General features: G+C 59.2%; 605 protein-coding genes, 1 other RNA gene, 13 pseudogenes and 1 riboswitch (1 of these 620 running past the window's edge). Of the genes and pseudogenes, 338 read left to right on the forward strand and 281 right to left on the reverse strand.

The window, feature by feature from the left end; genetic code table 11:
* Positions 1 to 151, reverse strand: partial view of a zinc uptake transcriptional repressor Zur gene (gene zur / locus DFS28_RS00300; RefSeq protein ID WP_111448130.1) — the 5' portion only. It extends 332 nt beyond the left edge of the window; only the first 151 of its 483 coding nucleotides appear in the window; the start codon lies at positions 149 to 151; its stop codon lies beyond the left edge, outside the window.
* Positions 152 to 217: 66 nt separating this feature from the next.
* Here zur and DFS28_RS00305 point away from each other — a divergent pair, with 66 nt between their 5' ends.
* On the forward strand, positions 218 to 1,138 hold the full coding sequence (locus DFS28_RS00305) for a zinc ABC transporter substrate-binding protein ZnuA (RefSeq protein WP_111448131.1): 921 nt from the start codon (positions 218 to 220) through the stop codon (positions 1,136 to 1,138).
* Between the two features lie 91 nt (positions 1,139 to 1,229).
* Here DFS28_RS00305 and DFS28_RS00310 read toward each other — a convergent pair whose 3' ends face one another.
* A complete protein-coding gene (locus DFS28_RS00310; RefSeq protein WP_111448132.1) occupies positions 1,230 to 2,180 on the reverse strand; it encodes a homoserine kinase in 951 nt (316 codons plus the stop codon).
* A gap of 58 nt (positions 2,181 to 2,238) precedes the next feature.
* Complete coding sequence (locus DFS28_RS00315) at positions 2,239 to 2,529, reverse strand: DUF2782 domain-containing protein (RefSeq protein WP_111448133.1); 291 nt, start codon at positions 2,527 to 2,529, stop codon at positions 2,239 to 2,241.
* 74 nt (positions 2,530 to 2,603) lie between these two features.
* Between DFS28_RS00315 and polA the strand changes: the two genes are divergently transcribed.
* Entirely contained in the window at positions 2,604 to 5,375 is a 2,772-nt protein-coding gene (gene polA, locus DFS28_RS00320) for a DNA polymerase I (protein ID WP_111448134.1), read from the forward strand.
* A 300-nt stretch (positions 5,376 to 5,675) separates the two neighbouring features.
* Here polA and yihA read toward each other — a convergent pair whose 3' ends face one another.
* Positions 5,676 to 6,317: a ribosome biogenesis GTP-binding protein YihA/YsxC gene (gene yihA / locus DFS28_RS00325; protein ID WP_046044882.1), complete on the reverse strand. Its 642-nt coding sequence runs from the start codon at positions 6,315 to 6,317 to the stop codon at positions 5,676 to 5,678.
* A 191-nt stretch (positions 6,318 to 6,508) separates the two neighbouring features.
* On the opposite strand from yihA, the gene DFS28_RS00330 reads away from it, so the two are divergent.
* The 7 genes from DFS28_RS00330 (at position 6,509) to DFS28_RS00365 (ending at position 13,834) form a co-directional block, all read left to right on the forward strand.
* A complete protein-coding gene (locus DFS28_RS00330) occupies positions 6,509 to 6,799 on the forward strand; it encodes a cytochrome c5 family protein (RefSeq protein ID WP_008156007.1) in 291 nt (96 codons plus the stop codon).
* Between the two features lie 46 nt (positions 6,800 to 6,845).
* A complete protein-coding gene (locus DFS28_RS00335) occupies positions 6,846 to 7,457 on the forward strand; it encodes a cytochrome c4 (RefSeq protein ID WP_008156009.1) in 612 nt (203 codons plus the stop codon).
* A 200-nt stretch (positions 7,458 to 7,657) separates the two neighbouring features.
* Positions 7,658 to 8,299, forward strand: coding sequence for a thiol:disulfide interchange protein DsbA/DsbL (locus DFS28_RS00345; RefSeq protein ID WP_111448136.1), 642 nt, complete (start codon positions 7,658 to 7,660; stop codon positions 8,297 to 8,299).
* Positions 8,300 to 8,313: 14 nt separating this feature from the next.
* On the forward strand, positions 8,314 to 9,192 hold the full coding sequence (locus DFS28_RS00350) for an endonuclease/exonuclease/phosphatase family protein (protein WP_111448137.1): 879 nt from the start codon (positions 8,314 to 8,316) through the stop codon (positions 9,190 to 9,192).
* A complete protein-coding gene (locus tag DFS28_RS00355) occupies positions 9,189 to 11,261 on the forward strand; it encodes a GGDEF domain-containing protein (RefSeq protein WP_111448138.1) in 2,073 nt (690 codons plus the stop codon). Before DFS28_RS00350 ends, DFS28_RS00355 begins: the two co-directional genes overlap by 4 nt.
* A gap of 103 nt (positions 11,262 to 11,364) precedes the next feature.
* The gene (locus DFS28_RS00360) at positions 11,365 to 12,144 is read left to right on the forward strand and encodes an N-acetylmuramoyl-L-alanine amidase (RefSeq protein ID WP_111448139.1); all 780 of its coding nucleotides are present in this window, start codon (positions 11,365 to 11,367) and stop codon (positions 12,142 to 12,144) included.
* Positions 12,145 to 12,220: 76 nt separating this feature from the next.
* The gene (locus DFS28_RS00365; RefSeq protein ID WP_111448140.1) at positions 12,221 to 13,834 is read left to right on the forward strand and encodes an EAL domain-containing protein; all 1,614 of its coding nucleotides are present in this window, start codon (positions 12,221 to 12,223) and stop codon (positions 13,832 to 13,834) included.
* Between the two features lie 12 nt (positions 13,835 to 13,846).
* On the opposite strand, the gene DFS28_RS00370 is transcribed toward DFS28_RS00365, so the two are convergent.
* On the reverse strand, positions 13,847 to 15,637 hold the full coding sequence (locus tag DFS28_RS00370) for an ATP-binding protein (RefSeq protein ID WP_111448141.1): 1,791 nt from the start codon (positions 15,635 to 15,637) through the stop codon (positions 13,847 to 13,849).
* 10 nt (positions 15,638 to 15,647) lie between these two features.
* On the reverse strand, positions 15,648 to 16,994 hold the full coding sequence (gene algB / locus DFS28_RS00375; RefSeq protein ID WP_111448142.1) for a sigma-54-dependent response regulator transcription factor AlgB: 1,347 nt from the start codon (positions 16,992 to 16,994) through the stop codon (positions 15,648 to 15,650).
* A 434-nt stretch (positions 16,995 to 17,428) separates the two neighbouring features.
* On the opposite strand from algB, the gene DFS28_RS00380 reads away from it, so the two are divergent.
* The 5 genes and pseudogenes from DFS28_RS00380 to DFS28_RS00405 all read left to right on the forward strand — a co-directional run bounded on the left by DFS28_RS00380 (position 17,429) and on the right by DFS28_RS00405 (position 21,628).
* Positions 17,429 to 17,716, forward strand: coding sequence for a hypothetical protein (locus DFS28_RS00380; RefSeq protein ID WP_111448143.1), 288 nt, complete (start codon positions 17,429 to 17,431; stop codon positions 17,714 to 17,716).
* Between the two features lie 81 nt (positions 17,717 to 17,797).
* Positions 17,798 to 17,962 carry a DUF1328 domain-containing protein gene (locus tag DFS28_RS00385; RefSeq protein WP_003177151.1) on the forward strand — a complete coding sequence of 55 codons (165 nt, stop codon included), beginning with the start codon at positions 17,798 to 17,800 and terminating at the stop codon, positions 17,960 to 17,962.
* A gap of 66 nt (positions 17,963 to 18,028) precedes the next feature.
* Positions 18,029 to 18,121, forward strand: a pseudogene (locus DFS28_RS00390) (Ivy family c-type lysozyme inhibitor); the annotation flags it as partial.
* Positions 18,122 to 18,828: 707 nt separating this feature from the next.
* The gene (gene gltP / locus DFS28_RS00395) at positions 18,829 to 20,160 is read left to right on the forward strand and encodes a glutamate/aspartate:proton symporter GltP (protein WP_111448144.1); all 1,332 of its coding nucleotides are present in this window, start codon (positions 18,829 to 18,831) and stop codon (positions 20,158 to 20,160) included.
* Between the two features lie 238 nt (positions 20,161 to 20,398).
* Positions 20,399 to 21,628, forward strand: a complete 1,230-nt coding sequence (locus DFS28_RS00405; RefSeq protein ID WP_111448145.1) for a nucleoside recognition domain-containing protein — start codon at positions 20,399 to 20,401, stop codon at positions 21,626 to 21,628.
* Positions 21,629 to 21,748: 120 nt separating this feature from the next.
* Here the strand turns inward: DFS28_RS00405 and DFS28_RS00415 are convergent, their stop codons facing one another.
* The 9 genes from DFS28_RS00415 to DFS28_RS00455 all read right to left on the reverse strand — a co-directional run bounded on the left by DFS28_RS00415 (position 21,749) and on the right by DFS28_RS00455 (position 32,186).
* On the reverse strand, positions 21,749 to 22,375 hold the full coding sequence (locus tag DFS28_RS00415; protein WP_111448146.1) for an ABC-type transport auxiliary lipoprotein family protein: 627 nt from the start codon (positions 22,373 to 22,375) through the stop codon (positions 21,749 to 21,751).
* Positions 22,372 to 23,310 (reverse strand): MlaD family protein, encoded by a 939-nt coding sequence (locus tag DFS28_RS00420; protein ID WP_111448147.1) that lies wholly within the window; start codon positions 23,308 to 23,310, stop codon positions 22,372 to 22,374. Before DFS28_RS00420 ends, DFS28_RS00415 begins: the two co-directional genes overlap by 4 nt.
* A 1-nt stretch (position 23,311) precedes the next feature.
* The gene (locus DFS28_RS00425) at positions 23,312 to 24,115 is read right to left on the reverse strand and encodes an ABC transporter ATP-binding protein (protein ID WP_111448148.1); all 804 of its coding nucleotides are present in this window, start codon (positions 24,113 to 24,115) and stop codon (positions 23,312 to 23,314) included.
* On the reverse strand, positions 24,112 to 25,260 hold the full coding sequence (locus DFS28_RS00430) for an ABC transporter permease (protein WP_111448149.1): 1,149 nt from the start codon (positions 25,258 to 25,260) through the stop codon (positions 24,112 to 24,114). Before DFS28_RS00430 ends, DFS28_RS00425 begins: the two co-directional genes overlap by 4 nt.
* 54 nt (positions 25,261 to 25,314) lie before the next feature.
* Entirely contained in the window at positions 25,315 to 26,343 is a 1,029-nt protein-coding gene (locus DFS28_RS00435; RefSeq protein WP_111448150.1) for a DUF5924 family protein, read from the reverse strand.
* Positions 26,344 to 26,581: 238 nt separating this feature from the next.
* A complete protein-coding gene (locus DFS28_RS00440) occupies positions 26,582 to 27,958 on the reverse strand; it encodes a pitrilysin family protein (protein WP_111448151.1) in 1,377 nt (458 codons plus the stop codon).
* Between the two features lie 195 nt (positions 27,959 to 28,153).
* The gene (locus tag DFS28_RS00445) at positions 28,154 to 29,812 is read right to left on the reverse strand and encodes a Na/Pi cotransporter family protein (protein ID WP_111448152.1); all 1,659 of its coding nucleotides are present in this window, start codon (positions 29,810 to 29,812) and stop codon (positions 28,154 to 28,156) included.
* A 213-nt stretch (positions 29,813 to 30,025) separates the two neighbouring features.
* A complete protein-coding gene (locus tag DFS28_RS00450; protein WP_111448153.1) occupies positions 30,026 to 30,793 on the reverse strand; it encodes a TerC family protein in 768 nt (255 codons plus the stop codon).
* An 85-nt stretch (positions 30,794 to 30,878) separates the two neighbouring features.
* Positions 30,879 to 32,186 carry a CitMHS family transporter gene (locus DFS28_RS00455; RefSeq protein ID WP_111448154.1) on the reverse strand — a complete coding sequence of 436 codons (1,308 nt, stop codon included), beginning with the start codon at positions 32,184 to 32,186 and terminating at the stop codon, positions 30,879 to 30,881.
* 361 nt (positions 32,187 to 32,547) lie between these two features.
* On the opposite strand from DFS28_RS00455, the gene DFS28_RS00460 reads away from it, so the two are divergent.
* Positions 32,548 to 32,949 carry a GFA family protein gene (locus DFS28_RS00460; protein WP_111448155.1) on the forward strand — a complete coding sequence of 134 codons (402 nt, stop codon included), beginning with the start codon at positions 32,548 to 32,550 and terminating at the stop codon, positions 32,947 to 32,949.
* A gap of 5 nt (positions 32,950 to 32,954) precedes the next feature.
* Here the strand turns inward: DFS28_RS00460 and DFS28_RS00465 are convergent, their stop codons facing one another.
* Positions 32,955 to 33,281, reverse strand: coding sequence for a DOPA 4,5-dioxygenase family protein (locus DFS28_RS00465; protein WP_111448156.1), 327 nt, complete (start codon positions 33,279 to 33,281; stop codon positions 32,955 to 32,957).
* Between the two features lie 82 nt (positions 33,282 to 33,363).
* Between DFS28_RS00465 and DFS28_RS00470 the strand changes: the two genes are divergently transcribed.
* Positions 33,364 to 34,035: an NAD(P)-dependent oxidoreductase gene (locus DFS28_RS00470; protein ID WP_111448157.1), complete on the forward strand. Its 672-nt coding sequence runs from the start codon at positions 33,364 to 33,366 to the stop codon at positions 34,033 to 34,035.
* On the opposite strand, the gene DFS28_RS00475 is transcribed toward DFS28_RS00470, so the two are convergent.
* Entirely contained in the window at positions 34,022 to 34,972 is a 951-nt protein-coding gene (locus DFS28_RS00475) for a LysR family transcriptional regulator (RefSeq protein WP_111448158.1), read from the reverse strand. The genes DFS28_RS00470 and DFS28_RS00475 overlap by 14 nt on opposite strands.
* A 114-nt stretch (positions 34,973 to 35,086) precedes the next feature.
* Between DFS28_RS00475 and betC the strand changes: the two genes are divergently transcribed.
* The 3 genes from betC to DFS28_RS00490 all read left to right on the forward strand — a co-directional run bounded on the left by betC (position 35,087) and on the right by DFS28_RS00490 (position 39,370).
* On the forward strand, positions 35,087 to 36,601 hold the full coding sequence (betC, locus tag DFS28_RS00480; protein WP_111448159.1) for a choline-sulfatase: 1,515 nt from the start codon (positions 35,087 to 35,089) through the stop codon (positions 36,599 to 36,601).
* A gap of 16 nt (positions 36,602 to 36,617) precedes the next feature.
* Complete coding sequence (gene choX, locus DFS28_RS00485; protein ID WP_008155658.1) at positions 36,618 to 37,538, forward strand: choline ABC transporter substrate-binding protein; 921 nt, start codon at positions 36,618 to 36,620, stop codon at positions 37,536 to 37,538.
* Positions 37,539 to 37,801: 263 nt separating this feature from the next.
* On the forward strand, positions 37,802 to 39,370 hold the full coding sequence (locus DFS28_RS00490; RefSeq protein WP_111448160.1) for a SulP family inorganic anion transporter: 1,569 nt from the start codon (positions 37,802 to 37,804) through the stop codon (positions 39,368 to 39,370).
* A 90-nt stretch (positions 39,371 to 39,460) separates the two neighbouring features.
* On the opposite strand, the gene aroE is transcribed toward DFS28_RS00490, so the two are convergent.
* Together aroE and hemF are read right to left on the reverse strand one after the other, a co-directional pair.
* Positions 39,461 to 40,282, reverse strand: coding sequence for a shikimate dehydrogenase (aroE, locus tag DFS28_RS00500; protein WP_111448161.1), 822 nt, complete (start codon positions 40,280 to 40,282; stop codon positions 39,461 to 39,463).
* Between the two features lie 13 nt (positions 40,283 to 40,295).
* On the reverse strand, positions 40,296 to 41,210 hold the full coding sequence (gene hemF, locus DFS28_RS00505; protein WP_111448162.1) for an oxygen-dependent coproporphyrinogen oxidase: 915 nt from the start codon (positions 41,208 to 41,210) through the stop codon (positions 40,296 to 40,298).
* A 164-nt stretch (positions 41,211 to 41,374) separates the two neighbouring features.
* On the opposite strand from hemF, the gene DFS28_RS00510 reads away from it, so the two are divergent.
* Positions 41,375 to 42,352 carry an NADPH:quinone reductase gene (locus DFS28_RS00510; protein ID WP_111448163.1) on the forward strand — a complete coding sequence of 326 codons (978 nt, stop codon included), beginning with the start codon at positions 41,375 to 41,377 and terminating at the stop codon, positions 42,350 to 42,352.
* Between the two features lie 116 nt (positions 42,353 to 42,468).
* Here the strand turns inward: DFS28_RS00510 and DFS28_RS00515 are convergent, their stop codons facing one another.
* The 3 genes from DFS28_RS00515 to DFS28_RS00525 form a co-directional block, all read right to left on the reverse strand.
* Entirely contained in the window at positions 42,469 to 43,026 is a 558-nt protein-coding gene (locus DFS28_RS00515) for an L-threonylcarbamoyladenylate synthase (protein ID WP_056738480.1), read from the reverse strand.
* Between the two features lie 54 nt (positions 43,027 to 43,080).
* Entirely contained in the window at positions 43,081 to 44,181 is a 1,101-nt protein-coding gene (gene dprA, locus DFS28_RS00520; protein WP_111448164.1) for a DNA-processing protein DprA, read from the reverse strand.
* Positions 44,182 to 44,260: 79 nt separating this feature from the next.
* Positions 44,261 to 45,286, reverse strand: a complete 1,026-nt coding sequence (locus DFS28_RS00525) for a LysM peptidoglycan-binding domain-containing protein (protein WP_111448165.1) — start codon at positions 45,284 to 45,286, stop codon at positions 44,261 to 44,263.
* Positions 45,287 to 45,457: 171 nt separating this feature from the next.
* On the opposite strand from DFS28_RS00525, the gene def reads away from it, so the two are divergent.
* The 5 genes from def (at position 45,458) to DFS28_RS00550 (ending at position 50,164) form a co-directional block, all read left to right on the forward strand.
* Complete coding sequence (def, locus tag DFS28_RS00530; protein ID WP_008155676.1) at positions 45,458 to 45,964, forward strand: peptide deformylase; 507 nt, start codon at positions 45,458 to 45,460, stop codon at positions 45,962 to 45,964.
* Between the two features lie 57 nt (positions 45,965 to 46,021).
* Positions 46,022 to 46,981 carry a methionyl-tRNA formyltransferase gene (gene fmt / locus DFS28_RS00535; RefSeq protein ID WP_111448166.1) on the forward strand — a complete coding sequence of 320 codons (960 nt, stop codon included), beginning with the start codon at positions 46,022 to 46,024 and terminating at the stop codon, positions 46,979 to 46,981.
* Positions 46,978 to 48,288, forward strand: coding sequence for a 16S rRNA (cytosine(967)-C(5))-methyltransferase RsmB (rsmB, locus tag DFS28_RS00540; RefSeq protein WP_111448167.1), 1,311 nt, complete (start codon positions 46,978 to 46,980; stop codon positions 48,286 to 48,288). Before fmt ends, rsmB begins: the two co-directional genes overlap by 4 nt.
* Positions 48,289 to 48,310: 22 nt before the next feature.
* The gene (gene trkA, locus DFS28_RS00545) at positions 48,311 to 49,684 is read left to right on the forward strand and encodes a Trk system potassium transporter TrkA (protein WP_008155683.1); all 1,374 of its coding nucleotides are present in this window, start codon (positions 48,311 to 48,313) and stop codon (positions 49,682 to 49,684) included.
* Positions 49,685 to 49,849: 165 nt separating this feature from the next.
* Positions 49,850 to 50,164, forward strand: coding sequence for a tetratricopeptide repeat protein (locus DFS28_RS00550; RefSeq protein ID WP_111448168.1), 315 nt, complete (start codon positions 49,850 to 49,852; stop codon positions 50,162 to 50,164).
* Here the strand turns inward: DFS28_RS00550 and DFS28_RS00555 are convergent, their stop codons facing one another.
* The 3 genes from DFS28_RS00555 to tag all read right to left on the reverse strand — a co-directional run bounded on the left by DFS28_RS00555 (position 50,165) and on the right by tag (position 51,961).
* Positions 50,165 to 50,404, reverse strand: a complete 240-nt coding sequence (locus DFS28_RS00555) for a PilZ domain-containing protein (protein WP_111448169.1) — start codon at positions 50,402 to 50,404, stop codon at positions 50,165 to 50,167.
* 71 nt (positions 50,405 to 50,475) lie between these two features.
* Positions 50,476 to 51,363 (reverse strand): lysophospholipid acyltransferase, encoded by an 888-nt coding sequence (locus DFS28_RS00560; RefSeq protein ID WP_111448170.1) that lies wholly within the window; start codon positions 51,361 to 51,363, stop codon positions 50,476 to 50,478.
* Positions 51,364 to 51,403: 40 nt separating this feature from the next.
* On the reverse strand, positions 51,404 to 51,961 hold the full coding sequence (tag, locus tag DFS28_RS00565) for a DNA-3-methyladenine glycosylase I (RefSeq protein ID WP_008155692.1): 558 nt from the start codon (positions 51,959 to 51,961) through the stop codon (positions 51,404 to 51,406).
* An 81-nt stretch (positions 51,962 to 52,042) separates the two neighbouring features.
* Here tag and glyQ point away from each other — a divergent pair, with 81 nt between their 5' ends.
* The 4 genes from glyQ (at position 52,043) to DFS28_RS00585 (ending at position 56,453) form a co-directional block, all read left to right on the forward strand.
* Positions 52,043 to 52,996 (forward strand): glycine--tRNA ligase subunit alpha, encoded by a 954-nt coding sequence (glyQ, locus tag DFS28_RS00570; RefSeq protein ID WP_003213601.1) that lies wholly within the window; start codon positions 52,043 to 52,045, stop codon positions 52,994 to 52,996.
* Positions 52,993 to 55,047: a glycine--tRNA ligase subunit beta gene (gene glyS, locus DFS28_RS00575; RefSeq protein WP_111448171.1), complete on the forward strand. Its 2,055-nt coding sequence runs from the start codon at positions 52,993 to 52,995 to the stop codon at positions 55,045 to 55,047. The genes glyQ and glyS overlap by 4 nt, the downstream gene beginning before the upstream one ends.
* A gap of 4 nt (positions 55,048 to 55,051) precedes the next feature.
* A complete protein-coding gene (gmhB, locus tag DFS28_RS00580; protein ID WP_165934035.1) occupies positions 55,052 to 55,591 on the forward strand; it encodes a D-glycero-beta-D-manno-heptose 1,7-bisphosphate 7-phosphatase in 540 nt (179 codons plus the stop codon).
* An 82-nt stretch (positions 55,592 to 55,673) separates the two neighbouring features.
* The gene (locus DFS28_RS00585; RefSeq protein ID WP_111448173.1) at positions 55,674 to 56,453 is read left to right on the forward strand and encodes a 1-acyl-sn-glycerol-3-phosphate acyltransferase; all 780 of its coding nucleotides are present in this window, start codon (positions 55,674 to 55,676) and stop codon (positions 56,451 to 56,453) included.
* Between the two features lie 287 nt (positions 56,454 to 56,740).
* Here the strand turns inward: DFS28_RS00585 and gyrB are convergent, their stop codons facing one another.
* From gyrB to dnaA, 4 genes are read right to left on the reverse strand one after another with little or no spacing between them, the layout of a single operon-like run.
* Positions 56,741 to 59,164: a DNA topoisomerase (ATP-hydrolyzing) subunit B gene (gene gyrB, locus DFS28_RS00590; RefSeq protein ID WP_008155700.1), complete on the reverse strand. Its 2,424-nt coding sequence runs from the start codon at positions 59,162 to 59,164 to the stop codon at positions 56,741 to 56,743.
* A gap of 5 nt (positions 59,165 to 59,169) precedes the next feature.
* Positions 59,170 to 60,273, reverse strand: coding sequence for a DNA replication/repair protein RecF (gene recF, locus DFS28_RS00595; protein ID WP_008155701.1), 1,104 nt, complete (start codon positions 60,271 to 60,273; stop codon positions 59,170 to 59,172).
* A 20-nt stretch (positions 60,274 to 60,293) separates the two neighbouring features.
* The gene (dnaN, locus tag DFS28_RS00600) at positions 60,294 to 61,397 is read right to left on the reverse strand and encodes a DNA polymerase III subunit beta (protein WP_008155702.1); all 1,104 of its coding nucleotides are present in this window, start codon (positions 61,395 to 61,397) and stop codon (positions 60,294 to 60,296) included.
* A 39-nt stretch (positions 61,398 to 61,436) separates the two neighbouring features.
* Positions 61,437 to 62,957 (reverse strand): chromosomal replication initiator protein DnaA, encoded by a 1,521-nt coding sequence (dnaA, locus tag DFS28_RS00605; protein WP_111448174.1) that lies wholly within the window; start codon positions 62,955 to 62,957, stop codon positions 61,437 to 61,439.
* A 567-nt stretch (positions 62,958 to 63,524) separates the two neighbouring features.
* On the opposite strand from dnaA, the gene rpmH reads away from it, so the two are divergent.
* From rpmH to glmS, 21 genes are all read left to right on the forward strand, one after another.
* Positions 63,525 to 63,659 (forward strand): 50S ribosomal protein L34, encoded by a 135-nt coding sequence (rpmH, locus tag DFS28_RS00610; RefSeq protein ID WP_003213577.1) that lies wholly within the window; start codon positions 63,525 to 63,527, stop codon positions 63,657 to 63,659.
* Between the two features lie 16 nt (positions 63,660 to 63,675).
* Positions 63,676 to 64,077, forward strand: coding sequence for a ribonuclease P protein component (rnpA, locus tag DFS28_RS00615; protein ID WP_031319201.1), 402 nt, complete (start codon positions 63,676 to 63,678; stop codon positions 64,075 to 64,077).
* The gene (gene yidD / locus DFS28_RS00620; RefSeq protein ID WP_074872215.1) at positions 64,070 to 64,315 is read left to right on the forward strand and encodes a membrane protein insertion efficiency factor YidD; all 246 of its coding nucleotides are present in this window, start codon (positions 64,070 to 64,072) and stop codon (positions 64,313 to 64,315) included. Before rnpA ends, yidD begins: the two co-directional genes overlap by 8 nt.
* Before the next feature lie 2 nt (positions 64,316 to 64,317).
* The gene (yidC, locus tag DFS28_RS00625) at positions 64,318 to 66,003 is read left to right on the forward strand and encodes a membrane protein insertase YidC (RefSeq protein ID WP_111448176.1); all 1,686 of its coding nucleotides are present in this window, start codon (positions 64,318 to 64,320) and stop codon (positions 66,001 to 66,003) included.
* Positions 66,004 to 66,082: 79 nt separating this feature from the next.
* Positions 66,083 to 67,453, forward strand: a complete 1,371-nt coding sequence (mnmE, locus tag DFS28_RS00630) for a tRNA uridine-5-carboxymethylaminomethyl(34) synthesis GTPase MnmE (protein ID WP_111448177.1) — start codon at positions 66,083 to 66,085, stop codon at positions 67,451 to 67,453.
* Between the two features lie 551 nt (positions 67,454 to 68,004).
* Positions 68,005 to 69,903, forward strand: a complete 1,899-nt coding sequence (gene mnmG / locus DFS28_RS00635) for a tRNA uridine-5-carboxymethylaminomethyl(34) synthesis enzyme MnmG (RefSeq protein ID WP_008155707.1) — start codon at positions 68,005 to 68,007, stop codon at positions 69,901 to 69,903.
* Entirely contained in the window at positions 69,900 to 70,544 is a 645-nt protein-coding gene (gene rsmG / locus DFS28_RS00640) for a 16S rRNA (guanine(527)-N(7))-methyltransferase RsmG (RefSeq protein ID WP_111448178.1), read from the forward strand. Before mnmG ends, rsmG begins: the two co-directional genes overlap by 4 nt.
* Before the next feature lie 18 nt (positions 70,545 to 70,562).
* Positions 70,563 to 71,360, forward strand: coding sequence for a ParA family protein (locus tag DFS28_RS00645; RefSeq protein WP_008155709.1), 798 nt, complete (start codon positions 70,563 to 70,565; stop codon positions 71,358 to 71,360).
* A 9-nt stretch (positions 71,361 to 71,369) separates the two neighbouring features.
* Complete coding sequence (locus DFS28_RS00650; RefSeq protein ID WP_008027541.1) at positions 71,370 to 72,242, forward strand: ParB/RepB/Spo0J family partition protein; 873 nt, start codon at positions 71,370 to 71,372, stop codon at positions 72,240 to 72,242.
* Between the two features lie 148 nt (positions 72,243 to 72,390).
* Positions 72,391 to 72,798 carry a F0F1 ATP synthase subunit I gene (locus DFS28_RS00655; protein ID WP_111448179.1) on the forward strand — a complete coding sequence of 136 codons (408 nt, stop codon included), beginning with the start codon at positions 72,391 to 72,393 and terminating at the stop codon, positions 72,796 to 72,798.
* Between the two features lie 16 nt (positions 72,799 to 72,814).
* A complete protein-coding gene (atpB, locus tag DFS28_RS00660) occupies positions 72,815 to 73,684 on the forward strand; it encodes a F0F1 ATP synthase subunit A (RefSeq protein ID WP_090177604.1) in 870 nt (289 codons plus the stop codon).
* A gap of 133 nt (positions 73,685 to 73,817) precedes the next feature.
* The gene (atpE, locus tag DFS28_RS00665) at positions 73,818 to 74,075 is read left to right on the forward strand and encodes a F0F1 ATP synthase subunit C (protein WP_002555987.1); all 258 of its coding nucleotides are present in this window, start codon (positions 73,818 to 73,820) and stop codon (positions 74,073 to 74,075) included.
* Between the two features lie 56 nt (positions 74,076 to 74,131).
* Positions 74,132 to 74,602, forward strand: a complete 471-nt coding sequence (locus DFS28_RS00670) for a F0F1 ATP synthase subunit B (protein WP_008155711.1) — start codon at positions 74,132 to 74,134, stop codon at positions 74,600 to 74,602.
* Positions 74,603 to 74,614: 12 nt separating this feature from the next.
* The gene (locus DFS28_RS00675) at positions 74,615 to 75,151 is read left to right on the forward strand and encodes a F0F1 ATP synthase subunit delta (RefSeq protein WP_033059683.1); all 537 of its coding nucleotides are present in this window, start codon (positions 74,615 to 74,617) and stop codon (positions 75,149 to 75,151) included.
* A 21-nt stretch (positions 75,152 to 75,172) separates the two neighbouring features.
* Positions 75,173 to 76,717, forward strand: a complete 1,545-nt coding sequence (gene atpA, locus DFS28_RS00680) for a F0F1 ATP synthase subunit alpha (RefSeq protein ID WP_008155713.1) — start codon at positions 75,173 to 75,175, stop codon at positions 76,715 to 76,717.
* Positions 76,718 to 76,767: 50 nt separating this feature from the next.
* The gene (gene atpG, locus DFS28_RS00685; RefSeq protein WP_033059680.1) at positions 76,768 to 77,628 is read left to right on the forward strand and encodes a F0F1 ATP synthase subunit gamma; all 861 of its coding nucleotides are present in this window, start codon (positions 76,768 to 76,770) and stop codon (positions 77,626 to 77,628) included.
* A 27-nt stretch (positions 77,629 to 77,655) separates the two neighbouring features.
* Positions 77,656 to 79,035: a F0F1 ATP synthase subunit beta gene (gene atpD / locus DFS28_RS00690; RefSeq protein WP_033059678.1), complete on the forward strand. Its 1,380-nt coding sequence runs from the start codon at positions 77,656 to 77,658 to the stop codon at positions 79,033 to 79,035.
* A 45-nt stretch (positions 79,036 to 79,080) separates the two neighbouring features.
* Positions 79,081 to 79,506: a F0F1 ATP synthase subunit epsilon gene (locus DFS28_RS00695; RefSeq protein ID WP_008155716.1), complete on the forward strand. Its 426-nt coding sequence runs from the start codon at positions 79,081 to 79,083 to the stop codon at positions 79,504 to 79,506.
* 116 nt (positions 79,507 to 79,622) lie between these two features.
* The gene (gene glmU / locus DFS28_RS00700; protein WP_111448180.1) at positions 79,623 to 80,990 is read left to right on the forward strand and encodes a bifunctional UDP-N-acetylglucosamine diphosphorylase/glucosamine-1-phosphate N-acetyltransferase GlmU; all 1,368 of its coding nucleotides are present in this window, start codon (positions 79,623 to 79,625) and stop codon (positions 80,988 to 80,990) included.
* Between the two features lie 217 nt (positions 80,991 to 81,207).
* The gene (locus DFS28_RS00705) at positions 81,208 to 81,984 is read left to right on the forward strand and encodes a DeoR family transcriptional regulator (RefSeq protein ID WP_111448181.1); all 777 of its coding nucleotides are present in this window, start codon (positions 81,208 to 81,210) and stop codon (positions 81,982 to 81,984) included.
* Between the two features lies 1 nt (position 81,985).
* Positions 81,986 to 83,818, forward strand: a complete 1,833-nt coding sequence (gene glmS, locus DFS28_RS00710) for a glutamine--fructose-6-phosphate transaminase (isomerizing) (RefSeq protein ID WP_111448182.1) — start codon at positions 81,986 to 81,988, stop codon at positions 83,816 to 83,818.
* A gap of 538 nt (positions 83,819 to 84,356) precedes the next feature.
* Here the strand turns inward: glmS and DFS28_RS00720 are convergent.
* Genes DFS28_RS00720 through DFS28_RS00740 form a run of 5 tightly spaced genes read right to left on the reverse strand, consistent with a single transcriptional unit; the run spans position 84,357 to position 88,628 of the window.
* Positions 84,357 to 85,676 (reverse strand): outer membrane protein transport protein, encoded by a 1,320-nt coding sequence (locus DFS28_RS00720; protein WP_111448183.1) that lies wholly within the window; start codon positions 85,674 to 85,676, stop codon positions 84,357 to 84,359.
* A 14-nt stretch (positions 85,677 to 85,690) separates the two neighbouring features.
* Entirely contained in the window at positions 85,691 to 85,948 is a 258-nt protein-coding gene (locus DFS28_RS00725) for a hypothetical protein (protein ID WP_111448184.1), read from the reverse strand.
* Positions 85,945 to 86,811 carry an SDR family NAD(P)-dependent oxidoreductase gene (locus DFS28_RS00730; RefSeq protein WP_111448185.1) on the reverse strand — a complete coding sequence of 289 codons (867 nt, stop codon included), beginning with the start codon at positions 86,809 to 86,811 and terminating at the stop codon, positions 85,945 to 85,947. Before DFS28_RS00730 ends, DFS28_RS00725 begins: the two co-directional genes overlap by 4 nt.
* Positions 86,812 to 86,839: 28 nt before the next feature.
* A complete protein-coding gene (locus DFS28_RS00735) occupies positions 86,840 to 87,703 on the reverse strand; it encodes an SDR family NAD(P)-dependent oxidoreductase (protein ID WP_111448186.1) in 864 nt (287 codons plus the stop codon).
* 4 nt (positions 87,704 to 87,707) lie between these two features.
* The gene (locus tag DFS28_RS00740; RefSeq protein ID WP_165934040.1) at positions 87,708 to 88,628 is read right to left on the reverse strand and encodes an alpha/beta hydrolase; all 921 of its coding nucleotides are present in this window, start codon (positions 88,626 to 88,628) and stop codon (positions 87,708 to 87,710) included.
* Positions 88,629 to 88,761: 133 nt separating this feature from the next.
* Here DFS28_RS00740 and DFS28_RS00745 point away from each other — a divergent pair, with 133 nt between their 5' ends.
* The 6 genes from DFS28_RS00745 (at position 88,762) to DFS28_RS00770 (ending at position 97,261) form a co-directional block, all read left to right on the forward strand.
* Positions 88,762 to 89,778: an AraC family transcriptional regulator gene (locus DFS28_RS00745; protein WP_111448188.1), complete on the forward strand. Its 1,017-nt coding sequence runs from the start codon at positions 88,762 to 88,764 to the stop codon at positions 89,776 to 89,778.
* A 382-nt stretch (positions 89,779 to 90,160) separates the two neighbouring features.
* Entirely contained in the window at positions 90,161 to 91,063 is a 903-nt protein-coding gene (locus DFS28_RS00750) for a LysR family transcriptional regulator (protein WP_111448189.1), read from the forward strand.
* Positions 91,064 to 91,194: 131 nt separating this feature from the next.
* A complete protein-coding gene (locus tag DFS28_RS00755) occupies positions 91,195 to 91,821 on the forward strand; it encodes a glutathione S-transferase family protein (protein WP_111448190.1) in 627 nt (208 codons plus the stop codon).
* 63 nt (positions 91,822 to 91,884) lie between these two features.
* Positions 91,885 to 93,915 (forward strand): pyridoxamine 5'-phosphate oxidase family protein, encoded by a 2,031-nt coding sequence (locus DFS28_RS00760; RefSeq protein WP_111448191.1) that lies wholly within the window; start codon positions 91,885 to 91,887, stop codon positions 93,913 to 93,915.
* Positions 93,916 to 93,963: 48 nt separating this feature from the next.
* Positions 93,964 to 95,160, forward strand: a complete 1,197-nt coding sequence (locus DFS28_RS00765) for a DUF3142 domain-containing protein (RefSeq protein WP_111448192.1) — start codon at positions 93,964 to 93,966, stop codon at positions 95,158 to 95,160.
* On the forward strand, positions 95,147 to 97,261 hold the full coding sequence (locus tag DFS28_RS00770) for a hypothetical protein (protein WP_111448193.1): 2,115 nt from the start codon (positions 95,147 to 95,149) through the stop codon (positions 97,259 to 97,261). Before DFS28_RS00765 ends, DFS28_RS00770 begins: the two co-directional genes overlap by 14 nt.
* Positions 97,262 to 97,264: 3 nt before the next feature.
* Here the strand turns inward: DFS28_RS00770 and DFS28_RS00775 are convergent, their stop codons facing one another.
* Positions 97,265 to 97,894 (reverse strand): LysE family translocator, encoded by a 630-nt coding sequence (locus tag DFS28_RS00775; protein ID WP_111448581.1) that lies wholly within the window; start codon positions 97,892 to 97,894, stop codon positions 97,265 to 97,267.
* A gap of 145 nt (positions 97,895 to 98,039) precedes the next feature.
* Between DFS28_RS00775 and DFS28_RS00780 the strand changes: the two genes are divergently transcribed.
* On the forward strand, positions 98,040 to 98,516 hold the full coding sequence (locus tag DFS28_RS00780; protein WP_111448194.1) for an Lrp/AsnC family transcriptional regulator: 477 nt from the start codon (positions 98,040 to 98,042) through the stop codon (positions 98,514 to 98,516).
* A 124-nt stretch (positions 98,517 to 98,640) separates the two neighbouring features.
* Here DFS28_RS00780 and lpdA read toward each other — a convergent pair whose 3' ends face one another.
* Positions 98,641 to 100,041: a dihydrolipoyl dehydrogenase gene (gene lpdA / locus DFS28_RS00785; RefSeq protein WP_111448195.1), complete on the reverse strand. Its 1,401-nt coding sequence runs from the start codon at positions 100,039 to 100,041 to the stop codon at positions 98,641 to 98,643.
* A 215-nt stretch (positions 100,042 to 100,256) separates the two neighbouring features.
* Here lpdA and hflK (DFS28_RS00790) point away from each other — a divergent pair, with 215 nt between their 5' ends.
* The 5 genes from hflK (DFS28_RS00790) (at position 100,257) to cfaB (ending at position 107,622) form a co-directional block, all read left to right on the forward strand.
* A complete protein-coding gene (gene hflK, locus DFS28_RS00790) occupies positions 100,257 to 102,215 on the forward strand; it encodes a protease modulator HflK (RefSeq protein WP_111448582.1) in 1,959 nt (652 codons plus the stop codon).
* Positions 102,212 to 103,246, forward strand: a complete 1,035-nt coding sequence (gene hflC / locus DFS28_RS00795; RefSeq protein WP_111448196.1) for a protease modulator HflC — start codon at positions 102,212 to 102,214, stop codon at positions 103,244 to 103,246. Before hflK (DFS28_RS00790) ends, hflC begins: the two co-directional genes overlap by 4 nt.
* Positions 103,243 to 104,301: a protease modulator HflK gene (gene hflK / locus DFS28_RS00800; protein ID WP_008156700.1), complete on the forward strand. Its 1,059-nt coding sequence runs from the start codon at positions 103,243 to 103,245 to the stop codon at positions 104,299 to 104,301. Before hflC ends, hflK (DFS28_RS00800) begins: the two co-directional genes overlap by 4 nt.
* Complete coding sequence (locus DFS28_RS00805; protein WP_111448197.1) at positions 104,298 to 106,208, forward strand: cation-translocating P-type ATPase; 1,911 nt, start codon at positions 104,298 to 104,300, stop codon at positions 106,206 to 106,208. Before hflK (DFS28_RS00800) ends, DFS28_RS00805 begins: the two co-directional genes overlap by 4 nt.
* Positions 106,209 to 106,434: 226 nt before the next feature.
* A complete protein-coding gene (cfaB, locus tag DFS28_RS00810) occupies positions 106,435 to 107,622 on the forward strand; it encodes a C17 cyclopropane fatty acid synthase CfaB (RefSeq protein ID WP_111448198.1) in 1,188 nt (395 codons plus the stop codon).
* Here the strand turns inward: cfaB and cls are convergent.
* On the reverse strand, positions 107,619 to 109,058 hold the full coding sequence (cls, locus tag DFS28_RS00815; RefSeq protein ID WP_111448199.1) for a cardiolipin synthase: 1,440 nt from the start codon (positions 109,056 to 109,058) through the stop codon (positions 107,619 to 107,621). The two genes, cfaB and cls, sit on opposite strands and share 4 nt — an antisense overlap.
* 131 nt (positions 109,059 to 109,189) lie before the next feature.
* Here cls and DFS28_RS00820 point away from each other — a divergent pair, with 131 nt between their 5' ends.
* Complete coding sequence (locus DFS28_RS00820; RefSeq protein WP_008156692.1) at positions 109,190 to 109,711, forward strand: DUF3617 domain-containing protein; 522 nt, start codon at positions 109,190 to 109,192, stop codon at positions 109,709 to 109,711.
* A 24-nt stretch (positions 109,712 to 109,735) separates the two neighbouring features.
* On the opposite strand, the gene DFS28_RS00825 is transcribed toward DFS28_RS00820, so the two are convergent.
* The 7 genes from DFS28_RS00825 to folE2 are packed head-to-tail and all read right to left on the reverse strand — an operon-like array spanning position 109,736 to position 115,846.
* On the reverse strand, positions 109,736 to 110,617 hold the full coding sequence (locus DFS28_RS00825; RefSeq protein WP_111448200.1) for a His/Gly/Thr/Pro-type tRNA ligase C-terminal domain-containing protein: 882 nt from the start codon (positions 110,615 to 110,617) through the stop codon (positions 109,736 to 109,738).
* A 17-nt stretch (positions 110,618 to 110,634) separates the two neighbouring features.
* On the reverse strand, positions 110,635 to 111,972 hold the full coding sequence (locus DFS28_RS00830; RefSeq protein WP_111448201.1) for a dihydroorotase: 1,338 nt from the start codon (positions 111,970 to 111,972) through the stop codon (positions 110,635 to 110,637).
* Positions 111,973 to 111,974: 2 nt separating this feature from the next.
* Entirely contained in the window at positions 111,975 to 112,535 is a 561-nt protein-coding gene (locus DFS28_RS00835) for a DapH/DapD/GlmU-related protein (RefSeq protein WP_111448202.1), read from the reverse strand.
* Positions 112,532 to 113,407, reverse strand: coding sequence for a metal ABC transporter substrate-binding protein (locus DFS28_RS00840; RefSeq protein WP_111448203.1), 876 nt, complete (start codon positions 113,405 to 113,407; stop codon positions 112,532 to 112,534). Before DFS28_RS00840 ends, DFS28_RS00835 begins: the two co-directional genes overlap by 4 nt.
* A gap of 11 nt (positions 113,408 to 113,418) precedes the next feature.
* Positions 113,419 to 114,285 (reverse strand): metal ABC transporter permease, encoded by an 867-nt coding sequence (locus tag DFS28_RS00845; protein WP_111448204.1) that lies wholly within the window; start codon positions 114,283 to 114,285, stop codon positions 113,419 to 113,421.
* The gene (locus DFS28_RS00850; RefSeq protein ID WP_111448205.1) at positions 114,285 to 114,953 is read right to left on the reverse strand and encodes a metal ABC transporter ATP-binding protein; all 669 of its coding nucleotides are present in this window, start codon (positions 114,951 to 114,953) and stop codon (positions 114,285 to 114,287) included. Before DFS28_RS00850 ends, DFS28_RS00845 begins: the two co-directional genes overlap by 1 nt.
* On the reverse strand, positions 114,950 to 115,846 hold the full coding sequence (folE2, locus tag DFS28_RS00855) for a GTP cyclohydrolase FolE2 (protein WP_111448206.1): 897 nt from the start codon (positions 115,844 to 115,846) through the stop codon (positions 114,950 to 114,952). The genes DFS28_RS00850 and folE2 overlap by 4 nt, the downstream gene beginning before the upstream one ends.
* Positions 115,847 to 115,932: 86 nt before the next feature.
* Between folE2 and DFS28_RS30685 the strand changes: the two genes are divergently transcribed.
* Both DFS28_RS30685 and DFS28_RS00860 read left to right on the forward strand, forming a co-directional pair.
* Complete coding sequence (locus tag DFS28_RS30685; RefSeq protein WP_256596762.1) at positions 115,933 to 116,109, forward strand: hypothetical protein; 177 nt, start codon at positions 115,933 to 115,935, stop codon at positions 116,107 to 116,109.
* Positions 116,072 to 116,496: pseudogene (locus DFS28_RS00860) on the forward strand (N-acetylmuramoyl-L-alanine amidase); the annotation flags it as partial. The gene DFS28_RS30685 and the pseudogene DFS28_RS00860, both read left to right, overlap by 38 nt.
* On the opposite strand, the gene DFS28_RS00865 reads toward DFS28_RS00860, so the two are convergent.
* The gene (locus tag DFS28_RS00865; RefSeq protein ID WP_111448207.1) at positions 116,493 to 116,870 is read right to left on the reverse strand and encodes a glutamine synthetase; all 378 of its coding nucleotides are present in this window, start codon (positions 116,868 to 116,870) and stop codon (positions 116,493 to 116,495) included. The pseudogene DFS28_RS00860 and the gene DFS28_RS00865 sit on opposite strands and share 4 nt — an antisense overlap.
* Before the next feature lie 143 nt (positions 116,871 to 117,013).
* On the opposite strand from DFS28_RS00865, the gene zigA reads away from it, so the two are divergent.
* Together zigA and DFS28_RS00875 are read left to right on the forward strand one after the other, a co-directional pair.
* Positions 117,014 to 118,222 (forward strand): zinc metallochaperone GTPase ZigA, encoded by a 1,209-nt coding sequence (zigA, locus tag DFS28_RS00870; RefSeq protein WP_111448208.1) that lies wholly within the window; start codon positions 117,014 to 117,016, stop codon positions 118,220 to 118,222.
* Positions 118,222 to 118,872, forward strand: coding sequence for a DUF1826 domain-containing protein (locus DFS28_RS00875; protein WP_111448209.1), 651 nt, complete (start codon positions 118,222 to 118,224; stop codon positions 118,870 to 118,872). Before zigA ends, DFS28_RS00875 begins: the two co-directional genes overlap by 1 nt.
* A 4-nt stretch (positions 118,873 to 118,876) precedes the next feature.
* On the opposite strand, the gene DFS28_RS00880 is transcribed toward DFS28_RS00875, so the two are convergent.
* Positions 118,877 to 119,233 carry a hypothetical protein gene (locus DFS28_RS00880; RefSeq protein WP_008156668.1) on the reverse strand — a complete coding sequence of 119 codons (357 nt, stop codon included), beginning with the start codon at positions 119,231 to 119,233 and terminating at the stop codon, positions 118,877 to 118,879.
* A gap of 26 nt (positions 119,234 to 119,259) precedes the next feature.
* Between DFS28_RS00880 and DFS28_RS00885 the strand changes: the two genes are divergently transcribed.
* Positions 119,260 to 120,231 (forward strand): GTP-binding protein, encoded by a 972-nt coding sequence (locus DFS28_RS00885; RefSeq protein WP_111448210.1) that lies wholly within the window; start codon positions 119,260 to 119,262, stop codon positions 120,229 to 120,231.
* 1 nt (position 120,232) lies between these two features.
* Here DFS28_RS00885 and DFS28_RS00890 read toward each other — a convergent pair whose 3' ends face one another.
* On the reverse strand, positions 120,233 to 120,646 hold the full coding sequence (locus DFS28_RS00890; protein WP_111448211.1) for a DUF3301 domain-containing protein: 414 nt from the start codon (positions 120,644 to 120,646) through the stop codon (positions 120,233 to 120,235).
* A gap of 120 nt (positions 120,647 to 120,766) precedes the next feature.
* Here DFS28_RS00890 and pdxY point away from each other — a divergent pair, with 120 nt between their 5' ends.
* Positions 120,767 to 121,639, forward strand: a complete 873-nt coding sequence (gene pdxY / locus DFS28_RS00895; RefSeq protein WP_111448212.1) for a pyridoxal kinase PdxY — start codon at positions 120,767 to 120,769, stop codon at positions 121,637 to 121,639.
* 176 nt (positions 121,640 to 121,815) lie between these two features.
* On the opposite strand, the gene DFS28_RS00900 is transcribed toward pdxY, so the two are convergent.
* The gene (locus DFS28_RS00900) at positions 121,816 to 122,298 is read right to left on the reverse strand and encodes an acyl-CoA thioesterase (RefSeq protein ID WP_074872148.1); all 483 of its coding nucleotides are present in this window, start codon (positions 122,296 to 122,298) and stop codon (positions 121,816 to 121,818) included.
* A 249-nt stretch (positions 122,299 to 122,547) separates the two neighbouring features.
* On the opposite strand from DFS28_RS00900, the gene DFS28_RS00905 reads away from it, so the two are divergent.
* Positions 122,548 to 124,311: a cation:proton antiporter gene (locus DFS28_RS00905; RefSeq protein ID WP_008156658.1), complete on the forward strand. Its 1,764-nt coding sequence runs from the start codon at positions 122,548 to 122,550 to the stop codon at positions 124,309 to 124,311.
* 21 nt (positions 124,312 to 124,332) lie between these two features.
* Here DFS28_RS00905 and DFS28_RS00910 read toward each other — a convergent pair whose 3' ends face one another.
* The 3 genes from DFS28_RS00910 to uvrD form a co-directional block, all read right to left on the reverse strand.
* Positions 124,333 to 124,740, reverse strand: a complete 408-nt coding sequence (locus DFS28_RS00910; protein WP_008156656.1) for an SMI1/KNR4 family protein — start codon at positions 124,738 to 124,740, stop codon at positions 124,333 to 124,335.
* A gap of 271 nt (positions 124,741 to 125,011) precedes the next feature.
* Positions 125,012 to 125,884 carry a Tim44 domain-containing protein gene (locus DFS28_RS00915; protein WP_111448213.1) on the reverse strand — a complete coding sequence of 291 codons (873 nt, stop codon included), beginning with the start codon at positions 125,882 to 125,884 and terminating at the stop codon, positions 125,012 to 125,014.
* A gap of 304 nt (positions 125,885 to 126,188) precedes the next feature.
* Positions 126,189 to 128,372, reverse strand: a complete 2,184-nt coding sequence (uvrD, locus tag DFS28_RS00920) for a DNA helicase II (RefSeq protein WP_056738578.1) — start codon at positions 128,370 to 128,372, stop codon at positions 126,189 to 126,191.
* Positions 128,373 to 128,629: 257 nt separating this feature from the next.
* Here uvrD and DFS28_RS00925 point away from each other — a divergent pair, with 257 nt between their 5' ends.
* The 3 genes from DFS28_RS00925 (at position 128,630) to DFS28_RS00935 (ending at position 132,944) form a co-directional block, all read left to right on the forward strand.
* The gene (locus DFS28_RS00925) at positions 128,630 to 131,503 is read left to right on the forward strand and encodes an EAL domain-containing protein (RefSeq protein WP_111448214.1); all 2,874 of its coding nucleotides are present in this window, start codon (positions 128,630 to 128,632) and stop codon (positions 131,501 to 131,503) included.
* Positions 131,504 to 131,638: 135 nt separating this feature from the next.
* Entirely contained in the window at positions 131,639 to 132,505 is an 867-nt protein-coding gene (gene hexR, locus DFS28_RS00930; RefSeq protein WP_008156648.1) for a transcriptional regulator HexR, read from the forward strand.
* 229 nt (positions 132,506 to 132,734) lie between these two features.
* Positions 132,735 to 132,944, forward strand: coding sequence for a PA3496 family putative envelope integrity protein (locus tag DFS28_RS00935; protein ID WP_008156646.1), 210 nt, complete (start codon positions 132,735 to 132,737; stop codon positions 132,942 to 132,944).
* Here the strand turns inward: DFS28_RS00935 and DFS28_RS00940 are convergent.
* The gene (locus tag DFS28_RS00940) at positions 132,886 to 133,848 is read right to left on the reverse strand and encodes a LysR family transcriptional regulator (RefSeq protein WP_111448215.1); all 963 of its coding nucleotides are present in this window, start codon (positions 133,846 to 133,848) and stop codon (positions 132,886 to 132,888) included. The genes DFS28_RS00935 and DFS28_RS00940 overlap by 59 nt on opposite strands.
* 190 nt (positions 133,849 to 134,038) lie before the next feature.
* On the opposite strand from DFS28_RS00940, the gene DFS28_RS00945 reads away from it, so the two are divergent.
* Together DFS28_RS00945 and oadA are read left to right on the forward strand one after the other, a co-directional pair.
* A complete protein-coding gene (locus DFS28_RS00945) occupies positions 134,039 to 135,454 on the forward strand; it encodes an acetyl-CoA carboxylase biotin carboxylase subunit (protein ID WP_046030798.1) in 1,416 nt (471 codons plus the stop codon).
* Between the two features lie 11 nt (positions 135,455 to 135,465).
* Positions 135,466 to 137,274, forward strand: a complete 1,809-nt coding sequence (oadA, locus tag DFS28_RS00950) for a sodium-extruding oxaloacetate decarboxylase subunit alpha (protein WP_111448216.1) — start codon at positions 135,466 to 135,468, stop codon at positions 137,272 to 137,274.
* 234 nt (positions 137,275 to 137,508) lie between these two features.
* On the opposite strand, the gene DFS28_RS00960 is transcribed toward oadA, so the two are convergent.
* From DFS28_RS00960 to DFS28_RS00970, 3 genes are all read right to left on the reverse strand, one after another.
* Positions 137,509 to 139,683: an autotransporter domain-containing protein gene (locus tag DFS28_RS00960; RefSeq protein ID WP_371922106.1), complete on the reverse strand. Its 2,175-nt coding sequence runs from the start codon at positions 139,681 to 139,683 to the stop codon at positions 137,509 to 137,511.
* Between the two features lie 299 nt (positions 139,684 to 139,982).
* Positions 139,983 to 140,819 (reverse strand): amino acid ABC transporter permease, encoded by an 837-nt coding sequence (locus DFS28_RS00965; protein ID WP_111448219.1) that lies wholly within the window; start codon positions 140,817 to 140,819, stop codon positions 139,983 to 139,985.
* Positions 140,816 to 141,637, reverse strand: coding sequence for an ABC transporter substrate-binding protein (locus tag DFS28_RS00970; RefSeq protein WP_111448220.1), 822 nt, complete (start codon positions 141,635 to 141,637; stop codon positions 140,816 to 140,818). Before DFS28_RS00970 ends, DFS28_RS00965 begins: the two co-directional genes overlap by 4 nt.
* 112 nt (positions 141,638 to 141,749) lie before the next feature.
* Between DFS28_RS00970 and DFS28_RS00975 the strand changes: the two genes are divergently transcribed.
* Positions 141,750 to 142,649 (forward strand): homocysteine S-methyltransferase family protein, encoded by a 900-nt coding sequence (locus DFS28_RS00975; RefSeq protein ID WP_111448221.1) that lies wholly within the window; start codon positions 141,750 to 141,752, stop codon positions 142,647 to 142,649.
* Between the two features lie 120 nt (positions 142,650 to 142,769).
* On the opposite strand, the gene DFS28_RS00980 is transcribed toward DFS28_RS00975, so the two are convergent.
* From DFS28_RS00980 to DFS28_RS00990, 3 genes are read right to left on the reverse strand one after another with little or no spacing between them, the layout of a single operon-like run.
* Positions 142,770 to 143,441 (reverse strand): GNAT family N-acetyltransferase, encoded by a 672-nt coding sequence (locus DFS28_RS00980; protein ID WP_111448222.1) that lies wholly within the window; start codon positions 143,439 to 143,441, stop codon positions 142,770 to 142,772.
* Between the two features lie 17 nt (positions 143,442 to 143,458).
* Positions 143,459 to 143,905: a GNAT family N-acetyltransferase gene (locus DFS28_RS00985; protein WP_111448223.1), complete on the reverse strand. Its 447-nt coding sequence runs from the start codon at positions 143,903 to 143,905 to the stop codon at positions 143,459 to 143,461.
* A 9-nt stretch (positions 143,906 to 143,914) separates the two neighbouring features.
* Complete coding sequence (locus DFS28_RS00990; RefSeq protein WP_111448224.1) at positions 143,915 to 144,538, reverse strand: FMN-binding negative transcriptional regulator; 624 nt, start codon at positions 144,536 to 144,538, stop codon at positions 143,915 to 143,917.
* Positions 144,539 to 144,628: 90 nt separating this feature from the next.
* Here DFS28_RS00990 and DFS28_RS00995 point away from each other — a divergent pair, with 90 nt between their 5' ends.
* Entirely contained in the window at positions 144,629 to 146,179 is a 1,551-nt protein-coding gene (locus DFS28_RS00995) for a PLP-dependent aminotransferase family protein (RefSeq protein ID WP_111448225.1), read from the forward strand.
* A 22-nt stretch (positions 146,180 to 146,201) separates the two neighbouring features.
* Here DFS28_RS00995 and DFS28_RS01000 read toward each other — a convergent pair whose 3' ends face one another.
* From DFS28_RS01000 to aspA, 6 genes are all read right to left on the reverse strand, one after another.
* Positions 146,202 to 147,302, reverse strand: coding sequence for a polyamine ABC transporter substrate-binding protein (locus tag DFS28_RS01000; RefSeq protein ID WP_111448226.1), 1,101 nt, complete (start codon positions 147,300 to 147,302; stop codon positions 146,202 to 146,204).
* Positions 147,303 to 147,314: 12 nt separating this feature from the next.
* Positions 147,315 to 148,346 carry a histone deacetylase family protein gene (locus DFS28_RS01005; RefSeq protein ID WP_111448227.1) on the reverse strand — a complete coding sequence of 344 codons (1,032 nt, stop codon included), beginning with the start codon at positions 148,344 to 148,346 and terminating at the stop codon, positions 147,315 to 147,317.
* 262 nt (positions 148,347 to 148,608) lie between these two features.
* Complete coding sequence (locus DFS28_RS01015) at positions 148,609 to 149,601, reverse strand: AraC family transcriptional regulator (protein ID WP_111448228.1); 993 nt, start codon at positions 149,599 to 149,601, stop codon at positions 148,609 to 148,611.
* Positions 149,602 to 149,776: 175 nt separating this feature from the next.
* Complete coding sequence (locus tag DFS28_RS01020; RefSeq protein ID WP_111448229.1) at positions 149,777 to 150,781, reverse strand: asparaginase; 1,005 nt, start codon at positions 150,779 to 150,781, stop codon at positions 149,777 to 149,779.
* A 131-nt stretch (positions 150,782 to 150,912) separates the two neighbouring features.
* Positions 150,913 to 152,364, reverse strand: coding sequence for a sodium:alanine symporter family protein (locus DFS28_RS01025; protein WP_111448230.1), 1,452 nt, complete (start codon positions 152,362 to 152,364; stop codon positions 150,913 to 150,915).
* Positions 152,365 to 152,887: 523 nt separating this feature from the next.
* Positions 152,888 to 154,312 carry an aspartate ammonia-lyase gene (gene aspA, locus DFS28_RS01030; RefSeq protein ID WP_111448231.1) on the reverse strand — a complete coding sequence of 475 codons (1,425 nt, stop codon included), beginning with the start codon at positions 154,310 to 154,312 and terminating at the stop codon, positions 152,888 to 152,890.
* A 180-nt stretch (positions 154,313 to 154,492) separates the two neighbouring features.
* Here aspA and DFS28_RS01035 point away from each other — a divergent pair, with 180 nt between their 5' ends.
* From DFS28_RS01035 to DFS28_RS01055, 5 genes are all read left to right on the forward strand, one after another.
* Positions 154,493 to 155,410 (forward strand): LysR substrate-binding domain-containing protein, encoded by a 918-nt coding sequence (locus DFS28_RS01035; RefSeq protein WP_046053897.1) that lies wholly within the window; start codon positions 154,493 to 154,495, stop codon positions 155,408 to 155,410.
* 331 nt (positions 155,411 to 155,741) lie between these two features.
* Positions 155,742 to 156,233, forward strand: coding sequence for a 5-(carboxyamino)imidazole ribonucleotide mutase (gene purE, locus DFS28_RS01040; RefSeq protein ID WP_008150032.1), 492 nt, complete (start codon positions 155,742 to 155,744; stop codon positions 156,231 to 156,233).
* An 11-nt stretch (positions 156,234 to 156,244) separates the two neighbouring features.
* Complete coding sequence (locus DFS28_RS01045) at positions 156,245 to 157,327, forward strand: 5-(carboxyamino)imidazole ribonucleotide synthase (RefSeq protein ID WP_008150034.1); 1,083 nt, start codon at positions 156,245 to 156,247, stop codon at positions 157,325 to 157,327.
* A 110-nt stretch (positions 157,328 to 157,437) separates the two neighbouring features.
* The gene (locus DFS28_RS01050; protein WP_027926291.1) at positions 157,438 to 157,683 is read left to right on the forward strand and encodes a GlsB/YeaQ/YmgE family stress response membrane protein; all 246 of its coding nucleotides are present in this window, start codon (positions 157,438 to 157,440) and stop codon (positions 157,681 to 157,683) included.
* 89 nt (positions 157,684 to 157,772) lie between these two features.
* Positions 157,773 to 158,309, forward strand: a complete 537-nt coding sequence (locus DFS28_RS01055) for a DUF3299 domain-containing protein (RefSeq protein WP_111448583.1) — start codon at positions 157,773 to 157,775, stop codon at positions 158,307 to 158,309.
* 147 nt (positions 158,310 to 158,456) lie between these two features.
* Here DFS28_RS01055 and DFS28_RS01060 read toward each other — a convergent pair whose 3' ends face one another.
* Together DFS28_RS01060 and DFS28_RS01065 are read right to left on the reverse strand one after the other, a co-directional pair.
* Complete coding sequence (locus tag DFS28_RS01060; RefSeq protein ID WP_111448232.1) at positions 158,457 to 159,356, reverse strand: D-hexose-6-phosphate mutarotase; 900 nt, start codon at positions 159,354 to 159,356, stop codon at positions 158,457 to 158,459.
* Between the two features lie 57 nt (positions 159,357 to 159,413).
* Complete coding sequence (locus DFS28_RS01065) at positions 159,414 to 159,818, reverse strand: acyl-CoA thioesterase (RefSeq protein ID WP_111448233.1); 405 nt, start codon at positions 159,816 to 159,818, stop codon at positions 159,414 to 159,416.
* Between the two features lie 362 nt (positions 159,819 to 160,180).
* Between DFS28_RS01065 and DFS28_RS01070 the strand changes: the two genes are divergently transcribed.
* The 8 genes from DFS28_RS01070 to DFS28_RS01110 all read left to right on the forward strand — a co-directional run bounded on the left by DFS28_RS01070 (position 160,181) and on the right by DFS28_RS01110 (position 171,022).
* Positions 160,181 to 161,479, forward strand: a complete 1,299-nt coding sequence (locus tag DFS28_RS01070) for an MFS transporter (RefSeq protein ID WP_111448234.1) — start codon at positions 160,181 to 160,183, stop codon at positions 161,477 to 161,479.
* A 249-nt stretch (positions 161,480 to 161,728) separates the two neighbouring features.
* Positions 161,729 to 162,730 (forward strand): phosphate ABC transporter substrate-binding protein PstS, encoded by a 1,002-nt coding sequence (locus DFS28_RS01080; RefSeq protein ID WP_111448236.1) that lies wholly within the window; start codon positions 161,729 to 161,731, stop codon positions 162,728 to 162,730.
* 473 nt (positions 162,731 to 163,203) lie between these two features.
* Positions 163,204 to 165,237 (forward strand): ABC transporter permease subunit, encoded by a 2,034-nt coding sequence (locus DFS28_RS01085; protein WP_178082194.1) that lies wholly within the window; start codon positions 163,204 to 163,206, stop codon positions 165,235 to 165,237.
* Between the two features lie 15 nt (positions 165,238 to 165,252).
* Entirely contained in the window at positions 165,253 to 166,923 is a 1,671-nt protein-coding gene (gene pstA / locus DFS28_RS01090) for a phosphate ABC transporter permease PstA (RefSeq protein ID WP_111448238.1), read from the forward strand.
* 193 nt (positions 166,924 to 167,116) lie between these two features.
* Entirely contained in the window at positions 167,117 to 167,950 is an 834-nt protein-coding gene (pstB, locus tag DFS28_RS01095) for a phosphate ABC transporter ATP-binding protein PstB (protein WP_008150054.1), read from the forward strand.
* A gap of 71 nt (positions 167,951 to 168,021) precedes the next feature.
* A complete protein-coding gene (gene phoU, locus DFS28_RS01100) occupies positions 168,022 to 168,783 on the forward strand; it encodes a phosphate signaling complex protein PhoU (protein WP_008150055.1) in 762 nt (253 codons plus the stop codon).
* Between the two features lie 167 nt (positions 168,784 to 168,950).
* Entirely contained in the window at positions 168,951 to 169,901 is a 951-nt protein-coding gene (locus DFS28_RS01105; RefSeq protein WP_111448239.1) for a response regulator, read from the forward strand.
* Between the two features lie 224 nt (positions 169,902 to 170,125).
* Positions 170,126 to 171,022 (forward strand): peptidoglycan DD-metalloendopeptidase family protein, encoded by an 897-nt coding sequence (locus tag DFS28_RS01110; protein ID WP_111448240.1) that lies wholly within the window; start codon positions 170,126 to 170,128, stop codon positions 171,020 to 171,022.
* A 122-nt stretch (positions 171,023 to 171,144) separates the two neighbouring features.
* Here the strand turns inward: DFS28_RS01110 and DFS28_RS01115 are convergent, their stop codons facing one another.
* The 3 genes from DFS28_RS01115 to phoB form a co-directional block, all read right to left on the reverse strand.
* Entirely contained in the window at positions 171,145 to 172,485 is a 1,341-nt protein-coding gene (locus DFS28_RS01115; RefSeq protein ID WP_033059291.1) for a hemolysin family protein, read from the reverse strand.
* A 123-nt stretch (positions 172,486 to 172,608) separates the two neighbouring features.
* Positions 172,609 to 173,931: a phosphate regulon sensor histidine kinase PhoR gene (phoR, locus tag DFS28_RS01120; protein ID WP_095126878.1), complete on the reverse strand. Its 1,323-nt coding sequence runs from the start codon at positions 173,929 to 173,931 to the stop codon at positions 172,609 to 172,611.
* 45 nt (positions 173,932 to 173,976) lie between these two features.
* The gene (phoB, locus tag DFS28_RS01125; protein ID WP_046045002.1) at positions 173,977 to 174,666 is read right to left on the reverse strand and encodes a phosphate regulon transcriptional regulator PhoB; all 690 of its coding nucleotides are present in this window, start codon (positions 174,664 to 174,666) and stop codon (positions 173,977 to 173,979) included.
* Between the two features lie 152 nt (positions 174,667 to 174,818).
* On the opposite strand from phoB, the gene DFS28_RS01130 reads away from it, so the two are divergent.
* Positions 174,819 to 175,202, forward strand: coding sequence for a hypothetical protein (locus DFS28_RS01130; protein WP_111448241.1), 384 nt, complete (start codon positions 174,819 to 174,821; stop codon positions 175,200 to 175,202).
* Between the two features lie 89 nt (positions 175,203 to 175,291).
* Here DFS28_RS01130 and ubiA read toward each other — a convergent pair whose 3' ends face one another.
* Both ubiA and DFS28_RS01140 read right to left on the reverse strand, forming a co-directional pair.
* Positions 175,292 to 176,182, reverse strand: a complete 891-nt coding sequence (ubiA, locus tag DFS28_RS01135; RefSeq protein ID WP_111448242.1) for a 4-hydroxybenzoate octaprenyltransferase — start codon at positions 176,180 to 176,182, stop codon at positions 175,292 to 175,294.
* Complete coding sequence (locus DFS28_RS01140) at positions 176,182 to 176,745, reverse strand: chorismate lyase (protein ID WP_111448243.1); 564 nt, start codon at positions 176,743 to 176,745, stop codon at positions 176,182 to 176,184. Before DFS28_RS01140 ends, ubiA begins: the two co-directional genes overlap by 1 nt.
* A 200-nt stretch (positions 176,746 to 176,945) precedes the next feature.
* Between DFS28_RS01140 and DFS28_RS01145 the strand changes: the two genes are divergently transcribed.
* The 4 genes from DFS28_RS01145 (at position 176,946) to DFS28_RS01160 (ending at position 180,443) form a co-directional block, all read left to right on the forward strand.
* Positions 176,946 to 177,113, forward strand: coding sequence for a rubredoxin (locus DFS28_RS01145; RefSeq protein ID WP_007954349.1), 168 nt, complete (start codon positions 176,946 to 176,948; stop codon positions 177,111 to 177,113).
* Between the two features lie 20 nt (positions 177,114 to 177,133).
* On the forward strand, positions 177,134 to 178,282 hold the full coding sequence (locus tag DFS28_RS01150; protein WP_008150072.1) for an NAD(P)/FAD-dependent oxidoreductase: 1,149 nt from the start codon (positions 177,134 to 177,136) through the stop codon (positions 178,280 to 178,282).
* Positions 178,283 to 178,474: 192 nt separating this feature from the next.
* Entirely contained in the window at positions 178,475 to 178,750 is a 276-nt protein-coding gene (locus DFS28_RS01155; RefSeq protein WP_003213368.1) for an HU family DNA-binding protein, read from the forward strand.
* 418 nt (positions 178,751 to 179,168) lie between these two features.
* Complete coding sequence (locus tag DFS28_RS01160) at positions 179,169 to 180,443, forward strand: glycoside hydrolase family 68 protein (RefSeq protein ID WP_111448244.1); 1,275 nt, start codon at positions 179,169 to 179,171, stop codon at positions 180,441 to 180,443.
* 448 nt (positions 180,444 to 180,891) lie between these two features.
* Here DFS28_RS01160 and DFS28_RS01165 read toward each other — a convergent pair whose 3' ends face one another.
* From DFS28_RS01165 to tssI (DFS28_RS01180), 4 genes are all read right to left on the reverse strand, one after another.
* Positions 180,892 to 181,287 carry a DUF6124 family protein gene (locus DFS28_RS01165; RefSeq protein WP_111448245.1) on the reverse strand — a complete coding sequence of 132 codons (396 nt, stop codon included), beginning with the start codon at positions 181,285 to 181,287 and terminating at the stop codon, positions 180,892 to 180,894.
* A 419-nt stretch (positions 181,288 to 181,706) separates the two neighbouring features.
* On the reverse strand, positions 181,707 to 182,813 hold the full coding sequence (locus DFS28_RS01170) for a hypothetical protein (RefSeq protein ID WP_111448246.1): 1,107 nt from the start codon (positions 182,811 to 182,813) through the stop codon (positions 181,707 to 181,709).
* 14 nt (positions 182,814 to 182,827) lie between these two features.
* Complete coding sequence (locus DFS28_RS01175) at positions 182,828 to 183,514, reverse strand: DUF2931 family protein (protein ID WP_111448247.1); 687 nt, start codon at positions 183,512 to 183,514, stop codon at positions 182,828 to 182,830.
* Entirely contained in the window at positions 183,507 to 186,929 is a 3,423-nt protein-coding gene (gene tssI / locus DFS28_RS01180; protein ID WP_111448248.1) for a type VI secretion system tip protein TssI/VgrG, read from the reverse strand. Before tssI (DFS28_RS01180) ends, DFS28_RS01175 begins: the two co-directional genes overlap by 8 nt.
* Positions 186,930 to 187,604: 675 nt before the next feature.
* Here tssI (DFS28_RS01180) and tssA point away from each other — a divergent pair.
* The 26 genes and pseudogenes from tssA to DFS28_RS01310 all read left to right on the forward strand — a co-directional run bounded on the left by tssA (position 187,605) and on the right by DFS28_RS01310 (position 219,284).
* Positions 187,605 to 189,161 carry a type VI secretion system protein TssA gene (tssA, locus tag DFS28_RS01185; RefSeq protein WP_111448249.1) on the forward strand — a complete coding sequence of 519 codons (1,557 nt, stop codon included), beginning with the start codon at positions 187,605 to 187,607 and terminating at the stop codon, positions 189,159 to 189,161.
* A 32-nt stretch (positions 189,162 to 189,193) separates the two neighbouring features.
* Positions 189,194 to 189,697, forward strand: coding sequence for a type VI secretion system contractile sheath small subunit (tssB, locus tag DFS28_RS01190; protein ID WP_111448250.1), 504 nt, complete (start codon positions 189,194 to 189,196; stop codon positions 189,695 to 189,697).
* A 28-nt stretch (positions 189,698 to 189,725) separates the two neighbouring features.
* Positions 189,726 to 191,201 (forward strand): type VI secretion system contractile sheath large subunit, encoded by a 1,476-nt coding sequence (gene tssC, locus DFS28_RS01195; RefSeq protein ID WP_111448251.1) that lies wholly within the window; start codon positions 189,726 to 189,728, stop codon positions 191,199 to 191,201.
* 13 nt (positions 191,202 to 191,214) lie between these two features.
* Positions 191,215 to 191,622 carry a type VI secretion system baseplate subunit TssE gene (gene tssE, locus DFS28_RS01200; protein WP_008150080.1) on the forward strand — a complete coding sequence of 136 codons (408 nt, stop codon included), beginning with the start codon at positions 191,215 to 191,217 and terminating at the stop codon, positions 191,620 to 191,622.
* A 10-nt stretch (positions 191,623 to 191,632) separates the two neighbouring features.
* A pseudogene (locus DFS28_RS31045) lies at positions 191,633 to 191,927 on the forward strand (PAAR domain-containing protein); the annotation flags it as partial.
* 1,149 nt (positions 191,928 to 193,076) lie between these two features.
* On the forward strand, positions 193,077 to 193,460 hold the full coding sequence (locus DFS28_RS01210) for a hypothetical protein (protein ID WP_111448253.1): 384 nt from the start codon (positions 193,077 to 193,079) through the stop codon (positions 193,458 to 193,460).
* A 20-nt stretch (positions 193,461 to 193,480) separates the two neighbouring features.
* Positions 193,481 to 193,864, forward strand: a complete 384-nt coding sequence (locus DFS28_RS01215; RefSeq protein WP_111448254.1) for a hypothetical protein — start codon at positions 193,481 to 193,483, stop codon at positions 193,862 to 193,864.
* Positions 193,865 to 193,930: 66 nt separating this feature from the next.
* Positions 193,931 to 195,718 carry a type VI secretion system baseplate subunit TssF gene (gene tssF / locus DFS28_RS01220; RefSeq protein WP_111448255.1) on the forward strand — a complete coding sequence of 596 codons (1,788 nt, stop codon included), beginning with the start codon at positions 193,931 to 193,933 and terminating at the stop codon, positions 195,716 to 195,718.
* Positions 195,682 to 196,689 (forward strand): type VI secretion system baseplate subunit TssG, encoded by a 1,008-nt coding sequence (gene tssG / locus DFS28_RS01225; protein WP_033059313.1) that lies wholly within the window; start codon positions 195,682 to 195,684, stop codon positions 196,687 to 196,689. Before tssF ends, tssG begins: the two co-directional genes overlap by 37 nt.
* Positions 196,690 to 196,702: 13 nt before the next feature.
* A complete protein-coding gene (tssH, locus tag DFS28_RS01230; protein WP_111448256.1) occupies positions 196,703 to 199,357 on the forward strand; it encodes a type VI secretion system ATPase TssH in 2,655 nt (884 codons plus the stop codon).
* 10 nt (positions 199,358 to 199,367) lie between these two features.
* A complete protein-coding gene (locus DFS28_RS01235; protein ID WP_111448257.1) occupies positions 199,368 to 200,885 on the forward strand; it encodes a sigma-54-dependent Fis family transcriptional regulator in 1,518 nt (505 codons plus the stop codon).
* Between the two features lie 348 nt (positions 200,886 to 201,233).
* Positions 201,234 to 201,374 (forward strand): hypothetical protein, encoded by a 141-nt coding sequence (locus tag DFS28_RS01240; protein ID WP_008150087.1) that lies wholly within the window; start codon positions 201,234 to 201,236, stop codon positions 201,372 to 201,374.
* 17 nt (positions 201,375 to 201,391) lie between these two features.
* Complete coding sequence (tagH, locus tag DFS28_RS01245; protein ID WP_111448258.1) at positions 201,392 to 202,588, forward strand: type VI secretion system-associated FHA domain protein TagH; 1,197 nt, start codon at positions 201,392 to 201,394, stop codon at positions 202,586 to 202,588.
* A 5-nt stretch (positions 202,589 to 202,593) separates the two neighbouring features.
* Entirely contained in the window at positions 202,594 to 203,094 is a 501-nt protein-coding gene (tssJ, locus tag DFS28_RS01250) for a type VI secretion system lipoprotein TssJ (RefSeq protein ID WP_111448259.1), read from the forward strand.
* A gap of 2 nt (positions 203,095 to 203,096) precedes the next feature.
* On the forward strand, positions 203,097 to 204,428 hold the full coding sequence (gene tssK, locus DFS28_RS01255) for a type VI secretion system baseplate subunit TssK (RefSeq protein ID WP_046045022.1): 1,332 nt from the start codon (positions 203,097 to 203,099) through the stop codon (positions 204,426 to 204,428).
* Positions 204,429 to 204,433: 5 nt separating this feature from the next.
* Complete coding sequence (icmH, locus tag DFS28_RS01260) at positions 204,434 to 205,309, forward strand: type IVB secretion system protein IcmH/DotU (protein WP_046045023.1); 876 nt, start codon at positions 204,434 to 204,436, stop codon at positions 205,307 to 205,309.
* Positions 205,310 to 205,322: 13 nt separating this feature from the next.
* Positions 205,323 to 208,847 (forward strand): type VI secretion system membrane subunit TssM, encoded by a 3,525-nt coding sequence (gene tssM, locus DFS28_RS01265; protein WP_111448260.1) that lies wholly within the window; start codon positions 205,323 to 205,325, stop codon positions 208,845 to 208,847.
* Positions 208,847 to 209,575 carry a PP2C family serine/threonine-protein phosphatase gene (locus DFS28_RS01270; protein ID WP_111448261.1) on the forward strand — a complete coding sequence of 243 codons (729 nt, stop codon included), beginning with the start codon at positions 208,847 to 208,849 and terminating at the stop codon, positions 209,573 to 209,575. Before tssM ends, DFS28_RS01270 begins: the two co-directional genes overlap by 1 nt.
* A complete protein-coding gene (locus DFS28_RS01275) occupies positions 209,572 to 210,573 on the forward strand; it encodes a serine/threonine-protein kinase (RefSeq protein ID WP_165933980.1) in 1,002 nt (333 codons plus the stop codon). Before DFS28_RS01270 ends, DFS28_RS01275 begins: the two co-directional genes overlap by 4 nt.
* Positions 210,574 to 210,601: 28 nt before the next feature.
* On the forward strand, positions 210,602 to 212,635 hold the full coding sequence (gene tssI / locus DFS28_RS01280) for a type VI secretion system tip protein TssI/VgrG (protein WP_111448262.1): 2,034 nt from the start codon (positions 210,602 to 210,604) through the stop codon (positions 212,633 to 212,635).
* 48 nt (positions 212,636 to 212,683) lie between these two features.
* Positions 212,684 to 214,933 (forward strand): M23 family metallopeptidase, encoded by a 2,250-nt coding sequence (locus DFS28_RS01285; RefSeq protein ID WP_111448263.1) that lies wholly within the window; start codon positions 212,684 to 212,686, stop codon positions 214,931 to 214,933.
* Positions 214,930 to 215,436, forward strand: a complete 507-nt coding sequence (locus tag DFS28_RS01290) for a hypothetical protein (protein WP_111448264.1) — start codon at positions 214,930 to 214,932, stop codon at positions 215,434 to 215,436. The genes DFS28_RS01285 and DFS28_RS01290 overlap by 4 nt, the downstream gene beginning before the upstream one ends.
* Positions 215,437 to 215,553: 117 nt before the next feature.
* Positions 215,554 to 216,654 carry a M48 family metallopeptidase gene (locus DFS28_RS01295; RefSeq protein ID WP_111448265.1) on the forward strand — a complete coding sequence of 367 codons (1,101 nt, stop codon included), beginning with the start codon at positions 215,554 to 215,556 and terminating at the stop codon, positions 216,652 to 216,654.
* Between the two features lie 106 nt (positions 216,655 to 216,760).
* Positions 216,761 to 217,528 carry a lysozyme inhibitor LprI family protein gene (locus DFS28_RS01300; RefSeq protein WP_111448266.1) on the forward strand — a complete coding sequence of 256 codons (768 nt, stop codon included), beginning with the start codon at positions 216,761 to 216,763 and terminating at the stop codon, positions 217,526 to 217,528.
* A 198-nt stretch (positions 217,529 to 217,726) separates the two neighbouring features.
* The gene (locus DFS28_RS30690) at positions 217,727 to 218,839 is read left to right on the forward strand and encodes a lysozyme inhibitor LprI family protein (protein WP_256596764.1); all 1,113 of its coding nucleotides are present in this window, start codon (positions 217,727 to 217,729) and stop codon (positions 218,837 to 218,839) included.
* 4 nt (positions 218,840 to 218,843) lie between these two features.
* Complete coding sequence (locus DFS28_RS01310; protein WP_111448267.1) at positions 218,844 to 219,284, forward strand: hypothetical protein; 441 nt, start codon at positions 218,844 to 218,846, stop codon at positions 219,282 to 219,284.
* Positions 219,285 to 219,341: 57 nt separating this feature from the next.
* Here the strand turns inward: DFS28_RS01310 and DFS28_RS01315 are convergent, their stop codons facing one another.
* On the reverse strand, positions 219,342 to 219,725 hold the full coding sequence (locus DFS28_RS01315) for a DUF6124 family protein (protein WP_111448268.1): 384 nt from the start codon (positions 219,723 to 219,725) through the stop codon (positions 219,342 to 219,344).
* Between the two features lie 501 nt (positions 219,726 to 220,226).
* Here DFS28_RS01315 and DFS28_RS01320 point away from each other — a divergent pair.
* On the forward strand, positions 220,227 to 220,610 hold the full coding sequence (locus tag DFS28_RS01320; RefSeq protein ID WP_111448269.1) for a helicase: 384 nt from the start codon (positions 220,227 to 220,229) through the stop codon (positions 220,608 to 220,610).
* Between the two features lie 299 nt (positions 220,611 to 220,909).
* Here the strand turns inward: DFS28_RS01320 and DFS28_RS01325 are convergent, their stop codons facing one another.
* The 6 genes from DFS28_RS01325 to exbB all read right to left on the reverse strand — a co-directional run bounded on the left by DFS28_RS01325 (position 220,910) and on the right by exbB (position 227,835).
* Entirely contained in the window at positions 220,910 to 222,310 is a 1,401-nt protein-coding gene (locus DFS28_RS01325; RefSeq protein WP_111448270.1) for an aminoacyl-tRNA deacylase and HDOD domain-containing protein, read from the reverse strand.
* Between the two features lie 78 nt (positions 222,311 to 222,388).
* Entirely contained in the window at positions 222,389 to 224,464 is a 2,076-nt protein-coding gene (recG, locus tag DFS28_RS01330; RefSeq protein WP_008150123.1) for an ATP-dependent DNA helicase RecG, read from the reverse strand.
* 9 nt (positions 224,465 to 224,473) lie between these two features.
* Positions 224,474 to 225,403 (reverse strand): hydrogen peroxide-inducible genes activator, encoded by a 930-nt coding sequence (locus DFS28_RS01335; RefSeq protein ID WP_008150125.1) that lies wholly within the window; start codon positions 225,401 to 225,403, stop codon positions 224,474 to 224,476.
* Between the two features lie 276 nt (positions 225,404 to 225,679).
* Complete coding sequence (locus tag DFS28_RS01345; protein WP_111448271.1) at positions 225,680 to 226,429, reverse strand: energy transducer TonB; 750 nt, start codon at positions 226,427 to 226,429, stop codon at positions 225,680 to 225,682.
* Complete coding sequence (gene exbD, locus DFS28_RS01350; RefSeq protein WP_008150131.1) at positions 226,426 to 226,854, reverse strand: TonB system transport protein ExbD; 429 nt, start codon at positions 226,852 to 226,854, stop codon at positions 226,426 to 226,428. Before exbD ends, DFS28_RS01345 begins: the two co-directional genes overlap by 4 nt.
* A 6-nt stretch (positions 226,855 to 226,860) precedes the next feature.
* The gene (gene exbB / locus DFS28_RS01355) at positions 226,861 to 227,835 is read right to left on the reverse strand and encodes a tonB-system energizer ExbB (RefSeq protein WP_111448272.1); all 975 of its coding nucleotides are present in this window, start codon (positions 227,833 to 227,835) and stop codon (positions 226,861 to 226,863) included.
* Between the two features lie 189 nt (positions 227,836 to 228,024).
* Here exbB and DFS28_RS01360 point away from each other — a divergent pair, with 189 nt between their 5' ends.
* Positions 228,025 to 228,882, forward strand: coding sequence for an SDR family oxidoreductase (locus DFS28_RS01360; protein WP_111448273.1), 858 nt, complete (start codon positions 228,025 to 228,027; stop codon positions 228,880 to 228,882).
* Positions 228,883 to 229,037: 155 nt separating this feature from the next.
* On the opposite strand, the gene DFS28_RS01370 is transcribed toward DFS28_RS01360, so the two are convergent.
* From DFS28_RS01370 to DFS28_RS01395, 6 genes are all read right to left on the reverse strand, one after another.
* Entirely contained in the window at positions 229,038 to 229,778 is a 741-nt protein-coding gene (locus DFS28_RS01370) for a hypothetical protein (protein WP_111448274.1), read from the reverse strand.
* A 57-nt stretch (positions 229,779 to 229,835) separates the two neighbouring features.
* Positions 229,836 to 230,216 (reverse strand): RidA family protein, encoded by a 381-nt coding sequence (locus DFS28_RS01375; RefSeq protein WP_003229509.1) that lies wholly within the window; start codon positions 230,214 to 230,216, stop codon positions 229,836 to 229,838.
* 24 nt (positions 230,217 to 230,240) lie between these two features.
* Positions 230,241 to 232,346, reverse strand: coding sequence for a bifunctional GTP diphosphokinase/guanosine-3',5'-bis pyrophosphate 3'-pyrophosphohydrolase (spoT, locus tag DFS28_RS01380; RefSeq protein ID WP_008150141.1), 2,106 nt, complete (start codon positions 232,344 to 232,346; stop codon positions 230,241 to 230,243).
* Positions 232,347 to 232,402: 56 nt separating this feature from the next.
* Complete coding sequence (rpoZ, locus tag DFS28_RS01385; RefSeq protein WP_007894670.1) at positions 232,403 to 232,666, reverse strand: DNA-directed RNA polymerase subunit omega; 264 nt, start codon at positions 232,664 to 232,666, stop codon at positions 232,403 to 232,405.
* A gap of 167 nt (positions 232,667 to 232,833) precedes the next feature.
* Positions 232,834 to 233,454 carry a guanylate kinase gene (gene gmk / locus DFS28_RS01390; protein WP_008150143.1) on the reverse strand — a complete coding sequence of 207 codons (621 nt, stop codon included), beginning with the start codon at positions 233,452 to 233,454 and terminating at the stop codon, positions 232,834 to 232,836.
* A 12-nt stretch (positions 233,455 to 233,466) separates the two neighbouring features.
* Positions 233,467 to 234,330, reverse strand: a complete 864-nt coding sequence (locus DFS28_RS01395; RefSeq protein WP_008150145.1) for a YicC/YloC family endoribonuclease — start codon at positions 234,328 to 234,330, stop codon at positions 233,467 to 233,469.
* Positions 234,331 to 234,600: 270 nt separating this feature from the next.
* On the opposite strand from DFS28_RS01395, the gene rph reads away from it, so the two are divergent.
* A complete protein-coding gene (gene rph / locus DFS28_RS01400; RefSeq protein WP_010465211.1) occupies positions 234,601 to 235,323 on the forward strand; it encodes a ribonuclease PH in 723 nt (240 codons plus the stop codon).
* 28 nt (positions 235,324 to 235,351) lie between these two features.
* On the forward strand, positions 235,352 to 235,720 hold the full coding sequence (locus DFS28_RS01405) for a DUF4870 domain-containing protein (protein WP_008150150.1): 369 nt from the start codon (positions 235,352 to 235,354) through the stop codon (positions 235,718 to 235,720).
* Between the two features lie 178 nt (positions 235,721 to 235,898).
* Here the strand turns inward: DFS28_RS01405 and DFS28_RS01410 are convergent, their stop codons facing one another.
* Positions 235,899 to 236,678, reverse strand: a complete 780-nt coding sequence (locus tag DFS28_RS01410; RefSeq protein WP_007934608.1) for an exodeoxyribonuclease III — start codon at positions 236,676 to 236,678, stop codon at positions 235,899 to 235,901.
* An 82-nt stretch (positions 236,679 to 236,760) separates the two neighbouring features.
* Here DFS28_RS01410 and pyrE point away from each other — a divergent pair, with 82 nt between their 5' ends.
* Positions 236,761 to 237,405, forward strand: coding sequence for an orotate phosphoribosyltransferase (pyrE, locus tag DFS28_RS01415; RefSeq protein ID WP_111448275.1), 645 nt, complete (start codon positions 236,761 to 236,763; stop codon positions 237,403 to 237,405).
* 202 nt (positions 237,406 to 237,607) lie between these two features.
* On the opposite strand, the gene DFS28_RS01425 is transcribed toward pyrE, so the two are convergent.
* The 7 genes and pseudogenes from DFS28_RS01425 to coaBC form a co-directional block, all read right to left on the reverse strand.
* On the reverse strand, positions 237,608 to 237,991 hold the full coding sequence (locus DFS28_RS01425; protein WP_111448276.1) for a hypothetical protein: 384 nt from the start codon (positions 237,989 to 237,991) through the stop codon (positions 237,608 to 237,610).
* Entirely contained in the window at positions 237,978 to 238,550 is a 573-nt protein-coding gene (locus tag DFS28_RS01430; RefSeq protein WP_111448277.1) for a hypothetical protein, read from the reverse strand. The genes DFS28_RS01425 and DFS28_RS01430 overlap by 14 nt, the downstream gene beginning before the upstream one ends.
* Before the next feature lie 17 nt (positions 238,551 to 238,567).
* The gene (locus DFS28_RS01435) at positions 238,568 to 238,777 is read right to left on the reverse strand and encodes a hypothetical protein (RefSeq protein ID WP_111448278.1); all 210 of its coding nucleotides are present in this window, start codon (positions 238,775 to 238,777) and stop codon (positions 238,568 to 238,570) included.
* 190 nt (positions 238,778 to 238,967) lie between these two features.
* Positions 238,968 to 239,873 (reverse strand): acetylglutamate kinase, encoded by a 906-nt coding sequence (argB, locus tag DFS28_RS01440; protein WP_008007602.1) that lies wholly within the window; start codon positions 239,871 to 239,873, stop codon positions 238,968 to 238,970.
* Between the two features lie 25 nt (positions 239,874 to 239,898).
* A pseudogene (locus tag DFS28_RS01445) lies at positions 239,899 to 241,275 on the reverse strand (phosphomannomutase/phosphoglucomutase); the annotation flags it as partial.
* 268 nt (positions 241,276 to 241,543) lie between these two features.
* Entirely contained in the window at positions 241,544 to 241,999 is a 456-nt protein-coding gene (dut, locus tag DFS28_RS01455) for a dUTP diphosphatase (protein ID WP_111448280.1), read from the reverse strand.
* A 5-nt stretch (positions 242,000 to 242,004) separates the two neighbouring features.
* A complete protein-coding gene (gene coaBC, locus DFS28_RS01460; RefSeq protein WP_111448281.1) occupies positions 242,005 to 243,213 on the reverse strand; it encodes a bifunctional phosphopantothenoylcysteine decarboxylase/phosphopantothenate--cysteine ligase CoaBC in 1,209 nt (402 codons plus the stop codon).
* A 136-nt stretch (positions 243,214 to 243,349) separates the two neighbouring features.
* Here coaBC and radC point away from each other — a divergent pair, with 136 nt between their 5' ends.
* Positions 243,350 to 244,024 carry a DNA repair protein RadC gene (radC, locus tag DFS28_RS01465; RefSeq protein ID WP_111448282.1) on the forward strand — a complete coding sequence of 225 codons (675 nt, stop codon included), beginning with the start codon at positions 243,350 to 243,352 and terminating at the stop codon, positions 244,022 to 244,024.
* Positions 244,025 to 244,160: 136 nt separating this feature from the next.
* Here radC and DFS28_RS01470 read toward each other — a convergent pair whose 3' ends face one another.
* On the reverse strand, positions 244,161 to 245,747 hold the full coding sequence (locus tag DFS28_RS01470) for an ABC transporter substrate-binding protein (RefSeq protein WP_111448283.1): 1,587 nt from the start codon (positions 245,745 to 245,747) through the stop codon (positions 244,161 to 244,163).
* Positions 245,748 to 246,192: 445 nt separating this feature from the next.
* Here DFS28_RS01470 and rpmB point away from each other — a divergent pair, with 445 nt between their 5' ends.
* Positions 246,193 to 246,426: a 50S ribosomal protein L28 gene (gene rpmB / locus DFS28_RS01475; protein WP_007894701.1), complete on the forward strand. Its 234-nt coding sequence runs from the start codon at positions 246,193 to 246,195 to the stop codon at positions 246,424 to 246,426.
* 11 nt (positions 246,427 to 246,437) lie between these two features.
* Entirely contained in the window at positions 246,438 to 246,593 is a 156-nt protein-coding gene (gene rpmG, locus DFS28_RS01480; protein WP_008150173.1) for a 50S ribosomal protein L33, read from the forward strand.
* A gap of 84 nt (positions 246,594 to 246,677) precedes the next feature.
* Here rpmG and DFS28_RS01485 read toward each other — a convergent pair whose 3' ends face one another.
* Positions 246,678 to 246,962, reverse strand: a complete 285-nt coding sequence (locus DFS28_RS01485) for a peptidase inhibitor (protein WP_111448284.1) — start codon at positions 246,960 to 246,962, stop codon at positions 246,678 to 246,680.
* A 188-nt stretch (positions 246,963 to 247,150) separates the two neighbouring features.
* Positions 247,151 to 247,513: a cupin domain-containing protein gene (locus DFS28_RS01490; protein WP_111448285.1), complete on the reverse strand. Its 363-nt coding sequence runs from the start codon at positions 247,511 to 247,513 to the stop codon at positions 247,151 to 247,153.
* 237 nt (positions 247,514 to 247,750) lie between these two features.
* On the opposite strand from DFS28_RS01490, the gene DFS28_RS01495 reads away from it, so the two are divergent.
* A complete protein-coding gene (locus DFS28_RS01495) occupies positions 247,751 to 249,244 on the forward strand; it encodes an aldehyde dehydrogenase (RefSeq protein WP_046045050.1) in 1,494 nt (497 codons plus the stop codon).
* Positions 249,245 to 249,404: 160 nt separating this feature from the next.
* On the forward strand, positions 249,405 to 250,547 hold the full coding sequence (locus tag DFS28_RS01500; RefSeq protein ID WP_111448286.1) for an MFS transporter: 1,143 nt from the start codon (positions 249,405 to 249,407) through the stop codon (positions 250,545 to 250,547).
* 63 nt (positions 250,548 to 250,610) lie between these two features.
* Here the strand turns inward: DFS28_RS01500 and DFS28_RS01505 are convergent, their stop codons facing one another.
* Together DFS28_RS01505 and DFS28_RS01510 are read right to left on the reverse strand one after the other, a co-directional pair.
* Positions 250,611 to 252,191: a phospholipase D family protein gene (locus DFS28_RS01505; RefSeq protein WP_111448287.1), complete on the reverse strand. Its 1,581-nt coding sequence runs from the start codon at positions 252,189 to 252,191 to the stop codon at positions 250,611 to 250,613.
* 56 nt (positions 252,192 to 252,247) lie between these two features.
* On the reverse strand, positions 252,248 to 253,669 hold the full coding sequence (locus DFS28_RS01510) for a PLP-dependent aminotransferase family protein (protein WP_008150183.1): 1,422 nt from the start codon (positions 253,667 to 253,669) through the stop codon (positions 252,248 to 252,250).
* A 179-nt stretch (positions 253,670 to 253,848) separates the two neighbouring features.
* Here DFS28_RS01510 and DFS28_RS01515 point away from each other — a divergent pair, with 179 nt between their 5' ends.
* On the forward strand, positions 253,849 to 254,094 hold the full coding sequence (locus tag DFS28_RS01515; RefSeq protein ID WP_008150185.1) for a DUF1127 domain-containing protein: 246 nt from the start codon (positions 253,849 to 253,851) through the stop codon (positions 254,092 to 254,094).
* A gap of 109 nt (positions 254,095 to 254,203) precedes the next feature.
* On the opposite strand, the gene DFS28_RS01520 is transcribed toward DFS28_RS01515, so the two are convergent.
* A complete protein-coding gene (locus DFS28_RS01520) occupies positions 254,204 to 255,517 on the reverse strand; it encodes an FAD-binding oxidoreductase (protein ID WP_111448288.1) in 1,314 nt (437 codons plus the stop codon).
* Between the two features lie 147 nt (positions 255,518 to 255,664).
* Here DFS28_RS01520 and DFS28_RS01525 point away from each other — a divergent pair, with 147 nt between their 5' ends.
* Entirely contained in the window at positions 255,665 to 256,018 is a 354-nt protein-coding gene (locus DFS28_RS01525; RefSeq protein WP_007947437.1) for a YkgJ family cysteine cluster protein, read from the forward strand.
* Between the two features lie 134 nt (positions 256,019 to 256,152).
* Here DFS28_RS01525 and DFS28_RS01530 read toward each other — a convergent pair whose 3' ends face one another.
* Positions 256,153 to 256,641 (reverse strand): Lrp/AsnC ligand binding domain-containing protein, encoded by a 489-nt coding sequence (locus DFS28_RS01530; protein WP_003206849.1) that lies wholly within the window; start codon positions 256,639 to 256,641, stop codon positions 256,153 to 256,155.
* 157 nt (positions 256,642 to 256,798) lie between these two features.
* Here DFS28_RS01530 and dadA point away from each other — a divergent pair, with 157 nt between their 5' ends.
* The 6 genes from dadA to DFS28_RS01560 all read left to right on the forward strand — a co-directional run bounded on the left by dadA (position 256,799) and on the right by DFS28_RS01560 (position 262,927).
* Positions 256,799 to 258,103 carry a D-amino acid dehydrogenase gene (dadA, locus tag DFS28_RS01535; protein ID WP_074880408.1) on the forward strand — a complete coding sequence of 435 codons (1,305 nt, stop codon included), beginning with the start codon at positions 256,799 to 256,801 and terminating at the stop codon, positions 258,101 to 258,103.
* Positions 258,075 to 258,428, forward strand: a complete 354-nt coding sequence (locus DFS28_RS01540; protein WP_076029299.1) for a RidA family protein — start codon at positions 258,075 to 258,077, stop codon at positions 258,426 to 258,428. The genes dadA and DFS28_RS01540 overlap by 29 nt, the downstream gene beginning before the upstream one ends.
* Positions 258,429 to 258,524: 96 nt before the next feature.
* A complete protein-coding gene (alr, locus tag DFS28_RS01545) occupies positions 258,525 to 259,598 on the forward strand; it encodes an alanine racemase (RefSeq protein WP_111448289.1) in 1,074 nt (357 codons plus the stop codon).
* Between the two features lie 125 nt (positions 259,599 to 259,723).
* Positions 259,724 to 260,272 (forward strand): cupin domain-containing protein, encoded by a 549-nt coding sequence (locus DFS28_RS01550; protein ID WP_064680419.1) that lies wholly within the window; start codon positions 259,724 to 259,726, stop codon positions 260,270 to 260,272.
* Positions 260,273 to 260,453: 181 nt separating this feature from the next.
* Positions 260,454 to 260,870, forward strand: a complete 417-nt coding sequence (locus tag DFS28_RS01555; RefSeq protein WP_111448290.1) for a cytochrome c5 family protein — start codon at positions 260,454 to 260,456, stop codon at positions 260,868 to 260,870.
* A 134-nt stretch (positions 260,871 to 261,004) separates the two neighbouring features.
* Positions 261,005 to 262,927, forward strand: a complete 1,923-nt coding sequence (locus DFS28_RS01560; protein ID WP_111448291.1) for an acetyl-CoA hydrolase/transferase C-terminal domain-containing protein — start codon at positions 261,005 to 261,007, stop codon at positions 262,925 to 262,927.
* A gap of 132 nt (positions 262,928 to 263,059) precedes the next feature.
* Here the strand turns inward: DFS28_RS01560 and DFS28_RS01570 are convergent.
* The 5 genes and pseudogenes from DFS28_RS01570 to rep all read right to left on the reverse strand — a co-directional run.
* Positions 263,060 to 263,386: pseudogene (locus tag DFS28_RS01570) on the reverse strand (xanthine phosphoribosyltransferase); the annotation flags it as partial.
* Positions 263,387 to 263,626: 240 nt separating this feature from the next.
* Positions 263,627 to 263,953: pseudogene (locus DFS28_RS01575) on the reverse strand (xanthine phosphoribosyltransferase); the annotation flags it as partial.
* 240 nt (positions 263,954 to 264,193) lie between these two features.
* Positions 264,194 to 264,520 (reverse strand): annotated as a pseudogene (locus tag DFS28_RS01580) (xanthine phosphoribosyltransferase); the annotation flags it as partial.
* Positions 264,521 to 264,761: 241 nt separating this feature from the next.
* Positions 264,762 to 265,334, reverse strand: coding sequence for a xanthine phosphoribosyltransferase (locus DFS28_RS01590; RefSeq protein WP_008150200.1), 573 nt, complete (start codon positions 265,332 to 265,334; stop codon positions 264,762 to 264,764).
* A gap of 56 nt (positions 265,335 to 265,390) precedes the next feature.
* Positions 265,391 to 267,400, reverse strand: coding sequence for a DNA helicase Rep (rep, locus tag DFS28_RS01595; RefSeq protein WP_008150203.1), 2,010 nt, complete (start codon positions 267,398 to 267,400; stop codon positions 265,391 to 265,393).
* 262 nt (positions 267,401 to 267,662) lie between these two features.
* Between rep and DFS28_RS01600 the strand changes: the two genes are divergently transcribed.
* On the forward strand, positions 267,663 to 269,336 hold the full coding sequence (locus DFS28_RS01600) for a bifunctional diguanylate cyclase/phosphodiesterase (protein WP_111448292.1): 1,674 nt from the start codon (positions 267,663 to 267,665) through the stop codon (positions 269,334 to 269,336).
* A gap of 107 nt (positions 269,337 to 269,443) precedes the next feature.
* On the opposite strand, the gene DFS28_RS01610 is transcribed toward DFS28_RS01600, so the two are convergent.
* Positions 269,444 to 270,841, reverse strand: a complete 1,398-nt coding sequence (locus tag DFS28_RS01610) for a NorM family multidrug efflux MATE transporter (RefSeq protein ID WP_111448586.1) — start codon at positions 270,839 to 270,841, stop codon at positions 269,444 to 269,446.
* Between the two features lie 158 nt (positions 270,842 to 270,999).
* Here DFS28_RS01610 and DFS28_RS01615 point away from each other — a divergent pair, with 158 nt between their 5' ends.
* Positions 271,000 to 271,920: a LysR substrate-binding domain-containing protein gene (locus DFS28_RS01615; protein ID WP_111448293.1), complete on the forward strand. Its 921-nt coding sequence runs from the start codon at positions 271,000 to 271,002 to the stop codon at positions 271,918 to 271,920.
* A 183-nt stretch (positions 271,921 to 272,103) separates the two neighbouring features.
* Complete coding sequence (locus DFS28_RS01625; protein ID WP_111448294.1) at positions 272,104 to 274,080, forward strand: methyl-accepting chemotaxis protein; 1,977 nt, start codon at positions 272,104 to 272,106, stop codon at positions 274,078 to 274,080.
* A gap of 142 nt (positions 274,081 to 274,222) precedes the next feature.
* Here the strand turns inward: DFS28_RS01625 and DFS28_RS01630 are convergent, their stop codons facing one another.
* From DFS28_RS01630 to DFS28_RS01680, 11 genes are read right to left on the reverse strand one after another with little or no spacing between them, the layout of a single operon-like run.
* Positions 274,223 to 275,662: a VWA domain-containing protein gene (locus DFS28_RS01630; protein ID WP_111448295.1), complete on the reverse strand. Its 1,440-nt coding sequence runs from the start codon at positions 275,660 to 275,662 to the stop codon at positions 274,223 to 274,225.
* 56 nt (positions 275,663 to 275,718) lie between these two features.
* On the reverse strand, positions 275,719 to 276,225 hold the full coding sequence (locus tag DFS28_RS01635) for a hypothetical protein (protein WP_111448296.1): 507 nt from the start codon (positions 276,223 to 276,225) through the stop codon (positions 275,719 to 275,721).
* A 4-nt stretch (positions 276,226 to 276,229) separates the two neighbouring features.
* The gene (locus DFS28_RS01640; protein WP_111448297.1) at positions 276,230 to 276,964 is read right to left on the reverse strand and encodes a hypothetical protein; all 735 of its coding nucleotides are present in this window, start codon (positions 276,962 to 276,964) and stop codon (positions 276,230 to 276,232) included.
* 47 nt (positions 276,965 to 277,011) lie between these two features.
* Positions 277,012 to 278,556 carry an SUMF1/EgtB/PvdO family nonheme iron enzyme gene (locus DFS28_RS01645; RefSeq protein WP_111448298.1) on the reverse strand — a complete coding sequence of 515 codons (1,545 nt, stop codon included), beginning with the start codon at positions 278,554 to 278,556 and terminating at the stop codon, positions 277,012 to 277,014.
* Positions 278,546 to 279,769, reverse strand: a complete 1,224-nt coding sequence (locus tag DFS28_RS01650) for an ABC transporter permease (RefSeq protein ID WP_111448299.1) — start codon at positions 279,767 to 279,769, stop codon at positions 278,546 to 278,548. Before DFS28_RS01650 ends, DFS28_RS01645 begins: the two co-directional genes overlap by 11 nt.
* Positions 279,753 to 280,454 carry an ABC transporter ATP-binding protein gene (locus DFS28_RS01655; protein WP_111448300.1) on the reverse strand — a complete coding sequence of 234 codons (702 nt, stop codon included), beginning with the start codon at positions 280,452 to 280,454 and terminating at the stop codon, positions 279,753 to 279,755. Before DFS28_RS01655 ends, DFS28_RS01650 begins: the two co-directional genes overlap by 17 nt.
* Positions 280,455 to 280,464: 10 nt before the next feature.
* On the reverse strand, positions 280,465 to 282,456 hold the full coding sequence (locus DFS28_RS01660) for a vWA domain-containing protein (RefSeq protein WP_165933982.1): 1,992 nt from the start codon (positions 282,454 to 282,456) through the stop codon (positions 280,465 to 280,467).
* Entirely contained in the window at positions 282,456 to 283,493 is a 1,038-nt protein-coding gene (locus tag DFS28_RS01665) for a hypothetical protein (RefSeq protein ID WP_111448301.1), read from the reverse strand. The genes DFS28_RS01660 and DFS28_RS01665 overlap by 1 nt, the downstream gene beginning before the upstream one ends.
* A gap of 3 nt (positions 283,494 to 283,496) precedes the next feature.
* Positions 283,497 to 286,208, reverse strand: a complete 2,712-nt coding sequence (locus DFS28_RS01670; RefSeq protein ID WP_111448302.1) for a putative virulence factor — start codon at positions 286,206 to 286,208, stop codon at positions 283,497 to 283,499.
* Positions 286,205 to 289,270, reverse strand: a complete 3,066-nt coding sequence (locus DFS28_RS01675; protein ID WP_111448303.1) for a virulence factor SrfB — start codon at positions 289,268 to 289,270, stop codon at positions 286,205 to 286,207. The genes DFS28_RS01670 and DFS28_RS01675 overlap by 4 nt, the downstream gene beginning before the upstream one ends.
* A gap of 17 nt (positions 289,271 to 289,287) precedes the next feature.
* Positions 289,288 to 290,673 (reverse strand): SrfA family protein, encoded by a 1,386-nt coding sequence (locus DFS28_RS01680; RefSeq protein ID WP_111448304.1) that lies wholly within the window; start codon positions 290,671 to 290,673, stop codon positions 289,288 to 289,290.
* A gap of 266 nt (positions 290,674 to 290,939) precedes the next feature.
* Between DFS28_RS01680 and DFS28_RS01685 the strand changes: the two genes are divergently transcribed.
* The gene (locus DFS28_RS01685; protein WP_111448305.1) at positions 290,940 to 292,151 is read left to right on the forward strand and encodes an aldose 1-epimerase family protein; all 1,212 of its coding nucleotides are present in this window, start codon (positions 290,940 to 290,942) and stop codon (positions 292,149 to 292,151) included.
* A 6-nt stretch (positions 292,152 to 292,157) separates the two neighbouring features.
* On the opposite strand, the pseudogene DFS28_RS01690 reads toward DFS28_RS01685, so the two are convergent.
* Positions 292,158 to 292,745 (reverse strand): annotated as a pseudogene (locus DFS28_RS01690) (ATP-binding protein); the annotation flags it as partial.
* A gap of 43 nt (positions 292,746 to 292,788) precedes the next feature.
* On the opposite strand from DFS28_RS01690, the gene DFS28_RS01695 reads away from it, so the two are divergent.
* The 4 genes from DFS28_RS01695 to DFS28_RS01705 are packed head-to-tail and all read left to right on the forward strand — an operon-like array spanning position 292,789 to position 297,849.
* Complete coding sequence (locus tag DFS28_RS01695) at positions 292,789 to 293,934, forward strand: site-specific integrase (protein WP_111448306.1); 1,146 nt, start codon at positions 292,789 to 292,791, stop codon at positions 293,932 to 293,934.
* Positions 293,927 to 295,558 (forward strand): hypothetical protein, encoded by a 1,632-nt coding sequence (locus tag DFS28_RS01700; RefSeq protein WP_111448307.1) that lies wholly within the window; start codon positions 293,927 to 293,929, stop codon positions 295,556 to 295,558. The genes DFS28_RS01695 and DFS28_RS01700 overlap by 8 nt, the downstream gene beginning before the upstream one ends.
* A gap of 1 nt (position 295,559) precedes the next feature.
* Positions 295,560 to 297,452, forward strand: coding sequence for a hypothetical protein (locus tag DFS28_RS30360; protein ID WP_132834048.1), 1,893 nt, complete (start codon positions 295,560 to 295,562; stop codon positions 297,450 to 297,452).
* Positions 297,445 to 297,849 carry a hypothetical protein gene (locus DFS28_RS01705; protein ID WP_111448308.1) on the forward strand — a complete coding sequence of 135 codons (405 nt, stop codon included), beginning with the start codon at positions 297,445 to 297,447 and terminating at the stop codon, positions 297,847 to 297,849. The genes DFS28_RS30360 and DFS28_RS01705 overlap by 8 nt, the downstream gene beginning before the upstream one ends.
* A 17-nt stretch (positions 297,850 to 297,866) precedes the next feature.
* On the opposite strand, the gene DFS28_RS31050 is transcribed toward DFS28_RS01705, so the two are convergent.
* On the reverse strand, positions 297,867 to 298,178 hold the full coding sequence (locus tag DFS28_RS31050; RefSeq protein ID WP_111448309.1) for a helix-turn-helix domain-containing protein: 312 nt from the start codon (positions 298,176 to 298,178) through the stop codon (positions 297,867 to 297,869).
* A 112-nt stretch (positions 298,179 to 298,290) separates the two neighbouring features.
* Between DFS28_RS31050 and DFS28_RS01715 the strand changes: the two genes are divergently transcribed.
* The 3 genes from DFS28_RS01715 to DFS28_RS01725 all read left to right on the forward strand — a co-directional run bounded on the left by DFS28_RS01715 (position 298,291) and on the right by DFS28_RS01725 (position 300,763).
* The gene (locus DFS28_RS01715) at positions 298,291 to 299,166 is read left to right on the forward strand and encodes a hypothetical protein (RefSeq protein ID WP_111448310.1); all 876 of its coding nucleotides are present in this window, start codon (positions 298,291 to 298,293) and stop codon (positions 299,164 to 299,166) included.
* Between the two features lie 75 nt (positions 299,167 to 299,241).
* Positions 299,242 to 299,457, forward strand: a complete 216-nt coding sequence (locus DFS28_RS01720) for a hypothetical protein (protein ID WP_111448311.1) — start codon at positions 299,242 to 299,244, stop codon at positions 299,455 to 299,457.
* 70 nt (positions 299,458 to 299,527) lie between these two features.
* Entirely contained in the window at positions 299,528 to 300,763 is a 1,236-nt protein-coding gene (locus tag DFS28_RS01725) for an RES family NAD+ phosphorylase (RefSeq protein WP_158539658.1), read from the forward strand.
* 114 nt (positions 300,764 to 300,877) lie between these two features.
* Here DFS28_RS01725 and DFS28_RS30365 read toward each other — a convergent pair whose 3' ends face one another.
* The 8 genes and pseudogenes from DFS28_RS30365 to DFS28_RS01755 all read right to left on the reverse strand — a co-directional run bounded on the left by DFS28_RS30365 (position 300,878) and on the right by DFS28_RS01755 (position 308,664).
* On the reverse strand, positions 300,878 to 302,233 hold the full coding sequence (locus DFS28_RS30365; protein ID WP_132834047.1) for a hypothetical protein: 1,356 nt from the start codon (positions 302,231 to 302,233) through the stop codon (positions 300,878 to 300,880).
* A 393-nt stretch (positions 302,234 to 302,626) separates the two neighbouring features.
* Positions 302,627 to 302,953: pseudogene (locus tag DFS28_RS31055) on the reverse strand (hypothetical protein); the annotation flags it as partial.
* Positions 302,938 to 303,801, reverse strand: coding sequence for a hypothetical protein (locus tag DFS28_RS01730; RefSeq protein WP_178082192.1), 864 nt, complete (start codon positions 303,799 to 303,801; stop codon positions 302,938 to 302,940). The pseudogene DFS28_RS31055 and the gene DFS28_RS01730, both read right to left, overlap by 16 nt.
* Positions 303,802 to 303,812: 11 nt before the next feature.
* Positions 303,813 to 304,826 (reverse strand): hypothetical protein, encoded by a 1,014-nt coding sequence (locus DFS28_RS30370; protein ID WP_132834046.1) that lies wholly within the window; start codon positions 304,824 to 304,826, stop codon positions 303,813 to 303,815.
* A 3-nt stretch (positions 304,827 to 304,829) separates the two neighbouring features.
* A complete protein-coding gene (locus DFS28_RS01740) occupies positions 304,830 to 305,918 on the reverse strand; it encodes a GTPase-associated system all-helical protein GASH (RefSeq protein ID WP_111448314.1) in 1,089 nt (362 codons plus the stop codon).
* On the reverse strand, positions 305,908 to 307,221 hold the full coding sequence (locus DFS28_RS01745) for a metallophosphoesterase (protein WP_111448315.1): 1,314 nt from the start codon (positions 307,219 to 307,221) through the stop codon (positions 305,908 to 305,910). Before DFS28_RS01745 ends, DFS28_RS01740 begins: the two co-directional genes overlap by 11 nt.
* Before the next feature lie 191 nt (positions 307,222 to 307,412).
* Positions 307,413 to 308,321, reverse strand: a pseudogene (locus DFS28_RS01750) (YifB family Mg chelatase-like AAA ATPase); the annotation flags it as partial.
* A gap of 148 nt (positions 308,322 to 308,469) precedes the next feature.
* A complete protein-coding gene (locus tag DFS28_RS01755) occupies positions 308,470 to 308,664 on the reverse strand; it encodes a hypothetical protein (RefSeq protein WP_111448316.1) in 195 nt (64 codons plus the stop codon).
* 249 nt (positions 308,665 to 308,913) lie between these two features.
* Between DFS28_RS01755 and DFS28_RS01760 the strand changes: the two genes are divergently transcribed.
* Both DFS28_RS01760 and DFS28_RS01765 read left to right on the forward strand, forming a co-directional pair.
* Complete coding sequence (locus tag DFS28_RS01760; protein WP_080932510.1) at positions 308,914 to 309,192, forward strand: type II toxin-antitoxin system RelE/ParE family toxin; 279 nt, start codon at positions 308,914 to 308,916, stop codon at positions 309,190 to 309,192.
* 8 nt (positions 309,193 to 309,200) lie between these two features.
* Positions 309,201 to 309,506: a HigA family addiction module antitoxin gene (locus DFS28_RS01765; protein WP_046045076.1), complete on the forward strand. Its 306-nt coding sequence runs from the start codon at positions 309,201 to 309,203 to the stop codon at positions 309,504 to 309,506.
* 52 nt (positions 309,507 to 309,558) lie between these two features.
* On the opposite strand, the gene DFS28_RS01770 is transcribed toward DFS28_RS01765, so the two are convergent.
* Together DFS28_RS01770 and DFS28_RS01775 are read right to left on the reverse strand one after the other, a co-directional pair.
* Entirely contained in the window at positions 309,559 to 310,080 is a 522-nt protein-coding gene (locus tag DFS28_RS01770; protein ID WP_111448317.1) for a Bro-N domain-containing protein, read from the reverse strand.
* A 437-nt stretch (positions 310,081 to 310,517) separates the two neighbouring features.
* Entirely contained in the window at positions 310,518 to 310,778 is a 261-nt protein-coding gene (locus DFS28_RS01775; protein WP_008007559.1) for an accessory factor UbiK family protein, read from the reverse strand.
* Between the two features lie 419 nt (positions 310,779 to 311,197).
* Here DFS28_RS01775 and glnK point away from each other — a divergent pair, with 419 nt between their 5' ends.
* The 4 genes from glnK to sutA all read left to right on the forward strand — a co-directional run bounded on the left by glnK (position 311,198) and on the right by sutA (position 313,975).
* The gene (glnK, locus tag DFS28_RS01780; protein ID WP_002555808.1) at positions 311,198 to 311,536 is read left to right on the forward strand and encodes a P-II family nitrogen regulator; all 339 of its coding nucleotides are present in this window, start codon (positions 311,198 to 311,200) and stop codon (positions 311,534 to 311,536) included.
* 35 nt (positions 311,537 to 311,571) lie between these two features.
* Positions 311,572 to 312,909 carry an ammonium transporter gene (locus DFS28_RS01785; protein ID WP_033060693.1) on the forward strand — a complete coding sequence of 446 codons (1,338 nt, stop codon included), beginning with the start codon at positions 311,572 to 311,574 and terminating at the stop codon, positions 312,907 to 312,909.
* Between the two features lie 214 nt (positions 312,910 to 313,123).
* The gene (locus DFS28_RS01790; protein ID WP_111448318.1) at positions 313,124 to 313,549 is read left to right on the forward strand and encodes a secondary thiamine-phosphate synthase enzyme YjbQ; all 426 of its coding nucleotides are present in this window, start codon (positions 313,124 to 313,126) and stop codon (positions 313,547 to 313,549) included.
* 102 nt (positions 313,550 to 313,651) lie between these two features.
* The gene (gene sutA, locus DFS28_RS01795; protein ID WP_008150253.1) at positions 313,652 to 313,975 is read left to right on the forward strand and encodes a transcriptional regulator SutA; all 324 of its coding nucleotides are present in this window, start codon (positions 313,652 to 313,654) and stop codon (positions 313,973 to 313,975) included.
* 197 nt (positions 313,976 to 314,172) lie between these two features.
* Here the strand turns inward: sutA and DFS28_RS01800 are convergent, their stop codons facing one another.
* The 6 genes from DFS28_RS01800 to DFS28_RS01825 are packed head-to-tail and all read right to left on the reverse strand — an operon-like array spanning position 314,173 to position 318,780.
* Positions 314,173 to 314,877 (reverse strand): HAD family hydrolase, encoded by a 705-nt coding sequence (locus DFS28_RS01800; protein ID WP_111448319.1) that lies wholly within the window; start codon positions 314,875 to 314,877, stop codon positions 314,173 to 314,175.
* Entirely contained in the window at positions 314,874 to 315,773 is a 900-nt protein-coding gene (gene xerC / locus DFS28_RS01805) for a tyrosine recombinase XerC (RefSeq protein ID WP_111448320.1), read from the reverse strand. Before xerC ends, DFS28_RS01800 begins: the two co-directional genes overlap by 4 nt.
* A gap of 2 nt (positions 315,774 to 315,775) precedes the next feature.
* Positions 315,776 to 316,501, reverse strand: a complete 726-nt coding sequence (locus DFS28_RS01810; RefSeq protein ID WP_111448321.1) for a DUF484 family protein — start codon at positions 316,499 to 316,501, stop codon at positions 315,776 to 315,778.
* Between the two features lie 13 nt (positions 316,502 to 316,514).
* Positions 316,515 to 317,345 carry a diaminopimelate epimerase gene (dapF, locus tag DFS28_RS01815; protein WP_046045083.1) on the reverse strand — a complete coding sequence of 277 codons (831 nt, stop codon included), beginning with the start codon at positions 317,343 to 317,345 and terminating at the stop codon, positions 316,515 to 316,517.
* A gap of 4 nt (positions 317,346 to 317,349) precedes the next feature.
* Complete coding sequence (lysA, locus tag DFS28_RS01820; RefSeq protein WP_111448322.1) at positions 317,350 to 318,597, reverse strand: diaminopimelate decarboxylase; 1,248 nt, start codon at positions 318,595 to 318,597, stop codon at positions 317,350 to 317,352.
* Positions 318,598 to 318,606: 9 nt separating this feature from the next.
* Complete coding sequence (locus DFS28_RS01825) at positions 318,607 to 318,780, reverse strand: lipoprotein (RefSeq protein WP_033060682.1); 174 nt, start codon at positions 318,778 to 318,780, stop codon at positions 318,607 to 318,609.
* A gap of 330 nt (positions 318,781 to 319,110) precedes the next feature.
* Between DFS28_RS01825 and cyaY the strand changes: the two genes are divergently transcribed.
* From cyaY to rnk, 3 genes are all read left to right on the forward strand, one after another.
* Positions 319,111 to 319,443 (forward strand): iron donor protein CyaY, encoded by a 333-nt coding sequence (gene cyaY, locus DFS28_RS01830; protein WP_046053810.1) that lies wholly within the window; start codon positions 319,111 to 319,113, stop codon positions 319,441 to 319,443.
* Positions 319,444 to 319,447: 4 nt separating this feature from the next.
* Positions 319,448 to 319,666 carry a DUF1289 domain-containing protein gene (locus tag DFS28_RS01835; protein ID WP_111448323.1) on the forward strand — a complete coding sequence of 73 codons (219 nt, stop codon included), beginning with the start codon at positions 319,448 to 319,450 and terminating at the stop codon, positions 319,664 to 319,666.
* 266 nt (positions 319,667 to 319,932) lie between these two features.
* Positions 319,933 to 320,343 (forward strand): nucleoside diphosphate kinase regulator, encoded by a 411-nt coding sequence (rnk, locus tag DFS28_RS01845; RefSeq protein ID WP_008150268.1) that lies wholly within the window; start codon positions 319,933 to 319,935, stop codon positions 320,341 to 320,343.
* A gap of 5 nt (positions 320,344 to 320,348) precedes the next feature.
* Here rnk and DFS28_RS01850 read toward each other — a convergent pair whose 3' ends face one another.
* The 3 genes from DFS28_RS01850 to DFS28_RS01860 all read right to left on the reverse strand — a co-directional run bounded on the left by DFS28_RS01850 (position 320,349) and on the right by DFS28_RS01860 (position 324,332).
* On the reverse strand, positions 320,349 to 323,195 hold the full coding sequence (locus DFS28_RS01850; protein ID WP_111448324.1) for a class I adenylate cyclase: 2,847 nt from the start codon (positions 323,193 to 323,195) through the stop codon (positions 320,349 to 320,351).
* A gap of 206 nt (positions 323,196 to 323,401) precedes the next feature.
* Entirely contained in the window at positions 323,402 to 323,647 is a 246-nt protein-coding gene (locus DFS28_RS01855) for a TIGR02647 family protein (protein ID WP_008150272.1), read from the reverse strand.
* Between the two features lie 400 nt (positions 323,648 to 324,047).
* Positions 324,048 to 324,332: a hypothetical protein gene (locus DFS28_RS01860; protein WP_008150274.1), complete on the reverse strand. Its 285-nt coding sequence runs from the start codon at positions 324,330 to 324,332 to the stop codon at positions 324,048 to 324,050.
* A gap of 124 nt (positions 324,333 to 324,456) precedes the next feature.
* Here DFS28_RS01860 and DFS28_RS01865 point away from each other — a divergent pair, with 124 nt between their 5' ends.
* Complete coding sequence (locus DFS28_RS01865) at positions 324,457 to 325,116, forward strand: glutathione S-transferase family protein (RefSeq protein WP_111448325.1); 660 nt, start codon at positions 324,457 to 324,459, stop codon at positions 325,114 to 325,116.
* 93 nt (positions 325,117 to 325,209) lie between these two features.
* On the opposite strand, the gene argH is transcribed toward DFS28_RS01865, so the two are convergent.
* Positions 325,210 to 326,604: an argininosuccinate lyase gene (gene argH, locus DFS28_RS01870; protein ID WP_033060676.1), complete on the reverse strand. Its 1,395-nt coding sequence runs from the start codon at positions 326,602 to 326,604 to the stop codon at positions 325,210 to 325,212.
* A gap of 143 nt (positions 326,605 to 326,747) precedes the next feature.
* Here argH and DFS28_RS31060 point away from each other — a divergent pair.
* The 8 genes and pseudogenes from DFS28_RS31060 to rsd form a co-directional block, all read left to right on the forward strand.
* A pseudogene (locus DFS28_RS31060) lies at positions 326,748 to 327,067 on the forward strand (sensor histidine kinase); the annotation flags it as partial.
* Complete coding sequence (locus tag DFS28_RS01875; RefSeq protein ID WP_111448326.1) at positions 327,064 to 327,810, forward strand: LytTR family DNA-binding domain-containing protein; 747 nt, start codon at positions 327,064 to 327,066, stop codon at positions 327,808 to 327,810. The pseudogene DFS28_RS31060 and the gene DFS28_RS01875, both read left to right, overlap by 4 nt.
* A gap of 137 nt (positions 327,811 to 327,947) precedes the next feature.
* Positions 327,948 to 328,889 carry a hydroxymethylbilane synthase gene (gene hemC, locus DFS28_RS01880; RefSeq protein ID WP_111448327.1) on the forward strand — a complete coding sequence of 314 codons (942 nt, stop codon included), beginning with the start codon at positions 327,948 to 327,950 and terminating at the stop codon, positions 328,887 to 328,889.
* Entirely contained in the window at positions 328,886 to 329,653 is a 768-nt protein-coding gene (locus DFS28_RS01885) for a uroporphyrinogen-III synthase (protein ID WP_111448328.1), read from the forward strand. The genes hemC and DFS28_RS01885 overlap by 4 nt, the downstream gene beginning before the upstream one ends.
* Before the next feature lie 16 nt (positions 329,654 to 329,669).
* Complete coding sequence (locus DFS28_RS01890; protein ID WP_111448329.1) at positions 329,670 to 330,824, forward strand: uroporphyrinogen-III C-methyltransferase; 1,155 nt, start codon at positions 329,670 to 329,672, stop codon at positions 330,822 to 330,824.
* Positions 330,821 to 332,059, forward strand: coding sequence for a heme biosynthesis protein HemY (locus DFS28_RS01895; RefSeq protein ID WP_111448330.1), 1,239 nt, complete (start codon positions 330,821 to 330,823; stop codon positions 332,057 to 332,059). The genes DFS28_RS01890 and DFS28_RS01895 overlap by 4 nt, the downstream gene beginning before the upstream one ends.
* Before the next feature lie 228 nt (positions 332,060 to 332,287).
* A complete protein-coding gene (locus DFS28_RS01900; protein ID WP_111448331.1) occupies positions 332,288 to 332,839 on the forward strand; it encodes a disulfide bond formation protein B in 552 nt (183 codons plus the stop codon).
* A 179-nt stretch (positions 332,840 to 333,018) separates the two neighbouring features.
* On the forward strand, positions 333,019 to 333,477 hold the full coding sequence (gene rsd / locus DFS28_RS01905; RefSeq protein WP_111448332.1) for a sigma D regulator: 459 nt from the start codon (positions 333,019 to 333,021) through the stop codon (positions 333,475 to 333,477).
* Positions 333,478 to 333,540: 63 nt separating this feature from the next.
* On the opposite strand, the gene DFS28_RS01910 is transcribed toward rsd, so the two are convergent.
* Entirely contained in the window at positions 333,541 to 334,206 is a 666-nt protein-coding gene (locus tag DFS28_RS01910) for an FKBP-type peptidyl-prolyl cis-trans isomerase (protein ID WP_111448333.1), read from the reverse strand.
* Between the two features lie 192 nt (positions 334,207 to 334,398).
* On the opposite strand from DFS28_RS01910, the gene DFS28_RS01915 reads away from it, so the two are divergent.
* Positions 334,399 to 335,475, forward strand: coding sequence for an AlgP family protein (locus tag DFS28_RS01915; RefSeq protein WP_111448334.1), 1,077 nt, complete (start codon positions 334,399 to 334,401; stop codon positions 335,473 to 335,475).
* Here DFS28_RS01915 and DFS28_RS01920 read toward each other — a convergent pair.
* On the reverse strand, positions 335,472 to 335,936 hold the full coding sequence (locus DFS28_RS01920; protein WP_111448335.1) for a TIGR02444 family protein: 465 nt from the start codon (positions 335,934 to 335,936) through the stop codon (positions 335,472 to 335,474). The genes DFS28_RS01915 and DFS28_RS01920 overlap by 4 nt on opposite strands.
* Positions 335,937 to 335,986: 50 nt before the next feature.
* Here DFS28_RS01920 and DFS28_RS01925 point away from each other — a divergent pair, with 50 nt between their 5' ends.
* The 5 genes from DFS28_RS01925 (at position 335,987) to DFS28_RS01945 (ending at position 342,020) form a co-directional block, all read left to right on the forward strand.
* Positions 335,987 to 337,897: an ATP-binding cassette domain-containing protein gene (locus DFS28_RS01925; protein ID WP_046045102.1), complete on the forward strand. Its 1,911-nt coding sequence runs from the start codon at positions 335,987 to 335,989 to the stop codon at positions 337,895 to 337,897.
* Positions 337,897 to 338,478, forward strand: coding sequence for a mechanosensitive ion channel family protein (locus DFS28_RS01930; RefSeq protein WP_111448336.1), 582 nt, complete (start codon positions 337,897 to 337,899; stop codon positions 338,476 to 338,478). The genes DFS28_RS01925 and DFS28_RS01930 overlap by 1 nt, the downstream gene beginning before the upstream one ends.
* A gap of 233 nt (positions 338,479 to 338,711) precedes the next feature.
* Positions 338,712 to 339,344 (forward strand): LysE family transporter, encoded by a 633-nt coding sequence (locus tag DFS28_RS01935; protein WP_111448337.1) that lies wholly within the window; start codon positions 338,712 to 338,714, stop codon positions 339,342 to 339,344.
* 212 nt (positions 339,345 to 339,556) lie between these two features.
* Positions 339,557 to 341,455 carry an FTR1 family protein gene (locus tag DFS28_RS01940; RefSeq protein ID WP_111448338.1) on the forward strand — a complete coding sequence of 633 codons (1,899 nt, stop codon included), beginning with the start codon at positions 339,557 to 339,559 and terminating at the stop codon, positions 341,453 to 341,455.
* 109 nt (positions 341,456 to 341,564) lie between these two features.
* Positions 341,565 to 342,020: a YaiI/YqxD family protein gene (locus DFS28_RS01945; RefSeq protein ID WP_008076086.1), complete on the forward strand. Its 456-nt coding sequence runs from the start codon at positions 341,565 to 341,567 to the stop codon at positions 342,018 to 342,020.
* A 116-nt stretch (positions 342,021 to 342,136) separates the two neighbouring features.
* Here DFS28_RS01945 and elbB read toward each other — a convergent pair whose 3' ends face one another.
* Positions 342,137 to 342,805, reverse strand: coding sequence for an isoprenoid biosynthesis glyoxalase ElbB (elbB, locus tag DFS28_RS01950; RefSeq protein ID WP_111448339.1), 669 nt, complete (start codon positions 342,803 to 342,805; stop codon positions 342,137 to 342,139).
* Between the two features lie 115 nt (positions 342,806 to 342,920).
* On the opposite strand from elbB, the gene DFS28_RS01955 reads away from it, so the two are divergent.
* Complete coding sequence (locus DFS28_RS01955) at positions 342,921 to 344,156, forward strand: sterol desaturase family protein (RefSeq protein WP_111448340.1); 1,236 nt, start codon at positions 342,921 to 342,923, stop codon at positions 344,154 to 344,156.
* Here the strand turns inward: DFS28_RS01955 and DFS28_RS01960 are convergent.
* Complete coding sequence (locus DFS28_RS01960; protein ID WP_111448341.1) at positions 344,137 to 344,769, reverse strand: DedA family protein; 633 nt, start codon at positions 344,767 to 344,769, stop codon at positions 344,137 to 344,139. The two genes, DFS28_RS01955 and DFS28_RS01960, sit on opposite strands and share 20 nt — an antisense overlap.
* Positions 344,770 to 344,977: 208 nt before the next feature.
* On the opposite strand from DFS28_RS01960, the gene hemB reads away from it, so the two are divergent.
* Both hemB and ppk1 read left to right on the forward strand, forming a co-directional pair.
* Positions 344,978 to 345,991, forward strand: a complete 1,014-nt coding sequence (gene hemB / locus DFS28_RS01965) for a porphobilinogen synthase (protein ID WP_111448342.1) — start codon at positions 344,978 to 344,980, stop codon at positions 345,989 to 345,991.
* 18 nt (positions 345,992 to 346,009) lie between these two features.
* Complete coding sequence (ppk1, locus tag DFS28_RS01970; RefSeq protein ID WP_111448343.1) at positions 346,010 to 348,232, forward strand: polyphosphate kinase 1; 2,223 nt, start codon at positions 346,010 to 346,012, stop codon at positions 348,230 to 348,232.
* Between the two features lie 171 nt (positions 348,233 to 348,403).
* On the opposite strand, the gene ppx is transcribed toward ppk1, so the two are convergent.
* From ppx to DFS28_RS01995, 5 genes are all read right to left on the reverse strand, one after another.
* Entirely contained in the window at positions 348,404 to 349,906 is a 1,503-nt protein-coding gene (gene ppx, locus DFS28_RS01975) for an exopolyphosphatase (protein WP_111448344.1), read from the reverse strand.
* A gap of 243 nt (positions 349,907 to 350,149) precedes the next feature.
* The gene (locus DFS28_RS01980; protein ID WP_111448345.1) at positions 350,150 to 350,887 is read right to left on the reverse strand and encodes an amino acid ABC transporter ATP-binding protein; all 738 of its coding nucleotides are present in this window, start codon (positions 350,885 to 350,887) and stop codon (positions 350,150 to 350,152) included.
* Positions 350,874 to 351,524, reverse strand: a complete 651-nt coding sequence (locus DFS28_RS01985) for an amino acid ABC transporter permease (protein ID WP_111448346.1) — start codon at positions 351,522 to 351,524, stop codon at positions 350,874 to 350,876. The genes DFS28_RS01980 and DFS28_RS01985 overlap by 14 nt, the downstream gene beginning before the upstream one ends.
* Complete coding sequence (locus tag DFS28_RS01990; protein ID WP_111448347.1) at positions 351,521 to 352,192, reverse strand: amino acid ABC transporter permease; 672 nt, start codon at positions 352,190 to 352,192, stop codon at positions 351,521 to 351,523. The genes DFS28_RS01985 and DFS28_RS01990 overlap by 4 nt, the downstream gene beginning before the upstream one ends.
* Before the next feature lie 21 nt (positions 352,193 to 352,213).
* Positions 352,214 to 352,999, reverse strand: coding sequence for a transporter substrate-binding domain-containing protein (locus DFS28_RS01995; RefSeq protein ID WP_033060641.1), 786 nt, complete (start codon positions 352,997 to 352,999; stop codon positions 352,214 to 352,216).
* 256 nt (positions 353,000 to 353,255) lie between these two features.
* Between DFS28_RS01995 and DFS28_RS02000 the strand changes: the two genes are divergently transcribed.
* The 6 genes from DFS28_RS02000 (at position 353,256) to DFS28_RS02025 (ending at position 359,411) form a co-directional block, all read left to right on the forward strand.
* Entirely contained in the window at positions 353,256 to 353,963 is a 708-nt protein-coding gene (locus DFS28_RS02000; RefSeq protein ID WP_111448348.1) for a FadR/GntR family transcriptional regulator, read from the forward strand.
* Positions 353,964 to 354,083: 120 nt separating this feature from the next.
* Positions 354,084 to 354,413, forward strand: coding sequence for a thioredoxin TrxA (trxA, locus tag DFS28_RS02005; protein WP_008150340.1), 330 nt, complete (start codon positions 354,084 to 354,086; stop codon positions 354,411 to 354,413).
* Positions 354,414 to 354,661: 248 nt separating this feature from the next.
* Positions 354,662 to 355,921, forward strand: coding sequence for a transcription termination factor Rho (gene rho / locus DFS28_RS02010; RefSeq protein ID WP_007942421.1), 1,260 nt, complete (start codon positions 354,662 to 354,664; stop codon positions 355,919 to 355,921).
* A gap of 139 nt (positions 355,922 to 356,060) precedes the next feature.
* Complete coding sequence (gene ubiD, locus DFS28_RS02015) at positions 356,061 to 357,527, forward strand: 4-hydroxy-3-polyprenylbenzoate decarboxylase (protein ID WP_008150342.1); 1,467 nt, start codon at positions 356,061 to 356,063, stop codon at positions 357,525 to 357,527.
* A complete protein-coding gene (locus DFS28_RS02020; RefSeq protein ID WP_111448349.1) occupies positions 357,527 to 358,495 on the forward strand; it encodes a CDP-6-deoxy-delta-3,4-glucoseen reductase in 969 nt (322 codons plus the stop codon). The genes ubiD and DFS28_RS02020 overlap by 1 nt, the downstream gene beginning before the upstream one ends.
* Positions 358,496 to 358,742: 247 nt before the next feature.
* Positions 358,743 to 359,411 carry a gamma-glutamylcyclotransferase gene (locus tag DFS28_RS02025; RefSeq protein ID WP_111448350.1) on the forward strand — a complete coding sequence of 223 codons (669 nt, stop codon included), beginning with the start codon at positions 358,743 to 358,745 and terminating at the stop codon, positions 359,409 to 359,411.
* On the opposite strand, the gene glpT is transcribed toward DFS28_RS02025, so the two are convergent.
* Together glpT and DFS28_RS02035 are read right to left on the reverse strand one after the other, a co-directional pair.
* Positions 359,387 to 360,736: a glycerol-3-phosphate transporter gene (gene glpT / locus DFS28_RS02030; protein ID WP_111448351.1), complete on the reverse strand. Its 1,350-nt coding sequence runs from the start codon at positions 360,734 to 360,736 to the stop codon at positions 359,387 to 359,389. The genes DFS28_RS02025 and glpT overlap by 25 nt on opposite strands.
* 291 nt (positions 360,737 to 361,027) lie before the next feature.
* Complete coding sequence (locus DFS28_RS02035) at positions 361,028 to 362,005, reverse strand: NADPH:quinone oxidoreductase family protein (RefSeq protein WP_111448352.1); 978 nt, start codon at positions 362,003 to 362,005, stop codon at positions 361,028 to 361,030.
* 150 nt (positions 362,006 to 362,155) lie between these two features.
* On the opposite strand from DFS28_RS02035, the gene DFS28_RS02040 reads away from it, so the two are divergent.
* A complete protein-coding gene (locus DFS28_RS02040) occupies positions 362,156 to 362,563 on the forward strand; it encodes a flagellar basal body-associated protein FliL (protein ID WP_111448353.1) in 408 nt (135 codons plus the stop codon).
* Between the two features lie 82 nt (positions 362,564 to 362,645).
* On the opposite strand, the gene DFS28_RS02045 is transcribed toward DFS28_RS02040, so the two are convergent.
* The 4 genes from DFS28_RS02045 to DFS28_RS02060 all read right to left on the reverse strand — a co-directional run bounded on the left by DFS28_RS02045 (position 362,646) and on the right by DFS28_RS02060 (position 368,031).
* On the reverse strand, positions 362,646 to 363,764 hold the full coding sequence (locus tag DFS28_RS02045; protein WP_111448354.1) for an ABC transporter permease: 1,119 nt from the start codon (positions 363,762 to 363,764) through the stop codon (positions 362,646 to 362,648).
* Positions 363,764 to 366,487: a ribosome-associated ATPase/putative transporter RbbA gene (gene rbbA / locus DFS28_RS02050; RefSeq protein WP_111448355.1), complete on the reverse strand. Its 2,724-nt coding sequence runs from the start codon at positions 366,485 to 366,487 to the stop codon at positions 363,764 to 363,766. Before rbbA ends, DFS28_RS02045 begins: the two co-directional genes overlap by 1 nt.
* Positions 366,484 to 367,449, reverse strand: coding sequence for an HlyD family secretion protein (locus DFS28_RS02055; RefSeq protein ID WP_111448356.1), 966 nt, complete (start codon positions 367,447 to 367,449; stop codon positions 366,484 to 366,486). Before DFS28_RS02055 ends, rbbA begins: the two co-directional genes overlap by 4 nt.
* Positions 367,450 to 367,581: 132 nt before the next feature.
* The gene (locus tag DFS28_RS02060; protein ID WP_111448357.1) at positions 367,582 to 368,031 is read right to left on the reverse strand and encodes an EVE domain-containing protein; all 450 of its coding nucleotides are present in this window, start codon (positions 368,029 to 368,031) and stop codon (positions 367,582 to 367,584) included.
* Between the two features lie 200 nt (positions 368,032 to 368,231).
* Here DFS28_RS02060 and DFS28_RS02065 point away from each other — a divergent pair, with 200 nt between their 5' ends.
* Complete coding sequence (locus tag DFS28_RS02065; RefSeq protein ID WP_008024268.1) at positions 368,232 to 368,384, forward strand: hypothetical protein; 153 nt, start codon at positions 368,232 to 368,234, stop codon at positions 368,382 to 368,384.
* Between the two features lie 34 nt (positions 368,385 to 368,418).
* On the opposite strand, the gene DFS28_RS02070 is transcribed toward DFS28_RS02065, so the two are convergent.
* From DFS28_RS02070 to DFS28_RS02085, 4 genes are all read right to left on the reverse strand, one after another.
* Complete coding sequence (locus tag DFS28_RS02070) at positions 368,419 to 369,024, reverse strand: 5-formyltetrahydrofolate cyclo-ligase (RefSeq protein ID WP_111448358.1); 606 nt, start codon at positions 369,022 to 369,024, stop codon at positions 368,419 to 368,421.
* Between the two features lie 86 nt (positions 369,025 to 369,110).
* Positions 369,111 to 369,289, reverse strand: a non-coding RNA gene (ssrS, locus tag DFS28_RS02075) — 6S RNA.
* Between the two features lie 30 nt (positions 369,290 to 369,319).
* Positions 369,320 to 369,637: a cell division protein ZapA gene (locus DFS28_RS02080; RefSeq protein WP_007942435.1), complete on the reverse strand. Its 318-nt coding sequence runs from the start codon at positions 369,635 to 369,637 to the stop codon at positions 369,320 to 369,322.
* Positions 369,634 to 369,843, reverse strand: a complete 210-nt coding sequence (locus tag DFS28_RS02085; protein ID WP_007982902.1) for a TIGR02449 family protein — start codon at positions 369,841 to 369,843, stop codon at positions 369,634 to 369,636. Before DFS28_RS02085 ends, DFS28_RS02080 begins: the two co-directional genes overlap by 4 nt.
* A 127-nt stretch (positions 369,844 to 369,970) precedes the next feature.
* On the opposite strand from DFS28_RS02085, the gene DFS28_RS02090 reads away from it, so the two are divergent.
* The 8 genes from DFS28_RS02090 to gcvH all read left to right on the forward strand — a co-directional run bounded on the left by DFS28_RS02090 (position 369,971) and on the right by gcvH (position 379,138).
* Positions 369,971 to 370,531, forward strand: coding sequence for a YecA family protein (locus DFS28_RS02090; protein WP_008150369.1), 561 nt, complete (start codon positions 369,971 to 369,973; stop codon positions 370,529 to 370,531).
* A gap of 27 nt (positions 370,532 to 370,558) precedes the next feature.
* Positions 370,559 to 371,893 carry a Xaa-Pro aminopeptidase gene (pepP, locus tag DFS28_RS02095; RefSeq protein ID WP_111448359.1) on the forward strand — a complete coding sequence of 445 codons (1,335 nt, stop codon included), beginning with the start codon at positions 370,559 to 370,561 and terminating at the stop codon, positions 371,891 to 371,893.
* Entirely contained in the window at positions 371,890 to 373,077 is a 1,188-nt protein-coding gene (gene ubiH, locus DFS28_RS02100) for a 2-octaprenyl-6-methoxyphenyl hydroxylase (protein WP_111448360.1), read from the forward strand. Before pepP ends, ubiH begins: the two co-directional genes overlap by 4 nt.
* 115 nt (positions 373,078 to 373,192) lie before the next feature.
* Positions 373,193 to 374,410, forward strand: a complete 1,218-nt coding sequence (locus DFS28_RS02105) for a 2-octaprenyl-3-methyl-6-methoxy-1,4-benzoquinol hydroxylase (RefSeq protein WP_165933981.1) — start codon at positions 373,193 to 373,195, stop codon at positions 374,408 to 374,410.
* Between the two features lie 221 nt (positions 374,411 to 374,631).
* Positions 374,632 to 375,636 carry an extracellular solute-binding protein gene (locus DFS28_RS02110; RefSeq protein ID WP_111448362.1) on the forward strand — a complete coding sequence of 335 codons (1,005 nt, stop codon included), beginning with the start codon at positions 374,632 to 374,634 and terminating at the stop codon, positions 375,634 to 375,636.
* Positions 375,637 to 375,848: 212 nt separating this feature from the next.
* Positions 375,849 to 377,465 (forward strand): iron ABC transporter permease, encoded by a 1,617-nt coding sequence (locus tag DFS28_RS02115; protein WP_111448363.1) that lies wholly within the window; start codon positions 375,849 to 375,851, stop codon positions 377,463 to 377,465.
* A 156-nt stretch (positions 377,466 to 377,621) separates the two neighbouring features.
* Positions 377,622 to 378,704 (forward strand): glycine cleavage system aminomethyltransferase GcvT, encoded by a 1,083-nt coding sequence (gene gcvT, locus DFS28_RS02120; RefSeq protein WP_111448364.1) that lies wholly within the window; start codon positions 377,622 to 377,624, stop codon positions 378,702 to 378,704.
* A gap of 50 nt (positions 378,705 to 378,754) precedes the next feature.
* Positions 378,755 to 379,138 carry a glycine cleavage system protein GcvH gene (gcvH, locus tag DFS28_RS02125; RefSeq protein ID WP_111448365.1) on the forward strand — a complete coding sequence of 128 codons (384 nt, stop codon included), beginning with the start codon at positions 378,755 to 378,757 and terminating at the stop codon, positions 379,136 to 379,138.
* 114 nt (positions 379,139 to 379,252) lie between these two features.
* Here gcvH and DFS28_RS02130 read toward each other — a convergent pair whose 3' ends face one another.
* On the reverse strand, positions 379,253 to 380,392 hold the full coding sequence (locus tag DFS28_RS02130; RefSeq protein ID WP_111448366.1) for a DegT/DnrJ/EryC1/StrS aminotransferase family protein: 1,140 nt from the start codon (positions 380,390 to 380,392) through the stop codon (positions 379,253 to 379,255).
* A 154-nt stretch (positions 380,393 to 380,546) separates the two neighbouring features.
* Here DFS28_RS02130 and gcvP point away from each other — a divergent pair, with 154 nt between their 5' ends.
* Positions 380,547 to 383,420 carry an aminomethyl-transferring glycine dehydrogenase gene (gene gcvP / locus DFS28_RS02135; RefSeq protein ID WP_111448367.1) on the forward strand — a complete coding sequence of 958 codons (2,874 nt, stop codon included), beginning with the start codon at positions 380,547 to 380,549 and terminating at the stop codon, positions 383,418 to 383,420.
* A gap of 178 nt (positions 383,421 to 383,598) precedes the next feature.
* Here the strand turns inward: gcvP and DFS28_RS02140 are convergent, their stop codons facing one another.
* The 3 genes from DFS28_RS02140 to DFS28_RS02150 form a co-directional block, all read right to left on the reverse strand.
* A complete protein-coding gene (locus DFS28_RS02140; protein ID WP_111448368.1) occupies positions 383,599 to 383,916 on the reverse strand; it encodes a DUF2388 domain-containing protein in 318 nt (105 codons plus the stop codon).
* A 73-nt stretch (positions 383,917 to 383,989) separates the two neighbouring features.
* On the reverse strand, positions 383,990 to 385,774 hold the full coding sequence (locus tag DFS28_RS02145) for a GspE/PulE family protein (protein WP_111448369.1): 1,785 nt from the start codon (positions 385,772 to 385,774) through the stop codon (positions 383,990 to 383,992).
* 90 nt (positions 385,775 to 385,864) lie between these two features.
* Positions 385,865 to 386,203, reverse strand: coding sequence for a hypothetical protein (locus DFS28_RS02150; protein ID WP_111448370.1), 339 nt, complete (start codon positions 386,201 to 386,203; stop codon positions 385,865 to 385,867).
* Between the two features lie 126 nt (positions 386,204 to 386,329).
* Between DFS28_RS02150 and DFS28_RS02155 the strand changes: the two genes are divergently transcribed.
* On the forward strand, positions 386,330 to 386,794 hold the full coding sequence (locus DFS28_RS02155; RefSeq protein ID WP_111448371.1) for an Lrp/AsnC family transcriptional regulator: 465 nt from the start codon (positions 386,330 to 386,332) through the stop codon (positions 386,792 to 386,794).
* 97 nt (positions 386,795 to 386,891) lie between these two features.
* Here DFS28_RS02155 and DFS28_RS02160 read toward each other — a convergent pair whose 3' ends face one another.
* On the reverse strand, positions 386,892 to 388,259 hold the full coding sequence (locus DFS28_RS02160) for an inorganic triphosphatase (RefSeq protein WP_111448372.1): 1,368 nt from the start codon (positions 388,257 to 388,259) through the stop codon (positions 386,892 to 386,894).
* 157 nt (positions 388,260 to 388,416) lie between these two features.
* Between DFS28_RS02160 and argE the strand changes: the two genes are divergently transcribed.
* Together argE and argA are read left to right on the forward strand one after the other, a co-directional pair.
* Complete coding sequence (gene argE, locus DFS28_RS02165; RefSeq protein ID WP_111448373.1) at positions 388,417 to 389,586, forward strand: acetylornithine deacetylase; 1,170 nt, start codon at positions 388,417 to 388,419, stop codon at positions 389,584 to 389,586.
* A gap of 265 nt (positions 389,587 to 389,851) precedes the next feature.
* The gene (gene argA, locus DFS28_RS02175) at positions 389,852 to 391,150 is read left to right on the forward strand and encodes an amino-acid N-acetyltransferase (RefSeq protein WP_111448374.1); all 1,299 of its coding nucleotides are present in this window, start codon (positions 389,852 to 389,854) and stop codon (positions 391,148 to 391,150) included.
* A 147-nt stretch (positions 391,151 to 391,297) separates the two neighbouring features.
* Here the strand turns inward: argA and tauA are convergent, their stop codons facing one another.
* On the reverse strand, positions 391,298 to 392,287 hold the full coding sequence (tauA, locus tag DFS28_RS02180; protein ID WP_111448375.1) for a taurine ABC transporter substrate-binding protein: 990 nt from the start codon (positions 392,285 to 392,287) through the stop codon (positions 391,298 to 391,300).
* Positions 392,288 to 392,648: 361 nt separating this feature from the next.
* Here tauA and DFS28_RS02185 point away from each other — a divergent pair, with 361 nt between their 5' ends.
* The 9 genes from DFS28_RS02185 to DFS28_RS02225 all read left to right on the forward strand — a co-directional run bounded on the left by DFS28_RS02185 (position 392,649) and on the right by DFS28_RS02225 (position 401,675).
* Complete coding sequence (locus tag DFS28_RS02185) at positions 392,649 to 393,983, forward strand: OprD family porin (RefSeq protein WP_111448376.1); 1,335 nt, start codon at positions 392,649 to 392,651, stop codon at positions 393,981 to 393,983.
* Positions 393,984 to 394,337: 354 nt separating this feature from the next.
* Positions 394,338 to 395,720, forward strand: coding sequence for an OprD family porin (locus DFS28_RS02190; RefSeq protein WP_111448377.1), 1,383 nt, complete (start codon positions 394,338 to 394,340; stop codon positions 395,718 to 395,720).
* A gap of 295 nt (positions 395,721 to 396,015) precedes the next feature.
* Positions 396,016 to 396,654, forward strand: coding sequence for a peroxiredoxin (locus DFS28_RS02195; protein WP_046053759.1), 639 nt, complete (start codon positions 396,016 to 396,018; stop codon positions 396,652 to 396,654).
* Between the two features lie 343 nt (positions 396,655 to 396,997).
* A complete protein-coding gene (gene ssuE, locus DFS28_RS02200; protein WP_008150435.1) occupies positions 396,998 to 397,591 on the forward strand; it encodes an NADPH-dependent FMN reductase in 594 nt (197 codons plus the stop codon).
* A gap of 101 nt (positions 397,592 to 397,692) precedes the next feature.
* Positions 397,693 to 398,658 carry a sulfonate ABC transporter substrate-binding protein gene (locus tag DFS28_RS02205; protein ID WP_111448378.1) on the forward strand — a complete coding sequence of 322 codons (966 nt, stop codon included), beginning with the start codon at positions 397,693 to 397,695 and terminating at the stop codon, positions 398,656 to 398,658.
* Between the two features lie 25 nt (positions 398,659 to 398,683).
* Entirely contained in the window at positions 398,684 to 399,832 is a 1,149-nt protein-coding gene (gene ssuD / locus DFS28_RS02210; protein WP_008150440.1) for an FMNH2-dependent alkanesulfonate monooxygenase, read from the forward strand.
* Positions 399,833 to 399,840: 8 nt separating this feature from the next.
* Positions 399,841 to 400,623, forward strand: coding sequence for an aliphatic sulfonate ABC transporter permease SsuC (gene ssuC, locus DFS28_RS02215; RefSeq protein WP_111448379.1), 783 nt, complete (start codon positions 399,841 to 399,843; stop codon positions 400,621 to 400,623).
* The gene (gene ssuB, locus DFS28_RS02220) at positions 400,620 to 401,426 is read left to right on the forward strand and encodes an aliphatic sulfonates ABC transporter ATP-binding protein (protein WP_111448380.1); all 807 of its coding nucleotides are present in this window, start codon (positions 400,620 to 400,622) and stop codon (positions 401,424 to 401,426) included. Before ssuC ends, ssuB begins: the two co-directional genes overlap by 4 nt.
* A gap of 33 nt (positions 401,427 to 401,459) precedes the next feature.
* Positions 401,460 to 401,675 carry a molybdopterin-binding protein gene (locus tag DFS28_RS02225; protein WP_003229256.1) on the forward strand — a complete coding sequence of 72 codons (216 nt, stop codon included), beginning with the start codon at positions 401,460 to 401,462 and terminating at the stop codon, positions 401,673 to 401,675.
* A 185-nt stretch (positions 401,676 to 401,860) separates the two neighbouring features.
* Here the strand turns inward: DFS28_RS02225 and DFS28_RS02230 are convergent, their stop codons facing one another.
* Positions 401,861 to 402,499, reverse strand: a complete 639-nt coding sequence (locus DFS28_RS02230) for a TetR/AcrR family transcriptional regulator (protein ID WP_111448381.1) — start codon at positions 402,497 to 402,499, stop codon at positions 401,861 to 401,863.
* Positions 402,500 to 402,742: 243 nt separating this feature from the next.
* Complete coding sequence (locus DFS28_RS02235; RefSeq protein ID WP_008150449.1) at positions 402,743 to 404,119, reverse strand: glutamine synthetase family protein; 1,377 nt, start codon at positions 404,117 to 404,119, stop codon at positions 402,743 to 402,745.
* A 278-nt stretch (positions 404,120 to 404,397) separates the two neighbouring features.
* On the opposite strand from DFS28_RS02235, the gene DFS28_RS02240 reads away from it, so the two are divergent.
* The 8 genes from DFS28_RS02240 to DFS28_RS02275 all read left to right on the forward strand — a co-directional run bounded on the left by DFS28_RS02240 (position 404,398) and on the right by DFS28_RS02275 (position 413,580).
* Complete coding sequence (locus DFS28_RS02240) at positions 404,398 to 405,174, forward strand: gamma-glutamyl-gamma-aminobutyrate hydrolase family protein (protein ID WP_111448382.1); 777 nt, start codon at positions 404,398 to 404,400, stop codon at positions 405,172 to 405,174.
* A 37-nt stretch (positions 405,175 to 405,211) separates the two neighbouring features.
* A complete protein-coding gene (locus tag DFS28_RS02245; protein WP_111448383.1) occupies positions 405,212 to 406,570 on the forward strand; it encodes a glutamine synthetase family protein in 1,359 nt (452 codons plus the stop codon).
* Positions 406,571 to 406,628: 58 nt separating this feature from the next.
* A complete protein-coding gene (locus tag DFS28_RS02250) occupies positions 406,629 to 407,993 on the forward strand; it encodes an aspartate aminotransferase family protein (RefSeq protein ID WP_111448384.1) in 1,365 nt (454 codons plus the stop codon).
* 183 nt (positions 407,994 to 408,176) lie between these two features.
* On the forward strand, positions 408,177 to 409,274 hold the full coding sequence (locus DFS28_RS02255; RefSeq protein WP_111448385.1) for a polyamine ABC transporter substrate-binding protein: 1,098 nt from the start codon (positions 408,177 to 408,179) through the stop codon (positions 409,272 to 409,274).
* A gap of 188 nt (positions 409,275 to 409,462) precedes the next feature.
* Complete coding sequence (locus DFS28_RS02260) at positions 409,463 to 410,560, forward strand: polyamine ABC transporter substrate-binding protein (protein WP_111448386.1); 1,098 nt, start codon at positions 409,463 to 409,465, stop codon at positions 410,558 to 410,560.
* Positions 410,561 to 410,633: 73 nt separating this feature from the next.
* A complete protein-coding gene (locus DFS28_RS02265; protein WP_111448387.1) occupies positions 410,634 to 411,776 on the forward strand; it encodes an ABC transporter ATP-binding protein in 1,143 nt (380 codons plus the stop codon).
* A 35-nt stretch (positions 411,777 to 411,811) separates the two neighbouring features.
* Entirely contained in the window at positions 411,812 to 412,693 is an 882-nt protein-coding gene (locus DFS28_RS02270) for an ABC transporter permease subunit (RefSeq protein WP_256596767.1), read from the forward strand.
* The gene (locus DFS28_RS02275) at positions 412,690 to 413,580 is read left to right on the forward strand and encodes an ABC transporter permease subunit (protein WP_111448389.1); all 891 of its coding nucleotides are present in this window, start codon (positions 412,690 to 412,692) and stop codon (positions 413,578 to 413,580) included. The genes DFS28_RS02270 and DFS28_RS02275 overlap by 4 nt, the downstream gene beginning before the upstream one ends.
* Positions 413,581 to 413,723: 143 nt before the next feature.
* Here DFS28_RS02275 and DFS28_RS02285 read toward each other — a convergent pair whose 3' ends face one another.
* Entirely contained in the window at positions 413,724 to 414,365 is a 642-nt protein-coding gene (locus DFS28_RS02285; RefSeq protein WP_111448390.1) for an HD domain-containing protein, read from the reverse strand.
* A gap of 298 nt (positions 414,366 to 414,663) precedes the next feature.
* Here DFS28_RS02285 and DFS28_RS02290 point away from each other — a divergent pair, with 298 nt between their 5' ends.
* Complete coding sequence (locus tag DFS28_RS02290) at positions 414,664 to 415,629, forward strand: GlxA family transcriptional regulator (RefSeq protein WP_111448391.1); 966 nt, start codon at positions 414,664 to 414,666, stop codon at positions 415,627 to 415,629.
* A gap of 135 nt (positions 415,630 to 415,764) precedes the next feature.
* Here DFS28_RS02290 and DFS28_RS02295 read toward each other — a convergent pair whose 3' ends face one another.
* Both DFS28_RS02295 and DFS28_RS02300 read right to left on the reverse strand, forming a co-directional pair.
* Complete coding sequence (locus tag DFS28_RS02295) at positions 415,765 to 418,176, reverse strand: penicillin acylase family protein (RefSeq protein ID WP_111448392.1); 2,412 nt, start codon at positions 418,174 to 418,176, stop codon at positions 415,765 to 415,767.
* A gap of 102 nt (positions 418,177 to 418,278) precedes the next feature.
* The gene (locus tag DFS28_RS02300) at positions 418,279 to 418,866 is read right to left on the reverse strand and encodes a DUF6436 domain-containing protein (protein WP_111448393.1); all 588 of its coding nucleotides are present in this window, start codon (positions 418,864 to 418,866) and stop codon (positions 418,279 to 418,281) included.
* A gap of 97 nt (positions 418,867 to 418,963) precedes the next feature.
* On the opposite strand from DFS28_RS02300, the gene DFS28_RS02305 reads away from it, so the two are divergent.
* Positions 418,964 to 419,911, forward strand: coding sequence for an alpha/beta hydrolase (locus tag DFS28_RS02305; RefSeq protein ID WP_111448394.1), 948 nt, complete (start codon positions 418,964 to 418,966; stop codon positions 419,909 to 419,911).
* Between the two features lie 132 nt (positions 419,912 to 420,043).
* Here DFS28_RS02305 and DFS28_RS02310 read toward each other — a convergent pair whose 3' ends face one another.
* Positions 420,044 to 420,796, reverse strand: coding sequence for a DUF2059 domain-containing protein (locus tag DFS28_RS02310; protein WP_111448395.1), 753 nt, complete (start codon positions 420,794 to 420,796; stop codon positions 420,044 to 420,046).
* Between the two features lie 108 nt (positions 420,797 to 420,904).
* Here DFS28_RS02310 and DFS28_RS02315 point away from each other — a divergent pair, with 108 nt between their 5' ends.
* Both DFS28_RS02315 and DFS28_RS02320 read left to right on the forward strand, forming a co-directional pair.
* Positions 420,905 to 421,537, forward strand: coding sequence for a 2OG-Fe(II) oxygenase (locus tag DFS28_RS02315; RefSeq protein ID WP_111448396.1), 633 nt, complete (start codon positions 420,905 to 420,907; stop codon positions 421,535 to 421,537).
* Positions 421,538 to 421,539: 2 nt separating this feature from the next.
* Entirely contained in the window at positions 421,540 to 422,025 is a 486-nt protein-coding gene (locus tag DFS28_RS02320) for a DUF523 domain-containing protein (protein ID WP_111448397.1), read from the forward strand.
* A 142-nt stretch (positions 422,026 to 422,167) separates the two neighbouring features.
* Here the strand turns inward: DFS28_RS02320 and DFS28_RS02330 are convergent, their stop codons facing one another.
* A complete protein-coding gene (locus DFS28_RS02330; RefSeq protein ID WP_111448398.1) occupies positions 422,168 to 422,752 on the reverse strand; it encodes a transporter substrate-binding domain-containing protein in 585 nt (194 codons plus the stop codon).
* A 134-nt stretch (positions 422,753 to 422,886) separates the two neighbouring features.
* Here DFS28_RS02330 and DFS28_RS02335 point away from each other — a divergent pair, with 134 nt between their 5' ends.
* Positions 422,887 to 423,312, forward strand: a complete 426-nt coding sequence (locus DFS28_RS02335) for a DUF4399 domain-containing protein (protein WP_111448399.1) — start codon at positions 422,887 to 422,889, stop codon at positions 423,310 to 423,312.
* Positions 423,313 to 423,375: 63 nt separating this feature from the next.
* On the opposite strand, the gene serA is transcribed toward DFS28_RS02335, so the two are convergent.
* Positions 423,376 to 424,605, reverse strand: coding sequence for a phosphoglycerate dehydrogenase (gene serA / locus DFS28_RS02340; RefSeq protein WP_008150498.1), 1,230 nt, complete (start codon positions 424,603 to 424,605; stop codon positions 423,376 to 423,378).
* Positions 424,606 to 424,809: 204 nt separating this feature from the next.
* Here serA and DFS28_RS02345 point away from each other — a divergent pair, with 204 nt between their 5' ends.
* From DFS28_RS02345 to DFS28_RS02365, 4 genes are all read left to right on the forward strand, one after another.
* Entirely contained in the window at positions 424,810 to 426,204 is a 1,395-nt protein-coding gene (locus tag DFS28_RS02345) for an FAD-binding oxidoreductase (RefSeq protein WP_033053391.1), read from the forward strand.
* A gap of 36 nt (positions 426,205 to 426,240) precedes the next feature.
* Complete coding sequence (locus DFS28_RS02350) at positions 426,241 to 426,906, forward strand: fumarylacetoacetate hydrolase family protein (RefSeq protein ID WP_111448400.1); 666 nt, start codon at positions 426,241 to 426,243, stop codon at positions 426,904 to 426,906.
* 273 nt (positions 426,907 to 427,179) lie between these two features.
* On the forward strand, positions 427,180 to 428,112 hold the full coding sequence (locus DFS28_RS02360) for an SdiA-regulated domain-containing protein (protein ID WP_111448401.1): 933 nt from the start codon (positions 427,180 to 427,182) through the stop codon (positions 428,110 to 428,112).
* Positions 428,113 to 428,241: 129 nt separating this feature from the next.
* Positions 428,242 to 429,159, forward strand: a complete 918-nt coding sequence (locus DFS28_RS02365; protein ID WP_111448402.1) for an SdiA-regulated domain-containing protein — start codon at positions 428,242 to 428,244, stop codon at positions 429,157 to 429,159.
* Positions 429,160 to 429,285: 126 nt separating this feature from the next.
* Here DFS28_RS02365 and rpiA read toward each other — a convergent pair whose 3' ends face one another.
* Positions 429,286 to 429,960, reverse strand: coding sequence for a ribose-5-phosphate isomerase RpiA (gene rpiA, locus DFS28_RS02370; protein WP_111448403.1), 675 nt, complete (start codon positions 429,958 to 429,960; stop codon positions 429,286 to 429,288).
* 304 nt (positions 429,961 to 430,264) lie between these two features.
* Here rpiA and ilvA point away from each other — a divergent pair, with 304 nt between their 5' ends.
* Both ilvA and DFS28_RS02380 read left to right on the forward strand, forming a co-directional pair.
* Complete coding sequence (gene ilvA, locus DFS28_RS02375; protein WP_111448404.1) at positions 430,265 to 431,779, forward strand: threonine ammonia-lyase, biosynthetic; 1,515 nt, start codon at positions 430,265 to 430,267, stop codon at positions 431,777 to 431,779.
* A gap of 39 nt (positions 431,780 to 431,818) precedes the next feature.
* A complete protein-coding gene (locus tag DFS28_RS02380) occupies positions 431,819 to 432,247 on the forward strand; it encodes a DUF2269 domain-containing protein (RefSeq protein WP_111448405.1) in 429 nt (142 codons plus the stop codon).
* 104 nt (positions 432,248 to 432,351) lie between these two features.
* On the opposite strand, the gene DFS28_RS02385 is transcribed toward DFS28_RS02380, so the two are convergent.
* Positions 432,352 to 433,008: an HAD family phosphatase gene (locus tag DFS28_RS02385; RefSeq protein WP_111448406.1), complete on the reverse strand. Its 657-nt coding sequence runs from the start codon at positions 433,006 to 433,008 to the stop codon at positions 432,352 to 432,354.
* Positions 433,009 to 433,151: 143 nt separating this feature from the next.
* On the opposite strand from DFS28_RS02385, the gene DFS28_RS02390 reads away from it, so the two are divergent.
* Both DFS28_RS02390 and ptsP read left to right on the forward strand, forming a co-directional pair.
* Entirely contained in the window at positions 433,152 to 433,631 is a 480-nt protein-coding gene (locus tag DFS28_RS02390) for an RNA pyrophosphohydrolase (RefSeq protein WP_008150514.1), read from the forward strand.
* Between the two features lie 22 nt (positions 433,632 to 433,653).
* Complete coding sequence (gene ptsP / locus DFS28_RS02395) at positions 433,654 to 435,933, forward strand: phosphoenolpyruvate--protein phosphotransferase (protein WP_111448407.1); 2,280 nt, start codon at positions 433,654 to 433,656, stop codon at positions 435,931 to 435,933.
* Between the two features lie 108 nt (positions 435,934 to 436,041).
* Here the strand turns inward: ptsP and DFS28_RS02400 are convergent, their stop codons facing one another.
* Positions 436,042 to 436,788: an NRDE family protein gene (locus DFS28_RS02400; protein WP_111448408.1), complete on the reverse strand. Its 747-nt coding sequence runs from the start codon at positions 436,786 to 436,788 to the stop codon at positions 436,042 to 436,044.
* Positions 436,789 to 436,908: 120 nt separating this feature from the next.
* On the opposite strand from DFS28_RS02400, the gene DFS28_RS02405 reads away from it, so the two are divergent.
* The 4 genes from DFS28_RS02405 to DFS28_RS02420 all read left to right on the forward strand — a co-directional run bounded on the left by DFS28_RS02405 (position 436,909) and on the right by DFS28_RS02420 (position 442,777).
* Entirely contained in the window at positions 436,909 to 437,691 is a 783-nt protein-coding gene (locus tag DFS28_RS02405; RefSeq protein WP_033053392.1) for a sulfite exporter TauE/SafE family protein, read from the forward strand.
* Positions 437,692 to 437,772: 81 nt separating this feature from the next.
* On the forward strand, positions 437,773 to 438,579 hold the full coding sequence (lgt, locus tag DFS28_RS02410) for a prolipoprotein diacylglyceryl transferase (protein ID WP_111448409.1): 807 nt from the start codon (positions 437,773 to 437,775) through the stop codon (positions 438,577 to 438,579).
* A 48-nt stretch (positions 438,580 to 438,627) separates the two neighbouring features.
* On the forward strand, positions 438,628 to 439,599 hold the full coding sequence (locus DFS28_RS02415) for a thymidylate synthase (protein WP_111448410.1): 972 nt from the start codon (positions 438,628 to 438,630) through the stop codon (positions 439,597 to 439,599).
* A gap of 121 nt (positions 439,600 to 439,720) precedes the next feature.
* Positions 439,721 to 442,777: an ATP-binding protein gene (locus DFS28_RS02420; RefSeq protein ID WP_111448411.1), complete on the forward strand. Its 3,057-nt coding sequence runs from the start codon at positions 439,721 to 439,723 to the stop codon at positions 442,775 to 442,777.
* A gap of 49 nt (positions 442,778 to 442,826) precedes the next feature.
* On the opposite strand, the gene cadR is transcribed toward DFS28_RS02420, so the two are convergent.
* On the reverse strand, positions 442,827 to 443,276 hold the full coding sequence (cadR, locus tag DFS28_RS02425) for a Cd(II)/Pb(II)-responsive transcriptional regulator (RefSeq protein WP_111448412.1): 450 nt from the start codon (positions 443,274 to 443,276) through the stop codon (positions 442,827 to 442,829).
* An 85-nt stretch (positions 443,277 to 443,361) separates the two neighbouring features.
* On the opposite strand from cadR, the gene DFS28_RS02430 reads away from it, so the two are divergent.
* The 8 genes from DFS28_RS02430 (at position 443,362) to DFS28_RS02465 (ending at position 452,994) form a co-directional block, all read left to right on the forward strand.
* Complete coding sequence (locus tag DFS28_RS02430) at positions 443,362 to 445,635, forward strand: heavy metal translocating P-type ATPase (protein WP_111448413.1); 2,274 nt, start codon at positions 443,362 to 443,364, stop codon at positions 445,633 to 445,635.
* A gap of 16 nt (positions 445,636 to 445,651) precedes the next feature.
* Positions 445,652 to 446,515 carry a LysR family transcriptional regulator gene (locus tag DFS28_RS02435; RefSeq protein ID WP_111448414.1) on the forward strand — a complete coding sequence of 288 codons (864 nt, stop codon included), beginning with the start codon at positions 445,652 to 445,654 and terminating at the stop codon, positions 446,513 to 446,515.
* A 246-nt stretch (positions 446,516 to 446,761) separates the two neighbouring features.
* Entirely contained in the window at positions 446,762 to 447,838 is a 1,077-nt protein-coding gene (locus DFS28_RS02440) for a putative 2-aminoethylphosphonate ABC transporter ATP-binding protein (RefSeq protein WP_111448415.1), read from the forward strand.
* Entirely contained in the window at positions 447,838 to 449,562 is a 1,725-nt protein-coding gene (locus tag DFS28_RS02445) for a putative 2-aminoethylphosphonate ABC transporter permease subunit (RefSeq protein WP_111448416.1), read from the forward strand. Before DFS28_RS02440 ends, DFS28_RS02445 begins: the two co-directional genes overlap by 1 nt.
* Before the next feature lie 53 nt (positions 449,563 to 449,615).
* Positions 449,616 to 450,641, forward strand: coding sequence for a putative 2-aminoethylphosphonate ABC transporter substrate-binding protein (locus tag DFS28_RS02450; RefSeq protein ID WP_111448417.1), 1,026 nt, complete (start codon positions 449,616 to 449,618; stop codon positions 450,639 to 450,641).
* A gap of 145 nt (positions 450,642 to 450,786) precedes the next feature.
* Entirely contained in the window at positions 450,787 to 451,920 is a 1,134-nt protein-coding gene (locus tag DFS28_RS02455) for a TIGR03364 family FAD-dependent oxidoreductase (protein ID WP_111448418.1), read from the forward strand.
* Positions 451,920 to 452,486 carry a phosphonate degradation HD-domain oxygenase gene (locus DFS28_RS02460; RefSeq protein ID WP_111448419.1) on the forward strand — a complete coding sequence of 189 codons (567 nt, stop codon included), beginning with the start codon at positions 451,920 to 451,922 and terminating at the stop codon, positions 452,484 to 452,486. The genes DFS28_RS02455 and DFS28_RS02460 overlap by 1 nt, the downstream gene beginning before the upstream one ends.
* An 85-nt stretch (positions 452,487 to 452,571) precedes the next feature.
* Entirely contained in the window at positions 452,572 to 452,994 is a 423-nt protein-coding gene (locus tag DFS28_RS02465; protein WP_111448420.1) for a hypothetical protein, read from the forward strand.
* Between the two features lie 146 nt (positions 452,995 to 453,140).
* On the opposite strand, the gene DFS28_RS02470 is transcribed toward DFS28_RS02465, so the two are convergent.
* Together DFS28_RS02470 and DFS28_RS02475 are read right to left on the reverse strand one after the other, a co-directional pair.
* Positions 453,141 to 454,517 carry a GTPase/DUF3482 domain-containing protein gene (locus tag DFS28_RS02470; protein WP_111448421.1) on the reverse strand — a complete coding sequence of 459 codons (1,377 nt, stop codon included), beginning with the start codon at positions 454,515 to 454,517 and terminating at the stop codon, positions 453,141 to 453,143.
* Positions 454,510 to 455,889, reverse strand: coding sequence for a DUF2868 domain-containing protein (locus DFS28_RS02475; protein ID WP_111448422.1), 1,380 nt, complete (start codon positions 455,887 to 455,889; stop codon positions 454,510 to 454,512). Before DFS28_RS02475 ends, DFS28_RS02470 begins: the two co-directional genes overlap by 8 nt.
* An 85-nt stretch (positions 455,890 to 455,974) precedes the next feature.
* Here DFS28_RS02475 and DFS28_RS02480 point away from each other — a divergent pair, with 85 nt between their 5' ends.
* Entirely contained in the window at positions 455,975 to 456,487 is a 513-nt protein-coding gene (locus DFS28_RS02480) for a dihydrofolate reductase (RefSeq protein WP_111448423.1), read from the forward strand.
* A 117-nt stretch (positions 456,488 to 456,604) separates the two neighbouring features.
* Here the strand turns inward: DFS28_RS02480 and DFS28_RS02485 are convergent, their stop codons facing one another.
* Positions 456,605 to 457,996 (reverse strand): L-cystine transporter, encoded by a 1,392-nt coding sequence (locus DFS28_RS02485; RefSeq protein WP_111448424.1) that lies wholly within the window; start codon positions 457,994 to 457,996, stop codon positions 456,605 to 456,607.
* Positions 457,997 to 458,236: 240 nt separating this feature from the next.
* Here DFS28_RS02485 and DFS28_RS02490 point away from each other — a divergent pair, with 240 nt between their 5' ends.
* Positions 458,237 to 459,304 (forward strand): haloacid dehalogenase-like hydrolase, encoded by a 1,068-nt coding sequence (locus DFS28_RS02490; protein WP_111448425.1) that lies wholly within the window; start codon positions 458,237 to 458,239, stop codon positions 459,302 to 459,304.
* Positions 459,305 to 459,545: 241 nt separating this feature from the next.
* On the opposite strand, the gene ilvD is transcribed toward DFS28_RS02490, so the two are convergent.
* The 5 genes from ilvD to DFS28_RS02520 form a co-directional block, all read right to left on the reverse strand.
* On the reverse strand, positions 459,546 to 461,387 hold the full coding sequence (gene ilvD, locus DFS28_RS02500; protein WP_111448426.1) for a dihydroxy-acid dehydratase: 1,842 nt from the start codon (positions 461,385 to 461,387) through the stop codon (positions 459,546 to 459,548).
* A 258-nt stretch (positions 461,388 to 461,645) separates the two neighbouring features.
* Positions 461,646 to 462,851 (reverse strand): multidrug effflux MFS transporter, encoded by a 1,206-nt coding sequence (locus DFS28_RS02505; RefSeq protein ID WP_111448427.1) that lies wholly within the window; start codon positions 462,849 to 462,851, stop codon positions 461,646 to 461,648.
* Positions 462,844 to 463,821 (reverse strand): diiron oxygenase, encoded by a 978-nt coding sequence (locus tag DFS28_RS02510; RefSeq protein WP_111448428.1) that lies wholly within the window; start codon positions 463,819 to 463,821, stop codon positions 462,844 to 462,846. Before DFS28_RS02510 ends, DFS28_RS02505 begins: the two co-directional genes overlap by 8 nt.
* Complete coding sequence (locus DFS28_RS02515) at positions 463,818 to 464,897, reverse strand: SagB family peptide dehydrogenase (protein ID WP_111448429.1); 1,080 nt, start codon at positions 464,895 to 464,897, stop codon at positions 463,818 to 463,820. Before DFS28_RS02515 ends, DFS28_RS02510 begins: the two co-directional genes overlap by 4 nt.
* 424 nt (positions 464,898 to 465,321) lie before the next feature.
* Positions 465,322 to 466,518 (reverse strand): class I SAM-dependent rRNA methyltransferase, encoded by a 1,197-nt coding sequence (locus tag DFS28_RS02520; protein ID WP_008150557.1) that lies wholly within the window; start codon positions 466,516 to 466,518, stop codon positions 465,322 to 465,324.
* Between the two features lie 322 nt (positions 466,519 to 466,840).
* Here DFS28_RS02520 and DFS28_RS02530 point away from each other — a divergent pair, with 322 nt between their 5' ends.
* Genes DFS28_RS02530 through DFS28_RS02540 form a run of 3 tightly spaced genes read left to right on the forward strand, consistent with a single transcriptional unit; the run spans position 466,841 to position 468,874 of the window.
* Entirely contained in the window at positions 466,841 to 467,656 is an 816-nt protein-coding gene (locus DFS28_RS02530; RefSeq protein WP_165933976.1) for an HDOD domain-containing protein, read from the forward strand.
* Positions 467,657 to 467,684: 28 nt separating this feature from the next.
* Positions 467,685 to 468,497 (forward strand): bifunctional DNA-formamidopyrimidine glycosylase/DNA-(apurinic or apyrimidinic site) lyase, encoded by an 813-nt coding sequence (mutM, locus tag DFS28_RS02535; protein ID WP_111448431.1) that lies wholly within the window; start codon positions 467,685 to 467,687, stop codon positions 468,495 to 468,497.
* Positions 468,498 to 468,550: 53 nt separating this feature from the next.
* Positions 468,551 to 468,874 carry a multidrug transporter gene (locus DFS28_RS02540; protein WP_111448432.1) on the forward strand — a complete coding sequence of 108 codons (324 nt, stop codon included), beginning with the start codon at positions 468,551 to 468,553 and terminating at the stop codon, positions 468,872 to 468,874.
* 131 nt (positions 468,875 to 469,005) lie between these two features.
* On the opposite strand, the gene DFS28_RS02545 is transcribed toward DFS28_RS02540, so the two are convergent.
* The 5 genes from DFS28_RS02545 to DFS28_RS02565 all read right to left on the reverse strand — a co-directional run bounded on the left by DFS28_RS02545 (position 469,006) and on the right by DFS28_RS02565 (position 473,717).
* Positions 469,006 to 469,257 (reverse strand): YfhL family 4Fe-4S dicluster ferredoxin, encoded by a 252-nt coding sequence (locus DFS28_RS02545; RefSeq protein WP_008150569.1) that lies wholly within the window; start codon positions 469,255 to 469,257, stop codon positions 469,006 to 469,008.
* Positions 469,258 to 469,359: 102 nt separating this feature from the next.
* Entirely contained in the window at positions 469,360 to 469,839 is a 480-nt protein-coding gene (gene coaD / locus DFS28_RS02550) for a pantetheine-phosphate adenylyltransferase (RefSeq protein ID WP_008150570.1), read from the reverse strand.
* A 115-nt stretch (positions 469,840 to 469,954) separates the two neighbouring features.
* Positions 469,955 to 471,550 carry a GMC family oxidoreductase gene (locus tag DFS28_RS02555; protein ID WP_111448433.1) on the reverse strand — a complete coding sequence of 532 codons (1,596 nt, stop codon included), beginning with the start codon at positions 471,548 to 471,550 and terminating at the stop codon, positions 469,955 to 469,957.
* A gap of 159 nt (positions 471,551 to 471,709) precedes the next feature.
* The gene (locus DFS28_RS02560) at positions 471,710 to 472,255 is read right to left on the reverse strand and encodes a twin-arginine translocation pathway signal protein (RefSeq protein ID WP_111448434.1); all 546 of its coding nucleotides are present in this window, start codon (positions 472,253 to 472,255) and stop codon (positions 471,710 to 471,712) included.
* A 31-nt stretch (positions 472,256 to 472,286) separates the two neighbouring features.
* Positions 472,287 to 473,717 (reverse strand): coniferyl aldehyde dehydrogenase, encoded by a 1,431-nt coding sequence (locus DFS28_RS02565; RefSeq protein WP_111448435.1) that lies wholly within the window; start codon positions 473,715 to 473,717, stop codon positions 472,287 to 472,289.
* 146 nt (positions 473,718 to 473,863) lie between these two features.
* Here DFS28_RS02565 and DFS28_RS02570 point away from each other — a divergent pair, with 146 nt between their 5' ends.
* Positions 473,864 to 474,535, forward strand: coding sequence for a TetR/AcrR family transcriptional regulator (locus tag DFS28_RS02570; RefSeq protein ID WP_111448436.1), 672 nt, complete (start codon positions 473,864 to 473,866; stop codon positions 474,533 to 474,535).
* Positions 474,536 to 474,578: 43 nt separating this feature from the next.
* Entirely contained in the window at positions 474,579 to 475,433 is an 855-nt protein-coding gene (locus tag DFS28_RS02575; protein ID WP_111448437.1) for a sulfurtransferase, read from the forward strand.
* A gap of 126 nt (positions 475,434 to 475,559) precedes the next feature.
* Here DFS28_RS02575 and DFS28_RS02580 read toward each other — a convergent pair whose 3' ends face one another.
* The 5 genes from DFS28_RS02580 to DFS28_RS02600 form a co-directional block, all read right to left on the reverse strand.
* A complete protein-coding gene (locus tag DFS28_RS02580; protein WP_111448438.1) occupies positions 475,560 to 476,390 on the reverse strand; it encodes an AraC family transcriptional regulator in 831 nt (276 codons plus the stop codon).
* 4 nt (positions 476,391 to 476,394) lie between these two features.
* Positions 476,395 to 477,393: a hydrolase gene (locus DFS28_RS02585; protein ID WP_111448439.1), complete on the reverse strand. Its 999-nt coding sequence runs from the start codon at positions 477,391 to 477,393 to the stop codon at positions 476,395 to 476,397.
* Positions 477,394 to 477,456: 63 nt separating this feature from the next.
* Positions 477,457 to 478,068: a 16S rRNA (guanine(966)-N(2))-methyltransferase RsmD gene (rsmD, locus tag DFS28_RS02590; RefSeq protein ID WP_033060498.1), complete on the reverse strand. Its 612-nt coding sequence runs from the start codon at positions 478,066 to 478,068 to the stop codon at positions 477,457 to 477,459.
* Complete coding sequence (locus DFS28_RS02595; protein ID WP_111448440.1) at positions 478,068 to 479,558, reverse strand: pitrilysin family protein; 1,491 nt, start codon at positions 479,556 to 479,558, stop codon at positions 478,068 to 478,070. Before DFS28_RS02595 ends, rsmD begins: the two co-directional genes overlap by 1 nt.
* Positions 479,551 to 480,906 (reverse strand): pitrilysin family protein, encoded by a 1,356-nt coding sequence (locus tag DFS28_RS02600; protein WP_008152659.1) that lies wholly within the window; start codon positions 480,904 to 480,906, stop codon positions 479,551 to 479,553. Before DFS28_RS02600 ends, DFS28_RS02595 begins: the two co-directional genes overlap by 8 nt.
* Positions 480,907 to 481,250: 344 nt before the next feature.
* On the opposite strand from DFS28_RS02600, the gene ftsY reads away from it, so the two are divergent.
* The 4 genes from ftsY to rpoH all read left to right on the forward strand — a co-directional run bounded on the left by ftsY (position 481,251) and on the right by rpoH (position 485,459).
* Complete coding sequence (ftsY, locus tag DFS28_RS02605; RefSeq protein ID WP_111448441.1) at positions 481,251 to 482,804, forward strand: signal recognition particle-docking protein FtsY; 1,554 nt, start codon at positions 481,251 to 481,253, stop codon at positions 482,802 to 482,804.
* Entirely contained in the window at positions 482,801 to 483,472 is a 672-nt protein-coding gene (gene ftsE / locus DFS28_RS02610) for a cell division ATP-binding protein FtsE (RefSeq protein ID WP_056738938.1), read from the forward strand. The genes ftsY and ftsE overlap by 4 nt, the downstream gene beginning before the upstream one ends.
* Positions 483,469 to 484,491, forward strand: coding sequence for a permease-like cell division protein FtsX (gene ftsX, locus DFS28_RS02615; protein WP_111448442.1), 1,023 nt, complete (start codon positions 483,469 to 483,471; stop codon positions 484,489 to 484,491). The genes ftsE and ftsX overlap by 4 nt, the downstream gene beginning before the upstream one ends.
* A 113-nt stretch (positions 484,492 to 484,604) precedes the next feature.
* Positions 484,605 to 485,459, forward strand: coding sequence for an RNA polymerase sigma factor RpoH (gene rpoH, locus DFS28_RS02620; RefSeq protein WP_007897890.1), 855 nt, complete (start codon positions 484,605 to 484,607; stop codon positions 485,457 to 485,459).
* A gap of 224 nt (positions 485,460 to 485,683) precedes the next feature.
* Here rpoH and mtgA read toward each other — a convergent pair whose 3' ends face one another.
* Complete coding sequence (mtgA, locus tag DFS28_RS02630) at positions 485,684 to 486,406, reverse strand: monofunctional biosynthetic peptidoglycan transglycosylase (protein ID WP_111448444.1); 723 nt, start codon at positions 486,404 to 486,406, stop codon at positions 485,684 to 485,686.
* A 74-nt stretch (positions 486,407 to 486,480) separates the two neighbouring features.
* Here mtgA and DFS28_RS02635 point away from each other — a divergent pair, with 74 nt between their 5' ends.
* The 4 genes from DFS28_RS02635 to trmB all read left to right on the forward strand — a co-directional run bounded on the left by DFS28_RS02635 (position 486,481) and on the right by trmB (position 488,736).
* A complete protein-coding gene (locus tag DFS28_RS02635) occupies positions 486,481 to 486,852 on the forward strand; it encodes a DUF423 domain-containing protein (RefSeq protein WP_111448445.1) in 372 nt (123 codons plus the stop codon).
* 90 nt (positions 486,853 to 486,942) lie between these two features.
* Positions 486,943 to 487,143: a sulfur carrier protein ThiS gene (thiS, locus tag DFS28_RS02640; protein WP_007897898.1), complete on the forward strand. Its 201-nt coding sequence runs from the start codon at positions 486,943 to 486,945 to the stop codon at positions 487,141 to 487,143.
* A gap of 63 nt (positions 487,144 to 487,206) precedes the next feature.
* Positions 487,207 to 488,001 carry a thiazole synthase gene (locus DFS28_RS02645; RefSeq protein ID WP_008068101.1) on the forward strand — a complete coding sequence of 265 codons (795 nt, stop codon included), beginning with the start codon at positions 487,207 to 487,209 and terminating at the stop codon, positions 487,999 to 488,001.
* Between the two features lie 9 nt (positions 488,002 to 488,010).
* Positions 488,011 to 488,736 carry a tRNA (guanosine(46)-N7)-methyltransferase TrmB gene (gene trmB, locus DFS28_RS02650; RefSeq protein ID WP_111448446.1) on the forward strand — a complete coding sequence of 242 codons (726 nt, stop codon included), beginning with the start codon at positions 488,011 to 488,013 and terminating at the stop codon, positions 488,734 to 488,736.
* A 132-nt stretch (positions 488,737 to 488,868) separates the two neighbouring features.
* Here the strand turns inward: trmB and DFS28_RS02660 are convergent, their stop codons facing one another.
* The 10 genes from DFS28_RS02660 to DFS28_RS02705 form a co-directional block, all read right to left on the reverse strand.
* Positions 488,869 to 489,192, reverse strand: a complete 324-nt coding sequence (locus tag DFS28_RS02660; RefSeq protein WP_008152641.1) for a DUF3392 domain-containing protein — start codon at positions 489,190 to 489,192, stop codon at positions 488,869 to 488,871.
* 22 nt (positions 489,193 to 489,214) lie between these two features.
* Entirely contained in the window at positions 489,215 to 490,420 is a 1,206-nt protein-coding gene (gene hemW / locus DFS28_RS02665; protein ID WP_111448448.1) for a radical SAM family heme chaperone HemW, read from the reverse strand.
* Entirely contained in the window at positions 490,417 to 491,013 is a 597-nt protein-coding gene (gene rdgB / locus DFS28_RS02670; protein WP_111448449.1) for an RdgB/HAM1 family non-canonical purine NTP pyrophosphatase, read from the reverse strand. The genes hemW and rdgB overlap by 4 nt, the downstream gene beginning before the upstream one ends.
* On the reverse strand, positions 491,010 to 491,444 hold the full coding sequence (locus DFS28_RS02675; RefSeq protein ID WP_111448450.1) for a DUF4426 domain-containing protein: 435 nt from the start codon (positions 491,442 to 491,444) through the stop codon (positions 491,010 to 491,012). The genes rdgB and DFS28_RS02675 overlap by 4 nt, the downstream gene beginning before the upstream one ends.
* 26 nt (positions 491,445 to 491,470) lie before the next feature.
* Positions 491,471 to 492,091, reverse strand: coding sequence for a methionine biosynthesis protein MetW (gene metW / locus DFS28_RS02680; protein WP_008152632.1), 621 nt, complete (start codon positions 492,089 to 492,091; stop codon positions 491,471 to 491,473).
* A gap of 7 nt (positions 492,092 to 492,098) precedes the next feature.
* On the reverse strand, positions 492,099 to 493,238 hold the full coding sequence (locus DFS28_RS02685; RefSeq protein ID WP_008152630.1) for a homoserine O-acetyltransferase: 1,140 nt from the start codon (positions 493,236 to 493,238) through the stop codon (positions 492,099 to 492,101).
* Between the two features lie 190 nt (positions 493,239 to 493,428).
* The gene (locus tag DFS28_RS02690; protein WP_111448451.1) at positions 493,429 to 493,716 is read right to left on the reverse strand and encodes a DUF167 domain-containing protein; all 288 of its coding nucleotides are present in this window, start codon (positions 493,714 to 493,716) and stop codon (positions 493,429 to 493,431) included.
* 4 nt (positions 493,717 to 493,720) lie between these two features.
* Complete coding sequence (locus DFS28_RS02695) at positions 493,721 to 494,311, reverse strand: YggT family protein (protein ID WP_046045226.1); 591 nt, start codon at positions 494,309 to 494,311, stop codon at positions 493,721 to 493,723.
* Between the two features lie 10 nt (positions 494,312 to 494,321).
* Positions 494,322 to 495,140, reverse strand: coding sequence for a pyrroline-5-carboxylate reductase (proC, locus tag DFS28_RS02700; protein ID WP_111448452.1), 819 nt, complete (start codon positions 495,138 to 495,140; stop codon positions 494,322 to 494,324).
* 33 nt (positions 495,141 to 495,173) lie between these two features.
* On the reverse strand, positions 495,174 to 495,860 hold the full coding sequence (locus DFS28_RS02705) for a YggS family pyridoxal phosphate-dependent enzyme (RefSeq protein ID WP_111448453.1): 687 nt from the start codon (positions 495,858 to 495,860) through the stop codon (positions 495,174 to 495,176).
* Positions 495,861 to 496,055: 195 nt separating this feature from the next.
* Between DFS28_RS02705 and DFS28_RS02710 the strand changes: the two genes are divergently transcribed.
* Positions 496,056 to 497,090: a type IV pilus twitching motility protein PilT gene (locus DFS28_RS02710; protein WP_111448454.1), complete on the forward strand. Its 1,035-nt coding sequence runs from the start codon at positions 496,056 to 496,058 to the stop codon at positions 497,088 to 497,090.
* A 111-nt stretch (positions 497,091 to 497,201) separates the two neighbouring features.
* On the opposite strand, the gene DFS28_RS02715 is transcribed toward DFS28_RS02710, so the two are convergent.
* The gene (locus tag DFS28_RS02715; protein WP_111448455.1) at positions 497,202 to 497,819 is read right to left on the reverse strand and encodes a C40 family peptidase; all 618 of its coding nucleotides are present in this window, start codon (positions 497,817 to 497,819) and stop codon (positions 497,202 to 497,204) included.
* Between the two features lie 250 nt (positions 497,820 to 498,069).
* Here DFS28_RS02715 and DFS28_RS02720 point away from each other — a divergent pair, with 250 nt between their 5' ends.
* Complete coding sequence (locus tag DFS28_RS02720) at positions 498,070 to 498,501, forward strand: TM2 domain-containing protein (protein WP_111448456.1); 432 nt, start codon at positions 498,070 to 498,072, stop codon at positions 498,499 to 498,501.
* A gap of 131 nt (positions 498,502 to 498,632) precedes the next feature.
* Here the strand turns inward: DFS28_RS02720 and DFS28_RS02725 are convergent, their stop codons facing one another.
* From DFS28_RS02725 to gshB, 7 genes are all read right to left on the reverse strand, one after another.
* Positions 498,633 to 499,904 carry a dihydroorotase gene (locus DFS28_RS02725; protein WP_008152614.1) on the reverse strand — a complete coding sequence of 424 codons (1,272 nt, stop codon included), beginning with the start codon at positions 499,902 to 499,904 and terminating at the stop codon, positions 498,633 to 498,635.
* The gene (locus DFS28_RS02730; RefSeq protein ID WP_007897943.1) at positions 499,901 to 500,905 is read right to left on the reverse strand and encodes an aspartate carbamoyltransferase catalytic subunit; all 1,005 of its coding nucleotides are present in this window, start codon (positions 500,903 to 500,905) and stop codon (positions 499,901 to 499,903) included. Before DFS28_RS02730 ends, DFS28_RS02725 begins: the two co-directional genes overlap by 4 nt.
* A 27-nt stretch (positions 500,906 to 500,932) precedes the next feature.
* Positions 500,933 to 501,436, reverse strand: coding sequence for a bifunctional pyr operon transcriptional regulator/uracil phosphoribosyltransferase PyrR (pyrR, locus tag DFS28_RS02735; protein WP_008152613.1), 504 nt, complete (start codon positions 501,434 to 501,436; stop codon positions 500,933 to 500,935).
* Positions 501,437 to 501,520: 84 nt separating this feature from the next.
* Positions 501,521 to 501,958 carry a Holliday junction resolvase RuvX gene (gene ruvX / locus DFS28_RS02740; RefSeq protein ID WP_005792259.1) on the reverse strand — a complete coding sequence of 146 codons (438 nt, stop codon included), beginning with the start codon at positions 501,956 to 501,958 and terminating at the stop codon, positions 501,521 to 501,523.
* Positions 501,958 to 502,530, reverse strand: a complete 573-nt coding sequence (locus DFS28_RS02745; protein WP_111448457.1) for a YqgE/AlgH family protein — start codon at positions 502,528 to 502,530, stop codon at positions 501,958 to 501,960. Before DFS28_RS02745 ends, ruvX begins: the two co-directional genes overlap by 1 nt.
* Positions 502,531 to 502,711: 181 nt before the next feature.
* Positions 502,712 to 503,611 (reverse strand): energy transducer TonB, encoded by a 900-nt coding sequence (locus tag DFS28_RS02755; RefSeq protein ID WP_111448459.1) that lies wholly within the window; start codon positions 503,609 to 503,611, stop codon positions 502,712 to 502,714.
* Between the two features lie 77 nt (positions 503,612 to 503,688).
* A complete protein-coding gene (gshB, locus tag DFS28_RS02760) occupies positions 503,689 to 504,642 on the reverse strand; it encodes a glutathione synthase (protein WP_111448460.1) in 954 nt (317 codons plus the stop codon).
* A gap of 234 nt (positions 504,643 to 504,876) precedes the next feature.
* Here gshB and pilG point away from each other — a divergent pair, with 234 nt between their 5' ends.
* The 6 genes from pilG (at position 504,877) to DFS28_RS02790 (ending at position 514,869) form a co-directional block, all read left to right on the forward strand.
* A complete protein-coding gene (gene pilG, locus DFS28_RS02765) occupies positions 504,877 to 505,281 on the forward strand; it encodes a twitching motility response regulator PilG (RefSeq protein ID WP_111448588.1) in 405 nt (134 codons plus the stop codon).
* Positions 505,282 to 505,338: 57 nt separating this feature from the next.
* On the forward strand, positions 505,339 to 505,704 hold the full coding sequence (pilH, locus tag DFS28_RS02770; RefSeq protein WP_008068134.1) for a twitching motility response regulator PilH: 366 nt from the start codon (positions 505,339 to 505,341) through the stop codon (positions 505,702 to 505,704).
* A 10-nt stretch (positions 505,705 to 505,714) separates the two neighbouring features.
* Positions 505,715 to 506,248, forward strand: coding sequence for a chemotaxis protein CheW (locus DFS28_RS02775; protein WP_111448461.1), 534 nt, complete (start codon positions 505,715 to 505,717; stop codon positions 506,246 to 506,248).
* A 156-nt stretch (positions 506,249 to 506,404) separates the two neighbouring features.
* Complete coding sequence (locus tag DFS28_RS02780; RefSeq protein WP_111448462.1) at positions 506,405 to 508,462, forward strand: methyl-accepting chemotaxis protein; 2,058 nt, start codon at positions 506,405 to 506,407, stop codon at positions 508,460 to 508,462.
* A gap of 52 nt (positions 508,463 to 508,514) precedes the next feature.
* The gene (locus DFS28_RS02785) at positions 508,515 to 514,421 is read left to right on the forward strand and encodes an Hpt domain-containing protein (RefSeq protein ID WP_111448463.1); all 5,907 of its coding nucleotides are present in this window, start codon (positions 508,515 to 508,517) and stop codon (positions 514,419 to 514,421) included.
* Positions 514,414 to 514,869 carry a chemotaxis protein CheW gene (locus tag DFS28_RS02790; RefSeq protein ID WP_111448464.1) on the forward strand — a complete coding sequence of 152 codons (456 nt, stop codon included), beginning with the start codon at positions 514,414 to 514,416 and terminating at the stop codon, positions 514,867 to 514,869. Before DFS28_RS02785 ends, DFS28_RS02790 begins: the two co-directional genes overlap by 8 nt.
* Before the next feature lie 114 nt (positions 514,870 to 514,983).
* Here the strand turns inward: DFS28_RS02790 and DFS28_RS02795 are convergent, their stop codons facing one another.
* Positions 514,984 to 515,358, reverse strand: a complete 375-nt coding sequence (locus tag DFS28_RS02795; protein ID WP_111448465.1) for a DUF6124 family protein — start codon at positions 515,356 to 515,358, stop codon at positions 514,984 to 514,986.
* Between the two features lie 471 nt (positions 515,359 to 515,829).
* Here DFS28_RS02795 and DFS28_RS02800 point away from each other — a divergent pair, with 471 nt between their 5' ends.
* The 11 genes from DFS28_RS02800 (at position 515,830) to madM (ending at position 524,350) form a co-directional block, all read left to right on the forward strand.
* Positions 515,830 to 516,459, forward strand: a complete 630-nt coding sequence (locus DFS28_RS02800; RefSeq protein ID WP_111448466.1) for a nucleotidyltransferase domain-containing protein — start codon at positions 515,830 to 515,832, stop codon at positions 516,457 to 516,459.
* Positions 516,422 to 516,847 (forward strand): hypothetical protein, encoded by a 426-nt coding sequence (locus DFS28_RS02805; RefSeq protein ID WP_111448467.1) that lies wholly within the window; start codon positions 516,422 to 516,424, stop codon positions 516,845 to 516,847. The genes DFS28_RS02800 and DFS28_RS02805 overlap by 38 nt, the downstream gene beginning before the upstream one ends.
* 262 nt (positions 516,848 to 517,109) lie before the next feature.
* A complete protein-coding gene (gene mdcA / locus DFS28_RS02810; protein WP_008152587.1) occupies positions 517,110 to 518,780 on the forward strand; it encodes a malonate decarboxylase subunit alpha in 1,671 nt (556 codons plus the stop codon).
* Positions 518,780 to 519,637: a triphosphoribosyl-dephospho-CoA synthase gene (locus DFS28_RS02815; protein WP_111448468.1), complete on the forward strand. Its 858-nt coding sequence runs from the start codon at positions 518,780 to 518,782 to the stop codon at positions 519,635 to 519,637. Before mdcA ends, DFS28_RS02815 begins: the two co-directional genes overlap by 1 nt.
* Entirely contained in the window at positions 519,637 to 519,936 is a 300-nt protein-coding gene (locus tag DFS28_RS02820) for a malonate decarboxylase subunit delta (protein ID WP_046045241.1), read from the forward strand. Before DFS28_RS02815 ends, DFS28_RS02820 begins: the two co-directional genes overlap by 1 nt.
* Entirely contained in the window at positions 519,929 to 520,780 is an 852-nt protein-coding gene (locus DFS28_RS02825; protein WP_111448469.1) for a biotin-independent malonate decarboxylase subunit beta, read from the forward strand. Before DFS28_RS02820 ends, DFS28_RS02825 begins: the two co-directional genes overlap by 8 nt.
* Positions 520,777 to 521,580 (forward strand): biotin-independent malonate decarboxylase subunit gamma, encoded by an 804-nt coding sequence (gene mdcE, locus DFS28_RS02830; RefSeq protein WP_111448470.1) that lies wholly within the window; start codon positions 520,777 to 520,779, stop codon positions 521,578 to 521,580. Before DFS28_RS02825 ends, mdcE begins: the two co-directional genes overlap by 4 nt.
* The gene (locus tag DFS28_RS02835) at positions 521,574 to 522,194 is read left to right on the forward strand and encodes a malonate decarboxylase holo-ACP synthase (RefSeq protein ID WP_111448471.1); all 621 of its coding nucleotides are present in this window, start codon (positions 521,574 to 521,576) and stop codon (positions 522,192 to 522,194) included. Before mdcE ends, DFS28_RS02835 begins: the two co-directional genes overlap by 7 nt.
* Positions 522,191 to 523,102: a malonate decarboxylase subunit epsilon gene (gene mdcH / locus DFS28_RS02840; protein WP_111448472.1), complete on the forward strand. Its 912-nt coding sequence runs from the start codon at positions 522,191 to 522,193 to the stop codon at positions 523,100 to 523,102. Before DFS28_RS02835 ends, mdcH begins: the two co-directional genes overlap by 4 nt.
* A gap of 65 nt (positions 523,103 to 523,167) precedes the next feature.
* Complete coding sequence (madL, locus tag DFS28_RS02845; RefSeq protein WP_111448473.1) at positions 523,168 to 523,584, forward strand: malonate transporter subunit MadL; 417 nt, start codon at positions 523,168 to 523,170, stop codon at positions 523,582 to 523,584.
* Between the two features lies 1 nt (position 523,585).
* Positions 523,586 to 524,350: a malonate transporter subunit MadM gene (madM, locus tag DFS28_RS02850; protein ID WP_111448474.1), complete on the forward strand. Its 765-nt coding sequence runs from the start codon at positions 523,586 to 523,588 to the stop codon at positions 524,348 to 524,350.
* A gap of 126 nt (positions 524,351 to 524,476) precedes the next feature.
* On the opposite strand, the gene DFS28_RS02855 is transcribed toward madM, so the two are convergent.
* Positions 524,477 to 525,391 carry a LysR substrate-binding domain-containing protein gene (locus tag DFS28_RS02855; RefSeq protein WP_008033325.1) on the reverse strand — a complete coding sequence of 305 codons (915 nt, stop codon included), beginning with the start codon at positions 525,389 to 525,391 and terminating at the stop codon, positions 524,477 to 524,479.
* Positions 525,392 to 525,529: 138 nt separating this feature from the next.
* On the opposite strand from DFS28_RS02855, the gene DFS28_RS02860 reads away from it, so the two are divergent.
* Positions 525,530 to 526,147, forward strand: a complete 618-nt coding sequence (locus tag DFS28_RS02860; RefSeq protein WP_111448475.1) for a hemolysin III family protein — start codon at positions 525,530 to 525,532, stop codon at positions 526,145 to 526,147.
* 58 nt (positions 526,148 to 526,205) lie between these two features.
* Here DFS28_RS02860 and DFS28_RS02865 read toward each other — a convergent pair whose 3' ends face one another.
* Positions 526,206 to 527,168, reverse strand: coding sequence for a LysR family transcriptional regulator (locus DFS28_RS02865; RefSeq protein ID WP_111448476.1), 963 nt, complete (start codon positions 527,166 to 527,168; stop codon positions 526,206 to 526,208).
* Positions 527,169 to 527,275: 107 nt separating this feature from the next.
* Here DFS28_RS02865 and DFS28_RS02870 point away from each other — a divergent pair, with 107 nt between their 5' ends.
* From DFS28_RS02870 to DFS28_RS02880, 3 genes are read left to right on the forward strand one after another with little or no spacing between them, the layout of a single operon-like run.
* Positions 527,276 to 528,517: a D-amino acid dehydrogenase gene (locus DFS28_RS02870; protein ID WP_111448477.1), complete on the forward strand. Its 1,242-nt coding sequence runs from the start codon at positions 527,276 to 527,278 to the stop codon at positions 528,515 to 528,517.
* A gap of 18 nt (positions 528,518 to 528,535) precedes the next feature.
* On the forward strand, positions 528,536 to 528,886 hold the full coding sequence (locus DFS28_RS02875) for a RidA family protein (RefSeq protein WP_111448478.1): 351 nt from the start codon (positions 528,536 to 528,538) through the stop codon (positions 528,884 to 528,886).
* A 28-nt stretch (positions 528,887 to 528,914) separates the two neighbouring features.
* The gene (locus DFS28_RS02880) at positions 528,915 to 529,817 is read left to right on the forward strand and encodes a transporter substrate-binding domain-containing protein (protein WP_111448479.1); all 903 of its coding nucleotides are present in this window, start codon (positions 528,915 to 528,917) and stop codon (positions 529,815 to 529,817) included.
* Between the two features lie 147 nt (positions 529,818 to 529,964).
* Here the strand turns inward: DFS28_RS02880 and DFS28_RS02885 are convergent, their stop codons facing one another.
* The gene (locus tag DFS28_RS02885) at positions 529,965 to 530,684 is read right to left on the reverse strand and encodes a 16S rRNA (uracil(1498)-N(3))-methyltransferase (RefSeq protein WP_111448480.1); all 720 of its coding nucleotides are present in this window, start codon (positions 530,682 to 530,684) and stop codon (positions 529,965 to 529,967) included.
* 146 nt (positions 530,685 to 530,830) lie between these two features.
* Positions 530,831 to 532,237: an adenosylmethionine--8-amino-7-oxononanoate transaminase gene (locus tag DFS28_RS02895; protein ID WP_033060427.1), complete on the reverse strand. Its 1,407-nt coding sequence runs from the start codon at positions 532,235 to 532,237 to the stop codon at positions 530,831 to 530,833.
* A gap of 222 nt (positions 532,238 to 532,459) precedes the next feature.
* Between DFS28_RS02895 and DFS28_RS02900 the strand changes: the two genes are divergently transcribed.
* From DFS28_RS02900 to DFS28_RS02915, 4 genes are all read left to right on the forward strand, one after another.
* Entirely contained in the window at positions 532,460 to 534,217 is a 1,758-nt protein-coding gene (locus DFS28_RS02900) for a flavin monoamine oxidase family protein (RefSeq protein WP_111448482.1), read from the forward strand.
* A gap of 262 nt (positions 534,218 to 534,479) precedes the next feature.
* Positions 534,480 to 535,031: a cytochrome b gene (locus DFS28_RS02905; protein ID WP_111448483.1), complete on the forward strand. Its 552-nt coding sequence runs from the start codon at positions 534,480 to 534,482 to the stop codon at positions 535,029 to 535,031.
* 32 nt (positions 535,032 to 535,063) lie between these two features.
* Positions 535,064 to 535,657, forward strand: coding sequence for a YceI family protein (locus tag DFS28_RS02910; protein ID WP_111448484.1), 594 nt, complete (start codon positions 535,064 to 535,066; stop codon positions 535,655 to 535,657).
* Between the two features lie 306 nt (positions 535,658 to 535,963).
* A complete protein-coding gene (locus tag DFS28_RS02915) occupies positions 535,964 to 536,560 on the forward strand; it encodes a YceI family protein (RefSeq protein ID WP_111448485.1) in 597 nt (198 codons plus the stop codon).
* Between the two features lie 253 nt (positions 536,561 to 536,813).
* Here DFS28_RS02915 and DFS28_RS02920 read toward each other — a convergent pair whose 3' ends face one another.
* The 4 genes from DFS28_RS02920 to ahcY form a co-directional block, all read right to left on the reverse strand.
* A complete protein-coding gene (locus tag DFS28_RS02920) occupies positions 536,814 to 538,697 on the reverse strand; it encodes a DEAD/DEAH box helicase (RefSeq protein ID WP_111448486.1) in 1,884 nt (627 codons plus the stop codon).
* Between the two features lie 222 nt (positions 538,698 to 538,919).
* On the reverse strand, positions 538,920 to 539,735 hold the full coding sequence (locus DFS28_RS02925; protein WP_111448487.1) for an ABC transporter substrate-binding protein: 816 nt from the start codon (positions 539,733 to 539,735) through the stop codon (positions 538,920 to 538,922).
* A 193-nt stretch (positions 539,736 to 539,928) separates the two neighbouring features.
* A complete protein-coding gene (gene metF / locus DFS28_RS02930; protein WP_111448488.1) occupies positions 539,929 to 540,774 on the reverse strand; it encodes a methylenetetrahydrofolate reductase [NAD(P)H] in 846 nt (281 codons plus the stop codon).
* Between the two features lie 160 nt (positions 540,775 to 540,934).
* The gene (ahcY, locus tag DFS28_RS02935) at positions 540,935 to 542,344 is read right to left on the reverse strand and encodes an adenosylhomocysteinase (RefSeq protein WP_008152012.1); all 1,410 of its coding nucleotides are present in this window, start codon (positions 542,342 to 542,344) and stop codon (positions 540,935 to 540,937) included.
* A gap of 23 nt (positions 542,345 to 542,367) precedes the next feature.
* Positions 542,368 to 542,470: riboswitch (S-adenosyl-L-homocysteine riboswitch) on the reverse strand.
* A 198-nt stretch (positions 542,471 to 542,668) separates the two neighbouring features.
* On the opposite strand from ahcY, the gene DFS28_RS02940 reads away from it, so the two are divergent.
* On the forward strand, positions 542,669 to 543,073 hold the full coding sequence (locus tag DFS28_RS02940) for an acyl-CoA thioesterase (protein WP_111448489.1): 405 nt from the start codon (positions 542,669 to 542,671) through the stop codon (positions 543,071 to 543,073).
* A 206-nt stretch (positions 543,074 to 543,279) separates the two neighbouring features.
* Positions 543,280 to 544,167: a formate/nitrite transporter family protein gene (locus DFS28_RS02945; protein ID WP_111448490.1), complete on the forward strand. Its 888-nt coding sequence runs from the start codon at positions 543,280 to 543,282 to the stop codon at positions 544,165 to 544,167.
* Here DFS28_RS02945 and DFS28_RS02950 read toward each other — a convergent pair whose 3' ends face one another.
* Both DFS28_RS02950 and DFS28_RS02955 read right to left on the reverse strand, forming a co-directional pair.
* A complete protein-coding gene (locus DFS28_RS02950; RefSeq protein WP_111448491.1) occupies positions 544,168 to 545,433 on the reverse strand; it encodes a sodium:proton antiporter in 1,266 nt (421 codons plus the stop codon).
* 178 nt (positions 545,434 to 545,611) lie between these two features.
* Positions 545,612 to 546,781: an MFS transporter gene (locus tag DFS28_RS02955; protein WP_111448492.1), complete on the reverse strand. Its 1,170-nt coding sequence runs from the start codon at positions 546,779 to 546,781 to the stop codon at positions 545,612 to 545,614.
* 289 nt (positions 546,782 to 547,070) lie between these two features.
* On the opposite strand from DFS28_RS02955, the gene DFS28_RS02960 reads away from it, so the two are divergent.
* Both DFS28_RS02960 and DFS28_RS02965 read left to right on the forward strand, forming a co-directional pair.
* Positions 547,071 to 547,904 carry an EamA family transporter gene (locus DFS28_RS02960; RefSeq protein ID WP_111448493.1) on the forward strand — a complete coding sequence of 278 codons (834 nt, stop codon included), beginning with the start codon at positions 547,071 to 547,073 and terminating at the stop codon, positions 547,902 to 547,904.
* A 40-nt stretch (positions 547,905 to 547,944) separates the two neighbouring features.
* Positions 547,945 to 548,328: an MAPEG family protein gene (locus tag DFS28_RS02965; RefSeq protein ID WP_111448494.1), complete on the forward strand. Its 384-nt coding sequence runs from the start codon at positions 547,945 to 547,947 to the stop codon at positions 548,326 to 548,328.
* Between the two features lie 146 nt (positions 548,329 to 548,474).
* On the opposite strand, the gene DFS28_RS02970 is transcribed toward DFS28_RS02965, so the two are convergent.
* Positions 548,475 to 549,659, reverse strand: coding sequence for a murein transglycosylase A (locus DFS28_RS02970; protein ID WP_111448495.1), 1,185 nt, complete (start codon positions 549,657 to 549,659; stop codon positions 548,475 to 548,477).
* 127 nt (positions 549,660 to 549,786) lie between these two features.
* Here DFS28_RS02970 and DFS28_RS02975 point away from each other — a divergent pair, with 127 nt between their 5' ends.
* Positions 549,787 to 550,236, forward strand: a complete 450-nt coding sequence (locus DFS28_RS02975; RefSeq protein WP_111448496.1) for a cytochrome c — start codon at positions 549,787 to 549,789, stop codon at positions 550,234 to 550,236.
* A gap of 130 nt (positions 550,237 to 550,366) precedes the next feature.
* On the opposite strand, the gene DFS28_RS02980 is transcribed toward DFS28_RS02975, so the two are convergent.
* From DFS28_RS02980 to DFS28_RS03000, 4 genes are all read right to left on the reverse strand, one after another.
* On the reverse strand, positions 550,367 to 550,762 hold the full coding sequence (locus tag DFS28_RS02980; protein WP_111448497.1) for a DUF1090 domain-containing protein: 396 nt from the start codon (positions 550,760 to 550,762) through the stop codon (positions 550,367 to 550,369).
* Between the two features lie 100 nt (positions 550,763 to 550,862).
* Positions 550,863 to 552,542, reverse strand: coding sequence for an NAD-dependent DNA ligase LigB (gene ligB, locus DFS28_RS02985; RefSeq protein WP_111448498.1), 1,680 nt, complete (start codon positions 552,540 to 552,542; stop codon positions 550,863 to 550,865).
* Between the two features lie 282 nt (positions 552,543 to 552,824).
* On the reverse strand, positions 552,825 to 554,015 hold the full coding sequence (metK, locus tag DFS28_RS02995; RefSeq protein WP_074871576.1) for a methionine adenosyltransferase: 1,191 nt from the start codon (positions 554,013 to 554,015) through the stop codon (positions 552,825 to 552,827).
* An 18-nt stretch (positions 554,016 to 554,033) separates the two neighbouring features.
* Positions 554,034 to 555,029, reverse strand: a complete 996-nt coding sequence (locus tag DFS28_RS03000; RefSeq protein WP_111448499.1) for a metalloregulator ArsR/SmtB family transcription factor — start codon at positions 555,027 to 555,029, stop codon at positions 554,034 to 554,036.
* A 273-nt stretch (positions 555,030 to 555,302) separates the two neighbouring features.
* Between DFS28_RS03000 and tkt the strand changes: the two genes are divergently transcribed.
* The 6 genes from tkt to fba all read left to right on the forward strand — a co-directional run bounded on the left by tkt (position 555,303) and on the right by fba (position 561,680).
* Complete coding sequence (gene tkt / locus DFS28_RS03005) at positions 555,303 to 557,300, forward strand: transketolase (protein ID WP_111448500.1); 1,998 nt, start codon at positions 555,303 to 555,305, stop codon at positions 557,298 to 557,300.
* Between the two features lie 165 nt (positions 557,301 to 557,465).
* Positions 557,466 to 558,518 carry an erythrose-4-phosphate dehydrogenase gene (gene epd / locus DFS28_RS03010; protein ID WP_111448501.1) on the forward strand — a complete coding sequence of 351 codons (1,053 nt, stop codon included), beginning with the start codon at positions 557,466 to 557,468 and terminating at the stop codon, positions 558,516 to 558,518.
* Positions 558,519 to 558,530: 12 nt separating this feature from the next.
* Positions 558,531 to 559,694 carry a phosphoglycerate kinase gene (locus tag DFS28_RS03015; RefSeq protein WP_033060390.1) on the forward strand — a complete coding sequence of 388 codons (1,164 nt, stop codon included), beginning with the start codon at positions 558,531 to 558,533 and terminating at the stop codon, positions 559,692 to 559,694.
* 34 nt (positions 559,695 to 559,728) lie between these two features.
* The gene (locus tag DFS28_RS03020; RefSeq protein WP_046045274.1) at positions 559,729 to 559,950 is read left to right on the forward strand and encodes a hypothetical protein; all 222 of its coding nucleotides are present in this window, start codon (positions 559,729 to 559,731) and stop codon (positions 559,948 to 559,950) included.
* Positions 559,951 to 560,006: 56 nt separating this feature from the next.
* Positions 560,007 to 560,339 carry an MliC family protein gene (locus tag DFS28_RS03025; protein WP_111448502.1) on the forward strand — a complete coding sequence of 111 codons (333 nt, stop codon included), beginning with the start codon at positions 560,007 to 560,009 and terminating at the stop codon, positions 560,337 to 560,339.
* A gap of 276 nt (positions 560,340 to 560,615) precedes the next feature.
* Positions 560,616 to 561,680: a class II fructose-bisphosphate aldolase gene (gene fba / locus DFS28_RS03035; RefSeq protein ID WP_008151974.1), complete on the forward strand. Its 1,065-nt coding sequence runs from the start codon at positions 560,616 to 560,618 to the stop codon at positions 561,678 to 561,680.
* Between the two features lie 145 nt (positions 561,681 to 561,825).
* Here fba and DFS28_RS03040 read toward each other — a convergent pair whose 3' ends face one another.
* From DFS28_RS03040 to DFS28_RS03060, 3 genes are all read right to left on the reverse strand, one after another.
* Positions 561,826 to 562,140 carry a hypothetical protein gene (locus DFS28_RS03040; protein WP_111448503.1) on the reverse strand — a complete coding sequence of 105 codons (315 nt, stop codon included), beginning with the start codon at positions 562,138 to 562,140 and terminating at the stop codon, positions 561,826 to 561,828.
* 258 nt (positions 562,141 to 562,398) lie between these two features.
* Positions 562,399 to 562,683, reverse strand: coding sequence for a fructose-bisphosphate aldolase (locus DFS28_RS03045; protein ID WP_111448504.1), 285 nt, complete (start codon positions 562,681 to 562,683; stop codon positions 562,399 to 562,401).
* Positions 562,684 to 563,250: 567 nt separating this feature from the next.
* Positions 563,251 to 563,919, reverse strand: a complete 669-nt coding sequence (locus tag DFS28_RS03060) for a polysaccharide lyase family 7 protein (RefSeq protein WP_111448507.1) — start codon at positions 563,917 to 563,919, stop codon at positions 563,251 to 563,253.
* A 323-nt stretch (positions 563,920 to 564,242) separates the two neighbouring features.
* Here DFS28_RS03060 and DFS28_RS03065 point away from each other — a divergent pair, with 323 nt between their 5' ends.
* The 3 genes from DFS28_RS03065 to DFS28_RS03075 are packed head-to-tail and all read left to right on the forward strand — an operon-like array spanning position 564,243 to position 567,231.
* Positions 564,243 to 566,366, forward strand: coding sequence for a bifunctional diguanylate cyclase/phosphodiesterase (locus DFS28_RS03065; protein WP_111448508.1), 2,124 nt, complete (start codon positions 564,243 to 564,245; stop codon positions 566,364 to 566,366).
* A 45-nt stretch (positions 566,367 to 566,411) separates the two neighbouring features.
* Positions 566,412 to 566,903: a M48 family metallopeptidase gene (locus DFS28_RS03070; RefSeq protein ID WP_008151965.1), complete on the forward strand. Its 492-nt coding sequence runs from the start codon at positions 566,412 to 566,414 to the stop codon at positions 566,901 to 566,903.
* Between the two features lie 31 nt (positions 566,904 to 566,934).
* Positions 566,935 to 567,231, forward strand: coding sequence for a helix-turn-helix domain-containing protein (locus DFS28_RS03075; protein WP_008151963.1), 297 nt, complete (start codon positions 566,935 to 566,937; stop codon positions 567,229 to 567,231).
* Positions 567,232 to 567,339: 108 nt separating this feature from the next.
* Here the strand turns inward: DFS28_RS03075 and DFS28_RS03080 are convergent, their stop codons facing one another.
* The gene (locus DFS28_RS03080) at positions 567,340 to 567,792 is read right to left on the reverse strand and encodes a GNAT family N-acetyltransferase (protein WP_111448509.1); all 453 of its coding nucleotides are present in this window, start codon (positions 567,790 to 567,792) and stop codon (positions 567,340 to 567,342) included.
* A 256-nt stretch (positions 567,793 to 568,048) separates the two neighbouring features.
* Here DFS28_RS03080 and DFS28_RS03085 point away from each other — a divergent pair, with 256 nt between their 5' ends.
* A complete protein-coding gene (locus DFS28_RS03085) occupies positions 568,049 to 568,786 on the forward strand; it encodes an ABC transporter substrate-binding protein (RefSeq protein WP_111448510.1) in 738 nt (245 codons plus the stop codon).
* 143 nt (positions 568,787 to 568,929) lie between these two features.
* Here DFS28_RS03085 and yccS read toward each other — a convergent pair whose 3' ends face one another.
* The 9 genes from yccS to betI form a co-directional block, all read right to left on the reverse strand.
* Positions 568,930 to 571,113: a YccS family putative transporter gene (gene yccS, locus DFS28_RS03090; RefSeq protein ID WP_111448511.1), complete on the reverse strand. Its 2,184-nt coding sequence runs from the start codon at positions 571,111 to 571,113 to the stop codon at positions 568,930 to 568,932.
* A 232-nt stretch (positions 571,114 to 571,345) separates the two neighbouring features.
* The gene (locus DFS28_RS03095; RefSeq protein ID WP_111448590.1) at positions 571,346 to 572,524 is read right to left on the reverse strand and encodes an NAD(P)/FAD-dependent oxidoreductase; all 1,179 of its coding nucleotides are present in this window, start codon (positions 572,522 to 572,524) and stop codon (positions 571,346 to 571,348) included.
* Positions 572,525 to 572,682: 158 nt separating this feature from the next.
* Positions 572,683 to 574,020, reverse strand: a complete 1,338-nt coding sequence (dbpA, locus tag DFS28_RS03100; protein ID WP_232252256.1) for an ATP-dependent RNA helicase DbpA — start codon at positions 574,018 to 574,020, stop codon at positions 572,683 to 572,685.
* A gap of 321 nt (positions 574,021 to 574,341) precedes the next feature.
* Positions 574,342 to 575,769, reverse strand: a complete 1,428-nt coding sequence (gene mdtD, locus DFS28_RS03105; protein WP_111448512.1) for a multidrug transporter subunit MdtD — start codon at positions 575,767 to 575,769, stop codon at positions 574,342 to 574,344.
* 210 nt (positions 575,770 to 575,979) lie between these two features.
* Positions 575,980 to 577,317: a TldD/PmbA family protein gene (locus DFS28_RS03110; protein ID WP_111448513.1), complete on the reverse strand. Its 1,338-nt coding sequence runs from the start codon at positions 577,315 to 577,317 to the stop codon at positions 575,980 to 575,982.
* Positions 577,317 to 578,759 carry a TldD/PmbA family protein gene (locus DFS28_RS03115; protein ID WP_111448514.1) on the reverse strand — a complete coding sequence of 481 codons (1,443 nt, stop codon included), beginning with the start codon at positions 578,757 to 578,759 and terminating at the stop codon, positions 577,317 to 577,319. Before DFS28_RS03115 ends, DFS28_RS03110 begins: the two co-directional genes overlap by 1 nt.
* A 256-nt stretch (positions 578,760 to 579,015) precedes the next feature.
* Positions 579,016 to 580,719, reverse strand: coding sequence for a choline dehydrogenase (gene betA, locus DFS28_RS03120; RefSeq protein ID WP_111448515.1), 1,704 nt, complete (start codon positions 580,717 to 580,719; stop codon positions 579,016 to 579,018).
* A 144-nt stretch (positions 580,720 to 580,863) separates the two neighbouring features.
* Positions 580,864 to 582,336, reverse strand: a complete 1,473-nt coding sequence (betB, locus tag DFS28_RS03125; RefSeq protein ID WP_111448516.1) for a betaine-aldehyde dehydrogenase — start codon at positions 582,334 to 582,336, stop codon at positions 580,864 to 580,866.
* Positions 582,337 to 582,444: 108 nt separating this feature from the next.
* Positions 582,445 to 583,038, reverse strand: a complete 594-nt coding sequence (gene betI, locus DFS28_RS03130; protein WP_018928769.1) for a transcriptional regulator BetI — start codon at positions 583,036 to 583,038, stop codon at positions 582,445 to 582,447.
* A 378-nt stretch (positions 583,039 to 583,416) separates the two neighbouring features.
* On the opposite strand from betI, the gene DFS28_RS03135 reads away from it, so the two are divergent.
* Positions 583,417 to 585,366 carry a BCCT family transporter gene (locus DFS28_RS03135; RefSeq protein ID WP_223527611.1) on the forward strand — a complete coding sequence of 650 codons (1,950 nt, stop codon included), beginning with the start codon at positions 583,417 to 583,419 and terminating at the stop codon, positions 585,364 to 585,366.
* 195 nt (positions 585,367 to 585,561) lie between these two features.
* Here the strand turns inward: DFS28_RS03135 and choV are convergent, their stop codons facing one another.
* From choV to DFS28_RS03150, 3 genes are all read right to left on the reverse strand, one after another.
* Entirely contained in the window at positions 585,562 to 586,740 is a 1,179-nt protein-coding gene (gene choV / locus DFS28_RS03140; RefSeq protein ID WP_111448517.1) for a choline ABC transporter ATP-binding protein, read from the reverse strand.
* The gene (gene choW / locus DFS28_RS03145) at positions 586,737 to 587,582 is read right to left on the reverse strand and encodes a choline ABC transporter permease subunit (protein WP_033060358.1); all 846 of its coding nucleotides are present in this window, start codon (positions 587,580 to 587,582) and stop codon (positions 586,737 to 586,739) included. The genes choV and choW overlap by 4 nt, the downstream gene beginning before the upstream one ends.
* A 66-nt stretch (positions 587,583 to 587,648) precedes the next feature.
* Positions 587,649 to 588,596 carry a choline ABC transporter substrate-binding protein gene (locus DFS28_RS03150; RefSeq protein ID WP_111448518.1) on the reverse strand — a complete coding sequence of 316 codons (948 nt, stop codon included), beginning with the start codon at positions 588,594 to 588,596 and terminating at the stop codon, positions 587,649 to 587,651.
* A gap of 435 nt (positions 588,597 to 589,031) precedes the next feature.
* Between DFS28_RS03150 and DFS28_RS03155 the strand changes: the two genes are divergently transcribed.
* Together DFS28_RS03155 and DFS28_RS03160 are read left to right on the forward strand one after the other, a co-directional pair.
* Complete coding sequence (locus DFS28_RS03155) at positions 589,032 to 590,408, forward strand: L-serine ammonia-lyase (protein WP_111448519.1); 1,377 nt, start codon at positions 589,032 to 589,034, stop codon at positions 590,406 to 590,408.
* A gap of 576 nt (positions 590,409 to 590,984) precedes the next feature.
* The gene (locus DFS28_RS03160; protein WP_008151925.1) at positions 590,985 to 592,088 is read left to right on the forward strand and encodes a GlxA family transcriptional regulator; all 1,104 of its coding nucleotides are present in this window, start codon (positions 590,985 to 590,987) and stop codon (positions 592,086 to 592,088) included.
* Positions 592,089 to 592,208: 120 nt separating this feature from the next.
* Here the strand turns inward: DFS28_RS03160 and DFS28_RS03165 are convergent, their stop codons facing one another.
* The 6 genes from DFS28_RS03165 to choX (DFS28_RS03195) all read right to left on the reverse strand — a co-directional run bounded on the left by DFS28_RS03165 (position 592,209) and on the right by choX (DFS28_RS03195) (position 597,709).
* On the reverse strand, positions 592,209 to 592,472 hold the full coding sequence (locus tag DFS28_RS03165; RefSeq protein WP_111448520.1) for a hypothetical protein: 264 nt from the start codon (positions 592,470 to 592,472) through the stop codon (positions 592,209 to 592,211).
* 388 nt (positions 592,473 to 592,860) lie between these two features.
* Positions 592,861 to 594,024, reverse strand: a complete 1,164-nt coding sequence (locus DFS28_RS03175; protein WP_111448522.1) for a gamma-butyrobetaine dioxygenase — start codon at positions 594,022 to 594,024, stop codon at positions 592,861 to 592,863.
* 14 nt (positions 594,025 to 594,038) lie between these two features.
* Positions 594,039 to 594,515: a thioesterase family protein gene (locus DFS28_RS03180; protein ID WP_111448523.1), complete on the reverse strand. Its 477-nt coding sequence runs from the start codon at positions 594,513 to 594,515 to the stop codon at positions 594,039 to 594,041.
* A gap of 165 nt (positions 594,516 to 594,680) precedes the next feature.
* Positions 594,681 to 595,646, reverse strand: a complete 966-nt coding sequence (locus DFS28_RS03185; RefSeq protein ID WP_111448524.1) for an L-carnitine dehydrogenase — start codon at positions 595,644 to 595,646, stop codon at positions 594,681 to 594,683.
* Between the two features lie 142 nt (positions 595,647 to 595,788).
* Positions 595,789 to 596,676 (reverse strand): 3-keto-5-aminohexanoate cleavage protein, encoded by an 888-nt coding sequence (locus DFS28_RS03190; protein ID WP_008151915.1) that lies wholly within the window; start codon positions 596,674 to 596,676, stop codon positions 595,789 to 595,791.
* An 88-nt stretch (positions 596,677 to 596,764) separates the two neighbouring features.
* Positions 596,765 to 597,709: a choline ABC transporter substrate-binding protein gene (gene choX / locus DFS28_RS03195; protein WP_111448525.1), complete on the reverse strand. Its 945-nt coding sequence runs from the start codon at positions 597,707 to 597,709 to the stop codon at positions 596,765 to 596,767.
* A 211-nt stretch (positions 597,710 to 597,920) separates the two neighbouring features.
* Here choX (DFS28_RS03195) and DFS28_RS03200 point away from each other — a divergent pair, with 211 nt between their 5' ends.
* The gene (locus DFS28_RS03200) at positions 597,921 to 598,880 is read left to right on the forward strand and encodes a GlxA family transcriptional regulator (protein WP_111448526.1); all 960 of its coding nucleotides are present in this window, start codon (positions 597,921 to 597,923) and stop codon (positions 598,878 to 598,880) included.
* Between the two features lie 139 nt (positions 598,881 to 599,019).
* On the opposite strand, the gene DFS28_RS03205 is transcribed toward DFS28_RS03200, so the two are convergent.
* The 3 genes from DFS28_RS03205 to DFS28_RS03215 form a co-directional block, all read right to left on the reverse strand.
* Positions 599,020 to 599,436, reverse strand: coding sequence for a DUF3010 family protein (locus DFS28_RS03205; RefSeq protein ID WP_111448527.1), 417 nt, complete (start codon positions 599,434 to 599,436; stop codon positions 599,020 to 599,022).
* Between the two features lie 32 nt (positions 599,437 to 599,468).
* Positions 599,469 to 599,792 carry a helix-turn-helix transcriptional regulator gene (locus DFS28_RS03210; RefSeq protein WP_111448528.1) on the reverse strand — a complete coding sequence of 108 codons (324 nt, stop codon included), beginning with the start codon at positions 599,790 to 599,792 and terminating at the stop codon, positions 599,469 to 599,471.
* A gap of 111 nt (positions 599,793 to 599,903) precedes the next feature.
* Positions 599,904 to 600,305, reverse strand: a complete 402-nt coding sequence (locus DFS28_RS03215) for a lysozyme inhibitor LprI family protein (protein WP_111448529.1) — start codon at positions 600,303 to 600,305, stop codon at positions 599,904 to 599,906.
* 236 nt (positions 600,306 to 600,541) lie between these two features.
* On the opposite strand from DFS28_RS03215, the gene DFS28_RS03225 reads away from it, so the two are divergent.
* The 8 genes from DFS28_RS03225 (at position 600,542) to DFS28_RS03265 (ending at position 610,287) form a co-directional block, all read left to right on the forward strand.
* Entirely contained in the window at positions 600,542 to 601,519 is a 978-nt protein-coding gene (locus tag DFS28_RS03225; protein ID WP_007907542.1) for a dipeptidase, read from the forward strand.
* A gap of 77 nt (positions 601,520 to 601,596) precedes the next feature.
* Positions 601,597 to 602,127, forward strand: a complete 531-nt coding sequence (locus DFS28_RS03230) for a DUF5943 domain-containing protein (RefSeq protein WP_008033249.1) — start codon at positions 601,597 to 601,599, stop codon at positions 602,125 to 602,127.
* A gap of 15 nt (positions 602,128 to 602,142) precedes the next feature.
* Positions 602,143 to 604,203, forward strand: a complete 2,061-nt coding sequence (gene dgcA / locus DFS28_RS03235) for a dimethylglycine demethylation protein DgcA (RefSeq protein ID WP_008008115.1) — start codon at positions 602,143 to 602,145, stop codon at positions 604,201 to 604,203.
* Between the two features lie 162 nt (positions 604,204 to 604,365).
* The gene (gene dgcB / locus DFS28_RS03245) at positions 604,366 to 606,315 is read left to right on the forward strand and encodes a dimethylglycine demethylation protein DgcB (protein WP_111448531.1); all 1,950 of its coding nucleotides are present in this window, start codon (positions 604,366 to 604,368) and stop codon (positions 606,313 to 606,315) included.
* Positions 606,315 to 607,535, forward strand: coding sequence for an electron transfer flavoprotein subunit alpha/FixB family protein (locus DFS28_RS03250; protein WP_111448532.1), 1,221 nt, complete (start codon positions 606,315 to 606,317; stop codon positions 607,533 to 607,535). Before dgcB ends, DFS28_RS03250 begins: the two co-directional genes overlap by 1 nt.
* A gap of 15 nt (positions 607,536 to 607,550) precedes the next feature.
* Complete coding sequence (locus tag DFS28_RS03255) at positions 607,551 to 608,321, forward strand: electron transfer flavoprotein subunit beta (RefSeq protein WP_111448533.1); 771 nt, start codon at positions 607,551 to 607,553, stop codon at positions 608,319 to 608,321.
* Positions 608,322 to 608,444: 123 nt separating this feature from the next.
* Positions 608,445 to 609,011, forward strand: a complete 567-nt coding sequence (locus DFS28_RS03260; protein ID WP_008153507.1) for a GNAT family N-acetyltransferase — start codon at positions 608,445 to 608,447, stop codon at positions 609,009 to 609,011.
* Between the two features lie 94 nt (positions 609,012 to 609,105).
* The gene (locus DFS28_RS03265) at positions 609,106 to 610,287 is read left to right on the forward strand and encodes a retropepsin-like aspartic protease (RefSeq protein ID WP_111448534.1); all 1,182 of its coding nucleotides are present in this window, start codon (positions 609,106 to 609,108) and stop codon (positions 610,285 to 610,287) included.
* A 776-nt stretch (positions 610,288 to 611,063) separates the two neighbouring features.
* On the opposite strand, the gene gbcA is transcribed toward DFS28_RS03265, so the two are convergent.
* Positions 611,064 to 612,359, reverse strand: coding sequence for a glycine-betaine demethylase subunit GbcA (gene gbcA / locus DFS28_RS03270; protein WP_111448591.1), 1,296 nt, complete (start codon positions 612,357 to 612,359; stop codon positions 611,064 to 611,066).
* A gap of 439 nt (positions 612,360 to 612,798) precedes the next feature.
* Between gbcA and gbcB the strand changes: the two genes are divergently transcribed.
* Positions 612,799 to 613,899: a glycine-betaine demethylase subunit GbcB gene (gbcB, locus tag DFS28_RS03280; RefSeq protein WP_111448535.1), complete on the forward strand. Its 1,101-nt coding sequence runs from the start codon at positions 612,799 to 612,801 to the stop codon at positions 613,897 to 613,899.
* Positions 613,900 to 614,004: 105 nt separating this feature from the next.
* On the opposite strand, the gene DFS28_RS03290 is transcribed toward gbcB, so the two are convergent.
* The 3 genes and pseudogenes from DFS28_RS03290 to DFS28_RS03300 form a co-directional block, all read right to left on the reverse strand.
* Entirely contained in the window at positions 614,005 to 614,829 is an 825-nt protein-coding gene (locus DFS28_RS03290) for an NAD(P)-dependent oxidoreductase (RefSeq protein ID WP_111448536.1), read from the reverse strand.
* Positions 614,830 to 614,938: 109 nt separating this feature from the next.
* A pseudogene (locus tag DFS28_RS30700) lies at positions 614,939 to 615,034 on the reverse strand (metal ABC transporter ATP-binding protein); the annotation flags it as partial.
* 23 nt (positions 615,035 to 615,057) lie between these two features.
* On the reverse strand, positions 615,058 to 616,098 hold the full coding sequence (locus DFS28_RS03300) for a low specificity L-threonine aldolase (RefSeq protein ID WP_111448537.1): 1,041 nt from the start codon (positions 616,096 to 616,098) through the stop codon (positions 615,058 to 615,060).
* A 133-nt stretch (positions 616,099 to 616,231) separates the two neighbouring features.
* On the opposite strand from DFS28_RS03300, the gene DFS28_RS03305 reads away from it, so the two are divergent.
* From DFS28_RS03305 to DFS28_RS03350, 9 genes are all read left to right on the forward strand, one after another.
* Entirely contained in the window at positions 616,232 to 616,948 is a 717-nt protein-coding gene (locus tag DFS28_RS03305; protein ID WP_111448538.1) for a TraX family protein, read from the forward strand.
* 284 nt (positions 616,949 to 617,232) lie between these two features.
* Positions 617,233 to 618,486, forward strand: a complete 1,254-nt coding sequence (gene glyA / locus DFS28_RS03310) for a serine hydroxymethyltransferase (protein WP_111448539.1) — start codon at positions 617,233 to 617,235, stop codon at positions 618,484 to 618,486.
* A gap of 23 nt (positions 618,487 to 618,509) precedes the next feature.
* Positions 618,510 to 619,760 (forward strand): sarcosine oxidase subunit beta, encoded by a 1,251-nt coding sequence (locus DFS28_RS03315; protein WP_007947735.1) that lies wholly within the window; start codon positions 618,510 to 618,512, stop codon positions 619,758 to 619,760.
* A gap of 14 nt (positions 619,761 to 619,774) precedes the next feature.
* Positions 619,775 to 620,104: a sarcosine oxidase subunit delta gene (locus DFS28_RS03320; protein ID WP_046818244.1), complete on the forward strand. Its 330-nt coding sequence runs from the start codon at positions 619,775 to 619,777 to the stop codon at positions 620,102 to 620,104.
* On the forward strand, positions 620,101 to 623,118 hold the full coding sequence (locus DFS28_RS03325; protein WP_111448540.1) for a sarcosine oxidase subunit alpha: 3,018 nt from the start codon (positions 620,101 to 620,103) through the stop codon (positions 623,116 to 623,118). Before DFS28_RS03320 ends, DFS28_RS03325 begins: the two co-directional genes overlap by 4 nt.
* Before the next feature lie 175 nt (positions 623,119 to 623,293).
* Positions 623,294 to 623,926, forward strand: coding sequence for a sarcosine oxidase subunit gamma (locus DFS28_RS03330; protein WP_111448541.1), 633 nt, complete (start codon positions 623,294 to 623,296; stop codon positions 623,924 to 623,926).
* A 204-nt stretch (positions 623,927 to 624,130) separates the two neighbouring features.
* Entirely contained in the window at positions 624,131 to 624,988 is an 858-nt protein-coding gene (purU, locus tag DFS28_RS03340) for a formyltetrahydrofolate deformylase (protein WP_111448542.1), read from the forward strand.
* A 208-nt stretch (positions 624,989 to 625,196) separates the two neighbouring features.
* Positions 625,197 to 626,396: a formaldehyde dehydrogenase, glutathione-independent gene (gene fdhA / locus DFS28_RS03345; protein ID WP_111448543.1), complete on the forward strand. Its 1,200-nt coding sequence runs from the start codon at positions 625,197 to 625,199 to the stop codon at positions 626,394 to 626,396.
* 203 nt (positions 626,397 to 626,599) lie between these two features.
* Positions 626,600 to 627,151 carry a DUF2780 domain-containing protein gene (locus DFS28_RS03350; RefSeq protein ID WP_111448544.1) on the forward strand — a complete coding sequence of 184 codons (552 nt, stop codon included), beginning with the start codon at positions 626,600 to 626,602 and terminating at the stop codon, positions 627,149 to 627,151.
* 1 nt (position 627,152) lies between these two features.
* On the opposite strand, the gene DFS28_RS03355 is transcribed toward DFS28_RS03350, so the two are convergent.
* Positions 627,153 to 628,040 carry an acyltransferase gene (locus DFS28_RS03355; protein WP_111448545.1) on the reverse strand — a complete coding sequence of 296 codons (888 nt, stop codon included), beginning with the start codon at positions 628,038 to 628,040 and terminating at the stop codon, positions 627,153 to 627,155.
* 314 nt (positions 628,041 to 628,354) lie between these two features.
* On the opposite strand from DFS28_RS03355, the gene DFS28_RS03360 reads away from it, so the two are divergent.
* From DFS28_RS03360 to creD, 4 genes are all read left to right on the forward strand, one after another.
* Positions 628,355 to 628,861: an ATP-dependent zinc protease gene (locus DFS28_RS03360; protein WP_111448546.1), complete on the forward strand. Its 507-nt coding sequence runs from the start codon at positions 628,355 to 628,357 to the stop codon at positions 628,859 to 628,861.
* A gap of 74 nt (positions 628,862 to 628,935) precedes the next feature.
* Positions 628,936 to 629,616 carry a two-component system response regulator CreB gene (gene creB, locus DFS28_RS03365; protein ID WP_111448547.1) on the forward strand — a complete coding sequence of 227 codons (681 nt, stop codon included), beginning with the start codon at positions 628,936 to 628,938 and terminating at the stop codon, positions 629,614 to 629,616.
* Positions 629,616 to 631,037 (forward strand): two-component system sensor histidine kinase CreC, encoded by a 1,422-nt coding sequence (gene creC / locus DFS28_RS03370; protein ID WP_111448548.1) that lies wholly within the window; start codon positions 629,616 to 629,618, stop codon positions 631,035 to 631,037. The genes creB and creC overlap by 1 nt, the downstream gene beginning before the upstream one ends.
* Before the next feature lie 285 nt (positions 631,038 to 631,322).
* The gene (gene creD, locus DFS28_RS03375) at positions 631,323 to 632,693 is read left to right on the forward strand and encodes a cell envelope integrity protein CreD (protein ID WP_111448549.1); all 1,371 of its coding nucleotides are present in this window, start codon (positions 631,323 to 631,325) and stop codon (positions 632,691 to 632,693) included.
* A 210-nt stretch (positions 632,694 to 632,903) separates the two neighbouring features.
* Here the strand turns inward: creD and DFS28_RS03385 are convergent, their stop codons facing one another.
* The 8 genes from DFS28_RS03385 to DFS28_RS03425 form a co-directional block, all read right to left on the reverse strand.
* Positions 632,904 to 633,533, reverse strand: coding sequence for a glutathione S-transferase (locus tag DFS28_RS03385; protein ID WP_111448551.1), 630 nt, complete (start codon positions 633,531 to 633,533; stop codon positions 632,904 to 632,906).
* Positions 633,534 to 633,692: 159 nt separating this feature from the next.
* Positions 633,693 to 633,872, reverse strand: a complete 180-nt coding sequence (locus DFS28_RS03395; RefSeq protein WP_008147122.1) for a hypothetical protein — start codon at positions 633,870 to 633,872, stop codon at positions 633,693 to 633,695.
* Entirely contained in the window at positions 633,869 to 634,999 is a 1,131-nt protein-coding gene (locus DFS28_RS03400; protein ID WP_111448552.1) for a PepSY domain-containing protein, read from the reverse strand. Before DFS28_RS03400 ends, DFS28_RS03395 begins: the two co-directional genes overlap by 4 nt.
* A 72-nt stretch (positions 635,000 to 635,071) precedes the next feature.
* Positions 635,072 to 637,501: a TonB-dependent siderophore receptor gene (locus tag DFS28_RS03405; RefSeq protein ID WP_111448553.1), complete on the reverse strand. Its 2,430-nt coding sequence runs from the start codon at positions 637,499 to 637,501 to the stop codon at positions 635,072 to 635,074.
* Positions 637,502 to 637,740: 239 nt separating this feature from the next.
* Positions 637,741 to 638,715 (reverse strand): FecR domain-containing protein, encoded by a 975-nt coding sequence (locus tag DFS28_RS03410; RefSeq protein ID WP_111448554.1) that lies wholly within the window; start codon positions 638,713 to 638,715, stop codon positions 637,741 to 637,743.
* The gene (locus DFS28_RS03415) at positions 638,712 to 639,230 is read right to left on the reverse strand and encodes an RNA polymerase sigma factor (protein WP_111448555.1); all 519 of its coding nucleotides are present in this window, start codon (positions 639,228 to 639,230) and stop codon (positions 638,712 to 638,714) included. The genes DFS28_RS03410 and DFS28_RS03415 overlap by 4 nt, the downstream gene beginning before the upstream one ends.
* A 239-nt stretch (positions 639,231 to 639,469) precedes the next feature.
* Entirely contained in the window at positions 639,470 to 640,177 is a 708-nt protein-coding gene (locus tag DFS28_RS03420; RefSeq protein WP_111448556.1) for a PolC-type DNA polymerase III, read from the reverse strand.
* Complete coding sequence (locus tag DFS28_RS03425) at positions 640,174 to 642,114, reverse strand: putative nucleotidyltransferase substrate binding domain-containing protein (protein ID WP_111448557.1); 1,941 nt, start codon at positions 642,112 to 642,114, stop codon at positions 640,174 to 640,176. Before DFS28_RS03425 ends, DFS28_RS03420 begins: the two co-directional genes overlap by 4 nt.
* A 252-nt stretch (positions 642,115 to 642,366) precedes the next feature.
* Between DFS28_RS03425 and DFS28_RS03430 the strand changes: the two genes are divergently transcribed.
* Positions 642,367 to 642,813 carry a response regulator gene (locus tag DFS28_RS03430; protein ID WP_111448558.1) on the forward strand — a complete coding sequence of 149 codons (447 nt, stop codon included), beginning with the start codon at positions 642,367 to 642,369 and terminating at the stop codon, positions 642,811 to 642,813.
* A gap of 69 nt (positions 642,814 to 642,882) precedes the next feature.
* Here the strand turns inward: DFS28_RS03430 and DFS28_RS03435 are convergent, their stop codons facing one another.
* Positions 642,883 to 645,060: a malate synthase G gene (locus DFS28_RS03435; protein WP_111448559.1), complete on the reverse strand. Its 2,178-nt coding sequence runs from the start codon at positions 645,058 to 645,060 to the stop codon at positions 642,883 to 642,885.
* A 534-nt stretch (positions 645,061 to 645,594) separates the two neighbouring features.
* On the opposite strand from DFS28_RS03435, the gene DFS28_RS03440 reads away from it, so the two are divergent.
* Positions 645,595 to 646,113, forward strand: a complete 519-nt coding sequence (locus tag DFS28_RS03440) for a glycine cleavage system protein R (protein WP_007947710.1) — start codon at positions 645,595 to 645,597, stop codon at positions 646,111 to 646,113.
* Positions 646,114 to 646,328: 215 nt separating this feature from the next.
* Here DFS28_RS03440 and rarD read toward each other — a convergent pair whose 3' ends face one another.
* The 5 genes from rarD to DFS28_RS03465 all read right to left on the reverse strand — a co-directional run bounded on the left by rarD (position 646,329) and on the right by DFS28_RS03465 (position 652,235).
* Complete coding sequence (gene rarD / locus DFS28_RS03445) at positions 646,329 to 647,216, reverse strand: EamA family transporter RarD (RefSeq protein ID WP_111448560.1); 888 nt, start codon at positions 647,214 to 647,216, stop codon at positions 646,329 to 646,331.
* A 206-nt stretch (positions 647,217 to 647,422) separates the two neighbouring features.
* Positions 647,423 to 648,397 carry a serine/threonine protein kinase gene (locus tag DFS28_RS03450; protein WP_111448561.1) on the reverse strand — a complete coding sequence of 325 codons (975 nt, stop codon included), beginning with the start codon at positions 648,395 to 648,397 and terminating at the stop codon, positions 647,423 to 647,425.
* A gap of 191 nt (positions 648,398 to 648,588) precedes the next feature.
* Positions 648,589 to 650,490, reverse strand: a complete 1,902-nt coding sequence (locus DFS28_RS03455; protein ID WP_111448562.1) for a PhoX family phosphatase — start codon at positions 650,488 to 650,490, stop codon at positions 648,589 to 648,591.
* Positions 650,491 to 650,548: 58 nt separating this feature from the next.
* On the reverse strand, positions 650,549 to 651,313 hold the full coding sequence (locus DFS28_RS03460; protein ID WP_111448563.1) for a TOBE domain-containing protein: 765 nt from the start codon (positions 651,311 to 651,313) through the stop codon (positions 650,549 to 650,551).
* A gap of 181 nt (positions 651,314 to 651,494) precedes the next feature.
* Positions 651,495 to 652,235: a ComF family protein gene (locus DFS28_RS03465; protein ID WP_111448564.1), complete on the reverse strand. Its 741-nt coding sequence runs from the start codon at positions 652,233 to 652,235 to the stop codon at positions 651,495 to 651,497.
* Between the two features lie 95 nt (positions 652,236 to 652,330).
* On the opposite strand from DFS28_RS03465, the gene bioB reads away from it, so the two are divergent.
* From bioB to DFS28_RS03515, 10 genes are all read left to right on the forward strand, one after another.
* The gene (bioB, locus tag DFS28_RS03470) at positions 652,331 to 653,386 is read left to right on the forward strand and encodes a biotin synthase BioB (RefSeq protein WP_111448565.1); all 1,056 of its coding nucleotides are present in this window, start codon (positions 652,331 to 652,333) and stop codon (positions 653,384 to 653,386) included.
* A gap of 156 nt (positions 653,387 to 653,542) precedes the next feature.
* On the forward strand, positions 653,543 to 654,721 hold the full coding sequence (gene bioF, locus DFS28_RS03475) for an 8-amino-7-oxononanoate synthase (RefSeq protein ID WP_111448566.1): 1,179 nt from the start codon (positions 653,543 to 653,545) through the stop codon (positions 654,719 to 654,721).
* Positions 654,714 to 655,445: an alpha/beta fold hydrolase gene (locus tag DFS28_RS03480; protein ID WP_111448567.1), complete on the forward strand. Its 732-nt coding sequence runs from the start codon at positions 654,714 to 654,716 to the stop codon at positions 655,443 to 655,445. Before bioF ends, DFS28_RS03480 begins: the two co-directional genes overlap by 8 nt.
* Positions 655,438 to 656,250: a malonyl-ACP O-methyltransferase BioC gene (bioC, locus tag DFS28_RS03485; RefSeq protein WP_111448568.1), complete on the forward strand. Its 813-nt coding sequence runs from the start codon at positions 655,438 to 655,440 to the stop codon at positions 656,248 to 656,250. Before DFS28_RS03480 ends, bioC begins: the two co-directional genes overlap by 8 nt.
* Positions 656,247 to 656,927 carry a dethiobiotin synthase gene (gene bioD, locus DFS28_RS03490; RefSeq protein ID WP_111448569.1) on the forward strand — a complete coding sequence of 227 codons (681 nt, stop codon included), beginning with the start codon at positions 656,247 to 656,249 and terminating at the stop codon, positions 656,925 to 656,927. Before bioC ends, bioD begins: the two co-directional genes overlap by 4 nt.
* 120 nt (positions 656,928 to 657,047) lie before the next feature.
* Positions 657,048 to 657,344, forward strand: coding sequence for a hypothetical protein (locus DFS28_RS03495; protein WP_046045346.1), 297 nt, complete (start codon positions 657,048 to 657,050; stop codon positions 657,342 to 657,344).
* Positions 657,345 to 657,621: 277 nt separating this feature from the next.
* Positions 657,622 to 659,427 carry a phenylacyl-CoA dehydrogenase gene (locus DFS28_RS03500; protein ID WP_111448570.1) on the forward strand — a complete coding sequence of 602 codons (1,806 nt, stop codon included), beginning with the start codon at positions 657,622 to 657,624 and terminating at the stop codon, positions 659,425 to 659,427.
* Between the two features lie 198 nt (positions 659,428 to 659,625).
* Positions 659,626 to 660,915 carry a GGDEF domain-containing protein gene (locus tag DFS28_RS03505; RefSeq protein WP_111448571.1) on the forward strand — a complete coding sequence of 430 codons (1,290 nt, stop codon included), beginning with the start codon at positions 659,626 to 659,628 and terminating at the stop codon, positions 660,913 to 660,915.
* Positions 660,916 to 661,005: 90 nt separating this feature from the next.
* Positions 661,006 to 662,802: an acyl-CoA dehydrogenase C-terminal domain-containing protein gene (locus DFS28_RS03510; RefSeq protein ID WP_111448572.1), complete on the forward strand. Its 1,797-nt coding sequence runs from the start codon at positions 661,006 to 661,008 to the stop codon at positions 662,800 to 662,802.
* A 187-nt stretch (positions 662,803 to 662,989) separates the two neighbouring features.
* Positions 662,990 to 664,768: an acyl-CoA dehydrogenase C-terminal domain-containing protein gene (locus DFS28_RS03515; RefSeq protein ID WP_111448573.1), complete on the forward strand. Its 1,779-nt coding sequence runs from the start codon at positions 662,990 to 662,992 to the stop codon at positions 664,766 to 664,768.
* 227 nt (positions 664,769 to 664,995) lie between these two features.
* Here DFS28_RS03515 and DFS28_RS03520 read toward each other — a convergent pair whose 3' ends face one another.
* Positions 664,996 to 665,925 carry a LysR family transcriptional regulator gene (locus DFS28_RS03520; protein ID WP_111448574.1) on the reverse strand — a complete coding sequence of 310 codons (930 nt, stop codon included), beginning with the start codon at positions 665,923 to 665,925 and terminating at the stop codon, positions 664,996 to 664,998.
* Positions 665,926 to 666,094: 169 nt separating this feature from the next.
* Here DFS28_RS03520 and DFS28_RS03525 point away from each other — a divergent pair, with 169 nt between their 5' ends.
* The 4 genes from DFS28_RS03525 to DFS28_RS03540 all read left to right on the forward strand — a co-directional run bounded on the left by DFS28_RS03525 (position 666,095) and on the right by DFS28_RS03540 (position 668,541).
* Entirely contained in the window at positions 666,095 to 667,378 is a 1,284-nt protein-coding gene (locus tag DFS28_RS03525; RefSeq protein WP_111448575.1) for an aspartate aminotransferase family protein, read from the forward strand.
* A gap of 251 nt (positions 667,379 to 667,629) precedes the next feature.
* Entirely contained in the window at positions 667,630 to 667,986 is a 357-nt protein-coding gene (locus tag DFS28_RS03530) for a type II toxin-antitoxin system RelE/ParE family toxin (RefSeq protein ID WP_111448576.1), read from the forward strand.
* A complete protein-coding gene (locus DFS28_RS03535) occupies positions 667,979 to 668,299 on the forward strand; it encodes a DNA-binding transcriptional regulator (protein ID WP_102614876.1) in 321 nt (106 codons plus the stop codon). The genes DFS28_RS03530 and DFS28_RS03535 overlap by 8 nt, the downstream gene beginning before the upstream one ends.
* Before the next feature lie 83 nt (positions 668,300 to 668,382).
* Positions 668,383 to 668,541: a YqaE/Pmp3 family membrane protein gene (locus tag DFS28_RS03540; protein WP_007904205.1), complete on the forward strand. Its 159-nt coding sequence runs from the start codon at positions 668,383 to 668,385 to the stop codon at positions 668,539 to 668,541.
* A gap of 170 nt (positions 668,542 to 668,711) precedes the next feature.
* Here the strand turns inward: DFS28_RS03540 and DFS28_RS03545 are convergent, their stop codons facing one another.
* The 4 genes and pseudogenes from DFS28_RS03545 to DFS28_RS03560 form a co-directional block, all read right to left on the reverse strand.
* On the reverse strand, positions 668,712 to 670,538 hold the full coding sequence (locus DFS28_RS03545; protein WP_111448577.1) for a S9 family peptidase: 1,827 nt from the start codon (positions 670,536 to 670,538) through the stop codon (positions 668,712 to 668,714).
* Entirely contained in the window at positions 670,504 to 671,646 is a 1,143-nt protein-coding gene (gene pqqE / locus DFS28_RS03550; protein ID WP_161794744.1) for a pyrroloquinoline quinone biosynthesis protein PqqE, read from the reverse strand. Before pqqE ends, DFS28_RS03545 begins: the two co-directional genes overlap by 35 nt.
* Positions 671,647 to 671,650: 4 nt before the next feature.
* The gene (gene pqqD, locus DFS28_RS03555) at positions 671,651 to 671,926 is read right to left on the reverse strand and encodes a pyrroloquinoline quinone biosynthesis peptide chaperone PqqD (protein WP_059407406.1); all 276 of its coding nucleotides are present in this window, start codon (positions 671,924 to 671,926) and stop codon (positions 671,651 to 671,653) included.
* Positions 671,923 to 672,048, reverse strand: a pseudogene (locus DFS28_RS03560) (pyrroloquinoline quinone biosynthesis protein C); the annotation flags it as partial. The gene pqqD and the pseudogene DFS28_RS03560, both read right to left, overlap by 4 nt.

The following is a 672,048-nucleotide window of genomic DNA, read 5'->3' on the forward strand; positions in this document are numbered from 1 at the left end:
TGTGGCTTTGCCAGACCAGTTCCAGCACCCGCCGGCGCAAGGCGGTCAGGCGCAAGCCTTGACGTGCGCACAGAGCATCGGCCTCAGACAATGCGCTATGGACGCAATGAGAGTGGTCGTGGGGACGGCTGGCAATCGGTGTTTTAGGCATGAGCGGCGACGAGTTTTGTGAGAGACGTTATTATGTTACCCGTTCTCGCCTCTTCGAGTGGTCATCGTGTCCCGACTTTTTTCTATCTTTGTCGCATTTGTCGCAAGTTTTCTGCTGATCGGTTCAGCTCACGCCGAAGTCAAAGTTCTCACCAGTATCAAGCCTCTACAGCTGATCGCGGCGGCGGTGCAGGATGGCGTGGCGATTCCGGAAGTCTTGCTGCCGCCTGGCGCCTCGCCTCATAACTATGCCTTGCGCCCATCCGACGTACGGAAGGTGCAATCGATCGATCTGGTTTACTGGATCGGTCCGAGCATGGAAGGTTTCCTGCCCCGCGTGCTGAATGGTCGTACGCTGCCCAGTGTCGCCGTGCAGGATTTACCGGGCCTGAAACTGCGACACTTCGCCGAAGATAGCCACTCCCACACCGAAGAAGCCGACGAACATGATCACGATCACCGTCCAGGCAGTCTGGACGCGCACTTGTGGCTTTCGCCGGTCAACGCCCGCGTCATCGCCACAAAAATGGCGGCTGACTTGAGTGCAGCCGATCCGGCCAATGCCGCGCGTTATCAGAGCAACCTCAAGGCGTTCGATGAGCGTCTGGATGCACTGGATCTTCGCTTGAAGGCGCGCCTGGCCGGTATCGCGGGCAAACCGTACTTCGTATTCCACGAGGCCTTCGACTACTTTGAAGACGCCTACGGCCTCAAGCACGCCGGCGTATTCAGCGTCGCCGCCGAGGTCCAGCCCGGCGCCCAGCACGTCGCGGCGATGCGCACTCGTTTGCAGGAAGTCGGCAAAACCTGCGTGTTCAGCGAACCGCCTCTGCGTCCGCGCCTGGCGGAAACCCTGGTGGCGGGTCTGCCGGTGAAGCTGGCGGAACTGGACGCGCTGGGCGGGTACACGCCGGCGACCGCTCAGGGGTATGAGCAGGTGCTGGAGAAGTTGGGGAATGATTTGGCGGGGTGTCTGGAGTCGCTGTAACCCGAACATTTGTGGCGCCCCCATTCGCGAGCAAGCCCGCTCCCACATGGACCGCATAAATCCTGTGGGAGCGGGCTTGCTCGCGAAGCTTTTAGAGGGCGAACGGCAGCGGTGTGTTGACCTTCTGCCGCTGCGCCAGACGCTGCTGAAACTCCATCGGATCGTGAATCAGCACGTCCTGCCCGGCAAACGACTCGGCGGCGATCAACCGCGACAACCAGAATCGCACACACGCCACCCGCAGCATGGTCGGCCACAACTCCGCCTCGGCTGCCGTGAACGGTCGCAGCGTTGCATAAGCACCGAGCAACGCCCTCGCCCGCGGCCCGTCGATCAACCCGCTCTCGTCCGAACACCAGTCGTTCAAGGCGATCGCCACGTCGTAGAGCATCGGCCCCGAACACGCGTTGTAGAAGTCGATCAACCCGGTCAGGTGCGTGCCTTCGAACATCGCGTTATCGCGGAACAGGTCGGCGTGGATATTGGCTCGCGGCAGCGCCAGAATTTTCGTCTTCTGCTGTGTGATTTCGTCCAGCGCCCGCTGCAGCAGATCGCTTTGCTCGGCATTGAGGTGCGACAGCAACTGCGTGCCCTCTTCCAGCATCCAGTCCAGACCGCGATCGGTCTTGCGCTTGATCATGTTGGCCTGGGTCGCAAGGTGCAGATGGCCGAGCAACTCGCCCACCTGAGCGCAATGCTGCGCATTGGCTTCCTTGATGTGCTTGCCGGCCAGGCGTGGCTGCAACAGCGCAGGTTTGCCGGCCAGTTCGCGCAAGGCGACGCCATCGGTGGTGCGCAAGGCATAAGGCACGGGCAGGTCGGCGTCATGCAGCACGTCGAGCAGTTCGATGAAGAACGGCATCTCCTGAACCGGACCACGCTCAACCAGGGTCAGGACAAATTCGCCCTGCTCCAGGCTGATGAAGAAATTGGTGTTTTCGCTACCGGCGGCAATCCCCTGGAAATCAAGCAGGCGGCCGAGCCCGTAAGGGGCGAGAAAGGTTTCCAGCTCGGGCCGAGCCAGCGGGGTGAACACAGACATGTTTGAACTGCCAGTACGGGCGCCGCTGCTTGAGCCAGCGCCGATTGAAATTAAGAAACTACTTCCACTCAAAGATCTTCCACGACGGAATCAGCATATCCGGCTGATCCGAACGGATGTAGTTTGCATCGGTCCCGTCCGCGCGCACCAGAAAATACGGCGGTCCGACCTTGGGCGTGACCTTGATCGCGTACAGGAAACCGTTTTGGCGGTACTCCTGGATGGTTTTATCCCCTTCCGTGCGGATAGTGACTTGCGGCTCAGATGTCGGAGCATCATCCGCCGCCATGACGGCCAGTGGAACGGATGCAAACAACCCAGCCAGCAACAGGCGATTTAGTGTGCGCATGATAACCTTGTCCCTTTGTCGTCAACGGTCCCGCTATTCTAGCGCCGGACCCGCCGAAAAGGTTGATCCTGCTCATGAGCCAAGCCCCCCTCGTCCTGGTGGACGGTTCTTCTTACCTGTACCGCGCCTTTCACGCCCTCCCACCACTGACCACGTCCAAAGGCCTGCCGACCGGTGCGGTCAAAGGCGTATTGAACATGCTCAAGAGCCTGCGCAAGCAGTATCCGGAAAGTCCGTTCGCCGTGGTGTTCGACGCCAAGGGCGGGACATTCCGGGACGAAATGTTTGCCCAGTACAAAGCCAACCGCCCGAGCATGCCCGACGACATGCGTGTTCAGATCGAGCCGCTGCACCAGAGCGTGATAGCCCTGGGCTTCCCGCTCCTGTGCGTCGAAGGCGTCGAAGCCGATGACGTGATCGGCACCCTGGCCCGCAGCAGTGCGGCGGCCGACCGCCCGGTGGTGATCTCCACCGGCGACAAGGACATGGCGCAACTGGTCGACGGCCACATTACCTTGGTCAATACCATGACCGGTAGCGCGCTGGACGTGGAGGGCGTGAAGGAGAAATTCGGCGTCGCTCCCGAGCAGATCATCGATTACCTGGCACTCATGGGCGATTCTTCCGACAACATTCCGGGCGTTCCGGGCATTGGCCCGAAGACCGCTTCCGGCCTGTTGGTCGGCGTGAACGGCGGCCTGACCGAGCTCTATGCGCAGCTCGACATCGTCCCGACCCTGCCGATTCGCGGGGCCAAAACCCTGCCGGCCAAGCTCGAAGAACACAAGGAGATGGCGTTTCTCTCCTACCAATTGGCAACCATCAAGATCGACGTGCCGCTGGATATCGGCCTCGACGACCTGCAAATGGGCAAGCCGGATCACGACAAACTCGCCGAGCTCTATACCCTGCTGGAGTTCAAGAGCTGGTTCGAAGAGAACCAGCGCGACGCCAAGCGTTCCGGCCAGGAAGTCGCCACTCCGGTGGCTGAAGAAACGGCCGTCGATACCGAACTCAAATACACAACGATCCTTACCCAGGCTGATTTCGACCTGTGGCTGAAGAAGCTCAACGATGCCACGCTGATTGCCTTCGATACCGAAACCACCGGCATCGATGCGCAGCAGGCGCAACTGGTGGGCCTGTCTTTCGCTGTACTAGCCAACGAAGCGGCCTACATCCCGCTGACCCATTCCTACATGGGCGTGCCGGACCAGCTCGATCGCGACACCGTGCTGCGCGCACTGAAGCCGATCCTGGAAGATCCGAGCAAACTCAAGGTCGGTCAGCACGCCAAGTTCGACATGAACATTCTGGCCAACTGTGCCATCGGTGGCGATCAGAGCTGCGGCATCACCGTGCAAGGCGTCGCTTTCGACACGATGCTCGAATCCTACGTGCTGGACTCCACCGCGACCCGTCACGACATGGACAGCCTGGCGCTCAAGTACCTGAATCACACCACTACCAGTTTTCAGGACATCGCTGGCAAAGGCGCCAAACAGCTGACATTTGACCAAATCTCCCTGGAACTGGCCGGGCCTTACGCCGCCGAAGACGCCGACGTGACGCTGCGCCTGCATCAAAACCTGCAGGAAAAGCTCAATGCCATCCCGAGCCTAAGCAAGGTCCTGAGCGAAATCGAAATGCCGTTAGTGCCGGTGCTGGCACGGATCGAACGCCAAGGCGCGCTGGTCGATGCCAACCTGCTGGGGATTCAGAGCGTCGAGCTGGGCGAGAAAATGGTCGCCCTCGAGCGTGAGGCATTCGCCATTGCCGGGGAAGAATTCAACCTCGGCTCGCCGAAGCAATTGGGCGTGATCCTGTACGAAAAACTCGGCCTGCCAATCCTCAGCAAAACCGCCAAGGGCCAGGCGTCCACCGCCGAAGCCGTGCTGGCGGAACTGGCCGAACAGGATTTCCCACTGCCCAAAGTGCTGATGCAGTACCGCTCGATGAGCAAGCTGAAAAGCACCTACACCGATCGCCTGCCGGAGCAGATCAATCCGCGCACCGGACGGATTCATACCTCTTACCATCAGGCCGTCGCGGCAACCGGGCGCTTGTCGTCCAGTGACCCGAATCTGCAGAACATTCCAATCCGCACCGCTGAAGGGCGTCGGATTCGTCAGGCGTTCGTCGCACCCAAAGGCTACAAGCTGCTGGCAGCGGACTATTCGCAAATCGAACTGCGAATCATGGCTCACCTGGCCAAGGACGAAGGTTTGCTGCACGCGTTCCGCAACGATCTGGACGTGCACAAAGCCACCGCGGCGGAAGTCTTCGGGGTTGAACTGGCAGACGTCACCACCGACCAACGGCGCAGCGCCAAGGCGATCAACTTCGGTTTGATCTACGGTATGAGCGCGTTTGGCCTGGCCAAGCAGATTGGTGTTGATCGCAAGCAATCCCAGGCCTACATCGACCGTTACTTCGCCCGCTACCCAGGCGTACTCGAGTACATGGAGCGCACCCGTGCCCAGGCTGCCGAACAAGGTTTCGTCGAAACCATCTTCGGTCGTCGCTTGTACCTGCCGGAAATCAACGCGAAAAACCCGGCCCTGCGCAAAGGTGCCGAACGCACAGCGATCAACGCCCCAATGCAAGGCACTGCGGCGGACATCATCAAGAAAGCCATGATTGCCGTGGATAGCTGGCTGACAGCATCAGGCCTCGACGCCAAAGTCATCCTGCAGGTGCACGATGAATTGGTTCTGGAAGTGCGTGAGGATTTGGTCGATCAGGTCCGCGATGAAATTCGCGTGCACATGAGCGACGCAGCGAAGCTTGATGTGCCGCTATTGGTAGAGGTTGGTGTAGGCAATAACTGGGATGAGGCTCACTGAACCGTCTGAAAAGGTGTTTTCCGCTGCGGCATAGTGCCGCGGCAGAAAGACCGAAGGGCTCTTAGTTTGGAAAATTCGATGGCCTATTCCAAAGGCTTTTTAAAAAATTCTGAACTAATTTCCTGAATCGCCACTCAGAGTTACTGAATGGGTGGTGAAGCCCTTCGATGCTCCTAATGTTGTGTTAAGTGTTGGCAGATATCTGGACCCCGCCCTAGCGGTCCGGAACTTGAACCCCGGAACTTCCCCCTCCCCATAAGAAGTCCGGGGTTTTTTTTGCCCGCGGTTTTGTAAATGAGCTTACTCCGCGAGCTCGGCGCCCTTGTCCGCCAGTTCCATCCAACCCGCCAGTACAGTGTAGGCGTCTTCCAGGCCCATGCGTTTTGGCGCCGAGAACAGCTGGATGCTGATCGCATCTCCCCAACCCTTGCGGATGTCTGCCTGAACCTTGAGCAGGACGTTTTTCGCCGCGCCGTAGGTCAGCTTGTCGGCTTTGGTCAGCAAAATGTGCATCGGCATGCCGCTGGCGACAGCCCAGTCAAGCATCAGCAGGTCGAAGTCGGTCATTGGATGACGGATGTCCATCATCAAAATCAGCCCCTTCAAACTCTCACGACCACCCAGATAAGCTTCCAGGTGACGCTGCCAGTGCAGCTTCAACGGGATAGGCACTTTCGCGTAACCGTACCCCGGCAGGTCGACCAGACGACGATCATCGTCTAGCTTGAAGAAGTTCAAGAGCTGCGTGCGACCCGGAGTTTTCGAGGTCCGCGCGAGGCTAGCGTGCGTCAGGGTGTTCAGCGCACTGGACTTGCCGGCGTTGGAACGCCCGGCGAAGGCCACTTCAAAGCCTTCGTCGTCGGGACATTGATCGACTTTGGCAGCGCTGAGCATGAAGGTGGACTGTTGGCACAGGCCGAGGATGGGGTTCTTGAGTTGCATGGGATTTCCGATGTGGGCGGCGCCGGGAATGGACGCGGCGAGCAGTGTCGTTTCCGTTTCAGTGACGCCAGTATATAATGCCGCAGATTTTGTGTGCGCTTTGTCCCAGCGTAGGATGAAGTTCACGAGAGCGATTGACCTTGATTGCGCACTAGAACGCAGAACGCTCTCAACCCTGAAAAGGTCGTTTTATGACGAAATGGCTGCTAGCTGCCGGTGTCTTGATGCCGCTTTATAGCGCTCAGGCTACACAGGATCCGGAAGCTGTGTACAACCGTGTTTGTGGTGCCTGTCATTCCGGCCAACTACCCATGGCGCCCAAAAAGGGCGATCAGGAAGCTTGGACGCCGAGGTTGGCGAAAGGTATGGAGACGCTGGTGCAACACGTGACCCAGGGTTTCAAGGCGATGCCGCCGCGTGGTTTGTGCATGGACTGCAGTGCCGAGGATTACCAAGCAATCATCCAGTGGATGAGCGAGTGATCCCGGTCCATAACTCTTTAACCCTTAGCCGTAGTTGGATTAGCTGATGAACAAATTGATCGTGAGTCTGCTGTTGACCGTGGGGATCTCCGGCATTGCCCATGCTGCAGGTGATGCGACTGCTGGTCAGGCGAAAGCCGCAGTATGTGGCGCCTGTCATGGCCCGGATGGCAACAGTATGGCGCCTAACTTTCCGAAACTGGCAGGCCAGGGCGAGCGTTATCTGAACAAGCAGCTACACGACATCAAGTCCGGCAAACGCACGGTACTGGAAATGACCGGCCTGCTGACCAACCTGAGCGATCAGGACCTGGCCGATATCGCCGCCTACTTCGCCAGCCAGAAAGGCAGCGTCGGTGCCGCCGACCCGAAAGTCGTTTCTCGCGGTGAAGCACTGTTCCGCGGCGGCGACCTGGCCAAGGGCCTGCCAGCCTGCACCGGCTGCCACTCGCCGAATGGCGCAGGCAACGCAGCTGCCGGCTTCCCGCACCTGGGCGGCCAACACGCTCAATACATCGCCAAGCAACTCACCGACTTCCGCAAGGAAGAGGCCGGCCGCACCAACGATGGCGATACCAAGCCGATGCAGAGCATTTCCAAAAAGCTGAGCGATGAAGATATCGCAGCGGTGTCCAGCTACATTCAAGGTCTGCACTAAGACCGGCGAATCGGGCGTTGCGCGAGGAGTACACCTCCAGCAACGTTAACGCTCGATTAATCTGTCGATGCAAGCATAAAAAGGGTGGCTTTGGCCGCCCTTTTTTGTGGCCGCTGCCGTTACACTACAGAACTCAAGCCCGCCAGTACCTGTCTGAAAACAGGTCGCGCGAGGCGACCAAAATTGTCCAGGAGTAAAGCATGCGTAATCTGATCATCAGCGCCGCACTCGTCGCTGCCAGCCTGTTCGGCATGACCGCCCAAGCTGCTGAAGCACCCGCAGCGCCTTATGTCGAACTGACCAATCCCGTCCCGGTGGCCGTGCCTGGCAAGATCGAAGTGGTGGAGCTGTTCTGGTACGGCTGCCCGCACTGCTACGCTTTCGAACCCGTGATCAATCCATGGGTTGAGAAACTGCCTTCCGACGTGAACTTCGTCCGCATTCCGGCCATGTTCGGCGGCCCGTGGAACGCACACGGCCAGATGTTCCTGACCCTTGAAGCCATGGGCGTCGAAAACAAGGTTCACGCGGCGGTGTTCAACGCCATTCAGAAAGAACACAAGAAGCTGGTCGACAAGAATGAAATGGCCGATTTCCTGGCCACTCAGGGCGTAGACAAGGACAAGTTCCTGGCCACCTTCGACTCCTTTGCCATCAAGGGCCAGATCGTCAAGGCCACTGACCTGGCCAAAAAGTACGAAATCTCCGGAGTTCCGACCATGATCGTCAACGGCAAGTATCGCTTCGACGTGGGCTCCGCCGGCGGCGCCGAGCAAGCATTGCAACTGGCCGACAAGCTGATCGAAAAAGAGCGAGCGGCTAACAAGGCTGCTGCCAACTAAGCGCAGCGACTGCCATGCGCCGCTGGGGCACTGAACGCGTCGTTGGCCTGCATGCTCCGCGGGTCAACGAACATCATCTGGAATCGACTGGCCTGCCCACAGACAGTCGTCTGCGTCTGCTCAGTTTCAATATCCAGGTCGGCATCAGTACCGAGCGCTATCACCACTACCTGACCCGGGGCTGGCAACATCTGTTGCCGCACACCGGGCGTGCCGACAATCTGCAAAAGATCGGCAATCTGCTAGGCGACTTCGATCTGGTCGCCTTGCAGGAAGCCGATGGCGGCAGCCTGCGATCAGGCTACGTCAACCAGGTCGAACACCTGGCCCAGCTCGGTGCATTCCCCTACTGGTATCAACAACTCAATCGCAATCTCGGACGCCTCGGCCAGCACAGCAATGGTGTGCTCAGCCGCCTGCGCCCGTGGGCGATTGAAGATCATCCACTACCGGGGCCCAAGGGTCGCGGGGCGATTCTGGTACGCTTTGGCGAAGGTCCTGAGGCGCTGGTGGTGGTCATGATGCACCTGGCGCTGGGCGCTCGCGCTCGCAGCATGCAACTGGCTTACATCCGCGAGTTGATCGGCGGCTATAAACACCAGGTGCTGATGGGCGACATGAATACCCATGCCAGTGACTTGCTGCAAAACTCCCCGTTGCGTGACCTCGGCCTGCTTGCGCCGCAACTGGAAGCGACGTTCCCCAGCTGGCGCCCGCAGCGCTGTCTGGACCATATTCTGCTGAGCCCCACCCTGACCCTTGAAAAGGTCGAGGTGCTGGCACAACCCATTTCCGATCACCTGCCGGTCGCGGTAGAGATTCGTCTGCCGGGTTCGCTCACGGCCGATGCATTGCCCGCGTTGAGTCCTGCCCCTCGCGGATCCCATGAATGAGCGACGAAGCACAGCGCTGGAAAGAGAAATACCTCAAAAGCATCGAACAACAGGAAAAACTCGAACGTCGATGGGACGCCCGACTCGACCTGCTGCGTCGTGGCCTGGTGCGCAGCACGCTAGCAGCCGAGGGCACCGACCGCGTCGTTGACCAGTGCATGAAGGAAATGCGTGAAGTCGTGCGCTCCGACGACATGGACGCCGGCCTGGCCGCCCTGCTTCCTCGGCTTGAAAAAGCCGTACTCGACTCCGAACAACGCCGGGAAACCCGGGTTAATCAGACCAGCGCTGCATTGACCGCGCTGGTCTCGCAGCTGCAAACATTACCGCTGCCCCGCGAAGTAAGCCGGCCGCTGAAAAACTTCGCCAAGCAACTGGATGCAAGAGTCGGGCAGGCGCGCGAAATTCCGTTGCTGCTCAGCGAACTGAGCGGCCTGCAAGGCAAAGCCCTGAATCAGCTTGAAAACCCGGCAGAACCCGGCCGCCCTGGTTTGCTGCAGCGACTGTTCGGTAGCCGTGAAGCGGATGAAGCGGTATTACAGGTTGCCTCCGGCACCTTCCTGACGCCCACCCCGCAGCCAGCCAAAGCGGTTGCTGTGCCTCATGCCGAGAAACCACAGGTCTCTGTCGGTCTCGCGCCAGAGCTCGATAAGCCACAAGTGGCGGTCGCACAATTCGCCGCGTCCGCTCCTGCATCCGAGCCACCGCCGATCGAGGCTCCGCCCGCAGCAGCGCCTTCTCCTGCCGTTGTAGCGTTTGTCCCGCCGGTGCTTGAGCCGGAGCGGGCTCGCGCCCAGACTCCAGAGACGCCACCGCACATAGAACATCCAGAAGAACCCGCTCCATCAATCATCGAGCCAGAAATACACGCTCAACCGGCAATCAATCCCGACGAACTGACCCCGGTAGCCTATCTCGACAGCCTGCCGTTGCCCCCGGCCATGGCCGAGGCGTTGGCCGCCGTAGACACTGATCAATCCGAGCCGGATGTTCTCTACGCCCTGCCGGACTCACCCGAGCCGTCCTACAGCTCAGTGGCCAAGCATATCGAAGACACGCTACTGGGCCTGCTCGACGACCTGACGCTGCCCGAGCGTCATCGTCCGCAAGCCGAAGCGATGCGTGATCGCCTGCAAAACGGGTTGAATTGGTACGAACTGCTGCCAATCCTCGACGATCTGGCAACCTTGATGCTGGCAATCACCGACAGTGGCCAGCATGAATTCGAAGCCTACTTGCAACAGCTGAACGAACGCCTCGAGTCGTTCCAAAGCAACTTGCAAGCCGCCAGCGAAGGTCATGCCGACAACCGTTCCGCCGCACGCGAGATGGACACGCAGATCCGCGAGCAGGTCGACGGCTTGCAGAGCAGCATGCAGGAAGCCGCCGACCTGGACGATCTCAAGCACGTCCTGGAAAACCATCTGGAAGGCCTGCTCGGCACCATGGACCAGCACCAGAAGCAGCGTGACGAGCGCGAGCAGGAAGTCGCCGCCCGCCTTCACAGTCTGGCCGAACGCGTTGCGCACATGGAGCAGGAAGCCCTGGGCTACCGCGAGCATCTTGAGGAGCAGCGTCAGAAAGCCTTGATCGACCCGCTCACCGGCCTGCCTAACCGGGCAGCCTGGAGCGAACGGCTGGATCACGAAATCAGCCAATGGCAGCAACACGGCAACACCCTGTTGCTGGCCATGCTCGACCTCGACCATTTCAAACGCATTAACGATAACTATGGTCACCTGGCGGGCGACAAAGTACTGAAAATCATCGCCAACGTACTACGCAAGCGCCTGCGCGGGACGGATTTCATTGCCCGGTTCGGCGGTGAGGAGTTTGTCCTGTTGATGCCAGACACAGTGCCAACGGCCGGTGCGAAACTCCTGGAAAAACTCCGCGCTTCGATCGAAGCCTGTCCTTTCCATTTCAAGGGTGAGCCCGTAACCATCACCATTTCCATGGGCCTGACTGCATTCAAACCCGGCGAACATAGCGATCTGGTGCTGAAAAGAGCCGATCAGGCTCTATATCGCGCGAAACATGCCGGCCGTAATCAAGTGGCACTGGGCTGACGGTTAATTGTTCCATTTTGTTTAAAACTTCGCGTTGGCCGTCTGCGCGCAAGGCAGTACGTTACACTGTTGCATTACTGTCTTGCGTGTATTGCCTTCTGCCATGAAATATCCAGCTCTCATCGTGTCGCTGCTTCTGTTGGCCGGTTGTGCCAGCGGCCCCCGCTTCGACACAAGTCACCCTTCAGCCAATTACGACAGCCGCATTCAGTTCGTGGTGGTGCATTACACCTCCGCGTCATTGGAGCGCTCGCTGCAACTGCTGACCCACGGCGAAGTCAGCAGCCACTATCTGATTGGCGACGACAAGGGCGCCACCATCTACAAGCTGATGGATGAAAACCTCCGAGCCTGGCACGCCGGGGAAAGCGAATGGCAAGGCCGGACCTGGTTGAACTCCAGCTCCATTGGCATCGAAATCGTCAATCCGGGCTTTAAAGACACCCCTGCCGGGCGCCTTTGGTACCCCTACAGCGAAGACCAGGTCCAGTCCCTGATCGTCCTGCTCAAGGACATCAGCAAGCGTTACGCCATCAATCCCCACAGCATCATCGGCCATAGCGACATCGCCCCGCTGCGCAAGCTTGATCCTGGGCCGCTGTTCCCATGGAAGCGTCTGGCTGCCGAAGGCCTGGGAGTCTGGCCGAATGAGCAGGCCGTAACGCGTCAGCAAGCACAGTTCGAAGTACAACTGCCCACCATCAGCTGGTTTCAGGCACAGCTGGCCCGCGCGGGTTATCCCACGCCGCAAACCGGCGAACTGGATGTTGCAACACGTCATGTGATTGCGGCCTTCCAGATGCATTTCCGCCCGTCACATTTCGATGGCACACCGGATGCGCAAACCGCGGCGCTTCTACAAGTCTTGAACCAGACAAAATAATGACGCCCGCCCGACGGTCAGGGCTTTTTTTCAAATCAGCAGCTATAACTCATTGGTAATACTTCGGATATTCCCTATGCCTGCTGCTCGAGAGACACTTCGTAGTTGGTTCTTTCGCCCTTGGTTTTTGGCGATACTGGCTGCTGCCTTGAGCGCGACACTCCTGATGGCCGGCAGCCTGTTCGTGGCCATGCATCAAGTCGAGCAAAGCGAAAGCGAAGTGATGAATGCCCAGGGCGAGCGCTTCCTTGCTCGTCTGGAGCAGCTGTTCGGGCAGTTGCGTGAAAGTCTCGACGACCTGGAAGCCCAGCCGTTACGCGGCTGCGATGACGAAATGATCGCGACCTTGCAACAGGTCAGCTTCAATTACCGCTTCGTTTACGAAGCCGCTTATATGGACGCCTCGCGGATCTGTTCCAACCGCCCCCGCCAGGAAGGGCTGTCGATGATAAGACCGCCAGACATCAAGGGGCCGACCTACAGTTACTGGCTGAACACCACCACCGAACCCGATGAAAACCGTGCCGCGCTGATGCTCGGACGCGGCAATTTTCGTGTCGCGACGTCTCGCGGGCACTTGACCGACATGGTCGACCTACCACCGGGCAGCAGCCTGCTGGTGGTGCTCGACCACGGTACGCGCGCGATTCCGGTGCTGGGCGTCTCGCAGGCCTGGCCCCCCACCGAACCCTGGCCCCCGAAAAGCCTCGACGCGCTACAAGTGACGCATTCCCGCCTGATTTACCGCATGCCCACCAACAATCCAGAATACCAATTGGTGCTGATCAGCCCGCGCACCGGCATGCATGTGCCCGCCGTCTGGTGGTGGTTGCTGCCGGCCAGCCTGGCACTCGCCTTATGCGTGGGTTTTCTGGTACTTCTGCTGGTGCGCCAGCGACAGTCGCTGGACGCCGAACTGAGTGGTGCCATACGACGAGGCGAATTGCAGGTGCTGTATCAACCGATCTTCGACCTCGACAGCCGCAACTGTGTCGGGGCGGAAGCCTTGCTGCGCTGGCGAAGACCGGACGGTACCCTGACCAGCCCCGACCTGTTTATTCCGATGGCGGAGAACACCGGCCAGATTCGCCAGATGACCGACTTCGTCCTGCAACGCCTGCTTGAGCAGCTGGGTCATTTGTTGCGGGCCAATCCGCAACTGTACATCTCGGTCAACCTGGCGGCCTGCGACGTCATGGTGCCGCGTATCGGTCAGGTAATGGCGCGCCTGCTGACCTTGCACCGCGTCGCGGCAACGCAAATTGCCTTTGAGGTCACCGAGCGGGGATTGATCGATGTCGTGGTCGCCCGGGAAAACCTGCAAGCCTTGCGGGATGTCGGGCATCAAGTGCTGATCGATGACTTTGGCACCGGCTATTGCAGCCTCGCCTATCTGCAAACCCTGCCAGTCGATTGCCTGAAAATCGACAAGGCGTTTATCGATGCACTGGGTCATGACGCTGCAAGTAGCGGTGTCGCCCCGCACATCATTCACATGGCCCAGGCCCTGCAACTCAAGGTGATCGCCGAGGGCATCGAACTTGAATCCCAGGCAGCGCTTCTGAGCAGCGAAGGCGTGAAGTTCGGTCAGGGTTGGCTGTTCGCCCATGCGTTGAGTGCAGTGCAGTTCATCGAGCTGATTACCCGTGGCCGCCGAATGGCCGGCCGACGTCTCGATGATGAAGCCTGAAGCGGCTGCGGCTTAAACCGACAACGCCATATAGAACTGAGTACCCTGCCCCGGTCGCGAATAAACACCCATCCGTCCGCCGTGCAACTGCACGATTTCCTTGCACAGTGCCAGACCGAGCCCGGCACCGCCCTTCTTGCGACCCACCTGTACAAAGGGTTCGAAAATCCGCCCCTGCTGACCATAGGCAATACCTTCGCCGTTGTCCTCGACGCTGATAATCACCCGCTCCCCATGGCGTCGAGCCTGCAAACGTATTTGCCCGCCGGAAGCGGTGTGGCGCAACGCGTTATCGATCAGGTTATCGAGCACCCGGTCCAGCTGCGGCTGATCGGCCTGCAATCGCGGCAATGGCCCTTGCACTTCCACTAGCAGGTTGATGCCCTGCTCTTCTGCCGGGCCGGCAAAACGCGCCCGGGCCTGGTCCAGCAAATCCTCGATGGAGCACGGCGCCAACGTGAGTTTCTGCAATCCGTTCTGGTAGCGAGAGAAGTTCAGCAGGTCGTTGATCAACTGCATCAAGCGCTGCATCTCTTCATTCACGGTGTCCAGCAGATCAGCTTCACGCGAGTCCTTGGCAAAGTGCGCGCGCTCGCGAAACAGGCCGAACGCCATGTGCATCCCGGTCACCGGCGTTCGCAATTCATGGGAGGCGCGCAGCACGAACTCGCTGCGCACCCGTTCAAACGCCCGCTGTTCGGTGACGTCATGCAGCACCATCACGGCGCCCAGAATATGCCCCTGCGTATGGCTGACCGGCGTCAGACTGAAGGTCAGCAACCGCGACTCACCGTCGACCTCGATACTCAGGTCCTCAGGCGCCCGCTCCAGGGTGCCGCCGCGCAGCACCAGTTGCAGCTGATCATCGAGTTCGGGGCGCTCAAGCGCCGTACCCAGACCTTGACCGAGACGTTCACTGTCCCAACCCAACTGACGTTGCGCAACCGGGTTGAGGTGTTCCAAACGGCCATCGCGGTCGATCATCAGCAACCCATCGTCGATGCTGTCGAGCACGGCCTGCAACCGCTGCTGGCCTGCGAGCAGTTCATCGACATTGGTGGCCTGATGCTCACGCAGGGCCTCGGCCATGATCCCGAAGCGCTTGGTCAGCAGGTTCATTTCCACGGCCGAGGAAATCGGTAGCGTCACTTCGAAATTGCCTTGGCCGATGTTGTCCGCCGCTTGGGCCAGAGCCTCGATCGGCGCACCAAAACGTTGAGCGATAGCGTGGGCGGTGACGAAGCCGATGATCAGCACCGCCAGCCCCACCAGCCCGAGCAGGCCGGCAATCAGCAGCGCCCTCTCCCGAGCCTGCTGTTCGGTGGCATTGATGTTATCCAGCGCACGCTGTTGCTCGAGGATCAAACCATTGCGCAGCGCATTGAATTTTTCGGTGAGTTCTTTGTTGCCACTCAACACCTGCGTCGAGTCACGTGACAGGTCGTACACCTGCAGAAAGCTCAGGTAGTCAGTCTTGGCTTGTTCAAAACCGAATTGGCGCTCATCACCACCCTGGACATGGACAATGCCGTCGTCAAGCAACTGGAAATAATGCTGCTTGGACGCCTCGAACGCTGCAGGATCCGGCTTCTCGCTGAGCATGATCATCAGCTGATCGCCCAAGGTCTGACGCAATTTCAGCCCCACGTCGAGCGTGACGAAATTACTGCGAATCAGCTCCTCCTGAGAACTCGCCATCTGCATCACGCTGACCAGCCCGAGCAACAGCCCAAGCAGCGCCACAGTGATCAGTGCCGAAATACTCAGAAACAGCCGCGTGCGCAACTTCATCGCCAGTCTCATCGGAGACAGCTCACAAGTTGTACTGCTTGCGTTTTCGGTACAACGTCGAGGCATCGATACCCAGGGTCTTGGCGGCCTGGTCCAGGGTATCTGCCGTGGCGAGGACCGCTCCGATGTGGGCTTTTTCCAATTCATCCAGGCTCAGCGCAGCGCCGATGCGAGGCGCGTTGGTGACCGGGGTTTCAGCCATGCCCAAGTGACTGATCTCGACCCGTTCCTGTGGACAAATGATGCTTGCCCGCTCCACAACGTTGCGCAGTTCGCGAATGTTCCCCGGCCAGCGATAGCCGAGCAGCGCTTCACGGGCTTCGTCGCTGAAGCCTCGAGCCGGACGCGCGTATTCCTTGACGAAACGGGCCAGAAAGCGATCGGCCAGGGTCAGAATATCCTCCCTGCGCTCGCGCAGTGGCGGCAGGTGCAAGGTGATGACGTTCAGGCGGTAGAGCAAATCTTCACGGAAACGGCCGTCGCGGACCATGTCTTCGAGATTCTGGTTTGTGGCCGCGAGGATACGCACATCGGCGCGGCGGGTGACCGGGTCACCCACCCGTTCGTATTCTTTATCCTGGATGAAACGCAGCAGTTTAGGCTGCAAAACCAACGGAAAATCGCCGATCTCGTCAAGAAACAGCGTCCCACCGTCGGCCTGATTGACACGACCCAGCGTACTTTCGCTGGCCCCGGTGAACGCGCCACGGCTGTGGCCGAAGAGCTCGCTTTCCATGAGTTCGGCGGTCAGGGACGGGCAGTTGATCGTGATGCAGGATTTCTTCGAGCGCTTGCTCCAGCCGTGAATGGCCTGGGACAGCTCGCCTTTCCCGGTGCCGGACTCGCCGAGAATCAAAATATTGGCATCGGTGCTGGCCACCTGGCGGGCGGTTTCGAGCACGACTTTCATCGCCGGGCTGTGAGAGTCCAGGCCATCCTTGGGTTTGCGCACTTCGCCTTCAAGGGCTTCCAGGCGTGCCGACAGTTGCCGCACTTCCAGCTGCTTGGCGGTGGCCAGGCGCAATTGGTCGGGGCTGCAAGGCTTGACCAGATAGTCAGCGGCGCCGGCCTGAATGGCATCGACCGCCGTGTCCACGGCCGAGTGCGCGGTGACGATCACCACCCTCATCCAGGGCGCCTGAATGCGCATTTGGGCCAGCACATCAAGGCCGTTGTCTTCCCCCAGACGCAGATCGAGGAAACACAGGTCGAACACTTGACGTTGAAGCAGTGCATCAGCCTGAGCGGCGCTGTTGGCGGTAGCGACGCTGTAGCCTTCATCTTCGAGGCAATAACGGAAAGTACGCAGGATAGCTGACTCATCGTCCACCAGCAGAATGCGGCCTTGATGCTCAGAGGCTGACTCCATTTTCCTACGCTCCTTAATGAATGATCTTGGTTAGTCCCAGAATAATCGGGCAAGTTGCATGGTTGATTCTGGTCGATTTCAGCCACAGCAGCGTAGCTCTCCCCTCACCCTACGGCTAATCGCCTGATTTTGTTGTTTTTTTATCAGATAGCCGGTTCGCAGGCGATTGGCTGTGTCCCCTTGTGACATCCACACCCTCTTTGCAATTCAAAAATATTGAAAGTTCCCACGCGTCCATCGTGCATTACGCACGACTTCAAAAGGACCATCGTGCAGGATGCGTCCGATCCGGTTTCCACATCATCAATAAGCCATTGATTTTATTGAATTTTATTATCAGCAAAAGCTGGCATGCAGACTGCAACAGTGTGATTAACCGGGCATTCAAAAAGTCGCCCCTAACAAGATCACCACAGAGTGGGAGGAGCTTCAGGATGAGTCGCCAACGTGCCGCCCAGTTGCGTATCTCGCCACTGCATATCCAGCAAGGTCTGTTTGCTGTTCTGGCGCTTTTAATCACCTTGATCGCCGGCCAGCAGTTTCAGCGTTGGGAGCAGAACCAGCAGCAAGAAGCGCCACGCTTGTCGATTCAGCACCCGACCCAAACTCATTTCAGTGCGGCCAGCAGTAACCAGGCTGACAGCCCCCCAATGCGAATGATGGACGTCGACCAGGCTCAGCCTGCGGATGAGATGCCTCACCAGGAACGTTGGGTGTTCTAAACACATGAACTTGGCGCGTTCGATGCGCCGGGAAAAGCACCACAAGCAACATCTCTAAATAGAAGCGTAAGGAGAATCACCATGTTGAGCTGGGCAATCACATTCTTGATTATTGCCATCATCGCTGCGGTACTGGGCTTCGGTGGTATCGCGGGCACCGCCACGGGTATCGCCAAGATTCTCTTTGTCGTGTTCCTGGTGATGTTCATTGCTTCCTTCTTCTTCGGCCGTCGCGGTCGAGGGTGAATATGAGCGTTTTGTTAAAGACACTGGCGGCCGCCCTGTTTCCGGGCGGCAGTGCCATGACAACAGCGACATGCCGGCTACCGCTTTCTTGGAAAGCCGGACCAGGGCATGCGGGACTTGTTGATGGAACCACTGAAGAAAGATCCACACGGGTACTGAATTCGTAACATGAAAGAAGCAGCATGGCTTCTTTCCACTGCGCTACCCGAGGACGGTAGACGCATGATCAAGGGGCCGGGACGTTCTGCCTGTTTCAGGGGCGGAGTGACCTACGGGTACAGGGAGTACCTGCGCAAGGGCCGGATCAGGCAGAAGCTGCGACGCAAGTTCGTCGATCACTCATGGATCGACGGACTTGCGAAGAGCTCGTCAGCGCAAAGTATTGTCCTAGAGCGTTCTGCTCGCCTCCTCCGCGCCATCTCCGCTTAATCCTTCGCAAAACCATTTCGTGGTGTTTCTTTGGTGACCGTATATCGAGAAAACCGCGATTCAACGACCGAGAATTTTCGCGATTAAACGTAGGCTTTTTCCCAAGTTTCAGTCCACATTCCCTTGTTCAAAAAACAACCAACCTCCTCTGCGGTGGCCGGTTCACGGCACTTATGCCTGCCGAAATGTCGTATTCGAACCGGTTGGGACGCGAGTTTCAGTTAAAAAAGCTCATGCCGATTCGGCATAGGGTAGGCGTTTACGGCATTAGACGTCGCTTCCTTGCATCTGAATAGTTGCGCCTTTTTTCGCCTGCCAGAGAGCGGATAACAAGCGCTCCGGGGCACCTTATACGGGGGTAGATGCACAGGACTTTTTCGCCACAAGCGTTCCAGTTCTTGCATCTGCCTGAGTCAAACGCAAGTAAGGGTAAAGATATGAAGAAGGCAAAGCTTAGCCTCGCCTGGCAGATCCTCATCGGTCTGGTATTGGGGATTGCAATCGGTGCGCTGCTCAACCATTTCAGTGCCGAAAAAGCCTGGTGGGTCAGCAACGTCCTGCAACCAGCAGGCGATATCTTTATCCGTCTGATCAAGATGATTGTGATCCCGATCGTGATCTCTTCGCTGATCGTCGGTATTGCAGGCGTCGGCGACGCGAAAAAGCTCGGGCGTATCGGCCTCAAGACCATCCTCTACTTCGAGATCGTCACCACCATCGCCATCGTGGTCGGTCTGGTGTTGGCCAACGTGTTCCATCCCGGCACCGGCATCGACATGAGCACCCTGGGTACCGTGGATATTTCCAAGTACCAGGCCACTGCCGCCGAGGTTCAGCATGAACACGCGTTCATCCAGACCATCCTCAACCTGATCCCGTCGAACATCTTCGCGGCCATGGCCCGCGGCGAAATGCTGCCAATCATCTTCTTCTCCGTATTGTTCGGTCTCGGTCTGTCGAGCCTGCAATCGGACCTGCGCGAGCCGCTGGTGAAGATGTTCCAGGGCGTGTCGGAAAGCATGTTCAAAGTCACTCACATGATCATGAACTACGCCCCGATCGGCGTTTTCGCACTGATCGCGGTAACGGTGGCCAACTTCGGCTTCGCCTCCCTGCTGCCGCTGGCCAAACTGGTGATCCTGGTTTACGTCGCCATCGCCTTCTTCGCCTTCGTGGTATTGGGCCTGATCGCTCGCCTGTTCGGCTTCTCGGTGATCAAGCTGATGCGCATCTTCAAGGATGAGCTGGTGCTGGCCTACTCCACCGCCAGTTCCGAAACCGTGCTGCCGCGCGTGATCGAGAAAATGGAAGCCTACGGCGCGCCGAAAGCCATTTGCAGCTTCGTGGTACCGACCGGCTACTCGTTCAACCTCGACGGTTCGACCCTGTACCAGAGCATTGCAGCCATCTTCATTGCCCAGCTCTACGGCATCGACCTGTCGATCAGCCAGCAATTGCTGCTGGTACTGACCCTGATGGTCACCTCCAAAGGCATCGCCGGCGTTCCGGGTGTGTCCTTTGTGGTGCTGCTGGCCACCCTGGGCAGCGTGGGTATTCCGCTCGAAGGCCTGGCGTTCATCGCCGGTGTCGACCGCATCATGGACATGGCCCGTACCGCGCTGAACGTGATCGGCAATGCCTTGGCCGTGCTGGTCATCTCCCGCTGGGAAGGCATGTACGACGACGCCAAGGGCCAGCGCTACTGGAACTCCCTGCCGCACTGGCGCAGCAAGGAAAAATTGCCGGTGGGTGAGATTTCCAGCAACTAACGCATAACCCCTGTGGGAGCGGGCTTGCTCGCGAAAGCGGTGTGTCAGTCAACTGATTGGGCGACTGATACTCCCCATTCGCGAGCAAGCCCGCTCCCACAGTGGATTGAGGCCAGCCCATAGCATGGGGCTCAACAAGGCCCGATGCAGAGCCAAAAACAAACCCCGGAGAAATCCGGGGTTTGTCGTTTCTGGCTACCCCGCTATCATTCGCCGCATTCTTCGGGGGATTTGACTGATGCTTAATGGCCTGTGGCTTGGCTTCTTCATCGTGGCTGCCGTTTCGGCACTGGCGCAATGGCTGATCGGCGGTAACGCCGGGATCTTCGCGGCGATGGTGGAAAGCATTTTCGCCATGGCCAAGTTGTCGGTCGAAGTCATGGTCCTGTTGTTCGGCACCCTGACGCTCTGGCTGGGCTTTCTGCGGATTGCCGAGAAGGCCGGGATCGTCGAGTGGCTGGCCAAAGCGCTGGGCCCGTTGTTCCTGCGGCTGATGCCGGAAGTACCGGCCGGGCACCCAGCCATCGGCCTGATCACGCTGAACTTCGCCGCCAACGGTCTGGGCCTGGACAACGCCGCCACGCCAATCGGCCTTAAAGCCATGAAGGCGCTGCAAGAGCTCAACCCCAGCGACACCATCGCCAGCAACGCGCAGATCCTGTTCCTGGTGCTCAACGCCTCCTCCCTGACCCTGCTGCCGGTGACGATCTTCATGTACCGCGCCCAGCAAGGTGCGCCCGATCCGACCCTGGTGTTCCTGCCAATCTTGCTCGCCACCAGTTGCTCGACATTGGTCGGCCTTCTGTCGGTGGCGTTCATGCAGCGTCTGCGCCTGTGGGACCCGGTGGTACTCGCCTACCTGATTCCCGGCGCCCTGGCCCTCGGTGCCTTCATGGCGCTGCTGGCGACGCTCTCAGCGACCGCTCTGGCTGGCCTGTCATCGATCCTCGGCAACGTGACGCTGTTCGGGCTGATCATGCTTTTTCTGGTGATCGGCGCGCTGCGTAAAGTGAAGGTGTACGAAGCGTTCATCGAAGGCGCCAAAGAAGGCTTCGACGTGGCCAAGAACCTGCTGCCGTATCTGGTGGCGATGCTGTGCGCCGTCGGCGTGCTGCGGGCATCCGGAGCGCTGGACTTTGGCCTGGACGGGATTCGGCATCTGGTGGAATGGGCCGGTGGGGACACGCGCTTCGTCGATGCGCTGCCGACCGCCATGGTCAAGCCGTTCTCCGGCAGTGCCGCCCGGGCGATGCTGATCGAAACCATGAAAACGTCTGGCGTGGACAGCTTCCCGGCGCTGGTGGCGGCGACGATTCAGGGCAGTACCGAAACGACGTTCTACGTATTGGCGGTGTACTTCGGCGCGGTGGGGATCCAGCGGGCGCGGCATGCGGTGGGTTGCGCGTTGCTGGCGGAGCTTGCCGGCGTTCTCGGCGCGATCGGCGTCTGCTACTGGTTCTTCGGCTAACCAAAATCCCCTGTGGGAGCGGGCTTGCTCGCGAAGAGGCCGATACATTCAACATCTCTGTTGACTGACACACCGCCTTCGCGAGCAAGCCCGCTCCCACATTAGATGTGCGTGCGACCTTTATGGCCTTGCCGGCGGCGCGAGCTTTTGACCTTGTTCCACCGCCCAAGTCACCACCTGCGCCGTCAACTGGTCACTGGCCTGGCCAAACCCGGCCACCACCGCCGGTACCTTCGCATCGCTCAACGGCTGGCGTACTTCAAAGCGTCGGCTGGCGAGGATTCGCTGGTCATAACCACGCACCAGCAACGCATCCAGACGCACGATGACGCTTGCGTTCGTTCCTTGGTATTCAGTCTGGAATGCCTGCAGGTTACCGCCCAGTTCAAGATCCGCCTGGAAGTTGCTGTCGTCGGTGCTCAGCAATGTCACCCGACCATCACGCTGGAAACCATCCAACAGACGATTGCGCAACAACACCGGTGCCGGGTCGCTCCAGCGCGAGGCCTTGTAGCTGCTGATCAGATCACCCTGAGGGATCACGGCGATCTTCGGGCTGTTCAAGGCTTCGCTGGTCTGCGGCTTGGTCAGGCGTAGCGACCAGCGCTGCGGCGTCCCGTGACTGGCCGATGCGCTGCTCTGGGCCGAAGGCAACCGATAGACGTCGGACGGCTCGGACTTGGGCAGGATCGAGCAGGCGCTGAGCACAATGAAGCTGGCGAGGAGGGCGAGGTGAGTCAACTTCATGGTGTGAACTCCTTGTCCTTGTCATTGCCCAGCAAATAACCGGTGGGGTTGGCTTCCAGACGCTGGGAAATAGCCCGCAACGACGTCAGGGTGTCACGCAGTTCACGCACCGCCGGGGCCAGGCCATTGAGGCCTTGCATGCCGCTGTTGAGCGAATCCTGATTGGTCGTGAGCAGCTCGTTGATGGTCGCGCTGCTCTGTTCCAGAGACTTCATCGCCTGCTCGGCACTGCCGAACATCTGCTTGCCTTGATCGTTGAGCATGCCATTGGCGTTGCGCATCAGCGCCGACGTCTGTTCCAGCATGGCGCCGGCCTGTTTGCCGACCGAGGCCAGTTGCTGCATCGCCTGGCGAATATCGCCGCGCTGGTCGGCGATGGTGCCGGTGGTTTGTTCCAGATGTTCAAGGGTCTGGCTGATGCGATCGACGTTCTGCGAAGAAAACATCTTATTGGCGTTGAGCATCAGCATGTTCACGCCGGCCACCAGATCGCCGCTGTCGTTCAGCAAACGGGCGATGGGCGAGGGCGATGCAATGATCGTCGGCAAATGACCGTCCTTGCCCTTGAGCTTCGGACTCTGCGGCGTACCACCGCTGAGCTGGATGATCGAGGTCCCGGTGATCCCGGTCAGCGCCAATATGGCCCGGGTGTCTTCCTTGATCGGTGTATCGCCGCCCAGGCGGATCCGCGCCAGCACCCGGCGCGGGTCTTTCGGGTCCAGACGCAGGGTCACCACGTCGCCGACCTTGATCCCGCTGTACTGCACGGCGCTGCCCTTGGACAGGCCGCTGACGGCCTCGTTGAAGACGACTTCGTAATCCTTGAACTCGGTGTCGACGCTGGACTTGGCCAGCCACAAGCCGAAGAGCAGGGCGCCTGCCACCACAATCACGGTGAACAGGCCGATCAATACATGATGGGCTCGGGTTTCCATGTCAGACCTCCTTAAGCTGTTGAGCGGCGGTCAGCGCCGCGCGGCCGCGAGGGCCATGGAAATATTCGTGAATCCACGGGTCGTCGGTTTCCGAGACCTTGTCGATGGCATCCGCCACCAGCACTTTCTTTTGCGCCAGCACCGCCACGCGGTCGGTGATGGTGTAGAGCGTGTCGAGGTCGTGGGTGACCAGAAAAACACTCAGGCCCAACGCATCGCGCAGGGTCAGGATCAATTGATCGAAGGCTGCGGCGCCAATCGGATCGAGGCCGGCAGTAGGTTCGTCGAGAAACAGGATGTCCGGGTCCAGCGCCAGCGCGCGAGCCAGTGCTGCACGCTTGATCATGCCGCCGGACAGCGAAGCGGGGTACTTGTCGGCCGCCGACAGCGGCAGTCCGGCCAAGGCCATTTTCACTGCCGCCAGGTGTTCGGCGTCCTCTCGGCTCAAACCGGCGTGCTCGATCAGGGGCAGGGCGACGTTCTCGGTGACCGTCAGCGAAGAGAACAGGGCACCTTTCTGGAACAGCACGCCGAAACGCCGTTCGACCATCGAGCGCTCGTGTTCAGACAGCGTCGGCAGGTTTTTGCCGAAGACCTTCACCACCCCTTCACTGGGCTGGCGCAAGCCGACGATGCTGCGCAACAGCACTGACTTGCCGCTGCCGGAACCGCCGACCACGGCAAGGATTTCACCCTTGTACAAATCCAGATCGAGGTTCTCATGCACGCTCTGTCGACCAAAGCGATTGCACAGATCGCGGACTTCGATCACCGCCTCGGAGGGCGCTCGGGGTAGACGACTCACCAGCCCATCTCCATGAAAAACAACGCAGCCACGGCGTCGAGCACGATCACCACGAAAATAGACTGGACCACGCTCGACGTGGTGTGAGCACCGACGGACTCGGCGCTGCCACTGACTTTAAAGCCTTCGAGACAGCCGATGGCGCCGATCAGGAACGCAAAGATCGGCGCTTTGACGATCCCCACCAGAAAATGCTGAACGCCGATATCGGTTTGCAGCAGCGATAGGAACATCGCTGGCGAGATATCCAGCGCCACCGCGCAAACCACACCGCCGCCGATAATCCCCGAAAGCATCGCCAGAAAGGTCAGCATCGGCAGCGCGACCAGCAGGGCCAACACGCGCGGCACCACCAGCAACTCTATCGGGTCGAGGCCCAAGGTGCGGATGGCGTCGATTTCTTCGTTGGCTTTCATCGAACCGATCTGCGCGGTGAACGCACTGGCGGTGCGGCCGGCCATCAGGATCGCGGTCAGTAACACACCGAATTCGCGCAGAAAGGAGAACGCCACCAGGTCCACGGTGAAAATACTCGCGCCGAAACTCGCCAGCACCGTCGCCCCGAGAAACGCCACCACGGCGCCCACCAGAAAAGTCAGCAGGGCAACGATGGGCGCGGCGTCGAGGCCAGTCTGTTCGATGTGCGCGACCATCGGCGTGAGGCGCCAGCGCTTGGGGCGAAACAGCCCGCGAGCGATGGTTTCCAGAATCAGACCGACGAAACCCAGCAGTTCCAGGGTGTCCTGCCAGACCGCGTCCACCGCGCGGCCGATGCGGGTCAGCAGTTGAATGCCGACGCTGATTTCTGGTTCCTTGATCGGTACACAGAAGTCGGTCAGCGAGCAGTACACCGTCTGCAACAAGGCGCGATCAGCGGAAGAAAGGGTGCAATCGGGGTGTTCGGCAGATTTGCCCAGACGCTCAGCCCCCAGCAGCTCCACCAGCAATGACGCACCCGCCGTATCGAGTGCGCCGAGGCCATTGAGATCGATGTGGGTGTTGTTGTCGTATTGGCCACGGAGCTTTTCGCTCAGGCGGCTGAGATAGGCGTAATGGGCGAGCGTCCAGTCGCCCGTGACCCGCAACAGGGCAGGGCTTTGCGAGGTGTCCAGTAGGGCACTGCCGGGCATTGTGCTGCTAGTCATAAGCTCCGTGCTTGTTCGGTTATTACGCAGATCTGACTAATAGCACGAACCGCGTTACTTTTCTTTGATGGGTGTGCTGTCCATGACCTTGAAGCGCAGCACGCCAATCAACTGACCGTCCTCAGTCAGCACCCGGACCTGCCATTTGCCTGCGGGGTTGCCGGGGAAGTTCTGCTTGTGGGTCCAGGCGCGATAGCCCTCCTTGCGCCCACCATTGATATCCAGAGGGATACGGTCGACTTCTTTGCCGTTGAACATCCAGACGTGATAAATCCGCTCGGCCAGCCCTCTAGGGGCGTTGATCGCGGTGTATGCGTACAGCCCACCTCCGCGAATCTGCTCGGCGCTGACTTCTTCCAGGCTCTTGCCGGGGGTGCGGTCCTGCATTTGGGTGCTGATCGCCACATCCGTCATCCACAGGGTCGCCGGTGGAACCCAGGAGCGCAGCACCCAACCGGCGGCGCCGATACCGACGGTGATGCTGAGGATCGCCAACGCATTGCGCACAGTGCGAATCGGGAAGATCGAGGCCAGGCTCGGGAACGACAGCAACATGGCAATGCCCAGCGCCAGCTTGAAGCTCTGGGCGGTGGTCAGGTGCAAAATGACGGGCAGGGCAGTCAGCAGGGCCGCGAACAGGGTCAGGGTGTGCAGTGCCAGGAACGCCCAGCGGCGCGGTGCCAGCCATTTGTAGTAGAGCGGGTCGATGATCGAAATCAGCGCCGCCATGCTCAGTAATCCAGTGAAGAACAACTGACCGCTGTTCCAGGTGGTGGTGATTAAAAAGAACGGCAGAACGAAGAATAGACTTTCCTGATGGATCATCTGCGTCGCATAACGCAGAAGCGGCTGGGGTATTTCGCGCTTGAAGACCCTGGCGAACAGCTTGGTGAGGCTGTTTTCCAGCATCAGCCAGACCCAGCTGACCAGCATGATGGTGGTGATCCAGGTCGCCAGACCCTGTTGGCGATCCACCAGCATGAAGCTGCCGACCCCGGATATGAAACCACCGAGCGCAATGACCCCCGGGTAGCGCTTCATCAGTTCCAGGATGCGCTGTACGTATAGGGTCAGAGTAGGCATTCGGCGGTTCGCAATAGTCGTGGGAAAAATCCCCGACAGGGTACCGCCGAGAGGGCGGCGTGGCGAGGGGGATACGTCCGTTTGACCAATGCAGCATTGTGGCGAGGGAGCTTGCTCCCGCTCGGCTGCGCAGCAGTCGTAAAACCGGTGCATGCGTTCTATCTGATAATACGCAGTGTCCGGTTTTGGGGGCGCTTCGCACCCCAGCGGGAGCAAGCTCCCTCGCCACAGGGAACTGTTACTTCCGGCGATGTACTCGCCAAGCCAACAGGCCGAGTACAAACAAACCGAACACCCCGGCAATCGCCCACACAAACTGGTCATCACTGATCAACGGCTTTTCGATCCGCAGGTAGCCCGGCTGCATCAGCAATTCACGCATGGCCTTATTTGCTTCCTCCAGCGTCACCCCTTCCAGTTCTTTGGCGGGGTCGGCGAAACGGCCGTCCTCGTAGTCCCCAAGGGCACTCCAGTAATAATCGGCCAACGCGCTGTTGCCTTGCACGGCCCAGGCCTGGCGGGCGATGGCGGCCTGTTTGATGCGGTTGAAGGTGCCGGCCTTGAGACCGTCCCTGAGCAACCCGGCCTTCAGATTATCCAGCACCCGTTCAGCCTCGGGCACGTCGTCGCGCTCAAGGTCCGCGTTCAGGCTCATGAAGCCCACACCGCCAAACACCTCGCGCTCGACCGAAGGCCCGTAGGACAAGCCATGGGCCAGGCGCAATTGGCGGTAGAGCGCCCAGTCCAGATAGTCCTTGAGCAAGTCGAAGGTTTCGTCGTGCCGATCCTCCTGCACCGGCTCTGGCAACAGCCAATGCAACTTGGCACTGCCGCCAACAAAACCATGACTCAAGGTGCGCTCATGGGCAGCACTGGCCTGGATCGCCGGCAGGGGCGGGTGATCGGTCGGGTCAACCGCTTCAAGCGCGCCATAAGACCGTTCCAGATAGGCCGGCAGCAACCGCTCAAGGTCGCCGACGACGATCAGGGTCATGTTGTTGGGCGCGTACCAGGCCTTGCGCACCTTTTCCAGCTGATCGCGGGTCAGGTGATCGACTTCGGCGCGTTCGGGGCATTTGAGGCCCAGTTCCACTGCCAGCTGATTACTCGCTGTGTGGCCAAGGTCCTGACGATCCAGAAAGCGTTGCAGGTGCGAGTAATGGCCGCCGTCTTCGCGCTCGACCACTTGTTTGGCGGCGTTGATGGCGTTGTCGTCGATTCGGGTCTGGGTCAGCAGCGCCAGCAGCAGGTCGAGGACCTTGCGTTGGTTTTTCGCCGGGGCTTCGATGACGAAGGTCGTGTCGGCATTGCTGGTGTAGGCGTTCCACTCGCCACCCAGGGCCTGCATGCGCTCTTCCAGCCCGCCTTCGCCCGTGGCGTCGATACCGCTGAACAGCAAATGCTCAAGCAGGTGCGGCAGCTCCTTGTCGGCGCAGCTGAAATCATCGATGCCGACGCCGACCACCAGACGAATCGCCACATGCCCGCGCTCGGTACCGGGCTTGAGCAGCAATTGCAGGCCGTTGGGCAGCGTATAGCCCTCGACCTGAAAGCGATCCAGGGCAAATGAAGGGAATGAACCAAGCAACAGACAAGCGAACAACAAACAACGCATAGCAAGCTTCCAGGCAACCAATCGGAGATCCGTGTCATCAGCCAGGCCGCCTTCGCGAGCAGGCTCGCTCCCACAGGTGATCTGAGTCGGACACAATTTCCGAGTACACCGAAGATCCACTGTGGGAGCGAGCCTGCTCGCGAAGGCGGCCTTCATGCTGAATCAATGTTACTGACTGACCACTCTGCCAGACGTTCAAGGTGAATGCGTGATGTCTGCCAAATCATCGGCCGCCAGGGCGCCGGTGTCGGAAGTTTCCAGCACCACATAGGCGCTGATGCAAAACAGTGAATTCAGACGCTTCATGTCGGCAATCAGCTCAAGGTGCAACGAGCTGGTTTCGATACTCTGCACGATCTTACGTTGCAATCGGCTGACGTGAGCATGGGCCAGGCGCCGTTCCTGTGCGCGAAAGCGACGCTTCTCACGCAATAACTGGCGGGCACTTTCCTTATCGGCACTGAGGAACACCGACAACCCCAGGCGCAGGTTGGAGATCAACTGGCTGTGCAGCCCCGCCAACTCTTCCAGGCCGACCTCGGAAAAAGACAGGCGCTGTGAGGTTTTCTGTTGCTGGACCTTGCGCAGCATGCGTTCGATGAGGTCGCTGGCGAGTTTAAGGTTGATCGCCAGCTCGATGATTTCCGCCCAGCGCCGGCTGTCCTGCTCGCTGAGATCTTCGCGGGGCATTTGCGCCAGATACAGCTTGATCGCGCCATAGAGCGATTCCACATCATCGGTCAGGCGCCGCATTTCCTGGGTGACGGCGGTTTGCTTGCCGTTCAGCACGTCGAGCATGGCCTCGAGCATGTTGTCGATCAGGTCGCCGATGCGCAGGGTTTCCCGGGCGGCATTGGCCAGCGCCAGACTGGGCGTGACCAGCGCTGTTGGATCAAGATGCCGCGGTTTGGCAGTGCCGTTGATTTCCGGCCGCTCCGGCAACAGCCACGCGCACAGCTTGGCCATCGGCCCGACGCTGGGCAGCAAGAGCAGGCAGCGCGCGGTGTTGTAAAGCAGGTGAAAGCCGATGACCATTTCCTGAGGGCTGAAGTCCAGGCTGTCGATCCAGTGCACCAACGGGTCGAGGACCGGAATGATCAGCAACAGGCCGATCAGTTTGTAGAGCAGGCTACCCAACGCCACCTGACGGCCAGCGGCGTTCTGCATGCTGGTGCTGAGGAAGGCAAGGATGCCGCTGCCGATGTTGGCGCCGATCACCAGGCCGATGGCAACGGGCAGGCTGATCACCGCAGCACCGGCCAGGGTCGCGGTCAGCAGGACGGCGGCGAGGCTGGAGTAGGAAACCATCGCAAACAGCGCGCCGACCAGGGCATCGAGCAAGATGTCGCCAGTCAGCGAGGCGAAAATCACCTTCACACCTTGGGCCTGGGTAATCGGTGCGGCAGCCTCAACGATCAGTTGCAGCGCCAGGATGATCAGCCCCAGCCCGATACTGACCCGGCCCATCTGTCCAACCCGGGTCTGTTTGCGCGACAGAAAGAAAATCACCCCAAGAAAGATCAGCAGCGGCGACAACCATGACAGGTCGAGGGTCAGCACCCGCGCCATCAGTGCGGTACCGACGTCGGCCCCGAGCATGGTCGCCAGGGCCGGGGTCAGCGCCATCAGGCCCTGACCGACAAAGGAGGTGACGAGCATGGCGGTGGCGTTGCTGCTCTGGACCATCGCCGTCACGACGATCCCCGAGATGAACGCCAGCCAGCGCTTGGACATGTTCCGGCCAATCACATGGCGCAGGTTGGAACCGTAGACCCGCAGGATGCCGGTTCGGACGATGTGCGTGCCCCAAATCAACAAGGCCACGGCAGATAACAAATTGAGCAGGGTGAGCATGCAGGCCCCCTGTGGTGGTAGCGCCCCATCGGGGCAAGTTGACGGTGCCGCGCGTTCTTCTACGTTCTGTACTTAAGCTGTAGTTGGCTAACGGACTGCGCGCCAGCATCGCACAGCTAAAGAAGCGATTGAAACAAAACTGCCATAAAAACAGGTTGATGCAGATATGAAAAAGGGGCCCGAAGGCCCCTTTGTCATCACATGGCATTCGGGTTATTGACCCGGAATGTCCTTGCGCAGCTTCACCGGTTCCTGCTGCTTGCGCTTTTTCGCCATGGCGGTGCGCATCTTGATGTTGATCGCTTCCACCGCCAGCGAGAACGCCATGGCGAAGTAGACGTAGCCTTTTGGCACGTGAACGTCGAGGGATTCAGCAATCAGCACAGTACCGACTATCAACAGGAACGACAGCGCCAGCATCTTCAGCGACGGGTGCTTGTCGATGAACTCGCTGATGGTGCCGGAAGCCCACATCATCACCAGCACGGCAACGACGATCGCCGCGATCATGACCGGTACGTAGGACACCATGCCCACAGCGGTGATGACCGAATCCAGCGAGAACACGATGTCGATGATCGCGATCTGAATGATGGTGTAGAGGAAGTTGCCGCCCTTGCCGCCCGGCTCCTCATTGGTTTCGTCTTCACCTTCCAGCGCGTGGTACATCTCTTGCGAGCTCTTCCACAGCAGGAACAGACCACCGAAGAACAGGATCAGGTCACGCCCGGAAATACCCTGGCCGAACACTTCGAACAAGTCGGCGGTAAGGCGCATGACCCAGGTGATCGACAGCAGCAACAGGATCCGCGTAACCATGGCCAGCGCTAGGCCGAAAATCCGCGTGCGTGCCTGCATGTGCTTGGGCATGCGGCTGACCAGGATCGAAATCATGATGATGTTATCGATACCCAGAACGATTTCCAGGGCGGTCAGGGTGAAGAAGGCAACCCAGATTTCAGGGTTGGTCAGCCATTCCATGTGTATTCCTTTGTGCGAGTGTTAAACCACGAAGGGCCCAGGCTTCAAACAACAAAGCCTGGACCCGTCATGGTGAGTCTTGGGCTTATAGAGTGCTGAACAGCGGAAAAATCCCCATCAGCAAAGCGGCGACCAGTATGCACATGCAAACCAGCACTGCCCACTTCAGGGTGAAACGCTGGTGATCACCGAAGTCGATACCGGCCAGGGCCACCAACAGGTAGGTCGATGGTACCAGCGGGCTCAGCAAGTGGACGGGCTGACCGACGATCGAGGCACGTGCCATTTCAACCGCGGTTATACCGTAATGGCTGGCGGCTTCCGCAAGTACCGGTAACACGCCGTAATAAAATGCATCGTTCGACATGAAGAACGTGAACGGCATGCTCACCAGTGCAGTGATCACCGCCAGGTACGGGCCGAGGAAGTCCGGGATGACCGCCAACAGGCTTTTCGACATCGCATCGACCATGCCGGTGCCCGACAGGATGCCGGTGAAGATACCGGCCGCGAAGATCAAGCCGACCACCGCCAGCACGCTACCGGCGTGGGCCGCGACGCGGTCCTTCTGCTGTTGCAGGCACGGGTAGTTGACGATCATCGCGATACTGAACGCCACCATGAACAGCACCGGCAGCGGCAACAGACCGGCGACCAGGGCGCACATCAGGGCCAGGGTCAGGGCGCCGTTGAACCAGATCAACTTTGGACGACGGGCATCCGGGAATTGCGAAACGCTGATTTCACTGTGGTCGATTTCCTCGCCCACCAGGTGCAGCTCACCCAGACGTGCACGCTCACGCTTGCCGTAGAAGTAGGCAATCACGAGGATAGCCAGCACCCCGAAAGCCATCGCCGGAATCATGGGTACGAAGATGTCGGACGGGTCCACGTGCAGCGCACTGGCCGCACGAGCGGTCGGGCCGCCCCATGGCGTCATGTTCATCACGCCACCGGCGAGGATGATCAGGCCAGCCATGATCCGCGGGCTCATGCCGATACGGGCGTAGAGCGGCAGCATGGCGGCCACGCAGATCATATAAGTGGTCGCGCCGTCCCCATCGAGGGAGACGACGAGCGCCAGTACGGCGGTGCCGACCGAAACTTTCAACGGGTCGCCCTTGACCAGTTTGAGGATCTTGCGCACGGCCGGGTCGAACAGGCCGGAATCGATCATCAGGGCGAAGTACAGAATGGCGAACATCAGCATCACACCGGTCGGTGCGAGCTTGGTGATGCCTTCGAGCATCATCGGGCCGATCTTCGGCGCAAAACCACCGAACAGCGCGAACAGGATCGGGATGATGATCAGGGCGATCAGCGCGGAAACGCGCTTGGTCATGATCAGGAACATGAACGTGATGACCATGGCAAAGCCAAGGAAAGTCAGCATGGGAATACTCCAGGCATAGCGCGTCTAGGGAATGGGCGAACCGGGTGGGTCAGCGCAGAACGGGAAGCACGAGGCGTATGGGTGGAGTGACAGCGAAGCGGCGGGTAGAAGAGGACATCAGGATCACCATTGTTGTTGTTAAATGGGCTGTGCGAGCGATAAAACACTGGCATTGGCCAACCGGTCTGTTGCCGGTAGTGGGGGCGATCCTAATCGCGGAAGCTTTCAGCCAGCTTTCGCGGATGAAAGCATTGACCAGATGTGCAACCGGTCGTCGGACCGGGGCAGGGATGTTAAACCGAGTTGACGCCTTCGACTTGCTCGCGAAGACGTCGGAACATACGCAACAGGAGGAAACAGAATGGGCGAAGTTCATACGGGCGGCTGCCACTGCGGACATCTGCGCTATCAATTCAGCGGGCCTTTGCACGACATCGCCCACTGTCATTGTTCGATTTGCCGACGGGTCAGCGGCGGGATCGTGACCACCTGGATCACCGTGCCCGCCTCAGCCTTTGAATGGGTGAAAGGAACGCCAGCGCAGTACAACTCTTCAACCACCTGCGTGCGGTATTTCTGTGGCAACTGTGGGGCGCAGCTGGCGCTGGTCTCGCACCTGAGCCCGGACAGCATCGACGTGACCATCGCCACCCTCGATCATCCCGAGCACGCACCCGCCGAAAGGCATATCTGGACTGACAACCGACTGCCCTGGCTGCATCTGGATGAACATTTGCCCGGCGAAGCCGAGGAACAGTTGTAAACTGATCAAAAAACAGACAGATCCAGTGGCCGAATCGCGCCCATCCAGATCGCATGCTCGGTGTGGTCGAGCAGATCGTCGCCGGTGTCCGGGTGCAGGAACACCACCAAGCCTTTGCGGTTGAGCGCAAGCCATGGCAGCACGTCACCGATGTATTGCGGCTCGAAGGCCAACTGGCAGCTCCAGTCCGGGTGCGGGCCCACCGGCCGTTCATGGACGCGGCCCATCCTCACTGGAAACAGTTGCGCGGCCTGCTCACACAAGGCTCGCGCCTGAGGAAGGGTACTGGCGTCGAAGTAGACATGGGCGTGGTAGCCCTTGATCTGCTGCATTTGAAACCCTCTGAACCGAGTCGAACCGGCGTTGTTTCCCACAGGTCACACGCCATAAAGATAGGAAGAACGGAGCACGGCCATGAAAAATGCCGAAACCCCGGTGGTGAAAGTGGTGCTTTATGGTGCCATGAGTAGCCTGGGCAGTGCGCTGATGGCTGAAATGCTGCGGCGCCAACATGAAGTGATCGCGATTCTCGATGACCTGACGGCGCTCGCGCCGCGCCCGGGACTGCGGACCAAGACCGGTGATTTGTTCGACGCCAAGCGGGTCAAGCAAAGCGTCGCCGGGTGTTCGGCGGTGATTTGTCTGCTGGATGCACCTGGGTTGCCGATGAACAGCGAGCACGTGGAAAAATCCATCGTGCCCGGCCCGGTCGAGCAAGTGCTGGCGGTGGATGCCCTGATCGATGGCATGCAGGCCTCAGGGATTGCCCGACTGTTTCTGGTCGGCGATTTCGAGGCACTGGACGATCCGGAGATAGAAGATCGACTGCAACGTCACGCCGCCGAAGAAATCCGCGAGGCCCTGCAAAGTAGCACCTTGCACTGGACGCTGGTGAATGCGCCGCGCGGGGTGCCTGGGCTGACCATCGAACATTTCAGCCACATCAGCCGCAGCCTGGAGCCGGGCCTCGCCGAACCGCTTGAACGGTTGAGCCGGGTGGCTGTGGGGATTGCTGATGAGTTGCGGTTGAACCTGCATGTCGGCCAACACGTGACCTTCGTCGCGACCGAGGCTATACAGCGATAGACGGCAACGGCAGGCCATTCAACGATTGCGCACTGCTGGCCTGCTCAGCCATCAGCCAGTCAACAAACTGTTGAATCAGCGCACCACGCCGTTTCCGCTGGGGCAGGACCACGTAATAGCCGAGCCTGGAAATGACCGTTTCCGCAATCGGTCGGCACAACAAACCTTGCGCCAGCAAGTTATCCACAAGGTGCCGCCACCCAATCGCCACCCCTTGGCCGCCAATCGCCGCTTGAATCAACAGCGTGTAATTGTCGAAGCGCAATTGCCCTGGCGCCGGTGCCGAAGCGATCCCCAATTCCCGAAATACGCCGCTCCAGTCGAACCAGTTACTGCTGTTCTCGCCGCGAAGGTGCAGCAGCGGGAACTCGAGCAATGACTGGGATGGCAAGGGCAGAGGGCGATCCTTCAACAGCAGCGGGCTGCACACCGGAAACACTTCTTCGCTGAACAGCCAATGGCTTTCGCCCTGTTTGAATCGGCCATCACCAAACAACACCGCCACATCAATATCAGTGCGCAGCATGTTGAGGCTGCGTTCACTGGTGACCAGGCTGACGTCTACTTGAGGATTGGCGGCATGGAAGCGGTGCAGGCGCGGCATCAGCCAATACGCCGCGAAAGCAAAATCGGTGGCGACCTGCAACACTTCATGTTGGTGCTGTGCGCTGATCGCGCTCAATCCTGCGTCGATGTTTTGCAATCCGAGCTGAACCTGCTCAAACAGGATCGTCCCGGCCTCGGTCAGTTCGATGCCGCGATAGATCCGGTCGAACAGCCGCGTCCCGAGTTGTTCTTCCAACCGTTTGATCTGCTGGCTGATGGCCGGTTGCGTGGTGCCAAGCTCCACGGCGGCCGCGGTGAAGCTACGCTGACGGGCCGCCGTTTCAAAGGCGCGAAGCAAATCCAGAGACAAATCACCAAGGGCGTCATACATAAGCTGTGCTTATCCTAGTCATTGCCGCGCATGGGCTTTACCACAAATTGCGTGGGCTACATGCTCAATCACAGCACTCTCGCATAAATATTCACTATGGAATGCCGCGATCACATGAAGCGCAAAAATATTCTTTTCATCATGGCCGATCAAATGGCCGCGCCAATGTTGCCGTTCTACGGCCCTTCGCCCATCAAACTGCCTAATCTCAGCCGCCTCGCCGCCCAAGGCGTGGTGTTCGACGCCGCTTATTGCAACAGCCCATTGTGCGCGCCGTCGCGTTTTACCCTGGTCAGCGGTCAGTTGCCGAGCAAGATCGGCGCCTACGACAACGCGGCCGATTTCCCCGCCGACGTACCGACTTATGCCCACTACCTGCGTCGACTCGGCTACCGCACCGCGCTGTCGGGCAAGATGCATTTCTGCGGCCCGGATCAGTTGCACGGTTATGAAGAACGCCTGACCAGCGACATCTACCCGGCCGATTACGGCTGGTCTGTGAACTGGGACGAGCCAGACGTGCGTCCAACCTGGTTTCACAACATGTCTTCGGTGCTGCAGGCCGGGCCGTGCGTACGCACCAATCAGCTGGATTTCGACGAAGAAGTGGTGTTCAAGGCTCAACAGTACTTGTTCGATCACATCCGTGAGGATGGCGATCAGCCGTTTTGCCTGACCGTTTCCATGACTCATCCACACGACCCGTACACCATTCCCAAGGCCTTCTGGGATATGTACGACGACGCCGACATCCCGTTGCCTGAAACCCCGGCGCAGACCGAACTGGATCCGCATTCCCAGCGTTTACTCAAAGTTTATGACCTGTGGGACAAACCACTGCCTGTGGATAAGATTCGCGATGCACGCCGTGCGTACTTCGGTGCGTGCAGCTATATCGACAGCAACGTCGGCAAACTCCTGCAAACACTCGAGGAAACCGGCCTGATCGACGACACCATCATCGTATTCTCCGGCGACCACGGCGACATGCTCGGCGAGCGTGGGCTCTGGTACAAAATGCACTGGTACGAAATGGCCGCCCGCGTGCCGCTGTTGATCAGTGCGCCGGGGCAATTCGGGGCTGGCCGGGTCAGCGCGGCGGTCTCCACGGCCGATCTGTTGCCGACCTTCGTCGAACTGGCCGGCGGCTTGCTGGAGCCAGGACTGCCGCTGGACGGCCGCTCACTGGTCTCGCACCTGCAAGGGCAGGGCGGTCATGACGAGGTCTTCGGCGAGTACATGGCTGAAGGCACTATCAGCCCGCTGATGATGATTCGCCGTGGCGCCTACAAATTCATCTACAGCGAAGACGACCCTTGCCTACTCTTCGACGTACACAACGACCCGCGCGAACTGGAAGAACTTAGCCAGTCGCCGCAACATCAGTCGCTTTTCGATGAATTTCTCGCCGAAGCCCGGGCCAAATGGGATATCCCGGCGATCCACCAACAAGTGCTCGCCAGCCAACGACGCCGACGTTTTGTGGCCAAGGCATTAACCATCGGCAAGCTGAAGAGCTGGGATCACCAGCCGCTGGTGGACGCCAGTCAGCAGTACATGCGCAACCACATCGACCTCGACGATCTGGAGCGTAAAGCACGTTATCCACAACCCTGCCAAAACCAATAATGTTAAGGGGAATGCCATGCGTAGGTTATCCACAGCAATGACGGTCGGGCTTCTGGCTCTGGGCAGTGCATCGGCGTATGCCGATCAGAGTTGCGAGACGGTGAAAATGGCCGACCCTGGCTGGAGCGACATTGCCGCCACCAACGCCATCACCGGGTTTCTGCTGGACGGCATGGGCTACAAGGCCAAGGTCGACACGCTTGCAGTGCCGATCACCTTTGGCGGCTTGAAAGATGGTCAGGTCGACGTGTTTCTCGGTAACTGGATGCCGGCACAACAGGGTTTTTACGACAAGTTCGTGGCCACCGGTGATGTCACGCAACTGGCGAAGAACCTCGACGGCACCGAATTCACCCTCGCGGTCCCGGATTACGTCTGGGACGCGGGTGTGCATAACTTTTCCGACCTGAACAAATACGCCGACAAGTTCGACAAGAAGATCTACGGCATCGGCTCCGGCGCTCCCGCCAACATCTCCTTGCAGGAAATCATCAAGAAGAACGACTTCGACATGGGCCAGTGGAAACTGGTCGAGTCCAGCGAGCAGGCCATGCTGGCCGAAGTGTCTCGCGCGGTGAAAAAACAGAAGTTCGTGACCTTCCTCGGCTGGACCCCGCACCCAATGAACGTGCAACTGAAAATGCATTATCTCAAGGGCGGCGAGAAGTACTTCGGCGATACCGGCAGCGTTCATACGCTGACCCGCAAAGGTTATGCACAGGCCTGCCCGAACGTCGGCAAACTGCTCACCAACCTGAGTTTCACCCAGGAAATGGAGAACAGCATCATGGCTGAGGTGGTGAACAAGAAAGTCAGCAATGCTGATGCGGCCAAGGCATGGATCAAGGCGAATCCGGCGGTGCTGGATAAGTGGCTGGACGGGGTGAAGACCGTGGATGGGAAGGATGCGTTGGGGGCGGTGAAGGCGAAGCTTTAATTGGGTGATGCTGGATTCTGTGTCTGGTTCAGGATCGACCCCTCACCCCAGCCCTCTCCCCATAGGGGAGAGGGGAAAGGGAGCAGATCTCCGGTGTTTTTCGGACCTGAGTTCGCCTCGTTATTTCAGGTCGCAGTATTCCGAACATTCAACACGGTCAGTCCCCTCTACCCTCTGGGGAGAGGGCTGGGGTGAGGGGTGGATTCATCTGACACTCCTCACAACCCTGCTACCCTTGCGCAAAATCTCACCCGAGAGGACCCATGGCCTTTCCAAGCCGCCATTCGCTCTTCCCCTTCCTCAGCTGGATGCCTCGGCAAACCCGCGCCAGTGTCGGTCGTGACCTGATTGTCGGTCTCAGCGGCGCGATTCTCGCGTTGCCGCAATCCATTGCCTACGCGCTGATCGCCGGTCTCCCACCTGAATACGGTCTGTACGCGGCGATTATCCCGGTGCTGATCGCCTGTCTCTGGGGGTCTTCGTGGCATTTGATCTGCGGTCCTACGGCGGCGATTTCTATCGTCTTGTACGCCAGCGTCAGTCCTCTGGCCGTTCCGGCGTCAGAGGACTACGTCACCCTGATCCTGTTGCTGACGCTGCTTGCCGGCATTTTCCAGTGGCTGCTCGGTTTGCTGCGCTTCGGCGCCTTAGTGAATTTCGTCTCGCACTCGGTGGTGCTGGGTTTCACCCTCGGCGCGGCGGTGGTGATTGCCATCGGCCAACTGCCGAATTTGTTGGGGCTTGATTTGCCCAACCAGGCAACAGCGCTGAACAGCTTGATGATGCTCTTCAGTCACCTCGGCGAAGTGGATAAACCGTCGCTGATGCTGGGCCTGGCGACGGTCGTCGTGGGCGTGATCCTGAAATTGCTCCTGCCGCGCTGGCCGACGCTATTGATCACCCTGGTGCTGAGCGGATTGCTGGTCTGGTTCTGGCCATCAATGTTCAGTCATGTGAAGTTGGTCAGCGCGTTTGTCGGGCGGCTGCCGCCCTTCAGCCCGCTGCCGCTGGATCTGGACCTGATTCTGCGCTTGTTACCCAGTGCGGTGGCGGTGGGCATGCTCGGGCTGGTCACCAGTCTGTCGATTGCCCGATCCTTGTCGGCCCGCTCCCAGCAGTTGCTCGACGCCAATCAGGAAGTCCGCGCCCAGGGTTTGTCGAACATGGTCGGTGCGTTTTTTTCCGGATCGCTGTCAGCCGGTTCCTTCACCCGCTCGGGCCTGAGCTACGAAGCGGGCGCCTGCTCGCCGATGGCCGGGGTTTTTTCGGCGGTGTGGGTGGCGCTGTTCGCCATCTTCGGCGCGAATTTGATCGCGCACATTCCGATTCCGGCCATGGCCGGCAGCATTCTGTTGATCGCCTGGGGGCTGGTGGATCATCGCGGCATTCGCGCGTTGTTGCGGGTCAGCCGCGCCGAGTTCCTGGTCATGGCGCTGACCTGCGTCGCCACGCTGCTGCTGGAATTGCAGACCGCGATCTACGCCGGGGTGCTGGCTTCGCTGTTCTTCTACCTCAAACGCACCTCGCAACCACGAGTCCAGCATTGGCAGGATGGGGATGAAGACATTCTGCGGGTTGGCGGTTCGATCTTTTTCGGCGCCAGCCATTACCTGCAAGTACGCCTACAGCGGATGCACGGCGCACGCGTGGTGATCGAAGCGCAGCAGATCAACTTCATCGACTATTCAGGCGTGGAGATGCTGCATCAGGAAGCGCGGCGGCTGCTGCGGCAGGATCGCAGCCTGACTTTGCGGCGCGCGCGGCCGCAGGTGGTGGAAGAGTTGCGGAAGCTGGAAGGGGCGGAGAAATGCCCGATCCGGTTTGAGGACTGATCTGAAATCGGTGTCGCGGCCATTCGCGAGCAAGCCCGCTCCCACAGGTTTTCGGTGATCCTTGTGGGAGCGGGCTTGCTCGCGAAGCTTTTAAAGGGCCAACTGCCGACGCAACTCGGCCAGCACCGGCGCCGTATCCGGGCGCACGCCGCGCCACAGGAAGAAGGCTTCTGCCGCTTGTTCAGCGAGCATCCCCAAGCCATCCATCGATACCGCCGCGCCATGTTCACTGGCCCAACGGCAGAACGAGGTCGGCTCCTTGCCGTACATCATGTCGTAGCACACCGTTTTTCCCGGCTCGATCAAACTGCTGGCAATCGGCGGTACATCCCCTGACAGACTGGCGGACGTCGCGTTAATGATCAGGTCCACCGACTCCTTCAACCAATCAAAACCACTGGCCGACACCGGCCCCAGGTCGGCGAACAATTCCGCCAACAGTTCGGCTTTTTCCACCGTGCGGTTGGCGATGATCACCGAGGCGGGTTGCTCGGCCAGTAACGGCTCCAGCGCGCCGCGCACCGCGCCACCGGCACCGAGCAGCAGGATGCGTTTGCCCTTGAGGCTGAAACCGGCGTTGATCGTCAGGTCCCGCACCAGTCCGGCGCCATCGGTGTTGTCGCCCAGCAGGCTGCCATCGGCCAGTTTGCTCAGGGTATTCACCGCACCGGCGCGTTGCGCCCGCGCCGTCAGGCTGTTCGCCAGACGATAGGCTTCTTCCTTGAACGGCACCGTCACATTCGCCCCGCGACCTTCGAGGAAAAACGTCCGGGCGCAGGTGGAAAAATCGTCGAGGGGCGCCAACAACGTGCTGTAGTCCAGTTTTTGAGCCGTCTGCTCGGCGAACAGACGGTGGATCAACGGCGACTTGCTGTGGCCAATCGGGTTACCGAATACGACGTAACGGTCCATCAGAATTCCTCGTTCAGGCCTTGACCAACCAATCACGGTCTTGCAGGAAGTACTCGGTCAGCCGTGCTTCTTCGCTGCCCGGCTCGGCTTTCCAATCGTAACTCCAGCGAACTTGCGGCGGCAGGGACATCAGGATCGACTCGGTACGCCCACCCGATTGCAAACCGAACAGCGTGCCGCGATCGTAGACCAGGTTGAACTCAACGTAGCGCCCACGGCGGAATTCCTGGAATTCACGCTGTTTGGCGGTAAACGCATCGTTTTTGCGGCGCTGCACGATCGGCAGGTAAGCGTCGATGAACGCATCACCGATGGCACGCATGAAGGCGAAACAAGTGTCGAAGTCCCATTCGTTCAAGTCATCAAAGAACAGGCCGCCGATGCCGCGCGGCTCGTGGCGATGCTTGATGTGGAAGTAGCTGTCGCACCAGGCCTTGTAGCGCGAGTAGACGTCCGGACCGAACGGCGCGCAGGCCTGCTCGGCGACGCGGTGCCAATGCACGCAGTCTTCTTCATTGCCGTAGTAAGGGGTCAGGTCGAAGCCACCGCCGAACCACCAGACCGGTTCTTCGCCTTCTTTTTCAGCAATGAAAAAGCGCACGTTGGCGTGGGACGTCGGCACATGCGGGTTGTGCGGGTGAATGACCAAAGAGACGCCAAGGGCTTCGAAGCCACGGCCGGCCAGTTCTGGTCGATGGGCGCTGGCGGACGGTGGGAGGCCGCTGCCGAAGACGTGGGAAAAGTTGACGCCGCCCTTTTCGATGACAGCACCATTTTCGATCACCCGGGTGCGACCGCCACCACCGGCAGGCCGGGTCCAGGCGTCTTCGACGAACTGCGTGCCGCCGTCTTCAGCTTCGAGGGCCGCGCAAATGCGGTCTTGCAGGTCGAGCAGGTAGGCTTTTACGGCCTCGGTGCGGGTCGTCATGTCATCACCTTGAATCGGGCAAAGCTACGCGGCGCTCCATGGGAGCGGGGGCCGGCGCAAATGGGCGCGTAGCATAACATCGCAGATGGGCCTGCCGCAGTTGACGAAGATCATGGTTAGGAGTCCGATAGGGAGCTTCGCAAGACGACCTAAGGAGAGTTCTGATGGCAAAGCGTATCCAGTTCCGCGCCCATGGCGGCCCCGAAGTGCTCGAGTATGTCGATTACCAACCCGCCGAGCCCGGCCCGCAGCAGGTTCGCGTCACCAATAAGGCCATCGGCCTGAATTTCATCGACACCTATTACCGCAGCGGTCTCTATGCACCGCCAGCCCTGCCATCGGGCCTGGGCTCGGAAGGCGCGGGCGTGGTCGAAGCGGTGGGCAGTGAGGTCACCCGGTTCAAAGTGGGTGATCGCGTGGCGTATGGCAGCGGTCCGTTGGGCGCTTACAGCGACGTTCACGTGTTGCCGGAGGCCAATCTGGTGCACCTGCCGGACGCGATCAGCTTCGAACAGGCCGCCGGCGTAATGCTCAAGGGCCTGACCGTGCAGTACCTGTTGCGTCAGACCTATGAACTCAAGGGTGGCGAAACCATCCTGTTTCACGCTGCCGCGGGTGGCGTTGGCTCCCTGGCTTGCCAATGGGCCAAGGCCTTGGGCGTGAAGTTGATCGGCACGGTCAGCTCACCAGAGAAAGCTGCGCTGGCCAAGGCCAACGGCGCTTGGGCAACCATCGATTACAGCCATGAAAACGTCGCACAGCGCGTACTGGAATTGACTGACGGGAAAAAAGTCCCGGTGGTGTATGACGGCGTGGGCAAGGACACTTGGCTGACTTCGCTGGATAGCGCGGCGCCTCGCGGTCTGGTGGTGAGCTTCGGTAATGCGTCGGGCGCGGTAGACGGGGTGAACCTGGGGATTCTGTCGGCGAAGGGTTCGTTGTACGTGACCCGCCCGACCCTGGCGACTTACGCCAACAACGCTGAAAACTTGCAGCGTATGGCGGATGAACTGTTCGAGATGATCATCAGCGGCAAGCTGAAAGTGGACATTAGCCAGAAGTATCCGTTGGCCGAAGCGGCGAAGGCGCAGACCGAGTTGTCGGCGCGACGTACGACTGGTTCGACTGTTTTGTTGCCTTGAGGACGCCATCGCGAGCAAGCCCGCTCCCACAGTGGATCGTTGTCGAACACAAATTCTGTGTTCACTGAAGATCTCATGTGGGAGCGGGCTTGCTCGCGAAGAACGATGATGCGGTCTTAGTCCGGGCGCACCACGTGGCCGGTCGCGAGATCGCGAATCACGCTCGGATTCTTGCGCCCACCCAGATTCCCACCCAACACGTAATCCACCTGCCCACGGAAATACTGCTCGACGCGAATCCGCGTCCGCGCCGCCGGTTGGCCCTGCGGGTTGGCCGACGTTGAAACCAACGGCCCGACCACCGCGCACAAATCCCGCACCAACGGGTGATCGCTGACCCGCAGCGCCACCGTTTCATGCACGCCGGTAATCCACTGCGGCAACATATTCTGATGCGGCACCAGCCAGGTGTTCGGCCCTGGCCAGGTGCTGGCCATGCGATCCATCCACAATTCAGGAAAGTCTTCGAAGAGGAAGTCGAACTGGCGAATGTTGTCGGCTACCAGAATCAACCCTTTTTCCACCGACCGACCCTTGATCGCCAGCAGACGATAGACCGCCTCTTCGTCCCACGGGTCGCACCCCAGACCCCAGACCGCCTCGGTTGGGTAGGCAATCACCGCGCCTGCGCGAATGGCTCGTGCGGCTTGTTGCACACGCCAACTGTTGACCATGAAAAACTCTCCGGAATAAGGCTCTGCGCAGTTTACCGATCTTCCTTATAAAACCTAGCTCACCCGCGCAAACCAGCGCCCGCTTTCGCAGACCGCCCGGCCGTCCATTTCCAGCTCCGTCAGCGCTGCCAGCACTTTGGGCAAGGCCCAGCCGCTGGTGACGGACAACGCTTCACTGGTGTGGGGCGCGGCATGCAGCAGCATGAGCAACGGATGTGTCACCGCTGGTGTCGCTGTGGATAACGGCAACTGCTGCCAGCCGCGCAACGCTTCAAGGATATGCTCGATGGTTTCCACCAGCACCGCACCGTCGCGGATCAGCTGATGACAACCTTTTGCGCCGGGGTGATGAATCGACCCGGGAATCGCATACACCTCGCGCCCTTGTTCCGCCGCCAGCCTCGCGGTGATCAACGAACCGCTGGCGACACTCGCCTCGACCACCAGCACGCCGAGGGATAAACCGCTGATGATCCGATTGCGCCGGGGGAAGTTACTGGCGGTCGGTCCGGCGTCCAGCGGGAACTCCGAAAGCACTGCGCTGCCCGAGGCAATCATCGCGTCTGCCAGCCGTCGATTGCGCTGTGGATAAAACTTTTCAAGTCCCGTGCCAAGTACACCGACCGTTCGCCCGCCCACGTCCAAAGCGGCTTGATGGGCGGCAGCATCAATGCCCAGCGCCAAACCGCTGGTAATGACAAACCCGGCGCCAGCCAGACTGCGGGAAAAGGCGGCGGCGGTGTCCATGCCCGGCCGCGAAGCGCGACGGCTACCGACCATCGCCAGCTGCGGTTTTTCCAGAATGCCGGGATCGCCCGCCACGAATAACAGCGGCGGCGCATCACTGATTTCCGCCAGCAGTGCCGGATAGTCCGGTTGGTCCCACATCAGTAAATGCTGGCCCGGACGCTCTAACCAGGCCAATGCATGGCTCGCGCCATCACGGATTTCACTGGAGCGCCTGGCCTCCGCGCAAGCGAGGGGCAAACCCAACGAACGCCAGGCACTGGCCGGCGCGCTGATAGCCTTGGACGCCGAGCCGAAGGCCTCAAGCAATTTCTTGAATCGCACAGGACCGAGTTCCGGCAGGCGATGCAAACGTAAACGAGCTTCCAGTTCCGCCGGGGAAACCGGTGCAAAGGCAGACAGCGGCATGGATCATCCTTGATCGTTATGAGCCCCGTTCAAACGGGAATAAGCTGTGGATAACTCTGTTGGTAACTTGTGGAGCCTGTTAAGGATTTCGCACCTTGTCCTGCACCGCCAGCGAGCGTGATGCGTAAAGCACCAGCCCGTAACTGAGCTTGTCATAGGTGCGGAAAACCATCAGCAGACCGGCGCGCTCATCCGGGATTTTCAGTGGCTGACCGGTGATCCGGTCACGCACGGTTTCACCGGTTTTCAACACCACCAACACGTTGCCTTCGACCAAGCCATCGCGCTGGCCCTTGTTCAGCGTGACCACATCCATTGCGCCAATTTGGGTAACCCCGCGCGGCACGTCGATGATCAACCCGTTAATCTGGGTTTTTGGCGCACTGGGCATGAAGGTCGAGTTGATGGAGCGCTCTTCACCGCTGAACAAGCGGTCGCCGAGGCGGACTTCCTGGGTGGTGCGTTGCAGCGCCAGGGTGGCAACGTCGCCTTCGGTGGCCACAATCTCGCCACCGCCGATGTCGTCGGCGTTGATCCCCAAAAACTCTTTACTGACAGGATCGATGTAGACCTTGCCCTGACGGAAGATGCCGTAAACCGGTTGAGCCGGGTCGAAATGGCCGCGAGCGAAGATTCGGTCACCGGTGCCACTGAGCACGCGTTCGGCATCGCCGGCAACGATATAAGGCGCCTTGTCGAAGTCCTCGACCTTGTCGACGATGCGGTTGCTCAGCAGAAAGCTGTTGATCGATTCCAGCGGAATACTCGGGATCGCATTGGCAACCGGGCTACTGCGGATGCGTGGCGACAGCTTGATGGTGCCCCGGGAAGCGCCACGGTTGAGGGTCAGGCGTGGTTGCCCATTGACGTAGACCAGCGACAGCGAGTCGCCGGGGTAAATCAGATTGGGGTTTTCGATCTGTGGATTGGCCTGCCAGAGCTCCGGCCATTTCCACGGTTCACGAAGGAATTTCCCCGATATGTCCCAGAGTGTGTCACCGGATTCCACGGTGTATTGCTGTGGAAAACCTTCCTTGAGTTGCACTTGCCCGTGCGCCAAACCGGCCGAGGCCAGAAGGAGCAAGGCGAGTAGTGATTTCCTCATGCGGTGAATCCCTTTATTATGTGCATTCGCGTAGAACGCCAGAGCCCTCGTGGCTCGCTCCTGACTCTTTACCAAAAAGAGAAGGAGCTACGTTTTACAACGGTAGCCTGCATCTTCGGACCCGCCAGGCCATCGACCCGACATTACCTCACATGTGCAGCAATTGAGCTTATGGCCATTTTAGACATCCTCGAATTCCCCGATTCGCGCCTGCGCACTATCGCCAAACCAGTGGCCGTAGTGGACGACGAAGTGCGTCAGTTGGTCGATGATATGTTTGAAACAATGTATGAAGCGCCAGGCATCGGCCTCGCCGCGACCCAGGTCAACGTGCACAAACGTATCGTCGTGATGGACCTCTCCGAAGACCGCAGCGAACCGCGGGTGTTCATCAACCCCGAGTTCGAAACCCTGACCGACGAGATGGAGCAATACCAGGAAGGCTGCCTCTCGGTGCCGGGCTTCTACGAAAACGTCGATCGCCCACAGAAGGTCAAGGTCAAGGCCCTGGACCGCGACGGCCAGCCTTACGAACTGATCGCCGAAGGCCTGCTCGCCGTGTGCATCCAGCATGAATGCGACCACCTGAATGGCAAATTGTTCGTCGACTACCTGTCCAATCTCAAACGCGACCGAATCAAGAAGAAACTGGAAAAGCTCCATCGCCAGAACGCTTGATGCCCTCCTTTCAAAGGCTTGCTGCGGCAAGCCTTTTTCTTTTGCGAGACCTTTTGAATGACTGAGCCACTGCGCATCGTCTTTGCCGGCACCCCGGAATTCGCCGCCGAACACCTCAAGGCCCTGCTCGACAGCCCTTACGAGATCGTCGCGGTCTACACCCAACCGGACCGTCCGGCGGGTCGCGGGCAAAAGTTGATGCCAAGTCCGGTCAAGCAGTTGGCTCTGGAAAACAACATCCCGGTGCTGCAACCGCCAACCCTGCGCAACGAAGACGCTCAGGCTGAACTGGCCGCGCTCAAGCCGGACTTGCTGGTGGTGGTCGCCTACGGCCTGATCCTGCCGCAAGTGGTGCTGGATATTCCGCGTTTGGGCTGCATCAACAGCCACGCCTCCTTGCTGCCACGCTGGCGCGGTGCGGCGCCGATCCAGCGCGCCGTCGAAGCGGGCGACAGCGAAAGCGGCGTGACCGTGATGCGCATGGAACTGGGCCTCGACACCGGGCCGATGCTGCTCAAAGTCACCACCCCGATCACCGGTGAAGACACCGGCGGCAGCCTCCACGACCGTCTGGCGGAAATGGGTCCGCCAGCGGTGATTCAGGCGATTGCCGGCCTCGCTGCCGGGACGCTGGAAGGCGACGTGCAGGACGACAGCCTCGCCACTTATGCTCACAAATTGAACAAAGATGAAGCGCGCATCGACTGGAGCCGCCCGGCGGTTGAGCTGGAACGCCTGGTTCGCGCCTTCAATCCGTGGCCGATCTGCCACAGCACGCTGAATGGCGAAGCATTGAAAGTGCTGGCCGCCAGCCTCGCTGAAGGGCAGGGCGCTCCCGGTGAAATCCTCAGCGCCAGCAAGGACGGTTTGATCGTCGCCTGCGGTGAGCAAGCCCTGTGTCTGACTCGTCTGCAATTGCCCGGCGGCAAGGCGCTGAACTTCAGCGACTTGTTCAACAGCCGTCGTGAGAAATTCGCCGTCGGCACCTTCCTCGGTCAAGCGGCGCACGCTCAATGAATCCACGTCTGGCCGCCGCCAAGGCACTTGCTGCTGTTCTTAACGGAAAAGCCTCACTCAACAGTTCCCTGCCGACGCAGATGGACAAGGTCGAAGACCGTGACCGCGGCTTCACCCAGGACCTGGCGTTCGGCACCGCGCGCTGGCAGCCGCGCTTGTCGGCGCTGGCGGCCAAGTTGCTGCAAAAGCCGTTCAAGGCAGCCGACGCCGATGTCGAAGCGCTGTTGCTGGTCGGTCTCTACCAGTTGCTCTACACCCGGGTTCCGGCCCATGCCGCCATCGGTGAAACCGTGGGTTGCGCCGACAAGCTGAAAAAGCCCTGGGCCAAGGCCTTGCTCAATGCCGTGCTGCGCCGCGCCCAGCGAGAAAGCGAAGCGCTGCTGGCGGAGCTGGAACACGATCCGGTGGTGCGCACTGCCCACCCGCGCTGGCTGCAAAAATCCCTGAAAGCCTTCTGGCCTGAACAATGGGAAGCCATTTGCGCGGCGAACAACGCGCATCCGCCGATGATCCTGCGGGTCAACCGTCGTCATCACAGCCGCGATGCTTATCTCGGGTTGCTGACCGACGCCGGCATCGCCGCCACGCCGTGTGTTTACAGTCAGGACGGCATCATTCTCGACGCCGCTGCCGACGTGCGCAGCTTGCCGGGTTTCGCCGAAGGCTGGATCAGCGTGCAGGACGAAGCCGCGCAACTGGCCGCCGATCTGCTCGACCTGGCACCAGGCCAACGGGTGCTGGACGCCTGCTGCGCACCGGGCGGCAAGACCTGCCACATTCTTGAAGCCGAGCCGGCACTCGCTGGCGTGGTCGCGGTGGACCTGGAAGCCAAGCGTCTGGTGCGGGTGCGGGAAAACCTCGCACGCCTGGGCCTGAGCGCCGAACTGATCGCCGCCGACGGCCGCGATACCGCGACCTGGTGGGACGGCAAGCCGTTCCAGCGCATTCTGCTCGACGCGCCATGCTCGGCCACTGGTGTCATCCGTCGTCACCCGGACATCAAGCTGACCCGCCAACCCGACGACATCGCCGCACTCGCGGTTCTCCAGGGCGAACTGCTCGATGCCATGTGGATAACTTTGGAGGTCGGCGGCATCCTGCTGTACGCCACCTGCTCCACGCTGCCGACCGAGAACACCGAAGTCATCGAAGCCTTCCTCGCCCGCACGCCGGGCGCCCGTGAACTGGACCTCGCCACGACGGCCGGTATCAAGCAACCCCATGGCCGCCAATTGCTGGCCCAGGAAGGCGGCCACGACGGGTTTTACTACGCCAAGCTGATCAAGATCGCCGCCGCGCGCGGTTAAACGGATTCAATGGAGTGACTGGATGAAAATCATCATCCTCGGCGCAGGGCAGGTCGGCGGTTCGCTGGCAGAACACTTGGCCAGCGAGGCCAACGACATCACCGTGGTCGACACTGATGGTGAACGCCTGCGCGACCTCGGCGATCGGCTGGACATCCGCACCGTGCAGGGCCGCGGCTCGCTGCCGACGGTGCTGCGTCAGGCCGGCGCGGACGACGCCGACATGCTGGTGGCGGTGACCAACAGCGACGAAACCAACATGGTGGCCTGCCAGGTTGCCCACACCCTGTTCCACACCCCGACCAAAATCGCCCGGGTTCGCGAAGCGGCCTACCTGACTCGTTCCGAGCTGTTCGATAACGAAGCGATCCCGGTAGACGTGCTGATCAGCCCGGAGCAAGTGGTCACCAATTACATCAAGCGTCTGATCCAGCATCCGGGCGCCTTGCAGGTGATCGACTTCGCCGAAGGCAAAGCCCAATTGGTGGCGGTCAAGGCGTACTACGGCGGCCCGCTGGTGGGTCAGCAACTGCGTCAGCTGCGCGAACACATGCCGAATGTAGAAACCCGTGTGGCGGCGATTTTCCGTCGTGATCGGCCGATCCTGCCGCAGGGCGATACGGTGATCGAGGCAGACGACGAAGTCTTTTTCATCGCCGCCAAGGCGAATATTCGCGCTGTGATGAGCGAAATGCGCCGTCTCGACGAGAGCTATAAGCGCATCGTCATCGCCGGCGGCGGGCAGATCGGTGAACGTCTGGCCGAGGCCATCGAAAGCCGTTACCAAGTGAAGATCATCGAGATGAACCCGGCGCGCTGCCGTCATCTCTCGGACACCCTCGACAGCACTGTGGTGTTGCAGGGCAGTGCCTCCGACCGCGATTTGCTGATGGAAGAGAACATCGCCGACGCCGACCTTTTCCTGGCCCTGACCAACGACGACGAAGCCAACATCATGTCTTCGCTGCTGGCCAAGCGCCTGGGTGCGAAGAAGGTGATGACCATCATCAACAACCCGGCGTACGTCGATCTGATCCAGGGCGGCGATATCGACATCGCCATCAGCCCGCAATTGGCAACCATCGGCACCTTGCTGGCCCACGTGCGCCGCGGCGATATCGTCAGTGTGCACTCATTGCGCCGGGGCGCGGCGGAAGCCATCGAGGCGATTGCCCACGGTGATGAGAAGTCGAGTAAGGTCATCGGCAAGGCCATTGAGAACATTGGCCTGCCGCCGGGCACCACCATCGGCGCAATCATCCGCGACGAAGAGGTGATCATTGCCCACGACGACACCGTGATTGCGGCGGGCGACCATGTGATTCTGTTCCTTGTGGATAAGAAGCATATTCGGGATGTGGAAAAGCTGTTCCATGTGGGACTGAGCTTCTTCTGATCCGGAAACTGCGGTGGCCTGTCTGGCCTCATCGCGAGCAGGCTCGCTCCCACAGGGGATCACTGTCGAACACAATATCTGTGTTCACTGAAGATCTACTGTAGGAGTGAGCCTGCTCGCGATGGCTATCTTAAAGCTGACACACCTCTAGAAGGAATCCACCCAATGATCGAATCCCTGGAAAAAATGCTCGCCAAGGGTGTGGATAACTCATTGCTGCGCTTCGGCCTGGGCAAGGGTTATCTGGATCTTGGGGAATACGCCAAGGCCGCTGAGCATTTCCAGCGTTGCGTCGAATTCGATCCGAAATATTCGGCAGCCTGGAAGCTATTGGGCAAAGCCCATCTGGGGCTGGAGGATTTCGCGTCCGCACGTCAGGCGTGGGAACAGGGTCTGGAAGCCGCTCGCGCCCATGGTGACAAGCAGGCCGAGAAGGAAATGACCGTGTTTCTGAAGAAGCTTGAGCGTCAGGCTCACTGATCAGAGGTATCGCAGGCCAATGCCCTCGGCATCCACCAACACCACTTCCATACGCACCCGCGGCGCGCCTGTGGGTAAGTCCTGCACCTGACCGTAAACCACCGCGCCCTTGGGCAGGGCCGACAAGCCCGAATGCTTGACGTAGACACCTGTCGTCGACAGGTTACGCGTCTGGCCCAGGCATTCGCCGAAGCTGTGGTGGCTGATCTTGATGCGAAACGATTTGCGGTGTTCGGACATCTTCTGCGCCCTTTATTGAACGGTTGTGGATAACCCTGGCCCTGGGTTATCCACAGATCATGCCAATCGACTCAGTACCAGCGTTCTTCACCCGGCGGCCGCTTCTTGAAGCGCTTCATGCTCCACATGTACTGGCTCGGATACGCCCGCACATAGCGCTCGACCACCTGGCTCATGGCCGCGCAGGACGTTTCGGTATCGGTGCTGTACATGGCTTCTGGCGCGGCTTCGAGGATCACTTTGTAACCCGAACCGTCCGGCAGACGTAGCGCATGCAGGAACACGCCGACCGCTTTGCCGCCGGCGAGCATGTTCGGTACGAATTTACTGGTCAGGGCCTGGGTGGCGAAGAACGGCACGAAAATCCCGGCGGATTCGGCCGGTTCCGGGTCAGCGGGAATGCCCACTGCACCACCTTTGCGCACTTCCTTGATGACACTGAGAATGCCTTCCTTCGTGGAAGCGGCCACCCGGTTGCCCAATTGCACCCGCTGCTTGCGCAGCAAATCATCCACAGCCTTCAGCTTTGGCGGACGATAAAAGATGATCGGTTTGCACTGGCTGCAATAGAAGTGGTTCAACACTTCCCAGTTGCCCAGGTGACTGGTGATGCCGACGACCCCTTTGCCGGAGGCGAGGGCGTCCTTTAATACGTCGAGGCCTTCGACTTCACGCACCAGGTCGATGGAGCGCTGGGCCGGCCAGATCCAGGCACAGGCACTTTCGGTCAGGGATTTGCCGATGTCTTTCAGGCTCTGGCCTACCAGATGCTCACGCTCGGCCGGGTCCATGTCCGGGAAACACTTGGCGAGATTGATCCTCACCACGTCGCGGGAACGGTTAGGGGTTTTCCACATGACCCAGCCGATGGCCGAGCCCACTGCCTGCACTGCCCGCCACGGAAGCAGGGCAAACAGCCGCAGAGCGCCTACCAGCAAGGCGCCTTTAAACTTATCCACAGGTCACTCCTGATTTTGTGCTGTGCGCGAGGCGGCTATTCTAACCGCCGTTCGCCAGCACCGCGTAGCGATCGCAATCCTGGGTGTGGTCCATGACCATGCCCGAGGCCTGCATCAGCGCGTAACAAATAGTCGGGCCGACGAAGGTGAAGCCGGCCTTTTTCAGGCCTTTGCTCATCTCCACGGCGGTCGGCGTCACGGCCGGCACTTCGCTGCGATCCTTGAAATGATTGATCACAGGCTTGCCGTCGACGAAGGACCAGAGAAACTCCACCGGATCCTCCAGCGCCAGCCAGGCCTGGGCATTGCGCCGGGCTGCATTGAGTTTGAGGCGATTGCGAATGATGCCCGGATCGAGCATCAACTCATCGATTTCGGCGTCGCTCATTTGCGCCACGCGTTGTACGTCGAAGCCGAACATTACCTCGCGATAACGCTCACGTTTACGCAGCACGGTGATCCAGGAAAGGCCGGCCTGGAACCCTTCGAGCAAAAGCAACTCGAACAATCCCTGCGCATCGCGTAGCGGCGTACCCCACTCCTGATCGTGATAAGCCATGTACAGCGGATCTTCGGAACACCAAAAGCAGCGTGGCATAAGGCTCCAGGGGGCGTGCGCAGGACCGAATCGGGTATACTCCCGCTCTTTAAATCGCAGCCCAAGAAACAGGTGAATTTCGTGAGCCAGCCTACGCCAGCCGTGCGTACCTTCCAAGACTTGATCCTCGCCCTCCAGCAATACTGGGCCGAGCAAGGTTGTGTGGTACTTCAGCCCTACGATATGGAAGTAGGCGCCGGGACTTTCCACACTGCCACGTTTCTGCGCGCCATTGGCCCGGAAACCTGGAACGCCGCTTATGTGCAGCCCAGTCGTCGCCCGACTGACGGCCGCTACGGCGAAAACCCGAACCGTCTGCAGCACTACTACCAGTTCCAGGTAGTCTTGAAGCCGAACCCGGACAACTTCCAGGAACTGTACCTGGGCTCCCTCAAGCACGTCGGTCTGGACCCATTGGTCCACGACATTCGCTTCGTTGAAGACAACTGGGAATCGCCAACACTGGGCGCCTGGGGTCTGGGTTGGGAAGTCTGGCTCAACGGCATGGAAGTGACGCAGTTCACTTACTTCCAGCAAGCGGGCGGCATCGAGTGCTACCCGGTGACCGGCGAGATCACTTACGGCCTTGAGCGCCTGGCCATGTATCTGCAAGGCGTGGACTCGGTCTACGACCTGGTGTGGGCTGACGGTCCGTTCGGTAAGGTGACCTACGGCGACGTGTTCCACCAGAACGAAGTGGAGCAGTCGACCTACAACTTCGAACACGCCAACGTCGAGAAGCTGTTCGAACTGTTCGATTTCTACGAAAGCGAAGCCAAGCGCCTGATCGAACTCGACCAGCCGCTGCCGTTACCGAGCTACGAAATGGTGTTGAAAGCCTCCCATACCTTCAACCTGCTGGATGCTCGCCGGGCAATCTCGGTGACCGCGCGTCAGCAATACATTCTGCGTGTCCGCACTCTGGCGCGTTCCGTTGCGCAAGCTTACCTGTTGGCTCGCGCCAAGCTGGGCTTCCCGATGGCGACCCCGGACCTGCGTGACGAAGTACTGGCCAAGCTGGAGGCAGCACAATGAGTGCTCTGGATTTTCTGGTTGAACTGGGCACCGAAGAGCTGCCACCCAAAGCCCTGAACACCCTGGCCGACGCGTTTCTGGCCGGTATCGACAAGGGTCTGCAAGCCGCTGGCCTGAACTACGAGACCAAAACCGTCTACGCCGCACCACGTCGTCTGGCTGTGCTGATCACCGATCTGGCGACTCAGCAACCGGATCGCAGCATCAACCTCGACGGCCCGCCACGTCAGGCCGCATTCGATGCCGAAGGCAACCCGACTCAAGCGGCATTGGGCTTCGCCAAGAAGTGTGGCGTCGACCTGAGCGAAATCGATCAAAGCGGCCCGAAACTGCGTTACAGCCAGAGCATCGCCGGCAAACCGACCGCGAGCCTGCTGGCGACCATCGTCGAAGATTCCCTGAACGACCTGCCGATTCCCAAGCGCATGCGCTGGGGTGCTCGCAAGGAAGAATTCGTTCGTCCAACCCAGTGGCTGGTGATGTTGCTCGGTGACCAGGTCATCGATTGCACCATCCTCGCCCAGAAAGCCGGTCGCGATTCCCGTGGCCACCGCTTCCATCACCCGCAAAGCGTGCGCATCACCTCGCCGGCCAACTACCTGAGCGACCTGCGTGCCGCTTACGTACTGGCCGATGCCAATGAGCGTCGCGAGCTGATCAGCAAGCGCGTCGACGAGCTGGCGACGATGCAGGAAGGGACGGCGATCGTGCCGCCAGCGCTGCTCGACGAAGTAGCCGCGCTGGTTGAATGGCCGGTGCCGCTGGTGTGCTCGTTCGAAGAGCGTTTCCTCGACGTGCCGCAAGAAGCCCTGATCACCACCATGCAGGACAACCAGAAGTATTTCTGCCTGCTGGATGCCGACGGCAAATTGCTGCCACGTTTCATTACCGTGGCCAACATCGAAAGCAAAGACCCGCAGCAGATCATCGCCGGTAACGAGAAAGTGGTTCGCCCACGCCTGACCGACGCCGAGTTCTTCTTCAAGCAAGACAAGAAGCAGAAACTCGAAGACTTCAACCTGCGTCTGCAGAACGTGGTGTTCCAGGAAAAACTCGGCAGCGTCTACGACAAGGCCGAGCGCGTTTCCAAACTCGCTGCGTTCATCGCCCAACGCATTGGCGGCAACGCCGCGTGGGCTTCCCGTGCAGGCCTGCTGTCCAAGTGCGATCTGGCGACCGAGATGGTCGGTGAGTTCCCGGAGATGCAAGGTGTCGCCGGTTACTACTACGCCCTCAACGACGGCGAGCCGGAAGAAGTCGCTCTGGCGCTGAACGAGCAATACATGCCGCGCGGTGCCGGTGCTGAACTGCCGACCACCCTGACCGGTGCGGCCGTGGCCATTGCTGACAAGCTCGACACACTGGTGGGCATTTTCGGTATCGGCATGCTGCCAACCGGTAGCAAAGACCCGTATGCCCTGCGCCGTGCTGCACTTGGCGTGTTGCGCATCCTGATCGACAAGAAGCTCGACCTCGACTTGAACGATGCCGTGGCGTTCGCCGTGAATGCGTTCGGTACCAAGGTCAAGGTTGCCGGCCTCAACGACTCGGTGCTGGAGTTCGTCTTCGACCGTCTGCGTGCCCGTTACGAAGACGAAGGCGTGGATGTCGGGACTTACCTGTCGGTGCGTGCCCTGAAACCGGGTTCGGCGCTGGACTTCGATCAGCGCGTACAAGCGGTAGAAGCGTTCCGCAAATTGCCGGAAGCCGCTGCCCTGGCCGCGGTGAACAAGCGCGTTTCGAACTTGCTGAGCAAGGTCGAAGGCTCTGTTCCTTCGGTCGTGGAAGCCAAGTACTTCGACAATGCCAACGAGTTCTCCCTGTATTCGGCGATCCAGCAGGCTGACCAGGCTGTCCAGCCGATGGCTGCGGCGCGTCAGTACAGCGAATCGCTGGCACGTCTGGCTGCCTTGCGCGAGCCGGTGGATGCGTTCTTCGAAGCCGTGATGGTCAACGCTGAAGATGCCAAGGTCCGCGCCAATCGTTATGCGTTGCTGTCGCGTCTGCGTGGGCTGTTCCTCGGCGTCGCCGACATTTCGCTGCTGGGCTGAGGGGCTGCTGTTGAAACTGCTGATTCTCGATCGGGACGGGGTGATCAATTACGACTCCGACGCTTACATCAAGTCGGTGGAGGAGTGGATCCCGCTCCCGGGTTCGATCGAAGCCATCGCGCAGTTGAGCAAGGCCGGCTGGACGGTAGCGGTCGCTACCAACCAGTCGGGCATCGCTCGCGGCTATTACGACATCGCCACCCTGGACGCCATGCACGAGCGCTTGCGCGAGCGAGTGGCGGAGCAGGGCGGTGAAGTCGGGCTGATCGTCTATTGCCCGCACGGGCCGGACGATGGCTGCGATTGCCGCAAACCAAAACCCGGGATGTTGAAAACCATCGCCGCGCATTACAACGTATCGCTGACCAATGTTTGGTTTGTCGGCGACACCCTTGGTGACCTGGAGGCTGCCAAAGCCGTCGATTCTCAGCCAGTTTTGGTAAAGACCGGGAAAGGCGAAAAGACTTTGGGCAAGACCCTACCGGTAGGCACCTTGATTTTTGACGATCTGGCGGCGATTGCCGCAGAACTTATCCACAATTAGAGTGCTTCGATTGTCCTGACCAGGGATTGATCGGGAGTGCGCTTTATATAGACGGGCAGAGCCCGCAACGGTAAACGTCGCCATGTCGATACTGCAGGCCATCAGAACTTTCCTCTTTTATCTGTTGCTAGGCACCAGCTCCTTGCTTTGGTGCAGCCTGAGCTTTTTTATCGCGCCTTTTCTGCCGTTCAAGGCGCGCTATCGCTTCATCAACGTGTACTGGTGCCGCTGCGCGTTGTGGCTGAGCAAAGTCTTTCTGGGCATCAGCTACGAAGTAAAGGGCGCCGAGAACGTGCCCGACCAGCCCTGCGTGATTCAGTCGAACCACCAAAGCACCTGGGAGACGTTCTTTCTATCCGCCTACTTTGAGCCATTGAGCCAGGTCCTTAAGCGCGAACTGCTCTACGTTCCTTTTTTCGGCTGGGCCATGGCTATGCTGCGACCCATCGCCATCGACCGCGACAACCCGAAAGCGGCGCTCAAGCATGTGGCGAAGAAGGGCGATGAACTGCTGAAGGATGGTGTCTGGGTTCTGATCTTCCCTGAGGGAACACGCGTTCCTTACGGCACCATCGGAAAGTTCTCTCGCGGTGGTACCGCGTTAGCCGTCAACGCCGCACTTCCCGTGCTGCCGATTGCGCACAATGCTGGCAAGTTCTGGCCGAAAACCGGTTGGGCGAAGAAGCAGGGCGTCATTACCGTGATCATTGGCGCCCCCATGTATGCCGAGGGTAGCGGGCCGCGAGCGATTGCCGAGCTGAATGATCGGGTCCAGGCCTGGAACGAGCAGATGCAACGTGAAATGGGTTCGCTGCCGGCAGCCCCTGCGGCCCCTTCTGCCAATGATCAGGTGGCTGTCTGAGATTCTGTGGATAACCTGTGTACCGTTTTGTCGAAAAGTAGCGTTTTTTGTTTTTAAGCTTATGATTTATATACATATTTCTTAAACACATAAAACGCCGAAAATGGTGCATAAGTTTTTTTCGGGCGCAAAAAAACCGGCTGATGTAGCCGGTTTTTTTATGCCTGCGATTTGTTGGATTTCAGGTTTCGGAAAAGGCTGAAGAGGGAAGTGATCTCAGGGAATTGCAGGTAATAAAAAAGGCCAACGCTTGAGCGTTGGCCTTTTTCGTTGGCAGGTTCGCTGGATCAGAAGTCCAGGTTGGAAACCGCCAAGGCGTTGCTTTCGATGAAGTCACGACGAGGCTCGACCGCATCACCCATCAGGGTGTTGAAGATCTGGTCCGCGCCAATGGCGTCTTCGATGGTCACTTTGAGCATCCGGCGCTGACTTGGGTCCATGGTGGTTTCCCACAGCTGATCCGGGTTCATCTCACCCAGACCTTTGTATCGCTGGATGGTGTGACGCTTGGTGCTTTCGGCCATCAGCCATTCAAGGGCTTCCTTGAACTCGGTGACCGGCTTCTTGCGCTCGCCACGCTGGATGTACGCGCCGTCGTCCAGCAAGGTGCTCAGTTGAGCGCCCAGAGAAACAACAGTCTTGTAATCGTTGCTGCCGAAGAAGTCGCGGTTGAAGGTGACGTAGTTCGACAGGCCATGGGAGATCAGTTCGACCTCAGGCAACCAGACGTTACGTTCACGGTCTTCACGCAGGCTGGCTTTGTAAACCAGGCCGGACTTTTCGACGGTGCGCAGACGAACTTCGTACTGGGCCATCCAATCCTGCATCGCTGCGTGATCGGAGAGTTGCTCCAGGCTGACGGCAGGCAGGTAGATGAAGTGCTCGGTCAACTCCTGTGGGTACAGGCGCGACAGACGCTTGAGCGTCTTCATGACCAGACGGAAGTCATTCACCAGACGCTCAAGAGCCGGTCCGGAAATACCCGGTGCTTCCTCGTTCAGGTGCAGGCTCGCATCTTCCAGGGCCGACTGCGTCATGTACTCTTCCATGGCGTCGTCGTCTTTGATGTATTGCTCTTGCTTGCCTTTCTTGACCTTGTACAGCGGTGGCTGGGCGATGTAGATGTAGCCGCGCTCGATCAGCTCCGGTAACTGACGGAAGAAGAAGGTCAGCAGCAGGGTACGGATGTGCGAACCGTCGACGTCAGCATCGGTCATGATGATGATGTTGTGGTAACGCAGCTTCGCGATGTTGTACTCATCGCGGCCAATGCCACAGCCCAGCGCGGTGATCAAGGTGCCCACTTCTTGCGAAGAGATCATCTTGTCGAAGCGCGCCTTCTCGACGTTCAGGATCTTGCCCTTGAGAGGCAGGATGGCTTGGGTCCGACGGTTGCGTCCCTGCTTGGCGGAGCCGCCAGCAGAGTCACCTTCCACGAGGTACAGTTCGGAAAGGGCAGGGTCTTTTTCCTGGCAGTCAGCCAGTTTGCCCGGCAGGCCGGCGATATCCAGCGCGCCTTTACGACGTGTCATCTCACGGGCTTTACGCGCCGCTTCACGAGCGCGAGCCGCATCGATCATCTTGCCGACGACCAGCTTGGCTTCGTTCGGGTTTTCCAGCAGGAAGTCGGAGAAGTACTTGCCCATTTCCTGTTCGACCGCGGTCTTCACTTCGGAAGAAACCAGCTTGTCTTTGGTCTGGGAGCTGAACTTCGGATCCGGCACTTTTACCGAGATGATCGCGGTCAGGCCTTCACGGGCATCGTCACCGGTGGTCGCGACTTTGTGCTTCTTCGCCAGACCTTCGGCCTCGATGTAGGTGTTCAGGTTACGCGTCAGAGCGGAACGGAAACCCACCAGGTGAGTACCGCCATCGCGCTGTGGAATGTTGTTGGTGAAGCACAACAGGTTCTCGTTGAAGCTGTCGTTCCACTGCAAGGCGATTTCCACGCCAATGCCGTCTTCGCGTTGGATGTTGAAGTGGAACACCTGGTTGACCGGAGTCTTGTTGGTGTTCAGGTATTCAACGAAAGCACGCAGGCCACCCTCGTACTTGAACAGCTCTTCCTTGCCGCTGCGCTCATCCTTGAGGACGATGCCGACACCGGAGTTGAGGAAGGACAGTTCACGAATCCGCTTGGCCAGGATGTCCCAGCTGAAGTGGATGTTCTTGAACGTCAGGTCGGACGGTTTGAAGTGGATCTGGGTGCCGGTGGTTTCACTCTCACCGACGATTTTCATCGGTTCTTTTGGAACACCGTGAATGTAGGTCTGTTCCCAGATTTTGCCGCTGCGGCGAACGGTCAAGACCAGCTCTTCGGACAAGGCGTTCACAACCGACACACCTACACCGTGCAGGCCGCCGGATACTTTGTAGGAGTTATCGTCGAACTTACCGCCGGCGTGCAGCACGGTCATGATGACCTCGGCTGCCGAGACGCCTTCTTCTTTGTGCACGTCTACCGGGATACCACGACCGTTGTCGCGAACGGTGATGGATTCATCCGGGTGGATGATGATGCTGATGTCGTCGCAGTGGCCAGCGAGCGCTTCATCGATGGAGTTGTCGACTACCTCGAAGACCATGTGGTGCAGACCGCTACCATCGTCGGTGTCACCAATGTACATACCGGGACGTTTGCGTACGGCATCCAGGCCTTTCAGCACTTTAATGCTCGTTGAGTCGTAGGTATTCGTATTTTCTTCGCTCAATGCCTTCACTCCCGATGGTCGTGGGTCTGGGTGATACGGCCCTGTTCCACGTGGAACAGAGCGACTGGCGTATCCGTCTGCCAGCCTTCCCTCAATAATTCGTGATCTACACAGGTGATAAACACCTGGCAGCGTAAGTCTTCCAGCAAGCGGCAAAGCGCGCGGCGGTGGTGCTCGTCCAGTTCGGACGGCAGGTCATCCACCAGATAAATACACTGGCCCCGTCGGGCCTGGCTGACCAAGTGCCCTTGGGCAATCCGCAATGCACAGACCACCAACTTCTGCTGACCGCGAGACAAGATGTCCGCGGCATTATGTGCGCCCAATCTAAGACGCAAATCAGCACGCTGTGGTCCGGCCTGGGTATGACCCATTTGCTGATCCCGCTGAAGGGACCCGGCGAGCACTGCACTCAGTTCTCGGTCTTTGTCCCAACCTCGGTAATAGCTGAGCGTTAAGCCCTCGAGCTCAACCAGTTCGCTCAAGGTCTGTTCAAAGACTGGTTTCAAGGCTTTGATATAAGCGCGGCGGTATTCATCAATTTCAGCGCTGGCCTGGCACAGTTCCCTGTCCCAAACCGCTTGCGAAACGGCGTCAAGTGTACCATGCCGCAGCCAAGAGTTTCTCTGGCGCAGGGCCTTCTGCAAGCGCTGCCAGGTGGACATGAATCGTGGTTCCACGTGGAACACGCCCCAGTCGAGAAACTGCCGGCGAATCTTCGGTGCGCCTTCCAGCAAGCGGAAACTGTCAGGGTTGATCAACTGCAATGGCAGGATTTCCGCCAGTTGCGCCGCGCTCCGGGCATTCTGCCCATCGATGCGAATCTGGAACTCTCCTTGACGGTCTCGGGAGATCCCCAAGGCGCTGTGCCCACCCTCGGCCAACTCCACCTGACCAAACACCGTACAGGCGAGCTGCTCGTACTGGATGACCGGTAACAGGCGGGTGCTACGAAACGAACGGGCAAGCCCCAGCAGATGAATGGCTTCCAGAACACTGGTTTTGCCGCTGCCGTTGGCGCCGTAAAGAATGTTGATTCGGGGGGAGGGGGAGAAGGTCACCGGGTGCAGATTGCGCACCGCGGTGACCGAGACGCGACTTAAGGACATCTAGCTTCTGCTGAGCATGATTACAGACGCATCGGCATGACAACGTAGGCCGAGTCGTCGTTGTCGGACTCTTGCACCAGCGCGCTGCTGTTGGAGTCGGACAGGATCAAACGAACCTGCTCAGTGGTCATCACGCCCAGTACGTCGAGCAGATAGCTCACGTTGAAGCCGATTTCCAGATTGCCGCCGTTGTACTCGACGCCCACTTCTTCTTCCGCTTCTTCCTGTTCCGGGTTGTTCGCCTGGATCTTCAGCTGACCATTGGCCAGTTGCAGACGGATGCCGCGGTACTTCTCGTTGGACAGAATCGCGGTACGGCTGAAGGCTTCACGCAGGGCCTGACGATCGCCGAGTACCAGCTTGTCGCCACCTTTTGGAAGAACACGTTCGTAGTCCGGGAATTTGCCGTCGACCAGTTTCGAGGTGAAGGTGAACTCGCCGGTGGTGGCGCGGATGTGGTGTTGACCCAGGACGATGCTGACAATGCCGTCCGGCTCAGTCAGCAGGCGCGCCAGTTCAAGGATACCTTTACGTGGCACGATGACCTGGTGGCGATCCGGCTGACCGATATCGGCCTTCATCGAGCACATGGCCAGACGGTGACCGTCGGTGGCCACGGCGCGGATGATGCCTTCGGAAACTTCCAGCAGCATACCGTTGAGGTAATAGCGCACGTCCTGCTGGGCCATGGCGAAGCTGGTGCGTTCGATCAGACGACGCAATTTGCTTTGCTCAAGGCTGCACGTCAACGAGCCTGGGCCTTCTTCCACAGTCGGGAAATCATTGGCCGGCAGGGTCGACAGGGTGAAGCGGCTACGGCCGGCCTTCACCACGAGCTTCTGCTCGTCGACCTTGATGTCGATCAGCGCATCGTTGGGCAAGCTTTTGCAGATATCCATCAGCTTGCGCGCAGGCACAGTGATGGAACCTGGATCAGCAGGCTCTTCGAGTTGTACACGACCGACCAGCTCGACTTCCAGGTCGGTACCGGTCAGCGACAATTGCTGGCCTTCGACAACCAGCAACACGTTGGAGAGCACCGGCAAGGTCTGTCGGCGCTCGACGACGCCTGCGACCAGTTGCAGGGGTTTCAACAGGGCTTCGCGTTGAATGGTGAAATGCATGGTCTAGTCCCTTGCCTTAATAAGCTGCGCTGGTGTTCATCAAGTGGTCAGTGTACGCAGCAGGTTCTTATAGTCCTCGCGGATGTCCGCGTCGGATTCCTTAAGTTCATTGATCTTGCGGCAGGCGTGCAAAACGGTCGTGTGGTCGCGGCCGCCAAACACATCGCCGATTTCCGGCAGGCTGTGGTTAGTCAACTCTTTGGACAACGCCATGGCAACCTGACGCGGACGAGCGACCGAGCGTGAACGACGCTTGGACAGCAGGTCGGAGATCTTGATCTTGTAGTACTCGGCGACAGTGCGCTGAATGTTATCCACAGAGACCAGTTTGTCTTGCAGTGCCAACAGATCTTTCAGGGATTCGCGAATCAACTCGATGGTGATATCGCGGCCCATGAAGTGCGAGTGGGCGATCACGCGTTTGAGCGCGCCTTCCAGCTCACGGACGTTGGAACGAATACGCTGGGCAATGAAGAACGCCGCGTCATGGGGCAGATCGACTTTGGCCTGATCGGCCTTTTTCATCAGGATCGCCACGCGGGTTTCCAGTTCCGGCGGCTCGACGGCTACCGTCAGGCCCCAGCCGAAGCGGGATTTGAGGCGCTCTTCAAGGCCTTCGATTTCTTTCGGGTAGCGGTCACTTGTGAGAATGACCTGCTGGCCACCTTCAAGCAGGGCGTTGAAGGTGTGGAAAAACTCTTCCTGGGAACGTTCCTTGCGGGCGAAGAACTGAATGTCATCGATCAGCAACGCATCCACCGAACGGTAGAAGCGCTTGAACTCGTTGATAGCGTTCAGCTGCAGGGCCTTGACCATATCGGCCACGAACCGCTCGGAATGCAGGTACACAACCTTGGCATTCGGATTCTTCTTTAACAGGTGGTTACCCACAGCGTGCATCAAGTGGGTTTTACCCAAACCGACGCCACCATAAAGGAAGAGCGGGTTGTAACCGTGCTTGGGATTGTCCGCCACTTGCCAGGCCGCAGCCCGGGCCAGTTGGTTGGACTTGCCCTCGACGAAGTTTTCGAAGGTGAAGGTGCGGTTCAGGTAGCTGGTGTGCTTGAGCGCGCCTTCGACCTGCACCGTACGCTGTTCGGCGCGAATCGGAGCTTGTTGCGAACTGGCCCCGGCCATCGGGTCGAAGCTGTCGCGCGATGGCTCTTCATTAATGTCGGCAACTTTTTGCGTCGCACGCTTGGTCGGAGCGGTTACCTGGGCTGGTGCCGGGGCGCTGACGGGTGCTTGAGCAGCCTGAGCCTGTGAAGCAGCGGCGGCCAACGGAGCATTCGGGGCGGCACGTGGTGCCGAACTGCGTTTGCTGCCTATTAATAAGGACAGCGCCGGCGCAATGCCGTTGCCATGCTCATCCAGCAGTTCAAGAACGCGGCCCAGGTACTTTTCGTTGACCCAGTCGAGAACAAAACGATTCGGTGCGTAGACACGCAACTCGTCGCCTTCGGCTTCGACCTGTAGTGGACGGATCCAAGTGTTGAATTGTTGGGCAGGCAGCTCATCGCGCAAAAGCTCCACGCACTGCTGCCAAAGTTCCACTGACACGGATATCCCCTAAGTTGAAAGCCGGTGAGGCAAAAACAAGCCGCCATTGTAGCCGACCAAGCCCCGACTTATCCACACGAAGGTTGTGCACCTCCCATGAAGAATCAGTGATTTATACGAAAAAAAGACGACCAGCGGTCTGTGCATAAGCTCTGTGGATAACCGGGTCTAAGGTCGTTGCACAAGTAGGGGGGAAACTCGGTGGATAACCACCCTGTGGATAAGTACCTCTTTCGCACACAGCTTATCCGACAGTGCAGCACAGGGTTACCACCGTTTTCCACCGTAGTTGTCATTCTCTGTACATCACGACTTTAAAGGGCTGATAGCAGTTATCCACAGATGATCGCCTCCCTAGCTTTTATAAGCTTTACAGAAAAGCTTTAAATACTTTCCTTCTTAATTTCTATATCTAGCCAGGGAGCTGGACAGGAAAAACGTCTGGAGATCTATTTATAAGGAAACGCTGGTTGGAAATTGACCTAGAGGCTTGCTTTCTCTAGAATCCCCGGTCTCTTAAAACGGGGGCCATTCCGGCCCGTTGTGGACGAACCAGGTAACACGACAATGAAACGTACTTTCCAACCAAGCACTATCAAACGCGCTCGTACCCACGGTTTCCGTGCTCGCATGGCTACCAAGAACGGTCGTGCCGTCCTATCGCGTCGTCGCGCCAAAGGTCGTGCGCGTCTGGCAGTTTGATAATCCGGCACTGGAGGTGAGTCAGGACTTCAGTCGGGAAAAGCGTCTGCTTACTCCCCGGCATTTCAAGGCAGTCTTTGACTCCCCTACCGGCAAGGTTCCGGGGAAAAATCTCCTGCTCCTTGCGCGCAACAACGATCTCGATCACCCCCGTCTCGGGCTGGTTATCGGGAAAAAGAGCGTAAAGCTCTCCGTCGAGCGCAATCGCCTCAAACGTCTGATGCGCGAATCGTTCCGTCTGAACCAGGACTCACTGGCCGGCTGGGACATCGTTATCGTCGCGCGCAAAGGTTTGGGTGACGTAGAAAACCCCGAATTGATTCAGCATTTCGGCAAACTCTGGAAGCGTCTGGCACGTAGCACGCCGGTACCAGCAGTCAAAACCGAAACTGTAGGGGTAGACAGTCCCGATGCGTAAACTGGCACTCGTTCCGATCCAGTTTTATCGCTATGCCATTAGTCCTCTGATGGCCAGTCACTGTCGTTTCTACCCCAGTTGTTCCTGCTACGCGTATGAAGCCATAGAAAATCATGGCCTTCTGCGCGGTGGCTGGCTGGCCTTTCGTCGTTTAGGTCGCTGTCATCCGTGGAATCCCGGTGGTTATGACCCGGTTCCATCTATCCCTACCTCCCGTTCTTCTTCGATGGCCGAGTAATCATGGATATCAAACGCACGATCCTGATCGTCGCCCTGGCAATCGTGTCCTACGTTATGGTTCTTAAATGGAACCAGGACTATGGCCAGGCTGCCCTGCCGACTCAGAATGTTGCTTCCAGTACTACCGCACCGGGCCTACCGGATACGGCGACTGGCAATAATGCTTCTGTCAGTGACGACATTCCACGCGCCGCAAGCGATACCAGTGCAACTGCACCTGCTGAAACACCAGTAGCTGCAAGCAAAGACCTCATCCAGATCAAAACGGATGTGCTCAACCTGGCAATCGATCCACAAGGTGGTGATGTTGCGCAGTTGACTCTGCCGCTGTATCCACGTCGCCAGGACCATCCGGAAATTCCATTCCAGTTGTTCGATAACGGCAACGAGCGGACTTATCTGGCTCAAAGTGGTTTGATCGGCACCGACGGTCCGGACGCAAGTCCTGCCGGTCGTCCGGTTTACTCCTCGGAGAAGAAGATTTACCAGCTGGCTGACGGTCAGGACCAATTGGTCGCAGACCTGAAGTTCAGCAAGGACGGCGTCAACTACATCAAGCGTTTCACCCTGAAACGTGGCCTGTATGACGTAACCGTTTCCTACCTGATCGATAACCAGAGTGCCAAACCCTGGTCCGGTGCAATGTTCGCGCAATTGAAGCGTGACGCCAGCTCCGATCCTTCTTCCAGCACTGCCACCGGCACCGCGACTTACCTGGGCGCCGCCCTGTGGACAAGTAACGAGCCGTACAAGAAAGTGTCCATGAAGGACATGGACAAGGCACAGCTGAAAGAAAACGTTAACGGTGGTTGGGTTGCATGGTTGCAACACTACTTCGTGACCGCGTGGATTCCGGCGAAAGGCGAGAACAACCTCGTCCAGACCCGTAAAGACAGCAAAGGCAACTACATCATCGGCTACACCGCCCCGGCAATCTCTGTCGCGCCAGGTGCAAAAGCCGAGACCAGTGCCGTTCTGTATGCCGGTCCGAAAAGCCAGGCTGTGCTGAAAGAGTTGTCCCCAGGTCTGGAACTGACCGTCGACTACGGCATTCTGTGGTTCATTGCCCAGCCAATCTTCTGGCTGCTGCAACACATCCACGCGCTGGTCGGTAACTGGGGCTGGTCGATCATCTTCCTGACCATGCTGATCAAAGGGATTTTCTTCCCGCTGTCGGCTGCCAGCTACAAATCCATGGCGCGCATGCGTGCAGTGGCACCGAAACTGGCCGCGCTGAAAGAGCAACATGGCGACGACCGGCAGAAAATGTCGCAATCCATGATGGAGCTGTACAAGAAAGAAAAGATCAATCCGCTGGGTGGTTGCTTGCCAATCCTCGTGCAGATGCCGGTTTTCCTTTCGCTGTACTGGGTTCTGCTGGAAAGCGTTGAAATGCGCCAAGCGCCGTTCATGCTGTGGATTACTGACCTGTCGATCAAGGACCCGTTCTTCATTCTGCCGATCATCATGGGTGCAACCATGTTCATCCAGCAGCAGTTGAACCCGACTCCTCCGGATCCGATGCAGGCCAAGGTAATGAAGCTGATGCCAATCATCTTCACCTTCTTCTTCCTGTGGTTCCCGGCTGGTCTGGTCCTGTACTGGGTAGTGAACAACTGCCTGTCGATCGCCCAACAGTGGTACATCACGCGTAAGATCGAAGCAGCTACCAAAGCAGCTGCCTGATTTACACTGTGGATAACCACTCAAAACGCCCCCTAGTGGGGCGTTTTGCTATCTGTCACTTTTGTCTGGATAACGGTTTATGAGCGTTCCTCGTGAAACCATCGCCGCCGTCGCCACCGCTCAAGGTCGCGGCGGTGTGGGCATCGTCCGTATTTCCGGGCCGCTGGCGAGTGTTGCGGCCAAGGCCTTCAGCGGTCGTGAACTCAAGCCAAGATTTGCCCACTACGGCCCGTTCCTCAGTGAAAACGATGAGGTGCTGGATCAAGGCATCGCCTTGTATTTTCCCGGCCCGAACTCATTCACCGGTGAAGATGTGCTGGAACTCCAGGGCCATGGCGGTCCGATAGTTCTGGATATGCTGCTCAAGCGTTGCCTGGAACTGGGCTGTCGGTTGGCCCGACCGGGTGAATTCAGCGAGCGCGCGTTCCTCAATGACAAACTCGACCTGGCTCAGGCCGAAGCCATCGCCGACTTGATCGAAGCGAGTTCTGCACAGGCTGCACGAAATGCCCTGCGTTCCTTGCAAGGCGCATTCTCCGAGCGTGTGCATAACCTCACCGAGCAACTGATTGGCCTGCGCATCTATGTCGAAGCGGCGATCGACTTCCCGGAAGAAGAAATCGACTTCCTCGCCGATGGCCACGTACTGAGCATGCTCGACAAAGTACGTGACGAGTTATCCACCGTACTCCGAGAAGCCGGGCAGGGTGCCTTGCTGCGTGACGGGATGACCGTGGTGATCGCCGGCCGGCCGAATGCCGGTAAATCCAGCCTGTTGAATGCATTGGCCGGTCGTGAAGCCGCTATCGTCACCGAGATTGCCGGAACTACCCGGGACATTCTTCGTGAACATATCCACATCGATGGCATGCCGCTGCACGTGGTCGACACCGCAGGTCTGCGAGATACCGACGACCAGGTGGAAAAAATCGGCGTCGAACGAGCGCTGAAAGCGATTGGCGAGGCTGATCGTGTGTTGTTGGTAGTTGATGCTACGGCTCCTGAGGCACTTGATCCGTTCGCGTTATGGCCTGAATTTCTGGAAATCCGCCCTGATCCGGCGAAAGTCACGCTAATCCGTAACAAGGCAGACCTCACGGGCGAAGCCATAGCCCTGGAAATCAGCGAGGATGGCCACGTCACCATCAGCCTGAGCGCCAAGTCTGCAGGTGAAGGGCTGGAATTGCTGCGCGATCACCTCAAGGCCTGCATGGGCTACGAACAGACCTCGGAAAGCAGCTTCAGTGCTCGCAGGCGTCACCTTGAAGCGTTGCGTCACGCCAGTGCTTCCCTTGAGCACGGCCGTGAGCAGCTGACCCTGGCGGGTGCCGGTGAACTGTTGGCCGAGGATTTGCGCCAGGCTCAGCACGCTTTGGGTGAAATCACCGGTGCATTCAGCTCCGATGACCTGCTGGGACGGATCTTTTCCAGCTTCTGTATCGGTAAATAATCCTCCCCGTTGTCCACAGACAGGCCATTCGTGCCTGTCTGTTCCCTCCTTTTCTTCAATTCTCTTCCAGTGCTGAGCCGATTCTTTCTGCTTGAGCGGATTTTCCGTGTCCGGGATTTGCTTATTCAGCCGTTTTCTGTGGATTAAGCCCTGTGAATAACTGCCACTAAGGGCAGTTGATAACAGGGCCTCAAAACTGAAGATAACCGCCCCTGTGGATAAGCACCCCTTTCATCCACAGGCTTAAACCGGTTATCCAAGGGCCTCCTTGGCACATGACCACAGGGTTTTGAATCTCTGTACATATTAAATATAAAGGCTTGTAGCGTTTTATCCACAGAAAGGTGGCTCAGTAGAAATAAACATAAAAACAAAGATTTAATAAATTTCTCTCTTTTTAATTTCTATAACCGCGACTTCTCCACAGCTGGTTAAATTTTGTGCAAAGGGTTCTTTAGGAAGGGCGAAGTCCCTATACTTGCCGACCAGGTCCAAAAACCTGAGCTCAAACTATTCCTGATTACCTAACTGAAGCAGGCACGAGGTGCGTGGTGGATTTCCCTTCCCGTTTTGAAGTGATCGTCATCGGCGGCGGTCATGCCGGTACCGAGGCAGCACTGGCCTCAGCACGCATGGGTGCAAAAACCCTGTTGCTGACGCATAACGTGGAAACCCTCGGTGCCATGAGTTGCAACCCCGCTATCGGTGGGATCGGCAAAAGCCATCTGGTCAAGGAAATCGATGCCCTCGGCGGCGCGATGGCCATGGCGACCGATAAAGGTGGTATTCAATTTCGCGTATTGAACAGCCGCAAAGGCCCGGCCGTGCGGGCAACCCGCGCTCAGGCTGATCGGGTTCTGTACAAGGCCGCTGTCCGCGAAATCCTCGAAAACCAGCCGAACCTGTGGATATTTCAACAGGCTGCCGACGACCTGATCGTCGAGCAAGAACAAGTGCGCGGTGTTGTCACCCAAATGGGCCTGCGTTTCTTCGCGGACTCCGTGGTGTTGACCACTGGCACCTTCCTCGGTGGACTTATCCACATCGGAATGCAGAATTTTTCCGGTGGCCGTGCCGGTGATCCACCGTCGATCGCCCTGGCTCACCGTTTGCGTGAATTGCCATTGCGCGTCGGTCGCCTGAAAACCGGTACACCGCCGCGTATCGACGGTCGTTCTGTGGATTTCTCGGTGATGACCGAGCAAGCCGGCGATACACCGATCCCGGTGATGTCGTTCATGGGTTCCAAAGAGCAGCATCCGAAACAGGTCAGTTGCTGGATTACCCACACCAACGCCCGCACCCACGAAATCATTGCCGCCAACCTGGATCGGTCGCCGATGTATTCCGATGCCGGGTTGATCGAAGGCATCGGTCCGCGGTACTGCCCGTCGATCGAAGACAAGATCCATCGCTTTGCCGACAAAGACAGCCATCAGGTCTTCATCGAACCGGAAGGCCTGACGACCAACGAGCTGTACCCGAACGGGATATCCACATCCTTGCCGTTCGACGTGCAACTGCAGATCGTGCAATCGATCCGCGGCATGGAAAACGCGCACATCGTTCGTCCGGGTTATGCCATCGAATACGACTACTTCGACCCGCGTGACCTGAAGTACAACCTGGAAACCAAAGTCATCGGCGGTCTGTTCTTCGCCGGGCAAATCAACGGCACCACCGGTTACGAAGAAGCCGGCGCCCAGGGTTTGCTGGCCGGTGCCAACGCCGCACTGCGTGCTCAGGGCAAAGATGCCTGGTGCCCGCGTCGCGACGAGGCGTACATCGGCGTGTTGGTCGACGACCTGATTACCCTGGGTACCCAGGAACCGTATCGGATGTTCACCTCCCGCGCCGAATACCGCCTGATCCTGCGTGAAGACAACGCCGACCTGCGCTTGACCGAAAAAGGTCGCGAACTGGGTCTGGTGGATGACGCGCGTTGGGCTGCGTTCTGCACCAAACGCGAAAGCATCACGCTGGAAGAGCAACGCCTGAAAAGTACCTGGGTGCGCCCGGGCACCGAGCAAGGTGATGCAATTTCCGAGAAATTCGGCACGCCGCTGACCCACGAATACAACTTGCTCAACCTGCTGAGCCGTCCGGAAATCGACTACGCTGGCCTGATCGCCGTGACCGGTGGCGGCGCAGAAGATCCACAAGTCGCCGAGCAGGTCGAAATCAAGACCAAATACGCCGGTTACATCGATCGCCAGCAGGATGAAATCGCACGGCTGCGGGCCAGCGAAGACACAAAACTGCCTGTGGATATCGATTACACGAATATTTCCGGTCTCTCCAAAGAGATCCAGAGCAAGCTCGGGGCGACCCGTCCAGAGACTTTGGGCCAGGCGTCGCGTATCCCGGGTGTGACGCCGGCAGCGATTTCGCTGTTGATGATTCATTTGAAAAAACGCGGCGCGGGCCGTCAGTTGGAGCAAAGCGCTTGAGTTCGTTGGTCACCTCGCAACACGCAGAAGAGTTATCCACAGGTGCTCGCCAGCTCGGTGTCACGCTGACAGAAACCCAGCATGCTCAGCTGCTGGGTTATCTGGCCCTGTTGATCAAATGGAACAAGGCTTACAACCTGACCGCCGTACGCGATCCGGATGAAATGGTTTCCCGTCACTTGCTCGATAGTTTGAGCGTGATGTCGTTCGTCGAAAACGGCCGCTGGCTGGACGTTGGCAGCGGTGGTGGCATGCCGGGTATTCCGCTGGCCATTCTGTTTCCAGATTCCCAGGTGACTTGCCTGGACAGCAACGGCAAGAAAACCCGCTTCCTGACTCAGGTCAAACTCGAACTCAAACTGGATAACCTGCAAGTTATCCACAGTCGCGTCGAAGCTTTTCAACCTGCTCAGCCATTCAACGGGATCATTTCCCGGGCGTTCAGCAGCATGGAAAACTTCAGCAATTGGACTCGCCACCTCGGCGACTCCGAAACACGTTGGCTGGCAATGAAGGGCGTTCATCCCGCCGATGAGCTGGTAGCATTGCCGGCAGACTTCCACCTCGATAGCGAACACGCCCTGGCCGTACCCGGTTGCCAAGGCCAACGCCATCTGCTGATACTGCGCCGCACGGCATGATTGGGAACACAAGCAAGAATGGCTAAGGTATTCGCGATAGCGAACCAAAAGGGTGGTGTGGGCAAGACCACCACCTGTATCAACCTCGCAGCTTCCCTGGTCGCTACCAAGCGTCGGGTGCTGTTGATCGATCTCGATCCACAGGGCAACGCCACCATGGGTAGCGGTGTGGATAAACACGGCTTGGAGAACTCGGTCTACGACCTGCTGATCGGCGAATGCGATCTGGCCCAGGCCATGCACTACTCCGAGCACGGTGGTTACCAACTGCTGCCGGCCAACCGCGACCTGACCGCGGCCGAAGTGGTTCTGCTGGAAATGCAGATGAAGGAAAGCCGCCTGCGCAGCGCGCTAGCGCCGATCCGTGAAAACTACGATTACATTTTGATCGACTGTCCGCCGTCGTTGTCGATGCTTACGCTGAACGCTTTGGTCGCCGCTGATGGGGTGATTATCCCCATGCAGTGCGAGTACTTCGCGCTCGAAGGTTTGAGCGACCTTGTGGATAACATCAAGCGCATCGCTGAGTTGCTGAACCCGAACCTGAAAGTCGAAGGCCTGTTGCGGACCATGTATGACCCGCGCCTGAGCCTGATGAACGATGTTTCGGCGCAGCTCAAGGAACACTTCGGCGAGCAGCTCTACGACACGGTGATTCCGCGCAACATCCGCCTGGCTGAAGCACCAAGCTATGGCATGCCGGCGCTGGCTTACGACAAATCATCGCGGGGCGCCATTGCCTACCTGGCATTGGCGGGCGAGATGGTTCGTCGTCAACGCAAAAACTCACGCACTGCCGCTGCTCAGGCAACTTAAGGAATCCCCATGGCCGTCAAGAAACGAGGTCTCGGACGTGGACTGGATGCACTGCTGAGTGGTCCGACTGTCAGCTCGCTGGAAGAACAAGCGGTGCAGGCTGATCAGCGTGAGCTGCAGCACCTGCCCCTGGACCTGATCCAGCGCGGCAAGTACCAGCCGCGCCGGGATATGGATCCCCAGGCGCTGGAAGAGCTGGCGCAGTCGATCAAGGCTCAGGGCGTGATGCAGCCGATCGTGGTTCGCCCGATTGGCAGCGGTCGCTTCGAAATCATCGCCGGTGAACGCCGCTGGCGCGCCAGCCAGCAAGCGGGCCAGGAAACCATCCCGGCAATGGTTCGCGATGTGCCGGATGAAACCGCGATCGCCATGGCGCTGATCGAGAACATCCAGCGCGAAGACCTCAACCCGATCGAAGAAGCGGTTGCGTTGCAGCGTTTGCAGCAGGAATTCCAGCTGACGCAGCAACAAGTGGCCGAAGCCGTGGGCAAATCCCGCGTGACCGTGGCCAACCTGCTACGCTTGATCGCGTTGCCGGAAGTCATCAAAACCATGCTGTCCCACGGCGACCTGGAAATGGGTCATGCCCGTGCTTTGCTCGGTTTACCGGAAAACCAACAGGTTGAAGGGGCGCGACACGTTGTCGCACGGGGGCTGACTGTACGCCAGACTGAAGCACTGGTTCGCCAGTGGTTGAGTGGTAAACAGGAACCTGCTGAACCGGTAAAGCCGGACCCGGATATCGCTCGACTCGAACAGCGTCTGGCTGAGCGCCTAGGCTCTGCGGTGCAGATTCGCCACGGGAAAAAGGGGAAGGGGCAGTTGGTGATCGGTTACAACTCCCTCGATGAGCTTCAAGGTGTACTTGCGCACATTCGCTGAAACATTTCCTCATGTAGCGTGCAGTCGGAAATCACTACCTGACAGTTGAATAGGGGCAGAACCGCCCCTATACTCTGCGCGCATTTTGTCGGCACAAATTATGCCAAGTTATTGAATTCTGGCAGCCGATCATTGGGGAGCAAAAACGATGGAGAGCCGCACGCCAAACCGCTTGCCGTTCCATCGCCTGGCAGTTTTTCCGGTCCTACTGGCTCAATTTGTCGTTTTGGTACTGGCCGCTTTGGCGCTTTGGTACTGGCATGGAGTCGTAGCCGGGTACTCAGGACTCTGCGGAGGCCTGATAGCCTTGCTACCCAATGTTTATTTCGCTCACAGGGCATTTCGGTTTTCCGGCGCCCGAGCAGCTCAAGCCATTGTCCGGTCTTTTTATGCCGGCGAGGCGGGCAAACTAATTTTGACGGCAGTGCTCTTTGCATTGACGTTTGCAGGTGTGAAGCCATTGGCGCCGCTAGCTGTATTCGGCGTCTTCGTGTTGACCCAACTGGTCAGCTGGTTCGCGCCCCTGCTGATGAAAACAAGACTTTCGAGACCTTAGGGCGTTTGAGGCAACCATGGCAGAGACAACCGCTTCGGGCTATATCCAGCACCACTTGCAGAACCTGACCTTCGGTCAGCACCCAACTGGCGGGTGGGGTTTTGCCCACACCGCAGCAGAAGCCAAAGAAATGGGCTTCTGGGCTTTCCACGTCGATACTCTCGGCTGGTCGGTCGCGTTGGGTCTGATCTTTGTTCTTCTTTTCCGCATGGCGGCAAAGAAGGCGACTTCCGGTCAGCCTGGTGCTTTGCAGAACTTCGTTGAAGTATTGGTCGAATTCGTCGATGGCAGCGTGAAAGACAGCTTCCATGGCCGTAGCCCGGTGATTGCACCGTTGGCACTGACCATCTTCGTCTGGGTCTTCCTGATGAACGCCGTCGACCTGATCCCGGTCGACTGGATTCCTCAGCTGGCCATCCTGATCACTGGCGACCATCACATTCCGTTCCGTGCGGTGTCGACCACTGACCCGAACGCGACCCTGGGCATGGCCCTGTCGGTATTCGCGTTGATCATTTTCTACAGCATCAAGGTCAAGGGCATCGGCGGCTTCATCGGCGAACTGACCCTGCACCCTTTCGGCAGCAAGAACATCTTCGTTCAAGCCCTGCTGATCCCGGTGAACTTCCTGCTGGAGTTCGTGACGCTGGTTGCCAAGCCAATCTCCCTGGCACTGCGTCTGTTCGGCAACATGTACGCCGGCGAACTGGTCTTCATTCTGATTGCTGTGATGTTCGGCAGTGGTCTGCTCTGGCTTAGCGGCCTGGGCATAGTTCTGCAGTGGGCGTGGGCTGTGTTCCACATCCTGATCATCACCCTGCAGGCGTTTATCTTCATGATGCTGACCATCGTTTACTTGTCGATGGCGCACGAAGAGAACCATTAAGACCAGTCTCGACTAGTCTGATGTCCCACTCGGTCAAACGAGTGGGTGCCCGAACAGGGCTATGAAACGATTTGTTTTACCGCTTTAAAATCTAAAAAACCTAAACCATACGACGTAAAAGTCGGGAGGAAAGATGGAAACTGTAGTTGGTCTAACCGCTATCGCTGTTGCACTGTTGATCGGCCTGGGCGCACTGGGTACCGCAATTGGTTTCGGCCTGTTGGGCGGCAAGTTCCTGGAAGGCGCAGCGCGTCAGCCAGAGATGGTTCCAATGCTGCAAGTCAAAATGTTCATCGTTGCCGGTCTGCTCGACGCCGTAACCATGATCGGTGTTGGTATCGCTCTGTTCTTCACCTTCGCGAACCCATTCGTTGGTCAACTCGCTGGCTAATTACTCGAACCTTCGAGTAATTGGTGTGATGTGCAACGAACGAGCGAGGTGTTGGCGTGAACATTAATGCAACCCTGATTGGCCAGTCCGTTGCGTTCTTCATTTTTGTACTGTTTTGCATGAAGTTCGTGTGGCCTCCGGTCATCGCGGCTTTGCACGAACGTCAGAAGAAGATCGCGGATGGACTGGATGCTGCCAGCCGAGCAGCTCGCGACCTGGAGTTGGCCCAAGAGAAAGCGGGTCATCAACTGCGCGAAGCAAAAGCTCAGGCAGCTGAAATCATTGAGCAAGCCAAGAAACGCGGTAACCAGATCGTCGAAGAGGCTGTTGAAAAAGCCCGTATCGACGCTGACCGTGTGAAGGTTCAGGCTCAGGCCGAGATCGAGCAGGAACTGAACAGTGTCAAAGACGCGCTGCGTGCCCAATTGGGTGCTCTGGCCGTTGGCGGCGCCGAGAAGATCCTGGGTGCCACAATCGATCAAAACGCGCACGCGGAGCTGGTAAACAAACTGGCTGCTGAAATTTAAGCGAGGGCGATCATGGCAGAATTGACCACGTTGGCCCGACCTTACGCTAAGGCAGCCTTCGAGCACGCCCAGGCCCACCAGCAACTGGCCTCTTGGTCAGCCATGCTCGGCCTGGCTGCAGCAGTGTCGCAAGACGACACCATGCAGCGCGTGCTCAAGGCCCCGCGACTGACGAGCGCAAACAAGGCCACCACGTTTATTGACGTGTGTGGCGACAAGTTCGATGCCAAGGCACAGAATTTCATTCACGTCGTTGCCGAAAACGACCGTCTCCCGCTTTTGCCGGAGATCGCCGCTCTGTTTGACCTGTACAAGGCCGAACAAGAGAAATCGGTAGACGTGGACGTAACCAGTGCTTTTGCATTGAACCAAGAACAGCAAGACAAACTCGCCAAGGTTCTCAGTGCACGGCTCGGCCGGGAAGTGCGACTGCACGCTGCGGAGGATGCCACCCTTATTGGTGGTGTCATCATCCGCGCTGGCGACCTGGTAATCGATGGCTCGATTCGCGGCAAACTCGCGAACCTTGCCGAAGCATTGAAATCTTGAGTTTGAAGGGGCAGCAGAGCAATGCAGCAACTCAATCCTTCCGAAATAAGTGAAATTATCAAGGGCCGCATCGACAAGCTCGATGTGACCTCCCAAGCCCGTAACGAAGGCACTGTCGTCAGCGTATCTGACGGTATCGTGCGGATTCACGGTCTGGCCGACGTCATGTACGGCGAGATGATCGAGTTTCCGGGCGGCGTCTTCGGTATGGCTCTCAACCTGGAGCAAGACTCCGTAGGTGCCGTTGTATTGGGCTCCTACCAGTCTCTGGCTGAAGGCATGAGCGCCAAGTGCACTGGCCGCATCCTCGAAGTTCCGGTTGGTAAGGAACTGCTGGGTCGCGTAGTCGACGCACTGGGTAACCCAGTTGACGGCAAAGGTCCGCTGAACAACACCGAGACCGATGCGGTCGAGAAAGTTGCTCCAGGCGTGATCTGGCGTAAGTCGGTAGACCAGCCTGTACAGACTGGCTACAAGGCTGTCGATGCCATGATCCCTGTCGGCCGTGGCCAGCGTGAGCTGATCATCGGTGACCGTCAGATCGGTAAAACCGCTCTGGCGATCGACGCGATCATCAACCAGAAAAACAGCGGCATTTTCTGCGTCTACGTAGCGATCGGTCAGAAACAATCGACCATCGCTAACGTGGTTCGCAAACTGGAAGAAAACGGCGCACTGGCTAACACCATCGTCGTGGCTGCGAGCGCTTCGGAATCTGCAGCACTGCAGTTCCTGGCACCGTACTCCGGTTGCACCATGGGTGAATTCTTCCGCGACCGCGGTGAAGACGCGCTGATCGTTTATGACGATCTGTCCAAGCAAGCAGTGGCTTACCGCCAGATTTCCCTGCTGCTGCGCCGTCCACCAGGCCGTGAAGCTTACCCAGGCGACGTGTTCTATCTCCACTCCCGTCTGCTGGAGCGCGCATCCCGCGTTTCGGAAGAGTACGTAGAGAAGTTCACCAACGGCGCAGTGACCGGCAAAACCGGTTCCCTGACCGCACTGCCGATCATCGAAACCCAGGCTGGCGACGTTTCCGCGTTCGTTCCGACCAACGTGATTTCCATCACCGACGGTCAGATCTTCCTGGAATCGGCCATGTTCAACTCCGGGATCCGTCCTGCTGTGAACGCCGGTGTTTCGGTATCCCGTGTGGGTGGTGCCGCTCAGACCAAGATCATCAAGAAGCTCTCCGGTGGTATCCGTACCGCTCTGGCTCAGTACCGTGAACTGGCGGCATTCGCCCAGTTCGCTTCTGACCTGGACGAAGCGACCCGTAAGCAACTTGAGCATGGTCAGCGCGTTACCGAGCTGATGAAGCAGAAGCAATACGCACCAATGTCGATCGCTGACATGGCGCTGTCGCTGTATGCCGCTGAGCGTGGGTTCCTGACTGACGTTGAAATCGCCAAGATCGGCAGCTTCGAACAAGCGCTGATTGCTTTCTTCAACCGCGATCACGCCGATTTGATGGCGAAGATCAACGTGAAGGGTGACTTCAATGACGAAATCGACGCTGGCATGAAAGCCGGTATCGAGAAGTTCAAGGCCACCCAAACCTGGTAAGCCGCAGCGGGAGCCGCAAGGCTCCCGCTTGCTAACCTGATAGGTGTTACATGGCAGGCGCAAAAGAGATTCGCAGTAAGATTGCGAGCATCAAAAGCACGCAAAAGATTACCAGCGCCATGGAAAAAGTGGCGGTCAGTAAAATGCGCAAGGCACAAATGCGCATGGCTGCTAGCCGTCCTTACGCGGAGCGCATCCGCCAGGTTATTGGTCATTTGGCCAACGCCAACCCGGAATATCGCCACCCCTTCATGATCGAGCGTGAAATCAAGCGCGTCGGTTATGTCGTAGTGAGCAGTGACCGTGGTCTGTGTGGTGGCTTGAACACCAACCTGTTCAAGGCCCTGGTCAAGGACATGGCGGTAAACCGCGAAAACGGCGTCGAGATCGATCTGTGTGTTGTTGGTAGCAAGGGTGCGGCTTTCTTCCGCAACTTCGGCGGTAACGTCGTTGCAGCTATCAGCCACCTGGGTGAAGAGCCGTCGATCAATGATCTGATTGGCAGCGTCAAGGTGATGCTGGATGCCTACCTGGACGGCCGTATTGATCGCCTGTCCGTGGTGTCCAACAAGTTCATCAACACCATGACGCAACAGCCTACTGTGGAGCAGTTGATTCCACTGGAGGCAACCCCGGATCAATCGCTCAAGCACCACTGGGACTATCTCTACGAACCGGATGCCAAAGAGCTGCTTGACGGCTTGATGGTCCGTTACGTCGAGTCGCAGGTCTACCAGGCGGTGGTCGAGAACAACGCGGCTGAACAAGCTGCGCGGATGATCGCGATGAAGAACGCTACCGACAACGCCGGTGATTTGATCAGCGATTTGCAGCTGGTCTACAACAAGGCGCGTCAGGCTGCGATCACCCAAGAGATCTCGGAAATCGTCGGCGGCGCTGCCGCGGTTTAACGGTTCAAATATTCAGAGGATCCAGCTATGAGTAGCGGACGTATCGTTCAAATCATCGGCGCCGTTATCGACGTGGAATTTCCACGCGACAGCGTACCGAGCATCTACAACGCGCTGTTGGTACAAAGCGCGGCCGGGACTACTCTCGAAGTTCAGCAACAGCTGGGCGACGGCGTGGTTCGTACCATTGCGATGGGTTCCACCGAAGGCTTGAAGCGCGGTCTGGAAGTCAAGGATTCTGGCGCAGCCATCTCCGTACCGGTCGGTAAAGCGACCCTGGGCCGGATCATGGACGTACTGGGCAACCCGATCGACGAAGCTGGCCCGATCGACACCGAAGAGCGCTGGGGCATTCACCGTCCTGCGCCAACCTTCGCTGAACAAGCGGGCGGCAACGACCTGCTGGAAACCGGCATCAAGGTTATCGACCTGGTTTGCCCGTTCGCCAAGGGCGGTAAAGTCGGTCTGTTCGGTGGTGCCGGTGTAGGCAAAACCGTAAACATGATGGAACTGATCCGTAACATCGCCATCGAGCACAGCGGTTATTCCGTGTTCGCCGGTGTGGGTGAGCGTACTCGTGAGGGTAACGACTTCTACCACGAGATGAAGGATTCCAACGTTCTGGACAAAGTGGCACTGGTTTACGGTCAGATGAACGAGCCGCCGGGTAACCGTCTGCGCGTAGCACTGACCGGCCTGACCATGGCCGAGAAGTTCCGTGACGAAGGTAACGACGTTCTGCTGTTCGTCGACAACATCTATCGTTACACCCTGGCCGGTACTGAAGTATCCGCACTGCTGGGCCGTATGCCTTCCGCAGTAGGTTACCAGCCGACCCTGGCCGAAGAGATGGGTACTCTGCAAGAGCGTATCACTTCGACCAAAAACGGTTCGATCACCTCGATCCAGGCGGTATACGTACCGGCGGATGACTTGACTGACCCGTCGCCAGCGACCACTTTCGCCCACTTGGACGCTACCGTCGTTCTGTCCCGTGACATCGCTTCCCTGGGTATCTACCCAGCGGTCGATCCACTCGACTCGACTTCGCGCCAGCTGGACCCGAACGTAATCGGCCAGGACCACTACGACACCGCTCGCGGCGTACAGTATGTTCTGCAACGTTACAAAGAACTGAAGGACATCATTGCGATCCTGGGTATGGACGAGCTGTCGGAAGCCGACAAGCAGTTGGTAAACCGTGCTCGTAAGATCCAGCGTTTCTTGTCGCAGCCGTTCTTCGTGGCTGAAGTCTTCACCGGTGCTTCGGGTAAATACGTTTCCCTGAAAGACACCATTGCTGGCTTCAAAGGCATCCTCAACGGTGACTACGACCACCTGCCAGAACAAGCGTTCTACATGGTCGGCGGCATCGAAGAAGCGATCGAGAAAGCCAAGAAACTGTAATCCCGGCGCCCGGCAACGGGCGCTAATTTAGGTTGAGGCAATCAGATGGCTATGACAGTCCATTGCGATATCGTCAGCGCGGAAGGGGAAATCTTCTCCGGCCTGGTCGAGATGGTGGTTGCGCACGGTGCACTGGGTGATCTTGGTATCGCCCTGGGTCACGCGCCGCTGATCACTAATCTCAAGCCGGGTCCGATCCGCCTGATCAAGCAGGGCGGGGAAGAGGAGGTGTATTACATCTCCGGCGGTTTCCTCGAGGTTCAGCCGAACATGGTCAAGGTACTTGCCGACACTGTGCAACGTGCTGCCGACCTGGACGAAGCCTCCGCTCAGGAAGCCGTTAAGGCTGCCGAGAAGGCCTTGCATGACCGTGGTGCAGAATTCGATTACGGTTCTGCTGCCGCACGTCTGGCCGAGGCTGCAGCTCAGCTGCGCACCGTCCAGCAGATCCGCAAGAAGTTCGGCCACTAATAGGCCACCGCTTGTTGTGCGATTGATTAAAAAGGGTAGCCTCGGCTACCCTTTTTTCTTTTTAGATATTCATAACCTGGTCGCAGCCGCTGACCACCCAGGATTGGTAGCCAGTCATGTCTTTAGAAATCGTTATCCTCGCTGCTGGTCAAGGCACTCGCATGCGTTCGGCACTGCCGAAAGTTCTGCATCCGATTGCCGGCAACTCGATGCTCGGTCATGTTATCCACAGCGCCCGGCAACTTGATCCACAGCGCATCCACGTCGTGATCGGCCATGGCGCCGATGCAGTGCGCGAGCGTCTGGCGGCTGATGATCTGAATTTTGTCCTGCAGGACAAACAGCTTGGGACTGGCCACGCCGTTGCTCAAGCGGTGCCTTTCATTGAGTCCGATACCGTCCTGATTCTTTATGGTGACGTGCCATTGATCGAAGTCGAAACCCTGCAGCGTCTGCTCAAGCAAGTAGCGCCGCAGCAACTGGGTTTGTTGACAGTCGAACTGGACGACCCGACCGGCTATGGCCGCATCGTCCGCAACGCCGACGGCAAGGTGACAGCCATCGTCGAGCAAAAAGACGCCAATGAAGCCGAACGAGCGATCACTGAAGGCAACACCGGCATTCTGGCGCTGCCGTTCGCGCAATTGGCTGGGTGGATGAGCCGTCTTTCGAACAACAACGCCCAGGGCGAGTACTACCTGACCGACGTAATCGCCATGGCGGTCAGCGACGGTCTGGTGGTGGCCACCGAGCAACCGCATGACGCCATGGAAGTGCAGGGCGCTAACGACCGCAAGCAGCTTTCCGAGCTTGAGCGTCACTATCAGCTGCGCGCCGGTCGTCGTTTGATGGCTCAAGGCGTGACCCTGCGTGACCCGGCTCGTTTCGATGTGCGCGGTGAAATCACCGTCGGCCGCGACGTGCTGATCGACATTAACGTGATCCTCGAAGGCAAGGTCGTTATCGAGGATGACGTGGTGATCGGCCCGAACTGCGTGATCAAGGACAGCACCTTGCGCAAAGGTGTGGTGATCAAGGCCAACAGCCACATCGAAGGCGCGGTTCTCGGCGAAGGCAGCGATGCCGGCCCGTTCGCTCGATTGCGTCCAGGTACTGTGCTGGAAGCACGCGCCCATGTGGGTAACTTCGTTGAGTTGAAAAACGCTCACCTGGGCGAAGGCGCCAAGGCCGGTCATCTGACTTATCTGGGCGATGCCGAAATCGGCGCGCGTACCAACATCGGCGCGGGCACCATTACCTGCAACTACGATGGCGCCAATAAGTGGAAAACCGTGCTGGGTGAAGATGTGTTCATCGGCTCCAACAACTCGTTGGTTGCGCCTGTGGATATCTCTTCCGGGGCAACCACTGCTGCTGGTTCGACCATTACGCAGAATGTGGATAACTTGCAGTTGGCCGTAGGCCGTGCGCGGCAGAAGAATATCGACGGTTGGAAACGACCGGAGAAGATTAAGAAAAGCTGAGTTATCCACATATTTGTGACCTGCTTAAGTTATTCACAGGCAGCACCATCGAATTCGCGGGCAAACCCGCTCCCACATGGATCTCGCAAAACCTGTGGGAGCGGGCTTGCCCGCGATGCTTTTATCCACAGGCCGTTTTATCGCCCCACGCTTGACGAAGTTTCGCCAATAGGTTTTGATTGCTTCCGTTATCTTTCGAATCGAAACTTACCAAACCATGTCGAAGCGCAATACACCTCAACGCCGTCACAACATCCTCGCTTTGCTCAATGAGCAGGGCGAAGTCAGTGTGGATGAGCTGGCCAAGCGCTTCGAAACGTCGGAAGTTACGATCCGCAAGGATCTCGCTGCACTTGAGAGCAACGGCTTGCTGCTGCGCCGTTATGGCGGAGCGATTACTCTGCCTCAAGAGCTGGTGGCCGACCTTGGTCAGCCGGTGTCCATATACAAACAGGCTATCGCTCGCGCCGCCGTTGCACGGATTCGCGAGCATGCGCGGATCATTATCGACAGCGGCAGCACCACGGCGGCGATGATTCCGGAACTCGGCCAGCAGCCGGGCCTGGTCGTAATGACCAACTCCCTGCATGTCGCCAATGCCTTGAGCGAACTTGAGCATGAGCCGGTACTGTTGATGACCGGCGGCACCTGGGACCCGCATTCCGAGTCCTTTCAGGGGCAAGTGGCCGAGCAGGTCCTGCGCTCTTATGATTTCGACCAGTTGTTCATCGGTGCCGATGGCATCGACCTGGTTCGCGGTACCACCACGTTCAACGAGCTGCTGGGGCTGAGCCGAGTCATGGCTGAAGTCGCCCGGGAAGTGGTTGTCATGGTGGAGGCCGACAAGATCGGCCGCAAGATTCCTAACCTGGAGCTGCCGTGGAGCAGCGTCCATACCCTTATTACCGATGATCGCCTGCCGCTTGAGGCACGGGATCAGATTCAGGCCCGCGGAATCAACTTGATCCTCGCGGCTGTCAATCAGGAGAAATAGCATGTGTGGAATTGTCGGCGCAATCGCAGAACGTAATATCACCGCCATCCTGCTCGAAGGCCTGAAACGCCTGGAATACCGTGGCTATGACAGTGCCGGTGTAGCGGTTTACACCAATGGCCAAAAGCTTGAGCGCCTGCGTCGCCCGGGCAAGGTCAGTGAGTTGGAACTGGCGCTGGCCGAAGAATCGCTGGCCGGCCGCCTGGGTATCGCCCACACCCGCTGGGCCACTCACGGTGCGCCGAGCGAGCGCAACGCTCACCCGCATTTCTCCGGTGATCTGGCGGTGGTGCACAACGGCATCATCGAGAACCACGAAGCCCTGCGCGAGCAACTGAAAGCCTTGGGTTACGTGTTCACCTCGGACACCGACACTGAAGTCATTGCCCACCTGTTGGACCACAAACTTAAGGATCTGCCTGATCTGACCGTGGCCCTGAAGGCTACTGTCAAAGAGCTGCACGGTGCTTACGGTCTGGCGGTGATCAGCGCTCAGCAACCGGATCGTCTGGTTGCGGCCCGCAGTGGCAGCCCGCTGGTTATCGGCCTGGGCATGGGTGAAAACTTCCTGGCTTCCGATCAACTGGCCCTGCGCCAGGTCACTGACCGCTTCATGTACCTGGAAGAAGGCGATATCGCCGAAATTCGCAGCGACAGCGTGCAGATCTGGGACCTGAGTGGCCAAGTGGTCGAACGTGAGTCGGTGCAATACCGTGATGGTGCCGAAGCCGCCGACAAGGGCAAATTCCGCCACTTCATGCTCAAGGAAATTCACGAGCAACCGGCTGTGGTGCAACGTACCCTGGAAGGTCGCATCAGCCAGAATCAAGTGCTGGTGCAAGCGTTCGGTCCACAGGCTGCCGAGCTGTTCGCCAAAGTGCGTAACGTGCAGATCGTCGCGTGCGGTACCAGTTACCACGCCGGCATGGTTGCCCGTTACTGGCTCGAAGAACTGGCCGGCATCCCGTGCCAGGTCGAAGTCGCCAGCGAATTCCGCTACCGCAAGGTAGTGGTGCAGGCCGACACGCTATTCGTGACCATCTCCCAGTCCGGTGAAACCGCCGACACCCTGGCCGCCCTGCGTAACGCCAAAGAGTTGGGCTACCTCGCGAGCCTGGCGATTTGCAATGTCGGCATCAGCTCGTTGGTGCGTGAATCCGACCTGACTTTGCTGACCCAGGCTGGTCGCGAAATCGGCGTAGCCTCAACCAAAGCCTTTACTACTCAATTGGTCGGTCTGTTGTTGCTGACCTTGTCCCTGGGCCAGGTTCAAGGTACGTTGGCCAAAGACGTCGAAGCCACATTGGTTGAAGAGCTGCGTCGCCTGCCAACCCGCCTCGGCGAAGCCCTGGCCATGGACAGCACCGTCGAAAAAGTCGCCGAGCTGTTCGCCGAGAAAAACCACACCTTGTTCCTCGGCCGTGGTGCGCAGTTCCCGGTGGCAATGGAAGGGGCGCTCAAGCTCAAGGAAATCTCCTACATCCACGCTGAAGCCTATCCGGCCGGCGAGCTGAAACACGGCCCGTTGGCGCTTGTGGATAACGACATGCCAGTGGTCACCGTGGCACCGAACAACGAGCTGCTGGAGAAGTTGAAATCCAACCTCCAGGAAGTCCGCGCCCGTGGCGGCGAGCTGATCGTCTTTGCAGACGAACAAGCTGGCATGACCAATGGCGAAGGCACTCATGTTGTGCAAATGCCGCACATCCACGACATCCTGTCGCCGATCCTCTACACCATTCCGCTGCAGTTGCTCTCGTATTACGTTGCCGTGTTGAAGGGCACCGACGTTGATCAGCCGCGTAACCTGGCGAAGTCGGTGACGGTGGAATAAGTTATCCACAGGTGATGGAAACATTTGGTTTCAGACAATACATTTTGACAACAGACAAAATATTCTGAAACCAGAGAATAGATTTTGACACAATGCCTAAGGCCCCTGATTTCAGGGGCTTTTTCTTTTTTACGTCCTCCACCATATGTCTGATTTTGGATTGTGATCTCGCTAAAGGATTAGTCTGGTACTGGTGCTCAGACTTATTCACAGCGCTGATATTTCCTAGGACTTTTTGTGCACATTCCATTTTGAGGATATGTGGAGGCCGCAGAAGGCATGGGAGGTTGGCTTGCGTGGTCGTAGCTTTAAGACACAATCCGATATTGATCGCCAGGACGTCCCTTCGCACGGCCGCTCCCGCAAAGTGCTGGGCGTAAAAACTGATCGTCTCCATCACCTGTTGTCTGACCTTGAATATGGGTATTTGCTCGTATCCGAGTTTTCTCCGGATGTCGTAGACAAGGCTGCTACAACAAAGAGTGCGTCACGGCTGAAATTGCTTAACTGACCTTCATCGGGCTTATGAGGGTGAGGATTAGTACCGATAGGTTGCCTGCACTGAAAATATATTCGCACTGTTTTCGTAATTAGCACTGTATTCAGGTTGAAGGCCGGAGTTGTTCGGTTGGTTTACCGAGGCTCTGGATTCCCAGAGATAACCATAAGCAAAGTCTATCGTCAGATCGGGACTCGGCAAATAAGCGCCACCCAGGGTCACGACTTGGCGGTTACCAACCGGTACGCGCACGCTACGATCAGCATTGCTGATTGGCGACGGATCGTAGGCGTAGCCTGCACGCAGCAGCCATTGTTGGTTCAATTGAAAGGATGCGCCAACTGCGGTGGCCCAAGTGTCGCGCCAGTTCATTTCTTCGGTCACGGTTCCCAGGCCAGCCGCCTGGCCCACGGGGGAAAGACCGCTGTTGACTACCTCGACCTTCTGGATCCGGCTCCAACGTTTCCAGGTGGTCCCCAGGTATCCCGTCCAGCGACTATTGAAATGATGGGTGATAGAGGTGTCCACGGATTCGGGCATCGTGATGTCTATCTTGTTGTCATACTTTCCGTCCAGCGGGATAACGCTCGGGGAGCCGGAAACCTCGGTATGCCCTTTGAGGTAATAGCTCACCTTCGAGTGATAGTTAATCCCCCAACTCGTTGCATCACTCAAGTCAACCAAGAGGCCGACGTTGTAGCCAATTGCCGTGTCATCGCCTTTGATGGTGATCCGTGTGTCCTGGCCGTTGTTCAGGGCGCCGGTGGCCAGGTAATTCTGAAGTTTTGCATCGAAATGGTTTATGGTCGGTCCGCCACCAATGGACACGTAATCATTGATCCGATAGGCAATGGTGGGCTGCAGGGTTACCTCCTTGGTCGAGCTATAGGAACCCTGGTAGCGGCCCTGAAAAGTGCTCTCATAATCATTGATCAAACCACTCGGAGCATAGAGACCCAGACCAATCGAAAAACGATCATCAAGCGGCGTCGACATATAGGCGAAGGGCACGACCGCCAAAGGTACCGAGTCCCCCTTATTCGTTCCTGCGACACTGCTCTGCGCATCACTAATGTCGTCGCTCCCCGAGATGATCGCGGCCCCGCCGGAAATCTCGGTACGTTTCAACTTGGTCAAGCCAGCAGGATTTCCGTAGATGGTGCTGGCGTCCAGTGCGGAAGACGACCTTCCCGCATAAGCAGTTCCCGCACTGCTGGCACTTTGTTCGTTAAGAGCAATGCCATTGGCGCCTGCAATTGTAGAGGCACTGAGCAGTGCCATGACACTGGTGTACTTAATCCACGCAGCACACTTTCGCTGAGCGGAGAGACACGGGATCGCACGGCTATTGAGTTTCATTTTCCACCTCTCGTTTATTGTTTTTGTTGATTGCACGCAGGCAAGGCTTCGCCTTCCTGTGCACTTTTGAGTGCCGGTTGGAGTTGATCGAAGTTGTGCAAAAGACCCTGACGGAACACCGCCAGGGCACGACTGCTGGACTTACAAATGCGAGTCAGGGACTCATTAAGCCATTCGACTTTGAAGCTATAGCGCCCCAAGAGCGGCGCCAGGATTTCCTGGTTAGTTCCGGCCCGGATGCGGGCGACATGCCCACGGCCAGAAGCGGTCATTCGTTCCGGCTGCGACCCTGACCTAATGAAGCCTTGTCTTCATCGCTGAGCCTTACCGCTTCGGCGACTTTTCCAGCGTCGAAACCGATCCACTCGATAAGCCGGCGCAGCAAGCCTGGCGCTTTCGCCACCAGCACCTGGCTGCGTGGCACCGTCACCAAGTCATGCCGCTGCTCGATGCAGTCCACCAGGGCGGCCACCACCTGCTCCAACGCGACGAACTGCCAGACCCCTTGATGGTTATTCCAGACCAGGGTGGAGGACGGCCCATCAACGATCGCCTCCATCATCGGCGTTTGGAAGAAGGTCGGGTGGAACGAGCCGACACTCACGCCGTGCTGACGAAGCTCCAGGCGCAAGCTGTCACACAGGGCCCAGACTCCGGCCTTGCTGGCGGTGTAGGCCGTGTTCAACGGCGAATGAACGAAAGCCGCCATAGACGAGATGGCCAGTAGATAGCCCTGGCGTGCCTTCACATGGGGCAGTGAAGCGCGGAAGGTGCGCGCCACACCGTTGAGGTTGATATCGATGACCCGGTCAAACGTGGCGGGATCGATATACTCCAGGGCTACCACCGAGCTGACACCAGCGCCGGCGACCACCACATCAATTCCGCCGAAATGCTGCGCGGCCTCTTTCAGCGCTGTTTCCAGACTCTCAATTGAGCGCACGTTGGCCACCCAACCGACAGCGACATTAGGCCCGCCCAGGGTGACAGCCATGGCATTCAGGCTATCCAGATCGAGATCCAGCAAGACCAGCTTCGCGCCTTTGTCGCGCAGGGCCTGCGCGGCGGCCCTGCCGAGACCACCCGTGGCACCAGTGATGGCGATGACGCGGTCGTTCAACGAGTAGCTTTTCATGAGTGAACCTTAAGCAAGTAGTGGGGCATCAACTTGGGCTCTGGGTGCGAACGGTTTCTTCTTCCAATTGGTGGAGCAACCGTTGCAGGCGGGCATCGCGTGTCAGATGCCAGTCCGTGAAAACATTGAACAGGCCGCGCAACAGTGAGATGGGCGCCCAGCGAGCCGGTACAACGATGCGCGGCTGGCGCTTTTGTAGACCGCGCACCACGCCACGTGCCACCTGTTCCGGTGCAATCGCCCGATGCAGGAAGGCCGGCAAGAGGGTCTCGTTCATCTGGGTGGCGATGGCGTTGCCACCGAAGACGACCTTGGCGATGGCGGTCGCCGTCCAGCCGGGATAGAGCACGCTGGCGCTGGCCCCGGTCGCACTTAACTCGGCGCGCAGCGAGCGGGCCAGCGACTCCACCGCCGCCTTGCTCGCGGCATAGGGCGCGTTGGCCATGCCGTTCAAGTAGGCATAGGTCGACGACGTGACCAGCACTTGGCCCCGATTGCGCACGACCTCCGGCAGTGCGGCGCGCATCGCGTGCCACACACCGAACAGATCCACTTCAATGATGCGGCGGAACTCCGCTTCGTCGCAGGTGCGTAGGGTCGCCGGTACGCCTCGCCAGGAGATGCCGGCATTGGCGAAGGCCACATCGAGACGGCCGAAACGCTCGACTGCTTGGCGTATCACTGCCTTTGCCGCCTCGGCGTCGGTGACGTCGAACGCCAGCGGCAACACGCGTTGGCTGTTGAACTCCTGGGCCAGCTTGTCCACCGCCTCCTGCGAGGTATCGGTCAGCACTAGGCTGGCGCCCTGCACATACAATTCGCGTGCACTGGCGGCGCCGATGCCGCCAGCCGCGCCGGTGATCAGAACCACTTTGCCTTGAAGGTCGTACATATTCTTATCTCTTCGTTGGGGGGCTTGGCACGTTGCGCTTGAGGAAGTCGAGTTGATCACCCACCACCTGCTCGAAGGCTTCGCCCACATAAATATCGAAATGCCCATGGGCATAGCGATGGATCTCATGACGTGGCGCTCGCCGGGCGTGACGCAGCGTCTGCTTCGCCGGTGCCACGCTGTCGGGATCGCACACGCAAAACAGCACGGGGGCCTGGATACGAGGTGTACTGCGCCCGGGGTAGTAGCGAATGATGTCCAGGGCAAAGCGCGCGGCGGCCTCTTTGCGGATACGCGCACCTGACGGGATCAGCCCGTTATAGCCACTCCAGGCATCCGGCGAAGTCATAAATGCCGTATCGCCAGGTTGACCGGCGAGCGGAACCAGGATGGGTTTGACGCCGAACCACGAGCCGATACGGTCGGCCAGGGCCAGCAAGGTGAGGCGAAGTGACACCAGGGGTTCGGTGGCAAGACTGGAGCTCAGGCCGTCGGTGAAGGGACATTGGGAAATGACAGCGGCCACCCTGGCATCGTCGGCGGCGGTGGCCAGCACATGCCCGCCACCGAACGAGGTGCCCCAGATAACGACACGCTGCGGGTCCACATCCGCGAGGCGGCGGGCGTGATCTATCGCGGCTTTCCAGTCTTCGAGCTGGCGGTTGATATCCAGCAGTTGGCGAGGCTCGCCCTCGCTGTCGCCGAAGTGGCGATAGTCGAATACCAGGCAAGCGTAGCCGGCGGCGGCGAAGCGGGCGGCAAAGGCCGGCAAGCGCATCTTGCGCGTCCCGCCAAGCCCATGCGCCATCACCACCACCGGGAAAGGTCCTGCACCCAGTGGGCGGTAAAAGTCGGCAACGCAACGCGAGCCGTTGGAGAAGAACTGGATTGTCGCTGGTGCCAGAAGATCGGTGATCGTGTTCATGAACGGCATCTGCTGGAATGGCTGGAGTGCCGTCATTCTCGGCCGCTGCCGTTAGGAAGGCTTGACGGTATCCGACGACTTGCTTGACACTTTGCGTCAAACAACAAAAGGCCAACCCACCCAAAGAGGCCCGATGAGCCAGCCTTTGTATAGGCGCGTGGTGCCCGAGACCTACGTGCAACTGCTCTATGAATACCTGGAGGCGCTCGGTCATGAGCCCGAGTCGGTGCTTGGCCAGCCCTGGCCCACACCCGCCCAAGAGGGTGTCGGCGGCGTTGACGTGGAATGCTGGGATCGCCTGCTGGTGACGGCGGCGCAGGCACTGGACGACCCGCTGCTGGGCCTACACGTCGGTCAAACCATCAGCGCCCGGCATATCGGTGTGCTCGGCTCGGTGCTGCTGGCCTGCGGTAATCTCGGTACGGCTCTTCAACGCCTGGAGCGCTACATTCGCCTGGTGTACGACGTCATTCCCATGACTCGCCGCGACGGCGACGGCTGGTTCGAACTGGTCTGGGATGTCAGCCAGTACCAGCCCGGACCCTTGGTGAACGAAACCGGTATGGTTGCCATAGTGCAGTTCTGCCGTGCCCTAGTGCGCGGCACGGTCAACCCGTTGCGAATCGATTTCAATCATCCCAGCCCCCTCGACACCAGCCCGTACGAAGCCTTCTTCGGCTGCCCGGTACGCTTCGGTCAGGCCGAGGCGGTCCTGCGTTTCTCCGCGCAACTGCTCGAACTGCCCTTTAAGAGCCCCGACCCGGCGCTGGTCTCCCTGTTGGAACAACATGCGGATCGCCTGCTGGCCCAGTTGCCACAGCAGGATGAATTCGTGGAACAGCTGCGCAAGACCATTACCCATGCCTTGCGCGAAGGTGAGCCGAGCATAGAGCGGATAAGCCCCCAACTGGGCACCTCGTCACGCACGCTACAGCGCCGTCTACAAGAGGCCGGCACCAGCTTTCGCTATGAGCTGAACTTGGTCCGCCACGAACTAGCGTTGTCGTACCTGCGCGATCCACGCCTGCAAATCGTGGATATCGCCATGCTGCTGGGCTATTCGGAGCACAGCGCCTTCACTCGCGCCTTCAAGGAGTGGAGTGGAAGGTCGCCCCATGAGGCGAGGCAACTCAACTCGGAGAGTTACTGAGCGGGGAGTCCATGGAGTTAGGGAAGGCTTCGGGAGCAGGCCCAGTCTCTGTTCGGCCTCGGGACATCAGGCCCTTTTTGAGTGGTCCATTGAGTGGCCGCAGCCCGAGCCTAACGGCTTCCGGTTAGGGGTCGTTAGGCTTGTGTGTTTTGGGGGAAGGAATTTCTCACCTTGTTGTCAAAATATATTGTTGAAAATCTGGGTTGCTTTAGAGGCTTGAGCTGTTAAGTGTCAGAATGTTTACCCAGTGGCTTATTCGGAAATGCAGTTTAGCACCAGCTTTTGTTAGGCCGCTGGTGTCAAATTATTTTGTTCGGCACCAACACATTAAAAATCGCAGCCTACGGTTGCGATTTTTTTTATCTGAATTGAGGACACGCCCATGGACCGATTCCAGGAAATGCAGGTCTTCGCTGCCGTCGCCCAAGACCAAGGCTTCTCGGCGGCGGCGCGGCGTTTGGGCCTGTCGGCCGCCAGCGTGACTCGCGCGGTGGCGGCGCTGGAGAAACGCATCGGCACCTCGCTGCTGACGCGCACCACCCGCAGCGTGCATTTGAGCGAGGCGGGTCAGCGTTACCTGGAAGACTGTCGGAGGATTCTCGCCGAGGTGCAGGAAGCCGAGGACTCGGCGGCGGGCAGCCACACCCAGCCGCGTGGGCAATTGACGATTACTGCGCCGGTGTTGTTTGGTGAGCTGTTTGTCACACCCGTGATGGTGAATTATCTGACGCAGTTTCCTGAAGTCAGCATCAATGGATTGCTGGTCGATCGAGTGGTCAACATGGTTGAGGAGGGCGTCGATGTCGCCGTGCGGATCGGTGAGTTGCCCGACAGTAATCAGCACGCGATTCGCGTGGGTGAGGTTCGGCGGGTGATTTGTGGCTCGCCGGGATTCCTGAAGGCCCATGGTCGACCTCGACATCCTCAGGATCTGGCTCAGGCGCCGGTTGTTGCGACGTCCTCTATCGGTCAGTCGAGAACCTGGCCGTTCCTCGAAGGGGGAGAGCCGCTGAGTGTTCGACCAGCGCCGCGCCTGGTGGTGACGGCCAATCAGGCGGCTATTACGGCGGCGTGCCTTGGCTTGGGGCTGACCCGGGTTCTGTCTTATCAGATCGCGAGTAAAGTCGCTTCCGGTGAGCTTGAAATCGTTCTGGCTGACTTCGAACTGCCGCCATTGCCTATCCATGTGGTTTATCAGGGCGGGCGCAAGGCCCCTGCGCGGATTCGCAGTTTTGTGGATTTTGCGGTGAGCGCGCTGCGTGAGCATCCGTCCTTGCAGGCCTGATGGTTTATTTCACTGGGTGAAATAATGGATTGCGTAGGCTGGTTATTCTGTTGTTTTGGTTGCGGGTGGAAGATAGCCCCCCATCGGTGCTGAACACTGTTCAACAGCGCCACCACCCAGCGGAGTCGACCATGCAAGCGATCAAACTCTACAACTTCCCACGTTCCGGCCACGCTCACCGCGTAGAGCTGATGCTGTCCCTGCTGCATTTGCCCACCGAGCTGATATTTGTCGACCTGGCCAAGGGCGCGCACAAACAGCCGGATTTCCTCGCGCTCAATGCATTTGGCCAGGTTCCGGTCATCGATGATCAAGGCGTGGTGCTGGCCGATTCCAACGCGATTCTGGTTTATCTGGCGCAAAAATATGGCAACGGCCGTTGGCTGCCAAGCGATCCGGTCGGAGCGGCCAAGGTTCAGCGCTGGTTGTCGATTGCCGCTGGGCCGATTGCCTTTGGCCCGGCCAGAGCGAGGCTGATCACGGTGTTTGGTGCGGCTTACAACGCTGAAGAAGTGATCGCTTATTCCCACACCGTGCTCAAAGTGATCGATCAGGAACTGGCCGCAACGCCGTATCTGACTGGCGCCGAGCCAACCATTGCCGACGTTTCGGCCTACAGCTACATCGCCCATGCGCCAGAAGGCAACGTGTCTCTGGAGGATTACGCCAACATCCGCGCCTGGCTGGCACGAATCGAAGCCTTGCCAGGGTTTGTCGGCATGCCGCGCACCGTGGCCGGTCTGCAAAAAACTGCCTGATGCTTACGGCCCGGCACTGTCGGGTCATTCACACTGCGCCGATGGCGCAGGGGAGAAGTCGTTGTGGACCGTTCACCCTGGCACGCCGGCGAGAAACAATTGCAGGCTCATGTGGGCATTGCCGAGCGAATGGAGGTGCTCGGTCGTAAGGTGATTCGCCGCGAGATGCCGGATCAGCACCGCACGTTCTATGAGCAACTGCCGTTCATGCTGTACGGCGCAGTGGATGCCGACGGTAATCCATGGGCCAGTATTCTTGAAGGGTCGCCGGGTTTCGCTCACTCGCCAACGCCGGGTGCGCTGCAATTTAGCAGCCTGCCGGGGGTTGATGATCCTGCGCAATTGACGGAGGGCGCGGCGATCGGCCTGCTGGGGATCGAACTGCACACCCGGCGTCGCAACCGCATCAACGGCCGAGTCGGCGCGATGACGGCGAGCGGCTTCGATGTGGCGGTTGAGCAGTCCTACGGCAATTGCCCGCAATACATCCAATTGCGGCAGTTTCGCTCGGTGCCGTTGGCGGATCCGTCGACTCGCATCGCGCAACACCTCAACGGGCTGGATGAAGCGGCCAAAACCCTGATCGCGGGCGCCGATACGTTCTTTGTCGCCAGTTACGTGGACGTTGATGGCCAACGCTCGGTGGACGTTTCTCACCGTGGTGGCCAGGCCGGTTTCGTACAGGTAGAAGGCAATCGCCTGACCATTCCGGATTTCGCTGGCAACCTGTTTTTCAACACCTTGGGCAACCTGCTGCTCAATCCCCGGGCCGGTTTGCTGTTTATCGACTTCAATTCGGGAGAGCTGCTGCACCTCAGTGGCCGCACCGACGTCATTCTTGAAGGCCCACAAGTCGAGGCGTTTCAAGGCGCCGAGCGCTTGTGGACATTCGAGGTCGAACGCGTGGTGCGCAGGCCCGCTGCGCTTGCTCTGCGCTGGCGCTTCGACGGTGTGTCACCCACCAGTTTGCTCACCGGTACCTGGGAGCAAGCCAACGCCCGTCTGCAAGCCCAGGCCTTGGGCGATACCTGGCGGCCGCTGCGGGTGGCGCGCATCAAAGAGGAAAGCCACAACATCCGCTCGATTTATCTGGAGCCTGCCGATGGCGCGGGGTTGCCAGTGTTTCAGGCCGGGCAACATTTGCCGCTGCGCTTCAACATTGCCGGCGAGGTGCATATCCGCACTTACAGTCTGTCGAGCGCGCCGTCCGATGATTTTTTCCGCATCAGTGTGAAGCGTGAAGGCTTGGTGTCTTCGCATCTGCATGAACAGGTGCGCGTCGGTGATCTGTTGGAGGCCCGTGCGCCTCAAGGGCATTTCACTGTGGCGCCCAATGAGCGTCGGCCGCTGGTGTTATTGGCTGCCGGTGTCGGCATCACGCCGCTGCTGTCGATGCTGCGCGAGGTGGTTTACCAAGGCCTGCGCACCCGGCACATCCGACCCACCTGGTTTTTCCAGAGTTCGCGCACGTTGGCCGATCAAGTGTTTCGTCCTGAGCTGGATCGCTTGCTCGATGGCGCAGGTGATGCGGTCAGGGTGCTGCGTCTGGTGAGCCAGCCGGAAGCAGGGACCTTGGAGGGTGAGGATTTCGACCTGACTGGGCGGATCGATACCGCGCTGCTCAAGACCCTCCTTGAAGTGGAGGACTACGATCAGCTGGATTTTGTCCTCTGCGGTCCGGGCAGTTTTACCCAAGGGCTGTACGACGGCCTGCGGGAACTGGACATCCGTGATGTAAGGATTCACGCCGAAACCTTCGGCCCCTCGACCTTGCGCCGGGTGCCGGACCCCGACGCGGTGGTCATCGAGCAACCGCCCGCTGCTACCACCTCGGTGCCGGTGGTGTTTCAGCGCTCGGCTAAGGAGGCCCGCTGGCAACCGGACGGCGGCAGTTTGCTGGAGTTGGCGGAAAGCCGTGGATTGCGCCCGGAATTCAGCTGCCGTGGTGGTTCCTGCGGGACCTGCAAGACCCGGCTGATCAGCGGCCAGGTGAATTATCCACAGCCGCCGGCCGAAGTGCCGGATGACGGACACGTGCTGATTTGCTGTGCGATTCCGGCGCAGGGGTCGCAGCCTTTGGTCCTTGACCTGTAGCATCTGCCGAGCCTGCTACAAAGGATCTGATTCGGCTCAAGGGGCTTTATGTATTTTTTCGCTCGTCTGTCGGCGTTGCTTGCCGCGGTAGTGCTGCTCAACAGTTGCGAACGACAGGACGCGCCACCGCTCGATCAGCAACTCTACGTCTGGCAACGGCAATGGACACCGGCCCACAATGCGGCGCTGAGGGACAGCCGCGCTGACTTTTCCACCCTGCGGGTGCTGGCCTTGCAGGCATTCCCCGAGGCGGGTTGGAGCCGGGCGCGGATTGACCCGGCGCTGCTTAAACGTGACGGTCGGCCGCTGATCGCGGTGATTCGACTTGATGGCCAGCTCAAGTCGCTGGATCGGGATGCAGTCACCACGCAAATTCAACAGGTGCTCGGCGATTGGCAAGGGCAGGGATTGAATCTCTCCGGCGTGGAAATCGACCACGATGCCGGTAATGCTCGGCTACCGGCCTACCGTGAATTTCTTACGCATCTGCGCGCAATATTGCCGGCCTCTATTCCGCTGAGCATCACCGCATTGCCGGCCTGGCTCGACAGTCCCGAATTGCCGGCATTGTTATCCACAGTCGACAGCAGCGTATTGCAGGTGCACGCGGTGAGTAATCCGCGTCGTGGCTTGTTCGACCCGGATCAGGCTCGACAATGGACCAAGGCCTGGAGCCGCATCACCTCCAAACCTTTCTATCTGGCGCTGCCGGCCTACGGTGTGGCGTTGTTGCCGGGCGCCGCCGGTGCGCCGGTGGTGGAAAGCGAAGTGCCGATCGAACGGGGCGGCAAGCGCCGGGAATTGCTCGCTGATCCGCAGCAACTGAGCCGGCTTGGGACCGAATTGCGCAACGATCCACCCACTCATCTGGCGGGCCTGATCTGGTTTCGTTTGCCGCTGGCCAGCGACCGCCGGGCCTGGAGCCTGATGACCCTGGGGGCCGTGGCGCGTGGCGATGCCCTCGACAGTCGACTGGCGTTGAAACTCTCGGGGCAGAACGGCCTCTATGACATCAGCCTCAGCAATCAGGGCAACCTCGACAGCGCCTGGCCCGAACGCCTGACACTCGCGGTGCAGGGCTGTGACGGTGCCGATGCGCTGGCCGGTTATGCATTGCAACAGCGTCCGGATCTGCTTACCTTCACCCGCCTGCGCGAGGGTCGAATACCGGCCGGCGGGCAGCGCGCCATGGGTTGGGCTCGTTGCGCACATATTGATCAAGGAGGTTCGAATGTTGACCCGTAACTGGCCCCGCCATCTGCTTTGCCTGAGCCTCAGTCTGCCGCTGGGTTCGGCGCTGGCCTGCGGACCGGATTTCCCGATGCGTCTGCTGGACAACCGCGGCCAGTCGCTGGCGGAGCTGCCGGAAGGCAACTTCAGATTTGAAATCAGTCGTCTCGGGCATGCGGTCGCCGGGCTGAAGAACGTCACCGAAACTGTCTATAACATGGAGGCGCCCGACTATGCAGAACAGCGGGATAAGGCTGAGCAATCTGGTTTGACGGCTGAGCAGCAAACGCTGGTGAAACAGTTACGCAGCCTGACCGATACGCATGAGGTCGAGAGTCAGGGCGCGAGCCTGCCGGCTGAGCTCACGCTTTATCTGGCCGGCGCTGTGGCATTCAATGCCGGTGATCATGGGCTGGCAGCCGAGTACTTCCAAAAGGTGCTGGCATTGCCGGCGGATCAACGGGCGTTGCGCAGCACCTGGGCGGCTTATTCGTCAGGTCGGGCGCTGTTTGCGATGAGCGCGGAAGCGGACGCCGGTCCCGATCTGTTGGCTCAGTCTCGAAAGGCTTTCGAGCAAACTCGTCAACTGACCATCGACGGCTTCAGTGACCCTCTGGAACTGGGTGTCGCCAGCCTCGGCGAAGAGGCCCGCGTCGCCCGCACGGCCGGCGACTGGAACCGCGCCATCGAACTCTACGCCATGCAAAACCTTCAAGGTTCGGCGGTGGGTTACACCTCGCTGAAACTGTTGGTCGCTGATCTGGCGGCGCTGCCGGAGGATCAACTGGCGGTGTTGCTCAAGGGCAAACCGGTACAGCAACTGGTGACGGCCTCGTTGATCAGCCGACTGGGCTGGTCATTCGGTGATCAACCGCCGAACGAATTGAAACTGATCAAACTGCTGCAAAACAGCACCCGCGGTAGCCTCGATAACGCGGATCGCCTGGCGGCGGTGAATTATCAACAGGGTGATTACGACAGCGCCAAGGCGTTCCTCGAACACGCCGGTGATGGCGGACTGGCGTGGTGGCTGCGGGCCAAACTGGCCGTGCGCGATGGCGATAAAAACGCGGCTGCCGCGGCGTATGCCAAGGCTGCCCAGGCCTTCCCGCAGAATGAGTCGTGGGGTGAGCGGCGCACGCCAGACTGGGACTTCGAAACGCTTCAGCCCAAGTGCCGGGTTGAAGGGGAACGCGCGATCCTGGCGTTGCAACGCGGGGATTACCTGCAAGCGTTCGATCAGCTTTATCGCAGTAAAGAGATCTACTGGTTCGACGCCGCCACGGTCGCCGAGCGGGTGTTGACCGTCGATGAGCTCAAGCAATACGTCGACACTCAAGTGCCGGCACCGCCACCTTTGACTCAGCAGGATCGCGATAACTACGTGCAGTTACCGGTGGCGGCGAAGCTGCGCAATTTGCTCGGGCGGCGCTTACTTCGCGAAGAGCGGTACGACGAGGCTCCTGCGTACTTCGACAACGTCGAGTTGCAACACAAGGCCACGTGGTACGGGCAGTTGCGCCACGACGCCGAATCCAAATGGTGGCCGACCAAACGGGCATTCGCTTACTACCATGCCGCGACACTCGCGCGTTTCGACGGAATGGAGTTGTTGGGCTACGAGCTGTCCCCGGATTACGCGACCTTTGGTGGTAATTACAGCCTCGAAAGCGCTGAACTCAAGGTCGGACCGCTGATAGCCGAGGGTGAAGTGCAGCGCCAGCAAGCCACGGTGGCGCAGCCTGATGAGCGCTTCCACTACCGTTTTGTCGCCACGGCGTTGGCGAGCAAGGCCGCTGATCATCTGCCCCACAGCAGTCAGGCGTTTGCTGCGGTGCTGTGCGAGGCTTCGTCGTGGGGCACCAGCCTGCAAGAGCAAAGCGCGTTCTACCGTCGTTATGTCGAGGAAGGGCCGTATGTGGTTTGGGCTGGCGATTTTGGTCATCAATGCCAGCAGCCGGACTTTCAAAATGTCGACAAACGCTATGTGACCCAGGTTACCGATGCCGTGCGCGCGCAGCTGCGGCCTTACAAAACGCCGTTGCAGTTTGGCGGTGTGATAGCGGTCACGGCAGCGGCGCTGTTGCTGATCAATCGCCGCCGCAGGACTAGGTAAGGCTCAAGCCTGTTGCACGAAGGTCAGCCGCACAGCGAAGCCGATCAACAAGCTGCCGAATAGCCACTGCTGCAGGCGCTGGGCTGAAGGACTGCGTTGCAGCCAACGGCCCAGCGCTGCTCCGGTCAGTGCGTAGGCGCTGTCGAACAGCAAGCCGACACCGACCAGCACAATCCCGAGGGTCGCAAATTGCGCGAGCACTGGCCCGGCATGTGGATCGATGAACTGCGGCAGCAGCACCGAGCAGAACAGCAAGGCTTTGGGGTTGAGCAGGTTAGTCAACAAACCGCGCTGGATCGCTGTGCGCCAGCGAGGTTTCTCGGTGGGGGCGTCTGCTCCGTTCAAACTCGGCAGCATTGTGGTTCGCAGGCATTGAATGCCGATCCACAGTAGATACGCGGCCCCGGCCAGGCGTACCACGTCGAACGTCCAGGGCGCAGCCTTGAACAGTGCCGCCAACCCCAACGCTGCCAACGCCACATGGCAACCACGGGCAATGCCCAGACCCACCGCAGTGGCCAGCGCCGCGCCTTTGCCCTGACGGGCACCGGTCTGCAACAACAGGATCATGTCCGGGCCCGGCAACAGATAGACCACCGCCAGCGCCATGAAAAACACCCAGAGTCCTGCCACGTTGCACCCCATTCGTTGTCGATTCGGTACGGCCAGTCTAGGGCTGAAGGGCAGGGCAGGTGGTTGCGTAGTTCGCTTCTAAAATGCTTCCGGTTGGCATAACCTGCCACTCAATTGCAGGTAAACCATCAGGATCTGCCAAACCATGAAACTCGACGCCTACGACCGCAAGATTCTCGCCGCCCTGCAACGGGACGGTCGCCTGAGCAATGTGCAACTGGCTGACGAGATCGGCCTGTCCGCCTCGCCTTGTTTGCGCCGGGTTCGAATGCTCGAAGAAGCCGGGGTGATACGCGGTTACCAGGCCAATCTGGATCGCGACGAAGTGGGGCTTGGGTTGACGGTGTTTGTCGGGGTCAAGGTCGAGCGGCATAACGACGAACAGGCCGAATCCTTTCGCCTGGCCGTGACCGCGTTGCCTGAGGTGATTTCGGCCTTTCTGGTGTCAGGGGAATCGGATTTTCTGCTGCAAGTGGTGGTGCCGGACCTGCGCGCCTATGACCGTTTCCTCACGGGGCGTTTGCTGAAATTGCCGGGCGTGAGCGACATCCGCAGCAACTTTGCGATTCATACGGTGAAGACCCCGGGGGCGTTGCCGCTGGAGCATTTACCCACGAACTAAGATCGTTCCCACGCTCTGCGTGGGAATGCAGCCCGGGACGCTCCGCGTCCCTTCCGGAGCCGAACGCGGAGCGTCCGTTGTGGCATTCCCACGCAGAGCGTGGGAACGATCAGGGGCGACACCATTACATCTGCGTCGCCATCCCCTCCACATTCATCGCCGCCTGGCGCAAGGCCTCGGAGCGGGTCGGGTGTGGATGGCAGGTCAGGGCAATGTCTTCGGCAGAGGCGCTGAATTCCATGGCCACGCAATATTCGCCAATCATTTCACTGACGCTTGGACCCACCAGGTGCACGCCGAGAATCTCGTCGGTGCGCTCATCGGCCAGCACTTTGGCGAAGCCTTCGGTTTCGTGATTGATCTTTGCCCGGCTGTTGGCGGTGAAGGGAAACTTGCCGACTTTGTAGGCGCGACCTTCGGCCTTGAGCTGCTCTTCGGTCTTGCCGACGCTGGCCAGTTCGGGTTTGGTGTAGATCACGTTGGGGATCAGGTCGTAGTTGACCTCGGCCGCCTTGCCGACAATCTGCTCGATGCAGACCATGGCCTCGTCTTCGGCCTTGTGGGCGAGCATCGGCCCGGACGTGACGTCGCCGATCACCCAGACGCCAGCCGCTTCGGTGCGATGACCTTTGTTGGCGAGCATGCCGCGTTTGTCCGTGGCGAGGCCGACGTTCTCTAGCCCCAGGCCTTGGGTGTAAGGCCGGCGGCCGATGGATACCAGCACATAATCCGCTTCAATCGTTTCGGCCGTGCCACCGGCGGCGGGTTCGACGCTGAGTTGAACGCCGGTGGCCGAGGTGGTGGCGCGGGTGACTTTGGAACTCAATTTGAAGTTGATGCCCTGTTTACTCAACGAACGTTGCAGGGTTTTGCCGGCTTCACCATCCACACCGGGGCAGATCCGGTCGAGAAACTCGATCACTGTCACCTGAGCGCCCAAACGCCGCCACACCGAACCCAGCTCCAGACCGATCACTCCGGCGCCGATCACCACCAGATGCTTGGGCACTTCAGTCAGTGACAGTGCGCCCGTCGAATCGAGGATGCGTTTGTTGTCGATGTCCACACCGGGCAGGGGAGTGGACTCGGAACCGGTGGCTATGATGATGTTCTTGGTGTTCAGTTCGGTCTTTTCGCCCTGGCTGTCGGTCACTGTCACTTTGCCGGGCCCGTCGATGTGGCCCCAGCCCTTGACCCAATGGACTTTGTTTTTTCGAAACAGAAACTCGATGCCCTTGGTCAACCCGGCAACGCTTTCATCCTTTTGCTTCATCATTTGCGCGAGGTTGAGTGTGGGTTTGACTTCAATCCCCAGGTTGGCGAATTCCGCGCCCATGGCGGCGTCGTAGAGTTCGGAGGCGTGCAGCAGCGCTTTTGATGGCATGCAACCGACGTTCAGGCAGGTGCCGCCGAGCGTGGCGCGTCCTTCGACGCAAACCGCTCTGAGGCCCAACTGACCGGCGCGGATCGCTGCGTTATAACCACCGGGGCCTCCGCCCAGAATCACGACGTCATAGATGCTCATGGTGTACTCCTGGAGTGAATCGGATCGGAATGGGTAAACGTAGTTCCTGGGTAAAATTACGAACGTAATATGTGCGTTCCGCAGTATTTCGGTCAAGGCTTCAGCCAAGCGACAGGTTGAGCGCCTTTAGATACAGCATTTAAGAACGGAAATTTCACGGTTTTCGTTATATCGTAACGAAATGTGATGTGAGCAACGATAAACACTGGGGTGGTATGCAAGTCGATCTCGATGTCGATGGGACGCAAGTAGCCGGGCTGCCGCGTTTCCAGCAGGCGGTTTTTCAAGGGCGACGATTGCGTCAGTTCGCAATCGGTCTGGGCGCTCTGGCGGCGGCAGGTTGGTTGCTGGCGTTTTTTGTCGGGCTGTTTGCGCCACAGTCATTCTGGCCTGCGTTGCTGGTCAATCAGAGCGCCGGTTTGCTGGTGCTGGTCGCCGGTTTGCAATCGGCCTGGTGGGTGACGCAATGGCGCGCACGGGCGTTGAACCCGGTCGTGCAGGTCGTCGTTGCTGAGGAAGTCGTTGCCCCGGTGGGCTGGTACGAACGGCTGCTGGATCGGCTCAGCCAGCGATGGCTGCGAATGCTGGTGCAGATCGGCGCTCCGACGCTATGGCTTGCAGGTTGGTCGCTGCTGACGTTATTGAGCATCGAACAAATCTGGAACCTTGCACCGACGCCAACCGCACTGGGATTGTCGGCCAGTGTCGGTGCGGCGCTGTCCTTGTTGCTGGCCTTCGGTTTGCTGGTGCTGGAGCGACAACTGGCGCAGGAAAACGTCGCGCAATGGCCCGAAGCAGCGTCGTTGGCGCAGCTGACTCGGGTGGCAATCATTTGTCTGGTGCTCAGCGCTTTGTGTCTGTTGTTGGGTAGCGAAACCTCGGTCTGGCCGTTGCGTCTGGCGGTACTGATGGGTTTGCTGCCAGGGTTGGTCGCCGCTGAGCTGCTGTTGCGCGCCTTGCTGTCATTGTTCAGTCCGCAGCGCGAACAACTCGAACCTGCCTTGCTGGCGCGCAGCTTCGTCGCCGACATGCTGCGCTGGCCGCCGCAACCTTTGTTGGCGTTGCAGCACGAATTGCACAACCGCTTCGGCATCGACCTGCGGCAGATCTGGGCCTTCACCTACATGCGTCGGGCATTTTTTCCGGTGCTGGTGGTGGTGGCAATTGTCGGTTGGTCACTCACCGGCATTCACGAAATACCGCTGCAAGGGCGGGGCATCTACGAGCGATTCGGCAAACCGGTGGAGGTGTTCGGTCCCGGTTTGCACGCAGGTTTGCCTTGGCCTCTGGGCCGAGTATTGAGTGTCGAGAACGGTGTGGTCCACGAGTTGGCCACCAGTGTTGGCGACACACCGGCGCCGGTCGTGGCCGAACCCGCCGAAGGCCCGGCGCCCGCGATTGCCAATCGCTTGTGGGACGCGAGCCATGTGAACGACAAATCCCAAGTCATTGCCAGCAGTCGAGCCGACAAGCAGAGCTTCCAGATCGTCAACATGGACGTGCGCTTCGTCTACCGCATCGGTCTGAGCGATCAAGCGGCGTTGGCCGCGACTTATAACAGCGCTGATGTCCCGACACTGATCCGCAGCACCGCCAGCCGGATTCTGGTCCACGATTTCGCCTCGCGCACCCTCGACGGTTTGCTCGGTGAAGACAGGGTAGGGCTCGCCGAAGAGATTGGTCGGGCGGTACAGGCTGACCTGCAGAAACTCGACAGCGGCGTGGAAATTCTCGCCACCGTGGTCGAGGCGATTCATCCGCCGGCCGGTGCCGCCAATGCTTATCACGGCGTCCAGGCTGCGCAGATTGGCGCCCAGGCATTGATTTCCCGCGAGCGTGGGGCGGCGGCGGAAGCCACCAACCAGGCGCAATTGCAGGCCAGCATCGCTCGCGATCAAGCGACGGCCAGCGCTCGTGAAATCAACGCCACCGCCCAAGCGGCTGACTTGAGGTTCAGCGCCGAGCAAAAGGCCTACGCCAGTGCCGGCCAAGCCTTCGTGCTGGAGCAGTATTTCAGCCAACTGTCTCAGGGCTTGGCCAATGCCAGGTTGCTGGTGCTCGATCATCGTCTGGGCGGCAGTGGTAATGCGCCGACCATCGACCTCCGTACATTCACGCTGCCGGTTGATCCTGTGCCAGCGCGTAAAACCGCTCAGCCAGGAGCTGCCAATTGAGCCAGTCGCACACTCACGATCACGATGACCACACTGGCCACGATCACGGCCATGGCGGGCATCACCACGGCCATCACCACCATGGTGATCCCCAGGAAGCGGGCCCGTTCCCATGGCGGCGAATGGGCTGGGCAGCGTTGCTGGTAGCGTTCGCCGTCGCGGCGGCGAGTCTGGTTCAAGTGCGTTCGGGGGAGGCCACGGTGATCACGCGCTTCGGTAATCCTTCGCGGGTATTGCTGGAACCAGGTCTTGGCTGGCGTTGGCCTGCTCCTTTTGAAGCGGCGATTCCTGTCGATCTGCGACTGCGCACGACTTCGAGTGGTTTACAGGATGTGGGTACGCGGGATGGTTTGCGCATCATTGTTCAGGCTTATGTGGCCTGGCAGGTTCAGGGCGATCCGGACAACGTGCAACGCTTCATGCGTGCCGTACAGAATCAACCGGACGAAGCAGCGCGGCAAATTCGCACGTTTGTGGGGTCGGCTCTGGAAACCACGGCTAGCAGTTTTGATCTGGCTAACCTGGTGAACACCGACGCCAACCAAGTACACATCGCTGATTTTGAAGCGCAACTGCGTCAGCAAATCGATCAGCAGCTGCTCACCACTTATGGCGTGCGGGTGCTGCAAGTCGGCATCGAGCGTCTGACCTTGCCATCGGTAACCCTCACCGCTACGGTCGATCGCATGCGTGCCGAGCGTGAAACAATCGCCACCGAACGCACGGCCATCGGTAAGCGCGAAGCGGCGCAAATCCGTTCTGCCGCCGAGCGTGATGCACGAATCGTACAAGCCGATGCGACCGTGAAAGCTGCCGATATCGAAGCTCAATCGCGCGTCGAAGCCGCGCAAATTTACGGTCGCGCCTACGCCGGATCGCCACAGCTCTACAACCTGCTGCGCTCCCTCGACACACTAGGCACCATCGTCACGCCCGGTACAAAACTAATTCTGCGCACCGACGCCGCGCCGTTCCGGGTGTTGGTTGACGGTCCGCCGACCCTCGATAACAAGGCCGGGTCGCAGCCATGAAATTAGTTCCACGTGGAACAAATGAGTTAAGCAGTCCCTGGATTCAGGCGGGGCGATTGGCTTTTTTGGCCCTTTACGCCGTGACAGTGCTAGCCGCTTTGGTTTGGGCATTCTCTAATGTGCGGCAGATTGATCCGCAAAATCGCGCGGTGGTTTTGCACTTCGGCGCGCTGGATCGCATCCAGAATGCTGGCCTGTTATTGGCTTGGCCCCGCCCTTTTGAACAGGTGATTCTGTTGCCCGCGGCGGATCGGGTGATTGAGCGTCGGGTGGAAAATCTGCTGCGCACCGATGCGGCGTTGCAGGCGGATCGAGCGGCGAGTTTCGCCACACCGATCAGCGATGCACTCGCCGGCTCCGGTTATTTGCTCACCGGTGACGCGGGCGTGGTGCAACTGGATGTGCGGGTTTTCTACAAAGTCACCGAGCCCTATGCCTTCGTCCTTCAAGGCGAACATGTGTTGCCGGCATTGGATCGATTGGTGACTCGCAGTGCGGTGACCCTCACTGCCGCACGAGATCTGGACACTATTCTGGTCGCTCGACCGGAGCTGATCGGCGCCGATAGTCAGGCTGCTGAACGCCGCGAACGGTTGCGCGGTGATCTGGTGCAAGCCATCAATCAGCGCCTGGCTGACCTCACCGCGACCGGGCAGGGATTAGGAATAGAGGTGACGCGAGTCGACGTGCAATCGAGTCTGCCCGGGCCAGCGGTCAACGCCTTCAACGCTGTTCTGACCGCCAGTCAACAAGCCGACAAAGCCGTGGCCAACGCTCGTACTGAAGCCGAGAAACTGACTCAGACTGCCAACGAACAAGCCGATCGCACGCTGCAAGTCGCTCATGCCCAAGCGAGCGAACGGCTGGCCAAAGCCTCGGCTGACACGGCCACGGTGTTGAGCCTGGCCAAGGCGCAGCAGCAGGGCACCGACCCGCAAATGCTGCTGCGCATCTACCGCGAGCGGATGCCGAAGATTCTCGGTCAGGCCGGTTCGGTGACCACGGTCAATCCGAAAGATGATTCCCGCCTGATCATTCAGGGAGCTGCACAATGACCACCCAAACCGCCGCCGCACCGAGCATGTTGTCCTCGGCTGAACAACGCAGCGCCGCCCGCCAATTGACCCTGGCCATGCTCGCATTGGGCCTGCTCGCGCTCGGCCTGACCTGGCGCTGGTTGTCGCCGGAGCAGACGGGCGTCAGTCAATTGCTGTTGGGCTTTGCTTCGTTATTGGTGGCCGTGCCCGTGATGCGTTCAGCCTGGTACAGCCTGCGTTATCCGAGCCTGCACGGGATCACTGATCAATTGATCGCCCTGGCCATGCTCGGGGCGTGGGCCACGGGTGATCTGCTGACTGCGGCGTTGCTGCCGATCATCATGATCTTCGGCCACGTGCTGGAAGAGCGCAGCGTGATCGGTTCCCAGGAGGCAATTCGCGCCCTCGGCAAACTGACGCGCAGCCACGCGCGCAAAGTTCAGGCCGACGGCTCCATCGTCGAAGTCGATAACGGCACACTCAAGGCCGGCGACCTCGTTGAGGTGCGCGCGGGTGATCGAGTGCCGGCGGATGGTCGGGTGTTGTCCGGTCAGGCGAGCCTGGACACCGCTTCGATTACTGGCGAATCGGTGCCGATGGAGGCTGCCGTCGGCATGCAGGTCTTCGGCGGCGCGATCAACCTCGACGGTCTGCTGCGCATCGAGGTAACTCGCACCGGCAATGAGTCGACCCTCGGCAAAGTCATTGCGCTGATGCAAAGCGCCGAGCGTTCCAAACCGCCGATCACACGGTTGCTGGAACGCTACGCCGGCAGCTACATGGTGCTGGTGTTGCTGCTGGCCGCCGTGACCTGGTTCGTCACTAACGATGCCCAGGCCATGCTCGCGGTGTTGGTGGCGGCCTGTCCTTGCGCGCTGGTGTTGTCCGCGCCGGCCACGGCAATTGCCGGGGTGGCGGTGGCCGCTCGTCACGGGATTCTGATTCGCAGCTCCGCGTTCCTCGAAGAGTTGGCAGACCTGACGTCACTGGTGGTCGACAAAACCGGAACCCTGACCTTTGGCACCTTGCGTTTGCAATCCATCGACAGCCCGCTCGAGGATCGCAGCCACGTCCTCAAACTCGCTGCCAGCCTTGGTTCTGCCAGCAGTCATCCGGTCAGCCGCGCGCTCGCCGGGTTGGTCACCCAGGAACCTTTTCTGCAGCTCTGCGACATCCACGAGCGTCAGGGGCTGGGCGTGGTGGCGATGACGGAGCAGGGCGAGGCGGCGCTCGGTCGTCCGGAGTTGTTCGCGCAGTTGGGTATCGCCACTTCAAGTGTCCCCGACCACGATGGCCCGATTGCCGGGCTGGCGCTCAACGGTGAATTCCTCGCCTGGCTGTTGTTGGCCGACAGCGTCAAACCCGAGGCTCGATTTGCCTTGAGCGAGCTACGTGAATTGGGGTTGGGCCGGCAGTTGCTGCTGACAGGTGATCGGCAAAGCGTCGCACACACATTGGCGCGAGATGTCGGGATCAGCGACGTTGAAGCTCAAGCGTTGCCTGAGGACAAACTCAATCGCGTGCTGAAGGAAATCGGCAGTGGCTTTCGGCCGATGGTCGTGGGAGACGGGATCAACGATTCGCTGGCGCTCAAGGCCGGTGTGGTCGGCGTGGCCATGGGCGCGGGCGGGGCGGATATCGCGCTGGCTTCGTCCGACATCGTTTTGATTGGCAGCGACCTGCGTCGACTCGGCACCTGTGTGCGCTTGAGTCGCCAGTGCCGGCACACGTTGCAGGTTAACGTGATCATCGGTCTGGGCTGGACGCTGGCGATTGTAGCCTTCGCTGCCTTCGGTTGGCTTGGCGCTGCTGGCGCGATGATTGCTGCGCTGTTGCACAACTTCAGCACGTTGCTGGTGTTGGGGAACGCCGGGCGTTTACTGCGTTTTCAGGAACCATTGCTCAAGCTTGAGGATGAGGATTGAGTACGTCGGGTAAATGCTCTAAACAGAGCGATCGCGGTCGATTTCAAGTTTTCAGAACTGTATGACGAATTCGTAGTCATCTAGGTGAGGGCAATCACTTTTGTGAATTCGCGACGGTGGGTTCGAGCGTTACGAATCATAGAAAAGGGCTATTAATTCGATAGCCAGCTATTTTTCAAGGATGGTCTACCCTCACATCAGACGTCTGAAACTAGAGGGACTATCCATGCTCGCGCACCTTCCTCCGGCCTTACAGAATCTGCAGTTGCCGCTACGCCTGCGACTCTGGGACGGCCATGAATTCAACCTGGGGCCGACGCCCAGCGTCACTATTGTGGTCAAGGACCCACAAATGGTTACCCAGTTCACCCACCCAAGCCTGGACGCGCTAGGAGCGGCGTTTGTCGAAGGTAAACTTGAACTGGAAGGCTCCATCAGCGACGTGATCCGCGTCTGCGATGAATGGAGCCAGGCATTGGTGAGCGAGGACGACGACAGTCAGCCGGTGCGCACCGTTCACGACAAGGAAACCGACGCCAAGGCGATTTCCTACCACTACGACCTTTCCAACGCGTTTTATCAGCTGTGGCTCGACAGTGACATGGCGTATTCCTGCGCCTATTTCGAGACTGGCAGCGAAACGCTGGAGCAAGCCCAGCAAGCCAAATTCCGCCACCTGTGCCGCAAGCTGCGGCTGCAACCAGGGGAATACCTGCTGGATGTCGGTTGCGGTTGGGGCGGACTGGCACGCTATGCGGCCCGGGAGTTTGGCGCGAAGGTGTTCGGGATCACACTCAGTAAAGCGCAACTGGAACTTGCCCGTGAACGGGTGACCGCCGAAGGCCTGGACGATCTGGTCGAACTGCAACTGCTCGACTACCGTGACCTGCCGCAGGACGGTCGCTTCGACAAAGTGGTCAGTGTCGGCATGTTCGAACACGTCGGCCATGCCAATCTGGCCGAGTACTGCAAGACCTTGTTCGGTGCGGTGAAGGAGGGTGGCCTGGTGATGAACCACGGGATCACCGCCAAACACACCGACGGCCGTCCGGTGGGGCGCGGTGCGGGCGAATTCATCGAGAAATATGTGTTCCCCAATGGCGAGCTGCCGCACCTGTCGATGATCTCTGCCGAGATCAGCGAAGCAGGGCTGGAGATTGTCGACGTCGAGAGCCTGCGCCTGCACTACGCGCGTACGCTGGACCATTGGAGTGAACGCCTGGAAGACAACCTGGAAGCGGCTTCCAGGCTGGTGCCAGAGCAGGCCTTACGGATCTGGCGGCTGTACCTGGCGGGATGCGCTTACGCGTTCGCCAAGGGCTGGATCAATCTGCACCAGATTCTCGCGGTGAAAGCTCACCCCGATGGCAGCCATGAACTGCCATGGACGCGCGACGATATCTACAACCCTTAAAGTATCGGTGAAATAAGCCGGGCGACCCGCATGCCGACCTGTTGCAGGCGGCGGGTCTCCCGGCTTTCTTCTTTGGCGATCTCGTGAGCCTGTGCAAAGTCATCGTTGAGCATCTGTTCTACTTCGGCGGCAAACGCGCTGTCGACCGTCAACAACATCACTTCAAAATTCAGCCGGAACGAGCGGTTGTCCAGATTGGCACTGCCAATGGCGCTGATTTCGCTGTCGATCAACACCACTTTCTGATGCAGAAACCCCGGCTCGTAGCGGAACACTCGCACGCCGGCGCGTACCGCTTCGAAGGCGTACAGGCTGGAGGCGGCGTAGACGATGCGGTGATCGGGCCGTGAAGGCAGGAGCAATCGCACATCAACACCGCGCAGTACTGCCAGCCGCAACGCTGCGAATACCGCTTCGTCAGGGATGAAATAAGGACTGGTGATCCACACCCGTTCGGTTGCCGCATGGATGGCTTCGACGAAGAACAACGAGCAGGTTTCGTAGGAATCTGCCGGGCCGCTCGCCAGCAATTGGCAGAGCACGCCGTCGTCCGGGTAAACGTCCGGCAGGATCAGCGGCGGCAATGAGCGGGCGGCCCAAAACCAGTCTTCAGCGAAAGATTCCTGCATGCAGGCCACCACCGGTCCGCGTACTTGCACATGGGTATCGCGCCACGGGGCGAGGGGTGGTTTCTCGCCCATGTACTCGTCGCCGACGTTGTGCCCACCGACGAAACCCAGCACACCATCGACCACCACAATCTTGCGGTGGTTGCGGAAGTTGACCTGGAAGCGGTTGAGCCAGCCGCTGCGGGTGGCAAAGGCTTTGACCTCGACGCCGGCATCGCGCAGTGGCTGCACGTAACTGTGAGGCAAGGAGTGGCTGCCGATGCGGTCGTACAATAAATAAACCGCCACGCCTTCGGCGGCTTTCTTCAGCAGCAAGGTTTGCAGGCGTTGACCGAGGCGATCGTCGTGGATGATGAAAAACTGAATCAGCACCGCTTCCTTCGCGTTGCTGATGGCGTCAAAAATGGCGTTGAAGGTGGCCTGGCCGTCGATCAGCAAACGCACTTCGTTGTTCGCCAGGCACGGCATGCGCCCCAGTTTCGGCATGGCCCTCAAGGACGCGTAAGCATTGGAGGCGCGAGCGGTCAGCGCCTCTTCTACCCAAGGGCGCCAGTTGAGCTCGGAGATCGCCTTGCGCATTTCTTCGTTGGCCTGGCGCCGAGCGTTGATGTAACCATCGAAGGTGCTGCTACCGAAGACCAGGTAGGGGATGAGCGTGAGGTAGGGAATAAACAGCAACGACAGGGCCCAGGCGATCGATCCCTGGGCGGTCCGGACGGTGAGCACGGCGTGGATGGCTGCGATCAGGCCCAGCGTGTGTAGCAGTGCAATCATGTAGCCGAAAATATGCGGTCCAAAGTAATCCATGGGGCAGCCTTGCTCCTGAAGATTCAATGCTTAACAGACCATGTTCCGTGCAGAATGTCGCTATTTAATTGGCCCATGAACCGAAGCCACTGGCTGACGTCTAACGGCCACTAATGATCAGGAGTTACTCGATGAACGTTCGTCTGCTGGGTTTGGCCATGGCTATTGGTTTGTCACTTCCTGTGGCCGCTCAGGCGCAGATGTTGCAGCCCGGTTTGTGGGAAATGACCACAAGCAACATGAAGGTCGATGACCAGAATCTCCCGGATTTGCAGCTGATCCTTGGCCAGATACAGAGCCAGATGACCCCTCAACAGCGAGCGCAGCTCGAAAAGCAGGGCATCACCATGGGCGGCAAAGGGATTCGGGCTTGTCTGACGCCGGAGCAGGTGAAGACAGACAATATTCCGCTGACCGATCCACAGTCGGGCTGCAAGCAGGAAATCACCGACCGTACCGGGAATCAGTGGAAATTCCGCTTCAGCTGTCCGAAAGCGCAGGGCGCCGGTGTCGCCACTTTCCTCAGTGATCGTGAGTTCACCACCAAGGTTAACGGCACGTTCAATGCTACCGGTATTCAGCAGAAGGGTAGCCTCGAAAGCCGCGCTGTGTGGTTGGGGCAGGATTGCGGGACCGTCAAACCGAGAGCTTAAAAACTCGTCAGCAGGCCCGCGCCCTTACATGACTGTGTGGGAGCGGGCCTGATTCAACCACTCACACACCGTCTCAACGCTCATCCTGCCGAAATCCTCCCCAGTGCGGCTGCGCACACTGACAAACCCGCCTTCTTTTTCTTTCTCCCCGATCACCAGCAGATACGGCACATGCTGACTGTGCTCGCGAATTTTTTGGCGGACTTTCTCGTGACGCAGATCCGCGCGGGCGCGCACGCCACTTCTGCGCAATGCCTCGGTGACCGACTGCGCGTAATCCGCCTGACGTTGGTCCATGCTGACAATCATGACGTGGGGCGGTGTCCGCCAGTTATCAAGCTCTTGTTGGCAGGACCAGCACGTACCGTAAATCCTTTGCGGCAACGTACTGCTGATGTGATCGAGGGTGAACGCTTGCAGCACTCTGGTCGCGGGGACATGCGGGCCGGCGGTCGTAGATTCGACGTTCCCCAGGCGGTACAGCGGCGTCTTTCCTTGACGGCGAATCGAGTGATTGGTCGCCGCCAGCGTCTGCATGCGGGCTTCGATCAGTGGCAGGTCTGTCGGCGTTAAGGATCGCTCGGCAGAAAACTCATGAAAGAATCCGTCGCCCAGCGCCGTTCCTGAGTGCAATTGCACCTGGGGATGGAGTTGTTTAACGGCCATGGCCAGCATCAATACACAGGAGCGTCGCAGGATCTCCAGCCCATCGGGCTCTTGAGGCGTGACGATGCTGACCCGGGCATCGGCCTCGATCATGAACTCACAGTCCACCAGGATGCCGTCCACTCGGCCGGCCACCGCCGCTTTTGCCAGTCCGGGTCCGATACTCGCGGCGAGCTCGTACACCGACAGTGGCTGGTCGTATTCACGCAATGAACCATCGCTCAGGGTGATGTGAATCATGTCGGTACTCCCGAGTGCTAGCGCATAAACCGTAGTGGTAAACCCTGACAGTTGTCATTAAGACGTTGGTCGTGCCAGGCAATTTGCCCCGACACGATGGTGGTGCTGACGCTGTGGCGAAAACGCTGTCGGGCAAAAGGTGTCCAGCCGCATTGAGACAGGATCGGCTGCTGGGAAACGGCAACGCCGCCGGGTTCGGGTTTGATCATAACGAGGTCAGCCCAATAACCTTCGCGCAAATAACCGCGGTCGGGAATGGTGAACAGATCAGCGACCCGGTGACTGGTTTTTGCGACGAGCGTAGTCATCGGCAACACTTCATCTGCGACCAGTTCCAGCAACGCGGGCAGGGCATGTTGCACCAACGGCAAGCCGGATGGCGCCTGGCTGTACGGCCGCTGTTTTTCAGCCCAGGTGTGAGGCGCATGATCGCTGCCGATCACGTCGAGCCGATCGCTCAGCAATGCTTCGCGCAAGGCATCGCGGTCGGCCTGGGTTTTGATCGCCGGGTTGCACTTGATCAGGTTGCCGAGGCTCGGGTAATCCCGGTCATCGAACAGCAAGTGGTGCAGGCAGACTTCGGCGGTGATGCGTTTCTGGGCCAGCGGCTTGTCTTCGAACAACGCCAGTTCGCGGGCGGTGGTCAGGTGCAGAACATGCAGTCGGGTGCCGTGACGCCTGGCCAGTTCCACAGCCATTGAGGAGGAGCGAAAGCAGGCCTCGGCGTTGCGGATCAGCGGGTGGGCCGCCGCTGGAAGGTGTTCGCCGAACAACTCACGCAGGTTCGCTGCGTTGGCGTCGATGCTGGGCGTGTGTTCGCAGTGGGCCAACAAAAGGGTCGGCACCTCGGCGAATAGCCGCTCGAGAATCCTCGGGTCATCCACCAGCATGTTGCCGGTCGAAGCGCCCATGAACACTTTGACTCCCGCAACTTCACAAGGATTGAGCTTGGCGACGGTGTCGAGATTGTCGTTGCTCACGCCGAAATGAAAGCCGTAATTGGCGACGGAGTCAGTTGCCGCTCGACGCTTTTTATCGGCCAGTGCGCTGAGGGTCAGGGTCGCCGGATTGGTGTTGGGCATGTCCATGAAGCTGGTGATGCCACCGGCCACCGCAGCCCGGGATTCGGTGTAGACGCTGCCTTTGTCTGGCGAGCCTGGATCGCGGAAGTGCACTTGGTCGTCGATCATTCCGGGCAGCAGCCACTGCCCTTGTGCATCGATTTCAACGTCGGCATTTTCACCGTGGATGCTGCTGGCGATCTTCACGATTCGCCCGTTGCTCACCAACAGATCACCATCAAACTCACGGCCTTCATTCACCAGCCGGGCATTGCGAATCAGCACGCTGCTCATGGTCAGAACTCGTTCTGCAGGGCTTTGTAGCCGCGCACCAGGTCGACGTTGGTGCGCGCCACGTCTTCGGAAAACTCCGAGGCGCTGACGCTCACCGGTGGGAACTGCGACAGATCAGTTTTCGGGCCGATGCGGGTGGTGGAGGGCACATAGAAGTCTTCAGGCAGGTCGCGACCGTCGACTACCGAGTTGTGGCGCACCACGCAGCCGTCACCGACGACGCAGTTGAACAGCACGCTGTTGAACCCGATGAACACCCGATCGCCAACCTTGCATGGACCATGAATGATCGAGCGGTGGGCGATGGAACTGAACTCGCCGATGGTCACTGCCGCCCCGGACTTGGAGTGGATCACCACGCCATCCTGGATGTTCGAGTTGGCGCCGATGGTGATCGGCTCCATCTCGCCCGAGGCATCCACTTCGTCGGCCCGAATCACCGCGTAAGGACCGACGAAGACGTTCTCGCCGATCACCACTTTGCCGCAGATGATGGCGGTTTTATCCACGTAGGCAGACTCCGCTATCACCGGCAAATCACCGGAAGGATTCTTGCGGATCATGGCTTGCTCAACGCATCGTACAGGGTGTTGAGGTTGTACTCGAACAACCCGACGAAGGTGCTGGCCGGCCCGGTCGCCGCGAGGGCATCGGAGTACAACGTGCCACCGATGTACGCGCCGCTTTCATCGGCAATCTGCTTGAGCAGGCGTGCATCCTTGATGTTTTCCATGAACACCGCTTTGACCTTGGCCTGGCGAATCTGGGTGATCAATGCAGCGACTTCGGTGGCTGACGGTTCGCGTTCAGTGGACAGACCTTGAGGGGCCATGAAGTCGATGCCGTAAGCCTGACCGAGGTAACCGAAGGCGTCATGGGACGTCACGATTTTGCGATTGCCCGGTGGCAGCGAACCGAGTTTTGCCTTGGCTTCGGCAAGCAACGCATAGATCTGTTTCAGGTAGGCCTGACTGTTGCGTTCGTAGTCGGCTTTGTTCGTCGGGTCGGCGGCGATCAGCGCCTTGGTGATGTTGCTGATGTACAGCTCAGCGTTCGCCAGATTGTGCCAAGCGTGCGGGTCGGGAATGGTCTCGCCATCTTCATCCAGGGAGCGCGGGATGACGCCGTGGCTCGCGCTGATCACTGGCGCCTTGGTCTCGGTGCTGGTCACCAGGCGGTCCAGCCATGGCTCGAAACTCAAGCCGTTTTTGATGATGAGTTTGGCTTTGAGCAACGCCTTGGCGTCGTCCGGGGTCGGCTCGTACGTGTGAGCATCGGCGTCCGGGCCGACCATGTTGGTGATCTGGATATGGTCGCCGCCGACTTGATGGGTCATGTCGGCGAGGATGCTGAAACTGGTGATTACCTGAAGTTTTTCCGCAGCAGACAGCGACATCGACAGCAGCAAACTGAACAGCACGAGTAAAGCGCGCATCGGGTAACACCTCATTGGGATGTGAGCAAAGGCGGGCGGCGCAGCAAACCGTGCACCGGTCCGAACACCACGGACAGCAGATACAAACCGCCAGCCACCAGCACGATCGCCGGGCCACTGGGCAGCGAGTAGTAGAACGACAGCAACAGTCCGAGCCACACCGAGAGGCAGCCGAGCAGGGCGGCGATGGTCATCAACACGGGCAAGCGACGACTCCAGAAGCGCGAAGCGGCGGCGGGCAACATCATCAAACCGACCACCATCAGCGCGCCGATGGCTTGAAAACCGATCACCAGATTCAGCACCACCAGGGTCAGAAATACGCCGTGAGCCAAGGGGCCGAGTCGGCTGACGGTTTGCAGAAAGAGTGGGTCGAGGGTGTCCAGCAACAGCGGTTTGTAGATGAAGGCCATGGCAATCAGACTGAATGCCGAGACCCACACCATGCCGGTCAACGTCGGGCCATCGACGGCCAGCGCCGAACCAAACAACAGGTGTAACAGGTCCAGACGTTTGCCGGCGATGCCGAGGATCAGCACACCGCAGGCAAGGGAAATCGGGTAAATCGCGGCGAGGCTGGCGTCTTCTCGCAGGCCGGTGCGACGGGTGATCCAGGCGGCGAGTCCGGCCATGCCGAGACCGGCACCGAGGCCGCCGACGGTCAGCGCCGGCAGACTCAATCCGGCGAACCAGAAGCCCAATGCGGCCCCCGGCAGAATGCCGTGAGCCACCGCGTCGCCGATCAGGCTCATGCGTCGCAGGATCAAAAACACGCCCAACGGTGCGGTGCTGCATGCCAGAACCAATCCACCCAGCAGCGCTCGGCGCATGAACACGAACTCGTGGAACGGTTGCCAAAGATGAGCGGCTGCGAGCATCAGGCCACCCGCGTATGGGGTTGTTGGTGGATCAGATCGACGCTCGATCCGAGGACGCAGCCGGTACTTTTGATCAGCAACGTTTGAGGAATGTGTTGGCGAACGGCGGCCAGGTCATGGCACACGATCAGCTGGGTTCGGCCTTCGGCATGCCAGGCGTGAATGTGTTTCCAGAGCAGCGCTTGGCCGAGCTCGTCGAGGGCGGCGTGGGGTTCGTCGAGCAATAGCAATGGTGCGTCGGCGAGGCTCAAACGGGCGAGCAGGGCACGCTGCAATTCGCCGCCGGACAAGGCCATCAACGGGCGCTGTTCCAGTCCGCTCAGGCACCAGTTTTCCAGCACGGCTTTGAGGCGCTGTCTGCGCGTTTCGGGAGACTGCGTGCTACCCCAGAAACCGGCGGCCACTAACTCTTGCAGGCTAATGGGGAATTGGCGATCCAGGTGTTGTTGCTGGGGCAGGAACGAGAGGCTGCCTTTGCGTGGAACATCCAGGATGACTTTGCCCATTAGCGGTTTTTGCAAACCCGCGATAACTTTCAGCAGGCTGCTTTTGCCCGAGCCATTGGCACCGATGACGGCGGTCAGACTTCCTTTGGCCAGTTCGAAATCCACAGAGGGCGTCAGTGGCTGGCCGGGTGCACCCCAACGCACGGCTTGGCAACGGATCATGCGGCCTCCCAATTCCAGCGGCTTTCGGCGACCGCATCGTGTGCGTGTAGGCTTTCCGCGTGGACGACTCGTATGTGGAAGGCGTTGACGCCGGGGGAGCGTTTCAGGGCCAGGTTCAGACGCCGTGCGGCGTCTTCGCAGAACATCAGGTTCTGACCGTTGGCCAGCGCGAAGGCTTGTTCGTCGGCGCGTTTTACGGCGGTTTGTACGGCGGTGCCGAGGGCCGCTTCGGCGTCGTTGATGATCGCGATCAGCGGCAAGTCATCCAGATAGTCGTCCAGTCGAAGCCGCAATTGCGCAGTGCTCCGTTGGCTGTGAGGCGTTGCGACGATGCCTTTTGTCGAGCCGAGCCAAGTCAACACATCGGCGTGTTGCAGTGGCTTGTTGGCGAAGTCATCGACGAATTGCTGCTGAATCAGTTGCCGGGAAAGCGCGGCGGAGCACGGACAAGTCGAGGAATAAGGCACGTCGATTTTTAGTTCCACGTGGAACATCGCGTTTTTCAAACGTGCTTCGATGCTCACTGGATAGGTTTTCCAGCCGGCCAATGGACTGACCAGCGCCGGTCTTTTGAGCAGTAAATCGGTGTGGATTTTTAAGTGCGCGCTGGTGGACAGTCCTTCATGAGTCTCGAGAAAACTTTGCAAAACTCGCCGCAACAAGGCGGGTGTCAGGTTTTCTTGCTCGAGGATTTCCAGCACCAAGTACAGACGCGACATGTGAATCCCGCGCGCCTCGCCATCGTCGAGGCTAACGCCGGCGTCGGCCTTTGCACTCAATCGTTGGCCATCGAACAAAACAGGAAGAGCAACGCCGTACATGCCCACCCAGTCGAGTGGCAGGGCTTGGCGTGAGGCCTGCGCGGCAATATCCGGCAGAGTCAGCGCATTCATGAGCAGGTCCGTCGTGGGAGTCGATTCTGCATGTTATGTTATTACATTAAAATCAACCATGCCTTTTTCATGAACAGGCTTTCATCATGCACAGACGTCACTTGTTGAACCTGATCCTGGCCAGCGCGGCCTTCGCATTACCGTTTGGCGTGTCGGCCACTCAGATTCGCAATGCGCGGCTCTGGCGTTCGGATGACAAGTTGCGATGGGTGTTCGATCTGAGTGGCGCCAACCGCGACGGCGCGTTTCATGGCGCAACGTGAGAATGGGGCAGACCTGTTGGGCGCTACCAGCCTGCTCAATCTCAAGGATAAGGACCCGATGCTCGCGGGGGGCATTCTCGACATGTCGATGAACGCGACCATCGCCGCCAGTTTGCAGTTGGGTAGCACGGTGCTCGGCAGCCTGGCAGGCATCACCACGCTGCATCAGAAGCGTGTGGAACAAGCGGGATTTGCGGTGCTGAAGTCGCCGGACGTGCCGTCGATCCTGGTGGAAACCGGCTTCATCTCCAACGCTCGCGACAGTCAGCGACTGGTCAGGCCGTAGCCGATGGCTTGTTTGAAGGGTTACAGCACTATTTCCAGAAAAATCCGCCGGTAAACAGTTACATCGCTTGGCAGCAAGAGCAGAAAAAATCCCAGGCCTAAAACCCTGCAATTCGGCTACAGGTGAACTTGCCGCTGCTACCACCGGAGCTGGAAAACCGATTGATCGTGGTCCAGCCGACGCGGCGGTTGTAACCGACCCAGGCTTCGCCATCGGATGCGATCCCAGTGAAAAACGTGAGTTGTCCGTAGCGACTGTTGGTCTGCGCCCAGTGGCGTTTACCGGCCGCTTCGAAGCCCCGCAGATAGATCGTGCTTGCGACGGTGTTGACGCTATAGGCGTTGCCCTCGCCATCCACGCAGGCCAGCAGATTGGCGCTGCGGGTGCATTTGGCCAGGCTCGGGCTTTGCGCCCAGGCGCCGACAGCGACCAGCAGCGAAACGCTCATCAGCGTTATTTTCAGGGCGACACGCATAGGATTTCTCACGGACCGAACGGGCTTGAGCATCGTGCCCTTTGTCATCTTGGGCAAGAGGAGAGTGGCTTGATTGTGTTGTTATACTATAACATCAAGTTAAGCCCGACATTGCGACCGGGCATCTCTGTGAGGAATACCTGATGCCCAATCGTCTCCCCGTAACCGTCCTGTCGGGCTTTCTCGGCGCTGGCAAAAGTACGCTGCTCAACTACGTGCTGCGTAATCGCGACAAACTGCGCGTCGCCGTGATCGTCAATGATATGAGCGAAATCAACATCGATGGCGGTGAAGTCCAGCGCGATGTCACCCTGAATCGTGCCGAAGAAAAACTCGTGGAAATGAGCAACGGCTGTATCTGCTGCACCTTGCGCGAAGACTTGTTGGAAGAGGTGAGCAAACTCGCCAAGGAGGGGCGTTTTGATTATTTATTGATCGAATCCACCGGCATTTCAGAGCCACTGCCCGTGGCGGAAACCTTCACCTTCCGTGATGAAGAAGGGCAGAGCCTGGCCGACATCGCCCGGCTCGACACCATGGTCACCGTGGTCGATGGCATGAACTTCCTGCTCGACTATCAGGCCGCTGAAAGCCTCGCTTCCCGTGGCGAAACCTTGGGTGAAGAGGACGAACGCTCGATCACCGACCTGTTGATCGAGCAGATCGAATTCGCCGACGTGATTCTGATCAGTAAGATCGACTTGATCAGCAGCCGCGAGCGCCAGGAGTTGATCGCGATCCTTGAGCGGCTTAACGCCCAGGCCGAAATCATTCCGATGGTGATGGGCGAAGTGCCGCTCAAGAAAATCCTCAATACCGGTCGTTTCGACTTCGAAAAGGCCGCTCAGGCGCCGGGCTGGCTACAGGAATTGCGTGGCGAACACGTGCCCGAAACCGAGGAATACGGCATCGCCTCGACAGCTTATCGAGCACGCCGACCGTTTCATCCGCAGCGTTTTTTCAACTTCATCGACCGCCCGTGGGTGAACGGCAAACTGCTGCGCTCCAAGGGCTTCTTCTGGCTGGCCAGCAAGCACATGGACGCCGGTAGCTGGTCCCAGGCCGGCGGATTGATGCGCCATGGTTTCGCCGGGCGCTGGTGGCGTTTCGTGCCGAAAACCCAGTGGCCGCAGGACGAAGAAAGCACCGCCGGGATCATGGAAAACTGGACCGCAACCACTGGCGATTGCCGCCAGGAACTGGTGTTCATGGGCCAGCACATCGACTTCACGCAACTCACCCATGAACTCGACAATTGCCTGCTGACCGACGATGAAATGGCGTTAGGCGTCGAGGGCTGGCGATCGCTGCCGGATCCATTTGGCCCGTGGCATGAAGAGGTGGCAGCCTGATGTTGGCACCCAGTCTGAAACTGCGGCCGATCATTTGTCAGGTTCAAGGTGAGACGCCGCGAGCGCTGACCCGAGTACTGGATGACGGTGTAAACCTCGCCGTTTGGCAGCGCCAACTGCCAGCGCACATCGCTGATTTCGGGCGTTTGCTGCTGTCCCTGAACGAGCCGTTGGCCGAGTCGTTGGTCCTGGAATTGCCCAGTGATGATACCGAACCCAATCTTCGCGGATTGGCCTCAGGTTTCAGCGATCTCGAAGGTTACGAAGGTTTAATCGCCGACGTCTCCTGGCTGGTCAGTGCTTTCGCCTGTTTGCTGGGCGCCAAGCGTGTCGGCCTGCGCCTGCGGGTCCTGGACAAGGCCATGTGCCCGCGCTTCCACGTCGATCACGTGCCGGTGCGGCTGATCACCACGTATTGCGGGATCGGCAGCCAGTGGCTGAAGGAAGGTGCGATGGATCGCCGACAACTGGGTAAAGCCGAAATCGAACCCCAAGACAATGCGCTGATCGAGCAGATCGCCTGCGGTGAAGTCGCGTTGCTCAAAGGCGAGAAATGGCATGGCAACGAAGGCTTTGGCCTGATTCACCGGTCGCCACAGCTTGCGTCCGGTGAGCGGCGGCTGATCCTGACGCTCGACTGGCTCAGCTAGCGGCTCACGGCTTGAGCCAGGTTCCCTGGCTCTGGGCTTCACAAAACGGCTTCAAATACGCCGCATCCGTGGCTACGCCGTAATAGTGAATATCCTGCCGGTAAGGCATATTGGCGACTTGGGCGTTGCTGCACACGCCGAACGCGCCGGTGGGGCATTGATCGACGTACTGCACCTCGACTTTCTGGCCGGGAAGGTTCGGCTGGCAGAACCCATCGGCGAACAGCTTTTCCGGGATGTTGCGGTTCTGCTGGCAGACTTTCACGTCGAGTCGCGCAGCCGTGCTATGTACCACGCAGGCTTGAGCCAGCGCCTCACCTGAAGTGAGCGCCAGGAGCAACGACAATCCCATCAACCGCATCCTTACCTCCTCAGAAACTTTCGACCATGTTGCAGAACATTCCCACTCACGTCATTGCTGGCCCTTTGGGTGCCGGCAAGACCAGCCTGATCAAGCACCTGCTGGCGCAGCGGCCGGCGAATGAGCGTTGGGCAGTGCTAATCAACGAATTCGGTCAGATCGGCCTCGACGCTGCATTGCTGACCCAGGACGCCGATGGTATCGCACTGGGTGAAGTGGCCGGGGGCTGTTTGTGTTGCGTCAATGGTGCGCCGTTTCAGATTGGCCTCGGGCGTTTGCTACGCAAGGCGCGGCCGGATCGGCTGTTTATCGAGCCCTCCGGGCTGGGGCATCCGGCGCAATTGTTCAGGCAATTGAGTGAGGCGCCGTGGCAAGGCGTGTTGGCTGTTCAACCCTGCGTACTGGTGCTTGACGCCCAGGCACTTGCTGCCGGCAAACCGCTGCCGGTGGCGCAACAGGAAGCGCTGAACAGCGCCGGGTTGTTGCTGATGAATAAAGCCGAAAATCTCGACGATGCTGATCGCCAGCGAATCGCTGCACAGTTGCCGGCGCGTCCGTTGTACTGGACGCAGCAAGCTGCGTTGCCATTGAGTGAGTTACCAGGGCTTGGGATTCAGGCTGTAGCGGGTGTGGATAACTTCGTTGCACCCAAAGGATTGGCACAGCTGCCGGCCATCTGGACCGACCCTGCACTGCCAATTTGCTTGAGCCAGGAGCAGGAGGGCGGCTGGAGCGTTGGGTGGCGCTGGCATCCGAGTCAGACTTTCGATGCGACGCTCGTTGGTCGTTGGCTTGAAAGCCTTGCCTGGCGGCGGGCGAAACTGGTTATCCACAGCGTCGACGGTTGGGTTTCGGTGAATGCGCTGGAAAACTCGGTGCTGGACTGGCAGCCCAGCGAATGGCGGCGTGATTCGCGCATTGAACTGATTTTCAGTGAGCCGCAGTATGTTGATTCATTACAAAGAGATCTAGCCGACTGCCGGTCGAGCCCGATTTAAATCACGGGCGCCATTTAGTGTGTTCTTGCCGCCACTGACTCATCTCGATCACCTCGGCGCGCGGTTTCACGACATCGGTCACCGCAGGTGTGTCGTCGAACGGCATCGGGTAGGGCTCCAGCTCAATCTGCGCACTGTGGGCACCAAACTGGGTGATGGTGCCGTTGTGACGGCTTTCACCGGTCACGGTGAATTCGAAGTTATACACACGGGCGAGGCGCCGCCGGCCGTTTGCGTCTTTAATGAATGCGATCTTCTTCAAGGCCACGTTGCCGTCCAGCAGCTCGATTCCGAGCTTGGCGCAATGCAGCTTGACCCGCTCCAGCGCGCGCTCGCGCAAGCCATGGTTGTGCCATAACCACGCGCCACCGGTGGCAAGCAGCATCAGGACGAAGATATTTCCAAGGGTCAGCATCAACACGTTGCTCCAACAAGATAGTGTCAGCTTAACTGCGTCGCCGGTCTGTCGTACAGGCTGTGTTTAGTCGCATACTGCGCGGCTTGAATTTCAATCGTTTGACGGAAAACCCACCGCATGAAACGTACGCCCCATCTGCTCGCCATCCAGTCCCACGTGGTGTTCGGCCACGCTGGCAACAGCGCCGCGGTTTTCCCGATGCAGCGGGTCGGGGTGAATGTCTGGCCGCTCAATACCGTGCAGTTCTCCAACCACACCCAGTACGGCCAATGGGCCGGTGAGGTGCTGGCGCCGCATCAGATTCCCGACCTGGTCGAAGGCATCGCGGCGATTGGCGAACTGGGCAACTGCGACGCCGTGCTGTCTGGCTATCTCGGCAGTGCTGCCCAGGGCCGGGCGATCCTGACGGGGGTGGCGCGGATCAAGTCGATGAATCCCAAGGCACTGTATCTGTGTGACCCGGTGATGGGCCATCCTGAAAAGGGTTGCAGTGTGCCCGCGGAAGTCAGCGATTTCCTGCTGGAGGAGGCGGCTGCGGTGGCGGACTTCATGTGTCCGAACCAGCTGGAGCTGGACAGCTTTTCGGGGCGCAAGCCGCAATCGTTGTTCGATTGCCTGGCCATGGCGCGAGCGCTGCTGGCGCGTGGTCCGAAGGCTGTGCTGGTCAAGCATCTGGACTATCCCGGTAAACCGGGGGATGTTTTCGAGATGTTGCTGGTGACGGCCGAAGACAGCTGGCATTTGCGCCGTCCGCTGCTGGCGTTTCCGCGTCAGCCGGTGGGCGTCGGCGACCTGACCTCCGGACTGTTTCTGGCTCGCGTACTGTTGGGCGATAGCCTGGTGGCGGCTTTCGAATTCGCCGCGTCGGCGGTACATGAAGTGCTGCTGGAAACCCAGGCTTGCTCCAGCTATGAGCTGGAACTGGTACGGGCTCAGGACCGGATCGCCCATCCGCGGGTGCGGTTTGAAGCAACACCGATCAGCCTCTGAGTTCCGCGTGAACCCATTCGCGAGCAAGTCGGATCGCCGCACCGCCGCTCCCACATTTGGCCTCCGTCGTACACAAATTTTGTGTTCACAGGAGATCCAGTGTGGGAGCGGCGGTGCGGCGATCCGACTTGCTCGCGAAGACTATCTAACGAACGACATCAAACTGACCGAACAGCTCAGGCGTCGCCTTTGATGTCCTGATAGCGCTTTTCCAGTTCCTGACGAATCTGCCGACGTTGCTGGGCCTGCATGAAGCGGCGTTTGTCTTCGCTGTTCTGCGGTTGCAGTGGCGGGACAGCAGCCGGTTTGCGGTCGTCATCCACTGCGACCATGGTGAAGAAGCAGCTGTTGGTGTGGCGCACCGAGCGCTCGCGGATGTTCTCGGTCACTACCTTGATGCCCACCTCCATGGAGGTGTTGCCGGTGTAATTGACCGAGGCCAGAAAGGTCACCAGTTCGCCGACATGAATCGGCTCGCGGAAAATCACCTGATCCACCGACAGTGTCACCACGTAGCGGCCGGCATAACGGCTGGCGCACGCGTAGGCCACTTCGTCGAGGTATTTGAGCAAGGTACCGCCGTGGACATTGCCAGAGAAGTTGGCCATGTCGGGGGTCATCAATACCGTCATCGACAGTTGTGCGTTTCCGGGTTCCATAGCGTTCTCACGGTTCAAGGCAGAATTTCGGAAGGGCGGCACCTCTGCGGGGGCCTTGTCAGCTTTTCAAACCAACAGTTATCGGGACGCCGGGCGGGTGGCTGCCGTCACGCCTGGAGCGATCTGTTTCCATATATTGCACCGCCTTTCTGCCAGAAGTCGCGGTGTTACCCTTCAAAAGCCCCTTCTCAAGGGGAATTCCCACGCGGAAAGTGGATTTTTCACCTTGCTCGAACAGGACCCCACACCATGCACGCCATCAGTTTCATTCAGGATCTGGCAGTGATCATGTTGATCGCGGGTGTGGTGACCGTGCTGTTTCATCGCTTCAAACAACCGGTGGTGCTCGGTTACATCGTCGCCGGCTTCATCATCGGCCCGCACACCCCGCCGTTCAGCCTGATCCACGATGAAGACACCATCAAAACCCTCGCCGAACTCGGGGTGATTTTCCTGATGTTCTGTCTGGGCCTGGAGTTCAGCCTGCGCAAGCTGTTCAAGGTCGGCGCCACGGCGTTCATTGCGGCGTTCCTGGAAATCGTGCTGATGATCTGGATCGGCTACGAGATCGGTCGCTGGTTTGACTGGAACACCATGGACTCGTTGTTCCTCGGCGCGATCCTGGCGATTTCCTCAACCACCATCATCGTCAAGGCGCTCAATGACCTGAAGATGAAGAACGAGCGCTTCGCGCAGCTGATTTTCGGTGTGCTGATCGTTGAAGACATCCTTGGCATCGGCATCATCGCCTTGCTGTCGAGCATCGCGGTCAGCGGCACGGTCAGTTCCGGTGAGGTGTTTTCAACGGTCGGAAAGCTCTCGCTGTTCATGGTTGTCGCATTGGTCATCGGCATCCTGTTGGTGCCGCGATTGCTGGCTTACGTGGCGAAGTTCGAAAGCAATGAAATGCTGCTGATCACGGTGTTAGGCCTGTGTTTCGGCTTCTGTTTGCTGGTGGTAAAACTTGAGTACAGCATGGTGCTCGGTGCCTTCCTGATTGGCGCGATCATGGCTGAATCCCGGCAACTGCTGAAAATCGAGCGTTTGATCGAACCGGTTCGCGACCTGTTCAGTGCGATCTTCTTTGTCGCCATTGGGCTGATGCTCGATCCGATGATCCTGCTGCAGTACGCGTGGCCGATTGCAGTGATTACCGTGGCCGTGGTGCTGGGCAAGATGTTTTCTTGCGGCCTTGGCGCCTTTATCGCTGGCAATGATGGACGTACCTCACTTCGAGTCGGGATGGGGCTTTCGCAGATTGGCGAATTTTCTTTCATCATCGCGGCGTTGGGCATGACGTTGCAGGTCACCAGCAACTTCCTCTACCCGGTCGCGGTTGCCGTCTCGGTGATCACCACGTTGCTGACGCCCTACCTGATTCGCGCGGCTGATCCGCTGTCGATCAAGCTTGCCGCGGTGATGCCGAAGCGACTGGGCCGGGTATTGGGGATGTACGGCGAATGGCTGCGTAGCATCCAGCCTCAGGGCGAGGGCGCGCTACTGGCGTCGATGATTCGGCGGATTCTGTTGCAGGTGGGGGTCAATCTGGCGCTGGTGATTGCGATCTTCTTCTCGGGTGCTTTTTTCGCCGAGCGCATGTCCGTTTACCTGCAAGACTGGATCAGCGACCCGAGCTGGCAGAAAGCGTTGATTTGGGGCGGGGCGTTGCTGTTGTCGCTGCCGTTCCTGATCGCCGCCTATCGCAAGCTCAAGGCGCTCTCGATGCTGTTGGCGGAGATGGGCGTGAAGCCGGAGATGGCCGGCCGCCACACGCAGCGAGTGCGTCGGGTGATCGCCGAAGTGATCCCGATCCTCTCGCTGCTGGTGATTTTTCTGCTGCTGGCAGCCTTGTCGGCCAGTATTCTGCCGACCAACAAGTTGCTGGTGCTGATCGTTGTCGTCGCGGCCGCTGTAGCGGCGCTGCTCTGGCGCTGGTTCATCCGCGTGCACACGCGGATGCAGGTGGCGTTGCTCGAAACACTGGACAACCACAAGGATTCGTCCGGGCATTAACCCTGTAGCGCGTCAGGCGTCTCAGCTTTCCAGCCAGACGTCCCGCGCCCAGTGCCATACCGATTCCCAGGTTTCTTCGGCGATCAGCTCTTCTTCGGCCAACCACAGCACCACGGTGCCGTCTTCTTCGACCAGGTAGTAGTTGTCACCGTCCTGGCAGATCGGAATCATGCTGCGATCAACACCCGCATCCCAGGCGTTGGCGGCAACGTCTGGCAGGTAGGTGTGGGATTGCGGGTCGGTGACGGTCACCGGCTCCAGGCTGCCGTAGACGACGTCGCTGACGGTCAGCAAAAACTCTCTGAAGACAAACGGAATGTCGATGAACAGCTGTTCTTCGATTTCCACCAATTGATCTTCGTCGGGCAACTCCAAGGGGACCGGTACCGGTTCGTTGGCTTCACGCAGTTGTTCGATGATTTCTTCCACGTCCGGGATCCTCTTGCTTGATGGCGCGGTTTAGTTGGGGCGGTTTATACAGTAGCTCGCTATAGATGTAACCGTGAAATAGAAAAACCCCGGCCAGGCCGGGGTTTTCGTTACAGCATGCTAGGTTCTGTCTGGAACGTGCCTGCGCGTCGATCATACTGCGTTAAAAACAGGCTCAGAATGCTCATTGACTAAAGTCAACTCCGCTTCCTCGCCTGTTTTTGCCTTGTCTGATCTTAGCTCGGCACCTTCCAGACAGAACCGGTAAGGATCAGCCGTTCTGGCGGATACCGGCGACCAGCCAAGGCTGGTTCTCGCCCTGCGGACGCTCCATGTTCCAGCTTTCGCTGAACACTTCGCCCTGGTCGAAACGCGAGGTCTTCGACACACCGGTGAAGGTCAGGGTGGCGATGGTCTTGTCGGCACGGTCATCCACGCCGTCCAGTTGAACATTGAGGTTATCAATGTAGGTGGACTGGAAACCGTCACCCAGATCGGCACGTTCGCGCTTGAGGAACTCCAGCAGTTGCGGGGTCACGAACTCGGCGATCTTGTCCATTTCGTTGGCGTCCCAGTGCTGCTGCAGGGACTGGAAGTGGTTGCGGGCCGCTTCAATGAAGTTCTTTTCATTGAACCAGGCCGGAGCGTTGATCACCGGACGAGCGGCAACCGGTGCTGCCGAGCCGCCGAAGACCGAACCCATGGCCGTTGGCTTCTGCTCGAACACTTCACGCTGCATCGGTGCGCCAGCTGGAGCCATGTGCTCCTGTTGCTTGCGACGACGAGCGGCGATGAAACGGAAGATCAGGAAGGCGATGACGGCCATGATCAGGATGTCGAAGATCTGCATGCCCTGGAAGCCGCCGCCCATGAACATGGAGGCCAGCAGGCCACCGGCCGCGATGCCGGCCAGAGGGCCGAGCCAGCGCGAAGCACCGCCGGCTTTGGCGGCAGCGCCAGCGGCACCGGCCGCGCCCGCAGTGGCGGCAGCACCACCTGCGGCAGAAGAAGGCGCCATTTGGCTGGTCTGGTGAGTCGGCGCAGCGCCGGAACTCTTACCGCCACCAAAGCGCTTGGCGTTGGCGTCGAGGCTCATCGTCAGGCCGATGCACAACGCCATGGCGATGCTAAGAAAACGTTTCATAAAGGGAATTCCCATTTGTGGATGGCACGCGCGCCATGTTGCACAGCTGAAGGGTTACTGGCTAGCGGCAGAGTGTTTCGGGCTTTTGCCTGACAGGTTGTGTTCAGCTTCAGTCAGCGCAATAAGGCCTGTTAGTTTTGGTCTGTAGGACGAGTGGATTAGTTCTGTAGGAAGTTTGGTGATTTCATCAGATCAACCTGTGGGAGCGGGCTTGCTCGCGAAGAACGATGACACGGTGTTTCTGATACACCGCGGCGCTGCCTTCGCGAGCAAGCCCGCTCCCACATTGGTCCTCTGGCGCGCTTTAGATCGCTTCGAGCTTTGCGTAACCCAACATCAGCCACTTGCTGCCTTCGCTGAAGTTCACCTGCACCCGAGCCTGGGCCCCGGCACCTTCGAAGTTCAGGATCACGCCGTCGCCAAACACCGAATGCCGTACGGCCTGGCCGAGGCTGAACCCGGTATCCGGGATCTCGCTACCGCCAAACAGGCTGCTGGAGCTCTGCTGCTGGCCACCGCCGAACGGACGGCTGACGCTGTTGGACAGCCGCACTTCCTGGATCAGGCCTTTCGGCACTTCACGTACGAAACGCGAGACCTTGTTGTAGGTCTCGCTGCCGTATAGGCGTCGGGTCTCTGCATAGGTCATCACCAGGTTCTGCATGGCCCGGGTGATACCGACGTAGGCCAAACGGCGCTCCTCTTCAAGACGACCCGGTTCTTCAAGGCTCATCTTGTGCGGGAACAGGCCTTCTTCCATGCCCACCAGGAACACGTAAGGGAATTCCAGACCCTTGGCGCTGTGCAGCGTCATCAACTGAATGCTGTCTTCGTGCTCGTCGGCCTGAGTATCCCCGGCCTCCAGAGACGCGTGACCGAGGAACGCCGCCAATGGCGTCAGGTCTTCATCTTCTTCAGCGTTTTCGAAGTTGCGCGCGGCGCTGACCAGTTCCTCAAGGTTTTCTACCCGGGCCTGGCCTTTCTCGCCTTTTTCCGCTTCGTGATAGGCGATCAGCCCGGACTGCTCGATGACGGTCTGGGTCATCAGATGCAGCGGCATTTCCATGCACTTGGCGGCGAGGTTCTCTATCAGCTCGATGAATGCGCCCAGCGCGCCGGCGGCACGACCGGTCAGGCCTTTGTTAGCCACCAGCAGGCGCATGGCTTCCCACATCGACACATCGCTGTGACGGGCATGGTCGCGGATCGCTTCAACGGTTTTCTCTCCGATGCCCCGGGCCGGAACGTTGATCACCCGCTCCAGCGCTGCATCGTTGCCGCGACCTTCCAGCAAGCGCAGGTAGGCCATGGCGTTTTTGATTTCTGCCCGTTCGAAGAAGCGCTGACCGCCATAGATGCGGTACGGAATGCGCTCACGCAGCAAGGCTTCTTCCAAAACGCGTGATTGGGCGTTGGAGCGGTACAAAATCGCGATATCGCTGCGAGCCAAGCCGGTTTTCAGCGCGCTTTCGATGGTTTCCACCACATAGCGTGCTTCATCGTGTTCGTTGAACGCGGCGTACAGGTTGATCGCTTCGCCTTCGCCGCCGTCGGTCCACAGCTCTTTGCCCATGCGTCCCGTGTTGTTGGCGATCAGGGCGTTGGCTGCTTTAAGGATGCCGGCGGTGGAGCGGTAGTTCTGCTCCAGACGAATGGTTTCGGCATCTGGAAAATCGTCGGAATACTGATAAATGTTTTCGATTTTCGCGCCGCGCCAGCCATAGATCGACTGATCGTCGTCGCCAACCACCATCAGACTGTCGCCACCCTTGGCCAGCAGTCGCAACCAGGCGTACTGCACGGCGTTGGTGTCCTGGAACTCGTCCACCAAAATGTGCCGGAAGCGCTTCTGATAGTGCGCCAGCAGGCCCGGATGATCGCGCCACAAGTCGAGGGCACGCAGCAGCAATTCGGAGAAGTCGATCACGCCAGCGCGCAGGCACGCAGCCTCATAGGCTTCATAAATGCTGCGCATGGTCGCCAGGAACAGATCTCCGCTGGCTTGAATGTGTTGCGGACGCAGACCTTCGTCTTTCTGCCCGTTGATGAACCATTGGGCCTGACGGGCCGGCCAGCGTTGCTCGTCCAGGCCCAGCTCGCGGATCACCCGCTTGACCAGTCGTTGCTGGTCGTCGCTGTCGAGAATCTGGAACGTCTGGCTCAGGCCGGCTTCCTGCCAGTGCGCCCGCAATAAGCGGTGCGCCAGGCCGTGGAAGGTGCCGACCCACATGCCGGCCGGGTTGATACCCATCAGTTGCTCGATGCGATGACGCATCTCGGCAGCGGCCTTATTGGTGAAGGTCACCGACAGGATGGAGTGGGGCGAGGCGTTTTCGACCTGGATCAACCAGGCGATACGGTGCACCAGCACTCGGGTTTTACCGGAACCAGCACCGGCCAGGACCAACTGACGACCCACGCGGGCAGCTACGGCCTGGCGTTGGGCATCGTTGAGGGAGTTCAGCAGAAGGGAGAGATCATCGCGCATCGGGGCATTCTAGGGGGCGGCGTCACACCGGGCAAACCCTGCATTGTTTTAGCCGATGAAAGATAGGTGCAGGACGACCGGTCAGTCACTGGCTGCAAGCGTTGGCGGGGCTCGCTTGGCTGCTTTTACACGGGGCCAGGCAGTCGATACTTTGGTCTATTTATGATCTGGGGCAGTTTGGTCCGGGCATTTGCTTGTGTATGCTCCGTCGACGTTTCGGGCGCATGCTCATCATTATAAGAACAAGAACATTGCCTATGACCCTCAGCACCGACCTGTCGGGCCCCGTTGTGGAGCCCCGGGTTATCCGCAAACAGTACGCCATGGAAATGGCGGTCGAACGCACGCGTCTGCTTTATCAGGGCTCGTTGCTGCCCACGTTATTCATGTTGATCAACGGTCTGGTTTGCGCTGGCTTGCTTTGGAGCCCGCAGCGTTACTTCCTGGTCAGCGTCTGGCTGGTGTGGCTGTTGTCGCTGGTGGCGTTGCGGGTGATTCAAGTCGCGGCCTTCGATTCGGCGATACCCAACCGTCAGGCCCATCCGATCTGGCGCCGGATGTTTTTGCTGGGTTCGGCCATGACCGGCCTGACCCTGGCCGGCGCTGGCATTGCGCTGGTACCCGCCGATAACTTCATGCAACAAGCCTGGGTGTTCGGCCTGATCGGCGCTGCAGCGCTTTCGGCCAGTGTTGCCTATGCGGTCAGCCTGCCGGCGTTCCTGTCCTTTACCTTGCCCTGTCTGTTGCCGGCCATCGGCTATCTGTTCTGGGGCGGCGATGAACAAGATCAGGGATGGGGCTGGTTCGGTCTGATTTTGTTGGGCGCGTTGAGTGTGGTCGCCTGGCAGGTCAATCGGCTCATCGATAGCGGGCTGTTGCGGCGCTTCCAGAATCAGGCACTGATCGAGCACTTGCAGCAGGCTCAAAACAGCAGCGATCAGCTCAATCAAAAGCTGGCCAAGGAAATCGACCAGCGCCGTCGTGCCGAAGACGAGTTGCGGCAAATTCAGATCGAGCTGGAAAGCCGAGTTGCCCAGCGCAGCCTGGAGCTGGACGCTGCCAATCAGGCCCTGAGCAAGAGTGAAGCGCGTCTGGCGCTGGCGTTGAAGGCCAGTGAGCTCGGTCTATGGGACTGGAACCTGCAAACCGACGAAGTCCATCACACCCATCTTCAGGAGCTGTTCGGCCTGGAGCCAGAATTCGTAACGGCGATGCTTCGCCACCTCAAGCCACGCCTGCATCCCGATGACTTGCCGTCGCTCAAGCGCGCACTGGTCGAGCATTTGAAGGGCCGCAGTGAGGACTACCAAATTGAGTACCGCGTACGTCACGGCGATGGCCATTGGGTTTGGATCGAAGACCGTGGTCGAGCGGTTGAGCGCAGCGAAAATGGCCGGGTGATCCGCATGGTCGGCACCCGTCGCGACATCAGCGTCAGCAAAGCGCTGGAAGAGCAACGGCAACTGGCCGCAACGGTGTTCGAAGCCGCCAGCGAAGGCATCGTGATTTTCGATCCGAATTACGCTCTGATCGCGGTCAATCAGGCGTTCAGCCGAGTCACCGGCTATGACGTTGAAGACATGATTGGACGCAACGTGGTCGAGTTGCCGTGCAGCCGCGATGCCCGCCGGCACTACGCTGCGATTCGTCAGGCACTGGAGCAGCATGGCAGTTGGCAGGGCGAGCTGGTAGAAACCCGCAAGAATGGCGAGTTGTATCCGCAATGGTTACAACTGAACGCGGTGCGTGATGCTCGGGGACATGTGAGCCATATCGTGGGCTTCTTCGCCGATCTATCGGCCCGGCGCGAATCTGAAGAGCGCATGCGTTACCTGGCGCATTACGACGAATTGACGGGTCTGGCCAACCGTTCACTGTTCCGGGAACGGCTAAGCGAGGCTCATCAGCGGGTGCGCCAGGGCGGCTACCGCAGTCTGGCGTTGCTGCACATCAATCTGGATCGTTTCAAGCTGCTCAACGACAGTCTTGGCCATGAAATCGCCGACCAGCTCTTGCAGAAGATGGCCCGGCGGCTGGTCAATGCGTTGCCTGAAGCAGACACCATCGCTCGCTTATCCGGCGATGAATTTGCCGTGTTGTTCAATGCCTACGGCAACCTGTCGAGCCTGGCGCGGGTGGCGACCCGACTGTCGACCAAGCTGCGCTTGCCGATCACTGTCGAGGGCCATGAACTGGTGGTTAGCGCGTCCATGGGCATCAGTATGTTGCCGGACAACGCGCGAGAAATTTCCGCGCTGGTCCATCAGTCCAATATGGCCATGCAGCACGCCAAGCACTTGGGCGGAAATAACTTCCAGTTCTACACCGACAGCCTGCAAGCCAGCACGCTGGAGCGCTTGCAGCTGGAAAATCAGCTGCGTAAGGCTATCGAAGAGAAACAGTTGATGGTGTTTTATCAACCGAAACTGTGCCTCGCCACGGGTCGGTTGAATGCCGCCGAAGCGCTGGTGCGCTGGGATCACCCGACCATGGGCCGTGTGCCGCCAGGGGACTTCATCGGCCTGGCCGAGGAAACCGGGTTGATCGGCCCGATCGGCGAGTTCGTGTTGCGTCAGGCCTGCTGGCAAGCCTGTGAGTGGCAGCGTCAGGGGCTTGCGCCGATTCGGGTGTCGGTGAATCTGTCGGTGCATCAATTACGTCAGGGCAAACTGGTCAGCCTGGTGCGTCAGGTGCTGGAAGAAACCGGTCTGGCGCCGCACTACCTCGAGCTGGAGCTGACCGAAAGTCAGTTGCTGGACAGCGTCGAACACATCATCGCGACCTTCCAGCAATTGCGTGATTTGGGGGTCAAGTTGGCGATTGATGACTTCGGCACCGGGTATTCGTCCCTGAGCTACCTCAAGCGCATCCCTGTGGATTACGTGAAGATCGATCAGGCATTTATCCGCGGTCTGGGGGAGGGTAGCGAGGATGCGGCGATCACCCGGGCAATCATTGCCATGGCGCACGGCTTGTCACTGAAAGTGGTGGCTGAAGGGGTGGAGCGGACAGAGCAGTTGGAGTTTTTGAAAGCCGAGCACTGCGATGAAGTGCAGGGCTATTTGATTAGCCGTCCTGTCGAGGCCGATGGCCTGGCGGCACTGTTGCGTGCGGACGAGAAACACTTGTAAGGGCTACATGGAGCGCATGTGGCGTGAAATGGGGACATCGAGTTACGCATTGAGCAGGCAAAAAGCCGATTCATGTAGTATAACTACAAGCGTGCTACATCCCCGGCACCTGCCAATAACAAAGAGTCCAGCCCTTTGAATCTGCTGCAACACATCGCCCAGTCACGCCACCTCTTACGCAAGTCGGAGCTCAAGGTCGCCGACCACGTGCTGCTTGATCCTGCGGCGGTGATGCACAGCTCCATGGCCGACCTGGCCCACAACGTGGGCATTAGCGAACCGACCATCGTGCGGTTCTGTCGCGCCATCGGTTGCTCCGGTTTCCAGGACTTGAAGCTGAAACTGGCACAGAGCCTGGCTGCCGGTGCCAGCTTCGGACAATTCGCTATTCATGAAGACGACTCGGTCGCTGACTACAGCCTGAAAATCTTCGACACCACCCTGCACACGCTGATGGAAGTTCGCGAGAAGCTTGATCCGGTGGAGTTGCAGCGTGCCGTGTCGCTCATGTCGCAGGCCCAGCGGGTCGAGTTTTATGGCTTTGGCGCGTCGGGTGCAGTGGCGGCCGATGCCCAGCACAAGTTCTTCCGCTTGTTGCTGACGGCGGCGGCGTATTCCGACCCGCACATGCAGGCGATGTCGGCGGTCACGTTGAAACCGACCGATGTGGCGATCTGTATTTCCCAGTCCGGGCGTTCCAAAGATTTGTTGATCACCGCCAATCTGGTGCGCGAAAGCGGCGCTTCGCTGATTACCTTGTGCCCGAGCCAGACACCGCTCGCCGAGCTGTCGACCGTCAACCTGGCGATCGATGTGCACGAAGACACCGAGATCTATACGCCGCTGACCTCGCGTATTGCCCACCTGGTGGTGATCGATGTGTTGGCGATGGGCGTGGCCATGGCGCGCGGGCCGAGCCTGGTCAATCACCTCAAGAGCGTCAAGCGCAGCCTGCGCAGCTTGCGGCTGTCACCCAAATCGGTAAAAGCGCTGGACGACTGACGTCGTCGTAAGGTCGTTCCGACCTTAATCGCGAGCAGGCTCGCTCCCACAGGGGGAGCGCGTCCGTCAGGACAACTCGGTCAAATGTGGGAGCGGGCTTGCTCGCGAAGGCGTCCTCAAACTCGCCAAGCCCTTCGCCAATGTTCACATCCCTGTAACCCGCACGCCGCCAAACCGTCATCCCTCGCGCCTATCTTGAAACTCCCGTCATCGCCTTGGGAGACTCGAAATGGCCCAGCCCTACGAAGAGCGCAACAGCGCCGTCAGAACCCGTCGTCAGCAGGAAGACCAGCGCCGCATGGAGTTTCGCCGCGCTATCGAAGATCGCTGCGAACGTCGCCAACTGCTGGCCGAGATTGGTGATTTCCCTGAGCTGGAGCTCAACTATTGGCAGGCGGCACCGGCAACTTCCCGTCGAAACGCTCAACCAGCGCGCTGATCTGCACCCGCTCGCTGCGAATAAACGCAAGGAACGCGTGCGCCACCGGTGACAGCCGTTTCGCCTTGGCTTGCACCAGGCACCAGCTGCGGTACAACGGCAGCTCTTCGACCGGCAACTCGATCAATCCGCCGGTCGCCAACTCAAGGTTCAGGGCGTGACGCGTCAACAGCGCCACGCCCAGACCCGCCAACACACATTCACGCTGCGCTTCGGCTGACGAGACTTCCTGGGTCTGGTTGAAGTGCACGCGCTTCTCTTTGAAATATTCTTCGCAAGCCAGCCGCGTCCCGGAGCCGGATTCGCGCATCAGCAGTGTGTAGGGTTCAAGATCCTGCAAACGCAGCGGGCCCATGTGGCACAGCGGATGATCCGGTGGCGCCACGGCAACGATCGGGTTGTTGAGAAATGGCAAGAACTCCAGCCCCATGTCCTGCGGCACCATGGACATGATCACCAGGTCGTCGCGGTTGTCCGACAGCCGTCGAATGACCTGCCCGCGATTGACCACCGTCAGTTGCAGGTTCACTTCTGGATGTTGGCGCTTGAACGCGGCAAACAGGTGCGGCACAAAGTATTTGGCGCTCGATTCCACCGCCAGTTTCAGCTGACCCTGCAACGATCCCTGCATGTCCGAAAGCTGCATGTCGAGGTTTTCCAGGCGCCCGAAAATGTCCCGGCTGGCGCGTTGAAGGGCTTCGGCTGCCTCAGTCATGTAGAGCTTTTTGCCGACGTAATCGAACAAAGGTTGACCAATCAGCTCTTCAAGTTGACGAATCTGTAGGCTCACGGCAGGTTGTGTGAGAGACATTTCATCGGCTGCGCGGCTGTAGGACCGCAAATCACAGACTTCATTGAAGATCTGCAATTGGCGCAATGTCATACGCATCAAAGACTTACGCATTTTTTAGGTGCTCTCATCGCAGGCTGATGAGTCAACTATAAGTCTTTACTTATGCCTGACCCAATAATTAATCATTTTTGTTAATCCCTTGTGGGGGCTAGTGTGGGCCTGCGACTGAATTGAAACATTTGGTCACGCGTCGACCTGGTCTAGCAGGTCGTGGGTACCACCGGCTCAAGGGAACCTCCAAGTGATAAAAAAGATCCTGATCGCCAACCGTGGTGAGATTGCCGTACGAATCGTACGTGCCTGCGCCGAGATGGGCATTCGCTCGGTCGCGATCTATTCCGACGCCGACCGCCATGCGTTGCATGTGAAGCGTGCGGACGAGGCCCACAGCATCGGTGCCGAGCCACTGGCCGGCTACCTGAATGCGCGCAAGCTGGTGAATCTGGCGGTAGAAACCGGTTGCGATGCGCTGCACCCCGGCTACGGCTTCCTCTCGGAAAACGCTGAGCTGGCAGATATCTGCGCCGAGCGCGGCATCAAGTTCATCGGTCCATCGGCTGAAGTGATTCGCCGCATGGGCGATAAGACTGAAGCCCGTCGCAGCATGATCAAGGCTGGCGTACCCGTCACCCCGGGGACCGAAGGCAACGTCGCGGATATCGCAGAAGCGTTGGTCGAAGGCGACCGCATCGGTTATCCGGTGATGCTCAAGGCGACTTCCGGTGGCGGTGGCCGTGGTATCCGCCGCTGCGATAGCCGAGAAGAACTTGAACAAGCATTTCCGCGAGTCATTTCCGAAGCCACCAAGGCTTTCGGTTCGGCGGAAGTGTTCCTGGAAAAATGCATCGTCAATCCGAAGCACATCGAAGCGCAGATCCTCGGTGACAGCTTTGGCAACGTGGTGCACCTGTTCGAGCGTGACTGCTCGATCCAGCGTCGCAACCAGAAGCTCATCGAGATCGCCCCGAGCCCGCAACTGACCCCGGAACAGCGCGCCTACATCGGCGACCTGTCGGTGCGCGCAGCCAAGGCCGTGGGTTATGAGAACGCCGGCACCGTGGAGTTCCTGCTCGCCGAGGGCGAGGTGTACTTCATGGAGATGAATACCCGGGTGCAGGTGGAACACACCATCACCGAAGAAATCACCGGCATCGACATCGTTCGCGAGCAGATTCGCATCGCCTCTGGCCTGCCGCTTTCGGTGAAACAGGAAGACATCCAGCACCGCGGTTTCGCGCTGCAATTCCGGATCAACGCCGAAGACCCGAAGAACAACTTCCTGCCGAGTTTCGGCAAGATCACCCGGTACTACGCCCCCGGTGGCCCCGGCGTGCGCACCGACACGGCGATCTACACCGGTTACACCATTCCGCCGTTCTACGACTCCATGTGCCTGAAACTGGTGGTGTGGGCGCTGACCTGGGAAGAGGCGATGGACCGTGGCTTGCGCGCCCTCGACGACATGCGTCTGCAAGGGGTCAAGACCACCGCCGCGTACTACCAGGAAATCCTGCGTAACCCGGAATTCCGTAGCGGTCAGTTCAACACCAGCTTCGTTGAAAGCCACCCTGAACTGACCAACTACTCGATCAAGCGCAAACCCGAAGAGCTGGCCCTGGCCATCGCCGCTGCCATCGCCGCCCACGCAGGCCTGTGAGGAAAAGAACAATGAGCAAGAAAATCTACGTTACCGACACAATCCTGCGCGACGCTCACCAATCGCTGCTCGCGACCCGCATGCGCACTGAAGACATGCTGCCGATCTGCGACAAGCTCGACAAAGTCGGCTACTGGTCGCTGGAAGTCTGGGGCGGCGCGACCTTCGACGCCTGCGTACGCTTCCTCAAGGAAGACCCGTGGGAGCGTCTGCGCCAACTGCGCGCGGCGTTGCCTAACACTCGCCTGCAAATGCTTCTGCGTGGCCAGAACCTGCTGGGCTACCGCCACTACAGCGACGACGTGGTCAAAGCCTTCGTCGCTAAGGCTGCGGTCAACGGCATCGATGTGTTCCGCATTTTCGATGCGATGAACGACGTGCGTAACCTGCGAGTCGCCATCGAAGCGGTGAAAGCCGCCGGCAAACACGCTCAGGGCACCATTGCCTACACCACCAGCCCGGTACACACCATCGAGGCGTTCGTGGCGCAAGCCAAGCAAATGGAAGCCATGGGTTGCGACTCGGTGGCGATCAAGGACATGGCTGGCCTGCTGACTCCATACGCTACCGGCGAACTGGTCAAAGCATTGAAATCCGAGCAATCGCTGCCAGTGTTCATTCACTCGCACGACACCGCTGGTTTGGCCGCGATGTGCCAACTCAAGGCCATCGAAAACGGTGCGGACCACATCGATACCGCGATCTCCAGCTTCGCCTGGGGCACCAGCCACCCGGGCACCGAGTCGATGGTTGCCGCCCTTAAAGGCAGCGAGTTCGACACCGGACTGAATCTGGAACTGCTGCAAGAGATCGGTCTGTACTTCTACGCCGTGCGCAAGAAATACCACCAGTTCGAAAGCGAGTTCACCGCCGTCGACACCCGCGTTCAAGTCAACCAGGTACCGGGCGGGATGATTTCCAACCTGGCCAACCAGTTGAAAGAGCAGGGCGCCCTGAACCGCATGAGCGAAGTGCTGGCCGAAATCCCGCGCGTTCGCGAAGACCTCGGCTTCCCGCCGCTGGTGACACCGACCTCGCAGATCGTCGGCACCCAGGCTTTCTTCAACGTGCTGGCCGGCGAGCGCTACAAGACCATCACCAACGAAGTGAAACTTTACCTGCAAGGCGGCTATGGCAAGGCGCCGGGCACCGTGAACGAAAAACTGCGCCGCCAGGCAATCGGCAGCGAAGAAGTGATCGACGTGCGTCCGGCGGACCTGCTCAAGCCGGAAATGACCAAGCTGCGTGGCGAAATCGGCGCGGTGGCCAAGTCTGAAGAAGACGTGCTGACCTACGCCATGTTCCCGGACATCGGTCGTAAGTTCCTCGAAGAACGCGCCGCCGGCACCCTGACTCCAGAAGTGCTGCTGCCGATTCCTGAAGCGGGCGGTGTGACCTCGGCCGGTGGCGAAGGTGTGCCGACCGAGTTCGTCATCGACGTCCACGGCGAAACCTACCGCGTCGACATCACCGGTGTCGGCGTCAAGGCTGAAGGCAAGCGTCACTTCTACCTGTCTATCGACGGCATGCCGGAAGAAGTGGTGTTCGAACCGCTCAACGAATTCGTCAGCGGCGGCAGCAGCAAGCGTAAGCAAGCCACTGCACCGGGCCACGTCAGCACCACCATGCCGGGCAACATCGTCGACGTGCTGGTCAAGGAAGGCGACACCGTGAAAGCCGGCCAGGCCGTGCTGATCACCGAAGCGATGAAGATGGAAACCGAAGTCCAATCGGCCATCGCCGGCAAAGTCACCGCCATCCACGTGGCCAAGGGCGACCGGGTGAACCCGGGCGAAATCCTGATCGAGATCGAAGGCTGAGTTAACAGCCTCGATATACCGCTTTAAACCTCGGGGGGGCATGTGCTCCCCTTTTTTTCGCCCGGGATTCAGGGTGAAACGTTTCCCTGAAAACGCCTCCGATCAAATGTGGGAGCGGGCTTGCTCGCGAATGCGGTGCGGCAGTCAGCACAAATATTGGCTGATATTCCGCATTCGCGAGCAAGCCCGCTCCCACTGGTATCGAGTCGAGTCAATGAGATTGGCGTGGGTTCATCAGAACGCCATTCGCCACTGACCCGTGACGCCGTGGTTTCGGCTGTCGGTGCCGACCTCGCCAGTGAGGCCGACGCCCAGGGTGTGTTTTGCTGACAATCCAAGGTCCAGCCCGGCATCGACCAGCAGACTGTCACGATCCAGCGGCGCGCCGGAAACGGTGAAGTTTTTTCCGCCCGTCACCAATCGTTGGCGGGTATCGCTGTAGACGTCCCCGTAGGTGTGTTTCCAGCCAGCACTGAACCGCGGCGTCAGTTGCATGCCGTTATCCAGCGTGTTGAGCTTCGCCAGCCGCAGACCGAATGTGCTGTTCAAATTGTTCTGCGTTTGACCGTGTACCTTCAGCGCCGCAGCGCCACCTTTTTCCGTGTAAGTGTCGCGCTGATAGCGTTGGTAGCCCAGGCTCGCAAACGGTTCGATGCTGACGTTTGCCTGGCCCAGGTTGTAACCCAATTCCGCAAAGGCCTGCTGGGTGTTGGCATCGTAACGGCCTTCGGGGCGGTCGCTGAAACCTTTGAAGGCAACCCGGCGTTTAGTGCTGCCGTCGTGGTTGCTATAGGTCGCGCCCAGGCGCAGGGACATTGGTCCGTTTTGACGCAGGGCATAAGCTCCCAAATGCCAGCTGTCCAGATCGCCGTCGAGTCCACGGCTATCCAGACGCGTTTCGGATTTGCCGCTCATTACACCGATGCGCCATTCCTCATCGATGCCCCAATCCGCTCCCAGAACCAGACCGTGGGTTGTGTGTTTCAGCGCGTCGTAGTCGCGGTCCAGCGTCCCACCGTGACCCAATGCTTGAAGCCAGACCCGGCCATTGTCTTCGCTGCCGGCGGCCAGGCGTGGTGAATTGCGCTTGCTGGAGTTGCTATAGCGACTGGCGCTGTCCAGCTGACGCATGGCCGAGAGCATGCTGGCGCTGATTGGGCTGTCACTGTTCAGGGTCGCCTTCGCAAGGTTGGCGTTTTGGCCGCCGTCCAGTTGGTCGATGGCCTGGGAGGCTGTTTCGGTGGTGGAGGCGAGCAGGGCTGTGACAGCGGCGTTCGCGGTATTGGGAGGTGTCTGCGCCGTCGGACTGGATTTGGGCTCTTCAATACTGCGGGCGAGTTCCCGACCGTTTTCGTTGGTCGCGAGTTTTTCGATAGGCACTTCGTTGCGAGCGTAGGTCAGGCTGACGGTCTGTTTGTTGCTGTAGTCCGGCGTAGCCTTCATGAACGCGAGGGTGCTAGTGACTGGACCGAATGTTCCTTCGACCCGTTCTGCGGAAATTACTGTGTGATTAGTAGTGTGTGCGTAGTCGACTGGCAGGGCGGTAACCAGTAAAGATGCGCCGCCAAGCCTGGCGACTCCCTCGACGAAAATCGTCTGTGAAGTATCAGCGTTATCCGTTACTTCATAGGCGAGTGTGGCGCTTTCGCTAAGCGTAAGATCCCCTCTGATGGAAGGAGCCCCCAAATTTTCACTGACCAGTAACTGACCGTCCACGTGCAAGCCGCCTACTTTACCGTAGCCGCCGTAGGTGCCTCCGTTATCGACGTACACAGTGCCTTCTATAGCGCCAAGGTTAAATAGCGTAGCGTCTCCCCTTACTTCGGCACCTTTATGGAAGTCGTTGCTGCCGTTTAATGTCCATGCGCCTTTCGCGACCCGCAGGGCAGCAAAGTTGGTTGTGTCTCCCACTGTGCCGCCGTCTGCGGAGTTAAGGAGCAGCCCGTTGACTCCGTTGCCACCATCGAGTGTGCCCTCCCATCGAGCGCCTTTGTTGATGACCAGAAGGTCATCCGCGTCGCCCAATTCCAGCGAGACACCGTCGATGGTTTGGAGTGGCTTTGAAATGAGCGTGTGTGTAGTGGTGTAGTCGTTCTGGAACTCAACGAACGGGTCTACCTCCGCAGGAGCGGATGCTACTTCGGAAGCGGTGGGCTCGGGAAAGATAAGAGACTCATAGAAGGCATCATCGAAATCGACTGCAACGCTGGCAAGCGGTTCAGTTGTTACAGGACGAACTGTCTGCCCTTCACCCGACTCGTTTATGGCCAGGGCAGCATTTTCACGTGGACCGATGAACGCCTTGATCGCGAAAAGATCATCGAAGCGCTCATTGGGCTTGGCGGTTTTTTTACGAGGTTTGGTGGTCGGCGCGTCGGAATTGACTTGAGGCTCCGGTTGCTGCGCCATGGAGACTTCTATGCAACCCACTGCAAGCGCGACGGCCAGCGCCAGGTGTTTTGGTCGGTATTGGTGTTGAGCGGACATCGAGTACGGCCTCTTTTGACGGGAGGCCAAACTCTAAGAGGCAGGCTATAGGTACCGATGTCAGCTGCTTCCCGCAGGCTTGCGGGGGTTGTCAGAAGGTTGTGTAGAAAATTGCCGGCCCCCTGAGGAAGGCTGTTTTTACCCGTTCGGGCTGACGCTTTTTCTTACAACAAATCGAGACATGGTCGGCTATCGCAACTCGGAAACTCATCTGCCTTTCGCTAACTCCGGCTCAAATACGCCTTCCCATAATGCCGCTCCATCCGCGCCTGAATCAGCTCCAGCCCAATCGACATCAGCCAATAAATCACCGCCGCTGTTGTCAGCATCTCGATGTAGCGATAGCTCGAGCGCCCATACGATTGCGCCAGAAACATCACTTCCCAAACCCCCATCACCGAAATCAGTGACGAGTCTTTGAGCATGGAAATGAACTGGTTGGTGGTCGGCGGGATGATGGTGCGCATGGCCTGGGGCAGGGTGACGCGCCAGAAGATCACGGTTTCGCGCATGCCCAGGGCCAGGGACGCTTCGCGTTGGCCGTGGGGGACGCCGAGGATGCCGGCGCGGAAGATTTCGCTCAGGTAGGCGCCGTAGTTCAGCGACAGGGCGATGATGCCGGCGGCAATGGCGCCCGGGACGATGCCGAGTTGTGGCAGGCCGAGGTAGATCAGCAGAATCTGGATCAGTAGTGGTGTGCCACGAAAGAACGAAGCATAGAAGCTCGCAATTCCGAAGGCCACGGCGCTTTTAGACAGCCGTGCCAGGGCGGTGATGAAGCCCAGCAGCGAGGAGGTCACGATCGAGCACAGGCACAGAAACAGCGTCAGCGCCGCGCCCTGCAGGAAGCCGTTAGGCGCCAGGTGCAGGCCGATCAGGTTCGGCAGTTTGTCGAGGATGATCGAGAACTTCAGGTCGAAGCTCAGAAAGAAACTGGCGAACAACCCGAGCATCGCTGCCCAGGTCAGGTACAGCCGCGTGCGAAAACCGAAGATCCGTTGCAGCCGCGACTCAGCCACCGGTTGCGGCGGCTGGGGAGGTTTTGGGAAAGAAGTCATTTGCTGATGTCGGCGCCGATCCATTTCTGCGAAAGCTTGCTCAGGGTGCCGTCCTGTTTCAGCTGAGCGAAGACGTCACGCACTTTGGCGTCCCACTGGGCGTCGCCTTTTTCAATGGCCACCGAGTTTGGTTCCGAGTACAGCGGCTTGCCGGCGAGCTTGAAGCGTTTGTCCTCGGTCAGGCGCGGTTGGGCGGTGACAAGGTTGGTGAGGATCGCGTCCAGTCGTACGCCGGCGCCCAGGCCGAGGTCCTGGAATGCCACGTTGTCAGTGTCATACGGCGCGATCTGCACGTCCTCGAACGGGTACTGCAATTGAGTGTCTTCGGCGCCTTCGATCACCAGGTTTTTGTTCAGGTAGCTTTCGTAGCTGGAGGCACTGGTGAGGCCGACTTTCTTGCCACTCAGGTCCTTGGCGCCGTGGATGCTGTCGTCCTTGACGTTGACCACGATCACCGCAGGCGAGGCGTAGTACTCGACCGGGAAGTCGAAGACCTCGGCGCGGGCCTTGCTCGGGGTCATGGAGCAGATGCAGATGTCGTAGCGCCCACTCCAGCGGCCAGCGGCGATCACGTCCCAGGACGGGGTTTCGAGGCGCAGTCTGACGCCCATTTTGTCTGCCACGGCCTTGGCCACGTCGACGTCGAATCCATCGAGCTGGTTCTGATCATTGAGGAACGAGAAGGGTGGATAGCTTTCCATCAACACGCCCACGAGCTCTTTGTTTTTTTCGACGCGATCCAGTGTGGCGCCGCCAAAGGCTTGGGTGGAGGCAGCCAGAATCGTCAGGCCCAGGGCCAGGAGTGGTTGGAATTTCACAGTCGATCCCTGATAAAAAAGAGGTTGTTATTAACCGGATGGTGCGTATTAAATAGTTATAAGAACGACTCTGATAGTGAGTTATTTTCATAAGCTTATGAGTGAAAAGCATATGGGCGCAGCAAGCACGGTAATTCTGGATGGCGGCATGGGTCGTGAGTTGCAGCGTCGAGGCGCGCCGTTCAGACAGCCCGAGTGGTCGGCGCTGGCCTTGAGCGAAGCGCCGCAAGCGGTAGAGGCGGTGCACACGGCTTATATCGAAAGCGGTGCGAACGTGATCACCAGCAACAGTTACGCGGTGGTGCCGTTTCACATTGGCGAAGCGCGTTTTGCAGCAGAAGGGCAGGCGCTCGCGGCATTGGCCGGCGAGCTGGCGCGACGCGCTGTAGAGGCTTCGGGCAAAGCGGTGCGCGTGGCCGGCTCATTGCCGCCGCTGTTTGGGTCCTATCGTCCGGACCTTTTCGACGCTGCTCGGGCGACTGAATTATTGGCGCCGCTGGTGAAGGGGCTGGCGCCTCATGTCGATCTGTGGCTGGCGGAAACCCAGAGCTCGATCATTGAAGCGCGAGCGATCCACGCCGGTCTGCCAACGGACGGCAAGCCGTTCTGGCTGTCGTTTACCCTGAAGGATGAGGACACGGACGAAGTGCCACGCCTGCGTTCGGGTGAGCCGGTGGCTGAAGCCGCCGCCGTGGCGGCTGAGCTGGGCGTCGAGACGTTGCTGTTCAACTGCAGCCAGCCGGAAGTGATCGGTGCTGCGATTGATGCCGCGCGGGAAACCTTCGAACGTCTGGGGGTGAAAATTCACATCGGCGCTTACGCCAATGCCTTCCCGCCGCAACCGAAAGAGGCCACGGCCAACGACGGTCTGGACCCGCTGCGCGAAGATCTCGATCCGCCGGGTTATTTGCAGTGGGCGGCTGATTGGAAAGAACGCGGCGCCAGTCATTTGGGTGGTTGCTGCGGGATCGGGCCGGAGCATATTGCGGTACTTGCCCAGAAATTGGCGTGAAGCCATTCGCGAGCAAGCTCGCTCCCACATTGGATTGGGGCTGATCACAATTTTGTGGTCAACCCAAAACCCTGTGGGAGCGAGCCTGCTCGCGATGGCGTCCGTCCAGGCGCCGCTGATTTACCCGCGGCACTCGGCCAGGGTTTTCACCTGCCCCGAATCCGTCTGGTTCTCATCGGACAGCCAGCGCTCAAACCCCGCCCCGATTGCTGGCCATTCCGAGTCCAGAATCGAATACCACGCCGTGTCCCGATTCTGCCCCTTGACCACCATGTGCTGGCGGAACACCCCTTCAAAACTAAACCCCAGCCGCTCGGCCGCGTATTTGGAGCGGGCGTTGCCGTTGTTGCACTTCCACTCCAGACGGCGATAACCCAGCGCAAAGGATTCCCTGGCCAGCAAATAAACCGCCTCGGTGCTTTTCGGCGAGCGCTGCATCGGCGCACCGAAAGTGACATGGCCGATCTCGATCCTGCCTTGCGAAGGAACAATCGACATCAAACTGAGAATGCCTTGCACATCGCCGCTGGCACGGTCGATCACACTGAAAAAATATGGATCGCTATTGGCCGCATGATTGTTCAGCCAATCATTGAACGCGCTGCGCTCCGGGAAAGGACCGTAAGGCAAATAATCCCAGAGTTTCGGATCGGAACCCGGGCCTTGCAGGGCCTTCCACAAACCGTCGGCGTGACGCGCCGGGTCGAGCTTTTCCAGGCGGATGAAACGCCCTTCAATGGTTTGGACGGATGGCGCCGGAACGCCTTTCCAGTCGGCGAGTGAAGTCGACATGCTGTTCTCCTTGAACCTTACAGGGCTTTGCGAAACTGGATGAAACCGGGGCGTTCGGCGATGCGCTCGTAGAGCTGGATCGCGGTGGCGTTGGTTTCGTGGGTCAGCCAGTGGACCTTGCAGCAACCGTCCTCTTTGGCTGTGGCGTAAACGTATTCGATCAACTGCCGGCCGACGCCAGTGCCGCGGGTTTCAGGCGTTACCAACAGGTCTTGCAGGTAGCAGGAGTTTTCGATGCTCCAGTTCGAACGATGGTAGATGAAGTGCACCATGCCCACCGCCTTGCCATCGGCCCAGGCCAGCGCGGCATGGGTCGGTTCGCTCGGGTCGAGCAGGCGCTGCCAGGTGCTTTGGGTGACGGTCTCAGGCAGTTCAGTGTTGTAGAAACGCAGGTACGCTTGCCACAAGGGTAACCAGGCGGCGTGGTCGTCGGCGGTGACCTGGCGGATGTCGATCTGACTCATGTTCATTCCTTAACGCATCAAGTGGGCGAGGGCCTGGTCGTGCACATCGGGGCTGGCGGCAAGCCCTTCGCGCACACCGGTGATGTCTGCAGCGTTGCGGTTCTGGCTGAGCTTGCGTTTGCCTTCCAGGCGCTGGATCGGCAAGGCAAAACCGACGATGGCCTTGAGCATTCCGTCAATGTAGTCGGCGGGCGCATCGGCGACCTTCCATGGACTGGCACGACCCGCTTCATGACGATCAGTCAGCGCGCTGACCAGCGTGCGCAAGCGATTGGCGTCGGTGAACACTTCGGCCGTGCCGTACGCATGCACGGCGACGTAATTCCAGGTCGGAACGACTTTGCCATGCTCGGTTTTGCTCGGGTAAAACCCCGGGCTGACGTAAGCGTCGGCGCCGGCAAAAATCACCAGGGCTTCGGCGCCGTTCTGCAGTTCCTTCCATTGCGGATTGGCCTTGGCAAAGTGTCCGTAAAGCGTGCCATTCGGGCCCTGGTCTGAACTCAACAGCAGCGGCAAATGACTGGCTTGCAGACCTTGTTCCCCGTGTGTGACCAACACCGCGAGGCGGGTGCCGAGTATCTGCTGGTGCAGTTCATGCAAATCATCGATGGCAAAGCTGCTTGGCGTGTACATGGAGATTTTCCTTGGCGAATGCCTGCATCCTAGGCAGGCTATTGGTCTGTTGTAAGAGCCATTAACGACAAATTTCATAGGTCCATTGCCATGACCCGCGAGCCACTGTCCTTGTCATTCAACCCGGCGGGTATCGAACTGGATCGCCGTCAGGGTTTGAGTCGTCAGCTCTATCAAGCCCTGCGGGTGCGAGTGCTCGACGGTCGGCTGGCCAGCGGTACGCGATTACCGGCCAGTCGCGATCTGGCGGCGGCGTTGTCGATTTCCCGAAACAGCGTGGTCCGGGCCTACGATCAGCTCTACGCCGAGGGCTTTATTGAAGGGCGCGTGGGTGACGGGACGTATGTCGCGCAATTGCCTCAATCAGTGCTGCCGGTGAAAAAACTATCCACAAAAGTATCCACAGGGTTGTCAACAGGGTTACCCACAGCCTTATCCACAAATTGGCTGGATTTACCTGTGGTTTCATCCAGCAAAGTTATCCACAGCGGTGCGCTGGGGCGCGTGGAAAAGAACCATTTGGCCTTGCCGCCGAGTGGTCCGCCCCGAGCGTTTCGGGTCGGTGTTCCGGCGTTCGACCTGTTCCCGTTCGAGGTTTGGGCCAAGCTGAATGCGGCTTTCTGGCGTAAACCGGATCTGCAGCAGTTGTGTTACGGCGATCCGGCAGGCGACGCCCGTTTACGCGGTCTGATTGCCGCGTATTTGCGCAGCTCCCGGGGGATGCAGTGCACGGCTGAGCAAATAGTGATCACCAGTGGCGCACAGCAAGGGATTAGCCTTTGTGCACAGCTGCTGGTAGAGCCGGGCGATGGCGTCGCGATCGAGAATCCGGGGTATCGGGCGGCGGGTCATGCGTTCGCCGTGGCCGGTGCGCGATTGCACGGGGTGGCGGTGGACAGCGAGGGCATCGACTGCACCGAATTGAACGGGCTCAAGGATTGTCGATTGGCCTATGTCACGCCGTCGCATCAATACCCGACCGGGGTGGTGATGAGTCTGGCGCGGCGTCTGGAGTTGTTGGCCTGGGCCGAGCGAACCGAGGGTTGGATCGTCGAGGATGATTACGATGGCGAATACCGTTACAGCGGCGCGCCACTGGCCCCGCTGGCTGCGCTTGATCGCCACGGGCGGGTGCTCTACGTCGGCACGTTCGGCAAAGTGGCTTTCCCGGCATTGCGCCTGGGCTATCTGGTGCTACCAGCGGCATTGGTGGACGCTTTCGCCCAGCGCCGCGCGGTCGATGTTCGGCATTCCGAGGTAAGCACCCAGGCCGTCATGGCCGAATTCATGGCGGCCGGGCATTTCCAGCGGCACATCCGCCGCATGCGCCGCGCCGCGTTGAGTCGTCGCAATACACTTCTGGCCAACTGGCCCGCGGATGTTTCCGGGGTTGGCAGCCTGCCGAGTGTGGCGGCAGGGCTGCACCTGACGGTGGCGGTCGACACTCAGGCCCGTGAACGCGAATTGATCGAAGCGGCCGTGAGTGTCGATGTCGAAATCAATGGCCTGAGCAGTTACTGGCTACCGGATTCGAGTACTCCGGCGGATCAGCGAGCGGGGCTGGTGCTGGGTTTTGCGGCGGTGCCCGAGGCGGCGATCAGCGCAGCGCTCGGGCGATTGCAAAAGGCTTGGCGTCCCTGAGGTCGAGGACATCCGTCAGGTTTCAGGTCCCCGACTTGATCTTGGTCCAGGCCCGGGTCCGCGCCCGTTCGGCGTCACGGGGCAGCGGTTGCAGGGTGTACAGCGTGCTCATCGCCGTTTCGGTCGGGTACAGGTTCGGGTTGTTGCGGATCGCCGGGTCGACCATTTCCGTGGCGTCTTTGTTCGGGTTCGGGTAGCCGACGAAGTCGCTGACCGGCGCAATCACCTGCGGCTGCAACAAGTAGTTGATGAAGGTGTAGGCGTCTTCCGGGTTCTTCGCGCCTTTGGGGATGGAGAGCATGTCGAACCAGATCGGCGCGCCTTCTTTGGGCAGGCGCATGTCGACGATCACGCCGTTCTTGGCTTCCTTGGCGCGGTTGGCGGCCTGGGAGAAGCTGCCGGAATAACCGACCGCGACGCAGATGTCACCGTTGGCGATGTCGGCCATGTACTTCGAGGAATGGAAGTAGGTGACGTACGGACGGATCTTCATCAACAACGCTTCAGCCTTGTCGTAGTCCGCCGGCTTCTTGCTGTTGGGGTCCAGGCCGAGGTGTTGCAGGGCCAGTGGAAGGATCTCCGACGGTGAGTCGAGCAAGGCCACGCCGCACTGCTTGAGCTTGCTGATGTTCTCTTCCTTGAAGATCAGGTCCCAGCTGTCCACCGGTGCGTTGTCACCCAGCGCAGCCTTGATCTTGTCCGGGTTGAAGCCGATCAGGATGGTCCCGTACATGTACGGTACGGCAAATTTGTTGCCCGGATCGTTGGCTTCGATCAGCTTCATCAGCTTGGGATCGAGGTGGTTCCAGTTCGGCAGTTTGCTGCGGTCCAGTGGCTGGAAAACGCCGGCCTCAATCTGCTTGGCAAGGAATACGTTGGACGGCACGACCACGTCATAACCAGAGTTGCCGGTCAGCAGCTTGGCCTCTAGCGCTTCGTTGGTGTCGAAGATGTCGTAGACCAGTTTGGTTTGGGTGTTCTGGGCCTTGAAGTCTTCCAGCGCTTTGGGGGTGATGTAGTCGAACCAGTTGTAGACGCGCAACGTTCGCTCTTCAGCATGAACGGCGCCACTGAGCACGGTGGCGCACAGAGCGGGAGCGATAAAACGCTTGAGACTGATCATTGTTCTAATTCCTCATTGGGCGCTTTCAAAACCTTCGAGAACGTTCACGGCATTGATGCCGATTTCCTCTACCGCGTAGCCACCTTCCATCACGAACAGCGTCGGCTTGCCGAGGCCCGCGATGCGTGCGCCCATGGCCAGGTAATCCGGGCTGTCGAGCTTGAACTGGGAGATCGGATCGTCCTTGAACGTATCGACGCCCAGGGAGACGACGACGATATCGGCGCCGTACTTTTCGATCTCTTTGCAGGCTTGTTCCAGCGCGGCACTCCAACTGTCCCAACCGCTCCCGGCGGGCAAAGGGTAGTTGAAGTTGAAGCCTTCGCCGGCCCCTTCACCCCGTTCATCTTCATAGCCGAGGAAGAACGGGAACTCGGCTTCGGGATGACCATGGATCGAGGTGAACAGCACGTCGCTGCGCTCATAGAAAATCGATTGAGTGCCGTTGCCGTGGTGGTAGTCGACGTCGAGGATCGCGACCTTTTTATGGCCCTGATCGAGGAACGCCTGCGCAGCGATAGCGGCGTTGTTGAGGTAGCAATAACCGCCCATCAAATCGCTGGCGGCGTGGTGTCCTGGTGGGCGACACAGGGCGAAGGCACTGCGGGCGCCGCGTTGAATGACGGCTTGAGCGGTCAGCGCGACTTGCGCCGCGCTGTACGCCGCTTGCCAGGTGCCGGCGGTAATCGGTGCGCCGCCGTCGAAGCTGTAATAGCCGAGCTGGCCGTGCAGGCTGGTGGGGATGATCCGGCGCAGGGTGCGGGCCGGCCAGGTGTAGGGCAGCAAGTCGCCGTCGGTACCGAATTCGGTCCAGCGCGCCCAGGCACCTTTGAAGAAGTCGAGATAGTCGCGGCTGTGGACGCGAGCGATCGGGTCGAGGCCGAAATCCTGCGGCGCTTCGACCGGACCGAGGTCGCGGCACTGCACGCGCTGCAGAACATGGTCGGCTCGCGAAGGCATTTCGAAGCAGGGCATCAGTTGCCCGTCCATCAATTCGCAACGGCCGTGGTGCAGGTGGTGATCGTCCGAGTAGATCGTCAGCATTTCTTGTTCTCCGCAGGCTGATTCGGTTGAACACAGTCTTGCGGCGCGCGGCGTTTGAGAGAACGGCAGGAAAGGCCAAAAGGGGATCGATATGGCCAAAAGAATTGACCGGAATTCGCCCCTCTGTGGCGAGGGAGCTTGCTCCCGCTCGGCTGCGCAGCAGTCGCAACCCGGCAAATGCTATCTGAAGGGAGGAATGCGGTGGTTGGTTTGGGTCTGCTGCGCAGACCAGCGGGAGCAAGCTCCCTCGCCACAAGGGTGGTCAGGGCCTGAACTGACTCGGCGCCACACCGCTCCAGCGCACGAACGCATGACGGAAACTCGCGGTCTCGCTGAACCCCAATGCCTCGGCGATTTGATAGATCGGCAGTTGGTCCTCGCAGAGCATGCGTTTGGCCTGCTCGAACCGCAGTTCATCGAGCAACTCTTGATAGCTGCACCCCAAGTCCTTGAGATGTCGGCGCAAGGTGCGTGCCGAGCAGTTCAGCTGTTCAGCCAGCCCATCCAGGCCCGGCGCTGCGCTCAATTGTGCGGCGAGGAGTTGGCGGATGCGGCCCAGCCAAACCTGGCGACCCGTGAACTCGGTGTTTTGTTTGCGGCAGCGTTCGGCCATGGCCTGATGGGTGATGGCGTCGGCCAGAGGCAGGGGGTGCTCCAGCCAGGCTTTGTCGAACGCAAAGGCGTTGGACGCAGCGTCGAACTGCAAGGGGCAATCGAAACGTTCGGTGTAGCGTGCCTGATAGTCCGGCGCCGGGTATTCGAAGCGGGCGCCCAGCAGTGGCAACGGTTGGCCGAGCAGGTCTTCGCAAGTGACCTTCATCGAAACCAGGCAAAACTCGACATTGAATGGCGCCAGCGCAGGGTTTTCCCGATAGTCGCCAGCGGTGAGCCAGATGCGCTCGTTATCTTCTTCCAGGCTCAACTCGAACAGTGTTCCCAATAGCGCCGGATAGTGCAGTGCCAGCCGCAAGGCGTCACCTAAAGTGGCGCTGGTGAGTAAGGCGTACCCGAGCATGCCGTAGGACGAAACATGCATCCGCCGGCCCAGTTCCAGGCCGATGTCACGCTTGAGCGCGACGGCATTGGCGCAGACCTGCATCTCCTGATTGGTGGTGATACGCGTATCCGCCCGGTTCAGATCCGCCGCGCTGATGCCGCTGCCGGCCAGCAGCGCTTCGCTGGACAAGCCCTCGGCCTTGAAGGTGTTGAGCACCAGAGAGACAGCGTTGAGGGTGGTGAGGTGGGAGTGGAGCATGGGGTGTGTTCCAGCCGTTAAGTAGCTGGAGGCGAGCAAGTTATATGCCCAACGACGATCCTGTGGGAGCGGGCTTGCTCGCGAAAGCGTCCTGTCAGTCACATTGATGCAGGATATGCCGCCGTCTTCGCGAGCAAGCCCGCTCCCACAGGGTTTTGTATTGTGTCAGCTCAATTCAGCTGAGTTCGCCGCACAGATCGAGTTCAACAAGGCGCCGCACTTCAGCGGTGTCGAGCCCGGCACCCAGCAAGCCATGCAACTTGCCGAACGCCGCTTCACGGGTCATGCCGCCGCCCGAAAGTACGCCGACGCCACGCAGCCGACTGCCAGCCTCGTAAACATCCAGCTCGACGCCACCTTCATGGCATTGGGTGACGGCTACAACGACAACCCCTTTGTCCCGCGCCCGTTCCAGGCTGGCGAGGAACTCTGGATTGTCGCTGGGCCCGGTGCCGCTGCCGTAGCACTCCAGCACCAGGCCTTGAATGCCGCTGTCGAGCAGGCCGTCCAGTATCTCGGCGCCGATGCCGGGGAACAGCGGCAGCACAGCGACTTTCGCCAATTGCCTGGGCTGGTTGTAGGTCAGTGATGCCGGTATTGAAGAAGCCTTTTCACCGCCACCCTGACGCTCAAGTCGCTTGAACGGATGACGACCGAAACTGCGCACTTTCGCGCAGCGGGTCGGGTCCAGCAGCTCGCCATGGAAATACAGATGAACGCCCGGCGCCAGGCCCTGACCCAAAGCAACCAGCGCGCCACTGAGGTTCTCCCAGGCATCACTGTCGGTCACGCCAGCCGGCAGCATGGAACCGGTGAACACCACGCGGGCGTGCAGACCGAGCAATTGAAAACTCATGGCCGCCGCGCTGTAGGCGAGGGTGTCGGTGCCATGCAGGATCAACACGCTGTCGCAGCCCTGGACATCGACGGCGTCGACGACCGCTTCACGCAGTTGCTGCCAGTAATCAGGAGTCATGTTGGCGCTGTCGATCAGCGGCGACATCTCGCGAAAGCGCCACTGCGGCACGACCAGGTCAGGCTGGCTGTGCAGATACTCGCGCATCCGTGCTTCGAAACCGGACGCCGGGGCCAGGCCATGAGCGCTGGCTTGCATGCCGATGGTGCCACCGGTGTAGAGCACCATGACGTGCTGGGCGGCAGGGTAGGAATTGGGAGTCATGGGGGAAATCTCCTGGCAGGTGGGAGCGAGCCTGCTCGCGATAGCGGTATGTTAGACACTAATGTGTCATCTGACAGTCCGTCATCGCCAGCAGGCTGGCTCCCACAGGTTGTGCACCCGTCGTTTACCGATCAGCGTTGCGCTGCGGGTACGCCTTGCGGCTCGGCTTCAGCCTTGGTGGCGGCCGCCGGCGGATTGGCTGGCCAGGCTTTCAGGTCCAGATCCAGATCCGGGAATTTGCTCGAATCGAACACGGGCGTCTTGATGCCGGCCGCGCGCTGGTTATCGTAGTCACGCAGGATGCGCATGCCGACTTTGAACAGCAGGAACAGCGCGATCAGGTTCACGAATGCCAGCAGGGTCATGGTGATGTCCGCGAAGGCGAACACCGTGCCGAGGTTTTCGATAGCGCCCCAGAAGATCAGCACCAATACCAGCGCGCGGTAGCCGATCAGCGCCTTGCGGTTTTCACCGATCAGGAAGCGCAGGTTGCTCTCGCCCAGGTAGTAGTTGTAGAGGATCGAGGTGAACACGAACAACGACAGGGCCACGGAGATGAAACTCCGGCCCCAGTCACCGACCACGGCGGCCAGGGAGTTCTGGGTCAGGGCAATGCCATCGCCTTCGAAGCCTGGGGTGTAGAAGCCCGAGAGCAGGATCAGCAACGCGGTGCAGGTGCAGATCACGAAGGTGTCGAGGAACACGCTGAACGCCTGAACCACACCCTGTGCCACCGGGTGCTCGACCGACGCGACAGCAGCCACGTTTGGCGCACTGCCCAGGCCTGCTTCGTTGGCGAACACGCCACGCTTCACGCCCATGACGATGGCGCTGCCGATCAGGCCGCCGAAGGCTTGATCCAGACCGAAGGCGCTTTTGACGATAGTCATCAGCATCGCCGGAACGTGATCGAATTGCAGCACGATCACGTAGATGGTTACGCCGATGTACACCAGGGTTTTCACCGGCACCAGCAGGTCAGCGACCTTGGCGATGCGCTTGATCCCACCGATGAACACCAGACCCAGCAACACCGCCAGGGCCAGACCGGTGTAAGTGGTGTCGAGGCCGAACGCGTTGTTCAGCGAGTGGGTCACGGCGTGGGATTGCAGACCGTTGAAAGCAAAGCCGAAGGTGATCAGCAGCAGGAACGCCATGATCATGCCCAGCCAGCGTTTCTGCAGGCCGTGCTGGATGTAATAGGACGGGCCGCCACGGTAGGTGCCGTCGGAATCGCAGCGCTTGTAGAGCTGGCCGAGGGAGCATTCGAAGAAGCTGCTGGACATGCCGACCAGCGCGGTCACCCACATCCAGAACACCGCACCTGGACCACCCAGGGTCACGGCGATACCGACACCGGCGATGTTACCCGCACCGACGCGGCCGGCGAGGCTGAGCATCAAGGCCTGGAACGAACTGAGTTGCCCGGCGCTGCTTTTGAGGCTGTCGCGGAACACCGCGAACATGTGGAAGAAGTGACGCAATTGAACGAAACGCGAGCGGATCGTGAAGTAGCTACCGAGCCCGACAATGAGCACGATCAGTACTTTCCCTGAGAGGAAGTCGTTAATGACTTCGAGCATGGATTATTCCTCGCTGTTTTTTGTTTAAGCAAATGCTGGAGAGGTAGAAACATCGCGTTACACCGGCTTGCGCGTGGCACAACAGGTGAGGCGAAGATTCGTCCCGGTTCCATATCGCGGGTTGTTATTAGTTCGGGTTTCGCATGGGTTTGGGCCTCGTTACCGACGACCGCTCACGCGAAGAGGGGCGGCACTATACCTATCAGTGTGCCGTCCGTCTGCACGGTTGTGGTGCAAGCGACGAAACGAAGCTTTGAAACACCCGACGTTACCGGCGTCGGGCTTATGTGAAAGCTGTTTCATGTGGGAGCGGGCTTGCTCGCGAATGCGGTCTTGCATCCACCATTTCTGGTGACTGACACACTGCCTTCGCGAGCAAGCCCGCTCCCACATTTTTCAGCTTCCAGACATTCTGTCTTGCTGCCAAAGATTTAAAAAAAAGGGCTTGGGGAATAAATCCCCAAGCCCTCAAAAGGTGAGAGGTGTCTAGTCCCTCGACCTGGTGAGCGTGTGCAGCGTTTGATCAAGCCTTAAGCGGGACCAGACGCGGAGCAATCATGTTTTCCGGGCGCAGGATGTCGGCGAGCATTTCGTCGTCGAGCAAGCCTTCTTCGCGCACCAGTTCCAGCACGCCGCGGCCGCTTTCGAGGGCGATACGGGCGATACGGGTAGCGTTTTCATAGCCGATGTACGGGTTCAGCGCGGTGACCAGACCGATCGAGTGCTCGACCAGTTCGCGGCAGCGCTCTTCGTTGGCAGTGATGCCGACGATGCAGTGCTCGCGCAGCATGTCCATGGCGCGTTGCAGCAGGCGGATCGAGTCGAAGATCTTGAACGCGATCAGCGGCTCCATCACGTTCAGTTGCAGTTGGCCGCCTTCGGCTGCGATGGTCAGCGCCAGGTCGTTGCCGATGATCTGGAACGCTACTTGGTTAACCGCTTCCGGGATAACCGGGTTGACCTTGCCTGGCATGATCGAGCTGCCTGGCTGACGCGCTGGCAGGTTGATTTCGTTGATGCCGGTGCGTGGGCCGCTGGACAGCAGGCGCAGGTCGTTGCAGATCTTCGACAGCTTGACCGCAGTGCGCTTGAGCATGCCGGAGAACAGCACGAAGGCGCCCATGTCGGAGGTGGCTTCGATCAGGTCGGCGGCCGGAACCAGCGGTTGACCGCTGATCAGGGCCAGGCGCTGAACGGCCAGGTGCTGGTAACGCGGGTCGGCGTTGATGCCGGTACCGATCGCGGTGCCGCCCAGGTTCACTTCAGTCAGCAGTTCCGGGGCCAGCGTCTTCAGACGGGCCAGGTCTTCGCCCAGCGTGGTGGCGAATGCGCGGAATTCCTGGCCGAGGGTCATCGGTACAGCGTCTTGCAGTTGGGTACGGCCCATTTTCAGGACGTGAGCGAACTCTTGGCCCTTGGCGGCGAACGCCTGGATCAGGCTGTCGAGGCTGGCCAGCAGCGCGTCGTGACCCAGCAGCAGACCCAGACGGATCGCGGTCGGGTAGGCGTCGTTGGTCGACTGCGCCATGTTCACGTCGTTGTTCGGGTGCAGGTATTGGTATTCGCCCTTCTGGTGACCCATGGCCTCCAGCGCGATGTTGGCGATGACTTCGTTGGCATTCATGTTGGTTGAAGTGCCAGCGCCGCCTTGAATCATGTCCACTACGAATTCTTCGTGGAAATCGCCGCGGATCAAACGTGCACAGGCTTCGCTGATGGCAGCGTGCTTGGCTTCGCTCAGGTGACCCAGCTCGCGGTTGGCGTCAGCGGCGGCTTGTTTAACCATCGCCAGGCCGACAACCAGCTTCGGATAATGCGAAATCGGAACGCCGGAGAGACGGAAGTTGTTCACCGCTCGCAGGGTCTGGATGCCGTAATACGCTTGAGCAGGTACTTCGAGTACGCCAAGCAGGTCTTTTTCTGTGCGGAAAGATGCAGCGGAGGACATGATAGAAATCATCTCGATATGGACCCGGTCTGTGCCGGAACACTGCAAATGCTAGGCTTGTGGAGAATTTTGGGCCAATGCTGTTAAACACTAGCCTATGCACATTCGGCATAATGCCCATGTGACGCCGTGTCTGCGGCGAGCGTGTGACCTAAATTGGTGCGTGTCCGGGAGGCCGTGATGAACCTTGAAAGTAAATGGCTTGAGGACTTTAGCGCCCTGGCCGCCACCCGCAGCTTCTCCCAGGCTGCCGAACGGCGCTTCGTGACTCAGCCGGCATTCAGCCGACGGATCCGCAGCCTTGAAGCCGCGCTGGGGCTGACCTTGGTCAATCGCTCGCGCACGCCAATCGAACTGACGGCGGCGGGGCAGCTGTTTCTGGTCACTGCGCGGACGGTGGTCGAGCAGCTCGGTGAAGTGTTGCGTCACCTTCATCACCTGGAAGGCGGGCAGGGCGAGGTGATGCAGGTCGCCGCCGCTCACTCCCTGGCGCTGGGTTTCTTCCCGCGCTGGATCGCGCAGTTGCGTAATGAAGGCCTGAACATCGCGACGCGCCTGGTGGCGACCAACGTCGGTGATGCCGTGCATGCCCTGCGTGAAGGCGGTTGCGATCTGATGCTGGCGTTCTACGACCCGGATGCGGCGATGCAGATGGACCCGGAAATCTTCCCGTCGCTGCACCTTGGCGACACCGAAATGCTCCCGGTCTGCGCGGCGGACGCCGAGGGCAAGCCACTGTTCGATCTGGAAGGCGAAGGCAGTGTGCCGCTGCTCGCCTACAGCGCCGGTGCATTTCTCGGGCGTTCGGTGAACATGCTGCTGCGCCAGCGTGCGCTGCGCTTCACCACCATCTATGAGACCGCCATGGCCGACAGCCTTAAAAGCATGGCGCTGGAAGGATTGGGCATCGCCTGGGTGCCGCGGCTCAGCGTGCGCGCCGAACTGGCTCGGGGTGAGCTGGTGGTGTGCGGCGGCCCGCAATGGCATGTGCCGCTGGAGATTCGTCTGTACCGCTGCGCGCTGGTGCGCAAGGCGAACGTGCGGTTGCTGTGGCGCAAACTGGAAGGCGGCGCAGCCCAAGGAACAACCGGTTCCTGAGACCGCTGAAAATCAAATGTGGGAGCGAGCCTGCTCGCGATGGCGGTGTGTCAGTCAGCATCAATGTTGGATGGACGACCGCTATCGCGAGCAGGCTCGCTCCCACAAGGGATTTGTGGTGTATTTGGTTGACCTTCGAGTCAATAAAACCGGCACTTTGCGCCGTATGACAGATGGTCGTATCGGGGGCTGTTTATCTGCTTCATTGAGGTATACTGCGCGGCCTTCGGCCGGTTCGTCCGGCCATAATTCGTACAATCAAGCCACGCATATTGCGTGGCTTGTTGTTTTTTGACGCGCCTGCGGGCGCCCAGAGAGAAGAGGCACGACGATGAGTGCACTGGTTGGCGTGATCATGGGCTCCAAGTCCGATTGGTCCACCCTTAGCCACACCGCCGATATGCTGGAAAAGCTCGGCATTCCTTACGAGGTGAAAGTGGTCTCTGCCCACCGCACCCCGGACCTGCTCTTCCAGTACGCCGAAGAGGCTGAGGCGCGTGGCATCGAGGTGATCATCGCCGGTGCCGGCGGCGCGGCCCACTTGCCAGGCATGTGTGCGGCCAAGACCCACCTGCCGGTGCTGGGCGTGCCGGTGCAATCGTCGATGCTCTCGGGCGTCGATTCGCTGCTGTCCATCGTGCAGATGCCCGCGGGCATTCCGGTCGCCACCCTGGCCATCGGCAAGGCCGGTGCGATCAACGCCGCGCTGCTCTCGGCGAGCATTCTCGGCGCCAAGCACCCGCAGTTCCACGCGGTGCTGAAAAAATTTCGCGCTGAACAGACAGACAGCGTCCTGGAAAATCCAGACCCACGCATCGCCTGAGGTTGTTGACGATGAAGATCGGTGTAATCGGTGGCGGCCAGTTGGGTCGCATGTTGGCGCTGGCGGGCACTCCGCTGGGCATGAACTTCGCTTTCCTGGACCCCGCGCCGGATGCTTGCGCAGCCGCGTTGGGCGAACACCTGCGGGCCGATTACGGCGATCAGGACCACCTGCGTCAGCTGGCCGATGAAGTCGATCTGGTGACGTTCGAGTTCGAAAGCGTCCCGGCCGAAACCGTCGCGTTCCTGTCGCAATTCGTCCCGGTTTATCCGAGCGCCGAAGCCCTGCGCATCGCCCGTGATCGCTGGTTCGAGAAGAGCATGTTCAAGGACCTGGGGATTCCCACCCCGGCGTTCGCCGACATTCAATCGCAAGCCGATCTGGACGCTGCTGTGGCTTCCATCGGTCTGCCGGCCGTGCTGAAAACCCGCACCCTGGGTTACGACGGCAAGGGCCAGAAAGTCCTGCGCAAGCCTGAAGACGTGGTCGGTACGTTCGCCGAACTGGGCAGCGTTGCCTGCTTGCTGGAAGGTTTCGTGCCGTTTACCGGTGAAGTCTCGTTGATCGCCGTGCGCGCTCGCGATGGCGAAACCAGGTTCTATCCGCTGGTTCACAACACCCACGACAGCGGCATCCTCAAACTGTCCGTGGCCAGCACCGACCACCCGCTGCAAGCCTTGGCGGAAGACTATTCCAGCCGTGTGCTCAAGCAGCTGAATTACGTCGGCGTGATGGCGTTCGAGTTCTTTGAAGTCGACGGTGGCCTCAAGGCCAACGAGATCGCCCCGCGTGTGCATAACTCGGGTCACTGGACCACTGAAGGCGCTGAGTGCAGCCAGTTCGAAAACCATCTGCGGGCCGTTGCCGGTCTGCCGCTGGGTTCGACGGCCAAGGTCGGCGAGAGCGCGATGCTCAACTTCATCGGTAAAGTGCCGGAGACCGAGAAAGTCCTGGCCATCGCCGATTGCCATCTGCATCACTATGGCAAGGCGTTCAAGGTCGGTCGCAAGGTCGGTCACGCTAACCTGCGTTGTGCAAACCGCGAAACACTGGCCGCGCAGATCCTCAAGGTCGAAGCGCTCATCGCCGAGTAAACAGTTTCATGTGGCAGCGGCGGAACCATTCAGGGGCCGCCGTTCTCTCATGGCAGGATGCAGAAGTCTGACTAGGCTTTCGCATAGCCATTCAATCAGAGGGAAATGCCATGGGAATTATTGGAACCATCTTTATCGGCTTGATCGTCGGCCTGCTGGCTCGGTTCCTGAAACCGGGCGATGACAGCATGGGCTGGATCATGACCATCCTGCTCGGTATCGGCGGTTCGCTGGCGGCCACTTATGGCGGCCAGGCCTTGGGCATCTATCACGCGGGCGAAGGTGCAGGCTTCATCGGTGCGCTGGTTGGCGCGGTGGTGTTGCTGGTGATCTACGGCTTGATCAAAAAGAACTGATCCAAAGCGACAAAGCCCCCTCTGCGCCGCACGCAGAGAGGGCTAGAATGCTCGGCGTTGTACCGTCCTCTCCTTTGCCGAGCACCTTCATGCGCCGTCTTTTACTGACTATCCTTTTATTGGGCTCGGGCCTTGCCCATGCCGGCGAGCTGCCGGAAACCGACTGGCTCGAACTGATGCCCAAGTCGGACCAGAAAGCCCTCGAGGCCATGCCCGAAATCGACCACAACTCCCCCGAAGCCAATGGCACCTTTACCAAAAAGGGTGGCATGAAGCAGAGCAAGGGCTTGCCGGCGGTGATGTATTCGACCAAAACCGTGCCGTCGATGAACGACAAGAACATCCGCATCGGTGGTTATCCGGTGCCGCTGGAATCCGACGCCCAGGGCCGCAGCACACTGTTCTTCCTCGTGCCGTACCCGGGCGCCTGCATCCACGTGCCGCCACCGCCGCCTAATCAATTGGTGTTGGTGCGTTATCCCAAAGGTTTGAAGCTGAATGACATCTACACGCCGCTGTGGGTGACCGGCACGCTGAAGGTCGAGAAGGTCAACAACGACCTGGCCGATGCGGCGTATGCGCTGGATGCGGCGAAAGTGCGGGTGGTAAAAGAATCAGATCTGTAACGCGCCAGTAGCTCTGACACCAAATGTGGGAGCGGGCTTGCTCGCGAAGGCGTCATGCCAGTCGACATAAAAGTTGAATGACACACCGCATTCGCGAGCAAGTCGGATCGCCGCACCGCCGCTCCCACATTGGTTTTGTGGTGTTGCTTAGAGAGGTTTGCTGCCGATGCTGATACCCAGCGTATGACTAGCCCCCGGCGCCAGCGTCACCACATCATCCATCACGTTCGCCGTTTCAATGCACAGCATGCGCTGCCAGCCATCGTCGGCCATGTCGCTGAACGCCGCGGCGCGTTCAATCCACGGATTCCAGATCACCGCCGAGCGTGAACCGCTGCTGGTCAGCTCGATGCGCCGTTCCCAGGCCGGATCGACAATGCTCAGCTTCGCCGGGGTATTGAGATAGATACGATCGGTCTCGCCGGCAAAACGCAGATCGCCGGTCTGAGTGACGGTTTTCCAGTCGTCCAGGGTTTCGATGTAACTCAAGCCATCCAGCCCTTCGACATGCACTTCGCGTACATCGCTGACCGCGAAATAGCTATGCAGCGCCTGGCTGATGGTGACTTTGTCTGTGCCCTGGTTATGGCTGGTCAGACTGATGTGGAGTTGCTCATCCAGACGAATGCTCAGCTTCAAATCCACCTGATGCGGCCAGCCAGGCAAGCCGCCTTCAGGGTAAGGCAGAACAAACTCCACCTTGAGGCTTTCGCCCTCGGTTTCAATGCCGCCCAGTTCCCAATCCATTGCCCTTACCAGCCCGTGGGCGGTCGGCGCTTCGTTGCTGATGCGCATGGCTTGAACGCTCTGCGGATTACGCGCCAGATTGCCGAACCACGGCCAGCACACCGGAACCCCGGCGCGGATGCTCTTGCCAGCCTTGAACACTGCCTCGTCGTTGAGCCAGATCAGCGGCGGTTCCCCGGCCACTTGATAACTGAGGATGTGCGCGCCCTGCTGGGCAACCAGCAATTCGGCCTGACCGTGGCGGATGCGCCAGCAGTTCAGTTCATCCAGTTTCACGGCTTCAACGTTGGGCGTGTTCATGGGGCAACTCTCGATCAGGAACAATGACTGCAATGGACCGCAGAAAGGTCGCAGTGTTTAACGAGCTCTTGGCGGAACCGAACGGGTGCGACCGCTGCCGTCGATGGCAACGAACACAAACACGGCTTCAGTCACTTTGCGCCATTCGCTGGACAGCGGATCGTCACTCCAGACTTCGACCATCATCTGAATCGAGCTGCGGCCGATTTCCAGTGCCTGGGTATAAAAGGAGAGCTGGGCACCCACCGCGACCGGAACCAGAAACGCCATGCGGTCGATCGCCACCGTAGCCACGCGGCCAGCCGCGACTTTGCTGGCCATTGCGGTGCCGGCCAAATCCATCTGCGACACCAGCCAACCGCCGAAAATATCGCCAAAGCCGTTGGTTTCGCGGGGAAGCGCGGTAATTTGCAGGGCCAGGTCGCCTTGCGGGATTGGATCTTCTTGTTCGAGCTCTATCATGCCGGGGGTGCCTCTGACCCGTGACTCTCATAAGTACTTCAGGTGAATAGCCGTCTCAAGGAAAAACGATTCAGCCCCGAACATACTACGTTCGTCACGTTTTTCGTAAGGCGCCTAAAGGGAAACTCTGCGAAATCGACTGGTAGAGCCAGCAGCGTCTTCGCACAGCAACCCTTGCAAGCTGTCGCAAGATTGCGAGTATATCGATCGGTAGACTCCGAGACGACCGTCCGGTTCTCATTTCGACCGTCAAATACGCACCTCTATGTGCTTTTTCGAACAATTTGCTATCGTGCCGGACCTGCCCAAGCCTCCGCCAGCGTTGTTGAGGTTGCAGATCCGACTATAAGAGAAGCCTTGCCATGACCACAGCGCCCTCGAGCATCGCGCAGTCCACCCAATCCGCACGTCCGCTGACTCGCAGCGATTACAAGACTTTGTCGCTGTCTGCCCTGGGCGGTGCGCTGGAGTTTTACGATTTCATCATCTTCGTGTTCTTCGCCACGGTGGTCGGCAAGCTGTTCTTCCCGGCCGACATGCCCGAGTGGCTGCGCTTGATGCAGACCTTCGGGATCTTTGCCGCCGGCTACCTGGCGCGGCCACTGGGCGGCATCGTCATGGCGCACTTCGGCGACCTGCTGGGACGCAAGAAGATGTTCACCCTGAGCATTTTCATGATGGCAGTGCCGACCCTGATCATGGGCCTGCTGCCGACTTACGCGCAGATCGGCATGTGGGCGCCGATCCTGTTGCTGCTGATGAGGGTAATTCAAGGCGCTGCGATTGGCGGTGAAGTACCGGGCGCGTGGGTATTCGTTTCCGAACACGTGCCGCAGCGGCACATCGGCTACGCCTGCGGCACCCTGACCTGCGGCCTGACGGCCGGTATCCTGCTGGGCTCGCTGGTCGCCACCGCAATCAACAGCCTTTACACCCCGGTCGAAGTTTCGGATTACGCCTGGCGGATTCCGTTCCTGTTGGGTGGCGTATTCGGCCTGTTCTCGGTTTACCTGCGCCGCTGGTTGCACGAGACCCCGGTATTTGCCGAGTTGCAACTGCGCAAGGCCCTGGCAGAAGAAGTGCCGCTGCGCGCCGTGTTGCGCGACCATCGCGGGGCGATCCTGATTTCCATGCTGCTGACCTGGCTGCTGTCCGCCGGCATCATCGTGATCATCCTGATGACCCCGACCGTGCTGCAGACCGTCTACCACTTCTCGCCAAGCACCGCGTTGCAGGCCAACAGCCTGGCGATTGTATTTCTGAGCCTGGGCTGCGTCGCCTCCGGTGCGCTGGCTGACCGCTTCGGCGCGGGTCGTGTCTTCGTGTTCGGCAGTGCTGCGTTGCTGATCAGTTCATGGACCTTCTACCACAGCCTGTTCAACCACCCGGACTGGCTGTTCCCGATGTACGCCTTGACCGGCTTGCTGGTCGGCACCATCGGTGCGGTGCCGTATGTGATGGTCAAAGCCTTCCCGGCGGTGGTGCGCTTCAGTGGGCTGTCGTTCTCCTACAACCTGGCCTACGCCATTTTCGGCGGGTTGACGCCGATGATCGTGACGTTGCTGCTTAAGGAAAGCCCGATGGGGCCTGCCTATTACGTAGCGATCATTTGTGGTGTCGGGGTTCTGGTGGGTGCCTACCTCTGGAAGAAAGGTCGCTAGGCCGGCCCTTCGTATCGACTGCTCTGACGCCTTCGCGAGCAAGCCCGCTCCCACACTCGACCGCATTCCCTCGGGATAACGCGGTTAAATGTGGGAGCGGGCTTGCTCGCGAAGAACGATCACGCGGTATCAATTCGAAACATTGAATGCTGGCCTTTCATCCAATTGTCATATTTCAGCCATAGAGTGTTCACACGGCCTGCTGATACTTGGCCCCGACTTAACACACCTATCTGCTAGGAGTAAGGCATGAAACTGAAGCGTTTGATGGCGGCAATGACTTTTGTCGCTGCTGGCGTTGCGACTGCCAACGCGGTTGCCGCTGTTGACCCTGCTATCCCGAGCTACACCAAAACCACTGGTGTGTCGGGCAACCTGTCCAGCGTCGGCTCCGATACCCTGGCCAACCTCATGACCCTGTGGGCTGAGAACTACAAAAAAGAATACCCGAACGTAAACATCCAGATTCAGGCTGCCGGTTCTTCTACCGCGCCACCTGCGCTGACTGAAGGCACCGCTAACCTGGGCCCGATGAGCCGCAAGATGAAGGACAACGAGCTGCAGGCCTTCGAAACTAAATACGGCTACAAGCCAACAGCTATCCCGGTTGCTGTGGATGCCTTGGCTGTCTTCGTTCACAAAGACAACCCGATCCAGCACCTGACCATGGAACAGGTCGACGCGATCTTCTCCTCGACTCGTCTGTGCGGCGCCAAAGCCGACGTGAAAACCTGGGGCGACCTGGGTGTGACCGGCGATCTGGCCAACAAGCCGGTTCAGCTGTTCGGTCGTAACTCGGTATCCGGCACTTATGGCTACTTCAAAGAAGAAGCCTTGTGCAAAGGCGATTACAAGCCAAACGTCAACGAACAACCAGGCTCGGCTTCGGTCGTGCAGTCGATCAGCTCCTCGCTGAATGGCGTTGGTTACTCGGGCATCGGCTACAAGACCGCTAGCGTGAAGACCGTGGCCCTGGCCAAGAAAGGCAGCACTGAATTCATCGAAGACACCGAAGAAAACGCCCTGAACGGCAAGTACCCGCTGTCGCGTTTCCTCTACGTTTACGTCAACAAAGCCCCGAACAAGCCTCTGGCCCCGCTGGAAGCCGAGTTCGTGAAACTGGTTCTGTCCAAACAGGGCCAGGAAGTTGTGGTGAAAGACGGCTACATCCCACTGCCGGCCAAGGTTGCTGCAAAAGCACTGGCTGACCTGGGTCTGCAGGAAGGCGGCGCTGAAGTCGCAAAAAAGTAAAACCCTGAGCCCGGGGTAATCCCCGGGTTCAATGTGGGAGCGGGCTTGCTCGCGAAAGCGGTGGATCAATCGACATTGATGTTGAAAGTGACGGCCCCTTCGCGAGCAAGCCCGCTCCCACATACCCCCAATTTTCCAGTCCACTGCCAGTTCCCGCTGGCGGCGGATTTGTTGCGTCACTGCATTGTCATCTTTCTGTCATACATGATCGCTAGGGTGTGCGAATGAATGATCTGGCCAATTCCACCATGACTACAAATCCCCCCAAGCGAATTGACTTCAATACGCCTGAGTTGCAACGCAAGCGCCGCATCCGCGCGCTCAAAGATCGCCTGACCCGCTGGTACGTCCTTGTGGGCGGCCTCGCCGTTCTCGGCGCGATCACGCTGATCTTTTTCTTCCTTGCCTACGTTGTCGCGCCCCTGTTTCAGGGCGCCGACCTGACCGCCAAGGAAGCCATCACGCCGGCCTGGATGCAGGACGCCGGCAAGCCGTTGATGATCTCCCTGGAAGAACAGAACCAGGTCGCCATGCGGGTTTCCGACAAGGGCCAGGCGTTGTTCTTCGATATCGACAGTGGCGCTGAACTCACGCGTGTCGATCTGTCGATTCCGGCCGGCACTACCGTGACCTCCATCGGCAAAGACCAACCAGGCCATCCATTGGTGGCGGTGGGCTTGTCCAACGGCCAGGCGCTGGTGTTCCGTCACACTTATAAAGTCAGCTACCCGGACGGCAAGAAAACCATCTCGCCAGCCATTGAATACCCGTACGGCGAAACGCCGATTGCGCTGAACGAGGCGGGCGGAGCCCTTGAGCACGTCAGCCTCAACGCGACCGATACGACGCTGATGCTGGTCGGTTCCACCGGTTCGCAACTCAATGTTTTGTCGCTGACCAGCGAAGAAAACATGATGACCGGCGAAATCACCAACGAGCAGAAACGTATTGATCTGCCACAGATGACTGAGCCGGTGAAAAATATCTTCGTCGACCCGCGTCAGCAGTGGCTGTACGTGATTAATGGTCGCGCCCAGGCCGACGTGTTCAGCCTGCGCGACAAGAGCCTCAACGGTCGCTACAAACTGCTGGATGATGGCGAAGCGCAAATCACTGCCAGTACTCAACTGGTGGGTGGCATCTCGCTGATCCTCGGCGATTCCAAGGGTGGTCTGGCCCAATGGTTCATGGCCCGCGACCACGATGGCGAACTGCGTCTGAAGCAGATTCGTAACTTCCAGATGGGCACTGCGCCGATCGTTGAAATCACCGCTGAAGAACGTCGCAAAGGTTTCATCGCCCTTGATGCGTCCGGCAAGCTCGGCGTGTTCCACAGCACCGCCCACCGCACCTTGCTGGTGGATCAGGTGGTCGATGGCGAAGGCATCTTTGGCCTGTCGCCACGGGCCAACCGGGTGATCGTGGAGGCGGGCGGCAAGATTCAACCGCTGCTGCTCGACAACCCGCACCCAGAGGTTTCCTGGAGCGCGTTGTGGAGCAAGGTCTGGTACGAGAACTACGACGAGCCTAAATACGTCTGGCAATCGACCGCCGCCAACACTGACTTCGAACCCAAGCTGAGCCTGTCACCGCTGACCTTCGGTACCTTGAAAGCCGCGTTCTACGCCATGCTGCTGGCCGCTCCACTGGCCGTCGCCGCTGCCATCTACACCGCGTACTTCATGGCCCCGGGCATGCGCCGCAAGGTCAAACCGGTGATCGAACTGATGGAAGCGATGCCGACGGTGATCCTCGGTTTCTTCGCCGGTCTGTTCCTCGCACCGTATGTGGAAGGACATTTGCCGGGCATCTTCAGCCTGCTGCTGTTGATGCCGATCGGCATCCTGGTCGCCGGTTTCACCTTCAGCCGCCTGCCTGAGTCCATCCGCCTGAAAGTGCCGGACGGTTGGGAAAGCGCGATCCTGATTCCGGTGATCCTGTTCGTGGGCTGGCTCTCGCTGTACATGAGCCCATACATGGAAACCTGGTTCTTCGGCGGCGACATGCGCATGTGGATCTCCCACGACCTGGGCATCACCTACGACCAGCGCAACGCACTGGTAGTCGGTCTGGCCATGGGCTTTGCGGTGATCCCGAACATCTACTCCATCGCCGAAGACGCCGTGTTCAGCGTGCCGCGCGGTTTGACCCTCGGCTCCCTGGCCCTCGGGGCCACGCCGTGGCAGACCATGACTCGCGTGGTGATCCTCACCGCCAGCCCGGGCATCTTCTCGGCGCTGATGATCGGCATGGGCCGGGCGGTCGGTGAAACCATGATCGTGCTGATGGCCACCGGTAACACCCCGGTCATGGAAATGAACCTGTTCGAAGGCCTGCGCACCCTGGCGGCCAACGTTGCGGTGGAAATGCCCGAATCGGAAGTCGGCGGCAGCCACTACCGCGTGCTGTTCCTCTCGGCGCTAGTGCTGCTGTTGTTCACCTTCGTCATGAACACCCTCGCGGAACTGATTCGTCAGCGTCTGCGCAAGAAATACTCGTCGCTTTAAGAAAGGTAGAAGTCTGTGAAACAGAACTCCCTGAAAGGATGGTTCAAGAGCGGCGCCCCTGGCGTCTGGATCAGCGGTGGCGCGGTGTCCATCGCGGTCATCATGACCATTGGCCTGCTGGCCGTGATTGCCGTGCGCGGTCTGGGCCATTTCTGGCCGGCGGACCTGGTGCACGCCAGTTACGACGTACCGGGCCAGGCCAATCACCTCGTCATCGGCGAAGTGGTGCAGAAAGAAGAAGTGCCGCGCGAGCGCCTTAAAAGCGCTGGCCTGCCGGTGCCCGATCAGGGCCCGGAGTTCATGACCCGCGAGCTGATCAAGGTCGGCAACCGTGACCTCAATGGCAACGACTTCACCTGGATCGTCGGCGAGTGGCTGACCAATCAGAAGACGCCGCCCGAGTTGATGACCATCGAGCGTCGCGAGTGGGGCAACTTCTACGGCTACCTGGTCAACGTCAAACAGGACGGCAAGGTCATCGCTGAAGGCGAAGCTGCATGGCCCGAGCTGCTGGCCCGTGTCGCTCGCGTCAACCAGCTCGCCGCTCAGCTCAAGAGCCTGGAAAAAACCGACATTGGCGCGATCAACGCGGGCCTCGAGCGCGTCCGTCTGCACGGTCGCAAACTGGAGCTGACCGGAACGATGGACGCTGCCGCGCAAGCGGACATGGAGTCCGAGCGTGCCGAACTGAACGCGCGTTATCAGGACATCGAAGCACGCCTGAACGACCTGCACGCCCAGTTCAACCGCGACAGCCTGACGGCCCGCGACGCGAACGGCAAAGAGATCGAAATCGGTATCGGCAAAGTGGTTCACGCCTATCAGCCGAACGCCATGAACACCTTCACCAAGATCGGCTTCTACTTCAGCAAGGTCTGGGAGTTCTTGAGCGACGACCCGCGTGAAGCGAACACCGAAGGCGGGATCTTCCCGGCGATTTTCGGCACCGTGATGATGACGTTGATCATGGCGATGATCGTGACCCCGTTTGGCGTACTGGCCGCGGTTTACCTGCGTGAATATGCGAAACAGAACACCATGACGCGCTTGATCCGCATCGCGGTGAACAATCTGGCGGGCGTTCCAGCCATCGTATACGGCGTGTTCGGTCTGGGCTTCTTCGTCTATGTGTTGGGCGGCTCGGTCGACCGGTTGTTCTTCCCGGAAGCATTGCCGGCGCCGACATTCGGGACGCCGGGTCTGCTCTGGGCGTCCCTGACCCTGGCGCTGCTGGCTGTGCCGGTGGTGATCGTGGCCACGGAAGAAGGCCTGGCGCGGATTCCTCGCACCGTGCGCGAAGGCTCGTTGGCCCTCGGCGCAACCAAGGCTGAAACCTTGTGGAAGATCGTACTGCCAATGGCCAGCCCGGCAATGATGACCGGCATGATCCTCGCCGTGGCTCGCGCCGCGGGTGAAGTGGCGCCGCTGATGCTGGTGGGTGTGGTGAAACTGGCGCCATCGCTGCCGCTGGATGGCAACTACCCGTACTTGCACCTGGACCAGAAGATCATGCACTTGGGCTTCCACATCTATGACGTCGGCTTCCAGAGCCCGAACGTCGAGGCCGCGCGGCCGCTGGTGTACGCCACGGCGCTGCTGCTGGTGCTGGTGATCGCCACGCTTAACTTGTCGGCCGTTTATATCCGTAACCACCTGCGCGAAAAATACAAAGCGCTGGATAGTTAAGTTAATAGGCAGGCGCGGTCCCTTGTGGGAGCGGGCTTGCTCGCGAAAGCGGTGGGTCAGGCAACATTGATGTTGAATGTGATGGCCTCTTCGCGAGCAAGCCCGCTCCCACATTGATCGGCGTTTACCGGAATACTGATGGGGCAGCCACAAGGGCGTCCCGAACCGAATTTGTTAGCACAGGGAGCCTCCCATGCAGCACGAAGCACATACCCACGGCATCAACATGTCTGCCCTGGGCCGCGACAAACAGAGTTTGAGCCTCGAGCAGGAAACCGTCGCGATTGAAGTGCCGGGCCTGAGCCTGTTCTACGGCGACAAACAAGCGCTGTACGACGTCAGCATGAACATCCCGAAACAGCGCGTGACCGCCTTCATCGGCCCGTCCGGCTGCGGCAAGTCCACGCTGCTGCGCACCTTCAACCGCATGAACGACCTGGTGGATGGCTGCCGCGTCGAAGGCGCGATCAACCTGTACGGCAACAACATCTACCGCAAGGGCGAAGACGTGGCCGAGTTGCGTCGTCGTGTTGGCATGGTGTTCCAGAAGCCCAACCCGTTCCCGAAAACCATCTACGAGAACGTGGTCTACGGCTTGCGCATCCAGGGTATCAACAAGAAACGCATCCTCGACGAAGCCGTCGAGTGGGCGTTGAAAGGCGCGGCGCTGTGGGACGAAGTCAAAGACCGTCTGCACGAGTCGGCACTTGGCCTGTCCGGTGGTCAGCAACAACGTCTGGTGATCGCTCGCACCATCGCCGTGGAGCCGGAAGTGTTGCTGCTCGACGAACCATGCTCGGCACTTGACCCGATTTCCACGCTGAAAGTCGAAGAGCTGATCTACGAACTGAAATCGAAGTTCACCATCGTCATCGTGACCCACAACATGCAACAGGCCGCGCGGGTTTCCGATTACACAGCGTTCATGTACATGGGCAAACTGGTGGAATTCGGCGACACCGACACCCTGTTCACCAATCCGGCGAAGAAGCAGACCGAAGACTACATCACCGGTCGCTACGGCTAGGAAGCTGTTGTTGCTCACTGAACTGACGCTGCGGTCCACCGCACCTTACCGGACGCTCCAAGGACGCCAACATGATTAGTAAAGAAGGCCTTACCCATCACATCTCCGCGCAGTTCAACGCTGAGCTCGAGGAGGTGCGCAGCCACCTCCTGGCCATGGGCGGGCTGGTGGAAAAGCAAGTCAACGACGCGGTGACCGCGCTGATCGAGGCCGACTCCGGCCTGGCCCAGCAGGTTCGCGAGATCGACGACCAGATCAACCAGATGGAACGCAACATCGACGAAGAATGCCTGCGCATTCTGGCCCGTCGTCAGCCGGCAGCGTCGGACTTGCGTTTGATCATCAGCATCTCCAAGTCGGTCATCGACCTGGAGCGCATCGGTGACGAAGCGACCAAGATCGCCCGTCGTGCCATCCAGTTGTGCGAAGAAGGCGAAGCCCCACGGGGTTACGTCGAGGTTCGCCACATCGGTGATCAGGTGCGCAACATGGTTCGCGATGCACTGGACGCCTTTGCCCGCTTCGACGCCGACCTGGCGTTGTCGGTGGCCCAGTACGACAAGATCATCGACCGCGAATACAAAACCGCGTTGCGTGAACTGGCCACCTACATGATGGAAGACCCGCGCTCTATCTCGCGGGTCTTGAGCATCATTTGGGTGCTGCGTTCGCTGGAACGGATCGGCGACCACGCGCGCAATATCTCGGAGCTGGTGATTTACTTGGTGCGCGGTACCGACGTGCGGCACCTGGGCCTCAAGCGCATGAAAGAAGAAGTTGAAGGCACAAGTGGCGAAACCGCTAATGTTCCGGGCAAAGCTGACGATAAGTAAGATTGCCTGAGAAAAGCGCCCGGCCTTTTGGCCGGGCGTTTTTGTTTGTGGTTGATGAATTCGAAAGCAGCACCCGCGAACGAAAAGTCCCGGCGTGACTGAAGGTTTTTGGCAATGTGCCATCAGCAAAGCGGTATGCTTGCCGGGATTTTTTAAAGGGGTGATGGATGAGTAAGGTCAGTGTGTTGGTCGTGGACGACGCGTCGTTTATTCGTGACCTGGTGAAGAAGTGCTTGCGCAACTACTTCCCGGGGATCCGGATCGAAGACGCGGTCAACGGCAAGAAGGCTCAGGCCTTGCTGGCACGGGAAGCGTTCGACCTGGTCCTGTGCGACTGGGAAATGCCGGAAATGTCCGGCCTGGAGCTGCTGACCTGGTGCCGCGAGCAGGACAACCTCAAGACCATGCCGTTCGTGATGGTGACCAGCCGTGGCGATAAAGAGAACGTCGTCCAGGCGATCCAGGCCGGGGTTTCCGGCTACGTCAGCAAGCCGTTCACCAACGAGCAACTGCTGACCAAGGTCAAGCAGGCCCTGAACAAGGTCGGCAAGCTCGACACCTTGATGAACAGCGCGCCGACCAAAATGAACTCGGCGTTCGGCAACGATTCCCTGAGCGCATTGACCGGTGGCAAGGCTGCCGTGGTCGCTCCCGCCGCGGCGCCGGTCAACCCGTTCGCCAAACCTGTTGCCGCCGCGCCAGCCCCGGCTGCCGCTGCGTCTCGCGGTCTGCTCAACAGCCCGCCGATCAAGCCTGCAGCGTCCTCCACAGCGCCAACGGGCGGACGTGGCCAGGGCCAACTGCGCCTGCCGAACGGCATTGCGCAATGTGTGATCAAGGCCTTGAGCCTCAAGGAAGCGCTGCTGGTGGTGAAACGCACCGACACCCTGCCACAAGTGCTCGACAGCGCCGTGCTCGACCTGGAGCAGGGCGATAATGCCGAAACCGCTCGTCTGAATGGCTACCTGCACGCCATCGTCGCCCACGAGCCAAAACCCGACAGCGACTGGCTGCAACTGACCTTCCGTTTCGTCGACCAGGATGCGCAGAAGCTCGACTACATCTCCCGGTTGATCGCACGTGGTACGGCGCAGAAGCATTTCGTACCGGGCGCGTAATCTTCGTCGCCTGACAGGCCGCCTTTGCGAGCAAGCCCGCTCCCACATTCGACCGTATTCTTCTAGGAGAACTCGATTAAATGTGGGAGCGGGCTTGCTCGCGATGGGGCCATTGAATTCACCACACATCCGCCGAACGGCCCATTTTGAAACATCTGCCGACTACCCGGGTCCATTGCAGCTGCTAGGCTCCTACCCAGTACTTACTCGACAGAATCTTGCCCATGCTCGCGCGCCTGCTGTTTTTTTGCGGTCTTTTCCTGGCCTCCACCTCGGCGTTGGCCATGACGATCTACAAGTCCACCGACGCCAGTGGCGTGGTCTCCTACAGCGACCGCCCCACGACAGGCTCCAAGGTGTTGGTTTTTCGTGATCGCATGGTCGAGAATCTAGAGCGTCAGGTGTACCTCGTCATCACGAAGAAGAAGGGCGTGGACAGCGTTTACGTGCGCAATGACCTGTATGCGCCGGTAGAAATCGAGTTGAGCTTCGGCGGGCTGAAGAACGTCAGCGGTGCGCCAAGCCGACCGATTCGTCGGGTGATGCCGGCACGCAGCAGTATTCGTCTGGCGCTGCTCACGGCCACGCAGTCCGAAAGGCCGCTCGCGTACACCCCGAAATTTGAATACTCCCTGGGCGACCCCTCAGGGGCCACTATGGCCTATCGATACCCGCTGCCATGGCGTGGCGGACCGTTTCGTCTGAGTCAGGGCGCCAATGGTCAATACAGCCACTTTGGTCCCAAGAACCGCTACGCCATGGACATCGCCATGCCCGAAGGCACGCCGATCATCGCGGCGCGTGGCGGTGTGGTGGTGAAAACCGAGAATGCCCAGACCGGGCGCGGCACCGATCCGTCGGGTAATTTCGTGCGAGTGCTGCACGATGACGGGACGATGGGCGTGTATCTGCACCTCAAACGAGGATCGGTGAGCGTTCGCGAGGGGCAACGGGTGTCGGTGGGGAGCCCGCTGGCCTTGTCGGGCAACACCGGCAACAGCAGCGGGCCGCACCTGCATTTCGTGGTGCAGCGCAATACCGGGTTGGGGCTGGTGTCGATTCCGTACCAGTTCAATCAACCGGTGGGCAGCCTGCCGAACTTTGCGTTGGGCAAGCAGTAAAAGATTGAACACCGCAATCCCTGTAGGAGCCGAGCTTGCTCGCGATGACGGTGGTACATCCAGCAGCATCGCAACAGACACACCGCTATCGCGAGCAAGCTCAGCTCCTACAAGTTGATGCCTTAATCCAGCATCAACACCTTGGCCAGAATGATCTTCGGCCCTTTCATCTTCTTGATGATGATCCGCAAGCCTTCGACTTCCAGCACTTCTTCCTCTTCCGGCACCCGTTTCAGGGTTTCGTAGACCAGCCCGGCGAGAGTTTCGGCTTCGATGTGGTCCAGATCGATGCCCAGCAGGCGCTCGACCTTGAACAGCGGCGTGTCGCCGCGCACCAGCAGCTTGCCCGGCTGGTACGCGAGGATCCCGCGCTCAGCCTTGCGGTGTTCGTCCTGAATGTCGCCCACCAGTACTTCCAACACGTCTTCCATGGTCAGGTAGCCGATGATGTTGCCATCGGCTTCTTCGACCAGGGCGAAGTGCGAGCCGCCTTTGCGGAACTGTTCCAACAACTGCGACAGCGGCATATGGCGCGAAACCCGCTCCAGCGGCCGGGTCAATTCGGCGAGGTTGAACGACTCGGGAATGTGGTCCAGGGCTGCCAGTTCCAGCAGCAGATCCTTGATGTGCAGCAGGCCGACGAACTCCTGGCGATCGCTGTCGTACACCGGATAACGGCTGAACTTGTGGCGACGGAACATCGCCAGGATTTCCTTCAGCGGCGCGTTGAACTCCAGGGTTACCAGGTCTTCCCGGGAATTGGCCCAGTCGACCACTTCCAGTTCGCCCATTTCCACCGCCGAGGCCAAAACGCGCATGCCTTGGTCGCTCGGGTCCTGGCCACGGCTGGAGTGCAGGATCAGCTTCAGTTCTTCACGGCTGTAATGGTGCTCGTGATGAGGGCCGGGTTCACCTTGGCCGGCGATCCGCAGGATCGTGTTGGCGCTGGCGTTGAGCAGGTAAATCGCCGGATACATCGCCCAGTAGAACAGGTACAGCGGCACGGCGGTCCAGAGCGACAGCAGTTCGGGCTTGCGGATGGCCCAGGATTTGGGGGCCAGCTCACCGACCACGATGTGCAGGTACGAGATGACGAAAAACGCGGCGAAGAACGATACGCCTTTGATCACTTCGGCCGACTGCACACCGACGGCTTCAAGGATCGGTTCGAGGATGTGCGCGAACGCCGGCTCACCGACCCAACCGAGGCCGAGAGAGGCGAGGGTGATACCCAATTGGCACGCCGACAGGTAAGCATCGAGCTGACTGTGAACGGTACGCAGGATATGCCCGCGCCAGCCGTTTTTATCAGCGATGGCTTCGACCCGGGTCGAGCGCAATTTGACCATGGCAAATTCGGCCGCAACGAAAAAGCCGTTGAGCAAAACCAGGATCAGAGCAAAAAGAATCATGCCGAAATCGGCGAAGAGTGTCGCGAGGGTCAAGCCAGGGGAAGGGTCCATGATGGAGTTTTGCGGGTTCCGTGTATTCAAAAGGAAAGAAAAAAGTGCGCCTGAAGGGCAGGCACAAGTCAGCCAATGTAGCGGCTGACCAAGTGATTGACTAGTGGCGCGTGCCGGCCGGTATCAGTCTGTCGCGCTGATGACCCGGGATTTGGTGACCTGGGCCGGCGCAAAATGGCAGGTAAACGTGCTGCCATGGCCCGGCACACTGCTGATTTCCATCCGCGCGCGATGGCGCAGCAGCACGTGTTTGACGATCGCAAGTCCCAGCCCCGTGCCGCCGGTGTTGGAATTGCGGCTGGAATCGACGCGGTAGAAGCGTTCGGTCAGGCGCGGCAAGTGTTTGCTGTCGATACCGATGCCGGAGTCCTGCACGCTCAGGTGCGCGCCTTGCTCATCCCCCCACCAGCGAATGCGGATATTGCCTTCGGCCGGGGTGTATTTCACTGCGTTGAACACCAGATTGGAAAACGCGCTGCGCAACTCGGCTTCGCTGCCCTTGAGCAGAATCGTCGGGTCGGCTTCCAGGGTGATCTTCTGATTGCGCTGGGCGGACAGTTGCTGAGCGTCGCTCTTGATCGATTGCAGCAAGCCGTCGATGGCCACCGGCTGGTTGTCTGACGGGTAATCGGTGGCTTCCAGTTTGGCCAACAGCAGCAAGTCGTTGAGCAACGTCTGCATGCGTCCGCCTTGCTGCTGCATTTGTTGCAGGGCACGGGACCAGCGCGGGTTTACGTCCTCGACGTTGTCGAGCAGGGTTTCCAGATAACCGCAGATCACCGTCAACGGCGTGCGCAGTTCATGGGAGACGTTGGCGATGAAGTCTTTGCGCATCTGTTCCAGTTGATGGATACGCGTCACGTCGCGCACCAGCATCAAGTGTTCATTGTTGCCGTAGCGGGTGATGTACAGCTGAATGCGCAGGCGATCATTGATCGGTGACGGAATTTCCAGCGGCTCGGCGTAGCTGTCCTGCTCGAAGTATTCCTTGAAGCGCGGATGGCGTACGAGGTTGGTCACCGGTTGACCGCTGTCTTGCGGGGTCTTGAGACCGAGCAAGGTTTCGGCGGCGCGGTTCCACCACTCCAGGTTGCCGTCGCTGTCGAGCATGATCACCGCGTCTTTCAGCGCGGCTGTGGATTCCTGGACCCGGTCGATCACTGCTTGCAGGCGCCCGCGTACGCGTTGGTCGCGACGTTGCAGGTGATAGATGCTATCGAACACTTCGCCCCACAGGCCATAGCCATCGGGCGGTGCTTCATCGGGTTTGTGCAGGCGCAGCCATTCGTGCAGACGCAGCAGTTGCTTGAGGGTCCAGGCCAGGTAAAGACCCAGGCCCGCGGCGAGGCTCCAGCCGTAATAGCCGGTAATCAGGCCGATCACCAGGCAACCGGTCACCAGCAAAAGCATGTGGCGGATCAGGGTGCCATGCCAGTTTTGGTTCACTTGAACGCGCGTCCTTGTCAGCTTGTCGAGCGAGATAGATCCGGATCAGGCCTTGGTGGAGAACCGGTAGCCGGTGCCGCGCACGGTTTGTACCAGATTTTCGTAAGCATCACCGAGGGCTTTGCGCAGGCGGCGGATGTGCACGTCGACGGTGCGCTCTTCAACATACACGTTGCCGCCCCAGACCTGATCCAGCAACTGGCCACGGGTGTAGGCACGTTCCTGGTGGGTCATGAAGAATTGCAGCAGGCGGTATTCGGTCGGGCCCATCTCGGCGGGTTTGCCGTCGATGGTCACGCGGTGGCTGATCGGGTCCAGCAGCAGGCCGCCGACTTCGATCGGCGTCTCGCCATCGGTTGGCCCGGCACGGCGCAGCACGGCCTTCAGGCGCGCAACCAGCTCACGTGGGGAAAAAGGCTTGGTGATGTAGTCATCGGCGCCGACTTCCAGGCCCTGGATCTTGTTGTCCTCTTCGCCTTTGGCAGTGAGCATGATGATCGGGATGTCCCCGGTCAGCTCATCGCGCTTGAGGCGGCGGGCCAGCTCGATGCCGGACGTGCCGGGCAGCATCCAGTCGAGCAGGATCAGGTCCGGCTTGCGGTCGACGATGATGGCGTGGGCCTGTTGCGAGTTCTCAGCCTCCATGCAGTCATAGCCGGCCATCTCCAACGCAACGGCGATCATTTCGCGAATGGGCGCTTCGTCGTCGACGATCAGAATGCTCCTGCCAACCATGCCTTTAATCCTCTTGTCATTTAACTGTCTTGCGCCGCATTAGATAACGGAATTATTGCAGTCGTGTGACAGTATTTTAGTCGCCCGGCGATTGTCATGATCCTGAACTAAGCTCTAAGTCCGACTCCTGACAACCACAAAGGAAGGTTTCCATGAAACACATTGCTCAAACCTGGAAGGCTCTGCTGGTCACGGCTGCGCTAACGCTGCCGACACTGGCCTTCGCCGCCGATCCGGCGATGATGAAAGACGGGATGATGGTCGATCATAAGGGCATGACGGTGTACACATACGACAAGGACTCAGGCGGAAAGTCGATGTGCAACGGCGAGTGCGCTGAATACTGGCCGCCAATGATGGCGCCGGCGGGCGCCAAGCCCGAAGGCAAGTGGAGCACGATCAAGCGTGACGACGGTAAGATGCAGTGGGCCTATGACGGCAAGCCGCTTTACACGTTCATGAAGGACAAAAAACCTGGTGACATGGCAGGCGACAATATGAAAGAAGTCTGGCACATCATGCGCGAGCATAAATAAGCGATTCGCCTGCGCCGTAAACAGTTCGCAGCCTGAGGTCGCTCCATCCCCCTGTTGGAGCTGGCGCAGGCTGCGATCTTTTCCAACGGTCAATGCAGCGCGTAATCCAGCACGATCCCGACAAAAATCGCCAACCCGGCCCAATGGTTGTGCAGAAACGCCTTGAAGCAACGCATCCGGTCCTTGCCACGGGTGTACCAGAATTCCCACGCAAAACAGCCCGCCGCCGCCAGCAATCCCAAGTGGAACCAGCCGCCGAGTTCGAATTTCGACCCGGCCAGCAGCAGGCAACCCAGCGCCAGCCCCTGCAGGATCAAAATGATCACCCGGTCTGCTTCGCCAAACAGAATGGCCGTGGATTTCACGCCGATCTTCAAATCGTCGTCGCGGTCGGTCATGGCGTAATAAGTGTCGTAGCCCACCGTCCACAGCAGGTTGGCGATCCACAGCAACCACGCCGCCGCTGGCAGCTCACCGGTTTGGGCGGTGAATGCCATCGGCATCCCCCAGGAGAACGCCGCGCCCAGCACCACTTGCGGGTAATAGGTGTAGCGCTTCATGAACGGGTAAGTGAAGGCCAGTGCCAAACCGCCGAACGACAGCCAGACCGTAGCCGCATTGGTGCACAACACCAGCAGGAAACTCACGCCCATCAGCAGCGCGAAGAACACCAGTGCTTCTTTGGAACTGATCTTGCCGCTCACCAACGGCCGCTGTTCTGTGCGTTTCACGTGGCCGTCGACCTTGCGGTCCGCCCAATCGTTGATCACGCAGCCGCCGGCGCGGGTCAGCACCACGCCCAGGACGAAAATCACGATGTTGGCCAGCGACGGCGAACCTTTACCAGCAATCCACAGCGCCCACAGCGTCGGCCACAGCAGCAGGTAAATGCCGATCGGTTTGTCCATGCGGGTCAGCTGAATGAAATCCCAGGCCCGTGGATTCAAGCGATTCAGGGACTTGAGCAGGCTCTGATACATCAGCAGTTCTCCGGATGGGCGCGGGTAGCGTTCCATAAGGTCGGCAAGAAAATTTCGGCCACCAGCACGCTCAAGGCGCCGCGGTCGAAACGCGAACGGCGGCCCCACAGTTCAGGTGCCCGGCACTCCATCGGCAGCCACGCCTGAGGGTAGTGACAAACCTCAATGACGCGCCGTTGAAATGCCTGATCGCAAAACAGCAATTCGCCCAGGGAGCGGCTGCCCAATTCGTCCATGTGCAGACCGTCGCCCTGCAATGCACTGCGCGCTGCCACGCTGCGGGCAAACACCCAGGCTTCGCCGTGGCCGCGCAGATACACCTCGCGAACCCAGCCCTCGCTGCCTTCGGCCAGGTCCAGCGCGGCACATTCGTCGGCGCGCAGTGATTGCCAGCCTTCGAAGAGTGGCGTGACGCTGAAACCGTCATTCGACAGACGGATCAGCCGTCGGGTCAAAGAGCCTTCATCGAACAACCAGTCGAGCGTAGACGTGTCGGGGAGGGGCGTCAGTTGGCTTCGAGGGAGCCAAAGCGGGGTCACGGCGGGGGATTTTGAGTGCGGCACAGTGAGTCATTATTGGCAGCAAATGAGGCGGCGAGCTTACCATGTCAGCCTGCGATTTTGATTGATCCGGCCGGCCATTGCGTCGAACAGGCTTGCATCTGCCGGGCCCGATCAGTACAAAACGCGCTGAGCCGGACGGCAGCGCTCCAACCATCGACCGTTCGTGCCGGCAAAAGCCTGAATCCTGAGGATGTACGTGAATGAAAAAGTGGCAATGTGTGGTCTGCGGCCTGATTTACAACGAAGCCGACGGCTGGCCGGATGACGGCATTGCGCCGGGCACCCTGTGGCAAGACGTGCCGGAAGACTGGCTGTGCCCGGACTGCGGCGTAGGCAAAATGGATTTCGAAATGATCGAAATCAACTAAGACTTTTAGAGGAGTAAGGAATGAACGCACCTGTCGTAATCGTCGGCACCGGGCTGGCTGGCTACAACCTGGCCCGGGAGTTTCGCAAACTCGATGGCGAAACCCCGCTGCTGTTGATTACTGCCGATGACGGACGCTCCTACTCCAAGCCGATGCTCTCCACCGGCTTCGGCAAAAACAAAGACGCTGACGGCCTGAGCATGGCCGAACCCGGCACCATGGCCGAGCAGTTGAAGGCCGAAGTGCGCACACACACGCGCATCAGCGGCATTGATCCTGGCCACAAGCGCTTGTGGATCGGTGAGGAAGCGGTGTTTTACCGTGACCTGATCCTCGCTTGGGGCGCTGAAACCGTGCGAGTGCCGATCGAAGGCGATGCGGCTGACGCAGTCTTTCCGATCAACGACCTGGAAGACTACGCACGCTTTCGCGCCGCGGCGGCCGGCAAACGTCGGGTGTTGCTGCTCGGCGCCGGCCTGATTGGTTGCGAATTCGCCAACGACCTGATTCTTGGCGGCTACGAGGTGCAACTGGTTGCACCGTGCGAGCAAGTCATGCCGACCCTGTTGCACCCGGCGGCGGCCGCTGCGGTCCAGGCCGGGCTGGAAAGCCTGGGCGCACGCTTCCACCTCGGGCCGGTGCTCAACCGCTTGCAGCGCGTTGAAGATGGACTGGAAGCGCATCTGTCCGATGGCCAGGTGATCCCTTGCGATGTGGTGGTGTCGGCCATTGGTCTGCGTCCGCGCATCGACCTGGCGGCTGCGGCCGGTGTGCAGGTCAATCGCGGCGTGGTGGTCGATCGCCACCTGAAAACCTCCCACGCCAATATCTATGCCCTGGGCGACTGCGCCGAAGTCGATGGGCTGAATCTGTTGTACGTGATGCCCCTCATGAGCTGTGCGAGAGCGCTGGCTCAGACCCTCGCCGGAAACCCGACGGCGGTGAGCTATGGCCCGATGCCCATCACCGTTAAAACGCCGGTCTGCCCATTGGTGGTTTCGCCGCCACCACGGGGTTTGGAGGGCGTCTGGACAGTCGAAGGGCAGGGCGCGGACATCAAGGTATTGTGCCGCGATGCCAGCGGCAAATTGCTGGGCTATGCCCTGACAGGCGCGGCGGTGATGGAAAAACTGGCCCTGAACAAAGAGCTTCCGGCACTGCTGGCGTAAATACCGGTCGTTCTGTCGGAATCACCCCTCTTTTGCCCCTACAAAGGTCGCGTCGAGACTGGCGCGGCTCTTCACTGCGTGCCATCCTCACTCCCGTCTGCCGCAGAGTAGAGCATCTGCGGCGCTTTGGGCGCTGTTCCAACGAGAACAGCACGGACATAACAACAAAAAACCGTCAAAGGGGCTTCACTAATGCGTAAACCAGAACTCGCCGCTGCAATTGCTGAAAAAGCAGACCTCACCAAAGAGCAGGCCAACCGCGTTCTCAACGCCGTTCTCGAAGAAATCACCGGCGCTCTGCACCGCAAGGACAGCGTCACGCTGGTGGGCTTCGGTACCTTCCTGCAACGCCACCGCGGTGCCCGCACCGGCAAAAACCCGCAAACCGGTGAGCCCGTCAAAATCAAGGCCAGCAACACGGTTGCGTTCAAGCCAGGCAAATCGTTGAAAGACAGCGTTAATCCGTAACACGCACCGACTTCCCGCGTAGCGCGGGAGCGGGATAAAAAATGGGCACGCCAACTGGGTTGGGTGCCCATTTTTTTTGGGTTCTTCACGGCCTTGTTGGGCTTTGCGCAGGATGCGCTGACTCAGTTGACCGATCCGCCCAGTCCCTGCTTCCGCCCGTTGCATCGGCTACGCATACCCTCGACCGACCAGCGGTTAAACGCACTTGTTTCGCAGGCAACGTCGTCGATCTGGCTCAGAAAAAACTTCTATAAAAATCGCAAGCTGAAACGTATCAGCTTCAGAAAAACATCAAATTATGCACAAATGCATTTTTTTCTTGACCCATAAGATTGAGTCTCTTAAGGTTAAGTCACTGTATGCACATACAGTATTTTTTGATCAATATTTAATCCATTCATGGACGAGGCATTACCCTATGAAAAGCAACACTGAAAAATTCGGCAAAACGCCCCATCAATCCAGCCTCTGGACCCGCGCTGATGCGCTGAAAGTCCGCGCGGACGATCCCACCACCACCCAACCGCTGGTTAGCGCGGATTTCCCGGTATTGAGCAACGAAGTGTTCATCTGGGACACCATGCCGCTGCGCGACTTGGATGGTAACGTGACGTCCGTCGATGGCTGGTCGGTGATCTTCACCCTGACTGCCGATCGTCATCCAAACGACCCGGAGTACATCGACGAGAACGGCAACTACAACATCACCCGCGACTGGAACGATCGCCACGGTCGGGCAAAGATGTACTACTGGTTTTCTCGTACCGGCAAGGACTGGAAACTCGGCGGCCGTGTGATGGCTGAAGGGGTTTCGCCGACCGTTCGCGAATGGGCCGGTTCGCCGATCCTGTTGAATGACCAGGGTGAGGTGGACCTGTATTACACCGCCGTCACCCCGGGCGCGACCATCGTCAAGGTGCGGGGCCGGGTGGTGACCACCGAACATGGCGTCAGCATGGTCGGCTTCGAGAAGGTCAAGCCGCTGTTCGAGGCCGACGGCAAGATGTACCAGACCGAAGCACAGAATTCCTTCTGGGGCTTCCGTGATCCATGGCCATTCCGCGACCCGAAGGACGGCAAGCTGTACATGCTGTTCGAAGGCAACGTGGCCGGCGAGCGCGGCTCGCACAAGGTGGGTGAAGCGGAAATCGGCGATGTACCGCCGGGTTATGAAAACGTCGGCAACTCGCGCTTCCAGACCGCCTGTGTCGGCATCGCCGTGGCCCGTGACGCGGACGGTGACGACTGGGAAATGCTACCGCCGCTGCTGACCGCTGTGGGGGTCAACGACCAGACCGAACGCCCGCACTTCGTGTTCCAGGACGGCAAGTACTACCTGTTCACCATCAGCCATACGTTCACCTATGCCGATGGTGTGACCGGGCCGGACGGGGTGTACGGTTTTGTCGCGGATTCGCTGTTCGGCCCTTACGTGCCGTTGAACGGTTCCGGCCTGGTGCTGGGCAACCCGTCTTCTCAGCCGTTCCAGACCTACTCGCACTATGTGATGCCCAACGGCCTGGTGACCTCCTTTATCGACAGCGTACCGACCGACGAAACCGGCACGCAGATTCGTATCGGCGGCACTGAGGCGCCGACGGTGGGCATGAAGATAAAAGGGCAGCAGACGTTCGTGGTGGCCGAGTACGACTACGGTTATATCCCGCCGATGCTCGACGTCACGCTCAAGTAATAGCGATACAGGGCTTTCAGGCTGCGGGTTTGAGGTCGACGAAAAAACCGTTGTTGATATGATCGAGATATCCCGCCTGATTCACTGCGACGTTGCTCGCAAGCCCCATTGAACAATGTGAAGTAACAGCCCTTCGTTGCTGGTTGCAAGGATGCAGCCAGTAACGAATATCTTCCCTGCGCTACCGCCTCCTGTTCGTCAGGTCAGCATTTTGCCTCGCGTTTCCTTCAGATTCGCAGTCACCCGCGACACCCTTGCCTCTGGCGAACACCTCCTCTTGCCGGGTGTGTAAAGGGCTTCTACCTCCAACTCACCACCACAGTGAGCCAAACGGCGCCAGTCACGGCGTTACTCGCCATGCCTGGCGCACCCATAAAAAGGTTCTTCACGGTTTTCCGGGGAAGAACCTTTTTTTTATGGGGGGCGGAGTACTTTTTTTCTTGGTCGATCAACTGACTCGGCTGTGTTGCCTGGCGAGAATCGCCGCCATCTCCGGCTCATCCAGATGATCCAGCATTCGCTCCACCAACAAATGCACCCCGTCAGCCATACGGCTGAGCGCCAGGGCTACGGAGCGGCGTGAGCCGTCCACATCGTCGGCGAGGTTGGCGGCGATGGCGCTGATGGACAGCAAATCTTCCGAGGCATTGGCGAGAAGGGTTTCAGGGTTGATACCCGGGCAGACGCTGAAGAGCTGGCCGTTGCGTTTGGGTGGTTTCGGTTCGGCTGGTGGAAAGTGGTGATTGAGGGCGCGCTCGGCGGCTTCGTTGAGTTTGTTTGAATCGGGGCTTTCGTAGGGGGAGACTGGATCGGTGTCGGGTGGGTTGGGTGTGACCTTGAACATGATCTTCAATTCCTTGAATGATGCTGACAACACTTCGCCGACTAAACGAAGGGGTGGCAGCTGTGCGCAGGTTAGTCGGACCGGGGAATTGAAGAAGCCGGCGCACCCGAAGGTGCCCTACGCACAGCCACCATCAAATGCAGGTAGGAAATACCTGTCTGACAGAAGCTTGTGCATCTTCAATTACCAGCGAGCGACTAAACCCGATCACTGATGGGCAGTGACAGGAACCAAGTTACCGACCGCGCCCAAGGCGCACAAGCCGGCGGATTCTGGCGTAGCCGTAGGCAACGGCGCAAGGTGTTGTAGCTTGCAGGAAGTAACCTTGAGGCGTTTTAAACGGGTCGTTGTCGAGCGATGTTTAAGCCGTGGAGAAGCAACACCTGAGCTTCCTGAAAATCCTCACCAGACCGAGCATGTTAACGACGGCGAAAGCATGCCTTGCCGTTGCCAAAATCTACCGCGAGGCAGTCAGGCTCGATGGCGAGTCGCAGGTCCTGAAACAGAAGAGACAACTCACCATTGGCGGGTACGGCGTAGTCCTTCCAATCCACACGCATCCATCTCATATCAGGCAGGGTAGGAATCCACTCGATTTCGTCCTTTGAGCCTTGAGTGTGCAGGCCGATCTTCTCCAAGGTCCTCGTGGGAGAGTAGGGCAGGGATAATCTCTCTTGCTTCGAATCCGCCCAGACCTGTTGCTTGGTAGAGCCATCGTCAAATCTCCAGTACACATCGACAGGCGTTATGGCGGGCGTGCTGATTGGATCGAAGTGATAAACCGTGATGAGGTAATTCTTCAGAATTCGACTTTGCTCATCATCGTTCAGATCACGTTGAATTTCGGCCAGTCCCTTTTCTTTACGCGGGGTGAACGCGATAGGCTGGCTTTTCTCTTTTTTCCAGCCGATACCGAACCAGCGGCTATCCGGCGAAACGTCAATCCATTGAGTCGGGCCGGAATCACGGGAGGTCCCAAAGCCTATTTTTGTCAGCGTTCTTTGTGGGTCGTAAGGCAGCCAGAGGTCCGTTGTTTCATTTGACTTCAATAACTGCTGGCTCCCGGGGCCTGCGGAAAACTCAAAATAAAGGTACACAGGATCGATGGCCGGAGGTTTTGGGCGCTGGTCGTATTGCATCTGCAAAATGTAGTGAGTCTGTGCGAAGTTAGCCGTGTCGTTATCGATCTCGTCGTAATTGCCGTGCTGGATTCGATAACTCTCCTCCAATTCAGCCAGGTTCCTTGTTCTGGGCATTTCGAAAGCCAGTTTTTTAGCTGCATGAGGGTCAGCTTCACTTGTTAGCGTCAGCGTATTACTCTCGATACTCCACGTTCCCTTCGCAGCACCGTTGGCACTCCCGTACGCAGCAGCTGCTGCAAAAGATCCGTCCTTTTGAAGAACCAGCCTAGCGGCCATTTCCATGGCCCCGTACAAATAATAATCCCCCTCTATTGGGCGGGACTCTGCGGCGTTTGCAAAAGGCAGCCACACAAGCGCTGCGAAAAATATTGTTCTTAAATCCATTTGATTCTCTCTCCTTACCAGCTTTCGAACGGGATGCCGAATTTGTCGATGTAGGCTTTTGATTCTTCTGAAAGCGGGCGGTGTTTCCCGTTGGATGTGCCCCCGTAGGGGCCTTTGGGATGGATCGTGCCTTGGACTCGGGTGACTTCGGTCGATTTAAGACAAGGCCCTCCCAACCACACCTTGGCGATTCCTCCTGGCGCCAGGCCGATAGTCAAAAACTTTCGGTAATCGGTTTTCCATTTGCCTACCGCACCGCAATAAGCTGTTTCACCCTTGAGCATGGTGTCCCGCGCAGATTCAGGGATCTCGATGTAGGCCCCGTAGGTCTGCGGTTCTGCCATGGACTGCCAACGTACATAGACCAAACGAGGCAGGTCAGCCCCGGTGACATACCGGCCTTTTCCTGCAGGATCTTCTCGCCATCCAGCTGGTTTGCCTCTGAACTCGGACGGTACGCCTTTGCTCATTGCGCGTGGATACCCCATAGCCGGTATACCGCTGCCCGCGCGAAGGAACACGCGCTCATTGATATCAACGACACTGGCCGTTTCGATCCAGACTTCCATATAGTCAGGCGAAAAAAAATCAAGGCTCCACGCGTCATAAGGTAGTGATCTGCTCTCGACAGAGGCACATCCTCCCAACAACACAAAAAGCAGTGCAAAGCCGGACTTAAGCAAGGGTGAGCACCTATGCATTGGGATGCACCACGCGTTTATAGTTTTCGGCAGGTCGATTAATAAACACGACGTTCAGATCGCTATTGTTCCAGCCTTTGGCAGCATTCCAGTTCGCAGACAGATGGATATAACGGCGGTAAAGCAGCTCCTCTTCGTCGAGGCTCAGGCTCGTGCGGCGAGTGTCACCTAACGCATAAGCCATCAGTTTTTGGGCAATCGGTTTCAGCTCTGTCGGTAATGCGTACGTTTGATCCTCTTCGTCAATAACCTTGAACGGGACGTCGTGCCTGGCCCCCAACTCGCGCATGATTCGCAGGTAAACCAACGCCAGATCGTTGCGGACAGTCCGCTCGCTGTGGACCGCGGCATAAGCATTTTTCGATTTGGATCTGTCGCCTTTTGCGTTGCCAGTCATCTCCACCGCCCAGGTTCTCACCTCCAGTGTTAGCCCATACAGATTGAGTTGATCCTGAAGGCGGCCTAGCTCTTGCTCAGCCCAACGATAGGCGGTTGACGCTGTGGAAGGCACGTGAAGTTCCATATCGCGGCTGCAGCGCGGCTTGCTAAGCAGAACTCGTTCAATGAAATTTGGTATATAACCTCCACCCACGTCGGAGTGGACGCCGGGCAGCTTGATATCAGCAGCGCCGGCGCTATTGAGTGAGAAGTTATGGCGACGCTCATCCCGCGCCACCAAATGCACGACCTTTTTTGCCACATCGGGCGCCAGATACAAGTTAACACCGGGGTTGTTGGCGTCGTGGACGCTAAAGTCACCGTCAGCCATGCTGCCTATTGCGGCAGCGGTGTCGAAAATGCCGATAAAGTTGATGGAGAAATCGGTGTTGGTGCGCCAGGAAAAGTCCTCGGTAAACAACGTCGCATTGCCTGGAAGCAGCGCTGCCAATGGACTCTTCTCTCCTTTCTGGACTTCATTGGCAAAATGCCGCGCAGCGGCGGCACCGCGACTGAAACCGAAGATATCGAACTCGACACGTTCAACCTTTCGATCAGGATTAGATCGCTTGAACCGCTCAACCCTTTCGAGAATACGCGCTGGACTCTGCGCAACCCGTGCTAATACACCGTGTGCACCTACGCCGGTTGCCAATGAAAAAGGTGAATCTTCTTCACCACTGCTGGTGCCAATTCCATCCAGATAAATTGGGATGTACCCAATGGTTTCTTCAATAGCCAATAACCGCTTACTGTCATCGCCATACAAGTCATGCAGCTTCGCCACATTACTCGTGTCATTCCCATAACTGCTGTCCGGCGTGTTCCCCTGAACGTCATACCCATGTGCCTGACAAAACTGTCGAATATCCTCAGCCTCCTCCAGCAGATTCACATCCCGCGCATAACACCCGGTAACCATTTCACTGTTGGATCGGTTATTCCCGGTGCCATCAAAAAACACGCCAATCCGCAAAGTAATCCCTTCCTCTTCGACTTCTTCCTCCTCTTCCTCCAGCTCATCCGATTCATTTTCTTCTGATGGCTCAGGCGCGACGGATACCAACAAGCCCGCCGCAGCCCCCTGAAGCAATGTATGTGCGGCCGCACCCGGCTTGGGAGAGCCACCGATCTCAATCGCGCTACTACTGAAAATACCGTCGGCGTTCATCACGATGTGCTGACCGCCGACCTTCACAGAAATACTCTCACCCGCATCAATTACGAGGTGCGCGCCTGCCTTGATGTGCACGTGCTCACCGGCTTCTATAACCAGCGTTTCATCAGTTCTCGTGTGGCTGTCGCCAGAGACATGCAGGTAGTCGTTGCCGCTGACCTGGATTTTTCGATCCGACGTGATAGTGAGGTGCTCTTCAGATCCGAGCACCGTAATACGGTCGCCCTTGATGGTGACTCGACTCTCATTACCCACCTCAATCCGGCTGTCGTTTCCAACCTTCTGCTCCATATCCCGCTGAGCACGCAGGTGGACCAACTCATCGCCAGCGCGATCGTCCATCGACAATTCGTTGTAGCCACCCGTAGTGGGGGAGCTGTGGGTACGAAGTACGGTTTTGGTTTTGTTTTCGGGCAATGGGTAGGCCGGCGGCGTGACCTTGTTGATCAGGCAGCCGGTGATCAATGGATTATCGGGATTGCCTTCGAGGTAGGTGACGAGGACTTCCATCCCGATACGCGGAATGATCACTGTGCCAAAGTTGTCCCCCGCCCAGCCGGACGCTACCCGCAGCCAGCAACTGCTGTTTTCAGTGTTGCGTTCAGACCGGTCCCAGTGAAATTTGACTTTGACGCGACCGTATTCATCGCAATAGATCTCTTCACCGACAGGTCCGGTGACGCGGGCGGTCTGGCAGTTCAGCATGGGTCTTGGTGCAGGCATCGGTGGCCGATGAAACACATCCCAGGGAATCGCACTGAAGCTGTTGCGGTAGCCTTGGGAAAAGCCGTCCTCAGGTTCGGTCGCGTTGGTGACTGACTCTTCGAGCACCGAAGGTTGCTTTCCAGAGTGGGTCACGCTTAACAGCAGCCATAGATCGTTGTGCGTTTCGTGTGGGCAATTCGTCAGGTCGAAAAAGTGGCCGCTGCGCAGCGTGGGCTGGTCGCTTTTGCCTTCCGCCAACTGATAATCGACTCGGTGCCGTTCCAGTGCCTGCCGGGCAAGCTCTTTGCCGCGCTTTTCGCTCTCTAATGGCAGCGGGTAACTATAGTCTTCGAGCTTGGGGTCGAACTCAGCGGTAAAGCGACTTTCCAACAACGCATTCGGGCGTTTCAGGTCGTAGTCACGGCGGGTTACCACGCTGGGGCGGGTTTTGAAACCCATGGAAAACTGGCTGACGACCGGATGCTCCGCCACCATGCCGGAGTCTTGCTGATACGGCGTTTCGCCCAGTTTTTGGAAGAATGTCTGGTCATCGGTGAACACCAGCACATGGCCTTGCAAGGAATGCTGGTGATGCCACGTAATGCCTTCCTCGGCGCAGAGCCGCTGGACGAACTCCAAATCATTTTCCCGGTATTGAGTGCAGTATTCGCGCGGGGGACTTGCTTTGACGTGGAAGGCAAACGCATCGGCCAGAATGCCGTGCCCCTTGAAGACCTGAGCGATGATTTGCGGCACCGTCTGACCCTGGAAAATTCGCTGATCCTGGCTGAACTGCAGGTAATGCAGCGCCGGGACAAGGTTTACGCGATAGCGGGTCAGGCGTTTACCAGCATCACCCGCGGACACGCTTACGATGTGACCGTGAATACCTTCGCCGTTAAGTCCGAATTGCAAATAGGCAGGTTGGTCAAGCAGGCTTTCCAGATCGATATCCGGGTACTCGCTGACCAGATCGACGCTGATTGAGTACAGCGCGCTGATGGTTTCAGTGCCTTTAAAGGCCAGCACCTTAAAGTCGTTGCGAACCGTCGGGATTACGAGGGTGAATTGAGGGGCATTAGCGGGTGCGAACATGCGCTTGTCCTTTTGCTTTTTTAGCTCGTCCTTAAGCTGAGAGAGAGAAAATCGCGATGCCCGAGTCGTGCCTGGCCCGAGCAGGTCGCCAAAATGCCGTGCACGCTAACAAGGCATCCAAAGTATTGATGTAGGAGGGATCTTGGAGCCCGGTATGAAATTTCCGCGATACCGAAAGTTCCATTTTGGAACTTTGTTTGAACTATAAAAATGCCATCAAAATGATGGCACTTTTCTTATTGGCTGTTGACGCTGTCAATTAATTCATGGATGTCGGTAACATTTCGGAATGCTCCTACATTCTTCATTTTGTATTTTTGGCATGATTGGCGCCTGTCTCAGGGGGGCGAATCGGCAATGAATACGGCGTTTATTAAGGTTGAGGGGCTGAAGGCTCTATCTCAGTGGTTTCAGGCCAACTGGTCGCACGATGAACAATTAAACCAATCTCAGGGATTCCCCTGCTACATATAGGGACATCTCCTACGAGATAAAAACACACTTCGTCTTGTTGTTTAATCAGATGCTTGCTAGTGGCCATCATTGTGATTACGATGCGCGCACTTGAAAGAGCACGAACTCAATTGGATGAGACTCATCGCAGCTCTTTGATTCTGTCCCGCGTCGTTGGAAATCCAATAGACGTATGACTGTAATCCTAATTAAAGGCCATGGATGTCCTACTCAAGCAAACTTTCTGCTCATTACCTCGACCTCGCAAAAGCCTCTGTTTCCAAAGAGAATTTCGCGGGCGAGGATGTTCGCTTTTCGAGCGAATATGAGGCATTGGAAAGCGAGTTGGCCAAAGCTTCGTCCATGCACGAAAGCGGTCAGATCGACTGGCTGAAAATCCGTGAAAACAGTGAAAGCCTGCTGCGCACCCAGTCCAAGGACTTACGGGTTGGCGCTTGGCTGACCTGGGCCCTGTACCAGCGCGAATCCTTTCAAGGGCTGCTGGCCGGCCTCGGACTTTTGCACCACCTGTGCGAAAGCCACTGGGCCGAGCTTCATCCCAACAAGGCTCGCACCCGCTCCGCTGCCATCAGTTGGTTAGTGCCGCGTCTTGAGCAGGTGCTGACTGAAAACGTCGCGATCAAAGAGCAGTTGCCGATGTTCCGGCGGCTGGTCGAACACCTTGAAGGCCTCGATGCCGCTTGCACCGAGCACTTGGGCGACGATGCGCCGTTGTTGCTGCCGATCTCCCGCCGCTTGAAAAACATGGTTCAGCGCGCCGCCGACAACCAGCCCGAACCGGGTGTAGTGGGTGCCGCGGTGGCCCAGGTCAAACAGGCCGCCACGCAGCTGTTCACCCCCGGCGCGCCGATTGATAACGAAAAAGAAGCCCACAAGGCCCTGCGTGCCCAGCAGGAAAGCGCGCGGCCGTTGTGTGCCTGGTGGCTCAAGCAGAAAGCCACGGACCTGCGCGCCTTGCGCCTCAATCGCACACTGTTGTGGTTGCCCATCGACGCGGTGCCCGAGCGCAATGCCGAGCAAATCACCGTTCTGCGCGGCTTGCCGGCCGACAAGCTCAAGGCCTACCAGGACCGTTACGACCAGGCCAAATACGCTGACCTGCTGGTGGAACTGGAGGCGAGCCTGGCGAAGGCGCCATTCTGGTTCGATGGCCAGCGAATGGTTTGGGAGTGCCTCCAGGGGCTCAACGCCGAGATGGCTATGCGCGAAGTGGAAATCCACTTCGCGCTTTTGATTCAACGCCTGCCCGGCATCATCGAATTGCGATTCCATGACGGCGCCCCGTTTGCCGATCCGGCCACCCGCGCCTGGGTCAGCGCCCACGTCATGCCGCACCTGCAAAGCGCCAGTGCACCGCGCAAGGTCGAAGTCGCCGACACCCAGCCAGCCTGGGAAGTGGCCCTGGAAGAAGTCTTGCCGATCCTGCGCAAGGACGGCCTCAAGGCCGCCGTGCAGATCCTCAAGCAAGGCCTGCAAAGCGCCCAAGGCGGACGCGCCCGGTTCTTCTGGCAGTTCGCCCTCGCGCGGCTGTGCTTCATGGCCAAGAAATACGAACTGGCCAGGACCCAACTCGAAACACTGGACCAAACATTACAGGACTCAGGCCTGAACGCCTGGGAGCCCGATCTTGCGCTGGAAGTGCTGCATTTACTGCATAGCTGCTGCGAGTTGTTGCCGCAGAACCATGCCGTACGTGAACGCAAGGAAGAGATTTATCGCAGGCTGTGCCACCTCGATCTCGAAGTGGTACTCGAATAGGCCCCAGGGCCACAACCGCAAGGAGAATAGCCATGGCCAAAGAAGGCTCGGTAGCCCCCAAGGAACGCATCAACGTCACTTTCAAACCTGCCACCGGTGGCGCTCAGGAAGAGATTGAACTGCCGTTGAAACTACTGGCAATCGGTGACTACACCCACCGCAAGGACGAACGTAAAGTCGAAGATCGCAAGCCGATCAGCATCGACAAGATGACCTTCGACGAAGTGCTGGCCAAGCAAGAGCTGACCCTGACATTGAACGTGCCGAATCGTCTTCAGGAAGAGGGCAGCACTGAAGAGCTGGGCGTGCAACTGCGTGTCAACTCGATGAAGGACTTCAACCCGGCCAGCCTGGTCGAGCAAGTGCCTGAGCTGAAAAAACTGATGGAACTGCGCGACGCGCTGGTGGCCCTCAAAGGCCCGCTGGGTAATGCGCCTGCGTTCCGCAAAGCCATCGAAGGCGTTCTCGCCGACGACGAATCCCGCGGTCGCGTATTGGGTGAGCTGGGCTTGAATGCCGCAGCCCAGGACGTCTGAGTCTCCATCAGCCAAGGAAGCCAACACAATGAGCACTAGCGCAGCACAGCAAAAGAGCAAAGAGAACGGCGAATACAGCATTCTCGACAGCATCATCGCCGAAACCCGCCTGACGCCGGACGACGAAGCCTACGACATCGCCAAGCGCGGTGTATCGGCCTTCATCGAAGAGCTGCTCAAGCCACAGAACAACGGTGAGCCAGTCAAGAAGGCCATGGTTGACCGCATGATCGCCGAGATCGATGCCAAGCTCAGCCGCCAGATGGACGAAATCCTGCACCACCCGTCCTTCCAGTCCCTGGAATCGTCGTGGCGTGGCCTGCAGTTGCTGGTTGACCGCACTAACTTCCGCGAAAACATCAAGATTGAAATCCTCAACGTCTCCAAAGACGACCTGCTGGACGATTTCGAAGATTCGCCGGAAGTGATGCAGTCTGGCCTGTACAAGCACATCTACACCGCTGAATACGGTCAGTTCGGTGGTCAGCCGGTTGGCGCGATCATCGCCAACTACTTCATGTCCCCAAGCTCGCCGGACGTGAAACTGATGCAGTACGTGTCCAGCGTTGCCTGCATGTCCCACGCGCCGTTCATCGCCGCGGCCGGCCCGAAATTCTTCGGCCTGGAAAGCTTCACCGGTCTGCCGGACCTGAAGGATCTGAAAGATCACTTCGAAGGCCCGCAATTCGCCAAATGGCAGAGCTTCCGCGAGTCGGAAGACTCCCGTTACGTTGGCCTGACCGTGCCGCGTTTCCTGCTGCGTAACCCGTACGATCCGGAAGAAAACCCGGTTAAATCGTTCGTGTACAAAGAAACCGTCGCCAACAGCCACGAGCATTACCTGTGGGGCAACACCGCCTACGCGTTCGGCACCAAGCTGACTGACAGCTTCGCCAAATTCCGCTGGTGCCCGAACATCATCGGCCCGCAGAGCGGTGGCGCGGTTGAAGACCTGCCGTTGCACCATTTCGAAAGCATGGGCGAAATCGAAACCAAGATTCCTACCGAGGTTCTGGTTAGCGACCGTCGTGAATACGAACTGGCCGAGGAAGGCTTCATCTCCCTGACCATGCGTAAAGGCTCCGACAACGCGGCGTTCTTCTCCGCAAGCTCAGTGCAGAAGCCGAAGTTCTTCGGCATCAGCGCAGAAGGCAAGGCCGCAGAGCTGAACTACAAGCTCGGCACCCAACTGCCGTACATGATGATCGTCAACCGCCTGGCTCACTACTTGAAAGTGCTGCAGCGCGAGCAACTCGGTTCGTGGAAAGAACGTACCGACCTCGAGCTGGAACTCAACAAGTGGATCCGCCAGTACGTGGCCGACCAGGAAAACCCAAGCGCCGAAGTGCGTGGCCGTCGTCCACTGCGCGCTGCCCAGATCATCGTCAGCGATGTTGAAGGCGAGCCTGGCTGGTACCGCGTCAGCCTGAACGTGCGCCCGCACTTCAAGTACATGGGTGCCGATTTCACCCTGTCGCTGGTTGGCAAGCTGGACAAAGAGTAAGCGGAGCTAACTCATGACTGGATACGGCAGCCTTTTCGAACGCCTGGGTGGCGACGCGGACAAACGCGTCGGCTGGAGCCGCGAGGTCTCCGCCATGGCGTCCGTGGCTGCCCATCTGGCCAAGATGCTCAGCACCCGTGCGGGCAGCGTGCAAACGCTGTCCGATTACGGGCTACCCGATCTCAATGACATGCGTCTGAGCCTGCACGACTCCCTGAGTCAGGCCCGTTTGGCCATCGAAAATTTCATCGAAGCCTACGAGCCACGCCTGAGCAATGTGCGTGTCATTTCCCTGCCGCGTGACCACGATCAGCTTCGCCTGTCCTTCAGCATCGAAGGCTTGCTGGAAGTTGATGGTTTCAAGCGTCAGGTCAGTTTCGCCGCGCGCCTGGATGGCAGCGGTCAAGTGAAGGTCAACTAAGGAGATTCGTATGTCTGGCAAACCCGCAGCACGTGTCACCGACCCCACCGCTTGCCCGCTCCCCGGTCACGGCACCAACCCGATCGCCGCCGGTTCCGGCGACGTGTTCTTCGACGGCCTCGCGGCCGCCCGCCAAGGGGATGCCTCGGCGTGTGGTGGTGCGATGGTCGGCGGGTTGGCGACGACGGTTTTGATCAACGGCAAACCGGCGGCGACTGTGGATTCCGTTGGGACCCATGGCAACAAGGTGACGGCGGGTTCCGGGACGGTGATTATCGGGAATTCACATTCGCCGGCACCGTTCTCCGGGATTATCGCGACCGCGCTGGGTGCTGTGGTCGCGGCGCTGATTCCAGAAGCCAGTGCCGATGAAAAGAAACTCGATTACCGGCTGACGCTGAAGTCCGGTGGCAATTCGGTTCTGACGCCGCTGGAGGTCCCGGATTACGATGAAATCAAAAGCGGTGCCACGAAAAATCGTGAGCTGATCGACTTCCTCATCGACAACCGCAAAGCCGCTGCCGACACCGTGAAGCTGGAGGTGCTGGACGGCGAAAAGCTGATCTACACCGAACCCAACACTGCCCAGTTCCTGCCGAGCGGTGAGCATCCGTGGCAGTGGGATGGCTACGACACGGCGGGCATTCTCGATACCCGTGTTCTGAAAAGCCCGAACCTAAAAGTGCGTCTGACCGCGACTCAGGGCGGCGAACAACAGGTCACCGATCTGACGCTTGAGTGCTCGGCGCAAGAAGTGAAGTGGGTTGATGTTCGGGTTGATCGGAATGCGAAGACGGTTGATGTCGTGTTGCGGCCGAGCTTTTCCGATGGTGGCAGCAGCGGCTCTACCCCGGGCCTGGCGCCGACGCCGTTCAGCACGTTGCTGGGCTGGGCCAAGGAAGGTATCGAGCTCTATTGGTCGCGTAATGGCTCACGAGCCGGTGGCATTGCCAGTGGGATCACGACCGGCAAGGGTGCTTACAAAGTTACGGTCAAAGCCGACATCAATGCCACACCCAAAGCTGGAAACTTCCCGCTGATTGATTCGTTGTCCAAGGACTTCGGACGCTCTACCAGTCTGGCGATTGCCAGAAAGGTGTATCACAACGCCGGTTATGCGTATGACCAACTCGTCACTCGACAAGGTATCGGCGCGGGCTACGCGGCGAGTTATGCCACCGAAGAGTTCAAGGAAACGTCTGCCCATGAGTTCGGGCATTTGATTCTCAACGAGTATGGCGGTGGTCTGATTCCGACCTACTCGTGGACCCACAAGGATTCATCCTCGCTGATGCAAAACCCGAAGGCAGATCATCCGACGCCAGGCGCGGGCGAGCTCGACGTCATGCAGTACTTCAGCAGTTACACCAGTACAGCTTCCGAACGGCAAAGCCGTACGGCAGCCTCTGAACAAGACGTCAAAAGCCTGCTATGGCTGGCCAGGGTCGAATTCGATGATTAAGTTCGCCGGTTTCAGCCTGCTTTTCGTTTCCCTGACCAGTTGCGCGGCACAGCAGGTTTACAACAACCACGTGTATGTCGAAAACCGCTGCGGCCAGCCTCTGGAAATGAAGATTTCCAACAGCTCCAACATGCATTCGCTGGAACGTAACGTGACATCCGCAGCGGGCTCCCGGGCGCTGGTCGCGAGCTTCGCCTCTTATGGCGAAGACGTGATCGAGCAAATCCCGGCCAACTATTCGCTGAAAATCACCGATGCCATTGGAAGCAAAGTGATTGATGGCGCCCAGCTGAAACAGCGCCTGAGCGGCGTGGAGAAGATCAGCGACGGCACTCAGCGTGAGTGGACGATCAACGATACGTCGGTGTGCCCATGAAGCGGCCAAGGATGAATTCGATGTTTAAGTGGACCGGTCTTTTTGCCTTCTTCGTGTCATTGACGGCCTGCGCTGCGCAGCAGGTCTACCGCAACGATGTGTACCTGCTCAACACCTGCGGAGTCCCGCTGGAGCTGTCCCTGGCCCATGACTCCAACTACGACGATCAGCCCCGCAGCTTTACGTTGAGGCCCGACGAGCGCCGTTCCATCGCCAACTACACGTCGGCGGGCAAGGACGTGTCGGGCCAGATAAGCGACCAGTACAGCCTGTCGATTAAAAGCGCCAGCGCCGTCAAAACCATTGATGGGCAAGCGCTGCGCACGGCTTTGGCGCGGGTTGAGAAGGTCGAAGAAAAAGCCGTGCGTTCATGGACTGTCGATGACCGTTCTTTTTGCCCATGACGCACGCAGTTGTTGGATGTTCCAGCTCTGAAAAATTTTGCAAAAACGACAAACAGGTAACCCCCCGTGTCCTTTAACCACTACTACCAAAGCGAACTCACCGCACTTCGCCAGTTAGGTCGTCGTTTCGCCGAGCGTAGCCCGGCGTTGGCGCCTTTCCTCGGTCAGGCCGGTCGGGATCCGGATGTGGAGCGGTTGCTGGAAGGCTTTGCGTTCCTGACCGGTCGCCTGCGCCAGAAGCTCGACGACGAGTTACCCGAGCTCAGCCATTCGCTGATGCACCTGCTGTGGCCCAACTACATGCGGCCGCTGCCGGCGTTCAGCATTTTGCAGTTCGATCCGTTGAAACGCTCCGGTCCTGCGTTGATGGTCGAGCGCGACACACCGGTCGAGAGCATGCCAATCGATGACGTGCGTTGCCGTTTCCGCACGTGCTACCCGACCGAAGTCTTGCCGCTGGACCTGACTGCACTGAATTACTCAGTGAAGGGCGACGGTTCGCTGTTGAGCCTGCGTCTGGAGATGAGCGCTGACGGCCACCTCGGTGAATTGGAGTTGAGCCGTCTGCGTCTGCACTTCGCCGGTGAGCGTTACATCAGTCAGATGCTGTACCTGAGCCTGTTGCGCAACCTGGAAGGCATCGAGCTGATCCCGTTGGACGGTGCCGGCAAGCCCATCAACGGCGTCAACGGCACGCCAATGGCATTCAAGATGCCCGGCGACCGCGTGCAGCCGGTGGGTTTTGCCGAAGAAGAGGCGTTGATCCCGTACCCGCTGAACACCTTCCGCGGCTACCGCTACCTGCAGGAATATTTCGCCTTCCAGGACAAATTCCTGTTCGTCGATATCAACGGCCTGGACCTGCTCAAGGCGCTGCCGGAAGACACGCTCAAGCAGATGCGCGGCCTGGAATTGCGCTTCGATATTCGCAAGAGCGGCATCCAGCGCCTGCGTCCGACGCTGGACAACGTGAAGCTCTACTGCACGCCGATCGTTAACCTGTTCAAGCACGATGCGTTGCCGATCCGCCTCGACGGCAAGCAGGACGAATACCTGCTGCTGCCCGCCGAATACGACCTGCAAAACTGCGGTGTGTTTTCGGTGGAAACCGTCACCGGCTGGAAGCCCGGTGGCCTCGGTTATCAGGAGTACGTGCCGTTCGAATCGTTCGAGCACGACCCGAGTTTCGACGTGCCCAACAGCCGTCCGCATTACAGCATCCGCCAGCGTTCGTCCTCGTTGCACGACGGCCTCGACACGTACCTGAGCTTCGGCATCCGTCACACCGAAGCCCACGAAACCCTGTCGATCGAGCTGATGTGCACCAACCAGAATCTGCCCAAAAAGCTCAAGCTCGGCGACATCTGCATGGCCTGCGAAGAGACGCCGGAGTTCCTCAGTTTCCGCAACATCACCCCGGCCACGCCCAGTTATGCGCCGCCGCTGAACCGTGACTTCCTCTGGAAGCTGATCAGCAACATGTCGCTTAACTACCTGTCGCTGGCCGACGTCAATGCGTTGAAGGTGATTCTCGAAACCTACGACCTGCCGCGCTACTACGACCAACACGCTGAAAAAGTCAGCAAGCGTCTGCTGGGCGGGCTCAAGTCGATCAAGCACCAACACGTCGACCGCTTGCACCGAGGGTTGCCGGTACGCGGGTTGCGCACCGAGCTGACCATCGACCCGGAAGGGTATATCGGTGAGGGCGACCTGTTCGTTTTCGCTTCGGTTCTTAACGAGTTTTTCGCGCTTTACGCCAGTCTCAATTCGTACCACGAGCTGCGGGTAAAAAGCACACAGGGAGAGGTGTACCAATGGACACCACGTATGGGTCTGCAACCCCTGCTTTAAGCGGGCTGACCCGGGTAATACGCGAGTACTCGCTGTTTCAGGCCGTGCTGCTGGTGGTAGACCGGCTGCGCGAGGCGCACCCGTACCTGAGCGAAGACGATCTGTACGACCAGCTGGAATTCCAGGCCAATCCGAGCCTGGGTTTCCCCGGCAGTGACGTCGATCGCGTGGAGTTTTTCGAAGAGCACGGGCAGATGCGCGCGCGTCTGCGTTTCAACCTGATCGGCCTGGTCGGTTCCGGCTCGCCGCTCCCGGCGTTCTACGGCGAACAGGCCTTGGGCGATAGCGAAGACGGCAACCCGACCCGCAACTTTCTCGACCTGTTCCACCATCGCCTGCAAAGGCTGATGCTGCCGATCTGGAAAAAATACCGCTACCGCGCAAGCTTCCAGAGCGGCGCCCTCGACCCGTTTTCGTCGCAGCTGTTTGCGTTGATCGGCCTCGGCGGCGAAGAGATCCGCAGGGCCCAGGAGCTGAACTGGAAACGCCTGCTGCCGTACCTCGGCTTGCTCAGCTTGCGGGCGCATTCGGCGGCGCTGATCGAAGCGGTGCTGCGTTACTACTTCAAACATGCAGAACTGACCATCGAGCAGTGCATTGAGCGTCGCGTCGAAATCCTCGACGAGCAGCGCAATCGCTTGGGCCGCGCCAACAGCCTGCTCGGCGAAGACCTGGTGCTGGGCGAACACGTGCGCGACCGCAGCGGCAAGTTCCGCATCCACATCCGCGAACTCGACTGGCAACGCTTCCACGAATTCCTGCCGATCGGTTTCGGCTACCAGCCGCTCTGTGCGCTGGTGCGGTTCACCCTGCGTGACCCGCTCGATTACGACATTCGCCTGGTGCTGCGCCAGGAAGAAATCCGCGAACTGCGCATCGGTGAGCAGAACGCCTGTCGCCTGGGATGGACCAGTTGGCTCGGCCGCGAAAAAGCGGACGGCGTGGTGACCCTGGGCAGCAAAATTCATTAAGGACAGATGACCAATGATCAACGTAGACCTGCAACAACTTATCCAGGCGCTGGATGCCGAAACCCGTCGTGACCTGGAAAGTTCGGCCGAACGCTGCGTCGCCCGTGGCGGCAGCAAGATCCTCGTCGAAGACTTGCTGCTGGGCTTGCTGGAGCGCCCGCAAGGCTTGCTCGCACGCGCGCTGCAAGACGCCGAAGTCGATGCCGGTGAGCTGAGCGCCGCGTTGCAATCGCGGGTCGAACACAGCGCGTCGCGCAACCCGGTGTTCGCCCCGGAACTGGTGCAGTGGCTGCAAGACGCGTTGCTGGTGGCCAACCTTGAATTGGGCCAAAGCCAGGTCGAGCAAGCCGCGTTGATCCTCGCGCTGTTGCGCAATCCGATGCGCTACGCCGGCAGTCGCTACCAGTCGTTGCTGGCCAAACTGAACATCGAGCGCCTGAAAGAATTCGCCCTGTCGCAGAAAGAGCAACCGGCCACCGGTAAACCCGCTGTGCCCGGCGAATCGCTGCTGCAGCGCTTCACCCACAACCTGACCCAACAAGCCCGCGACGGCAAACTCGACCCGGTGTTGTGCCGCGATGGCGCGATCCGGCAGATGGTCGACATCCTCGCCCGTCGCCGCAAAAACAACCCGATTGTGGTCGGTGAAGCCGGCGTCGGTAAAACCGCCATTGTCGAAGGCCTGGCCTCGCGCATCGCGGCGGGTGAAGTGCCGCAAGTCTTGAAAGGTGTCGAGCTGCTGTCGCTGGACATGGGCCTGTTGCAGGCGGGCGCCAGCGTCAAAGGTGAATTCGAACGTCGCCTCAAAGGCGTGATCGACGAAGTCAAAGCCTCGCCGAAACCGATCATCCTGTTCATCGACGAAGCTCACACACTGATCGGCGCGGGCGGCAATGCCGGCGGTTCCGACGCGGCCAACCTGCTCAAGCCAGCCCTGGCCCGTGGCGAGTTGCGCACCATCGCCGCCACCACCTGGGCGGAGTACAAGAAGTACTTCGAAAAAGACCCGGCCCTGGCCCGTCGTTTCCAACCGGTGCAACTGCACGAACCGACCGTCAGCGAAGCGGTGACCATCCTGCGTGGCCTGGCTCAGGTCTACGAAAAGAGCCACGGCATCTACCTGCGCGACGACGCAGTGGTGGCGGCGGCCGAGTTGTCTGCTCGCTATCTTGCGGGCCGTCAGCTGCCGGACAAGGCCGTCGACGTGCTCGACACCGCGTGCGCTCGCGTGCGCATCAGCCTCGCCGCCGCACCGGAAAGCCTGGAGCGCCTGCGGGGTGAACTGGCTGAAGGCGGCCGTCAGCGTCAGGCCCTGCGCCGTGATGCCGAGGCCGGTCTGCTGATCGACCATGAAGCGCTGGACGCTTTGGAAGATCGCCTGGCCGAAGCTGAAGACGAAAGGGTCGCGCTGGAAACCCTTTGGACCGAGCAGAAAGAATTGGCCGAGCGCCTGCTGGACCTGCGTCAGCAACTGGCCAAGGCCCGCGAAGCTGCCGCCGTCGAGCCCACTGTCACGGTTGAAGAAGATGCCGAAGGCACCGTGATCGAAACGCTCGAAGCCCCTGTGGACGAAGCGCAAAGCGTCGCGTCCCTGGAAGCTGCGCTGAACGAAACCCACAAAGCCCTGACCGAACTTCAGATCAAAGAACGTCTGGTGAGCTTCGAAGTCTGCCCGCGTCTGGTCGCCGAAGTGATCAGCGCCTGGACCGGTGTGCCATTGGCCCAACTGGCCCGTGAGCACAACGCCAAGGTTGCGAGCTTCGCCACCGACTTGCGCACCCGCATCCGGGGTCAGGAACAAGCCGTTCACGCACTGGACCGCTCGATGCGCGCTACCGCTGCCGGCCTGAACAAACCTGATGCGCCGGTCGGCGTGTTCTTGCTGGTCGGCCCGAGCGGCGTCGGCAAAACCGAAACCGCGTTGGCCCTGGCGGACTTGCTGTACGGCGGCGATCGTTTCATCACCACCATCAACATGTCCGAGTTCCAGGAAAAGCACACCGTGTCGCGCCTGATCGGCGCGCCGCCGGGCTACGTCGGTTATGGCGAGGGCGGCATGCTCACCGAAGCCGTGCGCCAGAAACCGTACTCGGTGGTGCTGCTCGATGAAGTCGAGAAGGCCGACCCGGACGTGCTCAACCTGTTCTACCAAATCTTCGACAAAGGCGTGGCCAACGACGGCGAAGGGCGTGAGATCGACTTCCGCAACACGCTGATCCTGATGACTTCGAACCTGGGCAGCGACCGCATCGCCGAGCTCTGTGAAAACGGCGCGCGGCCGTCGGCCGAAGTACTTGAAGAAACCATCCGTCCGGTGCTGAGCAAACACTTCAAACCGGCGCTGCTGGCGCGCATGCGCGTGGTGCCTTACTACCCGGTGGGCGGCCCGGTGCTGCGCGAACTGATTGAAATCAAACTCGGTCGTTTGGGCGAGCGCCTGAACCGTCGTCAGCTGGATTTCACTTACTCGCAAGACCTCGTCGATCACCTGGCAGATCGCTGCACCCAGAGCGACAGTGGCGCGCGCCTGATCGACCATTTGCTCGACCTGCACGTGCTGCCGCTGGTGGCCGACCGCTTGCTCGATGCGATGGCCACGGGCGAAAGCCTCAAGCGTGTCCACGCGACGCTCGACGGCAACGCCAGCGTGACGTGCGAGTTCGCCTGAGGTGGGGGTGATGTTCACTCAAGTGCCGCAACCGCTGGTCTATGCCGAAGCCTTGCTGGCGCAGTTCGCCCGCTTGTCGCGCGCGGCGGACGGTGCTGCGCTGCTGGGTGACTTCGTGCGCGGGCTGGCCGAGCTCAGCGGTTGCGAGTTGACGCAGCTGTACCTGTTGGACGCGACTCACACGTGCCTGGGGATGAACGCCGAATGCCTCAACGGCATCCTGCAACCCCGGGAAGCGGCGAGCCTGCCGGCGGATTACAACGGTGAACAACTGCTGCAATTCGCCCTGTGCCAGAACCGCGTGGTGAGCCTCAGCGAACTGAGCGGCAGCCTGCACGAAACCAGTTTCCTGCCGCCTCAGGCCACGCCTTGGCAGTCGCTGCTGTGCGTGCCAATGGTCAATCAGCAGAAAGCCGTCGAAGGCTTGCTGCTGTGCGCCAGTCGCCGGCACATCGACCTGCAAGGCTTTGCCGACTCCCTGGGGCAACTGGGCTCGTTCGTACTCGGCCAGCTGCATTTGCTGCAACGTCTGCGTCAGCCAACCGGTGATGCACGACCGGTGAAGGCCCTCGTCCCGAGCGCCAGCGGTTACGGCTTGATCGGCAAGAGCAAGGCCATGCGCGGGACCTACTCGCTGATCAGCAAAGTCCTGCACAGCCCGTATACCGTGTTGCTGCGCGGTGAAACCGGCACCGGCAAGGAAGTGGTGGCGCGGGCGATTCACGATTGCGGTCCGCGCCGTTCCCAGGCGTTCATCGTGCAGAACTGCGCGGCGTTCCCCGAGAACCTGCTGGAAAGCGAACTGTTCGGCTACCGCAAAGGTGCGTTCACCGGTGCTGATCGCGACCGTGCCGGGCTGTTCGACGCGGCCAACGGCGGCACCTTGCTGCTCGATGAAATCGGCGACATGCCGTTGTCCCTGCAAGCCAAGCTGTTGCGGGTTCTGCAGGAAGGTGAGATCCGCCCACTGGGCTCCAACGATACCCACAAGATCGACGTGCGCATCATCGCCGCGACGCACCGGGATTTATCGGTGCTGGTCAGCGAAGGCAAATTCCGCGAGGACTTGTACTACCGCCTCGCGCAATTTCCGATCGAGTTGCCGGCCCTGCGTCAGCGCGAAGGCGACATCCTCGACCTGGCCCGGCACTTCGCCGACAAGGCCTGTTCGTTCTTGCAGCGCGATGCGGTGTGCTGGTCCGATGCGGCGCTGGATCACCTGTCCGGTTACACCTTCCCCGGCAACGTGCGTGAACTCAAAGGCCTGGTCGAACGCGCGGTGCTGCTGTGCGAGGGCGGTGAGTTACTGGCCGAGCATTTCTCCCTGCGCATGGAAGCCATGCCGGAAGACAGCAGCCTGAACCTGCGTGAACGCCTGGAGCAGGTCGAGCGCAGGCTGCTGCTCGATTCCCTGCGTAAAAACGACGGCAACCAGACCCTCGCCGCCCGCGAACTCGGGCTGCCACGCCGCACGCTGCTGTACCGCCTCGGGCGCCTGAATATCAATTTGGGTGATTTCGATGGCTGATATCAATTTCCTCACCTTGGTTGGAATTCCACCTGTGGCCAGCGAATTCTCTGTGGCGAGGGGATTTATCCCCGTTCGGCTGCGCAGCAGTCGCAATTCAGCCAACGCGGTCTGCCTGAATAAACGGGGTAGCCGGTTTTGGGGCCGCTTCGCGACCCAGCGGGGTGGTGCGGCATTCCGACAAGTCCCCTCGCCACAGGAATCTCACTGGCAGCAGGGAATCACCCTTTTACGGGAGATCGGCTCAAGGCCACTGACTAGAGCGCTCGGCTTCACCTCATCCGCTTTTGATAGCGCCGCCCAAACGGGTCGGCGCTTTGTACTTTGTCTACCCCTGGAGACCCTCTGATGTCTGTTCGTCACTGGCAAGCCGTCCTGCTGACCCTCGTCGTTCTATGCGGCCTCGGCGGCTGTAGCGGCAATTACAAATACAACGACAACACCTATCGCCCATTGGGTGATCCGCAGGCGGTCAATCGCGGCAAGTGACCGCAAGGAGTATCACCATGGAACTGGTTTTCGAAATGCTCAACACCAAGCAGTTCGTGCCCACGGATTTGTGCCAGAAGACCTTCAAACAGGCCGGTGGCGTGATCGGTCGGGGCGAGGATTGCGACTGGATCATCCCGGACCGCAAGCGTCACCTGTCCAACCACCACGCATTGATCAGCTACCGCGAAGGCACGTTTTTCCTGACCGATACCAGCAGCAATGGTATTTCGGACAGCGAAAGCGGCGCGCGCTTGCGCAAGGGCGAAGCGATGCGCATCGAGCACGGCAGTGTCTACGTGCTGGGTGACTTCGAGATCCGTGCGCGCTTGGTACGCGACCCGGCGACCTTCGACGTTGAAGTCGGCCGTCCGCAAGCAGCGGGCAGCATCATTCCGGACGATGCGTTTCTCGATCTCGACCCGCTCAATGCCCTCGATCAGCAAGAGCGCGTGTATTCGGAAATCGACGAACTGATCTCCCCGAGCACCACCCTCTCAGACACCCGTCAGCGCGCCGACTATGCGCGCATCGACATGGAAAGCCTGATGGTGCCGGAGCTGATCGACGCCCCGGCAGAACCTGCGCCAGCGCCGCCGCCGAAAGTGGTCGAGCGTCAGAGTGAAGGTTTCTGGGAGCACTTCGGCGCCGCGTTGGGCGTGGACCTCAAAGGCCTCGACCACGACGCCCGCGAAGCCCTGGCGCTGAACGCTGCACGCCTGCTCAAGCAAAGCGTCGGCGGTTTGCAGCAGAGCCTGCGTACCCGCAGCGAACTGAAAAATGAACTGCGTCTGGCCCAGACCACCGTGCAAGGCACCCAAAAGAACCCGCTGAAATTTGCCGTCGATGCCGGCGAAGCGCTGGGCATTTTGTTGCAGCCGAACAAGCCGGGCCAGTTGCCGGCCGAGCAGGCGATCTCCCGTGCGTTCCGCGATTTGCAGGCACACCAAGTGGCCTTGCTGACCGCCAGCCGCGCTGCCGTTCGCGGCACGCTGGAGCACTTCTCGCCACAGCAATTGACCCTGCGTTTCGAGCGCGACAACAAGCCGTTGCTCGCCACGTCCGGCAGTCGCTGGAGAGCTTACGGTCGTTATCACCAGGCCCTGCGTCAGGACGATGACTGGAGCGAGCGCCTGCTGGCCCGCGACTTCGCTCAGGCCTACGAAGAACAGATCCGCCTGATTTCCACCCTTCACACCGACCACCAAGGATGATGCGCATGTCTCGCTGCTCGACCGCTTTTTTCAAGACGCTGACGGCGCTCGCGGCCCTGGTGCTGCTGGCTGGATGCTCGTCACTGTCGCCGTATTCCCATGTCACCAAGCTCAACCTGAAGCTGACCGCCAGCGATCAGTTGAACCCGGACCTCAACGGGCGTCCATCGCCGATCGTTGTGCGTCTGTTCGAGCTCAAGCATCCGGTGACGTTCGAGAACGCTGACTTCTTCAGCCTGTACGAGCGCGCCAAGGAATCCCTGGCCCCGGACCTGGTGGCCAGCGAAGAAATCGAACTGCGTCCAGGTGAAACCGTGGAGATGAAACTCAGCGTGGAGGAGGGAAGTCGCTACGTCGGCATCCTCGCCGCCTACCGCGATCTGCCGGAAACCAAATGGCGCTACACGGTGCAAGTCACCCCGGTGGAAGTCACCAACGCTGATCTGACCCTCGACCAGGCCGGTATTCGCAATAGCAACGAAACGCTCGCCAAGGCGGATGACTGATCATGAATTCCCATAAAGTGATTTGGCAGGAAGGCATGCTGCTTCGCCCGCAGCACTTCCAGCACAACGATCGCTACTACGACCACCAGATGAAGACCCGCACGCAGTTGCTGGGCAGCTACACCTGGGGCTTCCTGAACCTGGACATCGACTTGCAGTTCCTCAACATGGGCAAACTGGTGATCAGCCAGGCCTCGGGGATTCTGCCGGACGGCAGCCTGTTCGAACTCGGCGGCAACACCGAACCGTTGGCCCTCGACGTGCCGCCGAACACCGGTAACACGCCGATCTACCTGGCGCTGCCGCTGGTCACCGGTAACCACATCGAGTCGCGCCGTCCGGAGCAATCCGACGTGCTGGCGCGCTACACCGCGTACGAAGCGGAAGTCGCCGATTCCAACGCCGGCGACGATTCCGCCAGCCAGGTCAGCTGCGGCCGCCCGGACTTCAAACTGTTGCTCGGCGAGCAGCAGAGCGATCAGGCCTACGTGAAACTGAAGATCTGCGAAGTGCTCGACACCACGCCCGACGGCGTGATCAGCCTCGACCCGGACTTCGTGCCGACCTACATTCAGGCGCATTCGTCCAGCTACCTGCTGTCGTGCCTGAAAGAAGTGATCAGCATGCTCGGCCACCGTGGCGACACTATCGCCGAGCGGATCCGTTCCAACGGCAAAGTCGGTGGCGCGGAAGTCGGCGACTTCATGATGCTGCAACTGATCAACCGCACCGAACTGCTGCTGCGCCACTACCTCGGCCTGGAACAGGTTCACCCGGAAGAGTTGTACCGCACGCTGCTGACCATGCTCGGCGATCTGGCAACGTTTTCCAGCGACAGCAAACGCCCGCGCCTGGACAGCCGTTACCAGCACAGCGACCAGGGCGCGAGCTTCCGCAAGCTGATGGAAGCGATTCGTCAGGTGCTGTCGATGGTGCTCGAACAGCACGCCATCGAACTGGTCCTGCAAGCGCGTCAGTACGGGATCATCGTCTCGCCGTTGCACGACCACAAACTGCTGGGCTCGGCCTCGTTCGTGCTCGCCGCCAGTGCCAACTGCGACTCCGAAGAACTGCGCCATCGCTTGCCGGCGCACCTCAAGGTCGGCCCGGTGGAGCGCATCCGCCAACTGGTCAACCTGCACCTGCCGGGCATCAAGGTCAAACCGTTGCCGGTGGCCCCGCGGCAGATCGCGTTCCACTCCAACAAAACCTATTTCATCCTCGAACTCAGTTCCGAAGACCTGGCACAACTCGAGCGCTCCGGCGGCTTCGCGTTCCACGTGTCCGGCGAATTTGCCGAGCTTGAACTGAAATTCTGGGCCATCAGGAACTGACCGACATGATCAAGGACATGGAACATACCCAGGACGACAAAACCGTCCTGCTCGACCGCCAGGGCCACGGCCCAGCTTCGAGTCCGCTGACAGATTTCGCCGCACCGCCGCGTTTTGAACAGCTCGAAGAACGGATGATCTACGCCGCGCGCCTGCGCCCGGCTGAAGCCTTCAACATCAGCCTCAATTCGCTGGTCGCAGCGGCGTCCGACTTGTTGTCGGAAGTGGTGCGACTCAAGCACAGCGACACCCGCGAAGACATGTACGCGCTCAACGAGCGACTGACTGCCGGGCTGAAACTGTTTGAAGTGCGGGCGCTGCACAACGGCGCCGAAAGCAGCCAGGTGATGGCCGCGCGTTACGTGCTGTGCACCGTGGTCGACGAAGCCGTCGTGACCACGCCGTGGGGCAACGAAAGCGAGTGGTCGCAGATGAGCCTGCTCAGCAGCTTCCACAACGAAACCTTCGGCGGCGAGAAGTTTTTCCAGCTGCTGGATCGCCTGTCGAAAAACCCGGTCAAGCACCTGCCGATGCTGGAGCTGATGTACCTGTGCCTGTCGCTGGGCTTCGAAGGCAAGTACCGCGTGCAGGCCCGCGGCATGCTCGAGCTCGAAGGCATCCGCGACGCCTTGTATCGCCAGATTCGTCAGTTGCGCGGTGACGTGCCTCGCGAACTGTCGCCCCATTGGGAAGGCTTGAACGATCAGCGCCGCAGCCTGGTGCGCATCGTGCCGGCGTGGATGGTGGTGCTGTTCACCGTGGTTTGCCTGGTGGTGATGTATTCGGGCTTCGCCTGGGTATTGGGCGAGCAACGCGAAACCGTTCTGCAACCTTATCAGCAGCTAGATCCGGCCGCGGTCCAGCCGCAGTCGCAGCCGTAAACAGGGACGTGTGATGAAAAAGTTTTTCAAGAAAGTCGGCGCATTCTTGCGTCAGACCTGGGTCTGGACCTTGCTGCTGGTGCTGTTCGTCGCGCTGCTGGTGTGGTTCGTCGGGCCGCTGCTGGCGGTCAATGACTACAAGTTCTGGGAAGGTTCGACCTCCCGCCTGCTGACCATCAGTGTGCTGTTCCTGATCTGGGGCCTGACCATGGTCTTCGTCAGCTGGCGCGCTGGCGTACGCAAGAAAGCCATCGAAGACACCGAAGACGGCCAGGATCGTATCCGCCGTGAAGAGCTGATCGACGAAGAGCAGAAAGAGCTTCGCGTGCGCTTCAAGGATGCGTTGAAAACCCTGAAGACTTCGAGCCTGTATCGCGGTCGCAGCGAACGCTGGCGCAGCGATTTGCCTTGGTACCTGTTGATCGGCCCGCAGGGCAGCGGCAAGACCAGCCTGCTGGACTTCTCGGGCCTTGAGTTTCCGATCAACAAGATCGACCGCAAGCTGACCCGCGACACCCTCGGCACCCGTCATTGCGACTGGTATTTCGCCGACCACGGTGTGCTGATCGACACCGCCGGGCGTTACCTGACCCAACCGGATGCCGAAGTCGATGGCAGCGCCTGGAGCACCTTGCTCGACCTGCTGCGCAAGCGTCGCCGCAACCGTCCGTTGAACGGCGTGCTGGTGACCATTCCGGTGGAAACCCTGCTGTGCCCCGACGAGAAAGACCTCGACACCCTGGCTCGGCAGGTGCGTGCGCGTCTGCAAGACGTGCATCAGAAACTGCACGTCGATGTGCCGGTTTATCTGGTGCTGAGCAAAGCTGACAAGCTGCTCGGTTTTGACGAGTTCTTTGATCAACTGACCCGCGAAGAAAGCGATCAGGTGCTCGGCACCAGCTTCCGCAAAGAGCAGAGCGGCACCGACGTCGCCGTCCTGCGCGCCGAGTTCGAAGAGCTGCTGCGTCGCCTCAACAGCCAGGTGATCATGCGCATGCACCAGGAGCGCGACACCCAGCGCCGTGGTCGCATCCTCGACTTCCCGCATCAACTGGGGCAGATCGGCGAGCGCCTGTGCCTGTTCGTCGACATGGCGTTCACCGGCAACCGCTACCAGCGTGTCAGCCAGTTGCGCGGTTTCTACCTGACCAGCGCACCGCACCTGACTCAAGAAATGGACCAGACCACCGCCGGCATCGGCGCCAATCTGGGGATGAACGCTGGTGTGCTGCCGACCTTGCGCAGCGGCCGTTCGCGCTTCATTCACCACTTGCTGAGCCGGGTGATTTTCCCCGAGGCCGACCTGGCCGGTCTGGACAAACGCGAACGCAGTCGCATCCATTGGGGCCAGCGTGCCCTGTACGTGGGCGCATTGGCGGCACTGGCGCTGTTCGGCATGCTGTGGGCGGGCGGATTCTCGGCCAACTACGAGCGCCTGGAAAACCTGCGCAATCTGGCGACCAACTGGACACAACAGCGCTCGGCATTGACCGCGCGTGATGATTCCATGGCGGTACTCAAGCCTCTCGACACCAGCTACGCGGCGACTCAGGCCTTCCCGAAAAAAGGTGACGTGTCGTACCACGAACGGGGTGGCCTGTACCAAGGCGAAGAGGTCAATCCGGTGGTCAAGGAGGCCTACGAGCGTGAGCTTGAAGCGCAACTGCTGCCGAAGGTTGCGACCCTGCTGGAAGGGCAGATCCGCGCCAACATGAAGGACCGCGAACGCCTGCTCAACAGCCTGCGTGCGTACCTGATGCTGAACATGAAAGACCGTCGCGACGGCCCGTGGCTCAAGGATTGGGTGGCCACCGAATGGTCCCAGCGTTACGCCGGCAACACCGCGGTGCAGAACGGTTTGAACACCCACTTCGAGCGTTTGCTCAAGCAGCCGTTTATCTACCCGCTGAACGATCAACTGGTGGCCCAGGCGCGTCAGGTGTTGCGCAGCGAGTCGCTGGCCAACGTGGTTTACCGGATGCTGCGCGAGCAGGCCCGCAACCTGCCGGAATATCGCCTCAGCCAACACTTGGGTCCACAAGGTGCGCTGTTTGTCGGCACCGAATACGTGATCCCGGGTTTCTACACCCAACAGGGTTATCAGCAGTACTTCTCGGTCCAGGGCAGTGCGCTGGTCACCGATATCCTGCGTGACAACTGGGTGCTGGGCGAAGGCTCGGGCATCAGCGGCATGGACTTGCGTCGCCTGATGGTCGAACTGGAGCAACTGTACTTCCGCGACTACGCCAACTTCTGGAGCGAAGCGGTCGGCCAGGTTGCACTGCCTCCAATCAGCGACTTCAGTGAGGGCGCCGAGCAACTGGCGGGCCTGACGTCCGCCAACTCCCCGGTGCTGCAACTGCTGGTGGAAGTGCGCGAGAACACCCGTTTCTCGGTGATCGCCGACAATGCTGATGAAGCGGCCGAGGCGGCTGAGAAACTGGGCGAGAAGGGCGGTAAGCTCGGCAAACTCGCGGCGGCCGCGGCTGACAAAGCCGCAGACATGACCAAGAACCTACCGGACACCGCGAAGAAATCCCTGCAACGTCGCTTCGAACCGCTGCACCGTTTGCTGGATGACAACAACGGCCCGGCCGCTGATTTGACCCCGGCCCTGACGGCGCTCAACGACCTGCAACTGCAACTGGCGAGCCTCGCTCGTGCCAGTGCGCCGGAACAGGCCGCGTTCGAAATGGCCAAGACCCGCATGAGCGGCCAGCGTGATGCGCTGAGCAACTTGCGCAATGCTTCCAACCGTCTGCCGCGTCCGGTCAGCGTGTGGTTCAACGTCCTGGCTGAAGACACCTGGCGTCTGGTGCTGAACGATTCCTACCAGTACCTGAACCAGCGTTATCAGAGCGAGCTGTACAGCTTCTACGGCAAGGCGATCAACAAGCGTTATCCGTTCAGCGCCCACAGCACCAGCGACGTTGCGATCAGCGACTTCCGCGAGTTCTTCAAGGCGCAGGGCATCAACGATCGCTTCTTCGAGACCTACATGCGTCCGTTCGTGAGTGGCGATCCAGGCAACTACCGTCTGCGCAACATCGACGGTCACAGCATGCCGATCTCCAAGGTCTACCTCGACCAGATGGCCGCGGCACAAGTGATTCGCCAGAGCTTCTTCTCGATCAACCCGGCCGAGCCGCAAGTGCAATTCAAACTGGAGCCGTACACCCTCGACCCGGCCGTCAGCCGTTCCGAGTTCAAGTTTGGCGACAAGACCATCGAATACCGACACGGCCCGATCGTGCCGGTGTCGTTCAAATGGCCGACCGATGCTGAAGACGGTCGCACCAGCCTGGTCCTCGACAAAATGGCTGGCCGCCCGATCGGTATCGAAAAGAACACCGGCCCATGGTCGCTGTTCCGTCTGTTCGACCTGATGCAGACCGAGTACCTGAGCGGTCGCGATGTGCTGGTGCTTAAAGCTGACGTAGGCGGCCTGCGCGCCAACTACTTGCTGTCGAGCCAGCGCACACCGAACCCGTTCGACATGGGCGTGCTGCGCACCTTCCGTATGCCGGTGCAGCTCTGATGCTGGTTGCCAGTCCCTGGCGCAGCGCTGCGCGTACCGATCCGGGCAAGGTTCGGGCGCGCAACGAAGATGCTTTCCTCGACTGCCCACAGCAGGGGCTGTGGGTGGTCGCGGATGGCATGGGCGGTCATCAGGGTGGCGACATCGCCAGCCAGTTGATCGTCGCCAGCCTGGCGGAATTGCCGGAGCAGGACGACTTCGACGAACGACTCAAAGGCATACGCCAGTGCCTGCACTGGCTTAACCGCCGCTTGGGTCAGGAGTTGACCGTCACGGCCGGGCGTCACGACAGCATCATGGGCAGCACCGTAGTGGCACTGCTGGTGGAAGGTAATCGCGCGGCCTGCATCTGGGCCGGCGACAGCCGTTGCTATATGTGGCGCGGCCAGCGTTTGTATCAGCTGTCCAAGGACCATTCGCTGCAACAGCAGCTCATCGACGAGCAAAACATGAGCGTCGAGGACGCTCGTGCCCATCCTTCCGCTCATGCCTTGACCCGTGCGGTCGGGGCCGCCGAGCAGCTGACGCTGGATGTGCTTGAACTCGAGGTTTACCCCGGCGATGCGTTTCTGTTGTGCAGCGATGGCTTGTACCAAGGGCTGAGCACCGATGCCTTGGGCAACGCCCTGAGCCTGACCGCGCCGCACGTTGCGCTGGAGCGTCTGTTCGATGGCGCTCTGCGTGGCTCGGCCCGGGACAACTTGACCGCTGTGGTGATCCGAAAATGACCCAACTCATGCCGCCGCTCGACGACCTGCCGGTGACCGACGAGGAAGCCAATAACCTGACTTACTTTGCGTTCGCCAAATCGCATAAAGCTGAGCCCGCGTTGGCGCCGATAAAGGCCAGCGTTGGCGAAATGCCCGACGTGCTGGCAGGCCGTTACCGCGTAGAGCGTCTGCTCGGTGCTGGCGGCATGGGCGCGGTTTACCGCGCACGGGATCTGCTGAGTGAGCAGTTCGGCGATCCCGACCCTTACATCGCGCTGAAAATCCTCAGCGAAGAATTTGCCGAATCGCCGGACGCCAGTGCCTTGCTCTACAGCGAGTTCGCCCTGACCCGGCGACTGCGCCACGACAACGTGCTGCGTTTGCACAGCTTTGAAGTGGACACCGATTGCCAACGCGCCTTCATCACCATGGAACTCATGCGTGGGCTGACCCTGGACAAATTACTCTGCGAGCGCCCGCTGGGCCTGCCGTGGAAAGAACTGCGCGACATCGCGCTGCCGCTGCTCGACGCGCTGGCCTTCGCCCATGCTCGCGGCGTGCTGCACGGTGACATGAAACCGAGCAACGTCATGCTCAGCGAAGAAGGCGTGCGCCTGTTCGACTTCGGTCTGGGCCAGGCCGAGGAGGGCATCTTGCCCGGCCTGCCACACCTGAGCCGTAACCGCTTCAACGCCTGGACCCCCGGCTACGCCGCCCCTGAACTGCTCGAAGGCCAGCCGCTGTCGGCCAGTGCGGACGTGTACGGCGTGGCCTGCGTGTTGTACGAATTGGCGAGCGGCAAACACCCGTTCCGCCGCTTGCCCTCGACCGAGGCCCGCGACGGCCAACTGGATCGCGAGCTGCACGCACCCAGGAATCTACCGAAACACTGCTGGCCAGCCCTGCGAACGGCGCTGGCTTTCGATGCGGCCAAGCGCACCATCACCGCCGCCCAATTGCGTGACGCCTTGGGCGCCACTTCGTCTTTGCTGCAACGCCTGCGACTTCGGGCGTAACGGATGACTACCGAACAGGGAGCAAGCAATGTTCAACCCAGCTAACGAAACCCACTTCAGCCTGACTGTTGAAGACTACGTCGGCGACCTGCAAGTGCTGTCGTTCACCGGCACCGAAGGCATCAGCCAGCCGTATCGCTTCGACCTGGAACTGGTCAGCGAAAACCCCGATCTGGACCTGGAAAAGCTCCTGCACAAACAGGCATTCCTTGCGCTCGATCCACAAGGTTCCGGCATCCACGGCCAGATCTACCGCGTCGCCCAAGGCGATGCCGGCAAACGCCTGACCCGCTACAAAATCTCCCTGGTGCCGCACCTGCAATACCTGCATCACCGCACCAACCAGCGCATCTACCAACAGATGTCCGCGCCGAAAATCATCGCGCTGATCCTCGACGAGCACGGCATCAAAGGCAACGCCTACCGCTTCCAGCTCAGCCAGCCCTGCCCGGACCGCGACTACTGCGTGCAGTACGACGAAACCGACCTGCACTTCGTCCAGCGCCTGTGCGAAGAAGAAGGCATTCACTACCACTTCCAGCACAGCTCCAAAGGTCATCTGTTGGTATTCGGCGACGACCAGACCGTGTTCCCGAAACTCGGGCAGCCCACCGCGTACGTGCAAGGCAGCGGCATGGTCGCCGACGAACCGGTGATCAAAGGCTTCAAACTGCGCCTGGAAACCCGCACCGGCCGCGTCACCCGCCGCGACTACGACTTCGAAAAACCACGCCTGCAACTCGAGTCCGCCTACAAACCCGAGGCGCAAAGCGACGCGCCGGACCTCGAAGACTACGACTACCCCGGCCGCTTCATCGACCGTGCGCGCGGCAAATTCCTCAGCCAACGCGCCCTCGAACGCCACCGCGCCGACTACCGCCAGGCCGAAGGCAAAAGCGATCAGACCACCCTGGTCAGCGGCCACTTCCTGGAAATGTCCGACCACCCGCGCACCGAGTGGAACGACCTCTGGCTGCTCACCGAAATCTTCCACGAAGGCAAACAACCGCAAGTCCTCGAAGAGTCGGTGACCAGCGACACCACCGACAAAAAGGACGACTTCCACCAGGGCTACCGCAACCGCTTCCTCGCCACCCCGTGGGACGTGTTCTACCGCCCGGCACTGGAACACCCCAAACCCCGAGTCCTCGGCAGCCAGACCGCCATGGTCACCGGCCCCAAAGGCGAAGAAATCCACTGCGACCAATACGGCCGCATCAAAGTGCAATTCCACTGGGACCGCGAAGGGTTGGCCGACGACAAAACCAGCTGCTGGATGCGCGTCTCTTCGAGTTGGGCTGGCGACCGTTATGGCGCCATCGCCATCCCGCGCATCGGCATGGAAGTGCTGGTGACCTTCCTCGAAGGCGATCCCGATCAGCCGCTGGTGACCGGTTGCCTGTACCACAAGGAAAACCAGGTTCCCTACGACCTGCCGGCGAACAAAACCCGAACCGTGTTCAAAACCCTCAGCTCACCGGGGGGCGGTGGGTTCAATGAACTGCGGATTGAAGACAAGAAAGGTGCCGAGCAGATCTTTATTCATGCCCAGCGGGATTGGGATGAAAACATTGAGCATGACCAGAAGATTCGGGTTGGGAATGAGCGGCATGACACGGTGGAGAAGAACACCTACACCGAGCTGAAGGCGGAAGAGCATCGCACCACGATTGCTGATCGCAAGACTGAAGCGCGGATGGATGATCACCTGACGATTGGGCAGAACCAGCATGTGAAGTTGGGGACTGCGCAGCTGACCAGTGTTGGGAAAGAGATTCATCTGAAGGCTGGGGACAAGATTGTCATCGAAGCCGGGATGGAGCTGACCGTGAAGGCGGGGGGGAGCTTTATCAAGCTCGACGCTGGCGGGATTACAGTGGTTGGGCCGGTGGTGAAGATTAATGCCGGTGGGTCTGCTGGGAGTGGGACGGGGATCGGGATTAAACCGCCGGTGCTGCCGGGGGCGGCGGATAAGGATAAGGCGGGGAGTTTGATGGATCAGGCGTTGGGGAATGCGACTGAAGAAACCAAACCCCAAAGGAAATACCTGTTATCGCTGTGAAGTCAGCGTTCGATGGATTTGAAAATTGATTAAAGATGGATCACACCTATGTTGATTAGCCCTCCATTTCTTCCAGCCCCAACCGCTGGAGAAAGCGACGAAGCGTATTTGAGTCGAGCGATGCTGTGTGGGAAGCCGGGTGACGGCTTTTTCCCCATAAGTTTTGATTTGAACTGGCATGGCGGGACGCATCTGAAAGCCCCTACAGAAGCAGGCCATGTGTTGCCTGTACGCGCGATTGCCGATGGGACTCTAGCCTATTTCCGTGAAGCAGCCCCTGTAGATACAAGCCCCGATGCACCTTTGAATTACGGTGGTTGGACCGATAACGGTTGTGTTGTTCTAAGGCACGAAACTGAGATTGGTGAAGGCTCCAGTTCCAAAGTGGTTTTCTATTCGATATACATGCATCTTTCTAAAATCACGGTGAAAGATCTGAAGAAAGGGATGCAGATTTACCGTAAAGAAACACTTGGGAATGCTGGGAAGATTTATGGTGCTGACCACAAAATTCATTTTGAGATCATTTCAGATGATAGTCAGGTGAAAAAGTTAATAGGTCGCACAGAGCGCGAGTTAGAGTATCAGACGGCATCCGGTCGAAAAGACAGTTGTTGGGGAGATATGTATTTTTATTTGCCTCCCGAAATCATCGGCTATACCGATCACCCCGCTTCTTGGGTGGACTCCAACAATGCATCCAGTCGGGCAGTTCGTCCTACTGAGGATTTGTTCGTGCGCATGAGTTATGGGCAGGGGCAATGCAACCTGAGTACTTACACTTTGGAAGGCGAGTGTATTGGCGAGCAAGAAGAGTCCAAAGATTTTGAATTCGAGTTATATGAAGAAGCGATTAAACGTTATCCACGTTGTGCGAGCGCAGGGTATGAGTTGCTTCGATTCGGCCGAGTGTTAGGGCCAGATGCGTTAGCACCAGCCAATGCGGCTCATTGGCGCAAAATAGCTCTCCCTGACGGTCCAGCATGGTTTGACTTGAACGGAAGTACTGTTACATGTTTCAGTGATGCCGACTTCCCTCATTGGCAAGGCTGGAAATTGATTGATGATGATACGGATGAAGATAGTCACTGCCAATCCCCGTATTTGAGGTCGCTGTTGAAATTGGACGAAGATCCTCTCTTTCCGCCATCAAGAAGCTTTCTAGAGATATCCAAAAAACCCGATTTAAAATATGCACCCGTCAAACCTGAAGAGGAGCATGTTTATAGCAAAGCTTATCGGATAAAACAGCATAATAAAGATATTCTCGAAACGGATAGTTCACAGAAAAAGCTTAATCGATGCATATTTAAGTTTCCAAGTGAGTGGGGGAAGAATGATTTCAATACTCGTTACGGATGGTTGCAGCAAGAGTCAGAGTTGGGGCCGGCAATGCCAAAAGGTGATTACGAAGAGCTCAAGGCGCACCAAGAATCTATGGCATTTTGGGAAGATGCAGGATTAGCGGACATTGGCGCCAAGCATTGGCATTTCCCCCCTAAAGATTTTATTGAGACTTTTAGAAAGTGCTCGTGGCTGAGCACGGAAGAGTTAACTCAGTGCATTCCAAGGTCTTTCATTGGAGAGGATCATAAGAGCAAAATCTTATATCGTGCAAGTATTCCTTACTCTCGAGCATCTGATAGGGCTGCAAGTATTAAGGTTTCGCTCAACAAGGTTATGCGGAAATACTTGATTGTAACAAAGCAGCGCATGAGTCAGTTTGTGGCTAACGGATTAGTGGAGTCTGGCTTCTTTTCTCAGTTTGCTGAGCTTGGGCGAGGTAAAGATAAAAAGTATAAAGATTGGTATGGGCGAGGTATTATTCAAATTACGCATGAAGAAAACTACGTTAAATATTTTAAGCATCGAGGCAGGGGAGTAACCAACGCGGCACAGAATATTGCCTGGAGGGATAAGGTCGAGACTGAGGCATATGACCAAGCCGAGAGTGCTGGTTTTTGGTGGGCAAAAAATCGAGCCAATAAAACAAGTGATCCAAGTGCGGCAAACATTACTTGGCAAGTAGATGTGTGCGAGGACTATAATTGGAAAACACATCAGTGTAACGCATCTCTCAAGTCGGAGAATCGATTAAGCAATCCAACGCTGGATCTGGTTGGACGCCATGTGAACACAGGGAAACCAACTACAACTATACGTATGAATGGGCTTCCCGAACGAAGAGATACCTTCACGAATGTACAGGCTGTATTGTCCGATTTGCTGTATACGAGTCCGCAGGCTGGAGAGTTGCCGGGACCAACTCCGTCGTTCATCAAGAGGCAAAAGCAGTGATTAAGGCCATGGCTTTGTATTTGTTGTCTTCGTTTTTTGTTGTACATGCCGGTGAACGCTTAGAAGTGGAAAGCAACGGCTGCACGATGAATGTAGGTGGTTCCGACCGATTTTCATTTTTCAAAACAGATGAAAATGTTTCTTTCGTTAAATACAAGTATAAAGATGGCAGGGTTGAAAATGTGAAAATCAGCTGCAAGGAAATGACGTTGGCTGATGCAATATCTAGTGATTACGTGCAAGAAAAAGATGGTTTGAAAGTCGGTATAGGCTCTCATCCCTTGTCGAAAGCGCAGACTTATTCTGGCCGTAACTGGACTGGTGTGGAGGGGGTTTACTTTCTAGATTCTGTTTGCTTTACAACTTCTTTTGAGGCAGGAAACAACCACATATTTTTTATAGATGCGTGTGGTGAGGAGCAGGACGTCAAGGAACTGAGGGCTAGCTTCCTATCTCTTCTCAAACGTTCAAAAACATATTACATTGACAATTCGCCTAAATAGTTGAAGGTTCGGGATCGAAAAAAGGTGGCAGATTTATTTATGAGGTGGATTAACTATCGATAAATAAATCTGTCCCGGTTTCCCGCATTTTACAGAAATTTATCAGGTGTTTTCACAATGAGTCGTAAGATTGATCCAGCTGCATTGATTGCACTCGCCGTATTAACTGTTGCAGTACCATTTTCTTATGCGGGAACAGATACCGGGGTGCCTATTAGCGCTATGGTCATTAAGACTTTAGATGTAAATTTGATTGAAGGATTAAATGATCAAAAAGTTCTTGTTCTAAAAGCAAAACCAGGTGATGAAGCCCAGAAGCTGCTTTTGACTGCGGGGGGTGGAGGTCAACCGATCGTGGTTTTAGAGTCAAATTCAATCCTGCCACTAATAAAAAATACATACTCGCCAGTGAGTTACGATGGTTTTGAGGTTGGTACTTCTTCTTCCACGAAAAATGTCATTACAGTGGTGGATATACAAGGTGAAACTGTTTCGCTGAAGTACGACTCTATAATGCCGGCAGAGTATTTGTACCTGAAAACAACTGAGGAGGATAATACAAAATACAATTTCAATTTGCATTTTCAATACGATGCAAAAACAAGAAAAATGGTGTTGAAAAACTTGCTGCTTGTGACAAATAACGAATCGTGTGACCGGTCGCTATTAAGCGTGTATGCGTTGTCGCTCGGTCCTCTTAGCTTGAAGTCGTTAGACGATTTTAACGGTGCTGACACTTTTGAATACTTGAAAAAACTGCATATAGAAAGTCAGTCTGGAAAAGATAGTCGCGAAAAGCTTATGCCGGTCGACGTCAGCATTAATTTTGATCAAGCCCTAGCAGCTTATAAAAAATTGGACAAAGAAAAATTTAATGAGTTGATGAGTTATTTTCTTGTAAGCGGAGACGAAGACTCAGCATGTGCACCTGAGACTTATGTTGTAGGGAAATACTATTTTCCAAAGAATCCAGGGTGGTCAAATGATCTCGGATTCTTGTTTGAAGAGTCTGGTCATTATGGTGAAGCAGTTGAGTTGCTAAGCTATATTGTTGCCAATAATCCAGATAGGGTGGTCGCTTATTTGAATTTGGCAGATAGTTATTGGGGGCTCGGAAATAAGAAGCAGGCTGCTGAAAACTACAAAAAATATACCTCGCTTATGGTTCAGTCTGGAAAGAATGCGAAAATTCCAAAACGGGTGATTGAACGAAGCTGAATGGTTTAGAGAACGAGGCAGATTTATTTGTAGCGGCCGGTAAAGCGCAGAGGATTCCGCCGCGTGTGGCGGAGCGATCTCTCAATCAGGGACTGAAAAATTGAAAGTGATTGGCCTTTTCGCCGTGCTGTTACTCGGGCTTCTACCCGTTTCAAATGCGTTTGCCGAGGACTGCCAAGAGGTCAACATTGACGGCTGCGCCGAAATCGCGATGAAGGCGGCCGATTCTCGGTTGAATACCCGTTATCACGAATTGATGGCGAGACTCGAAACCCAGTATCAAGGTGATCTCGAATTGGGTGCGGCTTATGCGGCGAAGGTCAAGGAATCACAGCGAGCGTGGATAAAATTGCGAGACGCAAATTGCGCTGTGGAGGCATTTGAGATTGAGACAAGCAAGCTCGCTCATGTAACGGTGGTGAGTAACTGCATCGCCCGAATGAGCCAGGAACGGTCGGATTATCTGAGCAAAATTGCACCAGGGGTTTCGAGGGAGGCTGCACCCAAGGACAACAAAACTTCGGATGTTGCCTGCCCATCTACTGATTTCAGCACCTTCCTTACGTCTTTCTCGGAGAGTTCGGCCATCCAGAAAGCTTTTGTTCACCGGCCTCTGCAACTTGTGGTGACCGTCGATGCTGAGCCCGAACCTAAACAGCAAAAGCGTGGTTTAAGCGACGAGCAGATCAAGTTTCCGATCATGCCTGATCGCGTGAAGCGAGAGGCTGGCGGGCTGACGTTGATCGTTAAGGAGACGCAGACTGAGCACGCCATTGCCATATTGCAAAAGCCTGATACGGACTACGCGATTGAGTACCGCTTCGTACTCGGGAAGTGCTGGATGCTTAGTGAAGTATCGGACTTTTCGCTGTAGGAAACTGGGATCGCCACTTGCGAGGGATCCTCTATCCATTTCAGTGAAGGCCTTTAATTGCGTAAAAAACAGGGAAGCGTTTTGAAGAGATTATTTTTGTTGGCGATGTTCCTTTGCCCCTTGGCCCTAGCCGCTGAACCAATCTTTCAACCTCTACAGTTATGTAAGCCAGGTGATAGCGCTGCTAGGCATTGCTCAGTGGTGCTGGATAGCGATGGATATTTAGTGGATGTCGATTCTGCCAAGAGGCTGTCCGACACTCCGGAGTCGATGGGGGCGTTAAATTCATACGAACTGTACAGAGGCGGTGGTCTCTTCATTCTGGCCAATGAGAATTTCTCCCGCGCTAAGACACGTCGCTGGGTGGTGTTTGGCTATGACGCTGGAAGGGTTGTTCTGAAGAAAATCTATATCTTCTCGTTAGGCACTTCCGAACAATCAGGGCCTTTTTGGCACGGTTATGACTGCCGGCCCGATTCCAAACCATTCAGTCCGCCAAGCGGTGAGTCTTTCAGCGAATCAGCAATGCAGGCGCTGTGTGGCGACGTTGAAGGTGAAGTGGTAGTGGTACCGGAATATTCGACTAAATCCGTGCCCGCCAAATCGTTGGTTGTCAGTGTTCCCGTGTACAGCGCCCGAACCCGTGTCGGTGCTGCGACTTACGCTTTTGCTAAAAGTGAGGAGCCGGATCTGTCGACGATGATTTGTCTGTCCAACTGCTTACCCATCGGGTCGGAAAAAAATGAAACATCGGTGAATAGTGTTTCAACTGCTTCCGCTAACGCTAAGGAAACCTGCAACCACGAAAGTTTTACCAATCCCGATTTGATCCTTTGCGGTCAGCAAAGCCTCGAGAAAGTCGATGCCGTCTTGAATGAGCAATACAAGAAAGCAATGGCCAGTTTGTCTCCCGCAGACAAGAAGCAACTGACCGATGTGCAAAGAAAGTGGGTGCGTTTCAAAGAAACGTATTGCAAGGATGTGTATCAGGCCGCTTTGCCGGGTGCGGAGGCGCCTATCGAAAATCTTGCGTGTTTGGCACGTGCAACCAATGCCCGGTTGGGCGAGCTCATTTATCTACAGACAGGGCTGCCAAATGATGGCTTTTACAAAGCTGCATCGTTGATGGCAGGGCAGGATCGCGAAAGCGGCTTGAAGGCCTCGATCAATCTGCTGGGAGGGAGTGAATTCGACGACCCGATTTGGAAGCAATATGCGGACGGGCAGTGCGACATGAGTTTCCGTCTGTTACGTGAAGACCTCGCCTATTGCGCTGTACGAATGCGCTTTCAGCTACCCATGAACCGCTAAAGGAATGATCGGTTTGAAATCTTTGTCTGTGTTTTTTATTGCGTTGTTACTCCTCTGTCCGCTGGCGGCTCACAGCGAAGTCACAACAGAGGTCTATTGCTTCCGTTCGCAGGAAGGCAAAAGCACCAATTTTGAGTTCAGAACGTATTACGACTCGGTCGCCAAGTGGGGTGGGGCGGGGGTTAAGTACAGCAAATCGAAGAAGGCCATTGCTCTTGTCCATCGGAACACTGAGCATGAAGTCATGACTGAAGATGGGCCCTATCAGTTCACGACGACGTGGATAGAAGTGGCTGACGGTGCGCTGACGGGGGAGTATGAAATGGTCAGTCAGGGTGCCCGGATTTATGGAATGACTTATATGAACTATAAATCCGGAAAGAAGTATTCGTTTGAGCAAGATATCAGTATGGATTCGCCACCAGAGACTGGTTGTCAGTGGTGAGTCAGGGATCATCAAGAAAGGGGACTTAACGTCCCCTTTTTTCTATTCGCGGTTCCGCTACACCTTCGCCCGATGCTCCGCCGGATTCGGCGAATCAATATGGTCCAGCGCTCGCTCCACTAACAGATGCACACCGACCGCCATTCTACTGAGTGCCAGTGCGACGGAGCGGCGTGAGCCTTCTACGCTGTCGGCCAGGTCGGCGGCGATGGCGCTGATGGACAGCAGGTCTTCCGAAGCGTTGGCCAGGATTGTTTCGGTGTGGAGGTCGGGAGCGACGATGAAGAGATCGCCATTGCGACGTTTAGGTTTTTTATCCGCAGGTGCGCCGAGGTGAAGATCTAGGGCGCGCTCGGCGGCTTCGTGGAGTTTTTTCGAATCGAAGGATTCGTAGGGGGATGTGTCTTCGTGTTCTGGAGGATTGGGTGTTGGCTTGATCATTGGTATGTCCCGATATGTGTTTTGGATGTGGCTGTGTCCTCTTCGCTTGCATTCGAATGAGGGTGGCAGCCGTGCGCAGGTGTGCAAGACCGGGCATATCGGACCCCGGCAGACCCCAAAGGGACCTCCCACGCACAGCCGCCATAAATCGTTTACAGCGAGCATGAAAACGCTCGATGTTCGGATCGGCGATTGTGCGGCGATATGTACCGGACTTGCACGTCCGTGTCACCGTTTTTGCGGTAACGAACAAAGACTATCGGTGAAGCCTAGGGCTGCCTAGTTCACGAACAGCACCGCGTGTTGAAGGAAATATCCGATGGACTCGAGCGTAGAAAGATCAAAATATCTTCGCTTTTAAACAGTTGGTTTCGTCAATGACTTGGTAGTCATCGGCGTCAAAAAGACCTGCATCTTCTTCTAACGCAACCAGACAGTGGCGTTCCTGCATGAAGCCGCTACACTGCGCCGGCCGTTCATTTTCCTTTTGAGGCTGTGCGCATGAAATTTCGTTTTCTTCTGTGGATGCTGGGTTTGTTGATGGGTAAGGCCAGTCGGACTAATCCTGCGTTTCAGCAGCAGTTGGGTGACAAGGAATTGGTGTTTCAACTACAGACCCTGGACGGGAAGGTGGCGCGGCATTTCTTTGTGAAGGATCAGCGTATTACCAGCAAGTCGGGCGTGTATGCCGAGCCGGCGTTTGCGATTGTCTTTAAAGATGCGGCGTATGGTTTTGCCACGATGCAGGCCAAGAATAAGCAGTTGGCGTTTATGACGGGGATTCAGGACAAGTCGATTCAGATCAAGGGGAATCCGGCGTTGGTGATCTGGTTCCAGGGGTTGACCAAGTATTTGAAGCAGAGGAAGGCTAAAGCCAAGGCTTGAGTCGAGTGACTGACTTTGTGGCGAGGGAGCTTGCTCCCGCTGGGCTGCGAAGCGGCCCTAAAACCTGAGACCTCAGTTGTATCTGGCACATCGCGTTGGATGGATTGCGACTGCTGCGCAGTCGAGCGGGAGCAAGCTCCCTCGCCACAGTGGGGTGTGGTGATTCAGAGATACCGAGTTGGATTCATCGCGAGCAGGCTCACTCCTACAGGGGCGTGTGGTGAATCAGGTAGATCGGCGGGGGATTCTTCGCGAGCAAGCCCGCTCCCACATTTGACCGAGTGTGGGAGCGGGTTTTTTTAGGCCTGTGTGAATTGCGAAGCCAGTTCACGCAGCAACACTTCAGCCTCAAGCACTTTGCTGACGACGTCGTTGGCTTTGTCGCGAGTCAGGCCTACGCGTTCGAGCAGGGCGTCCGGGATGTCTTCATCCGGCCCGGACCCAATCCCGCGGCTACGCAGCAAACGCACCGCCAGGCATACGAGGTTTGGGTATTCAGCGTAATCGCCGTCGTAGCTCGGGTCGTGCTGGAAGCGCAGCGCGGTGGCCAGCTCTTCGGGCATGTCCCAGTAGCGCATCAGCCACGAGCCGATCTGTTCACGGCTGATGCCCAGCAAGTGTTGCTCGACATAGCTGTGGCACAGGTGCGGGTTGACCTCCAGGTGGCGGCAGATCAGCGAGAAGTGCGGCGGGAAGACGTGGGCCAGCAGCAAGTAGCCGAAGTTGTGCAGCAGGCCGGCGAGGTAGGTCAGGCCGGCTTCCGGGCGCTGGGCGCGGGGCATGGCGCGGGTCAGGCCTTCGATGACGGCGGCGGTGTAGATTGATTGCTGCCAGTACGGCGTGGTGTGTTGCGGGTGGTCTTTGGGCAGGCTCAGGGTTTTGCCCAGGGCCAGGCCCAGCGCGAGGTTGATCACCAGGTCGAAACCCAGCACCCGCACGATGGCGTCTTCCACTGAGCGAATCTTGCCCGGCGACGCGTAGTACGGCGACGCTGCCCAGCTCACGACTTGTGCGGCCAGGGCCGGGTCGGTTTCGACGACGCCGGTGATGTCGTCGATGGTAGCGTTGGGGTCAACACGCAGCTTGATGATCTTTTGTGCGGTCTCGGCCAGCGGCGGAATTTCGATGGTCTCTTCCAGACGCTGCTGGATGCGCCGCGCGGTGAACGCTTGAACGGCCTGGGTGATTTCCTCGCGGTCATCGTGGGGGCGGTCGAGGTTCGGGCGAATGCTGGTCAGCGCTTCGCCGAAGTTGGCGGCGCTGGCCTTGGTCAGCATGCTCTTGAAGTCTTCGCTGGTGATCTCCAGCAACACGCCCGGCTCGCCCGAGTTGATCAGTAACTTCGGCTCGCGCAGCAGGCTTTCTTCATACAGGCACGGTGTGCTGGTGAGCGCCGGCATGCCGGGCAGCAGGCTCAGGTTGTGTTTGCCGAGCATTTTTACCAGCCGCTCGGTCGACACGGCGGTGAGGCGGCGGCCGGTCAGTTCGGCGAGGCTGTTGAGGTCCAGCAATTGGCTCTGCGGGAACAGCACCATGAGCGTGCCCACGGCGTCATCGAGCAGAACGGCCTGCACTTTGCGTGCGGCGTTCAGGCCGTGGTGGTCGAGGACATCTTCGTAGGCGATACCCAGTTTGCCCAGCATCAGCCGAATAACCGACGGAGCGTGCGGGGTGGCGGGTGCGAGGGCAACTTCGGTCATGGTCTGTATCCGTTTTAAAACAATGGCAGGAGTATAACCAGCTTGCTCAGAACGGTGGTTCAGAAACTGCGACGGTGCTCACACTTGGCCGTATTGCTGCCCATGACGTAGCCAGCGGTCGAGCAACGGGCTGACGTGATCCGGCCAGCGTTCCAGCAGCGCCTGGGCGGCGTCGCGCACGGCGGGCAGCAGATCGGCGTCGCGCATCAGGTCTGCGACCTTGAATTGCAGCAGGCCGGTCTGACGCGTACCGAGCATTTCGCCGGGGCCGCGCAGCTCAAGGTCTTTTTCGGCGATGACAAACCCGTCGTTGGTTTCGCGCATGATGCCCAAACGCTGACGACCGATCTGTGACAGCGGCGGATGGTAAAGCAGCACGCAATGACTGGCCGCGCTGCCCCGACCCACACGACCGCGCAACTGGTGCAATTGCGCAAGCCCGAGGCGTTCCGGGTTTTCGATGATCATCAGGCTGGCGTTGGGCACATCGACGCCGACTTCAATCACCGTGGTGGCGACCAGCAGTTGCAGGTTGCCGGCCTTGAATTCGGCCATGACCGCAGCTTTTTCGACGGGCTTCATGCGACCGTGGATCAACCCGACCTTCAGCTCGCCGAGGGCGGCGGTGAGGTCTTCGTAAGTGGTTTCGGCGGCCTGGCAGGTCAGCTCTTCCGACTCTTCAATCAGCGTGCACACCCAATAGGCCTGACGCCCTTCGGCACAGGCGCCGCGCACCCGCTCGATGACCTCGACGCGCCGGGTATCGGTGATCAACACGGTGTTGACCGGGGTCCGGCCGGGCGGCAGTTCGTCGAGGATCGAGGTGTCGAGGTCGGCGTAGGCGCTCATGGCCAGCGTCCGGGGAATCGGTGTCGCGGTCATGATCAGCTGATGCGGACACATCCGCCCACCGACACCTTTCTGCCGCAACGCCAGCCGTTGCTGCACGCCGAAGCGGTGCTGTTCGTCGATGATCGCCAGTGCGAGGTTTTTGAACTGCACTTCGTCCTGAAACAGCGCGTGGGTGCCGACTACCATCGGTGTGCCGTTGGCAATCTGCTCCAGTGCGGCCACGCGGTTCTTGCCTTTGAGCTTGCCGGCCAGCCATGCGACTTCAATGCCCAGCGGTTCGAGCCAGCGCTTGAAGGTGATGAAGTGCTGCTCGGCGAGAATCTCGGTGGGCGCCATCAGCGCGACTTGATAACCGGCCTCCAAGGCCTGGAGTGCAGCGAGGGCCGCGACCACGGTTTTACCCGCGCCGACGTCGCCCTGAATCAACCGCAGCATCGGCTCGTGCTGACTGAGGTCGTAGGCGATTTCGTTGCCGACCCGTTGCTGAGCGCCGGTTGGGGTGAAACCGAGGTTGGCCAGATACTGGGCCGGCAGCCGGGTGGCTTTCGGCATCGCTGGCGCGCGCAGGGAGCGCATGCTTTCGCGCAGGCGCTGCTGGGACAGTTGATGGGTCAGCAGTTCTTCAAAGGCCAGACGGTGCTGCGCCCAGTGATGACCGAGGGCGAGTTCGTCGACATCGGCATCGGCCGGCGGGTGGTGCAGGTAGCGGATCGCATCGGCCAGCGGCGCCAGTTGATAGTCCCGCGCCAGTTCGTTCGGCAGCCAGTCGGGCAGGCTGGTGGGGCCGAGCATCGTCAGGGTCTGCATGCACAACTGGCGCAAACGCTGTTGGGTCAGGCCTTCAGTGAGCGGGTAAACCGGGGTCAGGGTTTCATCCACCGGCGGCGGTTCGTCGCCGGTGATGGCGCGGTATTCCGGGTGGTAGATTTCCAGTCCCGACGCGCCGGGCCGTGCTTCGCCGTAGCAACGAATGCGCGTGCCGCGTTTGAGGCCTTCTTTCTGGGCGTTGCTGAAGTGATAGAAACGCAGACTGAGCCCGCCAGTGCCGTCCTGCAGGCGCACCACCAGGCTGCGGCGACGGCCCATGACCACATCGGCGCCGCTGACGGTGCCTTCGATCACGGCGTCTTGCCCGGGTCGCAAATGGCCGATCGGGACCACACGCGTGCGGTCCTGATAGCGCAGCGGCAGGTGAAAAAGCACGTCCTGGAGGTTCTCCAGGCCGACCTTGGCCAGCTTCTCGGCCATGGCTTCGCCGACACCTTTGAGTGCCGTCACCGACACTTGCGACAACTCGGTCATGGCAGCGACTTAGGCCGCAACCACCGGTGCTTGCGGCTTGGCCACCGAGCACAGGCGAATGGAGTCAGCGAGGATTTCAATCGCTTTCGGCCGCGGGAAGCTCGCGCGCCAGGCGATGGCCACGGTGCGGAACGGTACCGGCGGCGTCAGTGGACGCACTTCGATCACGCCGGGGGCGTAGTGATGGCTGTCGACCGCCGACAGCGGCAGGATCGAGATGCCGAGGCCGGACGCAACCATGTGGCGGATGGTTTCCAGGGAACTGGATTCCACTGTGGTGTGCTTGGCGCCGTCGTTGCCTTTGGCCAGGGTCGGGCAGGCTTCCAGCACTTGATCGCGGAAACAGTGGCCTTCGCCGAGCAGCAGCAGGCTCTTGTCGTTGAGCAGGGCGGCGTCGATGGATTCTTTTTGGGTCCACGGGTGCTGGGCCGGCATCAGGACGTAGAACGGCTCGTCGTAGAGCTGCAGGGTCAGCACGTCGGCTTCGTTGAACGGCAGGGCGATGATGATCGCGTCGAGCTCGCCGTTGCGCAGTTTGTCGCGCAGCACGTGGGTGAAGTTTTCTTCGATGTACAACGGCATCTGCGGGGCGACCCGGTGCAGTTGTGGAATCAGGTGTGGAAACAGGTACGGGCCGACGGTGTAGATGGCGCCGACTTTCAGCGGTGCGGTCAGCTGGTTCTTGCCGGCCTGGGCCAGTTCGCGGATGCCTTGGGCCTGTTCCAGCACTTTCTGCGCCTGGGCGACAATGCCTTCCCCGACCGGAGTCAGGCGCACGGCACTCTTGCTGCGCTCGAAAATCAGCACACCGAGTTCGTCTTCAAGCTTTTTCACGCCCACCGACAGGGTCGGCTGGCTGACATGGCAACGCTCGGCCGCGTGGCCGAAGTGCTGCTCTTGGGCGAGGGTAACGATGTAGCGTAATTCTGTAAGAGTCATAGCAAGCGTCCATGAAGTTGCGAGCCAAGCATACCGGCTGCAATCGATAGACGCACGTTATCAGACTGAGTGCGTTGAGTGACACAGGGCAAAGCAGGATTGCCGCTGACGGATATGGAAAAGGCACCTTTCGGGTGCCTTTCACGGATATTCCTGCTGCCGGAGATCTCTGTGGGAGCGAGCCTGCTCGCGAAAGCGGTGTATCAGTCAACATGGATGTTGGATGTGATGGCCTCTTCGCGAGCAGGCTCGCTCCCACAATGGTTCGGCGGTGGTTTAGCGTCGGCGTTTTTCCAGCGAGTAAACAAATGGTGCAACGATTTCGATGGCGCCGTTGGTCAACATGTCGGACGGTGGCTTGGGCAGTGGTTGAGCCTCGCGGATCATTTGCAGGGTGGCGCGGTCCAGATCGGCGTTGCCGGAAGGGCTCTCCAGTTCGAACGACAACACATTACCTTGCGCATCCACCACGAAACGTAGACGGTTCACACCTTCCTTGTTCCGCAGTCTTGCCGCGGGTGGGTACTTCTTATGCTTGGCCAGATGCGCGAGCAATTCGCTCTGCCAGCTGGCCTTGGCCGCTTGCTGAGCCGGTGATGGGCCCGGTGCCGGCTGAGCGGATTTCTCCGGTGGCGCCTGAGTCGGTTGCGCGTCGCTCGGTTTTTCCTCGGACGGCTTCTCTTTAGGCGGTTCCGGCTTTTTCTCCACAGGCTTGGGCGGTTGAGGCTTGGGCTTGGGTTTGACCGGTTTCGGCACCGTAATCTCGGCCTTCGGTACTTCAGCCAGCTTCGGTATCGGCAGTTCTTCCACCGGGGCGGGTGGCTGTGGCGGCGTTATGACCTTCGACGGTGCCGGCGGTGGCGGGGCCGGAACCGGCGCCAACTCGACCATCATCGCCTGCGGCGGCAGCTCGATCGGTGGGCGCGACGTCCAGTTCAGCGCCAGCGCAATGGCCAGCGCATGGACGCCCAGCACCACGGCCAGGCTCGCGCTGTAACGCGTCAGCTTTTGGCGCGTCGTGATCATTTCTTGACTGCCGTCTCGAGTCCGACCAGACCCACCTTCAGGTAACCGGCAGAGCGCAGGTTGTCCATCACGCTCATCAGGTCGCCGTAATCCACGCCTTTATCGGCCTGGAAGAAGATCGTCGTGTCTTTCTTGCCTTTGGTCCTGGCATCAAGGGTGGCGCCGAGTGCTTCGGCCTTCACTTCGTCTTCGCCGAGGAACAGGCGTTGGTCAGCCTTGACGCTGAGGAACACTGGTTTCTCTGGTCGCGGCGCCGGTTTGGCGCTGGAAGCGGGCAGGTCGACCTTGATGTCCACGGTGGCGAGCGGGGCCGCCACCATGAAGATGATCAACAGCACCAGCATCACGTCGATGAACGGTGTGACGTTGATTTCGTGGTTCTCGGCCAGATCGTCGTCTGCGCCTTCTTTCAAATGCAAGCCCATGGCTGATTACCCTACTTTGACCATGTGGGGTTGCGCGGAGCGCTCGGTGGTCGGCAGGTGATCGAGGTCACGGCTGACCAGCAGCAGGACTTCAGCCGAGGCATCGGATACTTGTGCCTTGTAACCGGCAATCGAGCGGGCAAAAACGTTGTAGATCACGACGGCCGGAATCGCTGCAACCAGACCCAGCGCGGTCGCCAGCAGGGCTTCGGCGATGCCGGGAGCCACGACGGCGAGGTTGGTGGTCTGGGTTTTGGCGATGCCGATGAAGCTGTTCATGATGCCCCAAACGGTACCGAACAGGCCGACGAACGGCGCGGTGGAACCGATGGTGGCGAGCACGCCGGTGCCGCTGCTCATGTTGCGACCGCAGGCTGCAACCAGACGCTCAAGGCGGAAGGCAACGCGTTCCTTGATGCCTTCTTTCTCGCGGCTGTTGACCGACAAGCGCATCTCTTCCAGGGCGTCATGCACCAGCAAGTTGGCGAGGGTGCCATGCTTGGTGGCTGTCGCACTGGCTTCTTTAAGCGTGGTGGCTTTTTTCAGGTGGACGATTTCGGTGCGCAGACGACGCTTGGCGCCCATCAGCTCGAAACCCTTGGCGATCCAGATAGTCCAGGTGATGATCGATGCGATGGCCAGGCCGATCATCACGATTTTCACGATGATGTCGGCGTTCTTGTACATGCCCCACGGCGACAGGTCGTGGGCCATGCCCAGGGAGTTGTCGGCTTCAAGGACTTCGGGAACGTCTTCGGCGGTGGTCTCTACGGCTTGGGCCGGGTCGGTCGCAGCCGGGGTAACGGCCGGTGCGGCGTGATCGGCTGGAGCTTGAGCCGCAGTGGCAGTCGGAGCGGCTGGCGCTTGTGCGTCAGCGAAAGCGGCGGTCGGCGCCAGCATCAAGCTGAGCAGCAGGGCGGCCACTGCGCTCCAGGCGCGAGGTCGTTTGGTTGGCGAAGCGGGGAATTGATTGCGTGTCATGCTGGCCGGACCTGAGAAAGAAAAACGGTAAATGCTCTTCCAGGCCTCGTGAGGCCGAGAACAAAAGTGGTCGGCATTATTGCAATTAATTCTTGTTAACAAAAGTAATAGAGTATCTTTTTTTCCTTCATTGCTAGCCGCTCGTCCATTGTCAGCGCTAGTCTGTGCCTTTCTGATGGGAGTTTTCTGATGTCCGCGCCCTCTGTTTTGATCGCCGGCTGTGGTGATGTTGGTAGTCGTCTGGCCACGCAATTGTTGGCTGGCGGATGGGAGGTTCACGGCCTGCGGCGTGATGTCTCACGTCTGCCAAAGGGCGTGATCGGCGTCGCCGGCGACTTGTTCAATAAAGACTGTCCGCAAACCTGGCCAATCGGTGCGGTGGATTACCTGGTGTATTGCGCGGCCGCCACTGAGCACGATGAAGCCGGTTACCGCGCCGCTTATGTGCAGGGCTTGCAGCATGTGCTGGAGTGGCTGAACGACTATGGGCAGGTGCCCAATCGCCTGCTGTTTGTTTCCAGCAGCAGTGTGTATGGCCAGCAGGATGGCGAGTGGGTCGATGAGACTTCGCCTGCTTTGGCCGCTGGCTATTCGGGGCGTGTGATGCTGGAAGCCGAGCAGATTGCGCTCGATAGTGGCATCCCGGCCAGCATCGTACGTTTGACTGGCATTTATGGCCCGGGTCGCGAAAGGCTGCTGACTCAGGTCCGTCAGGGTTATCGCGTGGCGGTCGATCCACCGTTGTATGGCAATCGCATTCACGCCGACGACGCGGCGGGGTTGATGGCGTGTCTGCTTGAAGCGGATCGTCGTGGTGTGGCGCTGGATGACATCTACATTGGTGTGGACGATGCGCCTGCGCCGCTGGCCGAAGTGGTGGGCTGGTTGCGTGAGTATCTGAGCGTGACCGAATGGGCCGAAGACGCGAGCGTGCGCCGCACTGGCAGTAAGCAATGCAGCAATGCTCGGGCGAAAGCCTTGGGCTGGACACCGAAGTACCCAAGCTATCGCGAAGGCTACGCCGCGATTCTTGAAGGGCGCAGCTGACTTCCGGCCACCCTAAACCAAATGTGGGAGCGGCGGTGCGGCGATCCGACTTGCTCGCGAAAGCGGTGTAACAGTCAACGATGATGTTGAATGTTACGGCGCCTTCGCGAGCAAGCCCGCTCCCACATGGGATCTTCGTTGCCGCTAAGGTCGGGCTACTGCTTTTCCAGCAACCACTTGCGATCACCTGGGGTGAACTGCGGCATTTCATCCGCGTGTGCGGTGTTCACTGCCTGGAGGATTTCCAGTTCCTTGCCCTTGCGCGCAAAGATCCAGGTGTTGCCCTGACCATTCGCCTGTAGCCACATGTTGTCGTTACCGCCGCTCATCGACGCGCAATCGCCCGCTAGGCACAAGGCATAACGATCCGCCCCCGGCAGGCCGGCAACCTGGCCGTCAGCCTGGAATTGCACGGTATTGCCTTCGCCGGGACCGCTGACGACTTTCCAGCTGCCGCCCATGTAGGCCGAATACAGTGCGCGTTCAAAACTGGCACCAATCGGTGCGCCGTCCGGCACCGTAACCTGCGCGCGGTCGAAGACTTGCTCCGGCTCATTGTCGCTGGCGACCTGGCTCAGTTGCTTGCCGTCACGCTTCAGCTCGCTACCCGAGCTGCCATAAAAGTCGACTTTCCAGGCGCCGGACTGTTCGCCCAGCAGCTTGCCGTCGACGTTTTCAAAACCGTTGGTGTAGCGGGCCTGCCCGGCCTTGGTGTTGACGTCCCATTCCAGGTTCGGGCCATAGGCCTGGAGCGCTTCGCGCAGGGGGCCGCCTTTGGCTGCTGAATCGATCGCCACTTGATTGATCCAGGTGCCGCTGATGTCACGGTCGGCAGGGTTGCTGGCACAACCGCCCAAGAGTAGGGCGACCAGCGAGAGAGCTAGCGCTTGGCGCATGGTGGAATCCTTTCAAAGCAAGATCGGCGCAGCCTTTGGAAGGCTGCGCCGGACACATTACTCGATGACCAGAATGGCATCCATCTCAACCTGCGAACCCTTTGGCAGGGCTGCTACGCCGATGGCGGCGCGGGCAGGGTAAGGCTGGTCAAAGTACTTGCCCATGATCTCGTTGACCTTGGCGAAGTGGCTCAGGTCGGTGAGGAAGATGTTCAGTTTGACGATGTCCTTGAACGAACCGCCAGCGGCTTCAGCCACGGCTTTGAGGTTCTCGAACACCTGGACGGTCTGGGCTTCGAAGCCTTCAACCAGTTCCATGGTTTTTGGGTCCAGAGGAATTTGACCCGACATGTAAACGGTGTTGCCGGCCTTGATTGCCTGGGAGTAAGTGCCGATGGCAGCCGGGGCCTTGTCGCTGGTAATAACTGTTTTGGTCATGAATGACTCCTTGTAATGAGTGGCTTAAGCACGCATGCGAGTGATGCGAATCACCCCGGTCAGGGCGCGCAGTTTCTTGATCACGCGGGCCAGGTGTACGCGGTCGTGCACACTGACAACCAGTTGAACCACGCTGATGCGACCATCGCGTTCGTCCATGCTGATTTTTTCGATATTGCCGTCGGCCGCGTTGACGCTGCTGGCCAGCAGAGCGATCAGGCCGCGCTGATGTTCCAGCTCGACGCGCAGTTCGACATTGAATTCTCCGGTGACATCCTTGGCCCACGAGAGCTGGATGCATTTTTCCGGGTTGTGGCGGATTTCGCTGATGTTGCGGCAGTTGTCCAGGTGCACGACCATGCCTTTGCCCGCGGACAGGTGGCCGACAATCGGGTCGCCCGGGATCGGCGTGCAGCACTTGGCGTAACTGAGTACCAAGCCTTCGGTACCGCGAATCGCCAGTGGGCCTTCCGCGCTCGGCAGCTGTTCGCCTTCACCCAGCAGTCGGCGGGCGACCACGTAAGCCATGCGATTACCCAGGCCGATGTCTTCGAGCAGGTCTTCGATCAGCTCCAGGCGGTACTCGGTGAGCATCGCCTTGACGCGCTCGGCCGCGACTTTTTCCAGCGAGCTGTCGAATCCATTGAGGACTTTATTCAGCAGGCGCTCACCGAGGCTGATGGACTCGGAGCGGCGTTGCAGTTTCAGCGCATGGCGGATGTGAGTCCGCGCCTTGCCGGTGACCACGAAGTTGAGCCACGCCGGATTCGGCCGTGCCCCGGGGGCGCTGACGATCTCGACCGTGGAGCCGCTTTGCAGCGGTTCGGACAGCGGCGCGAGACGACGATTGATCCGACAGGCAATGCAGCTGTTGCCCACGTCGGTGTGCACCGCGTAAGCGAAGTCGACCGCCGTGGAGCCTTTGGGCAGCTCCATGATCCGGCCTTTGGGCGTGAACACGTAGACCTCGTCCGGGAACAGGTCGATCTTCACGCTCTCGATGAATTCCAGCGAGTTGCCGGCCCGTTGCTGCATCTCCAGCACGCCTTTGACCCACTGGCGGGCGCGGGCATGAGTACCTTTGGGCTGCTCATCGCCACTGGATTTATAGAGCCAATGGGCGGCGATGCCGTTGTTGGCCATCTCTTCCATTTCACGGGTGCGGATCTGAATCTCGATCGGTACACCGTGCATGCCGAACAGCGTGGTGTGCAGCGACTGGTAGCCGTTGGCCTTGGGGATCGCGATGTAATCCTTGAAGCGCCCCGGCAACGGTTTGTACAAATTATGCACAGCACCCAGCACGCGGTAGCAGGTATCGACCTTGTCGACGATGATCCGGAACGCGTAGACGTCCATGATCTCGTTGAAGGCCCGACGCTTGCCGCGCATTTTCTTGTAGATGCCGTAGAGGTGTTTCTGGCGACCGCTGACCTCGCCCTGGATTTCGTCGATGGCCAGGCAATGGCTGAGGGATTCTTCGATCTTGTTGACGATTTCCTTGCGGTTGCCCCGGGCGCGTTTGACCGCCTGGTTGATCCGTGCGGAACGCATCGGGTGCATCGCCTTGAAGCCAAGGTCTTCGAATTCTATGCGGATGGCGTGCATGCCCAGCCGGTTGGCGATGGGAGCATAGATTTCCAGGGTTTCCTTGGCGATCCGTCGGCGTTTTTCGCCGGACAGGACTTCCAGGGTCCGCATGTTGTGCAGGCGGTCGGCCAGTTTGACCAGGATCACGCGAATGTCGCGGGCCATGGCCATGGCCATCTTCTGGAAGTTTTCAGCCTGGGCTTCGGCTTTGGTCTCGAAGTTCATCTGGGTCAGTTTGCTGACCCCGTCGACCAGTTCGGCCACGGTTTCGCCGAATTGCGCTTGCAGCGCTTCCTTGGCAATACCGGTGTCTTCGATCACGTCATGCAGCATCGCAGCCATCAGGCTCTGATGGTCCATGTGCATGTCGGCAAGAATATTCGCAACCGCGAGTGGGTGCGTGACGTACGCCTCACCGCTACGGCGGCGTTGGCCGTCGTGGGCTTGTTCGGCGTAGAAGTACGCTCGGCGGACCAGGTTGACCTGGTCCTTGCCGAGGTAGGTCGATAAGCGATCGGCGAGGGCGTCTATGCTCGGCATGATGAGACCTGCCGTTCGCTGTGACCCCGCGCCGTGCTACGTCGACCAGGCATGGCTTAGACTGCCTCGTTGGACTCGTCCTCGAACGCTGCGAACAGCGGTTCGTCTTCGACGATTTCAGCGTTGGCGATGAACTCGTAGCTCATCAGGCCTTCAGCGATTTCACGCAAGGCTACAACGGTAGGCTTGTCGTTTTCCCACTGAACCAGTGGCTCTTTGCCGCCGGTGGCCAGTTGACGGGCACGCTTGGTAGACAGCATGACCAGCTCAAAGCGGTTTTCCACGTGGTTTAGGCAATCTTCAACGGTTACGCGGGCCATGGTATTCCTCGGAGCGAATGCAATATGCGCGCTGCCCGGTTGGGCGAGCGGACTCAACAGTTTAAAAAATCACCAGCGATTAGGGAAGCGCTGATTTTTTGACCAAGCCCTTCAACGCGCTGCAAGTACCAATGTAAAGCCCTTGCAGCGGTTTTGGGAAGAGCTGTTTAGCCGAGCAATTCGGCCAAAAGTTTTCCGTGACGCTGCTGCTGGCGCTTCTGATGCAGCTGATTGGCACGGAAAATCGCCTGTAAATCGCGCAATGCATGGGCGAAATCGTCGTTGATGATCAGGTAATCGTAGTCGACGTAGTGACTCATTTCGCTGACGGCTTCGCGCATCCGGCCTTCAATGATCTCGTCGCTGTCCTGGCCGCGATTGGTCAGGCGCTGGTGCAAAGCCTCCAGGGACGGCGGCAGAATGAAGATCGAACGGGCCTGGGGCATCAACTTGCGCACTTGCTCGGCGCCTTGCCAGTCGATTTCCAGGATCAAGTCGTGGCCTGCGTCGAGGGTCTGCTGCAAGTGGCTTTGCGAGGTGCCGTAGAGATTGCCGAACACTTCGGCGCGCTCCAGGAAGTCGCCATGTTCGCCCATCTTCACAAACGCTTCGCGGGAGACGAAGTGATAGTTCACGCCGTTCACTTCACCGGGGCGCATGGCGCGGGTGGTGTGGGAAACCGAGACGCGGATCTCCTGATCGGAGTCGGTCAAGGCTTTGACCAGGCTGCTCTTGCCCGCGCCCGAAGGGGCGGAAATGATGTACAGGGTGCCGGTGCTGTGGGTCATGTCAGGGTTGCCTTACTCAATATTCTGCACTTGTTCGCGCATCTGCTCGATCAACACTTTGAGGTTGACCGCCGCCTGGGTGCTGCGCGGGTCGAAGGCTTTGGAGCCCAGTGTGTTGGCTTCACGGTTGAGCTCCTGCATCAGAAAGTCCAGGCGCCGACCGGCAGCGCCACCGGATTTGAGCACCCGGCGAACTTCGATGATGTGAGTGCTCAGGCGATCCAGTTCTTCGGCGACGTCGCTCTTTTGCGCGAGCATGACCATTTCCTGCTCCAGCCGTTGCGGGTCCATCTCGGCTTTCATGTCGGCGAAGCGGTCGAGGACCTTCTGGCGCTGGGTGGCAAGCATCTGCGGGACCAGTTCACGCAGGGTTACCACGTCTTCTTCGATGGAGGTCAGGCGATCGTTGATCAGTCGCGCCAGCTCCGCGCCTTCGCGCTCGCGGCCGGCCTTGAGTTCTTTCAGGCCTTCGTTGAACAGCGCCAGCGCTTCGGCATTCAAGGCTTGCGGGTCGGTCGCGTCGCCCACCAGCACGCCGGGCCAGGCCAGGACTTCCAGCGGGTTCAGCGCGGCCGGATTTTTGATCAGGCCGGCGATGGTTTCGGCGGCGGCGACCAATTGCGCGGCACGCTCGCGGTCCACTTGCAGGGGTTTGTCGGTATTTTCTTCGGTGAAGCGCAAGGTGCATTCGAGCTTGCCCCGGGAGATTCCCTGGCGCAACGCTTCGCGGACCGCGCCTTCGAGGTCGCGAAAGGACTCCGGCAGACGCAGGTGCGGCTCCAGGTAGCGGCTGTTGACCGAGCGCAGTTCCCAGCTAAGGGTGCCTTGGGCGCCGGCTTTTTCGACGCGGGCGAAGGCGGTCATGCTGTGCACCATGGAGGTACCTCGCAATGCAGGTTCATGCGTTACCAAAGGTTTCGCAGACCTGATCTATATGAATTTAAGCCAAGAGGCAGCAAAGGCGCAGGATTGTAGCGCAGTGGGGCGAATGCGCCCAAACACACGGAGTGACAAAGGGCTGCAGGCCGTCGGTAAAGCGCTATTGCGGGCCTTCAGTCGTCGGGGGATTTTTTTAGAAGTGCCCACTCCTGGCCCTGCGGCTCTATAATGCTCCGCAGTTTTCCGTCCCCCGTACAGGTATTCCCTATGAAACGTCCAAGTGGTCGCGCTGCCGATCAGCTCCGCTCGATCCGCATTACCCGCAACTACACCAAACACGCCGAGGGATCTGTACTGGTCGAGTTCGGTGATACCAAAGTCATCTGCACCGTCAGCGTCGAGAACGGCGTGCCGCGTTTCCTCAAAGGTCAGGGCCAAGGCTGGTTGACCGCTGAATACGGCATGCTGCCGCGCGCCACCGGCGAGCGTAACCAGCGTGAAGCGAGCCGCGGCAAACAAGGCGGCCGCACCCTGGAAATTCAGCGTCTGATCGGTCGCTCCCTGCGCGCTTCGCTCGACATGTCCAAGCTGGGCGACGTCACCCTGTACGTCGATTGCGACGTGATCCAGGCTGACGGCGGCACCCGCACCGCGTCCATCACCGGCGCCATGGTTGCACTGGTCGATGCCTTGAAAGTGATCAAGAAGCGCGGCGGCCTGAAAGGCGGCGACCCGCTCAAGCAAATGATCGCAGCCGTATCGGTGGGCATGTACCAGGGTGAGCCGGTACTCGACCTCGACTATCTGGAAGACTCGGCCGCCGAGACCGACTTGAACGTGGTGATGACCAGCACTGGCGGCTTCATCGAAGTCCAGGGCACTGCCGAAGGCGCTCCGTTCCAGCCGGAAGAACTGAACGCTATGCTTGAGTTGGCGAAGAAAGGCATGACCGAAATCTTCGAGCTGCAAAAGGCTGCACTGGCCGACTGATCGGACTGTTCCACACAAGGAGGACGCCATGAGTGACGAGCAACAGCTACTTCCCACACCGAGCAAAGAGGTTCGGCAGTGGGCAATGTTTTGTCACCTGTCCGCCTTGTTGGGGATCTGGATTCCGTTCGGTACGCTGATCGGCCCGCTGATTCTCTGGCAGATGAAGCGCGAGATGGACCCGTTTGTTGATGCTCAAGGCAAGGAGGCGCTGAACTTTCAGATCACCGTCGCCATTGCCTCCGCCATCTGCTTCCTGCTGATGGTGGTGATCGTCGGGTTCTTCCTGTTCGGTCTGTTGGCGATCGGTGCGCTGGTGCTGACGATCATTGCCGGCGTGAAGGCCAATGAAGGGGTGCCTTATCGTTACCCGTTCACCTGGCGGTTGATCAAGTAAGTCACAACACAAATCCCCTGTAGGAGCGAGCCTGCTCGCGATGAGGCCTTCACATTCAACATTAACGTGACTGGTCTACCGCTATCGCGAGCAGGCTCACTCCTACAAAGAGCCAGAAATCAGCGTGCACAAAAAAGCCGACAGAGATGTCGGCTTTTTTGTGTGTACGAAACGACGCTTAAATGGTCAGCGTCCAGTCGTAGTCCACGATCAGCGGTGCGTGTTGCGAGAACCGTGGCTGACGAGGCAGACGCGCGCTGCGTACGAAGCGACGCAGGCCTGGAGTCAGCAACTGATAGTCGAAACGCCAACCGAGATTGAGCATTTCAGCCTGTTCGTTATCCGGCCACCAGCTGTACTGGTCGCCTTCACGGCTGACTTCGCGCAACGCATCGACATAACCCATGTTGCCGACAATCTCGTCCATCCAGGCACGTTCAGGTGCCAGGAAGCCCGGGGACTGCTGGCTGTCACGCCAGTTCTTGATATCCAGCTTCTGTTGCGCCACGTACAGCGAGCCACAGTAAATGTACTCGCGACGTTTGCGTCGCTGTTTATCCAGATAACGGGCGAAATCGTCCATTAGCTTGAACTTCTGGTTCAAGTCTTCATCGCCGTTCTGCCCCGAAGGGAGCAGTAAGGTCGCGATGCTGACCTTGTCGAAATCGGCTTGCAGGTAGCGCCCGTAGCGGTCGGCTGTCTCGAAGCCGAGACCGCTGATGACTGCCTTCGGTTGCAACCGCGAATACAAAGCCACGCCACCCTGGGCGGGAACTTCAGCTTCGCAGGCATAAAGGAAGTAGCCATCCAGTTGGAAGGCTGGATCGTCCAGTTCAAAGGCGGAGGCGCGGGTGTCCTGCAGGCAGATGACGTCGGCATTCTGTGCTTGCAGCCAACTGAGCAAACCTCGCTCCACTGCAGCCTGAATACCATTGACGTTCACACTGATGATCCGCATAAATGGCCCCAAAAATCGCGTGCGTGTATGATACACGGCGTCAACCTAATTAGCTAAATCCGTGGTATTTGGGGTTTTTTTCATGCAAGCGTATCAGCGCGATTTCATTCGTTTTGCCATCGATCGCGGCGTTTTGCGCTTCGGCGAGTTCACCCTGAAGTCCGGACGCACCAGTCCTTACTTCTTCAATGCCGGCCTGTTCAACTCAGGGAAGGCCCTTGCGCAGCTGGGTCGTTTCTACGCGGCAGCCATCGTCGAGAGCGGTATTTCGTTCGATGTATTGTTTGGCCCGGCGTACAAAGGCATCCCTTTGGCGGCGACCACCGCAGTGGCCTTGGCCGAACATCATGACCGTGATTTGCCATGGTGCTTCAACCGCAAGGAAGCCAAGGCTCACGGCGAAGGCGGCAGCCTGGTCGGCGCACCGTTGACCGGTGACGTGTTGATCATCGACGATGTGATCACCGCTGGCACTGCCATCCGCGAGGTGATGCAGATCATCGCTTCCCAGGACGGCGCCAAGGCGGCGGGTGTGCTCATCGCCCTGAACCGTCAGGAGCGTGGCAACGGCGAGTTGTCGGCCATCCAGGAAGTAGAGCGTGACTTCGGTATTCCGGTGATCAGCATTGTTTCGCTGAACCAGGTGCTCGAATTCCTGGCTGACGACCCGCAGCTCAAGCAGCATTTACCTGCCGTCGAAGCCTACCGCGCCCAATTCGGCGTCTGACCACAATCACCTGTGGGAGCGGGCTTGTGTGGCGAGGGAGCTTGCTCCCGCTGGGCTGCGTAGCAGACCCAAGAAGTTTGTGAGTGCTGCGCACTCAAGCGGGAGCAAGCTCCCTCACCACAAAAGGTGGATTGTCACAGGGATTGCAGGCGAAAAAAGACCCCGCTCAGCCAGGCTGAGCGGGGTCTTTTGTTTTAGGTCGTCAGAGCAGTCTTCGCCATTTTCCTATTAGTTTCAGCGTCAATCCCAAGTTGAACAGCGCAAACACCAGCAGTGCCAGGACGACTAGCACGTAGAGCGTGCGATCCACATCGAAATCCCACAGATCCAGTGTGCTGCTTCCCATGATCCTTACGGCGGCCGGCAGGTTGACGTAAAACAACGACATGAAGGCGCAGGTCAGCGGTACGGCGCGGCCCAACAAAACGCTCATCACTTTCCCTTGGCTGCGTTTTCTGGCCAGCGGACCTGGTTGTTTTTCATCCAGTTCCAACGCTTCATGCAGCTTCGGCCAGGCCAGGTTGAACATGAAGGTGGTCAAGGTCAGCAGCAAACCGCTGACCGCGACGATGTCACTGAGCGGCATTCAGGCCCAGTGTCCGGCACAACAGCGCGTGGGAATCTTCACTGATTTCAAACTGCCCGGCGCTGCCTTTGCGTTTGGTGATGGGTTTGAACGTCGGCTCGTTCTGGGTGATCAGCATGTTCAGCTCATCACGGATGACGTCAGAGCTGATCACCACCAGATAAACCGTCTGCGCATGCTCTGCTGTTTCGATCACGGCCCTCATGCTGTGTTGAAGGATCTCGTCCAGCTGATTGCGAAAGCGCGAAACCGTGTTTTTCAGCAGGGTTTTGCTTTGGCTCTGGGTCAGCTGAAAAATCGTCGATATCTGAGATTCGGTCGGCAATGTCTGCCCGAAGTAGCTTTGAATCAGATACAGCAAGCGGTCCTGTTTCGCTTCATCGGCCCGACTCGGCATGCCGCCTTCTACCAGCATTTTCAAGTATTCGGTCAGGCTCGCCTTGGCGATTCGCTGCAGGGCGTGGGTGATTTCGTGGTCGGAGATCCTCAGGGTCTTTTTGACCGGCTCCTTCTGCTCCTGCTCGAAAGCCTGGGCGTCGATCGTGAACGAGATCTGCATGGCTGAGTCTCCCGTGATCACTTACCGGATTTCGGATAAGGGTCGTCCTTTGCGTCTCCTTGGCCGCTGAGGATTTTCCAGCCGTTCTGTACGTGCAATGAGTCCAGGCGTTGTGGACAGGGCGGCAAGGATTTTTTCGATTGGTTGGAATATTCGTAGCCGCAGTCGGCGCATTCGTAGGTGCCTGCGGAAACGTCGCTGCCGTTAGGTGCGTAAACTTTTTGCATGAGGTAGTTCTCCTGTGGATACAGGGAAGATCCTATGCGGACTAATGCTGGCGGGATGTCGGACGTTTCGCTTAATCAGGTTAGACATTTCCTGCGCGCATAAAAAAGATCGCAGACTTCATCAGCTCCTACGGAATATTCGTACATCCATAGGTGCTGCTGAAGGGTGCGATCTTTTGACGTACTTGAATCAGTGACGCTTGCGATTGCTGATCAAGGTACCCACACCGGTGTCGGTGAAGATTTCCAGAAGAATCGCATTCGGCACCCGGCCATCGATGATCAACGAGCTGCCCACGCCACCTTGCACGGCTTCCAGCGCGCAACGGATCTTCGGCAGCATGCCGCCGTAGATGGTGCCGTCGGCGATCAAGTCGTCGACCTGTTGGGTGGTCAGGCCGGTCAGGACCGTGCCCGACTTGTCCATCAGGCCGGCGATGTTGGTCAGCAGCATCAGCTTTTCAGCTTTCAGTGCTTCGGCGACTTTACCGGCTACCAGGTCAGCGTTGATGTTGTACGACTCGCCGTTGGCGCCGACACCGATTGGCGCGATCACCGGGATGAAGTCACCTTTGACCAGCAGGTTCAGCAGGTCGGTGTTGATCCCGACCACTTCACCGACCTGGCCGATGTCGATGATTTCCGGTTGAGTCATCTCCGGTGTCTGGCGGGTCACGGTGAGCTTTTTCGCACGAATCAGCTCGGCGTCTTTACCGGTCAGGCCGATGGCGCTGCCGCCATGACGGTTGATCAGGTTGACGATGTCCTTGTTGACCTGGCCGCCGAGGACCATTTCCACCACGTCCATGGTTTGCGCGTCAGTCACGCGCATGCCATCGATGAAGTGGCTCTCGATCGACAGACGCTTGAGCAGGTCGCCGATTTGCGGGCCGCCGCCGTGAACCACCACCGGGTTGATGCCGACGGCTTTCATCAGCACGATGTCGCGGGCGAAGCCGGTTTTCAGCTCCTCGCTTTCCATCGCGTTGCCGCCGTATTTGATCACCAGCGTCTTGCCGACATAGCGGCGAATGTAAGGCAGCGCTTCGGACAGGACCTTGGCGGTGTTGGCGGCGGCTTCGCGTTCGAGGGTCATTCAGGGCTCCGGGTGCTTCGTTAAATCAAAACGGTAATTGGAGATCAGGGGCAACACGCTTCAACTGGACTTTGAACACGTCCTTGATGCGTTGCAATTCCGCCTCGTCATCGGCCTCGAAGCGCAGCACCAGCACCGGTGTGGTGTTGGAGGCGCGCACCAGGCCCCAGCCTTTGGCGTAGTCGACTCGCACGCCGTCAATGGTGGTCAGGTCGGCGCCTTCGCCCCACTTCGCGTCGTGCAGAGCATCAATGATGCTGAATTTGCTCTCTTCGGTCACATGGATATTGATTTCCGGCGTAGAAATATCATTCGGGAAGGTCGCAAACAGCTCTTCCGCAGTGGATTTTTCTTTGCTGAGGATCTCCAGCAGACGCGCGGCGCTGTAAATGCCGTCGTCGAAACCGAACCAGCGTTCCTTGAAGAAGATGTGCCCACTCATTTCGCCGGCCAACAGGGCGCCAGTCTGTTTCATTTTCTTTTTGATCAACGAGTGACCGGTCTTCCACATTAGCGGACGGCCGCCGTATTCCTTGATCAGCGGCGTCAGGCGACGGGTGCATTTGACGTCGAAGATGATTTCCGCGTCAGCGTTGCGCGCCAGCACGTCGCGGGCGAACAGCATCAGCAGACGGTCGGGGTAGACGATGCTGCCGGTGTTGGTCACCACGCCGACGCGGTCGCCGTCGCCGTCGAACGCCAGGCCCAGGTCAGCGTTGGTTTCCTTGACCTTGGCGATCAGGTCCACAAGGTTTTCAGGCTTGCCCGGGTCCGGGTGGTGATTCGGGAAGTTGCCGTCGACGTCGCAGAACAGCGGGATGACTTCGCAGTTCAGGGCTTCGATCAGTTGCGGGGCGATCACGCCGGCCGCGCCGTTACCGCAGTCGACCACGACTTTCAGGCGGCGAGCCAGTTTGATGTCCTGGACGATTTCGGTGTTGTAGCGGTCGAGGATCTCGACCTGGGTGATGCTGCCCTTGCCGCTGCTCAGGTTGTTGGTCTTGAGGCGTTCGTGCAGGGCCTGGATCTGTTCGTTGGCCAGGGTGTCGCCAGCGATGACGATCTTGAAGCCGTTGTAGTTCGACGGGTTGTGGCTGCCGGTGAGCATCACGCCGGATTTGCCGGCCAGCACGTTGGCGGCGTAGTACAGCGCAGGCGTTGGCACCAGGCCGACGTCGCTGACGTGGCAACCGCTATCGGCGAGGCCTTTGATCAGTTGTTCGACCAGTTCTGGGCCGGACAGGCGACCGTCACGGCCGACGGACACGTTGGGTTCGTCCTGGGCCAGGCTCTGGGAGCCGATGGCGCGACCGAGCCAATACGCGGTTTCAGCGTTCAAGAATTCCGGGACGGTGCCGCGAATATCGTAGGCGCGGAAGATGCTGTCGGGGAACTTGGGTGCGACTTGGGCTGGGGTGCTCATCTGTAGGAATGCTCCATCTCGAAAGTGGCTGGACCTGCCGCGAAGAACTCGTCGGCAGGCTCAAACTGAAGGGTATGACGGCGTTTTCCACTGAGAGTTCGTGGTGTGAAAAGGCCATGCCACCAGCATCGGCGAGTAAATGGCCGGCCAATGCCTTGATTTTCAGTGGTAAACCTTCCAGATGACGTCTTTGCAATTCAGTACAAAACTTGTGGGAGCGAGCCTGCTGGCTCCCACAAGGAAATCATCAATGGCTGCCGGAGTGGCCGAACCCGCCAGTGCCGCGCTGGGTTTCGACGAATTCTTCGACCATCTCGAAATGCGCTTGAACCACTGGCACCAGCACCAACTGGGCCAGGCGTTCGCCTACCACCATGTTGAAATCGTTCTGGCCACGGTTCCAGCACGACACCATCAGCGGGCCCTGGTAATCGGAGTCGATCAGGCCGACCAGGTTGCCCAGCACGATGCCGTGCTTATGGCCCAGGCCGGAGCGCGGCAGAATCAGCGCCGCCAAGCCCGGATCGCCAATGTAGACGGACAGGCCAGTCGGGATCAGCAGGGTTTCGCCCGGCTTGATGACGGTGTCTTTTTCCAGCATGGCGCGCAGGTCGAGGCCGGCGGAGCCTGGCGTGGCGTACTGCGGCAGCGGGAAATCGGTACCGATGCGAGGGTCGAGGATCTTGGCTTGCAAAGCGTGCATGTAAATTAAACCTGGTTCAGACGTTCGGCGATAAAAGTGATCAGCTGGCGAGCAATCTTGCTCTTGCTGGTCTGGGCGAAAAGTGTGGCGTGTAGCTGGCGGTCGATCACGCTGCAGGCGTTTTCTTCGCTGTTGAAGCCAATGCTCGGGTTGGCGACGTCGTTGGCGACGATCAAATCGAGGTTCTTGTCTTTCAACTTGCGTGCAGCGTAATCGAGCAAGTGTTCGGTTTCGGCGGCGAACCCGACACTGAACGGACGGTCGGGGCGTGTGGCAATGGTGGCCAGAATGTCTGGGTTACGCACCATCTGTAGCAACAAGCCGTCGCCGTTCGTAGGGTCTTTCTTGAGTTTCTGTGGGGCGACGACTTCCGGACGGTAGTCCGCAACCGCTGCCGAGGCGATGAACAGGTCGCAAGGGATCGCGGCTTCACACGCGGCGAGCATGTCGCGGGCGCTGACCACGTCGATGCGGGTGACGCGATCCGGGGTCGGCAGGTGCACCGGGCCGGTGATCAGCGTGACGCGGGCGCCGGCTTCCACTGCGGCCTCGGCCAGGGCAAAGCCCATCTTTCCGGAGCTGTGGTTGGTGATGTAGCGCACCGGGTCGATGTTTTCCTGGGTCGGGCCAGCGGTGATGAGCACGTGTTTGCCGGTCAGCGCCTGACGCTGGAAGCAGTCCGCCGCGCACTGGGCGAGGTCGGTGGCTTCGAGCATGCGACCCATGCCAACGTCGCCGCAGGCCTGGCTGCCGGAGGCTGGGCCGAAGGTTTTCAGGCCGCGGCTTTTGAGGGTTTGCAGGTTGGCCTGGGTAGCCGGGTCGCGCCACATGGCCTGGTTCATCGCCGGGGCAACGGCGACCACGGCGTCGGTGGCCAGCACCAGCGTGGTCAGCAGGTCGTTGGCAATGCCTTGGGCCAGGCGGGCGATGAGGTCCGCGGTGGCGGGGGCGATCAGCACCAGGTCGGCCCATTTGGCCAGCTCGATGTGGCCCATGGCAGCTTCGGCCGCAGGATCGAGCAAGTCGAGGTGGACCGGATGCCCGGACAAGGCCTGCATGGTCAACGGTGTGATGAACTCGCTGCCGCCGCGGGTCATGACCACGCGCACTTCAGCGCCCTGGTCGATCAGGCGGCGAACCAGGTCGGCGCTCTTGTAGGCAGCGATGCCGCCGCCGACGCCCAGAACGATGCGTTTCCGATACAGCCGCTGCATAGGTCTGCCTTTCATTTCGTTGATGACTGCATGGCGATACCCCCTCCCCAGGGATGAAATCGCCCGCAAAAAAGATGGGCTAAGATATCACAGCGACCGCTACGGAACAGCGGCGCCCACAGACCAGGGAGGTGCTATGAGTATTCGCGATTGGCCAGCGGCGGAACGGCCGCGGGAGAGGTTGCTTGAGTTGGGCTCGGGGAGCCTTTCAGACGCCGAACTGCTGGCGATTTTTTTACGAACGGGCGTGTCGGGTAAAAGCGCGGTAGATCTGGCGCGACACCTGTTGAATCAGTTTGGCAGTCTGCGCTCACTGCTCGAGGCCGATCAGGAGGCGTTCAGCAGGGAGTTGGGGCTCGGGCCGGCGAAATTCGCTCAGTTGCAAGCGGTCCAGGAAATGAGCCGGCGGCATTTGGCCGAACGTGCGCGCCAAAAATCGGCGCTGGAAAATCCGCAGGCGGTTCGTGATTACCTGAAATCAATGCTGCGCCACGAGCCTCACGAGGTGTTCGGCTGTCTTTTTTTGGATTCCAGGCATCAAGTGCAGACCTTTGAAGTGCTGTTTCGCGGGTCCATCGACAGCACCAGTGTCTATCCGAGACAAGTGGTTAAACGGGCGTTGGCCCACAACGCTGCAGCGTTGATCCTCTGCCATAACCATCCGTCGGGTAATACCAACCCCAGTCAAGCCGACCGAGTGCTGACCAAGCGCCTGCAAGAGGCGCTGGACCTGATCGATGTGCGGGTGCTCGACCATTTCATCATCGGTGACGGCGATCCACTGTCCATGGCCGAGTACGGGTGGATGTAAGAGGAAGGGGCGGGTTAAGCGAGCCCATGTGGGAGCGAGCCTGCTCGCGATGGCGTCGTGTCAGTCAAACTATTCGGTGACTGACGCTCCGCAATCGCGAGCAGGCTCGCTCCCACAGGGTTTCGTGCGGGGCGGATTACTTGAGGTTGACCTTGGAATAATCCTGGCGACCAAAAGGGCTGACCTGATAACCCTCAACGTCCTTGCGCGTCAGCGCGAAGGCGGTCGGGTGGGCCAGCGGCAGCCACAGCGCCTGCTGCTGGATTTGTGCCTGGGCCTGTTCGTAGAGCTTGGTACGCACACCTTGCTCGCCGGTGGTCTTGCCGGCGCTGATCAGCTTGTCCAGGTCCTGGTTGCAGTAGCGTGCGAAGTTGGTGCCGGATTTGACCGCAGCGCAGGAAAACTGCGGCGTGAGGAAGTTGTCCGGGTCGCCGTTGTCGCCGGCCCAACCCATGAATAACAGGTCATGTTCACCGGCCTTGGCGCGGCGAATCAGCTCACCCCATTCGATCACCCGAATCTCGGCCTGAATGCCGATTTCCGCGAGGTCCGATTGCAGCATTTGAGCGCTGAGGCTCGGGTTTGGGTTAAGCAGACTGCCAGAAGGTCGGGTCCAGATGGTGGTCTGGAAACCGTCCTTGAGCCCGGCCTTCGCCATGAGTGCTTTGGCTTTTTCGACGTCATGCGGGTAACCCGGCAGGCCTTTGGCGTAGCTCCAGGTGTTAGGTGGGTACGGGCCGTTGGCGGCCTCGGCAGTGTCTTCGAACACAGCTTTGACGTAGTTGGCCTTGTCGAACGCGAGGTTGATCGCCTGGCGCACTTCAGGCTTGTCCAGTGGCGGATGCTGGCTGTTGATGCCGACGAACGCGGTCATGAAGGCGTCAGTCTTTTCCACTTTCAGGTTCGGTTCTTTCAGCGCGGCCTGTACGTCCAGAGGCTTGGGCGACAGGGCGATCTGGCACTCGTTGCGGCGCAATTTCTGCAGACGCACGTTGGCGTCAGGGGTGATGGCGAAAATCAGCGGATCCACCGAAGGCTTGCCGCGGAAGTAATCCGGGTTGGCCTTGTAGCGGATCGAGGCATCTTTCTGGAAGCGCGTGAAGATGAACGGCCCGCTGCCGATTGGCTGGCTATTGAGCTTCTCCGGGGTGCCGGCCTTCATCAGTTTGTCGGCATATTCAGCCGAATAGATCGAGGCGAAGCCCATGCTCAGGGTCGCGAGGAAGGTCGAGTCCGGGTGATCGAGGGTGAACCGTATGGTCAGCGGGTCCAGTGCGTCGATCTTCTTGATCAATGCCGGCAACTGCATCGACTGGGCGTGCGGGAAGCCGCTCTGGGCGACCTTGTGCCATGGGTTGGCCGGGTCGAGCATGCGGTCGAAACTGAATTTCACGTCCTCGGCGGTCAGGTCGCGGGTCGGGCTGAAGTATTCAGTGCGGTGGAATTTCACCTGCGGATGCAGTTTGAACACGTAGGTCAGGCCGTCGGGCGTGACTTCCCAGCTATCCGCGAGGCTGGCGACCACTTTGCCGCTGGCGGTATCGAAGTCCACCAGACGGTTCATCAGCACGTCGGCCGAGGCGTTGGTGGTGGTCAGCGAGTTGTATTGCACCACGTCGAACCCTTCCGGGCTTGCCTCAGTGCAAACGCTCAGAGCGGCGGCATGAGCCAGCGGGCTCAGCAGAAGAGGGGCGAGCAGCAGCGGTAGGGCAGCGAGGCGCATGGTCGGATTCCTTTACAGATCGAAGGCCCATCTGCAAGTGCAGTCTGGAAAAGGCTTACCCTAGTGGGCTCTTTTGCAAATGACTATCCCCTTTTTCATTTTAAGTGGACTATGTGCGCTTGTTTTCGGTGATGCGGGCCGAGGTAAACCCGGAATCGGTCGGTTGGCCGATTCTCTGCGACGAGCGGTCTTAATCGACGACAGCCTTTATCCAAGGCGCTCGGCGCGCGAAAAATGGGGAATTTATCAAGTCCGCGCACACGGAATGTTGTTGCTCTCCAGTCTTTCTGGTATAAAGCAGCGCTCTTTTCTAGGGGCCCGGTTCCTTCACTGTAGGTGTAGCCGGTAAGACCTCTAAAGAAACGCGGCGCCTGGCGCCAAATGACTGAGAGATTAAGCGGCCAACCCATGCCGGGTTGGGCATGTGGTTTTAGAGGGCTGAGGCATGTCGAGAGTATGTCAAGTTACCGGTAAGGGTCCGGTGACTGGGAATAACATTTCCCACGCAAACAACAAAACCCGTCGTCGTTTCCTGCCGAACCTGCAGCATCACCGCTTCTGGGTTGAAGAAGAGAAACGTTTCGTGCGTCTGCGCGTATCTGCCAAAGGCATGCGTATCATCGACAAGCGTGGCATTACTGTCGTGCTGGCCGAAATTCGCAAAGCTGGCAAGATCTAAGGGAGCTAATCATGCGTGAATTGATTCGAATGATTTCTAGCGCCGGTACTGGTCACTTCTACACTACCGACAAGAACAAGCGTACTACTCCGGACAAGCTCGAAAAGCGCATGTTCGATCCGCGCGTTCGCAAGCACGTGATGTACAAAGAAGGCAAAATCAAGTAATTGATTTTTCCCTCTTACGAAAAAGGCCCGTATCGCGAGATACGGGCCTTTTTTGTTGCCCACCACAAGTCGTCCTGCGAGTGATCAGCCGCAGTACATGGCAATAATCTCCAGGTTTATATCGGTCCTGATTTGCAGGCGATTGTTGTCAGGGTCCAGGTCGCGGGAGTTGACTTTAATGCTGGTCGCCCGTGACTCCCTGAAGGCCTCATCACGAACGGACCGGGACAGGTATTCGCCAATCAGGTACGTAACCCTCCGTGCATCGCATCGCTGCGCTGGTTGTTCCGGTTCGTTCGCATGCGCCGACGTCAGGGTGACTGCCAGGAAAAGACCTGACAGCAGGCCAGTGATAAGAAAATTTTTCATGTTTATTCGCTTCCTTGTGAATGATGACGGTGAGGCTCCTTTATTCGGGAGCGAGAACAGCATCCGGCAAGGTCAGCGATTGAGTGCGGTATTTAAGTATTTCACCTGGCATCTGGCAGTGCAGCTAAGCAAAAAAGGCCCATATCGCGAGATATGGGCCTTTTTGATGCCTTAACAAAACAAACTGCTCAGGTCTTTTGTTCAAACGCCACATAGATCTTGCGGCATGTCTCCAGCACTTCCCAGGTACCCCGGAACCCGGCCGGGATGACGAAACGATCGCCTGCCCGAACGGTCTTGCTGTTGCCGTCGTTGTCGCGTAGCACGGACACGCCCTGGACGATTTCGCAGTATTCATGCTCGGTAAAATTCACCAGCCACTGACCAATCGCACCTTCCCACACGCCGGCGTTTAACTGACCACAAGGGCTGTTGTAGTGGTTGTACACCGCTTGCTCGGGGTCACCCTTGAGGACTTTTGCCTGGTCTGGCCGATAGCGTTCGGGCTGGGTGGTGGCCTGGCTGAAGTCGACGATGTCCTGGATGCTCATTGTTGTTATCCCCCGTGATTGCGACGCGATGGCTGGAAAGTCCAAAGTCTATGTTTATTAAAATGAACACCGCAAGGCCGTTTGCCGACCTTGTGTCAAATATATTGAAACAACCCCGGCCACTGGTTTAGGGTGGCAGTTGCCTTGGGCCGACAAATCAGGCTGGCTGGGCAGAATTCCTGACAGCGCCCGCGAAGACCGTGGAGCGTTCGTATTCAATAAGAGGAGGACACTCGTATGACCACCCTGACTCGTGCCGATTGGGAGCAACGGGCTCGCGATCTGAAGATCGAAGGCCGCGCCTACATCAATGGCGAATACACCGATGCCGTCTCCGCCGAGACCTTCGAGTGCATCAGCCCGGTCGATGGCCGTCTGCTGGGCAAGATTGCCAGCTGTGACGCCGCCGACGCCCAGCGCGCTGTTGAAAACGCCCGCGCCACGTTCAATTCCGGCGTCTGGTCGCGCCTGGCGCCGACCAAGCGTAAAGCCACCATGATCCGTTTCGCCGGCCTGCTGAAACAGCACGCCGAAGAGCTGGCCCTGCTTGAAACCCTGGACATGGGCAAGCCGATCAGCGATTCCCTGTACATCGACGTTCCAGGCGCGGCGCAAGCCCTGAGCTGGAGCGGTGAAGCCATCGACAAGATCTACGACGAAGTGGCCGCCACTCCCCATGACCAGCTGGGTCTGGTGACCCGCGAACCCGTCGGCGTCGTCGGCGCGATCGTGCCGTGGAACTTCCCGCTGATGATGGCCTGCTGGAAACTCGGCCCGGCGCTGTCCACCGGTAATTCAGTGATCCTCAAGCCATCCGAAAAGTCCCCGCTGACCGCCATCCGCATCGCTGCGCTGGCCGTTGAAGCCGGTATTCCGAAAGGCGTGCTGAACGTCCTGCCAGGCTACGGTCACACCGTCGGCAAGGCCCTGGCCCTGCACAATGATGTAGACACCCTGGTGTTCACCGGTTCGACCAAAATCGCCAAGCAACTGCTGATCTACTCCGGCGAATCGAACATGAAACGCGTCTGGCTCGAAGCCGGCGGCAAGAGCCCGAACATCGTGTTCGCCGATGCGCCGGACCTGCAAGCTGCCGCTGAATCGGCTGCCGGTGCCATCGCCTTCAACCAGGGCGAAGTCTGCACTGCCGGCTCGCGCCTGCTGGTGGAGCGTTCGATCAAGGACAAATTCCTGCCGCTGGTGATCGAGGCGCTGAAAACCTGGAAACCGGGCAACCCGCTGGACCCGGCAACCAACGTCGGTGCGCTGGTGGATACCCAGCAGATGAACACCGTGCTGTCCTACATCGAATCCGGCCACACCGACGGCGCCAAACTGGTGGCGGGCGGCAAGCGCATTCTTCAGGAAACCGGTGGCACTTACGTTGAGCCGACGATTTTCGACGGCGTCAGCAACGCGATGAAAATCGCGCAGGAAGAAATCTTTGGCCCAGTGCTGTCGGTGATCACGTTCGATACCGCCGAAGAAGCCATTGCGATTGCCAACGACACCCCTTACGGCTTGGCCGCAGCGGTGTGGACCCAGGATATTTCCAAGGCCCACCTGACCGCCAAGGCACTGCGCGCTGGTAGCGTGTGGGTCAACCAGTATGACGGCGGCGACATGACGGCGCCGTTCGGTGGCTTCAAACAGTCCGGCAACGGTCGTGACAAGTCGCTGCATGCATTCGACAAGTACACCGAGCTGAAGGCGACCTGGATCAAGTTGTAAGTACCACACAACGACGATCCCCTGTGGGAGCGGGCTTGCTCGCGAAGGCGCCGTGACAGCCAACGATGATGTTGGATGTGATGGCCTCTTCGCGAGCAAGCCCGCTCCCACATTTGTTTTGTGCGGTGTCTGAAAAATAATATCCACAGGAGCGTGGGAAATGCGTTGGGCGACTTATTTCGCCGTGTTGGCGTCTGTCTTGAGTGTCGGCCTGGCCTTGGGCGTCAGCATGCCGCTGGTGTCGTTTCGTCTGGAAGGTTGGGGCTATGGCTCGTTCGCCATTGGCGTGATGGCGGCGATGCCCGCCATAGGCGTGCTGTTGGGTGCGAAGGTCTCCAGCCATCTGGCCGCGCGTCTGGGCACGGCCAATCTGATGCGTTTGTGCCTGTGGGCCGGGGCGTTGTCCATCGGTTTGCTGGCGTTGTTGCCGAGCTATCCGATTTGGCTGGCGTTGCGTTTGATGATCGGCGTGATCCTGACCCTTGTGTTCATCCTCGGCGAAAGCTGGATCAACCAGCTTGTGGTGGAAGAGTGGCGCGGGCGATTGGTGGCGTTGTATGGCAGCAGCTACGCGCTGAGTCAGCTGGCCGGGCCGTTGCTGCTTGGCGTGCTGGGCACTGAGCACGATTACGGATTCTGGGTCGGCGTCGGTTTGTTGATGGCGGCACCGTTCCTGTTGCTGGGCCGCAGCGGCGCGCCGACCAGTGAAGCCTGCAGCGTGACCTTCAGCGACTTGCTGGGTTTCTGCCGTGGCCTGCCGGCGATTGCCTGGGCGGTGTCGCTGTTCGCCGCGTTCGAAGCGATGATCCTGACGTTGTTGCCGGTGTATTGCCTGCGTCAGGGCTTTACGACGGAAATTGCGTTGGCGATGGTCAGCACGGTGGTGGTGGGTGATGCCTTGCTGCAGTTGCCGATTGGCGCACTGGCCGATCGCTTGTCGCGGCGCACGCTGTTCACCGGGTGTGCGGTGGTCCTGCTGATATCGAGCCTGGCCATCCCGTTGTTGATCGACACGTTGCTGATCTGGCCGTTGTGGGTGTTGTTCGGTGCCAGTGCCGGCGGTTTGTTCACCTTGTCACTGATCCTGATCGGCGAGCGCTATCGCGACGATGCACTGGTGCGCGCCAATGCGCATATCGCGCAGCTGTGGGGGATCGGTTGCCTGGTCGGACCGCTGGCAGCCGGCGCCGGCAGCCAGTGGATCAGCGGGCATGCGTTGCCGCTGCTGATGGCGGCGGGTGCGCTGGGGTTGGTGATTCTGCTGTCACGGCAAGGCGCGTTTGGTGCCGTTCAGCCGGTATAGTTCTGTAGCAGCAGGCTTCGCCAGCTGCAGATCGCGTTATGGCGCCGGATGCGAGTCATGCGCCTAGAGCATCCGCTCCAGGCCGACCATGCTGCTGAGCCATGAATTGAAATGCTGCCACCAACTTCCCGGTTCTTTGGTCAGTGTGTGCTGTTTGCCGTCATCTTCAGTGACCCAGACGATCTGACCCTTTTCCAGCCGGGCGTGATAGCTGAGGGGCGGCGCCATACCCTCCAGTGCCAGTTCGCGCACCCGTCCGGCGAGCTGCGGGTTGTCCACCAGTACCCCGACTTCGGTGTTCCACAGTACCGAGCGCGGGTCGAAATTGAACGAGCCGATGAAGGCTTTCTGTCGGTCGAAAACCATCGCCTTGCTGTGCAGGCTGGAATCGGAACTACGGGAAGTGCTGCTCCCGCTGTGGAACAGGCTCGGCCCGCTGCCGCTGCCACCGCTGTCGCCGGGCTGGCGGCGTAATTCGAACAATTGCACACCGTGCTCCAGCAAGGCTTTGCGATAAGGCGCGTAACCACCATGCGTGGCCGGTACATCGGTGGCTTCCAGTGAGTTGGTCAGCAAACTCACCGACACGCCGGCATCAGCGCGACCGGTCAGGTACACCAGGCCCGGTTGGGCGGGCACGATGTAGGGCGAGACCATGATCAGCTCTTTGCTGACCCCATTGAGTTCGGGCGCCAACTGGGTGGTCAGTATCAGGTGCGGGTCCGGTTCGCCGTCGGCCAGCACCTTGCTTGGTGCGTCCCACAACGCCTGGTTCCAGGCCCAGATCAACTCTCGGCGCCAGACATCCAGGCGCGGGTGAGTGGTATAGGCCATTAACTGCCGATAAAGCGCGTGGTTCTGTTTGCGCGTTTCCTCCAGGGATTCGTCCAGTCGGGTCCGGGTGTTTCTAAGATCCTTGGCTGTCGGCCTGGTCGAGAGAAACTGCTCGATCGGCTTGCTCAGGGCGCTGTTCCAGTACTGGTCGAAGCTATGCCCCAGCTGCTCTGCAACCGGGCCGACACTGAGCATGTCGATGTCGGTGAAATTGAGGTTGGGCTCGGCATCGAAATACTCGTCCCCCAGGTTGCGCCCGCCCACGATCGCGGCGCTGTTGTCTGCGACCCACAGTTTGTTGTGCATGCGTCGGTGTTGCTGCGACAGGTTGAAGAACCGGCCCATGGTTCGCGTAACGACGGTGCTGCGGCCCAAGTGCAGTGGGTTGAACACCCGGATCTGAATCTTTGGATGTGCGGCAAGGGTCGCGATGATCTGGTCCAGGCCATCGCTGGTGGTGTCGTCGAGCAAAATCCGCACCCGCACGCCGCGGTCGGCGGCGTTGAGCAGTTCGCTCACCAGTATTCGTGTGCTGATGCCGTCGTGGACGATGTAGTACTGCAGATCGAGGCTGCTTTGGGCTTTGCGAATCAGCTCGGCGCGGGCGGTGAAGGCCTCTGAGCTATCGGAGAGCAAGCGAAAGCCCGATTGACCCTCATGGGGGGCGGCCTGTGCCTGGATCGAACGGCCGAACGCAGAGTCGGCAGCCGGCAGGGCCTGACTCGGTTCGCTAGGGACATTGAGTGTCGTACAGCCACCAAAGAGCGAGGCGAGTAACAGAAGAGCAAGCAGGGGCTGTCTGATTCTCACGGAGCGTATTCCGGGTGGTGACGGTTAGCATATGGACGCCGCTTCCCGAAGAAAGGTCAGTCGATTTCCGCCAGCAGTTTGATGGCTGTCGCACCGACCTTGCGCACGGCTTCTTCGATCTGCGGGGTTGTTTTGGCAGCGTAGTTCATCCGCAGGCAATTGCGGTATTTGCCCGAGGCGGAAAAGATACTGCCGACGGCAATCTGTACGCCTTGATCGTGCAGCGCACGATTCAGTTTCAGGGTGTCGAAGCCCTCCGGCAGCTCGACCCAGAGCATGAAGCTGCCTTGGGGGCGACTGGCGCGGGTACCGGCTGGAAAATAGCGGCTGACCCAATCGATCATCACGTCGCGATTGCGTTGGTATTGGGTGCGCATCCGCCGCAAATGCGGTTCGAAATGCCCAGCCTTGAGAAATTCGGCAATCGCGATCTGCGGTTGCGGTGCGGTAGAGCCGGTGCTGATGTATTTCATGTGCAGCACCCGTTCCAGATACCGTCCCGGCGCCACCCAACCGATACGCAGCCCCGGCGCCAGGGTCTTGGAAAAGGAACTGCACAGCAGAACGCGGCCGTCTTCGTCGAAGGATTTGATCGTGCGCGGACGCGGGTAGGTGTAGGCCAGTTCGCCATACACATCGTCCTCGATGATCGCCACGTCGAAACGCTGTGCGAGTGTCAACAACGCGCGTTTACGCGACTCCGGCATGATGTAGCCCAGCGGGTTGTTGCAGTTGGGGGTCAACTGTATGGCCTTGATCGGCCATTGCTCCAACGCCAGTTCCAACGCATCGAGGCTGATCCCGGTGAGCGGGTCGGTGGGGATTTCCAGGGCTTTCATGCCCAGGCCCTTGAGCGTCTGCATGGCGCCGTGAAAGCTGGGCGAGTCCACGGCGACAATGTCGCCCGGCTCGCAGATGGAGCGGATGCTGGTGGACAGCGCTTCGTGACAACCGGTGGTGATCACCAGGTCGTGGGCAGTCAATTGGCAGCCGGAATCGAGCAGCAGGCGGGCAATCTGTTCGCGCAGTTCGAGGGTGCCGTAGATGTTGTCGTAATACAGACCGGGCATGTCCTGCCGTCGGCTGATTCGCGCCAGGTTGCGCAGCAGCGGTTTCATGGTCGGCGTGGTGATGTCCGGCATGCCGCGACCCAGTTGCACCACATCCTTGCGTGGCACCGCGCGGATCAGTTCCAGCACTTGATCCCACTGGGAAATGTCCACCGGCCGCTGCGCCGGGCGGCCAATGGCCGGAAGCTCCGGCAGTTCACGACCCACCGGTACGAAGTAGCCCGACTTGGGTTTGGGTGTCGCCAGGCCGCTGTCTTCCAGCACGCGATACGCCTGCTGCACCGTGCTCAGGCTGACGCCGTGCTCAACACTTAACGCCCGCACCGACGGCAGCCGGTCGCCGGGGCGATAGAAGCCCTGTTCGATACGCGTGCCGAGCAGTTCGGCGAGGTTGACGTAAAGGGTCATGGCGCAGTCTCGGTGTGGGTGATTCGGTTGACCAGTACAGATGGGGCGAAAATAGGGGATTCAGACGCTGAAATGCAAAATCTGTATGGAATTAATACAGTCTCGTTGAATCTGTAATGCTTTTTGCCGTCGACGCATCATGAAAGCTCTGGCTACCCAAGTAAACAGGAGCAATCAAAATGAACGGCTTGAGCGATGTGCGGCTGACGTTACACAGTCAGGAACTGGCGGCAGGGCAAAACAACGGTGCACGCGAGGCGGTCATGCGCAACGCACCGTCCGGCCTGAGTCGCTGGGGTCTGTTCTGGCATCGTCTGCACACGCGCAAGGCATTGCTGGAGCTCACGCCCGAGCAGCTTAAGGACGTCGGGTTGAGTCGGGAGCAGGCGCGGGAGGAGGGGCTTAAGCCGTTCTGGAGGATTTGAGTCGACCCCATCGCGAGCAGGCTCGCACACAGGTGATCTGTGGCGTTCGCAAATCCATTGTGGGAGCGAGCCTGCTCGCGATGAGGCCAGTACAGGCACAGAAAATGTATCAGACCAACTCTTTAAGCCGATGCCAAAGCATCCCCAGCGCCAACAACGGCGAGCGCAAATGCTTGCCGCCAGGAAAGGTGATATGCGGCACCCTGGCAAACAGATCAAACCCTCCACCCTGCTGGCCACTGATAGCTTCAGCCAACAACTTCCCCGCGAGGTGCGTGGCGTTCACGCCATGACCGGAATAAGCCTGGGCGTAATACACATTCGGCTGATCCTTGAGTCGCCCGATCTGCGGCAGACGGTTGGCGCCGATGCCGATCATCCCGCCCCATTGATAGTCGATCTTGACCCCGGCCAGTTGCGGGAAAACCTCCAGCATCTTCGGCTGCATGTAGGCGGCGATGTCCTTCGGGTCGCGACCTGAATAATGGCAGGCGCCGCCGAACAGCAAGCGGCGGTCCGCCGAGAGCCGATAGTAATCCAGTGCCACCCGTTGATCGCAGACCGCCATGTTCTGCGGCAGTAGCGAGTGTGCCAGCGCTTCACTCAAGGGTTCGGTGGCGATGATGTAGCTGCCGGCGGGCAGCACCTTGCCGCCGAGTTCGGGATTGAGTTCATTGAGGTAGGCGTTGCAGCCCAGCACCAGCGTCTTGGCGCGGACCGAACCTTGGGCGGTGTAGACCTTGACCTCGGGGCCATAATCGATGCGGGTGACTGCCGATTGTTCGAACAGCTTCACCCCCAACTGCTGGGCGGCGGCCGCTTCGCCCAATGCCAGGTTCAGCGGATGCAGGTGCCCGGAGCCCATGTCGATCAAACCGCCGACGTAACGGTCGGAACCCACTACGGAATGCATTTCACTGGCTTGCAGCAGACGGGTTTCGTAACGGTAACCGAGACTGCGCAACTCTTCGGCGTCTTCGGCAAAACCTTCTAGGTCCCGGGGCTTGTTGGCCAGGTCGCAATAGCCCCACGTGAGGTCACAAGGGATCTGAAAACGCTCGACGCGCTGTCGGACGATTTCCACCGCTTCCAGACCCATGAGTTTCATCTGACGCACGCCGTCCGCACCGACCACGTTGGCGAACTGATCGAGGCCATGGCCGACGCCACGAATCAACTGCCCGCCATTGCGTCCGCTGGCGCCCCAACCGATTTTGTGGGCTTCAAGCAGGATCACACTGAAACCGCGTTCGGCCAGTTCGAGCGCCGTATTCAACCCGGAGAACCCGCCACCGACCACGCACACGTCAGCCACCAGGTCGCCTGTGAGCACCGGATGATCGGGCTGCGGCAAGCTGCTGGCGGCGTAGTAAGAAGCAGGGTGCTGGTGGTTCGGGGCAGGCTGCTGAGCACGGGCATTCATGTGCGTGTTCCTGATTCTTGTGTTTAGAAAATTTGACGGAGCATAAGCCGGACCTTCGGATACCGGCAACACTGGTCGGTTGGTGCTGTCTGGATCGGGGCTTTTGCGTCAGAATCCCGCTCTATTCCGCTTTTGGTCAACGCTTCGATGAGCTGCAACAGTCAGAAAATTCGCACGCTACGGCAGCAAATTCCCTCGTTCGAGTGCGTGCCCGGCTGCCATGACTGCTGTGGGCCGGTGACCACCTCGCCGGAAGAAATGTCCCGCCTGCCGCGCAAGACCCGGGCCGAGCAGGACGCTGCGATGGATGAGCTCAATTGCGTTCACCTTGGGCCCAACGGCTGCACCGTGTATGACGAGCGGCCACTTATCTGTCGACTGTTCGGCACCACCAAGACCTTGCCGTGCCCGAATGGTCGGGGGCCGGTGGAGCTGATTCATCCGCGGGTTGAAAAGCAGATTCATGAGTACATGGCTTCGACGCGGCAGGTGCTGGTCTAAGGAAAGACCGAGTCGCCTGCCTTCGCGAGCAAGCCCGCTCCCACAGTGGTTTTGTGTACGGCACAGATCAAATGTGGGAGCGGGCTTGCTCGCGAAAGCGCCCGCCCAGACAACAATTCCTCTGAGACGAACCCTCAATCCGGAATCGGCAGGTTCAAGCTCTCTTTCACTTCTTCCATCACGATGTAGCTCTTGGATTCGCGCACATGCGGCAGCTTGAGCAGGATGTCGCCCAGCAACTTGCGGTACGAGGCCATCTCGGAAATCCGCGCCTTCACCAGATAGTCGAAATCCCCTGACACCAAATGGCACTCCAGCACGTGGGGAAGCTTCAGGACCGCGCGCCGGAACTCTTCGAAAGTATCGCCGGATTTGTAGTCGAGGCTGATTTCGACGAACACCAGAAGACTGCCCTTGAGGTGCTGCGGATTGAGCCGGGCGTTGTAGCCCATGATGATCCCTTCGCGCTCCAGCCGCCGGACCCGCTCGGTACACGGTGTGGTCGAGAGCCCGACCTTTTCCCCCAGCTCGGTGAAGGAGATGCGTCCGTCCGCTTGTAGGATCCGCAGGATGTTGCGGTCGATCTTGTCCAGCTCACGTTTGGTCTGAGTGTTGGTACGCATAGGGGATGCGCCTCCGTGAAAAGCGTTTTTGCCGAGAATTCTCGCCAAATATAGGCACTTATATAGTGAAAAGCACTGCCTAATCTTTTTTACACTGCGCACATCAATGCTCGACAACTACGAACGTCAGCGGCAAGCCGCGATGAGGGATATGAAAATGCGCGTTATGGTCTTGGGTAGCGGCGTCATCGGTACCACCAGTGCTTACTATCTGGCGCGTGCCGGATTTGAAGTGGTGGTCGTGGACCGTCAGCCGGCCGCTGCCATGGAGACCAGTTTCGCCAACGCCGGGCAGGTTTCGCCGGGTTATGCCTCGCCGTGGGCCGCGCCGGGCGTGCCGCTCAAGGCCATCAAGTGGCTGTTGCAGCGCCACGCACCGCTGGCGATCAAGGCCACCGCCGACATCGACCAATACCTGTGGATGGCGCAGATGCTGCGCAACTGCACCGCCAGCCGTTATGCGGTGAACAAAGAGCGCATGGTCCGCCTGTCCGAGTACAGCCGTGACTGTCTCGACGAATTGCGTGCCGAAACCGGTATCGCCTACGAAGGCCGCAGCCTCGGTACTACCCAACTGTTCCGCACCCAGGCTCAACTCGACGGCGCCTGGAAAGACATCGCCGTGCTGAAAGAGTCTGGCGTGCCGTTCGAATTGCTCGACCGCGCCGGCATTGCCCGCGTCGAGCCGGCCCTGGCCAGCGTCACCGACATCCTCGCCGGTGCCCTGCGCCTGCCGAACGACCAGACCGGCGATTGCCAGATGTTCACCACCCGCCTGGTCGAAATGGCGACCAAACTGGGTGTGGAATTCCGCTTCGACCAGGACATTCAGCGTCTCGACTACGCCGGTGATCGCATCAACGGCGTATGGATCGACGGCAAGCTGGAAACCGCTGATCGCTACGTGCTGGCCCTGGGCAGCTACTCGCCGCAACTGCTCAAGCCGCTGGGGATCAAGGCGCCGGTGTATCCGCTCAAGGGTTATTCCTTGACTGTACCGATCACCAACCCGGCGATGGCCCCGACTTCGACTATTCTCGACGAGACCTACAAGGTCGCGATCACCCGTTTCGACAACCGCATCCGCGTCGGTGGCATGGCTGAAATAGCCGGTTTTGACCTGTCGCTGAACCCGCGTCGGCGCGAAACCCTGGAGATGATCGTCAACGACCTCTATCCTCAGGGCGGCGATCTGGCCCAGGCGAGTTTCTGGACCGGTCTGCGTCCGACCACCCCGGACGGCACGCCGATCGTGGGTGCTACGCCGTTCAGCAATCTGTTTTTGAACACGGGTCACGGCACGCTTGGTTGGACCATGGCGTGCGGTTCCGGTCGCTTGCTGGCCGATCTGATGGCGAAGAAGACGCCGCAAATCAGTGCCGAAGGCCTCGATATTTCCCGTTATGGAAAAAAACTTCAGGAGTCTGCAAAACATGTCAATCCAGCGCCAGCTCACCAATGAGCGCATGAGCCAGATCGTAGTCCACAGCGGTACCGTGTATCTGGCAGGGCAGGTCGGCGACGATATGAACGCCGGGATTGAACAGCAGACCCGTGAAACGCTTGCCAACATCGAGCGTTTGCTGGATCTGGCCGGGACCGACAAGAGCCGCCTGCTGTCGGTAACGATTTACTTGAAAGACATTGATGCACACTTCGAAGGCATGAACGCGGTCTGGGACAAGTGGCTGCCAAAAGGCGTCGCCCCGGCCCGTGCCACCGTTGAATCGAAGTTGTGCGAACCGCAAATCCTGGTTGAGCTGTCGGTTGTCGCCGCTCTGCCATAAGCCCGTCAAAAAGATCCCTCTCCCGGTGCTACTGGCGGTTCACGCCGTCAGCCAGCGCCGGTTTTTCTTCCCATGACCGCCTAGAAGTCTGCCGCCATGCGTCCAGCCCGTGCCCTGATCGACCTTCAAGCCCTGCGTCACAACTACCAAATCGCCCGTGAAGTCACGGGGGCCAAGGCCCTCGCGGTGATCAAGGCCGATGCCTACGGCCATGGCGCGGTGCGTTGCGCCCAGGCGCTAGAAGCCGAGGGAGACGGTTTTGCCGTGGCCTGTATCGAAGAAGCGTTGGAGCTGCGAGCCGCGGGCATTCGTGCGCCGGTGTTGTTGCTGGAAGGTTTTTTCGAAGCCGATGAGCTGTCGCTGATCGTCGAGCATGACTTCTGGTGCGTGGTGCATTCGCTGTGGCAGCTCGAAGCCATTGAGAACGCTGCACTGAACAAGCCGATCACGGTCTGGCTCAAACTCGATTCGGGCATGCATCGGGTGGGTTTGCATCCAAAGGATTATCAGGCGGGCTATCAACGGCTGCTGGCCAGCGGCAAGGTGGCGAAGATTGTTCTGATGAGCCACTTCGCCCGGGCCGATGAGTTGCACAGTCAGGCCAGTGTCGAGCAGGTCGCGGTGTTCGAAGCGGCGCGTCAGGGCTTGTCGGCCGAGATCAGCCTGCGCAATTCGCCGGCAGTACTCGGTTGGCCGCAGATTCCAAGTGATTGGGTTCGCCCGGGCATCATGCTCTACGGCGCGACTCCGTTTGAAGAACCCAATGCCGTGGCGTCCCGCCTGCAACCGGTGATGACCCTCGAATCGAAAGTGATTTGCGTGCGTGAACTGCCGGCCGGCGAGCCGATCGGTTACGGCGCCAAATTCATCACCCAGAAACCGATGCGTGTGGGCGTGGTGGCCATGGGTTACGCCGATGGCTACCCACGTCAGGCACCGACCGGTACGCCAGTATTGGTCGCCGGGCAGCGCAGCCAGTTGATTGGCCGGGTGTCGATGGACATGCTCTGCATCGACCTGACCGATGTGCCGCAAGCCGGCCTCGGGTCGACCGTCGAGTTGTGGGGCAAAAACATTCTCGCCAGTGACGTAGCCGCGGCCGCGGACACGATTCCTTACCAGATCTTCTGCAACCTGCGCCGGGTGCCAATGCTCTATTCCGGGGCTTAGGTCAAAGCGCCCCGACCGAAAGTCGCTTCACCGAACAGGATTCAGGTCCAAGTGTTGTAAATACTGAACGCTGTCGCCATGATAACGCTCATATTTCAACAACCTGAATCCCTGGAGGCGCAAGCTTGGACGTCGGTGAACGACTGCAATCCATCCGTAAGCTCAAAGGACTTTCCCAGCGTGAACTCGCCAAGCGCGCGGGCGTCACCAACAGCACCATTTCGATGATCGAGAAGAACAGCGTCAGCCCCTCGATCAGTTCGCTGAGGAAAGTACTGGGCGGGATTCCCATGTCCATGGTCGAGTTCTTTTCCGAAGAGATCCTGCAGGAAAAACCGACTCAGATCGTCTACAAAGCCAACGAGCTGATCGATATTTCCGATGGCGCAGTGACCATGAAACTGGTCGGCAGGGCTCATCCGAGCCGGGCCATCGCGTTCCTCAATGAAATCTACCCGCCAGGCGCCGACACCGGTGAGGAGATGCTCACCCATGAGGGCGAGGAAACCGGGATTCTGCTCGAAGGTCGACTTGAACTGGTGGTAGGGCTTGAAACTTTTGTGCTCGAAGCCGGCGACAGCTACTACTTTGAAAGTACTAAACCGCACCGTTTCCGTAATCCGTTCGATGCGCCAGCGCGACTAATCAGCGCAGCGACTCCAGCGAATTTCTAATAAAAGAGGCGTCCGGCGAGCATTGCGCAGGTGCCCGAGTTGTTTTTCCGCCACGCATAAGACCCCTCCGACTTTAGGGTTGTTTCAGTGTGGCGGGCTTCCCGTTATACTTGCGCCCGCCTGCGAACCGTGGCCGTGGGCGTGACTAGCCACCATTGAGGGTGAACGCGTGAATCTAATTATGAAAATGCTGGCCGTACCAGCAACCGTATTGGCCCTTTGGGCAGTCAGCGCACAAGCTGCGACCAACGACGAAATTGCTAAACGCCTTGAGCCAGTCGGCCAGGTTTGCGTTCAGGGTAAAGAGTGCAAGGGGATGGAAGTCGCTGCTTCTGCGGGTGGCGGCGGTGGTGCCAAAACGCCTGACGAAGTGATTGCCAAACATTGCAACGCTTGCCACGGCACCGGCCTGTTGGGCGCGCCGAAAATCGGTGATGCTGCCGCTTGGGGCGAGCGCGCCAAGAAGGAAGGCGGTGTTGACGGCCTGCTGGCGAAAGCCATCTCCGGCCTCAATGCAATGCCTCCAAAAGGCACCTGCGCCGATTGCGCAGACGCCGAACTCAAAGGCGCGATCCAGAAGATGTCCGGCCTGAAATAAGCCTTCATCTTCATCAAAAAGCCGCTTTCGAGCGGTTTTTTTGTGCCTGCGATTTACGCCCGAGACTGTTCATTGCAGCAAAGACCCGGCAAGCTCGGTCCAACCCCAATTCACGGAATGTAAGGGAGGATCAGATGGTGCAGCTGTGTTCTATCGAGCAAGCGGTCGATGATGTCCTGGCACGGTTGCCGGCGCATATCCACATGGGCCTGCCCCTCGGTCTGGGCAAACCCAACCACTTCGTCAACGCGCTGTTTCAACGCATCGCGCAGTTGCCCGAGCGGCAGCTGACGATCTACACCGCCCTGTGCCTGGGCCGTCCTTCCTTGGGCGACGGTTTGCAAAAGCGCTTTCTCGAGCCCTTCATCGAGCGGGTTTTCGGCGATTATCCGGAACTGGATTTCCTGGCCGACCTGCGTCGCGACAGCCTGCCGCCCAACATCCATGTCCAGCAGTTCTTCATGCAGCCTGGCAGCCTGCTCCATAGCGCACAGGCCCAGCAGGATTACGTCAGCAGCAATTACAGCCACGCCGCTCGAGACATCAACGCCGCCGGGTTGAACCTGGTGGCGCAATTGGTGGCGAGCCACAGCGATCACCCCGACCGCCTGAGCCTGAGCTGCAACCCGGACATCACCCTCGACCTGTTCCCCATGATCGCCAAGCGTCGGGCGGCGGGGGAGACAATCCTGTTGGTGGGCCAGGTGCACAACGATTTGCCGTACATGCCCGGCGATGCCGAAATCGCTATCGATACGTTCGACCTGCTGATCGACGAGAAGGACAGCACTACGCTGTTCTCCACGCCGAACATGCCGGTGGGGTTTCAGGATCACTTCATCGGGCTGCACGCCAGCACGCTGGTGCGCGACGGCGGCACCTTGCAGATCGGCATCGGCGCCATGGGTGATGCCCTGACCGCTGCGCTGCTGGCGCGGCAGGCCGACAATGACGGTTACAAGGCGTTGCTGGCGGAGGTGAATCTCAGCCAGTGGGCGCAACTCATCGACCGCGAAGGCGGCGTCGAACCCTTTGCCAAGGGCCTTTACGGTTGCAGCGAAATGTTCGTCAACGGCTTGCTGGTGCTGGCTGACGCGGGGATCGTGCGGCGCAAGGTCTACCCCGATGTGCCAACCCAGCAACAGGCGAATGCCGGCACGCTGGATGAAGCCGCGCAGACTGATGGCATCTCGGTGCACGGCGGTTTCTTCCTTGGGCCGCGCAGTTTCTATGAGCGCCTGCGCGAGTTGCCGCAGAGTAAGCGGCTCGAATTCAACATGACCCGCATCAGCTTCATCAATGAGCTCTACGGTCAGGAAGAACTCAAACGCTTGCAGCGCCTCGATGCGCGCTTCATCAACACCGTGTTCACCATGACCTTGCTGGGGGCCGGCGTGGCCGATCAGCTCGAAAATGGGCGAGTACTCAGCGGTGTCGGCGGGCAGTACAACTTCGTTGCGCAAGGCCATGCACTGGAAGGGGCGCGTTCGGTATTGCTTCTGCGTAGCTGGCGCGAATCGGGCGGTGAGGTCAGTTCGAACATTGTCTGGGAGTACGGCCATTGCACGATCCCGCGACACCTGCGAGACATTGTGGTCACGGAGTACGGCATCGCCGACCTGCGGGGCAAGACCGACGCGGCGGTGATCGAGGCGTTGCTGAACATCAGCGACTCACGTTTCCAGCCGGGGTTGATAGAACAGGCTCAGGCAGTCGATAAGTTACCGAAGAATTTCCGCATTGATCCTCGCTTCGCCGACAACAGTCCGCAGCGCTTGCAGGCCATCCAGGCGCGGCATCCGCAGTTGTTTCCGGAATATCCGTTGGGCTGTGATTTCACCGCGGAGGAGAAGGATCTATTGCGGGCCCTGAATTGGCTGAAGAGCAAGTTCAAGCTCACGGAGATTCTGGAACTGGGCAAGGCAGCGCTGGATGCGCCGGAGCCTTCATCGTTTCCCGAACATCTGGAGCGAATGCAGCTGACCAACCCTGAAGGGCTGAAAGAGGATTTGTTTCAACGGCTACTGCTCACCGGCCTAAAAGCCACCGCACAATAACCGTTAAACAGGTGATCCCTTGTGGGAGCGGGCTTGCTCGCGAAGGGGCCGTGTCAGTCACCGATGATGTCGACTGACACACCGCCTTCGCGAGCAAGCCCGCTCCCACAAGGGGATGCGTGTTGTGGCGGGTTACTCGATGAAGGTCACGACGCCGCCAGCCAGCGACTGAACGCGGGCCAGGGATTCAACGCGATAACCCTGCGCGTCCAGTTCCGCACGACCACCCTGGAACGACTTCTCGATCACGATCCCCAAACCCGCCACAGTCGCGCCGGCCTGTTTGATGATCGAGATCAGCGTTTGGGACGCCTTACCGTTGGCCAAAAAGTCATCGATGATCAGCACCCGGTCGCTGCTGGTCAGGTGGCGCGGGGAGATCGCCACGGTGCTTTCGGTCTTCTTGGTGAACGAGTAAACGGTCGCCGACAGCAGGTTTTCGATCAGGGTCAGGGACTGATTCGTTTCCCGAACATCTGGAGCGAATGCAGCTGACCAACCCTGAAGGGCTGAAAGAGGATTTGTTTCAACGGCTACTGCTCACCGGCCTCAAAGCCACCGCGCAATAACCGTTAAACAGGTGATCCCTGTGGGAGCGGGCTTGCTCGCGAAGGAGCCGTGTCAGTCCCGATGATGTCGACTGACACACCGCCTTCGCGAGCAAGCCCGCTCCCACAAGTGGATGTGTGTTGTGGCGGGTTACTCGATGAAGGTCACGACGCCGCCAGCCAGCGACTGAACGCGGGCCAGGGATTCAACGCGATAACCCTGCGCATCCAGTTCCGCACGGCCGCCCTGGAACGACTTCTCGATCACGATCCCCAAACCCGCCACAGTCGCGCCGGCCTGTTTGATGATCGAGATCAGCGTTTGGGACGCCTTACCGTTGGCCAAAAAGTCATCGATGATCAGCACCCGGTCGCTGCTGGTCAGGTGGCGCGGGGAGATCGCCACGGTGCTTTCGGTCTTCTTGGTGAACGAGTAAACGGTCGCCGACAGCAGGTTTTCGATCAGGGTCAGGGACTGATTCGTTTCCCGAACATCTGGAGCGAATGCAGCTGACCAACCCAGAAGGGCTGAAAGAGGATTTGTTTCAACGGCTACTGCTCACCGGCCTAAAAGCCACCGCACAATAACCGTTAAACAGGTGATCCCTTGTGGGAGCGGGCTTGCTCGCGAAGGGGCCGTGTCAGTCCCGATGATGTCGACTGACACACCGCATTCGCGAGCAAGCCCGCTCCCACAGGGGAAATGCGGTGTTGCGGGTTACTCGATGAAGGTCACGACGCCGCCAGCCAGCGACTGAACGCGGGCCAGGGATTCAACGCGATAACCCTGCGCATCCAGTTCCGCACGGCCGCCCTGGAACGACTTCTCGATCACGATCCCCAAACCCGCCACAGTCGCGCCGGCCTGTTTGATGATCGAGATCAGCGCTTGCGACGCCTTACCGTTGGCCAAAAAGTCATCGATGATCAGCACCCGGTCGCTGCTGGTCAGGTGGCGCGGGGAGATCGCCACGGTGCTTTCGGTTTGTTTGGTGAACGAGTAAACGGTCGCCGACAGCAGGTTTTCGGTCAGGGTCAGGGACTGATTCGTTTCCCGAACATCTGGAGCGAATGCAGCTGACCAACCCTGAAGGGCTGAAAGAGGATTTGTTTCAACGGCTACTGCTCACCGGCCTCAAAGCCACCGCGCAATAACCGTTAAACAGGTGATCCCTGTGGGAGCGGGCTTGCTCGCGAAGGGGCCGTGTCAGTCACCGATGATGTCGACTGACACACCGCCTTCGCGAGCAAGCCCGCTCCCACAAGTGGATGTGTGTTGTGGCGGGTTACTCGATGAAGGTCACGACGCCGCCAGCCAGCGACTGAACGCGGGCCAAGGATTCAACGCGATAACCCTGCGCATCCAGTTCCGCACGGCCGCCCTGGAACGACTTCTCGATCACGATCCCCAAACCCGCCACGGTAGCGCCGGCCTGTTTGATGATCGAGATCAGCGCTTGCGACGCCTTACCGTTGGCCAAAAAGTCATCGATGATCAGCACGCGGTCACTGCTGGTCAGGTGGCGCGGGGAGATCGCCACGGTGCTTTCGGTTTGTTTGGTGAACGAGTAAACGGTCGCCGACAGCAGGTTTTCGGTCAGGGTCAGGGACTGATGCTTGCGCGCAAAAATCACCGGCACACCGAGGTTCAGACCGGTCATGATTGCCGGCGCGATGCCCGAGGCTTCGATGGTGACGATCTTGGTGATGCCCGAGTCCTTGAACAGCGAGGCGAATTCGTCGCCGATCAGCTTCATCAGGGCCGGGTCGATCTGGTGGTTCAGAAAGGCGTCGACTTTCAGGACCTGGTCGGAAAGCACGATGCCTTCTTCGCGAATTTTCTTGTGCAGTGCTTCCATGAAGCTTTCCTCTAAGGACGGCTATGCGTCTAAGGCTGGTTAAAAAGTAGTCGATTCTAGCGCTTTAACATCGCGCGTATATCCGCCAATGCGGTATTCCCGCGAACGGCTTTGACTTCAACGGGCGTGTCGTCGGTGCCTTCCCAGGCCAGGTCGTCCGGCGGCAACTCATCGAGGAAGCGGCTCGGCGCGCAATCGATGATCTCGCCGTATTGCTTACGCTTGGCGGCGAAGGTGAAGGCCAACGTCTGACGCGCTCGGGTAATTCCGACGTAGGCCAAGCGACGTTCTTCTTCGATGGTGTCGGCTTCGATGCTGGAACGGTGCGGAAGGATTTCCTCTTCCATGCCCATGATGAACACGTAAGGGAATTCCAAACCCTTGGAGGCGTGCAGGGTCATCATCTGCACACCTTCGGCGCCGTCTTCCTCTTCCTGCTGACGTTCCAGCATGTCGCGCAGGACGAGTTTGCCGATGGCGTCTTCGACGGTCATCTCGCCTTCTTCGTCTTTCTCGAGGGTGTTTTTCAACGCCTCAATCAGGAACCAGACGTTACCCATGCGGTAATCGGCGGCCTTGTCGCTGGAGCTGTTGGTGCGCAGCCAGTTCTCGTAGTCGATGTCCATAACCATGCTGCGCAGCGCCGAGATCGGGTCTTCACCGGCGCATTGCTCGCGGACTTTGTCCATGAAGCGCTTGAAGCGCGACAGACGATCGGTGAAGCGCGTATCCAGATGTTCGCCCAGGCCGATTTCGTCGGTGGCGGCGTACATCGAGATTTTGCGTTCGGTGGCGTAGTTGCCAAGCTTTTCCAGCGTGGTCGAACCGATCTCCCGGCGTGGGACATTGATCACCCGCAGGAAGGCGTTGTCGTCGTCCGGGTTCACGATCAGGCGGAAGTAGGCCATCAGGTCTTTCACTTCCTGACGTCCGAAAAAGCTGTTGCCGCCGGACAGGCGATACGGAATCTGGTGGTGTTGCAGCTTCAGCTCGATCAGCTTGGCCTGGTAGTTACCGCGGTACAGGATCGCGAAATCGCTGTAGGGCCGATCCGTGCGCAAGTGCAGGGTCAGCAGTTCCACGGCCACGCGCTCGGCTTCGGCGTCTTCGTTGCGGCAACGGATCACGCGGATCTCGTCGCCGTGACCCATCTCGCTCCACAGCTGCTTTTCGAATTCGTGCGGGTTGTTCGAGATCAATACGTTGGCGCACCGCAGGATGCGGCTGGTGGAGCGATAGTTTTGCTCCAGCATCACCACTTTCAGGGACGGGTAATCGTCCTTGAGCAGCATCAGGTTTTCCGGCCGCGCGCCGCGCCAGGCATAGATCGACTGGTCGTCATCGCCCACCACGGTGAACTGATTGCGTATGCCAATGAGCAACTTCACCAGCAAATACTGGCTGGCGTTGGTGTCCTGGTATTCGTCCACCAGCAGGTAGCGGACTTTGTTCTGCCATTTTTCGAGGATGTCGGCGTGTTCCTGGAACAGCTTCACCGGCAGCAGGATCAGGTCGTCGAAGTCCACCGCGTTGAACGCCTTGAGCGTGCGCTGATAGTGGGTGTAGACGATGGCGGCGGTCTGTTCCTTGGGGTTGCGCGCGTTTTCCAGGGCTTCGGGCGGCAGGATCAGGTCGTTCTTCCAGGAGCCGATCATGTTCTTGATCTCGTCGACGCCGTCGTCGCCCGAGTATTCCTTCTGCATGATGTCGGTCATCAAGGCTTTGACGTCGGTCTCGTCGAAGATCGAGAAACCCGGCTTGTAGCCCAGCCGCACGTGTTCCTTGCGGATGATGTTCAGGCCCAGATTGTGGAAGGTGCAGACGGTCAGGCCGCGGCCTTCGCCGCCCTTGAGCAGGGTGCCGACCCGTTCCTTCATCTCGCGCGCGGCCTTGTTGGTAAAGGTCATGGCGACGATGTACTGGGCGCGAATGCCACAGTTCTGGATCAGATGCGCAATTTTGCGGGTGATCACGCTGGTCTTGCCGGAGCCTGCACCGGCGAGCACCAAAAGAGGGCCGCCGACGTAGCTCACGGCTTCTTGCTGCCGGGGATTGAGTCGGGACATACGAAATCAGGGAGTCGTTTGCGAAATGGGCCGGCATTTTAACAGGCTCAGCGAATTGTGCTGCTCTCTCCGACTTGTGACGCAGCACGCTATCTATATTTGCCGGTTTTGATACTTTCACGCAGGATGCACGATGAATGTGCGTCTATTGTTCATGTTCAAGATACAAAGCCGCGTTTGATAACCGGGGTCATTTGGTCATTGGTTACCGGCGCTGCATAATGCCCGCCGCCTACATCTTTGCAGAGTCTAGGGAGCTAGCTTGTCTACGCCTGTCGAACCCTTGCGTTTGCTGCTACTGGCCGAAGAGCCAGCGTGGGCAGCGTTGTTGCGCGAGTGCCTGGCTCCGATGGGGAGCTCGACCGTGCTGATCAGCGCGCCGAGCTGGGAGTCGGTCAGCAGTCTGTTCGATGACAACCGCGGTGCGGTGTTGTTGACGATTCCAGCGCTTCAACCTCTACCTGGCCGTTGCAGCCTGCCGACGGTATTGCTGCTCGAACATGAGCCGCTGTTACCGCCCGACGGGGTGAGTGACTGGCTGGTGCGCGATGTGCTCGATCCTGGCATGTTGCGCCGTTGCCTGCGGCATGTGCGCGAACGTGGCCTGCTGGAAAACACCCTGCAGCGCCTGGCCGAGCAAGACCCGCTGACCGGCATCGCCAACCGCCAGGGTTTCCAGACCTTGCTGGCGGCACGCCTGGCGGAAAACGACGGCCGCGGCCTGGCCCTCGGTCACCTTGATCTCGACAACTTCCGCCACGCCAACGACGCCCTCGGCCACCAGGCCGGTGACCGGTTGATCCTGCAAGTGGTCGCGCGGCTGAAAAGCCAGCTTGAGGCCAGCGATCAACTGGCCCGACTGGGCAGTGATGAGTTCGCCCTGCTGATCGACACCCGCCGCGCGCCTCAGCGCGCCGAATGGATGGCCGAACGCATTACCGAAGCCCTGTCCGAACCCTATTGGGTCGACGGCGAAAGCCTGTTGATCGGCTCCAGCCTGGGTATCGCCCACGCCCGGGCCCAGGCCGGCGCGGACCCATTGATGTGGCACGCACACATCGCCATGCAACAAGCCAAAAGTACTCAGGGCTGCACTTTTCACATCTTCAACGAACGCATCAATCGCAATGCCCGCAGCATGGCCGATCTCGAAAGCGAGCTGCGCCGGGCGTTGCGCCGGGATGAACTGGAACTGCATTACCAGCCTCGCCTGAACCTTGAGGACGGGCAGATCGTCGGCCTCGAAGCCTTGGTGCGCTGGCGCCATGCCGAGCGTGGCTTGCTGCCTCCGAGCGAATTCGTGCCGCTGGCTGAGCAAAGCGGCTTGATTGTGCCGCTGGGTTACTGGGTGATTTCCCGCGCATTGCGCGACATGCAAGCGTTGCGCGAGCGGGGTTTGCCGGCGTTGCACATGGCGATCAACCTGTCGTTCCGCCAGTTTCAAGACAGCCAATTACTCGCGACACTGAGTCGGCTGATTGCCGAGCGCGGTGTCGAGGCGCAATGGCTGGAGTTCGAACTGACTGAAACCGCGGTGATGCGCCGCAGCGATCTGGTGAAGCAGACCATGGATGCCTTGGGGCGTCTGGGTGTGCGCTTTTCCCTGGACGACTTCGGCACCGGTTTCTCTTCGTTCGTGCACCTCAACAGCCTGCCGATTACCTTGCTGAAGATTGACAAGAGCTTTGTCGGCGGCATGGAACAGCGCGAAGAGAATCGCAAACTGGTCCACGCGATGATCAATCTGGCGCACAACCTCAATCTTGAAGTGGTCGCCGAAGGCGTAGAAACGCCGGAGCAACTGGATCTGTTGCGCGGGTTTGGCTGCGATCAGGTGCAGGGCTATCTGATCAGCAAGCCGTTGCCGTTGGCGGAGCTGGTTGAGTATTTGACCTTCGGTAGCAACCAGCAGCCCGCCCTGGAAGTCGTGAACTAACCACGAATAACTGTGGGAGCGGGCTTGCTCGCGAAGGCGGTGTATCAGTCAAAGTTGATGTCAACTGACACTGCCCCTTCGCGAGCAAGCCCGCTCCCACATTGATCTCAATCAGGCTGTGCGACCGGGAAACTATTCCGCGGCGCTACCTCCTGCCGAATCATCCGCGTCATCTTCCACTCAAACGCCCACGTCAGGCTCACCGCCGCGCACGCCAGTCCCAGCGCCAATCCCCACCAGACGCCTGTCGGCCCCCAATTCAAATGGAAGGCCATCCACCAGGCGGCTGGCGCGCCAATCAGCCAATAACAACCCAAACCCACGAGGAACGTGGTCTTGGCATCCTTGAGCCCGCGAATGCAGCCCATGGCGATGGTCTGCGTGCCGTCGAACAGCTCGAACCATGCGGCGACCGCCAACAGGCTCACAGCCAGGTTGATGACGTCGCGAAACGCCGGGTCGTTGTGGTCCAGGAACAAACCGATCAACTGATTCGGCAGCAACCAGAAGACCATGGCGAAGGCAAGCATCGCCGCCGCGCCAAAAACGATGCCGACCCGTCCCGCCAGCCGTGCATTCAGCAGCTGCCCGGCGCCGTAGTGCTGCCCGATGCGCATGGTGATCGCATAGGAAATCCCCGCCGGAACCATGAACGCCACCGAGACGATTTGCAGGGCGATCTGGTGTGCGCCCAGTTGCGTACTGCCCATGGTGCCCATACACAGCGCGGCGAACGCAAACAGTCCGACTTCCACCGCGTAGGTGCCACCAATCGGCAGGCCCAGGCGCCACAGTTCCTTCAGATACTGACGGTTAGGCCGCGACAGGCCTTGGCGCAAGGGATAAGCGTCGTAAGCCGGATGCCGACGGATGTGCCAGGCCAGCGCCAGCGCCATGCAGTTGGCGACGATAGCGGTGACCAGCCCGATGCCCATCAGCCCCAGTTTCGGCAGACCGAACATGCCGGTAATCAATGCGTAATTGAGCAGGAAGTTGGCCACGGTGCCGCCGAGGCTGATGACCATCACCGGTGTTGCCCGGCCGATGGCGCTGGTGAAGCCGCGCAGGGCCATGAAGCTCAGGTAGCCGGGCAGGGCGAACGGCAGGATCAGCAGGAACTGCCCGGCCGCGTGGACGTTGGTTTCGGTCTGGCCGAACAGCAGCAACACCGGTTTGAGGTTCCACAGCAGCAGCCCGGCCACCAACGCCATCAACCACGCCAGCCATAACCCGGCCTGGGTCAGCCTGGCGGCGCCTACGATGTCGCCGGCACCCTGACGGATGGCCACGAGGGTGCCGACCGCGGCGATCACGCCAATGCAGAAGATCGACACGAACGAGTAAGTGGCGGCGCCCAAACCGCCACCGGCCAGCGCTTCGGGACTCAGGCGCGCCATCATCAAGGTGTCGGTGAGGACCATCAGCATGTGCGCCAACTGCGAGGCAATCAACGGCCCCGCCAGCCGCAGGATGGCCCAGAGTTCGGTACGTGCTGGATGCTGCATGGTCATCACGCTCGATAATTAAAGAGGGACAGGAAAGCGTCGATTCTCGGCGCTCTACGGGGTTTGCACAAAGGGATAAAAAGGATGGGTGGCATGATTCAAACTCATGCTGGAAGTTTCTGCTAGGGTGACCGAATCCCGCTATAGGAGCTTTCCGAATGTCCCGTCGTCTTCCTCCCTTGTATGCCCTGCGCGCATTCGAAGCGGCGGCGCGGCACAGTTCGTTTACCCGTGCGGCCGAAGAACTGTCGATCACCCAAAGCGCGGTCAGTCGGCACATTCGTACGCTCGAAGAGCATTTTGCCTGTCGGCTGTTTCACCGCAGTGGGCGCAATCTGCAACTGACCGAATCGGCGCGGTTGATCCTGCCCGGCATTCGCGAAGGCTTCACCGCCCTGGAGCGGGCCTGCAATACCTTGCGCGCCGAAGATGACATCCTGCGCATGAAAGCGCCGTCGACCCTGACCATGCGTTGGCTGCTGGCACGGCTCAGCCGCTTTCGGCACCTGCAACCGGGCAACGAGGTTCAGTTGACCAGCGCCTGGATGGACGTCGACTCGGTGGACTTCAACCATGAACCATTCGACTGCGCCGTCATCCTCAGCAACGGTAATTTCCCACCGGACTGGGAGACGAGTTTCCTGTTCCCGGAAGAGCTGATTCCAGTCGGCGCGCCGAATCTTCTGCAGGATCAACCGTGGGATGTCGCACGGCTGGCCAGTGCCGAACTGCTGCACCCGACACCGGACCGTCGTGACTGGCGCAGTTGGCTGGAACGCATGGGGCTGGCGGATCAGGTGTCGCTCAAGGGCGGGCAGGTGTTCGACACGCTGGAACTGGGCATGATCGCCGCCGCCCGAGGTTATGGCGTGTCCATGGGCGATCTGCTGATGGTGGCGGAAGATGTGGCTCAGGGACGTCTGAGTCTGCCGTGGCCGACGGCCGTCGCCAGCGGTGAGAAATATTACCTGGTCTGGCCGAAAACCCGCCCCGGAGGTGAACGTTTGCGCAGGCTCAGCGACTTCCTGCAAGGCGAAGCCCGAGCAATGGAATTGCCCGACGTTCAACACTTGGGCTGAATCGATAGAGCCGTCGCAATGGCGGCCTTGAGCCATACCCCGGTTAATTACTCAAGTATTCCGATTTTCCGCCGAAAATGCAGGTGGAACCTTCGTGCAGGTTCGACGCAATTCCCATTATTAGAATTTTGCTGAGTGTGCAGCCAGATCAAGGAAGATCCGGTCGCTCGGCCAGGAGCTGTCATGTCTCAACCTCGTGCCCGGATCGCCTCACAGCTTGGTCTTGCGCTTGCCGTGATACTGGCGATTGTCATCAGCGGCAGTACCGTGTTCGCCCTGCGTTCGCTGGATACCGCCAACCTTGCCACCCGCGAAGAGCACCTGGCCAGTGAAGCCCGGTTGCTGGCCGATCAGTTGAGTACCTTTCACGGCACGTTGCGTGAAAGCACCCAGCGCCTGAGTGGTCTGTTCGAGAAGCGCTTCAGCGCCGGTTTGAGCGTGCACCCGGATGAGCCGGTGGCGGTAGCGGGCGCGCAGACGCCGGGCCTGCACCTGGGCAGCGAAGTGCTGAACAACAATTTCAAGGAAGTGGACGAGTTCAAGCAAATGACCGCCGGCGTGGCGACGGTGTTTGTGCGCAGCGGCGAAGACTTCATTCGGGTCAGCACGTCCCTGAGCAAACAGGACGGCACCCGGGCCATCGGCACGCTGCTCGATCACGCGAACCCGGCCTATGCCCGCTTGATGGCAGGGCAGGCCTACGTCGGTCGCGCCTTGCTGTTCGAACGCTCCTACATGACTCAGTACACCCCCGTACGTGACAGCGGCGGTAAGGTGATTGCTGTTCTGTTCGTAGGATTTGACTACACCGACGCTCAGAATGCGCAGTTCGCCAACCTCAAGCGCTTCCGTATCGGCCAGACCGGTTCCCTGGCGCTGCTGGATGAGCAGAGCAAATGGCTGGTGCCGATCGCGGGCGTACAAGCGCTGGATCAAGCGGTCCCGGCCATCGTCAATCTCGCGAAAACGCCGGGCAAGGGCGAGTTCTGGAGCGACACGTCCGAAGACTTCTACAGCATTGCCGTACCGTTTGAAGGCGGCCCATGGTCGGTCGTGGCGAGCATGCCGAAAACCGAAATCCGTGCCGTGACCTGGAGTGTCGGCATTCAATTGGCGATTGGCAGTCTGCTGGCGATGTTGATCGCTGTGGGGGCGGCGGTCTGGTTGCTGCGCAGCAAACTCGCCCCTTTGGGTGATCTGGTGCGTCAGGCCGAAGCTTTGGGCGCCGGTGATTTGAGCGTGCGGCTGAACGTATCGAGCAACGACGAGATCGGTCAGCTGGCCCGTGCGTTCAACCAGATGAGCCAGGCGCTGTCGACCATGGTCGAGCACATCCGCAAGGCCTCGCAAGAGGTCAACAGCCGCGCCCAGGCCTTGTCCGGTCTGTCCGGTGGCGCCTATGAAGGGATGGAGCAGCAGTCGGGCGAAATCACCAGCATGGCCGGCGCCGTGGAAGAGTTCAGCGCCACCTCCCTGAACATTGCCGACAACATGGGCAGCACTCAGCGTCTGGCTCAAGAAAACGCGCAGCAAACCCAGATCGGTCGTACGTCGATGGACGAAGCGTCCTCGTCTCTGGAACAAATCGCTGGCGCGCTGAACAGCACGGCGACGGTGATCAACACCTTGGGTCAGCGCTCCCAGGAAATCGGCGGCATCGTCGGTGTGATTACCTCGATTGCCGAGCAGACCAACTTGCTAGCGCTCAACGCCGCCATCGAAGCCGCGCGTGCCGGTGAGCAGGGGCGTGGTTTTGCGGTGGTGGCCGATGAGGTGCGTAACCTGGCGTCGCGTACCCGTCAGGCCACTGACGAGATCTCCGGGATGATCAGCAGCATCCAGCAGGAAACCGGCAATGCCATCAGCACCATGGAACAGGGCAATGTGTTGATGCAGGAAGGGTTGTCGCGTAACGCCAACGTGGCTTCAGCCCTGGCGCGGATCGACGAGCAGAGCCGTTCGGCCGGTGAGCAGTTTGCCGCAATTACCACGGCGACTCAGGAACAGAGCAGTACTGCGACGTTGCTCAGCAGTAACCTGCAAAGCATTGCCCTGGCGAACAGTGAACAGCGGGAAGTGGTGTCCAATCTGGCGATCACCGCCAAAGAGCTGGAGAAGCTGGCGGCGGATTTGCGGCATGAGGTTGACCGGTTTCGTTGAGGTGCCGCTGATATAGCCTTCGCGGGCAAGCCACGCTCCCACAGGGTTATGTGTCGTTCCGCTCTCTTGTGAACGACACAAAACCTGTGGGAGCGGGCTTGCTCGCGAATGGGGTCACCTCAATTCAGGATCTGTCCCCTAGCTAGTTACACTTGGCATTGCTGGACACTTCCTTGGTCGCCTGTTTCAGCTGGCTACCCAGTTCTGCCGCATTGGTGCTGTTGTAAACCCGGCCACCGGTGTTTTCAGCGATGCAACGTGACGGGCCACCGGCACCGATTTTCACCACGTTGACCCGCAGGCGCGGCTGTTCCCTGGCGATTCGGCGGGACACCGCGCAAGCGTCTTTATCGCAACCGTCCTCGCCGTCGACGAACATCACGATCACTGCATCGTTATTGCGCCCGTCGACCTTGCTGGCGGCGTAGGCCAGGCTGTCGGCCAGTGGCGTGCCATCGTTGGGAACCAGACCGCGAATCCCGTTGATCAACCGCTGACGGTCGCCAAACTTGAACACGCCCTGGTCCGGCGTTCTTTCGCAACCGGCGAAGGTGATCAGGCGCGTGTCGATCTTCGGGTCAAGCCCATTGATCATGCCGGCCAGCGAGTCCTTGGCGACATCCATGCGGCTGGGCTTGGCGAAGATCTGCATGGTGCGGTTCGGGTCCAGGTACTTGTTCATCTCATTGCCGAAGAACCAGTCCTCATCGGATTTCACCGACTTGATGTTCAAATCCATCGAACCCGAGGTGTCGAGTACCACCACAAATTGCGGGGGCACGGCATCAGGCGCTTTTTTACGGCAAGCGTAGTTGTCCAGCGTCGGGGCTGGAGGTGGCGGCGGTGGAGGTGGCGGCGGTGGCGGCGCGGCCACGACCGGTTTTGGTGGTGGGACTGGCTTGGGTGGCGGCACGGGTGCTGGTTCGGGCACGGGCTCTGGTTCCGGAACAGGTTCCGGTTCCACGGCAGGCTCGGGAACAGGCTCGACCGGTTTCTCGACGGGCGTCACCACGGGCGCTACCGGCGCAACCGGTGGAACCACGACAACCGGCTCACGGTGCAAGAACCACCAGAGCCACAGCGCCAGAAGCAGCAGCAACAACGCGAGCAAGGCCGCCGCGATCCACCAGCCACGGCGCGATGGCGGAACAACCGGCACCACCGGAACGACCGGCGGTACGATCGGTTTGGGCGGGCGCTGGTTCCAGCGCACCACCAAAGGCTCACCGTTGAGGCTGTAAAGTTTGTCCAGCTCCGGTGTGCCGAGCAGGCTGCGTAGGTCTTCGGCTTCCGTCGGTTGACCGCGTCTTTGCAGTTCGTCCGCCAGTTGCCCGAGGGACGTCTGACGCACTTCATAGGTTTCCAGCAAACGTCGTTGCGCGTCCTCGTTGAGGTCGGCGTAGGGCGTAGGTTGGCCACCCAGTTCGGTCCACCATTCCAGCACGTCGCCGCTGCCCATCCGCGGGATGGCAAACAGGCTGGCGACGGTCGGCGGAAAGTGTTTCTGGATGAGGGCGACTTTAGCTTGCAGCGCACTCATCCCCTCCGGTGTGGCTTGCGCATCCCTGATGACCCGCTGCATGACGACGATTCCTGAAAAAGTGCAGGCCTCCAACGAGAGGCCTGGGGGGTGAAAAGTTACTCTTCGTAGCCGAGGCTGAATTGCAGCTGATTGACCTTCTTCTGCAACGCCTTCAGCTCTTCCTGCTTGGCCTTCAGCGTCGCTGGAGTGGCTTTGGTGGCTGGCGCTGCCTGCGAAGCCTTGAGCTGCTGCTCGAGACCGGCGATCTGCTTTTTCACCTGGCTTTCATTGCCATGCCGGGCCTTGAGCGAGGCCAGCAGTTGTCCCAGCGACTGATTCAGCGCCGCCTGGGCTTTCTGCTGGCTGGCCAGGTCGGTTTTGGTGCTCAGTTGCTGGGCCTGAATGTTCTCGTACACCTTACGGAACATTGCGTTTTGCTGACGGGACTCGCTCAGGGCCAGTTCCTTCTGCTTGACCTGATCGCTGTAACCACCGGAGTAGTCGCAGTTCATCTTGGTCAGCATGCTGCTGTCGCGATTGGTCGCATCGCATTCGCCCGGTTGGGTCGCGCAACCGCTCAAGGCCAGGACGGCGGTGAGGACCGCCAGTTGTCGTAACGTCATGTGCTTAGCCCAGGGTGATGGCGGAGCGTTGGCTGTACAGACCGTCGACTTCCTTCTGCAGGGCAGCGACTTTCTGGTTCATTTTCTTAATGTTCATGTCCACCTGCTTGATCTCGGCGCCGGCGGCGCCTTGTGCACGCTCGGCGTCTGCCACTTTGGTGTACTCGGTGACTTTGATGCGCATGTTGCCGAGGTCTTTACGCAGGCGCGCGATGTTCGAATCGATCTCGGCGATTTGCTCCTGGGCCTGGATCTTGTCGACTTTCTTGTTGGCGATGTCTTTTTTGATCCGGGCGATTTTCGCCTGATCATCATTGATCACTTGCTGAGCGGTCGCGGTACGGGCGATCACGTTCTGGGTGTCTTGTTCGACGTCGCTGTTCATTTTAGCCAAGCGGGTGGTGGTGTCGGCGTATTCGGTGCGACGCTGATCCAGGTAGTAGTTCGCGCCCATGGCCACGCCACACGCGGTAATACCGGCGGCGACGGCGCACACGGCTTTGTTGTTGCTGTTGGACAGCGCGCAAGCGAGGATGCCGACACCGGCGCCCATGGCGCAGGCCTGATAGCCGGACTTGCTGAAGAACTCTGCATCCTGCCCCTGGGTCAGGCGCGGGTCGGTGCCGTCGCTGTCGCCGAGCATGGAGCTACCGGTGTTGGCGCAACCGGTCAGCAACAGGCTGCCGGCGACAACGAAAGCGATCTGTAGCTTGAAGCGAGTCCAAAGGCTGCGCGACATGGTGAAACTCCTCGGTGACGGTGTTGACGAGTTGTTATTAAGGTGAGTTATTGGGTAACGGTTTTGCAGCTGTTCAGCCAGGCTTCAGTGTCGATCTTCTGCTTTTGCAGGAACGCCTTCTGATTGGCCCAGTGGGTGCGCAAGTAAGGTTTGAGGTCTTGCAGCTGTTTGTTGCGGGTGATGATTTCTTCCATCACCGGGACCTGCGTTTCAAGCAATGGCTGGCCGTACAAGGTCGCCGATTCCACCAGGCTGCTGGCATAGTAGCGGCTGAGCTTGTGCAGGCGATCCTTCTGCTCGTCGAGCTTGCCTTTGCGCATGTCGCAACTGGCGTCTTTGTCCGCGCTTTCGCAATTGAGCTTGTAGTTCTTTTGCAGGAAGTCCAAGTACTGGCCGTCGTCTAGCATCTTGGTGCACAAGAATGCGCCCAGATTGAGGCTGGCGCGAATCGCCTGGTCACGGGTTTCTTCCTGCTGCTGGTTGCTGGCGCGCAACTTGTTTTCCAGGGCCTGGAGTTTTTCCTTGAGCGCTTTGTCTTCGACGCCCGAGGCCAGGCTGTTCAGAGACTGAACGGTGCCTTTGTCGGCGGATTCGGTTTCCTTGCTGCCGGTGCCGAGTTTCTTCCAGCTGCTTTCAATGCTGGCGACCCGTTCGCGAGAGGTGAGGGTCGGTGAGACCATGACCAGGCGCAGGCCGGTGGTTTTGTTTTTCACCTGACCGTCGGCGTTGTAGTACGGCTGTTCCTTGCGCAAAGCCGTGCGCAGGTCAGCCTGAGCGGTCAGGTAGTTGCCGCCACGGATCACATAGCCGCCGGCCTGACCGTGCTGGCGATCAAGTTTGTTCAGGCGAAACGGCTCGAACATCATTTCGTCGACGTTGCCGAGCATGTCGTGCAGGCCCAGAGGATTGGGCTTTTGCAGGCCGGACAACTGCACTTTACCGTTGGACGATTGCGCCCCGGCGAACCACTCGTAGGCGTTGATGCCTTCCGGCATCGGGTAGTGCGTATCACGGAATTCCGCGGCGCCGACTTCCAGCCCGCCACGCGCGGCGAACTCCCACTCGACTTCAGTCGGCAGGCGCAGGAAGCCCTGTGCGCCGTCCTCCTTGGGCAACTTGTCGGCGGCGTTTTTGCGCAACCACAGGTTGTACTTGTCGGCGGCTTCGATAGCTTGCACCCAGCTCACTGCGGTTTGCGGCACGCGCATTTTGGTGGCGGCGGTGGGGCAGGTTGCGTCGGTCAGCGCGGCGTATTGCAGCTGACTCATCTCGTACTTGGCCATCAGGTAGTAGCGGGATTTGTCGTTCTTGGCGCCTGTGAAACTGCCGGCGATGAACGTCGGTCGGGTCTGTTCGACGTAGCCATATTCCGCGCCGTCCTGACCAATGTTGATCGGGTAGTCATCGAGCGGCCCGGCCAAGGGGATGAACACTTTGCGAAAGACCATCGAGCCTTCGCAGGGCATCGGCAGCACCACGTCGGCGGCGTCCGGCATCGGGTTATAAAATTTCTCTTCCCAGCCCGCCGCCGAGGCGTCGAGCATATAGCCGAGGCTCAGGGGCAACAGCAAGCCAAAACGTTTATAGCTCACGTAGACTCTCCGCAGGTTGGATGTTGATGGCTCGCAGGGCGCCGATCACGGCCACCAATGCAGCGACCAAAAAAGTCAGGAGCAGGGCAGCGAGGCCATGCCAGACAGTGATGTGGCAAACGAAGGTGCCGGTGGCCTGGCTGCTGCCGAGCAGGTAATCGAACAGATGACTGCCGACGGCATAAAACCCCAGCCCGCCAACGTAGCCGGCCAGGCTCAGCACCAGCGCTTGCAGGACCACGAAACCGCCGACGGCCCGGCGCTTGAAACCCAGCAAACGCAGGACCGCGAGGCTTTTGCGTTTGCGGTCGATGTTGGCCAGGAACGCGCCGACCATCGACGCCACGCAGCCAATCAGCGCCGCCACGGCGATTACGCCGAAAATCAGCCCCAGCACATGGTTGATGGCTTTGACGTTGTCGATGTCGGCCAGTCGGCTCGAGGTTTCGATGTGTTGTTCGTTGAGCCAGTGCTCCAGCGGCGCGACTTGATCGATGTCGCGCGCATACACGCGGGCGCGGGCGTACAGCGGTTGCAGATCGCCCAGAGGCTTGCCGGTGACAACGCCGAACGCACTGACCTGATACCCGTCGCGAAAGCGCTCCAGATCCAGCAGCAGCGGCGGGGCGACAAACCCGGCCGCACGACCGAAGCGCGCACCGTCGAGTACCGCCAGCACCGTCAGCGTCATCTCGCCGCGTTCATTGACACCTTCCAGACGACGCAACACCCGCAGCTGCACGCTGTCGCCGGCCTTGGCCTGCAAACTTTGCGCGGCGCGGGCGCTGAGGATCACTTGATTGCCGACCGGGTTGAGCGACGGCAGATCCAGTTGTGGATCGCCAGGTTCCGTGGCAATGATTTCCGCACCTTCGACAAACCGTTGCATGCCGATCCACAGGTCAGCCTGGGTATTGAGCGAGCGCGTCTGGCCGAGGGCAAAACCGGTTTCGGGGCGCAGGCGCAAACGCTCGATCCAGGCTGTGTCGTAGTTGCCGTTGCTGAGCATCTTCACTTCAAGGTTGCGCGGGTCGCGCAGCAGTTCGTCCTGCAACTGGCTGACCACCCCGTGCTTGAGCCCGAACAGCAGCAACAACGGCGCAATCACCGCCACCAGCGACGCGGCGATGCACAGCGAGACCTTGCGGTCGTGCCAGAGGTCTTGCAGCGCCAGGGAGCCCAGCAGGCGCAAGCGATCAGTCCATCGGTTCAAACAGTGTTTCTCCCTGACGGCTGATAGCGCCGAGCCGCGGCAAGCCGAAATCTTTCAGCAAGGCCCAGTCATGGGACACAACGAGCGCGCTCAAACCCATGCTCGACACCAGGCTCAGCAGCAACTCGAACAAACGCCGGGCGCTGTGAGGGTCGAGCGCAGCGGTCGGCTCGTCGGCCAACAGCAGCAGCGGCTCATGGGCAATGGCGCGCACACAGGCAACGCGCTGGCGCTCACCGATCGACAAGGCCTGCGGTTGTTTATCCAGCAACCCTTGCAGGCGCAGCACGTCAACGGCGTGGTCGATGTGCTCGCTCTTCACCGACATCCCGAGCAAACGGCGCGGCAGGCTGATGTTGTCCCGCACGCTCAGGAACGGCAGCAAGCCGCCGCTCTGCAAAATGAACCCCAAGTGCCGTGAACGCACCGCTGCAAGCGCCGGCTGGTCATCCGTGGCGAGCAATTGGGCAATGTCTTGAGCGTGCGCCGCGCCCAGGCGAAAGCGCTCGAGTTCCACCGGCGCGAGTAACAGGCCGATGGCTTCGAGCAAGGTGCTTTTGCCGCTGCCGCTCTCGCCGGTGATGGCAAGGATTTCTCCGGCGCCGACCTGCAAGTGCGGCAGTCGCACATGATGAGCCTGTGCGCCTTCACCACGGCGCACCAGCAGGTTCTTGATATCGAGCATCGGCGTCTCGTTAAGGCATCATTTCCAGTGGCACGGGATACACGTTGTCCCGTGCATCACTGTCCTTGGCTAAAGCGACCCAACGGTCGACATCCGCGTTGTAACGCTGGTAATGCCGCAGTTTGGTGTTCAGCGTGCGGATGAATTTCTCTTGCGCCAGACCGTCCCAGCTCTTCCAGGTCTCTTCATCCAGATTCAGCACTTCGCTCTGATAGGGCAGGTCTTCGAGGTACTCGCCGAGCACACCCATGTCCGCCAGTTTGGCGTTGCTGTTCTGTTTGAGCTGATTGGGATCGGCGCCCATGGTCGCCGCCACCGAACGCAGGCGATCGAACATTTCCGTCGGTGAAATCAGGCCTTCGTTGGCCGCGTCGAGAATCTTCTTCATCACGTCGCTCAAGTCGCTGAGCTGGGATTTGGTCAGCAGCACCCGCACGTCGGTGGTCGGGATGTTCTGCTTGATCAGGTCACGGTCGCTGATCCACGCCTTGAACACCGGCGGGGCCTTGCTGTTGGTCTTCTCGCCGAGGTAGGCGAGTTGCATGGCGTGGCCGATCAGCGCCGCGTCTTCGAGCATTTTCTTCTCGGCCGGGTCCTGCTTGGCATTCGCCGCACTGCCGATGGCGTCCTCGCCCATGTAGGCGGCTTTCACCTGAGAGGTGATCGCGGCGGCCAGTGCGTCGACCTTGCGCCCGAACTCATGAATATCGCCAGCGTTCACCGGGTAATACAGCGAGGTGTTGGTGCCCGGGTAGGTCGACAGGTTCTGGTACTGCGCCTCGGCCTTGGCGTGGTCCTTGGCCCCGGCCGGGGTTTTCAAGTGCAGGGTGTAAATCGCCACGCCCGGATTGGCGGCTTCGATGCGCACCTGCGCGGCGCTCAAACCGGTCTTGGACAGTTTGTCGTCACCTTCGATGGCGCCCGCGTCGGTGATCAACACCACGTAGCGCGCGCCGAACTGGCTCCAGTCGACCTTGTCGATGCTCTCCATGACGCCGGCAAACGAGTCTTCATCGAAGCTGCTGCTCGACACGGAGGCCTGTTTGAGGTCGGCGATCTTGGCGAAAAAGTCGGCGCTGTCTTTCACTTTGGTAGGGTCGGCGTACATCTTGGTGGTGTATTCGAGCCCCGGCACCGCCTGGGTGTTGGAGCGGAAAGCGACCATGCCGAACTTGACCTGCTTGCCGAGGTTCTGCGCTTCGATCCGCTGATAAACCTTGCGGATCGCCTCGCGGGTGCGGTCGATGTACGGATCCATCGAGATCGTCGAGTCGATGACGAACACCACCGCCGCACTGAATTCCTTCAGTTGGTTGGCGTTTTTGTCTTCGGCGGCCTTGCCACCGGTAGCGCTGTTGGCAGCACCACCCTTGGCGTTCTTGTCATCCGGCTTGCTGACCGACGCGACGTTGAGCAGGCGCGTGCGGAAACCGCCTTCGGTCATGACTTCTTCGCCACTGAGCACCGGCAGCAGGTAGAACTGCTTTTGCAGGTCGACGAAGTATTCAGGTTCTTCAGCCAGGACGCCCGGTGCTTGTTGGCCCTTTTTCAGCGTGGCCCGCAGCGGCGCGACTTTGCTGACCGGGTCCGGCGCATCGAGGATGCCTTCGACGGTGGCGCGGTCCTTGAAGAACAGCAACCGGTCGCGGTTGGCCGGGTTGGTGAAGGCCAGTGTCAGCTGCATCTTCCAGTCGGTGGTGCAGCCGGCCGGCAGCCAGCCAATGGTTTTGCCGTAGCTGTCGGGGCCGACTTTCAGCCATTCGGCGTTGTTCGCTTGGGCGCGCTCGTACACATAAAAGCGGCTGAAGACCGGTTGTGCGTCACCGGCGGCACCGCCCGCTGTCGGGCTGATCTTGCAGCCTGGGGTGGTCAGTACGCGTTGGAACAAGGTCTTTTTACCGGCCTGGATCAGCGGTTTGTCATCGGCCTGGGACAGCGGGCTGATACACAGCGCCAACAATGCGGCACCGCTCAACAGGAATCGACTCACGGGCGAACGCATCACTTCTGCAACTCCTCGAAACGCTGCTTGGCTTCGGCGTTGTTCGGGTCCTGGGTGAGGATGGTTTCGTACCAATAGGCCGCCGTGGCGTTGTCCGCGACCGGGAAGCACTCGCTGGCCTTCAGGTATTTAGGGTCGTATTCGCGGGCATAGGCATTGGCGATCAGCGCGTCACCGGCCTGGGCACGGTTGGCGTACAAGCGCTGGGCGACACCGCAGTGTTTGCCGGCCTTGGCCTGGTTGATGATCTCCAGCAACTTGGCACTGTCGGGCGCCGCCTTGATGCAGGTCTGGACGAAGGTCAATTCGGGCAGGCTGTTCATGCTCTCCAGGGTGCAGGCTTGAGCGTCGGCGCCGGCCGGTGCGGCGGCAGCGGATGTGGCCACCGGGGCAGTCGCCGGAGTGCGTTTGTAGAACCAGAATCCAGCGCCCGCGGCCAGCAGCAACAACACGACAACCAACAGGCCGATCAGGCCTTTGTTGCTTTTCTTCACCGGTGCGGGAGGCGGCGTGTAGGCGCGCTCGGTGAGCACCGACTCCAATTCCAGTTCTGGCTCGGCGGTGGACAGGGTCAGCTCAGGCAACTCCGGGATCTCGGGGATTTCCGGTGCCGGTGCCGGCGCACTCGGCGCCGTCAGTTCGGCGCCGCCGTACGTCGAGCGCGTCTGGCCGCCAGCCGTGGACGGCAAAACGCCAACGCCTGGCCGAACCACGCCTCTGTCAGTGTGGGCTTGGTTCTGTTCGCGCAGTTCGATCTGGAACTGCGAGTTGGCGCCGCCTTCCAGCAGCGGGTCGACCACGTCCGGGCCGACCTGGGCTTCCAGGCCTTCGCCGCTGGCCGTGACGTTGAAACGCGAGACCTTGAACCAGAATGGATTGTTGCTCCAGGCCTTGTGGTCCTGGAGGTAAAAACCGTCCTGGTTACGCTGAATGGAGAACTCCAGCTGTTCCTCGCCACCCTGCCATTTCTTCACAGTGAGGCGGGCCTGGCCAGGCACATTGGGCTCTAACGCGAGCAGGTCGACACGAATTGGCATTGCTTATCTCGCTGTGAAGGCTGTGAGCACTTGGCCCAGCCGTTCATTCTGTTCAGGGGTGATTTCACGTCCGGCGCCATGGCCGGCATTGTCCTGCGTGAGGTAGGCCAGGCCCGAGAGCCAGTCGCCGAGATACCGCTGCGCCTGATTCGCCGGTTGCGCCGGTAGCACGGGCACTTGTCCCGGACTGATGTCGGTGTAGTACGAGAACAGCGGCGCCTTGGCGCCGGCGCGGCTGTTCGGACGCTCGCTTACCGGTTTCTGGAGGTAGCCGAACCAGGACACGAAATCGCGCAGTACCCGTTGCACTTCCAGGACCTGGCGCTCAACCAGTTGATCGCGCCGTGCGCCGCTTTGTGCGCGTTTGAGGACCGCACGGCTCAGTTGCCCCGGCAAGTCCTGGCGATAGCCGGCGGTGATCAATTCGTCGACCACCGCTTCCAGCAAGGCTTTTTCCAACCCCAGGAGGTTGAGCAGGCTTTGCCGGGTGGTCAGTTCACGCAGGTGCGCGATCCAGGCCTTGAATGCCGCTTTGGCGAATCGGTGTTCGTTGCTTTGCAGTTCGGGCGCCGGGGTGCCGGTGTTGCTGCTGGCCGGCACGTCGTGGCTCAGGTCGTCACCGAAGTCGAAGTCGAAACCAGCGTCGTCGCCGTACAGGCTCTGGCTCGGTGTCGGGGCGACTGGCTCGTCCTTCGCGGCCGGCTCGTCATCAGTTTCGTACACACCACTGAGGTACAGGTCGCGCACCTCTTCGCTCGGCATGTCGAGTTGATCGATCAGCTCGCCGAGCACTGCCGGGCGACGGCCCAGGCCGGTCAGAATCATCTGCGCCAGGGCTTTCTTGGCGGCGGCAGCACCGTCGTCGTCGGCGTGGTACCAGGTGCTCAGACCGTGAGTGGTCAGGCCTTCGAGGCATTCGCTCAATTGCTCGCGGATGCGCTGCAATTTGAATTCGATATTGGCCACGCCTTTGAAACTGCCGCTGAAGTGGCTGATGCCACCGTCATCGTTGCGCAGCATTTCTTTCCAGGCGTTGGCAGGATCGTGGATGTGTTTGCACACCAGGTCGTTGCTGGCGAAGCTGGTACCCAGCGCGCTGACACGGTCCTGATAGCTGGCATTGAGGCCCGTTTCGGCACCCGTCGCGTCTTGTTCGATGAACGCCGCGTCCATGCGCGGTTTACGCACCAGGTAGGTGTTCTGGAACGGTGTGCCGGCCCAGTCGCTCATCCAGCTCAGGCTGCCGAAGCGCTCGAGCATGGTCAGCTTGACCATGCCGTTCCAGCTCTCGTCGTACTGATCAGGCGTCAGGCTCAGGGAGTTGGTGATGCGCAGGTCGAGCATGGTCAGCGCCCAGATCAGACCGGTTTCGCGCTTGCTGCGAGCGGCCGAGTCGGCGCCCTGGGTCTTTTCGATCCAGCGGGTCAACACCGGGCCTACGTCGTTGACGTCGCTCTGCTTGGTCGAACCGGTGCAAACCACCAGCGCATTCATTTCCTGGTTATCGGTGTAGCGTTCGAACAGGTAGGCGACCTTGCCACGCAGGATCAGCTGCGAAACGGAGTTGTCCTTGGTGGCGGATTGCGGGTCGTTGGAGTCGGCGATCTCGTGCAGTTTCTGGCGCCCGCGATAACCGGGGAAATCCAGCAGATCGACCTGATTGACGATGTCATCCACCGGCGCTTCGATCAGGCGGAAGGTCATTTCGGCCGTCAACGCTGCCAGTTGTGCAACCGGAATTGCCTGACTGTTTTGCAGGCGATCGCCAACCAGTGGTCGAACGTCGATCGGCAAGTCCCGTGGGCTGCCGAAGCGTTCGAGAATGTCGACGTTCATGATGCTGTCGCGCTGGCTGTAGGTGTCGTTTTCGAAACTCACCAAGGCCTTCAACGGTGCGAATACGGTCTCGGGCAGGCCTAGTTTGTGCAGCGCACCGGCCAGTTGCTGATACACGCGTGTCAGTTCGCTTTGCTCGCCCCAGAGGATCGAAAACAGCTCGGCCCGTTCCTGGAAATTCAGGCGTGGCGCCAGTTGCAGTGCTTTGGGCCAGTACAGGTGCTCAAGTTTCTTCACCGAGTTGCGGAAGTTGTCCCGCAGGTAATCCCACAGCGACACCAGATCATCGGCGTTGACGCCCGTTTGCAGTGGCCCGGTTTCGCGGCCTTCGAACGGTTTGAGTACGCGCTGGATGCGTTCTTCGTCGATCTCGTAGGAAATGCGCTCAAGGTCGAAATCCTTAAACCAGGAGTTGGCGAGAATCTTCGCCAGCTCGATTTCCTTGAACAGCGTGAGTTCTACCGGAAAGTCATTGTCCTGACTCTCCGTGGCCCGACGGCTGAAGCGCGTCACCAGGCCGGTGGCCTCCTTGCCGCCACCCACCGGGTTGATGTGCTTGATGAAGTCCAGGCGCTGGCCACCGAAATCAGTTTCCAGCTTGCCGTTCTGACCGGCGGCAAGGGCCGAAATCAGGTAGGACTTGCCGGCCTGGGACAAGCCAAAAAAACCAATGGTCATCGGCGTGCAGGCCACGCGACCGAGGCTGTGAGCCAGGTTGCGGGCGCGGTGCAGGCGGATGTTCAGGTTGTCGGCTTCGCTGTCCAGGCGTGGCGCGTTGCCGCGCGTCTGGGCAATCCAGTCCAGCGCCTGACCGGCACCGTTATAAACAGCGGCCCAACTGGCAGAGAGCTGAGTTTGATCGGGGGTCAGATCATTCATTTGCGTTTCACACTTCCACTGTCGAGCCAGTACTTGGTCTCGCTCAGGCCGGCGTCGAGCATGGTGTTGAGTTCCAGCTCGAGGTCGCTGCGCGGGTTGAAGTTGACGTTGTTACTGTTGGATTCGATGTCGCGAACCGAGAGACGGTCGCTGACCAGATCCTGCTTGCGTGTGTACTTGTCCGCCGGCTTGACCTCGAACCGCACCTTGAGCAGCGGCGCGCTACCGTTTTCACCGATCGCGCGGGAAAACTTCTCCCGACCGGCCTTGGTGAACCGCAAGGTATACAGCGGCGACGCGGCCCAGCGGTCGGCGGCCAACTGACGGAAACCGAGGCGCAGATCGCCGCGCATTTCCAGTTGTGGCGTGTCGGCGGCATCGCCAACGCCGATTTCCGGCAGCTTGATTTTGTAGTCTTCGGACTGGATGTCGCGGTACAGCACGTCGGCATCCTTGATCACGTTGTTCAGGTCGATCACGCCGATGTGCTTGACCGTCGAATATGGCTTGAGCGCCGAAGCACGGAAGTAGAAGTTCGGCACGCTGTGGTTGGCGCACAACAGGCAGAGCATGGCGCCCACCGACGCGGTGCTTTTCGGGTCGTCGATCCGGCCGTTCTTGTGGAACGGGTACCAGCCGCCAGTACGGTAGTTTTGCAGCGCCAGAATGCGCCCCGGTGGCAGCGGCAACACCTTGCGAATGAACGCCTGGATGCCGGGCAGGCGGGAAGGGCGGCCGGTCAGCAGCAAGACATCGCACGGGTAATGCGCGACCACTTCACACAGCGCACCGAGAATCTTGGTGATGTTGATCTGGTCGTTGAGGAACGCGGCGTGAAGCTTCTGCAGGTCGAAACTGATCGGCGCATCATACAGGTCGAAACCGCTCTGACCGCCGACATCGCGACGCACGGCGGCGTTGACGTAGTCGAGCACGGTCTGGCTGATCCCGTTGTCACCGATCAATTGACGGTAGCTTTGCGGGGTGACTTCTTGCGGCACTTGCGGATCGTAATGCTCGTACGCCTTGAGCAGCGCCAGGCCCAGCGGGGCGAAAACCTGCAGGTTCAATTGCTGGCGCAGGATCATGTCCTGGGCGCTGACCGATTCATCGCCACACAGGCGTGACATCAGCGAATCCGGGGCTTTCACGCCGGCGTTCTGCAAAGCTTTTTCGAAGCTTGGCAGGATAAAGTCCTGGATCACGTCCAGCAGGATGTCATCACCGGCCACTTTGAAACCATCGCGAAAGCGCTGCTCGGGCACGATGTGCACGTTGCTGCCGCTGCCGGTGTTGCCAGCGCGGTCGAGGCGATAGTCGGTGATCACCAGGTCCGTGGTGCCGCCGCCGATGTCGATGGTTGCCAGGGTGATGCGTTCGCGGTCGGTCTTGTCGGGGCGGGCGATGGTGTCGAAAAACTCTTCCGGGTGACCGGCGAAATTCTCGTTGACCTCGGTGTACAGGTACACCAACTGGCCGCAAGAGGCTTCGTCCCATTCCACGCGGATACTCGGGATCGGCGTGCGCGGGCTGACGGCCTGATCCTGATGTGGATCCTCTTCGCCGACATGCCAGCCGAGGCTCTTCCACACCAGGCCGATGGCTTGCAGCATGCGTTCGTTGAGGATGCTGCGCTCGGCCTGCGGCATGCCCGGCGGCACGGTCAGGGTGATGCTGTTGAGCTGACGCGGCACCCGGGTGTGACCCTGGCGGGAACGCTGGGCCGGGCTGTTGATTTGCGACAGCGCCTGGGCCAGCACTTCGGCGAGCATGAAGGTCATCAGCGAGCTGCGCGAGTAACGCGGCATGAACACCGGCAGACGATCGTCTTCTTCGAGGCTGTAAAGCGCCTCGCCGGTTTCATTGATCAGGTGCGAGAACGGCGCGGCCGTGGCGTACGGCTCGCTGTCGGTCTTGATGTACGAACAGTTGAAGCGCCAGCCGTGGCCGTAGGCGTTTTCATCCCACAGATAACGTTTCGGGCTGGACAGGCCAGTGGAACCTTCGGTACCGCGACGACGGCTGGCCAGACGGCTGGCCTCATTGCCGACGCGGGCAATCGTCGCCCACTGGAACGCATCGTGCCGGCCGCTCTTGACCGAACAGTGGTCCTTGCCGAAGTACGCCTGGGCGAATTCCACGCGGCTTTCGAACGGCAGATTGTAGGTGTGTTCGGGGGTGATCAGGTCGCGCAGTTCCAGCACGTAATTTTGCTTCAGCCCGGAGCCGGCCTGACCGTGGTTCTCGATCAGGATGCCGCAGGTGCGCGAGTTGCCGACGTCCAGCACCAGGTCCACCGGAATCGGTTTGACCAGGCCATTGCTGTCGTTGGCGACTACTTTCAGCTCAGGGATTTCAACTTTCGCACGGGCCGTCGACTGTTGGGCGGCGGACGGTGTGCTCAACAGGCTAAGCAAGTTGAGGTAGTGCGCCAGGTGATAGTTGGCGCGGATATCGGTGTCCAGCTCGGCCCGCGAGCGGTGGGCATTGCCCTCGTTGAACACTTCCAACAGCCACTCGTTGACCCACGGCTGGGCCAGGAACCAGCGGGTTTCGCTGGCCTTCGTCGCCAGTTTGAAGGACACGCCGGAGCTGATGTCTTCTTCGTTGGGCGCCAGGTAAGCGGTGCCGTCACGCTTGGGCATCACGCGGCTGTCGAACGCCATCGTCAGGCGGTGGGTGTTGCCGTCGATGTCGGGCGTCGCCAGCTTCACCAGACGCATGCGCGACCAGTTGGTCGGGCCTTCGTCGAAGCGATGCGGCGGCATGAAGCGGAAAAACGGGGTCGGCAGCCAGATACCGTCCAGCAACTCGAGGCTGCTTTTCATATCGACGCTGAACGCAGGTTTGGCTTTCTCGACCTTTTCCGGTTCAGGTTCGTAGAAAAAGAAGTCTTTCTCTTCGTTGTACGACAGGCGGCAGATCAGCCCGCTGATCATCGGCGCGAACTCGCCCGCCGGTTCCTTGCGAGGATCCAGACGCAGCGCGAAATCCATGAACTGGATGCCGGTGTCGCTGACCAGCGTGACGGTGTCTTCGAATTGGGTGACTTCAGGCAACATTTCGGGTTATTCCGTTTTTATTCGGCCACGTGCCGCATGGACATGGGGAATTGTTCTTTGCCGTAACCGCCGGTGCAGTCTGCGACTGTGGTCGCCCCTTTGCGGCAGTTGACCTTGGGCATGTCGTAAGTGCTGCCATCGCCACACACCGCCTGGCCCTGACTGTCGATGGCCAGGCTGCCACCTTTCATAGTAGCGCTCACCGGCCCGCTGCATTTCGTGCCGTCGGCCTGGTGTACGATGACTTCGCCTTTACCGTCCTTGAGCTGGTATTCCAGACGCAGGGGTTTGCCGGTTCGGCGATCCTGAATACCGGCACCGGCGCGGAACTGACCGTCGAGGAACTTGGCGGCACCGTCGGCGGCGTCTGGCGGAATGCTCAGGGGCGGGCCGGGTTTTGCGGCGGCGGATTTTTCGGCCTCGGGCGATGTGATATCCGGCGGCGCAGTCTTGTTTTCCGGTGGTGCGGTTGGCGATTCGGCTATCGGGTCTGCTGCCGGGTCTTTGGCGGGGTCTTGGGTCACGCCGGCCGGCGCTGCATCAGCTTCGTTGCCCTCGACCGCCGGCGCTTCCACGTCCTGGGTTCCGGTCACAGCGGTGCCGGTTCCCGTGGTGGAGCCTACAACGGTGCCCGTCACCGGAACGCCATTGAGCGTCGTGGCATGGCCGGTCAGTTGTGGTTCTTCCCGTTGCCTTTCAACAGGCACGACGCCCTCGGGGAGCAGATCGACCGCCACCAGCGGAATCGGCACGCAACCGCGCAAGCCCAGTAATAGCCACAAAAGCAGCAGCAACAAAGGCAGCAGCAACAGCCACCACCAGCGCCGCCACCACGGACGAGCAATCACCGGCACGACGGGCGGCGCCACCACGGGCGCGGCTTCGACCACCGGGGGCAGCGTAAACGCGGGCGGAACTTGATAGAGGCAGTGCAGAGGATCGCGATTGCCGGTACCGGCATGCTCGAAGCCCCAAAAGGTCAGCACCGGCTTGCCTTGCACCAGGTAGACGAAGTTTTCATCGGGGAAATGAATCACACGCTTGAGCAGCTTGCCGAACACGGCTTTGTCGCCTTGCTGCTGTTCGGCTGGATCATTGCCCAGGAAACGCTGGCTCAATTCGTCGAGCGAGGTCTTCAGCGCTTCGAGTTGGCGGCGTGCAGGGGCGCGTTCTTCTTCAGTCGCGCTGCTCCACGGGATCACATCGCCGTCGAGGCCGCTGTACCAGTCAATCTGGTTGCCGAGTTCATCGCTTTGAGGGATGGCCAGGTGATCGACCATTTCAGGGTTCTTGCGGCGAATGGCTTCGCGCAATTGCAGGGCTGCCCGGTAAACCGGTTGACCTGTTTCGCCCAGGGCAGTGAATGACCCGCTCTTACCGCTGCGTAATAGTGCCCCGCGCATTCAAACTCCGTATGTTCCGCTGCGCAAAAATGACAGACAAAAGTGTCTGCGCTTGCTCCTGCAATTAGCTGGCGACCTTAATGTCACAATGATGTCGCCGTCAATCTGCCGGAGGTTCAAAACCGTATGAGACTAGCGTAAGCGTGCGGAGGTTGCATGAGGTCAATTTAAATTGGCTCGGGAAGGCTCGGGTGTACGTTTTTTAGGCTTGCTGAATCGTTTCATCAGCGCTATAAAAAACGCACAACTCCAAGAAAGGCTTCCCCATGACTCCGCTCAAATTCGTCGTTGCCTTTGGCGCACTGTCCGCCTCCCACGCCATGGCCTGGGATTACGTCCTGCTCGACAGCGACAAGGCTGCCCAAAACTGGCAGGTCACCAGCCAACAACTCGGTGTAAAAACCGACAAACCCTTCTCCGTGACCCTTCGTAACTTGCACGGCGGTCGGCAGGAGGGCGTCAGCATCGTCGACATCGATAACGGCACGATGAAACTCTCGGTGGTGCCGACCCGTGGCATGAACGTCCTGCAGGCGACGGTCGGTAATGTGCGCATGGGTTGGGATTCGCCGGTCAAGGACGTGGTCAATCCGTCCTTCATCGAACTCAACGGTCGCGGCGGGCTGGGCTGGCTCGAGGGCTTTAACGAACTGGTCACCCGCTGCGGCTACGAGTGGGTCGGTCACCCCGGCATGGACAACGGTGAACTGCTGACGCTCCACGGTCGCGCCGCCAACATCCCGGCCAGCAAAGTCACGTTGCACATCGATGAAAAACCACCCTACGCCATCAGCCTGCGCGGCGAGCTCAAAGAGCAGGCGTTCAAGAAAGTCGACTTCTCGGTGATGACTGAGCTGGTCACCGAACCTGGCAGCGTTGCTTTTACCCTCAATGACACCCTGACCAACAACGGTGATTATCCGAAGGAATATCAGGCGCTGTATCACAGTAACTTCAGCACCCCATTCCTGGAGCAGGGCGCTCGTTTTGCCGCACCGGTGAAACAGGTGTCGCCGTTCAATGACAAAGCCAAAGGGGATTTGCCGGATTGGCAGACTTACCGCGCGCCGACCAAGGACTACGACGAGACGGTTTACAACGTGGTGCCTTATGGCGATGCCAAGGGTGACACGTTGACTGTGCTGCATAACAAGGCCGGCAGCCTCGGGGTTTCCGTGGGTTTTAATACTCAACAGTTGCCGGTGTTCTCCCTGTGGAAAAACACGGACACCCAAGGGCAGGGCTATGTCACGGGTCTTGAACCGGGGACGAGCTTTTCCTACAACCGTCGGTATCAGCGGCCGATTGGTTTGGTGCCGATGATTGGGGTTAAAGAGCAGAAGCAGTTTCAGATCAGGTACAGCTTGCTGGCGGATAAAGGGGCTGTGGAAAAGGCGTTGAAGACGGTGAGTGATATTCAGGGTGGGCGGGAGACTGAGGTGAGGCAGGCGCCGTTGGTGGATCTCACCAAGGAATAATCCCTGCTAATTTGTGCTCGGCCGGTATTGCAGCGCCTCGGCCAAGTGCTCGCGAGTGATGCCATCGACTTGCTCAAGGTCCGCCAGGGTGCGCGCCACTTTGAGCAGTCGATGGGCTGACCTTAGCGACAAGGTCAGTCGTTCACACGCAGTTTCCAGCCAGGTTTCGTCGGCTGTGGATAAGTTGCAGTGGCGACGCAGGCCTGGCAGATCGAGAAAGGCGTTGGCGCAGCCCTGACGTTTGTGTTGCCGTTCTCGTGCATCGGCGACCAGAACAGCGGCGGTGGCCGTGTCGTCTCCGGGTTTCAGCGCAGGGTTCAATGCTGTGGCTTCCCGAGCGACGGTCAGGTGCAGGTCGATCCGATCCAGCAGCGGTCCCGACAGCTTGTTGCGGTAACGCTGGACCATGTCCGGTGTACAACTGCATTTGCCGCTGGGTTCGCCAAGATATCCACAGGGGCACGGGTTCATCGCGGCCACTAATTGAAAGCGAGCCGGAAATCTCACGCGATCCTTGGCGCGGGAAATCACGATGTGACCGGATTCCAGTGGTTCCCTTAAGACTTCCAGCACCTTTCGATCGAATTCCGGGATTAGAATCCTTGGCTACACTGTGTACCTAGCCTGGGAGGTTGAGATGTTACTTTTATGGCCAAGCAAGGAAACTATCGCCGTAGTTCAGGGAAAAATAAAAACAATTATGATGGAGGCTGCATTAACTAGCGAAAAGGTATCAACGTCAAGCTACCATATACCTATTATATTCGATGAGGCTCGTGGAGTTGTACTTCGAGACTTTCACGATTTTCTTTACGAAAAATCATACTATTCTAACTACTACAAATCGGATAAAACTGTCAGGACGTACGCAGAGTCTCTTCTAAACTGGTTGAAGTTTACATCATTAAATAATGTTGAATGGACTTGTGCGAGTTCTAGAAATATTGCCCTTTATAGAAATTCAATGAAGTCAGGCGAGGCTGGCTACGTAAAGCCGCTCAGCGCTGCGACTGTCAATTTAAGACTTTCAGTTGTTTATGAGTTTTACAAGTATTACTGGACGAAGTTACTAGGTAAGGAAGATGCTGATAGAAGCATTTACGCTCATAGATTAAATCAGTTAGGAAATCATGTTCGGGTAAAATCGGTAAAAAAAAGGCCGAGAGCGCTAACACAAGACTCTTGTCAGAGTCTTATGCAAAATCTAAGAGGAGTGCATAGAGTAATTTTTGCTTGGACTTTAACAACGGGGTTAAGGGTTGGCAGTGTGTTAAGCATAACATGCGCACAAATTGAATATTTAAAGAAAAGCTCTTCTGATGGATTTATTGAGGTCTTAGCTAAGGGCGGAAAAGTTCAGAAGGCGTATGTGCCTCGTTCTCTTTTGATAGAGACTTTTAGGTACGCTGAGGTAATTAGAGTACTGAGCCAGAAAAAAGTATCTCCGATAACCGACAATGAGATGGTTCTGTTTATCAATGGGAAAGGAAATCCTGTTACGAGAACCTGTTACTACGCTGCTTACAAGCGTGCGTGTAAGCAGCTGGATATCGTTTCTCATCCGCACCAGGCCCGGACAACTTTTGCTACCTACATGGAGCGGCAGTTATTTAAAGCTGCTAAAAATTTGAGTCTGGATCATGTGAAAATAGTTCAGGGGCTTTTAGGTCATTCAAGTTCTACGACCACACAAGACTATTTAGAAAGCATCTCGGGTGGCCACGTCGAGGTGCTAGATATTTTAGAAAGGTATGCAGACACACTAGGTGAATCAAATGAGTAGTGAACTATTGGCTACATTTTTTGACCACTCTAGACAAAGATATGAGAGTTTTAATTTCTTTTCAAAAAAATTGCAGAAGCAGATATCAATCGATTTGAAGGATGCCTTCGTTGAGTTGACTGGGCATTATCATAGCAGAAGTAGGCAGCAAGCGTGGAGATCAACTAAAGAGTTAATGAGCTTTTTGTCGAGTGTCAAATTTGATACACACGAACAGCCCACTGATCTGTTAAATCGGTATGGAAAATTATTAAATAAAAATACACGGCTAAAAAAGACAAATGGAGCACATTACAATTTTGCAGTGAAGCTGTTCAAGTGTATGTGCGAGGCTTCTTCGGGGAAAGTTTGGAATATACAAGAGTACCCATATTTCAGGTTTGTACGTGAGTCAGTTTCGCTTAGAGATAACGATGTTTCCGCCTCGGAACTAAATATAATCGTCGAAGCCTGCAAAAGAGAAATAGTTAATATAAAAGCCTCAATTGAGGTAAGAGAGAAAATTGAAAGGGGAGAGGGTAGTGATCATCCTGGTTTAGACAAAATATCACTCCGCATTCTGACAGAACTGATTGGTCTAGAGAAAAAAGGAGTATGGACCCAACGACAAATGGGCGAAATACATAGGGGTGGCTTAGGTACTTCCGGGTTAAGGCGTCTGGCGATGTTTCGCGAGTTAACTATGCGCACATGCCTACCCATCTATTTGTTGATGATGATTGAGTCGGCAGCTAACCCAATGGCCCTGATGGAAGTTACCGTTGATTGTATTGAGGAGCATCCGACTGATGACTCGATGGTTTTTTTTTCTTGGGCCAAGCCTAGGGCTTCAAAAGAACAGTCACTGCCCTTTCTCAGAGCCGGTAAGTTTACTGTTCCTGCGTTAGTCAACCTAATAAAAGCAATGACTAAATCTATCCGGCCCTTAGCGAAGCCTTGTGATGAGAAACTATTATTTATTGTTCGTACAGGTAATCTTGCACGCCGTTTATCTGTTCAAAGCATGCATAATCAGCTTAAAGAGTTTCGAGATACACATGGCCTTAAGTATTTTACGTTCAGTGATATCAGAAAGGCTGTCGCATCACTTATAAAAGATGAGTACAAGTCGACGAAAGTAGTGTCTAGTTTTTTACAACACAAAAGTGAGCAAACGACCGCTTTGTACTTGAAAGATAAAAAATCAGTACAAAAAAGTTTTGAACAGCTGTCTCGCTTCCAAGGTGAGATGATTTCCTTGTCTGAATTAGATAGTACTAAGCCAGTAACTCCTTATGTCACTGTCTTTGGAATGTCATGTTCCGCTCCGTTTGATGGTGGTATTGGAGCGTCTAGGCCTGGAAAACCCTGTTTGGAATTTACCAGTTGCGCTACCTGTAAGAATGCGATCGTTATAAAAGACGATCCTATCAATATAGCAAGATTACTAAAAACTAAAGAATGTTTAGAGCGGCTTGAGGCAAGCAGCTCTTTAAGTGCCGATTTAATGCTTAGATTTGATTCTGAATTTAGAGCAACGCTGAACATCATTTCGGAAGAAATAATTCCACAGGTTAATCGCGGAGTGAGCGATCAAGCATCTCTGCTCTTAGAAAAACTGCCAGACATACCTTTGGTGTACTGATATGGGGTTAAATAAGGAAGTAGTAAAGACTGCATCAGAAGATAAAATAATTTCAGGGCTGGCGTCCATTGGGGTGGATTACCATTCAGATGAATGGGTATTTGGCTACAGAAGCAAAACATCGATTGCTGATAATCCAGTAGTGTTTTTTTGGCCGTTAATACTTAAAAAGTTTTCTAAAGGAAACGGTAAATTTTCCAGTTTTGCAGAACTTGTAAAAAAAATTGCTGCGTGCTTTATTCTGGGGTTAGGAGGTGTTTCCTATGCGCCGTCAACTACGAAATCAAAAATAGTATGGGTGCGAAATTTCCTTCTTCATTTAAGCTCAGAAGGGCATGATCGACTCTCACTTATAACAGCTAAGAAAATTCAAGAGTCATTTGGCCGGTATCTTAAAAATGGAATAAATGGAGAGTTGAATACTGCTGCAACGGTGAGTCAGCGCATGGGAATTGTAAGTAAGATATTTAGACTCGGTAAGTATATTGAAGATGGTTTAATTCAAGATCCGTTCCCAGAAAAATATAGACGTAAAGTTACTGTTGGACTTAAGCGATCGTTTAAATGGGAGGCACCTCCCGAGCCGGTTTGTCTATTTCTCTTGAAAGAGTCAATATGTTTTGTGGATTCAATGGCGGAAGATTTGATTCGTATATTTATCAAGTATACCGTTGGTGTTGAAAAAGCAATGAGTGATGAAATTTACTCAAAGAAAAGGATATCTAAAACGGCAAGATTATCTATTGTAGATGAGTCATTTTCTACAGTCGACTTGGTGGATAAGTTTACAACTGGGCTATATGCAACAAAACCTCAGGACATTGCATTCTTGATCAGGCATCTTCTGAGCGCATGTTTCATTATTATAAGCTACACCTCAGGTGCTAGGGTCAGCGAGGTACGGAGGGCTGGGGTAGGTAGCATTAAACGTATTCGGCATATTGGCGGGCGTGAGTACACCTACTATTTCGCACCTAGATCAAAGAAGCGATTCGATGCGTATCTGAAGACCAATGACGGAGATGAGGGGGACGACTCTCCATGGATTTTATCGCAGGCTGCTGAAAAGGCGTTTAGGGTATTAGAATTACTTTCTGAGCCAGCAAGAGTAAAAAGTGGAAAAAATAATCTGTGGTTAGTAACAACAGGAAACGCCCTATGGCCATTTAGGCCTAACATGGGTTATGTGGTCGTTACAGGTTGTACAATAAATAAAAGACTCAATGACTTCGGAAAATATTTGAGCTTAGAATCCAATACTGGCTGGAAAGGAAAATTACATTCTCATATGGGGCGAAAGCATTTTGCCCGATTTGTTGCTAAGCGTGATCGGACAGCACTAGGCGATTTAGCGTTACAATACGCACATACATCTGCATATAGTGTTGATATCAGTTACGCAAGTCCCGACTCAGAGTTTAGGAGATTGATAAGGGAGGAACTAAATGTCGAAATGGAATCTATAGCATCCGAGTTGGCAGGCTTATCAGCTAATGACATATATATGAACGCAGGTGCGAAAGTAGGTGATCGCTCTGTAAGCAAATTTTTAGGGCAATTTCGAACTTCAAAAGAAATCAAGATTCTGCTGGCTCGAGGAACTATACTTGTTCCTTGTCAGTGGGGGGTATGCATGTACAGACAGGAGACCAGCGCGTGCAACGGAAGCCGAGTAGAACCCAATCCTGCACGAAGATCGCCAAGTATCTGTAAAGAGTGTGCCAATTTTTTTGCCACACCAAAGCACCGTATCTGGTGGGAAAATTATCGGCAAGATAGCATTAAACTTTTGAAGCAATCAAATATTGCTATACAGACGAAGATAATACTTGAGTCTCGTCTTTTAGACGCTGAAGATGTTTTGAAAGATATTGGCAGACAAAATCATGAATGACACTAGAGTTAAAATTCAAACTTCGCTCGAAGTGCTGTTGAAATCGGATACATCCCAATTGAGTGTGACAGCCCTTGCAATTATGTCTGGCGTAAGCAGGTCCTCCCTATATAAGTACTACCCTGATATCGTGACAAAATTAAAAGCTGTTCAGAGTAGGGGGGGAATTCCGACGATAGAGTTGCAAGGGTTGAAAGTTAGTATTCTAAAGAAAAAGTTGGAAGACCAAAAAAAGTTAGTCGCCGCGCTGGCAAGAGTCTGCTCGGAGCAGTTGATAGAGATTTCCGAACTAATTGCGAAGAGTCGTGATGATAATGAGTTGCGAGATTTAAAAATTGCTTTTTTAGAAAGCCAATTGGCAAAAACCACCAAACCCATTCTGAAGACGGTTAAATAGTTGCCGCACGCGTTCGTCTATTTTTTTAGCGTTTCCAGATCCTGCTGCAAAATTGCCATTAGATTTTCTTCGCTTATTGATTTGTCTTTTATTAGATAGCATCTAGCAATAATGCTTATTGGATGCACACCGATACAAGAAGCGAACTCATGTAGCTTCTCTATGGAGAGCGTTTTTAAGCCCCGCTCGATGTCGCTCACGTAGCTTTGACTTGCCCCTACGTGTTCCTGGGACAAGCCCCTGCTTAAGCGGAATTCTTTCAGTGCTTGACCTAGCGTCTCACTCAGTTCCAATTTGCTTACTCGCAAAAGGAATGATGAAGCCTTCATTGGTCGGAAAGAGCTATACTCGATAGAGTATATCGATGAAAATTACCGCAATGAATTCATTTTTTAGATTGTAGTCGCACTAGTACAAGCACCGACAGGAAAGAGGCCGAGTATGCTGACTCGTGATGAGTTGATCCGAAGTATTAGAAAACTTCGAACAGGAGGGGATGCTGACTGCTATGTTGAGGAAAATAGGGTAGATCATTTTGCTCGTATGTTTGGATACGAAAACTTTTCCACATTAACGGCGGTTGTCGAGTCATGTGACGCCAAGAATTTTATAAAGATCTCAAATTTAATTGTCAAATCTATATGCCAGTTACGATTACCTGAGTCTATTGAACCGTATTATGAGTTAGAAGTCCGGGGAGATGAGATTTTTTTCATAAGTGTATGGATTGCTCAGGATGGCTTGAACGAGGTACGAGGGCCAAGACCTATGATTGGCTTAATAAGAGCCGCTACTCTGCGTGCTCGTAAAGAAAAGTTTTTTGTCATAGAGAATGATTATGAATGTGGGCTATGGATCAATATCTGGCATGCTAAAGCCTTGATAAGGTCTGAACTCGCGCGGAATCTACTCCACGATTTTTTGGTCTTTAGTAAAAGTCCTAATGATCGAGGCGACGTGAAAGATAAAATTAGTGTGGTGTACGACATTGCCACTGAAGTTAAACAACTTGAGTTGAAGGTTTCAAAAATTACGACTTCAATGTCTCTTGATAAAGTTATAAGGGTTTTTTCTGAAGTAAATGTCTTGTTTCAACGTAGGGCGGGCGCCGTAATGGCTAATAATGACGTTGTCGTCGAGGGAGTTATGCGTTTCAACTCGTGGAGTTACCTTGATAGTGAGGAGATTGTAGATTCATATCTTCGTATATCATTCGACGATCCCGATTCGACCCAGTATCAAGAGGCGATAACTAATGTTACTAAAGCCATGAATGAAATGATTCAAAAAATAAAGCAACAATCTTCTAGAAAATGACTGTACTAGCTATGGTGGATGCTGCTTGTAGTAAGTTGCTGCTATGCTTAAACTATTTCGACAGGAGTCAATATCGTGGCAGATAATTATTCGCTTTCAGATGTGCTAGAAAGGATTTACCACAATCAGCTGGCTTTGGAAGCTGCCATTATGGAGCTTACGCTAGAGGTGGAAAATCGGGGTTTGTCAGCGGTGGGTGAAAACGCCCGAGGAGCCTTGGAGGCAATTGGTGAGAATGCCGGATATATTAAACAGGGTTTGGCTCGGCTCAGGGCCTCAGACGTCGACTGAGGGGGCAGAGGCCGCGTAGCAATGCGTCAAGCAAGGCAAATTGGGTAGGTTCATGAGGAGCGATTTTGATTTGAACTTGAACAATGACCTGAACGAGTTTCTTAGAAAATCATACCTAGATTTGGAAGATGCTCAGGAACTGTTTATTTGCCAAGACTGCGTAGATGATCCGATTCTCGCACGTCGGGTAAAGGCCTTGATGATTGAACGACCCTGTGTGGCATGTTCAAGAGTTACGGCGAAAGCACTCGTGCCTGAAGTGATCGCTAGATACATTCGTAAACACCTGCCTAAACACTTTATTGTGGACGATGACTTGTATCCGGGTTATGCACTCACTCTAGACGGCGTCGTGGGTCGAGCTATAGGGTGTACAAACGAGGCTGCACAAAAAGCCATTGCCAAACATTTAGTTGTTCGTAGGGCCAAAGAAGAACATTTTTATTGGCATGGACAGTTATATCGACCCGCGCCCAGTCCATTTGACTCCCAGGAACATGAGCGTTGGTACGTTGTTAGCGAATGGAACAGTATTGCGCATCAGCTTACTCATGGTCGTAGATTCTACAATGAAAGAGTCAATAAGTTCTTTGAATCCCTTATGTTTGAAGCAGTTAACGCCGGGGCCACAGATCACCCCCTATCTAGACCTGCAATTAGGGAGCTTCCAACCGGCACTAAGTTTTTCAGGGCTCGCCTGATTAAAAGTGCTTCAGAGCTAAACGCAATAAAAGGAAATCCAACTATTGAACTTGGTGCTCCACCCAAAGAGCGAGCCTCCAACAATCGTATGAGTCCAGCAGGCATTCCGCTACTGTATCTCTCTGGCGATTCTGATACATGTATAGCGGAGGTCCGTCCCTCAATTGGTGACACAATGGTGGTGGGGCAATTCATATCAAAAAATTGTCTAAAGCTTTTTGATTTTACCTCACTGGCAAAGCGGCTTGAGCACACACCACTCAGCATACTTGACCCATTATATGAACAGCGTTTTCTTCGTAGACGACTGTTGCAATATCTACATGATGAGATCGCTAGACCTGTTCGAACAAATGACACGGACTACGTAGTTACCCAGGCACTGGCAGAGTTTATTCGATACGATCAGAAGCAGAAATTTGATGGGGTGATATTTGGCTCTGTGCAACATGAAGGTGGGATAAATTACGTACTATTCGATAAAAGTGATTTAGATGACTTGCACTTTCATAATTGGCTTCCCGAGTTTGATGTCGAGATTTCTCAAGATACATTAAAAACTTATAAAATCAAGTCGGTCGCTTACGAGGCTACTTCAACATAAAGTTGCGAATAATAGAATTTCTATAGCTCGATGCGTTAGTTTGCTGTTGGTGTCGTTAGGTTTGGTTTGTTAATAACGGCCTGTCGGAGCAGGCCTTTATTAATGGTTTTATTGCTATCGTGTTTTTAATGTTTTCTGAAGTTCGTTGGAGTGCATCTCAAACGTAGAATCTACACTGTTCTGAAGTACGTGCCAGACCTCCTTGAGATAGTCGCGTCCACGTCCGTTTCGATTGGCTAGAGAAATAAGCAGGCGGAATAGAGGTTGAGATGTGGTTAACGTTGCAAAAGCAATAGGATGTAACTGGCGTTCTACGAAAAGATCAACCACTCCAGCACGTATTCTTTGGCATTTATCCCAATCTAACCAGAAGTAGGTAGATGGCAGGCGAGAATCTAGCAAGCCCCATGCCTCTCCAGATATTTTACTAGCTTCCGCAGCATCATGAACAGTTTCGAAGCTAATACAAGCTAGTTCCGCTGAAGAACTCGATGCACCACCTAATGCTCTGCTTAGAAGAAATGAACTAAGATAAGTTTCGGCATCTTTTGAAACGCTCCCCTTCGCGGTTTGATAACCTTTTATCCAAGGATCAACTCCCGCTCGGCTCTTAATTTGGTCGGGATATATGTATTTTGATAAAGCATACAATATAGTTTTACTTTTACTGGTGTCAGTGAGCAAATATTCCGCTACTGCCGCGTAATCTGCCGCAGCGAACTCTATCCACAAAAATAAATAAGTAGGCTCTTCAAGTTGAAAGTTTTGGCCTAATACCTCTAAGGTGGTAGCAGAGCCAAAGTAACGTATGGCTTCTGCGGCTAAATCAATTCGCTGGGCGGAAATAATTGCGGTCAATGTTTTGTTGGGTATTTGTATTTCGACATCCGATAATGTAAAGCCATGTCTAAGACTGGAATAAATTCGCCAGAATTCTTTCTCCAATAGTATGTCTTTGCGATGTTTTACAACCAGTTTCGCTAAGTGTGGTAATTCTTTTATTGCTTCAATCAATTCAAGTGTTGGTAATGTCTGAAGAAGAATTTCTGCGATATCTGATAGAATTCCGTTTCCATTGATCAGGTTAAAAAATTGATAGCGATTACGTTTCCATAGAACTAGACCAATCTCTTTATAGTGATCGAGAGAGATTTTTTCAGGGATAAGCTCAAGGTTCGAAAAAATGAAGTCAATCGAGTGGTCGTTTATTTTTTCTATGTTGAACAATGCCGCTTCTGCGACATACGCTCTTGCAGCTCGCGCTTGCGAAGCTCCAAATTCTGACTCCAATAATAATACAGCCTTTTCTATGGCCTCAGGCTGCCTATCAAACGTATTTGTAAGCAACGACAACTCACATAGAGGCCGGAATGCAGCTCGGCCTGTCGCAATATCGCCTCCTATAAAGCGTAAGAAGGTTCTTAGGCCTAGATTGTCGGGCCTGAATAAATCATTTAGAGCGGTATCCACCCAAAGGTCATCTGTGTGCGGAGAATTATCGGAGTCTATGGAGTTGGAAAACCGAGATCGGACACTACGATCGTTTGAGGGTAGGATCTGGAGATCAAAGATATTACCTTCAATAGATCGATCTGAAGACGCAAAAGTGCAAAACCGAAATGCCCGTCTTAGCCGAGGCCACTGTTGAGACCATATTGCTAGTACTACTTGGTCAACGTTGAAGTCGGAAGGACGTTGAGCAACTATCTTGCTTTTAGGAGCTCCGTAGAGGCTTTCTATTACCTTCTGAGACCATATAAGTGCAAATACATCAAGTCCTTTATGATGGCCGCTTATCGGTAAAGCAATTGGCTCGTTATAATCAGCCAATTTATGGTCAATTGGCCTGCGAAATAGTGTAAGGAGTGAGTCGTATGACTCAAAGGTCGCTAAGTCAGCATAGTCAATAAGAAGTGTGTGAGTCCAGACACAACCGGGCCTTGACATCTCGGGGGCGAGCCAAGTTCGTGCCAGGGCATACATGCCTGATTCAGGAAGAGGGTATCCTGTCAGATATCCTTCTTCACTTATTCTAGCGCCGGGGCCGGAAATATCACTTAAGACTAGCATCGTTTTTATGTCTTTAGGTTTTAGCCCTATCGACGAAGCCAGTTGGCGATGGCCGTCAGAATACCCATGCAGTGTCTGATTTATCCGCACCCGATTACTGTCTTTCACTCCATGAGCCATGCTAGGGGCTCCGTTATGTCGTTGCTATTGTCTTGATTGCTTCTAACCAGTTGAATTCTTAAAGACGGGGAGTCAAGATTTCTAAGTCTTTCAGCATCTTCGCTTGGCGTTGTCCCAAGGTCAGTGTTGTCATAATCACCTCCCTGAGCACTAATTCCGTAAACCTGCCATGACCAATCATCAGCTCCGCAAGCTAAGTATTGCGCTAATAGAGGGAGCTTTTCAATGAGATATTCTTGTGGGCTAAGCCCTTCGTCTTCTGCTTTATCCCAAGCCGAAAGCATGATCGCTAGTTTGCGTGGACCAATATCCAGCGGAGAGGTTCTAAGAAGCTGTAGCAAATCAACTAACTGAACTTGAGTTGGGGCGAGGCGTGCATGCCACTCAACTTCTTGCCCTTTTACCATTTCAACATTTAGATGCTGGCTCAGTACAACTTCATCGATTACCCACTGAGGAGCATTGATAGTGTCTGCATGTACAAACAACAAGACGCCCCCCGCGTTCATCACATCGGCAACTTCTTGCTCACAATCCCGATCTTCCCACATACGGAGATATGCTTCGCCAGGGAGGTCTGGAAAGGTTACTCGCAACGGTGATTGTTGAGCGTTCATTAGGTTCATGCTAACGATGCGGCTGCCGCCGACAGCTGTCCGGTCTTGCTTTTTAGCATCTCTCCAAAGCGTGGCGATTTCATTTAAGTATGTCACGTCTCCCGAACGTAGATTGTTGAAGCGGAGGGACGTTGGAAACTCACGCTCAGTTATGAGATGCCATAAAGCAGCAAGAAATGTCGTTTTCCCCGACGCAGGTAATCCAATTATTACAACTGACTGGTCAGTCATATATCCCTCACCTATTCATCAAGCTGTCTGAGCCGAGCAAAAGCTCTTTTGGGAGTAGTAGTCAGAATAGCTGGCTCAGCTAAAGGTGGAGCTGGGTCCTTCCAGAAATCCAGCAACTCTGCCACCCCGGTCCCTCTTCTCATACCTCCAGATTTTGGAGAGGCAGCAATTTTAAAAGAGACAATTTTTGTAAACGTATCGGGGAAAAGCTCTCCGATTTTGGTTACTAATTTCGAGAATTCAGTTAATGCCCGTTCTTCATTCGGGTTTCCAACAATCTGATCGATCTTTGTTAGCACGACGGCTAAACGCTGCCCATTTTGAAGTGCACCGCCATCGACCAACGCTTGGATGATCATGATGATTTCACTTCGGAGGTTATGGCGAGCTCCCGAATCTAGGTGCCGATGTCCGTCAACAAGAAGTGTCAGGGTATCTGCTCTTTGTATCTCAGGAAACACAATACCCGCTGATGCGTCGTCTGCGGCCCCTTTATATTCTTCCCCAGCACGATCAGCTAAAGCTAAAGTCAAAAACTTTGGTGTCCCTGCTCCAGAAATATCCAAGTGATAGAATCTCACTTCGCCACGTCTAGTACGATGTATATGCGGAGTGGTTCGCCTAGATGCAGATCTTGCGTCGTGGCAAGTTTGCTCAAACGCATGAAGAGTCGTTGAACGTGAAAAGCTTATATCGCCTATAGGCCCTTCTTGGAAAAGTTCGTAGAGCCCCGCAATTAAACTTGTCTTCCCTGAGTCGCTAGGTCCTACAATTGCTATCACACGCGTGGGGGCGGCGCGTAGAAGTTTTGATGCGTCTTCTAAACTTAAGGTTTCTGCGCCACGTAGTTGAACGAACGGCGTGCTAACATCCGCGTCCTCTATTTCTTCCTCCTCTGAGATCTCCTCAGGTTCGCGACCATATTGCAAACATTTGTCTAGCTCAAACCCTTCTACGCAGCGCCCTGTCTCCGATACTCGGCATTCGGGATTCCCACATTTGAATGTCAGCTCTTCGTTTGACATATATCACTCGAACAAAAGTAGGAGGCGTTCACGGTAGAAAAGCGTGCCCAGGGTCATAGGTGTAAGCTCATGGTCGGCTATACCGGTCACTGCAGCCCAATTTGATACCCATGCGTCGCCACCATCCGTTTCAAGCTGACGTATGATCGCGAAATGTAATGGGGTCGTTACTGGAGAAATACTTTCATCGACGAGCCCTTGTAGCCATTTTTTCTCGGCGGAATTTATCGCGCTGCTAATCGTGATCTTCTTACGCCCTTTCAACCCGGCTCTTGAAAGTAAGGACTTAATTGACGCAGGGCCTGGAGTTAAAGTCGTGGCATCTGATAGCTCTTTGGCAAATACCATTGGTTGTAATTCCGTAGGTATTGATTCGAATGCTTTGTCGTAATCTGTACTATGCTGTCCTATAAGCCACCACAACATCTGAAGCTCTTCATCTTGGATCTTTACAAAGTTGCAGAGAGATTTAATTGTTTTAATTTGTCGTTGTGCTGTTTGGGTGATAGCGCTAGTCGTCGCCGCACTCGCAAGTTGCAGAGCCAGAACCATGCCGGTTGCATCAGGTTGTTCTTTCAGCTTGGCAATAGCACTATCAAAATCTGCCTTTACTGTACCGGGTGTCGGTGCTAAGACGGGGCGGGTTCGGTTAAATTCAGCGGCCTTCACAATTGCACTTTCTGCTAAAGTGCAAAGATCCATTGGCAGGTCTGTAGTTCGAGCGCCCGCGAATGCAGTTGTTGTCACTGCCAGAGCAGCAGATGCTCCTTGCCCACTGCCTAATTCCATGATCACGGCTAAGCATATGCCAGCAAGGACTTGCAACTCTCGGTCGTTGCCATGTAGGTCAAAGGTTTCATCGATATCTTTGAACGTTTTTCGGAGAGAATCGACTATTTCAGCGTTAGCTTTTTGTTTCGACTGATATGCAAGCCGGATCAAAGTTTCTATGGTTTCTTGTTCAAAGTCATCCGCGATCGCTACGACTCCTTCCCATCGAGCTTGACGTCTTGCTACCTCATCACCAAATCCTATTACACTGATCCACCGTGCAAACTCTGGATGCATTTCCCGAACACTACTATCTGCCATTGTTATTCTCCTTTTTAGCTACTTCATTCGCGAGAGCATCAAGCAACCCGCGTTCTCCCGCGCGGAGCAAAGCTCGTCCATAACGTTCAGGTTCAGGTAGTTTGAGTTCGCTTCTTTCGATCAGCCCAAGTGCCAAAGATATCTCTCTCCTTTGGCTTGTTGTTAGCTTCCAGAAGCGGAACACCAAATTCCTTGTGTGTTCATCGCTCATAGAAGCCTCCACACTATCATTGGGCAGTTCTATTGCTTCGGTTGTTGGCGCGTCCGCTATCGTAGGGGGAGGTAGAGGAGCTGCGTTTCCCAGTCGTCTACTAGGGAAAGATACGCTGTGAATGAATACGTCACCTGCGTCATCATCTGTGATAGGCCGGAACATTTCAGGGTGTGTCTGCCAAGCCAGTAGATGGGAGTTAATGACCAGTTTTCTTTCGGCTCCACGCCCCTCGACGGTTACGTCGACCAAATTGTAGCCAGGCTGCCATCCCGGCTCAACGCGATCCGGATTCACTGCCCCTGCTGCCAACCTAACATAGCGTCTATCCCTGACAATTCGTTGGCGATGCTTGTGGCCGAACATGTGAATGGCAGCTCGTCCTTGCACGGCATCTTCGATCTCGTCCTGGTCTTTGAACCAATCAGGAGGATGGTGGCTCATCACCAAATTGACGACGTCCTCCACTGGGTCAAGAATAGTTTGTAATGGGCTGAGGTACAGGCTTTCACGGGTATCATTTTGGCCATTTATCCCCGACAAAATTGTAGATGTCAGTCCATGAATCCTGAGAGTTACTCCGTCTTCCAGCTCAAGATTTTGCTTCCAATATAGACGTTCAGGCGAGAAAACTTGGCAGCTAAAAATTTTGGCAAATTCATTGTACGCAGCCAAGGGCTCCAACAACGTTCGGCCAGTCTCAGGATTCATAAATTGGGCGCGCAACAATCGTTCACGATAGTCTGCAGGGGCTCTGCTGATCGCCGCTTGAGCATTCTGCACCGCGAAAGATTTTGTGATAACAGAGCGATCGACGTCATGGTTACCCGGGACTACGAACACCCGCTCTATTGGGCAGCCTGATGCTGTCGCTAAATCTTTCAACCATGCAAATGCCGCGGTGTACTCATCTTCGATGCCTCGAAATGCAATGTCTCCTCCAACCAGAATTGCACCTACAGGGCCCAATACTTGGACACGGTTTCTTACATCATTAAGTAAGCGTGTGCGGTACGCTCGATCCGGGTCCATGTCGGGCGTATTACATTCTGGATGGCGAAAATGGATGTCTGCGATTTGAAGAAGCAACATACGGCGAACCTTTCCTGTTCTTTGCGTCGCAAGGTAGCATTTTAATATTGCTCTCGCATCGGTTCGTTTTCGGATAAAACGAGGGATTTCGCCGCCTCTTCGGTGCTTTGCCACGCAAAAAATTGATGGGCGGATTGCACTCGACACAGCCGAAACTCATGGAGACAGTGTTGACATGTTCACCTAAGAGCGAGTTCATCAAGGAACAGAACGCCATGGTGGGCGAGGGTGATTTCACCGGGTTGCGGCTTTGAACCTCCGCCCACCAACGCCGGGCCCGAGGCGGAGTGGTGGGGCTGGCGGAATGGTCTTTGCGGCCAGTGGCTCAAGGGCACGCAACTGGTGACGGATTGTATGGCAGCGACTTCCAGCGCCTCGTTTTCGGCTAACGGGGGAAGCAGCCCCGGTAACCGACTCGCCAACAGTGTTTTCCCTGTCCCCGGCGGTCCGCTAAATAACAGGTTATGAGCCCCAGCCGCCGCAATCAGCAATGCGCGCTTGGCCGAGATTTGCCCCTGCACCTCATTCAAGTCCGGATAGGGTTTGCTGGCGTAGAGCAACCCGTTGGAAACGTAGGGCTCGACCGGTGTATGTCCGTTGAAGTGCGCAACGGCTTCCAGCAGGTGATCCACGGCAAACACCTTCAACCCCGACGCCAGGCACGCCTCCTCGGCGTTCGCCCGCGGTACCATCAGCGAACGTCCGGCCTTGCGTGCTGCCAGCGCAGCTGGCAACACGCCTCTCACCGCACGTACTGCGCCTGACAGCGCCAATTCTCCGAGGCATTCAATGTCATCCAGCGTCAAAGTCGGCACCTGGACACTGGCGGACAGAATCCCCAGGGCAATCGCCAAATCGAATCGTCCGCCATCCTTCGGTAGGTCAGCGGGAGCGAGATTCAAGGTGATACGCCGCGCCGGGAATTGCAGCCCTGAATTGATGATCGCGCTACGCACCCGGTCCTTGCTTTCCTTCACGGCCGCTTCGGGCAAACCAACCATCGTCAATGACGGCAAACCGTTGGCCAGATGGACTTCTACGGTAACGGCGGGCGCATCCACGCCAATCTGGGCGCGGCTGTGGACGATGGAGAGGGACATGGTCGTTCCTTGAGCTGACGAGGACCGCTTCCTGCGGTTTTTGAAGGGTAGTCGGGAGGTGGTGATTTCGCGTGGCGATGGAGGCGCCAAATTTTCGCAGGATGTTGCGAGTGCTGATGAGCTAGTTCGGAGGCGAAAAAAAAGTGAGTCAGACGGTTTCTTTGGGAAGCTTAGTCAGGCTCGTGCCTGCAAGCCAGCCACTCGGCTCAAGTTCTTTGCCGTGAGCAACGGCGACATCGAAAAAACAGCATTGATTCGCCGATACGTTCCCGGCTAACCGGAGCGCCTCAGCATGATGTTCAGCGACCAGGAGCAGTTTGGCTTTTCGTTTTCTGGGTTTCATAGCGACCTCTTTTGGATTTGAAGACTGCTTTTTAGGTCTGTCAGCTTAAGAGGTGAGCGTGGTTGGGGCGCAATAAGAATTGGCACTTATTTTTGTAGGATTTGGCTTGAATTCAAAGGCCTTCTGAAGGACGTAGGTAGTCTATTTCCTAAAGTTTTGAAAGGAGGGCCCAAACTGGAAGCGGTGGGTTGGAATTCATGAGTTCAGCTTCTACACTCAAGATTAATGCATAACGTTAAGCTTTAAATTATGATCGTTAGCTTTAAGTGTTCTGAGACCGAGTACCTGTTTCGCAACGGTAAGACCCGTATGTGGTCAGCCATTCTGAGTGTCGTGGAACGAAAGCTGACGATGCTTGATGCTGCTGCCGTACTGATTGACCTTCGATCACCACCGGGTAATCGCTTGGAGGCGTTGGAGGGGGATCGAAGAGGTCAACACAGCATCCGCATCAACGCTCAATGGCGAATTTGTTTTGTTTGGGGCCCTAACGGACCAGAGAACGTCGAAATCGTCGATTATCACTGAGGTGAGTAATGACTAAGAATGGTATGCGCCCGGTGCACCCTGGCGAGATCCTGAAAGAGGAATACCTGGAGCCTCTGAGCCTTACGGCTGCTGCTCTGGCTAGAGCGTTGCGCGTTTCGACCCCCACGGTGAACGACATCGTGCTTCAGCGTCGGGGCGTCAGTGCTGATATGGCTCTCAGGCTTTCTATTTGTCTGGATACGACTCCCGAGTTTTGGCTGAACCTGCAATCGACTTACGATTTGCGTAAAGCTGAGATTGAACGAGGGGCTGCGATCCGGGATCAGGTTGAGCGTCTCTCGCACTGCGCCTGATCCTCTGCTCCTGAACGAACCCCACGTTACAAACGTGGGGTTTTTTTGTCGTTCAGAATGCTTGGAGTATTCGGGAAGCACGCTTCCACCACGGTGCATTGATCGCACGCTGCGGCCGTTCACCCTCCGGCAGCATATGCGGAACATCCTGCAACCGAATCCACGGTTGGTTATTCCAGTGCAGCAAGCTCAGTGACATCTCCGGCCAGTTCAGCAAGCTCAGAATCGGGCGTTCGGTTGATGTGGGTTGCTGGGCGTCCCTGAGGGCGGGGACCACGTCGTGGGTTAGCCATTCGCGCAGCGCCCGGTATTCGGGGCAGTAGTGGTAGACGAGTAGGGCGTAGACGCCGGATTCGCTGATTAGCAGGGTGTTTTCGATGGTGCCGTGGATGAGCATTTGCAGGGTTTGGTGTTGGTCGGGGTCGAGTTTGCGGACGGCGCGTTCATCAAGGTAGAGGCGCAGGAGTCGGCCTAGGTCGCGGGCGCTGAACCAGGGTTGGTTTTCCAGGAGGAGGGCGTGGAGGTGGAGTTTGTGGCGGGTGAAGATGTGTGGAGTCAGATAGTTTTCGTCCATGGTGCAGTACCCAAATTCGCTTGATAGATGACTGCCACTTATCGTCGCCAAACAATAAGGGTGGCAGCTGCGTGCGGGTTGGCGAACCGGCCAAGCGAATACCGGCAGACCCGAAGGTCTCCCACACGCAGCCGCCATAATTCGAATCGGGAGATATATCCATAATCGAATGAGGTTGCGTGCATAGCTTGGTTCCAGGTCGCCAAACCCAGTGCTGAACATTCAGCAGAAGGTGAGCTTAGGAACCGGGGCTTTGCGGCGCAATCGGACGGCGGTGGTTTTCTTGTAGGACGTTGCCGGGGTTTTTGAGGGCTTAAAGATCAAAAGATCGCAGCCTTCGGCAGCTCCTACAGGGGTGGTCTGTCCAGGGTGGGATGGCTGGTAGACCGACGCGACTCCATTCGCGGGCAAGCCCGCTCCCACAGGGATCTGCGGTGTTACTCGGTAGGTGGATTGAGCTTTGCTTCCAGCTCTGCGACTTTCGCCTCAAGGCTTTCCAGCCGTGCCCGGGTCCGCGCTAGCACAACCATCTGGCTATCAAACTCTTCCCGGCTTACCAGGTCCAGCTTGCTGAAGCCGCTCTGCAGCAGCGCCTTGAACTGGCTTTCGATTTCGCTTTTCGGCAGCGGGGTGTCGCCGCTGAAGAGGCGCGAGGCGGTGCCGCTCAGGGCATCGAGGAAGTCTTTGGGTGCGAGCATGGGAAATGTCCTGTCAACAATGGCGGGCAGTGTATCACGCAGTGTCTATAGTCAATCCCGACCGCTGACTGTGCACGCTTTTCGCGCATGCGGACGGACGGCATCGCACTGTTGTTGTGCGTAACGCGGCAGCAGTTGCGGCGAAGTGGTTGGCATCTGCTGCCAAGGGCTTGAAAACAGAGAGTTTTGTGGAGATGGCAAGCTTTCTGCTTAGTCAGTAGTAACCCATGCACTGATGCAGTCGCTGTGACGAATGCAGTGCGCCAAGCGGAACGGGGGAAGTGTTTCGTGCGGAGTGGTTAGCAGGCGTCGGACGGGCAGGTAAGGCCGACGATGCGTTACAAAGCCAGGCACTGCGCTTAGACTTGAGTCGGGTTTGTTTTCCTGGGGCAAGTCCACCAATTCGGGAGAGAGTTTTCATGAAGCTAGTCACTGCCATCATCAAGCCGTTCAAACTGGACGACGTACGCGAGTCGCTGTCCGAGATCGGCGTGCAGGGCATTACCGTTACTGAAGTCAAAGGCTTCGGTCGGCAGAAGGGTCACACCGAGCTGTATCGCGGCGCGGAATATGTGGTCGATTTCCTGCCAAAGGTGAAGATCGATGTCGCCATTGACGACAAGGATCTTGACCGGGTTATCGAGGCGATAACCAAGGCGGCCAACACCGGCAAGATCGGTGACGGCAAGATCTTCGTGGTCAATCTGGAACAGGCGATTCGCATCCGTACCGGCGAAACCGATACCGACGCAATCTAAGCCGCCACAAACCCAACGCCCCAGGAGAAAACAATATGACTCTGCGTAAATTCGCAGGGCTAGGAGCCCTGTTGTCCCTCGTAATGCCCGGCTTGGCTATGGCGGCAGACGAAGTGGCGGCCCCAGTCCTCAACTCCGGCGACACTGCCTGGATGATGACCTCGACAGCCCTCGTGCTGTTCATGACCATTCCCGGTCTCGCGCTGTTCTACGGCGGCATGGTTCGCTCCAAAAACATTCTTTCCGTGATGATGCAGTGCTTCGCCATTACCGGCCTGATCAGCATCCTGTGGGTCATTTATGGCTACAGCATCGCGTTCGACACCACCGGCATGGAACAGGGCGTCATCAACTTCAACTCGTTCTTCGGTGGCATGGGCAAGGCATTCCTCGCCGGTGTCACGCCTGCGAGCCTGACCGGCCCTGCGGCGCTGTTCCCTGAAGCGGTGTTCGTCACCTTCCAGATGACGTTCGCCATCATTACCCCCGCGTTGATCGTCGGTGCCTTCGCCGAGCGGATGAAGTTCTCCGCCATGCTGATCTTCATGGGCGTCTGGTTCACCTTGGTTTATGCACCGATCGCGCACATGGTCTGGTCCGGTAACGGCGGCCTGTTGTGGGACTGGGGCGTGCTGGACTTCGCCGGCGGCACCGTGGTGCACATCAACGCCGGTGTGGCCGGTCTGATTGCCTGCCTGGTACTGGGCAAGCGCAAAGGTTTCCCGACTACCCCGATGGCGCCGCACAACCTCGGTTACACCCTGATGGGCGCTGCAATGCTGTGGGTTGGCTGGTTCGGCTTCAACGCCGGTTCCGCTGCTGCGGCCAACGGCACTGCCGGTATGGCGATGCTGGTGACCCAGATCGCAACCGCCGCCGCTGCATTGGGCTGGATGTTCGCCGAATGGATCACGCACGGCAAACCAAGTGCTTTGGGTATTGCTTCGGGTGTTGTGGCCGGTCTGGTTGCAATCACTCCAGCCGCTGGCACCGTGGGCCCGATGGGGGCTCTGGTCATCGGTCTGGCAGCCGGCGTGGTGTGCTTCTTTTGCGCCACCACCCTGAAACGCAAACTCGGCTATGACGACTCCCTGGACGCCTTCGGTGTACACGGTATCGGCGGTATCCTCGGCGCGATCCTGACCGGTGTCTTTGCTGCACCGTCGCTGGGTGGCTTCGGCACCGTCACCGACATCGCCGCACAAGTCTGGATTCAGTGCAAAGGCGTGGGCTTCACGGTGATCTACACCGCGATCGTCACTTTCATCATTCTCAAGGTGCTGGACGCCGTCATGGGGCTGCGTATCACCGAAGAAGAAGAGGCTGTCGGCATCGATCTGGCACTCCACAACGAACGCGGCTACAACTTGTAAGCACGCGCACAAAAAATTTGCCCGGCTTGCCGGGCATTTTTTTGTCTGAAGTTTGTCAGTGAAGGAACTGCTGAAAGGTTTTTTCGTACACGTTTAGTGGCGTTTACGACGGGCGTTTTTCTGCGGCCAATGGCTTACATGATAGAAGGAATATTAGGGCCTTTGTTTTTTCCCAGAGCGCGCTAGAATGCGCCCCGAACGTGCGGAGAACTGTATGTGGCAACAGACTCTGATTACCCTGCGGGCGAGGCCCCGGGGCTTTCATCTGGTAACGGACGAGTTACTCGCCGGCTTGCCTGAACTCAAGGCATGTCGGGTCGGTCTGTTGCATTTGTGGCTGCAGCATACCTCGGCGTCGTTGACCATCAACGAGAACGCCGATCCGGCGGTACGTCGCGACTTCGAACGATTTTTCAATCGTCTGATCCCACAAGGAGCAGACGGCTATGAGCATAACGACGAAGGCCTGGACGACCTCCCGGCGCACTTCAAGGCCAGCGTACTTGGCTGTCAGCTCAGTTTGCCGATTTCGGCAGGCCGACTGGCGCTGGGAACCTGGCAAGGCGTTTATCTGGGCGAGCACCGTGATTTTGGCGGTGCCCGTAAAGTCCTCGCCACCGTGCACGGTGAAGAGGCATAAACCGCTGGTTACCAGCGTTTGTAGAATTTTTTCCGGCGGCCTTCGACAGACGGCGAAGCTGGGCTATAACTAATCTGCTTTTCGCAAGTCATGAGGTAGAACATGAGCGACGATGATCTGGAAAACGACGACCTCGAAGTAGGCGACGACGACGAAACCGAAGAAGGTCTGGAAACAGCAGCGGAAGACGTTGCTGACGACGATGGCGGTGAAGCGCCCGTTCCGACCGCCAAAGGCAAAGCCAAGGCAGCGGTATCGGTCGATGAGCTGCCGAGCGTCGAAGCGAAAAACAAGGAACGCGATGCCTTGGCCAAGGCCATGGAAGAGTTCTTGGCCAAGGGCGGCAAGGTGCAGGAAGTGGAGGCCAATGTGGTCGCCGATCCGCCCAAGAAGCCTGACAACAAGTACGGCAGCCGGCCTATCTAAAGCCGCCGCTTGCTTGCTGAAAAAGCCCGCCGTCGCTGCGGGCTTTTTCATGGGTGAATAAAACGCGTGGATGTGGTGCGAGTCAATGTGGGAGCGGGCTTGCTCGCGAAAGCGGTATGTCAGTCAAAGTGGAGTCGACTGACACGGCCCCTTCGCGAGCAAGCCCGCTCCCACAGGGGTTATATGTGAATTCAGGATTAGTGTTGGGCGTTCCAGAGGGCCAATAACGCCGGCAACTCGCTCAGGCTGCGAATCTCGGCATCCGGTGCCTTCTCGGCTTCCCACACCTTGCCCGCCGGGTTAAACCAGATCGCCCGCAATCCCGCCTGCTGGGCGCCGGCAATGTCATCACCCGGATGATCGCCGATATGCACGGCCGTCTCGGCCGTCGCACCACCGCGTTGCAACGCCTCATGAAACAGTCGCGCATCCGGCTTGCCGATGCCGATGTCTTCGGCACACAAGGCAAACTTGAAGTAGTCCGCCAGCCCTAAGCGGCGCACATCGGCGTTGCCATTGGTGACCACGCCGAGGGCGTAGTGATTGGCCAGAGTCTCGAGGGTCGGTTGCACCTCCGGGAAGATTTCCAGCTGATGCCGCGCATGCAGAAACACTTCAAAACTCTGATCGGCCAGGTCTGAGGCCTGACCCTGGTCGTAACCGGCCTCTTCCAGCGCATGGAACAAGACTCGGCGGCGCAGGGCGCTGATGCGGTGCTTGAGGCCCGGCTCACTGCTCAGGATCCGCTCGCGAATCGCCCACAAATGCTCCACCGGCACGGCGCCCAGATTCGGTGCATGCTCGGTCAGCCATTCACGTAATACGGCTTCGGCGCTGACGATCACCGGGGCGGTATCCCACAGGGTGTCGTCGAGGTCGAAGGTGATCAATTGAATGCTCATGACTCATCGCCTTTGATGCGTTTGGCCCGTGGATGGGCGCTGTCGTAAACCGTCGCCAGGTGCTGGAAGTCCAGGTGGGTGTAGATCTGGGTGGTTTTGATGTCCGAGTGGCCGAGCAATTCCTGAACCGCCCGCAGGTCCTGGGACGATTCCAGCAAATGGCTGGCGAAGGAGTGCCGCAGCATGTGCGGATGCAGGTTCTGCCCCAGCTCGCGCTCGCCAGCGGCTTTAACCCGCACTTGAATCGCCCGTGGGCCGAGGCGCCGGCCTTGTTGGCTGACAAACACCGCGTCGTCCGCCGGGTTGGTCATGGCCCGTAGCGGCAGCCACAACTCCAGCGCTTCGCGAGCTTTTTTGCCGACCGGCAGCAGTCGGGTCTTGCTGCCCTTGCCGAGCACTTGAACCATGCCGTCGGCCAGGTCCAACTGATCCAGATTGAGCCCGGTCAGCTCCGACAGCCGCAAACCCGAGGAATAGAACAGCTCCAGAATCGCCTGATCCCGACGCGCCAGAAAATCATCCTCCACCGCGCCCTCAAGCAGTTGCAGCGCACGGTCGGTGTCGAGGGTTTTTGGCAGCCGACGTTCGCCTTTCGGTGGCGCCAGACCGTTAGCCGGGTCGTGGTCGCAGAGGCCTTCGCGGTTCAGATAATGATAGAGCCCGCGCACCGCCGACAGCAGCCGCGCCAGGCTGCGCGACGATTGGCCTTGTGAGTGCAGGCGTGCGATCAGGCTGCGCAGGCGTTGAATGTCCAGGGCCGCCCAACTGCTGATGTTCTTTTTGACGCACCAGCCCAGCACTTTGTCGAGGTCACGACGGTAGGCGTACAGCGTGTGAGGCGACACCTGCCGCTCACTGCGCAGGTGTTCGCAGTAAGCGTCCAGTTGCCGTTCCACGATCAGCGTACCGAGCGCAGGGAGGTGTTGACACGTGGCAGCACGCGGCCCATGACTTCGGCGATGTAGCTGAGGAACAGCGTGCCCACCGAACTCTTGTAGTGCTGCGGGTCGCGGCTGGCGATGGCCAGGACGCCGTGGATGCCTTGGTAGCTGATGGCGACGACGGCAGTGGAGCCAATCTGCTTGCGCTGTTCTTCGCCGAACAGGAAGTCCAGTTCGTGTTCACGCAAGCTGCCGCTCACGCTTTTGTCTTCCGAGAGCAAACCGCCGATGGCCGTTTGCGCGTCGGCATGGGTTACCCAGCGGCCTACCGGCATCGGGTTGTCACCCAGCAGAATCAGGCTGACGAAAGGCACCTGGAAGTCCTGGCGCAGACTGTCTTCGACACTGATCACCACGTCTTCCAGGCTGGTGGCGTCCATCAGCGCGAGAATCAGCCGGCGGGTCTTGTCGAAGAGGCGGTCGTTGTCGCGGGCCACGTCCATCAAGTGCGAGAGGCGATGACGCAACTCGATATTGCGGTCGCGCAGGATGGTCATCTGGCGTTCGACCAGCGAGATGGTGTCGCCGCGCTGGTGCGGAATGCGCAGGGTTGCGAGCAGGTCTTCATGCTCGACGAAGAAATCCGGATGAGCCTCCAGGTACGCGGCAATCGCCGCCGCCTCAAGGCTTTCGGAAGGGGATTCGTCGGGCTGTAGGGCGGGAACCTGGGGCTTATCTTTCATTGATTCGACTCTCTCAAAGACGCACTTGTCCTTCATAAACGCGCACTGCCGGGCCGGTCATCATGACCGGTTGGCCAGGGCCTGCCCATTCAATGGACAAACGCCCGCCGGGCAGGTCGATCAATAGTGGCGAATCCATCCACCCCTGGCTGATCGCGGCCACTGCGGCAGCGCAGGCGCCGGTTCCGCACGCCTGGGTTTCCCCGGTCCCGCGTTCCCAGACGCGCAGCTGCGCACGGCTCCGGTCGATGACCTGGAGAAAACCGACATTGACCCGCGCCGGGAAGCGCGGATGGTTTTCGATTTTCGGCCCCAGTTCATGCACCGGTGCATTGTTGATGTCGCTGACCCGCAGCACGGCATGAGGGTTGCCCATGGACACGGCGGCCAGGTCGACCAGGGTGCCGTCGACGTCAACCTGATAGCTCGTGGCCTGCTCCGGCGCTTCAAATGGAATCTCGGCCGGCACCAGGCGCGGTGCGCCCATGTTGACACCGATTTGCCCGTCGCTGCGGATATCCAGTTCGATGATGCCGCTTTTGGTCTCGACGCGGATCTGCCGCTTCGCGGTCAGGCGCTTGTCGAGCACGAAGCGAGCGAAGCAGCGCGCACCGTTGCCGCACTGTTCCACTTCGGAGCCGTCGGCGTTGAAGATCCGGTAGCGGAAATCCACGTCCGGGTTGCTGGGCGCTTCGACGATCAGCAACTGGTCGAAACCGATACCCGTATGCCGATCGCCCCATTGCTTGGCATGTTTGGGCAGGATGTGCGCATGCTGGCTGACCAGGTCGAGGACCATGAAGTCATTGCCCAGGCCGTGCATCTTGGTAAAACGCAGCAGCATGGTTTTACTCCGGCAGCAGGCTTTCGCCAGCAAACAACTCGGCTACCGTCTCACGGCGACGCACTTCAAATGCCTGATCACCGTCCACCAACACTTCAGCGGCACGGCCGCGGGTGTTGTAGTTGGAACTCATGACAAACCCGTAGGCACCGGCCGAATGCACGGCCAGCAAGTCGCCTTCTTCCAGGGCGAGCTGACGATCCTTGGCCAGGAAGTCGCCGGTCTCGCAGATCGGGCCGACGATGTCGTAGGCGCGAGCCGCGGTGGTGCGCGGGCGCACAGCGGTGACGTCCATCCAGGCCTGGTACAGCGCCGGGCGGATCAGGTCGTTCATGGCCGCGTCGACGATGGCGAAGTCTTTGTGTTCGGTGTGCTTGAGGTACTCGACCTGAGTCAGCAGCACGCCGGCGTTGGCGACGATAAAGCGGCCCGGCTCGAACACCAGCGCCAGGTCACGACCGTCGAGACGCTCGCGCACGGCTTTGATGTAGTCGGCAGCCAATGGCGGCTCTTCATCGCGATAACGCACGCCCAAACCACCACCGAGATCGATGTGGCGCAGGTAGATGCCGCAATCGCCGAGGCGGTCGACCAGGCCCAGCAGGCGGTCGAGGGCGTCGATGAATGGCGGCAGGGTGGTCAGTTGCGAGCCGATGTGGCAATCGACACCGACCACTTCCAGGTTTGGCAGTTGTGCGGCGCGGATGTACACGTCTTCGGCGTCGGCGATGGCGATGCCGAACTTGTTCTCTTTAAGACCGGTAGAAATGTACGGATGGGTGCCGGCGTCGACGTCCGGGTTCACGCGCAGCGAGATCGGCGCGCGAACGCCCAGCTCGGCGGCGACCACTTGCAGACGTTCCAACTCATCGGTGGATTCGACGTTGAAGCAATGCACGCCGACTTCCAGGGCACGACGCATGTCGTCACGGGTCTTGCCGACACCGGAGAACACGATCTTGTCGGCGCTGCCGCCAGCGGCCAGTACACGTTCCAGCTCACCACGGGAGACGATGTCGAAACCGGCGCCCAAACGCGCCAGGACATTCAGTACACCCAGGTTGGAGTTGGCCTTGACCGCAAAGCAGACCAGGTGCGGCATGCCGGCCAGCGCATCGGCGTAAGCCAGGTACTGGGCTTCGATGTGCGCACGGGAGTAGACGTAGGTCGGTGTGCCAAAGCGTTCGGCGATGGCGGACAGGGCAACACCTTCCGCAAACAGCTCGCCGTCACGGTAGTTAAAAGCGTCCATGGCGTTCCCTTATTGGTAGACGTCGTGCTTGTGTGCTTTCGACGGAGACTTCTGCGATGACTGGGCCTGCTCGGCAGGGTCCTGAGAATCGTCAGGCAGGTACAGCGGGCCTTTTTGACCACAGGCCGACACAAGGCAGGCAACCGCGACGAGCGCAGCAAGGGAAGAGATCAGGCGCTTCATGGCGAAATCCTTGAAAATGCGTTAATTGCGCCGGAGTATACCGGCCACCCGGCAGCTTGCCTATGCGACGGGGCTCCCGTCCGGCGGGGCTTGGCCAGATGCCGGTAAGTTATGTGCAGCCCATTGTGGGAGCGGGCTTGCCCGCGAAAGCGGTGGTTCAGTCAACAAAGATGTTGAAGGTGCTGGCCCCTTCGCGAGCAAGCCCGCTCCCACAGGTACAGTGTTTGATGTACCTATATCGGCCCTTGGTCGTTATCCTTTGCAATCACCGGGGCTCGCCCGTATCTTGCGGCGCTTGAGCGTGAGTAGACACTTTTTGAGGTTCCCGCAATGAGTTTGACTGAAGCCCGTTTCCACGACCTGGTCGATGCCACCCAGCAGGCGCTGGAGGATATTTTTGACGAGTGTGACCTGGATATCGATCTGGAGAGCTCGGCCGGTGTGCTCACCGTCAAGTTCGAAAACGGCAGCCAGTTGATTTTCAGCCGCCAGGAACCGCTGCGTCAGCTGTGGCTGGCGGCCGTGTCCGGCGGGTTCCACTTCGATTACGACGAAGAGAGCAAGCGTTGGATGTGTGACAAGAGCGACGAACAACTCGGCGAGATGCTCGAGCGCATCGTCAAGCAGCAAGCTGACGCCGAGCTCGATTTCGAAGGTCTGTGAGATCGTGACCGAGCCTGCGCCCGTTCGTGCGCCCAAACCGCTCTACAGCAATGTCAGCCCGGCGGTGGCTTCACCGTGCAGCGGCGTGTGTCGGCTGGATGAGCAGAAGGTCTGCCTTGGGTGTTTTCGCCATGTCGAAGACATCCGCGAATGGCGCTCGGCCGATGATGATCGGCGTCGTGTCATTTGCGCCCAGGCCCTTCAGCGTAAATCCTGCGCCTGACCCAAAACCCTTGTGGGAGCTGGCTTGCTCGCGAATGCAGTGCATCAGTCGATATCAACGTTGACTGACATACCGCATTCGCGAGCAAGCCCGCTCCCACAAAGGCAATTTCCTCCGGTCAGTACCAAGGTCGCCCCTCACTTGTATATTTATTGAGCTGTGATAGTGTCGAGAAACGCCTCAACCCATCGAGGCTCGTGAAAACCCCGCCTTTTTCTGGCGGGGTTTTGCTTTTTCTGTGCAGAAGAAAGGAGTCTGCCCAAATCATGACCGCACCTTCAATCACCCTTACCCGTCTGGACGTGCAACGTCTGGAGCGCCTGATCGACAGCCTGGATGACACGCTGCCGGGCGTTATCGCGCTGCAAACCGAACTGGATCGCGCCGATACCCTGGTCGGTCACGATGAAGTACCCGCCGATGTCGTGACCATGAATTCCCGTGTGCATTGCCGCGAAGAAGGCAGCGGCAAGGACTATCACCTGACGCTGGTTTATCCGAAGGATGCCAATGCCGACGAAGGCAAGATTTCCATTCTGGCGCCAGTGGGCAGCGCGCTGCTCGGCCTGAAGGTGGGTCAGCACATCGACTGGCCAGCACCGGGCGGCAAGACGCTCAAACTGACCCTGCTGGAAGTTGAATGGCAGCCGGCCGAGGGCGGTCACTTTCCGGAATAAGCTCGTCAGACCTGCTCGAGCGCCTCGTTCAATGCGCGCTCCAGGTCAGCCTTGTAGCGCAAATACAAAATACTTGAACTCTGACCATCACCGAGCAGGCCCGACAGGTCCAGGTCGGTGATGTAGCAGCGATAGCGTTCGGTTTCACGGCGCTGCTCGACGATTTCCCGGGCGACCACGTTGAACAGTCGGTCGCCATGCTCCAGCTCTGAAAATTCCCGCTGATTGCAATACAACGTGACCTGCGCCTGTCCCGGTGCGGCTTTGCCGACAATCGCCTGCACGTCGTAGAACGGTTTGTTGACCGGGGTTTGCGGCGCTGGCCGAGCTTCGACCCGACGCGCCCGTACAGGGCCGGAGGGCAGCAGTTGGTAATACAAGGTGTCCAGGCTCAACGGCTGGGCGACGTCCATCGCCAGCAAGGCGTCGCGCCGGTACTGGATCGATTGCAGGAAACGTTGCAGCGGCACCAGCAGGCTTTGCTCGTCGTGGTAGGGCAAGCGCTGTTGCCACAGGGCATTGAATTCATCCAGCACGTACAGGTCGGCGTGGTATTCGTTGATCCGGTAGAACACCTGAATGCAATCGGGCTGACCCATCGGCAGGACCAGCGCCAGGTCGTGGTCTTCCAGTGCCATCGGGTCCAGGTGCAGCGGGCTGTAGCATGCCCGCTCTTCGCCCAGGTAATCGACCAGCGCCGACAGCGTGGCGAGGGCGACATGATTGACCTGGCCGGGTACCAGTTCCAGCACGTGGTAGTGCTGCTGGACCTGAATCAGGTAGCGATGATTGAGTTTGCTCAACAGCAGGTTCTGCGCGGTGTCGAGGATCTCTTCAACCCGCTGGGCGATGAACTGCGCGCGGTTGTGGCAGAAGCACCGAACCCGCAACGTGGGTTGTTGTAGCCCGCCGGGCAGGTTGTTGAGGTAATCGCGCACGCAGTCGAGCAGCGCGTGAGGGCCGTCGAAGCGGCTGACCAGCACTTCGTTCCAACTGTTGAGTGTGACCTGATCCAGGGTCAGTACCAGGTTTTCCCGGACGCCGGCGTAACTCAGGGAATCGGTGCGCTCGGTGGTCATCAGGATGTTCAGGTCGCGGTGGTGCTTGAGTGGATCGACGCCTACGTTCACCAGAATCAGCACTTCGCTCGGCACGCTGGCGCGCAGTAACGGTTCTTCGGCGACGGTTGTCAGCGGCAGCGCGATGCTCTGTTGCAGGCTGCCGAGCAGGTTGAACAGTTCGAACTCGCTCAGGTCGCTGGTGCCGGGATGCAAGGCCAGGCGAGTGCTGCTGTCGATCACGCCGTTGCGGTGACACCAGGTCAGCAGTTCCAGCAATTGGCGGCTGCGCTTGATCGGTGCGAAATGCTCCCATTCGAGGGCCGTCAGGCTGCCGTTGTACAAACCCCACTGAGTTTGACCCAATTCTTTTTTGTTCGGCGCGTGCACCAGCGTGAGGGTGTCTTCGGCCAGATCCGGGGCGATGCCAGGGTTGATGAACTCGACTTTGTCGGCTTTGCGCTCGAAAGCTGCGTACAGCCGTCGACCCAGCACGTTGAGGTCGCGCTTGTTGATCAGGCTGACGGTTTGTTCGGTGCGGGCGAACTGGGTCAGGAAGCGATAGCTGTAATTGAGCTCCTTGACCAAGGCCCTGCGTTCAGAACCGACCTGACGGACTTTCCACTGACTGCGGCTGTCGAGCAGGGCCAGTTGACGATGATCCCACTGCCATTCGTGGGCCAGGCGTTTGAGCAACGAGCGCTGCCAGCTCTGCGTGCGACTGCTGCTGCCGGTGAGTTTGCGATTGACCTTCAGGTACAACGCCCGGCGTACCAGCTCCAGGCGTTCCGGCTCGCCACGGGCGGTCAGGTATTCCTCAATGCGCCGATAAACCACGACGTATGGATCCAGCTCGTCAAGGTCAAGCCGATTGGCAAACACCGCTTGCTTGAAGCGCAGGCTCAGGCAATGGACCTTGGGGTGTTCGCTGGCGTAGACCTCGATCAGCAGCAGTTTGAGGACCGATTTGTAGGGCGACTCGATGCCCTTGAACAACTGCCAGAGCCCGGCACCGATAAATTCGCCAGGCGGGATATAGGCCAGATGCCCTAGGTCGAGGGTTTCATCGGCACGGATGAAGCGCTTGGACATCAGCGTGTGGGTGTAACGGTCGTAGCTCGCTTCTTCGTAGACGGGCACCAGCCACCAGATGGGCGTGCGTCCGGCCAGCCAGATCGCGGTGCGATAAAACTCATCCAGCAGCAGATAGTGCTGGGTGGTGCCGCAGTCTTCCGAGCTCAGTTGGGTATCACGTTCGCCGCGTACGAAACGGGTCGGGTCGATCAGGAAGAAATGCGCCTCGGCGCCCTGGCTGGCAGCCCAGGTTTCGAGAAGCTGGCATTTTTTGCGCAGTTCAGTGAGCTCGCTTTCGCTCAAGTCCGGCCCGTGGCAGACCCATACATCCATGTCGCTTTGGTCGGCTTGGGCGAGGGTGCCGAGGCTGCCCATCAGGAACAGGCCGCGAATCGGTCGCGGCGGATTGCTGCCGTGGCGGGGTTTATAGGAAAACGAGCGGGTCAGGCGCTGGGCTTCGGCGAGGGTGTTGGCGTCGGGTTCGTAATTCGACAGCCCGGCCGGCGTGCTGCCCGAAACGTACCCTGGCAACAGCGGGTGATTGACGTGAAAAAACAGCGGCAACAAGCTCAGCACCGCTTGCTGGCGGGTCGACAACCCTTCCATGGCGCGGGCCATACGGCCTTCATTGAGCTTCAGAAAACGTGCGCGCAGCTGGCTGAGAACCTTGCGGTCGATTCCCTCGTCCAGATCGGGGCGGATTTCATGGGGGCGGGTCATGTCAGCTCAAACCGGCTCGCGGGGCTCAGACGTGATTGTCTGCGGATGAGGGGCAGTTTAGCGCCTCGGCTCCAGGACTTTTAAGCTGATTTTGTTTTTCCGGCGTCAGATTTTTATCGCGGGGCGACGGCTGGCAGCAGGGCAGGTAACGAAATGTGCCCGCGGAAATCCCGTAGCAGGGGTTTCCGTGGGCGCTACGGTAATGCTCAGGCAGTTTCCCGGACGTTGAGAATGGTCAGAACGGTTTGCACATTTTGCGCGGCATCACGACCGAGGCTGGTCAGATAACCACCATCTGGCTGGGTGATCAATTCTTTGTCGAACAGTCTTTGGGCGGCGGCAATGGCTTTCGGGGCAGCGGTCTGATGAATTTTCAAACCTTCCTGGGAACTGTCCAGGTTGAAGAGTGCGAGGATTTCCAGTTCGGCAACCAACTCAGGGGTAAGCGACATAAGGACTCCAGACTTTCTAGGAATTGGACGACAGCGTCCCTAAGGTGATCCCACTCGGGCGGCATGTCCAGTGCTCGCGACAGGGTTTTTTCGCCTTGGGAAGCATTCCCCGGTGGGTGGTGCGGCAGCGGGGTGGGTTCAGTGTAGTCAGGGGCTGGAGGAAGGCGGGAGCGATTGGTGACAATTTGTGTTGGGGCCGATTCTGTGGCGAGGGAGTGGCCGTCTGTGGCGAGGGGATTTATCGAAACGTCGCACCGCCCCGTTCGGCTGCGAAGCAGTCGTAAACCATTACACACGGTATACCTGATACACCGAGTGCTATGGTTTTGGGGCGGCTTCGCCGCCCAACGGGGCGGTGCGACGTTTCGCTAAATCCCCTCGCCACAGGGGGCCTGCGGAGTTACTTCTTTTCCGGCGGCAACTCTGGCAATGCACGCAGCGCAGCTTCGTACCATTCGGTATTGAACGCGCGGTCTTCTTCGAGGATCGCGTCGATTTCCACTGCCAGAACGTGGGCCATCAGATTGAGGATTTCTTCACGCTCGTAACCCACCAGGGTCAGCTTGTTGAAGGTCGCTTTGGCGGCGGGCGGGTTGTCGCTTTCGATCTGGTTTTCGATGGCTTCGACCAAGGTGTTTTCGGCGAATTCTTCTTCGTCGATCTCGATATCTGTTGGCTCGCTCATGGCAGGCTCCTCAAGTTAAGGCGGCCAGTTTACCTGCATTCAGCGCTGTGATGCTGCTGGCAAGAAACGTCGCGGCATTCTATAAAAGGCACCTGCCAACCCCGCACGGCCTGGAGGCTATGTGATGCTCAAGCTTTATGGATTTTCCGTCAGCAACTACTACAACATGGTCAAGCTGGCGCTGCTCGAGAAGGGACTGCCGTTTGAAGAGGTGCTGTTTCACCCGGGGCCGAGCCCCGAGGCATTAGCCATCAGCCCGCGCGGGAAGGTGCCGGTGCTGGGTGTCGAGCAGGGTTTCATCAACGAAACCAGCGTGATTCTCGAATACCTCGAACAAAGCCAGAAAGGCACGCCGCTGTTGCCGAGCGATCCCTTTGAGCGTTCGCAGGTGCTGGCACTGGCCAAGGAAATCGAGCTGTACATCGAACTGCCTGGGCGTGCCTGCTATGCCGAAGCATTTTTCGGCATGACTGTGCCGGATGCGATCAAGGACAAGACCAAAGCCGAGTTGCTGCTGGGGTTTGCCTCACTGGGCAGGCACGGCAAATTCGCCCCTTATGTGGCAGGCGACAGCCTGAGCATTGCGGATTTGTATTTCCTCTACAGCGTGCCGTTGGCCTGTGCGGTGGCGCAGAAGCTGTTTGACCTGGATTTGCTGGCGGAGATGCCGGCGGCCAAGGCGCTGCTGGAGCGTCTGGGGCAATATCCGAATGTGCAGCGGATTGCGAAGGACAAGGAAGCGGCGATGCCAGCGTTTTTGGCGATGGTCGCCTCCAAGAAGTAGGTTTTTGCAGCGTTCTTGCGAATGCCATCGCGGGCAAGCCTTGCACCTACGGATCACGCTAATCCGTAGGAGCAAGGCTTGCCCGCGATGCTTTTAGCGGCTGGCGAGTAAGGCCTGGCCGCGAGCCACAGCTTTCTTGACCTGTGCCGGCGCAGTTCCGCCGATGTGGTCACGGGCATTCACCGAGCCTTCCAGGGTCAGCACGGCGAACACGTCCTGATCGATCTGATCGCTGAACTTGCGCAACTCTTCCAGGCTCATTTCCGCCAGGTCTTTACCGCTTTCCACGCCGTACTTCACGGCATGGCCAACGATTTCGTGGCAGTCACGGAACGGCAGACCACGACGTACCAGGTAGTCAGCCAGGTCGGTGGCGGTGGAGAAGCCACGCAGGGCGGCTTCACGCATCATCGCGTGCTTGGGTTTGATCGCCGGGATCATGTCGGCAAAGGCCCGCAGCGAGTCGCGCAATGTGTCGGCGGCGTCGAACAGTGGCTCTTTATCTTCCTGGTTGTCCTTGTTGTAGGCCAGGGGCTGGCCTTTCATCAGGGTCAGCAGGCCCATCAGTGCGCCGAATACGCGACCGGTCTTGCCACGCACCAGCTCCGGGACGTCCGGGTTTTTCTTTTGCGGCATGATCGAGCTGCCGGTGCAGAAACGGTCCGGCAGATCGATGAACTGGAACTGCGCGCTGGTCCACAGCACCAGTTCTTCGGAGAAACGCGACAAGTGCATCATCGCGATGCTCGCGGCCGAGCAGAACTCGATGGCGAAGTCACGATCGGACACGTTGTCCAGCGAGTTACCGCCCACAGCGTCGAAGCCCAGCAGTTGAGCGGTGTATTCGCGGTCGATCGGGTAAGTGGTACCGGCCAGTGCGGCACTGCCCAGCGGCATGCGGTTGGTACGCTTGCGGCAGTCGACCAGGCGTTCGTAGTCGCGGCTGAGCATTTCGAACCAGGCCAGCATGTGATGCCCGAAGGTCACTGGCTGCGCGGTTTGCAGGTGAGTGAAGCCCGGCATGATGCTGCCGGCTTCGCGCTCGGCCTGTTCCAGCAAGCCTTTTTGCAGGCGGGTGATTTCGCTCAGGATCAGGTCGATCTCGTCACGCAGCCACAGGCGGATGTCGGTGGCGACCTGGTCGTTACGGCTGCGACCGGTGTGCAGCTTTTTACCGGTGACGCCGATGCGGTCGGTCAGACGCGCCTCGATGTTCATGTGCACGTCTTCGAGGTCGATGCGCCAGTCGAACTGGCCGGCCTCGATTTCACCCTGGATGGTCTTCAGGCCATCAGTGATGCTGTCGCGCTCGGCATCGGTCAGCACGCCGACCTTGGCCAGCATCGTGGCGTGAGCGATCGAGCCCATGATGTCGTGGCGATACAGGCGCTGGTCGAAAGTGACGGAGGCGGTGAAGCGGGCGACGAAGGCGTCGACGGGTTCACTGAAGCGGCCGCCCCAGGACTGATTGGTCTTGTCAGTGCTCATGAATTCGCTCGTGTCGGCTGAAGAAAGATGGCGTAGAAAGCTGTCGCGGATAATAACAGGGTTGCCAATCCTGTCGCTGACACTGGTCGATACGTTTTTTTCTCAGGTGGCGGCCCATACTCGAATCAGCGCCGAGGGAATTTGCGCAACGATATTTTTCAATTGAGCAATATCGTGCCGGCAACCGTCTACAGTTGGACAGTAGGACCAGCGCACTTCCAGACGCTGCAGCTGACTATAAGAAGAGGGGGTGTTCATATTGTGTATCAACAAACCCTACGGCGATGCCTCGTTAACGCGGGCCTGGGCCGCCAAACGCACGACAGATGAAAATATAACCGTCGGTCGGGCGGCACTTTTTGGCCGTCGCGCTAGTCTTAGCGTGGATCGCGGTGACGGACGTCACTTCACCTGTCTACGCTATCCTTGTGCGAGACTCACGCAGGAATCCAGCGCAATATGAATGTCCTGATCGTTGATGACGAACCCCTTGCCCGCGAGCGCCTGAGCCGAATGGTTGGCGAACTCGAGGGATACAGTGTCCTGGAGCCTAGCGCCACGAACGGCGATGAAGCGTTGGCTCTGATCGACAGCCACAAACCCGATATCGTGCTGCTCGATATCGGCATGCCGGGCCTCGATGGCCTGCAAGTGGCTGCACGATTGTGCGAACGCGAAACCCCGCCCGCCGTGGTGTTTTGCACAGGCCCCGATGAATTTGCCGTGGAAGCCTTACAGGCCAGCGCCGTAGGCTATCTGGTGAAACCTGTGCGTACAGAACAATTACATGAAGCGTTGAAAAAAGCCGAGCGGCCCAATCGCGTCCAGCTCGCGGCCCTGACCCGTCCCGCCGCCGAAAGTGGCAGCGGCCCGCGCAGCCACATCAGCGCCCGTACCCGTAAAGGCATCGAGCTGATCCCATTGAATCAGGTGGTCTACTTCATTGCGGATCACAAATACGTGACCTTGCGCCACGAAGGCGGCGAAGTGCTGCTGGATGAGCCGCTCAAGGCCCTTGAAGATGAATTTGGCGATCGTTTCGTGCGAATCCACCGCAACGCGCTGGTCGCCCGCGAGCGCATCGAACGCCTGCAGCGCACGCCTCTGGGGCATTTTCAGCTGTTCCTCAAAGGCTTGAACGGCGACGCCCTGATCGTCAGCCGACGGCATGTGGCCGGCGTGCGCAAGATGATGCAACAGCTTTAATCCGCCATTTACGGGCGGGTTTCATCCCGATTGCTGGATGTCTGAGGCCAGGGAGGCCACGCGGTTTCTGATACAAGTCAAAGTGGATTTGGTTGAGCTGTTATTATCCGCCGTATCTATTCAGTACGGATTGATCCATGTCCTCTCGCGAAATCCGCATCGCCACCCGTAAAAGTGCACTCGCCCTGTGGCAGGCCGAATACGTCAAAGCCCGTCTGGAAGAGGCCCATCCGGGTCTGCTTGTGACGTTGGTGCCCATGGTCAGTCGCGGTGACAAGTTGCTCGACTCGCCACTGTCGAAAATCGGCGGCAAGGGCCTGTTCGTCAAAGAACTGGAAACCGCGCTGCTGGAAAACGAAGCCGACATCGCGGTGCACTCGATGAAAGACGTGCCGATGGACTTCCCTGAAGGCCTCGGTCTGTTTTGCATCTGCGAGCGCGAAGACCCGCGCGATGCATTCGTCTCCAACACCTACACCAGCCTGGACGAATTGCCGCAAGGCAGCATCGTCGGCACCTCCAGCCTGCGCCGTCAGGCCCAGTTGCTGACCCGTCGTCCGGACCTGGAAATTCGCTTCCTGCGCGGCAACGTCAACACGCGTCTGGCCAAGCTCGATGCCGGCGAATACGACGCCATTATCCTCGCTGCCGCCGGCCTGATTCGTCTGGGCTTTGAAGATCGCATCACCTCGACCATCAGCGTCGACGACAGTCTGCCGGCCGGTGGCCAAGGCGCGGTGGGTATCGAATGCCGCAGCATCGACAGCGAAATTCACGCGCTGTTGGCACCGCTGCACCATCAGGACACCGCCATCCGCGTGACCGCCGAACGTGCTCTCAACAAACATTTGAATGGCGGCTGCCAAGTGCCGATCGCCTGCTATGCCGTGCTTGAAGGCGAGCAGATCTGGTTGCGGGGTCTTGTCGGTGATCCGAACGGCGGTCTGCTGATCAGCGCCGAGGCTCGTGCGCCACGAAGCGACGCCGAAGCCTTGGGCGTGCAAGTGGCTGAAGACCTGCTGAGTCAAGGCGCCAACGACATTCTGAAAGCTGTCTACGGCGAGGCAGGTCACGAGTGACGGGTTGGCGCCTGCTGCTGACGCGTCCCGCGGATGAGTCGGCGGCGCTGAGCAGTCTTTTGGCCGAAAAGGGGATTTTCAGCAGCAGTTTGCCGCTTTTGGAGATCGAGCCGATTCCTGCCTCTGACACAATGCGCAAGATGATTCTGGGGCTGGATCGCTATTGCGCGGTGATCGTGGTCAGTAAGCCGGCCGCCAGAATTGCCGTGGATCTGCTCGACAGGTATCGGCCGCAACCCCCTCGTTTGAAGTGGTTCAGCGTGGGCGCCGCCACCGCGCAGATCCTCGAGGATCGCGGGTTGGACATCAGCTTTCCGGTGGAGGGCGATGACAGCGAAGCCTTGCTTGAACTTCCTCAGTTGCGCGAGGCAATCGCGCGGCCCGGTCCGCGCGTGCTGATCATGCGTGGAGAGGGCGGGCGCGAGTTGCTGGCTGAGCGTTTGCGCGAGCTTGGTGCTAGTGTCGAGTATCTGGAGTTGTACCGCCGCGACCTGCCGCAGTACCCGCCGGCAGCGCTGCCTGACCGGATCGAAGCGGAACGCTTGAACGGGCTGGTGGTCAGCAGTGGACAGGGTTTTGAGCACCTGCATCAATTGGCCGGCGATGCCTGGCCGCAATTGGCGCGGTTGCCGTTGTTTGTTCCAAGCCCCAGGGTTGCCGAGCTGGCACGTGCCGCCGGGGCCCAAACAGTTGTGGATTGTCGTGGCGCCAGTGCCGCGGCTTTGCTGACGGCGTTGCGGGAGCATCCCGGACCCGTTCTCTAATGCAAAGGATGGATACGTGAGCGAAACAGCCTTGCCTAAAGATGACGTCAAGCCAGTGTTCGATGCACCGGTTGAAGCACCGGTTGAAACCGGGCCACCTGCTGCAGTGCAGCGCCGAGGCAATGGGCTGGCAATCGTCGCGCTGTTGCTGGGCGCTGCCGGTGTCGCCGTGGGCGGTTGGGGAGTCTGGCAGGTGCGTCACCTGCAAGCCAATACTCAACTGCAGTTGAGTCAGGTCCAGGCATTGAGCGATCAGGCACAGGACCTGAAGCTCAATGAACAACGCCTGACTGCTCGCCTGGAACAAATGCCTGCCGCCGCCGAGCTAGACGCGCGCAGTCGTTTGGTCATTCAACTTCAAGGCGATCAGCAACGCCTGAATCAACGTCTGGAAACGGTTCTCGGCGCCAGCCGCAAGGATTGGCGTCTGGCCGAGGCCGAGCACCTGCTGCGTCTGGCCAGCCTGCGTCTTTCCGCGTTGCAGGACATCAGCAGTGCCCAGGCTTTGGTGCAGGGTGCCGATGAAATTCTGCGCGAACAGAACGACCCGGGTTCCTTTGCCGCTCGCGAGCAAGTGGCCAAAACGCTGGTGGCATTGCGTAGCACCCAACAGCCGGATCGCACCGGTCTGTTCCTGCGACTGGGGGCGCTGCGCGATCAAGTGATCAGCCTCACTGAGCTGGCACCCGAGTACAAGGATCGTGGCGAATCCCTGCTGGGTCTCACCGCTGATGGCGACGGCGCCAGTCGTTGGGCGCAATGGTGGGATCAGGTCTCGCGCTACATCCGCATCGACTTCAACGCCGACAAGAATGTGCGTCCGTTGCTGGCCGGGCAGAGCCTGAGCCAGGTGCGCCTGGCCCTGAGCCTGGCACTGGAGCAGGCGCAATGGGCCGCGCTCAATGGCCAGGCCGCGGTTTATACCCAGGCGCTGGCCGAAGCGCGGGACGTGCTCAAGGGCAACTTCAACCCGGACAATCCTCAGAGCAAAGTGATGCTTGAGCAGGTTGGCGAGTTGAGCAAGCAACCGGTCACCGTTGTCACGCCAGACCTGACCGGCACGCTGAGTGCAGTTCAAGGGTATCTGGAGCGGCGTAACGTCAACGCCGAGGACTCGATCAAACCGATGGCCAAACCTGCCGCGGACACCATTCAGGAGGCGACGCCATGAAACGCCTCTATGTGATCGTGTTCCTGGTGATCGCCGCTGCTGCCGTGCTCGGGCTGGCGATTGCCGAGCATTCCGGTTACGTGCTGATCGCCTACAAAAGCTTCCGTTACGAATCGAGCCTGTGGGCAACCCTGGCGTTGGTCGCTGTGCTCTGGCTGGTGTTCTGGGGCATCAAGGCGTTGATCGAATTGGTGACGACCTCCAGCGGCGTGGTCAATCCCTGGTCGCGGCGCAATCGCAGTCGCCGGGTGCAGGTGGCGATTGAACACGGCCAGCTGGATCTGGCCGAAGGTCGCTGGGCCAGTGCGCAGCGCCATCTGCATCGGGCTGCGGAAGCCGAGCGCCAGCCTCTGCTTTACTACCTCGGTGCCGCCAGGGCCGCGAACGAACAAGGTCAATACGAGGAAAGCGACAACCTGCTGGAGCGCGCTCTTGAGCGACAACCCCAGGCAGAGTTGGCGATTGCCCTGAGCCACGCACAATTACAGACCGACCGCGGCGATACCGACGGCGCCCTGGTGACCCTGCAAGCCATGCACGAGCGTCATCCTCATAACGTCCAGACCTTGCGCCAGTTGCAGCGCTTGCACCAACAGCGGGGCGACTGGTCGGCCGTGATTCGTCTGCTGCCGGAGCTGCGCAAGGATAAGGTCCTGCCACCGGCCGAACTGGCCGAACTGGAACGCCGGGCCTGGGGTGAGAACCTGTCCCTGGCGGCGCATCGGGAAGAAGACGGGACGGTCGGCTTGCAATCGCTCAATCGCGCCTGGCAGCAGTTGACCTCAGCTCAGCGTCAGGAACCGCAACTGGTGCTCGCTTATGCCGAGCAACTTCGGCAACTGGGTGCTCAGGTCGAGGCCGAAGAGATCCTGCGGACGGCGCTCAAGCGCAACTATGACAGTCATCTGGCGCGCCTCTATGGACTCGTTCGCGGCAGCGATCCGGCACGTCAACTGCACACGGCCGAGGGTTGGCTCAAGGATCATCCGGCCGATCCGAGCCTGCTGCTGACTTTGGGGCGCTTGTGTCTGCAAAGCAGCCTTTGGGGCAAGGCCCGGGACTATCTGGAAAGCAGCCTGCGAGTGCAGCGCAATCCGGAAGCCTGTGCGGAACTGGCGCGGCTGCTGGCGCAGCTGGGTGACACAGAACGCAGCAATCAGTTGTTCCAGGAGGGCTTGGTCTTGCTGGACGAGCGCTTGCTGGCGGCACCGTTGCCGGTTCCTGTTCACGCTTGAAGAGTGGATGACGGGTCGCTCGAAGGAGCGATCCAGTCGCCTGCAAACTGTCGGAATTTACCTTTGTAGTCCGTTAACGGCAAAGTCCTACAGGGGACTACACCTAATCCTCTCGTTCCTGTCGGGAATTCCCTACACTTCTGTTGAAGTGTCCCCGCTGACCTGCCTTGAAAGGCTGCAGCGCTTTCCTCTACCGTAACCGCCTGTCTCTACTGTTACGGAAATGCCATGTCTTTGGCCTGCTCACGCTCCTTGTTTTTCATGGCTTTCATTGCAGGTGCCCTGGTCCTGGGCGTGTCTTATTACCTGGAATATGCGGTCGGCCTCAAGCCTTGCGGGTTGTGCCTGTTGCAGCGATCTTGCCTCGCGTTACTCACGGGTATTTGCCTGGCTGCTTCGGTGCATGGGCCGGGCCGCTTTGGCTCTTTCCTGTATTGGATGCTCGGGCTGTTTTGCAGTCTGGCGGGTACGGTCACGGCGTGGCGGCAGGTAGTGCTGCAGAGCGATCCAGCGCATCGGCTGATGACGTGCCCGCCTGATCTGGCTGTTCAGTACGAGGACATGCCCTGGTTTTGCCAAGTGACACAGATGTTTAAAGGGGAGGCAGAGTGCGCGGAGATTTCCTGGACACTGTTCGACCTGAGCATTCCTGAGTGGAGCCTGCTGCTCTTCATGGCGATGACGATTTTAGGTATTTACCAGTTGCTGCGACTTGTCTGGAAAGCCTGTCTGCGACCGCTCAGCGGCGGTTCGTCGCACCGGGTGGTGGCGGGTGATTAAACACTTGTATGAACTTTATCTCCTGCGTACCTTGAAGCCATTGTCGCGCGGGCATAATCTGGCCCGCACGTGTCATTGGAATTATGTTGCTCGAATGACGCTCTGCCTGGCCGATACTTGACCTTCAAGTGTGGCGACGGGTGTAGGGCAGCATGACCCACAAGGGAAGAGAGATCACCATGCTCGAAAGTTGTCAGAATGCTCAGGAACGTTGGGGTGGAGTGCATCTGCTGATCGATCGCTGGTTGCAGGAGCGTCACGAGCTGGTTCGGGCCTATGATGCTCTCGGCGCCGAGCCTGAGGCACTGGGTGAGAACCGTAAGCCGTTGCAGGAATTCTGCGGCGTGCTGGTCGATTACGTGTCTGCCGGGCACTTCGAGATCTACGAACAGCTGACCGGCGAAGCCAAAGCGTTTGGTGACACTCGCGGTCTCGAGCTGGCCGAGACCATCTACCCTCGCATCGACGTCATCACCGAGAAGCTGCTCGCGTTCAACGACCTATGTGATGCAGGTCAATGCGTGGCAGAGAAATTCAAAGAGCTGGGTGGCCTGTTGCACGAGCGCTTCGAGCTGGAAGACTGCCTGATCGAAGTGCTGCACACCGCTCACAAGGAAGAGGACCCGGTTCAGGCCTGAACCCCCTTCCTGCAAGACCTCCAAAAACGGTGCGCTATGCGCGCCGTTTTTCGTTTCCGGTATTCAGCCTGTGGCACCGCGCAGTTCGACTTCGAATACCAGCGGTGTGAAGGGCGCAATCAGGTCGCCGGCACCCTCGGCGCCATAGGCTTCGGCTGATGGAATCACCAGGCGCCATTTCGCACCGACCGGCATTTGCTGCAACGCGCTACGCCATCCGCTGATCACGCTGTCGAGACTGAACCACTGCGGCTGACTGTTCTGATCGAACACCGTGCCGTCGGGAAGGCGACCGATATATAGCACCTGGACTTTGCCGTTGGGGCCAGCTTTGGCACCCGTGCCTGGCGCCAACTCCGTTAGCAATATTCCATCGGCCAGCTCACGAACGCCCGGTCTGGCTTTTTCCTCAGCGAGAAAAGCCTGCTCTTTTTCGAGTGCGATTTCGCTTTGCGGCGTGCTCGGTTGCAAGGCGACCTGGGCTTCGTGCTCGGCAAGAATCTGTTCGATCTGCTCATCTTTCAGCGCCAGGGGTTTGCCTTGATAGGCTTGTTGCAAGCCTTGGATCAGCGCCTGAAGTTGCAGATCGGGAACCTCCTGGCGCAGGCGTTCGCCGAGACTTGCGCCCAGGCTGTAAGAGAGATCATGAGTGTCATTTTCTTTGGTTTTTTCGGCGGCCTGGGCCACGGAAAAAAACACGCACAGTGATAAAAAAAGGTAGCGCGACATGGGCACTCTCCGACCTGAGGTGCGGGGGATTATGCCAGTGTGAATGCGCTCGACGGTGAACTGGTTTTGCGCAAGCGCAGAAGAATTTCAATCCGTTGCAACGTCGTGCTTTGGATACTGTCAAGATGCCCTAGCGGCGGTAGCAGCAGAGGTCTAGTATGAGCCGCACCCACGTCAGCCAGGAGGTAAACCATGTCGGCCACCAAGAAGCCTGTAAATACTCCGTTGCACTTACTCCAACAACTCTCGGGCAGCTTGCTCGAGCATCTGGAAAACGCTTGCTCCCAAGCCTTGGCTGATGCTGAAAAACTGCTCGCCAAACTGGAAAAGCAACGCGGAAAAGCACAAGAAAAACTGCACAAGTCCCGTACCAAATTGCAGGACGCTGCGGCGGCCGGCAAGGCCAAGGCACAAGCCAAAGCCAAGGGCGCGGTGAAGGAGCTTGAGGACTTGCTCGATGCCCTCAAGGATCGTCAATCCGAAACTCGCAGCTACATTCTGCAACTCAAGCGCGATGCTCAAGAAAGCCTGAAACTGGCCCAGGGCGTCGGTCGTGTACAAGAGGCTGTCGGCAAGGCGTTGTCCCTGCGTTCGGCCAAGCCTGCTGCGGCTCCTGCGAAGAAAGCCGCTGCCAAACCGGCTGCTGCAAAAGCACCGGCCAAGCCTGCCGCCAAACCAGCTGCCAAAGCACCGGTGAAAGCCGCAGCAAAACCAGCAGCAAAACCTGCGGCGAGAAAACCAGTCGCTGCCAGCGCTGCGAAACCGGCTGCAAAAACAGCCGCCGCCAAACCTGCCGCCAAGCCAGCCGCTGCCAAAACAGCTGCCGCTAAACCGGCTGCAAGAACCGCTGCTGCTAAACCGGCGGTGGCGAAAACTGCAGCGGCGAAAGCAGCTGCCAAGCCGGCCGCAAAACCAACGGCTAGAACTGCCGCTGCGAAACCTGCTGCCAAGCCTGCCGCGAAATCAGTCGCGACTAAAACAGCTGCCAAGCCAGCTGCAAAAACTGCAGCCAAACCGGCTGCCAAAACTGCTGCCGCAAAACCTGCTGTAGCGAAACCAGCAGCCAAACCTGCCGCTGCCAAACCGGCTGCAAAACCCGCGGTGAAAAAACCTGTTGCCGCCAAGCCGGCCGCCGCGCCAGTTGCCAAGCCAGCCAACCCGGTTCCGGCGGCAACGTCTGCTTTAGCAGCAGCTACCTCGACAACGCCGCCAGCGCCAACGCCGGCCGCCGCATCGATCGCAGCAACCACCCCAACCAGCGCTTCTTAAGTGCCGGTTGCCGCGACGCGCAGCTGATGCAGCGCGTCGCGGTCCAGGTGGACGGCGCCTGCCGTCACACCTGCCAGCCAGGCCGCTAGATCGGCCGCGTCACCCTGCGGCCAACTTTGCGCCGTTCTCTCCAGTCGCAACAACAGATGTCGCTCGGCTTCCAGTTCGAGTGCCTTCACTTGCTCGCGCAAAGCATTCAGTTCGCTATCGTCGGTGGCAACGACTTTCCAATTCACCCGCAAGGCTCGCAGCGGTTGCACCACGTCTGCGTCCCACGGCTCGGCCACGCTACGCAGTTGCTTCAATCGGTGTTCGTTACAGGCGACGCCACGTTCTCCCAGCCACAGCCCGCAGAGCAGCAAGCACACATTGATACCCGCCGACTGCAATTGCAGGCACGCAGGTTCAACGCCGGGACGGGCGTAAGTACTAAGGGAAAAGCTCCACAGGTCAGAGGACATAGTGCTACTCGCGCCAGTTGCGAGCGAAGCTGGTAGACTCCGCCGCCATTATGATTCGACTTCAGAACCTGACTTTACAGCGTGGCCCTCAACGTCTGCTAGAAGACGCCGAGCTGACCCTGCACGCCGGCCACAAAGCCGGCCTCATCGGTGCCAACGGCGCCGGCAAATCGAGCCTGTTTGCCTTGCTTCTGGGTGACCTGCACCCGGATTCGGGTGATTGCTTCTTGCCGGCGGACTGGCGCATCGCCCACATGCGCCAGGAGATCGACACCCTCGATCGGGTGGCGGTCGACTATGTGCTCGATGGCGACCTGCGCCTGCGTGAGGTGCAACGCGACCTCGCGGCAGCCGAAGCGGCCCATGACGGTACCGCTCAGGCCCGCCTGCACTCGGAACTCGACAGCGCCGACGGTTACACCGCCGATGCCCGGGCCCGAAAACTGCTGGCCGGCCTTGGGTTCACCAATGAACAGATGGATCGCCAGGTAGGAGATTTCTCTGGTGGTTGGCGGATGCGTCTGAACCTGGCGCAGGCTTTGATGTGCCCCTCGGACTTGTTGTTGCTCGACGAACCGACCAACCACTTGGACCTCGACGCCATCATCTGGCTCGAAGAATGGCTCAAAAGCTATCCCGGCACCTTGATGCTGATTTCCCACGACCGGGACTTCCTCGATGCCGTGGTCGATCACGTGGCCCACGTCGATCAGCGCAAGATCACCCTGTATCGCGGTGGTTACAGCGCCTTCGAACGCGCTCGCGCCGAACGTCTGGCCCAGCAACAGCAGGCCTACGAGAAGCAACAGGCGCAACGTGCGCACATGGAAAGCTACATCGCCCGCTTCAAGGCCCAGGCCACCAAGGCCCGTCAGGCCCAGAGCCGGATCAAGGCGCTGGAGCGGATGGAAGAACTGTCCGCCGCCCACGTCGATTCGCCATTCGATTTCGTTTTTCGCGAATCCGTGAAAATCTCCAGCCCGTTGATTGACCTCTCCGACGCCCGACTGGGTTACGGCGAGCGAGCCGTGCTGGAGAAGGTCAAGCTGCAACTGACCCCCGGTGCGCGGATCGGTTTGCTTGGCCCGAACGGTGCCGGTAAATCGACCCTGATCAAAAACCTTGCCGGTGAACTCGAACCGTTGTCCGGCCGACTGACCCGTGGCGAGAACACCGTCGTTGGCTACTTCGCCCAACATCAGCTGGACTCACTCGACTCCAAGGCCAGCCCGCTGCTGCACATGCAGCGCCTGGCGCCGACCGAGCGCGAGCAGACGCTGCGCGACTTCCTCGGTGGTTTCGATTTCCGCGGCGCGCGTATCGATGAGCCGGTGCTGAACTTCTCCGGTGGCGAAAAGGCCCGTCTGGCGCTGGCATTGATCGCCTGGGGGCGACCGAACCTGTTGCTGCTCGACGAACCGACCAACCACCTGGACCTGGAAATGCGCCTGGCGCTGACCATGGCCCTGCAGGAATTCAGTGGCGCGGTACTGGTGGTCTCCCACGATCGCCATTTGCTCAAAAGTACCACCGACAATTTCTACCTGGTGGCGGACGGCAAGGTCGAGGAGTTCGACGGCGACCTGGAAGACTACACCCGTTGGCTGGTGGACTACCGTCAGCGCAACGCCCCGGTCAGCAATACGCCGGTCAATCCGGACAAGACCGACAAGAAGGCCCAGCGCCAGGCGGCGGCCGCGTTGCGTCAGCAACTGGCACCGCACAAGCGCGAGGCTGACAAGCTCGAAGCCGAACTGGGCAAGCTGCACGAGAAACTGGCGAAGATCGATACCAGCCTCGGCGACAGCGACATTTACGAGCCAGCGCGCAAAAACGATTTGCGTGATCTGCTGGCCGAGCAGGCCAAGCTGAAGGTCCGTGAAGCCGAGCTGGAAGAAGCCTGGATGGAAGCGCTGGAGTTGCTTGAAAGCATGCAGGCGGAGCTGGAGGCTCTGTCTTGATGGAAGCGTTCAAGCTGCCATTGGCTGCCGTGTGGATTGAGCCCCTGTGGCTCTTTGGGCAAATCCTGCTGATCTTGTTGGCAGGCTACATCGCTCAGCGCTTCGTGGCCAAGTGCCTGACGCGTCTGGGCGAGCGCTATCCGTTACCGCCGCAGTTGCTGATGCCGCTACGTGGTGGTTTGCGCTGGCTGATCATGGGCAGCGCGCTGATCTTCGTCCTGGAACGCCTCGGCGTTTCGGCTACGGTGCTCTGGACCGCGTTGTCCGGGTTTGTCGCGGTAGCGGCAGTGGCGTTCTTCGCCATGTGGAGCGTGCTCTCGAATCTGTTGTGCGCCATCCTGATCTTCACCGTCGGCCCATTTCGGATCGGTGATGTGGTCGAGTTGGTGGACACCACCGACAAGCCCGGCGTCAAAGGCCGGGTCGTTGCGATTAATCTGCTCTACACCACGCTGATTGAAGCGGAAGAGCTCGGCACCGGCAGCGCCATGGTGCAAGTGCCCAATAGCCTGTTCTTCCAGCGCTCGGTTCGACGCTGGCGCGGCACGGATATGTTTCCGTCCAATGGGTTCGAAAAATAGTCGTTACCTCTTGCATAGAGGTTGTCTGATAAATCGTCATCGCGAGCAGGCTCGCTCCCACAATGGTTTTCGACGCTCACAAATCCCATGTGGGAGCGAGCCTGCTCGCGATGAGGCCCTACAGCTGTAAACGCTGGTCGGCAGTCCACTCTGTCCTGCAAAAAAATCGGTAGTCATCGGCCCAAAGCCGCATTAGCTTAGACGTCTGTCACGAGTCTGAGTCGAGGTGTGCGATGGTGCTTCAAACATGGCTGGCGTTTTTTGCCGCCTGCTGGGTGATCAGCCTGTCTCCCGGTGCCGGCGCCATTGCGTCGATGTCCAGCGGTCTGCGATACGGTTTCTGGCGCGGTTATTGGAACGCCCTGGGCCTGCAACTGGGTCTGGCGTTACAGATTGCGATTGTCGCCGCCGGTGTCGGTGCAATCCTCGCGGCGTCGGCCACCGCTTTCTACGCGATCAAATGGTTTGGCGTGGCCTATCTGGTTTACCTGGCGGTCAAGCAATGGCGTGCGCTGCCCCATGACATGAGCGACGACGCGGCCGTCCGGCAAATCGGCAAGCCGCTGGCGCTGGTGTTCCGGGGTTTCCTGGTGAACGTCAGCAACCCCAAGGCGTTGGTGTTCATGCTCGCGGTGCTGCCGCAATTCATTGATCCGCATGCACCGCTGGTGGCGCAGTACCTGATCCTCGGTGTGACCATGATCTGCGTCGACCTGATCGTCATGGCCGGTTACACCGGACTGGCATCGAAGGTGCTGCGGATGTTGCGCACGCCCAAGCAGCAGAGACGCATGAACCGCACGTTTGCCGGGCTGTTCATTGGTGCGGCGGCATTCATGGCGACCCTTCGCAAAGCAGTGGTGTAAAACCGCCAGGCACAAAAAAGGCGACCTTTTCAGGTCACCTTTTTTATTTGTCGCTGTCCCGTCCTGAATAAGGTTTACACCTTCTGATCTGTTTTTCAGGACTAGACACGCTGACTTTGCACGCTGTCGTGCAGGAAATACCAACAAAGCTTGAGTGAAACGCATTGGGAGTGAACAATGTGTTACTTCGTATTTCCATTTGAGATTCGTTCATGATTGCCTCCTCCCGCTTTCTGTCATGGCTAGTGCTGCCTGTGATTGCGTTTTGCAGCTTCAACGCGCTGGCCGAAACGGCGGAAGGCGCGCCAAAGGCGCTGCATTTGCTTGATTACATTGGCGCCGATTACCCGGTAACGGTCCAGGCCGGCAAGGTCATTGATGAGTCGGAATACCGCGAACAATTGGAGTTTCTCGGGGTTCTGCAAGACCTGATCAGCGGATTGCCGGCCAGGCCCGAACGCGCGGAGCTGGAGCAGGGCGTCAGCGACTTGCGCAGTGCAATCTCTGCTCGCAAAGACGGTGCGGACGTCGCCCGTCAGGCGCGGCAACTTGGGGCGAAGCTGGCGGTGGCTTATGAAGTCAGTCAGGCTCCAGTGATTACCCCCGACCCGAGCCGTGGTGCGCCGCTGTACGCACAGCAATGCTCGGTGTGCCACGGCGACGCGGGCGCCGGTGATGGCCCGGCGGGCGTCGGCATGACGCCGCCGCCAGCCAATCTGCGTGATGCGGCGCGGCTGGATCACCTGAGCCTCTACGCGATCTACAGCACTCTGGGCCTCGGTGTCGAAGGCACCGACATGCCGGCCTTCGCCGACCAGCTGGACGATCGTCAGCGTTGGGACCTGGCAACCTACATCGCCAGCTTCAGCGCCGATCCGGCTGCTGCAAAAGCCGAGAAGACCTACAACATCGCCGACCTGGCCCGTCAGACTCCCGCAGAAGTGCAAATCGCCGAGGGGCCGCAAGCGGCGGCGACCTTCCGTGCGCAGCGAGCGCAACCGCCGCAGGTCAAGCGTGGTCCGGCACAGTTGCTCGACTACACCGCCGCGACCCTGGACAAGAGCGTCGCAGCCTATCGTGCGGGTGATCACGATCAGGCCTATGACCTGTCGGTGGCGGCTTATCTTGAGGGCTTCGAACTGGTCGAAAGTTCTCTGGATAACGTCGATACCAACGTGCGCAAAGACACTGAGAAATCGCTGATGGCTTACCGGCAGTCGTTGCAGGACGGTTTGCCGGTGGCTCAGGTCCAGCAGCGTCTGGACGCGGCCAAGGCCAAATTGAAGGAATCCGCCGGCCTGCTGGGCAGCGATGGCTTGAGTTGGTCCCTGAGCTACCTCTCCGGTTTGTTGATTCTGTTGCGCGAAGGCCTGGAAGCGATTCTGGTGTTGGCGGCAATCCTCGCGTTCCTGCGCAATACCGGCCAGGAATCGGCGGTGCGCAGCGTCAACGTCGGTTGGGGCTTGGCGCTGCTGGCCGGTCTGGGGACTTGGGCGCTGGCAGCGTATGTGATCGATGTCAGCGGTTCGCAACGGGAATTGCTGGAAGGTGCGACGGCGTTGTTCGCTGCGGTCATGGTGCTTTGGCTCGGTGTGTGGATGCATGATCGTCGTCACGCGGCGGCCTGGCAGGATTACATCAAGAGCAGCCTGGTAGGCGGCGGTGGGCGTTTCGGGTTTGCGACGCTGGCGTTCTTTTCGGTGTATCGCGAACTGTTTGAAGTGATTCTGTTCTACGAGACCCTTTGGTTGCAGGCAGGTCCAGCGGGCCATAACGCGGTACTGGCGGGTGGTGCGACAGCGTTGGTTTTGTTGGTGGGTCTGGCCTGGGTAATCCTGCGCGGTTCGGCGAAATTGCCGTTGTCGTTGTTCTTCAGTATCAACGCCGGTCTGTTGTGCGCGTTGTCGGTGGTGTTTGCCGGGCATGGCGTGAAGGCGTTGCAGGAAGCCGGGATTTTCGGCACCCGGCCGGTGCCGTTCTTTGACTTCGACTGGCTGGGGATCCACGCTGACGCGTATTCGCTGAGTGCGCAGGCGGTGGCGATTATTGCGATCATCGTGCTGTATAGCCGTAGTCGGCTGGCTGAGAAGCGGCGGGTGCAGGTTTCTTAACAACAGCATTCGCTTCGCTCACAATCGCGAGCAGGCTCGCTCCCACAGGAATTGCGTATAACCTGTGGGAGCGAGCCTGCTCGCGATTTTTTTGGAAGAGGAAAACACAATGCGTGTCTGGATCGATGCCGACGCCTGCCCGCGGGCGGCCAAGGATCTGGTGGTGAAGTTCGCCCTCAAGCGCCAGTTCGAAGTGGTGCTGGTGGCCGGACAGCCGCAGATCAAGCCGGGATTGGCCCTGGTGAAATTGATCGTAGTGCCGAGTGGTCCGGATGCCGCCGACGACTACCTGGTGGAACACGCGGTCCCCGGAGAATTGGTGATCTGCAGCGATGTGCCGCTGGCCGACCGTCTGGTGAAAAAGGGCGTTGCGGCACTGGATCCACGGGGCAAAGAGTTCGATGCGCAGAACATGGGCGATCGGTTGGCGGTGCGTAACCTGTTTACCGATCTACGTGAGCAGGGGCAGATGAGCGGCGGGCCCGCGCCATTTGGCGAGCGCGAGAAGCAGGCGTTTGCCAATGCGCTGGACCGGATACTCACGCGGTTATCGCGCAAGTCTTAAGCATGACGGTGGTCCCTGTGGGAGCGAGCCTGCTCGCGATGGGGTCGGCACATTCAACATTGATGTCGACGGTTAGACCGCTATCGCGAGCAGGCTCACTCCCACACTGAACGGTGTCAGGCGTCGTCTTCGTGGGTCAGTTCTAGCACGCGGTCTACCAGTTTGTTGATGCCTGACGCTGCCTCGCTGATCGATTGCGCCAGCATGTACGCCGGGGTGCTGACCAGTTTGCGCGCCTTGTCTTCAACGATGTCTGTTACCGCGCAGTCGGCGTGGGTAGCGCCCATCTTGTTCATGGCGGCGGCAGTATCGGCATCGTTGCCGATGGTGCAGGTCACGCCCGGTCCATAGATCTTCGCCGCGAGTGCCGGCGAGATGCAGATCAGCCCGACCGGCTTGCCGGCCTCGGCGAACGCTTCGGTCAACGCCAGGACGTCAGGTTGAACGCTGCATCCGGCGCCTTCGACGGCAAAGTTCGACAGGTTCTTGGCCGAACCAAATCCGCCGGGAACGATCAGCGCATCAAAGTCTTCCACGTCCGCTTCGCGGATATCCTTGATATTGCCCCGGGCGATCCGCGCCGATTCCACTAGTACGTTGCGCGACTCGGGCATTTCTTCGCCGGTCAGGTGATTGATCACATGCAACTGCGCAATGTTCGGTGCGAAACACTGCACCTGAGCCCCTCGTTGGTCCAGACGCAGCAGAGTGATCACGCTTTCGTGGATCTCGGCGCCGTCGTACACGCCACAGCCGGATAGGATCACTGCAATTTTTTTGCTCATGGGCTTTTCTCCAGATTCATGGCGTTAAATGTCCACTAATTTGTCACTCGTTGCCATAGGGTTAAATCGCGGCTACACCTAGGATCTGTCCTCGAGATTCCGATCAGGGCGCGTCATGGACTTCATTCTGTATGCGGTGCCGTTTTTCTTTGTGCTGATTGCCGTCGAACTGCTGGCCGACCGTTGGCGCGGGGTGAGCAATTATCGCGTGGCGGACGCGATCAACAGCATGAGCACCGGCGTGCTGTCGACCACCACCGGGCTGTTGACCAAAGGCGTCGGCCTGGTGACGTATGCGTTTGCCCTCAAGCACCTGGCGCTGATCGAACTCTCGGCCGACAGCGTCTGGGTCTGGGTATTCGCCTTCGTCCTCTACGACTTCTGCTACTACTGGCTGCATCGCATGGGCCACGAACGCAACATCCTCTGGGCGGCGCATTCGGTGCATCACCAGAGTGAGGACTACAACCTGTCCACGGCGCTGCGCCAGACCAGTACCGGCTTCCTGTTGAGCTGGATTTTCTATCTGCCGATGGCCGTGCTCGGCGTGCCGCTGCTGGTGTTCATCAGCGTCGCCTCGCTGAACTTGCTGTACCAATTCTGGGTGCATACCAAACACATTCCCAAGCTCGGCTGGTTCGAGTGGTTCTTTGTCACGCCGTCCAATCATCGGGCCCACCATGCACAGAACGCTCTCTACATGGATCGCAACTACGGCGGGGTGTTCATTATTTGGGACCGTCTATTTGGCTCGTTCCAGGAAGAGGACGATAACGAACCGGTGATTTTCGGCGTGACCACGCCGCTCGCGAGCTGGAATCCGTTGTGGGCGAACGTGCAGTTCTACGCACAGTTGTGGGATGACGCGCGGCGTGCGCAAAGCAAATGGGACAAGCTGCGCATCTGGTTCATGCGCACCGGTTGGCGGCCGGCGGATGTGGCGGCCAGGTACCCGATGAACAAGCCCGACCTGAGTCAGTTCCGTAAATTCGAGGTGCCGCTGGACGGGCGTCAGCAGCTTTACGTCGTGTTGCAGTTCTGCGTCTACATCGCCCTGGGCAGCTACTTGATGAACCTGGAGCAGGATTTGCCAACCGCCGCGCTGGTGCTCGGCTGGAGTGCCGTGGCGCTGGGTTTGTTTACGTTGGGCGTGGCCCTGGAGAATCGCCCGTGGGCGCTGAAACTTGAGCTGCTGCGTCTGGCGTCGAATGTGCCGCTGGTGTGGCTGGCGCCGGTCGTTGGGCTGTGGCCGGCCAGCGCGGCAGGCTGGGTCGGCCTGCTGAGTTACAGCCTGCTCAGTGGTCTCGGTCTCTACTGTTGCAGAAACCGTTTCACTCGACTGGCGTCGTAGGTTCGTTGGTTTTGGCTTGTTCAGCTTTCAAGGCCTGCTCGTCGGCGTAGATCTTTTTCGCCAGACGGGCGTTCTTGAAGCGTCGGCGCAGCCACAGGCAAAAGCCCAGTATCAGCAGGGCACCAAGCACCCACAGCTCGTACTTCTTGACGCTGCCGAGCATGCCTTCGAGTACCGCACCGAAGTGATAGGCGGCGGCAGCCAGCGCCGCGGCCCAGATCGCGGCACCAATCCCGTTGAGCAGCAGATAACGTCCTGGCGGATAGCCCGACAGGCCGATCGCCACCGGCATCACCGTGCGCAGGCCATAGACAAAGCGGAAGCTCAGTACCCAGATGTCCGGGTGCCTGCGGATGTGTTCCAGCGCCCGATCACCCATCAATTGCCAGCGCGGTTTGCGCGCCAGCAACTTGCGGCCGTGCTTGCGTCCAAGGAAATACCACAGCTGATCGCCGGCATAACTGCCGAGGAATGCCACGATCATGACCACTTTGAGGTCCATGTATCCGCGGAACGCGAGGAAGCCTGCGAGCACCAGAATGGTTTCGCCTTCGAAAAACGTGCCGAGAAAGAGGGCGAAGTAGCCGAATTCCTGAAGAAATTGTTGGAGCATTGTCTGGATGCTGGCGAAATGAACGCGCAGCCTAACCCTTCGTGATCATTCATGAAAGTGTCCAAATGTGTCTCGACGTGAACATTTCCTACAAGGACAATGGAATGCGGCTACGTGTCACAGGGCTAAGCACAACTGTCATGTCTTCGTCATAATGGCCGCTTATAACTGTCACGCTCGCCCGCCAACGCGGGCTCAGGAGTCTGCCGTGAGCTTTACCCCCGCCAACCGTTTGTTCCCAGCAACCCGCCTGCGTCGCAATCGTCGTGATGATTTTTCGCGTCGACTGGTCCGTGAAAACATTCTGACCGTCGACGATCTGATCCTGCCGGTGTTCGTGCTGGACGGTGAAAACCGTCGCGAAGCGGTGGCGTCGATGCCAGGCGTCGAGCGCCTGACCATTGATCTGTTGCTTGAAGAAGCGGCCAAGTGGGTCGAGCTGGGGATTCCGGCGCTGGCGTTGTTCCCGGTGACGCCGCCGCAGCTCAAGTCTCTGGACGCCGCCGAAGCCTGGAACCCCAACGGCATTGCCCAGCGCGCCACTCGCGCCCTGCGTGACCGGTTCCCGGAGTTGGGTGTGATCACTGACGTCGCCCTGGACCCGTTCACCACTCATGGCCAGGACGGTATCCTCGACGAAGAAGGTTACGTGCAGAACGACATCACCGTCGACGCACTGGTCAAGCAGGCGCTGTCCCACGCCGAAGCCGGCGCTCAGGTGGTGGCCCCGTCGGACATGATGGACGGTCGCATCCAGGCGATCCGCGAAGCGCTGGAGCTGGCCGATCACGTCAACGTGCGGATCATGGCCTACTCGGCGAAGTACGCCAGCGCCTATTACGGCCCGTTCCGCGATGCGGTCGGTTCGGCGCTGAACCTGGGCAAGGCCAACAAGGCCTCCTATCAAATGGACCCGGCCAACAGCAACGAAGCCCTGCACGAAGTGGCGGCGGACTTGTCAGAAGGCGCGGACATGGTCATGGTCAAGCCGGGTATGCCGTATCTGGACATCCTCTACCGGGTCAAAGAAGAATTTAAAGTGCCGACCTTTGTTTATCAGGTCAGCGGTGAATATGCCATGCACATGGCGGCGATCCAGAATGGCTGGTTGAGCGAAGGGGTTATCCTCGAATCCCTGACCGCTTTTAAACGTGCAGGCGCTGATGGCATCCTGACTTACTTTGCCGTCCGTGCTGCTCAATTGTTACGAGAGCAAAAATAGCCCTCCCAGGAACATTCGATGAATACCGAAGTGCTCACTGAAGTTGCCGTAAAAGATGCTCAACCTGTGATGGAGCAAATCGCCGAAACCCCGCCGGAACTGGAGCCTGCTCCACCTGCGGTGGTGGCCGAGCCCGTAATAGCGGCGCCAGCGATTGCCATTCCCGGCCTGGATGACAGCAGCCTGTACATCCATCGCGAGCTCTCGCAACTGCAGTTCAACATCCGCGTGCTGGAGCAGGCGCTGGATGAGTCCTACCCGTTGCTGGAGCGGCTGAAGTTTCTGCTGATCTTCTCCAGCAACCTGGACGAGTTCTTCGAGATTCGGGTGGCCGGCCTGAAGAAACAGATCACCTTCGCCCGCGAACAGGCCGGCGCCGATGGCTTGCAACCGCATCAGGCCCTGGCCCGCATCAGCGAATTGGTACACGGTCACGTCGACCGCCAGTACGCGATCCTCAACGACATTCTGTTGCCGGAACTGGAGAAACATCAGGTCCGCTTCATCCGCCGGCGTCACTGGACCACTAAGATCAAAACCTGGGTGCGCCGCTATTTCCGCGACGAGATCGCGCCGATCATTACCCCGATCGGCCTCGACCCGACGCACCCGTTCCCGTTGCTGGTGAACAAGAGCCTGAACTTCATCGTCGAGCTCGAAGGTATCGACGCCTTCGGCCGCGATTCCGGTCTGGCGATCATCCCGGCGCCACGTTTGCTGCCGCGCGTCATCAAGTTGCCGGAAGAAGTGGGCGGCGCTGGCGACAATTACGTGTTCCTGTCGTCGATGATCCATGCGCACGCCGATGACCTGTTCCAGGGCATGAAGGTCAAGGGCTGCTACCAATTCCGCCTGACCCGAAACGCCGACCTCGCCGTCGACACCGAAGATGTGGAAGACCTGGCCCGCGCCCTGCGCGGCGAGTTGTTCTCCCGTCGCTACGGTGACGCGGTGCGTCTGGAAGTCGCCGACACGTGTCCGAAACATTTGTCCGACTACTTGCTCAAGCAGTTCAACCTGCACGAGACCGAGCTGTACCAGGTCAACGGTCCGGTCAACCTGACCCGCCTGTTCAGCATTACTGGTCTGGACAGTCAGCGAGCGCTGCAATACACGCCGTTCACCCCGCAGATCCCGAAACTGCTGCAAAACAGCGAGAACATCTTCAGCGTGATCAGCAAGCAGGACATTCTGCTGCTGCACCCGTTCGAGTCCTTCACCCCGGTGGTCGACCTGCTGCGCCAGGCGGCCAAGGACCCGCATGTATTGGCGGTTCGTCAGACTCTGTACCGCTCCGGCGCCAACTCGGAAATCGTTGATGCGTTGGTCGATGCGGCGCGTAACGGTAAGGAAGTCACTGCGGTGATCGAATTGCGTGCGCGGTTCGACGAAGAGTCCAACCTGCAACTGGCCAGCCGTCTGCAAGCGGCCGGTGCGGTGGTGATTTACGGCGTGGTCGGCTTCAAGACCCACGCCAAAATGATGCTGATCTTGCGTCGCGAGGCGGGCGAGATTGTCCGTTACGCCCACTTGGGGACCGGCAACTACCACGCGGCCAACGCCCGTCTGTACACCGACTACAGTTTGCTGACCTCGGATGACGCCTTGTGCGAAGACGTCGGCAAACTGTTCAGCCAGCTGATCGGCATGGGTAAAACCCTGCGCATGAAGAAGCTGCTGCACGCGCCGTTCACGTTGAAGAAGGGCATGCTCGACATGATTGCCCGGGAGACCCAGTTCGCCCTGGACGGCAAACCGGCGCACATCATCGCCAAGTTCAACTCGCTGACCGATCCGAAGATCATCCGCGCACTGTACAAGGCCAGTCAGTCCGGGGTGCGTATCGATCTGGTGGTGCGCGGCATGTGCTGCCTGCGTCCGGGCATTGCCGGGGTTTCCCACAACATCCACGTGCGCTCGATCATCGGGCGTTTCCTGGAGCACACCCGGGTCTTCTACTTCCTCAATGGCGGCGAAGAGCAGATGTTCCTGTCCAGCGCCGACTGGATGGAGCGCAACCTCGACAAGCGCGTCGAGACTTGCTTCCCGGTCGAGGGCAAGAAGCTGATCATGCGGGTCAAGAAAGAGCTGGAGCTGTATCTCACCGATAACACTCACAGCTGGAGCCTGCAGGCGGACGGTCGTTACATCCGCAACACGCCGACCGGCAACCAGAACCCGCGCAGCGCGCAGGCGACTTTGCTGGAGCGTTTGGGCAGCCCGATCCTCGCCGTTCGTTAACACACGTACCCTTGTGGGAGCGGGCTTGCTCGCGAATGCAGTGTGTCAGTCGACATCAATATTGACTGACACACTGCATTCGCGAGCAAGCCCGCTCCCACAGGGGGCAATGCGTCGTTTGCTGAATTGCGGACACAAAAAAAGGCCTTCCGAAGAAGGCCTTTTTCATTTTCAGCGAACGTTAAGCACAAAGCCGACGCGGGTCAGCCACTCCGCTTCAAGGGCGAAGTCGGCCTGGGTCAGCTGGTTTTCGTCCAGCCAGTTTTCCGGGAACTGCACATCAAGGCTGTCGCGGTTGGCGTGCAGCACGACCTGGGGCATTTCCTGGGTGCCACGGATGTGATGGAACAGGATCGCAAAGCGCAGCAGCACGCACAGGCGAATCAGCTTGATGCCGTCATCGCCGAAATCGGCAAACCTGTCCCGGGGAATATTGCGGCGGTGGCCGCGCACCAGCAGCGCGAGCATCAGCTGGTCTTCGCGGGAGAACCCGGCCAGGTCCGAGTGCTCAATCAGGTAGGAGCCGTGCTTGTGATACTGATAGTGAGCGATGTCCAGGCCCACTTCATGGACCTTGGCCGCCCAGCCGAGCAATTCACGCCAGACCCCGTCATCCAGCTCCCAATCCTCAGCCACTTGATCGAAAGCATGCAACGCCTTGCGCTCAACCCGCGCCGCTTGTTCCAGGTCGACGTGATAACGCTCCATCAGCGAGCTAAGGGTGCGCTCACGGACGTCTTCGTGATGATGGCGGCCTAGCAGGTCATAGAGCACGCCTTCGCGCAGGGCGCCTTCACAGTGGTCCATGCGTTGCAGTTCGAGGGCATCGAAAATCGCTTCGAGAATCGCAAGGCCGGCAGGGAAAATCGCCCGGCGGTCAGGCTTGATGCCTTCGAAGTCGATCTTCTCAACGTCGCCGAGCTTGATCAACTTGCGCTTGAGCCAGGCCAGGCCTTGGGCATTAACCTCGCCCGTGCCATGACCGCCAGCCTTCAACGCCAGGCCAATCGCACGAATGGTGCCCGAGGAGCCGATGGCTTCATCCCAGGTCAGCCGGTGCAGGGCGTGTTCGATGCTCATGATCTCCAGCCGCGCCGCCGTGTACGCCTGGGCGTAGCGGGCCGGGGTGATCTTGCCATCCTTGAAATAGCGCTGGGTGTAGCTGACGCAGCCCATCTGCAGGCTTTCGCGCAGCAGTGGTTCAAAGCGCTGGCCGATGATGAATTCGGTACTGCCGCCGCCGATGTCGGCTACCAGGCGTTTGCCCGGGGTGTCGGCGAGGGTGTGGGAGACGCCGAGGTAAATCAGGCGTGCTTCTTCACGGCCGGAGATGACTTCCACCGGGTGGCCAAGGATTTCTTCAGCGCGGCGGATAAATTCGCCACGGTTACGGGCTTCACGCAGGGCGTTGGTGCCGACGATCCGCACGGCGCCGGGCGGCATACCGTTGATCAGTTGGGCAAAACGCTTCAGGCAATCGAGCCCGCGTTGCATGGATTCTTCACTGAGCTGACGCTCATCGTCGATGCCGGCGGCCAGCTGAACCTTCTCCCCGAGTCGTTCGAGAATACGGATTTCGCCGTTCTGGGCCTTGGCCACGACCATGTGAAAGCTGTTGGAGCCCAGGTCGATTGCGGCGATCAGGGACAGATTCTTGGCTTGGGATTGCGGCATGGTCAGGGGGTCTCGGTCGATAACCTCGACATCGTGCCACGATCAAACGCTGCCGCCAACGCGTAGGCGCTGTCGAAGGCTGCGATCTTTTACCACGGGGCATCCGTGGTGTTGCGAATGGCCTCTTCGCGAGCAAGCCCGCTCCCACAGGTTTTTGCGTCGAGCACACCATCGCGTTCCAGCAGAGAACCCTGTGGGAGCGGGCTTGCCCGCGAAGGCGGCCTTGCAGGCGCTGAAGATCAATCAGCCCGCAGCCTCAACCGTCCCAATGAAATTCGCCAACTCCGTGGTCTGCGGGTTGGCGAACAGAATCTTCGGATCCCCCACCTCATGCACCTTGCCCTGATGCATGAACACCAACTTATCCCCAACCTCCCGGGCAAAACGCATCTCGTGGGTGACCATAATCAACGTCATCCCTTCCTTGGCCAGTTGCCGGACCACGCTCAGCACTTCATTGACCAATTCCGGGTCCAGCGCCGAGGTAATTTCATCGCACAGCAAGACCTTCGGTGACATCGCCAGCGCCCGGGCAATCGCCACCCGCTGTTGCTGCCCGCCAGACAACCGATCCGGGAAGGCATCGAATTTTTCCCCCAGCCCGACCCGTTCCAGCATCTCCCGCGCAAGGTCGGCCGCTTTGGCTTTCGGCACTTTCTGTACCACTTGCGGTGCGAGCATCACGTTCTCGCCGACCGTCAGGTGCGGGAACAGGTTGAACTGCTGAAACACCATTCCGACTTTCTGTCGCAAGCTGCGCAGGTCGGCACGGGCGGCGTCGAGGTATTCGCCGTCGACTTCAATCACGCCGTCGTTGATCGATTCCAGGCCATTGAGGGTGCGCAACAAGGTGGATTTTCCCGAGCCGCTGCGGCCGATGATCGCTACCACCTGACCTTCCTCGACGCTGAGGTCGATGCCTTTGAGCACATGGTGGTCGCCGTAATATTTATGCAGGGCCGAGATTCTAAGCAGAGGCATGCAGTCTCCTTTCCAGATAGCGCGCACTGAGGGACAAGGGGTAGCAGAGCAGGAAGTAACCGAGGGCCACGAGGCCGTAGACCATGAACGGTTCGAAGGTCGCGTTGGCGAGCATGCCGCCGGTCTTGGTCAGTTCGGTGAAGCCGATGATCGAGGTGACGGCGGTGCCTTTGACCACCTGCACCGAGAAGCCCACGGTCGGCGCCACGGCGATTCGCAGCGCTTGCGGCAGGATCACGTAGCGCAGTTGCTCCAGCGGGTTCAGCGCCAGGCTTGATGAAGCTTCCCACTGGCCGTTGGGGATCGATTCGACGCAACCACGCCAGATCTCCGCCAGGTAGGCGCTGGTGAACAGCGTCAGGGCTATCGCCGCCGCCATCCACGGCGAAATCTCTATCCCCGCCAACGCCACGCCGAAGAACACCAGAAACAGCTGCATCAACAGCGGCGTGCCCTGGAACAGTTCGATGTAGGTGCGGGCGAAATTGCGCGGCAGGGATTTTTTCGAGATGCGCATGACCATGACCAGCACGCCGATCAGTCCGCCACCGATAAATGCCACCAGCGACAGCGCCAGGGTCCATTGCAGGCCCGTGAGCAGGTTGTGTACGACGTCCCAGAAGGTGAAATCGCTCATTGGTTGCTGCTCCTTGCGATAAAACGGCGACCAATCCAGTTCAGCAACTGGCGGATCAGCAGCGCCATGCACAGGTAGAGCAGTGTGGTCAGGGCATAGGTCTCAAAGGCGCGGAAGTTGCGCGACTGAATGAAGTTGGCGGCGAAGCTCAGTTCTTCGGTGGCGATTTGCGAGCAGACGGCTGAACCCAGCATGACGATGATGATCTGGCTGCTCAATGCCGGCCAAACCTTGCCCAGTGCTGGCAGCAGCACCACGTGGCGGAACGCTTCGAAACGGGTCATCGCCAACGCGGCGGCAGCTTCCAGCTGCCCTCGAGGGATCGCTTGGATGCCGGCGCGGATGATCTCGGTGGAATAGGCGCCCAGGTTGATCACCATCGCCAGCACTGCCGCCTGCCATTCCGAAATCTGCACCCCCAGTGACGGCAGGCCGAAGAAGATGAAAAACAATTGCACCAGAAACGGCGTGTTGCGGATCAACTCGACGTAGACCCCAAAAATACCGGCGAACGGACGGATGTTCCACGCTCGCACCAGCGCCCCGACGATGCCCAGACTCACCCCGAGCACCGCGCCGATGGCCGTCAGTTCAAGGGTGAACAGCGCACCGCGCAGCAGCAGGTCGGTGTTGTGCACCACCGGTAAAAAGTCGAACTGATAAGCCATATTCAGTCTCCGCAACGACGATCAGAGATCAGCCGGCAGCGGCTCTTTGAGCCAGGTCCGGGAGTTCTTCTCCAGCGCGCCGTCGGTCTTGGCGGTGGCGAGGATCTGGTTGACCTTGTCCAGCAACGCCGGCTCGTTTTTGTTCACGCCGACATAGACCGGCGAATCCTTGAGCTTCACTTTCAGCGCCGGAATGCGTTTTGGGTTGCGCTCGCTGATGGTCACCATCACCACGTTGCCGCTGGCGATCAGGTCAACTTGCCCTGCGAGGTAGGCGGCGATGGTCGAGTTGTTGTCTTCGAAGCGCTTGATGGTCACGCCTTCGGGCGCGACTTTGGTCAGCTCGATGTCTTCGATGGCGCCACGGGTGACGCTGATGGTTTTGCCCTTGAGGTCGTCCAGGCTTTTGATGCTGGCGTCTGGCGGGCCGAATACGGCGAGGTAGAACGGCGCGTAGGCACGGGAGAAGTCGATAACCTTCTCGCGCTCGGGGTTCTTGCCGAGGCTGGAGATCACCAGATCGACCTTGCCGGTGGTCAGGAACGGAATGCGGTTGGTGCTATTGACCGGCGTCAGCTCGAGTTTGACCTTGAGTTGGTCGGCCAGCAGTTTTGCCGTATCGATGTCCAAGCCGCGCGGTTTCATGTCCGGGCCGACCGAGCCGAAGGGCGGGAAGTCCTGAGGCACGGCCACCTTGAGGACGCCGCGCTTGACCACATCCTCCAGACCGTCGGCGTGGGCGGGCGCCTGGCTCAGCATCAGGCTGGCAAACAGGGCGGCGAGGAGGGCGCTGTAACGCTGGGTCATGGCAAATCTCCGAATCGGCGAGAAGTGAATTCTGCGGATCGACAGAGCATGGGCCGTGCCAATATCGGGTTTTTGGGGCGCAAGGCCACGGTTTTGCTGGAGTCTTTCGGTCTTACTGGTCTGAACAGTCATGCATGGTTTCGCACCCCGATAGCGCATCCATGAAAATCTCCGAACCCCCATGGGGCACGACTTGCCGAGCGTCGCGAATAGCTTTACAACTAACCGCTCATTGGCCTGGTTCGTCTGAAAAACCATGAACTCGATCTCCCGCGCCGTACCTGAAGTGGCGCTGCAAGCCATCCGTAAACTGATCACCGAGCAAGGTTTCGGCCCGGGCGATGCCTTGCCCTCGCAACGGGATCTGGCGGTGCAATTGGGGGTCAGTCGGGCGTCGCTGCGCGAGGCGTTGTCGTCATTGAGTGCGTTGGGGGTGATCAGCATCCAGCCGGGCAAAGGCGTGTTCGTGCAGTCACCGGTTGATTTGCCGCGAGGGGATGCGGGGCTGAGTTGGCCGTTCGCGGCCCAGGCCTCGCCGCTGGATATCTTCCAGTTGCGCTATGCCCTGGAAGGCTTTGCCGCCGGTTTGGCGGCGGTGACCCTGAGTACTCACGAGCTCGATGCACTGGAAGATAACGTCGCCGCCATGCGCGTCGAATTGAAGGCCGGCGACTTCGAGGCCGCGGCGCGACTGGATTTCGAGTTTCACCGGCGCATCCTGCTGGCGAGCGGCAATCAGGCGATGCTGAGCATCCTGACGGCCAGCGCCGACATCTTTCTAGAGAGCCAAAAGCTACCGTTCATCCGGGCCGAGCGGGCCATGGAAACCTGGCAGGAGCACCGCAAAATCCTCCGCGCACTGGCCCGGCGGGCGTCCGGCGCAGCACAGAAGGCCATGCACGAACATGTGCGTAACGCGGCACTACGCACTGGAATTGCCTTCGTCGCTCCCGCCACCTCGTGACTTGAGCTATACCCAAACTCATGCGGCACCATAGCGAGACTCAATCATCTGCACCTTCCTGAACGAGGGAAGGGCGGCTATGATGGGCCACGTTTTTTTGCTTACAACCTGGAGACTTCCATGAGCAGCGATCTTATTAAACACGTCACCGACGCTAGCTTCGACGTCGACGTCCTCAAGGCCGAAGGCGCTGTACTGGTCGACTACTGGGCTGAATGGTGCGGCCCTTGCAAAATGATCGCTCCTGTTCTGGACGAAATTGCTGAAACCTACAAAGGCAAGCTGACCGTTGCCAAACTGAACATCGACGAAAACCAGGAAACTCCGGCCAAGCATGGCGTGCGTGGTATCCCGACTCTGATGCTGTTCAAGAACGGCAACGTTGAAGCGACCAAGGTTGGCGCGCTGTCGAAGTCGCAACTGGCTGCTTTCCTCGACGCCAACATCTAAGCGTCGTTTAAAGCGTCATCAAAAAGGCCCCGCACATCGCGGGGCCTTTTCGTTATTGAGGGCTAGACGCTCCGAAACTCAGGTGGTACATTCGGCCCCGCACTGGTTTCTCCACTGCCCCCTGCTAGCCGTCGCCGACGCACTCCTTTTCGAATAAGTACGCGATCCTGTCGCCTTCTCTGCGGCGCGGCCTCATTAAGCCAAAAGCTTAATTTCCCCCCCTCCATAAATGATTACGTCATTCCTATATGAATCTGACTGAACTCAAGCAAAAGCCGATTACCGAACTGCTCGAATTGGCCGAACAGATGGGCATAGAAAATATGGCCCGTTCGCGCAAGCAGGACGTGATTTTCTCCCTGCTCAAAAAGCACGCTAAAAGCGGCGAGGAAATTTCCGGTGATGGCGTGCTGGAGATTCTCCAGGACGGCTTCGGCTTCCTTCGCTCCGCTGACGCTTCCTATCTCGCCGGCCCAGACGATATCTACGTCTCGCCGAGTCAGATCCGTCGCTTCAACTTGCGCACCGGTGACACCATCGTTGGCAAGATCCGTCCTCCAAAGGAAGGCGAGCGTTATTTCGCGCTGCTCAAGGTCGATACGATCAACTACGATCGTCCCGAGAACGCGAAAAACAAGATTCTCTTCGAGAACCTGACCCCGCTGTTCCCGACCGTGCGCATGAAGATGGAAGCCGGCAACGGTTCCACCGAAGACTTGACCGGTCGTGTCATCGACCTGTGCGCCCCGATCGGCAAAGGCCAGCGCGGTCTGATCGTTGCACCGCCGAAAGCCGGCAAAACCATCATGCTGCAGAACATCGCAGCCAACATCGCGCGTAATAATCCTGAAGTTCATCTGATCGTATTGCTGATCGACGAACGTCCGGAAGAAGTGACCGAAATGCAGCGCACCGTGCGCGGCGAAGTGGTTGCCTCGACGTTCGATGAGCCGCCAACCCGCCACGTGCAGGTTGCCGAAATGGTGATCGAGAAGGCCAAGCGCCTGGTCGAACACAAGAAGGACGTGGTGATCCTGCTCGACTCCATCACTCGTCTGGCTCGCGCCTACAACACCGTGATCCCGAGCTCCGGCAAAGTACTCACCGGTGGTGTCGATGCCCACGCCCTGGAGAAACCGAAACGTTTCTTCGGCGCCGCGCGGAACATCGAAGAAGGCGGTTCGCTGACCATCATCGCCACCGCGCTGGTTGAAACCGGCTCGAAGATGGACGAAGTGATCTACGAAGAATTCAAAGGCACGGGCAACATGGAACTGCCGCTGGATCGTCGCATCGCCGAAAAACGCGTCTTCCCGGCCATCAACATCAACCGTTCCGGCACCCGCCGCGAAGAGTTGCTGACCGCCGACGACGAGTTGCAGCGCATGTGGATCCTTCGCAAGCTTCTGCACCCGATGGACGAAATCGCTGCCATCGAGTTCCTGGTCGACAAGCTGAAAACGACCAAGACCAACGATGAGTTCTTCCTGTCGATGAAACGCAAGTAAGTCGATAAGGCCAAGAAGCCGGGGAAACCCGGCTTTTTGCTATCTGATTTTTGATCAATTGCCAGTTCGTGGTTCTGAACAGAGGGGTTCGGCGCTAAACTGCCACCCCCGAACGGCACGGCCAACACGAGGCTCACGCATGCAGTATCGCGACTTGCGCGACTTTATCAGCGGTCTGGAAAAGCGCGGCGAACTCAAGCGCATCCAGGTTCCGGTGTCCCCAGTGCTCGAAATGACCGAGGTCTGCGACCGCACCCTGCGTGCCAAAGGTCCGGCCCTGCTTTTCGAAAAGCCCACGGGTTATGACATCCCGGTGCTCGGCAACCTGTTTGGCACCCCTGAGCGCGTGGCGCTGGGCATGGGCGCGGAAGCGGTCAGCGAATTGCGCGAGATCGGCAAGCTGCTGGCGTTCCTCAAGGAACCCGAGCCGCCGAAAGGCCTGAAAGATGCCTGGTCCAAGCTGCCGATCTTCCGCAAGATCATCGCCATGGCACCGAAGGTAGTCAAAGACGCGGTGTGCCAGGAAGTGGTCATCGAAGGCGACGACGTCGACCTCGCGATGCTGCCGGTGCAGACCTGCTGGCCGGGCGACGTCGGCCCGCTGATCACCTGGGGCCTGACCGTCACCAAAGGTCCGAACAAGGATCGCCAGAACCTCGGCATCTACCGTCAACAAGTGATCGGCCGCAACAAGGTCATCATGCGCTGGCTGAGCCACCGTGGCGGCGCGCTGGATTACCGTGAGTGGTGCGAGAAGCATCCCGGCCAGCCGTTCCCGGTGTCCGTGGCGCTGGGCGCCGACCCGGCGACCATTCTCGGCGCGGTGACGCCGGTGCCGGACAGCCTCTCCGAATACGCCTTCGCCGGTCTGCTGCGCGGCAACCGCACCGAACTGGTGAAGTGCCGTGGCAACGACCTGCAAGTGCCGGCCACCGCCGAGATCATCCTTGAGGGCGTGATCCATCCGGGCGAAATGGCCGATGAAGGCCCGTACGGCGACCACACCGGTTACTACAACGAAGTCGACAGCTTCCCGGTGTTCACCGTCGAGCGCATCACCCACCGCATCAAACCGATCTACCACAGCACCTACACCGGCCGTCCGCCGGATGAGCCGGCGATTCTCGGCGTGGCGCTGAACGAAGTGTTCGTGCCAATCCTGCAGAAGCAGTTCCCCGAGATCACCGACTTCTACCTGCCGCCCGAAGGCTGCTCGTACCGCATGGCCATCGTGACCATGAAGAAGTCGTATCCGGGCCACGCCAAGCGGGTAATGCTCGGTGTCTGGTCGTTTTTGCGACAGTTCATGTACACCAAGTTCGTTATCGTCTGTGATGACGATATCAACGCACGCGACTGGAACGACGTGATCTGGGCCATCACCACGCGCATGGACCCCAAGCGCGACACGGTGATGATCGACAACACGCCGATCGATTACCTGGACTTCGCCTCGCCGGTTTCCGGCCTGGGTTCGAAGATGGGGCTTGATGCCACGAACAAATGGCCGGGCGAAACCACTCGCGAGTGGGGCCGGGTGATCGTCAAGGACGAAGCCGTTACCCAGCGGATCGATGCCATCTGGAATCAGTTAGGAATAGATTGATGCGTGTAACCTTGCAGCCCTCCGGAGCAGTGCTACAGATTCTGCCCGGCGAGCGGATTCTCGATGGCGCACGGCGTCTGGGCTATGAATGCCCGCAAAGCTGTCGCAACGGCAATTGCCACGTGTGCGCCGCACTGCTGGTGGAAGGGCGGGTCGAGCAGGAAGGCGGTGTGCGCGACCATGGCGAGTTCTACACTTGCATTGCAGAGCCGCTGGAAGACTGCATCGTGCTGTGGGATGGCGTGCTCGCGCTGGGAGAATTGCCGGTGCGCAGCTTGTCGTGTCAGGTCATTGAATGCAGGGACGTCGGCGGCGATACCTGGCGTGTGCGACTGCGAGCGCCGGCCGGCAAGCCGCCGCGTTATCACGCCGGTCAGTACTTGATGATCGAGCGCGAGAACGGTGAGAAATCCGCGTTCTCCCTGGCCTCGGCTCCGCATGGCGGGCGTGATCTGGAAATTCATGTGCTGGCGCGCGAAAGCAGTGCGCTGAGCCTGATCGACCAGTTGCAACGCAACCTGATGGTGCGAATCGAAATGCCATTCGGCGACACCCACCTGGCGGAACTGCCGGACGGTCCGCTGGTGCTGATTGCCGCGGGCACCGGCATGGGCCAGATCCATAGCCTGATCGAACATTGCCGCGCCACGGGCTTTAAACATCCGGTGCATTTGTATTGGGGCGTGCGTCGTCCTGAAGATTTTTATGCCATCGAACATTGGGATGAATGGCTGAAACTGCCCAATCTGTTCCTGCATAAAGTCGTCAGCGATCAATGCAGCTGGCAGGGGCGCTGCGGCATGTTGCATGAGGCGGTGTGCGAGGACTTCCCTGATCTGAAACCCTTGCATGTCTACGCCAGCGGCTCTCCGGCCATGGTCTACGGCACGCTGGATGCTTTGGTCGAAGCCGGGATGGATGCTCATCAAATGCGCGCGGATGTATTTGCGTACGCGCCTCGATCTTGATCCGCGATTTTGATCCGCGATTTTGATTCGCGATTTTGATCCCCGCTCTTATTCGTTATAACTCCCTATATAGCCGATCGGTATTTATAGATTTATATAAATACCGGTAGGTTATATGTCATCCAGGCAAATAGTTATGAACTGTGCCATGGCACTTAAATTGCCTTAAAACATATGTGCCTTATTGTTACAGCGGTGCGTTCTATTAAGTAATTCTTCACCCGCGGGGAGCTGAACGCTAATCGCCATGAGCGCCATTGAATCTGCTTTTTTGAATCTGGCTTACCCTCCGCAGCTCGATCTGGGGCCGCAGCTCACGCACGAACAATTGCTCAGCTCAATGCAGTCGACGATGGCGCGCCACAAGGGCGGGCCGGTGTGGCTGTTCGCTTACGGTTCGCTGATCTGGCGTCCTGAATGTGCAGCAGTGGAGCGAGTTCGGGGTCGTGTGCATGGCTACCATCGCGGTTTGTATTTGTGGTCCCACGAACATCGCGGCACCCCCGAAGTGCCTGGGCTGGTGTTCGGCCTGGATCGCGGTGGTTCTTGCAGCGGCTTCGCCTATCGCTTGCCTGAAGAACAACTTGAAGCCTCTCTTTACGCACTTTGGCAGCGCGAAATGCCATTCCCGTCCTATCGCCCACACTGGCTCAACTGCCGTCTTGAAGACGGAAGTCAGGTTCAGGCGTTGGGGTTTGTATTGGAGCGGCATCTGCCCAGCTATGCGGGCAACTTGCCGGATCACGTGCTGAGCCACGTGTTCGAAAACGCTTGCGGGCGTTACGGCACCACTCGCGATTATGTCGAGCAGACCGCCCACGCCCTGCGTAGCCACGCCATGCCAGACCGGAATCTGGAGGCGCGGCTCAAGCGCTGCAAATCAACGGCCGATCAGGCGATTGCTTCGCGGCTCTGACTGGCGACTTGTTTGTGCCACAGCGTCGGCGCCAGGAAGGCCATCGCCAGCAGGCACGCGCCGATCAGCAAGATGAAACCGCCATCCCAGCCGAAGTGGTCCACGGTGTAGCCCATCGCTGCACTGGCCGCGACCGACCCCCCCAGATAACCGAACAGACCCGTGAAGCCCGCTGCCGTACCGGCGGCTTTCTTCGGTGCCAATTCCAGCGCTTGCAGGCCGATCAGCATCACCGGGCCGTAGATCAGGAAGCCGATCGAGATGAGCGCGATCATGTCGACTGTCGGGTTGCCGGCCGGGTTTAGCCAGTACACCAGGGTCGCAACAGTCACCAAAGCCATGAACACCATGCCGGTCAGGCCACGGTTGCCACGGAAGATCTTGTCCGACATCCAGCCACAGAGCAGCGTGCCCGGAATACCTGCCCATTCGTAGAAGAAGTAGGCCCACGAGGTCTTATCCACGGTGAAGCCCTTGGCTTCCTTGAGGTAGGTCGGTGCCCAGTCCAGCACGCCGTAGCGCAACAGGTAGACGAAGACGTTGGCCAGGGCGATGTACCAGAGCATTTTGTTGCGCAGCACGTATTTGACGAAGATTTCCTTGGCGCTGAATTCTTCTTCGTGGCTGGCGTCGTAGCCTTCCGGGTAGTCGTTCTTGTACTTTTCGATGGGCGGCAGGCCCACCGATTGCGGGGTGTCGCGCAGGGTGACGAAGGCAAACACCGCCACCGCCATGGCGACCGCCGCCGGCACGTAAAACGCTGCGTGCCAGTCATTGAACAGGCCCATGCCGAGCAAGAACAGCGGGCCGATCAGACCGCCACCGACGTTATGCGCCACGTTCCACAAGGACACTACGCCACCGCGTTCCTTCTGCGACCACCAGTGCACCATCGTCCGCCCACTCGGCGGCCAGCCCATGCCCTGGGCCCAGCCATTGATAAAGAGCAGGATGAACATGATGGTCACACTGGACGTCGCCCAGGGCGCGAAACCGAAAATGAACATCACACCGGCCGACACCAGCAGGCCGAAGGGCAGGAAGAAGCGCGGATTGGAGCGGTCGGACACGATGCCCATCAGGAACTTGGACAGGCCGTAGGCAATGGCGATGGCCGACAGCGCCAAGCCCAGTTCGCCGCGGGTATAACCCTCTTCGATCAGATAGGGCATGGCCAGGGAGAAGTTTTTGCGCAGCAGGTAATACCCCGCATAGCCAAAGAAAATCCCGGCGAAGATCTGCCAGCGAAGGCGCCGGTAGGTGTTGTCTATTTTTTCTTCAGGCAATGGAGCCTGATGTGCGGCAGGGCGAAAGAAAGCAAACATTCAAGAGCTCCAGATTTCTTGTTTTGACTGCGGATGCGAATGTTACAGTTTCGTTACCGAAAATAGCACCGGTTCGCATTGGTCAAATAGCGGAAATGTTGGAGATTGCATGTTGTTTTATGAACATGTCGCTCAGGTACAACTGTAGGGCGTTGTAGGAAGCGTTACTTGCAGGTCTTCATGCCGCATTTCGCTCCAGGGTAGGACGAGGCTTTGGGAAATGTCCTTCGATTGGATGGGAAGTAAGCGGCCTGACAACTTGATTTTGAAGTCCAGACCGCTTCATTGGGCTCAGCGAACCTGAACCACCACTTTCCCAACCGCTTTGCGCTGGCCAAGATCATTGATTGCCTGTGCCGCATTGCTCAGTGGATACACCTGCGACACCAGCGGTTTCAACTTGCCCTCGGTAAACCAGCCAAACAATTGCTGGAAGTTCGCCGCGTTGTCTTGAGGCTGGCGCTGGGCGAACGAGCCCCAGAACACACCCACCACCGCTGCACCTTTGAGCAGTGCGAGGTTCACAGGGAGTTCGGGGATGCGTCCGCTGGCGAAGCCGACAACCAGGAGACGGCCGTTCCACGCGATGGCGCGGATGGCCTGGTCGAACAGATCGCCGCCGACCGGGTCGTAGATCACATCGGCGCCCTGGCCATCGGTCAGGCGCTTGATTTCGTCCTTGAGACTGGTTTCGCTGTAGTTGATCAACTCATCGGCACCGGCGGCTTTGGCCACTGCGAGTTTTTCGGCGCTGCTGGCGGCGGCGATCACCCGGGCACCCATGGCTTTGCCGATTTCTACAGCGGCCAGACCGACACCACCGGAAGCGCCGAGTACCAGCAAGGTTTCACCCGGTTTCAGGTTGCCCCGTTGCTTGAGCGCGTGCATCGAAGTGCCGTAAGTCATGCTGAACGCGGCGGCGGTGTTGAAATCCATCGATGGCGGAATGGGCAGCACGTTGTAGCCCGGCACCGCGACCTGTTCGGCGAAACTGCCCCAGCCGGTCAGCGCCATGACCCGGTCGCCGACCTTGAGGTGGCTGACCTTTTCGCCTACTTCGCTGACTACGCCAGCCGCTTCGCCGCCCGGGGAAAACGGGAAGGGCGGCTTGAACTGATATTTGCCCTCGATGATCAGCGTGTCCGGGAAATTCACCCCGGCGGCGTGCACGTCCAGCAGGATTTCATTCTTCTTCGCGACAGGACTGGCGACGTCTTCCAGCACCAGCGATTCGGCAGGGCCGAAGGCTTTGCACAGCACGGCTTTCATCAGGGCTATTCCTTTGGGAGTGATGGCCGATAAGTGTAGGTGTGTGAGTCGATGGGTCAACGAGCATGCCCGGCCCTGATAGTCAGCCATAAGCTTGTGCTTGAGCGGCGGGTCGTTATGCTAGGCCGCAAACCGGATAAGGAGCGAATTGTGAAAGCGTGGATCATGTTGTTACTGGCCCTGTCTCTGCCTGTGGCAGCGATGGCCGAAGAAGCCAAAGAAGGTGCAGCGCCGAAGGTCAATTACATCACCCTGAGCCCGCCGTTCGTGGGCAACTACGGGCTGGACGGGACGCCGAAGCTCAAGGTCTACAAGGCCGATGTGGCGTTGCGAGTAACCGGTGATGAGGCGACCAAACTGGTAAAAGCCAATGAACCGTTGATTCGTAATCAGCTGGTGGCGTTGTTTGCCCAGCAGACCACTGAAGCGATGAACAACGTCGAGGCCAAGGAAAAGCTGCGTCAGGAAGCCCTTAAGCAGACCCAGCAAATCATGAACGACGAAACCGGCAGCCCGGTGGTTGAGGATCTGTTGTTCAACAACCTGATCATCCAGTAATGCTGGATCCGTAGGAGCAAAGCTTGCTCGCGATAGCGCCCCCCACAAGGACCGCCATCGCCGGCAAGCCGTGCTCCTGCATTCAGGACGCCAGACTCTTGCGAAACCGCATCAGCGCAATCGCAAAGAACAGCAGCCCAATGACCGTGAGCGCCAGTAAGTCCGGCCAGACCACGCTCAGCCCGGCGTCGCGAAACAATATCGCGGCGCTGAGGCTGACGAAGTGCGTCGATGGCGACCCCTGCATGACCCATTGCAGCCATTGCGGCATGCTGTCGAGTGGCGTACTGCCGCCAGAGAGCAGCAACATCGGGATAATTACCGGAATCGCCAACAAGCCGAACTGCGGTGTCGAGCGGGCGAGGGTCGCGAGGAATATTCCCAGGGCTGTGCTGGCGAACAGATAAACCGCAGTCACCAGCAAAAATAAGGTCATCGAGCCGGCCAGTGGCACGCCGAGCGCGCCTTTGACGATCACTTCCAGCGACAGCCAGGTGCACAGCACCACCACCAGCATGTTGCTCCAGATTTTCGCCAGCATGATTTCCAGCGCTGTCAGCGGCAGCACCAGCAAATGGTCGAGGGTGCCGTGTTCGCGCTCGCGCAGCAGCGCCGTGCCGGTCAGGATGATGGCGAGGATGGTGATGTTGTTGACGATCTGAATGACGGCCAGAAACCAGCCGCCCTCCAGATTCGTATTGAACAGCGAGCGGGTGGTCAGCAGGACTGGCGCTTTACTCGCCACATCGCTCTGGCCGCTATAATTCAACAATTCGCGCTGGAAAATCCGCCCTATGTAACCCGCGCCCATGAACGCCTGGCTCATGGCCGTGGCGTCGACATTCACTTGCATGGCAGGCTGGCGACCAGCCAACAAATCCGTCTGAAAGTTCGCCGGCACGTTGATCACAAACGTGTACTGGCCGCTGTCCATGACCTGATCGAGTTGCCCATAAGGCAGCAAGACCGGGCGTTGAAACTCCGGAGGTTGCAGCGCCTGCGCCAGTTGTCGCGACACTAGGCTGTGATCTTCGTCCACGATAGCCACGCTGGCGTTATGCACGCCAATCACAGAGCCGGCAGCCGGCATATAGATCGCCACCGTGAATGCGTAGAAAAGGAACAGCAGCAGGACGCTGTCATGCCGCAGGCTGGTGAGTTCCTTGAGACCCAGGCGCAGGATGTGCGCGAGCTTGTGCATTAGGCCTCCTGCTTTTTCAGCATGACCAGGCTGAGCCCGGTGAACCCGAGAAAGAACCCGAACAGCGCCAGACATTGTGGCCAAAGCTGCCGTATATCCAGGGCCTTGGTGAAAGTGCCTACCGCGATATCGAGAAAGTGACCCGCGGGGAACAGCATGCCCATCACGGATGCCGCCCCCTCCAGGGACGAGCGCGGCACGATCAGCCCGGAAAACTGGATGGTCGGCAAGCTGGTGATGATCATGGTGCCGAGGATGGCAGCGATCTGGGTTCGGGTGAACGCCGAGATCAACAGGCCCATGCTGGTCGTTGCCAGCACATAAAGCAGTCCACCAAAGGTCAGGGTCAGGAAGCTGCCCTTGAACGGCACACCGAACAGCCACCGGTTCATCGCGGCCAGCACCGCGAGGTTGATCAGGCTGATTGCCAGATACGGTGCCTGTTTGCCCAGCAGGAATTCGAGTCGGGTCAGCGGCGTGGCGTAGAAGTTGGTGATCGAACCCAGTTCTTTCTCCCGTACGATGCCCAGCGCTGTCAGCATTGCCGGGATGAACGCCAGGATCAGCGCCATGACGCCGGGGCCGATGGCGTTGACGCTGACAACGTCCTGGTTGTAGCGGAAGCGGGTTTCCAGTCGGGCGGCTGCTTGGCGGTTCAGCGCGGGGCTGCTCTGTTCGGCCAGTTGTTCAATATTGGCCAGGTGCACGGCCTCGACGTAGTTGCGGCTGGTCTCGGCGCGAAACGGCATGCCACCATCGAGCCAGGCAGCCACGGCCGGTTGACGCCCGGCGTACAAGTCCCGGCCAAAACCCGGCGCAATCTCAAGTGCCAGTTTGATTTCAGAGCGCTGAAGGCGGCGATGCAGCTCTTTGGCATCGCGGATAGAGGGTTGTTCGTCGAAGTACCGAGAACCGCGAAAGGCTTCCAGATACGCGCGGCTCTGCGGCGTCTGATCCTGATCGTAGACGGCGAAGGCGAGTTTCTCTACGTCCAGGGAAATGCCGTAGCCGAAGATCACCATCATGAAAATTGCCCCGAGCAGGGCAAAGGCCATCCGCACTTTGTCGCGCAGCAGTTCCTTGCCCTCACGATTCGCCACCGCCATCAGGCGGCCGAGACTGAAGCCGCGATCTTTCTTGGGCATGGCCGGCATGACGGGCGCATTCGCAGGCTCTGGAGGTTTCGGCGGTTCAGGGGTGTCCTGGGCTTGCTCCAGGCAAGTGACAAAGGCAGCTTCCAGTGTTTCGCCCTTGAACTGTTGTTGCAGTGCTGGCGGTGTATCGCAAGCCAGTACCTTACCGGCGTGCATCAACGAGATGCGATCGCAACGTTGGGCTTCGTTCATAAAATGGGTGGAGAGGAAGATGGTCACACCTTGTTCACGGGACAATTCGATCAGCAGTCGCCAAAAGTCGTCCCGCGCCGCCGGGTCGACGCCGGAAGTCGGTTCGTCGAGGATCAATACTTCCGGGCGATGCAACACCGCCACCGCCAGGGACAGGCGTTGGCGCAAGCCCAAAGGCAGCGCCCCAGACTGCTGATCGCTAACGCTGCCCAGATTGAAGCGCTGGATCAGCTCATCGATGCGTTGTGTGCTTTGGGTTGTGGGCAAATCGAACAGGCGCGCGTGCAGATCCAGGTTCTGCCGCACGCTGAGTTCGCCATACAGCGAAAAGCTCTGGGACATGAACCCGACCCGTTTGCGGGTGGCCAGGTCCTTGGCATTCACCGGGTTGCCCAGCAGCGTGGCACTGCCTTCACTGGCGGGTATCAGCCCAGTGAGTACTTTCATCGTGGTGGTTTTGCCGCAGCCGTTGGAACCGAGGAAGCCAAAGATTTCGCCGCGACCGATGGCAAAACTGACCTTGTCTACAGCAGTGAAATCGCCGAAGCGCAGGGTCAGATCGTGGGCTTCGATAGCGATATCGGTGGTGGTGCCGGTTCGAGGCGGGATCAGCAGAGGCTGATTGTCGTGGCTGCTGTCACCCTGATAGTGGGTGAAGGCTTCGTCGAGTTTGCCGCTGGTTGTGACTGCCCGTAATTCCTTGCTTAACCCGGTGGCAATCAACTTGCCGCCATCGAGCATCAGGCAATGCTCGAACTGCTCGGCCTCCTCCATATACGCGGTGGCAACCAGCAGTGTCAGTTGTGGACGCTGGCGCCGCACATCGTCAATCAGTTCCCAGAAATGCCGACGGGACAGGGGATCGACGCCGGTTGTCGGTTCATCGAGGATCAGCAGATCCGGCTCATGGATCAACGCACAGCACAGGCCCAGTTTCTGTTTCATGCCGCCGGACAGTTTGCCGGCCGGGCGGTCGGCAAAGCGCAACAGGTCGGTAGCCAGTAACAGATTGTGCATGCGCTGATCGCATTCAGCTTTTGACAGGCCGAACAGGGTGGAGAAAAAGTGGATGTTCTCGCTGATCGACAACTCGGGGTAAAGGTTGCCCCCCAGGCCTTGGGGCATGAAAGCGATGCGCGCGTAGAGGGTGTTGCGATGGCGGCGATCCTGGATCGAGCCGCCGAGCACCTCCAACTGGCCTTGTTGCAGCGTTTTCACCCCGGCGATCAGCCCCAGCAGGCTCGATTTGCCGGCGCCATCGGGGCCGATCAACCCGCAACGGGTTCCGGCGGGCAGGCTGAACGTGATGTCACTCAGCGCCTGTTGTTTGCCGTAGCGATGATTGATGCCGGTCGCTTGAACCGCCTGGCCGGTCATTGCAGATTGGCCGGCCAACCAACGGAAGTGGTGCGCACATAGCCGGCGCCGGGCATGCCGGGTTTGGCCTGCGGCATGGCACTGGGATCCGTCAGGTGTAACTTGACGCGGAACACCAGTTTTTGCCGCTCATCGCGGGTCTCGACTTCTTTGGGGGTGAATTGCGACTTGGCTGCCACAAAGCTGATTTTCGCCGGCAGTGGGCGGTCGGGCAGGGCATCGAGCAAAATCCGCGCTTCATCGCCCACCGCCAGGCGTCCAGTCACGGAGGCCGGGAGGTAGAGGTTCATGTATTGATCGTTCGGGTCGATCAGCAGTAATACGCGTCCGCCAGCACCCAATACTTCACCGGGTTCGGCCATGCGCAGCTGGATCACTCCGTCGATAGGGGCTCGCAAACTGCTGTCGTCGATTTCGCTGGTCAACATCGCGACTTGGGCTTGTGCCGCACCAATCGCGGCGCCAACGGCCGATACCTGGGCCCGAGACGCGGCGACCGCAGCGATGCCGGTGTCCAGGCGCGCCTGCTGTTGATCGATAATCTGGCCACTGACGAAACCGTGTTTGAACAGTTCCTGAGAACGCTTGAGTTCCTGCTGGGCCAGCAGTTGCTCGCTCTGGCGCAATTGCACGTTGGCTTGTGCTGCGTTGAGGTTTTCCCGGGCACGCAACACTTCAGCTTCAGCCTGGTTGCGTTGGGCTTCAAGGGTGCGGGTGTCCATGCGGGCTAGCAGCTGGCCCTTGGTGACCTTGTCGCCTTCATCGACAAGTACCTCTGCCAGTCGTCCCGATGTCTTGCTGGCGATCTGCACTTCGGTGGCTTCGAGACGGCCGTTGCCGACATACAAACCTTCGGGCAACCGGTCATGCATCGACTTCCAGTAGCCAAAACCACCGGCGGCCAGCAGCAGTACCATTAAAGCGCTGGCGAAAAAAATCGAAGAGCGACTGTGCGTAGACATGCGGGCATCCTGCGGCTGTTGCGTCCTAGTCTGGTTGATCGAGCGCCGAGGCGCGTTGATACCAGTCAACTGTGGGCCAAGCCTAACCCTGTTCGGCGCAGAAAAGAGGGTGACCGGGTGGTTCTGCTGTATTTAACGTAAATCGAGCACCGCCGCCCATTGCTCGGCCGTCACCGGCATCACCGACAGTCGCGAGCCTTTCTGCACCAGCGGCATCTCGGCCAGCGCTGTCTGCTGCTTCAGGTATTCCAGCTTAAGCACCTTGGGAAACGTCTCGATATGCGCAACATCGATCGCGCTCCAGGCGTTTTTCTCTGCCGTGGCCTTGGGATCGTAGTAAGGGCTCTCCGGCTCCAGCGCCGTCGGGTCGGGATACGCGGCTTCGACGATCTTCCCGATCCCGGCGATCCCCGGTTCGGGGCAGCTGGAGTGATAGAAGAAAAACTCGTCGCCCACCGCCATGGCCCGCAGAAAATTACGCGCCTGATAGTTGCGAACCCCGTCCCAGCGCGCCTTGCCAAGCGTCTCCAGGCCCTTGATCGAGAGTTCGTCGGGCTCGGATTTCATTAGCCAATAAGCCATGGTTTTGCTCCTTGCGAAGTGGGTGGGCAAGTTGTCGGGGAATTTTATGACAAACCGACGGTCGGTTGACGCCAGCGTTTGCGTGTCGGTTCACGTTGTCGCAAAATGCCGGCCTTCTAAGCTTGACGCTGCTGCACGGCCTACACCTACAACGGAAACCGCTGCTGTCATCGTGTTGATGTGCCTTTGGGGGGCAATCGATGAAACGCAAACCGGATTTACTATGGATTTTGGTTATTTTGTTCGGCCTCGGCGTCGTGACCACTGGCTATGCCCAAAGCCTGTGGAGCAACAAGACCGACGCTCCGATCGAAATCGCGCAGCAACAACAGCCATCGGCCTTCAAACGCTGAAACTGTCTTCGGACGCCGCTGATTCCAGTGGCGTCTAGCCGGCGAAATACCACGCCTTGTCTGTCACCGTTCCCTGTAACGGCACATCCCAGCTCGCTTGAGCCAATCGTTCGACCTTCTGACATTCATGGGCCAGCCCCAATAGCGTCGGCTTGCGCCAGTTTTTGCGCCGCGCCAGGTACGCCAGGCTCCGGTCGTAGAAACCACCGCCCATCCCAAGACGTCCGCCGACATCGTCAAACCCCACCAGCGGCAGCAACACCAGATCCAGCGCCCAGACTTTGCGTTGCCGGGCGAGATTGTGCATGGGTTCGAGAATACGAAACCGGTTGGGTTTCAGCTTCTCGCCGGGGCGAATTCGCTGGAACACCATTTTGGTTCGTGGCCAGGCGCTGAGCACCGGCAGATAAGTTGCCTTGCCCCGGCGTTGAGCGGCACGCAGCAAAACACGCGGGTCGATTTCACCGTCGGTGGGCAGATACAGGGAAATATGTTTTGCGCGGCGAAACAGAGGTTGCTGGGCCAATTGCTTGTACAGCCCGCGAGCGGCCTGGCGTTGCTGACTGGGCGTCAGTGCGCGGCGGGCCTTGCGCAGCATGCGTCGAAGTTGCGGGCGGGGCAGCAGCGCAGGTTCGGTCATGGATTCGGGCTTCAGAAGGGTAAGTACATAAAGCGTACCCGTAAAAAAGCCGATGCCGGTATTTAAACCGGCATCGGACTGGAATCAGGCTCCCCGGATGAACCGCTGCTGACTTAGCCCTTGAACCCGAAAGTTCAAGGTGGAAGATGCAGTAGGCTTTAAGGCTTTCCGTCTAGCGGACATGCACACCAGCCCAACGTGCAACTTCCAGGGTAGTGCGAATCGGCTCAGGGACGTGGTCAACTGGCAAGCACCCCAGGGAGTGATGCGAGTATACCCCAAGCGGTTTCGCGTTTCAGCCCTTGGTGACGTCCGGATCGGTTGCGAGCACCAGATCGACGCGATCCAGCAGGTCGCGAACCTGCTCACGGGTCGAGCCGCTGGCCTGTACATCCGGGCGTTCTTCCTTGTGCAGGAGATCGTGGGTGATGTTCAGGGCGGCCATCACGGCGATGCGATCGGCGCCGATGACTTTGCCGCTGCTGCGGATTTCGCGCATCTTGCCGTCCAGGTAACGGGCGGCGCTCACCAGGTTGCTGCGCTCTTCCTGGGGGCAGATGATCGAATATTCTTTATCGAGGATCTGCACGGTAACGCTATTGCTTGAACTCATGAGTCTTGCTCCAGGGCCTTGAGGCGCGAAATCATTGATTCGACCTTACGCCGGGCGATTTCGTTCTTTTCAATGAGGTGAGCGCGTTCCTCGCGCCAGGTCTTTTCCTGAGCTAATAGGAGTCCGTTTTGACTCTTTAGTTGCTCGACGCGGGTAATTAGCAGTTCGAGTCTGGCCATCAGCGCTTGCAGGTCGGTGTCTTCCATTGTGTCCACTGAAAATGTGTCAGATGGGTGGTAGCTGGCGGACAGCCTTTAATAGTCTTGGCGAGTCTGTCGATGTAGGATACAGGCCTTCATTCTAGACATAGCGCCGTCTGGCGCCTAGCTGCCCATGCCCATTCAGAATTCTCCGTACCAAGCCTTCGCCAAACTGCTGACTTCCAGCGGTCATAACGTCTCGCCTGCCGAACTGCATGGCCTGTTGCTCGGCCGCAGTTGCGCCGGAGCCGGTTTCGATGCCGAAGGCTGGCTGATCGATGCCGCCGAGCTGCTCGAAAGCGAGCCGCAGGATAATGTCCGCAACGCCTTGATCGGCTTGCAGGAGATGGTCAAGGGCGAGCTCACTGGCGACGACGTGACCGTCGTTCTGCTGCTGCCGACCGATGACGAGCCACTGGCTGACCGTGCCGCCGCACTGGGCCAATGGTGCCAGGGTTTCCTCAGCGGTTTCGGCCTGAACTGCCGTGACAGCAGCATGCTGAGCACCGAGGCCACCGAAGTGCTTCAGGACCTGGCGGCTATTTCGCAGGTGCAAGACGCCTTGGAAGAGTCCGACGACGGCGAAAGCGATTACATGGAAGTGATGGAGTACCTGCGCGTCGCGCCGCTGCTGCTGTTCACCGAAAACAAAAAGCCGGACGCGCCGGCTGCCGCCAAACCGTCGTTGCATTAATCGCGTGAAAGGGAAAGCCATCTGCCCATGATTCATATCCCGAAATCGGAATACAGCCGTCGCCGCAAGGCCCTGATGGCGCAGATGGAACCCAACAGCATCGCCATCCTGCCCGCCGCCGCCGTTGCGATCCGCAACCGCGACGTCGAGCACGTCTACCGTCAGGACAGCGACTTCCAGTACCTCAGCGGTTTTCCCGAACCTCAAGCGGTCATCGTTTTAATGCCGGGGCGTCTGCATGGCGAATACATTCTGTTCTGCCGTGAACGCAATGCCGAACGGGAGTTGTGGGACGGCCTGCGCGCCGGGCAGGAAGGCGCGATTCGCGACTTTGGCGCCGACGACGCCTTTCCCATCACTGACATCGACGACATCCTGCCGGGCCTGATCGAAGGTCGCGACCGGGTGTATTCGGCCATGGGCAGCAACCCGGAATTCGACCGGCACCTGATGGACTGGATCAACGTGATCCGCTCTAAAGCGCACCTCGGCGCCCAGCCGCCGAACGAATTCGTTGCCCTGGATCATCTGCTTCACGACATGCGCCTGTATAAATCGGCGGCAGAAGTGAAGGTGATGCGCGAAGCCGCACGGATTTCCGCACAGGCACACATCCGCGCGATGCAGGCCTGTCGTGTGGGGCTGCATGAGTTCAGCCTCGAAGCCGAACTCGACTACGAATTCCGCAAGGGCGGGGCGAAAATGCCGGCCTACGGTTCGATCGTCGCCGCTGGGCGCAACAGCTGCATCCTGCATTACCAGCAGAATGACGCGGTGCTCAAGGACGGTGATCTGGTGCTGATCGATGCCGGTTGCGAGATCGACTGCTACGCCAGCGACATCACCCGCACCTGGCCGGTCAACGGCAAGTATTCAGCGGAACAGAAGGCAATCTACGAATTGGTGCTGGCGTCACAAGAAGCTGCGTTTGCGGAAATCGCCCCGGACAAACACTGGAATCAGGCCCACGAAGCCACAGTCCGGGTGATTACTGCCGGTCTGGTGAAGTTGGGCCTGTTGCAGGGCGACGTCGACGAGTTGATCGCCAGCGAAGCCTATAAAGCGTTCTACATGCACCGCGCCGGCCACTGGCTGGGCATGGATGTACATGACGTTGGCGAATACAAGGTCGGCGGCGAATGGCGTGTATTGGAAGTCGGCATGGCGCTGACCGTGGAACCGGGCATCTACATTGCCCCGGGCAACCAGAACGTAGCGAAGAAATGGCGCGGCATTGGCGTGCGCATCGAGGACGACGTAGTGGTCACCAAAAGCGGCTGTGAAATCCTGACCAAAGGCGTGCCGAAAACGGTCGCCGAGATCGAGGCCTTGATGGCCGCCGCTCGGACACAAGCGGCATGAGTCGAGTCAATCTGGCAATCATCGGTGGTGGTCTGGTCGGCGCCAGCCTGGCGTTGGCGTTGCAGGCCGGGGCCAAGGCTCGTGGCTGGAAGATCGTGCTGATCGAACCATTTGCCCCCGGCGATACTTATCAACCGAGCTATGACGCCCGTTCCTCGGCGTTGTCCTACGGTGCCAAGCAGATTTATCAACGCCTGGGCGTGTGGCAGGAAATCTCCCGCCGCGCCGAGCCGATCAAACAGATCCATGTCTCCGACCGTGGACGCTTCTCCACCGCGCGATTGTCGGCGATGGAAGAGGGCGTTCCGGCGCTGGGTTATGTGGTGGAAAACGCCTGGCTCGGCCAATGCCTCTGGCAGGGGCTGGACAAGGACGTGATCAGCTGGCGTTGCCCGGCGGAAGTCACGCGCATGGAGCCGCTGATCGATGGCTATCGCCTGACCCTCAACGACGAAACCACGCTGGAATGCGAGCTTGCGGTGCTGGCTGATGGCGGCCGTTCCGGCCTGCGCGAGCAACTGGGGATCGGCATCAAAAAGCGCCCGTATAACCAGAGCGCGTTGATCGCCAACATCACCCCGAGTGAAGCGCACAACGGCATGGCCTTCGAGCGTTTCACCGATGACGGGCCGATGGCCTTGTTGCCGTTGCCGGAAAACCGCTGCGCACTGGTCTGGACCCGCCAGGGGATGGACGCGCAACGGCTGGCGGCCCTCGATGAAAAGAGCTTCCTCAGCGAGTTGCAGGGCGTGTTCGGTTATCGCCTCGGCACTTTGAAGCAGGTTGGCGCGCGGCATTTGTACCCGCTGACATTGATCGAGGCCGAGGAGCAGGTGCGTCCGCACCTGGCGATTCTCGGCAATGCTGCCCACAGCCTGCACCCGATTGCCGGGCAAGGTTTCAACCTGTCCTTGCGTGATGCTCAAGCGCTGGCCGATGCATTGCTGGCCAGCGAAACATCTCCCGGCGACTTTGCGACCTTGCAGGCCTACCGCGAGCGTCAGCGTCTGGATCAGAACCTGACCGTGGGTTTCTCCGATCAGGTCACCCGTTTGTTCGGTAGTACTCAACCATTGGTTTCCCTGGGCCGCAACATCGGTCTGCTCGGGCTGGACCTGTTGCCGCCGGCCAAACGCTGGTTCGCGCGACAGGCCATGGGTTTGGGTACGCGTCCCGATGCTTAAGTGGCTGGCCAATACGTTCGGCAGCTTCTACCTGCCGAACCTCGGCGCCGGCACTTTGGTTAAATCCCTTTATAGGCGGCTCAAGCCGCAAGCGAGACAGGCTTAAAGCATGGAAATGCGCGCAGATCTGCTGATTGTCGGGGCCGGAATGGTCGGCAGCGCCCTGGCGCTGGCGTTGCAGGACAGCGGGCTGGAAGTCCTGCTGCTGGACGGCAGCCCCATGAGCGTCAAACCCTTCGATGCTCAGGCTTCGTTCGAGCCGCGAGTCAGCGCCTTATCGATTGCCAGCCAGCGGATTCTTGATCGTCTGGGCGTCTGGGACGGCATCGCCAAACGGCGCAGCAGCCCCTACACCGACATGCAGGTTTGGGACGGCAGTGGCACCGGGCAAATCCATTTTTCGGCAGCCAGTGTGCATGCCGACGTGCTGGGGCATATCGTCGAGAACCGCGTGGTTCAGGACGCCTTGCTCGACCGCTTGCACGACTGCGATCTCGGCATGTTGGCCAACGCGCGCCTGGAGCAAATGCGTCGTTCCGGCGATGACTGGCTGCTGACCCTGGCCGATGGCCGCACCTTGCGCGCACCTTTGGTGATCGCAGCAGATGGCGCCAATTCCGCCGTTCGGCGTCTGACCGGCATGGCGACGCGCGAGTGGGACTACCTGCACCACGCGATTGTCACCAGCGTGCGCAGCGCCAAACCTCATCAACTGACCGCGTGGCAGCGCTTCACCGACAACGGTCCGCTGGCGTTTTTGCCGCTGGAGCGTGACGGTCAGCAGGATTGGTGTTCGATCGTCTGGTCGACCACCCCGAGCGAAGCCGAACACCTGATGGCGCTGGATGACGACGGTTTCTGCAAAGAACTGGAGCGGGCCTTCGAAGGCCGACTCGGCAAGGTGCTCAGCGCCGACCCGCGTCTGTGCGTACCGCTGCGCCAGCGTCATGCCAAGCGTTATGTGGCTGAAGGTTTGGCGTTGATCGGTGATGCGGCGCACACCATTCACCCCTTGGCCGGGCAGGGCGTGAACCTTGGTTTTCTCGATGCCGCCGTGCTGGCCGAAGTGCTGTTGCAAGCGGCCGCGCGTGGCGAGCGTCTGGCGGATGTGAAAGTGCTCAGCCGTTACGAACGTCGGCGCATGCCCCACAACCTGGCGTTGATGGCGGCGATGGAAGGCTTCGAGCGCCTGTTCCAGGCTGATCCGTTGCCGATTCGCTGGTTGCGCAATGCCGGGTTGAAGATGGTCGACCAAATGCCCGAAGCCAAGGCCCTGTTCGTGCGTGAGGCGCTGGGGTTGACCGGGGATCTGCCAGCTCTCGCCAAGGCCTGAGATTTTCGCTGAGGCTGATGGCCTCTTCGCGAGCAAGCCCGCTCCCACATGGGAATGCATTTCAACTGTGGGAGCGGGATTGCTCGCGAAGACGTCAGTACATCCACCACACATTCCAACTTGTGCAACATCTGGTAACTCCTCCACAAACAGTTCGATTGAGAAGCTAAATGTGAGTCCATATCATTTGGCTTCAATTTTTCAATCGAGAGATCGCTCCCATGTTGGCACCGAAGCGTCTACTGACCGCGCTCGCCCTGACCCTGATTGGCAGCACTGCTGCCCAGGCCGCTGACGAGGTGGTGGTTTACTCCTCGCGTATCGACGAGCTGATCAAGCCGGTCTTCGATGCCTACACCGCGAAAACCGGCGTGCAGGTGAAGTTCATCACCGACAAGGAAGCGCCGCTGATGCAGCGGATCAAGGCCGAGGGCGAGAACGCCACCGCGGACCTGCTGCTGACCGTCGATGCCGGCAACCTCTGGCAAGCCGAGCAAATGGGCATCCTGCAACCGTTCACTTCCAAGGTGATCGACGCAAACATCCCGTTGCAATACCGCTCATCCGCCCATGCCTGGACAGGCCTGAGCCTGCGGGCGAGGACCATCGCTTACTCCACCGATCGAGTGAAACCCGGTGAGTTGACCACCTACGAAGGTCTGGCCGACAAGAACTGGGAAGGCCGCCTGTGCCTGCGCACGGCGAAGAAGGTCTACAACCAGTCCCTGACCGCCACCATGATCGAAGTCCATGGCGCCGACAAAACCGAGAAGATTCTCAAGGGCTGGGTGAATAACCTGTCCACCGATGTGTTCTCGGATGACATCGCGGTGCTGGAGGCCATCAACGCGGGTCAATGCGACGTCGGCATCGTCAACACGTACTACTACGGTCGTCTGCACAAGCAGAAGCCTGATCTGGCCGTGAAGTTGTTCTGGCCAAACCAGGGTGACCGTGGCGTGCACGTGAACCTGTCGGGCATCGGCCTGACCAAACATGCTCCGCACCCGGAAGCGGCCAAGGCCCTGGTGGAGTGGATGACCACACCTGAAGCACAGAAGATCTTTGCTGACGTGAACCAGGAATTCCCGGCCAACCCTGCGGTTCAGCCTTCTGCAGAAGTGGCGAGTTGGGGCAAGTTTGTGGCTGATACGTTGCCGGTGGAAATTGCCGGCAAGCGTCAGGCGGAAGCGATTCGCATGATGGATCGGGCAGGCTGGAACTGAGTCCACTGTTATTGTGGCGAGCGGCTACCTGTGGCGAGGGAGCTTGCTCCCGCTGGGCTGCGAAGCGGTCCCGTTGGCGTCGACAGGTCAGGATCGAGATGATCTGATAACCTCCTGCGGCTGCTTCGCACCCGAGCGGGAGCAAGCTCCCTCGCCACAAAATGGAGCCGACTTCAGGTTAGAGTCGGCCCAATATTTTCTAGAGAATTTCCTTGGCCCACCCCGCCCAACGCCGCTGGTACCCCCTGGTCTTCGCCATCGCTGCGCTGGTCCTGCTACCCCTCAGCGTTTTGCTGTTGTCATGGCAAACCATCGATCATCAAATCTGGTCCCACTTGTGGGATACCCAGATGCCGCGCCTGCTGGGCAATACCCTGACCCTGGTACTCGGTGTCGGTATCGGCGTGACGCTCTTGGGCGTTAGCCTGGCCTGGCTCACCAGTCTCTGCGAATTCCCCGGTCGGCGTTGGCTGGACTGGGCGCTGATGCTGCCATTCGCCATTCCCGCCTATGTGCTGGCATTCGTCTTCGTCGGCCTGTTGGACTTTGCCGGCCCCGTGCAAACCCTGTTGCGCGAATGGTTCGGCTCGGGCTTGAGGTTGCCGCGCGTGCGCTCCACCGGCGGCGTGATTCTGGTCCTCGTGCTGGTCTTTTATCCCTACGTTTATTTGTTGGCGCGAACCGCGTTCCTGGCTCAGGGCAAAGGCTTGATGGAAGCGGCGCGAGTCCTGGGGCAATCCCCGTGGCAAGCGTTCTGGCGAGTCGCGCTGCCCATGGCGCGCCCGGCCATCGGCGCTGGCGTGGCGCTGGCGTTGATGGAAACCCTGGCGGATTTCGGTGCGGTGTCGGTGTTCAACTTCGACACGTTCACGACCGCCATCTACAAGACCTGGTACGGATTTTTCAGCCTCTCCACCGCCGCGCAACTGGCCAGCCTGTTGCTGCTGGTGGTGATGGTCGTGCTGTACGGCGAGCGCCGTGCTCGCGGGGCCAACCGGGCGAGTAACGAACGACCACGGGTCAAGGCGCTGTATCACCTGCGCGGTTTCAAGGCGCTGGCGGCCATGAGTTGGTGCGGTTTGATATTCGCCTGCGCTTTCGTCATTCCAGTGCTTCAACTGGTGGCGTGGTTCTGGCAGCGCGGCCGCTTTGACCTGGATGAGCGTTACGCGGGGCTGATCGTCCATACGTTGTACCTGGGCGGCATGGCGGCGCTGATTACCGTCAGTGTTGCTTTAGTGCTGGCGTTTGCCGGGCGTCTGGCCCCGACCCGCGCGATCCGCTCCGGCATCAGTCTGGCCAATCTCGGCTACGCCTTGCCAGGCTCGGTGCTGGCGGTGTCGATCATGCTGGCGTTCAGTTACCTGGACCGCGAACTGGTGATCCCGTTGTCGGGTTGGCTGGGGGGTGCCGGCAAGCCATTGCTGCTGGGCAGCCTGTCGGCGTTGTTGCTGGCCTATCTGGTGCGTTTCATCGCGGTGGCTTATGGGCCGCTGGAAAGCAGTCTGGCGCGAATACGGCCATCTTTGCCCGAAGCGGCACGTAGCCTTGGCGTCAGTGGGCCACGACTGTTTTTCAAAGTGTATCTGCCGTTATTGCTGCCAGGAACGTTGAGCGCCGCGTTGCTGGTGTTCGTCGATGTGCTCAAGGAAATGCCCGCGACCCTTCTGATGCGCCCGTTTGGCTGGGACACGCTGGCGGTGCGGATCTTCGAAATGACTAGCGAAGGCGAATGGGCGAGGGCCTCGTTGCCGGCACTGACCCTGGTTTTGGTTGGGTTGTTACCAGTCATCGGATTGATTCGACGTTCAGCGCATCGAAACGCCTAGGTGCCAGTCCTACACCTTGAGGCTACAATGCGCGGCATTCGGTGCGGTCCGTCCTACGGATCAGGTAGCTGAAATCGGCTGAAAGCCTTCTATTTCAAGGCTTTCACTCCGTGCAGCACCGGCCCGCACCTTCGCCACGCCCGGAAGGAGAAACCCATGGGACTGCGCACGCCTCTGTATGACCTTCATCTCGCCCTCGGCGCGAAGATGGTCGATTTTGGCGGTTGGGATATGCCTTTGCATTACGGCTCGCAGGTCGAGGAACACCATCAGGTGCGCCGCGATTGCGGGGTTTTCGATGTATCCCACATGACCGTGATCGATGTCAGCGGCCCTCAGGCCAAGTCCTGGCTCCAGCATTTGCTGGCCAATGACGTCGAACGTCTGCACAGCCCTGGCCGTGCCTTGTACAGCACTATGCTCAACGATCGCGGCGGCATCGTCGACGACATGATCGTCTACCGTCTCGAGGAGGGTTATCGGCTGGTGGTCAACGCCTCCACCCGCAATCAGGACCTCGCCTGGATGCAGGCTCACCTCGAAGGTTTCAAGGTGCAGCTCAACGAGCGCTCCGAGTTGGCGATGCTGGCCATTCAAGGTCCTCAGGCCCGGCACAAAATCTCCGAGCTGGTGACCCAGTCCCGCGGCAACCTGATTCAGATGCTCAAGCCCTTCGAAGGCCAGGCCGATGGTGACTGGTTTATCGCACGCACGGGTTACACCGGCGAAGATGGCCTGGAAATCGTTCTGCCAGCCAATCAAGCGCCAGGATTCTTCAACGATCTGGTGGGCGCGGGCATCTCGCCGATCGGCCTCGGGGCGCGCGATACGCTGCGGGTCGAAGCCGGTATGAACCTCTACGGCCAGGACATTCATCAAGACGTTTCACCACTGGCTTCCAACATGGCCTGGAGCATTGCGTGGGAACCGGCCACTCGCCAGTTCATCGGGCGCAGCGCTCTTGAAGCCGAGCGGGCGGGTGGCGTGCAGCACAAACTGGTCGGTCTGGTCCTTGAGGAGCGTGGGGTTTTGCGCGCTCATCAAGTTGTCCGCATCGCCAATGTTGGCGAAGGGGAGATCACCAGTGGTAGTTTCTCTCCTACGCTTAGCAAGTCGATTGCACTGGCGCGCGTGCCGATGGCGACAGCCGACCGCGCAGAAGTGGAAATCCGTGGCAAGTGGTACCCGGTCCGAGTGGTCAAACCGACCTTCGTACGCCATGGCAAAACCTTGATCTAACCTTTTTTGGCGGGCAACGACCGCTGACAATACTCTTGAGGACACAGAACATGAGCGATATTCCTGCCGACCTGCGTTTTGCCGAAAGTCACGAGTGGGCCCGTCTCGAAGCCGATGGCAGCGTTACCGTGGGCATCAGCGATCACGCTCAGGAAGCCTTGGGCGACGTGGTGTTCGTTGAGCTGACCGAAGTCGGAACAGTCTTCGCTGCCGGTGATCAGTCCGGTGTGGTGGAGTCGGTTAAAGCCGCTTCGGACATCTACTCCCCGGTGGCCGGTGAAGTGATTGCGATCAACGAAGAACTGAGCGCCAACCCTGAGCTGCTCAACTCCGACCCGTACGGTGCCTGGATCTTCAAGCTCAAGCCAAGCAACGCGGCTGACCTGGACAAGCTGCTGGACGCCGCCGGCTATAAAGCCGCCATCGGCGAATAATCGTCGCCTTGCGAAATCTATGTGGGAGCGAGCCTGCTCGCGAAAGCGGTGTGTCAGCAAACAGTTATGCCAACTGACACTCCCACTTCGCGAGCAGGCTCGCTCCCACAGGGTCTATGGATTTAGCACTGACTTCACCGCTGCGACTGACCGCTCGACATCCGCTTTAGTCATGGCGGTGAACATCGGCAGTGAAACGATCAGGCGACCGACCCGCTCGGCGACCGGGAACATGCCCTCCTTGAACCCGCGTTCGCGGTAAAGACTCAGCAGGTGAATCGGCGGGTAGTGATAGCCGATACCAACCCCCAGTGCCTGCATCTGCTCCATGAAAGTAGCCCGTGCCGGTTGGCCATCCCTGCGCTCAGGCAGCACCAGCTGAAACAAATGCCAGTTGCTGTTCTCGAAATCCGCCGGGGGCAGTTGAGCCCCATACAACGCTTCGAAATCCTCACCAAAACAAGCGAAATAGTGCCTGGCCAGTTCACGGCGATGGGTTGTGATTGCATCGATGTGAGCAAATTGTCCAAGGCCGATGGCCGCCGCAACGTCGGTCATGTTGAACTTGCCGCCCAGCACATCGACATCCAGACCATCGAAGCCGCTACGGGTGACGCCCTGTAGACGGTACTTTTGCGCCAGTTGCACTTCCTCGTCATTGTTCAATACCAGGCAACCGCCCTCTGACGAGGTGACGTTTTTGTTTGCCTGGAAACTGAAGGACACGAAATCGCCGGTCGAGCCAATGCGCTGGCCGTTCCAGCTCGAACCCAAGGCTTGCGCGGCGTCTTCGACAATCCGCAATCCGTGTTTTTTGGCGATCGCATACAACCGGCTCATGTCCACCGGCAAACCGGCGAGGTACACAGGAATGATCGCTTTGGTGCGCGGGGTGATTGCCGCTTCCAGCTGATCCAGATCGAGGTTGCGGGTGATCGGGTCAATGTCGGCAAACACCGGCGTAGCGCCGACTTCGAGAATGACGTTGGCGGTGGCCACCCAGGAAATCGGTGTGGTGATCACTTCATCGCCCGGCCCGATACCGGCAATGCGCAAGGCGATCTCCATGGTGCAGGTGCCGGAATTGAAGGTGCGCACCGGGCGCCCACCGAAATACTCCGAGAGTTGTTGTTCAAAGGCCTGAACCTTGGGGCCGCTGGTAATCCAGCCCGAGCGCAATACGTCACCCACAGCGGCAATCGTGGCTTCGTCGATGGTGGGTTTGGAGAATGGCAGGAAAGGCAGTTGGCTCATAAATACAGTCACCTGATCAGCGGACATTGGGCAGATGCCGAGCATTCTGATCCGCAATGATCGTTGGCGCCAATCCATCCGCTCGGGTATCGACTGCTATGCTGGTTTGACCGTGTTGCATCGACGTTGAGCGCCAGTCAAGAGAGAGCCCGTCATGTCCCAGTTGCCGTCCTTGAGCCAGTTACGCGACCCTAATGCCTTCCTTCGCCGCCACCTCGGGCCCGATGCCGCCGAACAACAGGCGATGCTCGACAGCCTCGGCCTCGGCAGCCGGGTCGAGTTGATCGAGCAGACGGTGCCGCCAGGAATCCGCCTGAACAGGCCGCTCGACCTGCCACCCGCCCTCGATGAAGAAGCCGCGCTGGCCAAACTGCGTGGTTACGCCGAGCAAAATCAGGTCTGGACCAGCCTGATCGGCATGGGCTACCACGGCACCCTCACGCCGGCCGTCATTGTGCGCAACGTGCTGGAAAATCCCGGTTGGTACACCGCGTACACACCCTATCAACCAGAGATCGCCCAAGGGCGGCTCGAAGCGCTGCTGAACTTCCAGCAATTGACCATCGACCTCACGGGCCTGGAACTGGCCAACGCCTCGCTGCTGGACGAAGCCACGGCGGCGGCGGAAGCCATGGCACTGGCCAAGCGTGTCGCCAAGTCCAGAAGCAATCTGTTCTTCGTCGACGAAAACTGTCATCCGCAGACCATTTCCGTGGTGCAGACCCGAGCACAAGGGTTCGGCTTCGAGCTGATCATCGATTCTGTGGATAACTTGAAACAGCACCAGGTGTTCGGCGCGCTCCTGCAATACCCCGACACTCACGGCGAGATCCGCGATCTTCGTCCCTTGATCGATCATCTGCATGCGCAGCAAGCCTTGGCGTGTGTCGCCACCGATCTGCTGAGTCTGCTGTTGCTGACGCCGCCGGGGGAGTTGGGTGCCGACGTGGTGTTCGGTTCATCCCAGCGTTTCGGCGTGCCCATGGGTTACGGCGGCCCTCACGCGGCGTTTTTTGCCAGTCGCGATGAATACAAACGGGCGATTCCCGGGCGGATCATCGGCGTGTCGAAGGACGCTCGCGGCAACGTCGCCCTGCGCATGGCCCTGCAAACCCGCGAGCAACATATCCGCCGGGAGAAAGCTAACTCGAACATTTGTACCGCGCAGGTGCTGCTGGCCAACATTGCCAGTTTCTATGCGGTCTACCACGGTCCGGAAGGGCTCAAACGCATTGCCCAACGCGTCCATCGGCTGACCAGCATCCTCGCCGCTGGCCTGGAGCGCCACGGCATCACCCGCCTCAACACACACTTTTTCGACACGCTGACGCTGGAAGTCGGTGGTACTCAGACCGCAATCATCGAAAGTGCCCAGGCCGCGCAGATCAATTTGCGCATTCTCGGGCGCGGGCGGTTGGGGTTGAGCCTTGATGAAACCTCTGACGAATCCACCGTCGCGAAGTTGTTTGATGTGTTCCTCGGTTCCGATCATGGGCTTAACGTCGACGAACTGGACGCTGAAGCTCTTGTTTCCGGCATTCCCGCAGGTCTGCTGCGTACCTCGTCTTATCTGCGTCACCCGGTGTTCAGCGCCCATCACAGCGAAACCGAGATGCTGCGCTACCTCAAGCAACTGGAGAACAAGGACCTGGCGCTCAATCAATCGATGATCCCGCTGGGCTCCTGCACCATGAAGCTCAACGCCACCAGCGAGATGATCCCGATCACGTGGCCGCAGTTCGCCAACCTGCACCCGTTCGTGCCGAAAGAGCAGGCGGTCGGTTATTCGCTGATGATCGAAGAACTGCAGCGTTGGCTCTGCGCGATTACCGGTTTCGACGCGATCTGCATGCAACCCAACTCGGGCGCCCAAGGCGAGTACGCCGGGTTGCTGGCGATCCGCAAATATCACGAGAGTCGACATGAGGGCGCTCGGGATATCTGCCTGATTCCGTCCTCGGCCCATGGCACCAACCCGGCTTCGGCGCAGATGGCCGGCATGCGCGTGGTGATCGTCGAATGCGACGAGGCGGGCAACGTTGATCTGGATGACCTCAAAGGCAAGGCCGCAGAGGCCGCAGATAAACTCGCCTGCCTGATGGCGACGTATCCTTCGACCCACGGTGTATACGAGGAAGGCATCAGCGAAATCTGTGAAGTTATCCACAGCCACGGTGGCCAGGTTTATATGGATGGCGCCAATCTCAACGCTCAGGTCGGACTGGCGCGCCCGGCGGACATTGGCGCCGACGTGTCCCACATGAACCTGCACAAGACTTTCTGCATCCCCCATGGTGGCGGCGGGCCGGGCATGGGGCCGATTGGTGTGCGCGCGCATCTGGCGCCGTTCGTGGCCAACCATCCGGTGGTGCCGATTGACGGGCCGCTGGCGCAAAACGGCGCAATCAGTGCGGCGCCTTGGGGCAGCGCGAGCATCCTGCCGATCAGCTGGATGTACATCGCGATGATGGGACCGCAATTGGCGGATGCCAGTGAGGTGGCGATCCTCGCCGCGAATTACCTGGCGCAGCACTTGTCCGGGGCGTTCCCGGTGCTCTACACCGGGCGCAACGAGCGGGTGGCTCACGAATGCATTCTTGACCTGCGGCCACTCAAGACGCTGACCGGGATCAGCGAGGAGGACGTCGCCAAGCGGCTGATGGACTACGGCTTCCATGCGCCGACCATGTCGTTTCCGGTGCCGGGAACGTTGATGGTGGAGCCCACCGAAAGTGAATCGAAGGCAGAGCTGGACCGGTTTATCGGGGCGATGCTGAGTATCCGCGCGGAAATCACCGAGGTGCAGAACGGCAACTGGCCGGCCGATGACAACCCGCTGAAACGTTCACCGCATACCCTGGCGGACATCACCGGGGTTTGGGAGCGGTCCTATAGCATCGAGCAGGCGGTGACGCCGGATGCTCACACCAAGGCGCACAAGTACTGGCCGGTGGTGAACCGGGTGGATAACGTTTACGGCGATCGCAATTTGTTCTGTGCCTGTGTGCCGGTAGACGATTACCGCTGATCTCCCGGGAGATACACATCCCATGTGGGAGCGGGCTTGCTCGCGAAGGCGGTATGTCAGCCAACATCATTTTGAATGTCAAACCGCTTTCGCGAGCAAGCCCGCTCCCACATTTGATCGCATCAGGCCCAAAAAAATGCCGCTCATTGGGAGCGGCATTTTTGTTCAGCAATAAATCTTAATTCGAAGCGACGGCATTCTTCGCCAGGATCGCGTTCGCCAGTTCCATGTCCGTGGCCTGCAGGCCTGGGTTGTCGGCACGGACTTTCTGCATCGCGGCCTCCAGGTATGGACCGCGGATGCCGCCGTCACTGGCGACAAAGCTGCCGGCATCGTCCTGGGCGGCAACGATCAGCTTGTTATCCTTGAAGGTCAGGTAGGTCGAACCGGTGGTCGCACCGGATGAGATGACGTTACGCCAAAAGCTATCAGCCATCGCCGAACCGACAGGAAGGGACAACAAGGCGATGGTAGCGACAGCAAGTTTGAGACGCATATTGGGTGACTCCACTGGGTTAACTGCGGCGTTGGATTACAAATCCCCCAATCGAGTTCCGTAACGGCCGCGCCTACTTTTGCTCGCTTTGCGGTGTTACCCGCAGCACCTCCTCAATCGTCGTCAAACCCGCCGCCACTTTTTGCGCGCCTGACAATCGCAAACTGCGCATGCCTTCCTTGAAGGCCTGCCGCCGCACGGCCAGCAAATCGGTGTCGGGGTTGATCAGCGCTTTGACGCCGTCCGTCAGTTGCATGATTTCGTAGACCCCGGCGCGGCCGCGGTAACCGGTATCGCGGCATTCAAGGCAACCGATGGCGCGATGTGCGTTGTTCGGCAACGGTGCCTGCCAGGGCCGGGTCAAAGTTTGCCAGTCTTCTTCACCCAGGGTCAGCGGCGCCTTGCAATGCGGACACAAGGTGCGGACCAGGCGCTGGGCCATGACGCCGAGCACCGTGGCTTTGATCAGGTAATGCGGCACGCCCAGTTCCAGCAAGCGGCTGATTGCGCTCGGCGCGTCGTTGGTGTGCAGCGTCGACAGCACCAAGTGACCCGTGAGCGCAGCCTGGATCGCCATTTCAGCGGTTTCCAGATCACGGATCTCACCGATCATGATGATGTCCGGATCCTGTCGCATCAGGGCGCGCACACCGGCGGCGAAGGTCAGGTCGATGTTGTGTTGGACCTGCATCTGGTTGAACGCCGGCTCGACCATTTCGATTGGGTCTTCGATGGTGCAGAGGTTGACCTCCGACGTCGCCAGTTTCTTCAGGGTGGTGTACAGCGTGGTGGTTTTGCCGGAACCGGTCGGGCCGGTGACCAGGATGATGCCGTTGGGCTGGCTCGTCATGTCCTGCCAGCGGCGCAAGTCATCGGCGGAGAAGCCCAACTGATCAAAGTTCTTGAGCAGTACTTCCGGGTCGAAGATCCGCATGACCATTTTTTCGCCGAAGGCGGTCGGCAATGTCGACAGGCGCAGCTCGACTTCGCCGCCGTCCGGGGTTTTGGTCTTGACCCGGCCGTCCTGGGGTTTGCGTTTTTCCGCGACGTTCATCCGCCCGAGGCTTTTCAGGCGGCTGACGATGGCCATGGTCACTTGCGGCGGGAATTGATAGACGTTGTGCAGCACGCCGTCGATGCGAAAGCGCACCGTGCCTTGTTCGCGTCGGGGTTCGATGTGGATGTCACTGGCGCGTTGCTGGAACGCGTACTGAAACAACCAGTCGACGATGTTGACGATGTGCGCGTCGTTGGCGTCCGGTTCCTGGTCGCTGGCGCCGAGGTTGAGCAGTTGCTCGAAATTGCCCAGGGTGTTCATTTGCTGATCGGCGTTGGTCGCGCCGGTGACCGATTTGGCCAGGCGGAAAAACTCCACGCTGAAGCGCTGGATGTCGACCGGGTTGGCGACGACACGTTTGATCGGCAGTTTCAGCACATGGGTCAGGTCGGCTTCCCAACCGGTGACGTAGGGCTGGGCGCTGGCCACGGTCACTGCGTCGCGGTCGATAGACACCGCAAGAATCTTGTGGCGCTGGGCGAAGGCGTAGGACATCAGCGGGGTAATCGCCGCCACGTTGATTTTCAGCGGATCGATACGCAGATAAGGCTGGCCGGCCTGCTGCGACAGCCAAAGCGTCAGGCTTTCCAGGTCGAGGTGTTTACCGGGACGGCTGAGGTCGTCCAGAAGTTGGCTGGCGATGAATTCCAGCGGGTGCGTCTGGCCATTGGCTGCGTGACGGCGTCGAGCATTGAGCGCGTGTTCGGCCGAATCCTGACTGATAAAACCTTGGGCGACCAGTTCACGCAGCAAATCATTGAGATCCAGCCAGCGGTCCTGAATGGCAAGTTGAACGGACATGCGGGCTCCTCATGAACAACAGTTCGCAAAGGATAGTCGCGGACCGGCAGACCGTTGGGCCACTATGTGACGAAGCCATGTCGAGTTTTTTCAGCCCGCCGCTTGAGCCGGTTCATTCCACGCGCAATCAACCGCTTGCAGATCAACCGAACAGACGCTGATCAGGTTACGTAATTTTTCCGCGATCACTTGGGCGCGGTGCCAGTTTAGGCCGTCTATCACGATGTCGATCGACAACAGATCGTCCATCCGCTGCACGTTGACCTGTTGTGGCGTCAGAAACTGCAAAGCGAACAGGTTGAGCGCCCGGCACAGCAAGTCCGGTTCGGCCTCGGCCAGCAATTGATAGTGAACGCGGCAGTGGGCGTTGCTGACGTTCCAGACATCGGCGCGGGTGTGCGGAGTGTTTACGGTTTCTAGATGCGGCATGGTCGATCTCCAAAATCACTGGAGGAATTTTTACATTCGGTGCCGGGCATTTCTTATCTATGATTGGGCTTATTGGCGATTGTTTGAATTGCTTGATTCGGTAAGTTATCAATCAAAGGTTTTTTTATGCATAGCGAGCTGGATGGCTACGACCGCAAGATTCTCGCGTTGCTGCAAGAGGACGCTTCGCTTTCCAGTGCGCAGATTGCGGAACAGTTGGGGTTGTCGCAGTCGCCGTGCTGGCGGCGGATTCAGCGGATGAAGGAGGAGGGGATCATTCGCGGGCAGGTGACCTTGCTTGACCGGAAGAAAATCGGGCTTAACACGCAGATCTTCGCTGAAATCAAACTCAACGCTCACGGGCGTTCGAACTTCACCGAATTCACCGAGGCGATTCGCGGTTTTCCCGAAGTGCTGGAGTGTTATGTGCTGATGGGGTCGGTGGATTTCTTGCTGCGGATTGTGACGGCGGACATTGAGGCGTATGAGCGCTTCTTCTTCGAGAAGCTGTCGATGGTGCCAGGGATCCAGGAGGTGAACTCGATCGTGGCGTTGTCGGAGATCAAATCCACGACGAGTTTGCCGGTCTGAGGTTTTGCGGTGAATGGGCTGGCCTCATCGCGAGCAGGCTCGCTCCCACAGGTACTGCGCTGAACCTGTGGGAGCGAGCCTGCTCGCGATGGCGGTATCACATGCGCAGCAGCATTTTCCAGGCACGATTCTGATACACCGCAATCGCCTGCTGCTTGCGCGCATCCAGCGATTCATCGGTGATCGGCTCGTTCGCCAATTGAGCAAGCTGTTTCAGCTCACCGTACAAGCGATCCATTTCCGGGATGTCCAGCACGCTGCGGGCGTGGTGCAGCCAAGCCTGGATGCGCTCGATGCGCGGCAGTTGCTCGGCCAGGTCTTCCGGCTGTTGCTGGTAACGCTGCAGTTGCAGGGAGGTCGCTTCTTCACCCAGCAGGCGCGGCAACCAGCTGCCCAATTGCGCAGCGCCCTGGCGATTGCCACGAACGTTGCGATCGGCGGTCCAGGTGCGGGCCAGCAACCAGCGCGAAGTGTTCAGCGAGAACAAGCCCCAGCGCGGATCTTGCAGTTCTTCGAGGAACTGCTCCGGCGCAGCTTTGCGCACGTCTTCGTCGTCGATACCGGCCTGTACCAGCGGGCGCCAGTCTTCCAGCAAAGCATCCAGCGCGACGCGCAGATCATGCGTCGACTGACGTGGCGCGGCTTGGCCCAGGCTGCTCAGCAACGCGCGTAATTCAGCCAGGTTTTCAACCCAGTCCAGCAACAGGCGCCAGTGGCCATTGAAGCGATACTGCTCGGCCAGGCGCTGGCTGCTGCTCAGCAAGTGCCAGCTCAGCGCGGCGAAAGCGTCGTCAAGCGGCATTTCGGCAGTGATCTGCGGCGCTGGCAGGCTCAACGAATAGCTGTTGGCGTCGTACAAACGATAACCGCGCTCGGCTTTGCTGATGTCACACGGCATCAGGGCCAGGGTCGCGGCCAGTTCGGCGGCCAGTTCCAGCAGAGCGGCCGGCTCGCCTTCACGCAGTTCCAGTTCCAGCTCGCAGATTTCTTCTTTCTGCTTGCCCACGATCACGTGACCCAGATCCAGTGCGGCTTCGATCACCACTTTGGTCTTGCCACGGCCCCAGGCGATTTCCGCGCGTTCGCGGACGAAATCGGTGGTGAAAATCGGCTTCAGGGTTTTCTTGTCCAGCTCGGCCAACTCTTCAGGCCAGCATTCACCGTCGAGTTTTTTCACGTCGAGCTTGGCTTTGGGCAGGTTCCAGTCGTATTCGTTACGCTCGGACAAACCGGCGACGCTCTGGCCGCGGGTCTTGAGGGTCTGAATCACTTCTTCGCCATCGCGGCGCAGGCGCAGGGCAACCTTGGCGCGGGCCAGGTCGCGCTCAGGCGTGTCGAAGTACTGGTTCATCAACTCACGGCGTTCCCAGCCACTTTTGTTGCGTTTTTTCAGGAGCGGGTGCTCGCGCAGGGCCGCGAGGGTTTCTCGGCTGACGCGGAGTTTGATTTCGGTTTCTTTCTGCATGGCCGGAAAATCCAGGATCGGGAGCGCAGCCGGGGGAAATGTGTGGCTGCCAAGGTCGTGCAGTGTACAGGAGTGAACGTACCTACGCGCCGCGACGGTTTATTCCTGTCGCCGGATGGTTCTATGATGGAGTTCAACTCGGGAGTTGGAGTCAGCGATGCCTTTGCCGTCCATGAAAGATCAGTTCGCTGCGCTGATCGCCGCACCGTCCGTCAGCTGTACGCAGGCCAGCCTCGATCAATCCAACCGACCGGTGATTGATTTGCTGGCGACGTGGCTCGGCGATCTGGGTTTTACCTGCGACATCCAGCAGGTCAGCCCCGGCAAATTCAATCTGCTGGCCAGTTTCGGTTCCGGCCCCGGTGGCTTGGTGCTGGCCGGTCACAGTGACACGGTGCCGTTCGATGGCGCGCTGTGGCAGACCGATCCGCTGAAGCTGACCGAAGTCGACGGTCGCTGGGTGGGGCTGGGCAGTTGTGACATGAAGGGCTTTTTCGCGCTGGCCATCGAAGCCGTCATACCGCTGCTCGATCAGCCGTTCAAGCAACCGCTGTTGATCCTCGCCACTTGCGATGAAGAAAGCTCGATGTCCGGCGCTCGTGCCTTGGCCGAAGCCGGGCGTCCGCTCGGTCGTGCGGCGGTGATCGGCGAGCCGACCGGGCTCAAGCCGATCCGCATGCACAAAGGCATCATGATGGAGCGCATCGACATCCTCGGTCAGAGCGGCCACTCCTCGGATCCGCGCCTGGGCCACAGCGCCCTCGAAGCCATGCACGATGCCATCGGTGAACTGCGTGGTTTGCGGTTGGCGTGGCAGCGTGAGTTCCGTAATCCACAGTTCAGCGTACCGACGCCGACCCTGAATTTCGGCTGCATCCATGGCGGCGATAACCCCAACCGTATTTGCGGTCAGTGTTCGCTGGAGTTTGATCTGCGCCCGTTGCCGGGCATGGACCCCAATGCCCTGCGCGCGGAGATTCTGAAGAAGCTCAAGCCCATTGCCGAGTGGCATCAGGTGAGGATCGATTACGCGCCGCTGTTCCCCGAAGTGCCGCTGTTCGAGCAGGCCGAGGATGCAGAATTGGTCCGGGTTGCGGAAAAGCTCACCGGCCATCGTGCCGAAGCAGTGGCGTTCGGCACCGAAGCGCCTTATCTTCAGCGTCTTGGCTGCGAAACACTGGTGCTTGGCCCTGGCGACATCGCCTGTGCGCACCAACCGGGGGAATACCTCGAAATGTCACGTTTGCAGCCTACGGTGCATCTATTACGTCAACTGATTGAACATTACTGCCTGATACCGGCCAAAACGCCAATGCCAGTCGGTTGAGCGAGATCCCTGTGGGAGTTAGCCTGCTCGCGATAGCGGTGTGTCAGACACTTCAGTATCGACTGACATTCCGCTATCGCGAGCAGGCTCACTCCCACAGGGGCTGTGTCACGGCTGGCAAGCCTTGTAAATTGCCGGTGTCCCAACCCGTATTCATGAGGAGAGCGCGCGTGTCGCCAAGCCTGTTCCGACGATAACCATCAGCCCGCTGTGCGTTTTCTGTTTCGCCCATTTTTTGGCTGCTATTTATTACAGGCCCAGGTTCATGCCCGAATACGTTAATTGGCTTCGTCACGCTTCGCCTTACATCAACGCCCACCGCGATTGCACGTTCGTCGTCATGCTGCCCGGCGACGGCGTGGAGCACCCGAACTTCGGCAATATCGTCCACGACCTGGTGCTGTTGCACAGTCTGGGCGTGCGATTGGTGCTGGTTCACGGTTCCCGTCCGCAAATTGAAACCCGCCTGGCTGCGCGCGGCCTGACCCCGCATTACCACCACGGCATGCGCATCACCGATGCCGCAACGCTGGAGTGTGTGATCGATGCGGTCGGCCAGCTGCGCATCGCCATCGAAGCGCGACTGTCCATGGACATGGCTTCGTCGCCGATGCAAGGCTCGCGTCTGCGGGTGGCCAGCGGCAACCTGGTGACGGCGCGGCCGATTGGCGTGCTGGAAGGTGTCGACTATCACCACACCGGCGAAGTGCGTCGGGTCGACCGCAAGGGCATCAATCGCCTGCTGGATGAGCGTTCCATCGTACTGTTGTCGCCGCTGGGCTACTCGCCGACCGGTGAGATTTTCAACCTCGCCTGCGAAGACGTCGCCACCCGTGCGGCCATCGATCTGGGGGCGGACAAGCTGCTGTTGTTCGGTGCTGACCTGGGGCTGATCGATGAAAACGGTCGTCTGGTTCGTGAGTTGCGTCCGCAACAAGTGCCAGCGCATCTGCAGCGCCTGGGCAGCAACTATCAGGCTGAGCTGCTGGATGCGGCCGCTGAGGCCTGTCGCGGTGGTGTGGCGCGCAGTCATATCGTCAGCTACGCCGAAAATGGCGCGCTGCTGACCGAACTGTTCACCCGTGACGGTGGCGGTACGCTGGTGGCCCAGGAGCAATTCGAGGTGGTGCGCGAAGCGGCCATTGAAGACGTCGGTGGTTTGCTGGATTTGATCAGCCCGCTGGAAGAGCAGGGCATTCTGGTTCGGCGTTCCCGCGAGGTGCTGGAGCGTGAGATCGAGCAGTTCAGTGTGGTCGAACGCGAAGGCATGATCATCGCGTGTGCGGCGCTGTATCAGATTGCTGATTCGGATGCGGGGGAGTTGGCGTGTCTGGCGGTGAACCCGGAGTATCGCCATGGCGGTCGTGGTGATGAGCTGCTGGAGCGCATCGAAACCCGCGCCCGGGCGCAGGGGCTGAAAACCTTGTTCGTATTGACGACCCGCACCGCTCACTGGTTTCGCGAGCGTGGGTTTGTGCCGAGCAGCGTTGAACGTCTGCCATCAGCGCGGGCGTCGCTGTACAACTACCAGCGTAATTCGAAGATCTTCGAAAAAACCTTGTAACAATGTGGCGAGGGAGCTTGCTCCCGCTGGGCTGCGGAGCGGCCCCAAAACCGGTCAATGCGGTGTGCCTGACAGAACCGTATCGCTGATACAGGGAGTCCTTCGGCCTCCAGCGGGAGCAAGCTCCCTCGCCACAGGTTTTGCGTCTTATTCCGTGACAAACTTCGCACTGACATACGGCGAATAATCCGGCAGCACTGTCTCGACCTTCCCTTGTTCCTTCAAGAACTTCGCCGTCTCGCCAATCGCCTTGGCCGTGCCGCCGTCCAGCAGCGCGGTGGTCTGTTGGGCTTTAGCATCCGGGAACGTGGAACCGGCCAGCAACTCCGGCACATCGACGGCATTGGCACCGGTCAGTTTGGCGATTTTTTGCACCGGTACCGAGTCAGCAGTCCAGCTGTCCTTATGCGCGGCATAGTCGGCGAACGAGTCCAGCGTGACCTTGGCGAATTTGGCCACCACCTCTGGGTGCTTCTCGGCGTAATCCTTGCGCGCGACCCAGACCTCGAAGGTCGGTGCACCCCATTGGCCGACCTGTGCCGCGTCGGTCAAGGTCTTGCCAGTTTTGCGAATTTCCCCCAGGGCGGGTGACCAGACAAACGCCCCATCGATGTCACCACGCTTCCACGCCGCCGCGATTTCCGCCGGTTGCAAATTCACCACTTTGACTTTCGAGGCATCCAGGCCCCAGTGCTTCAACGCACCCAGCAAACTGTAGTGGGAGGTTGATACGAAGGGGGTGGCGATGGTCTTGCCGATCAGATCTTGCGGTTTATCGATGCCGCTGCCGTTGCGCACCACGAGTGCTTCAGCAGCGTTGATCTGGGCGGAAACAATGAACGCAACGATTGGCAGATTGCGCGAAGCAGCGGCTGCCAGCGGACTTGAGCCGAGGTTGCCAATCTGCACGTCGCCAGAAGCAATGGCAGTAACCACTTCCGGGCCGCTATTAAAACGACGCCAATCAATTTTCTGGCCTATGGTTTTCTCGTACAGTCCGTCTGCCTGGGGGACTTTGCTGGGGTCGATGCCGGTTTGATAACCGATTGTGAGGTTTGCCGCTTGAGCGCTGAAGGATATTATTAGCGATACACAAACTGTAACAATTGAACCGGATAGTGCGCGTTTGGTGGTCATGGCGCTGCCTTTCGATAGGGATTGATCGTGAATTGCATCAAAGCTAATCGATCTAAAAAAAGGCTAACAAATACCATTTAGGAATTAGCTTATGAGCCGGTGCCCGTGTCCTGGCTCAAGAGTTAGTGCGGAGCTTAATTCCTAAACGGTATGAAAAAGAATTGGGTGATTCTTTTTGGGTTTATGAAGCGTTCATTGCCCGGCAAGGAGCGAATTTACTGGGGATTAGACTATGGTCGTAGACACACAAAGTTACGATTGACTTGTGAGTCACGGTCTGGCGCTAATCGTGCATCTTAGGATCCGAGGCAATTAACCCCGGACCAGGAATACAAGAATTAGAAACGATAGGAGCGAAACAATGAACAAGTCCACCTTGGCTCTGGCCGTGGCCGTAGGGGTTTTGGCGCAGCAGGCAGGCGCCGCGGGTTTCCTGGAAGACAGCAAGGCTTCCGTCAGCTCTCGCACCATGTATTTCAATAACGATAACCGAGAAGGCGGCGCGGATCAGAGAGAGACCGCTGAAGGCCTCAAGTTCGATTATCTGTCCGGTTTCACCCAAGGCACTGTCGGCTTCGGTATCGACGCCCAGGCCCTCGTAGGTATCCATCTGGACGGCGGCAGAGGCCACCACCCAGCCAACAACAACACGTTCTTCCCAAGCGACAGCGATGGTTCGGCTGTGGACGAATGGAGCCGTGCAGCAGCTAACGTCAAGGCCCGCTTCTCGAAGACCGAGGCCCATTTGGGTGGCGCTCTGCAGCCTAACTTGCCGATTTTGGTAGCGAACGACAGCCGCCTGCTGCCACAGACCTTTGACGGTGGCACCCTCACCTCGAAGGAAATCGACAACGTGACCTTCAACGCGGGTCAGTTGGAGCACTCGGCAGGGCGTGCCTCTTCAAACTCCACCGGCCTGGCCGTGGCTGGCGGTACTCATGACAGCAACCAGTTCCGCTATGGCGGTGCTGACTGGAAGGTCACCAAGGACCTTACCTTGCAGTACTACCACTCGGATCTGAAGGACTACTACAAGCAGGACTTCTTCGGCTTGATCCACGTCTTCCCGATCAACGCCAACCAGTCCTTCAAGACTGATATCCGCTATTTCGATAGCAGCTCCAACGGCAAGAACGGTGATGCGGGTTATCGCTTCAACAACAACAACGGTTACGCCAGCAAGCCGGGCGAGGTCGATAACAAGACCTGGAGCGCCATGTTCACCTACACCCTGGGTGGCAATGCCTTCTTGCTGGGCCATCAGCGCGTCAACGATGACGGCGGCTTCGTTTACCTGAACCAGGGCAACGTGGTTGATGGCAATGGCCATGCGGAAGGTAATGGTGGCGCAAGCTTCTACCTGTTCACCGACTCCATGATCAATGGTTTTGTCCGTGCCGGTGAAAACACCACCTTCGGTCAGTACTCCTATGACTTCGCAGCGTTGGGTGTACCGGGCCTGAAAACCTCGATCGCCTACCTGCACGGCGATAACATCAAGGCAACGAACGGCAGTGGCCCTGATGCGTCCGAGTGGGAACGCGACATGCGGATCGACTACACCATCCAGCAGGGCTCTCTCAAAGGTTTCGGCGTGACGTTGCGTAATGGCGTCTACCGTGGCAGTGAAGTCAGCAACAACCCTGATGTTGACCAGACTCGTCTGATCTTCAACTACACCTACAGCTTCTTGTAATAGCCATCAGAAAAAGCCTCGCCCGCCGGCGAGGTTTTTTTTGTGTTTTTTTTAATATTCCAAATAGAGCTTAAGTAGTAATTTTTTATTCTTTTTAGCTTTTAGGCCAAACGCCTAAAGTGTGTGGCTTATGAGCCGATACCTTGTGTCCCGACTCAGAGTAATAGCACGAAGCTATATTCCTGAATGGCATGAAAAGTAATGAAATAATTCTTTTTGTGTTTATCATGCGGGCCAAAATCACAGAGGTCAGGCCATCGTCGTAGTCACACGGGCTGGCACTCACCGAGCATTTCAGGATCCAGGGCATTCGACTCAGGACCTTAAAAATTAGAAACGATAGGAGCGAAACAAATGAACAAGTCCACCTTGGCCCTGGCTGTGGCCGTAGGGGTTTTGGCGCAGCAGGCGGGCGCCGCCGGTTTCATCGAAGACAGCAAAGCCACTCTGGGGCTGCGTAACTTCTACATCAACACCGATAACCGTGATTCCGACGCGGGTACCGCCAGGGTCAAGGCCAACGGCGTTCAAAGCAAGAACGAAGAATGGGGTCAAGGCTTCGACCTGCGCTTCATCTCCGGCTACACCCAAGGCACCGTCGGCTTCGGTATCGATGCTATCGCTCTGCTGGGTGTGCGTCTGGATTCGGGCGGCGGCACTAACGGCGCCACTTCGACTTCTTACGGCGGCACTGTTTTCCCAAGCAAGTCTAACGGTGAAGCGGTTGATAACTTCTCCAGCCTGGGTCTGACGGCCAAGGCCAAGATCTCCCAGACTGAGCTGAAGTTGGGCACCCTGCAGCCAAAACTGCCGGTTATCGTGACCAACGATGGCCGTCTGCTGCCGCAAACCTTTCAAGGTGGTCAGATCACCTCGAACGAAATCAAAGACCTGACACTGGTCGGTGGTCAGATCGAGCACGCCAAGGGTCGTAACTCCAGCAACAACGAAGAGTTGTCGATTGCTGGTGCGAACTCTCCCACCGCTTCCGGCCGTGACAGCAACAAGTTCATCTACGGTGGTGGCGACTACAAGATCACCAAAGACCTGACTGCCCAGTACTACTACGGCAACCTGGAAGATTTCTACAAGCAGCACTTCCTGGGTCTGGTTCACAACTGGTCGATCGGTCCGGGCGTACTGAAGTCTGACTTCCGTTACTTCAACAGCCGTGACGATGGCGCCAACGGCCATGAATCCGCCTACTTCACCACGGGTGACTACGGTACGGGCATCACCAAAGGCAAAGTCGACAACAACCTGTATAGCGGCCTGTTCCTGTACTCGGTTGCCGGTCACACCTTCGGTGGCGGTTACCAGGTCAGCAACGGTAACAGCGATTTCCCTTGGTTGAACCAGGGTGACGGCTCGTCGGCTTACCTCACTACCGACTCGCAGATTGCCAAGTTCGCTCGCGCCGGCGAACGTACCTGGCAAGCTCGCTACTCGTATGACTTCGCCAAGCTTGGCCTGCCAGGCGCAACTGCCGGCATCGTTTACCTGCGTGGCGATAACATCGACACCACCGGTAAAGTGGGTGCTGCTCAGACTAGCGTTAACGCAACCGGCCGCTCTGAGTGGGAACGCGACCTGACCCTGGCGTACGTAGTCCAGGAAGGCCCACTGAAAAACCTGGGCCTCACGTGGAAAAACGCCATGTGGCGCAACGACATCCCAGGCCAACGCGACCAGGACGAAAACCGTCTGATCGTCAGCTACTCGATCCCGCTGTTGTAATAGCACTCGCGTAACTGAAGTAAAAAAAGCCCCGCCCGGCATCTCGCCGGGCGGGGCTTTTGCGTTTTCAAGTCAGGCTCACCCCCGTAAACCCTCCTCGAAATTTCCCTCTTTGTGCAGTAACTCAAGGCCTTCTCGAACCTTGTGGGTGATGGTCGTCGTGATCGTCGCCGGGGTCCAGTGAACACATTTTTAATATTCATTTACGATCTAAACAAATCGATATTTATTCTTTTTAATGAATAAAAAATGCAGGCACAGTTGACCTCAACAAGCACTCACCAGGAGCAGCACCATGAGCCTCAGACTGGGCGACATTGCCCCCGACTTTGAACAGGATTCCAGCGCCGGCACCCTTCGTTTCCACGAATGGCTGGGCGATAGCTGGGGGGTGCTGTTTTCCCACCCGGCGGACTTCACCCCGGTGTGCACCACGGAGTTGGGCTTCACTGCCAAGCTCAAGGACGAATTTGCCCAACGTGGTGTGAAAGCCATTGCCCTGTCCGTGGACCCGGTGGATTCGCACCACAAGTGGATCGAAGACATCAACGAAACCCAGAACACCCTCGTCAACTTCCCGATCCTTGCCGACGCCGACCGCAAGGTCTCGGACCTCTACGACCTGATCCACCCGAACGCCAATGACACCCTGACCGTGCGTTCGCTGTTCGTGATCGACCCAAACAAAAAGGTTCGGCTGACCATCACCTACCCGGCGAGCACCGGCCGTAACTTCCATGAAATTCTGCGGGTGATCGATTCGCTGCAACTCACCGACAACTACAAAGTGGCCACCCCGGCCAACTGGCAGGACGGTGATGAAGTGGTAATCGTGCCGTCGCTCAAGGACGAAGACGAAATCAACAAACGCTTTCCCAAGGGCTATCGCGCGGTGAAGCCGTACCTGCGCCTGACACCACAGCCCAACAGATAAACCATCAATTGCGGTGTGGCCGAATCCGACTTCGCGAGCAAGTCGGATCGCCGCACCGCCGCTCCCACATTGGAATGCGGTCAACTGTGGGAGCGGGCTTGCTCGCGAAGACGGCCGGTCAGGCACCGCAGAATTCAGAGTGAACCTATCCACAAAGCAGGGGATTTCAGGCCGTTTTCACGGCCTTTTTTTTGCCCGGAAAAAGCCATTTCATATAGAACCAAAATGAATAATCAAATGAATAAATATGATTTATGGATATAACAATCACCTGTTAAGGTCACTTCCATCAACGCGAGATCGCAAGCCGCGAATCGCCAACACCGTTCAAGGAATCCTCTGAATGCTGGTCGTCTCACTCGGTGGCAGTCCCAGCCAACGCTCCCGTTCCGGCGTATTGCTGGAGCGCTCCCAACGCTGGTTGCAGGAGCAAGGTGTGGAAGTGGTGAGTTACCAGGTACGGGACTTCCCGGCTGAAGACTTGCTGCATGCGCGCTTCGACAGCCCGAAGGTGATCGACCTGCTGCAACAGATTGAAAACGCCGATGGCCTGCTGATCGCCACGCCGGTCTACAAAGCATCGTTCTCCGGCGCATTGAAAACCGTGCTGGACCTGCTGCCCGAACGCGCCCTGGCCCACAAAGTGGTTTTGCCAATGGCCACCGGCGGCAGCATCGCTCACATGTTGGCGGTGGATTACGCGCTAAAACCGGTGCTGTCGGCGTTGAAAGCCCAGGAAATGCTCCACGGGATTTTCGCCGTAGACAGCCAGATCGCTTACGGCGAAGGCAGCGTCCAGGCGCAGTTGGCACCGGAGCTGGAAGAAAGACTGAATGAATCGCTGGAGCTGTTTTTCAGCGCCATGGCCCGACGGCCCAAGCCGATCGATCCGAACCTGTTGAATGAACGTTTGTTGAGTGCTCGCTGGAGCATTTAAGCCAGCATTTAAGCCTTACCCCAATTTGAAGTACTCACCTTACTCAGCCGCTAACGGCCAAGCAGGTGCAGCCAAAACCCAACTGCAAAAAGGAGAGCGCCATGCGCACTGTCATTTTGCGTCGTGGTCTGGTCGCTCTGTTTGCTGCGGCTGTGTCCTTCGGCGTTATTTCTCAAGCACAGGCCGAGACGTTGCGAATCGGCTATCAAAAATACGGCACTTTGGTGCTGCTCAAAGCCAAGGGCACTTTGGAAAAACGCCTCGCCGCCCAAGGCGTGGACGTGCAATGGACTGAATTCCCCGGCGGCCCGCAATTGCTCGAAGGCCTGAACGTCGGCTCCATCGACTTCGGCGTGACGGGTGAAACGCCACCGGTATTCGCTCAAGCAGCCGGTGCCGATCTGCTCTACGTCGCCTACGAACCGCCGGCGCCTCACAGCGAAGCGATTCTGGTGCCGAAGGACTCGCCAATCAAATCGGTGCAAGACCTCAAGGGCAAGAAAGTCGTCCTGAACAAAGGCTCCAACGTTCACTACCTGTTGGTCCGCGCACTGGAAGATGCCGGCCTCAAATACACCGACATCCAGACCGTATTCCTGCCGCCGGCCGACGCCCGCGCTGCGTTCGAGCGTGGCAGCGTCGATGCCTGGGTGATCTGGGACCCGTACCAGGCCGCCGCCGAACAACAGTTGCAGGCACGCACCCTGCGTGATGGCCAAGGCATCGTCGACAACCATCAGTTCTACCTCGCGACCAAGCCCTATGCGCAGAAAAATCCTGAGGTGATCAAGACCCTGGTGGAAGAAGTGCGCGCGGTCGGTGAGTGGTCCAAGGCCAATCCCATTGAGGTGACCCAACAAGTCTCGCCACTGCTCGGCTTGCCGGCGGACATCACCCTGACCTCGGTGAAACGCCAGGGTTACGGCGCGTTGTTCCTCACACCTGAAGTGGTCGCCGCGCAACAGAAAATCGCCGACAGCTTCTACCAGCTCAAGCTGATTCCAAAGCCGCTGAGCATCAAAGACGTGATCTGGACGCCACCGGCGGCCGTTGCCAACGCTCAGTAATTCGAATCCCTAAGGAGACCACTCCATGAGCCTCAATATCTTCTGGTTCCTGCCTACCCACGGCGACGGCCATTACCTTGGCACCGCCGAAGGGGCTCGCGCCGTCGACCACGGGTATCTGCAACAAGTCGCGCAAGCGGCGGATCGCCTGGGCTTCGGCGGGGTGCTGATTCCTACGGGTCGCTCTTGCGAAGACTCGTGGCTGGTGGCCGCGTCGCTGATCCCGGTGACCCAGCGTTTGAAATTCCTCGTCGCGCTACGCCCCGGGATCATTTCCCCGACGGTGGCCGCGCGTCAGGCTGCGACGCTGGATCGCCTGTCCGGCGGCCGTGCGTTGTTCAATCTGGTAACCGGCGGTGATCCGGAAGAATTGGCCGGCGACGGTTTGTTTCTGACTCACGAAGAGCGCTATCAAGCCTCGGTGGAATTCACCCGTATCTGGCGCCGTGTGCTGGAAGGCGAAACCGTCGATTACGACGGTCAGCACATCAGCGTGAAGGGCGCCAAATTGCTCTATCCGCCGATCCAGCAACCGCGTCCGCCGCTGTACTTCGGCGGTTCTTCGGAAGCGGCGCAAGACCTCGCGGCAGAGCAGGTCGAAATGGTTTTGACCTGGGGCGAACCTCCGGCAGCCGTAGCAGAGAAGATCGAACAAGTACGCGCCAAAGCTGCGAAGCTCGGGCGCACCGTGCGCTTCGGTATTCGTTTGCATGTGATCGTCCGTGAAACCAATGCCGAAGCCTGGCAAGCGGCGGATCGGCTGATCTCTCATCTGGACGACGACACCATCGCTCGCGCCCAGGCTTCTCTGGCACGCTTCGACTCGGTCGGTCAGCAACGCATGGCCGCGCTGCATGGCGGCAGCCGTGACAACCTGGAAGTCAGCCCTAATCTGTGGGCCGGTGTCGGCCTGGTGCGTGGCGGTGCTGGTACAGCATTGGTGGGCGACGGTCCGACCGTGGCCGCTCGCGTGAAGGAATACGCGGACCTGGGCATCGACACGTTCATCTTCTCCGGTTATCCACACCTGGAAGAGTCTTATCGCGTCGCCGAATTGCTGTTCCCGCACCTCGATATCGAGCGTCCGCAATTGCCGAAAAGTGCCGGTTACGTCAGCCCGTTTGGTGAGATGGTCGCCAACGACATCCTCCCCAAAGCCGCGTCGCAGAGCTGAGGCGCGCCATGAGGAAACTTATCCATAACCTCGCGCCCTGGGCGTTGCCGTTGTTGCTGCTGGCGGTGTGGCAGTTGTCGGTGTCGGCGGGCTGGTTGTCGACGCGGATTCTGCCGGCGCCAATCGCGGTCATCGAAGCCGGCGTCAGCCTTGTGCGCAGCGGCGAAATCTGGACGCACCTGGCGATCAGCGGCTGGCGTGCAGCGCTGGGCTTTGTCATCGGCGGCAGCATCGGTCTGACCCTGGGCTTCATCACCGGCCTGTCGAAATGGGGCGAACGCCTGCTCGACAGTTCGATGCAGATGATCCGCAACGTGCCGCACCTGGCGCTGATTCCACTGGTGATCCTGTGGTTCGGCATTGATGAATCGGCGAAGATTTTCCTGGTGGCGTTGGGCACGTTGTTCCCGATCTACCTCAACACGTATCACGGCATCCGCAACGTTGATCCGGCGCTGGTGGAAATGTCCCGCAGTTATGGCTTGTCCGGTTTCAGCCTGTTCCGTCAGGTGATTCTGCCGGGGGCGCTGCCTTCGATTCTGGTCGGCGTGCGGTTCGCACTGGGCTTCATGTGGCTGACGTTGATCGTCGCGGAAACCATTTCCGCCAGCTCCGGCATCGGCTACCTGGCGATGAATGCCCGGGAGTTCTTGCAGACCGACGTGGTGGTACTGGCGATTCTGTTGTACGCCGTGCTCGGCAAACTCGCCGACCTCGCGGCCCGTGGACTTGAACGCGTGTGGTTGCGCTGGCACCCGGCCTATCAGGTTGTTAAAGGAGGTGCGGCATGACCGCTCAACAACCTCCACGCCTGCTGCGCGGGATTCCGCTGGCCGTGCGCAAACTGCAGAAGACGTTTGGTACGCGCCAGGTTTTGCGCGAGATCGATCTGCACATCCCGGCGGGTCAGTTTGTCGCCGTGGTCGGTCGTAGCGGCTGCGGCAAAAGCACCTTGCTGCGCTTGCTCGCCGGTCTCGACAAGCCCACGGGCGGTGAATTGCTCGCAGGTTCTGCGCCGCTGAGTAAGGCGCGGGAAGACACTCGATTGATGTTCCAGGAAGCGCGCTTGCTGCCGTGGAAAAAGGTCATCGACAACGTCGGCCTCGGGCTCAAGGGCAACTGGCGTCCGCATGCGCTGGAAGCGTTGGAATCGGTGGGCCTGGCGGATCGCGCCAATGAATGGCCGGCCGCCTTGTCCGGCGGCCAGAAGCAACGAGTAGCCCTGGCTCGCGCGCTGATCCACCAACCGCGTTTGCTGTTGCTGGACGAGCCGCTGGGCGCGCTGGACGCACTGACCCGAATTGAAATGCAGCAACTGATCGAGCGGCTCTGGCAGAAGCACGGTTTCACCGTGTTGCTGGTCACCCACGATGTCAGTGAAGCGGTGGCGATTGCCGATCGGGTGATCCTGATCGAAGAGGGCGAAGTCGGCCTCGACCTGCACGTTGAACTGCCGCGCCCTCGGGTTCGTGGCTCCCATCGGCTGGCGGCGCTGGAAACTGAAGTCCTCAATCGCGTGCTGGCGTTGCCCGGCGAACCGCCGGCACCGGAACCTGTTTCACCATTGCCCACGCAGTTGCGCTGGGCTCAATAACTCAAGCCTTATCCAATGACAGGAATCAACATCATGACGATCAAAGCCATCAACGTTCGCAACCAGTTCAAAGGCTCCATCAAGGAAATCGTACTCGGCGACGTGCTGTCCGAAATCGACGTACAGACCGCTTCCGGCATCGTCACCTCGGTGATCACCACTCGCTCGGTGAAAGAGCTGGAGCTGGTGGTCGGCAGCGAAGTGATCGCGTTTGTAAAATCCACCGAGGTGTCGATCGCCAAGTTGTAAGCGCGTGCGCAAACAACAACCCCGAACGGTTTAAGCCCTTCGGGGTTTTTTATGCGTGTGAGTCAGTGATATCGGCGGTGCGGCCTTCGCGAGCAAGCCCGCTCCCACATTTGATCTCCAGTGTTCACGGGACCAATGTGGGAGCGGGCTTGCTCGCGAAGGGGCCAGTGACGCCAGCAAAGAAATCAGACTGAAAGAGTGCGCTTCGGTAGATACGGCGGCAAGTACAAGCCCAGATACGCATCAAACACCCGCATCCCTTCCTCAGCCATGCGCGGCGTAATCTGTCCGTGTTGTTGCACCGAGCGCGCATAGACGCGGTCGCCGAGCTCCATGGCCAACGCAAACACATCAACGTCGGTCGGCAGTCTCGGCAGCTCGAAGTGATGATCGAAGAGTTTGTGCATCAAGTCGCCGAGTTCGATGTCGTGCTGACGGTCAGCCTGGGTGACTTCGGTCAGCCCGTGCTGGGCAAGGATCAGTTGGCGGGCGGCGGCGTCTTCGTCATAGATGTCGAGCATGCGCTGTTCCACCAGTCGCGACAGATCGCGCCAGCCGTTGAGGGCTTCGTGGTCGATGGGCGCTTGCAGGCAGGCACGGAACGCAGCATGGACATCGGCCGTCAGGGCTTCGAGCAGCGCCGGGACGCTGGCGAAGAAGTGGTAGACGGAGGAGGGCGGGATCTCCGCGCGTTCGGCGACGCTGTAGATCGACAGGCTGGCCACGCCCTCGGCAGCCAGCAGCGTGCGGGCCGCATCGAGTATCGAGTCGATCCGGGCCTGGCTGCGAGCGCGGGGTTTGCGAAGGGTGGCGGTGCGCGTCATTGAAGTCTCCTGCGGGGCAGCGGGCATTGTACGAGTCGAGTTGTGTGTTGTCTTCTCGGCCGCCTTCGCGAGCAAGCCCGCTCCCACAGTTGATTGATGTGAAACACAGATTTCGCGTACGCAGGAAATCCCTTGTGGGAGCGGGCTTGCTCGCGAAACAGGCGCCTCGGTCCCGCTGAAAAAAAAGCCATAAAAAAACGCCGCAGGCTGTGAGGCCGGCGGCGTTGTTTTTACTGCAACCACTTACACGGTATGCAGGTACCAGTTGTACTCGAGGTCGGAGATGGAGTGTTCGAACTCCTCCAGCTCGCTCTCTTTACACGCGACGAAGATATCGATGTATTTCGGGTCGATGTACTTGGCCATGACTTCGCTGTCGTCCAGCTCACGCAATGCATCGCGCAGGTTGTTCGGCAGGCTTTGCTCGTTCTGCTCGTAGCTGTTGCCTTCAACCGGTGCGCCCGGCTCGATCTTGTTGGTCAGGCCGTGGTGCACGCCTGCCAGGACCGAAGCCATCAGCAGGTACGGGTTGGCATCGGCGCCGGCAACGCGGTGTTCCAGACGGACCGCGTCGGCGGAGCCGGTCGGCACACGCACTGCAACAGTACGGTTGTCCAGACCCCAGCACGGTGCGTTCGGCACGTAGAACTGTGCACCGAAACGACGGTACGAGTTGACGTTCGGGCAGAGGAAAGCCATCTGCGCCGGTAGGGTCTCGAGCACACCGCCGATCGCGTGACGCAGTGCGGCGTTCTGCTCGGGATCCTCACTGGCAAAAATGTTTTTGCCATCTTTATCAAGAATCGAGATGTGGACATGCAGACCGTTGCCCGCCTGGCCCGGGTAAGGCTTGGCCATGAACGTGGTGTCCATTTCATGGTCGTAGGCGATGTTTTTGATCAGGCGTTTCAGCAGGACCGCGTAGTCGCAGGCCTTGATCGGGTCGGCAACGTGGTGCAGGTTCACTTCGAACTGCGCCGGGGCACTTTCCTTGACGATCGCGTCGGCAGGGATGCCTTGCTCTTTCGCACCTTCCAGAATGTCCTGGAGGCAGTCGACGTATTCGTCGAGGTCGTCGATCAGGTAAACCTGGGTCGAATGCGGGCGCTTGCCGGAGATCGGCGAGCGAGGCGGTTGTGGGCGACCGTTCACGTTCTCCTGGTCGATCAGGTAGAACTCCAGTTCGAACGCGGCGCAGATGGTCAGACCCATCTCGTCGAACTTGGCAACAACTTGACGCAGAACTTCACGGGGATCCGCGAAGAAAGGTTCACCTTCAAGTTCGTGCATGGTCATTAACAGTTGCGCGGTAGGGCGCTTCTGCCAAGGCTCATTGCACAGGGTGTCAGGGATTGGATAGCAGATTCGGTCAGCATCGCCGATGTCCAGGCCCAGGCCGGTGCTTTCCACCGTCGAGCCATTGATATCCAGAGCAAATAGAGAGGCCGGCAGGTTGATGCCTTTCTCGTAAACCTTGTGGAGGCTGGTGCGTTCAATGCGCTTGCCGCGCACCACACCATTCATATCCGCAATCAGAAGGTCAACGTACAGAACCTCAGGATGTTCCTTAAGGAACGCGTTCGCTTCGTTAAGCTGAACGGCACGCGGGGGTACCGACATGATGCAACACCTTTGTTGTTAAAAATATCAATCATTGATCTCTTCGGATTCCAGTCAACCCGAACGGCATGCCGAAGTCAAGCGAGGCCTTTTTTGCCCTAAAAAAGCACCCGTGGGGCTTTTTTGAGGCACTTTGGGGCGTTTTTATGCCTTTGAGCGCTTTAGCGCCTGCGGGCTGGAGCGGGCCGTGTTGTATTTTTTACGGGGGTGTTGTGTAAAAAAATGAACAAGGCTAAGCTCGATTCAAACCCATAACACCAATAATACCGGGGTGCTTCATGGCTCGCCTGCCGTTAATCGGCGTCACCGCCTGCTCTAAGCAGATCGGTCTGCATGCTTATCACATCAGTGGCGACAAGTACGTCCGCGCTGTGGCCTCAGCGGCCAAGGGGCTGCCGGTGATTCTTCCGTCCCTGGCCGATTTGCTGGCACCGTCCGATATTCTGGACGGTCTGGATGGCATCCTCTTTACAGGCTCTCCTTCCAATATAGAACCGTTTCACTATAGCGGCCCAGCCAGCGCGCCGGGCACTGCTCATGATTCTGCACGTGATGCCACCACCCTCCCGTTGATCCGCGCCGCCGTCGAGGCCGGTATTCCCGTGCTCGGCATTTGCCGCGGCTTCCAGGAAATGAATGTGGCGTTCGGCGGCAGCCTGCATCAAAAAGTCCACGAAGCCGGTCCATTCATGGATCACCGTGAAGACGATAGCCTACCGCTTGAAGGGCAGTATGCGCCAAGTCACCCGGTGCGCATTCAACCGGGTGGTGTGCTCGCAGGTCTTGGCCTGGCGAGCGAGATACAGGTCAATTCGATTCATGGTCAGGGCGTTGAACGTCTGGCGCCGGGCCTTTGCGTCGAAGCCTTGGCGCCTGACGGGTTGATTGAGGCAGTCTCGGTCCCGCAGGGCAAGGGTTTTGCTTTGGGAGTGCAATGGCATCCCGAATGGCAGGTAAGCTCAAATCCGGATTACCTTGCGATCTTCCAGGCATTTGGCGATGCCTGTCGTAAGCACGCATTACAACGCGACGCCGATGCGTCAAACAACGCCTGACTTATTAGAGTCAGGAAACTCAGCCTAAGAGGCATTTATGAGTAACAACCTCGACCAGCTCACCGATTGGTTGAAAGACCACAAGATCACAGAAGTCGAATGCATGATCGCCGACTTGACCGGGATCACCCGGGGCAAGATTTCGCCGACCAACAAGTTCATTGCCGAAAAAGGCATGCGCCTGCCCGAGAGCGTTCTGTTGCAGACCGTGACCGGCGACTATGTCGAAGACGACATCTATTACGAACTGCTCGACCCGGCCGACATCGACATGATCTGCCGCCCCGACCAGAACGCGGTATTCCTTGTGCCCTGGGCCATCGAGCCTACCGCTCAGGTGATCCACGACACCTACGACAAGCAAGGCAACCCGATCGAGCTGTCACCGCGCAACGTGCTCAAAAAGGTGCTGAAACTCTATTCCGACAAGGGCTGGCAGCCGATCGTGGCGCCAGAAATGGAGTTTTACCTGACCAAGCGCTGCGAAGACCCGGACTTCCCGCTGCAACCGCCGGTTGGCCGTTCCGGTCGCCCGGAAACCGGTCGCCAGTCCTTCTCGATTGAAGCGGCGAACGAATTCGATCCGCTGTTCGAAGACGTCTACGACTGGTGCGAATTGCAGGAACTGGACCTGGACACGCTGATCCACGAGGACGGCACGGCGCAGATGGAAATCAACTTCCGTCACGGCGATGCCCTGTCCCTGGCCGACCAGATCCTGGTGTTCAAGCGCACCATGCGCGAGGCCGCGCTCAAGCACGACGTGGCCGCCACCTTCATGGCCAAGCCCATGACCGGCGAGCCGGGCAGTGCCATGCACTTGCACCAGAGCATCATCGACATCGAGACCGGCAAGAACGTCTTCTCCAATGAAGACGGGACCATGAGCCAGCTGTTCCTGAACCACATCGGTGGTTTGCAGAAACTGATCCCTGAGCTGTTGCCGCTGTTCGCGCCGAACGTCAACTCGTTCCGTCGCTTCCTGCCGGACACCTCGGCACCGGTGAACGTGGAGTGGGGCGAAGAGAACCGTACCGTGGGCTTGCGGGTTCCGGATGCCGGGCCGCAAAACCGTCGGGTGGAAAACCGCCTGCCGGGCGCCGACGCCAACCCGTACCTGGCGATCGCCGCGAGCCTGCTCTGCGGTTACATCGGCATGGTCGAAGGCTTGAACCCGAGTGCGCCGGTGGTGGGCCGTGGCTATGAACGCCGCAACCTGCGCCTGCCACTGACCATCGAAGACGCGCTGGAACGCATGGAACACAGCGCGACTATCGAGAAATACCTGGGCAAGAAATTCATCACTGGCTACGTCGCGGTCAAGCGGGCCGAGCATGAAAACTTCAAGCGCGTGATCAGTTCGTGGGAGCGGGAGTTCCTGCTCTTCGCCGTCTGATGCGCCGGGCGCGGCTGGAAATTGCCGCGCCTTTCACTGAAATCTTAGGAGAATTCGCATGACCAGCAACAACCCGCAAACCCGTGAATGGCAAACCCTGAGCAACGATCACCACCTGGCCCCGTTCAGCGATTTCAAGCAGCTGAAAGAGAAAGGCCCGCGGATCATCACCAACGCCAAGGGCGTTTACCTCTGGGACAGCGAAGGCAACAAGATCCTCGACGGCATGGCCGGTCTGTGGTGCGTAGCCATCGGCTACGGTCGCGATGAACTGGCCGATGCCGCCAGCAAACAAATGCGCCAACTGCCTTACTACAACCTGTTCTTCCAGACAGCTCACCCGCCGGTGCTGGAACTGGCCAAGGCCATCTCCGACATCGCGCCACAAGGCATGAACCACGTGTTCTTCACCGGTTCCGGTTCTGAAGGCAACGACACCATGCTGCGTATGGTTCGCCACTACTGGGCGATCAAGGGCCAGCCGAAGAAGAAAGTCATCATCAGCCGCAAAAACGGCTATCACGGCTCCACCGTGGCCGGCGCGAGCCTGGGTGGCATGACGTACATGCACGAACAAGGCGATTTGCCGATCCCGGGCATCGTCCACATCGCGCAGCCGTACTGGTTCGCTGAAGGCGGCGAGATGACACCGGAAGAGTTCGGTATCTGGGCGGCCAATCAGCTGGAAGAGAAGATTCTGGAAGTCGGCGTGGACAACGTCGGTGCCTTTATTGCCGAGCCGATCCAGGGTGCCGGCGGCGTGATCATTCCGCCTGCCACCTACTGGCCGCGCATCAAGGAAATCCTCGCCAAGTACGACATTCTGTTCGTGGCTGACGAAGTGATCTGTGGTTTTGGCCGTACCGGTGAGTGGTTCGGTAGCGATTTCTACGACCTCAAACCCGACATGATGACCATCGCCAAAGGCCTGACGTCCGGCTACATCCCTATGGGTGGCCTGATCGTGCGCGATGAAGTGGTGGCGGTGCTCAACGAAGGTGGTGATTTCAACCACGGTTTCACCTATTCCGGACACCCGGTGGCTGCTGCGGTGGCACTGGAAAACATCCGCATCCTGCGCGAAGAAAAAATTATCGAGCGCGTTCATGCAGAAACGGCACCCTATTTGCAAAAGCGTCTACGGGAACTGAGCGATCACCCGTTGGTGGGGGAAGTGCGTGGGGTAGGTCTGCTGGGGGCGATCGAGCTGGTGAAGGACAAAGCCACTCGCAAGCGTTACGAAGGCAAGGGCGCCGGCATGATTTGCCGCACGTTCTGCTTCGAAAACGGCCTGATCATGCGCGCCGTCGGCGACACCATGATCATCGCTCCGCCACTGGTGATTACACCGGCTGAAATCGATGAGTTGGTGACCAAGGCACGCAAGTGTCTGGACCTGACCCTGAGTGCATTGCAGGGCTAAGTGCTAGGCTCTGAGCGGGGTGTGAAGTGTGCACTTCGCTCAGCGCAAACAAAGGATGGGTCTTTCCTTGAAAGCCTGCCTTGGAACTTGCCAGACTACCGGTTGTTTCAGATGCCCAGGAAAGGCCGCTGAACACGTGGTTAAAAAGAAAAAATTGGAGCATTACCGATGAAGGCATTAGGTATGAAGATAGCTGGCAAGACCCTTCTCGCCATGTCCCTGATGGGCGTGATGGCGGGTGCAGTTCAGGCCGATGACAAGGTTCTGCACGTGTACAACTGGTCCGATTACATCGCACCGGACACCATCGCGAACTTTGAAAAAGAGTCCGGGATCAAGGTGGTGTACGACGTTTTTGACAGCAACGAAACTCTGGAAGCCAAGTTGCTGGCAGGCAAGTCCGGTTACGACATCGTCGTACCGTCGAACAACTTCCTGGCCAAGCAGATCAAGGCCGGCGTTTACCAGAAGCTGGACAAGTCCAAACTGCCTAACTGGAAGAACCTGAACCCTGAACTGCTCAAAGCGGTATCGGTGAGCGACCCGGGCAACGAACACGCCTTCCCTTACATGTGGGGTTCGATCGGTATCGGCTTCAACGCCGAGAAGGTCAAGGCTGCATTGGGTGCCGATGCTCCAACCAACTCCTGGGACCTGATCTTCAAGCCTGAAAACGCCGCCAAGCTGAAGTCTTGCGGTATCAGCCTGCTGGATTCGCCAACCGAGATGATTCCGGCGGCGCTGCACTACCTGGGCCTGCCAACCGACAGCCAGAAGAAAGAAGACATCGACAAGGCTGAAGCGCTGCTGCTGAAAGTCCGTCCTTCGATCGCTTACTTCCACTCGTCCAAGTACATCTCCGACCTGGCCAACGGCAACATCTGCGTCGCAGTCGGTTATTCGGGTGACGTCTATCAGGCCAAGTCCCGTGCTGCTGAAGCCGGTGACAAGGTGAAAGTCAGCTACAACATTCCGAAAGAAGGTGCGGGCAGCTTCTACGACATGGTCGCCATCCCTAAAGATGCCGAAAACGTCGAAGGCGCCTACAAGTTCATGACCTACCTGCAGAAGCCGGAAGTCATGGCTGCAATCACCAACGCCGTGCGCTTCCCGAACGGTAACGCGGCCGCCACCGCACTGGTCGATAAAGACATCACCAGTGACCCGGGCATCTACCCGTCGCCGGAAGTGCAGGCCAAGCTGTACGCGATTGCCGACTTGCCGGCCGCGACCCAGCGACTGCTGACTCGCAGTTGGACCAAGATCAAATCCGGTAAGTAAGCCGGTTTGAGGCAATCACCTGCTGTCGTCGCCTGCGCGGTGACGGCAGCCGGTGTAATTAAATGACAGAAAGTTTTGCTGGAACGGTTTTTCGAGGGTAAGTTGCGCGCCGGTTTTGTTGCCAGGCAGCCATCGCTGTCATGTAACGCGGGGCAACTTGGGCCCAACTAATTTTAGAGGACCTCCACGTGCCTGTTTTTTCTTTGTTGCGCAATGCCGTGCTGGTCGGCGCCGGACTGACACTGGCTGTCAGCGTCCAGGCCGCGAGTACCGTGCATATTTATAACTGGTCCGACTACATCGGCTCGACCACCCTGGCCGACTTCCAGAAAGAGTCCGGCATCAAACCGGTTTATGACGTTTTCGACTCTAACGAAACCCTGGAAGGCAAGTTGCTGGCCGGGCGCACCGGTTACGACGTGGTCGTGCCGTCCAATCACTTCCTTGGCAAGCAGATCAAGGCCGGCGCCTTCCAGAAGCTCGACAAGTCGAAGCTGAGCAACTATGCCAATCTCGACCCGGTGCTGCTCAAGCGCCTGGAGCAAAACGATCCGGGTAACCAATACGCCGTACCGTACCTTTGGGGCACCAACGGCATTGGTTACAACGTCGACAAGATCAAGGCGGTATTGGGCGTCGACAAGATCGATTCCTGGAGCGCTGTGTTCGAACCGGAAAACATCAAGAAGCTGCAAAGCTGTGGCGTGGCGTTCCTCGACTCCGCCGATGAAATGATGCCCACGGTCCTCAACTACATGGGCCTGAACGCCAACAGCACCAACCCTGAAGACTACAAGAAAGCCGAAGCCAAGTTGCTGGCGGTGCGGCCTTACGTGACGTACTTCCACTCCTCCAAGTACATCGCGGACCTTGCCAACGGCGATATCTGCATCGCGATCGGCTTCTCCGGTGACATGTTTCAAGCCAAGGCTCGGGCGACTGAGGCCGGCAAAGGCATGAACATCGCTTACACCATTCCCAAAGAGGGCGGCGCGCTCTGGTTCGACATGCTGGCGGTCCCCAAGGACGCGGCCAACGTCAAGGAAGCCCACGCCTTCATCAATTACTTGTTGAAACCCGAGGTGATCGCACAAGTCAGCGATTCTGTTGGCTATGCGAACCCCAACCCCGGCTCGGACAAATTGATGGAACAGTCCATCCGTACTGACGAGTCGGTTTATCCACCGCAAGCAGTCCTCGACAAGACCTACGTGTCGGTCGAGTTACCACCAAACATTCAACGTTTGATGACCCGCAGCTGGACCAAGGTCAAGTCGGGTAAATAGCTGCAAGGCTCAAATTATCCAAGGTTGGCTCACCTTGAGCGAACTGCACTCTTTTTTTCTGGGAGTTTCGTAAATGGCAGTTGCCTCCGGCGCCTATAAGAAAGCCCTCGAGGGCGACCAATCACCTAAACAGGTGTTGGTCAAAATCGACCGGGTCACGAAGAAGTTCGACGAGACGATTGCCGTGGACGATGTGTCCCTGGAAATCAAGAAAGGCGAGATTTTCGCCCTGCTCGGCGGTTCGGGATCGGGCAAATCCACGTTGCTGCGCATGCTTGCAGGCTTCGAACGGCCCACGGAGGGGCGCATTTTCCTCGATGGCGTAGACATCACCGACATGCCGCCTTACGAGCGGCCGATCAACATGATGTTCCAGTCCTACGCCTTGTTCCCGCACATGACCGTGGCGCAGAACATCGCATTTGGCCTCAAACAGGACAAAATCCCCGCAGCTGAAGTCGATGCCCGTGTCGCGGACATGCTCAAGCTGGTTCAGATGACGCAATACGCCAAGCGCAAGCCGCATCAGTTGTCCGGTGGCCAGCGTCAGCGTGTGGCCCTGGCGCGTTCCCTGGCCAAGCGGCCGAAGCTGTTGCTGCTCGACGAACCGATGGGTGCTTTGGACAAGAAGCTGCGTTCGCAAATGCAACTTGAGCTGGTCGAGATCATCGAGCGGGTCGGCGTAACCTGCGTCATGGTGACCCACGATCAGGAAGAGGCCATGACCATGGCTGAGCGCATCGCGATCATGCACCTGGGCTGGATCGCCCAGATCGGCAGCCCGATCGACATCTATGAAACCCCGACCAGCCGTCTGGTCTGCGAGTTCATCGGCAACGTCAACATCTTCGACGGTGAAGTGATCGATGACGCGGAAGGCCATGCAATCATTACCTGCAAGGACCTGGACCGGCAGATTTACGTGGGCCACGGCATCAGCACCTCGGTGCAGGACAAATCCGTGACCTACGCGATCCGTCCGGAAAAACTGCTGGTGACGCCGACCATGCCGACCTGCGAATACAACTGGTCCAGCGGCAAGGTGCACGACATCGCCTACCTCGGTGGCCACTCGGTGTTCTACGTCGAACTGCCGAGCGGCAAGATCGTCCAGTCTTTCGTCGCCAACGCCGAGCGCCGCGGTCAGCGCCCGACCTGGGGTGACCAGGTCTACGTGTATTGGGAAGACGACAGCGGCGTGGTACTTCGCTCATGAACATGCGCAAATTCAAACGCCGACTCAATCGAATAATTCCCGGTGGCCGTCAGATGGTCATCGGGGTTCCATTCATTTGGCTGTTCATGTTCTTCATGTTGCCGTTCTTCATTGTTCTGAAGATCAGCTTCGCCGAAGCCGACGTGGCCATTCCGCCGTACACCGAGATCTACAGCTACCTCGACCAAAAGGTGCAGTTGCTGCTTAACCTGAGCAACTACGCGATGCTGGCCGGCGACGAGTTGTACATCGCCGCCTACCTCGGCTCGTTGAAGATGGCGCTGATCAGCACCGTCCTCTGTTTGCTGATCGGCTACCCGATGGCCTACGCCATTGCCAGTGCCCGTAAAGAGCTGCAAACGGTGCTGGTGCTGCTGATCATGATGCCGACCTGGACCGCGATCCTGATCCGCGTTTATGCGTGGATGGGCATCCTCAGCAACAACGGTCTGCTCAATGGTTTCCTGATGAGCATGGGCTGGATCGACGAACCGCTGCAGATCCTCAACACCAACCTCGCGGTGTACATCGGCGTCGTTTATTCGTACCTGCCGTTCATGATCCTGCCGCTCTACGCCAACCTGGTGAAGCACGACAACAGCCTGCTGGAAGCTGCCTCCGACCTGGGTTCGAGTAACTTCAACAGCTTCTGGAAGATCACCATTCCCCTGTCCAAGAACGGCATCGTCGCCGGCTGCATGCTGGTGTTCATTCCGGTGGTGGGCGAGTTCGTGATCCCGGAACTGCTCGGCGGTCCGGAAACCCTGATGATCGGTAAAGTGCTCTGGCAAGAGTTCTTCAACAACCGTGACTGGCCGGTGGCGTCTGCCCTGGCGGTGGTGATGCTGGCGATCCTGATTGTGCCGATCATCCTGTTCAACCGCAGTCAGGCCAAGGAAATGGAGGGTAAAGAATGAAGCGCTTCCGTTTCTCAAGTTTCATGCTGGTGGCGGGTTTGCTGTTCATCTACGCGCCGATGCTGATCCTGGTGATCTACTCGTTCAACGCCTCGAAACTGGTGACGGTGTGGGGCGGCTGGTCGATCAAGTGGTATGTGGGCTTGATGGACAACACCCAACTGATGGGCTCGGTGGTGCGCTCGCTGGAAATCGCCTGCTACACGGCGGTGGCGGCGGTGGTGCTGGGTACGTTGGCGGCGTTTGTGCTGACCCGTATCACCCGCTTCAAGGGTCGCACGCTGTTCGGTGGCCTGGTCACTGCGCCGCTGGTGATGCCTGAAGTGATCACCGGTCTGTCGCTGTTGCTGCTGTTCGTGGCGATGGCGCAGATGATCGGTTGGCCACAGGAACGCGGCATCATCACCATCTGGATCGCCCACACCACGTTCTGTGCGGCGTATGTGGCGGTGGTGGTCTCGGCGCGCTTGCGTGAGCTAGACCTGTCCATCGAAGAGGCGGCCATGGACCTTGGCGCGCGGCCATGGAAGGTGTTCTTCCTGATCACCATCCCGATGATCGCGCCATCGTTGGGGGCCGGCGGCATGATGTCGTTCGCCTTGTCCCTGGATGACCTGGTGTTGGCGAGCTTCGTATCGGGCCCGGGTTCGACGACCCTGCCGATGGAAGTGTTCTCGGCGGTGCGTCTGGGCGTGAAACCCGAGATCAACGCCGTGGCCAGTCTGATTTTGCTGGCGGTGTCGCTGATGACGTTCTTGGTCTGGTTCTTCAGCCGTCGTGCCGAAGAAAGTCGCAAACGTGCGATCCAGCAGGCGATCGAAGAAGGCGCTGCCGATTCCTGGAAACAACCGGACGTGCGTCGCGCACAGGCGCCGGAAGCGGCTTGAGCCTGATGTTGGGTTGACCACAAATCCGTGGCCAACCCCGTTCCAATGTGGGAGCGGGCTTGCTCGCGAAGACGGACTGACATTCAACATCCAAGTTGACTGACACACCGCTTTCGCGAGCAAGCCCGCTCCCACATTTGGTTCTAGGCAACCCAAGGGGATTTGCGGATGATCTCGACGAAGTTCATCGGTTTGAAGCCTGGCTCGCTATCCACCAGCACATCCGCGTTCACGGTGCCAAACGTGGTATCCGGCTTGTGTTTGAAGCCATTGGCAAACGCACACAAGATGCACTCCTTGAACCCTTCGCCACGCGGGTGGGCATGCACCACTGCTTCGCGTTGCGCGCTGGGGAACGCTGCGTAATCGATGCCCAGCACATCCATTTCAACGCCCGCGGTGACCAGCGCCACATTAGGCCGCAGGTGTTGCGGCACGCCCGGTGTAGTGTGCAGAGCAATCGACAACCAGACCTGCTCGATATCATCGTCGGACAAACCGTAAGGCTTGAGGAATGCTTTGGCAGCGTTGGCGCTATCGACTTCGAAGCGCTCGTCGTCAGTGCGATGACCCTCCACCAGACCCAAGTCATGGAACATCGCGCCGACGTACAGCAGTTCTGGGTTGTAGGTCAGTTGCTTGCGTTCGCCGCTCAAGGCACCGAACAGAAACACCCGACGCGAGTGGTGATACAGCAGGTCGGATTCGACGTCGCGAATGTATTCCGTGGTGGCTTTGGCCAACGCGCTGTCGGGGATTTCGATGCCGGCGATGATGCTGCTCATGGTGCTGTCCTCTCGGGGAACGCCGTGGCGGCGCTGATGGAGTCAGTCTGTCCGCGCCCCCCAAACCGGACAATCGATCCATGGCTGCGATCCCGGCCAATGAGCATGCATATCGTGCCAACCTCGCTTGTTGGGCGCGGATTGGCTAAGTTTGGTCTCGGGGAATAAGCTTTTGTGGCGAGGGGATTTATCCCCGTTGGGCTGCGAAGCGGCCCCAAAAAGCCTGGGAGCGCTGCGCACTCCAACGGGGATAAATCCCCTCGCCACAGGTAAGCGTGATTCCTAGAGGCTTTCGAGCATGAGTAAAACCGTTGCCATCGTGGTCTTCGCCGGCGTTCAGTCGCTGGACGTCACCGGTCCCATGGATGTGTTTTGCGAAGCCAATCGTTTCCTCGAACCGCACGATCACTATCGACTGGAGGTGATCGGTGTCGAGCGCGAGATGATGGCGTGTTCCAACGGTTTGTCACTCAATGCCCATCGGCATTTCAGCGAAGCGCTGGAGGCCTATGACTTGCTGCTGGTGGCCGGTGGGCCGCAGTTGCCGTTCATGGATTTTGGTGCGGCATTCGATGCCTGGCTGCGCGATGCCTGCGCGCAGGCACAACGCTTTGGCTCGATCTGCAACGGAGCGTTCATGCTCGCCCGGGCCGGATTGCTGGAAGGGCGAACGGTCACCACCCACTGGGGCGATGCCGCGGCGCTGGCACAGTTGTGCCCGTCGACTCAGGTCGAGGCAGATCGCCTTTATGTGGAGGACGGCGAGCTCTACACCTCGGCGGGTGTCACGGCCGGGATTGATCTGTCGCTGTACTTGCTGGCCAGGGATCACGGGCCGGAAGTCGCATTGAGTGTGGCGAAGCGACTGGTGGTGTTCACTCAGCGCTCCGGCGGGCAGTCACAGTTCAGCCCATTCCTCACGCCACACGCCGAACCCACTTCGGCGGTGGCGTTGGTGCAGCTCTACGTGTTGGCCAACCTGACGGGCGACCTGGCGATTGCCGACCTGGCCAACGCCGCCAACATGAGCGCCCGCAACTTTTCCCGGGTGTTTGCCAAAGAGGCGAAAGTCACCCCGGCGGAATTCGTCGAACGGGCCAGGGTGGATGCGGCGCGGGTGCTGCTTGAAAGCACCCACTCACCGCTGAAGACCGTGGCGTATCAGTGCGGATTTCGCGATGCCCAGCACATGCGCAGTGTGTTCAACCGCAGGCTGGGCGTGACGCCGCAGCAGTTCAGGCTGAACTTTGCGGCGATGGTTTGAGCTGACATTGTGGTTGCCTTTCAGGGCCTCTTCGCGAGCAAGCCCGCTCCCACAGTTGACCGAGTTACCCAGGCAGACACGGTTCAATGTGGGAGCGGGCTTGCTCGCGAAGGCGTCAGCCCGGTCAACACAAATCTATTGCCCTGACCGCGCCGGCAACAGCTTCAACGTACTGCGGGTGTTGGCCGTGACTTCTTCGTCGTTGAGATGCGCCTGGTAGTAAATCCCTTCGATATACGCTTCAGCCTGATCGTCATAGTGGCTGTCGAACGGTACGCCACTCTGGCCAACCGGGTTGACGGTCAGGCTGTGGGTGGGGTCGGCGAAGTCGATCAGGCGCCGCGTCGAGGGACCATAAGTTACTGGCCAAGGCGCCGGGCCGATTTTGGCTGAGAGGTTGTTCGGTACTTCATGGGTGCCGGGTGCCGCGAACGGGCCAACATTGAAGATCCGGTCCAGCGGCTTTTGCTGCCCCAGCGGATGGCCATGGGTCAGCGTGTGCGCCTTGCCCCACTGCCATTGCGCGAAATCGCCGCCGAGGGTGGTCTTGAGATGCGCGATGCTCGCCTGCCACGCAACCTTGACCGTATCGGCGCGGGTCTCCTTGCCGAGGGTGTTGCGGTTGTCCCACCACGGTGAATCGGCAGTCGCGGCCAGGCGCGGCAGTGCGGAATCAATCACCCGGGTCGACAGCAACGTCTCGAAGAAGTCATTGCCCAGCTCATCGTGCATCGTCGCGTCAGCCAGGTTGAACAGGAACTGGTTGAACAGCGTGGCGCTAGTGGAGTCGAGCGGGTAGTCGCCTTGCCATTGGGCCAGTTGCTCAACCAGTTTGAGTTCGGCGGGATCGCTCACCACTTCACGCAGTACGGGCAGCAACGGCGCCAGCAAGCGCGGGCCGTAAGCGGTGGTGGTGCCCAGTTGCAGCTTCTGGCTGGCGTCCAGATCCCACTTGATGGTTTTGTCGCTGAGCTGGCGATTGAGCTGCTGACCTCGATCGGCCAGGTTGTAGTAACCGGGAATCTCCATGCCGGTCGGCGACACCGGCTGGAAGTTGGCCGAGACGATGTAACCGCGTGCCGGGTTCTCTTCCTGTGGGTTGGCGCTGAACGGGTAGAAACCTTCCTTGTCCGCGTCGGCGGTGCTGCCATCGAGGATGAACCCCGGACGCACACCCGCCGGACGTTTTGGCAATTGCGCCGCCGCCCACCAGCCGATGTCGCCCTTGGCGTTGGCCCAGACGATGTTCAGGCCCGGCGCCTGGATCTTTGCGCAGGCACTGCGCGCCTTGGCCAGGGTGTCGGCGCGGTTGAGCTGGTAGAAGCCCTCAAGGATCGGATTCTGGCTTTCGAGAAACCCCCACCACATGGCGATCGGCGTTTTGCCGACGCCGCTGCCCAGCGCATCGTTGACGATCGGACCGTGGGGCGACTGGCGCAGCACCAGTGTTACCGGTGCCTGGCCCTTGACCGCGATCTGTTGTTCGCTGGTCAGCATGTCCACCCACTTGCCGCGATACCAGACCTGATTGGGGTTGTCCGGGTTGACCTTTTCGGCGATCAGATCGAGGTCGTCGTTCTGGAACATGGTGATGCTCCAGCCGAAGTCGTGGTTCATCCCGAGGGAGGCGAACGGCATCAATGCCTGATAGTGGCCGTAGAGCTCGAAACCCGGCGCCGAGAGCTGCGCTTCATACCACACCGACGGCGCGGAAAATCGGATATGCGGGTCGCCGGCCAACAGCGGTTTGCCGCTTTTGGTCCGACTGCCGGAGACGGCCCAGGCGTTGCTGCCCTCGAACTGCGGCAAGCCGTTGTCGGCCAGTGCCTGCTCGCTGAGACGGGCGAGGGCGTTGAGGTCTTTCCAGTCGGTACTGGCGAGAGGTGGCATGGCAGCGCTGCGATTTTTCGCCAGCACGCCCTTGGGCTGCCAGTCGAGATCGAAAACGTTCAGGTAGTTGGCGCCCAACTGATCGCGCACGTAGGTCAGCAACGGTTCGGTGCGAAACGCTGCGGCAAAACTGTAGGCCATGTAACCGGCGATGCTGATGGTGTCCACGGCGGTGAAGGGGCGTTTGGGGATGCCCAGTACATCAAACTCCGCAGGTTTTGAATGACCGTCCTGATACTGGTTGATGCCATCCAGATAGGCTTGCATGGCGATAAAGGCTGGCGACTGTTTGTCCATGTTCGTAAGGTAGGTGTCGGCGCGTTCGCGAATGCGCAGGCTGCGCATCAGCTTGTCGGTGTCGAGCAGTTTCGGGCCCAGTACCTCGGCCAGCTCACCGCGGGCGAGGCGACGCAGGACTTCCATCTGAAACAGCCGATCCTGGGCGTGCACGTAGCCGAGGGCGCGGTACAGGTCGGTTTCGTTCTCGGCGCGGATGTGCGGGATGCCGCGCTCGTCGTAGCGCACGGTGACCGAACCTTGCAGGTGTTGCAGTTCCACCATGCCTTGGCGTGTCGGCTGCTTGCTGTAGACGTACCCGCCTGCACCTGCGGCGAGCGCAACAATCAGCAGGGCGAGAACGGTCAGGCTACGTTTCATGGTGATTCCTTGTTGTTATCCGTGGCAGCAGTTCCCTGGCGCCACTGTTTAACACGGCTTGCCGCCATGGCCATCGCACTTAGGAGGGATTCGCGTCTCCTGTCAGCCTTGCTTCACTGCGTCGACAGGCCACGGGCAGTAACAACCCACGGCCAGTGTGTGCGTCGCATTCACCGCGCGACCTTCGCTCAAAGCTTGCAGAATCGGCTCAATAAAGCTGTTGTTCGAATTGCAGGTCAGGCCTTCGCTGTACGGGCCGAAATACGCCAGTTTGCCGCTGCGATCCCAGATCGCCACGGCCGGGCTCGCGGGAATCTGTTCGGAACCTGGCAGGACGGCGATGCTTTTCAGGCGGCTTAAGGTGTTCGGCAACTGACCGTGGCTGCCAGGTTTTTGTACCGCATAAAACTCCACGCCTTGCGGTGCGTAGTGCTCAACCAGTTCGCTCAGGTGTTGTTGGTTACCGACGTTGCACGGGCAGGCCGGGTCCCAGAAGTGCACGAGGCGGATGGCGCCGGGGCCGGCGAGGTTGTCGGGCAGGCGCAGCGGGTCGCCGGAGAACACGGCGGTGTGCTCGCTGAACGCTCGCAAGTAGCGCCCCTGAAACCAGTCGTAGGCAGCCCACAGCAAACCGGCACACACGAGGGCGAGCAGGCTGGCAAGCAGTGTGGCGCGGTAGGGCGAACGCATGGATTTCAGTCCTCGAAGGTGCGCTAGCTTGCCATGCTTGCCCCAACAGATGAATATCGCAGGCCCATAAAGTCTGTTTCGCGTTCTGGAATTGCTCATGTCTGCCACTTTCGACTCCGATCATCTGCGTGCCAGCCTGCGGCCGCTGGCCGACTGGCAGCCGCTGTCGGAGGAAGCGCTGGCTTACCAGCATTTCTACAGGCTGGATTTTGCGGGGCGCAACGTGCGCACTGGCCTTGGGCGTTTTGCGGTCGATGGTTATGACGTGGTCAGTCAGGTCTGGTGGCCCGAGCGGGCGAAGGCGACGCTGTTTTTGTTCCACGGTTATTACGATCACACCGGGCTCTACCGGCATGTGATCGAGTGGGCGCTGGATCAGAATTTTGCGGTAATTGCCTGCGACCTGCCGGGGCACGGACTGTCGAGTGGCGAACGGGCCAGCATCAAGGATTTCACCGAGTATCAGGACACGCTGCAAGGATTGTTCGCCGAGGCGCAATCCCTCGATCTGCCGCAGCCGTGGCACCTGTGCGGGCAAAGCACGGGCGGCGCGATCGTGATCGATCATGTGCTCAATCAGGGCGCCAGCAGTCCGGCCCAGGGCCAGGTCATCTTGCTGTCGCCGTTGGTAAGGCCACGGGCCTGGGGCTGGTCGCAACTCAGCTATTACCTGCTCAAGCCTTTCGTCAAAGCGATTGCCCGGCGCTTCAGCGAGAACTCCAACGACCCGGATTTTCTGCCCTTCCTGCTAGCGGACCCGTTGCAGCCGCTCCGTTTGCCGACCGCCTGGGTCGGTGCGTTGGCGCGCTGGATCAAGCACATCGAAGCCGCACCGTACAGCATGCGGCGACCGCTGATTGTGCAGGGGCAGGCGGACATGACCGTGGATTGGGAGCATAACCTTGAAGTGTTGCGGGGCAAGTTCGATCGGCCGCAGGTGCTGATGTTGCCTGAGGCGCGGCATCACCTGGCGAATGAGACGCTGGCGTTGCGGCGGGAGTATTTCGGGTTTTTGACCAAGCGGATCAAGGGGCGGAATCTTTAGCGTTTGTGCTGGCCTCTTCGCGAGCAAGCCCGCTCCCACAGTTGATCGCTGCCGTACACAAAATCAGTGTTCGCTGGAGATCTAATGTGGGAGCGGGCTTGCTCGCGAAAGGGCCCTTGCAGGCGCTAAAAATTACTGGCGAAGACTTGAAGTGTCCTGCCCCACCGCCAACCCCGCGCGAATCGCCGCCAAGGCTGCCTGGTAATAAGCCTTGCCCTCGGTGGACTCGGCGAAGGTCGCGAACTCTTCCAGTTCTTCATCCGACAGGTCGCGATAGACATACAACAGCGTGTTGTTAAGGTCGTTGCCGATCTGGTCCATCAAGCGCTGACGCTGACCATTCAACATGCCTTGCGCCTGACCACCGCCGAGCAGGCCGGGGATCATCGAACTGAGGCTGTCGGCCGCGACGCCGGCAATCGCCAGGCTGACTTCAGCGCCGGCTTCGCGAGCGGGCAAGGCCTGGGCCAGATGGCCGATGATCAGCAGGCGGCTGTCGCTGGCCTGGACCTTGGGCAAACCCTTGGCGTTTTTTGCCAGCTGATCGCGACGGGTCGCGAGCAATTCGGCGGCCACGATTTTCTTGCCAAGGGGGGACTGAAAGAATGTCAGCGCAGGTTTCGGATCGGCGAGGGTCTTGCGCAATTGCGCTTCGGCGCGTTGGTCGACGGCCTGGGGGGCAAAGCGCTGATTGCTGTTATTCACCAGCGCCTGGAACACTGCCGGCGGCAGGCTGTTCTGGTATCGCTGCTGAGCCGCCGAGAGAGCGTCGTTGAAATGCGCGCGTTGTTCTGGCCAACCGGCGACCTTGTACAACTGGTCGTGGCCGTCTGCCCAAGCGGGCAATACACAGAACATCAACAGTGAAAAAAGCAAACGGCGCATAGGGACTCCTGTCAGCAGGCGACTATTCTCCGTGTGGCATTCGTCCTTGTCGAGAATTCGTATCAACCCGCTGCGCGGCTCTGTCGGATTTTCAGGCACAGGAATACTATGCGCGGCATGCGAATACCCTCTGATCACCCGCTGCTGTTACGTATCGTCGACGACCTGGCCGAACATGGCTGGTCGCAGCAGAATGTTTTCCTTCCTCTGGGTCTGACCCGGGAACTGGCGGCTGAGTGCCGTAAACGTGCTGCCGAGGGCGAATTGGCCCCGGCCGCCGTAGGGCGCGGGTCGACATCCGGGATTCGCGAGGGGATTCGCGGCGACCATATCCAGTGGATCGAGCCCGGCCAGGCGTTGGTGTGCGACAGCTATCTGGATTTGATGGACAGCCTGCGCGAGGCGATGAATCGCGGTTTGTTTCTGGGCCTGGAAGATTTCGAAAGCCATTTCGCGCTGTACCCGCCCGGCGCGTTCTACCTCAGGCATGTCGACCGTTTCCGCGACGACGACCGGCGCATGGTGTCGGCGGTGGTCTATCTCAATGACGCCTGGCTGCCCGAATACGGCGGCCAGTTGCGGATGTACCTGGATGAAAGCGTCGAACATGATGTGGTGCCCACCGGCGGATGCCTGGTGGTGTTCCTGTCGGGTGAAGTGCCCCACGAAGTCCTGCCCGCGAACCGTGATCGCCTGTCGTTGACCGGCTGGTTCCGGCGGCGTGGCAATGAGCCGTTCTGATCATGCAAAAAATTCTGGTTAGCCGCTGTCTGCTGGGGCACCGCGTACGTTATGACGGCGGGGCCAGTGGACCGTTCGATCAGCTTCAGCAGTGGCTTGATGAAGGTCGGGTGGTGCCGTTGTGTCCGGAGGTGGCCGGTGGCTTGCCGACGCCGCGGGCAGCTGCCGAGATTCCGGGCGGGCAGGGCGCTGAAGTGCTGGATGGCCACGCCTCAGTGATCACCACCGAGGGCGACGATGTCAGCGCCGAGTTTCTCTCGGGGGCTTATCAGGCGCTGGAACTGGTGCAAAAGCACGGCATCCGCATTGCCGTGCTCAAGGCCAACAGCCCGTCTTGCGGGAATCTGTTGACCTATGACGGGACGTTCAGTGGGGTGAAGGTGAGTGGCGAAGGCGTGACTGCCGCATTGCTCAAGCGCCATGGTGTGCAGGTCTTCAGTGAGCTCGAGTTGCCGCAAGCGGCGGCAGTCCTGGCAACCTTGGTCTGACGGCCAACACAAAACTAATGTGGGAGCGGGCTTGCTCGCGAAGGCGGAGTGTCAGGCAACATTGATGTCGACTGACGCCCCGCCTTCGCGAGCAAGCCCGCTCCCACATTGGATCGCCATGAATTGATCTATTTCCAGCTGATCAAGGCTTGGGCGCCACACTCGCATCCGCTCCCAACCACTTCTGTTCCAGTGCCTCCAATCGCCCATCCGCCTTGATCCGCTGCAGCGCGTTTTCCAGGCTGGCATGAAACGCCGGGTTACCTTTCTGAAACGGAATCGCCAGGCTCACTGCCGGGCCAGCCTTTGGCTTCTCTTCCGTCAGCGACTGCACCAGCAGAATCGAACGTGGCTCTTCCTTCTGCGCGATCAATTGCGCATCAGTGTGAATGTAAGGTTCGCTGAAATCGAAACGATCCTTGAGGTCCGGGGTCACTGCTATGTGGTTGATGGCGATGTCATATTTACCGCTTTCGACACCGGTCAACAGGTCGTCGGAATCGGTAACGACGAAGTCGGCCCGCACATCCAGTTCGTTAGCCAGCAGTTGCCCCAACTCGACTTCGAAGCCGGAGAGTTGGCCGTCTTCCTTGAAATTGAAGCGCGGTGTATTAGCCTCAAGGGCAATACGCAATTCGCCTCGGTCGTTTACATCGTCAATCAGTTCGGCATGAGCCAAAGGGCTCAGAAGGGGTAGCAGACAGATCAGGCCAGGCAGAAAACGCATGGTCACTCCTTTGAATTCATTATCGCGACGCTCTGTTCAGGCTCGCTTTGCTATGGTTGTCGAGAGCCTTCGACAACGAATGGCCGTGAAGTTGTCATGGCCACGCGGATTTTACGAAAAAACTGGAGAAGAAAATGAAAACCTTTATGTCACGAGCAGCATTGGCTGGCCTGTTGATGGGTGCTTCGATGCTGGCAACGGCTGCTACACCGGCTCCCAAAGGTGCAGAAGTGTCCATCGTTTCTCCAGCGGACGGAGCCACGGTACCGCAAACCGTCGTCGTCAAGTTCGCTGTCAAGAACATTGCGCTGGCGCCAGCGGGCGATGTCACCAAGAACACCGGCCATCACCACCTGCTGATCGATGTCGACAAACTGCCTGCCGCCGGTGCGCCGATCCCCAACGATGCCAACCATTTGCACTTCGGCAAGGCGCAGACCCAGGCTGAAGTCAAGCTGACGCCGGGCAAGCACACCTTGCAGCTGGAACTGGGCGATAGCGGCCACATGCCGTTCGATCCGCCGATCGTGTCGGAAAAAATCACCGTCAACGTTAAGTAGCGTTAGTCGCGCCCATGAAAAAGGAGACCCGAAGGTCTCCTTTTTTTGTCACTCAAGTCACTATCAGAACAACACGCGGCAACGAATGGTGCCGTTGATGTGCTGCAGCTTCTCTTGCGCCATTTCCGAGTACTCGGCGTCGACGTCGATCACGACGTAGCCGACTTTCTCGTTGGTCTGCAGGAACTGACCGGAAATGTTGATGCCGTTTTCGGCGAAGACCTTGTTGATCTCGCTCATCACACCCGGAATGTTCTCGTGGATGTGCAGCAGACGGTGCTTGCCAGGGTGAGCCGGCAGGGCCACTTCCGGGAAGTTCACCGACGATACCGAGGTACCGTTGTCGCTGTACTTGACCAGTTTTTCTGCCACTTCCAGACCGATGTTGGCTTGCGCTTCAGCGGTGGAACCGCCGATGTGCGGGGTCAGGATCACGTTGTCCAGGCCACGCAGCGGGCTTTCGAACTCTTCTTCGTTGGAGCGTGGCTCCACCGGGAAGACGTCGATGGCAGCGCCGATCAGGTGCTTGTCCTTGATCGCGTCCGCCAGCGCTTGCAGTTCAACTACAGTGCCGCGAGCCGCGTTGATCAGGATGCCGCCCTTCTTGATCGCACGGATTTCTTTCTCGCCGATCATCCACTGGGTCGCAGCGGTTTCCGGAACGTGGAGGGTGACGATGTCGGACATGCCCAGCAGCTCGGTCAGGTTACCGACCTGAGTGGCGTTGCCCAAAGGCAGCTTGGTCACGGTGTCGTAGAAGTACACCTGCATGCCCAGGCCTTCCGCCAGAACCGAAAGTTGAGTACCGATCGAGCCATAACCGACGATGCCGAGCTTCTTGCCACGGATCTCGAAGGAGTTGGCCGCGCTCTTGATCCAGCCGCCACGGTGGCAGGAAGCGTTCTTCTCTGGGATGCCGCGCAGCAACAGGATCGCTTCGGCCAGCACCAGCTCGGCAACGGAGCGAGTGTTGGAGTACGGAGCGTTGAACACTGCGATGCCGCGTTCGCGGGCAGCATTAAGGTCAACCTGGTTGGTGCCGATGCAGAAACAGCCGACAGCGACCAGTTTCTTCGCGTGATCGAAGATTTCTTCGGTCAGTTGAGTGCGCGAGCGAATGCCGATGAAGTGCGCATCAGCGATCTTTTCCTTCAGCTGGGCTTCCGGCAGAGAACCTGTGAGGTACTCGATGCTGGTGTAGCCCGCCGACTTGAGGACGTCGACAGCCGATTGGTGGACGCCTTCGAGAAGAAGGAACTTGATCTTGCTCTTATCGAGAGAAGTCTTGCTCATCTGCGTAAACCTGTATCCCGGAGAAAAATGGCAGGAAATAGCCAGCAGACGCTGACCCGGACGGCAGGAAAGCCGTCGCCACAGAATAGCCGTTGGGCACTATCCTGCGGGGTCGGTATGCTAGCATATGCACCCCGCTAAACACTCATTCCTGCGACGTGAAGCGTTCTCAGGATGACCATGAATTGTTCGAGAGTTCTGTCGATGACCAATCCTGCCCTGATTGAAGAGCTGAAGACCCTGGTTGAGCCTGGCAAGGTGCTGACCGATGCCGACTCCCTGAATGCTTACGGTAAGGATTGGACCAAGCATTTCGCCCCGGCCCCGACCGCCATCGTGTTCCCCAAGACCACCGAGCAGGTCCAGGCCATTGTCCGTTGGGCCAATGAGCACAAAGTTGCGCTGGTGCCGTCGGGCGGTCGCACCGGGCTGTCCGCCGCTGCCGTGGCCGCCAATGGCGAAGTCGTTGTGTCCTTCGACTACATGAACCAGATCCTCGACGTGAACATGACCGACCGCACCGCGGTCTGCCAGCCGGGGGTGGTCACCGAACACCTGCAGAACGTCGCCGAAGATAAAGGCCTGTACTACCCGGTGGATTTCGCTTCGGCAGGTTCGAGCCAGATTGGCGGCAATATCGGCACCAATGCCGGCGGGATCAAGGTGATTCGCTACGGCATGACCCGTAACTGGGTCGCTGGCATGAAAGTGGTCACCGGCAAAGGCGATCTGCTGGAACTGAACAAAGACCTGATCAAGAACGCCACCGGTTACGACCTGCGCCAGCTGTTCATCGGCGCTGAAGGCACCCTAGGTTTCGTGGTCGAAGCCACCATGCGTTTGGACCGCGCGCCGAAAAACCTCACCGCCATGGTCCTCGGCACTGCCGATTTCGACTCGATCATGCCGGTGCTGCACGCGTTCCAGAGCAAGCTCGACCTGACCGCCTTCGAATTCTTCTCCGATAAAGCGTTGGCCAAGGTCATGGGCCGGGGCGACGTACCGGCACCTTTCGAAACAGATTGCCCGTTCTACGCGCTGCTGGAATTCGAAGCGACCACCGAAGAAGTGGCCAACCACGCCCTGGAAACCTTCGAGCACTGCGTTGAGCAGGGCTGGGTGCTGGACGGCGTGATGAGCCAGAGCGAAACCCAGCTGCAGAACCTCTGGAAGCTGCGCGAATACATCTCCGAGACCATTTCCCACTGGACGCCGTACAAGAACGACATTTCGGTCACTGTGTCGAAAGTCCCGGCGTTCCTGAAGGAAATCGACGCGATCGTCGGCGAACACTACCCGGATTTCGAAATCGTCTGGTTCGGCCATATCGGTGACGGCAACCTGCACTTGAACATCCTCAAGCCGGAAAACCTGAGCAAGGATGAGTTCTTCGCCAAGTGCGCGACCGTCAACAAGTGGGTGTTCGAAACCGTCGAGAAGTACAACGGTTCGATTTCCGCCGAACACGGCGTGGGCATGACCAAGCGTGATTATTTGACCTATAGCCGCTCGCCGGTCGAGATCGAGTACATGAAAGCGGTCAAAGCGGTGTTCGATCCGAACGGCATCATGAACCCGGGCAAGATCTTCGCTGTTTGATTTTCGAACGTTAAGAGCACGAATCAGGAGTCGGTAATGAGCTATCAGCACCAGTATGTCGACGGTACGCGTATTCACTTCCCACTGGGGAAAGTGGTGTGCATTGGCCGTAACTACGCCGAACACGCCAAGGAACTGGACAACCCGGTGCCTACAGAACCGCTGCTGTTCATTAAACCGGGCAGTTGCGTCGTGCCGCTGGAGGGTGGTTTCAGCATTCCGACCGAGCGTGGTTCGGTGCATTACGAAGCGGAAATCGCGGTGTTGATCGGCAAACCTTTGTCGACCAAACCGAGCCGTGAAGAAGTGCTTGATGCAATCTCCGGCTTCGCCCCGGCCCTGGACCTGACCCTGCGCGACAAGCAGGCCGAGCTGAAAGCCAAGGGCCTGCCGTGGGAAATCGCCAAGTCCTTTGACGGTGCGGCGGTGATTGCGCCATTCGTGTCCGGCAGCACATTCGCTGACCTGACCGACATCGGCATCCGCCTGACCATCAACGGCGAAGTGCGCCAGGATGGCAACAGCAGCGCGATGCTCAACCCGATCGTGCCGATGATCCAGTACATGGCCGGCTGCTTCTCGCTGCAGGCCGGTGACGTGATCCTGACGGGTACGCCGGTTGGCGTCGGCCCGCTGAATGTCGGTGACGAACTGGTGCTGGAATTGCCAGGCGCCAGCAGCTTCACGAGTAGCGTGCGCTAGTCAGATCACCGCTGAACCCTGTGGGAGCGAGCCTGCTCGCGATAGCGGTCTGTCATTCGACATCAATGTTGGATGACAGACCGCATTCGCGAGCAAGCCCGCTCCCACTTTGGTTTGTGATCCTTCCTGGAAATCGCATCTGCCCGCAGAGGGCAATCCCGCCATTTCCCGTTTTTTTCACATCTCGTCCGGATAATTCCGGGACTTGCGGCGTCTTGGCCGGTCCCAATTGTGCTATTACCCTTAGCCTGAATTTCTGGAACGCATCCCTCAATGGTCACCCAACAACCACTGCCCAAGCTTAAAACTGCCCGCCGCTCGCGCTTTGTCATGCGTTGGTATTCCTGGCTTTTGCTGGTGGCCGCCGCCGCGTATGGCGTTGCGTTTGCCATGCATTGGGATGACCGTGGCGTGCTCTGGTTGCGCGAGCGTTTCGAAAGCCCCGCCGAACGTCAGCAGAGCATCTGGCTGCCGGATTACCGGGCAGTGATCGATGCCAAGGTGCTGCCGGGCATGGAGAAGGACGAAGCGTCGGACCTGGCCTACGACCCTCAAACCAAAACCCTGTTCTCGGTCATGGGCAAGAACCCGTTCCTCGTCGAGCTGACACTGCAGGGCGACGTGCTGCGCAAAATGCCGCTGGTGGGCTGGAGCAATCCTGAAGGCGTGACCGTGATGGGCAACGGTCTGCTGGCCATCGTCGACGAGCGCGACCACATGCTCTCCATCGTCAAGGTTGACGCCAACACCCGCGAGCTGAACATCGCCAACTTTGCGAAATACGACCTCGGCCCTTCGAAAGACCAGAATAAGGCGTTCGAAGCCATTGTCTGGGATTCGCGCAATCAGCAAATGTTGCTGGGTGAAGAGCGTCCACCGGCGTTGTTCTCCTGGAAAAGCAACGATGGCCAGACACTCACCGGCGACAAGCAAAAACTCACCAGTGATGCACTGGACATCCGCAACCTCTCGGCCCTGGCCATCGACCGCCGCACCGGTCACACCCTGGTGCTGTCTGCCGACTCCCACTTGTTGCTGGAGCTGGACGAGAAGGGCGAGCAGGTCAGCTTCATGACCTTGCTGGGCGGCTTCAATGGTTTGAAGAAGACCATTCCTCGCGCTGAAGGCGTGACCATGGACGAGGCGGGCACGCTGTACCTGGTGAGCGAGCCGAACCTGTTCTACCGCTTCGAAAAGCAGAAATAAGCCCGCCGTGAGGGTGGCGCGCGGTCGCCTGTTGGGGTACACCTGCGGGACCGCGGCCACTGGCCATTAAGCTTCAATTCAGACTGCCGTGGTATTTCATCCGCCCGTCCTGATTCCGAACTTGCCCGAATGCGCCGACTTGCCCGCCCCAAACCCCTGATTCTGATCCTGTCGGTCGTTGCGTTGATCGCGCTGGTTGCGGCCGGCCAGAACCTGCGCCTGTTCGAGCGCGCCTGGTTCAACCTGCACGCCCTTTGGCAGCCAGAGAACGGTCAGTCCATCGCTCTGGATCAGTACCAGGTAGCGGTCGAGGCGCGAGTCATTGTTGGGCTGGACAACGATGTTTCGGCGCTGACCTTCGATCCGGTGCGCAAAAGCCTGTTCACCGTCACCAACAAAAACTCAGAGCTGATCGAACTGTCGCTGGACGGCCAGATAATTCGACGCATTGCGTTGATCGGGTTTGGCGATCCGGAAGCCGTGGAATTCATCAGCGCCGACACGTACGTGATCACTGACGAACGTCAGCAGCGGCTGATCAAGATTCATCTGGAGAACGACACAACGTTCCTTGATGCAGCGGATGCCGAGCAGATGACCCTTGGCGTGCACATGAGCGGCAACAAGGGCTTCGAAGGCCTGGCTTACGACTCGGTGGGCAAGCGGTTGTTTGTCGCCAAGGAGCGCGACCCGATGCTGATCTACGAAGTGCAGGGCTTTCCCCATTACAACCCGGAAAAATCCTACGCGGTGCACGTAGTGAACAACCCCAAGCGCGATGCCGGGATGTTCGTGACAGACCTGTCGAGCCTGCAATACGACGAGCGCAGCGGCCATCTGTTGGCGTTGTCGGATGAGTCGCGGCTGATTCTGGAACTCGATGTGGACGGGCGACCGCTGAGTACCCTGTCATTGAGCAAAGGGCGTCAGGGGTTGCAGAAGACGGTGCCGCAAGCGGAAGGGATCGCCATGGATGACGACGGTACGATGTACCTGGTGAGCGAGCCGAACCTGTTCTACGTCTTCAAAAAACCGGCACAACCCTGACCAACACCCCAAAACCAATGTGGGAGCGGGCTTGCTCGCGAATGCGGTGTGTCAGTCGACATCTCTATTGACTGACACACCGCATTCGCGAGCAAGCCCGCTCCCACAAAGGGTTTTGTGTTTGGCTTACTGGGCGCGCAGGGTTTTCACGCCTTCGCTGGTACCCAGCAGCAGCAAATCCGCCGGACGTGCCGCGAACAAACCGTTGGTGACCACGCCGACGATCGCATTGATCTGCGTCTCCAGCTCCACCGGGTTGGTGATCTGCATGTTGAACACGTCGAGGATGATGTTGCCGTTGTCGGTCAGCACGCCTTCGCGGTAGACCGGGTCGCCGCCGAGCTTCACCAGCTCGCGGGCCACATGGCTGCGGGCCATCGGGATCACTTCCACCGGCAGCGGGAACGCACCGAGCACTGGCACCAGTTTGCTGGCGTCGGCGATGCAGATGAAGGTCTTGGCCACAGCCGCCACAATCTTCTCGCGGGTCAGGGCTGCGCCGCCGCCCTTGATCAGGTTCAGGTGTTCGTCGCTTTCATCGGCGCCGTCGACGTAGAACTCCAGGTCGCTGACCGTGTTCAGCTCATACACCGGAATGCCGTGGCCCTTGAGGCGGGCAGCGGTGGCTTCGGAACTGGCGACCGCGCCGTCGAACGCACCTTTGTGCTTGGCCAGTGCGTCGATGAAGCAGTTGGCGGTGGAGCCGGTGCCGACCCCGACGATGCTCTTGTCGTCGAGTTTCGGGAGGATGAAGTCGACGGCGGCCTGAGCCACTGCCTGTTTGAGTTGATCCTGGGTCATGCGGGCTCCGAAGCGGGCAAGGGAAGAACGGAAAGGCCGGCATTATAGCCCCATGCCGGGCTAAAACCTCCTGTGGCGAGGGGATTCATCCCCGTTCGGCGGCGCAGCCGTCGTAAAACCTGAGAGCGCGGTGTATCTGGGGGAATGCTGGGGAGCGCTTCGCACTCCAACGGGGATAAATCCCCTCGCCACAATGGATCTGCGGTGTTTGCGAAGGCTAAAACCTCTTGATTCGTGTGGTCGCCCAGTCGAAAGCCGGGTTAGACTCCTTGGCCCTGCCCAACCCGCTCAGTGATGCTTTCCGATGCTCGAACAGTACGTCAAAAAGATCCTCACCTCGCGCGTTTATGACGTTGCCGTAGAAACCCCATTGCAGACTGCCCGCCAGCTCTCCGAGCGGCTGGGCAACAGTATTTGGCTCAAGCGCGAAGACTTGCAGCCGGTGTTCTCGTTCAAGATTCGTGGCGCCTATAACAAGCTCACGCAGCTTTCCGATGAAGAGCGCGCTCGTGGCGTGGTCACTGCTTCCGCGGGCAACCACGCCCAAGGCCTGGCCCTGGCGGCGAAAGTGTTGGGCGTGAAAGCGACCATCGTGATGCCCAAGACCACCCCGGAAATCAAAGTCGAAGGCGTGCGTTCACGCGGCGGCAAAGTGGTGCTGCACGGGGATTCGTTCCCGGAAGCCCTGGCCTACTCGCTGAAACTGGTCGACGAAAAAGGCTACGTCTACATCCACCCTTACGACGATCCCCACACCATTGCCGGGCAGGGCACGGTGGCGATGGAGATTCTGCGCCAGCACCCTGGCCGTCTGGACGCGATCTTCGTCCCGGTGGGTGGTGGCGGATTGATCGCCGGGATCGCGGCGTACGTGAAGTACCTGCGGCCTGAAATCAAAATCATCGGCGTCGAGCCGGACGACTCCAACTGCCTGCAAGCCGCCATGGCCGCTGGCGAGCGTGTGATCCTGCCGACCGTGGGCCTCTTCGCCGACGGCGTCGCCGTGGCGCAGATTGGTCAGCACACGTTCGACATCTGCAAAGATTATGTCGATGAAGTGATCACCGTCAGCACCGATGAAATCTGTGCGGCGATCAAGGACATCTACGACGATACCCGCTCGATCACCGAACCTGCCGGCGCCTTGGGCGTGGCCGGGATCAAGAAGTACGTCGAGCAACGCGGTGTCACCGGGCATACCTTCGTGGCCATCGACTCTGGTGCCAACGTTAATTTCGACCGCCTGCGCCACGTCGCCGAGCGTGCTGAACTGGGCGAGGGCCGCGAAGCGATCATTGCCGTGACGATTCCCGAGAAACCGGGGAGCTTCAAGGCGTTCTGCGAAGCCATCGGCAAGCGCCAGATCACCGAATTCAACTATCGCTACAACACCGGCAACGAGGCGCACATCTTTGTCGGCGTGCAGACGCACCCGGAAAACGATCCGCGCAGTGCGCTGCTTGCCAGCCTGACCGAGCAGGGTTTCCCGGTGCTCGACCTGACCGACAACGAGTTGGCCAAGTTGCACATTCGTCATATGGTCGGCGGACGTGCTGTTCACGTGGTCGATGAAGTGGTGCTGCGCTTTGAGTTCCCGGAGCGTCCGGGTGCGCTGTTCAACTTCCTCAACAAGCTCGGCGGACGCTGGAACATCTCGATGTTCCATTACCGCAACCATGGCGCAGCGGATGGTCGTGTGGTCGCGGGCCTGCAAGTGCCTCACGATGAGCGCCATCTGGTGCCCGCAGCGCTGGAAGAAATCGGCTACCCGTACTGGGACGAAAGCGACAACCCGGCCTATCAGCTGTTTCTCGGCTGAGCGGCTACGCTGATGGCCAGGCCATAAGGAGATCGAACAATGGAAACGTTAACCGCCCTGAAAGTCGCTCATATGGTGGCGACGGTGTTGCTGCTGGTCAGCGCGCTGGGTCTGGCGATCTGGGTCTGGCGTACGCGCCGTAACGGCGACGCAACGGCTCATGCGCGCACATTGCAGCGGCCGCGAGTGTTTATCTGGCTGGTGATGGGGCTGGCCCTGCTGAGCATGCCGTTTACCGGCTGGTGGATGGTGCATCTGGTGGGCTGGCCGCTGGGGCAGCTCTGGTTGTTGGCTTCCAGTGTGCTTTACACCGTCGCGGCGTTGGGCTGGTTCTGGTTGCTGGTGCGGCTGAATCGGCTGCGTAAAGCGCCGGCTGCGGGCAATGGGAAATTTACCTTTGCCTTGGCGTTGTTCAGTTTTGTCTGCTTTATCGCCATTGCTGGGTTGATGGGCGCCAAGCCGGTTTAAGGGTTGGGACCGAGTCGGCCCCTTCGCGAGCAAGCCCGCTCCCACGGGGGATTTGTGTCGATCACAGGTCCAGTGTGGGAGCGGGCTTGCTCGCGAAGGCGATATCAGTCACGCAACGAAATTACCGGCCAGCCACGCTTCTCGGCTTCAGCGCGCAGATTTGGATCAGGATCGACCGCAACCGGATTGGCCACTTGCTCAAGCAGCGCCAAATCATTCATCGAGTCGCTGTAGAAGTAACTGTCTGCCAGCGAATGCCCGGTCTCTTCCAGCCAACGACTCAGCCTGGTGACCTTGCCTTCCCGGAAGCACGGAACATCAGTGCTGCGCCCGGTGTAGCGGCCATCAACCATTTCACATTCCGTGGCGATCAGGGTTTCGACGCCCAGACGCTGGGCAATCGGCCCGGTAACAAAACGGTTGGTCGCGGTGATGATCACCAACTTGTCACCCGCCTCGCGGTGCTTGGCCAGCAGTTCGAGACCCTTGGGCAATACAATCGGCTCAATGCAATCGCGCATGTAATCCAGATGCCATTGATCCAGCGTGGCCATCTCGGTGCGGCCGAGCACTTCCAGGCAGAAGTTCAGGTAGGCATCGTTATCCAGTTTGCCGGCCAGGTAATCCTGATAGAACTCGTCGTTGCGTGCCTTGTAGGCGACGGCGTCGAGGAAGCCGCGTTCGCACAGGTAATCGCCCCAGGCGTGGTCACTGTCACCGCCCAAGAGCGTGTTGTCCAAGTCGAATAAAGCCAGCCGCATTGCAGTTACTCGCTGAAAAGTCTGTAGAAAGGCGTTCAGAATACGGACTTTTCACAAGAGTGCACATAAGGTAGGCCGGCTCGTTGCTGCTATCACAACCTTTGTGGAACAATGCGGCGACATGCGTTTGCGAGGTTGTTGCCGTGATCGACCCCGATGGTTTCCGCCCCAATGTCGGGATCATTCTCACGAATGATGCCGGACAGGTGCTATGGGCTCGCCGTATCAATCAAGATGCCTGGCAGTTTCCACAGGGCGGGATCAACCCCCAGGAGACGCCGGAAGACGCCTTGTACCGCGAGTTGAACGAAGAAGTGGGGCTTGAGCGCGAAGATGTTGAAATTCTCGCCTGCACCCGGGGCTGGTTGCGCTATCGTTTGCCGCAACGTTTGGTCCGCACGCACAGCCAACCGCTGTGCATCGGCCAGAAACAGAAATGGTTTCTCCTGCGCCTGGTCTCCAACGAGCAGCGGGTGCGGATGGATTTGACCGGTAAACCGGAATTCGATGGCTGGCGCTGGGTCAGCTATTGGTATCCGTTGGGCCAGGTGGTGACATTCAAGCGCGAAGTGTATCGACGCGCTCTCAAAGAGCTTGCCCCGCGCCTTTTATCGCGCGACTGACGACGGAGTTCGACCCCGAGCCATGCTCAATACGCTGCGCAAGATCGTCCAGGAAGTTAACTCCGCCAAGGATCTCAAGGCGGCGTTGGGGATTATTGTGTTGCGCGTCAAAGAGGCCATGGGCAGCCAGGTCTGCTCGGTCTACTTGCTTGACCCTGAAACCAACCGTTTCGTGCTGATGGCCACCGAGGGCTTGAACAAGCGCTCGATCGGCAAAGTCAGCATGGCACCCAACGAAGGTCTGGTTGGCCTGGTCGGCACGCGTGAAGAACCCCTGAACCTCGAAAACGCCGCGGATCACCCGCGCTATCGCTACTTCGCCGAGACCGGTGAAGAACGCTACGCCTCGTTCCTCGGGGCGCCGATCATTCACCACCGCCGCGTCGTCGGCGTGTTGGTCATTCAGCAAAAGGAACGCCGCCAGTTCGATGAAGGTGAAGAAGCCTTCCTCGTGACCATGAGCGCACAGCTTGCCGGCGTTATCGCCCACGCCGAAGCCACCGGTTCGATCCGCGGGCTGGGCCGTCAGGGCAAGGGCATCCAGGAAGCCAAGTTCATCGGCGTACCGGGTTCGCCGGGTGCGGCGGTCGGTACCGCGGTGGTCATGCTGCCGCCGGCCGATCTGGACGTGGTGCCGGACAAGACCATTACCGACATCGCCGCCGAACTCGCGCTGTTCAAGACTGCCATCGAAGGCGTGCGCGCCGACATGCGCGCCTTGTCCGCCAAACTGGCGAACCAGTTGCGCCCGGAAGAGCGCGCGCTGTTCGATGTTTACCTGATGATGCTCGACGATGCCTCGCTCGGCAGCGAAATAACCACCGTGATCAAGACTGGCCAGTGGGCCCAGGGCGCGTTGCGTCAGGTGGTTGCCGAGCACGTCAACCGTTTCGAATTGATGGACGACGCCTACCTGCGTGAGCGCGCCTCGGACGTCAAGGACCTCGGTCGACGTTTGCTGGCTTACTTGCAGGAAGAGCGTCAACAGACCCTGGTCTACCCCGACAACACCATCCTGATCAGCGAAGAACTGACGCCGGCAATGCTCGGCGAGGTGCCGGAAGGCAAGCTGGTCGGTCTGGTGTCGGTACTCGGTTCCGGCAACTCCCACGTGGCGATCCTGGCGCGCGCCATGGGTATCCCGACGGTGATGGGCCTGGTCGACTTGCCGTATTCCAAGGTCGACGGCATCCAGATGATCGTCGACGGCTACCACGGCGAGGTCTACACCAACCCCAGCGAAGTGCTGCGCAAGCAGTTCGCCGAAGTGGTCGAGGAAGAGAAACAACTGGCCCTCGGGCTGGATGCACTGCGGGACTTGCCGTGCGTGACCGTCGATGGCCACCGCATGCCGCTGTGGGTCAACACCGGCCTGCTGGCGGATGTAGCGCGAGCGCAGAAGCGTGGCGCTGAAGGCGTCGGTCTGTACCGCACCGAAGTGCCGTTCATGATCAATCAGAGGTTCCCAAGCGAAAAGGAGCAACTGGCGATTTATCGCGAGCAACTCGCTGCATTCCACCCGCAACCGGTGACCATGCGCAGCCTGGACATCGGCGGCGACAAATCGCTGTCGTACTTCCCGATCAAGGAAGACAACCCGTTCCTCGGCTGGCGCGGCATTCGCGTCACGCTCGACCACCCGGAAATTTTCCTGGTGCAGACCCGCGCCATGCTCAAGGCCAGCGAAGGCTTGAACAACCTGCGGATTCTGCTTCCGATGATTTCCGGCACCCACGAGCTGGAAGAAGCCCTGCACCTGATTCACCGGGCCTGGGGCGAAGTCCGCGACGAAGGCTGCGACGTGCCTATGCCGCCGATCGGCGTGATGATCGAGATTCCGGCAGCGGTTTATCAGACCAAGGAACTGGCGCGGCAAGTGGACTTCCTGTCGGTCGGTTCCAACGACCTGACCCAGTACCTGTTGGCGGTGGACCGAAACAACCCGCGGGTAGCCGACCTCTACGACTACCTGCACCCAGCGGTGCTGCAAGCCCTTCAGAGCGTGGTGCGTGACGCTCATGCCGAAGGCAAGCCAGTGAGTATCTGCGGTGAGATGGCCGGTGACCCGGCGGCGGCAGTGCTGTTGATGGCGATGGGCTTCGACAGCCTGTCGATGAACGCCACCAACTTGCCGAAAGTGAAGTGGATGTTGCGTCAGATCAACCTGAGCAAGGCCAAGGAATTGCTCGCGGAGCTGATGACCATCGACAACCCGCAAGTTATCCACAGCTCGCTGCAACTGGCGCTGAAGAACCTAGGGTTGGCGCGGATGATTAATCCGGCTTCGGCCAAGACCCTCTAAACGCTGACGGACCCTTCGCGAGCAAGCCCGCTCCCACAGGGGATTTGTGATCGACGCAAATCCCCTGTGGGAGCGGGCTTGCTCGCGAAGGCGTCAGTCCTGACAGCGCTAAACCCTGATCTCAACTTCCCCTAAATGCCCGCCATACGGCCCAAAACTCCGCTCCACCATCCACCGCGTCCCATCCGCCTGAACAATCAACGCCGTACTCGCTCGCGTCCCATAAGTCGGACTGGCAATAAACACACTCGACAGCAACGTCTCGGTGGCCAACCCGACTCCGGTATCCGGCAGTTCGGCAAAGGGTGCCGTCTGCGGATCATTCAGCAACGCCAATAAAGCCTGGGGTTGCGGATCGTCCAGCACTTCCTCCAGCGCTGCCCGCGCTTTGAGCAGTTTCGGCCACGGCGTATCCAGCCCGGCGTTCGACAACCCATAAACCCCTGGTGGCAGCATCACCGCCTCAGTCTCTCGGGCATTGAAGTGCCACAGTTCGTTGGCATTGCCGACCAGCAGGTTAAATCCGGCATATTCCAGTGAACGTCCGACAACGTCCGTCAAGTAGTCATCTATCGACATGTCGCCGGCCAGGAATCGCGCGACCAGTTCACCTCGCGATTTGCGCGCGGGCGGCTGATGCGGATCGCGGATATTGGTCAGCGCGGCGAAGCGTCCATTGGCGCCAACACCGAGCCAGGTGCCTCCGGCTTCCAGATCGCGACCAGCATGCACGTGCGGTGCTTCGGGCCATTGCGCCAGCGGCAGGCTGGGCCGGGCATAGAATTCGTCGCGGTTGGCCGCCACGATCAGCGGCTGGGCGTGACCCGGCCGCCAAGCGAAAACAATCAGGCACATAAGGCAGTCCTTGTGTGTTTTCTGCCCACTCTACTCAGTCATCGTGTGGGTATCCATCGCCATCCAGTGGAGCTTGAGGCCATGCATCCGTTACCATGCCGCTCTCATTTGGGGATGCGCATGGAATTTCTGCTCTATCTGGCGCTCGGCGCCTGTGCAGGTGTGCTGGCCGGGCTGTTCGGGGTCGGCGGCGGGATCATTATCGTTCCGGTGCTGGTCTACAGTTTCAAGCTGCAAGGGTTCGATCCGTCGATCCTCACGCACCTGGCGGTCGGCACGTCCCTGGCGACAATCATATTTACCTCGGTCAATGCGATCCGCGAGCATCACCGCCGCGGTGCCGTACGTTGGCCGATTTTTGCCTGGATGACCCTCGGTATTCTCATCGGCGCCGGTTTCGGCGCGCTGACGGCTGAAGCGATCTCCGGGCCCAACCTGCAGAAAATCATTGGCGTCTTCGCCCTGGTCATCGCTGCGCAACTGGCACTGGATTTCAAACCCAAGGCCAGTCGAACGGTGCCGGGTAAAGTCGGTCTGACCGTGGCCGGCAGTGTGATTGGCTGGGCCTCGGCGATTTTCGGGATTGGTGGCGGCTCGCTGACGGTGCCGTTCCTGACCTGGCGCAGCGTACCGATGCAGCAAGCCGTGGCGACTTCATCTGCCTGCGGCCTGCCGATTGCGTTGTCCAGTGCATTATTTTTCATGATTCTGGGCTGGCACGATCCATTGTTGCCGGCCCATAGTCTCGGTTTTGTTTATTTGCCGGCGCTGCTGGGGATTGCCCTGACCAGCATGTTCTTCGCCCGCCTTGGCGCACGACTGGCTCACAGCCTGTCGCCGAGGTTGCTAAAAAGACTGTTCGCCGCTTTGCTGTTCTGCGTGGGCTTGAATTTCCTGCTCTGACGCAGCGCAATCCTGGCTTAATCCTGGCGTGACAGCGTCGCCCGGGAATTTTAAAGGTTTCAACTCTAACGAGGAGTCGCAATGCTGCCTTACCCGCAGATCGACCCGGTGGCATTGGCCATCGGTCCGCTGAAAATCCACTGGTACGGCTTGATGTACCTGATCGGCATCGGCGGCGCCTGGCTGCTGGCGTCGCGCCGGTTGAACCGCTTCGACCCGACCTGGAGTAAAGAGAAGCTCTCCGACATGGTGTTCTGGATGTCGATGGGCGTCATTGTCGGCGGCCGCTTGGGCTATGTGCTGTTCTACGATCTGAGTGCTTACATCGCCAACCCGTTGTTGATCTTTGAAGTGTGGAAGGGCGGCATGTCGTTCCACGGCGGGTTCATCGGTGTGATGCTGGCCGCGTTGTGGTTCGGTAAAAAGAACGGCAAGTCGTTCTTCCAGCTGATGGACTTCGTCGCACCGATGGTGCCGATCGGTCTGGGCGCCGGACGTATCGGCAACTTTATCAACGCCGAGTTGTGGGGCAAGGCCACCGATGTGCCGTGGGCGATGGTCTTCCCGACCGATCCGGCGCAACTGGCGCGCCACCCGTCGCAGCTCTATCAGTTCGCGCTCGAAGGCGTGGCGCTGTTCGCCATTCTCTGGTTGTTCTCGCGCAAGCCGCGGCCGACCATGGCGGTGTCCGGGATGTTCGCGCTGTTCTATGGCATCTTCCGTTTCATCGTCGAATTCGTCCGCGTACCGGACGCGCAACTGGGCTATCTGGCCTGGAACTGGCTGACCATGGGTCAGGTACTGTGCGTACCGATGATCGTCGGCGGTCTGTACCTGATCTGGCTGGCGTATCACCGTGCACCGGCGGCTCCAGCGGCGGCTGTATAAATTCGAACCCCGGGGCGACGGTCCCGGGTTCAAGGACACAGGTAACTCATGAAGCAATATCTCGAACTGGTCGCCCACGTCATCAAGAACGGCACCAAACAGGCCAACCGCACCGGCGTGAACACCATCAGCTTCCCTGGCGCGATGCTGCGTTATGACCTGAAGGAAGGTTTCCCGGCGATCACCACCCGAAAAATGGCCTTCAAATCAGCCATCGGCGAGATGTGCGGTTTTCTGCGCGGGGTGAACAACGCCGCCGAGTTCCGTGCGCTGGGCTGCAAGGTCTGGGACCAGAACGCCAACGAAAACGCCCAGTGGCTGGCCAACCCGTTCCGTCAGGGCGAGGACGACCTCGGCGAGATCTACGGCGTGCAATGGCGCAAATGGCCGGCATACAAGCAGATCCCGGTCAGCAACCAGGCCGCCATCGAGCAGACCCTGAATCAGGGCTACCGCCAGATCGCCGAAGGCGAAGAAGACGGCCAGGCTTACGTGGTGCTGTACAAGGCGATCGACCAGATCCGCCAGTGTGTCGACACCATCATCAAAGACCCGGGCAGCCGCCGCATCCTGTTCCACGGCTGGAACGTGGCCCAACTTGATGAAATGGCCTTGCCGCCGTGCCACTTGCTGTACCAGTTCCACCCGAATGTGGAGACCAAAGAGATCTCTTTGACTCTGTACATCCGCTCCAATGATTTGGGCCTGGGCACGCCGTTCAACCTCACCGAAGGCGCCGCGCTGCTGAGCTTGATCGGTCGCCTGACCGGCTACACGCCGCGCTGGTTCACCTATTTCATTGGTGATGCCCACGTCTATGAAAACCATTTGGACATGCTGAATGAACAGCTCAAGCGCGAGCCATTCCCGATGCCGAAACTGGTGATCAGCGACCGTGTGCCTGAGTTTGCCAAGACCGGTGTTTATCAGCCGGAGTGGCTGGAGTTGATCGAGCCGAGCGATTTTTCGCTGGAAGGCTACGAACACCACGCCCCAATGACCGCGCCGATGGCGGTTTGATTTAATACTGTTAAGTTTATGGTCTGATAATCTGAGCTTAATAGATTCAGATGGTTAATTTGTTTGTTGATGGGTTTGTGTTTTTTAAAGTTTGGTGTGTTTTGAGATAAGGGATTATGGTATGGCAGATTTGCTGATAAGGCACTTGAAGAAAAAGGGTGATGAGCACTCGGCTCTATCTATGCTTGTTAATCAGTGGGGATTTGATGAAAAACTAATTCCCAAAGCACTCCAGACAGTAAGTAATCTCTTTCCTCATTATAGTCGGCATGATGAGTCTCACAGTAAACAGATTCTTGTAAATATAGAGCGTTTGTTGGGCGAAAATATTAATCTGTTATCGGCAACTGATACCTGGTTATTGCTTGAAGCTGCGTATTGGCATGATATAGGAATGGTGGTTCCTCAAGTTGATATTCGAGAGGCTGCGAAGGATCCAGCTTTCAAAAATTATTTGGCTACAATTGCACATACTCCTCACCATGAGTTACAACGGTTTGCACAGTTTTTTGGCACTAATGATATTTCGACATGCTTCGGTGGGGCCGACTCACCAATGGAAGCCGTTGAGAAACTTCGTGAGCTTATGGCCGAATGGTTTCGCAGAAAGCATGCTGATCGCGCTGATGCCATTGTTCAAGCTCCATGGGTTACAGTTGGAATATCGTCTCCAAGAACAGAGCTTATACCAGCGCGCCTATTTAGATTGCTCGGTAAGATATGCCAAATGCACGGCGCTCCTTTTCGAGAATTAAGCGCCCCTGGAGGATTGGCTTTCAGAGAGACAGGGTTGGCTCAAGACGATTGTCATCCTAGGTTTGTTGCCTGTCTGTTAAGGATGGGAGACCTTTTAGATTTGGATGATAATCGTTTTTGTCCCGTGATGCAGCGCATTGCGGGAGAGGACCGACCTTCAATTACTAAAGCTCATGAAGATAAACATTCATCAATTAGGCACTTGCGCATTGATAGAGAACGAATTGAAATTAATGCCGAGTGTGAGACGATCGATGGGTATTTAGAAACTTTCAAGTGGTTTGATTGGCTAAAGCAAGAGATACAAGACCAGATGGCCAATTGGCAGGACATTGTTCCTAGTAGGGAACTAGGGTTGCTTCCTACGTTGGGCCCCATAAATGTAAAGCTTAGCGGTGAATTGCAAATTTTGCAGGAGGGTCAACGTCCGCAGTTTAGTGTGGATGGAGCGAAAGCTTTTGAATTGCTTAAAGGTACAAATTTATACAGCAATCAGTTTGCATATGTGCGCGAAATACTCCAAAACGCAATTGATGCTACCTTGATAAGATTATGGATTTCAGATCAAGAGGAAGGTGATCTGACGTGTTGGGATAACCCAGCTAGTGCAATTGAGATCCTTGGCAAAAAAACTATAAGTGTTGAACTAAGAGAGCAGGAGCAGTTGCTCTCGTCTAAATCTGGTACTACTACATGGATCTTGTCGGTTTCAGATAAGGGGACGGGTATTAGCATTGAGGATCTTGGGTATATGCTCAAGATAGGTGCGTCGCAGAAAAATGAAAAAAGACAGGAAATTATTCGCTCTATGCCTGAATGGATGAAGCCTTCTGGGGCTTTTGGCATAGGTCTACAAAGTGTATTCATGATCAGCAAAGCAATTAGTATCAAATCTAAAAGCATTTTTAGTAATGAGACTATTGAGGTAGTGATGCATAGTCCAACTGCCGACAAGGAAGGGTTGGTGACGGTTAAAAGTAAGCCGAATAAAGTATCTCAGGATTATGGCACGGTTGTAGAAGTCGAGTTTGAATTGGAAACTTACGCATCTCGCTGGAGTTTGCCTTGGGCTAGAGATAGGTCTATTGCAGCAGAGTTTGCTTTTGCTCTTGATCCGATTTTAGATAATTCGTTTCCCTATGAGGCTGGAAGAATATCTGATCAAATAATTGAATTTTCTAATGAGGCGCCTTTGAAGATTGATGCGCTGCTCACGACACTCGAAAAAGGAGTATTTCCTTTAACTGGAACAAATGAGGCGCTCCAACCACAAAGTAAACGCTGGAATTACGTAATAGTGCAAGACCAGATGCTAGGGGTTAACTATTATCCTCGGCTTGGAGGTAGAGTGGGTAGAGGTGCAAAATTTTTCTATCGTGGTCAGCCATTTGAACATAAGGGCTACAGCCTTCCCCATGTCGACATTGAAATTAATCTATTGTCCGGGAAGGCCGGAAGTTGGCTAAGTGCTAGTCGAGATAAAATAGCAGTTGGCGTCGAAGAAAATCTAGATAAGTTAATTCGAGCGGCGCTTGCAAAGCAGGTAGAAATTGACTTGAGAGAAGGTACTTTTGGTGATGAGGTATCACCAATATTTTCTCTGTTTATTGAGGCTATGGCTATTGATTATGGTAACCCATGGAGTGAACTGGCGGAGTTGACAGACAGTAAATGGCTTGATTTGAAGGTCGGGAAGAAAGATCTGAGAGCCTTGTTTTCTCGGGATAGCTGGACTGTAGGTGCAGTAGATAGTAGCAGTGTGGCTTCTGAACAACGTTGCGATCTAGTACTGGCCGATGATCCTGGTGATTTAACTTTATGGGTTGTATTAGGTCATTGGGCAAAAAAACGCAGGAATACAGTTAAAATAGTTTCTTCAAAAGAACTGCTCGATAAAAATCAAGAGTTTGGAGAGAAAAATACCTCTTCTCTTCTATCGTATGAGGATTACCTAGGAAGTAGGAAGAAATTTGATTTGTTTTATATCCTTGCTAAGAAAGCTCAAGTGCCATATACAGAAGCTGCATTATCTGCGAGGCTTGCAGCATTACTCGAGGAGATGCACTCCAATCGTCGTTTTACTTTGTTGATGCATCCAATGCTAAAGTCTTGGGAAAAGCTAGAGTTGAAAAATGATGTATCAATACGAGCTAGAAGTATTTTTCCTCATTTTGGTAAGAATGGCGGTGAGATTCTGCTGCCTTATTTCTTTACGTCTGTTTCTTTGGTGTCGCATGTGACTGCGAAAGTTAATGTAACCAAACTAGACGAAATTTGTGAGTATGTTTGTCCTAGGCTGAGGAATAAGCTGGATCTATCCGATGTAAAACAGTTGTACTTGTCGTTGATTGAGTTCATCGATGTAAAGGTTATGGCTAACTCTGAGTTTGCAGAAGAATGGCGGGAAGCGCGTAGCAGTTAATTTTTATAATACTCTAGCGTCTATATTTATATTGCAGAAGTGTACTGGTTCAATGGCCGTGGCTGCGACCCACGTGGGACGGCTCACCCTCTGGTGCTACCACGCCGCCACTCACCTCCAACCGCTGCAAAATCCCGCACTGATCGATATCCGGCCCTTCGCTGCAACGTTGGCGCAGGTCGAGCAGCTGTGTCTGCAATGCCATCAACCCATCAATCCGCGCCTTCACGTGATGAATGTGTTCGTCGATCAGCGCATTCACGCTTTCACACTGATCCTGCGGGCTGTCGCGCAGGGCCAGCAGGCTGCGGATTTCTTCCAGCGTCATGTCGAGGGTGCGGCAGTTGCGGATGAAAGTCAGGCGCTCGGCGTGGGCCTGGGTGTAGACGCGGTAGTTGCCGTCGCTGCGGGCCGGCTCCGGCAGCAGGTTTTCGCGCTCGTAGTAGCGGATGGTTTCCACGGCGCAGTCGGTGAGTTTGGCCAGTTCTCCGATCTTCATGACGACAATCTCCAAAAGGATGCTTGACCCTATAGTGGCTACAGGGTCTTTACTTGGCAACAGGCACCTTTCCGGACGCGACCCAATGAGCGATTCCCTTCACACGCACAAACCCGAGGCTGATCACGATCACGATCACGATCACAGCCACAAGCTGCAGCCTGTACAGAAGCATGAGCATGGCGGCCACGGGGATTCCTGCTGTTCCGCCAAAGTGGCGGCACCGTCGCTGATCAAGTTGAGTGAAACCACAACGGCTGGCGCGCGACTGAGCAATTTCCGCATCGACGCCATGGATTGCCCGACCGAGCAGACGCTGATCGAGAACAAACTCGGCAAACTCGTGGGCGTGCAGCAACTGGAATTCAACCTGATCAACCGCGTGTTGGGCGTCACCCATGACCTGCCGAGCACCGCGCCGATCATCGACGCGATCAAGTCCCTCGGCATGCAGGCCGAGCCGCTGGAGCAGGGCGCTGAACTGCCAGCACCGGCGCCCGAGAAAAAGCCCTGGTGGCCCTTGGCGCTGTCGGGTGTTGGCGCGTTGGTCGCCGAAGTTATCCACTTCACCAACGCTGCGCCGAACTGGGTGGTGGCGGTCATCGCGTTGATCTCGATCCTCAGCGGCGGCCTCGGCACCTATAAAAAAGGCTGGATCGCACTTAAAAACCTCAACCTGAACATCAACGCGCTGATGAGCATCGCGGTGACCGGCGCGATCCTGATCGGTCAGTGGCCGGAAGCGGCGATGGTGATGTTTCTGTTCACCGTGGCCGAGTTGATCGAGGCCAAGTCTTTGGACCGGGCACGCAACGCCATCGGTGGTCTGATGCAGATGACCCCGGAACAGGCCACGGTGCAGCAGGCCGACGGTAGTTGGGTCTTGCAGCCGGTCAAAGCCATCGAGTTGGGGGCACGAGTGCGGGTACGACCCGGCGAGCGAATCGGTCTGGACGGTGAAGTGGTGTCGGGCAGTTCAACCATCGATCAGGCGCCGATCACCGGTGAAAGCCTGCCGGTGGAGAAGACCATCGGCGATAAAGTCTTCGCCGGCACCATCAACCAGTCTGGCTCCCTGGAATACTCGGTAACCGCGGCGGCCAACAACTCGACCCTGGCGCGAATCATCCACGCCGTGGAACAGGCCCAGGGCGCGCGGGCGCCGACCCAGCGTTTCGTCGACAGCTTCTCGAAAATCTACACCCCGGCGGTGTTCATCCTGGCGCTCGCCGTTGCGGTAATCCCGCCGCTGTTCATGGGCGCCGTATGGTTCGACTGGATCTACCGAGCGCTGGTGTTGCTGGTGGTCGCCTGCCCATGTGCGCTGGTGATTTCTACCCCGGTGACCATCGTCAGCGGCCTCGCGGCGGCGGCGCGCAAAGGCATTCTGGTGAAGGGCGGCGTCTATCTGGAGGGCGGTTACAAGCTCGATTACCTGGCCTTGGACAAGACCGGCACCATCACGCACGGCAAACCGGTGCAGACCGATTACCTGTCGCTTGATCCGACCGCGGACGCATCAGCCCCGGCGATTGCGGCGGCGCTGGCCGGTCGCTCCGATCACCCGGTGTCCTTGGCCATTGCCACCGCGGCTGTGGATAAACAATTCGCTCCGCTGATTGTGGATAACTTTGAGGCCCTGGCCGGTCGCGGAGTGCGCGGCGAAATTAACGGTCAGGTTTACCACTTGGGTAATCACCGTTTAGTGGAAGAACTGAACCTGTGCTCGCCTGCGCTGGAGGAAAAGCTGTTCGCGCTGGAGAAACAGGGCAAGTCCGTGGTGCTGCTGCTCGACAAATCCGGCCCATTGGCGCTGTTCGCTGTGGCCGACACCGTGAAAGAGTCCAGCCGCGAGGCGATCCAGCAACTGTACGAGCTGGGCATCAAAACCCTGATGCTGACCGGCGACAACGTCCACACCGCTCAGGCGATTGCCGCGCAAGTCGGCATCGACGAGGCCAAGGGCGATCTGCTGCCGACCGACAAGCTGCAGGCCATCGACGCCCTTTATGCGCGGGGCCATAACGTCGGCATGGTCGGCGACGGTATCAACGACGCTCCGGCGCTGGCGCGAGCCGAGATCGGTTTTGCCATGGCGGCGGCGGGCACCGATACCGCCATCGAGACCGCCGATGTCGCCCTGATGGACGACGATCTGCGCAAGATTCCGACCTTCATCCGGCTGTCACGGCAAACCTCAAGCATCCTCAAACAGAACATTGCCTTGGCATTGGTCATCAAAGCGATCTTTCTTGGGGTAACCTTCGCCGGGATCGCCACCATGTGGATGGCGGTGTTCGCCGACATGGGCGTGAGCCTGTTGGTGGTGTTTAACGGTTTGCGCCTGTTGCGCAAATAAGCGATGGGGGAAGGGTGTGCTGAGTGCCGAGCTGAAGGCGTTTTACATGGTTGCTCGCCTGGGCAGCATTACCCTGGCGGCGAAAAAGCTCGGCCTGAGCCAACCCACGGTGACCACGCAGATTCGCAATCTGGAAAGTCAGTACTCGGTTGAACTGTTCTACCGTGGTGGCCGCCGCCTCAGCGTCAGCGATGAAGGTGCGCGGCTGTTGCCGATGGTCAAGGTGCTGTTGCAGCAGGAAGCCGACATCGAGTTTTTCCTGCGTAACAGCGGTCAGGTCCAAGGCACGTTGCGCATTGCCGCGACTGCGCCGTATTACATCCTCGATCTGGTGAAGACCTTCCGCGAGCGCTTGCCGCAGGTGGAAGTGTCAGTGGAGATCGGCAACTCCCAGCAGGTACTTGAAGCGCTGGAGGATTATCGGGTGGATGTCGCGGCGTCGTCGCAGTTGCTCGACGATGCACGGCTGATTCGCCGGGTGCTCGGCAGCGATCCGCTGGTGCTGGCGGTGCATCGCAATCATCCGCTGGCGGTCCACGACCATGTGCCGCTCAGTGCGTTGGCCGGGCATACGTTATTGATGCGCGAATCGGGGTCGACCACTCGACGTCTGACCGAGGAATTGCTGGCCAGCGCCGGGGTGAGTTTCGGGCCGCTGCTGGAGATTGGCAGCCGTGAGTCGATCCGTGAGGCGGTGTTGCGCAACATCGGCATCAGCATCATTGCCCGGCAGGAAGTGCCGCATGATCCGCAACTGCGCGTGCTGACCATCGAGAATGCGCCGCAGATTCCCGAGTATTTGTACTGCCTCAAAGAGCGAAAAGGCGCACGGCTGCCGGCGGCGTTTCTGGGGTTGGCGCAGGAAATGGCCCCCGCCTGAGTTCAGTGGTGTCTGTGCCGGCCTCTTCGCGAGCAAGCCCGCTCCCACAGGGGAACGCATTCCAAAATGTGGGAGCGGCGGTGCGACGATTCGACTTGCTCGCGAAGACGCCAGATCAAGCAACACAGAGCCTGGGCCTTGAACCCAAATCCCTGAATACCACTATCAGCCGTTTTTGCCTCACTGCCACATGACGGACGCATTACAAACCTAGGATGGCCTTCATCTGCTTGATGAGGCCTGTCCATGAACCACTCGATCGCAACTGCCCTGACCAACCCCGGCGCGCCGATGAAAGTTCGCGGCGTGCAGAAGCGCTTCGGCGCCTTCACCGCGCTGGATAACGTGTCCCTCGACGTGGCGGCCGGTGAACTGGTGTGCCTGCTCGGTCCGTCGGGTTGTGGCAAAACCACCTTGCTGCGTTGCATCGCCGGTCTTGAGAAACAGGACAGCGGCGAGTTGTACCTCGGCGATCGCGACGTTTCCCATTTGGCGCCTCAGGCTCGGGACTACGGCATTCTGTTTCAGTCCTACGCGCTGTTCCCCAATCTCACCGTCGAAGCGAACATCGCCTACGGCCTCGCCGGCAGTGGTCGCGATGAAGTGCGCAAACGTGTCGGTCAGATGCTGGAGCTGGTCGGCCTGATCGGCAGTGAGAAAAAGTACCCCGGCCAATTGTCCGGCGGCCAACAGCAGCGCGTCGCACTCGCTCGGGCATTGGCGCCGGCACCTTCGTTGCTGCTGCTGGATGAACCGATGTCGGCCCTCGACGCCCGGGTACGCGAGCACCTGTGCACCGAACTGCGCCAATTGCAGCGCAACCTCGGCATCACCACCCTGATGGTCACCCACAATCAGGACGAAGCCATGCTGATGGCCGAGCGCATCGCCGTGATGAACAACGGCAAGGTCGAGCAATACGCCACCCCGCAGGAAATCTACGACCGCCCCGCCACACCGTTTGTGGCGGAGTTCGTCGGCCAGGGCAACTGGCTGCCCTTCCAGCGCAGCAGCGACAGCCACGCCCAGGTCGGCGGGATGAACATGCGCCTGGCCGCCGATTCGGGCAACGCCGCATCGGGTCGTCTGTTCTGCCGCCCGGAAGCGATCAACGTCAACCCGCCCGTGCATGAAGAAAACCTGTTCCCGGCCAAGGTTCGCGAAATCACCTTCCTCGGCAACCGCTGCCGCATGAGCTTCGAACTCGATCAACTGCCGGGCCACGCATTGCTGGCGGAACTGGCGCCGGAAGCCATGCCGCGCCTTGGCGTGCAACAGATCATGGTCGCCTTGCCTCCGCGCAGCCTGCAGGTGTTTGCCTGATGAGCGCGAACCTCGCGCTGCCGATACCGCACAAGCAGGTTCGGCAGACCTCCCGTGCCGAGATCGGCGACCGGGTGTTCGTGGTCGGCGGCAAAGTCCTGTTACTGGTGTTGCTCGGCGTCGCGGTACTAATGCCGTTGCTGGCGATCTTCTGGCGCGGCTTCAGTTCGGAAGCCGGGCAGGGCGGCGGTCTGGTGGCCGCCCGTGAATTGCTGACCAGTGCCAATTTCCACTGGTTGCTCGGCAATAGCCTGAAAGTGTCCCTCAGCGTGGCGGCGATTGTCGTACCGCTGGCCTACCTGTTTGCCTACGCCCTGCAACGCACCTTGATTCCGGGTAAAGGTATCTGGCGCGGCATGTCGCTGTTGCCGCTGATGGCGCCGTCGATGTTGCCGGGTATTGCGCTGGTCTATCTGTTCGGCAATCAGGGCCTGTTGCGCGGTTTGCTCTCGGACAATATCTACGGCTTCTGGGGCATTGTTCTGGGTGAGGTCATCTACACCTTCCCACACGCGCTGATGATTCTGCTGTCGGCGCTGTCCCTGGCGGATGCGCGATTGTTCGATGCCGCCTCCAGCATGGGCGCGAGTCCGGCAAAAGCCTTCCGCAGCATTACCTGGCCGTCGACGCGTCAGGCCGTGTTCGCCGCGTTCTGTCTCGTCTTCACGTTGACCATCACCGACTTCGGCGTGCCCGTGGTGGTCGGTGGCGACTATCAAGTGCTGGCGCTGGAAGCCTACAAAGCCGTGGTTGGCCAGCAACAATTCGGTCGCGGCGCGTTGATCGGCATGGTCCTGCTGCTGCCGGCGCTGTTCAGCTTCGGTGTCGATGCCTGGTTGCGTCGGCGTCACGGCGATTCCATGAGCGGTCGGGCGCAGGTCTTTCAACCGGCGCCGTCGAAAATGCGGGACAGCTGCTACCTGGCCATTGTGCTGCTGATCTGCGCGGTGTTGCTGCTGGTGTTCGGCATGGCGGTGTATTCGTCACTGGTGAAATTCTGGCCGTACAACCTGTCGCTGTCGCTCAACCATTACCAGTTCAACGACACGGCGGGCGGTGGCTGGCTGGCCTATGGCAACAGCGTGAAGATGGCCTTGTGCACGGCGTTGATCGGCAGCGTACTGATCTTTACCGGCGCGTACCTGATGGAAAAAACCAAGGGCCAACGAGGGCTGAATCTGACACTGCGCATGCTCAGTTTCGTACCGATGGCGGTGTCGGGTCTGGTGCTGGGCCTGGGTTATGTCTTCTTCTTCAACCTCACGGGCAACCCGCTGCATGTGCTCTACGGGACCATGACCCTGCTGGTGGTCTGCACCATTGCTCACTATTTGACCACCGCGCAAATGACCGCCACCACGGCACTGCGCCAACTCGATGCCGAGTTTGAGGCCGCCGCGCTGTCGCTCAAGGCGCCGCTGTATCGGCATTACCTGCGCGTCACCGTGCCGATCTGCCTGCCGGCGCTGCTGGACATTGTGCGCTACCTGTTCGTCTCGGCCATGACCACCGTCTCGGCAGCGATCTTCCTCTACAGCCCCGACACCATCCTCGCGGCGGTGGCGGTGCTGAACATGGACGACGCTGGCAACGTCGGCGGCGCAGCGGCGATGTCGACCCTTATTCTGTTCACCTCGGCGGGCGTGTCCCTGCTGCTGGCCTGGGCCTCGCGCGGTTTGTTGCGCCGCTCCCAGGCCTGGCGGCAGACCGCGCCTGGCCACTGATTTCCAATCCCGCAAACCTGAACTCAACTGCCGGTAAACAAAAGGAAAAAGACATGTTCAAGCCTATGGTCCTCGCCGCTGCTGTCCTCACCGCTTTTAGCCTGAACGCCTTCGCGGCGACAACCGAGTTGACGGTGTACACCGCCCTCGAAGCCGAACAACTGAAGACCTATAAAGAAGCGTTCGAAAAAGCCAACCCGGACGTCGAAATCAAGTGGGTCCGCGACTCCACCGGCATCATCACCGCCAAGCTGCTGGCCGAAAAAGCTCGCCCGCAGGCTGACGCGGTCTGGGGCCTGGCGGCTTCAAGCCTGGCGATTCTTGATCAGCAAGGCATGCTGCAAAGCTACGCGCCGAAGGACCTGGGCAAGATCGGCGGCAACTACCGCGACGCCGCCAACCCGCCAGCCTGGGTCGGCATGGACGTCTGGGCTGCGACCATTTGCTTCAACACCGTCGAGGCCGAAAAGCAGGGTTTAACCAAACCGGTGAGCTGGCAGGACCTGACCAAGCCTGAGTACAAAGGCAAGATCGTGATGCCGAACCCGGCCTCGTCCGGCACCGGTTTCCTCGATGTCAGCGCCTGGCTGCAAACCTTCGGCGAAAAGCAGGGCTGGCAGTACATGGACGACCTGCACCAGAACATCGGCCAGTACGTTCACTCCGGTTCCAAGCCTTGCAAACTGGCGGCGGCGGGCGAATTCCCGATTGGTATTTCCTTTGAATACCCGGCCGTTCAGCTGAAACGCCAAGGCGCGCCACTGGACATCATCCTGCCGAAAGAAGGCCTGGGCTGGGAGATCGAAGCGACGGCTGTGATCAAGGGCACACCGCACGAAGAAGCGGCGAAGAAACTGGCTGACTTCTCCGCCAGCCCGGCAGCGATGGAGCTTTATAAAGAGAACTTCGCCGTGCTCGCGCAACCGGGTATTGCCAAGCCGCAGACCGAATTGCCGGCGGATTATGAGCAGCGTTTGATCAAGAACGACTTCGCCTGGGCGTCGAAGAATCGCGACGAAATCCTGACCGAATGGCGCAAGCGCTATGACGGCAAGTCCGAGAAAGTGGCTGCCAAGTAAGATCTTCATCGGCTGACAGGGCCCCTTCGCGAGCAAGCCCGCTCCCACATTGGATCTTCAGTGGATGGAGATTTGGGGTTGTCCCCCATCAACTGTGGGAGCGGGCTTGCTCGCGAAAGCAGCTTCGAATTCAGGACATCTCTCCATGACACACCACAACGACATGCTGATCGTCGGCGCCGGCATCCTCGGTCTGTCCCACGCCTACGCCGCCGCCAGACGCGGTCTGAAAGTCACCGTTTTCGAACGCAGCGAAACGCCTTTGGGCGCCTCGGTGCGCAACTTCGGCCAGGCCCTGGTCACCGGCCAACCACCGGGCCCGATGCTCGAACTGGCCAAAGCCAGTCGCGAGATCTGGGGCCAATGGGCGCAACTCGCCGGTCTGCAACTCAAGCGCAACGGCTCGTACCTGTTTGCCCGCACCGAAGCCGAAGAACACCTGCTGGAAGCCTTCTGCGCCGGTCGCGCCGTGGAACACGGTTACCGCGTCGACCTGTTGCGTGGCGCTGCATTGCGCGATGTGTACCGCGGCCAGTTCAGCCATCACCGCGCCGCGTTGCACGGGATGGACGATCAGCAACTGTATTCCCGTGAAGCGATACCAGCGCTGATCGACTACCTGCGTCGCGAACTCGGTGTCACGTTTCACTTCTCCACTCTCGTGCGCGACATCGAGCCCGGCCGCTTGCACAGCACCGCCGGACCCTTCAGTGCCGAGCAGATCATCGTCTGTTCCGGCCACGATTATCAGACGCTGCTGGCCGAGCCGATCGCCGAACTCAACCCGCAAATCTGCCGACTGCAAATGCTTCGGGCCCGACCGCAAATCAACCTAAACCTGCAACACGCGTTGCTCACCGGTTTGAGCTGCGTGCACTACGGCGCCTTCGCCGATCTGCCGGAAGCGGCGGCGGTGCAGGCGCAAATCCAGCGAGACGCGTCGCACCTGCATGAAAACGGTATTCACCTGCTGATCAGCCCGACACCTTATGGCGAATTAATCATCGGCGACTCCCACCATTACGGCAGCGACCCGTCGCCGTTCAACGCTGAGCAGGTGGATAACTGGATGCTTGAACTCGCGGAACACACCCTGGGTTGCAGGGTGCAAGTGGTCGAACGTTGGCAGGGCGTCTATGGTTCTCGTGGTCCGGGGCCGTTCTCGTTCCTGCGGCCGATGCCGGGCGTGAGCGTGGCGCTGATGCACACGGGTGTCGGCATGAGCGTCGGGCCGGCGATGGCTGAACACAACGTAGCAACGTTGTTGGGAGAGCATTGATGGATCGCAATGAGCAAGTGATCGCCGAGGTGTTCGCACTGTACGAGCGCTTTGGCGACAGCGATTACATCGGCGAACCGGTGTCGCAGATCGAGCACATGTCCCAGGCCGCCGAACTGGCCATGGCCGAGGGCTTCGATGGCGAAGTGGTGCTGGCCGCGTTCTTCCACGACATCGGGCATATCTGCGCAGAGAGTGCCGAGAACATGGGCGGCTTCGGCGTAGTCAGTCACGAGCGCCTGGGCGCCGATTATTTACGCCGCGCAGGTTTCAGCGAACGCATGGCGCGGCTGGTGGAGTACCACGTTCAGGCCAAGCGTTATCTGACACTTAAAGAACCGGGTTACTACGAGCGCTTGAGTGAAGCCAGTCGTCGGACGCTGGAGTATCAGGGCGGGGTGATGACGGTCGCCGAGGCTGAAGCCTTCGAGCAAGATCCGTTGTGCGAGGTCAGTCTGCGCATGCGCCAGTGGGATGAGCTGGCGAAGGAGATGGCGGTGCCGGTGATTGATCTGGAAGTGTTGAAACGCAAAGCGGTCGGTCTATTGTCCCGCGAGGCGCAATGAGTTGTCTCACAGGCAATTGAGAAACGGCGGATGGAGGGGCTTGCGATAACGGTTCAATCTGGGCTTTTCGCAAGGAAGCGCACGGATGCGTTATTTGAAAGTGATTGCACAGGATCGAAGCGGGAAGGGCTCGGCAGATACCGTTCATTTTGAATTCCATGAAGATGATCGGTTGCAGCGTGAGACGACGGATGTCGATCGACAGCGGCTCAAATCTTTTGGCAAAACTTATTTGAAATGCGCCTGGTTCAACGAGGGTGAAGGTGAGGAGCGGCACTTGCGCATCTTCTCGCAGAATCCATCCGCTGACGGCACACCTGAAACGGTGCGGCTGCATTTTCATGAGGGGCAGGTGATTGCCTATAAAGCCGCGGCTCACGATCTTGATAACGATGGTGGACTGGAGGTGATACTGAGTTCGGATGTGGACAATGACGGACGCGCGGATCGCACCGATCGGCGACGAGTCGCCTCGATGGCGGGGGAGTTTTTGAAGCTCGGCGTATAAACCCGGGACCGAATCGCTGCATTCGCGAGCAAGCCCGCTCCCACATTTAATCTGCAGTGATTAGAGGTTTTGTGTACGACGCAAATCCAATGTGGGAGCGGGCTTGCTCGCGAAGAGGCCCGCCTGAACTGCACATCACTCGGGCTTTACAACTGTTGCGCCAACACCTCAACCTGCTCTTGGCGCTCCCCCTGACTCAACTTCGAATTCGGATTCAGCGACGACCACTGCGGATGCGCCCGCGCCTTGTTCAGTGCCTCGGGCAGTTTGCCTTCGCGCCAGGATTTGTCCTGGGGTGTGGCGACCTGGATGCTGTCCATTGCCGCATGCCCACGCGCATTGAGCGCGTGCAGCAGTTGCCGCTGACGCAATGCCAATAGCCGCAGCACGCTGTCATCGACGGTCAGCTCCCGCTGGCCCTTGATCTTGCCCAGCAAGCGGCCGCCGTAACTGCGGGCCGTTTGCAGGGCGCCACCGGCAATCGCTCCAGCCAATGCGGCCGCACCGAGGGTCAGGCCGCCTACCAGCAAGTCGACTCCGGCCCCGGCTGCCGCGCCGGCCGCGATACCGCCACCGACTCGCACGCCGAGCTGTTTCAGGGTTTCCGGGTTGAACAGGTCGTCACCCCAGCGGCCATCGAGCAGCGGCAGATCACTGGCCGCCGCGTCCTGTGGACGGAAGGCGTAGAGCTTGAGCAGCGCTTCGACGCAGCGTTGTTCCCGTTGTCGAACTGCTTTGCGCAGTTCGTTGATGGCTTGCTGTTCTTGCTCGGCTTCGCTGACCACGCTGCGCCGGCACGCGGCGCAGTCGATCAATAATTCGGCAATCAGCCGCGCCGCACTCTGTTGCCGGGCCTGGCGTTGGGCTTGCTGATCGGCGATCAAGCGTTCCAGTTGCGGGCGGGCGTTCTCCAGCAGCAGGGCGAGGCTTTCATACAGTCGACGTTCGCCATCCTCCGGCGGTGCGACGCTGTCGAAGCGGACCAATGCGTGCAAGCCGAGGCGTGCCAACGCTTCGCGCCAATCCGGTTCGCGGTGGTTGGCGCTGCTGACAAAATTCAGCACCGGCAGCAGCGGTTTGCCGCAGCTGGCCAGCACTTCCAGTTCGTCGCGGTACTTGGCCAGTACCGGTTCCCGGGCGTCGATCACGTAGAGACCGGCGTCGCAGGTCAGCAGTTGCCGCAGCACCTTGGCTTCCTGTTCAAACCGTTGTCGTGCTTCGCTGCCTTCAAGAAATCGCGCCAACCGTGCCGGGCCGTCGAGGCGTTCGCCGGGACGTTCCAGGCGTTCGAGATAGTCGAGTAGGGCGATGGCATCTTCCAGGCCGGGAGTGTCGTAAAGGTCGAGCAACGGCTCGCCGTCCACTGACAACCGCGCGCCTTCGACGTGTCGTGTGGTGCTGGGGCGATGAGACACCTCACCGAAACCGACATCACGGGTCAGGGTGCGCAGCAATGAGGTTTTGCCGACGTTGGTGTGGCCGACCACGGCGAGTTTCAAGGGCGGTTTCCAGGGGTTAGTCATGACCGCTCTCCAGCCAGTTCAACGGCGCGCAATCGGCGAACGGCAGGTCCAGCTGTTGCAGCGCCACGTGCCAGTCGCCCAGCCTTTGGGCATCCAGCGCTTCGCCCGGCGGAGCTTGCAGCAGCCAGACGCGAGTGGCGCTGGCGCTGCGGGCCAGTTCGGCGATCAGTGCCAGACTGCCGCGGTCCGGCGAACGTCGTGGATCGCAAGCGATAGCCAGACGGGCCGGGGGAAAGCGGCTCAGCTGTTCAAGGAGTTTGTGCCGCGATTCGCGACTGTCGAGGACGCCGGCGTTGCTCACGGATTTCGGCAGTGGCGGCGGCCAGGGGCGTTGGTCGTCCAGCTCGATGGCCACCAACAGCGCGCCATCGCTTGGCAGGTCGCTGACACCACTTTCAATACGATGCAATTGCTCTGGCTCAGCGTCGCTGATGCCCAGGCGTTCGCTGGTCGGCATCAGCCGTTCGCGCAGTTGGGCGTAACCGGGCAGGTTCAAATCCAGATGCAATGCCGCTTGGCCGGTTTTCCAGCGCCACAGGCAAAACAGCGCCAGCAACAGTCGCGGCAAAACACCGTAGACCACCAGTACGCCGACCAGCCATGTTGCCCAGGCCTGACGGGCGCTTTCGATATTCAATGCGGCGTCGCCGCTGGCGCGGATCATTTCCACGGTCGGAACGTTGAAACCCAGCATGGCCGGCAGGGCACCGAGGGCCTGGGTCATGGCGACGAAAGTGTCGCCGCCCAGGAGCGTGGTTTCCCAGACGAAGCCATAACGGCGGGTCGCCATCAGCATCAACAGCATGACCAGTGCGCTGAGCATCGCCAGCAACCACAAGCTGTTGACCAGTATGCCGACCGCCCAGCGATTAAGTTTCTGTCGTTGCAGCAAGAGCAGCAGGGCCGGGGCCAGTTGCGCGGCTTTGGCATTGCGGGCGAGTTTTTCGCTGAGCCATAACCATAAGCGGCCGAGGGGGGCGCCGTGTTCGCCGGCGAAGGCCAGGCCCAATGCCCAGCTCAGCAATAGAATCAGGTTCAGTCCGAGCAAACTGCCCAAAGCCCAGAACACATTCACCGGAGTTTGTCCGTCGCCCAACGCGGCAAACGCCAGACCGGCGCCGCTGGCAATGGCCAGCACCGCCATCACGATCAGCGCCAGACGCGCGCCTTGAAGCCAATGTTTGAGGGCGCTGGTCAGCCCATCGCGCTCGGCCAGCCAAAGGGCACGGCGTTGAATACGTGTCGGCAGATCGCCGCCCGCGCTGCGGGCCAGTCGGTTGGCTTCCAGATCATCCAGGGGGCCGGCGTGTTCTTCACGCAGGCGCACCGTCTCGGTCAGCCAGAGGTTTTGCAGTGGAGTCAGTTCAGTCACGCGGCATTCCGTCGCTCAATTGAACGGTGAGCATAACCGCTGTGGCGCTTATCGGGGTACGGGAGGCTCTGGTATCCTCGCCGACATGACTAAATCACTCCCCCTCAGCCTGATCGCAGCCCTCGGTGAAAACCGTGTGATCGGCGTCGACAACAGCATGCCCTGGCACTTGCCGGGGGACTTCAAATACTTCAAGGCCACGACCCTCGGCAAGCCGATCATCATGGGTCGCAAGACCTGGGATTCCCTCGGTCGCCCGTTGCCGGGCCGTTTGAACATCGTGGTCAGCCGTCAGGCGGATCTGACGTTGGAAGGCGCGGAGGTTTATCCGTCGCTTGCGGCTGCAGTGGTTCGCGCTGAAGAGTGGGCGCGGGAACAGGGCGTCGATGAGCTGATGCTGATTGGTGGGGCGCAGTTGTATGCGCAGGGGTTGGCCCAGGCTGATCGGCTGTATTTGACGCGCGTGGCGCTGAGCCCGGAAGGGGATGCGTGGTTTCCGGAGTTTGATTTGGGGCAGTGGAAACTGGTGTCGAATGTTCCGAATCCAGCGGAAGGCGACAAGCCGGCGTACAACTTCGAGGTGTGGGAAAAAGCCTAAAAGCTTCGCGAGCAAGCCCGCTCCCACAGTTGATCTCGGGTGTTCATAAGTTCTATGTACACCGCAGGACCAATGTGGGAGCGGGCTTGCTCGCGAAGGCGGACTATCAGGCGCTACTTAAGCGTGAGCCAATTCCGAATGCTCATCCGCATCCAGCAGCTCTTTATCGGTCTGCTGCATGATCTGGCTGGTGATCGCACCGGCGGTAATCGAACCACTCACGTTCAACGCCGTGCGCCCCATATCAATCAGCGGCTCAACCGAAATCAGCAACGCCACCAGTGACACTGGCAAGCCCATCGCCGGCAACACGATCAACGCGGCAAACGTCGCGCCACCACCCACGCCGGCCACACCCGCCGAGCTCAGCGTCACAATCGCCACCAGCGTCGCGATCCACAGTGGGTCCAGCGGGTTGATGCCCACAGTCGGTGCAACCATCACGGCCAACATCGCCGGGTACAGACCGGCACAACCGTTCTGGCCAATGGTCGCGCCGAACGACGCGGCGAAACTGGCGATGGACTGTGGAATACCCAAACGGCTGGTCTGGGCTTCGATGCTCAGCGGAATGGTCGCAGCGCTGGAGCGGCTGGTGAAAGCAAACGTCAGCACCGGCCAGATCTTGCGGAAGAAGCGCAGCGGGTTGATCCCGGCCGCCGACACCAACAGGCCATGGACCACAAACATCAGGCCCAGCCCGATGTAGGAAACCACCACGAAACTGCCGAGTTTGATGATGTCCTGCAGGTTGGAGCCGGCGACCACTTTGGTCATCAGCGCCAAAACGCCGTACGGGGTCAGCTTCATCACCAGACGTACCAGGCGCATCACCCAGGCTTGCAAGGTGTCGATGGCGTTGATCACTTTCTGACCTTTCTCCACGTCATCTTTCAACAGTTGCAGCGCCGCGACCCCAAGGAACGCAGCAAAAATCACCACGCTGATGATCGAGGTCGGCTTCGCGCGAGCGAGGTCGGCGAACGGGTTTTGCGGAATGAACGACAGCAACAGCTGCGGCACATTCAGGTCGGCAACCTTGCCCGCGTAGTCGGTCTGGATGGTTTGCAGACGGGCCATTTCCTGAGTGCCGGCCACCAGGCCTTCAGCGGTCAGACCAAACAGGTTGGTCAGCCCGATACCGATCAGCGCCGCAATGGCCGTGGTGAACAGCAGCGTGCCGATGGTCAGGAAGCTGATCTTGCCCAGCGACGAGGCGTTGTGCAGGCGGGCCACGGCGCTAAGGATCGAGGCGAACACCAGCGGGATCACGATCATTTGCAGCAACTGCACGTAACCGTTGCCCACCAGATCGAACCAGCCGATCGACGCTTTCAGTACCGGGTTGCCGGCACCGTAAAGGGTGTGCAGCGCCACACCGAACGCCACGCCCAGCACCAGCGCGAGCAGAACTTTTTTCGCCAGGCTCCAGGTGGTGTGACGGGTTTGTGCAAGACCAAAAAGTAACGCGAGGAACACCAGCAGATTGAGGATCAGCGGCAGATTCATGAGAACTCCGATAAGACTTGTGCCAGCCACCTTCCGGGGTGACTGCGAACCGGCAAGCCTAACAGCTTGATTTCCAATGAATTAATACCAAAAACGTATGAAAACCGTCGTTTTTGGAATAAGCGCGCGTCGCTCACAGGGATGCAGCTGGCGCAATGGAGACGTGAGCGGTCGCTGACAGGCGAGGACTGTCACACTTATTTGTTAGCGTCGATGTCTTTCATTCAGGGAGAAATGCCGATGAAGCTTGCACCGAAATTTCTGGCTGCCGCGTTGGGATTGAGTTTGGGTCTTGGCCTCGCCGGCCAGGTATTCGCCACGGATTTGAAGCATTGGCCAGCCGATCAGGCCAAGGCGCTGGACGCAATGATTGCCGCCAACGCCAACAAAGGTAACTACGCGGTGTTCGACATGGACAACACCAGTTACCGCTACGACCTCGAAGAGTCGTTGCTGCCGTTCATGGAAAACAAGGGCCTGATCACCCGCGAGAAACTCGATCCCTCCCTGAAACTGATGCCGTTCAAAGACACTGCCGACCACAAGGAAAGCTTGTTCAGCTACTACTATCGACTCTGCGAAGTCGACGACATGGTTTGCTACCCATGGGTCGCCCAAGTGTTCTCCGGCTTCACCCTCCAGGAACTCAAAGGCTATGTCGACGAGTTGATGGTGTCCGGTAAACCGGTGCCGGCGACGTATTACGAAGGCGACGTGGTCAAGAACCTCGACGTCAACCCGCCGAAAATCTTCACCGGCCAAAAAGAGCTCTACAACAAGCTGATGGAGAACGGCATCGAGGTCTACGTGATGACCGCCGCCTCCGAAGAACTGGTGCGCATGGTCGCCGCCGATCCGAAGTACGGCTACAACGTCAAACCGCAGAACGTGATCGGCGTGACCACGCTGCTCAAGGACCGCCAGACCGGCGAACTGACCACGGCGCGCAAGCAGATCACCGCGGGCAAGTACGACGAGAAGGCCAACCTCGGCCTCGAACTGACCCCGTACCTGTGGACCCCGGCGACCTGGATGGCCGGCAAGCATGCGGCAATCCTGACCTACATCGACGAGTGGAAAAAACCGGTACTGGTGGGCGGCGATACCCCGAGCAGCGACGGTTACATGCTGTTCCACGATGTCGACGTGGCCAAGGGTGGCATCCACTTGTGGGTTAACCGCAAAGACAAATACATGAGCCAGATTAACGGCATGATGGCCAAGCACGCGGCGGCTCAGGCCAAGGAAGGGTTGCAGGTCACGGCGGACAAGAACTGGGTGATCGTGAAGCCTGAAGAGATTCAGTAAGACCGAGGCGCTGCCATCGCGAGCGAGCTCGCTCCCACATGGGTTGGGGTGATACACAGATTTTGTGAGCACCATAGAACCAATGTGGGAGCGGGCTTGCTCGCGAAGAGGCCGTCACATCCGATGATGATGTCGACTGACCCACCGCTTTCGCGAGCAAGCCCGCTCCCACAGTTGACCGAGTTGGCCACAAAAAAATGCCCCGCACTTGGCGGGGCATTTTTATTTTTGCGACTGACGCTTACAGCCCGTCGAGCATCGCCTTGTTACGCACAGCACCCTTGTCGGCGCTGGTTGCCAGCAGGGCGTAGGCCTTCAGTGCGGTGGTCACTTTACGTGGACGTTTTTCCACAGGCTTCCAGCCTTTCTGATCCTGCTCGGCACGACGGCCGGCCATTTCTTCGTCGCTGATCAACAGGTTGATCGAGCGGTTTGGAATGTCGATCAGCACTTTGTCGCCATCCTGCACCAGACCAATCGCGCCGCCGGCCGCCGCTTCTGGCGAAGCGTGGCCGATGGACAGGCCCGAGGTGCCGCCGGAGAAACGGCCATCGGTGAGCAGGGCGCAAGCTTTGCCCAGGCCTTTGGATTTCAGGTACGACGTCGGGTACAGCATTTCCTGCATGCCCGGGCCGCCTTTCGGGCCCTCGTAACGAATGATCACGATGTCGCCGGCTTTCACTTCGTCCGCGAGGATGCCGCGTACGGCGCTGTCCTGGCTTTCGAAGATCTTCGCGTTGCCTTCGAACACGTGGATCGACTCGTCGACGCCGGCGGTTTTCACCACGCAGCCGTCCAGCGCGATGTTGCCGTAGAGAACGGCCAGGCCGCCTTCTTTCGAGTAGGCGTGTTCGACACTGCGGATGCAGCCGTTTTCACGGTCGTCGTCCAGGGTTTCCCAACGGGTCGACTGGCTGAACGCAGTTTGGGTCGGGATGCCCGCAGGACCGGCCTTGAAGAAGTGATGCACCGCTTCGTCGTTGGTCTGGGTGATGTCCCACTTGGCGATGCCTTCGGCCAGGGTTTTACTGTGCACGGTCGGCAGGTCGGTGTGCAGCAGACCGCCACGGGCCAGCGAGCCGAGGATGCTGAAGATCCCGCCAGCGCGGTGCACGTCTTCCATGTGGTACTTCTGGATATTCGGCGCGACTTTGCACAGTTGTGGAACGTGACGGGAGAGACGGTCGATGTCGCGCAGGTCGAAATCGATCTCGGCTTCCTGGGCCGCAGCCAGCAAGTGCAGGATGGTGTTGGTGGAGCCGCCCATGGCGATGTCCAGCGTCATGGCGTTTTCGAACGCCTTGAAGTTGGCGATGTTGCGCGGCAATACCGACTCATCGTTGTCGCCGTAGTAACGCTTGCACAGCTCGACGATAGTGCGGCCGGCCTGCAGGAACAGTTGCTCGCGGTCGCTGTGGGTGGCCAGGGTAGAACCGTTGCCCGGCAATGCCAGGCCCAGGGCTTCAACCAGGCAGTTCATCGAGTTGGCGGTGAACATGCCGGAGCACGAGCCGCACGTCGGGCAGGCGCTGCGCTCGTACTCAGCGACTTTCTCGTCAGAAGCGCTGGAGTCGGCGGCGATCACCATGGCGTCGACGAGGTCGAGACCGTGGCTGGCCAGTTTGGTCTTGCCGGCTTCCATCGGGCCGCCGGAAACGAAGATCACCGGGATGTTCAGGCGCAGGGCGGCCATCAGCATGCCAGGGGTGATCTTGTCGCAGTTGGAGATGCAGACGATCGCATCGGCGCAGTGGGCGTTGACCATGTACTCGACGGAGTCGGCGATGATCTCGCGGCTCGGCAGCGAATACAGCATGCCGTCGTGGCCCATGGCGATGCCGTCATCCACGGCGATGGTGTTGAATTCTTTGGCGACACCGCCGGCGCGTTCGATTTCGCGGGCGACCAGTTGGCCCAGGTCCTTGAGGTGGACGTGGCCCGGTACGAACTGGGTGAAGGAGTTGGCAATGGCGATGATCGGCTTTTTGAAGTCGTCATCTTTCATACCCGTTGCGCGCCACAGTGCGCGGGCGCCGGCCATGTTGCGGCCATGGGTGGATGTTTTCGAGCGGTAATCAGGCATGAAGCACTCCGGGCGGCTAATCAGGTATCAAAAGGGAAGTGAGCTTCTATTGACGTCTGGAACACTCAGAAATGGCCGTGTGTCCGGAAGTTGCCGATAACTTTGCGGGATCGCCGCGCGCTTCAGCTTGAGCTCATAAACCCGCCGGGGGATGACTGGCGATGAATGTCGCGATTCTACACGGCTGGCGTCAGGAGGGAATGCCGGAAAAGGGGGATCCAGCACTGACGGGGCGTGTGGGATGACGACTGGCAGGAATCATCCGGTATTCAGCGAGAGCTGCCGACGTGTGATCAGTGCATTGAAGGAAACGCCGACGGTGCTCAAGACGATGAAACTCAATGCGAGAGTCGTTTGCAGATGGGCGCCACTCAGATTGATCAGGGCGCTGATCACCCCGCCAAAGATGAAGATCAGCGTGTTCCCGGCCGACGCCGATGTACCGGCATTGTCCGGGAACACTTCCATGGCTTTGGAGGTGGCAACAGGGCGGACGATGGTTGTGCCGGCGGTGCAGATGATCATGGGGATCAGCACGGTCAGGGCTGAAAGCCCCAGCAGATTTGAGAGCAAGAGCATCACCAGTCCAGAAATGAAGATCAGGCCCAGGCCAACGACTATCTGTGTATTGGCCGCGATCCGCCCGGCGAGGACTCGAGCGACAATGCCGCCGATGATGTAGGCCACGCCATACAGCAACAATGTCAGGGAAAACTCGTAGGCCGAAAGCTGCAACTGCTCCATGAAGATCAGGGGCGAGATGACAATGAAGGAAAAGTGGCAGGTGAAGGCGATTGCGGCGATCAGCCAATAGCCGAGGAAACCCGCATCGCGACAGACGCGCCGGTAGGACTGAAGAATGCTTCGGCGCGGGGTTGTGGCGGTGTGCCGGTTCTCAAGAAAGAAACAGGCCTTGAGGAACACGGCGGCGGCGAGGGCAATAAAGATAATGAAGCTTGCGGGCCAGTCCAGTGCCTGTTGCAACAGGGTGCCAACCAGTGGCGAGACGGAAATGAAGATCCCGCTGACGGTGACCATCAGAATCCGCAGTTGATCCCGCTCCTTGCCGTCGAACAGGTCCTGGACCAATGCCTGCGAGAGTACGAAGCAACCGCAGCCAAGGGCCTGTACCACCCGGAACATCAGGAACCAGGCGTAGTCGGTGGACAGCACGCAACCCGTCGCACCGACAATCGAGACTGCCATTCCCGCCAGCAGCAGACTTTTGCGCCCGATGACATCCGAGAGCGGCCCGACCAGCAGTTGGGAAAGTGCGATCCCGATGGCAAACAGGCTGATGGAAAATGCGATGTCGCCTGGCGTGGTCCGGAAGTGTTCGGCCAGCGCCGGGAACGATGGCAGCAGAACATCCAGAGGGAAGACCCCGAGCATGACCATGGTCATTAACAGGGTGATCGCAGAGCGGCGGTGTTTGACACTGACCGCAGATTTTCTTTCATCCATCGACAAGTCCTGCCTGTACGAAGATTCGCTGGTTAAAAGGCAGGTCGAAAAAACCGGCCTTTTCCATTGCCTGTAGCGTCGCGCCTGCACCTGATCGGGCGCGCTGAAGGCAGGCTTGCGGGCCGGTCAGGGCACTGAGGATTTCTGCGACGCAATTTTCCCTGAGGCCCACGCTGTTCAGGCTTTCCTTCAGCCATCGTTCATCGACCTCAAAGAACATCAGGAGGATGTCCACCAGCAGCTTCGCGGCGAACGTGCGTTGGCTGCTGTTCAGGGTCAGCCACAGATAATGGAACACTTCGCAAAAATAACGACTGTGTCGGGCCTCGTCGGTGAGGTGGTCCCTGAGCATTTCCTGGACGCTGGACACCAGCTCGTTGCGGCAAACCTCAAGCAGTTCCCTGGCGATGATGGTCTCGGACACGAAGCCGACGAGAAACCAGGCCAGCGCTTTATGCCTGTCTGGGCAGTGGTCAATCAGGGCGTTCAGTCGGGTAATGCGGCGCGGCATCACCGGGCGTTGGGTCATGCCGTAGAGGTCGGCTATTTGCTCGGCGAGACTATTGGAGAACAGCGCGTGATAACCCTCATCGGTATAAAGCTGGAGGGCGGCCGTTTTCATCCGTCGGGGGATGGGCGCACCGAGCTCATCGTGGACGATGGTTTCCACGGAGCGGTTGACGATCCGATGTTCGAGCCGGGTGGTGTAGTCGAGGAAATACACCAGATGGTTGGCTGATAATCGATGGGTGATCGCGCTGCCGGCTGCTTCGATCACCGGGTGATTCAGGTAGGGCAAGAAGGCGGGCGGGAACCAGTGTCGTGTTTCCAGTTGCCGTTCCAGATCTGATGGCAATTGATAGGTGTGTTCGCTGGTTCGTACCGAGGCTCGGGTGTTCCAGTCACCGAGGGTGAAGCGCTGTGCCCAGGCGTCGGGCAGTGACAGGTTGTCTGTGCGGGGCTCGGTCATTGTTGTGAGCCTCGGCTGCGCAGCAGTGCTTTTAATTCCTTGCACATCACTTGCCCGTCACTCTGGCCGCAGCCCACAAAAAACAACGGTTGTTCGGCGCTGTCCTCGATCCCCAGCAACGTTTCGACCTGATCGTCCGCCAATGCACCGGTCAGCCAGGTGCTTAACCCAAGTGCGGTGGCCACCAGTTGAAAGGTCTGTGAAATATGACCGGCCTCCACGTAGGCCATTCGGTACGCCCGCGAGTGTTCATATTTCCACCACAGTTTGTCGAAGCGAGCGGTGATGAACAGGCCGACTGGCAGGTTGTTGATGAAATGCTGCCCACACAACAACTGGCCCAAGGGCGAGTCAGGCACCGGACTGACGAAGCTCAGAGCATGTTCGTCGGGGTGGTAGGCGTAGAGACCGGGATTCAGGCCGCTGACGTTCTGAACATGAAGAAAACCTTCGCAGGCATTCAGCCCGCCACCGGATGGACTGCTGCGCCGGGCGCCGAGACCGTCAGCGATGGTTTCGTCGATGTCGTTGTCGCGCTCACGCAAATAGCCAAGGGACAAATACAGAAGAGTGCTCACCTCATCGAGGGAAACCCTTTCACCCGTGAAGGTGCGACAGGTCTTTCGCTCGATCAATGTCTTTACAAGCGCTTTTGCCGGGAAGCAGGAGGGTTGAGGCAGGGCAATTCGTTCGGTTGTCGGGCGCTCTGTGCGCCTGGTCTGGGGGACAGGAGTGGCCAGTACTTCGGCGCAATGGTCCAGATAGTGTCTCGACCATTCATTAATATCTTGGGGGACATATTCACAAGGAATGTTCTTGGTGCCGATATGAAATATCTTCGACAGTTCATCCCAACCCCATTCAAGAGGGTTTTGTATTGCGGGTGTGAGTATTCCCGCGTTCAGGAGTTGCGTGTCTATTATGTTGTTGCCATCAAAATTTTCAGGGTTGTCGATAAGGTGTGCGAGACGGGTTGAATACTCAAAATTCAATTCGAATTGTTTGTGGTTCTTGTAATCCCAGACTATTTGGTCGGGCGTGCGAGGAAGTATGAATATATAAGGGTTTATCTGCATGATTGGCGATTCACTCTGGTCTTTTCCATAGAAAACGCTGGGTAGCCGGCACTCCCCAACGTTTCATTTACTTAGCGGGCTTTTGGCGCAACCAGAAAAGCCAGGTTAGCGATTTTGTTGGTTTCCAGAGTAATTGCTTTCATGTTTTGAACTCCTTGTAATTGATTGTGAGTGTCACTCCTTTGTGACGACTTAATCATAGTTTGTAATGAGTTCTTATCAAGGGGAAATTGGGTAGGAATGTTCCAGTAGTTTTGTCGGATTGATCTGAGGGTTGGATGAGCCTTGTAAGTTCTGTCCGCTTAAATAACAGGCAGGGCGAAACGTCCTGCAAGTCATTAAGATCGCTGGAGTAGGAAGTTAGAGCGTTCAATAACAGATAATAGAACGGGGAGCCGGCTGGCTCCCCGTCAAACCGGCGAAATCAGCTGTTTGGCAGCAGACGGCAGGTGATGCTCTTGATGTAGCGGGTTTCGGCGATGGCCGGGTGAACCGGGTGATCCGGGCCCTGACCGCCACGCTCCAGCATCTGGATGTTGCGGTCCAGGTGACGGGCGCTGGTCAGCAGGATGTTCTGCAGATCGTCTTCCGGCAGGTGCATCGAGCACGAAGCGCTGACCAGGATGCCGTCCTTGCTGAGCAGGCGCATGGCTTGCTCGTTCAGGCGACGGTAGGCACCTTCACCGTTCTTCATGTCTTTTTTGCGTTTGATGAACGCCGGAGGATCGGCAACGATCACGTCGAAACGCTCTTCGCTGGCTTTCAGCTCTTTCAGGGCTTCGAACACGTCACCTTCAATGCAGGTCATCTTGTCGGCGAAACCGTTCAGCGCGGCGTTGCGCTCGACGCCGTCGAGGGCGAAGGCCGATGCGTCGACGCAGAACACTTCACTGGCGCCGAATGCAGCCGCTTGCACGCCCCAGCCACCGATGTAGCTGTACAGGTCCAGCACGCGTTTGCCTTTGGCGTAAGGTGCCAGGCGCGCGCGGTTCATGCGGTGGTCGTAGAACCATCCGGTTTTCTGTCCCTGGATGACGGGTGCTTCGAACTTCACGCCGTTTTCTTCCAGGGCAACCCACTCCGGCACCAGGCCGAACACGGTTTCGACGTAGCGGTTTAGGCCTTCGGCATCACGGGCAGCGGAGTCGTTCTTGAACAGAATGCCGCTAGGCTTGACCACTTGGGTCAGCGCTGCGATCACGTCTTCTTTATGGGCTTCCATGGTTGCCGAAGCGATCTGTACCACCAGGATATCGCCGAAACGATCAACTACCAGACCTGGCAGCAGGTCGGAATCGCCGTAGACCAGGCGATAGAACGGCTTGTCGAACAGGCGATCGCGCAGGGACAGCGCGACGTTCAGGCGATGCACCAGCAGCGACTTGTCCAGCGGCAACTTGATGTCGCGCGACAAGAGGCGGGCACAGATCAGGTTGTTCGGGCTCATGGCAACGATGCCCAGCGGTTTGCCGCTGGCCGCTTCGAGGATCGCCTGGTCGCCGGCCTTGAAGCCGTGCAATGGGGTGGCGGCTACATCGATTTCGTTGCTGTAGACCCACAAGTGGCCGTTTCGCAGGCGACGGTCGGCGTTGGCTTTGAGGCGCAGGCTAGGCAGGGACATGACGTCGCTCCGGAAAAAAGAGCGGGAGTATAGCGTGTTGAGGTAGTGGCGGGTTTGGTGGTCGATGAAACGCCGATGAGGGTCGTCAGTAAGGTGCTGAACCTGTGGGAGCGGGCTTGCTCGCGAAGGCGGGGTGCCAGGCAGCATTAATGTCGACTGACACGCCGCCTTCGCGAGCAAGCCCGCTCCCACATGGATTGCGCTTGACTGACTGTCGGATCCATCTTCTTAAGGGTTAGAATCGCCGCCTGTCCCAGAGTGTGTACTTATGTCCCCAGAGCTGACCACCGAACAGATTCAACAGTCCCTGCAAGGCATCAGCGTGCCGGCCCAGCCGCAAATCATGGTGGATTTGCAGATGGAACAGTACATGCCCGATCCGGATCTGGAGGTGATCGCGAAGCTGATCTCCCAGGACCCGGGCCTCTCTGGCGCCTTGTTGAAAATCGTCAACTCGCCGTATTACGGCTTGAGCAACAAGATCGCCTCGATTCAGCGTGCAGTGAACCTGCTGGGCAGCCGCTCGATCATCAACCTGATCAACGCGCAGTCGATCAAGGGCGAGATGAACGACGACACCATCGTTACCTTGAATCGTTTCTGGGATACCGCTCAGGACGTGGCGATGACCTGCCTGACCCTGGCCAAGCGCATCGGCGTCCAGGCCGGCGATGAAGCGTACGCCCTGGGTCTGTTCCATGACTGCGGCGTGCCGCTGATGCTCAAGCGCTTCCCCAACTACATGACCGTTCTGGAAGAGGCTTACGCCAGCGCCAGCGCTGAATGCCGGGTGGTGGACACTGAGAATCGGGTGTTCAATACCAACCACGCAGTGGTCGGTTATTACACCGCCAAATCCTGGCGCCTGCCGGAGCATGTGACCGCCGCCATCGCCAATCACCACAACGCGTTGGCGATCTTCAGCGATGAGTCGTCGCGCAACAGTCAGCTGAAAAACCTGCTGGCGATCCTGAAAATGGCCGAGCACATTTGTGCGTCCTTCCGGGTGCTGGGCAACCAGCGTGATGACCATGAGTGGAACAGCATCGCACCGCTGGTTCTCGATTATGTCGGCCTCTCGGACTACGACTTCGAGACCCTCAAACAAACGATTCGTGACCTTGGCGCTCACCGCTGAGCGTTGCACAGCCTGATTCGAGAGCACCATGCCGGAACTGCCTGAAGTCGAAACCACTCGCCGCGGAATTGCGCCACACCTGGAAGGCCAGCGCGTCAGCCGGGTGATCGTGCGTGAGCGGCGCTTACGCTGGCCGATTCCCGAAGACCTGGATGTGCGGCTGTCTGGCCAGCGCATCGTGCTGGTGGAGCGACGCGCGAAGTACCTGCTGATTAATGCCGAAGTCGGCACGCTGATCAGCCATTTGGGGATGTCGGGAAATCTGCGTCTGGTGGAAATCGGCACGCCGGTGGCCAAGCATGAGCACGTGGACATCGAGCTGGAATCCGGCCTGGCCCTGCGTTACACCGATCCGCGCCGGTTTGGTGCGATGCTCTGGAGCCTCGACCCGCTCAATCACGAATTGTTGATTCGCCTGGGGCCGGAGCCGTTGACCGACCTGTTCGACGGGGAACGCTTGTTCCAGCAGTCCCGCGGGCGATCCATGGCGGTCAAGCCGTTCATCATGGACAACGCGGTGGTGGTCGGCGTGGGCAATATCTATGCAACCGAAGCGTTGTTCGCCGCCGGTATCGACCCGCGTCGTGAGGCCAAAAGCATCTCTCGGGGGCGTTATCTGAAACTGTCGATCGAGATCAAGCGCATCCTGGCGGCCGCTATCGAGCGCGGTGGCACCACACTGCGCGACTTTATCGGCGGTGACGGACAGCCGGGTTACTTTCAGCAGGAACTGTTCGTGTACGGCCGTGGCGGTGCGCCCTGCAAAGTCTGTGGCACGGAATTGCGGGAAGTGAAGCTCGGGCAGCGTGCGAGCGTCTTTTGCCCGCGTTGTCAGAGCTGAAACGCTCAGGGTCTATAGTCAGTGTTCTGACTGCCTAGCCCAAGGACTGTGCCATGAACCTGTTTCGAACCCTTGTCGTCGTTTTGCTGCTGAGCATCGGTGCGCCAGTGCTGGCAGCAAATGCGGGCAGCGGCGACCCGCGCTACACCATCCAGAATCCCCCGGCGTACGCCATGATCGGCGATTTGCTGATTGCCCGACCCTTGCTGGTCGTGGCGACGGTGATTGGTGCCGGAGCGTTTGTGGTGTCGTTGCCGTTTACCGCGTTGGGTGGCGGTGTCGGCGATGCGGGGCAGGCGTTGGTGGTCGACCCGGCGAAAGCGGCGTTCGTGCGGTGTCTGGGGTGTATCGGGGAAGGGTTTGAGCAGACGGAGTGAAGTCAGTTACATCTTCGGTGTGGCTGATGACGTCTTCGCGAGCAAGCCCGCTCCCACAGTTAATCGCGGTCTACTGTGGGAGCGGGCTTGCTCGCGATAGGGCCGGCACAGCCGCTACAAAACTATCTGATTCAAGCCTTGCCGGTAAGCTTCCGGTACTTCTCCATCAACTGCTCTTCAGTCTCCGGGTGCGCCTCGTCCAGCGGAATGCAATCCACCGGGCACACTTGCTGGCACTGAGGTTCGTCGTAGTGGCCGACGCACTGGGTGCACAGGTTCGGGTCGATCACGTAGATCTCTTCGCCCTGGGAGATGGCGGCGTTCGGACACTCGGGTTCGCAGACGTCGCAGTTGATGCAATCGTCGGTGATGATCAGGGACATGCTAACTCCAGCCAGGGCGGAAGGCCCGGGCGCAATAAACCAATGCGCACAATTGTGCCGCATTGGCGCCCGCAGTGCACGCGGACGCCGCTTGAGCGGTTGTTACTTCTTGAAGCGTTCGTTCAGGGCATCCGCCACCGCAGGGTGTACAAACTTGGTTATATCGCCGCCCAGGGCTGCGATTTCACGGACCAACGTCGAGGAAATGTACGAATAACGCTCGGACGGGGTAAGAAACAGACTTTCCACATCCGGCGCCAGCTGACGGTTCATGTTGGCCAGCTGGAATTCGTATTCGAAGTCCGACACCGCTCGCAAACCACGCAGGAACACGTTGGCGTTCTTCTCTTTGGCGAAATGCGCCAGCAACGTCGAGAAGCCGACGACTTCAACGTTGGGCAAATGTTTAGTGACCTCGCGGGCCAGCGCCACACGCTGTTCCAGGGGAAACAACGGGTTTTTCTTCGGGCTGGCGGCGACGGCGATGATCACATGATCGAACAGGCGCGCGGCGCGTTCGACCAGATCGCCATGGCCCTTGGTAATAGGGTCGAAGGTACCTGGGTACAACACTCGGTTCATCGCGTCGTCCTGGCGGGAGTCCGTTGGGGAGTCGGATGGTATCGCAGCCTTCCCGGTCGGCCAAGTCGCCTTTTGAGTAAGAAAGCACTATAGACGATGGGAATATTCTCCCTTTTCATGGGTTTTTCAAACGTTCGGCCAAAGAAGTTGCCAGCTGCGCCGTCAGCCCGTAGACCGACAATTGCGGGTTTGCGCCAATGCTGGTGGGGAACAGCGAGCCGTCATGAATCGACAGATTGCCCAGTTGATGATGCCGGCCGAGGCTGTCGGTCACGGCGTTTTTCGGGTCTTCACCCATGGCACAACCGCCCATCACATGGGCGCTACCCAGGCGTGTGCGATACAGCTCCAGGCTCAGGCCGTCGATCAGCGTGCGCGCTTCGGCGAGGGTTTTCACGTAGCGAGCGTCGGCGTGCATGGGCATTACCGCCTTGGCACCGCCCGCGAACTGGATCTCTGCCATGCTGTGGAACGAGCGACGCAATCCGTCCCAGGCATAGGGTGAAACCTGATAGTCGAGCACCGGCGTGCCGTCACCGCGCAACTCGACGCTGCCGCCGGGGCTGTCCGGGTGAAAACCGTCCCGCAGCAGGGCCAACATGGCGTGGGTGTGGGGCAGGTTTTCCATGTGTTGGGCGTTTTCCTTGCCGAAACCGCCGAGCAGGGTCGTGGTCAGTGCCGGGTGCAGCGGCGGTACTTCGAGTTTGTAAGACATTTTGCCGGTGGTGCCGTCCTGCCATTGGAAATGGTCGGAATAGATGGACTGTGGCGCGCCATAAAACGGGTTGATCACCTCGTCGAACAACCCGGCCGACATGTTCACCAGGTGTAGAAACGTCCGTTTGCCCAGCCGCTTGTGCGGATCGGGCGCCTCGGAGCGCATGAGCAGCGCCGGGCTGTTGATCCCGCCACCGGCCAGCACGTAATGCCGGGCCTTGACCGTGATCGTGTGTCCGGTAGGTGCGACGCAGCGGTCGTCCATCGCTACGCAGTGCAAGCCTGTGACCTTGTCGCTGCTGATCAAGAGCTTTTCGGCACGAGCCAGATAGAGCAACTCGCCGCCTTTTTCCAGAGTCGCCGGAATGGTCGTGACCAGCATCGATTGCTTGGCGTTGGTCGGGCAACCCATGCCGCAGTAGCCCAGGTTCCAGCAGCCACGCACGTTGCGCGGGATTACATGCCAGGCGTAGCCGAGTTTTTCGCAGCCTTTGCGGATCACGTCGTTGTTGGCATTGGGCGGGATCATCCAGGGGGCGACGCCCAGGCGTTGCTCCATTTTCTCGAACCACGGCGCCATCTCGGCTGGTGTGTGGCCTTTGACCTCGTGTTCCTTGGCCCAGTGGTCGAGGGTCGGGTCCGGCGTGCGAAAACTTGAGGTCCAGTTGATTAACGTGGTACCGCCCACCGCTCGGCCCTGAAGGATGGTGATCGCGCCGTCCTTGCTCATGCGGCCGATACCTTCCTGGTAGAGGCTGGTGTAGGCCTGGTCTTCGAGCATCTTGAAGTCGCTGCTGGTCTTGAGCGGGCCTTCCTCGATCAGCAATACCTTGTAGCCCGCGGCGCTGAGGATTTCGGCGGTGGTGCCGCCGCCCGCGCCGCTGCCGATAATCGCCACGTCCGCTTCGAGGGTCAGGTCCTGGGTCAGTTGTGAGCCGTTATAGGTTTTCCAGCCACGGGCCAGGCCTTCGCGGAACGGATCGGGTACGGGCATCTTCAGGTTCTCTTGTTGTTATGGTTTGGATGCAGTGGTGTTCATGAGGACGCCTTCGCGGGCAAGCCACGCTCCCACAGGAATTGTGATGGGCCACCCTTTTGTGAGCGACTCAAACCCTGTGGGAGCGGGCTTGCTCGCGAAGGAGGCGCCACGGTTTCAGACCGTAGGCGGCCCGGGATACCCGCAATGCGCCCACGACTCCGCCCGGCTGTACCACGCCATCATCACCAGTTGCAGCAGCGAGCTGTGGCCCATGCGCAGCAGACTTAACGAACTGTTTTCCCAGCGATCGAGAAAATGCCGGATTTCGTCGGCACTGGCGTTCTCCCAACTGCCCCAGATCCCGGTGAGCGGTCCGCGGGTGATGCTCATTCCCAGCACATCGAATAACTGCCGGGTCAGCCTGAGCATTTCCGGCGACAGATGATTCAGGCCGTTATCCAGGCAGTGCAGGGTGTCACCGACGGCCGTCGGCATTTTTTCGACGGCCACAGCACCGTCAAGCATCACCGGAATCAATGACCGCAGAAACAGCAAGTCACCGCTGCGCAGAATCGCGAAACCGCTAGCCGGAGTGCTCGATGAGCAGCCGCTGAGGCTCGCGCCCAAACCGGCGGTGGCGAGAAAAGCGCTGGCACCCAGGCTGAATTTAAGCAAGCCGCGCCGTGACAGCGCGGGTGTGTCGGACAGACTTGGGCTCATTATTGTTATTACCCGAAGGGGATGATGATCGTTAGCGAATAAACAGCTTCTGGATCAGCTTCTGAATGGATTTGCCGTACGGCGGGTAGATCAATTTCGCCGCATTGAACCGCTGTTTGATCAGCACACCTTTGGCTTTGCTGAAGGTCAAGAAACCTTCGTGGCCGTGGTAATGGCCCATGCCCGAGGCGCCGATGCCGCCGAATGGCATGTCATCCTGAGCGACGTGCAGCAGGGTGTCGTTCAGGCACACGCCGCCGGAATGGGTTTCGTGAAGTACGCGGTGTTGCTCACGCTTGTCGTAGCCGAAGTAATACAGGGCCAGCGGACGGGGTCGTTGATTGATGTAGGCAAAAGCCTGATCCAGATCCTTGTACGGAACGATCGGCAACAGCGGGCCGAAGATTTCGTCCTGCATCACCATCATGTCGTTGCTGACGTTGAGCAGCAGGCTATGGCCCATGCGGCGCCCCTGGCCCTTGTCGAACAACGGAATCAGCAGCGCGCCCTTGCTGGTGGCGTCGCTGATGTAGCCGTTGAGGCGCGCCAATTGTCGGTCATTGATGATCGCGGTGTAGTCCGGGTTGTCGGTCAAGGTCGGATAAAACCCACGAACCGCCTGACGATAGGCTTCGACGAAAGCTCCGACGCGATCTTCCGGCACCAGCACATAGTCCGGGGCCACACAGGTCTGTCCGGCGTTGAGCGTCTTGCCGAAGGCGATGCGTTCGGCAGCATCCTTGAGCGGTACGTCGCGCGAGACGATGGCCGGGGATTTGCCGCCGAGTTCGAGGGTCACCGGGGTCAGGTTCTCGGCCGCTGCACGCATCACGTGTTTGCCGATGCTGGTGGCGCCGGTGAACAGCAGGTGATCGAAACGCAATCTGGAGAACGCTACACCGATATCGGCTTCGCCCAGCACCACGCAGACTAGGTCTTGTGGGAAGATTCGGCCCAGCAGTTCCTTGAGCAACACGCCGGTGGCGGGGGTCGATTCGCTGAGCTTGAGCATCACCCGATTGCCTGCCGACAACGCGCCCACCAACGGCCCGATGGCCAGATACAGCGGGTAGTTCCAGGGCACGATCACCCCGACCACACCCAACGGCTGATAAATGACTTTGGCCGCCGCGGGTTGAAAGGCAACCCCGACCTTGCGCTTCGACGCTTTCATCCAGCCTTTGAGGTGCTGACTGGCGTAGTGAATGCCGTGCAGACTGGGCATCAGTTCAGCGAGCAGGGTTTCATCGGCGCTACGATGGCTGAAATCCTGGCTGATGGCGTCGATCAATGCCTGACGCTCATTGCTCAACAGATCGCGCAGGGCTTTTAGCCATTGCTGGCGCTGGGCGGCGGGAGGCATCGGGTTGGCGGCATACGCCGCGCGTTGGGCGTCGAACAGGGTCTGGAGCTCTTCCAGGGGCTGCTGCAGGTTCTGCAAGTAAGCGATGTCAGCAGTCATGGTCGGCTCCGGATTTATTGTAATGAGGGACTTTTTAGAGTCTATGCTCTATAAAGTCAAATGACATCCTGGCGCAGCTTTGTTTTATCCACTCGCGGATAGGTCGTAAGATGCCCGTCAACGCCTTTTGAATTAAAGCCCAAGCCATGGCCCCTCGGATCAAAACCAGCGAGCGCATCGTGCAGAACAGCCTGGAGCTGTTCAATCAGCAGGGTGAGCGCAGCGTCAGCACCAACCACATTGCTGCCCACATGGAAATTTCCCCGGGCAACCTGTACTACCACTTCCCCAACAAGCAGGCGATCATCGCCGTGCTGTTCAGTGAGTACGAAAGCCTGGTGGACAGCTTCCTGCGCCCGCCCCAGGGGCGTGCCGCCACGGTCGAAGACAAGCGCTTCTACCTCCAGGAGCTGCTGGCCGCCATGTGGCGCTACCGGTTTTTGCACCGTGATCTGGAGCACTTGCTCGACAGTGATCCGGAGCTGGCCGCCCGTTATCGGCGCTTTTCCCAACGCTGTCTGATCTATGGCACGCATATCTACGCGGGCTTCGTCGAGGCGGGCATCCTGCAAATGGACAAGGTTCAGATCGAGTCCCTGACGCTCAATGCCTGGATCATCCTGACGTCCTGGGTACGTTTTCTGTGCACCACGCGCGAAAATTCCAATCACCTGAGCGAGCAGGCCATAAAACGTGGTGTGTATCAGGTGCTGGTGCTTGAGGCAGGTTTTGTCACGGATCAGTCTCGCGCCGCGGTGAATGCGCTGTTCGAGGAGTTTTACGTGCCGTTGGCCCAAGCGTTGGAAGAAGTGGGATAGAAAGTGCAGTAGGATCAAACATCGCCTATCACAGGAGCCCGTTATGCCCATAGCGCAACTGATCAGCCCGCAAGCGTTGGACCTGAAAAAGGAGCAGCCGGGGCTGGTGATTCTGGATTGTCGTTTTGCCCTTGAAGACCCGGATTACGGTCAGCGCAGCTATGCCGAAGGGCATATTGCCCAGTCGAGCTTTGCCGATCTTGAGCGTGATTTGAGCGGGACAGTGGTCAAGGGTGTGACCGGGCGCCATCCATTGCCTGAACCTGAAGACTTGATCGAGCGACTGCAAGCCTGGGGCGTCAACGCCGACAGCGAGGTGATTTTGTACGACGACGGCCCGGGTGCCTACGCGGCGCGGGCCTGGTGGTTGCTGGCCTGGCTGGGCAAACGTGACGGCGTGTTCATCCTCGATGGCGGGCTCAAGGCCTGGCACGCTGCCGGTTTGCCCCTGAGTCTTGATGCGCCGCAGATTGAGCGTGGCACCTTCACGGGGACGCCGGACAACACGCTGGTCCTGAGCGCCGAACAACTCCAGAAACGTCTCGGCCAGCCCGCGCTGACCCTCCTTGATGCCCGCGGCTTGCCGCGTTTCAAGGGCGAAGTAGAACCGATCGACCCGATTGCCGGGCATATTCCCGGCGCGCAATGCGCGGCGTTCACCGACAACCTGGGCAGCGACGGGCGTTTTCTGCCGGCCGATCAGCTCAAGCAGCGGTTTGCCGCGAAGCTCGGTAATCGCTCGCCGACCGATCTGGTGGCGTACTGCGGTTCTGGCGTGACGGCCTGTCACAACCTGTTCGCGTTGTGCCTGGCCGGCTATCCGTTGGGCTCGTTGTATGCCGGCTCATGGAGCGAGTGGATCAACGATCCAGCGCACGGCATCGCCATAGGCGAATAAACGCTTAACCCCTGTGGGAGCGAGCCTGCTCGCGATTGCGGTGTACCAGTCAACATCAATGTTGAATGTTAAACCGCAATCGCGAGCAGGCTCGCTCCCACAGGGGGCAATTGATGCGTTGAGATATCACCGTAAGCGGGCGCTGCGATACGCCCCCGGCCCAACACCGTAAACCTGCTTGAACTGCCGGCTCAGATGACTCTGGTCAGCAAACCCCAGCTGCGTCGCCACTTCCAGCGGCAAACAACCATTCTGTAACAACGCCCGCGCCCGAGCGATGCGCTGCTGCATCAGCCAGGTGTGCGGTGGCATGCCCGTGGCGCGGCGGAACACCCGGGCGAAGTGGAAGGGCGAAAGGTTGACCGCCGCGGCCAGTTCTTCCAGCGAAGGCGGCGTCGCCAATTGTGCTTGCAGCAGATCCTTGGCCAGCGTCACCGCCCGATGTTCCTTGCCCGGCTTGCCGGCAATCGGCACGGTCGCGTGCCGTTGCAGCAGCAACAGCATCATTTCCCGCCAGACCGTTTGTTGTTGCAGGGCCGTGGACGGACTTTCCAGTAGACGATGCAGTTGGCAGAAACCCTTCACCAGATCCGGATCGCGATACAGCGTCGCGCCGAACGCCGGCAAGTTGTTGGTCGGCAGTTCCAACTCATCGAGTAGCGACAGAATCTGACCGCTGTCCGGATAGAACGCCCGATACAACCAACCATCCTCGGTGCCTTTATGACCGGTGTGCAGTTCGTCCGGATTGATCAGCACCAGCGTGCCGCTACCGGCCAGGTGTTCGGCGCCGCGATAGCGATAACGCTGGGCGCCGGCCATGATCATGCCGATCACATAACCGTCATGCACATGGGGCGCGAAACGGTGTTCAATGTAGCGCGCGGACAATAGCTCGACGCCGGCCAGCGGCGCTGTTTGCCAGAATCGGATCGACTCGCCCTGATCGACGCCCATGGCCTTACTGACGACCCACGGCGGTCAGCCACTGCGGGATGCGGCGTTCCAGGTAGTAACCCGGTTGTCTGAACGAGCCATCGACGAAGCCGACATGCCCACCCTTGGTCTGTAGCTCGAATTGAGTGCAGGCGGACAATTCGTCGGCTTGCGGCAGGCTATGAGGGAAGACAAACGGGTCATCGGCCGCTTGAATGATCAGGGTCGGAGTACGAATCTCACCAAGGAAATAGCGACTCGAAGCGCGGCGATAGTAATCCTCGGCATCGGCAAAACCGTTCAGCGGCGCGGTGACCCGGCCATCGAAATCCCAGAACGTGCGCATGTTCTCCAGTGAACCCAGCGCGGCCAATGCCGCCAGACCATCCTCGCGCCCGTCATGCTGGAACTGGCGTTGCTTGTTCTTGATGTAGGCGACCATCTCCCGCATGAAATGCGCCTGATAGAACTTCGAAAAACCCTGGCCGATACGGTCGGCGCATTGATCAAGACGAAACGGCACCGACACCGCCACCGCCCCAACCACGCCACTGTTGCTGCCGGATTCGCCCAAGTGCTTGAGCAACACATTGCCGCCCAGGGAATAGCCGACCGCATACAGCGGCGCGAGCGGTCGTTGGGCTTTCAGGTGTTTGATGGTTTCGGCGAGGTCTTCACTGACGCCGGAGTGGTAACTGCGCGGCAACAGATTGGGTTCGCCCGAACAGCCGCGCCAGTTCAGTGCGACGCTGGCCCAGCCTTGGGCACCTAACGCTTTTTGCATGCCGGCCACGTAAGGCGAATTTGAAGAGCCGGTCAGCCCGTGCAATACCAGCACCAGTGGCGCCTCGACGCTGTGCGGGCCGTGCCAGTCGAGGTCGAGAAAGTCGCCATCCTCAAGCCACAAGCGTTCGCGCTGGCGTTCGATGTGTGTGGTTTTGCGCCACAGCGGTCCCCACAAGGTTTGCAAGTGCGGATTGCCGAGGCCGAAGGCGGGGGTGAAACGTTCTGGCAAATGGGGCACGATGGTTCTCGATGCAGCGGTGCGAGCCTCGTGTGAGGCGCGCCCCTTTTTCAGGCCGGTTGATTAACCGGCAATCTCTGCCATACGTTGCCACAGCGCGTAATACACCCGCCCGGATTTCTGCTCCCGGTGCAGGCGCCAGTTGCCTGGTAAGCCAAGGCTCGATGGCGCATTCTCGCTTTCAGTGTAGATCCAGGCTTCGTCGGCCAGCCACTGACGTTCTTCAAGTAATGCACAAACGCCTGGCAACAGGTTCTGGTTGAACGGCGGATCGAGGAACACCAGGTCGTATGCAGTCGCTGTCTGGGTTTCCAGGTAGCGCAGGGCATCGGCGGTCTGAATCTGGCCGGTGGTGCAGCGTAGCGTGCCCAGATGCTCCTTGATGCTGGCGACCGCGATGTTGCTGGCGTCCAGCGCCTGACCCATGGCCGCGCCACGGGACAAGGCTTCGAGGAACAATGCGCCGCTGCCGGCGAACGGGTCCAGAACCTTGGCGCCAGCGACATAAGGCGCGAGCCAGTTGAACAGGGTTTCACGCACCCGGTCCGGGGTAGGGCGCAGGCCCGGTGCATCCGGGAAGCTCAGCTTCCGGCTGCCCCATTCACCGCCGATGATGCGCAGTTGGTTCACGCCGTTATGCACGTTGTGTACGGGTTTTTTAGGACGAGTGGCCATTAATGCTCCGGAACCCCGAGCGGTTGCTCGGCAGGTTTATCAGTTGGGGCCGGTAACGGCTTTTGCGGCACGGTCGGGCCAGCGCTGACGATGACCATTTTGTCCGTGCTCAAGTGTTTGTTCAGTGCGGTTTTGACCTGCTCGACCGTCAGGCTCTGGGACTCGCGCATAAAATCATCCAGATAACTCAGCGGCAGGTTGTAGAAACCCATGGCGCCGAGTTGGCCGACGATATCGGCGTTGCTGGCGGTGGACAGCGGGAAGCTGCCGGCCAGTTCACGCTTGGCGTCGTCGAGTTCTTTCTGGGTGGGGCCGGTTTTGAGGTAGTCGGCGAGCACATCCTGCACCAGTTTCAACGTACCTTCGCTCATCTCGGCGCGGGTTTGCAGGTTGATCATGAACGGGCCGCGGGCCTGCATCGGGGTGAAACCCGAATAGACGCCGTAAGTCAGGCCGCGCTTCTCGCGCACTTCGCTCATCAGTCGTGTACCGAAACCGCCGCCACCGAGGATCTGGTTGCCCATGGACAGTGCCGCGTAATCCGGGTCGTCACGGTCGATGCCCAATTGCGCGAGCATCAGGTTGGTCTGCTTGGACGGAAACTCGATGTGACCGATGCTGGCCTTCGGTTCCTCCGGTTGCGGGATTCTCGCCAGCTCCGGGCCTTTCGGCAGCGCGCTGGAGACTTGTGCGGCAATCGCTTCGGCCTCGGTGCGAGACAGGTCGCCCACCAGCGCAATCACCACGTTGCCAGCCGCATAGGCTTTCTCATGGAACGCGCGCAGTTGCGCCACGGTAATCGCCGGAACGGTTTTCGCCGTGCCGTCGCTGGAGTGCGCGTACGGGTGATCGCCGTACAGACGGTTCATCAGCTCCAGGCTCGCGAGTTTGCCCGGGTTCTGCTTCTGGTACTCGAAACCGGCGAGCATCTGGTTCTTGATGCGCGCAAAGGAATCGGCCGGGAAGGTCGGTTTGCCGATGACTTCAGAGAACAACTTCAGCGCCGGTTCGCGTTTGTCCGCGGCACTGAGACTGCGCAGGGAAGCCAGGGCCATGTCTTTAAATGCGCCGTTGCTAAAGTCTGCGCCCAGGCCTTCGAAGCCCTGAGCGATGGCGCCGACATCTTTGCCGGCTACACCTTCGTTGAGCATGGCGTTGGTCAGCATGGAGAGGCCAGGTGCGTCGCCGTCCTGGCTGCTGCCGGCGGCGAAGATCAGGCGCATGTCGAACATCGGCAGCTCCCGGGCTTCAACGAACAGCACCTTGGCGCCCTCGGCGGTTTTCCAGGTCTGCACGTCCAGGGTGCGGTGGCTTGGCGCTTTGCCGTCGAGCTCGGCCAGTGATTGCAGTCTCTGGCTGGCCTTGGCCTTGTCGAGGGCTTCGCTGGCCTTGGAATCGTCGGTCTTCGAGAAGTAGAACACGGCAGACCCGATCAAGGCGACAGCGATCAGGCCAATCAGCGCCAGGCGCGGTTTTTTACGCTCACTCATGAGTCGTCTCCTCTGGCAATACATGGGCGACGCTGAGACGTTCGCGGGTGAAATACAGCTTGGCGGCTTTCTGGATATCTTCCGGAGTCACACTTTCCAGCTCGGCGAGTTCGGTGTCCATCAGCTTCCACGACAGGCCGACGGTTTCCAGTTGGCCAATTGCGGTGGCCTGGCTGGTGATCGAGTCACGCTCGTAAACCAGGCCAGCGATGACCTGCGCGCGGACGCGTTCCAGTTCTTCAGCGGACGGCGCGGTGGTTTTCAGCTGTTCGAGCAGCTTCCACAGGCCAGCTTCAGCCTGAGCCATGGTTTTGTTTTTCTGGGTATTGGGCGTTGCCGACAAGGTGAACAGGCTGTCGCCACGGGTATAGGCGTCGTAACTCGACGAACCGCCAGAGACCAGTTCTTCGCCGCGCTCCAGTTGTGTCGGGATACGTCCGCTGTAGCCGCCGTCGAGCAGGGCGGAGATCAGGCGCAAGGCGTTGACCGAGCGTTTGTCTTGCGCGGTGGCGATGCTTGGCACGTTGAAGCCCAGCATCAGGCTTGGCAGTTGGGTCTGCACATGCAGCGTAATCTGGCGCTCACCGGGCTCGGCCAGCTCCATCGGGATTTTCGCTGGCGGCACATCACGTTTGGCGATCGGGCCGAAGTAGCGCTGGGCCAGGGTTTTGACCTCGTCCGGGGTCACGTCGCCCACCACCACCAGCGTGGCGTTGTTCGGCACGTACCAGGATTGGTACCAGTGGCGCAGCTCTTCGACTTTCATGCGGTCCAGGTCAGCCATCCAGCCGATGGTCGGCGTGTGGTAACCGCTGGCCGGGTAGGCCATGGCCTTGAAACGTTCGTAGGCCTTGGACATCGGCTTGTCGTCGGTGCGCAGGCGACGTTCTTCTTTGATGACTTCGATCTCGCGGGCGAACTCGTCGGCCGGCAGGCGCAGGCTGGCCATGCGGTCGGCTTCCAGCTCGAAGGCCACGCCCAGACGGTCGCGGGCCAGCACCTGGTAATACGCCGTGAAGTCATCGCTGGTGAACGCGTTCTCTTCGGCGCCGAGGTCGCGCAGGATCAGCGAGGCTTCGCCGGGGCCGACTTTTTCGCTGCCCTTGAACATCATGTGTTCCAGGGCGTGGGACAAACCGGTCTGACCGGGGGTCTCGTAGCTGGAGCCGACCTTGTACCAGACTTGGGAAACCACCACCGGCGCACGATGGTCTTCGCGCACGACGACCTTCAGGCCGTTATCGAGGGTGAATTCGTGGGTGGGTTGTGGATCGGCAGCCAGGGCCGAGAGGGGCAGACAAACTGTGCTGAGCAGCAGGCCTGCAGCGCGGCGGGCTAGAGCATTCATTCGTTTTTTAAACCTGTTGAGCTGCCCGCTTGGTCTTAGCGTCGGCGGGCGAGAGGGTGCTAGGATACTGATCCGTTTTACTGGCGGCCACGCCTATCAGGCCTTTGCGTTTGATCAGGTTGAATGGGTTTTCGGCAGAAGGCTGTGGTTTATCAACTAAACTCTGCTTTTTCGCCGATTTTGCCGCTTCAGTCCTTCGTGAAATCGTTTTTGTAAGGTGCCGTTTGCACCTCGACAAAATGTTGCGCGTGAACAAGCTGGGTCAATCGCAGTCTGTTCTGCATCGAATATTTATTTGCCGAGGCGCCCTTTGGCGCGTCGCTACCGTGAGATAGCCGTCCTCCATGTTTGGTTCCAACGACGACAAGAAAGCCCCAGCTGCGGCTGGTGAGAAGAAAAGCCTGTTCGGATGGCTGCGCAAAAAGCCGCAGGAACCCGTCGTCGAACAGCCACAGCCACTTCCTGAGCCCACGCCTGCGCCGGTAATAGAAGAAGAGCTTACGCCGATTGTCTTGCCGATCGCCGAGCCGGTGTTGCAACCGGTCATCGAGCCTGAGCCTGAGCCTGAGCCCGACGCCGTCGCCGAAGTCGTGGCCCAGGTGCCGCTCACGGCCATTGCCGAGCCATGGCTGACGTTGCCAGTGGCGGAAGAGCCGGTGGCATTGGTCGAAGATGAGCTGGCGCCGCACGTTACGCCACCGATTCCAGCGCCGACTGCGTTTGTTCCTGAGCCCGTTCAAGCGCCAGTGGTTGAGCCGGTTGTCGCGCCAGTGGTGGTGGCCGAGCCTGAACCGGTTGTTCCGGAGCCTGTGGTGCCCGCATTCGTTGCTCCGGTTGCTCCGGTTGCTCCGGTTGCCCCGATTACTCAAGCGCCTGCGCCGGTCGTCGCTCCCGTAGCTCCTGTTGCCGCCGCACCTGTCGTTCCCGTCGAAGCGCCTGCCGAGCCCGCGCGTACCGCAGAAACCAAAGCCGGTTTCTTCGCCCGCCTGAAACAAGGCTTGTCCAAGACCAGCGCCAGCATCGGCGAAGGCATGGCCAGCCTGTTCCTGGGCAAGAAGATCATCGATGACGAGCTGCTCGAAGACATCGAAACCCGCCTGCTGACCGCCGATGTCGGCGTCGAGGCGACTTCGGTGATCATTCAGCGCCTGACCCAGAAGGTCGCTCGCAAAGAACTGGCCGATGCCGATGCGCTGTACAAATCCCTGCAAGCGGAACTGGCGGCGATGCTCAAGCCTGTCGAGCAACCGCTGAAAATCACCTCGCAGACCAAGCCGTTCGTCATCCTGGTCGTCGGCGTCAACGGTGCCGGCAAGACCACCACCATCGGCAAACTGGCGAAGAAGCTGCAGCTCGAAGGCAAGAAAGTCATGCTCGCGGCCGGCGATACCTTCCGCGCCGCCGCCGTCGAACAATTGCAGGTCTGGGGCGAGCGCAACAAGATCCCGGTCATCGCCCAGCACACCGGCGCGGACTCGGCTTCGGTTATCTTCGATGCCGTGCAAGCGGCCAAGGCCCGTGGCATCGACGTGTTGATCGCTGACACCGCCGGTCGCCTGCACACCAAAGACAATTTGATGGAAGAGCTGAAGAAGGTTCGCCGGGTCATCAGTAAACTCGACGCCGACGCGCCTCACGAGGTGCTGTTGGTGCTTGATGCCGGTACGGGGCAGAACGCGATCAGCCAGGCCAAACAATTCAACCAGACCGTCGAACTGACCGGCCTGGCGCTGACCAAGCTCGATGGCACCGCCAAAGGCGGGGTGATTTTCGCCCTCGCCAAGCAGTTTGGCTTGCCGATTCGCTACATCGGCGTCGGTGAAGGCATCGATGATTTGCGTACTTTTGAAGCAGAACCCTTTGTCCAGGCACTGTTTGCCGAGCGGGAGCGTTCATGATTCGTTTCGAACAGGTCGGTAAACGCTACCCGAACGGCCACGTCGGCTTGCATGAGCTGAGCTTTCGAGTCCGTCGGGGCGAGTTTTTGTTTGTGACCGGCCACTCTGGCGCCGGTAAAAGCACCTTGTTGCGCCTGCTGCTGGCGATGGAGCGTCCGACCACCGGCAAATTGCTGCTGGCCGGGCAAGACCTGAGCACTATCAGCAACGCACAGATTCCTTACCTGCGCCGGCAGATCGGCGTGGTGTTCCAGAATCACCAGCTGTTGTTCGATCGCACGGTGTTCAACAACATCGCGCTGCCCTTGCAGATCCTTGGGTTGTCCAAGGCCGAGATCACCAAGCGCGTGGATTCGGCGCTCGAGCGCGTGGCGCTTTCGGACAAAACCGATTTGTACCCTGGCGACCTGTCTACCGGTCAGCAACAGCGCGTCGGCATCGCCCGCGCCATTGTTCACCGCCCGGCCTTGCTGCTGGCGGACGAACCGACCGGTAACCTCGATCCACGTCTGGCGGCAGAAATCATGGGCGTGTTCGAAGACATCAACCGTTTGGGCACCAGCGTGCTGATTGCCAGTCACGACCTGGCACTGATCGCCCGCATGCGCCACCGCATGCTGACCCTGCAGCGCGGCCGATTGATCGGTGACGGGGAGGCGGGCGTATGAGTGCGACACGCAGCCCCAAGGTTTCCGAGCGCGTGGCCCCGAAGGCCGCCGACCAGCAGCCGCAGAAGAAAAAACGCGACGATGATGACGGTCCGGATTTCGCCACGCTGTTTCGTGCCTGGGTCGAGAGTCATCGCGCCAGCCTGCTCGATAGCTTGCGTCGTTTGGGCAAGCAGCCCATCGGTAGCTTCTTCACCTGCATGGTGATGGCGGTGGCCCTGAGTTTGCCGATGGGCCTGTCACTTTTGCTAAGTAACGTCGAGCGTCTCGGCGGTTCCTGGCAGCGTGCGGCGCAGATTTCCCTGTACCTGCAAATCGAGGCCAGCCCCGCTGAAGGCGAGTCGTTACGCGAGCAGATCAAGGGGATGCCTGGCGTAGCTGATGCTGAATATGTCGGCCGCGATCAAGCGCTGGAAGAGTTTCAGCAGCAGTCCGGTCTGGGCGAGGCGCTCAAGGAACTGCCGGAAAACCCGCTGCCGGGCGTGCTTTTGGTGACGCCGAATGAGGTTGATAAGCCAGCCCTTGAAGCATTACGACAAAAACTTTCCGAGTTGCCCAAGGTACAACAGGCGCAACTTGATCTAGTCTGGGTCGAGCGTCTGGCAGCCATCCTCAAGCTGGGTGACCGTTTTGTCTTCGGTCTGACCGTGCTTCTGGTTTCTGCATTACTTTTGGTGATAGGCAATACCATTCGTCTTCATATTGAAAACCGCCGCACAGAGATAGAAGTGATTAAACTCGTCGGCGGCACTGACAGCTATGTGCGCAGGCCCTTTCTGTACATGGGTGCGCTTTATGGCTTCGGTGCGGGGATTCTTTCTTGGGGCGTATTGGCGTTCGGCCTTGATTGGCTGAACGACGCGGTGGTTGGGCTGGCCGGTTTGTACGGCAGTGATTTTGCGCTGGCCGGAGTGCCAGTTGCCGACGGTCTGTCTCTCTTGCTTGGCGCGGTGCTGTTGGGGTATATCGGTGCATGGATTGCAGTCGCACGCCACCTGAGGGAGCTTGCGCCTAAGTAGTATCATTTTGCTCGTATTGACCTTTCAGCGTTTATGGGAACTTGTCTTTTGGTTTCCGGTCAATTTTCGCAGTGCTGAACTGCACGAGTTATGTAAGTCGGAGGTTTTTTCGTATGACCAATTCTTTGCAACCTGCATATGCTCTGGTCCCGGGTGCGAACCTGGAGGCCTATGTGCACACGGTGAACAGCATTCCATTGCTGACGCCGGAGCAGGAGCGTGAACTGGCCGAGAGTCTCTATTATGAGCAGGATTTGGGGGCGGCTCGGCAGATGGTGCTCGCCCACCTGCGTTTTGTTGTACATATCGCCCGTAGCTATTCCGGCTACGGTCTGGCTCAGGCTGACCTGATCCAGGAAGGCAACGTCGGCCTGATGAAGGCGGTGAAGCGCTTCAACCCGGAAATGGGTGTACGCCTGGTGTCCTTTGCAGTGCACTGGATCAAGGCGGAAATCCACGAGTTCATCCTGCGCAACTGGCGGATCGTGAAAGTCGCGACCACCAAGGCCCAGCGCAAACTGTTCTTCAACCTGCGCAGCCAGAAGAAGCGTCTGGCGTGGCTGAACAACGAGGAAGTTCACCGTGTGGCGGAAAGCCTCGGTGTAGAGCCTCGGGAAGTGCGGGAGATGGAAAGTCGCCTGACCGGCCATGACATGGCCTTCGACCCGGCTGCGGAAGCGGACGACGACAGCGCTTTCCAATCGCCGGCCAACTATCTGGAAGACCACCGGTACGACCCGGCCCGTCAACTGGAAGATGCCGATTGGAGCGACAACTCCAACCACAACCTGCACGAAGCGCTTGAAGTGCTGGACGACCGCAGCCGTGACATCCTCTACCAGCGCTGGCTGGCGGAAGAAAAAGCCACGCTGCATGACCTGGCGCAGAAGTACAACGTGTCGGCCGAGCGTATTCGTCAACTCGAGAAGAGCGCGATGAACAAACTCAAGTTGTCGATCGCCGCCTAACCGCAGCTAAGGCATAAAAAACGCCCCGATCATTGATCGGGGCGTTTTTGTTCGTGCCCGATATTCCTGCCCCACCGCAAAATCAATGTGGGAGCGGCGGTGCGACGGTTCGACTTGCTCGCGAAAGCGGTGGGTCAGTCGACATTAGTATTGACTGTTACACCGCATTCGCGAGCAAGCCCGCTCCCACAGGATATTTTCGGTGTTCAGGAGATAATGATCGGCTATTGAGCCCAAGGCGCCCGGCGTGAATCATTGATCCCTACCAGATAGCTATCGCCCCCGAGCTGACTCATCTGCTGTCGAATCCATCCCGCTCGCCGTGCGACGTAGTTAGTCGGATGACTGGCACTCCACACTCGCGGGTTAGGCAGCACCGCAGCCAGCAAGCTGGCCTGCTGGCGAGACAGCGAACGAGCGCCGACGCCAAAGTGATGCCTGGCTGCTGCTTCAGCGCCAAACACACCGTCATCCCACTCGACACTGTTGAGGTACACCTCAAGAATTCGCTGCTTGGGCCAGAACACTTCGATGAGCCCGGTAAACCAGGCTTCCAGGCCTTTGCGCAGCCAGCTGCGGCCGGACCACAGAAACAGATTCTTCGAGACCTGCTGGCTCAGGGTGCTGGCGCCGCGAATCGTTCCGCCGAGTTCGTTGTGGGCCAGTGCGGCCTGGATCGCGCCAAAGTCAAAGCCCCAATGTTCCGGGAATTTCTGATCTTCGCCGGCAATCACCGCGACTTTCAGGTCATCGGAGATTTCATCCCAGGGTTTCCAGGTGCGTTGCAGGTCGATGGGCTCGCCGTCGAACCAGGATTCGACCTTGCGCTCGACCATCAACGTGGTTCCCGGTGGCGGTACCACGCGAAAGATCAGCACCAGCAATACGCTGCCACCCGCGAACCAGAGCAGTGCCTTCGTGAATCGTCGCAAAAATAAACGCAGCATAGAGATGGCTTGGCCGAACCCGTTGAGCGGGCCATTATACAGACCCTGTGGATCGAGTCTGACTGGAGTTCTTCATGCTGCGTGGCTTTCTGATGCTGGCCGCTTTTTTCGGCTTCACCGGCGTTGCCCTTGGCGCGTTCGCCGCCCACGGCTTGAAAAGCCGCCTGACGCCCGAGTACCTGGCGATTTTCCACACCGGCGTGACCTATCAGTTGGTGCACACCTTGGCGTTGCTGGGCGTTGCACTGCTGGCCACGCAGATTCCCGGTCGCCTGATCACATGGGCGGGTGCATCGTTCGTCGTCGGCATCCTGCTGTTTTCCGGCAGTCTGTACCTGTTAACCATGACCGGCGTCAGCAAGCTCGGGATCATCACCCCCTTCGGCGGGCTGGCATTTCTGGTCGGTTGGTTCTGCCTGGGGATTGCCGCCTGGCGGTTGAGCTGACCGGGTGGTCCATTTCATGACGAATGGCTTGGGTCGCCAAGACTGATCGGGCTAGAATGCCAGCCCCTAAAAATGATGGCGGCATTCGGCATGCGCATTCAGTTGAACGGCGAATCCCTTGAACTGCCCGACGGTGAAACCGTTGCGGCCCTGCTGACCCGTCTGGAACTGACCGGACGCCGGGTGGCGGTCGAACTCAATCTGGATATCGTCCCGCGCAGCCAGCATGCAGAAACCACGCTGAATGATGGTGACTCCGTAGAAGTCGTGCACGCCATCGGCGGCGGCTAGTCGTCTGGCCCAAGAGGCCACAGAATTATTCTGCAAGAACCTCACCCCTACAGAGGATTTCCCATGAGCATCGTTCGTAGCGACAAGCCCTTCGTCCTGGCCGGTCGTACTTACCAGTCGCGTTTGCTGGTAGGCACCGGCAAGTACCGCGACATGGAAGAAACCCGCCTGGCCATCGAAGCCTCGGGTGCCGAGATCGTCACCTTCGCCGTGCGCCGCACCAACCTCGGCCAGAACCCGGGCGAACCGAACCTGCTCGAAGTCCTGTCGCCGGATCGCTACACCTTCCTGCCTAACACTGCCGGTTGCTTCGACGCTACCGAGGCTGTGCGCACCTGCCGCCTGGCCCGTGAGCTGCTCGGTGGTCACAACCTGGTGAAGCTGGAAGTGCTGGCGGACCAGAAAACCCTGTTTCCCAACGTGATCGAAACCCTCAAGGCCGCCGAAGTGCTGGTCAAGGAAGGCTTCGACGTGATGGTTTACACCAGCGATGACCCGATCATCGCCCGTCAACTGGCGGAAATCGGCGTTATCGCGGTGATGCCACTGGCCGGTCTGATCGGTACAGGCCTGGGGATCTGCAACCCGTACAACCTGCAGATCATCCTCGAAGAAGCCAAGATTCCTGTGCTGGTCGACGCCGGTGTCGGCACTGCTTCCGACGCCACCATTGCCATGGAACTGGGTTGCGAAGCGGTGCTGATGAACTCGGCCATCGCCCATGCCCAGCAGCCGATCATGATGGCTGAAGCCATGAAACACGCCATCGTTGCAGGTCGCTTGGCCTACCTCGCCGGCCGCATGCCGAAAAAACTCTATGCCAGCGCCTCTTCGCCGCTGGATGGTCTGATCAAGTAAGAGCCATTGATGACTGAATCAAACGACACGCCTATCCAGACGGAAGAAGGCGACGAGCGCCAACACCGCCGCATCAAGAGTTTCGTGATGCGCGCCGGTCGCATGACCGAAGGCCAGCAACGCGGTCTGGAACAGGGCACGCCGCTGTTCGTGCTGCCTCTGGCCGACGCGCCGGTGGACTTCGACCAAGTGTTTGGTCGCTCGGCGCCGCGCTCGCTGGAAATCGGTTTCGGCATGGGCCATTCGCTGCTGGAAATGGCCGCGGCCTCGCCGGAGCAGGATTTCATCGGCGTGGAAGTACACCGTCCGGGTGTCGGCGCGCTGCTCAATGGCGTGCTCACTCAGGGCCTGACCAACCTGCGGGTCTACGATTGCGATGCGATCGAAGTACTCAACCGTTGCGTGGCCGACAACAGCCTCGATCGCCTGATGCTGTTTTTCCCGGACCCATGGCACAAGAGCCGTCACCACAAGCGCCGTATCGTTCAGGCGTCGTTCGCTGAACTGGTGCGCAGCAAGTTGAAGGTCGGCGGTGTGCTGCACATGGCCACCGACTGGGAACCGTACGCCGAGTACATGCTGGAAGTGATGAACGTTGCGCCGGGTTATCGCAACCTGGCCGAAGATGGCAAATGCGTCCCGCGCCCGACCGAGCGCCCGATCACCAAGTTCGAACGCCGCGGCGAACGTCTTGGGCATGGCGTGTGGGACTTGAAGTTCGAGAAACAGTCCTAAGCTGCACACAATCCAACTGTGGGAGCGAGCCTGCTCGCGATAGCGGTCGATCATTCAACATTGATGTTGGCTGACACGACGCCATCGCGAGCAGGCTCGCTCCCACAATTTGTTTTGTGGTGTATTCGACAGTCAGCGGCGGTCGGCGACGACGCCGATGAGCACCAGCACCACCAACAACACCGGTGCCAGGCTGTAGTTGTTGAACTGGCTCAGGCCTTTGATGATCCATGGCGTGGCGTAGATCAATGCGACGCCGCTGCCGATCATGCACAGCAGGGCCATCAGCGGGACGCGCAAGGCGCCGGCAATGCTGCCCAGACGTGCGTCGACCCAGCCTTTGATATCGGCGCCAAACAACACCAACAGGCAGCCCACCAGTGCCAGAGCGATTTCAGACAGGTTGCTACGGCTCCAGCGGGACGCGGTGGCGAGCAGGTCGAGTATCAAATCCATTCGTTTTCCCTTAAGGCTGAAATCAGCTCAGAAATGTCTGCAGCAAGTCATTGAGGAAGAGTTGTCCGCGCTCGGTGGCCGCCAGACGTGACGGTTCGACCTGCAACAAGCCACTTTGTTCGGCGACCTGGCGGCCTTCGGCGAGGCTTTCCAGGCTCATCCCGGTGCGTTCCGGATACAGTCGCGATTCAACGCCCTCGGTCAGGCGCAAGGCGTTCATCAGGAATTCGAACGGCATTTCTTCATTGGTCAGGGCTTTCTCCCCAGCCTTGAAGTTTTTGGCCGGGTTGAGGTAGTCCTTCGGCAAGCGGGTCTTCCAGGTACGGACAATGCGCCCGTCCGGGTGGCTGAGCTTGCCGTGAGCCCCGGCACCGATGCCGATGAAGTCGCCGAAACTCCAGTAATTGAGGTTATGCCGCGCCGGACGGCCGGGCTGGGCATACGCCGAGACTTCGTATTGCGCGTAACCGTGCTCGGCCAGTAATGCCTGGCCGGCTTCCTGAATGTCCCACAGCGTGTCGTCTTCCGGCAGCGTTGGCGGCTGGTTCCAGAACACCGTGTTCGGCTCCAGGGTCAGTTGATACCAGGACAAATGCGTCGGCTTCAGGGCGATGGCCTGGCGCAGGTCGTTCAGGGCGTCGTCCAGGGACTGATCGGGCAAACCGTGCATCAGGTCCATATTGAAGTTGTCGAACCCGGCCTGACGGGCCATGCCGGCGGCACGCACCGCTTCGTCACCGTTGTGAATCCGCCCCAGGGCCTTGAGTTTCTCTTCCTGAAAACTCTGGATGCCGATCGACAGGCGATTGATGCCCAGCGCCCGGTAGGCGACGAACTTCTCTTGCTCGAACGTCCCGGGGTTGGCTTCCAGGGTGATTTCGATGTCGCTGGCGAAGGGGATGCGTTGCTCCACGCCTTTGAGCAAACGGCCCAGGGCTTCAGCGCTGAACAGGCTCGGCGTGCCGCCCCCAAAGAAGATCGAACTCAGCTCACGACCATAGACCGCATGCAGGTCTTGATCGAGATCGGCGAGCAACGCGTCCACATACTCTTCTTCCGGCAGCACCGGGCTGGCAGTGTGGGAGTTGAAGTCGCAATAAGGGCATTTGCGCACACACCACGGGATGTGGATGTACAACGCCAGGGGCGGCAGCACGGGGAGGGCGGCCCGAGGCGATTGGGCGGCACCGCCGAAGATCAGCGGCGATGCGGATGAGTCATGGATCATTTCAGGCCCAGACGCTGGCGCAGCAGATCCATTGCACGGGCGCGGTGGCTGATGAGGTTCTTGTCGCTCGGGCTCAGTTCGGCGCTGGAGCAATCACGTTCCGGCACCCAGAACAGCGGATCGTAACCAAAACCGTGTTCGCCGCTGGCCGCTGGCAGGATGCGTCCGTGCCACAAGCCTTCGCAGATAATCGGCAACGGATCGTCGGCGTGACGTACCAGCGCCAGCACGCAGACGAACTGTGCACCGCGTTCGGCTTGCGGCACGTCTTTCAATACATCGAGCAGTTTGGCGTTGTTCGCCGCATCGCCCTGGCCATCAGCGTAACGAGCCGAGTAGATCCCCGGCGCACCGCCGAGGAAATCCACCGCCAACCCCGAATCGTCCGCCAGTGCAGGCAGGCCGGAGATGCGCGCGGCATTGCGGGCCTTGAGGATGGCGTTCTCGACGAACGACAGGCCGGTTTCTTCAGGCTCGACACTGCTGAACTCGCTGATCGAGCGCAGTTGCACCGATTCGCCGAGCATGGCCTGAAGTTCCTTGAGTTTGCCGGCGTTGTGGCTGGCCAGTACGAGTTGCGTGAAGTTGATCATTCGCCGGGAAAGAGCTCTTGGTTGAAATTGATGGTGTTGATTTTATCGCCGTTCTGCACCTTGATGTCGAAGGTCCGGACTTCCTGCTGATCGACCGGGAACTGGGCGATGTAGTAGATCGCGCCTTGTTCGGTGATCTGTTTGAACTTCAACGGTATGGTCTGGCTGGTCAGGTCTTTCACCGATCCGCTGACTTCAGCGGTCAGTGGTTTGCCATCCTTGAGCACGGAGACGTTGATCACACCCTGGTTCTTGCTGCGTGTCAGCCCGGCTGCTTTGGCGATGTCCGGTGTCAGGAAGGTGGAGTTGAAGGTGTTGTAGTGCACCGTTACATCGCCAAAGGTTTCCTTGCGCTCGCCTTTGATGACGTCGGCGGCCATGGCGGTGACGCTCAGGCAGGCAGTAAGTACAAACAGCGCTAGACGACCCATGTTCGTTCTCCTCGAAGTGTCGCGATTCAGACCGCGACCTTGTGGTCTTGCAGCCCGGGGCTGCTGACGCGGTAAATACCGATTTCACCTAATAGATTAGGCCATAGCTTACTGGCCCACCCGTGACGGTGTTGTTGATCCACGGCAAGCCGATCAATGACCCTGGCTTCACGTTCGCGACACAACGCTTCAAAGTCTTCGAAGGTGCAAAAGTGGATGTTTGGCGTGTTGTACCAGGTGTACGGCAGAAAATCGGACACCGGCATCCGGCCCTTGCTCGCCAGGTACCAGCGGCAGCGCCAGTGACCGAAGTTGGGGAAGGTGATGATGCACTGGCGACCGACGCGCAGCATTTCGTCGAGGATCTTGTCCGGGTAGTGCACGGCTTGCAGCGCCTGGGTCATGACCACGACGTCGAAGCTGTTGCTGGCAAAGTTGCCCAGGCCCTTGTCCAGGTCCTGCTCAATCACGTTGATGCCCTTGGCCACGCACTCGGCGATGTTGTCCGGGTCGTTTTCCAGGCCATAGCCGGTGACTTGCTTGTTGTCGCGCAGCCAGGTCAGCAATTCGCCATCGCCGCAACCGAGGTCGAGCACGCGGCTGCCGGCGGGGATCCATTCCTGGATAATTTCCAGATCAGCTCTCATGGCTTTCTCACAACGTAATGCGGTTCATGTAATTGCTGAATGCCTGCAAGTAGCGCGGGATCGGAATCAGGAAGGCGTCGTGGCCTTGCGGAGCGTCGATCTCGAGGTAGCAGACGTCTTTCTTGGCCGCCATCAGCGCGTCCACCAGCTCCCGCGAGCGGGCAGGGGAGAAGCGCCAGTCGGTGGTGAAAGACATCACGCAGAACTTGGCCTGGGCGTTGGCGAAGGTTTTCGCCAGGTCATCGTCGAAGTTCGCCGCCGGATCGAAGTAATCCAGCGCCTTGGTCATCAGCAGGTACGTGTTGGCGTCGAAACGCCCGGAGAACTCTTCGCCCTGATAACGCAGGTAGCTTTCGACCTGGAATTCGACGCTGTGGAAGTCGTAGTTGAGCTTCTCGCTCTTCAGGCCCCGACCGAATTTCTCACCCATCGAGTCATCAGACAGGTACGTGATGTGCCCGACCATCCGCGCCAGCATCAAGCCACGCTTGGGAATCACGCCCGCTTCCTGGAACGAACCGCCGTGGAACTCGGGGTCGGTGAGGATCGCCTGGCGCGCGACTTCGTTGAAGGCGATGTTCTGCGCCGACAGCTTGGGGGCCGAGGCGATGGCCAGGCAGTGGCGAATGCGATCCGGGTAGGTGATGCTCCATTGCATCGCCTGCATGCCACCGAGACTGCCGCCAATCACGGCGGCCCATTGGCCGATGCCGAGCAGGTCTGCCAGGCGCGCCTGGCTGTGAACCCAGTCTTCCACGGTCAGTACCGGGAAGTCGGCGCCAAACGGCCTGCCGGTTTCCGGATTGACGCTGCTCGGGCCGGTAGAGCCGTTGCAACCGCCGAGGTTGTTCAGGCTGACCACGAAGAACTTGTTGGTATCAATCGGCTTGCCGGGGCCGATGCAGCTGTCCCACCAACCGGGTTTGCGGTCGTCGGGGCTGTGGAAGCCGGCAGCGTGATGATGACCGGACAAGGCGTGGCAGATCAGCACGGCGTTGCTCGCCGCGGCATTCAGCGTGCCGTAAGTTTCGTAGATCAGGTCATAAGCTGGGAGCGAACGGCCGCAGGCCAAGGCCAGGGGTTCGCTGAAGTGCGCCACTTGCGGCGTCACCAGACCAACAGAATCGGGGGGGAAGGCAGCTGGCATCGACCCTGCTCTCGTTGAAATGAGGCGTAAGTCTAAAGACCGGTGGGGTTAGCGGCAAGCAAAGGCCGGAGCTGATTTCATTCAGTCAGACCGAGGTGCGCCATTCGCGAGCAAGCCCGCTCCCACATTGGAATGCGTTCCCCTGTGGGAGCGGGCTTGCTCGCGAATGGCGCACCTCGGTTTATCGGTTCTATCGCATCAAACCAGGCAAATCCGGTAGCTTCTTCGGCGAGCAAATCCGCACTCGCTTCTGCCGGTTCAACTCGCCGCTTATCAAGCTCACCTGACTCTTGGACACCCCAAACGCCTTGGCCAGAAACGCTATCAAATACGCATTGGCCTTGCCTTCAACCGGCGGCGCCGTCAGGCGGATCTTCAATCGATCACCATGCAGCCCGCAGAAATCATCGCTGCGGGCCGCCGGTTGCAGGTGACACTCCAGAATCAGGTCGTCACCGTCCCAGCGAAAGTAGCTCACCGGGTCAGATCAGCAGACGCAGGATTTCCGGCATCATCGTCATGGCGGCGAGGTTGTTGATCACCAGCATGTCGATCAGCTTGAGCACCATGAACGCCAGGATCGGCGAGATATCCAGGCCGCCGAGGTTCGGCAGGATCTTGCGGAACGGCGCCAGGGCCGGCTCGCAAATCTGGTTCACCAGTTCGGCGCCAGGGTTATGGCTGCCCGGTGCGACCCAAGACAGGATCACGCTGATGATCAGGGCAAAGAAGAAAATCTTCAGGAACAGCGCGGTCACGCCAATCAGCGACCAGATCAGCAATTGCAGCGGGTTACCGATGGTGCCGTACGTCAGCAGCAGGGTCAGGGCCATCAGCGCCAGTTGCACGAGGATCGCCAGCACCAGCGAGGACATGTCCAGGCCGAACATGCTCGGGATGATCCGACGCAATGGCTTGAGCAGCGGCTGAGTGGCTTTCACGGCGAACTGGCAGAGCGGGTTGTAGAAGTTTGCGCGTACCAGTTGCAGTACGAAGCGCAGCAGCACGATCAGCAGGTACAGGCTGCCGAGGGTTTGCAGCACGTAGACCGCTGCAGTGTTCAATCCAATCATGTAAGGCTCCTTATTGACCCAATTGTTCGGCCATCTCGGCCGAGCGGTGCGCAGCGGCGCCAAGTGCTTTTTCTACCAGGGCTTCGAAGCCACCGGCCTGGAACGACTTGATCGCCGCTTCCGTCGTGCCCGCAGGCGACGTCACGCGGCGACGCAGTTCCGCAGCGTCGACGTCACTGGCCACGGCCATATGAGCAGCGCCCAAAGCGGTTTGCAGGGTCAGTTGTGCAGCGATGTCTGCTGGCAGGCCGAGCTTCACGCCGGCGGCGGTCATGGCTTCGATCAGCAGGAAGAAGTACGCAGGGCCCGAGCCGGAAACGGCGGTGACCGCGTCCAGTTGCTGCTCTTCATCCAGCCACAGTGCGATGCCGACGGCGGACAGCAGTTCTTGCGCCTGTTTGCGTTGCTCGGTACTCACTTGCGCCGTGGCGAACAAACCGCTCACACCCTGACGCAGCAGCGCCGGAGTGTTGGGCATGCAACGCACGATCGGTTGGGCGCCGAGCCAGTTGTTCATGCTGGCGCAGGTGATGCCGGCCGCAATCGAGACCACCAGTTGATTGGGCTTGAGGCTTGGGCGAAGCGCTTCGCAGACGGCTTTCATCGCTTGGGGCTTGACCGCCAGTACGATGACTTCGGCGCCCTGGATGGCGTCGGCGTTGTCGGCGAACACCTCGATACCGTGTTCAGCGTTCACGCGAGCGCGGGTGTCAGCGCCCGGATCGCTGGCGCGGATCTGCGCGGCGTCCAGACCTTTGGCGCGCAGGCCACCGATCAGGCTGGCCGCCATGTTGCCGGCACCGATAAAGGCAATACGAGTCTTGCTCATGTCAGGTCCTTATAGAGAGGTATGTCAGCCACGTTATGGCTGGCCGTAGTCGCGGGCGCCAAACAGGGCCGTACCAATACGTACCCACGTGGCACCTTGGGCGATGGCCGACTCAAGGTCGTGGCTCATGCCCATGGAAAGTGTGTCGAGCGGCAGGTTCAGGCTGGCTTGCAGGCGCTGCACGGCAGCAAAAGCGGCATCCTGAGCGGCGCGATCTTCAGTCGGCTCGGGGATTGCCATCAACCCGCGCAGCTTGATGCGCGGCAGTTCGCTGATGGCATTGGCCAGCGCCGGAAGATCAGCCGGGGTGCAGCCGGACTTGCTGGCTTCACCGCTGACGTTGACCTGGATGCAGATGTTCAGTGGGGGCAACTCGGCAGGACGTTGTTCGGACAGACGTTGTGCGATTTTCAAACGATCCACGGAATGCACCCAGGCGAAGTGCTCGGCGATAGCGCGAGTCTTGTTCGATTGAATGGGGCCGATGAAGTGCCAGATCAAGGGCAGGTCGGCCAATTCGAGCTGTTTGCTCAAGGCTTCCTGCAGGTAGTTCTCGCCAAAGTCGCGCAGGCCGGCGGCATACGCTTCGCGCAGGGCCTCGGCGGGCTTGGTCTTGCTCACGGCCAATAGCTGGACGCTGTCTGCGTCGCGCTTTGCGGCAACGGCGGCAGCGTGGATGCGTGAACTAACCTGAGCAATGTTGTCTGCTATCGTGGACATCAAATCCTGCCTGAAAAGTGCCTACACTCGATCATGCGGCGTTAAAAGTCGACTCAGAATGCTCATTGACTGACGTCAACTCCGCTTCTTCGCCGACTTTTGCCTTGCCTGATCATCGCTCGGCGACTTTATCAGGCGAGGATTAGGCGCCGGCGGCTGAAGGTTCGCGGCATTCTACTGGAATTGAGGAACGCTATGGATATCACTGAGCTGCTGGCTTTCAGCGCGAAACAGGGCGCATCCGACTTGCATCTGTCTGCCGGCCTGCCCCCGATGATTCGGGTCGACGGCGATGTGAGGCGCATCAACCTGCCAGCCCTGGACCACAAACAGGTGCAGGCGCTGATCTACGACATCATGAACGACACGCAGCGGGTGGACTTCGAGAAGCACCTGGAGACCGACTTCTCCTTTGAGGTGCCCGGCGTGGCACGTTTTCGGGTTAACGCGTTCAACCACAATCGCGGTGCTGGTGCAGTGTTCCGGACCATTCCGTCCAAGGTTTTGAGCATGGACGACCTCGGTATGGGGGAGGTGTTTCGCAAGATTACCGAAGCGCCGCGGGGGCTGGTGCTGGTGACCGGCCCGACCGGTTCCGGCAAATCCACCACCCTGGCGGCGATGATCGATCACCTGAACAGCCATCGTCATCAACACATCCTCACCATCGAAGACCCGATCGAGTTCGTCCACGAGTCGCGCAAATGTTTGATCAATCAGCGTGAAGTCCATCGCGATACACGCAGTTTTGCCACGGCCCTGCGCTCGGCCCTGCGGGAGGACCCGGACGTGATTCTGGTGGGGGAGATGCGGGATCTGGAGACCATTCGCCTGGCGTTAACCGCCGCCGAAACCGGTCATCTGGTGTTTGGCACGCTGCACACGACATCGGCGGCGAAAACCATCGACCGGGTGGTGGACGTGTTTCCGGGGGACGAGAAATCGATGGTTCGTTCGATGCTGTCCGAGTCGTTACTGGCGGTGGTGTCGCAGTCGTTGGTCAAGAAAATCGGCGGCGGGCGGATCGCGGCCCACGAAATCATGCTCGGCACGTCAGCGATCCGTAACCTGATCCGTGAAGACAAGGTGGCGCAGATGTACTCGTCGATTCAGACCGGGGGCAACCTGGGGATGCAGACGCTGGATATGTGCTTGAAGGAGCTGGTGAGCAAGGGCTTGATCAGCCGCGAGCATGCGCGGGAGAAGGCGCGCACGCCGGATGGTTTTTGAGGGATTGAGAGCGGACCTGTGGCGAGGGGACTTGTCCCCGTTGGGTTGCGAAGCGACCCCAAAATCGGGACTGCTGCGCAGTCCAACGGGGACAAGTCCCCTCGCCACAAATCAGCGCTGAACAACCTGCAGGGTGTTCTTCTCTTTTGGCATAACACGCTTGGCAACCACGTAGTGGCTTTCCCAATAGGGTTTCTTCAGCGTGTCGATGGTTACCGACTTGCCACGACGTGGTGCGTGGATGAAGCGGTCGTTGCCCAGGTAGATGGCGACGTGATTGACCTGACGGCTCTTGATGTTGAAGAAAATCAGGTCGCCAGGCTTCAGATCCTTGCGATCGACTTTCTCCCCATGACCGCTGGCCATGGCGTTGGAAGTGCGCGGCAGGTCGAACGTGGCGTCATTGAACGCGTATTTCACCAGGCCACTGCAGTCGAACCCTTTACTTGGGCTGCTGCCGCCCCAACGGTAAGGAGTACCGAGGACGTTTACGGCGCGGCTCAGCACGTTGCTGCTTTCCTTGGTCGCCATCGGCGGAACAAGGCCACTGTTGCTGCTCAGTTGAGGAGCGCGTTTTACGGTCTGTTTGTTTTTGCTCGAAGGAGCAGAAATATGGGATTTTGGGGTGTAACCATTAACGTTAGGAAGACGTTGCTCACGATTGGTGGCGTGGGCGGCCAGTGGCATCAAAAGGCAAATGGTTAGCCATGTCTTGAAAAATGGACGCATTAGGCAAGGCTCATATAAGTTAGCGCGCAACTTTATAACAGCTTTTTTGGCCCTTCCGCGGCCGTTGGTCGATTCAACCTTGGGGTCAACGGAACCAAATAAGCGGAAAATAGACGCGATTGTCGGACACAACGCTTGTGTTACAAGGGTTTGACGGGACACAAGGTAGCATTTGCCATACGTCGGCCACCTGTAAAAAAGTCACAAAGATTTAAAGAATATTTATCTATCGTGTGAATCGAGGTCCTTCATGAACACCTATCAACAACCCGTTTCGCATCAAGACACGCACAGCAAGGTCATCGGTTACCTGCTGTGGATTTTCGGTTTTACCGGCGCTCACCGCTTCTATTACGGCAAGCCGGTAACGGGGACGATTTGGTTCCTAACCCTCGGTTTGTTGGGTATCGGTTGGCTGATTGACGTGTTTCTGATCCCGGCCATGGATCGTGAAGCGGACCTGCGTTTTACCGCCGGGCCCATTGAGTACAACGTTGCGTGGATTCTGCTGACGTTTCTTGGGGTATTCGGCGTACACCGCATGTATCAGGGGAAGTGGATCAGCGGATTGCTGTACCTGGTGACGGGCGGGTTGTTCTTTTTGGGGGTGCTGTATGACTTCTGGACGCTGAATGACCAGGTGTCGATTCGCAATGCGCAGAATAGAGGCGCTTTTCAGTAAGCCTTCGCGAGCAAGTCGAATCGTCGCACCGCCGCCCCCACATTTGACCGCATTCCTCTGGGGGAACTCGGTCAAATGTGGGGGCGGCGGTGCGACGATTCGACTTGCTCGCGAATGCAGGCGACGCGGTCTTACGCCTGGTGGCTGATGCGTCCATCCACCAAGGTGTAACGCACCACGCCCGGCAGGCTGTGGCCAATGAACGGGCAGTTTTCGCCTTTGGACAGCCAGGTTTCGCCGGCTACGGTCGAAGCCGCCGGGTCGAACAGCACGATGTCCGCTGGTCCACCTACCGCCAGTTTGCCCGCCGGCAGGCGCAATGCCTCGGCAGGTCCGGTGCTCAAGCGCGCCAGCAGCGTTGGCAGGTCCAGCAAACCATCCTCCACCAGCGTCATCGCCAACGGCAGCAGCAGTTCAACGCTGCTGATGCCCGGCTCGGTGGCCCCGAACGGCGCCAGTTTGGCGTCCCGCTCGTGGGGTTGGTGATGACTGGAGATCGCCGAGACGACACCGGATTTCACCGCTTCACGCAGGCCATCGCGGTCGGCGCGGGTGCGCAGCGGCGGCTGGACGTGATAGAGGCTGCTGAAGTCGATCAACGCTTCGTCGGTCAGGATCAGCTGATACAAGGCGACATCGGCCGTCACCGGCAAGCCGCGAGCCTGGGCCTGAGCGATCAGGGCCACGCCACGGGCGCTGGTGAGCTGGCTGAAGTGCGCGCGCACGCCACTTTGCTCGACCAGCAGCAGGTCCCGGGCCAGCGCCACGGTTTCAGCGGTTTCGGGAATGCCCGGCAAACCGAGGAAACTGGCGGTCGGGCCTTCGTGGGCCAAGCCACCTTCGGCCAGGTCATGGTCCTGAGAGTTGAAAATCACCGTCAGGTCGAATGTTGCGGCGTATTCCAGCGCCCGGCACAGCGTGCGGGTGTTGCGGAAGCTGTCCAGGCCGTTGCCGAAGGCCACGCAACCGGCATCGCGCAAGGCGACCAGTTCGGCCAGCTGTTCGCCGTCCAGGCCTTTGCTCAGGGCGCCGATCGGGAACACCTTGGTGTTGCCGGCCTCCCGGGCGCGGTCGAGGATCAGTTCGGCCACGGCCGAGGTGTCCAGCACCGGTTTGGTTTTCGGCGGGCAGCACAGGCTGGTGACGCCACCGGCCGCGGCGGCGCGGGTTTCGCTGACGATTGAGCCTTTACGGCTGTAGCCAGGCTCGCGCAGGGCGACGTTCAGGTCAACCAGCCCAGGGGCGGCGACCAGGCCTTTGGCGTCGAGGGTATCGACGGCGACAAAACCGGCGGGCGCAGCGCCAAGGGCAATGATCTTGCAGGCTTCAATATGGATATCGGTAACTTGATCCAGGCCGCTGGCCGGATCGATGACGCGTGCGCCGAGAATGCTGAGCTTCACTGGGCGTTCTCCTGCTCGAATTGGCGCTGGGCTGTTTGCCCGCTCATGGCCATGGACAGCACGGCCATACGAATTGCGATGCCGTAGGTGACCTGGTTGAGGATCACCGAGTGCGGGCCGTCGGCCACCGCCGACTCAATTTCAACCCCACGGTTGATCGGCCCCGGGTGCATGACGATGCAATCCGGTTTGGCTCCGGCCAGGCGCGCGGTGGTCAGGCCGAACAGGCGGTAGAACTCACCTTCGCTCGGCAGCAGGCCGCCAGTCATGCGTTCACGCTGCAGGCGCAGCATGATCACCACGTCGACGTCTTTCAGGCCTTCGGTCATGTCGGTGTAGACCTTCACGCCGTATTGCTCGATGCCGATCGGCAGCAGGGTTTTCGGCGCGATCACGCGGATGTCCGGGCAACCGAGGGTTTTCAGCGCCAGCATGTTCGAGCGCGCCACCCGCGAGTGCAGGATGTCGCCGACGATAGCCACCGAGAGATTTTCGAAGCCGCCCTTGTGCCGACGGATGGTGAGCATGTCGAGCATGCCTTGGGTCGGGTGGGCGTGACGGCCGTCGCCGCCGTTGATGATCGCCACTTGTGGGCACACGTGTTCGGCGATGAAGTGCGCCGCGCCGGAATCACCGTGGCGCACGACGAACATGTCGGCGGCCATGGCTTCCAGGTTGCGCAGGGTGTCGAGCAGGGTTTCGCCCTTGCTCGCCGACGACGTGGACACGTTCAGGGTGATCACATCCGCCGACAGCCGCTGAGCCGCCAGTTCGAAGGTGGTGCGGGTGCGGGTGGAGTTCTCGAAGAACACGTTGCACACGGTCTTGCCGCGCAGCAACGGGACTTTCTTCACCGCCCGGGCGCCGACTTCGAGAAACGAGTCGGCAGTGTCGAGGATTTCCGTCAGCAGCTCGCGGCGCAAACCGTCGAGCGAGAGGAAGTGGCGCAGCTGGCCCTGATCATTGAGCTGCAGCGGGCGCTTGGTTTCTAGAGGCGTCATCGCGAGGGGGACTCTCAATAGGGCGAATTAAAGGGCGAGGTCTTGCAGTTCGAGCTTGAGTTCCGGGCCGGACAGTTTCACCCGTTCGTGGGCGGCCAGCGACAGGGTCGCGCCGACCACGTTCGGGCGGATCGGCAGCTCGCCGGCGTCCAGGTCCAGCAGGCACACCAATGTCACGCTGGCCGGGCGGCCGTAGTCGAACAGCTCATTGAGGGCGGCGCGGATGGTCCGGCCGCTCATCAGCACGTCATCGATCAGCACCAGATGTTGGCCTTCGATCTCGAACGGCAGGGCGGACGGGCGCACTTGTGGGTGCAGACCGTTCTGGCTGAAGTCGTCGCGGTAGAAGGAGACGTCCAGGGTGCCGAGGGGCGAGTCGCTGCCCAGTTCATCGAGCAACGCCTGGGCGACCCAGACACCACCGGTACGAATACCGATGTAGCGCGGCTCGCTGATGCCACGGTGTTCCAGGTGCGCCTTGAGACGGGTCGCCATCTGGCTGATCAGTTCGGCGGGATTGGGCAGGCTCATGGTTGCTCCTTCTTGGGCCCGAGCCGGGTTCTGCTGGAGAGGTGGCTCGGGTTGTCGCTAAGTAGAGACGCGTGTTGCGGCTCTTCAGGATTCGAACAATGCGGTGTTTTCGTCGAGCCAGCCTTGCAGCAGCAGGGCAGCAGCGATGGCGTCCACCGGGTTGTCGCGGTAGCTGCCCTTTTGTCCGCCACGATCACGCCGTTCACCCTTGGCTTCGAAGGTGGTCAGGCGTTCATCGTGGGTATAGAAGGGCAGGTTGTAGCGGCCGTTGAGACGGCGGGCGAATTTCTCGGCGCGCAGGCACATGTCGCTTGGCGTGCCGTCCATGTTCAAGGGCAGGCCAACCACCACGGCATCGGGTTTCCACTCTTTAATCAGGGCTTCGACCTGATTCCAGTCGGGAATACCGTTTTGTGCCTTCAAGGTGCACAGCTCGCGGGCCTGGCCGGTAATCACCTGGCCGACCGCAACGCCGATCTGTTTGGTGCCGTAGTCGAAACCCAAAATCAGGCGCAGGGCCATCAGGCGTGTCCCGCCTGGCTGGTCAGCAGGCTGAGATTGACGCCCAGGTGCTTGGCCGCTGCTTCCAGGCGCAGTTCGCTGCTGGTGTTAAACAAAATCTCGGCATCGAACGGGCAGGTCAGCCAGGCGTTCTGGGCCAGTTCGGCTTCCAGCTGCCCGGCTTCCCAACCAGCGTAGCCGAGGGCGATCAGGCTTTTCGCCGGACCGACGCCGTCGGCGATGGCGAACAGCACGTCCTGGGAGGTCGACAGGGCCAGTTTCTCATCGAGCTCGACGGTGGCCTGATAACTCTGCCCCGAGGGGTGCAGGACAAATCCGCGATCGGTCTGCACCGGGCCGCCGATGAAGATCGGCACATGCTGGCAGAGCACCGGCGGTTCGATGTCGGGGCGCAGTTGCTCGAGGATATCGGCCAGGTTGAGGTCTTGCGGACGATTGACCACCAGGCCCATGGCACCATTGGCCGTGTGCTCGACGATGTAGGTCAAGGTGTGCGCAAAGTTCGGGTCGGCCATGTGAGGCATGGCGATCAGGAACTGATGCTTGAGGTAGCTGGGGCTGACGTTCTTCATGAGCGCTAGTGTGGCGTTGGTGGCGCAAACTGACAAGCCGAGGATGGCGCAATTTGGCAGTCGGCACAGACCAAATGTGGGAGCGGGCTTGCTCGCGAAGGCGTCGTCTCAGTCGACATTAATGCTGAATGGCACGACGCCTTCGCGAGCAAGCCCGCTCCCACAGGGGATTTGTGGGGTGTCAGTTGCTGGAGAGTCTGTCCCCGCGGGCAAACTTCCAGGTCCGGATGATTTCCAGGCGATCGATGTCCGACAAATCCCCGGTAAACGGTGAAAACGGCGCCGCCAGCCGCACGATGCGCTGTGCCGCCTGATCCAGCAGCGGTTGCCCGGACGACTCCAGCACCAGCACTTCAAAGAGCGAGCCGTCGCGGTTGATCGACACCATCAGGCGCAAATTGCCGTAGATCTGCTTGCGTCGTGCTTCGTCGGGGTAATTCAGGTTGCCGATGCGCTCGACCTTCTTGCGCCACTCGTCCTTATACCAGGCGCCTTTGTCGCGCATGGTCGACGCGGCGCTCAGGCGGTGGATACGCGGCCGCTTGGCATACAACTGTTGTTCGTTGGCCAGTTCCGCTTCCAGGCTGGCGATGTCGGTGGACAGCTGTTCACTGTCAAACGTCGGCGCGGCGACGGCGGGTTTGGTGACGGGTTTGGGTTCTTCGGTTTTGGCCGGGGCCTTTTTCGGCTTGGGCGCGACGGTCGTCACGGCTGCCTTCGGTGCGGCTTCCTTCACTTCAGGCTTGGCCGCCGGCGGTGGCGTGACTTTCTGCACCTTGTTGTCCTGGAAAGGCGCGACCTCGGTGGTCTTGGGAATTGCCTTTTTATCCAGGGTACCGCTGCCTTCCTGATTCTCTTGAGCGAGGAAGTCGGCTTTCTCAGGCTTCTTTTCGCTTTTGAAGGTGGCGAGGGTGATTTCCAGGGTTTTGCTGATTTGCTGGGGTTCGACCATCGTAAAACCGACGCCCAACAGCAAGGCCAGGTGAATCAGCGCCGCGAGAAACAGGGTAAAACCAAGGCGATCAGCCGGGCGCACGCCACGATGGGCGAGTTCAGCGGGCAGATCGGACGGAAGCGTCATGACAAAAAAACCAACATCGCGTTTTTCACAGGCCGCGGATGATAACGCAATGTTGGTCGTTTCTTGGCTGTTCTATATCAACGGGCCTTGAGCTTCTGATCGATGGCATCCATCAACAGGCCGCCGATGTCGGTGCCGAACGCGTTATCAATCTCGCGAATGCAGGTCGGGCTGGTGACGTTGATCTCCGTCAGATGCTCGCCGATTACGTCGAGACCGACGAACAGCAGGCCCTTCTCACGCAGGGTCGGGCCGACTTGGGCGGCGATCCAGCGATCTTTCTCGGTCAGCGGTCGGGCCTCGCCACGGCCGCCAGCGGCGAGGTTGCCACGGGTTTCGCCAGCGGCCGGGATTCGTGCCAGGCAGTAATCCACCGGCTCGCCGTCGATCATCAGGATGCGCTTGTCGCCATCGACGATCGCCGGCAGGTAACCCTGGATCATGATCTGCTGTTTGCCATGCAGGGTCAGTGTCTCGAGGATTACCGACAGGTTCGGGTGGCCGGCGGTGTGACGGAAGATCGAAGAACCGCCCATGCCGTCCAGCGGCTTGAGGATCACATCGCCGTGGTGGTCGGCGAATTCACGCAGTACGTCCGGGCGACGGCTGACGATGGTCGGCGGCGTGCACTGCGGGAACAGCGTGGCGAACAGTTTCTCGTTGCAGTCGCGCAGGCTTTGCGGCTTGTTCACCACCAGCACGCCAGCGCGTTCGGCTTGCTCCAGCAGGTAAGTGGAGTAGACGAACTCCATGTCGAACGGCGGATCCTTGCGCATCAGGATCACGTCCAGATCGCTCAGCAGTGCGTCAGTCTCGGCTTCGAGCTCGAACCATTTTGCCGGGTTGGCGAAGACTTTCAACGGACGCATCCGCGCCCGCGCTTCGCCTTCGGCCTGGTACAAATCCCCCTGTTCCATATAGAACAGTTCCCAGCCGCGCTTCTGTGCGGCCAACAGCATGGCCAGCGAGCTATCCTTTTTATAGGAAATGCTGGCAATAGGATCCATGACAATCCCGACGCGAACGCTCATGGGTTTTTCCTCGAATTTGGGTGGTCCGATTGGACACGAAAAAGTGGCGTCAGATTGGCGCTCAGTGTGTTCCCGGTCAAGGAAAAACCACCGCGCCGGTCCCCCGATAGATTGCATTTGGAGACTGTGCTAAAAAGGCTGCCATATCGTTCCGGCCCTTAAACATCAAGGGTTTCGAGCCTCCGGTTATCGGAAATGGACAATTTGATTCGCAAAGGCGACGGCAGAGCATTTATGGAACAGCATTCCAGCGCCTTGAAGGTCATGGTGATCGACGATTCGAAGACGATTCGCCGCACCGCCGAAACGCTGTTGAAGAACGTGGGGTGTGAAGTGATCACCGCCGTCGATGGTTTCGATGCCCTGGCCAAGATTGCCGACAATCACCCCGGCATCATCTTTGTCGACATCATGATGCCGCGTCTGGATGGTTATCAGACCTGCGCTTTAATCAAGAACAACAGTGCGTTCAAGTCCACGCCAGTGATTATGCTGTCGTCCAAGGACGGGCTGTTCGACAAGGCCAAGGGGCGCATCGTCGGCTCCGACCAGTTTTTGACCAAGCCTTTCAGCAAGGAAGAACTGCTGAACGCGATCCAGGCCCATGTTCCGGGCTTCGCCGCCGTTTTGCCGCAGTAGGACACGCACAGTGACGCTCGGCCAGCGGGCCCGGGGTCGACAAGAATGGGGAAAACCATGGCACGTATTCTGATCGTCGATGATTCGCCGACCGAAATGTACAAACTGACCGGCATGCTGGAAAAGCACGGTCATGAAGTGTTGAAAGCCGAAAACGGCGCCGACGGCGTGGCCCTGGCCCGTCAGGAAAAACCCGACGCCGTTCTGATGGACATCGTCATGCCTGGCCTTAACGGTTTCCAGGCGACCCGTCAGCTGACCAAAGACCCGGAAACCGGGCACATTCCAGTGATCATCATCACCACCAAGGATCAGGAAACCGACAAGGTCTGGGGCACGCGCCAGGGCGCCAAGGACTACCTGACCAAACCGGTCGACGAAGAGACCCTGATCAAGACCCTGAACAACGTGCTGGCCGGTTGATCGTCCGGCCATGACCGAGTCGTTGACGGCTTTCGAACTGCTGCTGCAGATCGACCAGCGTTGTCGTCTGCTGGCGGCGGACTTGCCGTCCCAGCCGACCCGACAAGACAGTTGGAGCGGCATCGGCTTCCGTCTGGGCGAACACTGGTACGTCGCGCCGATGGGCGAGGTCAGCGAAGTGTTGCACGAGCCTCGGTTCACCCAACTGCCAGGGGTCAGACCCTGGGTCAAGGGCGTGGCCAACCTGCGCGGGCGTCTGTTGCCGATCATCGATTTGTGTGGCTTCTTCGGGTATGAGCTGTCAGCCGTGCGCAAGCAGCGCCGGGTATTGGTGGTGGAGCATAACGACGTGTTTGCCGGGTTGATGGTCGATGAGGTCGTCGGCCTCCAGCACTTTGCCCAGGACAGCCTTGAGCCGGTAGATACCTTGAGCGGCCCGATTGCACCGTTCATCAAAGGCCGGTTTCAGCGTGAGCAGACCTGGCAGGTGTTCAGCCCGTTTGCGTTGGTGCAGTCCCAAAGCTTTATGCACGTAGCGCTGTAACTGGCGCAACGCCGATCCTATGTGGGAGCGGGCTCGCTCGCGAAGGCGGTGGGTCAGTCAGCATCAATGTTGAATGAATGACCGCATTCGCGAGCAAGCCCGCTCCCACAGGGGATCTATGGCGGGTTCTAAAGGTGCGTTAACAGGCGAGGACCGATGATAAAAGCAAAAACAGGCAAGCCAGAAGGGTCGCGCAGCCGGTCACAGATCATCGCGCTGTTCATCGCGCTGATCGTCTTCATCATGCTGCTGTTCGCCAACTTCGCGTACCTCAACACCCAGGCCACGTACGACAAACAGTACATCGGCCACGCCGGTGAGCTGCGCGTGCTGTCCCAGCGCATTGCCAAGAACGCCACCGAAGCGGCGGCCGGCAAGGCGGCGGCGTTCAAGCTGCTGAGCGATGCGCGCAATGACTTTGCCCAACGCTGGGGCTATCTGAAGAAAGGCGACCCCGCCACCGGCCTGCCGCCGGCGCCGTCCACCGTGCGCCCGGAAATGCGCGCCGTGCAACTGGACTGGGAACGCTTGCTGAAAAACACCGACGCGATTCTCTCCAGCGAGCAGACCGTGCTGTCGCTGCATCAAGTCGCTGCAACCCTGGCCGAAACCGTGCCGCAGTTGCAGGTCGAGTACGAAAAAGTCGTCGAAACGCTTCTCCAGCGCGGCGCCCCGGCTGCGCAGGTGGCCATGGCCCAACGCCAGTCGCTGTTGGCTGAGCGGATTCTCGGTGCAGTGAACACCGTGCTGTCCGGTGATGAAAATTCGCAGCAGGCCGCCGACGCCTTCGGTCGCGATGCGGCGCGATTCGGCCAGGTGCTCAACGGCATGCTCCAGGGCAATCCGTCACTGAAAGTCAGCCAGGTTGAAGACCGCGATGCGCGCGCGCGGTTGATCGAGATTTCCGAGCTGTTCGAATTCGTCTCGGGTTCGGTGGATGAAATCCTCGAAACCTCGCCGGAGCTGTTCAAGGTCCGTGAATCGGCGACCAATATTTTCACGCTGTCGCAGACCCTGCTCGAGGAAGCCTCGCACCTGGCCGGCGGTTTCGAAAACCTGGCCGGCGGGCGCAACACCGACACCATTGGCGGCTACGTGCTGGGCCTGTTGGCGCTGATGTCGATCATCCTCATTGGTCTGGTGATGGTCCGTGAAACCAACCGTCAGCTGCGCGAAACGGCCGAGAAGAACGAGCGTAACCAGAACGCGATCATGCGTCTGCTCGACGAGATCGAAGACCTGGCGGACGGCGACCTGACCGTGACCGCCTCGGTGACCGAAGACTTCACCGGGACCATCGCCGACTCGATCAACTACTCCGTGGACCAATTGCGCGATCTGGTGGCGACCATCAACCTTACCGCTGGCCAGGTCGCTGCCGCCGTGCAGGAAACCCAGGCCACCGCCATGCACCTGGCCCAGGCTTCGGAGCATCAGGCGCAGCAGATTGCCGAAGCCTCCACCGCGATCAACGACATGGCTGAGTCCATCGATCAGGTCTCGGCCAACGCCGCTGAGTCCTCGGCGGTGGCCGAACGCTCGGTGGAAATTGCCAACAAGGGCAACGAGGTGGTGCACAACACCATCCACGGCATGGACAATATTCGCGAGCAGATTCAAGACACCGCCAAGCGCATCAAACGCCTCGGCGAGTCTTCTCAGGAAATCGGCGACATTGTCAGCCTGATCGATGACATTGCCGACCAGACCAACATCCTTGCGCTCAACGCGGCGATCCAGGCCTCCATGGCCGGTGATGCCGGGCGCGGTTTTGCGGTGGTCGCCGATGAAGTCCAGCGGCTGGCCGAGCGCTCGTCCGCCGCGACCCGGCAGATCGAAACCCTGGTGCGGGCGATTCAGACCGACACCAACGAAGCGGTGATTTCCATGGAGCAGACCACCACCGAAGTGGTGCGTGGCGCGCGTCTGGCGCAGGATGCCGGAGTGGCCCTGGAAGAAATCGAAGGCGTGTCGAAGACCCTCGCCGCGTTGATCCAGAGTATTTCCAACGCCGCGCAGCAACAGACGTCCTCGGCCGGTCAGATTTCCTTGACGATGAACGTGATCCAGCAGATCACCACGCAGACCTCGTCCGGCTCCACCGCCACCGCCGAGAGCATTGGCAACCTGGCGAAAATGGCCAGCCAGCTGCGGCGTTCGGTGTCCGGTTTCACTTTGCCGGCCGCCAAGGCTGAGGCTGCAGATAAAGTGTGAAACGCCTGCGAGCGAATGCATTTTTTGAGTAGAGCAGTGATTTGGAGTGGTTATGGGTGATCGGCACGACTATGTGGCCCTCGAGTGGGTCAAAGGCGAGATTGCCGAAACGCTGAAAGTGGCTCACCAGGCGATTGAAACGTTGCTTGATGACCCGCAGGCGACGCACGCCCTCAGCGAATGCCTGGCGTGCCTCCATCAGGTTCACGGCAGTTTGCAGATGGTCGAATTCTACGGCGCGGCGCTGCTCGCCGAAGAGATGGAACATCTGACCAGCGCCTTGCAACAGAACCGCGTCAGTCATCGCGATGAGACGCTCCACCTGTTGCTGCAAGCCCTTGGACAGCTGCCGATTTACCTCGACCGGGTGCAAGGTGCGCGCCGCGACCTGCCGCTGGTGGTGTTGCCACTGATCAACGATCTGCGCAGCGCCCGTGGCGAAAGTCTGTTGTCGGAAACCAGCTTGTTCAGCCCGCAACTGCCGGACCTGCCGCCCCTGGACGAAGCGTCGCTGGCGTTGCTGGAGCCGGCAGATTTACCGAACGTGCTGCGCAAATTGCGGCAAATGTTGCAGATGGCCCTGGTCGGGTTACTGCGTGAACAGGACGGCGAAACCAATCTCGGTTACCTGACCAAGGTTTTTGCGCGCCTCGAAGGGCTGTGCGGCAACGCGCCCTTGAGCCCGTTGTGGCAAGTCGCCTCGGCGCTGGTCGAAGGCATGCGCGACGGCTCGATTGCCAACAGTCCGGCGTTGCGCAGCCTGTTCAAGGAGGCCGACAAAGAACTCAAGCGCCTGCTCGAACAGGGCATGCCGGGCATCAATCAGCCGGCGCCGCTAGAGTTACTCAAGAGTTTGCTGTTCTACATTGCCAAGGCCGAACATCCCACCGGGCAGATGCTGACCATGAAAGATTGCTACGGACTGGACGACGCGCTGCCTGACAGCGCAATGGTCGACGAAGAACGCGCACGGCTGGCCGGTCCCGACCGCGATGCCATGCGCTCGGTGTTGGCCGCTTTGTGTGAAGAGCTGGTGCGGGTCAAGGAACGCCTTGACCTGTTCGTGCGCAGCGACCGCCAACACACCTCGGACCTCGAAAGCCTGCTGGCGCCCCTGCGGCAAATCGCCGATACCCTGGCGGTGCTCGGTTTTGGCCAGCCACGCAAGGTCATCATCGATCAACTGGCGGTGGTGCTGAGCCTGGCCCAGGGCCAGCGTGAGCCCAACGACGCGATCCTGATGGACGTCGCCGGTGCCTTGCTCTACGTCGAAGCGACGCTGGCCGGCATGGTCGGCACCGTCGAGCCGGAAAGCCAGGAAGACAGCCGCCTGCCGACCACCGACCTGACCCAGATCCATCAGATCGTGATCAAGGAAGCGCGCATCTGCCTGCAACAGGCCAAGGACATGATCGTCGACTACATCGACGCCGACTGGGACCGCCAGCACTTGCAGCCACTGCCGGCCTTGCTGACCCAGGTGCGCGGTGCGCTGGCGATGATTCCGTTGAGCCGTGCGGCGAGCCTGATCGAAACCTGCAACCACTTCATCCGCGAGCACCTGCTGCTGGATCCGGATCACCCCGGCTGGCAGGAACTGGACAGCCTGGCCGACGTCATCACCAGCATCGAGTATTACCTGGAGCGCCTCAGCGACGACCCCGAAGCGCCGAGCGAAAAGTTGCTCGACGTTGCGGAAAAAAGCCTGGCTTCACTCGGCTTTTTCCCCAGCGAGCAGCAGGTGCCGGTGCTTGACGATGTGCTCAGCCCGAGTGAAGCGCAGGTCATGCAGGATCTGCAGGAACTGGACGACCCTGAGACCGTCAAGTCACTGGCCGATGTATTGGCCAGCCCTGTGTCCTCCGTCAATCCGCCCGCCCTGACGATTCCGGGAAGCCTGTTGCCGCCGCCCACCGGTGAAGAACCGGTGGACGATGAGCTGCGGGAAGTGTTCCTCGAAGAAACCGATGAAGTGCTGGAAATCCTCCGGGAGTACCTGCCGCGCTGGTCGGCTAACCCCGACGATAAACCTGCCTTGAGTGAATTGCGCCGGGCATTCCACACCTTGAAAGGCAGTGGCCGAATGGTCCGCGCGTTGGTGTTGGGTGAACTGGCCTGGGCGGTGGAAAACTTGCTCAACCGCGTGCTGGAGCACAGCGTTGCGCCAGGGGCCGCGGTGCAACAATTGCTCCGCGATGCCCTGGACCTGCTGCCGAAGCTGGTGGCCGAATTTGCCGCCAATGCCCAGCGCCAATGCAACCAGGTCGACCAATTGGCCGCTCGCGCCCATGCCCTCGCCAAGGGCGATACGCCTGCCAGCGAAGAAGATACCCAGGATGTGGCGGCCCTCGATCCGCTGTTGCTGGAGATCTTCCGCAAGGAAGCCGAGACCCATCTCGCCAGCCTCAACCGTTTCCTCGATAAAGCCGCCGAGCACGTGCCATTGCAGGCCAGTGACGAGTTGCAGCGGGCGCTGCACACCCTCAAGGGCAGTGCCTACATGGCGGGCGTATTGCCGATCGCCGAGCTGGCAAAACCGCTGGATCATCTGACCCGGGAGTACAAGGCGCACCTGCTCGCCCTCGACCTGGACGAAGTCGAACTGCTGCTCGAAGCCGAAGGACTGTTCCGTCTCGGCTTGCGACAGCTCAAGACTGATCCGCTGGCGGAGATTCCCGGCGCCCGCTCATTGATCGAACGAACCCAGGCGTTGCTGGCCGAGCGCTTGGAAATGCTCCTGAGTGCACCGAATTCCGGGTTGCGCATCAAGCGTGATCCGCAACTGATCAACAACTTCCTCGCCCAAGGCATGGACATCCTGCTGGATGCCGAGAGCCTGTTGCAACGCTGGCAGCAACATCCCGGCGAGCGTCAGGAACTCAGCGCATTGCTGGACGAATTGACCACCCTCGGCGAAGGCGCGCACCTGGCGGATCTGCATCCGGTGGATGAACTCTGCGAAGCCTTGCTCGACCTCTACGGTGCGGTTGAAGAAAGCAGCCTGGCGGTCAGCGAGGCGTTTTTCCATGAGGCACAAAGTGCCCATGAAGCGCTGATCAACATGCTCGACGAACTGGCCGCCGGCCAGGAAGTCAGCCCGCAACCGCAACGCATTCGGGCCTTGCGCGGGTTGCTTGATGAGAGCCTGGATCCGTCGGCGATGGGGCTGATTCGCAGCGATGGCAGCCGCACGCTGAGCATCCGGGAATTGGGCAGTGCCACGGCCGAACTGAAACAGACCGCGACCCAGGTTGAGCTGGACGATGAGATCGTTTCGATCTTCCTCGAAGAGGCGGTGGATATCCTCGAAAGCGCCGGCCAGGCCTTGCAGCGCTGGCTCAGCGACCCGGATAACGCTGCGCCGTTGTTGTCGTTGCAGCGAGATTTGCACACCCTCAAGGGTGGTGCGCGGATGGCCGAAGTCGAGCCGGTTGGTGAACTGGCCCATGAACTGGAAAACCTTTACGAAGGTCTGGTGGACCGCCGTTACGCCTACAGCGAAGCCTTGGCGCACCTGCTGCAACACAGTCATGACCGGCTCGCGCAGCTGCTTGATCAGTTGCAGAACCAGCGGCCCTTGGGTGATCCGGGTGAGGTGATCGAGGCCATTCGCGAGTTTCGCCAGGGCAACGCCAGCGCTGTTGAAACGGTCGAACCGGCACGGGCCGAGGATTCACCGGGCCATGATCCAGAGCTGCTGGAGATCTTCCTCGAGGAAGGTTTCGACATCATCGAAAACTCCGGCGCGGCGCTGGTGCGCTGGCAGGCCGAGCCGTCGAATCGTCAGGAAGTGGAAACCCTGCTGCGTGATTTGCACACCCTCAAGGGTGGCGCGCGGATGGTGGAAATCGCGCCGATCGGCGACCTTGCCCATGAGCTGGAATTCCTCTACGAAGGCCTGTCCGCTGGCGTGTTGCAACCCACTGCCGCGTTGTTCGGCTTGTTGCAAAGCAGCCACGACCGACTGGCGCAGATGCTCGACGCGACCCGTGCCGGTCACCCTTTGCCGCCCGCCGATCAACTGATCGATGAGATCAAGAATTTCAGTCATCCGGCGGTGCCCGAAACACCGGCACCGGTCCTGGTGCCTGCAACGCCGAAAATCGAGACGCCCGCACTGCAACCCGATGCCGGCGCGGACATGGTCAAGGTCTCGGCAGAACTGCTCGACGATCTGGTCAACCTGGCCGGCGAAACCTCGATTTTTCGTGGGCGGATCGAACAACAAGTCAACGATGCGCGCGTGACCCTGAGCGAGATGGAAACCACCATTGAGCGTATGCGCGACCAGCTGCGTCGTCTCGATACCGAAACCCAGGGGCGGATTCTCAGCCGTCAGCAAGTCGACGCCGAACGCCTGGGCTACGAAGAATTCGATCCGCTGGAAATGGACCGCCACTCGCAGTTGCAGCAACTGTCGCGCGCGCTGTTCGAATCCGCCTCCGACCTGCTCGACCTCAAGGAAACCCTCGACCGACGCAATCAGGACGCTGAGAACCTGCTGCAACAACAGGGCCGCATCAACACCGAATTGCAGGAAGGCCTGATGCGCACGCGCATGGTGCCGTTCGAGCGGATGCTGCCGCGCTTGAAGCGGATCGTCCGCCAGGTCTCCAGCGAACTGGGCAAGGATGTGGACTTCATCGTCGGCAATGCCGAAGGCGAGATGGACCGCAACGTCCTCGAACGCATGGCCGCGCCGTTGGAACACATGCTGCGCAACGCCGTGGATCATGGCCTGGAATCCGCCGAGGTGCGTATCGCCGCGGGTAAACCGGCTCAGGGGCGAATCACCCTCGACCTGTCGCGAGAGGGTGGCGACATCATTTTCGACATCCGCGACGACGGTGCCGGCGTGCCGCTGGACGCGGTGCGGAGCAAGGCGATCAAACGCGGGTTGCTGGCCCCGGACAGCGACATCAGCGACCGCGATGTGCTGCAATTCATCCTGCAACCGGGGTTCTCCACCGCCGAGAAAATCACCCAGATTTCCGGACGCGGCGTCGGCATGGACGTGGTGCATGAAGAGGTCCGGCAGCTCGGCGGCAGCATGAGCATCGACTCTGTGCCGGGGCAGGGCGTGCACTTTCGCATTCGCCTGCCGTTTACTGTGTCGGTCAACCGGGCGCTGATGGTGCAGTGTTTTGATGATCAGTACGCGATACCGCTGAACACCATCGACGGCATCGTTCGCGTGCTGCCCAACGAACTTGAAGGGCATTACCGGCTCGATCCGCCGACCTACCAATACGCCGGGCAAGACTATGAACTGTGCTACCTCGGCGAACTGCTGAAAACCAGCCATCGCCCGAAACTGCTGGGCCAGAGCCTGCCGCTGCCGGTGTTGCTGGTGCAGTGCAACGAACGACATATCGCGGTGCAAGTCGACTCCATGGCCGGCACTCGCGAGATCGTGGTCAAAAGCCTCGGCCCGCAGTTTGCAGCGGTGCAGGGTTTGTCCGGGGCGACGATTCTCGGCGATGGGCGGGTGGTGCTGATTCTTGATTTGCTGGCGCCGATCCGCGCGATGCAGGCCCGTTTGCCGCAACAGCCAGTGACTCAGGACGCGGAGGTTGAGCCGCATAAACCGCTGCTGGTGTTGGTGGTCGATGACTCGGTCACCGTGCGCAAGGTCACCAGCCGTCTGCTGGAACGCCACGGCATGAACGTGCTGACCGCCAAGGACGGTGTCGACGCCATGCTGCTGCTTGAAGACCACATGCCTGACCTGATGCTGCTGGACATCGAAATGCCGCGCATGGACGGTTTTGAAGTCGCGACCCAGGTCCGCGCCGACGAACGTCTGCAGCACCTGCCGATCATCATGATCACCTCCCGCACCGGCCAGAAACACCGCGACCGCGCCATGGCCATCGGCGTCAACGACTACCTCGGCAAGCCGTACCAGGAATCGGTGCTGCTCGACAGCATCCACCTGTGGAGCAAAACCCATGCTTGAGCACCGCACCAGCAACCTCACCGGCCTGCTGCTGCCCTTGGCTGACCGCAACCTGATTTTGCCCAACGTCGCTGTGGCGGAGCTTATTGATTACCAACCCAGCGCCTTCGACCTCGACACGCCGCCGTGGTACCTGGGGTTGGTGAAGTGGCGGGATCGACAGATTCCGTTGATCAGTTTCGAGTCGGCCTGTGGGCAGAAAATCGTCATCGGCGAGCGGGCGCGGATCGTCATCCTCAATGCGCTCGGTGGGCGGCCCGATCTGAAATTCATCGCCTTGCTGGTGCAGGGGATTCCGCGGTCTTACAAGCTTGATAGTCAGTTGAGCTATGTGGATGTGCCGTTGTGCTCGCTGGAACAGGCGGCGGTGCAGGTGGGGGAACAAGTGGCCAAGGTGCCGAATCTGCTGGCGTTGGAGGCGTTGCTGGTGAATGCCGGGTTGACCTGACTGGCCCCTTCGCGGGCAAGCCCGCTCCCACATTGGATCTGCGTCGTACACAAACCCCCTGTGGGAGCGGGCTTGCCCGCGAAGGCGGCCTTCAATTCACCACAGCCCTGACTGCTAAGCGCTGGCCTGAGCCTTCAGTTGAGATTCCTCATGATGATCCAGCGCCCGCTCCACCAACAATTGCACCCCATCCGCCATGCGGCTGAGCGCCAAGGCTACAGAGCGGCGTGAGCCGTCCACATCGTCCGCCAGATCGGCAGCAATGGCGCTGATGGACAGCAGGTCTTCGGAGGCATTGGTCAGAAGGGCTTCGGTGTCGATGTCGGGGGAGACGCTGAAGAGGTGATGTTTACGGCGCTTGCCCGGTTTTTCAGGGGGTGGGAAGTAGTAGGAAAAGACGCGGTCGGCGGCTTCCTTGAGTTTTTCGGCTTCGAGGGAGGCTTCGGAACTGGTGTCGGTTTCCGGGGGATTGGGAGTTGGTTTGAACATGGCAAAGATCCTTATAGTGATGGAGCTGCCATTTTTCGTTTTCCAGACGAAAAGGGTGGCAGCTGTACGCGGACTGGAAAAACCGAGTAAGGATCAAACCCGGCAGACCCGAAGGTCTCCCACGCACAGCCGCCATAACTTAGAACTACGGAGCAAAAAAAGCGCCGCATTATGTCATGTGCATTGATCCTGTCCTTCGGGTTTTCCAGGCCCGGTCGCTGAATTGGCAGCGACCCGGAAACGATAAAGATCAACGCAAAACCCCGCCAGTCGGCGGGTTCCGGCATTGTTGTAGGCAGCGACGCCAGACTGTGTAGCCTCACACCGTTCCGGCGGACAAACTTTTAAACACAAAACCCAAGCTGTCGGACCTTCCTACAAGCCTCCTATCCACAAAGGTTTCTGCATTCAGGTTGAAGATTCCCAAAAAGGGACCTATCGTTCCCTTTTTGGGACTTATCGGTCGTTGCCGTGAAAAACCTGTCATTGAGCGAAGCCTTGTTCACCACCACCCAGCAAAAAGTGCTGGGCCTATTGTTCGGTAAACCCGACCGAAGTTTTTACGCCAACGAGATCGCCCGCTGGGCTCAAGTGGGTAAAGGCAGCCTCATGCGCGAGCTGGATCGGTTGCAGCGGGCAGGCGTGCTGACCATGACCCGTCAGGGCAACCAGACCCACTATCAAGCCAATCCCGACTGCCCGATTTATGCCGAACTGCTGGGCATTGCCCGTAAAACCTTTGGTATTGCCGAGCCTTTGCGTCAGGCGCTCCAACCCTTTGCCGAACAGATCACCTGGGCATTTGTGTACGGCTCGATCGCCAAGGATCAGGCAAACGCATCCAGTGACATTGATCTCATGCTGATCGGCGAGGGCCTGCACTACGGTGAAGTGATGGAGCGGCTCATGCCGATGGAAGAGCAACTGGGCCGCCCCCTCAACCCGACGCTCTACACCCCCGACGACTGGGCCGCGAAACTGGCGGCTGAAAATAGTTTTGTCGTGCGGGTAGCGCAGCAGGACAAGATCAATCTGATGGGGGGAAACCCTTTGGAGTCCAAGGATGGGCAGCAACGAGAACCTGGAGAATCTGTTACGTAGCGGTGGACTGAAAGCTGAGCCGCCGGATCGCAAGGAATGCGAAGGATTGATGCGTTCAGCTGTGGATCGATTGAAAGACGCGCAAACGTCTTCGCTTTCCTTCGCGAGTCATTTCGACCTGGCTTACAACGCTGCCCATGCCCTTGCACTGACGGCTCTTCGCTTGCGCGGCTACCGTTCAGACAAGCGATATCTGGTGTTTCAGTGCCTGGTTCATACCGCTGATATTGGCAAAGTACAGGTCCGGCTATTCGCCCTGTGTCATGAGCGACGAAACCTGGCGGAGTACGAAGGCTATATGGATGAAGATCCGCCGTTGTTGGCGCAGTTGTTGGAAAGTGCCGAGCAGTTGCAGATTCGTGTGCAGCAGCAGATGACCGGACCGTAATGCTCCGTCATTGAAAACTGCGGAGATTGTTCTGGCCTCTTCGCGAGCAAGCCCGCTCCCACAGTGTCCGTGTCGTTCTCAAATCCTAAGTCATCCACGATACCGGTGGGAGCGGGCTTGCTCGCGAAGGCGTCAGCGCGGGCAACGAATCCCGCCCGTCAACCATTAACCTGACCGTAACGATCCATCTCTCTACTTGATTGATGCCCCCCACCCAACGCTCCTAAGGTGACTCCCACGACAGCGAACCCGTGGAGTGGTCATGACAACAACAATATCCCCCGACTCGCGATGGACGCGGCGGCGCAGCGAAAAGCAGCGGCGTCTCGAGCTGGTACGGGGTCTCGCCGACGGTGTGGTCCTGCCCACCGACAAAATCGTTGCGGCGCTGGAGGCTTTGATCCTGCCCGGCGACCGTGTGGTGCTGGAGGGCAATAACCAGAAGCAGGCTGATTTCCTGTCCCGCTCCCTGGCCAAGGCTGATCCCGCGAAGCTGCATGACCTGCACATGATCATGCCCAGCGTCGGGCGTTCCGAGCACCTGGACCTGTTCGAACGCGGCATCGCCCGCAAGCTCGACTTCTCTTTCGCCGGCACCCAGAGCCTGCGCATCAGCCAGTTGCTGGAAGATGGCCTGCTGGAAATCGGTGCGATCCACACCTACATCGAGCTCTATGCGCGACTGGTGGTCGACCTGATTCCCAACGTCGTGCTCTCGGCCGGTTTCATGGCCGACCGCGCCGGCAACATTTACACCGGCCCAAGCACCGAAGACACCCCCGCATTGATCGAGCCGGCCGCTTTCAGCGACGGCATCGTCATCGTCCAGGTCAATCAACTGGTCGACGATGTCAGCGACTTGCCTCGCGTCGACATCCCCGCGTCCTGGGTCGACTTCGTGGTGGTGGCCGACAAGCCGTTCTACATCGAACCGCTGTTCACCCGCGACCCGCGCCACATCAAGCCTGTGCACGTGTTGATGGCGATGATGGCGATCCGCGGGATCTACGAAAAACACAACGTCCAGTCCTTGAACCACGGCATCGGTTTCAACACTGCTGCCATCGAACTGATCCTGCCGACCTACGGCGAATCCCTCGGCCTGAAGGGCAAGATTTGCCGCAACTGGACCCTTAATCCGCACCCAACCTTGATCCCGGCCATCGAAAGCGGCTGGGTCGAAAGCGTGCATTGCTTCGGCACCGAACTGGGGATGGAAAACTACATCGCCGCCCGGCCCGATGTGTTCTTCACCGGGCGCGACGGCTCCCTGCGTTCCAACCGGATGTTCTGCCAACTGGCCGGGCAATACGCGGTGGACCTGTTCATCGGCGCCACCCTGCAAGTCGACGGCGACGGCCATTCCTCCACCGTGACCCGCGGTCGCCTGGCCGGTTTCGGTGGTGCACCGAACATGGGCCATGACCCACGCGGTCGCCGCCACGGCACCCCAGCCTGGCTCGACATGCGCCATGACGATGCGCCCGAAGCGCTGCTGGAGCGGGGCAAGAAACTCGTGGTGCAAATGGTCGAGACCTTCCAGGAGGGCGGCAAACCGACCTTCGTCGAAACCCTCGACGCGGTGGAAGTGGCGAGAAAAAGCGGCATGCCGCTGGCGCCGATCATGATCTACGGCGACGACGTCACCCACCTGCTGACCGAAGAAGGCATCGCCTATTTGTACAAAGCGCGTTCGCTGGAAGAACGTCAGGCGATGATCGCGGCCGTGGCCGGGGTCACCGTCATCGGCCTGCGCCACAACCCGAAAGACACCGCGCGCATGCGCCGCGAAGGCCTGATTGCCTTGCCCGAGGACCTCGGCATCCGCCGCACCGACGCCACCCGCGAATTGCTCGCCGCCAAAAGCGTGGCCGATCTGGTCGAGTGGTCCGGTGGCCTCTACAACCCGCCCGCCAAGTTCAGGAGCTGGTAATGCACGCATTCAACCTGCAACCGAAAACCCTGTCCCTGGCTGAGCGGCTGGCGGATCTGGCCGTGGACGCACTGATTGACGAAGCGGACCTGTCGCCGAAACCGGCCCTGGTCGACCGTCGCGGCAATGGTGCGCACACCGATTTGTACCTCGGGCTGATGCACGCTTCGGCGCTGTCCCTGTGGCCTGCGTTCAAGGAAATGGCGGAAGCGGCCATCGAGTTTGGTGAAGTCGGTCTGCCGCTGCGCGAAGCGATTGGCCTGATCGGTCGTGAAGGCGAGGCGGTGATGCTCGCCACCACGGGCGGCGTGAACACCCATCGCGGGGCGATTTGGGCGTTGGGTCTGTTGGTCGCTGCTACCGCGTTGGAATCCACTGATACCAAGGCAAGCGCTGTGACTGTGCGCGCCGCACGTCTGGCCTTGCTCGACGACCGTTACGCGCCGCGTCCTCTGAGCCACGGTGCGCAAGTCGCCCAGCGTTATGGCGCACGCGGTGCCCGTGAAGAAGCGCAGCTCGGTTTTCCGGCGGTGATTCAACGGGCGCTGCCGCAACTCAAACGCAGCCGCGCCGCCGGTCATGGCGAGCAGAGCGCCCGGCTCGATGCCTTGCTGGCGATCATGACGAATCTGGCCGACACCTGCGTGCTCTACCGTGCCGGCGAACAAGGCCTGCAGACCATGCAACTCGGCGCCCAGGCCGTGCTCGATGCGGGCGGCAGTGCCAGCCTCGCCGGCCGCCGTCGTTTGCATGACTTGGATGAACAACTGATCGCGTTGAACGCCTCGCCCGGCGGCGCTGCTGACTTGCTCGCCGCTTGCTTGTTCATCGACCGCATCGAATCCGGAGCTTTCTGATGGAAACCCTATCTTTTGAATTCCCCGCCGGGCAGCCGCCACGCGGCCGGACGCTGGTGGGCTGTGTCGGCTCGGGCGATCTGGAAGTGCTGATCGAACCCGGCCAGGCCGGCAAACTGACGATCAAGGTGCAGACCTCGGTCAACGGCGCCGAACAACGCTGGCAGCATCTGTTTGCGCGGATGTTCGATGGTCAGACACCGCCGGCAATGGCCATCGATATCCACGATTTCGGCGCGACGCCGGGTGTGGTGCGCTTGCGTCTGGAACAAGGCTTCGAGGAGATCGGCCATGAGTGACAGTGCAGAACTCCTCCACAAGCACAGCTTCGTCGAACTCGGCGCCCGGCAACGGGCGAAAGCCTTGCTCGACGCCGGTACCTTCCGCGAATTGCTCGACCCGTTTCAGCGTGTCATGTCGCCATGGCTGTTGCGCCAGGGCGTGGTACCGCAAGCGGATGACGGCGTGGTGATCGCCAAGGGCAGCATCGGCGGTTTGCCGGTGGTGATCGCTGCCATCGAAGGCGCATTCCAGGGCGGCAGCCTCGGTGAAGTCGGTGGGGCGAAGATTGCCGGTGCGCTGGAACTGGCGGCCGAAGACAACCGCAACGACATTCCGACCCGCGCCGTGTTGCTGCTGGAAACCGGTGGCGTGCGTTTGCAGGAGGCCAACCTTGGGCTGGCGGCGATTGCCGATATTCATGCGGCGATTGTCGATCTACGCCAATACCAGCCCGTTGTGGGTGTGGTGGCCGGCAGCGTCGGTTGCTTTGGCGGGATGTCGATTGCCGCCGGGTTGTGCAGTTATCTGCTGGTGACCCAGGAAGCGCGGCTTGGCCTCAACGGTCCGCAAGTGATCGAACAGGAAGCGGGGCTTGAGGAATACGACTCCCGTGATCGTCCTTTCATCTGGAGCCTGACCGGTGGCGAGCAACGTTTTGCCAGTGGTTTGGTGGATCGCTTCGTCGCAGACGACGTGGCGCAGGTTCAGCAGCAGGTCAGTGAATTGCTCAAGCAAGGTTTGCCGGAACAGCAACGCAGCCGTCAGGCCGAATGGTTCCTGCAACGATTGGCCCGTCTGGACGCCGAGCCGCAAATCGAGCCGTCGACGGTTCGCGATCTGTATCAAGGAGAGCGCTCATGAGTTCGTATTCCCTGAGAGGTTTGAGCTGGTTCAACGCCTTGAGTGCGGGCGCCAAACCGGTTGATGGTTTGCCCGCTTCGTTGAAGGTTGCCGACGGTGTATTGGGTGACCAACCCGTTCGCTTTATCGCGGTGGTGGCTGATCCCGACAACCGTTTCGTCCGCGCCCGCAATGGCGAGGTCGGGCTGCTGGAAGGTTGGGGGTTGGCCAAAGCCGTGGATGACGTCATCGCAGCGGATCTGGATAAATCGCAGAAACGCGCCTTGATCGCCATCGTCGACGTGCCGAGTCAGGCCTACGGTCGGCGCGAAGAAGCACTCGGTATTCATCAGGCCTTGGCCGGTGCCGCAGACAGCTATGCCCGCGCCCGGCTGGCCGGCCATGCCGTGATCGGTTTGTTGGTGGGCAAGGCGATGTCCGGGGCGTTTCTGGCGCATGGGTATCAGGCCAATCGGCTGATTGCCCTGCGCGATCCGGGCGTGATGGTGCATGCGATGGGCAAGGCTTCGGCGGCGCGGGTGACGTTGCGCAGCGTCGAAGAACTCGAAGCACTGGCCGCCAGCGTGCCGCCGATGGCGTACGATATCGACAGTTACGCGAGCCTTGGACTGCTTTGGGAAACCTTGTCGGTGGAACAGATCGAGCAGCCGACGGCGGCGGATCTGACCCGGGTGACTGAATGCCTGAATCAGGCGATTGGCGATGTCGCCACCAGTGGCCGAGACCTGAGCAGCCGCTTGGGCGCGAGCAACCGTGCGGCGTCGAGCCAGGTTCGCCAATTGCTGAGAGCGCAGTGGTGAACACGCTTCTGGCCCACGACCTGCTCTGGGGGCTGACCCCGGAGCAGTTGCCTGCGGATGCACCTTCGTGGGTGATTGAGTCGATCAGTGCGGGTCAACCGGTGGTGGTTCGGCGTGCGTTGAGCGCGGCGGATCACATCGCGGTCGGCGTGCGTGGACGTTTGCGTGAGCAGCGTTATGCAACGGTGATGTCGGTCGATGCAATCCAGCGTCAAGTCCGGCCGGAAGCGCTTTGTCATGTCGCGATTGATCGGGATTTGCCGGCAGTGCGCGCCCTCAATCAACTGCGGCCGATGCTCGATTCCTGTGAGTGGGTGTGGGGTGTCAGCGGCAGCGCCGGGTTTGAATTGGCCAGCGGTTTTCAGGCGTTGCACGAGGGCAGCGATCTCGACTTGATCCTGCGTACACCGCAGCCGTTGGATCGTGTGCAGGCGCAGGCACTGGTGAAGGTTCTCGATGCTGCTGTCTGCCAGGTGGACATGCAGTTGCAGACTCCATTAGGTGCAGTCGCCTTGCGCGAATGGGCCGGCTCTGCACGTCGGGTTTTGCTGAAAAATGCGAGCCAGGCTGTTCTGGTGATTAACCCCTGGAACCCGCAGGAGCAAGCAGCGTGAGCAGCTTGCTGGTGTTCCCAGGCCAGGGCGCGCAGCAGCCGGGCATGCTCCATCGTTTGCCTCGGGAAACAGTGATCGAGGCAAGTGAAGTCCTCGGGGAAGATGCTTTTCTTCTGGATTCTGCCGAAGCGCTGAAGTCGACAAGAGCGGTTCAGCTCTGCCTGTTGATCGCTGGCGTCGCGGCTTCCCGCCAGTTGTTGATGACGGCGGATTACGTGGCGGGATTGTCCATCGGCGCCTACCCGGCAGCGGTGGTCGCCGGTGCCCTGAGCTTCAGCGATGCGCTGCATCTGGTGAGCCTGCGCGGTGAACTGATGCAACAGGCTTATCCGCAGGGCTATGGCATGACCGCGATCATCGGTCTGGACCTGGCCACGGTGGAAGAGTTGCTGGCGCAGGTTCACAGCGTCGACACGCCGGTTTACCTGGCCAACATCAACGCCGATAACCAAGTGGTGATTGCCGGCAGCGATGGCGCGATGAAGGCCGTCGCCGAGTTGGCGAAAGGTCGCGGTGCAGGTCTGGCCAAACGCCTGGCCGTCAGCGTGCCGTCCCACTGCCCGCTGCTGGACACACCTGCGAAAACCCTGGCCGAAGCCTTCGCCAAGGTGCGGCTGAAAACACCGACGCTGGGCTACCTGAGCGGCAGTCGCGCCCGGCCGATCATCAACGCCGACGCCTTGCGCGACGACCTGGCGTTCAACATGTGCCGCGTGGTGGATTGGCGCGGCACAGTACAAAGCGCCTACGAGCGCGGCGTACGTCTACAGATCGAACTGCCGCCCGGTGCGGTGCTGACCGGGCTGGCGCGTCGGGTGTTCGAGCAGGGCACCGTGATTGCCTTCGACGGTGCGCGGCTCGATACCTTGCAGGCGCTGTTGCGTGAGGAGGGAAGCCGCCAACCCTAGAACACCGACTCAGGCCTTCGAACAACAAAAACAACATTCGACGATGCACTTTGAGGACAACAACAATGATTATTTACGGTGTGGCGCTGTTGGCGATTTGTACGCTGGCAGGGGTGATCGTAGGCGACATGCTCGGCGTGTTGCTGGGCGTGAAATCCAACGTTGGCGGCGTCGGGATCGCGATGATCCTGTTGATCTGCGCGCGGTTATGGATGCAAAAACGCGGCGGCATGACCAAGGATTGCGAGATGGGCGTCGGCTTCTGGGGCGCCATGTACATTCCGGTGGTGGTCGCGATGGCTGCGCAACAAAACGTCGTCACTGCCCTTCACGGTGGCCCCGTGGCGGTGCTGGCGGCGGTCGGTTCGGTGGTGATCTGTGGTTGCACCATTGCCCTGATCAGCCGGACTCACAAAGGCGAACCGTTGCCCGATGAGCCGGCGCAAGTAACGCCGGTCGGCACGCCAGTAGGAGGTCGCTGATATGTGGGAACTCATTGAGAAGGGTCTGACCAATAACAGTCTGGTGACGGCGTTCGCGTTCGTTGGCGTGATCATGTGGGTGTCGGTGGTGCTGTCCAAGCGCCTGACGTTCGGACGGATTCACGGTTCGGCGATTGCCATCGTCATCGGGCTTGTTCTGGCCTGGGTCGGCGGCACGATGACGGGCGGGCAAAAAGGCCTGGCGGACCTGACGCTGTTTTCCGGCATCGGTCTGATGGGCGGCGCCATGCTGCGGGACTTTGCGATCGTCGCCACGGCATTCGAAGTGCAAGCCACCGAAGCGAAAAAGGCCGGTTTGATCGGCGTGATTGCGCTGCTGCTGGGCACGATCCTGCCATTCATTGTCGGTGCGAGCATGGCCTGGGCGTTCGGTTATCGCGATGCGATCAGCATGACCACCATCGGCGCGGGTGCGGTGACCTACATCGTCGGGCCGGTGACCGGGGCGGCGATTGGCGCCAGTTCGGATGTGGTGGCGTTATCGATTGCCACCGGGTTGATCAAGGCGATTTTTGTGATGGTCGGCACGCCGATGGCGGCGAAATGGATGGGGCTGGATAACCCGCGCTCGGCGATGGTGTTTGGTGGGCTGGCTGGCACCGTCAGCGGTGTGACGGCCGGGTTGGCGGCGACGGATCGGCGGTTGGTGCCTTATGGCGCGTTGACCGCGACGTTTCACACCGGGCTTGGGTGCTTGCTGGGGCCTTCGTTGTTGTACTTCATTGTTCGTGGGATTGTCGGCTGACCCGGTAGATCATCGCTGACGGTTCCGACGTCTTCGCGAGCAAGCCCGCTCCCACAGGGGAACGCATTCCAATGTGGGAGCGGCGGTGCGACGATTCGACTTGCTCGCGAAGGGCGCGACGCGGTCTCAAGCCTGGCGGTTCGCATACATCCGACACTCCGCCAGCAACGCCAACAGATTCGGATCGCGCTCCTTGGCCTTCAAGAACACCACGCCAATGTGCTGCTGCAACCGATACTTTTCCTGCAACGGAATCAGCTTCACCCGGTTCTCATACACCGCCGCAATCCGTCCCGGCAGCAACGCATACCCCACGCCCGAGCTGACCATGCTCAGCAGGGTGAAGATGTCGTTGACCTGCATCGCCACCTTCGGTTCGAACCCCGCCTGCTTGAACACCCGATTACCGTCCTGGTGCGTGGCAAAGCCCTGGGTCAGGGTAATGAATGTCTCGTCGCGCACTTCGGCAAGGTCGACTTCGGTCCGTTGGGCAAACTTTGAATCCGCCGGTGTGGCGAGAAAGATGTCGTCGGAAAACAGCGGGATCTGCTCGCAGTCAGGGTCGTTGACGCTCTCGTCCAGCGACACCAGGATCGCGTCGACTTCCATGTTCTTGAGCTTGTACAGCAGGTCGAAGTTCGAGCCGAGGATCAGGTCGATGTTGAGTTCGCTGCGGCGGATCTTCAGGCCCATGATCAGCTGCGGCACGGTTTTCACCGTCAGTGAATACAGCGAACCAAGCTTGAAGCGCTCAGCGGAGAACCCGGCGGCTTCGCGGGTCAGGCGCACCGTTTCGACCACGTCCTGAATCAGCTTCTGCGCCCTTTCTTCCAGCACATAAGCGCTTTCGAGTGGGGTCAGGTTGCGACCTTCGTGTTTGAATAGCGGGCAACGCAGGGCGCTTTCCAGGGAGTGAATGGCGCGGTGTACGCTGACGTTGCTGGTTTGCAACTCGGCAGCGGCGCGGGCCAGGTTGCCGGTGCGCATGAAGGCCAGGAACACTTCGAGTTTTTTCAGGGTCAACTCTTCATCGATCAGCATGGTGCAGACTCTTATTCGAATAACCCGATTGTGCACGTATGTGAGTTCTTGGGGGATTTGTGTTTTGAAACATTGCGCTTTTACCCTCAAGGCCTGAGCCTTGCGCGATGTTGCAACGAATCTTGAGGTGAGCAACGCATGTATCACGGGGAAAGATTGAACGCCTGGACGCATCTGGTCGGGGCGGTGGCAGCGGTTGTCGGGGTGGTGTGGATGCTGGTGATCGCCAGTATGGACGGCAGCCCTTGGAAGATCGTCAGCGTGGCGATTTACGGGTTCACCTTGTTGGTGCTTTACAGCGCGTCGACCGTTTACCACAGCGTGCGTGGGCGCAAGAAAGCGATCATGCAGAAGGTCGATCACTTTTCGATCTACCTGTTGATTGCCGGCAGCTACACGCCATTCTGCCTCGTGACGCTACGCGGGCCGTGGGGCTGGACCCTGTTCGGGATTGTCTGGGGATTGGCGCTGATCGGCATCCTGCAAGAGATCAAACCGCGTTCGGAAGCGCGGATTCTATCGATCGTGATCTACGCGGTGATGGGCTGGATCGTGCTGGTGGCAGTCAAGCCGTTACTGGCAGCGTTGGGCCCTGTCGGTTTTACCTGGTTGGCGTCGGGCGGGGTGTTGTACACCGTGGGCATTATCTTTTTTGCCCTCGATCATCGTCTGCGCCATGCCCACGGGATCTGGCATCTGTTCGTGATCGCCGGGAGTTTGCTGCACTTCGTGGCGATCATGTTTTACGTCGTGTAGACCGCACTGCTGCTATTGCAAAACCTGTGGGAGCGGGCTTGCTCGCGAAAGCGTCAGGTCAGTCGACATCATCGCTGACTGATCCACCGCATTCGCGAGCAAGCCCGCTCCCACAGGGATACAGGTGATCCAGCTGCGCTTGCGCCCGTCGGCTGAACACCTGCAACAAGTCGCTCAGGGTGTGGGGCGGCGGTTCGTCGGCGCGGGTGACCGCATACAACGTGATCGGTAACGCGGGTGCCAGAGGTCGAATCGCGGTGGCGGCGGGGGACGCGCCGAGCGCGGTAAACGGGTCGATCACTGCCAGTCCGGCACCGGATTCAACCATCGCCCGCGCCAGCGAATAGGTCTGCACGGCGATGCGAACCCGTGGCGGCGGATCGACCGCCTCAAGGTAGCTGTCGAGCCTGGCCGCCAGCGGATCGGCGCTGGACAGGCCGATCAGCGGCGCGCCGGCCAGTTCGATCAACGGCAACGGTTGGCCCAAGGCATCGTCGGCCCAGTAACCCAACGGCGCCAATGCCACCAAAACCCCGCAAGCCAACACCTGCGCCTTCAGGCCCGGGTGATCCGGCGGTTGCAAGGTCAGCGCGACATCCACTTCGCGCATCAACAAATTCTGCATCAGCTCACGGCTGTGGGCGCTGGACAGTTCGCAGACGATGTCCGGGTAGCGTTGCGTCCATTCGTTGATGGCTGGCGGCAGCAGCGACAGGGCCAGCGCCGGAATCGCGCCGATCCGTACGCTGTGACCCGGCTCGCGCCGCAGGCTCTGGGCCAGGCGTCGCACGCCTTGCAGGCTTTCGGTGACCTTGTCGACTTCGCGCTCAAGCTCTAGCGCTTCGGGGGTGGCCTGCAATTTACCGCGCACCCGCAGGAATAACGGGAAGCCCAGTTGCTGCTCGGCGTGTTGCAGCACTTTGCTCACCGCCGGCTGCGACACGTGCAGCAACTGCGCGGCGCCACTGACCGAACCGGTCTGGCGAATGGCCTGGAAAATCTCGATGTGTCGCAGTCGCATGGCAAGTCCATAACCTTTGTTTATGGGTCAGGCATCTTTATGCATTGTTCAACGCCTGTCACCTGGTCCTAATCTGAAGCCTGTTTCAACAACGGTTAAGGACAGACATGGCTCAGCGAGTTTGCATCATCGGTGGTGGCGTCATCGGGCTGACGACGGCTTACGCACTGGTGCGCGACGGCATCGACGTGACGCTGATCGAGGCCCGGGACTCGCTGGGCAGCGAGACCAGTTTCGCCAACGGCGGCCAGTTGTCCTACCGTTACGTCGCGCCGCTGGCCGATGCCGGCGTACCGCTTCAGGCGCTTGGCTGGATGCTGCGCGGTGACTCGCCGTTGAAGCTGCGTCCGCGCCTGGACCCGGCGCAATGGCGCTGGATGGCGTCCTTCCTGGCGGCCTGCCGTCGTTCGGTGAATCAGCGTAACGGCGCGCACCTGCTGCGTCTGGCGCTGCTGAGCCAGTCCACGCTGCAAGCCTGGCGCGAAGAAGACCGCCTCGACGGTTTCGACTGGCGGCGCAACGGCAAACTGGTGACGTTCCGTGAAGCTGCGAGTTTTGAGCATGCGCGCCATGGCCTGGTCGATCCGCAACAGCAGCACGTGCTGTCGCGGGCCGAATGCGCACAGTTGGAGCCCGCACTCGCCGAGGCGCCGTTTGTGGGCGCGATTTATACCCCCGACGAAGAGGTAGCCGATTGTCATGCGTTCTGCCAGCGATTGATGGCTCGGCTCCAGGCCTCGGGGCGCTGCGAGTTTTTGCTCGGGCGCAAGGTCACCGGCATTCGCCACGTGGACGGCGCGGTGCAGGCCGTCGAAATGGGTTCGCAGGTGCTGCCGGTCGAGCAACTGGTGATTGCCGCCGGCCATCGCAGTCCGGCGCTGGCGCTGCCCGGCATGAACCTGCCGCTGTATCCGCTCAAGGGCTACAGCCTGACCTTGCCCATCCGCGCCGAACATCGTGCGCCGGAGCTGAGCATCACCGATTACAACCGCAAGATCGTTTACGCCCGCATCGGTGACCAACTGCGCGTGGCGGCGATGGTCGACATCGTCGGCTTCGACCCGGCGCTCGACCCTAAACGCCTGGCGCTGATCAAGCGCCAAGCGCAGGAAACCTTGCCCAATGCCGGCGATTATGCCGCCGCCATCGAGTGGGCCGGCATGCGCCCGGCCACCCCCAGCGGCGTGCCGTTGATCGGGGCCACGGCGTACCGCAACCTGTGGCTCAACCTCGGCCATGGCGCCCTGGGTTTTACCCTGGCCTGTGGCAGCGCCCTGTTGCTCAGCGAGTTGATCGCCCGGCGCACACCTTCAATCGAAATGCAGGGCCTCGCCCCCCGCGTCGCCTGACTTGAAAAGGAAAAACCGATGAGCATCAACCGTATCCACAGCAACAGCCGACTCTCTGGCGCGGTGACCTTTGGCGATCTGGTGTTTCTCTCGGGACAGGTTCCGGGCGACAGCACCGACGTCACCGGCCAAACCGCCGAGGTGCTGGCGAAAATCGATGCCTTGCTGGCCGAGGCTGGCAGTGACAAGGATCATCTGCTCAACGCGACCATTTACCTGAACGACATTGGCCGCGATTTCGCCGCCATGAACGAGGTCTGGTCGCAGTGGCTGTCACCGGGCAAGGCGCCGACCCGCACTACCTTGCAGGCGCAACTGGCCCGTCCAGAGGTGCTGGTGGAAATCACCGTGATCGCCGCCCGCCGCTAATCGTTTAAACCCACAACGGAGAATAACAATGCAAAAAATCACGTTGATCGGCTGCACCCTCGGCCTGCTGCTCGCCAGTCAGGTCCAGGCCAACGAAGCGCCACTGACCGGCACGCTGAACAAGGTTGCCAATGCCAAGAGCATCACGCTGGGCTATCGCGACGCGTCGGTGCCGTTCTCCTACGTGGGTGATCACACAGGGCAGCCGATGGGCTATTCGGTGGACCTGGCGAGCAAGATTGTCGAGCGCATCAAGCAAAAGCTTGAACTGCCGGATCTGCAGGTGAAGTACAACCTGGTGACCTCGCAAACGCGCATTCCGCTGGTGCAGAACGGCACGGTCGACCTTGAGTGCGGCTCCACCGGCGTGACCGCCGAGCGCATGCAGCAAGTGGCATTTTCCTACGGGTTTATCTACGTGAAGGGGCAGTTGCTCACGGCGAAGGACAGCGGCATCAAAAGCTTCGCCGACCTGCGCGGCAAGAACGTCGTGACCACCGCCGGCACCACCAACGAGCGGTTTCTGAAGAGCTACAACGTCGATCACAAGATCGATATGTTCGTGATCAGCGCCAAGGACCACGGCGAAGCCTTCCAGATGTTGCAGTCCGGTCGGGCGGCGGCGTTCTATATGGATGACGCGTTGCTTTACGGCGAACGCGCCAAGGCCCGCGATCCGCATAATTGGGTTGTGGTGGGCGAGGAGCAGTCGCGGGAAATCTACAGCTGCATGGTGCGCAAGGGCGACCCGCAGTTTCTCGAATTGGTGAACTCGACCCTCGCCGATCTGTACAGCTCGGGCGAGATCAACGGCATCTATCAGCGCTGGTTCCAGCAACCGATTCCACCCAAAGGCCTGAACCTGGAATTTCCGATGACCAGCGAACTGAAGGCGATCATCGCCAAACCGGTGAGTGATCCGGTGCAATAGTCTCTGAAAGATCAGATTCTGTTTTATGTCTTGTAGACCGCGTCGCGGGCCTTCGCGAGCAAGCCCGCTCCCACATTTGATCTCTGAACGACACAGATCAAGTGTGGGAGCGGCGGTGCGACGATTCGACTTGCTCGCGAAGAGGCCCTAAAAGTCGCCCCAAAGCTGTTGGGCAACCGCCAATGCCACCACCGGCGCGGTTTCGGTGCGCAACACGCGGGGGCCGAGGCGGGCGGCGTGAAAACCGCCAGCCTTGGCCTGCTCGACTTCCGCATCGGACAACCCGCCTTCCGGGCCGATCAAAAACGCCAGCGTCGCCGGTTTTGCATGGCTCACCAACGGCTCAGCCACCGGATGCAGGACCAGTTTCAATTCGGCCTGCGTCTGCTTCAGCCAATCGGCCAACAGCAGCGGCGGATGAATCACCGGCACCCGTGAACGCCCGCACTGCTCGCACGCGCTGATCGCAACCTGGCGCCAGTGCATCAGGCGTTTGTCGGCGCGCTCATCCTTCAGCCGGACTTCACAGCGGTCGCTGAAGATCGGGGTGATTTCCGTGACGCCCAGCTCGGTGGCTTTCTGAATCGCCCAATCCATCCGCTCGCCACGGGACAAGCCCTGGCCGAGATGGATCGACAAGGGCGACTCGACCTGCCCGGCGAAGCTTTCATCGATCTGCACGACGACGCGCTTCTTGCCGACCTCTACCAGCGTGGCGCGGAACTCATGGCCCGAACCGTCGAACAGTTGCAGCGCATCACCCTCGGCCATGCGCAGCACGCGGCTGATGTAATGGGCCTGGGCCTCGGGCAACTCGTGTTCGCCGGTGCTCAAGGGGGCGTCGATAAAGAAGCGGGACAGTCTCATGCTGGGTCTCTGGAAAGTATTAATCATCTGAATCGGTGTCGACTTCATTCGCGAGCAAGCCCGCTCCCACATTGGAATACGGTCAACTGTGGGAGCGGGCTTGCTCGCGAAGGCGGCGGCCCGGACACCACAGAATCCCAAATAACCTAGCCCGGATCGCGGAAGCCCGGGTGGAAGTCCTTTGGCACAGAAACACTGACGCTATCGCGGGTCGCAATGTCGATGCCTTCACTCGCCACTTCGGCCAGGAAGTCGATCTGTTCAGGCGTGATCACATACGGAGGCAGGAAGTACACCACGCTGCCCAACGGTCGAAGTAAAGCACCACGCTCCAACGCATGCTGGAACACTTTCAAGCCGCGACGTTCCTGCCATGGATAAGCTTCCTTGGTGGCCTTGTCCTTGACCATCTCGATGGCCAGCACCATGCCGGTCTGGCGCACTTCCGAAACGTTCGGGTGATCGGCCAGGTGCGCGGTGGCGCTCGCCATGCGCTGGGCCAGCGCCTTGTTGTTCTCGATGACGTTGTCTTCTTCGAAGATATCCAGCGTCGCCAATGCCGCCGCGCACGCCAGCGGATTGCCGGTGTAGCTGTGGGAATGCAGGAAGGCGCGCAGGGTCGGGTAGTCGTCGTAGAAAGCGCTGTAGACATCTTCGGTGGTCACGCAGGCTGCCAACGGCAGGTAACCGCCGGTGAGGGCCTTGGACAGGCAGAGGAAGTCCGGGCGGATGCCGGCCTGTTCGCAGGCGAACATCGTCCCGGTGCGGCCGAAGCCGACGGCGATTTCGTCGTGGATCAGGTGTACGCCATAGCGGTCGCAGGCTTCGCGCAGCAGTTTCAGATAAACCGGGTGGTACATGCGCATGCCGCCGGCGCCCTGAATCAGCGGCTCGACGATCACCGCGGCGACGGTGTCGTGGTTCTCGGCCAGGGTCTGTTCCATGGCGGCGAACATGTTGCGCGAGTGTTCTTCCCAGCTCATGCCTTCCGGGCGCAGGTAGCAATCGGGGCTCGGCACCTTGATGGTGTCCAGCAGCAGGGCCTTGTAGGTTTCGGTGAACAGCGGCACGTCGCCCACCGACATCGCCGCCATGGTCTCGCCGTGGTAGCTGTTGGTCAGGGTGACGAAGCGCTTCTTGTTCGGCTGGCCGCGGTTGAGCCAATAGTGAAAGCTCATTTTCAGCGCGACTTCGATGCAGGACGAACCGTTATCGGCGTAGAAGCACCGGGTCAGGCCTTCCGGCGTCATTTTTACCAGGCGCTCGGACAACTCGATCACTGGCTGATGACTGAAACCGGCAAGGATGACGTGCTCCAGCTGATCGACCTGATCCTTGATGCGTTGGTTGATCCGTGGGTTGGCGTGACCAAACACGTTGACCCACCAGGAGCTGACGGCATCGAGGTAGCGTTTGCCTTCGAAGTCTTCCAGCCAGACGCCTTCACCGCGTTTGATCGGGATCAGTGGCAGCTGTTCGTGGTCTTTCATCTGGGTGCAGGGATGCCATAACACCGCGAGATCGCGTTGCATCCACTGATTATTCAGGCCCATATTCAGTCTCCTCGAGGCGGCTCGCGACGTGCGCGGGCAAACAATCGCGCAAGCCTATGCAATGCGTGACGTGGGGACAACCCATTGTCTCAATTGAGCTACTTTGTATAGGTGGATAGACGTCGCTGGCGGCCTTTTGATGGCTGACGTATTCTTCGCGGTTCTTTGAGCCGTCTGGCTCGTAAAACCGCTATTTCCTCGTGTATTTCCGGAGTTCGCTGAATGTCTGCTGGTTGGCTGCGCGCCTGTGCGCTGGTGATGTTGGGGCTGTTCAGCGTGTCTGCGCTGGCCAAGGATAAAACGGCGATCGTGATCGGCGGAGGGCTGTCTGGCCTCACCGCGGCTTACGAACTGCAAAACAAGGGCTGGCAGGTCACCCTGCTGGAAGCCAAACCGAGCCTGGGCGGTCGCTCGGGCATGGCCACCAGTGAGTGGATCGGCAACGACAAGACCCAGCCGGTTCTGAACAAATACGTATCGACCTTCAAGCTGAGCACCACGCCAGCCCCTGAGTTCGTGCGGACCCCGGGCTACCTGATTGACGGTGAGTATTTCACTGCCGCCGATCTGGCCACCAAGCAGCCGGCCACCAGCGACGCGCTCAAGCGCTACGAAAAGACCTTGGACGATCTGGCGCGCTCGATCGAAGACCCGCAGAACCCGGCGGCCAACAGCACACTGTTCGCCCTGGACCAGATCAACGTGTCCAACTGGCTCGACCGTCTGAATCTGCCGACCACGGCACGTCAGTTGGTGAATCAGCAGATTCGTACCCGTTATGACGAACCGTCGCGCCTGTCGCTGCTGTACTTCGCACAGCAAAACCGCGTTTACCTTGGCGTTGCCGACCGTGACCTGCGTGCTTCGCGCCTGCCCGGCGGTAGCCCGGTGCTGGCCCAGGCGTTCGTCAAACAACTGAAAACCATCAAGACCAGCTCCCCGGTCTCGGCGATCACCCAGGACAAGGACGGCGTGACCGTCAAAGTCGGCAGCGTTGGCTATCAGGCTGACTACGTCGTTGTGGCCGTGCCATTGCGCGCCCTGAACAAAATCCAGATGACTCCGTCGCTGGATGCCCAGCACATGGGCGCGATCAAAGGCACCAACTACGGTTGGCGCGACCAGATCATGCTGAAGTTCAAGACGCCCGTGTGGGAAAGCAAGGCGCGGATGACCGGTGAGATCTACAGCAACGCCGGTCTGGGCATGTTGTGGGTTGAGCCGGCGCTGAAGGGCGGCGCCAACGTGGTGATCAACCTGTCCGGCGACAACGCGCGCGTCATGCAGGTCTTCGGCGACAAGCAGATGGTCGATCAGGTGCTGATCCGTCTGCACGCTTTTTATCCACAGGCACGCGGTTCGTTCACCGGTTACGAAATCCGCCGCTACAGCACCGATCCATCGATGGGCGGCGCTTACCTGGCCTTTGGCCCTGGCCAGATCAGCAAGTACTGGCGCCTGTGGGAACGTCCGGTTCAGCGTGTAGCCTTTGCCGGCGAACACACTGACACCTTGTACCCGGGCACTCTGGAAGGCGCACTTCGCACCGGTCAACGTGCAGCCAGTCAGGTAGAAGACCTGGCGGCCGGCAAGTCGTTTGAACCGGCGAAAGTTGTTCCAGCAGCGACCGTTGCGGCGGCTGGCGCGGTGGCGGCGAAGAAAGGTAACTTCTTCACCAACCTGTTCGGTGGTTCTGACGACAAACCGGCACCCGTCAAGGCGCCAGAGCCAGTGGCTCCGGTTGCTCCGGCACCGGCTCCAACACCTGCGCCGGCCCCAGCGCCAGCACCGGTCGAAGCGCCGAAAGCAGTGGCCCCGGTGAAAGCCGAACCCGCCAAAAAAGCCCCGGCCAAAGCTGCAGCGAAAAAACCTGCGGCCAAAGCCGAGGCCAAAAAGGCCCCGGTGAAGAAAGCTGAACCGGCGAAGAAAGTAGCGGCCAAGCCCGCTGCGACTCCGGTGGCGGATACCAAAGCGCAGTAAGCTTTGGGATTAAAAAAACGCGGCAGAAATGCCGCGTTTTTTTATGCCTGAAGAAAACCAACATAAAGAATCGAATAAATATCAGGGCGCAGGTGTTCTTTAGTTGGACTGCATTTTTCTTACACGCGGATCTTTAATCTTTCCTTAACTCACCCATTTCAGACTCTTGATCGTATTTCTCGATATTTCAAAGCGAAATTTTCCGCTTTTACTCGATAGATAACTCGATAGTCTTGGTCGCAGTTCTCACAGGATTTGGGCAATGCAGCTACGTAATTCTTCTTCGCGCTACGGTTGGGTCAGCATTTTCATGCACTGGGGCGTGGCGTTGGCAGTCTTCGGTCTGTTTGCGTTGGGCTTGTGGATGGTCGGTCTCGACTACTACAGCACCTGGCGCAAAGACGCGCCGGACTTGCACAAGAGCATTGGCCTGGTGTTGTTGGCCGTTATGGTTGTACGGGTGCTGTGGCGTTTTATCAGTCCGCCACCACCCGCACTCGAAAGCTATAGCCGCATGACGCGTATTGGCGCCACGTTCGGCCATTCGTTCCTGTACCTCAGTCTGTTTGCTGTGATGATTGCCGGTTACCTGATTTCCACCGCAGACGGTGTCGGGATTCCGGTGTTTGGCCTGTTTGAAGTTCCTGCACTGATATCCGGACTACCGGATCAGGCAGACACAGCCGGTGTGATTCATTTGTACCTGGCCTGGGCGCTGGTCATTTTTTCCGGTCTCCATGCGTTGGCAGCACTGAAACACCACTTTATTGATCGTGATGCGACCCTGACGCGAATGCTGGGACGCAAAGCCTGATGTTCAATCTCGACTCCAAAGGAATAGAAAGTATGTTGAAAAAGACGCTCGCCGCTCTGGCTATCGGTTCTGCCTTGCTGTCCGCCAACGTGATGGCAGCTGACTACGTTGTCGACAAGGAAGGCCAGCACGCCTTCGTTGACTTCAAGATCAGCCACCTGGGCTACAGCTTCATCACCGGTACCTTCAAGGACATCGACGGCAAGTTCAGCTTCGACGCTGCCAAGCCTGAAGCCAGCAAGATCGAGTTCAACGTGAACACCGCCAGCGTGTTCACCAACCATGCCGAGCGCGACAAGCACATCGCCAGCGCTGACTTCCTGAATGTGAGCAAATTCGCTAAAGCGACGTTTGTTTCCACCAGCGTCAAATCCACCGGCAAAAACGCCGCTGGCAAAGACACTGCTGATGTGACCGGTGACCTGACCATTGCAGGCGTGACCAAGCCAGTCGTGGTCAAGGCCACTTTCCTGGGTGAAGGCAAGGACCCATGGGGCGGCTACCGTGCCGGCTTTGAAGGCACCACCAGCATCAAGCGTTCCGATTTCGGCAAGCAGAAAGACCTGGGCCCACAGTCCGACGCGGTTGAGTTGTATGTAACGTTTGAAGGCGTCAAAGCGAAGTAATGCTGAGACTGTAGAGCCTGCGATCTTTTGATCTTAAAAGATCGCAGCCTTTGGCAGTTCCTAAAAAAGCAGTTCGCTACACTCACAAAAGCCCCGCCAATCTTTCGACCGACGGGGCTTTTTATTGTCCGGGAATCGAGACTTCTGCGAATCGCATTCGCGAATTCGTACACCGCCTAGTTACGTTTCCTACACCACGTCCTACAGACCTGATTAATCACTGGTTAACGAACCCAACGCATATTCCTGTTCAACGTTGAGAGGGCACTGACTCTCGATTTGGTCTCGTTGATATAAGGTCTGAATATGCTGAAAAAGTCCATTTCTACTCTCACCATGGGCGCCGCCCTGTTGGTTGGCGGCCAGGTCATGGCCGCTGACTATGTCCTCGACAAGGAAGGCCAGCATGCTTTCGTGAACTTCAAGGTCAGCCATTTGGGGTACAGCTACATCACCGGTACTTTCAGGGACATGGACGGCAAATTCAGCTTCGATGCCGATAATGTTGAAGAAAGTACGGTTGAAGTCAATGTCCGCACTTCCAGTTTGTTCAGTAATCATGCAGAGCGTGACAAACATCTGGGTGATAAAGAGTTCCTGAATATCAGCAAGTACCCCAACGCCAGGTTCGTATCGACCCGTGTCCAACCCACCGGGAAAAATTCCGAAGGCAAGCAGACAGCCGATGTATTGGGTGATCTGACGATTAGTGGTGTCACGAAAGCGGTCGTGATCAAGGCTGTCTTTTTAGGGGAGGGCGCGGACCCTTGGGGTGGCTACCGTGCTGGATTCGAGGGTGCGACGACGATCAAGCGTGAGGATTTCGGTCAAACCGGAAAACTCGCTCCCGGCTCCAGTCTTATTGACCTGTACATCACGTTTGAAGGCATCAGAGCGATGTAACTTTCGCGCGCCACAGATCCCACATTTAATCACTGTCATGCACAAAATCTGTGTTCACTGAAGATCATTTGTGGGAGCGAGCCTGCTCGCGATGAGGCCGTCACATTCAAGAGATATGTTGGCTGACAGCCCGCTATCGCGAGCAGGCTCGCTCCCACAGGGGATCTCTGGAGGGCGGGATTTTTGCCCGGCCCCCGAAAATAAAAATGCCCCTGATCTCGCGATCAGGGGCATTTTTTATGGCAGCGGTAAATCAGCGGTTGCGGGTCAGCAAGGCTGGTTTCTCGCCGCGCGGACGGCCTGGCAGTTGATCCAGTTGCTCAGGAGTCGGGAACCGATCGGTTTTCGACTCTTTATGGATGATCTTCGGTGCCGGGCCGCGCGGGTTTTGCACGGCCGGTTCCGAACGCGGCTGGTCGTCGGTGCGAGCCGGGCGACGGTTGCGGGACTCTTCGCGACGGGCCTGGCCGTCACGTGGAGCACCGTTGCGTGGGCCGCTGCGCTTGGCCGGCGGCGTGCCGGTGGTCGCGCCGTCGCTGCTGCGTGGGCCACTTTGACGACCCTGAGGCTTGCCGCCAGTGCGCGGAGCACCTGCACCTGCGCCAGCTGCGGCGCCTTGTGCCGGAGCACCCGGACGACGACCACGGCCCTGGGCCGGTTTGGCTTGAGGAACGTAGTCGACGCGGTTACCGAAGTTATCGATATCGTCGTCCAGGAACTCGTCCGGAGCACGGTCTGCAGCAGCGCGTGGCGCCGGACGCTGTTGTTCGCGAGCCGGAGTGCCTTCGCGTGGCTTGTGTTCACGCGCCGGACGATCGCCGCGGCCAGTGGCTGCAGGTTTTTCCTTGCCGCCCTTGTCCTTGCCTTTGTCTTTACGACCGCCGCCACCGCCGGTGCCGTTCGGACCGTCGCCGCGCGGGCCACGTGGGTTGCGCGGGTTACGCACATCCGGACGCTCGCGAACTTCAGGTTTCTCGGCTTCTACAGCGCTGGAATCGAAGCCCATCAGGTTGCCGTCGGCAATCTTCTGCTTGGTCATGCGCTCGATGCTTTTCAGCAGCTTTTCTTCGTCCGGAGCGACCAGCGAGATCGCTTCGCCCGAACGACCGGCACGGCCAGTACGGCCGATACGGTGAACGTAATCTTCGTCGACGTTCGGCAGTTCGAAGTTGACCACGTGTGGCAACTGGTCGATGTCCAGGCCGCGAGCGGCGATGTCGGTGGCGACCAGAATGCGCACTTCGCCGGCCTTGAAGTCGGCCAGGGCTTTGGTGCGAGCGTTCTGGCTCTTGTTACCGTGGATCGCAACGGCGCTGAGGCCGTGTTTGTCCAGGTACTCGGCCAGGCGGTTGGCGCCGTGCTTGGTGCGGGTGAACACCAGCACCTGTTCCCAGGCACCTGCGGTGATCAAGTGCGCCAGCAGCGAACGCTTGTGGTTGGCTGGCAGACGGAAAACACGCTGTTCGATGCGCTCGACCGTGGTGTTCGGCGGCGTGACTTCGATGCGTTCCGGGTTGTGCAGCAGCTTGCCGGCGAGGTCGGTGATGTCTTTGGAGAAGGTCGCCGAGAACAGCAGGTTCTGACGTTTGCTCGGCAGACGGGCCAGGACTTTTTTCACGTCATGGACAAAGCCCATGTCGAGCATGCGGTCGGCTTCGTCCAGCACGAGGATTTCCACGTGGGACAAATCGACGCTGCCTTGGCCAGCGAGGTCGAGCAGGCGGCCGGGGCAGGCCACCAGCACGTCAACACCGCGGGACATGGCCTGAACCTGCGGGTTCATGCCGACGCCGCCGAAGATGCAGGCGCTGACGAACTTCAGGTCACGGGCATAGACCTTGAAGCTCTCGTGTACTTGAGCCGCGAGTTCGCGGGTAGGGGTCAGGACCAGTACGCGCGGTTGGCGCGGGCCGTGACGCTGGGATTTGTCCGGGTGACCGTTGGGGAACAACCGCTCCAGAATCGGAAGGGCGAAGCCGCCGGTTTTACCAGTACCTGTCTGAGCCGCGACCATCAGGTCGCGACCTTGCAACACGGCGGGAATGGCCCGCTGTTGCACCGGAGTAGGCTCGGTATAGCCCGCTGCCTCGATGGCGCGGACTAAAGCCTCGGAGAGACCGAGGGAAGCAAAGGACATGAGTAATCCTGTTTTAGTTAGGGCTTGGCCCAATGGGAGTCTTGCCTGGCGCGAATGGCGTTTAGAGGAACGCAATCCCGTCCGGTCCTGCTGGGCCAAGAAGGCTCATCTGGAGTGCTCGCGCGGGCTGAAAAGCTGCGCTGTAGCGGGATCGAGATGCCTTGAACAAGTCCGAGCGTCCGGGCGTGAGCCTGGCGGGAAGGCCGGAGTATAACAGAGCAATCACTGCGCGCCGCTTTCCTGCTGCTCAACGGTTTTTCCGCTGGCGGCGGTGGCTCTGGTGGCTTTGACCTCGGCCGCCGGTTCGGCGCCATAACGGGCGCTCAATTCAGCGTACGCAGGCTCGCGCTTGAAGCGTTTGAGTTCGGCGCCGAAGCGCTGCACCAACAAGTCCATGCCGGCGTTGCGGCGTACGGCCAGGAACTGGCTCTGGTGACTGATGACGGTCGGGTTCTCGGTAATCTTGTCGCGGATGCCCAATTGGTCGAGCAAGTGCTGGCCAACCCTGCGATCAGTGATCAGCAGGTCGATCCGCCCGCGCACCAGTTTGCCGAAGTTGGCTTCATGGGTTGGCGCCGGTTCGCGAGTGAACAGGGTCGATTCGCTGAAGTCCTGGCTGTACAGATAGCCCGGGGAAGTGCCGATGGTCAGCCCTTTCAGGTCGGCCAGGGTGTGAAAAGGGTGGGGCCGCTCATTGGCGTAGAACATCACGAACTCCACTTCCGAGAGCGGCTCGCCGGGGTAGAGCAGGGTGGCGTCGCGCTCATCGCTGTGGAAGATGTCCAGCGCGCCGTCTGCCTGGCCCGTTTCGAGCATCGACAGGCAGCGTTTCCATGGCAGGAACTGCCATTCCACTTCGATGCCCAGGCGTTTGAAGACGATGGCGGTGGTTTCGTAGTCCAGTCCCAGGGATTTGCCGTTTTCCTCATACACGTACGGCGCCCAAGGTTCAGTGACAATGCGCAGCTTCTCGCCCCGAGCGGCGAAGCTCAGGCAAGTAAAAAGAAACACGGTCAGTAACTGCGCGATCAGAGGCATGGCTTGAGATTACGACGAGAAACCGGAAAGAGCCAGAAACGGGATCCAGAAGCTCTAACTCAGAGTGTTGTTGCACAAAAAAAGGGCGTTAAAAGCAAAAGATCGCAGCCTGCGGCAGTTCCTACAGGGATTAAACACGCCCGATGTAGGAGCTGCCGCAGGCTGCGATCTCTTGATCTTGCTTTGACGGCTTTTAGCGCGGCAACTTCAGATTGTTCCACACCGCCAGGCTCGGTTCGGCCTGGTTCAGCGTGTAGAAGTGCAGCCCTGGAGCGCCACCTTGCAGCAGGCGTTCGCACATCTCGGTGATGACTTGCTCACCAAAGCCTTGAATGCTCTGGGTGTCGTCGCCGTAGGCTTCCAGCTGCTTGCGGATCCAGCGCGGGATTTCCGCACCGCAGGCATCGGAGAAGCGCGCCAGCTTGCTGTAGTTGGTGATCGGCATGATCCCCGGAACGATCGGGATGTTCACGCCCTTCGCCCGTACACGCTCGACGAAGTAGAAGTAGCTGTCGGCGTTGAAGAAGTACTGGGTGATTGCGCTGTTGGCGCCAGCGTTGGCCTTGCGCACGAAGTTGGTCAGATCGTCTTCGAAATTGCGCGCTTGCGGATGCATTTCCGGGTAGGCGGCGACTTCGATGTGGAAATGATCGCCGGTTTCTTCACGAATGAATTCAACCAGGTCATTGGCGTGGCGCATTTCACCACTGGCCATGCCCATGCCGGAAGGCAGGTCACCGCGCAGGGCAACGATACGGGTGATGCCGGCGGCCTTGTATTGGGCCAACAGGCCGCGCAAGTCGTCCTTGCTGTCGCCAACGCAGGACAAATGCGGTGCGGCAGGGACTTTGACTTCGCTTTCGAGCTGCAACACGGTGTTGAGGGTGCGATCACGGGTCGAACCGCCAGCGCCGTAGGTGCAGGAGAAGAAGTCAGGATTGTAGGTCGCCAGATGACGGGCAGTGGCGATCAGTTTTTCATGCCCAGCGTCGGTCTTCGTAGGGAAGAACTCGAAGCTGTAGCGACGTTCTTGGGACATGGTCATATCCTTGGAAGCACGAGAGCCTGTGAGGCTTGCACAACCCATGTGGGAGCGGGCTTGCTCGCGAAAGCGGTGGATCAGTCAACATTAATGTTGAATGTTAAACCGCATTCGCGAGCAAGCCCGCTCCCACAGGGAGAGCAGCCAGCAGAACCAATCAGTAGCGGTAAGCGTGCGGCTTGAACGGACCTTCAACGGTCACGCCGATGTAGTCGGCCTGAGTCTTGGTCAGTTGAGTCACAACGCCGCCGAAACCGCGGACCATTTCCAGGGCCACTTCTTCGTCGAGTTTCTTCGGCAGTACTTCAACAGTCAGGCGCTCGGCTTTCTGGGCTGGCGACAGGTCGGCGTACTTCTGGCCGAACAGGAAGATCTGAGCCAGAACCTGGTTGGCGAACGAGCCGTCCATGATGCGGCTTGGGTGGCCGGTGGCGTTGCCCAGGTTAACCAGACGGCCTTCGGCCAGCAGGATCAGGTAGTCGTCGTTCTGCGCGTCGAATGCGCCAGGGCCGGTACGGTGGATCTTGTGAACCTGTGGCTTCACTTCTTCCCATGCCCAGTTCTTGCGCATGAAAGCGGTATCGATTTCGTTGTCGAAGTGGCCGATGTTGCAGACAACAGCGCGCTTCTTCAGGGCTTTGAGCATGTTCGAGTCGCAAACGTTGACGTTACCGGTGGTGGTCACGATCAGGTCGATCTTGCCCAGCAGCGCTTTGTCGATGCTTGCTTCAGTACCGTTGTTGATACCGTCGATGAACGGCGAAACCAGCTCGTAACCGTCCATGCAGGCTTGCATGGCGCAGATCGGGTCGACTTCGGAGACTTTAACGATCATGCCTTCCTGACGCAGGGACTGAGCGGAGCCCTTGCCCACGTCACCGTAACCGATGACCAGCGCTTGCTTGCCGGACAGCAGGTGGTCGGTACCGCGCTTGATCGCATCGTTCAGGCTGTGACGGCAGCCGTACTTGTTGTCGTTCTTGCTCTTGGTGACCGAGTCATTGACGTTGATGGCCGGGATTTTCAGCTCGCCCTTGGCCAGCATGTCCAGCAGGCGGTGAACGCCAGTGGTGGTTTCTTCGGTAACGCCGTGGACGCGGTCCAGGATCGCCGGGTACTTCTTGTGCAGCAGCTCGGTCAGGTCGCCGCCGTCGTCGAGGATCATGTTGGCATCCCAAGGCGCGCCATCTTTAAGGATGGTTTGCTCCAGGCACCACTCGTACTCTTCTTCAGTTTCGCCTTTCCAGGCGAAAACCGGGATACCGGCAGCAGCGATAGCGGCAGCGGCCTGGTCCTGAGTCGAGAAAATGTTGCAGGACGACCAGCGTACTTCGGCACCCAGGGCAACCAGGGTTTCGATCAGCACGGCAGTCTGAATGGTCATGTGGATGCAGCCGAGGATTTTCGCGCCTTTGAGCGGCTGCTCACCGGCGTACTTGCGGCGCAGACCCATCAGGGCAGGCATTTCGGATTCGGCGATGATGGTTTCGCGACGACCCCAGGCAGCCAGGGACATGTCGGCAACTTTGTAATCGTTAAAATCGGCAGGCGTGATAACAGCGCTCATGATGAGCCTCCATTCGTAATGTATGCGAATGGGCGCCGTTGTGCGTTTAGTGTCTGACCAATAACGGTCAAGCAACGCCCCATCCGAGCCTGACAGGTCGAACCTGCTGCAGCGCCCCTCGGACAGGTGGCGGGAAAACGGTATCAATGGAACGTTACCGTTTTGAAACGGTGGCGATTATAGCCGTGTGAGCGATACTTCCAAAGCGTTTCTGTTGGTCAATGTCTGAACGGTAATCGAGACCATAGTCGATGCTTGATAGAGCTCTAGGTCGGGCTCTGCCATGATGCCCACCATCATTCGGCAAGACGCTCAGGAGTGAATATGAATTTCCACACCCGCAAATGGGTAAAACCCGAAGACCTCAACCCCAACGGCACGCTGTTCGGTGGCAGCCTGTTGCGCTGGCTCGACGAAGAAGCGGCAATCTACGCCATCGTCCAGCTGGGCAATCAGCGTGTGGTCACCAAGTACATTTCCGAGATCAACTTCGTCAGCGCCTCGCGCCAGGGCGACATCATTGAACTGGGCATCACCGCCACCGAATTCGGTCGCACCTCGATCACCCTCAAGTGCGAAGTGCGTAACAAGATCACCCGCAAAAGCATCCTGACGGTGGAGAAGATTGTTTTCGTCAATCTGGGCGAAGACGGCTTGCCCGCGCCGCACGGCCGGACCGAGATCACGTACGTCAAAGACCAGTTCAAGGATGATGTTCTCAACGTGTGAAGCCGGCGGTGCGCCCTTCGCGAGCAAGCCCGCTCCCACACTAAATCTAAGTCGTTCACAGAAGCTGTGTTCGCTGAAGATCTAATGTGGGAGCGGGCTTGCTCGCGAAGGGCGCACCGCCGATTAGCGATGATTTAGCGGGGCAGTGAACAGCTCCGAACCCTGCGTGTCGTACCTACATCACACACCACGGGTTCCGGAGCTTTATGGACGCGCAAAAAGACGGCAAGACCCCGAACCTCTCCCCTGAAGAACAGCACGACGTCGACAAGAGCCAGCCGCCGCGGGCGGCGGTGCTGCACGAAATCATCCGCACCCAGGGTGATCAGGAACTCGAGCGCAGTGTCGCCGCCTTGTGGTGGTCGGCGCTGGCCGCCGGCCTGACCATGGGCCTGTCGCTGATGGCCATGGGGCTGCTCAATTCCCGTCTGCCGGACGGCGAAGGCTTCAAGGTGATCGCCAGTTTCGGTTACTGCGCAGGCTTTCTCGCGGTGATCCTCGCCCGTCAGCAATTGTTCACCGAGAACACCCTGACGGCGGTGCTGCCGATCATGACCAAACCCACACTGAGCAATTTCGGTCGATTGCTACGCCTGTGGTCGGTGGTGCTGGTGGGTAACCTCTGCGGTACGTTGCTGGTGGCGTATGTGATGCTGAATCTGCCGATTTTCGACAGCAAGACCGACCTGGCCTTCCTGGATATCGGGCGCAAGATCATGGAGAACGACGCCAGCCAGATGTTCGCCAAAGGCATTGTGTCGGGTTGGATGATCGCCACCATGGTCTGGATGATTCCGTCCATGGAGAGCGCGAAGATGTGGATCATCATCCTCATCACCTACCTCATGGCGCTGGGGGATTTCACCCACATCGTGGTCGGGTCCGCCGAGGTCTCGTATCTGGTGTTTGCTGGCGAGTTGCCGTGGAAGGATTTCTGGCTGGTGTTCGCCGGGCCGACGCTGGTGGGGAACATCGTCGGCGGCAGCTTCATCTTCGCGCTGATCAGCCATGCACAGATTCGCAGCGAGAGCGGGCCGCCGAAGAAGTCTACGGATCAAGGCCCGGAGCCCGACCCGCAGAAGACCAAAAAGTAATCAGTGATGCTCGGCCTGTGCCGCTGGCGCAGGCTCGTCCTTGGTCACGTGCTTGACCAGTTTGCCAATGCTCAAGCCCTGCAACAGGATCGACGACAGCACCACGATGTAGGTGATGCTCAGCAGCAAGTCGCGCTCCGGACCCAGCGGTAAGGCCAGGGCCAGTGCCACCGAAACACCCCCGCGCAAACCACCCCAGGTCAGAATCCGGATCGTCCCGCGCGGCACTGTGCGCCAGCGCCGCAACAACACAATGGCCGGCGCCACCGTCAGCAGGCGCGAGAGCAGAATCGCCAGCGCCAGCAAACTCGCCGCCAGCACGTGCAACCAGTTGAACGGCAGCAGCAACAACTCCATGCCGATCAGGGCGAACAGCAGGGCGTTGAGCATGTCATCGAGCAATTCCCAGAAACCGTCCAGGTACTTGCGAGTCATGTCGTTCATCGCCAGGTTGCGGCCCAGGTTGCCGATGATCAGGCCGGCGACCACCATCGCGATCGGAGCGGAGACGTGCAATTCCGACGCCATGGCCGAGCCGCCGATCACCAGCGCCAGGGTCAGCATCACCTCTATCTGGTGTTGTTCGATGCTCTTGATCATCAGGTACACCAGGTAACCGATCAGCCCACCAAACAGCGCGCCGCCAATCGCCTCGTGGGCGAACAGCATGGCTGTGGCGCCGACGGTCGGGGTTTCACCCAGTTGCGCGATGCCCAACAACACGGTGAACACCACCACGGCGGTGCCATCGTTGAACAGCGACTCGCCGACGATAGTGGTTTTCAGGGGCTTGGAGGCGTTGGCGGTCCGCAGCACACCGAGCACCGCGATCGGGTCGGTCGGGGAAATCAGCGCGCCGAACAGCAGGCAATACAAGAAGCTAACGTGCCAGCCGAAGAGGGCAAAAATGTAATAGGCGAGGCTGCCGATCACGGCGGTGGCGATCAACACGCCGAAGGTTGCCAGCAAACCGATGGGCCAGCGATGGCTGCGCAGGTCATTCAGGTTGACGTGCAGGGCGCCGGCGAACAGCAGGAAGGACAGCATCCAGTTCATCAGCAGATCGCCGAAGTCGATCTGGCCGATCAACTGTTGCACACGCTCTTCGAGACCGGGGTAGCCGATGAAACTCAAGCCTTGCAGCAGCAGGGAAAACATCAGCGCGGTGACCATGACGCCGATGGTCGGGGGCAGGCCGATGAAGCGGAAGTTCACGTAGGTGAGGAGCGTGGTGAGGCAGATAAACGCAGCGACAAGTTCAAGCATCCGGGGTCCTTGGATGGGAGGTGGAAAACAGGTTTGGGCAGGTGCACCGCGTCAACTTCTTCGCGAGCAAGCCCGCTCCCACAGTGGATTTCGGTAGTTCACAGAATCTGTGTTCACTGGAGATCCACTGTGGGAGCGGGCTTGCTCGCGAATGCAATGTCATGGGCGATGCAGTTAATCAGCCGGACACATTGACCGCAGTAGCACCACGACGTTGCAGATAGATGTAGAAAAGCGCCGTCAGCACCGTCAAGCCACTGACCAGCGCGCCGGTCCACGGCAAGTCCGCCAGGTCCGCACCACTGGCGACGACCAGCCCACCAATCCACGCACCGGCTGCGTTGCCGAGGTTGAACGCGCTCTGGTTCAACGTTGAGCCCAGATTCGGTGCTTCATGGGCTTGATCGATGATCAGTAATTGCAAAATCGGGCACAGGGCAAAGGCGAAGATGCCCCACAACACCAGCGTGATTGCGGCTGGAATCACCGAGTGGCTGGTCTGTGTGAACGCGGCCAGCACGACCAGCACGGCCAGCGCCATGCCCACCAGCGACGGCAGCAATCGACTGTCAGCCAGGCGACCACCGAGCATGCTGCCTGCGGTCAAACCCACACCAAATAACAACAACATGATGGTCACGCCATGCGGGCTGACGCCGGTGATGTCTTGCAGGATGGGGGCAATGTAAGTGAAGACGCTGAACAGGCTGGTCGACGCCAGCACGCTCATGCCCAGCGCCAGCAACACGTTGACTTTGCCCAGCACTTTGAACTCGCTGGCGAGGTTGGCCTTGTCCATCGCGATGTCCTTCGGCAACCAGACCCATTGGGCGATAGCCGCGATCACGCCGATCACCGACACCGCCCAGAACGTCGAGCGCCAGCCGGCGTATTGCCCGAGCGCGGTGCCCAAAGGCACGCCCAGCACGTTGGCCAGGGTCAGGCCGGTGAACATCATCGCAATCGCCTGGGCGCGTTTGTTCGGTGCCACCAAACCGGCGGCAACCACCGAACCGATGCCGAAGAACGCACCGTGGCAGAGCGCGGTGACCACGCGTGCGGCCATCAGCGTGGCGTAGTTCGGTGCCAGGGCGCAGAGAATGTTGCCGAGGATGAACATCAGGGTCATGCCCAGCAGCGTGGCTTTGCGCGGCATGTTGGCGGTGCCGACTGCGAGGATCGGCGCACCGAACACCACGCCGAGGGCGTAGCCGGTGATCAGCAGGCCTGCGTGGGGGATGCTCACGGCGAGGTCGCGGGCGACGTCGGGCAACAAACCCATGATGACGAATTCAGTGGTGCCGATGCCGAACGCGGCAACAGCGAGGGCAAGCAAGGCGAGGGGCATGCGCAAGGTCTCTGTCGGTAGTCTTGACGCTGTGATCAGGCATACGCATACCGACGCCCGTTCTCGACGAGAGCGGGCGGTGGCAAAAATTTATTGGAATTAGTCTGTGCGCAACTGAGTGCGGCGTGGTCGCTTGCAGTATAAACAGCTGCTGACATATGGCGAATCAATTATCTCCCCCCGCTTCCTGTAGGAGCACGGCTTGCCGGCGATGGCGTTCTTGAGATCGCCATCGCCGGCAAGCCGTGCTCCTACAGGGGAGGGGGCGGTCAACAAAAAGGAGTGTGCCGTGCTTGCAACAGCACTGGTGTTGGTAGCGGCGCTGTTGCACGCGGCGTGGAATACCCTGATCAAATTCAGTGCGGAACGGCTGCTGGTGGTGGCCTGCATGGACAGCGTGGCAATGCTGTTTGTCGCGCTGATGCTGCCGTTCGTGGCGTTGCCGCCCCTGGACATCTGGCCGTGGATTCTGGCGTCGGCGGCGTTTGAATTGCTCTATCGCTATTTGCTGATCCAGGCCTATCGGGTCGGCGATCTGGGGTTGGTCTACCCACTGATGCGTGGCTTGTCGCCGCTGGTGGTGCTGGCACTGACACTGATTTTTGCCGGAGAAGTGCTGACGAACCAGCAGATCTTCGGGATTCTGCTGATCCCGTTCGGCATGCTTTGCCTGCTCTGGCAGGGCGGCGGCGGTGCGCGATTGCCGTGGTCGATGCTGCCGGTGGTGGCGTTGATCGGCCTGTGCATCGGCTGCTACACCTTCATCGATGGCCAGGCGTTGCGGCGTTGGCCGCATCCGCTGGATTACCTGGTGTGGGTCACGTTGCTCAGCGCCTGGCCGTTCCCGTTGCTGGCGCTGGTGCGTAAACGACCGGCCTTCATGTTGTTCTGGCGTGAACAGTGGCGACTGGGGTTGGCAGTCGGGTTTTGCGTGTTGTTCAGCTACGCTCTGGTGCTGTGGGCCATGCAGCTGGGCTCGATTGCCGAAGCGGCGGCATTGCGCGAGATCAGCGTGATTCTGGTGGTGCTGTTCGGCATGCGTTACCTGAAAGAACCTTTCGGCAGGCCCCGGCTCTTAGCCTGTGGGCTGGTGCTGATCGGCATGCTGGTAATGAAGTTTTGACTGGAGTTCGACTCTTGAAACCTGAAGAAGGGATTGCGTTATGACGGTTGCTCTGTGGTGCATTTTGATCGCGATTATCCTGCCCTATATCTGCACGGGCATCGCCAGGGCCTGTGGCGGGTTCCGGCTGAAAGACAACCATGATCCCCGTGACTTTCTCGAGTCGCTGAATGGTTTGGGCCGACGCGCGTATGCGGCGCACCTGAACAGTTTTGAAGTGACTCCCGCGTTCGCGGCGGCGGTGATCGTTGCGCACCTGGCCGGCAATGCCGAACTGGTGACGATCAATGTGCTGGCGGTGTTGTTCATCACCAGTCGGCTGCTGTACATCATTTGCTACTTGGCGGACTGGGCGATTTTGCGGTCGCTGATGTGGTTGGTGGGGCTGGGGTTGATCGTCAGTTTCTTTGTGGTTTCTGTCTGAAAATACATTGGTGTTCGTGAGGGCCTCATCGCGAGCAGGCTCGTTCCCACATTGAATCTCGGTCGTACACGTATGCTGTGTTCACTGGAGATCCAAATGTGGGAGCGAGCCTGCTCGCGATTGCTATTTAACCGCCGATACAGATATCAGGGGCTGGTCTTCACCGCATCAGCCACCTGCGGCACTTGCGGCAACGCTGCGCCTTTAGGCCAGAGCATCCAGATCTGCCCCTGCTGTTTCATGTCGCCGGCCAATTGCCCGGCCGCCTCGCCGGTGCCCCAGAACAGGTCTGCACGGACTTCGCCGGCAATTGCGCCGCCGGTGTCCTGAGCGGCAACCGGGCGTACCAGTGCGGTGCCGTCCGGTTTAGTGGTCGATAACCACAACAGACTGCCCAGCGGAATCACTTTGCGATCCACCGCCGCGCTGTAACCGGCGGTCAGCGGTACGTTCAACGAGCCGCGAGGTCCTTCGTTGCTGTCCGGATTGCGGGTGAAGAATACGTAGCTGGGGTTGCTGCCCAGCAGTTCCGGAATGCGCGTGGGATTGGCCTTGGCCCATTGGCTGATGGCGCCCATGGTCACTTCTTCTTTTTTCAGCTCGCCCTGGTCCACCAGCCAGCGGCCAATCGGCCGATACGGGTGACCGTTCTGGTCGGCATACGCAATGCGCAACTGGCGGCCATCATCGAGCTGGATACGACCCGAACCCTGGATTTGCAGGAATTGCAGGTTCATCGGATCGGTCAGCCAGGCAACAACCGGAGCCTTGACCCCTTTGGTTTCAATCGTGGCCGCATCGTCGTAAGGCTTGAGCACGCGACCTTCGAGTCGTCCGCGCAGGCGTTTGCCTTTGAGTTCCGGATAAATGCTGTCCAGAGAGACGATGATCATGTCCTCGGGCACACCGTACACCGGGATGCTTGCCACTTCGGTCTGGGTCAGGCTGCCGGGGTAGACCGGCTCGTAATAACCGGTGATCAGGCCGTTGGGATTGTCATTGGCTGCACGCAGGCCGTAGACGTCGAGGTTCTGCTTGAGGAAGCCACGAATGTCGCTGGCGGTTTGCGGCACGTTGGCGGCAGCCGCACACGTCGAGCCCCATACCGGGTCGGCTTTGAGTCGGGTGCAGGCGCTGCGCCACGAACCGAAGCCGGCGACCAGGTCGTTGTCGGACACTGTTGGAAGTGCTTCCCACGTGGCGCTGGAGTAGGTCGCCAGGGCGTGGGTTTTCGGTGTGTTGTTGTCGCCACCGGTGCAGCCCGCAAGCACGGCCACCATCGGAAGGGTCCAGGCGAGGTTGTGACGCCATGCCTTGAAACGGCTGTTCATGGAGTAATTCCTTTGTCGGTTGCCTGAGTGCTCCATGCGCTCAAACAACCCGTATTGATAATAGGGCTATTGGTCTTTGCCGTTGACGCGAGGATACTGGCCGCCGTTCCCGTGAGCTGAAGCCACCATGACTCTTAAAAGACTTTCTGTTGTATTGCTGGCCTGCCTGACGTTGTCCGCCTGCGGTGGTGTCGACCCCAATTCACCGCTGGGCCAGCGCAAGGCGATCTTCAAGCAAATGCTCAAGACCGGCGAAGACCTGGGCGGCATGTTGCGTGGTCGCATCCCGTTTGACGGTCCGACATTCGCTGACGGTGCCGTGAAGCTCGATGCGTTGTCCCGTGAACCCTGGAAACATTTTCCGCAGGTGCGCGAAGAAGATCACACCAGCGCCAAGAGCGATGTCTGGCAGAAACAGGAACAGTTCCAGGACATGGCGCGCACCCTTGAAGCCGCCACTGGTGAATTGGTGATTGCCAGCAAGGTTCAGCCTTACAAGGCCAGTAACCTCGGGCCAGCGGTGCAAAAGGTCGAAGATGCCTGCAGTGCTTGCCATAAAGAGTTTCGGGATCACTGATCCTCACCTGTTGATCGTTCCCACGCTCTGCGTGGGAATGCCTCTAGGGACGCTCCGCGTCCAGTGACGCGGAGCGTCACAGGCTGCATTCCCACGCGGAGCGTGGGAACGATCAGTACTGAACTGATCCTTACTTATCCAGCTCATCGAGTGCGTCCTGCAATTCCTTGCGGGACTCGGCGAGTTTGTCTTTGCGCTTGTTGATCTTCTCGGCATCGCCTTTCTTCATGGCCTTGTCGAGGTCAGCCTGACGCTGACTGACTTCGTGCTTGGCGTCGAGCACCTTGTTTTCCCGTTCTTTTTTCAGGGAAGCATCGGTGCAATGAGCAGTGACTTCGCTCAGGGCCGTTTCAAGGCCTGCTTGCTGATCGGCGTTACCGTGAGACTTGGCCAGTTCAATCTGATTGATGATGCCCTGCTTCTTTGCGGCGCAGCCGGTCAGGCCTGGAGCTTCTTCGGCGGCCATCAGTGGAGCGGCCAGCACGCTGCAAAGGGTCAACAGGGCGAGCGGTGAAAGAAGTTTCATAAAAGCTCCATGTGAAAAAGCGATGGGGTCGAGGTGGCGATGGGGTGTTTGAGCCCGCGCGGCACCATTGGGTTCCCGGATTGGCCGGCATCGCCGGCCGCTAAAAACCGTCAATTCCCGCAACACGTAATGTTTCACTCAAGGCCTGGACCTGCGGATCGCGAAAAAATGCGCTCAATTGCGCTGCGCGTCCCGGGCCGATGCCGGCTTCTGCCTGCCATTGTTCGATATTTCGTTGTGCCAGTTCCTGCCATGAATCGGCAAGCCGCGCCTGGCCGGTCGGCGGTAAACCCAGGGCTTTGAGCCAACGAGCGAAAGGGCGCTGTCGGGCACTGTTGAAACTGTTCAAAAGACGAGCGCTGCTGCGTTCGCCGAAGCCGTCAATGTTAGCAAGCTCTTGAGCATCGAGGGTCAACCAATCCAGCAGGCCATTCAGACGGCCTGTTTCTAAAAGTTTCTCCCATGTGCCAGGACCGACATGCGGCAACGCCAGGCCCTGCTTGCCGCTGAGCCAGGACAGTCGGGCGAGGAATTGGCTTTCGCACCCCGGTGTCGGCTGCCAGCAGCTCAAATGATGAAAGTCCTCCGCCAGCGGTACGCTCAATTCAGTGCGTTGGGTGCTGCGCAGCATGACCCCGTCAAGCCGGGGAATGGTCAGGCCCGCCAGACTGATGGCGACCTGATCTCCGGGGCGGATATCCAGTGTTTCCCAGCGTTGCAGTGAACTCACACTGACTCGCTTGATCTGTCGATCATCGAGCATGACCGGTGTCAGTTCCAGTACCGGGGTGATCCGTCCGGTTCGTCCAATCTTGAAGTGGACCTTGCGCACCTCGGCCAGGGCCTGGGCAAAAGGGTACTTCCAGGCGACGCTCCAATAAGGCGGTTTAGCCTGCCAGCGCTCGGCGGGTGGGCGCTGATTCTGGCGCAGGACGATGCCATCACTGGCGAAGGGCAGGGGCGAGCGATACCAGTGATCGCGCCAGCGTTCAGCGTCGGCAAATATTTCGATCGAGTGACTGTAAGGTGCGGTGCTCGGAAAGCCCAACTCATCCAGGGCTGCGACGCGCGCGGGCAAACTGGCCGGACCTTGGGGCCAGTCCCAGACAAACAGGCCGATCCCCGCGGCTTGCTCAGTGCTTAACTTTTTGCGGGCCATCAAGCCAGCCACTGTAGCGCGTGCGTTGAGGCTGCCGGCCCGGGCCTGTACGTGGTCGGACAGGCGCCAATAGAGCTCGCCTTGCAGCAGCAGGTCCAGCGGCTCTGGCAATTGTTGTGGGATAGCGGCGATCTGGCGCGCCGAAGCCGTCCAGTCCTGGCCATTTACTCCGTCACCGCGGCTGATTGCCTGAGTCAGCAGGCCTTTGCGGTAGATCAGCGTCACCGCCACGCCGTCGATCTTGGGCTGAATCCAGACATCGCTCCGTCCTTTTAGCCAGGCTTCAACGGCGCGACCATCGTGAAGTTTTTCCAGGCCAGTGTGGGCGATGGGATGAGGCATCGTGCCGCCCCCGGTGCGTAGCGGTTCTGCGGATGGGGCAAGGTCGAAACACGTGCGCCATTCGGTCAGTCGTGCACGGGACTGATCGTAGAGTTCATCGGCGACCAATGAGCGGCCGCGCCGGTGATAGCTGTCGTCCCAGAGGTCGATTTGTTTCTGCAGGGACGTGATTTCGTCAAGGGCGCGTGCGGGTGGCCAGTCGGGGCACTCGGTAGCGTGGGTAGTCAGGCAGAAAATCATCAGTAGAAAACTGAAAAACACGCGCAGGTGGAGCGGCATCGTGAGCGTCCTTGCTCGGGGAGATGCTTCAAGGCTAGTCAGTATTTACGGGCGAGACAGGTGGGTGTTTTGCCTGGTGTTTCCGATGGTGGCTGGTCTGGCACCTTCGCGAGCAAGCCCGCTCCCACATCTAGATCTACAACGTTCACAAATAGTGTGTTCACTGGAGATCCAGTGTGGGAGCGGGCTTGCTCGCGAAGGCTGCGACCCGGTCTCAAGCGAAAGACAATAAAAAGCCCCACACGGCAAACCGTGCAGGGCTTTTGGTACCGCCGGGAAATCTTACAGGCCGGCAGCAGCGCGCAAGGATTCGGCGCGGTCGGTCTTTTCCCAGGTGAAGGTGGTGAAAGTGTCATCGCCCACAGTCTTGGTAGTCGGAGTGCGACCGAAGTGGCCGTACGCAGCGGTTTCCTGGTACATCGGGTGCAGCAGGTCGAGCATGGTGGTGATTGCGTATGGACGCAGGTCGAACACTTCGCGAACCAGTTTGACGATTTTTTCGTCGCTGATTTTGCCGGTGCCGAAGGTGTTCAACGAGATCGACGTCGGCTGAGCAACACCGATGGCGTAGGAAACCTGAATCTCGCAACGCTCGGCCAGCCCGGCCGCCACGATGTTCTTGGCCACGTAACGACCGGCGTAGGCGGCCGAACGGTCAACCTTCGATGGATCTTTACCGGAGAACGCACCGCCGCCGTGACGGGCCATGCCGCCGTAGCTGTCAACGATGATCTTGCGACCGGTCAGGCCGCAATCGCCAACCGGGCCACCGATGATGAACTGGCCAGTCGGGTTGATGTGGAACTGGGTGTCCTTGGACAGCAGCTCGGCAGGCAGTACGTGCTTGACGATCAGCTCCATCACGCCTTCGCGCAGGTCTTTGTAGGACACGTCAGGGTTGTGCTGAGTCGACAGTACAACGGCGTCGATACCGACAACCTTGCCGCCTTCGTAACGGCAAGTCACTTGCGACTTGGCATCCGGGCGCAGCCAAGGCAGCAGGCCGGATTTACGGGCTTGGGCCTGACGCTGAACCAGCTGGTGCGAGAAGGTGATCGGTGCTGGCATCAGCACGTCGGTTTCGTTGCTGGCGTAGCCGAACATCAGGCCCTGATCGCCGGCGCCTTGATCTTCAGGCTTGGCACGGTCGACACCCTGGTTGATGTCAGGAGACTGCTTGCCAATGATGTTCATCACGCCGCAAGTGGCGCCGTCGAAGCCGACATCGGAGCTGTTGTAGCCGATGTCCAGAATCACGTTACGCACGATCTCTTCCAGGTCGACCCAGGCCGACGTGGTGACTTCACCTGCGATGATGGCAACGCCGGTTTTTACCAGGGTCTCGACCGCTACACGGGCGAACTTGTCTTCAGCAATGATGGCGTCCAGCACCGCATCGGAAATCTGGTCGGCGATTTTGTCCGGATGCCCTTCGGACACGGACTCGGAGGTGAAGAGGGAGTATTCGCTCATCTCGATTTTTTCCTGAATTTACCGATGGTGAGTGTCGCCAGCCGGTCGCTGAAAATGGCGGACCTGGATCTGGAAACCATTACGTAAGCCTACATAGAGGCTTTCCCCGGGAACGAGTCCCGCAGCGGTGGCCCAACGGGCCAAATCGTCCTGTTCAAACCCCAACCAGAGATCACCGCAGGCCTCCCTGGCCCAACTCTGGTTGTGGCTACATAACTCTGTCACGAGCAGGCTGCCGCCCGGTTGCAGCAAGTCGGCCATGTGCTTGAGTGCTTCGGCCGGCGCGGCGAAATGGTGCAGCACCATGTTCAGTACAACGCAGTCAGCCTTGAGGCGGACACCGTTCAATGCATCGGCCAGTTGCAGGCTGACGTTAGCCAGCGTTTCACGTTCGCAAACCTGGCGCGCCAGTTCGAGCATCGCCGGGCTGTTGTCCAGCGCCGTGACCTGGGTGAAACGGCGCGCCAGTTCCGGCAGAAATGCGCCATCTCCGGGGCCGACTTCGATGGCTGTGGCGCCTTCGCTGAAACTCAGCTTGTCGAGCAATGCCACCACGCTTTCGCGGTACTGCGGCAGGCCGGCGATCAAGTCTTGCTGGGCGCGAAACTTCTCCGCGACCCGTGAGAAAAAGTCCTGGCTGGCCGCCGCCCGTTGCCCATGGACCTGACCGATCCGCGACTGCACCTCGGCAGGCAGGGTCAGGTTGTCCACTTCTTCCAGCAAGGCTGCATGCAACTTGCCGCCCAGCAGGTCGGTGTGGGGCAGGGCGCGACGGTAGAAAATCGCATTGCCTTCACGGCGCGTCGCCACCAGATCGGCCTGGGCCAATACCTTGAGGTGATGACTCATGCCGGACTGGCCGATGCCAAAGATCTGCGCCAGCTCCAGTACGCCAAACGAATCGTTGGCCAGCGCGCGCAATACATTCAGCCGCAGAGGATCTCCGCCGGCCTTGCACAGGGCCGCCAGCTCATCGCAATCGTCAGGTCGAATGGAAGGCGCACGTAAATTCATAAGGCCAGCAGTCTAGTGACGGTCAGAAAACACCGCAAGAGCAATATCAAAAAGTTTTGATATTGCTCGATAGATGGCACTTCTCGGGGAAAGGGTCACTCTACAAATCGTCAGCGGAAAGGTTTCACCAGGCGAATGCGACTTTATCCACCGGAAAAACGCCTTCAGATGACTATCTGTCATTGCCCCGAGGCGGGTGGGTGAGGGAAAATGCTCGCCTTTTTTCCGTTTCGTTTTATTCACTCTCGATTCAATATCCGCAGGAGAACAGCGATGCCCAGCCGTCGTGAGCGTGCCAACGCCATTCGTGCCCTCAGCATGGATGCCGTGCAAAAAGCCAACAGCGGCCATCCCGGTGCCCCTATGGGTATGGCGGATATCGCCGAAGTACTTTGGCGTGACTACCTGAAGCACAACCCGAGCAATCCATCGTTCGCCGACCGTGACCGCTTCGTGCTGTCCAACGGTCACGGCTCGATGTTGATCTACTCGCTGCTGCACCTGACCGGCTACGATCTGTCGATCGAAGACCTGAAGAACTTCCGCCAGCTGCACAGCCGTACCCCGGGTCACCCGGAATTCGGCTACACACCGGGCGTTGAAACCACCACCGGTCCACTGGGCCAAGGCCTGGCCAACGCCGTTGGTTTTGCCCTGGCAGAAAAAGTCCTGGCGGCTCAGTTCAACCGTCCGGGCCATAACATTGTCGACCACCACACCTATGTGTTCCTGGGTGATGGCTGCATGATGGAAGGCATTTCCCACGAAGTCGGCTCCCTGGCCGGTACTTTGGGCCTGAGCAAGCTGATTGCCTTCTACGACGACAACGGCATCTCCATCGACGGCGAAGTCGAAGGCTGGTTCACCGATGACACGCCCAAGCGTTTCGAAGCCTATAACTGGCTGGTGATCCGCAACGTCGACGGTCACGATCCTGAAGAGATCAAGATCGCGATCGAAACGGCGCGCAAAAGCGATAAGCCAACCCTGATCTGCTGCAAGACCACCATCGGTTTCGGTTCGCCGAACAAGCAAGGCAAGGAAGACTGCCACGGCGCCCCACTGGGTGACGCGGAAATCGCTCTGACCCGTGCTGCGCTGAAATGGAATCACGGTCCGTTTGAAATCCCGGCCGACATCTACGCCGAGTGGGACGCCAAGGAAACCGGTCGCGCGGCCGAAGCCGAATGGGATCAGCGTTTCGCTGCCTACTCTGCTGCGTTCCCTGAGTTGGCCAACGAGCTGATTCGTCGCCTGAGCGGCGAACTGCCGGAAGACTTCGCTGAAAAAGCCGATGCTTATATTGCTGAAGTCGCCGCCAAGGGCGAAACCATCGCCAGCCGTAAAGCCAGCCAGAACGCATTGAATGCCTACGGCCCGCTGCTGCCTGAACTGCTGGGCGGCTCCGCTGACCTGGCCGGTTCCAACCTGACCCTGTGGAAAGGTTGCAAAGGTGTTACGGCTGAAGACGCCAGCGGCAACTACATGTACTACGGCGTTCGCGAGTTCGGCATGAGCGCGATCATGAACGGCGTGACCCTGCACGGCGGTCTGGTGCCTTACGGCGCGACCTTCCTGATGTTCATGGAATACGCCCGTAACGCCGTGCGCATGGCCTCGCTGATGAAGCAGCGTGTCGTGTTCGTCTACACCCACGACTCCATCGGTCTGGGCGAAGACGGCCCGACTCACCAGCCGATCGAGCAACTGACCAGCTTGCGCAGCACGCCGAACCTCGACACCTGGCGCCCAGCCGATGCCGTTGAATCGGCGGTGTGCTGGAAAATGGCTCTGGAACGCAAGGACGGCCCTTCGGCACTGATCTTCTCGCGTCAGAACCTGCAGCACCAAACCCGCAATGCATTCCAGATCGCCGACATCGCCCGTGGCGGTTACGTGCTGAAGGATTGCGACGGCGAGCCTGAGCTGATCCTGATCTCCACCGGTTCGGAAGTCGGTCTGGCCGTTCAGGCCTACGACAAGCTGACCGAACAAGGTCGCAAAGTGCGGGTTGTTTCGATGCCTTGCACCAGCGTGTTCGATGCCCAGGACGCCGGTTACAAGCAAGCAGTTCTGCCATTGCAGGTCAGCGCCCGTATCGCCATCGAAGCCGCCCACGCGGACTACTGGTACAAGTACGTGGGCCTGGAAGGCCGCGTAATCGGCATGACCACCTACGGCGAGTCGGCGCCTGCGCCTGCCTTGTTCGAAGAGTTCGGCTTCACCCTGGAAAACATCCTGGGTCAGGCTGAAGAGCTGCTGGAAGACTGATCCAGAAAGTGCGTCGTCTGGACTGCCGCTTTCGCGAGCAAGTCGAATCGTCGCACCGCCGCTCCCACAGTGGAATGCATTCTCCTGTGGGAGCGGGCTTGCTCGCGAAGGCGTCGGTCCGACCAACACTGCAATGACGGATTCACCACGGTAATCGAGAACCCCATGCCTCAACCGCGTCCTTACAAAGTTGCACTCAACGGCTACGGCCGGATTGGTCGTTGCGTCTTGCGTGCGTTGTTTGAGCGAGGCGATAAGGCCGGGTTTGAAATTGTTGCGATCAACGATCTGGCGGACATGGCCAGCATCGAATACCTGACACGTTTCGACTCCACTCACGGGCGGTTTCCCGGAGAAGTGAGGGTCGAGGGCGATTGTCTGCATATTAATGGCGACTGCGTGAAGGTCCTGCGCAGTGCCACCCCCGAAGGCATCGATTGGGCGTCGCTGGGCGTCGATCTGGTGCTGGAGTGCTCCGGCGCTTACCACACTCGTGAAGACGGCCAGCGTTTCCTCGACGCCGGCGCGCCGCGCGTGCTGTTTTCCCAGCCAATGGCCAGCGAAGCGGATGTCGACGCCACCATCGTCTACGGCGTGAACCAGGATTGCCTGACCGGTGATGAACTGCTGGTGTCCAACGCGTCCTGCACCACCAACTGCGGCGTGCCGCTGTTGCGCCTGCTGGATCAGGCCATTGGTCTGGAATACGTGTCGATCACCACCATTCACTCGGCGATGAACGATCAGCCGGTGATCGACGCCTATCATCACGAAGACTTGCGCCGCACCCGTTCGGCGTTTCAGTCGGTGATTCCGGTGTCCACTGGTCTGGCGCGAGGCATTGAGCGCCTGCTGCCGGAACTTGCCGGGAGAATTCAGGCCAAAGCCGTGCGGGTGCCGACGGTTAACGTGTCCTGCCTCGACATTACGATGCAGACCGTGAGCGATACCGACGCCACCGAGGTCAACCGGATTCTGCGCGAGGCCGCCACCCATGGCCCGCTCAAAGGCCTTCTGGCCTACACCGAGTTGCCTCACGCCAGTTGTGATTTCAACCATGACCCACATTCGGCCATCGTTGATGCCAGTCAGACTCGAGTTTCCGGCCCACGGCTGGTGAACATCCTGGCCTGGTTCGATAACGAATGGGGTTTTGCCAATCGAATGCTGGATGTTGCGGAACACTATCTGCATACATCTGCCTCTCCAAAACAGTAGGAAATGCGACCCATGACCGTGTTGAAGATGACCGACCTCGATCTGCAAGGTAAGCGCGTACTGATCCGCGAAGACCTCAACGTCCCAGTCAAGGACGGTGTAGTCACCAGCGATGCGCGAATCCTGGCCTCGCTGCCGACCATCAAGCTGGCCCTGGAAAAAGGCGCGGCCGTGATGGTCTGCTCGCACCTTGGCCGTCCGACCGAAGGCGAGTTCTCGGCCGAGAACAGCCTCAAGCCAGTCGCTGACTACCTGAGCAAGGCTCTGGGTCGTGAAGTGCCGCTGGTGGCCGATTACCTGGGCGGCGTTGACGTGAAGGCCGGCGACATCGTGCTGTTCGAAAACGTGCGCTTCAACAAAGGCGAGAAAAAGAACGCTGACGAACTGGCCCAGCAATACGCCGCCCTGTGCGACGTGTTCGTGATGGACGCCTTCGGCACTGCTCACCGCGCCGAGGGTTCGACCCATGGCGTGGCCAAGTTCGCCAAAGTCGCCGCTGCTGGCCCACTGCTGGCCGCCGAACTGGACGCACTGGGTAAAGCTCTTGGCGCCCCGGCTCAACCAATGGCTGCCATCGTTGCCGGCTCCAAGGTCTCGACCAAACTCGACGTGCTGAACAGCCTGAGCCAGATCTGCAACCAGCTGATCGTCGGCGGCGGCATTGCCAACACCTTCCTGGCTGCTGCCGGTCACCCGGTCGGCAAGTCCCTGTACGAGCCAGACTTGCTGGACACCGCTCGCGCCATCGCCGCCAAGGTCAGCGTGCCGCTGCCGGTCGACGTCGTGGTTGCCAAGGAATTCGCTGAAAGCGCCACCGCTACCGTCAAGCTGATCGCTGATGTGGCTGCAGACGACATGATTCTGGACATCGGCCCACAGACCGCGGCGAATTTCGCCGAGCTGTTGAAGTCGTCCAAAACCATTCTGTGGAACGGCCCGGTGGGCGTGTTCGAATTCGACCAGTTCGGTAACGGCACCAAAGTCCTGGCCCAAGCCATCGCAGAAAGCTCGGCATTCTCCATCGCTGGCGGCGGCGACACCCTGGCCGCCATCGATAAATATGGCGTTGCCGATCAGATCTCCTACATTTCTACCGGTGGCGGCGCGTTTCTCGAGTTCGTCGAAGGCAAGGTGCTGCCGGCCGTTGAAGTCCTGGAAAGCCGGGCGAAGGCCTGAGGCCGCCCATTTGACCAGGCAAAGGAGTGTTCAGATGGTCAAAACATTAGCGCTGCTGATTATCGCGGGGTCGCTGGCGGCTTGCGGGAGTAACCCGAAAGCCCCCAAGGTGCCCGAGACGCCTGAACAGGACAAAGGCTGCTACCAGGCCGACTGGCAGGCCGAAACCAACCCGGTGATCAACAAGCGTTCCGGGCCTGATGGCCTGGACAAATACGAGACACAGACCCCGGCCAAGGAACATGGTTGCCCTTGAAGGGTCTGACACTTTACTCAGGGCTGGCGGCGTGCGCCGTCAGTCGAGGAACATGGATGAAAGGTTTTATCGCCGTTACGGCGCTGGCTCTGCTGGCAGGTTGCGCTAATTTGAACCTGTTCAAGCCTGCCGAATCGACGGACAGCTGGACCACCTGGACCTGCGACAGTCAGGCCAAAGTGCTCTGGCGCTACACCGACGACAGCCGCAAGGAAGTCGACGTTCGCCTGGGCGGTGCCGATCAGGTCTACCGCTTGAAGCATGAGCCGGGCGCCGAAGGTTCGCTGTACAGCAACGACATGCTGGCGTTTCACATAAAAGGTGAGGAAGGCCTGGTGTACTGGGTCGCCACCAATGATTTGATCGGCCGCGGTTGTAAAGCCGAGTAAGACGATTGATTTGATTCACAGAGATCCAAATGTGGGAGCGGCGGTGCGGCGATCCGACTTGCTCGCGAAGGCGGTGGATCAGCTTGCATAGATGTTGAATGTATAACCGCATTCGCGAGCAAGCTCGCTCCCACAGTGGTTCTCTGTAGGTTCTTGAGATTTTCAGCACCGAATTGGCAGGCCGGGGCAACCCCCGATCTGCAATAACTTGAATAGCCGCCGCCGCTACGGCAGGCTGGCACGATTAACGACCCTCAACCGGGAGATACACACACAATGGCACTTATCAGCATGCGCCAGATGCTGGACCACGCAGCCGAGTTCGGCTACGGCGTTCCAGCCTTCAACGTCAACAACCTTGAGCAGATGCGCGCCATCATGGAAGCCGCTGACAAGACTGACTCCCCGGTGATCGTCCAGGCTTCGGCCGGTGCTCGCAAATACGCCGGCGCACCGTTCCTGCGTCACCTGATCCTCGCCGCCATCGAAGAATTCCCGCACATCCCGGTGTGCATGCACCAGGACCACGGCACCAGCCCTGACGTCTGCCAGCGCTCCATCCAACTGGGCTTCAGCTCGGTGATGATGGACGGTTCCCTGGGCGAAGACGGCAAGACCCCGACCGACTACGACTACAACATCCGTGTTACCCAACAAACCGTGGCCATGGCTCACGCCTGCGGCGTATCGGTAGAAGGCGAGTTGGGCTGCCTGGGTTCGCTGGAAACCGGCATGGCCGGTGAAGAAGACGGCATTGGCGCCGAAGGCGTTCTGGATCACAGCCAAATGCTGACCGACCCGGAAGAAGCCGCTGACTTCGTCAAACGCACCCAGGTCGACGCCCTGGCCATCGCCATCGGCACCAGCCACGGCGCGTACAAGTTCACCAAGCCGCCTACCGGCGACGTGCTGGCCATCGACCGCATCAAAGAAATCCACAAACGCATCCCGAACACCCACCTGGTGATGCACGGTTCGTCGTCGGTTCCGCAAGACTGGCTGGCGATCATCAACCAGTACGGCGGCGACATCAAAGAAACCTACGGCGTGCCGGTTGAAGAAATCGTCGAAGGCATCAAGCACGGCGTGCGCAAGGTCAACATCGACACCGACCTGCGCCTGGCGTCCACCGGTGCGATGCGTCGCCTGATGGCCACCAACCCGAGCGAGTTTGATCCGCGTAAGTTCTTTGGCGCGACTGTGACTGCCATGCGTGATGTGTGTATCGCACGTTATGAAGCGTTTGGTACGGCGGGTAATGCTTCGAAGATCAAGCCGATCTCGTTGGAAGGGATGTATCAGCGTTATTTGAAGGGTGAGTTGAACGCTAAGGTTAACTAAGCCGTAAGCGTTATTACCGGTATTAAAAAACCCGCAGCGATGCGGGTTTTTTGTGGGCGGAACGTTTTGCATCAGATGCGCCGACAGGTAACATTTTTATCCTGAATATTTATGGCTGACATTCTCTGTTTTATATGTTTTGCGCTCACCCAATCCGACCAAGCCCTACTTGTTGAGAGTACGAAATGCCGGTAGCTTCAGTGAAACTTCGGGTCCCATTCAGAGTGTTAAAGTCGGAAGTTGTAAGTGTCCAGTTTTCTGTGTTACCACCCACCATCCCGCTGAGCGTAATAGTTGTGTAGTTTGCCCAGATGCTCTGCGTCCCGTTGATTGTTCCGGTTTTTCCATTAACATTGGCGGTCGCGTTAACCGGACCTGCATAGTCATCACTGCTATGGACTGTCAAATAGACGTGATTTTCGGCAAGCGCACCATAAAAAGTTCCTACTAAAGCGCCCATACTTTATATCCTTATGATGTTGGAGATCGCAAAAATGAAAAAGGAACAGGGCCGGATTTACTTATTTGCCTTGTTCTTCTTTTTTGTGTTTCGTACATAAGGTTAGTTCTGTGAGGGTGCACGGTCACCTGTAATAAGTGACAGTTCTTAATATCTTTTTGCTATAGAAAGTCAGATTTTTTTGCGGAAAAAGTGAGGGGAAAGGGGCAGATTTATTTAATCGTCCCCTTATCCTTAAAAAGCCTGATGCTCAGCTATTTACGGGTTATCGAACCCGCGTTGCTCAATCACCCGAAACACATCGCTTACATCCTGGACCATGATCCGGGCGATGTTGGTGACGGTGTTGATGTCGTTCTCGGCGTAGTCCGGCAGGCTGGTGCATGCCATAAGGTTGAGGTATTTGAGAACGGCGTTGAGGCGTTCGCTGACGCAGTTGTGGAGTTCGCGGAGTGGAGCGTCACTGTCGATGAGCAGGACGGGGTAGTCGGTGGCGAATTGGGACATGGGGGTGAAGCGGCGCGGCGGATTATTCATTGTCATAAGTAAATCTTCCTTGTATCGAAAAGAAGAGCTACTGCCGTTCGCTGCGAACCGAATGGGGTGGTAGCTGTGTGCGGGTTCGCAGACCGAGGATACAAGGAACCCGGCAGACCCGAAGGTCTCCCACACACAGCCACCATAAAACGGACGATGGGCGCTGATGCGACCGTCGTTGTTCATATGGTGCTTGGCTTCACTTATATCGTAAGGGCTGCGAAACCCTATCGCCGACTGCTGTCAGCGACGGGGCGAACTATAAGCGGCGACTTTGGTGGCTGCAACCGGGCTGTAGGAGCGCGCACGGGCATTGTGGCGAGGGAGCTTGCTCCCGTTCGGCAGCGCAGCTGTCGTAAAACCGAGCACTACGGTGTGTCTGAGGAAATTGCGTAGCAGGGTTTGGGGCTCTTCGCATCCCGGCGGGAGCAAGCTCCCTCGCCACGGTCGGAGGAGTCCTACGAATTTTGCGGACGCTGGGATTTGTAGCCGCTGCCGAGATGGAGTTGTTCTTCGGAGCGTCCCGAGCTGCATTCCTTTGCTGCGCGTGGGAAACGATCAGGGTGAGGGGGATTACCTATCGTGATCAATATCCAGCTTGCTGAACGTCACTTGCCCGCCTTCGCTGGTGTACCCGGTGTTGTCCTGCACATAAACCCCGGCCTTGAAGTACAGCGGCTTGACGCTCCAGGTCTTGCTGATGTCGGTGTCCCACTGGTAGCCCGCCGCACTGATGCCCAGCGCGCCGCCCGGGCTCAGGTGGATGAGGTAGGAAAACTCCCGATCCAGTTTCACTCCGGTAGCGATGGTGATTATCCGTGGGGCATCGTCATCAGGGTGCATACGAACCTTGGCGACGATGTTGCCCGACTGGGTGCTGGTCGAGTATTGATACTCGAGCTTCACCATCGGTTTCTGGCTTTCATAGGCGTGGATCTGGCCAATGACGATCTTCCCCGAACTTGGTACCTGATTCACCGCCAGGGTGGCGCGCAGGGTGTTGTCGGCGTCCGGGTAGAGCCAGTTTTTCAGCGTGCCATTGCTGTAGGTTTCGCGAAGTTCGGTGCGGGGATACTTTGCATTATCAGTTGTAGAACCGGTGACCGGGGACCAGAAAAACAGCGTGCCGGTGTCGGAGTGGAAGTATTGGTCCTTGAAGCCATCCACCAGTTTTGACGTTTCAACGGTGTACGGCGGACTGCCGACGGGAACGCTGAGGTTCCAGGTTGCGAGATCGATCATAGACAAAAGCTTCCACGGTTTTTTTACTGCACGTACGTTCCAGAAGCTCTGGCACGCGCCTTGGGGGCAATCCTTATAATCGCAGAAGTTCAATTTGTTAATGCGTAAATGACAAACGGGTGGCGTCAAAATCCTGTTAAAAGGCCATCTTTCCCGGTTTCAGGGGGCTGTGGCGCCGACCGTTAGTCGGCAAATGGACGCTTTAGTTAAATGATGGCGTACTGATAGCTTCTGCTTTTGCGGAACCCGGTCTAGAGTGAGGGCTTAGTATTTGTCCGGTTTTCACGAGAAACCGGCCTGACGTCCCGCATAAGAGAAGCAGCATGGAATGCGCGCAACCCACGCCAGCTGAAGGCAACTCAATTCTTTTAATCGTCGATGATTACCCTGAAAACCTGATCAGCATGCGCGCGTTGTTGCAGCGCCAGGACTGGCAGGTCATGACCGCCGCCTCGGGCTTCGAGGCGCTCAGTCTGTTACTCGAACACGATGTCGACCTGGTGCTGCTGGATGTGCAGATGCCGGGCATGGACGGTTTTGAAGTGGCACGCCTGATGCGCGGCAGCCAACGAACCCGCCTCACGCCGATCATTTTCCTTACCGCCAACGAACAGTCCCAGGACGCCGTGATCAAGGGCTATGCCAGCGGTGCGGTGGATTACCTGTTCAAACCGTTCGACCCGCAAATTCTCAAGCCCAAAGTCCAGGCCCTGCTTGAGCATCAGCGCAATCGCCGTGCGTTGCAGCGCCTGAGCCACGATCTGGAGGTCGCACGCGCATTTAATGCCTCGGTGCTCGACAATGCCGCCGAAGGCATCCTGGTGGTCGGTGAGGACGGTCTGATCCGCTTTGCCAATCCGGCGATGTCGCGACTGCTCAATGCCACGGTGCAAGACCTGCAAGGCAAAGAGTTTCTGGATTTCCTGCAGAAGCCGCACATTCCGATCTGGGCCGACTCCGAGTTGTTCTCCGGTTACAAACGCGGTGAAACCCTGCGCCTGCACGATGCATTGCTGCGTACGGCGCCCGGTCAGCAGGTGCCCGTGGCGCTGTCCTGCGCACCGTTGCCCAGCGAACAACAGGCGATGGTGGTGACGGTGCTGGACATGTCGGTGGTGCGCCATCTGCATCAGCAACTGGAGTTCCAGGCCGTCACTGACCCCTTGACCGGGCTGCTCAATCGTCGCGGCTTTTACCAGACGGCGGAAAACCTGCTGCTGCGTGGCGAACGCTCCGAGAGTGCCTGGGTGCTGCTGTATCTGGACCTCGACGGCTTCAAACGGGTTAATGATTCCCTCGGTCACGATGCCGGCGACCGGGTGCTGCGGTGGGTGTCCGAGCAGTTGAAGGCCTGTTTGCGGCCCTTCGACATTCTGGCGCGCATGGGCGGTGATGAGTTCACGGCGTTGCTGGATCTGGAATTCCCCGAGCAAGCGGCAAAGATTGCCGAGAAGCTGATTGAGCGGGTGTCGATCTGTCAGCAGATCGATGGTCTGGATATCGCGTTGGGCGCCAGCATCGGCATTGCGACGTACCCCGATTGCGGTTCCAATCTCGACGGCTTGCTGCGTGCGTCGGACATCGCCATGTACGAAGCCAAGCGCGCCGGTCGTCAGCAATATCGTTTCTACGATCACGAAATGAACGGCCGGGCACGCTCGCGGCTGATGCTCGAAGAAAGTGTGCACGCGGCGATCGAGAACCGTGATTTCAATTTGGTGTATCAACCTCAGGTGGCCATTGCCAGCGGGCAGATTCGCGGGTTCGAAGCGCTGATCCGCTGGCAGCACCCGAGCGTCGGCGATGTACCACCGGGACTGTTTTTGCCATTGCTGGAAGAGGCGCGGTTGATCAGCCGCCTGGGCAGCTGGATCTATCAACAAGGGGCGAGCCAGCGAAAAGCCTGGGAAACCTTGTTTGCCGACGACCTGGTGCTGGGCGTCAGTTTGAGCAATACACAATTCGGCATGCCCAATCTGGTCACCGAGTTGCGCCAGTTACTGGAGCGCCATGGTTTACAGGCGCACCATCTGGAAGTCGAGGTCACTGAAGAGGCCCTGATGCAAAACCCCGAGGAAACCCGTAAACAGCTGCGCCTGCTGCGTAACCTGGGTGTGCGAGTGGCCCTGGATGACTTTGGTTCCGGGCCGTGTTCGCTGTCTCACCTGCGGGATCTGGAGTTGGACACGCTCAAGTTCGACCGGCATTTGATTGCCCGGCTTTTGGAGTCTTCACGCGATGCGGCGCTGGTGCGCAATGTGATCGAGCTGTGCAAGGAGTACGGGATGCTGGTGATTGCCGAGGGGGTGGAAACCGCTGCGCAGTATCGGTGGCTGCAAGCCAATGGTTGCGAGTACGTGCAAGGGTTTCTGGTCGCACGTCCGATGATGGCCGAGGATGTCGGCGACTTTGTGCGGCCGTTCGACTGGAACACGCTGGCCGGCTGAATTCGCTACACTGGCGACCTTTTCGTGAATCGTGTTGCCGCCCCAATGACCGCGTTGAAATACCTCCAGGCCTATCCTGCAGCACTGCAGGACCAAGTGCGCCAGCTGATCGCCGACGGTCGGCTGGGCGACTACCTGAGCCAGCGTTACCCGGAAAAACACCGGGTACAGAGCGACAAGGCGTTGTACACCTATACGCTGGACCTCAAGCAGGAATACCTGCGTAACGCCCCGGCCATCGATAAGGTGTTGTTCGACAACCGCCTGGACCTGACCCACCGCGCCCTCGGATTGCACACCGCGATATCCCGGGTGCAAGGCGGCAAGCTCAAGGCCAAGAAAGAAATTCGTGTCGCTTCATTGTTCAAGGATGCACCTGCCGAGTTTCTGAAAATGATCGTGGTGCATGAACTGGCACACTTCAAAGAGTCGGATCACAACAAGGCGTTCTACAAGCTTTGCGAACATATGTTGCCGGGGTATCACCAGGTGGAGTTCGATGTGCGGGTGTACCTGACGTGGCGGGATATGCAGTAGAAATCAAAATATCGCAGCCGGGAGTGTTTAGATGGATGTAAGCAAGACCAAGAGCAGCTTCTATCGTCGGTTGTACGTGGCGTACCTGATTGATAGCGGGTTGGCCAGTAGCGTCCCGGCGCTGACCGAAGTGACCGGCATGCCCCGGCGCACGGCTCAGGACACCATCGCGGCATTGGCGGATCTGGACATTGTGTGCGAGTTCCAGCAGGAAGAAGGCGCGCGCAATCATGCCGGGCGTTATCGGATCCGCGAGTGGGGGGCGATAGATCGGGGGTGGATCGAGCGCAATCTTCGGCAGATCAAAGCGGTGCTGGAATATCCCTGAGATTTTGCGGTGAATGAACTGACGCCTTCGCGAGCAAGCCCGCTCCCACATTAGATCTCATTGCCGCCGCAGATCAATGTGGGAGCGGGCTTGCCCGCGAAGGGGCCCTTACGGACGGCGCATCCCGATATGCGGAATGTCATCTTCAAGAAATTCCTCGCCCGCCACTACAAAACCGTACCGCCCGTAATACCCCTGCAAATGCGCCTGTGCCGAGAGATAGATCGGTACTTCAGGCCAGCGCTTTTCAGCCTGTTTCAACGCCTGTGCCATCAACTCATGCCCAAGCCCGGTGCCGCGCGCTTGAGGGGCAATGATCATCCGCCCGATGACCACGTCGCCACCCTGTAACTCCGGGTCGAGCAACCGCAGGTACGCTACCAGCCGATCCCCGTCCCACGCCATTAAATGGCAGGTGTCACCTTCCAGATCCTGGCCGTCGACGTCCTGATAGGCGCATTTCTGCTCAACGACAAACACCTCTGCACGCAGCTGCAGAATGGCGTACAGCTGCTCTTTACCCAGATCGCTGTGGTGTTTGCAGACCCAATCGATTGTCATCTTCACACTCCTTGAACATCGTCGCTCCGATACTAAGCGCCCAGGCGAAAGATGTCTGTATGGCAGAGAAATCTGTGACATAGGCCAAAATGCCATCATTCATTTCGCGCGACCTTGTCTTGTTTGTGTAATCTGGGATGAAGCACTGTGCAATGACTTCTATGAGCTAATGTGAGTACCTGGTTTGGCAGTACGGGGGGCTTGGAGTTTTGGCTGAAAACACGTCGGGCGTCTCGCCCGCTAAGGATTTTCTAGCATGCCGCGATTGCATCAAGCTTTTGCTTTGATTGGATTGCTGTTGCTGACTCAAAGCGCGGCAGCGGAAAAGCTGCGCTTGGTAGCCGATGCCTGGCCGCCCTTTACTGACTCCACGCTGGTCAACGGTGGGTTGGCCACGGACATCGTCAGTACAGCGCTGGCCCGGGCCGGTTATGCCAGTGATTTTGAACAAGTGCCATGGGCGCGGGCCTTGTTGGGGGTGGGCGAGGGTCGATACGACGTGCTGGTCAACGCCTGGTACACCGACGATCGTACGAAGCTTGGCCAGTTTTCTGGCGAATACCTGCTCAACCGGGTGCGCTTTCTCAAGCGCAAAGACACACCAATCGAATACGACAACCTGCAACAACTGCATACCTACCCGATAGCGGTGGTTCGCGGTTACGCCTACTCGCCAGCGTTCGATGACGACGTATCGCTGCAGAAAGTCCCGGTGCACAACTTCTCCATGGCTGTGCGCATGGTCGCCGCCGACCGGGTCAAGTTGACGCTGGAAGACGAATACGTCGCGCGTTACTTCCTGGCCCGGGAATCAACCAAGGTGCGCAATGCCGTGGAGTTTTTGCCCAAGGCATTGAGCGAGAACAGCTTGCACATCCTGGTCAGCCTGAAGAATCCCAGGCATGAACAGATCGTCGCCGGTTTCGACCGCGAGATCGCGGCGATGAAAGTGGATGGGAGTTATCAGCGGTTGATGAAGCAGCATGGGATGTGAGTTTTGTGGTGTGGGTGATGGCCCCTTCGCGAGCAAGCCCGCTCCCACATTAGATCTCTGCCGTACACAAAATCTGCATCCACTGCAGATCCACTGTGGGAGCGGGCTTGCTCGCGAAGAGGCCGGCTCAGCCACCGCAGATCTCAATCCTCGCTCGTTTCCTTGATGAGGTGCGCCGCCAACGTCCGCAATGGCCCCAGCTGACGGCAGATCAACGCCAACTGCGTCTGCACCAACCGCTGCCCTTCATCGATTTCATCCGGCATCTGCTCAAGCTCATTGGCCAGTGCTTCTTCCTCATCGCTCTGAATCGCAATCGGCAGTTTGCTCGCCAACCCTTGGGCAATTTCATCGATGCTGGCGGCCAGTCTCACCCCGGCACCGTCGATCAAATGCTCGCGCACGTCGGGCGGTAGCTGGGTTTCCCGGTGTGCGCCCAGTCCGGACAAATAACTGAGCAAGGTGTGTGACAGCACCAGGAAGCGGAACCCGACATCCGCTTCCTTACGGAAATGCCCCGGTTCCATCAGCATGTTGGCGAGCGTCGTCGACAGTGCCGCGTCGGCGTTGTGCGCATTGCGTCGGGCCAGGCGATACGCCAGGTCGTCGCTTTTGCCGGCGGCGTATTGCTGCATGATCTGGCGCAGGTAAATGCTGTTGCAGGTCAGGGTGTTGGCCAGCACTTTGTTCAGGCGTCGGCCCTGCCAGTCCGGCAGGAACAGGAACACGGCGAGTCCGGCGATCAGGCTGCCCAGCAAGGTATCGAACAGCCGTGGCAGGAACAGCCCGTAACCATCCCCGACCTGGTTGAAGCAGAAGAGCACCATCAAAGTGATCGCGGCCGTCGCCAGGGTGTAGCGGGTGGTGCGGTTGATAAAGAACACCACCCCGGCGGCGATCGCGAAGCAGGATTGGATCAAGGGGTTCGGAAACAGATCGAACAGCGCCCAGGCCAAGGTCAGGCCGATGGCGGTGCCGATAATCCGCTGGCCGAGTTTTCGGCGGGTGGCGCCGTAGTTCGGTTGGCAGACAAACAGCGTGGTGAGGATGATCCAGTAACCCTGGGACGGGTGGATCAAATGCACCATCCCGTAGCCGATGCTCAAGGCCAGGGGCAAACGCAGTGCGTGACGGAACAGAAGCGAGGTCGGCGTCAACTGGGTGCGTAAGCGTATCCACACATCTTTGAGGTTACGGGGCGAACGGTCGAGCAGGCTGCTGTCCGTGGCGTCCGCCAGGGCATCGGGGTTACTGGCATCGCTGAGCAAACGATCGAGCGTGCCGAGGTTGGCCGCCAGTGCCCGCAACGACCGCAACAGTCCGCGCCAGGCCGGGTTGCTCTGAATGCGCAGGTGTTCGAGGGAGGCGTGCAGGTCACTCAGGGCTTCAGCGAAGCTGGCGTCATAGATGAACGGCTGGCGCATCTGGATCGACTCGGCCAGCGCCCGGCAGGCCTTGCCTTGCTGACGCAGCAGGCGCTGGCAGCGGAACATCACGTCGCTGTGAAAGAAGGCATCGGCCAGGGCGTTGTAAGGGTAGTGCGAGGAACTGGCGCGCTCGTGAATGTCCTGAGCGAGGAAGTACAGCTTCAGGTAACGGCTGAGTTTCGAGCCCGGCCGACCGTTGCCGACCCGGTGCAGGATGATTTCCTTGGCGGCGTTCAGTGCGGCCACGACACGGCCGTTTTGCTGCGCCAGTTCCAGTCGACGCGCTTCCACGTCCATCTGGCGGATCGGCTCGAACAGCGACGATTTCAGCTTCAGGTAAAAACCCAGTTCGCGGAACAATCGCGCCAGGCTTTGTTGCACCGGCTGATTGGAAAACATCGCCTGCCACAGCACCGAGAGCAAACCGTACCACGCGGCACCGGCCACCAGCAGCATCGGCTCGTGCCAGAAATCGATGACTTCGCCGCCGCGCTGGTCCACGCCGATCATGGTGTAGACCGACAGAATCAACGTCGCCGAGGCAATCGCGCCATAGCGTTCACCCAAGGCGCCGAGCATGGTCAGGCCGAAACTGGCCAGGGCCAGGGCGATGACAAAAACGACGGGGTAGGGGAAGAGCAGTTCGACGGAGAGGGCGGCGACGCTGAAGCACACCAGCGTCACGGCCAGTGCGTTAAGGCGGCCTTGCCAACTGTCGTCGGTCTCGGCCAGGGCGCTGGCGATGATCCCGAGGAACAGCGGGATCAGCAGCCCCATTTCATCCTTGTACCAACACAGCGCCATGCTGCCGGTCAGGGCGATGAACACCCGTACGCTGTAGCTGAATTTATCCAGCGCCCAGAGGCGACGCAGAGACTGACTAAAGGGGGTCGATGACATGAAGTGCGAGGGCCTTCCGAGGCGATGACGCTAAATTGAGCCAGTAATGACGCCGGCGCAATGGCGCCGATCACATCTGACAGCAAAATCTGTTCCTTTAAAGATCACCACATCACCCATGTGGGAGCGGGCTTGCTCGCGAAGGCGGTGTATCAGTCAACAGAGATGTTGAATGTTATGGCCCCTTCGCGAGCAAGCCCGCTCCCACATTTTATTTGTGTACACCCTTGAGTCAGGCGTATTGCGCAGCAGCGTAGCCGGAGGCCCAGGCCCACTGGAAGTTGAAACCGCCCAGATGCCCGGTGACGTCGAGTACTTCGCCGATGAAATACAGGCCGGGGCTTTTCAGCGATTCCATGGTCTTGGATGACACCTCGTTGGTATCGACGCCGCCCAATGTCACTTCAGCGGTGCGATAGCCTTCAGTGCCGGCCGGCACCACTTTCCAGCTCGCCAGTTTTTCGGCGATGTCGGCGATTTCCGCGTGGGTGTACTGCTTCATTGGTTTGGAGACGAACCAGTTGTCCGCCAGCAGGTTGGCCATCTTCTTGGTGAAGATTTCCCCCAGCAGGGTTTTCAGCTCGCTGTTCGGACGTTCGGCTTGCTGCTGTTGCAGCCAGCTCGGCACGTCGTGGTCCGGCATCAGATTGATCTCAACCGTATCGCAGGATTCCCAGAACGAAGAAATCTGCAAAATCGCCGGACCACTGAGGCCGCGGTGGGTGAACAGGATGTTCTCGCGGAAACTCTGGTCGTTGCAGCTCACCAGGCAATCCACCGACGTACCGGACAGTTCGGTGCAAAGCTCTTTGAGCTGATCGGTGATGGTGAACGGCACCAGCCCGGCGCGGGTCGGCAGCAAGTCGTGGCCGAACTGCTTGGCCACCTGATAGCCGAAACCGGTGGCGCCCAGCGTCGGGATCGACAAGCCGCCAGTGGCAATCACCAGCGATTCGCAGGTGATCTGATCGAGGGTGGTTTGCAGCAGGTAGCCGCTTTCCATTTTCTCGATGTGCTGGATCGAGGTGTCCAGGTGCAGGCTGACGCCGACCTGATTGCATTCCTCGATCAGCATCTCAAGGATGTCGCTGGATTTGTTATCGCAGAACAACTGGCCGAGTTTCTTCTCGTGGTACGGCACGCCGTGTTTGGCGACCATGCCGATGAAATCCCACTGGGTGTAGCGCGCCAGGGCGGATTTACAGAAGTGTTCGTTCTGCGAGAGGAAATTGCTCGGTTCGGTGTACATGTTGGTGAAATTACAGCGGCCACCGCCCGACATCAGGATTTTCTTGCCGGCCTTGTTCGCGTGGTCGAGCAACATCACCTTGCGCCCGCGCCCGGCGGCGGTCAGCGCACACATCAAACCTGCGGCGCCAGCGCCAATGATCACGACTTCGGTAGAGCGCAAAGCGGTGTCCTCATACAAAATTCAAATTCACTGATAAACCAATGTGGGAGCGGGCTTGCTCGCGAAAGCGGTGTGTCAGGCAGCTTAATGCCAACTGACACTCCCTCTTCGCGAGCAAGCCCGCTCCCACATTTGATCTCTGCCAGCCAGAAGATCTCTTACAGGATACGAACGCGCAGCGAACGACCTTTGATCTTGCCGTCATTCAGGCGCTGCAAGGCTTGCTTGGCGATCCCGCGTTCCACCGCCACATAGGCCTGGAAGTCGAAAATCGCGATCTTGCCAACCTGAGCGCCCGGAATACCTGCATCGCCAGTCAGCGCGCCCAGAATGTCACCCGGACGCACCTTGTCTTTACGGCCAGCGCCAATGACCAGCGTGCTCATCACCGGCAGCAGCGGTGCGCCACCCTGGGATTTGAGGTTGTCCAGCTGATCCCAGCTCAACGGCGACTTCTGCAGTAGCTCGATGGCTTGGGCGCGGTGCGCTTCGGACGGTGCGACCAGGCTGATCGCAATCCCTTTCTCACCGGCGCGACCGGTACGGCCAACACGGTGGATGTGGATTTCCGAATCACGGGCCAGTTCGACGTTGATCACCATGTCCAGCGCATCGATGTCCAGACCGCGAGCAGCGACGTCGGTAGCCACCAGCACCGAGGTACTGCGGTTGGCGAACATGGCGAGCACCTGGTCGCGGTCACGCTGTTCCAGATCGCCGTGCAGGCCGACGGCGGAGATACCTTTGGAGGTCAGGTGATCGACGGTTTCCTGAACCTGCTGCTTGGTGAAGCAGAAGGCGACACACGATGCCGGACGATGATGCGCGAGGACTTTGACCACGGCGTCCATGCGCTCTTCCGGGGAGATTTCGTAGAAGCGCTGCTCGATCTGCGTGTCGTCGTGGAACGCCTCGGCCTTCACGATCTGAGGCGTGCGCATGAATTTCGCCGCCAACTGCTTGATACCCGTCGGGTACGTGGCGGAGAACAGCAGGGTCTGGCGACGCGCTGGGGTCTGGGCAATGATTTCTTCGATGGAGTCGTAGAAACCCATGTCGAGCATGCGGTCGGCTTCGTCGAGGATCAGCGTGTTCAGGCCATGGAGCACCAGCGAACCTTTGCGCAAATGCTGCTGAAGGCGGCCGGGGGTGCCGACGATGATGTGCGCGCCATGCTCCAGAGAACCAATCTGCGGGCCGAAGGACACGCCGCCACACAGGGTCAGGACCTTGATGTTGTCTTCGGCACGGGCGAGGCGACGGATTTCCTTGGCAACCTGGTCGGCCAGTTCGCGAGTCGGGCAGATGACCAGCGCCTGGCAACCGAAGAAGCGCGGATTGATCGGGTTCAGCAGGCCGATACCGAAGGCGGCGGTCTTGCCGCTGCCGGTCTTGGCCTGGGCGATCAGGTCCATCCCCTTGAGGATCACCGGCAAGCTTTGCGCCTGGATCGGCGTCATCTCGGCATAACCCAAAGAGTCGAGGTTAGCCAGCATGGCGGCGGACAGCGGCAAAGTATTAAAAGCGGTGGCGATGGTGGTCACGGGACTGGCCTGCAAAACAAAATGTCGCGCAGTGTACCAGCCCCCGGCTCTGCACCTGCAATTTCTGGACGAACGCAAACCTGTGGCCCGGGGATTTATCTGTGGTGAGAGGGATTTATCTGTGGTGAGGGGATTTATCCCCGTTGGGTTGCGTAGCAACCCTGATAAGGTTGATGCAATTAGTCTGACCCACCGAGGCGGCAGATCTAAGGGGCGCTGCGCACCCCAACGGGGATAAATCCCCTCGCCACAGATGAATCTGCATTGCCCTGTTCAGTGTTCGATGTGCTCTTCCGGACGCTTGACGCGCCGTCCGTCTTCCTTTGAGAGCTGAGAAAAGATCGTTGCGGCCAGCATTGCCATGATCCCGACCGTCACAAAGGTCAGCTGGAACGCGCCCAAAACCGTGTCCACGCCATCGTTGCCGATCTCCGCAGTGAACCCGCCGAGCAAGGCGCCGGCACAGGCAACGCCAAGGCTCAGGGACAATTGCGCGACCACCGACAGCAGGCTGTTGCCGCTACTAGCGCTGGCGTCGTCGAGGTCGATCAGGGTGACGGTGTTCATTGCGGTGAACTGCAACGAGTTGATCGCCCCCAGAATCGATAGCATCACCAACAGCAACCAGTACGGCGTTTGCTCGCTGACCAGCCCCATGCTCGCCAACATCAGCCCCAGCGCTAACGTATTGCCGGTGAGCACGATGCGATAGCCCAAACGTTCGATCAGCGGTCGCGCCACCGACTTGGCGACCATCGCTGCCGCCGCCAACGGCAGCATGCTCATCCCGGCCTGGGACGGCGAGTAACCCAGTGCTACTTGCAGCAGCAATGGAACGAGAAACGGCAGGGCGCCGCTGCCCAGACGGGCGAACAGGTTGCCGAGGATACCCACGGCAAACGTCCGGGTCTTGAACAATGACGGCGCGAACAGCGGATTATCAATGTGCCCGGCCCGCAGCCAGTACGCCGCCAGACAGGCCATGCCGGCGAACAGCAGCAACATCACCCGCAAGTGCGGCAGGTGCAGTTCGCCGAGGCCTTCCATGGCGATCGTGATCAGCACCATCGCCGCGCCGAACAGTAAAAAGCCCAGGCTGTCGAAGCGGGTGCGTTCGGTGCCACGCAGGTCGGGGATGAATTTCCACACGGCGTAACAACCGACGGCGCCGACCGGCAGGTTGATCAGGAAGATCCAGTGCCAGGTCAGGTATTCCACCATCCAGCCGCCCATGGTCGGGCCGATCAACGGGCCGAGCAGACCGGGGATGGTGATGAAGCCCATGATTCGCACCAGCTCCGAACGCGGGTAGGCGCGCAACACCACAAGTCGCCCGACCGGCAACATCAGCGCACCGCCCAGGCCCTGGATCACCCGTGCGCCAATCAGCAGGCTCAGGGTGTTCGACAGTGCACAGAGCAACGAGCCGAGGCTGAACAACAGAATCGCGCTGAAGAAGATTTTCCTGGTACCGAAACGGTCGGCAATCCAGCCTGAGGCAGGGATCAGCAAGGCGACGGTGAGCATGTAGGCGATGATCACGCCTTGCATGCGCAAGGGGTCTTCGGCCAAGTCTCGGGCCATGGCGGGCAGGGCGGTGTTGAGGATGGTCCCGTCGAGGGATTGCATGAAGAACGCGATGGCGACGACCCACGGCACCCAGCGGGCGGTGATAGCGTCGAGAGGTGGGCGGTTGGGCATGGGACCTCTTGTGGGTCGAAGTTAATGCAAGGACATGGCGGGCACTGACCTGTGGCGAGGGGATTTATCCCCGTTGGGCTGCGCAGCGGCCCCAAATTGGTAAACGCGGTTTGCCAGACAGACCGCATTTGCCGGATTTACGACTGCTTCGCAGCCGAACGGGGATAAATCCCCTCGCCACAGGATCCCCTGTGTACAGGGGTTTTGTGTTTACAACGTAAGGGTTAGTCGGCTGACCAGCGCCCCCGGCAACAACGCTGACGCTGTGGCCCGCTGGCTGTAAGTGCTCGCCGACAGTAGCAACTCGCGCTCCTCGGTCAATGCTTCCAGCTGCGATCCCAACAGACTGTAGGCACTGTCATCAAACCGCATGGTGCTCACTGGTGCCTGAATCTCGCCGTTCTCGACCCAGAAGGTCGCAAACCGTGTCATGCCGGTCAGGCGTGCCGCCGGCTGATCGGAGTAGTTCAAGTACCACAGGTTGCTGATGTACAAGCCCGTGCCCAATTGCTTGAGAATCTCTGCATCAGGCAACGTACCGGCGGCCATGTTCACTGCGCTTGGCATTTCACCGCCGCTGGCGCCGTTGGCGGTCAGGCCGTACTCGGCCGCACTGCGTGAACTGACCATCTGCGCGCCAGCCTTGCCGTTGACGATCAACCCCAGATCGCTGCGCGGATAACCTTCGCCGGAGAATGCCGGGCTCAACGAACCACTGACCTTTTCATCCACCGACACCAACGGGCTGAACGCACTGTCGCCCGCGTAAAGCTTCTGCAGCGGGCTGTTTTTGCTGGCAATCGACTGCGCCGAGAAACCGCCCCAGCCCAGCATGTCCATGATTTCTCCCAGGGCTGCCGGTGCCAGATACGCGCGGTACTGACCCGGCGTCAGGGTGTGTTGCGGTCTGCCGAGAAACGCCAACTGCTCGCGTGCCTGCGCAAAGCGCTTGGCAAACCCTTCGCTGTTCCAGTCGTGCCCGGCGTAACTGGCTTTCACCGCCTGGCCGTTCTCATGGACCAGACTGAAATCAAAGTTGAAGCTGTTGGCCTGATGCCAGCCGAACGCGCCCGAAGAACTGGCGAAACCACGACTGATCGGGCCGGCGGCGTAGAAACCCACCAGGTCCAGCCCTTCGGCGGCCTGGGTGATTTCAGCGACCACTTGCTCGGTGTCCGGCAGCGGATGCTCCTGCACATTCTTGCTCTGCCAGCCGTTATGGTTGAGCAGCAGGTACGGATCCTGCGGCAGCAACGGCAAGGTTTCGCGCAGTTGTTGCAGACCTTCGGCCAGACGCTGAACGTCGACTTCCGCATCACCCGACAGCGTGATGTTCAGGTCGGCGTGGCGCCCCTCGTTGATCAGTTTGAAGCCGACGCTCGCCTGTTGCACCTGCCCGGCCTGACGGACCTTGGCGTGGTTGAAGCGCACGAAGGCCGAGGATTCGGCGGCGTAGCTGAGGGTGAATTGTTCCGGCTCGCGAATCGCATTGCGCACCCAGTTGACCAAGACTTTGAATGACTCGGCCTGATTTTTCGACGTACTCATCAGGCATCTCCCCCAAACACATCAACGTTGCTGAACACACAGGCCGGCGAGGCATGGCCGACGCGGATCACCTGGTTCGGTTCGCCTTTGCCGCAGTTCGGCGTGCCCAGTACCTTGACGGAGTTGGCATCGCCAACGGCGCTGAGGCTTTTCCAGAACTGCGCGGAAATCGCCCGGTAGTTCGGGTTCTTGACCACGCCTTTGAGTTCGCCGTTTTCGATCAACTGGCCCCATTCACAGCCGAACTGGAACTTGTTGCGGGCATCGTCGATGGACCAGGACCGGTTGGTGCTCATCAAGATGCCGTGCTCGATGTTGCCGATCATCTGCTCCAGCGGTTGATCGCCGGCCTCGATGTTCAGGTTGGCCATGCGATCGATCGGCGGACGGTTCCAGCTGCAGGCGCGGCTATTGGCCACGCCCTCCATGCCCGCGCGAAACTGCGACAGCGCGCCGCCCAATGGGCGCAGCAGCAAGCCTTCTTTAATCAGGAATTGTTTGCTAGCGGCAGTACCGTCGTCGTCATGGCCATAGCTGGCGAGCTGCTCGGGGATGTCCGGGTCGAAGGTCACGTTGAGCAGTTTGGAGCCGTATTGCAGGCTGCCAAAATCTTCGGCCTTGACGAAACTGGTGCCGGCGTAATTGCGCTCGTCACCGAGGATGCGGTCCAGTTCCAGCGGGTGACCGATGGACTCGTGGATCTGCAGCATCATCTGGTCCGGCATCAACAGCAGGTCACGCGGGCCTTTCGGGGTGTTCGGCGCCAGCAGCAATTGCAGCGCCTGATCGGCGATTTTCGGACCAGCGCCGACCAGGCCACAGCGGATGATCACATCAAAACCGCCCTGTTGACCGAAGTTCTCGCGGCCCAGGGTTCGGGTCTGGCTGTCGTTGCCGTCGTAGGCGGTGACTTCCAGGCTCGGGTAGACGAACCGCTGAGCCTGGCGCAGTTCGGCGCCGGCGTTGCTGAGGTAGATCTGCTCGACGTTAGTGATGCCGATGCTCACTTCCCAGTTCACCAGTCGCTCGTCCTTGGGCACGGCGGCGGATTCGGCGCCGAGCAGTTGGTAGCAATCGCTCAGGGACGGGAAGGGCTGGTCGAGGTTCGGCGAAAAGTAGTCGGCGCGGTCACTGGAGACCCCTTGCGCGCTCAGGTCGAGCAGGGCGTGGGGCTTGAGTCGGCGGGCTTGTTGCTCGGCCTTCTCCAGTGCGGCTTGCAGGCCTTGTTGCGACAGGTCGTTGGTCGCGGCGTAGGCTTCGACGCCGTTGACCCGAACGGTCAGCATCGCGCCTTCGTCACGGCTCAGGCTCGGAGGTTCGGCGACATTCTTGCGCACTGACAGGTACTGGCCGGACTCGCGCACATAACGCAGCGAAAAGAATTCAGCGCCCGTGCGCAAGGCAGCAAAACGCTGCTTGAGCTGGGGATGGAAATCGAACATTCGGGAACCTCCTTGGTATGGAGTGGCGGTGTATCGATGTCGCGAGGGGGGTGAAACGTTTGCGTGGCGCTAGATTAGGCCGGTGCGGGGGGGAGGATCAAGCTTGGATCGGTGTAGGAAAGGTTTACCAGGAGAGGTGTAGTGTTTGGTCGGGCCCCTTCGCGAGCAAGCCCGCTCCCACATTGGATTTGTGAACGACACAGATCAAATGTGGGAGCGGGCTTGCTCGCGAAGGGCGCGCCGCGGTGTAACTGTCTTACTGCGCGGTCAGGCTCACATCCCGCAACGGCTTGCCACGCACCGGCGCATCGCCAGCCACGTAGTAAGCAGCCTTGCTACGCGGCAACGGCTTGCGACCACGGATCTTGTCGGCGATTTTCTCGGCGATCATTATCGTCGGCGCGTTCAGGTTGCCGGTGGTGATGATCGGCATGATCGAGGCATCGACCACCCGCAGGCTCTGCATGCCATGCACACGACCTTCAGCGTCAACCACGGCCATGTCGTCGGTGCCCATCTTGCACGAGCAGGACGGGTGGAACGCGGTTTCGGCGTGTTCGCGGATGAACTTGTCGAGCTGCTCATCGGTTTGCACGTCGATGCCCGGGCTGATTTCGCGGCCACGGAAAGCGTCCAGTGCGGGCTGTTGCATGATTTCACGGGTCAGGCGGATGCCGTCGCGGAATTCCTGCCAGTCCTGCTCGGTGGCCATGTAGTTGAACAGGATGCTCGGGTACTCGCGCGGGTCTTTGGACTTGGCCTGGACCCGACCACGGCTCGGCGAACGCATGGAACCCATGTGCGCCTGGAAACCGTGCTCTTTCACACCGTTGCTGCCGTTGTAGTTAATCGCGACCGGCAGGAAGTGGTACTGGATGTTCGGCCAATCGAATTCCGGACGGGTACGAATGAAACCGCCGGCTTCGAACTGGTTGCTGGCGCCGATGCCGGTGCCTTTGAACAGCCACTCGGCACCGATGGCCGGCTGGTTGTGCAGCAGCAGCGACGGGTACAGCGAGACCGGTTGGGTGCACGCGTATTGCAGGTACAGCTCGAGGTGATCCTGCAGGTTTTCACCCACGCCCGGAAGGTCGTGGACCACCGGGATGTCGAGTTTTTTCAGCAGTTCGGCCGGGCCGACGCCGGAGCGTTGCAGAATCTGCGGCGAAGCGATGGCGCCGGAGCACAGCAGCACTTCTTTGCGGGCGCGGACTTCAACGCGCTCTTCAGCAGCGCCGATCAGGTAACGCACGCCGACCGCACGCTTGCCTTCAAACAGAATCTTATCGGTCAGGGCGTGGGTGACGATGGTCAGGGTCGAGCGCTTCTTGGCGATGTCCAGGTAACCGCGAGCGGTGCTGGCGCGACGGCCGTTCGGCGTCACGGTGCGGTCCATCGGACCGAAGCCTTCTTGCTGGTAACCGTTCAGGTCTTCGGTGCGCGGGTAACCGGCTTGCACGCCGGCTTCAACCATCGCGTTGAACAGCGGGTTATTGCCGGCTTTTGGCGTGGTCACGCTGACCGGACCGTCGCCACCGTGGTAGTCGTTAGGGCCGATGTCGCGGGTTTCAGCCTTGCGGAAATACGGCAGGCAGTTCAGGTAGTCCCAGTCTTCCAGGCCTGGCAGTTTGGCCCAGTTGTCGTAGTCCATCGCGTTGCCGCGGATGTAGCACATGCCGTTGATCAGCGAAGAACCACCCAGGCCCTTGCCGCGACCGCATTCCATCCGACGACCGTCCATGTGCGGCTCTGGATCGGTTTCGTAGGCCCAGTTGTAGCGACGGCCTTGCAGCGGGAACGCCAAAGCGGCCGGCATTTGCGTGCGGAAGTCTAAACGGTAGTCCGGGCCGCCTGCTTCGAGCAGCAGGACGGTGACGCCTTCGTCTTCAGTCAGACGGGTCGCCAGGGTGTTACCGGCCGAGCCGGCACCGATGATGATGTAATCGAATTCTTGGGACATTGAATGCACCCTCTTTGAAGTTGGTCAGGTCGGCGAGTGCTGCGCACTCGATCGCCAGCAGGCTGGCTCCCACATTGGAATGCGTACTCCTGTGGGAGCCAGCCTGCTGGCGATGACGGCCTCGCAGGCGAAGCAAATACCGCCTTAGAAAACCGAGGCGTAATCGCCCAGTTCGACCTGTACCGATTTGATGCGTGTGAAGTTGTTCAGCGAGCTGATGCCGTTCTCACGGCCCACGCCCGATTGCTTGTAGCCGCCGACCGGCATCTTGGCGTCGGACTCGCCCCAGGCGTTGATCCAGCAGATACCGGCTTCCAGTTGATGAATCACGCGGTGAGCGCGGTTCAGGTCCTTGGTGACGACGCCAGCGGCCAGGCCGAACTCGGTGTCGTTGGCACGACGGATCACTTCTTCTTCGGTTTCGTAGGTCAGGATGCTCATCACCGGGCCGAAGATTTCTTCGCGAACGATGGTCATCTCGTCGGTGCAGTCGGTGAACACGGTCGGAGCCACGAACGCGCCTTTGGCGAATTCGCCTTCGGTCAGACGGCTGCCGCCGCACAGAACGCGAGCGCCTTCTTCCTTACCTTTGGCGATGTAACCCAGCACGCTTTCCATGTGGGCGAAGCTGACCAGCGGGCCGAAGTTGGTGTTCTCGTCTTGCGGGTTGCCGACGCGGATGCGCGCAACGCGTTCAACAATCTTGGCTTCGAAAGCGGCTTTCAGGTGGCTCGGCACGAACACGCGAGTGCCGTTGGTGCAGACCTGGCCGGAGCTGTAGAAGTTGGCCATCATGGCGGTGTCGGCGGCGCGGTCGAGGTCGGCGTCGTCGAAAATGATCAGCGGGGATTTGCCGCCCAGTTCCATGGTCACGTCTTTCAGCGACGAGGCGGAAGCGCTGGCCATGACCTTCTTGCCGGTGTCGGTGCCGCCGGTGAAGGAGATTTTTTCGATGCGTGGGTGCTCGGTCAGCCAGGTACCGACTTCACGGCCGCTGCCGGTCAGTACGTTGAACACGCCAGCCGGAACGCCGGCTTCGGTGTAGATCTCGGCCAGTTTCAGCGTGGTCAGGGAAGTGACTTCGCTTGGCTTGAAGATCATCGCGTTACCGGCCGCCAGGGCAGGTGCGGATTTCCACAGGGCGATCTGGATCGGGTAGTTCCACGCGCCGATACCGGCCACGATGCCCAGTGGCTCGCGACGGGTGTAGACGAACGAAGTGGTGCGCAGTGGAATCTGCTCGCCTTCAATGGCCGGCACCAGGCCTGCGTAGTACTCCAGCACATCAGCACCGGTGACGATGTCGACGTACTTGGTTTCGGAGAACGACTTACCGGTGTCCAGAGTTTCCAGGGCGGCCAGTTCATCGTTGCGCTCGCGCAGGATGTCGACGGCACGACGCAGGATGCGCGAACGCTCCATGGCGGTCATCGCAGCCCAGATTTTCTGGCCCTTTTCGGCGCTGACTACAGCGCGCTCGACGTCTTCCTTGGTCGCACGTTGTACGGTTGCGAGGACTTCACCATTAGCCGGGTTGATGGCTTCGAAGGTGGCGTCGCTGCTGGCGTCACTGTAGCCGCCATCGATGTAGAGTTTTTGCAGTTCGAAACGGGCCATAAAGTCCTCGCAAGTGCATAAGTTAGTTGGCGTTAACCACCGGGCGTGCCGTAAAGCCTTGGCAGCGCTGGTCAGTGGCGGTTCAGGTGCTGAGCGGTTCTGTGTGCTCTAACTCACCTGCTTGGCCAGTTGGATATCCATGTATTCGTAAGCGATTCGTTGCGCCTGCTCGGTGTCGAAAGCATCTCCCGACAGCGCGCCGCGCAACCACAAACCGTCAATGAGGGCTGCCAGGCCACGGGCGGCGCTGCGCGCTTGATCAAGCGGCAACGCACGACGGAACTGGCAGCACAGGTTGGAATACAGACGGTGATCGTTGATCCGCTGCAACCTGTGCAAAGACGGCTGGTGCATGCTGGTGGCCCAGAAGGCCAACCAGGTTTTCATTGCCGGGCCATTGACCTGGCTGGCGTCGAAGTTGCCTTCGATAATCACCTGCAGATGCGCCCGTGGGCTGTCATCTGCCATCGCCTGACGGCGCGCGGTGACGTTCTCGCTGAGGACGCTCATCAGATACCGCATCGTGGCGGCGATCAGGCCATTCTTGTCCTGAAAATAGTGACTGATGATGCCATTCGAGACACCGGCCAAACGGGCGATCAGCGCAATGCTGGCGTCCCCCATTCCGACCTGATCTACCGCCTGCAATGTGGCTTCGATCAACTGCTGGCGGCGGATGGGTTGCATACCGACCTTGGGCATCGTGCACATCTCCTTAGGCCTTCCGGCGGACGTAAACGTCTAGCGGATTGAGGGCCAGTCTATTTTGTTTTGATTGAACGTTCAATCAACAAAGAATAAGATCTGCGACAATTCGTCGCTACCTACAGGTTTTTCCTACATGTAGTTGGCGGAAAAACGACATCTGAAAATGCTCGAAACCCACACGCTCAGGCGTTCAGGGGTTTCGGGCTTTTTTCGGGCTGTCTTTATATCACCCGCTGGTCGGCTGCCAACTAACCGAATGGTCGGGTAACGCGTTGCCTTGTGTTTTTCTCTCGCACTGCCTGGAGCATCTGTGCCATGAGTTCTGCCTCTCTAATAAAGACCCCACCCGAGAAGGTGACGGTCAACGGTTGGGTGTTTTACACCTCTACCGCGTTGATCCTGTTGTTGACCGCCATTCTGATCGTCGCCCCGCAAGAGGCCGGCAGATTGCTCGGTATTGCCCAGGCCTGGTTGTCCCGCAGCTTCGGCTGGTACTACATGGTGGTGATCGCCGCTTACCTGGTGTTCGTGGTCGGCCTGGCGTTTTCGTCCTACGGCAAGCTCAAACTGGGCAGCAAGGACGACACCCCGGACTTCAGCTACGGCGCCTGGGCGGGGATGCTGTTCTCGTCGGGTATCGGCATCTCGCTGTTGTACTTTGGTGCTTCCGAACCGCTGGACCACTACTTCAATCCGCCGGAAGGCGTGGCCGCCAGCAACATGGCCGCCCGTCAGGCTGTGCAGCTGACATTCCTGCACTGGGGCCTGCATGGCTGGGCGATCTACGCCTTGGTCGGCCTGGCCGTTGCTTACTTTGCTTACCGTCATAACCAGCCGCTGGCGTTGCGTTCTGCGCTGTATCCGCTGGTCGGCGAGCGTTGGGTCAAAGGCGCGGCCGGTCATGCAGTGGACGGCTTCGGCATGTTCGTGACCCTGCTGGGTCTGGTGACGAACCTGGGGATTGGTTCGCTGCAAGTGTCGTCGGGGCTTGAAAACCTGTTCGGCATGGAACACAGCAACACCAACCTGCTGATCGTGATCATCGTGATGAGCACCGTGGCGACCATCGCGGCTGTGTCGGGTGTGGAAAACGGTATCCGCCGTCTGTCCAACCTGAACATCGTGCTGTTCAGTGGCCTGCTGATTTTCGTGCTGCTGTTCGGCCCGACCCTGCACCTGCTCAACGGCTTCGTGCAAAACATCGGCGACTACCTGAACGGCGTGGTGCTGAAGACCTTCGACCTCTATGTGTACGAAGGCGACAGCGAGAAGTCTGACCGCTGGTTGGGCCTGTGGACCCTGTTCTACTGGGCCTGGTGGATTTCCTGGGCCCCATTCGTCGGCATGTTCATCGCGCGTATTTCCCGTGGCCGCACGGTGCGTGAACTGGTCGCTGGCGTGCTGCTGATTCCACTGGGTTTCACCCTGGCATGGTTGTCGATCTTCGGTAACTCGGCCCTGGACCTAGTGATGAACCATGGGGCGGTGGAACTCGGCAAGACTGCGCTGGAACAGCCGTCGATGGCGATTTACCAACTGCTTGAGCACTACCCGGCGTCGAAAATCGTGATCGGCGTGTCGATCTTTGTTGGTTTCGTGCTGTTCCTGACCCCGGCGGACTCCGGCGCGGTGATGATGGCCAACCTTTCCTGCAAGGGCGGTAACGTCGACGAAGACGCCCCGCACTGGCTGCGGATCTTCTGGTCGGCGGTGATCACGCTGGTGACCATCGGCCTGCTGTTCGCCGGTAACTTCGAAGCCATGCAAACCATGGTGGTGTTGGCGGGTCTGCCGTTCTCGGTGGTTCTGGTGTTCTTCATGTTCGGCTTGCACAAGGCGATGCGCCAGGACGTGCAGATCGAACAGGAGCAAGCGGAGCTCGCAGCCCGTGGTCGTCGTGGTTTCAGCGAGCGTTTGACGCAGCTGGACTTACAGCCGAATCAGTCGATTGTTCAGCGTTTCATGGACAAGCAAGTGAGCCCGGCGCTGGAAGATGCGGCTGTGCAATTGCGCGCTCAGGGTCTGGATGTGCAGACGTTGCTGGGCAAATCGAAACGCTGCATGGGCCTGCGGATCGAGATGGAAGAGGGCAACCCTTTTGTCTACGAAGTAAGCCTGGACGGCTATCTGGCAGCGGCGAGCGACACGGTGTCGGCTGAAAGTGCTGATGAACCGCGTGCACGTTATTACCGCGCCGAGGTGTACCTGCACAACGGCAGCCAGGACTACGATTTGATGGGCTTCACTCAGGATCAGATCACCCGTGACGTGCTCGATCAGTTTGAAAGCCATCGGCAGCTACTTGGCCGGGTCTATAGCTGAGTAATCGAGGACGCGGTGTTTCGGTCCGAAGCACCGCGTCGGCTTCATCGCCAGCAGGCTGGCTCCCACAAGAGAATGCATTCCAATGTGGGAGCCAGCCTGCTGGCGATGGGGTCTTCAACTCCAACATGCATTACCCGATATCCCATAAACAAAAACGCCGCGATCTCTCGCGGCGTTTTTGTGTGTGTTGCCTTACCCCAGGTTCTTGCCGAGCAGTGCGTGATACAGCTCGCTGTCACCCAGAATCCCGACCACCTTGTTGTTGTCGTGCAATACCAGCTTGTTGCCTGTCTGATATCGAATCTGCAGCGCGTCGCGCATGCCGATGTTCGAGTCGACCAGCGTCGGCCGACGACCCAAACCTTCAACTGCTTGCCCAGGGATCCAGTTCTGCAGGTCCAGGCTCGCGCCATTCTGGCGTGCGCCTTTGATGGTGTTGCCTTCGGCCAGGTCCAGCCAGGAATCACCGCCCGGATCGAGGCATACCGAACCGTTGATGCGTTTGCAGTTGTCCAGGGTGCGCATCAGGCTGCGACCGCACAGCACGTTCAGCGGATTGGTGTGGGCGACGAAGGTCCGCACGTAATCGTCCGCAGGGTTCAGCACGATCTCTTCCGGCACGCTGTACTGAATGATCCGACCGTCTTTCATGATTGCAATACGGCTGCCGAGCTTCAGGGCTTCATCGAGGTCGTGGCTCACGAAAACGATGGTCTTGCTCAGCTTGCGTTGCAGTTCCAGCAGTTCGTCTTGCAGGCCTTGGCGGATCAGTGGGTCGAGTGCCGAGAACGGTTCGTCCATCAGCAGGATGTCGGCGTCCATCGCCAGGGCACGGGCCAGGCCCACGCGTTGTTGCATACCACCGGACAGCTCGTTGGGTTTCTTGTTGCGCCATTGGGTCAGGCCCACCAGCTCAAGCTTTTCATCCACCAGTTTGCGGCGTTCTTTCTCAGGGCGACCCTGCATTTCCAGACCGAAACTGATGTTCTCGCGCACCGTCAACCAAGGCATCAGGGCGAACTTCTGGAACACCATCGCAATGCGCTTGGTGCGCATCATTTTCAGTTCTGCCGGAGTGCAGGAGGCGATGTCGATCTGCTTGCCTTCGTGCTCGACGAACAGCTTGCCGCGGCTGACTGTGTTAAGGCCGTTGATGCAGCGCAGCAGACTGGACTTGCCGGAGCCGGAAAGGCCCATCAGTACGCAGATTTCACCTTTTTCGACGTCCAGGCTGGCCTTTTCGACCCCAACGATCTGCCCGGTCTTTTTCAGGATCTCGTTACGGGTCATGCCTTGATCCAGCAGCTTGAGTGCCTCGCGTGGATCCTTGGAGAAGATTACGTCGACGTCTTCGAAGCGAATAATGCTCATGCGTCACCCCCTACTTTAGCTTCGGGTTGTTTGCAGATACGGTCGAGCATGATCGCCAGCAGTACGATCGCCAGGCCTGCTTCGAAGCCCAGGGCGATATCAGCAGTGTTCAGTGCGTTGACCACGGGTTTGCCCAGGCCATCGGCGCCCACCAGTGCCGCGATCACCACCATCGACAGCGACAGCATGATGCACTGGGTGATACCGGCCGCGATGCTTGGCATGGCGTGGGGCAGTTCGATTCGCGAGAGCAGCTGACGTCGCGAGCAGCCAAAGGCCTTGCCAGCGTCCATCAATTCTTCCGGGACATCGCGAATACCCAGGTAAGTCAGGCGGATAGGTGCGGCAATCGCGAACACCACCGTAGAAATCAGACCCGGGACCACACCCAGACCGAAGAGGGTCAGGGTAGGAATGAGGTACACGAAGGTCGGTACGGTCTGCATCAGATCGAGCACCGGACGCATCAGTGTGTAAAACATCGGTTTATGCGCGGCGACGATGCCCAACGGCACGCCGATGACCACGCAGACCAGGGTGGCGAACAACACCTGGGCGAGGGTTTCCATGGTTTCCTGCCAGTACCCCAGATTGAGGATCAGCAGGAAGGAGGCGATGACAAAAACGGTCAGGCCCCATTTTCGTTGAATGAAGTGTGCCAGTAGTGCGATGAGGCCGATCAATGCCAGCGGGTTGAACCAGGTCAGCGCAAAAGTCACACCGTGGATCATCGTTTCCAGTGACACGGCGATTGCGTCGAAGGTGCTGGCGCCGTGTTGCGTCAACCATTCAACGAAGCCCGCGATGTACTGGCCTAAGGGTATTTTCTGATCAATCAGCATGGTAGTGAACGTCCGCATGCAAGGAAATAAACAGCCCGGGCGAGCGAACTCGCCCGGCGTAAGCGATTACTGCGCGAGCTTGGCTTTCACGGCCTCCAGGCCTGGTTTACCGTCAATGGTGGTCACGCCAGCGAGCCAGGTATCGAGGACCTGTGGATTCTTTTTCAGCCAGGCCTTGGCGGCCGCGTCAGGCTTCATTTTGTCGTCCAGGACGTTGCCCATCAGGGTGCTTTCCATGTCGACGGTGAACTCCAGGTTTTTCAGCAACTGACCGACGTTGCTGCATTCCTGGACATAACCCTTGCGGGTGTTGGTCGCCACGGTGGCGGCACCGAAGTCCGGGCCGAAGAAATCGTCACCACCGGTGAGATATTGGATCTTGAAGCGCTTGTTCATCGGGTGCGGCGCCCAACCGAGGAACACCACGGCGGTGTCGCGTTTCTGGGCGCGGTCGACTTGCGACAACATGCCCGCTTCGCTGGACTCGACGATCTTGAATCCGGCGTCTTTCAAGCCGAAGGCGTTCTTGTCGATCATACTCTGAATCAGACGGTTGCCATCGTTACCCGGCTCGATGCCGTAGATCTTGCCGTCGAGCTCTTTCTTGAATTTCGGAATATCGGAGAAGTCGTGAAGACCTTTGTCATACAGCGCTTGAGGTACGGCGAGGGTGTACTTGGCGCCGGTGAGGTTGGTGCGCACGACGTCCACGGTGCCGGCATCGCGATAAGCCTTGATGTCGTTTTCCATGGTCGGCATCCAGTTACCGAGGAATACGTCCATGTTCTTGCCGTCGGCCAGGGACTTGTAGGTCACCGGCACGGAAATCATCGTGGTTTTGGTCTTGTAGCCGAGGGCATCGAGAACGACGCTGGTGGTGGCTGTAGTGACGGTAATGTCAGTCCAGCCGACATCGGAGAAGTTTACGGTGTTGCACTGAGCCGGTTCTGCGGCTTGAGCCAGAAACGGCAGACTCAGCATGGCGGCCAACAACAACGACGGGGAACCTTTCATGGATGGACTCCTTGGTGTTTTTTTTGGCAGTGTTCCGACTGGACCACCGCACTTATAGGTTGCGGTTGGATGGCGTTTTGGAGACATCTCTACCACGGCGCCTTGCAATCGAGTCGATACGATCATGTACCAGTGAAAATCTGACGCCTACAGGGTGCGTCGTAACCAGTACAGGGATGGTCGCATCCAGTGTCGGTGACGTCGTTTACAGCTTTTTTCAGCCCCTTTTGCCCCTCTGATCTGCAAAAAAACGGCGAAAACGCAGCGTCAAAGCCTCGCGGCGTTGGTGGGCATGAGTGCGTCGGTGTGAGACGTCGAACGACATGACAAAAGCCTGATGATGCGGCCATCTCGGCGGATTGCAGCTTGAGCGTAGCAGCTCCGTCACTGGGCGCTTTTGCGTCTGGAGTTGGCACATCCAGGAGTTCGGCAGTAATGGCTATCAGTGTTTTCGACCTGTTCAAAATCGGCATCGGTCCTTCCAGTTCGCACACCGTGGGGCCGATGCGCGCTGCGGCGTTGTTCGTGCAAGGTTTGCGTGAACAGGGTCTTTTGGAGCAAGTACGGCGCGTCGAAGTTCAGCTTTATGGTTCGTTGTCGGCCACCGGCATCGGTCACGGCAGCGACAACGCGGTGATCATGGGCCTGATGGGCGAGTGGCCGGACGCGATCGATCCGTCGCAAATCGGCATCCGCATTGAAACCCTGCGCGAAACCCACACACTATTGCTCGACGGTCGCTTGTCGGTCCCGTTCATCTGGGCCCGGGACATGCGCCTGATCGACGAGAACCTGCCGTTCCACCCCAACGCCATGACGCTGATTGTCGAAGGTGATGACGGTGAGCTGCATCGCGATACCTACTATTCCATTGGCGGCGGTTTTGTCGTCGATGAGGCACAGGCTTCCAGCGGCGTGGTCGATCTGGATCGCACCGTGTTGCCGTACGATTTCTCCAGTGCCGTCGAGTTGCTCAGCCTCTGCAAGCAGCACAACTTGCGCGTTGCCGAATTGATGTTGGCCAACGAGAAGGTCTGGCGCAGCGAAGAGGAAATCCGCGCTGGCCTGATGACACTCTGGCGCGCCATGCAGGATTGCGTGGAGCAAGGCCTCAAGCACGAAGGCATCTTGCCCGGCGGCCTGAATGTGCGCCGTCGCGCGGCCAAATTGCACCGCAGCCTGCAAGAATTGAACAAGCCCAATGTGATCGGCTCGACCTTGAGCGCCATGGAATGGGTCAACCTGTTCGCCCTGGCGGTCAATGAAGAAAACGCCGCTGGCGGACGCATGGTCACGGCGCCGACCAATGGTGCGGCGGGGATCATTCCGGCGGTGCTGCACTACTTTATGAAGTTCAGCGAAGTGGTGACTGAAGCCAACGTAGTCGACTATTTCCTCAGTGCGGCGGCGGTCGGGATTCTGTGCAAGAAAAACGCTTCGATTTCCGGTGCCGAAGTCGGTTGCCAGGGCGAAGTCGGTTCGGCCTGCGCCATGGCGGCGGCCGGGCTGGCGGAGATTCTGGGGGCGACACCGGAGCAGCTGTGTAACGCGGCGGAAATCGGCCTGGAACACAACCTCGGCCTGACCTGCGACCCGGTGGGCGGGCTGGTGCAAGTACCGTGCATCGAGCGCAATGCGATTGCTGCGGTGAAAGCCATCAACGCAGCGCAGATGGCACTGCGTGGCGACGGTCAGCACTTTATCTCGCTGGATCGGGTGATCCGCACGATGCGTGATACCGGTGCCGATATGCATGACAAATATAAAGAGACATCGCGCGGTGGGTTGGCGGTTAGCGCGGTGGAGTGCTGAGACTGGGTTGATCGTGTGGTGAGGGGGCTTTTGTGGCGAGGGGATTTATCCCCGTTCGGCTGCGCAGCAGTCGTAAAGATTTTGGGGCCGCTTCGCGACCCAACGGGGATAAATCCCCTCGCCACAACAGGCCACATAGCACCACGCCGGACCAGTCAAAACTGCGCACAAAGTGAACACCGGAATCAAAACGCGCCACGTTTTGGCGCGTCGCTTACAGATAAGCCCCTTGCCCCAGATCCGGGATCCAGGTTGGCCATTACCGCCTGTCACCTGTGCTTGCGGTGACACTCTTCACCAGGTCGCTGTAGCCCTGTTCCCACAAGTGCTACCGATTTGCTCAAGCCCAACGGGGCAGAGCGCCTCCCGCCGATAATGGCACTTATAACCCCCACTCCCGGCGCGGCTTATTTAGACGCGGCGCGACGTCGTTTTCAGGAGTTATTGAACAGCCATTCAACTTTAGGCATGGCATTTGCTCTGTCATTACAAAGCCCGTCTCCCACGCGAGAACGATGGCAATAACAAGAGCCTCCGCCTGAGGCCATCATCCGCTTTGTGTGAGGAGATACCGCGATGACGACGTTCAACTCCGGGGCCCAACCCCAGAACCGTGCGCCTCAATCCATCGGCTTTCTGCTGCTGGACAATTTCACGCTTATTTCTCTGGCCTCTGCAGTAGAACCCCTGCGAATGGCTAACCAACTGTCCGGCCGCGAGCTGTATCGCTGGACCACAATGACTGTCGACGGTGGTCAGGTCTGGGCCAGTGACGGTCTGCAGATCACCCCCGACTGCTCCATGCACAAAGCACCGGCCCTGGACACCATCATTGTCTGCGGCGGTATCGGCATCCAGCGCACTGTTACCCGTGAACACGTGTCATGGCTGCAAAGCCAGGCGCGTCAGTCCAAGCGTCTGGGCGCGGTCTGCACCGGCAGCTGGGCCCTGGCCTGTGCCGGTTTGCTGGACGGTTTCGATTGCAGCGTGCACTGGGAATGCCTGGCCGCTATGCAGGAAGCGTTTCCACGTGTGGCCATGAGTACGCGTCTGTTCACCCTCGACCGTAACCGTTTCACCAGTTCCGGCGGCACCGCGCCACTGGACATGATGCTGCACCTGATCAGCCGCGATCATGGTCGTGAACTGTCCGCCGCGATCTCGGAGATGTTTGTCTACGAACGCATCCGCAACGAGCAGGATCACCAGCGTGTGCCGCTCAAGCACATGCTTGGCACCAACCAGCCGAAGTTGCAGGAAATCGTCGCGCTGATGGAAGCCAACCTGGAAGAGCCGATCGACCTCGACGAGCTGGCGGTGTACGTCGCCGTGTCGCGTCGTCAGCTGGAGCGGCTGTTCCAGAAATACCTGCACTGCTCGCCATCGCGTTACTACCTGAAACTGCGCTTGATCCGCGCCCGGCAGTTGCTCAAGCAAACGCCGATGTCGATCATCGAAGTGGCGTCGGTGTGTGGTTTCGTGTCTACGCCGCACTTCTCCAAGTGCTACCGCGAATACTTCGGCATTCCGCCGCGTGACGAACGCGTAGGTTCCAACACCACCCAACAAGTGGCGATGATGCCGCTGCCGCAAGCGCTGGTGTTGTCACCGTTGTCCGGGCCGCTGTCGGCGTTGAGCCAGGCGCGCAATGAGTCGACGTTCGCTAGCGTAAGGCTCTAAACCGCGGCGCCTTCATTCGCGAGCAGGCTCGCTCCCACATTAGATCGCGTTCCTCTGAGAGGAATCGGTCAACTGTGGGAGCGGGCTTGCTCCGGGCGGCGATCTGACGAAAGCGGTCTATCAGGCGCTACGGCTCTGCTGATACTCGGCCAACGCGGGCAGCAATTGCTTGTCGATGGCCTGGCGCACGGCCGGCAGGATGGTCGCACTGCTGGTGTACATCTGCTTGACCATTGTCCGCAGTTCCGTTGCCCGTTCGTTGTTCAAACCCCGTACCGCGCATTCGCAGGCCTGCTCAGCGGTTGCACCTGGGGGGACTGCAAATCCTAATGCCTTGAGCTGGCCCAACAGGTCTTCCTGGTCAATCAAATCGGTGTACATCATGACGCAATCCTTCTTCAGGGAACGGTGTCGTGGTTCGATTCTCATAGGGGTACGGAGTGGCGGCAAGGACGATTTGTCGCAATGGCCGCAATACCTATGAACAGGTCGTTTTCGGCTAACTTGCTACAGATGGGAGTGGGCACACTGGGATCAGCTGGTTTCACGATGGTTTGGTCACCCTCGCGCAACGGCTCCTCAACAGTACCCACCTCTGCCCCGATCCTGTCACGGCTTGATCGGGGTTTTTTTTGCCTGTGAATCAGGGAGGGATGGGGTGTCTGGGCTGACGCCATCGCGAGCAGGCTCACTCCCACAGTTGACCGAGTTCTAACAGGAGAATGCGGTCGAATGTGGGAGTGAGCCTGCTCGCGATGAACGATGACGCGGTCTAGCGCTGCAACACCAAAATCCGCGACAACAATTCATCCCGATCGACATAACAACCCTGAAAATGCCGGGCGCCAGTAGCAGGGTCGAAGGCGTTGCGGGCGTGGAGGGTGCGGCGGTTGTCGAAGCACCACATTTCGCCAGGGTTTAACCGCGTCATCACGCGGAGTCGCGCTTCCCGGGTCATCGCAATAAAGCGGCGGTAGGCGTGATAGAGCGCCGGCATCTGCTCGACCGACGCATCGAACGGACCGCGCAGAAAATTCGCCATGCGGATTTCTGAAACCTGCCCAAAGGCATCCAGCGCGATGATCGGCGCCAGGCAACGGTAGTCGCTGTGGCGGTCTTTGTTGCGGAACTCCACAGGGATTTCGCAGAGGCTTTTGAACGCTTCGGGATCTTCTTCGCGCAAGGCTTCGGCAATGGCAAAACCGTCGACGAAAATACTCTCGCCACCCTCGGCATCATTCACCAGGCAATGCAGAAATTGCAGCCCCGGTTGTAACTCCCGGGTCGGCAGGTCGCTGTGCAACGGCAGGTTGAAAGCGGTGTAGGCATTACTGTCGGCATCGGCCTTGGATTGCACGTTGAACAGCACCCCAAAATTGCTCTCGCGGATGAAGGAAATCCGCTGGGCAATCAACTTCAACGAGCCTGGCTCGGTGGGCACACCGCGGACCTGAGTCAGGCCGGTATCGCGCACGGCCAGCAGCCATTGCAGCAAGGCGTGGTTGTCGTTCATCAACGCCCGGTAGTCGAACACCGGCAGCGTCAGGTTGCTGTTCCAGAGCTGACTTTTTGGCTTGGATGCCCGGCGTTCGGCGCGGGACTCATCATCGTAGGCGTGGGCCCGTAGCCAGCCAGGATCGAAGCGGCTGAGATGGCCGTCCTGCCAATCGACACGCAGGCAGCCTTCAGCATCAACGCTGACGTCCGAGGGTTTCAGGTTTTCGGCGACGTCGACGATTTCCAGCACTTGCTCGCGGGTGACGGTGTAGACGCACAGCGGGCACGGGCAGTTGTCCCGCAGCCACTGATGATGAAACGGGCTGACACGGTCATCGGCCCACTTCACTTGAATTCGGTCCGCCAGGGTGTGTACGGCGGTCAACGCGCTGATCAACGGGTAGGTACGGAAGTCGGCAAAAGCGGCGGCGGTGTTCAATGGCGATCTCCTTGTTATTTTTTAGGGGGTAACGCGATCACTCGGCCAATGTAGTGGGGGGCGGGAAGGTCGGTTTGCTCGACGACGATGGCTCGCAGCTTGCTCAAGGTGTCTTCGCTGAACGGTGCGGAGCGCGGCCCGGCAAGGTCGACGTGCAACAGCATTTGCTCGTTGCCTGCCAGCTCCTTGTCGTCGCCCACCCGATGCAGGCTGTGATAGAGGTGCAGGCGTTTGCTGTCGTGGCCGATGATTTGGGTGTGCACTTCGACGTCGGCGTCGAGCTTCACTTCGTGCAGGTAATTGAGGTGCAGTTCGAGGGTGAACAACGAGTTGCCGCTGGCTTCGCGGTTGTTGCTGTCCATGCCCAGACGATCCATCAGCGCGTCGGTGGCGTAGCTGAAAATCAGCAGGTAGAAGGCATCGCGCAGGTGGCCGTTGTAGTCGACCCAGTCGGGGATGATTTTGGTTTGGTAGGTGGTGAGGGTGGGCATGGTGTAGGTTCCAACATGAGTGGTGACTGGGCTGCCGTCTTCGCGAGCAAGCCCGCTCCCACAGGGGATCTGCTGGGTGACATAGATTGTATTCACACATCAAATCAACTGTGGGAGCGGGCTTGCTCGCGAAGGGGCCAGACCTGCTGGCCCATTAGCCTGGGGTTATTCGCTGAAGGCCATCCCATGCTTCTCTTTGGTGGTCTTCACCGCTTCCAGCACCGCCAGCAAGCAATCATCACGATAGCGCTCCAGCGCGGAAATGCTGTGCGTGCCCAACTGATCGCTGGTGCCATCCACCACATCATCAATCAACTTGTCGGTCAGCTCCGGCGCCGGCAGATACGTCCACGGCAACTGCAATGCCGGCCCGAATTGCGCCATGAAGTGCCGCATGCCCGCATCGCCACCCGCCAGGGTGTACGTCAAGAATGTGCCCATGAACGACCAGCGCAGACCCGCGCCAAAGCGGATTGCGTCATCGATTTCGCCGGTGGTCGCCACACCGTCGTTGACCAGGTGCAGCGCCTCACGCCACAGCGCTTCGAGCAAGCGGTCGGCGATAAAGCCGGGTACTTCCTTGCGCACATGCAGCGGACGCATGCCCAAGGATTCGTAGACTTTCATTGCTGCTTGAACCGCTTCCGGCGTGGTGTTTTTGCCGCCCACCACTTCCACCAGCGGCAGCAGGTAAACCGGGTTGAACGGGTGGCCGACGACGCAGCGTTCCGGGTGCGTCGAGCTCTCGTAGAACTCGCTCGGCAACAGGCCGGAAGTACTGGAACCGATCAAGGCATTGGGCTTGGCCGCCGCGCTGATTTTGGCGTGCAGCTCCAGTTTCAGGTCCAGACGCTCAGGGGCGCTTTCCTGAATGAAATCCGCATCGCGAACGCATTCTTCGATAGTGGCGACAAAGCGCAGCCGATCCTGCGATGCACCTCGCGCAAGGCCCTGTTTCTCCAAAGCGCCCCAGGCATTGGCGACGCGTTTGCGCAGCGCGGCTTCGGCGCCAGGCGCCGGGTCCCAGGCCACCACGTCGAGGCCGTGGGCGAGGGCGCGGGACACCCAACCGCTGCCGATGACACCGCTGCCCAGGGCGGCGAAGGTTTTGATTTCAGTGATAAAGCTCATGGTTACTTCCTGAATTTGGCTCGGAAAAAACTGTGGGAGCGACCCTGCTCGCGATGGCGTCGGTACATCCGATGCATCAATTGAGGCAGGTAAACCGCTATCGCGAGCAGGCTCACTCCCACAGGGGGAAAGTGTGTAAGGCTCAACCGCGCTTGGTCAGGCCCATTTTTGCCCGGCCTTCTGCCGGGGTCAGAACACGGGCGCCGAGGCGGCTGAGGATTTCGCTGGCGCGCTCGACCAGTTGGCCGTTGGTCGCCAGTACGCCCTTGTCCAGCCAGATGTTGTCTTCCAGACCGACCCGCACGTTGCCGCCCAGCAGCACCGCTTGCGCCGCCATCGGCATCTGCATGCGACCGATGCCGAAACCGGCCCACACCGCATTGGCTGGCAGGTTGTCGACCATGGCTTTCATGGTGGTGGTATCAGCCGGTGCGCCCCATGGGATGCCCAGGCAGAGCTGGAACAACGGGTCGTCGAGCAAGCCTTCCTTGATCAACTGCTTGGCGAACCACAGGTGACCGGTGTCGAAAATTTCCAGCTCGGCTTTCACGCCCAGTTCTTGAATGCGTTTGGCGCCAGCGCGTAGCTGGGCCGGGGTGGACACGTAAATGGTGTCGCCGTCGCCGAAGTTCAGGGTGCCGCAATCGAGGGTGCAGATTTCCGGCAGCAGTGCTTCAACGTGGGCCAGACGGGTCAGCGGGCCGACCAGGTCGGTGTTCGGGCCGAACTCCATCGGGTTCTCGCCCGCGCCGATTTCCAGGTCGCCGCCCATGCCGGCGGTGAGGTTGACGATGATGTCGACGTCCGCCTCGCGGATGCGCTCCATCACTTCGCGATACAGCGCTACATCACGGCTGAATTTGCCGGTTTCGGGGTTACGAACGTGGCAGTGAACGACAGTGGCGCCGGCCTTGGCGGCTTCTACGGCGGCTGCGGCGATTTGTTTCGGGGTGACCGGCACGTGTGGGCTCTTGCTGGTCGTGTCGCCAGCACCGGTGAGTGCGCAGGTGATGATGACGTCGTGGTTCATGAGGCGGTTCCTGTTCTTTATGGGAATGGCGGGCGTGATTAGTCGATTCGCAGCCCTGTCGGGCTGCGAGTCGGTGGTTCAATCGGGTTTATTTGGTGGTCAGTTTCAGGTTGTCAGCCGCCGGTTTGCCATCGAAGGTGGTCACGCCTTCGAGCCAGCGTTGCTTGTCTTGCGGGTGATCTTTCAGCCATTGCTTGGCCGATTCGAAGGCGTCCTTGTGATCCAGTAGCGGCTGCATCATCCGGCTCTCATCTTCGGCGGTGTAGGTCAGGTTGCTCAGCAAGCGACCGATGTTCGGGCATTGCTCGGCGTATTTCGGCGCGGTGACGGTCCAGACCGTGGCCATGCCTTCGTTCGGGCCAAGGGCGTCTTCGCTGCCAGTGAGGTAGGTCATCTTCACGTTGACGTTCATCGGGTGCGGCGCCCAGCCGAAGAACACCACAGCCTCTTTGCGTCGCACGGCGCGATCCACCGCCGCGAGCATGCCGGCCTCACTGGATTCGACCAACTGGAACTTGCCGAGGCCAAACTGGTTCTTGGCGATCATTGCCTTGATTTGGGTGTTGGCGCCCGAACCTGGCTCGATGCCGTAGATCTTGCCGCCCAGTTCCTTTTCAAACTTGGCGATGTCGGCGAAGGTTTTCAGGCCCTTGTCGGCGAGATACGTCGGTACGGCGAGAGTGGCGCGAGCGTCTTTCAGGCTTGGCGCCTCAAGCACCTTGACCTGATTGGCCGTGACGAACGGGGTGATGGTCTGGGTCATCAGCGGGTTCCAGTAACCCAGGAACAAGTCCAGGCGCTGGTCGCGGATCCCGGCGAAGATGATTTGCTGGGACGCGCTGGTTTGTTTGGTGTTGTAGCCGAGGCCATCGAGCAGGACTTGGGTCATGGCACTGGTGGCGATCACGTCGGTCCAGTTCACAACGCCCATGCGTACGTTCTGGCATGAAGCAGGTTCGGCCGCCATGACGCTGGCGCTCAAGAAAGCGGTACCGCTGAGTGCAAGAACACAGCTGCTGATCAGTCGTTTCATCTCAGGTTTCCTCGGCAGTTCGTTATTGTGGGTCCGGGCGTCTTCGTGCGCCGGTGATGCCCAAGTTACGCAGCTAAGGCCCTGTGAAAACGCACTGCGGCGACCAGCTCTTGCACTGCGGCGACCTGCGCTCTTGAATGCCGCGCGCAAGTGGCGTATCAACGTCCACACGCTTCCCGCCCTCTCGTTTCCTGCCAGTCGAGTGCGCTCCATGTCCCAGGATTTCTACTTCTTGTTGATGCCGGGTTTCTCGGCGATTGGATTTATCTCGGCCATCGAGCCGCTGCGGGTCGCCAATCGCTTTCGTGGCGAGCTCTATCGCTGGCATGTGCTCAGCGCGGACGGCGGGGCGGTACTGGCCAGCAATGGCATGTCGGTCAACGCCGATGCGGCGCTGGAGCCGTTGAAGAAAGGCGCTACCTTGCTGGTGGTCGCCGGATTCGAACCGCTGAAGTTCACCACTCCGGCCCTGGAGCACTGGTTACGCCGCCTGGATAACGAAGGCGTGACCCTCGGCGCCATCGACACCGGCAGTTTCATCCTCGCCGAAGCCGGGCTGCTCGACGGCCATCGCCTGACCCTGCACTGGGAAGCCATCGACGCCTTCAAGGAGTCCTACCCGCAGCTGAGCGTCACCCAGGAGCTGTTCGAGATCGACCGCCGACGCATCACCTCCGCCGGCGGTACCGCTTCCATCGACCTGATGCTCGACCTTATCGCCCAGGCCCACGGCCCGGAACTGGCGATCCAGGTCAGCGAACAATTCGTACTCGGCCGTATCCGCCCGCGCAAAGACCACCAGCGCATGGAAGTCGCCACGCGTTATGGCATCAGCAACAAGAAACTGGTGCAGGTGATTGGGGAGATGGAGCAGCACAGCGAACCGCCGCTGAGCACGCTGGAATTGGCAGAATCGATCAAGGTGACACGACGGCAACTGGAGCGATTGTTTCGGTTGCACCTCAATGACACACCGAGCAACTTCTACCTGCGCTTGCGGCTGGAAAAGGCCCGGCAGTTGCTGCGCCAGACCAATATGAGCGTGTTGGAAGTGAGTATTGCGTGCGGGTTTGAATCGCCGTCGTATTTCACCCGCAGCTATCGGGCGAAGTTTGAGCGATGTCCGCGAGAGGACCGACGACGGTTGGGGGATGGCCGGGAGCTTGTTTGATGAGGGGCTTGGGCCTGACACAAAACCACTGTGGGAGCGGGCTTGCTCGCGAATGCGGTCATTCATGCAACATTAAGGTCGACTGAGACACCCCATTCGCGAGCAAGCCCGCTCCCACAGTTTTGATCTGCTGTGGGTGTTACTTCTTCATCAACGCCGAGCAGGCCGCTTTGTACGCCTCGTGCTGATACTTGTTCAGCGTGGCCGGCAGTTCGAAATCGAATTTCTTGTTCTGCGCATTGATGGTTTGTGGCGACAGCAGCGTGACCTCGCAATTTTCCAGCAACTGGAAAACACCCTCGATCTTGAACGTGGTCGGCCCACCGGCAAACTCGCCTTTCTTGCTGCGCTTCTTGATCGCGATTCGGTCGATGGCGTTCTCGCGCACAAACGACGCCACCTGAGCGGCAAAGACTTTGACGTTCGCGGCTTCGTCGTCATCGTCTAGGGCGATTTTCTTGGTGTTCAGCGGGATGTGGCTCAGGACCTGATCGTCGAGGGAGGCCACAGCAATGATGGCTTCGCTGCCTTTGATTTCGATGCCGCAGATTTTCATTTGAATCCCTTTACTGGCTGATAGCGTGCAGCTTACAGCTCAAGTTGATCGGCGTTGATGCCAAAAGCCGCGGCAATTTTCTCACGCGTCGCCTTGCGAGGCTTGGCGACGGTCTCTTGCTGGGCGAAGGCCGGTTGGGAGATGCCCATGCGTTTGGCCACTTCATCCTGGGTAAGGTTCAGATGTTCGCGCCAGGCGCGAATTGGCGTTGCGCCGTCGACGATACGGCTGACCACCTCGTGGGGAATAAGATCGGGCTCAATTCTCTGCGCCACATATTGCGCGTAGGGAATGACCACGAACGCAGGGTTTCCATCTGCGTCATTGATGATTTGAACGTCAGTAGGTGCGCTCATCGCGTTTTTTGTCTCTCGAATATAAGTCTTTTATAAGATTACGAATCTTTACTTATATTTCGCTATCGGCCAATTAACGAAGCATGTCGGGATGTTGCCCCGACCACAACATCAGTCCTGCCCAATCGACTCCAAAAACTCCGACCGCTCGTCACTCATCCGCGCCACGCAATCATTCTGCGCAATCGTGAACGCCTTGCTACCGGCTGTCGCCGGGAACGCTTCAACCGCGCAATCCGCATCCCGGGTCTTCAGCCACTGCTGTTGAGCAGCCTTGAGCTTGGCGGTGATGTCGGTCAGTTGCGCCGGGCTCTTGCCGTAGAGCGTCTGCATGCGCTCGTTCAGGCTTTTGTAGTTTTCGCTCAGCAGGTCTTCGGCGGTGGTTCTGCTGTAGACCGAGCATTCCAGGGTTTGAACCTCGTTTTCGACTTTGTCGCAGGGGTTATCGTCGGCTTCTTCAGCCGCGTGTACGCCGGTCGCTATCAGTGCCAAAGCCAGGAAGATCGATTTCATTGCGCCGCCGCCCGTTTTTCCAGTAAAGCATCCAGTAATGGCGCGAATTCTGGCCCATGCGCAGGTCCTTGAACAGGTGGCTCATGACGTCCGGCAACGACCCTTTGTCGCGGATTGACGCTTTCGGCAAACCCCCTGTCGTTTTTGCACCCGGCTGCCCCCTCCCTCAGGCATATGCTGGCCCCAAAGCGCCGGCACACGATTCGGCGCATGAATCGCTAATAGGGGACAGCCTGATGAGCCCAGCCGAATTGCACGCCGACAGCATCGTTATCGACGGTCTGATTATTGCCAAGTGGAACCGTGAGCTGTTCGAAGACATGCGCAAGGGCGGTCTGACCGCGGCCAACTGCACCGTCTCGGTGTGGGAGGGCTTCCAGGCCACCGTCAACAATATCGCCGCCAGCCAGAAGCTGATCCGCGAAAACAGCGACCTGGTGATTCCAGTGCGCACCACCGCCGATATCCGCAAGGCTAAAGAACAAGGCAAGACCGGCATCCTGTTCGGCTTCCAGAATGCTCACGCCTTTGAAGACCAGATCGGCTATGTAGAGGTGTTCAAGCAGCTGGGCGTCGGTATCGTGCAGATGTGCTACAACACCCAGAACCTGGTTGGCACCGGTTGCTACGAGCGCGATGGCGGCCTGTCGGGTTTCGGTCGTGAAATCGTCGCCGAGATGAACCGCGTCGGCGTCATGTGCGACCTGTCCCACGTCGGCTCGAAGACCTCCGAAGAAGTCATCCTCGAATCGAAGAAGCCGGTCTGCTACTCCCATTGCCTGCCGTCGGGCCTGAAAGTCCACCCGCGCAACAAGTCCGATGAAGAACTGAAGTTCATCGCCGATCACGGCGGTTTCGTCGGCGTGACCATGTTTGCGCCATTCCTGGCCAAGGGCATCGATTCGACCATCGACGATTACGCCGAAGCCATCGAATACACCATGAACATCGTCGGTGAAGACGCCATCGGTATCGGCACCGACTTCACCCAGGGCCATGGCCAGGACTTCTTCGAATACCTGACCCATGACAAGGGCTACGCCCGCCGCCTGACCAGCTTCGGCAAGATCATCAACCCGCTGGGCATCCGCACCGTCGGCGAATTCCCGAACCTGACCGAAACCCTGCTCAAGCGCGGCCATTCCGAGCGCGTGGTGCGCAAGATCATGGGCGAGAACTGGGTCAACGTCTTGAAGGACGTCTGGGGCGAGTAAGCCACAGCACCTCTGAATCCTTTCCCCCGGCCGTCCGCGCCGGGGGCAACACCAAAATTTTCTGGAGTTAAGTTTCCATGGCCAAGATCGCCCCGCAATTGCCAATCGAAGTCGACAGCGAAACCGGTGTCTGGACCTCCGACGCCCTGCCAATGCTGTACGTACCGCGTCACTTCTTCGTCAACAACCACATGGGCATCGAGGAAGTGCTGGGCGCCGACGCCTACGCCGAAATCCTCTACAAGGCCGGCTACAAGTCCGCCTGGCACTGGTGTGAAAAAGAAGCTGAATGCCACGGCCTGGAAGGCGTTGCGGTGTTCGAACACTACATGAAGCGCCTGTCGCAGCGCGGCTGGGGCCTGTTCAAGATCCAGGACATCGACCTCGACAAAGGCACTGCCAGCGTCAAGCTCGAACACTCCGCATTTGTCTACGTGTACGGCAAGGTCGGGCGCAAGGTCGACTACATGTTCACCGGTTGGTTTGCCGGTGCTATGGATCAGATTCTGCAAGCCCGCGGCAGCAAGATCCGCACCGTTGCCGAACAGGTTTACGGTGGCTCCGAAGAAGGCCACGACGACGGCCTGTTCACCGTCAAGCCGTTGTAAGTCGAGGAACCCGCCATGGCTTTCGAAGCAATGTTCCAGCCGATCCAGATCGGCAAACTGACCATCCGCAACCGCGTGCTCAGCACCGCGCACGCCGAGGTTTATGCCACCGACGGCGGCATGACCACCGACCGGTACGTCAAGTATTACGAAGAGAAAGCCAAGGGCGGGATCGGCCTGGCGATTTGTGGTGGTTCCTCCAGTGTGGCCATCGACAGCCCGCAAGGCTGGTGGAAGTCGGTCAACCTGGCCGACGACCGGATCATTCCACACTTTCAGAACCTGGCCGATGCCATGCACAAGCATGGCGCCAAGATCATGATCCAGATTACCCACATGGGGCGTCGTTCCCGCTGGGACGGTGAGCATTGGCCAACCCTGCTGTCGCCGTCGGGCATCCGTGAGCCGGTGCACCGTGCGACCTGCAAAACCATCGAGCCGGAAGAAATCTGGCGGGTGATCGGCAACTACGCCAGCGCCGCGGCGCGGGCCAAGGCCGGTGGCCTGGACGGCGTCGAGCTGTCCGCCGTGCACCAGCACATGATCGACCAGTTCTGGAGCCCACGCGTCAACAAACGTACCGACGAATGGGGCGGCAGCTTCGAAAACCGCATGCGTTTCGGCCTGGAAGTGATCAAGGCTGTGCGCAAGGAAGTCGGCCCGGATTTCTGCGTCGGCATCCGTCTGTGCGGTGACGAGTTCCACCCGGACGGCTTGTCCCACGAGGACATGAAGCAGATCGCCAAGTACTACGACGACACCGGCATGATCGACTTCATCGGCGTGGTGGGTTCGGGTTGCGACACCCACAACACCCTGGCCAACGTTATCCCGAACATGAGTTATCCACCGGAGCCGTTCCTGCACTTGGCGGCCGGTATCAAGGAAGTGGTGAAGGCCCCGGTGCTGCACGCGCAGAACATCAAGGACCCGAACCAGGCGACCCGTATTCTGGAAGGCGGCTACGTGGACATGGTCGGCATGACCCGCGCCCATATCGCCGACCCGCACCTGATTGCCAAGATCAAAATGGGTCAGGTCGACCAGATCAAACAATGCGTCGGCGCCAACTACTGCATCGACCGTCAGTACCAGGGCCTGGACGTGTTGTGCATCCAGAACGCCGCGACCTCCCGTGAATACATGGGCGTACCGCACATCATCGAGAAGTCGACCGGTGTGAAGCGCAAGGTTGTGGTGGTCGGTGCCGGTCCTGCCGGGATGGAAGCGGCGCGCGTGTCGGCCGAACGTGGCCACGACGTGACCCTGTTCGAGAAGAAAGAATTCATCGGCGGGCAGATCACTACCGCGTCGAAAGCTCCGCAGCGCGACCAGATCGCCGGTATCACCCGCTGGTTCCAGCTGGAATTGGCGCGTTTGAAAGTCGACCTGCGCCTGGGCGTGGCCGCCGATGCGGCAACCATTCTCGACCTGCGTCCGGACGTGGTGGTGCTCGCCGTTGGCGGTCATCCGTTCCTGGAGCAGAACGAGCACTGGGGCGCGGCTGAAGGCCTGGTGGTCAGCAGCTGGGACATCCTCGATGGCAAGGTTGCACCGGGCAAAAACGTGCTGGTCTACGACACCATCTGCGAGTTCACCGGGATGTCGACCGCCGACTTCCTCGCCGACAAAGGCAGCCAGGTCGAGATCGTCACCGACGACATCAAACCCGGCGTGGCCATCGGCGGCACCTCGTTCCCGACGTACTACCGCAGCATGTACCCCAAAGAAGTGATCATGACCGGGGACATGATGCTGGAGAAGGTCTACCGCGAAGGCGACAAGCTGGTGGCGGTGCTGGAAAACGAATACACCGGCGCCAAAGAGGAGCGGGTGGTGGACCAGGTCGTCGTCGAAAACGGCGTGCGTCCGGACGAAGAAATCTACTACGCCTTGAAGGAAGGCTCGCGCAACAAAGGCCAGATGGACATCGAAGCCCTGTTCGCGATCAAGCCACAACCTTCGCTGAGCCAGGCGGGCGACGGCTACTTGCTGTTCCGCATCGGCGACTGCGTGGCGCAGCGCAACACCCACGCGGCGATCTACGACGCGTTGAGGCTCTGTAAGGATTTCTAAGGCTTGCACATAACCCTGTGGGAGCGGGCTTGCTCGCGAAAGCGGCGGGTCAGACGACATCGATGTTGAATGTCAGTCCGTCTTCGCGAGCAAGCCCGCTCCCACAGGAACCGAGTAAGGCATCTCGACCTGCAAGACCCCGAGGTCTTTGGGAGCTCCACCATGTTGAACACCCTTCTTCCAATCCTGTTGTTCGCAGCCCTGGGCCTTGCCGTCCTCGGCGCGTTGCGGCGGGTGGCTATGTGGCGCCGAGGCCGGGCTTCGAAAGTCGACCTGATCGGCGGCCTGTTCGCCATGCCCAAGCGCTACATGGTCGATTTGCACCATGTCGTCGCGCGGGACAAATACATCGCCAACACTCACGTCGCCACGGCTGGCGGTGCGGTGGCGTCCATTGTGCTGGCGATCCTGGTTCACGGCTTCGGCTTGCACAATCGCATTCTCGGTGTTGCCCTGTTGATTGCTTCGGCGGTGATGTTCGTCGGTGCGATTTTCATGTTCCTGCGTCGTCGCAACCCACCGGCTCGCCTTTCCAAAGGGCCATGGATGCGTCTGCCGAAAAGCCTGTTGGCGTTCTCTGCGAGCTTCTTCCTGTTGACCCTGCCGGTCGCCGGCATCCTCCCGGAAAACTTCGGCGGTTGGGTGGTAGCTGCGATCCTCGGCGTCGGTGTGCTGTGGGGCGTTAGCGAACTGTTCTTCGGCATGACCTGGGGCGGGCCGATGAAGCACGCCTTCGCCGGTGCCTTGCACCTGGCCTGGCACCGTCGCGCCGAACGCTTTGGTGGCGGCCGCTCCACCGGTTTGAAACCGCTGGACCTGAGCGATCCAACCGCGCCACTGGGCGTGGAAAAACCCAAGGATTTCACCTGGAACCAACTGCTCGGCTTTGACGCCTGCGTGCAGTGCGGTAAATGCGAAGCCGCGTGCCCGGCGTTCGCCGCCGGTCAGCCGCTGAACCCGAAAAAGCTGATTCAGGACATGGTCGTCGGCCTGGCCGGCGGCACTGATGCCAAATTCGCCGGTAGCCCTTATCCAGGCAAGGCGATCGGCGAACACGCCGGTAACCCGCATCAGCCGATCGTCAACGGTTTGGTGGACGCTGAAACCTTGTGGTCCTGCACCACTTGCCGCGCCTGCGTCGAGGAATGCCCGATGATGATCGAGCACGTCGACGCCATCGTCGACATGCGCCGTCACCTGACCCTGGAAAAAGGCGCGACCCCGAACAAGGGCGCCGAAGTCCTCGAAAACCTGATCGCCACCGACAACCCTGGCGGCTTCGCCCCGGGCGGGCGGATGAACTGGGCGGCGGACTTGAACCTCAATCTGATGAGCGAGAAGAAATCGGTCGACGTGCTGTTTTGGGTCGGCGACGGTGCCTTCGACATGCGCAACCAGCGCACCCTGCGCGCCTTCGTCAAAGTGTTGAAAGCGGCCAAGGTCGACTTCGCGGTACTGGGCCTCGAAGAGCGCGACAGCGGTGACGTAGCCCGACGTCTGGGCGACGAAGCGACCTTCCAGCTGTTGGCCAAACGCAACATCCAGACCCTGGCCAAATACAGCTTCAACCGCATCGTCACCTGCGACCCGCATAGCTTCCACGTGCTGAAAAACGAGTACGGGGCCTTCGACGGCAACTACGTCGTGCAGCACCACAGCACCTACATGGCAGAAATCATCGGCGCTGGCGCCCTGAACCTCGGCCAGCACAAAGGCAGCAGCGTGACTTATCACGACCCGTGCTACCTCGGCCGCTACAACGGCGAATACGAGGCGCCGCGTGAAGTGCTGCGCGCCCTTGGGATCGAGATCAAGGAAATGCAACGCTCCGGTTTCCGCTCGCGCTGCTGCGGCGGTGGTGGCGGTGCGCCGATCACCGACATCCCGGGCAAGCAACGGATCCCCGACATGCGCATGGAAGACATCCGCGAAACCGGCGCCGAACTGGTGGCCGTGGGTTGTCCACAGTGCACCGCGATGCTCGAAGGCGTGGTCGAACCTCGGCCGCTGATCAAGGACATCGCCGAACTGGTGGCGGACGCGTTGCTCGAAGACGCTGCCCCGAGCAAGCCGACCAAACCGGCCCAACGTGAACCTGCGGAGGCCCACTGATGAGCGACATTATCCGCCGCGACCCACGCGCCGAATGGATCGCCCGTAACCGTCTGCACCCGCTGCACGCGGCCATGCAACCGGCGCAGCACAGCTGGATGGGGCCTAACGGCGTCATCCGCAAGAATCCCCATGGCATCGGTTTTATCGGTCCCAACGGGATCAAGCGAATCGACCGCAGCGGCGGTCAACAGGGCGGGGCGACTAAACGCTCGGCCGCGGTTGAAGTGCAATTGCCGCTGCATCAAGTGCCGCAACCGGCGTTTTACATCAACGTGGTGCCGGACATGGTCGGCGGCCGCTTGAGCAGCCACGACCGCGACTTGCTTGGCCTGGCTCATCAGTTGGCCGGCAAGGACGGCGCGGTATTGGCCGTGGTCTTTGGCGAACACAAAGAAAACGCCTTCGCCACTGCTGGCGTCGATCGCTTGCTGGTGCTGGATGGCGAAGAATTCAGCGGTTATGCACCGGAACAACGGGTCCAGGGTTTGCGGGCTGTGGATAACCAGTTCAGCCCGCGTCACTGGTTGCTGCCGGACAGCCGCAGCGGTGGTGGTGAATTGGGTCGACGCTTTGCCGCCGCGCTGGGCGAACGCCCGGCCACGCGGGTCTGGCAGGTCAAGGATCAGGAATGCATCGGCCGCGCCGGTGCCGGTTTGCAAGACCTTGCGCGCCCGGTGGCACGCTTGATTCTGGCTGCCGTCGAATGCGCCGAACCTGTGAGCGAAACCCGTCACGAAGCCTTGCCGGTGGAGTTATCCACAGCCGTGGCGCGCAGCTTGTCGCGCATCGAGGATCTGGGCGCGGTGGCAGTGGACCCGGCGGCGATTCCGATGGCCGAAGCCGAGTTCATCTTCTCCGGCGGCAACGGGGTCAAGGACTGGGGACTTTTCCACAGGACCGCCGAAGCGCTGGGTGCTACCGAAGGCGCGTCCCGCGTGGCGGTGGACGATGGCTTCATGGCGCGCGACCGTCAGGTCGGCGCGTCCGGCACCTGGGTCACCGCACGGGTTTACGTGGCGGTGGGGATTTCCGGGGCGATCCAGCATCTGCAAGGCATCGGTGCCTGCGACAAGGTGGTGGCGATCAACCTCGACCCTGGCTGCGACATGATCAAACGGGCCGACTTGTCGGTGATCGGCGAGAGCGCCGAGATTCTTCAAGCCTTGATCGATGCGGTAGAGGCTTACCGCAATGAAGCCAAGCGCGATGCGGCTTAAGGGAAGGAAAGGGTTATGAGCACGAAAATCATCAGCCTGGTGTCCATCGGCGCCCACCCGACCTCCGGCCGGCCACGTCGCGCGGAACAGGATGCGCGGGCGGTGGAGCTGGGCTTGCAACTGGCTGGGGATAACCTGCAAGTGCTGCATGCCGGCGACGTCGCGGAACCGGCGTTGCGCGCCTATTTGGGCATGGGCCTGGAACAGCTGCACGTGCTGGAGCAACCGGAAGGCGCCGATGCGCTGCCGGCATTGACTGCGTATTTGCGTGACGCCGGGGCGCAGGTCGTGCTGACCGGCAGCCAGGCGGAAACCGGTGAAGGCTCGGGCATGTTGCCGTTCCTGCTGGCCGAAAGCCTGGGCTGGCCATTGGTAGTCGGGCTGGCTCAAGTTGAATCCATCGACGGTAATTCGGCGCTGGTGCTGCAAGCCTTGCCTCGTGGTCAGCGCCGTCGGTTGAAAGTGCGGCTGCCGTTCCTCGCAACTGTGGATAACGCTGCTCCGAAACCTCGGCAGAGCGCCTACGGCCCGGCTCGACGCGGGGTGTTGCAGGCGGATGAAGTCGAAGTGATCGACGACGCACTGCTGGCGGTCGCCACGCTGCAACCGGCCAAGCCACGGCCTAAACGCTTGAAGGTGATCAAGGCCAAGAGCGGCGCGGACCGGATGAAAGCCGCGACGGCCAAGGCCAGCGGTGGCGGCGGCCAGGTGCTTAAAGGCGTGACTGCGCAAGCAGGTGCCGAGGCGATCCTCAAGTTGCTGATCGAAGAAGGCGTAGTCCGCTAACGAATACCCAATACAGATCTAATGTGGGAGCGGGCTTGCTCGCGAAGAGGGCGGTTCAGTCGACATTGATGTTGTCTGACACACCGCTTTCGCGAGCAAGCCCGCTCCCACAAGGAATAACAAATGACCGTTGAATTTCGTTCGGCTCTGCGCGCGGATGCGCGGGAGATTGCTCGTTTGTTCCAGATTTCATCAGAGGGCGCTGCAGATTACATCTGGAGCCAACTGGCTCAACCCGGTCAGGATTTACTGGACGTGGGCGCCAGTCGTTACGCCCGTGACGACGTAGATTTTTCTTATCAGAACTGCCTCATCGCCGAGGTGCAGGGAAACGTCATCGGCATGATGCACAGCTACGTGATGCGTCACGACCCACTGGCGCCTCCAGTGACCGATCCAGTCCTGGCGCCGTACGCCAAAATGGAAATCCCCGACACCCTCTACATCTCCAGCCTGGCGCTGCATGAAGGCTGGCGAAACCAGGGCCTGGGCAAGCAATTCCTCGCCTACGCTTACGACCGTGCCAACCAGCTAGGGCTCAATGGCTTGAGCCTGATCGACTACGCGGTGAACACTGGCGCCCGCCGGTTTTACGAGCGACATGGCTTTCGTATCGTCGATACCTGCCAGATCACGCCCCATCCGATGATTCGGGTCACGGGTGAGGCCTATCTGATGTATCGGCCCTGATGAGCTACATTTTTCTATGAGCTGGCTTTCCATGAGCAGGGCGGGGTGGCAGCAGCGCTAATTCCTCACACTCGTTTTCAAGAATGGGTTGAACATGGGAGCGGTCAGTCGACGTGAGACCTGTCTGATCTGTGGCGTGATGCTTGTTGTGTTTTTTCTGGTGGTAACCACGCGTTCGATAGCGGGTACCAGAAAGGAAGATCCGGATTTTTACAAATGGCTGGAGTCTGAACAGGGGCAAAAAGCCTCCCTGGCGCAGATCAAACAGCAATGCGACAAGGTGCTGGATGTTGAAAAGAACCTGAATTGTTCAGTGTCCGTTTTCTCCCGAATGTTCGAGGCCAAAACCGCAAACCTGATCCCCGAGTACTATCTGGCGATCAAGCGTCGTCATGCTCAGGCAATCGCGAATGACCCTGAGCTCAACGCGATGTTCTCCATGTTCGGCAGCGAATCCCTCGCGACCCTGCGCAGGCTCGGCGATTTTTCGGTGACAAGAACCAAGCGACACGAGGTGCTGGCGATTCATCCTTACGCCAGCGACAGTCACGGCACTGACGAGGTGCTGCCGTACCTCGATGTCAAAGCGGCCAATGGTGTCTCGTCGCGCTTCATTCTGGACACCGGTGCACCGCAAACGCGGGTCAACAACGACACCGCGAAGCTGATGGGCATCAGGTTATTAACCGACTCTCACTATGGCTACAGCACGTTTTATGGCGAAAGTGACCTGTCTGCCCAACTCGGGATCTTTGAGTCTTTAAAGATAGGTACAAGCGAGTTCAGAAACGTCCTGGTGTTTGTCAGCGACCGGGAAAACTTACTGGGGCTTGATCTGATCGGTAAGTTGGGGCGTTTGAAGGTCACCAAAAAGACACTGGAGGTTAACGCCGAACCTCCCGCGCGATGCGATTCGCCAATTAGCTACGCGCGCATGGACATTAATCAACGACTGACCATTGCCGCACGCCTGGATCGTCGGGCCACGCCGGTGATTATCGACACGGGCAATGTTGATTACCTGACGTCGTCCTCGCCGGGCAACTCATCCGTTCATGTCACCGATGAGCCTCGTTCCCAAACCTTCAAGGGTGAATTGAGCCTGGCGGGCCATATCCAATCGATCACCTACAACTACTACCCGGACTTTACGATTCCTGCGTCGTTATTGCGGGGTCAGTACGTGCCTTCGCTTTTGCTTGGGTGGGGGGCATTCAATGATTATGAGTTGAATCTGGATATCGACTCGGGATGGTCGTGTTTCAACAGGACCTGAATCGTGGTTACCCACAATCCCTGTTAGTGTTTCTGTGGATAACATGTTCGCCCATCGCTACACCCCATACAAACCAAGCCCTGCAACCCTTCGTACAAAAAATAACCAGCCTAACTTGCGGTTTTTCCAGGCTTTTTCCAGAGGATAACTTTGTACGCGAACGAATACTTGCCCCCAATCTCTGTTAGCGCATCTGTGGATAAGATGTTCGCTGTCCTCTGCAGGCCATATAAAACGGGCCTGTCAGGCGACTGATCAAAAAACGATCAAATCATCGTTTTAAGCCGGTAAACCTCGCGCAAACCCCGATTTATCGCGGCTTCCAGCGGTTTTCCACAGATCCGCCCAAGTTGCCCCCAAAGTCTGTTGGCGCTTCTGTGGATAAGGTGTTCGCCATCCTCTGCAAGCCACGTATAACGTGCCTTTCAAGCTTTCGATCAAAAAACAACCAATCGTTGCTCAAAACCCTGCTTCTGGATAAGTCACGGATTTTCTTCAGTTTCTGTGGAGAAAGTTTCCACGAAATCCACACTTGTCCCCAATAGCTGTGGGTGGAGATGTGGATAACTTGTTTGCTAAAGGCTGGGAGCCATGTGGCATATAGGCCTGAACGTAATAGATCATATTTCGTACAGTTCTATAGGGGGAGAAGGTTTTGCGGGAGAGGGATGCAGTGACTGGGAGGGCGCTTTCGCGAGCAAGCCCGCTCCCACAAGGGATCTTCAGTGCGTCATAGATCCAGTGTGGGAGCGGGCTTGCTCGCGAAGCTTTTGACGTTAGCCTTGAACAGGTACGCCTTTGAGGTAAGGCGCAGGTTCCGCGCCCAGGTTGTTCAGCAAACGCTCGCTGTACCAGTCCACGAAGTTCACCACGCCAAACTCATAGGTCTTGGAGTAAGGGCCTGGCTGGTAAGCCGTGGAGTTGATCCCGCGCTGGTTCTCTTCGGCCAGGCGACGGTCCTGGTCGTTGGTCGCATCCCAGACCTGGCGCATGCGCTCCACGTCGTAGTCCACGCCTTCGACCGCGTCCTTGTGGACGATCCACTTGGTGGTGACCATGGTTTCCTGCGCGCTGATCGGCCACACGGTGAACACGATGATGTGGTCGCCCATGCAGTGGTTCCAGGAGTGCGGCAGGTGCAGGATACGCATCGAGCCCAGGTCCGGGTTTTTGATCCGGCCCATGAGTTTGGCGCAGCCTTGTTTGCCGTCCAGGGTCATCGACACGGTGCCTTTGAGCAGCGGCATGCGCACGATGCGGTTACGCAGGCCGAAGCTGGCGTGGGCGTAAGGAATCTTCTCGGCTTCCCAGGCAGCGGCGGAGGCGGCGACGTGGTCCTTGAAGGCCTGGTCGGCACGCGGGTCGGTGACGTCGTCCCATTCCAGCAGGGTTTTCAGCAGTTCCGGGTGCGACGCGTTGCAGTGGTAGCACTCGCGGTTGTTTTCCAGCACCAGTTTCCAGTTGGCTTTCTCCATCAAGGTGGTGGTAATCGCCACCTTGGTGTTTTCCATGTCGTACGGTTCCATGTAATGGTTCAGCGTCGACAGGAAGTCATCAATGGCTGGCGGGTTCTCCGACAGGCTGATGAAGATGTAGCCGCCGGCAGTCTTCACGTTTACCGGTTTGAGGCCGTATTGCTTCATGTCGAAGTCGGCGCCCATTTCGGTGCCGGCGAACAGCAGGCGGCCGTCCAGCTCGTAGGTCCACTGGTGGTAGTGGCAGACCAGTTTGGCGACCTTGCCTTTTTCACTGGTGCACAGCCGTGAACCGCGGTGGCGGCAGACGTTGTGGAACGCATGGACTACGCCGTCTGCGCCGCGAATCACGATGATCGGGTTCTTGCCGACTTGCAGGGTCAGGTAGTTGCCCTTGGTCGGGATTTCGCAGGTCATGCCGGCGATCAACCACTCTTTCTGAAAGATTTCCTGCATGTCGATATCAAACAGCCGCTCGTCAGAGTAAAACGGCTGCGGCAGCGAGAAAGTGCGCTCGCGCTCTTGCAGCATCTGCGCGGTGGCCTTGCGTGCGGGTTCCAGCGGATCGCCCAGGCTCAGGGTAGTGGTGACGTCCATCATTTAATCCTCAAGGCCATTCTGTGTGGCCGGCGAAAGTGGCTATGTAGCCGGTGTAGCGGGGTTGGGCGGGCAAGTCCGGCGCATGAAGTCCTGATCCTGCGTTGCCGCTCCTCCCCATAGCTAGCTATGAGTCGTCGCGGCGCCTTGGCTCAGAACTTCACGCATCCGAACCTGCTCCACCCAACCCCGCTACACCGGCCACCGGTTTGCTACGCAAGGTGTAAAGGTTGTGTCTTGGTATGGAGCGAGTGTGGGGCCGGCGCTAGCCAGAACCTTATCCATGGGCGACATGGCCCAATCTGTTCCCGACGCGCAACCCCCGGTAGATGTGGGCTGGTCGCGATAAGTATGTGAATGTCGCAGATAGGTAAATGGGTGGTTCGCACGTTACGCAGAATCGCCAACATAAGGCCGACCATCGGCGGTGGAGAACAGCATGTCCAACAGCTTCCTGAATCCGGTAACCACCCAGACCTGGGCCAATGGTCGACACATCGTCCGTTGCGTCAAAGTCATCCAGGAAACCTGGGATGTGCGCACCTTCTGCTTTATGGCTGACCAGCCAATCCTGTTCTTCTTTAAACCGGGGCAGTTTGTCACCCTGGAGCTGGAAATCGAAGGGGTGCCGATCATGCGCTCCTACACCATTTCCAGCTCGCCGTCGGTGCCGTACAGCTTTTCGGTGACCATCAAGCGTGTGCCGGGCGGCAAAGTGTCGAACTGGCTGCACGACACCCTGCACGAAGGCCAGGAGCTGGCGGTGCACGGGCCGGTCGGGTTGTTCAATGCCATGGACTTCCCCGCGCCGAAGGTGCTGTACCTCAGCGGTGGCGTCGGTATCACACCGGTCATGTCGATGGCGCGCTGGTTCTACGACACCAACGGCAACGTCGACATGGTGTTTATCCACAGCGCCCGTTCGCCCAAAGACATCATTTACCACCGCGAGCTGGAACACATGGCGTCGCGGATCGATAACTTCAGCCTGCACCTGATCTGCGAGAAACATGGTCTGGGCGAGCCGTGGGCCGGTTATCGCGGGTACCTGAACCACAAGATGCTCGAGCTGATGGCGCCGGACTTCATGGAGCGCGAAGTCTTCTGCTGCGGCCCGACGCCGTATATGAATGCGGTCAAGCGCATGCTCGAAGCGGTCGGCTTTGACATGGCGCGTTATCACGAGGAATCCTTCGGCGCTACGCCAGCGGAAGCCCGTGCCGATGCGGTGGAGCAAGCCGAAATCGCCGCTGATGCACCGGACATCGACATCGCAGACCTGCACCAGGTGGAATTCACCGCGTCCGGCAAGAGCATTCGTGTTGCACCGGGTGAAACCGTGCATGCGGCGGCTGCCAAGCTTGGTTTGTTGATTCCGAAGGCTTGCGGGATGGGGATCTGCGGGACGTGCAAGGTGATGAAGCTGGGTGGCGAGGTCGAAATGGATCACAACGGCGGGATCACCGAGGAAGACGAAGCGGAAGGGTTTATCCTTTCGTGCTGCAGCGTGCCGAAGGGCGACGTGCGTATCGAGTTCTGAACCTGTGGGAGCGGGCTTGCTCGCGAAGACGGCGGCACAGTCAACATTGATGTCGCCTGACACACCGCTTTCGCGAGCAAGCCCGCTCCCACAAGGGTTTCTATTTCAGTCCACAAACAGGTCTGGCATCAGCTTGTCGTCGGTGCCGGGCTCAAAGCGGTAGTGATCGAATTCGGTCACGCCATGCTCCCGCAAAATCTCCTCATCAATCAGCAATCGCCCGGTAATGCGGCGACCGCTGCTGCTCAGAATCGCGTAAGCAGCGTCCGCCATAATCGCCGGCGTGCGCGCATGCTTGAACGACTCGCGTGACCCGAGCTGAAATTCGATGGCAGCGGTGGCAATCATCGTCTGTGGCCACAGCGAATTAACGCTGATGCCATAACTGGCAAATTCCTCACTCATGCCCAGGGTCAGCATGCTCATGCCGTACTTGGTCACCGTGTAGGGGCTGTACTGGGCAAACCATTTCGTCGCCAGGTTCAGCGGTGGCGACAGGTTAAGAATGTGACCATTGGTTTTTTTCAGATAGGGCAGGGCAGCCTGACTGCACAGGAGCACGGCGCGGGTGTTGATCTGGTGCATCAGGTCGAAGCGCTTGAGTTCGATGTGTTGAACCCCGGTCAACTTGATCGCCCCGGCATTGTTGATCAGCGCATCAATGCCGCCGAAATGCTCGTTGGCCTTGGCCAGTGCCTCACGCACCGCGACTTCATCACGCACATCCACCTGCAAGGCCAACGCTTGACCACCGGCAGCTTCAACTTCCTTGGCCACGCTGAAAATCGTGCCAGGCAACTTGGGGTGCTGCTCGGCGCTTTTCGCGGCAATCACAATGTTGGCGCCGTCGCGTGCGGCGCGTAGCGCGATCTCACGACCAATCCCGCGGCTGGCGCCGGTAATGAACAGGGTTTTGCCTTGTAAAGACATGCGTGCGCTCCTGATTATTGTTATCTGACCGACTCGCCACTCAATGTAGACCAAGTATTTGCGGCGAAAGTGCGTGCCTAAAGGCCAGTCAGTCAGGAGCTGAAAGACGCGATCCTTGTGGGAGCGGGCTTGCTCGCGAATGCGGTGTGTCATTCAACATAGGTGTTGACTGACCTGACGCCTTCGCGAGCAAGCCCGCTCCCACAGGGTTTCATTTCAGCTCGGAGGTTAGCGGGACATGACTTCGCGAATATCCGCCGCCAATTCGCGTACGCGTTCTTCTTCGGTGTCCCACGAGCACATGAAGCGTGCGCCGCCGTTGCCGATGAAGGTGTAGAAGCGCCAGCCCTTGGCCGTCAGTGCGGCGATGGCCGGTTCCGAGAGTTGCAGGAACACACCGTTAGCCTGCACCGGGAACATCAGTTCCACGCCAGGAATATCGCTGACCAGTTCAGCCAGCAGCTGCGCGCAGTGGTTGGCGTGTTTGGCGTATTTGAGCCAGGCGTCGTTTTCCAGAATCCCGACCCACGGCGCCGACAGGAAGCGCATCTTCGAGGCCAGTTGACCGGCCTGTTTGCAGCGGTAATCGAAGTCTTCAGCCAGTTTGTGGTTGAAGAACAGAATCGCTTCCCCCACCGCCATGCCGTTTTTCGTGCCGCCGAAGCACAACACGTCGACGCCGGCCTTCCAGGTCAAATCAGCCGGCGTGCAGCCAAGGAAAGCGCAAGCGTTGGAGAAGCGCGCGCCGTCCATGTGCAAGTTCAAGCCGAGTTCTTTGCAGGTGGCGCTGATGGCGCGGATTTCTTCCGGGGTGTAGACGCTGCCGACTTCGGTCGCCTGGGTCAGGGTAACTACACGCGGTTTCGGGTAGTGGATGTCCTGGCGCTTGAGCGCGATTTCGCGGATCGATTCCGGGGTCAGCTTGCCGTTTTCAGTGCGGGCGATGAGTAGCTTGGAACCGTTGGAAAAGAATTCCGGTGCGCCGCATTCGTCGGTTTCGACGTGGGCGGTTTCCGAGCAGATCACGCTGTGGTAACTCTGGCATAGCGACGACAGGGCCAGGGAGTTGGCCGCGGTGCCGTTGAAGGCGAAGAACACTTCGCAGTCGGTTTCGAACAGTTTGCGGAAATCGTCGGACGCACGTGCGGTCCATTCGTCGTCGCCATAGGCGCGTTGGTGGCCGTGGTTGGCCTGTTCCATGGCAGCCCAGGCTTCAGGGCAAATACCGGAATAGTTGTCGCTGGCGAATTGTTGGCTCTTATCGGTCATGGCCCTGCTTTCCGTGATCGAGGCGCTTATGGTGAAGAGCCTCGTGGTCAATGATGGTGCGCACTTTACCGAAGATCATCCGGGGAGCACACGCGATGCGTCTGACAGAAAAATACAAAGACGACGGGCAATTATGCACATGACGCAAAGGGATGGGGCACTGGATCTGCTCAAGTGGCTGGCGCTGCTGTGCATGGTGCTCGATCACCTGCGATATGTCGGTTATTCCGTCGATATTCTGTATGTGCCGGGACGGTTAGCGTTCCCGTGGTTCTGTTTGGCGATGGCCGCAAACCTGGCGCGGGCCCGCGTGGTGACGACCGAGGGCCAGTGGCGTTATCTGGGGTGGTTGCTGCTGTTTAGCGCCATCAGCGAAATTCCCTACAGGATGTACATTCCTGATCCCGACACCTTGAACGTGCTGCCCACGTTGGCGCTGGGATTGCTGGTGGCCCGTGGCTGGCAGGACCGAGCCCTGCAAACGCGACTGTTGGCGGCAGGCGCCTTGCTGCTGGCGGCGCTGTTTGCGCCGCGACTGATGTTCGGCTTCTTCGGGGTACTGTTGCCGCTGGCGATGTTGCTGGTGATCGGACGTCCCTGGTACTTCAGCCTGTTGCCGGGGCTGGTGTGCCTGGCGGCCAATCAGTGGCCAGTGCTGTATTCCTCCGCGCAGTTTCACAATATTGAAGCCATCCTCGGCATCGCCGCTTGTCTGATTGCGCCATTGCTGGGGCTGCTCTTGTTGCGACAGGCAAACGGCTTCCAGCCACCGCCAATGCGCCGTTGGGCGTATGCGCTGTATCCGCTGCATTTCCTGCTGCTGCTGGCAGTGCGACAGGTCATCGCCTGACCCTGTGGGAGCGAGCCTGCTCGCGATGGCGGCAGCTCAGGCAACATCAATGTTGAATGTGAGACCGCTATCGCGAGCAGGCTCGCTCCCACAGGGGATCTTCGTTGGTTCGAAGGTTGTGTCCGGCCAGCCATTTCGATCCATGTCGTAAACGCACCTTTGCGTGGCGTCCGTAGGCATTTGGCCTGTCTGCGCCGGTCATACCATCGCATTCAAAGGGCACTGTCGAAACACCAGTGCCTTACCGAGACGAATGGCGCATAGATGCCGCTGGGAGAGACGCGATGTTCAGCAAGCAAGACCAGATCCAGGGTTACGACGATGCACTGCTGGCGGCGATGAATGCCGAGGAGCAACGCCAGGAAGATCACATCGAGCTGATCGCGTCCGAGAACTACACCAGCAAGCGCGTGATGGAAGCGCAAGGCAGCGGCCTGACCAACAAGTACGCCGAAGGCTATCCGGGCAAGCGCTACTACGGTGGCTGCGAGCACGTCGATAAAGTTGAAGCGCTGGCCATCGAACGCGCCAAGCAATTGTTCGGTGCCGACTACGCCAACGTGCAGCCGCACTCCGGTTCTTCCGCCAACAGCGCCGTTTACCTGGCCCTGATCCAGCCGGGCGACACCATTCTCGGCATGAGCCTGGCTCACGGCGGTCACTTGACCCACGGCGCGAAAGTGTCGTCCTCGGGCAAGCTCTACAACGCCGTGCAGTACGGCATCGACACCAAGACCGGGTTGATCGACTACGACGAAGTCGAACGCCTGGCCGTTGAGTGCAAGCCGAAAATGATCGTCGCCGGGTTCTCGGCTTACTCCAAGACCCTCGACTTCCCGCGTTTCCGGCAGATTGCCGACAAGGTCGGTGCGCTGCTGTTCGTCGACATGGCTCACGTGGCCGGTCTGGTCGCCGCTGGTCTGTACCCGAATCCGCTGCCTTATGCTGACGTGGTCACCACCACCACCCACAAGACCCTGCGCGGTCCACGTGGCGGGTTGATCCTGGCCAAGTCCAACGAAGAGATCGAGAAAAAGCTCAACGCCGCGGTATTCCCCGGCGCACAGGGCGGCCCGCTGATGCACGTCATTGCTGGTAAAGCGGTGTGCTTCAAGGAAGCGCTGGAGCCTGGTTTCAAGGCCTATCAGCAACAAGTTATCGACAACGCCCAGGCCATGGCCGGCGTATTTATCAAACGCGGCTACGATGTAGTGTCCGGCGGCACCGATAACCACCTGTTCCTGGTCAGCCTGATCCGTCAGGGTCTCACCGGCAAAGAGGCGGATGCAGCACTCGGTCGCGCCCACATCACCGTGAACAAGAACGCTGTCCCGAACGATCCACAGTCGCCGTTCGTGACCTCCGGCCTGCGCATCGGCACCCCGGCGGTGACCACTCGCGGCTTCAAGGTTACCCAGTGCGTTGAGTTGGCCGGCTGGATCTGCGACATCCTCGACAACCTCGGCGACGCCGACGTCGAAGCCAATGTTGCGCAGCATGTTTCGGCCTTGTGCGCGGACTTCCCGGTTTATCGCTGAGCGCGGTTTTGGAGTAAATGACTATGCAACGCTACTCGGGCTTCGGCCTCTTCAAACACTCCCTCAGCCATCACGAAAACTGGCAGAAAATGTGGCGCACGCCGACCCCTAAAAAGGTCTATGACGTGGTCATCGTCGGCGGTGGCGGGCATGGTCTGGCGACCGCCTACTACCTGGCCAAGGAGCACGGCATCACCAACGTGGCCGTGGTCGAGAAAGGCTGGCTGGGCGGCGGTAACACCGCGCGCAACACCACCATCGTTCGCTCCAACTACCTGTGGGACGAGTCGGCGCACCTGTACGAACACGCGATGAAATTGTGGGAAGGCCTGTCCCAGGACCTGAACTACAACGTGATGTTCTCCCAGCGCGGCGTTTACAACCTGTGCCACACGCTTCAAGACATCCGTGATTCCGAGCGTCGGGTCAGCGCCAACCGCCTCAACGGCGTGGACGGCGAACTGCTCGATGCCAAACAAGTGGCTGACGAGATTCCGTACCTCGACTGCTCGAAGAACACTCGCTACCCGGTAATGGGCGCAACCGTCCAGCGTCGCGGCGGCGTGGCCCGTCACGATGCCGTGGCCTGGGGCTTTGCCCGTGCCGCTGACGCACTGGGCGTGGACTTGATTCAACAGACCGAAGTGATCGGTTTCCGCAAGGAAAACGGCGTGTGCATCGGTGTTGAAACCAACAAAGGCTTCATCGGCGCCAAGCGCGTCGGTGTGGTGACCGCCGGTAACTCCGGGCACATGGCCAAACTCGCCGGTTTCCGTCTGCCGATCGAATCGCACCCGCTGCAAGCGCTGGTGTCCGAGCCGATCAAGCCGATTATCGACAGCGTGATCATGTCCAACGCCGTACACGGTTACATCAGCCAGTCCGACAAGGGCGACCTGGTGATCGGCGCCGGTATCGACGGCTACAACGGCTACGGCCAGCGTGGTTCGTACCCGGTGATCGAGCACACCATTCAGGCCATCGTCGAGATGTTCCCGGTGTTGTCCCGCGTACGCATGAACCGTCAGTGGGGCGGCATCGTCGACACCACGCCGGATGCATGCCCGATCATTTCGAAAACTCCGGTCCCGAACATGTTCTTCAACTGCGGTTGGGGCACCGGTGGCTTCAAGGCAACACCTGGCTCGGGCAACGTGTTTGCCGCGAGTCTGGCCAAGGGTGAAATGCACCCATTGGCTGCACCTTTCTCCATCGACCGTTTCCACAACGGTGCGTTGATCGATGAACACGGCGCTGCTGCGGTTGCCCACTAACAGGAGAAATCCCCATGTTGCATATCTTCTGTCCTCACTGCGGCGAACTGCGCTCCGAAGAGGAATTCCACGCATCCGGCCAGGCGCACATCCCGCGTCCACTGGATCCGAACAGCTGCACCGACGAGGAGTGGGGCGACTACATGTTCTTCCGCGACAACCCTCGCGGTCTGCACCACGAGCTGTGGGATCACGTCGCCGGTTGCCGTCAGTACTTCAACGCCACCCGTGACACCGTGACCTACGAGATTCTCGAAACTTACAAGATCGGCACCAAGCCACAATTCACCGACAAGACCGATAGCCCGAAAGCGGCCGCCACGGCTCTGGGAGAGAAGGTATGAGCCAGATCAATCGCCTGTCCAACGGCGGACGGATCGACCGCAACAAAGTGCTGAGCTTCACCTTCAACGGCCAGACCTACAAAGGCTTTGAAGGCGATTCCCTGGCCGCGGCCTTGCTGGCCAACGGTGTCGACATCATCGGTCGCAGCTTCAAGTATTCCCGTCCGCGCGGCATCTTCGCCGCCGGTGCCGAAGAGCCGAACGCTGTGCTGCAGATCGGCGCGACCGAAGCCACGCAGATCCCGAACGTACGCGCCACGCAACAAGCGCTGTATCAAGGTTTGGTCGCCACCAGCACCAACGGCTGGCCGAGCGTGAACAACGACATGATGGGGATTCTCGGTAAGGTCGGCGGCAAGCTGATGCCGCCGGGCTTCTACTACAAAACCTTCATGTACCCGCAATCGTTCTGGATGACTTACGAGAAGTACATTCGTAAGGCCGCCGGTCTTGGCCGTTCGCCGACCGAGAACGATCCGGACACCTACGACTACATGAACCAGCACTGCGACGTGCTGATCGTCGGCGGTGGCCCGGCTGGCCTGGCCGCTGCACTGGCGGCTGCTCGCAGCGGTGCCCGTGTGATCCTCGCCGATGAGCAGGAAGAGTTCGGCGGCAGCCTGCTCGATTCCCGCGAAAGCCTCGACGGCAAGCCTGCCACCGAGTGGGTCGCCAGCGTCATCGCCGAGCTGAAAAACACCCCGGACGTGCTGCTGTTGCCGCGCGCCACGGTCAACGGTTACCACGACCATAACTTCCTGACCATTCACGAGCGCCTGACCGATCACCTCGGCGACCGCGCTCCGATTGGCCAGGTGCGCCAGCGCATCCACCGGGTTCGCGCCAAGCGTGTAGTGCTGGCGACCGGTACTCACGAACGTCCACTGGTTTACGGCAACAACGACGTGCCGGGCAACATGCTCGCCGGCGCGGTGTCGACTTACGTGCGTCGTTACGGCGTGGCACCGGGCAAGAAACTGGTGCTGTCGACCAACAACGATCACGCCTACCGTGTTGCACTGGATTGGCTCGACGCCAGTCTGCAAGTCGTCGCCATCGCCGATGCCCGCAGCAATCCGCGCGGTGCGCTGGTGGAAGAAGCACGCGCCAAAGGCATTCGCATCCTGACCGGCAGCGCCGTGATCGAGGCCCGTGGCAGTAAGCACGTGACTGCTGCTCGCGTTGCCGCGATTGATGTAAAAGCACACACCGTGACCAGCCCGGGCGAGTGGCTCGATTGCGACCTGGTCGCCAGCTCTGGCGGTTACAGCCCGGTGGTTCACCTGGCATCGCACTTGGGCGGCAAGCCGATCTGGCGTGAAGACATCCTCGGTTTCGTACCGGGCGAAGCACCGCAAAAACGCGTGTGCGTCGGTGGCATCAATGGCGTCTACGGCCTCGGCGATTCCCTGGCCGATGGTTTTGAAGGTGGTGCTCGCGCCGCCAGCGAAGCCGGTTTCGGCAAGGTCGAAGGCGTACTGCCCAAAGCCCTGAGCCGTCTGGAAGAGCCGACGCTGGCGCTGTTCCAGGTGCCTCACGAAAAAGCCACTGCCCGTGCGCCGAAGCAATTCGTCGACCTGCAGAACGACGTCACCGCTGCCGCCATCGAACTGGCGACCCGTGAAGGCTTCGAGTCGGTCGAGCACGTCAAGCGCTACACCGCGCTGGGCTTCGGCACTGACCAGGGCAAGCTCGGCAACGTCAACGGTCTGGCCATCGCCGCCCGTTCGCTGAACGTGACCATCCCGCAGATGGGCACCACCATGTTCCGTCCGAACTACACGCCGGTAACATTTGGCGCCGTGGCCGGCCGTCACTGTGGGCACATCTTCGAGCCGGTGCGTTTCACTGCGCTGCATCACTGGCACGTGAAGAACGGCGCCGAGTTCGAAGACGTCGGTCAATGGAAGCGTCCATGGTACTTCCCAAAAAACGGTGAAGACCTGCACACCGCCGTGAAGCGCGAGTGCAAAGCCGTGCGCGACAGCGTCGGCCTGCTGGACGCTTCGACCCTGGGCAAAATCGACATCCAGGGCCCGGATTCCCGTGAGTTCCTCAACCGCATCTACACCAACGCCTGGACCAAGCTCGATGTGGGCAAGGCTCGCTACGGCCTGATGTGCAAAGAAGACGGCATGGTGTTCGACGACGGCGTGACTGCATGCCTGGCCGACAACCATTTCGTGATGACCACCACCACCGGCGGCGCTGCACGTGTGCTGCAATGGCTGGAAATCTACCACCAGACCGAATGGCCAGACCTGAAGGTGTACTTCACGTCCGTGACGGATCACTGGGCAACCATGACCCTGTCCGGGCCGAACAGCCGCAAGCTGCTCAGCGAAGTCACCGACATCGACCTGAGCAACGAAGCCTTCCCGTTCATGACCTGGAAAGAAGGTCTGGTCGGCGGTGTGCCGGCGCGGGTGTTCCGGATTTCGTTTACCGGTGAACTGTCGTACGAAGTCAACGTTCAGGCCGACTACGCCATGGGCGTTCTGGAAAAAATCGTCGAGGCCGGGAAGAAGTACAACCTGACCCCGTACGGCACCGAAACCATGCACGTGCTGCGGGCCGAGAAGGGCTTCATCATCGTCGGTCAGGACACTGACAGCTCGATGACCCCGGATGACCTGAACATGGGCTGGTGTGTCGGTCGCACCAAACCGTTCTCGTGGATTGGCCAGCGTGGCATGAACCGCGAAGACTGCGTGCGTGATCAACGCAAACAGCTGGTCGGTCTGAAGCCGATCGATCCGACCAAATGGCTGCCGGAAGGGGCGCAACTGGTGTTCAACACCAAGCAGGCGATCCCGATGACCATGGTCGGTCACGTGACCTCCAGCTACTTGCACAACTCCCTGGGCTATTCGTTTGCCATGGGTGTGGTCAAGGGCGGCTTGAAGCGCATGGGTGAGCGTGTGTTCGCACCGCTGGCCGATGGCAGCGTGATCGAGGCGGAAATCGTTTCTTCGGTGTTCTTCGATCCGAAAGGCGATCGCCAGAACATCTAACGGCCCTAGATCTTGTGGGTGGGCAATGACACCGAGTCGGCCCATTCGCGAGCAAGCCCGCTCCCACAGGGGACCGCGGTCGAAATGTGGGAGCGGGCTTGCTCGCGAAGACGGCAGCCCGGTCACCACAAGGGTTGAGACCAACCGCACAACAGAATTCAGGAACAGGTGCTTTATGACCGCAGCCAATGTTTACCAACAACGCCCAACCACTGGGGCCAAGGCCGAGTCGTCGCTGCATCACGCCGACCTCGCCAGCCTGGTGGGCAAGGGCCGCAAAAGCGCCGGCGTGATCGTGCGTGAGAAAAAACTCCTCGGCCACCTGACCATTCGTGGCGATGGCCACGATGCTGCGTTCGCTGCCGGTGTGCACAAAGCCCTCGGTATCGAATTGCCGGGCGCGCTGACCGTCGTCGTCAAAGGCGAAACCAGCCTGCAATGGATGGGGCCGGATGAATGGCTGCTGATCGTGCCGACCGGTGAAGAATTCGCCGCCGAGAAGAAACTGCGTGAAGCGCTGGGCGACCTGCACATCGCGATCACCAACGTCAGTGGCGGCCAGCAGCTCCTCGAACTGAGCGGCCCGAATGTGCGCCAGGTGCTGATGAAGTCCACCAGCTACGACGTGCACCCCAACAACTTCCCGGTGGGCAAGGCTGTGGGCACCGTGTTTGCCAAATCGCAACTGGTGATCCGCCATACCGCTGAAGACACCTGGGAACTGCTGATTCGTCGCAGCTTTTCGGATTACTGGTGGTTGTGGTTGCAGGATGCGGCTGCCGAATATGGCCTGAGCGTCCAGGCCTGACCCAGTGGTATGTCAAGACTGCTTTTGTGGCGAGGGAGCTTGCTCCCGCTCGGCTGCGAAGCAGTCGTGAAACCTGAATCCGCGTTCCTTCTGAAGGAGTGCGGTTGCTGATTTTGGGGTCGCTTCGCAACCCAGCGGGAGCAAGCTCCCTCGCCACAGGTCTTCGCAGTCGCGTAGGTATTTTCGAACAGGAGTCACCGCACTATGAGCCGCGCCCCAGACACATGGATTCTGACCGCCGACTGCCCAAGCGTCCTCGGCACCGTGGATGCGGTGACCCGCTTTCTGTTCGAGCAGGGCTGCTACGTCACTGAGCACCATTCCTTCGATGATCGGCTTTCGGGCCGTTTCTTCATTCGCGTGGAATTTCGCCAGCCCGACGGTTTCGACGAACAAGCCTTCCGCGCCGGTCTCGAAGAGCGTGGTAAAGCCTTCGGCATGATCTTCGAACTGACGCCGCCGAACTACCGCCCGAAAGTGGTGATCATGGTTTCCAAAGCCGATCACTGCCTCAACGATTTGCTCTACCGCCAGCGCATCGGCCAATTGTCGATGGACGTGGCCGCCGTGGTCTCCAACCACCCGGACCTCAAGCCGTTGGCGGACTGGCATCAGATTCCGTACTACCACTTCCCGCTGGACCCGAACGACAAACCGTCCCAGGAGCGTCAGGTCTGGCAGGTGATCGAAGAGTCCGGCGCCGAACTGGTGATCCTTGCCCGCTACATGCAAGTCCTGTCGCCAGAGCTGTGCCGCAAACTCGACGGCAAGGCAATCAACATCCATCACTCCCTGCTGCCGGGTTTCAAGGGCGCCAAGCCCTATCACCAGGCCTACAACAAGGGCGTGAAACTGGTCGGCGCCACGGCGCACTACATCAACAACGACCTGGACGAAGGCCCGATCATCGCCCAGGGCGTAGAGGCCGTGGACCACAGTCATTACCCGGAAGATCTGATCGCCAAGGGGCGGGATATCGAGGGGCTGACATTGGCGCGGGCGGTGGGTTATCACATTGAACGAAGAGTGTTTCTCAACGCCAATCGCACCGTCGTTCTTTAGATCGCCTTCGCGAGCAAGCCCGCTCCCACAGGGGGTCTGCGCCGTACACGAAATGTGGCTACATCCCAGAACCAATGTGGGAGCGGGCTTGCTCGCGAAGAGGCCATAACAGACAACACAAGACACACGGGCAATAACCCGAGCAATCAACGCGCCGCCGATCCATGGCGACGCGCCCGTTACATAAAAACAACAGCGAGGTGAAAGCATGTCTGGCAATCGTGGTGTGGTGTATCTCGGCAATGGCAAAGTCGAAGTACAAAAAATCGACTATCCGAAAATGCAGGACCCGCGCGGCAGGAAGATTAATCACGCTGTCATCCTGCGTGTGGTGTCCACCAACATCTGTGGTTCCGACCAGCACATGGTGCGCGGTCGTACAACCGCTCAAACCGGCCTGGTACTGGGTCACGAAATCACCGGTGAAGTGATCGAGAAGGGCAGCGACGTCGAGAACCTGCAGATCGGCGATCTGGTGTCCGTCCCGTTCAACGTCGCTTGCGGGCGCTGCCGTTCCTGCAAAGAGATGCACACCGGTGTCTGTCTGAGTGTTAACCCGGCGCGTCCGGGCGGTGCTTACGGTTATGTCGACATGGGCGACTGGACCGGCGGTCAGGCTGAATACGCGATGGTGCCGTATGCCGACTTCAACCTGCTCAAACTGCCTGACCGCGACAAGGCCATGGAAAAAATCCGTGACCTGACCTGCCTCTCCGACATCCTGCCGACCGGTTACCACGGCGCAGTGACGGCGGGCGTTGGCCCGGGCAGCACCGTGTACATCGCTGGTGCCGGTCCTGTCGGTCTGGCCGCTGCCGCTTCCGCTCGCCTGTTGGGCGCGGCCGTGGTGATCATCGGTGACGTCAACACCGTCCGCCTGGCGCATGCCAAGGCTCAAGGTTTTGAAATCGCCGACCTGTCCCTGGACACCCCGCTGCACGAACAGATCGCTGCGTTGCTGGGCGAGCCTGAAGTGGATTGCGCCGTCGACGCCGTGGGCTTCGAAGCGCGTGGTCACGGCCATGACGGGGTGAAACACGAAGCTCCGGCCACTGTACTGAACTCGCTGATGGGCGTGGTTCGGGTGGCTGGCAAAATCGGTATCCCGGGCTTGTACGTGACTGAAGATCCGGGAGCAGTCGACGCCGCCGCGAAGATGGGCAGCCTGAGCATCCGCTTCGGTCTGGGCTGGGCCAAATCCCACAGCTTCCACACGGGTCAAACGCCAGTGATGAAGTACAACCGCCAACTGATGCAGGCGATCATGTGGGACCGTATCCACATTGCCGACATCGTGGGTGTTGAGGTGATCAACCTCGACGACGCGCCACGTGGTTATGGTGAGTTCGATGCGGGCGTGCCGAAGAAGTTTGTGATCGATCCGCACAAACTGTTCAGCGCAGCGTAACGGCTTCAGGCAAAACAAAACGGCGACCCTCGGGTCGCCGTTTTTTATGGCTGTGATGATCGTTCCCATGTTTGGTCCATTCTTTTTCGACTGTTCGTCAGGGGCTTGCCAAACCTGGGAACAATCCCCCTGGATGCCAGTCCAAACCACGATTTTCCGCCGCCCATTGCCGGGCGGTTTTCATGGCACATGAGGATGTCTGGATGAAGATTTCACGCGGTTTTGCACTGGCTTCGCTGATGTGTCTGGCGGCCGGTCCGGTCTTTGCTCAGTTCAGCCTGTTCGATGCGGCCAATGCCCTCTCCGGCACGCAGGACGATGACGCCGCCGCAGCCGCGCCAACCGCGCAGACGGCCGATCTGCTAAGTGCGCTCAGCCAATTGGACGTGACGACAGAACAAGCCATTGGCGGTGCCGGGGCGATGCTCGGTCTGGCGAAGAATCAATTGAGTTCGACCGACTACTCAGAATTGGCCAAAAGCGTGCCCGGAATCGACTTGCTGTCCGGTGGCGGTGAACTGGGCGTCCTCAGCGGCTTGCTTGGCTCGTCCGGTAAAGCGTCAGGTCTGGACAACCTCTTGGGCAACGTGAGTAACACCAACGACCTGAACAGTGCCTTCAACGCGTTGGGCATGGACACTGGCATGATCGGCCTGTTTGCCCCCGTGCTTCTGAAATTTTTCGGTCAGCAGGGCGTCGGCGGTTCACTGCTGACAAACCTGGGCGGGATCTGGGGCGCAGGCACCGGTACCTGATTCAGCGGCGCTCGGCGCGCAACGCGTCGATGCGCAGGTCCTTCTCGATCCAGAGCTGGTTGACCCAGTTCTGGATGGTTTCGCGAAACTGCGGATCGTTTTCGTAATCGCCCTGCCACAGCGCCGGGTCGAGTTCGCGGGTCTTGATGTCGATGATGACCCTCGGGACGTTGCCGCTGAGCAAATCCCAAAACCCCGGAATCGTCTGCTGCGGATACACCACCGTCACATCAAGGACGGCGTCCAGCTGTTCACCCATTGCCGCCAGAACAAACGCCACGCCACCAGCCTTGGGCCTGAGCAGGTGGGTGAAGGTTGATTGCTGCTGGGCACTTTTCGCTGCGGTATAGCGAGTGCCTTCCAGGTAATTGACCACCGTCACCGGTTGACGCTTGTACAACTCGCACGCCGCTTTAGTGATCTCCAGGTCCTTGCCGGCCAACTCAGGGTGCTTCGCCAGGAATGCCTTGGTGTAGCGTTTCATGAACGGGTAATCCAGCGCCCACCACGCTAACCCGAGAAACGGCACCCAGATCAGCTCTTTCTTGAGGAAGAACTTGAAGAACGGCGTGCGCCGGTTCAGCGTTTGAATCAGCGCCGGGATATCGACCCAGGATTGATGATTGCTGATCACCAGATATGACGTGTCGACCCGCAGATCCTCGCCGCCACGGATGTCCCATTGGGTGGGGATGCACAGGCGGAAAATCAGCTTGTCGATTTCGGCCCAGGTCTCGGCGATCCCCATCACCGTCCATGAGGCGTAATCACGCAAGCGCCCGGGCAGGACCAGTTTGAGCAAGGCGAACACCATCAGCGGCCCGAACAGGACGAGGGTGTTGAGCAACAGCAGCAGGGTAACGAAACAGCCGGTGAGCAGGCGGCGCATAAGTAACTCTTGAAAGCCTTTGGGCGCGCAATGATAAGCAGCTTCGGACGGCAGGCCAAATCGGTGACGACGAATGTTTCACCTTTTCGGCGGTATGCTTGAGCAGATTTGAACCTGTCGGGCATTTGTGGGGACTGTGCCGGCCTCTTCGCGGGCAAGCCCGCTCCCACAGTAGATTGGGGTGTACCCAAGGTTTGTGAACGACACGAAACCCTGTGGGAGCGTGGCTTGCCCGCGAAGCGATTTCAAGAACGAACGAATTGCTCACTGACGGTCTAAAGTTCCGCTGTCCACTCCTCAAGGAAGCCCATTACGTGAAATCTATCCTTGCACTGCTTTCCCTCGTGGCCCTGCCGGTCCTGGCTGCTGAGCCGACCCTGTACGGGCGCTATGAATACATCGCGCTGCCGGAAATCGGTGGCGAAGTCCTCAAGGCCAAGATGGACACTGGCGCCCTGACCGCGTCGCTGTCGGCCAAAGACATCGAAACCTTCACCCGCGATGGCGACGAGTGGGTGCGTTTCCGCCTTGCTACCAAAGGCGCGAGCAACAAGGTCTACGAACACAAGATCGCGCGGATCAGCAAGATCAAGACTCGCTCCGAAGAAGACGAGGACGACAAAGAAGCGGTCGAACCCACCAAGCGTCCGGTGGTTGATCTGGAACTGTGCCTGGGCAACGTCAAGCGCACCGTGGAGGTCAACCTCACTGACCGCAGCAGCTTCAACTACCCTTTGTTGATCGGTGCCAAAGCCTTGCGTGAGTTCGGCGCGGCGGTGAACCCGGCACGGCGCTTTACCGCGGACAAACCCGACTGCTGATTTCAAGTGGTCTCATTGACGTGACGTGAGCCTTGGGGCACCGTTCGCCCACTTAATCCCCGGGCTCGGACGCCATGCCTCATATCCTGATTGTCGAAGACGAAGCGGCGATTGCCGACACCCTGATTTTCGCCTTGCAGGGCGAGGGCTTCACCACCACCTGGCTGAACCTTGGCGCCGCTGCGCTTGAGCATCAGCGCCAGACTCCGGCCGACCTGATCATTCTCGACATTGGTCTGCCGGACATCAGCGGCTTCGAGACCTGTAAGCAATTGCGGCGTTTCAGCGAAGTGCCGGTGATCTTCCTCAGCGCCCGTGATGCCGAAATCGATCGCGTCGTGGGCCTGGAAATCGGTGCCGACGATTACGTGGTCAAGCCGTTCAGCCCAAGGGAAGTGGCGGCGCGGGTCCGTGCGATTCTCAAACGCATGGCGCCGCGAGCGGCTGCCGAGGTGGCATCGACGCTGTTTCGAATCGACAGCGAACGGGTGCAGATCAGCTATCGCGGTCAGCTTCTATCCCTGACCCGCCATGAATTCCGTCTGCTGCAATGCCTGCTGGACCAACCCGAACGCGTCTTCAGCCGCGAGCAATTGCTCGATGCGCTGGGCGTCGCTGCTGATGCCGGGTACGAGCGCAGCATCGACAGCCACATCAAGAGCGTGCGCGCCAAATTGCGCCAGGTGAGGGCCGACGCGGAGCCGATCCAGACCCATCGCGGCCTCGGCTACAGCTACAGCCCGGGGCGTAGCTGATGCCTCTGGGGATCCGGATTTTTCTGGTCTACGTGCTGTTTATCGGCCTGACCGGTTATTTCGTGCTGAACACCGTGATGGAGGAAATCCGTCCCGGCGTGCGCCAGTCCACCGAAGAAACGCTGGTCGACACCGCCAACCTGATGGCCGAGATTCTGCGCGATGACTTCAAGGCCGGCACCTTGAACAAGAACCGCTGGCCCGAACTGCTCAAGGCTTATGGCGAACGGCAACCGAAGGCGAGCATCTGGGGCTTGCCGAAAAATCAGGTCAACCACCGCATCTACGTCACCGATGCCAAGGGCGTTGTGGTACTGGACTCCAGCGGAGTGGCAGTGGGGCAGGATTACTCGCGCTGGAACGACGTTTTACTGACCCTGCGAGGCGAATACGGCGCTCGTTCCAGCCGCAGCGACCCGAACGATCCGAACTCCTCAGTGATGCACGTCGGCGCCCCGATTCGCGACAACGGCCAGATCATCGGTGTGGTCACCGTCGCCAAACCCAATAGCTCGCTGCAGCCATACGTTGATCGCACCGAACGGCGATTGCTTGCCTGGGGGGCCGGGCTGATCGGCCTCGGTCTGCTGTTTGGCGCGCTGTTGTCGTGGTGGTTGAGCGCTGCGCTGCGGCGGCTGACTGCTTACGCTCAGGCCGTCAGTGAAGGCCGGCGGGTCGAGGTTCCGCATTACCGTGGCGGTGAACTCGAGCAACTGGCGACGGCGGTGGAGCAGATGCGCACGCAGCTCGAAGGCAAAGCCTACGTCGAGCGTTACGTGCACACTTTGACCCACGAACTGAAAAGCCCGCTGGCGGCGATTCGTGGTGCGGCGGAATTGCTGCAAAGCGAGATGCCGCTGGCCCAGCAACAGCGTTTTGTCAGCAACATCGACAGCGAAAGTGCGCGAATGCAGCAGTTGATCGAGCGTCTGTTGAATCTGGCCTTGGTCGAGCAACGCCAAGGGCTGGAGGAACAGGTGGCGGTGCCGCTGGCGAAGTTGATAGATGAATTGCTGAGCGCTCAGGCGGCGCGCATCGAAGGCAAGCAGTTGCGCGTGGAACGAACCATTGCAGCGGATCTGATGCTGACCGGTGAACCGTTCCTGTTGCGTCAGGCGCTGGGCAATCTGCTGGAGAATGCGTTGGATTTCACGCCTGCAACGGGCGTGTTGCGATTCAGTGCCGCAAAGGTCGGCGAGCAAATCGAATTCAAACTTTTTAACCAGGCCGAGGCGATTCCCGACTATGCGTTGCCGCGGTTGAGCGAACGTTTTTATTCCCTGCCGCGGCCGGACAGCGGGCGCAAGAGTACGGGGTTGGGGCTCAACTTCGTTGAAGAGGTGGTTAAGTTGCATGGTGGCGCGGTGAGCATCGGTAATGTCGATGGTGGTGTTCAAGTCATATTGCGTATGCCTGCTTAGATCCACCCCTCACCCCAGCCCTCTCCCCACGGGGGAGAGGGGAAAGGGAGCAGATCTTCAAGCTTTTCAAAACCTGAGTTCGACTCTATTTTCCCGGTCGCAAAATTTCTCAAGAACACCTCGGTCAGTCCCCTCTACCCCCTGGGGCGGTCCGACGTTTCGGGAGGGTTAGGGTGAGGGGTGGTTTTCCTTGCCGAAAACACTCTCCACAAAGTCTCCACATTCCCCCCACACACCCTCCACATACAAATCCCAGACTCTCCCCATCCAAACAGGGAGAGTCCCATGAACCGCAGCCTGACCCTAAAACTCGGGGCAATTGCCCTTCTGATTCTGTTGTTGCTGATCCCGCTCCTGATGATTAACGGCGTAATCCAGGACCGCCAGCAACTGCGCGACGGCGTGCTCGAAGACATCGCCCGCAGTTCCAGCTACAGCCAGCAACTGAGCGGTCCGATCATGGTGGTGCCGTATCGCAAAGTGGTGCGGATCTGGAAGACCAATGAGAAAACCAACAAGCGCTACCAGGAAACCGGCGAAGAACGCGGCCAACTGTATTTTCTGCCGGAGCGTTTCGAGCTCGACGGCAAGGTGCAGACCGAGTTGCGCTCGCGGGGGATTTACGAGGCGCGGCTGTACCACGCCGACAACCACATCAGCGGCCTGTTTTCGATTCCCGCGCAGCTGGGCATCAAGGAAGATTTCGCCGACTATCAGTTTGATCAAGCATTTCTGACGATAGGCATCAGCGATATCCGCGGGATCGAAAATGCCCTGAAACTGGACCTCAATGGTCAGAGTCTGGACTTTGAACCGGGCACGCAGCTGGGCTGGCTAGGCGAGGGGGCACACGTCATGTTGCCCGCGCTGGACAGGCACAAAGGCGCGGAACTGGCGTTCGCCTTTGACCTGCGCCTGCAGGGCACCGGCCAATTGCAGATCACTCCGGTCGGCAAAACCAGCAAGGTGCAACTGGCGGCCAACTGGCCTCACCCGAGTTTTATCGGCAACTACTTGCCGGCTCAGCGTGAAGTCACCGGGACAGGTTTTACCGCGAATTGGCAGACTTCGTTCTTTTCCACCAACCTGGAAGAAGCCTTGACCAACTGCCTGACCAGCGACCGTTGTGACGAGTTCAAGAGCCGCAACTTCGGGGTGAGTTTCATCGATCCGGTGGATCAGTACCTCAAGAGTGATCGGGCGATCAAATACGCGCTGCTGTTCATTGCCCTGACCTTCGCCGGATTCTTCCTGTTCGAAGTGCTCAAAAGCATGGCCGTGCATCCAATCCAGTACGCGCTGGTGGGTGTGGCGCTGGCGTTTTTCTACCTGCTGTTGCTGTCGCTGTCCGAGCACATCGGCTTTGCCCTGGCGTATCTGTTGTCGGCGGGCAGCTGTGTATTGTTGATCGGGTTTTATGTCTGCCATGTGCTGCGCAGCGTGCGTCACGGCTTGAGTTTTTCGGCAGGGCTGGCGGCGTTGTATGGCTTGCTCTATGGCTTGCTCAGTGCCGAGGATTACGCGTTGTTGATGGGTTCGCTGCTGTTGTTCGGGTTGTTGGGCGTGTTCATGGTGCTGACCCGCAAGCTGGACTGGTATGGGATCGGGCAGAAGCCGGCCAAGCCGTTGGTGTTTGATATTGGAGCGGTGGAATGAGCCGGTCGTTGGGGTTGCGCGAGGATCAGCGGGAAGGGGAAGCGTTGGCGACGCGGATTGCGGTGTTGTTTCCCGTGGATCCGCTGTGGTGCATTCGCGAGCAAGCCCGCTCCCACAAGGGATCTCCAGTGAACACAAAATTCGCGCACACAACTGATCAACTGTGGGAGCGAGCCTGCTCGCGAAGAGGCCCTGACAACCAGTGAAAATCTAAACCTTGGGCATAGTCGCCAGCATCGAAGGCCGCTGACTGACTTCGAAATACCAAGCAGCCAGCTTCGGATTCACCGTGCGCCATTCCAGATCCGGATGGCGCAAATCCAGGTAACCCAACGCACAGGCAACACTGATCGCCGCCACATCGAAATGGCTGGTCAGCTCGGCAATCGCGTCCGCTTCCAGCAGTGCCAGGGCGCGACGAATCTTCTCGCGCTGGCCATCGAGCCACTCATCCCAGTGTTTTTCCGGGGCGCGCAGGGCGACTTCATAACGAATCAGCACCGCAGCGTCCATGATCCCGTCGGCCAGGGAGGCCAGGGTCAGGCGCCGCCAGCGGGCTGAGCCGTCACGCGGGATCAGCGGGTTGCCGACGTGCTGGTGGTCGAGGTAATCGAGGATCACCCGGCTGTCATAAATGACGTTGCCATCGGCCAGGCGCAGGGCCGGGATTTTACCCAACGGGTTGTCTTCGTTGAGCATCAGGTCCGGGCTGACCGGCGTGAGCACGCAGTCTTGCAGCGTCACGCGGTCCTGTTGACCGGTTTCGTGCAGCAGCACCATGACTTTACGAACGAAGGGCGATAAAGGATTGTGGAACAGGGTCATGCTGGCGGCGGACATGGCAGCGTCTCGGTATGGGCAGTGCTGGGCAGCATAGCGCGTGGATCCGGGAGCTCAAACCCCCTGTGGGAGCGGGCTTGCTCGCGAAGGCGGTGTGTCAGTAAACATTGAAGCTGTCTGACACACCGCCTTCGCGAGCAAGCCCGCTCCCACAGGTTTTTAGCGGCGTTGCAGCAGGCCGCGCAGGGCAAGGGCGGCGGGAATGCCCAGGCCAAGCCAGCTCAATGCGTCCCACACGCCATCGCCCAGCAACGCGGCAAACAACCCCGCGGCGCTGAGCAGGGCGATAACCGTTGGGGTGGAGAACACCTTCCAGAAATTCGACTGCCGCGGTCTCATGCTGGACTCTCCACGTTATCGAGCACTGGTTTCGCAGCCTTGCGCCGCACCACCCACAGGTAAACCCCGCTGCCGAGCACGACGATGGTCAGCCCATCCAGCGTCGCCCAGAGGATCTTCATCGGCATGCCGCCGTAATCACCGAAGTGCAACGGCTGGGACATGCCCATGGCGTCCATGTACCACGGGCGTTCGGCCACGGCGGTGACTTGCAGGGTGTTGGCGTCGATCAGCACCGGTGTCAGCAGGTGCGAGGTCAGGTGAGTGCTGCCTTTCATGAACACCGCGTAATGGTGTTCGCTGGAGAAGCGTGTGCCGGGGAAGGCGATAAAGTCCGGCTGCATGCCCGGTGCGACTTCCTTGGCGATGTCGAGCAAGCGGGTCGCGGGCGCCAGTTGTGTCAGTGGCGGTGCGTCGCGGTACGGCGCGACCATCGCGCTCAGGCTGTCGTTGCGCCACGCGGCGATCAACAGGTCGGCGCAGGCGTTGATGACGCCGGTGACGCCGACCACCAAGGCCCAGGTCAAGGTCACCACGCCGATCAGGTTATGCAGATCGAGCCAGCGCAGACGCGTGGATTTGTCCTGGCGCACGGTGGCAAATTTCAAACGGCGCATGAACGGCAGGTACAGCACCGTCCCGGAGACAATCGCCACCACGAACAGAATCCCCATGAACGCCAGCAGCAACTTGCCCGGCAGACCGGCGAACATGTCCACGTGCAGGCGCAACATGATCATCATGAAGCCGCCGTTGGCCGACGGCATCTCCAGCGCTTCGCCGGTGCGGGCGTCGAGCATGAAGGTGTGAGACGAGTTCGGCTCGGTGCCGGCTGTGGCCGCCATGATCGTGATCGCGGCGTTGGGCTCGTCTTCGTCGAAGCCGAAATACTGCATGACCTCGCCGGGCCGATGCTTTTCAGCCGCCTGCACCAACTGCTGCAAATTCAGCTGCGGGGTGTCCGCCGGCATCGTCTTCAATTCAGCGGTATCGCCCAGCAAGTGGTCGATCTCGTGGTGAAAGATCAATGGCAGGCCGGTCAGTGCGAGCATCAGCAGGAACACGGTGCAGATCAGGCTGGACCAGGTGTGGACGAAGGACCAGCGGCGAATTGTTTTGCTTTTCATTTCATAGCCTTCAGATATACCAAAGCCGCCCCTGTCGGACGGCTCGGGTCTTGGGCGTGCCGGGTCAGGCCATTACCACTTGTAAGTAGCACTGGCGACGACGCTGCGTTGGTCGCCGTAGTAGCAGTAGAAGCTGTCGCACGTGGAGATGTAGTCCTTGTCGAACAGGTTGGTGGCGTTCAGTGCCAGGGAGGCGCCTTTGAGGCTGTTGTCCAGACGGCCCAGGTCGTAATGAACCGCGGCGTCGAACACGGTGTAGGCGTCCGCCTTGCCGAGCGACGTATTACCCTGGTCGCCGTAGGTGTTGCCGGTGTAGCGAGCGCCGGCGCCGATGCCGAAACCGTCCAGCACGCCGTTGTGCCAGGTGTAATCGGTCCACAGGGATGCCTGCTGGTTGGGCATCAGTTGCAGGCGATTGCCTTTGAAATCGCCGTTCTGCACTTCGGATTTGGCCAGGGTGTAAGCGGCGATGACCTTGAGGTTCTCGGTCACGTCGGAGACGGCTTCCAGTTCCAGGCCTTTGACTTTCACTTCACCGGTCTGGCTGGTGACCGAAACGTTGTCCGAGTTGGTCGTGGTGACGGAGACGTTTTTCTGGGTCAGGTCATAGACCGCTGCGGTCAACAGGGTGCTGCTGCCAGGCGGTTGGTACTTGATGCCCAGTTCCCACTGTTTGCCTTCAGTCGGCTTGAACGAATCGGTCGGCGATGCCGTGGCGTTGCTGGTCGGCTGGAACGACTCGGCGTACGACAGGTACGGCACGATGCCGTTGTCGAACACGTAGCTGATCGCCGCGTTGCCGCTGAAGTTCTTGTCGCGCTCGGTATGGGTGGCATCGCCTTTGTTGAAGAATTTGGTGCCGGTGTGGACCCAGTCTTCACGACCACCCAGCGTCAGACGCCATTGGTCGAGGGCCATCTGGTCCTGAACGTACAGGCCAGTCTGGTAAGTTTTCTGGTCGTAGTCATAGAACGCCGCCGAACGTGGCGGACGAACAATGGGCTGGCCATAGATCGGGTTGTTGACGTTGGTGGTCAGACCGTCACCGAAAATCGAGGTGTAGTTGGTGTTGGTGCGCTGATGATCGAGGCCGATCAGCAGCGTGTGACGGATGTCGCCGGTCGCGAAGTCGCCCTGGAAGTTGTTGTCCACGGCGAACTGGCTGATGTCCTCGTCGACACTGGTGCTCGAGCGGCCAACGTTGCCTTCGGCATCCACCTGGGTGAACGGGTAGGCGCCGGGGGTGAGGGCCTGGAAGGACAGGTCCGATTTGGTGTAACGCAGGTTCTGCTTGAACTGCCAGACATCGTTCAAACGATGTTCAAAGGCGTAGCCCAGTGCGTAATAGGTGCGGTCGTAGAATTCCCAGTCCGGATCGCCGAGGTTCTTGTGATGGGAAATCTTGCCGAGTGGCGAATGGATCTTGGTGCCTTGCACTGGCAGGAACTGGCTGGTGATGCCGGTATCGTCGCGGGTGAATTGCGTCAGCAGGGTGAACTTGGTGTCTTCGTCGATGTTCCAGGTCAGGCTCGGCGCGATGTTGTAGCGCTTGTTGTCGACGTGGTCGATCTGCGTGCCGCTGTCGCGCACCACACCGCTCAAACCGTAGAGGAACTGGCCTTCGTCATCGATCTTGCCGGTGCTGGCGAAGTTGATCTGGCGATGATTGTCGCTGCCATATTGCACCTGGATTTCGCTGCTCGACTCGGCGCTGGGACGACGGCTGACCATGTCCAGCAAGCCGCCTGGCGGGGTCTGGCCGTAAACCGACGAGGCCGGGCCGCGCAGCAGGGCGAGGCGGTCGAGGTTCCAGGTTTCCTGTTTCGGGTTGGCGTACACGCCTTTTGGCAGTGGCAGGCCATCGAGGAATTGCGTCGGCTCGAAACCGCGCACGCGCAGCCAGTCGGCACGGGTGTCGCTGCCGTAGCTGCTGGCGGTGATGCCGGGCATGTAGCGCACCGCGTCATCGAGGCTGTGCACATTGCGGTCGTCCATTTGCTCGCGGGTGGCGATCGAAATCGAGCGCGGCGCTTCGACCAGCGCGGTATCGGTCTTGGTGCCGGCGGCGGTGCGGGTCGCCAGGTAACCTTGCACCGGTCCCCAGGCACTTTCGGTGTTTTCCAGGCCAATGACGGCGGTTTCCGGCAGGGCCATCACGCCCTCGGGAACGGCCACCAGGCTGAAGGTGCCAGTGCTGCTCTGTTCCAGTTGCAGACCGGTGCCGCGCAAAGCTTCGCGCAGGGCATTGGTTGCGTCGAACTGGCCTTTGACCGGCGCCGAGGTTTTGCCTGCCGCTAGCGATGGATTCAACGACAACGCGAGGCCGGCCTGGCTGGCGATCTGATTGAGGGTGCTGGCCAATGGCGCGGCCGGCAGGTTGTAGGCGCGAACGCTGGACGCCTGTTCAGCGGCCATCAGCTGACTGCTGGCCAGAGGGGCACAAAGGGCAATGGCAATCGCCAGCAAACTGGGGCGCAACACGGTGTCTAGCGAACGGGACATACAGCGGCTCCTGAATGGAAATATTTCTCAATTGCCTAGGTGCCGGACGAGAATTCAAAAGTGATAGGGCTAGATGAAAATAATTTCGATTCAGCAAACACGTCGTTTTGATGTGGCGAGGCTGATGGCCTCTTCGCGAGCAAGCCCGCTCCCACATTTCACCGAGTTCTTCCATGAGAATGCGGTCGAATGTGGGAGCGGGCTTGCTCGCGAAGGCGGTCTATCAGGCGCAGCACCTTTTAGGGCTTGGCCTCAGTTTTTGCCGCCACCGTCACCCACCACGGCGTATGCTGTTCGATCTGCACCGGCAGGGTCGGCAGCAGGGCGCTCAGGGCCAGATCGGTGTCGTGCAGCGGGAAGCTGCCGGTGATGCGCAGGTCGGCGATTTCTGGCGCAACGCCAAGATACCCGCGTCGATAACGACCGAGTTCATGCACCAGGTCTTCCAGCCGTGTGTTGTCCACCACCAGCATGCCGCGGGTCCAGGCATCGGCGCCGAGGGTGAGCGCGACGATCGGCCCGAGGCCATTGCTGCGCATCAGGACTTGCTGGCCTTCACGCAGAATCTGCTCTTCAGCGCTCGCCCCGGGATGGGCCGCCACCGCCGATTTCAGCACGCTCAGGCGCGTGCCTTCGTCTTCACGCTTGACAAGGAACCTTGTTCCCAGTGCACGCATGCTGCCTTCGCGGGTTTCGACGATAAACGGCCGGGTGTCGCCATGACCGGTTTCGACGAGAATTTCCCCTTCCTGGAGGATGATCAGCCGTTGTTTTTCATCGAAACGCACATCCACGGCACTGTGGGTGTTGAGGTTGATCAGCGTGCCATCGGTCAGGCGCAGGGTGCGTTGCTCGCCGGTGGCGGTGCGCTGGTCGGCCAGCCAATAGTCGATTGGCAGATAACGATCGCCGGCGAACAGCGCCAACCCGATCACCGCGACGATGCTGGCCACGCCGCTGCCGAGTTTGCGCACACGCCGGCGAATGCTTTCGCGCGATTGCAGTAACGCGGTGCGTGCCGGGCCGCTGGCAACGCTGAAGCGCTGGTCGAGCATGCCCAGTTGGCGCCAGGCCCGCGCATGCTCTTCGTGGGCGGCGTGCCATTTGGCGAACTCTTCGCGCTCCACCGGGTTGCCGGAATCCAGGGACAATTGCCAGGCAATCGCGGCATCCAGCACCTGCGCCGAGACGGGTTTGGAACTGACCGGGCTCATAGCGGCTCACCGTACAACGCGATGTAGCACTGACGAATGCCTTGGGCCAGATACTGACGCACCCGCGGCACTGACACGCCCAGGCGCTGGGCGATTTCGGCGTGGCCGAGGCCGTCGAGACGGTTATACAGAAACGCCGCCCGGGCCTTGCTTGAGAGTTTGCCGAGCAGGCGGTCGATGGCTTTGAGGTCTTCAAGGATCAGTTGCTGTTCCTCCACCGACGGTTGTTCACCGGCGGGGATCAGCATCAGTTCGGTGAGGTAGGCCTGTTCCAGCGCGGCGCGGCGGAAATAGTCGAACAGCAGACCCTTGGCAATCGCCACCAGAAACGCGCGCGGTTCACGCGGCTCCTTCAGTTCTTCACGACCCAGCAAACGCACGAAAGTGTCCTGACTTAGGTCTTCGGCCCTTTGCGGACACGCCACATTGCGTCGAAGCCAAGCCAACAGCCAACCGCGATGGTCGCGATACAACGCACCAACGAGCTCACTTTGAGGGCTTTGGACTGACGACACGCAGCATCACCGATTGGGAAGTGTTAACTAACGAGAATTGTTCGCGATTGTGGCAGAGGCGGGGGAGGTAAGCAATTGGCCACTGGTCAGGTGGACCGCGTCATCGTTCATCGCGGCGGTGCGGCGATCCGACAAGCCACGCTCCCACAGGTCTTATGTCGTTCACGAAATTGGCGAACGACACAAAACCTTGTGGGAGCGGGCTTGCTCGCGAAGGCGCCGGAACAGGCGCCAGAGATTTAGAAGGAAGGCGCGCGCTGCCGTCGCTTCCACTGACTCAACCGCTGCTGCAGATTCAACGGGCTATGAATCTGCAGCTGCCGCGCCCGGCTGAACAGAATCAACGCCAGCTCAGCAGTGGCCAACGCATCGGCACTGGCATTGTGGCGCTCGAACACTTCCAGTTTGAACCAGTCGATCCACTGATCCAGCCCGGCATCGCGAATGTGCGCCTGAGGGCAAAGCAGCGGCGCGATATCAGCCACATCCAGAAACGGATGCTGCAACTTGTAGCCCAGATGATCTTTCAGCGCGCGCCCGAGCATGTGCTGATCGAACGGCGCATGAAACGCCAGCACCGGGCTGTCGCCGACGAACTCCATGAACTCGACCAGGGCCTGAGCCGGATCGCTGCCCGCAGCAATCGCACTCGGCCCCAGGCCATGGATCAACACGCTGGGAGCCAATTTCATGTCGGCGCATTGCAACGTGCGTTCGAACTGCTGGCTGAAGTCGATCGCCCCGTCCTCGATCACTACCGCGCCAATGGACAACACCCGATCCTTGTTCAGGTTCAGCCCGGTGGTTTCCAGGTCGAGCACCACCCAGCGTTGTTCGCGCAGGCTGCATTCGCCCAGCTCTGCCGCCGGGGGCAAGCGTTGCAGGCGTTGTTGAAGGTCGCAGGGAAGGCTGGGACCTGCCGGACGCAGCCATGAAAACAGGCTCATAGCTGATACCTCAGGGCCAGGCTGCTTTGCAGGCGTTGGGCCTGGCGCAGGGATTCACGCAGGATCCGTCGATCCAGATGATTGAGGCTGTCCGGATCGACCCGGTTGGAGTAGGGCAAATTCTCCCGGGTCTGTAGCTGATGTTGCTGCATGCGGGTTTGCTGAATGAAGTGGTAGGCCTCTTCGTACGCCGCACCGTCCAGCCGTTCGATGACTTCTTTGTCCACCAGTTGGCGAAAGCGCTCCAACGTGTTGTTCGCCTCGACCCCATGGGCCAAGGCGAGCAGTCGGGCACCGTCGACAAACGGCGTCAGCCCCTGGATTTTCAAGTCCAGAGTGGCTTTCTCGCCATTCTTGCGAGCCAGTACGAACTCACGGAAACGTCCCACGGGCGGACGGTTGCGCAGGGCGTTCTCGGCCATCATCCGTTGGAACAGTCGGTTGTCATTCACCTGATCGAGAATACCCTGACGCAGCTGCTCGCAGCCTTGCTCGTCACCCCAGACCACCCGCAAGTCGAAATAAATGCTCGAACCCAACAGGTTCTCCGGCGTGGCCTCGCGGATAAACGCGGCAAAACGTCGTGACCACTCGGCCCGGGACAGACACAGCTCAGGGTTGCCGGCCATGATGTTGCCCTTGCACAGGGTGAAACCGCAGAGCGCCAGGCTTTGGTTGATCTGCTGGGCGATGGGCAGCAATTTGCCGCGAATCTCGGCGGCGTGGGCCGCATCCCGGGCTTCGAAGAGAATGCCGTTGTCCTGATCGGTGTGCAGCGTCTGTTCGCGACGGCCTTCGCTACCGAAGCACAGCCAACTGAACGCAATGCCGGGGTCGCCTTTCTCGGCGAGGGTCAGTTCGATCACCCGGCACACTGTGTGGTCGTTGAGCAGGGTGATGATGTGCGTGATCTGGGTTGAAGAGGCGCCGTGGGCCAGCATGCGCTCCACCAGTTGGCCAATCTCGCCGCGCATCGCGACCAGGTTTTCCACCTTCTGGGCGCTGCGGATAGTCCGCGCCAGATGCACCAGATCGACCCGTTGCAGGGAAAACAGATCACGTTCCGAGACCACGCCACACAGGCGATGATCCTTCACCAGACAGACGTGGGCGATGTGCCGCTCGGTCATGGCAATCGCCGCATCGAAGGCGCTGTGGTCCGGCGACAGGAAAAACGGCGCCTGGGTCATGTGGCGCTCGATGGCTTCGTTGAAATCGTTAGTGCCGTCGGCCACCACATGGCGCAGGTCGCGCAGGGTGAAAATCCCCAGCGGCGCTTTATGTTCGTCGACCACCACAATGCTGCCGACCTGCTGCTCATGCATCAGGGTCACGGCTTCACGCAGTGGCGTGGTCGGGTTACAGGTGACCGGATGGCGCATGGCCAATTCGCCCAGACGGGTATTGAGCGAGTACTGCGTGCCGAGGGTTTCCACGGCTTTTTGCTGGACTTGCTGGTTGACCTGATCCAGCAGGCTGCTCACGCCGCGTAGGGCAAAGTCGCGAAACGCGTTGGAAATCGCGAACAGTTTGATGAACGCCATCTTGTTCAGCTGTAGGCAAAAGGTGTCTTCGGAGGCCAGATGTTCGGTACGCGTCGCGCGCTCACCCAACAGCGCGGCGAGGGGGAAACACTCGCCGGTGGTGATTTCGAAGGTGGTTTCGGTGCCGCCCTTGGCGGTATGGGGGCGTTCACCCACGACCCGGCCCTGCTTGACGATGTAGAAATGCTCGACCGGGCCGTCGGCGGGCTTGAGGATGCTCTCGCCGGGCGCATAAAAACGCAGCTGACACTGCTCGACCAGGTACGCCAGGTGGGCGTGTTCCATCTGATTGAAGGGCGGGAAGCGCTGAAGGAATTGCAAAGTGCCCTGGATGTTTTGCAACACCGCGGTTTTCCCTGCCTGTGTGAAGGCGTCCGCTTTACTCATAACCATTACCGCAGTCTTTTTTGAATTGTTGTTGTCGGATGACTGAGCCATGGTCGGCCCCTGCGCGCGGGGTGCCCATTGGACGTAAGTCTAGGTAGGCAGTGAGGCTGTCGATATTTGGGAAATGTCTGACGCAACTGTGGGAAAAACCTCCTACATTGGCTATAGGAAAACTTTCCGACGAAGTGCACCCTGAAGGTCTGCTGGGTGATGTCACACGGAAGTGATAGCAATTGGATTGAAAACGTAGAGAAAGCCATGTCCGACCACGATATTTTGAGTGACGCCGAGCGCAAGGCGCTGAGTGACGTCATGCTGGAACCCGACCTGCCGCCGCAGCGGGTGCTGATCGTCGATGACGATAAAGATGCGCGCGAGTTGCTGTCGGAGATTCTGGCCCTGGACGGAGTGCGCTGCGTGACCGCCGCCAGTGGCGAAAGCGCACTCAAAATGTTGGAGACGACGCCGTCGATTGGCCTGGTGATTACCGATCTGCGGATGGGAAATGTCGATGGTCTGGACCTGATTCGTCAGGTTCGTGAGTCGGTTCGGGCGGCAATGCCGATCATCATCGTTTCCGGTGACGCCGACGTGGAAGACGCGATCGCCGCGATGCATTTAAGCGTGGTCGACTTCCTGCTCAAGCCTGTCGATACCGGCAAGCTGTTGGCGCTGGTCAAGCATGAGTTGGGAATGGATGTGTAGTAACCGATTTGAAACAAAAAAGCCCTGATCTTTCGATCAGGGCTTTTTTTGTCCGGCGTCAGCGCTCAGTTACAGGCCATTGGCAGCCTTGAACTCGCGACGGCGACGGTGCAGGACCGGCTCGGTGTAGCCATTCGGCTGCTTCGTGCCTTCGACCACCAGTTCGACCGCCGCCTGGAAGGCGATGTTGCTGTCGAAGTCAGGTGCCAGCGGACGATACAGCGGGTCATTGGCGTTCTGACGGTCAACCACTGGTGCCATGCGCTTGAGGCTTTCCATGACCTGATCTTCGGTGACGATGCCGTGACGCAGCCAGTTGGCGATGTGCTGGCTGGAAATGCGCAGCGTCGCACGGTCTTCCATCAGGCCGACGTCATTGATGTCCGGCACTTTCGAACAGCCCACGCCCTGGTCGATCCAGCGCACCACATAACCGAGAATGCCCTGGGCGTTGTTGTCCAGTTCGTTCTTGATCTGCTCTGCAGTCCAGTCTGGATTGACAGCCAGCGGGATAGTCAGGATGTCATCCACCGAAGCGCGCGCACGTTTGGCCAACTCGGCCTGACGGGCGAACACATCGACTTTGTGGTAGTGCAAAGCATGCAGCGCAGCAGCGGTCGGCGATGGAACCCAGGCAGTGTTGGCACCGGCCAGCGGGTGAGCGATTTTCTGTTCGAGCATCGCAGCCATCAGGTCGGGCATCGCCCACATGCCTTTACCGATCTGCGCGCGACCTTGCAGGCCGGTGCTCAAACCGATATCGACGTTCCAGTTCTCGTAGGCGCCGATCCACTTCTCAGCCTTCATGTCCGCCTTGCGCACCATCGGGCCGGCTTCCATGGAGGTGTGGATTTCATCACCGGTACGGTCGAGGAAACCGGTGTTGATGAACACTACACGCTCGCTGGCAGCCTTGATGCAGGCCTTGAGGTTGACCGTGGTACGGCGCTCCTCGTCCATGATCCCGACTTTCAGCGTATTACGTGGCAAACCGAGTACTTCTTCGATGCGACCGAACAGCTCGTTGGTGAACGCTGCTTCTTCCGGGCCGTGCATCTTCGGTTTCACGATGTAGACCGAGCCGGTGCGGCTGTTCTTGCGCGAGTTGTTGCCGTTGAGGCTGTGGATGGCCGCGAGGCTGGTGACCAGGCCGTCGAGGATGCCTTCCGGCACTTCGTTGCCGTCTTTATCGAGGATCGCGTCGATGGTCATCAGGTGACCGACGTTGCGCACGAACAGCAGCGAACGACCATGCAGGCTCAGTTCTTTACCATCGACACCGGTGTAAGTGCGGTCGGCGTTCATGGTGCGGGTAAAGGTCTGACCGCCCTTGGAGACTTGTTCCGACAGATCGCCCTTCATCAGGCCGAGCCAGTTGCGGTAGATCACCACTTTGTCATCGGCATCGACGGCGGCGACGGAGTCTTCGCAGTCCATGATAGTGGTCAGCGCGGCTTCCATCAGGATGTCTTTGACGCTGGCAGCGTCGGTCTGGCCGACCGGGGTGCTGGCGTCAACCTGGATTTCGAAGTGCAGGCCGTTGTTTTTCAGCAGGATCGCGGTTGGAGCCGCTGTATCGCCGTGGAAACCGATCAGTTGCGCATCATCGCGCAGACCGGTGTTGCTGCCGCCTTTAAGGGCGACCACCAGCTTGCCGTCAATGATCTTGTAGCCGGTGGAGTCGACGTGAGTGCCGGCAGCCAATGGCGCCGCTTCGTCGAGGAAGGCACGGGCGAAGGCGATGACCTTGTCGCCGCGAACCTTGTTGTAGCCTTTGCCTTTTTCCGCGCCGTCAGCTTCGCTGATGGCATCGGTGCCGTAGAGCGCGTCATACAGCGAACCCCAACGGGCGTTCGAGGCATTGAGCGCGAAACGGGCGTTCATCACCGGAACCACAAGCTGTGGACCGGCCATGCGGGCGATTTCGTCATCGACGTTTTGCGTCGTTGCCTGGAAATCAGCCGCTTCTGGCAGCAGATAACCGATGTCTTGCAAGAAGGCTTTATAGGCCACGGCGTCGTGTGGTTGACCGGCACGGGATTGGTGCCAGCCATCGATACGAGCCTGGAAATCATCGCGTTTGGCGAGTAGGGCTTTGTTCTTCGGCGCCAGGTCATGAATGACCTTGTCGGCACCGGCCCAGAACTTATCGGCGGTGAGGCCGGTACCGGGAATGGCTTCGTTGTTCACGAAGTCGAACAGGACTTTGGCGACCTGCAGGCCACCGACTTGAACGTGTTCAGTCATTGCTTGCCTCACTCTGCTCAGCTATTTCGCTTTTCAGCTCTTCAATTTAACAATGAAGCCTCTGGCATTTAAACCACAAACCTGTTGACCAGTACATGCCATTGCGGGCGGATGGGTTTTGACCAATCAACGGCGTTGAGGCCTTGCTGACGGGGCTTTCAGGGTTGTGGCTGCACCTGCGGCAGACATCGATCCAGCGTTATGTAGTGCGCGCTGCGGCATACTACATGATGAATTGCGCTTGTGAAAATTAGACTAATTACGTCGTTCTGCGACGCCATGACGCATTGCGGTCACGACGGGGAACAGGATGTTCTCAAAAAACCATTGGATTGTTCCAGTTAAATATAAAAACTTGTACACGATTTGTTTTTCCAACTAGATCGGCGGTGCCCCATTCGCGAGCAGGCTCGCTCCCACAAAGGCCTGCGCGAATCCTGTGGGAGCGAGCCTGCTCGCGAAGGCGTCAGCCGATTCAGCGCAGCAACCACCTTTGCCTATACTTCTTTTTCTATAACAAAAGAGGGCTGCGCCATGGACCACCTCGTACTCACTGTATTCGCTCCGGACAAGCCTGGGCAGGTCGAGCGCATTGCCCAATGCATCGCCGAGCACGGCGGTAACTGGCTGGAGAGTCGCATGTCGCGTATGGCCGGCCAGTTCGCCGGGATTCTTCGCGTGGGCGTGCCGGCCGAAGCCTACGATGAATTGGTCGATGCCCTACAGGCGTTGTCCGCCCATGGCATTCGCGTGCTGATTGCCGAAAGCGGCATCGAGCAATCCTGCACCTGGAAACCGATAGCCATGGAGTTGGTGGGCAATGACCGCCCGGGGATCGTACGCGACATCACGCGTCTGCTGAGTGAACAGGGGGTGAACCTGGAGCGTCTGGTGACCGAAGTACGTCCGGCACCGATGAGCAGCGAGCCTTTGTTCCACGCTGAAGCGATTCTCGCAGTGCCGTTGACGCTGTCCCTGGACGTGCTGCAATCGCGCCTGGAAACCCTGGCGGATGATTTGATGGTCGAATTGGTGCTGCGCAGTGAACCCTGAATAGGTTATCCAAGTAATACGTGCACCTGCCTGTGGATAACCTGTAGAGACTGTCCTCTAGGCCACGTCGTCCGGGACTCTTCAGGAACTGATCAAAAAACCAGCAGTTTCAGGGACTTGCACACAAACGCCGGGGATCACGCTGTGGATAACCTTGGGAAGGATCGATGCAGGCCACGGGAGCCGTGGCTTGCAGAGGTTTGTGCGTTTTTTGATCAGCGACGACGTCGCAGACTTATCCACGCGTCGATGCTGTAAACCGCCAGGCCCGCCCAGATAAAGATGAACGCTACCAGTGTGCTCGACGACAATTGTTCGCCAAACAACAGAACGGCCTGCAACAGCACCAGGGTCGGTGCCAGGTATTGGAGGAATCCCAACGTCGTGTAGGGCAAATGCCGTGCAGCGGCGTTGAAACACACCAGTGGCACCAGCGTCACCGGACCGGCGGCCACCAGCCACCAGGCTTCGGACGTGGTCCAGAATTCGGGCTGGGCGCTGGTGGCCGTCTGATTGAATAGCAGCCAGGCAATCGCAATCGGCACCAGCATCCAGGTTTCCACCACCAGACCCGGTAACGCCTTGACCGGTGCCTGTTTGCGGATCAGTCCGTAGAAACCGAAGGTCAGCGCCAGCACCAACGACACCCACGGCAGACTGCCGACTTGCCAGACCTGTTGCGCAACGCCGACCGCCGCCAGGCCAACCGCCAGCCATTGCATGCGCCGCAGCCGTTCGCCAAGGATCAGCATGCCCAACAGCACGTTCACCAGCGGGTTGATGTAGTAACCGAGACTGGCTTCGAGCATGCGCCCGTTGTTCACCGACCAAACGTAGGTCAGCCAGTTGGCTGCGATCAGCGTGCCGCTCAGGGCCAGGATCGCCAGGCGTTTCGGGTTGTCACGCAACTCGCGCCACCAGCCCGGATGTTTCCACACCATCAGCAGCAAGGTGCCGAACAGCGCGGACCAGAGCACTCGGTGGATGATGATCTCCACGGCGGGCACGCTGGCGATGGCTTTGAAGTAGAGCGGGAAAAGTCCCCAGATGATGTAGGCACTCAGGCCCAGAATGTACCCGCGACGCGGGTTGGCGGCTTGCATGCAGAATCCTTGCTTAGGCAGCTAACAAAGAGGGGATTGTAAGGAGAATTGTCTACGGATGTCCTACCTGATTAGGTTGGTTATTTGTGAACATGAACAACTGTGGGAGCGAGCCTGCTCGCGAAAGCGGTAGTTCATTCAGCATCACTGTTGAATGTGAAACCGTATTCGCGAGCAGGCTCGCTCCCACATGGGATTTGTGTTCGTCAGAAGAGCTTCAACGGCTCTTCGTTGAGTGCCGCCAGTTGTTCGCGCAAGGCCAACACCTGGTCGCCCCAATACCGTTCACTGCCGAACCACGGAAAACTGTGCGGGAACGCCGGGTCGTCCCAGCGGCGGGCGAGCCAGGCGCTGTAGTGCATCAGGCGCAAGGCGCGCAGCGGTTCGATCAACGCCAGTTCCCGCGGATCGAAGTCGTGGAACTCACTGTAGCCGTCCATCAATTCCGACAACTGACCGAGACATTCCTGACGATCACCCGCCAGCATCATCCAGATGTCCTGCACCGCAGGGCCCATGCGGCAGTCGTCGAGGTCGACGATGTGGAACATCTCGTCGCGGCACATCATGTTGCCGGGGTGGCAGTCGCCGTGCATGCGGATGTTCTTGTGCGGCGTGGCCTTGTAGACCTCTTCCACCCGCTTGAGCAGGTCGCGGGCCACGGACTCGTAGGCTGGCAGCAGACTTTTGGGTACGAAATTGCCTTCGAGCAATGTCGTCAACGAGTCATGACCGAAGTTCTTCACACCCAGCGCTTCGCGGTGTTCGAACGGTTTTGTAGAGCCCACGGCGTGCAGGCGACCGAGCAGTTGCCCCAGGCGATACAACTGATCGAGATTGCCAGGCTCCGGCGCACGGCCACCACGGCGGGGGAACAGGGTGAAGCGGAAACCGTTGTGTTCGTGCAGGCTGGCACCGTTGTGAATCATCGGCGCGACCACCGGTACGTCGCACTCGGCGAGTTCGAAGGTGAATTGATGCTCTTCGAGAATCGCTTCGTTGGTCCAGCGCTGCGGACGGTAGAACTTGGCGATCAGCGGCTCGGAGTCTTCGATACCGACCTGATAGACACGGTTCTCGTAGCTGTTGAGCGCCAGAATGCGCGCGTCGCTGAGAAAGCCGATGCTTTCGACGGCATCGAGCACGAGGTCTGGGGTGAGGGTTGCAAACGGGTGGGCCATGCTGACTCCTGCGCGCAGCAGGCTGCCGCGTCCGGCCAAGCATGGTAGCGCAGACGGGGTGTCTTTAGGGGTTGGGCTTGAGATGAGTGTTGTCTGGGTTGACGCCTTCGCGAGCAAGCCCGCTCCCACAGGAGATTTGCGGTGTGCCACAGATCCAATGTGGGAGCGGGCTTGCTCGCGAAGAGGCCCGATCAGGCGCCGACGACCCCGCCATCTTCCCGGGAAATCGCCATCACCGAAGACCGCGGTTTGCCGTTCGGCAGATGCTCAGGGAACGTCGACCCGCCGTTTTCCCCCGGATGCTGAATCCCGACAAACAAGGTCTTCTGATCCGGCGAAAAGCTGATCCCCGTCACCTCGCAGCCCACTGGTCCGACCATGAAGCGGCGGATCTCCCCGGTCACCGGATCAGCGCAGAGCATCTGATTGTTGCCCATGCCCGCGAAATCACCGGCATTGCTCGAATCGCCATCGGTGAGAATCCACAACCTTCCGGCCTTGTCGAAACCCAAGCCGTCCGGGCTGTTGAACATGTTCTGCGGTGTGATGTTCGATGAACCACCCTTCGGCGTGCCGGCGTGGACGCCCGGGTTGCCGGCGACCACAAACAGATCCCAGGCAAAGCTTTTCGAACCATGATCGTCCCGGTCAGTGCGCCAGCGCAGAATCTGCCCGTAGACGTTCTTCTCGCGCGGGTTCGGCCCGCCCACCGGTTGCCCGTCCTCGCCACGCTTGGCGTTGTTGGTCAGCGTGCAGTAGACCTGGCCATCCTTGGGGCTGACGACGATCCATTCCGGGCGGTCCATGCGCGTAGCTTTCACCACGCTGGCCGCGAGGCGCGCATGAATCAACACTTCGGCCTGATCGGCGAAACCGCTGCTGGCGTCGATGCCGTTTTTGCCGTGGGTCAGTTCGATCCACTCGCCCTGGCCTTTCGGGTGATCGGCATTGCCGTCGCCCGCGTCGAAACGCGCCACGTACAAGGTGCCGTGGTCCAGCAGGTCGCGGTTGGCCTTGGGGTTTTTGTGGTTGATCTTGTCGCGGCTGACAAATTTGTAGATGAACTCGCCGCGTTCATCGTCGCCCATGTACACCACGGCGTGACCGTCACTGGTTTCGGCCAGTGCGGCGTTTTCATGTTTGAAGCGGCCCAGCGCGGTGCGTTTGACGGGCGTCGATTTCGGGTCGAACGGGTCGATTTCCACGACCCAACCGTGACGGTTGAGTTCGTTCGGATTCTTCGCCAGGTCGAAACGCTCGTCGTGTGGGTGCCAGTTGATCTCTTTACTGGTCGCTACGGCGCCGTAGCGTTTTTGCGCGGCGTCGAACTTTTGTTCGGCATTGCTGCTGCCGAAGCAGTCAGTGAAGTTCTCTTCGCAGGTCAGATACGTGCCCCACGGCGTCTTGCCGTTGGCGCAGTTCTGGAAGGTGCCAAGGACGTTCTTGCCGTGTGGGTCTGCACTGGTTTTCAGCAGTTCGTGGCCGGCGGCCGGACCGCTCAGACTGATCGGCGCGTTGCCGTGAATGCGTCGGTTGTAGCGCGAGCCCTGGACGAAATGCCACTGGCCGTTCTTGCGCTGCACTTCGATCACCGACACGCCTTCACAGGCCAGTGCCTTGCGCACGTCAGCAGCCGATTGCGGCATGCCGCCGTGGGCGTAGAGGTAGCGATAGTTGGTGTATTCGTTGTTGATCGCCATCAGCGCCCGGTTGTTGTCACCGGGAAATTCAAACAGGCTCATGCCGTCGTTGTTGTCGCCGAACTGGACTTCCTGATGTTCGGCGGTGCCGTTGCCGCTCGGGTCGAACGCCGGGCCGTTCTTCTGCAGAGGCTGACCCCAACTGATCAATACCGAAGATTTGTAACCTGGCGGCAGGGTGATGGCGTCGCTGGTGGCGGCGGGAATACTGTCAAAACCCAACAGTTTGCTGGAGCCGGCGCTGACGCTGGCGGCCAGCACGCTGCGGCTCAGCAGGCTGCCGCCCAGGAACATGGCTGCCCCGCAAAGGGCGCCGGCGCTGATGAAACCTCGACGGCTGAGGCCGACCATGTTCTCGAGGTCGGTGGATTGGTTGTCTTCTAATAGGCTCACATCAGGCTCCCTGCGGGTTTTTGCAGTCACCTTAATGAGCGTTAATGACACTTGTGTTTCAAAGCGGTGTACCGAGCAAAACGTTGGAGGGCGCGAACTGCACCCGCACCGGTTTATCGGCGGCCAGACCGAGGGTTATCAAGTGCAGCGGTTCGGCCAGCGCGCAGAGCGTCTGGCCATTGGGCAGGCCGATGCGCACTTCGCTGGGGCCGTCCTCGGCGTCGAGAATTTCTTCGATGATGCCCTTCAGGCAATTTTTGCCAGGTGTTGCCACTTGATCGATGCCCAGCAACTCCAGCCAACCGGCCTTGATCAGCGCGACCACTACGGTGCCGGTTTCCAGTTCCAGACGCGTGGTGCTGTCATGAGTGATCTGCGCATCAATGCTCAAACCTTCGGCCAGTTCAAGACGAATACGGTCGTTGTGCCCTTGGGTATCAATCGCCACGACCTTGCCATGCAGTTGATTGCGCGCGCTGGTTCTGAGCATCAGTCGGCCGAGCAGGTCGAGATCGCTGGCGTCTTCGGCGGCTTCCAGCACCTGAGCCTGCAAGGCTTGCAGCTTTTGATACAGGCGCAATACGCGCTCGCCTTCGCTGGAGAGTTTGGTGCCACCGCCGCCCTTGCCGCCGACACTGCGCTCCACCAACGGCTTTTGCGCGAGGTTGTTCAGCTCATCGATGGCGTCCCAGGCCGCTTTGTAACTCAGCCCCGCGCTTTTCGCGGCGCGGGTAATCGAGCCCTGTTCGGCAATGTGTTGCAACAACGCGATGCGCTGCGGACGACGGACAATGTGCTGCGACAACAACGTAGGCAAGGACATGGCAAGGCGCTTTGGGCTGTGACGATGGGAAGGACGTTGGCTGCTGGGAGCCCGGGAGTCAAGTCAGGTCATATCCTTGTAGGAGTGAGCCTGCTCGCGATGGGGTCATCAATTTCACCATAGATGTGACGGATAGACCGTCATCGCGAGCAGGCTCGCTCCCACCCTGAATGCCACTAAATCAGGGGGTATCGCCAGGTTTGGGGGTGCGGGCCAGGCAGTAGACATCGACCCGAGCGGCGCCGGCGTCCATCAACAGACGAGCCAGGGCTTGCGCCGTGGCGCCGGTGGTCAACACATCGTCCACCAATGCTAAATGACGACCCTTGATGCATGCATCGGGTGCCAGGGCGAAGGCGTTGCGCAGGTTCTTTTTGCGGGCCTCGGCATTCAGGTCCTGTTGGGCGCTGGTGTCCTGAGTTCTCAGCAACAGCGTTTCATCGCACGGAATGTCGAGGCTGGTGCTGAGCCAGCGAGCGAGCATCGCGGCCTGGTTGAAACCCCGTTGGCGCAGTCGTTTGGCGGCCAGCGGAACCGGGATGAGCGCATCGGGTCGATTCAGGTCTTCATCAAAGCGATGTTGCAGGAACTGAGTAAGAAGTTCGGCGAGCAGGCGACCAAACGGCCACTTCGCAGCGTGTTTGAAGCGTGTGATCAGCGTGTCCACCGGAAAGCTGTAAGTCCAGGGCGTGGCGACCCGCTCAAAGGCTGGCGGTTGTTTCAGGCATTGGCCGCAGGTCAGGCCAGCGGTGGGCAACGGCAGGGCGCAGGTTTGGCATTGATCGCCCAGCCAAGGCAACTCCGTTTCACAGGCCATGCAGATGGGTGTGCATTCATCGGCGGGTTCTGAACAGAGCAAACAAGATTGATCGTTTTTTAACCAGATGTAAACCGGTCCTTCGTATCGTGGTTGACAGCGCATGAGTCTTCCTTAAATATGCCGAACATCCGTGTCGCGTCTGTGGGTATTCCCTTCCCCCCCAGCCGCTTGCCAAGCATAAAACAAAGGAAACGCCCATGAGCGCCAGCACCACTGCAACCCTGCGTCATGACTGGTCTTTGGCCGAAGTCAAAGCACTCTTCGTTCAGCCATTCAATGACCTGTTGTTCCAGGCGCAGACGGTGCACCGCGCGCATTTCGACGCAAATCGGGTCCAGGTGTCGACGCTGCTGTCGATCAAAACCGGTGCCTGCCCGGAAGACTGCAAATATTGTCCGCAGTCTGGTCACTACAACACCGGCCTGGAAAAAGAAAAGCTGATGGAAGTGCAGAAGGTCCTCGAAGAGGCCGCTCGCGCCAAGGCCATCGGTTCGACCCGTTTCTGCATGGGCGCGGCGTGGAAACATCCGTCGGCCAAAGACATGCCTTACGTGCTGGAAATGGTCAAAGGCGTGAAAGCCATGGGCCTGGAAACCTGCATGACCCTCGGTCGCCTTGATCAGGACCAGACCTTCGCTCTGGCTGACGCCGGCCTCGACTACTACAACCACAACCTCGATACCTCGCCTGAGTTCTACGGCAGCATCATCACCACCCGCACTTACAGTGAGCGCCTGCAAACCCTGGCCTACGTGCGTGAGTCCGGGATGAAGATCTGCTCCGGTGGCATCCTCGGCATGGGCGAGTCGCTTGATGATCGCGCCAATCTGCTGATCCAGCTGGCCAACCTGCCAGAGCATCCTGAGTCGGTGCCGATCAACATGTTGGTGAAAGTCGCCGGTACGCCGCTGGAAAATGCTGACGATATCGACCCGTTCGACTTCATCCGCATGCTGGCCGTTGCGCGCATCCTGATGCCGCAATCCCACGTGCGCCTGTCCGCCGGCCGCGAAGCGATGAACGAGCAGATGCAGGCCCTGGCGTTCTTTGCTGGCGCGAATTCGATTTTCTACGGCGAAAAACTGCTGACCACCGCCAACCCGCAGGCCGACAAGGACATGCAACTGTTTTCACGCCTGGGCATCCTGCCGGAAGCGCGTGAAGAGCACGCTGACGAAGTCCATCAGGCCGCGATTGAACAGGCGCTGGTTGAGCAGAAGAGCAGCGAGCAGTTCTATAACGCTGCTGTCTGATCCGACACAAATCGAGTGTGGGAGCGGGCTTGCTCGCGAAAGCGGCGGCACAGTCGACATCACTGTTGAATGTCAGTCCGTCTTCGCGAGCAAGCCCGCTCCCACATTGGATTGTGCCCAACCTTGGATTATGTAATCTGACTGCCCGAGGTCTGCATGTCTTTCGATCTCAGCGCGCGCCTTGCTGCCCGTCGTGCCGAAAATCTCTACCGCCAACGCCCATTGCTCGAAAGCCCCCAAGGCCCGGAAGTGGTGGTCGATGGTCAGCCGTTGCTGGCGTTCTGTAACAACGATTACCTGGGCCTGGCCAATCACCCGCAAGTGATCGAAGCCTGGCGCGCTGGTGCCGCTCGTTGGGGCGTGGGCGGTGGTGCTTCGCATCTGGTGATCGGCCACAGCGGCCCACATCACGCACTGGAAGAAGCCCTGGCCGAGTTCACCGGTCGTCCGCGCGCGCTGTTGTTCACCACCGGTTACATGGCCAACCTCGGCGCGGTCACCGCGCTGGTCGGGCAGGGCGATACGGTGCTGGAAGACCGGCTCAATCACGCGTCCCTGCTGGATGCGGGTCTGTTGTCCGGAGCTCGCTTCAATCGCTATCTGCACAACGACGCGGCGAGTATGGCCAAGCGTCTTGAGAAGGCGACCGGCAATACCCTGGTGGTCACCGACGGCGTGTTCAGTATGGACGGCGACATCGCCGACCTGCCGGCGTTGGCGCGGGAAGCCAGGGCCAAAGGCGCCTGGTTGATGGTTGATGACGCTCACGGCTTTGGTCCGCTGGGTGCCAATGGTGGCGGGATCGTCGAGCATTTCGGCCTGAGTCAGGAAGACGTGCCGGTGCTTGTCGGCACCCTCGGCAAGGCGTTCGGGACCGCCGGGGCTTTTGTGGCGGGCAGCGAAGAGCTGATCGAGAGCCTGATCCAGTTCGCCCGTCCCTACATTTACACCACCAGCCAGCCGCCGGCGCTGGCCTGCGCGACGCTGAAAAGCCTTGAGCTGCTGCGTACCGAGCACTGGCGACGTGAGCATCTGAAAACGTTGATCCGCCAGTTCCGCCGCGGTGCCGAGCAGATCGGCCTGGAGTTGATGGACAGCTTCACGCCGATCCAGCCGATCATGATCGGCGATGCCGGGCGTGCGGTTCGACTGTCGCAGATGCTGCGTGAACGAGGTCTGATGGTCACTGCGATCCGTCCTCCGACCGTGCCCGCCGGCAGCGCCCGACTGCGAGTGACCCTGACCGCCGCCCACAGCGAGGCGCAGGTACAGCTATTGTTAAATGGACTGGCCGATTGTTTTCAACAACTGGGACCGGAGCCAAGCCATGCGTGATCGCCTGATTCTGCTGCCCGGCTGGGGTCTCGGCATTTCTCCCCTGGAGCCCTTGGCGGCAGCGTTGCAAGGACTGGATGAACGCTTGCGGGTCGAGATCGAACCGTTGCCGGAACTGCAATCGAGCGATCTTGAGGCGTGGCTCGATGAGCTGGATTCGACGGTGCCTCAGGACGCCTGGCTCGGCGGCTGGTCGCTGGGCGGCATGCTCGCTTCAGAGTTGGCAGCCCGGCGCGGCGATCGCTGCTGCGGCTTGCTGACCCTGGCGAGCAATCCTTCTTTTGTCGCCCATGAGCAATGGCCAAGGGCGATGCCTGCCGAAACGTTCGATGCGTTTCTGGCCGGTTGCAAGGCGGATCCGCGCATGACGTTGAAACGTTTCTCGCTGCTCTGCGCTCAGGGGGCCGAAGACCCGCGCGGGTTGTCTCGGCTGTTGCTCGGTGGCGCGCCACACACTTCGGCAGAGGTGCTGATGAGCGGCCTGGAGTTGCTCGCACAACTGGATACCCGCCAGGCTTTGCAGGCGTTCCGCGGCCCGCAACTGCACTTGTTCGCCGGCCTCGATGGACTGGTTCCAGCCGAAGCGGCGAGCGATCTGCTGACATTGCTGCCGGATGTTGAAATCGGTCTGATCGAGCAGGCCAGTCACGCGTTTCTTCTGGAAGACCCTCACGGTGTGGCGGGGGCGATTCAGGCCTTTTTGCATGAGTCCGGTGATGACTGATTTATCCTTTCCCAACCTGCCCGGCGGTTTGCCCGACAAACGCCAAGTGGCGGCCTCTTTTTCCCGTGCGGCGGCAAGCTACGACAGCGTGGCCGAATTTCAGCGCGATGTTGGCAGTGAATTGTCGAGTCGTTTGCTTGAGGGCTTTGTGCCGGGTGTCTGGCTGGACCTGGGCTGCGGCACCGGGCATTTCAGCCGTGCATTGGGCGAGCGATTTCCTGCCAGTCACGGACTGGCATTGGACATCGCCGAAGGCATGCTCAATCACGCCCGGCCGTTAGGTGGTGCAACGCATTTCATCGCAGGCGATGCCGAGCGGTTACCGTTGCAGGATTCGACCTGCGATCTGATCTTCTCCAGCCTGGCGGTGCAGTGGTGTGCGGACTTCGCTTCGGTGCTCAGTGAAGCCAATCGGGTGCTGAAACCAGGCGGAATTTTCGCGTTTGCTAGTCTATGCGTAGGCACACTGTTCGAGCTGCGTGACAGCTGGCGACAGGTGGATGGCATGGTGCACGTCAACCGCTTTCGTGAGTTCGGGGTTTATCAACAGCTTTGCGCGGACAGTGGGTTGAGCGTCGCGAGTCTGGAAACCCGACCGCACGTGTTGCATTACCCGGATGTGCGCAGCCTGACCCATGAACTGAAGGCGCTGGGTGCCCACAACCTGAACCCCGGTCGGCCGGGTGGTTTGACCGGCAGGGCGCGGATCCTCGGTTTGATCGAGGCTTATGAGCGGTTTCGTCAGGCCAAAGGATTGCCGGCGACTTATCAAGTGGTCTACGCCGTGTTGGAGAAACCCTTATGAGCGCCGCCTATTTCATCACCGGTACTGACACTGATGTCGGCAAGACCACCATTGCCGCGGCTTTGCTGTATGCCGCGCGGTCGGCCGGTTTGAGCACGGCGGCGGGCAAACCGGTCGCCTCAGGATGCGATGTGACGCCCAAGGGCTTGCGCAATGCCGATGCGTTGGCGTTGCTGGCGGAGTGCTCGGTGCCTTTGACTTATGCACAGGTCAACCCTATGGCGTTCGAGCCGCCGATCGCGCCGCACTTGGCCGCGCGGGAGGCCGGCGTGGCATTGACGGTGCAATCACTGTTGACGCCCATGCGGGAAATTCTCGATATGCAGGCGGACTTCACCTTGATCGAAGGTGCTGGCGGTTGGCGAGTGCCTTTGGCGGATCAGGACAATCTGTCCGACCTGGCGATGGCGCTGGGCCTGCCGGTGATCCTGGTGGTGGGCGTGCGCCTGGGTTGCATCAACCATGCGCTACTGACGGCCGAGGCGATTGCTCAGGACGGTTTGCAGTTGGCAGGATGGGTGGCCAATATCATCGATCCGAAGACTTCGCGTCTGGAAGAAAACCTCGCAACACTCGCTGAGCGGATCCCGGCACCGTGCCTTGGGCGGGTGCCAAAACTCAAGTTGATGACCGCTGAAGCAGTGGCGGAGCATCTGCAACTGGATTTACTGGACTGAGTTTTCTGGCAGGGGTTTTAACTATGACAAGGCACTGTGCTATTAGTGTTTTTGTCGGGCCTTTTGTCAGTGGGTCTGATTCAATGGCCGCTGTTGATCCTTTGTAGGACGAGTTCTGCCATGGAAATCTCAGGAAACACCGCTTTTTATGCCGGTCTGAGCACTATTCAGACAGGGCAGAACCGTGTTGATCAGGCCTCTGGCCAGATTGCCAACACGACAATCGAGCGCTCTGTGACCAGCCAGTCTTCCGAGGCTCAGGTTGATCGTCTGCGTTCAGTGGATCGCAGTCAGCAGTCGGACCTGGCCAGTAACATGGTCGAGATGTCCCAAGGCAAATTTCAGGTTGAACTGGGCGTCAAAGTTGCCAAGGCATCCGATGAAATGCTCGGTACGCTGATTGATACCTACGCTTGAATCCTCGCTGAACCCGCACCTTCAACGCCGCGAATATTCGCGGCGTTTTTCTGCGTAAATCCTTCTCCCTCAACTAATCTTTTCTCCACTGCGTATTGCTCAGGCGACGGTGTTGCGTGGCTGTGGGTCTGGTATTTACCCCGGGTAATGACGAACGGCAAAAGATCGGCGCTTGACAAGATTTAGGCGTAAACGTATGTTTCAAACAACTGTTTGACCGCCACAACAAATCAACGCGGTCGTTCATTCCCGGTTACATCAGCAGAGGTTTATCGCTATGCCTGACTACAAGGCCCCCTTGCGTGATATTCGCTTCGTTCGTGACGAACTGCTCGGCTACGAAGCGCACTATCAGAGCCTTCCGGCTTGCCAGGACGCTACTCCAGACATGGTTGACGCCATTCTCGAAGAAGGCGCCAAGTTTTGTGAGCAGGTGCTGGCTCCGCTGAACCGCGTGGGTGACACCGAGGGCTGCACCTGGAGCGAGTCCGGCGTTAAAACCCCGACCGGTTTCAAAGAAGCCTACAAACAATTCGTCGAAGGCGGCTGGCCAAGCCTGGCCCATGACGTAGAGCACGGCGGCCAAGGCCTGCCGGAGTCTCTGGGTCTGGCCGTCAGCGAAATGGTTGGCGAAGCCAACTGGTCGTGGGGCATGTACCCAGGCCTTTCCCATGGCGCGATGAACACCATTTCCGAGCACGGCACGCCTGAGCAGCAAGAGGCTTACCTGACCAAGCTGGTTTCCGGCGAATGGACCGGCACCATGTGCCTGACCGAACCGCATTGCGGCACCGACCTGGGCATGCTGCGCACCAAGGCTGAACCTCAGGCCGACGGTTCCTACAAAGTCTCCGGCACCAAGATCTTCATCTCGGCCGGTGAACACGACATGGCCGACAACATCGTCCACATCGTGCTGGCACGTCTGCCGGATGCGCCGGCTGGCACCAAAGGCATTTCGCTGTTCATCGTTCCCAAGTTCATGCCGAATGAAGACGGTTCGGTCGGCGCACGCAACGCAGTGACCTGTGGTTCCCTGGAACACAAGATGGGCATCCACGGTAACGCCACCTGCGTGATGAACTTCGACGCGGCCACCGGTTACCTGATCGGCCCGGCGAACAAAGGCCTGAACTGCATGTTCACCTTCATGAACACCGCACGTCTGGGCACCGCGCTGCAAGGTCTGGCTCACGCCGAGATCGGCTTCCAGGGCGGTCTGAAATACGCTCGTGATCGTCTGCAAATGCGTTCCCTGACTGGCCCGAAAGCGCCGGAAAAAGCTGCTGACCCGATCATCGTTCACCCTGACGTACGTCGTATGCTGTTGACCATGAAAGCCTTCGCCGAAGGCAACCGTGCGATGGTTTACTTCACTGCCAAGCAAGTCGACATCGTCAAGTACGGCGTGGACGAAGAAGAGAAGAAGAAGGCTGACGCACTGCTGGCGTTCATGACGCCGATCGCCAAAGCCTTCATGACTGAAGTCGGCTTCGAATCCGCCAACCACGGTGTGCAAATCTACGGCGGCCACGGCTTCATCGCCGAGTGGGGCATGGAGCAGAACGTTCGCGACAGCCGCATTTCGATGCTGTACGAAGGCACCACCGGTATCCAGGCTCTCGATTTGCTGGGCCGTAAAGTGCTGATGACTCAAGGCGAAGCCCTGAAAAGCTTCACCAAGATCGTCCACAAGTTCTGCCAGACCAACGAAGGCAACGAAGCGGTCAAAGAGTTCGTCGAGCCATTGGCTGCACTGAACAAAGAATGGGGCGAGCTGACCATGAAGGTCGGCATGGCGGCCATGAAGGATCGCGAAGAAGTCGGCGCAGCGTCGGTGGATTACCTGATGTACTCCGGTTACGCCTGCCTGGCTTACTTCTGGGCGGACATGGCGCGTCTGGCTGCCGAAAAACTGGCTGCCGGCACCACCGAAACGGCGTTCTACACCGCCAAGCTGCAGACTGCGCGCTTCTACTTCCAGCGCATCCTGCCACGTACCCGCACTCACGTTGTCACCATGCTGTCGGGCGCCAACAACCTGATGGACATGAAAGAAGAAGACTTCGCGCTGGGTTACTAAGCCCCACGTTGTCGCTTGATAAAGCCGCTGCTTCCTCGGAAGCAGCGGCTTTTTTGTGCGCGATATCTACGCGTAAATATTCCTGACTAAAACGCTAAGAAGAATGCCTTTGCTGCCGTTAAAGAGGGTGGCGATGTGACATGTCGCTTGAAGAGAAGGCACAATGCCATCCTTGTTTGCCGGGTCGGAGCTTTACCCTTGCCGCGTTCTTCCGCTGTACGTTTCAGCCATTTCCTGCCGTCATTACTGCTTTTGCTCGCGGGGCTGGCGGCTGCGTACGTGAAGGATCTCAACGTCTTTTTCACCTCGCTGTTCAACGTACTGCCAACCTTGGTGTTGTTGCTCGGCGGTGCTTACTGCGCGGTTTACCGACGTCAGCGTGAACTGTTTCTGATGGTCACGGTGTACATCGCCTACTTCCTGCTCGACACCCAGACCGACTATTACCGCGACAACGGCAAGGTTCGTGAAGACGCCGCTGTGGTCTTCCATCTGTGCTGCCTGTTGCTGCCGCTGCTATTTGGTGTGTTCGCCGCCTGGCAGGAGCGCACCCACCTGTTCCAGGACATGGTGGCGCGATTCGCCGTGTTGCTGGCTTTTGGTAGCGTGGCGTTGGGACTGGAGCAAAGTTACCCACAGGCGCTGTTGATGTGGCTGTCGGAGATCCGCTGGCCAGCGTTGCATGGCGCCTGGATGAGTCTGATCCAGTTGTCTTATCCCGTGTTCATCGCCTCGTTTGTATTGCTGGCCTGGCAATACTGGCGCAACCCGAGACCCTTGCATGCTGCCCAATTGGTGGGCCTGCTCGGGTTGTTCTGGATGTTGCCGAAAACCTTCATCCTGCCGTTTACCCTGAACATCATGTGCAGTCAGGTGATGTTGATGATTGCCGCAGCGGTCGCTCACGAGGCCTACCAAATGGCCTTCCGCGACGAACTCACCGGCCTGCCGGGCCGCCGCGCCTTGAACGAGCGGATGCAGCGGTTGGGGCGCAATTACGTGTTGGCGATGAGCGATGTCGATCACTTCAAGAAATTCAATGACACCCACGGTCACGATGTCGGCGATCAGGTGCTGCGACTAGTCGCCAGCAAACTGTCGAAAATCGGCGGAGGCGGTAGGGCGTATCGCTACGGCGGTGAGGAATTCGCCCTGGTGTTCGCAGGCAAGACCCTCGAAGAGTGCATGCCGCACCTGGAAGTCATCCGCGAGTCCATCGCCACCTACAACATTCAACTGCGCAATCAGGACAGCCGCCCTCAGGACGACCAGCAGGGTCGTCAACGTCGCGCAGGCTCGGGCGCCTCTAGTGTGTCGGTCACCGTCAGCATCGGCGTGGCCGAACGACTGGAGCAGCGCACCCCCGAGAAAGTGCTCAAGTCCGCTGACGAGGCGCTCTACAGTGCCAAGGGCGCGGGGCGAAACTGTGTGGTGGCGTTCGGTCAGAGCCGTCGTGGTGCGGTGCGCATGGACGCTGCTACTGATTGAGTGATGATGGCGCATTCAGCGTCTGGACTGTGATTGTGAGGTCGGGTGTGCGGCAGTAGGTTTGGGGAATCTGCTGCCGGAGAAATGACCATGCCTGAGTACAAAGCTCCCCTGCGCGACATGCGCTTTCTGATCGACCACGTCTTCGATTTTCACAGCAACTACGCCGCGCTGGGTGCCACCGATGCCAGCCCGGACATGGTCAATGCGATCCTCGAAGAAGGTGCGAAATTCTGTGAGAACGTTCTCGCACCGCTGAACCGCAGCGGCGACGAAGAAGGCTGCCATTTCGACAATGGCGTGGTGACTACGCCTACAGGCTTCAAGCAGGCATTCGCACAATACGTTGAAGGCGGCTGGCACGGTCTGGCGGCTGATCCGGTTTACGGTGGCCAGGGTTTGCCGAGTTCGTTGGGGCTGGTCATTAGCGAAATGGTCGGCTCCAGCAACACCTCCTGGGGCATGTACCCCGGCCTGACTCACGGCGCGATGTCAGCAATCCACGCCCATGGCACTGAAGAACAGAAACAGACTTACCTGAGCAAGCTCACCGCCGGCCAATGGACCGGCACCATGTGCCTGACCGAAGCCCATTGCGGCACAGACCTGGGCATCATCAAAACCCGCGCCGTGCCTGCGACCGACGGCAGCTATGCGATTTCCGGCAGCAAGATCTTCATCTCCGCCGGCGAGCACGACATGAGTGAAAACATCATTCACCTGGTGCTGGCGAAACTGCCGGACGCCCCGGCCGGGACCAAGGGCATTTCACTGTTCATCGTTCCTAAATTCCTACCCAACGACGAAGGTGAGGCGGGGGAGCGCAACGGCGTTTCCTGCGGCTCGATCGAACACAAAATGGGCATCAAGGCCTCGGCTACCTGCGTGCTGAACTTCGATGACGCCAAGGGCTTCTTGATCGGTGAGCCGAACAAGGGCCTGAACTGCATGTTCACCATGATGAACCATGCTCGGCTGGGCACCGGCATGCAGGGTTTATGTCTCGGGGAGGCGAGCTTTCAAGGCGCGATCAAGTACGCCAATGATCGTCTGCAAATGCGCGCGCTGACCGGCCCGAAAGCGCCGGAAAAAGCCGCCGATCCGATCATCGTTCATCCTGATGTGCGCAGGATGTTATTGACCATGAAGGCCTTCAACGAAGGCAATCGGGCGCTGACTTATTTCACCGCGCAATTGCTCGACGTGGCGCATCTGAGCCCGGATCAAACGGCGCGTCAGGATGCCGAAGACCTGCTGGCGTTCCTCACGCCGATCTGCAAAGCCTTCATGACCGATACCGGGCTGGAAGTGACCAACCACGGCATGCAGGTGTTCGGTGGTCACGGTTTCATCCGCGAGTGGGGCATGGAGCAGTTGGTACGCGACTGCCGGATTGCACCGATCTACGAAGGCACCAACGGCATTCAGGCGCTGGACTTGCTTGGCAGAAAAGTCCTCGGCAGCCAGGGGAAACTGCTGCGCGGGTTCACCAGAATCGTCCACAAGTTCTGTGCGGCAAACGCCGGACACCCGCAACTCGCAAGCTATGTTGCGCAGCTCAACGAGCTGAATCAGCAGTGGGGAGAGGTGACCACAAAAGTCGGCATGGCGGCGATGAAAAATCCGGATGAAGTCGGCGCGGCGTCGGTGGATTACCTGATGTACAGCGGTTACATCATCCTCGGCTATCTGTGGCTGCGCATGGCGCTGGTCGCTCAGGCACAGCTCGATTCGGGCAGTGGCGATGCCGATTACTGCCAGGCAAAACTGGCGACCAGCGAGTTTTACTTCAAGCGATTGTTACCACGCACGGCGGCTCATCGTGCGGCCATCGAGGCGGGCAGCGATTGTCTGATGAACCTGCCAGCGGAGTTATTCGCACTATAGTGTTTCAAACCGACGTAAAAGAGCCCGCCTAGTTGCGGGCTTCTTTAATGGCTTGCTTTCAAGTGACTAAAAATAACAAAACGGTCATGAGCTGACCCTATGTGTCGTAAAAGTTGTTGGGTTACACTCAAACCCAACGAAAGTACCACTCCTACGAATCACCTGTTTAGATCTTGCGAGGTTTGCCATGGCTGACTACAAAGCGCCCCTGCGCGATATGCGCTTCGTCCTCAATGAAGTTTTCGAGGTCGCCAAACTCTGGGCCGAGCTGCCTGCGCTGGCCGAGACTGTCGATGCTGAAACGGTCGAAGCCATTCTTGAAGAAGCCGGCAAGGTCACCAGCAAAAGCATCGCGCCCCTGAGCCGTGCGGCTGACGAAGAAGGTTGCCATTGGGCGGACGGTGCCGTCACCACGCCGGCAGGTTTCCAGCAGGCTTATCAGACTTATGCTGAAGGCGGTTGGGTCGGTGTCGGCGGCGATCCGACCTACGGCGGCATGGGCATGCCCAAGGCCGTTTCGGCGCAAGTCGAAGAAATGGTCAACTCCGCCAGCCTGTCGTTCGGCCTGTACCCGATGCTGACCGCGGGCGCCTGCCTGTCGATCAACGCCCACGCCAGCGAAGCGCTGAAAGCCGCGTACCTGCCGAACATGTACGCCGGCGTCTGGGCTGGCTCCATGTGCCTGACCGAGCCACACGCCGGCACGGACCTGGGGATCATTCGCACCAAGGCCGAGCCTCAGGCCGACGGGTCCTACAAAGTCAGCGGCACCAAGATCTTCATCACTGGCGGTGAGCACGACCTGACCGAGAACATCATTCACCTGGTGCTGGCCAAGCTACCGGACGCACCGGCGGGGCCGAAGGGTATTTCGCTGTTCCTGGTGCCGAAGTTCATGGTCAATGCCGATGGCACCCTGGGCGCGCGGAACCCGGCGACCTGCGGTTCAATCGAACACAAGATGGGCATCCAGGCGTCCGCGACCTGCGTGATGAACTTCGACGAGGCCGTGGGTTATCTGGTCGGCGAGCCAAACAAAGGCCTGGCCGCGATGTTCACCATGATGAACTACGAACGTCTGGGCGTCGGTATCCAGGGCCTGGCCTCTGGCGAGCGCTCTTACCAGAACGCCGTCGAGTACGCCCGCGACCGCCTGCAAAGCCGTTCGCCGACCGGTGCGCAGAACAAGGACAAGGTCGCTGACCCGATCATCGTCCACCCAGACGTGCGTCGCATGTTGCTGACCATGAAAGCCTCGAACGAAGGCGGTCGCGCCTTTTCGACTTACGTGGCCATGCAACTGGACACCGCCAAGTTCAGCGAAGACGCCACCACCCGCAAACGCGCGGAAGATTTGGTGGCCTTGCTGACTCCGGTGGCCAAGGCGTTCCTGACCGACCTGGGTCTGGAAACCACCATTCATGGCCAGCAGGTTTTCGGCGGCCACGGTTACATCCGTGAGTGGGGCCAGGAGCAACTGGTGCGTGACGTGCGCATCACCCAGATCTACGAAGGCACCAACGGCATTCAGGCGTTGGACCTGGTAGGCCGCAAGATCGTCGGCACCGGTGGGGCGTTCTACAATCTGTTTGCCGACGAGATCCGTCATTTCACTGCGACCGCCAGCGCTGATCTGGTGGAGTTCACCAAACCGCTGAACGATGCGGTGACTACCCTCGACGAACTGACCGCCTGGTTGCTGGATCGGGCGAAAAACAACCCGAACGAAATCGGTGCTGCTTCGGTCGAGTATCTGCAAGCATTCGGTTACACGGCGTATGCATACATGTGGGCACTGATGGCCAAGGCCGCTTTTGGCAAAGAAGCGCAGGACGATTTCTACGTGAGCAAGTTGGGCACGGCGCGGTTCTATTTCGCACGCCTGCTGCCGCGTATTCACTCGTTGAGCGCGTCGGTGAAGGCCGGCAGCGAGTCGTTGTTCCTGCTGGACGCAGGGCAGTTCTGACAATGTAACGTCATGTAAGCATTCTCTTACATGACGTGCTGCTCTTCTCCCATAGATGAAGATTGGATCCACAGCTAATCTACTTCACATGGACGTCGCGCAGGAAGCGCAAAGCAACAACACGGACACGTAGGATTCTGCCAGGACGGCGGAGTGAAATGGATGTCAGGGAAACAGTCTGCAAAGCCCCGCTTCGGCGGGGTTTTCTTTTGCCTGCAGAAAAGTGCTTAGCTCATCTCATCCAGTGTTGCCGGGCTGATCAAACGCCCATCCGCGCCATTCATCACTTCTTCCAGCAGCGTACGCAATAAGGTCAGCGAGGCCTGTTGTCGCTGCACATCCCGACACACCAATCCGACTTTCAGCGGCACCCTCGGCTCGCTCAGTGGTTTCCACAACAGTTCCTTATTGCCGTGTGCCTGTTGTGAGCGTCCGGGCAGTACCGTCGCCAGTCGCGTGTGCGGCAAACTGTCGAGAATCCCCGCCATGTTGTTCAGTTCTGCCTGTACCTGTGGGCGTCGTCCCAGATTGGCCAGTTGCGCTTGCCAGATCTGCCGCACCTGAAACTCTTCGCCCAGCAGCAACATCGGCAATTCGGCAGCCTGACTCATCGAGACTTTCTTGAATTCGCGCAACGGGTGATCCGCCGGGATGACCAGGGTCAGCTCGTCTTCGTACAGCATCACGCCGTGCAACCCCGGCTGACGAGGTGGCAGATAGCCGATGCCGATGTCCAGCGAGCCATTGAGCAAGCGCCGCTCGATTTCCAGCCCCGTCAGTTCATAGATTTGCACCACCAAATGCGGCTGCGCCTTGCGCACGCGTTCGAGCATCTGTGGCACCAGGCTGCTATGAACAGTCTGCAATACGCCGATAGCCAGAGTGCGCAATGCCTGACCCTTGAAGTTGCCCAAGGCTTCCCGTGCCCGTTGCAATCCATCCAGCAAGGGCAGCGCATGGTTGTACAACGTATGAGCCGCCAGGGTGGGCAGCAGGCGTTTGCTGCTGCGTTCGAACAAGCTTACATCGAGGTTTTGTTCGAGGTGGCGGATCTGCTGGGACAGTGCCGGTTGGGAGATTGAAAGCCGCTCGGCCGCCCGGCCCACATGACCTTCTTCGTAGACCGCGACGAAATAACGCAGTTGCTTGAAATCCATAAGGTGTGCTTATCGAAAATGCTGGGAAAACGAAATGGCTCAAGGCCTCGCGTGAGCCTAGTCTAACCGCATTCACAAGGCTTACAGGGCCACAGAGCGCGATGAATACCGTTTGCTTCAATGGTGTTTACATAGGTAAGGCAAAAAACCTCGCACGAGGTTTGATCAGATGAACTTGTTCAGCTTGCGGCGCAATCTTCCGAGTCTTGATGACTTGGCCGTGGACGCCTTCTTGCCGTCCCAAGGCGACAATCTTTCCAGCGAGTGCCTGATGCCCAGTGTCGAGCGACCGAAACAGATATTCGTGCGCGGCCAGGGCTCATGGTTGTGGGACAGCGATGACCGCGCGTATCTGGATTTCTCACAGGGTGGCGGGGCCAATAGCCTCGGACACAGTCCTTCGGTTCTGGTCAACGCCATCGCGGCGCAGGCTCAGTCGCTGATCAACCCCGGCTTCGGCCTGCATAACCGCGGCATGCTCAATCTTGCTGAGCGACTGTGCTCCAGCACCGGCAGTGATCAGGCCTACCTGCTCAACAGTGGCAGCGAAGCCTGTGAAGCAGCGATCAAATTGGCGCGTAAATGGGGCCAGCGACATCGCGGCGGGGCTTCGCGGATCATCGTTGCTAATAACGGCTGTCATGGTCGTAGTCTGGGGACGCTGTCGGCGTCGGACAGTTCGAATCTGACTAACCGATTCGAGCCGCTGCTTCCGGGCTTCAGTCACGTGCCATTCAATGATCTTGCGGCCTTGCATGCGGCCGTCGACGCCCAGACCGTGGCGATCATGCTCGAACCGATCCAGAGCGAAGCCGGGGTGATACCGGCCACCGAGCATTACCTCAAAGGCGTCGAGCGCCTGTGCCGTGAGCTTGGGATTCTGCTGATCTTCGACGAAGTGCAAACCGGTATCGGTCGTTGCGGCACTTTACTCGCCGAACAATCCTACGGCGTGCGGGCAGATATCGTCGTTCTCGGCAAAGGGCTGGGCGGTGGCGTGCCATTGGCGGCGTTGTTGGCGCGGGGCAAAGCCTGCTGTTTCGACGTCGGCGAAGTGACAGGTACTCATCATGGTAATGCACTGATGACGGCGGCCGGTCTTGCCGTCCTCGACAGCGTTCAGGACAAGGGGTTTCTCGATCATGTCGGGGAAATCGGTCAGCACCTGAGCGAAGGTCTGCAGCGTTTATCCCATCGCTATGGTCATGGCGAGTTGCGCGGGCAAGGACTGTTCTGGGGTCTTACCTTGTCCGACGAATCGGCTGACGCCGTCGTCAAGGCGGCGTTGAACGAAGGCCTGCTGCTCAACGCTCCGCAGCCCGATTGCCTGCGCTTTACCCCGACCCTGACTGTCAGCAAAGCCAACATCGACGAAATGCTCCTGCGCCTGGCCCGTGCCTTCTCCCGCGTGCGCACTGCGCAACTGCAGTGCCGCAAAGGGATTGCCGTCTGATCAGACCTGCCCTACACGAATTCCCGAACCGTCTCGCGGTATAACGCATCGCCCCATGCCTGATTATTTTGGCGTGGGGCGTTTTTTTGTCTCTGCGTTTTGCCAAATGCCATTCAGTGCTTGAGCGGTAGTGGGATCAATGGCTTTTTAGAGCGTATCGGCAAGGAGTGTCGGTGCCAGTGAAACAATATTGTCGTGGAACTGGCTTTGAATTCTATACCACTGGGTGGTATGTTTTGGAAGGGAAGCCGATGTCACCAAGGTTATTCAAAACGAAACGTTTTTCGATGCAAGTCGGGAAGGCCTGGATCGATGATGACGAGCTTCGTGAAGCATTCGCCGAAATGCTCAACGGCCAGGCGGACAATCTCGGCGGCGGGGTCTGGAAAAAACGGTTGAATGCCAACCGTCATCGGTCAATTGTTTTGGCCAAAGGTGGCCGTTACTGGGTTTATCAGTTTCTGTATGCCAAGAAAGACCAGAGCAATATCAGTCCGAGGCAGTTGGCCGACTTGCGCGAGTTAGCCAAGACGTATGGAGGGCTGACCGAGATGGAAATCCAGCGCTTGCTGGATATGAAGGAGTTTGTGGAGATACCTCATGAGTAAAAAATTCAAAAGTGAAATTTCGGAATCGATACACGAGTCAGCCAGTGCCTTGTTTGCCATCGGTGCAATCAGCAAGGCAACCATGCGCAAATTCGATGAATCATGTCTTGCAACAGTTCCAGATGCGATCCCCGCTGAGCAGATCAAAGCGTTACGCGAACGCAACAACGTAAGCCAGCCAGTGTTTGCGCGTTATCTGAACACCAGCGCCTCGACGGTTAAACAATGGGAAGCGGGAGACAAGCACCCCAGCGGCATGGCGCTGAAGTTGTTGAGCATCGTTCAGAAACACGGTCTTGAGATACTGGCCTGAAGAACCGCACTGAACCCTGACGAACGGTAAAGGTCGATTAGCTGTAGGCTCACACGAGCCAACTTCCATCAGGAGCTAACCCCATGGACTTTATTCGCATCATCATCGCCATTCTGTTGCCGCCACTGGGTGTGTTTCTGCAAGTCGGTTTCGCCGGGGCGTTCTGGCTGAATATTCTGCTGACGCTGTGCGGTTACATCCCCGGGATCGTGCATGCGGTGTACATCATTGCCAAGCGCTGAGTTTAGCGGCGCCCGTTAGATCGCTTTCGCGAGCAAGTCGAATCGTCGCACCGCCGCTCCCACATTCGACCGTATTCCCCTGGGAGGACTCGGTCAGTGTGGGAGCGGCGGTGCGACGACTCGACTTGCTCGCGAATGGGGCGACACCATTCCTGCTCGAGCCGCAGGCTTCAGTCCGCCAATTCCATCACCCTTCGATAAAACAACCACTCCTGCTCCAGCGCATGGGCCTGATTGCCGGCCTTGCGAAAGCCATGGCGTTCGTCGGCGTAGTAATGCGCTTCAACCAGAATGCCGTTGTCCTGTAGCGCCGTGACCATGTCGCGGGTCTGTTGCGGCACCACCACAGCGTCCAGTTCACCCTGAAAGAAAATCACCGGAACGCTGATGTTGCCCGCATGCAGCAACGGCGTTCGTGCGGCGTAGCGTTCGGCATCCTGCTCCGGGTCGCCGATCAGCCAGTCCAGATAATCGCCTTCGAACTTGTGAGTCGTCCGGCCCAGCGCCACAGGGTCACTGACGCCATACAGGCTGGCACCGGCGCGGAAGACTGTGTGAAAGGCCAGCGCACACAGAGTGGTGTAGCCGCCGGCACTGCCGCCGCGAATAAACGCCTTGTTGCCGTCGATCAATCCGCGTTCGGCAAGATGAGCGACGACGGCGCAGGCGTCCTCCACTTCCACTTCGCCCCAGCTCAAATGCAGCGCTTGCCGATAAGCCCGACCATAGCCACTGCTGCCGCGGTAGTTGAGATCAGCCACGGCGAAGCCGCGTTGCGCCCAGTACTGGATACGCGGATCAAGCATGGGGTAGCAGGCCGACGTCGGGCCGCCGTGGATGAACACCACCAGAGGCGGTTTCGCATCACCGGTCATCGCTGGATAGAAGAAGCCGTGGGCCTCGCGCGAACCGCTGGGGTAACGCAGGGTTTGCGGGACGCTGATCTGCTCGGCGGGCAACGGTGCAATACCGCCAGCCAATGTTTTGACCTGGCGGGTCTGGCGGTCGATGGCAATGACTGCCGACGAACTGACTGGCGAAGCGGCGATGCAGTAAATGAACTGCTCATCCAGTGCGAGAGAGCGGAAGCGACTGTAGTCGCCGGTGAAATCCTCACCGGCATCACCACAAAGCCCCAGTTTGCCAAAGCCGTCTTCAGTCCAGCTCGCCAGATAACGACCTTCGCTCAGTGGCAACCAGGTGCAACCACCCAGCTGCCACGGCGCAGGCCCATGATCCGCTGCGGCACTCGGCAGCGGGCTCAGACCGTCCGCCGATTCCACCCAAGGCTGCCAGTAGCCGCCGCGATCAGTCAGGCAAAACAGACGGCCGCTTGTATCGAATCTCGGTTGTTGCAGCGATTCCTCAGCGTCTTCGCCCGCCACGCAACGTGGCAGAGCAAAACGACCATCGTTCTGGCGTTCGGCAACCATCAGGCGAGTCGCGGTCCATGGCTGATCCGGGCGGCTCCACTCGATCCACGCCAATCGTTGCGCGTCGGGACTCAACGTCGGCGCGGCATAGAAATCAGCGCCTTCGGCCAGCAGATGACGTACTCCGTCAGCCAGGTCGATAGCCACCAGACGATGCCGATCGCGGTTTTCTTCAACCGCCAATACCTGCCCGTTCGCGAACTGCAGATCGCCATATCGACATTCGCCTGAGCTCAGTAACTCAGGTGTCTCGCCGGCCAGCGACTGTCGATACAGCTGTTGGTCCGCCTCGTTGACGAACACGATCCCGTCATCGGTTAGACAGAACGCGCCGCCGCCGTATTCGTACACCCGACTGCGCACACTGAAGCCCGCTGGCGTCAGGCAATGCGCCTGGCCGTCGCGCCAATGCCAGATCCGGCAGGCGGCATCCTCGGGTCGGTACTCGTTCCAGAACAGGCCATGTGGGCCGACCTGTAACTCGGCGAAGTCGATGCCGGCCGCAACAGCCCTGGCAGCGCTGAAGGGTTCAGCTTTTAGCGATGAGTCGTGAATTTCGTTCATTACGAAAGGCCAGTTGTTCAATGGTCTGGGTCGCGTGTTCGGCTTCTTCGCGGGCCTTGAGGATCACGCCGTGATGTTCCGATTTGCTGCACACCGGGTCGGCGTTGCTCGCGTCCCCCGTGAGCATGAAGGCCTGGCAGCGACAGCCGCCGAAGTCTTTTTCTTTCTCGTCGCAGGAGCGGCACGGCTCGGGCATCCAGTCGTAACCGCGGAAGCGGTTGAAGCCGAACGAGTCGTACCAGATGTGCTGCATGCTGTGGTCGCGAACGTTGGGAAACTGCACCGGCATCTGTCGGGCGCCATGACAGGGCAGGGCGGTTCCGTCCGGCGTGACCGTCAGAAAGATACTGCCCCAGCCATTCATGCAGGCTTTCGGGCGTTCTTCGTAATAGTCAGGGGTGACGAAAATCAGCTTGCACGGATGCCCTTCGGCTTCCAGTTTGGCGCGGTATTCGTTGGTGATGCGTTCGGCGCGGACCAGTTGTTCCTTGGTCGGCAACAGACCGACCCGGTTGAGCTGCGCCCAGCCGTAAAACTGGCACGTGGCGAGTTCCACAAAGTCCGCTTCAAGGGCGATGCACAGCTCGATGATCCGGTCGATCTTGTCGATGTTGTGCCGATGGGTCACGAAGTTCAGCACCATCGGATAACCGTGGGCTTTCACGGCGCGGGCCATTTCCAGCTTCTGGGCGAAGGCTTTTTTCGAGCCAGCCAGCAAGTTGTTCACTTGCTCGTCGCTGGCCTGAAAGCTGATCTGAATGTGGTCCAGGCCGGCCTTCTTGAAGTCGCTGATTTTTTGCTCGGTCAGGCCGATGCCGGAGGTGATCAGGTTGGTGTAGAACCCCAACTTGCGCGCCTCGGCAATCAGCTCGGCGAGGTCCTGGCGCACCAGCGGTTCACCGCCGGAGAAGCCCAATTGTGCCGCGCCCATCTCCCGCGCTTCGCGGAACACCTTGATCCACTGTTCGGTGCTCAGTTCTTTGCCTTGCTCGGCGAAATCCAGCGGATTGGAGCAGTACGGGCATTGCAGCGGGCAGCGATACGTCAGCTCGGCCAGCAACCACAGCGGCAGGCCGATTTCCGGTTTGGGCGGTAACTTGTCTGACACCGATTCAGGCAAGTTCGATCCAGTGCTGAGCACGGGCGACCTCCATGAATTGTTCGATGTCGTCACCGAGCTCGGGCACGCCGGGGAACTGCGCGTCCAGTTCGGCGATGATCGCCGCGACGTCACGCTCGCCGTCGATCAAACCGCCGATCATCGCGGCACTTTCGTTGAGTTTGATCATGCCTTCCGGGTAGAGCAGCACATGACCTTTCTGCGCCGGTTCGTACTGGAAGCGGTAGCCGGTGCGCCAGGTCGGGGTCTTGCTGCGATCAAAACTCATAAGGTGATTCCTTTATGCCAGACCCGCTGCTCGGTCACGCTGTGATACGGCGGGCGTTTCAGTTCGTAGGCCATGCTCATGGCATCGAGCATGCTCCAAAGAATGTCCAGTTTGAACTGGAG

This window comes from Pseudomonas sp. 478 (assembly GCF_003254125.1).
GTDB lineage: Bacteria > Pseudomonadota > Gammaproteobacteria > Pseudomonadales > Pseudomonadaceae > Aquipseudomonas.

Coding starts and splice junctions, on each gene's coding strand:
- DFS28_RS00310 (WP_111448132.1), bottom strand. CDS start 2,180: ATGTCTGTGTTCACCCCGCTGGCTCGGCCCGAGCTGGAAACCTTTCTC.
- DFS28_RS00315 (WP_111448133.1), bottom strand. CDS start 2,529: ATGCGCACACTAAATCGCCTGTTGCTGGCTGGGTTGTTTGCATCCGTT.
- polA (WP_111448134.1), top strand. CDS start 2,604: ATGAGCCAAGCCCCCCTCGTCCTGGTGGACGGTTCTTCTTACCTGTAC.
- yihA (WP_046044882.1), bottom strand. CDS start 6,317: ATGCAACTCAAGAACCCCATCCTCGGCCTGTGCCAACAGTCCACCTTC.
- DFS28_RS00330 (WP_008156007.1), top strand. CDS start 6,509: ATGACGAAATGGCTGCTAGCTGCCGGTGTCTTGATGCCGCTTTATAGC.
- DFS28_RS00335 (WP_008156009.1), top strand. CDS start 6,846: ATGAACAAATTGATCGTGAGTCTGCTGTTGACCGTGGGGATCTCCGGC.
- DFS28_RS00345 (WP_111448136.1), top strand. CDS start 7,658: ATGCGTAATCTGATCATCAGCGCCGCACTCGTCGCTGCCAGCCTGTTC.
- DFS28_RS00350 (WP_111448137.1), top strand. CDS start 8,314: ATGCGCCGCTGGGGCACTGAACGCGTCGTTGGCCTGCATGCTCCGCGG.
- DFS28_RS00355 (WP_111448138.1), top strand. CDS start 9,189: ATGAGCGACGAAGCACAGCGCTGGAAAGAGAAATACCTCAAAAGCATC.
- DFS28_RS00360 (WP_111448139.1), top strand. CDS start 11,365: ATGAAATATCCAGCTCTCATCGTGTCGCTGCTTCTGTTGGCCGGTTGT.
- DFS28_RS00365 (WP_111448140.1), top strand. CDS start 12,221: ATGCCTGCTGCTCGAGAGACACTTCGTAGTTGGTTCTTTCGCCCTTGG.
- DFS28_RS00370 (WP_111448141.1), bottom strand. CDS start 15,637: ATGAGACTGGCGATGAAGTTGCGCACGCGGCTGTTTCTGAGTATTTCG.
- algB (WP_111448142.1), bottom strand. CDS start 16,994: ATGGAGTCAGCCTCTGAGCATCAAGGCCGCATTCTGCTGGTGGACGAT.
- DFS28_RS00380 (WP_111448143.1), top strand. CDS start 17,429: ATGAGTCGCCAACGTGCCGCCCAGTTGCGTATCTCGCCACTGCATATC.
- DFS28_RS00385 (WP_003177151.1), top strand. CDS start 17,798: ATGTTGAGCTGGGCAATCACATTCTTGATTATTGCCATCATCGCTGCG.
- gltP (WP_111448144.1), top strand. CDS start 18,829: ATGAAGAAGGCAAAGCTTAGCCTCGCCTGGCAGATCCTCATCGGTCTG.
- DFS28_RS00405 (WP_111448145.1), top strand. CDS start 20,399: ATGCTTAATGGCCTGTGGCTTGGCTTCTTCATCGTGGCTGCCGTTTCG.
- DFS28_RS00415 (WP_111448146.1), bottom strand. CDS start 22,375: ATGAAGTTGACTCACCTCGCCCTCCTCGCCAGCTTCATTGTGCTCAGC.
- DFS28_RS00420 (WP_111448147.1), bottom strand. CDS start 23,310: ATGGAAACCCGAGCCCATCATGTATTGATCGGCCTGTTCACCGTGATT.
- DFS28_RS00430 (WP_111448149.1), bottom strand. CDS start 25,260: ATGACTAGCAGCACAATGCCCGGCAGTGCCCTACTGGACACCTCGCAA.
- DFS28_RS00435 (WP_111448150.1), bottom strand. CDS start 26,343: ATGCCTACTCTGACCCTATACGTACAGCGCATCCTGGAACTGATGAAG.
- DFS28_RS00440 (WP_111448151.1), bottom strand. CDS start 27,958: ATGCGTTGTTTGTTGTTCGCTTGTCTGTTGCTTGGTTCATTCCCTTCA.
- DFS28_RS00445 (WP_111448152.1), bottom strand. CDS start 29,812: ATGCTCACCCTGCTCAATTTGTTATCTGCCGTGGCCTTGTTGATTTGG.
- DFS28_RS00450 (WP_111448153.1), bottom strand. CDS start 30,793: ATGGAATGGCTGACCAACCCTGAAATCTGGGTTGCCTTCTTCACCCTG.
- DFS28_RS00455 (WP_111448154.1), bottom strand. CDS start 32,186: ATGCTGACTTTCCTTGGCTTTGCCATGGTCATCACGTTCATGTTCCTG.
- DFS28_RS00460 (WP_111448155.1), top strand. CDS start 32,548: ATGGGCGAAGTTCATACGGGCGGCTGCCACTGCGGACATCTGCGCTAT.
- DFS28_RS00465 (WP_111448156.1), bottom strand. CDS start 33,281: ATGCAGCAGATCAAGGGCTACCACGCCCATGTCTACTTCGACGCCAGT.
- DFS28_RS00470 (WP_111448157.1), top strand. CDS start 33,364: ATGAAAAATGCCGAAACCCCGGTGGTGAAAGTGGTGCTTTATGGTGCC.
- DFS28_RS00475 (WP_111448158.1), bottom strand. CDS start 34,972: ATGTATGACGCCCTTGGTGATTTGTCTCTGGATTTGCTTCGCGCCTTT.
- betC (WP_111448159.1), top strand. CDS start 35,087: ATGAAGCGCAAAAATATTCTTTTCATCATGGCCGATCAAATGGCCGCG.
- choX (WP_008155658.1), top strand. CDS start 36,618: ATGCGTAGGTTATCCACAGCAATGACGGTCGGGCTTCTGGCTCTGGGC.
- DFS28_RS00490 (WP_111448160.1), top strand. CDS start 37,802: ATGGCCTTTCCAAGCCGCCATTCGCTCTTCCCCTTCCTCAGCTGGATG.
- aroE (WP_111448161.1), bottom strand. CDS start 40,282: ATGGACCGTTACGTCGTATTCGGTAACCCGATTGGCCACAGCAAGTCG.
- hemF (WP_111448162.1), bottom strand. CDS start 41,210: ATGACGACCCGCACCGAGGCCGTAAAAGCCTACCTGCTCGACCTGCAA.
- DFS28_RS00510 (WP_111448163.1), top strand. CDS start 41,375: ATGGCAAAGCGTATCCAGTTCCGCGCCCATGGCGGCCCCGAAGTGCTC.
- DFS28_RS00515 (WP_056738480.1), bottom strand. CDS start 43,026: ATGGTCAACAGTTGGCGTGTGCAACAAGCCGCACGAGCCATTCGCGCA.
- dprA (WP_111448164.1), bottom strand. CDS start 44,181: ATGCCGCTGTCTGCCTTTGCACCGGTTTCCCCGGCGGAACTGGAAGCT.
- DFS28_RS00525 (WP_111448165.1), bottom strand. CDS start 45,286: ATGAGGAAATCACTACTCGCCTTGCTCCTTCTGGCCTCGGCCGGTTTG.
- def (WP_008155676.1), top strand. CDS start 45,458: ATGGCCATTTTAGACATCCTCGAATTCCCCGATTCGCGCCTGCGCACT.
- fmt (WP_111448166.1), top strand. CDS start 46,022: ATGACTGAGCCACTGCGCATCGTCTTTGCCGGCACCCCGGAATTCGCC.
- rsmB (WP_111448167.1), top strand. CDS start 46,978: ATGAATCCACGTCTGGCCGCCGCCAAGGCACTTGCTGCTGTTCTTAAC.
- trkA (WP_008155683.1), top strand. CDS start 48,311: ATGAAAATCATCATCCTCGGCGCAGGGCAGGTCGGCGGTTCGCTGGCA.
- DFS28_RS00550 (WP_111448168.1), top strand. CDS start 49,850: ATGATCGAATCCCTGGAAAAAATGCTCGCCAAGGGTGTGGATAACTCA.
- DFS28_RS00555 (WP_111448169.1), bottom strand. CDS start 50,404: ATGTCCGAACACCGCAAATCGTTTCGCATCAAGATCAGCCACCACAGC.
- tag (WP_008155692.1), bottom strand. CDS start 51,961: ATGCCACGCTGCTTTTGGTGTTCCGAAGATCCGCTGTACATGGCTTAT.
- glyS (WP_111448171.1), top strand. CDS start 52,993: ATGAGTGCTCTGGATTTTCTGGTTGAACTGGGCACCGAAGAGCTGCCA.
- DFS28_RS00585 (WP_111448173.1), top strand. CDS start 55,674: ATGTCGATACTGCAGGCCATCAGAACTTTCCTCTTTTATCTGTTGCTA.
- recF (WP_008155701.1), bottom strand. CDS start 60,273: ATGTCCTTAAGTCGCGTCTCGGTCACCGCGGTGCGCAATCTGCACCCG.
- dnaN (WP_008155702.1), bottom strand. CDS start 61,397: ATGCATTTCACCATTCAACGCGAAGCCCTGTTGAAACCCCTGCAACTG.
- rpmH (WP_003213577.1), top strand. CDS start 63,525: ATGAAACGTACTTTCCAACCAAGCACTATCAAACGCGCTCGTACCCAC.
- yidD (WP_074872215.1), top strand. CDS start 64,070: ATGCGTAAACTGGCACTCGTTCCGATCCAGTTTTATCGCTATGCCATT.
- yidC (WP_111448176.1), top strand. CDS start 64,318: ATGGATATCAAACGCACGATCCTGATCGTCGCCCTGGCAATCGTGTCC.
- mnmE (WP_111448177.1), top strand. CDS start 66,083: ATGAGCGTTCCTCGTGAAACCATCGCCGCCGTCGCCACCGCTCAAGGT.
- DFS28_RS00645 (WP_008155709.1), top strand. CDS start 70,563: ATGGCTAAGGTATTCGCGATAGCGAACCAAAAGGGTGGTGTGGGCAAG.
- DFS28_RS00650 (WP_008027541.1), top strand. CDS start 71,370: ATGGCCGTCAAGAAACGAGGTCTCGGACGTGGACTGGATGCACTGCTG.
- DFS28_RS00655 (WP_111448179.1), top strand. CDS start 72,391: ATGGAGAGCCGCACGCCAAACCGCTTGCCGTTCCATCGCCTGGCAGTT.
- atpB (WP_090177604.1), top strand. CDS start 72,815: ATGGCAGAGACAACCGCTTCGGGCTATATCCAGCACCACTTGCAGAAC.
- atpE (WP_002555987.1), top strand. CDS start 73,818: ATGGAAACTGTAGTTGGTCTAACCGCTATCGCTGTTGCACTGTTGATC.
- DFS28_RS00675 (WP_033059683.1), top strand. CDS start 74,615: ATGGCAGAATTGACCACGTTGGCCCGACCTTACGCTAAGGCAGCCTTC.
- atpA (WP_008155713.1), top strand. CDS start 75,173: ATGCAGCAACTCAATCCTTCCGAAATAAGTGAAATTATCAAGGGCCGC.
- atpG (WP_033059680.1), top strand. CDS start 76,768: ATGGCAGGCGCAAAAGAGATTCGCAGTAAGATTGCGAGCATCAAAAGC.
- atpD (WP_033059678.1), top strand. CDS start 77,656: ATGAGTAGCGGACGTATCGTTCAAATCATCGGCGCCGTTATCGACGTG.
- DFS28_RS00695 (WP_008155716.1), top strand. CDS start 79,081: ATGGCTATGACAGTCCATTGCGATATCGTCAGCGCGGAAGGGGAAATC.
- glmU (WP_111448180.1), top strand. CDS start 79,623: ATGTCTTTAGAAATCGTTATCCTCGCTGCTGGTCAAGGCACTCGCATG.
- DFS28_RS00705 (WP_111448181.1), top strand. CDS start 81,208: ATGTCGAAGCGCAATACACCTCAACGCCGTCACAACATCCTCGCTTTG.
- glmS (WP_111448182.1), top strand. CDS start 81,986: ATGTGTGGAATTGTCGGCGCAATCGCAGAACGTAATATCACCGCCATC.
- DFS28_RS00720 (WP_111448183.1), bottom strand. CDS start 85,676: ATGAAACTCAATAGCCGTGCGATCCCGTGTCTCTCCGCTCAGCGAAAG.
- DFS28_RS00725 (WP_111448184.1), bottom strand. CDS start 85,948: ATGACCGCTTCTGGCCGTGGGCATGTCGCCCGCATCCGGGCCGGAACT.
- DFS28_RS00730 (WP_111448185.1), bottom strand. CDS start 86,811: ATGAAAAGCTACTCGTTGAACGACCGCGTCATCGCCATCACTGGTGCC.
- DFS28_RS00735 (WP_111448186.1), bottom strand. CDS start 87,703: ATGTACGACCTTCAAGGCAAAGTGGTTCTGATCACCGGCGCGGCTGGC.
- DFS28_RS00740 (WP_165934040.1), bottom strand. CDS start 88,628: ATGAACACGATCACCGATCTTCTGGCACCAGCGACAATCCAGTTCTTC.
- DFS28_RS00745 (WP_111448188.1), top strand. CDS start 88,762: ATGAGCCAGCCTTTGTATAGGCGCGTGGTGCCCGAGACCTACGTGCAA.
- DFS28_RS00750 (WP_111448189.1), top strand. CDS start 90,161: ATGGACCGATTCCAGGAAATGCAGGTCTTCGCTGCCGTCGCCCAAGAC.
- DFS28_RS00755 (WP_111448190.1), top strand. CDS start 91,195: ATGCAAGCGATCAAACTCTACAACTTCCCACGTTCCGGCCACGCTCAC.
- DFS28_RS00765 (WP_111448192.1), top strand. CDS start 93,964: ATGTATTTTTTCGCTCGTCTGTCGGCGTTGCTTGCCGCGGTAGTGCTG.
- DFS28_RS00770 (WP_111448193.1), top strand. CDS start 95,147: ATGTTGACCCGTAACTGGCCCCGCCATCTGCTTTGCCTGAGCCTCAGT.
- DFS28_RS00780 (WP_111448194.1), top strand. CDS start 98,040: ATGAAACTCGACGCCTACGACCGCAAGATTCTCGCCGCCCTGCAACGG.
- lpdA (WP_111448195.1), bottom strand. CDS start 100,041: ATGAGCATCTATGACGTCGTGATTCTGGGCGGAGGCCCCGGTGGTTAT.
- hflK (WP_111448582.1), top strand. CDS start 100,257: ATGCAAGTCGATCTCGATGTCGATGGGACGCAAGTAGCCGGGCTGCCG.
- hflK (WP_008156700.1), top strand. CDS start 103,243: ATGAAATTAGTTCCACGTGGAACAAATGAGTTAAGCAGTCCCTGGATT.
- DFS28_RS00805 (WP_111448197.1), top strand. CDS start 104,298: ATGACCACCCAAACCGCCGCCGCACCGAGCATGTTGTCCTCGGCTGAA.
- cfaB (WP_111448198.1), top strand. CDS start 106,435: ATGCTCGCGCACCTTCCTCCGGCCTTACAGAATCTGCAGTTGCCGCTA.
- cls (WP_111448199.1), bottom strand. CDS start 109,058: ATGGATTACTTTGGACCGCATATTTTCGGCTACATGATTGCACTGCTA.
- DFS28_RS00820 (WP_008156692.1), top strand. CDS start 109,190: ATGAACGTTCGTCTGCTGGGTTTGGCCATGGCTATTGGTTTGTCACTT.
- DFS28_RS00825 (WP_111448200.1), bottom strand. CDS start 110,617: ATGATTCACATCACCCTGAGCGATGGTTCATTGCGTGAATACGACCAG.
- DFS28_RS00830 (WP_111448201.1), bottom strand. CDS start 111,972: ATGAGCAGCGTGCTGATTCGCAATGCCCGGCTGGTGAATGAAGGCCGT.
- DFS28_RS00835 (WP_111448202.1), bottom strand. CDS start 112,535: ATGATCCGCAAGAATCCTTCCGGTGATTTGCCGGTGATAGCGGAGTCT.
- DFS28_RS00840 (WP_111448203.1), bottom strand. CDS start 113,407: ATGCGCGCTTTACTCGTGCTGTTCAGTTTGCTGCTGTCGATGTCGCTG.
- DFS28_RS00845 (WP_111448204.1), bottom strand. CDS start 114,285: ATGCTCGCAGCCGCTCATCTTTGGCAACCGTTCCACGAGTTCGTGTTC.
- DFS28_RS00850 (WP_111448205.1), bottom strand. CDS start 114,953: ATGATCCGTTGCCAAGCCGTGCGTTGGGGTGCACCCGGCCAGCCACTG.
- folE2 (WP_111448206.1), bottom strand. CDS start 115,846: ATGAATGCGCTGACTCTGCCGGATATTGCCGCGCAGGCCTCACGCCAA.
- DFS28_RS30685 (WP_256596762.1), top strand. CDS start 115,933: ATGCACAGACGTCACTTGTTGAACCTGATCCTGGCCAGCGCGGCCTTC.
- DFS28_RS00865 (WP_111448207.1), bottom strand. CDS start 116,870: ATGCGTGTCGCCCTGAAAATAACGCTGATGAGCGTTTCGCTGCTGGTC.
- zigA (WP_111448208.1), top strand. CDS start 117,014: ATGCCCAATCGTCTCCCCGTAACCGTCCTGTCGGGCTTTCTCGGCGCT.
- DFS28_RS00875 (WP_111448209.1), top strand. CDS start 118,222: ATGTTGGCACCCAGTCTGAAACTGCGGCCGATCATTTGTCAGGTTCAA.
- DFS28_RS00880 (WP_008156668.1), bottom strand. CDS start 119,233: ATGCGGTTGATGGGATTGTCGTTGCTCCTGGCGCTCACTTCAGGTGAG.
- DFS28_RS00885 (WP_111448210.1), top strand. CDS start 119,260: ATGTTGCAGAACATTCCCACTCACGTCATTGCTGGCCCTTTGGGTGCC.
- DFS28_RS00890 (WP_111448211.1), bottom strand. CDS start 120,646: ATGCTGACCCTTGGAAATATCTTCGTCCTGATGCTGCTTGCCACCGGT.
- pdxY (WP_111448212.1), top strand. CDS start 120,767: ATGAAACGTACGCCCCATCTGCTCGCCATCCAGTCCCACGTGGTGTTC.
- DFS28_RS00900 (WP_074872148.1), bottom strand. CDS start 122,298: ATGGAACCCGGAAACGCACAACTGTCGATGACGGTATTGATGACCCCC.
- DFS28_RS00905 (WP_008156658.1), top strand. CDS start 122,548: ATGCACGCCATCAGTTTCATTCAGGATCTGGCAGTGATCATGTTGATC.
- DFS28_RS00915 (WP_111448213.1), bottom strand. CDS start 125,884: ATGAAACGTTTTCTTAGCATCGCCATGGCGTTGTGCATCGGCCTGACG.
- uvrD (WP_056738578.1), bottom strand. CDS start 128,372: ATGCGCGATGATCTCTCCCTTCTGCTGAACTCCCTCAACGATGCCCAA.
- DFS28_RS00925 (WP_111448214.1), top strand. CDS start 128,630: ATGACCCTCAGCACCGACCTGTCGGGCCCCGTTGTGGAGCCCCGGGTT.
- DFS28_RS00935 (WP_008156646.1), top strand. CDS start 132,735: ATGGCCCAGCCCTACGAAGAGCGCAACAGCGCCGTCAGAACCCGTCGT.
- DFS28_RS00940 (WP_111448215.1), bottom strand. CDS start 133,848: ATGCGTAAGTCTTTGATGCGTATGACATTGCGCCAATTGCAGATCTTC.
- oadA (WP_111448216.1), top strand. CDS start 135,466: ATGAGCAAGAAAATCTACGTTACCGACACAATCCTGCGCGACGCTCAC.
- DFS28_RS00960 (WP_371922106.1), bottom strand. CDS start 139,683: ATGGCGCAGCAACCGGAGCCTCAAGTCAATTCCGACGCGCCGACCACC.
- DFS28_RS00965 (WP_111448219.1), bottom strand. CDS start 140,819: ATGACTTCTTTCCCAAAACCTCCCCAGCCGCCGCAACCGGTGGCTGAG.
- DFS28_RS00975 (WP_111448221.1), top strand. CDS start 141,750: ATGGGCGCAGCAAGCACGGTAATTCTGGATGGCGGCATGGGTCGTGAG.
- DFS28_RS00980 (WP_111448222.1), bottom strand. CDS start 143,441: ATGTCGACTTCACTCGCCGACTGGAAAGGCGTTCCGGCGCCATCCGTC.
- DFS28_RS00985 (WP_111448223.1), bottom strand. CDS start 143,905: ATGAGTCAGATCGACATCCGCCAGGTCACCGCCGACGACCACGCCGCC.
- DFS28_RS00990 (WP_111448224.1), bottom strand. CDS start 144,538: ATGTACACGCCAAGCAGCTTTGCCATCGATGATTTGCATGAACTGCAC.
- DFS28_RS00995 (WP_111448225.1), top strand. CDS start 144,629: ATGACCCGCGAGCCACTGTCCTTGTCATTCAACCCGGCGGGTATCGAA.
- DFS28_RS01000 (WP_111448226.1), bottom strand. CDS start 147,302: ATGATCAGTCTCAAGCGTTTTATCGCTCCCGCTCTGTGCGCCACCGTG.
- DFS28_RS01005 (WP_111448227.1), bottom strand. CDS start 148,346: ATGCTGACGATCTACTCGGACGATCACCACCTGCACCACGGCCGTTGC.
- DFS28_RS01015 (WP_111448228.1), bottom strand. CDS start 149,601: ATGCTCCACTCCCACCTCACCACCCTCAACGCTGTCTCTCTGGTGCTC.
- DFS28_RS01020 (WP_111448229.1), bottom strand. CDS start 150,781: ATGACTCCCAATTCCTACCCTGCCGCCCAGCACGTCATGGTGCTCTAC.
- DFS28_RS01025 (WP_111448230.1), bottom strand. CDS start 152,364: ATGCTCGAAGTCATTAACGACTTCCTCTCAGGGAAAGTACTGATCGTG.
- aspA (WP_111448231.1), bottom strand. CDS start 154,312: ATGTCCTCCGCTGCATCTTTCCGCACAGAAAAAGACCTGCTTGGCGTA.
- DFS28_RS01035 (WP_046053897.1), top strand. CDS start 154,493: ATGAACCTTGAAAGTAAATGGCTTGAGGACTTTAGCGCCCTGGCCGCC.
- purE (WP_008150032.1), top strand. CDS start 155,742: ATGAGTGCACTGGTTGGCGTGATCATGGGCTCCAAGTCCGATTGGTCC.
- DFS28_RS01045 (WP_008150034.1), top strand. CDS start 156,245: ATGAAGATCGGTGTAATCGGTGGCGGCCAGTTGGGTCGCATGTTGGCG.
- DFS28_RS01050 (WP_027926291.1), top strand. CDS start 157,438: ATGGGAATTATTGGAACCATCTTTATCGGCTTGATCGTCGGCCTGCTG.
- DFS28_RS01055 (WP_111448583.1), top strand. CDS start 157,773: ATGCGCCGTCTTTTACTGACTATCCTTTTATTGGGCTCGGGCCTTGCC.
- DFS28_RS01060 (WP_111448232.1), bottom strand. CDS start 159,356: ATGAACACGCCCAACGTTGAAGCCGTGAAACTGGATGAACTGAACTGC.
- DFS28_RS01065 (WP_111448233.1), bottom strand. CDS start 159,818: ATGATAGAGCTCGAACAAGAAGATCCAATCCCGCAAGGCGACCTGGCC.
- DFS28_RS01070 (WP_111448234.1), top strand. CDS start 160,181: ATGACCACAGCGCCCTCGAGCATCGCGCAGTCCACCCAATCCGCACGT.
- DFS28_RS01080 (WP_111448236.1), top strand. CDS start 161,729: ATGAAACTGAAGCGTTTGATGGCGGCAATGACTTTTGTCGCTGCTGGC.
- DFS28_RS01085 (WP_178082194.1), top strand. CDS start 163,204: ATGCAGGACGCCGGCAAGCCGTTGATGATCTCCCTGGAAGAACAGAAC.
- pstB (WP_008150054.1), top strand. CDS start 167,117: ATGCAGCACGAAGCACATACCCACGGCATCAACATGTCTGCCCTGGGC.
- phoU (WP_008150055.1), top strand. CDS start 168,022: ATGATTAGTAAAGAAGGCCTTACCCATCACATCTCCGCGCAGTTCAAC.
- DFS28_RS01105 (WP_111448239.1), top strand. CDS start 168,951: ATGAGTAAGGTCAGTGTGTTGGTCGTGGACGACGCGTCGTTTATTCGT.
- DFS28_RS01110 (WP_111448240.1), top strand. CDS start 170,126: ATGCTCGCGCGCCTGCTGTTTTTTTGCGGTCTTTTCCTGGCCTCCACC.
- DFS28_RS01115 (WP_033059291.1), bottom strand. CDS start 172,485: ATGGACCCTTCCCCTGGCTTGACCCTCGCGACACTCTTCGCCGATTTC.
- phoB (WP_046045002.1), bottom strand. CDS start 174,666: ATGGTTGGCAGGAGCATTCTGATCGTCGACGACGAAGCGCCCATTCGC.
- DFS28_RS01130 (WP_111448241.1), top strand. CDS start 174,819: ATGAAACACATTGCTCAAACCTGGAAGGCTCTGCTGGTCACGGCTGCG.
- ubiA (WP_111448242.1), bottom strand. CDS start 176,182: ATGTATCAGAGCCTGCTCAAGTCCCTGAATCGCTTGAATCCACGGGCC.
- DFS28_RS01145 (WP_007954349.1), top strand. CDS start 176,946: ATGAAAAAGTGGCAATGTGTGGTCTGCGGCCTGATTTACAACGAAGCC.
- DFS28_RS01150 (WP_008150072.1), top strand. CDS start 177,134: ATGAACGCACCTGTCGTAATCGTCGGCACCGGGCTGGCTGGCTACAAC.
- DFS28_RS01155 (WP_003213368.1), top strand. CDS start 178,475: ATGCGTAAACCAGAACTCGCCGCTGCAATTGCTGAAAAAGCAGACCTC.
- DFS28_RS01160 (WP_111448244.1), top strand. CDS start 179,169: ATGAAAAGCAACACTGAAAAATTCGGCAAAACGCCCCATCAATCCAGC.
- DFS28_RS01165 (WP_111448245.1), bottom strand. CDS start 181,287: ATGTTCAAGGTCACACCCAACCCACCCGACACCGATCCAGTCTCCCCC.
- DFS28_RS01170 (WP_111448246.1), bottom strand. CDS start 182,813: ATGGATTTAAGAACAATATTTTTCGCAGCGCTTGTGTGGCTGCCTTTT.
- DFS28_RS01175 (WP_111448247.1), bottom strand. CDS start 183,514: ATGCATAGGTGCTCACCCTTGCTTAAGTCCGGCTTTGCACTGCTTTTT.
- tssI (WP_111448248.1), bottom strand. CDS start 186,929: ATGTTCGCACCCGCTAATGCCCCTCAATTCACCCTCGTAATCCCGACG.
- tssA (WP_111448249.1), top strand. CDS start 187,605: ATGTCCTACTCAAGCAAACTTTCTGCTCATTACCTCGACCTCGCAAAA.
- tssB (WP_111448250.1), top strand. CDS start 189,194: ATGGCCAAAGAAGGCTCGGTAGCCCCCAAGGAACGCATCAACGTCACT.
- tssC (WP_111448251.1), top strand. CDS start 189,726: ATGAGCACTAGCGCAGCACAGCAAAAGAGCAAAGAGAACGGCGAATAC.
- tssE (WP_008150080.1), top strand. CDS start 191,215: ATGACTGGATACGGCAGCCTTTTCGAACGCCTGGGTGGCGACGCGGAC.
- DFS28_RS01210 (WP_111448253.1), top strand. CDS start 193,077: ATGATTAAGTTCGCCGGTTTCAGCCTGCTTTTCGTTTCCCTGACCAGT.
- DFS28_RS01215 (WP_111448254.1), top strand. CDS start 193,481: ATGTTTAAGTGGACCGGTCTTTTTGCCTTCTTCGTGTCATTGACGGCC.
- tssG (WP_033059313.1), top strand. CDS start 195,682: ATGGACACCACGTATGGGTCTGCAACCCCTGCTTTAAGCGGGCTGACC.
- tssH (WP_111448256.1), top strand. CDS start 196,703: ATGATCAACGTAGACCTGCAACAACTTATCCAGGCGCTGGATGCCGAA.
- DFS28_RS01235 (WP_111448257.1), top strand. CDS start 199,368: ATGTTCACTCAAGTGCCGCAACCGCTGGTCTATGCCGAAGCCTTGCTG.
- DFS28_RS01240 (WP_008150087.1), top strand. CDS start 201,234: ATGTCTGTTCGTCACTGGCAAGCCGTCCTGCTGACCCTCGTCGTTCTA.
- tagH (WP_111448258.1), top strand. CDS start 201,392: ATGGAACTGGTTTTCGAAATGCTCAACACCAAGCAGTTCGTGCCCACG.
- tssJ (WP_111448259.1), top strand. CDS start 202,594: ATGTCTCGCTGCTCGACCGCTTTTTTCAAGACGCTGACGGCGCTCGCG.
- tssK (WP_046045022.1), top strand. CDS start 203,097: ATGAATTCCCATAAAGTGATTTGGCAGGAAGGCATGCTGCTTCGCCCG.
- icmH (WP_046045023.1), top strand. CDS start 204,434: ATGATCAAGGACATGGAACATACCCAGGACGACAAAACCGTCCTGCTC.
- tssM (WP_111448260.1), top strand. CDS start 205,323: ATGAAAAAGTTTTTCAAGAAAGTCGGCGCATTCTTGCGTCAGACCTGG.
- DFS28_RS01270 (WP_111448261.1), top strand. CDS start 208,847: ATGCTGGTTGCCAGTCCCTGGCGCAGCGCTGCGCGTACCGATCCGGGC.
- DFS28_RS01275 (WP_165933980.1), top strand. CDS start 209,572: ATGACCCAACTCATGCCGCCGCTCGACGACCTGCCGGTGACCGACGAG.
- tssI (WP_111448262.1), top strand. CDS start 210,602: ATGTTCAACCCAGCTAACGAAACCCACTTCAGCCTGACTGTTGAAGAC.
- DFS28_RS01285 (WP_111448263.1), top strand. CDS start 212,684: ATGTTGATTAGCCCTCCATTTCTTCCAGCCCCAACCGCTGGAGAAAGC.
- DFS28_RS01295 (WP_111448265.1), top strand. CDS start 215,554: ATGAGTCGTAAGATTGATCCAGCTGCATTGATTGCACTCGCCGTATTA.
- DFS28_RS01310 (WP_111448267.1), top strand. CDS start 218,844: ATGATCGGTTTGAAATCTTTGTCTGTGTTTTTTATTGCGTTGTTACTC.
- DFS28_RS01315 (WP_111448268.1), bottom strand. CDS start 219,725: ATGATCAAGCCAACACCCAATCCTCCAGAACACGAAGACACATCCCCC.
- DFS28_RS01320 (WP_111448269.1), top strand. CDS start 220,227: ATGAAATTTCGTTTTCTTCTGTGGATGCTGGGTTTGTTGATGGGTAAG.
- DFS28_RS01325 (WP_111448270.1), bottom strand. CDS start 222,310: ATGACCGAAGTTGCCCTCGCACCCGCCACCCCGCACGCTCCGTCGGTT.
- recG (WP_008150123.1), bottom strand. CDS start 224,464: ATGACCGAGTTGTCGCAAGTGTCGGTGACGGCACTCAAAGGTGTCGGC.
- DFS28_RS01335 (WP_008150125.1), bottom strand. CDS start 225,403: ATGACTCTTACAGAATTACGCTACATCGTTACCCTCGCCCAAGAGCAG.
- DFS28_RS01345 (WP_111448271.1), bottom strand. CDS start 226,429: ATGATCACGACGCGCCAAAAGCTGACGCGTTACAGCGCGAGCCTGGCC.
- exbD (WP_008150131.1), bottom strand. CDS start 226,854: ATGGGCTTGCATTTGAAAGAAGGCGCAGACGACGATCTGGCCGAGAAC.
- exbB (WP_111448272.1), bottom strand. CDS start 227,835: ATGACACGCAATCAATTCCCCGCTTCGCCAACCAAACGACCTCGCGCC.
- DFS28_RS01360 (WP_111448273.1), top strand. CDS start 228,025: ATGTCCGCGCCCTCTGTTTTGATCGCCGGCTGTGGTGATGTTGGTAGT.
- DFS28_RS01370 (WP_111448274.1), bottom strand. CDS start 229,778: ATGCGCCAAGCGCTAGCTCTCTCGCTGGTCGCCCTACTCTTGGGCGGT.
- DFS28_RS01375 (WP_003229509.1), bottom strand. CDS start 230,216: ATGACCAAAACAGTTATTACCAGCGACAAGGCCCCGGCTGCCATCGGC.
- spoT (WP_008150141.1), bottom strand. CDS start 232,346: ATGCCGAGCATAGACGCCCTCGCCGATCGCTTATCGACCTACCTCGGC.
- rpoZ (WP_007894670.1), bottom strand. CDS start 232,666: ATGGCCCGCGTAACCGTTGAAGATTGCCTAAACCACGTGGAAAACCGC.
- gmk (WP_008150143.1), bottom strand. CDS start 233,454: ATGACCCACAGCACCGGCACCCTGTACATCATTTCCGCCCCTTCGGGC.
- DFS28_RS01395 (WP_008150145.1), bottom strand. CDS start 234,330: ATGGTGCACAGCATGACCGCCTTCGCCCGCGTCGAAAAAGCCGGCGCC.
- rph (WP_010465211.1), top strand. CDS start 234,601: ATGAAACGTCCAAGTGGTCGCGCTGCCGATCAGCTCCGCTCGATCCGC.
- DFS28_RS01405 (WP_008150150.1), top strand. CDS start 235,352: ATGAGTGACGAGCAACAGCTACTTCCCACACCGAGCAAAGAGGTTCGG.
- DFS28_RS01410 (WP_007934608.1), bottom strand. CDS start 236,678: ATGCGGATCATCAGTGTGAACGTCAATGGTATTCAGGCTGCAGTGGAG.
- pyrE (WP_111448275.1), top strand. CDS start 236,761: ATGCAAGCGTATCAGCGCGATTTCATTCGTTTTGCCATCGATCGCGGC.
- DFS28_RS01425 (WP_111448276.1), bottom strand. CDS start 237,991: ATGCCGCTCAGTGACATCGTCGCGGTCAGCGGTTTGCTGCTGACCTTG.
- DFS28_RS01430 (WP_111448277.1), bottom strand. CDS start 238,550: ATGCAGATCTCGTTCACGATCGACGCCCAGGCTTTCGAGCAGGAGCAG.
- DFS28_RS01435 (WP_111448278.1), bottom strand. CDS start 238,777: ATGCAAAAAGTTTACGCACCTAACGGCAGCGACGTTTCCGCAGGCACC.
- argB (WP_008007602.1), bottom strand. CDS start 239,873: ATGACCCTCGAACGCGAAGCCGCCGCCAACACCGCCAAGGTCCTGTCC.
- dut (WP_111448280.1), bottom strand. CDS start 241,999: ATGCACGCTTTGCAAGCCAAGATCCTCGACCCTCGCATCGGTACCGAT.
- coaBC (WP_111448281.1), bottom strand. CDS start 243,213: ATGCAGCGGCTGTATCGGAAACGCATCGTTCTGGGCGTCGGCGGCGGC.
- radC (WP_111448282.1), top strand. CDS start 243,350: ATGAGTATTCGCGATTGGCCAGCGGCGGAACGGCCGCGGGAGAGGTTG.
- DFS28_RS01470 (WP_111448283.1), bottom strand. CDS start 245,747: ATGCGCCTCGCTGCCCTACCGCTGCTGCTCGCCCCTCTTCTGCTGAGC.
- rpmB (WP_007894701.1), top strand. CDS start 246,193: ATGTCGAGAGTATGTCAAGTTACCGGTAAGGGTCCGGTGACTGGGAAT.
- rpmG (WP_008150173.1), top strand. CDS start 246,438: ATGCGTGAATTGATTCGAATGATTTCTAGCGCCGGTACTGGTCACTTC.
- DFS28_RS01485 (WP_111448284.1), bottom strand. CDS start 246,962: ATGAAAAATTTTCTTATCACTGGCCTGCTGTCAGGTCTTTTCCTGGCA.
- DFS28_RS01490 (WP_111448285.1), bottom strand. CDS start 247,513: ATGAGCATCCAGGACATCGTCGACTTCAGCCAGGCCACCACCCAGCCC.
- DFS28_RS01495 (WP_046045050.1), top strand. CDS start 247,751: ATGACCACCCTGACTCGTGCCGATTGGGAGCAACGGGCTCGCGATCTG.
- DFS28_RS01500 (WP_111448286.1), top strand. CDS start 249,405: ATGCGTTGGGCGACTTATTTCGCCGTGTTGGCGTCTGTCTTGAGTGTC.
- DFS28_RS01510 (WP_008150183.1), bottom strand. CDS start 253,669: ATGACCCTTTACGTCAACCTCGCCGAACTGCTCGGCACGCGTATCGAA.
- DFS28_RS01515 (WP_008150185.1), top strand. CDS start 253,849: ATGAACGGCTTGAGCGATGTGCGGCTGACGTTACACAGTCAGGAACTG.
- DFS28_RS01520 (WP_111448288.1), bottom strand. CDS start 255,517: ATGAATGCCCGTGCTCAGCAGCCTGCCCCGAACCACCAGCACCCTGCT.
- DFS28_RS01525 (WP_007947437.1), top strand. CDS start 255,665: ATGAGCTGCAACAGTCAGAAAATTCGCACGCTACGGCAGCAAATTCCC.
- DFS28_RS01530 (WP_003206849.1), bottom strand. CDS start 256,641: ATGCGTACCAACACTCAGACCAAACGTGAGCTGGACAAGATCGACCGC.
- dadA (WP_074880408.1), top strand. CDS start 256,799: ATGCGCGTTATGGTCTTGGGTAGCGGCGTCATCGGTACCACCAGTGCT.
- DFS28_RS01540 (WP_076029299.1), top strand. CDS start 258,075: ATGTCAATCCAGCGCCAGCTCACCAATGAGCGCATGAGCCAGATCGTA.
- alr (WP_111448289.1), top strand. CDS start 258,525: ATGCGTCCAGCCCGTGCCCTGATCGACCTTCAAGCCCTGCGTCACAAC.
- DFS28_RS01555 (WP_111448290.1), top strand. CDS start 260,454: ATGAAAATGCTGGCCGTACCAGCAACCGTATTGGCCCTTTGGGCAGTC.
- DFS28_RS01560 (WP_111448291.1), top strand. CDS start 261,005: ATGGTGCAGCTGTGTTCTATCGAGCAAGCGGTCGATGATGTCCTGGCA.
- DFS28_RS01590 (WP_008150200.1), bottom strand. CDS start 265,334: ATGGAAGCACTGCACAAGAAAATTCGCGAAGAAGGCATCGTGCTTTCC.
- rep (WP_008150203.1), bottom strand. CDS start 267,400: ATGTCCCGACTCAATCCCCGGCAGCAAGAAGCCGTGAGCTACGTCGGC.
- DFS28_RS01610 (WP_111448586.1), bottom strand. CDS start 270,841: ATGCAGCATCCAGCACGTACCGAACTCTGGGCCATCCTGCGGCTGGCG.
- DFS28_RS01615 (WP_111448293.1), top strand. CDS start 271,000: ATGTCCCGTCGTCTTCCTCCCTTGTATGCCCTGCGCGCATTCGAAGCG.
- DFS28_RS01625 (WP_111448294.1), top strand. CDS start 272,104: ATGTCTCAACCTCGTGCCCGGATCGCCTCACAGCTTGGTCTTGCGCTT.
- DFS28_RS01630 (WP_111448295.1), bottom strand. CDS start 275,662: ATGCAGCGGGTCATCAGGGATGCGCAAGCCACACCGGAGGGGATGAGT.
- DFS28_RS01635 (WP_111448296.1), bottom strand. CDS start 276,225: ATGACGTTACGACAACTGGCGGTCCTCACCGCCGTCCTGGCCTTGAGC.
- DFS28_RS01640 (WP_111448297.1), bottom strand. CDS start 276,964: ATGTCGCGCAGCCTTTGGACTCGCTTCAAGCTACAGATCGCTTTCGTT.
- DFS28_RS01655 (WP_111448300.1), bottom strand. CDS start 280,454: ATGCTCGATATCAAGAACCTGCTGGTGCGCCGTGGTGAAGGCGCACAG.
- DFS28_RS01660 (WP_165933982.1), bottom strand. CDS start 282,456: ATGCGTTCGCCCGTGAGTCGATTCCTGTTGAGCGGTGCCGCATTGTTG.
- DFS28_RS01665 (WP_111448301.1), bottom strand. CDS start 283,493: ATGCCAATTCGTGTCGACCTGCTCGCGTTAGAGCCCAATGTGCCTGGC.
- DFS28_RS01670 (WP_111448302.1), bottom strand. CDS start 286,208: ATGAATGATCTGACCCCCGATCAAACTCAGCTCTCTGCCAGTTGGGCC.
- DFS28_RS01675 (WP_111448303.1), bottom strand. CDS start 289,270: ATGTTGCCTGAAGTCACCCAATTCGAAGACACCGTCACGCTGGTCAGC.
- DFS28_RS01680 (WP_111448304.1), bottom strand. CDS start 290,673: ATGCGCGGGGCACTATTACGCAGCGGTAAGAGCGGGTCATTCACTGCC.
- DFS28_RS01685 (WP_111448305.1), top strand. CDS start 290,940: ATGACTCCGCTCAAATTCGTCGTTGCCTTTGGCGCACTGTCCGCCTCC.
- DFS28_RS01695 (WP_111448306.1), top strand. CDS start 292,789: ATGTTACTTTTATGGCCAAGCAAGGAAACTATCGCCGTAGTTCAGGGA.
- DFS28_RS01700 (WP_111448307.1), top strand. CDS start 293,927: ATGAGTAGTGAACTATTGGCTACATTTTTTGACCACTCTAGACAAAGA.
- DFS28_RS30360 (WP_132834048.1), top strand. CDS start 295,560: ATGGGGTTAAATAAGGAAGTAGTAAAGACTGCATCAGAAGATAAAATA.
- DFS28_RS01705 (WP_111448308.1), top strand. CDS start 297,445: ATGAATGACACTAGAGTTAAAATTCAAACTTCGCTCGAAGTGCTGTTG.
- DFS28_RS31050 (WP_111448309.1), bottom strand. CDS start 298,178: ATGAAGGCTTCATCATTCCTTTTGCGAGTAAGCAAATTGGAACTGAGT.
- DFS28_RS01715 (WP_111448310.1), top strand. CDS start 298,291: ATGCTGACTCGTGATGAGTTGATCCGAAGTATTAGAAAACTTCGAACA.
- DFS28_RS01730 (WP_178082192.1), bottom strand. CDS start 303,801: ATGACTGACCAGTCAGTTGTAATAATTGGATTACCTGCGTCGGGGAAA.
- DFS28_RS30370 (WP_132834046.1), bottom strand. CDS start 304,826: ATGTCAAACGAAGAGCTGACATTCAAATGTGGGAATCCCGAATGCCGA.
- DFS28_RS01740 (WP_111448314.1), bottom strand. CDS start 305,918: ATGGCAGATAGTAGTGTTCGGGAAATGCATCCAGAGTTTGCACGGTGG.
- DFS28_RS01745 (WP_111448315.1), bottom strand. CDS start 307,221: ATGTTGCTTCTTCAAATCGCAGACATCCATTTTCGCCATCCAGAATGT.
- DFS28_RS01755 (WP_111448316.1), bottom strand. CDS start 308,664: ATGAAACCCAGAAAACGAAAAGCCAAACTGCTCCTGGTCGCTGAACAT.
- DFS28_RS01760 (WP_080932510.1), top strand. CDS start 308,914: ATGATCGTTAGCTTTAAGTGTTCTGAGACCGAGTACCTGTTTCGCAAC.
- DFS28_RS01765 (WP_046045076.1), top strand. CDS start 309,201: ATGACTAAGAATGGTATGCGCCCGGTGCACCCTGGCGAGATCCTGAAA.
- DFS28_RS01770 (WP_111448317.1), bottom strand. CDS start 310,080: ATGGACGAAAACTATCTGACTCCACACATCTTCACCCGCCACAAACTC.
- DFS28_RS01775 (WP_008007559.1), bottom strand. CDS start 310,778: ATGCTCGCACCCAAAGACTTCCTCGATGCCCTGAGCGGCACCGCCTCG.
- glnK (WP_002555808.1), top strand. CDS start 311,198: ATGAAGCTAGTCACTGCCATCATCAAGCCGTTCAAACTGGACGACGTA.
- DFS28_RS01785 (WP_033060693.1), top strand. CDS start 311,572: ATGACTCTGCGTAAATTCGCAGGGCTAGGAGCCCTGTTGTCCCTCGTA.
- DFS28_RS01790 (WP_111448318.1), top strand. CDS start 313,124: ATGTGGCAACAGACTCTGATTACCCTGCGGGCGAGGCCCCGGGGCTTT.
- sutA (WP_008150253.1), top strand. CDS start 313,652: ATGAGCGACGATGATCTGGAAAACGACGACCTCGAAGTAGGCGACGAC.
- DFS28_RS01800 (WP_111448319.1), bottom strand. CDS start 314,877: ATGAGCATTCAATTGATCACCTTCGACCTCGACGACACCCTGTGGGAT.
- DFS28_RS01810 (WP_111448321.1), bottom strand. CDS start 316,501: ATGAAAGATAAGCCCCAGGTTCCCGCCCTACAGCCCGACGAATCCCCT.
- dapF (WP_046045083.1), bottom strand. CDS start 317,345: ATGCTGCTGCGTTTTACCAAGATGCACGGCCTGGGCAATGACTTCATG.
- lysA (WP_111448322.1), bottom strand. CDS start 318,597: ATGGACGCTTTTAACTACCGTGACGGCGAGCTGTTTGCGGAAGGTGTT.
- DFS28_RS01825 (WP_033060682.1), bottom strand. CDS start 318,780: ATGAAGCGCCTGATCTCTTCCCTTGCTGCGCTCGTCGCGGTTGCCTGC.
- cyaY (WP_046053810.1), top strand. CDS start 319,111: ATGAGTTTGACTGAAGCCCGTTTCCACGACCTGGTCGATGCCACCCAG.
- rnk (WP_008150268.1), top strand. CDS start 319,933: ATGACCGCACCTTCAATCACCCTTACCCGTCTGGACGTGCAACGTCTG.
- DFS28_RS01850 (WP_111448324.1), bottom strand. CDS start 323,195: ATGACCCGCCCCCATGAAATCCGCCCCGATCTGGACGAGGGAATCGAC.
- DFS28_RS01855 (WP_008150272.1), bottom strand. CDS start 323,647: ATGTCGCTTACCCCTGAGTTGGTTGCCGAACTGGAAATCCTCGCACTC.
- DFS28_RS01860 (WP_008150274.1), bottom strand. CDS start 324,332: ATGAGCGAGCCAACAGATATCGAGATCGACGAAGAAGAATTCGCCGAA.
- DFS28_RS01865 (WP_111448325.1), top strand. CDS start 324,457: ATGCTCAAGCTTTATGGATTTTCCGTCAGCAACTACTACAACATGGTC.
- argH (WP_033060676.1), bottom strand. CDS start 326,604: ATGAGCACTGACAAGACCAATCAGTCCTGGGGCGGCCGCTTCAGTGAA.
- DFS28_RS01875 (WP_111448326.1), top strand. CDS start 327,064: ATGAATGTCCTGATCGTTGATGACGAACCCCTTGCCCGCGAGCGCCTG.
- hemC (WP_111448327.1), top strand. CDS start 327,948: ATGTCCTCTCGCGAAATCCGCATCGCCACCCGTAAAAGTGCACTCGCC.
- DFS28_RS01895 (WP_111448330.1), top strand. CDS start 330,821: ATGAAACGCCTCTATGTGATCGTGTTCCTGGTGATCGCCGCTGCTGCC.
- DFS28_RS01900 (WP_111448331.1), top strand. CDS start 332,288: ATGTCTTTGGCCTGCTCACGCTCCTTGTTTTTCATGGCTTTCATTGCA.
- rsd (WP_111448332.1), top strand. CDS start 333,019: ATGCTCGAAAGTTGTCAGAATGCTCAGGAACGTTGGGGTGGAGTGCAT.
- DFS28_RS01910 (WP_111448333.1), bottom strand. CDS start 334,206: ATGTCGCGCTACCTTTTTTTATCACTGTGCGTGTTTTTTTCCGTGGCC.
- DFS28_RS01915 (WP_111448334.1), top strand. CDS start 334,399: ATGTCGGCCACCAAGAAGCCTGTAAATACTCCGTTGCACTTACTCCAA.
- DFS28_RS01920 (WP_111448335.1), bottom strand. CDS start 335,936: ATGTCCTCTGACCTGTGGAGCTTTTCCCTTAGTACTTACGCCCGTCCC.
- DFS28_RS01925 (WP_046045102.1), top strand. CDS start 335,987: ATGATTCGACTTCAGAACCTGACTTTACAGCGTGGCCCTCAACGTCTG.
- DFS28_RS01930 (WP_111448336.1), top strand. CDS start 337,897: ATGGAAGCGTTCAAGCTGCCATTGGCTGCCGTGTGGATTGAGCCCCTG.
- DFS28_RS01935 (WP_111448337.1), top strand. CDS start 338,712: ATGGTGCTTCAAACATGGCTGGCGTTTTTTGCCGCCTGCTGGGTGATC.
- DFS28_RS01940 (WP_111448338.1), top strand. CDS start 339,557: ATGATTGCCTCCTCCCGCTTTCTGTCATGGCTAGTGCTGCCTGTGATT.
- DFS28_RS01945 (WP_008076086.1), top strand. CDS start 341,565: ATGCGTGTCTGGATCGATGCCGACGCCTGCCCGCGGGCGGCCAAGGAT.
- elbB (WP_111448339.1), bottom strand. CDS start 342,805: ATGAGCAAAAAAATTGCAGTGATCCTATCCGGCTGTGGCGTGTACGAC.
- DFS28_RS01955 (WP_111448340.1), top strand. CDS start 342,921: ATGGACTTCATTCTGTATGCGGTGCCGTTTTTCTTTGTGCTGATTGCC.
- DFS28_RS01960 (WP_111448341.1), bottom strand. CDS start 344,769: ATGCTCCAACAATTTCTTCAGGAATTCGGCTACTTCGCCCTCTTTCTC.
- ppk1 (WP_111448343.1), top strand. CDS start 346,010: ATGAATACCGAAGTGCTCACTGAAGTTGCCGTAAAAGATGCTCAACCT.
- ppx (WP_111448344.1), bottom strand. CDS start 349,906: ATGCCGCAATCCCAAGCCAAGAATCTGTCCCTGATCGCCGCAATCGAC.
- DFS28_RS01980 (WP_111448345.1), bottom strand. CDS start 350,887: ATGCCTCTGCTTAGAATCTCGGCCCTGCATAAATATTACGGCGACCAC.
- DFS28_RS01985 (WP_111448346.1), bottom strand. CDS start 351,524: ATGAGCGATTTCACCTTCTGGGACGTCGTACACAACCTGCTCACGGGC.
- DFS28_RS01990 (WP_111448347.1), bottom strand. CDS start 352,192: ATGGCTTATCAGTTCGACTTTTTACCGGTGGTGCACAACACCGACCTG.
- DFS28_RS01995 (WP_033060641.1), bottom strand. CDS start 352,999: ATGACCCAGCGTTACAGCGCCCTCCTCGCCGCCCTGTTTGCCAGCCTG.
- DFS28_RS02000 (WP_111448348.1), top strand. CDS start 353,256: ATGAACTCGATCTCCCGCGCCGTACCTGAAGTGGCGCTGCAAGCCATC.
- trxA (WP_008150340.1), top strand. CDS start 354,084: ATGAGCAGCGATCTTATTAAACACGTCACCGACGCTAGCTTCGACGTC.
- rho (WP_007942421.1), top strand. CDS start 354,662: ATGAATCTGACTGAACTCAAGCAAAAGCCGATTACCGAACTGCTCGAA.
- ubiD (WP_008150342.1), top strand. CDS start 356,061: ATGCAGTATCGCGACTTGCGCGACTTTATCAGCGGTCTGGAAAAGCGC.
- DFS28_RS02020 (WP_111448349.1), top strand. CDS start 357,527: ATGCGTGTAACCTTGCAGCCCTCCGGAGCAGTGCTACAGATTCTGCCC.
- DFS28_RS02025 (WP_111448350.1), top strand. CDS start 358,743: ATGAGCGCCATTGAATCTGCTTTTTTGAATCTGGCTTACCCTCCGCAG.
- glpT (WP_111448351.1), bottom strand. CDS start 360,736: ATGTTTGCTTTCTTTCGCCCTGCCGCACATCAGGCTCCATTGCCTGAA.
- DFS28_RS02035 (WP_111448352.1), bottom strand. CDS start 362,005: ATGAAAGCCGTGCTGTGCAAAGCCTTCGGCCCTGCCGAATCGCTGGTG.
- DFS28_RS02045 (WP_111448354.1), bottom strand. CDS start 363,764: ATGCACAAGCTCGCGCACATCCTGCGCCTGGGTCTCAAGGAACTCACC.
- rbbA (WP_111448355.1), bottom strand. CDS start 366,487: ATGACCGGCCAGGCGGTTCAAGCGACCGGCATCAATCATCGCTACGGC.
- DFS28_RS02055 (WP_111448356.1), bottom strand. CDS start 367,449: ATGTCTACGCACAGTCGCTCTTCGATTTTTTTCGCCAGCGCTTTAATG.
- DFS28_RS02060 (WP_111448357.1), bottom strand. CDS start 368,031: ATGGCTTATTGGCTAATGAAATCCGAGCCCGACGAACTCTCGATCAAG.
- DFS28_RS02065 (WP_008024268.1), top strand. CDS start 368,232: ATGAAACGCAAACCGGATTTACTATGGATTTTGGTTATTTTGTTCGGC.
- DFS28_RS02070 (WP_111448358.1), bottom strand. CDS start 369,024: ATGACCGAACCTGCGCTGCTGCCCCGCCCGCAACTTCGACGCATGCTG.
- DFS28_RS02080 (WP_007942435.1), bottom strand. CDS start 369,637: ATGAGTTCAAGCAATAGCGTTACCGTGCAGATCCTCGATAAAGAATAT.
- DFS28_RS02085 (WP_007982902.1), bottom strand. CDS start 369,843: ATGGAAGACACCGACCTGCAAGCGCTGATGGCCAGACTCGAACTGCTA.
- DFS28_RS02090 (WP_008150369.1), top strand. CDS start 369,971: ATGCCCATTCAGAATTCTCCGTACCAAGCCTTCGCCAAACTGCTGACT.
- pepP (WP_111448359.1), top strand. CDS start 370,559: ATGATTCATATCCCGAAATCGGAATACAGCCGTCGCCGCAAGGCCCTG.
- ubiH (WP_111448360.1), top strand. CDS start 371,890: ATGAGTCGAGTCAATCTGGCAATCATCGGTGGTGGTCTGGTCGGCGCC.
- DFS28_RS02105 (WP_165933981.1), top strand. CDS start 373,193: ATGCGCGCAGATCTGCTGATTGTCGGGGCCGGAATGGTCGGCAGCGCC.
- DFS28_RS02110 (WP_111448362.1), top strand. CDS start 374,632: ATGTTGGCACCGAAGCGTCTACTGACCGCGCTCGCCCTGACCCTGATT.
- gcvT (WP_111448364.1), top strand. CDS start 377,622: ATGGGACTGCGCACGCCTCTGTATGACCTTCATCTCGCCCTCGGCGCG.
- gcvH (WP_111448365.1), top strand. CDS start 378,755: ATGAGCGATATTCCTGCCGACCTGCGTTTTGCCGAAAGTCACGAGTGG.
- DFS28_RS02130 (WP_111448366.1), bottom strand. CDS start 380,392: ATGAGCCAACTGCCTTTCCTGCCATTCTCCAAACCCACCATCGACGAA.
- gcvP (WP_111448367.1), top strand. CDS start 380,547: ATGTCCCAGTTGCCGTCCTTGAGCCAGTTACGCGACCCTAATGCCTTC.
- DFS28_RS02140 (WP_111448368.1), bottom strand. CDS start 383,916: ATGCGTCTCAAACTTGCTGTCGCTACCATCGCCTTGTTGTCCCTTCCT.
- DFS28_RS02145 (WP_111448369.1), bottom strand. CDS start 385,774: ATGTCCGTTCAACTTGCCATTCAGGACCGCTGGCTGGATCTCAATGAT.
- DFS28_RS02150 (WP_111448370.1), bottom strand. CDS start 386,203: ATGCCGCATCTAGAAACCGTAAACACTCCGCACACCCGCGCCGATGTC.
- DFS28_RS02155 (WP_111448371.1), top strand. CDS start 386,330: ATGCATAGCGAGCTGGATGGCTACGACCGCAAGATTCTCGCGTTGCTG.
- DFS28_RS02160 (WP_111448372.1), bottom strand. CDS start 388,259: ATGCAGAAAGAAACCGAAATCAAACTCCGCGTCAGCCGAGAAACCCTC.
- argE (WP_111448373.1), top strand. CDS start 388,417: ATGCCTTTGCCGTCCATGAAAGATCAGTTCGCTGCGCTGATCGCCGCA.
- argA (WP_111448374.1), top strand. CDS start 389,852: ATGCCCGAATACGTTAATTGGCTTCGTCACGCTTCGCCTTACATCAAC.
- tauA (WP_111448375.1), bottom strand. CDS start 392,287: ATGACCACCAAACGCGCACTATCCGGTTCAATTGTTACAGTTTGTGTA.
- DFS28_RS02185 (WP_111448376.1), top strand. CDS start 392,649: ATGAACAAGTCCACCTTGGCTCTGGCCGTGGCCGTAGGGGTTTTGGCG.
- DFS28_RS02190 (WP_111448377.1), top strand. CDS start 394,338: ATGAACAAGTCCACCTTGGCCCTGGCTGTGGCCGTAGGGGTTTTGGCG.
- DFS28_RS02195 (WP_046053759.1), top strand. CDS start 396,016: ATGAGCCTCAGACTGGGCGACATTGCCCCCGACTTTGAACAGGATTCC.
- ssuE (WP_008150435.1), top strand. CDS start 396,998: ATGCTGGTCGTCTCACTCGGTGGCAGTCCCAGCCAACGCTCCCGTTCC.
- DFS28_RS02205 (WP_111448378.1), top strand. CDS start 397,693: ATGCGCACTGTCATTTTGCGTCGTGGTCTGGTCGCTCTGTTTGCTGCG.
- ssuD (WP_008150440.1), top strand. CDS start 398,684: ATGAGCCTCAATATCTTCTGGTTCCTGCCTACCCACGGCGACGGCCAT.
- ssuC (WP_111448379.1), top strand. CDS start 399,841: ATGAGGAAACTTATCCATAACCTCGCGCCCTGGGCGTTGCCGTTGTTG.
- ssuB (WP_111448380.1), top strand. CDS start 400,620: ATGACCGCTCAACAACCTCCACGCCTGCTGCGCGGGATTCCGCTGGCC.
- DFS28_RS02225 (WP_003229256.1), top strand. CDS start 401,460: ATGACGATCAAAGCCATCAACGTTCGCAACCAGTTCAAAGGCTCCATC.
- DFS28_RS02230 (WP_111448381.1), bottom strand. CDS start 402,499: ATGACGCGCACCGCCACCCTTCGCAAACCCCGCGCTCGCAGCCAGGCC.
- DFS28_RS02235 (WP_008150449.1), bottom strand. CDS start 404,119: ATGTCGGTACCCCCGCGTGCCGTTCAGCTTAACGAAGCGAACGCGTTC.
- DFS28_RS02240 (WP_111448382.1), top strand. CDS start 404,398: ATGGCTCGCCTGCCGTTAATCGGCGTCACCGCCTGCTCTAAGCAGATC.
- DFS28_RS02245 (WP_111448383.1), top strand. CDS start 405,212: ATGAGTAACAACCTCGACCAGCTCACCGATTGGTTGAAAGACCACAAG.
- DFS28_RS02250 (WP_111448384.1), top strand. CDS start 406,629: ATGACCAGCAACAACCCGCAAACCCGTGAATGGCAAACCCTGAGCAAC.
- DFS28_RS02255 (WP_111448385.1), top strand. CDS start 408,177: ATGAAGATAGCTGGCAAGACCCTTCTCGCCATGTCCCTGATGGGCGTG.
- DFS28_RS02265 (WP_111448387.1), top strand. CDS start 410,634: ATGGCAGTTGCCTCCGGCGCCTATAAGAAAGCCCTCGAGGGCGACCAA.
- DFS28_RS02275 (WP_111448389.1), top strand. CDS start 412,690: ATGAAGCGCTTCCGTTTCTCAAGTTTCATGCTGGTGGCGGGTTTGCTG.
- DFS28_RS02285 (WP_111448390.1), bottom strand. CDS start 414,365: ATGAGCAGCATCATCGCCGGCATCGAAATCCCCGACAGCGCGTTGGCC.
- DFS28_RS02290 (WP_111448391.1), top strand. CDS start 414,664: ATGAGTAAAACCGTTGCCATCGTGGTCTTCGCCGGCGTTCAGTCGCTG.
- DFS28_RS02295 (WP_111448392.1), bottom strand. CDS start 418,176: ATGAAACGTAGCCTGACCGTTCTCGCCCTGCTGATTGTTGCGCTCGCC.
- DFS28_RS02300 (WP_111448393.1), bottom strand. CDS start 418,866: ATGCGTTCGCCCTACCGCGCCACACTGCTTGCCAGCCTGCTCGCCCTC.
- DFS28_RS02305 (WP_111448394.1), top strand. CDS start 418,964: ATGTCTGCCACTTTCGACTCCGATCATCTGCGTGCCAGCCTGCGGCCG.
- DFS28_RS02310 (WP_111448395.1), bottom strand. CDS start 420,796: ATGCGCCGTTTGCTTTTTTCACTGTTGATGTTCTGTGTATTGCCCGCT.
- DFS28_RS02315 (WP_111448396.1), top strand. CDS start 420,905: ATGCGCGGCATGCGAATACCCTCTGATCACCCGCTGCTGTTACGTATC.
- DFS28_RS02320 (WP_111448397.1), top strand. CDS start 421,540: ATGCAAAAAATTCTGGTTAGCCGCTGTCTGCTGGGGCACCGCGTACGT.
- DFS28_RS02330 (WP_111448398.1), bottom strand. CDS start 422,752: ATGCGTTTTCTGCCTGGCCTGATCTGTCTGCTACCCCTTCTGAGCCCT.
- DFS28_RS02335 (WP_111448399.1), top strand. CDS start 422,887: ATGAAAACCTTTATGTCACGAGCAGCATTGGCTGGCCTGTTGATGGGT.
- serA (WP_008150498.1), bottom strand. CDS start 424,605: ATGAGCAAGACTTCTCTCGATAAGAGCAAGATCAAGTTCCTTCTTCTC.
- DFS28_RS02345 (WP_033053391.1), top strand. CDS start 424,810: ATGACCAATCCTGCCCTGATTGAAGAGCTGAAGACCCTGGTTGAGCCT.
- DFS28_RS02350 (WP_111448400.1), top strand. CDS start 426,241: ATGAGCTATCAGCACCAGTATGTCGACGGTACGCGTATTCACTTCCCA.
- DFS28_RS02360 (WP_111448401.1), top strand. CDS start 427,180: ATGGTCACCCAACAACCACTGCCCAAGCTTAAAACTGCCCGCCGCTCG.
- DFS28_RS02365 (WP_111448402.1), top strand. CDS start 428,242: ATGCGCCGACTTGCCCGCCCCAAACCCCTGATTCTGATCCTGTCGGTC.
- rpiA (WP_111448403.1), bottom strand. CDS start 429,960: ATGACCCAGGATCAACTCAAACAGGCAGTGGCTCAGGCCGCCGTCGAC.
- ilvA (WP_111448404.1), top strand. CDS start 430,265: ATGCTCGAACAGTACGTCAAAAAGATCCTCACCTCGCGCGTTTATGAC.
- DFS28_RS02380 (WP_111448405.1), top strand. CDS start 431,819: ATGGAAACGTTAACCGCCCTGAAAGTCGCTCATATGGTGGCGACGGTG.
- DFS28_RS02385 (WP_111448406.1), bottom strand. CDS start 433,008: ATGCGGCTGGCTTTATTCGACTTGGACAACACGCTCTTGGGCGGTGAC.
- ptsP (WP_111448407.1), top strand. CDS start 433,654: ATGCTCAATACGCTGCGCAAGATCGTCCAGGAAGTTAACTCCGCCAAG.
- DFS28_RS02400 (WP_111448408.1), bottom strand. CDS start 436,788: ATGTGCCTGATTGTTTTCGCTTGGCGGCCGGGTCACGCCCAGCCGCTG.
- DFS28_RS02405 (WP_033053392.1), top strand. CDS start 436,909: ATGGAATTTCTGCTCTATCTGGCGCTCGGCGCCTGTGCAGGTGTGCTG.
- lgt (WP_111448409.1), top strand. CDS start 437,773: ATGCTGCCTTACCCGCAGATCGACCCGGTGGCATTGGCCATCGGTCCG.
- DFS28_RS02415 (WP_111448410.1), top strand. CDS start 438,628: ATGAAGCAATATCTCGAACTGGTCGCCCACGTCATCAAGAACGGCACC.
- DFS28_RS02420 (WP_111448411.1), top strand. CDS start 439,721: ATGGCAGATTTGCTGATAAGGCACTTGAAGAAAAAGGGTGATGAGCAC.
- cadR (WP_111448412.1), bottom strand. CDS start 443,276: ATGAAGATCGGAGAACTGGCCAAACTCACCGACTGCGCCGTGGAAACC.
- DFS28_RS02430 (WP_111448413.1), top strand. CDS start 443,362: ATGAGCGATTCCCTTCACACGCACAAACCCGAGGCTGATCACGATCAC.
- DFS28_RS02440 (WP_111448415.1), top strand. CDS start 446,762: ATGAACCACTCGATCGCAACTGCCCTGACCAACCCCGGCGCGCCGATG.
- DFS28_RS02445 (WP_111448416.1), top strand. CDS start 447,838: ATGAGCGCGAACCTCGCGCTGCCGATACCGCACAAGCAGGTTCGGCAG.
- DFS28_RS02450 (WP_111448417.1), top strand. CDS start 449,616: ATGTTCAAGCCTATGGTCCTCGCCGCTGCTGTCCTCACCGCTTTTAGC.
- DFS28_RS02455 (WP_111448418.1), top strand. CDS start 450,787: ATGACACACCACAACGACATGCTGATCGTCGGCGCCGGCATCCTCGGT.
- DFS28_RS02460 (WP_111448419.1), top strand. CDS start 451,920: ATGGATCGCAATGAGCAAGTGATCGCCGAGGTGTTCGCACTGTACGAG.
- DFS28_RS02465 (WP_111448420.1), top strand. CDS start 452,572: ATGCGTTATTTGAAAGTGATTGCACAGGATCGAAGCGGGAAGGGCTCG.
- DFS28_RS02470 (WP_111448421.1), bottom strand. CDS start 454,517: ATGACTAACCCCTGGAAACCGCCCTTGAAACTCGCCGTGGTCGGCCAC.
- DFS28_RS02480 (WP_111448423.1), top strand. CDS start 455,975: ATGACTAAATCACTCCCCCTCAGCCTGATCGCAGCCCTCGGTGAAAAC.
- DFS28_RS02485 (WP_111448424.1), bottom strand. CDS start 457,996: ATGAATCTGCCGCTGATCCTCAATCTGCTGGTGTTCCTCGCGTTACTT.
- DFS28_RS02490 (WP_111448425.1), top strand. CDS start 458,237: ATGAAGCTTGCACCGAAATTTCTGGCTGCCGCGTTGGGATTGAGTTTG.
- ilvD (WP_111448426.1), bottom strand. CDS start 461,387: ATGCCTGATTACCGCTCGAAAACATCCACCCATGGCCGCAACATGGCC.
- DFS28_RS02505 (WP_111448427.1), bottom strand. CDS start 462,851: ATGGATGAAAGAAAATCTGCGGTCAGTGTCAAACACCGCCGCTCTGCG.
- DFS28_RS02510 (WP_111448428.1), bottom strand. CDS start 463,821: ATGACCGAGCCCCGCACAGACAACCTGTCACTGCCCGACGCCTGGGCA.
- DFS28_RS02515 (WP_111448429.1), bottom strand. CDS start 464,897: ATGCAGATAAACCCTTATATATTCATACTTCCTCGCACGCCCGACCAA.
- DFS28_RS02520 (WP_008150557.1), bottom strand. CDS start 466,518: ATGTCCCTGCCTAGCCTGCGCCTCAAAGCCAACGCCGACCGTCGCCTG.
- mutM (WP_111448431.1), top strand. CDS start 467,685: ATGCCGGAACTGCCTGAAGTCGAAACCACTCGCCGCGGAATTGCGCCA.
- DFS28_RS02540 (WP_111448432.1), top strand. CDS start 468,551: ATGAACCTGTTTCGAACCCTTGTCGTCGTTTTGCTGCTGAGCATCGGT.
- DFS28_RS02545 (WP_008150569.1), bottom strand. CDS start 469,257: ATGTCCCTGATCATCACCGACGATTGCATCAACTGCGACGTCTGCGAA.
- coaD (WP_008150570.1), bottom strand. CDS start 469,839: ATGAACCGAGTGTTGTACCCAGGTACCTTCGACCCTATTACCAAGGGC.
- DFS28_RS02555 (WP_111448433.1), bottom strand. CDS start 471,550: ATGCCCGTACCCGATCCGTTCCGCGAAGGCCTGGCCCGTGGCTGGAAA.
- DFS28_RS02560 (WP_111448434.1), bottom strand. CDS start 472,255: ATGAGCCCAAGTCTGTCCGACACACCCGCGCTGTCACGGCGCGGCTTG.
- DFS28_RS02565 (WP_111448435.1), bottom strand. CDS start 473,717: ATGACTGCTGACATCGCTTACTTGCAGAACCTGCAGCAGCCCCTGGAA.
- DFS28_RS02570 (WP_111448436.1), top strand. CDS start 473,864: ATGGCCCCTCGGATCAAAACCAGCGAGCGCATCGTGCAGAACAGCCTG.
- DFS28_RS02575 (WP_111448437.1), top strand. CDS start 474,579: ATGCCCATAGCGCAACTGATCAGCCCGCAAGCGTTGGACCTGAAAAAG.
- DFS28_RS02580 (WP_111448438.1), bottom strand. CDS start 476,390: ATGGGCGTCGATCAGGGCGAGTCGATCCGATTCTGGCAAACAGCGCCG.
- rsmD (WP_033060498.1), bottom strand. CDS start 478,068: ATGGCCACTCGTCCTAAAAAACCCGTACACAACGTGCATAACGGCGTG.
- DFS28_RS02595 (WP_111448440.1), bottom strand. CDS start 479,558: ATGAGTGAGCGTAAAAAACCGCGCCTGGCGCTGATTGGCCTGATCGCT.
- DFS28_RS02600 (WP_008152659.1), bottom strand. CDS start 480,906: ATGAATGCTCTAGCCCGCCGCGCTGCAGGCCTGCTGCTCAGCACAGTT.
- ftsY (WP_111448441.1), top strand. CDS start 481,251: ATGTTTGGTTCCAACGACGACAAGAAAGCCCCAGCTGCGGCTGGTGAG.
- ftsE (WP_056738938.1), top strand. CDS start 482,801: ATGATTCGTTTCGAACAGGTCGGTAAACGCTACCCGAACGGCCACGTC.
- ftsX (WP_111448442.1), top strand. CDS start 483,469: ATGAGTGCGACACGCAGCCCCAAGGTTTCCGAGCGCGTGGCCCCGAAG.
- rpoH (WP_007897890.1), top strand. CDS start 484,605: ATGACCAATTCTTTGCAACCTGCATATGCTCTGGTCCCGGGTGCGAAC.
- mtgA (WP_111448444.1), bottom strand. CDS start 486,406: ATGCTGCGTTTATTTTTGCGACGATTCACGAAGGCACTGCTCTGGTTC.
- DFS28_RS02635 (WP_111448445.1), top strand. CDS start 486,481: ATGCTGCGTGGCTTTCTGATGCTGGCCGCTTTTTTCGGCTTCACCGGC.
- thiS (WP_007897898.1), top strand. CDS start 486,943: ATGCGCATTCAGTTGAACGGCGAATCCCTTGAACTGCCCGACGGTGAA.
- DFS28_RS02645 (WP_008068101.1), top strand. CDS start 487,207: ATGAGCATCGTTCGTAGCGACAAGCCCTTCGTCCTGGCCGGTCGTACT.
- trmB (WP_111448446.1), top strand. CDS start 488,011: ATGACTGAATCAAACGACACGCCTATCCAGACGGAAGAAGGCGACGAG.
- DFS28_RS02660 (WP_008152641.1), bottom strand. CDS start 489,192: ATGGATTTGATACTCGACCTGCTCGCCACCGCGTCCCGCTGGAGCCGT.
- hemW (WP_111448448.1), bottom strand. CDS start 490,420: ATGATCCATGACTCATCCGCATCGCCGCTGATCTTCGGCGGTGCCGCC.
- rdgB (WP_111448449.1), bottom strand. CDS start 491,013: ATGATCAACTTCACGCAACTCGTACTGGCCAGCCACAACGCCGGCAAA.
- DFS28_RS02675 (WP_111448450.1), bottom strand. CDS start 491,444: ATGGGTCGTCTAGCGCTGTTTGTACTTACTGCCTGCCTGAGCGTCACC.
- metW (WP_008152632.1), bottom strand. CDS start 492,091: ATGAGAGCTGATCTGGAAATTATCCAGGAATGGATCCCCGCCGGCAGC.
- DFS28_RS02685 (WP_008152630.1), bottom strand. CDS start 493,238: ATGCCAGCTGCCTTCCCCCCCGATTCTGTTGGTCTGGTGACGCCGCAA.
- DFS28_RS02695 (WP_046045226.1), bottom strand. CDS start 494,311: ATGATTGGATTGAACACTGCAGCGGTCTACGTGCTGCAAACCCTCGGC.
- proC (WP_111448452.1), bottom strand. CDS start 495,140: ATGAGCAAGACTCGTATTGCCTTTATCGGTGCCGGCAACATGGCGGCC.
- DFS28_RS02705 (WP_111448453.1), bottom strand. CDS start 495,860: ATGTCCACGATAGCAGACAACATTGCTCAGGTTAGTTCACGCATCCAC.
- DFS28_RS02710 (WP_111448454.1), top strand. CDS start 496,056: ATGGATATCACTGAGCTGCTGGCTTTCAGCGCGAAACAGGGCGCATCC.
- DFS28_RS02715 (WP_111448455.1), bottom strand. CDS start 497,819: ATGCGTCCATTTTTCAAGACATGGCTAACCATTTGCCTTTTGATGCCA.
- DFS28_RS02720 (WP_111448456.1), top strand. CDS start 498,070: ATGAACACCTATCAACAACCCGTTTCGCATCAAGACACGCACAGCAAG.
- DFS28_RS02730 (WP_007897943.1), bottom strand. CDS start 500,905: ATGACGCCTCTAGAAACCAAGCGCCCGCTGCAGCTCAATGATCAGGGC.
- pyrR (WP_008152613.1), bottom strand. CDS start 501,436: ATGAGCCTGCCCAATCCCGCCGAACTGATCAGCCAGATGGCGACCCGT.
- ruvX (WP_005792259.1), bottom strand. CDS start 501,958: ATGGCCCTGCGCCTGATTTTGGGTTTCGACTACGGCACCAAACAGATC.
- DFS28_RS02745 (WP_111448457.1), bottom strand. CDS start 502,530: ATGAAGAACGTCAGCCCCAGCTACCTCAAGCATCAGTTCCTGATCGCC.
- DFS28_RS02755 (WP_111448459.1), bottom strand. CDS start 503,611: ATGACGCTTCCGTCCGATCTGCCCGCTGAACTCGCCCATCGTGGCGTG.
- gshB (WP_111448460.1), bottom strand. CDS start 504,642: ATGAGCGTTCGCGTCGGGATTGTCATGGATCCTATTGCCAGCATTTCC.
- pilG (WP_111448588.1), top strand. CDS start 504,877: ATGGAACAGCATTCCAGCGCCTTGAAGGTCATGGTGATCGACGATTCG.
- pilH (WP_008068134.1), top strand. CDS start 505,339: ATGGCACGTATTCTGATCGTCGATGATTCGCCGACCGAAATGTACAAA.
- DFS28_RS02775 (WP_111448461.1), top strand. CDS start 505,715: ATGACCGAGTCGTTGACGGCTTTCGAACTGCTGCTGCAGATCGACCAG.
- DFS28_RS02780 (WP_111448462.1), top strand. CDS start 506,405: ATGATAAAAGCAAAAACAGGCAAGCCAGAAGGGTCGCGCAGCCGGTCA.
- DFS28_RS02785 (WP_111448463.1), top strand. CDS start 508,515: ATGGGTGATCGGCACGACTATGTGGCCCTCGAGTGGGTCAAAGGCGAG.
- DFS28_RS02790 (WP_111448464.1), top strand. CDS start 514,414: ATGCTTGAGCACCGCACCAGCAACCTCACCGGCCTGCTGCTGCCCTTG.
- DFS28_RS02795 (WP_111448465.1), bottom strand. CDS start 515,358: ATGTTCAAACCAACTCCCAATCCCCCGGAAACCGACACCAGTTCCGAA.
- DFS28_RS02805 (WP_111448467.1), top strand. CDS start 516,422: ATGGGCAGCAACGAGAACCTGGAGAATCTGTTACGTAGCGGTGGACTG.
- mdcA (WP_008152587.1), top strand. CDS start 517,110: ATGACAACAACAATATCCCCCGACTCGCGATGGACGCGGCGGCGCAGC.
- DFS28_RS02815 (WP_111448468.1), top strand. CDS start 518,780: ATGCACGCATTCAACCTGCAACCGAAAACCCTGTCCCTGGCTGAGCGG.
- DFS28_RS02820 (WP_046045241.1), top strand. CDS start 519,637: ATGGAAACCCTATCTTTTGAATTCCCCGCCGGGCAGCCGCCACGCGGC.
- DFS28_RS02825 (WP_111448469.1), top strand. CDS start 519,929: ATGAGTGACAGTGCAGAACTCCTCCACAAGCACAGCTTCGTCGAACTC.
- mdcE (WP_111448470.1), top strand. CDS start 520,777: ATGAGTTCGTATTCCCTGAGAGGTTTGAGCTGGTTCAACGCCTTGAGT.
- madL (WP_111448473.1), top strand. CDS start 523,168: ATGATTATTTACGGTGTGGCGCTGTTGGCGATTTGTACGCTGGCAGGG.
- madM (WP_111448474.1), top strand. CDS start 523,586: ATGTGGGAACTCATTGAGAAGGGTCTGACCAATAACAGTCTGGTGACG.
- DFS28_RS02855 (WP_008033325.1), bottom strand. CDS start 525,391: ATGCTGATCGATGAAGAGTTGACCCTGAAAAAACTCGAAGTGTTCCTG.
- DFS28_RS02860 (WP_111448475.1), top strand. CDS start 525,530: ATGTATCACGGGGAAAGATTGAACGCCTGGACGCATCTGGTCGGGGCG.
- DFS28_RS02865 (WP_111448476.1), bottom strand. CDS start 527,168: ATGCGACTGCGACACATCGAGATTTTCCAGGCCATTCGCCAGACCGGT.
- DFS28_RS02870 (WP_111448477.1), top strand. CDS start 527,276: ATGGCTCAGCGAGTTTGCATCATCGGTGGTGGCGTCATCGGGCTGACG.
- DFS28_RS02875 (WP_111448478.1), top strand. CDS start 528,536: ATGAGCATCAACCGTATCCACAGCAACAGCCGACTCTCTGGCGCGGTG.
- DFS28_RS02880 (WP_111448479.1), top strand. CDS start 528,915: ATGCAAAAAATCACGTTGATCGGCTGCACCCTCGGCCTGCTGCTCGCC.
- DFS28_RS02885 (WP_111448480.1), bottom strand. CDS start 530,684: ATGAGACTGTCCCGCTTCTTTATCGACGCCCCCTTGAGCACCGGCGAA.
- DFS28_RS02895 (WP_033060427.1), bottom strand. CDS start 532,237: ATGGGCCTGAATAATCAGTGGATGCAACGCGATCTCGCGGTGTTATGG.
- DFS28_RS02900 (WP_111448482.1), top strand. CDS start 532,460: ATGTCTGCTGGTTGGCTGCGCGCCTGTGCGCTGGTGATGTTGGGGCTG.
- DFS28_RS02905 (WP_111448483.1), top strand. CDS start 534,480: ATGCAGCTACGTAATTCTTCTTCGCGCTACGGTTGGGTCAGCATTTTC.
- DFS28_RS02910 (WP_111448484.1), top strand. CDS start 535,064: ATGTTGAAAAAGACGCTCGCCGCTCTGGCTATCGGTTCTGCCTTGCTG.
- DFS28_RS02915 (WP_111448485.1), top strand. CDS start 535,964: ATGCTGAAAAAGTCCATTTCTACTCTCACCATGGGCGCCGCCCTGTTG.
- DFS28_RS02920 (WP_111448486.1), bottom strand. CDS start 538,697: ATGTCCTTTGCTTCCCTCGGTCTCTCCGAGGCTTTAGTCCGCGCCATC.
- DFS28_RS02925 (WP_111448487.1), bottom strand. CDS start 539,735: ATGCCTCTGATCGCGCAGTTACTGACCGTGTTTCTTTTTACTTGCCTG.
- metF (WP_111448488.1), bottom strand. CDS start 540,774: ATGTCCCAAGAACGTCGCTACAGCTTCGAGTTCTTCCCTACGAAGACC.
- ahcY (WP_008152012.1), bottom strand. CDS start 542,344: ATGAGCGCTGTTATCACGCCTGCCGATTTTAACGATTACAAAGTTGCC.
- DFS28_RS02940 (WP_111448489.1), top strand. CDS start 542,669: ATGAATTTCCACACCCGCAAATGGGTAAAACCCGAAGACCTCAACCCC.
- DFS28_RS02945 (WP_111448490.1), top strand. CDS start 543,280: ATGGACGCGCAAAAAGACGGCAAGACCCCGAACCTCTCCCCTGAAGAA.
- DFS28_RS02950 (WP_111448491.1), bottom strand. CDS start 545,433: ATGCTTGAACTTGTCGCTGCGTTTATCTGCCTCACCACGCTCCTCACC.
- DFS28_RS02955 (WP_111448492.1), bottom strand. CDS start 546,781: ATGCCCCTCGCCTTGCTTGCCCTCGCTGTTGCCGCGTTCGGCATCGGC.
- DFS28_RS02965 (WP_111448494.1), top strand. CDS start 547,945: ATGACGGTTGCTCTGTGGTGCATTTTGATCGCGATTATCCTGCCCTAT.
- DFS28_RS02970 (WP_111448495.1), bottom strand. CDS start 549,659: ATGAACAGCCGTTTCAAGGCATGGCGTCACAACCTCGCCTGGACCCTT.
- DFS28_RS02975 (WP_111448496.1), top strand. CDS start 549,787: ATGACTCTTAAAAGACTTTCTGTTGTATTGCTGGCCTGCCTGACGTTG.
- DFS28_RS02980 (WP_111448497.1), bottom strand. CDS start 550,762: ATGAAACTTCTTTCACCGCTCGCCCTGTTGACCCTTTGCAGCGTGCTG.
- ligB (WP_111448498.1), bottom strand. CDS start 552,542: ATGCCGCTCCACCTGCGCGTGTTTTTCAGTTTTCTACTGATGATTTTC.
- metK (WP_074871576.1), bottom strand. CDS start 554,015: ATGAGCGAATACTCCCTCTTCACCTCCGAGTCCGTGTCCGAAGGGCAT.
- DFS28_RS03000 (WP_111448499.1), bottom strand. CDS start 555,029: ATGAATTTACGTGCGCCTTCCATTCGACCTGACGATTGCGATGAGCTG.
- tkt (WP_111448500.1), top strand. CDS start 555,303: ATGCCCAGCCGTCGTGAGCGTGCCAACGCCATTCGTGCCCTCAGCATG.
- epd (WP_111448501.1), top strand. CDS start 557,466: ATGCCTCAACCGCGTCCTTACAAAGTTGCACTCAACGGCTACGGCCGG.
- DFS28_RS03015 (WP_033060390.1), top strand. CDS start 558,531: ATGACCGTGTTGAAGATGACCGACCTCGATCTGCAAGGTAAGCGCGTA.
- DFS28_RS03020 (WP_046045274.1), top strand. CDS start 559,729: ATGGTCAAAACATTAGCGCTGCTGATTATCGCGGGGTCGCTGGCGGCT.
- DFS28_RS03025 (WP_111448502.1), top strand. CDS start 560,007: ATGAAAGGTTTTATCGCCGTTACGGCGCTGGCTCTGCTGGCAGGTTGC.
- fba (WP_008151974.1), top strand. CDS start 560,616: ATGGCACTTATCAGCATGCGCCAGATGCTGGACCACGCAGCCGAGTTC.
- DFS28_RS03040 (WP_111448503.1), bottom strand. CDS start 562,140: ATGGGCGCTTTAGTAGGAACTTTTTATGGTGCGCTTGCCGAAAATCAC.
- DFS28_RS03045 (WP_111448504.1), bottom strand. CDS start 562,683: ATGACAATGAATAATCCGCCGCGCCGCTTCACCCCCATGTCCCAATTC.
- DFS28_RS03060 (WP_111448507.1), bottom strand. CDS start 563,919: ATGATCGATCTCGCAACCTGGAACCTCAGCGTTCCCGTCGGCAGTCCG.
- DFS28_RS03065 (WP_111448508.1), top strand. CDS start 564,243: ATGGAATGCGCGCAACCCACGCCAGCTGAAGGCAACTCAATTCTTTTA.
- DFS28_RS03070 (WP_008151965.1), top strand. CDS start 566,412: ATGACCGCGTTGAAATACCTCCAGGCCTATCCTGCAGCACTGCAGGAC.
- DFS28_RS03075 (WP_008151963.1), top strand. CDS start 566,935: ATGGATGTAAGCAAGACCAAGAGCAGCTTCTATCGTCGGTTGTACGTG.
- DFS28_RS03080 (WP_111448509.1), bottom strand. CDS start 567,792: ATGACAATCGATTGGGTCTGCAAACACCACAGCGATCTGGGTAAAGAG.
- DFS28_RS03085 (WP_111448510.1), top strand. CDS start 568,049: ATGCCGCGATTGCATCAAGCTTTTGCTTTGATTGGATTGCTGTTGCTG.
- yccS (WP_111448511.1), bottom strand. CDS start 571,113: ATGTCATCGACCCCCTTTAGTCAGTCTCTGCGTCGCCTCTGGGCGCTG.
- dbpA (WP_232252256.1), bottom strand. CDS start 574,020: ATGCTGGCTAACCTCGACTCTTTGGGTTATGCCGAGATGACGCCGATC.
- mdtD (WP_111448512.1), bottom strand. CDS start 575,769: ATGCCCAACCGCCCACCTCTCGACGCTATCACCGCCCGCTGGGTGCCG.
- DFS28_RS03110 (WP_111448513.1), bottom strand. CDS start 577,317: ATGAGTACGTCGAAAAATCAGGCCGAGTCATTCAAAGTCTTGGTCAAC.
- DFS28_RS03115 (WP_111448514.1), bottom strand. CDS start 578,759: ATGTTCGATTTCCATCCCCAGCTCAAGCAGCGTTTTGCTGCCTTGCGC.
- betA (WP_111448515.1), bottom strand. CDS start 580,719: ATGTCCCAAGAATTCGATTACATCATCATCGGTGCCGGCTCGGCCGGT.
- betB (WP_111448516.1), bottom strand. CDS start 582,336: ATGGCCCGTTTCGAACTGCAAAAACTCTACATCGATGGCGGCTACAGT.
- betI (WP_018928769.1), bottom strand. CDS start 583,038: ATGCCCAAGGTCGGTATGCAACCCATCCGCCGCCAGCAGTTGATCGAA.
- choV (WP_111448517.1), bottom strand. CDS start 586,740: ATGAGCATTATTCGCTTCGAAGACGTCGACGTAATCTTCTCCAAGGAT.
- choW (WP_033060358.1), bottom strand. CDS start 587,582: ATGCTGATTGATCAGAAAATACCCTTAGGCCAGTACATCGCGGGCTTC.
- DFS28_RS03150 (WP_111448518.1), bottom strand. CDS start 588,596: ATGAAAGGTTCCCCGTCGTTGTTGTTGGCCGCCATGCTGAGTCTGCCG.
- DFS28_RS03155 (WP_111448519.1), top strand. CDS start 589,032: ATGGCTATCAGTGTTTTCGACCTGTTCAAAATCGGCATCGGTCCTTCC.
- DFS28_RS03160 (WP_008151925.1), top strand. CDS start 590,985: ATGACGACGTTCAACTCCGGGGCCCAACCCCAGAACCGTGCGCCTCAA.
- DFS28_RS03165 (WP_111448520.1), bottom strand. CDS start 592,472: ATGATGTACACCGATTTGATTGACCAGGAAGACCTGTTGGGCCAGCTC.
- DFS28_RS03180 (WP_111448523.1), bottom strand. CDS start 594,515: ATGCCCACCCTCACCACCTACCAAACCAAAATCATCCCCGACTGGGTC.
- DFS28_RS03185 (WP_111448524.1), bottom strand. CDS start 595,646: ATGAGCTTTATCACTGAAATCAAAACCTTCGCCGCCCTGGGCAGCGGT.
- DFS28_RS03190 (WP_008151915.1), bottom strand. CDS start 596,676: ATGAACCACGACGTCATCATCACCTGCGCACTCACCGGTGCTGGCGAC.
- choX (WP_111448525.1), bottom strand. CDS start 597,709: ATGAAACGACTGATCAGCAGCTGTGTTCTTGCACTCAGCGGTACCGCT.
- DFS28_RS03200 (WP_111448526.1), top strand. CDS start 597,921: ATGTCCCAGGATTTCTACTTCTTGTTGATGCCGGGTTTCTCGGCGATT.
- DFS28_RS03205 (WP_111448527.1), bottom strand. CDS start 599,436: ATGAAAATCTGCGGCATCGAAATCAAAGGCAGCGAAGCCATCATTGCT.
- DFS28_RS03210 (WP_111448528.1), bottom strand. CDS start 599,792: ATGAGCGCACCTACTGACGTTCAAATCATCAATGACGCAGATGGAAAC.
- DFS28_RS03215 (WP_111448529.1), bottom strand. CDS start 600,305: ATGAAATCGATCTTCCTGGCTTTGGCACTGATAGCGACCGGCGTACAC.
- DFS28_RS03225 (WP_007907542.1), top strand. CDS start 600,542: ATGAGCCCAGCCGAATTGCACGCCGACAGCATCGTTATCGACGGTCTG.
- DFS28_RS03230 (WP_008033249.1), top strand. CDS start 601,597: ATGGCCAAGATCGCCCCGCAATTGCCAATCGAAGTCGACAGCGAAACC.
- dgcA (WP_008008115.1), top strand. CDS start 602,143: ATGGCTTTCGAAGCAATGTTCCAGCCGATCCAGATCGGCAAACTGACC.
- dgcB (WP_111448531.1), top strand. CDS start 604,366: ATGTTGAACACCCTTCTTCCAATCCTGTTGTTCGCAGCCCTGGGCCTT.
- DFS28_RS03250 (WP_111448532.1), top strand. CDS start 606,315: ATGAGCGACATTATCCGCCGCGACCCACGCGCCGAATGGATCGCCCGT.
- DFS28_RS03255 (WP_111448533.1), top strand. CDS start 607,551: ATGAGCACGAAAATCATCAGCCTGGTGTCCATCGGCGCCCACCCGACC.
- DFS28_RS03260 (WP_008153507.1), top strand. CDS start 608,445: ATGACCGTTGAATTTCGTTCGGCTCTGCGCGCGGATGCGCGGGAGATT.
- DFS28_RS03265 (WP_111448534.1), top strand. CDS start 609,106: ATGGGAGCGGTCAGTCGACGTGAGACCTGTCTGATCTGTGGCGTGATG.
- gbcA (WP_111448591.1), bottom strand. CDS start 612,359: ATGGACGTCACCACTACCCTGAGCCTGGGCGATCCGCTGGAACCCGCA.
- gbcB (WP_111448535.1), top strand. CDS start 612,799: ATGTCCAACAGCTTCCTGAATCCGGTAACCACCCAGACCTGGGCCAAT.
- DFS28_RS03290 (WP_111448536.1), bottom strand. CDS start 614,829: ATGTCTTTACAAGGCAAAACCCTGTTCATTACCGGCGCCAGCCGCGGG.
- DFS28_RS03300 (WP_111448537.1), bottom strand. CDS start 616,098: ATGACCGATAAGAGCCAACAATTCGCCAGCGACAACTATTCCGGTATT.
- DFS28_RS03305 (WP_111448538.1), top strand. CDS start 616,232: ATGCACATGACGCAAAGGGATGGGGCACTGGATCTGCTCAAGTGGCTG.
- glyA (WP_111448539.1), top strand. CDS start 617,233: ATGTTCAGCAAGCAAGACCAGATCCAGGGTTACGACGATGCACTGCTG.
- DFS28_RS03315 (WP_007947735.1), top strand. CDS start 618,510: ATGCAACGCTACTCGGGCTTCGGCCTCTTCAAACACTCCCTCAGCCAT.
- DFS28_RS03320 (WP_046818244.1), top strand. CDS start 619,775: ATGTTGCATATCTTCTGTCCTCACTGCGGCGAACTGCGCTCCGAAGAG.
- DFS28_RS03325 (WP_111448540.1), top strand. CDS start 620,101: ATGAGCCAGATCAATCGCCTGTCCAACGGCGGACGGATCGACCGCAAC.
- DFS28_RS03330 (WP_111448541.1), top strand. CDS start 623,294: ATGACCGCAGCCAATGTTTACCAACAACGCCCAACCACTGGGGCCAAG.
- purU (WP_111448542.1), top strand. CDS start 624,131: ATGAGCCGCGCCCCAGACACATGGATTCTGACCGCCGACTGCCCAAGC.
- fdhA (WP_111448543.1), top strand. CDS start 625,197: ATGTCTGGCAATCGTGGTGTGGTGTATCTCGGCAATGGCAAAGTCGAA.
- DFS28_RS03350 (WP_111448544.1), top strand. CDS start 626,600: ATGAAGATTTCACGCGGTTTTGCACTGGCTTCGCTGATGTGTCTGGCG.
- DFS28_RS03355 (WP_111448545.1), bottom strand. CDS start 628,040: ATGCGCCGCCTGCTCACCGGCTGTTTCGTTACCCTGCTGCTGTTGCTC.
- creB (WP_111448547.1), top strand. CDS start 628,936: ATGCCTCATATCCTGATTGTCGAAGACGAAGCGGCGATTGCCGACACC.
- creC (WP_111448548.1), top strand. CDS start 629,616: ATGCCTCTGGGGATCCGGATTTTTCTGGTCTACGTGCTGTTTATCGGC.
- creD (WP_111448549.1), top strand. CDS start 631,323: ATGAACCGCAGCCTGACCCTAAAACTCGGGGCAATTGCCCTTCTGATT.
- DFS28_RS03385 (WP_111448551.1), bottom strand. CDS start 633,533: ATGTCCGCCGCCAGCATGACCCTGTTCCACAATCCTTTATCGCCCTTC.
- DFS28_RS03395 (WP_008147122.1), bottom strand. CDS start 633,872: ATGAGACCGCGGCAGTCGAATTTCTGGAAGGTGTTCTCCACCCCAACG.
- DFS28_RS03400 (WP_111448552.1), bottom strand. CDS start 634,999: ATGAAAAGCAAAACAATTCGCCGCTGGTCCTTCGTCCACACCTGGTCC.
- DFS28_RS03405 (WP_111448553.1), bottom strand. CDS start 637,501: ATGTCCCGTTCGCTAGACACCGTGTTGCGCCCCAGTTTGCTGGCGATT.
- DFS28_RS03410 (WP_111448554.1), bottom strand. CDS start 638,715: ATGAGCCCGGTCAGTTCCAAACCCGTCTCGGCGCAGGTGCTGGATGCC.
- DFS28_RS03420 (WP_111448556.1), bottom strand. CDS start 640,177: ATGAGCCTGTTTTCATGGCTGCGTCCGGCAGGTCCCAGCCTTCCCTGC.
- DFS28_RS03425 (WP_111448557.1), bottom strand. CDS start 642,114: ATGGTTATGAGTAAAGCGGACGCCTTCACACAGGCAGGGAAAACCGCG.
- DFS28_RS03430 (WP_111448558.1), top strand. CDS start 642,367: ATGTCCGACCACGATATTTTGAGTGACGCCGAGCGCAAGGCGCTGAGT.
- DFS28_RS03435 (WP_111448559.1), bottom strand. CDS start 645,060: ATGACTGAACACGTTCAAGTCGGTGGCCTGCAGGTCGCCAAAGTCCTG.
- DFS28_RS03440 (WP_007947710.1), top strand. CDS start 645,595: ATGGACCACCTCGTACTCACTGTATTCGCTCCGGACAAGCCTGGGCAG.
- rarD (WP_111448560.1), bottom strand. CDS start 647,216: ATGCAAGCCGCCAACCCGCGTCGCGGGTACATTCTGGGCCTGAGTGCC.
- DFS28_RS03450 (WP_111448561.1), bottom strand. CDS start 648,397: ATGGCCCACCCGTTTGCAACCCTCACCCCAGACCTCGTGCTCGATGCC.
- DFS28_RS03460 (WP_111448563.1), bottom strand. CDS start 651,313: ATGTCCTTGCCTACGTTGTTGTCGCAGCACATTGTCCGTCGTCCGCAG.
- DFS28_RS03465 (WP_111448564.1), bottom strand. CDS start 652,235: ATGCGCTGTCAACCACGATACGAAGGACCGGTTTACATCTGGTTAAAA.
- bioB (WP_111448565.1), top strand. CDS start 652,331: ATGAGCGCCAGCACCACTGCAACCCTGCGTCATGACTGGTCTTTGGCC.
- bioF (WP_111448566.1), top strand. CDS start 653,543: ATGTCTTTCGATCTCAGCGCGCGCCTTGCTGCCCGTCGTGCCGAAAAT.
- DFS28_RS03480 (WP_111448567.1), top strand. CDS start 654,714: ATGCGTGATCGCCTGATTCTGCTGCCCGGCTGGGGTCTCGGCATTTCT.
- bioC (WP_111448568.1), top strand. CDS start 655,438: ATGACTGATTTATCCTTTCCCAACCTGCCCGGCGGTTTGCCCGACAAA.
- bioD (WP_111448569.1), top strand. CDS start 656,247: ATGAGCGCCGCCTATTTCATCACCGGTACTGACACTGATGTCGGCAAG.
- DFS28_RS03495 (WP_046045346.1), top strand. CDS start 657,048: ATGGAAATCTCAGGAAACACCGCTTTTTATGCCGGTCTGAGCACTATT.
- DFS28_RS03500 (WP_111448570.1), top strand. CDS start 657,622: ATGCCTGACTACAAGGCCCCCTTGCGTGATATTCGCTTCGTTCGTGAC.
- DFS28_RS03510 (WP_111448572.1), top strand. CDS start 661,006: ATGCCTGAGTACAAAGCTCCCCTGCGCGACATGCGCTTTCTGATCGAC.
- DFS28_RS03515 (WP_111448573.1), top strand. CDS start 662,990: ATGGCTGACTACAAAGCGCCCCTGCGCGATATGCGCTTCGTCCTCAAT.
- DFS28_RS03520 (WP_111448574.1), bottom strand. CDS start 665,925: ATGGATTTCAAGCAACTGCGTTATTTCGTCGCGGTCTACGAAGAAGGT.
- DFS28_RS03525 (WP_111448575.1), top strand. CDS start 666,095: ATGAACTTGTTCAGCTTGCGGCGCAATCTTCCGAGTCTTGATGACTTG.
- DFS28_RS03530 (WP_111448576.1), top strand. CDS start 667,630: ATGTCACCAAGGTTATTCAAAACGAAACGTTTTTCGATGCAAGTCGGG.
- DFS28_RS03535 (WP_102614876.1), top strand. CDS start 667,979: ATGAGTAAAAAATTCAAAAGTGAAATTTCGGAATCGATACACGAGTCA.
- DFS28_RS03540 (WP_007904205.1), top strand. CDS start 668,383: ATGGACTTTATTCGCATCATCATCGCCATTCTGTTGCCGCCACTGGGT.
- DFS28_RS03545 (WP_111448577.1), bottom strand. CDS start 670,538: ATGAACGAAATTCACGACTCATCGCTAAAAGCTGAACCCTTCAGCGCT.
- pqqD (WP_059407406.1), bottom strand. CDS start 671,926: ATGAGTTTTGATCGCAGCAAGACCCCGACCTGGCGCACCGGCTACCGC.